The 922,746-nt window shown below is 69.6% G+C and carries 705 protein-coding genes, 2 tRNA genes, 3 rRNA genes, 70 pseudogenes and 2 riboswitches (2 of these 782 running past the window's edge); of the genes and pseudogenes, 338 read left to right on the top strand and 442 right to left on the bottom strand.

The genetic code is table 11. The features are described 5' to 3' along the window. Nucleotides 1–1,707 carry the 5' portion of a PucR family transcriptional regulator gene (locus OG390_RS41185; protein WP_406175099.1) on the bottom strand. Its footprint begins 75 nt before the window's first position, so only the first 1,707 of its 1,782 coding nucleotides appear in the window; its start codon is at nucleotides 1,705–1,707; its stop codon lies beyond the left edge, outside the window. Between OG390_RS41185 and OG390_RS41180 the strand changes: the two genes are divergently transcribed. Genes OG390_RS41180 through OG390_RS41135 form a run of 10 tightly spaced genes read left to right on the top strand, consistent with a single transcriptional unit; the run spans nucleotide 1,624 to nucleotide 12,014 of the window. After that, entirely contained in the window at nucleotides 1,624–2,499 is an 876-nt protein-coding gene (locus OG390_RS41180) for a general stress protein (protein ID WP_406175097.1), read from the top strand. The genes OG390_RS41185 and OG390_RS41180 overlap by 84 nt on opposite strands. Continuing rightward, a complete protein-coding gene (gene dnaK, locus OG390_RS41175) occupies nucleotides 2,454–4,352 on the top strand; it encodes a molecular chaperone DnaK (protein WP_406175095.1) in 1,899 nt (632 codons plus the stop codon). Before OG390_RS41180 ends, dnaK begins: the two co-directional genes overlap by 46 nt. 8 nt (nucleotides 4,353–4,360) lie before the next feature. Beyond that, nucleotides 4,361–4,972, top strand: a complete 612-nt coding sequence (gene grpE, locus OG390_RS41170; RefSeq protein WP_406175094.1) for a nucleotide exchange factor GrpE — start codon at nucleotides 4,361–4,363, stop codon at nucleotides 4,970–4,972. A 6-nt stretch (nucleotides 4,973–4,978) separates the two neighbouring features. Then, on the top strand, nucleotides 4,979–5,932 hold the full coding sequence (locus OG390_RS41165; protein WP_406175093.1) for a DnaJ C-terminal domain-containing protein: 954 nt from the start codon (nucleotides 4,979–4,981) through the stop codon (nucleotides 5,930–5,932). Continuing rightward, entirely contained in the window at nucleotides 5,929–6,336 is a 408-nt protein-coding gene (locus OG390_RS41160; protein ID WP_406175092.1) for a chaperone modulator CbpM, read from the top strand. The genes OG390_RS41165 and OG390_RS41160 overlap by 4 nt, the downstream gene beginning before the upstream one ends. Then, nucleotides 6,327–8,966, top strand: a complete 2,640-nt coding sequence (clpB, locus tag OG390_RS41155; RefSeq protein ID WP_406175091.1) for an ATP-dependent chaperone ClpB — start codon at nucleotides 6,327–6,329, stop codon at nucleotides 8,964–8,966. The genes OG390_RS41160 and clpB overlap by 10 nt, the downstream gene beginning before the upstream one ends. Continuing rightward, nucleotides 8,963–9,421 (top strand): thioredoxin, encoded by a 459-nt coding sequence (gene trxA, locus OG390_RS41150; RefSeq protein WP_406175090.1) that lies wholly within the window; start codon nucleotides 8,963–8,965, stop codon nucleotides 9,419–9,421. Before clpB ends, trxA begins: the two co-directional genes overlap by 4 nt. 6 nt (nucleotides 9,422–9,427) lie before the next feature. Further along, nucleotides 9,428–9,688, top strand: coding sequence for a UBP-type zinc finger domain-containing protein (locus OG390_RS41145; protein ID WP_075033266.1), 261 nt, complete (start codon nucleotides 9,428–9,430; stop codon nucleotides 9,686–9,688). Next, nucleotides 9,688–11,469: an FAD-dependent oxidoreductase gene (locus OG390_RS41140; protein WP_406175089.1), complete on the top strand. Its 1,782-nt coding sequence runs from the start codon at nucleotides 9,688–9,690 to the stop codon at nucleotides 11,467–11,469. The genes OG390_RS41145 and OG390_RS41140 overlap by 1 nt, the downstream gene beginning before the upstream one ends. 47 nt (nucleotides 11,470–11,516) lie before the next feature. Next, the gene (locus OG390_RS41135; RefSeq protein ID WP_406178172.1) at nucleotides 11,517–12,014 is read left to right on the top strand and encodes an Hsp20/alpha crystallin family protein; all 498 of its coding nucleotides are present in this window, start codon (nucleotides 11,517–11,519) and stop codon (nucleotides 12,012–12,014) included. Between the two features lie 103 nt (nucleotides 12,015–12,117). On the opposite strand, the gene OG390_RS41130 is transcribed toward OG390_RS41135, so the two are convergent. The 5 genes and pseudogenes from OG390_RS41130 to OG390_RS41110 all read right to left on the bottom strand — a co-directional run bounded on the left by OG390_RS41130 (nucleotide 12,118) and on the right by OG390_RS41110 (nucleotide 15,300). Continuing rightward, nucleotides 12,118–12,342: a hypothetical protein gene (locus tag OG390_RS41130; protein WP_383407206.1), complete on the bottom strand. Its 225-nt coding sequence runs from the start codon at nucleotides 12,340–12,342 to the stop codon at nucleotides 12,118–12,120. Between the two features lie 68 nt (nucleotides 12,343–12,410). Further along, nucleotides 12,411–13,592: pseudogene (locus tag OG390_RS41125) on the bottom strand (PP2C family protein-serine/threonine phosphatase). Nucleotides 13,593–13,680: 88 nt separating this feature from the next. After that, nucleotides 13,681–13,890 (bottom strand): annotated as a pseudogene (locus tag OG390_RS41120) (ISNCY family transposase); the annotation flags it as partial. Nucleotides 13,891–14,087: 197 nt separating this feature from the next. Continuing rightward, entirely contained in the window at nucleotides 14,088–14,537 is a 450-nt protein-coding gene (locus tag OG390_RS41115) for a DUF1931 family protein (protein WP_399355748.1), read from the bottom strand. A 469-nt stretch (nucleotides 14,538–15,006) separates the two neighbouring features. Next, a complete protein-coding gene (locus tag OG390_RS41110) occupies nucleotides 15,007–15,300 on the bottom strand; it encodes a hypothetical protein (protein WP_406175088.1) in 294 nt (97 codons plus the stop codon). A 247-nt stretch (nucleotides 15,301–15,547) separates the two neighbouring features. On the opposite strand from OG390_RS41110, the gene OG390_RS41105 reads away from it, so the two are divergent. Further along, nucleotides 15,548–17,905, top strand: coding sequence for an FUSC family protein (locus OG390_RS41105; RefSeq protein ID WP_406175087.1), 2,358 nt, complete (start codon nucleotides 15,548–15,550; stop codon nucleotides 17,903–17,905). On the opposite strand, the pseudogene OG390_RS41100 reads toward OG390_RS41105, so the two are convergent. Continuing rightward, nucleotides 17,847–18,236: pseudogene (locus OG390_RS41100) on the bottom strand (phosphate-starvation-inducible PsiE family protein); the annotation flags it as partial. The gene OG390_RS41105 and the pseudogene OG390_RS41100 sit on opposite strands and share 59 nt — an antisense overlap. An 87-nt stretch (nucleotides 18,237–18,323) precedes the next feature. Here OG390_RS41100 and OG390_RS41095 point away from each other — a divergent pair. The 3 genes and pseudogenes from OG390_RS41095 to OG390_RS41085 form a co-directional block, all read left to right on the top strand. Then, entirely contained in the window at nucleotides 18,324–18,968 is a 645-nt protein-coding gene (locus OG390_RS41095; RefSeq protein WP_406175086.1) for a hypothetical protein, read from the top strand. Between the two features lie 212 nt (nucleotides 18,969–19,180). After that, nucleotides 19,181–19,489, top strand: a complete 309-nt coding sequence (locus OG390_RS41090; protein ID WP_406175085.1) for a transposase — start codon at nucleotides 19,181–19,183, stop codon at nucleotides 19,487–19,489. Continuing rightward, a pseudogene (locus OG390_RS41085) lies at nucleotides 19,486–20,037 on the top strand (IS3 family transposase); the annotation flags it as partial. The gene OG390_RS41090 and the pseudogene OG390_RS41085, both read left to right, overlap by 4 nt. A 266-nt stretch (nucleotides 20,038–20,303) precedes the next feature. Here the strand turns inward: OG390_RS41085 and OG390_RS41080 are convergent. The 6 genes and pseudogenes from OG390_RS41080 to OG390_RS41055 all read right to left on the bottom strand — a co-directional run. Continuing rightward, nucleotides 20,304–20,714: pseudogene (locus tag OG390_RS41080) on the bottom strand (IS982 family transposase); the annotation flags it as partial. A gap of 75 nt (nucleotides 20,715–20,789) precedes the next feature. After that, nucleotides 20,790–31,664, bottom strand: coding sequence for a hypothetical protein (locus tag OG390_RS41075; protein ID WP_406178170.1), 10,875 nt, complete (start codon nucleotides 31,662–31,664; stop codon nucleotides 20,790–20,792). A 269-nt stretch (nucleotides 31,665–31,933) separates the two neighbouring features. After that, nucleotides 31,934–36,313, bottom strand: a complete 4,380-nt coding sequence (locus OG390_RS41070) for a hypothetical protein (protein WP_406175084.1) — start codon at nucleotides 36,311–36,313, stop codon at nucleotides 31,934–31,936. Nucleotides 36,314–36,469: 156 nt separating this feature from the next. Then, complete coding sequence (gene eccCa, locus OG390_RS41065) at nucleotides 36,470–40,639, bottom strand: type VII secretion protein EccCa (protein ID WP_406175083.1); 4,170 nt, start codon at nucleotides 40,637–40,639, stop codon at nucleotides 36,470–36,472. Nucleotides 40,640–40,652: 13 nt separating this feature from the next. Continuing rightward, entirely contained in the window at nucleotides 40,653–41,093 is a 441-nt protein-coding gene (locus tag OG390_RS41060) for a WXG100 family type VII secretion target (protein ID WP_406175081.1), read from the bottom strand. A 114-nt stretch (nucleotides 41,094–41,207) separates the two neighbouring features. Continuing rightward, nucleotides 41,208–41,501, bottom strand: a complete 294-nt coding sequence (locus OG390_RS41055; RefSeq protein WP_406178168.1) for a WXG100 family type VII secretion target — start codon at nucleotides 41,499–41,501, stop codon at nucleotides 41,208–41,210. Nucleotides 41,502–41,747: 246 nt separating this feature from the next. Between OG390_RS41055 and OG390_RS41050 the strand changes: the two genes are divergently transcribed. Continuing rightward, nucleotides 41,748–42,398: a hypothetical protein gene (locus OG390_RS41050; RefSeq protein ID WP_406175079.1), complete on the top strand. Its 651-nt coding sequence runs from the start codon at nucleotides 41,748–41,750 to the stop codon at nucleotides 42,396–42,398. A gap of 150 nt (nucleotides 42,399–42,548) precedes the next feature. On the opposite strand, the gene OG390_RS41045 is transcribed toward OG390_RS41050, so the two are convergent. The 4 genes from OG390_RS41045 to OG390_RS41030 form a co-directional block, all read right to left on the bottom strand. Further along, the gene (locus OG390_RS41045) at nucleotides 42,549–45,302 is read right to left on the bottom strand and encodes a right-handed parallel beta-helix repeat-containing protein (RefSeq protein WP_406175077.1); all 2,754 of its coding nucleotides are present in this window, start codon (nucleotides 45,300–45,302) and stop codon (nucleotides 42,549–42,551) included. After that, on the bottom strand, nucleotides 45,299–46,651 hold the full coding sequence (eccD, locus tag OG390_RS41040) for a type VII secretion integral membrane protein EccD (protein WP_406175076.1): 1,353 nt from the start codon (nucleotides 46,649–46,651) through the stop codon (nucleotides 45,299–45,301). Before eccD (OG390_RS41040) ends, OG390_RS41045 begins: the two co-directional genes overlap by 4 nt. A gap of 70 nt (nucleotides 46,652–46,721) precedes the next feature. Beyond that, the gene (locus OG390_RS41035; RefSeq protein ID WP_406175074.1) at nucleotides 46,722–47,045 is read right to left on the bottom strand and encodes a WXG100 family type VII secretion target; all 324 of its coding nucleotides are present in this window, start codon (nucleotides 47,043–47,045) and stop codon (nucleotides 46,722–46,724) included. A 184-nt stretch (nucleotides 47,046–47,229) separates the two neighbouring features. Further along, complete coding sequence (locus OG390_RS41030) at nucleotides 47,230–47,586, bottom strand: WXG100 family type VII secretion target (protein WP_406175072.1); 357 nt, start codon at nucleotides 47,584–47,586, stop codon at nucleotides 47,230–47,232. Between the two features lie 557 nt (nucleotides 47,587–48,143). Between OG390_RS41030 and OG390_RS41025 the strand changes: the two genes are divergently transcribed. From OG390_RS41025 to OG390_RS41010, 4 genes and pseudogenes are all read left to right on the top strand, one after another. Beyond that, a complete protein-coding gene (locus tag OG390_RS41025) occupies nucleotides 48,144–49,070 on the top strand; it encodes a ricin-type beta-trefoil lectin domain protein (protein WP_406175070.1) in 927 nt (308 codons plus the stop codon). A 45-nt stretch (nucleotides 49,071–49,115) separates the two neighbouring features. Continuing rightward, nucleotides 49,116–49,481 (top strand): YbaB/EbfC family nucleoid-associated protein, encoded by a 366-nt coding sequence (locus OG390_RS41020; RefSeq protein ID WP_406175069.1) that lies wholly within the window; start codon nucleotides 49,116–49,118, stop codon nucleotides 49,479–49,481. Between the two features lie 355 nt (nucleotides 49,482–49,836). Continuing rightward, nucleotides 49,837–49,926: pseudogene (locus OG390_RS41015) on the top strand (3'-5' exonuclease); the annotation flags it as partial. A 53-nt stretch (nucleotides 49,927–49,979) separates the two neighbouring features. Next, entirely contained in the window at nucleotides 49,980–50,420 is a 441-nt protein-coding gene (locus tag OG390_RS41010; protein WP_406175068.1) for a hypothetical protein, read from the top strand. 299 nt (nucleotides 50,421–50,719) lie between these two features. On the opposite strand, the gene OG390_RS41005 is transcribed toward OG390_RS41010, so the two are convergent. Continuing rightward, nucleotides 50,720–51,574, bottom strand: a complete 855-nt coding sequence (locus tag OG390_RS41005) for an alpha/beta fold hydrolase (protein ID WP_406175066.1) — start codon at nucleotides 51,572–51,574, stop codon at nucleotides 50,720–50,722. Nucleotides 51,575–52,388: 814 nt separating this feature from the next. On the opposite strand from OG390_RS41005, the gene OG390_RS41000 reads away from it, so the two are divergent. After that, nucleotides 52,389–53,720, top strand: coding sequence for an amidohydrolase family protein (locus OG390_RS41000; RefSeq protein ID WP_406175064.1), 1,332 nt, complete (start codon nucleotides 52,389–52,391; stop codon nucleotides 53,718–53,720). 228 nt (nucleotides 53,721–53,948) lie between these two features. Here the strand turns inward: OG390_RS41000 and OG390_RS40995 are convergent, their stop codons facing one another. Further along, nucleotides 53,949–54,101, bottom strand: a complete 153-nt coding sequence (locus OG390_RS40995; RefSeq protein ID WP_406175062.1) for a hypothetical protein — start codon at nucleotides 54,099–54,101, stop codon at nucleotides 53,949–53,951. A 93-nt stretch (nucleotides 54,102–54,194) separates the two neighbouring features. On the opposite strand from OG390_RS40995, the gene OG390_RS40990 reads away from it, so the two are divergent. From OG390_RS40990 to OG390_RS40960, 7 genes and pseudogenes are all read left to right on the top strand, one after another. Next, on the top strand, nucleotides 54,195–56,369 hold the full coding sequence (locus OG390_RS40990) for an AAA family ATPase (protein ID WP_406175060.1): 2,175 nt from the start codon (nucleotides 54,195–54,197) through the stop codon (nucleotides 56,367–56,369). A gap of 49 nt (nucleotides 56,370–56,418) precedes the next feature. Next, nucleotides 56,419–57,723 (top strand): cytochrome P450, encoded by a 1,305-nt coding sequence (locus tag OG390_RS40985; protein ID WP_406175058.1) that lies wholly within the window; start codon nucleotides 56,419–56,421, stop codon nucleotides 57,721–57,723. Between the two features lie 169 nt (nucleotides 57,724–57,892). Further along, nucleotides 57,893–58,078, top strand: a complete 186-nt coding sequence (locus OG390_RS40980; protein ID WP_406175056.1) for a hypothetical protein — start codon at nucleotides 57,893–57,895, stop codon at nucleotides 58,076–58,078. A gap of 634 nt (nucleotides 58,079–58,712) precedes the next feature. Further along, entirely contained in the window at nucleotides 58,713–59,342 is a 630-nt protein-coding gene (locus OG390_RS40975; protein WP_406175054.1) for a response regulator transcription factor, read from the top strand. A gap of 246 nt (nucleotides 59,343–59,588) precedes the next feature. Further along, nucleotides 59,589–60,113 (top strand): GNAT family N-acetyltransferase, encoded by a 525-nt coding sequence (locus tag OG390_RS40970; protein WP_406175052.1) that lies wholly within the window; start codon nucleotides 59,589–59,591, stop codon nucleotides 60,111–60,113. 790 nt (nucleotides 60,114–60,903) lie between these two features. Further along, complete coding sequence (locus tag OG390_RS40965; RefSeq protein ID WP_406175051.1) at nucleotides 60,904–61,464, top strand: hypothetical protein; 561 nt, start codon at nucleotides 60,904–60,906, stop codon at nucleotides 61,462–61,464. An 802-nt stretch (nucleotides 61,465–62,266) separates the two neighbouring features. Further along, a pseudogene (locus OG390_RS40960) lies at nucleotides 62,267–63,367 on the top strand (asparagine synthetase B family protein); the annotation flags it as partial. On the opposite strand, the gene OG390_RS40955 reads toward OG390_RS40960, so the two are convergent. Then, nucleotides 63,296–63,469: a hypothetical protein gene (locus tag OG390_RS40955; protein WP_406175049.1), complete on the bottom strand. Its 174-nt coding sequence runs from the start codon at nucleotides 63,467–63,469 to the stop codon at nucleotides 63,296–63,298. The pseudogene OG390_RS40960 and the gene OG390_RS40955 sit on opposite strands and share 72 nt — an antisense overlap. A gap of 31 nt (nucleotides 63,470–63,500) precedes the next feature. Here OG390_RS40955 and OG390_RS40950 point away from each other — a divergent pair, with 31 nt between their 5' ends. From OG390_RS40950 to OG390_RS40915, 8 genes are all read left to right on the top strand, one after another. Further along, the gene (locus tag OG390_RS40950) at nucleotides 63,501–63,929 is read left to right on the top strand and encodes an asparagine synthase-related protein (RefSeq protein ID WP_406175047.1); all 429 of its coding nucleotides are present in this window, start codon (nucleotides 63,501–63,503) and stop codon (nucleotides 63,927–63,929) included. A gap of 169 nt (nucleotides 63,930–64,098) precedes the next feature. Next, nucleotides 64,099–65,892 carry an acyl-CoA dehydrogenase family protein gene (locus OG390_RS40945; RefSeq protein WP_406175046.1) on the top strand — a complete coding sequence of 598 codons (1,794 nt, stop codon included), beginning with the start codon at nucleotides 64,099–64,101 and terminating at the stop codon, nucleotides 65,890–65,892. Continuing rightward, nucleotides 65,889–75,326: an amino acid adenylation domain-containing protein gene (locus tag OG390_RS40940; protein ID WP_406175045.1), complete on the top strand. Its 9,438-nt coding sequence runs from the start codon at nucleotides 65,889–65,891 to the stop codon at nucleotides 75,324–75,326. Before OG390_RS40945 ends, OG390_RS40940 begins: the two co-directional genes overlap by 4 nt. Nucleotides 75,327–75,328: 2 nt before the next feature. Further along, a complete protein-coding gene (locus tag OG390_RS40935) occupies nucleotides 75,329–76,609 on the top strand; it encodes an MFS transporter (RefSeq protein ID WP_406175044.1) in 1,281 nt (426 codons plus the stop codon). After that, nucleotides 76,606–79,611, top strand: a complete 3,006-nt coding sequence (locus OG390_RS40930; protein WP_406175042.1) for a type I polyketide synthase — start codon at nucleotides 76,606–76,608, stop codon at nucleotides 79,609–79,611. The genes OG390_RS40935 and OG390_RS40930 overlap by 4 nt, the downstream gene beginning before the upstream one ends. Next, nucleotides 79,608–80,375 (top strand): thioesterase II family protein, encoded by a 768-nt coding sequence (locus OG390_RS40925; RefSeq protein ID WP_406175040.1) that lies wholly within the window; start codon nucleotides 79,608–79,610, stop codon nucleotides 80,373–80,375. The genes OG390_RS40930 and OG390_RS40925 overlap by 4 nt, the downstream gene beginning before the upstream one ends. 20 nt (nucleotides 80,376–80,395) lie before the next feature. Then, a riboswitch (ZMP/ZTP riboswitch) is annotated at nucleotides 80,396–80,480 on the top strand. Nucleotides 80,481–80,612: 132 nt separating this feature from the next. Continuing rightward, on the top strand, nucleotides 80,613–80,822 hold the full coding sequence (locus tag OG390_RS40920) for a hypothetical protein (RefSeq protein WP_406175039.1): 210 nt from the start codon (nucleotides 80,613–80,615) through the stop codon (nucleotides 80,820–80,822). Between the two features lie 746 nt (nucleotides 80,823–81,568). Next, complete coding sequence (locus OG390_RS40915) at nucleotides 81,569–84,088, top strand: SpoIIE family protein phosphatase (protein ID WP_406175037.1); 2,520 nt, start codon at nucleotides 81,569–81,571, stop codon at nucleotides 84,086–84,088. 182 nt (nucleotides 84,089–84,270) lie between these two features. Here OG390_RS40915 and OG390_RS40910 read toward each other — a convergent pair whose 3' ends face one another. The 11 genes from OG390_RS40910 to OG390_RS40860 form a co-directional block, all read right to left on the bottom strand. Next, nucleotides 84,271–85,770: a carboxylesterase/lipase family protein gene (locus OG390_RS40910; RefSeq protein WP_406175036.1), complete on the bottom strand. Its 1,500-nt coding sequence runs from the start codon at nucleotides 85,768–85,770 to the stop codon at nucleotides 84,271–84,273. Then, on the bottom strand, nucleotides 85,767–86,792 hold the full coding sequence (locus OG390_RS40905) for an ACP S-malonyltransferase (protein ID WP_406175035.1): 1,026 nt from the start codon (nucleotides 86,790–86,792) through the stop codon (nucleotides 85,767–85,769). Before OG390_RS40905 ends, OG390_RS40910 begins: the two co-directional genes overlap by 4 nt. Continuing rightward, nucleotides 86,789–87,463: a malonate decarboxylase holo-ACP synthase gene (locus tag OG390_RS40900; RefSeq protein ID WP_406175033.1), complete on the bottom strand. Its 675-nt coding sequence runs from the start codon at nucleotides 87,461–87,463 to the stop codon at nucleotides 86,789–86,791. Before OG390_RS40900 ends, OG390_RS40905 begins: the two co-directional genes overlap by 4 nt. Next, the gene (gene mdcE / locus OG390_RS40895; protein WP_406175031.1) at nucleotides 87,460–88,308 is read right to left on the bottom strand and encodes a biotin-independent malonate decarboxylase subunit gamma; all 849 of its coding nucleotides are present in this window, start codon (nucleotides 88,306–88,308) and stop codon (nucleotides 87,460–87,462) included. The genes OG390_RS40900 and mdcE overlap by 4 nt, the downstream gene beginning before the upstream one ends. Further along, nucleotides 88,305–89,165, bottom strand: a complete 861-nt coding sequence (locus OG390_RS40890) for a biotin-independent malonate decarboxylase subunit beta (RefSeq protein WP_406175029.1) — start codon at nucleotides 89,163–89,165, stop codon at nucleotides 88,305–88,307. The genes mdcE and OG390_RS40890 overlap by 4 nt, the downstream gene beginning before the upstream one ends. Next, nucleotides 89,162–89,458 (bottom strand): malonate decarboxylase acyl carrier protein, encoded by a 297-nt coding sequence (gene mdcC / locus OG390_RS40885; protein ID WP_406175027.1) that lies wholly within the window; start codon nucleotides 89,456–89,458, stop codon nucleotides 89,162–89,164. The genes OG390_RS40890 and mdcC overlap by 4 nt, the downstream gene beginning before the upstream one ends. Further along, complete coding sequence (locus OG390_RS40880) at nucleotides 89,455–90,321, bottom strand: triphosphoribosyl-dephospho-CoA synthase (protein ID WP_406175026.1); 867 nt, start codon at nucleotides 90,319–90,321, stop codon at nucleotides 89,455–89,457. The genes mdcC and OG390_RS40880 overlap by 4 nt, the downstream gene beginning before the upstream one ends. 2 nt (nucleotides 90,322–90,323) lie before the next feature. Beyond that, entirely contained in the window at nucleotides 90,324–91,949 is a 1,626-nt protein-coding gene (gene mdcA, locus OG390_RS40875; RefSeq protein ID WP_406175024.1) for a malonate decarboxylase subunit alpha, read from the bottom strand. A 153-nt stretch (nucleotides 91,950–92,102) separates the two neighbouring features. Continuing rightward, nucleotides 92,103–93,014: an alpha/beta hydrolase gene (locus tag OG390_RS40870; protein WP_406175022.1), complete on the bottom strand. Its 912-nt coding sequence runs from the start codon at nucleotides 93,012–93,014 to the stop codon at nucleotides 92,103–92,105. 155 nt (nucleotides 93,015–93,169) lie between these two features. After that, nucleotides 93,170–93,829 carry an alpha/beta hydrolase gene (locus OG390_RS40865; protein ID WP_406175020.1) on the bottom strand — a complete coding sequence of 220 codons (660 nt, stop codon included), beginning with the start codon at nucleotides 93,827–93,829 and terminating at the stop codon, nucleotides 93,170–93,172. A gap of 361 nt (nucleotides 93,830–94,190) precedes the next feature. Further along, a complete protein-coding gene (locus tag OG390_RS40860; RefSeq protein WP_406175018.1) occupies nucleotides 94,191–95,015 on the bottom strand; it encodes an SDR family oxidoreductase in 825 nt (274 codons plus the stop codon). Between the two features lie 445 nt (nucleotides 95,016–95,460). Here OG390_RS40860 and OG390_RS40855 point away from each other — a divergent pair, with 445 nt between their 5' ends. The 3 genes and pseudogenes from OG390_RS40855 to OG390_RS40845 all read left to right on the top strand — a co-directional run. Continuing rightward, entirely contained in the window at nucleotides 95,461–96,327 is an 867-nt protein-coding gene (locus OG390_RS40855; protein WP_406175016.1) for an NAD-dependent epimerase/dehydratase family protein, read from the top strand. A 55-nt stretch (nucleotides 96,328–96,382) separates the two neighbouring features. Beyond that, nucleotides 96,383–97,243 carry a LysR substrate-binding domain-containing protein gene (locus tag OG390_RS40850; protein ID WP_406175014.1) on the top strand — a complete coding sequence of 287 codons (861 nt, stop codon included), beginning with the start codon at nucleotides 96,383–96,385 and terminating at the stop codon, nucleotides 97,241–97,243. A 7-nt stretch (nucleotides 97,244–97,250) separates the two neighbouring features. Further along, nucleotides 97,251–97,407: pseudogene (locus OG390_RS40845) on the top strand (IS21 family transposase); the annotation flags it as partial. Nucleotides 97,408–97,496: 89 nt separating this feature from the next. Here OG390_RS40845 and OG390_RS40840 read toward each other — a convergent pair. The 6 genes from OG390_RS40840 to OG390_RS40815 all read right to left on the bottom strand — a co-directional run bounded on the left by OG390_RS40840 (nucleotide 97,497) and on the right by OG390_RS40815 (nucleotide 102,625). Next, nucleotides 97,497–98,783 carry an MFS transporter gene (locus tag OG390_RS40840; protein ID WP_406175012.1) on the bottom strand — a complete coding sequence of 429 codons (1,287 nt, stop codon included), beginning with the start codon at nucleotides 98,781–98,783 and terminating at the stop codon, nucleotides 97,497–97,499. A 3-nt stretch (nucleotides 98,784–98,786) separates the two neighbouring features. Beyond that, the gene (locus tag OG390_RS40835) at nucleotides 98,787–99,371 is read right to left on the bottom strand and encodes a DUF5825 family protein (protein WP_406175010.1); all 585 of its coding nucleotides are present in this window, start codon (nucleotides 99,369–99,371) and stop codon (nucleotides 98,787–98,789) included. Next, nucleotides 99,368–101,275 (bottom strand): RiPP maturation radical SAM C-methyltransferase, encoded by a 1,908-nt coding sequence (locus tag OG390_RS40830; protein ID WP_406175008.1) that lies wholly within the window; start codon nucleotides 101,273–101,275, stop codon nucleotides 99,368–99,370. The genes OG390_RS40835 and OG390_RS40830 overlap by 4 nt, the downstream gene beginning before the upstream one ends. 59 nt (nucleotides 101,276–101,334) lie before the next feature. Next, nucleotides 101,335–101,460 carry a hypothetical protein gene (locus OG390_RS40825; RefSeq protein WP_256223277.1) on the bottom strand — a complete coding sequence of 42 codons (126 nt, stop codon included), beginning with the start codon at nucleotides 101,458–101,460 and terminating at the stop codon, nucleotides 101,335–101,337. Nucleotides 101,461–101,485: 25 nt separating this feature from the next. Beyond that, on the bottom strand, nucleotides 101,486–101,671 hold the full coding sequence (locus OG390_RS40820; protein WP_406175007.1) for a hypothetical protein: 186 nt from the start codon (nucleotides 101,669–101,671) through the stop codon (nucleotides 101,486–101,488). Between the two features lie 261 nt (nucleotides 101,672–101,932). After that, nucleotides 101,933–102,625: an SDR family NAD(P)-dependent oxidoreductase gene (locus tag OG390_RS40815; RefSeq protein WP_406175005.1), complete on the bottom strand. Its 693-nt coding sequence runs from the start codon at nucleotides 102,623–102,625 to the stop codon at nucleotides 101,933–101,935. A gap of 260 nt (nucleotides 102,626–102,885) precedes the next feature. Here OG390_RS40815 and OG390_RS40810 point away from each other — a divergent pair, with 260 nt between their 5' ends. From OG390_RS40810 to OG390_RS40795, 4 genes and pseudogenes are all read left to right on the top strand, one after another. Then, nucleotides 102,886–104,781, top strand: coding sequence for an SMI1/KNR4 family protein (locus OG390_RS40810; RefSeq protein WP_406175003.1), 1,896 nt, complete (start codon nucleotides 102,886–102,888; stop codon nucleotides 104,779–104,781). Nucleotides 104,782–104,851: 70 nt separating this feature from the next. Then, on the top strand, nucleotides 104,852–105,490 hold the full coding sequence (locus tag OG390_RS40805) for an IS3 family transposase (protein WP_406178166.1): 639 nt from the start codon (nucleotides 104,852–104,854) through the stop codon (nucleotides 105,488–105,490). A gap of 264 nt (nucleotides 105,491–105,754) precedes the next feature. Continuing rightward, the gene (locus tag OG390_RS40800; protein ID WP_406175001.1) at nucleotides 105,755–107,707 is read left to right on the top strand and encodes an SMI1/KNR4 family protein; all 1,953 of its coding nucleotides are present in this window, start codon (nucleotides 105,755–105,757) and stop codon (nucleotides 107,705–107,707) included. A 556-nt stretch (nucleotides 107,708–108,263) separates the two neighbouring features. Beyond that, nucleotides 108,264–108,716: pseudogene (locus OG390_RS40795) on the top strand (sporulation protein); the annotation flags it as partial. A gap of 30 nt (nucleotides 108,717–108,746) precedes the next feature. Here the strand turns inward: OG390_RS40795 and OG390_RS40790 are convergent. Then, entirely contained in the window at nucleotides 108,747–109,427 is a 681-nt protein-coding gene (locus OG390_RS40790) for a hypothetical protein (protein WP_406175000.1), read from the bottom strand. 108 nt (nucleotides 109,428–109,535) lie between these two features. On the opposite strand from OG390_RS40790, the gene OG390_RS40785 reads away from it, so the two are divergent. Then, nucleotides 109,536–109,991 (top strand): tellurite resistance TerB family protein, encoded by a 456-nt coding sequence (locus OG390_RS40785; RefSeq protein WP_406174998.1) that lies wholly within the window; start codon nucleotides 109,536–109,538, stop codon nucleotides 109,989–109,991. Nucleotides 109,992–110,208: 217 nt separating this feature from the next. Here OG390_RS40785 and OG390_RS40780 read toward each other — a convergent pair. Together OG390_RS40780 and OG390_RS40775 are read right to left on the bottom strand one after the other, a co-directional pair. Next, nucleotides 110,209–110,430: pseudogene (locus tag OG390_RS40780) on the bottom strand (M56 family peptidase); the annotation flags it as partial. A 6-nt stretch (nucleotides 110,431–110,436) separates the two neighbouring features. Beyond that, nucleotides 110,437–110,823 (bottom strand): BlaI/MecI/CopY family transcriptional regulator, encoded by a 387-nt coding sequence (locus OG390_RS40775; protein ID WP_406174996.1) that lies wholly within the window; start codon nucleotides 110,821–110,823, stop codon nucleotides 110,437–110,439. Nucleotides 110,824–111,015: 192 nt separating this feature from the next. Here OG390_RS40775 and OG390_RS40770 point away from each other — a divergent pair, with 192 nt between their 5' ends. Beyond that, nucleotides 111,016–111,282, top strand: coding sequence for a GlsB/YeaQ/YmgE family stress response membrane protein (locus tag OG390_RS40770; protein ID WP_406174994.1), 267 nt, complete (start codon nucleotides 111,016–111,018; stop codon nucleotides 111,280–111,282). Between the two features lie 123 nt (nucleotides 111,283–111,405). Then, nucleotides 111,406–111,981 (top strand): TerD family protein, encoded by a 576-nt coding sequence (locus OG390_RS40765; RefSeq protein ID WP_406174992.1) that lies wholly within the window; start codon nucleotides 111,406–111,408, stop codon nucleotides 111,979–111,981. Nucleotides 111,982–112,445: 464 nt separating this feature from the next. Here OG390_RS40765 and OG390_RS40760 read toward each other — a convergent pair whose 3' ends face one another. Then, nucleotides 112,446–112,655 carry a hypothetical protein gene (locus tag OG390_RS40760; protein WP_406174990.1) on the bottom strand — a complete coding sequence of 70 codons (210 nt, stop codon included), beginning with the start codon at nucleotides 112,653–112,655 and terminating at the stop codon, nucleotides 112,446–112,448. Between OG390_RS40760 and OG390_RS40755 the strand changes: the two genes are divergently transcribed. Then, entirely contained in the window at nucleotides 112,654–112,860 is a 207-nt protein-coding gene (locus OG390_RS40755) for a hypothetical protein (RefSeq protein ID WP_406174988.1), read from the top strand. The genes OG390_RS40760 and OG390_RS40755 overlap by 2 nt on opposite strands. Nucleotides 112,861–112,964: 104 nt before the next feature. Here OG390_RS40755 and OG390_RS40750 read toward each other — a convergent pair whose 3' ends face one another. From OG390_RS40750 to OG390_RS40740, 3 genes are all read right to left on the bottom strand, one after another. Next, complete coding sequence (locus OG390_RS40750; RefSeq protein ID WP_406174986.1) at nucleotides 112,965–114,398, bottom strand: flotillin family protein; 1,434 nt, start codon at nucleotides 114,396–114,398, stop codon at nucleotides 112,965–112,967. 125 nt (nucleotides 114,399–114,523) lie between these two features. Beyond that, complete coding sequence (locus tag OG390_RS40745; RefSeq protein WP_406174984.1) at nucleotides 114,524–115,039, bottom strand: hypothetical protein; 516 nt, start codon at nucleotides 115,037–115,039, stop codon at nucleotides 114,524–114,526. A gap of 172 nt (nucleotides 115,040–115,211) precedes the next feature. After that, nucleotides 115,212–116,612 (bottom strand): amino acid permease, encoded by a 1,401-nt coding sequence (locus OG390_RS40740; protein ID WP_406174982.1) that lies wholly within the window; start codon nucleotides 116,610–116,612, stop codon nucleotides 115,212–115,214. A 283-nt stretch (nucleotides 116,613–116,895) separates the two neighbouring features. Here OG390_RS40740 and OG390_RS40735 point away from each other — a divergent pair, with 283 nt between their 5' ends. Further along, entirely contained in the window at nucleotides 116,896–117,651 is a 756-nt protein-coding gene (locus OG390_RS40735; protein ID WP_406174980.1) for a hypothetical protein, read from the top strand. Between the two features lie 166 nt (nucleotides 117,652–117,817). Here the strand turns inward: OG390_RS40735 and OG390_RS40730 are convergent, their stop codons facing one another. The 7 genes from OG390_RS40730 to OG390_RS40700 all read right to left on the bottom strand — a co-directional run bounded on the left by OG390_RS40730 (nucleotide 117,818) and on the right by OG390_RS40700 (nucleotide 126,242). Continuing rightward, on the bottom strand, nucleotides 117,818–120,370 hold the full coding sequence (locus OG390_RS40730; RefSeq protein ID WP_406174978.1) for an ATP-binding protein: 2,553 nt from the start codon (nucleotides 120,368–120,370) through the stop codon (nucleotides 117,818–117,820). An 8-nt stretch (nucleotides 120,371–120,378) separates the two neighbouring features. Then, nucleotides 120,379–121,065, bottom strand: a complete 687-nt coding sequence (locus OG390_RS40725) for a response regulator (RefSeq protein ID WP_406174977.1) — start codon at nucleotides 121,063–121,065, stop codon at nucleotides 120,379–120,381. 159 nt (nucleotides 121,066–121,224) lie between these two features. Beyond that, nucleotides 121,225–121,839 carry a potassium-transporting ATPase subunit KdpC gene (gene kdpC, locus OG390_RS40720; RefSeq protein ID WP_406174976.1) on the bottom strand — a complete coding sequence of 205 codons (615 nt, stop codon included), beginning with the start codon at nucleotides 121,837–121,839 and terminating at the stop codon, nucleotides 121,225–121,227. Nucleotides 121,840–121,844: 5 nt separating this feature from the next. Then, on the bottom strand, nucleotides 121,845–123,980 hold the full coding sequence (gene kdpB, locus OG390_RS40715; protein WP_406174974.1) for a potassium-transporting ATPase subunit KdpB: 2,136 nt from the start codon (nucleotides 123,978–123,980) through the stop codon (nucleotides 121,845–121,847). Further along, entirely contained in the window at nucleotides 123,977–125,641 is a 1,665-nt protein-coding gene (gene kdpA, locus OG390_RS40710; RefSeq protein WP_406174973.1) for a potassium-transporting ATPase subunit KdpA, read from the bottom strand. The genes kdpB and kdpA overlap by 4 nt, the downstream gene beginning before the upstream one ends. Before the next feature lie 8 nt (nucleotides 125,642–125,649). Then, nucleotides 125,650–125,739 carry a K(+)-transporting ATPase subunit F gene (gene kdpF / locus OG390_RS40705; RefSeq protein WP_033264828.1) on the bottom strand — a complete coding sequence of 30 codons (90 nt, stop codon included), beginning with the start codon at nucleotides 125,737–125,739 and terminating at the stop codon, nucleotides 125,650–125,652. Beyond that, nucleotides 125,736–126,242: an alpha/beta fold hydrolase gene (locus OG390_RS40700; protein WP_406174971.1), complete on the bottom strand. Its 507-nt coding sequence runs from the start codon at nucleotides 126,240–126,242 to the stop codon at nucleotides 125,736–125,738. Before OG390_RS40700 ends, kdpF begins: the two co-directional genes overlap by 4 nt. On the opposite strand from OG390_RS40700, the pseudogene OG390_RS40695 reads away from it, so the two are divergent. The 10 genes and pseudogenes from OG390_RS40695 to OG390_RS40650 all read left to right on the top strand — a co-directional run. Then, nucleotides 126,151–126,627 (top strand): annotated as a pseudogene (locus OG390_RS40695) (NAD-binding protein); the annotation flags it as partial. The gene OG390_RS40700 and the pseudogene OG390_RS40695 overlap by 92 nt on opposite strands. A gap of 21 nt (nucleotides 126,628–126,648) precedes the next feature. Further along, a complete protein-coding gene (locus OG390_RS40690; protein WP_406178164.1) occupies nucleotides 126,649–126,930 on the top strand; it encodes a cation:proton antiporter regulatory subunit in 282 nt (93 codons plus the stop codon). Nucleotides 126,931–127,230: 300 nt separating this feature from the next. Beyond that, complete coding sequence (locus OG390_RS40685) at nucleotides 127,231–129,144, top strand: APC family permease (protein ID WP_406178162.1); 1,914 nt, start codon at nucleotides 127,231–127,233, stop codon at nucleotides 129,142–129,144. Between the two features lie 154 nt (nucleotides 129,145–129,298). Continuing rightward, nucleotides 129,299–129,709, top strand: a complete 411-nt coding sequence (locus OG390_RS40680) for a hypothetical protein (protein WP_406174969.1) — start codon at nucleotides 129,299–129,301, stop codon at nucleotides 129,707–129,709. A 129-nt stretch (nucleotides 129,710–129,838) separates the two neighbouring features. Next, entirely contained in the window at nucleotides 129,839–130,300 is a 462-nt protein-coding gene (locus tag OG390_RS40675; RefSeq protein WP_406174968.1) for a CBS domain-containing protein, read from the top strand. A 659-nt stretch (nucleotides 130,301–130,959) separates the two neighbouring features. Beyond that, complete coding sequence (locus tag OG390_RS40670) at nucleotides 130,960–132,216, top strand: cation:proton antiporter (RefSeq protein WP_406174967.1); 1,257 nt, start codon at nucleotides 130,960–130,962, stop codon at nucleotides 132,214–132,216. Continuing rightward, entirely contained in the window at nucleotides 132,203–132,661 is a 459-nt protein-coding gene (locus OG390_RS40665; protein ID WP_406174966.1) for a CBS domain-containing protein, read from the top strand. Before OG390_RS40670 ends, OG390_RS40665 begins: the two co-directional genes overlap by 14 nt. Beyond that, nucleotides 132,658–133,956 carry an SLC13 family permease gene (locus OG390_RS40660; RefSeq protein ID WP_406174965.1) on the top strand — a complete coding sequence of 433 codons (1,299 nt, stop codon included), beginning with the start codon at nucleotides 132,658–132,660 and terminating at the stop codon, nucleotides 133,954–133,956. The genes OG390_RS40665 and OG390_RS40660 overlap by 4 nt, the downstream gene beginning before the upstream one ends. A gap of 28 nt (nucleotides 133,957–133,984) precedes the next feature. Next, the gene (locus tag OG390_RS40655) at nucleotides 133,985–134,110 is read left to right on the top strand and encodes a hypothetical protein (protein WP_406174963.1); all 126 of its coding nucleotides are present in this window, start codon (nucleotides 133,985–133,987) and stop codon (nucleotides 134,108–134,110) included. Between the two features lie 116 nt (nucleotides 134,111–134,226). Continuing rightward, complete coding sequence (locus tag OG390_RS40650) at nucleotides 134,227–134,604, top strand: hypothetical protein (protein ID WP_406174961.1); 378 nt, start codon at nucleotides 134,227–134,229, stop codon at nucleotides 134,602–134,604. Here the strand turns inward: OG390_RS40650 and OG390_RS40645 are convergent. From OG390_RS40645 to OG390_RS40635, 3 genes are all read right to left on the bottom strand, one after another. Next, on the bottom strand, nucleotides 134,582–134,788 hold the full coding sequence (locus OG390_RS40645) for a hypothetical protein (protein WP_406174960.1): 207 nt from the start codon (nucleotides 134,786–134,788) through the stop codon (nucleotides 134,582–134,584). The two genes, OG390_RS40650 and OG390_RS40645, sit on opposite strands and share 23 nt — an antisense overlap. 327 nt (nucleotides 134,789–135,115) lie before the next feature. After that, nucleotides 135,116–135,574 carry a hypothetical protein gene (locus OG390_RS40640; RefSeq protein WP_406174958.1) on the bottom strand — a complete coding sequence of 153 codons (459 nt, stop codon included), beginning with the start codon at nucleotides 135,572–135,574 and terminating at the stop codon, nucleotides 135,116–135,118. 40 nt (nucleotides 135,575–135,614) lie between these two features. Beyond that, a complete protein-coding gene (locus OG390_RS40635) occupies nucleotides 135,615–135,812 on the bottom strand; it encodes a hypothetical protein (protein ID WP_406174957.1) in 198 nt (65 codons plus the stop codon). Between OG390_RS40635 and OG390_RS40630 the strand changes: the two genes are divergently transcribed. Next, the gene (locus OG390_RS40630) at nucleotides 135,811–136,107 is read left to right on the top strand and encodes a hypothetical protein (RefSeq protein ID WP_406174956.1); all 297 of its coding nucleotides are present in this window, start codon (nucleotides 135,811–135,813) and stop codon (nucleotides 136,105–136,107) included. The two genes, OG390_RS40635 and OG390_RS40630, sit on opposite strands and share 2 nt — an antisense overlap. A gap of 662 nt (nucleotides 136,108–136,769) precedes the next feature. Here the strand turns inward: OG390_RS40630 and OG390_RS40625 are convergent. The 6 genes from OG390_RS40625 to OG390_RS40600 all read right to left on the bottom strand — a co-directional run bounded on the left by OG390_RS40625 (nucleotide 136,770) and on the right by OG390_RS40600 (nucleotide 150,997). After that, nucleotides 136,770–137,846 carry an IS110 family transposase gene (locus tag OG390_RS40625; RefSeq protein WP_406174954.1) on the bottom strand — a complete coding sequence of 359 codons (1,077 nt, stop codon included), beginning with the start codon at nucleotides 137,844–137,846 and terminating at the stop codon, nucleotides 136,770–136,772. A gap of 679 nt (nucleotides 137,847–138,525) precedes the next feature. Further along, complete coding sequence (locus OG390_RS40620) at nucleotides 138,526–139,089, bottom strand: hypothetical protein (RefSeq protein ID WP_406174952.1); 564 nt, start codon at nucleotides 139,087–139,089, stop codon at nucleotides 138,526–138,528. Next, entirely contained in the window at nucleotides 139,086–139,862 is a 777-nt protein-coding gene (locus OG390_RS40615) for a hypothetical protein (protein ID WP_406174950.1), read from the bottom strand. Before OG390_RS40615 ends, OG390_RS40620 begins: the two co-directional genes overlap by 4 nt. A gap of 927 nt (nucleotides 139,863–140,789) precedes the next feature. Further along, nucleotides 140,790–141,857 (bottom strand): DUF4190 domain-containing protein, encoded by a 1,068-nt coding sequence (locus tag OG390_RS40610; RefSeq protein ID WP_406174949.1) that lies wholly within the window; start codon nucleotides 141,855–141,857, stop codon nucleotides 140,790–140,792. A gap of 45 nt (nucleotides 141,858–141,902) precedes the next feature. Continuing rightward, nucleotides 141,903–142,229: a hypothetical protein gene (locus OG390_RS40605; protein ID WP_406174947.1), complete on the bottom strand. Its 327-nt coding sequence runs from the start codon at nucleotides 142,227–142,229 to the stop codon at nucleotides 141,903–141,905. A gap of 164 nt (nucleotides 142,230–142,393) precedes the next feature. Further along, entirely contained in the window at nucleotides 142,394–150,997 is an 8,604-nt protein-coding gene (locus OG390_RS40600) for a DNRLRE domain-containing protein (RefSeq protein ID WP_406178161.1), read from the bottom strand. A gap of 430 nt (nucleotides 150,998–151,427) precedes the next feature. Here OG390_RS40600 and OG390_RS40595 point away from each other — a divergent pair, with 430 nt between their 5' ends. Together OG390_RS40595 and OG390_RS40590 are read left to right on the top strand one after the other, a co-directional pair. After that, on the top strand, nucleotides 151,428–151,868 hold the full coding sequence (locus OG390_RS40595) for a hypothetical protein (RefSeq protein WP_406174946.1): 441 nt from the start codon (nucleotides 151,428–151,430) through the stop codon (nucleotides 151,866–151,868). A gap of 326 nt (nucleotides 151,869–152,194) precedes the next feature. Next, a complete protein-coding gene (locus OG390_RS40590) occupies nucleotides 152,195–154,822 on the top strand; it encodes an FG-GAP-like repeat-containing protein (RefSeq protein ID WP_406174944.1) in 2,628 nt (875 codons plus the stop codon). 730 nt (nucleotides 154,823–155,552) lie between these two features. Here OG390_RS40590 and OG390_RS40585 read toward each other — a convergent pair. Further along, entirely contained in the window at nucleotides 155,553–156,815 is a 1,263-nt protein-coding gene (locus OG390_RS40585) for an SWIM zinc finger family protein (protein WP_406174943.1), read from the bottom strand. Nucleotides 156,816–156,878: 63 nt separating this feature from the next. On the opposite strand from OG390_RS40585, the gene OG390_RS40580 reads away from it, so the two are divergent. Further along, entirely contained in the window at nucleotides 156,879–157,766 is an 888-nt protein-coding gene (locus OG390_RS40580; protein WP_406174941.1) for a hypothetical protein, read from the top strand. Nucleotides 157,767–158,350: 584 nt separating this feature from the next. On the opposite strand, the gene OG390_RS40575 is transcribed toward OG390_RS40580, so the two are convergent. From OG390_RS40575 to OG390_RS40545, 7 genes are all read right to left on the bottom strand, one after another. Further along, nucleotides 158,351–161,287, bottom strand: coding sequence for a DEAD/DEAH box helicase (locus OG390_RS40575; RefSeq protein ID WP_406178159.1), 2,937 nt, complete (start codon nucleotides 161,285–161,287; stop codon nucleotides 158,351–158,353). A 110-nt stretch (nucleotides 161,288–161,397) separates the two neighbouring features. Continuing rightward, entirely contained in the window at nucleotides 161,398–161,979 is a 582-nt protein-coding gene (locus tag OG390_RS40570; protein WP_406174939.1) for a sugar kinase, read from the bottom strand. Then, the gene (locus OG390_RS40565) at nucleotides 161,976–163,121 is read right to left on the bottom strand and encodes an ROK family glucokinase (protein ID WP_406174937.1); all 1,146 of its coding nucleotides are present in this window, start codon (nucleotides 163,119–163,121) and stop codon (nucleotides 161,976–161,978) included. Before OG390_RS40565 ends, OG390_RS40570 begins: the two co-directional genes overlap by 4 nt. Before the next feature lie 119 nt (nucleotides 163,122–163,240). Continuing rightward, a complete protein-coding gene (locus OG390_RS40560) occupies nucleotides 163,241–164,044 on the bottom strand; it encodes an ATP-binding cassette domain-containing protein (RefSeq protein WP_406178157.1) in 804 nt (267 codons plus the stop codon). A 14-nt stretch (nucleotides 164,045–164,058) separates the two neighbouring features. Further along, the gene (locus OG390_RS40555; RefSeq protein ID WP_406174936.1) at nucleotides 164,059–165,120 is read right to left on the bottom strand and encodes an ABC transporter permease; all 1,062 of its coding nucleotides are present in this window, start codon (nucleotides 165,118–165,120) and stop codon (nucleotides 164,059–164,061) included. After that, entirely contained in the window at nucleotides 165,117–166,121 is a 1,005-nt protein-coding gene (locus tag OG390_RS40550) for a sugar ABC transporter substrate-binding protein (RefSeq protein WP_406174934.1), read from the bottom strand. Before OG390_RS40550 ends, OG390_RS40555 begins: the two co-directional genes overlap by 4 nt. A gap of 268 nt (nucleotides 166,122–166,389) precedes the next feature. Continuing rightward, nucleotides 166,390–167,127, bottom strand: a complete 738-nt coding sequence (locus OG390_RS40545; RefSeq protein WP_406178156.1) for a GntR family transcriptional regulator — start codon at nucleotides 167,125–167,127, stop codon at nucleotides 166,390–166,392. A gap of 128 nt (nucleotides 167,128–167,255) precedes the next feature. Here OG390_RS40545 and OG390_RS40540 point away from each other — a divergent pair, with 128 nt between their 5' ends. After that, the gene (locus OG390_RS40540; RefSeq protein WP_406174932.1) at nucleotides 167,256–168,269 is read left to right on the top strand and encodes a Gfo/Idh/MocA family oxidoreductase; all 1,014 of its coding nucleotides are present in this window, start codon (nucleotides 167,256–167,258) and stop codon (nucleotides 168,267–168,269) included. A gap of 113 nt (nucleotides 168,270–168,382) precedes the next feature. Here OG390_RS40540 and OG390_RS40535 read toward each other — a convergent pair whose 3' ends face one another. Together OG390_RS40535 and OG390_RS40530 are read right to left on the bottom strand one after the other, a co-directional pair. Beyond that, nucleotides 168,383–169,555 (bottom strand): cytochrome P450, encoded by a 1,173-nt coding sequence (locus OG390_RS40535; protein WP_406174930.1) that lies wholly within the window; start codon nucleotides 169,553–169,555, stop codon nucleotides 168,383–168,385. 78 nt (nucleotides 169,556–169,633) lie between these two features. Beyond that, nucleotides 169,634–170,305 (bottom strand): response regulator, encoded by a 672-nt coding sequence (locus OG390_RS40530; RefSeq protein WP_406174928.1) that lies wholly within the window; start codon nucleotides 170,303–170,305, stop codon nucleotides 169,634–169,636. Between the two features lie 294 nt (nucleotides 170,306–170,599). Between OG390_RS40530 and OG390_RS40525 the strand changes: the two genes are divergently transcribed. Then, complete coding sequence (locus OG390_RS40525) at nucleotides 170,600–171,571, top strand: NADPH:quinone reductase (RefSeq protein ID WP_406174926.1); 972 nt, start codon at nucleotides 170,600–170,602, stop codon at nucleotides 171,569–171,571. A 120-nt stretch (nucleotides 171,572–171,691) separates the two neighbouring features. Here OG390_RS40525 and OG390_RS40520 read toward each other — a convergent pair whose 3' ends face one another. After that, nucleotides 171,692–172,945, bottom strand: coding sequence for a sensor histidine kinase (locus OG390_RS40520; protein ID WP_406178154.1), 1,254 nt, complete (start codon nucleotides 172,943–172,945; stop codon nucleotides 171,692–171,694). 231 nt (nucleotides 172,946–173,176) lie between these two features. On the opposite strand from OG390_RS40520, the gene OG390_RS40515 reads away from it, so the two are divergent. Further along, nucleotides 173,177–173,383, top strand: a complete 207-nt coding sequence (locus OG390_RS40515) for a hypothetical protein (protein ID WP_406174924.1) — start codon at nucleotides 173,177–173,179, stop codon at nucleotides 173,381–173,383. A 61-nt stretch (nucleotides 173,384–173,444) separates the two neighbouring features. Here the strand turns inward: OG390_RS40515 and OG390_RS40510 are convergent, their stop codons facing one another. The 4 genes and pseudogenes from OG390_RS40510 to OG390_RS40495 form a co-directional block, all read right to left on the bottom strand. Then, the gene (locus OG390_RS40510) at nucleotides 173,445–173,837 is read right to left on the bottom strand and encodes a ribonuclease domain-containing protein (RefSeq protein WP_406174922.1); all 393 of its coding nucleotides are present in this window, start codon (nucleotides 173,835–173,837) and stop codon (nucleotides 173,445–173,447) included. Nucleotides 173,838–173,923: 86 nt separating this feature from the next. Next, the gene (locus tag OG390_RS40505; RefSeq protein ID WP_406174920.1) at nucleotides 173,924–174,829 is read right to left on the bottom strand and encodes a DMT family transporter; all 906 of its coding nucleotides are present in this window, start codon (nucleotides 174,827–174,829) and stop codon (nucleotides 173,924–173,926) included. 94 nt (nucleotides 174,830–174,923) lie between these two features. Further along, the gene (locus OG390_RS40500) at nucleotides 174,924–175,550 is read right to left on the bottom strand and encodes a dihydrofolate reductase family protein (protein WP_406174918.1); all 627 of its coding nucleotides are present in this window, start codon (nucleotides 175,548–175,550) and stop codon (nucleotides 174,924–174,926) included. A 74-nt stretch (nucleotides 175,551–175,624) separates the two neighbouring features. Further along, a pseudogene (locus tag OG390_RS40495) lies at nucleotides 175,625–175,765 on the bottom strand (AIM24 family protein); the annotation flags it as partial. Nucleotides 175,766–175,861: 96 nt separating this feature from the next. Between OG390_RS40495 and OG390_RS40490 the strand changes: the two are divergent. After that, nucleotides 175,862–176,593, top strand: coding sequence for a 3-oxoacyl-ACP reductase family protein (locus OG390_RS40490; protein WP_406174916.1), 732 nt, complete (start codon nucleotides 175,862–175,864; stop codon nucleotides 176,591–176,593). A gap of 102 nt (nucleotides 176,594–176,695) precedes the next feature. Here OG390_RS40490 and alc read toward each other — a convergent pair whose 3' ends face one another. Together alc and allB are read right to left on the bottom strand one after the other, a co-directional pair. Continuing rightward, entirely contained in the window at nucleotides 176,696–177,811 is a 1,116-nt protein-coding gene (gene alc, locus OG390_RS40485) for an allantoicase (protein WP_406178152.1), read from the bottom strand. Between the two features lie 58 nt (nucleotides 177,812–177,869). Beyond that, nucleotides 177,870–179,210 (bottom strand): allantoinase AllB, encoded by a 1,341-nt coding sequence (gene allB / locus OG390_RS40480; RefSeq protein ID WP_406174914.1) that lies wholly within the window; start codon nucleotides 179,208–179,210, stop codon nucleotides 177,870–177,872. 327 nt (nucleotides 179,211–179,537) lie between these two features. Here allB and OG390_RS40475 point away from each other — a divergent pair, with 327 nt between their 5' ends. Continuing rightward, nucleotides 179,538–180,341 (top strand): IclR family transcriptional regulator, encoded by an 804-nt coding sequence (locus tag OG390_RS40475; protein WP_399092901.1) that lies wholly within the window; start codon nucleotides 179,538–179,540, stop codon nucleotides 180,339–180,341. A 210-nt stretch (nucleotides 180,342–180,551) separates the two neighbouring features. Here OG390_RS40475 and OG390_RS40470 read toward each other — a convergent pair whose 3' ends face one another. Both OG390_RS40470 and OG390_RS40465 read right to left on the bottom strand, forming a co-directional pair. Continuing rightward, nucleotides 180,552–181,244 carry an ABC transporter ATP-binding protein gene (locus OG390_RS40470; protein WP_406174913.1) on the bottom strand — a complete coding sequence of 231 codons (693 nt, stop codon included), beginning with the start codon at nucleotides 181,242–181,244 and terminating at the stop codon, nucleotides 180,552–180,554. A 134-nt stretch (nucleotides 181,245–181,378) separates the two neighbouring features. Beyond that, nucleotides 181,379–182,416, bottom strand: a complete 1,038-nt coding sequence (locus tag OG390_RS40465) for an ABC transporter permease (protein WP_406174911.1) — start codon at nucleotides 182,414–182,416, stop codon at nucleotides 181,379–181,381. 179 nt (nucleotides 182,417–182,595) lie between these two features. Between OG390_RS40465 and OG390_RS40460 the strand changes: the two are divergent. Both OG390_RS40460 and OG390_RS40455 read left to right on the top strand, forming a co-directional pair. After that, nucleotides 182,596–183,771: pseudogene (locus tag OG390_RS40460) on the top strand (sensor histidine kinase); the annotation flags it as partial. 269 nt (nucleotides 183,772–184,040) lie between these two features. Further along, nucleotides 184,041–184,670, top strand: coding sequence for a response regulator (locus OG390_RS40455; RefSeq protein ID WP_406174909.1), 630 nt, complete (start codon nucleotides 184,041–184,043; stop codon nucleotides 184,668–184,670). A 24-nt stretch (nucleotides 184,671–184,694) separates the two neighbouring features. Here OG390_RS40455 and OG390_RS40450 read toward each other — a convergent pair whose 3' ends face one another. After that, nucleotides 184,695–185,009: a DUF5955 family protein gene (locus OG390_RS40450; RefSeq protein WP_406174907.1), complete on the bottom strand. Its 315-nt coding sequence runs from the start codon at nucleotides 185,007–185,009 to the stop codon at nucleotides 184,695–184,697. Between the two features lie 211 nt (nucleotides 185,010–185,220). On the opposite strand from OG390_RS40450, the gene OG390_RS40445 reads away from it, so the two are divergent. Both OG390_RS40445 and aceB read left to right on the top strand, forming a co-directional pair. Beyond that, on the top strand, nucleotides 185,221–185,820 hold the full coding sequence (locus OG390_RS40445) for an NTP transferase domain-containing protein (RefSeq protein WP_406174905.1): 600 nt from the start codon (nucleotides 185,221–185,223) through the stop codon (nucleotides 185,818–185,820). Between the two features lie 196 nt (nucleotides 185,821–186,016). Next, nucleotides 186,017–187,651 (top strand): malate synthase A, encoded by a 1,635-nt coding sequence (gene aceB / locus OG390_RS40440; RefSeq protein ID WP_406174903.1) that lies wholly within the window; start codon nucleotides 186,017–186,019, stop codon nucleotides 187,649–187,651. Nucleotides 187,652–187,655: 4 nt separating this feature from the next. Here aceB and OG390_RS40435 read toward each other — a convergent pair whose 3' ends face one another. The 3 genes from OG390_RS40435 to OG390_RS40425 all read right to left on the bottom strand — a co-directional run bounded on the left by OG390_RS40435 (nucleotide 187,656) and on the right by OG390_RS40425 (nucleotide 190,480). Beyond that, on the bottom strand, nucleotides 187,656–187,931 hold the full coding sequence (locus tag OG390_RS40435) for a SelT/SelW/SelH family protein (RefSeq protein WP_406174901.1): 276 nt from the start codon (nucleotides 187,929–187,931) through the stop codon (nucleotides 187,656–187,658). Beyond that, nucleotides 187,928–188,842, bottom strand: a complete 915-nt coding sequence (locus tag OG390_RS40430) for a HipA family kinase (protein ID WP_406174899.1) — start codon at nucleotides 188,840–188,842, stop codon at nucleotides 187,928–187,930. Before OG390_RS40430 ends, OG390_RS40435 begins: the two co-directional genes overlap by 4 nt. 102 nt (nucleotides 188,843–188,944) lie before the next feature. Beyond that, a complete protein-coding gene (locus OG390_RS40425) occupies nucleotides 188,945–190,480 on the bottom strand; it encodes an IucA/IucC family protein (RefSeq protein WP_406174898.1) in 1,536 nt (511 codons plus the stop codon). An 83-nt stretch (nucleotides 190,481–190,563) separates the two neighbouring features. On the opposite strand from OG390_RS40425, the gene OG390_RS40420 reads away from it, so the two are divergent. The 3 genes from OG390_RS40420 to OG390_RS40410 all read left to right on the top strand — a co-directional run bounded on the left by OG390_RS40420 (nucleotide 190,564) and on the right by OG390_RS40410 (nucleotide 194,318). After that, a complete protein-coding gene (locus OG390_RS40420; RefSeq protein ID WP_406174896.1) occupies nucleotides 190,564–192,087 on the top strand; it encodes an IucA/IucC family protein in 1,524 nt (507 codons plus the stop codon). A gap of 117 nt (nucleotides 192,088–192,204) precedes the next feature. Further along, on the top strand, nucleotides 192,205–193,470 hold the full coding sequence (locus OG390_RS40415) for a VWA domain-containing protein (protein WP_406174895.1): 1,266 nt from the start codon (nucleotides 192,205–192,207) through the stop codon (nucleotides 193,468–193,470). Further along, the gene (locus tag OG390_RS40410) at nucleotides 193,470–194,318 is read left to right on the top strand and encodes a hypothetical protein (RefSeq protein WP_406174893.1); all 849 of its coding nucleotides are present in this window, start codon (nucleotides 193,470–193,472) and stop codon (nucleotides 194,316–194,318) included. Before OG390_RS40415 ends, OG390_RS40410 begins: the two co-directional genes overlap by 1 nt. A 147-nt stretch (nucleotides 194,319–194,465) precedes the next feature. Here OG390_RS40410 and OG390_RS40405 read toward each other — a convergent pair whose 3' ends face one another. Further along, a complete protein-coding gene (locus OG390_RS40405) occupies nucleotides 194,466–195,092 on the bottom strand; it encodes a winged helix-turn-helix transcriptional regulator (protein ID WP_406174891.1) in 627 nt (208 codons plus the stop codon). A gap of 85 nt (nucleotides 195,093–195,177) precedes the next feature. On the opposite strand from OG390_RS40405, the gene OG390_RS40400 reads away from it, so the two are divergent. From OG390_RS40400 to OG390_RS40370, 7 genes and pseudogenes are all read left to right on the top strand, one after another. Then, nucleotides 195,178–196,386, top strand: coding sequence for a pyridoxal phosphate-dependent aminotransferase (locus tag OG390_RS40400; protein WP_406174889.1), 1,209 nt, complete (start codon nucleotides 195,178–195,180; stop codon nucleotides 196,384–196,386). A 75-nt stretch (nucleotides 196,387–196,461) separates the two neighbouring features. Continuing rightward, entirely contained in the window at nucleotides 196,462–197,112 is a 651-nt protein-coding gene (locus OG390_RS40395) for a histidine phosphatase family protein (RefSeq protein ID WP_406174887.1), read from the top strand. 128 nt (nucleotides 197,113–197,240) lie between these two features. Continuing rightward, nucleotides 197,241–197,867, top strand: a complete 627-nt coding sequence (locus OG390_RS40390) for a hypothetical protein (RefSeq protein WP_406174886.1) — start codon at nucleotides 197,241–197,243, stop codon at nucleotides 197,865–197,867. 76 nt (nucleotides 197,868–197,943) lie between these two features. Further along, nucleotides 197,944–198,141 (top strand): annotated as a pseudogene (locus OG390_RS40385) (acyl-CoA thioesterase); the annotation flags it as partial. Between the two features lie 174 nt (nucleotides 198,142–198,315). Beyond that, nucleotides 198,316–198,657: pseudogene (locus tag OG390_RS40380) on the top strand (transposase); the annotation flags it as partial. 179 nt (nucleotides 198,658–198,836) lie between these two features. Next, complete coding sequence (locus tag OG390_RS40375; RefSeq protein WP_406174884.1) at nucleotides 198,837–199,943, top strand: RNA-guided endonuclease InsQ/TnpB family protein; 1,107 nt, start codon at nucleotides 198,837–198,839, stop codon at nucleotides 199,941–199,943. A 47-nt stretch (nucleotides 199,944–199,990) separates the two neighbouring features. Beyond that, the gene (locus OG390_RS40370) at nucleotides 199,991–200,386 is read left to right on the top strand and encodes a hypothetical protein (protein WP_406174883.1); all 396 of its coding nucleotides are present in this window, start codon (nucleotides 199,991–199,993) and stop codon (nucleotides 200,384–200,386) included. Nucleotides 200,387–200,410: 24 nt separating this feature from the next. Here OG390_RS40370 and OG390_RS40365 read toward each other — a convergent pair whose 3' ends face one another. Further along, the gene (locus OG390_RS40365) at nucleotides 200,411–201,049 is read right to left on the bottom strand and encodes a TMEM175 family protein (protein ID WP_406174882.1); all 639 of its coding nucleotides are present in this window, start codon (nucleotides 201,047–201,049) and stop codon (nucleotides 200,411–200,413) included. Between the two features lie 169 nt (nucleotides 201,050–201,218). Between OG390_RS40365 and OG390_RS40360 the strand changes: the two genes are divergently transcribed. Continuing rightward, the gene (locus OG390_RS40360) at nucleotides 201,219–202,034 is read left to right on the top strand and encodes a chitosanase (RefSeq protein WP_406174880.1); all 816 of its coding nucleotides are present in this window, start codon (nucleotides 201,219–201,221) and stop codon (nucleotides 202,032–202,034) included. A 65-nt stretch (nucleotides 202,035–202,099) separates the two neighbouring features. On the opposite strand, the gene OG390_RS40355 is transcribed toward OG390_RS40360, so the two are convergent. From OG390_RS40355 to OG390_RS40315, 9 genes are all read right to left on the bottom strand, one after another. Beyond that, entirely contained in the window at nucleotides 202,100–203,431 is a 1,332-nt protein-coding gene (locus OG390_RS40355; RefSeq protein WP_406178150.1) for a nucleobase:cation symporter-2 family protein, read from the bottom strand. Between the two features lie 361 nt (nucleotides 203,432–203,792). Then, on the bottom strand, nucleotides 203,793–205,169 hold the full coding sequence (locus OG390_RS40350; RefSeq protein WP_406174878.1) for an 8-oxoguanine deaminase: 1,377 nt from the start codon (nucleotides 205,167–205,169) through the stop codon (nucleotides 203,793–203,795). Nucleotides 205,170–205,330: 161 nt separating this feature from the next. Further along, entirely contained in the window at nucleotides 205,331–206,254 is a 924-nt protein-coding gene (gene pucL / locus OG390_RS40345; RefSeq protein WP_406174876.1) for a factor-independent urate hydroxylase, read from the bottom strand. Between the two features lie 5 nt (nucleotides 206,255–206,259). Then, the gene (gene uraH, locus OG390_RS40340; protein WP_406174874.1) at nucleotides 206,260–206,679 is read right to left on the bottom strand and encodes a hydroxyisourate hydrolase; all 420 of its coding nucleotides are present in this window, start codon (nucleotides 206,677–206,679) and stop codon (nucleotides 206,260–206,262) included. Continuing rightward, nucleotides 206,676–207,191 carry a 2-oxo-4-hydroxy-4-carboxy-5-ureidoimidazoline decarboxylase gene (gene uraD / locus OG390_RS40335; protein WP_406174873.1) on the bottom strand — a complete coding sequence of 172 codons (516 nt, stop codon included), beginning with the start codon at nucleotides 207,189–207,191 and terminating at the stop codon, nucleotides 206,676–206,678. The genes uraH and uraD overlap by 4 nt, the downstream gene beginning before the upstream one ends. Nucleotides 207,192–207,334: 143 nt before the next feature. Next, the gene (locus OG390_RS40330) at nucleotides 207,335–207,712 is read right to left on the bottom strand and encodes a helix-turn-helix domain-containing protein (RefSeq protein ID WP_406174871.1); all 378 of its coding nucleotides are present in this window, start codon (nucleotides 207,710–207,712) and stop codon (nucleotides 207,335–207,337) included. Further along, nucleotides 207,709–207,960 carry a hypothetical protein gene (locus OG390_RS40325; RefSeq protein WP_406174870.1) on the bottom strand — a complete coding sequence of 84 codons (252 nt, stop codon included), beginning with the start codon at nucleotides 207,958–207,960 and terminating at the stop codon, nucleotides 207,709–207,711. Before OG390_RS40325 ends, OG390_RS40330 begins: the two co-directional genes overlap by 4 nt. A 206-nt stretch (nucleotides 207,961–208,166) precedes the next feature. Beyond that, nucleotides 208,167–208,439 carry a hypothetical protein gene (locus OG390_RS40320; protein ID WP_406174868.1) on the bottom strand — a complete coding sequence of 91 codons (273 nt, stop codon included), beginning with the start codon at nucleotides 208,437–208,439 and terminating at the stop codon, nucleotides 208,167–208,169. Next, nucleotides 208,436–208,711, bottom strand: coding sequence for a hypothetical protein (locus OG390_RS40315; protein ID WP_406174866.1), 276 nt, complete (start codon nucleotides 208,709–208,711; stop codon nucleotides 208,436–208,438). Before OG390_RS40315 ends, OG390_RS40320 begins: the two co-directional genes overlap by 4 nt. A 285-nt stretch (nucleotides 208,712–208,996) precedes the next feature. Here OG390_RS40315 and OG390_RS40310 point away from each other — a divergent pair, with 285 nt between their 5' ends. The 5 genes from OG390_RS40310 to OG390_RS40290 all read left to right on the top strand — a co-directional run bounded on the left by OG390_RS40310 (nucleotide 208,997) and on the right by OG390_RS40290 (nucleotide 213,897). After that, entirely contained in the window at nucleotides 208,997–209,836 is an 840-nt protein-coding gene (locus OG390_RS40310; RefSeq protein ID WP_406174864.1) for a TIM barrel protein, read from the top strand. A 44-nt stretch (nucleotides 209,837–209,880) separates the two neighbouring features. After that, nucleotides 209,881–210,798: a 2-hydroxy-3-oxopropionate reductase gene (locus OG390_RS40305; protein ID WP_406174862.1), complete on the top strand. Its 918-nt coding sequence runs from the start codon at nucleotides 209,881–209,883 to the stop codon at nucleotides 210,796–210,798. Between the two features lie 196 nt (nucleotides 210,799–210,994). Then, nucleotides 210,995–212,452: a catalase gene (locus OG390_RS40300; RefSeq protein WP_406174860.1), complete on the top strand. Its 1,458-nt coding sequence runs from the start codon at nucleotides 210,995–210,997 to the stop codon at nucleotides 212,450–212,452. Between the two features lie 416 nt (nucleotides 212,453–212,868). Next, the gene (locus tag OG390_RS40295; protein ID WP_406174859.1) at nucleotides 212,869–213,108 is read left to right on the top strand and encodes a hypothetical protein; all 240 of its coding nucleotides are present in this window, start codon (nucleotides 212,869–212,871) and stop codon (nucleotides 213,106–213,108) included. Nucleotides 213,109–213,234: 126 nt separating this feature from the next. After that, a complete protein-coding gene (locus OG390_RS40290) occupies nucleotides 213,235–213,897 on the top strand; it encodes a TIGR04222 domain-containing membrane protein (protein WP_406174858.1) in 663 nt (220 codons plus the stop codon). Here the strand turns inward: OG390_RS40290 and OG390_RS40285 are convergent. After that, a complete protein-coding gene (locus OG390_RS40285) occupies nucleotides 213,854–214,723 on the bottom strand; it encodes an alpha/beta fold hydrolase (protein ID WP_406174856.1) in 870 nt (289 codons plus the stop codon). The two genes, OG390_RS40290 and OG390_RS40285, sit on opposite strands and share 44 nt — an antisense overlap. Nucleotides 214,724–214,836: 113 nt before the next feature. Next, entirely contained in the window at nucleotides 214,837–216,612 is a 1,776-nt protein-coding gene (gene gcl / locus OG390_RS40280; RefSeq protein ID WP_406178148.1) for a glyoxylate carboligase, read from the bottom strand. A 300-nt stretch (nucleotides 216,613–216,912) separates the two neighbouring features. Here gcl and OG390_RS40275 point away from each other — a divergent pair, with 300 nt between their 5' ends. Next, nucleotides 216,913–217,803, top strand: a complete 891-nt coding sequence (locus OG390_RS40275; protein ID WP_406178146.1) for a hypothetical protein — start codon at nucleotides 216,913–216,915, stop codon at nucleotides 217,801–217,803. Nucleotides 217,804–217,822: 19 nt separating this feature from the next. Further along, on the top strand, nucleotides 217,823–218,332 hold the full coding sequence (locus tag OG390_RS40270; RefSeq protein WP_406174854.1) for a GNAT family N-acetyltransferase: 510 nt from the start codon (nucleotides 217,823–217,825) through the stop codon (nucleotides 218,330–218,332). Between the two features lie 414 nt (nucleotides 218,333–218,746). On the opposite strand, the gene OG390_RS40265 is transcribed toward OG390_RS40270, so the two are convergent. Continuing rightward, entirely contained in the window at nucleotides 218,747–220,354 is a 1,608-nt protein-coding gene (locus OG390_RS40265; protein WP_406174852.1) for an AMP-binding protein, read from the bottom strand. Next, nucleotides 220,351–222,027: an AMP-binding protein gene (locus OG390_RS40260; RefSeq protein ID WP_406174850.1), complete on the bottom strand. Its 1,677-nt coding sequence runs from the start codon at nucleotides 222,025–222,027 to the stop codon at nucleotides 220,351–220,353. Before OG390_RS40260 ends, OG390_RS40265 begins: the two co-directional genes overlap by 4 nt. A gap of 101 nt (nucleotides 222,028–222,128) precedes the next feature. Between OG390_RS40260 and OG390_RS40255 the strand changes: the two genes are divergently transcribed. The 3 genes from OG390_RS40255 to OG390_RS40245 all read left to right on the top strand — a co-directional run bounded on the left by OG390_RS40255 (nucleotide 222,129) and on the right by OG390_RS40245 (nucleotide 227,229). Next, nucleotides 222,129–222,983 (top strand): response regulator transcription factor, encoded by an 855-nt coding sequence (locus OG390_RS40255; RefSeq protein ID WP_406174848.1) that lies wholly within the window; start codon nucleotides 222,129–222,131, stop codon nucleotides 222,981–222,983. Between the two features lie 331 nt (nucleotides 222,984–223,314). After that, complete coding sequence (locus OG390_RS40250) at nucleotides 223,315–226,158, top strand: ATP-binding protein (protein ID WP_406178144.1); 2,844 nt, start codon at nucleotides 223,315–223,317, stop codon at nucleotides 226,156–226,158. A 279-nt stretch (nucleotides 226,159–226,437) separates the two neighbouring features. Next, on the top strand, nucleotides 226,438–227,229 hold the full coding sequence (locus tag OG390_RS40245) for a S1 family peptidase (RefSeq protein ID WP_406174847.1): 792 nt from the start codon (nucleotides 226,438–226,440) through the stop codon (nucleotides 227,227–227,229). 100 nt (nucleotides 227,230–227,329) lie between these two features. On the opposite strand, the gene dmpI is transcribed toward OG390_RS40245, so the two are convergent. Beyond that, on the bottom strand, nucleotides 227,330–227,512 hold the full coding sequence (gene dmpI, locus OG390_RS40240) for a 4-oxalocrotonate tautomerase DmpI (RefSeq protein ID WP_399087511.1): 183 nt from the start codon (nucleotides 227,510–227,512) through the stop codon (nucleotides 227,330–227,332). A gap of 104 nt (nucleotides 227,513–227,616) precedes the next feature. After that, nucleotides 227,617–228,465 carry a LysR substrate-binding domain-containing protein gene (locus OG390_RS40235; RefSeq protein ID WP_406174845.1) on the bottom strand — a complete coding sequence of 283 codons (849 nt, stop codon included), beginning with the start codon at nucleotides 228,463–228,465 and terminating at the stop codon, nucleotides 227,617–227,619. Nucleotides 228,466–228,482: 17 nt separating this feature from the next. Here OG390_RS40235 and OG390_RS40230 point away from each other — a divergent pair. Then, nucleotides 228,483–228,704, top strand: a pseudogene (locus tag OG390_RS40230) (LysE family translocator); the annotation flags it as partial. 3 nt (nucleotides 228,705–228,707) lie between these two features. On the opposite strand, the gene OG390_RS40225 reads toward OG390_RS40230, so the two are convergent. Continuing rightward, nucleotides 228,708–229,847 (bottom strand): winged helix DNA-binding domain-containing protein, encoded by a 1,140-nt coding sequence (locus OG390_RS40225; protein ID WP_406174843.1) that lies wholly within the window; start codon nucleotides 229,845–229,847, stop codon nucleotides 228,708–228,710. Between the two features lie 146 nt (nucleotides 229,848–229,993). Here OG390_RS40225 and OG390_RS40220 point away from each other — a divergent pair, with 146 nt between their 5' ends. From OG390_RS40220 to meaB, 7 genes are all read left to right on the top strand, one after another. Beyond that, nucleotides 229,994–231,190 carry a magnesium and cobalt transport protein CorA gene (locus OG390_RS40220; RefSeq protein ID WP_406174841.1) on the top strand — a complete coding sequence of 399 codons (1,197 nt, stop codon included), beginning with the start codon at nucleotides 229,994–229,996 and terminating at the stop codon, nucleotides 231,188–231,190. Nucleotides 231,191–232,139: 949 nt separating this feature from the next. Then, on the top strand, nucleotides 232,140–233,552 hold the full coding sequence (locus OG390_RS40215; protein WP_406174839.1) for a family 2B encapsulin nanocompartment shell protein: 1,413 nt from the start codon (nucleotides 232,140–232,142) through the stop codon (nucleotides 233,550–233,552). Between the two features lie 54 nt (nucleotides 233,553–233,606). Further along, a complete protein-coding gene (locus tag OG390_RS40210; protein ID WP_406174837.1) occupies nucleotides 233,607–234,917 on the top strand; it encodes a family 2 encapsulin nanocompartment cargo protein terpene cyclase in 1,311 nt (436 codons plus the stop codon). Between the two features lie 5 nt (nucleotides 234,918–234,922). Next, nucleotides 234,923–235,825, top strand: a complete 903-nt coding sequence (locus tag OG390_RS40205; RefSeq protein WP_406174835.1) for a geranyl diphosphate 2-C-methyltransferase — start codon at nucleotides 234,923–234,925, stop codon at nucleotides 235,823–235,825. 442 nt (nucleotides 235,826–236,267) lie between these two features. Continuing rightward, nucleotides 236,268–238,076, top strand: a complete 1,809-nt coding sequence (locus OG390_RS40200) for a methylmalonyl-CoA mutase family protein (RefSeq protein ID WP_406174834.1) — start codon at nucleotides 236,268–236,270, stop codon at nucleotides 238,074–238,076. Continuing rightward, a complete protein-coding gene (scpA, locus tag OG390_RS40195) occupies nucleotides 238,076–240,250 on the top strand; it encodes a methylmalonyl-CoA mutase (protein WP_406174832.1) in 2,175 nt (724 codons plus the stop codon). Before OG390_RS40200 ends, scpA begins: the two co-directional genes overlap by 1 nt. Next, nucleotides 240,247–241,239, top strand: coding sequence for a methylmalonyl Co-A mutase-associated GTPase MeaB (meaB, locus tag OG390_RS40190; protein WP_406174830.1), 993 nt, complete (start codon nucleotides 240,247–240,249; stop codon nucleotides 241,237–241,239). Before scpA ends, meaB begins: the two co-directional genes overlap by 4 nt. A 227-nt stretch (nucleotides 241,240–241,466) precedes the next feature. Here meaB and OG390_RS40185 read toward each other — a convergent pair whose 3' ends face one another. Next, nucleotides 241,467–241,811 (bottom strand): hypothetical protein, encoded by a 345-nt coding sequence (locus OG390_RS40185; protein WP_406174829.1) that lies wholly within the window; start codon nucleotides 241,809–241,811, stop codon nucleotides 241,467–241,469. Between the two features lie 110 nt (nucleotides 241,812–241,921). After that, nucleotides 241,922–242,881: a LysR family transcriptional regulator gene (locus OG390_RS40180; RefSeq protein WP_406174827.1), complete on the bottom strand. Its 960-nt coding sequence runs from the start codon at nucleotides 242,879–242,881 to the stop codon at nucleotides 241,922–241,924. Between the two features lie 126 nt (nucleotides 242,882–243,007). Between OG390_RS40180 and OG390_RS40175 the strand changes: the two genes are divergently transcribed. The 8 genes from OG390_RS40175 (at nucleotide 243,008) to OG390_RS40140 (ending at nucleotide 250,415) form a co-directional block, all read left to right on the top strand. Continuing rightward, nucleotides 243,008–244,000: a fumarylacetoacetate hydrolase family protein gene (locus OG390_RS40175; RefSeq protein ID WP_406174825.1), complete on the top strand. Its 993-nt coding sequence runs from the start codon at nucleotides 243,008–243,010 to the stop codon at nucleotides 243,998–244,000. Beyond that, nucleotides 243,997–244,953 carry a cyclase family protein gene (locus OG390_RS40170; RefSeq protein WP_406174824.1) on the top strand — a complete coding sequence of 319 codons (957 nt, stop codon included), beginning with the start codon at nucleotides 243,997–243,999 and terminating at the stop codon, nucleotides 244,951–244,953. Before OG390_RS40175 ends, OG390_RS40170 begins: the two co-directional genes overlap by 4 nt. A 23-nt stretch (nucleotides 244,954–244,976) precedes the next feature. Further along, nucleotides 244,977–246,104: an FAD-dependent oxidoreductase gene (locus OG390_RS40165; RefSeq protein ID WP_406174822.1), complete on the top strand. Its 1,128-nt coding sequence runs from the start codon at nucleotides 244,977–244,979 to the stop codon at nucleotides 246,102–246,104. Further along, nucleotides 246,101–247,099: an amidohydrolase family protein gene (locus OG390_RS40160; RefSeq protein ID WP_406174820.1), complete on the top strand. Its 999-nt coding sequence runs from the start codon at nucleotides 246,101–246,103 to the stop codon at nucleotides 247,097–247,099. Before OG390_RS40165 ends, OG390_RS40160 begins: the two co-directional genes overlap by 4 nt. A 5-nt stretch (nucleotides 247,100–247,104) precedes the next feature. Beyond that, nucleotides 247,105–248,037, top strand: coding sequence for a VOC family protein (locus tag OG390_RS40155; RefSeq protein ID WP_406174818.1), 933 nt, complete (start codon nucleotides 247,105–247,107; stop codon nucleotides 248,035–248,037). A 7-nt stretch (nucleotides 248,038–248,044) separates the two neighbouring features. Continuing rightward, a complete protein-coding gene (locus OG390_RS40150) occupies nucleotides 248,045–248,971 on the top strand; it encodes a fumarylacetoacetate hydrolase family protein (RefSeq protein WP_406174816.1) in 927 nt (308 codons plus the stop codon). A gap of 415 nt (nucleotides 248,972–249,386) precedes the next feature. After that, the gene (locus OG390_RS40145; RefSeq protein ID WP_406174814.1) at nucleotides 249,387–249,581 is read left to right on the top strand and encodes a hypothetical protein; all 195 of its coding nucleotides are present in this window, start codon (nucleotides 249,387–249,389) and stop codon (nucleotides 249,579–249,581) included. A gap of 54 nt (nucleotides 249,582–249,635) precedes the next feature. Beyond that, nucleotides 249,636–250,415 carry a DUF2993 domain-containing protein gene (locus tag OG390_RS40140; protein ID WP_406174812.1) on the top strand — a complete coding sequence of 260 codons (780 nt, stop codon included), beginning with the start codon at nucleotides 249,636–249,638 and terminating at the stop codon, nucleotides 250,413–250,415. Between the two features lie 14 nt (nucleotides 250,416–250,429). Here the strand turns inward: OG390_RS40140 and OG390_RS40135 are convergent, their stop codons facing one another. The 11 genes from OG390_RS40135 to OG390_RS40085 form a co-directional block, all read right to left on the bottom strand. Further along, nucleotides 250,430–251,404 carry a TauD/TfdA dioxygenase family protein gene (locus OG390_RS40135; RefSeq protein WP_406174810.1) on the bottom strand — a complete coding sequence of 325 codons (975 nt, stop codon included), beginning with the start codon at nucleotides 251,402–251,404 and terminating at the stop codon, nucleotides 250,430–250,432. A gap of 31 nt (nucleotides 251,405–251,435) precedes the next feature. After that, nucleotides 251,436–252,392 carry an AEC family transporter gene (locus OG390_RS40130; protein WP_406174808.1) on the bottom strand — a complete coding sequence of 319 codons (957 nt, stop codon included), beginning with the start codon at nucleotides 252,390–252,392 and terminating at the stop codon, nucleotides 251,436–251,438. After that, the gene (locus OG390_RS40125) at nucleotides 252,380–253,285 is read right to left on the bottom strand and encodes an aminotransferase class IV (protein WP_406174806.1); all 906 of its coding nucleotides are present in this window, start codon (nucleotides 253,283–253,285) and stop codon (nucleotides 252,380–252,382) included. The genes OG390_RS40130 and OG390_RS40125 overlap by 13 nt, the downstream gene beginning before the upstream one ends. 10 nt (nucleotides 253,286–253,295) lie before the next feature. Then, nucleotides 253,296–254,126, bottom strand: coding sequence for a hypothetical protein (locus OG390_RS40120; RefSeq protein ID WP_406174804.1), 831 nt, complete (start codon nucleotides 254,124–254,126; stop codon nucleotides 253,296–253,298). 38 nt (nucleotides 254,127–254,164) lie between these two features. Then, the gene (asnB, locus tag OG390_RS40115; RefSeq protein ID WP_406174802.1) at nucleotides 254,165–255,946 is read right to left on the bottom strand and encodes an asparagine synthase (glutamine-hydrolyzing); all 1,782 of its coding nucleotides are present in this window, start codon (nucleotides 255,944–255,946) and stop codon (nucleotides 254,165–254,167) included. 15 nt (nucleotides 255,947–255,961) lie between these two features. Further along, nucleotides 255,962–256,963, bottom strand: a complete 1,002-nt coding sequence (locus tag OG390_RS40110) for a peptidase (RefSeq protein WP_406174801.1) — start codon at nucleotides 256,961–256,963, stop codon at nucleotides 255,962–255,964. Nucleotides 256,964–256,968: 5 nt separating this feature from the next. Further along, nucleotides 256,969–258,267, bottom strand: a complete 1,299-nt coding sequence (locus OG390_RS40105) for an ATP-grasp domain-containing protein (protein ID WP_406174800.1) — start codon at nucleotides 258,265–258,267, stop codon at nucleotides 256,969–256,971. Next, nucleotides 258,264–262,127, bottom strand: a complete 3,864-nt coding sequence (locus OG390_RS40100) for a non-ribosomal peptide synthetase (RefSeq protein ID WP_406174799.1) — start codon at nucleotides 262,125–262,127, stop codon at nucleotides 258,264–258,266. Before OG390_RS40100 ends, OG390_RS40105 begins: the two co-directional genes overlap by 4 nt. 253 nt (nucleotides 262,128–262,380) lie before the next feature. After that, the gene (locus OG390_RS40095; RefSeq protein ID WP_406174798.1) at nucleotides 262,381–263,631 is read right to left on the bottom strand and encodes an MFS transporter; all 1,251 of its coding nucleotides are present in this window, start codon (nucleotides 263,629–263,631) and stop codon (nucleotides 262,381–262,383) included. Nucleotides 263,632–263,815: 184 nt separating this feature from the next. Continuing rightward, nucleotides 263,816–265,492, bottom strand: a complete 1,677-nt coding sequence (locus tag OG390_RS40090) for an NAD(P)/FAD-dependent oxidoreductase (RefSeq protein ID WP_406174796.1) — start codon at nucleotides 265,490–265,492, stop codon at nucleotides 263,816–263,818. A 171-nt stretch (nucleotides 265,493–265,663) separates the two neighbouring features. Continuing rightward, complete coding sequence (locus OG390_RS40085; protein ID WP_406174794.1) at nucleotides 265,664–267,340, bottom strand: NAD(P)/FAD-dependent oxidoreductase; 1,677 nt, start codon at nucleotides 267,338–267,340, stop codon at nucleotides 265,664–265,666. A 270-nt stretch (nucleotides 267,341–267,610) separates the two neighbouring features. Here OG390_RS40085 and OG390_RS40080 point away from each other — a divergent pair, with 270 nt between their 5' ends. Then, complete coding sequence (locus tag OG390_RS40080) at nucleotides 267,611–268,378, top strand: polysaccharide deacetylase family protein (protein WP_406178142.1); 768 nt, start codon at nucleotides 267,611–267,613, stop codon at nucleotides 268,376–268,378. Between the two features lie 355 nt (nucleotides 268,379–268,733). Here OG390_RS40080 and OG390_RS40075 read toward each other — a convergent pair whose 3' ends face one another. Beyond that, complete coding sequence (locus tag OG390_RS40075) at nucleotides 268,734–269,798, bottom strand: CU044_5270 family protein (protein WP_406174792.1); 1,065 nt, start codon at nucleotides 269,796–269,798, stop codon at nucleotides 268,734–268,736. Continuing rightward, on the bottom strand, nucleotides 269,795–270,433 hold the full coding sequence (locus OG390_RS40070; protein ID WP_406174791.1) for an RNA polymerase sigma factor: 639 nt from the start codon (nucleotides 270,431–270,433) through the stop codon (nucleotides 269,795–269,797). Before OG390_RS40070 ends, OG390_RS40075 begins: the two co-directional genes overlap by 4 nt. A 335-nt stretch (nucleotides 270,434–270,768) precedes the next feature. Here OG390_RS40070 and OG390_RS40065 point away from each other — a divergent pair. Then, nucleotides 270,769–271,386, top strand: a pseudogene (locus OG390_RS40065) (transposase); the annotation flags it as partial. Nucleotides 271,387–271,567: 181 nt separating this feature from the next. Here the strand turns inward: OG390_RS40065 and OG390_RS40060 are convergent. Continuing rightward, complete coding sequence (locus tag OG390_RS40060) at nucleotides 271,568–272,578, bottom strand: DUF2278 family protein (RefSeq protein WP_406174790.1); 1,011 nt, start codon at nucleotides 272,576–272,578, stop codon at nucleotides 271,568–271,570. Between the two features lie 125 nt (nucleotides 272,579–272,703). Between OG390_RS40060 and OG390_RS40055 the strand changes: the two genes are divergently transcribed. Together OG390_RS40055 and OG390_RS40050 are read left to right on the top strand one after the other, a co-directional pair. After that, nucleotides 272,704–273,144 (top strand): SRPBCC family protein, encoded by a 441-nt coding sequence (locus OG390_RS40055; RefSeq protein ID WP_406174788.1) that lies wholly within the window; start codon nucleotides 272,704–272,706, stop codon nucleotides 273,142–273,144. Between the two features lie 214 nt (nucleotides 273,145–273,358). Next, nucleotides 273,359–273,553, top strand: a complete 195-nt coding sequence (locus OG390_RS40050; RefSeq protein WP_406174786.1) for a hypothetical protein — start codon at nucleotides 273,359–273,361, stop codon at nucleotides 273,551–273,553. Here the strand turns inward: OG390_RS40050 and OG390_RS40045 are convergent. From OG390_RS40045 to OG390_RS40020, 6 genes are all read right to left on the bottom strand, one after another. Beyond that, nucleotides 273,540–273,881 carry a glycoside hydrolase family 6 protein gene (locus tag OG390_RS40045; protein ID WP_406174784.1) on the bottom strand — a complete coding sequence of 114 codons (342 nt, stop codon included), beginning with the start codon at nucleotides 273,879–273,881 and terminating at the stop codon, nucleotides 273,540–273,542. The two genes, OG390_RS40050 and OG390_RS40045, sit on opposite strands and share 14 nt — an antisense overlap. Further along, entirely contained in the window at nucleotides 273,835–274,986 is a 1,152-nt protein-coding gene (locus OG390_RS40040; RefSeq protein ID WP_406174782.1) for an XdhC family protein, read from the bottom strand. Before OG390_RS40040 ends, OG390_RS40045 begins: the two co-directional genes overlap by 47 nt. Nucleotides 274,987–275,081: 95 nt before the next feature. Continuing rightward, complete coding sequence (locus OG390_RS40035) at nucleotides 275,082–276,539, bottom strand: NCS2 family permease (protein WP_406174780.1); 1,458 nt, start codon at nucleotides 276,537–276,539, stop codon at nucleotides 275,082–275,084. 287 nt (nucleotides 276,540–276,826) lie between these two features. Further along, entirely contained in the window at nucleotides 276,827–279,214 is a 2,388-nt protein-coding gene (locus OG390_RS40030; protein WP_406174779.1) for a xanthine dehydrogenase family protein molybdopterin-binding subunit, read from the bottom strand. A gap of 2 nt (nucleotides 279,215–279,216) precedes the next feature. After that, the gene (locus OG390_RS40025) at nucleotides 279,217–279,819 is read right to left on the bottom strand and encodes a (2Fe-2S)-binding protein (protein ID WP_406174778.1); all 603 of its coding nucleotides are present in this window, start codon (nucleotides 279,817–279,819) and stop codon (nucleotides 279,217–279,219) included. Continuing rightward, nucleotides 279,819–280,709 (bottom strand): FAD binding domain-containing protein, encoded by an 891-nt coding sequence (locus OG390_RS40020; protein ID WP_406174776.1) that lies wholly within the window; start codon nucleotides 280,707–280,709, stop codon nucleotides 279,819–279,821. Before OG390_RS40020 ends, OG390_RS40025 begins: the two co-directional genes overlap by 1 nt. Before the next feature lie 410 nt (nucleotides 280,710–281,119). Between OG390_RS40020 and OG390_RS40015 the strand changes: the two genes are divergently transcribed. Both OG390_RS40015 and OG390_RS40010 read left to right on the top strand, forming a co-directional pair. Next, nucleotides 281,120–282,793, top strand: coding sequence for a PucR family transcriptional regulator (locus OG390_RS40015; protein WP_406174775.1), 1,674 nt, complete (start codon nucleotides 281,120–281,122; stop codon nucleotides 282,791–282,793). A 150-nt stretch (nucleotides 282,794–282,943) separates the two neighbouring features. Further along, nucleotides 282,944–283,717, top strand: a complete 774-nt coding sequence (locus OG390_RS40010; RefSeq protein ID WP_399087634.1) for a hypothetical protein — start codon at nucleotides 282,944–282,946, stop codon at nucleotides 283,715–283,717. A 308-nt stretch (nucleotides 283,718–284,025) separates the two neighbouring features. Here OG390_RS40010 and OG390_RS40005 read toward each other — a convergent pair whose 3' ends face one another. Further along, the gene (locus OG390_RS40005; RefSeq protein ID WP_406174773.1) at nucleotides 284,026–284,337 is read right to left on the bottom strand and encodes a hypothetical protein; all 312 of its coding nucleotides are present in this window, start codon (nucleotides 284,335–284,337) and stop codon (nucleotides 284,026–284,028) included. A gap of 146 nt (nucleotides 284,338–284,483) precedes the next feature. Beyond that, on the bottom strand, nucleotides 284,484–285,329 hold the full coding sequence (locus tag OG390_RS40000) for a GntR family transcriptional regulator (RefSeq protein WP_406174772.1): 846 nt from the start codon (nucleotides 285,327–285,329) through the stop codon (nucleotides 284,484–284,486). Nucleotides 285,330–285,485: 156 nt separating this feature from the next. On the opposite strand from OG390_RS40000, the pseudogene OG390_RS39995 reads away from it, so the two are divergent. Both OG390_RS39995 and OG390_RS39990 read left to right on the top strand, forming a co-directional pair. Continuing rightward, nucleotides 285,486–286,358: pseudogene (locus tag OG390_RS39995) on the top strand ((2Fe-2S)-binding protein); the annotation flags it as partial. A 309-nt stretch (nucleotides 286,359–286,667) separates the two neighbouring features. Then, entirely contained in the window at nucleotides 286,668–287,705 is a 1,038-nt protein-coding gene (locus OG390_RS39990; protein WP_406174770.1) for a DUF2637 domain-containing protein, read from the top strand. Between the two features lie 91 nt (nucleotides 287,706–287,796). On the opposite strand, the gene OG390_RS39985 is transcribed toward OG390_RS39990, so the two are convergent. Continuing rightward, a complete protein-coding gene (locus OG390_RS39985) occupies nucleotides 287,797–288,219 on the bottom strand; it encodes an ATP-binding protein (protein ID WP_406178141.1) in 423 nt (140 codons plus the stop codon). A gap of 245 nt (nucleotides 288,220–288,464) precedes the next feature. On the opposite strand from OG390_RS39985, the gene OG390_RS39980 reads away from it, so the two are divergent. Beyond that, entirely contained in the window at nucleotides 288,465–291,473 is a 3,009-nt protein-coding gene (locus OG390_RS39980; protein WP_406174769.1) for an alpha-mannosidase, read from the top strand. Between the two features lie 17 nt (nucleotides 291,474–291,490). Here the strand turns inward: OG390_RS39980 and OG390_RS39975 are convergent. After that, nucleotides 291,491–291,697 (bottom strand): annotated as a pseudogene (locus tag OG390_RS39975) (hypothetical protein); the annotation flags it as partial. A gap of 3 nt (nucleotides 291,698–291,700) precedes the next feature. Here OG390_RS39975 and OG390_RS39970 point away from each other — a divergent pair. After that, a pseudogene (locus OG390_RS39970) lies at nucleotides 291,701–292,189 on the top strand (transcriptional regulator); the annotation flags it as partial. A gap of 222 nt (nucleotides 292,190–292,411) precedes the next feature. Here the strand turns inward: OG390_RS39970 and OG390_RS39965 are convergent. The 3 genes from OG390_RS39965 to OG390_RS39955 form a co-directional block, all read right to left on the bottom strand. Further along, nucleotides 292,412–294,154 carry a pyruvate dehydrogenase gene (locus OG390_RS39965; RefSeq protein ID WP_406174768.1) on the bottom strand — a complete coding sequence of 581 codons (1,743 nt, stop codon included), beginning with the start codon at nucleotides 294,152–294,154 and terminating at the stop codon, nucleotides 292,412–292,414. Between the two features lie 110 nt (nucleotides 294,155–294,264). After that, the gene (locus tag OG390_RS39960) at nucleotides 294,265–296,001 is read right to left on the bottom strand and encodes a protein phosphatase 2C domain-containing protein (RefSeq protein WP_406174767.1); all 1,737 of its coding nucleotides are present in this window, start codon (nucleotides 295,999–296,001) and stop codon (nucleotides 294,265–294,267) included. Nucleotides 296,002–296,429: 428 nt separating this feature from the next. After that, nucleotides 296,430–296,672, bottom strand: a complete 243-nt coding sequence (locus tag OG390_RS39955) for a hypothetical protein (RefSeq protein ID WP_406174766.1) — start codon at nucleotides 296,670–296,672, stop codon at nucleotides 296,430–296,432. 319 nt (nucleotides 296,673–296,991) lie between these two features. Between OG390_RS39955 and OG390_RS39950 the strand changes: the two genes are divergently transcribed. From OG390_RS39950 to OG390_RS39940, 3 genes are all read left to right on the top strand, one after another. Beyond that, the gene (locus OG390_RS39950) at nucleotides 296,992–297,972 is read left to right on the top strand and encodes a winged helix-turn-helix transcriptional regulator (RefSeq protein ID WP_406174764.1); all 981 of its coding nucleotides are present in this window, start codon (nucleotides 296,992–296,994) and stop codon (nucleotides 297,970–297,972) included. 158 nt (nucleotides 297,973–298,130) lie between these two features. Beyond that, nucleotides 298,131–298,613: a DUF456 domain-containing protein gene (locus OG390_RS39945; protein WP_406174762.1), complete on the top strand. Its 483-nt coding sequence runs from the start codon at nucleotides 298,131–298,133 to the stop codon at nucleotides 298,611–298,613. 176 nt (nucleotides 298,614–298,789) lie between these two features. Beyond that, nucleotides 298,790–301,102, top strand: a complete 2,313-nt coding sequence (locus OG390_RS39940; protein ID WP_406174760.1) for a glycosyl hydrolase family 95 catalytic domain-containing protein — start codon at nucleotides 298,790–298,792, stop codon at nucleotides 301,100–301,102. A 275-nt stretch (nucleotides 301,103–301,377) separates the two neighbouring features. Here OG390_RS39940 and OG390_RS39935 read toward each other — a convergent pair whose 3' ends face one another. Beyond that, nucleotides 301,378–302,613, bottom strand: coding sequence for an SGNH/GDSL hydrolase family protein (locus OG390_RS39935; RefSeq protein WP_406174759.1), 1,236 nt, complete (start codon nucleotides 302,611–302,613; stop codon nucleotides 301,378–301,380). Nucleotides 302,614–302,753: 140 nt separating this feature from the next. On the opposite strand from OG390_RS39935, the gene OG390_RS39930 reads away from it, so the two are divergent. Next, entirely contained in the window at nucleotides 302,754–303,122 is a 369-nt protein-coding gene (locus OG390_RS39930; RefSeq protein ID WP_406174757.1) for a PPOX class F420-dependent oxidoreductase, read from the top strand. 199 nt (nucleotides 303,123–303,321) lie between these two features. Then, a complete protein-coding gene (locus OG390_RS39925) occupies nucleotides 303,322–304,062 on the top strand; it encodes a Type 1 glutamine amidotransferase-like domain-containing protein (RefSeq protein WP_406174755.1) in 741 nt (246 codons plus the stop codon). A 224-nt stretch (nucleotides 304,063–304,286) separates the two neighbouring features. Here OG390_RS39925 and OG390_RS39920 read toward each other — a convergent pair whose 3' ends face one another. Both OG390_RS39920 and rsgA read right to left on the bottom strand, forming a co-directional pair. Beyond that, a complete protein-coding gene (locus OG390_RS39920; RefSeq protein ID WP_406174753.1) occupies nucleotides 304,287–305,729 on the bottom strand; it encodes a bifunctional transcriptional activator/DNA repair enzyme AdaA in 1,443 nt (480 codons plus the stop codon). Between the two features lie 229 nt (nucleotides 305,730–305,958). Continuing rightward, entirely contained in the window at nucleotides 305,959–307,032 is a 1,074-nt protein-coding gene (rsgA, locus tag OG390_RS39915) for a ribosome small subunit-dependent GTPase A (protein WP_406174751.1), read from the bottom strand. 592 nt (nucleotides 307,033–307,624) lie between these two features. Between rsgA and OG390_RS39910 the strand changes: the two genes are divergently transcribed. Together OG390_RS39910 and OG390_RS39905 are read left to right on the top strand one after the other, a co-directional pair. Next, nucleotides 307,625–309,127, top strand: a complete 1,503-nt coding sequence (locus OG390_RS39910; protein ID WP_406174750.1) for a hypothetical protein — start codon at nucleotides 307,625–307,627, stop codon at nucleotides 309,125–309,127. An 18-nt stretch (nucleotides 309,128–309,145) separates the two neighbouring features. Continuing rightward, nucleotides 309,146–310,057 carry a hypothetical protein gene (locus tag OG390_RS39905; protein ID WP_406174748.1) on the top strand — a complete coding sequence of 304 codons (912 nt, stop codon included), beginning with the start codon at nucleotides 309,146–309,148 and terminating at the stop codon, nucleotides 310,055–310,057. Between the two features lie 85 nt (nucleotides 310,058–310,142). Here OG390_RS39905 and OG390_RS39900 read toward each other — a convergent pair whose 3' ends face one another. The 3 genes from OG390_RS39900 to OG390_RS39890 all read right to left on the bottom strand — a co-directional run bounded on the left by OG390_RS39900 (nucleotide 310,143) and on the right by OG390_RS39890 (nucleotide 314,117). Continuing rightward, on the bottom strand, nucleotides 310,143–311,627 hold the full coding sequence (locus tag OG390_RS39900; RefSeq protein ID WP_406174746.1) for a cellulose binding domain-containing protein: 1,485 nt from the start codon (nucleotides 311,625–311,627) through the stop codon (nucleotides 310,143–310,145). A 422-nt stretch (nucleotides 311,628–312,049) separates the two neighbouring features. Beyond that, nucleotides 312,050–313,372, bottom strand: a complete 1,323-nt coding sequence (locus OG390_RS39895; protein ID WP_406174744.1) for a radical SAM protein — start codon at nucleotides 313,370–313,372, stop codon at nucleotides 312,050–312,052. Between the two features lie 82 nt (nucleotides 313,373–313,454). Next, the gene (locus OG390_RS39890; RefSeq protein WP_406174742.1) at nucleotides 313,455–314,117 is read right to left on the bottom strand and encodes a pyridoxamine 5'-phosphate oxidase family protein; all 663 of its coding nucleotides are present in this window, start codon (nucleotides 314,115–314,117) and stop codon (nucleotides 313,455–313,457) included. Nucleotides 314,118–314,166: 49 nt separating this feature from the next. On the opposite strand from OG390_RS39890, the gene OG390_RS39885 reads away from it, so the two are divergent. The 9 genes and pseudogenes from OG390_RS39885 to OG390_RS39845 form a co-directional block, all read left to right on the top strand. Then, nucleotides 314,167–314,406: an alpha/beta fold hydrolase gene (locus tag OG390_RS39885; protein ID WP_406178139.1), complete on the top strand. Its 240-nt coding sequence runs from the start codon at nucleotides 314,167–314,169 to the stop codon at nucleotides 314,404–314,406. A 315-nt stretch (nucleotides 314,407–314,721) separates the two neighbouring features. Beyond that, nucleotides 314,722–315,576, top strand: a complete 855-nt coding sequence (locus OG390_RS39880) for an alpha/beta fold hydrolase (protein ID WP_406174740.1) — start codon at nucleotides 314,722–314,724, stop codon at nucleotides 315,574–315,576. A gap of 396 nt (nucleotides 315,577–315,972) precedes the next feature. Beyond that, nucleotides 315,973–317,223, top strand: a complete 1,251-nt coding sequence (locus OG390_RS39875; protein WP_406174738.1) for an FAD-binding protein — start codon at nucleotides 315,973–315,975, stop codon at nucleotides 317,221–317,223. A gap of 92 nt (nucleotides 317,224–317,315) precedes the next feature. Further along, a complete protein-coding gene (locus tag OG390_RS39870) occupies nucleotides 317,316–318,545 on the top strand; it encodes an ROK family transcriptional regulator (RefSeq protein ID WP_406174737.1) in 1,230 nt (409 codons plus the stop codon). Nucleotides 318,546–318,739: 194 nt separating this feature from the next. Next, nucleotides 318,740–320,002, top strand: a complete 1,263-nt coding sequence (locus OG390_RS39865; RefSeq protein WP_406174735.1) for an ABC transporter substrate-binding protein — start codon at nucleotides 318,740–318,742, stop codon at nucleotides 320,000–320,002. A 20-nt stretch (nucleotides 320,003–320,022) separates the two neighbouring features. Next, nucleotides 320,023–320,988: a carbohydrate ABC transporter permease gene (locus OG390_RS39860; protein WP_406174734.1), complete on the top strand. Its 966-nt coding sequence runs from the start codon at nucleotides 320,023–320,025 to the stop codon at nucleotides 320,986–320,988. After that, nucleotides 320,985–321,878 (top strand): carbohydrate ABC transporter permease, encoded by an 894-nt coding sequence (locus OG390_RS39855; protein WP_406174732.1) that lies wholly within the window; start codon nucleotides 320,985–320,987, stop codon nucleotides 321,876–321,878. Before OG390_RS39860 ends, OG390_RS39855 begins: the two co-directional genes overlap by 4 nt. A gap of 12 nt (nucleotides 321,879–321,890) precedes the next feature. Then, a complete protein-coding gene (locus OG390_RS39850) occupies nucleotides 321,891–324,797 on the top strand; it encodes a glycoside hydrolase family 2 TIM barrel-domain containing protein (protein WP_406174730.1) in 2,907 nt (968 codons plus the stop codon). Further along, a pseudogene (locus OG390_RS39845) lies at nucleotides 324,790–325,731 on the top strand (MFS transporter); the annotation flags it as partial. The gene OG390_RS39850 and the pseudogene OG390_RS39845, both read left to right, overlap by 8 nt. Before the next feature lie 680 nt (nucleotides 325,732–326,411). On the opposite strand, the gene OG390_RS39840 reads toward OG390_RS39845, so the two are convergent. Together OG390_RS39840 and OG390_RS39835 are read right to left on the bottom strand one after the other, a co-directional pair. Continuing rightward, nucleotides 326,412–328,118, bottom strand: a complete 1,707-nt coding sequence (locus OG390_RS39840) for a PHP domain-containing protein (protein WP_406174728.1) — start codon at nucleotides 328,116–328,118, stop codon at nucleotides 326,412–326,414. A 143-nt stretch (nucleotides 328,119–328,261) separates the two neighbouring features. Next, entirely contained in the window at nucleotides 328,262–328,702 is a 441-nt protein-coding gene (locus OG390_RS39835; protein WP_406174726.1) for an ATP-binding protein, read from the bottom strand. A gap of 153 nt (nucleotides 328,703–328,855) precedes the next feature. On the opposite strand from OG390_RS39835, the gene OG390_RS39830 reads away from it, so the two are divergent. The 4 genes from OG390_RS39830 to OG390_RS39815 all read left to right on the top strand — a co-directional run bounded on the left by OG390_RS39830 (nucleotide 328,856) and on the right by OG390_RS39815 (nucleotide 330,970). Further along, a complete protein-coding gene (locus OG390_RS39830) occupies nucleotides 328,856–329,698 on the top strand; it encodes a Scr1 family TA system antitoxin-like transcriptional regulator (RefSeq protein WP_406174725.1) in 843 nt (280 codons plus the stop codon). Further along, a complete protein-coding gene (locus tag OG390_RS39825) occupies nucleotides 329,695–329,940 on the top strand; it encodes a DUF397 domain-containing protein (protein ID WP_406174724.1) in 246 nt (81 codons plus the stop codon). The genes OG390_RS39830 and OG390_RS39825 overlap by 4 nt, the downstream gene beginning before the upstream one ends. Then, nucleotides 329,933–330,319, top strand: coding sequence for an alpha/beta fold hydrolase (locus OG390_RS39820; RefSeq protein WP_406174722.1), 387 nt, complete (start codon nucleotides 329,933–329,935; stop codon nucleotides 330,317–330,319). Before OG390_RS39825 ends, OG390_RS39820 begins: the two co-directional genes overlap by 8 nt. A gap of 63 nt (nucleotides 330,320–330,382) precedes the next feature. Beyond that, nucleotides 330,383–330,970 (top strand): TetR/AcrR family transcriptional regulator, encoded by a 588-nt coding sequence (locus tag OG390_RS39815; protein ID WP_406174720.1) that lies wholly within the window; start codon nucleotides 330,383–330,385, stop codon nucleotides 330,968–330,970. Nucleotides 330,971–331,050: 80 nt separating this feature from the next. Here the strand turns inward: OG390_RS39815 and OG390_RS39810 are convergent. The 5 genes and pseudogenes from OG390_RS39810 to OG390_RS39790 form a co-directional block, all read right to left on the bottom strand. Continuing rightward, nucleotides 331,051–331,323 (bottom strand): annotated as a pseudogene (locus OG390_RS39810) (isocitrate lyase/phosphoenolpyruvate mutase family protein); the annotation flags it as partial. Nucleotides 331,324–331,335: 12 nt separating this feature from the next. After that, entirely contained in the window at nucleotides 331,336–331,794 is a 459-nt protein-coding gene (locus OG390_RS39805; RefSeq protein WP_406174718.1) for a hypothetical protein, read from the bottom strand. A 9-nt stretch (nucleotides 331,795–331,803) separates the two neighbouring features. Beyond that, a complete protein-coding gene (locus OG390_RS39800; RefSeq protein WP_406174717.1) occupies nucleotides 331,804–332,229 on the bottom strand; it encodes a hypothetical protein in 426 nt (141 codons plus the stop codon). 207 nt (nucleotides 332,230–332,436) lie between these two features. After that, on the bottom strand, nucleotides 332,437–334,137 hold the full coding sequence (locus OG390_RS39795; RefSeq protein ID WP_406174716.1) for a DUF2264 domain-containing protein: 1,701 nt from the start codon (nucleotides 334,135–334,137) through the stop codon (nucleotides 332,437–332,439). An 82-nt stretch (nucleotides 334,138–334,219) separates the two neighbouring features. Further along, complete coding sequence (locus tag OG390_RS39790; protein WP_406174714.1) at nucleotides 334,220–335,266, bottom strand: rhamnogalacturonan acetylesterase; 1,047 nt, start codon at nucleotides 335,264–335,266, stop codon at nucleotides 334,220–334,222. 188 nt (nucleotides 335,267–335,454) lie between these two features. Between OG390_RS39790 and OG390_RS39785 the strand changes: the two genes are divergently transcribed. Next, nucleotides 335,455–337,131 carry a rhamnogalacturonan lyase B N-terminal domain-containing protein gene (locus tag OG390_RS39785; protein WP_406174712.1) on the top strand — a complete coding sequence of 559 codons (1,677 nt, stop codon included), beginning with the start codon at nucleotides 335,455–335,457 and terminating at the stop codon, nucleotides 337,129–337,131. Nucleotides 337,132–337,214: 83 nt separating this feature from the next. Here the strand turns inward: OG390_RS39785 and OG390_RS39780 are convergent, their stop codons facing one another. After that, complete coding sequence (locus OG390_RS39780) at nucleotides 337,215–338,627, bottom strand: RICIN domain-containing protein (RefSeq protein WP_406174710.1); 1,413 nt, start codon at nucleotides 338,625–338,627, stop codon at nucleotides 337,215–337,217. Between OG390_RS39780 and OG390_RS39775 the strand changes: the two genes are divergently transcribed. The 3 genes and pseudogenes from OG390_RS39775 to mmuM all read left to right on the top strand — a co-directional run bounded on the left by OG390_RS39775 (nucleotide 338,613) and on the right by mmuM (nucleotide 342,017). Beyond that, entirely contained in the window at nucleotides 338,613–338,930 is a 318-nt protein-coding gene (locus OG390_RS39775) for a hypothetical protein (RefSeq protein ID WP_406174708.1), read from the top strand. The two genes, OG390_RS39780 and OG390_RS39775, sit on opposite strands and share 15 nt — an antisense overlap. A 116-nt stretch (nucleotides 338,931–339,046) precedes the next feature. Beyond that, nucleotides 339,047–340,297, top strand: a pseudogene (locus tag OG390_RS39770) (autotransporter); the annotation flags it as partial. Between the two features lie 793 nt (nucleotides 340,298–341,090). Next, complete coding sequence (gene mmuM / locus OG390_RS39765; RefSeq protein ID WP_406174706.1) at nucleotides 341,091–342,017, top strand: homocysteine S-methyltransferase; 927 nt, start codon at nucleotides 341,091–341,093, stop codon at nucleotides 342,015–342,017. Nucleotides 342,018–342,224: 207 nt separating this feature from the next. On the opposite strand, the gene OG390_RS39760 is transcribed toward mmuM, so the two are convergent. After that, a complete protein-coding gene (locus OG390_RS39760) occupies nucleotides 342,225–343,859 on the bottom strand; it encodes a carboxylesterase/lipase family protein (RefSeq protein WP_406174705.1) in 1,635 nt (544 codons plus the stop codon). A 116-nt stretch (nucleotides 343,860–343,975) separates the two neighbouring features. Next, nucleotides 343,976–345,188 (bottom strand): annotated as a pseudogene (locus OG390_RS39755) (alginate lyase family protein). Nucleotides 345,189–345,402: 214 nt separating this feature from the next. Here OG390_RS39755 and OG390_RS39750 point away from each other — a divergent pair. The 3 genes and pseudogenes from OG390_RS39750 to OG390_RS39740 all read left to right on the top strand — a co-directional run. Further along, nucleotides 345,403–346,416, top strand: coding sequence for a hydroxyacid dehydrogenase (locus tag OG390_RS39750; RefSeq protein ID WP_406174703.1), 1,014 nt, complete (start codon nucleotides 345,403–345,405; stop codon nucleotides 346,414–346,416). A 120-nt stretch (nucleotides 346,417–346,536) separates the two neighbouring features. Further along, nucleotides 346,537–347,625 (top strand): LacI family DNA-binding transcriptional regulator, encoded by a 1,089-nt coding sequence (locus OG390_RS39745; RefSeq protein ID WP_406174702.1) that lies wholly within the window; start codon nucleotides 346,537–346,539, stop codon nucleotides 347,623–347,625. 265 nt (nucleotides 347,626–347,890) lie between these two features. After that, a pseudogene (locus tag OG390_RS39740) lies at nucleotides 347,891–348,028 on the top strand (LacI family transcriptional regulator); the annotation flags it as partial. Here the strand turns inward: OG390_RS39740 and OG390_RS39735 are convergent. The 4 genes and pseudogenes from OG390_RS39735 to OG390_RS39720 all read right to left on the bottom strand — a co-directional run. After that, nucleotides 348,006–348,377: pseudogene (locus tag OG390_RS39735) on the bottom strand (ThuA domain-containing protein); the annotation flags it as partial. The pseudogenes OG390_RS39740 and OG390_RS39735 sit on opposite strands and share 23 nt — an antisense overlap. Then, nucleotides 348,376–348,813 (bottom strand): annotated as a pseudogene (locus OG390_RS39730) (DUF6597 domain-containing transcriptional factor); the annotation flags it as partial. The pseudogenes OG390_RS39735 and OG390_RS39730, both read right to left, overlap by 2 nt. 10 nt (nucleotides 348,814–348,823) lie before the next feature. Further along, nucleotides 348,824–349,153 (bottom strand): annotated as a pseudogene (locus tag OG390_RS39725) (helix-turn-helix transcriptional regulator); the annotation flags it as partial. 87 nt (nucleotides 349,154–349,240) lie between these two features. Continuing rightward, a complete protein-coding gene (locus OG390_RS39720) occupies nucleotides 349,241–350,410 on the bottom strand; it encodes a YihY/virulence factor BrkB family protein (RefSeq protein WP_399087781.1) in 1,170 nt (389 codons plus the stop codon). A gap of 17 nt (nucleotides 350,411–350,427) precedes the next feature. Here OG390_RS39720 and OG390_RS39715 point away from each other — a divergent pair, with 17 nt between their 5' ends. The 15 genes from OG390_RS39715 (at nucleotide 350,428) to OG390_RS39645 (ending at nucleotide 366,011) form a co-directional block, all read left to right on the top strand. Next, on the top strand, nucleotides 350,428–352,062 hold the full coding sequence (locus OG390_RS39715) for an acyl-CoA dehydrogenase family protein (protein ID WP_406174699.1): 1,635 nt from the start codon (nucleotides 350,428–350,430) through the stop codon (nucleotides 352,060–352,062). Between the two features lie 266 nt (nucleotides 352,063–352,328). Next, nucleotides 352,329–353,612 carry a GAF domain-containing protein gene (locus OG390_RS39710; RefSeq protein WP_406174697.1) on the top strand — a complete coding sequence of 428 codons (1,284 nt, stop codon included), beginning with the start codon at nucleotides 352,329–352,331 and terminating at the stop codon, nucleotides 353,610–353,612. A 694-nt stretch (nucleotides 353,613–354,306) separates the two neighbouring features. Beyond that, nucleotides 354,307–355,671, top strand: a complete 1,365-nt coding sequence (locus OG390_RS39705; RefSeq protein ID WP_406174695.1) for a hypothetical protein — start codon at nucleotides 354,307–354,309, stop codon at nucleotides 355,669–355,671. 115 nt (nucleotides 355,672–355,786) lie between these two features. Further along, entirely contained in the window at nucleotides 355,787–356,359 is a 573-nt protein-coding gene (locus tag OG390_RS39700) for a GNAT family N-acetyltransferase (protein WP_406174693.1), read from the top strand. A 139-nt stretch (nucleotides 356,360–356,498) separates the two neighbouring features. Further along, entirely contained in the window at nucleotides 356,499–356,582 is an 84-nt protein-coding gene (locus OG390_RS39695) for a putative leader peptide (RefSeq protein WP_309486338.1), read from the top strand. Between the two features lie 135 nt (nucleotides 356,583–356,717). Further along, entirely contained in the window at nucleotides 356,718–358,412 is a 1,695-nt protein-coding gene (locus tag OG390_RS39690) for a nitrite/sulfite reductase (RefSeq protein ID WP_406174692.1), read from the top strand. Then, nucleotides 358,409–358,588, top strand: coding sequence for a hypothetical protein (locus tag OG390_RS39685; protein WP_406174691.1), 180 nt, complete (start codon nucleotides 358,409–358,411; stop codon nucleotides 358,586–358,588). Before OG390_RS39690 ends, OG390_RS39685 begins: the two co-directional genes overlap by 4 nt. Then, the gene (locus tag OG390_RS39680; protein ID WP_406174690.1) at nucleotides 358,585–359,295 is read left to right on the top strand and encodes a phosphoadenylyl-sulfate reductase; all 711 of its coding nucleotides are present in this window, start codon (nucleotides 358,585–358,587) and stop codon (nucleotides 359,293–359,295) included. The genes OG390_RS39685 and OG390_RS39680 overlap by 4 nt, the downstream gene beginning before the upstream one ends. Next, the gene (cysC, locus tag OG390_RS39675) at nucleotides 359,292–359,864 is read left to right on the top strand and encodes an adenylyl-sulfate kinase (RefSeq protein ID WP_399087797.1); all 573 of its coding nucleotides are present in this window, start codon (nucleotides 359,292–359,294) and stop codon (nucleotides 359,862–359,864) included. Before OG390_RS39680 ends, cysC begins: the two co-directional genes overlap by 4 nt. Continuing rightward, entirely contained in the window at nucleotides 359,861–360,811 is a 951-nt protein-coding gene (gene cysD, locus OG390_RS39670) for a sulfate adenylyltransferase subunit CysD (RefSeq protein ID WP_406174688.1), read from the top strand. Before cysC ends, cysD begins: the two co-directional genes overlap by 4 nt. Nucleotides 360,812–360,813: 2 nt before the next feature. Continuing rightward, nucleotides 360,814–362,169 carry a sulfate adenylyltransferase subunit 1 gene (locus OG390_RS39665; RefSeq protein ID WP_406174686.1) on the top strand — a complete coding sequence of 452 codons (1,356 nt, stop codon included), beginning with the start codon at nucleotides 360,814–360,816 and terminating at the stop codon, nucleotides 362,167–362,169. A gap of 225 nt (nucleotides 362,170–362,394) precedes the next feature. Continuing rightward, nucleotides 362,395–363,504 carry an aliphatic sulfonate ABC transporter substrate-binding protein gene (locus tag OG390_RS39660; RefSeq protein WP_406174684.1) on the top strand — a complete coding sequence of 370 codons (1,110 nt, stop codon included), beginning with the start codon at nucleotides 362,395–362,397 and terminating at the stop codon, nucleotides 363,502–363,504. A 36-nt stretch (nucleotides 363,505–363,540) separates the two neighbouring features. Continuing rightward, nucleotides 363,541–364,329 carry an ABC transporter ATP-binding protein gene (locus tag OG390_RS39655; RefSeq protein ID WP_406178137.1) on the top strand — a complete coding sequence of 263 codons (789 nt, stop codon included), beginning with the start codon at nucleotides 363,541–363,543 and terminating at the stop codon, nucleotides 364,327–364,329. Further along, nucleotides 364,316–365,218, top strand: coding sequence for an ABC transporter permease (locus OG390_RS39650; RefSeq protein WP_406174682.1), 903 nt, complete (start codon nucleotides 364,316–364,318; stop codon nucleotides 365,216–365,218). The genes OG390_RS39655 and OG390_RS39650 overlap by 14 nt, the downstream gene beginning before the upstream one ends. Nucleotides 365,219–365,225: 7 nt before the next feature. Next, the gene (locus OG390_RS39645; protein WP_406174681.1) at nucleotides 365,226–366,011 is read left to right on the top strand and encodes a sirohydrochlorin chelatase; all 786 of its coding nucleotides are present in this window, start codon (nucleotides 365,226–365,228) and stop codon (nucleotides 366,009–366,011) included. Between the two features lie 233 nt (nucleotides 366,012–366,244). On the opposite strand, the pseudogene OG390_RS39640 reads toward OG390_RS39645, so the two are convergent. From OG390_RS39640 to OG390_RS39625, 4 genes and pseudogenes are all read right to left on the bottom strand, one after another. Further along, nucleotides 366,245–366,361: pseudogene (locus OG390_RS39640) on the bottom strand (hypothetical protein); the annotation flags it as partial. A 386-nt stretch (nucleotides 366,362–366,747) separates the two neighbouring features. After that, nucleotides 366,748–367,365 (bottom strand): DsbA family protein, encoded by a 618-nt coding sequence (locus OG390_RS39635; RefSeq protein ID WP_406174679.1) that lies wholly within the window; start codon nucleotides 367,363–367,365, stop codon nucleotides 366,748–366,750. Between the two features lie 55 nt (nucleotides 367,366–367,420). Further along, entirely contained in the window at nucleotides 367,421–368,020 is a 600-nt protein-coding gene (locus tag OG390_RS39630) for a TIGR03086 family metal-binding protein (protein ID WP_406174677.1), read from the bottom strand. A gap of 65 nt (nucleotides 368,021–368,085) precedes the next feature. Next, a complete protein-coding gene (locus OG390_RS39625; protein ID WP_406174675.1) occupies nucleotides 368,086–368,229 on the bottom strand; it encodes a hypothetical protein in 144 nt (47 codons plus the stop codon). A 124-nt stretch (nucleotides 368,230–368,353) separates the two neighbouring features. Here OG390_RS39625 and OG390_RS39620 point away from each other — a divergent pair, with 124 nt between their 5' ends. Then, entirely contained in the window at nucleotides 368,354–369,250 is an 897-nt protein-coding gene (locus OG390_RS39620; protein ID WP_406174673.1) for a transglutaminase-like domain-containing protein, read from the top strand. Here OG390_RS39620 and OG390_RS39615 read toward each other — a convergent pair. Further along, nucleotides 369,186–369,560: a DUF4440 domain-containing protein gene (locus tag OG390_RS39615; RefSeq protein ID WP_406174671.1), complete on the bottom strand. Its 375-nt coding sequence runs from the start codon at nucleotides 369,558–369,560 to the stop codon at nucleotides 369,186–369,188. The two genes, OG390_RS39620 and OG390_RS39615, sit on opposite strands and share 65 nt — an antisense overlap. After that, nucleotides 369,553–370,101 carry a DUF1697 domain-containing protein gene (locus OG390_RS39610; RefSeq protein ID WP_406174670.1) on the bottom strand — a complete coding sequence of 183 codons (549 nt, stop codon included), beginning with the start codon at nucleotides 370,099–370,101 and terminating at the stop codon, nucleotides 369,553–369,555. The genes OG390_RS39615 and OG390_RS39610 overlap by 8 nt, the downstream gene beginning before the upstream one ends. A 396-nt stretch (nucleotides 370,102–370,497) precedes the next feature. Between OG390_RS39610 and OG390_RS39605 the strand changes: the two genes are divergently transcribed. Then, the gene (locus tag OG390_RS39605) at nucleotides 370,498–372,753 is read left to right on the top strand and encodes an MMPL family transporter (protein ID WP_406174668.1); all 2,256 of its coding nucleotides are present in this window, start codon (nucleotides 370,498–370,500) and stop codon (nucleotides 372,751–372,753) included. A 164-nt stretch (nucleotides 372,754–372,917) separates the two neighbouring features. On the opposite strand, the gene mgt is transcribed toward OG390_RS39605, so the two are convergent. Both mgt and OG390_RS39595 read right to left on the bottom strand, forming a co-directional pair. Beyond that, entirely contained in the window at nucleotides 372,918–374,159 is a 1,242-nt protein-coding gene (gene mgt, locus OG390_RS39600) for a macrolide-inactivating glycosyltransferase (protein WP_406174667.1), read from the bottom strand. A 256-nt stretch (nucleotides 374,160–374,415) separates the two neighbouring features. After that, nucleotides 374,416–375,285 carry a carbohydrate ABC transporter permease gene (locus OG390_RS39595; protein WP_406174665.1) on the bottom strand — a complete coding sequence of 290 codons (870 nt, stop codon included), beginning with the start codon at nucleotides 375,283–375,285 and terminating at the stop codon, nucleotides 374,416–374,418. A 200-nt stretch (nucleotides 375,286–375,485) separates the two neighbouring features. Between OG390_RS39595 and OG390_RS39590 the strand changes: the two genes are divergently transcribed. Beyond that, on the top strand, nucleotides 375,486–376,349 hold the full coding sequence (locus OG390_RS39590; RefSeq protein WP_406174663.1) for a phosphotransferase enzyme family protein: 864 nt from the start codon (nucleotides 375,486–375,488) through the stop codon (nucleotides 376,347–376,349). A 60-nt stretch (nucleotides 376,350–376,409) separates the two neighbouring features. On the opposite strand, the gene OG390_RS39585 is transcribed toward OG390_RS39590, so the two are convergent. From OG390_RS39585 to OG390_RS39570, 4 genes are all read right to left on the bottom strand, one after another. After that, complete coding sequence (locus OG390_RS39585) at nucleotides 376,410–377,132, bottom strand: 3'-5' exonuclease (RefSeq protein ID WP_406174661.1); 723 nt, start codon at nucleotides 377,130–377,132, stop codon at nucleotides 376,410–376,412. Between the two features lie 105 nt (nucleotides 377,133–377,237). Beyond that, on the bottom strand, nucleotides 377,238–378,476 hold the full coding sequence (locus OG390_RS39580; protein ID WP_406174659.1) for an SAV2148 family HEPN domain-containing protein: 1,239 nt from the start codon (nucleotides 378,474–378,476) through the stop codon (nucleotides 377,238–377,240). Nucleotides 378,477–378,579: 103 nt separating this feature from the next. Then, complete coding sequence (locus tag OG390_RS39575; RefSeq protein ID WP_406174658.1) at nucleotides 378,580–379,899, bottom strand: copper amine oxidase; 1,320 nt, start codon at nucleotides 379,897–379,899, stop codon at nucleotides 378,580–378,582. 56 nt (nucleotides 379,900–379,955) lie between these two features. Further along, nucleotides 379,956–380,765 carry a Tat pathway signal sequence domain protein gene (locus OG390_RS39570; RefSeq protein ID WP_406174656.1) on the bottom strand — a complete coding sequence of 270 codons (810 nt, stop codon included), beginning with the start codon at nucleotides 380,763–380,765 and terminating at the stop codon, nucleotides 379,956–379,958. Between the two features lie 177 nt (nucleotides 380,766–380,942). Between OG390_RS39570 and glgX the strand changes: the two genes are divergently transcribed. Next, a complete protein-coding gene (gene glgX, locus OG390_RS39565) occupies nucleotides 380,943–383,051 on the top strand; it encodes a glycogen debranching protein GlgX (protein ID WP_406174654.1) in 2,109 nt (702 codons plus the stop codon). Here the strand turns inward: glgX and OG390_RS39560 are convergent. Further along, nucleotides 383,048–384,232, bottom strand: a complete 1,185-nt coding sequence (locus OG390_RS39560; protein ID WP_406174653.1) for an MFS transporter — start codon at nucleotides 384,230–384,232, stop codon at nucleotides 383,048–383,050. The two genes, glgX and OG390_RS39560, sit on opposite strands and share 4 nt — an antisense overlap. A 468-nt stretch (nucleotides 384,233–384,700) precedes the next feature. Between OG390_RS39560 and treY the strand changes: the two genes are divergently transcribed. Next, complete coding sequence (gene treY / locus OG390_RS39555) at nucleotides 384,701–387,115, top strand: malto-oligosyltrehalose synthase (protein ID WP_406174651.1); 2,415 nt, start codon at nucleotides 384,701–384,703, stop codon at nucleotides 387,113–387,115. Here treY and OG390_RS39550 read toward each other — a convergent pair. Continuing rightward, the gene (locus OG390_RS39550) at nucleotides 387,075–388,355 is read right to left on the bottom strand and encodes a cytochrome P450 (RefSeq protein ID WP_406174649.1); all 1,281 of its coding nucleotides are present in this window, start codon (nucleotides 388,353–388,355) and stop codon (nucleotides 387,075–387,077) included. The two genes, treY and OG390_RS39550, sit on opposite strands and share 41 nt — an antisense overlap. A gap of 411 nt (nucleotides 388,356–388,766) precedes the next feature. Here OG390_RS39550 and OG390_RS39545 point away from each other — a divergent pair, with 411 nt between their 5' ends. Further along, complete coding sequence (locus OG390_RS39545; protein WP_406178136.1) at nucleotides 388,767–390,017, top strand: M14 family zinc carboxypeptidase; 1,251 nt, start codon at nucleotides 388,767–388,769, stop codon at nucleotides 390,015–390,017. Between the two features lie 52 nt (nucleotides 390,018–390,069). Here OG390_RS39545 and OG390_RS39540 read toward each other — a convergent pair whose 3' ends face one another. The 3 genes from OG390_RS39540 to OG390_RS39530 form a co-directional block, all read right to left on the bottom strand. After that, nucleotides 390,070–390,426, bottom strand: a complete 357-nt coding sequence (locus OG390_RS39540; RefSeq protein WP_406174647.1) for an SSI family serine proteinase inhibitor — start codon at nucleotides 390,424–390,426, stop codon at nucleotides 390,070–390,072. 116 nt (nucleotides 390,427–390,542) lie between these two features. Continuing rightward, on the bottom strand, nucleotides 390,543–391,868 hold the full coding sequence (locus OG390_RS39535) for a M14 family zinc carboxypeptidase (RefSeq protein ID WP_406174645.1): 1,326 nt from the start codon (nucleotides 391,866–391,868) through the stop codon (nucleotides 390,543–390,545). A gap of 395 nt (nucleotides 391,869–392,263) precedes the next feature. Then, on the bottom strand, nucleotides 392,264–392,815 hold the full coding sequence (locus tag OG390_RS39530) for an FHA domain-containing protein (RefSeq protein ID WP_406174644.1): 552 nt from the start codon (nucleotides 392,813–392,815) through the stop codon (nucleotides 392,264–392,266). A 193-nt stretch (nucleotides 392,816–393,008) separates the two neighbouring features. Between OG390_RS39530 and treZ the strand changes: the two genes are divergently transcribed. After that, nucleotides 393,009–394,754 carry a malto-oligosyltrehalose trehalohydrolase gene (gene treZ, locus OG390_RS39525; protein WP_406174642.1) on the top strand — a complete coding sequence of 582 codons (1,746 nt, stop codon included), beginning with the start codon at nucleotides 393,009–393,011 and terminating at the stop codon, nucleotides 394,752–394,754. 476 nt (nucleotides 394,755–395,230) lie between these two features. On the opposite strand, the gene OG390_RS39520 is transcribed toward treZ, so the two are convergent. The 3 genes from OG390_RS39520 to OG390_RS39510 form a co-directional block, all read right to left on the bottom strand. Beyond that, nucleotides 395,231–396,172 carry an aminoglycoside phosphotransferase family protein gene (locus OG390_RS39520; protein ID WP_406174640.1) on the bottom strand — a complete coding sequence of 314 codons (942 nt, stop codon included), beginning with the start codon at nucleotides 396,170–396,172 and terminating at the stop codon, nucleotides 395,231–395,233. A 96-nt stretch (nucleotides 396,173–396,268) separates the two neighbouring features. After that, nucleotides 396,269–397,390: an aminopeptidase P family protein gene (locus OG390_RS39515; protein WP_406174638.1), complete on the bottom strand. Its 1,122-nt coding sequence runs from the start codon at nucleotides 397,388–397,390 to the stop codon at nucleotides 396,269–396,271. Nucleotides 397,391–397,485: 95 nt separating this feature from the next. Continuing rightward, nucleotides 397,486–398,106 carry a LysE family translocator gene (locus OG390_RS39510; RefSeq protein ID WP_406174636.1) on the bottom strand — a complete coding sequence of 207 codons (621 nt, stop codon included), beginning with the start codon at nucleotides 398,104–398,106 and terminating at the stop codon, nucleotides 397,486–397,488. A gap of 196 nt (nucleotides 398,107–398,302) precedes the next feature. On the opposite strand from OG390_RS39510, the gene OG390_RS39505 reads away from it, so the two are divergent. Then, entirely contained in the window at nucleotides 398,303–399,088 is a 786-nt protein-coding gene (locus OG390_RS39505) for a metallophosphoesterase (RefSeq protein WP_406178134.1), read from the top strand. 38 nt (nucleotides 399,089–399,126) lie between these two features. On the opposite strand, the gene OG390_RS39500 is transcribed toward OG390_RS39505, so the two are convergent. After that, a complete protein-coding gene (locus OG390_RS39500) occupies nucleotides 399,127–399,750 on the bottom strand; it encodes a PDZ domain-containing protein (RefSeq protein ID WP_406174634.1) in 624 nt (207 codons plus the stop codon). Between the two features lie 92 nt (nucleotides 399,751–399,842). After that, a complete protein-coding gene (locus OG390_RS39495; RefSeq protein WP_406174633.1) occupies nucleotides 399,843–400,151 on the bottom strand; it encodes a LysR substrate-binding domain-containing protein in 309 nt (102 codons plus the stop codon). A gap of 651 nt (nucleotides 400,152–400,802) precedes the next feature. Here OG390_RS39495 and OG390_RS39490 point away from each other — a divergent pair. Beyond that, nucleotides 400,803–401,651, top strand: a complete 849-nt coding sequence (locus OG390_RS39490) for an alpha/beta fold hydrolase (protein ID WP_406174631.1) — start codon at nucleotides 400,803–400,805, stop codon at nucleotides 401,649–401,651. Then, on the top strand, nucleotides 401,648–402,925 hold the full coding sequence (locus tag OG390_RS39485; RefSeq protein WP_406174629.1) for a cytochrome P450: 1,278 nt from the start codon (nucleotides 401,648–401,650) through the stop codon (nucleotides 402,923–402,925). Before OG390_RS39490 ends, OG390_RS39485 begins: the two co-directional genes overlap by 4 nt. 4 nt (nucleotides 402,926–402,929) lie before the next feature. On the opposite strand, the gene OG390_RS39480 is transcribed toward OG390_RS39485, so the two are convergent. Together OG390_RS39480 and OG390_RS39475 are read right to left on the bottom strand one after the other, a co-directional pair. Beyond that, the gene (locus tag OG390_RS39480) at nucleotides 402,930–404,129 is read right to left on the bottom strand and encodes a damage-control phosphatase ARMT1 family protein (RefSeq protein WP_406174628.1); all 1,200 of its coding nucleotides are present in this window, start codon (nucleotides 404,127–404,129) and stop codon (nucleotides 402,930–402,932) included. A 312-nt stretch (nucleotides 404,130–404,441) separates the two neighbouring features. After that, the gene (locus tag OG390_RS39475; RefSeq protein WP_406174626.1) at nucleotides 404,442–406,247 is read right to left on the bottom strand and encodes a S8 family serine peptidase; all 1,806 of its coding nucleotides are present in this window, start codon (nucleotides 406,245–406,247) and stop codon (nucleotides 404,442–404,444) included. A gap of 432 nt (nucleotides 406,248–406,679) precedes the next feature. Here OG390_RS39475 and OG390_RS39470 point away from each other — a divergent pair, with 432 nt between their 5' ends. Further along, entirely contained in the window at nucleotides 406,680–407,597 is a 918-nt protein-coding gene (locus tag OG390_RS39470; RefSeq protein WP_406174624.1) for a lytic polysaccharide monooxygenase, read from the top strand. A 4-nt stretch (nucleotides 407,598–407,601) separates the two neighbouring features. Here the strand turns inward: OG390_RS39470 and OG390_RS39465 are convergent, their stop codons facing one another. Next, entirely contained in the window at nucleotides 407,602–408,267 is a 666-nt protein-coding gene (locus OG390_RS39465) for a Tat pathway signal sequence domain protein (protein WP_406174622.1), read from the bottom strand. Nucleotides 408,268–408,869: 602 nt separating this feature from the next. On the opposite strand from OG390_RS39465, the gene OG390_RS39460 reads away from it, so the two are divergent. The 3 genes from OG390_RS39460 to OG390_RS39450 all read left to right on the top strand — a co-directional run bounded on the left by OG390_RS39460 (nucleotide 408,870) and on the right by OG390_RS39450 (nucleotide 411,346). Then, on the top strand, nucleotides 408,870–409,553 hold the full coding sequence (locus OG390_RS39460; RefSeq protein ID WP_399084696.1) for a DUF6230 family protein: 684 nt from the start codon (nucleotides 408,870–408,872) through the stop codon (nucleotides 409,551–409,553). Then, nucleotides 409,553–409,972: a DUF6114 domain-containing protein gene (locus tag OG390_RS39455; protein ID WP_406174620.1), complete on the top strand. Its 420-nt coding sequence runs from the start codon at nucleotides 409,553–409,555 to the stop codon at nucleotides 409,970–409,972. The genes OG390_RS39460 and OG390_RS39455 overlap by 1 nt, the downstream gene beginning before the upstream one ends. A 129-nt stretch (nucleotides 409,973–410,101) precedes the next feature. Continuing rightward, nucleotides 410,102–411,346 (top strand): cytochrome P450, encoded by a 1,245-nt coding sequence (locus OG390_RS39450; RefSeq protein ID WP_406174618.1) that lies wholly within the window; start codon nucleotides 410,102–410,104, stop codon nucleotides 411,344–411,346. 7 nt (nucleotides 411,347–411,353) lie between these two features. Here OG390_RS39450 and OG390_RS39445 read toward each other — a convergent pair whose 3' ends face one another. Genes OG390_RS39445 through OG390_RS39425 form a run of 5 tightly spaced genes read right to left on the bottom strand, consistent with a single transcriptional unit; the run spans nucleotide 411,354 to nucleotide 415,374 of the window. After that, nucleotides 411,354–412,694 (bottom strand): cytochrome P450, encoded by a 1,341-nt coding sequence (locus tag OG390_RS39445; RefSeq protein WP_406174617.1) that lies wholly within the window; start codon nucleotides 412,692–412,694, stop codon nucleotides 411,354–411,356. Next, nucleotides 412,691–413,308, bottom strand: coding sequence for a GTP-binding protein (locus OG390_RS39440; protein WP_406174615.1), 618 nt, complete (start codon nucleotides 413,306–413,308; stop codon nucleotides 412,691–412,693). Before OG390_RS39440 ends, OG390_RS39445 begins: the two co-directional genes overlap by 4 nt. Beyond that, the gene (locus OG390_RS39435; protein WP_406174613.1) at nucleotides 413,286–413,645 is read right to left on the bottom strand and encodes a DUF742 domain-containing protein; all 360 of its coding nucleotides are present in this window, start codon (nucleotides 413,643–413,645) and stop codon (nucleotides 413,286–413,288) included. Before OG390_RS39435 ends, OG390_RS39440 begins: the two co-directional genes overlap by 23 nt. After that, complete coding sequence (locus OG390_RS39430; protein ID WP_189188415.1) at nucleotides 413,642–414,055, bottom strand: roadblock/LC7 domain-containing protein; 414 nt, start codon at nucleotides 414,053–414,055, stop codon at nucleotides 413,642–413,644. Before OG390_RS39430 ends, OG390_RS39435 begins: the two co-directional genes overlap by 4 nt. Beyond that, on the bottom strand, nucleotides 414,052–415,374 hold the full coding sequence (locus tag OG390_RS39425) for an ATP-binding protein (RefSeq protein ID WP_406174611.1): 1,323 nt from the start codon (nucleotides 415,372–415,374) through the stop codon (nucleotides 414,052–414,054). The genes OG390_RS39430 and OG390_RS39425 overlap by 4 nt, the downstream gene beginning before the upstream one ends. Before the next feature lie 240 nt (nucleotides 415,375–415,614). On the opposite strand from OG390_RS39425, the gene OG390_RS39420 reads away from it, so the two are divergent. Beyond that, on the top strand, nucleotides 415,615–416,556 hold the full coding sequence (locus OG390_RS39420; protein ID WP_406174609.1) for a helix-turn-helix domain-containing protein: 942 nt from the start codon (nucleotides 415,615–415,617) through the stop codon (nucleotides 416,554–416,556). 81 nt (nucleotides 416,557–416,637) lie between these two features. Here OG390_RS39420 and OG390_RS39415 read toward each other — a convergent pair whose 3' ends face one another. Continuing rightward, entirely contained in the window at nucleotides 416,638–417,717 is a 1,080-nt protein-coding gene (locus OG390_RS39415; RefSeq protein ID WP_406174608.1) for a helix-turn-helix domain-containing protein, read from the bottom strand. 314 nt (nucleotides 417,718–418,031) lie between these two features. Then, the gene (locus OG390_RS39410) at nucleotides 418,032–419,045 is read right to left on the bottom strand and encodes an alpha/beta hydrolase (RefSeq protein ID WP_399084726.1); all 1,014 of its coding nucleotides are present in this window, start codon (nucleotides 419,043–419,045) and stop codon (nucleotides 418,032–418,034) included. A 192-nt stretch (nucleotides 419,046–419,237) separates the two neighbouring features. Between OG390_RS39410 and OG390_RS39405 the strand changes: the two genes are divergently transcribed. From OG390_RS39405 to OG390_RS39390, 4 genes and pseudogenes are all read left to right on the top strand, one after another. Next, nucleotides 419,238–419,915, top strand: coding sequence for an SAM-dependent methyltransferase (locus tag OG390_RS39405; RefSeq protein ID WP_406178132.1), 678 nt, complete (start codon nucleotides 419,238–419,240; stop codon nucleotides 419,913–419,915). A 75-nt stretch (nucleotides 419,916–419,990) separates the two neighbouring features. Continuing rightward, nucleotides 419,991–420,563 carry a hypothetical protein gene (locus tag OG390_RS39400; RefSeq protein WP_406178399.1) on the top strand — a complete coding sequence of 191 codons (573 nt, stop codon included), beginning with the start codon at nucleotides 419,991–419,993 and terminating at the stop codon, nucleotides 420,561–420,563. Continuing rightward, nucleotides 420,518–420,865: pseudogene (locus OG390_RS39395) on the top strand (glycosyltransferase family 39 protein); the annotation flags it as partial. The gene OG390_RS39400 and the pseudogene OG390_RS39395, both read left to right, overlap by 46 nt. Beyond that, nucleotides 420,865–421,071 carry a hypothetical protein gene (locus OG390_RS39390; RefSeq protein ID WP_406174606.1) on the top strand — a complete coding sequence of 69 codons (207 nt, stop codon included), beginning with the start codon at nucleotides 420,865–420,867 and terminating at the stop codon, nucleotides 421,069–421,071. The pseudogene OG390_RS39395 and the gene OG390_RS39390, both read left to right, overlap by 1 nt. 31 nt (nucleotides 421,072–421,102) lie before the next feature. On the opposite strand, the gene OG390_RS39385 is transcribed toward OG390_RS39390, so the two are convergent. Together OG390_RS39385 and OG390_RS39380 are read right to left on the bottom strand one after the other, a co-directional pair. Continuing rightward, on the bottom strand, nucleotides 421,103–422,629 hold the full coding sequence (locus OG390_RS39385) for a hypothetical protein (RefSeq protein WP_406174604.1): 1,527 nt from the start codon (nucleotides 422,627–422,629) through the stop codon (nucleotides 421,103–421,105). Between the two features lie 66 nt (nucleotides 422,630–422,695). Next, complete coding sequence (locus OG390_RS39380; RefSeq protein ID WP_406174603.1) at nucleotides 422,696–422,830, bottom strand: hypothetical protein; 135 nt, start codon at nucleotides 422,828–422,830, stop codon at nucleotides 422,696–422,698. Nucleotides 422,831–423,190: 360 nt separating this feature from the next. Here OG390_RS39380 and OG390_RS39375 point away from each other — a divergent pair, with 360 nt between their 5' ends. From OG390_RS39375 to OG390_RS39360, 4 genes and pseudogenes are all read left to right on the top strand, one after another. After that, nucleotides 423,191–424,192, top strand: a complete 1,002-nt coding sequence (locus OG390_RS39375; protein ID WP_406174601.1) for a YbhN family protein — start codon at nucleotides 423,191–423,193, stop codon at nucleotides 424,190–424,192. A 363-nt stretch (nucleotides 424,193–424,555) separates the two neighbouring features. Beyond that, nucleotides 424,556–424,629, top strand: a tRNA-Met gene (locus tag OG390_RS39370). Nucleotides 424,630–424,670: 41 nt separating this feature from the next. Continuing rightward, a pseudogene (locus tag OG390_RS39365) lies at nucleotides 424,671–424,901 on the top strand (hypothetical protein); the annotation flags it as partial. Between the two features lie 151 nt (nucleotides 424,902–425,052). Further along, nucleotides 425,053–426,165, top strand: a complete 1,113-nt coding sequence (locus OG390_RS39360) for an MMPL family transporter (RefSeq protein WP_406174600.1) — start codon at nucleotides 425,053–425,055, stop codon at nucleotides 426,163–426,165. A 139-nt stretch (nucleotides 426,166–426,304) separates the two neighbouring features. Here the strand turns inward: OG390_RS39360 and OG390_RS39355 are convergent, their stop codons facing one another. The 6 genes and pseudogenes from OG390_RS39355 to OG390_RS39330 all read right to left on the bottom strand — a co-directional run bounded on the left by OG390_RS39355 (nucleotide 426,305) and on the right by OG390_RS39330 (nucleotide 430,276). Then, on the bottom strand, nucleotides 426,305–426,439 hold the full coding sequence (locus tag OG390_RS39355) for a hemolysin III family protein (protein WP_406178131.1): 135 nt from the start codon (nucleotides 426,437–426,439) through the stop codon (nucleotides 426,305–426,307). Next, nucleotides 426,431–426,745: pseudogene (locus tag OG390_RS39350) on the bottom strand (NAD(P)-binding protein); the annotation flags it as partial. The gene OG390_RS39355 and the pseudogene OG390_RS39350, both read right to left, overlap by 9 nt. A 208-nt stretch (nucleotides 426,746–426,953) precedes the next feature. Continuing rightward, nucleotides 426,954–427,523: a hypothetical protein gene (locus OG390_RS39345; protein ID WP_406174598.1), complete on the bottom strand. Its 570-nt coding sequence runs from the start codon at nucleotides 427,521–427,523 to the stop codon at nucleotides 426,954–426,956. Nucleotides 427,524–427,639: 116 nt separating this feature from the next. Then, nucleotides 427,640–427,828, bottom strand: a complete 189-nt coding sequence (locus OG390_RS39340) for a YbdD/YjiX family protein (protein WP_406174596.1) — start codon at nucleotides 427,826–427,828, stop codon at nucleotides 427,640–427,642. Beyond that, entirely contained in the window at nucleotides 427,825–429,978 is a 2,154-nt protein-coding gene (locus tag OG390_RS39335) for a carbon starvation CstA family protein (RefSeq protein WP_406178129.1), read from the bottom strand. The genes OG390_RS39340 and OG390_RS39335 overlap by 4 nt, the downstream gene beginning before the upstream one ends. Before the next feature lie 76 nt (nucleotides 429,979–430,054). Then, nucleotides 430,055–430,276, bottom strand: a complete 222-nt coding sequence (locus OG390_RS39330) for a DUF3311 domain-containing protein (protein ID WP_399084747.1) — start codon at nucleotides 430,274–430,276, stop codon at nucleotides 430,055–430,057. Nucleotides 430,277–430,444: 168 nt separating this feature from the next. Between OG390_RS39330 and OG390_RS39325 the strand changes: the two genes are divergently transcribed. From OG390_RS39325 to OG390_RS39315, 3 genes are read left to right on the top strand one after another with little or no spacing between them, the layout of a single operon-like run. Then, nucleotides 430,445–432,007 carry a sodium:solute symporter gene (locus OG390_RS39325; RefSeq protein ID WP_406174595.1) on the top strand — a complete coding sequence of 521 codons (1,563 nt, stop codon included), beginning with the start codon at nucleotides 430,445–430,447 and terminating at the stop codon, nucleotides 432,005–432,007. Continuing rightward, nucleotides 432,004–432,618 carry a SigE family RNA polymerase sigma factor gene (locus OG390_RS39320; RefSeq protein WP_406174593.1) on the top strand — a complete coding sequence of 205 codons (615 nt, stop codon included), beginning with the start codon at nucleotides 432,004–432,006 and terminating at the stop codon, nucleotides 432,616–432,618. Before OG390_RS39325 ends, OG390_RS39320 begins: the two co-directional genes overlap by 4 nt. Then, complete coding sequence (locus OG390_RS39315) at nucleotides 432,615–432,935, top strand: hypothetical protein (RefSeq protein ID WP_406174592.1); 321 nt, start codon at nucleotides 432,615–432,617, stop codon at nucleotides 432,933–432,935. Before OG390_RS39320 ends, OG390_RS39315 begins: the two co-directional genes overlap by 4 nt. 59 nt (nucleotides 432,936–432,994) lie before the next feature. Here OG390_RS39315 and msrB read toward each other — a convergent pair whose 3' ends face one another. From msrB to OG390_RS39295, 4 genes are all read right to left on the bottom strand, one after another. Next, complete coding sequence (msrB, locus tag OG390_RS39310) at nucleotides 432,995–433,402, bottom strand: peptide-methionine (R)-S-oxide reductase MsrB (RefSeq protein WP_406174590.1); 408 nt, start codon at nucleotides 433,400–433,402, stop codon at nucleotides 432,995–432,997. 35 nt (nucleotides 433,403–433,437) lie between these two features. Then, nucleotides 433,438–434,829, bottom strand: a complete 1,392-nt coding sequence (gene murC / locus OG390_RS39305; RefSeq protein WP_406174589.1) for a UDP-N-acetylmuramate--L-alanine ligase — start codon at nucleotides 434,827–434,829, stop codon at nucleotides 433,438–433,440. Nucleotides 434,830–435,068: 239 nt separating this feature from the next. Beyond that, nucleotides 435,069–435,542: an indole-3-glycerol phosphate synthase gene (locus OG390_RS39300; protein ID WP_406174587.1), complete on the bottom strand. Its 474-nt coding sequence runs from the start codon at nucleotides 435,540–435,542 to the stop codon at nucleotides 435,069–435,071. 133 nt (nucleotides 435,543–435,675) lie between these two features. Beyond that, complete coding sequence (locus OG390_RS39295; RefSeq protein ID WP_406174586.1) at nucleotides 435,676–436,470, bottom strand: pyrimidine reductase family protein; 795 nt, start codon at nucleotides 436,468–436,470, stop codon at nucleotides 435,676–435,678. A 37-nt stretch (nucleotides 436,471–436,507) separates the two neighbouring features. On the opposite strand from OG390_RS39295, the gene zapE reads away from it, so the two are divergent. The 8 genes and pseudogenes from zapE (at nucleotide 436,508) to OG390_RS39255 (ending at nucleotide 443,245) form a co-directional block, all read left to right on the top strand. Beyond that, on the top strand, nucleotides 436,508–437,605 hold the full coding sequence (gene zapE, locus OG390_RS39290) for a cell division protein ZapE (RefSeq protein ID WP_399084771.1): 1,098 nt from the start codon (nucleotides 436,508–436,510) through the stop codon (nucleotides 437,603–437,605). A 123-nt stretch (nucleotides 437,606–437,728) separates the two neighbouring features. After that, complete coding sequence (locus OG390_RS39285; protein WP_406174584.1) at nucleotides 437,729–438,067, top strand: hypothetical protein; 339 nt, start codon at nucleotides 437,729–437,731, stop codon at nucleotides 438,065–438,067. 70 nt (nucleotides 438,068–438,137) lie between these two features. Next, nucleotides 438,138–438,716 (top strand): carbonic anhydrase, encoded by a 579-nt coding sequence (locus OG390_RS39280; RefSeq protein WP_406174582.1) that lies wholly within the window; start codon nucleotides 438,138–438,140, stop codon nucleotides 438,714–438,716. An 8-nt stretch (nucleotides 438,717–438,724) separates the two neighbouring features. Beyond that, nucleotides 438,725–440,199 (top strand): annotated as a pseudogene (locus OG390_RS39275) (SulP family inorganic anion transporter). Nucleotides 440,200–440,290: 91 nt separating this feature from the next. Further along, a complete protein-coding gene (locus OG390_RS39270) occupies nucleotides 440,291–441,280 on the top strand; it encodes a slipin family protein (protein ID WP_406174581.1) in 990 nt (329 codons plus the stop codon). A 125-nt stretch (nucleotides 441,281–441,405) separates the two neighbouring features. Next, nucleotides 441,406–442,046: pseudogene (locus OG390_RS39265) on the top strand (alkaline phosphatase PhoX); the annotation flags it as partial. Next, a pseudogene (locus OG390_RS39260) lies at nucleotides 442,045–442,248 on the top strand (His/Gly/Thr/Pro-type tRNA ligase C-terminal domain-containing protein); the annotation flags it as partial. The pseudogenes OG390_RS39265 and OG390_RS39260, both read left to right, overlap by 2 nt. A gap of 64 nt (nucleotides 442,249–442,312) precedes the next feature. Then, the gene (locus OG390_RS39255; RefSeq protein WP_406174579.1) at nucleotides 442,313–443,245 is read left to right on the top strand and encodes a PPK2 family polyphosphate kinase; all 933 of its coding nucleotides are present in this window, start codon (nucleotides 442,313–442,315) and stop codon (nucleotides 443,243–443,245) included. Nucleotides 443,246–443,298: 53 nt separating this feature from the next. On the opposite strand, the gene OG390_RS39250 is transcribed toward OG390_RS39255, so the two are convergent. Continuing rightward, entirely contained in the window at nucleotides 443,299–443,730 is a 432-nt protein-coding gene (locus tag OG390_RS39250) for an SRPBCC family protein (RefSeq protein WP_399084792.1), read from the bottom strand. Between the two features lie 269 nt (nucleotides 443,731–443,999). Here OG390_RS39250 and OG390_RS39245 point away from each other — a divergent pair, with 269 nt between their 5' ends. The 5 genes from OG390_RS39245 (at nucleotide 444,000) to OG390_RS39225 (ending at nucleotide 448,722) form a co-directional block, all read left to right on the top strand. After that, nucleotides 444,000–446,129, top strand: coding sequence for a SpoIIE family protein phosphatase (locus tag OG390_RS39245; RefSeq protein WP_406174577.1), 2,130 nt, complete (start codon nucleotides 444,000–444,002; stop codon nucleotides 446,127–446,129). Nucleotides 446,130–446,207: 78 nt separating this feature from the next. Further along, nucleotides 446,208–446,711: a TetR/AcrR family transcriptional regulator gene (locus OG390_RS39240; protein WP_406174575.1), complete on the top strand. Its 504-nt coding sequence runs from the start codon at nucleotides 446,208–446,210 to the stop codon at nucleotides 446,709–446,711. Between the two features lie 81 nt (nucleotides 446,712–446,792). Beyond that, the gene (locus OG390_RS39235; protein WP_406174573.1) at nucleotides 446,793–447,650 is read left to right on the top strand and encodes a polysaccharide deacetylase family protein; all 858 of its coding nucleotides are present in this window, start codon (nucleotides 446,793–446,795) and stop codon (nucleotides 447,648–447,650) included. Nucleotides 447,651–447,681: 31 nt separating this feature from the next. Continuing rightward, nucleotides 447,682–447,861 (top strand): hypothetical protein, encoded by a 180-nt coding sequence (locus OG390_RS39230; protein WP_406174571.1) that lies wholly within the window; start codon nucleotides 447,682–447,684, stop codon nucleotides 447,859–447,861. Nucleotides 447,862–448,002: 141 nt separating this feature from the next. Beyond that, a complete protein-coding gene (locus OG390_RS39225; protein ID WP_406174569.1) occupies nucleotides 448,003–448,722 on the top strand; it encodes a peptidyl-tRNA hydrolase in 720 nt (239 codons plus the stop codon). 24 nt (nucleotides 448,723–448,746) lie between these two features. Here the strand turns inward: OG390_RS39225 and OG390_RS39220 are convergent. Then, nucleotides 448,747–449,329 (bottom strand): annotated as a pseudogene (locus OG390_RS39220) (TetR/AcrR family transcriptional regulator). 87 nt (nucleotides 449,330–449,416) lie between these two features. Between OG390_RS39220 and OG390_RS39215 the strand changes: the two are divergent. The 9 genes from OG390_RS39215 to OG390_RS39175 all read left to right on the top strand — a co-directional run bounded on the left by OG390_RS39215 (nucleotide 449,417) and on the right by OG390_RS39175 (nucleotide 458,082). Further along, a complete protein-coding gene (locus OG390_RS39215) occupies nucleotides 449,417–449,788 on the top strand; it encodes a DUF4267 domain-containing protein (RefSeq protein ID WP_406174567.1) in 372 nt (123 codons plus the stop codon). A 42-nt stretch (nucleotides 449,789–449,830) separates the two neighbouring features. Beyond that, nucleotides 449,831–450,322, top strand: coding sequence for a cupin domain-containing protein (locus OG390_RS39210; protein WP_406174565.1), 492 nt, complete (start codon nucleotides 449,831–449,833; stop codon nucleotides 450,320–450,322). Nucleotides 450,323–450,428: 106 nt separating this feature from the next. Further along, a complete protein-coding gene (locus tag OG390_RS39205) occupies nucleotides 450,429–451,073 on the top strand; it encodes a TetR/AcrR family transcriptional regulator (protein ID WP_406174563.1) in 645 nt (214 codons plus the stop codon). Between the two features lie 95 nt (nucleotides 451,074–451,168). Further along, nucleotides 451,169–451,777 carry a TIGR03086 family metal-binding protein gene (locus OG390_RS39200; RefSeq protein ID WP_406174562.1) on the top strand — a complete coding sequence of 203 codons (609 nt, stop codon included), beginning with the start codon at nucleotides 451,169–451,171 and terminating at the stop codon, nucleotides 451,775–451,777. A gap of 176 nt (nucleotides 451,778–451,953) precedes the next feature. Next, nucleotides 451,954–452,748 (top strand): DUF4142 domain-containing protein, encoded by a 795-nt coding sequence (locus OG390_RS39195; RefSeq protein WP_406174560.1) that lies wholly within the window; start codon nucleotides 451,954–451,956, stop codon nucleotides 452,746–452,748. Nucleotides 452,749–452,900: 152 nt separating this feature from the next. Next, on the top strand, nucleotides 452,901–454,295 hold the full coding sequence (locus OG390_RS39190; protein WP_406174558.1) for a DUF692 domain-containing protein: 1,395 nt from the start codon (nucleotides 452,901–452,903) through the stop codon (nucleotides 454,293–454,295). Between the two features lie 250 nt (nucleotides 454,296–454,545). Beyond that, nucleotides 454,546–455,313, top strand: a complete 768-nt coding sequence (locus OG390_RS39185) for a DUF4142 domain-containing protein (RefSeq protein ID WP_406174557.1) — start codon at nucleotides 454,546–454,548, stop codon at nucleotides 455,311–455,313. A gap of 108 nt (nucleotides 455,314–455,421) precedes the next feature. Beyond that, nucleotides 455,422–456,207 carry a TIGR04222 domain-containing membrane protein gene (locus tag OG390_RS39180; protein WP_406174555.1) on the top strand — a complete coding sequence of 262 codons (786 nt, stop codon included), beginning with the start codon at nucleotides 455,422–455,424 and terminating at the stop codon, nucleotides 456,205–456,207. A 153-nt stretch (nucleotides 456,208–456,360) separates the two neighbouring features. Beyond that, the gene (locus OG390_RS39175) at nucleotides 456,361–458,082 is read left to right on the top strand and encodes an alpha/beta hydrolase (RefSeq protein WP_406174553.1); all 1,722 of its coding nucleotides are present in this window, start codon (nucleotides 456,361–456,363) and stop codon (nucleotides 458,080–458,082) included. Between the two features lie 27 nt (nucleotides 458,083–458,109). Here OG390_RS39175 and hemQ read toward each other — a convergent pair whose 3' ends face one another. Together hemQ and hemG are read right to left on the bottom strand one after the other, a co-directional pair. Then, nucleotides 458,110–458,829, bottom strand: a complete 720-nt coding sequence (hemQ, locus tag OG390_RS39170; RefSeq protein ID WP_399084849.1) for a hydrogen peroxide-dependent heme synthase — start codon at nucleotides 458,827–458,829, stop codon at nucleotides 458,110–458,112. Nucleotides 458,830–458,833: 4 nt separating this feature from the next. Beyond that, on the bottom strand, nucleotides 458,834–460,381 hold the full coding sequence (hemG, locus tag OG390_RS39165; RefSeq protein WP_406174551.1) for a protoporphyrinogen oxidase: 1,548 nt from the start codon (nucleotides 460,379–460,381) through the stop codon (nucleotides 458,834–458,836). Nucleotides 460,382–460,554: 173 nt separating this feature from the next. On the opposite strand from hemG, the gene OG390_RS39160 reads away from it, so the two are divergent. Both OG390_RS39160 and OG390_RS39155 read left to right on the top strand, forming a co-directional pair. Continuing rightward, nucleotides 460,555–461,541, top strand: a complete 987-nt coding sequence (locus OG390_RS39160) for a DUF4349 domain-containing protein (protein ID WP_406174550.1) — start codon at nucleotides 460,555–460,557, stop codon at nucleotides 461,539–461,541. Between the two features lie 27 nt (nucleotides 461,542–461,568). Then, nucleotides 461,569–462,978 (top strand): FAD-dependent oxidoreductase, encoded by a 1,410-nt coding sequence (locus tag OG390_RS39155; RefSeq protein WP_406174548.1) that lies wholly within the window; start codon nucleotides 461,569–461,571, stop codon nucleotides 462,976–462,978. A gap of 96 nt (nucleotides 462,979–463,074) precedes the next feature. Here OG390_RS39155 and OG390_RS39150 read toward each other — a convergent pair whose 3' ends face one another. Next, nucleotides 463,075–463,407, bottom strand: coding sequence for a hypothetical protein (locus tag OG390_RS39150; protein WP_406174546.1), 333 nt, complete (start codon nucleotides 463,405–463,407; stop codon nucleotides 463,075–463,077). Between the two features lie 120 nt (nucleotides 463,408–463,527). On the opposite strand from OG390_RS39150, the gene OG390_RS39145 reads away from it, so the two are divergent. Next, a complete protein-coding gene (locus OG390_RS39145) occupies nucleotides 463,528–464,346 on the top strand; it encodes a rhomboid family intramembrane serine protease (RefSeq protein ID WP_406174544.1) in 819 nt (272 codons plus the stop codon). A 13-nt stretch (nucleotides 464,347–464,359) separates the two neighbouring features. Here OG390_RS39145 and hemE read toward each other — a convergent pair whose 3' ends face one another. Next, complete coding sequence (hemE, locus tag OG390_RS39140; RefSeq protein ID WP_406174543.1) at nucleotides 464,360–465,427, bottom strand: uroporphyrinogen decarboxylase; 1,068 nt, start codon at nucleotides 465,425–465,427, stop codon at nucleotides 464,360–464,362. A 299-nt stretch (nucleotides 465,428–465,726) separates the two neighbouring features. On the opposite strand from hemE, the gene OG390_RS39135 reads away from it, so the two are divergent. The 3 genes from OG390_RS39135 (at nucleotide 465,727) to OG390_RS39125 (ending at nucleotide 468,948) form a co-directional block, all read left to right on the top strand. Further along, nucleotides 465,727–466,353, top strand: a complete 627-nt coding sequence (locus OG390_RS39135; protein WP_406174541.1) for a DUF3000 domain-containing protein — start codon at nucleotides 465,727–465,729, stop codon at nucleotides 466,351–466,353. Nucleotides 466,354–466,675: 322 nt separating this feature from the next. Next, the gene (locus OG390_RS39130; RefSeq protein WP_019073943.1) at nucleotides 466,676–467,338 is read left to right on the top strand and encodes a response regulator transcription factor; all 663 of its coding nucleotides are present in this window, start codon (nucleotides 466,676–466,678) and stop codon (nucleotides 467,336–467,338) included. A gap of 338 nt (nucleotides 467,339–467,676) precedes the next feature. Next, nucleotides 467,677–468,948, top strand: a complete 1,272-nt coding sequence (locus OG390_RS39125; protein WP_406174539.1) for an HRDC domain-containing protein — start codon at nucleotides 467,677–467,679, stop codon at nucleotides 468,946–468,948. Between the two features lie 112 nt (nucleotides 468,949–469,060). On the opposite strand, the pseudogene OG390_RS39120 reads toward OG390_RS39125, so the two are convergent. Continuing rightward, nucleotides 469,061–469,237: pseudogene (locus tag OG390_RS39120) on the bottom strand (carbohydrate ABC transporter permease); the annotation flags it as partial. A 299-nt stretch (nucleotides 469,238–469,536) separates the two neighbouring features. Between OG390_RS39120 and OG390_RS39115 the strand changes: the two are divergent. Both OG390_RS39115 and OG390_RS39110 read left to right on the top strand, forming a co-directional pair. Next, complete coding sequence (locus OG390_RS39115) at nucleotides 469,537–470,763, top strand: thiolase family protein (protein ID WP_399084873.1); 1,227 nt, start codon at nucleotides 469,537–469,539, stop codon at nucleotides 470,761–470,763. Then, nucleotides 470,760–472,886, top strand: coding sequence for a 3-hydroxyacyl-CoA dehydrogenase NAD-binding domain-containing protein (locus tag OG390_RS39110; protein ID WP_406174536.1), 2,127 nt, complete (start codon nucleotides 470,760–470,762; stop codon nucleotides 472,884–472,886). The genes OG390_RS39115 and OG390_RS39110 overlap by 4 nt, the downstream gene beginning before the upstream one ends. 143 nt (nucleotides 472,887–473,029) lie before the next feature. Here OG390_RS39110 and OG390_RS39105 read toward each other — a convergent pair whose 3' ends face one another. The 4 genes and pseudogenes from OG390_RS39105 to OG390_RS39090 form a co-directional block, all read right to left on the bottom strand. Beyond that, nucleotides 473,030–473,737, bottom strand: a complete 708-nt coding sequence (locus OG390_RS39105) for a hypothetical protein (protein WP_406174535.1) — start codon at nucleotides 473,735–473,737, stop codon at nucleotides 473,030–473,032. Then, a pseudogene (locus tag OG390_RS39100) lies at nucleotides 473,737–474,270 on the bottom strand (N-acetylneuraminate synthase family protein); the annotation flags it as partial. The gene OG390_RS39105 and the pseudogene OG390_RS39100, both read right to left, overlap by 1 nt. A 70-nt stretch (nucleotides 474,271–474,340) precedes the next feature. Then, a pseudogene (locus tag OG390_RS39095) lies at nucleotides 474,341–475,675 on the bottom strand (DUF6716 putative glycosyltransferase). A gap of 69 nt (nucleotides 475,676–475,744) precedes the next feature. Continuing rightward, nucleotides 475,745–476,272, bottom strand: a complete 528-nt coding sequence (locus OG390_RS39090) for a hypothetical protein (protein WP_406174534.1) — start codon at nucleotides 476,270–476,272, stop codon at nucleotides 475,745–475,747. Nucleotides 476,273–476,277: 5 nt separating this feature from the next. Here OG390_RS39090 and OG390_RS39085 point away from each other — a divergent pair. Then, a pseudogene (locus OG390_RS39085) lies at nucleotides 476,278–477,224 on the top strand (LCP family protein); the annotation flags it as partial. Nucleotides 477,225–477,280: 56 nt separating this feature from the next. Here OG390_RS39085 and OG390_RS39080 read toward each other — a convergent pair. The 6 genes from OG390_RS39080 to OG390_RS39055 all read right to left on the bottom strand — a co-directional run bounded on the left by OG390_RS39080 (nucleotide 477,281) and on the right by OG390_RS39055 (nucleotide 485,570). Then, nucleotides 477,281–478,297: a hypothetical protein gene (locus tag OG390_RS39080; RefSeq protein ID WP_406174532.1), complete on the bottom strand. Its 1,017-nt coding sequence runs from the start codon at nucleotides 478,295–478,297 to the stop codon at nucleotides 477,281–477,283. 89 nt (nucleotides 478,298–478,386) lie between these two features. Then, the gene (locus tag OG390_RS39075; protein WP_406174530.1) at nucleotides 478,387–479,442 is read right to left on the bottom strand and encodes an NlpC/P60 family protein; all 1,056 of its coding nucleotides are present in this window, start codon (nucleotides 479,440–479,442) and stop codon (nucleotides 478,387–478,389) included. Between the two features lie 37 nt (nucleotides 479,443–479,479). Then, nucleotides 479,480–479,962: a poly-gamma-glutamate biosynthesis protein PgsC/CapC gene (locus OG390_RS39070; protein ID WP_225830536.1), complete on the bottom strand. Its 483-nt coding sequence runs from the start codon at nucleotides 479,960–479,962 to the stop codon at nucleotides 479,480–479,482. Then, nucleotides 479,959–481,584 carry a poly-gamma-glutamate synthase PgsB gene (gene pgsB / locus OG390_RS39065; RefSeq protein ID WP_406174528.1) on the bottom strand — a complete coding sequence of 542 codons (1,626 nt, stop codon included), beginning with the start codon at nucleotides 481,582–481,584 and terminating at the stop codon, nucleotides 479,959–479,961. The genes OG390_RS39070 and pgsB overlap by 4 nt, the downstream gene beginning before the upstream one ends. A 6-nt stretch (nucleotides 481,585–481,590) precedes the next feature. Continuing rightward, nucleotides 481,591–483,849, bottom strand: coding sequence for a HAMP domain-containing protein (locus OG390_RS39060; RefSeq protein ID WP_406174526.1), 2,259 nt, complete (start codon nucleotides 483,847–483,849; stop codon nucleotides 481,591–481,593). A 503-nt stretch (nucleotides 483,850–484,352) separates the two neighbouring features. Further along, nucleotides 484,353–485,570: a CapA family protein gene (locus OG390_RS39055; protein WP_406174524.1), complete on the bottom strand. Its 1,218-nt coding sequence runs from the start codon at nucleotides 485,568–485,570 to the stop codon at nucleotides 484,353–484,355. Between the two features lie 20 nt (nucleotides 485,571–485,590). On the opposite strand from OG390_RS39055, the gene OG390_RS39050 reads away from it, so the two are divergent. Together OG390_RS39050 and OG390_RS39045 are read left to right on the top strand one after the other, a co-directional pair. Continuing rightward, complete coding sequence (locus OG390_RS39050) at nucleotides 485,591–486,568, top strand: hypothetical protein (protein ID WP_406174522.1); 978 nt, start codon at nucleotides 485,591–485,593, stop codon at nucleotides 486,566–486,568. Nucleotides 486,569–486,572: 4 nt separating this feature from the next. Next, nucleotides 486,573–486,995, top strand: coding sequence for an NTP pyrophosphohydrolase (locus tag OG390_RS39045; RefSeq protein ID WP_406174521.1), 423 nt, complete (start codon nucleotides 486,573–486,575; stop codon nucleotides 486,993–486,995). Between the two features lie 184 nt (nucleotides 486,996–487,179). Here the strand turns inward: OG390_RS39045 and OG390_RS39040 are convergent, their stop codons facing one another. The 10 genes from OG390_RS39040 to ngcE all read right to left on the bottom strand — a co-directional run bounded on the left by OG390_RS39040 (nucleotide 487,180) and on the right by ngcE (nucleotide 501,515). Further along, complete coding sequence (locus OG390_RS39040; RefSeq protein ID WP_406174519.1) at nucleotides 487,180–488,643, bottom strand: ArnT family glycosyltransferase; 1,464 nt, start codon at nucleotides 488,641–488,643, stop codon at nucleotides 487,180–487,182. Between the two features lie 73 nt (nucleotides 488,644–488,716). Next, nucleotides 488,717–490,240, bottom strand: a complete 1,524-nt coding sequence (locus OG390_RS39035; RefSeq protein ID WP_406174517.1) for an amino acid permease — start codon at nucleotides 490,238–490,240, stop codon at nucleotides 488,717–488,719. Between the two features lie 146 nt (nucleotides 490,241–490,386). Further along, the gene (gene dxs, locus OG390_RS39030) at nucleotides 490,387–492,318 is read right to left on the bottom strand and encodes a 1-deoxy-D-xylulose-5-phosphate synthase (protein WP_406174515.1); all 1,932 of its coding nucleotides are present in this window, start codon (nucleotides 492,316–492,318) and stop codon (nucleotides 490,387–490,389) included. 253 nt (nucleotides 492,319–492,571) lie between these two features. Then, nucleotides 492,572–493,864 (bottom strand): sugar ABC transporter permease, encoded by a 1,293-nt coding sequence (locus tag OG390_RS39025; protein ID WP_406174514.1) that lies wholly within the window; start codon nucleotides 493,862–493,864, stop codon nucleotides 492,572–492,574. Continuing rightward, the gene (locus OG390_RS39020; protein ID WP_406174512.1) at nucleotides 493,861–494,652 is read right to left on the bottom strand and encodes an ATP-binding cassette domain-containing protein; all 792 of its coding nucleotides are present in this window, start codon (nucleotides 494,650–494,652) and stop codon (nucleotides 493,861–493,863) included. Before OG390_RS39020 ends, OG390_RS39025 begins: the two co-directional genes overlap by 4 nt. Before the next feature lie 179 nt (nucleotides 494,653–494,831). Then, nucleotides 494,832–495,929, bottom strand: coding sequence for a substrate-binding domain-containing protein (locus OG390_RS39015; RefSeq protein ID WP_406178127.1), 1,098 nt, complete (start codon nucleotides 495,927–495,929; stop codon nucleotides 494,832–494,834). A 133-nt stretch (nucleotides 495,930–496,062) separates the two neighbouring features. Further along, a complete protein-coding gene (locus OG390_RS39010; RefSeq protein WP_406174510.1) occupies nucleotides 496,063–497,262 on the bottom strand; it encodes an ROK family protein in 1,200 nt (399 codons plus the stop codon). Between the two features lie 858 nt (nucleotides 497,263–498,120). Continuing rightward, a complete protein-coding gene (locus OG390_RS39005; protein ID WP_406174508.1) occupies nucleotides 498,121–499,059 on the bottom strand; it encodes a carbohydrate ABC transporter permease in 939 nt (312 codons plus the stop codon). Between the two features lie 17 nt (nucleotides 499,060–499,076). Then, nucleotides 499,077–500,009 (bottom strand): carbohydrate ABC transporter permease, encoded by a 933-nt coding sequence (locus OG390_RS39000; RefSeq protein ID WP_399084948.1) that lies wholly within the window; start codon nucleotides 500,007–500,009, stop codon nucleotides 499,077–499,079. Between the two features lie 57 nt (nucleotides 500,010–500,066). Continuing rightward, nucleotides 500,067–501,515 (bottom strand): N-acetylglucosamine/diacetylchitobiose ABC transporter substrate-binding protein, encoded by a 1,449-nt coding sequence (ngcE, locus tag OG390_RS38995; RefSeq protein ID WP_406174506.1) that lies wholly within the window; start codon nucleotides 501,513–501,515, stop codon nucleotides 500,067–500,069. Nucleotides 501,516–502,067: 552 nt separating this feature from the next. Here ngcE and OG390_RS38990 point away from each other — a divergent pair. After that, nucleotides 502,068–505,829: a GH92 family glycosyl hydrolase gene (locus OG390_RS38990; protein ID WP_406174505.1), complete on the top strand. Its 3,762-nt coding sequence runs from the start codon at nucleotides 502,068–502,070 to the stop codon at nucleotides 505,827–505,829. Between the two features lie 87 nt (nucleotides 505,830–505,916). Here the strand turns inward: OG390_RS38990 and OG390_RS38985 are convergent, their stop codons facing one another. Together OG390_RS38985 and OG390_RS38980 are read right to left on the bottom strand one after the other, a co-directional pair. Then, entirely contained in the window at nucleotides 505,917–509,192 is a 3,276-nt protein-coding gene (locus OG390_RS38985; RefSeq protein ID WP_406174503.1) for a GH92 family glycosyl hydrolase, read from the bottom strand. Nucleotides 509,193–509,580: 388 nt separating this feature from the next. Beyond that, nucleotides 509,581–509,940 (bottom strand): annotated as a pseudogene (locus OG390_RS38980) (cellulose binding domain-containing protein); the annotation flags it as partial. A gap of 319 nt (nucleotides 509,941–510,259) precedes the next feature. Between OG390_RS38980 and OG390_RS38975 the strand changes: the two are divergent. After that, complete coding sequence (locus tag OG390_RS38975) at nucleotides 510,260–510,751, top strand: hypothetical protein (protein ID WP_406174502.1); 492 nt, start codon at nucleotides 510,260–510,262, stop codon at nucleotides 510,749–510,751. 125 nt (nucleotides 510,752–510,876) lie between these two features. Here the strand turns inward: OG390_RS38975 and OG390_RS38970 are convergent, their stop codons facing one another. Both OG390_RS38970 and acnA read right to left on the bottom strand, forming a co-directional pair. After that, nucleotides 510,877–511,473 carry a sensor histidine kinase gene (locus OG390_RS38970; RefSeq protein ID WP_406174500.1) on the bottom strand — a complete coding sequence of 199 codons (597 nt, stop codon included), beginning with the start codon at nucleotides 511,471–511,473 and terminating at the stop codon, nucleotides 510,877–510,879. Between the two features lie 269 nt (nucleotides 511,474–511,742). After that, nucleotides 511,743–514,457: an aconitate hydratase AcnA gene (acnA, locus tag OG390_RS38965; protein WP_406174499.1), complete on the bottom strand. Its 2,715-nt coding sequence runs from the start codon at nucleotides 514,455–514,457 to the stop codon at nucleotides 511,743–511,745. 248 nt (nucleotides 514,458–514,705) lie between these two features. Here acnA and OG390_RS38960 point away from each other — a divergent pair. From OG390_RS38960 to OG390_RS38945, 4 genes and pseudogenes are all read left to right on the top strand, one after another. Continuing rightward, nucleotides 514,706–514,931, top strand: a pseudogene (locus OG390_RS38960) (DUF4236 domain-containing protein). Between the two features lie 510 nt (nucleotides 514,932–515,441). Next, nucleotides 515,442–516,971 carry a helix-turn-helix domain-containing protein gene (locus tag OG390_RS38955; protein WP_399084972.1) on the top strand — a complete coding sequence of 510 codons (1,530 nt, stop codon included), beginning with the start codon at nucleotides 515,442–515,444 and terminating at the stop codon, nucleotides 516,969–516,971. A 227-nt stretch (nucleotides 516,972–517,198) separates the two neighbouring features. Next, on the top strand, nucleotides 517,199–519,148 hold the full coding sequence (locus tag OG390_RS38950) for a protein kinase domain-containing protein (RefSeq protein ID WP_406174496.1): 1,950 nt from the start codon (nucleotides 517,199–517,201) through the stop codon (nucleotides 519,146–519,148). 353 nt (nucleotides 519,149–519,501) lie between these two features. Next, nucleotides 519,502–519,849, top strand: coding sequence for a VOC family protein (locus tag OG390_RS38945; protein WP_406174495.1), 348 nt, complete (start codon nucleotides 519,502–519,504; stop codon nucleotides 519,847–519,849). A gap of 102 nt (nucleotides 519,850–519,951) precedes the next feature. Here OG390_RS38945 and OG390_RS38940 read toward each other — a convergent pair whose 3' ends face one another. Next, nucleotides 519,952–520,392, bottom strand: coding sequence for a DUF6299 family protein (locus tag OG390_RS38940; RefSeq protein WP_406174493.1), 441 nt, complete (start codon nucleotides 520,390–520,392; stop codon nucleotides 519,952–519,954). Nucleotides 520,393–520,644: 252 nt separating this feature from the next. Here OG390_RS38940 and OG390_RS38935 point away from each other — a divergent pair. The 8 genes and pseudogenes from OG390_RS38935 to OG390_RS38900 all read left to right on the top strand — a co-directional run. Continuing rightward, a pseudogene (locus OG390_RS38935) lies at nucleotides 520,645–520,737 on the top strand (DUF5999 family protein); the annotation flags it as partial. A 282-nt stretch (nucleotides 520,738–521,019) separates the two neighbouring features. Then, nucleotides 521,020–521,952: a tyrosine-type recombinase/integrase gene (locus OG390_RS38930; protein WP_406174491.1), complete on the top strand. Its 933-nt coding sequence runs from the start codon at nucleotides 521,020–521,022 to the stop codon at nucleotides 521,950–521,952. A gap of 265 nt (nucleotides 521,953–522,217) precedes the next feature. Further along, a pseudogene (locus tag OG390_RS38925) lies at nucleotides 522,218–523,966 on the top strand (site-specific integrase); the annotation flags it as partial. Between the two features lie 277 nt (nucleotides 523,967–524,243). Further along, nucleotides 524,244–524,516 (top strand): annotated as a pseudogene (locus OG390_RS38920) (site-specific integrase); the annotation flags it as partial. Between the two features lie 267 nt (nucleotides 524,517–524,783). Next, on the top strand, nucleotides 524,784–525,485 hold the full coding sequence (locus OG390_RS38915) for a tyrosine-type recombinase/integrase (RefSeq protein ID WP_406178125.1): 702 nt from the start codon (nucleotides 524,784–524,786) through the stop codon (nucleotides 525,483–525,485). Next, entirely contained in the window at nucleotides 525,482–528,007 is a 2,526-nt protein-coding gene (locus OG390_RS38910) for a tyrosine-type recombinase/integrase (RefSeq protein ID WP_406174489.1), read from the top strand. The genes OG390_RS38915 and OG390_RS38910 overlap by 4 nt, the downstream gene beginning before the upstream one ends. A 3-nt stretch (nucleotides 528,008–528,010) precedes the next feature. Further along, the gene (locus OG390_RS38905) at nucleotides 528,011–528,535 is read left to right on the top strand and encodes a hypothetical protein (protein WP_406174487.1); all 525 of its coding nucleotides are present in this window, start codon (nucleotides 528,011–528,013) and stop codon (nucleotides 528,533–528,535) included. Between the two features lie 52 nt (nucleotides 528,536–528,587). Continuing rightward, entirely contained in the window at nucleotides 528,588–528,812 is a 225-nt protein-coding gene (locus OG390_RS38900; protein WP_406174485.1) for a recombinase, read from the top strand. Between the two features lie 235 nt (nucleotides 528,813–529,047). Here OG390_RS38900 and OG390_RS38895 read toward each other — a convergent pair whose 3' ends face one another. Continuing rightward, complete coding sequence (locus OG390_RS38895; RefSeq protein ID WP_406174483.1) at nucleotides 529,048–530,094, bottom strand: hypothetical protein; 1,047 nt, start codon at nucleotides 530,092–530,094, stop codon at nucleotides 529,048–529,050. A gap of 167 nt (nucleotides 530,095–530,261) precedes the next feature. On the opposite strand from OG390_RS38895, the gene OG390_RS38890 reads away from it, so the two are divergent. Beyond that, nucleotides 530,262–530,474, top strand: coding sequence for a DUF5999 family protein (locus OG390_RS38890; RefSeq protein ID WP_406174481.1), 213 nt, complete (start codon nucleotides 530,262–530,264; stop codon nucleotides 530,472–530,474). Nucleotides 530,475–530,488: 14 nt separating this feature from the next. Here OG390_RS38890 and OG390_RS38885 read toward each other — a convergent pair whose 3' ends face one another. Together OG390_RS38885 and OG390_RS38880 are read right to left on the bottom strand one after the other, a co-directional pair. Next, complete coding sequence (locus OG390_RS38885) at nucleotides 530,489–530,887, bottom strand: RidA family protein (RefSeq protein ID WP_406174479.1); 399 nt, start codon at nucleotides 530,885–530,887, stop codon at nucleotides 530,489–530,491. Nucleotides 530,888–530,909: 22 nt separating this feature from the next. Next, nucleotides 530,910–532,400, bottom strand: a complete 1,491-nt coding sequence (locus OG390_RS38880) for an acyl-CoA dehydrogenase family protein (RefSeq protein ID WP_406174477.1) — start codon at nucleotides 532,398–532,400, stop codon at nucleotides 530,910–530,912. Between the two features lie 138 nt (nucleotides 532,401–532,538). Here OG390_RS38880 and OG390_RS38875 point away from each other — a divergent pair, with 138 nt between their 5' ends. From OG390_RS38875 to OG390_RS38860, 4 genes and pseudogenes are all read left to right on the top strand, one after another. Then, nucleotides 532,539–534,215: an AMP-binding protein gene (locus tag OG390_RS38875; protein ID WP_406174475.1), complete on the top strand. Its 1,677-nt coding sequence runs from the start codon at nucleotides 532,539–532,541 to the stop codon at nucleotides 534,213–534,215. A 15-nt stretch (nucleotides 534,216–534,230) separates the two neighbouring features. Beyond that, entirely contained in the window at nucleotides 534,231–535,073 is an 843-nt protein-coding gene (locus tag OG390_RS38870) for a PaaX family transcriptional regulator C-terminal domain-containing protein (protein ID WP_406174473.1), read from the top strand. Between the two features lie 113 nt (nucleotides 535,074–535,186). After that, nucleotides 535,187–535,529 (top strand): annotated as a pseudogene (locus OG390_RS38865) (adenylyl-sulfate kinase); the annotation flags it as partial. Next, a complete protein-coding gene (locus tag OG390_RS38860; RefSeq protein WP_406178123.1) occupies nucleotides 535,521–535,748 on the top strand; it encodes an elongation factor 1-alpha C-terminal domain-related protein in 228 nt (75 codons plus the stop codon). The pseudogene OG390_RS38865 and the gene OG390_RS38860, both read left to right, overlap by 9 nt. Nucleotides 535,749–535,762: 14 nt before the next feature. Here the strand turns inward: OG390_RS38860 and OG390_RS38855 are convergent, their stop codons facing one another. Continuing rightward, entirely contained in the window at nucleotides 535,763–538,150 is a 2,388-nt protein-coding gene (locus OG390_RS38855) for a bifunctional salicylyl-CoA 5-hydroxylase/oxidoreductase (protein ID WP_406178121.1), read from the bottom strand. A gap of 23 nt (nucleotides 538,151–538,173) precedes the next feature. Then, nucleotides 538,174–539,001, bottom strand: coding sequence for an enoyl-CoA hydratase family protein (locus OG390_RS38850; protein ID WP_406174472.1), 828 nt, complete (start codon nucleotides 538,999–539,001; stop codon nucleotides 538,174–538,176). Nucleotides 539,002–539,364: 363 nt separating this feature from the next. On the opposite strand from OG390_RS38850, the gene OG390_RS38845 reads away from it, so the two are divergent. Beyond that, entirely contained in the window at nucleotides 539,365–539,817 is a 453-nt protein-coding gene (locus OG390_RS38845) for an ATP-binding protein (RefSeq protein ID WP_406174471.1), read from the top strand. Here OG390_RS38845 and OG390_RS38840 read toward each other — a convergent pair. The 3 genes from OG390_RS38840 to OG390_RS38830 form a co-directional block, all read right to left on the bottom strand. After that, nucleotides 539,777–541,228 (bottom strand): amino acid permease, encoded by a 1,452-nt coding sequence (locus tag OG390_RS38840; RefSeq protein ID WP_406174469.1) that lies wholly within the window; start codon nucleotides 541,226–541,228, stop codon nucleotides 539,777–539,779. The genes OG390_RS38845 and OG390_RS38840 overlap by 41 nt on opposite strands. Before the next feature lie 138 nt (nucleotides 541,229–541,366). Further along, nucleotides 541,367–542,374, bottom strand: coding sequence for an ornithine carbamoyltransferase (gene argF / locus OG390_RS38835; protein ID WP_406174467.1), 1,008 nt, complete (start codon nucleotides 542,372–542,374; stop codon nucleotides 541,367–541,369). Between the two features lie 71 nt (nucleotides 542,375–542,445). Then, the gene (locus OG390_RS38830; RefSeq protein WP_406174465.1) at nucleotides 542,446–543,669 is read right to left on the bottom strand and encodes an arginine deiminase; all 1,224 of its coding nucleotides are present in this window, start codon (nucleotides 543,667–543,669) and stop codon (nucleotides 542,446–542,448) included. Nucleotides 543,670–543,833: 164 nt separating this feature from the next. Here OG390_RS38830 and OG390_RS38825 point away from each other — a divergent pair, with 164 nt between their 5' ends. Both OG390_RS38825 and OG390_RS38820 read left to right on the top strand, forming a co-directional pair. Continuing rightward, a complete protein-coding gene (locus tag OG390_RS38825) occupies nucleotides 543,834–544,913 on the top strand; it encodes an SPFH domain-containing protein (protein ID WP_406174463.1) in 1,080 nt (359 codons plus the stop codon). Further along, nucleotides 544,910–545,803: a hypothetical protein gene (locus OG390_RS38820; RefSeq protein ID WP_406174461.1), complete on the top strand. Its 894-nt coding sequence runs from the start codon at nucleotides 544,910–544,912 to the stop codon at nucleotides 545,801–545,803. Before OG390_RS38825 ends, OG390_RS38820 begins: the two co-directional genes overlap by 4 nt. A gap of 204 nt (nucleotides 545,804–546,007) precedes the next feature. Here OG390_RS38820 and OG390_RS38815 read toward each other — a convergent pair whose 3' ends face one another. The 7 genes and pseudogenes from OG390_RS38815 to OG390_RS38785 form a co-directional block, all read right to left on the bottom strand. Beyond that, nucleotides 546,008–548,557 (bottom strand): polynucleotide kinase-phosphatase, encoded by a 2,550-nt coding sequence (locus OG390_RS38815; protein ID WP_406174460.1) that lies wholly within the window; start codon nucleotides 548,555–548,557, stop codon nucleotides 546,008–546,010. After that, entirely contained in the window at nucleotides 548,554–550,017 is a 1,464-nt protein-coding gene (locus OG390_RS38810) for a 3' terminal RNA ribose 2'-O-methyltransferase Hen1 (RefSeq protein WP_406174458.1), read from the bottom strand. Before OG390_RS38810 ends, OG390_RS38815 begins: the two co-directional genes overlap by 4 nt. A 544-nt stretch (nucleotides 550,018–550,561) precedes the next feature. Beyond that, nucleotides 550,562–550,726 (bottom strand): annotated as a pseudogene (locus OG390_RS38805) (5-dehydro-2-deoxygluconokinase); the annotation flags it as partial. Between the two features lie 33 nt (nucleotides 550,727–550,759). Continuing rightward, a complete protein-coding gene (locus OG390_RS38800) occupies nucleotides 550,760–551,026 on the bottom strand; it encodes a metal-sensitive transcriptional regulator (protein ID WP_406178119.1) in 267 nt (88 codons plus the stop codon). A 102-nt stretch (nucleotides 551,027–551,128) separates the two neighbouring features. After that, complete coding sequence (locus tag OG390_RS38795; protein ID WP_406174456.1) at nucleotides 551,129–551,383, bottom strand: hypothetical protein; 255 nt, start codon at nucleotides 551,381–551,383, stop codon at nucleotides 551,129–551,131. Nucleotides 551,384–551,605: 222 nt separating this feature from the next. After that, nucleotides 551,606–551,968, bottom strand: a complete 363-nt coding sequence (locus OG390_RS38790) for a rhodanese-like domain-containing protein (protein WP_406174454.1) — start codon at nucleotides 551,966–551,968, stop codon at nucleotides 551,606–551,608. A 243-nt stretch (nucleotides 551,969–552,211) separates the two neighbouring features. Then, nucleotides 552,212–553,198 (bottom strand): alpha/beta fold hydrolase, encoded by a 987-nt coding sequence (locus OG390_RS38785; protein WP_406174453.1) that lies wholly within the window; start codon nucleotides 553,196–553,198, stop codon nucleotides 552,212–552,214. A gap of 185 nt (nucleotides 553,199–553,383) precedes the next feature. Between OG390_RS38785 and OG390_RS38780 the strand changes: the two genes are divergently transcribed. After that, complete coding sequence (locus OG390_RS38780; protein ID WP_406174451.1) at nucleotides 553,384–553,860, top strand: DUF5990 family protein; 477 nt, start codon at nucleotides 553,384–553,386, stop codon at nucleotides 553,858–553,860. Nucleotides 553,861–553,982: 122 nt separating this feature from the next. Continuing rightward, complete coding sequence (locus OG390_RS38775; protein ID WP_406174449.1) at nucleotides 553,983–554,906, top strand: LLM class F420-dependent oxidoreductase; 924 nt, start codon at nucleotides 553,983–553,985, stop codon at nucleotides 554,904–554,906. Between the two features lie 276 nt (nucleotides 554,907–555,182). On the opposite strand, the gene OG390_RS38770 is transcribed toward OG390_RS38775, so the two are convergent. From OG390_RS38770 to sepF, 4 genes are all read right to left on the bottom strand, one after another. Further along, entirely contained in the window at nucleotides 555,183–555,662 is a 480-nt protein-coding gene (locus OG390_RS38770; protein ID WP_399084549.1) for a DUF6099 family protein, read from the bottom strand. Nucleotides 555,663–555,864: 202 nt separating this feature from the next. Further along, nucleotides 555,865–556,197, bottom strand: coding sequence for a nucleotide pyrophosphohydrolase (locus OG390_RS38765; RefSeq protein ID WP_406174448.1), 333 nt, complete (start codon nucleotides 556,195–556,197; stop codon nucleotides 555,865–555,867). After that, nucleotides 556,194–557,351, bottom strand: a complete 1,158-nt coding sequence (locus OG390_RS38760) for an AAA family ATPase (protein ID WP_406174446.1) — start codon at nucleotides 557,349–557,351, stop codon at nucleotides 556,194–556,196. Before OG390_RS38760 ends, OG390_RS38765 begins: the two co-directional genes overlap by 4 nt. A gap of 127 nt (nucleotides 557,352–557,478) precedes the next feature. Then, on the bottom strand, nucleotides 557,479–557,868 hold the full coding sequence (sepF, locus tag OG390_RS38755) for a cell division protein SepF (RefSeq protein WP_399084466.1): 390 nt from the start codon (nucleotides 557,866–557,868) through the stop codon (nucleotides 557,479–557,481). Nucleotides 557,869–558,044: 176 nt separating this feature from the next. Between sepF and OG390_RS38750 the strand changes: the two genes are divergently transcribed. The 4 genes and pseudogenes from OG390_RS38750 to OG390_RS38735 form a co-directional block, all read left to right on the top strand. Further along, a complete protein-coding gene (locus OG390_RS38750; RefSeq protein WP_406174445.1) occupies nucleotides 558,045–558,464 on the top strand; it encodes a molybdopterin-binding protein in 420 nt (139 codons plus the stop codon). Between the two features lie 97 nt (nucleotides 558,465–558,561). Then, a complete protein-coding gene (locus tag OG390_RS38745) occupies nucleotides 558,562–560,304 on the top strand; it encodes a hypothetical protein (protein WP_406174443.1) in 1,743 nt (580 codons plus the stop codon). Between the two features lie 80 nt (nucleotides 560,305–560,384). Continuing rightward, a complete protein-coding gene (locus OG390_RS38740; protein WP_406174441.1) occupies nucleotides 560,385–561,155 on the top strand; it encodes an SDR family NAD(P)-dependent oxidoreductase in 771 nt (256 codons plus the stop codon). 54 nt (nucleotides 561,156–561,209) lie between these two features. Continuing rightward, nucleotides 561,210–561,359 (top strand): annotated as a pseudogene (locus tag OG390_RS38735) (response regulator transcription factor); the annotation flags it as partial. Here OG390_RS38735 and OG390_RS38730 read toward each other — a convergent pair. The 4 genes from OG390_RS38730 to OG390_RS38715 all read right to left on the bottom strand — a co-directional run bounded on the left by OG390_RS38730 (nucleotide 561,314) and on the right by OG390_RS38715 (nucleotide 564,736). Further along, nucleotides 561,314–562,648 carry a hypothetical protein gene (locus OG390_RS38730; protein ID WP_406174439.1) on the bottom strand — a complete coding sequence of 445 codons (1,335 nt, stop codon included), beginning with the start codon at nucleotides 562,646–562,648 and terminating at the stop codon, nucleotides 561,314–561,316. The pseudogene OG390_RS38735 and the gene OG390_RS38730 overlap by 46 nt on opposite strands. 114 nt (nucleotides 562,649–562,762) lie before the next feature. Next, nucleotides 562,763–563,299: a hypothetical protein gene (locus OG390_RS38725; protein WP_406174438.1), complete on the bottom strand. Its 537-nt coding sequence runs from the start codon at nucleotides 563,297–563,299 to the stop codon at nucleotides 562,763–562,765. Nucleotides 563,300–563,670: 371 nt separating this feature from the next. Then, the gene (locus OG390_RS38720; RefSeq protein WP_406174436.1) at nucleotides 563,671–564,363 is read right to left on the bottom strand and encodes a TetR/AcrR family transcriptional regulator; all 693 of its coding nucleotides are present in this window, start codon (nucleotides 564,361–564,363) and stop codon (nucleotides 563,671–563,673) included. Between the two features lie 70 nt (nucleotides 564,364–564,433). Beyond that, nucleotides 564,434–564,736, bottom strand: coding sequence for a hypothetical protein (locus OG390_RS38715; protein ID WP_406174434.1), 303 nt, complete (start codon nucleotides 564,734–564,736; stop codon nucleotides 564,434–564,436). A gap of 340 nt (nucleotides 564,737–565,076) precedes the next feature. On the opposite strand from OG390_RS38715, the gene OG390_RS38710 reads away from it, so the two are divergent. Together OG390_RS38710 and OG390_RS38705 are read left to right on the top strand one after the other, a co-directional pair. Further along, entirely contained in the window at nucleotides 565,077–565,481 is a 405-nt protein-coding gene (locus OG390_RS38710; RefSeq protein ID WP_406174432.1) for a hypothetical protein, read from the top strand. Nucleotides 565,482–565,486: 5 nt separating this feature from the next. After that, a pseudogene (locus OG390_RS38705) lies at nucleotides 565,487–565,921 on the top strand (nucleotidyl transferase AbiEii/AbiGii toxin family protein); the annotation flags it as partial. A gap of 259 nt (nucleotides 565,922–566,180) precedes the next feature. Here OG390_RS38705 and OG390_RS38700 read toward each other — a convergent pair. The 5 genes and pseudogenes from OG390_RS38700 to OG390_RS38680 all read right to left on the bottom strand — a co-directional run bounded on the left by OG390_RS38700 (nucleotide 566,181) and on the right by OG390_RS38680 (nucleotide 572,075). Continuing rightward, nucleotides 566,181–567,608, bottom strand: coding sequence for an IS701 family transposase (locus tag OG390_RS38700; protein WP_406174431.1), 1,428 nt, complete (start codon nucleotides 567,606–567,608; stop codon nucleotides 566,181–566,183). Further along, nucleotides 567,605–568,024, bottom strand: coding sequence for a reverse transcriptase N-terminal domain-containing protein (locus OG390_RS38695; RefSeq protein ID WP_406174429.1), 420 nt, complete (start codon nucleotides 568,022–568,024; stop codon nucleotides 567,605–567,607). The genes OG390_RS38700 and OG390_RS38695 overlap by 4 nt, the downstream gene beginning before the upstream one ends. A gap of 638 nt (nucleotides 568,025–568,662) precedes the next feature. Further along, nucleotides 568,663–570,404: pseudogene (locus tag OG390_RS38690) on the bottom strand (ISAzo13 family transposase). A gap of 52 nt (nucleotides 570,405–570,456) precedes the next feature. Beyond that, nucleotides 570,457–570,816: pseudogene (locus OG390_RS38685) on the bottom strand (transposase); the annotation flags it as partial. 224 nt (nucleotides 570,817–571,040) lie between these two features. Next, nucleotides 571,041–572,075, bottom strand: a complete 1,035-nt coding sequence (locus OG390_RS38680) for a polyprenyl synthetase family protein (protein ID WP_406174427.1) — start codon at nucleotides 572,073–572,075, stop codon at nucleotides 571,041–571,043. 910 nt (nucleotides 572,076–572,985) lie between these two features. Between OG390_RS38680 and OG390_RS38675 the strand changes: the two genes are divergently transcribed. Next, complete coding sequence (locus OG390_RS38675) at nucleotides 572,986–573,852, top strand: LuxR C-terminal-related transcriptional regulator (protein ID WP_406174425.1); 867 nt, start codon at nucleotides 572,986–572,988, stop codon at nucleotides 573,850–573,852. Nucleotides 573,853–573,961: 109 nt separating this feature from the next. Here OG390_RS38675 and OG390_RS38670 read toward each other — a convergent pair whose 3' ends face one another. The 8 genes from OG390_RS38670 to OG390_RS38635 form a co-directional block, all read right to left on the bottom strand. Next, nucleotides 573,962–576,118, bottom strand: coding sequence for an MMPL family transporter (locus OG390_RS38670; protein ID WP_406174424.1), 2,157 nt, complete (start codon nucleotides 576,116–576,118; stop codon nucleotides 573,962–573,964). Nucleotides 576,119–576,182: 64 nt separating this feature from the next. After that, nucleotides 576,183–577,547 (bottom strand): cytochrome P450, encoded by a 1,365-nt coding sequence (locus tag OG390_RS38665; RefSeq protein WP_406174422.1) that lies wholly within the window; start codon nucleotides 577,545–577,547, stop codon nucleotides 576,183–576,185. Nucleotides 577,548–577,664: 117 nt separating this feature from the next. Then, nucleotides 577,665–578,609 carry a UbiA family prenyltransferase gene (locus tag OG390_RS38660; protein WP_406174420.1) on the bottom strand — a complete coding sequence of 315 codons (945 nt, stop codon included), beginning with the start codon at nucleotides 578,607–578,609 and terminating at the stop codon, nucleotides 577,665–577,667. Nucleotides 578,610–578,617: 8 nt separating this feature from the next. Then, nucleotides 578,618–580,177: a class I adenylate-forming enzyme family protein gene (locus OG390_RS38655; RefSeq protein WP_406174418.1), complete on the bottom strand. Its 1,560-nt coding sequence runs from the start codon at nucleotides 580,175–580,177 to the stop codon at nucleotides 578,618–578,620. 125 nt (nucleotides 580,178–580,302) lie between these two features. Further along, complete coding sequence (locus tag OG390_RS38650; RefSeq protein ID WP_406174416.1) at nucleotides 580,303–581,070, bottom strand: methyltransferase domain-containing protein; 768 nt, start codon at nucleotides 581,068–581,070, stop codon at nucleotides 580,303–580,305. Next, nucleotides 581,067–582,611, bottom strand: a complete 1,545-nt coding sequence (locus tag OG390_RS38645; protein WP_406174414.1) for a class I adenylate-forming enzyme family protein — start codon at nucleotides 582,609–582,611, stop codon at nucleotides 581,067–581,069. The genes OG390_RS38650 and OG390_RS38645 overlap by 4 nt, the downstream gene beginning before the upstream one ends. A gap of 46 nt (nucleotides 582,612–582,657) precedes the next feature. Beyond that, complete coding sequence (locus OG390_RS38640; RefSeq protein WP_406174413.1) at nucleotides 582,658–584,412, bottom strand: CoA transferase; 1,755 nt, start codon at nucleotides 584,410–584,412, stop codon at nucleotides 582,658–582,660. 193 nt (nucleotides 584,413–584,605) lie between these two features. After that, nucleotides 584,606–585,448, bottom strand: a complete 843-nt coding sequence (locus OG390_RS38635) for an alpha/beta hydrolase (protein WP_406174411.1) — start codon at nucleotides 585,446–585,448, stop codon at nucleotides 584,606–584,608. Nucleotides 585,449–585,481: 33 nt separating this feature from the next. Here OG390_RS38635 and kynU point away from each other — a divergent pair, with 33 nt between their 5' ends. Further along, nucleotides 585,482–586,720 carry a kynureninase gene (gene kynU, locus OG390_RS38630; RefSeq protein WP_406174409.1) on the top strand — a complete coding sequence of 413 codons (1,239 nt, stop codon included), beginning with the start codon at nucleotides 585,482–585,484 and terminating at the stop codon, nucleotides 586,718–586,720. 69 nt (nucleotides 586,721–586,789) lie between these two features. Here kynU and OG390_RS38625 read toward each other — a convergent pair whose 3' ends face one another. The 3 genes from OG390_RS38625 to OG390_RS38615 are packed head-to-tail and all read right to left on the bottom strand — an operon-like array spanning nucleotide 586,790 to nucleotide 589,426. Next, nucleotides 586,790–587,833, bottom strand: coding sequence for a methyltransferase (locus tag OG390_RS38625; RefSeq protein ID WP_406174407.1), 1,044 nt, complete (start codon nucleotides 587,831–587,833; stop codon nucleotides 586,790–586,792). A gap of 36 nt (nucleotides 587,834–587,869) precedes the next feature. Continuing rightward, a complete protein-coding gene (locus tag OG390_RS38620) occupies nucleotides 587,870–588,700 on the bottom strand; it encodes a tryptophan 2,3-dioxygenase (protein ID WP_406174405.1) in 831 nt (276 codons plus the stop codon). 48 nt (nucleotides 588,701–588,748) lie between these two features. Further along, nucleotides 588,749–589,426, bottom strand: coding sequence for a DUF6875 domain-containing protein (locus OG390_RS38615; RefSeq protein ID WP_406174403.1), 678 nt, complete (start codon nucleotides 589,424–589,426; stop codon nucleotides 588,749–588,751). Nucleotides 589,427–589,777: 351 nt separating this feature from the next. Between OG390_RS38615 and OG390_RS38610 the strand changes: the two genes are divergently transcribed. From OG390_RS38610 to OG390_RS38590, 5 genes and pseudogenes are all read left to right on the top strand, one after another. Further along, nucleotides 589,778–590,410 carry a TetR family transcriptional regulator gene (locus tag OG390_RS38610; protein WP_406174401.1) on the top strand — a complete coding sequence of 211 codons (633 nt, stop codon included), beginning with the start codon at nucleotides 589,778–589,780 and terminating at the stop codon, nucleotides 590,408–590,410. Nucleotides 590,411–590,578: 168 nt separating this feature from the next. Then, nucleotides 590,579–592,870: a heterodisulfide reductase-related iron-sulfur binding cluster gene (locus OG390_RS38605; protein ID WP_406174400.1), complete on the top strand. Its 2,292-nt coding sequence runs from the start codon at nucleotides 590,579–590,581 to the stop codon at nucleotides 592,868–592,870. A gap of 301 nt (nucleotides 592,871–593,171) precedes the next feature. Beyond that, a complete protein-coding gene (locus OG390_RS38600; protein ID WP_406174398.1) occupies nucleotides 593,172–593,666 on the top strand; it encodes a UvrD-helicase domain-containing protein in 495 nt (164 codons plus the stop codon). Continuing rightward, nucleotides 593,612–594,823: a hypothetical protein gene (locus OG390_RS38595; RefSeq protein WP_406174396.1), complete on the top strand. Its 1,212-nt coding sequence runs from the start codon at nucleotides 593,612–593,614 to the stop codon at nucleotides 594,821–594,823. Before OG390_RS38600 ends, OG390_RS38595 begins: the two co-directional genes overlap by 55 nt. Continuing rightward, nucleotides 594,720–595,016: pseudogene (locus tag OG390_RS38590) on the top strand (PD-(D/E)XK nuclease family protein); the annotation flags it as partial. The gene OG390_RS38595 and the pseudogene OG390_RS38590, both read left to right, overlap by 104 nt. 158 nt (nucleotides 595,017–595,174) lie before the next feature. Here the strand turns inward: OG390_RS38590 and OG390_RS38585 are convergent. After that, on the bottom strand, nucleotides 595,175–595,579 hold the full coding sequence (locus OG390_RS38585; protein WP_406174394.1) for a type II toxin-antitoxin system PemK/MazF family toxin: 405 nt from the start codon (nucleotides 595,577–595,579) through the stop codon (nucleotides 595,175–595,177). Between the two features lie 163 nt (nucleotides 595,580–595,742). Between OG390_RS38585 and OG390_RS38580 the strand changes: the two are divergent. Beyond that, nucleotides 595,743–595,926, top strand: a pseudogene (locus OG390_RS38580) (transposase); the annotation flags it as partial. Here the strand turns inward: OG390_RS38580 and OG390_RS38575 are convergent. Then, nucleotides 595,926–597,607, bottom strand: a pseudogene (locus OG390_RS38575) (ISAzo13 family transposase); the annotation flags it as partial. The pseudogenes OG390_RS38580 and OG390_RS38575 overlap by 1 nt on opposite strands. A 59-nt stretch (nucleotides 597,608–597,666) precedes the next feature. Here OG390_RS38575 and OG390_RS38570 point away from each other — a divergent pair. Next, a pseudogene (locus OG390_RS38570) lies at nucleotides 597,667–598,442 on the top strand (IS701 family transposase); the annotation flags it as partial. 10 nt (nucleotides 598,443–598,452) lie between these two features. Here OG390_RS38570 and OG390_RS38565 read toward each other — a convergent pair. Beyond that, nucleotides 598,453–600,063 carry a bifunctional 3-(3-hydroxy-phenyl)propionate/3-hydroxycinnamic acid hydroxylase gene (locus OG390_RS38565; RefSeq protein WP_406174392.1) on the bottom strand — a complete coding sequence of 537 codons (1,611 nt, stop codon included), beginning with the start codon at nucleotides 600,061–600,063 and terminating at the stop codon, nucleotides 598,453–598,455. Between the two features lie 192 nt (nucleotides 600,064–600,255). Between OG390_RS38565 and OG390_RS38560 the strand changes: the two genes are divergently transcribed. The 12 genes and pseudogenes from OG390_RS38560 to OG390_RS38505 all read left to right on the top strand — a co-directional run. Then, the gene (locus tag OG390_RS38560) at nucleotides 600,256–601,011 is read left to right on the top strand and encodes a thioesterase II family protein (RefSeq protein WP_406174391.1); all 756 of its coding nucleotides are present in this window, start codon (nucleotides 600,256–600,258) and stop codon (nucleotides 601,009–601,011) included. 365 nt (nucleotides 601,012–601,376) lie between these two features. Further along, nucleotides 601,377–601,643: a hypothetical protein gene (locus tag OG390_RS38555; RefSeq protein ID WP_406174390.1), complete on the top strand. Its 267-nt coding sequence runs from the start codon at nucleotides 601,377–601,379 to the stop codon at nucleotides 601,641–601,643. Beyond that, nucleotides 601,640–602,083, top strand: a complete 444-nt coding sequence (locus OG390_RS38550; protein WP_347122570.1) for a type II 3-dehydroquinate dehydratase — start codon at nucleotides 601,640–601,642, stop codon at nucleotides 602,081–602,083. The genes OG390_RS38555 and OG390_RS38550 overlap by 4 nt, the downstream gene beginning before the upstream one ends. Continuing rightward, nucleotides 602,080–602,295: an alpha/beta fold hydrolase gene (locus OG390_RS38545; RefSeq protein ID WP_406174388.1), complete on the top strand. Its 216-nt coding sequence runs from the start codon at nucleotides 602,080–602,082 to the stop codon at nucleotides 602,293–602,295. The genes OG390_RS38550 and OG390_RS38545 overlap by 4 nt, the downstream gene beginning before the upstream one ends. A 96-nt stretch (nucleotides 602,296–602,391) precedes the next feature. Beyond that, nucleotides 602,392–603,750, top strand: a complete 1,359-nt coding sequence (ccrA, locus tag OG390_RS38540; RefSeq protein WP_406174386.1) for a crotonyl-CoA carboxylase/reductase — start codon at nucleotides 602,392–602,394, stop codon at nucleotides 603,748–603,750. 2 nt (nucleotides 603,751–603,752) lie between these two features. Continuing rightward, the gene (locus OG390_RS38535; protein WP_406178116.1) at nucleotides 603,753–604,790 is read left to right on the top strand and encodes a 3-oxoacyl-ACP synthase III family protein; all 1,038 of its coding nucleotides are present in this window, start codon (nucleotides 603,753–603,755) and stop codon (nucleotides 604,788–604,790) included. Continuing rightward, nucleotides 604,787–605,665 (top strand): 3-hydroxybutyryl-CoA dehydrogenase, encoded by an 879-nt coding sequence (locus OG390_RS38530; RefSeq protein ID WP_406174385.1) that lies wholly within the window; start codon nucleotides 604,787–604,789, stop codon nucleotides 605,663–605,665. The genes OG390_RS38535 and OG390_RS38530 overlap by 4 nt, the downstream gene beginning before the upstream one ends. A 587-nt stretch (nucleotides 605,666–606,252) precedes the next feature. Next, on the top strand, nucleotides 606,253–606,528 hold the full coding sequence (locus OG390_RS38525; protein ID WP_406178114.1) for an IS3 family transposase: 276 nt from the start codon (nucleotides 606,253–606,255) through the stop codon (nucleotides 606,526–606,528). Next, entirely contained in the window at nucleotides 606,411–606,833 is a 423-nt protein-coding gene (locus tag OG390_RS38520; RefSeq protein ID WP_406174384.1) for a DDE-type integrase/transposase/recombinase, read from the top strand. The genes OG390_RS38525 and OG390_RS38520 overlap by 118 nt, the downstream gene beginning before the upstream one ends. After that, nucleotides 606,755–607,012 (top strand): integrase core domain-containing protein, encoded by a 258-nt coding sequence (locus tag OG390_RS38515; protein WP_406178112.1) that lies wholly within the window; start codon nucleotides 606,755–606,757, stop codon nucleotides 607,010–607,012. Before OG390_RS38520 ends, OG390_RS38515 begins: the two co-directional genes overlap by 79 nt. Before the next feature lie 93 nt (nucleotides 607,013–607,105). Continuing rightward, on the top strand, nucleotides 607,106–608,332 hold the full coding sequence (locus OG390_RS38510) for an IS701 family transposase (protein WP_406174383.1): 1,227 nt from the start codon (nucleotides 607,106–607,108) through the stop codon (nucleotides 608,330–608,332). 90 nt (nucleotides 608,333–608,422) lie between these two features. Beyond that, a pseudogene (locus OG390_RS38505) lies at nucleotides 608,423–608,590 on the top strand (IS256 family transposase); the annotation flags it as partial. A 48-nt stretch (nucleotides 608,591–608,638) separates the two neighbouring features. Here OG390_RS38505 and OG390_RS38500 read toward each other — a convergent pair. The 19 genes and pseudogenes from OG390_RS38500 to OG390_RS38410 form a co-directional block, all read right to left on the bottom strand. Further along, a complete protein-coding gene (locus tag OG390_RS38500) occupies nucleotides 608,639–609,157 on the bottom strand; it encodes a MarR family winged helix-turn-helix transcriptional regulator (protein ID WP_406174381.1) in 519 nt (172 codons plus the stop codon). A 166-nt stretch (nucleotides 609,158–609,323) separates the two neighbouring features. Beyond that, nucleotides 609,324–610,253 carry an ROK family protein gene (locus OG390_RS38495; RefSeq protein WP_406174380.1) on the bottom strand — a complete coding sequence of 310 codons (930 nt, stop codon included), beginning with the start codon at nucleotides 610,251–610,253 and terminating at the stop codon, nucleotides 609,324–609,326. A gap of 6 nt (nucleotides 610,254–610,259) precedes the next feature. Further along, complete coding sequence (locus OG390_RS38490) at nucleotides 610,260–610,958, bottom strand: HAD-IA family hydrolase (protein WP_406174379.1); 699 nt, start codon at nucleotides 610,956–610,958, stop codon at nucleotides 610,260–610,262. Continuing rightward, nucleotides 610,955–612,055, bottom strand: coding sequence for a Gfo/Idh/MocA family protein (locus tag OG390_RS38485; RefSeq protein WP_406174378.1), 1,101 nt, complete (start codon nucleotides 612,053–612,055; stop codon nucleotides 610,955–610,957). Before OG390_RS38485 ends, OG390_RS38490 begins: the two co-directional genes overlap by 4 nt. After that, nucleotides 612,052–613,212: a 3-amino-5-hydroxybenzoate synthase gene (gene rifK, locus OG390_RS38480; protein WP_406174376.1), complete on the bottom strand. Its 1,161-nt coding sequence runs from the start codon at nucleotides 613,210–613,212 to the stop codon at nucleotides 612,052–612,054. The genes OG390_RS38485 and rifK overlap by 4 nt, the downstream gene beginning before the upstream one ends. A gap of 220 nt (nucleotides 613,213–613,432) precedes the next feature. Beyond that, nucleotides 613,433–614,206 (bottom strand): shikimate dehydrogenase family protein, encoded by a 774-nt coding sequence (locus tag OG390_RS38475; protein WP_406174375.1) that lies wholly within the window; start codon nucleotides 614,204–614,206, stop codon nucleotides 613,433–613,435. Between the two features lie 56 nt (nucleotides 614,207–614,262). Continuing rightward, nucleotides 614,263–615,669 carry a 3-deoxy-7-phosphoheptulonate synthase gene (locus tag OG390_RS38470; RefSeq protein ID WP_406174374.1) on the bottom strand — a complete coding sequence of 469 codons (1,407 nt, stop codon included), beginning with the start codon at nucleotides 615,667–615,669 and terminating at the stop codon, nucleotides 614,263–614,265. Then, complete coding sequence (locus OG390_RS38465; RefSeq protein WP_406174372.1) at nucleotides 615,666–616,736, bottom strand: 3-dehydroquinate synthase family protein; 1,071 nt, start codon at nucleotides 616,734–616,736, stop codon at nucleotides 615,666–615,668. Before OG390_RS38465 ends, OG390_RS38470 begins: the two co-directional genes overlap by 4 nt. 112 nt (nucleotides 616,737–616,848) lie before the next feature. Continuing rightward, complete coding sequence (locus tag OG390_RS38460) at nucleotides 616,849–617,616, bottom strand: arylamine N-acetyltransferase (protein WP_406174371.1); 768 nt, start codon at nucleotides 617,614–617,616, stop codon at nucleotides 616,849–616,851. 140 nt (nucleotides 617,617–617,756) lie between these two features. Further along, nucleotides 617,757–623,048, bottom strand: a complete 5,292-nt coding sequence (locus OG390_RS38455; protein ID WP_406178110.1) for a type I polyketide synthase — start codon at nucleotides 623,046–623,048, stop codon at nucleotides 617,757–617,759. 66 nt (nucleotides 623,049–623,114) lie between these two features. Continuing rightward, nucleotides 623,115–628,523: pseudogene (locus tag OG390_RS38450) on the bottom strand (type I polyketide synthase); the annotation flags it as partial. Nucleotides 628,524–628,569: 46 nt separating this feature from the next. Beyond that, the gene (locus OG390_RS38445) at nucleotides 628,570–634,044 is read right to left on the bottom strand and encodes a type I polyketide synthase (RefSeq protein WP_406178108.1); all 5,475 of its coding nucleotides are present in this window, start codon (nucleotides 634,042–634,044) and stop codon (nucleotides 628,570–628,572) included. A 183-nt stretch (nucleotides 634,045–634,227) separates the two neighbouring features. Continuing rightward, complete coding sequence (locus OG390_RS38440) at nucleotides 634,228–645,168, bottom strand: SDR family NAD(P)-dependent oxidoreductase (protein WP_406178106.1); 10,941 nt, start codon at nucleotides 645,166–645,168, stop codon at nucleotides 634,228–634,230. Between the two features lie 92 nt (nucleotides 645,169–645,260). Continuing rightward, the gene (locus OG390_RS38435) at nucleotides 645,261–645,422 is read right to left on the bottom strand and encodes a hypothetical protein (protein WP_406174369.1); all 162 of its coding nucleotides are present in this window, start codon (nucleotides 645,420–645,422) and stop codon (nucleotides 645,261–645,263) included. A gap of 943 nt (nucleotides 645,423–646,365) precedes the next feature. Then, nucleotides 646,366–646,498: pseudogene (locus tag OG390_RS38430) on the bottom strand (IS5/IS1182 family transposase); the annotation flags it as partial. Nucleotides 646,499–646,549: 51 nt separating this feature from the next. Next, entirely contained in the window at nucleotides 646,550–663,799 is a 17,250-nt protein-coding gene (locus OG390_RS38425) for a type I polyketide synthase (protein WP_406174367.1), read from the bottom strand. 313 nt (nucleotides 663,800–664,112) lie between these two features. Further along, nucleotides 664,113–664,501: pseudogene (locus OG390_RS38420) on the bottom strand (ISL3 family transposase); the annotation flags it as partial. After that, nucleotides 664,465–665,891, bottom strand: a pseudogene (gene ccrA / locus OG390_RS38415) (crotonyl-CoA carboxylase/reductase). The pseudogenes OG390_RS38420 and ccrA (OG390_RS38415), both read right to left, overlap by 37 nt. Nucleotides 665,892–666,130: 239 nt before the next feature. Then, nucleotides 666,131–666,763 (bottom strand): FMN-dependent NADH-azoreductase, encoded by a 633-nt coding sequence (locus OG390_RS38410; RefSeq protein WP_406174365.1) that lies wholly within the window; start codon nucleotides 666,761–666,763, stop codon nucleotides 666,131–666,133. A 348-nt stretch (nucleotides 666,764–667,111) separates the two neighbouring features. Between OG390_RS38410 and OG390_RS38405 the strand changes: the two genes are divergently transcribed. The 5 genes and pseudogenes from OG390_RS38405 to OG390_RS38385 all read left to right on the top strand — a co-directional run. Next, on the top strand, nucleotides 667,112–667,420 hold the full coding sequence (locus OG390_RS38405; protein WP_406174364.1) for a transposase: 309 nt from the start codon (nucleotides 667,112–667,114) through the stop codon (nucleotides 667,418–667,420). After that, a complete protein-coding gene (locus OG390_RS38400; protein ID WP_406174363.1) occupies nucleotides 667,417–667,998 on the top strand; it encodes an IS3 family transposase in 582 nt (193 codons plus the stop codon). The genes OG390_RS38405 and OG390_RS38400 overlap by 4 nt, the downstream gene beginning before the upstream one ends. Beyond that, entirely contained in the window at nucleotides 667,902–668,294 is a 393-nt protein-coding gene (locus tag OG390_RS38395; protein ID WP_406174361.1) for an IS3 family transposase, read from the top strand. The genes OG390_RS38400 and OG390_RS38395 overlap by 97 nt, the downstream gene beginning before the upstream one ends. Nucleotides 668,295–668,305: 11 nt before the next feature. Further along, the gene (locus tag OG390_RS38390) at nucleotides 668,306–669,001 is read left to right on the top strand and encodes a 4'-phosphopantetheinyl transferase (RefSeq protein ID WP_406174359.1); all 696 of its coding nucleotides are present in this window, start codon (nucleotides 668,306–668,308) and stop codon (nucleotides 668,999–669,001) included. A gap of 30 nt (nucleotides 669,002–669,031) precedes the next feature. Continuing rightward, nucleotides 669,032–669,252 (top strand): annotated as a pseudogene (locus OG390_RS38385) (TetR/AcrR family transcriptional regulator); the annotation flags it as partial. A gap of 231 nt (nucleotides 669,253–669,483) precedes the next feature. Here OG390_RS38385 and OG390_RS38380 read toward each other — a convergent pair. The 11 genes and pseudogenes from OG390_RS38380 to OG390_RS38330 form a co-directional block, all read right to left on the bottom strand. Next, nucleotides 669,484–670,404 (bottom strand): LuxR C-terminal-related transcriptional regulator, encoded by a 921-nt coding sequence (locus tag OG390_RS38380; RefSeq protein ID WP_406174357.1) that lies wholly within the window; start codon nucleotides 670,402–670,404, stop codon nucleotides 669,484–669,486. 402 nt (nucleotides 670,405–670,806) lie between these two features. Continuing rightward, complete coding sequence (locus tag OG390_RS38375) at nucleotides 670,807–671,073, bottom strand: hypothetical protein (protein WP_406174356.1); 267 nt, start codon at nucleotides 671,071–671,073, stop codon at nucleotides 670,807–670,809. Nucleotides 671,074–671,093: 20 nt separating this feature from the next. After that, complete coding sequence (locus tag OG390_RS38370; RefSeq protein WP_406174355.1) at nucleotides 671,094–671,753, bottom strand: transposase; 660 nt, start codon at nucleotides 671,751–671,753, stop codon at nucleotides 671,094–671,096. 118 nt (nucleotides 671,754–671,871) lie between these two features. After that, nucleotides 671,872–672,114, bottom strand: a pseudogene (locus OG390_RS38365) (transposase); the annotation flags it as partial. Between the two features lie 241 nt (nucleotides 672,115–672,355). After that, nucleotides 672,356–672,493 (bottom strand): hypothetical protein, encoded by a 138-nt coding sequence (locus tag OG390_RS38360; protein WP_406178104.1) that lies wholly within the window; start codon nucleotides 672,491–672,493, stop codon nucleotides 672,356–672,358. Between the two features lie 46 nt (nucleotides 672,494–672,539). Beyond that, nucleotides 672,540–672,838 (bottom strand): annotated as a pseudogene (locus tag OG390_RS38355) (IS630 family transposase); the annotation flags it as partial. A gap of 130 nt (nucleotides 672,839–672,968) precedes the next feature. After that, nucleotides 672,969–673,025, bottom strand: a pseudogene (locus OG390_RS38350) (hypothetical protein); the annotation flags it as partial. A 125-nt stretch (nucleotides 673,026–673,150) separates the two neighbouring features. Next, complete coding sequence (locus OG390_RS38345) at nucleotides 673,151–673,309, bottom strand: helix-turn-helix domain-containing protein (protein ID WP_406174353.1); 159 nt, start codon at nucleotides 673,307–673,309, stop codon at nucleotides 673,151–673,153. Nucleotides 673,310–673,473: 164 nt separating this feature from the next. After that, on the bottom strand, nucleotides 673,474–673,632 hold the full coding sequence (locus OG390_RS38340) for an IS3 family transposase (RefSeq protein ID WP_406174351.1): 159 nt from the start codon (nucleotides 673,630–673,632) through the stop codon (nucleotides 673,474–673,476). A gap of 278 nt (nucleotides 673,633–673,910) precedes the next feature. Beyond that, nucleotides 673,911–675,239: a class I SAM-dependent RNA methyltransferase gene (locus OG390_RS38335; RefSeq protein ID WP_406174349.1), complete on the bottom strand. Its 1,329-nt coding sequence runs from the start codon at nucleotides 675,237–675,239 to the stop codon at nucleotides 673,911–673,913. 169 nt (nucleotides 675,240–675,408) lie between these two features. Continuing rightward, entirely contained in the window at nucleotides 675,409–677,502 is a 2,094-nt protein-coding gene (locus OG390_RS38330) for an APC family permease (protein WP_406174347.1), read from the bottom strand. A gap of 413 nt (nucleotides 677,503–677,915) precedes the next feature. Between OG390_RS38330 and OG390_RS38325 the strand changes: the two genes are divergently transcribed. Both OG390_RS38325 and OG390_RS38320 read left to right on the top strand, forming a co-directional pair. Continuing rightward, nucleotides 677,916–678,587, top strand: a complete 672-nt coding sequence (locus OG390_RS38325) for a potassium channel family protein (protein ID WP_399084346.1) — start codon at nucleotides 677,916–677,918, stop codon at nucleotides 678,585–678,587. Next, a complete protein-coding gene (locus OG390_RS38320) occupies nucleotides 678,587–679,264 on the top strand; it encodes a TrkA family potassium uptake protein (RefSeq protein ID WP_099506151.1) in 678 nt (225 codons plus the stop codon). Before OG390_RS38325 ends, OG390_RS38320 begins: the two co-directional genes overlap by 1 nt. Before the next feature lie 170 nt (nucleotides 679,265–679,434). On the opposite strand, the gene OG390_RS38315 is transcribed toward OG390_RS38320, so the two are convergent. The 9 genes from OG390_RS38315 to OG390_RS38275 all read right to left on the bottom strand — a co-directional run bounded on the left by OG390_RS38315 (nucleotide 679,435) and on the right by OG390_RS38275 (nucleotide 688,207). Then, entirely contained in the window at nucleotides 679,435–680,184 is a 750-nt protein-coding gene (locus OG390_RS38315; RefSeq protein ID WP_406174345.1) for a DUF3159 domain-containing protein, read from the bottom strand. A gap of 3 nt (nucleotides 680,185–680,187) precedes the next feature. Then, nucleotides 680,188–680,586, bottom strand: a complete 399-nt coding sequence (locus tag OG390_RS38310; protein ID WP_078629174.1) for an OB-fold nucleic acid binding domain-containing protein — start codon at nucleotides 680,584–680,586, stop codon at nucleotides 680,188–680,190. A gap of 90 nt (nucleotides 680,587–680,676) precedes the next feature. Next, nucleotides 680,677–681,360, bottom strand: a complete 684-nt coding sequence (locus OG390_RS38305) for a response regulator (protein WP_399084334.1) — start codon at nucleotides 681,358–681,360, stop codon at nucleotides 680,677–680,679. After that, entirely contained in the window at nucleotides 681,357–683,900 is a 2,544-nt protein-coding gene (locus OG390_RS38300) for an ATP-binding protein (RefSeq protein ID WP_406174343.1), read from the bottom strand. The genes OG390_RS38305 and OG390_RS38300 overlap by 4 nt, the downstream gene beginning before the upstream one ends. A 146-nt stretch (nucleotides 683,901–684,046) precedes the next feature. Next, nucleotides 684,047–684,739: an ABC transporter ATP-binding protein gene (locus OG390_RS38295; protein ID WP_406174341.1), complete on the bottom strand. Its 693-nt coding sequence runs from the start codon at nucleotides 684,737–684,739 to the stop codon at nucleotides 684,047–684,049. Nucleotides 684,740–684,853: 114 nt separating this feature from the next. After that, the gene (locus OG390_RS38290; protein ID WP_406174339.1) at nucleotides 684,854–686,074 is read right to left on the bottom strand and encodes an alginate lyase family protein; all 1,221 of its coding nucleotides are present in this window, start codon (nucleotides 686,072–686,074) and stop codon (nucleotides 684,854–684,856) included. 261 nt (nucleotides 686,075–686,335) lie between these two features. Further along, the gene (locus tag OG390_RS38285) at nucleotides 686,336–687,100 is read right to left on the bottom strand and encodes a DUF3710 domain-containing protein (RefSeq protein WP_399084325.1); all 765 of its coding nucleotides are present in this window, start codon (nucleotides 687,098–687,100) and stop codon (nucleotides 686,336–686,338) included. 1 nt (nucleotide 687,101) lies between these two features. Beyond that, complete coding sequence (gene dut / locus OG390_RS38280) at nucleotides 687,102–687,626, bottom strand: dUTP diphosphatase (RefSeq protein ID WP_406174337.1); 525 nt, start codon at nucleotides 687,624–687,626, stop codon at nucleotides 687,102–687,104. Further along, the gene (locus tag OG390_RS38275; RefSeq protein WP_406174335.1) at nucleotides 687,623–688,207 is read right to left on the bottom strand and encodes a PaaI family thioesterase; all 585 of its coding nucleotides are present in this window, start codon (nucleotides 688,205–688,207) and stop codon (nucleotides 687,623–687,625) included. Before OG390_RS38275 ends, dut begins: the two co-directional genes overlap by 4 nt. A 58-nt stretch (nucleotides 688,208–688,265) precedes the next feature. Here OG390_RS38275 and OG390_RS38270 point away from each other — a divergent pair, with 58 nt between their 5' ends. Next, nucleotides 688,266–688,727 (top strand): DUF3093 domain-containing protein, encoded by a 462-nt coding sequence (locus OG390_RS38270; RefSeq protein ID WP_399084316.1) that lies wholly within the window; start codon nucleotides 688,266–688,268, stop codon nucleotides 688,725–688,727. Nucleotides 688,728–689,033: 306 nt separating this feature from the next. On the opposite strand, the gene OG390_RS38265 is transcribed toward OG390_RS38270, so the two are convergent. From OG390_RS38265 to OG390_RS38250, 4 genes are all read right to left on the bottom strand, one after another. Then, nucleotides 689,034–689,945, bottom strand: a complete 912-nt coding sequence (locus OG390_RS38265) for a hypothetical protein (protein ID WP_406174332.1) — start codon at nucleotides 689,943–689,945, stop codon at nucleotides 689,034–689,036. Nucleotides 689,946–689,958: 13 nt separating this feature from the next. Next, nucleotides 689,959–690,255, bottom strand: a complete 297-nt coding sequence (locus OG390_RS38260; protein WP_003997302.1) for a DUF4193 domain-containing protein — start codon at nucleotides 690,253–690,255, stop codon at nucleotides 689,959–689,961. A gap of 393 nt (nucleotides 690,256–690,648) precedes the next feature. Continuing rightward, nucleotides 690,649–691,899: a sensor histidine kinase gene (locus OG390_RS38255; RefSeq protein WP_406174330.1), complete on the bottom strand. Its 1,251-nt coding sequence runs from the start codon at nucleotides 691,897–691,899 to the stop codon at nucleotides 690,649–690,651. A gap of 6 nt (nucleotides 691,900–691,905) precedes the next feature. Next, nucleotides 691,906–692,559, bottom strand: coding sequence for a response regulator transcription factor (locus OG390_RS38250; RefSeq protein WP_369249701.1), 654 nt, complete (start codon nucleotides 692,557–692,559; stop codon nucleotides 691,906–691,908). Nucleotides 692,560–692,973: 414 nt separating this feature from the next. On the opposite strand from OG390_RS38250, the gene OG390_RS38245 reads away from it, so the two are divergent. Beyond that, a complete protein-coding gene (locus OG390_RS38245; protein WP_167459062.1) occupies nucleotides 692,974–693,147 on the top strand; it encodes a hypothetical protein in 174 nt (57 codons plus the stop codon). Between the two features lie 96 nt (nucleotides 693,148–693,243). On the opposite strand, the gene OG390_RS38240 is transcribed toward OG390_RS38245, so the two are convergent. Both OG390_RS38240 and OG390_RS38235 read right to left on the bottom strand, forming a co-directional pair. Further along, nucleotides 693,244–694,059, bottom strand: a complete 816-nt coding sequence (locus OG390_RS38240) for an inositol monophosphatase family protein (RefSeq protein ID WP_406174327.1) — start codon at nucleotides 694,057–694,059, stop codon at nucleotides 693,244–693,246. An 8-nt stretch (nucleotides 694,060–694,067) separates the two neighbouring features. After that, on the bottom strand, nucleotides 694,068–695,195 hold the full coding sequence (locus OG390_RS38235) for a ferrochelatase (RefSeq protein ID WP_406174325.1): 1,128 nt from the start codon (nucleotides 695,193–695,195) through the stop codon (nucleotides 694,068–694,070). Between the two features lie 383 nt (nucleotides 695,196–695,578). Between OG390_RS38235 and OG390_RS38230 the strand changes: the two genes are divergently transcribed. Then, nucleotides 695,579–696,817 (top strand): MFS transporter, encoded by a 1,239-nt coding sequence (locus OG390_RS38230; RefSeq protein ID WP_406174324.1) that lies wholly within the window; start codon nucleotides 695,579–695,581, stop codon nucleotides 696,815–696,817. Then, nucleotides 696,777–698,096 (top strand): D-arabinono-1,4-lactone oxidase, encoded by a 1,320-nt coding sequence (locus tag OG390_RS38225; protein WP_406174322.1) that lies wholly within the window; start codon nucleotides 696,777–696,779, stop codon nucleotides 698,094–698,096. Before OG390_RS38230 ends, OG390_RS38225 begins: the two co-directional genes overlap by 41 nt. Here OG390_RS38225 and OG390_RS38220 read toward each other — a convergent pair. Next, entirely contained in the window at nucleotides 698,020–698,760 is a 741-nt protein-coding gene (locus OG390_RS38220) for a hypothetical protein (RefSeq protein WP_406174320.1), read from the bottom strand. The two genes, OG390_RS38225 and OG390_RS38220, sit on opposite strands and share 77 nt — an antisense overlap. A 490-nt stretch (nucleotides 698,761–699,250) precedes the next feature. On the opposite strand from OG390_RS38220, the gene sepH reads away from it, so the two are divergent. Further along, nucleotides 699,251–700,306, top strand: a complete 1,056-nt coding sequence (sepH, locus tag OG390_RS38215) for a septation protein SepH (RefSeq protein ID WP_399084289.1) — start codon at nucleotides 699,251–699,253, stop codon at nucleotides 700,304–700,306. 148 nt (nucleotides 700,307–700,454) lie between these two features. On the opposite strand, the gene OG390_RS38210 is transcribed toward sepH, so the two are convergent. Continuing rightward, nucleotides 700,455–701,282 carry a sulfurtransferase gene (locus tag OG390_RS38210; protein ID WP_406174319.1) on the bottom strand — a complete coding sequence of 276 codons (828 nt, stop codon included), beginning with the start codon at nucleotides 701,280–701,282 and terminating at the stop codon, nucleotides 700,455–700,457. Between the two features lie 324 nt (nucleotides 701,283–701,606). Here OG390_RS38210 and OG390_RS38205 point away from each other — a divergent pair, with 324 nt between their 5' ends. Next, nucleotides 701,607–702,410 (top strand): VOC family protein, encoded by an 804-nt coding sequence (locus OG390_RS38205; RefSeq protein WP_406174317.1) that lies wholly within the window; start codon nucleotides 701,607–701,609, stop codon nucleotides 702,408–702,410. 20 nt (nucleotides 702,411–702,430) lie between these two features. On the opposite strand, the gene OG390_RS38200 is transcribed toward OG390_RS38205, so the two are convergent. The 3 genes from OG390_RS38200 to OG390_RS38190 form a co-directional block, all read right to left on the bottom strand. Next, a complete protein-coding gene (locus OG390_RS38200) occupies nucleotides 702,431–703,072 on the bottom strand; it encodes a thymidine kinase (RefSeq protein WP_406178102.1) in 642 nt (213 codons plus the stop codon). A 113-nt stretch (nucleotides 703,073–703,185) separates the two neighbouring features. Then, complete coding sequence (locus tag OG390_RS38195) at nucleotides 703,186–704,187, bottom strand: DUF4238 domain-containing protein (protein WP_406174315.1); 1,002 nt, start codon at nucleotides 704,185–704,187, stop codon at nucleotides 703,186–703,188. Nucleotides 704,188–704,319: 132 nt separating this feature from the next. Beyond that, nucleotides 704,320–706,527, bottom strand: coding sequence for an abortive infection family protein (locus tag OG390_RS38190; RefSeq protein WP_406174313.1), 2,208 nt, complete (start codon nucleotides 706,525–706,527; stop codon nucleotides 704,320–704,322). Nucleotides 706,528–706,921: 394 nt separating this feature from the next. Between OG390_RS38190 and OG390_RS38185 the strand changes: the two genes are divergently transcribed. The 4 genes from OG390_RS38185 to OG390_RS38170 all read left to right on the top strand — a co-directional run bounded on the left by OG390_RS38185 (nucleotide 706,922) and on the right by OG390_RS38170 (nucleotide 716,944). Then, entirely contained in the window at nucleotides 706,922–708,943 is a 2,022-nt protein-coding gene (locus tag OG390_RS38185) for a LamG domain-containing protein (protein ID WP_406174311.1), read from the top strand. 136 nt (nucleotides 708,944–709,079) lie between these two features. Beyond that, complete coding sequence (locus OG390_RS38180) at nucleotides 709,080–715,568, top strand: RHS repeat-associated core domain-containing protein (protein WP_406174309.1); 6,489 nt, start codon at nucleotides 709,080–709,082, stop codon at nucleotides 715,566–715,568. Nucleotides 715,569–715,632: 64 nt separating this feature from the next. Then, entirely contained in the window at nucleotides 715,633–716,436 is an 804-nt protein-coding gene (locus OG390_RS38175) for a tetratricopeptide repeat protein (protein WP_406174307.1), read from the top strand. Between the two features lie 13 nt (nucleotides 716,437–716,449). Beyond that, nucleotides 716,450–716,944, top strand: a complete 495-nt coding sequence (locus OG390_RS38170; protein ID WP_406178100.1) for a DUF6444 domain-containing protein — start codon at nucleotides 716,450–716,452, stop codon at nucleotides 716,942–716,944. A 239-nt stretch (nucleotides 716,945–717,183) separates the two neighbouring features. Here OG390_RS38170 and OG390_RS38165 read toward each other — a convergent pair whose 3' ends face one another. Together OG390_RS38165 and OG390_RS38160 are read right to left on the bottom strand one after the other, a co-directional pair. Further along, complete coding sequence (locus tag OG390_RS38165; RefSeq protein WP_406174305.1) at nucleotides 717,184–717,375, bottom strand: hypothetical protein; 192 nt, start codon at nucleotides 717,373–717,375, stop codon at nucleotides 717,184–717,186. 6 nt (nucleotides 717,376–717,381) lie between these two features. Beyond that, nucleotides 717,382–717,507 carry a hypothetical protein gene (locus OG390_RS38160; RefSeq protein ID WP_406174303.1) on the bottom strand — a complete coding sequence of 42 codons (126 nt, stop codon included), beginning with the start codon at nucleotides 717,505–717,507 and terminating at the stop codon, nucleotides 717,382–717,384. A 216-nt stretch (nucleotides 717,508–717,723) separates the two neighbouring features. On the opposite strand from OG390_RS38160, the gene OG390_RS38155 reads away from it, so the two are divergent. Together OG390_RS38155 and OG390_RS38150 are read left to right on the top strand one after the other, a co-directional pair. Continuing rightward, nucleotides 717,724–717,996, top strand: coding sequence for a hypothetical protein (locus OG390_RS38155; RefSeq protein ID WP_406174302.1), 273 nt, complete (start codon nucleotides 717,724–717,726; stop codon nucleotides 717,994–717,996). 31 nt (nucleotides 717,997–718,027) lie between these two features. Then, on the top strand, nucleotides 718,028–719,740 hold the full coding sequence (locus tag OG390_RS38150) for an EsaB/YukD family protein (protein WP_406174300.1): 1,713 nt from the start codon (nucleotides 718,028–718,030) through the stop codon (nucleotides 719,738–719,740). 665 nt (nucleotides 719,741–720,405) lie between these two features. Here OG390_RS38150 and OG390_RS38145 read toward each other — a convergent pair. The 7 genes and pseudogenes from OG390_RS38145 to OG390_RS38115 form a co-directional block, all read right to left on the bottom strand. Beyond that, nucleotides 720,406–721,009 (bottom strand): annotated as a pseudogene (locus OG390_RS38145) (transposase); the annotation flags it as partial. Continuing rightward, entirely contained in the window at nucleotides 721,010–722,734 is a 1,725-nt protein-coding gene (locus OG390_RS38140) for a carbamoyltransferase (protein WP_406174298.1), read from the bottom strand. Nucleotides 722,735–722,755: 21 nt separating this feature from the next. After that, a complete protein-coding gene (locus OG390_RS38135; RefSeq protein WP_406174296.1) occupies nucleotides 722,756–723,559 on the bottom strand; it encodes a dimethylarginine dimethylaminohydrolase family protein in 804 nt (267 codons plus the stop codon). 191 nt (nucleotides 723,560–723,750) lie between these two features. Further along, a complete protein-coding gene (locus OG390_RS38130; RefSeq protein ID WP_406174294.1) occupies nucleotides 723,751–724,137 on the bottom strand; it encodes a hypothetical protein in 387 nt (128 codons plus the stop codon). A gap of 48 nt (nucleotides 724,138–724,185) precedes the next feature. Then, entirely contained in the window at nucleotides 724,186–725,571 is a 1,386-nt protein-coding gene (locus OG390_RS38125; RefSeq protein ID WP_406174292.1) for a cytochrome P450, read from the bottom strand. Between the two features lie 58 nt (nucleotides 725,572–725,629). Beyond that, nucleotides 725,630–725,926 carry a LysM peptidoglycan-binding domain-containing protein gene (locus OG390_RS38120; RefSeq protein ID WP_406174290.1) on the bottom strand — a complete coding sequence of 99 codons (297 nt, stop codon included), beginning with the start codon at nucleotides 725,924–725,926 and terminating at the stop codon, nucleotides 725,630–725,632. 679 nt (nucleotides 725,927–726,605) lie between these two features. Next, nucleotides 726,606–727,400, bottom strand: a complete 795-nt coding sequence (locus OG390_RS38115) for a class I SAM-dependent methyltransferase (protein ID WP_406174289.1) — start codon at nucleotides 727,398–727,400, stop codon at nucleotides 726,606–726,608. 396 nt (nucleotides 727,401–727,796) lie between these two features. Here OG390_RS38115 and OG390_RS38110 point away from each other — a divergent pair, with 396 nt between their 5' ends. Then, nucleotides 727,797–727,931, top strand: a complete 135-nt coding sequence (locus OG390_RS38110; protein WP_406174287.1) for a hypothetical protein — start codon at nucleotides 727,797–727,799, stop codon at nucleotides 727,929–727,931. 40 nt (nucleotides 727,932–727,971) lie between these two features. Here OG390_RS38110 and OG390_RS38105 read toward each other — a convergent pair. The 5 genes from OG390_RS38105 to OG390_RS38085 form a co-directional block, all read right to left on the bottom strand. Continuing rightward, a protein-coding gene (locus OG390_RS38105) for an IS3 family transposase (protein WP_406164501.1) occupies nucleotides 727,972–729,152 on the bottom strand; the annotation gives its coding sequence in 2 pieces (ribosomal slippage) (nucleotides 727,972–728,888 and nucleotides 728,888–729,152; 1,182 coding nt in all). Between the two features lie 447 nt (nucleotides 729,153–729,599). Further along, nucleotides 729,600–730,250, bottom strand: a complete 651-nt coding sequence (locus tag OG390_RS38100; RefSeq protein WP_406174285.1) for a thymidine kinase — start codon at nucleotides 730,248–730,250, stop codon at nucleotides 729,600–729,602. Nucleotides 730,251–730,472: 222 nt separating this feature from the next. Then, entirely contained in the window at nucleotides 730,473–731,660 is a 1,188-nt protein-coding gene (locus OG390_RS38095) for an alkaline phosphatase family protein (RefSeq protein ID WP_406174283.1), read from the bottom strand. Then, nucleotides 731,660–732,247 (bottom strand): DUF5998 family protein, encoded by a 588-nt coding sequence (locus OG390_RS38090; RefSeq protein ID WP_399084274.1) that lies wholly within the window; start codon nucleotides 732,245–732,247, stop codon nucleotides 731,660–731,662. The genes OG390_RS38095 and OG390_RS38090 overlap by 1 nt, the downstream gene beginning before the upstream one ends. A 163-nt stretch (nucleotides 732,248–732,410) precedes the next feature. Next, nucleotides 732,411–735,332, bottom strand: coding sequence for a GNAT family N-acetyltransferase (locus OG390_RS38085; protein WP_406174281.1), 2,922 nt, complete (start codon nucleotides 735,330–735,332; stop codon nucleotides 732,411–732,413). Nucleotides 735,333–735,509: 177 nt separating this feature from the next. Here OG390_RS38085 and OG390_RS38080 point away from each other — a divergent pair, with 177 nt between their 5' ends. Continuing rightward, complete coding sequence (locus OG390_RS38080; RefSeq protein ID WP_406174279.1) at nucleotides 735,510–735,791, top strand: HPr family phosphocarrier protein; 282 nt, start codon at nucleotides 735,510–735,512, stop codon at nucleotides 735,789–735,791. Nucleotides 735,792–736,005: 214 nt separating this feature from the next. Here OG390_RS38080 and OG390_RS38075 read toward each other — a convergent pair whose 3' ends face one another. The 4 genes from OG390_RS38075 to OG390_RS38060 form a co-directional block, all read right to left on the bottom strand. Beyond that, a complete protein-coding gene (locus OG390_RS38075) occupies nucleotides 736,006–736,701 on the bottom strand; it encodes a GntR family transcriptional regulator (protein ID WP_406174278.1) in 696 nt (231 codons plus the stop codon). A 185-nt stretch (nucleotides 736,702–736,886) separates the two neighbouring features. Continuing rightward, the gene (locus OG390_RS38070) at nucleotides 736,887–737,651 is read right to left on the bottom strand and encodes a M23 family metallopeptidase (RefSeq protein WP_406174276.1); all 765 of its coding nucleotides are present in this window, start codon (nucleotides 737,649–737,651) and stop codon (nucleotides 736,887–736,889) included. A gap of 13 nt (nucleotides 737,652–737,664) precedes the next feature. Beyond that, nucleotides 737,665–737,824: riboswitch (cyclic di-AMP (ydaO/yuaA leader) on the bottom strand. 235 nt (nucleotides 737,825–738,059) lie between these two features. After that, nucleotides 738,060–739,448 carry a M16 family metallopeptidase gene (locus OG390_RS38065; protein ID WP_406174274.1) on the bottom strand — a complete coding sequence of 463 codons (1,389 nt, stop codon included), beginning with the start codon at nucleotides 739,446–739,448 and terminating at the stop codon, nucleotides 738,060–738,062. Further along, nucleotides 739,445–740,791 carry a M16 family metallopeptidase gene (locus tag OG390_RS38060; protein WP_406178098.1) on the bottom strand — a complete coding sequence of 449 codons (1,347 nt, stop codon included), beginning with the start codon at nucleotides 740,789–740,791 and terminating at the stop codon, nucleotides 739,445–739,447. Before OG390_RS38060 ends, OG390_RS38065 begins: the two co-directional genes overlap by 4 nt. 265 nt (nucleotides 740,792–741,056) lie before the next feature. Between OG390_RS38060 and OG390_RS38055 the strand changes: the two genes are divergently transcribed. Then, entirely contained in the window at nucleotides 741,057–743,516 is a 2,460-nt protein-coding gene (locus tag OG390_RS38055) for a DNA topoisomerase (ATP-hydrolyzing) subunit A (protein ID WP_399084254.1), read from the top strand. 1 nt (nucleotide 743,517) lies between these two features. Here the strand turns inward: OG390_RS38055 and OG390_RS38050 are convergent, their stop codons facing one another. Then, the gene (locus tag OG390_RS38050; RefSeq protein ID WP_406174272.1) at nucleotides 743,518–744,657 is read right to left on the bottom strand and encodes a CobW family GTP-binding protein; all 1,140 of its coding nucleotides are present in this window, start codon (nucleotides 744,655–744,657) and stop codon (nucleotides 743,518–743,520) included. A 351-nt stretch (nucleotides 744,658–745,008) separates the two neighbouring features. Between OG390_RS38050 and OG390_RS38045 the strand changes: the two genes are divergently transcribed. From OG390_RS38045 to OG390_RS38030, 4 genes are all read left to right on the top strand, one after another. Continuing rightward, nucleotides 745,009–745,554: a DUF6082 family protein gene (locus tag OG390_RS38045; RefSeq protein ID WP_406174271.1), complete on the top strand. Its 546-nt coding sequence runs from the start codon at nucleotides 745,009–745,011 to the stop codon at nucleotides 745,552–745,554. A gap of 130 nt (nucleotides 745,555–745,684) precedes the next feature. Then, on the top strand, nucleotides 745,685–745,921 hold the full coding sequence (locus OG390_RS38040) for a hypothetical protein (protein WP_406174270.1): 237 nt from the start codon (nucleotides 745,685–745,687) through the stop codon (nucleotides 745,919–745,921). 150 nt (nucleotides 745,922–746,071) lie between these two features. Further along, complete coding sequence (locus OG390_RS38035) at nucleotides 746,072–746,362, top strand: hypothetical protein (RefSeq protein ID WP_406174268.1); 291 nt, start codon at nucleotides 746,072–746,074, stop codon at nucleotides 746,360–746,362. A gap of 123 nt (nucleotides 746,363–746,485) precedes the next feature. Beyond that, nucleotides 746,486–747,166 carry a DUF6082 family protein gene (locus OG390_RS38030; protein ID WP_406174267.1) on the top strand — a complete coding sequence of 227 codons (681 nt, stop codon included), beginning with the start codon at nucleotides 746,486–746,488 and terminating at the stop codon, nucleotides 747,164–747,166. Nucleotides 747,167–747,201: 35 nt separating this feature from the next. Here the strand turns inward: OG390_RS38030 and OG390_RS38025 are convergent, their stop codons facing one another. Further along, on the bottom strand, nucleotides 747,202–748,368 hold the full coding sequence (locus OG390_RS38025; protein ID WP_406174266.1) for a citrate synthase/methylcitrate synthase: 1,167 nt from the start codon (nucleotides 748,366–748,368) through the stop codon (nucleotides 747,202–747,204). Between the two features lie 96 nt (nucleotides 748,369–748,464). On the opposite strand from OG390_RS38025, the gene OG390_RS38020 reads away from it, so the two are divergent. From OG390_RS38020 to OG390_RS38005, 4 genes are all read left to right on the top strand, one after another. Next, on the top strand, nucleotides 748,465–749,724 hold the full coding sequence (locus tag OG390_RS38020) for a citrate synthase (RefSeq protein ID WP_406174264.1): 1,260 nt from the start codon (nucleotides 748,465–748,467) through the stop codon (nucleotides 749,722–749,724). Between the two features lie 148 nt (nucleotides 749,725–749,872). Then, nucleotides 749,873–750,817: a sucrase ferredoxin gene (locus OG390_RS38015; RefSeq protein WP_406174262.1), complete on the top strand. Its 945-nt coding sequence runs from the start codon at nucleotides 749,873–749,875 to the stop codon at nucleotides 750,815–750,817. A 199-nt stretch (nucleotides 750,818–751,016) separates the two neighbouring features. Next, a complete protein-coding gene (locus tag OG390_RS38010) occupies nucleotides 751,017–752,768 on the top strand; it encodes an ATP-binding protein (protein WP_406174261.1) in 1,752 nt (583 codons plus the stop codon). Continuing rightward, complete coding sequence (locus OG390_RS38005) at nucleotides 752,765–753,445, top strand: response regulator (protein WP_406174260.1); 681 nt, start codon at nucleotides 752,765–752,767, stop codon at nucleotides 753,443–753,445. The genes OG390_RS38010 and OG390_RS38005 overlap by 4 nt, the downstream gene beginning before the upstream one ends. A gap of 136 nt (nucleotides 753,446–753,581) precedes the next feature. Here the strand turns inward: OG390_RS38005 and OG390_RS38000 are convergent, their stop codons facing one another. Genes OG390_RS38000 through OG390_RS37990 form a run of 3 tightly spaced genes read right to left on the bottom strand, consistent with a single transcriptional unit; the run spans nucleotide 753,582 to nucleotide 756,374 of the window. After that, nucleotides 753,582–754,643, bottom strand: coding sequence for an ABC transporter substrate-binding protein (locus tag OG390_RS38000; protein ID WP_406174259.1), 1,062 nt, complete (start codon nucleotides 754,641–754,643; stop codon nucleotides 753,582–753,584). 50 nt (nucleotides 754,644–754,693) lie between these two features. After that, nucleotides 754,694–755,569, bottom strand: coding sequence for an ABC transporter permease (locus tag OG390_RS37995; protein WP_406174258.1), 876 nt, complete (start codon nucleotides 755,567–755,569; stop codon nucleotides 754,694–754,696). Then, the gene (locus tag OG390_RS37990; protein WP_406174256.1) at nucleotides 755,559–756,374 is read right to left on the bottom strand and encodes an ABC transporter ATP-binding protein; all 816 of its coding nucleotides are present in this window, start codon (nucleotides 756,372–756,374) and stop codon (nucleotides 755,559–755,561) included. The genes OG390_RS37995 and OG390_RS37990 overlap by 11 nt, the downstream gene beginning before the upstream one ends. A 162-nt stretch (nucleotides 756,375–756,536) precedes the next feature. On the opposite strand from OG390_RS37990, the gene OG390_RS37985 reads away from it, so the two are divergent. Beyond that, entirely contained in the window at nucleotides 756,537–757,229 is a 693-nt protein-coding gene (locus tag OG390_RS37985; protein ID WP_406174254.1) for a response regulator, read from the top strand. 61 nt (nucleotides 757,230–757,290) lie between these two features. Here the strand turns inward: OG390_RS37985 and OG390_RS37980 are convergent, their stop codons facing one another. The 6 genes from OG390_RS37980 to OG390_RS37955 form a co-directional block, all read right to left on the bottom strand. Next, nucleotides 757,291–758,883, bottom strand: a complete 1,593-nt coding sequence (locus OG390_RS37980; RefSeq protein WP_406174253.1) for a cation acetate symporter — start codon at nucleotides 758,881–758,883, stop codon at nucleotides 757,291–757,293. Next, nucleotides 758,880–759,368: a DUF485 domain-containing protein gene (locus OG390_RS37975; RefSeq protein ID WP_406174251.1), complete on the bottom strand. Its 489-nt coding sequence runs from the start codon at nucleotides 759,366–759,368 to the stop codon at nucleotides 758,880–758,882. The genes OG390_RS37980 and OG390_RS37975 overlap by 4 nt, the downstream gene beginning before the upstream one ends. Before the next feature lie 104 nt (nucleotides 759,369–759,472). Continuing rightward, entirely contained in the window at nucleotides 759,473–760,162 is a 690-nt protein-coding gene (locus tag OG390_RS37970; RefSeq protein ID WP_406174250.1) for a response regulator, read from the bottom strand. Further along, nucleotides 760,159–761,310: a sensor histidine kinase gene (locus tag OG390_RS37965; protein WP_406174248.1), complete on the bottom strand. Its 1,152-nt coding sequence runs from the start codon at nucleotides 761,308–761,310 to the stop codon at nucleotides 760,159–760,161. Before OG390_RS37965 ends, OG390_RS37970 begins: the two co-directional genes overlap by 4 nt. After that, entirely contained in the window at nucleotides 761,307–761,831 is a 525-nt protein-coding gene (locus OG390_RS37960; protein ID WP_406174246.1) for a DUF1453 domain-containing protein, read from the bottom strand. Before OG390_RS37960 ends, OG390_RS37965 begins: the two co-directional genes overlap by 4 nt. Before the next feature lie 716 nt (nucleotides 761,832–762,547). After that, nucleotides 762,548–764,671, bottom strand: a complete 2,124-nt coding sequence (locus tag OG390_RS37955; RefSeq protein WP_406174244.1) for a type IIA DNA topoisomerase subunit B — start codon at nucleotides 764,669–764,671, stop codon at nucleotides 762,548–762,550. 440 nt (nucleotides 764,672–765,111) lie between these two features. Here OG390_RS37955 and OG390_RS37950 point away from each other — a divergent pair, with 440 nt between their 5' ends. After that, nucleotides 765,112–765,342 (top strand): hypothetical protein, encoded by a 231-nt coding sequence (locus tag OG390_RS37950; protein WP_406174242.1) that lies wholly within the window; start codon nucleotides 765,112–765,114, stop codon nucleotides 765,340–765,342. A 273-nt stretch (nucleotides 765,343–765,615) separates the two neighbouring features. On the opposite strand, the gene OG390_RS37945 is transcribed toward OG390_RS37950, so the two are convergent. The 7 genes from OG390_RS37945 to OG390_RS37915 form a co-directional block, all read right to left on the bottom strand. Continuing rightward, the gene (locus OG390_RS37945) at nucleotides 765,616–766,434 is read right to left on the bottom strand and encodes a S1 family serine peptidase (protein ID WP_406174240.1); all 819 of its coding nucleotides are present in this window, start codon (nucleotides 766,432–766,434) and stop codon (nucleotides 765,616–765,618) included. Nucleotides 766,435–766,565: 131 nt separating this feature from the next. Continuing rightward, entirely contained in the window at nucleotides 766,566–768,101 is a 1,536-nt protein-coding gene (locus OG390_RS37940; protein ID WP_399084194.1) for an RNA polymerase sigma factor, read from the bottom strand. A 408-nt stretch (nucleotides 768,102–768,509) separates the two neighbouring features. Next, nucleotides 768,510–769,397: a FadR/GntR family transcriptional regulator gene (locus tag OG390_RS37935; protein WP_406174239.1), complete on the bottom strand. Its 888-nt coding sequence runs from the start codon at nucleotides 769,395–769,397 to the stop codon at nucleotides 768,510–768,512. Between the two features lie 162 nt (nucleotides 769,398–769,559). Then, complete coding sequence (locus OG390_RS37930; protein ID WP_406174237.1) at nucleotides 769,560–771,320, bottom strand: ATP-binding cassette domain-containing protein; 1,761 nt, start codon at nucleotides 771,318–771,320, stop codon at nucleotides 769,560–769,562. 123 nt (nucleotides 771,321–771,443) lie between these two features. Then, nucleotides 771,444–772,202, bottom strand: a complete 759-nt coding sequence (locus OG390_RS37925; protein WP_406174235.1) for an NUDIX domain-containing protein — start codon at nucleotides 772,200–772,202, stop codon at nucleotides 771,444–771,446. Nucleotides 772,203–772,333: 131 nt separating this feature from the next. Then, the gene (locus OG390_RS37920) at nucleotides 772,334–774,478 is read right to left on the bottom strand and encodes a glycogen debranching N-terminal domain-containing protein (RefSeq protein ID WP_406174234.1); all 2,145 of its coding nucleotides are present in this window, start codon (nucleotides 774,476–774,478) and stop codon (nucleotides 772,334–772,336) included. Nucleotides 774,479–774,826: 348 nt separating this feature from the next. Next, a complete protein-coding gene (locus OG390_RS37915; protein ID WP_406174232.1) occupies nucleotides 774,827–776,596 on the bottom strand; it encodes a DUF4192 domain-containing protein in 1,770 nt (589 codons plus the stop codon). Between the two features lie 133 nt (nucleotides 776,597–776,729). On the opposite strand from OG390_RS37915, the gene OG390_RS37910 reads away from it, so the two are divergent. Next, on the top strand, nucleotides 776,730–778,910 hold the full coding sequence (locus tag OG390_RS37910) for a RecQ family ATP-dependent DNA helicase (RefSeq protein WP_406174230.1): 2,181 nt from the start codon (nucleotides 776,730–776,732) through the stop codon (nucleotides 778,908–778,910). Nucleotides 778,911–779,133: 223 nt separating this feature from the next. After that, the gene (locus OG390_RS37905) at nucleotides 779,134–779,769 is read left to right on the top strand and encodes a hypothetical protein (protein WP_406174228.1); all 636 of its coding nucleotides are present in this window, start codon (nucleotides 779,134–779,136) and stop codon (nucleotides 779,767–779,769) included. A gap of 331 nt (nucleotides 779,770–780,100) precedes the next feature. On the opposite strand, the gene OG390_RS37900 is transcribed toward OG390_RS37905, so the two are convergent. From OG390_RS37900 to OG390_RS37850, 11 genes and pseudogenes are all read right to left on the bottom strand, one after another. Next, nucleotides 780,101–780,721, bottom strand: coding sequence for a hypothetical protein (locus tag OG390_RS37900; RefSeq protein ID WP_406174226.1), 621 nt, complete (start codon nucleotides 780,719–780,721; stop codon nucleotides 780,101–780,103). A 68-nt stretch (nucleotides 780,722–780,789) separates the two neighbouring features. Next, nucleotides 780,790–781,491: a ribonuclease HII gene (locus tag OG390_RS37895; RefSeq protein ID WP_406174224.1), complete on the bottom strand. Its 702-nt coding sequence runs from the start codon at nucleotides 781,489–781,491 to the stop codon at nucleotides 780,790–780,792. A gap of 82 nt (nucleotides 781,492–781,573) precedes the next feature. Then, on the bottom strand, nucleotides 781,574–782,197 hold the full coding sequence (locus tag OG390_RS37890; RefSeq protein WP_406174222.1) for a TetR/AcrR family transcriptional regulator: 624 nt from the start codon (nucleotides 782,195–782,197) through the stop codon (nucleotides 781,574–781,576). A gap of 437 nt (nucleotides 782,198–782,634) precedes the next feature. Continuing rightward, nucleotides 782,635–782,838: pseudogene (locus tag OG390_RS37885) on the bottom strand (transposase); the annotation flags it as partial. A gap of 12 nt (nucleotides 782,839–782,850) precedes the next feature. Beyond that, entirely contained in the window at nucleotides 782,851–783,309 is a 459-nt protein-coding gene (locus tag OG390_RS37880; protein WP_406174220.1) for a hypothetical protein, read from the bottom strand. After that, a complete protein-coding gene (locus OG390_RS37875; protein ID WP_406174219.1) occupies nucleotides 783,309–784,004 on the bottom strand; it encodes a zinc ribbon domain-containing protein in 696 nt (231 codons plus the stop codon). The genes OG390_RS37880 and OG390_RS37875 overlap by 1 nt, the downstream gene beginning before the upstream one ends. A gap of 89 nt (nucleotides 784,005–784,093) precedes the next feature. Beyond that, nucleotides 784,094–784,327, bottom strand: a pseudogene (locus OG390_RS37870) (recombinase family protein); the annotation flags it as partial. Between the two features lie 170 nt (nucleotides 784,328–784,497). After that, nucleotides 784,498–784,719, bottom strand: a complete 222-nt coding sequence (locus tag OG390_RS37865; RefSeq protein WP_406174218.1) for a bacteriocin immunity protein — start codon at nucleotides 784,717–784,719, stop codon at nucleotides 784,498–784,500. 40 nt (nucleotides 784,720–784,759) lie between these two features. Then, nucleotides 784,760–785,095 carry an ankyrin repeat domain-containing protein gene (locus OG390_RS37860; RefSeq protein WP_406174216.1) on the bottom strand — a complete coding sequence of 112 codons (336 nt, stop codon included), beginning with the start codon at nucleotides 785,093–785,095 and terminating at the stop codon, nucleotides 784,760–784,762. An 82-nt stretch (nucleotides 785,096–785,177) separates the two neighbouring features. After that, nucleotides 785,178–785,756, bottom strand: coding sequence for a deaminase domain-containing protein (locus OG390_RS37855; protein ID WP_406174215.1), 579 nt, complete (start codon nucleotides 785,754–785,756; stop codon nucleotides 785,178–785,180). Nucleotides 785,757–786,125: 369 nt separating this feature from the next. After that, complete coding sequence (locus OG390_RS37850) at nucleotides 786,126–787,349, bottom strand: ISAs1 family transposase (RefSeq protein WP_406174213.1); 1,224 nt, start codon at nucleotides 787,347–787,349, stop codon at nucleotides 786,126–786,128. A 972-nt stretch (nucleotides 787,350–788,321) separates the two neighbouring features. Here OG390_RS37850 and OG390_RS37845 point away from each other — a divergent pair. Together OG390_RS37845 and OG390_RS37840 are read left to right on the top strand one after the other, a co-directional pair. After that, a complete protein-coding gene (locus OG390_RS37845; protein ID WP_406178096.1) occupies nucleotides 788,322–789,770 on the top strand; it encodes an MFS transporter in 1,449 nt (482 codons plus the stop codon). Nucleotides 789,771–789,915: 145 nt separating this feature from the next. Beyond that, nucleotides 789,916–791,376 (top strand): annotated as a pseudogene (locus OG390_RS37840) (MFS transporter). A 120-nt stretch (nucleotides 791,377–791,496) separates the two neighbouring features. On the opposite strand, the gene OG390_RS37835 reads toward OG390_RS37840, so the two are convergent. The 4 genes from OG390_RS37835 to OG390_RS37820 form a co-directional block, all read right to left on the bottom strand. Then, complete coding sequence (locus tag OG390_RS37835; RefSeq protein ID WP_406174211.1) at nucleotides 791,497–792,969, bottom strand: DUF4153 domain-containing protein; 1,473 nt, start codon at nucleotides 792,967–792,969, stop codon at nucleotides 791,497–791,499. A 584-nt stretch (nucleotides 792,970–793,553) separates the two neighbouring features. Then, nucleotides 793,554–794,483: an ADP-ribosylglycohydrolase family protein gene (locus OG390_RS37830; RefSeq protein ID WP_406174209.1), complete on the bottom strand. Its 930-nt coding sequence runs from the start codon at nucleotides 794,481–794,483 to the stop codon at nucleotides 793,554–793,556. 12 nt (nucleotides 794,484–794,495) lie between these two features. Beyond that, entirely contained in the window at nucleotides 794,496–795,155 is a 660-nt protein-coding gene (locus OG390_RS37825; protein WP_406174208.1) for a histidine phosphatase family protein, read from the bottom strand. Nucleotides 795,156–795,260: 105 nt separating this feature from the next. Next, entirely contained in the window at nucleotides 795,261–795,866 is a 606-nt protein-coding gene (locus OG390_RS37820; RefSeq protein WP_406174206.1) for a DUF4937 domain-containing protein, read from the bottom strand. A gap of 128 nt (nucleotides 795,867–795,994) precedes the next feature. Here OG390_RS37820 and OG390_RS37815 point away from each other — a divergent pair, with 128 nt between their 5' ends. Continuing rightward, entirely contained in the window at nucleotides 795,995–796,552 is a 558-nt protein-coding gene (locus tag OG390_RS37815; protein WP_406178094.1) for a TerD family protein, read from the top strand. A 138-nt stretch (nucleotides 796,553–796,690) separates the two neighbouring features. On the opposite strand, the gene OG390_RS37810 is transcribed toward OG390_RS37815, so the two are convergent. Both OG390_RS37810 and nrdR read right to left on the bottom strand, forming a co-directional pair. Beyond that, complete coding sequence (locus OG390_RS37810; protein ID WP_406174204.1) at nucleotides 796,691–799,585, bottom strand: vitamin B12-dependent ribonucleotide reductase; 2,895 nt, start codon at nucleotides 799,583–799,585, stop codon at nucleotides 796,691–796,693. Nucleotides 799,586–799,735: 150 nt separating this feature from the next. Then, complete coding sequence (gene nrdR / locus OG390_RS37805; RefSeq protein WP_399084139.1) at nucleotides 799,736–800,299, bottom strand: transcriptional regulator NrdR; 564 nt, start codon at nucleotides 800,297–800,299, stop codon at nucleotides 799,736–799,738. A 518-nt stretch (nucleotides 800,300–800,817) separates the two neighbouring features. Here nrdR and lexA point away from each other — a divergent pair. Beyond that, nucleotides 800,818–801,594 (top strand): transcriptional repressor LexA, encoded by a 777-nt coding sequence (gene lexA / locus OG390_RS37800; RefSeq protein ID WP_189188217.1) that lies wholly within the window; start codon nucleotides 800,818–800,820, stop codon nucleotides 801,592–801,594. Between the two features lie 859 nt (nucleotides 801,595–802,453). On the opposite strand, the gene OG390_RS37795 is transcribed toward lexA, so the two are convergent. The 5 genes from OG390_RS37795 to OG390_RS37775 all read right to left on the bottom strand — a co-directional run bounded on the left by OG390_RS37795 (nucleotide 802,454) and on the right by OG390_RS37775 (nucleotide 811,425). Next, a complete protein-coding gene (locus tag OG390_RS37795; protein WP_406174202.1) occupies nucleotides 802,454–804,430 on the bottom strand; it encodes an ATP-dependent DNA helicase in 1,977 nt (658 codons plus the stop codon). A gap of 88 nt (nucleotides 804,431–804,518) precedes the next feature. Further along, nucleotides 804,519–806,522, bottom strand: a complete 2,004-nt coding sequence (locus tag OG390_RS37790) for an IucA/IucC family protein (protein ID WP_406174200.1) — start codon at nucleotides 806,520–806,522, stop codon at nucleotides 804,519–804,521. Nucleotides 806,523–806,579: 57 nt separating this feature from the next. Beyond that, a complete protein-coding gene (locus OG390_RS37785; RefSeq protein WP_406174198.1) occupies nucleotides 806,580–807,476 on the bottom strand; it encodes a GNAT family N-acetyltransferase in 897 nt (298 codons plus the stop codon). Between the two features lie 39 nt (nucleotides 807,477–807,515). Beyond that, nucleotides 807,516–809,606: an IucA/IucC family protein gene (locus OG390_RS37780; RefSeq protein ID WP_406174197.1), complete on the bottom strand. Its 2,091-nt coding sequence runs from the start codon at nucleotides 809,604–809,606 to the stop codon at nucleotides 807,516–807,518. A gap of 334 nt (nucleotides 809,607–809,940) precedes the next feature. Next, nucleotides 809,941–811,425, bottom strand: coding sequence for a diaminobutyrate--2-oxoglutarate transaminase family protein (locus tag OG390_RS37775; RefSeq protein WP_406178092.1), 1,485 nt, complete (start codon nucleotides 811,423–811,425; stop codon nucleotides 809,941–809,943). 309 nt (nucleotides 811,426–811,734) lie between these two features. Here OG390_RS37775 and OG390_RS37770 point away from each other — a divergent pair, with 309 nt between their 5' ends. Next, nucleotides 811,735–812,964 (top strand): trypsin-like serine peptidase, encoded by a 1,230-nt coding sequence (locus tag OG390_RS37770; RefSeq protein ID WP_406174195.1) that lies wholly within the window; start codon nucleotides 811,735–811,737, stop codon nucleotides 812,962–812,964. Nucleotides 812,965–813,119: 155 nt separating this feature from the next. Continuing rightward, nucleotides 813,120–813,962, top strand: a pseudogene (locus OG390_RS37765) (trypsin-like serine peptidase); the annotation flags it as partial. 87 nt (nucleotides 813,963–814,049) lie between these two features. Here OG390_RS37765 and hflX read toward each other — a convergent pair. The 6 genes from hflX to miaA all read right to left on the bottom strand — a co-directional run bounded on the left by hflX (nucleotide 814,050) and on the right by miaA (nucleotide 822,610). Then, entirely contained in the window at nucleotides 814,050–815,546 is a 1,497-nt protein-coding gene (gene hflX, locus OG390_RS37760) for a GTPase HflX (RefSeq protein ID WP_406174194.1), read from the bottom strand. A 198-nt stretch (nucleotides 815,547–815,744) separates the two neighbouring features. Continuing rightward, the gene (locus tag OG390_RS37755; protein WP_406174192.1) at nucleotides 815,745–817,241 is read right to left on the bottom strand and encodes a M1 family metallopeptidase; all 1,497 of its coding nucleotides are present in this window, start codon (nucleotides 817,239–817,241) and stop codon (nucleotides 815,745–815,747) included. Between the two features lie 108 nt (nucleotides 817,242–817,349). Continuing rightward, the gene (locus OG390_RS37750; protein WP_406174191.1) at nucleotides 817,350–819,527 is read right to left on the bottom strand and encodes a RelA/SpoT family protein; all 2,178 of its coding nucleotides are present in this window, start codon (nucleotides 819,525–819,527) and stop codon (nucleotides 817,350–817,352) included. Between the two features lie 465 nt (nucleotides 819,528–819,992). Then, nucleotides 819,993–820,862 carry a diaminopimelate epimerase gene (gene dapF, locus OG390_RS37745; RefSeq protein WP_406174189.1) on the bottom strand — a complete coding sequence of 290 codons (870 nt, stop codon included), beginning with the start codon at nucleotides 820,860–820,862 and terminating at the stop codon, nucleotides 819,993–819,995. 174 nt (nucleotides 820,863–821,036) lie between these two features. After that, nucleotides 821,037–821,564: a hypothetical protein gene (locus OG390_RS37740; RefSeq protein WP_406178090.1), complete on the bottom strand. Its 528-nt coding sequence runs from the start codon at nucleotides 821,562–821,564 to the stop codon at nucleotides 821,037–821,039. Between the two features lie 107 nt (nucleotides 821,565–821,671). After that, a complete protein-coding gene (miaA, locus tag OG390_RS37735; RefSeq protein ID WP_406174187.1) occupies nucleotides 821,672–822,610 on the bottom strand; it encodes a tRNA (adenosine(37)-N6)-dimethylallyltransferase MiaA in 939 nt (312 codons plus the stop codon). A 285-nt stretch (nucleotides 822,611–822,895) separates the two neighbouring features. Between miaA and OG390_RS37730 the strand changes: the two genes are divergently transcribed. Then, nucleotides 822,896–823,051 (top strand): gliding motility protein, encoded by a 156-nt coding sequence (locus tag OG390_RS37730; RefSeq protein ID WP_406174185.1) that lies wholly within the window; start codon nucleotides 822,896–822,898, stop codon nucleotides 823,049–823,051. Between the two features lie 24 nt (nucleotides 823,052–823,075). Next, the gene (locus tag OG390_RS37725) at nucleotides 823,076–823,336 is read left to right on the top strand and encodes an antitoxin (RefSeq protein ID WP_406174184.1); all 261 of its coding nucleotides are present in this window, start codon (nucleotides 823,076–823,078) and stop codon (nucleotides 823,334–823,336) included. A 277-nt stretch (nucleotides 823,337–823,613) separates the two neighbouring features. On the opposite strand, the gene OG390_RS37720 is transcribed toward OG390_RS37725, so the two are convergent. The 5 genes from OG390_RS37720 to OG390_RS37700 all read right to left on the bottom strand — a co-directional run bounded on the left by OG390_RS37720 (nucleotide 823,614) and on the right by OG390_RS37700 (nucleotide 827,615). Next, nucleotides 823,614–824,342, bottom strand: coding sequence for a class III extradiol dioxygenase subunit B-like domain-containing protein (locus OG390_RS37720; RefSeq protein ID WP_406174182.1), 729 nt, complete (start codon nucleotides 824,340–824,342; stop codon nucleotides 823,614–823,616). 19 nt (nucleotides 824,343–824,361) lie between these two features. After that, nucleotides 824,362–824,670, bottom strand: a complete 309-nt coding sequence (locus OG390_RS37715; protein WP_406174180.1) for a hypothetical protein — start codon at nucleotides 824,668–824,670, stop codon at nucleotides 824,362–824,364. Nucleotides 824,671–824,682: 12 nt separating this feature from the next. Then, nucleotides 824,683–826,209: a tRNA (N6-isopentenyl adenosine(37)-C2)-methylthiotransferase MiaB gene (gene miaB, locus OG390_RS37710; protein ID WP_406174178.1), complete on the bottom strand. Its 1,527-nt coding sequence runs from the start codon at nucleotides 826,207–826,209 to the stop codon at nucleotides 824,683–824,685. A gap of 48 nt (nucleotides 826,210–826,257) precedes the next feature. Then, nucleotides 826,258–826,947 carry a GlxA family transcriptional regulator gene (locus OG390_RS37705; protein WP_406174177.1) on the bottom strand — a complete coding sequence of 230 codons (690 nt, stop codon included), beginning with the start codon at nucleotides 826,945–826,947 and terminating at the stop codon, nucleotides 826,258–826,260. A 263-nt stretch (nucleotides 826,948–827,210) separates the two neighbouring features. Then, nucleotides 827,211–827,615 (bottom strand): MazG nucleotide pyrophosphohydrolase domain-containing protein, encoded by a 405-nt coding sequence (locus tag OG390_RS37700; RefSeq protein ID WP_406174175.1) that lies wholly within the window; start codon nucleotides 827,613–827,615, stop codon nucleotides 827,211–827,213. Nucleotides 827,616–827,719: 104 nt separating this feature from the next. Between OG390_RS37700 and OG390_RS37695 the strand changes: the two genes are divergently transcribed. Next, nucleotides 827,720–828,715: a TAXI family TRAP transporter solute-binding subunit gene (locus OG390_RS37695; RefSeq protein ID WP_406174173.1), complete on the top strand. Its 996-nt coding sequence runs from the start codon at nucleotides 827,720–827,722 to the stop codon at nucleotides 828,713–828,715. A 36-nt stretch (nucleotides 828,716–828,751) separates the two neighbouring features. Here the strand turns inward: OG390_RS37695 and OG390_RS37690 are convergent, their stop codons facing one another. After that, entirely contained in the window at nucleotides 828,752–830,158 is a 1,407-nt protein-coding gene (locus tag OG390_RS37690) for a sensor histidine kinase (protein WP_406174171.1), read from the bottom strand. A gap of 9 nt (nucleotides 830,159–830,167) precedes the next feature. Then, the gene (locus tag OG390_RS37685; RefSeq protein ID WP_406174169.1) at nucleotides 830,168–830,854 is read right to left on the bottom strand and encodes a response regulator transcription factor; all 687 of its coding nucleotides are present in this window, start codon (nucleotides 830,852–830,854) and stop codon (nucleotides 830,168–830,170) included. A 283-nt stretch (nucleotides 830,855–831,137) separates the two neighbouring features. Between OG390_RS37685 and OG390_RS37680 the strand changes: the two genes are divergently transcribed. From OG390_RS37680 to OG390_RS37645, 8 genes are all read left to right on the top strand, one after another. Beyond that, the gene (locus tag OG390_RS37680; protein ID WP_406174168.1) at nucleotides 831,138–831,914 is read left to right on the top strand and encodes an amino acid ABC transporter ATP-binding protein; all 777 of its coding nucleotides are present in this window, start codon (nucleotides 831,138–831,140) and stop codon (nucleotides 831,912–831,914) included. An 81-nt stretch (nucleotides 831,915–831,995) separates the two neighbouring features. Beyond that, nucleotides 831,996–832,835 carry a glutamate ABC transporter substrate-binding protein gene (locus OG390_RS37675; RefSeq protein ID WP_406174166.1) on the top strand — a complete coding sequence of 280 codons (840 nt, stop codon included), beginning with the start codon at nucleotides 831,996–831,998 and terminating at the stop codon, nucleotides 832,833–832,835. A gap of 96 nt (nucleotides 832,836–832,931) precedes the next feature. Then, nucleotides 832,932–833,600, top strand: a complete 669-nt coding sequence (locus OG390_RS37670; RefSeq protein WP_399084065.1) for an amino acid ABC transporter permease — start codon at nucleotides 832,932–832,934, stop codon at nucleotides 833,598–833,600. Next, on the top strand, nucleotides 833,597–834,505 hold the full coding sequence (locus OG390_RS37665; RefSeq protein ID WP_406174163.1) for an amino acid ABC transporter permease: 909 nt from the start codon (nucleotides 833,597–833,599) through the stop codon (nucleotides 834,503–834,505). The genes OG390_RS37670 and OG390_RS37665 overlap by 4 nt, the downstream gene beginning before the upstream one ends. A 175-nt stretch (nucleotides 834,506–834,680) precedes the next feature. Next, a complete protein-coding gene (locus OG390_RS37660; RefSeq protein ID WP_406174162.1) occupies nucleotides 834,681–836,354 on the top strand; it encodes an FAD-dependent monooxygenase in 1,674 nt (557 codons plus the stop codon). A gap of 483 nt (nucleotides 836,355–836,837) precedes the next feature. Further along, nucleotides 836,838–836,993, top strand: coding sequence for a putative leader peptide (locus OG390_RS37655; RefSeq protein ID WP_406174161.1), 156 nt, complete (start codon nucleotides 836,838–836,840; stop codon nucleotides 836,991–836,993). 75 nt (nucleotides 836,994–837,068) lie between these two features. Further along, entirely contained in the window at nucleotides 837,069–837,608 is a 540-nt protein-coding gene (locus OG390_RS37650; protein ID WP_406174159.1) for a cysteine dioxygenase, read from the top strand. Next, nucleotides 837,605–838,003: a rhodanese-like domain-containing protein gene (locus OG390_RS37645; RefSeq protein WP_406174158.1), complete on the top strand. Its 399-nt coding sequence runs from the start codon at nucleotides 837,605–837,607 to the stop codon at nucleotides 838,001–838,003. Before OG390_RS37650 ends, OG390_RS37645 begins: the two co-directional genes overlap by 4 nt. Nucleotides 838,004–838,148: 145 nt before the next feature. Here OG390_RS37645 and OG390_RS37640 read toward each other — a convergent pair whose 3' ends face one another. From OG390_RS37640 to recA, 4 genes are all read right to left on the bottom strand, one after another. Next, nucleotides 838,149–840,683: an ABC transporter permease gene (locus OG390_RS37640; RefSeq protein WP_406174156.1), complete on the bottom strand. Its 2,535-nt coding sequence runs from the start codon at nucleotides 840,681–840,683 to the stop codon at nucleotides 838,149–838,151. Then, nucleotides 840,680–841,363, bottom strand: a complete 684-nt coding sequence (locus tag OG390_RS37635; RefSeq protein WP_406174154.1) for an ArsR/SmtB family transcription factor — start codon at nucleotides 841,361–841,363, stop codon at nucleotides 840,680–840,682. The genes OG390_RS37640 and OG390_RS37635 overlap by 4 nt, the downstream gene beginning before the upstream one ends. A gap of 370 nt (nucleotides 841,364–841,733) precedes the next feature. After that, the gene (gene recX / locus OG390_RS37630; protein ID WP_406174152.1) at nucleotides 841,734–842,636 is read right to left on the bottom strand and encodes a recombination regulator RecX; all 903 of its coding nucleotides are present in this window, start codon (nucleotides 842,634–842,636) and stop codon (nucleotides 841,734–841,736) included. Nucleotides 842,637–842,639: 3 nt separating this feature from the next. After that, complete coding sequence (gene recA, locus OG390_RS37625; protein ID WP_406174151.1) at nucleotides 842,640–843,764, bottom strand: recombinase RecA; 1,125 nt, start codon at nucleotides 843,762–843,764, stop codon at nucleotides 842,640–842,642. 356 nt (nucleotides 843,765–844,120) lie between these two features. On the opposite strand from recA, the gene OG390_RS37620 reads away from it, so the two are divergent. Continuing rightward, nucleotides 844,121–844,921: a hypothetical protein gene (locus OG390_RS37620; protein WP_406174150.1), complete on the top strand. Its 801-nt coding sequence runs from the start codon at nucleotides 844,121–844,123 to the stop codon at nucleotides 844,919–844,921. 3 nt (nucleotides 844,922–844,924) lie between these two features. Here OG390_RS37620 and OG390_RS37615 read toward each other — a convergent pair whose 3' ends face one another. Both OG390_RS37615 and OG390_RS37610 read right to left on the bottom strand, forming a co-directional pair. After that, nucleotides 844,925–846,139, bottom strand: coding sequence for an AI-2E family transporter (locus tag OG390_RS37615; protein ID WP_406174148.1), 1,215 nt, complete (start codon nucleotides 846,137–846,139; stop codon nucleotides 844,925–844,927). Nucleotides 846,140–846,200: 61 nt separating this feature from the next. Beyond that, nucleotides 846,201–846,395 (bottom strand): DUF3046 domain-containing protein, encoded by a 195-nt coding sequence (locus OG390_RS37610; protein WP_406174146.1) that lies wholly within the window; start codon nucleotides 846,393–846,395, stop codon nucleotides 846,201–846,203. An 80-nt stretch (nucleotides 846,396–846,475) separates the two neighbouring features. On the opposite strand from OG390_RS37610, the gene OG390_RS37605 reads away from it, so the two are divergent. Beyond that, nucleotides 846,476–847,420, top strand: a complete 945-nt coding sequence (locus OG390_RS37605) for a hypothetical protein (protein WP_406174145.1) — start codon at nucleotides 846,476–846,478, stop codon at nucleotides 847,418–847,420. Between the two features lie 108 nt (nucleotides 847,421–847,528). Here the strand turns inward: OG390_RS37605 and OG390_RS37600 are convergent, their stop codons facing one another. Genes OG390_RS37600 through OG390_RS37585 form a run of 4 tightly spaced genes read right to left on the bottom strand, consistent with a single transcriptional unit; the run spans nucleotide 847,529 to nucleotide 849,829 of the window. Then, nucleotides 847,529–847,777, bottom strand: coding sequence for a helix-turn-helix domain-containing protein (locus OG390_RS37600; protein ID WP_406174143.1), 249 nt, complete (start codon nucleotides 847,775–847,777; stop codon nucleotides 847,529–847,531). A 47-nt stretch (nucleotides 847,778–847,824) separates the two neighbouring features. Next, nucleotides 847,825–848,133, bottom strand: a complete 309-nt coding sequence (locus OG390_RS37595) for an AzlD domain-containing protein (RefSeq protein ID WP_399084025.1) — start codon at nucleotides 848,131–848,133, stop codon at nucleotides 847,825–847,827. Then, nucleotides 848,130–848,798 (bottom strand): AzlC family ABC transporter permease, encoded by a 669-nt coding sequence (locus tag OG390_RS37590; protein WP_406178088.1) that lies wholly within the window; start codon nucleotides 848,796–848,798, stop codon nucleotides 848,130–848,132. The genes OG390_RS37595 and OG390_RS37590 overlap by 4 nt, the downstream gene beginning before the upstream one ends. Continuing rightward, the gene (locus tag OG390_RS37585; RefSeq protein ID WP_406174141.1) at nucleotides 848,750–849,829 is read right to left on the bottom strand and encodes an AraC family transcriptional regulator; all 1,080 of its coding nucleotides are present in this window, start codon (nucleotides 849,827–849,829) and stop codon (nucleotides 848,750–848,752) included. Before OG390_RS37585 ends, OG390_RS37590 begins: the two co-directional genes overlap by 49 nt. 271 nt (nucleotides 849,830–850,100) lie before the next feature. On the opposite strand from OG390_RS37585, the gene OG390_RS37580 reads away from it, so the two are divergent. The 3 genes from OG390_RS37580 to OG390_RS37570 are packed head-to-tail and all read left to right on the top strand — an operon-like array spanning nucleotide 850,101 to nucleotide 856,767. Next, a complete protein-coding gene (locus OG390_RS37580) occupies nucleotides 850,101–855,074 on the top strand; it encodes an ATP-dependent helicase (RefSeq protein WP_406174140.1) in 4,974 nt (1,657 codons plus the stop codon). A 56-nt stretch (nucleotides 855,075–855,130) separates the two neighbouring features. Further along, nucleotides 855,131–855,973, top strand: a complete 843-nt coding sequence (locus OG390_RS37575) for a DNA-formamidopyrimidine glycosylase family protein (protein WP_406174138.1) — start codon at nucleotides 855,131–855,133, stop codon at nucleotides 855,971–855,973. A gap of 32 nt (nucleotides 855,974–856,005) precedes the next feature. Further along, nucleotides 856,006–856,767, top strand: coding sequence for an SDR family NAD(P)-dependent oxidoreductase (locus OG390_RS37570; RefSeq protein WP_406174136.1), 762 nt, complete (start codon nucleotides 856,006–856,008; stop codon nucleotides 856,765–856,767). Between the two features lie 197 nt (nucleotides 856,768–856,964). Here the strand turns inward: OG390_RS37570 and OG390_RS37565 are convergent, their stop codons facing one another. The 10 genes from OG390_RS37565 to OG390_RS37520 all read right to left on the bottom strand — a co-directional run bounded on the left by OG390_RS37565 (nucleotide 856,965) and on the right by OG390_RS37520 (nucleotide 871,995). Further along, nucleotides 856,965–857,234, bottom strand: coding sequence for a hypothetical protein (locus OG390_RS37565; RefSeq protein WP_406174135.1), 270 nt, complete (start codon nucleotides 857,232–857,234; stop codon nucleotides 856,965–856,967). A 103-nt stretch (nucleotides 857,235–857,337) separates the two neighbouring features. After that, the gene (locus OG390_RS37560; RefSeq protein WP_399084525.1) at nucleotides 857,338–857,808 is read right to left on the bottom strand and encodes a Dps family protein; all 471 of its coding nucleotides are present in this window, start codon (nucleotides 857,806–857,808) and stop codon (nucleotides 857,338–857,340) included. Nucleotides 857,809–858,066: 258 nt separating this feature from the next. Next, a complete protein-coding gene (locus tag OG390_RS37555; RefSeq protein ID WP_399084004.1) occupies nucleotides 858,067–858,438 on the bottom strand; it encodes a helix-turn-helix domain-containing protein in 372 nt (123 codons plus the stop codon). Nucleotides 858,439–858,547: 109 nt separating this feature from the next. Beyond that, entirely contained in the window at nucleotides 858,548–859,093 is a 546-nt protein-coding gene (locus tag OG390_RS37550; RefSeq protein ID WP_406174134.1) for a CinA family protein, read from the bottom strand. After that, entirely contained in the window at nucleotides 859,090–859,812 is a 723-nt protein-coding gene (gene pgsA, locus OG390_RS37545) for a CDP-diacylglycerol--glycerol-3-phosphate 3-phosphatidyltransferase (protein ID WP_406174133.1), read from the bottom strand. Before pgsA ends, OG390_RS37550 begins: the two co-directional genes overlap by 4 nt. After that, nucleotides 859,809–861,284 (bottom strand): 30S ribosomal protein S12 methylthiotransferase RimO, encoded by a 1,476-nt coding sequence (gene rimO / locus OG390_RS37540; protein ID WP_406174132.1) that lies wholly within the window; start codon nucleotides 861,282–861,284, stop codon nucleotides 859,809–859,811. The genes pgsA and rimO overlap by 4 nt, the downstream gene beginning before the upstream one ends. A gap of 92 nt (nucleotides 861,285–861,376) precedes the next feature. Then, a complete protein-coding gene (locus OG390_RS37535) occupies nucleotides 861,377–862,231 on the bottom strand; it encodes a helix-turn-helix domain-containing protein (RefSeq protein ID WP_406174130.1) in 855 nt (284 codons plus the stop codon). Nucleotides 862,232–862,496: 265 nt separating this feature from the next. Beyond that, complete coding sequence (locus OG390_RS37530; RefSeq protein ID WP_406174128.1) at nucleotides 862,497–865,256, bottom strand: DNA translocase FtsK; 2,760 nt, start codon at nucleotides 865,254–865,256, stop codon at nucleotides 862,497–862,499. Nucleotides 865,257–865,464: 208 nt separating this feature from the next. Beyond that, nucleotides 865,465–866,148, bottom strand: a complete 684-nt coding sequence (locus OG390_RS37525) for a two-component system response regulator (protein WP_399083986.1) — start codon at nucleotides 866,146–866,148, stop codon at nucleotides 865,465–865,467. A 342-nt stretch (nucleotides 866,149–866,490) separates the two neighbouring features. Further along, nucleotides 866,491–871,995 carry a HAMP domain-containing protein gene (locus OG390_RS37520; protein WP_406174126.1) on the bottom strand — a complete coding sequence of 1,835 codons (5,505 nt, stop codon included), beginning with the start codon at nucleotides 871,993–871,995 and terminating at the stop codon, nucleotides 866,491–866,493. Between the two features lie 318 nt (nucleotides 871,996–872,313). Between OG390_RS37520 and OG390_RS37515 the strand changes: the two genes are divergently transcribed. Continuing rightward, complete coding sequence (locus OG390_RS37515; protein ID WP_406174125.1) at nucleotides 872,314–875,061, top strand: SpoIIE family protein phosphatase; 2,748 nt, start codon at nucleotides 872,314–872,316, stop codon at nucleotides 875,059–875,061. Nucleotides 875,062–875,128: 67 nt separating this feature from the next. Here OG390_RS37515 and OG390_RS37510 read toward each other — a convergent pair. The 8 genes from OG390_RS37510 to thyX all read right to left on the bottom strand — a co-directional run bounded on the left by OG390_RS37510 (nucleotide 875,129) and on the right by thyX (nucleotide 885,428). Next, nucleotides 875,129–875,201: transfer RNA gene (locus tag OG390_RS37510), tRNA-Thr, on the bottom strand. Nucleotides 875,202–875,285: 84 nt separating this feature from the next. Next, a complete protein-coding gene (locus OG390_RS37505; RefSeq protein WP_406178086.1) occupies nucleotides 875,286–875,948 on the bottom strand; it encodes a DegT/DnrJ/EryC1/StrS family aminotransferase in 663 nt (220 codons plus the stop codon). A 114-nt stretch (nucleotides 875,949–876,062) separates the two neighbouring features. After that, a 5S ribosomal RNA gene (gene rrf, locus OG390_RS37500) occupies nucleotides 876,063–876,179 on the bottom strand. Nucleotides 876,180–876,272: 93 nt separating this feature from the next. Continuing rightward, nucleotides 876,273–879,392, bottom strand: a 23S ribosomal RNA gene (locus OG390_RS37495). A 314-nt stretch (nucleotides 879,393–879,706) separates the two neighbouring features. After that, nucleotides 879,707–881,232: ribosomal RNA gene (locus OG390_RS37490) — 16S ribosomal RNA — on the bottom strand. The 16S, 23S and 5S rRNA genes sit together here, the layout of an rRNA operon. Before the next feature lie 521 nt (nucleotides 881,233–881,753). Further along, a complete protein-coding gene (locus OG390_RS37485; protein ID WP_399091216.1) occupies nucleotides 881,754–883,439 on the bottom strand; it encodes a ribonuclease J in 1,686 nt (561 codons plus the stop codon). Between the two features lie 138 nt (nucleotides 883,440–883,577). Next, nucleotides 883,578–884,477 (bottom strand): 4-hydroxy-tetrahydrodipicolinate synthase, encoded by a 900-nt coding sequence (gene dapA, locus OG390_RS37480; protein ID WP_406174123.1) that lies wholly within the window; start codon nucleotides 884,475–884,477, stop codon nucleotides 883,578–883,580. 210 nt (nucleotides 884,478–884,687) lie between these two features. After that, nucleotides 884,688–885,428: an FAD-dependent thymidylate synthase gene (thyX, locus tag OG390_RS37475; protein ID WP_406174122.1), complete on the bottom strand. Its 741-nt coding sequence runs from the start codon at nucleotides 885,426–885,428 to the stop codon at nucleotides 884,688–884,690. A gap of 243 nt (nucleotides 885,429–885,671) precedes the next feature. Between thyX and OG390_RS37470 the strand changes: the two genes are divergently transcribed. After that, nucleotides 885,672–885,911 carry a hypothetical protein gene (locus OG390_RS37470; protein WP_399091226.1) on the top strand — a complete coding sequence of 80 codons (240 nt, stop codon included), beginning with the start codon at nucleotides 885,672–885,674 and terminating at the stop codon, nucleotides 885,909–885,911. Between the two features lie 122 nt (nucleotides 885,912–886,033). Next, nucleotides 886,034–886,591 (top strand): hypothetical protein, encoded by a 558-nt coding sequence (locus tag OG390_RS37465; protein WP_406174120.1) that lies wholly within the window; start codon nucleotides 886,034–886,036, stop codon nucleotides 886,589–886,591. Nucleotides 886,592–886,687: 96 nt separating this feature from the next. On the opposite strand, the gene OG390_RS37460 is transcribed toward OG390_RS37465, so the two are convergent. From OG390_RS37460 to rpsO, 5 genes are all read right to left on the bottom strand, one after another. Beyond that, nucleotides 886,688–887,140, bottom strand: coding sequence for a hypothetical protein (locus OG390_RS37460; RefSeq protein WP_406174119.1), 453 nt, complete (start codon nucleotides 887,138–887,140; stop codon nucleotides 886,688–886,690). A 31-nt stretch (nucleotides 887,141–887,171) separates the two neighbouring features. Beyond that, the gene (gene dapB / locus OG390_RS37455; protein ID WP_406174117.1) at nucleotides 887,172–887,924 is read right to left on the bottom strand and encodes a 4-hydroxy-tetrahydrodipicolinate reductase; all 753 of its coding nucleotides are present in this window, start codon (nucleotides 887,922–887,924) and stop codon (nucleotides 887,172–887,174) included. 46 nt (nucleotides 887,925–887,970) lie between these two features. Further along, nucleotides 887,971–889,350, bottom strand: coding sequence for a M16 family metallopeptidase (locus OG390_RS37450; RefSeq protein ID WP_399091238.1), 1,380 nt, complete (start codon nucleotides 889,348–889,350; stop codon nucleotides 887,971–887,973). After that, nucleotides 889,347–891,563, bottom strand: a complete 2,217-nt coding sequence (locus OG390_RS37445) for a polyribonucleotide nucleotidyltransferase (RefSeq protein ID WP_399091242.1) — start codon at nucleotides 891,561–891,563, stop codon at nucleotides 889,347–889,349. Before OG390_RS37445 ends, OG390_RS37450 begins: the two co-directional genes overlap by 4 nt. Nucleotides 891,564–891,926: 363 nt before the next feature. Further along, on the bottom strand, nucleotides 891,927–892,214 hold the full coding sequence (gene rpsO / locus OG390_RS37440; protein ID WP_037741887.1) for a 30S ribosomal protein S15: 288 nt from the start codon (nucleotides 892,212–892,214) through the stop codon (nucleotides 891,927–891,929). A 265-nt stretch (nucleotides 892,215–892,479) separates the two neighbouring features. Here rpsO and OG390_RS37435 point away from each other — a divergent pair, with 265 nt between their 5' ends. After that, nucleotides 892,480–892,776, top strand: a complete 297-nt coding sequence (locus OG390_RS37435) for a DUF397 domain-containing protein (protein ID WP_406174114.1) — start codon at nucleotides 892,480–892,482, stop codon at nucleotides 892,774–892,776. Nucleotides 892,777–892,964: 188 nt separating this feature from the next. Here the strand turns inward: OG390_RS37435 and OG390_RS37430 are convergent, their stop codons facing one another. Together OG390_RS37430 and eccD (OG390_RS37425) are read right to left on the bottom strand one after the other, a co-directional pair. Further along, complete coding sequence (locus OG390_RS37430; protein WP_406174113.1) at nucleotides 892,965–894,446, bottom strand: PQQ-binding-like beta-propeller repeat protein; 1,482 nt, start codon at nucleotides 894,444–894,446, stop codon at nucleotides 892,965–892,967. An 80-nt stretch (nucleotides 894,447–894,526) separates the two neighbouring features. After that, the gene (gene eccD / locus OG390_RS37425) at nucleotides 894,527–896,038 is read right to left on the bottom strand and encodes a type VII secretion integral membrane protein EccD (protein ID WP_406178084.1); all 1,512 of its coding nucleotides are present in this window, start codon (nucleotides 896,036–896,038) and stop codon (nucleotides 894,527–894,529) included. A gap of 348 nt (nucleotides 896,039–896,386) precedes the next feature. Here eccD (OG390_RS37425) and eccCa (OG390_RS37420) point away from each other — a divergent pair, with 348 nt between their 5' ends. Beyond that, complete coding sequence (gene eccCa, locus OG390_RS37420) at nucleotides 896,387–900,352, top strand: type VII secretion protein EccCa (protein WP_406174111.1); 3,966 nt, start codon at nucleotides 896,387–896,389, stop codon at nucleotides 900,350–900,352. Nucleotides 900,353–900,541: 189 nt separating this feature from the next. Here eccCa (OG390_RS37420) and OG390_RS37415 read toward each other — a convergent pair whose 3' ends face one another. Continuing rightward, nucleotides 900,542–900,901 carry an ATP-binding protein gene (locus OG390_RS37415; protein ID WP_406178082.1) on the bottom strand — a complete coding sequence of 120 codons (360 nt, stop codon included), beginning with the start codon at nucleotides 900,899–900,901 and terminating at the stop codon, nucleotides 900,542–900,544. Between the two features lie 62 nt (nucleotides 900,902–900,963). Between OG390_RS37415 and OG390_RS37410 the strand changes: the two genes are divergently transcribed. The 5 genes from OG390_RS37410 to OG390_RS37390 all read left to right on the top strand — a co-directional run bounded on the left by OG390_RS37410 (nucleotide 900,964) and on the right by OG390_RS37390 (nucleotide 905,313). Next, the gene (locus tag OG390_RS37410) at nucleotides 900,964–901,464 is read left to right on the top strand and encodes a DUF5753 domain-containing protein (RefSeq protein WP_406174109.1); all 501 of its coding nucleotides are present in this window, start codon (nucleotides 900,964–900,966) and stop codon (nucleotides 901,462–901,464) included. Between the two features lie 12 nt (nucleotides 901,465–901,476). Further along, nucleotides 901,477–901,665 (top strand): DUF397 domain-containing protein, encoded by a 189-nt coding sequence (locus tag OG390_RS37405; protein ID WP_406174108.1) that lies wholly within the window; start codon nucleotides 901,477–901,479, stop codon nucleotides 901,663–901,665. 369 nt (nucleotides 901,666–902,034) lie between these two features. Then, complete coding sequence (locus tag OG390_RS37400; RefSeq protein ID WP_406174106.1) at nucleotides 902,035–902,490, top strand: hypothetical protein; 456 nt, start codon at nucleotides 902,035–902,037, stop codon at nucleotides 902,488–902,490. Next, nucleotides 902,490–904,667 carry a hypothetical protein gene (locus tag OG390_RS37395; RefSeq protein ID WP_406174104.1) on the top strand — a complete coding sequence of 726 codons (2,178 nt, stop codon included), beginning with the start codon at nucleotides 902,490–902,492 and terminating at the stop codon, nucleotides 904,665–904,667. The genes OG390_RS37400 and OG390_RS37395 overlap by 1 nt, the downstream gene beginning before the upstream one ends. Before the next feature lie 34 nt (nucleotides 904,668–904,701). After that, entirely contained in the window at nucleotides 904,702–905,313 is a 612-nt protein-coding gene (locus OG390_RS37390) for a hypothetical protein (protein ID WP_406174103.1), read from the top strand. A gap of 79 nt (nucleotides 905,314–905,392) precedes the next feature. Here the strand turns inward: OG390_RS37390 and OG390_RS37385 are convergent, their stop codons facing one another. Both OG390_RS37385 and OG390_RS37380 read right to left on the bottom strand, forming a co-directional pair. Next, nucleotides 905,393–905,749: a DUF4333 domain-containing protein gene (locus OG390_RS37385; RefSeq protein ID WP_406174101.1), complete on the bottom strand. Its 357-nt coding sequence runs from the start codon at nucleotides 905,747–905,749 to the stop codon at nucleotides 905,393–905,395. A gap of 214 nt (nucleotides 905,750–905,963) precedes the next feature. After that, complete coding sequence (locus tag OG390_RS37380) at nucleotides 905,964–906,383, bottom strand: ATP-binding protein (protein ID WP_406174100.1); 420 nt, start codon at nucleotides 906,381–906,383, stop codon at nucleotides 905,964–905,966. A 214-nt stretch (nucleotides 906,384–906,597) separates the two neighbouring features. Here OG390_RS37380 and OG390_RS37375 point away from each other — a divergent pair, with 214 nt between their 5' ends. Together OG390_RS37375 and OG390_RS37370 are read left to right on the top strand one after the other, a co-directional pair. Beyond that, on the top strand, nucleotides 906,598–907,449 hold the full coding sequence (locus OG390_RS37375) for a helix-turn-helix domain-containing protein (protein WP_406174098.1): 852 nt from the start codon (nucleotides 906,598–906,600) through the stop codon (nucleotides 907,447–907,449). 12 nt (nucleotides 907,450–907,461) lie between these two features. Further along, nucleotides 907,462–907,650: a DUF397 domain-containing protein gene (locus tag OG390_RS37370; protein WP_406174096.1), complete on the top strand. Its 189-nt coding sequence runs from the start codon at nucleotides 907,462–907,464 to the stop codon at nucleotides 907,648–907,650. 215 nt (nucleotides 907,651–907,865) lie between these two features. On the opposite strand, the gene OG390_RS37365 is transcribed toward OG390_RS37370, so the two are convergent. The 15 genes and pseudogenes from OG390_RS37365 to OG390_RS37295 form a co-directional block, all read right to left on the bottom strand. After that, a complete protein-coding gene (locus tag OG390_RS37365; protein WP_406174094.1) occupies nucleotides 907,866–908,402 on the bottom strand; it encodes a hypothetical protein in 537 nt (178 codons plus the stop codon). Nucleotides 908,403–908,503: 101 nt separating this feature from the next. Further along, a complete protein-coding gene (locus OG390_RS37360; protein WP_406174092.1) occupies nucleotides 908,504–908,839 on the bottom strand; it encodes a hypothetical protein in 336 nt (111 codons plus the stop codon). 30 nt (nucleotides 908,840–908,869) lie between these two features. Further along, nucleotides 908,870–909,538 carry a hypothetical protein gene (locus tag OG390_RS37355; protein ID WP_406174091.1) on the bottom strand — a complete coding sequence of 223 codons (669 nt, stop codon included), beginning with the start codon at nucleotides 909,536–909,538 and terminating at the stop codon, nucleotides 908,870–908,872. Between the two features lie 51 nt (nucleotides 909,539–909,589). Next, nucleotides 909,590–909,715 (bottom strand): hypothetical protein, encoded by a 126-nt coding sequence (locus tag OG390_RS37350; protein ID WP_406174089.1) that lies wholly within the window; start codon nucleotides 909,713–909,715, stop codon nucleotides 909,590–909,592. Beyond that, the gene (locus tag OG390_RS37345) at nucleotides 909,691–910,698 is read right to left on the bottom strand and encodes a hypothetical protein (protein ID WP_406174087.1); all 1,008 of its coding nucleotides are present in this window, start codon (nucleotides 910,696–910,698) and stop codon (nucleotides 909,691–909,693) included. The genes OG390_RS37350 and OG390_RS37345 overlap by 25 nt, the downstream gene beginning before the upstream one ends. Continuing rightward, entirely contained in the window at nucleotides 910,698–910,871 is a 174-nt protein-coding gene (locus OG390_RS37340) for a hypothetical protein (RefSeq protein WP_406174085.1), read from the bottom strand. Before OG390_RS37340 ends, OG390_RS37345 begins: the two co-directional genes overlap by 1 nt. A 38-nt stretch (nucleotides 910,872–910,909) precedes the next feature. After that, a complete protein-coding gene (locus OG390_RS37335; RefSeq protein ID WP_406174083.1) occupies nucleotides 910,910–911,161 on the bottom strand; it encodes a hypothetical protein in 252 nt (83 codons plus the stop codon). Between the two features lie 206 nt (nucleotides 911,162–911,367). Then, a complete protein-coding gene (locus OG390_RS37330; RefSeq protein WP_406174081.1) occupies nucleotides 911,368–911,670 on the bottom strand; it encodes a WXG100 family type VII secretion target in 303 nt (100 codons plus the stop codon). Between the two features lie 58 nt (nucleotides 911,671–911,728). Beyond that, on the bottom strand, nucleotides 911,729–912,070 hold the full coding sequence (locus OG390_RS37325; RefSeq protein ID WP_406174079.1) for a WXG100 family type VII secretion target: 342 nt from the start codon (nucleotides 912,068–912,070) through the stop codon (nucleotides 911,729–911,731). A gap of 117 nt (nucleotides 912,071–912,187) precedes the next feature. Further along, nucleotides 912,188–913,276, bottom strand: a complete 1,089-nt coding sequence (locus tag OG390_RS37320; protein WP_406174077.1) for a S8 family serine peptidase — start codon at nucleotides 913,274–913,276, stop codon at nucleotides 912,188–912,190. Between the two features lie 202 nt (nucleotides 913,277–913,478). Beyond that, the gene (locus OG390_RS37315) at nucleotides 913,479–915,230 is read right to left on the bottom strand and encodes a hypothetical protein (protein WP_406174075.1); all 1,752 of its coding nucleotides are present in this window, start codon (nucleotides 915,228–915,230) and stop codon (nucleotides 913,479–913,481) included. Continuing rightward, a complete protein-coding gene (locus OG390_RS37310) occupies nucleotides 915,230–915,697 on the bottom strand; it encodes a hypothetical protein (RefSeq protein ID WP_406174073.1) in 468 nt (155 codons plus the stop codon). Before OG390_RS37310 ends, OG390_RS37315 begins: the two co-directional genes overlap by 1 nt. Nucleotides 915,698–916,634: 937 nt before the next feature. Continuing rightward, nucleotides 916,635–917,209 (bottom strand): annotated as a pseudogene (locus tag OG390_RS37305) (transposase); the annotation flags it as partial. Between the two features lie 434 nt (nucleotides 917,210–917,643). Then, the gene (locus tag OG390_RS37300; RefSeq protein WP_406174072.1) at nucleotides 917,644–918,342 is read right to left on the bottom strand and encodes a hypothetical protein; all 699 of its coding nucleotides are present in this window, start codon (nucleotides 918,340–918,342) and stop codon (nucleotides 917,644–917,646) included. A 10-nt stretch (nucleotides 918,343–918,352) separates the two neighbouring features. Further along, complete coding sequence (locus tag OG390_RS37295; protein WP_406174070.1) at nucleotides 918,353–922,528, bottom strand: RICIN domain-containing protein; 4,176 nt, start codon at nucleotides 922,526–922,528, stop codon at nucleotides 918,353–918,355. A gap of 101 nt (nucleotides 922,529–922,629) precedes the next feature. Here OG390_RS37295 and OG390_RS37290 point away from each other — a divergent pair, with 101 nt between their 5' ends. Beyond that, nucleotides 922,630–922,746, top strand: the 5' portion of a protein-coding gene (locus OG390_RS37290) for an RNase A-like domain-containing protein (protein ID WP_406174069.1). Its footprint extends 354 nt past the window's final position; 117 of the gene's 471 nt are visible here — the first part of the coding sequence; it begins with the start codon at nucleotides 922,630–922,632; the stop codon falls past the right edge of the window.

Here is a 922,746-nt window from a genome sequence, read left to right as displayed (position 1 = left end):
GAGGTCGCTGCTGCTGATGTCGCGGATGCGCTGGAGCCGATAGCGCAGCGTGCTGCGGTGGATCGCGAGGGATTCGGCGGTCTCGTCGTAGTTGCCGCCGCAGTCGAAGTACCGGGACAGGGTCTCCACCATGGCCGTGTGGTGCCGGGAGTCGTAGTCGATGAGCTGCCCGAGCCACTCGTGGACGAACGTCTCTAGTTCCCGGTAATCGTTGCCGGGTCCCAGGATGCGGTAGAGGCCAAGCTCGTCGAAGAACGTCGTGCCGTAGCGCTCGCGGGAGTGGCGGCGCACTTCCAGGGCGCGCTGCGCCTCCTGGTAGCGGTGGGGGATGTCGTCCAGGGAGTCGCAAGGGGCACTCACTCCGATCGTCCCGGACCGTGTTCCGGTCTCCCGGGCGAGCGCCTCGTACAGCGCGCGGGCGTGCGGCCTGTCGTCGGCGACCAGGACCACGTGGTCGGAACGTCGGGTCAGCAGCGAGCGCATGCCCACGGCAGAGGCCGCCCGGCCCACGGTCTGCGCGAAGGAATCGTCCGCAGTCCGCTTCGACCACTGCACCACGACGACGTAGTGGCTGCGGTGCAGGTCGTGTCCGACTGCCTCGGACCGGGCGTAGGCGCTCGCCTCGTCCGTCCCTGCCAGGAGGTCGTCGACCAGCTCGCGGTGCAGCCTCAGCTCCACTTCGGCCAGATTGCGCAGGTGCGTCAGCTCCGGGGCGAGTGACGTGGCGGCGTGTTGCAGCGCGAGCACGGTGTGCTCGTCGGCCTCGTCCCGGGCATCGACCAGGGCCAGCACGCCCAGGATCTCGCCGTGCGGGCGGACCAGGGTGATCAGCCGGTCCTTTATCCGCACCGGCCCGGCCTGACAGGCGACGGCGTGCAGCATTTCGTCCTGGCGCACGGGGTCCGGTTCGGGATAGGGGTCGGGGCGGCTGGGGCCGGTCCAGGACCTCAGCCGACCGAAGCGGTCCTCGACCAGCGCGGGGAGTCCAGTGAGCCTGTGCAGTGCGCGGGTGATGGCTTCCTCGCCGCCGCTCGAGGCAGCGACGTCGGCCATGAGCGCGTGAACGCCTCGCTGGTACCCCAGCTCAGCCACGACGGAGATCAGCTGCCGCTGGAGGGCTGTGCGTTCGTCCCTCAGTCGGTGCAGTTCCAGCGCGTCCTCGCGTTGGCGGCGGTGTGCGAAGGCGACTGACAGTGCAGCAGCGGTGTGCCGGACGAGCGTGGCGAGCAGGGATCGCTCGGCCTCGGTGGGCCGGGAGCGGGACGTCACCACGAGGTAGCCGTGGAGTCTCTCAAATCCGCGTAGCCCCAGGGCCCAGCCCCAGGGCCGGCCGGGTACGGTCACAGGGCCGTCTTGCCCGTTCAGCTCCCGCACCCTACGGTCCACGGCCAGGGCACGGATCTGCCCGTCCCGCGGCCTGGGGACCAGCTCGCCGTCCACCCTGAGGTATCCGGCCTCGGCGCTGTAAGGCCCTGCGGCGGCTATGTGGTCCATGGCCAGGCTTAGGATCTCGCCTTCGTCCGGGGTGTCGAACAGGGCGCGGGAGAGCACCATCAGTTCGTGGGGGGCATGGTCGGCCGGGGTTGGAGCGGGTGAGCGGGGCCCTCTCCGCGCGGCCGTGGCATGCCGCCCGCCGCTGTCCCGCGGAAGGCTGCCCTCCCGGTCGGAGCGGCGGCAGTACACGTTGTGCGCCCGGCTGCCGGCCATGGGATCACTCCGTTCCCCTCGAGCCTACAGGCGGGCGGTGGTACCCGCTCGCGGGCCGGCTCATCCGAGATGTTCGGATTCTTCCTCTCGTACTCGTGGGGCGACCGGACCCGTGCATTTCTGACTCGCCAGGCGCAGGCGTGGAGCCACTCGGCTCGCCACCCTGGGGAGTGTTCGAAACCGTCCGTGCGCACCGGCAGGAAGGGCTGGGCGATGACCGAGCAGCATCGCGGGCCGGTTGCCTCGTACAAGATGTACCGGGAAGCCGCACGCGCCGTTGACCACCTCTCTGACCACGGGTTTCCCGTGGAGAGGGCGGCGATCATCGGCCAGGGCCTGCGCCTGGTCGAGCAGGTGATCGGCCGGATGGACTACGGCAGGGCCGCGCTTCACGGAGCGGCGAGCGGTGCGCTCCCCGGTCTCCTGATCGGCTGGCTGTTCGGCCTTGTGAACTGGCTCGACCCCGTCGTCTCCGCACTGCTCCTCGCCCTGTACGGGCTGGTCTTCGGAGCGATCATCGGCGCGCTGTCCGGCTGCTGCTGCACGCCCTGCAGGGCGGTCGCTGGGATTTCGCCTCGCTCTGCTCGATGCAGCCGAGCCGTACGAGGTCGTCGTGGACGAGGAGGTCTCCGACGAGGCTGTAGGGCTGATCGGCGGGCTGCGGACCACCGGCGGAGGTCCCATCCCTACCTGAACGAACGCGGTCCGGAGAGTCGACGCAGGCGCCGTACCGGGAGGAGTTCATCATGGCCAAGGCAGTGGGCATCGACCTGGGCACCACCAACTCGGTGATCGCCGTGTGGGAGGGCGGCGAGCCGTCCGTCGTGCCCAACAGCGAGGGCAACCGCACGACACCGTCCGTGGTGGCCTTCACCGACACCGGGGAACGTCTGGTGGGCCAGCTGGCCCGGCGCCAGGCGATCCTCAACCCCAAGGGCACCATCTACTCGGCCAAGCGGTTCATCGGCCGGCACTTCGACGAGATCTCCGACGAGGCCAGGGCGGTGGCGTACGACGTCGTCGAGGGCGACGGCGGGGCGGCCCGCTTCAAGGTGCGCGACAAGCTGTACGCGCCTGAGGAGATCAGCGCACAGGTGCTGCGCAAACTCGCCGACGACGCGTCCAAGCAGCTGGGGGAGCGGGTCACGGAGGCGGTCATCACGGTGCCCGCCTACTTCAACGACGCTCAGCGCACCGCCACCAAGGACGCCGGACGGATCGCCGGACTGGAGGTGCTGCGAATCATCAACGAGCCGACGGCGGCCGCCCTCGCGTACGGCATGGACAAGAAGGAGCACGAGACCGTCCTCGTCTTCGACCTGGGCGGCGGCACCTTCGACGTGAGCATCCTCGACGTCGGCGACGGCGTGGTGGAGGTGCGCTCCACCGCCGGCGACAGCCACCTGGGCGGCGACGACTTCGACCGGCGTCTGGTGGATTACCTCGCGGACGACTTCCAGAAGGAGAACGGCATCGACCTGCGCAAGGACCCGCAGGCGCTACAACGATTGTTCGAGGCGGCGGAGAAGGCCAAGACCGAGCTGAGTTCGGTGACGCAGACGCAGGTCAGCCTGCCGTTCATCACCGCCGACGCCTCGGGCCCCAAGCACCTCACCGACTCGATCATGCGGTCCACGTTCGAGCAGATCACCGGCGACCTGGTGGAGCGCTGCCTGGGACCGGTCCAGCAGGCCATGGCCGACGCCAAGGTCGGCGAGAGCGACATCGACGAGGTCATCCTCGTAGGCGGATCCACCCGCATCCCCGCTGTCCAGACTCTGGTCCGCCGACTGACCGGCGGCAAGGAACCCAACATGAGCGTCAACCCCGACGAGGTCGTGGCCCTGGGCGCCGCGATCCAGGCAGGGGTGCTCAAGGGCGAGGTCAAGGACGTCCTGCTCCTCGACGTCACCCCCTTGTCGCTGGGCGTGGAGACGCGCGGCGGAGTGATGACGAAGATCATCGAGCGGAACACCACCATCCCGGTGCGCCGCAGCGAGACCTTCTCCACCGCCGAGGACAACCAGCCGGCCGTCGACGTGGTGGTCCTCCAGGGCGAGCGCGAGCGGGCCGCCGACAACCGGGTGCTGGGCCGGTTCCAGCTCACCGACATCCGGCCGGCGCCGCGGGGCGAACCACAGATCGAGGTCACCTTCGACATCGACGCCAACGGCATCCTCAACGTCAAGGCCCGCGACCGGGACACCGGCAAGGAACAGGGCATCACCATCAGCGAGAGCTCCAACCTGGACCGCAGTGAGGTCGAACGCATGGTCCAGGAGGCCGAGCGCAACCGGGGCCAGGACCAGGCACTTCGCGAGGCCGTCGACGCCCGCAACGAACTCGACGCCGTCGCGTACCAGGTCGAGAAGCGTCTCGCCGAACTGGGCGACGCAGCGCCCGCGCACGAGAAGGCACGCGCCGAGATGCTCGTGTCCGACGCCCGGGCGGCGGTCAAGGAAGAGGCGGGCGTGGAGCGCGTGCGGCCCCTGACCTCCGAACTCCAGCAGGTGCTCGCCGGGCTGGCGGCCCATCAGGGCGCCGCTGCCACGGGCGGTCCCGGCCAGGACGCCGCCACCGGCGGTCCCACGAGTGGCGGTGGCGCTGACCATGATGTCATCGACGCCGAGTTCGACAAGGGCTGAGGCGCGCCATGCCCACCCACCCCCAGGAACCCGACCGGGCCGGGTCGGATCCGGTCGAACCGGTCCCGGAAGGCACCGTACGCCCTCCTCGCGGGGATTTGCCGCAACCGGGCCCGCCAACCCGGCCGGAAGCGGCGAACGGCGAACCGGGACCCGATGCCGCCGGCCCCGCGCCTGCCGAGGACGAGTACACGACCGCGATCCAGGAACTGGAGGGCCGCTGGCGGCGCGCACTCGCCGACCTCGACAACCTTCGCAAGCGTCACGCCAGGGAACTGGAGCGCGAACGGGCGGTCGAGCGGTCCCGCACGGCGGCCGCCTTCCTGCCCGTCCTGGACAACCTCGAACTCGCCCTGACCCACGCCGGCGCCGATCCGGGCGCGATCATGGAGGGCATCCGGGCGGTCCGCGACCAGGCGGTGAACGTCCTCGAACTGCTCGGCTATCCGCGGCATGCGGAGACCGGCGTCGCCTTCGACCCGGCCCGGCACGAGGTGGTCGGCGTCGTCCAGGACCCCGAAGCCCGGCCGGGCACGGTCGTCGAGGTGCTGCGCCCGGGCTACGGGGACGGCGAGCGGCAGCTCAGGCCCGCCGCCGTGACTGTGGCGAAGCGGGAGTGACCGGTCATGGCACGGGACTTCTACGAGGTGCTGGGCGTGTCGCGGACCGCGAGCCAGGACGAGATCCAGCAGGCGTATCGCAATCTCGCCCGCAGGTACCACCCCGACGTCAACAAGGACCCGGGGGCGGAGGAGCGTTTCAAGGACCTCAACGAGGCATACAGCGTCCTGTCCGATCCCAAGACCCGGGCCCGCTACGACCGCTTCGGCGAGGACTTCCGCAAGATCCCCGAGGACTTCGACGAACGGGTCGCGGCCGGAGCGGGCGGCGGCTTCCGAGCTCGGAGGACAGCAGGCGGGGGCGGTCCTCGCGTCCGGTACACCACCGGCTTCGGCGACGACTTCGGAGCGGAGGGCATCGACATAGAAGACCTTCTCGGCTCCATGTTCGGAGCCGGCGCCGCCCGAGGCGGCGTCCCCGGAGCGGACCAGGAGGCCGAGCTGCCGCTCACCGTCGAGGAGGCGTACCGAGGCGGCCGGCGCACCGTCACGCTCGCCGGTCCCACCGGGCAGCCGCGGCGGTACGAGGTCGACGTGCCGCCGGGCGTCACCGACGGGCAGCGCATCCGGCTGGCGGGCGAGGGCGGCCGGGGCAGTGGTGACGCCGCCGCGGGCGACCTGTACCTGCGAGTGCGTATCCAGCCCCACCCCCGGTTCCGGCTGGACGGCCGCGACGTGCACGTCCAGGTCCCGGTCGCCCCCTGGGAGGCGGCCCTGGGTGCGACCGTGCCGGTGCCCACCCCCGGCGGCGGCACGGCCAAGGTCACGGTGCCCGCGGGCTCGTCCAGCGGCCGGCGGCTGCGGCTGCGCGGCGAGGGCATGCCGAACCCGCGCGGCGCGAACGGCGACCTGTACGCCGAACTCCGCGTCATGGTGCCGCCCACCCTCGGCGACCGGGAGCGCGAACTGTTCGAGGAGCTCGCCGCCACCTCCTCGTTCGACCCAAGGAGGACGCGATGAACGACCGACCCGCGGGAGCGGCAGGCATCGGCCGGGCCGGCGTGGGCAACCGTCCGGTACGAACGGGCGCCGACCTCACCGCCTCGACGGCTGTCCGCTACGCGCTCGTGCCCGCCCCCAGGCTCTCCCTCGACGCCGTGGCCCGTCGCTCGGGCCTCCACCCCGATCTGATCCGCCGGTTCGTCGCCCTCGGCCTGATCGACGCCGAACGCGACGCCGCGGGGCGCCTGGTGTTCGACCCCACGGCCCCGGCGGTCCTTGCCCGCATCCAGCGGCTGCGCACCGGACTCTGCCTCAACTACGCATCCATCGGCCTGGTGCTCGACCTGCTCGACCGCATCAGCCTGCTCGAAGCCGCCCTGCGCGGCCGCGGCATGAGGAGTGAAACACCCCCATGGACATGAACCGTCTCACCCAGAAGTCCCAGGAAGCCCTCCAGGAGGCCCAGACCGCGGCCGTCGGCATGGGGCACACCGAGGTCGACGGGGAACACCTGCTGCTCGCACTTCTCGATCAGGAGGACGGTCTGATCCCGCGGTTGCTGCAACAGGCCGGCACCGAGCCGAAGGAACTGCGCGCGGCCGTGGGCGAGGAACTCTCCCGCCGCCCGAAGGTCACCGGCCCCGGCGCGGCACCCGGCCAGGTCTTCGTCACCCAGCGCCTCGCCCGCCTGCTCGACGCCGCCGAACGGGAGGCCAAACGCCTCAAGGACGAGTACGTGTCCGTGGAGCACCTCCTGCTCGCCCTGGCTGAGGAGAGCTCTTCGACCGCCGCCGGGCGACTGCTCAAACAGGCCGGCATCACCAGGGACTCGTTCCTGAGCGCGCTCACCCAGGTCCGCGGCAACCAGCGCGTCACCTCCGCCAACCCCGAAGTGGCCTACGAGGCTCTGGAGAAGTACGGCCGCGACCTGGTCCTCGAGGCTCGGTCCGGGCGGCTGGACCCGGTCATCGGCCGTGACGCGGAGATCCGCCGCGTCACCCAGATCCTCAGCCGCAAGTCCAAGAACAACCCCGTCCTCATCGGCGACCCCGGCGTCGGCAAGACCGCCATCGTCGAGGGCCTCGCCCAGCGCATCGTCCGCGGCGATGTCCCCGAGGGCCTGCGCGACAAGACGGTGTTTGCCCTCGACATGGGCTCCCTGGTCGCCGGCGCCAAGTACCGCGGCGAGTTCGAGGAACGCCTCAAGGCCGTGCTGTCCGAGGTGAAGGCCGCCCAGGGGCGCATCCTGCTCTTCGTCGACGAACTGCACACCGTCGTCGGCGCGGGCGCTGCCGAAGGGGCCATGGACGCGGGCAACATGCTCAAGCCGATGCTCGCCCGCGGCGAACTCCACATGATCGGCGCCACGACCCTCGACGAGTACCGCAAGCACATCGAGAAGGACGCCGCCCTCGAACGCCGCTTCCAGCAGGTCCTGGTCGACGAGCCGAGCGTGGAGGACACCATCTCCATCCTGCGCGGACTGCGCGAACGCCTCGAGGTCTTCCACGGCGTGAAGATCCAGGACACCGCGCTGGTCTCCGCGGCCACCCTCAGCCACCGCTACATCACCGACCGGTTCCTGCCCGACAAGGCCATCGACCTCGTCGACGAGGCGTGCGCCCGGCTGCGTACCGAGATCGACTCGATGCCCGCCGAACTCGACGAGATCACCCGCCGCGTCACCCGCCTGGAGATCGAGGAGGCGGCCCTGTCCAAGGAGACCGACCCCGCCAGCAAAACACGCCTGGAGGAGCTGCGCAGGGAACTGGCCGACCTGCGCGGCGAGGCCGACGCCAATCACGCCCAGTGGGAGGCCGAACGGCAGGCGATCCGCCGCGTGCAGGAACTGCGCCAGGAACTGGAGCAGGTCCGCCACGAGGCGGAGGAGGCCGAACGCGCCTACGACCTCAACCGCGCCGCCGAACTCCGCTACGGCCGACTCCAGGACCTGGAGCGCCGACTCGCCGCAGAAGAGGAGCAACTGGCCGCCAAACAAGGGCAGAACCGGCTGCTGCGCGAGGTCGTCACCGAGGAGGAGATCGCCGAGATCGTCGCCGCCTGGACCGGCATCCCAGTCGCCCGCCTCCAGGAGGGCGAACGCGAGAAACTGCTGCGCCTCGACGAGATCCTGCGCGAGCGCGTCATCGGCCAGGACGAAGCCGTCAAACTCGTCACCGACGCCATCATCCGCGCCCGCTCCGGCATCCGCGACCCTCGCCGCCCCATCGGCTCGTTCATCTTCCTCGGCCCCACCGGCGTCGGGAAGACCGAGCTGGCCAAGACCCTCGCCCGGACCCTGTTCGACTCCGCGGAGAACATGGTCCGCCTCGACATGAGCGAGTACCAGGAGCGGCACACCGTCAGCCGGCTCATGGGCGCACCGCCCGGATACGTCGGCTACGAGGAAGGCGGCCAGCTCACCGAGGCCGTACGCCGCAAGCCGTACTCGGTCGTGCTGTTCGACGAGATCGAGAAGGCGCACACCGATGTCTTCAACACCCTGCTGCAGATCCTCGACGACGGCCGCATCACCGATGCCCAGGGCCGCACCGTCGACTTCCGCAACACCGTGATCATCATGACGTCCAACATCGGCTCCGAGCACCTCCTCGACGGCGCCACCGCCGAAGGTGAGATCAAGCCCGACGCCCGCGCCCTGGTGATGGGCGAGCTGCGCGGGCACTTCCGCCCGGAGTTCCTCAACCGCGTCGACGACATCGTGCTGTTCAAACCGCTCGGCGAGCGGCAGATCGAGCGGATCGTGGAGCTGCAGTTCGACGAACTGCGGCAGCGGCTCGCCGAACGCCGCATCACCGTCGAACTCACCGCCGCAGCCCGGGAAGTGATCGCCCACCAAGGCTACGACCCGGTGTACGGGGCCCGGCCGCTGCGGCGTTACATCTCCCACGAGGTCGAGACACTGGTCGGGCGCGCCCTGCTGCGCGGCGACGTCCAGGACGGCGCGACGGTGCGCGTCGACGCCGAGCACGCAGAGCTAGTGGTCACCTACGACCAGCCCGGGGACGTGAAGGGAGCGAGGGCGGCATGAGTACCGTGCAAGCCACCAACGTCACCTGCCCGCACTGCGGGCGCGCCAACCGGGTACCCGTGGCCGCCGAGGGCCGCCCCAGGTGCGGCAACTGCAAGCAGCCTCTGCCGTGGATGGCCGACGCGGGCGACGACGACTTCACCGAGGTCGTCGAGCAGGCCACCGTGCCCGTCGTCGTCGACCTGTGGGCCACCTGGTGCGGCCCCTGCCGCATGGTGAGCCCCGCGCTGGAGAAGGTCGCCGCCGATCTCGCGGGAACGATCAAGCTGGTCAAGGTCGACATCGACAAGAACCCGCGCCTGGCGCGGCGGTTCGAGGTCCAGGCCGTACCGACGCTGCTGGTCCTCGACAAAGGACAGACCATCGCCCGGCAGGCGGGTGCCGCACCAGCCCCTGCCCTGCGGCGGTGGGTGGAGCGGTCGATCGCCGGCCGCGAACCGGCCGGGAAAGGGTGATCAGCCATGACCGTACGGACCGACCCCCACCTCGCCCTCGTACGCCCCGTCACCCCGCGCGCCCCTGGATGCGAGGAATGCCTGGCCACGCGTTCCCCCTGGGTCCACCTCAGGCTCTGCCTGACCTGCGGCCACGTCGGCTGCTGCGATTCCTCGCCGAACCGGCACGCCCGCCGTCACGCCGCCGCCGACGGCCATCCGATCGTGGCGTCGCTGGAGCCCGGCGAGGACTGGCGGTGGTGCTTCGTCCACGAGGCGTTCGTGTGATGCCCGGTGACGACACGCGGCCGAGCGCAGCGCCGGTGCCGGACGAGGCGGAGGAGAGCGTCCCCTTCGAGACCCCCGACATCTACGGCGCCTATCCCCGCCTGCCGGACGACCAGATGGCCCGCCTGGCGCAGCATGGCCGGAGGCGCCCGGTTGACGCCGGTGACGTGCTGATCCGGGAGGGGGAGCGGTGCGAGACGTTCTACGTCGTCCTCAGCGGCTCGGTCGCCATCGTCGAGGGCTACGGCACACCCGGCGAACGCCTGCTGCGTGTGCACGGCCCTGGCCGCTTCATCGGCGAACTCGGCCTCCTGAACGGACAGGTGGCCTTCTACACCGCCGTGGTCAGGGACCCCGGCGAGATCCTCACCCTGTCCATGGATCAGCTGCGTGACCTGGTGACCCGGGACTCCACCCTTGGTGATGTGGTGCTGCGCGCCTGCCTGGGCCGCCGTGCCCTGCTCGTCGGGCAGGGCGCCGGTTTCCGCATCATCGGCTCGCGCTACTCGCCCGACACCCGGCGGCTGCGCGAGTTCGCCGCCCGCAACCGGCTGCCGCACCGCTGGATCGATCTGGAGACGGACGAGGAGGCCGAAGCGCTGCTGCGCCGCTTCGCGGTCGGTCCGGAGCAGACGCCGCTGGTGATCTGGCGGGACACGACACTGCTGCGCAATCCGAGCAACGCCGAACTGGCCCGGTTCATCGGCCTGCCGCCCCTGCCGTCGGGCAACGGCCGCGGCGATCTCCTGATCGTCGGCTCCGGTCCGGCCGGTCTCGCCGCCGCGGTGAACGCCGCCTCGGAGGGCCTCGGCACGACCGTGGTCGAGGCGATGGCCACCGGCGGCCAGGCCGGGACGTCCTCCCGCATCGACAACTGCTTCGGCTTCCCCTCCGGCATCTCCGGCGCCGAACTCACCGAGCGCGGGGTGCTCCAGGCGGGCAAGTTCGGCGCCCGGATCAGCGTCCCGGCGGAGGCGGCCCGGCTCGAACCGCGGGACGGCCACTACGCCGTCAGGTTCGCAGACGGCAGCGAGATCACCGCCCGTACCGTCGTCCTGGCCACCGGCGCCCGCTACCGCCGCCTCCATGTGCCCGGCATCGAGCCGTTGGAGGGCGCGAGCGTCCACTACTCGGCGACCGTCTACGAGGCCCAGCAGTGCCGTACCGACCCGGTGGCGGTGGTCGGCGGCGGCAACTCCGCGGGCCAGGCCGTGCTCTTCCTGGCCGGGTACGCACCGCAGGTGTATCTGCTCGTCCGTGGGCCGAGCCTCGAGGCGCACATGTCCCGCTACCTGATCGATCAGATCGAGCGCCACCCGCGGGTGCGCGTGCTGCTGCACACCGAGATGACCGAGGCACTCGGCGACAAGGCGCTGGAGGCGGTCACCGTGGTCGACCACCGTACGGGCGAGCACCGCCACCTCGCGGTGCGGGCACTGTTCGTCTTCACCGGCGCCGACCCTCACACCGAGTGGCTGTCCGGCGCGCTTGCCCTCGACGCGCGCGGCTACGTGCTCACCGGCGCGGAGGCGCAGGCCTGCTCCGTTCCCGAACTGTGGCAGAGCCAGGGCCGCGACTGCCTGACGTTGGAGACCAGCCTGCCTGGCGTGTTCGCCGCCGGCGACGTCCGCAGCGGCTCGGTGAAGCGCGTGGCCTCCGCGGTCGGCGAAGGCGCGATGAGCATCCACTTCGTGCACCGCTACCTGGGCCACACGGCCGCGCACGGCGGCACCGACAGCTCACCGCACACCCGTCCGAAGGAGTCCGCTTGGCTCGCATGACACTCAGCGGGCGACGAGATCACGAGAAGGAGAAGGAGGCGATGGGAATGGCCACGCCCGTCCGGCGTCACCGCGGTGGCGCAATGCAGGGCAGCCCCGTTGGCTGGGCACGCAATCCGCTGACGGAGTTCGACCAACTGCTCAGCGAGATGAGCGGACTGATCGAGTCCACGGTGGGAGGCACTGCGCCTGCAGTCGCGTGGACACCTCTGGCGGATGTCACGGAGTCCGACGACGCCTTCCACGTCGAGATCGAACTTCCCGGCGTCAAGAGCAAGGACATCAACGTCGAAGCGAACGGCCAGGAGCTGGTGGTCACCGGAGAGACCAAGGAGAAGGAACGCAAAGGCGTCCTGCGCCGGAGCACCCGCCGCACCGGATCCTTCGAGTACCGGCTGCGGCTGCCCGGAGAGGTCGACACCGAAAAGATCAATGCGCAGATGTCGGACGGGGTGCTCAACATCACCGTCCCCAAGGCCGAGGTCGCAAAGCCTCGGCACATCGAGATCAGCGAGACGAGTGAAAGCACAGAGAACAAGGGTTGAGACGCGAACGCCGCGGTTCCGGGCACCCATCCGGCACCGCGGCCGGGCCGGCGAGGCTCGACACCCGGGGTGGCTCATGAACCACGTCCCCTGTCAGAACCCCTCACGGCGGCGGAGACTCGGCACGCGGCTCCCCACCGGCTTCCTTTCGGCGCCGCAGACGCCAGGCGCGCAGCAGCCGAAGGGGGAGCAGGCCCAGCGGTGCTCGTCGGCCCATGTCCGCCTGGTCCTCGCGGTCGAATGCCTGTGCGTAACGCTCGGCGTCCTGGGCGGTCGGGTATCGCTTGCTGCCCTCCGCTCCGCACCCACGCGCGCAGTGCCAGAGCATCGTGTCGCCCTCATGGAGAAAGCGAAAACGGTGTCCCAGAAGGTGGCAGCGCAGCACAGAACACCACCCTATGCGGACCAGTCCATACCGGCCTGTTCTACAGGCGACAGCCCGTGGCCCTGAACGAGGAGGCATGGCATGACCACCGCCGCCGAGCTCGGTGTGGCGTTCTGCCCCGCTCCGGTCGACCGGATGATGTAGTCGGTGAAGCGCTCCAGGCCGAACTCTTCGCCTGCATCATCGCGTGACTCCACGACGCCGTCTGAGTAGAGCAGTATTCGGTCACCGGGTTCGAGGCTGACGTCGTGCACCTGACGGGCGGTCCCGGCGAGACTGGCGGGCAGACCCAAAGGAGGCTCAGGGGGCCGCTCCAAGGCTTTATGGAGCAGGCGGTGGCGACGGATGAGCAACGGAGCCGGGTGGCCGCAGTTTCACCAGCGCAGCACACCGGTGGGCATGTGCAACTGGGTGAAGATACCCGTGCAGAACTGCTCCGGAAGCCACTTCGCCAGCGCCTCGTCCACGGTGCCCACGAGTTCGTGCAGGTCTGCCCCGCTGCGTCGGGCGTTACGGCAGCCTGCCATGGCGACAGAGGTGGCAAGTCCGGACGCCAGGTTGTGCCCCATGCCGTCAAGGATTGTGGCGTGCAGAACGTCCTCGGTGAACGCATGGTCGAAAGCATCGCCGCCCAGTTCGTACGCAGGCTCCAGAACCGCCGTCGAAACGACCCGTCCGGTGCCGATCGACCGGGGAGGGAGAAAAGCCCTCACCATCTCCGTGGGCAGGTGCATCGGCCTGGTACGCATGCGCTGCGCGATGGTGTCGCTGTAGGTGCGCTTGGATGTGATGATCAGTGCGAGGAGCAGCGCCATCGTTCGACAGCGCCGTATCTTGAGCCCGTCCAAGGTGCTCATGTTCAGCTCCACGACGCCCAGCCGCTCCGCTCCGTCGGCCAGGGGCAGCCAGACGTTCATCCCGCCGGAGGGGCCTTCTTCCACTCGGAGAGAGTCAGTGCGGTAGGCCCATCCGGCCGGCGAAGTGTCGAGGTCCAGTTCCGGCTCGCCTTCGACAAGCGGCACCAGCAGTCTTTGCTGGATGTCGACCAGATAGACAGCGGCCCTGCCCAGACCCATGGCCTCGGCATACCGGCTCAGGACCACGGGCAGTTCCGCAGGTGATGCCAGCTGGGCTGCTCTGACCAGCTCCTCCAGCAGCCGCTCCCCGGACCCGTTGGACACGTTCCTGTCCATGCCTTCGATGATCCCCGCGAGGTGGAGCCGCCACAATCTGAGCCCTCCGACACCCGAGATGTGGGCCGATCAGCCTGGCGTGCTAGGGCCCCTGACGGATCGGTCGGGAATCGGGATCGGGTTCGGCTGACACCAGCAGGTCGGGGATCGTGCGGATCCCCGCAAGCCGCACAGCGGTCTGCTCCAGCAGCCGGCGGGTGCCCGCCGCGGTCTCGGCCAGCTCGCCGACCAGGTGCGTCAGCCGCCCCAAGGGCTGTTTGCCCAGCGCGCGTCGGGCGTTGCGCTCCACCGCAGGACGAGTTCGACGTGGACGCGGCGCTACAGCGCGGGCTCTGGACCGCCTGGCGCTGCTGGCGGAGGTCACGACCGCTCTTGGCAGCACCCTGGACGTGGACGAGGCCCTGCGGCGGCCAGCAGGATCGTTGCGGCAGCCGAGGAAGCAGAGCACGCTGACGCTGTTTGGCCGTGGCCTGCACCGCCTGGTCCGGTCGCCCCTCACAGCAGGAGGTCGAAGACGGCTCGGGCCTCGTCCCAGTGCTGAGTCTGGGGGTTCTTCAGGTCGGGGTGAAGGATCTTGAAGCTCTGGGCAAGGGCCAGGCTGAGTCCGCCGATGATGTCCGGATAGGCCGCCTCGGTCTCCTCATCGGGCGTGCGGTCCAGAGCGGGGTGAGTAGCGAGCTGTTCCAGGATCGGCTTGAGTTCTACTTCCTGGTCGATCTTCCGGAAGTGGTGAATGCTCTCCTGCAGGCCTTTCGTGATCGGTAGGTCACAGGTCCGGATGATGTCGCGCCCGTTGGCCTTGGCAGTGGCCTGGGCGACGGTCAGCAGATCGAAGAGCTTGGCGTCGACGAAGTCGCTGTAGCGCTTGAGATCGTTCTTGTCGACGTCCAGCCCCGCGGCCGCACGGAAGAACCTCTCGAACCTGGCGATGGACATCACAGTCATGACGGCAACCTCCGGCTGCGGGCGCCGGGGTGGCTCCCGGCCCCTGGGCTTCCCATTCAGCCTGGCCGACGGGACGCGGGAACGCATGCGCATGCCGGGCCCAATTAGCCTCCCTGTATTGCCCTGCCAGGCCAAGGCGTCCGACTGTCCGGGTAGTCGGACGGGCGTGCGGATCGACAGCAGGGTGAACACCGCGTCGCGCAGCGGCCCCACGTAAAGGGTGACCCTCCAGATGTCGCTGTTCATGAGGCCGAACGCCGCAGTGGCGAACACGCCAGGGAGGCGATCGGGAGAGGCCGGTGAACAGCAGCCAGGGCCGGTTGACGCGGACCAGCCTGCCTAGCCTCGTACTTCGCAGGTCACCCGATCGTGAAGATCAAGCGGTCATAGCCGATTGCTTGTCGATCGGAACCGTAGTGGCGAGAGCCGTGCCGGTCCGGATCGGTCGAGATCGGAGGCCCGGAGGTCGCTACGGCGAACCTTCTCGGCGACCTGCGAAGTGCGGGCCTAGCAGCCGCAACCGACCGCGGACGCCGGGCAGGACGTAGTGCGGTGCCTCGCTGGTGTACTGGATCCTCCCGGGTGGCAGGGCGTTGCCGGACTCCGGGATCAGCGCTCCGATCACGCCGAGGGCCGCTCCCCTCAGCCGGTGGGCGACGCGCATCAGGCTGAGCATGGGCAGCGACAGCAGCGCGATGTGCTCCGGCGGGCCGATCATGGCGATGACGGGGCGGGTGTTGTCCCGGTAGGGCAGGTCCGTCACCCTGCTTCAGTCGCTTCGCGACCTCCGTCGGCCATCCCGGATCGGCCGCGAGAACGACGACGAGCCGCGGCCGCTGGGCTGAACAGGCAGCGCTGGGGGTGCGGTCATCGATCGCCCTGTACGCGAGAGTGCCGGTTTGTGAAGTGCAGGTCGGCCCGGGGTCGCACGCCCGCCGAGCACAGTGCAGCCAGGAGGCGGCGGCGCGGCCGACGCGACCCGGCAGGGCGTTCCGGCTAGGCTCACACCCGTGACGTGGTTGCGGGCCTTCGGGGAGGTCGTGCGATCCGGGCTCACGATCGAGGAGACGCGGCTGGAGCCCCTGCTCGCGCTGCGAACGGCTGCTGGGGTGGCGATCGTCATCGCGCCGGCGCTGTGGCTGGTCTCTCCTGCGTACGCCGCGTCCGCCGCCCTCGGTGCCTACTCCGCGGGTGGGGCCACCTTCCAGCGCACCTGGCGTCCACGCAAGGTGATCGCGCTCGGCGCGGGCGCGGGTCTGGCTCTCAGCACCTTCGTGGGCTACCTGGCGGCGGGACGACTCGTGACGTTCCTCCCACTGCTGGCCGTATGGGCCTTTGTCGCGGGGATGGCGTGGGCCGTCGGATCGACCGCTGGGATCGTCGCAGCGACGACCGTCGGCAGCATGCTGGTGACCATCACCCTGCCCACGAGCGTCGGGCGAGCCCTGGAGCACGCCGGGGTCATCGCGCTCGGAGGCGTGGCGCAGGCCGTGCTGATCTTGCTGTTTCCGATCCGCCGTTGGGGGGCGCACCGTGACGCGCTCGCCGACGCCCTGGCCGCCGTGGCGGACTACGCCCGCCGGCTGCGGCACGACCCGACCGCCCCGTTCGACCCGGAGCCGTTGATGACGGCCCGGGACGCGGCCGCCGTGACGCCATCACAGGCCCGCACCCGTCCCCCCGTCCTGCACGGCCCCCGGGGACTCGCCGAGCGTATTCGGCCGGTCGTCGCCGGGCTCGCCGACCCGGACGTCGGCGCCCCGGCGGAGGGACCCGGGCGGGACCGCGCGCGGGAGTTGCTCGACGCGGCCGCCGACGTCCTGGATGCGGCCGCCCGTTCGATTCGCCGCGGCACTCCCGCCGAGGTGCCGCCCAGGAGCACGGACGTGCTGCGCGTCGACGAGGAGCACGAGGTGCTGGAGGGGCCCGCCCGGCAGGCCGCCGAGCGGCTCGTGGAACTGCTCGGCGAGGCGTTGGAGATCGCCGGGAGCGGCGGCGCGCGCGGGAGGACGCCTACGCCGCCCGGCCCCGCGGGCGCCCAGTTTCTGGTGCGCCCGACTATGTTCCGGCTGGTCCCGGTCGTCGTCCGGGCGGTCCGCCGTGAGCTCCGCCGGGACTCGCCCGTGTTCCGGCACGCCGTCCGCCTGGCGGCGGTGGCCACGCTCGGCTATCTGATCGCCGCCCGGCTCCCCCTGGGCCACGGCTACTGGGCGCCCATCACGTCGGTGATGGTGATGCGGCCGGACTTCCACCGGACGTACGCGCGCGCGGTGGCCCGTCTCGCCGGGACCCTGGCGGGGGTCGCGCTCGCCACCGTGATGGTGCGGGCCCTGGGCCCGGACGCCCATGTGTTCGGCGCGCTGGCGGTGGTCTCGGCGGGCCTGTCGTACACGCTGATCCGTACCGGCTACGCCTACTCCCAGTGCTTCACTGCCGCGTACGTCGTCTTCCTGCTCGGCATGGGCGGCCAGGCGTGGGAGCAGACGGTCCCGGAGCGGGTGGTGCTCACCCTGCTCGGCGGGGCCCTGGCAATGCTGGCGTACGTGGTGTTCCCCGCATGGGAGACGCCCCGGCTGGCGGGCCGGCTTGCGGACTGGCTCGCCGCCAACGGCCGCTATGCGGCCGCGGTGCTCCGCAGCTACGCCGAACCGACCCGGGAGCATCGCGCCGACATGCGCAGGGCACTGCTGGCGAGCAGGGAGGCACGTGCCGCCTGGCAGGAGGCATACGACCGGGCAAGGCAGGAACCGGTCCGCCCCAGGGGTCTGACGTCGCGCGAGGCGGAGGAGGCGCAGGAGGCGCTCAAGGGGTTCGGCCGGGCGGCGATGCTCATGGAGAGCCACGTCCCGCAGGCCGACAGCCGTTTCGTCCCCGAGGCGGAGCGGTTCGCCGAGGCCCTGGAGGCGGACACCGCGCAGGCGGCAGTCGACGTGCGCGAGCACAGGAATCCGGACTGGGGGCGCGTGGAGGAGGCGCTCCACGCGTGGGAGGGCTCCGCCGCCGGGGACCGGAGCCCGGTGGTGCGGCGCGGGGCGGAACTGCAGAAGCAAGCCTTGGAGGACCTTGCGACGGCCGTGAGCCGCACACCCCTGGAACGGGATGTCGGCTCCGCTCGCGAGGAGCAGCGGGTGCGGGCGGCCGCGGCGGCGGAAGGTGACGGATCGGGACCCGCCGCCCCGGGGTGGGTGACGGCGCCGGCGACGGGGAGCGCCGCGCCTCCTGGAGCGGGAAGTAGTCTCCCGGCCGCGTCGAGCGCCGCCACACGTACGTCGCTGTCGCCATCACGAGGATCAGCCCCGCCAGGACGAGCAGTTCGATCCCCTCGACGTTCCACCGGAAGGACTTCTCCGCTTCGGCCGTCACGATGAGCACCTTGCGGATGCCGGCAATCAGGCCGACGACGAGGAACGGCTCGGCGTCGAGGGTCTGGTTCCTGATGGTAAGGCGGACGGTGTGGAGCAGCTCGGCCACGATGAACAGCACAAGGCCGTTGTCCAGGGCGGAGAGAACGACCGTCTCCTCGCGGTACGGACCCTGGATCGACCTGATGACGTCGTGGACGACCCCGACGGTCAGGAGCCCCGCGAGCAGTACGAGGAGCGCTGCGACGACGAGGTGGATGCCGTCCTCGATGAGCTGCAGGAGGCCCTGTACCCGGCCGCCCTCGATCTTCGGGAGAATGGGTCGCACAGTCAGCATGCTAGGGGTGCGGCGACCCGCAGGCGCGGCGTGCTGCCGAACGGGTGCCGCCACATCGCCAGGGGCATCCGCTGACAGGCGGACACCGTGACGGCGCCCCTGGTGGCGGACGAGCAGGGCGACGTGTCCGACGTGGCCGAAATCGCCGGCACCCGTCTGGACGACGGCAACTGGGACATCGGCGTCTCCCTCACCGACCTGCCGAGCCGGATGGAGCGCAACCCGGTCAGCACCGAGGTCGACCCTGAGCACAGGGTCGCTCTGATCTCACTGCCCGCCCTCGGCTCCCGGCGTCTGCGGCGCCGGGTGCGGCAGACGGTGGCCGGTGTCGTCAGGCAACAGGCCACGCAGGACGAAGAGCTGCTGGATTCCCCCATCGTCGGCCGTCCGGCACCCGGGGAGGAGTCCAGGCACGAGCGCCACGCGGTGCGGGGGCTGCGCGGCCACGTCCGCCTGGTCCTGGGCATGGTGCGCGCCAACCGCCCCTGGGCGGCTGTGTACGAGCCTGTCCCGCGCCCTGGCGGGCGTCTTCGCCACGGCGGCCGTCGGGTTCATCACCGGCATGACCTGACAGGTCGTCACGGAGAAACACTGACCGCCCGTCCTCCACTTCGTCCGGCGTACGGGCTCGACCATGGGTCGGCCGGTCTCACCGTTGGCTGTCGTAATCAGAATCGTGCGTCACGCGGAGCAGTGGTGACGCCGCATGCAGAACTGCTGCGGGAGGCGTGACGCCCCCTGCCGCGGGTGCAGGGTCGGGGATCCGAAGCACTCGCATGGGAGCCGGCGCGTTGAGCCTGTCGACCGCCCGTGACCTGCCGAGCCGACTCGCGTACTCGCGTCACCGCCGCCCGCTGGTCGGCGCGCAGCTCGAAGTCGCCTGGGCTTGATCCGCTTTGACGGACATCTGAGATCAGGGGTTCTGCCCCGGAAGGATGTCCCTCATGGAGAGCATGGGGAAGAAGAAGTCTCGGCCTCGCCGTTCGTTCACGCCGGAGTTCAAGGCCGGGATCGTCGAGCTGTGCCGACGCGGTGACCGCTCGGTCGGTCAGGTCGCCAAGGACTTCGACCTGACCGAGACCGCGGTGCGGCTGTGGGTCAGCCAGGCCGAGGTCGACGCGGGCGAGCGCGACGGGCTGAGCAGCAGCGAACGCGAGGAGTTGGCCGCGCTGCGGCGGGAGAACCGCCGGCTGCGGGAGGATGTGGAGTTCCTCAAGCGGGCCACGGCTTTCTTCGCGAAGGAGACCCGGTGACGGTGCACCCGTTCATCGAGGCGAAGAAGCGAGACGGTCACAACGTCAAGCGCGCGTGTGAACTGCTTCAGGTCTCCCGAGCCGCCTTCTACGCCCGCCGCAGTGGCAGGCCCGGTCCGCGGGTGGCCCGCGATGCCGAGCTGACCGAGAAGATCGCCGAAGTCCACGAGCGGTCCCGCGGAACCTACGGGGCCCCTCGTATTCACGCCGTTCTGCAACGGCACGGCGAGGGCTGCGGCCGCCGCCGCATCGCCAGACTGATGCGCATCGCCGAGCTGCAGGGCCGGCACCGCAGGCGACGGCAGCTGACGACGACCCCGGACCCGCCGGCCGCCGCCCGGCCCGACCTCATCGTCCGCAACTTCGCTCCCGACCCGGACGGCCTCGACACCCGCTGGTGCGGTGACATCACCTACGTCCCCACCGAAGAGGGCTGGCTCTACCTGGCCACCGTCATCGACATCGCCTCCCGCCGCGTGGTCGGATGGTCCACCGCCGACCACCTGCGGACCGAACTGGCCGCGGACGCTCTCAGATCCGCCTGCCGCGTCCTCGTGCCGGACGGCGGGCCGCCCTGCGGCATCCCGGCGTTTCTCGGTGCGGAAGACCGTGGCCCGCTCCTGGGCCCGGCCGATGAACAGCACTCCCTCCTCACCCTCGAAGTCCCGCAGGAACTGGTGGGCGATGTCGTCCTTGCGCTGTCCCTTGGCGAAGTCCACCCAGGGGATGTCGCGTTCGGCGGCGAAGCGGCGGATGGACGCGGTGAACGCGTCGCTGACCTTGCCCAGCGGGGCGGTGGAGCGCACCGGCTGTCCCAGCTGATCGCGCAGGTAGCCGATCCGGTCTCGCGTGAGCGGCCGCACTCCACCGGTGTGGAGTCGACCGCCCAGACGTCGTCGCTCCATACGGAGGTGGAGGAGGCAAGGAAGCGGGTGACGTGCCGCAGGAGCCCGGCGGCCTTGCGCAGCCGTTTGTTGCAGCCGGGCTGCTGCGGCAGGTAGGGGAAGAGATGCCGCAGGTGGGCGCGGGCCTGGCGTAGCCACTTGGCCTCCGAGGTGAAGCCGAGCATGGCCTGCATCATGGCGAGCGTGAGCAGTTCGGCATCGCTCAGACGCGGTGCGATACCGACGGCCGGGGGGCCGGGCGCCAAGTGGGGCCGCTCTTTCAGCAGGTCGTCCGTTGTCACGTAGAGTGCAGTCGCGAGGGTGTTCAGGTTGTTCGTCACACAACGATCTTGAACACCCTCGCTCTCGTTTCCGCGGGCACCCCTTGGAATTGATCATCTAGCTAGAGGGGCCGCCTATCCGCGCGACCTCTTACGGGGCCTGGGTGCGTCGAGAAACGCCCTCGGGATCGCGGGCCTCGGGGGCCTTGCGGGCCTGGTGGTTTCGGGCTGCGCCGGCTCGGGTGCGGGCGCCGGTGTGACGGACGGAGCCGCGGAGCTGGCGGCGACCGGAGGGGCCGAGTGCGCTGTCGTACGGGACGGAGATGCGGGCGTGGACTCCGCCAAGACCGACAGCTCCTCGGTGATGTCCTCCGGCACCCCGACGTTCGCGAGATCCTCCTCTGGGATCGGCCGCAGTGCGGGCGACCAGAGTCCAGACCAGCCCCCGGACCGGCGCCCGAACGCGTTCGAGGAAACGGTCACCGTCGGCTCAGGCCCCGCCGTCTCCTCGCCCGTGGTGTCAGCGGGCGACTCGGCCCGTACGGACGAGATCGGGGAGAGCGGCGACTCCTCGGTCAGCGGCGACGATTCCGCCTCGGTGAAATCGCCGGTGGTCTCGCCGCCGCTCTCGGTCAGCGGACTGCTGCTTGCTTCCTCGGGCGCCCAACCCCCGTGGATCGGCGCATCTGCCGGTGTTTCCGAGGTCCTGGGACGGGCAAGCAGGTACTCCGCATTGCGCAGGTACAGCGTGACCGTGCCTCCGTCCTGCGCGCCGTACGGTACATGGGTCTCGACGCTGCCGTCCTCGGCGACGACGGTGAGCCGGACACGGTAGACGGAGGCGGCAAGTTGGGCCGCGGTACGGGTGGTCGCCTCGTCCCAGCGGCGGGCCGCGTACACCTGCGTACGGATCAGCTCGCGCGTCTGCCTCTGCGTCAGCAGCAGGTCGTCGGGCAGCCTGCCGCCGTTGCGCTGGAACTGCTCGGCCTGCGCGGCGTCGAGGGTGACCCCGGCGCGCACCAGTTCGTCGTGAGTGAAGGGCGCGCCGGGGTCCAGCACGGCGGACGGCGGCAGGGGGCGGCCGCTCACGAGGCCGGCCGGGTCGCGCTCGCGATCGGGGTGCAGGGCCGCCGCGAGCGCGGGCCAGAAGCCGTTGCCGTCGCCGGACGGCTCGACCAGGTCGTGGACGGTGCCGTCCGGGGCGGTCAGCGTGGACTGGCCGGCCTCGGTGCCGTGGCGCCACGCGCCGGTGCCCGCGGTGGTCCAGGGAGCCTGCCCGTGGGCGGGGCGCCGGGGCCCGTGGTCGGCCTGTTCGGCGGGCCGGGCCAGGGGCGGCGGGCCGGGCAGTTCGGGCTGCCGCGCCGGCTCGGACTGCGGGACGGCGAGGCGGTAGTGACGGTCCTTCAGGTGCAGAACGACCTGTCGGAGCTTCTCGCCCTCCGCGGCCTTTGGCGGTGCGAAGTGCTGGAAGCCGCCGTCTGCGCGCACCACCGTGATCCGTACCCCGAATGTCCGGGCCGCGAGGGCGGGGAGCAGGTCGGCGGCGCCGTGGTCCCAGCCGGCGCCGTCCGCGGTGTCGCCGGGGCGATGCAGCTGGGCCGAGGCGAGGGCGACGCGCTGCGCGTCGGGCAGTTCGGCGTGCAGGGGCAGGTGACCGGAGTCGTCGAACTCGCGCCGCTCGGTGCTGCCCGAGTCGAAGGCGACCCCGGCGCCTTCCATTTCGGCCGCGTTGAAGGCGTCCTGGGTGTCGGGGGAGGTGAAGGCGCGCAGATCCGCGTCGTCCTGGCGGCGCAGCCGGTCAGTGAGCCGCTCGCGCAGTCCGGTCACGATCTCCGGACGGCCCGGCAGCGTGGCCAGGTTGCCCAGGAGGGCCGGGTCCGCGTGTTGCAGTCCCTCCGCGAGGGCATGGTAGAAGGCGTCGCCGTCGGCGGGCACTTCGCGCACGGTGTAGATCTCGCCGGTGGGCGAGGTGAGTGTCGTCGGGGCGTCGCCCTGGCCCGGGGTCTCGGTGTAGCGCTCCCGCTCGGGCGCGGGCTCCGCAGGCGCGCCGAAGACGACGGCCAGCGGTTCGGGCAGGCCCGCGCGCTGCTCCGGCTCACCGGGACCGTGTGGCCCGGCGGGCAGCCGGTGCCAGCGGGTGAGCCGGTCGGTCTCGGCCCGAACGCGGTGGAACTCGGCGGCCGCCACCTCCGCCGTGCGCAGTTCGGCGCGCAGGGTGTCGAACGTGAGGCGCAGGGCGCGCCTGGCCGCCCTCAGCTCTGCGGTCGCGTCGCGCACCTGCCGCCGGGCCCGCCCCGTCAACGCGGACTCGGGCCGACCGGCGTCCGGATCCGCGCCGTGCTCCGGGTCCGACGGCCGGGACCGGTCCGCCTTCAGGGCTTGTCCGAGCTGGTACTTGGCGGCGGTCAGGTCGAGCCTGCGGGCGCTGAGGCTCTCGCGCAGTTCTGGCATGGCCCTGCGGTGTTCCCAGTACTTCCGGTCCGCGGCCACCCAGGCGCCGCTCGCCTCGATGACCTTTGCCCAGGCGTCCGCAACCTGGGACGGGAAGGTGTCGTCGTCGACGAGTCCCAGTTCCCGGGCGATGTCCTCCCGCACCCAGGCGATGACCTGTGTCTGCGCCTCCACGGCCTGCGGACCGGGCCTGACGTAGCCGAACGGTCCCAGATGACGGCCGAGCCAGGAGCCGACCGCACTGTCCTTGAAGTGCCGTTCGACGTCGGCGACGCCGAGCCAGCTCGTCGGGATGGCGAACAGGAAGCTGCGGCCGCTCTTGGGCTTGATGTTCAGCTGGGTGCCCTCGGCGGCGGCCATTTTGCGGCCGTCGGTCTCGGTGTTGACGCCGGTGCCCGGCGCCCCGGGCACGGCGGCGCGCGCCGCGCCCGATACCAGGACGGGCTGCACACCCAGGGAGGAGACCTGCACGCCCGTGCGGGAGACAGAGACGTCCTGGTTGTCGGTGTGCCGCTCGGCGCTCTCCATCGTGGCGTCCGGGGCCACCGCCAGCAGCCGGGCGCCCGCGAAGTCCGGCTTGGAGTAGAGCCGGTAGTCGCCCTGCGCTCCGCCCACGAAGGTGTCCTCGGTCAGCCCGGCCACCGCATGCCCGCCGGCGGTCGTGCTGTCCCCGAAGAAGGCGGCCAGCGCCGCGTTGTCGGTGCCGTCGTGCAGCGCGAGCGCGGAGGCCGTGCCCGGAAGGGTCAGCCCGGTGCGCCGGGCCTTGGCGAGGGCGGTGTCCAGTTGCCTGCCCTCCAGATCGCGCTGCCCGCCGGTGGCGGGGACGACCGCGGTGCCGTACGCCTTGGCGACGGCCAAGTCCCCCGCCGCCCGCAGCATGTCCAGGCCGACTGTCCGGCGGACATGGAATCCGTTGGCGGGGAGCCGGAAGGGCCGGTGGGTTCCGTCCGGGTGCGGTACCGAGCGCCAGGCGTCGACGGACTGCGGGGTGACGCTGCCCTGCTGCCAGACGGTGGCGACGCGAGCGGGAGGGTCCAGCTCGGGGGTGCCGAGCGGATCGTCCGGATGGCTGTCCGTCCGGGGGACGGTCAGGCTCAGCGGCAGTTGCTCGCGCAGCCGGCCGACATCCCCTTCCTGCTGGGCGACCGTACGGCCGCCGAGTTCCAGCGTCAGCCGCAGTCGGTAGCGGGTGAGGTATTCGGCGTAGGGCTCGTTCGGGTAGAAGAGGTGCGTCTTCAGGCGGGCCGTGGAGCGGCTCGTGGAGACGGACCGGGAGGTGGTGCCCAGCTCGCCGTAGGTCGGACCCGCGGCCGTGGCGGTGCTGTCGCCGGTGCGCACGCCTTCCCCGACGTTCACCCCCGTGGTGCCCGTGCGGGTGGTGACCAGGCCCTCCTCGACCGTCTCGGTGGCGACCCGGTTGTCCTGCAGGGTGGCACTGTGGTCGAGGCCGTCGAACTGCGGCTCGTCCGCGATGAGTTCCACTCGCAGGGAGCCGGTCCGGCCCCCGATGCGGAGGTTGTTCCGGCCCCAGCCGCCGACCCGGGTGCGGGTCGCGGTCCCACCGGAGGACATCTGGTCGCGCAGGGCGCGTACGGCGCGCGGGGTGACGAGGGAGTGGACACGGTCACGGCTCGCGTCGTCGATGCCGAGGGCGAGCAACTGCCGGTCGAAGTCGGCCAGCACCATGGTGGTGTCCAGTGTGTTGACGGGATACGAGCCGAAGGGGTTGTCCCGCAGCCACTTCGGCTGGCTCCAGACCCTGGCCGTGTAGCGGGGCACCTCTCCCAGCCTGTCCCTGATCAGCCCCAGCCGGTGCGCGGCCTTCTCCGGGAGGTGGCCGAGCCAGTCGGAGGCGAAGGTGAGCCGCCTGCCCGCCCAGGTGGTGCGGTACCAGGTGGCGAGCGAGTGCAGCGGGGCGAGCACACCGTCCGCGCGCACCGAGCCGGCGATGTCGTGCTGGGTGCCACCGGCCACCAGCACCTTGTGGCCTCCGGCGTCCCGGTCGATCTCCGAGGCCACCGTACGGGTCACGGTGCGCGTAGTGGTGCGGGACCGGCCCAGGCGTCCCAGCAGGCCGTACGAGCCGACGAGTGAGGGACCGACGAGATGGGTGTGGGCGAGGGCACCGGTGCCGGCGAGGGTGAAGGTCGTGGTGGTGGTCGACGCGCCGGAGGTCCGCAGGTCGCTGCCGACCGTCTGTTCCGTCTCGATCTGGACGGGCTTGGAGACGACCACGGGGTCGACCACCCGTGTCCGGTGCACCAGGGTGCCGAGCCGGTTGAGGTAGAACCCCTCTCCGAAGAGCCCCGTGATCCGTGAGCCCGCCGGTTCGGTCGTCTGGTCGAATCCGGCGGTGAGGTACTGCGGCTGGAACGGCCGCACCGCGGCGTCGTGCGCGGACGCTCCGATCTCCGCGAAGTGCCACGAGCCGCCCGAGGCGTCCTTCATGACCGCCTCGACCGCGGTGACGAGCTCCGCGTGCGCGCCCACACTCACGGTCTGGTACGGCTGGTCACCGAACGGGTCCGTGCCGTGGCCTGCCGTCACCTCACGTGTGTCGCCGGTCGCCAGGGCCTTGGCCTGAGCCGGATCCAGGGCCTCGATCCTGGGCGCGGTCTCGGCGGGCGCCGTGTGCGGGTCGGCGTCCGGGGTGTGCTCGTCGGGCACGGAGAGCACCACCCGGCCCGTCAGCGGCTTCTCGAGGAGGTCCACCTCCGCCTCCCGCCGCACAAAGAAACGCGTGCCGAGCAGGCCCAGCGAGGGGATGCCCCGCCAGAGGCTGCGCGGGCGCCAGTGGCCACCGCTCTGCGCGGTCAACTCCAGCCGGTAACTGTGCAGATGGGAGGGCCCGGCACTGACCGCCATGGGCTCGTACGAGACCGTGGCCCCGTAACCGGTCCTGCGCCCCTTCTGGCGGCTCCACCGCGGGCCCGCCTGGACGGCGCCGACGTTGGACGCCCATCCGATGTTGTCCTTCCCGGCGTCACGCACCAACACTCTGGCGTCAAAGCCGCCCTCGACCGCGCGCACCACGTTCTGCGCCCCGTCCAGGCGCTCGGTGCCTGGGGCGCTACCGCGGAGGATGAGGTCGTTCTGGGTTCCCTCGTAGCGCCGGTCGGACAGCTTGCCGTCGATCCAGATCCAGCGGCGGGCGCGGGTGAAGCGATCGGGGTCGACCAGGCCGATCCTGATCCCTGTCGTGGTCAGGGCTTCGAGATTGCCCGCGACGCTGTGCTGGGACAGGGTGTTGATGACGGTGAGCGTGTTCTGCAGCGCCATGCGGTAGCGCTCCGCGTTGCGCCAGCGCTTGTCGGAAGGATCGCCCAGTTCCTCGAGCGGTGCGAGCATGCCCGGGTACTTGCGCGCAGCGGCCCGTATCACCTGGTCGGTGAAGGAGGCCAGAAGGGTGAGCGGAGGGCCCGTACCGGCGCCCTTGGGGTGGACGGGGTCGCCGTTGTCGTACGTGAACGCCTCGGGCCGGCTCATCCCCAGCACCGCGGGGTTGTCCTTGGTCAGGTAGGCGGGGGCGAAGGGTTCGTTGCGGTGACGGCGGCGCAGGGTGGTGCCGTCGTCCCAGCCCGCGTGCCGGCGCGCCTCGGTGCGCGTCATGCGGTCCAGGCTCCACGTGGTGAACGGCGTCGCCTCCTCGTCGCCCGTCTTGCGCACGTAGACGGTCTTGCTGACCAGGTAGAGATCCGTCGGGACCTTCTTGGCCCGGCCCACGATCTTGCGGCTTCCCGAGCCACCGAACGCGCCGCTGTGCGTCGTGCTGCGCCCGTACCTGCCGAACGCTCCGAACATGGCGCGCAGGTTCGCCGCCGGGCCGAAGAAGCCCAGCAGGTCGAAGCTGGGGCCGAGCGACGCGTTGATCTCCTGGGTGTAGGTCTTCGACAGTGTCCGCTCGTTCTTGACGGTCTGCTGGATGGTGTTGCGCAGCTCGGCGGCGGCCGTCTCGCTGAGCAGCCTGGCCTTTCCGGGCACCACCCGCTCCACGACGAACGCGCCCAGCGGGGAGCGGGAGTCGTCCTCGCCGAACAACGGGGGGCTGGTGACATTGCCGTGCGCCAGCCGGTCGGCCATGCGGTGGAAGCTCCCCGAAGTGAAGAACCGGACGATACCGTCGTAGGCAGCCGTACCGGGCTCGGCGCCCGCCCGGGCAAGGGCCCAGTCGCGGATGTCCTTGAGGGAGCCGTAGCCCTCGGTGTGCACCAGCCGGTAGTCGGACTGCGGGCCGAGCGTCATCGTGCGCGGCGCCCGCCCCGGCTTGTCCGGAGAGGTCTCGCTGTCCGACAGCCGTACCGTCAGCCCGTTGCGGACCGCGAAGGTCAGGTAGGTTTCGCCCGGTGAGAGGGGCCTCGGCAGCCCCGAGGACACGCTGGACGGCGCTCCGCTCAGGGACACCTCGTACTGCACGTCGTCCAGGTGCAGATGGGATCCGTCCGCCATACGGGTCTCGACCTGACTGAGCGTCTGCTCCTGCATGCCGAACCGGTACGAACGGTTGAGTGCGAGTACCCCGCCGGCCCGCCCGTACGCCGCGGCTCCGGCAGGCGGGCCTATGGCGACGGAGGGAGCCCCCTGGAATGTCGTGCTCACGGTCTTGTCGGCACCGGTGGTGACCTGGCTGCGCTGGGCCTCGTCCACCTTCACCGGGCTGCCGTGGACGTCGGTGAACCGTTCCCAGTTGCCGAGCGGCCGGGTGGTCACTTTCAGGACCCGGACCCGGCCGTGCCGGTCCAGGAACGGCGGGGACTCGTAGCCGTCGCCGCGGAATACGCGCGGGGTGGTGCGCAACGCCCGCTCCAGATCGGCCAGCGGATCGCCGCGGCCGGGATCGGCCGGGCGGACGAGGTCCATCCGGTCGCCGATCTCGCGTACGACGTCCTCGGTGCCGCGCAGGGTGACGTGGCTGTGGCCATAGCTGACGTCCTCGGTGCCGCCGCTGTCGTCCCCGGTCAGGTAGGCGGGCAGGCGGCTGCCGTCGCTGAACACCACCGGCTCTCCCGTGCGGGACGGCGGAAGCAGCGAACGGTCCAGGCGGGGAGGGCGGTGGGTGTCCAGCTGCGCCTCGATCCGGGCGAAGGGGTCACCCGGCTCCGCGGCTCCGGTGGGCGCGAGGGCCGAGTAATGGTCGATGCCGTTGTAGTGGATGTACACCTGCCGGTCGGCGCCCTCGACCAGATGTTGGTCGGGGAGGCCGTCCTGGACCACGACGACGTCCAGGCCGATGCTCCGGGCGACGGCGGAGAGGGCGCGGTCGAAGAACGGCGTCACCCAGAGCCGGACGTCGCGGATCGCCCGCTCGATCAGTTCGCCGGTCGTGGTGCGGAGGATCTCGGAGAGGGCCGGGGCCGTGCTCGCCCAGCGCGGATAGGCGGTCTCCAGGAGCCGCCCCCAGAGTCTCCGTGCCTGGGTGTCATCGCGGCGCAGCTCGCCGACGAGCCGGGTGAGCAGGGCGTCGCGGTGGACGTAGAGGTCGGCCAGGCGGTCGCGTTCGGCCTGGGGGAGGGTGGTGGGATTGGGTGTGTAGTCGGGCAGCCGGTCGCGGATGGCCTCCCTGGTCAGGTCGGCCACGGCACTGCGCTGTTCCGGGTCGGTGGTCCGGCGGCGGAGTTCGTCCCCGTACATCCGCTCGGTCAGCAAGGTGTGGAACAGGGCCTGCTGGTCCTGCGTGAGGCCGGGCCGTGGCACCCCGCCAAGGACGTAGCGGAGCGTGTCGGTGCCGAGGTCCCTCACGAGGTCGTCCAGCGGGTCCGTGCGGGCGGTCGCCGACGTCTCGAGGCCGGAGGCGGCGAACCAGTCCCCGGCGTGGTCACGGAGCTGCCGGACCGTCATGCGGTACACGGCCGAGGCCGGGTGCTGCCGGGCCGCGCTGGCCAGCACCGAGGTGAAGAAACAGTCGCCGTCACTCGCCACGCGCAGCACGTCCAGTCCGGGCCGGCCGTTGTCCGGAGGTACCTGCCGGATGACCGCCCGGTCCGCGATGGCTTCGGGTGATCCGCCGGCGGCAGGGTCCACAACCGTGTCCACGAGCGGTGAGCTCTCGTCAGGGAGGCGCGGTGCGGCCGGGATGCGGGACAGGGCTTGCGTGGTGGGCTGACCGGTGCCCGCCACGTCCTTCGGTACGCTCCGCTGCCGGCTTTCACCCCTGTCGGTCGCAGGGTTCCCGGCGGCACCGGCCGTGGGTTCGGTGCCGCTGTGGCTCGCGGGATGGGCGTAGGGGGCCACAGGGTGGGCACGCGTGGTGCCGGGCTGAGCTGTGCGGCGCGGGTCGGAGACGGGATCGCTCCAGAAGTGTTCGCGACGTATGGCGGGCGCGGCGAGCCGTGCCTGCTCGAACTCCGTGTCGACGGGGTGCTGTGTCGTGCCGGCGCCGCGGTCGCCACTGTTCCTGGCTTGGGTGCCGGCCGATCCGGTGGTGGGCTCCGGGAGGCGGGGGCGGTAGTAGGTGGCGGGGAGTTGTGCCGCCCTGAGGAGGGCCACCTGTTCCGAGAGAGGGGCGCCTCCGTTGAAGAGGTTGTACGAGCCGGTGGGGATGACGGGTTTGAAGCCATTGTCGAGGAGGAGCTTCGGCAGGACGAGATAGATGTTGAGGCGGCCGTTGGCGTCGGTGAACGGATGGAGGATGTGGAGTTTGGTGATGGTCCTGGCGATGGCTGCCAGGCGTTCGTCAGGAGTGGGGGCGTTGCGGATGTCGCTGCGGTACTCCGAGAAGACGGAGTCGATGAGGTCACTCCACTCGCGGAGTTTGTAGGCGATGGTGATGATCGAGGAGGCGTTGCCCCAGTGGCGCGGTATGCCCAGGACGGCCAGGGCGTTGCGGGTTTCGGAGCTGGCGCCGAAATCGTCTGCGTGGTATTCGGACCAAGTGATCAGGAGCCGTCGACCGTCGACGCGGAGGGCGGCCGTGTCGTCGCTCATCCGGTCCGCGCCCAAGGGGAATTGGGTGGGTCGGCTGGGGTCGCCCGTTCGTACCGGCCGCGTGTACAGGTGTGAGGTGATCAGGCGGTGCAGGTTGCTGTACGTGTCCGCGTTGAGGACCAGGTGGGGGTCTTCCAGGGCGAAGCGGTAGGCGTTGACCATGCCGGCCCGGAAGCCCGGGGATCGCTGGTTGTCGTAGTAGCTGCCCGGGTCGTGGGGGTTTACGGCCTGGGCGTTGGCATGGTCGGCGGGGTCGAGGAACACACGCCACCATTCACGTTCGGGAAGAACGTCGGAGAGCCTGGCCCCGGTGGTGCCTTGCCGGGGGATCCGGTGAATGGCGTCGGTGGAGTACGTGGGCAGGCCGCCCCAGCCAGCGGCATGCCGGGTGAGGTCGGCCGACACCGTCCGTGCGCGGCCCGGTGGGGGCATCATGGGCGCGACCGTGTCACCACGATCCCCGGCGGTGGTGTCACCGGGGCCTTCGGCCGCAGGACCACTGTGTTCGGAGCCGTCCGTGGTGTGGGTTTCGAGGGGAAGCTCGCCGATGAGGGCGGTGAGCAGGCTCAGATGGCGTCCGCGCAGGCCGTTGCCGCCGAGTCGGCCGAGGAGGCTCTCGGCATGGTCGGGGCGTTGGGGCGCGGAGAGGTCGGCGTATTCGTCGCGCAGGCCGAATTGGTGGGCCAGTTCGTGGGCGTACTCCTCGGGATCGGCGTCGAGCCACCAGGTGTACTGGTCCATGGGCCGGCCGCGGTCGGTGATGTCGACGGTCATGTGCGGGTTGTGGTCCCGGTCGACTCTGGTCACGGTGACGTGGAAACGGTCACCGTTGTCCAGGGTGTGGCGGGGGTAGTTGTAGTAGGTCTGGACGCCCGCTTGGACGCTTGCCCAGATCGCGTCCAGGTCGTGCCGGCCGTCCTGGGTGCGCAAGGCGATGCGTAGCTCGACATCGGTGACCGTCTCGCCCTCGTACCTGAAACGCCGTGCGTCGAACGCCGACCGTACGGCGTAACGCGGCGTGGTGTCCCGACGCGTTCGCGGCGTGCCGCTGTCCGCATCCCGGGCCGCGACGGGCCACAACCGCCCCGCCACGGACAGGGGGATCTCGACGTCCGCCTCGTCGTGCGCGACCGGCAGCACACCCGGCGGGTCCGCGGGAATGGTCCGGACGACACCGCCACCCTCACCAGGTCCTGCCTTCGGTGTCGGGGCGGTCTGTCCGCCTACCGGAGCGGGCGTGGCCTCCGCCTCCGAGTCGGAACCGTATTCCGAGGCGGACGTCTCCGGGTCGTGGCTCGCGATGGCCTCTGAGATGTCGCCCTGGACTGCGCCGCCCTCCAGCGCGGTCCTGATTCCCCCCTCCTTGGCGGCGTTGACCCTCTTCTCGAAGGCTGCGTACGCCTCGGGGTCCTCCTTCAGCCAGTCGGGCACCTGCCAGCCCGGGAAGAACTGCCCGTGCGTACCGGAGGCCTGCACCCGATAGCCCTGCCTCGCCCCGATCGTCTCGTTGACCGCTTCGAAGGCCCACTGACAGCAGGCGCACGCCAGTTTCACGCCGCCCATCAATACCGTTTCCGGGTTCTCCGGGTCGCGGGCGTTGTCCTTCCAGTGCTCGATGTGCTCCCCCAGCACGGTCATCTCACCGTGCTGGGACACCGACTTGTCCGGGCCGTCCTCACCGACCGAGTACCAGTTGACCGGCTTGTCCAGAGCCCGCCTGATGAGCGCCAGACCACGGGCTTCGGGATGGTCGCCCTCGTAGCTTCCGTCGAGAAGAGCACGCAGCTTGTTCCGGTCCTGCCTCTCCCGCCCTTCCTTCTTCCGTGCGGCCTCCTGCGTCTCCTTCTTCCCCACCTCCACGGCGATTTGCTGCGCCCTCTGCTCGACGAACGCCTTGAAGTCGTTGATTATCGCGTTCTTGTCCCATTCAGTGACTTTGCGGGTCCCGGTGTTGCCCGAGATGGCGAGGCGGCCGTCCGGCAGCAGGGACACCGCCAGGTGCGGGGTGATCTTCTTAGGGCTACGTACCGGCTTGCCCGACTTGTTGACGTTTCTCTTGTTGCTCTCCAAGAGCACCTCAGACCTCGCCGGCCCATCCGGTCCAGCATGCGCAACGTCACATCCCGGTCGCTGGACGCTGTTGCCTTATTCCGGCGCACCGTGCGGGATGTCTCCCCCCGAGCACCGTCCGGCATACGCCGCACCGCCGACGCCGACGCCGACGGCGTCACCGTCACGCCACCGCGTGACGCTGACACGACCTCGGGCTCCGCACCGCCGGAGTCTGGGCCTGCGGTGCCGTGCTCCACCTGGCCGTCGGCATGTGTTTGCGGTGTCCACTGCGCTATCGCGGTTTCGAGGCGGCGAATGTGCTCCTGGTTGGGGTGTTCGGCGTTTCGGGCATCGGAGAGTGCTTTGGTGAGCCCGTTCAGCATGGCGGTGTCCGTGCGGACCACGGCGACGAAAAGAACCTGGGCGGTCTCCGTTCCATCCCGGCCGTCTTCATGGCTCTGGCCTGTGTCCGTCGAGTGCCGCGATGGGCCTGCGGGGGATGTCTGCGCGGTGGTGTCACCGTGGGTCTGGGCAGGCTCGGAGTTCGGGTCGGGTTGCAGGTCGACGTTCAGCATATGGGCCAGGTCGGTGCCGATACGGCGTTGGCTGCGAGACTGCTCACTCCGCGGGTGGGTGACACCCACCCGGGAACCCGCAGCCCTGCCCGACTGACGATCCGCCAGCACCCGCTGCTCGATCTCGCGCACGCGTCCCACGGCATCCGCCAAACGCGCGGACGCGGTAGCGACCGCGCTGCCGCCGGCATGGGCGGAGGACTCCACTCCGGCGGCGTGCGCTGTCCGGGCCGCCTCCAACGCGTCCTGCGCTTTGTACACGGCGATCTGCGCGTCCATGTACGCCTGGTCAGTCTCGGCCTCGTCCCGCCACTCGACTGCCCGAACCGGCCCCGGCTGCGGTTCCGTTTCCGCCTGGGAGTCGGTGGCCTTGCTCTTCCCCTTGTCCGGCGCTGCGGTCGCCCCCGCCTCCGTCTTCACCTCCGCCGACGGGGGCCGCGGGTCGTCGGGGACCAGCGCGCCGAGGGAGTGCGCGGCTGCGTCGGGGTCAGTACGGACGGTGTGCGCCGCGTCTGGGTCCCGGCGAGGGTCCTGCGGCCGGTCCGACGCCGGCGCGGAGTGCCCGACCGCCGTCTCGACCCGCTCAGTACCGACGGACGTTGACCCGTCCGGCCTCGGCTCCGGTCCGGCTGGGCGGTGGCCCATGGCGTCGATGATCTGAGTGCTCCTGATTTCGTCGATGCGCTCGCGGAACCGCTCGTTGACCCGGGCCGGTTCAGCCGGGTCGCCCGAGCGGTGGGCGTCCGTCCGTTGCTGGCCCCAGTGCGTCGCTTCGGCGTCGGACATGCCGTGGTCGCGGCCGTACTGGGCGAAGGTGTTCCCGCGCTGCTCCGGGACCAGGCCCGAGACCTCGGACGTCGTCCCCGGACCGCCCGCGTCGCGTGGATCCCCGGGCTTGGCGGTGGTGGGGGCGGAGTGCTCCACCTCGGTGGCCGAGCCGTTGCCGTCGTGGTCCATCCTCGTCCCGGTGTCCTTGGACGGGCCGGGGCCGGCCGTTCCGCCACCCGAGCCGGACTCGGGCCTGAGGTCGTTCGCCGTCGCCGGTCGGCCGTGGCCAGGACCCGTGCGGATAGGCCTCGGTTGGACGGGACCACCGGAACTTCCGTGCTCCACAAAGTGCCCGTCCCCGTTCGGGCCTGCCGAAGTGTTCGTGTTGATATCCGGTGTCCTGGAGTCAGGACGGCCCCCGTGGCTACCGGGACGGACCGCCTCGCCCGGGCCGCCGGCCTGGACCGGGCGGCTGCCGCCCATCCCCGTGCCCTGCCGTACGCCGCTGTCGGGGTGACCGTTGCGTACAGCGCGGACGCCGCCGCCCTCCGGCACGGGTCGGCCGTTGGCCGTGGATGGCGTCGTGTTCGACACGTCGGAGTCCGGCCTGGGCTCGCCCTGCCCTGGCCGCGCCTGGGAGTTGGGGGTGTGCGCCGTGGACCCCGCCTGCTCCGCAGTGAGGGCCGGGACCTCGGACGGCGGTACGTCCGTGTCGCCCGGACGCTGCGACACGGACGTCGTCGCCGAACCGCCCGCGTCGTGCGGATCCTCGGGCTTGGCGGTGGTGGGGGCAGAGTGCTCCACCTCGGTGGCCGAGCCGTTGCCGCCCTTGTTCATCGTCGTCCCGGCGCCCCTGGACGGGCCGGCGCCATCGGACGCGCCACCCGAGCCCGACTCGGGTTTGAACGTGGTGACCGGGTTGTCGTTGCGGATGTACCAGCGCTTGCCGCTCCCGGAACGGCCTGCGGTGTTTGTGGTGCCCGACCGCGGGTCGGAGTTGGGCCTGATGCCGTTCGGCTCACCACCCAGTCTCTGCCCCTTACCCGGAAACGGCCCGGCCTTCGGCATACCCGCGCCCGCCTCCGGACGATTCGAACCCACCGACGGCAGGTCGTTCATCGTCGCCGGCCGGTCATAGCCAGGACCCACACGGGCGGACCCCGGCACAGGACCACTCAAGCCACCCGCGGAATCCGCGGCACCCGACCGCGGGTCGGAATTGGGCCTGATGCCGCTCGGCTCACCACCCAGTCTCTGCCCCTTACCCGGAAACGGCCCGGCCTTCGGCACACCCGCACCCGCGTCCAGGCGACTCGCCGACGGCAGGTCGTTCACCGTCGCCGACCGGTCATAGCCAGGACCCACACGGGCGGACCCCGGCACAGGACCACTCAAGCCACCCGCGGAATCCGCGGCACCCGACCGCGGGTCGGAATTGGGCCTGATGCCGCTCGGCTCACCACCCAGTCTCTGCCCCTTACCCGGAAACGGCCCGGCCTTCGGCACACCCGCACCCGCGTCCAGGCGACTCGCCGACGGCAGGTCGTTCACCGTCGCCGACCGGTCATAGCCAGGACCCACACGGGCGGACCCCGGCACAGGACCACTCAAGCCACCCGCGGAATCCGCGGCACCCGACCGCGGGTCGGAATTGGGCCTGATGCCGCTCGGCTCACCACCCAGTCTCTGCCCCTTACCCGGAAACGGCCCGGCCTTCGGCACACCCGCACCCGCGTCCAGGCGACTCGCCGACGGCAGGTCGTTCACCGTCGCCGACCGGTCATAGCCAGGACCCACACGGGCGGACCCCGGCACAGGACCACTCAAGCCACCCGCGGAATCCGCGGCACCCGACCGCGGGTCGGAATTGGGCCTGATGCCGCTCGGCTCACCACCCAGTCTCCGCCCCCCACCCGGAAACGAACTGCTGTTCGCGTTTACCGTGACCTGGCCGTTGCCGCCGGGGCGGATGCCGCCGGGCTCGGGCGTACTGGTCTCCGGGGTGCCGTTGACGAATTTGGTGATCGTCTTGGGGGTCTCGATCCTGCTGCTGCCCGGGCCCAGGGACACCGTCTGCGAAAGGTTGTTACGCAGCGGCGGGGGCGTGTTGACACCGTCCGTTGGAAGGGTGCTGACGGTGTGCGGCGTAGAGTTCTGCGTATCCCACGTGCTCTTGGGGACGTTGACGTTCTGGCCGCTGCCGTCGATGGTGGCGGGGTTGCCGTCCGGCGTCCTGCCGGAACGCCAGTCCCCGCCCATCCAGCCGCCCACGGCGGCGCCGAGCCCGACGTTGATGCCCTCCGACTTCCAGTCGATCTCGAAATCGCTGTGCGTGGCCCAGGAGGCGAGGGCTTGCGCGAACACGTCGGTGCCCAGCGTGGTCGCGGCGCCCAGGACCGCGTTGGCCGCGAAGTTGCCGACGGGCGCGAAGGAGCCCATCGCCGAGATGATGCGGCCGACGGCGGAGACGATGAACGAGATCACCCTGCTGACGACCCCCAACAGCGTGGCGAGCAGGGCGCCGAGGGCCGGGAGGAGGAAGCTCAGCGCGAGCCCGAAGAGGGCCGCGAGACCGGCCAGCGCCTCGGCCCTGTTGATCTCCTCGATGGTCCGGTCGATCTGGTTCGCGTACTCCTGCAACGCCTCGCTGATCCGCCATGCGGTGATGGCCGCATCGAGGAGCTTGTGGGCGACACCGCCGCCCGGCGCGCCCGCGCCCGCGTTCTGGCTCGAGGCGTAGGCCTCCCGGGCCGCGTCCGATGCGATGCCGGACCAGGGGATGTTTCGGACCGCCTCGGTCGTGGATGCATACGTCTCGAAGAATGTGTCACCCACCCGCATCCAGTGGTCGGCCAACTCACGGATCGGCTGGGAGTCGAAGGTTACGGGCATTCTCGGGTCCTTCTGACTGGCCGGGCGCCCGTGCGGGCGGCGGGGCCTGAGGCAGTGGGGGTGGTGGGTCCAGCGACAGCGCGTACGCTCCGTAGTACTCCGCGCGGCGCACCGAGGGGTGCGCCGCGGCGGTGCCCGCCGCAGGTGTACACGGCGCTACTCGGTCGCCGGATCGAGCACGGTCTGCACGATCACGGGCTGGGTGCGGCCGCCGACCAGCACGCCGCGGCCCGCAGGCCGGCGTGCCGCACGCTGGTCGCCGATGAGGATGCCCTCGCGGGGGTCGCCGGAGAGGATCAGGCCGCCGGTGCCGAACTCCTGCATCCTGCTGACCAGCGGGTCGGACATCAGCGCGCGCCCCGCCCCGGTGACCCGGCGCGCGATCACCAGGTGGAAGCCGATGTCGGCGGCGTGGGTGAGGTAGTCGGCGAGCGGGGCGAGCGGGCCGCGCTGCCCGGCCTGGCCGGCGACCAGGTCGTAGTCGTCGACGACCGCGTACAGTTCAGGCCCGGACCACCAGTCGCGCCGCCGCAGTTCGCGGGAGTTGATCCCCGGGGGCGGCATCCGCTCGCTGAGCTTGGCGGCGAGCTGCTCGACATACGCCGCCGCGTGGTCGTTGTTGGCGGCCTGCGCGGCCAGGTACTCGTCAGGCACGACCTCCAGCAGCGAGCGCCGGTAGTCGAAGACCATGAAACGGATCTCGTACGCGGAGTTCTGCTCGGCGATGCCCCGCATCCAGGACCGCAGGAACGAGGTCTTGCCGGAGCCGGAGTCCCCCAGGACCAGGAAGTGCGGGTCCCCCTTACGCAGGTCGATCGTGGCCGGGGCCAGGTCGAACTCCCGTATGCCGATGGGCACCTCGCTCGCGGACCCGGCCCCGGCCGTGGCCTGCGCGGCGGTGAGCGCCTTCGCGCCGGCAGCGGGGCAGGCGGCAGCCGCTGCGGCGGTCCGCGCAGCCGCGTCGCACTCGGCCGCCAGCTCGGCGGGGGTGATCAGCTCGGGCAGCACCCGCACCCGCGGGGCGATCGCACCGGTCCACCGGGTCGCGGACTCCGCGATCGCGCTCTGCTGGGCGGTGCCGAGGCCGTCTGTGGTCTGCGCTCCGTCGAGTCGGGGCAGCGCGATGTGCATGAGGTTGCCGGGGGGTGCGATGCCCCGCCCCGGGACGGTGTTGACCAGCAGCTTGGCGGCCTTGCGGTTGACCTCGGACTCGCCGGTCTCGTTGAGCCGCGGCTCCAGCCGGCCACCTATGGTGTCGCGCAGGCTGGTGCGTATCTCCATCCAGCGGTTGGCGGTGATCAGCAGATGGACGCCCACACCGAGGCCACGCGTGGCGATGTCGTGCACGTGGCCGTCAGCCTCGTCCACCGCCGCGCGCAGCGCTGCCCAGTTGTCGATGACCAGTACGATGTCGGCCGCGTTCTGCCCGTCGGGGAGGCCGCTTTCGGCGCGCAGCCGGCGGAATCCGGCGGCGGAGTCGATGGCGAGCCGCTCGAAGAGCCGCTCCCGGTCGATCACGGTCTGCCGTACGACGGCGAGCCCCCGGCGCACCTTGGCCTCGTCGTGCCGGGAGGCAACGGCGGAGACATGCGGCGCCTCCTCGAAGGGGCCCAGCGAGCCACCACCGAAGTCCACGCAGACGAACTGGAGCTCCGCGGGGGTGTGGGTCAGCATCGCGCTGAGCATGGCGGTCCGCAGCGCCATGGACTTGCCTGTCTGCGGGGCGCCGACGATGGCGACATGGCCGTTCGCGCCGCCCAGGTCGACCTGCAGGGCGCGCTGCGCCTGCAGCAGCGGCAGGTCCACCACACCCAGGGGGAAGGTGAGTTGGCCGAGCGAGGTGGAGCCCTTGACGGCCTGGAAGCCCCGGTCGGGGTCCTCGCCGACCGGGCCCAGCAGCGAGTCGAGGTCGATGTGCGGCGGCAGCGGGGGCAGCCACACCTGGTGCACCGGCCGGCCATACAGCTGCAGCCGCTCCACTGCGACCTGCATCTCGGTACGTGCCCCCGCGACCGGCGGCGGCACCGGGGCCGCGACCGGCTCCTGCTCCTTGTCCCGGTCGCGGGCCTGCTCGGCGGTGCGCATTCCGTACGGCACCGGTTCCGGCACGGGGCCGGTGTCGGCCTTCTCCCTGCCGGCCGCCTGGTGGGTGCCCGAGACATGGGCGACCCGGAACCGCTCGTAGACCGACTCGTCGACCTTGAGGTACGCCGAGCCGGGGATCGGCGGCAGTTTGTACGCGTCGGCGGTGCCGATGACCGCCTTGGACTCGGCGGCGGAGAAGGTCCGCAGGCAGATCCGGTACGACAGGTGGGACTCCAGGCCGCGCAGCCGGCCCTCGTCCAACCGCTGGGTGGCCAGCAGCAGATGCATGCCCAGCGACCGGCCGACCCGGCCGATCTGGACGAACAGCTCGATGAAGTCCGAGCGCTGGGAGAGGAGTTCACCGAACTCGTCGACCACGATCACCAGGTACGGCATCGGCTCGAGCGGCCTGCCGTGCACATCGGTGCCGCCCTGGGCCTGCAACAGCTGGTATGCGCGTACGGAGTCGACGTTGCCGGCGTCGCGCAGCATCCGCTGGCGGCGCTGCTGTTCGCCGATGAGCGCGGCGCGCATCCGGTCCACCAGGGCGAGGTCGTCGGCGAGGTTGGTGATCAGACCGGCCACATGCGGCAGTTCGGTGACCCCCGCGAAGGTGGCACCGCCCTTGAAGTCGACCAGGACGAAGCTGAGGTGCTCCGGCGAGTGGGTCATGGTCAGGCCGGTGACCAGGGTGCGCAGCAGTTCGCTTTTGCCGGAACCGGTGGCGCCGACGACCAGCCCGTGCGGGCCGATACCGCCCTGCGCGGACTCCTTGAGGTCCAGCACCAGGTCCTCGCCGGTGCCGGCCACCCCGATCGGGATCCGCAGCAGCGCCTCGTCGCCGGGGCCGCGCCAGAACGCGGTGGGGTCCAGCTCGGCGAGGTCACCGACGCCCAGCATCTGCGGCAGCGAGACCGTACGGGAGAGCACCTGGTCGCGCTCGCCGGACAGCCGCAGCGGCGCCAGGGCGCGTGCGACCTGTTCGTACAGCGCCGGCTCCGCCTCGTCGGTGACGGCGTCCTGGACCGGGTTCAACAGGTTCGGGTACCGGCTCTCCAGGACCAGGCCCCCGGCATCCTCCAGCCGGGCACGGACATCGACCCGTCCGGGCTCCTCGTTCTCCTTGCGCACCAGGCAGACCACATGGATGCCGCTGCTCGGGCCGGCCTCGGCGAGCAGCTCGGCGAGCAGGTGCGTACGGGCCCAGGGGGCGTCGGGGCGGTAGCCGTCGAAGACCACGACACAACGTCGGCCCGGGGTGTCCTTGTCGCGCAGCGAGGGCAGCATGGTGGCGCGTTCGGCGCGCTCGGCCCGGGCCTGCTCCAGCCTGCGCTCCAAGACGTCGGTGATGCCGTCGAAACGGCGGGCGACGGTCGGCACGATACCGGCCGGGAAGTCCCCGGCGTCGGTGTCGTGGGTGTGCGGCAGCCATTTGGTCCAGTCCCAGGGCGAGTTGTCCTCCTCCTGGCTTTCCCGGCCCGGCTCGTCCTGCGCGGCGAGCACAACCAGCTGGACGTCGTCGGGAGCGTGCAGCACAGTGAGTTGGAGCAGCAGGGCAGCGGCGGTGGCCCGGGTGCGCTCGGGGGTGCCCAGCAGGCTGACCACCCCGCTCCCGGCCAGGTCGATCCAGGCGGGCTGGAGCCCGACCGTCGCGTAGTCGCGGACCAGCTTCTCCGAGGCGCGCAGGGACAGCGGCTCGTACTCGGCTGTCGGATCGGGCCTGTTGTGCTGCAGCAGCTGCAACTGCGGGCGGCCGCACCCCAGTCCGAGCCGAATTTTCAGGAAGTCGGCGTCGCTCGGGCGGCGTTCCCAGACCCTGCGGCGGCCGACCGCGATGGCCCACAGCCGGCGCGGGCTGGGGTGCAGAAAGGCCCCGACCGCGCGCTGGGTGGCCGCCGAGGCGCGGGCCTGGGCGCGGATGCCGGACAGATACGCGACGTAGCGGTCCCGCTGACGCAGCCGCTGCCGCCGAGTAGTGGAGCGGGACTGCCAGCGGACATAGAGCGTGATGGCCACCGACAACACCACGAAGAACACGCCGAGCATGATCATCCACGGTCGGCCGAAGGTGACCAGGTACGCGGCCATGCTCACGCTGCTGAGCAGTGGCAGCAGGATGACCAGCCAGTTCGCGGCCTGGCTGTTGTTGGGCCTCTGGGGCGGGGCCGCCAGAGAGAGCTTGTTCTCCGGCAACGACGGCGGGAAGGTCCGGGCGGGCCGGTGGAAGGCGGTGCGTGTCATGTCGGTGCGCCGCTTACCAGTCCGCGGTGATGGCGGTGGTGTCGATGTTCGTCATGTCCTCCGGTGCGGAGCCGGGCGTGCCGTCGCCGTTGCCCGGCGAGTCGACGCCCTGGAGGAACTTCTGGAACATCTCGGCGAGCGAGACCTCGGTGTGCGCGTTGCCTGCGGCGACCGACACCACCCCGAGGGCCATCACGTTGAGCACTCCGCTCTCCGGGGCGTCCTCGGTGCCGAACAGCCCGCGCATGGTGGCCGTCCACTGGTTGTTCATCTTGTCCGCCTCCTCCTGGGTTTTGCCCGCCCAGCCCAGTGCGAGGCCCGACAGCGTGTTGTTGATCGAGGTGATGGTGTCCGCGACCTCTTTCGCGTGTGCCAGCAGCTTTTTGGAGCTGTCGGAGAGCCCTGTCGGGTCGATGTAGAGGGAGGAGACGTCGTAGTCGACAAGTTCAGGCATGGGGGGGCTCCGCGGTCGGGGACCGCAGCCTTCCGCCGGGCGGAGGCTGCGAAGGTGGGGAAGGGGAACGGGCTGCCCGGGCCGTCACGGGCCCCGGGCCGCGCGCGGTGCGCGTCAGGTCATGTTGTCGTAGTTGGCCGTTTCCATCTCGTGGTAGTTGTCGTACGCCACCTGCATCCGGCGTACGACCTCATCCAGCAGGTCGCGCAGGTCGGTCTGCGAGCGCCCGAACCACTGCTGCACCTCTTCGAGGCCGGCCGAGGAGGGGGTCTGCCACTCGGTCCCGACCGTCTCGAACTCGCCGGCGATCCTTCCCATGGTCGACGCAATATGGCCCGACCTGTCTTTGACCGTTTTGATGGCTTCCTTCAGTTCGCCCAGATGCACCTTGAAATCAGACCACGACATGTCGGGCACAGTCCGACCCTTTCGTCACGCCTTGGGAGTCACTCAACACGCTTGAGGGAGCCGGCAACCAGTACCCGTGGCACCCGTCGGCTACACGCCCGCACCTTACCATATAGCGAATGCATGACAATGGCCCGCGACAATCAGCAATGAGCCGGTCGCACACAACTCCTTTGTGCAGTCTTTATCTTGGCGACTTCCCTTGGATTACATCGCTGCACTAGCCTCCGGCACACGGTCCCACAATTGCGCACCGAGCCGCAGAACGAGAGGTTGGCCATGCCGGACGAAGGCGATATCAAGCACTCACCGTACGACCAGTGGAGACAGGACTCTCCGCAGCCGGAAACGGACGAGCCCGATCCGGACCGCGGGAAAGACCTTGACTATCTGGTGCCGAATGTCACCGTCGCCTGGGACGTCCCCCCGAGCTTCAACAACCCGCCCCCGGAGACCGGGCAGCAGGGGGACGCCGGCGCCGGCACGGACGTGCCCGAGACCCCGCCCATCAGGGTGGACCTCTCAGGCGTGCGCGGCACCGAGAACGCCCTGCTCAGCGCGGCGCGGACGGCCGTCGACGCCTACCAGGGGCTGCGTGAGCACGTGCTGTCGGTGCAGGACGACGTGTTCGGTCAGAACGAAACGGATCTGTACAAGGACCCGACCTCCTACGCCACTCCTACGCAAGTGGTCCCCAGCCAGATCCAGCCCATCGCCCGGGAATTCGCGGCGTCCATGAATCCGGCCATGGAAAAGGCGCTGTACTTCATGGGATCAACCATGGAACTGGTCGGCGAGTACATTGCCCTCCTGAACAGGACCGGACAAACCTACTCCGAAGTCGACCGCAATTCTCGTTTCCCGACCGAAGGCACCTCCAATCAGGTCGTGACCTGAGCCAACGACGTCCGTTTCGGCCACGCCGTACCGCCTTTGCCGGGCACCGAACTCTGACCCGGACTCTGGCGGAAATTCCGGTTCGCGAGCCGCCGGCGGTTCCTTCCTGCCGCTGGCGGACTCATTTTCACCACATGGAATGCGGGAATGTCATACCCCGGCCTTCGGCGGCAGATCCTGAGGCAGCACAATCGTCAGATCGTCGGTGCCGGGATTCAGTAGCTCGGCGACCCGCTGGGCGTGCTGCTCGGTCATTCGCTGGAACACCTGACGGGCCGTCCGGCCGTTGCCGAAGTGCTCGGTACGCTCGATCCCGTCGAAATACTCCACCAGCGCGGCCCGCGTCTCGTCCGGCAGCTGGTACTGGTGCCGGGCCGCCTGGTAGCGGACGATGTCCACCAGCTGGCCGGAAGAGTAGTCGTCGAAGGTGAGGGTGCGGGTGAACCGGGAGGCGAGACCCGGATTGGAGACGATGAAGCGCTGCATGTCGGTCGGGTAGCCGGCCGCGATCACCACCACCTCGTCGCGATGGTCCTCCATCAGCTTCACCAGCGTCGCAATCGCCTCATGCCCGAAGTCGGTCGACTGACCGTACGGCACCAGGGCGTATGCCTCGTCGATGAACAGCACCCCGCCCAGCGCCCGCCGGAAGACGGCCGTGGTCTTCGGCGCGGTGTGGCCGACGTATTCACCAACCAGCGAACCCCGGTCGGCCTCCACCAGGTGGCCGCGGGCCAGCAGCCCGAGCGCGGCCAGCAGCCGCCCGTACAGCCGGGCCACCGTGGTCTTGCCGGTGCCCGGATTGCCTGCGAACACCAGATGGCGACTGAGGGGCGGGGGCTGCAGCCCGGCCTCCTGGCGCCGCTTGACCATCTGCATCACCGTGGCCAGCGAGCCGACCTCCTGCTTGACCCGGTCCAGGCCGATCAGCGCATCCAACTCGGCCAGCAGCCTAGGAAGTTGCTCCTCGGCGGCACCCTCATCGGATTCGTTCGTCGCCGAACTCCCGTTGTCCGAGGCCGACTTCCGCGGCGTGGGGCCGCCGCCGGCCACCGCCACGGCACCCGCGGACGGCTCCGCCTTCGCCTGCGGCAGGGTGCTGACCGCCACATCGCGCACCCGGCAGTCCTCGAACACGGCCCCTGCGTCCTCGGCGGCCGACAGGTCCTCCTGGACATCGTGCACGAGCAGCCGACGCAGCACCGGCGCCGACCCGGACCCCGTGTAGACGGCGGGGAAGGCCGCGCCGGAGATCTCGCAGTCCTCCAGGATGCCCGCGCCGCCCTCGTGCACGTACACCCCGTTCTTCCCGGCACCGGTGACGGTGACGGCACGGATCCGCGGCGCGGCCCCGGTCCACAGCACCAGCCCGCTGCCCTGCGCTCCGGCTATCTCCATCTCCTCGATCCACGCCTGGCTGCGCTCCTCCAGGAACACCCCGGCCGACCCGGTGCCGACCACCTGCCCGCCCCGGATCAGCGCCGCCGTATCGGCCGCCACCTCGATCCCGGTCCGCCGGATCGCCCGGAACTCACAGCCGTCCAGCAACGGCCGGTGCCGGGTGTCGAGCCGCACGCCGGTTTCCGCCTCGCTGATCACACAGCCGCGCAGCACCGCATCGGCCCCATCCACCTGGACCCCGGCCAGCCTGGCGCGCTCGATCCTCGTGCGCTCGGCCAGCAGGTCGGCGCCCTCGCTGAGCCGGATGCCGTGCTGGGCGCTGTCCTCCACCGCGCAGTCCACCAGCACCGCACGGGCGTTGCCGGCGAGTTGCACGGCGGAGTGGCCGGTCGCCGCGATCTGGCAGTCGGCCAGCTCCAGCACCGCGTCCCCGTCGGCGAGGATCCCTCCGGTGCCGGTGCGGGAGAACACGCCGCCCAGGGCTCGGACTTCGACACTCTCGGCGACCGCGACCGCGGAGTCGTTCACATCGACGATGCGGACCGACTCCAGCTCGACGCGCGCGGTGCCGTACGCAAACAGGCCCGCGCCGTGCGTCTCGCGCACACCGCAGTCCCGCAGCAGGACGCCGCTGCCGCCGGAGACCAGCACGCCCTCGGCCTGGGTGCGGAAGATCTCGCACTTGTCCAGCCGGATCCGGCGCCCGTCCCGCCCGGCGGCGGCACTCCCGCCACCCGCGTCAGGACCCGCCGCCTCGGGCTGGGGCCGGGCCTGATGCGACGGCACCGCCGCGGGCAGGCCCGGCGCATCCTCGATCCGTATGCCCTGGGCCCCGGTGTCGTGCAGCCGGCAGCCGCGCAGCAGCGATTGCGCGGGCGCGTACACCAGCAGCGCCGCGTCGCCGGTGTGGGCCAGCTCGCAGTCGTCGAAGGTGGCGCTGCTGGTGCCACCGAGCAGCACACCGCAGTCCGAGGTGCGCTGCACCCGGCTACGGCGCAGCTCCGCCCGGGCCGCGTCGACCAGGGTGAGCCCGTAGCCGTCGACCGAACGGACCGTGCAGTCCTCGAAGCTGGCGCGTGCGGTCCCGGTGACATGCACCCCGGCCCGCTTGGCACCGTGCACCGTGCAGCCGCGCACCTGTGCAGTGCTGTCCCGGGCCAACTCCAGCCGTCCGCCCGAGAGTTCGCAGCGCTCCAGGTCCAGCGAGCCGCCCCGGGCCAGCACCACCGGCTCGGCCGCGTCGCCGCCCTCGAACTCAAGTTCCCGCAGCACGACCTGGCCCGCCGTGACACTGACGGCCGGGCCGTGCGCCGCGGTGATTCGTACCGTCCCCGGACCCTTCTCGGCCAGCACAGTGATATCGCGGTCCAAGACGAGGGACTCCACGTAGCAACCGGGCCGGACCGAGACCACCTCGCCGTCGGCCGCCGCGCGGACCGCCGCACCGATGGCCCGGTGAGTCCCCCAGCCGCGAGTGGCGACGCGCTGCAGTTTGGGCTTCACATCGACTCCCCCAGCTTCAGCAGCGTGCCGAACACCCCGAAGACACCGACGGCCAGCGGTACGGCCGCGAGCGCAAGCGCCGACGACACCCCGCTGATCCAGGCGGGCCGCTCACCGATCAGGTCGCCCTCGGGAAAGGCCCGGACAAGACCGGCCCCGAGCATGACCGCGCCCGCCAGCAGACCGGCCAGCGGCCCCGCCCAGCCGGGCGCGCCGAGCTCGCCGGGGGCGCTGATGGCGACGGCCAGCAGGCCCGTCGTACCAGCGACGACCACCGGCAGCACCGCCGCGGTGATCTTCAACTGACCGGCGCGCAGCAGCATGACACCACTCACGCACACTGCCAGGGCCATGCCGTACACGTCGTCGGAGGTGGCCAGCAACACCAGGGCGGCGATCAGCACGGCGGAGAGCAACTGGGTGAGCCCGGCCAGCACCCGGCGGCCCCTGCGGACCAGCGCGGGGATGGCCTCGCAGGTCGCCGTGTCCTCCCCCGGCGGGGCGGACAGCGCGACGAGGTGCCCGGAGACCACCGGCGCCACGCCCAGCGAGCCCATCGCCAGCACCGCGACGACCGCGGCGCTCTCGGCCGCGCCGGCGCCGAAGCCGGACAGCAGGCCCGCAGCGGGCAGCAGCACCGCGGTGACCACCAGCGTGGTCAGGGTGATCACATGGTTGACGGCGAGCCGGGCCGTGAGCGCGCCCGCCAGCGCCCCCGTGGACCCCGCGATCACCGTCCCGGCGGAGGTGTCCGGCACGGTGGGAAAGAGGACAGCGCTGACCACGAGGAGTGGTACGGCGGACAGGGCCATCCCGAGCCGCACCGGCAGGGCCAGCGGCCAGGTACGGCGGGTGGCGTGCCAGGCGAGCAGGGCCACGCCGCATCCGGTGAGCAGCGCCGCCGGCCCGACCAGCGGGAAGCGGGGGCCGTCCACGGCCACCCCCACGAACCGTCCGAAGGCACCGGCAATCCCGCCGAGGCCGAGGAAGAGCAGGGTCAGCGCGCGGTGCCGGGTGTCCCAGCGCAGCCCCTCCTCGTTGGCCTCGCCCACGAGTTCGTCGAGGTCGGTGATGACAGGCTCGTCGAACTCACCCGCCGCCACGTCCCGTAGATACAGCGTGGCACCGTCCGCGACCCCGGACTCGGTGAGGGACGCGCCCGGGGAGAGCGGCTTGGCACCGGGCAGGGCCAGGGACCAGACCGCGGGGAAGGTCTCGTCCTCTTCCTCCTGGCCGGTGAGCCGCAGCAGAGTCGGGGTGTACTCGGCGATGGCCGCCCGGGCGGGTACCGCCAGGCATACCCGCCGACGGGTGCCCACCACCGTGATCCGGCACAGTTCGTCGTCCACTTGACTGTCCTTGGGGTACATGGGGGTGGAAGGGCAACGTGAGGAGCGCATCGGCCGGCGACGGTCGTCACTAGTTACCGTTGTTCCAGGTCTGGATGTTGGACAGCTCGGCCTCCGCACTGTTCTGGTAGCTGATGTTCAGCGCCCGCGCGATCTCACCGAGGACACCCACCTGCGGGTCGAACAGACCGACGGCGGCCTGGTCCCACTCGGTCTGCTGGTCCTGGTAGTAGCCGGCGGCCTGGCTCCGGATCCAGGACTCGGCGAGCGGGGTGAGCCGCCTCTTCAGCTCGTTGAGCCGGTCGATGCAGTCGTCGGCGCGGTTGACGATGATCGGCCCAGCGTCGCCGAGGCCGGTGGTGACAAGGATGGGAAGGCTGTCCGGATTGGGCACAGGTGGCTCTCCTTGGGGGATGTCGCGAACCGACTCGACCGAGGCTTCGTTGTCGTGCGTCGGCCACGTCCTGGGCCGCGGGCTCGAGGCCACCGCCTCGGGCAACGTGGGACTCGGGGCGGCTGCGCTGGGGGCGGTGGCCGGGGTGCGGGGCCGCTCCGGGGCGGGTGCCGGGGAACGGAGCTCAGGCGAGGTTGGCGGCCGGCAGGTTGTTCTTTATTGAGGCGAGGTTCTGGTGGTTGGTGACCTCGGTGTTGTCGTAGTTGTGGTAATTGCCCATCAGCCCATCGCCGATGGCCTGGAGCGCCTCGTTGAGCTGGGCGGCGTAGCGGTCCCACAGCACCATCAGGTCCTGGAACTCGTTGGCTGCCATGCCCTGCCACTCGTCCTGGAGGGCGGTCACATAGGACCTCAACTGCTGCAGCCACACCCCGATGTCGTGCGCGGCGAGATGCGTGTCACTGGAAGCCGCCTGCAGGTCGAACAGCGTGACGCCGTACTCGACACCGCCGACCGTCGTGTGGGGAGTAGGGGTGGACACGAATGATTTCTCCTAGCACATCGTGGTCCGATGCCGAATCAAGTCCGAACGTGCGGAGATACTGCTGCGTGAAGGGCGAACCGCTCACGCAATTGCTCTGCTTTCCCTGGTGGAATTGGAGCGTAGTGGGGGGAGAGGGCACGCTCCCGCCGAACGGACCATGGCCTGCACCGGCGGACAAGAAGCCTGGTCGAATGGGCAACGCGACCGCGTCTTTGGCACTCGTCGGCACAGGATGAAGGAGAATCGTCGGGTCTCCGAAGTCATCCAGGGCTGAGCCTTCCCAACTCAGGCTTCAGGCTGCATACCCCAATTGTTCAGAGGGCTGCCGAGGCGCCAGATACCCCAGAGAGGACCGGGCGGTGCGGTCGTACCCCGGCCGACTTCGATGGGTCCGACCGGCGTGCGCGTCAAGCATGTTGTGTGACACGGAACATGCGCAGAGAGCCATTCCTCAGGCACTGACGATCGACCGGCATCGGGCCCGCGTAGTTAACGGATGTAGCAATCCGTCGTCAACGGGTGTAGCAGCCCGTCTCGCGAAAGGATTCACAGCAGTGGGCGAACCCACCCGTCAGGAACCCAAAGCACCAGGCATACCGGGCTTCGCCGCAATCTTCGCGTCCAGCTCCCGGCAGCCGGGGGACCGCGACACGCCCAGCGTGCTGTCACGGGTACTCGCCACCGGCCTGGTGATCGCGCTCCTGAGCGGCGGAGTCTTCGGCATCGGCAAGCTGATCGACTACCAGCGTGACCGCGACCAGGCCAGCCGTGACCAGGCGGCCGAGCAGGCCGTGGCGGAGGACAACCCGCTCCCCCGCTCGAGCAAGACCCCGCCCGGGGGCAACGAACCGCAGAGCACTCGCCCGCCGTTCATCTCTGGCGGGGGCGGCGACCCTGCGCGGTACACCTCGCCGCCGTACGCCCCGTACCAGGGCTCGGGGAAGTCCGCTTCGGCCTCCACCGGCTCCGGCGACAAGGGCGGTACGGGATCCACCACGGGCGGCGGCACCCAGTCCGGCACCAACGACTCCCAAACCCAGCAGGACGCGCAGCGGCAGCAGTCGTCCGGCAACAGCAACGACTCGGGCGGCTCCACGCACCGCATCGTCGATGAGGAATCCAACAAGTGCATCGATGTGACCGACCACATCCACAGCGCTCCGAACAAGACCGTGCTGCAGATCTACACCTGCGGCAACAACCCGAACCAGCAGTGGACCTTCTACAGCGACGGCACCATCCGCTCGCTCGGGATGTGCATGTCGGTGCTGGAGGGCTCCACCGCGGACGGCGCCGCGATCGACGTCTACGAGTGCAACGGCAGCCCCAGCCAGCAGTGGCGCTTCACCACTGCCGGAGACCTGGTCAATGTCAAGGCCGACAAGTGCATCGACGTCAGGGACTTCAGCAGCGCGGACGGCGCCCGGCTGCAGCTGTGGACCTGCGCCGGCACCAGCAACCAGAAGTGGCGGCTGGCCTGACCATCCCCATAACCGGCCACCGGCCGGAAGAGGCAGGAGTTCACCATGGCAAGCCCGCTGGGCGCACACCGCCCCGATATGCAGCAATTTCTCCGGCATGCCCAGGCGATGCAACGCAATCTGCTCGACGCGCAGCAGGAGCTGACCACGCTGCGGCTCCAGGCCACCTCCGGCAACGGTGCCGTACAGGCCACGGTCGACGGCGCCGCGCGGCTGCAGAGGCTGGACATCGCGCCCGAGGCCGCCGACCCGCACGACACCGAGGGCCTCGCCGAACTGGTACTCGCGGCCGTCCGCGAAGCCACCCAGTCGGCCCAAGAGTTGGCCCAGCAGAAACTACTACCGACCATCGCGCACACGTTCGGCGATTCGATCACCGCGAACCTGCGTGATGTGACGGGCGGCAACTGACCTGCCTCTCTGGCCGGTCGGATATCTGCTGGCATCTTCGCGCGGCCCCCGCCCTCGATCGGAGGGCCGGGGGCCGCAGTGCTGTCAACTGCCGAGAATCTGGCACCGGGGGCTGATACCGCCAGGGGTGGCGGCCGGCGCAGTCCCAGGGTTCCTGGTTGCCGCAGCCGATCAGCCGCAGACGGCTTGGTGCCCGCACCGGCGGAGAGCGGTGCGGGCACCCGGGGCGACGCTGCGAGCTCAGGTCATGGGCCATGTAACTCGTCTCAGAAGCAAGAGGGGAATTGCCCTATGCCAGTGTGCCGGTGGGAGGCCGGATCGTACCCGCACGGTGAGTTGGAACGCGCCGGTCCGGCAGGCTGTATGGCACGCGGCGCAGGCGCGCAGCCCGCAGCCGTGGTTGGCCCGCGACGGCACCGGCGGGGAGGTCGCCGACCCGGCCTGACCTGGCCTGGCCACTGCGGCGCGGACGGTCGGCCTCCGCGTGGGCATCGTCCGTTGGCCGGGCTCGGCACGGACCCGGCGGACGCCAAGGTCAGGGCTTCGGCCCCGCTGTGCGTGGATGGTGTCCCGCCGGGTGGTGCAGCCGGTCAAGGTTCGTCGACGCCGGACTCCTACGAGTACTTCACCCACACTCGGACCGAACTCGACCCAGAATGGGCCAACAAAGTGACACTGCGCAGTTTGGACAACTTCTACGGTTATGAGCCGACGAAGTACCTGCCCGACGTCACTCCGACGCCGATACTCGTGATCGTCGGCCGTGAGGACGGCCTGACCGGTGGAAACCTGGCCGCTTCCGCGTACGAGACCGCAGCCGAGCCGAAGAAGATCGTCTTGCTACCCGGCGGGCATTTCGCGGCGTACACAGGCGACTGGTTCACTGTGGCTACGCAAGTTGCGCGCGACTGGTTCGGGGAGCACCTCTCCGCTGCCTGAGCGATGTGCCGTGGTGGCGGCCAGACCTCCGGCTGCCACCACCCATCGCTTCTTACGCGCCGGTTACTTCCTTGAACAGGCGCAAGTATGTTCGCCCAGAGGTCGTGAAACTGCGTCAGCCTGACGGCAGATCCGCGGAGCTGACAAGAGGCGGGAATGGAGGGCGCGACCTCCGAGTTTCAGGATGATCCGGAGTTCGTCGCGAGCAGAGTCTCTATTTCGGCGAGCCGAAGCCGCGCTCGAAGACCCATCGGCGTTCGGAAACTACGCGCGGCTCCGGACGCGACTCAAGCCCCAAGCTACGCTATGAACCCATGTATGATTTCTGCGGTGATCACGGGATCCTCGATCATCGGAGAATGACCCACCTCTGGAACGAGTTGCACGGCGATGCCAGGTACCGCACGATACCGAACGCACGACTCGCCACTGCGAAAAACCCGGTCCTGCTCGCCGAAGATGACGAGAGTGGCAACCCCGAGTGCGGCGATCCGTTCATCAAGGGGCTGCTGCGCGACAAAGCGCTCCTTCTCAACCTGAGAGCCGACGAAACAGGCGTACGGCACGACCCCCACGTCGTTCACCGTCTGAGCGACGTCATCGAAGGTTGCTGCCAAAGAACGACCGGGCGCCAGAAAGCCTTCAACGGCTCGACGGTGTGCGGAGGTTGGCAGGTTTCGATACAACAGTCGCCCGAGCACGGGGAGCCGGAGGACTTTGTTGATCGCAGACGGATCGGCCACGGAGTAGTCCGGCGCCTCGTCGACGACGACGAGCTTGGACACCTTTGTTCCCTGTTCAGCCAGCGAGATCGCTATGTCTGCGCCCATGGAGTGGCCGACCACGATGGGATCGACTACGCCAAGACCGTTCAGCAGGAGGCTCAGAACCCGCGCTTGGTTCTCCGGAGAGTAGCCATGGTGGGGCTTGCTTGAGAAGCCGTGTCCAAGCAGGTCCGCCCGGATCACCCGGAACCTGTGAGACAGCAGAGGGACCAGTCGGTCGAACCATCGCATCGAACCGAGAAACCCATGGATCAGGACGATTGGGGGCCCCTGACTGGGCCCGTCCTCACGTATGTGAATTTCGTATTGCCCTGCGGACTTCAACATTCCTATGGGTGTGAAATCCGATGCAGGCACGTTGGGCTTCACGGTTACACCTTCAAGGTCGGCGATTTCTGGACAACAAGAGAATGAGATATACCGACAGGATCCGGTCGCCCGTACGCCGACGGATTCCACGGATCACCCGCGAGGCCTTTGGAACAGTCTGATCGATCCTTTCCTTGAGCTGATCACGGCCACCGCTGGTGAAGTGCGTACGGCACAGGTCACCGGGTGGACGCTGTCAGACCGGAGGCAGTTGTCATCCACCTGGTCAGTGATCACCGGCCCTGACGCGTATGAGTCGCCCAGAGCTCCACCCCCGGCTGATTCCCAGCCGAAGCACTGGCCGGTCCTGACACGACACCGGTGAGGGAGGCGGCTTCGCACACAGCGGCAACCAACGCCCCACCACGTTTCGCGCTGAATCGCACAGTTCCCAGTCTCATACCGCTCCGTTCATGAAGCCTCCTGGTCGGCACGTGGCTCGACCACGTCCCAGCAGCCGGGTGAGCCCTGACGTCCTGTCACCGTGCCGCAGTCATGTGCCGCACCGGTCTCGGCCATAAGTCCGGACATTCTCTCGGGCAGACGGAAGACCGCTGGCCGCCTCAACTGCCTTGTCAAGGATGTCGGAACGAGATCAGTGCTCCGTCGACCTCGGGATGCCCTCTGCACGTTCGGTCATTGGTGAGGTACGTCCGAGCAGCGGCCGACGATAGTGACCCCGCCCGCTCGGACGATTGCTGCAGAGTTCGGACGGCCTGTCCGGCATCCCGCAGGAGACGCCGTCACGGCAAGCCCTCAGTCGAGCGGCTTCTCCCGCCGCTCTCACGAACCCGGATTCGACAGAAGAGCAATCATGCAACTCGCACGACGTATCCACGCCCCCGTCATACTCCCCGCGGACCCGGACTGCTCAGTTCTGCGTGATGCGGTCCTCGATGTTCGGGAAGACGGGCGCATCGCCTACTGCGGCGCGAAGGCCGTGGCACCCTCGGTCGAGGGGGTTGCGGAAACGCGTCTCACCGGCATCCTCATGCCTGGTCTGGTCAACACCCACGCGCACACCGCGATGACCCCCCTGCGTGGAATGGGAGGTGACCTGCCTCTCATGTCGTGGCTGCAGGATGTCATCTGGCCCGCGGAGGCCCGTATGCGAGGGCGTGACGCGTACGCAGGCATGCTGCTGGGCTGTGTCGAGATGCTCCAGTACGGCATCACCACCAGCGCCGAGATGTACATCCACAGCGAGGAGGTGGTGGCGGCAGCGCTCACGGCCGGCATCCGGGCCCTGGTCGCGCCCGCATACTTCGATCTACCGGGAACGGGCTGGCGCAGTGCCTTGTCCGCCATCGGCAAGTGGATCGACGAGGACGGACTGAGGTTCGGTCCCGCCGAGCGGATCGAGCTGTGCTACGGCCCGCACTCCGCCTACACGCTGCCGTTCGAGGCACTGCGGGCGACAGCCGAAGCCGCAGTGCCCCGTGGCGCCCTGGTCCACATCCATCTGGCCGAATCACGCGAAGAGGACCGGAGGCAACGAGCGGAGTTCGGTTCCGTACCGCAACTGCTGGACAGTGCGGGCCTGTTGGAAACGCGTCTGTTGGCTGCCCACGCTGTGCACCTCTCACGCCAGGACATCCGCCTGCTGGCCGGCTCCGGAGCCGGAGTGGCCCATTGCCCGGGATCGAATGCCAAGCTCGCCTCAGGAACGGCCGACCTTCGAGCGCTCCGTGCGGCCTCGGTGGCCGTCGGCCTCGGGACGGACGGCCCTGCGAGCAATGACGACCTCGACCCGTGGGAGGAAATGAGGCTCGCCATGATGTTTGCTCGTCTGCTGTCCGAGGACGCTCTCGCTCTCACCGCGCGGGACGCCCTTCTGATGGCCACCCGGGAGGGAGCTGCAGCCCTGGGACGGCGGGACATAGGCGCACTTGAACCTGGCAGATGGGCCGACGTGATCCATATAGGCGTCGACGGGCCCCACTTCGCGGCAGGACTCGACATTGCGGACGAGCAACTGATGGCGAACCTCGTCTGGGCGGCCGGGTCTCGGGCTGTCCGCGATGTGTGGGTCGGAGGTCAGCAGGTCACTGCGGACGGGGAACCCTTGTTCGTCGACCGTGTCGCTGCACAACGCGCCGTCGCCGAAGCCGCTGCCCACTTGGTGCCCACTGCGTACCGAGGGTGACGGCAGTCCTGATGCGACCGACTCCACGGTGCCCTGCCACGGGGTTGCCAGGGGCGCGACGTGCTGACCGCCTGGCCAGTTGCCGACCGAACCACTCCTACCCATCGAAGTTGCCTGGCACGCAGGAACTGCACAGCTCGGCTCGGACTGTTGGTCGTGCGTGCTGGTCACTGTGACGGTCGTTGCCGCAGTAGAGATCGAACTTCAAAGGCTCTCGGGCGCCAGGCGTCAGGTCGGTCGAAGGTCGGTGCTGCTACGAGGTTCCGCGTCAGGGGCACCGACATTGCGGTTCGGCAAGGCTTCGCCGAGGCGGGCGTCATGGGCGCACCGTGCGGTCAGGAACCGGGCCGGATCGCCTTCGCGGCGTTCCACCAGGTCCAAGATCACAGGATATCTTCAGGTTACGGCATTGGCTGTTTCCTTTACAGATTCGCCGTCTTCACGGCGATCCAGATGCGTCTGAGGACAGCTTTCGTGGCACTACAGTACGACCCTGATTCCGTCACCGAACTCGACTCCAAGCCATGGACGTTCGTCGGCAGAACCGATCTCATCGACGCCTTCCGCCGAGCCCTGCGCACGCCGGGCGCGGACCAGGACCGCCCGGCTGTCCTGTACGTGCACGGGCCGGGCGGCATCGGCAAGACCGCGCTGCTCCATCGCCTGGCAGCAGAGGCACGGCGCGCGGGCCGCCCGGTGATCCGGGTTGACGGAGAGCCGAAGGGCTGGGCGCCCGACAACAGTGCCGAGTCGACCGGCGCCGTGGAGACGCCGCAGGCCCAGCCGTCCGCCGTACTGCTCATCGACAACGCCGACCGGTCCCCGGCCATGGCGCCGTGGCTGACGTCCAGCGTCCTTCCGCACCTGGCGCAGGACGCGCTCGTCGTCGTCGCCGGGCGCAGGGCACCGGATATCTCCTGGTACACCGCCACCGCATGGCAGGCGTCGTTCCAGGCCGTCGTACTGCCGCCCCTGTCACCGGCCGAGGGGCTGGAGCTCCTGCGTACAACACAAGTGCCGACCGACCGTGTTGGGCCGGTTGCTCGGTTCGCGGACGGTCATCCTCTGGCACTGCGCCTGGCAGGCGAGGCGGCGCGCGAGGGTGCCCGGTTCTCCGGCGGACAGCCGCCGCAGGGGGTGGTTCTGCGGCTCCTGGACCGGATCGTCGGCGATGTGCCCAGCGCGACACACCGTCATGCCCTGGAGGTGTGCGCACACAGCCGGTGGACGACCGAGGACCTGTTGCACGCCACGCTCACCGACGACGGCGGCGAGACGGACGAGACCGGGGAGGTCGGCCGTACGGACCGCGTGGCCGGGATCTTCGACTGGCTGCGCCGCCTGCCCTTCATCGTCTCGGAACGTGAAGGACTCGCGCCGCACGGACTGGTGCGCGAGCTCCTCGACTCCGACAGATGCTGGCGGAGCCCTTCTGGTTACCGAGCCATGCACGACAAGATCCGGGCCCATGTGCTGCACCGCATCCGGCAGGCCATGCCGGAAGACGTACTGCCGGCCACCTCGGCCCTGACCTATCTGCACCGGAGCAACGGCTTCGTCTCTCGCTTCCTCACCTGGGAGAGCGGCCACGAGGTGCTCGAGGTGCCGTTCCGTCACGAACTGCGCCACGCGGTAATGCGCCTGGTCGCCGACATCGAGAACGAGCGGGCCGCGGAGACCACGACCCAGTGGCTCGACCGTCAGCCTCGGGCATTCCGTGTCCTCTGGGACACCGCCGGAGACAGGCCCGTTGGGCTGCTGGCCTGGCTGCTTCTGGACCCGGACGTCGACCGAAGCGCAACCTCCGATCCGGTCACCGCTGCGGCCTTGAGGCACGCCCTGGCACGCAGACCGCCGCGGACTCACGAACATGTGGCGGTCGTGCGGTTCTGGGCCGACCCTGCGGCCCATCGGCAGCCGACATCCGAGATGGGCCTGATGTTCCACCGGGTGCTTGCGGAGTTCATCCAGCAGGAGGGACTCGCCTGGTCCTTCCTCGTGCTGCCCGAGGGGTCCTTCCTGGACCCTCTGATGCGTTTCTTCGACCAGCGCCCGCTGCGGCACCCGGTGGGTATGGACGATCTGAACTTCACGCTGTACGCACACGACTGGCGCACGGTGCCTGTGCAGCGGTGGATCGAGGTCGGCGGCACGGTCGAACTGGCCGGCCCCGATGCTCTTCCGGACGCGCGCCACGCCCCGCATCGGCACGCCACGCCGCATGCCGTGACCGTCCTGTCCCACGAGGACTTCGACATGGCCGTCTCCGATGCCCTCGCCGCCTGGCAGCGCAGAGACCGCCTGGCCCGCAATCCCCTCGTACGGACCAGAATGGTCAGGGATCGCGGCGGTGACGATCCCGTCGAGGCACTGCGCGACGCCTGCAAGGAGGCCCTCGACGCACTCGCTGCCGATCCCGGAGCCGCCAAGTACCACCGCGCCGTGGTCACCGGCCTGGTGCGCGGCGCACCCACGCGGGAGGCCGCGGCCGACCGTCTGGGACTGCCGCTGAGCACCTTCCGCCGGCATCTGGCGCGCGGTCTGGAGCGGGTCCGCGCCCACCTGTGGGACCTCGAAGTGCACGGAGCCGGCAAGCCGACCGACGCGCCGACCGCGCCGACCACGAGCGGCCAAGTGAGCGGCGATTGACACGGGAACGGACTGGTGAGTGATCGTCCGCCCGGTGGACATTGAGGCCATGACCACTCAGCACAACACCACCGGCAACGCACACCGGACCACCGGCGGCTCACCAGACCTTCCGCGGGTGGGAACGGCCGACTTCAAGGCACAAGCACACGAGCGCTTCGCCGAGTTGCGCGCCCGCGGGCCCATTCACCGGGTACGTATGGCGGACGGCTCGGTCAGCTGGCTCGTCGTGGGATACGACCTCGCACGTGAGGCGTTCGCGCATCCGCTGCTCAGCAAGGACCCCACCCCCTTCGCATCGGAACTGCGTGCCTCCGGGCGTCACACTCTGCTGGCCGGCTCCGGCTTCGGTGGCAACATGCTGATGGCCGATCCGCCCGCGCACACGCGGTTGCGCCGGCTGGTCTCCGGAGCGTTCACTGCCGGCACGGTGACCAAACTCGGCCCTCGTATCGAGGAGTTGGCACACGAATTCATCGACCAGTTCTCTGAACAGGGCGAGACCGATCTCGTGGCCTCGTACACCGGTCCGCTGCCGATGGCCGTCATCTCCGAACTACTGGGGGTCCCCGCCGACCGCCGTGAAGACCTCCGGGCATGGACACGTGCCGCCGTTGGGGACCCTTCCCACGAGCAGCGTGCCAGCCTCCTGGCGCTCAACGCCTGTCTGCGGGAGCTGCTGGAGGCGAAGCGCAGGCACCCCGAGGACGACCTGCTTTCACGGCTCATCGCCGTACGGGACGAGGACGCGGGACGGCTGTCCGACGCCGAGCTGCTGGGCACGGCGGTGATTCTGCTCGCCGCCGGGCATGAGACCAGCGTCCAGATGCTCGGCAACGCCGTCGTGGCGCTGCTCGACCATCCCGATCAGGCGCGGACGCTGCGAGAACGCCCCGAACTCATCCCGGCGGCGCTGGAAGAATTCCTGCGTTATGACTCGCCGATCGAGACCAGTCCCACGCGGTTCGCCACCGAGGAGTTCACCCTCGGCGGGCAGGTGATCAGGGCCGGAGACACGGTCAGGGTCGCCGTAACCTCCGCGGGGCGGGACGCTCCGGTGGAACCGGGCGCGGACCCGGACCGGCTCGATGTGCTTCGTGCGGGCACCCGGCACGTCGCGTTCGGCCACGGCATCCACTTCTGCATCGGGGCACCACTGGCACGGCTGGAGGGGGCCATCGCCCTCAGGGTGCTGCTCACCCGGCTTCCCGACGTGAACTGGGCCGATCCTGACGGTGAGGAAGTGGCATGGCTGCCGACAGGCTTCACACGCGGTCCCGTACGGCTGCCCGTACGGTTCGCTCTCTCCCCAAAACGGCAGAAGCAGCAAGAGCGTGAGAACGCCGCCGAATAGCTGAACGGGTGCAAGCCCGTGGTGTCCGAGGCCCTGCGCGCGGGTGCCACCGCTCCGTGGACGCACGGTCCGGCTCAGCCGGCATCCTCTCGGGCATCCGGGTTCCGTGGCCGACGTGTGCAGCTTCCCGACGGCGGCCCCGGGTGCACCAGTTGCCGGCGAGCTGCTGATGCGAGGCTCTTCTGCCACTCTGCCGGAGCTGACTGTCGTCGCGATCGAGGGCGTCGGCCCGAGTCAGGTCTGCCTGGTATGGAGCCAGGATGATCCCGAGGCTCTGATCACCGAGTTCGCCGAGTTGGCCGGGCCCGTATACGCCGAACCCGATGCCGAGGAAGCATCACAGGTGACGAAATAGGTCTTGGACGCAGCGGCGCGCACACCGTCACTGTGAAGGTGCGAAGGGAGACGGCTCGCCAGCGGGCACGTCGGCGGCCACCCATGTCTGGAAGGCATCGCCATGGATCGCACCGGGCAGTGCGTCGTTCTGCTGGGCGGCACCTTCGGCATCGGCCTGGCGACGGTCAAGGCCGTGATCCCCGGCACCACGAGACGTCTGACATTGGAAGGGAAAGAACCATGCCGTACGTGGCCGGCTTCGCTCCGTGGAGCATGTTCGGCGCCGCCCCCGGTTGGCAACGGTGGGCTCCCGCCCCTCTGGTAGCGCTGGGCATGGTCGTGCACCGCATGGCGCCGAGTGACTCGCAGGATGCCCCCTGCCTGGAGAACGGCGCGGTGGCCGCCCTGAGCGCCGTCGCGGCTCACGCCTGCCGCATCAAGGACTCAGCCCTTGAATTCCGGACCGGGTTGGCCGCACAGGGCCGGTCCGCGCCAACCGCCAGGGACACGCTCGCCGTTCACAGGCCCTCCGTCCTCGATGCCGTCAGAGGCTTCGGCCTTGATTGGTTCCGGGACCCGGCCTTCCCCACCAAGCGCGCGCCGGCGTGGCGGCCGAGGGGGATGAGGAGCCATGCTGTCTCAGGGTGGAATCGGTGACGAAGCCCATTGCTGTCGGTGTGCGGGCAAGTGACAGGGTCACAGAAGACGGTGCGAAGGCCTATCTCAAGTCCTGTCCGCGTATCAAGTGCCTGCCTTCTCACCAACATCACGAAGCCGATGTCCTCCTGCTCATTTTCGATCAAGCCACTGATGCAACACTAGATTTGATGAGGCGAGGGTTCTCGAACTTTGCAGGCTCCGGTCCGCCAGTCGTACTGGTCGCAAACAGCATCGGCGAACGTCAACTCATACGCGCCGTGGAGTACGGACTGGTCAGCTTCCTCGTACGTGAAGAAGTCGACTTCCGGCAGATCCTCGACGCGTTGATCGAGAGCAGGAACGATCGGTCTCGGATGCCTTCCTGTCTGGTGCGTCAGTTGATCAAAGAGGTACGAGAAAGGCGGCACGGAGGGCCCGGTCTGTTCAAGAGAGCCGGCCTCCAAGTCCGGGAGGTGGAAGTGCTCCGCATGCTCGCCGAGGGAATGGGCACGGCTGAAATCGCCGACAAGCTCAATTACTCGGAGCGCACTATCAAAGGCATCATCCACGACGTGATCAGACGGCTCGGATTGCGAAACCGCACGCACGCCGTGGTGTACGCGATGAGAGCGGGATTCCTGTGAGGAACCCGTGCGGGAGCAACGGGCCTCTTGTCCGATCGGGCAGATCCCTTGCTGAAAGGACATGATCGCCAAGCTGTCTGCCGAGCCGCGGGAGTTCGGCAGCATCTCCCCGGAGGAGCGCCTACCGGCGCTCACAAGCACTAGTCGCCCGGCCCGCCCTCGTCGACCAACCACAAGCTGAGACAGTGCCCGACGGGCACTGCATGTAGCAGCCGAGGGCGGCACTCAGAGAAGCGTAGAACCGCCATGTCAAATGCAGTTCCGAGGGCGAACGTCAACGACAAAAAACTTCTGACGGTTTCAGGGCTCTCCACTCTCACCCGGATCGCCACGCCGACAGACCGTGAAGCCGTGAACTCTCTACACGCCCGCTGCTCGCCCACGTCGCGCTACGACCGGTACCAGGCGCCAAGGACGCAGATATCCGAAGCCGAGTGGCGGGTACTGACGGATCCAGAGCGAGGCACCAGTTGGGTCACGCACCCTGCTGACGCTCCGCATCACGCGATCGCCGTCACCAATATGATGCATACCGATCACGAGGGCGTCGTCGAACTGGGTGTGCTGGTGGACGACGTCTGGCAGTGCCAGGGACTGGGCCGTGGGCTGGCGAGTCATGCAGTCACCAAGGCGTCGCGCCTCGGACACCGCTCCATCGAAGTCCACGCGTTGACGAGCAACATCCGTACGTTGCGCATCTGCCGGTCACTGGGGGGCCGCACACTCCGAACGTCCGGTGCGACGGTCGAAATCGTCGTGCCCGTGCCCTGACCTGAGGCCTGTGGTCTCCTCGGGCAGCCACCAGGCGCCGACCTGCTTCTGCCGACTCCGCCGCTCGCCACGGTGTTGGACACGTGGGCCTTCGAATGTCTGCGGTGGCTGCGAGCGAAAGCACAGCCCAGGATGGTGACGGGCACGGATGGCTGGGCACGGCCGCTCTCCTACGCACTGCCGCTCGTACCCACGGGCCCTGGCCGCGTGCCGTGCGGCCAGGATGGCGGCCCCGGCGACTTTGCGCCTCACAGTTCGGTAAGGCGTCGTGCGTTCACCGTCAGCAGACCCGTGCGGTTCTGTATCGGCTCCAGTTCTGCCCGGTCGCTCATGAATGGGGTGCGACAGGGAAATTCTCACATCGAACGTCGAACGAGCGCCCGTCTCCGTGGATACGGTGACTCTGCCGGCCGGGGGCGCGGACCGTGACGGCAGAAACTGCGGGATCGGCCCCGGCCGCCCCCACAAGCACCTGCCTGGTGTTCGCCGGCTCCCGGCGTACTCTGCGAGTTGACCCACCTGGTCCGCTGCGGCAGGTACACCAGTGTCCGAGGTCTGTGCCATACGCGTCCCGGCGTGAAGGTCTGCGCCGATACCCGACGACCCACGCATCCCCTGACTGCGCAGTCGGGGCCGGCCTTCGCCGGACACGTCACACGAACGCCACGCGGCGTATGTACCGACAAGCCGCGGCGGTACGGGAGCCCGCGGAACGCAGGCTCACCCTCACTGCTTTGTTGCCATGCGATGGGACCTGGCGATCTTCGCCACATTGACGAGAGGAAGAAAGATGTCATACCTGGGAATGTTCGCCCCGTGGATCGTATTCGGTGCCGTACCCGACTGGCGGTGGGCGGCGATGCTGGCCTTGCTGACGACGGTCGGTGTGATCGCGCGCCGCACGAGGTCGGGCGACGGGCCGGACGCATTGATCCTCGAGATCAGCGCGGTGATGTTCTTCGGCGCCGTCACGGCGTACGCCTTGAGCGCCCCGGACTCGTCCTTGAAGGACTGGACCGGGCCGGCCTCACAGGGCTGGCTCGCGCTGACGTCCTGGGTGACGCTCGCCATCCGTCAGCCCTTCACCCTCGGCATCGCCCGGCGCAGTACCCCCAGGCGGTTCTGGAACGAACCGGGCTTCCTCCGGGTGAATTTTGTCATCACCTCGGTCTGGGCCACGGGCCTCACCCTCAGCGCCATCGGGATGGCCGTCGTCGTCATCGCGGACATGGGAACCGTCGCCCGCCTCGCCGTCCAACTCGTAGGCATCTCAGTCCCGGTGTTCCTCACTGTCCGCATCCAGGCCCGCACCAAGGCCAAGGCCCAAGCCCTGATGGCGGCGGCCGGCTGAGGAGTCGTGCCCACCCGCTTCCGGCCCCTCAGGCAAGGCCATCCCACGGAGCCCAGCGCTGCCTGCAGGTGCGGGCTGATCGTCCGTGCGGTCGTTGTCCTGTCGCGCGGCCGCGGGGGTCGCTTGTATGTCGATGCAGCCGAAGCCACCGATCCCGGAGCAGACGGCGGCAGCGGCCCGGGCGGCGTTCCCGAAGTGCAGCCTGGCGATACGGGTGAGGGACCGGTTCGCCGAGGTCTTCGCCGGCGAGCCAGTCGGCCGAAGAGGAAACGCACCCATAGTGACTGCACTGCCGCTTGGGCAGCAGCACTCGCGACGGCATTGTCGGGTTGAGTGGGGAGCTCCCTCCGGTGGCGTGACCATCCGTGTTGTTGATCACTGGAGGGGCTGCTCGTTGACAGGCCATCGGGCGCGCTCAACGCCACACCGAGGCGCACGACGGGTTACGACGAAAGGGAAACCCCTGTCCTGCGCATGTCATTAACCGAACTCCCTTGCGTGGCAATGCGGTTGACGGGAAACGCCGTTCCATGCCCCGCTGGTGAAGTCGCTCACAGATGTGGGCCTTTGAGCTGGCTAAGGTCACGAGCGTCATTCGGTCGGCTCCCCATTCTTCCGCCGTTCCCCCTCCCCCACCTCTCCCCCCTTCACCGCACCTTTCAGACTCAACCGCGGCCCGAGCCGTCCGTCGGTGAGCGTCACCCCCTAGCAGTGCACGAACGTAAGGAAAAGTGTGTCCGGTATCGCTGGTTGGCTCGACCGCCAACGTGATGTGCGGTCGTTCAGCCTGACGATCGAGCAAATGGCAGCCGCTCTCGTCGTCCGTGGCCGCGCAGGCGGCACAGCATGGCAAGGACGCCATATTGCCCTGGTCCAGCGGGACTTAGCCCGACGCCGTGGTGCAGCGATCGCCACCGACGCCTTGGGCGAGGTACTGGCCGTAGCGGTGTGCGACGGAACCGTGCTGCCACCGAGCGACCTCGGCTCCGGGCCGATGCCCCCGGGAGTGACGGTGGACGGCGGCAGCGGCGAGACGCAGTCCGTGCTCAGGGCCTACCTGCGCTGGGGCCGGTCCGTACCCTCCCACCTGGACGGGGCTTTCGCCTTCGCCGTCTGGGACACCCGTACCCGGGAACTGCTCCTCGGCCGCGACCGGCTCGGCATCAAGCCGCGCGCCGAACTCGACGGGACCGGGCTGAGCGCCGTCCTCACCCAGTTACGCAGCCCCGGGCACGGTGTCCTGCGCGGCGTGCGTGAGGTGCAGCCCGGCCACACGCTGCGCATCGCACCGGACCGCATCAGCGAGGAACCCTACTGGCGTCTGGAGGCCCGCCCTCACGAACTCGGCCTCGACGCCGCCGTCAAGCACCTCAGGGAGCTGCTGGAGGACGCGGTCAGGCGGACACTGAACGGCGAGAGCGCCGGCGTGCTGCTGTCGGGCGGTCTCGACTCCAGCGTGCTGACGGGCCTCGTCGCCGCCGGCGGCCGAAGCGCCCCGCAGACCTTCACCGTGCTGTTCGGCGACACTGCCGCGCCGGTCCCGGACCGGCCGTACGCCGAGGAGGTGGTCCGGCGCTGGGGGTGCCATCGAGAGGTCACGGTACGGCCCGAAGAGCTGTTGGACCCCGTGACGTCGTCGGAAGTGCTCGCCGCCAAGGACCAGCCGACCCTCTTCGGCGACAAGAACACCACCCCCTATCTCTTCAGCCGACGGGTCGCCCCCCACGCCCCGGTCGTGCTCAGCGGTGAAGGGGCGGACGCCCTGTTCGGTGGTCTGGGCGGCTCCATCGACGAGGGCCGGGTGCTGACCTCCTTCCCGTGGATCGTGCGTTCACGGCGGTTCGGCATGCTTTACGGTATCGGCACCGGCCTCTTCGACCAGGCGCTCCTGGAGAGCGTCGACGTCGACGGGCATGTCGACCGCATGTTCCGCGAAGCGCTCGACGAAGTGCCCCGGTTGGCGGATGACGGACCGGTCGACCGGCTCGCGCGCCAGGTGGACCACCTCACCGTCACCAGGCTGCCTGGAACAGACGGTGCTGCACTCCGAGCGGCTGGGCACCGCGGCCGGCCTGCAGGTGAGGTTCCCCTTCACCGACCATCGCCTGCTGTCGGCGCTGTTCAACGTACCGGCAGCCATGAAGTCCTTCGACGGCCGGGAGAAAAGCCTTCTGCGTGCCCTGGGACGCGACGTGGTCCCGCCGTCGGTGCTCACCCGGACCAAGGTCCCCTACCCCATCACCTACGGCTCTCAATACAAGGCCGGCCTGCTGGACAGGCTGCGCGAACTTCTCGACGACAGCACGGCGCCGGCCCGTCCGCTCGTCGACCTGCCGGCGATCCGTCGCATGACGGAGGACCCGGCGCTGCTCGACCGCGGCGGTTGGCTCGGCCGGGCCGACGCGGAGATGGTGCTCCAACTCGACGCGTGGATGCGGCGCCTGGCCGTACGGATCCGGCTGTAGCCGGTCCTCCGGGGTGACTGGACGGGTGCCGACCGCGCCCCTCCGCTCCGTTGCCACGCCCTCACCACATCCACTGCCCCACACCGCCCTGCTCATCCTCCCCGCTCATCACCGGGGGCGACTCGGCATGCCCCGGCCAGGGGCCCCGACCTCGATGTGAGGACCTTCCTTGGCAAGGACAACACGGAACGCGACCAGCGACCCGGATCGGGCCAGCTTCCTCGAAGAGCTGTACCAGGGACGTTTCCGCTGGGACCTGATCCGCGACTTCCCCCTGCAAGACCCGTCCGACGCGCGGACCGGCGACCGCATGACCGAGGAGCTGACCACTCTGCTGCACGAGCGCGTGGATCCCGACGACGTCGACGCGCGCGCCACACTGCCCGAAGGCCTGCTCGACGAGCTGGGCGCTCGCGGGTGGTTCGCGCTCCAGACGGACCCGTCCCTGGGCGGCCATGCGCTCTCGCACTACAACACCTTCCGCATGGTGTCGGCGGCCGCGGCGCACTGCACGCCCGTGGCGCTCTCCCTCGCCATCGAGAACGCACTCGGTGCCGGGGCGTTCCTGTCCGTCGTCCCGGACGGGCCGCTGCGTGAGCTGCTCGGTGACGTCGTACGCCGCGGTGCCCGGTCCGCCAGCGCGGACAGCGAACCCCAAGGCGCGGCCAATCAGCGCCGGTTCACCACCGCGTCCCGTATCGAGGGCACGGACGACTACCTGCTGAACGGACGCAAGGTTTTCGTCGGACACGCACCCGTCGCCGAGGTGGTGAGCGTCTCGGCCACCGTGCACGAGGACGGCGCCGAGCGGGTGCGGATGTTCTTCGTGCGCACGGACAGCCCCGGAGTGACCAGCGGGGACTGGCACACGTACATGGGTATCAAGGGATTCCCCAACGGCTGGCTGGAGTTCCGCGACGTGCGGGTCAGTGGTGGACACATGCTGGTCGAGCGTGACGCCGGGCACGTCGTGCGGACGACGCCCGCGACGGCCCGGCTGGTCGGCCGGGGCCGGATGCATCTGATCGCGGCGCCCGCGCTGGCCGTCGCCCGGTTGTCCCTCGGGTGGATGCGCGACTTCGCGGCCCGGCGCGCCATCGACGGGCGGCCGCTCGCGGAGTACGGCGAGGTACGACGCCGGCTGGCCGACAGCCTGGCGGAGACGTTCGCGATCGAGACCATGGCCCAGTGGTGCCTGCTCCCCGAGGACCAGGGCAGGAACCTGAACCTGCGGTTCGAGCAGAACGCCGTCAAGAACGCCTCCTCGTTGCTGGCCTGGGACATCGCCGAACGTGCCATGTCGCTGCTGGCGGCCGAGGGGTACGAGACAGCGCCGAGCAAGCGGCTGCGCGGCGCACCGCCCGTCCCCGTGGAACGATTCCTGCGCGACCTGCGCAACCTGCGGATCTCCGGTGGGGTCGACTTCCAGATCGACAACTGGATCGGACGGCTGTCCATCCTGTCGTACTACTACCCGGAGCCGGATCACGCCAACGAACTCCTGCGGGAGGACGAGGTGCCCCTCGACACCACGGGCACCGTCCTGACCCCGCGCAATCTGGCACACCTACGCGCGGCGGCCGCCGGGACACGCGACTTCGGACGCACCTGTCTCGAGCTGGCCCGGCGCCACCCCGACCGGGAAGAACTCGTCGCTCAGGAACGTACGTTGATCCTCCTAGCGGCCATCGCCAGAGAGCTGCTCGGGATGTCGCTCACGCTGGCCCGTGCCTCGACCCTGTCGGCTTCCGGGGACGACAACGCCGAGCCCCTCGCCGACGTCTTTTGCACCGCCGCCCGGCTGCGGATCGACGCGTTGCGCAGCCGCCTCCAGTCCCGCCCCGCCCCGGATGTCACCGCGGTCACCACCGCCTGGATGTCCGGCGCCGGGTTCGCCTTCCTGACCGGTGACGGCACGCCTCGCTCGTCACACACCGACCGCCCCGAAGAGAGCACCGTATGAACACCCCTACGCAGTGCGTTCCGCTGTCCGTCGGCCAAGAGGCGATGTGGGTCGCCTGGAAGCTGGATCCCGACCAGTGGAGCCACATCATTCCCACCCCTTTCCGCGTGCGCGGCACCCTGGACTTCGGGCGGCTGAGCCGGGCCGTCGCCGAGATCGGCGAGGCATTCCCGCAACTGCGGGCGCGGGTGCGGGTGCGCACCACTGAGCAGGGGACCGTTCTCGACTGGTCGGATACGCCCGGGATCCCGGTCCGGCACCTGCGCACCGAGCTGGATCAGAACGCAGCGATCCGCGAGACCTGGCAGAAGCCGTTCGACCTGCGCACCGGCCCGCTGGCGCGCGTCGACCTCATCGACGGGCCCGACTACACAGTCCTGCTGCTTGCAGTGCACCACCTGGTGTACGACGGCACCTCGATCCTGTTGCTCCTGGACGCCCTTCGCAGCGCTTACCAGGGCGACGAGCTGCCACGCGAGGACCACGCCCCCGCAGTCGCGGCGTTCGCCGCGCACTCGCGCGAGCTGGCCGACGGCCCGGCCGGGGAAGAGCACCGCCGCTACTGGAAAGCCGCACTCGCCGGCGGTGCCGGCGACTTCTCGCTGCCGTCCGGCCCGCACGAATCGCGCTACACCGTGATCAGCGAGAAGCTCCCGGCGGACCTGGCCGCCGCCCTTCGCTCACGGGCCGGCGAGGCGGGCATGTCGTACGCCACCGTGCTGATGGGCGCCTACTTCGCACTGCTCAGGCGGCACAGCGGTGCCTCGGAGGTGCTGTCGTTCCTGCCGTACCACGGGCGCTGTCTGCCCGAACTGGCGGGACAGGTCGGGTACTTCGTCAACGCGCTGCCGGTCCGCGTCCCCGTCCGGGACGACGACTCCTACGCCGATCTGCTCGGCCGGGTGCGCGCCCGGGTCAAGGAAAGCCTCGCGCACGGCGACCTGCCGCTGCCGGCCGTCATGCGGTCCGCCGGACTGACCGGGCCCGACGCCCAGCGGCGCACCCACCAGACGGTGTTCCAGTACTGGCACGCCGGTCTGCGCGACGGCGTCGATGTCCACGACGTACGCCTGCGCCACGACAGCGGCGAAGCACGGCTGAATCTTCTCGACATGGAGAGCACTGCGGGCTTCCGCCTCGCGCTCATGGTCCGCGAGGACAGCTGCGGCACGCACCTGCTGTGGAAGGACCCGGCCGGCTCGCTGGGCGCCTCGGTGGTGCGGGCTATGGCCGACGACTACCTGGCGGTGCTGCGCGCCATCGCCGACGACCCGCACGCCGGGCTCGCCAACGTTGTCGCCACCTCGGCGGCGGAGGTGGACGACACCCCGCGGGAGAGCGACGGCGCCCGCCCGGCGGCGGTGGTCGCCGCCGGGCACGACGAGCGCCTGGCGGAGATGGCCGAGGTCTGGCAGTCCGTGCTGGGCACCGGGCCCGTCCAAGCGGATGACTCCTTCTTCGAACTGGGCGGCCACTCCCTGCTCGCCGAACTGCTCGTCGTCTCGGTGAACGACCGGTTCAACGGCTCCGCCGCGACCATTCGCCTGCTCTTCGACCACCCGAGGCTGGCGGACTTCACCACCCAGGCCCTGCCGGCCGCTCCCACCGGGGGCAGCGCCGACGGAGGGGGCGCCGAGGAGCGTCCGTCCGTGCTGCCGTCCGCCCTCCCCCAACCGGCCGTCCCCATCCTGCCGACCCTGGGTGAGGACACTCCCGTCGCAGTCGGCATGCCCACCGCCGGCGACACCTTCCCCGCGTCGAGCTTCCAGCGCCGGATCTGGCTCGCCCAGCGTGTCGGCGGCGACCCGGCGGCCTACAACGTGCCGCTCGCCTGGCGCGTGGAGCGGCCGCTGGACGGGGTCGGCGTCGCCCGCGCCCTGGCCGCGACCATCGCGCGGCACGAGATCCTGCGCACCTCCTTCGACGAGGTCGACGGGGAGCTCATGCAGACCGTATGCGCGCCCTGGGTCCCCTCGGTCGAACGGGTGGATCTCGGTGACCGTCCCGACCCGGCGAACGCCCTGCAGGAGTGGATGCGCACTGCGGCCCACGAGCCGTTCGACCTGTCCTCGGGACGCCTGCTGACCGCTGCGCTCGTCGAACTCGGGCCGGCAGGCCAAGTGCTCTTCGTGTGCCTGCACCACCTGCTGTGGGACGGCGAATGCGAGGGCATCCTGCTCAAGGAGCTCGACGCCCACTACACGCATCAGACACCGGCCGCCACGGCTGTCCCCCGACAGGCGTCGGGCGTCGAGGACGGCACGGGTGGCGGGGACGCCGTGCATCCGGCGTCCCCGCACCAGGAACGGATGTGGTTCGTCGACCGGTTCGAGAACGGCCACCTCTACCCGGCCGGGCCCACCTACCACAACCTCCCGCTCTTCCTGCGGCTGGACGTGCTGCCGCAGCGGGCCGGTCTGGCACGGCGCGCCGACGCCGTCGTCGGCGCGCATAAGGCGTTGGGCACCGAACTCGTGGAGCTGGACGGCCATGTCGTACAGCGGGTGCGACCCGACGTGACCGTCGTACCGGAGTGGCTGCCCGCCACGCCGGGGGCTCAGGACGACTCCGAGGTCCCCAGCGCTCTGACCGCCTGGGCCCGTACTCCGTTCGACCTGTCCGCGGGCCCGCTGCTGCGAATGGCCGTGCAGCCCGAGGCGGGCTCCCCCGGCGGCTGGATCGCCCTGAGCGGCCACCAGGCCGTCGTCGACCGGGCGTCCCTGGAGATTGTGGCGAGGCAGATCGTCGCCGATCCAGCGGCGCAGGCACTCGCGCCGACCAGCTACCAGGTCTGGCTCGACGCCACCGACGACGACACCCGGCAGACCCATCTCGCCGCCCGGGCCGCGGTCCTGCAGCCACCCGCCGACCCGCTGCGGCTCCCCGAACGCCGTTCCCGCGATGCCGTGCACGTCTACGAAGAGCGGTCGGTAGCGTTCACCGTGCCCGCCGACGTCGTGCCGGCCTGGGTTGCCGACCGGTTCGACGTCCCGGTCTCGGACGTCGCCCTTGCGGCCTTCGCGGTCCTGCTGCAGTGGTACTCCGGCCAGGAGGACATGGTCCTCGGCCTGTCCCACCCCGGCCGGACGGAGCGAGACCTGCAGGTCGTCGGACCGCTGAGCAACCTGTTGCCCGTCCGACTGCGCCCGGCCGCGGGCCTCACCTTCACCGAACTCGTCGAGGCCACCGCCGCCGAGACGGCGCACGCCCGCGCCCATGACCGCGCCCCGTTCGACGAACTGGTGCGGCTGGTCGACCCGTCGAAGGACATGAGCCGTACGGCCCTGTTCGACGTCCTGTACAGCTACCTCCCCGCCGCGGCGCCGCTGCCCGGACCGGGCGGCGGCTCGGCGCGCCCGGTGGACACCGCCGGTGGCCGGGGCAAGTACGACCTGCACCTGTGCCTGCAGCCGGACGACGACGGCCACCGCGGCCACCTCGTCTACAACGGCCGGTACTTCGACCACGACCAGATGACTGCGATGGCCGGGCACTATGTGACAGCACTGCGCCTGCTGACGGAGCGGCCCGAATCCGGGGTGGCCGAGGTCGACCCCCTCTCGGAGCCCGAGCGCGACCTGCAGGTGCGGGTGTGGAACGCCACCGAGGCCACCTACGAGGAGACACCCGCGCACGAGCTGATCCGGCGGCGGGCACATGCCCGGCCCGCTGACGTGGCGCTCATCGACGGCACGGACCGTGTGGGCTACGGTGAGCTGCTCGCCGACGCGGAGGCGATCGCGCGCGGTCTGCTCGACGCGGGTGTGCGACAGGGGGAGCTGGTGGCCCTGCTGATCCCGCGCGGCGCGGACCAGGTGCGCGCGATTCTGGGCACCCTGCTGGCCGGTGCGGCCTATCTCCCCATCGACCCCGCTGCCCCCGACGAGCGCCGTGGCTTCATCCTGTCCGACTCCGGCGTGCGGCTGGCGCTCGCGCCGTCGCCCACGGCGGCGGGCGGACACGAGTTCGAGGGGCAGGTGCTCGCCCTGGAAGGGCTGCTCGGCCCGGCACAGCGGAGCCTCGAGACGCCGCTGCCGTCGGTTCCCCTGGATTCGCCCGCCTACTGCATCTACACCTCGGGAACCACCGGCCGGCCGAAGGGGGTCGTGCTCACCCACCGCAACCTGGCCCGGCTGCTCGACAACGACCGTCTTCCGTTCGCCTTCGGACCGCAGGACGTGTGGACGATGTTCCACTCCTACGCCTTCGACTTCTCCGTATGGGAGCTGTTCGGCGGCCTGGTGCACGGCGGTCGGGTCGTGCTCGTCTCGGAGGACGAGGCCCGGGACCCCGGGCTGTTCTTCGGCCTGCTCCAGCGTGAACGTGTCACGGTGCTGAATCAGACGCCCAGCGCGTTCCGCCGGCTGCTGGGCCTGCGGCCCTCGGCTCCGGACGGGCTCGCCGCACTGCGCTATGTGATCTTCGGCGGCGAGGCGTTGCGGCCGGCGATGCTGACCGAGTGGTCCGAGCGGTTCCCGCACGTGCGGCTGGTCAACATGTACGGCATCACGGAGACCACCGTGCACGCCAGCGTCCGCACCGTCACCCGGGGCGACATGAAGACCGACAGCAGCGTCGTGGGCACACCGATCCCGACCACGCGGCTGTACCTTCTGGACCGGCACACCGGCCGCCGACTGCTGCCCGTCGGCGCCGTGGGCGAGATCTACGTCGGCGGCGACGGCGTGGCGGGCGGCTACCTGCACCGGCCGGAACTGACCTCCGAACGCTTCGTGCCCTCCCCGTTCGGCGACGGCACCCTGTTCCGCAGCGGCGACCTCGCCGCCCACCTGCCGGACGGCAGCCTGCGGTTCGTCGGACGGGCCGACTCCCAGGTGCAGCTGCGGGGTTACCGCATCGAACCGGGTGAGGTACAGACGTGCCTGTGTGAGCACCCCGACGTCTCCGACGCCATCGTGTTCGCGGAGGACGACCGGCTGATCGCCGTTGTGCAGAGCGAACGGGGCCTGAGCGCCGGTGAGTTGCGCGGTCACATGGCACGCCGGCTGCCCTCGTACATGCTGCCCTCGCTGTTCCACGTCGTGGCGCACATCCCGCTGACAGTCAACGGCAAGGTCGACGTGGCGTCGCTGCGGACGCAAACCGCGGCGCCGACCGCTCCTGCCCGGCGTGAACCTCGTGCGGGTACCGCCGCCGTACTGGCGGGCATGTGGCGCGACCTGCTCGCTGTCGCGTCGGTGAGCGAGGACGACTCCTTCTTCACGCTGGGGGGCCACTCCATGCTGGCGGTGCGACTCATCGGGGAGATAGCCGACCGGTTCGGCGCCGATCTGCCCATCAAGACGCTGTTCGAGACGCCTCGACTCGGTGATCTGGCCGACGTGGTGGACCGGGTCACGGGGCGGCCGTCGCTCGCCGTCACCGCGCCGTCCGCCCCGCCCGTGTCCTCCGTGGGACACAACAGTGCCACCCCCTCGGTGAGCTCCGGCGTCTCCGACAGCCCGTCGCCTGCTCCCACCGGTGAGATGTCCCCTGCGAGCGCCTTTCAGCGGCGCATCTGGCTGGCGGAGCAGACCGGTCAGGGGTCGGTGGCGAACGTCTTCCTCGGCTGGAGTGTCGACGGCTTTCTGGACACGGCCACCCTGGAGGAGGCCCTGGCTCGCCTGGTCGCCGGTCACGAGATCCTGCGCACCGCGTTCGCCGCGCGGGGAGGCACTGTGCGGCAGATCGTCCAGGCGCCCTGGCGACCGCGCGTCGAGGTATGTGTCCCGACCGCCGACGAGAGGCCCGCGGACGCGGCGGTGCGATGGCTCGACGCCGCCGCCGGCCAGCCCTTCGACCTGGCTTCGGGACGGCTGCTGCGCGCGGCCGTCGCGGACGGCGGCTCGCGCGGGCAGGCCTTCATGCTCTGCCTGCACCACCTCGTCGTGGACGGCGAGTCCGTGCCCGTCCTGCTGCGCGAGCTCGAACGCTGTCATCGCGACGTCCTCGCCGGGGTGCCCTCGGCACCGCCCGCTCTCCAGTATCGGGAGCACAGCGCAGCGGTGGAACGCGCGGGCAACGCTCACCGCGCCACCGACCTGGACTTCTGGGGCGAGCGGCTGGCCGGCTGGCCGTCCAGGCTCGACCTGCCGGAACCGGCCCGGCCGGCAGCGAACGGGGTGGTGCGGCTGTCGCTGCCCGCGGGGCTGCTGGGCTCACTGCGACCGGTCATGGACGAGTACGGCGCGAGCTGGTTCATGATCATGGCGGCGGCGCTGGCCTCGGGGCTGCACCGTTGGAGCGGCCTGCCCCGGGTGACGTTCGGTGTTCCGGCGAGCATCCGTGACCGGGACAGCGCCGATCTGCTGGGCCCCTGCCTCAACCACGTCGTCCTGCGTTCCTCGGCGGCCGGAGACGCCCCCGCCGAGGAGGTACTGCGCGCGATGCGCACGGAGTTGCTGGACGCCATCGAACACGCTCGGACGCCCTTCGACGAGGTGCTGGCTCGGCTGCGCCCGGACCGGACCGCAGGCCTGCCTCCATTCGGCGACGTGGCGCTGAACATGAACCTGCGCGGCGACCGGCGCGCCGAGCTGGGCGACGCCGGGCTGCGCCCGGTGTTCGCCGAGTCGCTGTGGTCCCACGAGGCCAAATTCGGCATCACCCTGACCGTGGTCGAGCAAGACGGCGAACTGGACGCCGTGCTCTCCCACCGGGGCGACCGGGTGTCCGCCGAGGACGCGGCACGCCTGGCGGATGGCGTGACAGCGTTCCTCGTCGACCTGACGGCCGCCGACCGTCCGGCCCAGTACCGGGACTTCGTCCGGGCCCAGGAGTCGGCTCGCGCCCGCGCACGTCACGAGGCGGCCCTCGCACACTGGCGGGCACGGCTGAGCGGGGCGCCCGCGTACGTCGACCTCCCGGAACCGGAGGACCCGGAACCGCACGGAGTGGTGGAGATACCCGTGGCAGCGGGCGTGGGCGAGCGGCTGCGCACCCTCCACGAGCGGCACGGCTTCTCGCCGTTCATGACGGCTGCAACTGCGCTGGCCCTGCTGCTGCACCACCGCACCCGTGCGGACGACGTGGTCATCGCCACCCCGATGACGAACCGCGGCCGGGACGGCCTCACGGACGTGTTCGGGCCGTGCCTGAACACTGTCGCGCTCCGCTCCCGGCTCCGGCCGGACGCCACCGTGCGCGAGACGCTCGAGGCGATGCGGGACACGGCACTGGACGCCTTCGCCCACTGCGAGGCGCCCTTCGAGGACGTCGTCGACCAGATCAACCCGCCCCGCAGGCCGGGCCGCACTCCGTTCTGCGACGTCTCGCTGGCCTTCAGTACGGTCGCAGTGCGTCCGCCGACGCTCGGCGGACGCGACCTGCGCGCCGTCGAACTCGACGGCGCTGGCGCGGCGTACACCGGAAAGCTGGGGCTGACGGTCGCGCTCGTCCTCGACCGAGATGAACTGCGCGGCCGTATCGCCTACGACGGCGGCCGCATACGCCGCGAGGACGCGGAGCAACTGGCCGGCACGCTGGCCACGCTGCTGGCAGGGCTGCCCGGGGATCTGGACGCTCCCGTCACCGGTCTGGAACTCGCCCCGTGCGAAGAGTTCGACCGGATACGGGAGTGGGAACAGGGGCCGCGGCCGGGCCCGGCGACGACGGTGCCGCAGCTGCTGCTGGAGCAGGCACGCACCCGGCCCGATGCCACGGCGATCGACAGCAGCCGGGGCACCCTCGACTACCGCGGGCTGGTCGCCCGAGCCCGCTCACTGGCCCGGACGGTCCGCCCGCACCTACCGGCCGACGAGCCCACGGTCGCCCTGCTCCTCGAGCGTGGCGAGGACTTCGTCGTCGGCATGCTGGCCGCCTGGTTCGCCGGGGCGGCGTTCTGCCCCCTCGACCCGTCCTGGCCCACCACCCGGCAGGAGTTCGTCCTCGACGACGTCCGGGCCGACGTGCTCCTGACGCGCGGCCCAGTCGCACCGGCGGCGGCCGGACGGGCCACCGTCCTCGATGTCGCGGACGCCGTACCGGCCATGGGCGGCAACGACGTCCTGGGCGCCGAGGGCCTGCCCGACTGGTCCTCCGACGCCACGGCATACGTCATCTACACCTCCGGTACCACGGGGACGCCCAAGGGTGTCGTCGTCCGTCACGGCGGCCTGGCCAACCTGGTGCGCTCGGTGGGAAACACACAGGGCATCGTCCCCGAGGACCGCTGCACGCACCTGCTGAGCGTCAGCTTCGACTCCTCGCAGATGGAGGTGTGGCAGGCTCTGACCCACGGCGCCTGCCTGGTACCGCACGAGGAGCCGGTGGTGGCCTCCACTCTCGGCGAGTGGCTGGACCGCACGGGCGCGACCGTGGCGTTCTGCGCCACCGCGCTGGCCGAGGCCATGTGGAGCACCGGCACCGCGTCCCCACGCGGCCTGCGCTGGCTGGGCATCGGCGGCGCGGCGCTCTCCCAGCGTCCGCCGGCCGGACTGCCCTACCGGCTGCTCAACTCCTACGGGCCGACCGAGAACACGGTGGCCGCGTCGGAGCACATCGTCGACGCCGCCGACACCGCGCCGCTGAACTGCATCGGCCGACCCATCGCGGGTGTGCGGATGCTCGTCCTCGACCCGGCCGGACGGCGATGCCCGCTCGGCAGCACGGGCGAGATCCATCTCGCCGGGGACAGCCTCGCGGCGAAGTACCTGCGGCGGCCCGAGTTGACGGCGGAGCGGTTCCGCATCATCCAGTTGGACGGCCTGCCGCTGCGCGTCTACCGCACCGGTGACCTCGCCCGCCGGCTGGCCGACGGCACGGTGGAGTACCTGGGCCGGGCCGACCGGCAGCTCAAACTCCGCGGCTACCGCATCGAACCCGGTGAGATCGAGCACTTTCTGCTGCGCCAGCCCGGAGTCTCCCAGGCTGCCGTGACCGGCGACCCACAGCGCACCCCCGCCCTCGTGGCCTACGTCACACCACAGGGCACGCAAGCCCCCGAAAGCGCCGAATTGCTGCGCCGGGCGCGGGCGGAGCTACCCGCCTTCATGGTGCCGGATGCCGTCGTGGTGCTGCCCGCTCTGCCACTGACCAGCAGCGGCAAGGTCGATCACGCCGCACTGCCGCGGCCCGAACGCACCGACCTCGTGGGGCCCGCAGGTCACGTCGCACCGGGCAACGACACAGAGCGGCGCGTGGCCGCGCTCTGGTCGGAGGTCTTGGGGCTGCCCGCCGTCTCGGTCCACGACAACTTTTTCGACCTCGGGGGTAACTCCCTGGCGCTGGCCAAGCTGCACAGCAGGGTTGTCGCGGCGTTCGGCAGGGCGCTGCCTATCACCGCCCTCTTCGAGTATCCGACCGTCGCCGCCCTGGCGCGGGCGCTCGACGCCGCGCAACGGCCCGGCGATCCGGCCGGCACGGCAGGACCCAGACGTCCACAGCGCTCGGGCCGGCAGGCCCGGCGCGGTTTCGGTGCGGCAGGAGGCGCGTGACCATGGCGAACGAAACCACGCCGGTCACCCCGGCCGGGCCCACCCTCGGCATCCGGCATCACCGCACGCTGCGCGTGCTTCTGGCCGGCGAGACGATCTCGATGCTCGGCACCCAGCTCAGCGCCGTCGCGATGCCCTGGCTGGTGTTACAGCTGACGGGCTCCGCCGGGGACATGGGGCTGGTGATGGCGTCCCAACTCGCGGCCATCGCGGTGTTCGGCTTCTTCGGCGCCTCCTGGACCGGGCGGCTCGGACCGCGCGCCGTCATGCTGGTGGGGGACACCGTCCGCGCCCCGCTCGTCGCGCTGCTGCCGACGTTGTACGTCCTCGACTGCCTGAACACGGCCACGTTCGTGGTGGTGATGTTCGCGATCGGCGCCTTCTATGCGCCGTACACCGCGAGCCAGCAGGCAATCCTTCCGGGCGTCGTCGGTGAGGACGAGCAACTGCTGGGCCGGGCCAACGCCGCCCTGCAGAGCGCTACCCGGCTCAGCGTGCTGCTGGGCCCGGTGCTCGGCGGTGTGCTCATATCGCTGCTCGGCGCGCCCCCCGTCCTGCTCGTGGACGCGGTCTCCTTCGCGTGCTCGGCCGTACTGCTCCGACTGTGCCTGCCGCACACGCCACGCGCCGCCGCCGGGCCGGGGCGCCGCTCCCCCGCGGCCGGATTTCGGCTGCTGATGCGGGACCGGCTGCTCGGCACCTGGTCGGTGGCACTGGCGCTCGGGGAGATGGCCTGGCAGGCGCTGTTCGCCCTGCTGCCGGTGATCGCGGTCGCACGGGAGGGCGGTTCCTCCGTGGTCGCGGGCGGTCTGCTGACCGCCTTCGGCGGCGGCGCGCTGACGGGCACTCTGCTGGCCGGACGACTGCTGCGTCGGTTCCCCGCCCGCGCCCTCGGCCTCACCGGCCGGGTGGCACTGGGCGTGGGCTTCCTGGCGCTGCCTCTGCCGCTCGGTCTGACGGGCCTGTTCATCCTGCTGGTGTGCGTCGGCTTCCTGAACGGTGTCTCCTCCGCACCGGTCACCACCGTCCGGGTGCTACGCATCCCCAAGGCCCAGCGGTCCGAGGCGCTCACCGTCGCCACCGCGCTGGCCCTGATCGGCGGGACGGCGGGCTGGGCGCTGTCCGGCACGGTCGCCCAGAAGGCGGGACTGGCCCCCGCCTTCTGGGGGCTGGCCGCCCTGCAGCTCGCGGCCGCCGCCCTGTTCGTCCTCGGTGCCCTGGGCACCGCCTCCCCGGCGCCCGCCGCGTCCTCCCTCACGAACCCCGCCAAGGATTCCCGATGACGTACGACCAGCAGGAAGCTCCAGAACACCTCGTCGCGGTGGTGGGCATGGCCGGCCGGTTCCCCGGCGCCCCGGACGTGGAGCGTTTCTGGGAAAACCTTTGCGCCGGCCGGGAGACGATCTCCGTGCTGCCCGACCGCGCCGACCCCGCGCACCCCGACTACGTCCCGGCCTACGGGGTGCTGGAGCGGCCCGGCGCGTTCGACGCGGCCTACTTCGGCCTGTCGGCCCATGACGCGCTCATCACCGACCCGCAACAGCGGCTGCTGCTGGAGTGCGCTCACGAGGCGCTGGAGCGGGCGGGGCACGGCGGCGAGGACCGCCCGGTTACCGGTGTCTTCGTCGGGGCCGGGAACAACGGGTACGCCGAGGCCGTGCGAGCCAGCATCGACGAACTGCCCTTCCTCGACGAGTGGCGGCTGCGGCAGGCCACCGCCCCCGACTTCGTCAGCACCCGCATCGCCTACCACCTGGACCTGACCGGGCCGGCCCTGACGGTGCAGACGGCGTGCTCGACCTCCCTGGTGGCGGTGCACCTCGCGGCGCAGGCGCTACTGAACGGCGAGTGCGATCTCGCGCTCGCCGGGGGTGCGAGCGTCGTCCCGCACCTGCCCCGCCTGCGCTACACCCCCGGGGGCATCGTCGCGGCCGACGGGCACTGCCGCGTGTTCGACGCCGACAGCGACGGTACGGTCGCCGCGAGCGCGGTGGGCGTCGTCGTGCTACGGCCACTGTCGGACGCTCTGGCCGACGGTGACCACGTGCACGCGGTCATCCGCGGTTCAGCGGTGAACAACGACGGGCGGCACAAGGCGGGCTTCACCGCGCCGAGCGTGGCGGGGCAGGCCGAGGTGATCCGTCTCGCGCACGAGGCCGCCGGAGTCGACCCGGACCAGGTCGGCTACGTGGAGGCGCACGGCACCGGCACCGCGCTCGGCGATCCCATCGAAGTGGCCGCGCTGTCGCAGGCCTTCGGGTCCGGCGCCGGCCGCACCGGACCCTGCGTGCTCGGCTCGGTGAAGTCGAACATCGGACACACCGACTCGGCGGCCGGCGTGACCGGCTTCATCAAGGCGGTCCTCACCGTGGAGCACGGCGTCGTGCCGGCCACGCTGCACTACCGCAAGCCGAACCCCGCCATCGACTTCTCCTCCGCTGTCTTCGAAGTGAGCGGCCACGCTCGCGCTTGGCCGACGGAGGGCCCGCGAATCGCCGGCGTCAACGCGCTCGGCGTCGGCGGGACCAACGCGCACGTGGTGCTGGAACAGGCGCCGCCGGCCGTGCCGTCCGAGCCGGTCGGCCGGCGGCAACTGCTGGTCGTCTCCGGCCGTACTCCGGAGGCGGCCGACGCCGCAGCGGGCTGGCTTGCCGACCACTTGGCCGCGCATCCCGAGACGCATCCGGCCGACGCAGCCTGGACCCTCCAGGCCGGCCGCACACACCACACGCACCGTAGGTTCGTGGTCGCCGAGGGTACGTCGGCGGCGGTGTCCGTGCTCCGCGGCGCGCCCCGGGCCACCGGGCGCGGCGCCCTGTCCGACGCCGAGTTGGTCTTCCTTTTCCCCGGCCAGGGCGGCCAGCACGTCGGCATGACCGCCGAGTTGTACGACGGCGAGAGCGAGTTCCGGCGGCACATGGACGAGGTGGCCGAGGCGGTGGCGGGCCCTCTCGGCCGGGACCTGCGGGAGGTGCTGTATCCCGCTACGGAGGCGGAACGGCGGGCCGCGGCAGAGCAGTTGGCGACCATCGCCGTCGGTCAGCCCGCGGTGTTCGCAGTGCAGTACGCCACCGCCGGTCTGCTGTCGTCGTGGGGTCTGCGGCCGAGCGCCGTCGCCGGACACAGTCTCGGCGCGTACGCCGCGGCCTGCGCGGCCGGGGTGTTCTCACCGGTCGACGCGGCACGCCTGGTGGCCGAACGGGGCCTGCTCCTCGGCACCGTTCCCGCCGGGGCGATGGCCGCCGTGCGCCTGCCCGAAGAGGACGTGGTGCCGATGCTGCCGGGTGACATCACGATCGGTGCGGTGAACGGGCCGGGACAGTGCACCGTGACCGGTCCGGCCACGTCCGTGGCCCGGTGGGCGGAGGAACTCACCGGGCGCGGCGTCGAGGCGCGGGTGCTGCGGATCGCCGCGGCGGGACACTCGTCGCTCGTCGAGCCGATCGCCCGCCACTTGGCCGGGGCGGTCAGGGCTGTGCCACGGGAGCGGCCCGGCGTACCGGTACTCTCGGACACGACCGGGTCGTGGGCAGACGCCGACGATGTCCGCTCCGCGGAGTACTGGGTACGGCACCTGCGTCGGCCCGTACGTTTCGGCGAGGCGCTGGACACCCTGTTCGGCACCCCGGACCGGGTGCTGGTCGAGGTGGGCCCCGGCCGTACCCTCGCCACCCTGGCCCGTCAGCATCCGAACCACGACAGCAAGCAGGCCGTCGTGCACCTCGCGCCGCATCCGGCGGAGGAGGCGTCGGAGACGGCGACCCTCCTCGCCGGTGTGGGCGAGCTGTGGGCACGCGGCGCGCGAGTGGACTTCGCCGCGCTTCAGGGCCGTCGGCCCCGGCGCCGGGTGGCGCTGCCCACCTATCCGTTCGAGCGCCGCGACCACCTGGTGCCGGCACCGCCCGAGGCCGGCACCGCCGCGGCACCGACACCGCGGGCCTCGGGCATGCCCTTCCCCGCCCCCGCCGCACCAGTGCCGCGAGCGGTCACCGGCGCGGGGGCACCGGGCGCGCCGGCAGCGGACCGCCCGCCCGTGCTGTCCGCCCTGCTCGGCGCGTTCACCCAGGCCCTCGGCTACCCCGACATCGACCCGCACGACGGTCTCTTCGACCTCGGCGGGGACTCGCTGACCGCCACGAAGCTCGCGGCCTGGGCCGCCGCCTCGTTCCACGTCACCGTCAACGCCGCCGACGTCCTGCGCTCCCAGACCCCGGCGGCCCTCGCCGCGCTGCTCGACGAGCGTGGGGCGAGGGCCGATTCCGCCGAGGAGGTTCCCACTCCGTGACCACTCCCCTGTCCTCCGCCCCACCACCCGGCGCCGCCGCTCGGCGCAGCCCCTGGCTGACCGGCCGCCCACCTGCCCAGCCTCCGCGACGCCACCTGTACTGCTTCCCCCACTCGGGTGGGCTTCCCGGTGAATACGTGCGCTGGGGGCTGCAGCTGCCGGGCACCCAGGTCTACGGGATCTGCCCGCCGGGACGCGGCGGCCGGACCCATGAGCGCCCGGTGACCGACCTCGGCACGCTGGTACGGGAGTTGCTGGCAGAGACGGAGTTCGTCCCGCCGTACGATCTCTTCGGGCACAGCCTCGGCGCGCTGGTCGTCTACGAGGTCACGCGAGAACTCGCCGCCCGAGGCCGCCCGTTGCCCGAGCGTCTCATCGTGTCGGCGTTTCCCGCGCCGCATCTACCGCGCCCCGTCACGGGACTGGCCGACAGGCCTGACGAGGAGCTGGTCGCGGCCCTGCATGAGCGCTACGGCGGCATTCCGCCACAACTGGCTGCGGACACCGAACTGATGGCAGTGCTGCTCCCCGTGTTCCGCACCGACTTCACCTTGCTGGACGGCTATTCGCACCAGCCGGGCGAACCGCTTCCGGTGCCCCTGGAGGTGGTGGGCGGGGGCACCGACGTCGTCACCGCCGACCAGCTCGGGCAGTGGGAGCAACACAGCACCGGGACCGTGCGGGTGCACCGGTTCGAAGGCGGTCATTTCTACTTCCGCGAGGAACCGACGCCGCTTCTGAACGTATTGGCGCGGCGCACCTGACACCGCCCGACCGTGGCGAGGCTGTGGGCCGTGACTGGCGCTGAGTGGAGCACCACCGGGGAGCGGTCCGACGAGACGTCGTTGCCGTGCGCCTGGACGAGTGGTCAGCAACGCCTGGGGGCAACGATGTCCGCGACTCGGGCGGGCCGCTCGCGACTGGACAGCTGAGCCGAGGGCGGCTGCGGGTCGTCAGCTGCCCGTGCGGCGCGGAGCGGCTCACGCGGATCGGACGGGATCATGTTCACGCCGGTCGCGGCACAGCTGAGCACCAGCAGCCGGTCCCCCCTCGCTGCCGACGGCCGGGGCGGGGGCTGGCGCGTCCTGCTGGTAGAAGGCGGGGATGTGGGCGGCGACCCGACACGCGATCTCCATCAACTGCCGGTGCCGAGCCGCCAGGCGCAGGAGTGTCTCGGCGCCCCCGAAGGTGACGCGCGCTGGAGCGGGTAGGAGTAGAACTGCCGCGGCAGGGCCAGGGCGGCGGCGCCGTGGTGCAGGTTGGCCGCACCAGGGCGCGGTAGGCGATCCGGGTCGCCTCGACCCGGCCCAGCGTGGTGGCCAGCAGCCGGCGGTGGCTCCGTACGGCCCGAGGGCGCACCACCGCGTCGCTGCCGGTGACCACCTCCACGGAAACGCACCCGATGGCAGGACAGACCCGGAGCATTCTTAGTATGCGATCAACCTGCCTCCGCAGGTGACTCAGAGCAGCAAGATGGAAACCGACCGCGACCGTCATGTCCGTAATCGGCTTATTCTCTCCCGTTTTCAGCCTGTATGTTGGTTCTATTCCGTCCGTGGCGGAGGTAGGTGAGGGTATGGGCCCGCGCCGGGAAGATTCTCGACCGGCCGCCGCACCAGGCGGGGTCTCGGAGACGCCATCGTCGGTCACGGAACGTCTTCGCACCCTCGCAGCCGTCGGCGAAGGCCTCAGTGCCCCGGAATCCCTGCGGCTCGGCCTCGACCAGGCTGTGGTCGCTCTCCATGGGCTGGGGGGGCTGGTGCATCAGGGCGTCCCGGGGAGCCCTGTGCTGCACCTGACGGCGCACACTGGCCTGCGCGCTGCGCTGCTCGAGGCATGGCAGGAGGTCGCACTGGAGGCTGCCGTGTCACCCGCCCGTGCCGTATGTGAGGACACCGTAGTGTGGACCGGCCCGTTTGCCCCCGGGTTCCGGCACCTTCCTACCGGGATCGGACTGGTGTCGGTCCCGCTGCCCGGCCCCAATGGGCCCCTGGGCGCCCTCACCGTCCTGACGACCACAGCGGGCGACCTTCAGGCGGAGGTTCAGCAGCTGCTCGATGCCGTGGCCCGGTGGACCGCGGAACGACTGCGGTTCCGCGACCCCCGGCGGCTCTCAGCCCCTGGGCCGCAGTGGCAGTCCGGCACCCAACTGCAGGAGGCTCTCGATGAAGCCGGAATCGGTACATGGGAGTGGGACCTGCGCACGGGGGCGGTGGTCTGGGACGAACGGTCCGCGCGCATCCTCGGTATCGCCCCGGAGATCTTCGACGGGCGGATCGACACCTGGGTGAGTCTGGTCGACCCGGACGACCTGCCGCAGGTCTTGGCGTACACCGAGGACGCGATCCGCGCCGCCGACCAGGCATACGGCGTCCAGTACCGCATACACCGACCCGACCGGGCCGTCCGATGGGTGCAGGCCCGTGGCCGAGTAGTCGTCGACCAACACCGGAACAAGTGCAGGCTGACCGGCACCTTGCAGGTCATCAGCGATGTCCGTAGCGGACCAGCCCCTGTCGGCCAGGGCCTGACTCAGGTGAGTGACGCGGTTCTGGACATCGACGGCCAGGGGCGAATCACTTCCATCAACAGCGAGGGAGAGTGCCTCCTCGGTTCCGCGGACCGGCTCGTGGGCCACGTGCTGTGGGAGGCGGCTCCTGCCGTCCCAAAGCTCGGTCTGGAGGGCCCCTGCCGTCGAGCCGGCACCAGCGGTCAACCAGTCGACTTCGAGGCGCGATGGCCTGCCGACCAGCGGTGGTTCCGCCTTCGAGTGGTCCCCGCGCCCGGCGGCCTCCGAGTGTATTTCACCGATATCACCAACGGTCGGCGGGTGGAAGCGCAGCAGGCTGCCGCCGTGGAGCGCACGGTTCGGATCGCAGACCTTACTCACGCCCTCGCGGCGGCGGTCACCGGGCAGGACGTCATTGATGCCGTCACGGATCATGTGCGGACACTGTTCGACGCAGCAGGTGTCACCGTTTGGGCCCGGGAAGGCAAGGACTTCGTCCTGTTGAGCGCCGTGGGATTCTCGGAGGAATTCCTGGAGCTGATCAGCACATTCTCCGTGCAGAGCAACCTTCCGGCCTACCAGGCCCTGCAAAACGGTGTGCCGGTCTGTGTCTCCTCGGCGCAGGAGTACATCCGCGGCTATCCCCGTCTGTCGGAACTCCCTACCCGAGGCGGCAGGGAGGCCTGGGCATACCTGCCGTTGGTCACCTCCGGGCGAACGGTCGGTGTCCTCTGCATCTCCTACGCGCGGCCGCACACCTTCAGCAGTGATGAGCGCACTCTCTTCACCGCGCTGAGCGGGCTGGTGGCTCAGGCCCTGGAGCGGGGCCGACTGTATGACGCCGAGCGCCGCCGAGCCCATGAGCTCCAGCGCGGTCTGCTCCCCCACGACCTGCCGGTCCTGCCCGCCGTCACCGCTGCCGCCCGCTATCTGCCCGCCGGCGGGGGAATAGAGGTCGGCGGCGACTGGTACGACGTCATTTCGCTGTCCGGGGACCGGGTGGCCCTGGTCGTCGGGGACGTCATGGGCCACGGCCTGTCCGAAGCCGTCACCATGGGGCGGCTGCGCACCGCGGTGCACACGCTCGCCGACCTCGAACTGCCGGCGGACGAGATGTTCTTCCACCTCAATGACCTGGTCTCCGCTCTCGGCGACGACTTCTACGCCACCTGCCTGTACGCCGTGTACGACCCCACCAGCGGCAACTGCTCCATACTCACAGCCGGGCACCCACCGCCTGCCGTGGTCCACCCGGACGGAGGCGTCCACTTCCCCGATCTCCCGCTCAACCCGCCGCTCGGCGCGGCGAGCCCACCCTTCGACTCGGGATCGCTGGAACTTCCCCCGGGCAGTCTGCTGGTGCTCTACACCGACGGCTTGGTCGAGTCGCCGCAGCGCGACGTGGACGTGGGCATGGCTCTCATGGCCCGGCATCTCGGCACCGTCCCGGTCCGCGCAGCGCAGGCCAGGCCGTCGGCCGCACAGCTCGACGCAATGTGCGACTCACTCATCGGCGCCGTACTGCCCCCCGAGCATCAAGCCATTGACGACGCTGCCCTGCTGATCGCCAGCGTCCATCCGTTTGCCTGCGAGGACATCGCATGCTGGCCGCTGCCCGCGGACCCCAAGGCCGCCGGCCAGGCCCGCGGGTATGTCCGCGCGCAGCTTTCCCGGTGGGACCTGGAGGAGCTGCAAATGACCACCGAACTCCTGGTCAGCGAGCTTGTGGGCAATGTGGTGCGCCACGCGGGCGGTCCGGCCACCCTGCGCCTGCTGCGCAGCCGGACACTCATCTGCGAGGTCAGCGACGGAAGTCCCACCATGCCCCAGATCCGCCGTGCGGCCGACACCGACGAGGGCGGCCGGGGACTCCAGTTGATTGCCGCGCTTGCCGAACGCTGGGGTGCCCGCTACACCCCCGCTGGTAAATGCATCTGGGCCGAACAGTCGTTGGCCGCCGCCCCGTAGTGCCGGGCCCGTTGGACTGCCATCGCGCACGAGCGACAGCCATTTCGGCCCTATCGCCGCAGAACCCCTTCACGTGGGGTACGCGGATACTGGTGGGTGCCGAAGACCGGATAGCGTCTGACCGCGGCTACGACATCCGGATGGGCGGGAAGCTCACGTCTCCGACACCGGACGCCCCGTGGTCAGCCCTGCGGCCACCAGGTGCCAGGGATCCACTCCTGGTCGGCCCACAGGGGGGCGTACTGCGGTACGGCGCCGTCGAGGGTGATGTGAGGGGCGGTGCCGAGAACCATCGTGGCCCGGGTGACTCTGTCGTACTCAGGCCAAGCCGGCAGGTGTGGGGAGTAGGGCACGGCACGGTAACGGAAAGCCGTCCAAGCGTCCAGGATGCCGCGGCACAACGCGGCCACTCCGGGGTCGCCGCTGTCCTCGAGCAGCCCCCACGCGTAAGGTATGTCGGTGCCGTGGAACATCCGGAACTCTGACGGCTGCCCCGGCGCGGGGCCGGTGAATCGGTAGTGCCAGACGGGAGCATGCCGGGACTGGGCGTCGGCGATCTGCAGGGTGGGGGCACCGTAGCGTTCGTCGGACATGAACATCCGGTCGGTCTCCTCCCGCGTGGCATTCGGGTAGAGCGCGGCGTACATGGCTGCCGCGTGGTCGGCATCAGGGCCGAAGATCTCCTGCCGGACGGCTGCGGTGTATTCCCTGGCGGTCGGGTCCATCAGGTGGTAACCCCCGGCCTCATTGCCCGTGGAGCCGATCAGCAGTGGGATGCCTGCGGCCCGGCCGAGGCTGAGGGCGCGGGTGGGGCGCTGGGGAAGCAGACCGCCGTCGATGGTCGGCCGCCAGGTCCAGGTGGCCCGTGTGCCCTCGCTCAGGGCGAGTTGGGCGGCCAGGAGTTCCGTGGCGGGCACGTCGCGCAGACATCCGAGGTCGCCATCCGACAGGCCGAGCAGTCCGGTGAAGCGCCGGGCGAGGTCGGCGGTGGTGTCTGGCTCGGCGACGTGGTCCCCGCCGCTTTGCACGATGGCGCCGTGGAACAGGCCCTTGGCTGCGGGAGTGGCCATCAGATTGACCACGCTCTTGCCCCCCGCGGAAACGCCGTGGACGGTGACGTTCCCGGGGTCGCCGCCGAATGCGGGGATGTTTTCGCGGACCCAGCGCAGGGCGGCGATCTGATCGCGCAGGGTGTTGTTGGCGGCGCAGTTCTCCTGCCGCCCCAGGAGCGCGGCGAGGTTCAGCATCCCCAGCGCACCGAGACGGTAGTTGAACGTGACGACCACCACGCCTCGCCGGGCCACCGCGGCGCCGTCGCCGAAGTGTTCCGGGCCGGACCCGACGACGTACCCTCCGCCGTGGATCCATACCTGCACCGGCAGCCGCGAGCCTCCCGGAACGTCGGGTGTACACACGTTGAGGTAGAGGCAGTCCTCGTCCATCGGGGTGTCGGCGTCGGCGCCCTCGCCGTATCCGAGGTTCAGGGCTTGCGACGGCTGTTGCGGGGCGCGATTGCCGAACCGGCCGCCGTCCCGTATGCCCTGCCAGGGGGTTTCGCGCTGCGGGGCGGCCCAGCGCAGGTCGCCAACCGGAGGGCGTGCGTAGGGGATGCCGCGCCAGGCGCGTACGCCGTCGAAGGAGATGCCCCTTACGACGCCCGAGCGGGTATGTACAACAGTCATAGCGGCTCCTGGTGGTGCGGGTAAGGGGAGAACGAGCAGGGGGCGGATAAAGGGCCGACCGGTAACTTGAAGCGCCGTATCAGAACAGCTGCCGAATCCAGGTCTCGTCCCACGGCGTAGGAACGTGCGTGGGGGAAGGCGGCGTCGGCCAGGGCGGTCAGCGTGCCGGCGGGCATGAGTTCGGTGAAGAGGGTCACCCCGCGCTCGTAGAGCCCGGTGGTCGCGTCGTACCAGCGGACCGGCCGGGCGACGCCCTGCGCCAGGTCTGCTGCCATCCGTTGGGGGTCACGGGTGGGTCGGCCGTCGATGTTGGTCACCCAGGCGCACTGCGGTCGACGCAGCCGCCCGGCTCGGGCCAAATCGGCGAGGTGGTCGGTGAGCGGTGCGACGACGCCGTCGAGAAGTGAGCAGTGGGCGGGTATCGGTACGTGGAGGCTGTTGATGCGTGCCGCCCCGCGCTCACGGCACAGCGCCGCCACCCGGTCCAGGCCGGAGATATTGCCTGAGACGGCGGCCTGGTCCGGGGCGTTGACGTTGGATGCGTACACCGTCAGACCCTCGGCGCGCGCCTGGGCTGCGCACCTCTCGACCTGCGCCTGTGACAGTCCGCCGATCGCGACCATGCCGTATTCGTCGCCGGGGACCGCGGCGGACATGAGGGCGGCGCGCAGCCGTACCAGGTCCAGAGCGTCGGTGAGGTCCAGAGCGCCAGCCGCGACCGCTGCTGTGACCGCGCCCACGGAGTGCCCGGCGACCCAGTCGGGACGGCACCCCCTGGCCGCCAACCCGCGTGCGCCGGCTGTTCCCGCGATGAGGAGGGCGAGCTGGATCGCCGTGGTGTCCGTGCGCATCGGTGCCTCGGAGTCGAAGGCGTTCGGTCCGTCGTCGCCCGGGCCGACAGGGCGCCCCAGGAAGGCCGCTGCGTCGCTGAGCGTGCGGTACGTCTCAAAGCCAGGTGGGAGGTCGTGCAGCATGCCCGTGCGCTGCGCCCCCTGGCCGGGGAAGAGGAAGGCGACGGTCACTGCGCACCCGCTTTCGGCTGCCACGGATCGGTGACCAGGCGCGGGCCTGTGGTACCCCGGAGCATCACCTGGCCGCGGGCCTCGGCGTACTCGGTGAGCGCGATGGCGCCGCGGTTGGTCTCCAGCAAGGCGTCGACGCGCACCGGAAGGGCGGCGAGGGCGTCGGCGAGGCCTCGGGCCCGTTCCCGAGCGACGGGTTTCGGTACGCGCAAGGCCAGGTCGAGGTCGCTGGCCCAGTGGGCCGTGGGTGCGCCGGTGGCCAACTCGTAGCCCACCGCGCCGACCGGCCCCCAGGTGACGGCGAAGCCTCGGAGTACGGCGGCGGCCGCGGGCAGTGCGCTCAGGGCAGGGATGCCGAGGACGCGGCCCTGGTCCAAACCGGCCAGCCGGTCCGGCAGGGACTCCGGCGTATGCACCCGTACGACGGCGGTCTGGGGCACGTAGGCAGCCAAACGCTGGGCCCTTGTGGCGCCTCTGACCCCTACGGGCAGCCAAGTCTGCCCAGGGACCCGGAAAGTCGGGGCTCGCCGCACGACCACCCACGGGTAGGTGCGCAGTACTTGAGACGCCCAGTCCGGCGGAATTTCGGGCCCGGCGGGCTCGGTCCGGAGCGTGCTGTGAGGGTCCCGCAGTTCCAGCAGGTCGTGGACGCGCGGTGCCAGCTCGCTCATGGTCGTGCGTGCCAGGCTGCGGCGAGCCTGCGTCGGACCTCGATGGAGGCGGCCCGCCGGCGTGCGGCCTCTGGCGAGCGAAGCCGGTCGGAGAGGTCGCCGTGGCCGTTGAGGGCGGCGGTCACCGCGTCCGCCAGAGCCACCCCGGCGGTGCGGGCGTCCTCGGGCGTGGGCTCGTCGGCGGATTGGACGGCGACGAGACGATGGACGGCGCCGAGTGTGGCGAACGTGGCGCCGTCGTAGGCGGTGGCCGGGACCGTCCGGGCGACGGCATCGAGTTCGGCAGCCGTACGGCGGGTGATGCGGGCCGCAGACTCCTTGGACATGACCTGCACCATGACGTCCGGATCATCGAGGGCGACGATCCGGTGGGCCTGCAGTCCGTGGGCAAGGAAAGCGCCGGAGATCGCGCGCCCGACGACGAAGGCGATGACCGGGTGACCTGCCAGTCGCGCCGCGCTGTAGGCGTCCACGGCAGCGGCCAGCGCCTGGTGGATGCCGAACAGTTCCTCGCGGTGGCCGTATGCCTGGCCCGGTACGTCGACCACGGCGACGACGGCCCGCTTCACTGCGGCGTGAGCGTCCGCGGCCACGGCCTCGCGGACGGCGGCGGCCAGCGCCCAGCCCTCGTCGAGGCCGACCTCGCCCAGTCGGGCGCGCGGCCACCGGCTCGCCGGATCCGGGACGACGGCCAGGAACCGGGCCGGGCGTCCCAGCAGTGGCGCATCGGCGACCGCGAGTGAGCGAACCGGTCCAGGTCGGCCGGGGAACGCCGAGTCCCCGGGCTCTGTCCCGGTCAGCGCTTCGAACCAGACGGCCGCGCGCCCCTGCCCTGCCTGGCTCATGCCCCTTCCCCCTCGTCGTCGCCCCACAGGACCCGCAGCGTCGGGCCGTCGGGCGGTCGTCGGGGATCGAGCGCGGCCAGCCGGGCGCGGTAGTCGTCGATGCGGGCGCTGCGGCAGGGGACATCGGCGATCGGGCCGGCTCGGAAGATCTCGCGGAGGGCCCTTCGGACGGCCTCGATGTCGTCGGGGACCAGGACGTCGGCAAGGCCGACGGCGACGCGCTGTTCTCCTCCGACGGTCCGCCAGATCTCGGCGCGGTCGGCGGAGTCGAGCTCGGCGATGCCGGCTTCCTGCTCGATGACCTCGGGCCCGTTGAGTCCGAGGCGGGCCTGCGGCGTGAGGACCAGGTGGCTGCACAGCCCCGCGGCGATGCCCATGCCGCCGAAGCAGCCGATCATGCCGGTGCACACGCCGACCACGGGTACATGGCGGCGCAGTGCGGCAATGGCGGCGTGGATCTCGGCGATGGCCAGCAGACCGAGGTTGGCCTCCTGGAGGCGAATGCCGCCGGTCTCGAGGAAGAGCACCGGGCGGATGGGGAGCCCGGCTTCAGCCTCGCGGAGAGCGAGTTCGAGGGCACCGGCGATCTTCGCGCCGCCGACCTCTCCGACACCGCCGCCCTGGAAGGCCCCCTCAATGGCGAGGACGACGGCGCTCACGCTGTCGATGGAACCCCGGGCGACCACCACGCCGTCGTCGGACTGGGGGGTGATGTCCTGTGGCGCCAAGTGCGGGGAGATCATGTTCTGGAACGGGTCGACCAGTTCGCGGAAGGTGCCGTCGTCCAGGACGCAGGAGGCGCGCTCGCGTGCGGTGAGTTCGGTGACCGGGACTCGCGTGATCGGGACGGGACTCACGAGATGACCTCCTTCAACTGCGCCAGGCGAAGCGCCACCATGCCGGGCGTGGCACCGCCATCACGGATGACGAGGTCGACGGCCAGGGGATTGGCCTTGAAGAAGCGCGCCAGCACGTTGTTCCAGACCGGTGCGAAGCCTTCGACGCTGGTCTGCACTCGGACCGTGGCCTCCGGAACATCCCGGGGGACCGCGAGGATTTCCAGGTCTCCGGAGGCGGCCACGCCGACCCGGCCCCGGCGGCTCGGCCCGACCGCGGCGTAGAAGGTGTACTCCAGGTTCTCCACAGTCATGTCTCCAGGAGGTCGAGGAAGAGCGCAGCCGCCAACAGGTCTGCGGAGCCGCCTGGGGACAGTCGTCCGCGAGCCAGCTCGGTGTCGAGGCAGTTCAGCAGCGCTGTCCCGGCTGCGGTGGCGCAGCCGCCGGCGGCGATCACCCGTGAGGCGCCGAGTTGCACCCTGCGCAGACCGGCAGGTCCGCCCCGGTGCAGGAGGCAGGTGTCCTCCAGGCTGGCCATGAGCGCCATGAGCGCGTCGAGCTGGGCCCGATCCTCCCCAGCCCCGCGTGCTCGGGCCGCGGCCAGAGCGGGCAGCGCCACACGGACGACGTGCGGGAAGCCCGCCGCCGCCTGCCCGCGGGCTCCGTGCGCCCCGTACCGGGCGCGCACCACCGCGCCGTGGCCGGACAGTGCCTCGGGTGGGCAGGCGCGGTCCGGGAACCGGGCGATGCGCCCGGCGGTGCCACTGACCGCCGCCGCGCCCGATCCCGCAGGGAGCATGGCGGCCGCGGCCACGAGCAGGCCCAAGGTCCACACGGCCCCTCGATGGGTGTTGACTCCCCCCGTTGCGGCGAGCATGTCCTGCTCGGCGCGACGTCCCGCAGCCGCCAGTTCCTCGCGCAGTTCCAGGCAGGGGTGCCGGTGACGCGTCGCGAGTGCGGCCATATGGCCGAAACCCGGCCGCAGCCGGTAAGCGGATCGCAGCATCAGCGACACATCCATGTCGGTGTGCGCGCCCTGCCCACGACGGTCCACCAGCCCCGGTTTGGGGGTGAGTTCGGCCTCCCCGACGAGAGCGTGCACGGCCATGTCGGCCAGCCGGTCCGGGTTGGGGGCAGACCCGGCAGAGAGCGGCTTGCGGCTGCTGGTGACGGTCACGGTCACCAGTCCCGCAGACGCGACGGCGGGTCGTACAGACCACCGGACCACTCGACCAGGTCGGCGATGCTGCGTGCGGCAAGCAATGAGCGGCGGGCGTCCGTGCGGCGCACTCCGAGGTCCTCGGGTGAGGCGATCAACCCGTCACGCCGCATCATGTCGTCCTTGCTGCGGTCCCGCGCCAGACCGAACGGTGTGGCGCCGGCCGCCCATGCCACGGCCTGGCGGCGCTCTTCGAGGTCGCGGGCCTTGTACAGATAGGCGACGCCCTCCTCGGTCACCACATGGGTGATGTCGTCGCCGTAGATCATCACGGGTGGGACGGGCAGACCGGCGTCCTTCCCGGCCTGGACCGCGTCCAGGGACTCGACGAAGTGAGGAGTGCCCTTGGCGCCGTAGGTCTGCACGGTTTGGACGACGAGCTTGCGCCCTCGGCCGGTGCTCATTGCTCCCGTTCCGAGCCAGGCAGGTGTCGAGTGGCGCCTGCCGCGCGGGTCGTGGCCGAGATTGGGCGCGCCGCCGAATCCCGAGACGCGGCCCGCGGTGACGGTGGAGGAATTGCCGTCGGCGTCGATCTGAAGAGTGGAGCCGATGAACATGTCCGTGGCGTACAGACCGGCGGCTTGGGCGGCCATACGGTTCGAGCGCAAGGTGCCGTCCGGGCCGATCGGGAAGATGTCCGGGCGGGAAGAGACGTAGGCACCCATGCCCACCTCGTTGCCGAACGGCATGACGCTGCGTACCCAGCCGGACTCTATGGCCGGGATGAGGGTGGGGTGCGGGTTCAGCGCCCAGTCGCGGCAGATCTTGCCTCGCAGACCGAGCGATTCCCCATACGTCGGCAGCAGCAGCTCGATCGCGGCGGTGTCGTAGCCGATGCCGTGGTTGAGCGAGGTCACCTCATGGCGTTCGTAGACCCCGCGGATTGCGATCATCGCCATGAAGATCTGCACTTCGTTGATCTGGCGTGGATCGCGGGTGAACAGGGCCTCCAGTTGGTACGGCCGATCTGCCGTGACGACGACGTCCACCCAGTCTCCGGGGATGTCCACCCGTGGCAGGGAAGCCGGCTCCACCAGCTCGTTGACCTGGGCGATCACAACGCCTCCGCGGAAGGCGGTGGTCTCCGACACCACCGGTGTGTCTTCGGTGTTGGGACCGGTGTACAGGTTGCCGTGGGTATCGCCTTGGTCAGCGGCAATCAGCGCGACTTGGGGAAACAGGTCGAGATACATGCGCGCATAGAGTTCAAGGTAGGTGTGGATGGCGCCTACTTTGAGCACTCCGTCGGCGATGAGCTGGGCGACCCGGAGGGACTGGGGACCGCAGTAGGCGAAATCCGCTGTGGCCGCAATGGATGCCTCGAACAGGTCCAGGTGCTCAGGACGGGTGATGCAGGACATCACCATGTGGAGGTTGTGGACCACCGACGGGTCGACTTGGGCCAGGCAGCGCGAAAGGAAGTCCGCCTGCTTCTGATTGTTACCCTCAAGCGCGACCCGGTCGCCGGGCAGCAGGACCGCTTCGAGCGCTTGGACGGTTTGTTCGGTGGGCAGGACCTTGCCTTCCAACAGCGGTTCCACCCGGGCCAGCCGTGCTTTTTTCCCCAACGTCATCGTGATCGACACCACCCACCTCCATTCGTTTCGACAGGGTTCACTCGTGAGGAACGAGGGTCGACGGACCGGCAGGTGAAGGAGGCACCGGCCGTTCCGTGACACGAACGCCTCGGCCCGTGACCGTGCTGGCGGCCGCGTGCCCGGCCGCCACCACGTTCTGTCTCATGCTGCGACGAGGTGCTCCAGGAACCAGTCGCGAGAGGCCTGCGAGGCCAGCGTGAATCCGTCTCCTGTGTACGCGGCGAAGTGTCCACCGGGCAGAAGAACGATCTTCTTCGGTTCGGACGCAGTCTGGTACGCCGAAGCGGCCAGGTTCCCGCCGGTCAGGCCGTCCTCACGGCCCACGATCATCAGCAGTGGCGTCGGAGTGACATCGGGCAGGTACCGCGCCGGCTCATAGCCGTAGAAGTTGTCCAGGCTGCGCAGCGTTACCTCGTTGGGCCAGTCGGGATCGAGTTCGGCGCGGGCGTGGGTGAAGTACTCATAGGAGTCCGGGGTTGGCAGACCCACGAGCTCGCTCGGATCCGAGCCGACGACCGGTACGGTGACCGGCGGCTCCCCGAGGGCCCGCGCGCGACGGTCGGCGGTGAAGACCTCCGGTCCCACTACCAGGTTGTTGACTCGTGCGAGGTTCGCGTAGGTGGCTCGGCCACTGATGAAGGGCGCCTGTCCGCTGACCGCCTTGACCCGCCGGTCGATGGCCGCCACCACGAAGGCATGTGCGGCGGAGAAGCTTGTGCCCCACACCCCGATACGTTCGGGATCGACTTCCGGCCGATTCTGCGCATGCGTGATCGCATGCTGGTAGTCCCGGATTTGCTCCCAGGGGTCTACTTCGTGCCGTGGCTTTCCGGGAGCTGTACCGGAGTCGCCCCAGCCGCGGTTGTCGAAAACCACCACCGCGAGACCCGCCTGCGCGAAGACCTCTGCGAACTTGTCGAGATACATGCGCTTCGTTGACGTCCAACCGTGCGCCATGACCACACACGGGGATGGCCCTGTCGCCCCGTGCGCCTCGTAGAACCACCCGCGAAGCAGGGCTCCTTCCGCATCGAACTCGATATCGTGGCGCATTGATGCTTCCTTCCCAGGTGCAGCGGAACGACCGCGCCCCGTGAACCCATGGGGTCCGCAACGGTGGCGTCGGTGAGGGTGGTGGCGTCGCCGCCGAAGGCGACGAAGGCCGGCCGGTGGTGGGGCGGTGGCGCCTCCGGCGAGGCGAGCACCTGCTAGCCCACCTCGGTCCGGCGGGCGATGAAGGCGGCCAAGTCGTCGACCTCCCGGCCGGCGACATCGTGTCCCAGCCGGGGATAGACACGGATATCCGCATCCGTGTGTGTGACCATCCAATTCCTGGTGCGAGCTATCGCATCGTTGGGTATGACTCCGTCGAGGCCGCCGCGGCCCCAGAAAACGGGGAGCTTGCTGTCAGCGAGCAACCGGTCCCCGGGCTGACTGTCGTTCACCACGAATCCAGCGAGCTGTGCGGCGTAGGAGAAACGTGTGGGAGCGCGCCTCAGCAGTTGCAGCGCCATTCCGCCCCCTTGCGAGAATCCGATGAGCCCTACCGAGGAGAAGCGGGGCTGGGCGTCCAACCATTCGAGTACGGCATCGGTCATGGCATTCGCCACCGCCGGCCGGGGATTGCCGATCGGGTTGCCCTTGCTCGGGAACCAGGCATACCCGCCCGCCTCGGGGATGGGAGCCCGCAGTGACGCGACCACCAGCTCACCCGGCAGACACGGAGTGAGCTGGAAGAGGTGGGTCTCGTCGTAACCCCAGCCGTGCATCATCACCAGGAGATGCTTGCCCTGCCGGTCGGCCTCAGGGACCGACCAAAGCACGGCGTCCTCGTTGATCGAAGGACCGATCTCGCTGACGACACTCACGTCTGGCTCCTACGCACGCTTCGGGGACCACCTGGCGCACGTGCGGTCGTCGGTCTCCGGCAGCGTTGGCTGTTCTCGCCGTCGGCTTGAGGGCGGCGCCTCACATACGGGGTCGGCGAATCCTGCCGCCGCACCGGCATCGTGCTCGACGGCAACGCGATATCCGAGGCCGATGAGTTGACGCGCGGTCGTAGGGGCCTACACGTTGGCATGAGTGGATGAGTCAACTGTCGGCGTGTCCAGCTCGGCCGGCGTGGCCCCTCGTCGGCGCGGTGATCGTGTGCAGCCGTTGCGCCGGCTGGGGCGCCGTGCGTCTTACGGTGAAACCGGACGGCGCGACGCCCGGTGTGGTGACGGCTGGTCATACGAGGACGGTGCCGCCGTCGATGGTGATGATGGTGCCGGTCGTGTAGGGCTGGGTGATGAGGTACAGGTACGCCTGGGCGACGTCCTCGACCTCCCCCACCCGTCCGATGGGCAGGGACTTGCCGATGTTCTCGTACATCGCATCCCGGTCGCCTTTGCTCATCCCCGACCACAGGGGGCTGCGGATGACTCCCGGAGAGACTGCGTTCACCCTGACGGGGGCCAGTTCCACCGCCAGGGCCTTGGTGAGGGCCTCCACCGCGCCGCAGATGCCGGCGGCCACGGCCCAGCCCGGGCCAGGCCGGTCCTTGGCGATGCCGGTCGTCAAAGTGACCGAGCCCCCGGCACGCAGCCGGGGCGCCGCAGCGCGCACAGCGTCGAGCGCGCTGAAGAACCGCAGGGTGAAGAAGGACCTGGCCGCCTCGATGTCCAGAGTCTCGAGCGGCATCAGAGCGAGGGGCTCTCCCGCGGTGTAGACCAGATGGTCGAAGTCCCCCAGCGATGCAAACAGATCAGCGATCTGCTCCGTGTCCGCAAGGTTGACCACATGCCCTTCCGCCTCCTGCGGCAGTTCGCTGAGCGCCTTGTCCACGCTTGACTGCCGGCTGGAGACGACAACGGCCTGAGCGCCCTGCGCGCTGACGGCATCGGCCGTCGCCAGCCCGATGCCCGAGGTGCCGCCCATGAGCACGACGCGCTGCCCGGTGAGATCCACAGTGATGCCTTCCCAGTTTTTCGGCTTGGCCGACGTGCCTTCCAGGCAGTCGGCCGCTTGCGTACTCCACAGTCGCGCGCTCACCGCTACCGCGTCCAAGACCATTTGCGTTCCCTGTGATGCCTTACGGGCATCACTCCGCCCCAGAGGGGCTTCTGGTTCCTGTGGCACCTCGCAGGCGAGAGTCAGAGCCATGATCCTCACCTGCGCGTCTCGCCGCGCACTGTGAATTGGACACGTCCGGTGCGCTCGCGGGTGCGGCCGATCACAGCGGCCCTCCTCTGGAGATCACGGTAGGCGATCACCTAGCGTTCGCCGCCTACCGCTTCAAAGAGGGTAATGTCGCGTGTGCGATGAGTAACGTCCTGGGCCGTGAACGCCTCGGTCGCCACTCCCCCATGGCGAGCCCAGGGCGGGTCGCATCAGAGAGGTCCGGTGCCGACCCATACCCGCCGGGTATCACAGAGGCCATATCAGGTCTTGGACGCCGACGCACGCAATTCCGAGACTCGGTCGTGTCGTATGGACATCAGTCGGAAAGGGCACGACAGTGAAGGTCTTCGTGACCGGGGGCTCCGGGTACATCGGCAGGGCGACCATCGACGTTCTGGTCAGGAGGGGAACCGAGGTCTCTGCGCTGGCGCGCAGCGACGACTCCGCGCAAACCGTGGCCGCCGCAGGTGCCAAGCCGGTGCGCGGGGAGCTCAACGACACCGCGGTCCTGTACGAAGCGGCGCGGGCCGCGCATGGCGTGATCCACCTGGCCCAGCACCGCGGTCCGGACGCGGGAGAGGTTGATCAAAAAGCTGCTGAGGCACTGCAGGACGGTGCGGGGCCCGGGCCCTATGTGCACACGGGTGGTGTGTGGGTTTACGGGGACACCTGTGGTGTGGTCGATGAGGATGCCCCAATGGCGCCGCCGCGGCTGACCGCGTGGCGCCTGGCCAGCGAGCGGTGTGTTCTGGCCCGCGCAGCGACTGGTGAACGGCCCATTGTCGTGCGGCCTGGTCTGGTCTACGGCAACGGGGGCGGCCTGGTCGACTCCTTCTACGCGGAGCCGGGACGTGTCTCCGGCGCGGTGCCGTGTATCGGCGACGGGTCCAACCACTGGTCGCTGGTACACGTGGACGACCTCGCCGAGCTGTACGCACTGGCGCTGTCCGCCCCACCGGGCTCGGTGTATCTGGGCGTGGCCGACACGAACCCCACCGCCGGGCAGGTCGCCCAAGCGCTCAGCCGGGCCATCGGCCATCCAGGATCGGTGCGGTACCTTTCTGAGGCACAAGCCCAGTCGCAGATGGGGCCGATCTCCGAGGCATTCCTGCTCGACCAGCAGCTCACGGGGACCAAAGCCCGGCGAGAGCTCGGTTGGCAGCCCACCCACACAGACCCGCTGGGAGAGCTGAGCCGCCCCTGACGCCGCTCCGTGGGCACAGCTACGCTTGATAGGTCTGGTCGGCGGAGGTGGAAGCGTGGAACTGGATCTTCGCAAGCTGCGGTACTTCGTCGCTGTGGCCGAGGAACTGCACTTCGGGCGAGCTGCTGACAAGCTCCACATCGCTCAGCCGGTGCTTTCCCGGCAGATCAGGTCCCTGGAGGGCGACCTCAAGGTGCAACTGTTCGCCCGCGACAAACGCGGCACCGAATTGACAGCGGCCGGGGAGCAACTGCTCAGCGACGCCCGGCCGTTGCTGTCCGCAGCAGACGCCACAACCCGCCGCGCGGTACGCGCCGCACACGCGCAGAACGCCCTCACCGTGGGGTTCATGCCTGGCTTGATCGTCACCGCTGCGGTGCGTCTCTTCAGCCGCCGACATCCCGACGTGCAGGTCGAAGTCATCCGCACGAACTGGGATGAACAGACCCAGATGATCTGTGACGGCCGTATCGACGTCGGATATGTACGACTGCCCTGCGAAGCCCACGGGCTCGAGCTACGCGACTTGCTTTCCGAGCCCCGAGTGGTGATCCTGCCGACAACCCACCCCCTTGCTGGCAAGTCGTCGGTCAGCATCAGCGACCTGGCCGGGGAACGCCTCCTGCAAAATCCGGCCGCAATCCCGGAGTGGCGGAGTACGGCGAATCCAAGCGGCCCCTACGAGGACACCGGCCCGACGCTCGTCCTGCGCAGCGTCGAGGAAAAGCTCGAGAACGTCGCGGCGGGCCGCGGTGTGGTGATCCTTCCCTTGTCCACCGCAACGTATTACACCCGCTCTGACATCACCCATATCGAGATCAGCGACATCGGCCCGAACCGGGTCTGCCTTGCCTGGGACAGCAACCGGCAGGACCAGCTCATCGACGAGTTCGTCGAGATCGCCCTGGCAACCTGAGCCGGAACTCCCACGGCGTCTGATGCCGTACAACTTGAAGACGGGGGTGGACAGGCCGGATCTCTACGACCCGCAGATCAACAAGTCGTATGTCGAACTCACGCCCGGCTACGGCACGTTGATGGATCCGGCTCGCCTCGAAGCTGAAGGACAAGCCCCGGCTAGGAGACGGCTCGCGGCGTCCTCGTCTCGGACGCGTATGCCCATATCGAGGTCCACAACCGGCAGTTAGGCGGGAGGCCGTCGTGAGTGACTAGCGGCGGCTCTCCGCCTCCGCGTCCAGGGCCCGCTCCGGCACCGTGACGCCCACCCCCGTGGGTGCCCAAAGAGTCGCCGCGGAGAGCAGGGTCACGGCCGCCGCGCCCATGAGCATGGGTACGTTGCCGAGCCAGGCGGCCAGCGCGCCCCCCGCAAGGGCTCCGACCGGCACCGTCGTGAGCAGCACCGCCTGCACGAGTCCCGCGACGCGGCCCTGCATGCCGTCAGGGGTGACCAGTTGCTGCGTGGTCGTCATGGAGATCATCCATACGGTGCCGGAGAGGCCGTAGCAGACCTGGTACGCGAGCAGCACGGGGAAGGCGAGGCCCAGCGACGCGGCCGGGATCAGGAACACGGCAGCGCCTGCCGCGAGCCCGAAGATCTGCGTGGCCCGCCACAGCCCCGAGGTCCTGGCGAAGCTTCCGGCGAGCAGGGCGCCCGCCAGGGTGGCCGCGCTGTAGGCCGCGTACGTCGTCCCCAACTGCCAGGCGGGCAGGGCGAGATCGCGGGTCGCGTAGAAGACGTAGAGGGCGGCCGCCGCACCGCTGCCGAGGTTGAGTCCGGCGCCCGCCAGGACCATGCGGCGCAGCCGGCGCTCGGCGCGCACCACCGCGAGTCCCGTACGCAGCGAGCCGGCCAGGGACTTCGCGCGGGCGGGCTCCCGCGAGCCTGTCAGCGCGTTCAGCGTGGCGGGCAGCGCGAACAGAAAGAGGGCCTCGATTGCGTAGGCCGCACTGCCCGCGAGGAGCGCCGCGTCGGCTCCGAGGAGCCCGACCATGGCACCGCCGAGCGCGGGCCCGCCGACCTGTCCGCTCGTACGGGCCGCGGTCAGCGCCGAGTTGGCGGCGAGGAGCCGCTCCGGTCCGACGACGCGCGGCAGCGCTGCCTGGAGCGCGACCGAGAGCGTGAAGGTCAGGGTGCCCGAGACGCCTGCGACCAGGTACAGGTGCGCCAGGGTGACATGCCCCACCGCGCCGGCCAACGGGATCGAGCCGACGACCAGGGTCTGCAGGAGGGTCACCCACACGAGGAGGCGGCGCAGCCTGATCCGGTCGACGATCGCTCCGGCCAGCGGGCTCAGCACGGCGCCGGGCAGATAGGTCAGCGCCAGCAGCGCGGCCGCCCCGAACGGTCCCGCGCCGAGGTCGGTCACGGCCAGCAGGGTCAGTGCGAGAGCGGTGATCTGCCGCCCGACGGAGCTGGCGACCTGCTCGCCGCACAGCAGCACGAAGGGACGGTGGCGACGCAGGGGGACCATCCCGTCGGCCCGTGCCGCGCCCAACCCTCAGATCCCCGTGCAGGGAACGGGCCAGCGGTGCAGCCGCGGCGGCAGGGCCACCGCCCAACCGTCGGCGACGAGAGCGAGCCGCTCGGCCGCGAGCAGGTCGACGGCCTCCCGCTGCACGGCGTCGAGTTCACCGAGCGCCGTGGGCTCCTGGACCGTGGCGAAGGTGGCGAGCAGATCCGGGTGGTCGAGGGTGAACCTCGCCGAGGCGGGCCGCTCTCTGCGGTCCATGACGGTGATGAAGTCCGGGCCGCGGCGGTGGTAGAGCATGCCGGCGGGGAAGGCGGCGTACGAGGTGCGCCAGGCGCTCAACTCACCGGGTTCGTCGGGCCGTTCGACGGGTGGTGGGAGGTGGTGCAGCATCCGTACGCACGGCGCGTCATGCGTGTCGAGCGGGTCGTCGCCTCGCGGCCGGTCTTCGTAGGCGATCTCCCAGTGCGTACGGAGCCGTTGGCTCTGGCACTCGCGCAGGAACTGGACCGCCACCGCCGTCTCGCGCCCCGCCCCGCCCAGGCGCAGCGGCACGTCCACGTGGACCTGTCGGCCGATCACGCGGTGGGGGACGGTCGCGGGAACCCCGGTCATCCGGCCACCTCCTGACGGTCCGTGGATTGCGGAGCCGGGTCGGGGTCGATGCGGTCCGGTACGTCCCACGTGGGCAGGGACACGTACGTCCGCCCGTCGCGGAACACCAGCCCCGTCGCCTGAGCCTGCTGGATCCACCCGCACAGCTCCTCGGCCGGGATGTCGTGTCCGTCGCCGGTCAGCAGCCCGTGCAGGGCGGGCTCCGTCCGCCCGTCCTCGAGGCGGCGCAGCGCTTGCGCCTGCCAGCCGGTCAGCCGGTGGGTGCGGCGGGGCCAGCCGTGGCGCCGGTCGTGTACGAGCAGTACGTCCACACCGTCCTCCGGCTCCGCTTCCACCATCACCAGGCTCGATCCGTGATGTCCGTCGCGCCATGCCGCGACGGCCCGCTTGAGCCGGCTCTCGGTCTCTCCGCCGATGCCCGCGTCGTCCGTCGCGAACAGGTAGACGAGGTCGGTGAGTTCGGAATCGGGCAGCTCGTAGACATGGTGGTACATCTCGGCTGGGCGCCGATTGCCGAAGCCGAACCCCGGGTCCGTGAAGTTCGGACTGAACCGCTCCAGTTGGATGCGGTGGGCGCCGCCCGGGGGCTGCAGGTGGACGAGCGCGGGCAGCTGGTCGACGACCGGGGCGTAGTCCTCGACGGTCTCGCCCGGGAAGCCGTACAGGTAGTTCCAGGTGACGGTCAGCGCGTGGTTCTCGCACTCACGGAGTGTGCGGACGTTGCGGGCGCCGCTGACGCCCTTGTCCATGAGGTCGAGGACCCGGTTGCTCAGGCTTTCGATGCCGGGCTGGATGAGCACGGCTCCGGCCCGCCCGAGGAGGGCGATCTGTTCACGGTTGAGGTTGGACTTGACCTCGTAGTGCATCCGCAGGTCCCAGCCGCTCTCGGCGGCGAGGGGCAGGAAGTCCTTGAAGTACGCCATGTCGATGATGTTGTCGACGGTGACGACGTCGAGGATGCGGTGCCGTCGTACGAGGTGGTCGATCTCGCTCCACAGCTGCTCGCCCGACTTGGCGCGGAACGCCATGGAGGAGCCGTTGAGCCCGCAGAAGGTGCAGTGGTGCTTCTCGCCCCACCAGCAGCCGCGTGCCCCCTCGACCACCAGTTTCGGGTAGACGTATTCGAGGACGGGGGATGCGTCGAGGGCTGCCTGCCACTGGTCGTAGTCGGGCGCGGGGATGTCGGAGGGCGCCACGGTGCGCCGGGACTCGGTGTTCGCCCGCGAGACCCGGCCGTCCGTCTGCCCTTCCCACCAGCACAGGCCCGGTACGTCGGCGGGTGGCGTGTCGGCGTCCAGGTGGCGCAGGAGCGCCGGGAAGGCGTACTCGCCCTCGCCGCGCACCACGTGGTCGACGAAGGGATGGTTGCGGTGCAGGGCGTGCCCCATCGGGCCGTCGCAGTTGCTGCCGCCGAAGACGACGGTGAGCCCTGGACGGCGGCGCTTGAGCTCCCTGGCCAGCGCGAGCGAGGGCACGTTCTGCATGAACGTGCTGGTGAACCCGACGACGTCCGGTTCCTGGGCGAGCACCTCCGTCGCGCACTCGGCGATGAACTCGGTCGCGTGGACCCGCATGTCGGAGGCGGTGTCGATACAGAGGCCGCGACGTGCGGCGTACTCCTTCAGCCGGGCGACGCCCCAGTTCTCGTCCTCGTACAGCACACCCGAGAAGACCCAGTCACCGAGGCCGTCGAAGATCGAATCGCTGCCGATCGCCTCGTAGTTACCGGGGCGCAGCCGCCCGGCGGACCGCTCGAGGAGGAACTCCGCCCAGCGCAGCGAGCCGTGGAACTCACGCACATCGTCGTCCGGGCGGACCTGCCGCAACAGCTGGTGCAGCAGGCCCACTTGGAGAGAAGGCAGATCGATCGGGTGCCACGGCATGGTCACCAGCTGTACGCGCACACCACTCTCCCCCGTCACCGTCCCCTCGATATCCCGCTCACGCTCACGTTCCCGCCCGGTCAGCGGGTCGGCGGGCGCTTCTCCATGACGGCGGGCTTGCGGTTCGTGCGCTCCTCTTCGCGGATCACTACCTTTTTGATCTCCACGACTCTCCCCTGGTCGACGACCTCGAACTCACGTGCCACTCAAAGCAGTTCACCTTATGGGGCATCACGTGCGCCCCACAAGAACCCCGACGGCGGAGCGGCCCGCCCGTCGGAGGCCGTGCAGCACGAGATCACCGAGAGCGACTTTGGGGTATTCGGGGTCGCCCTGCTCATGGCCCTCGATCGTGAGGGTGGCAACGCCGGACAGGCCCACGGTCACCTTCACCGGCCGGTTGATCTGCGCGGTCACGCCAGGACCCCGCTCATAGGGGCTGTGGTCTGTGACCCGGATACGCGTCAAAGAGGGCCTGGGCCGATCTTGAAGCCCTGTTGAGCCCAGCGGTCAGGGATTTCAGAACCACCCCGGGCCCCTTCCCGGCGGCCCTGTGACCCGGGCCGCCGGGCCAGCTGCACTGGTATCCGACGGCAGTATTCGACGAGGCGGCCGGGCCAGGGAGGTAGGTGGGTGCTGTGCGCAAGGGCGGCCCCCCTTGCGCCGGTGACGTCGGCTTCACCAGGGGAGCTCGTGGTCTTCCTCGTGGAAGGTGCCGGTGGGGCCGTCCTTGCCGATGGTCGCCATGCGCACGATGACCTCGGCGCTCTCTTCGACCGGGCGCCCACCGGGAAAATCGGCGGTGAAGTCGGTGGCGGTGAAGCCGGGCTCGACGGCGTTGACCTTGATCTCGGGCAGTGCCTTGGCGTACTGGACGGTGAGCATCGAGACGGCCGCCTTGCTGGAGCCGTACACGATGAAGGCGTTGTGCGACTGGTGGCGCTCGGGGTTGGTGACCGCCCAGAAGGAGCCGAGTGCGCTGGAGACGTTCACCACGACCGGGTTGTCGGACTTGCGCAGCAGCGGGATCGCGGCCTGGGTGACGCGGACGACGCCGACGACGTTGGTCTCGAATACGGCGTGCGCGGACTCGGCGGTGACGCCGTCGGCGCCAACGATATTGTTCGCGCTGCCGGCGTTGTCGACCAGGACGTCGAGGCGGCCCTCGCGCTCCTCGATCGCGTGCATGGCGGTCTGCACCGAGGCGTCGTCGGTGGCGTCGAGCTGTACGAACCGCGCGCCGAGCTCGGCCGCGGCCGCCTCGCCGCGCTCCGTGCTGCGCGCTCCGATGTAGACGGTGTGTCCCTCCTTGATCAGCCGGCGGGCGGTCTCACGGCCGAGTCCCTTGTTCGCCCCGGTGATGAGTGTCACGACAGCCCCTATGAGCAGGGTCCTGGCTGTGGCTATCTGACCAGGTAGAAGACTTTCCGGGCCGCGTCGCGTTGCCGGTACCGGGCCAACCGGCCGGTCAGAATCGTGAGGACGCCACAAAAATCGGCAGGCCCCTATCGGGACACGCCCCGCCAGCCCGGCACCGACAACGCACCATCCCCGGCCAACGGCCGTCAAGAACGGACGGCGGATGCCTTCTGAGTGACTCGTTGTCAGTGGTGGCTGGCACGATCTCGGTCATGAGCGACGAGTCTTTCAACTGGCAGGACTTCCTTGGCCGTTGGCAGGAGGAGTGGGTTCCCCGCGCCGAGCACGAGGAGGACGGGGACGGCGGTCCGGGTCCCGTCAGGCTGGGCGGGCCAGGGGCGGACGAGGCCGCGATCACCACGGTCGAGAAGCGGCTGGGGAAGCGACTGCCGCCCTCCTACCGCCAGTTCTTGGCCGCGAGCGACGGATGGCGTGTGGAGCAGACGGCCGGGGTCTATCAGCTCGGTGGGATCGCGGACATCGACTGGTCCCGGGATCCGTACGGGTTGACCGAGGTGTACGAGGAGAATCTGGGCGACGACCCGCGCGAGCAGGAAGTCCTGCTCGCCGGCATGTGGCAGCGATCGCTGCGCCTGGAGACGGACTCCGATATGACGCTGGCTCTGCTCGACCCGGGCGACCGCGACGAGCACGGCGAGTGGGCGCTCTACATCTACAAGGGCTGGAGCGGTGAATACCCGGACCGCTACCCATCGTTTCGTGCCTACATGGAGGCCATGTACCGGAGCTTCCACGGCGACCGGGTGGGGCGGCCGGACTTCGAGAACGCCACCACGCGCGCCCAGGACGCCCGGGTCGAGGAGGCCCGCCTGCTCGCCCTGCGCGGACGGCATGAGGAGGCCCTGCCCTTGCTCGAGGAGGCGCGGTCCTTCGGACGACCGAACAGCGCGATTCTGCTGAACCAGTTGCAGCATCTGGCGGCTCCCCGCGCTCAGCGGGACTACGGCTCCCTTGTGGCTGACCCCCGCTATCTGCCCGAGCTCCTTACGGTGTCGGCCATCGAACCGGCCTCCGGCGAATGGCGACTAGGCGGAGACGACCACTGGCTGGGGATGATGGCCGCCCGTGGGGTCGACCGGGAAATCGCCGAGGACCTGTTGAGCGCGCTGCGCGACGGCACCCATCGCTATGCGCCGCCGGGTGCGTGGGGCCGGGCCGTCAACGAGGCCCGGGAGTCGGCCCGATGGGGAGCGACCGATGCCGCGTGGCGAATGCTGCGCGACGCGCTTACGCAGTGGATACCACCTGGGCCTTTGCTGCTCGCGCCCCTTGGCCTGCTCGCCGATCCGGTTCTGGGGTCGCTGATCACCCCGCAGCGCGGGCGAGAGATCCTCGCGACTCCGCGCGCAGGCGAGTCCGGGCCCGCTCCCGAGCCGGCGCCCGATCTCGACCCGCCGGGTCTCACCTGGCTGACGACGACCGGGATACATGGGCGGCCGTTCGACGCGTACCGCTGCGTCTGGGTCGAGGGCGCCGACCCCGCCGGCCTACCCGCTCTGATAGGCGACGAGGGTGCCGAACTGAGTGCGCCCGTGCACGCAGCCAGGGCGTACCGGCCGTTGAGGCAGAACCACGAGCGGGCGGGCGTCGAGCTCTGGGAGGACCGGGCCGCGGTCATGGCCGGCCGCTGCAGCGAGGGGTGGGCCTTCGCCTTCGACGGCCAGTCCCGCCAGGGCATCAGCCACCTGTTCCAGTCCCCCGCCGCGGCCGCCTCCGCGTCGGGTCGCGCCGTGGTGGTGTGGCGTGAGCCGCAGCGGCACTTGGCTGATCACCCGGCCGCATTCCATGTCTCGGTGGCCGAACGCGGCGTGGAACTCTATGCGTTCACGGTGCGGGGCAACGACATCCGGCGCTCGGGTGCGATACCCAACACCCTGGATCCCGCGCGATTCGTCGGCTCACCGGACAGCCATCTTGACCGAGAGGTACGCCTGTTGGAGACCCTGCACGCCGAACTGGGCATCTCGCTTCCCTGTTTCGCCCTGTCCCAGGGCAGCCTCCCCATGTTCACCACCCGGTCCTGGACCCGGGCGCCGCGCGAGGGCGAAGGCTTCGCCTACCTGGGCTTCGTACGGCGTCGCCCCTGAGGCGACGCTACCGCAGAGCCGCGACCACGGCCTCGGCCACCCGGGCGAAGAGGCGGTCGTCGTATTCGGCATTGTCACGCTGCCCAGCCGTACACCGTGGCTTCACCGCCGCTGCTCCCCTGGGCAGCGCGTCCAGAAGCACAACAGCACCACCATCGCGGACCCGGCCGCTGCGAAGGCAGCGGACCTCATCGGACGCGACTTCACCGCCGCGGCGGTGAACACGAAGTACGTCGGCGACATCACTTATCTCCCGCTGACCGGCGGGAAGTTCCTGTATCTGGCCACGGTCATCGACCTCGCCTCCCGGCGCCTGGCCGGCTGGGCGATCGCCGACCACATGCGCTCTGACCTCGTCATCGACGCCCTGACGGCCGCCGAGCGATGCCGCGGCAGCCTCGCCGGCGCCGTCATGCACACCGACCACGGCGCCCAGTACACGAGCCGGGCGTTCGCCGACGCCTGCCGCCAGGCAGGTGTCATCCAGAGCATGAGCGCCGTCGGCAGCTCGGCGGACAACGCGCTCGCCGAGTCCTTCAACGCGACCTGCAAGCGGGAGACGCTCCAGGGCCGCAGTGCCTGGGCCGACGAGCGCGAAGCCCGCCTCGACCTGTTCCGCTGGCTGCACCGCTACAACACCCGACGCCGCCACTCCGGTCTCGCACAACGCAGCCCCATCGCCTACGAGACAGCACTCGACACAACATGAACTACCCTGGCCCCAGCCGCATAGCCCGTGTCCAAGATTCCGGGTCAAGCCCGCCGAGTAGCCGGCGCCGCACGGTCGAGGCGGGGGTGGACACGCCCACGGCCTTGGTAACACGTTCACCGCAGCTGAGTTCGCCGGCTTCTTTATCGACCAAGCAGGCACGGACACGCCGGGACAGCCTGCCGTACCGGTGGCGTCCCAGAGGGTTCCGTTGCCGCAGCAGGTAACGGAACACTGTCAGTGGCGGGTGGCAGCATCGGGCCTATGACGGACACCACGGCATTCGACTGGCGGTCTTTCCTGCTCAGGTGGAGTGGGGAGTGGGCGGATACCCTGCCGGACGACGAGACGCGGGGCGAGGAAGAGGAGGCCGCGCGACGAGCGCGCTGGCTGGGGTTCCCGTCCGCGTCCGAGGAGCGGATCGCAGCCATGGAGGAGCGCCTCGGTCGACGGATGCCCCCGTCGTACCGGGAGTTCCTCAAGGTCAGCGACGGGTGGCGGCACGCGGGCGGATTCGTGTGGCTGCTGGCGGGGACCGAGGACGCGCGCTGGCACAACAACGAGTCGGGACTCGCGGACATGTACGAGGAGTATCTGGACGAGGACGCCGGGCCCGAGGAGCGGCGAGAGGCGGACATCTGGCGGCGCGGGCTGCAGCTCGACGTCGAGTCCGACATGACCCATGTGCTCATGGATCCCGAGGACGTGGGCGAGGACGGTGAGTGGGCCGTCTACACATGGGCGAGCTGGCGGGCCGCACCGCCCGAGCGGCACGCGAACTTCCTTGAGTTCATGCGGGACATGTACCGGGAGTTCCACAGCCTGCGGGCCCACCGGAGCGACGGGGAGCCGCTGTTCGCCAACGACACGACGCGGAAGCTGGATGCCGTGGTGGAGGAGGCCCGGCTGGAGGCGCTGCGCGGCGGCTGGGAACGGGCCGGGAAGGCGCTGGACGAGGCCAAGGAGTACGGCAGACCACGGGCCGCCGGGCTGGGCGACCAGATACGGCGCTTGCTCGGGCAGACCTACATGGTGTACTTCGACGGCCTGGTGACGGATCCGCAGTACGCGCCCGAGCTGCTGCCACCGCTGGTCGCCGAGCACGCGGCGCACTCGTACCGGGACGACTCCACGCTGATGTTTCATCTGCGCGGCGCCGACGACGAGTTGGTGTCACTGGCTTACGCCACGTTGGATCAGGTGAGGAACGGCATGTACCGGTACGCGCCGGCCGGACCGTTCGGTGAAGCGGTCGAGCGGGCACGGGAGCTGGCGCGGTGGGGAGACACCGACGGGGCATGGCGGACACTGATAGATGCTGTGCCCCTGTGGGAGCCGCTGGGACCGGACCACCTGGCGCCGCTGGGGTGGGTGGCCGACCCCGTGCTCGGGCCGCTGCTGACCCCGGAGCGGGGCCGTGAGCTGCTGTCCACTCCCAGGGGCGGGCAGGCAGGTGAGGCACCGAGTCCGACGGCCGGACTCGACCCGGGCGACCTCGCGTGGCTCGCGGAGCCGGACCCGGGCAACAATCGCACGTCCTACCGGTTCGTCCTGGTGGAAGGGGTGGAGCCGCAGGAGTTGCCCGGACGTCTCGCGGACGGCGACGGCACCGTGCTGAACGAACCCATGACCTTCTGGGAGGCGCGCCGCAGGTCGTTGCACAACCAGAGGGAGTTCTCGTCCTACGACGACAGGGCTCGCATGGCACTTGGCCGGGCCGGCACCGGCTGGACCTTCGCCTTCGACGGCGATCCCGCCCCGTTTGACCCGCGGCGCTTCGTCTCCCCGGCCGCGGACGCGAGCGCGGGCACCCGCGCGGTGGTGGTGTGGAGCGGCCTGAGGACAGGGCACGGCGCGCCGTTCTTCCACCTTTCGGTGGCGCGAGACGGTGTCGAGCAGTACGCATTCACGTACGCGGACGGAGAGATCCGGCAGAACGGGGAGATACCGCGGGCGCTGGACCCGAGCCGGTTCCTCGGCGCCCTGGAGGACGGGGCCGAGGTCGAACGGTCGCTGCTGGAAGCGGTGGCAAGGGAGTTCGGTGCGTCTCTGCCGCGTCATGCCATCGTGAACGGGCGGCTGCACACGTTCGCCACCCGTTCCTGGACGCGTCCGCCGAGGAACGGCGAGACGTACACGGTGATCCGGATGGATTGGGGAAACGCGCGCCCGGCGGACGGCCGGCAGACGGGAGAGGGCGGGCCGGGGAGCAGCTAGTGCCGCGTGAGCCAGGGTTTGCCCGTCAAGGAGCGGTGTCCGGTGCGTGCTCTGGGGGTCCCCCCGGCCGAAGGCTGGGGGAGTGCCGGCCGGAAGTCCTCGTACTGGACGTACTTGGGCTTTCGGCCGGTGCGGCGAGTGGGGGCACCTCCCACGCCCTTGAGGCAGTGAGGGAGCGTGCCGCGCGTCGCGACGAGGCGAACCTCGGCTGACGCGGCACTAGAGACCGGCCGGGCCACGCCAACTCCATGCGGTGAGAGTCGAGAGCACGAAGCCCGGGGACGTCGAGGACGAACTCCCGGGGGGGCTTCGTGGCCCCTTGCACCACAAAGCCCCGCCCCCGGGCGGATCTTCGTCATCTCACAAGATGCCCCTATGACGGGGGGTGCGGGTGTGGTGCTGATCCCTGCACCTCAAGTTGAGCTCGCGGAGGCAGCCCGGCACAACTCGGTTGCCCATCGCGTACGTTGGGGGCTCGCCCTTCACCCCACGGTAATGGAGACGCAAAGCACGCTGGTCAAGTAGTCGGACACCGCCTACTTGCGGCGTTTCCGGACTGCCCTTCTACCAGGAGATCGAGCTCACCCCCTCCCCGCAGTACGCGCACCAGGTCAACGAGATCGAACTGACCTTCCTCGCGAACCCCGGCGGCATGGAGGTGATCCTGGAAGCCGACAAGCGCGGCGGCCTCTTCTCCGAGGGCCACGACGCGCTCACCCGCTTCACCGTGAACCACCACGACGCCCGCGACTGGAACACCGAAGTCGACGGCTGGATCCGCCAGTTGGTCGAGCACAGGGCGTCGTACGCCCCCCAGACCCCGTACGGGCACGAAGGCCACTACGGGCACGACGGCCACGACGACCACCACGACGGCCCCGGTATCGGCATCGCGGTGGCGGTGGGCGCGGCCGGACTCGCGGTCGGCGTCGTCGGCGGCATGGTCGCGGCCGAAGTCGTCGACGAGATCGGCGATTTCTTCGAGGGCGACGAGGACGACGAGGACTGAGCCGGCAGGGCAGGGCAGGTCGGCCGGCGGTCAGGCGTTGATCGTCTTCAGAAATGGCTCGGCGTCCTCGGGCTCGGCCAGCCGTCCCAGATTGAGCCAAGACCCGTCCGCGAAGTGGACGAAGAAGTGACGTTGGCCCGGTTCCCTATGGAGCCGGCCTTCGTGGTGTGCGAACTCGGTGACAATGTCGAAGTCGTCGGCCTTGGTGGGCGACAGGCGGCGCCCTGGCGAGGCGGCGAGACAGATGCGGTCCCGGGTCAGCAGGAGCAGCCGCCTGGGGTTGGGCGAGTGCCCGTACCAGCGCAGCAGCAGCTGTCCCGCCGTGAGGGTCCAGTCGCCGTCGAAGACGTCGTGGGCCGGCGCGGGGCGACGGGAGCGGTCGTCGTCGGTGGCGCCCGGTGCCTGTCCATTCGTCTCGCGCGCCGCCCGCTGCCGGGCCTGCGCCTGACGGTCACGCTTCGAGCTGAGCAGCCAGTCGATCTTGTTCATCAGCTGGTCGGCGAGGAAGTACGGGATGATGATCGCGGCGGCCAGCGTCATGCCGATGTAGTACAGCCAGTGTCGACCCGCCTTCAGACGCCCCTTGCCTGCCGCGCGGTGGACGTCCTTGGGCGGAGTGGGGATGTCCTTGCGCAGCCCGCACCAGACCAGGGCCAGGGGGTCTTCGCCCAGGATCTTCTTCGCCCTCCGGTGTACCTTGCGCTTCGCCATGCCCTGCTCTCCTGGTGAACATCTTCGGAACGGCCGGAACTTATCCGCCGCGCCACTAGTTTCTACGTTGCTGTAGATCTCTTACTACATCGAAGACATGGAGTTCGAATGGCCCTGTGGGACCGCATCAAGGAGTCCGCATCGACGATGCAGACCCAGCTGGTGGCGAAGAAGAACGACCTGAAGAGCGGGGCCTTCCGGGATGCGAGCATGGCGATGTGCGCGCTCGTCGCGGCGGCGGACGGATCGATCGACCCGTCCGAGCGGCAGCGCGTGGCCCAGCTGATCGCGACCAACGAGGTGCTGCAGAACTTCGACGCCACCGACCTCCAGCGCCGCTTCGACGACAACCTGAACAAGCTGACGGCCGACTTCGCCTTCGGCAAGGTCAGCGTGCTCCAGGAGATCGCCAAGGCGAAGAAGAAGCCCGCCGAGGCGCGTGCCGTCATCCAGATCGGCATCGTCATCGGCGGCGCCGACGGCGACTTCGACAAGACGGAGCAGGCCATCGTGCGCGAGGCGTGCTTCACACTCGACCTGCCCCCGCACGAGTTCGACCTCTGATCGAGCACGGAATGCGCGCCGGTCCGGGCCTGTAGAGGTACCGCCCGGCGCGCTGTCCACACCCCTAGCGACTGAGTCGTTGACGCGTCGTTTGATATGCATGGGGCGTCCGGGGCCGCGGATGGCTGAGTTGGTGTCTGGGCATCAGCGCGAGGTGCCGGGTGGGTGGATTCGGGCTCAATCCACGCCGCAGGAACTGACGTTAAGAGCGGGGATCCTCCGGGTCCGACCCGCCGTCGGGCAGCGGGTTGCCGGGCAACTGGGCGACCCCCACCACCATCAGCAGCCCCAGGCACACGGAGCTGCACGTCGCCATGGCCGCAGCCAGTCCGGTCAGCAGCCGCGTGGCGGTGCGGGGGTGCAGGTGCTGTTCGGCAAGGCGGGCGATCGGCCACGCCGTGAGTGGCAGGACCAGCGGAAGGAAGACGAACACCCCCATCAGGCTTCAGTTCTCCCCTTCGGCCTTCGCCCGGCCCAGCAGTTCCCGCAGCAGACGTTCGTCGCCCGGCTCCAGGGAGGTGACGAAGCTGGCAAGGACCCCTTCCCGGTCGCTCTCGCCATCCAGCAGCTTGCGCATCTTGTGCGCGGCGAGCCCCGCCTGGTCGGACACCGGCGTCCACACGAAGGACCGGCCCGCACGCTCCCGGGTCACCGCACCCTTGGCCAGCAGCCTGGTCAGGATCGTGATGACCGTCGTATAGGCCAGGTCCCCGCCGACGTGTTCCAGGACCCAGCCCGCGGTCGCCGCGCCCTCCGCCTCCCGCAGGGCCGACAGGACCAGCCCTTCCAGCTCCCCCTGCCCCCTGCGCCGGGGTCGCTGCCGCTCGTTCATCACACCCTCTCCCCCTTCCGCTGCACCGCAGTTCATAAGCGGTCCATCGTAAAGACCACTCACACCGCTCCGCTGACGGCGAGCAGCGTGCGGCCTCACCCGCACCGTCTCTACAAAATTGTAGAAGCTACGCTGCCGAAGCGTTTCCCCCGGGGAACGAACTGAAAAGACCAACGAAAGAGAGCAGGAGACATGGGTGTCATTGCGTGGCTGGTTCTCGGGCTGCTTGCCGGGGCGATAGCCAAGGCCGTCCTGCCCGGGCGCGATCCGGGCGGACTCATCGGCACGACTCTGATCGGCATCGTCGGCGCCTTCCTGGGCGGCTGGCTGTCGGCGAAGTTCCTCGACCGGCCGGTCCAGCGCGAGTTCTTCGACCTCGCCACCTGGGCATCGGCGATCGGTGGTGCGCTGGTCCTGCTGATCGGCTACCGCCTTCTGTTCGGCAACTCCCGCGACTGACACACCCTTTGGTCCAGCCCTCTCCGAACCGACCTCGTTCACATCCTCTACAGTGCCGTAGAGTTTTCGGACGGGCTCGCACAGGCGATCCCATTCCGGACGGTTTCCAAGGAGGAGAGCAGCGTGGGAGTTTCCCTGTCCAAGGGCGGCAATGTCTCGCTCAGCAAGGAGGCTCCGGGCCTGACCGCGGTCCTGGTCGGCCTGGGCTGGGACGTGCGCACCACCACGGGTACCGACTACGACCTCGACGCGTCCGCTCTGCTGCTCGACGCGTCCGGCAAGGTCCTGTCCGACCAGCACTTCATCTTCTACAACAACCTGAAGAGCCCGGACGGTTCGGTCGAGCACACCGGTGACAACCTCACCGGTGAGGGCGAGGGCGACGACGAGTCGGTCAAGGTGAACCTCGCGGCCGTACCGGCCGAGGTCGACAAGATCGTGTTCCCGGTCTCCATCCACGACGCCGAGAACCGCGGCCAGAGCTTCGGCCAGGTCCGCAACGCCTTCATCCGCGTGGTGAACCAGGCCGGCGGCCAGGAGATCGCCCGCTACGACCTGTCCGAGGACGCCTCGACCGAGACCGCGATGGTCTTCGGCGAGCTCTACCGTAACGGCGCCGAGTGGAAGTTCCGTGCGGTCGGCCAGGGTTACGCCTCCGGGCTGGCCGGCATCGCCTCCGACTTCGGCGTCAACGTCTGACCCCTTGTTCCCCTGCCGCCCGCATGGTCACCCAATCCCATGCGGGCGACAGGCTTTTCCTGGTCGTGGAGGAGGGTGGTTCGCGTCGCCCGGAAGCGGTAGGACGGCCTCAACGTCCCACTGCCACACCACAGTTGTGACTCCGGCAAGGCGCGTATCCCTACGGGGCGGGTTGAAGGCATGGTGAGCACCACGACACAGCCCGCGCGGGTTCGCGCGGCGGTGCCGGCCACGGGGGTCGTCGTCCCCTCGTCCGACGGCTGACCACGCCCCTCTGGAAGAGCGTGCGGTATCCGCTGGGCCGGTCGGCTTCGCGTACTGGGCGGTGCCGCGGATGGAGTACGCCTGGTTCTTCCATCATTCCGCCGCGATGGAATTCGGCGTGCCCGCCGAGTGCGGGCCCGTCATGACCCTGGCCCTCTTCGGCTGCTCGCTCATCCTGGGCGCGGCCGGTCGCTCTACAGCTACGCGCACATGCGCAGGTTGTAGCCGTGGGCATCGCACTGGGCCGCAGCGCAGCCGCCGTGTACCTCGTCGGCGGCCCGGCGTCGCTCCTCCCGGCGGTGAAACCACTCGCCAAGCCGTGACCCGCTGATGAGACCTGCCGCGAACAGCAGGAGGCCGGTCTGTACCGCGGTGGCGGTAAGAGCTGCTTCCGCGGTGTGCGGGCTCATGCCACGCAGCACAGCGGGAACCATCCCACCGACCCAGACCACCAGCAGTGCGACCCCGCGGACGCGGATACCCCCCAAACTGGTACGCCGCCGGACCCACCGCGGCGCCCAGCCACACAGCGAGGCTACGGCCAAGGGCAACACGAACACCGACCAGCCTGCCGACCAGAGCCACACGAACACGGCCCGCACTCCCTATCTGTGAAGCCGCCCAGCGGCTCATACTCCGATGCGACTCATCCCGCGGGTGGCTCATGAGCGAGCCCGGACGGCGATACCGCTGTCCGGGCTCTGCCTCACTCGGCTCGATCAGTCGGTGATGGCGATCTTTCCGTTGGCCTCGGCGGGTGCCGTGGTCGTCGGCTGCGATCCGTCGGCCCGCTGGGTGATGCCCTTCAGCAGCTCGGCGAGGTCGACTCCGGTGGTGGAGCTGAGGAGCTCCATGCCCTGGGCGACGTTGTCGGCCACCGTGCGCGACAGCTGGGAGGCGCCGTCCGTGGAGATCACCGTCATCTTGTCGATGGCGCTGAGCGGCTCGGACGCCTTGGCGACCACCTGCGGCAGCGCCTCGACGAGCATCTGCATCTTGGCCGCGTCGCCGTACCGGGCGAACGCGTCCGCCTTCTTCTGCATGGCCTCCGCCTCGGCCGAGCCCTTCGCGGCGATCGCGGCGGCCTCCGCCTCGCCCTCGATCCGGACGGCGTCGGCGAGCGCGGCGCGGTGCGCTTTCTCGCCCTCACCGGTCAGCCGGGAGCGCTGGGCGTCCGCCTCGGCCTGCTTGACCAGGGCGATCCTGCGGGCCTCGGCCTCCTGCTCGGCCTGGTAGCGGGCGGCGTCGGCCGGCTTGCGGACCTTGGTGTCCAACTCCCGGTCGGTCAGCGCGGCCTGGCGCTCGGCGACCTTCTCCTGCTCGGACAGGACGTCCTGGCGGCGGGCGGCCTCGGCCAGCGGGCCGGCGGCTGCGGCGCGGGCCGCGGCCTCGTCCGTCTCGGCCTTGATCTCGGCCTGCTTGAGCGCGAAGGTCCGCTGGGCGATCGCGATCTCCTCCTCCGCCTTCAGCCGGGCCTGCTCGGCGGCGCGGCGGGCCACCGCCTCGGCGATGTCGGCCTCCTGCTTGGCGCGGGCGGCCTCCGGGCGGCCGAGGTCCTCCAGGTAGGAGCCCTCGGTGGTGATGTCCTGGATCTGGAAGGCGTCCAGCACCAGGCCCTGCCCGGACAGGCTCGCCTCGGCCTCCTCGGCGACCTGTCCGGCGAACGCGGCCCGGTCACGGATGATGTCCTCCACCGACATCCGGCCGACGATGGCGCGCAGCGCGCCGGACAGCACTTCCTGGGTGAAGCCGACGATCCCGTCCTGCTGCATCAGGAATCGTTGGGCGGCGGCGCGGATGGAGTCCTCGGAGCCGCCGACCTTGACGATCGCCACACCCTCCAGATGGGCCTTGACGCCCCGGAGGGTGACCGCGCCGCGCACCGCGACCGGGATGTGCCGGGAGGACAGGTCGAGGGTGAACTTCTGCTGCACGAACGGCACGACGAACACGCCGCCGCCGACCACGACCTTCTGTCCGCTGTTGTCGGTGAACACCCGGCCGGTCTCCGGGTCGGTGGCCTGCTTGCCGCGCCGCCCGGTGACGATGAACGCCTCGCTCGGACCCGCCACCTTGTAGCGGGTGATGACCACCAGCGCGAGCAGCACGAGGAGTACGACGACTCCCAACACGGCGATGACGACTGAACTCATGATGATTTCCCCTCAGCCCTCCCAGGGGACGGCAGATCGAAACGGGTCACTAAAAAAGGGCAGGAAAGAACAGCAACTGCAGGGGCGCTCTGGGACGAGCGCCGAATGGAGCTGCAGGCAATCGGTCAGCGCTCGACCTGGCGTACGGAGACCGCCGTATGAGACAGAGCCTCTTCCACCCACACCTCGGCGCCGCGGGCCACCGGGACCGGACTCTTCGCCACGAGCTTCACCCGCTGCCCGCCCAGCTGCACCAGGATCTCGCCGTAGCCGTCAGCCGGGATGGCGGTCACCACCGACCCCGGTACGCCGATCAGGTCGTCGTCACGCGGTGCCGCTCCGGATCGGTCGCTCATCAGGGCGCGGCTGAGCCGGTACGCGAGCCAGCCCGTGGCGACTCCGGCCGGCACGCCGATCGCGGTGGCGCCGACGGCCCCCAGCCCGGTGGTGCCCATGGCGATCGCTCCGGAGAAGCCGAGCATCGACACGAATCCGGCGATGACGGGAAGCGACAGCAGCCCGTCGAAGAGACCGTCCAGCGCGCTCACGCCGCCGAAGACCCCTTCGAGGACACCGTCGAAGAGGAGAGACAGAGCAAGGAGAACGACCCCCGCAATGCCGAGACCCAGAAACCAGGCCATCCGCACCCACCGCCTCTCCCTGCCCGACCCCGCTGTTCAACGCATGCTCACATGGCAATGCCGTGCAGGACATTGCCAGGTCCCGGCAATCTTCACACTTCTTTGATGCCGTACTCTCCACCGCCGGTCCCGGCTCGACGGCCGGGAGCGGCGGACGCCGGCGACCGCCCCGTCAGGCCGCCTCGGCGCGGGACTCGACGTCCTCGATGCCGGTGGGGCGTCCCGCCCGGGTCCAACGGGCGTACAGGGCGCCCGCGATGAGGAGCGTCGCGGCCAGGGACAGCATCGGCCAGCCGCGGAGCAGGTTCACCGCGAGGGTGAAGGCGACCGCGGCCGCGGCGAGAGCGTTGACCCAGGCCAGCGCCTTCTTGTTCGCGCGGCTCGCGAAGCGGGCCATGGCGACGAGGCCGACCAGGAAGCTGACGAAGACGGCTACGGCGTAGAACAGGACGAGTTCCTGTTCCTGGCCCGCCGCGGCCACGATGATCAGCGCGGCAGCGGCCAGGTAGACCACCACGGACCAGTACGGGGTGTGGTGTCGGTTGGTCCGGCCGAGCACGGGCGGCAGTACACCCGGCTGGTCGGCTGTCCCCGCCAGTGCCTTCAGCAGTCCGGGGCCGGCCTGGAAGGACGAGCTGGCCGCTGCGAGCAGCAGCAGCGAACTGGTCAGCTGGAAGGCGCCGTAGAGCCAGCCCGGCCCGGCGGCGGCGTGCGCGATGTCGGCGATCTGCGTGGAGTCCGCGCCGGGGATGCCGATGTGCAGGCGTACGGCCAGGGCGGTCAGGGCGAGGGTCAGGCCGCCGACGATCACCAGGAGCAGTGCGAGCGTGCCGCGGCCGAAGCGGCGGCGGTGGGTGTCGTCGAGCTGGCCGAGCTGGGCGATCGCGGTCGAGGGGGCCTCGACTCCCGTGGCCAGGGCCATGGCGACCGGGAAGGCGAGCACCACCGCGAGGACCGCCGAGCGGCCGGGATCGGCGGAGTTCGCCGCGTGGCCGGCGGTGTGGGGCGAGGTGAAGCCCAGGACCAGGACGGCCACGCAGATCACCACGAACGCCACGGTCATCCCGGCGAAGAGCAGCCGCCCGCCGTGCCCGAACCAGGTCAGCGCGGCCACCACCACGAGCAGCACCAGCGCCAGCGGGATGCGCCACGGGGCCAGGCCCGGGAAGAGCGCGATGACCGCGCTCGCCGCGGCCGCGATCGAGATGCCGATGGTCAGCACGAAGTCGACGACCAGGGCGCCGATGGGCAGGAACGTCCAACGCGGCCCGAAGGCCCGCCCGGCCGCGGCCGCCGCACCACCGCCTTTGGGGAAGCGCCGCACCAGCTGCCAGTAGTTGGCCGTCACCACCACGACGAGCCCGATCACCAGGCTCATGGTGGGCAGCAGCAGGGCGAGGTCGCCGTGCAGGGCGCGCAGTGCGGCCTCGATCGCGTACGCCACCGAGGAGACCGGGTCCGCGATCACCGCGAAGGCGAACGCGAAGAAGAGAACGGAGCGGCGCGGACCACTGCCACGCGCAGCGGTGACCGGGGCGGCCGCGGCAACGGCGGCCGTCTTGGAGAGGGGCACGCGAAGACCTTCCCTGACGTCCTTGCGGACGGATTGAAAGAGGGGATACTCCGCCGACCAGACTTCCCGGCACACCTACTTACGACCACGACTTGCGCCTACGACGGTACGTCAGAAAGCCGTCAGTGAGGTGTTAAGGAAGCGTCAGGATTGACCCAACGGAGCGTGCACGCCATCGCCCCACGCCCACGTCCTCTGCTGCCGGGACACGGCAATGTCCGGCCTCCCGACCTGCGGACATGAGCCCTTACCCACGGCGGGCGCCGTGAGCCATGCTCCGCTCATGGTCCGTATCAGCCACCTGGTCACTGTCGAGCCCGTACGGCGTCGCTGGGTCGAGCAGGCCCTCCTCTCGCTCTACGAGCTGGCGCAGGAGACTCATGCCGAAGAAGGGCAGGTGCTGCTCCCCAACGGGCGCGCCGTGCCCGACGTACTGCTGGTGGAGGGACGGCATCTGGCACCGGGCGCGGTGTACGAGAGCGCCGACGACTCGGCTCGGCTGCGGCTGACCGTGCGGCACTGGGACCGGAGGTCGACGCTGCGGTTCGAACAGATCCTCAGCGACGAGGAGTTGGTCATGGCCGCGCAGGGCGCGCTCCGCAGCATCGACCGCCCGCGCGAGGCCGAACTGCGGGGCTCCGTGCACTCCCCCGGCCGCTGGCCCTCGCTGCGACGCGCGGAGGGCGGCGCCCGCGTCGATCTGGACGCCTGGTGGAAGGCGACCACCGCACGGCGCTTCTCGGGCGCACCGCTCACGGCGACGCTGCGACACCGGCTCGGCGAGGCGACGGTGCGGGTGACGCCCCGCAGGTGCGAGGACGGCCGCTGGGAGGTCCGGGCCGTCCTCACGCTGCGCGGCCGCTCACTCGTGCGCCCGCTTGCCGCCGTGGGGCTCCGGCTGTTCCGCCGGTCCCTGGAACGGGCCTTCGCCCAGGCCCTGGACGACATGGCCCGGCAGTGGAACGAGACCGTGCCCGATGTCGTGGCCCAGGACGTGAGCCGGCTGCGCGAGGAGATCCTGAACGCCGTCGCCGAGTGATCCGGACCCTCCGCTTCACGGTCGCTGGGCGTGCCGTGCCGCTGGGTCGGCAATGAGGCGGCGCGCTCTTCGGCCGGGATCCCGCGGCCCATCGCTGATCCGGTGGTCCCCCGGCTCGGCGCGACCGTCGGCGGACCTCTGCCCGTCCTACCTCCGACCGTGACGACTACGACGTGGTCGTGGCCGGCAGGTCCGGGTGGGTTGGCCGGAGACAGGCCGCCGTCCGCAGGGTGAGGACCATGGTGAAGCCGCCGCCGGGGGTGTCCTCGGCGGTGAGGGTGCCGCCCATGGCCTCGGCGAAGCCGCGGGCGACCGCGAGGCCCAGGCCCACGCCGGCGCCGCGCGGGGCGTCGCCGTAGCGCTGGAAGGGCGCGAAGATGCGGTCCTTGGCCTCGTCGGGGACACCCGGCCCACGGTCCACCACGCGCACTTCAACGCGGTCACCGAGCGTACTCGCCATGACCACGACCCTCTCGCCGCGCGGGTTGTACTTGACGGCGTTCTCGACCACGTTGGCGACCGCGCGCTCCAGCAGGCCCGGGTCGACGGCGACCATGGGCAGGGTCTCGGGGATGTCCAGCTCCACGCTCTCTTCGGGATCCGTGATGCCGCCCAGCGCCATCGGCACCACCTCGTCGAGGTCGATTTCGCGGATCAGCGGGGCGAGTGTGCCGGTCTGGAGGCGGGACATGTCGAGCAGGTTGCCCACCAGGTGGTCGAGTCGGTCGGCGCCGTCCTCGATGCCTTCAAGGAGTTCGGCCTGGTCCTCCTCGGACCAGGCCACGTCGTCGGAGCGCAGCGAGGACACCGCGGCCTTGATGGCGGCCAGCGGGGTACGCAGGTCGTGGCTGACGGCGGCCAACAGGGCGGTGCGGATGCGGTTGCCCTCGGCCAGTTCCTTGGCCTGGTCGGCCTGGACCTGCAGCCGCTGGCGGTCGAGGACCACGGCGGCCTGGGCGGCGAACGCGGCCAGCACCCGGCGGTCCGAGGCCGGCAGCACCCGGCCCGACAGGGCGAGGCTCATATGGTCGCCGACCGGCATGTCGACGTCGGCGTCCTCGGGGCGTTCGAGCAGACGGGAGTCCCCGACGCCCGCGGTGACCGTCCACGGGTCGACCTCGCTCGCCCGCTCCAGCAGGGCGACCGTGTCCATGATGAAGGTCTCGCGGACCCGTTCAAGGAGGGCCTCCAGACTTGTTTCCCCTCTCAGCACGCTGCCGGCCAGGAAGGAGAGGATCTCCGACTCGGCGCGCAGCCGGGCCGCCTGGTGGGTGCGGCGTGCCGCCAGGTCCACGACCGACGCCACCGAGACCGCGACCGCGAAGAACACCGCGATGGCGACGATGTTCTCCGGGTCCGCGATGGTCCAGGTGTGCACCGGCGGTGTGAAGTACCAGTTGAGCAGGAGCGACCCGACGGCCGCCGAGGCCAGCGCCGGCAACAGCCCGCCGAGCAGGGCCGCTCCGACGGTGAGCGCCAGGAAGATCAGCACGTTGTTGGTCAGGTCCGGGCCCGTGTCGATGTGCGTGAGCGCGAAGGTGAGCAGGAGCGGGCCGAGCACGCCGACCAGCCAGCCCGAGACGAGGCGCGAGCGGCCCAGCCGGGCACCGCGCGCGATGGGCAGGCCGCGGCCCTTGGCGACCTCGTCGTGGGTGACGATGTGGACGTCCAGGTCGGGGCCCGACTCGCGGGCGACCGTGGCGCTCACCCCGGGGCCGAACATGTACTGCCAGGCTCGGCGGCGGCTGGCGCCGAGCACGATCTGGGTGGCGTTGACGCCGCGTGCGAAGTCGAGCAGTGCCGCCGGGATGTCGTCGCCGACGACGTGGTGGAAGGTGCCGCCGAGGTCCTCGACCAGGGTCCGCTGCATGGCGAGTTCCTTGGGCGAGGCGGCCGTCAGCCCGTCGCTGCGGGCGATGTAGACGGCCATCACCTCGCCGCCCGCGCCCTTCTCCGCCAGCCGGGCAGCGCGCCGGATCAGGGTGCGCCCTTCCGGGCCACCGGTCAGGCCGACGATGATCCGCTCCCGCGAGCCCCAGATCCTCGAGACTCCGTGCTCGCCCCGGTACTGCTTCAGGTATTCGTCGACCCGGTCGGCCACCCACAGCAGCGCGATCTCGCGCAGCGCGGTCAGGTTGCCGGGCCGGAAGTAGTTCGACAGGGCTGCGTCGACCTTGTCGGGCTTGTAGATGTTGCCGTGCGCCATGCGCCGGCGCAGTGCCTCCGGTGACATGTCGACCAGTTCGATCTGGTCCGCCCGGCGCACCAACTCGTCGGGCACCGTCTCCTTCTGCCGTACGCCGGTGATCGACTCGACGACGTCCCCGAGGGACTCCAGGTGCTGGATGTTGACCGTCGAGACGACGTCGATGCCGGCCGCGAGCAGTTCCTCGACGTCCTGCCATCGTTTGGTGTTGCGCGAGCCGGGCACGTTCGTGTGTGCCAGTTCGTCCACCAGGGCCACCTGCGGCTCGCGGGCCAGCACGGCGTCCACGTCCATCTCGCTGAACTTCGTGTCGCGGTAGTCGAGTTCCTTGCGCGGGATCTGCTCCAGTCCGTGGAGCATCACCTCGGTGCGCCGGCGGTGGTGGTGCTCCACGAAGGCGACCACGCAGTCGGTGCCCCGCTCGACGCGGCGGTGTGCCTCGGACAGCATCGCGTACGTCTTGCCGACGCCCGGTGCCGCACCGAGGTAGATCCGAAGCTTGCCGCGTCCCATGGCCGTTGTTACTCCTCGAAGCGATAGCCCATGCCGGGCTCGGTGATCAGGTAGCGGGGGTGTGAGGGATCCGCTTCCAGTTTGCGCCGCAGCTGGGCCATGTAGACGCGAAGGTAGTTCGTCTTGCCTCCGGCGGCGGGCCCCCACACCTCTTGGAGCAGCTGCCGCTGGGCGATCAGCCGCCCGGGGTGGCGGAGCAGGACCTCCAGCAGGTGCCACTCGGTCGGCGTGAGGCGGATGTCCCGGCCGCCGCGGGTGGCTTTCTTCGCCACGAGGTCGACGGTGAAGTCCTCGGTACGGATGACTCGCGAGACGTCGTCCGCGAGGGGGCCTGATTCCTGGTGGCGCAGGGCCACGCGCAGCCGGGCCAGGAGTTCCTCGATTCCGAATGGCTTGGTGATGTAGTCGTCGGCGCCGCTGTCGAGTGCCTGGATCTTCTCGGCCTCGGCCCGACGGGCGGATACCACGAGGATCGGCACCCGGCTCCAGCCGCGCAACCTCCTGATCACATCGAGGCCGTCGATATCCGGCAGGCCGAGATCGAGCAGCACCGCATCCGGCGGTCGGGCGACTGCCAGCCGCAGGGCGCCGGCGCCGTCGGGCGCGGCGTCCACTTCGTACTTACGCGCCTTGAGGTTGATCGTGAGGGCCCGAAGAAGCTGGAGATCGTCCTCCACCACCAGCACCCGCGTCATCGCCGTGCCGCCTTCCCTAACTCTGCGTGTGTTGATCCGGGCAGGAGACTTCCGCCTTCCCCGACCTGGTCTGCGGCAGCCGGCCCCGGACGCCGGGCCGGAGCCGACGGCCGGGGGCACCGGTGCCGTGGGCTCCCGGGGGCTGTCGTGGTGACACGATCAGCTCTTGTCGGCCAGGGCCCTGAGCGCGATGTTGAGTTCGAGGACGTTCACGTGGGGCTCGCCCATGAAGCCGGCCGTACGGCCGTCGGTGTGGTCGTTCACCAGCTTCTGCACCTGCGCGGCGGTCAGCCCGTTGGCCTGGGCCACCCGCTTGACCTGGATGTCGGCGTAGTCCGGAGAGATGTCCGGGTCGATCGCGGAGGCCGAGCCGGTGACCGCGTCCTTGGGTACCGCGGACTCGGGTACGCCGTTGAAGTCTGCGACCTGCTTCTTGGCCGCCTTGACCGCTTTGACGAGAGTCGGGTCGTCGGCGCCCAGCTGGCTGGAGCCGGTGGACAGCGGGTCGTAGCCGCTGTTGGACGGGCGGCCCTGGAACCACTTCGGGTCCGGCTTGTCGGTGCCCTTGATGTTCCAGCTCTGCCCGATGAGCGAGGAGCCGACTTCCTTGCCGTCGACCTTCACGATCGAACCGTTGGCCTTGTCGTTGAACAGGGCCTTCCCAATGCCGGTGATCGCCAGCGGATAGAGGATGCCGGTCACGACGGTCAGGACGAGCAGCATGCGCAGCGCCGCCCACACCATACGCCCGGAGTTCACAACGGAGTTGTTCATGCTGATCAACCGATTCCGGGGATGAAGGAGATGAGCAGGTCGATGATCTTGATGCCGACGAACGGGACGACCAGTCCACCGAGGCCGTAGATCCCGAGGTTGCGCCGCAGCATCTTGTCCGCACTCACCGGCCGGTACTGCACGCCGCGCAGGGCCAGCGGCACCAGCGCGATGATGACCAGCGCGTTGAAGATGACCGCGGAGAGGATCGCGGAGTCCGGCGAGGACAGCCGCATGATGTTGAGCTTGTCCAGGCCCGGGTAGACCGCCGCGAACAGCGCCGGGATGATCGCGAAGTACTTCGCGACGTCGTTGGCGATGGAGAACGTGGTCAACGCGCCCCGGGTGATGAGGAGTTGCTTGCCGATCTCGACGATCTCGATCAGCTTGGTCGGGTTCGAGTCGAGGTCGACCATGTTGCCGGCCTCCTTCGCGGCCGACGTACCCGTGTTCATCGCCACGCCGACGTCCGCCTGAGCGAGGGCCGGCGCGTCGTTCGTGCCGTCACCGGTCATCGCGACCAGCTTGCCGCCCGCCTGCTCCCGCTTGATGAGCGCCATCTTGTCCTCGGGAGTCGCCTCCGCGAGGAAGTCGTCGACGCCCGCCTCCTCGGCGATCGCCCTGGCCGTCAGCGGGTTGTCACCCGTGATCATGATCGTCTTGATGCCCATACGGCGCAGCTCGTCGAACCGCTCCCGCATGCCCTCCTTGACGACGTCCTTGAGGTGGATGACGCCCAACACCCGGGCGCCCTCCGCGTCTTCGACGGCCACCAGGAGCGGCGTACCGCCCGCCTCGGAGATCGCGTCGGTCAGCTCCGACGCGTCCTCGGCGACCGTCCCGCCCTGCTCCTGGACCCAGGCGACGACCGAACCGGCCGCGCCCTTGCGGATCTTGCGCCCGTCGACGTCCACACCCGACATCCGGGTCTGGGCGGTGAAGACGATCCACTCGGCGCCGGCCAGCTCACCCTGGTGACGCTCGCGCAGCCCGTACTTCTCCTTCGCCAGTACGACGATGGAGCGGCCCTCGGGGGTCTCGTCGGCCAGCGACGACAGCTGGGCGGCGTCGGCCACCTCGGCCTCGGTGGTGCCGCGCACCGGCACGAACTCGGACGCCTGGCGGTTGCCGAGCGTGATGGTGCCGGTCTTGTCGAGCAGCAGCGTCGAGACGTCGCCCGCGGCCTCAACGGCCCTTCCGGACATGGCCAGTACGTTCCGCTGCACCAGCCGGTCCATGCCCGCGATGCCGATCGCGGAGAGCAGCGCGCCGATCGTGGTCGGGATCAGGCAGACGAGCAGTGCCACCAGCACGACCATCGACAGATGCGTGCCCGCGTAGTCCGCGAACGGCGGCAGGGTGGCCACCGCGAGCAGGAAGACGATGGTCAGGGACGCGAGCAGGATGTTCAGCGCGATCTCGTTGGGCGTCTTCTGCCGGGCCGCGCCCTCGACCAGGGCGATCATCCGGTCGATGAAGGTCTCGCCGGGCTTCGTCGTGATCTTGATGACGATGCGGTCGGAGAGCACCTTCGTGCCGCCGGTGACCGCGGAACGGTCGCCGCCGGACTCGCGGATGACGGGCGCGGACTCGCCGGTGATGGCCGACTCGTCCACGGACGCGACGCCCTCGACGACGTCACCGTCGCCGGGGATGATGTCGCCCGCCTCGCAGACGACCAGGTCGCCGATGGTCAGCTCGGTGCCGGGGACCTGCTCCTCGCGGTCGCCCACGAGCCGCCTGGCCACCGTGTCCGTCTTGGCCTTGCGCAGGGTGTCCGCCTGCGCCTTGCCGCGACCCTCGGCCACCGCCTCCGCGAGGTTGGCGAAGATCACTGTCAGCCACAGCCAGGCGCTGATCGCCCAGCCGAACCAGTCGCCCGGGTCCTTGAAGGAGAAGATCGTCGTCAGGACCGAGCCGACCAACACCACGAACATCACAGGGGACTTGACCATGATGCGCGGGTCGAGCTTGCGGCAGGCGTCCGGCAGCGACTTGAGCAGTTGCTTGGGGTCGAAGAGACCGGCGCCGGCCTTGCCTTCGGCGGGCTTGTGCCCGGTCGGAGCGTCCTGATGGGGCGCGAGAGTGGGAGTGGACATGGCGTCCCTTTGGTTGTCCTGTTTCCGTATGCCGGTGGTCATGACGCCAGCCCCTCGGCCAGCGGGCCCAGCGCGAGCGCCGGGAAGAACGTCAGACCGGTGATGATCAGAATCGCGCCCACCAACAGGCCGGTGAACAGCGGCTTCTCGGTGCGCAGGGTGCCCGCGGTCGCCGGGACCGGCGTCTGCTCGGCGAGCGAACCGGCCAGCGCGAGGACGAACACCATCGGCAGGAACCGGCCCAGCAGCATGCACAGGCCCAGCGTCGTGTTGAAGAAGTCGGTGTTCGCGCCGAAGCCCGCGAACGCGGAGCCGTTGTTGTTCGACGCCGACGTGAAGGCGTACAGCACCTCGGAGAAGCCGTGCGCCCCGATGTTCGTCATCGCGTCCTTGCCGTCCGGCAGAGCCATCGCCAGCGCGGCGCCGATCAGCACCAGCGCCGGGGTGACGAGGATGTAGCAGGCCGCGAACTTGATCTCGCGGGTGCCGATCTTCTTGCCCAGGTACTCGGGCGTACGGCCGACCATCAGGCCGGCGATGAACACCGCGATGACCGCCATGATCAGCATGCCGTAGAGGCCGGAGCCGGTACCGCCGGGCGCGATCTCGCCCAGCATCATGCCCAGCATCAGGACGCCTCCGGACAGCCCGCTGAAGGAGTCGTGGAAGGAGTTGACCGAACCGGTCGAGGTCATCGTGGTGGAGACCGCGAACAGCGAGGAGTTGCCCTCACCGAACCGCTGCTCCTTGCCCTCCATCGCGCCGCCCGCCAGCTGCGCGGCGGTACCCGGGTGGGCGTACTCGAGCCAGGTGACGGCGAGCACGCCGGCGAACCAGATGAAGCCCATCGCGGCCACGATGGCGTAGCCCTGCTTCACATTGCCGACCATCCTGCCGAAGGTGCGCGGCAGCGAGAACGGGATCACGAGCAGCAGGAAGATCTCCAGCAGGTTGGTGAAGCCGTCGGGGTTCTCGAAGGGGTGCGAGGAGTTGGCGTTGAAGAAGCCGCCGCCGTTGGTGCCCACGTCCTTGATGGCCTCCTGGGAGGCGACCGCGCCGGGGCTGATGGCCTGCTTATCGCCGGACAGGGTGGTGAGGGTGTGGATGTCGCCGAAGTTCTGGATGGCGCCCGCCGCGATCAGCAGCACGGCGGCGATCACGGAGATCGGGATCAGGATCCGAACGATGCAGCGCACCAGGTCGGACCAGAAGTTGCCCAGGTCCCCGGTGCGGGAGCGCGCGAAGCCGCGCACCAGCGCGACGGCCACCGCGATGCCGACGGCCGCGGAGACGAAGTTCTGCACCGCCAGGCCCATCGTCTGGGTGACGTGGCTCATCGCCACCTCGCCCGAGTAGGACTGCCAGTTCGTGTTCGACACGAAGGAGGCGGCGGTGTTGAACGCCTGGTCCGCGCTGATCGGCTTGAAGCCGAGCGACAGCGGCAGCTTGTCCTGCACCCGCATGAGCAGGTAGAGGAACAGCACGCTCACCGCGGAGAAGGCCAGCACCCCGCGCAGATAGGCGGGCCAGCGCATCTCCGCGTCGGGGTTGGCGCCGACCGAGCGGTAGATCCAGCGCTCGACACGCAGGTGCTTCCTGGACTGGAAGACGGCGGCCATGTAGTCGCCAAGGGGACGGTGCACCAGGGCGAGCGCGCCGATCAGCGCGGTCACCAGGAGCACGTCAGCGAGTATGGGGCTCATGTCGCGGCTCAGAACCTCTCGGGGAAGACGAGGGCGAGGACGAGATAGCCCAGCAGGGCGACGGCCACGACCAGGCCGACGATGTTCTCGGCGGTCACAGCTTCGTCACCCCCTTGGCGACGAGGGCCACCAGCGCGAACACCGCGATCGTGGCGACGACGAAGGCCACGTCGGCCATCGTGAGCTCCTGGGTGAGGTTCGGGTGAGTACGGACCTCTAGAGGGAACCCAACCTTTCGGGCCTGACCGCGATCGTTAACGCCCCTCTTACGGCCCTCGGCGCAATCTTGACGGGATTCTGACGCCCAGTCGCCGACCAGGTGGAAGGGCACTGCGCGGCTCGGTCCGAAGACGACCTGAGCACCGATGTACGTGCGGCGGTCGGGCCACGGCAGCGGGCCGACGGCGCTCTGCAGGATCAGGCGCTCCACGAAGGCGGGATGCCGGGCGGCCATCGCGACCGCGGTCGGGGCTCCGCCCGAGACGCCGACGACCGCCGTGACCTCGCGGATGCCGAGGTGCGCGCACAGCGCGGCGGTGACATCGGCGCTGTTCACATCCACCTCGGCCGTGTGCGTCACCGGGCTGGCCGTCGTGGACACGGGAACGTACTGGAGCGGCTTCGGCGAGGGTGTGATCCTCACCCTGATCCAGGTCGGCGGGTTCGGCATCATGACGATGGACTCGCTGGCCAACGAGCTGATGCGCCGCGGCTGGGACGTGCTCGGCCTCGACACCGACGCCCGCCTCGTCCAGAAGTACAGCGACGCCCTCACCCACGCCGCGGTCGCCGACTGCACCGACGCCGAGGCCCTGCACCAGCTCGGCGTCCACGAGTTCACCAGCGCCGTCGTCGCCATCGGCAGCGACATCGAGGCGAGCATCCTGGTCAGCTCCAACCTGCTGGAGGCCGAAGTGCCCAACATCTGGGCCAAGGCCGTCAGCCGCCATCACGGCCAGATCCTCGAACGCCTCGGCGTCCACCACGTGGTCCTGCCCGAGCACGAGATGGGCGAACGCGTCGCCCACCTGGTCACCGGCCGGATGCTGGACTTCATCGAGTTCGACGACGACTACGCCCTGGTGAAGACCGTCGCCCCGGACGTCGCCACCGGCATCCCGCTCGGTCAGAGCCAGGTCCGCAGCACGTACGGCGTCACGGTCGTCGGCATCAAGCGCCCAGGCGAGGACTTCACCTACGCGACCGCCGAAACCGTGGTCCAGAAGGGCGACGTCATCGTCGTCACCGGCAAGACGCATGCGGTGGAGACCTTCGCCGAACTCGGCTGATCTGCTCCGGCCCGGGGCTTTCCCGTCTGCTCGGAGGTTGGGGAAACCGCATCCATCGGGAGGGTGTCCACGCAGTCACGGACGGCAGGGCGAGGTCGAGACCGCCCGCCATCCGCATGACTTCCATGCGTTCATGGCCCGCGAACCGCCCGTTCTCATCGAAATCTGGCGGCGGCGGTACCAGGCATAACGCCGGATGCACGATCTTAACGGCCCCTTGATGCCTTTCTGCGGCGCAGCATGCCTCAGGTGCTTCCTGCGCACCTAGCATCGCCAGATGTGAGGTCAGTGCCCAAACACATGCTCGTCGGCCGCCCCCTGCGCACCACCCAGCTCGGCGAGACCCTGCTGCCCAAGCGGCTGGCCATCCCGGTCTTCTGCAGCGACCCTCTCTCCTCGGTGGCCTACGCAACCGAGGAGATCCTGCTGATCCTCGCCTTCGGCGGCACCCAGCTTCTGCATCTCGCGTGGTACATCGCCGCCGCGATCATCCTGCTGCTCGTGGTGGTGATCTCCTCCTACCGGCAGACCTGCCACGCCTATCCCAACGGCGGCGGCGCCTATGCGGTCAGCGCCGAGAACCTCGGCCGGACCGCGGCCCTGACCGCGGCGAGCGCGCTGCTGGTGGACTACGTACTGACCGTCGCCGTCTCCGTGGTCGCAGGGGTCGCCGCAATCACCTCGGCCGCGCCCTCGCTGGGGAAGTACGCGGTGGAACTGTCCGTCGCCGCGGTGGGGCTGCTGACCCTGATGAACCTGCGCGGCGTGAAGGAGTCCGGCCGGGTCTTCGCCGTCCCGACCTACGGCTTCGTGCTCGGCATCTACGCGATGTTCGCCTTCGCCGCCGTACGCCTGGCCACCGGAGAAACGATCCGCGCCGAGTCGGCCCACCTGTCGATCCACGCCACCGGCGCCTACACCGGCCTGGCGCTGGCCTTCCTCGGCATGCGGGCCTTCGCCTCCGGCTGCACCGCGCTGACGGGTGTGGAGGCGATCAGCAACGGGGTGCCCGCCTTCCGCAAGCCCAAGAGCCGCAACGCCGCGCAGTCGCTGGTCATCATGGGCACGATGTCGATCAGTATGTTCGCCGGCATCACCGTCCTGGCCCTGCTCTACCGCGTCCATGTCGCCGACAACCCCACCGCGCTGGGGCTGCCCGCCGACGCGTCCACGCCGACCGCGCTCGCGCAGATCGCCAAGGCGTCCTTCGGCGACGTCACGTTCCTCTTCTACTACGTGCAGGCGTTCACCGCGGGCATCCTCATCCTTGCCGCCAACACCGCCTTCAACGGCTTCCCGCTGCTGTCCTCGCTGCTGGCCCAGCACCGCTTCCTGCCCCGCCAATTGCACAACCGCGGCGACCGGCTGGTGTTCTCCAACGGCATCGTGCTACTTGCGCTGGCCGCGATCGGGCTGATCATCGCGTTCGACGCGGACGTCTCCTCGATCATCCAGCTCTACATCGTCGGCGTCTTCGTCTCCTTCACCCTCTCCCAGGCGGGCATGGTCCGGCACTGGACCAAGGAGCTGGCCCACACGTCCGACCCGCCAGCGCGGCGCCGTATCCGCCGCTCACAGGCCATCAACGCCACCGGAGCGTTCTTCACCGGCATCGTGCTGGTCATCGTGCTCGTCACGAAGTTCCTGCACGGCGCGTGGATCGTCACGATCGCCATGCCGCTGCTGTTCGTCGCCATGCTGGGCATCCGCCGCCATTACGACCGCATCGCGAAGGTACTCGCCGTCGCACCGACCGCCGGGTCCCAGGCGCCCTCCCGCAACCACGCGATCGTGTTGGTCTCCCAGGTCCACGCCCCCACCCTGCGGGCCCTCGGCTACGCCCGCGCCACCCGCCCGCACATGATCGAGGCACTCAATGTCTCCGTGGAGCCCCACGAGAGCGACGAGCTCAAACGCCAGTGGGACGAACACAACCTGGACGTTCCCCTGGTGGTGCTCGACTCCCCCTACCGGGAGGTGACCCGCCCGGTCCTCGACTACGTCCGCCGCATCCGCCGCGAAAGCCCCCGCGATGTCGTCACCGTGGTCATCCCCGAGTACGTCCTCGGCCGCTGGTGGGAGCAACTGCTCCACAACCAGAGCGCCCTGCGGCTCAAGGCCCGCTTGTTGTTCATGCCCGGCGTCATGGTCACCAGCGTCCCCTACCAGCTCGACGCGGCCCTCCAGCAGCCCGGTGCCCCCGACTCCCCCTGACGTCCGCCGCCGGCCGTGTGCGTATGGAACGCGTCAACGTGCCGTAGGGGATCCATCAGGGAAGCCCAGGCCCGTCGCCAAGTCCGGCACCGCGTGCGTTCCTATGGAAGGAGGAGCACCTCCTGGGCGTAAGCGGTTGGGGAGAGGATTGACCATGGTGGAGTGGCGCCCGCTGCGCACCGCCGTCAGGCCGGTGGCCGAGCCGGTGGCGACCCCCTTCGTCTGGGCGGCGGCCTTCGTCGGCTCGTTCCTCCTCGTCGCGGTGCTCGGTGCCGTCGGCGGACCGGCCAGCTCCGCGATCGGCCTCGCCGCGCTGTGCGCGCTGGCGGTGCTGCTGGGCCTGCCCGCCCGCTTCCGCGCGGCCCCCGGCATCGCCACCGTCTGCTGGCTGTTCCTCAATGGCTATGCCATCGCCCCGCGCGGTGAGCTCGCCTGGCAGGGGCATCTCGACGCCGCCCGGCTCGTTCTGCTTCTCGCCGCCGCTGTCCTCGGCACGCTTATCGCGCGGATCGTCAATGCCGTCGGAGCCCACCACCGCGTTACACCGGGCCGGGGGCCACAATAGGAAAGACAGGGCCGCTGCTTTCCGGCTGCGTCCGAACACCATGAGAACTGCCGCGCGACGGCTGGTCAGCGCACAGCATCCAGGTGACGCTGCCTTGCAGGACGACCAACAGCGAAACAGGAGCCGATCGTGCGGGCACGTGACCTGGCAGTGGAGTACGAGACGGTCGGCGTCGACACCGACGCCATGGCAGCGGCCCGGCTGATGGCCGAGCACCGGCTCCCGGCCCTGCTGGTGGTGGACGGCGACGGCACGCCGAAGGCGATCCTGCCCGCCTCTCAGATGATCAAGATCCTGGTGCCGGCGTACGTGGTGGAGGACCCGACCTTGGCGGCGGTGGTGGACGAGCGTCACGCCGACCGGCTGTGCCAGGCACTCAAGGGCCGCACCGTACGCGACTGCCTGTCGAAGTCCGTGCCCGCGCCGCCGGTCGCCGCACCGGATGACACCGCGCTGGAGGTGGCGGCGCAGATGGCCCAGGTCCGCAGCCCGTTGGTGGCGGTCGTGGACAGGGACAAGACCGCCACGCGGCTGCTCGGAGTGATCACCGCCTCCCATCTGCTGGAGCGGCTCCTCGTCGCCGCGTCGTGAGCCGCCGGGGCCGTCCCCTTCGTAGATGTCCAGCCCCGGCCCAGTCCCAGCTGCTTGAGAGTGGCGCGTGCCTGAGGACCGACATGGGTGGCGATCACTTGCGTGCCGTGTGCCCTCGCCACACGCAGCGCCATGAAGAACACCGCACCACCGTCGCCGCTGAAATGCGTCACCTGCCCGAGGTCGACCTCAAGTACACCGGGCCGGGAGCCGAGAACGCCCCGCACTCTTCCCGATACGCCCGGCGTTCTGTGCGGTGATCTCACTCGAGAGTCGGACGACGACGTGTTCTCGGACGGATCCGGCACCGCGTCCACGGCGCCGGAACGGATGGAGCAGACGATTGTCCGCCCCCAGCAGTCCGCGGTGCTGGTGCGGCTCCCGGGCGGGGGAGAATCTGGCATCCGGGACTCCAGGGCAGGGGCGGTCGATTGCCGACCAGGCTTCCCGGCGCACCTGAGCCCAGGCCAGGGCCAACCGACTCCGGCCGCCGCCTGGCCGACCACGGCTGCCGGGATCCGGCAGCGTCCTGCCCCTCACGGTGCCTATGGGTGATCTATCAAAGACGTGTCAAGAACAGGTAAGGTTCCCATCGGTGTGCCGGGAAGCCTGGTCGGCGAGCAGGGGATCAATCTCTCTTCCGATCAGGGGCGTACGCCATGGTGCTCGTTGCGGTGTTCGGTGTCGCGTTGCTGGTGGCGGTGCTGCTGTCGGGCCTGGCGGCGCGGACCGTGCTCTCCACCTCCTTTCTCTTTCTGGCCGGCGGCGCGCTGGTCAGTGACGGTTTCCTCGGCCTGATCCACATAACGCCGGACAGCGGGATCGTGACCGTGACGGCCGATCTGGCCCTGTTCGCCGTCCTTTTCACCGACGGACAGCACGTCTCCTTCGCCAAACTGCGGGCGAACTGGCGCAACCCGGCCCGCGCGCTGGGCCTGGGCATGCCGCTCGCCTTTGTGTTCATGGCGCTGGTGACGCACTTCCTGGTCGGCCTGGACTGGACGACGTCGTTCCTGGTGGGCGCCGTACTGGCGCCGACCGACCCGGTGTTCGCCTCCGCGATCGTGGGCCGCAAGGAGGTCCCGGCCAAGCTGCGTGAGCTGCTGAACGTGGAGAGCGGCATCAACGACGGCCTGGCACTGCCGGTGGTACTGGTCCTGATCGCCGCGGCCGGACCCGCCGCCGACCACGCCGACGAGGCATCGATCGGGAAGATCGCCCTGGAACTGGCGCTCGGGCTGGCCTTCGGCGTCCTGCTGCCGCTCGTCGTCAACGGACTCGTCCGCTTTCGCCTGTTGGGCGCGGAGCCGAAACTGCAGCCCCTGTTGCCGCTGGCCACGGGCATCATCCTGTACGGGCTGTGCCACCTCACCCACGCCAACCCCTACCTGGCCGCCTTCTCCGCGGGCGCGGTGCTCGCCGCCACCGCGCCGGAGGCGAAGGAGGCGTTCGAGCCGCTGGGCGAGGCGCTCGCCGAGCTGGCCAAGTTCGCCGCGCTGCTGGTGTTCGGCGCCCTGCTGACCCCGCACCTGTTCGCCGACCTGTCGCTGGGCGGCTACGTCGCCGTCGTACTGGCGATCGTGCTGATCCGCCCCGCGTCGCTGCTGCTCTCCTTGATCGGTACGCGCTTCGACCGGCGGGAGAAGCTGACCGCGGCCTGGTTCGGGCCGAAGGGCTTCGCCTCGGTGGTGTACGGGCTGCTGGTGCTGCAGTCCGGCATCCCGCAGGCCGAGGAGGCGTACACGCTGATCGCGGTGTGCATCGCGTTCTCGATCGTCGCGCACTCCAGCACGGACGTGCCCATCGCCCGGATGTTCGACGTCGAGGACCTGGTCGGCATCCCGGACGACGAGGACGACGACACTCCCCCGGCCGCAGAACGCCTGAGCGAAGGAAACGACCATGCGCGCACGTGAGTTGGCTCGGCCCTACCCCACGGTGTCGACCGATGACGACGCCGCGGAAGCTGCCAGGCTCGTCGTCCGTGAGCGACTGCCGGCGCTGCTGGTCCTGGATCAGAACCAGTACCCGTACGCGATCGTGCCGGGCGCCCGCGTCGTCCAAGCGCTGGTGCCCGCTGCCGTGCAGGAGGACCCACTCCTCGCGGCCGTGATCGACGACCGGCTCGACAACCAGGTACGGGAGGCGATGGCCGGGCAGTCGGTGGCGACCTGGCTCCCCCGGCGCCATCTCACCGCGGCCGTGGTCGGGCCGGCCGCATCGCCCATGCAGATCGCGGCCCTCATGGCGCGCAAGGACACCCCGATCGTCGCGGTGGTCGAACGCAACGGCGTCCAGCCCACGCTGATCGGCGCGGTCACCACCGACGCCCTGATCGAGTACTTCATCGGAGGACCGTGAACGACTGGCACAGCTGGGCAGCAATCATCGTCTTCGTCGGCGCCTACGCCCTGATCATCAGCGAGAAGATCCACCGCGTCGCCGTGGCGCTGGGCGGCGCGGGGCTGATGCTGGCGATCGGGGCGACGGACGACGTCTCGGCGTTCTACTCCGAGGACTCCGGCATCGACTGGAACGTCATCTTCCTGCTGATGGGCATGATGATGATCGTCGGCGTGCTGAAGAAGACCGGCATGTTCGAGTACCTGGCGATCTGGGCGGTCAAGCGCGCCCACGCGAAACCCTTCCGGGTGATGGCCATGCTCGTGGTCATCACCGCCGTTGCCTCGGCGCTGCTCGACAACGTCACCACGGTCCTACTGATCGCCCCGGTCACGTTGCTGGTGTGCGAGCGTCTCGCGCTGCCCGCCGCGCCGTTCCTGATCGCCGAGGTGATGGCCTCCAATGTGGGCGGTACGGCGACCCTGGTCGGCGACCCGCCCAACATCATCATCGCCAGCCGGGCGGGCCTGACCTTCAACGACTTCCTGGTCCACCTGGCCCCGCTGATCGCCGTATTGCTGGTGGTGCTCGTCGCCCTGTGCCGGGTGATGTTCCGCGCGTCGTTCGTCTACGACGACGACCGCGCCGCCGAGATCATGGCGCTGGAGGAGCGCGAGGCCATCAAGGACCCGCGGCTGCTCATCCAGGGCCTGATCGTGCTGGCCTTGGTGGTGGCCGGGTTCGTCCTGCATCCGGTGCTGCACTACGAACCCAGCATCGTCGCCCTGCTCGGCGCGGGGCTGCTCATCGCCATTTCCACGGCCGACACGAGCGAGGTGCTGGCCGAGGTGGAGTGGCCCACGCTCGCCTTCTTCGCCGGCCTGTTCATCATGATCGGCGGCCTCATCGACACCGGCGTCGTCAGCGAGGTCTCCCAGAAGCTGGCGGATGTGATCGGCGGCAACGAACTGGGCGGGTCCATGACGCTGCTCGGCGGCTCCGCCGTTCTTTCCGGCATCGTCGACAACATCCCGTACGTCGCCACCATGGCCCCGATCACCAGCGATCTGGTGAAGGACATGGGCGGGGCAAGCGACCACGTCCTGTGGTGGGCCCTGGCCCTGGGCGCCGACCTCGGCGGCAACGCCACCGCCATCGGCGCCTCCGCCAACGTCGTCGTCCTCGGCATCGCCGAGCGCAACCGACAGCCCATCTCCTTCTGGCAGTTCACCAAGTACGGGCTGATCGTCACCGGCGTCACCGTCACCATCTCGCTCGGGTACGTGTGGCTGCGCTACTTCGCCCTCGCCTGAGCCCAGGCTCCGAACCGAAAGATCCTTCATGCTGCCTGCGGCACGCTCACTGGACCCGTACGACCTGAGCGTCCTCATAATCCTGCTGGGCGGGCCCTACTCCGCGGCCACCGTGCTCGTCCTGCGGCGGCACGGTCGGCACATCCACCCCTGAGGAAAGGCGCTCATGATCCTCGGCGTGCTTCTGCTCGCCGCTGTGTGGCTGTATGTCCGCATCGCCGGGGACGCCTGGCGACCATGATCGATTCTTCACACGGATCCGGGAGAGAAATGCGTACCACCGTCGCGAAGGCCGCCACCGCCATGGTGCTGCTCGCCACGCTCGCCGCCTGCAGCACCGACGGCTCGGCCGGGCAGACCACCCGGCCCACACCCGCCATACCCCGGCCCACCGCCACACCCAACACCTCCGAGGACCAGGGCGGCGCCGTGGGCGGCATGGCCGATTTCATCGGCGGAAACCTCAAGGGCGCCAGGGAGCAGATCGCCTCGGCCGCTCGCATCACCGCCACCGACATCAGCGGACAGCACCGCGTCGTCCGCGAGGAGTCCGAGTGGAAGATCTGTACCCAGCGGCCGGCCCCCGGCTACCCGGTCAACGACCAGTCGATCACCTTCGGCGTAGTCAAGACCGAGGAGAGCTGCTGACGTACCGGCGTCTCCCGGCCCGGCCAACGGTCACCGCCCGGCGGCCGGGCTGGGAGCGGGCGAAGTGGAAGAACTGCCGCAGCACGTTCAGCCGCAACTTGCGGGCCCGGGGCAGGCTGGCCACGAAGATTTCGACGTCGTGCACGTCGGCCAGGGCCCAGTCGTTCTTGCCGCGATGATCCACCAGTAAGAGTGCCAGGTCAGGCAGGATGCTCAGGGCGGTTTGTGGTTGGCAGAGCCAGGCCGCGGAGGGTGAAGAGGTCCTCCAGCGCGCGGGCGGAGGAGCCCATCGAGCGTCCCGGGAGGCGGGAGCGTTCGAGTAGAGCCTGGGGAGAGTTGGAGTGTTCGTCCCCCGGGAGCCGACCCAGGTCGGTGACGAAGCCGCAGGCCCGGGCGACGCAGTGGCGGCGGCGACGTGGGCGACGAATTCGGCCAGCCAGGAAGGCGGGTCGGCGAGCCGGAACGCGGACAACTCGTTGAGCGATCCGAAGCCACTGTGGCCTGAGCACCATCAACCGACGACTGCGCGGGACCAGTACTCGCGGATCACCGCCAACTTCTCCTCGAAGTCGGCATCCCACCGACTGCTGGTGAAGACGCCCGGAACCGTGAGTGCCCGTCCACGGACCCGCACGGCGCACACGTCCCACCACTCACCACTGCGTGCTTGGTGGCGCCGCTTCTCAATCCGGGCGATCTCGGTCCACGAGACCGAGCTGTGACTGACGAAGGTGCGGAACTCCATCCCATTCGGCGTGAGGAGCGTCCGACCGTATCCACGGTTGATCATGTAAAAGAACGCGACCAGCCATAACACGCCGACGCCGCCAACCCACCACCACCGATCCGCCGCCCGTTCAGACAGTGCCATCGCTACCGCCGCGCCGAAGCAGACCAGCGTCAGGAACCCGGTCCACCACCAATTCCTCCGCCGGGCAGCGGTGTCGAGACCGATCCATATGCCGGGCATGCCCGTGATGCTACAGACACCAGGTGAAACCCGTCATCGCCTAGGCGAGCCCAGGAACACAAGCTACCCAGACCCACAGGTCTTGACTATTGCTCTCGCATTCGGTCGTCATCGGCGCCCCGTAGGGCGGCCGGGACAGGTTGACCAGCATGAAGTCGCTGCCTCCGGCGCCCAGACGCTTGTGACGCTCCAACACGTACTGGTCGAAAGCCTGCACCACAAGGAAGTCGACCGGCATGGCCCAGGACTTCTTCGACTTCGACCAGGCGCGGTTCTCGTTCTCGCGCCGGACGACGTGGACGTGGGCGCCCTCGATGTCGCAGCCCAGCGTTGCGGGAGTCCATCAGCAGATGAGGATCGCAGCGGCGCAGGCCCGCGACCTGCCCCGGGCGCAGTCCGACCCGCGACAGCAGAAGAAGGATGAGCCGGTCACGGGCGGAGCGGCACTGCAGGAACATGGCCACGATCTCCTCGTCGCTGGCCCGGTCGATGGTGGTCCCGGGCTCCTGGTCCACTTCAGCCACAGCAACTGAACAACCGCATGTCGCGAGCGGCGGTCTGCCACTCCCGCCTGGTGTTCGCGCACCAACCCGGGTACAGCACGACGGCCTCGGCGTACGCCTTCGTCGTCGTCTCCACCCGCCCCGGGCCAACCTCAGCTCCCGTAGGAAGCGGTCGGCCTCCTCCACCACTCCCAACTCGTCGTCCACCACGGTCCAGTACCGAATGCCCGACGGCAGCTGTACAGGGAATGCACGCACTGATGTACCTCTACTCCACGAGTCGCTCGCAACGATCCACCGCAGAGCCGCACCCCCTGAGAACCGTCGCAACCTCCCCAACGAGGGGGCTCCGTACGACGTCACACCACAGCCGGGGAACCCCCAGAGAACACGCGGGTCGCTGACGAGATCGTCGTCATGCAGTACGGCCGGATCGCCGAGCAGGGACGGTACGAGGAACTCGCCGACGCCGGCGGCCTGTTCCAGGAACTGCTCCCCCTCTCCCAAGACCGCTGACCCCGGGAGTGCCGCACTGTAGGATCCGCGATTTCGTGAGCAATGAAGGCCCTTCGTTAGCAGCGGATTAGCAAATCCGTGCTTTCCTTAGCAATCGTTACGGTCGGTAGTCATCGGCTGTGCGGCACTTCCGATCTCTGCCTAACTCGTGCGTTCCGCTGACGCTCTCCTGAATGTCAACCCCTCTGGACGGACCGGTTCGGGGTGCTGTCCTGCTTGATCAGGTAGTACGCCTCGCGGGCGACGTACCGTTTGAGACACCGCATGATCTCCATCTTCGATTTGCCTTCGCTGGTGCGGCGTTCGAGGTACTTCTGGGTGGCCTCGTCGTAGTGGACGCGGCAGACCACGGCCATGTGGAGTGCGGAGTTGGTCTGGCGGTCGCCACCGCGGTTGAGCCGGTGACGCTGGACCTTCCCGGAGGAGGCGGGCAGCGGAGCAACTCCGCAGAGTTTGGCGAAGCGGGCCTCGTCGGTGACCCGCTGTGGGTTGTCGCCGCAGGTGACAAGGAGCTGGGCGGTGTTCTCGATCCCGAAGCCTGTCCGTTCCAGCAGTGAGGGTGCCAGTTCGCGGACCAGGGGCCCGATCATCGCGTCGAGGTCGGCGACCTCGTCATCAAGTTCGAGGTAGCGGCGGGCCAGGGACTTGATCGCGATGCGGGTGGCCGAGACGGGGTCGCGGAAGTCGGTCTCGTCGGGCCGCCAGGCGGCGCAGGTGCGGATGAGCTGCATCCGGGTCAGGTTGCGGACCTGGTCGCGAAGTTCTTCGGGGGCGGAGATGATCTGGCTGCGGAGCATCTGCAGGGCAACGCGGCGGGCTTTGACGGCGGTGGAGCGGGCGACGCGCAGGACGCGTAAGGACTCGACCATGCCGGTGCGGGTCTTGGGGGTGATCACACGGTTGCCGGCCAGGGCCGCGTGGGCAGCGTTCTCGGCATCGAGGGTGTCGTCCTTGCCGCGGCGGCGCCGGTCGGAGCGGTCGGGCCGGTTGACCTCGAGGATCTCGATGCCGGCCTGCTGGAGGTGGCGCAGGAGTCCGGCGCCGTAGGAGCCGGTGCCCTCGATGCCGATGCGGCGGACATCGCCGAAGGTGCGCATCCAGCGCAGGAGGGCGCGGTAGCCGGCGCGGGTGGTGGAGAACGCCTGGGTGTCCAGCACGTGGTCGTCGGTGTCGATCACGGCAGCGACGTGCAGGTCTTTGTGAGTGTCCACGCCGCCGATGACGACGCGGGAGACGGGTGGGATGCTGGCCATGTCGGCCTCCTCGCGGACGAGAGCGCGGTGGGTCGGCGCGCGGTCACCGAGGCGGCGGACAAGACAGTGATGGGACCTTGGCCAAGCTCTCCTTAAGTCACTCCCGTCGGCGAGGCGAGCGCCTCGCCGGGATGTTCCCGGGCCACCGACATGTCCGAGGAAGGACAGCACGGTCGATCCGAGTGCGGGTCAGGAGGCCGCGAGAGCATCCCGGCACCGGCATCCTGGCGCGTCCATCGCTGTGCGGGTCAAGAGGCCCGGAACATCCGGTACTTCACATACTCACTGTCCGTATGGTCCGCGATATCGCGGTACGGAGCACAGGCAAGACCCGCCGTGGGCGTACAGCGCCCACGGCGTTCACCCGGTACGAGGACGAGTCGGTCCGTGAAGTACCCTTTGTGCGGCTGCGATTGGCGAACTTCGCGGAGTTCTCGACACGGCCGAACACTGACCCCCTGAAGCCACCCGGACAAAGTGGATCATGATTCAGCCGCCGCCGACACGAGTCGACACCGTGGCAGCAGGTCCGGTCGGTGCACGGGCAGGCCCACTACTCGGGCAGCTACGCTGGGCGTCAGCGAACACCTGGCCAAGGACAACCAACTGCACGTCACCGTGAGCTGACCTGCCCGTTAGGCGGCACCTGCTGTAACTCGGGCGTGTTGGCTGCGCATGCTCAGGGCACAGGGGGAGCCGGCGGCTGCGCAGGAGGGGGGTCGGAGGCAGACGCCGCGTCGCGGGAGGCACGGGAAGTCGCCCTGATGTCATCAACGTCGCTGCGTCGCAGTACAAAAATCTTCACGAGGGCGAGCAGGCTCGGGCCGCACAACAGCGTCGCTAGCCATGGCTGGTCCGGAGCAACAGCCACCCCACTGCCTAGCAATGCTAGGCAGATGACAACGCCACAGATGAGCCCGCTCATGCGGTAGATGTGGTTGCGGCGGCGATCAGCTTCCTGTGCCACGCGCTCCGCTTCAGCTCTCGCGACGGCTGCCGTCCGCTCGGCTGCGGCCTGAGCAGCAGCCGCATCGCGTTCGGCCTGCGCTCGCTGGTTGTCAAGCTGGCGCAGCCGTATCTGATGCTCCCGCTTCAGCTGCGGTTCCAGCGCCTTGAACGCGACCTCGAGTTTCTCAGGACCACCGAGAGCCGTGCCCCACTTCATGGCAATCTCCAAGCCCGCAGAGATGACCGGATCAGCTGACTGAGTAGCTGGAAGCCTCGGGTTCTCTTCAGGGCTCACCTTTGCTCACCTCCGCCCCCAGAGCCAGATGGCCCAGGGCCAAGGCCTGATGGCTCAGGCGGCGGCCCCAAGCGCACGAAGAGTCTGGCCAGTGTGTGCTCAAGGTTTTCGGACGCCGCGGCGACCTCTTCGTCTACTGCGTTCCGTGTCGCAGACGACTCAGTGCCATCTGTGGCCTCTTGTGCCTCTCGCGATGCTTTGAGAGCAGACAGGACCGCGCGATACGCAGCCTCACCCCTTACATGCTCGGCGTCACCGCGTTCCAGGATCAGGCGCATCACCTCGCGCCGGAGTTCGTACTTCTTCGCCCAGGCCAGGGCTCCCCGCGGCCCCTCCTGCTCTATGAGTTCGGCGATCAGCCTGTCGGCCCCCTCCGCACGCATCACGTCCGCTCTTTCCAACAGCTGGGCCTCCTGTGCGACATCCCGGAACTTCCGCCTGGCGGCGACTTCGTCCTCGCCGACGAGCAGCTCAATCCGGATGATGCGCAGCCGTACCACATCGTCGCCGGTGAAGTCGGCCAAGGCAGAGTTGAGAGCCCGTTCCGCCTCGTAGAAGTCGGCGATGTCATAGTCGCGGGCGACATTGCGGAGAGTCGTGCGCAGATGGCCGCACAGCGCCTCGCTCACGTCCCGGATTCCCCGGGAGACCACCTCGGCCGGGTCCGCGACCCGGCACAACAGGTCGACCCGGCTACGGAAGTACGACGCAGGATCACGGCTGAGCAGCGGGATGCCGAGAGTGAGCTGGTGCTCGGTCAGGTCGACGGTCATCACACTGCGATACGCGCTGAGCCGGGAGAACGGGATCTCCTCACCGCTGTGGATCGTCAACGAGGGGCCGCTGTCCCCGACAAGAACCAGAGCCCGGCCGGGCCCTGGCGGCCGCAGCCGGTTCGTCACCCTCCACCTGGGTAATTCTTCGCTGCTCAGGATCGGGTCGTAGGTCTGCTCCATCGCCCATTCCCCCCATTACCTTCTTGGTGGCCCCGCAATGGGGCGCCCGGCCTCCGGAGTTGGCCTGGTTTTCTCCCCCGCAGTAGACACGCTAGGAGAAACCACGGTTGCACAGGACGCCAATCCGACAAACCCCAGCCCGCCTTCTCAGTCGAACAGGCGCGAGCGGAACCGGCATCACTACCGACTGTAACTGCCAGCGACCGTTCACCGGCGAGATTGCTCATGCCAGACCGACTCAGCCAGTGCTCACAGAGCTCGGATTTCGGCGTCGTCACAGGACGCACTGCTCACGGAGCCGTGGACCCTACACGCACTGTAGGATTCACGACTCGATGCGCAATGTTTGCGCCTGATGCGCAGTGAATGCGCAAATCCGGACGCCGATGCGCAATGACTCCAGACGGTAACCGCCGGTTGCAGGTCCCTTGTGATGCTCTGGGCACACAGTGCAGTCCGGGGTGTGGCGGTACGGACGACACGCACGGCTCGTCGAGGACGCGGGCTGCCCGAATACCGGTTGGTCAGGGGTGCAACCGTACGGCGGCGATACAGCAGTTGTCGGATCGGCGAGACATCGCACCAAAAGGGTTCCATCGAGGATTGCCCACCCGCACGGCGTTCCCGGCCGGAATCCCGGCAGCCCCCGAGCGACCGGTCCTCGCCACGGTGAGGGCCGGCGACATGCCAACGCGCGGAAGCACCACGTGTGTTGTGCCCGGAGTCGACCGCACAACAGCGCACTCACACGTCTGCCGGAACGGCCGTGCTCTGGAGCGCCTGCCCCGGCTTGGTTGTGGGCATAGGGAGATCCAGCAGACCGCGTATCCGACGGACATACTTGTTTCCGCTGTGCTGGTCGACGGACTGCAGATGCCCGAGGAAGGTATCCGCGTCGGATGCCTCGGATGCCTGCCGCCAGAATGGCAGTCCCTTTTCGAGCTCGGCCACGAGTTGCTCGGTCGGCTGCTCGGCTCCGGGCAGCTCGGTGTCCTTGAGCATCCGGATGGTCTCGGTCTGCGCTTCGGCCATCTGATCAGCCCAGGCGGTGGCACCGGGGAGGTCCTGCTGAGGGCTCTTCACGGGGCGGAGTGCCGCTCCGATGCTCAGCGGCTTCACAGCCGAGAGAAAGGCCAGTTGAGCGGGGTCGAGATCGGACGCGTCGCGTTGTACCGAACTGTCCAGTTCCGTCATATCCAGCCGGGCCACCCAGCACACCACAGTGCGCCGCCCGGCATCCCAGCCCCGCTCGTCCGGATGGAAGTAGTAGGTCTGCAGACGCCCGAAGGCCATCGGATCCATCGAGTAGTCGAGGAAGAGTCTCACGCACCGCGGTCGTGCGATCGCCGCGATCCCGTCCCGACCCGGGAATTCTCCCTCCCCGGACAATGCGAAGGTGCCATACACCTCTCCTCGGTGTGACTCGTCGCACGGGACCAATCGCACGCTCGCGCCCCCCAGCGCCAGCGTGTCGCGTTCGGGCAGCCCGCTGCCGGGGTCGAAGCAGTCACCGGCCGTGAGTGAATGGACCGTGGTCCACCCCGGTCCCGCGGCCTCCCCGCTGTCACTCCGAGCTGGTAGCGTCCAGACCTTGAAGTCGATCAACGGGGCGGCAAGACCGACCAGCAGAAGAACCGCACCGGAAACAGAGATTCCGGCAATCGCAAGTCCCTTTCCCCGCTGCCCGTTCCTGGAAATCTGCAGCAGCGCGACAGCACCGAATATCAATCCCAGGGGAGCGAGGCACAGCAGCGACGTCACCAGGGCGGTGACTGCCAGGGGATTCAGCCTCGCCTGCACCTGAGCGGGCACGGATGGTGGATACGGAAACAGCGGCGGGGGAACCGACATGCCGTCTCAGCCTCCGTCATGGCGGGACGAAGCCCGGTAGATCGCGTAGATCGTGGAGCCGACGAGAGCGAGGAGCGCCACTACGGCCACTGGCAGCAGGGATATGAGCGCACCCTCGTCGACACCCAGCGACAGCAGCATCTGCGCCGCCAGTACGCCGGAGCCCATGACGAGGAACATGATTCCCAGCTTGCGCGCCAGATAGCGTTCGCTCACCATCAGGCGCACGCCCCCCGCGCGGAAGTTGAGTCGGATGAGTTTCTCCCCGGCCCCCATGGGGTTGAAGGCGAATATCACGCCGGAAATGAAAAACAGGGCACCAATGACAAGCACTTCGCTCGGGCTCCTTCCGTGCGTCCGGGCCTTCAAGGACCCCTTCGCGCATTCTTGCCTCTCAGCTGCTTCGGCCGCCGAGGGGAGGGCCATGGCGGCGGGAGAACCGTGAGGCTCCCGCCGCCATGGCCGCCAGTTGTTCTGCGGTTCCGGTCAGCTGACGACTAGCCTGTGACGCCCGTGCAGGTGTAGGCACCCGACACGGAAAAACCCGGTGTCGTGACACCGAATCCTATGGTCCCCACAGGTACGCCGTCGCTGTTCGTGACCACGCTGGTGATCGGCGCACCCTCCTGGCACGTCGACGCGGTGCTGTTCACGGCCAGCCCGAAGTCTCCGTAGACGCCCACTGGGGCGCCTCCGGAGACTCCGAAGTCCACACCGGAGCCCCGCACCTGGTTCCAGTCGTCGGCATTGCTGTACATCAGGCCGAACGAGCCGGAGTACCCGAAGCCGACCTCCCCGCCCTTGGACCCGGTCCAGGCCAGGTCGTAACCGTCATCCGTCTTCATGACGGCGGCACAGCCGGAGAGGGTGCCCCCCAGCCCGAGAGCCACGTCGCCCCCCGCGCAGATCCCCGAGGTGTTGGAGTACCCGAGGTCGTTGCCGAGGTGATCGCCGACGAAGGGAAGGTTGCTGAGGGGGTTCTCCGCCTGCGTACCCCAGTACAGGATGCCGCCGACGAAGTTCTCCCAGGCCGAAATCGACTTGTGGCCGGACTCGGAGTCCTCGAAGCCGGTCGTGCCGTTCGACTCGACGTCGTACGAGGTCTGGAAGTGGTAGTCGTCGCCGGGCAGCGAGGTGTCCTCCTCGGTGTCGGACGTGTCGACGTCGAGCCCGCAGTACGGTCCCGGCTGGCTGCACAGCATGTGACCGTCCAGCTCGAAGCGGTTCACCGGGTTGCCGCCCGTGAAGGCGTACCGGTTCCCGGTAAAGGGATCGGTGCCGAGGCGCATGTCGGCGAGGGCGCCGTTGTACATGTCCCTCGTCGTGAAGCGGTTCAGGTCCGGGTCGTAGTCCCGGAAGCCCATGTCGTAGGTGCCGGAGGAGACGTCCCACCGCTTCGCGTTGAAGCGGTAGGAGTTGTACGGCTCCTGGCTCGGATCGGTGGCGTCCGGCTGGTCGACTCCGCTGAACTCCGCACCGTCGTCGGAACCGTAGGCGGTGTAGCCGTACGTCGTCTTGGTGTCACCTGCTGACGTGGTGACGGACTCGACGTCGCCGCGCGTGTTGTACCCGTACACGCCGAGTTCCTCGGTGCCACCGGACTGCTTGATCTGGGAGAGCCGCTGGCCCCACGGCGAGTACTGGTAGGACGCGGTGACCGACCCAGAGACCTCCTCGCTCAGCACCTCGTCCGACAGGCCGAGGTAGTTGAAGTTGGTGGTCTTGCCCGCCACGGTCTTGTCGGCCGTGCGGTCGAGCGGGTCGAAGGTGGAGGTCGTCACCGACTGGGTGCCGTCGGTCTGGAGCTTGGAGTTCTTCACCACGTGGTCGAAGCCGTCGTAGGTGTTGCTCTCCACGACCTTTCCGCCACCGGTGATCGACTCCAGCCGGCCGAACGGGTCGTAGTTGTACGAGGCGGCCGCTCCGCTGACCGTCGCTGACAGAAGCCGGTTGCGGTCGTAGGAGAAGGCCGTCGCCACGCCCTTGACCTGCTGGCTGATGATGTTGGCGTTGTCGTCGTAGACGTACGACTCTGTCGACGTGCTCGCACCGGTCTTGGACACCTCGGTGACCCGGTCGGCCGGGTCGTAGGTGTAGTCGGCCGTGACGTCGATGTACGCCGACGGGGTGTCCGCGTTCATCTTCTTGCCTATGTCCTGCGACTTGTTGCCGTTGGGGTCGTAGGTGACCGTGTGCTGGGAGACGAGCGTGCTGTTCGCCTTCTTCTCGGTCTGGGTCTTTACCAGACCGTCCAGGTAGTAGGTGTAGTCGACGGTGTTGTCGTTGGCCTTCGTCTCCTGCAGCTGCTGGCCGCGGTCGGTGTAAGTGTACGACGTGACCTTCGGGGACGTGTCGGTGGAGGACTTGCCCACCGATGCCGTCTTCACCAGTTCACGCAGGTCGTACGTGTACGCGGAGTACTGGTCGGGGTGGTCGACGGTCTCCACCTTGCCGTCCGCGTCGTAGGTGAATGACGTCGCCTTCTTGGCCGTGCCGTTCAGCGACTCGGTCACCTTCTGGACCTGGTTGAGGCCGGTGTAGGCCATTCCGTAGTTGTCGATCTTCGCTTCGGAGGAGTTGTCGTCGATCGACGTCAGGTTGCCGTTCGCGTCGTAGGCGTACGAGAACGTCTTCTGCTCGTTGTCCGTGTCGGCGGAGTTGTCGCGGACCAGCTTCACGCCGTCCGCGACGACTTTCCCGCCGCTGTTCTGGAACAGCTGCAGCTTGGCCGCGTTGCCCTGTTTGAAGGCGTAGGAGCCCAGCGGGACCCACGTACCCGTGGCGGCGGTCTGGTCGACCGTCTTGTCGACGGTGCCGCCGTCGTACGTGAGCGTGTACTTCGCCGTCGTCGCCGCACCGGTCACCTGCGGGAACTTCACGTACGCGGTGTACGTGCCGTCCGTCGGGGCGTTGAGCGTCCACGTGAAGGCGTCCGTACCCGTGCCCGCCGCGTGTGTGGCGTGGTCGTAGCCCTGCTGGCCCGCGACGTCACCCGAGGTCCAGGTGCCGGTCTTCGACGTGTTCTGGGTGTCGGAGTTGTCGACCAGGACGACGTTCTTGCCGACCGGAACACCATCGTCCGAGCGGGACTTGAGCTTGCCGTCCGGGTAGTAGTCCCACGTCATCGTGCGGTTGGAGGAACCGCCCGCCGACGTGAGCGTCCGCGTCGTCTGCTTGCCGAGGTCGTCGTAGTCGTAGGTGGTGGCGATGTCCCACGGGTCCGTGGAGGACTTCGTCCAGCCGTTGTCGAAGTAGGTGTAGCTGGTGGTGTTGCGGACCGTCTGCCCCTCGGACGGGGGCAGTGAGGTCGACTTCACCCGGCCGACGTCGTCGTAGCTGGTCTGGGTGTAGACGTTCGGGTCGTTGTAGCGGGCGTCCGCCGGGTCGTAGGGCTGGTACTGCTTGACCGGGCGGTTCAGTGCGTCGTAGTCGGTGCGCTGAGCGAACGCCGTAGTCGTGCCGGCCGCGACCGCGCGCGGTGTGATCGCCTTGGTGGTGTTGCCGACCTGGTCGTACTCGTACTTGGTCGTGTTGTAGGTGATGGTCGACGTGCCGTCGTGCGGGACCTTGACCTCGGCCTGCTTGCCGCGCTCGTCGTAGGTGATGAGCGTGGTGTTGTTCTCCGCGTCCGTCGTCGAGAGGACCAGTCCGTCGTTGTCGTAGGACTTCTTGGTGGTCTTGCCCGCGGCGTCCGTGACCTGCTTGACCCGGTGGTCCAGGTCGTAGTCGGTCTTGGTGGTGTAGTCGGTGGTGTCCGCCGTGGCGTTCTTCTTCGCGTCGATGACCGTGACGACGTTGCCGGCGTTGTCGTACTCGTAGGAGATCTTGTCGTCCTGGGCGTTCACGGCCGACGTGAGCTGGTAGATCGGGTCGTAGTTGTTGGTCGTGACGTAGTCCGTGGTGTCCGACGTGGTCAGCGTGCCCTTGGGCTCCGTCGTCGTCTTGAGGTTGCCGACCTTGTCGTACGTGTAGGTCGTCTTCCGCTCGTCGGAGGTGGAGGTGTCCTTGGGCGCGGTGGCCGACGTGATCTGGTCCGCGTCGTCGTACGCCGCCGTGGACACCGCGCCGTTGGGTGCCGTCGACTGAGTGACGTTGTCGTTGGCGTCGTACTGCGGTGCGGGCGTGGTGATCAGGTCGCCGTTACTCTGGTCCTTGGGAACCGTTCTGGCCAACGGGCGGCTGAACGTGTCGTACGTCTGCGTGGTCTCCTTCTGGTTGGCGTCGGTGGCCTTGGTGACCTGGCCGCGCTCGTCGTACACGTACGCCGTGGACTTCTGCAGCGCGTCGGTGATCGTCTTCGGGTATCCGGTGGGCCCGAAGTCGCCGTAGGTCGTCGGGTTGCCGTTGGCGTCGGTCGCTTTGGTCAGCTCACCGTAGGAGTCGTACTCGTACGACGTGGTGTAGTCACCGGCGGTCGCCGTGGCGACGCCCTTGGGGTCGGTGACCGTGGTCAGGTTGCCGAAGCTGTCGTAGCCGAACTGCCAGGCCCGCCCCTCCGGGGAGGTCTTGCGGAACAGGTCGGCCGAGAAGCCGTCGGCGCGCGTCTGGTACTCGTACGTGGCCGCGTTCGCCGGCCACTGGGCCGAGTCCGTCACGCAGGCGGTCGACTGGTCAGGGACGCCCGCCTTGTTGTTCTCCGCGTCGCGCTGCCACAGTGGGTAGCCCGTCTTGGCGTCGTAGCAGTACGCGGTCTTGGCGCCGTTGTCCTCCTCCAGGTACGTGACGTTGTTGTCCGCGTCCCACGACATCTTCGTGGTCTGGGACTTGGCGTTGGTGGTCTGGACCGGGCGGCCGAAGTCGTCCGTCACGTACTGCGTCGCGTGTGACTCGGCGTCGGTGACGGTGGTGTCGGTGAACTTCGTGTTCACGGTGTCGGCCGCGTACGCGAAGTCCGTGTTTCCCTGCAGACGGTCCGTGATGGTCTTCGTCCACCAGTGGTACTTCGGATCGTCGCCCGTCTGCGGGGCGTAGTACGCCAGCGAGGTGCCGTGCCCGCGCGGGTCGGTGGCCTTGACCAGCTTGACGTTCTTGTTGCCCTGGGTGGCGTCGTAGGTGAACTTGAAGACCTTCGGCTGGCTGGAGCCGTCGCCGTCGGTGAATTGACCGAGCAGGCCCTTCGTCGTGTAGTAGAAGGAGATCTTGCGGCCCGAGATGTCCGTCATGGACTTCACGTGGTCGTAGATCTTGGAGTTGGTGAGGTTGGTGTCGGTGACCTTGGCGCCCGTGTCGTCGATGTAGTCGTACGACGCGTCGCCCTTCTTGTAGTAGTCCACCGTGAGGGACTGGCGGGAGGCCGGGTCGGTGATGTAGGTGAGGAACTTGGTCGGCTTGTTGTTGGACCTGCGTTCCTCGTACGTGTACGTCTGCGCGTTGCCGTTCTTGTCGACCGCGGACGTCATGTAGCCGTCACAGCCGAAGAGGAAACGGGTGCCGTCGGGACGCAGCAGCGTCCACGCGTCCGGCACAGGGTCCTTGTCCGGCGTGCAGTCCAGACCCGACTTCATCGTGACCTTGTAGTGGACGCCCGCCGGGGCCTTCCACGAACCGTCGGCCTGCTTGGTGAAGACGTGGGTCGTGCCGTCACCGTCCGGGAGACGGATCTCCGTCGGGTTCGGGTTGGGGTGGAAGTCCAGCGGCGCGCCGAGGCGAATGGGACCGGCAGCCTGGCCGGACCAGCCCGCGCCCAGCACCGTGTCACTCGTGTCGAGCGAGTTGTAGGCGAAGCGGGCGAACGTGGTCAGGCCGCGCCCCGGGTTCGTGAACGCGTTGTACGACCACACGCTGTTGCCCGAGGCCAGGTTGTTCATCACCGTCGAGCCGGCGCCCGTGTTCTTGCCCGTGTACGAGTAGAACTTCTCCAGACCCAGCGCGTTGGAGGTCGGATCCTCCACCGCCACGTTCTGCTTCAGGGAGGGGATACCGCCGGTTCCGGCCGACAGCCAGCTGCCGTCCGAGACCTTCTTGACGTCCCAGCCCAGCACGTAGTCCGTGCGCTTGTTGCCGGAGTCGCTGTTGATCGGTGTCTTGACCTGCGCCTGGATCGTCGCCGACTGGCCGGGCGAGAGCGCCGGGATCGCGGTCGACAGCTGGTTGCCACCGGTCGTCACGTCCGTGCCGTCGGGCAGCTTCCACGTGTACGACATCACCCGCTCTCCCGACGCCCAGGCGGCGCTGGTGGTGTTGGTGACCGTCATGTCCACGGTGTACGTCGAGTTGGGGGTCATGCGGGCCGGGGTCTGCGGCGCGTAGTACGTGTCGTCCGTGGTGGAGTCGACGTAGATCACGCGCAGCAGCGGGCCGAGCTGCGGGTCGGGGGCCTCCGAGGACAGGAACAGGGTGCGCTCCTGCGGGCCGGTGGTCGTCTCGTCCTTCAGCTTGACCAGGGCGCCCTTGTTGGACGTCGGCGTCTTGATCCAGCCCTGGGTGAGCGACGTGGCGTCCCACCAGTGGCGGCCCACCTCCGAGACCTGCGCGACCGTGTCCGAGACCGTGCCGGAGAAGTCACCGCCGGGCGCCGTCCACGCGGTGCTCGACGTGGCGTTGTTCCACGTCGCCGTCGTCTCGTCGTAGTCCTTGGTCAGACCGTGGAGTTCGTAGATCGCGCCGTTGGTGTCGGTGGTGGTCTCCGCGCCCCACATGAACAGCCGCGACTCCAGCACCGTGGCGGTGGTCGGAATGCTCGATGTGGTGAACTTCATCGCCGCGCGCGCCTTGCCGTAGGTGGCGGAGTTGTTGCCCACCTCCAGCCACTTCTGGCCCACGCCGAAGGAGGCGATGGTGTCCTCGTTCGTGGTCGGCTGCCCGGACGACAGGGTCGTGTCCGTCACCCCGGACGTGCCCTGGATCAGCCGCATGGTGCGCCCCGCCTTCGGGACACCGACGATGCGGGTCGGCGAGCCGAGCAGCTGGCCGTCCTTCGTCTTCACCGCGAGCTGGTAGTAGTACGACCGCCCGATCTCCTGCGAGGAGGAGTCCGGGGTCGGGGTCGCGGTGGTGTCCGTGTACGCCGTGACCGACTTGTCGATCGGCGCGACCAGCGTCGCCGCGGACGGCGTGAACACCTGCTGCGTGGAGCGGTGCAGCTGGTACTCGACCGGGTCCAGGCCGGAGTCACCGGTGGTGTTCGAGTACGCCTTCCAGCTCAGCTCCGGGCCGGTGGAGTGCACCACGGTCGGCGAGTTCAGCGCGGTGCCGACGGTGCCGTAGGTGACGGTCAGCCGGGGGATGGTGGCCGTCTCGCCGCCGTAGTCGCCGTCACCGGACTCGTAGCGCGGGCCGCCGGTCGGGGCGGTGGACGTCTCGTCGGTGGCCTTGAGGACGAAGCCGTTGTTGGTGGAAGTGCCGTTCAGCCACTGCTGGACGGTGTCGGTGACCGGGAACTTGTGCCACTGGTTGTACTCGCCGGTGTTCTTCACGATCGTCGCCGGGTTCACCCAGCGCACCGCGTCCGCGATCACCGCGGTCGTCGAGGACGCCGGACCGTCGCCCAGGACAACCTTGCCGGCCGTGCCCTTGTTGAAGTTGATCTGCGAGCCGCCGTTCAGCGACGTCCACACGCCGTTGGTGCCGGACTGCTGGTTCACCGTGTAGGTCGCGGTGCCGTCCTTGGACGTCACCGTGTACGGCGCGTTCGTGGCCCGGTCGGTGGCCGCCACGTAGTGCGCGTCGACCCGGTAGGAGGCGGTCTCCGGGAGCTTCGGCTGCCAGGTGTAGGTGTCCCCGGCGACGGTGTCCTTGTTGTAGAGGTAGTCGCCGTTGATGCCGTACTGCGCCAGCGACGAGGTGGAAGCGGGCCAGCTGCCGACGGCCGCCGTGGTGCCCGCGTCGCGGTCGTCCACCTGCACACTGGTGCCGGACAGCTCACCCACCAGGGAGCTGGTGTTGGTCCAGTTCGCCGTCGACTCGGTCCACGCACCCGTCGCCCGATACGCACCGATGGTGACATCGTTGGCGTTGGTGGTGTGCGCCTGATCGAAGTACATCTCCAGACGAGCCGAGTCGATCTTCGTGCCCGACGGGATCTCACTCAGCGGGAACTTGATCAGCGAGCGTGCGGTGCCCGTGTCGGTCTTGCCCGCCGACAGCTTCCAGGTGGTGTTGAAGTTCGTCGACGCCTGGTCCGACAGGACCATGGTGTCCTGGGAGTCGGTCGGCGACGGCGCGATGGTGATCGTCGGATCGATGACGACCGGGTACTGGCGCTCCTTGGCGGCCAGCCACTTCGTGTCCGGCGTGACGGTCAGCTTCCAGGACGTGCCGTCCCGGGTCAGCTTCTGGGTGACCTTGGTGCTGTAGGTCTTCCCGAAGACGGACTTGCCCGCCTTCTTCGCGTCCGTCATGTACGGCGCCGGGATCACCATGACCGGGGTGTTCGGCAGCTCGCCGTACAGCGCGATCGAGCCGTCCTTGCGGGCCTTCGGCGTCAGCCCGTCGGTGTCCAGGGTGAAGGTGAACTTCAGTGGACCGGTGGGGCGTTCGGCCAGGGTGATGTTCTCCTTCACCCGGCCAGGGCCGACGCCGTACTCCAGGTCCGCGCCGTGCACGGCGTCCTTGTAGGTGACCGTGTCGCCCTTGGCCGTCGGCTTGAGCTTCTTCCCTGCACCCTCGATCCCCAGGGTGACCGAGCGGCCGTCCGGCGACTGGAACCGCACCAGTCGGCCGGTGTCCGGACCGAACCAACTGCGGCCCTCGTTCGTGGCGTTGGCGAACTCGAAACCCTTCGCCTTCGACGCGCGCAGAGCCGTGTCGATCGGCTTCCAGGACTTCGACGTTCCGTCCCGGTACGAGGTCGGCACCGCCGACAACTCTGCTTGCACCCGGCCGTCGGACAGCTGCCAGAACCGTGCGTTCGCCGTGCGCCTGCTCTTCAGCTCCCTGACCCGCCTGGCCGTCGGGGCGTTCTTTCCCGTCAGCAGCTTCTGCCGGTCGGCTATCCCCAATTCGTCATGCGACGGCGGCTTTTCGTTTCCCTTGCCATCATCCGCGAACCAGCCCTTGACGGTGTCGACGATTCCCTTACCGTCACCGTCTTCAGCGGGCGCCGCATACGCAATCTGGGGGAGCGCGGTACTCGTCACCGCGGCCACCACCAGGCACGCCATGAGCCTGCCCAATCTGGGTCTCACACCAAACCTTTCCTCATGCGTCGTGGTCCAAACACACCGCCGCAAACCGTGTCCCATCTGCGGGAACGGAATTCACAGGCAGCGGCGCCGGGTTTCTAGTACTTCCGGCGACGCGACGTCAAGTGGTCGGACATTGGCGACGGTTGGCATTAAACGGGCTGCCCGATGTCCGTTTTTTCCGCACGCTGGCCACCGGCTCGCGGCATCGTGTATAACCACCGGTTGCAGCCCGAACATGACCATTCCGAATTTCGAGGGGGATTCGATCGTGCACGGCAAAACCCAGGAATCCGAAACGGCGGAGTCGGAAGTCGAAAGACCGGATCCAGAACTCGAAGAGGCGGATCCTGAGACGAAGCCTGAGGAATTTGGCGCTTCCGCCACCCGGGAACCGTCACTCACACCGGTGGGCAAGAAGAAGAAGGGGACCGGCGACCGCGCCGCCCTGGTCGTGGCCGGCGTCGCCCTGGCTGCCGGCGGCAGCCTCCTCCTCTATGGCGTACTCGACACCGGCGAGGGCGCCGGCGAGCCGGAACACCGGGCCTCCACCGCCTCGGTGACGTACGAGGTGACCGGCGAGGGCATCGCCGACATCACCTACCAGGCCCGCAGCGCGTCCGGAAACGCCACAGCCGTCCACGACGCCCGCCTGCCGTGGCACAAGACCGTGGACGTCCCGCTCGGCACGGAGCCGATCGTCAACATCGTCCTCGGCGAGAAAGGCGGCCAGGCCCGCTGCGCCCTCGCCGTCCGCGGACAGCACGTCCAAAGCGCCACCGCCTCCGGCAGGTTCGGCCGCGCCACCTGCACCGGGTCACTGCCCACTCCGGAAGACCGGGCGAGCTGAGCGGCACCCGGTCGCACCGGATGCACCCGGACCACGCAGACATCCCTGGACACCGGACCGCGCCGCGCCCACGGCGCGACATGATCTCCATCACTTCCCCGCATCGGGCTGTGACGCTTCCCGATCGCACCTCGCTGGGGAAGCGCAGGCCATTCGTGTGACGGATGCGCCTCGCGTGACTTCTTCTGTGGCCGTCTATGGCCAACTACGGCTTTCTTTGGGGTGGATACGTCTTGAGTCGCCGCACGTCGCATGCCTATAAACCGCTGAATCTGAAGCGAAGAGCGTGGCTGACGCTCGGTGCCGTCGTCCTGGGAGGCGGGGGCGTGGTGACCTACGCCATCGCCAGCCCGTCCGACGATCCCGGCGCGACAGGCCGCGCCAAGCGACCGGTCAAGGTCTACGACCTCGCGCTGAAGGGCACCGGCGGCAGCAAGCGGGAGCTGCCCCGCACGGACACCAAGACGTTCTCGATGCTGGGTGTTACCTGGACCGGGGCCGCAAAGAAGGTCGACGGCACCGCGCAGGTGCGCACCCGCAGCCTGGAGTCCGGCCAGTGGGGTGGCTGGCAGAACCTGGAGCTGGACGAGGACCCGCCGGAGGACATCACCGCGGGCATGAGGGGCGCCTCCGAGCCGCTGTGGGTCGGGCCGTCCGACGGCGTCGAGGTCCAGGTCGTCCGCGACGACGGCAGCACGAGTGCCGGACTGCCCAAGGGGCTCGAGGTCAACCTCGTCGACCCGGGCGTGGTGACCCCCGGCGAGACCCGGTCCATCGGCACCGAGGCCGAGCCGGCCGCGTTCGCCGCCGAGACCAGCCCGGCCGCCACGGACACGGCCTCTCCGACCGACTCGGCCTCCGCGAGCCCGAGCGACATCACTTCCGCCTCGCCCAGCGCGTCGGAAACGGCCACAGCCACCGCCTCGCCCTCCGACTCGGCCTCAGCGTCCCCCTCGGAACCGGCCTCCGCGTCGCCGTCGCCGAGCGAGACCAAGCCGACCGCCCCGCCCTCCACCGTCACCGAGCCGCCGATCATCAGCCGGGCGCAGTGGGGCGCCAACGAGTCGATGGTGGACGACCCGCCCTCCTACATCGACAAGGTGCGGGCCGTGTTCGTGCACCACACGGTCGGTACGAACAGCTACAGCTGCGCGCAGTCGGCGTCGATCGTGCGCGGCATCATGGCGTACCACATCCAGTCCAACGGCTGGAACGACATCGGCTACAACTTCCTGGTCGACAAGTGCGGCCAGATCTTCGAGGGCCGCGCGGGCGGCGTCGACCTGCCGGTGATGGGCGCGCACACCTACGGCTTCAACAGCTATTCGGCCGGCATCGCCGTTCTCGGCAACTTCCAGGGCGACTCGACCACCTCGGCGGGCCGGCCGACCCGGGCCACGCTGGAGTCCATCGCCCGGCTCGCCGCCTGGAAGCTCGGCCAGTACGGCGGTGACCTGGAGGGCAAGGTCACGCTGACCGCCATGGAGGACACCGGGGTGTGGAAGAAGGGTCAGGCGGCCACCCTCAACACCATCTCCGGTCACCGCGACGCCTACGCCACCGAGTGCCCCGGCAACGCGATGTACGCCAAGCTCGGCGAGATCCGCCGCTTCGCCGCCAGCGCCGGCGCGAACTCCGCGATCCCCACGGCCGACTTCAACCGGGACGGCATCAACGACCTGGTGGCCGGCGTGCCGAGGGCCTCGGGCGGCGTCGGCAACGTCGTCGTCGTACCCGGCGGCACCGACGGCCCCGTCGGCAGCGCCGAGACCAGGCTCACGCAGTCCAGCCCCGGCGTGCCCGGTGCCTCCGAGACCGGCGACAACTGGGGCGCCGCGACCGCGTGGGGCGACGTCAACGGCGACGGCTACGCCGACCTTGCGATCGGCGCGCCCGGAGAGGACGACACCTCCGGCCACAGCGACCGCGGCGCGGTCACCGTTCTGTACGGTCCCGGCCTCAACTCCGGCTACTCCTACTCCACCACCGGCGTCACCAGCAGCGGCGCCAAGCTGGGCTCGGCGGTCACCGTCGGCGACTTCAACGCCGACGGCAAGGCCGACGTCTTCTCGGCCGGCTCCGGCAACAGCGGCTCCTGGAACGTCCACCTCACCGGCGGTGCCACCCAGTACGGCAAGCTGACCGGCTCCACCGGCTCGGTCGCCTACCTGGACGCCGCGACCGGCGACTTCAACCGGGACGGCTACGCGGACGTGGCCCTCAACTACCGCGACCAGTCCGGCACCGGACGCGTCACCTGGTTCAAGGGCACCGCCTCCGGCCTGGTCAAGGTCAGCGTCCTGTCGGTCAAGGGCGGCCGCTCCATCGCCGCGGGCGACGTGAACGGCAACGGCTACGACGACATCGTGATCGGCCAGCCGTACACGGCCGAGTCCGGCGCCCATCGCGGCGGCCAGGTCACCATGGTCCCGGGCACCTCGACCGGCTTCACCACCACCGGCATGACGACGATCAACCAGGACACCAGCGGCGTTCCGGGTGCCGCCGAGGACGGCGACGCGATGGGCGCCTCCGTCTCCGTCGGCGACTACAACGACGACGGCTACGCGGACGTCCTGGCGGGTGCGCCGAACGAGGACATCACCCGCAGCGGTACGAACCAGTCCAACGCGGGCATGGTCGAACTCCTCAAGGGCACGTCGTCCGGGCTGACCGGCTCCGGCGCTCATGCGTACAGCCAGGACACCAGCGGCATCACCGGCTGGACCGAGCCCAACGACAAGTTCGGCTCCGCCGTCACCCTGCAGGACCTGTCCGGCTGGGGCCGCGCCGACCTCGCCATCGGCGTCGAGGGCGAGAACAGCTACGACGGCACGATCCTCCAGCTGGACACCGGCAGCTCCGGCGTCGACACCAGCAGTGGTGTGTACTACGGCCGCGACACCCTGGGCACCCCCGCAGGAACCCACCTCGGCCAGGTGCTCACCCCGTAACCCGCAACCACCCGCCAACACACGGGCCGGGGCCCCTCGCTGTGGAGGGGCCCCGGTGCCCTCATGCGTCATCGCCGCCCAAAGCCCCGGCCGCAGAACCGTCACCCCGGCTGCACGATCAGACCACGGGGACCGAGCTCGCGCCCTGTCCCTGCCCTCCGGTGGCGACAGCCACCCAAGGGGCCTGACGCCCTGGCGTAGCGGCCTGCAGCGATCGGACGGGGCAGCTGACGCAGCATCCGGGATGGTTGGCGTCCGGGCGGTGTAGGTGATCACCGCAGGGTGCGTGAGCAGGAAGAGCCGGTTGGCCGCGAGGCCCTGTTTGCATCCTCAACCCAGCGGGCCATGTCCGCCTGCGCAGCCGCGTAGGGCACTTCTCCCAAGTCGACGCGCTCCAACAGCCAGTGTGAAGGTTGTTCCTCCGCAGATTCCGGCAACATCACCGCTCGACTCCTCGCTCATGACCGCAGTTCGACCGCTCGGCGGCTCAGGCGGCCGCCGGCTTCTGGATGCGCGGGTGGTGCTCCAGTGCCCAGCGCACGGTCTTCGGCGGGCGCCCGGGCAGGGTTTTCCCCGTCCCCGTACATCAAGCATGACGGACGAGTGATTCGTAGCATCCCCGTTCAACGCTGCCCGTAGGGCCACCAGCGGTCGTGCCGCCCGCCCGCCGCGCCGCCGGAAGAAGCTGCTCGGCTCACCAGTCGCGGGCGGCCCCGTCCCGTGCCCGGTGTCAGAGGTCGCCCGGTGCGCCGAGGCCCGTCAGTGCGCCGACCGGGTCGAGGTCGGGCGTGCCGCGGGGCCACCAGTCGTCGTGGCCCGGTTCGGATTCGTAGGCGTACCAGAGGCCGTTGTGACCGAGGCGGAGTTGGGCGTGGCCCCGGGGGTGGGTGAGGTGGTTGCGCCACGGGCGGAAGGCGGGGAGGTCAGCGGCGAGGAGAAGCGGGCGGGCCCGGTCGAAACGGCCGGCCGGCGGGTCCCAGGGCTCTTCGAGGACACGGAGCGCTTCGAATCCGCCCTGCCGCCAGGCGGCGACCGCGCGCGCCAGGTCGGCCGGGGTGCGCCCGGTCGCGGAGGCGAGCGAGGAGTACAGAGCGCGGGTGGCGGCGGTGAGCCCGGATCCGGGGCGGGCGGCGGCCAGACGCACCGCGTCCTGCCAGAGCGTCAGCTCCGCGAAGGGATCGCAGCCCGTGGTGAGCAGCGCGTGCGCACGAGCCGCCGCGTCCGTGGCCAACTGGTCGAGCGCGAACGGGTCCGGACCGCCCGGCGCCCCCGGGTAGGTCGGCGGCTGCTCGGGGTGCGCGGACGGTGGCAACGGCGCCGGGAGCGGCGGCAGCGCGCGCCGGGCGATCACGTCGCCGGCGCGTACGCCGGGCAGGGGCGCGGGTTCCTGTTCCTGGGCAGCGCGAGCCGCGCGGGTGGCGTTACGGCGGGACAGCGCGTCGAGCAGCTCGCGTTCGCCGCGGCCGCGCAACAGGAGCAGCACGAAGGGGTCTTCGTCCAGCAGCCGCGCCGTCTGGTAGCAGAGGGCGGCCGCGTGCTTGCACGGGTGCCCGGAGTCGGGGCAACTGCAGTGCGGTTCGAGCTCGCCGGGGCCCGGGAGCAGCGCGACGCCGCACTCCGCGAGCGACCTGGGCATCTCCTTGTCGAGCAGCGCGGCGATGTGCCCGGGACGCTCGGCGGCCGCGTCCAGGAAGCGGTCCCAGTCGCCGTCGGACAGCGTCCGCACCCTGACCTGCACGCGGTACGGCCGCGGTCGGCTCCCGTGCACATACGCGAGGACCAGCCCCGGCGTGACCGTGATGGCGTCGACGTACCCGTGCCCGGCATAGGCCCGCCCACGCGCCAATCGCGCCGCGTCCAGCGCCCCTTCCTCCAAGGCGGTCACCCAGGCATTCCCCCACCACGTCTCCGCGAAGGCGTCGGCCTCCGACGCCCGCGCGGCGAAGGCGGGGAAGGTACGACGGAGCTCACCGTCGCGGCCTGGGGATCCCATGGAACGAGGGAGCCGGTTGGCCTGAGGGGCGGTCCGCCGCTCTGATCCGGAGTGCGATCCGAGATGCGCCGGGAACGGGTCGGCGGTCGCATCGGGTACGGAGCCGGGCCGCGCGGGGCGCCGCCCGGGGAACGCCTCGCCGTCGTCGTCGGGTTGCGCGGCCGACGAGTCCGGCGTCGCCACGCGCGGGTCTCCGGGCCGCGCCGGGTGCGGCTCCGAAGCCGCCTCGCGCGCGCCTCCGGGCTGCGCCAAGTGAACATGCGAGGTCGCCTCGCGCGCGACTCCGGGCTGCGCCGAGTGAGCATGCGAGGTCGCCTCGCGTGCGACTCCGAGTTGCGCAGGCTGCGGCTCCGAATTCTCCACCCCGCGCGCGCCTCCGGGCTGCGCCGGGTGCGGCTCCAAAGCCGCCTCGCGTGCGACTCCGGGCTGCGCCGACTGGGCAGGCGAGGTCGCCTCGCGTGCGACTCCGAGTTGCGCAGGCTGCGGCTCCGAATTCTCCACCCCGCGCGCGCCTCCGGGCTGCGCCGGGTGCGGCTCCAAAGCCGCCTCGCGTGCGACTCCGGGCTGCGCCGACTGGGCAGGCGAGGTCGCCTCGCGTGCGACTCCGAGTTGCGCAGGCTGCGGCTCCGAATTCTCCACCCCGCGCGCGCCTCCGGGCTGCGCCGGGTGCGGCTCCAAAGCCGCCTCGCGTGCGACTCCGGGCTGGGCCGACTGGGCAGGCGAGGTCGCCTCGCGTGCGACTCCGAGTTGCGCAGGCTGCGGCTCCGAAGTCGCTTCGTGCGCGTCCTCGGGCAGCGCGCGGTCGGCATCGGAAGCCGCCTCGCGGACGTCCCTGGGCGGCACGCGAGGCCCGTCCGAAGCCGCCTCACGAGTGTCCCGGGGCTGCGCCGTATGCGGGTCCGACGTCACGTCGGTGGGCAACTCGAAGGCGCCGGCGAGGAGATCGCGTAGGTCCCGGGCTCGGGACCCGCCTGCCTGGCGCGGTCTGCTCCACCGAGTCCGGGAAGCGTCCGGGTGCGGCTCGACCGATCGGCGCCCGGCCTCAACTCCCCTGGTTCCAGGTCTCGTTACCCCACTATCTACGGCCTCCGAGTGTGCCGCCCGCCTCGCTTCGTCCCGCGCGGCGCGCAACGCCTCGCGCGCGATGTCACCGGGACGCGCGCCCCCGGAAGCCCCCTCGGCAGGACGGCTCGCCGGAGTACTCCCCGCCCCGGCCGCCCGCCGCAAGGCCTCTCGCGCCGCGTCGCCCGGTCGCGCACCCGGGGAGGACGCCGTCTTCGGCGGCGTCCCGACCGCGCCCCGCGCGGCAAGCGGGGCCGACTGGTCGTCAGCCGCGTCGGCCGGCCCGCTCTCCCGAACGTCGCGCTCCCGCGCGGCCCGCAGCGCCCGACGGGCCTCGTCCGCAGGTCGCGCCCCGGCAACGGGGCGGGGCAGATCGGTGCCGGCGGGCCTACCCGTGTCCCCATGCCGGTCGCTGTCCTCGCGTTCCTCCTCCGCCCCGGCTGCCACCGGCCGCTCGTCGCTCTCGGAACCGTTCACGAGGACCTCCGAAGCGACACCAGGTCCGACAGCTCGCGGTCGGTCAGTTCTGTCAGGGACGCCTCGCCGGAGCCGAGGATGGCGTCGGCCAGCGCCCGCTTCGCTTCGAGCATCTCGGCGATGCGGTCCTCCACCGTGCCCTCGGTGATGAGGCGGTGGACCTGGACGGGCTGGGTCTGGCCGATGCGGTAGGCACGGTCGGTGGCCTGTTCCTCGACGGCGGGGTTCCACCAGCGGTCGAAGTGCACGACATGGCCGGCGCGGGTCAGGTTCAGACCGGTGCCCGCGGCCTTGAGGGACAGCACCAGGACCGGGGTCGCCCCGCTCTGGAAACGGTCCACCATGTGTTCCCGCTCCGCGACCGGTGTGCCGCCGTGCAGGAGCTCCACGGGGACGGCGCGGGCGGCGAGGTGCGCGGTGATGAGGCGGGCCATCCCGACGTACTGGGTGAAGACGAGCGCCGAACCGTCCTCGGCGAGCAGCGTGTCCAACAGCTCATCGAGCAGGGCGAGTTTGCCGGAGCGGGCGGAGGGCCCGTGGGCGGCTCGGGCGTCCTCCTTGAGAAACAGCGCCGGATGGTTGCAGATCTGCTTGAGGGAGGTGAGGAGTTTGAGGACCAGGCCCCGGCGCGCGATGCCCTCGGTGGTCTCGATCGCCAGCATCGATTCCCGGACCACCGCCTCGTAGAGGGAGGCCTGCTCGCGGGTGAGGGGAACCGGGTGGTCGGTCTCCGTCTTGGGCGGGAGCTCCGGGACGATCCCGGGGTCCGACTTCTTGCGGCGGAGCAGGAAGGGGCGGATCAGCCGGGCCAGGCGGGCGACCGCCTCCTCGTCCTCGCCGTTCTCCACGGCGCGCGCGTGCCGGGCCCGGAAGGACTTGAGGGGGCCGAGCAGTCCGGGGGTCGTCCAGTCCAACAGGGCCCAGAGTTCGGAGAGGTTGTTCTCCACGGGGGTGCCGGTGAGTGCCACGCGCGCGGGAGACGGGATCGTCCGCAGGGCCTTCGCCGTCGCCGAGTAGGGGTTCTTGACGTGCTGCGCTTCGTCCGCGACGACCATGCCCCACTTCTGCTGGGCGAGCATCGGCGCGGTGGACCGCATCGTCCCGTATGTGGTGAGGACGAAGCCGCCGTCGAGGTCGTCGAGGGTGCGGTCGGGTCCGTGGAAGCGGCGGACGGGCACGCCGGGCGCGAAACGGGCGATCTCCCGCTGCCAGTTGCCCAGCAGCGACGCCGGGCAGACCACCAGGGTCGGCTCGCCGTGGGCCCGGCGCAGGTGCAGCGCGATGACGGTGACGGTCTTGCCGAGCCCCATGTCGTCGGCGAGGCAGCCGCCCAGCCCGAGGGAGGTCATCAGGTCCAGCCAGGCGAGGCCGCGGAGTTGGTAGTCGCGAAGGCGGGCCTGAAGCTCCGGCGGCGGGTCCACGGAAGCCACGCCCGCCGTCAGCCGGTCACGCAGTGCGGCCAGCGCGCCGACCGGCACCGCCTCGACCGTCTCACCGTCGACCTCGGCGCTGCCGGTGAGCGCCACGGACAGCGCGTCGACCGGGTCGAGCAGGCCCAGTTCGCGTTTGCGGGCCTTGCGGACGAGCGCCGGGTCGACGAGCACCCACTGGTCGCGCAGCCGGACGACCGGGCGATGGGCCTCGGCCAGGGTGTCCATCTCGGCCTCGGTGAGCGGATCGCCGCCGAGGGCCAACTGCCAGCGGAACTGAAGCAGTTCCTCGCTCTCGAAGAAACCGGTGCCGTCCGTCGCCGACCCGGGCGCCGGGCGCACCACCGCCGCCGCGCTCAGGTCGTGGGCGAGGTCGCGGGGCCAGTGCACGGCGACTCCGGCCGCGCCGAGCCGGGTGGCCGCCACCCCGAGCAGATCGGACAACTCCTCCTCGGAGAGGGCGAGTACGTCGGGCACGTCCTGTTCGGACAGTCGGTCGAGTGGTGGCCAGACGCGGGCTGCGCGGCGGACGGCGAGGGCCGCGTCGACGCGCGCGCGGGGGCCGAAGGTGGCGTCGGCCTCCCCCGCCCACAGGGCCGTCGCGTCCACCACCAGGGTGGGGTCGGCGAGGCTGTGCACCTGGACGACGGCCGCGCCCGCGCGGCGCGCTCCCTCGTCGTCGTCGAAGAGCTGGTGGGCGGACAGGTCCAGGCGCAGCGAGATCCGTACGCCCGCGTCCATGCCGGCGGCGACCTCGGCGGCCCAGTCGTGGGCACCGGGCAGCCGCTGTGGCTCGCTCGCCGCGAACGGTTTCCCGGATGTGTACGGCGCGGCCGGGGTGCGCGGCAGTGTATCCGCGACCGCGTCCAGGAAGGACCGCATCAGCGCTTCCGGCTCGGGCAGCCGGAGCGGGCCCTTGCCGGGGAGCGGGACGGCATGTCCCTCGTACGGAAGGGCCGCTGCCACCGCCCTGAGGTGGGCGATGTCGTCCTGGTCGAGCGGGCCCGCGCGCCATGCGTCGAGCCCCTCGGCCGTCAGCCCCGGCAGCAGCCGCCCGCGCGCGACGAGCCGCAGGGCATGCAGGGCGGCCGCGCCCCAGCAGGCCGTGGCGGGATGAGCGGCGGGGTCACGCCGGGCTCCGGCGAGCAGCGACAGGGCCTCACCCACGGGCAGCGTCACGGCGGGGACGGTGCCTCTGCGGACTCCGGGACCGTGGGGCCGTACGACCGTCAGCCGGGTCGGCTCGCCGGACAGGGCACCGTCGACCGGCTCACCCGACGACGCACCCCGGGCTCGCTCACCCGAGGACACCCCCGCGGCTTGCTCCCCCGGCACCGTGACCCCGACCTTCTGGCCGGACGGCAACGCGTCCCCGTCCGGATCCCAGAACGCGACCCGCCCCTCGCGCGGCAGCGGCGCGGGCAGGAAGACGGCGGCGAGCCGCACGGACAGTGATCGCGCGGAAAGCGACCGCTCGGCCACCGCATCCACCCCGTCCCCCATACGCCCGGTCACCTCCCGCCCCTCAGTCGAATCAGTTGTCTTCGACTCTACGGGCGGGGTCTGACAATCGGCCTCGGCCACCGTGCCGGACCGGACCGGATCGGGACCGGTCAGGGAATCGTGCGCGAGACCACGTACACCATGGGGTGCTGGGGCTCGGACAAGTTCACGACGATGTCCTGCGTGGGGGCCGGGTCCTTCTGCTTGTGCACGAGACCGGACCACGGGCCGACGCCGGTGAACTCCCAGCCGACGACCTTCTGGTCGCGGGCACTGATGGTGATGTCGTCCTTCTTCAGCGCGTTCCGGCTGGTGCCGACGGTCTTGAGGAACCAGTCCAGGCCCGCGTCGGTGGTGCCGAACTGCACGTACAGGCGGCTGGTCTTCCAGTTGTTGGTCTCGTAGTAGGCGACGTCCGTGGAGTCCGCGGGCATGCGCACTTGGTACAGGCGGCGCTGGACGCGCGAGGGCCAGCCCGCGGTGAGGCCGGTCGCCGAGTACTTCTCCTCCTTCTGCTTGCCGCTGTTGCGGCTCTGGTTGGCGGAGACCACCAGATAGCCGGCCGGTACGCCGATGAGCAGCACGATGATCAGCAGCGTGAGGGCACGGCGGCGGAACTTGTGGCGCGGGTCCTCCGGCGGCCGCTGCGGCTCGTCCGGCGGTGATGCCTGGCGCGGCAGCGAGGCCGTCACAGCGACCCCTGGGTCGTACGGCGGGACTGCGTGTAGCGCTCGTACCGCTCGTAGCGCTCCACGCGGCGCCGCTTGGCACGGCGGAAGCGGCGGGCGACAAGGCGGGCGAGGTCGGCGGCGCCGACCATGCCGGCCTCGGGGCCGAGCTGGGCGCGGGCGATACGGGCCTCGGGGCGGTAGCCGCGGCCCGTGAGGTGCCTGCGGAACGCGTCTCGCGCGGGGCCGATCAGCAGGTCGTCGGCCGCGCTGACGCCGCCGCCGATGACGAAGCAGGAGGGGTCCAGGGCGGCGGCCAGGTTCGCGATGCCCACGCCGAGCCACTGGCCGATGTCCTGGAGCAGCTCGATGCACATGGCGTCGCCCTCACGGGCCAGCTCGGTGATCATCGGGCCGGTGATGTCGGCGATGTTGCCCTTGACGTGCTCGATGATCCCGTACGCCACCGGGGAGTCCGCGGCGGCGAGCTCGCGTGCCTCGCGGACCAGCGCGTTGCCTGAGCTGTACTGCTCCCAGCAGCCGCGGTTGCCGCACGGGCAGCGGTGGCCGCCGGGCACGACCTGCATATGGCCGAACTCGCCGGCGACGCCGAACTTGCCGCGCTTGACCTGGCCGTCCTCGAGGATCGCGCCGCCGATGCCGGTGCCGAGCGTGATCATGACGAGGTGGTCCTCGCCACGGCCTGCGCCGAAGCGCCACTCGGCCCAGGCGGCGGTGTTGGCGTCGTTGTCGACCAGGACGGGTACGGAGAGGCGGCTGGAGATGCGGTCGCGCAGGGGTTCGTTGCGCCAGGAGAGGTGGGGCGCGAACAGGATGCGGTTGCGATCGGCGTCGACCCAGCCGGCCGCGCCGATGCCGACCGCGTGCACGTCGTGCCGGTCGGAGAGGTCCAGGACCAGCTCGACGATGGTGTCCTCGACGACCTTGGGGCTCTTGGACTTGTCCGGCGTCTCGGCGCGGACCTTCTCCAGGATGTTGCCGTCGGCGTCCACGACGCCCGCCATCACCTTCGTGCCGCCGATGTCGATGCCGACGGTGGGGACACGGGGCGCCGTCAGGTGGGAACGGCGCTCGCGCGTCCCCACGGTCCGCAGGACGGTGGCCCGCGCGGAGCCGCGGTGTGCGAGGTCGCGGTAGGTGCTCATCGGGCCGATTCTGCCCTACGCTCCGCCGGGGCTGCACTGTGGGAGCGCAGGGCCGCCTGTGACCTGCGTGCCGCCTGTGGCTGGTCGCGCGGTTCCTCGCGCCCCTGTCCGAGCGCTCCTCACGAGGTGCGCTCCAGCTCGTGCCGCAGGTCCTCCAGCTCGCTTCCTCCCGCCATCTGGCGGGTCAGCTCGTCCAGGGTGATCTCGTCGCGGGCGTTGCTGCTGAACATCGTGCCGCGCTTCAGGAGCACGAAACGGTCGCCCACCAGATACGCGTGATGCGGATTGTGGGTGATCAACACAACACCCAGTCCCGCGTCCCGTGCGGCAGCCACATATTTGAGGACCACACCGGACTGCTTGACCCCCAAGGCCGCGGTGGGCTCGTCGAGGACGAGGACCTTGGCGCCGAAGTAGACGGCGCGGGCGATCGCCACGCACTGACGCTCACCGCCGGAGAGGGTGCCGATGGGCTGGTCGACGTCACGCAGGTCGATGCCCATGCGCAGGAGCTCCGCATGGGTCGTCCGGCGCATGAAGTCGACGTCCATGCGCTTGAAGGGAACGACACCCTTCCTGGGCTCGGAGCCGAGGAAGAAGTTCCGCCAGACCGGCATCAGCGGAACGACGGCGAGGTCCTGGTAGACCGTGGCGATCCCGTGGTCCAGAGCTTCGCGCGGGGAGGACAGCCGGGTCTCCCGGCCCTCGATGCGCAGGGTGCCCGCGTCGTGCTGGTGACGTCCCGCGATGATCTTGATGAGGGTGGACTTGCCGGCGCCGTTGTCGCCGAGCACGCAGGAGATCTCGCCCGCGTGGACTTCCAGCGAGACGCCTTCGAGGGCGCGGATGTTGCCGTAGTACTTGCTGACGTCGTCGAGCTCGACGAGCGCCGTACGGTCCGTGGAGGCCGAGTCGGTCGTCATGTTCGCGTCCGTGGTCACTTCGTCGCCTCCGCGCGCTTGCGGACCCAGTGGTTGAGCAGGGTCGCCAGGAGCAGCATCACTCCCAGGAAGAACTTGAACCAGTCCGGGTTCCATTCGGCGAACACGATGCCCTTGCTGACCATGCCGAAGATCAGCGCGCCGACCGCCGCGCCGACCGCGGAGCCGTAGCCGCCGGTGATCAGACAGCCGCCGATGACGGCCGCGATGATGTAGATCAGCTCGTTGCCGACGCCCTCGCCGGACTGCACGACGTCGAACGAGAACAGCAGGTGCTGGCCGGAGATCCAGGCGCCGAAGGCGACGCCCATATAGAGGCCGATCTTGGTCTTGTCGACCGGGACGCCGACCGCGCGGGCGGCTTCCTCGCCGCCGCCGACGGCGTAGATCCAGTTGCCGACGCGAGTACGCAGCAGGATCCAGGTGGCGACGGCCACCAGGGCCAGCCACCACAGGATGGTGATCTTGAAGTCGACGCCGCCGATGGTGATCGTCGAGGCGAAGACGTCCTTCGCGGAGGAGAAGCCCTCCATGTCCGAGATCGACTTCGTGGAGACGGTGCCGCTGATCAGCTTGGTGAAGCCGAGGTTCATGCCGGTCAGCATCAGGAAGGTGCCGAGCGTGATGATGAAGCTCGGCGGGTCGGTGCGCGTCAGCATGACGCCGTTGAAGACGCCGATCGCCAGGGTGACGAGCAGCGAGACGAAGACGCCGACCCAGACGTTCGCGGTCATCTGGTAGCTGAACATCGAGGAGATCAGTGCGGAGCTGGTCACCATGACGCCCGCGGAGAGGTCGAACTCACCGCCGATCATCAGCAGGGCGACCGGGACCGCCATGATGCCGATGGTCGATGAGGCGTACAGGACCGTACTGAGGCTCGCGGCCCGTACGAAGCTGTCCGCGAAGACGGCGAAGAAGACGAAGACGGCGACCGCGCCGACCACGGAGCCGAGCTCGGGTCGGCCCATGAGCTTGCGCAGCGGCGAGGTCTTCAGCAGGCGTTCGTCGGCCTTGGTGCCCTGCGACGGCGCGGGCGCGGGTGCGATGGTGCTCATCGGGTGCCCCGCTTCGCGTAGCCCGCGAGCGCGCCGGCCTGGTCCTTGGTGATGATCTGCGGTCCGGTGAGGACCGGCTTGCCGCCGCCGAGGCCGTCGTCGTTGTACTTGTAGAGCCAGAGCAGGTCCACGGCCTCATACCCCTGGAGGTAGGGCTGCTGGTCGACGGCGAAGCCGAGCGTGCCGTTCTTGAGCTCTGCGGCCACCTTCTCGTTGAGGTCGAAGGTGTCGATCTCGGCCTTGCTGCCCGCGTCCTGCTTGGCCTTCACCGCGGTGTCCGCGAAGGGGGCGCCGAGCGTGACGACCGAGTCGATGGACTTGTCGGCCTGCAGCTTGGCACCGATGGAGGACTGCACGTCGGGCATGCTGGTGCCCTGCACGTAGAGGTTCTGCACGGTGCCGTGGAAGGTCTTCTTGACGCCCGCGCAGCGTTGCTCGTGGCCGACGTTGCCCTGCTCGTGCAGGACGCAGAGGGTCTTCTTGCGGCCCCGCTTGTTCAGCTCGTCACCCACCGCCTCGCCGGCGATCGTCTCGTCCTGCCCGATGTGGGTGAGCGCGCCGAACGCCTTGGACTCCTCGGCGCCCGAGTTCACCGTGATCACGGGGATGCCGGCCTTCCGGGCGCGCGCGACGGCCGCCTTCATGGCGTCGGGCTTGGCGAGCGTGACGATGATGCCGTCGACCTGCTTGTCGACGGCGGCGTCCACGAGCTGCGCCTGCTGCTGCGCCTCGGCGTTGTGCGAGTACAGGAAGTTGATGTTGTCCTTGACCGCGGCCTGCTTGGCGCCGCTCTGCACGATGTCCCAGAACGTGTCGCCGTCGCCCGAGTGGGTGATCATCGCGAAGGTCCACCTGGGCGTGTTCACCGCGGCCCTGCCCTGGGCTGCCGCCGCCTTGCGGGCGTCCTCGGCCCGCTTCCCCCCGGTGCTGCTGCATCCCGCGAGGGACACCCCCAGCGCCCCTGCGAGCGCGATGCTTACCCAGGTCCGAGTGCGTGCCACGAGGCCGTGCCCTTCTTACGTGCTCCTTGGTGCGCCGGGCCCTGCGGACTGGCCCGGAGGGGCCGTCACATAGGCCCCTGGGACCGGTGTCCCACCGGCCCCAAACGTCCAAGTATCAATCACGGGAATCACGCACCCGACCAGCGGGTCCCGCGCGCGGTGGACTTCCCCGGGGGCGGGTACGCCCTTCCCGGCGGCATCACGGGAGCGTCATGGCCGTGCGAGAGCCGGAAAATCAGCGAGCTTCAGGGCTGTACTCACCGAGCCGTCATGGCCGTACGAGGAGCTGGAACTCGAAGGAGTAACGCGAGGCCCGGTAGATGTGGGAGCCGAACTCGACGGCCCGGCCGGTGTCGTCGAAGGTCGTGCGCTGCATGGTGAGCAGGGGCGCGCCGGCCGGTTCGCCGAGCCGGTCGCCCTCTTCCGCGGTGGCCGCGCGGGCGCCGACGGACTGCCGGGCGCTGTGCAGGGTGATCCCGGCCGCGCGCATCAGCCGGTACAGACCGGTCGCCTCCATCTGCGCGCTGTCCAGCTCCAGCAGGTCGGGCGGCAGATAGTTGCAGAGGTACGCCATCGGCTCCCCGTGCGCGAGGCGCAACCGCTCCACACGGTGCACGTCACCGCCCTCGGCCACCCCCAGGGCCGCCGCGACCTCGGCGGACGCGGGTACGACGGTGTTGACGAGCACCTGGGTCGCCGGGCGCTGGCCCGCCGATTCCAGGTCGTCGTAGAGACTGCTGAGCTCCAGCGGGCGCTTGACCTGGCTGTGCACGACCTGGGTGCCCACGCCGCGGCGCCGTACGAGCAGGCCCTTGTCGACGAGGGACTGGATGGCCTGGCGGACCGTGGGCCGGGACAGGCCGAGCCGCCCGGCGAGCTCGATCTCGTTGCCAAGGAGGCTGCCCGGGGTCAGCGTTCCGTGCTCGATCGCGGCCTCCAGCTGTTGGGACAGCTGGAAGTAGAGCGGGACCGGACTGCTGCGGTCGACGCTGAGCTGGAGCGACACGGTCGGATCCACATCTGGTTTCGGCACGGCCCGAGCGTAGCTCCGCGAGATGTTGACGGGAAGTTGTGAGGTTCGGTTGTCCGGACAAACCATTGACATCGTGCCGGGTCGGACCGCACTTTGTTCCCATGCGCATCGGACTCATCGGAGCGGGTCGTATCGGTACATTCCACGCGACCACTCTCAGCCGTCACCGCGAGGTGGGCGGCTCCCTCATCGTCACGGATGCGGACACCGCGCGGGCCCATCGGCTGGCGGACCGCCTGGGCGCGACGGCCGCGCCCAGCGTGAACGAGATCTTCACCTGGGGCGTGGACGCGGTGGTCATCACGGCGGCGACTTCGGCCCACGGCGAACTGATCGGTCGGGCAGCACGGTCCGGGCTCCCCGTCTTCTGCGAGAAGCCCATCGCCCTCGATCTGACGGGCACGCTGACCGCACTGGCCGAGGTCGACGCCGCCGGAACGGTTCTGCAGCTGGGCTTCCAGCGCCGCTTCGACGTGGGGTACACGGCGGCCCGCGAGGCGGTGCGGTCGGGACGGCTCGGCCGGCTGCACACGGTCCGGGCCATGACGTCCGACCAGTCGCCGCCCCCGGTCGACTATCTCCCGCTCTCCGGCGGGCTCTACCGGGACTGCCTGATCCACGACTTCGACATGCTGCGCTGGGTCACCGGCCGCGAGATCGTCGAGGTGTACGCGACCGGGTCGGACGCCGGGCCCCCGATGTTCCGCGAGGCCGGTGACATCGACACGGCCGCGGCCGTGCTCACCTTCGACGACGCAACCCTGGCCACAGCGACGGCGACCCGGGTGAACGCCGCCGGCTACGACGTCCGGATGGAGATCGCCGGCGAACTCGACCAGATCGCCGTCGGCCTCGACGACCGTACGCCGATCGCGTCCACCGAACCGGCCGGGCCGCCGCCCGCCGACAAGCCGTGGATGGGCTTCCTGGAGCGCTTCGCCCCCGCGTACGAGGCCGAGCTCGCCGCGTTCGTCGAGGTCGTCCGCGGTGAGCGCGCCAATCCGTGCGACGGCCGTGAGGCGTTGGAGGCGCTGCGGATCGCCGAGGCATGTGTGCTGTCGCGGCGGGAGCGGCGACCGGTGCGTCTCGCCGAGATTCCGGGCGGACGGGACTGAGTCGAGCGCCCCCGCGGTGGGCGTCATACGAGGAGGCGCCCTCGCCGGTCAGCTCCGCGGTGATCTCGGCCGTACGCAGCACGGATGACACTCCTCTCGCGGAACGGGGCCACTCACCAGCGCACCGGCAGGCTTCGCAGGCCGCGCATCAGCATGCCGGACAGCCAGTCCCCAGGGGGCCCGTCGAGCGCGAGATCCGGGCAACGCTCGAGCAGGGAGCTCAGCGCGACCCGGGCTTCGAGGCGGGCCAGGGGCGCGCCCAGGCAGTAGTGGATGCCGTGCCCGAAGGCGAGATGGCCCTGCGGGGCGCGGTGGATGTCGAAGCGGTGCGGGTGCGGGCAGTACGCCGCGTCACGGTCGGCGGCGCCGAGGCCGATCATCACCGGGTCGCCCGCCGCGATGGACCTGCCGCCGATCTCCATCGGCTCGGCCGCGTAACGGTACGTCGCCGTCTCGACCGGTCCCTCGAAGCGCAGGACCTCCTCCACCGTGCCGTCGAGGAGGGTCATGTCGGCCCGCAGCGCGGCGAGTTGGTCCGGGTGGGTGAGCAGGGTGTGCACCGCGGTCGTGATCAGGTTGACCGTCGTCTCATGGCCCGCGACCAGCAGGATGAACGCCATCCCGCGCAGTTCGGCGCGCGAAAGGCGGTCGCCGTCCTGCGCGCGGGTGCGGATGAGGGCGCCGAGCAGGTCGTCGGCCGGTGCCGCACAGCGCTTGCCCTCGATCAACTCATCGAGATATGCGGCAAGTTGCTCGATGGCGGCGACTTCGGTGTCTCCGTCGGACGGGGCCACGATCTCGTTCGACATGGCCCGGAAGGCCTCCCGGTCGATGTCGGGGACGCCGAGGAGCTCGCAGATGACCGTGATGGGCAGCGGATAGGCGAAGGAATCCACGAGGTCGGCGCGCCCCTTCGGGAGCATCGCGTCCAGCAACTCGTCGGTGATCTGCTGGACGCGCGGGCGCAGCGCCTCGACGCGCCGCATGGTGAACGCGCCCGTGACGAGCGAGCGCAGCCGGGTGTGTTCGGGCGGGTCGCTGATCAGCACATACCGGCCCATCAGCTCCTCTTCGAACGAGCTCAGTCCCCTTTTGGTGCTGTCCTTGGACAACCTCGGGTCGGCGAGGGCGGCCCGCGCCTCCTCGTACCCGACGACGAGCCAGCCCTCGTACGCGCCGGGTGGCGGTGTGCGCACCCAGTGCACGGGACCCCGCTCGCGCAGTGCCGTGTACACCGGATACGGGTCCCTCGTGAACCGCGGCCCGTACTCCCCCAGATCGATCATGGTTCCTCCTCCCGTTGCCCGACCAACGATCGCGGCCCCCGCTCAGTGCCCGTCCTTCGATCAGCGCCCGTCCTGCGCTCAACTCCCGTCCTCCTCCAGAAGCCCGGCGTCGTACGACAACAGGGCGATCTGTACACGGTTGTTGAGGCCGAGCTTGGCGAGGATGCGCGAGACGTGGGTCTTGACGGTGGCGACGCTCATGAAGAGCTCGGCGGCGATCTCCGCGTTCGACCTGCCGTGTCCCACGGAGACGGCGACCTCGCGTTCCCGGTCGTTCAGGGCGGCGACCCGGTCGCGGGCGGTCGTACGGCGGGTGTCGGGCGCGCCGGCCGCCGCGTGTTCCATCAACTGGCGGGTCACGGTGGGCGACAGTACGGGATCACCGGCCGCGACCCGCCTCACCGCCGCGAGGATCTCCGCGGGCGGGGTGTCCTTCAGTACGAACCCGGCCGCCCCCGCGCGCAGCGCCCGCAACACCTGCTCGTCGGCCTGGAAGGTGGTCAGGACCACGACCTGCGGCGCCTCTTGGCGGCCGCGCAGCCGCTCCGTGGCGGTGAGTCCGTCGACCGTCGGCATCCGGATGTCCATCAGGACGACGTCCGGCCGGGTGCGGTCGACGAGCGCTTCCACCTCGCTGCCGTCGGCGGCCTCTCCGACGATCTCGATGTCGTCGGCGCCGCCCATCATGAAGGACAGTCCGGCTCTCACCAGAGGGTCGTCGTCGACGAGCAGGAGTCGGATCGCAGTCATGGGATCCACCTAACCAGGTCGCCGCCTTCGCCAGGACGCCTGCGATCAGGACGTCTCAAATCGGTGCCGCCCACCCCTTTTCCCCGGCGCGCGTGCTCCGGGCGCCGCGCGCGACTCACCGCTGATCCCCGGAATGCCGTGCGGGTCGGGAAGCCGGGGCAAGAATGCCCGTGAGGGTCCGCCACGTCGCGACGGGCGGGAATTCGGGGCGCCTGGACAGCGACGTGACGACGACTTGAAAAGGACCGCGTGGGCCCCGCGCGAGGGCGCCCCGCGGTGGAAGGAACCTTGGTCATGCGTGCCGCTTATGTCGAACAACTCGGCCCACCCGACGTCATTCGCTACGGAGAACTCGCCGCACCCGTGCCGGGTTCCGACGAGGTCCTCGTCGACGTGCGGGCCACCACGGTCAACCCCGTGGACGCCTTTGTCCGTTCAGGGGTCTTCCGTACGCCGCTGGAGTTCCCCTTCGTCATCGGCCGGGACCTGGTGGGCACCGTCGCGTCGGCCGGGGGCGGGTTCGCCGTCGGCGATGCCGTGTGGTGCAACAGCCTCGGCCACGGGGGCCGTCAGGGTGCGGCCGCCGAGCAGGCGGCGGTGCCCGTCGACCGGCTCTACCCGCTCCCGCCCGGCGTACCTCCCGAAGTCGCGGTGGCTGTGGTCCACCCGGCCGCCGCCGCGTATCTCGCCCTGTTCACCCATGGTGACCTGTGCTCGGGCGAGACGGTCCTGGTCGGTGGAGCCGCGGGGAACGTGGGCGCCGCGCTGGTGGTCCTCGCCGTCCGCGCGGGCGCCCGAGTCATCGCGACGGCGTCGGCGCGCGACCACGACTACTGCCGGGATCTGGGAGCCGGCGAGGTGGTGGACTACCGAGATGCCGAGCTCCCGCGGCGCCTCGCGGAGCTGGCCCCCGGCGGAGTCGACCTCCATGTCGACACCTCCGGGCACAACGACCTCGCCTCCGCCGTCGCCCTGCTCGCGCATCGCGGCCGTATCGTCCTGATGGCCGGCACCAAGGACGAACCCCTCCTTCCGGTGGGTCCCCTCTACATGAAGGACGCGTCCGTACGGGGCTTCGCCATCTCCCACGCCACCACCGGGGAGCTCGCGTCGGCGGCGACCGCCCTCAACGACCTCTTCTCCCGGGACCTGCTCCGGCCCCGCACCACGGAAACGCTGCCGCTCAGCGCCGCGGCGGACGTCCATCGGCGCATGGAGCGTGGCGAACTCCACGGCATGCGGGTGGTCCTGCGCACCGACTCCTGAGCCGTCGGGAGGGGCGGCAGGCCTTTTTCGCCCCCTCCGCCCTACCCGAGCCGTACCTGGGGGGGCTACGCCCCCAGACCCCCGCCAAAAGACTGCGCAGTTCCCCGCGCCCCTGAACCGTCAGCCGGTCCACGGCAGCCACGCCCGCACCAGGAAGCCCCCGTTCCCCTCGACCCCGTGCTCCAACCAGCCCCCGGCCAGCGTCGCCCGCTCCGTCAGTCCGATCAGTCCCTGACCCGACCCGGGGACATGGGGGACGTCACCCGGCGGTGCGGGATTGCCGATGGAGACCGTCAGGCCGTCTCCGCAAGCCCCGCGAACCGTCACCGTCACCTCGGCACCCGGCGCGTGCTTGCGGGCGTTGGTCAGGCCCTCCTGGGCGATCCGGTACGCGGTGCGTCCGACCGACGCCGGGACGGCGGCCGGATCGGTGACGCGGCTGTCGAGGACGACCTTCATACCGGCCGAGCGGGACTCGGTGACCAGCCCGTCGAGCGCGGCGAGCGTCGGCTGCGGCCGTCCGGCGTCGTCGGAGTCCCCGGCTCGCAGGACACCGATGATCTCCCGCAGGTCCTGCAGCGCCTCGTGCGCGCTCTCCCGGATCACCCCGGCCGCCCGCGCGACCTCCTCCCGGGGCGCGTCCGGACGGAACTCCAGGGCCCCCGCGTGCACGCTCAGCAGGGTGAGCCGGTGCGCCAGCACGTCGTGCATCTCACGCGCGATGGCCTCGCGCGCGAGGCGCTGCGCCTGCTCGGCCCGCAGCTCCGCCTCGGTCTCGGCCCGCCGCGCCCGGTCCCGCAGACTCAGCATGAGCTGGCGCTTGGACCGTACGAACATGCCCCAGCCGACCACCGCCGAGGTGAGCAGCGCGGTGACGACGACGGCTGCGAGGTACGGCAGATCGGGGTCGGGGCGAAGCCAGAAGAAAGCGGGAACGAGTGCGAGTTGGGCGCCGACGAGCCAGGCCACGTACTTGAAGGGCCGGTGCACGGCGAGGGTGAAGAGGGCGACCATGCCCGCGCCGCCGGCGGTGGTCGAGATCAGTCCGACGGGGATCATGGCGATGGCGAGCCCCAGCGGCCAACGGCGCCGGAACCAGACCGCCGCGCAGGCGAGCGCGCCGAGCAACTGGTCGGTGACGACGAGGCCGTGCGGGATGTTCGGGTCGTGGGTCAGCGTGTCCGCGGCCGCCAGGCCGATGGCGACGGCCAGCAGGAAGCACCCGAAGTCGACGACCCAGTCGCGCACGGTGCGCCGTGGCCGTCCGGAGCGGCCCGCGCGCTCGACGTCCGGGTCGAGCTCGGCGACCACGGCCGAGGGCAGCAGCCACCGCCGCCCCGGCAGCGCCTGGGCCTCGGGCCACGTCCACCCGATCGGCCCTTGCCACGATGTCGCCGACTCGCGCTCCGGATTGTCATCACTCACGGTCGACAAATCTACGCAGGCAGGCCCGCCGCCACCTCCCCCGCGACCAGTATCAGCGACCAAAGTCGCACCGCTTGAGACTTTCGTCCGACCCTCGTCATCACGGCCGACGACTTCGGTCGGGCATGCCTCGCCCCGCGGCCGATGAATGTGGGGGGTCCGCGGGGCGAGGGTCAGCGCATGAAGCAGATTCTGGAGCTACTCGGCTTTCTCGCCCTGGTCCAGGGCGCACTGGGCTCGGTGCACGAGATCACCGGCCGACTGCACGGGTGGGGGCTCGTACAGCGGCTCGACTTCCTCGACGGCTACGAGATCTACGCGAGCGTCACACTTCTCGCACTGGCGTTCGCGCTGTTCGCTGCCGCCGAGAGCCGGAAGTCCGGCTGAACGCGGACCGGACTTCCGGCGGACCGGGTCACCGGTGGAGCACCGGCGACCCACCCTCGGATCAGCAGCTGAAGTTGATCAGCTTGAACGTGACGTAGTGGTCGGAGGTGTAGTAGTCCTCCTGCGTCTTCCTGCCGGTGACGATGCGACGGGCACCACGCGTCGAGGAGCCGGGCGTGATGACCGTGTACTCGTGGTAGTAGCCGGTCGACTGGGAGGGCAGGACACTCTCCCGGTTCTGGAAGACGGACCCGTCCTGCGAGTACGGGAAAGGGCCTCCCGACTCGATCAGGTCCAGCGTGTCGTACGCCTGTGACGGCAGCGCGCCGTAGCAGATGCTGCCCACGGCGGTCGCCGCCGCGTTGGCGGGAACCACGGCGGTACCGCCGACGAGCAGAGCGGACATGAGGGCGACCAGAGCGCCGATGCGAGTGGTACGTGGGGGGAATCTCATGGACTCAGGATGACGCGCGTAGACCATGGCATGTCAATGTCAAGGCAACTGATTTCTCCCGCCAAGTCCGTTGAATTTTCCGGGAGTTAACCTGTCGCCCGCCGTCCCCACGCGGTCCCCGCGAGCACCAGTACGCCGCCCACCAGGCCCGGCGCCCCGAGGCGTTCACCGCCGAGGGCGATGGCCGCCGCGGCGGCCCACAGGGGCTCGGTTCCAAGAAGCAGGCTGACCCGGGACGGCGAGGTCCGGCGCACCGCCCACATCTGCACGAAGAAGGCGAACAGCGTGCAGAACGCGGAGAGGAACAGCAGCCCGGCCCACTCCCGCGCACCGAATCCCGCGGCCGTGCTCCACGGCGTGGCGTCGGCGCCGGTCGACAGGACGGCGAACACCGCCACGGCGGCGCCCAGTTGGACGGTCGTCACCGGCAGCGCGTCGGCGCCCTGGACGGACTTGATGCGGGACATCGCGAGCACGTGCACAGTCCGGGCGAGGGCCGCGAGGAGCATCAGCAGGTCGCCGAGCGAGGGCCGGGTGAAGCCGCCGCCCTGGGTGAGCAGCACGACGCCGAGCACGCAGACGCCGGCCGCGGCGAGGAACGCGCGTGAAGGGCGTACGCGGGTCACGGCCGCTTCGGCGAGCGGCGTGAAGATCATGGTGAGGCTGATGATGAGACCGGCGTTGGTCGCCGAGGTGTGGACGACGCCGTATGTCTCCAGAAGGAAGATGCCGCTCAGGATCAGTCCGAGCACTCCGGCCCCGCGCCACTGTGCCGCCGTCAGGGCCCGCAGCGCTCTCCATCCCGCGGACACCAGTACCGGCAGCACGACCGCGAAACGCAGCAGCAGGACGGCGATCACCGTCCGCGCGGTGGTGATGTCCTTGGCGGCGAGATAGCTGGCGCCCCACACCGCGGCCACGAGCAGCAGGGGCAGGTCGGTGAGCCAGGCACGGCGGGGCGCGAGCGCGCCGGGTACGGCGAACGACGACATGGGAGCGGCTCCGGGTCTCCTGCGGACGGGCCTGCGTGGAGACGGCGGCGGCTCGCACGGGAACGATCACCGTACCTGCGCGGCGAGGGGGTGACTAGGCGTTTTCCGGGAGCTCGTACGAGCCGTACTCCGGGCGGCCCGCCGGGTCGTACGACTGGATGGAGACCCCGGCGGCGGTGACGCGGCCGCCGGTGTGCCGGAAGGCCGTCGGGACGGCGCCCTCGGGGAACAGGCGCAGACCGGCGCCGAGTACGACCGGGAAGGTCAGTACGTGGATCGTGTCGACGAGGTCCAGGGCGAGCAGGGACTGGACGAGGGCTCCGCTGCCGTGAACCTGGAGCTCGCCGTCGGTGCGCTCCTTGAGGGCGGTGACCTCCTTGGCGAGGTCGCCGCCGATCACGGTCGTGCCGGCCCAGTCGGGCTCGGTGAGGCTCGAGGAGGCGACGTACTTCGGCAGCGCGTTCAGCTTCGAGGCGACCGGGTCGGCCGGGTCGGTCACCTTCGGCCAGAACGAGGCGAAGATGTCGTACGTACGCCGGCCGAGCAGGAAGCCGCCCACGCCGTCGAAGACCTCGTTGATGAACCGGCCGAAGTCGTCGTCGCCGTACGGGAAACTCCAGCCGCCCTGCTCGAAGCCGCCGCGAGGGTCCTCCTGGGGGCCGCCGGGGGCCTGGTAGACGCCGTCGAGAGTGACGAAGATGGTGGAGACGAGCTTGCCCATGGCGGGTGCCTGCTTTCTGATGCGGGGTCCGTTGTCATCACTTCAGACCCCGCCCGCCCCCGCAACTCATCGCTTCACCCGGCGTGCGTCGAGAACAGTCCTCCGGCCGGACCCTGCTTGTCGCCGCCCTGGGCCTTCCTCAGGGCGTCGGCGAGGCTCTCGATGGTGCGGGACTGCAGGATCACGCGCCCGTTGCCCTCCAGGGCGGCCAGGGAACCGAGTTCGGTGTCCGTTCGCCGCCAGCACGTCGCTGCTCGGGCCGCTGGGATGGGCGCATGACCTCACAAGGAACCACGACTTCGCAAGCGACCATGAACGGCAAGGTGGCCCTGGTGACCGGCGGGAGTCGGGGCATAGGCGCCGCGACGGCGGTCCGGCTCGCGCGGGCAGGAGCGGACGTCGCCCTCACCTACGTGAACGGCAAGGAGGGGGCCGAGGACGTCGTACGAGCCGTAGAGGCCCTCGGGCGGCGCGGGCTCGCGCTGCGGGCGGACTCCGCGGACCCGGAGGAGGCCGGCGGCGCCGTGCAGCGGGCGGTGGAGACGCTCGGCGGCCTCGACATCCTGGTGAACAACGTGGGCGTCGGCCTGCTCGCCCCTTTGGAGAGCCTGTCCCTCGCCGACGTCGACAGGGTCCTGGCCGTGAACGTACGCGGTGTCTTCCTCACCTCCCAGGCCGCCGCATCCCGCATGGACCGGGGCGGGCGGATCATCACCGTCGGCACCTGTATGACACAGCGGGTGCCCGGGCCCGGCGGAACCCTGTACGCGACGAGCAAGTCCGCCCTGATCGGCCTGACCAAGGCTCTGGCGCGCGAGTTGGGTGATCGAGGCATCACCGCGAACATCGTGCATCCAGGGCCGATCGACACGGACATGAATCCGGCGGACGGGCCGCATGCCGCGGGCCAGGCGGCGATGACGGCGCTGGGGCGGTTCGGGGCGGCGGGTGAGGTGGCGTCCGTGGTGGCCTATCTGGCGGGAGCGGAGGCGGCGTACGTCACGGGGGCGGAGTTCACGGTGGACGGGGGGTACGCAGCGTAGGGGCGGTTTGATTCGCCCCCTCTGCCGCTACCCGTCCCGTCCCTGGGGGCTGCGCCCCCGGACCCCCGCCAAAAGACTGCGCAGTTCCCCGCGCCCCTGAAGTCAGCCGCCGAGTTCCTGGTGGCGGGCCGCCAGGCGGGACGCGCCCTCAGCCGTCAGGGAGCCGTACAGGCGCAGTCGGGAGATGCCGCCGTCGGGGAAGATGTCCACGCGCGCGTGGGTGGCGACGGTGGTGGCCGCGAGGGTGAAGCGGTGGTTGGTGTCGGGCTGGAGGCGAGTGCGGGGGAGGATTTCCGTCCAGTCGCCGTCGACGCCGTTCTTCACCGACACCGACGCCCACCCGGCCGAGTTGCCCTTCAAGTACGCCGTGTCGATCTCGATCGCACGGATCTCGGACCGGCCGACGAGCTGGTAACGGATCCAGTCGTTCCCGGTGTCGCGGCGGCGACGCGTCTCCCAGCCGTCGTCCATCTTGCGGGACCGGCCCGGCTGAATGGTGTTGGTGGCGGGCGAGTAGAAGAGGTTGGACGCGTCCTCGACCTGACCGCCGTTCTCCAGGGCGACGACGTCGAAAGTGCCGAGGACGGACAGCCACGTCGGGTCGGGCACGACCTCGCCGTACACCCGCAGGCGGGCGATACCGCCGTCGGGGTGCTGGTTGACGCGCAGGTGCGTGAAGCGCTGCTCGACGGCGACGGCGAAGCCGTTCGCCGCGTGGCCGCCGACCGCCGTGCGCGGCACGAGCGTCGTCCACTTCACGTCGTCGGCGAGGAGTTCCTCGGGAGACGGGGAGCCGGGTACCGACGCGCCCTCGACCGACACCGCCTGCGGGTAGTTGCCGCGGAAGTGGGCCGTGTCGACCACGATCCCGCGGATCACGCCGGGCGCGCCGAGGCGCACCAGCGCCCAGTCGTGATCCTCCGCCGTGGGCCACGGGTGTTCGGCCGAGGCGCCACGGCGCCGCCGCGTCTCCCAGCCGTCCATGATCTTGCCCTTGTGGCCGAAGTGCTCGGGGTCGAACTCGGCGGCCTCGGGCACGAGAAGGTTCTCCCGCTGGGCGAAGAACTCGTCGTTGGCGGCGATGACACCCGCGCCGAGCTGCCGGTCGGCGAGGTTGGCGTACTGGGTGAAGGGGAAGTCGGCGGTGCGGTAGTCCGCGTACGGGTCGCCTCCTCCGTAGGGGTTCGCGTCGCCGGTGAAATGAGGTATCGCCGTCACGGTGATCAGGTCTGCCTTTCGAGGGTCGGTCACTGCGGGTGCGGGGCGGGTGCGCGATTTACGGGTGGCGGGTCAGGAGCTGTCCGGTCGGCTCGCCGAACTCGCCCTCGGCCACGATGCGTTCGCCGCGCAGCCAGGTGGACTTGACAACGCCGCTGAGGGTCTTGCCCGCGTACGCCGTGACGTGGTTGCGGTGCTGGAGCGCCGCGGGGTCCACGGTGAAGGTCTCGTCGGGCGCGAGGACCGCGAAGTCGGCGTCGCGCCCTGCCTCGATGGCGCCCTTGCGGTCGTCGAGGCCGACCAGTTGCGCGGTGCGTGAGGACATCCAGCGGACCACGTCCTCCAGGTCGTGGCCGCGCCTGCGGGCCTCCGTCCAGACGGCGGAGAGGCTGAGCTGCAGGCCGGAGATGCCGCCCCACGCGGTGGCGAAGTCGTCGGTCTTCAGGTCGGCCGTCGACGGCGAGTGGTCGGTGACGACGCAGTCGATGGTGCCCTCGGCGAGCGCCCGCCACAGCAGGTCCTGGTTGGCGGCCTCACGGATGGGCGGGCAGCACTTGAACTCGCTGGCACCGTCGGGGACTTCCTCGGCGGTGAGCGTGAGGTAGTGCGGGCAGGTCTCCACAGTGAGCCGTACGCCCTCGGCCTTGGCGGCGGCTATCAGCGGCAGCGCGTCACTGGACGACAGGTGCAGCACGTGCACGCGCGCGTTGAGCCGCTCGGCCTGCGCGATGAGGTTCTCGATGGCGGTGTCCTCGGCGTCGCGCGGGCGCGAGGCAAGGAAGTCGACGTATTTCTGGCCACCCTTCTGCGGGGCGGCGGCGAGGTGGTGCGGGTCCTCGGCGTGCACGATCAGCAGGCCGCCGAAGCCGGCGATCTCGGCGAGGGACTGGGCGAGCTGCTCCTGGTCCAGCTCGGGGAACTCGTCCACGCCCGAGGGCGACAGGAACGCCTTGAAGCCGTAGACGCCCGCGTCGTGCAGCGGCCGCAGGTCCTTGACGTTGCCGGGCAGGGCGCCGCCCCAGAAGCCGACGTCGATGTGCGCCTTGGAGCGGGCGACGTCTTTCTTGGTACGGAGGTTCTCGACCGTCGTCGTCGGCGGGACGGAGTTGAGCGGCATGTCGACGAGGGTGGTGATGCCACCGGCGGCCGCGGCGCGCGTCGCGGTCCAAAAGCCCTCCCACTCCGTGCGGCCCGGGTCGTTCACATGGACGTGGGTGTCGACGAGGCCGGGCAGCAGGACATCGTCGCCGAAGTCCTCGAAGCGTGCACCGGCCGGCACCTCGGCGTCGTGCGCGAGCACGGCCGTGATCTTCCCCGCAGCGACCGCGACCGATGCGGCGCGCGTCCCTTCGGGAGTGATGACGCGCGTCGAGCGCAGCACCAGTTCGACGTCGGACACCCGGACCCCTCTCTTCTGCCGCTGTTGACTCCCGATACCGCGGGTTCACGTCCACGTAACGAAATTCAACGTTCTGTTGAAGGAGTCTTCACTCCGACCTTCGCGCAGTCAAGGGCACACCCCTCCACTCTGCCCCCGATGCACAGCCTCTGGACGTTTCCACAAAGCGGAATTAGAATTCCGTGAAGCAGAACGTAGCTACACACAACCAGGCAGTCAACCGACTGCCGGGTAGGCTGCATCTGCCCACCCGATCACCCGCCACCGCCCTATTCGAGGCCCTGCGGGCCGCACCTCTCGATTCTGAGCCTTGAAAGGACCGCGCCCGTGCCGACGTCCAGCGCCAGCACCACCGACGCCGCCAAAACATCCGCCCCCAGTGGCGGCGTCCAGTCCCTCGAGCGCGCCTTCGACCTGCTCGAGCGTATGGCGGACGCCGGGGGCGAGGTCGGCCTGAGCGAGCTCTCCGCGAGCAGCGGCCTGCCGCTGCCCACCATCCACCGGCTCATGCGCACGCTGGTGGCCTGCGGATACGTACGCCAGCAGCCCAACCGCCGATACGCGCTCGGCCCCCGCCTGATCCGGCTCGGTGAGTCCGCGTCCCGGCTGCTCGGCACCTGGGCCCGCCCCTACCTGGCGCGCCTCGTGGAGGAGACCGGCGAGACGGCGAACATGGCGCTGCTCGACGGGGACGAGATCGTCTACGTCGCGCAGGTGCCGTCGAAGCACTCGATGCGGATGTTCACCGAGGTGGGCCGTCGCGTGCTGCCGCACTCCACGGGCGTGGGCAAGGCACTGCTCGCGCACACCCCGGCCGACGAGGTGCGCGCGCTGCTGGCCCGTACGGGCATGCCCGCCGCGACGGAGAAGACGATCACTACGCCGGACGGCTTCCTCGACGCGCTCGACGAGGTGCGCCGGCTCGGCTACGCCGTCGACGACAACGAGCAGGAGATAGGGGTCCGCTGCCTGGCCGTCTCCGTGCCCGACTCCCCCACCGCCGCCGCCATTTCGATCTCCGGCCCGGCGGGCCGTGTCACCGAGGCGGCCACGGACAAGATCGTGCCCGTGCTGCAGCAGGTCGCGGTCGAGCTGTCGGAGGCACTGGCGAGCTCGGGTCCCGGGGCCTGATCGGGCCGTCTCCTCAGGCGCCGGTCGTCTGTCGCCGGTCATCCGTTGTCGGTCGTCTGTCGCGGGTCCTTCGTTGCCGGTCGTCTGTCGCGGGTCCTTCGTTGCCGGTCGTCTGTCGCCGGTCCATCGTTGCCGGCCGCCTGTCGCCGGTCCATCGTTGCCGGCCGCCTGTCGCCGGTCCATCGTTGCCGGCCGCCTGTCGCCGGTCCGTCATTGCCGGTTCTCCGCCGCCTGCCGAGTCGGCGCGTCGATCCGCCCGTCGGCCATCTCCCGTACCGCGTCCGCCTCCCCCAGGTGAGCGCGGTCGTGCGTCACCAGGACGGTGGCGGTGGCGCGCTCCCGGGTGAGCCGGACCAGGAGGTCCAGGACGGCCGCGCCCCGCTCGTGGTCGAGCGCGCTGGTCGGTTCGTCGACGAGGAGCACGGACGGTTCGTTGACCAGCGCGCGGGCGATGTTCACGCGCTGCCGCTGACCACCGGAGAGCTGGTGCGGCCGCCGGTGCGCCAGCTCCGCGAGCCCCACCGCGGCCAGCAGCTCCCTTGCCCGATCCGCCACGTGGCGACGTCCGTCGAGGTGGCCCATCACCTGCAGCTGTTCCAGCGCCGTCAGCGAGGGCAGCAGGTTCGGCTGCTGGAAGACGATGCCGATCTCCCGCCGCCGCAGCACGGCACGCTCGGCGGGGCTCAGTGTCCCCGTCTCCGTACCGTCAACGAGGACGCGTCCGTGGTCCGGCGTGACCAGGGTCGCGGCGACGGCGAGCAGGCTGGACTTGCCGGAGCCGGACGGGCCGACGATCGCCGTCATGGTCCCGGCCGGGACGTCGAGGCCGACCCGATCGAGGGCGGTCAGGCGGCCCTCGCCGTCCGGATAGGTAAGCGTGATGTCGTCCAGAGTCAGGCTCATCGGTCTCTTCCCAGCATGGTCATCAGGCACTTCCCGGCGTGGTCGACGGACACTTCCCGGCGTGGTCATCAGGCACCTACCGGCGTGGCCAACGGGCGCTTCGCGGCGCGGTCGACGAGCGCTTCGCGACGTGATCATCGAGCGCTGCCCAGCGCCGTCAGCGGGTCGACGGCTGTGATCCGTCGGATGGACAGGCCCGCGCCGAGCGCCCCCAGGGCGATCATCACGGCGGCAGGCCCGAGGACTGTCGGCGCGTCGAGAACGAACGGCACATCGCCGCCCCGCACCAGTCCGCCGATGGCGGTGGCGAGCCCGGTGCCGAGGAGCGTCCCGGCCGTGAGCATCAGCACTGCCTGCCCGAGCGCGTCGCGCAGCAGATACGGCGTCGAGGCGCCCAGTGCCTTCAGTACGGCGATGTCGCCGGAGCGCTGGATCGTCCAGACCGTGAAGAACGCCCCTATGACGAGCGCCGAGATGACGAAGAGGAATCCGCGCATGAGCTGCAGCGAGCCGTTCTCCGCCCGGTAGGAGCCGACCGCGGTGAGGGCGGCGTCCTTGGTGAGCGTCTTGGTGCGGGCGACCCGGTCCCCCGCCGTGAGGTCGGTTCCGTCGGTGCGGAGGGCGACCACGGTGGCGTCACCGGACAGGGCCGTCCACACCACCGGTGTATGGCTGTACGAGGCGTCGCCCGCGACCGCCGCGACGGTCTGCTCGGTGCCGCCGAGCCGTACGCGGTCGCCGGCCTCGACGCGGAGTTCACCGGCGGCCTTCTCGGAGAGCACGATCCGGTCGGGGCCGACGCCGCGCGGGGCGATCCCGGAGCCCGGCTCGACGGCGAAGGTCGACACCGCGACCGTACGGTCCCCGGCGGCCGCGTTCAGCGTGCGGACACCGATCGGCTCCGCCGAGATGACGCCCGGCCGCTCGGCCCAGGTCCGCCACGCGCGCGGGGGCACCGTCGACCCGGTGAAGGAGACCGACTGGCCGTCGGGCGGCACGGCGAAGACGAGGTGGTCGGCGGGCAGGCCGGTGATCGCCGAGGTGTTCTCCTCGGCGAGCCCTGCGGTCAGCCCGGACAGCAACCCCACGAGCAGGGTGATCAACACGACCACGGCCCCCATGAGGGTGAACCGCCCCTTGGCGAACCGGAGGTCTCTCCATGCGACGAACATGCCCCCACCCTGCGGCCCGGGCTGCGTCCGGGGCATCGCGCCACGGCACGGTTCACCCGAATCGAAGGAGCGAGCCGGGTCTGTCGAAGGGCGGAGCCCCGCGCCGCCGAAGTACGCACCCCACTTTCAAACTTTCGGTTGACCGGGCCCCGCCCGGCCCCGCCTACCCTGGAACGACCATGGACGTCCGCCGCCACTCCCCCGTCGTCGCCACCCTGCGCCTGTGCCTGTACGCGCTGCTCGCGGGGCTCCTCGCGCTGGTCGCGGTCCGTTCCGGGGACAGCGCGCATCCCCTGGCCGTCGTGCTGTCGGCCCTCGGGACGGGCACGGTGTTCGCGGCGGGCGTGTGCACCCCGGCGGTGCACCGCTCTCGGCGTACGGCCGCGGTGTGGCTGGCCGCCCTGAGCGCGAGCTGGCTGGTGCTCCTCACCCTGTCGCCGGACGGCCTGTGGGTGGCGTTCCCGCTCTACTTCCTGCAGTTGCACCTGCTGCCCGTGCGCTGGAGTCTGCCCGCGGTCGCCCTGACCGCCGCGGCGGCCATCGCGAGCTTCCTGGCGCACGGCTCGCACATCACGCCGGGCGCCTTCATCGGCCCGCTCCTCGGGGCGGCGGTCGCGGTGGCCACGGTCCTCGGGTACGAGGCGCTGTACCGGGAGAGCGAGCGCCGCCGGGAGCTCATCGAGGAGCTCATCGCCACCCGCGCCGAGTTGGCCGACGCCGAGCGCACCGCGGGCACGCTCGCCGAGCGGGAGCGGCTCGCCCACGAGATCCACGACACGCTCGCGCAGGGCCTGTCCAGCATCCAGCTGCTGCTGCGCGCCGCCCAGCGCCTGCTGCCCGCGGACTCCCCGGCGGCCCCGCACATCGAACAGGCCCGCTCGACGGCCCAGGACAACCTCGCCGAGGCCCGCCGCTTCGTCCGCGCCCTCACCCCGCCCGACCTCGAGCGCGGTTCGCTCGCCGGAGCCCTGGAGCGGCTGTGCCGGTCCGCCGCCGTCGACGCCCCGAGGATCCACTTCTCGGTGAGCGGCCCTCCGGCCGAGCTCCCGACCCCGTACGAAGTGGCCCTCCTGCGGATCGCCCAGTCGGCCCTCGGCAACACGCTGCGCCACGCGCGCGCGGGCCGCGCCGAGATCACCCTCAGCTTCATGGACACGGCGGTCGCCCTGGATGTCGTGGACGACGGCGTCGGCTTCGCCCCCGATACCGTGCGGCCCGAGGGGGCCCGCGAGGACGGCGGTTTCGGTCTTCCCGCGATGCGCTCGCGCGCGGAGTCGCTGGGCGGGACGTTCACCGTCGAGTCGGCGCCGGGCCAGGGCACGGCGGTGGCGGTCACGCTCCCGCTGCCCATCACCGGGAACCCGGCCGGTACGGAGAAGCCGACCGGTACCGGAGAGCCGGCCCTCACCGAGGACCCGACCGGTACGGGAGCGTCGCCCGTCCCCGAGAAGCCAACCGGTACTGCAGAACCACCCGCCACCCAGAAGCCGGCCAGTACCGGAGAACCACCCGCCACCCAGAAACCAACCAGTGCGGGAGAGCCCGCCGTCGCCGGAGATCCGGCCCTTACCGGGGACCAAATGCCCCTCCGGCTCCCCTCCGCGCGTTCCGTCGGGAGCCGCGCATGACCATCCGTCTGCTGCTCGCGGACGACCATCCCGTCGTACGCGCCGGGCTGCGCGCCGTCCTGTCCGCGGAGCCGGACTTCGAGATCGTCGCGGAGGCACCGACGGCGGAGGCGGCCGTCGACCGCGCCGGAGCGGGCGGCGTCGACGTCGTGCTCATGGACCTGCAGTTCGGCCCCGGCATGCACGGCGCGCAGGCCACTGCGGCGATCACGACACGCCCCGGCGCACCCCGCGTGCTGGTGCTGACCACCTACGACACCGACGCGGACATCCTCGCGGCGGTCGAGGCGGGCGCGGCCGGCTACCTCCTCAAGGACGCCCCACCCGAGGAGCTGTCCGCCGCGGTCCGCACCGCCGCCTCGGGCCACTCTGCTCTCGCTCCCTCGGTCGCCGACCGCCTGATGGACCGGATGCGCACCCCGGCGGCCGCCCTGAGCCGCCGCGAACTGGAGGTACTCGAACTGGTCAGGGACGGCCTCTCCAACCATCGGATCAGCAAGCGACTGTTCCTGAGCCAGGCGACAGTGAAGTCCCATCTGGTACACATCTACGCCAAGTTGGGCGTGGATTCGCGCACGGCGGCGGTGGCGGTGGCCACGGAGCGAGGGGTCATCCGGAGAGGCTGAACCGGCCGAGCCGGAGGGCTACGGCTATCGTCGCGGCGGTTCTCCGAACAGCTCCACCGCGCTGCGGACCTCGGCGAGGCTCGTCGCCAGTGCGCTGACCGAGCCGATCGCGCCCGCGATCAGGAGCAGGGAACGACGCAGCCGGGGGATTTCGGGGATGCCGCTGACGGCCATCGCGGCGAGAGCCGCGAGCTCGTCCTCGGCGATGCCGCGGTCGGGGAACTCGGCCGGGTGCGCGGCGAGTGCACGGCGCAGCCGGGAGACGGCGGTGCTCAGTTCCGCCACCCTCGGATCCTCGTCCCTGCCGGTCACTGGCCTCTGCCCCAAGCTCCGCAACACAGCTCTCCCCCCTCGCACGCCTTCGTGCGTCGGTCCTTCGTACGTCGGCCCCAGCTCCCCTTGGCGGTGGTCGGGCGCCGGGGGACGCGGGCCAGTAAACGCCACCCCGTGCGCCGGGCGCCACTCCGCGGACCGAAATTCAGCCCATGGTCACCACAGGGCCCGCCCGGGTTCCGGGGCGCGCTCCGGCAGGGTCGGGTATGCAGGGGACATGACGGAGAACAAAGACCAGGTGGCCGGGCTGTTGTTGGCGGCCGGCGGCGGACGGCGCCTCGGTGGTCGCCCCAAGGCACTCCTGTCCCACCGGGGGCGGCCCCTTGTCGAACACGCGGTCGATGTCCTGCGTGCGGGGGGCTGCACCCGGGTCCATGTGGTGCTGGGTGCCCAGGCCGACGCCGTACGGGAGCGGGCGGAACTGCCGGGGTGCGTCCTCGTAGACAACCCGGAGTGGGAGGAGGGGATGGGCTCCTCGCTGCGGGCGGGGCTGGACTCGCTGGCCGGCACGGGGGCGCGGGCCGCTCTGGTGTCACTCGTCGATCAGCCCGGGATCGGGCGGGAGGCGGTGGCCCGGGTACTGGCCGCCTACGAGTCGCCGCTGTCACTCGCGGCGGCGGCGTACCACGGAGAGCGCGGCCACCCCGTGCTCTTCGGCGCCGGGCACTGGGCCGGGATCGCGGCGACCGCCACCGGCGACCGCGGGGCACGCGCCTATCTGAAGGCGCACGAGAACGCGATCACGTTCGTCGAGTGCGGCGATGTGGCACAGGCGTACGACATCGACACGGAAGGCGATCTGATCCACCTTGAGTAAGCATGGTGGCACCGAGCGCCACCTTGCCTCGACTCAGAGAATCTCGACATCAACAAACCATTGAACTTCCACCATGAGGAAACTAGTATCCACTGCTCAGAAGCGCTGGACCGCCCCGAAGGCGCGGTCAGCCGCATCCGGTGCCCGTGGCACCCAGTGCCGTATGTACGCAGCTCGCTGAAGGAAGTGACAGCTCATGTCCGCACCAGCGCCGTCCCCGCTGGCCATCGTCGACGCCGAGCCCCTGCCCCGGCAGGAAGAGGTCCTCACCGAAGCGGCCCTCGCCTTCGTGGCCGAGCTGCACCGGCTGTTCACGCCCCGGCGTGACGAGCTCCTCGCCCGCCGCGCGCAGCGCCGCGCCGAGATCGCCCGCACCTCCACGCTCGACTTCCGTCCGGAGACCGCCGCGATCCGCGCGGACGACTCCTGGAAGGTGGCCCCCGCTCCGGCCGCCCTGAACGACCGCCGTGTCGAGATCACCGGCCCCACCGACCGCAAGATGACCATCAACGCCCTCAACTCGGGCGCCCGGGTGTGGCTCGCGGACTTCGAGGACGCCTCCGCGCCCACCTGGGAGAACGTGGTCCTCGGCCAGCTCAACCTGATCGACGCGTACACCCGGAACATCGACTTCACCGACCCGAAGTCCGGCAAGTCGTACGCCCTGAAGGCGAACGACGAGCTCGCGACGGTCGTCATGCGGCCGCGCGGCTGGCACCTGAACGAGCGCCACCTCCTCGACACGGACGGCAAGCCCGTGCCGGGCGCGCTCGTCGACTTCGGCCTCTACTTCTTCCACAACGCGCAGCGCCTGCTCGACCTCGGCAAGGGCCCGTACTTCTACCTCCCGAAGACCGAGTCGCACCTGGAGGCCCGCCTCTGGAACGACGTCTTCGTCTTCGCGCAGGACTACGTCGGCATCCCGCAGGGCACGGTCCGCGCGACCGTCCTGATCGAGACGATCACGGCCGCGTACGAGATGGAGGAGATCCTCTACGAACTCCGCGACCACGCCTCCGGGTTGAACGCGGGCCGCTGGGACTACCTCTTCTCCATCGTCAAGAACTTCCGTGACGGTGGCCAGAAGTTCGTGCTGCCGGACCGCAACGCGGTCACGATGACGGCCCCGTTCATGCGCGCGTACACCGAACTGCTCGTCCGCACCTGCCACAAGCGCGGTGCGCACGCGATCGGCGGCATGGCGGCGTTCATCCCCTCGCGTCGCGACGAAGAGGTCAACAAGGTCGCCTTCGAGAAGGTCAAGGCCGACAAGGACCGCGAGGCGAACGACGGCTTCGACGGGTCGTGGGTGGCCCACCCGGACCTGGTGCCGATCGCGATGGCCTCCTTCGACGCGGTCCTCGGCGACAAGCCCAACCAGAAGGACCGGCTGCGTGAGGACGTCTCCGTCGCCGCCGGCGACCTGACCGCCATCGATTCCCTGGACGCCAGGCCCACGTACGACGGTCTGGTCAACGCCGTCCAGGTCGGCATCCGCTACATCGAGGCCTGGCTGCGCGGCCTCGGCGCGGTCGCCATCTTCAATCTGATGGAGGACGCGGCCACCGCCGAGATCTCCCGCTCGCAGATCTGGCAGTGGATCAACGCGGGCGTCGAGTTCGAGCACGACGGAAAGTCTGTGAAGGCCACGCCGGAACTGGCCCGCGAGGTCGCCGCCGACGAGCTGGCGAACATCCGCGCCGAGATCGGCGAGGATGCCTTCGCGGCCGGCCACTGGCAGCAGGCCCACGACCTGCTCCTGGAGGTCGCGCTCGACGAGGACTACGCGGACTTCCTGACGCTGCCCGCCTACGAGCAGCTGGCGGGCTGAACCGTCACTTGTCCGAGTGGCCCAGGGACTTTTCCGGGGCCACTCGGTCGCGTACGAGGCGCTTCACCGCCGTGGGTTCCGGGAAGCCCTGCTCCCGCCTGTCCCAGACGACCTCGTCGTCGACCCGCACGACGAAGACACCGCCGGTGCCGGGCTTCAGGGACAGCTCCGTCAGCTCGGTCTCGAACGTCGTGAGCAGTTCCTGGGCCAGCCAGGCGGCGCGAGGCAGCCAGCGGCACTGGGTGCAGTACTCGATCTGAACGCGGTGGGTCTCTGTCATCCGAGGTGTACCGACCAATCCTGTTCCGCCGCCGGTTTGCCGTGCAGGTCCGGGACCCGCTTCAGCCAGTCCGGCCTGCCCTCCTGGGTTTTCGCCGCGCGGTGGGCGTCTTCGGCGGCGAGCTCCTCCCGGGTGGGGAAGTCCGTGGGCAGCCAGGCCGCGGAGGCCAGCACGCGGGCATGGAGATAGCCGACGTAGGCCTCGCGCACCGCATCGGGGGTGGTGAAACCGGGCTCTTCCGTGAGCCAGGCGTCCGGCACCTCGGCCAGGACCGAGCGCAGGAGTTCCTCGGTCACCGAGGGGGCGAGTGCGGCGTCCGCCGCCCGCGTGTCCGGGGTGTGGCCACCGAGGGCGTGGCGCCGGAAGTCGTACGCCTTCTCCGGTGCCGAGGCGTCCCAGCGGTGGTGGAAGACCAGGGCGGCGCCGTGGTCGATGAGCCACAGCCGCGGGGGCGCGATGCCGAAGGTGGGCCAGATCATCAGGTTCGAGCTGTGCACCGTGCGGTCCACGTTGACCGTGAGGGCGTCGAGCCAGATCACCTTGCCCGCCTCCAGCGGGTCGACGGGGAACGTCTTGGCGATCTCCGGAGTGAAGTCCTTGGCGCCCGGCAGATAGTCCATGCCGAGGTTGAGGCCGGCGCTGGAGCGCAGGAGGTCCTGGACCTCCTGGTGGGGCTCGTGCTCGCCCACCGCCGGGTCGAAGTGCACGAGGACCAGCTCGGGGAACCTCAGCCCGAGGGCGCGCGCCAGCTCACCGACGATGATCTCGGCGACCAGCGCCTTGCGGCCCTGCGCGGAGCCCGTGAACTTCACGACGTACGTCCCCAGGTCATCGGCCTCGACGACTCCGGGCACGGAGCCGCCCGCCCTCAGCGGGGTCACGTATCGAACAGCGGTCACGTCGCGCAGCACACCGGCCAGCCTAAGGCAGCGGACGGGACAGGTGATCGGCATCTCCGCGTCGCCCGGCCCCGGTCATGATCGCAGGTCACGCCCTTCACCCCAGGCGGACGATCAACTCGACGTCTCCCGCAGCGGGTTGGGCAGCGGCACATACCGCGCGTCCGCGCCGTCCGCGCCCGTCCACCGCAGCAGGAGGTTCGTCTTGCCGGGGAGGGTCGGCGAGGAGAGCAGGTCCGCGATCTCGGGGAGGCCGCGCTCCGTGTCGTAGCGGATCAGCTCCCGTCGTACGGCGGGCCACGGGTCCAGGCCCGGGTGGCGCTCGACGAGGAGCGCGGCGAGTTCGGTGAGGTGGTTGACGATCAGGCAGTACACGAGGCGTTCCCAGCCGGCCGCGCGCGTCACCCCGGGCAGCAGCTTCACGCCCTCGGCGTCCCGGAAGAGTGCCTGCACGGGTATGCCGTCGGCGTCGACGGCGACCAGCGAGTTCTGCACATGCGCCTCGACGACGACTCCGTGCCGCGCGAACGCCCCCAGCACCGGGGGCACCATCTGGCGCAGATACGCCGCCCACCAGGAGGAGGGGTCGGTGAGCCGGTCGAGGGGGCTGCCGTCGAAGCCTTCCACGAGGGCGGCCGCGAGGAGCGGGGTCGCGCCCGGCACCAGGTGCTCGTGCAGTCCGTCGCGGACGAGGACGGCAAGTTCCTCGAAGGCGAAGTCGGCGGTGCGGTAGCCGCGGTCGCTCAGCCAGGCCGCGGGACCCGGCACTGCGGCGATGGCCGTGGCGGTCGCCTCATCGGTACGCAGCATTTTCAGCAGGTCGTGCCGCCACAGCCGGCGAATGTCGTTGGTGATGCGCACGTCGAGGCTGAACTTCACGAACAGATCACCCTGGGGTGCGTACAGCGTGCGGACGGCGGCTGTCGGCCACAGGAGCCGTGCGGTGCGCCCCAGGCGTAGCAGCCGGCCGTCCGCGAAGGCGTCCCGGATCTCCGGGCGGTCGCCGACCAGGTCGAGCTGCCAGGGGTGGGCGGGCAGCAGCCGGTAGCCGGGCGGGGTCCTGCCGAGGGCGTCGAGCGCCGTCGTGTCGCCCTCCTCCACGACCGCGTCCGCCCGCACGGCGAGCAGGTCCAGCGGGAAGCGGGCGTACGCCTCGGGCGCGTACGGCAGCCAGCCGGTGACCGGGCCGCCGCCGCGGGCCTTGGGCGCGGGGTGGTGCGGGTGCCCGGTGATCAGGGACTGTTCGGAGCGCAGATACGGGTCCTCGGGCGGTGTCGTGCGGCCGCGCGCGGTGAGCAGCGCGGCCACCGCGTCCCGGCTGTCGATCATCTCGGCGGGCAGCTCGGAGTTGGACAGGCCGGTGCAGCGGCGCAGTTCCTCGGCGGTGAGTTTGACCAGCTCGGGGTGAGTGAGCCGATGCCAGGCGCCGCCCGCGTACACCTCGGGTTCCATGGGCCGCCGAGCACCCCGCACGCGCAGCAGTCGGCCACTGGCCCGGAGCCGGAACACGCCCGCGCCCTGCGCGGGCTCCCCCACTTCCCGCAGGAGACAATTGAGCAGTGGCGCGGCGGCGTACGCGTCGGCGGCCTCTTCCGTGTCGCCCCTGTCGAGCGGGGAGAGCTTGGGGGGCATGGAGTCCACGCGATCCATTCGTCCATACGGTGCACTGGTGATCAGTATGTCTGCCGTCGCGGACGACCGCGACGCAGTCCCCGTACCCAAGGAGCCCGACCGTGCACCGTCCCCCCACGCCCGAGGCCGAGGCGGCGTTGGCCGACGAGCTGAGCGTCGTACGCCCCGGCCTGTCGGCGCCGTACGCGCAGGCGCTGCCCGGCGCCCGGGCGGCCGTGCTGACCCGTCTGTGGCGGGCGCTGGCGCATGAGCCGCTGCCGTGGATCGCACGCCGCGAGCCGGGCCGCGACGGTCTCACGCTCCGACTGACCGACGGCCGCCGACTGCACGGCCCCTACGCGGACCCGTACGCCATCACCGCGTACGTCACCGAGGTGCGCCTCGACGACAAGCCGTACCTTCACCCGGCCCGGCTCCTCGAAGCCCTCGCGGTCCCGCACGGTCCCGCCTTCGCCGCCGAGCTCGACAACAGCGTGGCCTCCTTGGCGCTGTCCCGCGCGGGGCAGCCGGCCTCGCGCGACGCGGCCGGGTCCGTGCCCAGCCGGACCTGGGAGCAGCGGGTCGTCGACGGGCATCCGTATCACCCCAACTGCCGTTCGCGGCCCGGGTTCTCGGCGGCCGAGCAGCTCGCCTACGCGCCGGAGCACCGGCCGCTCGTGGAGCTGGGGCTGGTGGCCGCGGACGACTGCCTCGTCACGGGCGAGTGGCCTAAGTGGCTGCGGGACGGGGAGCGCGTTCTGATTCCGGTCCACCCCTGGCAGTCGGCCCATGTGCTGGACCGGGCGGTCCAGGACAGGCTCACCGCCCATCCGTTGATGTCCCTGCGCACCCTCGCCCTGCCGGACGGCCCGCACGTCAAGACCGCGCTCAGCGCGCGGCTGACCTCCTCGGTGCGCGACATCTCGGTGTACTCGGTCGAAACGGCCGAGACCGTCTCGGCGTTCATGGACGCGGTGACCGACCGCCTGGACCTGCCGCTGCACATCACCCGGACCCTGGGCGCCGTCACCGCCAACAGCCCTGATCTGGCGGCGGTGTTGCGGGAGTCCCCGGACGAGTACGCGCGGCCGGGCGAGCAGGTCGTCCCGGTGGCCGCCCTTCCCCTGACCGGCCTGGCCGAAGACCCCGCCTGGCTGAGCGAGTTCACCCGGCTCGTCCTCACCGTCGGGCTACGGCTGCTCGACCTGGGCGTGGCCCTGGAGGCACACGGTCAGAACCTGTTGGTGGTCCTCTCCCCCGCGGGCGCCCCGCTCCGACTGATCTACCGCGACCTGGCCGACATCCGGATCAGCCCGGCCCGCCTGGCCCACCACGGCATCCCGGCCCCGACCCTGGCCGGCCGGATCGTCACGGACGACGAGACCACGCTGCGCCGCAAGCACTTCGGCTCGCTCGTCGGCGGCACGTTGGGCGCGACTGCGGGTTCGACGGCCGCTCTGCGCGCGGCGCTGGACACCGTCGTGCGGGATCTGCCGGCCACCGCCGATCTCGCAGCCCTCCGCGACGAACCGCTGCCCACCAAGGCGTTGACCTTGATGCGCTTGTCGCCGGAAACGCCCGGGGACATCTGGGCGTGGTTGCCCAACCCGCTCGCGGGACTCGGCTCCGGCGGCCGCACGGCTTGAGGGACGGCTTGAGGCAGCACGTTTTGGAGCAGGTTTTGGAGCACGGGCAAGAACTCGTCGAAGCCCGGTTTGAAGATCGTTTTGAAGCGCGGCACCTTTGATCAATAGGATCCGCCGATGATCACAAGACAACGGCTGGCAGCAGGAGTCTGCGCCCTGTTTGCCGCCCTGACGGCCGGGATCGCCTTCCCGGCCGGAGCGGTCGCCGACGAAACGGCGGAGCAGGCCGCCCCCAAGGTCGAACTCGTGCTGGACGTCAGCGGTTCGATGCGGGCTCGGGACATCGACGGCGGGTCGCGGATGGCCGCGGCGAAGCAGGCGTTCAACGAGGTGCTCGACGCGACGCCGGAGGAGGTACAGCTCGGCATCCGCACCCTCGGCGCCAACTACCGGGGAAATGACCGCAAGACGGGCTGCAAGGACACGGCGCAGCTGTACCCGGTGGGGACCCTGGACCGCACCGAGGCGAAGACCGCGGTCGCGACCCTCACGCCCACCGGCTGGACGCCGATCGGTCCGGCGCTGCTCAAGGCGGCCGACGACGTCGACGGCGGCGAGGGCACCCGGCGCATCGTGCTGATCAGCGACGGCGAGGACACCTGCCAGCCGCTCGACCCGTGCGAGGTGGCCCGCGAGATCGCGGCCAAGGGCATCGGCCTCACCATCGACACGCTCGGTCTGGTGCCCGACGCCAAGACCCGTGACCAGCTCAGCTGCATCGCTGACGCGACCGGCGGCACGTACACGTCGGTCCGGCACAAGGAGGAACTCGCCGACCGCGTAGGCCAGTTGGTCGACCGGGCCGCCGATCCGGTGGTGACGCCGGTCGCCGTGGAAGGCGCCGCCGAATGCGCGAAGGCGCCCACCCTCAAGTCGGGCCTCTACACCGACCGTGAGGAGTTCGCGCAGCACCGCTGGTACCGCGTGAACGTCGAGCCGGGCCAGGAGCTGCGGGCCTCGGTGAGTGTCGCGGCGGACCGTGAAGTCAACCCGGACTACGGGGTGTTGCTGCGGGCCGTCACCGTGCACGGTCGCGAGATCGTCCGCGGCGAGGCGGCGGGCAACGGACGTACCGACGTCATCTCGACCGGTCTGCGCTACCCGAAGGCCGAGAGCGACGACGAGAACGCCACCGCCGAGGTCGTATGCCTCCAGGTGTCGCATGCGTTCTCGGCCGGCGCGGACGTGAAGACGACACCCGGTCTGCCGCTTGAGCTGACGGTCGACGTCGTCGACGGGCCCGACCAGGCCGGCGACGTGGCCTCGTTCGGGCTCGGCCGCGGCTGGTGGCTGCTCGGTGCCCTCGTACTCACCGGCTTCCTCGCGGGTGTGCTGTGGGGCTGGATCTCGCGCTGGCGGGTCGCGGTCTGGAGGACCAACTGATGCGTATCCGACGTGTGTTGACGACTACGGCGTTCATGCTGGGCGCCACCGCGGCTCCCGTTCTGCTCGGCGTCCCGGCAGCTCCGGCCGTCGCGGATTCCTCGCCCTCGGCTTCGGCGAGTCCGTCGGACGACGGCGGCGCGCCCACCGAGGCCGGTACGTCGTTCCGTACGGCGACCGAGATCGAGCAGGGTCAAGAGGCCACCGCGAGCGGCTCCACGGGTGACTACCTGTACTGGTCGTTCCCCGCGGACGCCGGGCAGCGGCCCACCGTGAAGGCGACGGTGAAGCTGCCCGAGGCCTCGACGCGGAACGCCGCCGAGACCTGGCAGATCGACGTGTATGACGGGCTGCGGCGCCGCCAGGCGTGCCGGTACGGGGCCCAGACGCGGACGGCGGCGCGGGACGCGGCCTCCGTGGACCTGTCCTGCACCCTGCGCACCGTCCGCGCCTGGTCGGACACCTGGGCCAACGACCCACTGCCGGGCACGTACTACATCCGGCTGACCGCCACGGGTCTGGGGGCGTCCGAACTGGGCCTGCCGGTGAGCACCGAGGTCCAGGTGGCTTCCAAGGACATCGGCGGCTCGGCGGCGGTCGACGGCTCGCTCGCCAAGCCGCTCGTCCCGGGCATCGCGACGAGCGCCGAGAAGTCCGACGCGGACTCCGACTCGTCGACGGCCGCACTGTCCTCGCTCGAACCCGACGACGGCTGGACCTCCGGCTGGTGGTCCGACCGCTGGGTGTGGACCGCGATCGGCGGCATCCTCGCGGCCCTCGCGGGCATCGGCGGGTACGCACTGACGCGCGGGGCGGGACGGCCTTCGCGGGTGCCGCCGGGCGCCTGACCCTTCAAGGAACGCCGGGCGGACTGAAGATCTTCAGTCCGCCCGGCATTCGAGAACCAGTGCGAAGCGCGATACGGGGGGTCTGGAAGGCGGCAGCCCCCAGGTGCGGGCCGGGTAGGGGCGGTGGGGGCGGTAACCCCTCCCGCGTCACGCCTCCCGCAGCGCCTTGGCCACCGCGCCCTCCCCCGTCACCTCAACGCGCCCCGCACGCACCGCGTCCAGCAGCGCCAACGCCCCGCGACTCACGGCCTCGCACGTCTCCGTGTCGAGCGTCAGCCGGGCATCCGGCCCCTCCGGGGCGGGGCCGTCCCCGTAGACCGGCCCCTCCTCGACCCCGAGCCACACATGGAACTCCCCTTCGTCCAGCCGGACTTCGACGAGCCCCTCCCCCTCCAGCCCCCGGAGCAACGGCAGCGCGAACCAGTGCGCCCGCACGGCATCCGTGGGCCGCCGCTCCCCCAGCGCGAGCGCCCCCCACTCTCCCAGGGCCTGGAGTACGGGCAGCAACTCCCGCCCCCGCCCGGTGAGTTCGTAGACGTACGCCGCGCCCGGCGGCGGAAGGCGACGCCGGGTGGTCAGCCCGTCGCGCTCCATGTCCTTGAGCCGGGACGCGAGCACGTCCGTGCTGACGCCCGGCAGGTCGGCGTGCAGATCGGTGTAGCGACGCGGTCCGCCGAGCAGCTCGCGGACGATCAGGAGGGTCCACCGGTCGCCGACGGCATCGAGGGCGCGGGCGGCGGAACAGTACTGGTCGTAGCTTCGGCGCGGTGACATGCGACGCAGTCTAGCTATCTTGTTGGACTTTCCAAGCTCCAGCTTGGTAAAACCAAGCAACACCACGAACCGGAGGGCGCAGCGCATGGAGTTCCGGCAGTCGAGCAAGCTCAGCGAGGTCTGTTACGAGATCCGCGGCCCGGTGATCGAGCACGCCAACGCGCTGGAGGAGGCGGGCCACAGTGTGCTGCGCCTCAACACCGGCAACCCCGCGCTCTTCGGCTTCGAGGCGCCGGAGGAGATCCTCCAGGACATGATCCGGATGCTGCCCCGGGCGCACGGCTACACCGACTCGCGCGGCATCCTCTCCGCCCGCCGGGCCGTCGCCCAGCGCTACCAGGACCGGGGCCTGAAGGTGGACGTGGACGATGTCTTCCTCGGCAACGGAGTCTCCGAGCTGGTGTCGATGGCGGTGCAGGCCCTGGTCGAGGACGGCGATGAAGTCCTCATCCCCGCCCCGGACTTCCCGCTCTGGACGGCGGTCACCACCCTCGCCGGCGGCAAGGCGGTGCACTACCTCTGCGACGAACAGTCGGACTGGTACCCGGACCTGGACGACCTGGCGGCGAAGATCACGGACCGCACGCGCGCGGTCGTCATCATCAACCCCAACAACCCCACGGGCGCGGTGTATCCGAAGGAGATCGTCGAGGGCATCCTCGATCTCGCCCGCCGACATGGGCTGATGGTGTTCGCGGACGAGATCTACGACCAGATCCTGTACGACGACGCGGTGCACCACTCCGCCGCGGCGCTCGCCCCGGACTTGGTGGTCCTCACGTTCTGCGGCCTGTCGAAGACGTACCGCGTGGCGGGCTTCCGCTCGGGCTGGCTGGTCGTCACGGGCCCGAAACAGCACGCGCGCAACTACCTGGAGGGCCTGACCATGCTCGCCTCCATGAGGCTGTGCGCCAACGCGCCCGCCCAGTACGCCATTCAGGCCGCGCTCGGCGGCCGCCAGTCCATCCATGAACTGACGGCCCCCGGCGGCCGCCTGCACGAACAGCGCAACCGCGCCTGGGAGAAGCTCAACGAGATCCCCGGCGTCTCGTGCGTCAAGCCGAAGGGCGCGCTGTACGCGTTCCCGCGCATCGACCCCGAGGTGCACAAGATCCACGACGACGAGAAGTTCGTCCTGGACCTCCTCCTGCGCGAGAAGATCCAGGTCGTCCAGGGCACCGGCTTCAACTGGCCCCGCCCCGACCACTTCCGCATTCTCACCCTCCCGCACGCCGACGACCTGGACGCGGCGATCAGCCGGATCGGGCGGTTCCTGAGCGGGTACCGGCAGTAGGGCCACCCGGCCGAGCCGGGGCTGCGCCGGTCGGCCGTCGATGCCACCGTACGAGGGGACAGAAAGGGTTCGGCGATGGGTGACCTCCTCCTCGTACGGCACGGAGAGACCGAGTGGTCGTTGTCCGGGCGGCACACCGGGTCGACCGACATCCCGCTGACCGACAAGGGCCGGGAGCAGGCGCGGAGCCTGGCTCCGCTGATCGCACGCCATCACATCGCGGCGGCGTTCGTCAGCCCGATGCAGCGGGCGCGGGAGACGGCGCGGCTGGCGGGGGTCGGCGGGGCGCGGGTGGACGCGGATCTGTCGGAGTGGGACTACGGCGGGTACGAGGGGATCACGACCGTCGAGATCCACCGGAGCAGGCCCGGCTGGTTCCTGTTCTCGGACGGGGTCGCGGCCGGACCGCCCGAGCACCCCGGCGAGAGCCCGGACGAGGTCGGGGCGCGCGCGGAGCGGATGCTGGCCAAGATCGACGCGGCGCTCGCCGAGGCGGAAGGCAGTGTCGTGGTCGTCTCGCACGGGCACTTTCTGCGGGTGCTCACCGCGCGGCGGCTGGGGCTGCCCGCCTCGGACGGCGCGCTGTTCCAGCTCGGCACCGGGACGATGAGCCGGCTGAGCACCGAGCACCGGCGGCATGTGGTGGCCGGGTGGAATGTCAGACCCGACGCGTACTGTTCCCATCAGCCGCTCTCCTCGGCGGGAGAGGGGCCGGGCGAGCACTGAGCGGCGGGGCGGGCGCGGGGGAGCACGCGGCGTCGTCACACGATGGGCGGCGGAGGGAAGCCCGCCGTGACACGACCGGTGCAGGGCAGCCCGCCGTGAACACGACCGGTGGAGGGAGGGAGTGCGAGATGACTCGACCGCCGACCGCCGCGCAGCGACGTGTCATCGAGGCCGCCGACCCCGTGACCGGACGTCTGAAGGGCACGGAGGCGCAGCTCGCCGCCCTGGTCAAACGCGGGCTGGCCTTCCGGCATCCACGGCCGCCGCACGACCATTTTCTGACCCCTGCTGGGCATCGCCTACGGGAGACGCCCGAGCCGGTCGCCGCCTTGGAGCCTCCCGTGGCGACCGAGGCCGGTGTGTTCGCCGCGCGGATCGGCGGCGAGGAGGCAGCCGGCGCGGGGCCGTCACGCATACGCGAGGTGCGCAGCGCCTGGGAGGGGCTGCTTGAGCTGCGCCGGATGACCAATCCTGACGGTGAGATCGACCGTCCGTGCGGGTGGGAGCGTACGCATCTGGTGCAGGCCGCCGCGCTCGCTCTGGAGGCCGCGGGGCACCGGCCCGCGGGGACGGAGGGTGGCGGCTACCGGGTGCGGGCGACACCGCAACCGGAGGCCGTCGCCGTGCGCGAGCCGGACTCCGGGGCGCTGCGCGCCTGCGCGGCCACGCTGGAGAAGGCGGGCTGGCAGGTGGGCGAGCACACGGAGCCGCGCACGGGGGCGCGGTATGTGCTCGCCTCACCGCGACGCGTGTGAGGAGGGGAGCCGGAATGGCTTGCGGTACAAGGGAGTTGAATGGATCAGTCCTGACCGCCGTTGAAAAGGGGAAGTCGTGGCAGAGCCGTTTTCCGTCGCAGTGACCGTCCGCGGGTACGAGACCGATGTGCAAGGACACCTCAACCAGAGCGTGTATCTGCAGTACGCCGAGCACGCCCGCTGGTCGCTGCTGCAAGCGGCCGGAATCAGTCAGACCGAGCTGATGGGCAAGGGCGTGGGCCCGGTGGCCCTGGAGACCACCATCCGCTACCGGGATTCATTCGCAGTGCGCCGGCCTTCGGGACTCTGCTGAGGAATGTGCGATTCGAGCAGGGCTGGCTCGTTGGTCCTCTGCGGTTGTGGTGGTCGTGGGTGGGAGTGCCGAGAGGGATGTCGCTGGAGCCGCGGGTGGTTCGGGAGGTGCCTGAGCTGACGGCCCTGCCCGAAGCAGGCGTCGTGCACCAAGCCCCCGTCCGGGCGCCGGGGCAGAGGTATCACTTTCCTGCCCCGCGAGCGCTACGAAGCCCTCGAAACGGTCCGCCAGGCCCAGGAGACCGGCGGATGGAAGGACCGCTATGCGATCCGGGCCGGGGTCGAAGGCACGATCTCCCAGGCCGTACGCGTCACCGGCCTGCGCCGCACCCGCTACCGCGATCTGCCCACAACCCGCCGTGGCCACGTCTTCGCCGCCACCGCGATCAACCTCATCCGCATCGACCGATGGCTGACCGGCACCCCGCTCGGCAGCACCCGCACCTCCCGCCTGCAAGCCCTGATGCTCGCGGCCTGACCACCCCGTTTGCGGAATTCTCAGCAGAGTCCTTCAGGCGAGTGGTGAAGCGAATCTGGTGGTGGCGGCGCGGAGCGTCGTGGTGTCCGGCGGAGCCGGATGACGCCTGTCCGGGACGGTGACGGATCGTTCACATGTTCCCGATGGCGGCGGGCGGGGCTCATTCGTACGATCACCGCATGCAGCTTCGGTACCGTTTCCGCCTGTACCCGCAACCGGGCCAACGCATCGCGCTGGCACGGGCGTTCGGGTGCGCGCGGGTCGTGTTCAACGACGCGGTGCGCGCCCGCGAGGACGCTCGCAGGGCGGGCCGGTCGTTCCCGAAGGCGGCCGAACTGTCGAAGAAACTGATCACGCAGGCCAAGCAGACAGCAGAACGCGCCTGGCTGGGCGAGGTGTCGGCGGTGGTGCTCCAGCAGTCCCTGCGGGACGCGGAGAGTGCCTACCGCAACTTCTTCGCCTCCCTCAAGCGGGAGCGCAAGGGCTCCAGGATCGGGGCGCCCCGGTTCAAGTCGCGCAAGGATGCCCGGCAGTCGATCCGGTTCACCGCGAACGCCCGCTGGTCGATCACGCCGGCGGGACGGCTGAACCTGCCGAAGATCGGCGAGGTGCGGGTGAAGTGGTCGCGCATCCTGCCCGCCGTGCCGACCTCGGTGACCGTGATCAAGGACGGGGCCGGGAGGTACTTCGCGAGCTTCGTCATCGACACCGACCCGGCCGCCGACCTGGAGCGGATGCCCGCCACCGACGCCTCGGTCGGCATCGACCTGGGGCTGACTCACTTCGCGGTCCTCTCCGACGGCACGAAGATCGACTCTCCGCGGTTCCTGCGGCGGGCGGAGAAGAAGCTCAAGAAGACCCAGCGAGAACTGTCCCGCAAGCAGAAAGGATCCAGGAACCGGGAGAAGGCCCGCCGGAAGGTGGCCCGCGCGCACGCGCAGGTCGTCGACGCCCGCCGCGAGTTCCACCACCAACTCTCCACGAAACTGATCCGCGAGAACCAAGCGGTCGCCGTGGAGGACCTGGCGGTCAAGGGCCTGGCGCGCACCCGGCTGGCCAAGAGCATCCACGATGCGGGCTGGTCGAAGTTCGCGCAGATGCTGGCGTACAAGGCCGCCCGGTACGGGCGCACAGCACCGAGCGAGCAGGCCAGAATCGCCCTCCTTCAGGAGGGCGAGCAAGTCAAAAACGGGAGCTGCGCGCCAGGGCCCCCGAGGCGCAGACGAACGGGATCGCGGTGTACGCGGCCCGCGCCTTGCTACGGACCACGATCGGTGCCGAATTAGCGAGCGGGACCTGGCTGAACGGCACCACGGGACGTCACCCGGCGGCCGTGCTCAGCGCCACGGCCGCCCGGCGGCTCGGGACCGGCCATGCGAGCCCGGACACCCAGGTGCTGGTCGACGGCACCTGGTGCACGGTCGTCGGCATCCTCCAACCGTCGGTACTGACACGGGAGTTGGACACGCCGGCCGTCAGTCCCACGCGAACGCCTCCTTGTGATCGCGCGCTCACTGGGCATACGTACGCGGGCACGGCCCAGCACCTGCCCTACGTCCTCCGTCAGCACCGCGTTCCCGCCCGCGCGGACATACGCCGTGCCCGCCAGGACACCCTCGGTGCAGGTCTCGGACATGCCGGCCCGGAGGAATTGCTCGCGGAGCGCCAACTGGCCGCCGCCACCGGGTACTACGACCAGTCGCACATGACCGCCACTTCCGCACGCTGATGGGTGTCCCGCCCACGTCGTTCTTCACCGGCCGTCTTCCGGCAGCGCGGCCTTGTCAGACGTTCGGGTCGGCACCGGTACCTGGTTGAAGCCGTAGTAGATCGCGATCAGACCGTGCGCGGCCAGGGTGAGCGGGGCCGAGACGTAGGCCAGGCCGACCGTGGCGGGGTAGGCGAGGGAGCCGAGGGCGAAGCGGACGCGGGTGCGGCGGGCGCCCTCGACGTCGACGCGGGTGTCGAAGAGGTGGCCCGTGCGGGTGAGGTGCCACCACAGGGCCTGGAAAGCCAGGGCCATCGCGACCATCACCATGCTGTACACGGCGGCAGCGACATGGGACGCCTTGTCCTCGCGGAGATACTCCGCGAGCATCGCCGTCGGCCAGGGCACGGCGGCCACGATCATCAGGACGAGCAGGTTCAGGAACATCACGGTGCGGTCGATCCGGGCGACGTAACTGAAGACCTGGTGATGGTTGATCCACATGATGCCGATGACCAGGAAGCTGACCACATAGGCGGCGTAGGAGGGCCATTGCGCGCCCAGCGCGTGCCACAGGCCGCCGTGCTCACCGACCTCCGGGACCTTGATCTCCAGGATCAACAGCGTGATGGCGATGGCGAAGACGCCGTCGCTGAAGGCCTCCACACGGCCCGACTCGTTCATGACGTGAAATCCCCCTCGTGGTCATGACTGCGCTCAGACCGTAGCCCAGCATCCGCTTTCCCCGATCACCAACTCGCCCTCGCCGTACGGGTATACGCGACCTGCAATCTCTGGTAGGAAACTTTCCTAACAGTAGACGCAACGACACACTCGCCCCATCGGAGGTACCGTGCACACCCCCCACATACGCACTTCACGTCGCACCCTGCTCGCCCTGATCGGGGCTTCACTGGTGGCAGGGCCACTCGTCGCCACCCAGTCCGCGACCGCCGCGCCGGCCGGTCTGGACGACCCGGCGAAGAAGGAGATCGCCATGAAGCTGGTCTCCAGCGCGGAGAACTCCTCGCTGGACTGGAAGGCGCAGTACAAGTACATCGAGGACATCGGCGACGGACGCGGCTACACCGCCGGGATCATCGGCTTCTGCTCCGGCACCGGCGACATGCTCGACCTCGTCGAGCTCTACACACAGCGCAAGCCCGGCAATGTCCTGGCCAAGTACCTGCCCGCGCTGCGTGAGGTGAACGGCAGCGACTCCCACGAGGGCCTGGACCCCGGTTTCGAGGGCGACTGGCGCAGGGCGGCCCAGGACTCGGCGTTCCAGCAGGCCCAGAACGACGAGCGCGACCGCGTCTACTTCAACCCGGCCGTACGACAGGGCAAGGCCGACGGCATCGGTGTCCTCGGCCAGTTCACGTACTACGACGCCATCGTGATGCACGGCGACGGCGGCGACAGCACCAGCTTCGGCAACATCCGCAGGCGGGCGCTGGCCAAGGCCCAGCCGCCCTCCCAGGGTGGCGACGAGGTGAGGTATCTGAACGCCTTCCTCGACGCGCGGGTGTGGGCGATGAAGCAGGAGGAGGCCCACTCCGACACCAGCCGGGTCGACACCGAGCAGCGGGTCTTCCTGCGCAAGCGGAATCTGAAGCTCGATCCGCCGCTGGACTGGAAGGTGTACGGGGACAGCTACCACATCGGCTGACGACCCCCGGTACGGCCAAGGGCGCGGCACGCTCCTGGTGCCGCGCCCTCCGTATGCCCGGGCCGTCAGTGGGCCGGTGCGGCCGTGAGGTCCTCCCCCGCCTCCATGGGATGCGTGACCTCGCCGGCGTTCTGACCCTCGCCGAGGTGGTTGAAGACGAGGTTGAGGACCACGGCCGCGACACAGCCGGTGGAGATGCCCGAGTCCAGGACGATCCTCGCCGTCTCGGGGAAGGCGTGGTAGAAGTCCGGCGCGGTGATCGGGATGATGCCGACGGCGAGCGAGACGGCGACGATGAGGACGTTGTTGTCCTTCTCCAGGCCCGCCCGTACGAGGGTCTGGATGCCGCTCGCCGCGACCGAACCGAAGAGGACGACGCCGGCACCGCCGAGGACGGGTCGCGGGACGACGGCGATGAGCGACGCGGCCATCGGGCACAGGCCCATCAGCACCAGGAAGCCGCCACCGGTGGCGACGACATACCGGCTGCGGATCCGCGTCATCGCGACCAGGCCGATGTTCTGCGCGAAGGCGCTGCACATGAAGCCGTTGAAGAGCGGGCTGATCGCCGAGCCGAGAGTGTCGGCGCGCAGGCCCGCCGCGATGGTCCTCTCGTCGGCGGGGCGCTCGACGATCTCGCCCAACGCGAGCATGTCCGCGGTCGATTCGGTCATCGAGACCACCATCACGACGATCATCGACAGGATCGCGGCGACCTGGAACTGCGGGGCGCCGAAGTGGAACGGGGTCGGGAAGCCGACGACATCCGCGTCGGCCACCGGGCCGAAGTCCGTGACGCCGAAGGGGATCGCGACGAGTGTGCCGATGACCAGACCGAGGAGCACGGCGATCTGTTTGACGAAGCCGCGCGTGAAGCGGCGCAGAAGGAGCACGATGACGAGCGTCGCGCCCGCCAGGCCCAGGTAGGTCGTCGAACCGTAGTCGTCGGCGGAGGGGTTGGGGCCCTGCGCCCAGCCGAAGGCGACCGGCAGGAGCGAGACGCCGATGAGCGTGATCACGGAGCCGGTGACAACAGGCGGGAAGAAGCGGACGGCCTTGCTGAAGAAGGGCGCGGCTATGAAACCGAGGACGCCCGCGACGATGACCGCGCCGAAGATGATCGGCAGGGCGTCGCTCTTGTCCTTGGCGGAGGCGACGACCGCGGTCATGGGCGCGACGCCCGCGAACGTGACGCCGTTGACGAACGGCAGCCTGGCTCCGATCTTCCAGAAGCCCAGGGTCTGCAGGAAGGTGGCGAGCCCCGCGGTGAACAGGCAGGCGCCGGTGAGGAAGGTCAGTTCGGTTCCGGAGAGACCGACGGCGGCGCCGACTATCAGCGGCGGGGCGACAACTCCCGCGTACATGGCGGCGACGTGCTGCAGACCGCTGGTCGCCATCTTCAGGGCGGGGAGTTTCTCGTCAACTGGGTGCTTGGACTGGCCAGTTGGCTGTGCATCGGTGCTGGGCTCGGGCTGGGCGGCCACGGCGGCTCCTCCGGTCGGTTACACGTCGGCGTTGACGCGGGGGTCAGGGAGGTGATGCGCGGTCGTGCGGGACCGGGACGATGACCGTCACGGAGACGGGAGTCTCTGCGACGGAGACCGTGCCGGGGCGCGCACGTCCATGCACGCCCCGGATACGGCCGCCGTGGACCCCGCTCGGGTCCACGGCTACCGGCCGAGGGCCGTCCCCCTCAGCCGGAGATCTCCAGTTGTTCGAAATGGGCCCGGCCCCCGGACGGGGCGAGGACTCGGACTCTCAGGCCTGCGCGGCGATCTGCGCCAGGCGCTGCGCCTCTTCCCGCGTGGAGCGGGCGATGGCGTCCTCGTCGACGTGCAGCAGCCGGCTGTCCTCGACGACCGGCTTGCCGTTGACGAGCGAGAGGGTGACCGGAGCCGCCGCGCCGAAGACCAGCGCGGTCACCGGGTCGGCGATCGAGGCGTGCGCCAGGGTGTCGAGCTTCCACAGGACGAGGTCGGCGAGCTTGCCCGCCTCCAGGGAGCCGATCTGCGTGGCGCGGCCCAGGACCTGGGCGCCGCCGTACGTCCCGAGGCGCAGCGCCTGACGGGCGTTCAGCGCGGCCTCGCGGTGGGCGCCGAGGCGGTTGATGAGCAGGGCGTTGCGCAGCTCGGTGTGCAGTTCGCCCGACTCGTTCGAGGCGGTGCCGTCGACGCCGAGGCCGACCGGGACGCCGGCCGCCAGCATGTCGGGGACGCGCGCGATGCCGGCCGCCAGACGGGCGTTGGAGGACGGACAGTGGGCCACACCCGTCTTCGTACGGGCGAAGGCGGCGATGTCGGAGTCGTTCATGTGGACGCAGTGCGCCATCCACACGTCCTCGCCGAGCCAGCCGGTCGACTCGAAGTAGTCGGTCGGGCCCATGCCGAACAGTTCCTTGCAGAACTGCTCCTCCTCGACGGTCTCCGAGCCGTGCGTGTGCAGGCGTACGCCCTTGCGGCGGGCCAGCTCGGCGCCCTGCTTCATCAGCTCGGTCGACACGGAGAAGGGCGAGCAGGGGGCCACGGCCACCTGGGTCATGGCGTCGAAGGACGCGTCGTGGTGCTCGTCGACGGTCGCCTCGGTGGCGGCGAGGGCTCCTTCGAGGGTCTCGACGGCGAAGTCCGGCGGCAGACCGCCGTCCTTCTCGCTGCGGTCCATGGAGCCGCGGGCGAGAGTGAAACGGACGCCCATCTCGCGTGCGGCCCGGATGACGGCGCCGGACAGGTCGCCGGAGCCCTTCGGGAAGACGTAGTGGTGGTCCATGGCGGTGGTGACGCCGCCGCGGGCCATCATCGCGAGGGAGCCCTGTGCGGAGGAGTACACCATCTTCTCGTCGATGCGGGCCCAGGTCGGGTAGAGCGCGACGAGCCAGTTGAAGAGGTTGTGGTCCGTGGCCAGGCCGCGGGTGATCCACTGGTAGAAGTGGTGGTGGGTGTTGACCAGACCCGGGGTTGCCAGGTGGCCGGTGCCGTCGATGCGGCGGACCACGTTCTCCAGGTTCTCGGGGGCCTTTCCGGCGCCCAACGACTCGATCTTGTTGTCGGCGACGACGATGTAGCCCGAGGCGTATTCGGTGTCGCCCGCGTCCACGGTCGCGATGGCGCAGTTCTCGATCACGATGCGCGAAGCTGCCACGGCGGTTCCTCGTTCTTCCCATTGGTGGACGGACCCGGGGGTCGAGCGGGGTGACGACCGGATCCGTGGTGCTGTTGTTGCGCAGATGCCCCCGCTCTCCCCCTGGGACTTGACGCCGGCGCACGCGTCGGGGGTCGAGCAAGTAGTCCTGCAGCGCAGTACTACAGGTTGGTGAGGTCCACCGGGATGTGCGGCTCGCAACCGTCGCGCAGGATGGTGGCCTCGATGAGCCCATACGGACGGTCGGCCGCGAAGTAGACCTCGTTGTCGTTCTCGAGCCCGAACGGCTTCAGGTCCACCAGGAAGTGGTGCTTGTTCGGGAGCGAGAAGCGCACCTCGTCGATCTCGCTGCGGTTGTTGATGATTCGCGAACCCATCTGGTACAGGGTCTGCTGCAGCGACAGCGAGTACGTCTCCGCGAAGGCCTGGAGCATGTGCTTCCTGACCTGGTCGTAGGACTTCTCCCAGTTGGGCATCTTCTGCTCGTCGCCGGTCCAGTTGAACCGCCAGCGAGCGGAGACCTGGGTGGCGAGGATGCGGTCGTACGCTTCCGGGAGCGTCGTGTACTTGTCCTTGACGTAGCCCCAGAACTCGGAGTTCGTCGAGTTCATCACGACGAGGTCCTTCAGACCGGAGATGACCTCCCACTTCTCACCGTCGAAGGTGATCTGTGTGACCCGGGTCTCCTGGCCCTTGCGTACGAAGGAGTGCTTGACCGCGTCGGCGCCGATGAACTTCGAGTTGGCGTCCGAGGTCTCGATGCGCTCCCAGGTGTACTCCTCGATGCGGATGCGCGCCTGCTCGATCGGCTCCTGGCTCGTCACGAAGTGCCGGGCCAGGTGGATGCCGAACTGCTCGGCGGACTCGATGCCGTACTCCTTGGCGAAGGCGTACACCGTGTTCTTCGTGGTGTCCGTCGGCAGGACGTTCGCGTTGGAACCCGAGTAGTGGACCTCCTCCATGTCGCCGCTCAGCGCGACCGACACGTTCAGGTCCTTGATGTGGTGCGTGTCGCCGTCGCGGGTGATCTTGACGACGCGGTTCTCGGCCTTGCCGTACTGGTTCTGTCCCAGAATCGTGGGCATGTCTGCTAGCTCCCTCGGTAAACGGAGTAGCCGAACGGGTTGAGCAGCAGCGGTACGTGGTAGTGCTCGCCCGGCTCGACGGCGAAGGTGATCGCCACTTCCGGGAAGAACGCGCCGCTGTCCCGATTCGCGGGGGCGTCCTGCTGCGCATCGGCTTGCTTTTTTTCTGAATGCGACTCGAAATACCGCTCGACTGCGAAGTCGAGCCGCACGTGGGTCGTCCCCTCCGGCAGAGCCGGAAGGTCCTTGCACCGGCCGTCGGCGTCGGTCGCGGAGCCGCCGAGTGCCTGCCAGTCTCCCCCTTGCCCGTAATGGGCGGAGCGCCCGAAGCGGGCCGCGAGCTGGATGGCGACGCCCTCGGCGGGGCGACCGACGCTGGTGTCCAGGATGTGCGTGGACACGGAGGCCGTGGTGTCGGTGCTCATGCCTCTTCTTCCTCTACGAGATTGCCGAGGCGGATGCGGTTGATCTTGACCAGCTCGGCGCGGACGATCTCGCGCTCCTGCTCGGGCGAGTTGCCGATCCGCTCCTTGACCGCGTCGCGCATCTGCTCGCCGGTCCGGCCGGTGGCGCAGATGAGGAAGACGTGGCCGAACTTCTCCTGGTAGGCCAGGTTCAGTTCGAGCATTTCCTCCTTGAGCTCCTCGGAGGCGCCGGCCATGCCGCGCTGCTCCCGGGAGGAGGTCGGGTCCCCGGGCTTCGGGCGCCCGATCGGCGGGTGCCCCGCCATCGCCTGCTCCAGGTCCGCGGTGGTGAGCTCGGCCATGAGGGCGTCGCTCGCGGCGAAGAGGTCGTCGACGGTGGCGAAGGGGCGGCGGCCGAGCAGGCCGCGCCCGTACGCCGATGAAGCGCACACCTCGTGGAGGGCGGCGAGGGCCGCGGGCTCCTCCAGGGCGTTGAACCGGGCGAGGCCGCCAGGTGTCGTACTCGAAGTCACGGGAAGCCTCCGTGGCCTTGTGCTGGACGGGCTGCGGATAGCTAACGCCCTCGAAAACACCACGTCAACACTTTGTTGAAAACTTCGGGTAACAAAAACCGCCGTCCGGGCAGTCCGGACGGCGGCGGGCGGGGCGGTCGGCCTCAGCCACCCTTCGCAGCGTTTTCCCTGTTCAGGTAGTTGTAGACGGTGAAGCGGCTCACGCCGAGGGCACTCGCCACGGTCTCCACGCCATGCCGCACGGAGAAGGCTCCGCGCGCTTCCAGTATGCGCACGACCTCCTGCTTGGCCTTGCGGTCGAGGTCGGCCAGCGGCTTGCCCTGCTTGCGCTCAAGAGCGGCCAGGATGTGATCCAGGGAGTCGGCGAGCTGGGGCAGGCGTACGGCGACCACGTCCGTACCCTCCCAGGACAGCACGACGTCGTCGGTGCCGGCCTGGTCGGGCGGCAGCATCTCGCCCCCCATGGCGTCGACCAGCGGCTTGACCGCCGTGACGAAGGGGTCGTCCCCGAAACCGTTCACCGCTCCCCCTCCTCGACCACGTTGAGCTGCAGGGAGACCCGGGTGGCCCCTGCCGCCAAGGCCTTGCGCAGCAGCGCGTCGACCGCGGTGAGGACCGCGTCCTCACCACCCTCCGCGGTATTGCCGAACGGGCCGACGTCCACCGCGTCCAGCTCCGCCGCCTCTATGACCTCGCGGGCGGCCAACGCGTGCGGGGGCGCCTCCTCCAGGTCGAAGGGTTCGGTCGTGAACTCCACTCTCAATCGCACTGTGCCCCCATGGCATTGGCTCTGACCTGCGTGTTGTCCCAGCCTTGGGCTGAGCGGGCACATCCCTGGACCGGGCACGTCGTCGCAGCGTTGGTGTACCCGATCGCTCCGACACGACCTTAACGGACGCCTCACGGCGATCAGCGGGATCCAGGACGGCTCGCTGCCGCCGGTCCCGGTCGCCGTCCGCCCCGCGGTTTCGTCCGTCAGTGTCCGCCCAGGCCCGGCAGGCAGGTCCCGTCGGCCGTGCGGCCGATGACTTCCGCGTCGGCCCGGCCCGTACTGTCGACCGTACCGTTGACGCACACCCGGTCTTCACCCCCGCCGACCAGCACATCGCGCAAGGGGGCGAAGCGGGTCCCCTGCATCTCGATCCGCCCCGCGGACATCCCCAGGGCCTCGGCGGCCGCGGCACGCGGGGCGCTCTCCGTGGTCCCGGTAGCCGCGAGTTTCCTCAGGGCCGCGGCCAGCGCCTTCACTGCGGTGCGGCCAGCGCCTTCCGCCCGGCGGTGATCGGCAGCGGGCTGCGGTACGCATGGTTCTCCGCCACCCGCTGGTTCCAGTCGAACGTGATGCAGGGGGACGGCGTCGACCGCCGCTCCTCGGGCAGAGGGCAGTAGCCCTTCGCGGATGTCGCCGGGTGCGGACCGCCCCCGCGGGGGTCTGCCGCCGGATCGGCACACCCTGCCGCCGCGACGGCGAGCAGAACCAGTGCCGGGGCGGAAAGGAGCCCGGATCGCGTCAGTGTCATGGCCCGATCATGTCGTATCCCGCCCGGCGAAATGCCGCCTGCGGAGTGGGGCCACAGACACCACAGAGAGTGCGACTGCGGCCCACCCCGGGGGGCGCGCCCACCAGTCCCTCCGCTTCGAGTCCGGCCCGAGCACGCCGGTTCCCCTCGGACCCCCTCTTGACAACCCGCGACACACGACGGCAATCTTCCATTAAGCAGAAACGAACTTCCGCAATACGGAACACTCCGGATCACGAACCGGACCTCCGTACGGATCTCGATACGGAAGGGAGCGCCGAACCCATGGGATTCGCAGACCAGCGCTTCAACGTCAACCTGTCGATCCTCTTCACGGAACTCCCGCTCCTGGAGCGCCCCGCGGCAGCCGCCGCGGCGGGCTTCACGGCGGTCGAGCTGTGGTGGCCCTGGGTCGACTCCCCCACCCCTGAGCAGTCCGAGCTCGACGCCCTGAAGAAGGCGATCGAGGACGTGGGCGTCCAGCTGACGGGGCTGAACTTCTACGCCGGGCAGCTGCCGGGCCCGGACCGGGGCGCGCTGTCGATCCCCGGCCCGGAGTCGGAGAAGTTCCGCGCCAACATCGACGTGGCGGCGGACTTCGCCCAGTCGCTCGGCTGCAAGGCCCTCAACGCCCTGTACGGCAACCGAGTCGAGGGCGTGGACCCGGCCGAGCAGGACGCGCTCGCGCTGGAGAACCTGGTCCTCGCGGCCCGGGCGGCCGACCGGATCGGCGCGATCCTGCTGATCGAGACCCTCAACCAGCCGGAGTCCCCGCGCTACCCGCTGGTGACCGCCCCGGCCGGCGTCGACGTCGTCGACAAGGTCAACGAGGCGACCGGCCTCGGCAACGCCAAGTTCCTCATGGACCTCTACCACCTGTCCATGAACGGCGAGGACCTGCCGTCGGTGATCGAGCGGTACGCGTCGAAGACCGGCCATGTACAGATCGCCGACAACCCCGGCCGCGGCGCCCCGGGCACCGGCGCGCTCCCGCTGACGGACCTCCTCGACCAGCTGAAAAAGGCCGGATACGAGGGCTGGGTCGGCCTGGAGTACAAGCCGGGCGACCGCCCGAGCACGGAGGCCTTCGAGTGGCTGCCCGCCGAGGCCCGAGCCGCCCGCTGAGCGGCATTCCACAGACGTAGCAGAGAAGTCAGAGAGGCACCCTCATGAGCAACAACCTCGCAGATTCTTCCCGCCCGACCCGCCCGGCGGTTGCATGGATCGGTCTCGGCATCATGGGCTCCCCCATGTCGGAGAACCTGATCAAGGCCGGGTACGACGTCACCGGCTTCACGCTGGAGCAGGACAAGCTGGAGCGCCTGGCCGCCGCGGGCGGCAGCGCCGCCGGTTCGATCGCCGAGGCCGTGCGCGACGCCGACGTCGTGGTCACGATGGTGCCCGCCTCCCCGCAGGTCGAGGCCATCGCGTACGGCCCCGACGGCATCCTGGAGAACGCGAAGTCCGGCGCGCTGCTGATCGACATGTCCTCGATCACCCCGCAGACCTCCGTGGACCTGGCGAAGGCCGCCAAGGACAAGGGCATCCGCGTCCTGGACGCCCCGGTGTCCGGCGGTGAGGCCGGCGCCATCGAGGCGGTGCTGTCCATCATGGTCGGTGGCGAGCAGGCCGACTTCGACGAGGCCGAGCCGATCTTCGAGGCGCTCGGCAAGACCATCGTGCTGTGCGGTCCGCACGGCTCGGGCCAGACCGTGAAGGCGGCCAACCAGCTGATCGTCGCCGTGAACATCCAGGCGTGCGCCGAGGCCGTGGTCTTCCTGGAGAAGTCCGGAGTGGACCTGAAGGCGGCACTCGACGTCCTCAACGGCGGCCTCGCGGGCTCCACCGTGCTGACGCGCAAGAAGGACAACTTCCTGAACCGCGACTTCAAGCCGGGCTTCCGCATCGACCTGCACCACAAGGACATGGGCATCGTCACCGACGCCGCCCGCAATGTCGGTGCCGCACTGCCGGTCGGCGCCGTGGTGGCCCAGCTCGTCGCCGGCCTGCGCGCGCAGGGCGACGGCGGCCTGGACCACTCCGCGCTGCTGCGCGCGGTCGAGCGCCTCTCCGGCGCCCGGATCTGAGCCCTCTCAGACTTCCGGGTCGCGGCGGCGCTGACACCTGTCCTGTCGCGCCCAGGCGCCGCCGCGACCCGGATCCACCTTCAACAAACTGTTGACGTTCAGATCGCCCCGAACCTAGGCTCCACCAAGCGGAGAGTCCACGAAGCGGAAGAAGATTTCCGCTGACCCCGCTGCCCCCTCGTACGGAAGGTCCACGATGTCGAAGCGCGTGCTTACGACCGAGTCCGGCGCCCCGGTCGCCGACAACCAGAACTCCGCCACCGCCGGCGTCGGTGGCCCGCTCCTTCTCCAGGACCAGCACCTCCTGGAGAAGCTCGCCCGGTTCAACCGCGAGCGCATCCCGGAGCGCGTGGTGCACGCCCGCGGCTCCGGCGCGTACGGCTACTTCGAGGTCACGGACGACGTCACCGGCTTCACGTACGCCGACTTCCTGAACACCGTCGGCAAGCGCACCGAGGTCTTCCTGCGCTTCTCCACGGTGGCCGACAACCTCGGCGGCGCGGACGCGGTCCGTGATCCCCGCGGCTTCGCGCTGAAGTTCTACACCGAAGAGGGCAACTACGACCTCGTCGGCAACAACACGCCGGTCTTCTTCATCAAGGACCCGATCAAGTTCCCCGACTTCATCCACTCCCAGAAGCGCGACCCGTTCACGGGCAAGCAGGAGCCGGACAACGTCTGGGACTTCTGGGCGCACGCCCCCGAGGCGACGCACCAGATCACCTGGCTGATGGGCGACCGCGGCATCCCGGCCTCCTACCGCCACATGAACGGCTACGGCTCGCACACCTACCAGTGGACGAACGCCGACGGTGAGGCCTTCCTCGTCAAGTACCACTTCAAGACGAACCAGGGCATCCGCAGCCTCTCCACCGAGCAGGCACAGGAGATCGCGGGCAAGGACCCGAACTCGCACCAGACCGACCTGCTGCAGGCCATCGAGCGGGGCGTGAACCCGTCCTGGACGCTGTACGTCCAGCTCATGCCGGCGGCGGAGGCGGCCGACTACCGCTTCAACCCCTTCGACCTCACCAAGGTGTGGCCGCACAAGGACTACCCGCTGCAGCGCGTGGGCCGCCTGGTCCTGGACCGCAACCCCGACAACGTCTTCGCCGAGGTCGAGCAGGCGGCCTTCTCCCCGAACAACTTCGTTCCGGGCATCGGCCCCTCCCCCGACAAGATGCTCCAGGGCCGCCTGTTCGCCTACGCGGACGCGCACCGCTACCGCCTGGGCGTCAACCACACCCAGCTCGCGGTGAACGCCCCCAGGGCGACGGTCGCGAACAACTACGGCCGCGACGGCTTGATGGCCTCCAACGGCCAGGGCCGCCACACCAAGAACTACGAGCCCAACTCCTACGACGGCCCCGCCGAGACCGGCCGCCCGCTGTCGGCCCCGCTCGCGGTCGCCGGCCACACGGGCACGCACGAGGCTCCCCTGCACACCAAGGACGACCACTTCTTCCAGGCGGGTGAGCTGTACCGCCTGATGTCGGCCGAGGAGCGGTCCCGGCTGATCGCCAACATCGCCGGCGGCCTCTCGCAGGTCTCCCGCGACGACGTGATCGAGAAGAACCTCGCCCACTTCCACGCCGCCGACCCGGAGTACGGCCGGCGTGTGGAGGAGGCGGTCCGCGCCCTGCGCGAGGACTGAGCCTCAACTCAAGCCGCCCGTGACGGCGTTGGACCCGGATGAGGGGTGGTTCATCGGCTGTCCGGGCAGGACCGGGACCGCGGCGGCGTGCGAGCCAGTGCGGTGGTGAAGGTCTCGGGATCTCCTTCTCGACCTGAGGGAAGCAGACTCCGGTTCCATCGCATCCGCCGCGGTCCCAGCCACACCCCTGAGGTGTGGCCCACGGACTCCGTCCGGCGGCGCGAATGTCCTGTCGCGCCCAGCCTCGCACCGTCGGACGGTCACAACCTCACAGGTCATCGGCCCAGAGCGCCGGGTACGGACGGTCCCGTACCCGGCGCTCTGCCGTGTGCTCGGGGTGCGGATCGGGTCGGGTGCCCGGCGCTCCGCCGTGTGCTCCGGGTGCGGATCGGGTCTCCCCGCAGGAACCTGAGGACATGGACTATCCCAGCATCGTCGTGCACAGCCCGGGTCTGGACGGGTCGCGGAGGGTGACCGCGGGGGACGAGACGCTCGGTATCGCGTATCACCTCGACGACGTCGTCGAGATACTGCGCCAGGCCGATGTCGACCTCGACGAGATCGAGGTCGAGGAGAGCGACATCATCGACTGGCAGGGCGGCGGGCCCGACGACTGGCCCGGGCTGTCGGAACACCCGGCGCACCCGGCGCAGTGAGGGCGCACGCCGCGCGCGCCCGGCGCACACAACCGCACTCCCGGTGTACGCAACCGGACGTAGACCTTCTACGGAACCCTCAAATGAAGCTCTGAACACGGCCCCAGGGGCTTCAACTTCCCCCGGATGAGGCAGATTCTCGGCACACGGGGCCCGCCGACACGGGGGCGGCGGGCCCCGAACGGGGTACGGGGGAGCACCATGGTCAGGAGCGCGGCGGTCGGGCTTGAGCCCCAGACCGTCGCGCTGCTGCGTGGCGGGTCCCGCGCCGCCGTGACGGTCGCCGTGCTCGCCCTGCATCTGCGGGGGGCCGTCGGCGCCGGACGTCCGGGCACGATGCGGGCTTCGGGGGCGTCCGCGGGGGCGGGCCTTCCGCTGGAGAAGGCGGTGCACGCCTCCCTCTACCGCCCGGCGGGAATACGGGAGTTGCTGGAACGGCCCCGGGTGCGGCGCACGCTCGCGGAGCTGCGGACCGAGGCCGCCGCGGCCGGACTGCTGCGCCGCCTTCCTCCCCACCGGACCCGCACCGCCCGGCACGCCCTCAAGGAGCTTCGCGCCGGGCTACGGTTGCCCGCCGAACGGGCGGGCCTGTCCACGGACGACCTCCTGCTCGCGGTCGCGCTGTACGGCGATGCCGCCCTGACTGTGCTGGTTCCGCGTTTCGCCGTGGCCGCCGGCCTCATCGGCCGCGGCGGTGTCGCGGAGCACGGGCAGTCCTGGGGAGGCGGCGGGGGCGGCATCGGTTTCACCGACGACGGGGCCGGGTGGGGCGGAGGAGGCCCGCACTGACCGCCCGCGGATCCTTGAGGAACGGCAGGGTGTGGCGCAGGAAGAGGTCCGGGCGTTCGTTGTACGGCTCATGGGCCGTGGGCAGCAGCACGCTCAACGTCCGGACGGGCAGGGCACGTTGGGCGCGGCGGCCGTCCAGGAACGCGGGGACGACCGGGTCGCGTCTCCCCCACAGCAACAGGATCGGCACGTCCAGGACGGCGGGGTCGGCCAGACCGAAGTCCGGGTCCGCGAAGCCGCGCCAGATGGCGCAGTGCACGGCCAATCGCCGTGCGTCCCCGGGCAGTTGCCGGGCCCTCTCGTACGTCGCCCGGGCGCTCGGTGTGCCGAGTCGGCCCAGGTAGGCGCGGGCCAGCGGGACGACGAGTCGGCGGGCGCGCGCGGGCCGGCCCATCACCTCCCGGCAGAACCAGCGGGTGAGGGCGGTGTGCCGGGTGAACCCGGCCGGGTCGACCAGGACGAGCGCCGCGATCGACCGGGCGTGCCGCCCCTCGGCGAGGCGGCAGGCGACGTAGCCGCCGACGCTGTTGCCGAGCACCGAGATCTCGCGGACGCCCGCTTCCTCGACCAGCGCGTCGAGGACCAGCTCCGCGGCCGTCACAAGCCGTTCAGGGGTGACCAGTCGGGGCTCGGACACCGTGGAGTTCCCGTAGCCGGGCCAGTCGGCGACGAACGTACGGTGGCGGTCCGCGAGGGCGGGCAGGACGGCGTCATAGTCACGACCGTCCCCGGGATTGGCGTGCAGGAGCAGCAGTGCGGGGGCGCCGGGAGCGCCGTGGCAGCGTACGGCGATGTCGCCGAGAGGGGTGGGGACGGTCATCCGCATGAGGGCGAGCATGCCGGACCCGCAGGTGCCTGTGAACAACGCGAAAGGGCGGCCCATCCACCCGGATGGGGCCGCCCCTGCGTGACTGGAGTGCCAGAAGGCCGAGCGGTGGGTCAGACCTTCAGCGTCTTGATCGAGGTCGGGGCGTGGCCCGGCTCGGTCGCGATCTCCTCGAACTCCACGACGTTGCCGATGTCGTTCGTCTTGCTCATCGCGATGTTCGTGACACGCTCCAGGATCGCCTCGACGACGACCGGAACCTGGTACTCGGCGGCGAGCTTCTTGGCCTGTTCGAAGGCCGCGCCCAGTTCGCTGGGATCGGTGACCCGGATCGCCTTGCAGCCGAGTCCCTCGACGACCTTGATGTGGTCGACGCCGTAGACGCCCAGCTCGGGAGAGTTGATGTTCTCGAACTCCAGGTTGACCTGGAAGTTGATGTCCAGGCCGATCTGGGCCTGACGGATCAGGCCCAAGTAGGCGTTGTTCACCAGGACATGGACATACGGGATCTTGTGCTGGGCGCCGACGGCCAGCTCCTCGATCATGAACTGGAAGTCGTAGTCACCGGAGAGGGCGACGACCGGGGTCTCCGGGTCGGCCTTGGCGACGCCGAGCGCGGCCGGGATCGTCCAGCCGAGCGGGCCCGCCTGGCCGCAGTTGATCCAGTGGCGCGGCCGGTAGACGTGCAGCATCTGGGCGCCGGCGATCTGCGAGAGGCCGATGGTGGAGACGTACCGGGTCTCCGGGCCGAAGGCCTTGTTCATCTCCTCATAGACGCGCTGCGGCTTGATCGGGATGTTGTCGAAGTGCGTACGGCGCTGGAGCGTCGCCTTCCGCTCCTGCGCGGCGGCGGCCCAGTCGCCGCGGTCCGGCAGCCTTCCCGCGGCCTTGAGCTCGCGCGCGACCTCGACGAACAGCTCGAGCGCGGCCTTGGCGTCGGAGGCGATGCCGTAGTCGGGCGCGAAGATCTTGCCGATCTGGGTGGGCTCGATGTCGACGTGCACGAACTTCCGTCCGGCCGTGTAGACGTCCAGCTTGCCGGTGTGACGGTTGGCCCAGCGGTTGCCGATGCCGAGGACGAAGTCGGACTCCAGGAAGGTCGCGTTGCCGTAGCGGTGCGAGGTCTGCAGGCCCACCATGCCGGCGTTCAGCTCGTGGTCGTCGGGGAGAATGCCCCAGCCCATCAGGGTCGGGACGACCGGGGTACCCGTCAACTCGGCGAATTCGACGAGCAGTTCGCAGGCTTCGGCATTGATGACACCGCCACCGGCGACGATCAGCGGACGCTGGGACTCGTTCAGGAGCGTGATCGCCTTCTCGACCTGGGCACGGGTCGCGGCGGGCTTGTAGGCCTGGAGCGGCTCGTACGTCTCCGGGTCGAACTCGATCTCGGCGAGCTGGACGTCGATGGGCAGGTCGATGAGGACCGGGCCCGGACGGCCGGAGCGCATCAGGTGGAAGGCCTGCTGGAAGACGCCGGGGACCTGGGCGGGCTCCAGCACGGTGACGGCCATCTTCGTGACCGGCTTGGCGATCGAGGCGATGTCGACGGCCTGGAAGTCCTCTTTGTGGATCACGGCGGTCGGGGCCTGGCCCGTGATGCACAGGATCGGGATGGAGTCGCCGATCGCGGAGTAGAGGCCGGTGATCATGTCGGTGCCGGCCGGTCCCGAGGTACCGATGCAGACGCCGATGTTGCCCGGGTGGGTCCGGGTGTAGCCCTCCGCCATGTGCGAGGCACCCTCGACATGTCGGGCGAGGGTGTGGTTGATCCCCCCGGATGCCTTGAGCGCCGCGTAGAAGGGGTTGATCGCCGCGCCAGGGACGCCGAACGCGTTGCTGACGCCCTCGCGCTTGAGGATCTCGACTGCCGCGCGGGCAGCGGTCATACGAGCCATGGAGTACTCCTGCTTCGGCTGTCGGATTCGCGCTCCCGTCGCGCCCCGCGGAGAGCTGTTGATTCCGTTGCGGTCCGCAGCGGCCTCCCTGACCCTTGAAGGGTTCGGGATTCCGTATTGCGGAAACTAACTTCTACTATCTGGAAGCAATGTAAGCGGCTCGCCGAGAGCCGTCAAGAGTGGGCACCGGCACTGGACCCGCCGGTGGCTGTCGAACCGTTTCCCTGCCGGAGGGCCCTTCGCTGGAGGACGATGGACACGCTGTCCCGACGTGACGTCCTGGAGTGGGCCATGGCCGAGAGCGTGCCGGTGCGGTGTCCGGCCTGCCGCCGCGAGCATCTCTATGCGGCGCCGTCGTATCCGTGCGTGTGCGGCGCGCCCGTGACGCCTCCACTCGACCGCCTCGCGAATCCTGCGCCCGTCGCCCACCGCGTCTGGGACGAGGACTGGGTCACGGTGCGCTGCGAGGCCTGCGGCCGCGACAGCCAGTGGCCCCACCCCGAGCTGGGGTGCTCCTGCGGGGCGACGCTGCGGATTCCAGTACGAGGGATACGAGGCCTGCGGCGGGCGCGGCGCGTGGAGCTCGCGTCGGGCACGGCCGCCGACGCGCACCCCGACGGGACCAGGGAGTCCCGCGCGAAAACCGCCCCGGGCGCCCGCCCGCACACGACCGACGGCCGGACGCACGACGCGGACGAATCGCCACAGGACCCCGAACAGGACGGGGAGAGGGACTACCGGGACCAGGACACAAGCAGGAGGTCACCGCAGCGCCCGCCGCACGCCCCCTCCTCCGCGCCCCGCCCCCCGCTCCAGCCGGTCACCATCCGTACCGCGCGGGACGCGGTCACGGCGGCCGCCCTGTATCTGCGCTGGCTCGGTTATCGGGACATCCGGCGGGCGGATCAGCGGCCGCCGTCCGGGATCGGGCTCGCCGCCCGCGGCATCCTCGCTCAGGTGGACCCCACAGTCCGTCCGGCCTCGCTCCGCGACGTGGAGTGCCTGTGGCTGACGGCCATGGCGGAGTCGGCGGGGTGCGTGTACTTCTCCCTCACGGGCTACGCCGACGACGCCCGCGCCCGGGCCGACACCCTCGGCGTCCCCCTCTTCGTCCTCGACCTCAAGGGCACGCCGCAACCGGTGAACAGCCCGGCCGACGAACTCATCGCCTCCACGGGCTGACCACCGGCACAATCGACGCATGCGCATCCGCCGCGCGGCCCCCGACGAGCTCCCCGCCCTGCAGGACATCGAACGCGCAGCGGGCGACCCCTTCCGGGAACTGGGCATGGCCGACATCGCCGACGACGAGCCGCCCGCCCTGGACCTGCTGGACGGCTACCGGCGAGCGGGCCGCGCCTGGGTCGCCGTGGACGAGGAGGACCGCCCCCGGGCCTACCTGATCGCCGAGCCGGTGGACGGCGCGCTCCACATCGAGCAGATATCGGTCCATCCGGACGCCGCACGCCGGGGCGTGGGCCGGACTCTTCTCGCGTACGCCGCCGACCGCGCACGAGAGGAGGGCTTGACCGGTCTCACGCTGACCACCTTCGCGCAGGTTCCGTGGAACGCTCCGTACTACCTCCGCATCGGGTTCCGGGTCCTGGAAGAAACCGAACTCACCCCTGGCCTGCGGACGATCCGCGCCGCGGAGGCCGGGCACGGCCTCGACCGGTGGCCACGCGTCTGCATGCGCAGAGCCACGACCTAGTGTCCTGCGCCATCAATTCGTCGTTAGTTCTTGGTGCCCCACTGCCGCCGACTTGGCCGAATACTCGCAGGCCGGGGCTGGATGGGCGGACAACCAACCCGGCCGGGCAAGGCGCGAATCCACCGACGAACTTCTGGCGCAGCGCACTAGTGCCGCGTCAGCCAAGGTTCGCCCGTCAAGGAGCGGCGTCCGGTGCGTGCTCTGGGGGTCCCCCCGGCCGAAGGCTGGGGGAGTGCCGGCCGGAAGTCCTCGTACTGGACGTACTTGGGCTTTCGGCCGGTGCGGCGAGTGGGGGCAGCACCTCCCACGCCCTTGAGGCAGTGGGGGAGCGTGCCGGGCGTCGCGACGGGGCGAACCTCGGCTGACGCGGCACTAGTTGTATTGCAGCGTTGTTGACGCGGGTGATCAATACACCTAGTCCGTGTACGTCTCCCGCAGCTCGATCTTCCGCACCTTCCCCGAGACCGTCATCGGAAATGCCTCCAGGATCCGCAGCCGGCTGGGGATCTTGTACTGCGCCAGCTGTCCTTCGCAGAAGTCCCGCAGCTCCTCCAGCGTCAGCGGGTCGGCCGGGTCACGCGGGATGACGCAGGCGAGCACCTCCTCGCCGTAGCGCTCGTGGGGTATGCCGACCACCTGGACGTCGGCGATCTTCGGATGGGCGTACAGGAACTCCTCGATCTCGCGCGGGTAGATGTTCTCGCCGCCCCTGATGATCATGTCCTTGATGCGCCCGACGATCTCGACGTAGCCGTCCTCGCGCATCATGGCCAGGTCGCCGGTGTGCATCCAGCGGCCGGGGTCGATGGCCTCGGCGGTCTTCTCGGGCTCGTTCCAGTAGCCGAGCATCACGCTGTAGCCGCGGGTGCACAGCTCACCGGCGGTGCCGCGCGGCTGGGTCACACCGTCCACGGGGTCGACGACCTTCACCTCGATGTGCGGGAGCACCCGGCCGACGGTGCCCGTGCGGTGTTCGAGGTCGTCCTCCCTCCGGGTCTGCAAGGACACGGGTGAGGTCTCGGTCATGCCGTAGCAGATGGACACCTCCTCCATGTGCATCTCGGCGACCACCCGCTTCATCACCTCGACCGGGCAGGGCGAGCCCGCCATGATGCCGGTGCGCAGGGAGGACAGGTCGTATGTCGCGAAGTCGGGGAGGTTCAACTCCGCGATGAACATGGTGGGCACGCCGTACAGCGACGTACAGCGCTCCTGCTGGACGGCCTTCAGGGTGGCCGCGGGGTCGAAGGCCGGGGCGGGGATCACGATGCACGCGCCGTGCGAGGTGGCGCCGAGGTTGCCCATGACCATGCCGAAGCAGTGGTAGAAGGGCACCGGCAGGCAGACCCGGTCCTGCTCGGTGTAGCCGACCGTGCGGCCCACCCAGTAGCCGTTGTTGAGGATGTTGTGGTGGGAGAGCGTGGCCCCCTTGGGAAAGCCCGTGGTGCCCGAGGTGTACTGGATGTTGACCGGGTCGTCGCAGCTCAACTCGGCTGCGGCCACGGCTAGTTGCCGAGGATCGACGGACGCGGCGCCCGACGTCAGGGCGTCCCACGAAGGGGCGCCGATGTACACCGTGTCCCGCAACTCCGGGCATTTCTCCCGGACCTGGTTGACCAGGGCCCGGTAGTCGCTGCTCTTGTGCTCCTGCGAGGCGATCAGGACCGAGATCCCCGCCTGCCGCAGCACGTACTCCAACTCGTGTGCACGATAGGCAGGGTTGATGTTCACCATGATCGCGCCGATCCGGGCGGTGGCGTACTGGACGAGCACCCACTCGGGGCAGTTGATCGCCCAGATGCCGACGCGGTCGCCCTTCAGCACGCCCTTGGCGAGCAGCCCGCGTGCCACCTCGTCCACCGCGGCCCCGAACTCGGCGTACGTCCAACGCCGTCCGGAGTCCACGTCCACCAGCGCGTCGCGCTCGGGGTGGGCGGCGATCGCCCGGTCCAGGTCGGCCCCGATCGTGTCGCCGAGAAGGGGCGTCGTGCTCGTGCCGTGGGCGTACGACAGTTCGGTCACCGGAAGTCCTCCTCGCGGTACTCCGCGTCCGAGCCGGCGGCCGTGGCCTCGCGCAGCTCGATCCGGCGGATCTTGCCGGACACGGTCTTGGGGAGTGCGCCGAACTCCAGACGGCGGATGCGCTTGTAGGGCGCGAGGACCGTCCGGGAGTGCTCGAAGAGCACCTTGGCGGTGTCGGGTCCCGGCTCGTAACCCTCCGCGAGGACGATGTACGCCTTCGGCACGGCGAGCCGCAGTTCGTCGGGGGCCGGGACAACGGCGGCTTCCGCGACGGCCTCGTGCTCCAGCAGCGCGCTCTCCAGCTCGAAGGGCGAGATCTTGTAGTCGCTGGCCTTGAACACGTCGTCGGCGCGGCCCACGTATGTGATGTAGCCGTCGGCGTCGCGGGAGCCGATGTCGCCGGTGCGGTAGTAGCCGCCGGCCATCGCCTCCGCCGTACGGTCGGCGTCGCCGTGGTAGCCGGTCATCAGGCCCACGGGGTGCGCGGACAGGTCGAGCGAGATCTCGCCCTCGTCCGCGCCCGGCGCGCCGGACACCGGGTCGAGCAGTTCGACGCGGAAGCCGGGGCTGGGCCGTCCCATGGAACCCGTCTTGAGCTGCTGCCCCGGGCTGTTGGAGACCTGCACGGCCGTCTCGGTCTGCCCGAAGCCGTCCCGGATGGTGACGCCCCAGGCGCGCCGCACCTGTTCGATGACCTCGGGGTTGAGCGGCTCCCCCGCGGCCACGGCCTCGCGCGGCGGCGTCCGCAGCTGTGTCAGATCGGCCTGGATGAGCATGCGCCACACGGTGGGCGGGGCGCAGAACGTCGTCACGCCCGCCCCGTCCATCTCCGCCATCAGCCGGCCCGCGTCGAAGCGCGTGTAGTTGTGGATGAAGACGGTGGCCTCCGCGTTCCAGGGCGCGAAGAGGTTGGACCAGGCGTGCTTGGCCCAGCCGGGCGAGGAGATGTTCAGGTGCACGTCACCGGGCTCGAGACCGATCCAGTACATGGTCGCCAGATGGCCGATCGGATACGAGACATGCGTGTGCTCGACCAGTTTGGGGCGGGCCGTGGTGCCGGAGGTGAAGTAGAGCATCAGCGGGTCGTCCGACTGGGTGGGACCGTCGGGCTCGAAGGGCGCGTCGGCGGCGTACGTCTCCTCGTAGGACCGCCATCCGGGCCGCGCGGCGCCGACCGCGATCCGGGTGTAGCCGCCCGGCACCTCGTCGAACTTCTCGGTGTCCTCGGACCGGGCGATGACGTGCCGGACGCGGCCGCGCTCCACACGGTCGTGCAGGTCGGCGGCGCCGAGCAGCGGGGTGGCCGGAATGACGACGGCGCGCAGCTTCATCGCGGCGAGGGCTGTCTCCCACAACTCGACCTGGTTGCCGAGCATGACCAGGATGCGGTCCTCGGCGCCCACGCCCTGCGCGCGCAGCCAGTTGGCCACCTGGTTCGAGCGCCGGGACATCTCGGCGAAGGTGACCTCGGTGCGCTCGCCGTCCTCCTCGACGATGTGCAGGGCGGTGCGGTCGTTGCCCCGCGCGATGACGTCGAACCAGTCGAGTGCCCAGTTGAAGTACTCCGGGCGGGGCCAGCCGAAACCCTCGTAGGCGGCCGTGTAGTCCTCGCGGTGCTCCAACAGGAAGTCCCGCGCGGCCCGGAACTGGTCCGTCGCGCTCGTCCTCGTCATGTGTCCTCCTCGTTGCCGGACAGCCGCTTACCATCGTGTATTCCGTGATGCAGGTCTCACCACCCCCTAACGGGGGTGCGCCGCGATGAAGGGGCGATCAGGTGGCAGCAGACGCAGCCGAGGCGGTGGAGATGCGTGGCGCGCTGGTACGGCTGCGGCGCGCGACGGGGCTGCCGGTCGCGTTCGGCGGCCTGGTCGAGGCCGGCCGCCAGCAGGTACGCATCAGCGAACTCAGCGGTACGGCGACGGCCGCGCTCAGCGCCCTCGCGGTGTCCTCGGGCAACGGCCTCGGCGGCAAGGCGGTGGCCCTCGCCCGGCCGTGCGCCGTGACCGACTACTCGGCCTCACGGCAGATCAGTCACGAGTACGACATGGCGGTCGCCACCGAGGGGCTGTGCTCCGTGCTGGCCGTGCCCGTCGTCGTACGCCGACGGGTGCGCGGGGTGTTGTACGGCGCCCTGCGGACGGCCCAGCCGCTGGGTGACCGCACGCTCGGCGCGGCCGTCGCGGCGGCCCGGGACGTGGAGCAGGCGCTGGTCGTGCGGGACGAGGCGCGGGACCTGCTGGCCGCCGCGCGAGAGCCCGGCCCGGTGGCGGGGGGTGCCGCGTGGGAGGAGGTGCGCGAAGCGCACGGGGCGCTGCGCGCGCTGGCACCGCGGATCCTCGACCCGCAGCTTCGGGCCGAGCTTCTCTCCGTGTGCGGCCGGCTCGCCGAGGCGGGGCCCGGGCTCGGCCCGGGGGCCGGGCCGGGCGCGCGTCACGTTCGTCTGGCGCCGCGTGAGGTGGATGTACTCGCCTGTGTCGCGGGCGGGGCGACCAACTCCGTTGCCGCCGAGCGGCTGGGGCTGCGTCCCGAGACCGTGAAGGGGTACCTGCGGTCGGCCATGCGGAAGCTGGGGGCGCACACCCGGTTGGAGGCGGTTGTCGCTGCGCGGCGGGCGGGAGTGCTGCCGTAGGGTTCGCCGGCTTTCGGCGCTCCGCCCCCTCGCCTCGGTCGCTCCGCCCCTCGCCTCGGTCGCTCCACGGCCACTTTCTCCGCCGCTCCGCGGCGTTTTCCTACCCACCCGCTGTTTTCGACCGCTCCGCGGCCCCTGTGACCGTTTGACCGCTCCGCGGTGCACGAAAACGGCCGTTCCACGACCCCCTGGCGTTTTTCCATTCAATCCGGCGCGACTTGAAATACCTTATGCGCACACCCTGTTATTTCCCTCACCACCCCGACAGTCCGAAATTCAAAGAGACATTGCCTAATATTGGCCCGGACACGACACGAGGGGAGCGGTGACCGTGCGAGGGGACTTCAAGGAGCCTGCGAGACCCCGCCCCGACCTGGTCATCGGCCGGGAGGAGCTCTTCGCGGGAGCGCGCGAGCAACTCTCCGGCGGGGGCAGCGTGTTGGTGCACGGCCCCGCGGGAATTGGAAAGTCGACCATCCTGCGGGCGCTGGCCGCGGAATGCGCCGCATCGGCACGAACCGTGTTGCGCTGCTCCGCCACCGAGTCCGAATCCCACCTCCCCTTCCTCGCCCTGGCCGACCTCCTGGGCCTGGTCGTGGACGAGGTCTCCGACCGGCTGCCCGCTCCGCAGCGCACCGCGCTGGAGTCGGCGCTCACCGGCCGCGGTGAATCCACCCTCCAGCGCGACGGTCTGGCACTGCGGCTCGCCGTGCTGTCGGTGTTCCGGGCGCTGGCCGCCCAGGGCCCGGTGCTGATCGTCGCCGACGACCTGCAGTGGCTCGACCCGGCCAGCGCCGAACTGCTCGGCTTCGCCGCCCGCCGGCTCGGCGGCATGCCCGTACGGATGCTGTGCGCCGTACGCACCGACACCGAACCGCAGGGCCAACAGCACGACCGCCATCTACGCGCGTCCCCGCCGGACACCCTGGCCGTGCGGGTCAACCCGCTCTCCCGCGCCCAGGTGGCCGCGCTCCTCGACCATCGCGGCTACACCGACCTGCCCCGCTCCACCGTGCGGGACATCCACCGCACCAGCGGCGGCAACCCCCTGTTCGCACTGGAGTTGGGCCGCGCCCTCGCCGAGTCCGTGACCCCGCCGAGCCCGGGCGAGCCGCTTCCCGTGCCGACCTCGCTGCGCGCGCTCGTGCTCAGCCGCCTGGAGATGCTGTCCGCCGAGGCCCGCCGCACGCTGCTCGTGGCGAGCGCGGGGGCGCGCCCCACCCTGGCGCTGCTGCACGCGGCCGGTCGCGAGAACGCCGAGGCGGAGATGGCGTCGGCCGCGGAGCTCGGGCTCCTCGCCACGGAGCGCGAGACACCCGGCATCCGGTTCGCGCATCCCCTCGTCTCCGCCGCCCTGTACGCGGAGGCGAGTGCCCAGGAGCGGCGCGCCGCGCACGCCGCGCTGTCCACGGCGGCCTCCGATCCCATCGAGCGGGCTCGCCATCTCGCGCTGGCCACCACCGGAACGGACCCACGGGTCGCCGCCCGGCTCGGCGAGGCCGCGGCCGCCGCCCGGGACCGCGGCGCGCCCTCGGTCGCCGCGGGGCTCGGGCTGCTCGCCGCCCGGCACACCCCCGTCGACACCGTGCCCGGCCCGGACGAACGGCGACTGGTGGCCGCCGAGGACGCGCTGACGGCCGGCGAGACGGATCTCGCGCGGGACATCGCGCGCCAGGTGCTCGCCCGGGCCACCGAACCGGCGGACCGGGTGCGGGCCTGGATGGTCGTCATCGACGCCGCCGGGCAGGCCATGGCCGAGATCGACGCCGTCTTCCCGCATGCGCTCGCCGACGCGGGAGACGATCCGCGGCTGCTCGCCCTCGTCCGCTACCAACTGGCCTGGCGGGCCCTGCTCATGGACGGCGAGATGGCCAAGGCCCGCGAGGAGGCCGCCTGTGCCGCGAGGCTCGCGGCCCGTGCCGGGGACCGGCCCACCGAGCTCCTCGCGCTGGGCTTCCAGGCGCAGATGGAGACCCTGATGGGGCATCCCGACGCCCCGGCGACCATTCAGCGGGCGATGCGCGAGCCGCAGGACCCCCGGGTGGCGTGCGACCACAACGGCGCCGGTGCGGCCCGCTTCCGCTGGCTGATCATGGGCGACCAGCTCGCCGAGGCCCGTACGACCATCACGGCGCTGCTGCACGAGGTGCAGCGGCGCGGGATGGTCGAGAGCGAGGTCCACTTCCTGCGCGGGCTCGCCGAGACCGAGCTGCGCTCCGGGCACTGCGGCCGGGCACTCGACCTGGCGCGCGAGAGCTTGCGGCTCGCTCGCGACACGGGGATCGGCGAGGCGGCCACCGCCATGTTCACCTCGCTCGCCGAGGCCGCGGGCGGCGACGTGGACCGCGCGCTCGCGCTCGCCCGGGAGGCCGTGGACCGTGCCGAGGAGGACGGCGACCTGATCTACCTGTCGCGCGCCCTGGGCGCCCTCGGGCACTCCCAGCTGGTCGCCGGGGACGCGGCTGCGGCGGTCCAGTCCCTGCGCCGCGTAAGGGAGTTGGAGGAGGGGCTCGGCGTGGTCGATCCCGCCCGCGGGCGCTGGCACGGCGACCTCGCCGAGGCGCTGGTACGGATCGGCGAACCGTTGGAGGCGCAGGACGTCATCGACGTCACCCGGGAGCGGGCCCTGCGGCTGGAACGCGAGAGCGTGCTGGCCGTCCTCGACCGCGCCGAGGCCCTCGTACGCGCCGCACGCGGCGAACAGGGCCCTGCCGAGCGGCAGTTGACGTCCGCGCAGGACCGCCTCGGCAAGCTGGGCTACGGCCTGGAGGAAGCCCGCGCGGCATACGCCCTCGCGGGCCTGCGCACCCTCCCCCAAGCTCTCGGCTTCGCTCGAGCAGGGGGGACCCCCATGCCCGGCCCCACCGCGTACGACGAGGCGGCCCGCCTCTTCCGTCGCTGCCGGGCCCTGCCCTGGCTCCGCCAGGTCGAGTCGGCGTCCACCGCCCACCCGACGTCACCTCCCCTCGCCTCCGCCGCCCTCGACACGCTCGCCGCGACCGAACGCCAGGTCGCCGCCCTCGTCATGGAGGGCGCCACCAACCGCGAGATCGCCGCGCGCCTGTTCATCAGCGTGAAGACGGTGGAGGCGACGCTCACTCGGGTGTACCGGAAGCTGGGGATCCGATCGCGGGTGGACATAGTGCGGCTGGCGGCGGAGCGCAGGACCGGCTGAGCCCGGCCCCGGAGCACCGGGGCTGATTCCAGCACGTCGGGAGCCCCCAGGACGGACGGGGCCAACCGGACGCCACCGTACGCCAAACCTCGCCCCGCGCGGCCGAGGGTTTTCCCTCCCTCAACTCCCTTAGGGGGTTCCCTCATTGGGAGGAGTGACCCTCCGCTTCTAGCTTGGGCACAGTGCCGCTCGCTCGGGCACACGGCGCCCCACCACAGGCACCGTGCATCACCCCCCACACCCGTGCGTCCCCCCACCGGCCAACCTCCGAGGAGACCCATGTTCGGGCTCAACCGCGTCAAGAAGACCGCCGCCGTCGGCATGGCCACCGCTGCCGCCGCCGCGACCGCGCTGCTCGGCGCCCCCTCCGCCGCAGCCGCGCCCCAGCCGATCGTCGGCGGCTCGACGACCACGACGACCGCGTACCCGTTCATGATGCAGATCACGGACGCGTCCGGGAGCCAGTTCTGCGGCGGCACGCTGGTCGCGGCCAAGAAGGTCGTCACCGCCGCCCACTGCATGGTCGGCGAGACCACCAGTGGCGTCCGCGTGGTCGGCGGCAGAACGTACCTCAACGGCACGAACGGCACCGTCAGCAAGGTCAGCAAGATCTGGGTAAACCCCGACTACACGGACGCCACCAACGGCGACGACGTGGCCGTACTGACCCTGTCGACGGCGATGTCCTACACCCCGGCGTCGTACGTCTCCTCCTCGGACACCGGTGTGTACGCGGCCGGCACCACCGCCCGCATCCTCGGCTGGGGTACCACCTCGGAGAGCGGCAGCTCCGCCAACCAGCTGCGCACCGCGACCGTCCCGATCGTGTCCAACTCCAGCTGCGCGAGCTCGTACGGCTCCAATTTCGTGGCCACCGACATGGTCTGCGCCGGATACGCCTCCGGCGGCGTCGACACCTGCCAGGGCGACAGCGGCGGCCCGCTGCTCATCGGCGGCGTCCTGGCAGGCATCACCTCCTGGGGTGAGGGCTGCGCGGAGGCCGGCTACCCGGGCGTCTACACCCGCCTCACGACCTTCTCCAGCCTGGTGACAGCGCAGGTCAACTCGTAGTCACCGATGAACTCCTGAGTACCCCTCAGGTGAATGCCAGGGGGCGTTGCGGGCCTCCACGAGCGGCCCGCAACGCCCCCTATCCACTCCCCCGCTCCCCCTACTTGTCGGCGGTCAGCTTCCCCGCGCTTCCCCAACTGTCCGCCGGCACCTCGTGGATCCACACCTGCACGGTGTCGGCCGGGATCTTGTACGCGTCGACGAAGGCGTCGGTGACCCGCTTGACGAGATCCCGCTTGAGCTCGACGTCGCGCGGACCCTGCTGAACGGTGACGATGGGCATGGCTGAACTCCCTTGTGTACGGCGGCTCTTGCCGCTCGGTGTGTACGGGAACAGTCCATCGCGCGGGGCGTCACCGACCAAGAAGCAGCCCAAGACGGCAGTGATCAGTTCTCGTGATGGCCGCAGGCCGCGAGCAGACCGTCCAGGTATGGCGTCGGCGCCGAGCCGTGCACGGCGAGCCCCGTTGCGAGCGCCAGCCCCGGCGCCCGGAACGGCACGTAGGCGACCCGGGGCGTGTGCAGAACGCGCGCGTGGGACCCGTAGACCACGGTCCACAGCGGCCGGGCACCGATGGTCGCGAGGGTGTCCTGCAAGGAGCCGCTCGTCGGCCCGGGCAGCGGTTCGAACCCGGCGTCGTGACAGGCCCCGACGACCAGGTCGACCAGCGCGGGGTTGATGCGGCGGGCAGTGATGCTCAGCGGCAGCCCGGCCAGCTCGTCGAGGGCCACCTCCTCCCGCGCCGCCAGGGGGTGCCCGGCGGGGAGGGCGGCCACCAAGGGGTCGGACCACAGCGGCAGCACCCGCAGGCCCGGTGGGTGCTCCTGTGGTGTGGCGCCCCGTACGAACGCCGCGTCGAGCCGCCCGTCCGCGACCCGGGCGAGCCGCTCCTCGGCCGGTAGCGAGACCAACTCGACCTGGACGCCCGGCTCCCGCTCGGCGAAGGCCGCGAGCACCCGGTCGAGATGCTCGCCGAGGCCGGTACTGGTACCGAGCCGCAGCGCCGCGACGGGGGCGACGGCCGCCCGGGCCCGGTCCGCCGCCACCAGCACCGCCCGCGCCTCGGGCAGCAGTCGTTCCCCCGCGCCGGTGAGCCGCACATGCCGAGGTGAACGGTCGAAGAGCTCCGCGCCCAACTCCCGCTCCAGCCGCCGGATCTGCTGGCTGACGGCCGACTGCACGATGTGCAGCCGTGCGGCCGCCCGGCCGAAGTGCAGCTCCTCGGCGACCGTCACGAAGTAGCTGAGCTGCCGTCGACCACTCCGCCGGTCGACTCCCGCTCCAGATGCTGCTGTTGGGCCTGGTCCCGATCTCCATCGGCCTGGTCACGGACACCCTGTGGGGTCTGACCGCGTCCGCGGCCCGCGCCTGGTTCGCGCGCTCCGACCGGCGTCTGCAACTGATCGGCGGCGCGGGCGGCTTCACGATGATCGGGCTGGGGCTGACGGTGGCGGTGACGGGGCGGGCCGAATGAGGTCTACCTGGAGAGGGCGCCGAAACGGATGTCGTACGACGACGATCCCGCCATCACCGTGAGCATCCGCTCGGCCTCCTGAACGACCTCGTCGCGCTGGGCCTTGGCGAGCCTGCCGAACGGCTCGATGGTGAGGACCTCGCCCTCCTGCCGCCATATGCCCGCGAGGAAGCCGTCCACGAGCAGCGTGCAGTTCGCCTGGTTGCCCTGCCAGGTGCGCCCCTTGAGGTCGGCCGGAACCACCCGGGAGCGGTCGGCATGGGACAGCAGCAGGTTGTCGAACTCGGGCAGGAAGCGTGGCGGGGCCGGGGTGTCCGCGTCCGGTCGGGGCGCGTCGGGGAGGTCGAAGAGCTCGACACCGTTCTCGTCACGGAACGTGATCAGCCGGGGCCGAAGGCGCTCGAAGGCCTCACGCAGCCGGGTCAGCCCCGCCCAGGTCTGCATGTCCTTGACGGAGGCGGGCCCGAAGGCGGCGAGGTAGCGCAGGACGGTCGCGTCGGGCGCGGGAGCCGGCTCGGCGGGGCGGCCCAGCCAGTGCTCGGCGGTGGTGAGCGCGACCTGGCCGCTGCGCCCCCACAGGCCGCGCGGGGTGACCTGGACGAGCGGCAGCTTGCAGCGGGCCGCGACGGAGAGGGCGAACGGGTCGGCGTCGGGCCACTCGGCGAGCAGCGCCTCGCGCAGCTGCTTCATGGTGCGCGGCTCGGCCTCCACCAGCTCACGACCGAGCGCGGCGAGCCGGTCCAGGTCGACGCCGGTCAGCCCGTTGCGGAAATTGCCCAGCTCCCGGTCGCGGGCGGCCTGCACGAGCGGGCGCAGGGTGAGGGCGTCGCCGGCGGTGTGCGTGTGGATGGTGGAGCGCATGGTGACGATGCGGACGACCTCCCGGTCGGCCATGAGCTGCGACAGCGCCTCGGGCGTGAAGCCGTCGAGGCGGGCGGCGAGGGCGTGGTACGGCGGCTTCACGTTCTGTGCCTGCAGACCGAGGAGGTGCTCGACGGCGGCCTTCGCGGACAGCGGCGAGCGGCGCAGCAGGAGCTGTCGGTCGAGGGTCGCGCGGTTGAGGGCACGGGTGCCGAGCACGGGGCCGGCGGCCGTCCTCGAGGTCGTCCTGGCGGCCGCGGGCGTCCTGGTCGTCTTCGTCATGCTCCGCACGCTAGCGCCGCTTGCGGACACCTTCTGTCCGCAACTCTCACCGGATCCCGAGGCGACTGAGCACGCTCAGGTCGTTTGCCCCGTATATCCTGCTCCGTGATCACACAGACGTACGTTCGACATGGGAGGCAGCTGCGATGTCCGAGCGACGCGCCCGCTCAGCCTCGAAGAACACGGGAAACGCGAAGAACACGGGAAACGCGAAGGACGTCAGGAAGCCCGTCTGGCGGCGCGCCCCGAATCCTCCGGCCGCGCCGCCCGCGCAGCCCCCCTCGACCCGCCCCGACGCACCGGCACCCGAATCCACCGACGTCGCCAGCGTCGTACAGGCGGCCCTGTACCGTGACGGGGTACGCGTCTCGATGCCCTCCTCCCTCTCCGAGACCTTCCGTGAACTGCGCGAGCAGCCGGCCGGTATGGCATGGATCGGTCTGGCCCGTCCGACGGAGGCCGAGCTCCTCTCCCTGGCCGCCGAGTTCGACCTGCACCCGCTCGCCGTCGAGGACGCGATGGAGGCGCACCAGCGCCCGAAACTGGAGCGCTACGGCGACACGCTCTTCGTCGTCCTGAGCGCCGCCCGCTATCTGGACGCGGCCGAGGAGGTCGACTTCGGCGAGCTGCACGTGTTCGTGGGGCCCGACTTCGTGATCACGGTCCGCCACGGGGCGGCACCGGATCTCTCGGCGGTGCGCCGTCGCATGGAGGACACCCCGGAGCTGCTGAAGCTCGGTCCGGAGGCCGTTCTCTACGCGATCCTCGACTCCGTCGTCGACGGCTACGTCCCCGTCGTCTCCGGCGTCCAGAACGACATCGACGAGATCGAGACCGAGGTCTTCCGCGGCGATCCCAAGGTCTCCCGCCGCATCTACGAACTCTCCCGGGAGATGGTCGAGTTCCAGCGCGCCACCCGCCCCCTGGTCGGCATGCTGCACGGCCTGATGGCCGGTTTCGCCAAGTACGGTACCGACGAGGAACTCCAGCGCTATCTCCGCGACGTCGCCGACCATGTCACCCACACCAGCGAACGCGTGGACGGCTTCCGCCAGGCCCTCACCGACATCCTCACCGTCAACGCGACCCTGGTGACTCAGCAACAGAACGCCGAGATGCGCGCGTTGGCGGAGGCGGGCTTCGAACAGAACGAGGAGATCAAGAAGATTTCGAGTTGGGCGGCAATCCTCTTTGCTCCCACACTCGTGGGAACTATTTATGGCATGAACTTTGAGAACATGCCGGAGCTGGGCTGGAGCTTCGGATACCCCTTCGCGATCGGCTTGATGGGGGTAGTTTGTGCCAGTTTGTACGTGATTTTTAAGCGGCGGGACTGGCTCTGAGGGCAAGCGATCGCACTTCCGGTCACTCACCCTGTTTGCTCCCGTATCTTCCGAAAACGGAGCCATGACGCGCTCTGGGGAGTCCCTTGGGCTGGTGGCCCGCGGAACGCCGGGCTATGGCCGTGCACCCGTACGGACTTGGCCCCTCTCCGCTCCACCTGTTCACCCAGTCCGACTTGGGCGTGGTCACCGCCGCCGCCGTCCGGCTGCTGCCCGCCCCGAGACCCAGCGGATGATTCGCCCCCAGCTTCACCTGGGACCGGCTCCCCGACACCGTCGAGGTGCTACGGCGTTTTGCGGCGCAGGGCCTGGTCGACGGGGTGATCAAGGTGTACGACTTGGTGCCCGCGGCCTTCTACGGCGGCCTCGCCGGCGAGTTCCTGGCTCACGTGCGCGTGAGCGGCGCCGCCGCGACCAGGCGCCTACGCACAGGGGCCGTGGTCGATCCGGCCTTCGCGGTGCTTTGCCTGGCGGATAGAAGCACACGGCAGCACATATCGAAGCGTCGCCCCAGCCGCACCATTGCCCCGGCTGAGTCCTGTCGCGTTTCCGATGCGGTGATGCGAGGCACCGGCCGCCCCACACCTGCGGACGGTGGCGGCAGCGGGCGGGCGCCCCCGACTGGCCCGATCACCCAAGGCGGGCTGGACATACGGCACTTCCTCGGCCCCTCGACTCGCCGGTCCCCCACTGTGGAAGCCGACCGGTCTCTCGTCGGGACACGCCGCCCAACCGGGGCTGAATCCCGTCGGTACCCGGGCAAACATTGCGCGGGCGCGATCATCGCATCGAGTTAATGTCGCCCACTTTCCTTGGTCCACGGGGCGAAGCGGCCGTTAGTGTTCACCTGGATCTGGACTGATTTCCCTTCATATACCCCGTTTCCCCCTGTTGTCCGATGACACCCACGTACGTGCCATCGCCGCCCTGAACAAGGAGAGCTCGCCCGATGACTGTTGACTCGAGCCCGGAGGCGCGACTGGAGCCACCCCGGCAATCCAGCCTCGGCACGGCGGCCGCCCGCAACCTCGCCACCACCACCAAGTCCGCCCCGCAGATGCAGGAGATCACCTCTCGCTGGCTGCTGCGGATGCTCCCCTGGGTGGAGACCAAGGGCGGGGTCTACCGGGTGAACCGTCGCCTGACCTACACCGTCGGCGACGGGCGCGTTGAGTTCGTCCAGGACGGCGCCGACGTCCGGGTGATCCCCCGTGAGCTCGGCGAACTGGCCCTGCTGCGCGGCTTCGACGACGTGGAGGTACTTACGGCCCTCGCCGATCGGTGCGTCCAACGCGACTTCCGGGCCGGCGAGACGCTGGTGGAACGCGGTGCGCCCGCGGATCAGCTCCACCTGATCGCCCACGGCCGCATCAGCCGGGCCTCCGTCGGCGAGTACGGCGACGAGGTCGCCTTGGACGTACTTGCCGATGGCGACCGGTTCGGGGACAACGCCCTGCTGGACGGGAACGCCCCTTGGGAGCACACCGCCACCGCCGAGACCTCGGGCACCCTGCTCACCCTGTCTCGCGCCGACTTCGAGGCCGTGCTGTCCACGGCGCCGGGCCTGCGGGACCACATCGAAGAGTTCACGTCGCTTCCCCGCCAACGGCAGAACCACCGCGGCGAGGCGGAGATCGCGATGTCGGCCGGCCACACCGGCGAGCATGAGCTGCCCGGCGCGTTCGTCGACTACGAACTGAATCCGCGCGAGTACGAACTCTCGGTCGCGCAGACCATTCTGCGGATCCATACAAGGGTCGCGGACCTCTACAACGGACCGATGAACCAGACCAAGGAGCAACTCAGGCTCACCATCGAGGCGTTGCGCGAGCGCCAGGAGCACGAGCTGATCAACAACAGGGAGTTCGGCCTGATCCACAACGCCGACTTCAAGCAGCGCTTCCAGACGCATTCCGGCCCGCCGACCCCGGACGACATGGACGAGCTGCTCTGCCGCCGTCGCGGGTCCAAGTTCTTCCTCGCGCACCCGAAGACCATCGCGGCGATCGGGCGTGAGTTCAACGCCCGCGGGCTCTATCCGGACCACGTCGACCTGGGTGGTCAGCAGGTCCCGGCCTGGCGCGGGGTTCCGATCCTTCCCTGCAACAAGATCCCCATCACGAAGGAGAAGACCAGCTCGATCCTCTGCATGCGTACCGGCGAGGACAACCAGGGTGTCATCGGTCTTCATCAGACAGGTCTGCCGGACGAGTACGAACCGGGCCTGTCGGTCCGCTTCATGGGCGTGAACGAGCAGGCCATCACCTCTTATCTCATCAGCACCTATTACTCCGCCGCCGTCCTCGTGCCGGACGCGGTCGGCGTGCTGGAGAACGTGCAGATCGCCCGCTGGCCCAGGTAGCGGGCCCACCCGAAAGGCCCCGGGACAGCCGCCCACCCCACGAAGGAGCCACTGATGCCCGCGCCTGAGCCGACACCTCCGCAATCGAGCCTGCCGGCGGCCGCTGCCCACTTCGGGGCGCACGTCCTCGCTGAAGCCGCGGCCCGTGCCTGCGATATCAAGGCTGTCACCGGCGGCCCACCGTCTGCGCCGTCCGTGCCCGCACCGCCTGCGGTTTCCGTGCCGGCACCGTCGCCCCCCGATGCCCCGACAGCCGTGGTGCCGACACCGATCCCCGACCTGGAACGGATCCTGCGCGGGCCCAGCGGCCTGGGCACGGCGGGCCTGCGACTGATCCTGCGGGAGCATCTGCCGACGCCTTCGGAGCCGTCGGCAGCTACGGCGGAAGGCAGGCCGATCCCGGGCCTCTACTACCACCAGCCGGCCGAGCCCGACCCGGTGCGGGTCGAAGAGGTCAGCCGAAGGATCAAGTCCTGGGCGCTGGACGAGGTCTCCCTGTATCCCGAGGACTGGGAGGAGCAGTTCGACGGCTTCTCCGTGGGCCGCTACATGGTCGGCTGCCATCCGGACGCACCCACCATCGACCACCTGATGATCGCCACACGCCTGATGGTGGCCGAGAACGCGGTGGACGACTGCTACTGCGAGGACCACGGGGGCTCGCCCGACGGCCTCGGCGAACGCCTTCTGCTGGCGCACACCGCACTCGACCCCGTTTACACGACGGAGAAGTACCGGGCGCAATGGGCGAAGTCGCTCCATGCGGACGCGCCTCGGCGCGCCTACCGCTCCGCCATGGACTACTTCGGCCAAGCAGCCAGCCCCTCCCAGACCGACCGATTCCGGCACGACATGGCCCGGCTTCACCTGGGGTACCTCGCCGAAGCCGCCTGGGCCCAGATGGACCACGTACCCGAGGTGTGGGAGTACCTGGCGATGCGCCAGTTCAACAACTTCCGCCCCTGTCCGACCATCACCGACACCGTCGGCGGCTACGAGCTGCCGTCGGACCTGCATGCCCAGACCGCCATGCAGAAGGTCATCGCGCTCGCGGGGAACGCGACGACCATCGTGAACGACCTGTACTCGTACACCAAGGAGCTCGACGCTCCCGGGCGGCACCTCAACCTGCCCGTCGTGATCGCCGAACGTGAGGGCCTCTCCGACCGGGACGCCTATCTGAAGTCGGTCGAGGTCCACAACGACCTCATGCACGACTTCGAGAGCAACGCGGCGGCCCTGGCCGTCGATTGCCCCGTCCCAACCGTGCAGCGCTTCCTGCGAGGCGTGGCCGCCTGGGTCGACGGAAACCACCACTGGCACCAGACCAACACCTATCGCTACAGCCTGCCCGACTTCTGGTAGGAAGAATGGACTCATCTGTGATCAGCACGACCAGCACCGAACTCACCGCCACCGACCACCCTCTGCTCATCCCCGGCCCGGCGACTCCCTACCAGGGAGACATCGCCCGCTACTGGGACGGGGAGGCCAGGCCCGTGAACCTGCGTCTCGGCGATGTCGACGGTCTCTACCACCACCACTACGGCATCGGTGAAGTCGACCACTCCGCACTCGGCGACGCTGAGGACGGCGAGAGCGAGAAGAAGCTGATCGCCGAGCTCCACCGACTGGAGTCGGCGCAGGCCGATGTCCTCCTGGGGCACCTCGGCGACATCGGGCATGACGACACCCTGGTGGACGCCGGCTGCGGGCGCGGCGGGTCGATGGTGATGGCGCACCGACGCTTCGGATGCAAGGTCGAAGGTGTAACGCTGTCGGCCAAGCAGGCCGACTTCGCCAACCGGCGGGCCCACGAACTCCGCATCCAGGACCACGTACGCGCCCGCGTCTGCAACATGCTCTCCACGCCCTTCGAGACCGGGCAGGCCGCGGCCTCGTGGAACAACGAGTCGAGCATGTACGTCGACCTGCAGGACCTCTTCGCGGAACACTCCCGCATCCTCGAGGTCGGCGGTCGCTACGTGACCATCACCGGCTGCTGGAACCCGCGGTACGGCCAGCCTTCGAAGCGGGTCTCCCAGATCAACGCGCACTTCGAGTGCAACATCCACTCGCGCCGGGAGTACCTGCGTGCCATGGCCGACAATCGCCTCGTGCCACAGGCCGTCGTCGACCTCACCCCCGCCACTCTGCCCTACTGGGAGCTGCGGGCAACGTCTTCGCTGGTCACGGGAATTGAGGACGCGTTCATCAACTCCTACAAGGATGGGTCCTTCCAGTACCTCCTCATCGCCGCCGACCGAGTCTGACCTTCTGCTGCCGGGGAGGGCCCGTCCCTGACGGAACGGGCCTGGCCGGGCAGCCGCAGCGGGTGATCTCCTCGTCCTGCCCCGGCAGGCCCCCTGACCAGGGCTTGTAGCGCGGCAGCGAGCAGGCCCGGCCGGACGCGGACAGCACGGCACTGAACCTCTTCCGGTCCCTGGGCCGGCGCCGGACCGTGTTGCCTGTGCCCGGTACGCGGCCCGGGCCGGTCGTCTTCCTCACCTCGTGGCATCCGGCCCTCGTCGACGCGTGGTGCGCGACCCCTTCGACCGGGGCCGCGCACCACGCCCGGGTCACACGCATACTGTCGTAGTACGTGACCTGCGCGGACTTCAAGACCGAACGAGGGCCAGGTCACATCCTCGGAGAGGGCAAGGTCACAGCCGTGCCCTCTGCTGCTCCTTTGCGCCTCTGGCCTAGCATCTGAGCATGACGGTCCTGCCTGACGACGGGCTTGAACTGGCCGCCGAGTTCCCTGATGTGACCCACGAGCAGTGGCAGCGCCTTGTTGCGGGCGTGCTGCGCAAGTCGGGCAAGGACGTCGAGGGTGCTCAGGCCGAGGAAGCCCTGTCCACCGCGTTGGAGGACGGGCTGCGCACCCGCCCCCTGTACACCGCGCACGACAGCGCGCCCGAGCCGGGCTTCCCGGGGCTCGCGCCCTTCGTGCGCGGCAGCCGAGCCGAGGGAAACACGGTCGGCGGCTGGGACGTGCGCCAGCGGCACACGACGGCCGACGGCGCCGGGGTGCTCGCGGACCTGGAGAACGGCGTCACCTCCCTGTGGCTCGTCGTCGGCGAGGCGGGCATTCCTGCGCCGTCGCTCGGCCACGCCCTCGACGGCGTCCATCTCGACCTGGCCCCCGTCGTCCTCGACGCCGGGCATGAAGTGGAGCCTTCGGCGCGCGAGCTGCTGCGGCTGTACGAGGAGCGGGGCGTCGCCCAGGACGCGGCGCGCGGCAACCTGGGCGCGGATCCGCTCGGTCACGAGGCCCGTACCGGACAGGCCCTCGACTTCGCGTCGGCGGCCGGCCTCGCGCGGCTGTGCGCCGAGGAGTACCCCGGGCTGCGGGCGCTGACGGTGGACGCGCTGTCGTACCACGAGGCCGGCGGCTCGGCCGCCCAGGAACTGGGCTGCTCACTGGCGACCGGGGTCGCGTATCTGCGGGAGCTGACCGAGGCCGGGCTGAGCGTCGGACAGGCGTGTGCGCAGCTGGAGTTCCGGTACGCGGCGACCGCCGACCAGTTCCTGACGATCGCCAAGCTGCGGGCCGCGCGCCGGCTGTGGGCCCGGGTGGCCGAGGTCTGCGGAGCCCCGGGCTCGGGGGCACAGCTCCAGCACGTCGTGACCTCGCCGGTGATGATGTCGCGGCGCGACCCATGGGTGAACATGCTGCGCACGACCATCGCCGCACTGGCCGCCGGGGCGGGCGGAGCCGACTCGGTCACCGTGCTGCCCTTCGACCACACGCTCGGGCTGCCGGACGCGTTCGCGCGGCGCATCGCCCGCAACACCTCGACGATCCTCATCGAGGAGTCGCACCTGTCCCGGGTGATCGACCCGGCGGGCGGTGCCTGGTACGTGGAGCGGCTGACGGACGAACTCGCCCACTCGGGCTGGGAGTTCTTCCAGCGGATCGAGCGGCTCGGCGGGCAGGCGGCCGCTCTGCGCTCGGGACAGCTCGGGGAGGACCTGGCCGGCACCTGGCAGGCACGCAGCAGCAAGCTCGCCAAGCGGCGCGAACCCGTCACCGGCGTCAGCGAGTTCCCGCACCTGGCGGAGAAGCCGGTGGTCCGCGAGAGCGCGCCCGAGCCGCCGTCCGGCGGGCTGCCGCGTGTGCGGCGCGACAAGGCGTACGAGGCACTGCGCGCCCGCTCCGACGCCCACCTCGCGGCGACCGGCTCCCGGCCGCGCGTCCTGCTTGCCACGATCGGTCCGGCCGCCGCCCACACCGCGCGGGCGACCTTCGCCTCGAACCTCTTCCAGGCGGGCGGCATCGAGCCGGTCACCGAGGGCACGTTCGAGGAGAGCGGTGCCACGGAGGTCTGCCTGTGCTCCAGTGACGCGCTGTACGAGGAGCAGGCGGAGACCGTGGCCGCCGATCTGAGGTCGGCGGGTGCCTCGCACGTGTTCCTCGCGGGTCGTCCCGGTCAGTACGCCGGTGTCGACTCGTACGTCTTCGCGGGCTGCGACGCCGTGGCCGTGTTGTCCGCCGCCCTTGACCGCATGGGAGTGTCCTGATGAAAATCCCCGACTTCTCCGGGATCGAGCTGGGGACCCCCACCGTCGGCGGCGGCGCCGAGGAGTGGCGTACGGCCGTGAAGAAGGCGGCGGGCGGGGACGACCTGCTCTGGGAGACCCCGGAGGGCATCCCGGTCAAGCCGCTCTACACCGGGCAGGACCTGGAGGGCCTCGACTTCCTGGGCACCTACCCGGGCGTCGCCCCGTATCTGCGCGGCCCCTACCCGACGATGTACGTCAACCAGCCCTGGACGATCCGCCAGTACGCGGGCTTCTCGACCGCCGAGGAGTCCAACGCGTTCTACCGGCGCAATCTCGCCGCCGGCCAGAAGGGCCTGTCGGTCGCCTTCGACCTGCCCACCCACCGCGGCTACGACAGCGACCACCCGCGCGTGACCGGTGACGTCGGCATGGCGGGCGTGGCGATCGACTCGATTCTGGACATGCGGCAGCTGTTCGACGGCATCCCGCTGGACAGGATGACCGTGTCGATGACGATGAACGGCGCCGTGCTGCCGGTGCTCGCGCTCTACATCGTCGCCGCCGAGGAACAGGGAGTACCGCCCGAGAAGTTGGCCGGGACCATCCAGAACGACATCCTCAAGGAGTTCATGGTCCGCAACACCTATATCTATCCGCCGAAGCCGTCGATGCGGATCATCTCCGACATCTTCGCCTTCACCTCGCAGCGGATGCCCCGCTACAACTCCATCTCCATCTCCGGCTACCACATCCAGGAGGCGGGCGCGACGGCCGACCTGGAGCTGGCCTACACCCTCGCGGACGGGGTGGAGTACATCCGGGCGGGCCGTGAAGCCGGTCTGGACGTGGACGCGTTCGCACCCCGGCTCTCCTTCTTCTGGGCGATCGGCATGAACTTCTTCATGGAGATCGCCAAGCTGCGGGCGGCCCGGCTGCTGTGGGCGAAGCTCGTGAAGCAGTTCGACCCGAAGAACGCCAAGTCCTTCTCCCTGCGCACCCATTCGCAGACCTCCGGCTGGTCGCTGACGGCGCAGGACGTGTTCAACAACGTGACCCGTACATGCGTGGAGGCCATGGCGGCCACCCAGGGCCACACCCAGTCGCTGCACACCAACGCGCTGGACGAGGCGCTCGCCCTGCCCACCGACTTCTCGGCGCGCATCGCCCGCAACACGCAGCTGCTCATCCAGCAGGAGTCCGGCACCACCCGGGTCATCGACCCGTGGGGCGGCAGCGCCTACGTCGAGAAGCTGACGTACGACCTCGCCCGCCGGGCCTGGCAGCACATCCAGGAGGTCGAGGCTGCGGGCGGCATGGCCAAGGCCATCGACGCGGGCATCCCCAAGCTGCGCATCGAGGAGGCCGCGGCCCGTACCCAGGCGCGCATCGACTCCGGGCGCCAGCCGGTCATCGGCGTCAACAAGTACCGCGTCGACAGCGACGAGCAGATCGAGGTCCTCAAGGTCGACAACTCCTCCGTACGCGCCCAGCAGATCGAGAAGCTGCGGCGGCTGCGCGAGGAACGGGACGAGCGGGCGTGCCAGGACTCGCTCGACGCGCTCACCCGGGCGGCCGGAGGCGACGGCAACCTTCTGGAACTGGCGGTGAACGCCGCTCGCGCCAAGGCCACCGTCGGCGAGATCTCCGACGCCCTGGAGAAGGTCTACGGCCGGCACGCGAGCCAGATCCGTACGATCTCCGGCGTGTACCGCAACGAAGCAGGCGAGTCCCCGTCCGTGGCGCGCACCCGCACCCTGGTGTCCGCGTTCGCGGAGGCCGAGGGCCGCCGCCCGCGCATCCTGGTCGCCAAGATGGGCCAGGACGGCCACGACCGCGGCCAGAAGGTCATCGCCACCGCCTTCGCGGACCTCGGCTTCGACGTGGACGTCGGCCCGCTGTTCCAGACCCCGGCCGAGGTGGCACGCCAGGCCGTCGAGGCGGATGTGCACATCGTCGGGGTCTCCTCGCTGGCCGCCGGGCATCTCACCCTCGTACCGGCGCTGCGCGAGCAGCTCGCGGAGGAGGGACGCGAGGACATCATGATCGTGGTCGGTGGGGTGATTCCGCCGCAGGACGTGCCCACGCTCCTGGACATGGGTGCGGCGGCCGTCTTCCCGCCCGGGACGGTGATCCCGGACGCCGCCCACGATCTGGTGGCACGGCTGTCGGCCGGCCTCGGGCACGACCTGTGATCGATGTCGACGCCTATGTGAAGGGCGTCCTTGACGGGAAGCGGGCCGTCATCGCCCGCGCCATCACCCTCGTCGAGTCCACCCGTCCCCAACACCGCGCGCTCGCACAGGAGTTGTTGACCGAGCTGCTCCCGCACAGCGGCCGGGCGCGGCGGATCGGTGTCAGCGGGGTGCCCGGCGTGGGCAAGTCGACGTTCATCGACGCGTTCGGCACCCTGCTCACCGGGCTCGGACACCGGGTCGCGGTGCTCGCCGTCGACCCCTCCTCCAGCCGCACGGGCGGATCGATCCTCGGTGACAAGACCCGCATGGAGCGCCTGGCCGTGGACCCGGCGGCCTTCGTCCGCCCCTCCCCCACCGCGGGCACGCTGGGCGGGGTCGCCAAGGCGACCCGCGAGTCGATCGTGGTGATGGAGGCGGCCGGCTACGACGTCGTCCTCGTGGAGACCGTCGGCGTCGGCCAGTCCGAGACCGCGGTCGCGAACATGGTCGACTCCTTTCTGCTCCTCACCCTCGCCCGCACCGGCGACCAGTTGCAGGGCATCAAGAAGGGTGTCCTGGAGCTGGCGGACGTGATCGCCGTCAACAAGGCGGACGGCCCGCACGAGCGCGACGCCCGCGCGGCGGCACGGGAGTTGGCGGGCGCGCTGCGGCTGATGCACGGCAGGGACGCGGTCTGGACCCCGCCCGTGCTGAGCTGCAGTGCCCGAGAGTCGACCGGCCTGGACACCGTCTGGGAACGTCTGGAACAGCACCGCACGCTGCTGGATTCGACCGGGCGCCTTGCTGCCAAGCGCCGTGACCAGCAGGTCGACTGGACCTGGAGCATGGTCCGTGACGAACTCCTGGGGCGCCTGCACGCCGACCCGGCGGTACGGGCCCTCGCGCCCGCCCTCGAACAGCAGGTCAGGGACGGCGGCTTGACGGCCACACTGGCCGCCGAGCGCATTCTGGGGGTGCTCGGGAGCCGCGACGCGGACCCTGCCTGAGCAGGCGGCCACGCACCTGGTCACGGGGCGGGTTCCGCTGGTCACGTGGCGGCTTCCGCCGCCGGCATCCCCACGGGCGCCGTCGGCCTGGTCCCCACCCGACTCGGCCTGGAGTGAGGCGACTTCCGCGACTCCTGGTCCCCACTCAACTCGACCTGGAGTGGGGTCCGCGACATAAGCCGCAGCGCCACCGCCATCGCCGACCTCACGGCACCCCGGCCCCCCACCTACGGCCGCGGGATCTCCTCCGCGAGGGACACCCGCCGACGGGCCCACAGCAGCCCGGCCGCCGTCAGGGCCGAGGCGAGGCCCAGCAGACCGACGGCGCCGGCCAGGCTCCCGACCGCCGACTCGGCGGCGATCAGCACGAGCGGGCAGACGAACTCGCCCGCGAAGAACGCCGCCGTCCACAGACCGGTGCCGCGCCCACGGTCGGCGTAGTCCAGCCGGGACAGCGCGACGGTGAGCAGGGAGGGCAACAGGACTCCACAGCCCAGGCAGTTGAGTACCGCGCCGATGACCAGGAGTACGGGGTCGCCGGACAGGCCCATCACCACGAATCCGGCCCCCACAGGGCGAAGACCGCGGGCAGCCGGCCCCCGGATTCGCCGCGCAGTCTGGTGAAGGTGATCGAGCCGGCCACGGTGGCGGCGCTGGCGAGGGCCGTGGCCAGGCCGATGACCTAGCCCTCACGCGATCGATCTCCCGGATCACCTTCATCCGCCCCATGGATGGCCTGCCCGTTCACCGAGGCGGCGACTCGCGCGGCCGTCTCCCGCAGCCAGATGTGCGCGGCGTCGTGGGTGTGGACCGGATGCCACCACAGCGCCTCCCGGAGCGGTACGGCTTCGTAGGGGGCTTTCATGATCCGTACGGGGGCGAGGCCGCGCAGCCGCTCGGCGAGCAGTTCCTGGATGAGAGCGATGCGCCGCGTGCCGGCCACCATGAACGGCAGCACCTGGAAGCTGTCGACGGACACCTCGACCCGCGGCTCGATGCCGAGCATGCCCAGTTGGCGGACGGCCGGGGAATCGTACGTGCGCAGGTAGGTCACCCACGGCAGCCGTGCCAGGTCGTCCCGGGTGAGGTGGTCGCCCACCTCCGGGTTGTCGTCGGCCACCAGGAAGACCCACTGGTCCTGATAGAGCTCGGTGGCGGGGAAGTCGCTGATGATGCCGTGCGGCATGAGCAGGCCGTCGCTCGTGCTGAGCGCGGTGCCGGCCGCCTCGATGATGCCGGTCGGGGTCTGGGTGAAGCGCAGCCGGATGCCCGGTGCCTCCCGGTGGAGGGTGCGGGCGAGTTCGGCGCCGAAGACGGCGACCGCGTAGTCGGAGGCCATGATCGTGAACTCGCGGGACTCCGTGGCGGGGTCGAAGTCGGCCTGGCTGGTGAAGAGGCGTTCCAGCAGGTCACAGGCGGTCGAGGTGCGGTCGAGGAGGACCTGGCCGAGGGCCGTCAGCTCATAGTGGCCGCCGACGCGGGAGAGCAGGTCGTCATCGAAGTGGCGCCGGAGCCGGGCGAGGGCGGCGCTCGTCGCCGGCTGGCTGAGGCCGATCCGCCTGCCCGCGCGGGTGACGTTGCGCTCCTCCAGGAGCGCGCGCAGGGCGACGACGAGGTTGAGGTCGAGGCTGGCCAGGTTCACGGCGTGCTCCCAGGACACAGAGGCGTGGCATCAACGGGCTGGATGATCCGCATCCACAGAATCGATTTCCCAGATTGCGAAGTGCGGGGCCAGATTAGTCACATCGCAATCAGGAGGACATCCCCCGTGAAACCCGCAGCCCCTTCCGCGTCCTTCTCCGGACCCTTCGCCCTCGGCACCGTCTCCGTCCCCGGCCGGGAGCCCTTCCCCGGTCTCGTGGTCCCGGAGGGCAGCGTGCTGAACCTTCGTACGGTTCTCGGCGAGCCTGCTCTGACCGCGCGTGCGATCTTCGAGCGCTGGGAGGAGCTGCTTCCCCGCCTGCACGCACTGGCAACCGGCACGACCGGCGACCGGCTCCCGCTCGACGGCCTGCACGTCCACGCACCCGTCGAGCCCCGCCAGGTCTTCCAGTCCGGCGCCAACTACCGGCAGCACGTGATCGACCTGGAGGTCGCCCACCGCTCCCCCGACGACCCCCGCACGGTCGAAGAGGCGCGCGCGGAGATCGCCGAGATCATGGACCGGCGGGCGGCCGAGGACCTGCCCTACGTCTTCATCGGTCTGCCGAGCGCGATCGCGGGCCCGTACGACGACGTCGTACTCCCCGCCTGGGCCGAAAAGCCCGACTGGGAACTGGAGTTGGCGGCGGTCGTCGCCGCACCGGCCTACTGGGTCTCCGTGGCGGAAGCGCTGAACTACGTGGCCGGCTACACGATCGCCAACGACCTCACCGACCGCGCCACCGTCTTCCGCCGGGACATGCCGGCCATCGGCACCGACTGGCTGCGCAGCAAGAACGCACCCGGATTCACCCCGCTCGGCCCGTGGATCGTTCCGGCGGAGTCGATCGCGGACCCGGGCGACCTGCGGGTCACGCTGAAGCTGAACGGCGAGACCATGCAGGACGAGTCCACCAAGGACATGATCTTCGGCGTCGCGCGGATGGTGTCGTACGCCTCGCAGACCGCGCACCTCCTGCCCGGCGACCTGGTGTTGACGGGCTCCCCGGCCGGCAACGGCATGCACTGGGGGCGGCTGCTGCGCGACGGTGACGTGATGGACGGCTCGATCACGGGACTGGGCGCACAGCGCACGCGATGTGTCGGGGAGGACGCGTGAACCGCGAAGACCCCGAGGGCGCGATCGCCGATGCCGCCAAGTCCTTTTCCAACTGGGGACGTTGGGGGGCCGACGACGTGCTCGGCACACTCAACTTCCTCGACGAGGGCAAGCGCCGCGAGGGCGCGGCCCTCGTCCGGCGGGGCGTGAGCTTCTCGCTCTCCCAGCGGTTCGACATGAACGGACCGCAGAAGGGCTGGCGGCGCCGCACCAACCCCGTGCACACCATGCTCGACACCGGCACCGACGCGGCCCTCGGAAACCAGGGCTTCCCGCACGGCATCGGCGGCGCCGACGACGTGATCAGCATGCCGCTGCAGTGCTCCACCCAGTGGGACGGGCTCGGGCACATCTTCGACCACGGCAAGGCATGGAACGGACGTGACGCCGCGAGGACCGTCACCTCCGACGGCGACCTGGTCACGGGCATCGAACACATGGCGCCGTACGTCGCCGGGCGGGGCGTACTCCTCGACGTAGGCCAAGTCATCGGCGATGACGGTGAGTTGCCCGACGGATTCGCCGTCACCGAGGAGCACCTGACCACGACCGCCGAGGCCCACCGGGTGAGCGTGGGCCCGGGCGACATCGTCGTCGTACGCACCGGGCGGCTGGCGCGGGCCCGTCGCGAGGGCTGGGGCGACTACGCGGGCGGCGACTCGCCCGGCCTGTCCTTCACCACGGCCGGCTGGCTGCACCGCACCGAGATCGCCGCGATCGCCACCGACACCTGGGGCTTCGAGGTCCGGCCGAACGAGTTCGAGCACGCCTTCCAGCCGCTGCACCAGGTCGCCATCCCCCACATCGGCCTCCTCATCGGCGAGATGTGGGACCTGGACGCGCTCGCCGTCGACTGCGCGCGGGACGGCGTGTACGAGTTCTGGCTCACCGCCGCACCCCTGCCCATCACCGGAGCCGTCGGCTCCCCGGTCAATCCGATCGCCGTCAAGTGACCGGCGGAACAAGGGAGTTTCCCATGACCAACCCCCGCACCGTCCTCGTCGTCGGCGGCGGCCCCTCGGGCAACGCCATGACCATCCTGCTGCGCCGCGCCGGCCCCGCCGTGGACCTGATCGAGGCCAGGCCCGACTGGAACGCCACCACCGGCTCCGGTATCACCCTCCAGGGCAACGCCCTGCGTGTGCTGCGCGAACTCGGCGTGTGGGACCAGGTGAGCACCTACGGGTTCGCCTTCGGTTCGCTGGGCGTGACCGCCCCCGACGGAAACCTGCTCCACGTGGCCGAGGACCTGCAGACCGGCGGCGAGGACCTGCCCGCCACCCTCGGCATGCAGCGGCCCCGGCTGCAGCAGATCCTCATGGACGCCGTTCGCGTGTCCGGCGCCACCGTACGCCTGGGCACCACCGCCGAGAGCCTGGAGCAGGACGCCGAGGGCGTCTCGGTGCGCTTCAGCGACGGCACGGCCGGCCGCTACGACCTGGTGGTCGGCGCCGACGGCCTCGGCTCCGCCACCCGAGCCGCGATCGGTATCACCGCGAAACCCGAGCCGACCGGCATGGCCATCTGGCGCGCCCCCGCCCCGCGCCCCCAGGGCGTCACGCGCACGGACCTGACGTACGGCGGTCCGGCCTACATCGCGGGCTACTGCCCCACCAGTGAGGACACGATCTACGCGTACGTCGTCGAGGCGTGCCGCGACCGCGCCTCGATCCCTCCGCAGGCGTACGCGGACGAGATGCGCCGGCTCGCGCAGGGTTACGGCGGTGTCTGGTCGGAGATCGTCCAGCACCTCGACGACCCGGCACAGGTCAACTACACCTGGTTCGACCGGCTGTTGGTCGAGGGCTCCTGGCACCGCGGCCGGGTCGTCCTCGTCGGTGACGCCGCCCACTGCTGCCCGCCCACCCTCGCCCAGGGGGCTGCCATGTCCCTGGAGGACGCCTCCGTCCTGGCCGAGCTGCTCACCAGCGGGCGGGCCTGGGACGACGAACTGTTCCAGGCGTACTACGAGCGCCGCATCCCGCGCGTGCGGACCGTCGTCGAGGCGTCCGTGCAGCTCGGGCAGTGGCAACTGGACGGGGTGCGCGGCGACGCGCCCGGCCTGATCGGCCGCACGATGGCCATCCTGAAGGAGCTGCCGTGACGGCGCCCACCATCGACGTGCACGCCCATGTCCTGCTGCCCGAGGTCGAGGCACTGGTGGCCGACCTGCCCGGTTCGGCCGAGGCGAAGGCACTGGACGCCCGGCGCAACGGCCCCGCGGCCCTGGCCGTCAGCGGCGCCATGGTCCGCGAGAGCGTTCCCAAGGCGACCGAGGTCGCTCTGCGGCTGGCCGCGATGGACGCCCAGGGCGTGGACGTGCAGCTGGTCAGTCCGTCCCCGTCGCACTACCACTACTGGGCGGACGAGGAGACGGCCGAGAAGGTGTACCGGCTGGCCAACGAGGCCACCGCAGCGCACTGCGCCCAGGCGCCGCACCGGCTCAAGGGGCTCGGGCTCGCCCCCCTCCAGCACCCGGACCAGGCGGTGCGTGCCCTGGAACACGCCCTGGAACAAGGCCTGTCGGGTGTCGAGATCTCCAGTCACGCACCTGGCCGGGAGCTGTCCGATCCGGCGTACGAACCTTTCTGGTCGCGGGCCGAGGAGACCGGAGCGCTCCTCTTCCTGCATCCCTTCGGGTGCACGCTCGACGAGCGACTGGACCGGTGGTACCTGTCCAACGTCGTCGGGCAGCCCACCGAGAACGCCGTCGCGCTGTCCCATCTCATCTTCTCCGGAGTCCTGGACCGGCATCCGGAACTGAAGCTGATCGTGGCGCACGGCGGCGGCTACCTGCCCACCCACATCGGCCGCTCCGACCACGCCTGGTCCGCCCGCTCGGACGCGGGCGCGGGCTGCGCCCACCTGCCCAGCAGCTATCTGCGGCGCCTGTACTTCGACTCCCTGGTCCACGACCCGCACGTCCTGCGGGAGTTGATCCGTGCCGTCGGCGCCGACCGCGTCCTGCTCGGCTCCGACTTCCCCTTCGACATGGGCACCGAGGACCCGGTCGGCGCCCTGCGCGCCGCGCGGCTGCCCGACGCCGACTTCCACGCCGTACGGGGCGGCAACGCCGCCGCCCTCCTCCGGAAGGACTGACCACCATGCGCCTGCTCACCCACCTCCGCCACGTCGACCTCGCCGTGCCCGACCACGACAAGCAGCTCGACTTCTACGCCGGCGTCTGGGGCCTGACCAAGGTGGCCGAGGACTCCGGGATCTCCTTCCTGGCGGCCGAGGGCTCGCCCGAGCAGTACGTCGTACGGCTGCGCAAGGCCGACGAGAAGCGGCTGGACCTCGTCTCGTACGGGGCCGTATCGGCGGCCGGCGTCGACACCCTCGCGGAGCAACTGTCCGCGTCCGGCGTGCAGTTGATCTCCCAGCCGGGCAAGGTCGACACCCCCGGCGGCGGCTACGGCTTCCGCTTCTTCGACGTCGACGGGCGCACCATCGAGGTGTCGGCCGACGTGGACGTCCGGCGGCACCGCAGGATCGAGGAGAAGGAGTCGATCCCGGTCAAGCTGTCGCACGTGGTCCTCAACTCCCCCGACCTGCACCGGACTCGGGAGTGGTACGAGCGCCACCTGGGCTTCCGCCTCTCCGACACCCTCATGCACCCGAGGATGGGCGAGGCGATGCACTTCATGCGCATCAGCAGCCGGCACCACTCCATGGCCATCGCCCAGGGTCCGCACACCGCCCTGCACCACGTCTCCTTCGAGATGCGCGGCCTCGACGAGTACATGCGCGGCTCCGGGCGCGTCATCCGGGCCGGCCACCGGAAGATCTGGGGCCCGGGACGGCATCTTGCGGGCGACAACACCTTCACGTACTTCCTCGACCCGCACGGCAACACCGTCGAGTACACGACGGAGTTGGAGGTCCTCGACGAGGACACCTGGCACCCGCACGTCTACGACTTCTCCCAGCCCGAAGTCGCCGACCAGTGGGGCACCGCCAACCCCATGAACGAGCTGGTCGCCAAGGAGTCGTTCAACGACGTCGACCGCGGCGTGTTCGTCGCCCCGCCGGTGTGAGGGACACATGCGCCTAGCCACTTACGTCCACGAGGGCCGTCGTCTGCGTGGCGTCGTCGAGGACGGCGTCGTACGCGCGCTGCCGGACGGTACCTCACCGGTCGAGGCCGTCGGGGTGCGCCCGGTGGGCCCCGCGGTCCCCCTCGCCGAGGTGCGCCTGCTGCCGCCGCTGGAGCCCCGGACCGTCCGCGACTTCGTCACCTTCGAGGAGCACGTCGAAGGTGTACGCCGGTCCGTGGACGGCGCCGCCGGGGTGCCCGACGCCTGGTACGACGCCCCGACCTTCTACTTCACCAATCCGTACGCGGTTCTCGGGCCGTACGACGACGTGCCCGTGCCCCCCGGGGCGCAGGTCCTCGACTTCGAACTCGAAGTCGCGGCCGTCATCGGCCGCGAGGGCCGCGACCTCACCCCGGAACAGGCCCGTGACCACATCGTCGGCTACACGGTCTTCAACGACTGGTCCGCGCGTGATCTCCAGTCCCGTGAGATGCGGGTGGGCCTCGGCCCGTGCAAGGGCAAGGACACGGCGGCCACCCTCGGCCCGTATCTGGTCACCGCCGAGGAATTGGACGCGTACCGCGACGCCGAGGGCTTCCTGCGTCTGGCGCTCACCGCCGAGGTCAACGGCGAGGTCGTCGGCAAGGATCTGCTGTCCAACATGAGCTGGACCTTCGAGGAGATGGTCGCCTACGCCTCCCGGGGCACCGTCGTCCGCCCCGGCGACGTCCTCGGCTCGGGCACCTGCGGCAACGGCGGCTGCCTGGCGGAGCTGTGGGGCGTACGGGGGCGGCGGGAACCGCCACCGCTGAAGCCCGGTGACACGGTCACGCTCACCGTCGAGGGCATCGGCACCACGTCCAACACGGTGGTGCCCGGCACCGATCCGGTGCCGATCCCCGCGGCCCGCCGACGTACCCGGGAGCGGCCGTGAACGATCTGCACCCCAAGCGGCTGCTCGGCAAGGTCGTGGTCGTCACCGGGGCCGCCCGCGGTCAGGGCGCCGCCGAGGCCGAGGCCCTTGCCCGCGAGGGCGCCCGAGATCCCGGTCGACGGGGGGCTCACCGCGCACGGCGGCGTCAAGTCCGTCTCCGACGCGCTGCGCGGGGAGGCACCGTGAAACGCCTCGAAGGCAAGGTGGCCCTGATCTCCGGTACGGCCCGCGGCCAGGGCAGAGCGGCGGCGCTGCGCTTCGCCGCCGAGGGCGCGCTCGTCGTCGGCGGCGACCTGCGGCACGAGGCCGCCCTGGAGACCCAGCGCCTCGTCGCGAAGGCGGGCGGCACGGCCCTCACCCCCGGCCCGCTCGACGTCACGGACGAGGAATCGGTCCGTGCCGGGTCGGGGAGGCGGTGGATGCCTTCGGCGGGATCGACATCCTCTACACCAATGCCGGCGCCGTCCGCTTCGGAGCCGTCGAAACCCAGCCGTACGAGGACTTCGCCTTCACGATGCGCGCCGAACTGGACTCGGTGCCGTACGGGGCACCGTCGGCGGCGAGTTGGCGGCGCACCGTCCTCTTCTCGATCTGCTTGTCGGCTGCCTGAGCCGGGGCTGGACCCGCGAGCAGATGGCCGCCCGCGCCGCCGAAAGGAGAGCTCATGCAACAGCCCCCGTACGCATACGGCGACGACGACACGAACCAGTCCTACGAGCCCTACGAACCGTACGAGCCGCCCGCGCCCCGCAGGCGCCGACGACCGGTCGTCATCGCCGTCGCCGCCCTGCTCACGTTGGCTGTCGTTCCCGTGGTGGTCGACCGTGTCGCGGCGTCGCGTGTGGAGGCGCGGACGGCCGAGGCATTCCAGGAGGGCATGGACACGCCCGAGCGGCCCGAGGTCCACGTCCGCGGCCTTCCCGTTCTGGCCCAGCTGGCCTCCGGCACCCTGCGGCACGTGGACATCACCGCGCAGGACATACCGGCCGACGGGTCGGCCCGCCCGCTGCCCGTGTCCGAACTCGACCTCCGGCTGAACGGACTGCGGAAGTCCGACGACAACAGCGAGGCACGGGCGAGTTCGGCGGAAGCGACCGCCCACCTGTCGTACACGGACGTCTCCAACGCCCTCGGTCTTGAGATGTCCCAAGGCACCCGTCCCGGCCAGGTCGGCGCGCGCGTCCAACTGCCGTTCGGCGACGAGGTGACCGTGACGACGACCGTCTCGGCGGAGTCCGGCAACCGCATCAGGTTCCGGAACTTCCAGGTCACGGGCGGCGTACTGCCCGCCGCCGGGAAAGTGCTGCTCGACAAGGTCTTCGAGAAGCCGATCCGGCTGCGGAACATCCCCGAGGGCCTGCACCTGCGTTCGGTCACCACCACGGCGAACGGGCTCAGCGCACGCTTCTCGGGCGAGTCGGTCAACGCCTCGTACGCGTCCTGACACCCGCAGGCGCATCACCAGGCCCGCAGGGGCTCCCCCGTCACCTGTCGGGAGGTGAAGCCGTCGGGGCCCACGGGGGTGTCACCGAGGAGGGTGACGCGGTGCATGACGCGGTCCGCCCGCAGCTGGGCGAAGTCCGTCGGGGCGAGGTGGCACGTGGTGCGGTTGTCCCAGAAGGCGATGGAGCCGGGCTCCCAGCGGAAGCGGACCGTGTACTCGGCACTGGTCAGGTGCTCGAAGAGGAGGTCGAGGAGACGGCGGCTCTCCAGTTCGGTGAAGCCGACGATCCGGGTGGTGGAGCCGGGGCTCACGAACAGGGCCTTCTCCCCCGTCTCGGGGTGGACACGGACGACGGGGTGGTGGGCGACCTGCGGATCCTCGCAGTAGAGCTTCAGGATCTCGCGGTCGCGTTCGTCGGAGTGGCGCAGATGGACACCGGTGAAGAAGGCGTGCTCGGCCCGGAGCGAGTCGAGCAGGTCGCGCAGGCGCCGTGACAGGCCCTCGTACGCGGCCACGGTGTTCGTCCACTGGGTGTCTCCGCCGAACAGGGGCGTCGTCTCCGCCCGCAGGATCGACGCGTCGGGCGGGTTGACGGCCTGTGTGAGGTCGCTGTGCCAACCGGCGAGGGGTGAGACCCATTTGCGGCGGTAGTGCTCCTCGAAGTCGGCGCCGTAGCGCTCGACGTCCGCCTTCGGGTCCACCGTGAGGATCTCCGGGAAGCCGTCCGGAGCGACCCCGTGCTTCTTGCCAGGTCGCCGGGTCAGCTCGCCGAAACGCCGTCCGAACGCGACGTGCCGGGCATGGCCGATGTCCGGGCCCCGGAAGAAGACGACCCGGTGGGTGAGGACGGCCTGCCGGATCTCGGCCACCGTGGCGTCGTCGAGGTCCTTGCCGAGGTCTACTCCCGTTATCTCGGCGCCGATGTGCCCGGCGACCCGCCGGATGCCGATGCCGGTCGTGCGTGTGCTCGCTTCCATGGTCGTGGTCATGCTTCCGCCTCCGTTGGAGAGTTCGGGCCGCTCAGCCGACGTGCACCGCCCACTGCATCCACAGCGGGAGCAGGAACAGGGCCGTGACCGAGCTCTTGATGACGAGCGACGCCGACATGTCGACGCCGACGTCGTAGCGCTGGGCGAAGATGAACAGGTTCTGCGGGGCCGGCATCGCGGCGATGAGCACGAGGTACTTCAGCCAGTCGCCGTCGACGCCGAAGACGGTGGCGCAGACCGCCCAGGTCATCAGCGGGAAGACCAGGCACTTGAAGGCGATGAGCCCGATCTCCTCGCGGGTGGTGCCCCGGATGGTGAGTCCGCTGCCGCCCAGGTGCAGTCCGAGGGCGAACAGCGCCACGGGGGACGCGCTGTCGCCCACGAACGAGAAGCCGTCCAGGACCGCCTTCGGGACGTGCAGCGACAGCAGATTGAGCAGAATGCCGGCGTTGCAGGCGAGGACGACCGGGGTGACGAGGGAGGCCCCCACGGCGCGCAGCAGCAGCCGGGGCCCCGTCCCCGCGCCGTCGCGCTCCGGACGCCCCAGCTCCATGATCGAGATGATGACGAGGGTCAGGACGCAGACCTGGAAGAGAAGGACCGGGAAGATCGGGGCCGCGTTCCCGAAGAGCGTGATGAACACCGGTACGGCGAAGTAGGCCGTGTTCACCTGGACCCCGGCCATGATGCGCAGCGCGATGCCCCGGGGATCGCGTACGCCGCCCAGAGTCGCGAGAACGCCGACCGTCAGCACCGCGAGGGCCGCCGTGGACGCGTACGCCAGGATGGCGCGCCAGTCGAACAGGGCGCCCAGATCGCTGCGGTAGATATTGCCGAAGAGATAGCAGGGGACCGCGAAGAGGAACGCGTAGTCGGCGAAGGCCCGTGAGCTGTCCGCGGGCACGACCTTGCGGCGTGCGAGCAGGACTCCGCAGCCGAAGGCCAGCACCACCGGTACGAGTTTCTCCAGCGCGTTCAGTGCCCCCATGGTCGTATGGCCTCCCCGGCGTCGGTGAGGGCACCGTAACCGGTGATCAGCCTGCGGATCACGGAGTTCTTGCCCGGTACGTACGCGTGGTCGTCGATCCGGGAGACCGGCAGCAGCTCGCACGCCGTACCGCAGATGAACGCGCCGTCCGCCTCGCGGACGAAGGCGGGGCTCAGATACTCCACCGAGCAAGGGATGTTCTCGCGGCGCGCCAGTTCCAGCACTTGGGCGCGGGTGATGCCGTCGATCGTGCAGCGGGTGGTGGGCGTGTGCAGGACGCCCGCACGGGTGAAGAAGACATGGGCGCCGGTGGCCTCGGCGATCAGGCCCGCGTCGTCCAGCAGCAACGCGTCGTCGTAGCCGGCCCGCAGCGCCTGGTTCTTGCTGACCGTGCCGATCATGTAGTTGCCCGCCGCCTTGCTCTTGACCGGCGCGAACTGCGGCGAGGGCCTGCGGTACTCGGCGGTCCGCAGGCTGATGCCCTGGTCGAGGGCGTCGGCCGAGGCGTAGTAGCCGGCCGGGATCTCCCAGGCGGCTACCGAGGTGTGCACGGAGGTGTGCAGCGCCGCCGTCTGGATGACCTCCGAGCCGCGCCAGGCGTTCATGCGCACGTACCCGTCGCGGATGCCCGCCGCGGCGACCACGTCGAGGGTCGCGGCGTGCAGTACCTCGTCGCCGTACTCCAGGTCGAAGTCGAGGAGGCGTGCGGAGGAGCGCAGCCGCGCGATGTGCTCCCGCAGCAGGAAGGGGGCGCCGCCGTAGACGCGTACCCCCTCGAACACGCTGCTGGCGTAGTGCAGTCCGTGGCTGAGGACGTGCAGGCGCGCGTCGGCCCACCGGACGAGGGAGCCGTCGAGCCAGATCGCACCGGTGCGCTGATCGAAGGGAAGCACCTGGGTCACCTCAGAGCGCGAGATCGAAGAGCGGGTGCTGGAGATCGCCGACGAGGGCGACGAAGCGACGCTCGTGCGGGGTGACGCTGCGCACCGAAACGCCGTGCAGGGCCAGGGGGTTGATCGGATACATCACCAGGACGTTGCTGTCGTAGGTGATGGTGCCGACCTCCTCGACGTACTTCGGGTCGATGTCGAAACGGTTGTCGCCGTACTCGGAAGCGCTCGTGGTGAACCGGTGGGCGCCGTCGCGGTATTTGTAGAGCTCCAGGTGGCCGCCGGTGGCGTCGTCCTCGGGGAGCTTCATGTAGAAGAGACCGCCGAAGAGCTTGTACGGCTTGTCGACGTGCGGGCCGCGGTAGGACGAAGGGCGGCCGGTGACCGCCGAGTTGATGACGGTCGTGCAGTCCATGAGGATGTCGTGGGTCGCGAAGGTGTCGTGGCCCCGGCGGCCGACGCGCAGCGAGCGCAGAGGGCCGCACTGCGCCTCGGCGTCCGGGAGAGCGGCGATCAGGTCGTCGCGGAAGAGGTCGAGGAACTCGCGGTAGAACGCCGGCGAGGCGTGGTAGGTCACGAAGTCCTTCCACACCTGGGCCATCTCCGCGTCGGCCAGGATGTGCTGGGACATGTAGTTGTAGCGCTCGTTCGAGGTGATCGGCTTGCCGATGCGGGTGCCGATGTACTCGGCGGTCGGCATGGTGGTGGCGAGGGCCTGGTAGAGGTCCGAGCTCAGCGGGTTGTGCAGCACGATGTGCGGGAACGGGTCGCGGCGGATGTCGGCCCGGGTCGCCTTGGCGAGGATGGACTCGACGGCGACAGTGGTGGGTCGGGCATGGGGCATGTCGGCTCCTTCGAACACTTCGGTTGTGCCGCGTCGGGCTACGGTCGGAGATTCCTGGTGGCGAACCAGGCTTCGAGGATCAGCAGCGACCACAGGACCTCGGCCGCGTGCGCGTCGGGGCGCTCGGTCTGCATCCGGAACAGTTCGCGTACGGTGTCGCGGCGGATGTAGGCCCCGCAGCGGGTGCGGGGTCCGAGCAGGGTGTCGCCGATGAGGTCGTACAGCGCCTCGCCCGGCTTGATCATGGCCGTGACGGGCAGGGTGAACGGCTGCTTGGGCCGGTCGAGAACGCTGCGGGGAAGCCGGCGGCGGGCGGCCTCGGCGACCGGAGCCTTGACGGTCTCGCCGACGACCTTGAGCGCGGGCGGCACGGCGTGCGCGAGACGCATCACGGACGGCTGCAGGAACGGGATCCGCGCCTCCACCGCGTGCGCCATGCTGAGGTGGTCGACACGGCGCAGGATGTAGTAGGGGAACCGCTCCGTCTGGTCGTAGCGCAGCAGCGTCTCCAGCTTCCCGTGTCGGTCGCCGCGCACCCGCTGCCGGAGCTCGTCGCCGTTGGCATCTCCGAAGTGGCCGCCGCTGGCGCGGAGTTGGGCCAGATACTCGGGGGTGTAGAGCCGGGCCAGGGTCGCGGGGCCCGCCGCCGCCATCGTGTCCTGATAGGCGCGATGCCAGTTCGTCCCGTCGTCGCGGGCCGCCTTGACGTAACGGGCGTAGCCGCCGAACAGTTCGTCGGCGCCGTCACCGGTGAGGGCGACCTTGAAGCCGGCGTCGTGCACGGCCTCGAACAGCGCGAAGGTGCTCAGACCGTGGGGGGCGTTGTTCGGCTGGTCGAGATGGCGGACGAACCGGTCGATCAGATCGGGGAAGTCCGCCGGGTCGAGGACCACTTCGTGGTGGCGGGTGCCGCAGTGCGCGGCGACCTCGCGGGCGAAGTGCCGCTCGTCGCCGGGCCAGTCGCCGCGGTAGGCGATGGTGAAGGAGTGCGGTCGGGGCACGGTGGCCGCCGCCAGGGCGGTGAGATAGCTGGAGTCGAGGCCGCCGCTGGTGATGACACAGACCGGTACGTCGGCGTCGAGCATGCGGGTGAGTTCATGGCGCAGGGTGCGGTCGAGCAGGTCGGCGACCGAAACGCTCTCGTCGACGGCCAGTGCGTCCAACTGATGTTGCTCAAAGTCGAGTTGGGATCCGTCGAAGCGCAGGACGCTTCCCGGCGGCAAGGTCCGTACCCCCGTGTACACCGTGTCCGGCCCCCAGATCGCCCTGCCGCCGAAGTACCGGTCGACCGCCGACGGGTCGATGGCGTCCGGGAAGTCGGGGAAGCGCGCCAGAGCCGCCGGCTCGGAGGCGAAGCAGAGCCTGCGTCCGTCGGCGGAGACGTAGTAGTAGAGGGACTTCATCCCGGCGTGGTCGGTGAACAGCTTCAGACAGGGCTCGTCCCGCCGGTCCACGATCGCGAGGGCGAACATGCCCTCCAGCCGCCGGACGAAGGCGTCGCCGTATCGCTCGTACAGTGGCAGCAGGACATCGCCGTCGCAATCACCCTTGAACCGATGTCCCTGGGCGGCGAGTTCGGTGCGCAGTTCCCGGTGGTTGTAGATCTCGCCGTTGAAGACACAGGTCATGTCGCCGAGGACGTAGGGCTGTCGGCCATGGGCGATCCCTTGGACGGCGAGGCGGTTGTTGCCGAGCGCCCAGCCGTCGCCGGTCCGCAGAGTCCGGGCGTCGGGGCCACCATGGCGCTGGGCCTCCCCTACCGTGTGCAGGACGTCGGGGGCGATGGGCTCCCCGCCGAAGCTGCCGTAGATGCGGCACATGCGTGAACCCCCCGGTCACCCGACGACGGGCGCGTGACGGCGCCCGGCCGGTGTCTGGCGCCCGGCCGGTGCCTGGCGGATGGCAGGTACCTGGCGGACGGTCGGAGTCGGGCACGTCGCCGGTGACTGGCGGGCCGTCGGCAGGTGACGGTCCAGGAACTCGGTGACGATCTCGACCTGGCGCAGGATGTCCTCCAGCTGACACGGCGTCGGGCTCACTCCGTGCCCCTCCAGCGCGCTGTTGCCGGTCTTGAGGTGGACGGGGGCGGCCGCGCGGACGAACTCGGGTGCCTCGTAGGTGCGCACGAAACCGCCCGACAGCCGCGGATTGTCGACGTGGCAGTCCAGCGGGATCGACACCGCCTCGCGGATGGCCGCGATCATCGGCAGTGGCAGATCGCGCACCGGATTGAAACTGTTGGCGCCGAGCATCTCCAGCATCTGCGCGGAGCTGGGGTTGCCGTGACCGCAGTGGGCGGAGACCTTCAGATGGATGTCGGCCGGCAGTTCGCCCGCGGTGCGCAGCCGGTGCAGGACCCACAGCAGGCCCTCGTCGTAGACGACGAAGCCACGCACCCCGGCCTCGATACCTCGCTTCACGTCCTCGATCGCGCGAACGATCTGCTCCTGGCCGCGCAGCCGGTAGCCGATGCGCGCGCCCTCGGGGGTCTGGACGCCCGCCCCGATGTCATACGCGGCCCGCGGTCCGACCGACATCAGGATCTGCGCGCCGTACTCCTCCCCCAGTTCGGCGTAGGCGCGCAGCTCCCGGGCCGTGTGGCGGTACATGCCGCGGGTCTCCGTGACGCGGTTGATGGTGAAGCCCCGTCGGCGGCTCTCCGACAGGAGTGTCTCGGCGGCCTGCGCGGAGTTGACGGTGGGGACCTCGATCCGGAAGTGGCAGCCGTCGTCGAAGGTGCGCGGCGACTCCTCGACGAGCGCGGTGTCCTCTACGGGCAGTCCGAGCCGGCCGAGCTGGGCCCGGGTCTCGTCGAACAGGGGACTCGCAGAACTCACCGCACTCACCGCGTCACCTCGATACCGAGTTGTTCGGCCGCTCTTGCGACGATCTCCTCCGCGACGCCGATCGACGTGGCGTGGTCGGGGTGCACGACCTGCACCTCGCCGAAGTTGCCGAGGTTGCCCCGGCAGGGCGCGAGCACGTCGCCGTCGGGGAGGTTCAGGGTCAGTGCGTGCAGGGCGTCGCCGTACTCGTCGGCCCAGTCGAGGCTCGGCGGTCCGGCGGGCCTGCGCACGCGGTCCGCCGCCCCGAACCAGCGGACCGTCGCGTAGCGGCTGAACGCGATGTCGCCCAGCTCCACCTCCTCGTCCAGGTGGACGCGCACCAGCAACTCGAACGGGTCGCCGCCGCCGGCGAGCTGGAAGAGGTTGGGCAGGCAGGAGCCCATCAGGCGCGGGTTGAGCTCGATGAGGCGGGGACGGCCGTCGTCGCCCAGCATGATCTCGACATGGAAGATGCCGAGACGCAGCCCGACGGCGGACACGGCCGCCTCCGCGAACGCCATGACCCGCTCGTAGGAGTCGCCGTCGATGGCCGCCGGGATCGTCGTACCGACCTCCAGCGCCTCGTGCCGGTCCCATGTCTTGCGCTCACTGACGGCGAGCCGCAGGAAGCGCCCGTGGGACAGCCCCAGCTCGGCCGACAGGAACCGGCCGGTCAGGTACTGCTCGACCAGGACGCCGTCCCGATAGGGGGCGCGGCCGGGCTTCACGTGCCGCCACAGGTCCCACAGCCGGGCCCGGTCGGGGACGACGTGCGCGCCTTCGCTCGCCGAACCCCTGGCCGGCTTGAGGACGACGGGGTAGCCGACCTCCGCGGCGAACGCGGCGGCCTCGACATAGCCGCCGACGACGGCATACCGCGTGTCGTCGACGCCAGCGGCCGCCAGGACCTCGCGGCAGCGGTGCTTGAGCTTGGCCGTCGCGGCGCCGTGCGCGCTGGTGAACGGGATGCCGAGCTCCTCCGCGACGCGCGCCACCGGCACGACGAGGGCGTCGACGGTGGCCACGAATCCGTCGATCGGCCGCTCCCGGTGGACGGCGAGGACACAGGCGCGCAGCGCCTCGGCGTCGGTCGCGTCGTCGAGGACGTGCACCGTGTCGACGTACTCCTGGTAGGGCGAGGTGGTGAAGTCGATGTGCTGGGCGCGCTCCATGCGCAGCGACCGGATGAGCGTCACCTCGTGGCCGAGCCGCTTGGCCGCCCGGAACGCCGGGGCGTTGCCGGTCTTCCAGGTCACGAACACCACGTGTCGGCGTCCACTCGGCACGGGTGGGCGCCCACTGACTGGGTCTGTCATCGGACCTTCCTTGTGAATCGCTGACCTATGCGGACGAAGCCCGGGGTGTTCGTTCCGGGCGTGGGGATGAAGGAGATGGATCCGGCGAGGATGTTGCGCTCCGACATGGAGGTGAAGCCGCCGGCTCCGGAGGAGACGAGATCGCCCTCGTCGAGGAGCAGCCAGTCGCCGTCGCGTTGTCGCTCGGCGTAGGCGTACCGGAGCCGTTCGGGTCCCGGCAGGACGTCCAGCCGGTAGCCGTCGGAGGCGTAGCGGCCCACGCAGTCGTCGAGCGCCATGCCGAAGGAGCGCCCGGTGCGGATGAGGCCTTCGCCGGTGAAGGCGCGCAGCAGGTCCTCGTAGAGGCCGAACGCAGGGTAGGCGTTGGTGAGCAGAAGGAGGAAGGCGCGCTGCTCGGGAAAGATCTGGATGAAGTTGTGATGGCCGCTGCCGTTGGAGTTGAAGCCGAAGGCGGTGGGCCCGAACATCAGCCAGCCAAGTCCCCACGCGTGCATGAAGTGGTGGCCCGGCACGTCGATCTGCGGGGTGCGCATCTGGGCGGCGAGTTCGGCGGACAGCAGGCGCTCACCGCTCGCGGTGACACCGTCGTCGAGGGCGAGTTGGGCGATGCGCGCGAATTCGGGGAGGGTGAGGCAGATCGAGAACGATCCGGCGGCGTCGTCTGCGATGGTCTGCGGCCCGGGTTCGTGCCGTATGTATCCCCGGCTCGCCTCGCTCCACAGATATCCGGTGGCCACGGCGCCGTAGTGGTCCTCCGCCGTCCCGCTCTCCGGGACGGGCGCGATGCCCAGCGGTGTCAGCAGCAGCTCGTTGAGGGCGCGCCGCCAGGGCATGCCGAGGAGCTTCTCGATGAGACCGGCGACGATCGAGGTGCCGCTCGCGGAGTACGCGAAGACCTCACCGGGTTCGAAGAGCTGCCCGTAGTCCCGGAACGAGGCGAGGTAGTGGTCGAGGTCCAGGTGATCGATGTCGTGCCAGACCTCGTAGGAGTCGTCGATTCCGCTGGTGTGGGAGAGGAGTTGACGCAGCGTCACAGATCGGGTCCGGCCGTCCCGTCGTACGACGGCGTGCGGCAGACGACCGTCGAGGGGCTCGTCGAGCCCGACGAGTCCCCGGTCGACCAGACGCAGCGCGACGAAGGCGAGGAGCGCCTTGGTGACGCAGGTGACGCGCTGCCGGGAGTCGGCGGTGCGGGCGGGGCCGGTCTCCATGTCGTCCATGCCGTGGTACGTGAACTGCAGTGCGCCGTCGGCGTACACGGCGGCCGCGGCGGCGGGAACGCCGTGCCCGCGCGCGGATTCGTGCAGGGTCCGGGCGACCGCGCGCAGCCGCTCGACGGTGCCGATGGCGGTCGGCGGGGCGGGAGCGCGTCCACGGGCCCGGCGCAGCAGCGCGGCCTGGGCGCCGAGGGTGCGGTTCTCGTGGATGTCGGCGACGCGAAGGGGGGCCGCGCTCTCCTCGCTCAGCCGGGCGGCGAGCAGCGTGGCGAGCAGGGAGTGCCCGCCGACGGCGAAGAAGTCGAGATCCGGGGAGAGCCGGGAGAGGCCCAGCAGGTCGCTCCACACCCGGGCGACGGCAGCCTCGTCCGGGTCGTCGCCGAGGTGCTCCGCACCGCCCCCGGCCGGTCCCCAGTCGACCGTACGGGCGGCCAGGGCCTTGCGGTCGACCTTGCCGTTGGGCAGCCGGGGCAGCCGGTCCTCGACCACGATCTTCGCGGGCTGCATGTAGTGCGGCAGCTTCCGGCGCAGCCGCTCGCTCATCGCGTCGACGGTGACGGGGTCGCCCTCCAGACCGACGTAGCAGACCAGCAGGGTGTCGTCCGCCCGCTGGACCGCGAGAGCGGCCACATCCCGCAGGCCGACGGTCTCCCGCAGCACGGCCTCGATCTCGCCGAGCTCGACGCGGAAGCCGCGGACCTTGACCTGGGTGTCCGCTCGGCCCATGAAGCGCAATTCGCCGGACTCGGTCCACTGAACCAAGTCACCTGTGCGGTAAAGGGTGTCGACCGGCGCGCCGGTGAGATGGGCCGGGGCCGGCACGAAGGCCGCGGCCGTGCGTTCCGGGTCGTTGAGGTATCCGCGGGACAATCCCGCACCGCCCAGGTGCAGTTCGCCGATCGCTCCCCGGGGCACCAGCCGCCCCGCCGGGTCCAGCACGTACGCGACGGTGTTGGGGAGGGGCACGCCGATGGTGGGCCGCTGGGCGAGCGGACCGGTGAAGTCCTTCCACGTCGAGTACGTGGTGTCCTCCGAGGGCCCGTAGAGATTGAGGACGCGTCGCACGGAGGTCTTCTCGAAGGCGGCGTTGACGAGTTCCTTGGCGAGCGGTTCGCCCGCGATGTTCAAGACGACGGTGGACGGCGGCACGGCGTCGCGCTGGAGGAGCACATTCAGCGCACTGGGCACCGTGTTGACGAGGGAGGGTCGCAGCCCGGCTCCGGATGCGTCGTGCTCCGGCGCCTGCTCCGTCAGCGCGAGGACGTTGTCGACGACCACGACGCAGCCGCCCATCGTCAGCGGGCACCACAGCTCGAACACCGACAGATCGAAGTTGAGCGAGGTGGCGAACAGGACGCGGGAGATGTCCTGGCGGGAGTACGTGTCCCAGGCCCAGGCCAGCAGGGCCACCACGTTGCGATGGCTGATCACCACGCCCTTGGGCAGGCCGGTCGACCCGGAGGTGTAGATCAGATGGGTGGCGTCCGAGGAGCTCACCGCGACGTCCACGGGGTCGGGCCGCTCGCCCTGGGCCTTCTCCCACAGCTCGGCCCACGGCAGCGCGGTCACGGCGGCCGGGCCGAGCCGGTCCCTGACGCCCGGGTCGTCGAAGACCACGGCGGCCATCTCTGCCGTGGCGGCGATGGCGGTCAGCCGGTCGGCGGGGTAGGCCGGGTCCAACGGCACATACGCGCAGCCCGCCTTGTGCAGGGCCAGCAGCAGGCAGACGGTGTGATGGCTGCGGGCCGTCGAGACCCCGACCCGCGCTCCGCGGGCGACTCCGTGGGCGAGGAGCGCGCGGGCGATCCGGTTGGCCCGCGCGTCGAGTTCGCGGTACGTGAGCACGGTGCCCCGCCACTCCGCGGCGGGCGCGTCGGGTGTGCGGGCGGCCTGGGCCTCGACGAGGGCGTGCAACGGGGTGCCGTCCGGGAAGGGGCGCGCGGTGGCGTTGACCTCGTCCAGCAGGAAACGCGTCTCCCCCTCGGACAGCTTGAGCTCGTGCAGCGGCACGTGGGGGCGGCGGGCGCCGTCCAGGAGGAGGGCCTCGTGGTTGGCGGCCATGCGGGAGACGACCTCGCGCGGGAAGAGCCCGGTGTCGTAGTGCAGGGTGCGGCGGGCGCCCGTCCCGACTTCGAGCAGCAAGTCGAAGTCACCGGTGAATGCGGGGAGTTGCCCGGCCTCCTCCGAGTCGGCCTCCTCCGAGGCGGCCCCTGACCCGGCTTCCGAGCCGAAGAGGACACCGACACGCAGTCCGGTTCCGAGGCCGGCGGCGGCACCCGGCCCAGGGGCCCGGTGCTGCTCCGCGAGCGAGGCGCCCAGCCCGGCGAAGGTGGTGTCCGCTTCGGCCCGGGAACGGAGCGCCATCACCCCGTCCGGCCCGCAGACCCGGCCCAGCGCGATGTCGCCCTGCCCGCTGTAGCGGTGGATCAGCACGGCGAACGCGGCCAGGGACTGCTCGGCGGCCCCCTCACCGGCCTCCGAGGACCAGGAGTACGCGGCGTGGGGGTCACCGGTGCCGAGGTCGCCCCGGGAGACGGGCAGCCTGAGCGCGGGGGCGGCACGACCGGCGGGAGGCTCCTGCCGCCGAGCCGCGCGCACCTCGACCGGCGGCCGCGGTCCCGCGACGGCGAGTGTGTCATCCACGGACTGAACTCCCTTTCTTCATCAGGAACTTGAGCAGACTTGTTGCACCACGCGCTGAACGTGTGGCGCGCACGGAGGCGGCTTGTTGCACCGCCCGCTGAACGTGTGGCGCGCACGGAACGCGTGGCGTGTGCGCGGCTGCGCACGAGGGCGAACCGACGGCTCGCCTCCAGGGCACCGCCGCTCCCGGCGGCGCGCCGCGCAACCGCGGCCGACGACATCCAGGGCCCTGCGCACACGGAGGGCCCGGCCCTCATACCGTCACCGGCACCGGACTCTCCTTGCCGCGCCGCCGGGCCAGAGCCACCACCGCGGGCATGGCGGAGCCGAGCGCCGCGAACCCCGCGGCCATCACCACCCAGCCCACCGTGCCGTGCTCGACAGCCAGCCAGGTCAGCAGGGCGGGCGCGGCCATCTTGCCGATGTCGGCGCCCATCGCGTATGTGCCCTGGTACTGCCCCTGGGCGTCTTCCGGGGCGAGCCCGAAGGAGATGCCCCAGCTCCCCGCCGACTGCCTGACCTCGCCGAGGACATGGGCAAGCGCGCCCAGGACGAGCAGGGCCGAGGCCACCGGCGCCGCGGCGCCCTCGCTCAGCGCGAAGATCAGGCAGGCGGCGCCCAGGCACCAGGACCCGGCACGGGAGGCGCGCGCGGCGCCCGCCGGTTCGTCCGTGCCGCGGGCGGCCCTGACCTGGAGCAGCACCACCGACACCGTGTTGGTCAGCAGAATGACGGCGATCATCCAGCGCGGGGCGTGGGTGTGGTGCAGGACCCACAGCGGGAGGACGACGTCCAGGAGGAGGTTGTGCATGGACAGCAGTCCGTCGAGGACCACGAACGTGAGGAAGGGGCCATCGCGCAGGACGACGAGCGCGGGTCCCGGCCGGGCGGGCTGCGGCGGCGCGGACGGCAGCAGCAGGGTGAGCAGGCCGGTGGCCAGATAGGTGAGCGCGTTGAAGACCACGGCCGCGCGGTATGCCGCCGGGGTGCCCACGGCGAGCACGGCTCCCGCGATGCCCGCACCGACCGAGACACTGATGTTGGCGGCGGCGCGCAGCTGGGCGCGGAGGGTCACCCGCTCGGCGGCGGGGACGAGTCCGGCGATCATGGCCATCCGCGCACTGCGACTGGCGCTGTAGGCCATCGCCTGCACGGACATCACGGCCACGTACGCGCCGAACCCGTCGACGAACAGGAGCGCGGCGGTCAGCGGACCGAGCGCCACGAAGGACCAGATCTGTACGGCACGGGGTCCGACCCGGTCGGCGAGGTGCCCGGAGGGGGTGCTCAGCGCCAGAGCGACCGCGGCGGCGGCCCCGGCGCCGAGCCCGAACTGGCCGGGCGACAGCCCGAGTACGGCTGTCGCGTAGACGGCGTTGAGCGCCATCCACAGACCCTGGCCCATGGTGTGCACCAGGGTAATTCCGGTGAGCGTGCGGGCGGGACCGCATGGCGGAAGGATCCGGCTCAGCACGGCCGCACCGCCTCGCACCGTCCGCGCCACGTCAGGGTCTCCGACATCACCGCGCACCTCTCGTTCAGCGCCATTGCCAACGATGGGTTCCGGAACCCGTTCCCGGTGGGGAAGCACAATTCCGTACGCACTGAATTCTACACACGTTGACTTCGGGGGTAAACCCTCGCAGCACGGCGGCACTTGAGAAGCGCCGACGCTGATTGACGCTTCGTCAGAACAGCTTGCTGCCCTTCAGCCTCGCCTTGATGGCCTCGCGCCCATTGCCGAGCACGAGTCGGCGGACAACCGGATCGGCCTCGGTGGCGGCCCAACGCAGCATCTTCAGCAGGGTCTTGGGCTGCGGGTTCAGGAAGCGCACCTCGCGTTCGGCGTATCCGAAGTGCTTGGGCACGAAGTCCGCCGCCAGCAGCCGCTCGTACAGGAGGTCCGCCGCATCCCGGGCGCGTACGGCGCCGGCCTCGACCGCCTCGCACTGCTTCACCATCGTCTCGTAGAGCTCGGCGAAGCCGTCGTGGTCGGGCCAGTACAGACCGGGGTACGGAACGTCCTCCAGGTCCACGAAGTGGCGATCGCGGCCGTCCTTGCGGAACTTGGTGAGCGCGCTCTGCATCCGGTACACGCCGGCGTTGGCTCCCCACGCCCAGATCCTGAAGACCGCGCTCCACAGGTCGTAGTCGCACCAGGAGATGAAGGCCGAGTTGACCAGCGAGTCGTTGTAGTCGAACAGCGACTGCTGGAGGCGGTCCACGGGGGCGAACCGCTCTCCCGAGAGGTCGTCGTCCCGGACCGCGCGGAGCAACCGCCAGGCCAGCACGTTCAGCGCCTCGGTCGTGTTGGAAAGCCCGCGCGAGAAGAGCGGGTCCAGGAAGCCGGCCGCGTGCGAGAGCAGGAACCAGCGGTCACCGGCGGTCTGCTTCGAGGAGTACTGGAGGCGCCCGGTCGAGGTCCACTCCCGCACCGCCTTCATGCCCTCGAACTGCCGGACGATGTCCGGGAAGGGCGCGGCGAGCCGGGCGAAGTCCGCCTCTGCGCTCACCCCCTCCGGCTTGGGGAAGCGCCGCGGGTCGACGGTCATGCCGACGCTGCACAGCGGGTTCTTCGACCACTTGTTGTTGTTGAAGCCGATCACCCAGGCCCAGCCACGGTCGAACATGTGGTGGACGGTGCCCTCGTACCAGGGCACGGGCGGCCGCTGGCTGTCCGGGAGGTGGTCGAAGAGCCGGTCGGTCGGCGTCAGGTCGACGACGTGGTTCCAGATCGACCGGGAGTGGTGCTTGAACCGGCAGGGGTCCTCGCGCAGCCCGAACTTGTCCGCGACCGGGGAACGGAATCCGCTGGCGTCCACCAGATAGCGCGCCCGGTACTCGCCGTCGCGCCCGGCCAGGGTGACACCCGAGCCGTCGAAGTCGATGTCGGTGACGAAGAAGTTCTGGCGGGCCTTGCAGCCGTACTTGACAGCCACCTGGAAGAGATACGAATCGGTGTCCTGGCGGAACAAGTGGGCTGCCTCGTGCAGCAGTTGGGGCGGCGTGTTGAACTCGTTGACCTCGCGGGGGTTCTGCGGCGCGCCTTCGTGATGCAGCAGGAATCCGAAGTGCCGTTTGACGCCGAAGCGCGGGCCGATGGTGCGAGTGGTGTCGGTGAACGAGGCGAGCGCGGCGATCTCCGGAACGTCGTAGCGCTCCGCGAGGGTGCGCAGCGACACCAGAGTGAAGGGAATCGTCGACTCGCCGATCGCGAACCGCGGATGCGAACCGGCGTCCAGCAGCAGGACCTTGGTCCCGTGCCGGGCCAGGATCGCGCCGAGAAGTGATCCGGCGACGCCCGATCCGAGGATCGCGACGTCGTACGTCTCCTTCTCCAGCTCAGAGGTGCCCGGTGAGTTCACGTGCTCTCTCCTTGTCGTCGGGTGGGACAGGACGGGGTCGGCACACGGCGACCGGGCGGCTCGGGATCCGATCCGCCCCTCAGGCCCGGGAGGTGCCCGGACAGACCCGGGACGTGCCGGGACAGACCTGGGAGGTGCCTTCCGGTCGTGACCCGGAAGGCACCCGCCGGGTCACCCGGGACGGCGCACGCCGCGCCGCCGCTCCCGGATCAGCCCGCCCATGGCGCCCTTGAGCAACGCGCCCACCTCGTCGGGAGCGTCGGTACGGACCCAGCGGGCGGCGCGCGCGATGCGCGCCGGGGTGCTGTGGAAGAACCGGTCGGCCGGGTCCCCCAGACCGAGTGACGGCGGGAGGTAGTCCGCCTCCCGGACGGCGCCGAAGATACGGTCGGCGGCCGACCTGGGCGTGCGCGTACCGGCCTCGACCTCCTCGCACAGGGTGCGGGTCAGCGGCCCGAGGGCGTTGTAGTGCGCGCTGCCGGGGAACGGCGAGCCCGGGTGCCGGGTCTGCTCCAGGTCACGGAAGACGGAGTCGTCGCCGCTTCTGCCGTACGCGGCGCACGCGTTCTCCACGGCGAGCGCGCCCAGCACTGTGCTCACCGTCCAGGTCCGTACGACGGCGTTGAAGAGCTCGAAGTCGCGGAAGGACACGAACGACGCGTACGCCAGATCGTCGTGCGTGTCGAACAGGGCCTGCTGAAGGTCCTCGACGTATTGGAACCGCCCGGTGGACCAGTCGCCGTCGCGCGCCGCGTCGATCAGACGCCGGCCGAGCGCGTTGACGATCTCCAGGCTGTGCGCGAGACCGCGCGAGTAGAGCGGGTCGACGAAGCCGGCGGCGTGGGACGCCAGGCAGTAGCGGTCACCGACGACGCGTTTCGAGGAGTACTGCAGCCGTCCGGTCGCGGTCCAGGGCCGGGCGGGCTCGGCCAGCGCGAACTGTCGTCCCAGATCGGGGAATTGGGCCAGGACCTGGTCGAACTCCTGTTGCGGCAAGAGGCCGCGGGAGGGGTGCTTGCGGGGGTCCAGGGTGAGGCCGACACTGCACAGGCTGTTGGTGGAGCGGGGCTGGTTGTCGAAGGGGATCACCCACAGCCAGCCGCCGTCGAAGACATGGTGCAGCGTCCCCTGGTGCCAGGGGCTGGGCCGGTCGTGCAGTCGCCCGGCCGGGGTCTCGTCGTACGGCGTCACGCCCGTCATGTGCGTGAAGAGTGTGCGGGAGTGGTGCCGCGCCCGGGTCGGCTCCTCGCGCAGCGCCAACTCCCGCGGTAACAGGGCGTCATGGCCTCCCGCGTCGACCACGTACTGCGCGGCGAACTCCTCACCGCCCGCGGTGCGCAGCGCCACCCCGGTGCCCGCGTCGATCCGGAGCCCGCCGACGCGTGCGCCGGGTCCGGTGCGCACATCGGCTCCGTACCGCCGTGCGACGCCCAGCAGATGGGCGTCGATGTCCTCCCGGAAGAGATGCGGCACGGGCGGTACGACGGAGGGGTTGACGACCTGGTAGATCTCACCGGGGTGCTGACGCAGGTGGGCGCGGTGATGGATGAACCCCATGTTGCGCATCACGCCGCAGCGGGCGGAGACCTCCCGCTGAACCGCCTTGAGACTGGTGAGGTGTTCGACCTCGGGCACGCGGTAACGCCGGGCGACCACACGGGCGAGTGCCGCGGTGTAGGGCACCATCGACTCCCCGATCGCGAAGCGCGGGGGCTGCTCGCCGTCGACGAGGAGCGTCCGCACCCCGTTCCGCGCCAGGACGGCCGCGAGCAGCGACCCCGCGAAGCCACCGCCGATCACGGCGACCTCGTACATCGTGCGCGGACTGTCCTTGCCGGTCACGTTCACGTGCCTCACCGCCGCTCGGCGCACAGGAATTCTCGGTGTGCAGAATTCTACAGGCGATGACTTATCCAGTAAAGGCCGTCCCCACAGGGCGCGTTCACCACGGAGGCGGGCAGCATGCGAAGAGGGGCGTGATCGTCGGCACGCGCGTGACGCGACCCGCGACCATGGCGCACGGCCGTCCGGAGCGGGTATTTCGCGCAGCACAAGGGACTATACGTGCGATGTATACACCACATGTATAGTCTCGGCATGCCTCTACTGACCAGGAAGATGAAAAGACCGGGGACCAGGTTCCGTGCGGCGGCGGCGATCTCCGCCGTCGTCGCGCTGGCCCTGCCGCTCACGGGGTGCACGACGCTTCACACCACCGCGCCCAGCGCCGCCCGTGCGCAGGCCGCGGCCGACGTGCAGGCGCGGTTCGGGACCGTGGACTGCAGGGAGGTGAAGTGCATCGCGCTGACCTTCGACGCCGGGCCGAGTGAACACTCGGCCCGGCTGCTCGACATCCTCAAGGAGAAACAGGTCCCGGCGACCTTCTTCCTGCTCGGCAAGCGGCACATCGAGAAGTACCCCGAGCTGGTGAAGCGCATGGCCGACGAGGGACACGAAGTGGCCAGTCACACCTGGGACCACAAGATCCTCACGCGGATCTCGCCGGAGCAGATACGGGAGGAGCTGCAGAAGCCGAACGACGCGATAGAGCGGCTCACCGGGCACAAACCGACGCTGATGCGGCCGCCGCAGGGCCGCACGAACGACACGGTGAACAGGATCAGCCGCGAACTGGGGCTCGCCGAGGTCCTGTGGAGCGTGACCGCCAAGGACTACAGGACGAGCGACCCGAAGCTGATACAGAAGCGCGTCCTGCAGCAGTCGTCCCGGGACGGGATCATCCTGCTGCACGACCTCTACCCGGGCACCGTGCCCGCGGTGCCCGGGATCATCGACGCGCTCAAGAAGCGGGGGTACGTGTTCGTGACGGTGCCGCAGCTGCTGGCACCGGGGAAGGCCAAGCCCGGTACGGTGTACCGGCCTTGACGTGACCTCAGGGAACGCGAGGCGACATCAGGAGGCTCCGCCGAGCCGTACCGGCAGTGTCCGGTAGCCGTGGCCGATGAACGACTCGGCGTGCGCCAGTAGTGGCCATTCACTGAGCGGTTCGGAGCGCGAGCAGGCCGCCCCCGACATGGCGAGCGGTCTGCTTCCCTCGTAGCGTTGTGTTGCCTGCCGTCAGCTCTGGCCGGCCGTACGGCGCCTGCGCGCGATGCGCACTACGCCAGTGCCGACCAACCACGACCGCGAGACCGACACCCGCGACGACGGGAGTACTGCTCGACGCGCCGGTCCTGATCGCGTGGCAACATACGCACTGCCCAGCGGGGCGATCGCGTTCTCACGCACCGGTACCTTGCGCGCCGGGGCGCTGCTTCTGGGCGTCGACGACGGCCCGCTCCAGCACGGCGGTGGATTCGAGGACCGTGCCAGGCTTGACGTCGTCGGCCTGCTTGACCTGGACACCGCGGCTGCCGAGATAAGCGTACGTCTTGCGGTCGAAGATCCACTCGGTGCGATCGCCGCTCTGCTGGTCGACCCGGGCCAGGGCGATGCCCTCGCGTCCCGCGGCGTCCTTGGCATGGTCCACCACCACAACCCCGGGGATCTTGGCCGCGGCCCGGTACAGCGCCGCGTTCAGCTTCGCCGGTGCGAGCTGCTCCCTGAGCAGGTCACCGACAGTGGTGAATGCCTCCTGGTCCGGGGAGTTCCCCTGGCCCTTGGTCTCCTCGTAGATCTTCTTCAGCAAGGCGTCCGGGTCGGTGGGCAGCGTCTTGAGGTAGTAGTAGGAGGGGCCGTTCAAGCTGCTCTCGACGTCGCTGTCGAGGGTGACACCGCCCTTGGGCTGGTAGCCGGGCTCGTCCAGCCAACCCTGCTTGCCGTCGGGGGAATTCCAGACCTCACGGATATGCAGGGGCTGGACCAAGGTCTTGGACTCGACCGTGTCGGTGTGCAAGACGCAGAGGAAGGAGACCATGCTCTTGATGTAGATGTACTGGCCCGGGCCGGGTTCGGGCGTCTTGCGGGCCGAGGCGGCGGCGGCGATGTGCTCGACGGTGGAGGCGAGCTGGGCGGTGCTGCCGGGCTCGATGCGGACGACCGGTGCCTCGACCGGAGGCGGGGTGGCCGCGGTCATGCCGCTGCCCCCGGAACTGGTCAGCGCGGTGAAGGCGAATGCGCCGGCCAGGGCGGCAGCGGTGACCGGGACACCGATCAGAAGGACACGGCGTGCCACGCGGCGGGACGGCGCAGGGGCGGGTGCAGTGGGCTGGATCTCGCTCATCAGGTGCTCCTCGAGAAGCAGGTGACGGTCGAGCGACAGGTGCGGGTCTCCCGGCGCCGGCAGCAACCGGGCCAGTTCCGCGTGGTCCAGCGACTCCTCACGCCGAGACTTCTTGCGGATCATTCGGACCTCTCCTCGTACGACTCATGTGACCGGGCCGCAGAAGTGCGGCCGCCCTGTACTTGTCCGTTGCGCGGTAGCGGTTCCCTGCGTTTCCTCAGTTCTTCGTCGGCCAGCTTGCTCAGCCGTTTGCGGGCACGGGACAGGCGCGAGCGCACGGTGCCGACCGGGACGCCGAGCACGGCCGCCGCCTCCGCGTAGCCGAGCCCGGACCACACACAGAGCGTGAAGACCTCGCGCTCGCTCCGGTTCAGCCTCTTCAGCGCCCGCTGGGCGGCAGCCAGCTGGTCGGCATCGGCTATGCGGCCGACGAGTTCGTCGGCGAAGTCCGGGACCGTTTCCCTGGCCGGCAGACGCTCCAGGGCCCGCCGGTGGCGGCGCGCAGCGCGGGTGGTGTTGCGCAGTACGTTCACGGCGATGCCCATCAGCCAGGGCCGCGGACTTTCGCCCTCGTCCCGCAGCTTGGCGCGCAGCCGCCACGCCTCCAAGAAGGTCAGCGAGACGATTTCCTCGGCGACGGTCCAGTCCCCGGTCACGCGCACCGCGTGCCGGTAGACCAGTCGGGCGTGGTCACGGAAGAGCTCGCGGAACGCCTCGGGGTCGCCTCCCCGTATCCGGGTGTGCAATGAGTAGTCCACGTCCAGTCTTGTCCGCGCGGCATGGCAGGTTCCCGTGGCGTGCGTCACACGGCCAGGAGACATCGGGCTCCGCGGCCGGCTCGCGCATCACGTCCGCCGTCTCCGTGGGCCGAGCGACTTCTCGGGCGGCAGTGAGTACTGGGCGGCACAGCAGTTGAGCAGCAGGGCAGGTGGCGTCGTCAGGTTGAGCGGAGGTCTTGTCTGTCAATCCCCTCGAACTACGGAGATGTTCTAAGAGGTCGCCCAGGCAGGCGCGTTCGGATACCTCGGCAGCAGCACAGGCACAGGGCCTGGTGATCATGGAGTTGCGATGCTCTGTGATCACCGGGAGACCTGTGCCTGCCTTGCCATCATGGCTGACCGAACCCCTCTGGGACCAATTCGCGGCGCTGCTGCCGCCACGGCCGGTCTACGATCCGGCCCACCCGCCTGGCTGCCACCGCCCGCGGATCAGCGGCCGGATCGTCTTCGACAAGCTGCTCCAGCTCCTGCGCTTCGGCTGTTCCTGTCAGACGATCGCCGACACGACGTGCTCGGCCACCACGATCCGCAACCGCCGTGACGAGTGGATCCGACCGGGCGCCTTCGCCCGGCTCCAGCGCATCGCCTTGGAGTCCTACGACCGCATCGTCGGTCTCGTCCTAGACCAGATCGCCATCGACGGGTCGATCACCAAAGCACCCGGAGGCGGAGAAGCCGCCGGACGCTCACCGGTCGACCGCGGTAATCAAGGTCTCAAACGCTCGGGAATGACGGACGGCTACGGAATTCTGCTCGGCCGCGTACTGGCCGGAGCGAACTGCCACGACTCGCCCTTGCTTCCCCACCCCGGACCCGATGCCCGACGACGTCACCATGCACCTGGACGCCGGCTACGACTCAGGCAATCCCGTACCGTCCTCGACCAATGCGGACTGCAAGGCCGGATCGCGTACCCGGGTTGCCGCGATCCAGGCCGTTTATGCACGATTCCATGCGGCGCGGACGTGCAGTCGTACGGTCGCCGTGATCACTAGGCGGCCGACGAACTGCGGTGTAAATATGGTGCCCTTGACCGACGAGAAGTCCTCCGACCGCCGCAGCACCTCCCGTACATCCGCTGGACAAGGGCGGCGAAAGGGACTTCGCAGGCCCTCAGAACACCACGGTCCAGCCCTCGCGTGCGGCCTGCTGGGCGGTGTACGAGACGCCGTGCACCTTCAGGCCGTCGGCACCCAGCAGGGTGATCCGGCCGCCGCTGTTGCCCAGTTGGACTCCGTCCGTGAGGCGGACCACCAGGGCGGCACCGGCGGCGAGTCGCCCTGGAGGCACTGCGCAGGTGTGGCCGAGCCGGTCGGCGACGCGCCAGCCGGTGAGGTCGACCGGGTCGGGCGAGGCGTTGATGAGCGTGACGTTCTCGGATTCGGGCGCCGGGCCGCGGGGGTTCACGAGGGCCGCCACGATGCGCACCGGTTGACCGCCCGGGTCGGGGCGGGAGTCGTCGGGCGGGACGACTGCGTGACCGGTGATGTCGTCCGTGTGCCAGGCCTGGCTCTGGAAGGCGAGGAAGACACCCACCCAGCGCGACTGGGCCGGGAAGTGGATGAGCAGTCCGCCGTCCTGCCAGACTCCGTCGTCGTCCTGGAAGCGGGCGCTGTTGCCCTGGTTCATATGGATGTCGTGCACGCCGTTTCCGGGCAGGAAGCCGAAGATCTTGTCCCGGACGGTCGGCTCGGGACCGAAGCGCTCGCCGAAGACGTACATCCGGGCGGCCGGGTCGCCCACCGCGCGCCGTACGTAGTGGTCGAGCAGGTCGGCCAGGTCGTTGTCGGCACCCTCCACGTCCGGTGGCAGCGGACGCATCTTCGCGGGGTCGAAGAGGTTGCCCCGTACGAAGTCGAGGTTCGGGCCACCGGGGCCCGGCGGCAACGTGTTCCAGCCGGAGGCCAGGCCTTCCAGGTGCGCGGTGACCGGGTGCTGGAAGTCGTCGTCGACGAGATAGAGCAACTCGGAGGGTCGCTCCTGGGACATCACGTTCACCGCCGCACGGTAGTGGGTCCCTTGATCATCCGTCAGATGGATCTGGTAGTGCGGGGTGTCGACGGATCCCTCTCGGCGGGTGTCGACCGCCCGTGTGATCAGTACGCCGTACGCCTTCAGCGCCATGGTGACCAACTCCCCCTGGGGGCGGTGGCATTGCTCGCCCCATGAGGGAATGGTAGGGCGATGGCGCCCGATATCAGGCGGTTGCGTGAGAATTCACTTCCCGTTCGACTGCTTACGATCACCCGGTGGTCCTCTTCCTGCTGGAACGCCTGTCCCCGCGCCCGGTCGACGAGAGCTGGCGGTGCCTCACCGACTGGCCCCGGCACGCGGACGTCGTCCCGCTGACCCGGGTCACTGTCCTCACGCCGCCGCCGACGCGGGAGGGCACGGTGTTCGTGGCGCGGTCGGGGGCGGGTCCCCTGGCCTTCGAGGACCCCATGGAGGTCGTGACATGGCAGCCACCGCGGGACGAGGGTCCGGGGACGTGCCGGCTGGTCAAGCGCGGCACCTTCGTCACCGGGTGGGCCGAGATCGAGGTGCGCCCGGCGGCCGACGGGGGCTCACAGGTGCTCTGGCGGGAGGAGCTGAGGGTGCGGTGGCTGCCCCGGGCTGCCGACCGGCCGCTGAGGTGGGCGGCGCGGTGGATGTTCGGGCGGGCGCTGGACGGGCTGCTGCGCCGGGATTGAGGGCCTGGGCAGGCCATGGGCTCCGGCAAGGACCGCCGCCGGAGGCCTGGGCAGACCATGGGCTCCGGCAAGGACCGCCGCCGGAGGCCTGGGCAGACCATGGGCTCCGGCAAGGACCGCCGCCGGAGGCCTGGGCAGACCATGGGCTCCGGCAAGGACCGCCGCCGGCCGATCACCAACCGCTGACGCGACTCCGCCTGAGGCGGCGCCGACCGTGCCCTGTCCCGGAGCGATCCGCCCGGTCGTGGTCCGGCTCACCGCCGTGCCCCGGGGCGGACGAAGCGCCGCCCCCGTACCCGGCCGGAGCCTGCGGCGCATCGGCGCCGTCACCCCGGTCGAGGCCGCCGCCCGACCGGTAGGCGCGGACAGCCCGGAGGAGCCGGCCCTGCCCGGCCTCAAGGCCCGCTGAAGATCGGCGGGTCGGTGAAACGGACGAGCTCCAGAGCCTGTTCGGGGAACCAGTCCCCCGCATCCGGGTCGACCATCCCCCGTTCCGGGTCCTGGGGCCCCGCCGTACCGCGCAGACACAGCCCGTCCGATTCGCCGGGCGTCTTGATCCACAGCCGGGCGTCCTGCAACGGGTCGCCGATGCGCAGGGTCGGGCGGGCGCCGAGGCCCCGGTTCGGCGGATTGCACCAGTCCTGTCCGCCACGGCTTGTGGCGGACCCTTCCCGCAGGTGGGTAGGTCGGTCAGGCCACCGACCCGATCCGCGCCGCAGGCGCCGACGCCCCCTCATGATGAATCGGCGTGTGCGCCCCCGTAAGCGAAACCCCACTCCCCCCACGCCGATTGGCCACGATCTCCGAGGCGATCGACAGCGCCGTTTCCTCGGGCGTACGTGCCCCCAGATCCAGGCCGATCGGCGACCTGAGCCGCGCCAGCTCCAGGTCGCTCACGCCCACGTCCCGCAAGCGCTCATTGCGGTCGAGATGCGTCCGGCGCGACCCCATCGCGCCCACGTACGCCACCGGCAGCCGCAGCGCGAGCCGGAGCAGCGGTACGTCGAACTTGGCGTCGTGGGTCAGGACGCACAGCACCGTGCGGGAGTCGACCTCGGTGCGCTCCAGGTACTTGTGGGGCCACTCGACGACGATCTCGTCGGCTTCGGGGAAACGGGTGGCGGTGGCGAAGACCGGGCGGGCGTCGCAGACGGTGACGCGGTAGCCCAGGAACTTGCCGATGCGGACCAACGCAGACGCGAAGTCGATGGCGCCGAAGACGATCATCCGGGGCGGCGGCACCGAGGACTCCACCAGTACCGTGAGCGGTGCTCCGCAACGAGAGCCCTGCTCTCCGATCTCCAGGGTGCCGGTGCGGCCCGCGTCCAGGAAGGCGGCCGCCTCGCCCACGACCGTGCGGTCCAGTTCGAGGTGGGCGCCGAAGCCGCCCTCGTGGGAGCCGTCGGAGCGGACGAGCACCGCACGGCCCAGCAGTTCGCCGGGGCCGCTCACGATCCGCGCGACCGCCGCCGCCTCCCCGGCCGCGGCGGCGGCCAGCGCCGTCGCGAGCACCGGCCTGGCGCGGTCGCCGGAACGGACCGGCGTCACCAGGATGTCGATGATGCCGCCGCACGTCAGGCCGACCGCGAAGGCGTCCTCATCGCTGTAGCCGAAGCGTTCGAGGACCGTCTCGCCGTCCTCCAGCGCCTGTTGGCACAGGTCGTAGACCGCGCCCTCCACGCAACCGCCGGAGACCGAGCCGATCGCCGTGCCGTCGCGGTCGACGGCGAGTGCGGCGCCCGGCCGGCGGGGTGCGCTGCCGCCGACGGCCACCACGGTGGCCACGGCGAAGTCGCGTCCCTGCTCGACCCACCGGTGCAGCTCTTCGGCGATGTCCAGCATGTCTCGGTCTCCTTGGACGACGTAACAGCGGTGGTGTGCAGGGCGGGTCCTGTCGCCGCGCGGCAGGCGCCGGTTCGGCGACAGGACCGTGGGCGTCAGTGCACGCCCATCCAGCTCTCGATGGGGTTGAGGGCGAAGTAGACCAGGAAGATCGCCGTCAGGCCCCACATGAACGCTCCGATCTCCCGGGCCTTGCTCTGGGCGATCTTGATGGCGACGTAACTGATGACTCCGGCCGCGACGCCCGCGGTGATGGAGTACGTGAACGGCATGATCACCACGGTCAGGAAGACCGGGATCGCGGTGGCGCGGTCGGCCCAGTCCACATGGCGGGCGTTCATCATCATCATCGCGCCGATGACGACCAGCGCTGCCGCCGCCACCTCGCCGGGGACGATCGCCGTCAGCGGGGTGAAGAAGAGGCAGGCCGCGAAGAACAGGCCGGTGACGACCGAGGAGAGGCCCGTGCGGGCGCCCTCACCGACGCCGGTCGCCGATTCGACGAAGACCGTCTGGCCGGACGCGCCGGCGACACCGCCGACCGCTCCGCCGACGCCGTCGATGAACAGCGCCTTGGACAGGCCGGGCATCCGCCCCTTGTCGTCGGCCAGGTTGGCCTCGGTGCCGACGCCGATGATGGTGGCCATGGCGTCGAAGAACCCGGCGAGCACGAGAGTGAAGACGATCATGCCGACCGTCATCGCGCCGACCTGGCCCCAGCCGCCGAACTCGACATGGCCGAAGAGCGAGAAGTCCGGCATCGAGACCGCGCTGCCGTGCAGTTCGGGAGCGCCGCTGGCCCACTGTTTGGGGTCGATGACGCCGAGGCCGTTGAGGATGACGGCCGCGACCGTGCCGGAGACGATGCCGATGAGGATCGCGCCGGGAACGCCCCGCGCCTGGAGCATGAAGATCAGCAGCAGGGTCGCCGCGAAGAGCAGGACCGGCCAGCCGGCGAGTTCACCGGTCGGGCCGAGCGTGACCGGAGTCGACTTGCCCTGGTGGACGAAGCCCGCTTTCACCAGGCCGATCAGTGCGATGAACAGGCCGATGCCCATGGTGATCGCGTGCTTGAGTGCCAGCGGAATCGCGTTCATGATCATCTCACGCAGGCCGGTGACGACCAGGAGCACGATCACGGCGCCGTACATCACGCACATCCCCATGGCCTGGGGCCAGGTCATCTGCGGGGCCACCTGCGAGGACAGCACGCCCGAGACGGAGAGTCCGGCGGCTAGGGCGAGCGGCACCTTGCCGACGAAGCCCATGAGCAGCGTGGTGAAGGCCGCCGCGAACGCGGTCGCGGTGATCAGGGCCTTCTGGCCGAGCATGTCCCCCGCCACGTCCTTGCCGGACAGGATGAGAGGGTTGAGCAGCAGGATGTACGCCATCGCCATGAACGTCGTGACGCCACCGCGCACCTCACGCGCGATCGAGCTTCCCCGCTGGGATATGTGAAAGTACCGGTCGAGCCAAGACCGTCCGGCCGGGACACGGCTACCCGTGCCCGCGTCCTCCGCGGCGGTCTTCGGCTCCAGTGACTGCTGGGTCATGTGGGCCTACTCCCAAGGTTCAAAGGGGCACCCGCCACAGCCGCCCTGACGGCTGATCAACCGCGAGCGCGGCTACGGGATTTGGGAAGGTGCTTCGGCCGCACGACCCGGGGGACGGCCCGAGACGAACGATAGGGACTGCTGGTACCGCCGGTACTGACTGCGGCTGGTACTCAACTCGACTTGCCGATGTGCCAAGTTCCGCGAGCGGTGCGGTACTTGAGTACTCCGGGCGGCGCGGCGAAGTGTGACGTTCCCTCGCCGCCCGGAGAGTCCTGCCCGGTGCCTTAGGCCGTGCCCGTGAGGTGCTCGGGGCGTACCGGCGTCCGGTTGAGCTCCAGACCCGTCGCGTTCCGGATCGCCGCGAGGACGGCCGGGGTGGACGACAGGGTCGGGGCCTCACCGATGCCACGGAGCCCGTACGGGGCGTGGTCGTCGGCGAGTTCGAGCACGTCGACGGGGATGGTCGGCGTGTCGAGGATGGTGGGGATCAGGTAGTCCGTGAAGGACGGGTTGCGCACCTTCGCGGTCTTCGGGTCGACGATGATCTCCTCCATGACCGCCACGCCCAGGCCCTGGGTGGTGCCACCCTGGATCTGACCGACGACGGACAGCGGGTTGAGCGCCTTGCCGACATCCTGGGCGCAGGCCAGCTCGATGACCTTGACCAGACCCAGCTCGGTGTCCACCTCGACCACCGCGCGGTGCGCGGCGAAGGTGTACTGGACGTGGCCGAAGCCCTGCCCGGTACGCAGGTCGAAGGGCTCCGTCGGACGGTGCCGCCACTCGGCCTCGACCTCGACCGGCTCGCCTTCGAGCACGTCGACCAGGTCGGCGAGGACCTCGCCGCCGTCGGTGACGACCTTGCCGCCCTCCAGGAGGAGTTCGGCGGTGGCCCAAGCGGGGTGGTACGTACCGAACTTGCGGCGGCCGATCTCCAGGACCTTCTCGCGCACGAGCTCGCAGGAGTTCTTGACGGCGCCACCGGTGACGTACGTCTGACGCGACGCGGACGTCGAACCGGCGCTGCCCACCTGTGTGTCCGCCGGGTGGATCGTCACCTGGGTGACGCCCAGCTCGGTGCGGGCGATCTGCGCGTGGACGGTCACGCCGCCCTGGCCGACCTCCGCCATGGCCGTGTGGACGGTCGCGACGGGCTCGCCGCCCACGACCTCCATCCGGACCTTGGCGGTCGAGTAGTCGTCGAAGCCCTCGGAGAAGCCGACGTTCTTGATGCCGACCGCGTAGCCCACACCTCGTACGACGCCTTCGCCGTGCGTGGTGTTGGAGAGGCCGCCCGGCAGCTGGCGTACGTCGGCGGCCTCACCGGCCGCGAGCCACTGCTGCTCCGGCGGCAGCGGCATCGCCTCGACACGGCGCAGGAGTTCGGCGACCGGGGCCGGCGAGTCGACGGCCTGCCCGGTCGGCATGATGGTCCCCTGCTCCATCGCGTTGAGCTGACGGAAGGCGACCCGGTCCATGCCCACCGCGTCGGCGAGTTTGTCCATCTGGGCCTCGTAGGCGAAGCACGCCTGGACCGCGCCGAAGCCGCGCATGGCGCCGCAGGGCGGGTTGTTGGTGTAGAGGGCGATGGCCTCGATGTCGACGTTGTCGACGACGTACGGTCCGGCACCCAGCGAGGAGGCGTTGCCGACGACCGCCGGGGAGGCCGACGCGTAGGCGCCGCCGTCGAGCACGATCCGGGCCTTCAGGTGGGTGAGCTTGCCGTCCTTCGTCGCGCCGTGCTCGTAGTAGAGCTTCGCGGGGTGACGGTGGACATGCCCGAAGAAGGACTCGAAACGGTTGTAGACGATCTTGACCGGCTTGCCGGTGCGCAGCGCCAGCAGACAGGCGTGGATCTGCATCGACAGGTCCTCGCGGCCACCGAAGGCGCCACCGACGCCGGAGAGCGTCATACGGACCTTGTCCTCGGGCAGGCCCAGGACCGGGGCGATCTGCTTGAGGTCCGAGTGCAGCCACTGGGTGGCGATGTAGAGCTCGACACCGCCGTCCTCGCAGGGCACGGCGAGACCGGACTCCGGGCCGAGGAAGGCCTGGTCCTGCATGCCGAAGGTGTACTCGCCCTTGACGACGAAGTCGGCCTTCTTGGCGGCCTCTTCGACGTTGCCGCGGACGATCGGCTGGCGGTGCACGATGTTCGGGTGCGGGACGTGGCCGATGTGGTGGTCGTCGCGGCCCTCGTGGATCAGGATCGCGTCGGGCGCGGTCGCGGAGGCCTCGTCCGTGATGACCGGGAGTTCCCTGTACTCGACCCTGATCTTGGCGGCGGCGCGGCGCGCGGTCTCCGGGTGGTCGGCGGCGACGATGGCGACCGGCTCGCCGTGGTGGCGTACCTTGCCGTGCGCGAGGACCGGGGTGTCCTGGATCTCCAGGCCGTAGTTCTTCACCTCGGTGGGCAGGTCGTCGTACGTCATGACGGCGTACACGCCGGGCTGCGCGAGGGCCTCGGAGGTGTCGATCGACACGATCTCGGCGTGGGCGACGGTGGAGCGGAGGATCTGACCCCACAGCATGTCCTCGTGCCACATGTCGGAGGAGTACGCGAACTCGCCGGTGACTTTGAGGGTGCCGTCCGGGCGCAGCGTGGACTCGCCGATGCCGCCCTTGGTCTTGGAGCCCTGTGTGATGTTGGTGGGCGTACCAGTCGTACCCATCGTCAGACCGCCTCGGACTGCCGGGCGGCCGCGAGGCGGACCGCGTCCATGATCTTCTCGTAGCCGGTGCAGCGGCACAGGTTGCCCGAGAGCGCCTCGCGGATGTCCGCGTCGGTCGGGTTCGGGGTGCGCTCCAGCATCTCGTCCGCCGCGACCAGCAGACCCGGGGTGCAGAAGCCGCACTGGACGGCGCCGGCGTCGATGAACGCCTGCTGGATGGGCGAGAGTTCGCCACCCTCGCCGGTCTGCGAGTCGTGGCCCTTCGCCGCCCAGTGCTTGGCCTCGTCGAGCGAGGTGCCCGGCGTCCCGGAGGTGCCGCAGGCGCCGGTCGCGCAACCGCCGTGCTCCGCACGCTGCTTGGCGAAGTCCGCGAGACCCTCGACCGTGACGACCTCGCGTCCCTCGACCTGACCGGCCGCGACCAGACACGAACACACCGGCACACCGTCGAGGCGGACCGTGCAGGAACCGCACTCGCCCTGCTCACAGGCATTCTTCGAACCCGGCAGGCCCAGGCGCTCCCGCAGCACGTACAGCAGGGACTCGCCCTCCCACACGTCGTCGGCTTCCTGCTGACGGCCGTTGACCGTGAAATTGACGCGCATTACGCGACTCCCTCCGTGCCGGCGGCGGTGCCGCGGTACGACTCCCAGGTCCAGGTGAGCGTCCGGCGGGCCATGATGCCGACCGCGTGGCGGCGGTAGCTCGCCGTGCCCCGGACGTCGTCGATCGGGTTGCAGGCGGCGGAGCACAGGTCCGCGAACTGCTTGGCGACCGACGGGGTGATGATCTTTCCGTTGTCCCAGAAGCCGCCCTCTTCGAGCGCCGCGTTCAGGAACTCCTCGGCGGCCTTGGCGCGGACCGGGGTCGGCGCGGCCGAGCCGATGCCGGTGCGGACCGTGCGGGTCTCGGGGTGCAGAGCCAGGCCGAAGGCGCACACCGCGATCACCATCGCGTTGCGGGTGCCGACCTTCGAGTACTGCTGGGGGCCGTCCGCCTTCTTGATGTGTACGGCCCGGATCAGCTCGTCCGCCGCGAGCGCGTTGCGCTTCACCCCGGTGTAGAACTCGTCGATGGGGATCAGCCGCGAGCCGCGTACGGACTCGACCTCGACCTCGGCGCCCGCCGCCAGGAGCGCGGGGTGGGCGTCACCGGCCGGGGAGGCGGTGCCGAGGTTGCCGCCCACGCCGCCGCGGTTGCGGATCTGCGGGGAGGCCACGGTGTGCGAGGCCAGGGCCAGGCCGGGAAGCTCGCCGCGCAGATTCTCCATGATCTGGGTGTACGGAACGGAGGCGCCCAGGCGCACGCTCTCCTCGCCGACCTCCCACTCGCTCAGCTCGCCGATGCGGTTCAGGTCAAGGAGGTACTCGGGCCGACGGTGGTCGAAGTTGATCTCGACCATCACATCGGTGCCACCCGCAATCGGCACAGCGGTGGGGTGCTCAGCCTTGGCGGCGAGCGCCTCCTCCCAGCTGGCGGGGCGAAGGAAGTCCATGAGTGGCTCTCTTCTTCGTATCGTGGGTCGTTCTGTTTGAGCCAAAGATCGTGTGCGGCGGCCCGGCTCGTTCATGAGTTGTTCACGCGGATCGGGGTCAGTACACCGCGCCGTACAACACCGGGGTCAGTCACCGAAACCATGAAGGAGTTGGCTGGCCAGGGCGCACATCTTGTAGATTCGTATGAACGGAGGTCACCAGTAACCTCCTTGTTTTCCTCTGGAAACTTCAAGCACGGCCCGGGACAGAGAGAGCACAGGTCGCGAAAGCCCAGGACACAGCCTCGGAGGGGGCGGGACCGGCGTCCTGGGCACACGCGGGCCGACTCTCCGGAGTCCGAGAATCCGCTCGCCGGGTCCTCAGTACAGATCCATCGTAGATTTCGAGACAAAGAACGGCGGCGACGAGAATGCGGCTGCGCGCACTGCTGAACACCGACGCGCTGGGCCTGCGGCTGCTCGGCGGCGAGGACGAGCTGGACCGCACCGTCCGCGGTGTGATGACCACGGACCTCAAGGACCCCAGCCGCTATCTCTCCGGCGGCGAACTGGTCCTCACCGGCCTCGCCTGGCGGCACGACGCCGACGACTCGGAGCCCTTCGTACGCATCCTCGCGAGCGCCGGGGTCGCGGCGCTGGCCGCCGGTGAGGCGGAGCTCGGCGACATCCCCGACGACCTCGTCGTGGCCTGCGCCCGGCACCGGCTGCCGCTGTTCGCGGTGAACGAGTCGGTGGCCTTCGCGACGATCACCGAGCACGTCGTACGGCAGGTCTCGGGCGAGCGCGCCGGGGACCTGGCCGCGGTGGTGGACCGGCACCGGCGGATGATGACGTCGGGCCCGGCCGGTGGCGGTCCCGACGTGGTCCTGGACCTGCTCGGCACCGACCTGGATCTGCGGGCCTGGGTCCTCTCGCCCACCGGGCGGCCCATCGCGGGCTCGAAGCTCACGGGCCCCGGACTGCCCACGGGCGTGTGCGCCGAGCTGGCCGCCGAGCATCTGGCGGCGACGCGCACCGGACGCCGCGGACCACACCGGGTGACGGTCGGCACGACGACGTACTCGCTCTTCCCGATCCGCTCGGCCGGGCGCTCCACGGGCGCCTCCCGCGACGTGCGCGAGACGGTGCTGTCCGACTGGCTGCTCGCCGTCGAGGCGGACGCCGGGGACTGGCCCGACGAGCGGCTCGACCTGCTCCAGGGCGTCACCCAGCTGATCGCGGTGGAGCGCGACCGGCGGGACGCCGCGCGCACGGTGCGCCGGCGGCTCGCGCAGGAGGTCCTGGAGCTGGTGCAGACGGGCGCCGCGCCGGCCGAGATCGCGGCCCGGCTGCGGGTGGCCGCGCCGGTGCTGCTGCCCGGGCTCGGTGCGGCCCCGCACTGGCAGGTGGTCGTGGCCCGTGTCGAGTGGGACGGCGGCGAGATCGAGGGCGGTCCGGTCGCCCAGTCGCTCCTGGAGGAGATCCTCGTCGACCCGCTGTCGACGGGCCCCGAGCACTCCGACCGTATCGCCGTCGCCCACACGGGTGACGAGGCGATCGCGCTCGTCCCCCTGCCGGCGGTGTCGGCGGAACACGACGGCTCCGAGTCGGGGTTGCTCGCCGACACGCTCTTGGAGGCCGTACGGGACCCGCTGTCGGCCGGCCTGAACGACGACGGGCGGCTCACCCTCGGCGTCAGCGCCGCCGTCCACTCGGCGGAGGGGCTGCGGGGCGCACTGGAGGAGGCCCGGCACGCCCGCCGGGTCGCCGCGGCGCGCCCGGGGCGGGTGTGCGCGGCCGGGCACCAGGAGCTGGCGTCGCACGTGCTGCTGCTCCCCTTCGTGCCCGACGACGTGCGCCGCGCCTTCACCGCCCGGCTGCTCGACCCGCTGCGCGACTACGACCGCCGCCACCGCGCCGAGCTGATCCCCACGCTGGAGGCGTTTCTCGACTGCGACGGCTCGTGGACGCGCTGCGCCACCCGTCTGCACCTGCACGTCAACACGCTGCGCTACCGGGTGGGCCGTATCGAGCAGTTGACGAGTCGGGACCTGTCGCGGCTGGAGGACAAGCTCGATTTCTTCCTGGCGTTGCGCATGAGTTGAGGTCGCGGGCTCGTCGGCCCCACGCTCCCCAAGTGGCGCCGGTGTCCCACGACTTTGTGAAATCCTTCACCCACCCCCTTGGCCGGGCCCCGCGATCCGTGCTGAGATGCCACCACTCAACAGCTCAATGGTGTGCTCGGGGAGGGCAACGTGGCGCATACCGCCATGTCTGGTTCCGGAACGACTGCAGGGGACGATCCACTCCAGACCGCGGTATGGCGGCTGCGCTCACGCGCCTGCTGGGCCGACGCGGCCGCGCTGCTCAAGCCGCACACCGCGGAGGCGGCGCTGCAAAGAGCCTCGCTCCTCGTCGAGCGGTGCCTGTACACCGAGCAGGGCTGGGCCGAGGCCGAGGACGCGCTGCGCACGGCGGAGGCGGTGGCGCAGAGCGACGACGAGCGGGGCGCGGCGGCCTGCGAGCGCGGACAGCTCGCCTACGCGGCCACTCTGCTCGGCGTACGTGACCGCGCGGACGAGGCACGCGCCGCGCTCGGCCGGGCGGCGGCCCTGATCGCGCCGGGCGCCGCCGGGCGAGCCCTGCTCGACTTCCGGCGCGGGCTGCTGGCCGAGAACCTCGCGCGCTCGCCGCAGGCCGCGCGGGCCGCCTACCGGCGCGCCCACGCGGGGGCGGTCGCCCATGGCGACCCGCTGCTGCTCTCGTTCACCTGGCGGCATCTCGCCGGACTCGCCCTGCGGGACGGGGAGTTGGCGGAGGCGCGACACGGCTTCGCCGAGTCTTTGCGGATCCGTGAGGAGTTGGGGTATCTCGTGGGTACGGCTCCGGCGTTGGCGTCCCTGGCCGACGCGGAGGCCGAGCCCGAGGCGTCTCGGCTGCGCGCCGAGGCGGGGCGGTTGTTCCGGTTGCTCGGGGGCGTACCCACCTGGCTGGCGCAGCAGCTGACCCCGCCCGCGGCGACAGCCTGAGAGCGCGGAGAGCATCTCTGTCGGGCGGCTGCGGGTGGTTCGTCGCTGGTCGCCCAGTTCCTCGCGCCCCTTTCCGCGGCCGCCCGTACCCGGAGTCCGCCGGAACCCTCCAGGGCCTGTCGTTTGGATCAGGCCGGATCAGGGAGCGGGGCTTGGCGCGTGCAGCCGCAAGGCGGAGGAGGGAGTCGACGCGCTGGGGGGTCCCCCCGCGCGAGCGAAGCCGAGCGTGGGGGAGCCGGCGAGTGACGACAACGCCGCAGATATGCGTGCCGAGCCCCGCGAGCCCGGCCTGATCCACACGACAGGCCCTAGCTGCTCTGGACGTGCGCCAAGAGATTGCGGGCGAACGTCGCCACGCTGGTGCGGAGTTCGGGGTCGCGGGCCACGTGGACGACCACCGCCACGATCACGAGGAGCGTGAGGAAGCCGCGCAGTCCGCCGCCGCGGCCGCCGCCGTAGGACATGGGGCGGTGCAGCTGAGGCGCCCCCGAGTGAGGGCCATGGGCGCGGGCCATGTCGTGCATCTGACGGTGGTGGCGTACCTGGTTCTGGTGGATCTGCTGGGCCTGCTGTGCGGCCTGCTGTGCCTGCTGCTGTGCCATCCAGGACGGGTCGGGCATCGGTCTCTCCCCCGGTTTCGGTCCGGCTCTCGCCGTGTACGCGAAGGCACGCGTGCGGGGCGGGCCGGGTTCCCGGCGAAGGGGTGTGTTGCGCGGACCGTACGGATCCGTGACACGGGTGAGCGGAAGGGCACCTACCCGCGGTGTCAGGACACTCCGGCGAAGTGCTCCCGCACCAGGGACTGCACGACCGCCAGGTCTTCGGCGATCAACGCGTCCAGCAGGGAGGTGTGTTCGGCGGCGTCGGCCACGAGGTCCGCGCGGCCTCGGCCCACGGGGCCGCCGACCAGGGGCCACTGGGCGCGGCGGTGCAGGTCGTCGGCGATCTGCACCAGCTGGACATTGCCGGCCAGGGCGAGCACCCCGCGGTGGAAGGCCCGGTCGGACTCGGCGTAGGTCGCGCGGCAGCCCGAGGAGGCGGCCCGTACCGTCGCCTCGGCGAGCGGGCGCAGGTCCGCCCAGCGGGCCGCGGGCACGGTGCCCGCGAGCCGCAGCAGCACCGGGACTTCGATCAGGGCCCGGATCTCGGCGAGTTCGGCCAGCTCCCGCGTGCCGCGCTCGACGACCCGGAAGCCCCTGTTGGGTACGACCTCGACGGCGCCCTCCAGCGCGAGCTGCTGCATCGCCTCCCGTACCGGCGTGGCGGACACCCCGAACCGCTCGCCGAGCGCGGGCGCCGAGTACACCTCTCCGGGGGCGAGCTCGCCGGCGACGAGCGCGGTGCGCAGGGCGTCAAGGATCTGTCCGCGTACAGAGGCGCGCTGGACGACAGGACGCGCGCCCTCGGCGCGCGGGCGCGGGATGGGCGTCTCGCTGTGCGTGTGCTCTCCGCGAGCGCCGGCACCGGCGCCCTCGGCGGCGACACCCCGCTTGCGGTCCACATCCGCGGCCTGCGGCTGTGCGGGTACCCGAACGGCCCCCGTACGGATGTCCGGGACCCCGGCCCCCCTACCGGCGGAGCCGTGCGCATTGCGCGGGCCGGCCTGCTCCACGGGGTCCTCCTCCGGGTTGGTGGTACTTGGGGGTCATTGCGGGGGTTGTTACTCGTCCGTCAAGCACCATAGGCGCACAGGGCCTCAGTTCAAACATCATGTACACGAGGTAAGGTAAGCCTTACCTGTAAACGATCGTGAAGCGGTGGTCCCCGCATGCCCGCTCCCGCCCTCCCCTCCGGCACCCCGGCCGGCACCGACGTACGCCCGGCCTCCTCGCCCGTCGCGGACGCGTACGCCCGGCTGACCGAGGTGTTCCCCGGGCTGAGCGTCACGGAGCTGGGACACGGGGAGGCGGCCCCGCGGGACGGCGGCTGGGTCTCCGCCGCCCGGCTCGCGGAGGGCGGGGCCGGTCTCGACGCGTTCCTGGCGTGGGACGAAACACAGGTCATCCGGGACTACGGACAGCGGGCGCGGCCGGATGTGGTGGCGAGCTTCGGGCTGCACCGGTACGCCTGGCCCGCCTGTCTGCTGATCACCGTCCCGTGGTTCCTGCTGCGCCGCGTACCCCGCTTTCCTGTGGAGCACGTCACATACGAGCGGGCGCTCGGCCGTATGGCCGTCCGGGTCACGACCTTCGCCTGTCTGCCCGACGATCCGGCGGCCGGTCTGCCCGGCGCCCAGGTCGTACCGGACGAGGAGACGCTGCGGGCGCAGGTGCGGGCCGCCGTCGCCGAGCATCTGGAACCGGTCCTCGGCGGCTTCGGCCCGCGCATGCGGCGGCGCGGCCGGGCCCTGTGGGGCATGGCGACCGACGAGATCGTCGAGGGCCTCTGGTACGTCGCCCATCCGCTCGGCGAGGAGCGGCGCGCGATGCGCGAGCTGGAGCTGCTGCCGCCGGGGGCGACGCAGCCGTACGCGGGCTCCGCCGCCTTCCGCGAACTGACCGGTCCGAACGGGGTATCGCTGCCCACCCGCGACCGGGCGAGCTGCTGCCTCTTCTACACACTGCGCCCCGAGGACACCTGCGCCACCTGCCCGCGCACCTGCGACGCGGATCGCGTGACCAAGTTGACGGCCGCCGCCGCCAGTTGGGGCTTCCGCAGGACAGGGCACGACCCCGGATCCCGTAAGATCATCCACGACCGGGACACCCGTGCGGTTACAGGCGATTCACAAATTCCTCACTTGTCGCAGGAACTTTCCGTGGAACCATCCGTACGGGTAATCTTATTCGCACTCAACTCCCGTCCCTCGCGCGGCAGTTCGAGCAGAATGTCGCCCTGCGCATCCCCTTGCACATCCTTGGCGGCCTCTTGCCCCGAAACCCCCTGAGGGCCGACGGGATTGGGCCACTATGGCGGGCGTTACGCCCTATCCCAATGCAAGGGACCCCAGATGAGACTGACCGACATATCGCTGAACTGGCTGCTTCCGGGCGCCGTTTTGCTCCTGGGACTGCTGGCGGCGGTGGCGGTGCTCGCGCGCGGCAAGCGGTCCGGGGAGAACGCGAGCAGTGACGACTCGTGGGAGCGCAGCGAGGAGCGCCGCAGGCGTAAGGAGGCCGTCTACGGCACGGCTTCCTACGTGCTGTTGTTCTGCTGCGCCGCGGTCGCCGCAGCACTCTCCTTCCACGGCCTGGTCGGCTTCGGCGAGCAGAACCTCGGCCTCTCCGACGGCTGGGAGTACCTCGTCCCGTTCGGCCTGGACGGCGCGGCCATGTTCTGCTCCGTCCTCGCGGTCCGCGAGGCGAGCCACGGTGACGCGGCGCTCGGCTCCCGGATACTCGTGTGGACGTTCGCGGGCGCCGCGGCCTGGTTCAACTGGGTGCACGCGCCCCGGGGCATCGACCACGCGGGCGCCCCGCAGTTCTTCGCGGGCATGTCGCTGTCGGCCGCCGTGCTGTTCGACCGCGCGCTGAAGCAGACGCGCCGTGCCGCACTGCGTGAGCAGGGCCTGGTCCCGCGTCCGCTGCCGCAGATCCGCATCGTCCGCTGGCTGCGCGCGCCCCGTGAGACGTACAGCGCCTGGTCGCTGATGCTCCTGGAGAACGTGCGCTCGCTGGACGAGGCCGTCGACGAGGTGCGCGAGGACCGGCGCCAGAAGGAGCAGAACCGACTGCGCCGCCGCAACGAGGAGCGGGTCGAGCGGGCGCACCTCAAGGCGCTCAGCCGTGGCCACCGGGGCCTGCCCGGCCGCGGCAATGCTCGACAGCAGCTGGAGACCACCGTGGAGCGAGCTCCCGCCCAGGCCACCGCGGAGCCTGCCATATCGCCGGAGCAGCTGCCCGTACGCTCGCGGCCCTCCCTTACGCCCGTCCGCAAGAGCACTGAGCCGATCACCGTCGACCTCACCGCCGAGGACGACACGATGGCCCTGCCGCGACTCGACTCGCTGGAGCGCAAGCTCAAGGACCTCGAGCAGCAGTTCGGCTGAGGCCCGGGCGCACATCTGATCCCGGGCGCCCGGACGGTCCGGCCGCCCGGCGGCCGGACCCCGGACAGGACGACAACGGCGGCGCGGTGTCCTACACCGCGCCGCCGTCCAGTTCGAACCACACCGCCTTGCCCACGCCGTGCGCCCGTACGCCCCACGCGTCCGCGAGGGACTGGACGAGAACGAGGCCTCTGCCGTGCGTACCGTCGTCGGCGTTCGGTACCCGCAGTCTGGGCCTGCGTCCCACGAAGTCCCGGACCTCCACGCGGAGTCCGTGGGGTCCGACGGTGGCCGTCAGGACCGCGTCGTGGTCGGTGTGAATGAGTGCGTTGGTGACGAGCTCGCTGGTCAGCAGCTCGGCTATCTCGGACCTTCCCGGCTTCCCCCAGTGACGTAACAGCTCCCTCAGTGCCTTCCGGGCCTCCGGCACGGCCCGCAGGTCCGCCCTCCCCAGCCTGCGCCTGAGCTGCGCGTCACCCGGCTGGTCGGTCGCCTTGTCGGCCGCTTCCTCCACTGCCTTCACGGAGGAGGCCCCGATGGCCATCGGACCACCTCCTCGTGCCTGCCTCTTCATGACCCCCGCCTGCACGCCGATGTCGGTTCCCTCCCGCTCGAACACGTTCACGGGGATCCATGCCCCGTCGGCAACGCGACAGTCATGTCGAATCGTCAACCACCCGCCGGGCGCGCACGGATGCGCGGCATCTCGGCGGGGAAGTGACACTGTGCACAGAGCCGTCCGAGCGCCGAGGAGCCGCCGTGCACGACGACCGTTCGCTGGTGGAGGGGCGCCTGGAGCGCGCGCTGCGACAGTTCCTGCGCCCCGCGCAGTACGCGGACCGGGTGCCCCTGGTGCTGTCCGTGTGGCATCTGCCCGGTGAGCCGGTGCCCGTCGACCAGGCACTGCAGGCCGCGTACGAGCCGTTCACGACCGGCACGGTCTGGGGAAAGCCCTGGTCGACGAGTTGGTTCCGTATCGAGGGCCGGGTGCCCGAGGAGTGGGCGGGCCGCCCTGTGGAGGTGGTGATCGACCCGGGGTTCACAGGCGACGGACCCGGTTTCCAGGCGGAAGGGCTCCTGTACGACGCTGCCGGCGTACCCCTCAAGGGAATTCACCCGCGCAACCGGCATCTCACGGTCGCCGCGCCCGCGCAGGGAGGCGAGGCCGTGCATCTGCTGCTGGAGGCGGCGGCCAACCCGGCGGTGCTGCACGGCTTCGAGCCGACGTCGCTCGGGGACGTCCTGACCGCGGGCGATCGGCCCATCTACCGATTCGCCGCTGCCGATCTCGCCGTACTCGACAAGGACGTGTGGCAGCTCGTCCTCGACATCGAAGTGCTGTCGGAGTTGATGCACGAGCTGCCCGCGGACCGGCCCCGGCGGCACGAGATCCTGCGCGCGCTCGAGGACATGCTGGACGCACTCGACCTGCACGACGTGTCCGGTACGGCGGCCGCCGCCCGGGCCGAGCTGACGGACGTACTGTCCCGGCCCGCCTCGGCCAGCGCGCACCGGATCTCGGCGGCCGGGCACGCCCACATCGACTCGGCGTGGCTGTGGCCGCTGCGCGAGACGGTCCGCAAGGCGTCGCGCACCTTCGCCAACGTCACCGCGCTCGCCCAGGACTACCCGGAGCTGCTCTTCGCCTGTTCGCAGGCCCAGCAGTACGCCTGGGTCAAGGAGCACCAGCCGCACATCTGGGAACGCATCAAGAAGGCGGTCGAGGAAGGAAATTGGGCCCCCGTGGGCTCGATGTGGGTCGAGTCGGACGCCAACATGCCGGGCGGTGAGGCGCTGGCCCGCCAGATCATCCACGGCAAGCGCTTCTTCGCACAGGAACTGGGCGTCGAGACCGAGGAGATCTGGCTGCCCGACTCCTTCGGCTACACGGCCGCCTTCCCCCAACTGGCGAAGCTCGCGGGCGTCCGCTGGTTCCTCACCCAGAAGCTGAGCTGGAACCAGTCCAACAAAATGCCCCACCACACCTTCTGGTGGGAGGGCATCGACGGCACCCGCGTCTTCACCCACTTCCCGCCCGTGGACACCTACAACTCCCAGTTCCACGGCCGTGAACTCGCCCATGCCGAAAGGAACTTCGCCGAAAAGGGGCGGGCCACCCGCTCACTCGTCCCGTTCGGCTGGGGCGACGGCGGGGGCGGCCCGACCCGCGAAATGCTCGAGAAGGCACGGCGGTTGCGGTCCCTGGAGGGCTCGCCGCGTGTCGCGATCGAGCGACCTTCGGCCTTCTTCGCGGCCGCCGAGGAGGAGTACGGGGCCCACGCGCCGGTGTGGTCCGGCGAGCTGTATCTGGAGCTGCACCGGGCCACGTACACCTCGCAGGCGAAGACGAAGCGGGGCAACCGCAGATCGGAACACGCCCTGCGCGAGGCCGAGTTGTGGTGCACCTCCGCGGCCGTACGCGACGCCTCGTACACCTACCCGTACGACGCCCTCGACCGGCTCTGGAAGACGGTGCTGCTGCACCAGTTCCACGACATCCTGCCAGGATCGTCGATCGCGTGGGTGCACCGCGAGGCACGGGAGACCTACGCACGGGTGCTCGCGGAGCTGGAGGAGATCACGGCCGAGGCGGTACGGGCGCTGGGGCCGGGCTCGCCCGCGATCCTCAATGCCTCGCCGTACGAGCGCACGGAGGTGGTCGGGGACGGGCTGGTGACGGTGCCGGGGCTCGGGAGTGCGGCCGTATCGGCCGGCGTCGGAGCGGGCGTGCGGGCCGAACAGACCGGGGACACCATCCTGTTGGAGAACCGGTGGATGCGGGTGACGGTCGACCGCGACGGGCTGCTCGCCTCCGTCCGGGACCGCGTGGCCGACCGCGAAGTGCTCAGCGGCCCCGGCAACCTCCTCCAGCTGCACCCCGACCACCCGAACGCATGGGACGCCTGGGACATCGACCGGCACTACCGGCGCAAGCACACGGATCTGACGGCCGCCGAGTCGGTTGAGCTCGTCGAGAGCGGGCCGCTGCGGGCGACCGTCCGCGTCGTCCGCGCCTTCGGCACGTCCCGCGTCACCCAGGAGATCCGGCTGACGGCCGCGAGCCGCCGGCTGGACATCGTCACGGACATCGACTGGCAGGAGTCGGAGAAGGTGCTCAAGGCCGCCTTCCCGCTCGACGTGCACGCCGAACGCTCCGCCGCCGAGATCCAGTTCGGCCATGTGCACCGTCCCACCCACACCAACACCGGCTGGGACGCAGCCCGCTTCGAGATCTGCGCGCACCGCTGGCTGCGGGTCGCGGAGGACGGATACGGCGTGGCGGTCCTCAACGACTCGACGTACGGCCATGATGTGACCCGCACGCCGCATGAGCAGGGGCTGGGCACGACCGTACGGCTGACGCTGCTGCGCGCCCCGCACAGCCCGGACCCGGAGACGGATCTGGGCACGCACCGGTTCACCTACGCGCTGTTGCCGGGCGCGGGTGTGGGGGACGCCGTCGCGGAGGGGCTCGCCCTGAACCTCCCGCTGCGATCGGCCGCGGCGCCGTCGCTCGAACCGCTGGTGAGCGTCGACAACCCGGCCGTCACCGTCGAGTCGGTCAAGCTCGCCGAGGATCGCAGTGGTGATGTGGTGGTCCGGCTGTACGAGTCCCGGGGCGGACGCGCGCGGGCCACGCTGACCACCGGCTTCCCGGTGGCCCGGGCCCAGGTGGCCGACCTGCTGGAACGGCCGCTGCACGAAGCCCCGTCGGAATTCGAGCTGCGACCGTTCCAGATCCTCACGCTGCGGCTGCGACCGGCGTAGGCCGCGGGCGCGCTACTGCCGCCGATGCCCTTGTCGCCGATGTGGATGATCTTGTGGCCCCTGCGGGTCATGTCGACGACGAGCTTGGTGGTCGTGCGGTCGCCCCAGGTCAGGGTGATGGCGGCCTCCGTGTATTCGGCCGTGCCGTTGTCGGTGACCGTCCACTTCACCGGGACGTTCTGGGCACGCAGGATGCCGTCCGCGTGGTTCCGGTCCTCCCACGCCGGGCGATGACGCAGGGCGCGGTGCACGGGCACGAGACGCTGGTGGAGGTCTCGGTGCAGGGGCGGACGGACACGGCCGTCGTCCTGGAGGCGCTCCGGGTGCGTGTCGTGGGGCGCGACGCCCCCGTGAAGGGCACCGCCTACGCCATGGACCAGGGCTGCGGCGGAGACATGAGCCCCCGCTCCTTCGCCGTCGATCTGGACGTCGACCGGCCCATCACCCGCGCGGTTCCGGGCAGCGACACGGGCGAACCGCTTCCCGCGCGGCGCATGCCGTACAGGGTGTCGGCCCACGACCCGGAAGTACTCCTGGTCGACGCCCGCACGGAGGACTGCGACTGCCGCTGGTACCTCGAACTCGACTGGTCCTCCCAGGGACGCAGCGGCACCGTCCGGATCGACGACCACGGTCGCCCGTTCCGCACCAGTGGCATCAAGGGCCTGCCCCACTACTGGTACACGGGCCGCCGCTGGACCCCCCTCACCGGCTAGGACCTGTCTTTCGGATCACGCCTGGGCCGCGGGGCTCGGCACGCACATCCGCCGCGTTGTCGTCACTCGCCGGCTCCCCCACGCTCGGCTTCGCTCGCGCGGGGGGGGACCCCCCAGCGCGTCGACTCCCTCCTCCGCCTTGCCCCTGCACGCGCCAAGCCCCGCTCACCGGCAGTCATGAGGCGCCACAACCCGAAGTCGGCGTGCCCCGAAAGTCTGACCCTAGGGCCGCGGCACGTTGCGCAGGTTCGAGCGGGCCAGCTGCACCATGCGGCCGACCCCGCCGTCCAGGACGATCTTCGAAGCGGACAGCGCGAACCCCGTCACCATCTCCGCGCTGATCTTCGGCGGGATGGACAGTGCGTTGGGGTCGGTGACGATGTCGACGAGGGCCGGGCCCTTGTGCTTGAAGGCGTCCTTCAGGGCGCCTTCAAGCTGCTTGGGCTTCTCGACCCGGACACCGTACGCACCGCAGGCGCGGGCGACGGCCGCGAAGTCGGGGTTCTTGTTCGTGGTGCCGTACGAGGGCAGGCCGGCCACCAGCATCTCCAACTCGACCATGCTCAGGGAGGAGTTGTTGAAGAGGACGACCTTCACCGGCAGGTCGTACTGGACGAGAGTGAGGAAGTCACCCATCAGCATGGAGAATCCGCCGTCGCCGGACATCGAGACGACCTGCCGGTTCCGGTCGGTGAACTGGGCGCCGATCGCCATCGGCAGCGCGTTCGCCATCGAGCCGTGCGAGAACGAACCGATGACGCGGCGGCGGCCGTTGGGCGAGATGTAACGGGCCGCCCAGACATTGCACATCCCGGTGTCGACCGTGAACACCGCGTCCTCAGCAGCGAGTTCGTCGAGCACGGAGGCCACGTATTCGGGGTGGATCGGGATGTGCTTCTCGACCTTCCTCGTGTACGCCTTGACGACGCCTTCGAGCGCATCGGCGTGCTTCTTCAGCATCTTGTCGAGGAAGCGCCGGTTCTCCTTCGGCTTCACGCGCGGGATGAGGCAGCGCAGGGTCTCCTTCACATCGCCCCAGACCGCCAGGTCCAGCTTCGAACGGCGGCCCAAGTGCTCGGGCCGGACGTCGACTTGAGCGATCTTCACATCGCTGGGGAGGAAGGCGTTGTACGGGAAGTCGGTGCCGAGCAGGATCAGCAGATCGCACTCGTGGGTGGCCTCGTAGGCGGCGCCGTAGCCGAGCAGTCCGCTCATGCCGACGTCGAAGGGGTTGTCGTATTGGATCCACTCCTTGCCCCGCAGCGCGTGCCCGACCGGAGACTTGATCTTCCCGGCGAACTCCATGACCTCGGCGTGCGCGCCCGCCGTGCCGCTGCCGCAGAAGAGCGTGACCCTCTCGGCCTCGTCGATCATCGCCACGAGCTTGTCGATCTCGGTGTCGCCGGGGCGGACCGTGGGCCGGGAGGTGACGAGGGCGGTCTCCAGGGGCTTGTCCGGGGCAGGCTCGGCGGCGATGTCGCCGGGAAGGGAGACCACGCTGACCCCGGACTGGCCCACCGCGTGCTGGATGGCGGTCTGCAGCAGCCTCGGCATCTGCTTCGGGCTGGAGATCAGCTCGCTGTAGTGGCTGCACTCGCGGAAGAGCTGGTCGGGGTGGGTCTCCTGGAAGTAGCCGAGGCCGATCTCGCTGGACGGGATCTGCGAGGCGAGGGCGAGGACCGGGGCCATGGAGCGGTGGGCGTCGTACAGGCCGTTGATGAGGTGGAGGTTGCCGGGGCCGCAGGAGCCGGCGCAGGCGGTGAGCTTGCCGGTGATCTGCGCCTCCGCGCCGGCGGCGAAGGCGGCGGTCTCCTCGTGCCGGACATGGATCCAGTCGATGGCCGAGTTGCGCCGAATGGCGTCGACGACAGGGTTGAGGCTGTCGCCGACGACTCCGTACAGCCGCTTGACGCCCGCGCGGGCGAGGATGTCGACAAACTGTTCGGCGACGTTCTGCTTGGCCATGCTTCACGCACCTCTTCGCGATCCTTGGATCCCTGGGGTCCATCGGGTCTTCCGGGTCCCCCGGGGCCCGTGGTCCATCCCCTGGGTCCATGAATTCACACGGGGCGCGGTTACGCCTCCCAAACGGCCGCGGCCGTGCGATCGTCGGCGTACCCCTTGACCCGCACCAAGGTGTCCGCGAGGAACGCGGCGAGGCCGGGCGGTTCCGCCGCCGACCACCGCTCCGTCAGGTGTTCGGCCAGTTCGGGTTCGCCGCGCAGCGGCTCCGCCAGGCCGCCGGTGCAGAGCAGGAGCGTGTCACCCGGCTGGGCGACGGAGGCGCGAAACCGGAAGGGGTCGCGCGGCGGTGCGGGGGCGGGTTCGTACGGGCTCGGGGGCGTGGTGATGCCCAGGTCCATGGTGAGCCGGTCGCCCTCGGGGGTCTCGTGGGGCAGCGATCCGAAGCCGACCACGGCCTCGCCGGTGGCCTCCCCGACCCGAGGCTCGATGTCCTGCCACTCGCCGTCCCGCAACCGGAACAGGCCCCCCGCGCCGACGCCGAAGAAGACGCGCGTGCGGCATCCCGGGTCGGCCGGCAGCAGCAGGCAGCGCAGGCCGGCGGTGTACTCCTCCGGTTCGATGCCCTGCTCGGCCGCGCTCGCGCGCAGTTTGCCCAGGCTGCGGTCGGTGAGCCGGTGCAGCCCCGACTTCAGATCGCCACGCCGGGCGGCCCGGAGGTCCTCGGCCAGCCGTGCGTGGCTGCGGCCCACGGCGCGCCCGATCCACTGGCACGCCTCGGCCGCCGCCCGATGCGCGCCCGGCGTGGCCCGCGCGCCGGTGGCCATCGCGACGAGGACGAGTGCCTGCTCCCCCGTCCCGAACCGGGCGGTGAGCAGCGAGTCCCGGCGTGGCTCGCCCCGGTAGCGAGCGGAGTCCCCGCGCACGGACGCGGCCCGCAGCGTGCTCGTCCCATAACGCGCGCCGTCCAGCACGGTGTCGGCGACCAGGTCGTCGAGGTCGTCCGGGTCGGCGGGCGGGAGCGCGGTCGGTTCGGCGTCGTAGGTGGGCGGCCCCGAGCCCACGTAGTCGACGGCGGGCGGCTGTTGGGGGGCGGAGAGGGCCGGTTCGCCGGGCAGGGCGTCCTCGGGGGCAGAGGTGGGCCGCGGGGGCCGGGCGTCGGACGGAGTGATCGGCAAGGTGTCGCCCGCAGGCACGGCAGGCGGTGAGGTGGGGGCCGGTGGCGCGTCCACGGGTGCCCTCGACGCGGGCACCGCGCTGCCGGGCGACCCCGTGGACGTTCGGCTCCCGCGCTCCTGCGGGGGGAACCCGGGTGGTGGCGGCCCGGGCGGGAAGGTCGCGGGAGCCGGTGGTTCGGGGGGCGGGGGCTCCCAGGGGGCGGGTTGCGGGGCGAGGCCACTGCGCTGGAGCGGGCCGGGGTCAGGGCTCGGACCGGGAATGTCACCGCGCTCCCGCCGGCCGGGCCGCGGCGCAGGCCTCTCAGGCGCACTCCCTGCGGGCGCACGTCCCTCGGGTGTCCGCGGCGTCGCCCCCGGCCAGGCCCCGGACGCGGACGCGGCGTCGCGCTGCTCCGGTACCGCGGGTGGCTGTTCCGGTTCGGCGGGGGACGCGCCCGGCACCGTGGGAGGTCGCTTCGGCTGCCGCGGGATGTCGGGCGCGGGCGTGTCCGGTCGCCGGGCGGCGGCCGGCCCCCCGGCGGTCTCCAGTCCCACCGTTCCCGCGGCCGACGCGAACCGATCGTCCAGAGAATCGGCCGCGGCCGCGGGCCCCGTGTCCTCGGTGGAGTCGTCGTACAACTGCCCCCACCAGTCGTCCTCATGACCGGTCGGCTTCTCCCCCTGCTGGCTCATGCCCCCAATTGTCCACCGCCGGAGCCGGATGAAAACGGGGCATCCGGAAAAACCGGCCGGCGGGTTGGATGCCGCACGGCGATACGAAGCCGCCGGACGGTGCCACCCCCCACGGGAGAACCGCCCGGCGGCGTCTGGGTGACCGGACTTGGCCCTGTCGTCGAACTCCCGCCTGCCCCGCGACGCCTGGCACACTCCCCCACTGCCCCAAGGGCGTGGGAGGTGCCCCCACTCGCCGCACCGGGCACAGATCCGAGTACATCCCGTACGAGGACCTGCACCCGGCACGCCGAGAGCACGCACCAGACGCCGCGGAGCCCGCCCTCCGGGCGGACGACGGGAGTTCGACGACAGGACCTGACACTCGTCGTAGGCCCGGGTCACGGTCTGGGTGACCGACTTGCCGTTCGCGTCGGTCAGTTCGGCCCTCAGTGTGACCTGCTTGCCTGAGGCTCCGCCAAGAGTTCCTCGTCGACGCGGCCCGCGGCGATGGCCGCGACGGCGCCCTCGGGACACACGTGCAGGTCCGAGCCGGACTGCCGGGTCTGCGTGAAGGGAGTGGTGCCGTCCTCACCGGGCAGGGCGATGGCCCCGCCCTTCGTCACCAGGACGCGGTCTCCGGTGACGAGGGTGACGACGGCGCCCGGGGCGGTGGCCCCGGTACTCGTCACGGTCTCGGCTGCTGTGCCGCCGCCGTGGGCACGGCGGTCGTGACGGCGAGGACGGCGGCGGTGGCCGCACCCATGGCCGTACGCGATATCGCTCTCCCCGAAGTCCCACTACCCAAGGTCGTTCCACCCGTGTCCGCGCGGGCCGAACAGGCTCAAGCAGGGCATTGCGGGCGGTGGTTGGTGCTGCGGGGGCGTGAGCTTGGCAGAGAGGCAGGTGGTGCGGGGATGATGTGCCGAGGCGGGTTTGCGCCGTGGCTGTTTCCCGCCACGGACACCCGCCGACCGGCCGGAACGGATCCTTGGGGAGGGACATCGCCGCATGCTGGGAGCGATAGGTCTGGACGAGACGCACGAGTCGGCGTACCGGGCGCTGGTGTCCGTGGGCGCCGCCGACGTGCCCGATCTCGCGCGGCGGCTCACGCTCGGCGAGTACGACACCGAACGCGCCCTGCGCCGGCTGGAGCGGCACGGTCTCGCCGCCCAGTCGTCGGCACGGCCCGGACGCTGGGTCGCGGCGCCGCCCGGGGTCGCCCTCGGCGCGCTGCTCACCCAGCAGCGGCACGAGCTGGAGAAGGCGGAGCTCGCGGCAGCGCTGCTCGCGGAGGAGTACCGGGCGGCGGCGGCTGAACCGGCGGTGCACGACCTGGTCGAGGTGGTGATCGGCGCGGCGGCGGTCTCACAGCGGTTCCTGCAGCTCCAGCTCGGCGCCGCCGAGGAGGTGTGCGCGCTGGTCACCGGGAATCCGGTCGCGGTCTCGGGGATGGACAACGACGCGGAGGAACAGGCCGTGAGCCGGGGCGTCGGCTATCGCGTGGTGCTCGAACGGGCCGTCCTCGACCAGCCCACCGGCATCACCGAGCTGTCCGCCGCGCTCAGCCGCGACGAGCAGGTGCGGGTCGTGGACAAGGTGCCGACCAAGCTGGTGATCGCCGACCGGACGCTCGCGATGGTCCCGCTCACCTCGCACACCGCGGAGCCCGCGGCGCTCGTGGTGCACGCGAGCGGCCTCCTCGAGCTGTTGTCGGGCCTCTTCGAGTCGGTGTGGCGGGACGCGCTGCCGCTGCGGCTCGGCAGCAGAGGTGTCAGCGAGCAGGAGCTCGACGGCCCCGACAGCACCGACCTGGAAATCCTGTCCCTGCTGCTGGCCGGGCTGACCGACGCCAGCGTCGCCAAACAGCTGGATCTGGGCCTGCGGACCGTGCAGCGCCGGGTGAAGCGGCTGATGGAGTTGACGGGCGTGACGACACGACTTCAGCTGGGCTGGCACGCGTACGAGCGGGGCTGGGTGGCGCGGGACTGACACCGGCGGGACGGCTGCTGTCAGCGGGACGACTGCTGCCGGCGGAGTCGGCCGGCGCGGGACTGACGGCAGCGCGGCTGGAGGACGCGGTACTGAGGCACGGCCGCTCGGTGCGGCACTGACCTGCGGTCGGGGGCCCGCTCAGTCACTCTGGGCAGATGGGAGTGTGGGAACTCCTGCTGGTCGGCGTGGTGATTCTGCTCGGCCTTGCCGGAGTACTGGTGCCCGGTGTGCCGGGGTCGTGGCTCGTCTGGGCCGCGGTCCTGTGGTGGGCATTGACCGACCCGCGGGCGCTCTCCTGGGCCGTGCTCGTGGGCGCGACCGTGGTCCTGCTGCTGGCCCAGGCGGTCCGCTGGGTACTGCCGCCGCGGCGGTTGCGCGCGAGCGGGGCCACCACCCGGATGGCGGTGTACGCCGGGACAGGGGCGCTGCTCGGCTTCTTTCTGCTGCCGGTGGTGGGCGCGATACCCGGATTCATCGGCGGGATCCATCTCTACGAGCGGCTGCGGCTGGGCGGACACGGGCAGGCGTGGGCGGCAGTGCGGACCGTGATGCGGTCGGGCGGGTGGAGTGTGCTGACGGAGCTGTTCGCCTGCCTGCTGATCATGGGGGCGTGGTTGGCGGCGGTGATCCGGGGCTGAATCCCAGCGTCCAGACATACGGCCGCCATTCATGTACACACCTACACATCGGATCTCTCTCCAGCCATTGACGGTCCACCGCACCATCTCTACGTTTCGGTCTGGGACAGCTCCGATGAATCATCCTGCGTACGTTGCCGCATGAGCCGCCAGTCGAAGAGCCGTCAGGAGACACGATGCCCAGCCCGTCCAGACGTACCGTGCTCGCCACCGGATCCGCCCTCGGCGGGACGCTGCTCGCCGGAGGCCCGCCCGCGCAGGCGAGGGCAGCCGTCCCCGAGGGCGCCGCCGACCCCTGGCGAACCGTCCTCGACGACGCCGACCTCGTCTGGCAGCGGATGCCGAAGACCTGGTACGAGGGGCCGTACCTCGGCAACGGCTTCCTCGGCTCCGGGATCTACGCCGAGCCGGGCGCCGATGCCGAATCCCTTTCGGCCGTGCGCTTCAACGTGCAGCACTCCGAGGTGCAGGACCACCGCCCGGAGTTCGGCTCGCTCTTCGGGCTCGCCCGGCTGCCCATCGGCTACTTCACGCTGGAGCCGGTCGGCACCATCACGGGACTTGACTGGCGGCTCCGGCTGCGCGACGCCGAGCTGACCGGGACGCTCACCACGGACCGGGGCACGCTGACACTCCGCGCGCTGGTGCACAACTCCCGCTCGGTCCTCGCCGTCGAGGTGACACCGAGCGAGGGCGAGCGTGACTTCCGGTGGATGTTCCATCCGGCGGACGCGATCAGCCCGCGCGCCGCCTTCAAACCGCTGCCGGACGGCTACCAGGGCAACCCGCCCGCCGAGGTCGCCGAGCACGACGGCGTCCTGGCCGCCGTACAGCCCCTGCTGTCGGGCGGACAGCACGCGACCGCCTGGCGGGAGCGCACACGCGGCGCGACCCGCACGCTGTACGTCCATGTCGCGCACTCGTACCCGAAGTCCACGGCGCTGGACCGGGCGCTCGCCACCGTACGAGGGGCTTCGGCATTGCCGTACGGCCGGCTGGCGCAAGCACATCGCGCCTGGTGGCACGCCTACTACCGCAAGAGCTTCCTCTCCCTCCCCGACGCGCGCATCCAGCGTTTCTACTGGATCCAGCTGTACAAGACGGCGTCCGCCGCCCGCCGGGACGCGCCCGTGATGGCCACCAGCGGGCCATGGCTGGAGTCCACGCCCTGGCCCAACACCTGGTGGAACCTGAACGTGCAGCTGGAGTACTGGCTGATCCACGGCTCGAACCACCTCGAACTCGACGCGGTGACAAGGGCGTTGAGCGAGTACCGGGACAACCTGTCCAAGGAGGTCGCGGAACGGTACCGCGGTGACTCGCTGGGCATCCCGCGCACCACGGACCCCCACCTCGTCAACGGCGCGGCGGGCACCCTCACCGGCTACGGCGTCGGCATCCCCGGCCAGGATCCGCCCACTCCCGAGGTCGGCAACCTCACCTGGGCCCTGCACAACGTCTGGCTCAGCTACCGCCACACCATGGACGAGTCGATTCTCCGCGACGTCCTGTTCCCCCTGCTGCGGAAGGCGATCAACTACTACCTGCACTTCCTGGAGCCGGGCGCGGACGGCAAGCTGCACCTTCCGGCCACCTTCTCCCCCGAGTACGGCGGCAACACGCGCGACTGCAACTACGACCTGATGCTGCTGACCTGGGGCTGCCGGACCCTGCTGGAGTCGGCCGAACTCCTCGGCATCGACGACGAGCTGGCGCCGCGCTGGCGCGAGGTGCTGGCCAAGCGGGTGGCGTATCCCACCGACGCCAACGGGTTCATGATCGGCGCGGACATCCCCTTCGCGAAGTCGCACCGCCACTACTCGCATCTACTCGCGGTGTACCCGCTGTACGAGCTGACCGGCCGCACACCCGACGAACGGGCCCTGATCGAGAAGTCGTTGGCACACTGGGTCGGCTTCGAGGGCGCCCTTCAGGGCTACACCTTCACCGGCGCGGCCTCGATGTCCGCGCTGCTCGGCAAGGGCGAGGACGCGCTCGGGTACCTGGGTGAGCTGATGACCCGCTTCATCCAGGCCAACACCATGTACAAGGAGTCGGGCCCGGTCATCGAGACCCCCCTCTCGGCCGCCCAGTCCCTGCACGACATGGTCTGCCAGTCGTGGGCCGGCGTCGTCCGCGTCTTCCCCGCACTGCCCGCCGCCTGGCCGGACCTGACGGTCCACAACTTCCGTACGCAGGGTGCCTTTCTGCTCTCGGCGGTACGCGAAAGCGGGGCGACCCGCTGGGTCCGACTGGTCAGCGAGGCGGGTGCCCCCTGCGTCGTACGGCATGGCATCACGAGATCCGTCGAGGTGCGGGACGCACGCGGGCGAGCCCTGCGGTACTCCGACGCGGGCGACGGCGCGATCCGCATCGCCCTGCGCAAGGGCGAGTCGGCGCTCATCACGGCGAAGGGGGACCGGCCGGACCTGACGATCGCGCCGGTCGAGCCGAACGAAGCGGCACCCAAGTGGGGACTGCCTGCTTGAGGATTTCAGGCGCGTGACGAGGCGCTGGGGCGGCTTGTCGCGGTCAAGGTGAACACAGGGTCTGTCCTTCGGATCACGCCTGGGCCGCGGGGCTCGGCACGCACATCTGCCGCGTTGTCGTCGCTCGCCGGCTACCCCACGCTCGGCTTCGCTCGCGCGGGGGACCCCCATCGCGTCGACTCCCTCCTCCGCCTTGCAGCTGTACGCACCAAGCCCCGCTCACCGGCAGTGGTGAGGCGCCGCAACCCGAAGTCGGCACGATCCAAAGACAGGCCCTAGGGGGCGAGCGTCGTCAGGTCGATCGTGTCGGCCATTGCCTTCATGCCCGCGTCGTTGAAGTGGAGGTGGTCGCCGGGGTCGTAGGCGGGGCGGATGCGGTTCGGGTGGGACGGGTCGCGGACGGTGGCGTCGAAGTCCGCGACCGCGTCGAAGAGACCGCGTGGGCGGATGACGGCGTTGACCGACTGCCGTACGGCCTCACGGGCCCGGGTGTACGCGGCGTGACCGCCGTACGGGGTGAGCGTGGCGCCGATGACGCGGAGGCCGCGGGCGTGTGCGTGGCGCACGATGCGGCGGTACGCGTCCTCGATGGCGCCGGGATCCGTCTGCTCGGGGGTGCCCTTGATGTCGTTGATGCCCTCCATCACGATCACCGCGCGTACGCCGGTGCGGGAGAACACATCGGCGTCCAGGCGGGACAGGGCGCTGGGGCCGCGGCCGTCGAGCAGGACGCGGTTTCCGGCGATCCCGGCGTTCAGGACACCGAGGCGGCGGTGGGGCGGGAGGCCGCGCAGACGGTCGGCGAGCCGGTCGGGCCAGCGGTGGTTGGCGCTGAACGTCGAGCCGGTGCCGTCCGTGATGGAGTCGCCGAGCGTGACCACGCTGCCCACGACGGCCGAGCCGAGCACGTCGACGCCGGTCACGTAGTACCAGTTCCCCAGGGTGCCGGTGTACGCGCTGCCGCTTTCCTCGGCGGTGCGATTGCCCTTGCGGGCCAGGAAGTTGGTCTGGAGAGCGGAGCGGTGATAGGTCGCCGGGCCCGAGTCGGCGGGGGTGTGGAGCGAGATCAGGAGGTTGGCATCGGCGGGGACCTTGAGGGCGACGAGGTCGCTGACCAGGTCTCTGCCCGCGGGGATCGTCACCGAACCGGCGCCGGCGAAGGTGACCGTACGCATCGAACCGGGGACGGCCCGCGGGCTTCTGGGCGCGCCCGGCTGCTGCAACGCCACGGTCACAGCGTCGAGTTGCAGCGGTGCCGTGCCGAGCCGATTGGAGAGCCGGACGCGAGCGGCGCGGCCGCCGACGCTGGTGTGCACCACATTGCGGATCGAGGCGCCGGGCAGCGCGGGGGCGGTGCCGGAGGCGGCGGCTTCCCAGGTGCCGGTCCAGATCCGGCTCGGCGTGGGGGCGGCCCGGCCGGGCTCGGACTCGGCGAGCGCGGTCGGCGGGCTGAGCACCAGGGAGGTCACCAGGGCCGCCAGGAGGTGCCGGACCTTGATCGCGCGCGTCATGGGGGCATGGCTTCCCTGCCCGTCGGCCCCCTCAACGCACTGTCACCCCAATGGACGCGCCCGTACGACGTCCCCGTACTCCCCTGGACCTAGGACCAGCATCCGATGCGGTCGCGGCGCGGGAGTGTTTGGCTGCTGTCATGACCGAATTCAGCGCGGCCGAGCGCGCTTACCTCAAGACGCAGCGGCTGGGACGGCTGGCCACTGTCGACCCCCACGGGCAGCCGCAGGCGAACCCCGTCGGCTTCTTCCCGCAGGAGGACGGGACGATCCTGATCGGCGGCTACTCGATGGGCGCCACGAAGAAGTGGCGCAACCTGCAGAAGAACCCGAAGGTCGCCCTCGTCGTCGACGACATCGTCAGCCTCTCGCCGTGGAAGGTCAGAGGCGTCGATATCCGAGGAGAGGCCCAACTCCTCACCGGTCCACATGAGTTGGGTCCGCACTTCAGCGAGGAGCTGATCCGCATCCACCCGAAGCGGATCCACAGCTGGGGGCTCGAGGACTGAGCGGCCTGGTGGATGCGGATGAGGTCGTTGAAGATCGCGGCGGGCCGCGCTTGTTGGAGATCGTGGTGGACCGGGTCCGTCGGAGATCGGGCGGATCGGGCCCGTCGAAGATCGCGCTGGATCGGACCCGTCCAAGATCGGGTCGGATCGGCCCCGTTGAAGATCACGTGGCGTCGCGGACTTGGTAAGGTCGCGATCCATGACCGCCACCGAGCCCACCATCCTTGCCACTTCGGGTGGTCACCGCGTCGGAGACCGCACCAGGGTTACCTTCGACGCCCTCGTCCACCATGCCGTGGACCTGGCGGGGGTTCAGGGGCGCCGTCCGCGCGTCATGTACGTCGGGACAGCGATCGGCGACGCCGAGCACTTCACCACGCGCATGAGCGAGGCGGCCCGTGTGGCGGGCTTCGACCTGACCCCGCTCCACCTCTTCCCCATGCCGAACCTCAAGGACATCGAGGGATCGGTGCTCGAACAGGACGTCGTGTGGGTCATGGGCGGCTCGGCGGCGAACCTGCTCGCCGTATGGCGCGTCCACGGACTCGACGCGATCTTCCGGCGCGCGTGGGAAGCCGGGGTCGTGCTCAGCGGGGTGAGCGCCGGGTCGATCTGCTGGTTCCGGGGCGGCACCACGGACTCCTTCGGGCCCGAACTGCGCCCGCTCACCAACAGCCTCGGATACCTGCCCTACGGCAACGGCGTCCACTACGACAGCGACCAGGGCCGCCGCCCGCTGGTCCACCGGCTGGTCGTCGACGGCACACTGCCCGTCACCCACTGCACGGACGACGGCGTGGGGCTGGTGTACCGAGGCACCCGACTCGTCGAGGCGGTCACGGAGATACCGGGCAAGGGCGCATACGTGGTCAGGCGCGAGGGAGGCTCGGCGGTCGAGGAACGGCTGGAGCCACGTCTGCTGCCATCGCCGCAGAGCTAGTGCCGCGTCAGCCAAGGTTCGCCCCGTCGCGACGCCCGGCACGCTCCCCCACTGCCTCAAGGGCGTGGGAGGTGCCCCCACTCGCCGCACTGACCGAAAGCCCAAGTTACATCCACTACGAGGACTTCCGGCCGGCACTCCCCCAGCCTTCGGCCGGGGGGACCCCCAGAGCACGCACCGGACGCCGCTCCTTGACGGGCAAACCTTGGCTGACGCGGCATTAGTCAGTTCACGCGGTGCCGCGTCAACTCGGCTTCGACCCTGAGGTGTTGCACGGCGTAGGAACGCCAGGGGCGCCAGGCATCCGGAATATTCTCGCCGGGCGGGGCCACGTCGGGGTCGCCGAGGGCACGGGCACGGATGACGGCAACGGTGGATTCGTCCAGACCCGGCAGCGCGAGCAGCGTCCCCTGCGCGTCGTCACGGTCGGCGCCCGCGTCCAGCCGCAGGGTGCCGTCGGCGAGGGCGGTGGCCAGGGCACCGAGGGTTCCGTCCGGCTCGGCATCCGCGAGGACGGCCGGTTCCGGGAACACCTGGGTGAGCGTGCCGCACGGAGCGTCCAGCGCCTTCCCGTACCGCCCGACCAGCCGCTCGGCCTCCGCCGTCCCCACCAGCGCGCGCACCGCCAGTTCGTCGGGGTCGGCGGCGCCCGGCGAACGCAGGCCCGGACGCGCGGCGACCAACGGTCCGAGCCGCGCGTCGGCTCCCAGCCGCTCGTCGACGGCATACGGATCGGCATCGAGGTCGAACAGCCTGCGCAGCCGCTGGACGGCGGTGGTGAGATCACGGAGATCGGTGAGGTGGAGACGGGCGTCGAGCCAGCCACCGGGGTGGGCGCCGTCGCTGGGAGCACTGCGGCCCCGGCTTCCGCCCGGCCGCTCGTCGACCGCGACGATTCCCGTGCCGTACGGGAGCCGGAGTGTGCGCCGGTACGTGCGTCCGCCGCGGGTGCCGCTGACGTCCTCGATCCCGGCGATCGCCTCGCCGGCGAGGAGGTCGAAGACGGCGGTGGACTGGTACGGCCCCCGGTGGGCCAGGCGGATGGGGATCCCGGCGGTGGGCGTTGCCGCACGCCGGGCGGCGGAGGCGCTGCGCGGGGCGGCGGCACGCAGCTCGCTCGGTGTCGAGGCGTACACCGCGCGGATCGTGTCGTTGAACTGGCGCACACTGGCGAACCCGGCGGCGAACGCGATCTGCGTGACCGGGAGGTCGGTGGTCTGGAGCAGTACCCGCGCGGTGTGGGCGCGCTGGGCGCGGGCCAGTGCGACGGGGCCCGCGCCGACCTCCGCGGTCAGCTGCCGCTGCACCTGGCGGGCGCTGTATCCGAGGCGGACCGCGAGGCCTCCGACGCCCTCGCGGTCAACCACCCCGTCGCCGATCAGGCGCATGGCCCGCCCGACCACGTCGGCCCGTACATTCCACTCCGCGGACCCCGGCACGGCGTCCGGCCGGCACCTGCGGCACGCCCGGAACCCCGAGCTCTGCGCCGCGGCGGCCGTCGCGTAGAACCGCACATTCCGCCGCTTCGGCGTCACCGCGGGGCAGCTGGGCCGGCAATAGATCCCGGTGGTCTCGACAGCGAAGAAGAAGTCCCCGTCGAACCGGGCATCCCGACTCCGCACCGCCTCGTACCTGGTGTCCTCATACCTGGCGTCTTCGTCGATCACGCTTCCAGTGTGCGGGCGCGCGATCGACGGGGCTGGCGGAAATCGGACATGGCGTTGGGTTTCCTCGCCCCCGCCGCCCCTACCCGTCCCGTACCTGGGGGGGCTTCGCCCCCCAGACCCCCTGGGCTGTTCTTTTGGTGCGGGCCTGTCGGGGCTTGTCGCCCGGTTCCCCGCGCCCCTGAAGGGGCGCGGGGAACCGGGCGCGAACCAAACCCGCCCCGGCCCCGGGCTACTGCCAACGCCCCCGCTTGGCCTCCATGGCAGCCCGCCCCTCCGCCCCCTTCCGCTTCCAGTCCCGTCGGATCTCGGCCCGCAGCCGCGCGTCCGTCTTGGCGACGATCCGCTGGTTCTCGCGCAGCAGCTTGCGATAGCTGTCGATACGGCGTACAGGAAGGGCGCCGGAGTCCACGGCGGCGAGCACGGCGCAGCCGGGCTCGCCGCCATGCGCGCAGTCCTGGAAGCGACACTGCGCGGCCAGTTCCTCGATCTCGGCGAAGACCTGCCCGACACCGGTCTCGGCGTCCCAGAGGCCGACGCCCCGTAGTCCCGGCGTGTCGATGAGGATCCCCCCGCCCGGCAGGACGAGGAGGTTGCGGGTCGTCGTGGTGTGCCGGCCCTTGCCGTCCATGTCGCGCGTGGCCTGCACATCCATGACGTCCTCGCCGAGCAGCGTGTTCGCGAGGGTCGACTTCCCCGCTCCGGACTGGCCGAGGAGGACCGAGGTACCGCCGGCGAGGACGGCCTCCAGGACATCGAGGCCCGCACTCGTCGTGGAGCTGACCGCCAGCACCGGCACACCCGGCGCCGTCGTCTCGACGTCCTGGACGAGATGCCCCAGCGTCGCCGCGTCCTGCACGAGGTCGGCCTTGGTGAGGACGACCACGGGCTGTGCGCCGGACTCCCAGGCGAGGGCCAGGAAGCGTTCGACGCGGCCGAGATCGAGTTCCACGGCGAGCGACACGGCCACGACGGCGTAGTCGACGTTGGCCGCGAGGATCTGCCCCTCGGAGCGCTTGGAGGAGGTGGAGCGCACGAAGGCGGTACGGCGCGACAGATACGTCCGTACGTAGCGCGGATGGCCCGCGGGTTCCACGGCGACCCAGTCGCCGGTGCACACGACCCGCATCGGATCGTGCGGCGTCACGAACGCGGTGTCCGCGCGCATGACCCCGTCGGCAGTGACCACGTCGCACTGCCCGCGGTCGACCCGGATGACCCGCCCGGCCAGCAGACCCTCGGAGTCGTACGGGGCGAACTCGTCCGCCCACGCGTCGTCCCAGCCGTACGCCGCGAGAGGGTGCACTGCCGGGAAAGCAAAAGCAGAGGAAGTCAAGGGAGACCCTTCACAAGGGTGGCCCCGGCAGGCGCGCTCAGGCGCGAAGGAAGAGGAAGGTCAGCCGGCGGCCACAGAGGTGGACTTGATGAACTCCTGAATGCGGGCAGCGCCCATCGCAAAGACAGCCATCGGTCAACACCTCCTGTTCGTCCCACACGCTTGCGCCGTAGGCGTCACAGCCCCTCCGGCGTCGAACGACCCGACCATAGCCCAGTCCCGCACCACGTCGTCAAACCTTTTTCCTCTTACGCGCCCAGCCCCTCTCGCCGCACCGCAGACGTCCCCTCACTTTCGTGACGAGCAGGAGGTGAGGAGGAGATGAGGCACCGTCAATTAGCTGGCTGGAAAGGGTTGATGACGGATCCGAGTACCTACGATGCTGTACTGACAGCGCTCCTCCACGGCGGCTACGATGACCCGCCAGTCCCGTACGTGGGGCATGATGGGGGATCGCGTGGGGATGCCCGAAACGCCGTTGCCGGCGCAGCACCTTAAGGACCGTACGGCGACGCGACGACTGTGTGCCGGGGTGTATCTGGATCAGCGGTATCGCGATGTTGTGATACAGGACGTCTACAACGCCAGAAAACGCCGCGTGGCACCGTCGTACGGTTATGACCTCGTTCCCGTTCTCGCGCACGCGTGGCGATCATGGTGGCTTTCCACCGCGGAAGATGCCCTGACCCTCGTGCTCTTCGGGGCTGCCTTCCTCGCGTTTCCCCTCGCTGCGCTTGTCGCCGTCCTCTTCCTCGTCGACCTCGGACTCGCTCAGGCGCTGATCGCGCGCCTCTCCCATCGCTACAGAGTCCTGCGTGCGGATCTCGAAGGCGACGAGAAGAACGACTGGTCGACGCCCTGGAGCCGGCTTCTGGGGCGCGCGCTCACCGTCACCGCCATCGTCACCGTGGTGGCACTCGTCCTGTTGGTACGTCTTTCGGGCTGGCCGGGCGTAGGGGCTGCGGCCCTGATCGGGCTGGTCCCCTGCGCGGTCCTCGCGGCAAGCGGCGTACTTCGCCAACTCGCCCTGAACCGGCTGCGCATGAGGGACACGAAGGAGGGCTCGGCGCCCGGCCCGCTGCGCACGAGTCGTCGGCTGTCCGTGATAGACGGCCAGCAGAGGCACCCCATGGTCGTGTACTCGGGGGGCACGCCGTTCGTTGGGAGCGGGAAAATCCTGAGCACCTGGTCCTTCGCGCAGCGCCTGGTGGAGGCCAAGCCGCTCGGCGAGGAGAAGGACGTCGAGTTCGCCCAGAAGCCCTTCACCAGCTGGGCCCTCGTGGAGGAATTGCGGCGTGCGATCACCGCCCTGGGCACGGAGAGTGATCCGGAGACTCGCCTGCCCGGCCTGAGGGTGGACGACACCCTGTTCGTCGAGGGCCGCTACGCAGGCCATTACTCGAGCGAGCTGGGAGCCCGGCCCGAGGCCGAGCTCGTGCAGCGCATGCTCGACAGCCCGCCCGAAACCGCCCGCCACTACCTCACGTGCCAGGTGGAGTCATGGGGCGGTGACGTCGTGACCACCATGTTCGTCCATGTCTCTCTTCAAGGGCGCACCCTCTACATCGAATTCACCACGTGCGGACTCGCACCGACCCGACTCGAATACCAGGTCGTCGATGTGGTCGGCGGCACCGGCCGCGTGGCCGTACTCCGCTCTGCCGCGACCAGCCTTCGGCGTCTCCCCGCGATCGCAACGGCGCCCATGCGGCTGGCGCGTGCGACGGCCCAGTTGCTGGGCGCGTTGCAGGCCGGAGCCGACGCCACCGCGGCGCACCTCAAACGCGGACTGGACATAGGTGCGGTGTTCAGCGCACGTGAATCGGCCTCCCTCTCGTCGGACGAGAGCTATTTCCAGTCGTTCGACGTCTTCAAGCATTCGAAGATCATTGAACGGCGTCTGCTGTCGACGGTCGGTGACTTCCTGAAGGAACACGGTGTCGACACCTCCGAGTTCCGGCGCCGGGCCTCGGCCATTCTCAACAACGGTGTGATCCACACCGGTACGGGCGACATCAATGTCGATCACACGGCCATGGGAGAGAACACGAGCGTCAACGGCTGACTCGAGGAGGAAATCCGCATGCGAAACAACGGAATCAGCCACCAGGGCAACGGGGACATCAACGTCAGCGGAGTCGTCGCGATGGGTTCCCACACGAGCGCCACCTCTCACGCCGCGCCTGTCGCCGTAGCCGAACAGAGTGTTCCGGCCTCTCCGCGCCCGGAGCCGCCGCAGTCCTGGGACGCGGGTGTGGTCACGGTCCTGCCGGTCGAGACCCGCGCTCTGATCGATGCCCTCTCTCGACGCGGCGCGCACCACAAGGAAGTCACCCCGCACGGGGTCCGGTTCCATCAGTTCAGCTGGGACGCCGCCGGCCGCACCGTGCGCGTGGTCGTCACCCAGTCGCTGCTGCCGGGCCAGCAGTCCGCCGGCAACGCGGTGGCGTACCTGCGTCAGAGCTTCGCGCCGCGGCTCCTGGCGCTGGTGGGGATCGGCGGCTCCGTCCACCCCGACGTGCACGTCGGCGACGTGGTGATAGCGCAGGAGATCGTTCACTACGAGCCGCGCAAGATCACGCCCGAGGGAGTACGGCGACGTGGGCGCAGCCATCCCGTGACCGCCCGAGTCCAGCACGCGATCAACGACTTCTTCACGGAGAACGGCGAACCCTGGCCGCTGCCCGAGGGACCCGATCACCGGGCTCTGCGCGGGCTCATCGGCTCCGGCGAGGCGGTGATCGCCCACGTCGACGCGGCGGAACGCCGGTATCTCAGCGTGTACAACGAGAAGATCCTCGCCGTGGAGACCGAGGGCGCCGGTCTGGTCGAGGCCGTGCACGCCGCCGCCAACGAGGCCGGCACCCCCGAGCCCTGGCTGGTCGTGCGGGGAATGTCGGACGAGGCCGACAGCCACAAGGACGACAGCCGTCACGAGCTGGCCGGCAGGAACGCGGCCGCGGTGTTCTGCGGTCTGCTGCCTCACCTTCTTTGAACACCGACGGAGATGAGCGACCGTCAAGCCGCTCGGTCCTGCTCGGGCGGACGGTTTCTCCGCGAATGAGGGTGGCCGACCGCGCTCACTCCGCCGTCGTACAACTGCTCCCGTCGAGCGTGAAGGTCCCCGGCACCGAGTTCCCTTCCTGCCAAGAGGCGAGGAAGCCGACAGCGAAAGTGCCGCCCGCGGCGACCGACTTGTTGTAGTCGGCGGCGCTCGCGGTCACGTGGGAGTCGTGTTGGACGAAGGTGCCGTCCCACATCTGGGTGACGCGTTGGCCGTCGTGGAAGGTCCAGGCGATTTGCCAGGTGTCGAGTGCCTTGGCGGAGGTGACGGTGACGGTGGCCTGGAAGCCGTCCGGCCACTGGTTGACGATCTCGTACTTCACCTTGCAGGACGACGATGCGCTCTTTGTCGGGTGCGCGGACTTGTGGGGCGTCTCGGCGGGGGACGTGGACGTGCCCTGGGGCTCTGGGTCGGGAATCGTCTCGGAGTCGGTCGTCGAGTCCGACGGTTGGGGAGAGACCAGGGAGCCCGCGGGACGCGTGGTGGCCGCGGGCGACGAGACGCCCGGTTCCGCCACGGGCTGCCGGTCGGCCGAGTCGCCGCGCGCGGAGGCGCTCCCGCCCTTGGAACCGTCGAACGGCATCAGCGAGACCGTGAGCGCCAACGCCGACACGATGACGGCCGCGACCAGGAGCCCGGTCCGGCCGATCCGGGGCCCGGCCACCTTGCCCTCGGCGAGGCCCGTGTCCACGGCCGCGTCCGTACGCCCGCCCGCAAGACCCGCCTCGGCGGCCCGGCGCCGGCGCTCCAGATAGGCGAGGCCACCCCAGCCGATCACCCCGCCCGCGAGCGCCGCGGGCAGCCCGCCGCCGTGCAGCCGCAGACAGGCGGCCGCTTCCGCGCAGTCGACGCACCGGGCGAGATGCCGGGAGAGATCCTCGGGCGCCTCGGCGCCGGGCGAGCGGGTGACCGCGTCGAGGAGCCGAGCGTAGCTGCGGCAGTTGGCGTCCATCGGCGTGTCGAGGTGGTTGCGATGGCATCGGTCCCTGAACAGCGCCCGCACCTGGGCGAGTTCCTCGGCCGCAGCCGCAGGGTCCAGGCCGAGCCGCCGGGCCACCGCGGGCAGCGGCAGCGACTCGACCTCGGCGTGCCACAGCAGTGCCGCGTCCGGTTCCTGCAGGTCCCTGAGGCCGCGCAGCGCGAGCGGGCGGTGCAGCGGCGGGCCGGTGTAGCGGCCGGCCTTCTCGGAGTTGAGCCACAGCCTGAGGTCGGGGTCGAGCCGGTGCCCCTGGCCGTGCGCCTCCCAGGCGGCGGCCGTGGTCCGAACCGACGTCAGCAGCAAGGGAATCCGGGGCAGCCGCAGCGCCCGGCGGCCGGTACTCTTCGCTCCCGAACCGACCTCGCGCGCCTCGCGGATGCCGTGGGTGAACGCCTCGGTGGCCAGCTGGGTGGCCGCGGCGGAACCGGACGTGCACAGATCGGCGTACGACAGAGCCGCGTCCCAGCACTCCGAGAACCGCGCGGCCTCGGCGGCGTCCTGAGGGGTCGGCAGGTCAGGCATGGGAGGCTCCTGCATCCGCTGCTTCCATGTGCAAAGTCATGCAACGCCCAACTCGGTTACTGGACACGGGAGTTGGGCTCCGTCTCACGACGGGGCCCGAGCCTTTCACGGTTTCCGCACAACTGACAAGCGACGTATTCAAATGATGGGCAAGCGGTTGCATCGCACCGGTGCTGCGATGCAACCGCACCGTCCCGTCCCGCCAACGGCCCTGCCGCTCGGTGGCGACGATCCGCCCCTGGGCGTCCCAGGGCGTCGGCCTTGCAGGTCGCCCAACTCCAGGCGTCCCGAGTGTTGTACGGAAGGAAGGCCAGAAAGTATCGATTCCCGTCGACTTTCACCAGACCTTCGACGCCCACCATCCGCCGGAGGCGTTCCGCCCGTTGAGACACACCCCTCTATGTCCGGCGGCGCAGAACGGATTACACCTGCGACGGCTCCTGTGCGGGAAGACTGTCCATGAAGGAGCTGACGGAGAAGACCGCGTTCCCCGGTCCGGGAGGGCCGTATCCGGGCGGCGAGGAGAGGCCGAAGTCCTCCATCGTGGAGCGGTAGGCCTCCAGGAGGCGGATGTGGTACTCCAGGGGCGCGCCCTGCGGGTTGGCCTTGCCCAGCGGGGTGGTGGGCTCCGGGCACCACGTGGTGAAGCGGGGCGTGATGCCGTGCGACATGAAGAAGCGCAGCCCCTCGGTGGTGGAGGCGATGGCCTCGTCGACCGTGGTGAAGCCGAAGGGTTCAGCCATCTCCACGCCGGCGACGAAGTTGGGGATCACATTGCGCGCGCCGAAGATCTCCGCCGAGTCGAGGATGCGCTTGTGCCACTCGTCGCGGCCTACGTAGCGCTCCTTGCCCGGGCAGTACAGCTCGAAGAGGCGGCGGTCCCACACCTCGTAGTTGGGGTGGTAGATCTGCACGCCGTAGTCCTTGAACCGCTGCACGTCGTCGCGCGGGAGAGCCTGCGCAACCACCTTGCCGATCCAGCGTCCGGGGAAGTGCTCCTCGATGGCCTTGGCGTAGAGCCCGTAGAAGTCGGCCTCGTCGCGGCCCTGCAGCTTCGAGGTGATCGCGCCGCCGGTGAGCGTGTACGCGGTGGACGCCTTCGCGGTGTCGTAGCGGTCGATGATCTCGAGCGCTTCAAGGACCTCGTCGACGTCCTTGACGCCGGTGTACGGGCGGCCCGCCGCCTTGTGCTGGCGCCAGTTGTGGTTGATGTCGCAGTACTGGCACTCCTCCTTGGCGCCGAAGTACTGGCAGACCCGGAAGACGGTCAGGTAGATGAGGTAGCCCCACTGGATCGTCGGGGCCACCTCCATCACGGACTTCCCGTTGGAGAGCTTGTGCCGGTAGTACTCCGGCATCGGCGGCACCCCGACGTCGGAGATCCGCTTCCCGTCGAGGTAGAGCCCGAGCATGCCGTCGTCGTCGGCGGCCACCCGGTACGGCGAGGACGGATTGACGCGTACGGACACGACGGTCCGCCGCAGGTCGTACGGGCCTCCCGTGAGGATGATCTCCTCGGGCGGGCGCCTGAGCGCGGCCTCGCCCAGCTCGGGCAGGGTGCCGTGGTCGAAGGAGAAGATGAAGTACGACTTCGGCTTGACCTCGCCGCCCTCGTTGTCACTCAGGGCGGACGCGTCGAAGGCCACGCCACCACGGAGCAGGTCCTCCTTGAAGACGGCTTCCCGTGGCACGTGCGGGAACCGTTCCATCAGATCCTCGACCAGCGCGGTGCGGCTGCCGCCCATCCCGTACTCCTCGCTCCCGACTCGTCCCGGGTTCGTTCCAGGCCGTGTGCTCGACTCCTCACGGTATGCCCCCGCCTGTGACTCAGCCGTGCCGGGTCCCCTGGCGCCGCGCGATGTGCGCCGGAGGGGCCACATCCGGCGGAAGCAGCGGGTCGGGCTTCGGCGCGCCCCAGGTCGAGGTCAGCGGCAGGGTCCCGGCCCAGAGCCCGAGCTCCGCGTCAGGTCCGTCGCCGTCGTCCGGCGCGCCAGTGCGGATCTTCACCGAGGCCTCTTCGAGGGACAGCGCAAGCAGGGTCGTCGCGGCCAGCTCCTTGCGACTGGGCGCCCGTGCGTAGTCCCACTGGCCAGGCGTGGCGTGCTCGGAGAGCCGCCTCAGGCCGTCGACCTTCTCGTCCGGGTCGCTGACCTTGCGGGGTACCCCGTGGATCATCGCGCTGCGGTAGTTCACACCGTGCTCGAACACGGACCGCGCGAGCACGAGCCCGTCGACATGCGTGACGGTGACGCAGACGGGAGCGCCGGCCGCGAGACTCCGGCTGGCCACCGACCCGTGCACGTACAGCTGCCGCTCGTCCCGCCCGTACACCGTCGGCACCACCAGTGGCCGCCCCTCGACGATCACACCGAGGTGACAGATGAATCCCGCGTCGAGGATCGCGTCCAGGTCGGCGCGATCCAGGCTGCCCTGCTCGCGAAGGCGACGGTGGCGGGTGAGGTCGGTTTCGGGGAGAGGTCCGTACGTCATAGGCGGGAAGCTATCGATATCACAGGCTAGTGGGCCACAAATTTGCTGAATTAGTTATGCAGGCTCGCCTGAACAACGAAATCCGCAAACCTCCGGTGGGGACTGGGGCCCCACCCTCCCGTACTGGCGGCATCGGGTGATCGTCCCCGATCTGCGCGGCCACGGGCGCTCGCCGAAGCCGGCGGAAGGGTCCGGCGCCCGGGACTTCGCGGCCGACCTGGCGGAGCTCCTGCAGAGGCGTTCCGGCCGAGGGCGTACGACGAACTCCGCGAACGGCAGCGGCGGTTGACGGCGGAGATGGACACGGACGTGTATTCGACGCCCCGGGCGGCGGCGTTCGAGCGCGGGACGCTGACCGACCCCAGGTCGCGGGTGGCCGTGTTCGACGGGGCCGGGCATTTTCTGCACGAGGAGCGGCCGCAGGAGTTCGTGGAAGTGGTGGAGCGGTGGATGACCGGGGCCGGCTCGGCAGGGCGAACGCGTGACCGCCCTCCCGGCGGGCGGCCTCTGAGGAAGGACTGCCCATCGCGCCGAAAGAGGGCGTCGGCGGGCCCACGGGGGAACCCGGTTGCTCCCCCGGAACGCCCCTGACAGAGTCGTGGCCATGCCCACCTTCTCCGCCCACGACGGGACCGAGCTGGCGTACCACGTGTGCGGCGACGGCCCTCCGGTGATCTGCCTGCCCGGCGGACCGATGCAGGACTGCGCATACCTGGGGGACCTCGGCGGCCTCTCCGCGCACCGGCAGCTGATCATGCTGGACCTTCGGGGAACCGGCCAGTCGGCGACACCGGAGGACCCCGCCTCCTACCGCTGCGACCGACTCGTCGACGACGTGGACGCTCTGCGCGAGCACCTGCACCTCGACCGGATGGACCTGCTCGCACATTCCGGCGGTACGAATCTGGCCGTGCTGTATGCGGCACGCCATCCCGAACGAATCGGCAGGCTCGCGCTGATCACGCCGAGCGTGTACGCCGTCGGCATCACGATCACGGCGGAGGTCCGGCGCGAGACGGCACTGCTCCGCCGGGATCAGCCGTGGTTCCCGGCGGCCTTCGCGGCTCTGGAAGCGATCGTCGCCGGCAAGGCGACGGCCGACTCCTTCGAGGCCATCGCCCCCTTCTGGTACGGCCGCTGGGACGAGACGGCTCGCGCGCATCGGGCCGCCGAGGACGGGCACAAGAACATGGAGGCCGCGGCCGTCTACGGCTCCGAGGGCGCGTTCACCCCGGACACCACCCGTGCCGCGCTCGCCCGGTTCGCGTCACCGGTCTTCGTACTGGCCGGCGAGGTCGACCTGAATTCCCCTCCACGCGCCGTGGCCGAACTCGCCGAGCTGTTCCCGCACTCCGAACTGGTCATCCAGCCCGGGGCGGGACACTTCCCGTGGCTGGACGACGCGGACGGTTTCGTGGCGACCATTGCGGCATCGTCTTTCGGCCCGTCCGGCGCTTGAGGACAAGGCCGTCAAGACCGATCGGGAGCTTGGGGGCTCAGCCCCCCAAGGTCGGGAACGGGCAGGGGCGGCGGGGGCGAATTCCCTCCTCACGCAGCCCGCTCCAACCCGTCCCCGTCAACCCGAAACTCCAACTCCCGCCCCATCACCAGCCGTTTGACCTCCCCCCCCCACCACCGTCAGACCCAGCCGAGCGACCTCATTGCGCGCTCGGGCAGGGAGATGACCTTCCCGCTCGGTGACGTCGGCGACAGTAACCGCTCTCCACCGTAGAAGTGGCCATGTGAGAGGGTCAATGGACGGGCCGGCGGGGTGGACCTCCCGGCGAGGTACCGTCCCCCGGTGGCCGCCGAAAACCGGCCGCGGACGGCGACTTCCCGGGGAGGGACGACAGGGATGACAGAGACCCTGACCAACTGGGCCGGCAACATCACGTACACGGCCAAGGAACTGCACCGGCCGCACTCGCTCGAAGCGCTCCGAGCACTGGTCGCGGACAGCGCCCGGGTGCGGGTGCTGGGCAGCGGCCACTCCTTCAACGAGATCGCCGAGCCGGGCGCCGACGGCGTACTGCTCTCCCTGACCGGTCTGCCACCCGCCGTGGACGTCGACACGACGGCCCGTACGGTACGGGTCTCCGGCGGCGTCCGGTACGCCGAACTCGCCCGCCGGGTGCACGAGCACGGGTTCGCGCTGCACAACATGGCGTCCCTGCCGCACATCTCCGTGGCCGGCTCGGTGGCGACCGGCACGCATGGCTCGGGGGTGACGAACGGTTCACTCGCCTCCGCCGTACACGAGGTGGAGCTCGTCACCGCGGACGGCTCGATCGTGACGATCGGCCGGGGCGAGAAGCGCTTCGACGGAGCCGTGACCTCGCTGGGCGCGCTCGGTGTCGTCACCGCGCTCACCCTGGACCTTGAGCCCGAGTTCGAGGTGAGCCAGCACGTCTTCACCGAACTCCCGCTGGCGGGACTGGACTTCGAGACGGTCGCGGCGACGGCGTACAGCGTGAGTCTGTTCACCGACTGGGGACGGCCGGGCTTTCGTCAGGTGTGGCTCAAGCGGCGCACCGACCAGCCGCTGCCGGACTTCCCGTGGGCCGCGCCGGCGACCGAGGCGATGCACCCGGTGCCGGGGATGCCCGCGCGGAACTGCACCGAGCAGTTCGGCGTCCCGGGCCCCTGGCACGAGCGGCTCCCGCATTTCCGGGCCGAGTTCACCCCGAGCAGCGGGGCCGAGTTGCAGTCCGAGTATCTGCTGCCGCGCTCGGACGCCACGGCCGCGCTGCACGCCCTCGACGCGATCCGCGGGACCATCGCGCCGGTGTTGCAGATCTGCGAGGTGCGGACCGTGGCCGCCGACCCCCAGTGGCTGAGCCCGGCGTACGGACGGGATACGGTGGCGCTGCACTTCACGTGGGTGGCGGACACCGAGGCCGTACTGCCGGTGGTGCGGCAGGTCGAGGAGGCACTGGAGCCGTTCGATCCCCGGCCGCACTGGGGCAAGGTGTTCACGGTGCCGCCGACGGTGCTGAGCGGGCGGTATCCGCGGGTCGGCGAGTTCGGGGCGCTGGTGGAGTCGCTCGATCCGGCCGGCACGTTCACCAACGCCTTCGTGGGGGACTTTCTCCACCCCATTTCCTAACCCCTTGTCGAAATTCCCTCACAGGCCATAGCCTTTTCCGGCGCCGGGGCCGAGGGGTCCCGGGCATGACCTGGAGGGGCCGGGGGAGTCCAATGAGGCGCGGCACATCACGCGACATCCGCACCGCGAACCGCTACGAGGTGCTGCGCCAGATCATCGCCGAATCGCCCACCTCCCGGCAGGAGTTGGCGGCAGCGACCGGGCTCAGTCTGGCCACGATCGCCACGCTCGTCGGTGAGCTGCTCGACCTGAGGATGCTGACCGAGGTCGGCTTCGAGGACTCCGCGGGCGGCCGCCCGCGGGGCCTCGTCGCCGTCAACGCGGCGGGGGGCGCGTTGATCGGCGTCGACATCGCGGAGACGTATGTACGCGTCGAGCTGTTCGACCTGGCGCTGAACGTGCTTGCCCGCGCCGACGAGGACATGCGCCCCGGCGAGAGCCGACCGGAGCAGGTCGTCGGGCATGTCGCGGCGGCCGTCGGTTCGGTGGTCGCGCAGGCCGGCGTCGAAGGCGCGCGCGTCCTCGGCGTAGGCGTCAGCGTGCCCGGCCAGGTGGACCGCGAGGGCGGGGTCTGCGAGTACGCCCCGAACTGGGACTGGCACGACGTGCCGCTGCTCGACCTGCTCGCCGAGCACATCGCCTACCCCCTTTATCTCGACAATCCGCTGCGCGCCTGCGCCGTCGCCGAGCTCTGGTTCGGCGCGGCCCGCGGGCGCGGGGACGCCGTGGTCGTCAATCTGGGCACGGGTGTCGGCGCCGGGCTCGCGCTCGGCGGCGGTCTGCACCGCGGAGTCAGCAACAGCGCCGGCGAGTGGGGCCATACGACGCTGGTCCTGGACGGGCGGCTGTGCCACTGCGGCAACCACGGCTGTGTGGAGACGTATGTGGGGGCGCCCGGAATCATGCTGAATCTGCGGGAGTTGAGCCCCCGCAGCACGCTGCTGCACCCCGAGGACCAGACCGCCACGATCGACGCGCTCGCCCAGGGCGTCGCCGCGCTGGATCCGGTGGCGCTCAAGGTCGTGCGGGACACCGCCCGTTACCTCGGTGCCGGAATCTCCGACCTGGTCAACCTTCTCAACCCCGAGGTGGTGGTGCTCAGCAGCTGGGTCGCGGCCACGCTCGGCGAACCGCTGCTGAACGAGGTGCGCGAGGCCGTCGCCCGGCACGCGCTGAAACGGCCGTACGCGGCCACCGAGATCGTCCTGTCCCCCATTCCCACCGATCCGGTCTGCCTCGGAGCCGCGACGTTCGCCCTGGAAGGGGCACTCCAGTCGGTCGGCCAGCGACCCGCCAAGCGCACCACCTGGTCCAAGCAGTAACGCATCAAGGGGAGTCAGCAGTGCGGGCCGCTGATACGGCGGCCCGCAGCTCCCTCACGTCCGGTATCCCGAACAACGCACAACGCTTCGAACAGACTTCGTCCAACCCCTTGCCGAAGCATTAGGCGAAGGTTAACGTCCCGCACCGCACAGCGAATTCGAGCCGCAGCCGTACTCGAGACAAGGACGTCACCATGTCGGCAATGAGCAGCAACTGGGACCGCCGATCAGTACTCCGGGCCGCCGCGGGCCTGTCCGCCGCCGGCGCGCTGGCCGCGTGCGGCAGCAACAACGGGCGCTCCGGTGGTGGGAGTTCGGGCAAGAGCCTGGTGCAGTACTTCCACGCCTACGGCGAGTCCGGCACGGAGCAGGCCATCAAGAAGTACGCGAAGGCCTACGACAAGGCCGCCGTGACCACGCAGTGGATCACCGGCTCCGACTTCGAGAGCAAGCTGTTCGCGACGCTGCTCACCAAGAACGCACCCGACCTCTTCGAGTTCCACCCGCAGATCCAGCTCGTCAAGAGCGGCCAGGTGGCGGACCTGACGGACATCATCGACCCGGTCAAGGACGACTTCAATCCGGCCGACATCAAGTCCCACACGGTCGACGGGAAGATATACGGCGTCCGGATGATCGACGACCCGCAGTTCTTCTTCTACCGCCCCTCGCTGCTGGAGAAGGCCGGCGTGAAGGTGCCGACCACGCTCGACGAACTGATCGAAGCGGCCGCCAAGCTCACCACGGGCAAGGTCAAGGGCCTGTTCCTCGGCAACGACCTGCACGCCGTGATCAACCCGATGATCTGGTCGGCCGGCGCCGACACCCTCGACGAGAAGAACCAGATCGCCTACCACACCGACGGCGTCATCGAGGGCATCAAGAAGATGCGCAAGCTGTTCACCAGCGGCGACCTGCTCCTCGACGCCCCCGCTGACTACTGGGACCCCTCCGCGCTCAACCAGGGGCTGTGTGCCATGCAGTTCTGCGGCATGTGGGCGATGCCGCAGTTCCAGCAGACGCTCGGCGACGACATCGGGATCTTCCCCTTCCCGAAGGTCACGGACGACGGCAAGCCCTCTGTCTACAACGGCGGTTGGTCGATGTTCGTCAACGCCAAGGGCAAGAACGTCGACCTGGCCAAGGAGTACGTGAAGTGGCTGTGGATCGATCAGAAGAAGTACCAGGAGGACTGGGCCACCTCGTACGGCTTCCACATCCCGCCCCGCACCTCCATCGCCCAGTCCGCCACCAAGCTCAAGTCGGGTCTGCCCGCCGAGGGCGTCAAGCTCTTCAACGAGTACGGCCACTTCGACAACATCGGCTGGACCCAGGCCATGATCACCGCCCTCGAGGACGTCTTCGCCGACTCCGTCCGCAAGGGAAGGGACCCGGGGGCCGCTCTCGACAAGGCCGACAAGACGGTCGACCGCGAGCTCAAGAAGCTCTTCGGATAGACCGCCGGACGGACCGAGACATGTCGACGACCACTACGCGCGACCTCGCGCGCCCCGCCCCGGCCAAAGCCTCCAAGGGCCGGCCGCGGCGGGGTCTGCGGGGCAGCCGCACCTTCAACTTCTGGCTCTTCACCAGCCCGTTCCTCATCGGCCTGGTGATCTTCGTCTACGTCCCCATCGGCTGGAGCATCTGGCTCAGCTTCTTCGAGGCGCGCTTCACCGTCACACCGGACAAGTTCGTCGGGTTCGACAACTACCGGTTCATGCTGGACAACAACAACTTCGTCGGAGCCCTCGGCACCTTCACGGTCTTCGCCGCGTTCATCGTGCCGACGACCTGGGCCCTTTCGCTGGGCCTGGCGATGCTGGTGAACCGGCTGCGCTTCCTGCGCGCCTTCTTCCGCTCGGTCTTCTTCCTGCCGACCGCGTGCAGCTATGTCGCCGCCTCGCTGATCTGGAAGATGTCCATCTTCAACGGCGTCCGCTTCGGCCTGGCGAACACCGTCCTCGGCTGGTTCGGCGTGGAGAACACCGCCTGGCTCGCCAACCCCGACCCGCCCTGGTACTGGCTGGTCATCCTCACCGCGCGCCTGTGGCTGCAGTCCGGCTTCTACATGATCCTGTTCCTGGCCGCGCTGCAGAACATCCCGCAGGAGCTCTACGAGGCCGCCGCGATCGATGGCGCCAAGCCGGGCTGGCAGACCTTCCGCCACATCACACTCCCCCAGCTGAGGGCGACCTCGACGGCCGTGGTCCTGCTGCTGCTCGTGGCCGCCTACCAGGCCTTCGACGAGTTCTTCAACCTCCTGTCGAAGACCACCTGGGGCCGGCCGCCGCTCGTCGAGCTGTACTACACCGCCCTGGGCCAGAACCAGGACTACGGCGCGGGCAGCGCGGGCGCGGTCATGCTGACGCTGCTGATCGTCGTCGTGACGCTGTTCCAGGGCAAGATCATGGGCTTCGGAAGGGGTGACGAGTCCAAGTGACCACGACCACACCCGAGGTGAGAAAGACCGGAACGTCGGCCACCCGGCCACGCCGCTCCAGGCGCGGCGGCGTCATGAGCTCCACCGGCCTGTACATCGGCACCGGCATCGCCGCCTTCCTCTTCCTGGTCCCCTTCTATCTACTGGTCCGCAACGCCCTCTCCACCGACCCCGACATCACCGGAGAGAACTGGAAGTTCTTCCCCACGGACATCCAGTGGAGCAACATCACCGAGCCGTTCCACGACACGACGGTCGACTTCGGCCAGTCGATGGTGAACTCCCTGGTCGTCGGCACCCTGCACACCATCGGCACCCTGCTGGTGTGCTCGCTGGCCGGCTACGGCCTGGCCCGCATCCCCTACCGGCACACCAACAAGATCTTCTACGCCGTCCTGTTCACCCTGATGGTTCCGGCCGCCGTCACCTTCGTCCCGAGCTTCGTGCTGGTCTCGTCCCTCGGCTGGGTGGACAGCTACCGAGGTCTCATCATTCCGGGCCTCTTCAGTGGTTTCACCTGCTTCCTCTTCCGGCAGTACTTCCTCGGGTTCCCGAGGGAGCTGGAGGAGGCGGCACGCGTGGACGGGCTCGGCTACTGGGGCGCGTACTGGCGGGTCGTCGTACCCAACTCGCTGAACTTCTTCGCCGCGATCGCGACGATCACGTTCATCAACGGCTGGAACGCCTTCCTGTGGCCGCTGGTCATCGGCCAGGACCCGAGCGCCTGGACCGTCCAGGTCGCGCTCTCCTCGTACATGACCAACCAGACCGTCAACTACCACCTGATCTTCATGGCGACCGCCATTTCCATCCTGCCCCTGTTGTTCGTGTTCCTCTTCCTCCAGCGCTGGCTGGTGCAGGGGATCGCGCAGACCGGCATCAAGGGCTGAGCTAGGAGACCGATGTCTTTCCGCACCTCCCCCAAGCTCTCGGCTTCGCTCGACCAGGGGGGACCTCCATCTTCCATCGATTACGTCGAGAACGTCTCGCCCGGCAGCGGCGCGCTGCCGCCGCGGGCCTGGTACGCGCCCTCGGAAGCCAAGTCCCTGTCACTGAACGGCAGTTGGCGCTTCCGGCTGTCCATGACCGCGGACGCGGAGGACGACTCGTTCGCCGAGCAGGGCTACGACGCCGGGGACTGGGCGGAAGTCTCGGTCCCCGGGCACTGGGTGCTCCAAGGCCACGGTGCGCCGATCTACACCAACCATCTCTACCCGTTCCCCGTCGACCCGCCGCGGGTGCCGACCGAGAACCCGACCGGAGATCATCTGCGGGTCTTCGACCTGCCGTCCGACTGGCCCTCGGACGGCGGCGCAGTCCTCCGCTTCGACGGTGTCGAGTCCTGCGCCCGCGTCTGGCTCAACGGGACGGACATCGGCGAGTTCAAGGGCTCCCGGCTGCCGCACGAGTTCGCGGTCGGGCACCTGCTGAAGCCGAGCGGCAACGTGCTCGCCGTCCGGGTCCACCAATGGTCGGCGGGCTCCTACCTGGAGGACCAGGACCAGTGGTGGCTGCCGGGTATCTTCCGTGACGTGACGCTGCTGCACCGCCCGGCGGGCGGCGTCCTCGACTTCTTCGTGCACGCGTCGTACGACCACCTCACCGGAGAAGGCGCGCTGCGCGTCGACTCCGACGTCGACGGCCGGGTGACCGTGCCGGCCCTGGACATCGATCTCGCGACCGGCGAGTCGGTGACCGTCGCGGTCCGGCCGTGGACGGCCGAAGACCCCCATCTGTACGACGGCGTGCTGGCCACGGAGGGCGAACGCGTCCCGCTGCGCATCGGCTTCCGCACGGTCGAGTTGGCCGACGGCCTCATCAAGGTGAACGGCAAGGCGGTCCTCTTCAAGGGCGTCAACCGCCACGAGTGGCATCCGGAGACGGGCCGCGCCCTCGATCTGGAGACCATGCGCGAGGACGTGCTGCTGATGAAGCGGCACAACATCAACGCGGTCCGCACCTCGCACTACCCGCCGCACCCGGCCTTCCTGGACCTGTGCGACGAGTACGGCCTGTGGGTCATGGACGAGTGCGACCTGGAGACCCACGGCTTCACCGAACAGGCCTGGCGCGACAACCCCGTTGACGACGAGCGCTGGACCCCGGCGCTGCTCGACCGCGCCGCCCGCATGGTCGAGCGCGACAAGAACCACCCGTCCGTCGTCGTCTGGTCCCTCGGCAACGAGGCCGGGACCGGGCGCGGGCTCACCGCCATGGCCGAGTGGATTCGCGGCCGGGACGGCTCCCGGCTGATCCACTACGAGGGGGACATCGACTGCCGTGACACGGACGTGTACGCACGGATGTACGCGAGCCACGCCGAGGTCGAGCGGATCGCCCGGGGCCTGGACGGCGGCACGCTGAAGCGGCGTCAACTGCCTTTCATCCTCTGCGAGTACGGGCACGCCATGGGCAACGGCCCCGGTGGCATCGCCGACTATCAGCGACTCTTCGAGTCGTACGACCGCATCCAGGGGGGCTTCATCTGGGAGTGGATCGACCACGGCATCAAGGACGAGCGGTACGGGTTCGCGTACGGCGGCGACTTCGGCGAGGAGCTGCACGACGGGAACTTCGTCTGCGACGGGCTGGTCTTCCCGGACCGGACACCGTCACCGGGGCTCGCCGAGTACAAGAAGGTGATCGAACCGGTTCGCATCCTCGGTGAGGGCGCGGACGGGACCGTGCGCGTGACGAACGCCTACGACTTCGCGGATCTCTCGGCGCTCGCCTTCGAGTGGTCCTACCTGGTCGACGGCGAGACGGTCGAGACGGGTGCACTGACGGTGCCCGCTCTCGGCCCCGGCGAGTCGGCCGAGGTGAAGCTGCCGACGCCGCCCGCCGACGCGCGCGGGGCCGAGACACAGTGGACGGTGCGCGCGGTGCTCGCCGCCGGGACGTCGTGGGCGCCGCGGGGTCACGAGGTCGCCTGGGCTCAACTTCCGGTCGCTGAACGCGCCGTGCCACGCGTGGCACAGTCCGACGGGCCGGTGCTCGGCGGGCGGCAGATCACCCTCGGCCCGGCCGCCTTCGACACCCGCACCGGTGCGCTGCGGACGATCGGCGGGGTCGACGTCACCGGTCTGCGCCTGGACGTGTGGCGGGCGCCGACGGACAACGACAACGGCGCGCACTGGCAGCCGGACGAGCGCTACGGCCTGCTCTGGCGCAAGCTGGGCCTGCACCGGATGCGCCACCGGCTGGATGCCGTGGAGCTGGGCGACGACGCCTTGACCGTACGCACCCGGGTGGCGCCCGCCGCCTGGGAGGTGGGCCTGTGCACGGTGTACCGGTGGACGTCCGACGGGACGCGGCTGCGGCTGACCGTGTCCGTGGCGCCCGAGGGCGACTGGACGCTGCCACTGCCGCGGCTCGGGATTCGCCTGGGGCTCTCGGGCTCGGCGGACCGGGTGAAGTGGTTCGGCGGTGGCCCCGGTGAGGGATATCCGGACACCAAGTCGGCTTCCAGGGTGGCACGTTGGGAGGCAACGGTCGACGAACTGCAGACACCGTACGTGCGTCCGCAGGAGAACGGCGCCCGGGCCGATGTCCGCTGGGCGGAGATCGGTGGTCTGCGCGTCGAGGGTGATCCGTCCTTCTGGTTCACCGCGCGTCGCTGGACGACCGAGCAGCTCGACGCCGCCGAGCATCTGACGGACCTGGCGCCCGGCGACACGGTCTGGGTCAACCTCGACCACGGACAGCAGGGCATCGGCTCGCAGTCGTGCGGTCCCGGCGCGCTGCCGCAGTACCAACTGCGGGCCACTCCCGCGGAGTTCTCCTTCGTCTTCTCGGAGATCCATGGCTGACACTCTCACGCGGACTGCGGCCGGCCGGCTCTTCAGCCGTCCGGCCGCGGCCGCGTCCTGCGTCGCGTTCGTCCTCATCGGCATGCTTCAGGCGCTCTACGGGCCCGCGGTGCCGGGCCTGCGCGAGGAGTTCGGCCTGTCTCCTTCCGGAGCCGGGCTCGGCCTGAGTCTGCACTTCACGGGAGGGGTCGCGGGCGTCCTGGCCTTCAACGCGATCCACTCCCGGTTCAGCAACAGAGCGTTGGTGGCGGCGAGTTACGCGCTGATGGCTGCGGGCGGCGCAGGCTTCGCGTTGGCGCCGAACTGGCCCTCCGCCCTCGCTGCCGCCTTCCTCGGCGGCCTCGGCTTCGGCGGTATCGACTACGGTCTCAATCAGCTTTTCGCGGTCGGCTTCGGCGACCGTTCGACGGCCGTGCTGAATGTGCTGAACGCGCACTTCGGCATCGGTGCGGTGCTCGGTCCCGCGCTCATCGCGTGGGTGCGTCCCGACGACTACGGGTACGTCTTCGGGGCGTGTGCCGTGTTGGCGGCGGCGCTGATCCTGTGCACGGGACAGCGCACCCAACTGTGGTGGGACCTGCCGGTGCGCGAGTCCTTCGCGATCCTGCGCGACATCTACGGAGTGCCCGAGCGTGAACACCGCACCCGGCTGGACGAGTTCGACGAGCTGCTCGACCTCTCCTCCTTCTGGGACACCCGGGTACGCCACCTCTCCCTGGGCCAGCGGGTGCGCTGCGACCTGGCCGCGGCCCTGCTGCACGATCCGCCGGTGGTGTTCCTCGACGAGCCCACCATCGGCATGGACGTGGTGGTCAAGGAGCAGGTGCGCGGCTTCCTCAAGCACCAGGTGGAGGAGCGCGGCCGGACGGTGCTGCTCACCACGCACGACATGACCGAGGTCGGGCGGCTCGCCGAGCGCGTGGTCCTGATCAACAGCGTGACTCGTGGGGGAGCAACGTCGGCTGGAACGTGTACCACAGTTCCAGCCGACTGCCCTCGACCGCCCGCTGCCTCCCGTCGTCCGCCCTCAGTGGTCCGCGCAGCAGGGCGTGGGCTCGGGCACCTCGAACGGGACCAGCGTCCCGCCCGCGGCCGGCATCGTCGTCAGGACCAGGTGCCCCTCGCGCCACTCCGGGCGTACGTGGTCGCGCGTGACGATCCGCCGCTCCGGCTCGGGACCGTCGGGCGCGCCGAGTACGGCGACCCGGTCCACGGCGGAGCCGGCCAGCAGCCGGGCCACGGTCACCGTGCCGGTGAGGGCCTCGGACCCGCCGTACAGCACGGCACGGCCACCCGTGCGCGCCGCGTGCTCGGCGGCGGCCCGGGCGGCTCCGGCGGCCAGGTCGGCGGGACCGTGCCGCTCGGCGCCGAGGGCGACACCGAACTCCCGTTCCGCGAGCCGCCGAAAAGCCGCGCGGGCGGCACGCTCCGACGGCACGGCGAAGGACAGCGCCGTGTGCGGGCGCCCCCCGTCGCGTACATGGTGCGTGCAGCCCAACACGTCCTCGGCCGCGCCGAGTTCGACAGCCAGCCCGCGCAGCAGGTGGTCGGCCTCCTGCAGGGCTCCCACGAGGCCGGTGTCGACTCCGACGACGTACAACGCGTACCGCTCGGTCACGACGGCAGGACCCACACGGGGTTGGAGTAGAACCACAGATCCTTCCACGGATCCGCGTCGCCGACGACGTCCACGGCCGGGCCCGCCGGGTCGACCGCCGCGCCCATCAGGCCGACGGCGGAGCGGTTGCCGTCGGTGCCGCGCAGACGGACGTACACCGGGCGGTCGACCGCACCGAGGTCGTAGGTGAGCCGCACCGTGCCGGTGGACTTGTTCACCTCGTAGGACCGGACGACCTTCGCGGTGGGAGCGGTGAACGTGTCCTGGTCCGAGACCGCGCCCGTCACATCGCCCTGGATGACGTCGACGCGCGCCACCTTCGGTACGAAACCGGCCCAGTTGGGGCCGCCGGCCAGTCCCAGCTCCGCCGCCAGTGTGACCCGGGTGCCCTTCCTCACGTGCAGCGCGCCGCCGAGGGTGGCCCAGCGGCTGCCGCCCGCGACCCGTACGTCGAGTCCGCTGAGGAGCTGCCCGTGGTCGACCCACACGCGTCCGGCCCGGATGCCGTCCATGACGGCGGCGTACGAGAATCCGTCGGCGCCGACGTGCGTACGGCTGTATTGGCCGGGCCAGTAGTCGCCCTGCGTGAGGTCGACCTTGCCGCCGTAGATCGGGTCGGTGTGCTTGCCGTTGGCGGTGAAGTCGCTGTCCGGGCCGCCGCGTACGGCGGTGTCCGTGTAGACCTGGTGGGAGTCGGAGTTGGCGGTGATCCACCAGGGCTTGCCCTCGGCGAGGAGGCTGTCCCACAGGCCGCCGACCGTGGCGGTCATCCAGTCGAAGCCGCCCCAGGTGCGGTAGCTCTCCAGCGGGTACCCGGCGAAGGAGCCGGCGCTCGGGCTGTTGTCGTAGATGCCTCGGGCCCGGCCCATGCCGAGCGGTGTGGCGATACCGGCGGCCTGGTGGCCCGGGGCACCCTCGAAACCGACGGCGATCTGACGGCCGGGCGCGGTCGCGTCGCGCCAGCCGCGGATCTCGTGCGGCGAGTCGACGCCGCGCCGTGCGGGGTGGTTGGCGAGCATCAGGGCGTCCTTGACCTTGCGCCGTTCGACCTGCTCCGCAAGGAAGTTGAGGCCCGCGACGGCGAGCGCCTCGTTGGCGGGCGTCGAGTCGGAGGCGCCCTTCACGCTGCCGTCGTAGTCGGTCTCGAACTGCTTGAGGACCGCGACCTCGTTCTTGCCGGGGTGGACGAAGACCGTGCCGTGCTCGGCGGCCGGGATGTTCCACTCCAGACCTTGGAAGACGAGCGTGTCCTCGTACGCGTCCCGGGCCTCCTGGATGTCCGGGTTGACCTTCTCCACACCGATCTTGGCGTGCGTCTCGCTGCCGTGGTCGGTGATGACCATCCAGTCCAGGCCGTGCCGGGCGCCCTGGCGGACCTGGTCGCCGACGCGGTACTTGCCGTCGCTGCTGTACTGGGTGTGGATGTGGTGGTCGCCGGACAGCCACAGGAAGCCGTTCTTCCGGCGGCTGTCCGAGGAGGCGTACACCGGGCTGCCGGCCCCCTGCGCGAGGACACTGCCGGCGGCCAGGCCCGCGCCGAGCAGACCCGCGCGGCGCAGCATCGAGCGGCGCGACTGCTGGTCGGGGGTGAGTACCTCGTCGGGCACGGAGGTGTCCAAGGCGGCCGGGAGCGGGGAGTCGCTCGTCTCCTCGTGGTGGTGATGGTGGTGATGCCCGTGCTCGTGTCCGTGCGTGTGCCCCATGACCGCCTCCTGAGTCGCGCGCCACCCCATGGGACGCGTGTCACGAGGAGATTCGATGCGAAACATGAACAGGGGAAAGCCGGTGCCTGATCACCGGGCGACCTGAGCGGGGCAACTGGCGCCGATCGCAGGCGAGTTGATCATCAGGCCGCCCGTTGCGTCCGGACTTCCGCCCAGACGACCTTGTACGCCCCTCCCGTGCGGGGCTCCACTCCCCACCGCTCCGCGATCGCCGCGACGAGCAGCAGTCCGCGCCCGCCCTCGTCGTCCGACGGCTCCTGGAGAACGGGGAGCCGGTCCGTCCGCCCGTCGGCCACCTCCACACGTACGAAGCCGTCGCCCAGCAACAGCCGCACACGGAAGCCGCGCCCGCGCACGCGCCCATGCCGCACGGCGTTCGCGGCGAGCTCGGCGACGACGAGGGTCACGTTCTCGCTCGCCTCGCTGTCGTACGCGAACCCCCACGCCTCCATCCGATGCGCGACGAGCCGCCGCGCGAGCCGGGCCCCTCGCGGGGTGGAGCTGTAGAGCTGAGTGAACGTGCGTACGGTGACGGCTACTTGGGCTTGGGTCTCTCCTGACATGCGACAACGGTCCCGTAGAGCACGGGGGTCGACCAGCTCCGCCACTCGTACAAAGCGCGGTGTACGAGTTCACTGACTGGACAGTCCCGGTCACCGTGCGTAACCCTTTGTGACTCGGCGGGGTTGGCAGCAAGAAGCTCGGGGGTTCCCGGCATGACCGACAGCACCATCAGCATCGACAACGCGACCGAGACCGAACCGCCCGACACTCTGAAGGCGTTCGGGGCGGTCCACAAGGCCTTCCGCAAGCGGGCGGGATACACACAGGAGGAGTACGCGCCGCTCGTGCAGTACCAGCCGTCCACGGTCGCGTCGATCGAGCAGGGGCGACGCTTCCCGCATCGCCGGTTCGTCGATCGCGCCGAAGAGGTCCTGGACGCCTTCGGAGTCCTGAAGGGGGTGTACAAGCACGCGGGGAGGGAGAAGGGCCTGGCGTCCTGGTTCCGGCCGTGGGCGGAGCTGGAGGAGCAGGCGATCAGCCTCTACACGTACGAGAACCGGCTGATTCCGGGGCTGTTGCAGACGGAGGGGTATGCACGCACTCTTTTCCGCGAGCGGGTACCCGTGCTCACGGACTCGCAGATCGAGGCCCAGATCGCGGCTCGCCTGGAGCGCCAGTCTCTCCTCGGGGAGCGGCCCAACACGGCGTTCAGCTTCATCGTCGAGGAGTTCATCCTCACGCGAGGAACAGGCGGCACAGAGGTCACGCGCGGATTGATCGATTCCATCCTGGCGGTCACCGAACAGCGCAACGTGGAGGTGCAGTTGCTGCCCATGACGCTCCAAGCCCACGCCGGTCTCGATGGCCCCATCCAGCTGCTGGAGACTCCGGAGAACGAGTGGTTCGGCTATAGCGAGGGGCAGCGCAGCGGTCAGTTCATCGCCGACCCGAAATCGATCAGTGTGCTCCACGCACGCTATGCGAAACTGCGCTCACAGGCTCTCACCCCGGAGGATTCCCGGAGCCTGCTGGAGCGGATGCGAGGAGCGCTATGAGCAGCACGGAGCTGGCCTGGTTCAAGAGCAGCTACAGCGGCAGCGACGGCGACGACTGCGTCGAAGTGGCCCTCTCCTGGCGCAAGTCCAGCTACAGCAGCGGCAGCGACGGCGACTGCCTCGAAGTCGCCACCTGCCCCGCCACCATCCACATCCGCGACTCCAAGAACACCCGCGGCGCCCAGCTCACCCTCTCCCCCACCACGTGGACGGACTTCCTGGAGTTCGCCACGCGTGGCTGATCAAGTGCGGCTCGCTTACCGGGAGTCGGGGAACCCCGAGGCCCCGCCCCTCGTGCTGTTGCACGGGCTGACCTCGGACGGCACGGCGTGGGACGAGGTGGCGGCCCACTTCGCCGGCAGCCACCGCGTGTTCGTGCCGGACCTGCGTGGCCATGGCCGCAGCCCGCACCCATGGCAGGACGCTCAGAGGACGGTCCGGGCCCCCGTTCTGGTGATCGCGGGCGGCCCCGAGAGCCATCTGCCCCAGGACGAGATGGCGAAGATGGCGGCGCGCTTTCCCAGCGGTCGGCTCGTCACGATCCCCGCAGGCCACAGAGTGCACGCGGCACGCCCGGCGGAGTTCTGCGCGGCGGTGGAGGAGTTCCTCTCACCGCCATAAACCTGTGTGCATCAGGTTGTCACCTAGATACCCTAGGTTCAGCCGAGCAGCAGGTGGTGACACATGGCCCGTGCCGGGCTCACGACCGAACGTGTCGTGGAGGCGGCGGCCGACCTCGCGGACGAGGTCGGCTTCGAGAACGTCACCGTGTCCGCGCTGGCGCGGCAGTTCGGGGTGAAGGACGCGAGTATGTACTCGCACGTGAAGAGCGTGCGGGAACTGCGCGAGCGGATCGCGCTCCTCGCGGCCGGCGAGATGATCGACCGGATCGCCGCCGCGGTGGCCGGGCGCGCGGGCAAGGACGCGCTCGTCGCCTTCGCGGGCGCCTACCGGGAGTACGCGCTGGAGCGGCCGGGGCGGTACCGGGCCACGCATCTGCAGCTCGACCCCGCCGTCGCCGCCGAGTCCGACGCGGGCCGGCGCACCGCCGAGGTCACGTACGGCATGCTGCGCGCGTACGGGCTGTCCGAGCCCGACCTCACCGACGCGGTACGCCTGCTGCGCAGCACCTTTCACGGCTACTGCCACCTCGAATCCATCGGCGGATTCGGCGCTCCCCGTGACGTACAGGCGTCCTGGGAGCGCGCGTTGGACGCCCTGCACGTGGCTCTGGAGCACTGGCCACGGACGGAGGACGTCGATCATGAGTGACCTCCACTACGACGTGCGCGGCAGCGGGCCAGTGCTGCTGACTCCTGGTGGAGCCGGTCACCCGATGGGGCTCGAGGGCGTCACGGCGCGACTCGCCAGGGGACCTCTGCGCTGAGCGCCTGCACCTCCGCGTAAGGCGGCGTGACGCCTCGCGGCGACCGTCCCGCACGGATGTCCACGGCGGTGTCCACGACCGCGCCCAGCGCCCGGCGGTACAGCAGGGAGCCGAGACTGACCCTGCGTACGCCGAGATCGCCGAGTTGGGCGACGGTGGGCCCCATGGGTGAGTAGAGGATGTTGAGCGGCACGTCGAGGGTCTTCACCAGGGCGGTGATCCGGTCGGCGTCGCTCAGGCAAGAAGGGGGTCATGCCTGCCTCCCGACGGCATCCGCGTAATACGTCGAGCCCTTGAGGTGCGTGGCCAGTTCGCGGAACGTCCAGCCCTCTCCCGGCGAGTCGTCGAGCTGCTCGTCGGTCAGCTCGCCGAGCCGGTTCGCCCATATACGGGCAAGGCGTGTGAGCCGGCTGCGCGCCTCGTCGAGGTCCTCCCGCGTGAACGGCACGAGGTCCGCCTCCGTGGTGCTCGCCGACGCGTGCCAGCGGTCGGGCTGCGGCTCCTCGCCCACGAGCCGGGCCTCCAGCTCGGCCAGGTGGTCGACGAGATGATCGGCGACCCGGCGGATCGCCTTGTGCGGGGTGTAGACGCGGTCGTCGACGTGGGCGGGCTTGCCGTCCCAGGCGGTCCAGGTGGCCGCCAGGTCGAGGACGTGGTCGACCATGGCGACGACCGCCTCTGCCGGTGCTTCCCTCTGGGAATCGGTCATGTCGAAACGCTAGAGGCGGAACACTTCGGTGGCCGCCGAACCGTACCCACGAAAAGTGCGGCAACCTCGCACCCGTCTGCGGCGACTACCCGGCATGACCAACGCAAGACGCACCACGACGCACCGCCGTCGCGGCACGACGACGCACCGCCGTCGCCGTATCGCCCGTAAGCCGGTCGTGGGCTCGCTCGCGGCCGTGGCCCTGCTGGCCGGAGCGTGGTACGCGACCGCGACGACGAACGGCGGCGGGGGCGGCGCCTCGGCCGCGGCGTCCGCCATCCCGTCCGCCCAGACCGCCGCATCCGCTTCCGCCTCGGCGAACGGCAGGGCGAGCGGCACGCCGGCCGCCTCCGCCTCCAACGCCTCCGCCTCGCCGTCATCGGGCGCGAAGACCTCGGTGACCGCCAAGGCCGCGACCGGCACGCTCGCCGTCACGAACACCACTGAAGAACCCCAAGTGCGCGGCCGGCACCTGCACCGGGACCTTCACCGGCACCCACCTGCGCCTCATCGACTGGAACGGCGAGCTCCAGAGCACGGACAAGGTCGTCCAGGCCCGCATCACGGGTGATGTCGCCGCCCTCCCCGATGGCTCCCTGACCTGGGCCTATGCTCCTGTCACACCGTCCTGCACGGGCGTGCTCACAGGGGCGTCACCGACCACGACGACTCTGAGGATCGCGCGTCTGAAGTACTGAAGCGAAAGCGCGCCGACTCACCCGAGGCCCAGCTCACGCCGACCTCGTAGGCCCCCTCGACCTTCACGGACACCAGCTCCGTGAGGGGCAGAGGATCCGGGTCGGCCGTGAGGCGGGCGAGGGTCACGAAGAGCGTGGCTTCCTCTTCGGTGACGCCGGATGAGTCCAACAGGCCGTGCACTGACAGCAGGTCGGATCGGACTCCGTCTCCGGTCGGCCATCCCGTGACGCGCACCGGAGTGCCGGCGGCCGCCCCCGTCACCAGATGGGCGCGCACCTCCACCGCGCCCCGGGCGACGACGAGGCTGGTGACCCGGATGCCCTCGGCGACCGTGTGGCGGGACGCCGCCCAGCCTTCGCCCACCCCCAGCGGCTCGATGTCCGTACGGCTCGCGTCGTCGCCGACGATCACGCTGTTGTCGTACGACGGTGAAGGCTCCGTCGTCGTCGAGTACGCGAGCCGCGTGTAGTACGGGTCGTAGCGGACGTCCTCGCTGCCGTGGTTGTGGAGGCGGACCAGGCCGTCGGAACCGGTCGACTGGAGAAGCCAGTTGGGCGGGCCGACGGGGGTGACGGCGTCGGCGCGGTCCGTCGGGCCCGGCTCCTCGCGCGCCGTCCATGCCTCGTGGTCGGCCGGCAGGAGCAGCCCGAGGAAGGCCTTGCTCGCCCAGTAGGGGGAGGCCGGGCCCGAATAGTCCTGCAGGAGCGCCTCGTCGGGGCCGTGCCAGCCGAGGGTGAGCAGGCCGCGGTCGTTCACCGCGCCCCGGTCGAGGAAGTAGCGCAGGGCGCCGGAGGACAGGCGTCGGGTCTCGCCCGGCGAGAGGGGTGTACGGCCTGTGAGGGCGCCGAGCCACAGCGGTGCCGTGGTCGCGAAGCGGTAGGTCAGGGAGCGGCCCTGGAGCATCGGCGCGCCGTCGCCACCGAACAGGCGGGCGTAGTCGGCGAGATGGGCTTCCAGTCGTCCCCCGTACAGCTCCAGCAGGTCGGCGTCGTCCGCCAGCCACGCGTGCAGCACCGGATACAGGTGCATCGCCCAGCCGTTGTAGTAGTCGAACTTGCGGCCGTCACCGTCGGTGTACCAGCCGTCGCCGACGTACCACTGCTCGATGCGCTCCAGGCCACGGTCGATCGCGGCGCGCGAGGCCTCGGGCTCGTGGCCGATCTCCTGGAGGAAGCCGCCGACCGTCACGGGGAACAACTCCCAGTTGCAGGGCCAGGCTTCGGCCGTCAGCGCGTCGCCGAGCCAGGCCGCGGCCCGCTGCCGTACGCCGTCGTCGAGTCGGTCCCACAGCAGCGGCCGCGTCACCCGCAGCGCGAGGGCGATCGACGCGGCCTCGACGAGTGGCTGGCTGCGGTGCTCCACGCGAGGCCAGACGCCCGCCGTGCCGGCGGCGAGGCCGTCCGCGTACCGCTCCAGGACCTTCTCGTCGCGGCGGAAGGCGGCGAGCAGGAGCGTGCGCGCGTAGCCCTCCAGGCCGTCGGAGAGCCTGCCGGACCAGCTCGTGTGCGTACCCGGGAGGTGGTACAGCGCGCCGTCCTCGATCGCGTACGGCGCGACGGCGGCGAGCAGGGAGTCGGCGACCGCCTCCCAGTGGGCGCGGGTGTATCCGGTGTACGGGCTGAGGGTGCGGTCCTCGGGTGGCATCGGTCAGGTCCTGTCTCGGTCGGGAGATGCGGAGGTGCCAGTACCTGGGGCGCCCCGGTTCCGGTCGGGACGCCCCAGGAGTTCATCCCACCCTCACCAGGCCGTCCGGCACCAGGTGTTGGGCGACGAGTTCGTCCCGGACCAGACCCGCGTACACCGTCGCGCCGTGCACCGAGGTGTGGGTGTTGTCCCGCTTCTCGTTGTAGAGGTAGATCGCCTTGGAACCCTCGACGCCCAGGGATTCGACGAGGGCCTTGGTCCGGGCCGTGAGGTCGATCAACGGGACGTTCTCGGCGGCGGCGACCGAGCGGATGACGGCGGGGTGGTCGACGCCCAGGCCGTTCACCAGCAGCGCGGTGTTGTTGTTCAGGGTGCCGTCCGCGTTGAACCAGCGGCGCACGATCGGAGTGACGAGGACCGGTTCGCCGCCCCGGGCGCGGACGCCGGCGACGAGCGTTTCGAGGTTGGCACGGTAGGTCGCCTCGTCGGTCGTCTTGTCGTTGTGGGCCAGCTGGATGAGCACCAGGTCGTGCTTGCCGATCAGCGGCTGAACGGTCGGGAAGAGCGCCGGGGTGGCGAGATAGGTGACCGTACTCTCGCCGGAGTCGGCGTAGTTGGCGGCCGAGAGGCCCTTGCGGAGGTACTCGGGCAGCTGCTGGCCCCAGCCCGAGTACGGGGCGCCGGGCTGGTCGCACACCGTCGAGTCGCCGACCAGGAAGATCTGGCGGGTGTGCGTGGCCGGGGTCACCCGGATGTCGGCGAGCGCGGGGGCGGAACCGCCGATGACGAGGTCCAGGCCCCGGGTGCCCTCGGGGCCTGTCGGCTCGCCCTCGGGGGTACGGACGTTCACGGTGAAGCTGCGGGCCACGGTCCGGCCGGCCTCGGTGGCGGTCTCGGGGAGCAGGGAGCGGCGGGACTCGCCGCTGATGGCGGTACTGGCCGCGGCGTCCCCGCCGAGGACGACACGGACGTCGTACGTGCCGGGCGCGACGTCGAAGTGGCAGGCGTTCGCCGTGCAGTTCTCCAGGCCCAGGGCGCGCGGCCCGCCGTGCGCGTGCGCCGGCGTGGCCGACAGGGCGGTGACGGTGGCCATGACCGACACGGCGGCGGTGACGGTGAAGCGTCTCATTGCGGCTCCTCCCACAGGACGACAAGACCTGGTCGCTGGACCGTACCGCTCATCGGCAAGCGCTTTCTAGAGTGCGGCTCGATTTCACATGGCCACCAACCCCCAGCAAGCGAAAGCCCTTTCGCGATGTCGATTCAACTGCCACTCTGCCAACACCCGCACCCCACACCTCCGAAGGAGGCACCCTCATGTCCGGATCTCTGAACAGACCGGTCCGACGCCGTACCTTCGTGCTCGGCAGCGCGGCCGCCGCCGGTTCCGCGGCCCCCGCCGGACCGCTCGCCGAGTCGGCGTCCGCGGCGAGCTTCGGCTGGCGCGACGACGGCTCGAACTACGTCGTCGACACCGGCGCCAACCTGGTCTTCAAGGTCAGCAAGACCAACGGCGACCTGACCTCGCTCGTCTATCGGGGCACGGAGTACCAGGGCTACGGCGGCAAGAACTCGCACGTCGAGTCGGGGCTCGGTACCTCCACCGTGACGATCACGCAGTCCGGCTCGACGATCCTGATCTCCGTCGCGTACGGCACGCTCAGGCACTACTACGCGGCCCGCAGCGGCGAGAACAACGTCTACCTGTGGACCAACAAGGCGGACACGTCGGTGTCGGCGACCCGCTACATCGTGCGCGTCAAGGCCGGTCTGTTCCTCAACGACGAACCCGACTCCTACACGTACGCGCCCACCACCGTCGAGGCATCGGACGTGTTCGCCAAGTCCGGCGGCCAGACGCGCTCCAAGCACTACTCGAAGCTCCGCGTCATCGACTACGACCACATCGGCTGGAACACCGGCAGCGTCGGCCTGTGGATCGTGCGCAGCAACCACGAGAAGGCCTCCGGCGGCCCGTTCTACCGCTCCCTGCTGCGCCATCAGAGCGCCGACGGCGGCGGTCTGTACGAGATCCTCTACTACGGCGAGAACCAGACCGAGGCCCAGCGTTTCGGCCTCCAGGGCCCGTACGTCATCGCCTTCACGGACGGCGGCGCGCCCTCCTCCTCCCTCTTCCCGGGCACCCTGACCACCTCGTGGGCGGACTCGCTCGGCATCTCCGGGTACGTCGCGGCCGGCGGCCGGGGCCGGGTCGCGGGCGTCGGCATCACCGGGCGGAACACGGCGTACCCGTACACCGTGGGGCTCGCCAACTCGGCCGCGCAGTACTGGGGTTCGGCGCGCTCCTCCGACGGCTACTTCTCGATCCCGGGGGTGCGGCCGGGGACGTACACGCTCACCGTCTTCAAGGACGAGTTGGCCGTCCACACGACCTCGGTGACGGTGACGCCGGGTACCACGACGACCCTCAACACGATCGCGATCCCGTCCTCGAACGACCCGGGCAACGCGAGCGCCGTCTGGCGGATCGGCGACTGGACCGGCACACCGAGCGGCTTCAAGAACGCGGCGCTGATGACGTACGCGCATCCGTCGGACGTACGGGCCTCCTCCTGGACGGGGAACGTGGTGATCGGGAGTGGCAGCGAGACCCCCTCCTTCCCCGCGTACATCTGGAAGGACGTCAACAGCGGGCTGCTGGTGTACTTCAAGCTGACCGCCGCCCAGGCCGCCGCCGCGCGCACCCTCCGCATCGGGGTGACGACGGCGTACGCGAACGGCCGGCCGCAGGTCACCGTCAACAGCTGGGTGTCGTCGATCCCCTCACCGCCCACGCAGCCGAGCACCCGGTCACTGACGGTCGGTTCGTACCGGGGCAACAACTACACGTTCACGTACAGCGTTCCGGCCAGTGCGTGGCTCACGGACGTCGGCCAGTACAACGTACTGAAGATCGATGTGGTGAGCGGCTCGGGGACGACGAGTTATCTCAGCGCGGGTACGTCGATCGACGCGATCGACCTGCTGGCCTGAACACCGCTGCCCGGCACCGATGTCAGTGGTGCCGGGTAGCGTCTTTCCCAGCGTGCGAGTGGTGGGCGCGCTGCGCCGAACGCTCACGTGCCCCTCGTCCACTGCTGGTTGGTGCCTCCGTTGCAGGTGTACGTGATCAGTGCGGCGGAGTTGGCGGTGGAAGCCCCGGAGACGTCCAGGCATTCGCCACTGGCCCGGGACTTCAGGAGGACGTAGCTGCCCGAGGTGGTGACCGACCACTGTTGGGTGGTCGCCGAGCCGTTGCAGTTCTCCTGGGTGACGTTGGTGGCGTTCTCCTGCACGCACAGGGAGCTGCCCCGGCCCACCAGCTGGTAGTAACTGCTGCCGACGGACTTGAACCAGAACTTCTGGTTGTTGCCGCCGTTGCAGGTGTACTGGCTGAGCGCGACCCCCGCGAGCAGTGACTGGCTGGGCACGTCGGCGCACTTGCCGGAGTGATGGGCCGTCAGCGTCTCGTACGTGGCGCTCGTCCCGGCAATCGTCCCGGCGGCCGTGTCGACCGTGATTTCCGGATACCAGGACATGGACATCGTGGTCGTCGTCGGGAAGGTCAACGGCAGCCATACGTAACGGGAGTCGTTGACGGTGCCGCCGAAGGAGTTGCCCCAGCGGTCGCCCATGTACAGGTACGACGTACCCGCACTCCCCTGCACGGGAAGGACGTACGCGGTCTGTGAGCCGTACGCCGTCGAGTCGCCGACGTTCGTCATGGCCGTCCAGGGACCCGTGATGTTCGTCGCGGTGGCGTACTGCTGCTGGTTGGGGTTCCAGCCCGTGGCGCCCGACGTCAGCATGAAGTAGACGCCGCCCCGCTTGAAGAGGGCCGGGGCCTCGCGATGCCCGCCGACCCAGGGGTTGGCGACCAGGCTGTCGATGCCGGTGTAGTCGGCCGTGAGCTTGTAGATCTGCAGGTCGTAGTTCTCACGCGCGGCCGACGCCATGTAACCCGTGCCGTCCGTGTCGACGAAGACCGTGATGTCGCGGGACATGTACTGGCCGAGCGGCTGGAAGCTGCCCTGGTAGGTGTAGGCGCCGTCGACCGTGTTCGAGACCGCTACGGCGGCGCGCGCCTCGCTGTAGTCGGTGCCGTTCTCCTTGTGCATCCACATCACGAACTTGCCGGTGGACGCGTTGTACATGACCTTCGGCCGCTCGATGTTGGCGCTCACCAGCTCGGACGAACTGGACTGGCTCAGCACGTGGTTGCGGAACGCCCAGTTCTTCAGGTCGGTGGAGCGATAGGCGTCCACGTACTGGAAGGTGTTGTCGGCGTTGCGATGCTCGCCGAACCAGTAGTAATAGCTGCCGACCTTGATGACTCCGCCGCCGTGCGCGTGCACGGCGGCGCCCGAAGTGTCCGTGAACTGGGTGCCGTTGGTGATGGTCTGCGGTGCGGCCTGGGCGGGTCCGGCGGTAGCGAGAGCTCCGGCCGCGGCGAGACACAGGGCGACGAGTATCGCGTGGAGGCGTCTCACCCCGGGGGCTCTCCTCGCGACGGCGCGGATGAGTGGGCGGATGAGGTGCACGCGGCGCTGTTCGTCGTGGTGTCCGTCGTGATGTTCGTCGTGATGTTCGTCGTGATGTTCGTCGTGATGTTCGTCGTGATGTTCGTCGTGATGTTCCTGGTGTCGTTCACTGCGGCTCATACGGTGACCGTCCGTCCGGTATATCGAACCGTATTTGTCATTACGAACGCTGCGACCGCCGAAAAGGTAAGCGCGTACTACGGCGAGGTCAACGGGTCGGACGCAACGGGAGTTGTCAGCCGGGGCGGGTGACAACGCCGCACGCATGCCCACGGCTGCGACGGCTGTACGGCACCCGGCGCCCGCGGGACCGTCGTGCCGTAGGCAAGTTTTTGCTATCGGCGTGCGTCGGAGCCGTCTCCGGTGGTGTGCGCAGTCATAGCCATCAGAAGTCAGCGGCCGTCGCCGGGGTCCTCGCGGCGGTCGCCCTCATGTGCAGTGCTCCCACCGCGGCGGCGGCGGCCGGAGGCCGGGACGTCACGGCCGATGTGCTCGCGGGCCGGGACGTGACGCTCACCGGCGACGCGGTGGTGACCGTGCCGGCGGGAACGACGACGTACGACGGAGTGTTCCGTGGCGAGGGCACGCTCACCGTGCGGGGCAGCGGGACGCTGATCCTGACCAAGGACAGCGACTTCACGCTCCCCGAGGCGCGGCAACGGCAGACGGTGAAGACGCAGGGCGGCAACCACCCGTACACGACGGTCGCCAACCCCGATCCGCCCGCGGTGACGGTGGCACACGGCGCGACCCTGCAGTACGGGACGGGCGGTGGGACGGGCCTGATCGGTCATTTCCCGTACAGCACACCCGGCTATCAGCTGAACCAGCTGAACGTCCGCGTCGACGGCACCCTGCGCCTCTCGCTCACCCGTACCTTCAACATCGGCACGATCAGCGGATCGGGCCTGGTCACCCAGCCCCGCAACATGTGGGGCACGCTCGACCTGGCCGGAACCCACCCCTTCTCAGGTGTGATCGACAACGGCACGGGCATGGCGGTCGGCCGCCCCGAGTACCCGGTGGCTCTCCCGAACGCCCGCGCCATCCTCAATCAGGGCTCCTGGATCATCGACACTCCGCTGTATCGGACGATCACCCTGCGCCAGAACTTCTATCAGCGCGAGTACGGCAGCGACGTCAACGTCCATACACGCCCCGGCAGCAAGGTGGTGCTCACCGGCCAGTACAGCTACAGCGACCGGGGCGGCGACACCCACCCCTCGCTGAGCGACCCGGACATCAACTGGCGCAGAGTTCCCCATGACGTGAACAAGCGCGGCACCAACATCGAGGGCGCGAACGTCCAATGGGGCGACGGCACGACCCACAAGATCTTCATGCCGGGCACCAAGGACACCGTCTACATCAACCTGCACGAGGCGAGCGGACGGCGCTCGCTGCTGACGTTCGCGTACAACGGCCCGGTTACGCTGGGCGCCCCCATCGGCGGTGGCAGGTATCACGACACACTGGCCGCGCCCGGCGCGGGGGACGTCGTGATCAAGGGGACGCGCGGCAACGACGTGACCTTCGCGGCGAAGCAGTACTACGACGGATCGACCACCATCGAGAAGGGTGCGGTACTGCGGTGGAGGCGGACGGGCTCGCCGCGCGGTGCTTCGAAGTCGCCTTGAGGACCACGTCGTTGCCGTCGCCCCCGTGGTAGCTGATGCGATATGTGGTGTCGGAAAGCTTGAGGATGGCGCCCTCGGGGAGGTGGGCGAAGCTGCCGGTGGTCTTCTCGTGGCGCTGGGCGCGCTGGTCGTGCCGTCGGCCCGGCGGGGGCGCGCGCGACGCCGCGGCGGACGACGGCACGCCGCCTCCAGGTGACGGTCAGGGCGCGCGCCGCGCAGTGATCAGCCGCGCGGGGTGCGCGCCTCGACCAGGGCGGGCGGGAGCGGTGCGGGCGCGGTCGTAGAGCTCGGCGTCCTCGTCGAACGCGACACGCAGCATCGCCCAAGGCCAGGGCCTGTCCGGCGGATCAGGTCGGAGGGGACCTGCGGCACCTCATCAGCGCAGGTGAGGACCCGCGTCTCCGACATGATCCGCCGGACAGGCCCTACGCCTCGGCTCCCGCTCCCGGCGTCCGCGCAGCCACACGCAGACCGGCCGCCGCCGATGATGTCGCCCATGACGAGCGCCGTGGCGACGGTGAGGCCGAAGCCCCGGCGGCGGGGAGACGGCGCGGCCTGCTCGGGTCGAGCGACTTCTTGGGGCTCTGCGCCCTCTTCGGGCCCAGGGACCCCTTCGGGTTCAGCGACCTCTGTGGTGCCGGTGGCAGTCATGACACTTCCGCGTTACTGGGGTGGGGAGGAGCGTGATCGTAACCTCGCATCCCACATCGTGGGCAGAACGTTCATCAGGTGGACACAATCGGGCACCGCTCCCCGCATCGACTAGCGTCATGTCATGAGCAGCAACACCCCCCGCACCCTCGCCGAAGCCCTCTCCGCCGGACCCGTCGTCCTAGACGGCGGCATGTCCAACCAGCTCGAATCGGCCGGACACGACCTGAGCGACGAGCTGTGGTCGGCGCGGCTGCTCGCGGAGCGGCCCGAGGCGATCGTCGAGGCGCATCTCGCCTACTTCGAGGCGGGCGCGGACGTGGCGATCACGTCCAGCTACCAGGCGACGTTCGAAGGCTTCGCCAAGCGCGGGATCAGCCACCAGCGGGCGGCCGAACTGCTCGGACTGAGTGTGGAGTTGGCCCGGGAGGCCGCGCGACGGGCCGCCGCCGAGAACGTCACGCGGCCGCTGTGGGTCGCCGCGTCGGTCGGACCCTACGGCGCGATGCTCGCGGACGGCTCGGAGTACCGGGGCCGGTACGGGCTGAGCGTCGACGACCTGGAGCGGTTCCACCGCCCCCGCCTGGAAGTCCTGGCCGCAGCCGCGCCCGATGTGCTCGCCCTGGAGACCGTGCCGGACGCCGACGAGGCGCGGGCGCTGCTGCGCGGGGTGCGCGGGCTGGGCGTCCCGGCGTGGCTGTCGTACAGCGTCGACGGCGACCGTACGCGGGCCGGGCAGCCCCTGGAAGAGGCCTTCGCCCTGGCCGCCGACGCGGACGAGGTGATCGCGGTCGGAGTGAACTGCTGCGCGCCCAGGGATGTGGACGCGGCCGTCGCCATCGCGGCGCGGGTGACGGGGAAGCCGGTCGTCGTGTACCCGAACAGTGGTGAGGTGTGGGACGCGGAGGCTCGTGCGTGGGCCGGGCGGTCCACGTTCACCGCGGAGCAGGTTGCCGGGTGGCGGCGGGGTGGGGCCCGGTTGATCGGGGGGTGCTGCCGGGTGGGACCGGGGGCGATCGCGGGGATCAGGGAGACGCTGGCGCCGGCATAGGGTTTTTCGCCCCCTCCGCCCCAGGCCCCGCTCCTCGAAGGCCGGAGGGGCTGCCCCTGGCCCGTCGGGCGTTTGAGGACGAGGCCGTTCAGGCCGAAGCGGGGGTCTGGGGGCGGCAGCCCCCAGGTACGGGACGGGCAGGGGCGGAGGGGCGAAAAAACCACCGTCGCCACCAGCCCACAGAGCTGCTGGACGGAGGCACCGTCGTCACGGCCGACGAGCGCCGCCGGAGCGACGGAAGCGCCGTACGGCTGACAGCGATGCCCTGTTTCGCGCGGGCGAATCGGCGGCAGGGCGCGATGCGGGTCTGGATTCCGGAGAGCCGACCGATCCGGTCGACTCCGCGTCCCACAGGGCGAGTTCACGATCACGCGGTCCGTGTACGGTGCGCGGTTCGCCGATGCCGGTTCCGCCGGTTCCGCCGAAGACACGGACCGGGTGCGAGGCGTCCCAGGCGGCCCACCCGGGATCACCGTCCACCGCGAACCGCACCCACGCCGAGTGCATCGCGTCGGCGAGCTCCTGCGGGGCGCCCGGACCCGCGAGTTTCGCCGACTCCGGCACATCGGCGGTGTCGAAGACGAAGCCCAGCTCCAGGGCGTGACAGGCGCCGAGGTCCGGCACGTTCGACGGCCAGGCGAACTCGTAGACGTATGAAGGGGATTGGCGGGTCGGCGCGTCCGCGAGGCGGTGCAGCGGCACCCGGAGAAGGTGATCGGTGACCATCTGGCCCACGAGGTCCGCCGTGCCCAGGTCCGGATGGATGGCGCGGTAGCCGCGGGGCACCTCGTGGCCACAGTGGCAGCGGGCCATCGCGCCGGCCAGGGCGACGGGGCCGAGCCGGTCGACGCGCTCCAGGAGGCCGCCGGGCACCAGCCACAGCCGGTACTCCTCGCTGGTCCAGCCCAGGAGGAGGTCGACGTCCGGCGCGGCGCCCTCGACGAGGGCCTCCAGCGGCTCGCGCGGAACCAGGTCGCCGTCGACGACGATGCCGAAGGCGGGGCCGCCGAGCACCGGGCTGCTGAGTTTCCCGACGTCGGCCTGGGTGCGCAGAAGCAGGTCGCGGTCCACGGCGGCGAACGCCTCTGCGGTCGCCGGGATCTTCATCCGGGTGGCCATCCTGCGCACCATCCGGCGCACCTTGTCGCGGTCGCTCGCCTCGGGCGGTCCGCTCTGCAGGACGGCACGATGGAACAGCCCCGCGGCGCGCGGGCTGGCCAGCAGGGAGCCGATACTGATGGCGCCGGCCGACTCGCCGAAGACGGTGACCCTGTCGGGGTCACCGCCGAACCGCGCGATCGCATCGCGCACCCACTCCAGCGCGGCGAGCTGGTCGCGCAGGCCGGGGTTGGCGGGCGTGTCGGGGAAGAGGCCGTAACCCTCCACGCCCAGGCGATAGTTGATGGACACGAGCACGACGCCGTCGCGGGCGAAGGAGCGTCCGTTGTAGACGGGCACGGCCGAGGAGCCACGGGTCAGGGCCCCGCCGTGGATCCACACCATGACGGGGAGCCGGGCGCCCGGTCCCGGCTCCGGTGTCCACACATTGAGGTTGAGGCAGTCGTCGCCGGGCACGACGGGGTCGGCGAGGAGCCGGGCGAACGCCTCGGAGTACGGCGGCTTGGGCGGCGTCGGTCCGAAGGCGCCCGCGTCACGCACACCCTCCCAGGGGTCGGGCGACTCCGGGGGCCGGAAGCGGCGGGGGCCGAACGGCGGTGCGGCGTAGGGGATGCCGCGGAAGACGGCGATCCCGTTCTCGTACCGGCCACGCACCGCTCCGTAGGGGGTGGCGACCACCGGATCCTTCGTCTGCGACTCCGAGTCCTCCGCGCGCACCGCCATCCGACCACCAGCTCCTCGCCGACTCGCGAACCGTTCACATCAGAGCATCACATCACTTCCGGGTATTCCTTCGGACGTCATTCCAGTGGACATGCTTCGTGCGGGCGTGAACGGCCCTATTTGGCGTACATCAACGTGCCGAAGCCGAGCTGGTCGAAGCCTCCGCTGTTCGGGCCGTAGTCACCGCCGCCGCCTTCGGGGCGGACGCTCTCGGCCATGGCGGTGATGTACGGCACCGACAGCCCGCGGCGGCGGGCGTAGTGGTAGTGCAGGATGTCCCAGACCGGCCTGACCTGGCCGCGGCTCGCGGGGGAGATCACGGTCTGCGACTGCTGGGCGCAGTTCTGGCCCGTGCCCCAGGTGTACGTCGTGTAGGGAACGTCCTGGCCGAGGTTGTACTTGGCGACGTACTGGGCGGCCTTCAAGAAGCGGTTGTTGTCGTAGCCGTACAGGTCGTCGCCCTGGGACCAGGCCATCTCGCCGAAGGCGCCCAGCTGGCCCATGCCCATGATGGTGTGGCCCTGGTCCCGTCCGGACTCCTGATACTGGGCGAGTCCCTCGCTCTCGTAGACGAAGGGGATGGCGTGCGTGAGGGAGGCGTTGCCCGCCGTTCTTGAAGTAGTCGACCGCCTGGTCGTACTTGGCTCCGTCGTCGCACAGGATGCCGATGGCCAGGATCGAGTTCATGTTGCACAGATCCCAGTTGGCCCAGTAGTTCGTGATGCAGGCGTCGTTGTGGCCGGTCAGGAACTGGTTGTTCAACGGGTGGAAGACATCGAGCATCATCGTCCTGAACCGGTCGAGGTCGAACCCGCTGTGGCCGCGCATGAGTTCGGCGGCGTTCGCGAACTGGTAGCCATAGATCCCGGCGGCCAGAAAGCGGTCCGCGTTGCCGGTGACCGTGGTCAGCGTGGACGACCAGGCGTTGAGGATCTCGACGGCGGTGTCGCCGTTGGCCGTCGTGCCCGCGATCTTCCAGCGGAGCGCGTTCTGGTACGCGGCGTGGATGTCGTTGTACAGGATGCCGTAGTTCTCGCCGGTGCCGCCGCGGATGATCGTGGCCTTCGGGTTGGGGGTCCAGGTGCCGGCCGAATGGCTGTTGGCGGTCAGCCGGTTCCAGCCGGAGAGCCAGGGGTCGTCGCCCGCGGCGACCCGTACCTTGGCGCGGTTGAGCTCGCCGTAGGCGTGCAGTAGTCCGGGGTGGGTGAAGGTCGCCGGTGCGGCGTCCGCGGTGCCGCCGGTCACGGCGGCGGCGGACGTGCCGACGCAGAGGGCGGCGGTGAGGCCACCGGCGGTCCCAGGGCGCAGGCTGTTACGACGAGAGGACAGCTTCCCGTGGCACCGACGGCCGCCGATCGACCGCTCTCGTTCCTGGCATGACTCCGCGCCTGCCGGGCTCACCGCTGTGACGTGGGCTTTTGGGACCAGAACGCACCGAAAGGTTCCCGGCCCCGCACCCCCTCACGCCGATTGACCCTGGCTCCTCTGCAGATCTACGGTAGAAGACGCTTTCAGAAAATGTTTCCAGCATCTCAGGAGAGACATGCCCAGCGCACAGCTGCCGAGGGCCGTGTTCGCCATGGATGCGGTGCACCTCCCCCTGCTCTTCCCTCCACCCCTCATGACCCGGCTCCAGCAGACGGCCGAGATCGACACCGCGCTCGTCGTCCAGGACTTCACCGCGCCCGCCGCCGCCTCTGCGCTGTCCCGCGCCGAGGTGCTGATCACCGGCTGGGGATGCCCCCGCCTCGACGCGGAGGCCCTGGCGGCGGCACCTCGGCTGCGCGCCGTCCTGCATGCCGCCGGCTCCGTCCGCTCACTGATCGGCGAGACCCTGTGGGACCGCGGCGTCACCGTCTCCAGCGCGGTCACCGGCAACGCGCTGCCGGTGGCGGAGTACACGCTCGCCATGATCCTGCTGGCCGGGAAGGACACCTTCGCGCACCGCGAGCGCTTCAGGGACGCGCACGCCTACCCGTCCCCCGCCGAGACCGCGGCCACGGGCAACCTCGGCCGCCGGATCGGGATCATCGGCGCCTCGCGCGTGGGCCGCCGACTGCTGGAACTGCTGCGGCCGCACGACTTCGCCGTCTCCCTGTACGACCCCTACGTGGACACCGCCGAGGCCGCCGCGCTGGGCGCCGAACTCCTGTCGCTGGAGGACCTGCTCAGCGGCAGTGACATCGTCAGCCTGCACGCCCCGGACATCCCCGAGACCCACCGCATGCTCGACCGCGAGCGGCTCGCCCTCATCAGGGACGGCGGTGTGCTGATCAACACCTCCCGCGGCGCCCTGATCGACCCGGCCGCGCTCACCGACGAGCTGGTCTCGGGCCGGTTGAACGCCGTCCTGGACGTCACCGAACCCGAGCCGCTGCCCGCGGCGTCCCCGCTGTACTCCCTGCCCAACGTCTTCCTCACCCCGCACATCGCGGGCTCGCTCGGCAACGAACTGGAGCGGCTCGGCCGCATCGTCGTCGACGAACTGGAACGCCTGGTCGCGGGACTGCCGCCGGAGCACGAGGTGCGGCACACGGATCTCGTCCGGGTCGCCTGATTCCGGCCGTCCACGAGCTGTCCTACCTGGAGTAACGATGGGATACGGTTTCAGCACCGTCGGGGGGCGGGACCCCGGCGCGTCCGGTGATCGGGCCACTACGGTGAAGGAGCCGCTACGGTGAGCCAGCACAAGGCGCCGGCAGACGTCGGACGGGCGACCATCCGCGATGTGGCCGAACGCGCCGGCGTCTCCGTGGCGAGCGTGTCGCGCGTCCTGTCCGGCAACTACCCGGTGTCGGAAGAACTGCGCCGCCGGGTGATGAAGGTCGTACGGGACCTGGACTACGTCACCAATGCCCACGCCCGTTCCTTGGCGGGTGGCGGCACGCCCACGGTGGCCATCCTCATCAACAACATCACCGGTGCCGCCTTCGCCCACGTGGCCAAGGGGGTCGAGGGCGCCGCCACGCTGCGCGGCTGGCTCTCACTGGTCGGCACTACCGGCGACGACCCGGAGCGGGAACTCGCGCTGGTGAACCTCATGCGCCGGCAGGGCGTCGCCGCCGTGGTCCTGCTGGGCGGCGCGTACGACTACGACGAGTACCAGCTGCGGATGGCACGGTCCGCCCGCTCCCTCGACGCGGCCGGCTCGCACCTCGTGCTGGTCGGCAGGCCGCCGCTGGAGGGCGCCGTACCGGCGACGACGGTCGACTACGACAACGAGGGCGGTGCCTACGCGATGGCCAGCCACCTCCTGTCCGCCGGCCACCGGCACGTCCTGGTACTGCCGGGCCATGCCGAACTCACCACCGCGCAGGGCCGGTTGACGGGCGCCCGGCGGGCCTTCGAGGCGTACGGCGTGCCGTTCGACCCGGGCATGGTGCGCCACGGCCCGTACGACTACGAGCACGGGTACGAGGCGGTGGAGGAAAGCCTGCGGCAGGGGCTGGACTTCACGGCGGTGCTCGCGGGCACCGACGTGGTCGCCGCGGGCGCGATGCAGGCCCTGCGCGCGGCCGGGCTCAGGGTGCCCGAGGACGTCTCGATCGTCGGCTACGACGACATCCCGCTGGCCTCCCAACTCACCCCCCAACTGACGACCGTGCACGTCCCGTACGAGGAGATGGGCCGCGTCGCGCTGCGCGCCGTGGCCGACCGGCGCGAGGCCGGCACCGGCCGCCGCAAGGGCAGCGACGGCGACCACCTGGTGCTGGGGACCCATGTCGTCGTACGGAACTCCGTTCAGCCCCCGGCCCGGCGTTCATAAGGCGCACGCGGCAAAACGGGCACCGGGCGGCATCGTTTCGTAAGCGTTTTCCAAAGTGTTTTCAGGACCTACCAAGGTCGCACGAGGCACTCACCGGACCCCGGTCGAGACTTGTCGACACGACCCTGACCTGCGCAGATTCCTGCAAGGCGAGCGCGGTCGAGGCGCATTCGGCGATAACCGTGCGGACAACCCGGCGTAACAAATTTCGACCCCTTGCTGCGGCGGATCGATCGCCCTACCGTCCCAGCAAGCGTTTACTACAGCTTCTGCGGCCCTGCGCCCGCTCGTCCGCATGATGGCGGGCGAGCAGCCGGAGAGCACGCGTACCGAGCTGTCGACCCGCTTGGTCGAGCGGTCGAGCACGGGCCCGGCACCGACTACCTCTTGGTCACCCAGGTAATACCGCCGAGCAGGTGCGCGCGGAAGTCCGGATCCTCGTACGCCTCGGGAGCATGCCCGAGTGCGGTGTAGAAGACCCGGCCCGTGCCCTGCTCGCGGCACCACACGAGCGGATGGTCGTCGCCCATGCCGCCCCCCTCGTACGAGGATTCGTCGGCGGAGGCGAGCACGCGCACCGAGCCGCGGGGGCTGGCCCCGAAGTCGTACCACTCGTCCGTGAACTCCCAGACGGGCGGCAGGTGTCGGGTCGCCGGATGCCCCCGGTCCTCGACGACGGCCTTCCCCGGCTGATACTCCGGGTGCCGGTCGAAGCGCGCGCCGAGCAGCTCGCCGTAGTAGGGCCATGCGTACCGGGCGGCCCGCGTCGAGGGCCGCGACCACGCCCCGCAGCAGCGGATCCGGCGGGTCCGCGTCCGCCGCACGCTCCAGGGCCACCTCTTCGAGGGCGCTCACCGGGTCGGCGGCCCCATCGACCTTCTCCGTGAGGCGCCGCACCCGCGCGGCGGGCCACAGGTCGGCCAACTCGACGCGCCGGTCGCGGAGTTCATCCGCGGGTGCGCCCAGCCACGCAGGCGCCGTACCGGGGTAGAAGCGCACGCCCGCCCAGCCACCGGGCACACCGTCGGGAACGTATGCGCGGGTGTCAGGACCGGCGACCAGCAGCCGCCCCTCGGTCCACAGCAGATCCATGCAGCCGTCGGGCAGAACGGCCGCCACCGACGGACCGGTGATCGAACGGGACCACACCACCGCGCCCGCGAGCCTGGATGCACGCTCCTCGTACACGTACGTCAGGCTACGCCGCCCGCGTCCGGTGCTCCTGTGGGCTGACCCCGTACACCCGCTTGAACGCGCTGGAGAGCGCGAACGCGCTGCCATAGCCGACATGCCGGGCGATCGAGTCGAGGGTGTCGTCCGTTTCGCGCAGGCGGTCGGCGGCCAGGGCCAGGCGCCAGCCGGTCAGGTAGGTCATCGGGGGCTCGCCCACGAGTTCACTGAAGCGCCGGGCCAGGGCGGCCCGCGAGACCCCGGCCTTGGCGGCGAGAGTCGCCACCGTCCAGGGGTGGGCCGGATCGTCCTGCACGAGCCGCAGCACCCGGCCCACGACGGGGTCGGCGAGAGCCTGGGGCCCGGGGTGCCCTCGGGAGAGCACAGCCCGGATCTCGCGCCAGGGGCCGTGGCGGCGGGGAGTGTGGAAGACGTGACGGGGGTGTCACTCCCCCGGAGGGGGTTCGTCCCCGTTCCGGTGCGGATGGTGATGCGTGCTCTTCGCATGCGTGCGCAGCCGGGACGTCACGTCCTCCGGGGGCAGGAAGCGCGACCAGCGCTCCGGGAACTCGGAGGGCATGTCCGGGTCGTCGGGGTCGATGTCGGCGTCGTAGGAGTGGGCGGCGGCCGCGCGGGCGACGTACTCGGCCGCCTGCTCCTGCCGCAGGCGCTCGTTCGCCGCGCGGGCGGCGGAGGTGGCGGCGGCCGGCCAGACGCGGTCGATGGCGGCGTTGACGGCGGCGCCGACCAGGACCGCGAACGCGGACACGCCGATCCAGAGCAGGACGGCGACGGGCGCGGCGAGCGAGCCGTAGATCGTGGGGCCCTCGACGGTGTTGGTCAGGTAGATACGGAGCAGGAAGCTGCCGAGCACCCACATGGCGAGGGCCACCAGGGCGCCCGGCACATCCTCGACCCAGGGAGAGCGCACCGGCACGGACACGTGGTAGAGCGTCGTGAGGAAGGCGACCGACAGCACGATGACGACGGGCCAGTAGAGGATCTGCACGACGGTCGTCGACCACGGCACGAAGTTCACCACCGCGTCCGGGCCCGCCACCATCAGCGGCAGCGCGACCGAGCCGATCAGCAGCGCCACGATGAAGAGCAGGAACGACATCACGCGGGTCTTCACGATCCCGCGGGTGCCGTCGAGGCCGTACATGACGGTGATCGTGTCGATGAAGACGTTCACCGCGCGGGAGCCCGACCACAGGGCGAACAGAAAGCCGAGGGAGATGATGTCGGGGCGGCCGCCCTTCATCACGTCGTGCAGGATCGGCTCGGCGATCTGGTGCACGCCCTTCTCGGTGAGGACCGTGCGGGAGGCGTCGAGGAGGTTGGACTCGAGGCTGGCGATCGTGTCGGCGCCGGTCCAGTCGTCGACGTATCCGAGCAGGCCGATGAGGCTCAGCAGCAATGGCGGCACGGACAGAAGCGTGAAGAAGGCGGCCTCGGCCGCCAGACCCAGGATCCGGTACTCCATGCACGAGTTGACGGTGTCCTTGAGCAGCAGCCAGGCGGTCCTGCGCTTCGATACGTTCCGGTACAGCGCGCGAGCGCGGTGGAAGCGGCCCGAGGGAGGCCGTTCAGGTGTTTCTTTTGCCTGGTGCACCTCCTTACCGTATCCGTATGGCAGCCAGCACCCACACCGTGACCAACCAGGCTCCGGCCCTGGTCGGATATGACGTATTCGCCGCCGACCGGGCCCTCGTGGAGGCGGTCGACCGGCATCTCGATCCAGAGCTCCTCGACGAGGCGCGCGAGGAACTGTCGGCCCTCGGACGCACGTCCGGTTCCGCGCAGGTGCAGGAGTGGGGGGTACTGGCCAACGAGTACCCGCCGAAGCTGCGCACCCACGACCGCTACGGCAACCGCATCGACGAGGTCGAGTTCCATCCGTCCTGGCACCGGCTCCTCGGCAAGGGCGTCTCGGCGGGGCTGACAGCGGCCTGGTCGCGCCCCGGCGGACACCTCAGGCGCGCCGCCGCCTTCGTGATCTGGACGCAGGTCGAGGCGGGCAACGGCTGCCCGCTGTCGATGACCCACGCTGCGGTGCCCGCGCTGCGCACCGACCCGGCGCTGGCCGCCGAGTGGGAGCCGCGGCTGACCTCCATGATCTACGACCAGGACCTGCGTCCCGCCTCCCAGAAGGCCGGGGTCATCTTCGGGATGGGGATGACGGAGAAGCAGGGCGGCAGCGACGTACGCGCCAATACGACGGAGGCGCGACCGCTCGCCGAGGACGGGACCTACCTGCTGACCGGCCACAAGTGGTTCTGCTCGGCGCCGATGTCGGACGGTTTCCTGGTGCTCGCGCAGGCTCCCGGCGGGCTCACCTGCTTCCTCGTTCCGCGCGTCCTGGAGGACGGCACCCGGAACGTATTCCGCATCCAGCGGCTCAAGGACAAGCTCGGCAACAAGTCGAACGCGTCGAGCGAGGTCGAGTTCGACGGGACCTGGGCGCGCCGGGTCGGGGACGAGGGGCGCGGGGTGCGCACCATCATCGAGATGGTCGCGGCGACCCGGCTGGACTGTGTGCTCGGCTCCGCCTCACTGATGAGGCAGGCCGTCGCGCAGGCCGTCCACCACTGCACGTACCGCGAGGCGTTCGGCGGCAAGCTCATCGACAAACCGCTGATGAGGAACGTATTGGCGGACCTGGCACTGGAGTCGGAGGCGGCGACGACGCTCGCGCTGCGGCTGGCCGCAGCGTACGACGACGGCAGCGAGCAGGAGCGGGCGTTCCTGCGGCTCGCGGTGCCGGCCGCCAAGTACTGGGTGACCAAGCGGTGTACGCCGGTGGCGGTGGAGGCGCTGGAGTGCCTGGGCGGCAACGGGTACGTCGAGGAGTCCGGCATGCCCCGGCTGCTGCGCGAGTCGCCGCTCAACTCCATCTGGGAGGGCGCGGGCAATGTGCAGGCACTGGACGTGCTGCGCGCGCTGCAGCGGGAGCCGGGTGCGCTCGACGCGTTTCTGCGGGAGGTGGGGCGGGCCCGGGGCGCCGACCACCGGCTCGACGGGGCCATCAAGAACCTGCTGGCGGAGCTCGCCGACCTGGACGGCATCGAGGGGCGCGCCCGCCGACTCGTCGAGCGCATCGCGACGGTGCTCCAGGGGTCGCTGCTCGTCCAGTACGCGCCCCCCGAGGTCGCCGACGCGTTCTGCGCCTCACGGCTGGGCGGGGACTGGGGTTCGGCCTTCGGCACGTTGCCGCACAGTCTGGATCTGGCCGCGGTGGTGGAGCGGGCGCGGCCCGTGTCGTGAGGAGTCGCCGGCACTGATGCGGGGGTGGTGCTGCGCCGACACGGCACCACCCCCGCTTGCCGGCCCCGTTCTAGGAGCTCGGACGCCGCGCAGGCGACGTCGTTGTCAGTTTCAAGGAACCTTGTGACCGTTGGCGAGAGTTGCAGACCGTTGCATTCGTTTGTGCTCCTTGTGCGAACTTCCGGTGTCCTGGGCCGAGAGCAGGCACGATGTGGAGTGACGGCGGCGTCACTGCTCGTACGCGGTACTGGTTTGGGGAGTGCCCTGTGAAGACCACATCGTTCAACCCCGCCCGTTTCGCTCCGCCGGACGCGTCCGAAACGGTCCGGCGTCTGCAGGAAACCTGGGCCGCGACGCTCAGAGGCGAACGCTCCCCGATCGCTCCCCGGCCTGTTATCGGTCAGTCATGGCAACGAGTGAAACGTTTCGGAGTCGATCCCGAACAAAGCACGGACAGCGAGCTGTTGCAGACGGACGAACTCGAACATCGCCGGACATCCACCGCCCTCGCCGAGGTGATGCCGGTCCTCAGTGGCGGGCTGGGCTCGGTCGCCGACGCGTCCCTGCAGATCATGGTGGTCACGGACCCGGAGGGCCGGGTGCTGTGGCGGGAGGGCAACGCGGGGGTGCTGCGCCGGGCCGACACCATCTGTCTGGAGGAGGGCGCCGCCTGGAGCGAGGACACGACGGGCACCAACGCGATCGGTACGGCGTTGACGGCGGGGGCGCCGGTCCAGGTGCACTCGGCCGAGCACTTCGTGCGCACGCTGCACGACTGGACCTGTGCCGCCGCGCCGGTGCACGACCCGCGCGACGGGAGGCTGCTCGGCATCATCGACGTCAGCGGCCCGGACAGCACCTTTCACCCGGCCACGCTCGCTCTGGTCGACTCGGTGTCCCGGCTGGCCGAAAGCGAGTTGCGCAGCAGGCATCTGACAGCCATCGAGCGGCTGCGCGCGGTGGCCGCGCCCATCCTGTGCCGGCTGGGCGGCAAGGCGGTGGTGGTGGACACCAACGGCTGGCTCGCGGCCGTCACGGGGATGCCACCCGTCGACCGGGTCGCGCTGCCCGGCTCCCTCGGCGCGGGCCGGGTCTGGCTGCCCTCCCTCGGGACGTGCGTCGCGGAGCCGATGCCCGGCGGCTGGCTGCTACGGGTCACGGAGACCGACACCTCCGGGTGCGCGAGCCGCCTGGTCCTCGACCTCACCCAACCCCGGCGGCCGTGCGCCACCATCACCGGCGCGGCGGGCAGTTGGGCACAGGACCTCACCCCACGCCACGCCGAGCTCCTCTACGTCCTCGCCATGCACCGCCACGGCCGCAGCGCGGCCCAACTCGCGGTCGATCTCTTCGACGACCCGACCCGCACGGTGACCGTCCGCGCCGAACTCTCCCGCCTGCGCCGCCGCCTCACAGGCCTCCTCGACCACCGCCCTTACCGCTACCGCGAGGAGGTGGAGATCGAGGTCCTGCTCCCGGACGATCCACTGGACCTGCTCCCACATTCCACGGCACCGGCGGTGGTGGGTGCGCGGGCGGGGGCCTCCTGACCGTCGGGGGTCTGAGAACGGGGGCGGCTGGGCCGGGCGAAGTCTGGGGGCACCCCCTGGCCGGTCCTGGGCGAGGGCCCGCAGGCACAGCCAGTGCGGGGGGCCAGACGGCGCAGCCGGGGCGGGGCCGCGAGGAGCCCAGCCCTCACCGGGACCCGGGAACACAACCCCGAGCACAGAGCCCAAGGGGCACAGCCCAGCCAGGGCCCGAGGTCACAAGCTCGTTCAGGCGCCCAGGCAGTGGCGCAGCCCCCGGCGGGGTCCAGGGGCGCAGTCCCGGGCAAAGGCCGGTCCCCGCAGCCGAGGCGGGGGCCGTGGAGCACGCCACCCCCGCGAGGCCGCAGGGACAGCCCAGCCAGGGCCCGAGGTCACAAGCTCGTTCAGGCGCCCAGGCAGTGGCGCAGCCCCCGGCGGGGTCCAGGGGCGCAGTCCCGGGCAGGGATCCAGGGGCGCAGTCCGCAGGATGGGGCCCTGGGGCGGAGCCCCAGGAGGACGGGACGGGTAGGGGCGGCGGGGCGAAAGAATCCCTCGCGCGGCCAACGAGTGCCGTCACGTGCGTATTTCGTGAGCGTGTTCCGGGGTCTTCGACCGGGCCCGCCGGTCTCTGCCGTAGCATCCCCTCACAGGCCACCCCACCCGTCTCTCCGTCAACGCCCGGAGCGTGAGAGGCAGTTGGCCTTCCTCGGGAGGACGCATGAAGTACCGCGGCAGGCATCGTCGTCGTAGAAGGGGACAGGCGCTGCGCGCCACCCTGGCCGGAACCGCCCTCGCGCTCACCGCGGCCGCCACCCTGATCAGCGCCTCCCAGGCCACGGGCAGCGGCACTCCAGGCGGCCTGACCCCGCTCACCTCGGCGGCCGCGACCGGCAAGCTGCGCCTCCACGAGAACCTGGTCGCCCGGGACACCCTCGACACGCTCACCAAGGACATGGGCGGGAACGTCGGTGTCGACGGCGTCCTCAGCAGCGCCGACCGCTCGATGCGCGACGAGGCCGACTGCGCCGCCGGCGAGCGCGCCACGCTTCCGGTCGAACCGACGGCCACGCGGGCGTACTGCTGGGAGAGCGGTGACGCGAGGACCCGGCAGTGGCAGCCGCGGTCCGTCACCACTTCGGGCGACGCGGACGACGACGGTCACTGGGGCGAGCACCGGGTGATCCTGGCCGGCTGGACGCACCACGACGACCAGGCCGCCGCGCCGACCCGGGACCAGGGCCTCGCCCGGATCGCCTTCGTCGACGCGACCGACCCGCACGCCCTCACGTACGACTGGGTCCTGCTCGTCGCCCCGCGCGACGGCGGCAAGGACTTCGCGGCGGTCCCCTCCGACCTGGGCGGCATGGTCTGGTACCAGGACAAACTGATCGTCACCGCCGCGCACGGCGCGGGCCTGCTCGTCTTCGACATGCACCGCATCCTGAAGGCCGACGTGAGCAGCGGCGCCGTCGGCAGGGTGAGCGGCGGCTACTCGGCGGACGGCTACCAGTACGTGCTTCCGGCCATCGGCTCCTACGACGTGCCCGGCGGCGCATGCGGCGGCGAAGACGCCCGCACGGTCCCCTGCTTCGGCTCCCTCTCCCTGGACCGCACCTCGGCGCCGGACAGCCTGGTCGCGACCGAGCGGTCCACGTCCGACGGTGCGGAGCGGGCCCGAGTCTGGCGGTACTCCTACAGCACCGCGGCCTACCGTACGGGCCTGCTCGCCGACTCCCAGGGGTACGTCGACGCCGTCGAGGCCTACGAGACGAGGGCCGCCGGTCTGTCCGGCGCCCTCTCGCGCACACCGAGCGGCGCGCGCAAGGCCGAGTGGTACGTCGGCCACACACCCGACCACGGCACACAGCACGACACCCTCTGGCGGCAGACCGAGCACGGCGCCAAGGCGGCCACCTGCACCGCGGACCGGTCGCACGCGTGCTGGGGCCTGGGCGCCGAGTCCCTCTCCTACTGGCAGGAGACGGACGAGCTGTGGACGCTGACCGGGGCAGGGGCCGACGCGGGAACGAGGCGGGTGCTGTACGCGGTCCCGCTGTCCTCGGTCGACGGCTCGCTGGAGTAGCCGACGGCTCGCCGGCGCAGACGCCCAGCTGCGAGGGCCCTCCGGGAAAGGATCCCGGCGATCTCCCGTGGGCCGCTTTTGGAGACGCACCCGCCCCCATGGTTCCCTGGCCCGCATGAGCAACCTCACCGTGACCACCTGGTCCCTGGAGCAGACGGCCCCGACCGACCTGCTCCCCGCGATCGGCCCCGACGGGGACGTCCGGATCGTGCGCGCCGAGGTCCCCTCGCCCGAGTTCAGCCGCTTCCTGTACTCGTCGGTCGGCGGAGACATCCGCTGGACGGACCGGCTCGGCTGGACGTACGCGCAGTGGCTGGAGTCGCTGGAGCGACCGGGCGTGGAGACCTGGGTCGCCTACGACAGGGGTACGCCCGCGGGCTATGTCGAGCTGGACCCCCAGGACGACGGCGTCGTGGAGATCGTCTACTTCGGGCTGATCCCCGCCTTCCGGGGACGCCGCATCGGCGGACACCTGCTCTCGTACGGCGTCGCGCGGGCCTGGGACCTGGCCGACCGCTGGCCGGGGCGGGCCGAGACCAAGCGGGTCTGGCTGCATACCTGCAGCAAGGACGGGGAGCACGCGATGGACAACTACCTGCGTCGCGGCTTCAAGCTCTTCGACACCAAGGTCGAGGAGGAGGCGGACGTGGCCACGCCGGGCCCGTGGCCGGGAGCGCGGGCGGTCTGAGCTGCTGATGGCCCGATTCGGTACGGTCGGAGGCCCGGCCGTGTGACCGACGACACCCTTGTCTCACGATTCGGGACAAGGGTGTCCACATGATGGATGACGGTGGACTGGCCCGAGATCCACGTGACACGCTTCCGTCATGTCTGGAACTGGAATTGCCTTGGTGAGTCGGCGGCACGTCGACCTCGGCCGCATGTCCAGCGCCATCTGTCCGGCGAGCTGACCAGCCCAGCACCGCCCGACCCTTTCCCTTTTGCGATCCTTGCGCAGTGACGCGCCCATACATCCGTATGCGCCCGTATGCGCAGGTCAGAGCCGCTGACAGACCTGTCCCGCAGTCTCGAAGGACGTAGCAACCATGGCCGCCACCCCGCAGAATCCCGCCGCCGCGCCCCGCCGCAAGGTGAGCCGTCACCGCGGCGAGGGTCAGTGGGCCGTGGGTCACTTCACCCCGCTCAACGGCAACGAACAGTTCAAGAAGGACGACGACGGTCTCAATGTGCGGACACGCATTGAGACGATCTACTCCAAGCGGGGCTTCGACTCGATCGACCCCAACGACCTGCGCGGCCGGATGCGCTGGTGGGGTCTGTACACCCAGCGCAAGCCCGGGATCGACGGCGGCAAGACCGCGGTCCTGGAGCCCGAGGAGCTGGACGACAAGTACTTCATGCTGCGCGTCCGCATCGACGGCGGCCGGCTGACCACCGATCAGCTGCGCGTCATCGGCGAGATCTCTCAGGAGTTCGCGCGCGGCACCGCCGACCTCACCGACCGGCAGAACGTGCAGTACCACTGGATCCGCATCGAGGACGTCCCGGAGATCTGGGAGCGTCTGGAGGCCGTGGGCCTGTCCACGACCGAGGCCTGCGGTGACACGCCCCGCGTCATCCTCGGCTCGCCCGTCGCCGGGATCGCCGAGGACGAGATCATCGACGGCACCCCGGCCATCGACGAGATCCACCGCCGGATCATCGGCAACAAGGACTTCTCGAACCTGCCCCGCAAGTTCAAGACCGCGGTCTCCGGCTCGCCGCTCCTCGACGTGGCGCACGAGATCAACGACGTCGCGTTCGTCGGCGTGAACCACCCCGAGCACGGGCCCGGCTTCGACGTCTGGGTCGGCGGCGGCCTCTCCACCAACCCGAAGATCGGTCAGCGCCTCGGCGCCTGGGTCCCGCTGGACGAGGTCCCGGACGTCCACGTGGGCATCCTCTCGATCTTCCGCGACTACGGCTACCGGCGGCTGCGCACCCGCGCCCGCCTGAAGTTCCTGGTCGCCGACTGGGGTGTCGAGAAGTTCCGTCAGGTCCTGGAGGACGAGTACCTGCAGCGGAAGCTCGTCGACGGCCCGGCGCCCGACCAGCCGGTCGCCCGCTGGCGCGACCACGTCGGTGTGCACCGGCAGCAGGACGGCCGCTACTACGTCGGCTTCGCCCCGCGCGTGGGCCGCGTGGACGGCGCGACCCTCACGAAGATCGCCGAACTGGCCGCGGCACACGGCTCCGGCCGCCTGCGCACGACCGTCGAGCAGAAGATGATCGTGCTCGACGTCGAGCAGGAGCAGATCGACTCGCTGGTGGAGGGCCTCGAAGCCCTCGACCTGACCGTCAAGCCTTCGCCCTTCCGGCGCGGCACGATGGCCTGCACCGGCATCGAGTACTGCAAGCTCGCCATCGTCGAGACCAAGGCGCGCGGTGCCTCGCTGATCGACGAACTCGAGCGCCGCATCCCCGAGTTCGACGAGCCCATCACCATCAACATCAACGGCTGCCCGAACGCCTGCGCCCGTATCCAGGTCGCGGACATCGGTCTCAAGGGCCAGCTGGTCCTCAACGACCAGGGCGAGCAGGTCGAGGGCTTCCAGGTGCACCTCGGCGGAGCGCTCGGCCTGGAGGCCGGTTTCGGCCGCAAGGTCCGTGGCCTGAAGGTCACTTCGGAAGAGCTGCCCGACTATGTCGAGCGGGTCCTGAAGCGCTTCCAGGAGGAGCGCGAGGACGGCGAGCGCTTCGCCACCTGGGCCTCGCGCGCCGACGAGGAGTCGCTGTCATGAGCGAGCGGGCCGCCCCCTTCTACTGCCCCTACTGCGGTGATGAGGACCTTCGTCCGAGCGAGCAGGGCCACGGCGCGTGGGAATGCGCGGCGTGCAATCGAGCCTTCCAGTTGAAGTTCCTCGGGCTGCTCGCCCGTGGGGTTCGGCGTACTGAAGGTGGAGGGGACGAGATATGACGACCATTCAGGAAGAGCGTACGGGCGAGGACTTGAAGAGCCTCGCCGAGCAGGCGGGGCGCGACCTCGAGGACGCGTCCGCCCTGGAGATCCTCCGGTGGGCGGCCGAGACCTTCGGCAAGAAGTTCTGCGTGACCTCCTCCATGGAGGACGCAGTGGTCGCCCACCTGGCGTCCCGCGCGTTCCCCGGTGTGGACGTCGTCTTCCTCGACACCGGCTACCACTTCCCGGAGACCATCGGCACCCGCGACGCGGTCGAGGCCGTGATGGACGTCAACGTCATCACGCTCACCCCGCGCCGGACGGTGGCCGAGCAGGACGCCGAGTACGGCCCCCAGCTGCACGACCGCGACCCCGACCTGTGCTGCGCGCTGCGCAAGGTCAAGCCCCTCGAGGAGGGCCTGACCAAGTACGACGCATGGGCGACCGGGCTGCGCCGCGACGAGTCCCCGACCCGGGCGAACACCCCGGTCGTCGGCTGGGACGAGAAGCGGCAGAAGGTCAAGATCTCGCCGATCGCCCGCTGGACGCAGGACGACGTGGACGCGTACGTCGCCGAGCACGGGGTCCTCACCAACCCGCTGCTGATGGACGGTTACGCCTCCGTCGGCTGCGCGCCCTGCACCCGGCGTGTGCTGGAGGGCGAGGACGCGCGCGCCGGCCGCTGGGCGGGCCGCGCGAAGACCGAGTGCGGGCTGCACGGATGACCACGACCACTCAGATTTCTCAGGAGCAGCAAGTGACGACCGGAGCCACCATCTGGCTCACGGGTCTGCCGAGCGCCGGCAAGACCACCATCGCGTACGAGCTGGCCGGCCGGCTGCGCGAGGACGGACACCGCGTCGAGGTACTCGACGGCGACGAGATCCGCGAGTTCCTCTCGTCGGGTCTCGGCTTCTCGCGCGCGGACCGCGACACGAACGTGCAGCGCATCGGCTTTCTCGCCGAACTGCTCTCGCGCAACGGAGTCAAGGCGCTCGTCCCGGTGATCGCCCCCTACGCGGACAGCCGTGAGGCGGTGCGCGGGCGCCACCAGAAGGGCGGCACGCCGTACCTCGAGGTCCACGTGGCCACCCCGGTCGAGGTCTGCTCCGTCCGCGATGTGAAGGGCCTGTACGCCAAGCAGGCCGCGGGCGAGATTTCCGGCCTCACCGGCGTCGACGACCCCTACGAAGAGCCCGAGTCACCCGATCTGCGGATCGAGTCGCACACCCAGACCGTGCAGGAGTCCGCGGCCGCGCTGCATGCGCTGCTCACCGAGAGGGGTCTCGCATGACGACCGCAGCCACTGTCTCCGAGGCAGCCGGTGATTCCGAGGAGTCCAGCCCGTACGCGCTGTCGCATCTGGACGCGCTGGAGTCCGAGGCCGTCCACATCTTCCGCGAGGTCGCCGGCGAGTTCGAGCGGCCGGTGATCCTCTTCTCCGGTGGCAAGGACTCCATCGTCATGCTGCACCTCGCGCTGAAGGCGTTCGCCCCCGCGGCGGTCCCCTTCTCGCTGCTGCACGTGGACACCGGACACAACTTCCCCGAAGTCCTCGAGTACCGCGACCGCACCGTGAAGAAGCACGGCCTGCGTCTGCACGTCGCCTCCGTGCAGGACTACATCGACGCGGGCAAGCTGCGCGAACGCCCGGACGGTACCCGTAACCCGCTGCAGACCGTGCCGCTCACCGAGAAGATCCAGTCCGAGCGCTTCGACGCCGTCTTCGGCGGCGGACGCCGCGATGAGGAGAAGGCCCGGGCCAAGGAACGCGTCTTCTCACTGCGCGACGAGTTCTCCCAGTGGGACCCGCGCCGCCAGCGCCCCGAACTGTGGCAGCTCTACAACGGCCGCCACGCCCCCGGCGAACACGTCCGCGTCTTCCCGCTGTCCAACTGGACCGAACTCGATGTATGGCAGTACATCGCCCGCGAAGGCATCGAACTGCCCGAGATCTACTTCGCGCACGACCGTGAGGTCTTCAAGCGGTCCGGCATGTGGCTGACCGCCGGTGAGTGGGGCGGCCCGAAGGACGGCGAGACGGTCGAGAAGCGGCTCGTCCGCTACCGGACCGTCGGTGACATGTCCTGCACGGGCGCCGTCGACTCCGACGCGACCACGTTGGACGCCGTCATCGCCGAGATCGCCGCCTCCCGACTCACCGAGCGGGGCGCCACCCGCGCCGACGACAAGATGTCCGAGGCCGCGATGGAAGACCGCAAGCGCGAGGGGTACTTCTAGACATGACCAGCACCACCGAACCCACCGAGCCCCTGTCGGTCGAGCAGTTGTCGGCGACCACCCTGCTGCGCTTCGCGACCGCCGGTTCCGTCGACGACGGCAAGTCCACGCTCGTCGGACGTCTGCTGCACGACTCCAAGTCCGTCCTGACGGACCAGCTGGAGGCCGTCGAGCGCGTCTCCGCCAGCCGTGGCCAGGACGCGCCCGACCTCGCCCTCCTCACCGACGGCCTGCGCGCCGAGCGCGAACAGGGCATCACCATCGACGTCGCATACCGCTACTTCGCCACCGCACGCCGCCGCTTCATCCTGGCCGACACCCCCGGACACGTGCAGTACACCCGGAACATGGTCACCGGCGCCTCCACCGCCGACCTGGCCGTCGTCCTCGTGGACGCGCGCAACGGCGTCATCGAGCAGACCCGCCGGCACGCCGCCGTCGCCGCGCTGCTGCGCGTCCCGCACGTGGTCCTCGCGGTCAACAAGATGGACCTCGTCGACTACCAGGAGCCCGTCTTCGCCGCGATCGCCGAGGAGTTCACGGCGTACGCCTCCGAGCTGGGCGTCCCCGAGATCACCGCGATCCCGATCTCGGCGCTCGCCGGTGACAACGTGGTGGAAGCCTCCGCGAACATGGACTGGTACGGCGGTCCGACGGTCCTGGAGCACCTGGAGACCGTGCCGGTCAGCCACGACCTGGCGCACTGCCACGCGCGGCTGCCCGTGCAGTACGTGATCCGCCCGCAGACCGCCGAGCACCCCGACTACCGGGGTTACGCCGGTCAGATCGCGGCCGGCACCTTCCGCGTCGGCTCCGAGGTCACGGTCCTGCCCTCCGGTCGTACGTCGAAGATCGCCGGAATCGACCTGCTGGGCAAGCCGGTCGACGTGGCCTGGACCCCGCAGTCGGTGACCCTCCTGCTGGAGGACGACATCGACATCTCGCGCGGCGACCTGATCGTCCCGAGCAAGGACGCGCCTCCGACCACGCAGGATGTCGAGGCGACCGTCTGCCATGTGGCCGACCAGCCACTCACCGTCGGCCACCGCGTGCTGCTCAAGCACGGCACCCGCACGGTCAAGGCGATCGTCAAGGACATCCCGTCCCGGCTGACGCTGGACGACCTCTCCCTGCACCCGCACCCGGGCCGGCTGGTCGCCAACGACATCGGCCGCGTCAAGATCCGTACCGCCGAGCCGCTGCCGCTCGACTCGTACGCCGACTCCCGCCGCACCGGCGCGTTCATCCTGATCGACCCGGCCGACGGCACCACGCTCACCGCGGGCATGGTCGGCGAGTCGTTCGCGTCGCCGGAGCCGGTCAAGGACGAGGGCGACGACGACGGGTGGGACTTCTGACATGCCGTCCAGCGACATCTACTCCACGTTCGCGAAAGAGGGCGGCCGCGTCGGCAGCGGCGCCCTCGGCAGCGGGCAGGGCGGAGTGGCGCGATGTGCGCGATGACGTACGCGCACTGCCTGCGCGCCCTCGCCCCCCGCCGCCTGCGAAAACGAAGACCTGCCGACTTCCCGGCCACGACCTGAGAGATCGTGACCGCCGGGCCAACGAGAGGAACACCTCCCGTGCCTGCCATCCGCTCCAGCCTTGTCCGTCGCGGCCTAGCCGCCGCCGTGGCACTTCCCCTCGTCGCCCTCGCCGCCTGCAGCTACGGCTCCGAGGCGAAGGACGACACCAAGGCGAAGGTCGCCGCCGGTGCGAAGAAGATCGACGGACTGGACTCCGTGAAGATCGGCTACTTCGGCAACCTGACCCACGCCACCGCGCTGGTCGGCAACCAGAAGGGCTTCTTCCAGAGGGAGCTCGGTGCCACCGAGGCGAAGTACCAGACCTTCAACGCCGGGCCCTCCGAGATCGAGGCGCTGAACTCGGGCTCCATCGACATCGGCTGGATCGGCCCCTCGCCGGCCATCAACGGCTTCACCAAGTCCAACGGCAAGAACCTGCGCATCATCGGCGGTTCGGCGTCCGACGGTGTGAAGCTCGTGGTCAACCCGCAGAAGATCAAGTCCCTGAAGGACGTCAAGGGCAAGAAGATCGCGACCCCGCAGCTGGGCAACACGCAGGACGTCGCGTTCCTCAACTGGATCGCGGACCAGGGCTGGAAGGTCGACGCGCAGAGCGGCAAGGGTGACGTCTCGGTCGTCCGCACGGACAACAAGATCACCCCGGACGCCTACAAGTCCGGCTCCATCGACGGCGCCTGGGTGCCGGAGCCGACCGCGTCCAAGCTGGTCGCCGAGGGCGGCAAGGAACTGCTCGACGAGTCGACGCTGTGGCCCGACAAGAAGTTCGTGATCACGAACATCATCGTGCGGCAGAGCTTCCTGAAGGAGCACCCGAAGGCCGTCGAAGCCGTGCTGAAGGCCTCGGTCGAGACCAACAAGTGGATCAACGCCAATTCGGACGAGGCGAAGGCCGCGGCGAACAAGCAGCTGGAGTCGGACTCCGGCAAGGCGCTCCCGGCCAACGTCCTCGCCCCGGCCTGGAAGTCCATCCAGATCACCAATGACCCGCTGGCCGCCACCCTCAACACCGAGGCGGAGCACGCGGTGAAGGCGGGTCTGCTGGAGAAGCCCGACCTGACGGGCATCTACGACCTCACGCTCCTGAACAAGGTCCTCAAGGGCGCGGGCGAGAGCACGGTCGACGACGCCGGTCTCGGCGTCAAGTAAGCCCGGATCCCGATGAGTTCCCAGGAGGTGACGACCATGGCCACGGCCTTCGCCAAGGCCGCCGACGCCACGACGTCGGTCGAGTACGCGGCGCGCATCGAGCACGTCTCGAAGTCCTTCGCCGGTCCCGCCGGGCAGCAGCTCGTCCTGGACGACATCACCCTCGATGTCGCGCCCGGCGAGTTCGTCACCCTCCTGGGGGCCTCGGGCTGCGGCAAGTCGACGCTGCTCAACCTGGTCGCGGGCCTCGACGCCCCGACCGCGGGCAACATCACGACACACGGGCGCCCTGCCCTGATGTTCCAGGAGCATGCCCTCTTCCCGTGGCTGACCGCGGGCAAGAACATCGAACTCGCCCTGAAGCTCAGGGGAGTTCCGAAGGCCGATCGGCGCGGCAAGGCCGAGGAGCTGCTCGAACTCGTACGGCTCAAGGGCGCGTACGGCAAGCGCGTGCACGAGCTCTCCGGTGGTATGCGCCAGCGGGTCGCGATGGCCCGGGCGCTCGCGCAGGACAGCCAGATCCTGCTGATGGACGAGCCGTTCGCGGCGCTGGACGCCATCACCCGGGACATGCTCCACGACGAACTGACCCGGATCTGGAGCGAGACGGGCCTGTCCGTCCTCTTCGTCACGCACAACGTGCGCGAGGCGGTGCGGCTCGCGCAGCGCGTGATCCTGCTGTCCTCCCGTCCCGGGCGGATCGCGCGCGAGTGGACCGTGGACATTCCGCAGCCGCGCCGCATCGAGGACGCCCCCGTGGCGGAACTGTCCATCGAGATCACCGAACAACTGCGTGGGGAGATCCGCCGCCATGGCCAGCACTGAGACGAAGGCCGGCGCAGCCGTCAAGGACAACGTCGAGCTGGGCGGTCTGGAGGCGGGACTCGACGCGCTGGAGTCCTCCGCCGCCGGCCGCAGGTCCTTCGGCACGACGTTCCGGCAGAAGGTGCTGCCGCCGCTCGTCGCCTTCGCGGTGGTCCTGGTGGCCTGGCAGGCGCTGATCACGTTCAAGATCGTCGACGACCCGACCAAGCTGCCCTCGCCGTCCGACGTATGGAACGAGGTCCAGAACGCCTGGCTGCAGGGCACGCTGCTCGACTACATCTGGACCAGCGTCTCGCGCGGTCTGCTCGGCTTCCTGTTCGCCCTGGCGATCGGCACCCCGCTGGGCCTGCTGGTGGCCCGCGTGAAGTTCGTCCGCGCCGCGATCGGCCCGATCCTTTCGGGCCTGCAGTCCCTGCCCTCAGTGGCGTGGGTCCCGCCGGCCGTGATCTGGCTGGGCCTGAACAACTCGATGATGTACGCGGTGATCCTGCTCGGCGCCGTCCCGTCGATCGCCAACGGCCTGGTGTCGGGCGTCGACCAGGTGCCCCCGCTCTTCCTGCGGGCGGGCCGCACGATGGGGGCGACGGGCCTGCGCGGGACCTGGCACATCGTCATGCCGGCCGCGCTGCCCGGCTATCTGGCCGGTCTGAAGCAGGGCTGGGCGTTCTCCTGGCGGTCCCTGATGGCGGCGGAGATCATCGCCTCCTCCCCCGACCTGGGCGTGGGCCTCGGCCAGCTGCTGGAGAACGGCCGCAACGCCAGCTCCATGCCGATGGTCTTCCTCGCCATCTTCCTGATCCTGTTCGTCGGCATCGCCATCGACCTGCTCATCTTCACCCCGGTGGAGCGGTGGGTACTGCGCAGCCGCGGTCTCCTGGTGAAGAGCTGAGCCCGTCATGAGTCAGCCGGTCCTTCTGGTCATCGCCCACGGCAGCCGCGATCCGCGCCATGCCGCGACGGTGGATGCCCTGGTGCGGCGGGTCCGGGCCCAGCGCCCCGGCCTGCGCGTGGAGACCGGCTTCCTCGACTTCAACATCCCCTCGGTGCGGGGGGTGCTGGAGTCCCTGGCAGAGGAGGTGCGGCGCGAAGCGCCTCGTTGGAGGGGTGGTGGCGGGCGACGGGAGGGAGTACGGGACGTGGTGGCCCTCCCGTTGCTGCTGACCCGCGCCTTCCACGCGAAGGCGGACATCCCGGCGGTGCTGCGGGAGGCCCCGTCGCGACTGCGCATCCACCAGGCGGAGGTGCTCGGCCCGTCCCCCCTGCTGACCGCCGCGCTGGAACGTCGTTTGTACGAGGCGGGGCTGACCCCCGCCGACAAGTCCTCGACCGGGGTCGTGCTGGCCTCGGCGGGGTCCACAGACCCGGAGGCGATCGCAGTGATCGCTGAAATCGCGCGGGAGTGGCGGCACACCGGCTGGTGCGCCGTGCGACCTGCGTTCGCCTCCGCCTCCCTTCCGCGCACCGAGGACGCCGTGCGCGAGCTGCGCGCCCTCGGCTGCGCACGCGTCGCGGTCGCCCCCTACGTCCTCGCGCCCGGCTTCCTGCCGGACCGTATCGCGCGGGGGGCCGCCGAGGCCGATGTACTGGCCGATGTGCTCGGTCCAGCGCCGGAGGTGGCGCGCGTCCTGCTGGAGCGGTACGACGAGGCGCGCGTACCGACGCCGGCGGCCGTCGGCGCCTGACGGCACCGTCGGCCGCCCCCGGGCACGTGCGGGGTGGGGGTGTAGCCCGCCTGGATCTCGGAGAAGCCCTCGGGCCGGGACGGCGTGAGCCAGGTGGCATAGCTGAACTGCAGCCCACGGAAGGCGATGTCGTGGACGGGAGCGGAGGCGGTCCCCTGTCCGTCGATCAGCTTCTCGGCCTGCGCCGCCTCGACATCCGCCCGGGCCAGGTTCTCGCCCTTGCGCGGCAGGTAGTAGACGCGGTGCGCGGCGCCGTCGAGATACCACTCACCGGGCTGGTCCAGGAGTTCGTACGCGTTCTCGATGTACGTCGCCCTGCCGCTGTTGGTGAGATGGCCCGGGCCGACCATGCTGACGGTACGGCCGGGGATGTCGGGGAACTCGACCCGCTTGTTGGAGTTGTCCCAACACGGCTGGACCATCATGATCGTGGTGCCCTCGGCGGCGGCGATACGGCAGCGCGGCTCGGTCCACTGGCCGAGCCCGTTGCGCTCGATGTTCCAGAGGGCCTCGCCGCTGGTGTAGACGAACTCGGCGTCGGACGGGTGCCGCCAGTGGGCGAGCGTGTCGGAGGACGCCGTGTAGCCGACGGCGGTCTGGGTGAGGCGGACGGGGACGGCGCCGCGGGCCCGCTGGGCGCGCACCCCGTCGACGTACAACTGATGCAAAGAACGACGCAAGTCCCTTCTCTCGGGCGGTGATTCATCCGAGCAGCGTTCAGATTCCAGACCATCGTTCAGTCGAACGACAGCCCGCCGGTCCGGGTCCGCTTGAGCTCGAAGAAGTCCGGGTTTGCGGCGAGGACGCGGAAACTGTCGAAGAGCTCCGCCGCCTTCTCGCCGCGCGGAACGGCCCGCAGCACCGGACCGAACCACACCGTTCCCTCGACGTGGATGGTCGGTGTCCCCACATAGGCGTCGGAGTCGCGTTCCTTGCCCGCGTCATGTCTCCGGCGCACCGCCTCGTCGTACGACACGTCATGTGCCGCTTCGGCCAGTTCGGCCGGGAGACCGAGTTCGGCCAGGGAGTCGGCCACGACGGCGTCGAAGTCCTCGGCCCTGCGCTCGTGGATGCGGGTGCCGAAGGCCGTGTAGAGGTCGCGCAGCACCTTCTCGCCGTGCCGCTCGGCGGCCGCCACCGCGACCCGCACGGGGCCGATGGACTTGTCGACCAACTCCCGGTACCAGTCGGGGAGTTCGTTGTCGGCATTGTGCAGGTACAGGCTCATCGGATGAAAGCGGAGGTCGAGCGGCCGCTGCCGCTCGACCTCCAGCATCCAGCGGGAGGTGATCCAGGCGAAAGGGCAGGCGGGGTCGAAGTAGAAGTCGACGCGAGTGGGCGATGTGTTCGTCATGCCGTCGAGCCTAGCCACTCAATGGCACAGAAACATGGTCCAATTCTTCCCGGTATCAATGGTCCAATTCAACCTGGGCCAGACGCGGATCCCTGCCGCTGTGGGCGAGGGCGCGCTCGAAGACAGGCGCGTCGTCCGGCACCGGAACCGGGGCGGCGAAGCCGTCGTACTGGCGGTAGAGCTCGCCGTGCGTGTCGACCACGTCCAGGACGAGCCGGGCGGCGGCGTCCGAGATGCGGTACTCCTGACCGGTGGCGGTCGCGACGTCCCAGCCGTGGACGGCCGTCTCCTTGATGATCATCGAGGCGAGTTCGGCGGCAGGCATCTTCGCCATCCCGAGGTCGACCTCGCCCTCCCATACGGCCGGTTCGTCCCAGGCGGCGACGGCGCGGTCGAGCTGAGCCGCGTACGCCTCGGCCCAGTCGGGGCCGGCCGTGAAGTCACGCCCGGTCAGCTCCTCGGAGAGCTGCTTGCGCAGCGCCCGGTGCTCCAGGCCGTGCGAGGTGTAGAGGACCCAGTGGTTGACCAGGGTGCGGACGTCCCAGCCAGGGCAGTGGGTGGGCCCGTTCAGCTGCTCCACCGTGACGCCGCGCGCGACACGCGCTGCCTCGGCGGCGCATTCGCTCATGTACGAGTGCATGTCGTCGTTCTTCATGCACCTCACGGTAGGAGCGGCGTGCCCGGCACTCTTGAAGAAACGCGACACCTCACGAAGGGGGCTCATTCAGCAGTCGTGGCGGCCGCGTCGTACGAGGCCACCGCCTCGTCGGCGAGCCGCACCAGCTCCGCCACCGACAGCGACCCGGCTTCCCTGCGCTCGCGAAGGTGTTCGGCCGACCCGTACACGGCATCGGCGGAGGCCACCCCCGTACACCGCGTGGGCGGTGTCCTACCGACGCGGGCGCCGTGCGCCTCGCGGACGAGAACATGGCCCGCCCGGACGCCCTGGCTCGACCTTGCCCCTGGGGCAGGCCCGAGGGTCCGAGGCATGGACATCTATCTGACACAGAGCGCGTACAGCGATCCCGGTGACCTCGACGTGAGCGGGCTTTCCAGGGATCTCGGCGCGCTCGCCCATGTCGTAAGGGATGTGCTCATCCACCGGGGCGAGGGTGAACTCTTCGCATACGCCATCCCCGAGCCCCGACTGGCCGGGGACGCCGAGTCACGGTACGTGACGGAAGTGCTGCGGATCCTGCGGGAGCGCGCCGAGCGGCCCCTGACCCGGCGGCGGGAGCCGGACGAACGGTTCGTCGGTACCTGCCGCGACTTCTCCCTGCTGCTGTGCTCGCTGCTGCGGGCGACGGGCACACCGGCCCGGCTGCGCTGCGGTTTCGCCACGTACTTCACCGAGGGCTTCCACGAGGACCACTGGGTCACCGAGTACCGCCTTCCGGACGGCGGTTGGCGGCTCACGGACGCGCAGATCGCGTACGGCCCCTATGACGTGGACTTCGACCCACTGGACGTGCCGAGAGACCGGTTCGTGGTGGCGGGGCAGGCCTGGCGGGAGTGCCGGGCCGGGCGCGCCGACCCCGCCGCCTTCGGAGTCAGCCGGCTCCGCCTCGCGGGCCTCTGGTTCGTGCGGGGCAACGTCCTGCACGATCTGGCCGCCCTCAACGGCGTCGAAGTGCTCCCCTGGGACGGCTGGGGCCCCGAGATTCTCGACGACGCGGCCCTCACCGAGGACGACATCGCGCTGGCCGACACCGTCGCGGCGACCCGATCCGAGGACGAGGTGCGACGGCTGTACGAGGATCCGCGCCTCACTGTCCCGGACGAGATCACCTCGTACACGACCTACGCCGGCGTACGAAAGGTCACGCTGCGTCGGAGTCGTACAGCGTCCCCTGGTGGAAGTGCAGCAGCCATCCCTTCTCGGTGAGCCGCCACAGTGAACTCCGGTGCGCCCGACGGCCGTTGTTGTCGGTGTCGAAGGTGAGGTGGACCAGGTCGGGCGCGAGCTGGACGCCCTTGATGCGGGAGGTGGTGGCGGGCCGGGCCCCGGGTTCGGTCTCGCCGGCCAGCGTGGCGATGATCGAGGCGCGGTCCCAGATCCGCCCCGAAGCGCCGAACTCGTGGAAGTCGGCGTGCAGGAGCGCGCCGACGAGTTCGGGCGAGCGGCGGATCTCCGGGTCGAGCAGACGCAGTTCGCCCTCGATGGCGGCCTCGACCGGGGCGTTGGGCTCAAGCACCGGTCATCTCCTCCAGTTTGACGACGGTGTTCCAGTTGCGGGAGGTGGCGGTGATGCCCTTCAGCAGTCGCGGCTTCGACAGCGTCGCCGCCAGCTTGGAGCGTCCCAGGCCGTCGGGGGCATAGAGGTACAGGACCCGGTCGCCGAGGCGGAACTCCTCCGGCAGGAAGGCCGATTGATCGACCGAGGCGAAGCGCTCGTCGTCGACGGGTCCGGAGAAGTAGGTGGCGTGCAATTGCTTGGCCTCCAGTTCGGCGGCCGGAAACGGGCACGCCTCCCGCACGGCCTTCAGATAGGCATGGTCGCGCACCAGCACGCCGACGGTGAAGCCGAAGTGCTTCTCGATCGCTCGGGCGAGCTCCGCGGCGAGGGACTCCTCGTCGCCGTGGTCGCTGCTGAACACCGCGTTGCCGCTCTGGAGATAGGTGCGTACATCGGTCAGGCCGAGCCCCTCTATCAGGGTGCGCAGCTCGGCCATCGGCACCTTCTTGGCGCCACCCACATTGATCCCGCGCAGCAGCGCCGCGTACGTCGTCGTCATCCGCACACCATAAAGCGGCCGTCGCGCCCCGTGGGGGTGAGCGCGACGGCCGCGGCCCGCGCCGAAAGTTACCTGCGGGTTGGCACGAAACACTGTCCGATCGGCCCGCACAGTTCAACACCTACATAGAGCTGTGACTTAATCAACAACCCTTCGAAATAATATAGAGGACTCCACCCGACAGAACGGACACCCTGATCCACATCCCCGAGAAGTCTCGTTACGTGTAAGGGGCTTCCATCCTCCCCAGTGCGGAGACCCCGGGGTCCGAGGGGAGGAGTCGAGCCCTCGGGGGTTCACCAGGCAGCACGACGAGACCTTCTTGTCCGGCCCATACCTTCATAACGAAAGGTGGCGGCAGGGGGCTGTCACCGCGCACAAGGGGGCTGGCCCGTCATGGGGAACGGAGATACACGGGTGCGGGGCATCGCCGCCCGGGCAGGCGGCTGGAGCGCCCGGCACCGATGGGCGGCCGTCGGAATCTGGGTGCTGTTCGTCGTCCTGGCGATGGGGCTCGGCTCGGCGGCGGGCCGCGTCGATGTCAAGGAGAGCGACCAGCTCAAGGGCGAGACGCACACCGCCGCCAAGATCATCGAGGACGCCGACATCGAGGAGCCGGCCAGTGAGACCGTCCTGATCCAGGCGAAGGACGCGAACACCAAGGCCACGGACGCCGAGTTCAAGAGCGCCGTCGTCGCCGTCGTCAAGGCGGTCGAGGGCACCGGCAAGGTCACGGACGTGACGTCGCCGTACGACACGAAGACGATCTCGAAGGACGGCCGCAGCGCGCTCGTGCAGTTCGACATGCGCGGCGACTCGGAGACCGCGGGCGACCGGGTCGAGCCCGTACTGAACGCCGTCAAGGGCGTGCAGAAGGACCACTCGGGGCTGCGGATCGAGGAGATCGGCGGCGCCAGCATGATGAAGACGTTCGACGACGCGTTCGGGGACGACTTCCAGAAGGCCGAACTCTCCGCGGTGCCGGTTGCCCTCGGCATTCTGCTGATCGCCTTCGGCGCGCTGGTGGCGGCGCTGCTCCCGGTGGCGCTCGCGATCACCGCGATCATGGCGACGATGGGCCTGATGGGCGTCGTCAGCCATGTGATGCCGATGAGCGACACCGCCAACTCCGTAATGCTGCTGGTCGGTCTGGCCGTCGGCGTCGACTACTGCCTGTTCTATCTGCGCCGTGAGCGCGAGGAACGCGCGGCCGGGCGTGACGCCCAGACGGCCCTGCGGGTCGCCGCCGCGACCAGTGGCCGCGCGATCATCGTCTCCGGTGTCACGGTGTGCGTGGCGATGGCGGGCATGCTCTTCACCGGGCTCGCCGAGTTCGAGGCGATGGGCCTGGCCTCGCTGATGGTCGTGGCCGTTGCCATGGTCGGGTCGGTGACCGTGCTGCCCGCGCTGCTCTCGCTGCTGGGCGAGCGGGTCGAGAAGGGCCGGATTCCGTTCCTGCGCAAGGCCATGGAGCGCCGCGCCGCCCGCACCAACGGGGAGAGCCGCTTCTGGACCGCCGTCCTGCGGGGCGTGCTCGCCAAGCCGCTGGTCTCCGTCCTCGTGGCGGCCGGCACGCTGCTGGCGATCGCGGCTCCTGCGATCGGCATGAAGACCCAGAACCTCACGCTGGACCAGGAGTTCGGCGACTCGCTGCCGATCGTGCAGACGTACAACCGCGTCAACGACGCCTTCCCGGGTGGCTCCGAGCCGGCCGAAGTGGTCGTCAAGGCGAAGGACATCAACGCCCCCGAGGTGAAGAGCGCCCTCGCCGACTTCAAGGCGCGGGCGATCAGCTCGGGCGCCTCGCGCGGCCCGGTCGAGATCAAGCTGCACGACGCGCAGAACATCGCCTACGTCTACGTGCCGCTGGTCGGCGGCTCCGACCTGGACAAGGCCGGGGCGAGCCTGGAGAAGCTGCGCGACCAGGTGCGGCCCGCCACCCTCGGCAAGGTCGACGGCGTCCAGGCGCCGATCACCGGACAGGTCGCAGGATCGCACGACTTCAACGACCAGCTCGGCGGCGCCGTCCTCCCGGTCTTCGCGTTCGTCGTGGTCTTCGCCTTCCTGCTGATGCTCCTCTCCTTCCGCTCGCTGACGGTCGCGATCACCTCGATCGTGCTGAACCTGCTGTCGGTGGGCGCGGCATACGGCATCCTCGTGGCCGTCTTCCAGCACGGCTGGGGCGCGTCCCTGGTGGGCGCGGAGGGCGTCGGCGCCATCATCACCTGGCTGCCGCTGTTCCTCTTCGTGATCCTCTTCGGGCTCTCGATGGACTACCACGTGTTCGTGGTCTCGCGGATTCGTGAGGCGCGGCTGCGCGGCCGCAGCACCAAGGACGCGATCCGGCACGGGGTGGTCACCACGGCCGGTGTCGTCACCAGCGCCGCGGTCATCATGGTCGCCGTCTTCGCGATCTTCGGGACACTGTCCATGCAGTCCATGAAGCAGATGGGTGTGGGCCTGGCCGCCGCGGTGCTCATCGACGCGACGATCATCCGGGGTGTGCTGCTCCCCGCCGTGATGGCCCTGCTCGGCGAGCGCAACTGGTATCTGCCCAAGTGGCTGAACCGGCTGCCCGACCTCACGCACGACGAGACGCCGGAGGCCGTGTTGCCGCCGGCGGCCCGGGAGGGCGAGCGGGCCGGGGTGTAGCCCGGAGGTATGCGGCTGGGCGGTGACTTCCGCCGCATGAGGGCCTGTTGGTTCCCCCGAGGAATCAACAGGCCCTTTCCTCAAGCCCGCCAAAGGCGCTTCCGCGGCACTGCAAGGGGCCACTTGCTCCTGCCCCCGAGCGCGGCTCGGCCTCGATGCGGGGCCTACAGCCCGGTCGCCAGCTCGGCCTCGACGAGGTCGGCCGCCCGTCGTGTGCCGCCTTCCTGTGCCATCTGTTCCCGGATCTCGTGCAGGCGGCGCGCCACTTCGGGATCGTCGGCGATCGAGAGGACGGCCTCGCGCAGGGTCTGGGCGGTGGCCGTCTCCATCGGTACCTGGCGGGCGACACCGAGCGCCTGCAGCGTGTCGGCGTTGCCGAACTGGTCGACGGCCTGCGGTACGGCGACCATCGGCGTGCCGGTGGCCAGCCCCTCCTGACTGCCGCCCGCGCCCGCGTGCGTGATGAACGCGTCGGCCTGCCGCAGCACCGACATCTGGGGCACCCACGGGTGCACCTCCACATTGCCGGGCACCTCACCCAGCTCCGACGGATCGACGAACTTCCCGATCTGCAGCACGACATGCCAGCCCGGCAGATCGCCGAAGGCCCTGACACACTCGCGATAGAAGCCGGGCTGCTTGGTGAAGCTGGAACCCAGTGACACGAGCAGCACCTTCTCGGCGTCGGCGGGCCGCTGCCAATCCCCCTGGGCGGCGCGGTCGCCCTGGCAGGCGCCGACGAAGGTGTAGCGCTTCTCGTCGACACGGTCCGCGTTGGGCTGGAGGACCTTGGGGATGAGGACGAGGCAGCGGTCGGGACGGCCCATGAAGTCCTCGACGCTCAGGTCCATACCGTTCTCGGCGATCCAGCGAGCAAAGGTCTCGTAGAACGCCTTGCCGCGCGGGGTCCGCTCGAGCGGCTCGAACATCGGCTTGCCGACCTCCTCCTCGTACCCCTCCCAGGCCACCAAATTCGGCGAGAGCTGCACGATCGGGACGCCCCAGCGGTGCGCGAGGACCCGGGCGGGGTACGCCGTGATGTCGTACGGCACCAGATCCGGTTCGTCGCCCGCGTACGCCGCCGCGAGCTGCGGTTCGGCCTGCAGCGCGTCTGCCAGGAACGGCTCGATGTTGTCGATCAGCTCGGACCCCCAGGCATCCGGGTCGTCATCGGTGGGCAGCGTCGTCTGCCACAGTTTCGGCTCGGCCCCGGTCTCGGCGATCTTTGCGGCGAAGGCGGGCGGAATCGCGTACGTGACGCGATGCCCGCGTGCGACGAGCTCCCGGATCACTTCGATGCTCGGGTTCACATGGCCGTGGGCCGCGATGGAGAACATGGCGATGTGGGCGCGACGGGTGGTCATGCGGCGAGGCTTGACGAGACGATACGTCTCGTGCAATCGCATTTGCCACGCGCATCGTGATGCGCACGGCGTGATGCGCACGACGCCGGGGCTCTGTTCGCCGTACGCCGGTGGGACGCCGTCGGACGCGGAGCCGAAGCAATGCCCGGCACGCCCCGTACGCCTATGGAGGCGCCGTCGCGGGGCGACGGGGCGGCGGGGCGGCGGGGCGGCGGGGCGGCGGGGCGGCGGGGCGGCGGGGCGGCGGGGCGGCGGGGCAACGACTCATCCGGTAGGACGACATGGGGGGCCGGCGCTGTCACGAGAGGGACGGTTCACCGTGGAGACTCGTCTCGACGAGATCGCCGCGTGTGGTGCCGCTGGAGCGGCTGCGCTGGATCGCTCCGCGGGCAAGCGGTACGCCGACGCGTACGCGGACTTCCGGGAGGCGCGAGCGCTGCGGGAGGCAGGGGCTTGGAGGCCGCACATAAGAAACTTCTTCACCGCCCCGGCAAGCATGCCGCCCCCGGAAGCGGCGCCACGCGCCCGCTCCGTCCATCGCGGCCGCCTCGTGCAGTTCGCGCGGGGTGTTCTGCAGCCCGGCGAGCAGCGCGACCGTGGTCTGCGGCATGCCCGCCCAGACGCCGACCACGATCACGGCGGGCAGGGCGGTGCCGAGGCCGCTCAGCCAGTCGCGGCCGTCGCCGAGGCCGAGGTCACGCAGGGTCTCGTTCAGGATGCCCGCGTCCGGGTTGTAGACGAGCCGCCACATGATGCCGACGACGACCTCGGGCATGGCCCAGGGAATGATCGCGAGGGCCCGCGCCGGCCAGCGGAACCGGAGCTCCTGGTCGAGCAGCAGGGCGAGCCCGAGCGCGAGCAGGAACTGCGGCACGGTCACCCCGACCGCCCACAGCAGACCGATCCGGAAGGAGTCCCAGAACAGCGTGTCGTGCAGCAGGTCCTGGAAGTTGAGGACCCCGGTCCACTGCGTCGCCGTGGTCCGCCCCGACTGCGAGTCCGTGAACGCCAGCGCGATCCCGTACAGCAGGGGTCCGACGCTGAGCACCAGGATCGGGATGAGCGCGGGCAGCACCAGGAACCAGGCCCCGTGGTCGGCGGGACGCCGGTCCCTGCCGCTGCCGGGCACCTGCTTCACCGACCGCCTCGTCGCGGTCGCCAATGTCATGGAATCGGCTCCTTTGGGCGGCTCGTGACGGTCTGGCCGCCCGAGCGGCCCCCGTCATGGTCGTGAAGGTGGTCTACGGCGTCAAGGCACTGCGCATGCCGTCCGACCTGTGGAAATGCGACACTGGCCGACGGATGGCGTGAACACGACGCTGCCGGCGAGGACGACGCGGGCACCGCACGAGAACACGGAGGCGAAGGATGGACGAGGCACGGGCGCGGGACGTACTGGCCGCGGCGGGTGTGCTGTCGGGGCCGGTGCGGGACGCCACGCTCCTCGCCCTCGGCGAGAACGCGGTGTTCGTCGCCGGTGACCTGGTGGTCAAGGTGGGACGCGACGCCGAACTCCTGGACCGCGCGCGGCGGGAACTGGACATCGCTGTCTGGCTCGCCGACGCGGGCGTCCCCGCGGTGCGGGCGGCCAGTGCAAAGGCACTGCTGGTGGAGGGACACCCGGTGACGGTGTGGCACCGGCTGCCCGATCCCGTACGCCCCGCGGAACCGCGAGATTTGGCCGAACTCCTACGGGTGGTGCACGCACTGCCCTCCCCTTCCTTCCCCTTGCCGCCCCGCGAGTTGCTGGGCGGTGTGGAGCGCTGGCTGCGGCTGGCCGGCGACGCGATCGACCCCGCGGACGCGGCGTATCTGCGGGCACGGCGCGACGGCTTCGCGGATGCCGCGGCCACGCTCACCCCGCATCTGCCGCGGGGCCCCATCCATGGCGACGCGCTGCCCCGCAACGTCCACATCGGCCCCGACGGCCCGGTCCTGGTCGACCTGGAGACCTTCTCCGCCGACCTGCGCGAGCACGACCTCGTGGTCATGGCCCTCTCCCGTGACCGCTACGGGCTCCCGGTCGAGGCGTACGACTCGTTCACCGAGGCATACGGCTGGGATGTCCGCGAGTGGGACGGCTGTTCCGTCCTGCGCGGAGCGCGCGAGACCGCCAGCTGCGCCTGGGTCGCCCAGCATGCGCCGACGAACCCCAAGGCCCTGGCCGAGTTCGAGCGCCGGGTGGCGTCACTGCGGGACGGGGACGAGACGGTGCGCTGGTACCCCTACTGACCGTGCGCCGGCCTCTTCCGGCCCTGCGCCCGACCCCGTTCCTCTGAACCGGAGGCCCGGTCAGACCTTCTCGTCCGCCAGGTCCCGCAGCGGCCACGTCCCGTCCACCACCGCGTCCGCCTCCCCCTTGCGACGCAGGAAGCTCTGGAAATCGGCCGCCCACTGCGCGTACCACTCGATCTGGCGACGGTGCAGCTCCGCGGGACCGAGGGCCGCGACCTTCGGATGGCGGCCGGCTATCGCGCAGGCGAGCCGGGCCGCGGCGAGCGCGTCGGCCGAGGCGTCATGGGCCGAGTCCAGCGCCACCCCGTACTCCCTGCACACCGCTTCGAGGTTGCGCTTGCCGCGGCGGTAGCGGTCCACGGAGCGGTCGATCGTGTACGGATCGATGACCGGAGCGGGGTCGATGCCGCCGAGGCGCTCGCGCAGCGACGGCAGTCCGTACCTCCGCAGTTCGGCGGAGAGCAGGGTCAGATCGAAGGCCGCGTTGTACGCGACGACGGGGACGCCCGTCTTCCAGTACGCGACGAGGACGCCCGCGATCGCGTCGGCGACCTGGTCGGCGGGGTGGCCCTCGGCCGCCGCCCGTTCGTTGCTGATCCCGTGCACCGCCACGGCGTCCGCCGGGATCTCCACGCCCGGGTCGGCCATCCACTCACGGCGCCCTATCGGCTCTCCGTCCCTGACTTCGATCACGGCCCCCGTGACGATCCGCGCCTCGCGCGGATCGGTCCCGGTCGTCTCCAGGTCGAAGCCGATCAGCAGCTCCCGGTGCCAGCCCATGGGCGGCCCCCCTTCTTCATGGTGCTTTCCCCCAGTGGTCTCCACGATCCCATGAGCCACTGACAATCAGAGGACCGCGTTCCGCTTCCCGGGAGGGGCGGCATTTCAGGACACCGGCCGCGAATCCGCCCAGGCCACCTCGAACTCCTCGCGATACGTCGGGAAAAGCCCCTCTTCGGTCGTGTCATCCGGTTTGACCACTCGGCCTCCGCCACGCAGCACGAGCACCGGCGCCTCCATCCCGCGCGTGCGTCGCAGATACGACTGCACGACCGCGATGCCGTCCGAGCCGTCCCCGTCCACCAGGTAGGCGGTGAAGCGGGGCGTCTCGTCGAAGACCTGGATCTCGAACGCGCCCGGATCGCGCAGCTTGGACCGCACCCGGCGCATGTGCAGGATGTTCATCTCGACGGCGCGGCTCAACTCGCCCCGCTTGATGCCGAGTTCGCGCTCACGACGTTTCACCGCGCTGGAGGCGGGATTCAGGAACAGCAGTCGCACCCGGCAGCCGGACTCGGCAAGGCGTACGAGCCGCCGTCCGGAGAAGTTCTGCACCAGCAGGTTCAGTCCGATACCGATGGCGTCGAGGCGGCGGGCACCGCCGAAGAGGTCCTCGGCGGGGAACTGGCGCAACAGCCGTACGCGGTCCGAGTGCACCCCGACCACGTCCGCGTACCGGTCGCCGACCAGGTCCTCGACGGCGTCCACGGGCAACCGGCGCGCGGAGGGCACATCACTGCCGGCGCCGAGTGTCTCCAGGAGCTTCGCCGCGGCCCGCTCGGCCTGGTTGAGAACCGCCTCGGACAGGGCCCGGTTGCGGGAGACCACGTTCCGGGTCACTTCCAGCTCGTCCAGGGCGAGTTCGACGTCCCGGCGCTCGTCGAAGTACGGCTCGAAGCAGGGCCAGTGCTGCACCATCAGCTCACGCAGCTGCGGCAACGTGAGGAAGCTGAGCACGTTGTCGTCGGCGGGATCGAGCAAGTACCCCTTGCGGCGGCTGACTTCGCGTACGGCGACCGCGCGCTGGACCCATTCCTGTCCGGCAGGTCCTGCGGCGGCGACCACCCAGTCGTCGCCGTGGACGGGTTCGTAGATGGGACGGAGAACAACGGCCACGACCGCGCGCAGCCGCTGTTCGACCAGGTTCAGCCAGATGTAGGCACGCCCGGCTCGCTGAGCGCGCGTACGCACCTCGCGCCAAGCGTCGGCACCCCAGTCCAACTCCGGTCCAATGGATCCCATTTCCATCGGCCGTGCCAGGGACACCGCGCCGGGTGGGACATCTGTGGAGTTCCCCTCGTGACCCTCGTCACCAGGAGGCAACTCCAGCCCTCCCGAGCCCACCCGCGCACCGCCTTCCGCTCCCCCGAGCTCTCCCCTAGTCAACGATCAAGGAAGGGTACTCCGGGAGCGGTGGGCGGTGCAGCCCGATGGACAGGGTCGTTTCTCAACGACCTTCTTCCACATGGCCGTTCTGGTCCGCGAGCTCCGGCGGAGTGAGCGGATTCATAGCAGTGACGTCGCGCGGGGCGATCGAGAAGCCCTGCCAGTGGACCGGCATGGGCTGCTGGTCCTCGTCGCGCGCGATGTGGTGGAAGCCCGAGTTCACCCAGACCACGGGGTGCGTGAGCGTCTGCCCGCCGATCCACTTGTCGACCGACTTGCCGTGTCCGGCACCGCAGTTGCGCAGGTTGTCGCTGGCGAACTGCTCGCACTTGTTGTACTGGGTGAAGTAGATGTCGTGCTTGGTGAAGCCGCGGCCGAGGTACTTGGTGGTCGCACCCGGGACGATCTCGTACGAGCGGGCGTGGTCGTCCTTGTTCTTGCCGGTGTTGCTGACGACGCGCCACCATCGCGAGTTCTTCGCGTCGCCCGCGAGTTCCTTGGTGATCTTCGTGAGCGTGGTCTTCTTACTCGGGGCCTCGGCGCCGTGCGCGGGCGAGCTGACCGCGGAGTCGTACTGCTCGACCTTGGCCTTGGAGGAGCCGTCGAGGCCGAAGTTGAGCCGCCAGAAGATGTTGTGGCTGTGGCTGGTGGCGTAGGCCTTCGCGCCCTTGCCGAGGGGCCAGCCGCGGCCGTCGCCCGCGTCGTAGTCACCGGGTGAAAGGCTGCCGGTGGCACCGGCGTTCATGCTGATGGTGCCGTCGTCCTGGAAGCGCCACTCGGTGATGTACTCGTACCAACCGGTCTGGTTGACGGTGTAGATGAGCAGGTCCTTGCCCTGCTTCTGGAACACCTTGTTTGCGCTGTCGCCCTGCATCCGGTACGCGTGACCGCGTGAACGGGTGGTGGTGCACAGGCCCTTGACGTTGGCGTGCTGCGGGTCCCAGGCGTCGGGAACCTTGACGGTCTTGATCGTGCCGCCAGGGCACTCGCCGGGCGCCATGTTCATCAGGCCCTGTCCGAAGCCGGCGCCCGTGAGGTCGCTGTACTCGACCGAGCCGTCGTCGTACGGGACGTCGATCTGAGCGAGCTTCGCGCTGGTGAGGACCTTGATCGGGTGGGCCTCGCCCGGGGGCTGGTAGGAGATGTTCTCCAGGACGAGCCCGGCCTCGCTCTCGTAGTGCCAGCACATCCGCCACGTGGTGCCGGTGGAGAGCTTCTGCTCGATCTTGTACGCCGCGCTGCAGTCGGCGGCGGCCGCGGAGGCCCTCTTGGGCTGGGCGACCGCCGGTCCCGCGGCCGTCGTCGCGCCGGCGGCCAGGGCGAGCACCGAAAGGCCCACCGCCGTCCGGCTGCGGGCACGGCTGTTTCTGTTGACGCGCATGAAGAAGTGACTCCTTGCGGAAAGCAGTGAAGGTGGGAGGTGAGAGAAGGCCGCGCTCAGCCGAGCTTGCCGACCTTGCGGGCGCTCAGGTCGATCACCAGGTCACGGCTGTCGATCCAGGGCCCGTTCTTGACCTTCGGGAAGAGCCGTACGCACCGGTGCTCGCCGCATGCGTCGAGGCCGGCGGGCTGGGCGCCGGACGTCGCACGGTAGACCATGCTGTTGAGCATCAGCTGGTCGGACGAGGTCAGTTCCTTGCCGGTGGCGTCCTTGAAGTCCGCCTTCAGACCCGCGCCGAGCGGGTCGGCGATCAACAGCTTGGCGGCCTCGATCATCTCGTCGCGGCTGATGGGCGGCTGAACGTCGTGCTGGGCGCCCGTCTTCTCGACCTTCCCGGTGTCGAGGTTGACGGTCTTCGTGACGAGCGTGTCGTTCTTGTAGTCGTAGAACGACACATCCGCGCGCCGAGGCGCGTTCGGGTCGTCCAGTTCGTTCGCCTCGGGTTCGGCGAGGTCGACACTGATGCGCTGCGGGCCGCGCTTGCCCTCGACGTTCTCGCTGGCGCTGAACGACTGCTGGCTCAGCGCGATCCGCTCGACGCGCTTCATCTCGTCGTCGGTCAGCGGGTCGCGGCCCTTGCCCTTGTCGCCCTGGGCCGGTGCCTCCTCGACGACACCCGGCTGCACCGCCGACTGCCCCTGCTGCCCGGCCTGTTGCGAGATCCCCTTGGCGCCCTGCCCCCCGCCCGAGTCGTCGGCCCCCGCCGTGCCCGGCAGTGTGATTCCGACCATCACGGCCGTCCCGGCCACCGCTATGGCCGCACCTGCCACCACCTTGCCCAGATGGCGGTGCACTATCTTGCGCACATTTCCCCCTACTCCCCCTGTGTCATCAGGAGTCGCTTGAGCCCCACTGGTCGGCATACGGCGTATGCCTGGTCATCGGGTAAGAGGGACGTAAGTCATAGGAGGTTCCATCACTTTCGGGGAGACTCGGCTCGGAGTCGCCCCCAGGGGCACGGCACTACTGGAAGAGTCGTATCCATGCAGGTCTGGCCTGGAGAGGCATATCCACTCGGTGCCACGTACGACGGCGCCGGTACCAATTTCGCGGTCTTCTCGGAGGCCGCCGACCGTATCGAGCTGTGTCTGCTGCACGACGACGGCTCGGAGACGGCGGTTGAGCTGCGCGAAACCGACGCGTTTGTCCGGCACGCGTATCTGCCGGGGATCATGCCCGGACAGCGGTACGGCTTCCGGGCGCACGGGCCGTACGCGCCCGGGCGCGGGCAGCGCGCCAACTCCGCGAAGCTGCTCCTCGACCCCTACGCGCGCGCCATCAGCGGCTCGGTGAAGTGGGGCGAGGAGGTGTACGGCTATCCCTTCGGGACCCCCGACAAGCGCAACGACCTGGACTCGGCGCCGCACACCATGTCGTCGGTCGTGGTGAACCCGTACTTCGACTGGGGCGACGACCGACGGCCGCGCACCGAGTACCACCACACGGTGCTCTACGAGGCCCATGTGAAGGGCCTCACGATGATGCACCCGGAGCTGCCCGACGAGCTGCGCGGCACGTACGCGGCACTGGCACACCCGGCGATCATCGAACACCTGACGGAACTGGGCGTCACCGCACTGGAACTGATGCCCGTTCACCAGTTCGTGAACGACCACCGTCTGGTGGACATGGACCTCAGCAACTACTGGGGCTACAACACGATCGGCTTCTTCGCCCCGCACAACGCGTACGCCTCCTGGGGCGATCGCGGCCAGCAGGTCCTGGAGTTCAAGTCGGCGGTCCGCGCGCTGCACGAGGCCGACATCGAGGTCATCCTGGACGTGGTCTACAACCACACGGCCGAGGGCAACCACCTGGGCCCGACACTGTCCTTCAGGGGCCTCGACAACGCCTCGTACTACCGCCTGGCGGACGACCCCCGCTACTACATGGACACCACGGGGACCGGTAATTCCCTTCTGATGCGCTCCCCGCACGTGCTCCAGCTGATCATGGACTCGCTGCGCTACTGGGTCACCGAGATGCACGTCGACGGGTTCCGCTTCGACCTCGCGGCCACGCTGGCCAGGCAGTTCCACGAGGTGGACCGGCTGTCGTCCTTCTTCGACCTGGTCCAGCAGGACCCGGTGGTCTCCCAGGTGAAGCTGATCGCCGAGCCGTGGGACGTCGGCGAGGGCGGCTATCAGGTGGGCAACTTCCCGCCCTTGTGGACCGAGTGGAACGGCAAGTACCGCGACACCGTACGGGACCTGTGGCGGGGCGAGCCGCGCACGCTGGCGGAGTTCGCGTCCCGGCTGACGGGCTCGTCGGACCTCTATCAGGACGACGGCCGCCGCCCCCTCGCCTCCATCAACTTCGTGACCTGCCACGACGGCTTCACGCTGCACGACCTCGTCTCGTACAACAACAAGCACAACGAGGCCAACGGCGAGGACAACCGCGACGGAGAGAGCCACAACCGGTCCTGGAACTGCGGTGCCGAGGGTGACACCGACGACGAGGACGTCCTCGCCCTGCGGGCCCGCCAGATGCGCAACTTCATCGCGACGCTGATGCTCTCCCAGGGCGTGCCGATGCTGAGCCACGGCGACGAGTTCGCGCGCACCCAGGGCGGCAACAACAACGCGTACTGCCAGGACAGCGAGCTGGCCTGGGTATCGTGGCCGGAGGACGGCAGCGAGCTGCTGGACTTCACGCGCGCGATGGTGTGGCTGCGGCGCGACCATCCCGTCTTCCGGCGGCGCCGGTTCTTCCACGGGCGGCCTGTGCAGGGCACGCACGACGAGCTGTCCGACATCGCGTGGTTCACCCCGGAGGGCGAGGAGATGACCCAGCGCGACTGGGGCTCCGCGCAGGCGCGGGCGCTGTCCGTCTTCCTCAACGGCAACGCGATCTCCGAGCCGGGCCCGCGCGGGGAGCGCATCGCCGACGACTCCTTCCTGCTGCTGTTCAACGCCTCGCCGAAGGCGCTGGAGTTCGTGGTGCCGGTCGACCACGGACGGCAGTGGCAGGTCGTGGTCGACACCTCCCGCCCGGAGGGAGTGGCGCCGGGGACGGGCGCCAAGGTCGAGGCCGGGGACCGGCTGACGCTGGTCGACCGGAGCCTGACGGTGCTGCAGCGGCCTGCCTAGGTGGGTGTGTTCTCCTCGGGCACGCGCGCGTGGGGGTCGTTTTCCGGGTGCACGCGCGCGTAGGGGTCGTTTTCGGTTTCGATGTACGTCGTCGGGCGCGCCGTCAGTGCGATGGCACAGGCGAGCGCGGCGACCGCGCTTCCGACCGCGAACGCGGCGGTGGGGCCGTAGGACTCCGCCACGCGTCCGGTGACGGCCACGGCGAGGGCCTGGCCACCGACGATCGCGCTCGTCGCGACGGCCATCGCCTCGACCAACCGCTCCGGCGGCACGGCACGCCCGGTGAGGCCGAACACGGTGATCAGGTGGGGCGCGTACGCGACACCGAGGACGGTGACGACGGCGTACAGGCCCCACAGGCTCTCCGTCCACAGCAGCGGCAGGGACAGCAGGAGGGCGGTCGCGGTGGCTGCCCTCCAGCGGGTCCAGAGCCCGAGACGGGCGGGTACCGCGGCCATCGACAGCCCCGCGACGGCGCTCATGACCCCCATGGCGGCGTACACGAGACCGGCCTGGTCCTCCTGCCCGAGGCGCTCCGCCAGCGCGGTGATGCCGGCCTGGCAGGCGCCGAACATGGCGCCCTGGAGGGCGAGGGCCGCGCGCAGGGCATGGACGGAGCGGGGGATGCGCGGGCGCGCGGCGACCGCGCGCGCCGGGTTCCGCGCCGAGCGCACCGCGGTGGCCGTCAGGTGCACCGTGGTGGCCGTCAGGTGTCCCGCGGTGGCTGCCGGGCGCACCGCGGTGGCCGTCGGGTGCAGGGCGAATCCCGTTCCGCACACGGCCACCAGAAGCCCCGCCGCGCCCAGCGCGTACGCCGGGTGTGCCAGCACCGCCGCGACGCCCACCAGGGCGGGGCCCAGCACGAAGGAGATCTCGTCCAGCCTGCTCTCGAAGGACAGCGCGGCGTTCACCGTACGGTCGTCCGCGCCGCTGCCGCGGGCCAGGGCGACCACGCGGGCACGGGCCAGCGGGCCGATGAGCGGCACGCTCGCTCCGGCCAGGGCGCCGAAGAGGGCGAGGAGCCCCGGGGCCAGGCAGGTGAGCGCTCCCGTCACCAGGGCGGCGATCGCAAGGGCGTTGGCGAGGGAGAAGGCGAGGACGACGGTGCGCTGACCGTGCCGGTCCCGCGAGACGGCCCACGAGCGGCCCGCACGCCACCTGCCCGACGGCGAGCGCGCCACCGACCAGCCCCGCTGTCCCCAGCGAGCCACTCGTCCGCGCGACGAGGAGCACACTGCCGAACTGGATGGTGGCGGTGGGCAGCCGACCGAGGAAGGACACGATGGGGAGCGCCGCACCGGTCAGAGCAAGGACGCGGCGATAGGTCTCAAGCGTGCTGTTCACACGGTGGGGCGTGTCCCTCGTGCCGGCCGTGCCGAGCAGCGGGCCCGGCGTACCGTCCGTGCCGAGAGGTTCGTCCTGCATCCCGTGCGTGTCGCGACGCGGGCCCCGCGTCCGGTTCACCCAGCCGGTCGGGGCCGGTGCGTCCTTCGCGTCGACGTGCGGCACCGGCGTCGTGCCGTCCGCGCCGTGTGTGCCCCCATGCCGCCGCGCCCCGCGTTTCCCATCATTCGACGCTAGCCACGCGTGCGGGCCCGTATGCATGCGTCGATGACACGAAAGGCGGCGGGGCGGGTACGTAGGTTCGCATGACACCTGAGCGTCCCGACCCGGTGATTGCGGACCCGGCCGTCGGCCCGGTGGTTCCCGCCGTGCCGACCGCCACGTACCGGCTGCAGTTGCAGCCGGAGTTCCCCTTCGGGGCAGCCGAGGCGGCCGTGCCGTATCTGGCCTCGCTCGGCGTCTCGCATCTGCACCTCTCGCCTGTGCTGGAGGCCGTCCCGGGCTCGACGCACGGCTACGACGTGGTGGACCACGCGCGCGTGCGGGCCGAACTGGGCGGCGAGGAGGGGCTGCGCTCCCTGGCGCGCACCGCGCGGGAGCACGGCCTGGGCCTCGTCATGGACATCGTGCCGAACCACATGGCGATGGCCCCGCGCCACAACCGCCCCCTGTGGGAGGTGCTGCGCGAGGGCCCCGAGTCGCCGTACGCGCGCTGGTTCGACATCGACTGGGACGCCCAGAACGGCCGGTTCCTGCTGCCGGTGCTCGGGGGCCGGCTCGGCACGGAGATCGACCATCTGAAGGTCGACGGCGACGTACTGCGCTACCACGACCATGTGTTCCCGCTGCGCGCAGGCACCGAGAGGCTGCCGCTGCCGCGACTCCTCGACGCCCAGTGGTACCGCCCCGTGTGGTGGCGGCTGGCCCGTACGGAGCTCAACTACCGCCGCTTCTTCAGCATCTCGGAGCTCATCGGCGTGCGCGTCGAGGACCCCGAGGTGTTCACGGCGACCCACGCGAAGATCCTGGAACTGCTCGACGACGACGTGGTCGAGGGGCTGCGCATCGACCACCCGGACGGACTGGCGGACCCGGACGCGTATCTGCGCCGCCTGCACGAGGCGACCGGGGGCCGCTGGACGGTGGTCGAGAAGATCCTCGCGGACGGCGAGCCGCTCCCCGCCGCGTGGCCCGTCGCCGGCACCACCGGCTACGACGCGCTGCGGCACGTGGACGGCCTCTTCACGGACCCGGCGGGCGCGGGTGAACTGCTCGGACGGTACCGGCGGTTCGCGGCCCCTCAGGCCGACCGGGGCGGCCACTGGGAGTCGACGGTGCGCAGGGCGGCGTACAAGGTGGTCACGCACGAGCTGGCCACGGAGGTCGACCGTCTCACGCGCGTGGTGAGCGGTGTGTGCGCCGCGTCCCCGGACCCGGCATTGCGCGATCACGCCCCCTGGGCCCTCGCCACCGCGCTGCGGGAACTCCTCGTACGCCTCGAGGTGTACCGGCCGTACCCCTCCACGGACGCCTCCCTGGTGGTGACCGAGGAGGCCGCCGAGGAGGCCCGGGCGGTCTTCACGGTGCCCGAGGAGGCGCATGCCGTGGACGTCGTACGGGATCTGGTGATCGGGCGGGCCGGTGACGGGCCCGGGCACGCGGAGTTGAGGGCCCGGTTCGCGCAGACCTCGTCCGCGCTGCGGGCCAAGTCCGTGGAGGACACGGCGTTCTACCGCTATGTGCCCCTCCTGTCCGCCAACGAGGTGGGTGGCGACCCGGGCGCTCCCGCCGTGTCCCCCGAGGACTTCCACGCCTACTGCGCGCGCGTGCAACGCGACTGGCCGGCCACCGGCACCGCCCTGTCGACGCATGACACCAAACGCAGCGCCGACGTACGCGCGGCGCTCTCGGTGCTCACCCAGTGCCCCGCACGGTGGGCCGACGTCCTGGCGGAGGTGACCCGGGGCGGCACAGGTGTGCCCGACCCGCAGCTGGCGTGGGCCGCGTGGCAGACGGTGTTCGCACTGGGGCCGGCCTCCGAAGAGCGTGTCCAGGGAGCCCTGCTGAAGCACGTCCGGGAGGCCGGACTGCACACCTCCTGGACGGAGCAGGATCCCGTGTACGAGGACACGGTCGGCACCTTCGTCACGGAGGGGCCGTGCGGGACGCCTGGACGGCTCGTGACCGACTTCCGGGTCTCCCTGGCACCGCATGTGCGGGCGAACGTCCTGGGGGCCGCCCTGGTCCATCTGACGATGCCCGGGGTCCCGGACGTCTACCAGGGCACCGAGGGCGAGTACCTGGCGCTGGTCGACCCGGACAACCGGCAGCCGTTCGCACGGCAGGAGCGGCCCTCGGAGAAGGCCGCGCTGACGACGGCCGCGCTGCGGCTGCGCGGGCGGCGCCCGGCCGTCTTCGGCGACTCGGCGACGTACGCGCCGCTGGTGGCGCAGGGCCCTGGCGCCGGGCACTGTGTGGCGTTCGTACGCTCCGGAGAGGTGGTCACGGCCGTCACGCGGATGTCGTTGCGGCTGGCCGAGGCCGGTGGCTGGCGCGACACCCGGCTCGCGCTCCCCGAGGGCCGCTGGGCCGATGTGCTCTCCCCGGGAAGGGAGTTCACGGGGCACGCGCGCGTGGAGGAGCTTTTCGAGCGGCTGCCGGTGGTGCTGCTGGAACGGGTCAGCGCGGGCGCACCAGCAGGGTCCGCGGAGAGCGGCTGATCAGGCCCTGAGGAGCCGGCCGGAAGCCCGGGACCCAGCGCAGGTCCGGCAGGGCGGTCAGCAGGGCGTGCAGACCGTGCTCCGCCGTGAGCCGGGCGAGCAGCGCGCCCGGGCAGAAGTGCCGTCCGCAGCCGTACGCGAGGTCACCCGGGTCGGCGCGGAAGGCGTCGTAGCGGTCCGGGTCGGCGAACCGTGCCGGGTCGCGTCCCGCGGCACCCAGCAGACACGCCACGGTGGCGCCCGCCGGGATCGCGCCGATGGGCTCGACGGCCCGGCGCGAGACGACGTGCAGCGGCGGATCACGACGCAGCGACTCGGCCCAGGCACCGGCCGTGAGTGCGGGACGAGCGCGGATCATCCCCAACTGGCCGGGGTGGTCGAGGAGATTGGCGAGGAACGACGCGAGCGCGTGGGCAGTCGCCTCGCCGCCCGCGCCGAGGAGCGTCCCGGCCAGCCCCGACACGGCCTCGTCGGGCAACGGGTGCCCGTCGGCCCGGGCCGTGCACAGCGCGGACAGCAGATCGACGCCCGGGTGGGCACGGCGGCGGGCGATGTACGGGCGCAGGAAGGCGTCCAGTTCGGGGTGGTGGCCGCCCAGGTGGTCGAGGCCCGTACGGCACCAGGCATGGACGCGCGCGGTGTCCTCGTACGGCAGCCCGAGCGCGGCGACGGCCGCCGCGGTGGGCAGCCAGTGGCAGAACTCGGCGACGAGATCGGCCTCCTGGCGCGCGTCGAGACGGCGGGCGAGGACATACGCCGTGCGTTCGACACCGGCGGTCAGGGCAGCCAGCGCGGCCCCGCGGAACGCCGGTGAGACGAGGGCCCGGTGCGCGCTGTGCGTGCCGCCCTCCAGGTGGGCGAGGGTCCGCCCGGGCGGCGGCACGACGAGCCGCGGGTCCGCGAGCGCGGCGCGGACGTCGGCGTACCGACTGACCAGCCAGGCGCCGAACGGCTCGTCGTACACGAGGGGATGCCGCTCACGGAGGGTCCGGTACAGCGGGTACGGGTCGCGCTCGGTGCCGGGGGCGAGCAGGCTCGGCGGCGCCGAGCCGCTCTCCGGGCGCGGGCACATGGCCTCGGCCCTGCTCGGTGGCGCGGGCGGTCTCCCGAGCGCGGACGGGCCCTGCGGCGCGAACGGATTCACCACCCCGGTCCCCGGGGGCGCCGACAGCGCCCGCGCGGGCAGTGCTCCCGTCGGCGCGGGCGCGTCTTCGCCGGAAAGGCCGTGAGGACACAGCACCGGCGACCTCCCACCTAGGACGTGCGCGCCGGACCTACGCGCGGTAGTTCTCAGCCGACCACCGATGCGATCGGACCGCAGTCCCCGTACGCCCGAACGGGTGAAGTGGGCGCATCGGCGCAGGCCCCTCACCACCCGTCGGTGGCACCGGCGGGAAGCCGGGCGGGGCGCGCCTGCGGAGCAGGTCGGCGGAGAGCGCCACACCCTCCTCACCGACAGTGAGCCACGCAGTCCTGGCCGAAGGCACGCCACACAGTCCTCGCCGACGGTGAGTCCTTCCTCTGACGGTGCACACCCCCTGCCAGCGGTAAATGCCACCTGGCGCCCCCGGGAGCCGCCCCGTCAACTCCTTGACAGTTCACTCAGTCCGTGGAGTACTGCGGAAAGCGACGCAGGGCGGACAAGTCGGGGGTGAGTCTCCTGCCGGAGTTGCGCTACCCCAGTGTGACCGAAATCGTCTCGTCCGCCCGGGCGTTGGCGGCTCACCGACCCGGCCTGTGCGTCCTCAGAGAAGTGGGCGTCTCGCGCGCGGGCAGACCTCTTCACCTGCTGTCCGTCGGCCACGCGCGGCGCGCGGTCCTCGTCGTGGCGGGCGCCCACGCGAACGAACCGACGGGCGGTTCGACCCTGCTGGCGCTGGCCGAGCGCGCGCTGCACGAGCGGGAGTTGCGGGCCGAGACCTCCTGGCACTTCCTGCTCTGCGCGGACCCGGACGGGGCGAGCCTCCATGTGACGCCCGCGCCGCGCACACTGCTCGACTACCACCTGGGTTTCTTCCGTCCGGCCGGCCCCGAGCAGCCGGAGTGGTCGCCTTCCGTGCTGCCGCCCGACCGGCTGCCGCCCGAGACCCGCGCCCTCACCCGGGTCATCGACGGGCTGCGGCCCTACCTCCAGGTGACGCTGCACGGGACCGATCTGGGCGGCAGCTGGGTGCAGTTGACCAAGGACATCCCGGGGCTGGCCGAGCCGTTCGCCAAGTCCGCGGCAGAGCTGCACATCCCGGTGGAGACGGCCGCCTCGGACGCCGCCGGCTGGCCCGCCTCAGGGCCCGGGGTGCATGTGATGCCGGCGCCCGGCTCGGACGCGGCGTACCCGAGCATGCCCGACGACGCCCGGCACAGCACCTGGTACCACGCCCACCGGTACGGCGGGCTGACCGCTGTCGTCGAGGTGCCGATGTGGGCCAGCGACCTGGTGGACGATCCGGCGCCGCACCCCGCCCCCGCGGCGGCGATGCGGCGGCTGGCGCGCCGACTGGTGCGTGACGCGCTCCAGGTGGAGGCGGTGCTCACGGAGGCTCTGCCGCGGCTGCCTGGACCCGACGGGCCGCTTCTGCGGGCCGCGAAGTGGGCGCTGGAGCTGGTGCCGGGCCTGGCCGACGACTGGATCCAGACGCCGCCTCCGGACACGACGATGGCGTACGTCGGCAGTGTCGACGCGTTCGGCCGCCGGCTCCCGCTGCGGGCCGCCGCGATGCTGCTGCGCGTCCTCCAGGAGGCCGACGACCGCGAGGCGCAGCGCCTCGAAGCCCTCGTCGCAGCGTGGAGCGACGCGTTCGCCCAACGGTTCCGCGCCCGCTGGGTACCGCTGGAGCACCAAGTCGAACACCAGGCCCGTACGGTGGTGGCGGCGGCCCGCCACGCGCGCGAGAACGCGGCGTGAGGGTTTTCGAGGCGTACGCGCGCGTGCCGGTCCACCGCCCGACTCGGTCCGATCAGTCCGCCGTCTCGAACACCGCTCCCGTCTCGGCCACCATCACGCAGGAGTTCGCGAAGGTATGCGTGTGGGCGACCCGACGGCCTTCCCATACACCCTGCGCCGACGCGGTCACCGGGGCGTAGATCAAGGGGCACAGGGCGTCGGCCCGGGGCGGGATCCGGGAGATGTCACCTCCGGCGGCGCGGAGCGCCTCACAGGCCTGTGCCGCGTGCGGGTGTCCCAGTGGCGGGTCGCAGAGCAGCAGGGTGCCGGGGGTGTCGCTGGAGCGGACCTCGACGGGCGTGACGGTGAGGTAGAGCCAGTTGCCGGAGAGGGACTCCCGGGGTACCGCCTGGACCGGGGCGGCACCCACCGTGAGGAGGATGGCCACAGCGAGCAGACCGACACGTACCGCTTGAACGGTTCTCGCTGGAACGGTCTGCGCCTGAAGGGTTTTCGCTCGAGCCGTCTTAGCCGGAGTGGATTTCGTCATTCCAGGTGCATCGGCACCGCCGGCTCCGAACCCCACCCGAACTCACCCGAACGGGAGCGCGCGGGCGCGCGCCGCCCGGCGAGCTCGAACGAGGCGAGCACCACGCGCGCCTGGTACTCCACCTGGCGGGCGACCGGAATCCAGCGCGCCCCGCAGCCCTCGCGGTAGTCGGCGCACCACTCGTCGACGAGCCGGTCGAGCTCCGACAGCACGCCGCAGGGGTCGTGCCCGGAGGCGGACACGAGCTGGTGGAGCAGCCCGGCCGTGCGCAGCGCTACCCGGCGTCCCGCGAGGCGCAGCGCCGTCAGACGAGCGGTGTCGAGCGGCGGCAGGGGGCGCGCCCCGGCGTCGTACACGTCGGGGTCCCACGAGTCGGCGAGTCCGGGGCCGACCAGTAAATAGTCGTCGACGGGCGCGAGGAGGCAGGCCACGTCCGGGGAGGCGCCGAGGCTGGGCCGCACACGCGCGAGTATCCCCTCCAGGAGCCCTGTGTCGCGGCGCAGCGTGCGGCTGATGATGCGCAGCATCGCATCGGCGTCGGCGGGCCGCGTGGGATCCTCCACGGCCGCGACGCCCCACATGGGGGCCTCGACGACCGCCGTCACCGTGCCGTACGGGTGCGGGTGGAACCAGGTGGACTCGACCGCCGCCTCCGTGATGGCGGCGGCCAGGCCGCCCCTGCGCGGCGGCGGGATGCGGTAGACGGCGGGCCCCAGAGCCGGCCAGTACAGGGTGTCGTACGGGCCGAGTTCGCGCGGGATACCGAGGCGCGCGGCAGTGTGCGCGACGCGCTGGGCGAGGCCGGGCAGTTCGCGGGTCAGCTCGACGAAGGCGCCGCCGACGTCGACGCCGTGCAGGGAGCACTGCAGGAAGGGCCGCAGTTCGTCCTGGAGGTCGAGGAGGGCGCGGGTCTCGGGGAGGGTGGCCCCGTCCGCGCCCTCGGGCAGCCATTCGGGCTGCTCCAGGAAGCCTGGCCGGAAGAAGTGCCGGAAGTAGTTGCCGAGGGCGTACGGGCCCGACAGCCAGGACTCGTTGCGGCGGGCGCCGTCGGGATCCAAGCACAGCAGCAGGTTCCAGGTGGCGTCCGCGCCCTCGGTCAACCGGGGGTCGGCGAGCGCCCGTTCGGCCAGGCGCAGCGCCGTGGCACCGCCGACGGGTTCGTTGGCGTGCGGTCCTGCGACGACGAGGGCCTGGCGACTGCCGTGACCGACGGACAGGAGCCACAGCGGCGTGCCCGCCCGTGATGTGCCCACCCGGCGCAACCGTGCGTCCTTCGGTCGGCGGGCGACGAGTGCGGCCGCACGGGCGCCCAGCTCGTCCACAGTCGGGTAGCGGAGGAGTGGCGGCAGGGCACACCTCCACTTATGTGGTGCCGTCGGTTCACCTGATGTGCATGGTGTACACACAGTCAGTCACGGCTCTGGGGGTACGTCAACACCACGGAACGTAAGGGATGTTGAGGAAATCGGTGGGTGATTCCCAGGCCAGAGGTCGATGTGACCGGGACTGCCCCACGCAAGGCGGACGTCGCACCCACTCGCGCGCACGGCGGCACATCGGACTCGCTCCGCCCCAGGGCGGAACGTCAGACTCGCTCCCCGCAAGGCGGCACACCGGACTCGCTCCCACGCAGGGCGGAACGTCAGGGCTCCGTCCGAGGCGAGCCCCCAACGCCTCGGTTCAGCCGCGACGCCACAGTTCAATCCGACGCCACGGTTCACTCCGACGCGAGGCGGAACGTCATCCGCCCGAAGCCGATCTGGTCGCCGTCCCTGACGACGGCGGCGCCGATGACGCGCCGTCCATTGACGGTCGTGCCGTTCGTCGAGCCCAGGTCGCGCAGCACCCACACCCCGCCCTGCCGGCTCAGCTCGGCATGCACCCGTGACACCGTCTCGTGGTTGAGCCGCAGTCCGCTGGCGGGGTCACGGCCGATGCGCAGCGGGTACGGGTTGCCCGGGTGGGGCAGCAGCAGCTTCGGGAGCCGCTCGGCCTGCCAGGCCCTGCGCAGTCGTACGGTGAAACCGGAGACCGCCTCCACGGTGCCGAACACCAGTTTCGACCAGCGGCCCTCGGTGGGCAGGTCCGCCGTGAGCACGGCGAGTTCGTCGGACCTGCGAGCGGCGAGCGCAAGCTCCATGCGTCGGATGAACGTGTCGTGCGAGAGGCGACCGAGAGCGACGCCGTCACGGAGCGCCTTGAGCGCCCGGTCGCGCTCCGCGTCGGACAGCCGCGCGGGGTACGTGTGGAACTCGAAAGACGACGTCACGCTGGTGATTGTCGGGCAGCGGGAGCGGGGTGTCCAGAAAACACGGAAACGGCCGCTGCGGCCGGACGGAGTGTTCCGCGTGACAAGAGAGCGGCAAACACGCGGCAAAAGGGTGGATTCGAAAGCGAATTGATCTCACGTGAAGCACCATGGACAGGCTATGTCACGGTGAGCTGACAAGGGGGAACCGTCTGTGCGGTTCGAGGTGTGGGCACCGCAGGCCGACCGGGTGACGCTCCATTGCGAGGGCGCCACGGGCGCGTTGGAGCGCGACCAGGAGCGTGCCGGGTGGTGGACGGGTGACGCGGACGCGCAGGACGGGACGCGGTACGGGTTCGCGGTGGACGACGGTCCCGTGCTGCCCGATCCCCGCTCACGGCGGCAGCCCGACGGCCCCGACGGGTTGAGCGCGGTGGTCGACCAGGGGCGGTACGACTGGCGCACCGAGTGGGCAGGGCGCGCGCTGCCGGGCGCGGTCCTGTACGAGCTGCACCTGGGGACGTACACGCCCGAGGGAACACTGGACGCGGCCGCCGAGCGGCTCGGCCACCTGGTGGAACTGGGCGTCACCCACGTCGAGTTGATGCCGCTGTGCCCCTTCCCCGGACGGCACGGCTGGGGGTACGAGGGCGTCTCGCTGTGGGCCGTGCATGAACCTTACGGGGGCCCCGAGGCACTGAAGCGCTTCGTCGACCGGGCACACGAACTCGGCCTGGGCGTCGTCCTCGACGTCGTGCACAACCACCTCGGTCCCTCCGGCAACCATCTGCCGGCGTTCGGGCCGTACTTCACGGACACCCACCAGACGCCCTGGGGCTCCGCCGTGAACCTGGACGCGCCGGGTTCGGACGAGGTGCGCGCGTACCTCGTCGGCAGCGCGCTGGCGTGGCTGCGCGACTACCGGCTCGACGGGCTGCGCCTGGACGCGGTGCACGCGCTGCGCGACACGCGCGCGGTGCATTTCCTGGAGGAGCTGTCGACGGCCGTGGACGCGCTCGCCGACGACCTCGGCCGGCCGCTCTTCCTGATCGCCGAGTCCGACCTGAACGACCCTCGCCTCGTCACGCCGCGCGAGGAGGGCGGTCTCGGTCTGCACGCGCAATGGAACGACGACTTCCATCACGCGCTGCACACCGCACTGACCGGCGACGCACAGGGCTACTACGCGGACTTCGCGCGCGCCCCGTTCCTGGCGCTCGCGAAAACGCTTACGTCGGGCTACTTCCACGACGGCACGTTCTCCAGCTTCCGCGGGCGCTCTCACGGCCGCCCGCTGGACCGTACCCGCGTCTCGGCACACCGCCTGCTCGGATACGCCCAGACCCACGACCAGGTCGGCAACCGCGCCCAGGGCGACCGGCTCTCGGCCACCCTCTCCCCCGGGCTGCTGGCCTGCGCCGCCGCGCTGACACTCACCGCGCCCTTGACGCCGATGCTCTTCATGGGCGAGGAGTGGGCCGCGGGAACACCTTGGCAGTTCTTCACCGACCACACCGATCCCGAGCTCGCCGAGACCGTACGGCGGGGCAGGCGCCGGGAGTTCGCGGCGCACGGCTGGGCCGAGGAGGACGTCCCCGACCCGCAGGACCCGGCGACCCGGAACCGCTCCTGCCTCGACTGGTCGGAACCCGAAAAGGCACCCCACGCGCGCGTACTGGCCTGGTACCGCGACCTGATCACCCTGCGCCGCCGCCAGGCCGACCTCTCGGACCCCGATCTCGCGGCGGTCAGAGTCGCCTACGACACGCAGGCCCGCTGGCTGGCTCTGCGACGCGGTGACGTCCGGGTGGCCATCAATCTCTCGAAGGAGACCGTGGCAATCCCCCTCGGCATTCGCCACGCGCGCGTGCTGGCCGCCTGGGAGCCCGTCGAGGCGCCGGACGCGGATGGGGTGCTCAGCGTGCCGGGCGAGTCGTGCGTCGTACTGACCCAGGCATGAGGCCCTCGCCCGCCGGTGATGCCACAGCTGGTGCCGGGTCAGCCAGGGTTTGCCCGTTGAGGAGCGGCGTCCGGTGCGTGCTCTGGGGGTCCCCCCGGCCGAAGGCTGGGGGGAGTGCCGGCCGGAAGTCCTCGTACTGGATGTACTTGGGCTTTCGGCCGGTGCGGCGAATGGGGCACCTCCCACGCCCTTGAGGCAGTGGGGGAGCGTGCCGCGCGTCGCGACGGGGCGAACCTTGGCCGACGCGGCACTAGTGTCCTGCGCCATCAATTCGTCGTTAGTTCTTGGTGCCCCACTGCCGCCGACTTGGCCGAATACTCGCAGGCCGGGGCTGGATGGGCGGACAACCAACCCGGCCGGGCAAGGCGCGAATCCACCGACGAACTTCTGGCGCAGCGCACTAGTGACGAGGCAAGAGGCGGCCAGGCACGACGCAGCGAGACGCGTCCCACTCGGCCCGGGCCCGGCCCCCTCGCCTACGGCGTCTCGTCCAGCCCGTCCCGCAGATCGGTGACCCGTTCCAGCAGGATCGCCTCCCAGGCGCGGCGCAGTTGAGTCTCCAGCAGGGGGACGGGACTGTCGTCACGGCCCTGGAGGCGGTCGGCGAGGCGGATCACGGTGTCGCAGCGGGCCAGCCACAGGCCGCGTAGACAGGGGCGGGCACCGTAGCCGGCGAGCGTGGCGGCGCGTACGGCCGCGGGGGCGCCGACGGCGATCGCGAGCCCGGCGATGTCCTCGGCGGGGTCGCCGATCACCGCGTCGGTCCAGTCGAGGACGCCGCGCACCCGTCCGTCGGCGCTGACCACGAGGTGTTCGCCCTTGAGGTCGTGGTGCACGAGGACCGCGGCGGCGGGCTGCGCGGCGAGTTGGACCGCGGCGGGACCGGTGAGCTGGGCCAGGCGGGCGGGGTCGAACTCGTCGGCGGCGGCGAGTTCCTCGGCGGCGTGCGCGGCGGCCGTGCGCAACGCCTCCAGGGAGCGCGGCGCGGTGCGCGGGACACCGAGCGTCTCGGCCTGGCGTACGGGCACTTCGCGCAGCCCCGTGAGCAGTCCCGCCAGGTCTGCCTCACCCACGGCTGAGACGGCCTGCCTCTCGCCGGAGGCGCCGGGCAGTCTGGTGTCCAAGGTGCAGCTCAGTCCGCTCGCCCATTCGCCGTGCGCGACGCTCACCGGGATCGGGACTCCGATGTGGGGGCGTACCAGGTCGCGCAGCCGCAGTTCGCGACGCTGGCGTACGGAGGCGTCGCGGTCCTGGGCGAGCCGCAGCACATGGCGCGTGCCGACCCACCAGGTGGAGTGCTCGCCGCCCTCGACGACGGGCCGCACGTCTGACCCCGCGCCCGCCGCAACCTCGTCGGCGAGCAGCGAACGGACCAGTCGGCGGACGGTGTCCGCGGTCGGTGTCGGTGCCTGGGTCATGGTCGCGCCGTTGTCATTGGGGGGGTGGGGTGTTGAGGCCTCGGGGCCTTGGGACCCTGTGGCCTCGGGGCCTTGGGGAACGCTCCCGATGGTCGGTCAGTCGACGATCACCAGCTCGCGGGAGGTGGTGTTGAGGCGCCGTCCGCCGTCCTCGGTCACCGTCACGATGTCCTCGATGCGCACCCCGAAGCGGCCGGGCAGATAGATGCCCGGCTCCACGGAGAAGCACATTCCGGGTACGAGGGGCTGCTGTTCGCCCTCGATCATGTACGGCGGTTCGTGGGTGGTGACGCCGATCCCGTGCCCGGTGCGGTGGATGAAGTACTCGCCGTACCCGGCCTCGGTGATGACCGCGCGGGCCGCCCGGTCGACATCCTGGCAGGCTGCTCCGGGCCGCACCGCACGGAAGCCCGCCTCCTGGGCGGCGCGCACGATGTCGTGCACCTTGCGCTCCTCGTGGTCCGGTTCGCCGACGTGGACCGTGCGGGAGGTGTCGGAGCCGTAGCCGTCCTTGAGGCCGCCGAAGTCCAGGACGACCATGTCGCCGCGCTGGATGATCCGGTCCTCGGCCTCGTGGTGCGGGTTGGCGCCGTTCGGCCCCGAGGCGACGATGGTGAAGTCGACCTGGGAGTGGCCGAACCGCCGCAGCAGATCGGCGACGTCGGCGGCCACATCGGCCTCCCTGCGGCCGGCGAAGCGAACCTTCCGGATCTCCTCGAACGTTGCGTCCGCGGCCGCTCCCGCGGCCGCCAACCGCTCCAGTTCCGCCGCGTCCTTGACGGCCCGCAGCATCGGCAGGGCCTCGGTGAGGGCGACGTGGCGGGTGTCCGGCAAGCGCTTCAGGAGGCCTAGCAGATGCAGGGCCCAAGCGTTGTCGCTGACACCGAAGCGTCCCTTGGGGGCGAGGAGGGACGCGGTCGCCTCGTATGGATCCTTGCCGTCGGTCCAGTCGCGGAGAGTCAGCGCGGGCGCGCCGGTCGCCCTGGCCGCGTCGGGCGCCTCCAGAGTGGGCACAACCAGGACCGGGTCCTCGCCGGCCCTCAGCACCAGCAGAGTGAGCCGCTCGGTCTCCACCGGCCGGTACCCCGTCAACCACACCAGATCGGGCCCTGGCGCCACCAGGACGCCGTCGAGCCCGGCGTGCGCGGCGGCCTCGGCCGCGCGCCGCATACGGGCCTCGTAGTCACCGGCGGTGAAGGGCGCGGGCGTGCCGGTCATCCATGCCTCCGTGTGTCCGGAGTTCCCCAGGGGGCTACGGGCAGCATCCTGCCCTTCCGGTGAGGCGCGCGCGAGCCGGTTTCCGCCGCCGCGTGTCAGCTTTCCAGGGCGAGGCGTGCACCCAGGAGCAGCAGCACGCCTCCGGAGACCTGCTCCAGGCGCCGGCGCACGCCGGTCCGGGACAGCACAGCCTTCATCCGGCCGACGAACCACACGTACAGGCCGTAGTAGCCGACCTCGTAGACCGCCCACAGTGCTGCGAGACCGACCATCGTGGGCAGATGCGGGGCGCCCTCGGGCACGAACTGCGGCAGGAAGGACATCGCGAAGATGGCCGCCTTCGGGTTGGCGAGGTTGAGCAGCAGCCCGCCCCGGTAAGAGGCCCAGCCGCTCTTCTCCGCGTCCTCCCAGCCACCGTCCACGGCTCTTTTGGAGCGGCGCGCCTGCCACAGGGTCTGAACGCCGAAGGCGACGAGCACGACGGCCCCGACGATCCGCATGACGTCGTACGCCATCTCTGAGGCGGCGAGCAGTGCGGTGAGGCCGAACGCGGCGACGACGCCCCAGATGAAGACGCCGGTCTCGTTGCCGAGGACGGTCAGGAAGCCGGATCGCCTGCTGCGCAGCGACCGCTTGATGATCAGCACAGTGCTCGGGCCGGGCGATGCGGCGATCAGGGTGCAGGCGCCGAGGAAGGCGAGAAGGGTGCTCAGCATGCGGCCATCGTGACGTGCCGCCTCTCGTGCGGCCGGCCCATTTCCGGTTTCGTGCGGCACGTCTCCTTGTGCGGCACGTCTTCGGGTTTCGTGCGGCGCGCCTTTTCTGGCCACCCATCTAATGGTTGATCGTTGCCGTCCCGTTAGAGCTAATGCTTAGATGCCAACAGACCATTAGGGCGACGAGGGGATGAGCTTGCTCGTACTGGCGCACATCAGCGACCTTCATCTGGACGGGACCGCGCGGGCCACGGAGCGGGCCGAGCGGGTGCGCGACCGGCTGCGGTGGCTACCCGGAACAGTGGACGCGCTCCTGGTGACCGGGGACATCGCGGACCACGGCACGGAGGCGGAGTACGAAGAGGCGGCCCGACTGCTCGGACTGCGCGACTCCGCAGCCCCCTTCCCCGTGCCGACCTGCCCGGGCAACCACGACAGCCGCGCGCCCTACCGCAAGGCGCTGCTCGGGCTGCCCGCGACCGACGGCCCGGTCAACAGCGTCCACCTCTTCGACGACGCGGCCGTACTGATGTGCGACTCCAGCATTCCGGGCCAGGACGAGGGAGAGTCCGACGACGAGACGTACGCCTGGATCGAGGCGACGCTCGACGACCTGGACGGCGACCTTCCCGCACTGTTCGCCTTCCACCACCCGCCGGTCGCGCTGCATCATCCTCCCCCACTGCCTCAAGGGCGTGGGAGGTACCCCCAGCCGGACGCGTACCAGCTGCGCCAACCGCGCTCCCTGGCCACCCTGCTGGAGCGCAGACCCGAGGTCGTGGGGCTCATCACCGGTCACGCCCATACGCCCGCGGCCACTACTTTCGCCGGACGGCCGCTCGCCGTCGGCCCCGGTGTGGCCTGGACGCTGCGGCTGCCCTGGGAGGGCGAGGGGGCCGCGGACCGGGACGCTCCTCCTGGATTCGCGTTTCATGTGCTGGACGACGAGGGGCGGTTGACGAGCCACTTCAGGGTTGTCTGAGGGGCGTCGGACATGGCGTTCGGAAAATACGCCTGACGTCACGTCACGATCCCTGGCACCGTGGACAATTGCTGGTGGCTGCCGTTCGCGTGGCGCACGGTGAGGGTGACGGTGGTCCCAGGGAGCGCGTCCGCGACCGCGCGCGCGAGGTCGGCGGCCGACTCGATCCGGCTCTCGCCGAAGGCCAGCAGGACGTCGCCGCGGGCCAGGCCCGCCGTGTAGCCCGGGCCGGGGATGTGCACACCGACGACGAGCGCGCCCGCATCCTTGGGTGCGTCGACGGCCTCGACGCCGAGGGTGGCCTTCACGGGCTCCTTCCCGGGTTCCTTCCGAGGGGACTGACTTCCGGCCCCGGACGCCGACTTGGAGCCGCCCACCTGCGGCGCACCGGAGGTCCGCCCGGGTTGCCCCGCCGCCCCCTGCGCCCCGGCCTGCTTCTGAAGATCCGCCAGCTTGCTCATGCCGATCACGGTGGCGCCGACGGTGCCGAGTCCGACGCCCGACAGGACCAGCACCGTCCCGACGAACAGGCCGAAGAGCAGACTCATCAACCGCTTGCCGCGCCGCCGCGCGGCGTGCGGGCGCCGGGGGCTGCCGGGCGGACGGCCGCCGGCCGGCTCCTGACCGGGCATCGGCTTGGGACGCAACGCGGTCTGTTCCATGGATCGCCTCCGGCAGATGCTCTACGGACCGCCTCCGGCTCTTGCTCTACCCTGCGCCCCGGCGCGCGACGATTCACGAACGAGTGAGACTGTCAAGCGCGTTCGAGAAGTTTGTCCGCCATGGTCGCCGCGGCTCCCCGCGGCGATCCGCCGTGCACCAGTTCCCTGCGGTGCACCAGACGGGGCGCCACCAGCGGCACGGCCACCGCTCCGGGCACGCCGGTGGCCGCCGTGCGCGGCAGCAGGGTCAGGCCGTGTCCCGCGGCGGCCAGGGTGGTGAGGGTATGAATGTCGGTGCCCTCGTAGCGCAGGGCCGGACGGAACCCGCCGCTGCCGTTCGCGGCACGAAGGTGGTCGAGCGGCAGTCCCGCGCCGGGGGCGTCCAGCCAGCGCCCGGACATGATCACACCATCGCGTGATTCCACCCGTTTTCGATGCGTGAAGGCCAGGTGTACAGGCAACGGCCGCCAGGTCACCTGCCTTTTCGGCCGGTGCCGCGCCGGCGATGCCGACGAGCGCGGCGCGGCGTGAGAGGTGCGGCCGCGCCTTGGTCGGCGCCGCGCCGGCCTCGGGGCTTCTCCCATGCGGGAACGGTGCCTTCTGGCCCACCTCGGACGATCCCGCTGTACCGGCTCGTCGACGACGGCAGGACCGTGCCGGCGTCGGACCACCGGATGGTGTGGCAGGACGTACGGCCGGGGTGACCGCGGGGGGATTTCGCCCCCTCCGCCCCTACCCGTCCCGTCCCTGGGGGCTGCGCCCCCAGCCTCCCGTCAAAAGACTGCGCAGTTCCCCGCGCCCCTGAAAGAAGGGGCGGCAGGGCGAAAGCCCTCTGCACGTGCTCTCAGGCCCCCGCCAGCACCTCCTCCTTGTCGTCGGCGGTCGGGCCCGACACCGGCGTCAGGATGAGGGCTCCGGGTTCCACGGGCACGCCAAGGACCTGTCGCGGACGTTTCCGCGCGCGCCTCACGGATGTGTCCTCACTGACGTGACCTCACTGACGTGCCGCGCGCGCCCTTGCCGACCCGCATCCTCCGGGTCACCGTGGTCGCATGACCTCCTTCGTGCTCCCTCATGAAGTGCACGGCGACGGCGCCCACAAGGTGTTCGCCGTGCACGGCTGGTTCGCCGACCGGTCCGCGTACAGGGCCGTGCTGCCAAATCTGGACCGCGCCGCGTTCCAGTACGCGCTGGTCGATATGCGGGGCTACGGGGAGGCGAAGGACGCGGTCGGCGCGTACACGACCGCCGAGGCGGCGGCCGATCTCGTCGAGTTGGCGGACCGGCTCGGCTGGGAGCGGTTCTCGGTGATCGGTCACTCGATGGGCGGTGCCGTCGCCCAACGTCTGGCGGCCCTCGCCCCGGACCGGCTGCGCCGCCTGGTCGGTGTCTCTCCGGTGCCCGCGTCGGGGCTGCCGATGCCCGCGGACCAGTGGGAACTCTTCACCGGCGCCGCGCACAAGCCGGAGAACCGGCGCGCCATCATCGACCTCACGACGGGCGGCCACCGCCCGGCCATCTGGCTGGACCGGATGGTGGCCCGCTCGCTCGCCGTCAGCGAGGCGAAGGCGTTCCGGGCCTGGCTGGACTCCTGGGCCGGGGAGGACTTCCACACCGAGGCCGAGGGCTCGAGGGTGCCCGCGCTGGCCGTGACGGGCGCACTGGATCCCGCGCTCTCGGCGGCTCTGATGCGGGAGACCTGGCTGCGCTGGTACCCCCGCGCAGAGGTGCGCGAGCTGCTCGGAGCGGGCCACTACGCGATGGACGAAACCCCTCTGGAGCTGATCCGCGTGGTCGAGGACTTCCTGCGCGCGGACGACGCGGGCGCGCCCACGACCGGACGTTCGGACGACTCCGGCACGACCACGGCCGGGCGCGCGGGCGACGGCGGCCCGGCGTGAGCCTCGCGCGCGAGACCGCGCCGCCCGTGCCGCCCGTGCCGGACGTCTTCGATCCACGGCGGTACGCCGATGGGGTCCCCCATGTCGCGTACCGCACCCTGCGCGACCGTCACCCCGTGGCCTGGCAGGAGGAGCCCGAGGTGCTCGGCTGGCCGGCGGGGCCGGGGTTCTGGGCGGTGACCCGGCACGCGGACGTGGTCCGGGTCCTCAAGGTCTCGGAGGTGTATTCGTCGCACCTCGGGGCAACCCAGATCCGCGATCCGGACCCGGACGACCTGCCGTTCATCCGACGCATGATGCTCAATCAGGATCCGCCGGGACATGGCAGGTTGAGGCGCCTGGTCAGCCGTGCGTTCACTGCGCGCCGCGTCGAACGCTTCGAGTCGGTGGCGCGCGGACGGGCCCGTACGCTGCTCGGGCGGGCGGTGGACCGGGCTCGGTCCGGCGACGGGACCTGTGACCTGGTCTCCGCTGTCACCGACGACTACGCCCTGCTCAACCTCGCGGACCTGCTCGGCATGCCGGAGCGCGACCGGGAGCTGCTGCTGCACTGGACGCAGCGGGTCATCGGCTACCAGGACCCCGACGAGGCGGGCGAGACCGTGCTCGACGCACGGGGCCGGCCCGTCAATCCGCGCTCCCCGGCGATGCTGCGGGACATGTTCGGGTACGCGCACCAGTTGGCCCTCCACAAGAAGAGCCGTCCCGGCGACGATGTGATGACCACCCTCGCGACCGACCCCGAACTCGCCCCCGCGGAGCTGGAGATGTTCTTCTTCCTACTCACGGTCGCGGGCAACGACACCGTACGCAGTGCGGCTCCCGGAGGCCTGCTGGCGCTGGCGGAACACCCGGACGCGTACGAGGGACTGCGCTCGGGTCGCTTCCCTCTCGGCACCGCCGTCGAGGAGTTGCTGCGCCGGCATCCTCCCGTGCTCAGCTTCCGTCGCACCGCGGCCGCCGACACCGAACTGGCCGGGCAGCGCATCCGAGCGGGCGACAAGGTGGTCGTCTTCCATGCCTCGGCCAACCACGACGAGCGCGTGTTCACCGATCCGCACCGGCTCGATCTCGCCCGGAGCCCGAATCCTCACGTCTCCTTCGGCGACGGCCCGCACGTCTGCCTCGGCGCCCACTTCGCCCGGCTGCAACTGCGCGTGCTCTACGAGGAGACGCTGCGCGTCCTGCCCGCACTACGCACCGCCGGACCTCCCCGACGCCTTGTCTCGAACTTCATCAACGGCCTCAAGACGCTTCCGGTGCAGGTGACTTGAGACGTCATGACCTCACCTGGATCAGCGCATGCGTGCCGCTCGTGCGCCAGCGCTGATCCTCGGTGGCGACGAGCGCGGACTCGGTGCGAGCGTCGAGGCCGACGATCACGTCAGACTTGAGGGTGCGCAGAGCGGCCACCGGGCCCGGGAAGTACGCGGTGGGGACCGCGAAGGGGGTGGTGGCGGGCCACAGCCGGTCGCCGATGAGGCGGCGGTAGTTCAGGTCGCCTTTCATGATCGTCACATCGGCTTCGGCGAACTCCTGGCGGAGGTCGTCGGGCATGTCGGCGTACGGCAGCGGGGCGCAGGAGAAGGGGTGGGCCCGCACCACGAGGCGGCCGTCGGTCAGGGCCGACCAGAGGCGGTGGCCGGAGTCGGCGGCGGCGCCCTTGACGGCGGTGAGGCGGCGCAGCGCGTCGAGCACGTCGGCGGTCGTGGCGTCGGAGACGTAGTACGGGTAGGGCTTGATGTGCAGGAGGGCCCGCCCGGCGCGGTGGTGGCGGAGGAGATGGTCGATCAGGAGCAGGTCGGGGATGAGTTCCCGGCCCGCGTTGTCCGCGACCAGGCAGAGCGTGCCGCCGGCGAACAACGTCCGCAGCGGCTCACTGTCGTTGGCGACCAATAGGGAATCGGCCGCCGGTTCGCCCTCCTTGGCGGCCAGGCGGAAGCCGAGGTCCGCGCGGTTGCCCCACAGCGAGCCGTGCAGCAGCGCCTGCTCCTGGTCCTCGACCGGCCGCTCGGCGAGTGCGTCCAGCGCGGAGAGTTCCTCGGCGGCCTCCGGGGTGTCGAGTTCGGCGAGCTTGAAGGGGCGGAAGGGGTCGATGCCCTTCCAGGGGCCCGGGGCGAAGTACGCGACGGCTTCGAGGAGTTGGCGGTACCAGTAGCTCTCCGCCCACAGGAAGGGCACGTCGAACCAGGATCGCCCGAAGTACTTCCGCCCCCACGCATCCCACTGTTCCCGGTCCGACGCCTGCGCGCCGAGCGGTTCGATGACGCCCTCGGTGCTGCTCTTGAGCAGGGCGTCGAGCGCACGGTGCTGTTCGGGGCCGTACGGGAAGGCGTCCCGCACCTTCCGGATGAGCGCCGGGTGCCGCTCGGCGAACACGCTCCAGGGGAACGAGCCCACCGCGTTGCTGAGGATCACGGGGGCGTCGGCGGGAGCTGCGGAATCGGGGGAAGCGGGGAATTCGGCGCGCTCGGGCATGCCGCTCACCGTACCGGCCGAGCAGAAGGGGCCGGCCGACACGTATGCGCGTCGGACGGCCCCTCCCCCCGTAAAGCTCAACCGGTCTGCTATGCCGCGTCAGCCAAGGTTCGCCCCGTCGCGACGCCCGGCACGCTCCCCCACTGCCTCAAGGGCGTGGGAGGTGCCCCCACTCGCCGCACCGACCGAAAGCCCAAGTACATCCAGTACGAGGACTTCCGGCCGGCACTCCCCCCAGCCTTCGGCCGGGGGGACCCCCAGAGCACGCACCGGACGCCGCTCCTCAACGGGCAAACCCTGGCCGACGCGGCACTAGAAGGTCAGCTTCCAGCCGTTGAGCGTGCCGGTGTCCTGCGCGGCCACGTCCTGGACGCGCAGCTTCCAGGTGCCGTTGGCCGTCTCGCTGGAGGCGTCGACCGTGTAGGTGGCGCTGACGTTGTCCGCGGAGTCCGAGGAGCTGGAGGACTTCAGACGATACGTCGAGCCGTCGGGCGCGACCAGGTCGATGACGAGGTCACCGCGGTAGGTGTGGGTGATGTCGACGCCGATCTGGAGGGCGGAGGGCGCGTTGCCGCTGCGGCCGCTGACCGCGATCGACGACTCGACGGCGGAGCCGGCGTCCGGGATCGACAGGGCGGTGGTGTTGGAGAAGGTGGTGTCACCGGTCGAGCCGCCGCTCGACGCCACCGCCTGGACGGTCTTGGTCGCGTCCGCGAGTCCTGCGCCGCAACCGCCCGAGCAAGTACCGGGCAGGGCACGGGCGTTGGCCTTGACAGCCGATTCGATCTGCGCCGGGGTCAGCGACGGGTTCGCCGACTTCATCAGCGCCACCAGGCCGACGATGTGCGGGGTGGCCATGCTGGTGCCCTGGTAGTACGCGTACGACTCCGAAGACGGCGTCTTCGTACCGGAGTTGAGCGTGGACAGGATGCCGTTGGCGGTGCCGGTGCTCATCTCGCCGCCGGGGGCCGCGATGTCGACGATCGGGCCGTAGTTGGAGTACGAGGCCCGGGAGCCGGTACGGCCGGTGGCGGCGACGGTGATGACGTTGCTGCAGCTCGCCGGGGAGTACTTGGAGGCGTTGTCGTTGTCGTTGCCCGCGGCCACCACGACCGTCGTACCGCGGTTCACGGCGGCGTTGATGGCGCTCTGGGTGGCGGAGGTGCAGGCGCCCGAGCCGCCGAGGCTCATGTTGATGACCTTGGCGACGTTGGTGTTGGCCGGGACCCCGGAGACGCTGCCGCCCGACGCCCAGGTGATGGCGTCGATGATGTCGGAGTCGTAGCCGCCGCACTTGCCGAGGACGCGCAGCGGGGAGATCTTCGCGTTGTACGCGATGCCCGCGACGCCCTTGTTGTTGTTGGTGACTGCGGCGATGGTGCCCGCCACGTGGGTGCCGTGCCAGGACGAGCTGCTGGAGCCGGTGCCCGTGCCGCACTCGTCGGTCGCGTACCAGTCGCCCGGGTCGGCCGGGTTGCTGTCGCGCCCGTCGCCGTCGACCGAGACCGCCGTGTCGGAGATGAAGTCGTAGCCACCGACGATGTTCGCGGCGACGTCGGAGTGGGCCACGTAGCCGGTGTCGATGACGGCGACGGTCACCCCGCTGCCGGTGGACGTGGACCAGGCGCCCGGGACGCGCATGCCCGCCGTGGATTCGAACAGGTCCCACTGCTTGGCGTACTCGGTGTCGTTCGGGTCCGCCTGCGGCTTGTTGAGGCGGTCCGGTACGACGTAGGCGACCTGCGGGTCGGCCTGGTACTGCGCGATGACGTCGGCGACATCCGCTTTCTTGAGCTCGGTGCCGAGGTCGACCAGGGCCGCGCCGGTGCCGAGACGGCGCTGGAAGTCGAGGTCCTCGCCGGCCTTCTCGCCCTTGACCCGGGCGTCGGCGTCGGCGGCCTTGTTGGACTTGGCCTCGGGGGCACCGGACTTGTAGCCGACGATCAGGCGCTCCGCCGGGTCGGCGGCCGCCTGCGCGGTGTGGGTGCCCCGCACGGTCTCGGTGGACGACTGTGCGGCCACCGTGGTGGTCGTTCCGGCCAGCAGCGCGGCGGATATCGCGGCGACGGACAGCAGCTTCCGTCTGCCGGAGGGAGAGGGGGAGGGGGAGGGACGCAAGGGCTTGCCTTTCGGGCCCGGCTCCGGGCAGCGCGGTGCGATGCGGAGCAGCGGTCGATTCGCTTCGTCGTCGAAGCGGCGGGGGGTGCAAAACCAGAAAGCGGCGCGGTGACCGGCCATGCGCGTGCGACCCGGCGAGGGGTTTCCTGTGGGTCGCCTGTGCTCGAACGATAGGCAAAGGCCAGGTAAGAGGGATACAGGGGAAACCCTCGATCTGGCCGGTAACCGACCCTCACGTCGGGGCAGTTGGCCAAGAAAATGCCGTTTCGCGCATATCGCGGTGCTGAACGTTCGGCCCCGCGGCCCCGTACTTCACGGTGCCCCGAGCCAGGAGTGCGTCCAGGCCGCGCGCGGTGGCATCCGCCGCGACGGCTCCCAGCCACGCGCCGCATTCCCGGTCCGCTTCGCCGACGTACCGAGGAGACCCACCGGATGACCGCCTACCGCTCCGCCACCGCGGCCGCTGTCGCCGTGGCGGCTCCGCTGCTCCTCGCGACGTGGGCCGCGGCGCCCGCCCGGGCGCACGGCGCGCCGACGTATCCGGTCAGCCGGGTCGCGGCCTGCTCGCCCGAGGGCGGAAGTCTGATCCGGACCGCGGCCTGCAAGTCGGCGATCGCCGCGAACGGCGCGCCCTTCACGGCCTGGGACAACCTCAGGGTGGCCGGCGTCAACGGCAGGGACCGCCAGGTGATTCCCGACGGGCAGCTGTGCAGCGGGGGCCTGCCCGCCTACAAGGGCCTCGACCTCGCCCGCGCGGACTGGCCCTCGACCCGGTTGAGGCCCGGCGGGAGCTTCACCCTCACGTACAGCTCGACGATCCCGCACACGGGGACCTTCAAGCTGTATCTGACCAAGCCGGGTTACGACCCGACCCGACCCCTGAAGTGGTCCGACCTGCCGGCGCAGCCGTTCGCCACCGCCACCGACCCGGCTCTGGTGAACGGCGCCTACCGCATCAAGGCCACACTGCCGTCCGACCGGACCGGCCGCCAGATGCTGTACACGATCTGGCAGAACTCGAGCACGACCGATACGTATTACTCGTGCTCGGACGTCGTTCTGTCCGGCGGACACGAGGCGTCGACGCCCGCGGCTCAGAACACCCGTAGGTCGTCGGCACCGGCGAAGCGGACGCCCACGCCGGCGCGGACGACCACGTCGCCGTCACCGACGACCGAGTCGCCGTCACTGGTGACCACGGCACCGGCCCGGGAGACCGCGCCGGATCATCTGGCGCCCGCCGCCGACAGCACGTCGGGCGGTAGCGCCGCGCTCCCCCTCGTGGCCGGGGGGACCGCGGCACTCCTCCTCACCGCGGGGGTCGCCGTCACCATCCGGCGCCGCCGCTGAGCGGTCAATTGACGAAGACTGCCGGGCTCCCGGACTGGCCGGTGTCCGTGACAGGCGCGTACTTGGCGGTGAAGTAGCCGTTGGCGAAGCACAGGGACGAGCCGGAGGTCTTCGTGAACTGCTGGTTGGTGAAGGCGATGCTGTTGTCCGTGTTGCTCGCCGTCCCGGACAGGCTGGGTGCCTGGTAGACACAGGTGATGCTGCCCAGCAGGGTGCGCAGCTTGACCGTGGTCTGAATGGTGGAGCCGGCCCCGGGAGTGACGGTGACGGTGCCGTCGGAGGCCACGGTGGTGGTGTACGGCAGGTTGTCGACCGTGATGCTGGTGACGCCGAGCACGCCGGTCACGTTGCTGGTGCACGTGCTGCTGTCGAAGGTGTGCCCGGTGAGCGACTCGGTGGCCACACCGGGGGCCGCCGGGTTGTCGCCGACGGTGGCGGTGAAGGTCGACGAGGAGCAGGAGACACCGCTCGTGCCGGTGCTGCTCGAGTAGAGCGTGGCCGCGGTGCCGCTCGCCAGCGAGGCGCTGAGGACGTCCCCGGTGGCGACGGGCGTTCCGCCCGCGGCGCCTGTGGTGAGCACCGGGGTGTCGGCCGCGGAGGCGGGGACGGCCGCGGACACCGAGAGCGCCGCGGCGACGCCGACGAGGGCAAGGAGGGATCGAGTACGCATGGGGGGTGCCTCTTCTCCGAAGGGGTGTGGGGTGCCTGGCCGCGCGGGGGCGCGGGGCGTGCGGGGGTGAACCGCCGCCGGGCCGTGGCGCCTTCTCCGTACGCCACGGACCGGCAGCGACAGCCGGGCGACCGGACACGGCCCAGGGGGGAAGGCGACCGCGCCGGTGCCACGGGGTGGGGGGTGGACAAGGGGGCGCACTGCGCGATCGGACATGTCACGACAGCCCCGTACAGGTCGGGGTCCGGGAGGTGACTTGCGCGCACCGCAAGGGATCCGGCGCCACGGATCCGTGGGAAACAAGGGAGAGTTGTAGACCTGGTGAAGGGTCAACGTCAAGGCGGAGCAAGGAAGTTGAAGGTCAACGCGGCCATGTCACGGTGTCGTGTTCACAGGCACCGCACAACCAACACTCTTTTCCCACAGGTCACTTGACCCGTGAATGTAACCCCGGGTAACTTCCTCGGCGGCTACTGCCGCGTAACGAGAAAGCCCTTGCGTCCTCCGGGAGAGGCGAGGAGGCGTGCGCGGCAGCCGCTGTCCGCGCCAGGACAACGTGCCACTGGACCCCTACCCGCATCGACCATGCCCAGGGAGCAGACATGGCCTCGTCCTCGGACGCCACGGCGTCCAACGGTTCCACCCCCGAGACCCCCGAGAGCGCGGAAAGCGGTTCCGCCACCGACGCGTCGGACAGACGCGGTCGGGTCCGGCTGCGCCGCGCCGCCGTGATGGCGGTGCCTGCCACCGCGATCGCCGCGGGGCTGATGATCCTCACCGCCCAGGGCGCCCTGGGCGTCCAGTTCGCCATCTCCGGCATGCCGTTCACTGTCACGGCGACGGAGCTCAACGGCACTGGCTTCGAGCAGTTCGGCGGCCTCGACAACATGGCGGAGGGCAGCCCGAACGCCGGCGACACCGGCGGCCAGGTTCTGGTCGTCACCTCCGCGATCAAGAACGCGACGCTCACCAAGCTGTGCCAGAGCGTCGACCTGGGCGGCACGAACCTGCTCATCACCGCGGGCAGCGGCTCGGACAAGGTGCAGGCAAGCCATCTGACCACCGACTCGACCGAGCTGTCGGGTGACGCCTCCTTCGACAACATCGAGATCGGCAACGACGCCAGCACGCTCGACAAGGCCGGAGTCCAGGGCCCCAAGGGCGTGTTCAGCCAGCAGGCCGACACCGTGCGCATCGCGAACCTGCGTCAGACCAACTACGCCACCACGGCAGCGGTGTTCAAGCTCCCCGGTCTCAAACTCCGCTTCAGCGACACGGGTTGCTGATGTCCTCCGCCCGGAACCTGAGGTCCGGTTTCCGGCAGTGGCGCGCGCACCGCCCCTTCTGGGGCGGTCTGCTGCTCACCCTGGCCGGGGCGGAGATCCTCCTCACCGAGAAGGCGTCCCTGAAGGTCGTCATGCACATCGGCATGCAGGGCCTGGCCGGTTACCTTCTCCCCACCCTGATGCTGCTCTGCGGCCTGCTGGTCCTCTTCAACCCCACCCAGCGCCTCTTCTACTCCCTGCTCGGCATCCTCCTCTCCCTCGGCACGTGGCTCACCTCCAACCTGGGCGGCTTCCTCGTCGGCCTGCTCCTCGGAGCCACCGGCAGCTGCCTCGCCTTCGGCTGGCTCCCGGACCAGCAGCCACGCAGGCGACTGCTGCGGAGCCGCCGTGAACAGCAGCGGGCGGCGACCGAGTCCTAGAAGCACTTGCGTGTATGCGCAGGGAAGTTGCCCGCGGACGAACTTGGCGTCAGGCGGTCTCGCTGGGGAACCGTACTCCCGCGTAGCGTGACGTGCCGTGTTGACGTTCGAGTGCCAGGGAGGCTCCCGATGGGAAACCCAAGCCCCTTAGTGATAGACGCGACAGGCCGCGACATTCACGCAGAAGCCGCCCGCATCCGCGCCAGGGGGCCGGCGACCCTCGTGGCGCTCCCCGGTGGCGTGGAGGCCTGGGCGGTCAGCAGTCCTGATCTGCTCAAGCGGCTGCTGACCGATCCCCGGGTGTCCAAGGACGCCCGGCAGCACTGGCCCCGGCTCGCGAACGGGGAGATCACACCGGACTGGCCGCTGTTCACCTGGGTCGCCGTGCAGAACATGTTCACCGCGTACGGCGGCGACCACAAACGCCTGCGCATCCTGGTCTCCAAGGCGTTCACCGCACGCCGGACGGCCGCGCTCCAGCCCCGTATCGAGGAGATCACCGAGCGGCTCCTCGACCGGATCGCGGAGGCCGGGCGCGAGTCCCGGGTCGTCGATCTGCGCGAGGAACTCTGCTACCCGCTGCCGATCCAGGTGATCAGTGAGCTGTTCGGCCTGCCCGAGGAGCGGGGGCCCGAGCTGCGGCGGCTGGTGGACCGCATCTTCGACACCTCCGCCGACCCGGGCGAGATGACCGCCGCCTACGAGCGGTTGTACGTCGTGCTGGCCGAACTCGTCGCCGCCAAGCGGGAGTCACCCGGCGACGACCTGACCACCGGGCTGATCGCGGCCCGCGACGAGGAGGGCAGCACACAGCTCAGCGAGCAGGAGCTCCTCGACACCCTGGTGCTGATGATCAGCGCCGGGCACGAGACCACGGTCAACCTCATCGACAACGCCGTGCACGCCCTGCTCACCCGGCCGGAGCAGCTCGCGCACGTCCGCGCGGGCCGCGCCACCTGGGACGACGTGATCGAGGAGACCCTGCGGGTGGACGCGCCGGTCGCGAGCCTGCCCCTGCGGTACGCCGTGGAGGACCTGCCGCTCGCCGATCTCGGCGGCCCGGACGACATCGTGATCGGCAAGGGCGAGGCGATCCTCGCCGCGTACGCCGCCGCCGGTCGAGACACCGAGCGGCACGGCAAGGACGCCGACCGCTTCGATGTCACCCGCGCCGACAAGGAGCACCTCGCCTTCGGCTACGGCGTGCACCACTGCCTGGGTGCCCCGCTGGGCCGCCTGGAGGCCCGCGTCGCGCTCCCGGCGCTCTTCGACCGGTTCCCCGATCTCCGACTCGCCGTGCTCTCCGAGGAGTTGCGGCCGGTGGACTCCTTCATCTCCAACGGCCACCGCTCCCTGCCCGCCAGGATCGGGTAGACGCAGGTCACTCCCCGCGCCACCACGCCAGCAGCCGGGCCCAGCCGCTCCTCGGCCGGTCGGGCGCCTCGGAGGGCGGCTCCGTGGCGGGTGCCGGAACGGCACTCGCGTGCGGCTGCCGCTCGCCGTCGGGCCGTACGACCGTCGTGGTGGGCGGGAAGCGTACGGGCAGCGCGGCGAGCGCGCGGTGGAACGGGCCCGGTCGCCAGACCAACTCCCCTACGGGAACGGTCAGTTCGACGTCGGGCAGGCGGTCCAGGAGTTTCTCCACCGCGACCGCCGCGATCAGCCGGGCCGGGCTCTGCGCCGGGCAGTTGTGCGGGCCCGCGCTCCACGCCAAGTGGGCACGGTTGCCCGCCCGCTGATCGGACGTCAGGGACGGATCGGTGTTCGCGGCGGCGAGACTCACGACCAGCGGACGGCCCTCGCACAGCGGCACGCCCTCGTAGACGACGTCGTGCATCGGATAGTGCACGGCGTAGTTGGCCATCGGCGGGTCGGTCCACAGCACCTCGTCCAGGGCGTCCTCCACCGGCAGGCTGCCGCCGGACAGGTCGCCCCCGAAGCGGTCGTCGGACAGCAGCAGCCGCAGACTGTTCGCGATCAGGTTCTGCTGGGGCTCGGTGCCGGCGCCCATCAGCACGACGAGGGTGTGGATCATCTCCTCGTCGGTGAGCCCGGCGGGGTGCGCCATCAGCCACGACGTCATGTCGTGCCCGGGTTCGGCCCGCTTCAGCGTGACCAGGTCGAGCAGCGTGGTGGAAAGCAGCTCGTTCGCCTTCTCGGCGTCCACCCCGTCGAAGATCCCGGACATGCCCTCGACCAGCCGCACACCGTAGTCGGCGGGGCAGCCGAAGAGGTGGTTGAAGACGAGCAGCGGCAGGACCTGGGCGTACTCGCCGAGCAGATCCGCGGTGCCGAGCGGCGCGAACCGGTCGATGAGCGTGTCGGCGCTGCGCTCCACATAACCGCGCAGGGTGTTCGGCTCCACCCGGGCCAGACTGTCGGTGATCGCGCCGCGCAGCCGGCGGTGCTCCTCTCCATCCGTGAACAGCGCGTTGGGCCGGTACATCATCATCGGCACGACCGGGCTGTCCATCGGGACCGTGCCGTCGGCCAGGTCCCTCCAGCGGCGGGGGTCCTTGGAGAAGGTCTCCGGGCTGCGCAGGACATGCAGGGCGGCCTCGTACGAGGTGACGAGCGTCGCCTGGACTCCGGGAGCCAGTTCCACGGGGGCGGTCGGTCCGAGCCTGCGCAGCCGCTGGTAGACGGCGGCCGGGTCGGCCGCGAACTCCGGGCCGTGCAGCGGCTCGTGGAAGGGGCAGCCTGGTGGTGGTACAGCGGTCACGCGTGCTCCAGTTCGCCTGAGCGGCTTTCGCCGGTGCGGGTCAGCAGGTATTCGACGAGGGCGATCAGCGCCTCGGTGGAGGAAACCCGGTCGCGGGCGTCGCAGCGTACGAGCGGGGTCGAGGGCAGCAGGTCGAGGGCCTCGCGCACCTCCTCCAGATCGTGAGCGGGTGCGTCGTCGAAGTCGTTGAGGGCGACGGCATAGGGCAGCCCCAACTCCTCCAGTACACCCATGACTTCGAAGGACTGGTCGAGGCGCCGGGTGTCGGCGAGGACGAGCGCGCCGAGCGCTCCCCGGGTCATGTCCTGCCACAGCTCGGTGAAGCGCTGCTGTCCCGGGGTGCCGAAGAGGTAGAGGACCAAGGCGTCGTTGAGGGTGAGGCGGCCGAAGTCGAGCGCGACCGTGGTGGTCGTCTTGTCCCTGGTACCGGCCAAGTCGTCGACGAGGGCGCCGGCCTGGGTCATGACCTCTTCGGTGCGCAGCGGCCGTATCTCGGACAGCGCGCCGACGAAGGTGGTCTTGCCGACCGCGAAGTGGCCCACGATCAGCAGCTTGACCGCGGTCTGCACACTGGGGCGCAGATAGACGTCGTCAGAGGCGGGCGCGGAGCCCATCGAGCACCTCCTGGAGGATGCGGGTGTCGGAAGGGCGGGCGGAAGGGATGGGCGCGCGGGTGACGATGTGACCGCTGTCCATCAGGTCGGCGATGAGCACCTTGGTGACGCTGACCGGCAGCTCCAGATGCCCGGCCACCTCGGCGACCGACAGCGCTCCGGGCCTGCACAGCTCCATCAGCCGGCGCTTCTCCGGGCTCAGGCCGGTGAGCGGCAGATCGTCGGCGGCGATCAGCAGCGTGACCAGGTCGAGGGTGTTGCGGGACGGGTGCGAGCGGCCGTCCGTGACGACGTACGACCGCACCAGCCGCTCTCCGGGACGGCGCCGGGGCGTCATGCCGGGCTGCCGGCGTCCTGCCGGGCCGGGCTGGTCAGCTCCTTGCCGAGCCGGTCGACCAGCTTGTGCATGCGGTAGGTGACCGCCTCCATGTCGACGTTCTCCGTCGTCGACACCGCGAGATACGCGCCCTCGCCGGCCGCGACGAGGAAGACGTACCCGTGCGCGAACTCGATCAGGGTCTGCCGCCACGGCGTGTTCGGGCTGCCACAGAACTCGGCCGTGCTGCGGCTGATCGACTGCACCCCGGACAGGCCCGCGGCCAGCCGCTCTGCGTCGTCCCGGTCGATGTCGGCGGAGTGGGCCCGCAGCATGCCGTCGGCGGACAGCAGGATCGCGTGCCGCGCCTCCGGCACCTTCAGGACCTCGTCGAGCATCCACCCCAGCTCGTTGGTCATGGGCGCGATCATCCCTGTGTGTTCCCTTCGTTCTCGTGGGGGGCTTCGTCGTCGGCGGAGGCGTCCTGGGCGGCCCGGCCGAAGCGGGTGCCGCGCGCGAACGCGCCCATGCGCCGGGCGTTCTCCTCGGCCGACCGGCCGCCGATCTCCTCGGTCGGCACGGCGGTTCGCTCTTCGGCGGTCGCCGTCGCCTGCGGCGCACGACGCCGCCGTTTGGGCAGTCCTCCGGCCGTGATGGCCTCCGCGGGCTCGGTCGTACGAGGGGACGTACGAGTCGTCGTACGCGCGGGCGTCGGTGTCGGCTCGGCCGGCGGCGGCGCTTGCTGGACCGTGTCCGCGTGGGTGAGCAGGGCCGCCGGTACGAACACCACCGCGCGCACGCCGCCGTACGGGGAGCGCGTGTCCACCGAGACGCTGAATCCGTACCGCGCGGCGAGCACTCCGATGACGGCGAAGCCGAACTGGGGCGGGTCGTCGAGGCGGGTGACGTCCACCGCGTCCCGGCCGGCGAGCAGCGCTGCGGCGTGCTCCGTCGTCTGCCCGTCCATCCCGACGCCCGCGTCGTCGATGATCACGCAGGCACCGTTGTGCACCGACTGCACGTTGACCTCGACGGTCGTGTTCGGCTGCGAGTGGCGGGCCGCGTTGTCCAACAGCTCGGCGACGGCGAGGACCACGGGCTCCACCGCGCGGCTCTCGACGGCGATGTCGACCTGTCCGTTGATCCGGATGCGCCGGTAGTCGCGGACCCGGGAGGTCGCGCCTCGTACGACCTCGATCAGCGCGGAGGTGGCGCGCTGCCGCCCCGGCCAGGAGCCGCACAGGACAGCGATGGCCTGGGCCCGACGCCCGAACTGGGCGTTGGTGTGGTCGATTTCGAGCAGGTCGCGCAGCACGTCGGGGTGATCGTGCCGGTCCTGCATCTCCGAGATGGACACCTGCTGCTCATTGGCGAGGGCCTGGATGGAGCGCATCGACGCCTTCAGGGCGGCCTTCGCGGACTGGTCGGCGCGGGACTGCGCGTGCTCCACGGCTCCGGAGAACCGGTCGAGAACGCTGTCGAGGCACTTCGCGAAGTCCGTGTCGGCGAGCCGGGCGTCGAGCAGACCCACGGCGGGGTGGGGCTGGTGCGGGCCGTCCTCAAGGGCCGGGAGTCGGACCGCGACCAGATGACGCAGCTCCTCGTCCCGGGCCCGCAGCCCTTGTGCCAGCTCGGTGTTGCGGCTGCGCTGCCGCCCGGTGATCCCGCGCTGGCGCAGCAGGAGCACGGTGACGGCGAGCAGGCCGACGGCCACGCACCAGAACGCTGCCTCCGGTATCCGTTCGGTCATGAGTCTTCAAGTCCTCAAATACGTACGTGAGTTGAAGGGAAGGACAGTGGGAAGGGTGGGGGGTGGGTCGCGAGTGGACGCGCCGCACGACGGTAGCCACGCGTCGGCGCCTGCGCTTGCCCCGGCGCGCAAGGAAGTTGCTGTCATACGCACCGGCTGTGTGCACTAGGCTGACGGCGCGTAACTACCGCCAGCCGCACACAGGAGTTGAGGGTGTCGTTGACTGCGGGAAGCTACCTCGTGGAATCACAGTCGACCGGTGCGGTGGATCCGGGCGAGCGGGCCGACTTCTGGAGCGAGCACATCGGCTCCTACCAGTCCCGGATGGGGTACCGGTACGCGCACACCGACAACTTCCGCGGCGAGACGGTCCGCCAGCGCACCGAGGCCTATCAGCTCGTCAGATTCCGGTCCGACGAGATCGAGTACACCAGAACCGCGGGGCAGGTCCGGGCGGACCCCGACGAGGACTACCGCCTGCTGCTCCCGCTCAGCGGAGAGATCGTTCTGCGGCAGGACGGCCAGGAGGCACGGCTGACGCCGGGGACCGGCACGCTGGTCTCTTTCGGGTCCCCCTTCGAGTGCCTCCAGGACGCGTCCACCCAGGCGTTCATCTTCACCATCCCGGCCCGTGAGGTGAACGGCCCGCTGAACCGCAAGTCGCCGCTGGCCACCGGCCTCGACCTGAGCAGAGGCCTCGGCCGCGTGGTCGGCGACATGCTGAACAACCTGCACACCGAACGCGACCACCTCACCGACCCGCAGTTCAACGCCGTCTCCGACCGCATCGTCGAGCTCTTGTGCATGCTCGCCACCGGGGACGACCGCCCCGACGGGTCGAGGCACCTGACCGACGTGGAGACCACGGTCCGCCGCTACGTCCGCGAGCACGCGCCCGACCCCGCCCTCACCGGTACGTCCATGGCCCGCGCCCTCGGCTGGTCCCTGCGCCAGATCCAACTGGCCCTGCAACGGGCGGGCACCACACCGCGCGACCTGATCCGCGAGGAACGCCTCCGGCTCGTCCGTGAGCGCCTCCGATGCGGCGACTGCGAACACCTGACCATCACCGACCTGGCGTACGCCTCCGGCTTCTCCTCGGCGAGCACGCTGAGCACGGCGTTCCGGCAGCGGTTCGGGGTGAGTCCTCGGGAGATGCGGTACGGAGGGCGGCGGCCGTAGCGCGAGCCGTCGCGGCCCGCCGCCGGGTCGCGGCAGTGCGCGTCTCGAAGCACGACGGGCAGGGCGGGCAGCCGACCGCCGTCACCCCGAGGGCAACGCCCGTCCCGTCCCGATGTCCGCCGCTGTTCGCTGCAGCTTCCTTATGGCCAGGGCAAGTTGAAGACGCATGCGCCCTTGGGGGGAGTTCACGTCCCAGCCCAGGATGCGCTCGGCCTGCGCGAGGCGTTCCTGAAGGGTCGAGTGATGCACCGTCAGTTCGGCGGCCGCGGCGCGAAGACTGGGCGCGGAGGCCACGGCATGGAGGGTCGCGGCCGCCCAAGTGGCCTCGGCGACAGCGCGCTCCACGGCGAGCACGTCGGGGATCGGCGGGGTGTCCGGGCCCACGGCGGTGGCGAGCAGGGCCAGACCGCCGAGTTCCTCGGCGTACACGGTGCGCGCCCCGGGATCCTGTGCCGTGCCCTCGGCGGTCAGCCGGAGCGCGGTCCGGGCGGCGGCCCACGACTGCGGGAGTTCGGCCGGCTCGACGGCGGGTCCCACACCGGCCCGCCGCGTCCCGGCTGTGCGCCGACCGGCGGGCACGATTTCCGCGCCACCCTCGTGAAGCGCGACCGCCCGCACCAACTCGGTTCGCTCGAGCCCCAGTTGAGCCGCTGCGTGGGTCCGCACTGCCTGCGGTGCGGACGCGTCCAGCACCACCTCCACCAGCGCGGGGTCGTGCGCCGCGGGTACGGCCGGGGGCCCCCATCCGCGTGTCCGGTCCATGACGTCGCGTACGGCGCGCGCCGCCCGCTCAAGGATCATGGTCTGTACGCCGTCGGGCGGGCCCGGGCGCTCCAGCCAGAGAGCGGCCGGGGCTTCCGGGACGGCGGCGTGGGCGTGGCGGGTCGCCGACGAGTCGGCGGGCTCCAGTGGTGCCCAGGGCCAGGACGGCTCCACGGCCCCGGCGGAGTCGTCGCGCCGCCCGTCCGGCGTGACCCTGATCCGTACACCGCGCCGCTCGTCGACCAGCCGGACGGGGCAGCCGGACAGCACCGCGGCCCCGCGCACCAAGGCCTCCAGGCCGACCCGCCCCTCCGTGAGGCGGTCGAAGTACGCGATGACCTGCAGCGCGGCCCCCGCGTCCGGGTCGAGCGCCGCGAGCCGTCCTGCCAGCTCTTTCACAGGCACCATCCTGCGGCCGTGCCCCCGCCCTGCCAAGCACGGGGGTGTTTCAGCCCGTCCGGCGTTCGAGGACGAGGCGCTCAAGGGCCCAGCGGGGGTATGGGTAGCGGCAGCCCCCCGAATACGGGACGGGCAGGGGCGGCGGGGACGGCCGGGACGGCGGGGACGGCCGGGACGGCGGGGACGGCCGGGACGGCGGGGACGGCCGGGACGGCGGGGACGGCCGGGACGGCGGGGACGGCCGGGACGGCGGGGACGAAAACGTCACCAGCGTGGCATCGACGTCGTACCTCACCCCGGGTCGGCGACGCCGATCAGGCGCCCAGCAGCCGCCGCAACCAGCGCAACCTGGTGGCCCGGCTCTCCTGGGCCAGCGGCACCTGAGGGGCGAACATCTCGAAGCCGTGGAAGCCGCCGGGCCACACGTGCAGTTCGGCGCGGCCACCCGCCTGCCAGAGCCGATCGGCGTATGCGATGTCCTCGTCGCGGAACGTCTCCGCGGAGCCGACGTCGATGAAGGCCGGCGGCAGTCCGGACAGATCGGCCGCCCGGGCGGGGGCCGCGTACGGCGAGACGTCGGGGCCGCCGGCGCCCTCGCCCAGCAGCGCGCCCCAGCCTGTCGCGTTGGCCGTACGGTCCCAGACGCCGAGCCCGGCCATCTGGTGGCCGGACAGCGAGTCGTTGCGGTCGTCCAGCATCGGGCACATCAGCAGCTGGCCGATCAGCTCCGGCCCACCGCGGTCCCGGGCCAGCAGCGCGAGGGCCGCGGCGAGTCCGCCCCCGGCGCTGGCGCCGGCGACGAGGAGGCGGTCGGGGTCGATCCCGAGCTCCTCGGCGTTCGCGGCCGTCCACACCAGCCCTGCGTAGCTGTCCTCGACCGGCGCCGGATGCGGATGCTCGGGGGCGAGCCGGTACTCCACGGACACCACCACAAGGCCCAACTCCTCGGCCCAGTCGAGCGCTTCGGTCACGCCCATCCGGTTGTCGCCGAGCATCATGCCGCCGCCGTGGGTGTAGTACACGGCAGGCAGCAGTGCGCTCGCTCCGGTCGGCCGGCAGATGAGCAGCGATACGTCCGGCGCGCCCGCGGGCCCCGGCACCGACCGCTCCTCGACCTGGAAGGCGCCGTCCCTGCGCAGCTCGTCGTCCGAGGGCCGCATGTGGTTCGTGCCCTCCCGCAGCGCCGGAATCAGCTCCGCCGTGAAACCGGGCGGGATCTCCTCCGCGATCAGCTCCAGCGCGGCCGCCAGCTCCGGGTCGAAAGGCGGCGGCGGAGGGACCTGCCCGGCGGCTGCCCGTCCTGCGGCGATCGTCGGCTCGGCGGTCATGGCGGCTCCTCGCGTCACGGCCACTGCGGTGTGACCAGTGCGTTCATGGTGCCCGGCGGTGCGGCCGGCGGGTACGCGCCGTTCGGCGGGAATCCCCCGCCGAACGGCGGGCGGCCTCGGGTGGTTTTCACCGCCGCCGGGATGACAAGTGTCCTGGGAACCATGAGCGACGAGCTGACGGGAGGGGCGGCGTTGTCCGACAACGGAGGACCGGCCCGGGTCGACACCGGGAGCGCGCACTCCGCGCGCATTTACGACTACATCATCGGCGGCAAGGACTACTTCGCCACCGACAAGGAGGCGGGCGACGCGATGGTGCGGGAATGGCCCGCCCTGCCGGTGCACGGACGGTCGCGCCTGGGGGTCCGGGCGCCGACCACCCCCGTCAGCGTGCGGCGTACGGCGGTGAGGCGCTCGAAGACTCGCCGAATCCCCGGCCGCGGGGGGACGGGTTCGCGCCGGCGCCGCGCGGCCGAGAACACCCTCGCGCTACGGGGGCGTGAGCAGAACAGGGCCGGCCCTCCCCCGCGGAGGCGTCAGATCTGCCACCGTCGGCACTCGGTCACGGTCCGCCTGCTCAAGCGCATCACCGCGACCCGTCGCGGGCGCGGACGGCCGTCGCGCCCGCGCCCCGCTGCCCCGAGAACCGCTGTTCGACCGCGAGTTGGACGTCGTACGCCTGGTCGCCTCGGCCGTATCAACGCCTGGATCGCCGCGTCGATGTACGCCTCCCGGTCGACGGTGAAGACGCACGTCGCCTGCGTTCAGCCGAAGTTCCCGGTGCGGAACCGGGTGGGGAATCGCCGCCCGGGCCTGGCGAACCGACCACGCGGGCACTCCCCCGTAGGCCGTGTCGGACCCCTGGCTTGATGCCACTGCCCGATCGGATCATTCTTGTACATATGGTGACCTTGCCGGGCGATGGGGGGCGGGCTAACACGGCCGGTGACGCCATGGCAGTGGTCGACGCACGAGGGATCGAACAAGGCCGCCACCAGTATCGGTACACGGCTGGACGTGATCCACACCGCCCGGGAGCTGGCCGAGCTCGCGGTGCCCCAGCTGGCGGACTTCGCCAGCGTGGACCTCTTGGACTCGGTGCTCCAGGGCGAGGAACCCGTCGCCGGCCCGGTGGCCGACGATCTGCAGCTGCGCCGCGTCGCACACCACTCCCGCACCGCCGGCGTACCCGAGGCGGCCATCGACCTGGGCGCCGCGGACGTCTATCCGCCCTCCTCGCCGCCTGCCCACGCGCTGGCCACCGGCGCCGCGGTGCTCACCAGGACCGGCGAGGCGGACCTCGACACCTGGCTCGCGCGGCACGACGAGCGGGCCGCCAAACTGCGGGAGTGCGACGACAGGGAGTTCTCACTGATGGCCGTACCGCTGGTGGCGCGCGGTACCGCCCTCGGCGTGGCGGTCTTCGTACGGCTGCTCGCCCCTCGGAGCCCCGATGCCTTCGGCCAGGCCTGGTCAGGCGGGCCTTCGGCCCGGTGGCGGCGACGATCGCCGCACTGACGCTGGCCCTGACCCCGATCACCGTCGCCATCACCCGCGACACCAACCCGGACCCGATCCTGGTCTTCCTGATGCTGCTCGGCGCGGCGGGTCTGCTGAAGGCCGTCCGCACCGGCCGGCTGATGCCGCTCGTCTGGTCCGCCGTCGCGATCGGCTTCGCGTTCAACACCAAGATGATGCAGGCGTACGTCGTCCTGCCGGCCTTCTTCCTGGTCTACCTCTGGGCCGCGCGGGGCGGCCTGGGCAGGCGGATCCGCAACCTCGCCGTCGCCACGGTGGCGCTGGTCGTGAGCAGTGCCTGGTGAAGCCCGGCACGCTGCACTACATCATGATCAGCGGCAACGGCGGACAGGGCACCGACTCCGAGATCGCCACCTGGGTCGAGAAGCACGGCACGGCCGTCAAGTCCTCGGAGTACAGCTCCAGTTCGTCGACGTCCACGTCGAGTACGTCGACCTCGTCGAGCACGAGCGGTCTGTACCGACTGGACGCGTCCGACGTCGGCTGATGGAGCCGCACGCCCTGGCCCCGCCCGGTGATTACCGGGCTGGGCCCGCGCATGCCGCGGTCGCCGACCGCGCCGGCACCAGACGCACCTGGTTCGCCGGCAGCTTCACCGGCTGCTCGGCCGTCCGGTCCCACAGGACGGCCGAGCCGTCGACGACCCCGAACGACAGGTAGGGCCTCGCGGGTCGGAGCCTGGGACCTTCTCCGGACAGCCGGGACAGGGAGACCACGGGCTCGACACATGTCCACTCCGGCCGGACGCCGAAGTAGGCCGGTGGGTCCTCGCCGGCCTTCGCGGCGGCGGTCGTGCGGTCCACGGCCGCCCGGGCCGAGTCGAGGGCAAGGCCCGCGGCCCCGCCGAACATGAGGAGCAACAGCAGGACGTAGAGAACGACGTTGAATCCGTCGCCCGGCGTTGCGTAGAAGTGATGCCGGTGCCGGGCGTAACCCCACCAGGCGGGTACCGCCATGACCACGCTCAACAGCACCAACAGCTTGACGGCGGCGGCCACCTGCCAGATGCCCGGAACGTCGAGGTCGTCCGGCGAGAGATCGAGCCCGTCCGCGTACAGCGCGTGCAGGACCGACCCAGCCGCGAGGAACGACGAGGCGGCGAGCGTCACCACGAGCGGCACCGCCCAGGCCACCCACTCACCCCACGTCCACTGCCGCACGAGCAGCCGCAGACCACCGAGCACGGCGACCAGGGCGACGGTGACCAGGACCTGCATCCGCGTCCAGCCCCGACCGTGCCCGTCGAGCACCCCGAGCGCCATGGTGGCGAACACCGCGACGGCCACAGCGGCGATGACCGCGCCCGCCCCTCGCCCCCGCCGATAGAGCCGCGTCCCCGACCACACTGCGCCCGCCAGGCCGAGCACCACCGCACCGCACCAGAACGCACGCACCGCGCCCCCGCGTCCGGACGTGAACACCAGCGAGGCAGCGGCGAGGAGCGTCCAGCAGACCATCCGGAACAGGCGGCGCTCCCCCTCCTCCTCGGGCCAGTAGCCCACGTTCGCACGCCACCGCCCGTCGAGCGGGCGCACGGCCACCGGCGTCGATGCGACATGGCCCGACGTGCCGTCGGCACGAGCGAGGCGCAGCGCCTGCGAGGGACTCCCGGAGACCCGTGTCTGCGTGTCGTACCGCCCCAGTCGCACGGCATACCGGTCGGCGAGCCGACGCACCCGGGACCCGCGCCCCGCACGCCGGTGGGCCGTGCTGACGACCTTCCAGTGCGTGAACATCTCCCGGTCCCGCACCATCGGTTCGGCACGCCGTACGTACGCTTCGAGACGAGCGGCGCGCATCACCTTGCGCACGCGGTGCGCGGCTCCTCGGTCGCACCCCTTGGCCGCTCCGAAGAGCCGCACCTCCACCTCGTACACGCGCGAGGAGGGATCGGGTGCCAGCACCCCTGTCAACGGCCCCTCGCCACAAGGATGATGACCTCGAACGGGCCAGCCGTGCGCGTCGAATCGCCGCTCGGCCTCCTCCCAGTCGTGCGCCCCGCCCCGCACCTCGACCAGCGTCAACACCCGCTGGTCGTATCGCACTTGCGCCACCTGGTTCGCTTCCCCTCCGCCTGCGAGCTCTCGCGGAACGATATGGTCGCAGCCCGTTCACGCGGCGGCGAGCCGCACGAACGAGCGGACGAGCGGCGAGGTGCCGGCGCGAAGGACCACGCCGACCGGATCCGAGCGCAGCACCCGGAGGGTGATGCCGCTGCCGTCGAACGGCGTCCGGATCAGGGCCACGTCGACCCCGACACGCGCCCTGCACCGAGCACCCAGCGCTTCTGTCCGCACCCTCCTGCCGATCCTCGAGATGTTCCGCCGCACCGGAGTCGCATGCCTCGAAGACGCGCGGCTCACCAGGCCCGTACACATCACCTGCGTCGGGAGCACGCGGTGCGAGAGACGAGGGCGGGCCGCGCCGGGAGCACGCGGTGCGAGAGACGGGGGTGGGCCGCGTCGCCCACCCGCCCGCGCTCCTTCGGCTCCCGGACACCATGGCGTCACACCGGGCGGGCACGTTTCCGCCGTCCCCTCCTGCCTCGCCTTGTATCCGTCCGCCCCGCACCGCGCGGTGCGCGACGTGGAAGGACGACGTGCGCCGTGTCCCTGCTCCCGCTCGATGAACTCCCCGGGCCGCTCCCCGCTCCGGCCCCCGTCCGCTCCCCCTCCGCCGCACGCCTGGCCGGCCGGGTGCTGAGTCTGGTCCCGCTCCTGCTGATCGGCGCGTGGGCGGCGGTCGACCGGCACGCGGTGTCCGACGGCGCCGCCCGGCTGGCCTCCGCCGACCCCTGGTGGCTGCTCTCCGGGCTCTTCTTCACCTGCCTGGGCTGGGTGGCCGCCGCGGTCGTCCGACAGGGAGCCATACCGGAACGGCTTCCGCCGGGGCCGCTGCTCGCCTCGCAGTTCGCCGCCGGTGCCGCGAACCATGTGCTTCCGGCGAGCATCGGCGCGCACGCGGTCACCCTGCGCTTCCTGCAGCGCCACGGCATCCCCCTCGCGCGGGCCACCGCCTCGCTCGCCCTGTACTCGCTGGTCAAACCGATCGCGAAGACGCTGGTGCTCCTGGTCTTCGTGGTGGCCTTCCCCGACCTGCTGCGACTCGGTCAACTCGCCCCGGACGAGCGGACGTTGCTCGTGATCGCCGGGGGCGTGACCATCGGCCTGACCGTGCCGGCCCTGCTCATCACGGTGGTACGTCCGCTGCGCCGCCCCGTCCTCGACCTCGTACGCACCGCTCTGACCGACGTACGGCTGCTGCACTCCCGGCCCAGCCGCGTCCTCGCCCTCTGGGGCGGCTCGGCCATCGCCCCGGTGCTCCAGGCGAGCGTGATCGCCTCGGTCGGGGCCTCGCTGGGTCTGCCGCTGTCCTGGCCACAGGTGGTCTTCGCGTTCCTCGCCGCCAGCACCGCGGTCGGAGCAGTGCCCGCGCCGGGCGGCATCGGCCCCGTGGACGCTGCCCTGGTGTTCACCATGGTCGCGCTGGACGCCCCCCTGGACCTGTCCACCGCGACCGTCATCGGCTACCGCGTCCTGACGATCTGGCTGCCCCTGCTGCCGGGTGCATTCGTGCTCTCGGCCCTCGTGCACCGCAAGGCGCTGTGACGTCATCGGCACCTGGCAGGTGACCATCGCCGTCCCGCATCCGCGAGCACACCCGAACAGGAGGAGCGATCACGCTCGCCGGCTCATCAAGGGGCTGGCGTCGGCACCCGGCGCCTCACCGAACCGCCGGTTGCGCGGCGGCAGACGAGTCGGCGTCCGCCTTCCCGTCTCTGGCGCACCAGCAAGGAGATCCCGATCATCCTGGCCTTCGCCCAGGCCGCATCAGAAGTGGCGCCGGGGTCCGGCGTGAAGGCCCGCCCGGACTCGGGGCCCGCTCCGAGCTGATCGCACCGCCGGTGCCGCTCATGGAGGGCGATCTTGGTGTGAGGGCCGCGAATTCTGGCGTAGGGTGGGGTCATCCGACGCGGGGTGGAGCAGCTCGGTAGCTCGCTGGGCTCATAACCCAGAGGTCGCAGGTTCAAATCCTGTCCCCGCTACTGAAACCCGAGGGGCCGACGATTTCGCCGGCCCCTCGGTCATGTCCCGCGCACGGAAGGTGGGCCCGCGGGCCGAGGCGGGAATCGGAGCCGACTCCCGGGCCCGAGGCCAAAGGCTCCACCGCCCTTCCCTGTCAAGTGCTTGTGTTCAGGCCCGCGTGATCGACACCGCCTCGAAGCCAGCCTCGCTGTCGGCGGCGCTGTCGGTCATCGGCATCCCCTTCCTCACCGTGATGGGGCTCGGCGCGGCCGGCGCGGTCGCCATCGCGGTACTGGCCGCCACCACGCTGCTGCCCGCCATCGCCGGGGTTCGCCGGATCCCGGCTGGTCCCCAAGACGGGCAGCCGCGCCGAAGGCCGCGCCCGCCACGCCGCCGAACCCTCGGCCAAGGACACCCTCGGCGGCCGCTGGATCAAACTCGTCATGGCCAAGCCCCTGCTGACCGTCCTTGCCACAGCCGGTGTCCTGCTCACCCTCGCCGTGCCGGCCCTGGATCTGCGCCTGTCGCTGCCGGACAACGGATCCGCTGCGACATCCTCCAGCGAGCGCATGGCCTACGACGCCATCACCGCCAAGTTCGGTCCCGGCTTCAACGGCCCCCTGCTGGTCGTCACCGACACGCACGGCACGGACGCGGCCGCCGCCTCGGTGAACGTCGCCACCCGGTTGGCCACCCTGCCGGGCGTCAAGGTCGTCTCCCCGCCCGCACCCACGGCCGATCCCGGCCAGCACGTCATCCAGGTCATCCCCACCACCGGTCCCGAGGACACGAGCACCGACCGGCTCGTCAGCGACATCCGCGCGGCCGGCGCCGAGATCCACCGCTCCACCGGCACGAGCGTAGCCGTGACGGGCACCGCCGCCGTCAACATCGACGTCTCCAAGCGGCTCGGCGACTCACTGCTGCCGTTCGTGGCCATCGTGATCGGGCTCAGCCTGGTCCTGCTGATGATCGTCTTCCGGTCGGTCGTCATCCCGCTGAAGGCCACCGTCGGCTTCCTGCTGTCGGCGGCCGCCGCCCTCGGGGCCGTTGTCGCGCTGTTCAGCTGGGGCTGGGGCGCCGGAATGCTCGGCGTACCCCACAGCGGACCCGTCGTCAGCTTCCTGCCCATCATCCTCATCGGCGTCCTGTTCGGCCTGGCCATGGACTACGAGGTCTTCCTGGTCGCCGGCATGCGCGAGGAGTGGACCCAGACCCGCCGGGCCCGCCAGTCCGTGGTGGACGGTGCCCGGCACAGCACTCGTGTTGTCACGGCCGCGGCCCTGATCATGTTCGCCGTCTTCGCGGGCTTCTTCTCGCTGGACGACGCGATCATCAAGCCCATCGCCTTCTCCCTCGCCATCGGCGGCGCCATAGACGCGTTCGCCGTCCGCATGACGCTGGTCCCCGCCGTTCTCACACTGGTCGGACGCCACGCCTGGTGGCTGCCCGCCCGGCTCGACAAGGTCTTGCCCGATCTGGACATCGAGGGCACCAGCCTCACCGAGAGGCCCCAACCCAGTGCCGCCGAGCGTCAATCCGCCGCGGTGCGCTGACCTCGCGCGCAAGAACAGGAGTCAGCCCCCGGTGCGGACCACAGCGCCGGGGGCTGATGTCGAATGCTCGCCGGGACGGGCAGCCTGGGAGGTGCAGGACGGCAGGGGCCCCGGTCCGATTCAGGTGTGTATCGCCGCTTCAGGGTCGGCAGACGACGATGAGGACAGCCGCGTAGTGGGCGCAGTACCCGGCCAGGGTGAAGGCGTGGAAGATCTCGTGGAAGCCGAACCAGCGCGGCCAGGGGTCGGGGCGCCGGACGGCGTAGAACTCGATCCGCTCCGTCAGCCCGTACGCCTCGGCAAAGGATGTCAGGTAGGTAAGGATCTGAGTGTGCGGCGGGTAGTCCGCGAACCGGTCCGGCATCGGCCAGCCGCCGTAGCCCGAAAGGGTCTTACTGGAGATGAAGTGCGCCGACTCGTACATCGGGCTACCGGGATTGTCGATGTCCCACAGGCCCCCGACGCCCGTGTGTCGCTCGATATGCGTATAGCGGAGATTCCGCTCCGTCAGCGCCCTCGCGACCGCCAGCCCGGCTGGTCCCGCCCCGATCACACAAGTGTCGTGCTGGGTCTCTTTCACAAGCCCGCCTTCTTTCTCGTCACGCTCCTGCGGCCTTGAAAAGAACGTATTCACCAGCCGTTCAGCGGGAACTGGCCCGGGCGGCCACATGGGGGACCGCAGCGGCCAACCGCCTGCTGGCCATGGGGACGTCCGAAGCCGGTGTGGCCGGCCAGGAGCCGGTCGATCGCCTCGCGAATGCGAGCGCGTTCGTCGTCGTGCTGGGCCGTCATGTGGAGACCTCGGCTTTGCTGGCAGTGGTGTCGTGGGCGTCGGCGGTCCCGCGGAGCCGGTTCGCGTTGTGGTGCAGCCTCTTGCGGGTGCCGTTGGGTGCGTGGGCGGCGAGCTGGTCGATCTCGTCGGCGCGTTCACGCAGTTGGCGGGCGTGGGTGTCGGTGCGGACGGCGTTGCCGCAGCCGGGGCGGCAGTCGTTGAGGGTGGGGACGGTGTCGTCGGGGGTGCGAGCACAGAGGGCGGTGTCGCGTTTGAAGGCGCAGATCAGGTAGGCGTCGGGGTTGTCGTGCAGAACGATGCCGTCGCGGGCGAGATGGGCGGCGGCCTGTTTGGCGAACTTGGTGCTGGTCAAGCGGCCTTCGAAACGGGGCGCGTGGGCAGCGGCGGTGATGGCGCGTCGGGCGGCGGGGCCGGAGATGTTCTCGCCGGCGTCGATGCGATCGCGCAGGTGGGCTGCGGTGTCGGCGGCGGCAAGCGCGGTTTCGATGTCCAAGACGCTATGGATGCCGCCTCGGCTGCGGGAGCCGTATCCGTTGGCGGTGTGGGTGTCGAGCATGGTGCGCATGTGCCCGTACTGGATCGCCAGGGCGACCAGGCCGCCGGGGCGGCGGGCGATGTGCCAGGCCAGACTGCGGCGGAATCGACTCGAGGCGCGCCCGCCCCGCGGTTCGGGGTCGTGCGTCAGCAGCAGCGGGCCTGGGGGTGGGCCTCCCGGTGGAGCGTGCGCAGCACCTCGTACTCCCGGCGGGTCGGCACGGGGGCGAGCGGGTGGTGGCGCCGGTGCCGCTCGCAGTAGCGGTCGTACTCCGCCTCCCCGGTCAGCTCGCGCAGGTACCAGCGCACGGCCCGGGCCCACCGCGGCACGCTCATGGGCGGGCTCCCACCAGCGGCTGCGCCGTCTGCTCGGGCACATCGATGCGGGATTCGGCGTACGGCGCCTCGGTCGTCGGCAGGGGTACGGGGGAACGTACGGCCCGGACGCACACCACCGCCGCGTTGCCGATCACCACGGCGACCAGCAGCAGGAACAGCGCGATCAGGACGCCGTCGACCGTGGAGTTGGAGACCACGGTGTGCATGTCGTCGAGGGTCTTGGCGGGCGGCAGGACCTGGCCGGCATCGAGGGCGTCGGCGTACCGCGTGCGCTGGGCGAAGAAACCGACGCGGGGATCGTCGGAGAAGATCTTCTGCCAGCCGGCGGTGAAGGTGACGGCGACGACCCAGGCCAGGGGGACGCCGGTCACCCAGGCCCAGCGCAGCCGTCCGGACTTGATCAGGACCGTGGTGCAGACGGTGAGGGCGATCGCGGCGAGCAGCTGGTTGGCGATGCCGAAGAGCGGGAACAGTTGGTTGATTCCGCCCAGCGGGTCGGTGGCGCCGGAGTGGAGGAAGTAGCCCCAGGCGGCCACGACGAGTCCGCTGCACAGCCAGATGCCCGGCTTCCAGTTGACCCGGCCGATCGGCTTCCAGACGTTGCCGAGCATGTCCTGGAGCATGAAGCGCCCGACCCGGGTGCCGGCATCGACCGTCGTCAGGATGAACAGCGCCTCGAACATGATCGCGAAGTGGTACCAGAAGGCCTTCAGCGCGGTGCCGCCGAAGACACCGGAGAAGATCTCCGACATGCCGACGGCGAGGGTCGGGGCGCCGCCGGAGCGGGCGATCAGGGTCTGCTCCTCCACCGCGCCGGCCGCGTGTGTCAGTTGGTCGGGGGTAATGGTGAAACCGAGCCCGGCCACGGCGTGGGAGGCGGATTCGGCCGTGGTGCCGAGCAGACCCGCGGGGGCGTTCATCGCGTAGTACAGGCCCGGTTCCAGGGTGGCCGCGGCGATCAGCGCCATGATCGCGACGAACGACTCCATCAGCATCGCGCCGTAGCCGATCAGCCGGACCTGTGACTCCTTCTGGATCAGCTTCGGGGTGGTGCCGGAAGCGACGAGGGAGTGGAAGCCGGAGAGCGCGCCGCACGCGATGGTGATGAAGAGGAAGGGGAAGAGGGAGCCGGCGAAGACCGGGCCCGCGCCCGAGGAGGCGAAGTCGCTGACCGCGTCCGCGCGCAGGACGGGCGCGGCGACCACGACCCCGACCGCGAGCAGCGCGATGGTGCCGATCTTCATGAAGGTGGAGAGGTAGTCCCGCGGGGCGAGCAGCATCCAGACCGGCAGTACGGAGGCGACGAAGCCGTATCCGATCAGGCAGAAGACCAAGGTCGTGGGGCTGAGCGTGAAGGTGTCGGCCAGCGAGGACTTCTCGATCCAGCCGCCGCCGACGATGGCGAGGAGCAGCAGCGCCACGCCGATCACGCTGGCCTCCATCACCCGGCCCGGGCGCAGGATGTGCAGCCACAGGCCCATGAACAGGGCGATGGGGATGGTCATGGCCACCGAGAAGGTGCCCCACGGGGAGTGGGCGAGGGCGTTGACCACGACCAGGGCCAGCACACCGAGCAGGATGATCATGATGGCGAAGACCGCGATCAGGGCTGCCGCGCCACCGGCCCGGCCGATCTCGTCACGAGCCATCTGCCCGAGCGACTTGCCGTCCCGCCGCATCGACAGGAACAGCACCACCATGTCCTGCACCGCCCCGGCGAAGATCACCCCGGCCACGATCCACAGGGTGCCGGGCAGATAGCCCATCTGCGCCGCGAGCACCGGGCCCACCAGCGGTCCGGCGCCGGCGATCGCGGCGAAGTGGTGGCCGAGCAGCACCCGGCGGTCGGTGGGCTGGAAGTCGACGCCGTCCTCCAGACGTTCGGCGGGGGTGGCCCGGCGGTCGTCCGGCTTCAGCACCCGGCGGACGATGAAGCGGGAGTAGAAGCGGTAGGCGATGGCGTACGAACCGAGGGCGGCGACGACCAGCCAGACCGCGGAGATCTTCTCGCCCCGGGCCAGGGCGAGGACGCCCCAGCCGACGGCGCCGAGCAGGGCCACGGCGGTCCACAGCAGGACGGCGCGCGGGGTCGGACGGGGCCGTGCGGGCGACGGGCCCACCGGCGCCGGGAGACCGGATTCGGGCATGGCGGATTTGGGCATGGCGGCTCCTCACCTCGGGAGGTGTTGCGGTGAAAGGGGTACAGCTACCTGCTGGGCCGGATCAGGGATCGTCGCGTTCGTGCCTGGTCAGCGCGTACGCGGCGAGCAGGCACAGCCCGCAGCCCGGTACCCAGGCGAGTTGGTACCAGTAGAAGAACGGCGTCCCCGCGAGCCGTGGGCTCGCACCGGCGTACCAGGGGACCCACAGCAGGCCTGCCGTGGGCGCGAGAAGCAGTACGGCGATGGCGACGTGTCGTAGCCGGTGACGAACGGTGGGTGCCATGACCTGCTCTCCTCTCCCCCTGGGCTGTCGGTCTGTGCAAGAGTTGCGCACCCGCCGGAAGTGGTTGACAGCGAATTTCCAGAAGATTTCCCGCCGGTTTTCCGTCATCCGAATGCGCCGTCCGCGCAACTAACCGGTGAGGCTCAGGCACACCAAGGACGGTGACCGATGGCGGATGGCGCCATGACCGCGACGTTTCTCGCTGTGATCGGCGGGGCGTCGCTGCTGGCCGTCACCGCACGGCGGCTGCGCCCGAGCGATCGGCTGCCGTCCCTGGAGGGCTGGGCACTGGCCGACCGGAGCCTCGGCCCTGTCTGGACCTGGCTGCTGCTCGGCGGCACGATCTTCACCGCGTACACCTTCACCGCCGTGCCGGGACTGGCGTACGGCAACGGCGCGCCCGCCTTCTTCGCGGTGCCGTACACCGTGGTCGTCTGCCCGCTCGCCTTCGTCCTGCTGACCCGGCTGTGGAGCGTGGCCCGCCGCCACGGCTATGTCACCGCCGCCGACTTCGTGCGCGCTCGCTACGGTTCGCCGCCGCTGGCCCTGGTCGTGGCACTGACCGGGATCCTCGCGACGATGCCGTATCTGGCGCTGCAGCTCCTCGGCATCCGCGCGGTGTTGACCGCCGGTGGTGTCTATCCGCGGGGTGCGACGGGCGATCTGGTGATGGTGGCGCTGTTCGCGGGCCTCGCGGTGGCGACGTACCGGCACGGGCTGCGCGCCCCCGCCGTCATCTCCGCGCTCAAGGCGGTGGCCGTCTTCGTGTCACTCACCGCCGTCACATGGCTGGTTCTGGACCGGCTCGGCGGTCCCGGCGCGGTCTTCGACCGCGCGGCCGTGCGGCTCGGCGGCACGGACACGGCGCACTCCGCTCTCCTCCTGTCCCCCGCCCAGCAGCCCGCGTACGCCACCCTCGCGCTGGGCTCGGCGCTGGCTTTGCTGATGTACCCGCACGTCCTCACCGCCGGTTTCGCCGCCGACGGCCCGCGCACCCTGCGCAAGGTCTCCGTGGCACTGCCCGCCTGGACGGGGCTGCTCGCGCTCTTCGGCTTCCTCGGCATCGCGGCGCTCGCGGCCGGGGTACGCGCCCCGGAGGGCGGCGCCGAGGCCGCCGTGCCGATGCTGGTGGACCGGCTGATGCCGGCGCCGCTGGCCGGGCTGGTGTTCGCCGCGATCACCGTGGGGGCGCTGGTCCCGGCCGCCGTGATGTCGATCGCGGCCGCCACCGGCTTCGTACGCAACGTGTACGTCGAGTACGTCCATCCGACGGCCACGCCCAAGCGGCAGGTGCGCATCGCCAAGGCGGTCTCGCTCACCGCGAAGGTGGGGGCGGTCGCGTTCGTGTTCGGGCTGCGCGACCAGGACGCCATAAATCTCCAACTGCTGGGCGGGGTGTGGATCCTGCAGATCTTCCCGGCCGTGGCCGTCGGGCTGTTCACCGGTCGGCTGCACCCTCGGGCGCTCCTGGCCGGATGGGGCGTGGGTATGGCGGCCGGGACGTTCCTCGTGGTGCGCGAGGGCTTCTCGTCCGTCGTGCCCCTCGGTGTCGGCGAGCAGCCGCTGGAGATCTACGCGGGGCTGGCCGCCCTGTTGCTGAATCTGACCGTCGCCGTGGCCGGCACCGCGGCCCTCGAACGCCTCGGTGTCCCGCGCGGCACCGACGTCACCGATCTACCGTCCCGCCTGACCGTCAGGCGGCGCCCCGAGACGGGAGCGAGCAAGCCGTGAGACGCAGACAGCAGATGGCCGTACCGGTGCCGCAGGCGGCTCCGGCCGACACCGAGCCGCTGATCCCGCAGCCCACAGCCGCGACCGAGGCCCTCTCCCCCAAGGCGGGCGATCCGGCCGACCTGGAGCGGGAGGCCGCGCTTGCCCGTCTGTTCGAAACGCACTACGCCTCGATGCTGCGCCTCGCCGCCCTGCTCGGCGCCGACGACCCGGAGAACCTGGTGGCCGAGGCCTACTACCAGATCTACCGGAAGTGGCGGCGGCTGCGGGATGTCGAGGCCGCGGAGGCGTATCTGCGCTCCACCGTGTGCAATCTGACCCGGATGCGCATACGGCACCTCCAGGTCGCCCGCAAGCACGTGGAGAACCCGCCCGACGACAGCGTCGCCTCCGCCGAGAGCACCGCCCTCCTCCATGACGACCAGCGCGTGCTGATCGACGCGCTCCAGCAACTGCCGCCCCGGCAGCGCGAGGCGCTCGTGCTGCGGCACTGGCTCGGGCTGAAGGAGAGCGAGATCGCCGCCGCGATGGGCATCTCCTGCGGATCGGTCAAGACACACACAGCGCGCGGCATCGCCGCCCTGACCCAGGCGATGGAGGCCCGGCGATGAACGACACCAGTCCGGACCGGACGCAAAACGAGCGCGCGGAGCAGAGCCGGACCGAGAAGGAGCTGAGCCAGGCCCTGGAGGCGCTGGCCGGCGGCGTGCGGGCCGCCCCCGATGCCTATCGCACCGCGCGCGGCGAGTGGCTGCGCCGCGAGCGACGGCGACGGCTCGTCCTCGCCGTCCTGATCGCCGTCGTCTTCACCCTGGCCACGCTCATCGGCCTGTGGGTGCTCAACCAGGCCCCGTCCGATCCCCACGTCATCTTCTCCGGCGCACCGGTCACGGCCGCTTCCGGCGGAATGTCGGCCGTCTCGGGCTGAACACGGCTCATGTCAGCCGTGCGTTCCGTGCCGCACACGTGTTCCGCCCGGGCGCCGGATCACGTCTCGTCGGGCGTCAGCCGCAACGAGATGGAGTTGATGCAGTACCGCTGGTCGGTCGGGGTCGCATACCCCTCGCCCTCGAAGACATGACCGAGATGCGACCCACACCGAGCACACTGCACCTCGGTCCGCACCATGCCGTGCGACCGGTCCTCGATCAGTTCGACCGCGTCGGTGTCCTTCGGGTCGAAGAAGGACGGCCAGCCGCAGTGCGACTCGAACTTCTCGTTGGACGTGAAGATTTCTGCGCCGCACGCGCGACAGGAGTAGACGCCCTTGGTCTTGGTGTCGGTGTACTCGCCCGTGAAGGCGGGCTCGGTGCCCGCCTTGCGAAGGACCGCGTACTCGGCCGGGGTCAACTCCGCGCGCCACTGCTCGTCCGGCTTTTCGATGTCGTACGACATGAAGCTCAACCCCTCACTACAGGTACGGCGTATGGCTACTTCGACAGGCGGGTCAGGATCTCGGGTCCGAGGTCCGTGACGTCGCCCGCGCCCATGGTGAGAACGAGATCACCGGGCTTCGCCATTCCCGCGACCACAGAGGGCACCTCACCCTTGTCGTGGACCGGCGTCACATCCGCGCCCGCCGCCCGTGCCGCCTCGATGATCAGCTCGCTGGTGACGCCCGGGATCGGGTCCTCGCGGGCCGGGTAGATGTCCAGGACGACCGAGGCGTCGGCGAGGGACAGGGCCTCGCCCATCTCCTTGCCCAGCTCCTGGGTGCGGGAGAACAGGTGGGGCTGGAAGACCACCAGGATGCGGGCGTCACCGGCCGCCGCGCGCATCGCCTCCAGGTCGGCCGTCATCTCCGTCGGGTGGTGCGCGTAGGAGTCGATGACCTGGACGCCCGCCTCCTCGCCCTTCAGCTGGAGGCGGCGCTTCACACCGGTGTAGGAGGCCAGCGCGGGGGCCAGCTCGGTGGCCGGGATGCCAAGGGCGACGCCGGCCGCCAGCGCCGCCACCGCGTTGTGCGCGTAGTGGCGGCCGGGGACGGAGACCGTGAAGGTCAGCTCCGAGTCGTCCAGCAGTACCGTCACCTCGCTCTTCAGGCCCTGCGGGACCACGGAGAGCACCCGGACGTCCGCGTCCGCCGCGTCGCCGTACGTCACCACGCGGACATCCGCGGCCGTGACGCGGCGCGTCAGCTCGCGCGCGCCCTCGTGGTCCGCCGAGATCACCAGCGTGCCGCCCGAGGTGATGCGGTCCACGAACGTCCCGAAGGACTCGTAGATCTCGTCCATGGACGCGTAGTTGGCGTGGTGGTCCAGCTCCACGTTCAGCACGATCGCCACCTCGGGCGCGTACTTGTGGAAGCTGCGGTCCGACTCGTCGGCCTCGGCGACGAAGATCTCGCCCTCGCCGTGCAGGGCGTTCGAACCGGGGGCGTCGAGGTCGCCGCCGATCGCGTACGACGGGGACAGACCCAGGGTGGACAGGGACACCGCCAGCATCGACGTCGTGGTCGTCTTGCCGTGGGTGCCCGCGACCGCGACGGGGCGCAGATCGTCCATCAACCGGGCGAGGGCGTCCGAGCGGTGGACCACCGGGATGCCGAGCTCCGCGGCGCGGGCCAGCTCCGGGTTGTCCGGGCGGATCGCGGAGGAGACCACGACGCAGGTGGAGTCGGACGCCAGATGGCCGGCCGCGTGCCCGATGTGCACCGTCGCGCCGAGCGCGCGCAGGGCCTGGGCGGTCGCGGACTCCTTGGCGTCACTCCCCGCCACCTTGGCCCCGCGCTGCGCGAGGATCTTCGCGATGCCCGACATTCCGGCGCCGCCGATGCCGATGAAGTGCGGTCGGTCCATGGCGGTAGGAAGGCCGGGTGCCATGCGCTGTTCTCCCCAAGATCCGGTACGAGGCTGAGCGCGCCCGCGGACGGAGCGCGACCCCAGCCTATTGCGTGCGGCGTCCGGCGCCTTGCAAGGGGCGTCGGCGACGATGCCGGGAACGGGCGCGGGGCAGCGCTCATCCTGCGGCTCCACCGCGGGCGCGACCAGCCACGAAGCACCCGCACCGCGGAGAACACCGCACCCCGGCGACGCCCCACGGGCCGGCCCGGCGGCAGCGATCACACCTTGCTGTGCGAGAACAGTTTCAGGACCGGCACGCCCACCTTGTGGCGGGCCCGGGAGGCCCAGTCGCGGTGGAAGAACTCTTCCACGTAGTGGGGGTCGGTCAGCACGATGACCTCGTCGGCCTCGATCTCGTCGACCAGGGCCTTCAGCGCGTCCAGCGGGTGGTCCTCGATGAGCCGGCCCTCGGCCTCGCTGCCGGCCGAGCGCAGAGCCAGCAGCGACACGTCGAGGGCCTGCCGCCCCTGTCCGACCGCCTCCTCGCCCTCCGGTGTCTCGCGCTCGTGGGCCGCCTCGTCCAGCTCACCGAGCGCGACGTCGTCGATGGCCCGCAGCAGCCGGTCCGCCTGGTCCCCACGGGGCTGGAGCAGCACATGGAAGGCGACCGCCTCATCGCCGTGCAAGGTGGTGACGAACTCCACGTCGGCAGACGTCAGGGCCTTCTCGATCATCAATACGCTTGTGAACACGACAGGCGCCCTTCTCCTCCGTGGGCCCGTCCAAGGCCCCTGCGGAAACCATCCTGCCCCGTGACCGCACGAGGTCTGCGAGATTTAGTGTGCCCAACGGAAGATAACCGGAATGAGGCATTTCACCGACTTGTCAGGATCGACGGTATCGGCTGTACAGGAACCCGGCCTCCTCCAGCAGGGACACGAGTTCGAACCTCGCCGGGACCGCCATCGAGGGCCCTCCGGCGATGCGCTGCGCGTCACCGGCGGCGAGCATCGGTGACACGGTCAGGCAGAGCTCGTCGAGCACTCCTCCCGCGACGAACTGGCCGAGCAGACGGGGCCCGCCCTCGGTCAGCAGCCGGGTCAGACCGAGTTCCCCGAGGGCCCGTACGGCTCGGGCGGGGTCCACCCCCATCCCGTCCCCGGCGATCACCACCTGGGCACCCGCCTTCTCGGCCGCCGCGACCCGGTCGGGAGCCGCCGCGGCACCCGTCAGCACCAGCGTGGGCACCAGGGGCGAGGTGAAGAGCGGCAGCGAGAAGTCCAGGTCGAGGCTGGCGGTGACCACGGCGATGGCGGGCGCGGGGCCCTGTCCGGCCGCCTCCCGGAGCTCCGCGAAGGCCTCACGCGCGCGTGCCGGACGATAGCCCTCCTGGCGTACCGTTTGGGCGCCGACGACCACCACGTCGGCGAGCCCCCTCAGTACCCCGAAGATCCGCATGTCGGTGGCGCTGGAGATGGGCTGCGAGCGCCCGTCGTGCTGGGCCGCGCCGTCGAGCGTGGAGACCATGTTGCCGCGCAGCCAGGGCTCCCGGCGGTCGGGGTAGGCGTAGGCCTCCGCCAGTTCCCCGAGCCCCCACTCCCGGTCCGTCACATCCGGCTCAGGGGTCCCACCCGAGGCCTGGGCTGCTGTTTCGTAGGTCACAGGGAACAGGCGTCGCATGACGTGCAGTGTGGCACGGCCCTTAGAGTGGGGAACCGTGTCGTCCTCCACCACCGCCTCCGGGATCGACCCGATAGCCGAAGCGGCCCCGCTGTCCCTGTGCGCCCGCGAGCCGCACGTCCCCGCCGACCGACTGGTCGCCGAGATGGTGCCGCCGCCGCGCTTCGACTCGGTCCGCTTCGCCACGTACATCCCGGACCCGAACCAGCCGAGTCAGACCGAGGCGGTGCATGTCCTCGGCAGCTTCGCGGCCGGTCTCGGCGGGGCACACGCGGTCGGCGGCGGCAAGCGCCGGCTGTTCGGCTTCGGCAAGGCCCCGAAGACGCCCGCCGGCCCCCGCGGCGTCTACCTCGACGGCGGCTACGGCGTCGGCAAGACCCATCTGCTCGCCTCCCTCTGGCACGCGACCCCGGCGGAGCCCGCGCTCAAGGCGTTCGGCACCTTCGTGGAGCTGACCAACCTGGTCGGCGCACTCGGCTTCCAGAAGACCGTGCAGACGCTCTCGGGCCACCGTCTTCTCTGCATCGACGAGTTCGAACTCGACGACCCCGGCGACACCGTCCTCGTCTCCACCCTGCTCGGCAAGCTGGTCGACGCGGGCGTCGCGCTCGCCGCCACCTCGAACACGCTGCCGGGCAAGCTCGGTGAGGGCCGGTTCGCGGCCGCGGACTTCCTGCGGGAGATCCAGGGCCTGTCGGCGCGCTTCCGGCCGCTGCGCATCGACGGCGAGGACTACCGCCACCGCGGGCTGCCCGAGGCCCCGGCGCCGTTCTCCGACGAGCAGGTCACCAAGGCGGCGTACGCCACCGCCGGCGCCTCGCTCGACGACTTCCCGCACCTGCTCGACCACCTGGCGCGCGTCCACCCCAGCCGGTACGGCGCCCTGACGGACGGTGTCAGGGCCGTCTGCCTCACCGACGTCCAGCCGGTCCCGGACCAGTCGACCGCACTGCGCCTCGTCGTGCTCGCCGACCGTCTGTACGACCGCGAGGTACCGGTCCTCGCCGCCGGAATGCCCTTCGACAAGCTGTTCAGCGAGGAGATGCTGAACGGCGGATACCGCAAGAAGTACTTCCGCGCGATATCCCGGCTCACGGCGCTGGCCCGGGACGCCAAGGGGCTCGTGGAAGCGTAGTTTCCGGCCGCCGAGGTATTGGTTCCGGCCCTCTTCCGGGTGAAACGTGGAGTTAACCCTGCAAACAATTTGCCTTGTTGGCCTATGTGTTGACATGAGGGAACAGATGCCGGGAGGGGGCGCATGTTACGAGGTACGACGGCCCGGACCCTGTATGTGGTACTCGCCGCCGTCCTGATCAGTCTGCAGCTCTTCGCCCCCACCGAGGCGTTCGCGTCCGCGCACAGGGGTGAAGTCGCCGCCTGCGCCGAGGCCGAGCACCCGCACAAGGTGGCCCCGCCCCTGGGTGCCCGCCGACAGATCCGCGACGAGGACCTCGTGCCCGAAACGTCGGCGCGCGCCCTGCTCGCGAGCGACCTCGCGGGCACGTACCCGCCGGTCCCTCTCACCGCCTCGCACCCCCGCACGTCGAGATCCTCGATCGACCACTCCCCCGCGGGACTTCAGGTCTTCCGCTGCTGAGCCGAGCGCGTCCCCCCACGCTCCGTTCTGTAAGCCGACGCGCCCTCATGGCGCGCCAGGAGGAACTGACATGCAGCCCCTCATCGACCATGCCCGCTCCTTCGGCCGGCGACCCGAGGATTTCGCCTCGCTCGCCCAAGGCCAGTCCCCACAAGTCCTGTTCATCACCTGCTCCGGCTCCCGGGTCGTCCCGGCCCTGATCACCGGCGCCCGCCCGGGCGAGCTCTTCGAGTTGCGCACCGCGGGCAACATCGTCCCGCCGTACGCCTGCGACCGGCCGACCTCCGAGGCGGCGACCGTCGAGTACGCGGTGGACGTACTCGGCGTGTCCGAGATCGTGGTCTGCGGCCACTCGCACTGCGGCGCCGTCGGAGCGCTGGTGCGCGGCGAGGACCTGACCGCCGTACCGGCCGTACGCGACTGGCTCGCGCAGGCCGAACCCCCCTCCGACGCGTCCGACGACGACCCGGCCGTCGCCGACGCGGTGCAGAACCATGTCCTCGCGCAACTGCTCAGGCTCCGCGCATACCCCTGTGTGCAACGGGCCATGACAGCCGGTCGGCTACGGCTGCACGGCTGGTACTACGAGGTCCACACCGGCGCCGTCCGCGCGTACACGCCGGACACCGACTCCTTCGAGGCGCTGTGAGCCGCGCGATGAAACTCCCGAGCCTCACGAAGCAATTCCCGTACCTGCGGCAGGACTTCGCCGCGTCGGTCGTCGTGTTCCTCGTCGCCCTCCCGCTGTGCGTGGGCGTCGCCGTCGCTTCCGGCGTACCGGCCGAACTCGGCCTGGTCACCGGCATCGTGGGCGGTCTCGTCACCGGGCTGATGCGCGGCAGCAGCCTCCAGGTGTCGGGGCCGGCCGCCGGGCTGACCGTGCTGGTCTTCGAGGCCGTACGGGAGTACGGGCTCGCCGTCCTCGGAGTCGTGGTGCTCGCCACGGGCGTACTCCAGCTCCTCATGGGAGCCCTGAAGTTGGGGCGCTACTTCCGGGCGATCTCGGTGGCGGTCGTCGAGGGCATGCTGGCCGGGATCGGGCTCGTGCTGATCGCCGGCCAGCTCTACTCGATGGCGGGCCTGAAGGCACCGGCATCCGGACTCGACAAGCTCGCCGGGCTGCCCGAGGCGCTCACCGACGCGGCCCGTAGCACCGAGGCACTGGCCTCGGTCGGGCTCGGGGCCGGCACGATCGCCGTACTGGTCCTGTGGAAGCGGCTGCCGCGCCGGGTGCGTACGGTGCCGGGAGCGCTCGGCGCTGTCGCGCTGGCCACCCTCGTCTCACCGGCGTTCGGCCTGCCCGTGGCCACCGTGGAGGTGCGGGGGCTGCTCGGCTCGATCCAGTTGCCCTCGCCCGACGCGTTCGGCGAGCTCGCGAGTGTCGGAGTCCTCGGCACCGTCCTCGCCTTCACCCTGATCGCCTCCGCCGAGTCGCTGTTCAGCGCGGCGGCCGTGGACCGGCTGCACGACGGGCCGCGGACCGCGTACGACAAGGAACTGATGGCACAGGGCGCGGGCAACGCGGTCTGCGGGCTGCTCGGCGCACTGCCGATGACCGCCGTGATCGTACGCAGCGCGGCGAACGTCCAGGCGGGCGCGCGGACCAAGGCGTCCCGGGTGCTGCACGGCCTGTGGCTGCTGCTGTTCGCGGCGCTGCTGCCCGCCGCACTCGGTGTCATCCCGCTGCCCGCCCTCGCCGGCATCCTGGTGCACGCGGGCTGGAAGCTGATTCCGCTCCGGGAGATCGCGTCGCTGTGGCGTGAGCACCGTGGCGAGGCGCTGATTCTCGTCGTCACCGCCGTGTCGATCGTCGCTGTCAGCATGTTCGAGGGCGTCCTGATCGGGCTCGCGCTGGCCGTCGCCAAGACGGCGTGGGAGGCCTCGCACGTGCGCCTCGAAGTCATGGACAAGGGCGCCGGGCCCGTCCGGGCGTACCTCTCGGGCAACGCGACCTTCCTGCGGCTGCCGAAGATCCTCGACAGCCTGGAGGCGCTGCCGCAGGATCGCCCCGTCGAGCTGGACCTCTCCGGTCTGCACCACTGGACCACGCGTGCCGTTCCGCGCTGGAGAACTGGTCGGCGCGGCACAGTGCGACCGGGATCGAGCCGGTGAAGGTCACGCCGGGGGCCTGAGGCCAGGGCCGGGCCTGCCACGGGGCGGGCCCGGCCCTACGACGTAAAGTGGACGTATCAGGCAGGGTGGGCGGCTCGGAAAGGGCTCGTCATGGTCGAGGAACTCATCGCGGCGGGTGTGGCGACCGGTGCGGCCGGTCTGGTCTACCTCTCCGCGGCGGCCCGGGTCGTCAAGCAGTACGAGCGTGGCGTGGTCCTGCGGCTGGGGCGGCTCACGGGAGGTGTCCGCGCCCCGGGCTTCACCATGATCGTCCCCATCGTGGACCGGCTGCACAAGGTCAACATGCAGATCGTGACGATGCCGGTGCCCGCGCAGGAGGGCATCACGCGGGACAACGTCACGGTGCGGGTCGACGCGGTCGTCTACTTCAAGGTGGTCAACGCCCCCGACGCGATCATCCAGGTCGAGGACTACCGCTTCGCGGTCTCGCAGATGGCGCAGACCTCGCTGCGCTCGATCATCGGCAAGAGCGACCTCGACGACCTGCTGTCCAATCGCGAGAAGCTCAACCAGGGCCTGGAGCTGATGATCGACAGCCCGGCGATCGGCTGGGGTGTGCAGATCGACCGCGTGGAGATCAAGGACGTATCGCTGCCGGAGACGATGAAGCGGTCGATGGCCCGGCAGGCCGAGGCCGACCGTGAGCGCCGCGCCCGGGTCATCAACGCGGACGCGGAGCTGCAGGCCTCCAAGAAGCTCGCGCAGGCCGCCGGCGTGATGTCGGAGCAGCCCGCGGCGCTCCAACTGCGGCTGTTGCAGACGGTGGTGGCGGTCGCGGCGGAGAAGAACTCCACGCTCGTGCTGCCTTTCCCGGTGGAGCTGCTGCGCTTCCTGGAGCGGGCGCAGGGCGGTCAGGCGCCGCCCGCCGCCGAGCAGTCGGCGCCCCCGCGGCCCGATGAGCACGTCGAGCTCGACGAGTCCGATGAGCCTGTCCAGCTCGATGAGCCCGACCGGCTCCGTGAGGCTGCCCCGCTCGATGAAGCCGTACAGCTCCAGGAGCCCGGCCTGCTCGACGAGACCGTCCAGCTCAATGAGCTCGGCCGGCTCGATGAGTTCGATGAACCCAAGGGCGACGAGTGACACGTGCTACGCGCGTGGTCCCGGCGGCACCTGCCGCGTGATACACACAGGCGGGTCACAGTCCTGTCCGCCAACAGGAAGGTCGCCCCGTGCCCGAAAACGGTCGCTCCGCGACACGACGTCAGATGCTCGCCCGCGCCCGCACCGGCGTGTTGACCACCTCGATCGCCTTCGCCGGAAACCTCTCCGAACTCTTCGCGGGAACCGCTGCCGCGCAGGACCTCGGCACAGCGGCTACGGCCCCCTGGTCCCCGACCCCAACGGACTGCTCGACCTGCCGGAAGGTTTCCGCTACCGGGTCCTGTCCCGCGAGGGCGACCGACTCCGCTCCGGCGAGGGCCCGGTGCCCAGCAACCACGACGGCATGTCCGCCTTCGCCGGCCGACACGGCCGCGTCCACCTGGTCCGCAACCACGAGAACCGCGTCACCGCGAAGTTTTCGGTCCCGACGGTCGAGGGCCTGACGTACGACCCGATGGGCAAGGGCGGTTGTACGTCGCTGACGCTGGACCGGCGCGCAGACGTCCTCGCCGAGCGCGTCGCCGTCGCCGGTACGGCCGTCAACTGCGCGGGCGGGCCGACCCCTTGGGGCACCTGGCTGACCTGCGAGGAGACCGAGGACACGGCAGGCACCAACGGCTATACCAAGGACCACGGCTTCATCTTCGAGGTCGACCCGGTGGACTCACACCGCACCGGAGCCGTCCCGCTCACGGCCATGGGCCGCTTCCAGCACGAGGCGATCGCCGTCGACCCGAAGCGGGGGCACCCTGGGCGCCCGGGTACGCGCCGCCCGCCTCGTCCCGTACCAGGCGGTGATCGGCCCCAGGGAAGCAGCCGCCGGCCTGGTCGCGCTGCGCCTGCGCGACGGCCGCCGCCTCGATGCCCGGCCCGCCGCGGAGGTCCTGCGCCGCATCGCACAGCCGATCGATGCCCGCAGCGCCGAGCTGCTCGACCGGGACGCCTGAACGCGAGTAGCGGGCCCCGGCCGCCCGTCGCACCATCGAGGGACACGTCCGGAAGGGGTACGCGGTGGCCAAGCAGGACGGCAAGAAGGACGGCAGGAGAGACGGAGGAAAGGGCGATGGGAAGGCCGGCGGGCGGAAGTCCGACGGCGAGGCCCCATCCCGGCTGCGCGAACTCCTGCGCATCCCCGGCGGGACGGGCGTCGACCTCTCCTCGTACGACGCCGCGGCCACCCCCGCCGGTCCCGACGGCAAGGCCGCCGGTCTCGCCGCCACCGCCCGGATGGGCGAACCCCTCGCCGACCTGCAGGCACGCTTGTGGGCCGCGAGCACGGCGGGCGACCGGCGGCGCCTGCTGCTGGTCCTCCAGGGCATGGACACCAGCGGCAAGGGCGGCACGGTCAAGCACGTCATCGGACTGTTCAACCCCTCCGGCTGCCGCATCCGGTCCTTCAAGGCGCCGACGCCCGAGGAGCGCAAGCACTCCTTCCTCTGGCGCATCAGGCGGGCGCTTCCCGAGCCCGGCGAGATCGGCATCTTCGACCGCTCGCACTACGAGGACGTCCTGATCGCCCGTGTCCGTGAACTGGCCCCGCGCAAGGAGATCGCCCACCGCTACGGCGAGATCAACCGCTTCGAGCAGTCCCTCGCCGACGACGGCGTCACGGTCGTGAAGTGCTTCCTGCACATCTCGCACGAGCAGCAGCTCCGCCGCCTTCTGGCCCGCCTCGACAACCCCGACAAGCACTGGAAGTTCAGCGCCGACGACATCGACGACCGCGCCCTGTGGCCCGCCTACCAGAAGGCGTACGAGATCGCCCTGGAGCGCTGCTGCACGCCCCAGGCGCCCTGGTATCTGATCCCCGCCGACCGCAAGTGGTACCGCAACTGGGCGATCAGCAAGCTCCTCCTGGAGCACCTCGAGGCGCTGGATCCGCAGTACCCGAAGGCCGACTTCGACGTGGCGGAGAGCCGGGAGCGTCTGATGAATACCCGATGACCGGGCCCTCCGCTACCGCGGAGGGCCCGGCCTGCCGCCAGGGGCCCGGCCGCTCACCGGCCGCGTTCCACGTACTCCTTGAACTGCTCCAGATCGCTGCGGACGAGCCGTTCGACCGCGTTCGCCTGGGCGAATCCCTTCGGCCCACCGAAGGTCTCCCTGATGCTGTCGGGGTCGTACTCGAGCCGTGCCTGAACCCGGGTGTGACTCTGGTCGAGCGGCTGCAGCGAGAAGGATCCCGTCAGCTCCGCGGCGCCTGTGGTGCGCCATTCCATCGCGCGCTCTCCACTGCGGTCGGTGACCCGGGCCTCGAATTCCCGGGCCCGGCCACCGGCCTCGACGTCCAGATGCGCTCGGCCATTCGTCTCCGTACGGGCGTCGCGCACTCCTTCCACGAAGCGCGGATAGTTCTCCACCCGGTGCAGGCTGTCCCAGGCCTTGTCGATCGGAACTCCGACATCGACATGTTCTTCGAGGATGCTCATGACGCACCTCCACGTTCGGCTGATGCATGGGCTTCCGCTTCCAGTGTGCGCCCGACACGAGGCCAGTCGGCCGGAGAGTGAGACGCGACTGACCACCATGTGAGCGGACGGCGCGGCCGCCGACCACGTGCCGCGGGAGGCAGGGGTGCGTTGTCCGGTGTTCCGGGGGGACCATGGAAGCCGAAGCACTTGCAGACACCGACAGGTCCCGCTCCAGCCAGGCCGACGGATGGCCCCCGTGGCGCCGGTCGACGGAAGGAGTGCCTGCCATGAGCGAAGCCGAACGGCCTCCCTCGGACCTCGACCGGCAGGATGCCCGTCGGCCGGAGAGAGCGCTGTCGCAGCCGAGCGGGCTGATGGACCTCCTTGGTGTCGCGGCGGTGCTCCTGGACGCCGAAGGACGGGTGGTCCTGTGGAGTCCGCAGGCGGAGGAGCTGTACGGCTACAGCGCCGAGGAGGCACTCGGGGAGTACGCCGGGCGGTTGCTTGTCCACGAAGAGCACTGGGACTGGGTGATCAAGAAGTTCATGGAGGTCATGGAGACCGGCCAGAGCTGGGGTGGCACGTTCCCCGTCAAGTGCAAGGGCGGCGGCACGAGGTTGGTGGAGCTGCGCAACATGCGGCTGCTGGACGACCTGGGCGACTTCTACGCCCTCGGGCTGGGCACCGACTCCCCCAGGCTGCGCGAGGTGGAACGGGATGTCGCGCTGTCCACCCGGTTGATCTCCCAGTCCCCGATCGGAATCGCGATTCTCGACACCGAACTGCGGTATGTGGCCGTCAACCCCGCTCTGGAGCGGATGCACGGCATTCCCGCGAAGGACCACCTCGGCCGCCGCTACCGCGAGATCATGCGGGACGCCAAGTTCGAGGTGCCCGAGGCCGCGATGCGGCAGGTCCTGCGGAGCGGGGTCCCCCTGGTCGACCAGTCCACCATCGTCGGCCGCACCCCGGCCGACCCGGCACGCGAACACGCCTGGTCGATCTCGCTGTACCGGCTGGAGGACACCCAGGGCCGCGTCCTGGGAGTGGCCGACCTGGTGGTGGACGTCACCGAGCGACACGAGTCGGCCATGGCGGCCACCGAGACCCGGCGACGCCTCGCCGTGATCGCCGACGGCTCCGCCCGCATCGGGACCACGCTGGATGTCGAGCAGACAGCCCGGGAGCTGGCCGACGTCACCGTTCCCGCACTCGCCGACCTGGTCGCCGTCGACCTGCTCGACTCCGTCCTCGACGAGCACCGCCCCGCCTCCCACAGCGGCCCCGCGGTCTTCCGCGCCCTCGCGGTCAAGGCCGCCTACCCCACCGAGGCCTTCCGGGCCGCCGATCCGCCCGGCCGGATCGCCGCGTACGACAGCGACCGCCTGGCCACCCAATGCGTGCGCACCGGCCGGCCCGTCCTGATCTCACACGCCGACGGAAACGATCTGACCCGCATCGCCCGCGACAGCCACGCCGCCACGCTCCTGGCCCGCTCCGGAGTGCACTCCTACCTGGCCGTCCCCCTCGGCGCACGCGGCGCCATCCTCGGCTTCCTTGGCCTCACCCGAGCTCGCGACCCGCGGCCCTTCGACGAGGACGATCTCGCCATCGCCACCGAACTCGCCTCGCGCGCCGCGGTGTGCATCGACAACGCCCGGACGCACCAGAGCGTGCGCAACGCCGCCGAGACCCTGCAGCGCAGCCTGCTCCCCGACCACCCGCCGCAGCTCCCCGGCCTGCAGGTCGCCTCCCGCTACCGGCCGGCACAGGCCGCCTACGAGGTCGGCGGCGACTGGTACGACGTGCTCCCGCTCGACCGCGACAAGACGGCGCTCGTCGTGGGCGACGTCATGGGCAGCGGCATCGAGGCAGCCGCCGCCATGGGCCGCCTGCGCACGGCCACCGCCGCCTACGCCGATCTCGACCTCGACCCGGCCCGAGTCCTCCAGCACCTCGACAAGATCACATCAAGGCTGGAGCAGTACATCGCCACCTGCGTCTATGCCGCCTACGATCCCCACCGGGCCGAGTGCCACATCGCCAATGCCGGCCATCTGCCGCCCGCTCTGGTCCGCAGCGGCCGGCGCCCCCAGCTGCTCGATCTGCCCACGGGCACCCCGCTCGGAGTCGGCGGCGTCCCCTTCGAAACCACAAGCCTCAGTCTCGCCCCTGGCGACCAGCTGGTCCTGTACACCGACGGACTCGTCGAGTCCCGCCACGACCCCATCGATGAACGCCTCGATGCCCTCCTGAGCCTCCTCGACACCCCGGACGACCCCCTGGAGGACACCTGCGACCGACTCCTCCGAGACCTCCGGCACACCGACGTTCACGACGACGTCGCCCTGCTGATCGCCCGCGCATGCCCCTACACGCCGGACCGCACAGCCCCGGACAGCAAGGAGTTGCCCTAGGAAAGCCCTAGGAATCGGCCGGATGCCTACGCGGCGTTCTGCGTGGCGAGAGCGAGCTTGCGGTGGGTGCGGACCATCATGACGTGGGCCATGAAGGGCAGCTTCTACTGGCACTTCGACAATCGCGAGGCGCTGGTCGAGGCGGCGCTCGCCCGCTGGGTCGAGGCGGACACCGAGGAGATCATCGCGGCGCTGGAGACCGAGCCGGACCCGGAGAAGCGGCTGCGCAGACTGCTCACCGAGGTCACCGAGCCGGCCGGCACGGATCCGCTCGAGGTCTCGCTGCTCGCCAGCACGGACCACCCTCAAGTCGCTGCCGCGCTACGACAGGTCACCGAGCGCCGCATCGGCTACCTGTCCGGGCTCTTCACCGAACTCGGCCTCGCCGAGGACGAGGCGCGGCGGCGCGGACGGCTGGCGTACAGCTTCTATCTGGGGCACACCCAGCTCGGCCATGCGTGCCCTCCGCGCTGCCCTCGCGCGAGGACTTCCCCGCATATCTGGAGGCGGCGATGGACGCGCTCCTCCCCCGCGCATAGCGGGTCATGCCGCGTCGGCCCGGACCCCGGGCCGCGGCTCTAGGCGGGTGACTTCGGGGCCGCATCCGCGCGGCACGGACACGGGAGGACCGAATAGTCGCATTTGTGCCGATATCTTCATCCGGTGATCATTCCAGTACGACGATTCGCCGCGACCTGCGCCCTCGGCGCCCTGGGGGCCGCGCTCGCCGCCTGTGGTGCCCCCGGCACCCCGCACGCCGCCCGTCCAGGACAACCCGCGTCCGCCAGTGCCGCGCCGTCGCGCCCCCCGACGCTCGCCCCCGGTCCCGCCGGACTGACCCCCGTCTTCATGAACGGTCCGCGGACGCCCGACAAGACCGTCGCGCTGACCTTCGACGCGGACATGACCGCGGATCAGGGGACGCGGGCGGCGAACGGGGAGCACTTCGACAATCCCCAACTGATCGCGACGCTGCGCGGGTTCAAGGTGCCGGCGACCGTGTTCATGACGGGACGGTGGGCCGACGAGTATCCGGAGGAGGCAAAGGACATCGGTCAGGACCCGTTGTTCGAGATCGCCAACCACTCGTACAGCCACTACGCCTTCACGGACAACTGCTACGGACTGCCGACCGTGCCCGAGGACCGGATGCGGGCGGACGTGGAACGGGCGTACACCGCCTTCGAGAAGGCGGGCGTGCGCAACGCGATGCCGTACTTCCGTTTCCCCGGTGGATGCTACGACGAGCAGGCCCTGCGGACGCTGAGCGGCGTCGGGGTGACCGCCGTGCAGTGGGACGTGGTGAGCGGTGACGCGTTCGCGACGGATGCGAATGCCGTGGCGCAACAGGTCCTCGAGGGCGTGAAGCCAGGGTCGGTCGTCGTCATGCACTGCACGCGCAGTGCGGCGCCGGCGACCGAGGAGGCCCTGCGGACGATCGTTCCCGAGCTGCGCGAGAAGGGGTACCGGTTCGTGAAGGTGTCCGAGTTGATCGGACAGGCGGCGCACCTCCACCACTGAGCGGCCCGGCCACCCGTCCTACCCTGGAGCCATGAGCGAGTACTGCGCCACCGACACCGAGGCGGATCCGGCCCCCACGGCGGACGGACCCCCGTTCGCCGAGTGCGTGCTGTGCCGCAAGCCGACGGAGTACCCGGAGTCGTACAAGGGGATCACGCTGTGCCCCGTCTGCGAGTGGCAGGAGGCACAGCGCACCGCCTGCTCCGGCTGACCGGTCGGAAGCGCGTCGCCTGTACGGGCTGACCGGCCAGAGCCCGGCGCGCCGCCGGCTCAGGCCGACCTGCGTGAGGTGAGATCGTCCTCGCGGCCTCCCGCGGAGGGACCGATCTTCCGCCCTGGCAGACTGGAGGACGTGACCAGTGATCCGTCCGTTCCCGGCGACAGCCCCTTCCGTTCCGAGCGCACCGCGCGCGACGAGGCACCGCAGTTCGTGCTGCCCTTGGTCGCGCGCATCGAGAAGGCCGCTCCCCCGGCGCGTACCGACGCCCTGGAGACCGCGGCCCGCGCCGTGCTCACGATCCTGGGCGACGAGCGTTCGCTCGGGGACGGGGAATGGGGGCAGACGATGCGGGACTGGCAGGACGCGCGGATCCGCAAGGTCGTCCGGCGGGCGCGCGGCGCGGAGTGGCGTCGGACCGAGGCGCTGCCCGGCATCACGGTGACGGGGAAGTCCGCCGAGGTGCGCGTCTTCCCGCCGGTCCCGCTGGACGGCTGGCCCAAGGACCTGGCCAGGCTCCAGGTCTCCGGCACGGACCTCGACGACCCGGAGCCGCCGGTGGACGCCGATCCGACGGCGCCCGTGCTGTGGCTCAACCCCGATCTCGACATGTCGGCCGGCAAGACGATGGCACAGGCGGGCCACGGCGCCCAACTGGCGTGGTGGGAGCTGTCCGACGAGGAGCGCACGGCCTGGCGTGACGCGGGTTACGCGCTGGCCGTGCGCCCCGCGGACCCGGTCCGCTGGCGCGAACTGACCACCTCCGGCCTGCCGTTGGTCCGCGACGCGGGCTTCACGGAGATCGCACCGGGCTCGTGCACGGTGGTCGCGGACCACCCGGCGCTGCGCCGCTGACGCTCCACGGCTGACGCTCGCCCGCTACGAGGGCGGGGTGAAGTGGCCGATCAGGAGGGACAGCCGGCGGTCGTGGCCCTCGCGGGGGGGGGAGGCGTCCACTGCGCATCAGCGTGACCAGTCAGTGCAGACCGCTCCAGAAGGTCTCCGTGCGGATGCCCGGGTCGTCGCCCTCCGCGAGCGGCTCGATGGTCCGGTGCAGTTCACCGAAGGCGTCCCACCGGGCGGGCGGCGCCTCGGGGGTCGCGAACGGCAGGTCGACGGGGTGCGTGAACATCGCGTCGTACAGCGCGGGGCGTCGCTCACCGAACTCGGCGTAGGCCGCGCCGACCTCGGCGAGGGCCGCGCTCGGACCCGACGCCGCCGTACGGGCCGCGCGCAGTCGCTCCGCCGGCTCGGCGAAGCCCTGCACGGCGACGGCGGCCATGATGGCGTCCTTGCCCTTGAAGTGGCTGTACAGCACCGGCCGGCTGTACTCGATCTGGGCGGCGAGCCGGCGCGTGGTCACCGCGTCCCAGCCCTCGGTCTCGGCCAGTTCCCGCGCGGCCGTGACGATCAGCCGCTCGCGCCCCGCTCGTTCGCGCTCTCGGCGCGCCTGGATCGACATGGCCGTAATTCTAGCGCCGCTAGAATTTATGTCGAGGCTATGCTAGCTTCGCTCTTGTCCCTAGTGATGCTAGCAAGGAGATCCGACGTGCTCACTCCCACGGCCTACGGCCTTGCCATCGTGCTCGACCTCCTCGTCCTGTTCATCGGCGCACGGTTCCTGCTGCAGCCGCAGCCGGCCGCCACCGCATACGGCGTGCCCGCCAAGCCGCAGGGCGACGCCGCCTATCTGGAGATCAAGGGCCTGCGCGACGCCACCTTCGGCGTCATGGGTCTGGCACTGCTCGCCTTCGCCGGCGCCACCGCCGAGGCGTGGTTCATGCTGATCGTGGCGCTGGCGCCACTCGGCGACACGCTGATAGTGCTGCGCCACGGCGGCACGAAGGCAGTCGCGTTCGGAATTCACTTCGCCACGGCCGTCGTTGTCCTCATCAGTGCAGCCCTGCTCTTCGCGGTCTGAAAGCCATCGACCGAACCAACGCCTGCATCAGGGAGTCATGAGATGTCGTTGATCGTGCCGGACTTCGACAAGTCCGTGATCGTCCGCTCCGCGGAGGCCGAAGTGATCGGCCGGGCCCCCACCGCCCTCCAACTGCTGGCCGACAGCAGCTCGACCGGTGGCGCACTGTCCACTCTGCGCGCCACCCTCTCCGACGGCGCCGACGGCGCCAAGCCGCACCATCACGCAGGCTCCGCCGAGCTGTTCTACATGCTCGACGGGACCGCCCAGCTCCTCTCCGGCGAAGAGATCGTGACCGCCGAGCGCGGCGACCTCGTCGTCGTACCGCCCGGCGTTCCGCACGCCTTCGCGGCCGCACCCGGGCACGACGCCGACATCCTCATCGTCATCACCCCCGGCGTCGAACGCTTCGAGTACTTCCGGCACTTGGAGCGCATCGCCTTCGGCAAGGTGCCGCCGGAGAGCCTGCTGGAGGTCCAGGAGCTGTACGACACGTACTTCCGGCAGAGTCCGACATGGGACGGACGGCGCTGAATCGCTGGGCATGCAGGTCACCGAAGGGCATGGCCGGCCGGGCACCGAACGGCGTGCCCGATGCCGGTTAGGCTCTGCGCACACAGAGGGATCTGGGGAGGTCACGATGGCCGGTACCCGGCTGGACGGCAGGGTCGAACGCGGCAACCGTACGCGGCAGCTGGTGCTGAGCCGCACCGTCGACATCGCCTCCGTCGAGGGACTGGAGGCGCTGTCCGTCGGACGCCTGGCCACCGAGCTCCGGCTCAGCAAGAGCGGGGTCTTCGCGCTCTTCGGCTCCAAGCAGGAGCTCCAGTTGGCCACCGTGCGGGAGGCGGCGCGCATCTACGTCGACCAGGTGATCCGGCCCGCGACCGAGACCCCGGCCGGGGTCGGCCGCGTCCGTCGGCTGTGCGAACTCTGGCTGGACTACTCCCAGGGCAGAGTCTTCCCGGGCGGCTGCTTCTTCTACGAGGTCATCGCCGAGTTCGACGCCAGGTCGGGGCCCGTGCACGACGCGGTGGTACGCGCCCAGCGGGAGTGGGCGGACCACGTGGAGCGCACCGTCGCCGAGGCCCGCGACCTCGGCGACCTCCACCCGGGCACGGACGCCGGCCAACTCGCCTTCGAACTGATCGCGTTGATGGAGACGGCCAACGCCGTCTCGGTCCTGCACGACGAGACGGTCGCCTACCGCAGGGCCCGCGTCGGGATCACCGCGCGACTGCGGGCGGCGGCGACCGATCCGTCCCGGGTGCCCGAAGTCCCCTGAGCAGCAGGGAAGTTGAATGCCGCAGCGAACAATGCCAAACAAGCAGCACGACCGTTCGCTTAGTTTTATGCTCGTCTCCTCACCGAGGAGGCGGGATGACAACGACTGGACCGGACATCGTCGAGCTCGACCGGATCGCCGTACACGAGTCGATCAGGATCGTGGGGCTGGCGCGGGAGACGGACTGGGAACGGGACACACCCTGCGCCGGGTGGACGCTGCGGCGACTGTTGGCGCACATGGCCGCGCAGCACCACGGGTTCGCGGCGGCCGCGCGCGGGGCGGGGCACGAGGAGGCGTACTGGCGGGAGCCGGACGACATGAGCGATCCGAGGCGGACCTACCAGGGAGCGGCGACGACGGTGCTCGCCGCGTTCGCCGAACCGGGGGTCGGGGAGCGGGAGTTCGTGCTGCCTGAGCTCAGGGGCGGGTTTCCGGGGCGGATGGCCGTCGGGTTCCACTTCATCGACTACGTGGTGCACGCCTGGGACGTGGCCGCCACGCTGGGTGTCGGGCTCGACCTGCCCGGCCATGTCCTCGAAGCGGGGCTGGCCGTCGCCCGCCGTGTGCCGACGGATCCAGCGGGCCGCGGCGCGGGCTTCGCGTTCGCGCCGGCCCTCGACGGGCCGGCCGGGGCGGAGCCCCTAAAAGAAGCGCTGCGACTCCTGGGACGCGACCCGGAGAAGTGGCCGCTGCCGAACTGACGGCGCCGCGCGAGTCGGCGTCGGACGGCCGATTCGGGAGCCGGGCGACGGTCGCGCGCGGGCGTGCGTGACTGATCACCGACGGGCTTGAACACCACAGCCTTCCCGTACGTACCTGCTGGCACTGGCCAAGCACAGGTTCCCAACGGCCAGTTGGTTTCACCCGGGAGGCACCTTTGCGGCGTATCAACAGTACGGCCCTCGTCATCGCGGCACTCGTCGCCACCGCCGGCGCACTCGCGTTCCCGGTGTGGTCGTACGCCGACCGTTCGGGCACCGGCACTGCGAATCTCGCGGCCGGGACGGTGAACACACGCTGGGGGCCGCTGACCGCCGCCGACCGCGACTTGATCGTACGAGTACGGCTGGCCGGCCTCTGGGAGCTGCCGGCCGCCCAGCAGGCGATCGAGCGGGCCCCCACCAAGGCGATCAAAGATGCGGGCGATCACCTGATCGTCGGCCACACCGACCTCGACAAGCGGGTGCGGATCGTGGCGGCCCAGCTCCACGTCGAGCTGCCGAACCAGCCGAACGACCAGCAGCAGGGCTGGCTGAAGGAGCTTTCGGCGGCGTCGGGCAAGGAGTACGAGTACAAGTTCGCGAACCTGCTGCGGTCCGCCCACGGCAAGATCTTTCCGGCGATCGGCGCGGTCCGTAACACCACTCGCAACACGCTGGTGCGCCAGCTGGCCTCGGACGCCAACCTGACGGTGCTCGACCACATCACGATGCTGGAGAAGACCGGAGCGGTCGACTTCGACGCCATCGCCGCGGCCGCGGCCGCCACGTCGACCGCCAGCCCGACCGGCCCGCCGGCGCCGACCGTCGGCGCGTCGGCGGCCTCCGCGCCGCCCGTCCAGCCGGGAGACGGCGTCAACGTCTCGTCCAACCCATCGGCGCTGCCGCAGCCCGACGCCGACATCAACACCGGCCGACCGGAGCCCACGGACTCGGACAAGGTGCTCCAGTAGCCCGTGCGGAACCTCAAATGTTGCTCTGAAGGTCCGTTCGGATGGGTTCGGCCCCCGGTCCCGGGGCCATGACTCCGTCACGCCGGAACACAGGTCCGTCGTAAGGAGACGACACGCAGGGTCTGGTCAGGGTTCGTGACGGAGGAGGGGACATGACGCAGCAGCTGGGGACGGGAATCGGGTGGCGGCCGGAGATCGCCGAGGCCGTGGAGCGCATGCCCGGCATCGACTGGGTCGAGGCCGTGGCCGAGAACCTGTGCCCCGGGCATCTCCCCGAGTCGCTGCTGCGGCTGCGCGAGCGCGGGGTCACGGTCGTGCCGCACGGGGTCTCGCTCGGCCTCGGCGGCGCGGACCGGCCCGACGAGTCCCGCCTCGCCGCGCTCGCCGAGCGGGCCGAGGCGCTGGGCTCACCGCTCGTCACGGAGCACATCGCCTTCGTACGGGCCGGCGGTCCGCTCACCGCCTCACCGCTGCTGGAGGCCGGGCATCTGCTGCCGGTCCCCCGCACCCGGGACGCCCTGGACGTGCTGTGCGAGAACATCCGTATCGCGCAGGACGCACTGCCCGTCCCGCTCGCGGTGGAGAACATCGCCGCGCTGATCTCGTGGCCCGGTGAGGAGATGACGGAGGGCCAGTTCCTCTACGACCTGGTCGACCGCACCGGCGTACGCCTCCTCATCGACGTCGCCAACCTCCACACCAACCACGTCAACCGCGGCGAGGACCCCGCCAAGGCCCTCGACGAACTCCCCGTCGAAGCCATCGCCTACGTCCACGTCGCCGGCGGCTTCGAACGCGAGGGCGTCTGGCACGACAGCCACGCCCACCCCGTGCCCCAGCAGGTCCTGGACATCCTGGCGGACCTCGCCTCCCGCGTGAGCCCGCCGGGGGTCCTCCTCGAGCGGGACGAGAACTTTCCGGAGCCCGAGGAGCTCGAAAGGGAACTGAGGGCGATTCGGGGGACGCTGGAGAAGGCCACGAGTGCCTCTGCCACGAATCCCTTGAACGCCTTGGCCCCCTTGGCCCCCTTGGCTCCCTTGGCCCCCTTGACCCCCTTGGACTCCGTGGGCTCCTTGAGCGCCTTGGACGCGGCGGGTTCTCCTTCCGGCGAAGCCGGAACGCAGGACACGACCGCCGCCCGGCAGCGGCTCGCGCTCGCGCAGGCCGCGCTGCTGTCCGCGCTCGTCGCGGGTACCCCCGTGCCCGAGGGCTTCGACGGGGTACGGCTCGGGGTGCAGGCGCGAGCACTCGCCGCCAAGCGGGCGGACGTGGTCGCGAAGGTGGCCGCGGAGCTGCCGGAGATCCTGGCGGAGGGGTACCGGCCGGCCTTTCTCGCGTATGCGCAAGGGCATCCGATGACCGGGGGTTATCGGCACGACGCCCTCGACTTCGCCGAGCGGCTGCTCCTCGCGGGACGCCCCGAGGACGCGGAGACGCGGCGCCGACTGCGCGACTGGTGGCTGGAGCGCTCGGGCCCGGCCCCGCTGTCGCAGCGCTCGACGGCCCGGTTGGCCCGCGCCACCCGCCGGGTGCTGCTGCGCCGCTGAGTAGGCGCGCGGCGGCCCCGCACCGCCGCGGAGTGTGCCGGGGTTAACACAGCTCCCTGTGCGGCCGACGCGCATGCCCGGTTTCCAGGTCTTTGAGGTGGTCCGGCGTACGCCTGAAGTACCGCATCCAGCACGTTTCACCCACCGGTCAAGCCCTCCTCCTCGTACGGCAGTTGGCGTAGCGCCCGCAGTAATATGCCAACTCGCACCCGAAGCGCACTAGCGTGCGGTGCCGCGAGCAGGAGGCACCATGCGATCCATCAACCGCACCGGACTGGTCAGTGGCACCGGGCTCATCATCACGGGCCTCACGGCGACCCTGGTCGCGCTGGTCTTTCCGATCTGGTCTTACGCGGACCGCTCCGGCACCGGCCTGGACACCCTGAACGCACAGACCGTGTCGACCCGGTTCGGTCCGCTGTCGGCCCTGGACCGGGAGTTCATCACCAAGGTCCGGCTGGCCGGACTGTGGGAACTGCCCGCGGGCCAGCAGGCCCAGGAGCGCGGCACCACCCAGGCCGTACGCACGGCCGGCGAGCACCTCATCGAGGGCCACACATTCCTGGACGCCCGCGTCCGCAATGTCGCCGCGCGGCTCGGCCTGGAGCTGCCCAACCAGCCCAACCCGCAGCAGCGCCAGTGGCTGGCCACGCTGAACGCCGCGCACGGCACGGACTACGACCAGAAGTTCGCGAACATCCTGCGCAAGGCCCACGGCAAGGTCTTCTCCGTGATCGCCCAGGTCCGCGCGAACACCCGCAACTCGCTCGTACGCGACCTCGCGGACGACGCGAACACCACCGTGCTCGACCACATCAAGGTCCTCGAAGCCACCGGATACGTCGACTTCGACGCCCTTGCCCAGGACGCGGCCACCGCGAGTCCGCCGCCGCTCACCAACTCGCCTGCCCCGCCCGGCCCGACGCAGTCCCCGGGCGCACCGATCCCGGTGACCGCGTCGCCGGGCTACCCCATGCCGCCGGCCGCCTCGCGCGCCAAGCCGTCCTCAACTCCATAGCCCGCAAGGCTCCACGGGCGAAATCGGGAACATCACATACCGGCAACACTCCGTCCACATTGTGAATAACCCATGGCGCCCACCCGACCCTTGGCATAGAAAAACGCCATGTTCTGGGTCCTTCTCCTGCTCCTGGCCTGGGCCGCGGCCGGCACCTCCTGCACCCGGCTGTGCCTGGCGGCCGTACGCGCGGCGGCAGTCGACGCGGACCTGGCCCGCGGGCACGACCTCACGCTGTACGAGGCGGCGTTCCTGTCCGGCGGTCCGGCCCGGGTCGCCGATCTGACCCTGGTGTCGATGGCCCGCCAGCGCCGGCTGCTGCTCGCGCACACCGGCTGGGCGACCGTCGTGGACCCACGCGGGCGCGACGACATGGAGCGCTCGGTCATAGGAGCCATCGGCCCGGAGGGCCAGTCCCGGATCGCACCCGTACGCGCGACCGCGGCCGCCGCGGACTCGGTACGCCGTCTCGCCGACCACCTGGTCGCAGTGGGCCTCGCCGTCCCCGACGGCGCCCGCACCACCGTCGCGGGCGCCGTCCGCCAGGTCCAGGCCGCCACTGCGGCCGTCGTCGCGCTGGGGGCCGTGGCCCTCCTGCTGCCTGCCCAGACCACCGGGAACGAGGTCCCGGTGGCGGTGTGGTTCGCGCTTCCGCTGGTCCTCACGCTGAGCTGCCTCGCCATCGCCCGCGTCGAGGTGCATCCCTACACGCGCTGGGCCTCCCCGGCCGGGCAGCGGCTGCTCGGCACCCTCGCGCGGCGCGCCGACGAGGCCGGCGACGACCGCACGTACCTCACCTCCGTCGCCGTACGCGGGGTCCGCGCGATCGGCGAGCCGGACCTGCGCGCGGCATTTACGCACCGCGACCGCAGCCCCGAGCGACGGGGCTGGTGAAGGAGCTCGTCAAAGGGCTGAGGGGCGGCTCGCCACGGGACTGAGGGGCGCATCGGGGTCATAGGGGCCGACACCGGGGGCCCGGTGCTTTACTTCACCAACCGTCGAACGAAACATCCCTTTTGTCGCTGCCGCGCATTGAAGGGATTCGCGATGAGAGCTGCCGTCCTCCACGGAACCGCAGGGTCCATGCTCCTGACCGCCCTCGTCGCCGCCCCGGCGGCCGGCCAACCGGCCTGGCACGATCCGGCAGGCTCGGCCGAGATGCGCGGCACCGCCGTCGCCGCCGGCCGCGCCGCGGCCGCGGGTGTCCACTTCGGGAAGTGCGCCAAGGAGCGAGACGCCCCGGGCAGTCTCCAGTGCGGCACGGTCACGGTGCCCCTGGACTACGCACACCCCGACGGCCGCCAGATCAAGCTGACCGTCAGCCGCGTCAAGGCCACCGGCAAGGACGCGAGGAACTCGAAGCGGAAGGTGCCACGGCAGGGCGCCCTCGTCTACAACCCCGGCGGTCCGGGCGCCTCCGGCATGGACTTCCCACTGATCGGATTCCTCCCCGAGTGGCAGCGCATCGCGGCGGCGTACGACCTGGTCGGCTACGCACCGCGCGGGGTCGACCGCTCCGCCCCGCTGTCCTGCCAGGACCCCAAGCGCTTTCTGAAGGCGCCTTCGCAGGCGCCGACGTTCCCCTCGGAGTCGTACAAGAAGGAGCGCATCGCCGAGGCGAAGGCGTACGCGCGCGGGTGCGCCGAGCGCTCGGGCACCGGCCTGCGCCACTACACCTCGCTCAACAATGCCCGCGACCTGGACGTACTGCGCGCCGCGCTCGGCGAGCCGAAGCTGAATTTCATGGGCGCCTCGTACGGGACGTACTTCGGTGCCCTCTATGCGACGCTCTTCCCCTCACACGTACGCCGGATGGTCTTCGACTCGGCGGTGAACCCCGACCCCGACCTGATCTGGTATCGGAACAACCTCGACCAGTCGGTCGCGTTCGAGCGCCGCTGGACGGACTTCCGTGCGTGGGTCGCCAAGCACGACGACGTGTACGGGCTCGGTGCCACACCCGAAGAAGTGCTGCACAGCTACGAGAAAGTGCGGGCGCAGCTCGCCGCCTCTCCCGCGGGCGGGAAGGTGGGGCCCGCACAGTTGCAGGGCGCGTTCCTGGAGGCCGGGTACTACGACGACTACTGGCCGCAGCGCGCCATGGCGCTCTCCGCCTATCTGAAGGGCGACCCGAAGCCGCTGGTCGAGCAGGCCGGTCCGTTTCCGGAGGCGGCGGCCGAGCAGGAGAACGGCACCGCGGTCTACACGGCGGTCGAGTGCAATGACGCGTCCTGGCCGACCGACTGGCGCACCTGGGACCGCGACAACACACGCCTCGCGCGCGTGGCGCCGTTCGAGACCTGGGACAACGTGTGGATGAACCTGCCGTGCGCGTACTGGCCGGTGCCGCGGCAGAAGCCCCTCGACGTACGGACGCTGCCCGGGGCGCTGCCGTCGACCCTGATCCTCGCGGCCGAACGGGACGCGGCGACCCCGTACGAAGGGGCCCGGGAGCTGCAGCGGCGGCTGTCCGGCTCGGTCCTGGTGACCGAGAAGGAGGCCGGGACGCACGGGATCGGGGGCGGGCCCAACCAGTGCGTCAACGGTTACCTGGACGCGTATCTGCTGGAGGGCCGGCTCCCGGCGCGGCGCACGGGGTGCGCGCCGCACGCGGAGCCGAAGCCGGTGGCGCCGGGTGATCACTCGAAGAGCGAGGGGAGCTCGGGGAGCGAAGAGAGCTCAGGGAACTCGGCGAGCGCGAAGGACGCGGAGGACTCGATGGGCTCTCAGCACACCGCGGACTCGAAGACCACCCGGCAGGCGCCCTGATCCAGGGCCTGTCGTTTGGATCAGGCCCTAGGCGAGGCCCGCGACCAGCTCGGCGACGTCCTTGCGGCGGCCCGTGTAGAACGGGACCTCCTCGCGGACGTGCATCCGGGCCTCGGAGGCGCGGAGGTGACGCATGAGGTCGACGATGCGGTACAGCTCGTCGGCCTCGAAGGCGAGGATCCACTCGTAGTCGCCCAGCGAGAACGAGGCGACCGTGTTGGCGCGCACGTCCGGGTAGCCGCGGGCCATCTTGCCGTGGTCGGCCAGCATGCGGCGGCGGTCCTCGTCGGGCAGCAGGTACCAGTCGTAGGAGCGCACGAAGGGGTAGACGCTCACATAGTTGCGCGGCGTCTCGTCGGCGAGGAACGCCGGGATGTGCGAGCGGTTGAACTCGGCGGGGCGGTGCAGCGCCATGTTCGACCAGACCGGATCCACGGCGCGGCCCAGCTTGGTGCGGCGGAAGAGGTTGTACGCCTCCTGGAGCTGGTCGCTCGTCTCGGCGTGCCACCAGATCATCAGGTCGGCGTCGGCGCGCAGCCCCGACACGTCGTACGTGCCGCGGACGGTGACATCTTTCGCGGCGAGCTGGTCGAAGAGCTCCTGGACCTCGTCGGCGTAACCGGAACGGTCCTCGGGGAGCGCGTCGCGCAGTTTGAAGACGGACCACAGGGTGTAGCGGATGACCTCGTTGAGGTCCTTGGCCTTCTTGCCGGCGTTCGGGATCTTGGCGGGGGCGTCGTCACTCATGGGTCTATTCTCCCGCGCCGCCGTGCAGACTCTGCACCGGGTTCGCGATCAGGGCGTCCAGTCCGCCACGGTCGCCGCCCAGCTGGTCCACGGCCGCGTACGCGCTCGCGATGGACGCGGGGATGCCGACCCCGTCGTACGCCGCGCCGCACACGGCGAGGCCCGGGAGCTTGCCGACGTGCTCGCGGATACGGGCCACTCGGGCGTGGTGCCCGACCGGGTACTGCGGCAGCCCGTCGTCCCACCGTGTCACCCGGGTCGCGAGGGGCTCGGCGTCCAGGCCGGTCGCCGCCCGCAGGTCGTGCCGGGACGCCTTGACGAGGTCGGCATCCTCCCGTCCGAGCACCTCCGTCTCTCCGTACCGCCCGACGGAGGTGCGCAGCACGAGCAGATCGGGGTTCTCCTCGGCGATCCATCCCCACTTCTGGGAGGCGAAGGTGGACGCCTTGATGGTGTGCCCGTCCACGGGCGGCACCAGGAAACCGCTTCCTTCGGGCAGGTCGATGTCGGCACGGCGATAGGCGAGGGTGACCAGTGCCATGGAGGCGTACTCCACGGCGGCCAGCTCGGCCGCCGCGGCGGGCGCCTCGGCACGCAGCAGCGCGGCGGCGGCCGGGGCGGGCAGGGCTACGACGACACCGTCCGCGTACAGGACACGGCTTTCACCGCTTCCGGCGCCGGCGGGGCTTCCGACGACGACACGCCACGCCGCGTGCGGCGGCGCCCCCGGGGAGTCTGCCGCGAACGGCGAGCCGTCACCGCCCGGCCCCGCCGCCTCGGTCCTGCGGAGCTCGGTGACCGGCATCCCGGTCAGGATCTCGCCCCCGCGTGCCCTCACCGACTCCGCGACCGCGAGCGGCAGTTGGCCGACACCGCCCTCGATGCCCATGAAGACCGGCCCCGTCTGCCCGGCGGCGGCGGCCTTGGTCTGGATCTCGCGGACCGCCTCGGTCAGGGAGGCGTGGGCACGGGCGGCGGCGTAGAGCTGGGGGACGGCCAGGCGCAGGGAGATGCGGTAGGCGTCACCCGCGTAGACACCGCCGAGGAGGGGCTCGACCAGGCGGTCGACGACCTCGCGGCCGAGGCGGGCCGCCACGTACTCCCCCACCGCCACGTCGTCGCCCACCTCCGTGCGGGGCAGGTCGGCGTCACGCTCGATGCGGCGCAGGCCCTCCTCGGAGAGGACACCGGAGAGGGCGGACGCGGTGCCGGGGACGCCCATGACGTGGCCCTTGGGCATCGGGCGCAGCGCGCCGCGGGTCCAGAGGGAGGCTGTCGCGGTCGCAGGGGGCTGGAGGCGGTCGGTGAGGCCGACCTCGCGTGCGAGGGACACCGCCTCGGGGCGGCGCGCGAGCATCGACTCGGCACCCAGGTCGACGCGCGCGCCCGCGACCTCGCCGGGCAGCAGCTTGCCGCCGACGCGGTCCGACGCCTCCAGGACGGTCACGCGCGCCCCGCGGTCCAGCAATCGGTGGGCGGCGGCCAGGCCCGCGATCCCGCCCCCGATGACCACGACGTGTCCCGTATCCGTACGAGTCTGCTGTGCGCGCATGCCTCCACCTTCTCAAACCCCACTGACACGCCCGCCAGGAGTCCGGTTTCCTGCACGAGTCCCGACCGTGACCGCATCGGAACCGGATCCGGCCAACGTCCCGGCCCACTCGGGCGTCGAAGGAGCGTCAGTCGGCACGGCACAGTTGTCACGACCCTCGGGGGTAGGCCCATATGCGCACTCGAAGCTCCGGACGCTCCGGACATTCCGTACGCCCTGTCCATGCTCTGGCGGGGATACTCCTCGCCGCCGCCCTCGCGCTGGCGGGCTGCAGCGGCGCCGATGACACCGCGTCCAGCGATTCGGGCGGCGACAACAAGGCCGCCGCTCCGGGCTCCGCCGAGAAGGCGGACTCGGGCGCCGCGGGCAGCGGCGCGGCGAACGGCTCCAAGGCCACCGCCCCGCCCAAGGTGACCGCGAGCCACATCATCCGCACCTCCTCCCTGACCGTGCAGGTCAAGGACGTGCCCAAGGCCCTGGACGAGGCCCGTTCCACGGCCGAGGACGCCGGCGGCTACGTCGGCAACGAGACCACCTCGCGCGACGAGAAGGGCCACGAACGCACCCGCCTCGTCCTGCGCATGCCGACCGAGCGCTACGACGAGGTGCTCGCCGACCTGGAAGGCACGGGCAAGGTCCTCGAGCGGACGGCCAAGGCACAGGACGTCACCGACCAGGTCGTCGACGTGGAGAGCCGGATCAAGTCGCAGCGCGCCAGCGTGGCCCGGGTCCGCGAGCTCATGGACCAGGCGACCAAACTCAGCGATGTGGTCACCCTGGAAGGGGAGTTGAGCAGCCGTGAGTCCGATCTGGAGGCGCTGCTGGCCCAGCAGGCGTCCCTGAAGGACCGCACCAGCCTGGCCACGATCGCGCTCTCGCTGTCCGAGACCCCGGTGAAGAAGGCCGAGAAGAAGGACGAGGACCCGGGCTTCGTGGACGCGCTCAGCGGCGGCTGGCATGTGCTGGTCACAATGCTGCGCTGGATCGCGCTGGCGATCGGCGCGCTGCTCCCGTTCGCGGCGGGCCTGGCGTTGATCGTCCTGGTGTGGATGCGTCTCGTGCGGCCCCGGCTGCCGCGCCGCCCGGCTCCGGCTCCGGCCGCCTCGGCTTCGCTGCCGGTGGCCCCGCCGGTGCGCGGAGAGGGTGGCGAGGAGGACTGAAATGCGGGGCCCCCGTAGCGTGTTCGCATGAGCATGAGCCGTACGAGCGGGACCGGCAGGGCGAAAGAGCGACTGGTCGTGATCGGCGGTGACGCGGCGGGCATGTCCGCCGCGTCACAGGCGCGCCGGCTGCGGGGGCCGCACGAGCTGGAGATCGTGGCGTTCGAGCGGGGGCACTTCACGTCCTACTCCGCGTGCGGCATCCCGTACTGGGTGGGCGGCGACGTCCCCGAGCGGGACCGGCTGATCGCGCGGACGCCCGAGGAGCACCGGGAGCGCGCCATCGACCTGCGGATGCGTACGGAGGTCACGGAGATCGACGTCGCGGGCACCCGCGTCCGCTCCCGGGACCTCGGATCCGGGGCCGAGGAGTGGACGTCGTACGACAAGCTCGTGATCGCGACCGGCGCACGCCCGATCCGCCCCGACCTGCCGGGCGCCGACGCGCCGGGCGTGCACGGCGTGCAGACCCTGGACGACGGGCAGGCCCTCCTCGACACGCTGGCGGTCACGGAGGGCCGCCGCGCGGTGGTCGTGGGCGCGGGGTACATCGGCGTGGAGATGGCCGAGGCGCTCATCAACCGCGGGTACGAGGTGACGGTCGTCAACCGCGGCAAGGAGCCGATGTCCACGCTCGACCCGGACATGGGCCGCCTGGTGCACACGGCCATGGAGGGTCTGGGCATCACCATGGTCAACGACGCCGAAGTGACGAAATTCCTCACCGGTGAGGACGGGCGGGTCCGGGCGGTCGCCACGCAGGAGGCCGAGTACCCGGCGGACGTGGTCGTGCTCGGCATCGGGGTACGCCCCGAGACGTGGCTCGCCGAGGCGGCGGGGCTGCCTCTCGGCGACCACGGCGGGCTGCTCACCGATCTGGCGATGCGGGTGCGCGGGCACGAGAACATCTGGGCCGGTGGCGACTGCGTCGAGGTGCTCGACCTGGTCTCCGGCCGCGAGCGGCACATCGCGCTGGGCACGCACGCCAACAAGCACGGACAGGTCATCGGCTCCAACGTGGGCGGCGGCTACGCCACGTTCCCCGGTGTCGTCGGCACGGCGGTGAGCAAGGTCTGCGACCTGGAGATCGCCCGCACCGGGCTGCGCGAGAAGGACGCGCGCCGGGCGGGCCTGCAGTTCGAGACCGTCACCATCGAGTCGACCAGCCGCGCGGGCTACTACCCGAACGCCGCCCTCATGACGGTGAAGATGCTCGCCGAGCGCCGCACCGGACGGCTGCTCGGCGTACAGATCGTCGGCCGTGAAGGGGCCGCGAAGCGCGTCGACATCGCCGCGGTCGCACTGACCGCGGGCATGACGGTGGAACAGATGACAGTCCTGGACCTGGGTTACGCACCGCCGTTCTCACCCGTGTGGGACCCCGTCCTGGTCGCGGCCCGCAAGGCGGTTGCGGCGGTGCGCAACAGCGCCCCGTAGGGACGCGGGGCCGTGACTTTGTGCGGCTCCGCCGCGTGGGCGCGACCAGCCACGAGCGGCCCGCGGTCGACAGCGGTCCGCGCCTTCGCGGTGCGCCTAAGCGGACTCGTGCCCGGCGGTCCCGTTGATCCGGTCGATGGCCTGCCGAGCCTGCTCCGCGGGCGGCCGCGCAGGCAGCGACGAGACGGAGGCGGGCGCAGCCACCGCGGGCGGCGACTGCGCCGGCTTCGCGTGAGCCGCCGACCGCGCGGAGCGCAACCGGTGGCTGACGGCCTCGTCGAGCGTCACCGGACGCTGCATACGCGCCGCGAGCCGGCCCGCCTCCTGGCCGAGCGCGGCGACGTCCTCCCAGGGGAGGTGCAGCACCAGGGCGATCTCCGCCTCACCGTCGGGCAGGGCATGCATCGGAGGAGTAACTCGCTCGTTCATCGCCTGTGTCCTCACGTCTTCCTCGCGTCGCGTCTTCGTCGCGGCGCGGGCGGTTGAGGAGACATACGCACGCGGGGACGGCGGCGTTCAGTGTCGGCGCATCGAGGGCACTAGTTCCTTGTGGTCATACCCGTCCATGACGTGAACCCGGTACGGCGCACGCCCTATGTGACGTACGCGCTGATCGCCGCCAACGTTCTCGTGTTCCTCTACACCCCCGGCATCGCCGGATCGGTGGCCGGCGACAGCGGTCTGTCCCAGCTGTGCCATCTGCAGGCGTTCCTGGACCACTACGCCTCGGTGCCACAGGAGTTGATTCACCATCAGATGCCACGCCTCGTGCCGACGGGCGAAGTCGGTCTCGGCCCGCACGGGGCCGGCTGCGTGGTGGGCCCGCCGGACTACGACAAGTCGCCGCCGCTGTCGGTGTTCACGGCGATGTTCCTGCACGGCAGCTGGCTGCATCTGCTGGGCAACATGCTGTTCCTGCTGATTTTCGGCAACAACGTCGAGGACCGCATGGGACATGTGCGGTTCACGCTGTTCTACCTGGCCTGCGGCTACGCGGCGGCGTACGGATACGCCCTGCTGAACGAGGACTCCGGCGACCCGCTGATCGGCGCCTCGGGAGCGATCGCCGGAGTCCTCGGCGCCTATCTGGTGCTCTATCCGAGGGCCAGGGTCTGGGTCCTCGTCCCGTTCCTGATCTTCCTGCCGCTGCGGCTGCCCGCGTGGATCGTGCTGGGCTTCTGGTTCGTCCTCCAGGCCGTCTACTCGTCCGGCGGCGGCGTCTCGGCCGCGGGAACGGTGGCATACGCCGCGCATGTGGTCGGCTTCCTCGCGGGCATGCTGCTCGCCTGGCCGCTGCGCCCGGGCACCCCACCCCCACCGGAACCGCGCAGCCTGCTGTGGGGCAGGCGGGCGCGGCCCAGCTGGTGACGGCGGCGGGGGGTCAGCGCGCGGTCTGCGTGTGGACGTACTCCACGAGCCGGGTCAGCGCGTCCGGGTCGGTGGTCGGCAGGACGCCGTGGCCAAGGTTGAAGACATGGCCTTCGAGACCGGCGGCGGCGTCGAGGACCTCGCGGGTCTTGGTCCGGACGGCCTCGGTGGTGGAGAACAGGACGGCCGGGTCGAGATTGCCCTGAAGGGCCTTGCCGGGGCCGACACGGCGGGCGGCCTCGTCGAGCGGGACGCGCCAGTCGACGCCGACGACGTCCGCGCCCGCCTCGCCCATCAGGCCGAGCAGCTCACCGGTGCCGACGCCGAAGTGGATGCGCGGGACGCCGTACGAGGCGACGGCCTCGAAGACCTTGGTGGACGCGGGCATCACCGAGCGGCGGTAGTCGGCGGGAGCCAGGGCGCCGACCCAGGAGTCGAAGAGCTGGACGGCGCTGGCGCCCGCCTCGATCTGGACCTTCAGGAAGGTGGCGGTGATCTCGGCGAGGCGGTCGAGGAGGTCGGCCCACAGCTGCGGGTCGCCGTACATGAGCGCCTTGGTGTGCTCGTGGTTCTTGGACGGACCGCCCTCCACGAGGTAGCTCGCGAGAGTGAAAGGCGCGCCCGCGAATCCGATGAGCGGGGTCGGGCCGAGCTCGGCCGTGAGCAGGCCGATCGCCTCGGTGACGTAGCTGACGTCCTCGGGGGTCAGATCGCGCAGCTGGGCCAGGTCGGCGCGGGTGCGGATCGGGTTCTGGACGACCGGGCCGACACCCGGCTTGATGTCGAGGTCGATGCCGATGGCCTTCAACGGGACGACGATGTCGCTGAAGTAGACGGCCGCGTCCACCTGATGCCGGCGCACGGGCTGGAGCGTGATCTCGGCGACCAGCTCGGGCCGCATGCAGGACTCCAGCATGGGGATGCCCTCGCGGACCTTGAGGTACTCGGGCAGCGAGCGTCCGGCCTGCCGCATGAACCACACCGGCGTGTGCGGCACGGGCTCGCGCCTGCACGCCTTGAGGAAGGCGGACTCGTACGTGGCTGTCGGCTGCTGCCCGGCGGGGCTGTGGTTGGCACTCACGACGGAAAGTCTCGCACGGCCGACGGACAGCCAAGCCCGGGGGCAGCGCCCGAGGGGGCGCGGGGAACCGCGCGCACCCAAGACCGCCCGCGACCGCCCGCGACCGCCCCGGGACCGAACAACCCAGGATGGACCGCCCAGGGCCACCCGCAGTCACGGTCACGAACGCGGCGAAACCGAGCCGTTCCCGCCGAACCGCCGGAGCACACGGGTGTCTCTCCCTGCGCGGAGCCTCCGTTCCCCTTAATCTTCCCCGCATGGCTGCGGCTCAGGGACGACTGTCGGACGACGCTGGCGGAATGGACGACGCGAAGGAGGGGGACCGGGATGCGATGGAGACGGCTCCACTGCCCTTCCGGGCCGCCGTCGAAGCGCTGAGGGCCGCGCGGCTGCGGCCGGAGATCGAGATCGACCCGACGCGCCCGCCGCAGCGCCTGGCCCCGTACGCGTACGCGCTGGAGGCCGCGGTCGTGGCGGACGACGAGGATCTGGCCGACGGCCGGCTCGTGCTGCTGCACGACCCGGCGGGCCACGAAGCCTGGCAGGGCTCCTTCCGTCTGGTGACCCTGGTCCGCGCGGAGCTGGAGCCGGAGATGGCCGCCGATCCGCTGCTGCCCGAGGTCTGCTGGTCCTGGCTGACCGGCGCACTGCAGGCCCGCGGTCTGTCGTACGGCGAAGCCAGCGGCACGGTCACGCGCGCGAGCTCGCACTACTTCGGCGGCCTCGCGGAGCGCCCGGCCGCCTCCCAGATCGAGATCCGTGCGTCGTGGACGCCCAGGGAGGGTCTGGGCGGCGTCCCGGACACGGCCGCGCACCTCGCGGCGTGGTGCGATCTGCTGTGCCAGGTCGCCGGGCTCCCGCCGGTGACCCCGGGCGACGCGTCGGTGGTCTGCCTTCCGCAGCGCCGGGGACCGCAGTCCCGCTGACGTCGCCGTGCCCACGGACCAGCCGAGTCCAGGAGAGCAGCGGTCGGCGCCGACCCGCACGCCGACTCGCGCACCTCTCACCGGTCCTTACCGGTTCTTTGTCGATACGGCCACTTTCGGCCTCGTATTGACGCGGAGCGACTCGGTTCGATCTTCGGATGATCGATCGCGTGTCCGAATTGCACAGATTGTTACTCACCAAATCGTGATCATTCTCTAAAGGGCGAGAGGTTTGGTGCCGAAGACGTCTGTGACCTTGAAAGCACGGTTCGTCCCGGCTTCATCCCCAGAGCCGGTCCCGACCCGCACCCCAGGAGGCCTGGTGTCCGTTCTCCTCGAGCAGCCCGCAAGCCTGGTCGCCTACCGCCCGAACAAGCCGACCGCCATGGTGGTCGTGGCCGACCCCCGGGTCCGCTCCACCGTCACCCGCCATCTGTGGGCGCTCGGAGTGCGCGACGTCATCGAGGCGTCGTCCGTCGCGGAGGCCCGTCCCCGAATCGGCAACCCGCGTGACATCTGCGTCGCCGACGTCCACCTGCCGGATGGTTCCGGCCTCACCCTCCTTTCCGAGACCCGAGCCGCGGGCTGGCCCAACGGCCTCGCCCTCTCCGCCGCCGACGACATCGGCGCCGTACGCAACGCCCTCGCGGGCGGCGTCAAGGGCTACGTCGTCACCGGCACCCGTACGAACGTCGGGCTCCCCACCCGGCCCGGCGCCGCGCCCATCGGCTCGGCCGCCGCCCGTATGCACCGCCGCCCCCCGGGTGCCCCGAGCCACCCGGGCGGCTACCGCGAGCTGTCCGGACGAGAGGTCGAGGTCCTTCGGCTGGTCGCGGAGGGCCAGTCGAACAAGGCCATCGGCGTCTCCATGGGCCTGTCCGCGCTGACCGTCAAGAGCCACCTCGCCCGCATCGCGCGCAAGCTCGGCACGGGCGACCGCGCCGGGATGGTGGCGGTGGCCCTGCGCACCGGGATCATCCACTGAATCCACGAGTCCACTGAGCCCGGTGGAACAACCGATTCCACCGACCGCACCGAGTCCCCATCGCCCGTGAGCCGCACCCTCCCCCGACACGGGCGACCGCGCCGGGATGGTGGCGGTGGCCCTGCGCACCGGGATCATCCACTGAATCCACGAGTCCACTGAGCCCGGTGGAACAACCGATTCCACCGACCGCACCGAGTCCCCATCGCCCGTGAGCCGCACCCTCCCCCGACCGTGACCCGGATCTTTCACTGACCTGACTGGTTTACGACCCTCAGACGCCCGTCGACGGAACGTTCCGTCGGCGGGCGTTGTCCATACACAGATACCCTTGACAGGTGACCGACGCCCAAGAGACCGCAGCAGACAGCTCACTGCGAACCACCGGAGGCGCCCCTCCGGACGACGTCGAATCGGCGCCGATCCCTTTGCTTGAGCCCCGAGACGGCATCCCGCCCGTGATCGCCGACGACGCCTCACTCGCCGAGGTGATCGCCGCCTTCGCCGCCGGATCCGGCCCCGTCGCCGTCGACGCCGAACGCGCGTCCGGGTACCGATACGGCCAGCGCGCCTATCTGGTGCAGCTGCGCCGCGAGGGAGCGGGGACCGCGCTGATCGACCCCGTCGCCTGCCCCGACCTGTCGGGCCTCGGCGAGGCGATCTCCGGAGTGGAGTGGGTGCTGCACGCGGCCACCCAGGACCTGCCCTGTCTGCGCGAGATAGGCATGGTGCCGACGCGGCTCTTCGACACCGAGCTGGCCGGCCGCCTCGCCGGGTTCCCCCGGGTGGGCCTGGGCGCGATGGTCGAGAGCGTGCTCGGCTTCGTACTGGAGAAGGGGCACTCCGCGGTCGACTGGTCGACGCGGCCGCTGCCCGAGCCGTGGCTGCGCTATGCCGCGCTCGACGTGGAACTGCTCGTCGACCTGCGCGACGCCCTGGAGAAGGAGCTCGACCGGCAGGGCAAGCTGGAGTGGGCCCGGCAGGAGTTCGACGCGATCGCGCAGGCCGAGCCCGCGCCGCCGCGCAAGGACCCCTGGCGCCGTACGTCCGGGATGCACAAGGTGCGCCGCCGCCGGCAGATGGCGGTCGTACGGGAGCTGTGGGAGACCCGGGACCGGGTCGCGCAGCGCCGGGACATCTCACCGGGCAAGGTGCTGGGCGACGCGGCCATTGTGGAGGCCGCGCTCTCCCTTCCGGCCAACGTGCACGCGCTCGCCGCGTTGAACGGGTTCGGGCATCGGATGGGGCGGCGTCAGCTGGAGCAGTGGCAGGCCGCGGTGGACCGTGCGAAGGCGCTGCCGGACGCGGAGCTGCCGCAGCCCGGACAGCCGGTGACCGGGCCGCCGCCGCCGCGCGCCTGGGCCGACAAGGACCCGGCCGCCGCCGCTCGGCTCTCCGCCGCGCGTGCCGCCGTGTCGGCGCTGGCCGAGGAGCTCAACATGCCGCAGGAGAATCTGATCACTCCGGACACGGTGCGTCGGGTTTGCTGGGAGCCGCCGAGCCCCGACTCCGAGTCGGTTGCGGCTGCGCTTGCCGGGTATGGGGCGCGCCTCTGGCAGGTTGAGCAGGTCACGCCTGTACTGGTGGCTTCGCTGCGGGCCAAGGCCTAGGAGCAGCTGGGCACAGCCGCCGTGGGGCAATCGGCCTTGCGGCGGCTGCGGGTCGTACCCGGCTGCTCGCGCAGTTCTGCGCGCCCCTTCAGGGGCGCGGGCCCACCGGCGGTTACTTCGTTGCTCCCCGCATGAACCCGTTGTAGATGAAGCGCTGCAGGAACAGAAAGACGATCAAGGTCGGCAGGATGACGAGCACCGCGCCCGCCGAGAGCGTCTCCCAGTGCGCGCCGAAGGGCCCCTTGAAGCGGAACGGCGACGTCGAGATCACGCCAAGATCTTCCGACGGCCATCACCCCGTTCTTACGCCTCGGGGGGTCCACTGCGCCGCCCAGGGGGTGACATCGCCTTTGTGTGCGGACTGCGGGCGTCTGTGACCGGTCGCGCCCACGAGACGGAGCCGCATATGTCACAGCCCCGCGCCCCGAACGAGGCGCTCCAAAGCAGCAGGGTTGCTGTGTGACGTTCGCCGCTCCCGCCTCCGGGGCTGGGCAGGGTGGTTACTCGTAAGTAGCATGAGGGGGTGAGCGCGCGCTCAGTCGCGTGCGACGCGCAGCAGTGCCATCCCGCATCTGGAGGAGAGCCATCGTGCCTCGTACCGTCAGGGACGTCGTCTTCGTCGACGGCGTCCGCACCCCGTTCGGCAAGGCGGGCCCGAAGGGCATCTACCACGAGACCCGCGCCGACGACCTCGTCGTGAAGGCCATCCGGGAGCTGCTGCGCCGCAACCCCGGCCTCGACCCGAAGAAGATCGACGAGGTCGCCATCGCCGCGACCACGCAGATCGGTGACCAGGGTCTGACGCTGGGCCGCACGGCCGGCATCCTCGCCGGTCTCCCCCAGTCGGTCCCCGGCTACTCCATCGACCGCATGTGCGCGGGCGCGCTGACCGCCGTCACCGCCACGGCCGGTTCGATCGCCTTCGGTGCGTACGACGCCGTCATCGCCGGTGGTGTCGAGCACATGGGCCGCCACCCCATGGGCGAGGGCGTGGACCCGAACCCGCGGTTCGTGAGCGAGAAGCTGGTCGACGAGTCCGCCCTGTTCATGGGCATGACCGCGGAGAACCTGCACGACCGCTACCCGACGATCACCAAGCAGCGCGCCGACGAGTACGCCGTGCGCTCGCAGGAGAAGGCCGCCAAGGCGTACGCCAACGGCAAGATCCAGCAGGACCTGGTGCCGATCTCCGTACGCCGGACCAACGCCGAGGCGGGCGAGACGGGCTGGGGCCTGGTCACCGCCGACGAGCCGATGCGCCCGGGCACGACGCTGGAGAACCTGACCGGTCTGAAGACGCCGTTCCGCGTCCACGGCCGCGTCACGGCCGGTAACGCCGCCGGTCTCAACGACGGTGCGACCGCCTCGATCATCGCGTCCGAGGACTTCGCCCGCGAGAACAACCTGCCGGTCAAGATGCGCCTGGTCTCGTACGCCTTCGCGGGCGTCGAGCCCGAGGTGATGGGCTACGGCCCGATCCCGGCGACCGAGAAGGCCCTCGCCAAGGCCGGTCTGTCGATCGAGGACATCAACCTCTTCGAGATCAACGAGGCCTTCGCCGTCCAGGTGCTCGCCTTCCTGGAGCACTACGGCATCGCCGACGACGACGCCCGCGTGAACCAGTACGGCGGCGCCATCGCTTACGGCCACCCCCTCGCCTCCTCCGGCGTCCGTCTGATGACGCAGCTGGCCCGCCAGTTCGAGGAGCAACCGGAGGTCCGTTACGGCCTCACCACCATGTGCGTCGGCTTCGGCATGGGCGCCACGGTGATCTGGGAGAACCCGCACCACAAGGACGCCGGAGGCGACAAGTGAGCACCGCTGAACTCCTCAAGGGCGCGGCCGAGCTGTTCCCCGACGAGGTCGTGACGTCCGCGCACGTCCGCCACCTCGACCTGCCGTTCGGCGCCGGGCGCTTCGCGCTCATCACGCTGGACAACGGCTTCGACCACACCAAGCCGACCACCTTCGGCCCGGCGTCACTGGCGAACCTCAACGCCGCCATCGACCAGGTCGAGAAGGAGGCCGCGGCCGGCGAGATCGTCGGTATCGGCATCACCGGCAAGCCGTTCATCTTCGCGGTCGGCGCCGACCTCAAGGGCGTCGAACTGCTCAAGAAGCACGAGGACGCGCTCGCCATCGGCAAGGGCGGCCACGAGGTCTTCAAGCGCCTGTCGGCGTCGGCCGTCCCGACCTTCGCGTACTACAACGGTGCGGCGATGGGCGGTGGCGTCGAGGTCGGTCTGCACTGCACGTACCGCACGGTCTCGAAGGCGCTCCCGGCGTTCTCGCTCCCCGAGGTCTTCCTCGGTCTGGTCCCCGGCTGGGGCGGCTGCACGATCCTGCCGAACCTGATCGGCGCGGAGAAGGCCGTCTCGGTGATCATCGAGAACTCGCTCAACCAGAACAAGCAGCTCAAGGGCAAGCAGGTCTTCGACCTGGGCATCGCCGACGCCCTCTTCGAGGGCGCGGACTTCCTGGAGCAGTCGCTGATCTGGACGGCGAACGTCCTCAAGGGCGACATCACCGTCGAGCGCCCGGAGATCGACCGTGGCGAGGCCTGGGACCAGGCCGTCGCCAAGGGCCGCTTCATCGCCGACGGCAAGGTGCACGGTGCTGCTCCGGCCGCGTACCGCGCGCTGGACATCATCGCCGCGGCCAAGGACGGTGACCTGCAGAAGGGTTACGACGCCGAGGACGTGGCGCTCGCCGACCTGATCATGGGTGGCGAACTGCGCTCCGGCATTTACGCGTTCAACCTGGTCCAGAAGCGCGGCAAGCGTCCGGCGGGTGCGCCGGACAAGAACCTGGCGCGTCCGGTCACCAAGGTGGGCGTCGTGGGCGCGGGCCTGATGGCCTCGCAGCTCGCCCTGCTCTTCCTGCGCCGCCTGGAGGTGCCGGTCGTGCTGACCGACATCGACCAGGAGCGCGTCGACAAGGGTGTGGGCTACGTCCACGCCGAGATCGACAAGCTGCTGAGCAAGGGCCGCGTGAACCAGGACAAGGCCAACCGCCTCAAGGCCCTGGTCTCCGGTGTGCTCGACAAGGCCGAGGGCTTCTCCGACGCCGACTTCATCATCGAGGCCGTCTTCGAGGAGATCGGCGTCAAGCAGCAGGTGTTCGCGGAGGTCGAGGCAGTCGCTCCGGCGCACGCGATCCTCGCCACCAACACCTCCTCGCTGTCCGTCTCCGAGATGGCGTCGAAGCTGAAGAACCCCGAGCGGGTCGTCGGCTTCCACTTCTTCAACCCGGTCGCGATCCTCCCGCTGCTCGAGATCGTGCGCGGCGAGCAGACCGACGACGCCTCGCTGGCCACGGCGTTCGCCGTCGCCAAGAAGCTGAAGAAGACGGCGGTTCTGGTGAAGGACGCCCCGGCGTTCGTCGTCAACCGCATCCTCACCCGCTTCATGGGCGAGATCCAGAACGTCATCGACGAGGGCACGCCGGTCGAGGTCGCCGAGAAGGCGGTCGAGCCGCTGGGTCTGCCGATGTCGCCGCTCGTGCTGCTGGAGCTGGTCGGCCCCGCGATCGGGCTGCACGTCTCGGAGACCCTCAACCGGGCCTTCCCCGACCGCTTCACGGTCTCCCCGAACCTCGCGGCCGTCGTCAAGGCGGGCAAGCGCGGCTTCTACGTGTACGACTCCGGGAAGCCGGAGCTCGACCCCGAGGTGGCCGCTCTTCTCAAGCAGGGCGATGTCGTCCTGACCGAGGAGCAGGTGCGTGACCGCGTCCTGGACGCCGTCGCCCAGGAGATCGGGCTCATGCTCGACGAGGGTGTCGTCGCCGAGGCGCAGGACATCGACCTCTGCCTGATCACCGGCGCGGGCTGGCCCTTCCACCTGGGTGGGATCACTCCGTACCTGGACCGCGAGGGCGTGTCCGAGCGGGTGAACGGCAAGAGGTTCCTGGAGCCCGGGGTGGCTTCGGTTCCGGCGTAACCGGCACACGCACGAGAGAGGGCTCCCGCCGCGGCGGGAGCCCTCTCTCGTCGTCTCAGGGGCGATCACATGTCAGCATCCGGGAGCTGATCACAAATAGGCGACATGGTGAAGGATTGAAATAATCTCCAGCTTATAATGTGTCAATTCAGCGCGCGCACGATGGCCCGCACCGCGTCGAGGTACCGATCCTCCCCCACGATCCCCGTCTCGACCAGCGAAGTGCCCAGCAGGTCGGCACCCGTTCGAACCGTCGGATGCGGGAAACGGGAGCGGGTCCAGGCATACGCATTGGACACGACCTGGATGCCGGGAGGCTGGGCGACCTCCATACAGGTGAACAGGGAGCGCAGCAGCGACGGTTCGGAGAGCCAGTCCATCGCCTTCCCGCCCCGCCCGGCACCATTCGTCTGCTGATGCCAACGGGTCAGCCGTCGGCCTTCCGTGACGATGCGTACGAACTCCGTGGTCGCCGTTCCGTCGTCGACGATCACCAGGTCCCGGGCCTTGGCCGAGAGCAGCAATGTCTGCACCATTCCGGAGAAGAGGTCACCGACGACCAGCCGTTCGGCCCCCGCGACCAATCTGCGTACGGCGGCGAACTGCCGCACGCGGCTGACCGTTCCGGACCGGATCTCGAAGCGCGCGATGTCCAGTCGCTGGCCGGCGGTCAGTTCCGCCACCCGGGCGAGCTGCACCCTGGACCACGGGTCCAGGGGAAGCAGCACCGCAACCTGGAGAGCGGAATCCTCGCCCTGGTGGGCATCGGCCCCGCCCTGACGGGCGCAATACGCCCATTCCGCCACGTTCAGCAGCTGGGCGGGGCTCTCCACCAGGGCGAGGGTTCTCATCACGCGACCGAGGTCACCGTCTCGGCCACGACACCCGCGACGCGGCGCAGCTTCTTCATCGGGCCGAGCTCGGAGTCGTAGACCTTCTTGACGCCGTCGCCGAGCGAGGCCTCGATGGTCCGGATGTCGCGGACGAGGCGCGTGAGGCCCTGCGGCTCCACCGAGGCGGCCTGGTCCGAGCCCCACATGGCGCGGTCCAGGGTGATGTGGCGCTCGACCATGCAAGCACCGAGGGCGACGGCGGCGACGGTGGTCTGCAAGCCGATCTCGTGGCCGGAGTAGCCGATCGGGACGTTCGGGTACTCGGCCTGAAGGGTGTTGATGACGCGGAGGTTGAGCTCCTCGGCCTTCGCCGGGTACGTCGAGGTGGCGTGCAGCAGCAAGGTGTTCTCGCTGCCGAGGACCTCGACGGCGTGCCGGATCTGGGCCGGCGTCGACATGCCGGTCGACAGGATGACCGTCTTGCCCGTGGCGCGCAGGGCGCGAAGGAGCTCGTCGTCCGTGAGGGACGCGGAGGTCACCTGGTGTGGAGGGCGAAGCCGTGGGGCTACGTGGGGGGGGTGGAGCAGTGGGGGGAAGGAGGATGGTCGGCGGCCGGGGCTCTCAGAGACCGCCCCAGCGCTGGATCTTCGGCGCTACGGTCTGGACACCGAACCGGTAGGCGCGACGCAGCGCCTTCCGTGAGGTCCGGGCCAGCAGACCGTGCCGGTCGCCGGACGGACCCGCCGAGTGGGGCAGCGGTGTCCCGTCCGGGGCCAGACCCCGCCTGGCCAGGAGCCGGGGCAGATAGCCCGCGGCGTTCTGCATCGTGTAGTAGGGCCCGATCGGCGGCAGAGCCGGCGACCGCACCAGACCCGTGACCCGCTCACGCAGTTGCGCGTACGGATCTCGGGCCAGGATGCCCTGTTCCTCCAGCCAGCCCGGGTGGGCGTACGGCTGGGCCCCCTCGTCGATCTCGTTCCACGAGGCGACGCAGCCGGAGCCGGTGAAGTAGTGGTTGCCGTGCGGCTCCCGGACCCCGAGGTCGCTGAGGATCACCGTGGGGACGCCGCGGTGCATCGACTCCAGGGCCGCGGTGGAGCTGACGGTGACCAGAAGGTCGGTGCGGTCGAGGACCTCGGCCATGTTTCCGTAGACGAACTGCAGGTTGGGCGGCAGCGGCTCGCCCAATTGTTCGCCCAGGGTCTCGTAGTGGTACGGCTCGATGTGGGTGGTCTGCTCGCCGGGCCGGGAGCGCAGTTTGATCAGTACCTCGCGTCCGGGGCGGAGGCGGGCGTGCTGGATGGCGCGGCGCAGGATGTAGAGGCGCCCGTCGCGGTCCTCGGGCACGGAGGGCTGGACGGCGAACGTCACAGTGAAGGGGTGGGTCGCGCCGGTGCGCGAGGGATCGTACTGCTGGTCCGCGAGGAAGGGCAGCGCCGTCTGCACGACGCAGTTGTCGGAGATTCCGAGGCCGCGGTAGATCTCCCGGAACCTGCGCGCGTCGAAGGGACTGTTGGCCAGCACCACGTCCGCGCCGGCCCGCAGCAGCAGACCGTCCGTCAAGTTCTCGTAGACGACGCCCACATAGCCGGTCACCAGGACCGGGCGGCGGGGCACACCCTCGAAGTTCCGGGCGAGTCCGTGCAGGACCGCCTGCGTGGTGCCGCCGACGGACCCCACGATCAGGACGTCGGCCTGCGCGAGGTCGGGGCTGGTGACGAACTCGGCGACCGAGGACTGGGTGACGGCGGCGGGCTCGATGCCCACCTCCGCCATCTACCGCGCGGTGGGCGTGGCCCGGCCGTTGAGCATGTGCGCGTGCACCCACGGATCGGGGTGGAGTCGCTGTGCCAACTCCCCACCCCACTTCCACCGGGTGTCGGAGTCGGCGAGTACGTGAATCCGCATCGCCTCTGCTGCCCTCTCTCGCCTCGCCGCTGTCGTCCCATCGGCCATTGACCGATGGATCGAACCTGAGGAGGCCTCGCCTGCTTATGGGGACATGTGCCTACTGCGTGCCTGAGTTCATCCCATGGCCTTGACCACCTTGCGCGCGCCCCGAGCCTTGACCAGCCGGGCCGCGGCGCTGGACTCAGGATTGATCCGCAGCGCCTCCTCCGCCGCGAAGACCCTCAGCGACTTGCCGTCCCGGCCCATCAGGGCGGCCACTTCCGCGATCTTGATCCAGGTCATCGCGCGCTCGTCCCCGGCCATCGCCGCGAGCGAGAGCATCCGCTTCGCCTGCTCGAGGTCCTCGTCCTTGATGTAGAGGTGCGCCATGCCGATCAGCACATCCATCGGCTTGCGCTCCTTGAGGATGCCCTCACCGATCCGCCGGGCCGCGTCGGTCTCCCCCGCTTCCAGGTGGTCCTTGAAGGACTCGACCGTCAGCTCCTCCTGAGCGGGCTTCACGTTCGGCCGGCCCTTGCCCTGCTTGGCCTTCTTGGCGTTCTCCAGCACGTGCATCTCGGCTTCCGAGGGCGCACCCGGCAGGGACAGCTTGTAGAGCAGGTCCGGTTTGAAGTGCATGCGCAGCACAGGGCGTACGTCCATCTGCGGGCTACTGGCTCTACAGCAGCCTCAACGGCAACGTCCAGGGCGTCGACATCGACAAAGCGCTGGGTGACGACCGGCCCGAGAAGCTGCCCACCTCCGGGCAGAACATCCTGATCCTCGGTTCCGACTCACGCGCCGGGAAGAACGCCTCGCTGGGCACGGGCAACGTCTCCGGGGCGCGCTCCGACACCGCGCTGGTGATGCACATACCCGAGGGCCGCAAGAAGGCCGTCGCCGTCAGCATCCCCCGCGACACCCTGGTGACCCGGCCCGAGTGCACCACATCGCACGGCTCCACGCTTGCGTCCGCAAAGCGCGTGATGTTCAACTCCGTGTACTCGGCGGCTGGTCCGGCCTGTGTGGTGAAGACCGTGGAGCAGATGTCCGGGGTGCGGATGGACCACTACATGGAGATCGACTTCGCGGGCTTCAAGGGCCTCGTGGACGCCATAGGCGGGGTGACGGTCACCGTCCGACCAGGACATCCACGACAAGTCCAGCGGCCTGGACCTGACCGCCGGCACCCACGAGCTGAACGGCACCCAGTCCCTGCAGTTCGTCCGCACCCGGCACGGCATCGGCGACGGCAGCGACCTCGGCCGCATCGGACTCCCAGCAGCAGTTCATGCTCGCCCTGCTCTCCGAGATCAAGAAGCAGGACCTGCTGGGCAGCCCCACCAAGGCGTACCGGATCGCCGACAACCTCACCGATTCGCTCACCACCGACTCCGGTCTTGCCTCCCTGACCAAGCTGGCCAAGTTCGGCCGCAGCATGAACGGCATCGCCCCCGCCACCATGGAGACGATCATGCTGCCGGTGGCGTACGACAAGGTCGACCCCAACCGCGTGGTGGCCGCTGAACCCCAGGCGACGACGCTGTGGAAGGCGATCCGCACGGACTCGCAGATCCCCAAGTCCGCCAAGAAGTCGCCCGCGACGGGTGGGTGAGCCGGGAATCCTCGACCGGGAAGGGCACGGGACCGCCGATGCCGCGGGCGCGATGTTCACACCGCCCGCCATGCCTCCAGCGCGAGACCCGGTTCGTCCTTGCGCCGCGTGAAGAACAGCTCCCCGCTCCCGGGCGAGAGGCTGGCTGCCACCACCCGGCCGTCCTCGTCCTCCGCCAGCGACACTCGCGCATCGGCGGGGAGTTGAGGCCCGGACTCGGTCCACCACGCACCCGCCGACTCCTCCTCGGTCGGATACGCGGCGAAGACGGCGCACCCGCTCGCCGAGCGCTGGACGAGCAACGTGCAGTCGTGGCCGTCGAGTTCGCAGCGGATGGCGGAGACGGGGCCGGGCCCCGCGCCGACGAGCAGCGGCACCGGCTTGCCGCCGGGGCGCCAGGCGCACAGGTCGCCGGACTCGTCGGTGAAGAAGAGGGTGGTGGACTCCGGGGAGGTGGCGAGGGCTCGGAGGGTGCCGGGGCGTACCGGCGTTTCCAGGGCCTCCTCCAGGACCGGCTGCGCGCCGGGTTCCTCCTGGCGCCAGTGCAGGATGCCGCCCGGGACGGCCGCGTACAGCTCGACGAGTCCGGACTCTCCCGTCACCGCCGCCAGGTCCTCCTGCACCTCACGTCCCTTGAGGTCGCGCCAGGGATCCCAGCCGCCCTTCTCCTTCTGGGCGAGCATGCTCACTCCGCCGCCCTTGTTGCGTACGAAGACATGGGCGCGCCCCTGCGCGTCCACCGCGACGGCGGGCGTGCCGGTCCGGCCGCCCGTCCTGTCGGGGTGCCCGATCGGGTTCCAGTCGAGGGCGGCGAGGCGCGGCCGGAAGTGCGTGGAGTGCACGAGGCCCGACTCGTCGCGGACCGTGGGGCGCCAGGAGACGAGGTGGGCGTAGCCGTCCGGGCCCTGGCCCACGGCGATCACGGGATGCAGGCGTTGGTCGCCGCCCACGGTGCGCGGAGGGTCCCAGGGGCCGCCGGGGCCGCGCTCAGCCCGGCAGCGGACGGCGGCCTGAGACAGCAGGTAGACACTGAGCCTGCCGTCGCGGCCGCGTATGAGCCAGTCGCCGTTCACCGGTTCACTTTAATCGGGGGCGGCCCCGTCGCCGAGGCCCTCCCCCAAGCTCTCGGCCTCGCTCGAGCGGGGGGACACCCGTCGCCCGCTCACAAGCGCTTGGCGCTGCGGAACAGCCCGGCGTAGAAGCCGTTGCCGTCGATGCGGGAGACACCGCCCTTGTCGCCGATCGTCGGGCCGTTCTGCTCCTTGCGGCTGGAGACGAAGACCTTGTGGCCCTCGGTGTCCAGGCCCAGGTAGAGGGCGACGTGGTCGATGTGGTCGGCGGTGCGGTGGTCCATCTTGAAGAACAGCAGGTCGCCCGGCTGCAGCATGTCGATGTTCGTCGGGCGGGTGTACCAGGGGGCGGGGCCCCGGAGCTTGATGATGTCGACGCCGACCTTGGAGCGGGCCATGCCGTTGGCCGAGCGGGGCAGGCCGTCGCCGAGAGTGTCGGTGGCCATCAGCGGGTAGCGGGACCGGTAGCCCCACACCATCCGCATGAAGCCGGAGCAGTCCAGCGCGCGGTAGCGCTCCTTGCGCGCGTCCATCGTGGTCCCGGTGCGGAAGGTGTACGGGATGCCGAGGTAGTCGTAGAAGTCGTTCTGCTCCAGGCGATCCACGCCGTCCGCCTTGTACGGGCCGAACACCGCGTCTCCGGCGTACGGCACGCCCGCAGAGTCCTTCTTCACCGGCGCGCCCTGCACGTACTGGAAGGCGATCGCGAAGATGTCGTCCTCTTGGCTGCCGTAGTACTCCTTGAACCAGTCCTTGAACCACTGCTGGTTCTGGGCGCCCTTGGTCCAGGGTTCCGGCATGAGGCGGACCCAGTCGTCGGTGACCACCTTGGTGCTGGTGTTGACGGGTTCGCTGAAGGTGCGGGACTGGCCTTTGAGGGTGGCGGTGCGGGCGCCGTCGGTGAAGGTGGCGATCACCGCGCCCTTGGCGTCGCGCAGCACGGAACGTGCCGGGTCGTTCAGCCGCTCCCAGGTCTGCTTGCCGGTCGCCCTGACCGAGTTCTGCAGGCCGTTGTCGGTGACCGTCTGGGCGGCCGGGACCTTCGCCTGTTCGTCCTTGCGCAGTTCGTACGTGAAGTAAGCGCTGCCCGCGAGCAGCGCGAGCACCGTCGCCGTGTGAACGACGGGGCGGCCTTTGCGCTTCGGCATGGTGAGGGCTCCTGGTGTACGTCGGGAACAGGCGGACTCAGGCGGAGGGCAGGGCGCCCAGCAGGATGCCGGCGGTCAGCACCACATAGGTGGCGAGGGTGACCGATCCGACGGACAGCAGCGTCGCGCCCTTGGGCTGGCGGACCAGCTGGTAGCCGATCAGGCCCGGGACGATGAACCCGAGCGTCTGGTTGGCGTACAGCAGCGGGAACTCCATCTGCAGCACGATGATCACGGTGGCCTGGATGAGCACGCCGCTGAGCACCACGGCCGCGAACAGCCGCTTGCCGTACAGGATGACGAACTTCTGCATCAGCAGCGTGGCGAGGTACGTCAGGACGGTCACGCCGACCACCAGCGCGGCCCGCTGCAGGTCCTCGATGAGGGTGAGCGCGAGCCAGCCGGGCGTGATCATGCCGCCCGGCGACAGGTTGGTCGTCAGGTAGCACATCAGCGAGAACATCAACCCCAGGCCGATGCCGATCGCGGCGATCTCGGGGGTGAGGACGGAGGGGATCAACGCTGTTCTCCTGGGCTGTGCCACTGCTGGCTGTCGTCGGCGGAAGGCTGGGGAGGAGTGCGGGGCTCGAACAGCCCGCGGGACGGGACCTGTCCGAGCGAGGGGCCGCTGTCCGGGTGCGGCTGCGGCGCGGCGGGGGCGGGCTGGTCACCGTGGTACTGCTGCGTCCAGACGTCGTCCGGGTACGGCTCGCCGTACCCTGCCTGGCTGACCTGCTCCGGGTACGGGTTCGGGTACGGGTACGGGTGTAGGGCGTCGCGCTGCACGGGGAGCTGCGGGACGTACGGCTGCTGCGCGTAGCGCGACTCGTACGCCTCCGAGTAACCCTGGTACGGGTCGATGCGGGGCGCGTACAGCTGCACGGTCTCGACGTGCTCGACCACGGCGGGCGCCGCCCCGGTGCGGCCGGCCGTGGCCGCGGGCACGGGCTCGTCAGCGCTCTCGTCCGGCGGGAGTTCGGCGAGGTGCTCCAGCAGGATCTCGCCCTGGCCGTGGATGTTGCCGATCGCGACCAGCGATGAGTCCGGGCCGAGCTGCTCCAGCAACCGGGCCATGAACTCCTCGGGGTCGCGCTTGTCGCCGCCGAGGTCGACGGCGCGCGAGCGGAACTCGGCGGGAATGGCGTCGATGGCGGATTTGGCCGGGTGGCCGATGACGAAGACGCGCTCGGGGTCGAGGTCGGGGATGATCTCGCCCATCTGTCCGTTGCGTTCGACGCGGTCGGGGCGGCAGTTGATGACCACGTTGAGCGGGCGGTGGATGGCGCCGAGGTCGAGCAGCTGGTTGATGTTCATCAGCGTCGACTCGGGGTCGTTGGCCGCGAAGACGTTGGCGAAGCGCACCTTCTTCCCCTCGGGCGTCAGATAGCGCTCGACGGAGAGGACACCGGGGTCCGGCGGGGCCTCGTACATGCCCTGCAGGGCCGTCTCCCGGTCGACGCCGAGGAGTTCGGCGACCGTCAGCGCGATGGCCACGTTCTCCTTGAAGGTGAACCAGCTGAAGCCGCGCAGCTCCTCGTCGCTGACCGTCTCCGGGTCGGCGTAGATGAGCCGGCAGTTCCGGGCGTCGGCCTCTTCCTGGAGGATGTCGAAGCGGTCTTTCTCGGCGGTGACGCAGATGCCGTCCTCCGGCATCGAGCGACAGAGCGAGCGCGCCACGTCGTCCAGGGTGGGGCCCATCTCGGCGAGGTGGTCCTCGCGGACGTTGCACAGCACGCCGATCGTGGAGCGGATCAGCTTGGACTGGTTGATCTCCTGCAGGGCCGGCATGACGGCCATGCACTCGATGACGAGCGCGTCCGGCTGGTACGCGGCGGCGCGCCGCACGATGCCGATCTGCTCGACCACGTTGGCGATACCGAACTTGCGGTAGACCGGCTCCTCCGAGGCGTCGGGGTGGATGAACCGGGCCGCGGTGCCGGTGGTCTTGGCCACGGTCGTCAGCCCGCCGCCGCGCAGGGCGCCCGCGCACAGCCGGGTGATGGACGACTTGCCGCGGATGCCGTTGACCAGGACCCGGGTGGGTATCTGGTCCAGGTTGGTGAAGTGCCGCCGCTGCTCCACGATGCCCGCGACGAACAGGATCGCGCAGCACACCAACAGCACGGTGTAGAGGAAGAGCACGGGTGATCAGTTCCTTGTGTACTGCTGCGGCGCGGACGCCTGGGGCGGGGTGCGGCGGGGCTGCTGCCGGCGCTGGTCCTGCAGCTGCTGCCGGATGAGTTCCAGGGAGCGGGTGACCGCGCCGACCTCGTCGTGGTGCTGCGGGAACAGCACGGTCTTGCGGTCGCCGTCGGCCAGCGCCTCGGCCCGGTCGGCCAGCGAGCGCAGCGGCCGGGCCACCACGATGTGCAGCCAGCCCAGGCAGGCGACGGCCGCGGCGGCGCCGAGCAGTCCGGCGAGCACGGTGCGGTTCTGGGTGTCGTACTCGGGGATGGCAAGCCGGTTGGCGGGCTGCCAGCTGACCACGCTCCAGCCGAGGGACTCGGCGGGGCCGCTGCCGGCGAACGGGGCGGCGGCGGCGATCCGCACGCCGTGCTCGCGGTAGAGCACCCCGTTCGCGCGGGCCTTCTTGCCGAGCCGCTGGGCGCTGGCCGCGACCAGGTCCTTGAGGTGGTCGTCGGGCAGCCCCTGGAAGGCGAGGAAGCCGGTGTTGCCGGCGATGACCTTGCTGCGGTCGTCGACGAGGCGGACCACGCCCATACCCGGCCGGGTCAGCAGGGCGTTGAGGAACTCGACGCGGAACTCGCCGACCAGCTGCGCGCCGTCCCGGCCGGGGATGTCGGCGTTGGCGACGACGACGGGCTCCTTGCCGCCGCGGCCCAGCAGCCGGATCGGGGTGTCGGAGACCCGGTGGGAGCGGATCATCTTGGGGTCCTTGCCCTTCCGGGCCAGGATCTCGCCGGAGGAGTCGACGACGTAGAGGGAGCGGTAGCGCCGGTTCTCGTCGAGGGTGCGTTCCAGCACCTTCTCCATGGCCTCGGGTTCGGTGCGGTTGCCGATGAGGGAGCCGACCGACTCCAGGTCGGCGCTGCCCTCGTTGAGCGCGCGGCGCACCCGGTCGCTGAGCGTGTCGGTGCGTTCGCGCTGGTCGCTGACGAGCTGCTGCGGTACGACGGCCGTGCTGTCGGCGCGGTTGATCAGCAGCATCAGCGGTGCCGACCAGGCCAGCAGCAGCACCGCGCAGACCGCGAGCAGGGCCCGGGTGCCGATCCGGCGCAGTCCGCGCGGGCGCGGCGTGGGGCCGGTGGCGTCGGCGCTCTCGCCGAGCAGCTGGCGGCGCAGCTGTTCCAGGGCGTGGCCGACGCGGCGCGCCTCGCCGTAGCCGGGGACAGTGACGGGCCGGGTCAGGTCGCCGCGGGTGAGTCGGCGGGACTCCAGGAACAGCCGGATCAGCGGGCGCTGCACGGTGCCCAGCAGCACCGCCACGGCGATGGCGCCGACGACGAGGAGCGCGCCGCCCGCCAGCAGGCCGACCACCAGGGACTGGGTGCGGGTGGGGTCCTCGGCCACCTTGACCATGGCCACCACGGACAGGCCGAGGCCGGAGGCGGTGGTGACCTCCCCGGGGTCGGGTGCGGCCAGCGTGGCGTATCCGGCGACGGACCGGTCGCTCAGCACGTGGCCGCCGACCAGGCTGCCGCTGACCCCCTGGTAGCCGCTGGCGCCGGGCTCCTTGCTGCTGCGCGGGTCCTGCCGGGCCTTGCGGGCGGCGAGCTGGGCGAAGTCCTTCAGCTGCTTGCGGGAGAGCTTGATCTCCTTGCGGTCGGTGCTCGTGCGTACCTGCTCGGGCTCGGGAATGCCGTCGCTGCTGAGGATCGCGCCGTCGCGGTCGACCACGGCGATGGACCGGAACTGGCCGAGGCTGATGCCGGGGAACGTCAGGTTGTTGGAGGCCACGAGCAGCAGCTGCGGTTTGCCCGGCCAGGACAGCAGCGCGAAGGACAGCAGTCGCGCCTCGCCGTTCTTCAGCTGGACCATGCGCGGCGCGAGTCCGCCCTCGTCGCCGAGGGCGGAGGAGTTCACCGAGGTCAGCGGGACGGTCTCGCCGCGGGCCGCGACCAGCTTGCCGGTGCGGATCTCGACGACGGCGGTGCCCGTCCACTTCTGGTAGGTGCTGCCGAGCCTGTCGAGGACGGCGTCGCCGGAGACCGGCTGGCCGGCGCTGAACAGCGCGGCGGACCGGGTGAGGTCGGTGACGGACTCGTCGATGGAGGCACGCAGCGCGATGGCGCCGTCCTCCGCGAAGTGCTGCTGAGAGGTCTGGACCGCTTTCGGCACCCCGCCGTTGTCGACACGGCCCAGTACGAGTGCTGTGATACCGGCGAGCGACAGCAGCAGCACCGACAGGACCGCGATCGGCGGGCGGATGCCTCCGATCAGCGACATGTCGGCTCGTCGGCGGGCTCGGTGCTGCCGCGACGGGGGCGGTGACGCCAAGGGAGGGTCCTCTCAGGGCGTGCGGGTGATCGGTCCGCACGGGGAAGCCGGGACAGTTTTCGAATCTGTGTGCGCTATGGGCACAACTGTTGCCCAGGTGTACCCACAGCACTCAGATAGGTAAGAGCCCCATAAAGTTGCGCACTTACCCATGTGATCTGCGCAACATCCGCGTTTAGGGGGTTAGTTCTGGGCAGACGTGCACGTCATTCGGGCGGCCGCCGCCAGGGCAGCGGAGTCGGCGGCTGGATCCTGTCGTCAAACTCCCGTCGTCCGCCCGGAGGGCGGGCTCCGCGGCGTCTGGTGCGTGCTCTCGGCGTGCCGGGTACAGGCCCTCGTACTGGATCTTGGGTCTGTGCCCGGTGCGACGAGTGGGGGCACCTCCCACACCCTTGAAGCAGTGGGGGAGCATGCCAGGCGTCGCGGGGCGGCCGGGAGTTTGACGACAGGGCCTAGGGCAGCGGAGCCAGCGGCTTCAGACCGTCCTTGGCTGCGCCGCGGTTGTACAGGGTGCCCTCGGTGCGCTCGAAGGCGAGCCGCAGCCGGGCCCGCTGCCCGTCGGTGAGGTCGTTCTCGCCCCGGAGCGCGGCCGGCACGTCCAGCAGGCGGTAGTCCCGGGCCTCGTCGTCGTTGTAAGTGGCCTTGCCGCCGTCCGTGGCATTCTCGGCGTCCGGCGGGATCTGCAGCATCGTCGGCTCGAAGCGGGGCTGGACCTCCCAGTGGCCCTTGCCGTGCTCGGTGAACGTGAACCATCCGATCACGCCCTCCTCGGTCAGCCCCGTCGGCCGCTCGTGCCGGGCGATCTGGTTCCCCATGCCGTAGGCGACCCAGAGGCCGTCGACCTTCTCCATCGGCTGGACGACATGCGCATGGTGGCCGATGACGAGGTTGATGCCGGTGTGGTGGGCGAGCTGGCGGGCGAAGGAGAGCTGCGTGGCGGTGGCACTCGGCTCATGCTCGTGGCCCCAGTGCAGGGAGAGAATCACCACCTCGGCGCCGGCCTTGCGGGCCCGCCGCTCGGCGGCCTTGATCCGGCCGAGGCTCTGCTCGTTGGCGACCCACGGCTTGCCCTTCGGCATCCGGTGCGGCTCGTTGAAGCCGTACGCGAACGATATCTGCGCGACCTTCACGCCCTTGACGTTCATGATCAGCGGGGTGAGCGCCTCCTTCTGGGTGCGGAAGGAGCCTGTGTGCTTCACGCCGGCGGCGTCCAGCGCGTCCAGGGTGCGCTTCACGCCGGCGTAACCGTGGTCGAGCGTGTGGTTGGAGGCGGTGGAGCAGGTGTCGTAGCCGAGATCCTTGATGGTCTTCGCCGTCTGCGGGGGCACCTGGAAGTCCGGGAACCCCTCGAACGGGCCCTTCTCGGCGCCCATCACCGGCTCGAAGTGGCAGATCGCCAGGTCGGCCTTGCTGATCAGCGGCTTGATCCCGGCCATCATCGGCCCGAAGTCCAGCCCGGCCACGCCCTTGCCGGTGCGCTTGGCGTCCTTGCGCGCCTGGTCGACCAGCTCGGGATGCATCAGGATGTCCCCGGCCGCCGCGACGGTGAAGGAACGCCCGCCGCCCTGGTCGCCCCCGTCGTCCGAGACAAGGCCACAGCCGGCGACGGCGGCGACGAGGAGGAGCGGGATCAGCAGAGTCAGCAGGGTGCGGCTACGGCATTTGTTCACCGAGATATCTTGATACAACCATGAGAGCCACTCGCCCACGCATCATAACGATCGCGACACTTCTGCTGGTTGTCGCTGGTCTGGCCGGCGGGCTGACCGCTGTGCTCCGCGCCACTCGCGACGGGGGTGAGGCCGCTCCCGGCCCCCGTTCCGGCGCGGGTGCCCCGCAGGTCGACCTGGCGCGCGAGGTCGAGGACTACACCAGCCGCTTCGGCCCGGACCACGGCTACCGGCAGCCCGGCCGAGCGGACCGTACGGCCATCGCCGAGGCCGTCGGCCTGCTCGTCGACGGCCACCGCGAGCAAGCGAAACGATTGCTTTCTCAACGCGACTTCACGGTGCGCACCGTGTTCGACCGGGTCTCCAAACACGACTACACCGAAGTGGCCGACCGCACCGACGACGCCGTGACGCCGCGCGGCTGGGGCCGGGTCTATATGGACCTGGACCACCGTCCGCGCTGGTCGGTGCAGATCCCGCACCCGGTCGCCGACCACGGCACCGAGCAGCTGGGCGTCCGGGTTCTGCGCGACTCCCCCGGCGGCGTTCTCGTGATCGCGGGAGCACATCGCAAAGCCGGACGTGGGAACTCCGCGGACATGGCGCACCGCCGGGATACCGTCTTCTACGCCATCTGCGCCGAGCTGCTCCGCCGTGGGATGCCCGGGGTCCAGCTGCACGGCATGGCTGCCTCCTCCGCCCCCGGCTACGACGTGGTCGCCTCCACCGGTGCCGGAACGGCGGGCCGAGCGGACGGCCGCAGTCTGGCCGACGCCCTGCGCACGCACGGCTTCCGCGTGTGCCGGGCCTGGGTGCGGAACTGCCCGCTGGAGGGCGAGGAGAACATGGAGGGCCGCGCCGCCGACGCCGCACACGTGCCGTTCCTGCACGTCGAGTTCGCCCCCGAGGTGCGCGTCGACGGACCGCCCGCCGAGCGCGCGGCCACCGCCGTCAGCGAGATCACACGCCGCTGGGCGACCGCCCCTGTGACAACCTGAGGGCATGGCGGACGACGCGGACGACCGAGACACCCCGGGCGGCACGCCCCCGGCCACTCCCCTGCCACTACTTGTCGTGGACGGCGCGAACGTCGTCGGGTCCGTGCCCGACGGCTGGTGGCGCGACCGCCGCGCCGCCGCCGAACGCCTGCGGGACCGGCTGGTGCCGTTCGCGCGGTCCGGAGCGGGCGGCCTGGCCGGGCCGCTGGAGCTGATCCTGGTGGTCGAGGGCGCGGCCCGGGGCGCGGCCTCCGTGCCCGGGGTGCGCGTGGAGGAGGCGTCCGGCAGCGGCGACGACCTCATCGTGGAACTCACGGCGGCGGCCGGCGACCGCCCCTGCCTGGTCGTGACGGCCGACCGCGAGCTGCGGCGCCGGGTGGCGGAACTGGGCGCCCAGGTCACCGGCCCGCGCGCCGTACTGGGCTGACCGGAGCAGCCCGCGCTCCGCAGAGCCTGTGTCTGAACCCCGGCCGGACGCCCGCCGTCTGGCACGCACGCTCGCCGCGTTGCCGAAAGGCCCCAGTAGCTCCGCTGCGAGGACCTTCCGGCGCCTTGCGATCGCACGCACCAGACGACGGGCGCTGATCCGACCGGGATTCAGACACAGGCTCTCACTCTCCCGGCACCCGGGCATACAGCACCGCCCCGTCGACCCTCCCCACCTCCTCGTAGCGTGCCGCCAGCAGGCGGCGCAGGCTCGGAACGCGGTCGGGGGCGTACGGCTTGCCGCGGGAGTCGTCCACGACCAGGGCGGGGGTGTGCGCGCTCATCTCCTGCCGGAACACCGGCCAGGCGCCCCCGACGGCGTACTTCTCGCCGACCTGCGGGCCGTCGCGCCCACCGCTGTAGTTGGTGAGCAGACCGGCGGTGAGATAGCGGGTGGCGGGGGTGCGGCCGGCCAGCCAGTACGTCTCCGGGTGTATACCCCACACCAGGACCCGGTCGGCGGGTGTGGTGCGTTGCCCGAGGGCCGCCGCGAGACGCTGCGCATGGGCCAGTTCGGGCCGCGGTGCGAGCAGCCCCCAGGCAAGGAACAGGGTGCAGCAGCACGCCGAGGTGAGCAGCGCGGTCACCAGCCGCTCGCGAGGCAGGATCTGCAGCGCGGCCGTCGCCAGCAAGGCCACCGGCGGGATGAGCTGCAGGTAGTAGTGGCCGAAGAAGTGGAAGCCGAGCAGCACGGCCACCGCGGACGAGACCAGCCAGAGCCACAGCTCCGCCGATCCCGTGCGGGCGATGCGCAGCACCCGTACGACCGGAGGGATGAGCCCCGCGCAGGCCACCGCCAGGATCCCGGTGTTGACCAACCCTCGTACCAGGACGTGGAGTTCGGAGCCGGCGAAGGAGGCGTACGCGCTCGAACCGGTGACCGTCCAGAACAGGAACCCCGCCGGGTCGGTGACCAGCGCCGCGCTCAGTACGGGAACGGTCAGCCCAACTCCCAGCCGGACCAGGGCGCTTCGGGGCGCCGCCGCGGACCGCCACAGCAGCCACACCACCGGCACCAGCACCGCCCCACCCGTCTGCTTCGCCAGCAGCGCGCACGCGACGGCGAGCCCTGCCGCACCCCAGCGGCGCCGGTCGGCGCACCACATCGCCGCGGTCGTGCACGGCAACATGAAGACCTCGAAGGTCGCGGCCTGCGCGTCCTCGGGGTTGAGCCCGATGGAGGCCAGCAGATACAGCACGCCCGCCGTAGGCCCGGCCGCCGCGCCCCAGCGGCGCCGGGCCAGGGACGCCAGCAGCACGGCGGTCGACAGCTGAGCCACCACCGCGAGGACCCGTACCGAGGTGAGCGAGCCGGAGCCGCACACCGCGAACGCCGCCTCGTACAGCCACGGCACGAGCGGTGGCTTGCGGTCCACGACCGTCTCGTACAGCTCTCCCCCGTTCGCCAGCAGCCGCGCCTGTACGGCGAGATAGCCCTCGTCCGGGTTCCACAGCGGTCGTACGAAGGAGGGGGCACGGGTGAGACAGACCAGCACCGCGAGGACGGGCAGCAGCCGTATCCAGTAGCCGCGGCCCGATCCTCGCGACTCGGCTACGGAACGTGGTGATCCCAGGAGCTCGGCGAGCATACGGTGCACGCTATCCGGCCCCGCAGTCTCGACCGAAGCGGGACATACGGGTCCGGAGCATCAACCGGGCCGATTACTCGGCGTCCCGGCCCGGCGGCTTCAGTACCTGGCCCACCGTCGTCTCCTGTTGACGGCCCAGGCGGCTGTGCGAACGCCCGTACAGGAAGTAGACGAAGAAGCCGATCACCATCCAGATGGCGAACCGGAGCCAGGTCTCGGCGGGCAGGTTCAGCATCAGCCACAGCGTGGCGAGGACGGACACGATCGGGAGGAACGGCACCCACGGTGTGCGGAAGGAGCGGTGCAGGTCCGGGCGGGTACGCCGGAGGATGACCACGCCGATGGCGACGACGACGAAAGCGAAGAGCGTGCCGATGTTCACCAGTTCGGCGAGTTCGCTGAGGCTGGTGAAGCCCGCGAGGATCGCGATCACCGCACCGAGCAGGATGGTCGGCCGGTGGGGGGTCTTGAAGCGGGGGTGGACGCGTGAGAAGAAGCGCGGCAGCAGTCCGTCACGGCTCATCGCGAAGAACACCCGGGTCTGGCCGAGGAGCAGGATCATGCAGACGGTGGTCAGGCCGACGGCGGCGCCGAAGCTGATCACGCCCGCGTACCAGGGGTGCCCGATGGCCTTGAAGGCATCGGCGAGCGGAGCGTCCACGGACAGCTCGCTGTAGTGCTGCATCCCGGTCACCACGATCGCCACGGCGACGTACAGCACGGTGCAGATGAACAGCGAGCCGAGGATGCCGCGCGGCATGTCCCGCTGCGGGTTCTTGGTCTCCTCGGCGGCGGTGGCCACGACGTCGAAGCCGATGAAGGCGAAAAAGACCACGGAGGCGGCGGTGAAGATGCCCATCACACCGTAGTTGGACGGCGCCCAGCCGAACATCAACTGGATGAGCGGCGCCTTGAGGGTGCCGGCAGCCTCGACCGCGTGGGCCGTCGGGATGAACGGCTTGTAGTTGGAGGAATTGACGAAGAAGGCACCCGCGATGATCACAATGAGGACGACGGTCACCTTGATGGCGACGACGACCTCGGTGACGCGCGCGGACAGCTTCATGCCGAGCACGAGGATCACGGTGAGCACCAGCACCAGGGCCGCGGCCAGGATGTCGAAGCCGAACCCCGTGGCACCCTCCCGGCCGCTCAGCGACGCCGGCATGTGCCAGCCCGCGTTGTCCAGGAGCGAGCGGATGTAGCCGGACCAGCCGACGGCGACCACCGCCGTGCCGAGCGCGAACTCCAGGACCAGGTCCCAGCCGATGGTCCAGGCGGGCAGTTCGCCGAGGGAGGCGTAGGAGAACGTGTACGCGGATCCGGCCACCGGGACCGTGGAGGCGAACTCCGCGTAGCAGAGCGCTGCGAGGGCGCAGACGACGCCGGCCACGACGAAGGCCAGGGAAACCGCAGGGCCCGCGTTCTCCTTGGCGACCTTGCCGGTGAGGACGAAGATGCCGGTGCCGATGATGACACCGACGCCGAAGACGGTGAGATCCAGAGCGGACAGCGACTTCTTGAGTGCGTGCTCCGGCTCCTCAGTGTCCAAGATCGACTGTTCGACCTTCTTCGTTCTGAAGAGGGTGCTGCTCACGACCGTACCTCCCACGCTCGTCGTCCTCGACATGATCGAGGGGGCTGGTGCTGCGTATGCCCCGAGATGAGTGGATTCACGCGAAAGGGCCGGTTTCACCACCCGTACAGGGTGCGGAAACCGGCCCTTCGGACCCGAGGAGTTCGTCAGTCGCGCGCGGGTTCCACCGAGTCCACGGCCTGCGCCGTCGTGCGGTCGAAGCGCCCGTCGAGCTTGGCGACGAGGCCGGTGACCTGGCGGGCGATGTCCGGCGCGGTCAGGCCGATCTCCGCCATGACCTCCTTGCGGGAGGCGTGGTCGAGGAAGCGCGGCGGGATGCCGAAGTCGCGCAGCGGGATGTCGACGCCCGCGTCGCGCAGGGCCTGCGCGATCGTCGAACCGACGCCGCCGACACGGGAGTTGTCCTCGACGGTGACGACCACCCGGTGCTGCTCGGCGAGCGGGGCCATCGCCTCGTCCACCGGCTTGACCCAGCGCGGGTCGACGACGGTCGTGGAGATGCCCTGCTTGTCCAGGAGGTCGGCGATCTCCAGGCACATCGGGGCGAGCGCGCCGACGGAGACGAGCAGCACGTCGGGCACGTTGGAGCCCGGGGCGCGCAGCACGTCCATGCCGCCGATGCGGCCCACGGCGGGCACGGCCGGACCGACCGCGCCCTTGGAGAAGCGGACCACGGTCGGCGCGTCCTTCACCTCGACGGCCTCGCGCAGCTGGGCGCGGACCTGGTCGGCGTCGCGCGGCGCGGCGAGCCTGAGGCCCGGCACGATCTGAAGGATCGACATGTCCCACATGCCGTTGTGCGAAGCGCCGTCGGTGCCGGTGACGCCCGCCCGGTCCAGCACGAAGGTGACACCGCACTTGTGCAGGGCCACGTCCATCAGCACCTGGTCGAAGGCGCGGTTGAGGAAGGTCGCGTAGACGGCGAAGACGGGGTGCAGTCCGCCGGTGGCGAGGCCCGCCGCGGAGACGGCGCCGTGCTGCTCGGCGATACCGACGTCGTAGATGCGGTTCGGGAAGGCGTCCGCGAACTTCTTCAGGCCGACCGGCTGCAGCATCGCCGCCGTGATCGCGACGATGTCCTTGCGCTCCTTGCCGAGCTCGACCATCTCGTCGCCGAAGACGGAGGTCCAGTCGGCACCCGAGGCCTTGATGGGCAGGCCCGTGTCGGGGTGAATGGGGCCGATGCCGTGGAAGCGGTCCGCCTCGTCCTGCAGGGCGGGCTGGTAGCCACGGCCCTTCTCGGTGAGGCAGTGCACGATCACCGGGCCGCCGAAGCGTTTGGCACGGGCGAGCGCCGACTCCAGAGCCTCGATGTCGTGGCCGTCGATCGGGCCGACGTACTTCAGGCCCAGGTCCTCGAACATGCCCTGCGGGGCGATGAAGTCCTTCAGGCCCTTCTTGGCGCCGTGCAGGGTCTCGTAGAGGGGCCTGCCGACGACCGGGGTGCGCTCCAGCAGGTCCTTGCCGCGGGCCAGGAAGCGCTCGTAGCCGTCCGTGGTGCGCAGGGTCGCCAGGTGGTTGGCGAGGCCGCCGATGGTGGGGGCGTACGAACGCTCGTTGTCGTTGACGACGATGACCAGGGGGCGGTCCTTGGCGTCGGCGATGTTGTTGAGCGCCTCCCAGGCCATGCCGCCGGTGAGGGCGCCGTCACCGATGACGGCGACGACGTGGTCGCTCCGGCCGCGCACCTGGTTGGCCTTCGCGAGGCCGTCGGCCCAGCCGAGGACCGTGGAGGCATGCGAGTTCTCGATGACGTCGTGCTCGGACTCGGCCTGCGAGGGGTAGCCGGACAGGCCGCCCTTCATCTTCAGCTTCGAGAAGTCCTGACGGCCGGTGAGGAGCTTGTGGACGTAGGACTGGTGACCCGTGTCCCACAGCACCTTGTCCTTGGGCGACTCGAAGACGCGGTGCAGGGCGATGGTGAGCTCCACGACACCGAGGTTGGGGCCGAGGTGGCCGCCTGTCTTGGAGACCGCTTCGACGAGAAAGGTCCTGATCTCGCCGGCCAGCTGGTCCAGCTGCTCCAGGCTGAGCCGGTCCAGATCGCGCGGTCCCCTGATGCGGGTCAGCAGCGGCACCCGTGCCTCCTTGCAATAGAGCTGTTCTGGCTTTGCCGGGTCTGTCGAGTCTAATGTTCCGCCTTTCACGGCGACGTCCGGGCTCCGCCTTGTACGTCGCGCGTTCGGCCGTAAATCATCCATACGCACGTTCCCTTCACGGCCGTACGCACCCCCGTTCACGGACGGGGAAGGCCCCGGGTGCGGACATGGAAGTGCCCGGTACCGCCATTGGTACCGGGCACTTCGTCCAGGGCCGGAAGGGGCCGGACCGCTAGGCGCGGCCTGCCGTCTTCTGGGTCTTACGGGTGACGGCGTCGATGACGACCGTGGCGAGAAGCACACCACCGGTGATCATGTACTGGACCGGAGAGGCGATGCCCTCCAGGGCGAGGCCGTACTGGATCGAGACGATCACGAGGACACCGAGCAGCGCGTTCCAGGTGCGGCCACGGCCACCGAAGAGGCTGGTGCCACCGATGACGGCCGCCGCGATGGCGTTCATCAGGAGGTCACCGGCGCCCGCGCCCTGGTTGGCGGAGGCGATCTTCGAGGCGATGAACAGACCACCGATCGCGGCGAAGGTACCGGAGATCGCGAAGACCGAGATCCGGACCATCTCCACGTTTATGCCCGCACGCCGGGAGGCCTCGACGCTGCCGCCGAGTGCGAAGATCTTGCGCCCGTACGAGGTACGGCGCAGCAGGAAGTCCGTGAGCAGCAGCACCGCGATGAAGATCACCACGGCCAGCGGCAGACCCTTGTACTGGTTGTAGATGATCGCCACGGCGAAGGCGAGGACCGCCAGGAGCACGGTGCGCGCGATGGTCTCGCCCAGCGGCGCCGACGGCACACCGGCGGCCTCGCGGCGGCGGTTGCCGAAGTACGAGGTGAGGAAGTACACAGCGGTCACGACGATCGCGAGCGCGTAGGCGGCGGCCACATCGGTGAAGTAGTAGCTGGTCAGCTTGGCGACGACGCCTTCGCTGTCCAGGTTGATGGTGCCGTTGCTGCCGAGGATCTGGAGCATGAAGCCGTTCCAGAACAGCAGACCCGCCAGCGTGACGGCGAAGGCCGGCACACCGATGCGCGCGAACACGAAGCCGTGGATCGCACCGGCGACCGTGCCGGTGAGGATGGCCAGCACGAAGGCCAGCCACTCGTTCATGCCGTGCGTGACATTCAGCACCGCGAAGGCGGCGCCCGCGACACCGGAGACCGAACCGACCGACAGGTCGATCTCGCCGAGCAGCAGCACGAAGACGATGCCGACGGCGATCATGCCCGTGCCGACCATGGCGACGGAGATGTCGGACAGGTTGCCCGCGGTGAGGAAGTTCGAGTTCAGGCTGGCGAAGATCGCCCAGATGATGATCAGGCCGATGACGACGGGAAGGGAGCCCAGGTCGCCGGACTTCATCTTCCGCTTGAACTCGGCGACATAGCCCTTGAGGCCCTCTTCGCGGACCAGCAGCCGGGGGTCGACCGCGGTGACCGCGTCGTGCGCCGCCTCGGGGTTCTCCACGACGTGCTCGTCGGGGGTGGCGGAGGTCTTGTCGATGCTCACTTCTGAGCCTCCCCATTGCTGCGCGCCGCACGACGGGTCACGGCGTTCTCCGTGGCGCCCGTGATGGCGGAGATGATCTCTTCCTGGGAGGTCGACTTGACCTCGAAGACGCCGTTGTTGCGCCCCAGGCGCAGGACGGCGACCTTGTCGGCCACTGCCTTCACATCGGCCATGTTGTGGCTGATGAGGATGACCGCGTGGCCGCGCTCGCGCAGCCGCTCGACCAGGTCCAGGACCTGGGCGGTCTGCTCGACACCGAGGGCCGCGGTGGGCTCGTCGAGGATGACGAGCTTGGGCTCGCCGAGCATCGAACGGGCGATCGCCACCGTCTGGCGCTGACCGCCGGAGAGTGAGGCGATCGGGATACGGACGCTGGGGATGCGGATGGACAGCGTGTCCAGCAGTTCGCGGGAGCGGCGCTCCATCTCGACCTCGTCCAGGACACCGCGCTTCTTCAGCTCGCGGCCCAGGTAGAGGTTGCCGACGACGTCGATGTTGTCGCACAGCGCGAGGTCCTGGTAGACGGTCGCGATGCCCAGCGCCTGCGCGTCGTGCGGCCTGTTGATCTGGACGGACTTGCCGTCCCACTCGATGGCGCCTTCATCGATGGGGTGCACGCCGGCGATCGTCTTGACCAGCGTGGACTTTCCGGCGCCGTTGTCGCCCACCAGGGCGACCACTTCACCGGCGTGGACCTCAAGCTCTACATCGGTGAGCGCCTGGACGGCACCGAATCGCTTGGAGACCCCGCGCAACGCCAGGACAGGCGTAGCGGACACGTGAACCATCTCCTTCGCCGCCTGACCCGGCGGGAGGTTGTGCAGAAGTTTGTGGAGGGGGTGTACCGTCCGGCGCCCCGCGTAGCTTGCGGGGCTGTTGATGCGGGGCGCCGGAGGGGCTCAGTACGCAAGTCCCGTACGGGAATTCAAGAACGAATTCCCGTACATGGATAGAGACTTGCGGTGGCTTACTTCAGACCGATCTTGTCGCAGTCGGCCTTGTACGCGGCGGTGCAGATGTCGCTGACCGTGTAGACGCCGTCCTTGATGACGGTGTCCTTGATGTTGTCCTTGGTCAGCGAGGTGACCGCGACGAGCACCGACGGGATCGCCTTGTTGGTCGGGCTGTCGACCTTGTCCTTGGCGATCGTGTCGAGCGACTTGCCCTGGGCGAGCGCGACGGCCATCTCGGCGGCGGCGTCGGCCTCGGGGGCGTACGGCTTGTAGACGCTCATGTACTGCGTACCGGCGACGATGCGCTGCACACCCGCGAGTTCGGCGTCCTGGCCGGTGACCGGGACGGAGATGCCCGCGGCCTTCAGGGCGGTGATGATACCGCCGGCCATGCCGTCGTTGGCGGAGTAGACACCGACGACGTTCTTCTTGCCGAGGGCGGAGATGGCGCCCTCCATGTTGGAGTTGGCGTTCTCCGGCTTCCACTCCTTGGTGTCGTACTCCTTGCCGATGTTCACCTTGCCGTCGAGCACCTCGTGGGCGCCGGCCTTGAACTGCGCGGCGTTCGGGTCGGTGACCGACCCGTTCATCATGACGATCTTGCCGCTCTTGGCCTTGGAGCCGAGCGCCTTGAGGAGAGCCTCGCCCTGCGTCTTGCCGACGGTCTTGTTGTCGAACGAGGTGTACGCGTCGATCGGGCCCTGCGCGAGACGGTCGTAGGCGACGACCGGGATGCCCTGGTCCTTGGCCTTCTGAACCGAGTTCTTGATGGCGGCAGCGTCCACAGCGTCCACGATCAGCACGTCCACCTTGTTGGTGATCATCGTGTCGACCTGCTGGTTCTGCGTGCTGGCGTCCTGCTTGGCGTTGGCGTAGACGACCTCGCCCTTGTTGTTCGTCAGCTCCTTGATCTTCTTCTCGATCAGGGGCTTGTCGAACTTCTCGTAACGCGCGGTCTGGTTCTCGGGAAGGAGCAGACCGACCTTGATCGCGTCGCCCTTCTTGGCAGAGCTGGAGTTGTCGCTCTTGTCGCCGGACTCCTTGGCACTGCCACAGGCGGCCAGCGAGACGGCCATCGCACCAGCGGCAACGGCAACGGCGGCACGACGCATACGCGTGTTCACTTCAGAAACCTCCCTGACGAGGCCGCGTCGTTGCGGCCGAGGTGGCTGGAAGTCAACTCGGCCACACGTACGACGTCAAGAAGTAAATACTTAACGAGATGGCAACGGTGCCATGCGTTCTCTAAGTGAAGGCAGGGGCGGCAGCAGACAGCGATCCGTCCAAAAGGGTCGAATCGCCCATCTCGCTGAGGGCGAGAGCGAGCGCCCCGAGGACCTCCGCACGGCCACCCAGCGCCCCTGGCAACACCGTGAGTTGACGTGCGGCGCTGGGGATCGCGTAGCGGCCGACCGACTCCCTGATGGGCCCGAGAACCAGTTCCCCGGCCTCGGCGAGATCGCCGCCGAGGACCACCCGGCTCGGGTTCAGCAAATTGCAGAGATTCGCGACTCCGCTGCCGATATGGCGACCGACGTCGGCGATCACCCGACGACAGCCCGGATCTCCGTCCCGCGCCAGCCTGACCACGCCGTCCATGGTCAGATCGGTGCCGTGACTGGATTGAAGGAGCGGCAGCACATAGCGCGCCGCGGCAAAGGTCTCCAGACAACCCCGGTTGCCACAGCGGCAGACGGGGCCGGATTCATCAAGGGTGATATGGCCGATTTCTCCCGCGGTGCCGCCGGGCCCGCGGTAGATCTTGCCGTCGATCACCAGACCCGCGCCGACACCGCTTGCGACCTTGATGTATGCCAGGTCCTTGACCCCGCGCCCACTCCCCCAGACCATCTCGCCGAGCGCGCCCAGGTTGGCGTCGTTGTCCACGTGCACGGGCACGCCGAGCCGCCCCCGCAGCTCCTCGGCGGGCTTCGCGCCGGTCCAGCCCGGCAGGATGGCGGTGGACCCTAGGGTCCCCGACTCCACGTCGATCGGGCCGGGCACGCCGAGCCCCACACCCGCGATCTTGGACCGGTCGACCCCGGTCGCCGCGATCAGGCGGCTGACCAGCTCTTCAGCCCGGTCGAAGCCTTGCGCGGCGGAGGCGTCCACATCCAGCGGCTCGGACTCCTCGGCCAGCACCTGGTGGGCGAGATTCCCGACCGCGACGCGCAAATGCGTGTGCCCGAAGTCGACACCGATGACGATGCCGGCGTCGCCGCTCAGGCTGACGCTACGGGCCCTGCGGCCGCCCGCCGAAGTGGGTGTGACCTCGACCGTTCCGCCGTCCTTGAGCTCGCGGACGATATTGGAAACGGTCGCGGCGGACAGGCCCGTCGTCCTCGCGATCTCCGCCTGCGTGAGCGAACCGGCAAGGCGCACCGCACGTACGACGCGCTCCAGATTGGCTCGGTGCAGCGACGACTGCGACCCCGGAGTCTCCACGACGACCTCCCGCGTACGAGGCCGCCACGATGAGGCCCCGCCTATGTCCAACTAGTGAACTCTAAGCTGAGCTGTTTGGGTTAGCTCCCGTCAAGAGGTTGAGCTGGATCGAGCGCGGATGAGCACACATGTACGGGCTGAGCTCCGGGCGTGGACCGGCACGCTTCGTTGCCGGAGCCCGCGGGTCCGCCACAGCCCAGCCCCGGACCGCGCGTCCCTACCGGCAGAGGGCCACCTCGCTACCTGTGACCCAGGTCATACGTGGATCAGCTACAAGTTGTCGACTTCTCGGCCGTGAATGATCAAGCCCGCCGTCTCGATCGTTCACCCCTCGTCGCGCTCCCGACCGCCCCCTACGACATGACGGTCACAGGTCGCGGCCACGCGCCCTCTCGTCACGCGGGAGGAGGTGCGGGTGCCGGTGCGGCGACGGACACCCACGCCGAGCGTGCGCGATCACGCACGTCGACCCCGGCGACGACATCGGCAGGCCCAGCGAGGCCGCACCGACGACAGTGGAAGCAATCCCGAGTGCCACACCGCCATACCGGGCCCAGACCGACGGGCGATGCGGAGAACCGCTGAGGGGTGCGCGATGGCGGGTGGGCGGGCCTGTGGCCCCGTTCGTACCGGGGCCTGTGGCCACCCCGCGAGTCGAGGACGCGGCGTGCGAGGCCGGTGCTGCCGCGCGGTGGATACCGCGTCCACTGAGGCGCCGGAAGGGTGGACAGGCGGCTGCACCGGAGAGCGGGGGCGTGATCCGGATACCGCGTCCGCGGGTCGTACCGCTGTCCGCCCGGCCGCCGTTGCACACAGCGGCGACCGAGCGGTACCCGGCCGGAAGGGCCGGTCGGGGCCCTACTTGAGCGTCGCCGAGGTGAGCCCCGCCTGGACCTGGCGCTGGAAGGAGAGGTACACGACGAGCATGGGGATCATCGCGATCGTCACGCCCGCGAAGAGGACGGGGAGGTCGGTGGCGTACCCCTGCTGTTGCTGGAGCTGGATGAGTCCCTGGGTAAGAACGTAGCGTTCCGGATCCGAACTGTTCTGTGGCTGCATCAGGACGGACGGCAGGATGTACTGATTCCACTGGCCCAGCACGTTGAAGATGCCGACGCTCAGCAGACCGGGCTTGGCCATCGGGAGCATGACCTGGAAGAACGCCCGGGTGTGCGACGCCCCGTCGAGCACGGCCGCCTCGAAGACCGCGGTGGGCAGCGTGCGGAAGAAGGCGTGCATGAAGAACACGGTGAACGGCATCGAGTAGGCGACGTACACCAGGATCAGACCCTGGTACGTGTTCAACATGTCGAGACGTTTGACCATGAAGAACAGCGGGACGAGGGCGAGGAAGACCGGGAACATCGCCCCGCCGACGAAGAAGTAGTAGATGAGCCGGTTGCCCGGGAACTCGTAGCGGGCCAGCACGTACGCCGCCATCGAGCCGAAGAGCATGGTCAGCGGGACCGAGAACACCAGCACGATGAGGGTGTTCGCGAAGTAGTCGCCGATGCCCTTGTTCCAGGCCCTGCTGAAGACGTCCAGCTGCCAGTTCGAGGGCCAGCCCAGGGCCGATCCGCCGATCTGCGCGTCGGTCTTGAAGGAGCTCAGGATCAGCCACAGCAGCGGCAGGATGATCAGCACGGACCACAGGATGAGGAATCCGTGCGAGAAGACATTGAGGGTCAGGCCCTCGGTGCGGCGGTCGCCCGGGCGTGGCGGGGCCTTCTTGACCGTTCGCTGGGGAGGTACTCCGTCGCCGTCGACCTTCGTCGGCTCCGTGATGGGTGCGCTCATAGTCGTCTGTCTCCCGCTCAGAACTCGATGCGCTCGCGGCGGGTGGCGCGCAGCGTGACCACGGACAGGATCAGGGTGAGGAGGAGCATGATGACGCCCATGGCGCAGGCGTAGCCGCTCTTTCCGTAGTAGAGGAAGTTGCGCATCATGACGTTCGCCATGACCTCGCTGTGGTGGTCGGGTCCACCGCCGTACCCGGTTCCCTGGGTCATGGTCGAGACGAGCACGAACATGTCCATCGCGATGATGCCGAGATAGACCCAGGCGGTCTGCACGGTGTCCCACAGCAGCGGCAGCGTGACGCGGAAGAACGTGTGGGTGCGGCTCGCGCCGTCGAGCAGGGCGGCCTCGTAGATGTCCCTCGGGATGGACTGCATGGCGGCGGAGAACAGCACCAGATAGAAGCCGACGCCGTGCCAGACGACCACCGCCATCAGGCACCAGAGCACCAGATTGGGCTCGTTCATCCACTCGATGGGATTGTTCGCGTCGACCAGGCCCAGTTTGATCAGCAGGCCGTTGAGCAGACCGCCGCTGTCACTGCGGTAGAGCGCTCCGAAGAGCACCGCGACGATCGCGAGCGACAGGACCTGCGGGAAGAAGTAGACGATCTTGTAGAAGCGGGATCCCGCCACGCCCGACACACCGCCGGCGCCGCCCCGCCCGCCCGCATTCACCATGAAGGCGAAGAAGAGGGCGAGCAGGATGGTGATCACCGGGATGAACACCAGGAACAGGATGTTGTGCCAGATCGCCTTCAGGAATACGTCGTCCTGGAACAGCGCCTTGTAATTGTCCAGGCCGACGAAACTGAACGTCTGCGACTGGCCCTGCCAGTCGGTGAACGAGTAGCCGATGGTCTGTATGTACGGCCAGATCACGAAGATCAGATACAGCGCCAAAGGTGCGAGGAGAAACCCCGCGACGAACCGGTACTGCCCTTTTCGCATGGCATCCTGCCCCTGGTGTTCCGGGTGTGCGAACCCTGGTGTTCCGGGTGTGCGTGATCAGTCGCGGTGGTTCTTCTTGGACGCCGGGTCCTTGGCCGCCTTGTCGACGGCCGCCTGGGCCCGCTTCAGCCATTCCTTCGGCTGAATTCGCTTGGACATCAGCTCATTGGACGCGTTCTGAATGGAGACGTCCATCTCGCTGTACCAGTTGGGGTAGAGGTAGTTGAAGGTGTTGTCGCCCGCCGCCTTGGAGGCGTCGACGGTGGACTGCGTGCCGGGGCGCAGCTGCACGCCCTCACTCACGCCGTCCTTGAGGATGGTGAGCGAGTTGGCCTTCTGCGCGAAGAGCGTCGACCACTCCTTGGAGAGCATGGAGCGCATGAACTCCTTGGCCTGGGGCAGGTTGGCGGCCTTCGCGGGGATGATGAAGGGCTCGCCCGAGCCGGCCCGGATCGCCTCGAACGGCAGCTTGCTGTCCGGCAGGCCGGGCATCGGCATGAACTTCATGTCGAAGTCGGAGGGGGTCTGCTTGAGCTGCTCGTTCTCCAGCCAGGAACCACAGGTGATGAACGCGGCCTTGTACTGGTTCCAGCGGGTCTGCGACTCGGTGTGGGTCAGGCCGTTGGTGCCGGACATCAGGTAGCCCTTCTCGACGACCTCGTAGATCGCGTCGATGGCCGCCTGGGCGGCGTCGCTGCCGACGAACGCCTTGGGGTCGAGGTTGTCGATCGCCTTCATGGCGTCCAGACCGCCCTTCTTGGCGATCAGGTCCATGATGGCGACGTTGATGTAGTACGGGTACTTGCCCTGGTGGGCAAGGCCGCCGATGCCCTGCGACTTGGCGTCCTTGCAGATCGCGAGGAAGTCGTCCCAGGTCTTCGGAACCTCCCAGCCCTTCTCCTTGAAGAGCTTGCCGGAGTACCACAGACCCCACACCGTGTAGATGTAGTTGAGGGCCACGACCTTGCCGCCCTGCAGGCCCGGGTCGAGCGTGCCGGGGATCAGGGTGTCGCGGACCTTCTTGCTCGGGTCGTCGATGGACGGCGCGTCGAGCACCGGAGCCAGGTCGAGCAGGTTGCCGTTCTTGTAGAGCACGTCCAGCTTGATCTGCTGGGCGCCGGAGTCGTCGACGACGTCCGGCGGGTTGCCGCCGTTGAAGCGGGGCTGGAGCTTGCCGGTGATCTCCTGGGTACCGGTGTGGGCGGTGGTGGTGCCCCACTTCTTGTCGAAGGCGGCTTCCCAGGCCTTGGCGTAGTCGTCGCCGTAACCACCCTTGAAGACGACGACTTCGAGCTTGCCGCCCTTCTCCAGGCCGAAGGGGTTGGTCTTGCTGGTCTTGCCGGTGCCCTTGTCGCCGGAGTTGTTGTCATCGCCTCCGCCGCTCGCACACGCGGACAGGAAGCTCATCGTCGGTACGGAGATCAGGCCGAGTGCCGCAGACCGCTTGATCAGATCACGGCGGCCGACACCCTCGGGGTTGCTGTTCTCGGCGGAAGTGGATCCCATGCTCAAGTCCTCGCCTTCTCCAGGACTCAGGCGGTGAACCGGATCCTCCCCGGCACCGCGGTTAGGTCAAGCTGGGGTCGTGCGTGGGGGATTCAGTGGGACGACGCGACGGTAGGTGTATGTGACACGGTCCGCTGCCTCCCGATTTCCCCCCTGGGTCCTGCCAGTCCACGGCCGTCGAACGGCTTGGCAGACGCCGACAGGTATAGTCCACTTCCCGCCAACGGAGCAAGATCGAATGCAGGTTTGCCGGTGGGTCTTTTCCGAGTTGAGACCTCGCGGAAATATGGGACGCCCGTGCACGGCTCCGGCGAAGATCGACAGGGGGCCAACCTCCCGCATTGGGAGTAATGCGCAGCTCGTCGTGCGGCATTCACCCCGGACGCCCCACCCAACACCCTTGACATCGCTGACAACTTGGCGCCCAAATGGTCCTTGCGCAGCAAAGTTGACAACGTTGTCCAAGCGCAGGGAGGGTGCTCGCACATGCAGCACAGAGCTCGGCACAGACAGAGTTCTATCGCTCGGTTCGGATGGGGTTCCTCAACGGTCATGGGGGTGGCAGCGCTTTCTCTGGTTGTCGCCTCGCAGGGCGTGGCGGTCGCCCTGCCCGCCCAAGCGGCGGCCAAGGACCGTGAGTTCGCCTCCTCCTTCGAATCGGGTGATCCCGCTCCGGACTGGCTCAATACGGTCGATACAGCGCCAGACGGCACCAAAAGATCGTCCGGCGTCGACGGCGGATACAGCACCGGCATCCCCGGCAATGTCACCGACCACGTCACCGACGTCCGCGCCAGCGGCGAGAACACCGGCGCGGGCGAGGTGAAGGAGAACCTCGTCGACGGCGAGTCGAGCACCAAGTGGCTGACCTTCGAGCCCACCGGCTGGGCGGAGTTCGACCTGGACGCCCCGGTCAAGGTCGTCACGTACGCGCTTACTTCGGCCAACGACCACGACGAGCGCGACCCGCAGGACTGGACCCTCCAGGGCTCCACGGACGGCAAGGACTGGAAGACCCTCGACACCCGCTCCGGCGAGTCCTTCGGCGAGCGGTTCCAGACGAAGTCGTACGACATCGCGGGCCCCGTCGAGTACCAGCACTTCCGGCTCGATGTCACGAAGAACAACGGCGGCGACATCCTCCAGCTGGCCGACGTGCAGTTCTCGACGGGCCAGAGCGACGACCCGACGCCCAAGGACATGCTCTCGCTGGTGGACCGCGGCCCGAGCGGCTCGCCCACCGCGAAGGCGGGCGCGGGCTTCACGGGCAAGCGGGCGCTGCGCTACGCCGGTACACACAAACCGGACGGCCGGGCCTACTCGTACAACAAGGTCTTCGACGTGAACGTGGCCGTCGAGCGGGACACCGAGCTGTCGTACCGGATCTTCCCGTCCATGGCGGACGGCGACCGGGACTACGACGCCACGAACGTGGCGGTGGACCTGGTCTTCACCGACGGCAGCTACCTCAGTGACCTCCGCGCGACGGACCAGCACGGCTTCGCGCTGACGCCGCAGGGGCAGGGCGCGGCCAAGGTGCTGTACGTCAATCAGTGGAACAACGTGGCCTCGCGGATCGGTTCGGTCGCGGCCGGCAAAACCGTGGACCGGATCCTGCTGGCGTACGACTCGCCGAAGGGTCCCGCGAAGTTCCGCGGCTGGCTGGACGACGTCTCGCTGCACGTGAAGCAGCCCGAGAAGCCGAAGGCCCATCTGTCCGACTACGCGTCGACCATCCGCGGCACCAACTCCAGCGGCGGCTTCTCGCGCGGCAACAACTTCCCGGCGACGGCCGTCCCGCACGGCTTCAATTTCTGGACGCCGGTGACCAACGCGGGCTCACTGAGCTGGCTGTACGACTACGCACGCGCAAACAACTCGGACAATCTGCCCACGATCCAGGCGTTCAGCGCGAGCCATGAGCCCAGCCCCTGGATGGGGGACCGGCAGACCTTCCAGGTGATGCCGTCCGCCGCGTCGGGCACCCCGGACACCGGCCGGGAGGCCCGCGAGCTCGCCTTCCGGCACGAGAAGGAGACCACGCGCCCGTACTACTACGGGGTCACGTTCGAGAACGGGCTCAAGGCGGAGATGGCGCCGACGGACCATGCGGCCTCGTTGAGGTTCACCTACCCCGGTGACGACGCGAGCGTGGTCTTCGACAACGTCACCGAGCAGGCGGGGCTGACGCTCGACAAGGAGAACGGGATCGTCACCGGATACTCGGATGTGAAGTCCGGGCTGTCGACGGGGGCGACACGGCTCTTCGTGTACGGGGTGTTCGACGCGCCGGTCACGGACGGGAGCTCGTCGGGGGTCAAGGGGTACCTGAAGTTCAAGGCGGGCACCGACCACACCGTCACCCTGCGCCTCGCCACCTCGCTCATCAGCATCGACCAGGCCAAGGACAACCTCCGTCAGGAGATTCCCGACGGCACGTCCTTCGGCACGGTGAAGGACCGGGCGCAGAAGCAGTGGGACAGGCTGCTCGGCAAGGTCGAGGTCGAGGGCGCGACTCCGGACCAGCTGACCACGCTCTACTCCAGCATGTACCGGCTATACCTGTACCCCAACTCCGGCTTCGAGAAGGTCGATTCGAAGTACCAGTACGCGTCGCCGTTCTCACCGATGCCGAGCCCGGACACCCCGACCCATACGGGCGCGAAGATCGTCGACGGCAAGGTGTACGTCAACAACGGCTTCTGGGACACCTACCGGACGACCTGGCCGGCGTACTCATTGCTGACACCCAGTCAGGCGGGCGAGATGGTCGACGGGTTCGTGCAGCAGTACAAGGACGGCGGCTGGACCTCACGCTGGTCCTCGCCGGGTTACGCGGACCTGATGACCGGCACCTCGTCGGACGTGGCGTTCGCGGACGCCTATGTGAAGGGGGTCGACTTCGACGCGGAGTCGGCGTACGCCGCGGCCCTGAAGAACGCGACCGTCGTCCCGCCCGCATCGGGCGTGGGCCGCAAGGGCATGTCGACCTCTCCCTTCCTCGGCTACACCAGCACGGACACGAGTGAGGGCCTGTCGTGGGCCATGGAGGGATACGTCAACGACTACGGCATCGCGGAGATGGGCCGGGCGCTCTACAAGAAGACGGGCAAGAAGCGCTACAAGGAGGAGTCGGACTACTTCCTCAACCGTGCCCAGGACTACGTGAACCTCTTCGACTCCAAGGCCGGCTTCTTCCAGGGCCGCGACGGCAAGGGCGACTGGCGGGTCGAGTCGTCGAAGTACGACCCGCGTGTGTGGGGCTACGACTACACCGAGACGAACGGCTGGGGCTACGCGTTCACGGCGCCGCAGGACTCGCGGGGACTCGCCAACCTGTACGGCGGCCGGAGCGGGCTGGCACAGAAGCTCGACGCGTACTTCGCGACGCCCGAGACGGCCTCGCCCGACTTCGTGGGCTCGTACGGCGGGGTCATCCATGAGATGACCGAGGCCCGCGACGTACGGATGGGCATGTACGGGCACTCCAACCAGGTGGCCCACCACGTGAATTACATGTACGACGCGACGGGCCAGCCCTGGAAGACCCAGAAGAACGTCCGCGAGGTCCTCTCCCGCCTCTACACCGGCAGCGAGATCGGGCAGGGTTACCACGGCGACGAGGACAACGGCGAGCAGTCGGCCTGGTACCTCTTCTCCTCGCTCGGCTTCTACCCGCTGGTGATGGGCAGCGGCGAATACGCCATCGGCTCGCCGCTGTTCACCAAGGCGACGGTCCACCTGGAGAACGGCAAGGACCTGGTCGTCAAGGCGCCCAAGAACAACGCGAAGAACGTGTACGTGCAGGGCCTGAAGGTCAACGGCAAGAAGTGGACGTCGACTTCGCTCCCGCACTCGCTCATATCGCGTGGTGGAGTGCTGGAGTTCGACATGGGTGCCAAGCCGTCCGGCTGGGGCACCGGCAAGAACGCGGCGCCCGTGTCGATCACGCGGGACGACAAGGTGCCCTCGCCCCGCACGGACGCCCTCAAGGGAGACGGCGCGCTCTTCGACAACACGTCGGCGACGGACGCGACCGTCACGTCCGTGGATCTGCCGACTTCCGACGCCACCAAGGGAGTTCAGTACACCCTGACGTGCTCGTCGGACCGCGCGTTGGCTCCGGCCGGCTGGGTCCTGCAGGGCTCGTCCGACGGCAGCCGGTGGACCGACCTCGACAAGCGCTCCGGCGAGTCCTTCACCTGGGACAAGCAGACCCGGGCGTTCACGGTCGCGGACCCGGGCTCGTACGCGCACTACCGCCTGGTCCTCGACGGCGAGGCGACGCTCGCGGAGGTGGAACTGCTCGCCTGACGCGCATACCCCCACGGCAGAGGGGCGGGCGCGGAGATCACTCCGCGCCCGCCCCGCGTTCATGTGGTGCGGCTCGTCCGGTGCGGTTCAGTTCACCGCGAGGGTGAAGACGTGCAGGTCCGCGTTGTCCGGCAGCTTCACGCTCTTGACGGTCCTGCCGGACGGGGCCTGGAAGGGCTTGGTGGCGAAGACGTAGGTCGCCACCGGGTCCTTGTCGGCGCCCGCGACATTGCGGTACGCGGCCTTGGCGACGGTCTCGTTGCCGTACTGGACGGTGCCGCCCCCACCGCCGACGGTCCAGTCGGTGAAGGAGAGGTCGATGGAGTCGGTGGTGCCGTCGGTGTAGGTGACGGTCGCCTTGGTCTGCTGGTTGCCGTTGACCGCACTGCCGATGAAGGACAACTGCGTTGTGCCGTCGGCGCATTCGATGGTCTGACCGGTGGCCGAGGCGTTGTCGGGGCGGCCGGACGGGGAGTTTGGCCAGGTGAAGGTGAGGCCGTCCACGCTGCCCTGCTTGCCGGGCGTCAGGCCCGCGTCGGCGAGGGCCTGACGGGAGTAGCTCCAGCCGCCGCCGTCGTAGTCGGCTTCGTCGTGGTCGCCGGTGTCGTCCGAGACACCGGTGTTGTTGTACGCGGCGAGGAGGGAGCCGGGGGCCGCGACCGTGAGGGCCACCGGTTGCTCGTACGACGTGTCGGCCGATGTCACGGTGACCTTGACTTCGTAGAAGCCCTGCTTGGAGTCGGCGCCGGCCGCCAGGGTGATCTGCCGGGTGCCGTCGGTCACCGTGCCCTCGGCGGGTGTCGCCGTCACGCCGTCCGGCGCATCCACCTGGAAGCGCACCTCGGGCCCTGCGCCGCCGCTCAGGGCGAGGGCGCGGATGTCGAGCTTCGTGCTGCCGCCGGGCGCGAGCGTCGCCGTGGTCGGGCCCACGCCGATCTGGTACGGCTGCTCGCCCTCACGGAAGGAGGGCGGGGCGGCGGCCGCCGCGCTGCCCCACTGCTGGTCGGGGGTGCCACTGAGCGTGTAGTCGAGCGCGCCGCCGTCCCGTACGAAGGAGGCCGGAAGCCAAGGCCGGTCGCTGGTACGGCCGTTGACCTTCAGGGACTGGATGTACGGGGAGTCGGCCGCCGCGCCGCTCGCCCGGATCTCGATGTCGGCACCGTGCGGGCGCTCGATCTCGATCCTCGGGAACAGCGGTGAGGCCAGGGTGAGTTCGGCGCGCGAAGGCACCTGGGGGTACATACCGAGCGAGGAGAAGACGTACCAGGACGACATCTCGCCGAGGTCGTCGTTGCCCGGGATGCCGCCGGGCTGTGTCGACCACAGCTCGCTCATCGCCGCGCGGACGGTCTGCTGCGCCTTGTAGGGCGCACCCGCGTAGTCGTACAGGTAGGGCACGTTGATCGAGGGCTCGTTGTCCAGCTCGGACTTGTCGCCCCCACTGCCCGTGAAGGCCCAGCTGCCGTCCGCGTTGCGGAAGAAGGCGTCCAGGCGGTCCAGGGCCTTGTCACGCCCCCCCATGGCCGCGAAGAGGCCGGCCGGGTCGTGCTGCACCATCCAGGTGTACTGGGCCGCCGTGCCCTCCACGAAGCCGTTGCCGGTGGCCGGGGTGAAGCCGGTGACCCAGCTGCCGTCCGCCTTGCGGTTGGCGATGTAGCCGCCGGTCGGGTCGGCGGCGATGTTGAAGTTGTTCTGCCACCACTGGGAGCGCTTGGCGAAGGCCGCCGCCGTACCCTTCTCCCCTGCCGCCGCGGCCAGTTGGGAGAGCGCGAAGTCCGCGCCAGACATCTCCAGGGTCTCGGCCGCGCCGCCCCAGGCATTCGACACGGACGGCATGTAGTGGTGGTCCACGTACTTGTCGAGGGAAGGCCGTTGGCCCACCGAGAGGACCGGCTTGCCCGCCGAGGACAGATCCTGCTCGGTCGGTACGGTCGCCGCCCGGACCAGGGAGGCGAGCGCACCCCTCAGATCGAAGTCCGTCCCGCCGAAGGCCCGGATGCCGGCGAGCGCGGGCGCCGACGGGTCGCCGTTCATGACGTGCGTGCCGCTCGCTCCGTGCAGCCAGCGGTCCCAGACTCCCCCGTTCCGCCGGGCGAGTTCGAGCAGCGACTGCGCGATGTCGGACCCGGTGTCCGGGTCGAGAAGGGTCAGCAGCTGGACCTGGGAACGGTAGACGTCCCAGCCGGAGAAGGTGCCGTACTGCGCCCGGTGGCCGCGGCCGACGACATGGACCTGGTCGTCGGGGCCTCTGTATCTGCGGTCGGCGTCACTGATGACGTTCGGGTGCAGCAGGGTGTGGTAGAGCGCGGTGTAGAAGGTGGTGCGCTCGTCGTCGGTGCCGCCGCCGACCCGGATGCCGCCGAGCCGGTCACGCCAAGCGCGGTGGGCGGCGTCCTGGACGGAGGCGAAGGAACGGGACCGCGGGTTCTCGGCGGCGAGGTTGGCCTCGGCGCCCGCCTGACTGACGTACGAGATACCGACCTTGACGTTCACAGGATCGGCGCTGGGCTCGAACTCCACATAGCCGCCGGCGCCCTTGCCCGCGACGGGTCGGCCTCCCTGTCCGAATCCGCCGGTACCGCCGGCGGCCTCCGTGGTTCCCGGGCTCAGCTTGTCGTCCTGCCAGGTGCCGGTCCTCTTGAAGTCGCGGTCGAAGTGGGCGGTGAAGTAGAGGGTGTAGTAGGCGCGTCGGCCCTCCGGGTCGAGGTAGCCGCAGAAGTTCCCGGAGGTGACGGAGCCGGAGACCGTGCGGGTCGCCGGGTCGATCTTCAGGGATGAATCCGTCGAGCCGACCTCGGAGTTGGCGGTACGGATCAGCAGAGAGGCGGGCTTGTCGGCGGGGAAGGTGAAGCGGCCCGCACCCGTGCGCGCGGTGGCCGTCAGGTCGGCCGTGACGCCCGAGGCGAGGCCCACCTTGTAGTGACCGGGCTCGGCGGTCTCGTCGGCGTGCGCGAAGTCGGCCGCGTACACGGCGTCCTTGGTGTCGCTCGCCGGGGAGGAGGTGACCTCACCGGCATACGGGAAGAACGGGATGTCGCCGCTGCCGCCCGCGCATCCCGTGCCGGACATGTGGGTGAGGCTGAAGCCCCGGATGCGCGTGGCGTCGTACTGGTAACCACCTGGCGCGGCCGTGCGGGTGGCGTCCCCGCGAGTGTTCTCGGGGCTCCAGGAGAGCATGCCGAAGGGCACGACGGCGCCCGGGAAGACGTTGCCGCCGTTCTTGGTGCCGATGAGCGGATCGACGTACGCAGTGGGGTCCCGGACCAGATCGGGTGGAGCGGACGGGGGTTCGGCGAGCGCCGGGGTGGCGCCGCCGACCGTCAGAGCGACGGCCAGCAGAACGGATGACGGACGGAAACGCATGACGCGGCCCCTCCTCCTTCGGACGGGTCGCGCACCACAGATCGCACAAGCCGCAGGGACAGTAACGTGCGCCACGGGTGCCACGGAAGACCGCGTGCGGCGCAGATGGCGCGGCCGGCGTCCACCCCAATGAAGCACTACGCCCCTCGATTGAAGCACCACGCCCATCGATGTCGATCAACTGGCTTGACATCGTTGTCCGTTGAGGCGGTAGAGTCATGTACAGACCATTCGACAACGTTGTCGCACACCGCGATCGACACAAGCCACCGCACCACCCCCGAAAGCTACGCACCATCCCGGGCAGGGGCCTCCCCCGACCCCGCCCGGGCTCGCGGACCGGGTGAGTCCCGAACCACCCACCCGGTCCGCCCTGAGCAATGCGGGCTCAACCCACCTGATACGGCAGCTCTGTTGACGGATCATCACCCGCCCCGGAGACGACGTACCCGAACGTCGCGCTGCCGCCCGGGTCCAACGCCCCGTTCCAGTCGGCGTTGTGCACCATCACATCCTGGCCGTCGTACGTCGCGTTGCCGTTCCACAGGCCGGCGACCGACTGTCCTTCCGGCAGCGACCAGTCGACCATCCAGCCGAGCATCGGGACGTCGCCTGCGTTGGTGACGGTCACCTCGGACTGGTAACCGCCGGACCAGCTGTTGGTCGTGCGACGGGTCGCGGAACACGCGCCGGGGGGCGGCTCGGTCGGATGACCGGCGTCGTGAACTCCCGTCACCTCGCCGTTGCCAGGAGCATGACATGACATACAGCCCTTCAAGCCGGTTGGACGTGAGGAACGTGCACGTGGGGTGGGAGCAACTCCGGGGCGGGTTCCGGTCCACCAGGGTGGGAGCGCTCCCACCCCACTCAGTGGGGAAGTTAGCGCGCACCGGACCCCCTGTAAACGCCCGGCGCGACAAGCGATCCGGACACACGAAAGCGCCGCGAGGGGCGTAGGAGGCATGCACGATGCCGCCGGGCCGGGCCCTCCGGAACCCGGCGTGCGCCCATCCCCTCTTCCCTCCATGGAGACGACATGACTGCGGGCAAGGGAAAAGGGCGGGCTGGTGCGGGGCTACGAAACGGGTGGTGACGACAAGAGCGGGGGCGGTCCGGGGGCGGGTACCGAGTGCAGCCCGGGTACCGAGTGCAGCCCAAGTTCCGAACTCAGCCCGGCTGCCGAGCGCAGCCCGAGTGCCGGCCGCACCCAGAGTGCCGGCCGCGGCCCGGAGGCCGTTCGCGGCCTGTGGGCGCCCGCCCTGGCGAATCTCCTGATCGGGCTGGTCGCGATCGTCCCGGCCCTGTGCCTGCGGTGGCTGCTGATCAAGTACCCGTCGGTCGACTGCGGAGGCGGCATCGGCTGTGACAAGGAGACCCCCGACAACGCGCTCGGCATGATCACCGGCGCCGTGCTGGGCTGTGGGTTCGTCCTTGGAATGGTGCTGGTGGTGGACATCCTGATGCCCCGCCAGGAGGGCCATCCCGTGGGCCCTTGGCTCGGCATGGCGCTGCTGATCCCCGCCCCGTTCGTGGTCAGCCAGGCGCTGGGCTGGGTCTAGGCCGGGCTCCGGGGCTTGACCGACCTCCGGCATCCCGCCTCCGCACGTGGGGCGAAGGTTCAGGCCGACGCCGGGGCCGGGGCCGGGGCCGCTGTCGAGGTCTAGGTCTAGGTCTAGGTCTAGGTCTAGGTCGAGCCTGCCGCCGTCGCGCCGACGCTCGTGGCCGTGTCCGCCGTCGTGGTACCACCGCTCGTGGCTGTGTCCGCCGTCGCCGTACCACCGCGCGGGGTCGCACCCACCGCTGTCGTCGTACCACCGCGCGGGGTCGCACCCACCGCTGTCGTCGTACCACCGCGCGGGGTCGCACCCACCGCTGTCGTCGTACCACCGCGCGTGGCCGCGCCCACCGCTCTCGTGGTCGTGCCCGCGGTCGTTGCCGAGTCGGCCGGTGGCAGTTCGAGGGTGAACTCCGTGCGGCCCGGCGCGCTTTCCACATGGATGGTGCCGTCGTGGGCCGCCGTGATCGCCGCGACGATGGCGAGACCGAGCCCGGAGCCGCCGTCCTGGGAGGACATGCGGGAGCGGGACGCGTCGGCGCGGGTGAAGCGCTCGAAGACCCTGGGCAGCAGCGCGGGCGGGATGCCGGGACCGTCGTCCCGTACGCGGATGACGCAGCGCCGTCGAGGTCGGGCAGCATCCCGTCGAGGACGACGGCGTGCGGGGCGCAACTGCGCGCGACGTGCAGCGCGCTCTCCCCGTCGGCCGCCGGGCAGGGCCGCCACCCCGCCTCCGTGACGGCGACGGACCGCAGCTCCGTGAGCCTCGGCTCGTCATCGACGATCAGCACATGGACGCGGCCGCCACGGACCCCAGAAGTGCCGGACATGTAGCAATCGTGTCCCGGTCCGCTGAGGGAACCCTGTGTTCCGCCTGAGCCCTGCCGATGTCCTGAGCGGCACGGCACACGGCGAACGGCGAAGGCCGCACCCCCGCGATCGGGGATGCGGCCCTCAACTGCCCTGCGGACCGCCTACTCGCGGATCCGGACCGCCTACTTGCGGATCAGGTTGCGCAGCACGTACTGCATGATGCCGCCGTTGCGGTAGTAGTCCGCCTCGCCGGGGGTGTCGATGCGGACGACCGCGTCGAACTCGACGCCCGTGTCGGTGGTGACCTTCACCGTGCGCGGGGTGGTGCCGTTGTTCAGCTCCTCGACGCCGGTGAAGGAGAAGGTCTCCTCGCCGGTGAGGCCGAGGGACTCGGCGGAGGCGCCCTCCGGGAACTGCAGCGGCAGGACGCCCATGCCGATGAGGTTCGAGCGGTGGATGCGCTCGTACGACTCGGCGATGACGGCCTTGACGCCGAGGAGCGCGGTGCCCTTGGCGGCCCAGTCACGGGACGAGCCGGAGCCGTACTCCTTGCCGGCCAGGATGGCCAGCGGGGTGCCCTGCTCGATGTAGTTGCGGGAGGCGTCGTAGATGAACGACACCGGACCGCCGTCCTGGGTGAAGTCGCGGGTGTAGCCGCCCTCGGTGCCCGGCGCGATCTGGTTGCGCAGGCGGATGTTGGCGAACGTGCCGCGGATCATGACCTCGTGGTTGCCACGACGGGAGCCGTAGGAGTTGAAGTCACGACGCTCCACACCGTGCTCGGTGAGGTACTTGCCGGCCGGGGTGTCGGCCTTGATCGCACCGGCCGGGGAGATGTGGTCGGTGGTGACCGAGTCGCCCAGCTTGGCCAGGACGCGGGCGCCCGTGATGTCGGAGACCGGGGTGGTCTCCATCGTCATGCCCTCGAAGTACGGGGGCTTGCGCACGTAGGTGGACTGCGGGTCCCACTCGAAGGTGTTGCCGGTCGGGATCGGCAGCGCCTGCCACTGGGCGTCGCCCGCGAAGACATCCTGGTAGGACTTGTTGAACATGTCCTCGCCGATGGCGTTCGCCACGACGTCGTTGACCTCGGCCTCGGTCGGCCAGATGTCTTCGAGGTAGACCGGCTTGCCGTCCTGGTCGGTGCCCAGCGCGTCCTTGGTGATGTCCACCTTCATGGAGCCCGCGAGGGCGTACGCGACGACCAGCGGCGGGGAGGCCAGGTAGTTCATCTTGACGTCGGGGTTGATACGGCCCTCGAAGTTCCGGTTGCCGGAGAGGACCGAGGTGACCGCGAGGTCGTGGTCGTTGACGGCCTTGGAGACCTCCTCCGGCAGCGGGCCGGAGTTGCCGATGCAGGTGGTGCAGCCGTAGCCGACGAGGTTGAAGCCCATCTTGTCGAGGTACGGGGTCAGGCCCGCCTTGTCGAAGTAGTCGGTGACGACCTTGGAGCCCGGGGCAAGGGTGGTCTTGACCCACGGCTTGCGGGTCAGGCCCTTCTCCACGGCCTTCTTCGCGACGAGCGCGGCGGCGACCATGACGTACGGGTTCGAGGTGTTGGTGCAGGAGGTGATGGCCGCGACCGTCACCGCGCCGTGGTCGATCTCGTAGGTCGAGCCGTCGGGGGCCGTGACCAGGGTGGGCCGGGTCGGGACACCGTTGTGCTCGGCCGGGGCGTCGGAGGCCGGGAACGACTCCTTGCCCGCCTCGTCGTCCTCGTCCACGTAGTTGCGGACGTCCTGCGCGAACTGCTGCGCGGCGTTCGCGAGGACGATGCGGTCCTGCGGGCGCTTCGGGCCGGCGATCGACGGGACGACCGTGGAGAGGTCGAGCTCCAGCTTCTCGGAGAAGTCGGGCTCGGCGGCCGGGTCGAGCCAGAGGCCCTGCTCCTTGGCGTACGCCTCGACGAGCGCGACCTGCTGCTCGGAGCGGCCGGTGAGCTTGAGGTAGTTCAGGGTCTCGCCGTCGATCGGGAAGATCGCGGCGGTGGAGCCGAACTCCGGCGACATGTTGCCGATGGTCGCGCGGTTCGCGAGGGAGGTGGCGGCGACGCCCTCTCCGTAGAACTCGACGAACTTGCCGACGACGCCGTGCTTGCGCAGCATCTCGGTGATCGTGAGCACGAGGTCCGTGGCGGTGGTGCCGGGCGTGAGCTCACCGGTGAGCTTGAAGCCGACGACGCGCGGGATGAGCATCGAGACCGGCTGGCCGAGCATCGCGGCCTCGGCCTCGATGCCGCCGACGCCCCAGCCCAGGACACCCAGGCCGTTGACCATCGTGGTGTGCGAGTCGGTGCCGACCAGGGTGTCGGGGTACGCCTGTCCGCCCCGGACCATGACCGTACGGGCCAGGTGCTCGATGTTGACCTGGTGGACGATGCCGGTGCCCGGCGGGACGACCTTGAACTCGTCGAAGGCGGTCTGGCCCCAGCGCAGGAACTGGTAGCGCTCCTTGTTGCGGCCGTACTCCAGCTCGACGTTCTGCGCGAACGCGTCGTTCGTGCCGAACTTGTCGGCGATGACGGAGTGGTCGATGACCAGCTCGGCCGGGGCCAGCGGGTTGATCTTCGCCGCGTCGCCGCCGAGCTCCTTGACGGCCTCGCGCATGGTGGCGAGGTCGACGACACAGGGCACGCCGGTGAAGTCCTGCATGATCACACGGGCGGGCGTGAACTGGATCTCCTGCGACGGCTGGGCCTGGGAGTCCCAGGAGCCGAGCGCGCGGATGTGGTCGGCGGTGATGTTCGCGCCGTCCTCGGTGCGGAGCAGGTTCTCCAGCAGCACCTTCAGGCTGTACGGAAGGCGAGCCGAGCCTTCCACCTTGTCCAGCCGGAAGATCTCGTACGACTCGTCGCCCACCTGCAGCGTGCTGCGGGCGTCGAAGCTGTTCGCCGACACGACAGTCTCCTTCATTGATGTGCGCGTACCCACCGCAATCCTGCCGCCACGACTGATGGACCGATCCGTTAAGGTAAGGCTAAGTTAGGTAACCCTTACCGGGGTGGCGGCTGCGGGGCGCCTCGGCAGATATCTCGATGTCGAGATAACTCTAGTACATGGGCGCGGGCTGGTCATGCCCGGCCTCCTGAGGGGTACCCGGTGTCGACCCGGGACCACCCGGCGTAACCGTCACAGGGGGGCAACCCATGCCACTCACGTTCCGCAAGGGTTTCCGCATCCTCCCCGGAGTGCGACTCAACATCAATCGCCGCTCGTGGTCGATCACCAGGGGCGGGCGGCACGGGCCACGGCGCACACACAGCGGCACCGGACGACGATGGGGGCGCCCCCGCTCGAGCGAAGCCGAGAGCGGGGGAGGATCTGCCGGGGCCCTTCGGGTGGCGGCGGACGACGCGACATCGGGGGCGGTGACCCCCGGCCCGGTCGGGCACCGCGGCGCCGGTCGCACACGGCGGCGGTGAACACCGCGGCGGACTCGTCTCCAGACGGAGCAGTTGAGGCCCGCCAGGGTCGCCTCCAAGCACTCGCGGGACGGAGAGTGCGTTCTGCGCGAGGAGGCACGCAGGAAGCGGTCACGGCGACCGACAGGGAACGGGAGCGGCCGCGCGAGCGCACCCTGATGGGCCGCAGCCCCCGCTCTGCCCGCCGCCACCATGGCGCACCAGCGCGCGGAGGCAGCAGACGAAGTGGACGAATCAGCGACAAAAGTTCCCACAACCGACGAACCGTCACAGAAGCGCCTCTTCGCGGCCACTCGTCGGCGGCGACCTCGACGAGCCATGGCCCGGGCGTCCCGCCACCGTGGCCGCGCTCCCGGCGCACGGAGCCCGAACTCCCCTGCGACCAGCGCTTCATGACGTCCGATACCCGGAAGGACGCGCTCCATTTTCGTTTATCTCACATCCGATATACGGTCGCGCCATGGCAGACGACTACCTCGTACGCATCGGCAAACTCATCCGTGACGCCCGGCAGCACCGAGGCTGGACACAGTCGCAACTTGCCGAGGCGCTCGGCACCAGCCAGAGCGCCGTCAATCGCATCGAGCGCGGCAATCAAAACATCAGCCTTGAGATGATCGCCCGAATCGGTGAAGCCCTGGACAGTGAGATTGTCTCTTTGGGCTATGCGGGTCCGATGCATCTGCGTGTCGTCGGCGGACGTCGTCTGTCCGGCTCGATCGACGTCAAGACCAGCAAGAACGCCTGCGTGGCGCTGCTGTGCGCGACGCTCCTGAACAAGGGGCGCACGGTGCTGCGCCGTGTCGCCCGTATCGAAGAGGTGTACCGCCTTCTGGAGGTGCTCGGTTCGATCGGCGTCCGCACCCGGTGGATCAATGACGGGGTCGACCTGGAGATCGTGCCCCCGAGCGAGCTGGAGATGGAGGCCATCGACGCGGAGGCGGCCCGCCGCACCCGCTCGATCATCATGTTCCTCGGCCCGCTGCTGCACCGTATGGACCACTTCAAGCTGCCGTACGCGGGCGGTTGTGACCTCGGCACGCGCACGATCGAGCCGCACATGATCGCGCTGCGCCGCTTCGGTCTCGACATCGCCGCCACCGAGGGGCTCTACCACGCGCAGGTGGACCGCTCGGTCTCTCCCGGTCGCCCGATCGTGCTGACCGAGCGCGGCGACACCGTGACCGAGAACGCGCTGCTCGCCGCCGCCCGCCACGACGGCATGACCGTCATCCGCAACGCGTCCTCCAATTACATGGTCCAGGACCTGTGCTTCTTCCTGGAAGCCCTGGGCGTACGGGTCGAGGGCATCGGCACGACCACGCTCACCGTGCACGGCGTGCCGAACATCGATGTCGACGTGGACTACTCGCCCTCCGAGGACCCGGTCGAGGCGATGAGCCTGCTGGCCGCAGCGGTGGTCACCGAGTCCGAGCTGACGGTGTGCCGGGTGCCGATCGAGTTCCTGGAGATCGAGCTCGCGGTCCTGGAGGAGATGGGCCTGGACCACGACCGCACGGCGGAGTACTTCGCCGACAACGGCCGTACCCGCCTGGTCGACCTGACCGTCCGGCCCTCCAAGCTGGAGGCGCCGATCGACAAGATCCACCCGATGCCGTTCCCCGGCCTGAACATCGACAACGTCCCGTTCTTCGCGGCCATCGCGGCCTCCGCGCAGGGCAAGACGCTGATCCACGACTGGGTCTACGACAACCGGGCGATCTACCTGACGGACCTCAACCGCCTCGGCGGCCGGCTGCAACTCCTCGACCCGCACCGCGTGCTGGTCGAAGGCCCGACCCGCTGGCGCGCCGCCGAGATGATGTGCCCACCCGCGCTGCGGCCCGCCGTGGTCGTCCTGCTGGCGATGATGGCGGCCGACGGCACCTCCGTGCTGCGGAACGTATACGTCATCAACCGCGGCTACGAGGACCTCGCCGAGCGGCTCAACACGATCGGCGCACAGATCGAGATCTTCCGGGACATCTGAGCAGCCCTTCGCCGACATGCCGCCGCACCCCTCCTGACCGACCCGAGCACGGGCCGGGACGGGTGCGGCGGCATGCGTGCGACTTCTCCCGGTCTGTGCCCCCACGCCGACTGCACTTCCGCAACGCCTCTGGGGGTCCCCGAGAGCCGACGACGGACTCCGGAGCGGGACGCGAGGGACCCGTGGTGCAATGGGACCCGCGAGCAGATCTTGGGGTGGAGTGGGGCGTGTTGAGCAACGGTGAGCCCGGCGCGGGGAGTTTCCAGCCGCTGGAGGACGGCGATCCGCGGGTCATGGGCGGCTATCGGCTGGTGGCGCGGCTCGGGGCCGGCGGTATGGGACGGGTCTATCTCTCGCACACGCCGGGCGGGCGGGCCGTCGCGGTCAAGGTGATCCGGCCGGAACTCGCCGAGAACGCCGAGTTCCGGAAGCGGTTCCAGGCCGAGGTGGCGGCAGCGAGCCGGGTGCACGGGCTCTATACGGCTCCGGTCGTGGACAGCGACACCGAAGGGTCCATGCCGTGGTGTGCGACCGCGTATGTGCCGGGGCCGTCCCTCGCCGCTGCCGTGCACGGCCACGGGCCGCTGCCCGTCGACACCGTGCTGCGGCTGATCGCCGGAGTCGCCGAGGCACTGCAGGCGGTGCATCGCGAGGGCATCGTGCATCGGGACCTCAAGCCGTCGAACGTGCTGCTCGCCGCCGACGGCCCGCGCGTCATCGACTTCGGTGTCGCGCGGGCCGCTGATGCCACGTCGGTGACGCAGAGCGGTACGGCCCTCGGCACCGTCGCCTATATGGCGCCGGAGCAGGTGCTCGGCGCGGAGGCCGCGCCCTCGGCCGACGTGTTCGCGCTGGGGCAGACCGCCGTGTTCGCGGCGACGGGCGGTGCCGCCTTCGGGGACGGGGACCCGCACGCGGTGCTCTACCGGGTGGTGCACGAGCAGCCCGACCTCAGCCATGTGCCGGGGGAGATACGCGAGTTGGTGGCGTGGTGTCTGCGCAAGCCGGCCGCCGAGCGGCCTTCCGTCGAGGAGGTCATTCGCTCCGTTCAGTCGATCCAGGCGCAACGCGGTGACCATGCGCGGTTCGCGTCCGGGGCGTGGCTGCCGGGCGAGCTGGCGGCGGGGATCGCGGCTCGGACCGAGGAGGCCGATCAGGCCCGGGCGGGAGCGGCTCCGGGCGCTCTCGGTCCCGGCGGTTCCGGGGCGACGCCCGGTGCTTTCGGACCGGCGCCCGCCGGTTCCGGACCCGCGGCCGGCTCTTTCGGACCCGCACCCGGCGGTTCCGGGTCGACGCCGGGCGGTTTCGGCCCCCCGATGGCCTACTCCCCCACCTCGCCGTCCCATGCCGCACTGCCCGGGCCGTTCGTGATGGGGCATCCGGCCGCGCCGGGGGCCTACGCTCCGCCCGCCGGGCCGCAGCCGCATGAACCGGCCGCCGCGCGGACCTCCTCGGTGGCCACGGACGGCAAGGGCCGCAAGGGCCGCGTCTGGCTGTTGGCGGCGGCTGCCGTCGTGCTCGTCGCCTGCGGTGCGACCGCCGCTCTGCTGCTCGTCCCGGGAGACGGCGGCAAGAGCGGCGACCAGGCGCGGGAGGTGGCCGCGTCACGGTCGGCCCAGACCGCCAGGACGTCGCCGTCGCCGTCCGGCTCCCCGTCCACCACGGCCTCGAAGAAGCCCAGGCCCGCCAAGTCCACGCTGCCTCCGAGCCCTTCGGGGCCCCCGACGCCCACGCGGGCCGCGACCTCGACTCCCACGAGCGCCGCGACCAGCGAGCCCGCGGGCCCGAAGGCCCCTGTCCCGGTGACGTACTCGGGGATCCGGATGACCGCCAGCCACGACCTGTATCTGGAGGACACCCCGGTGCGGTCCAAGGCGGACACCGGGAGCTCCGACGAGGACCTGACGTACGCGGTCTACTCCTCGGGCGCGGTCCTCGCCCCCGGCACCACGTCCGGCAGCTCACTTGCCCTGCTGCCGGTGGGGCGGCAGGCGAGCCTGGACGTGTGCAAGGCGGCGACCGGCTACCAGAGCTACATCTGGGTCAAGGACCTCACCGTCGGTCAGCAGATGTGCGTCATCAGCGGGACGGGGCACGTGGGGCTCGTGACGTATCGGGGCTCGTCCGGGACGACGTACGCCACCTTGGACGTGAAGGTGTGGCGCAACTCGGCCTAGTGCGCTGCGCCAGAAGTTCGTCGGTGGATTCGCGCCTTGCCCGGCCGGGTTGGTTGTCCGCCCATCCAGCCCCGGCCTGCGAGTATTCGGCCAAGTCGGCGGCAGTGGGGCACCAAGAACTAACGACGAATTGATGGCGCAGGACACTAGTACTGCAACGGTGTTTGTTCTGAGTGCTGGGCAGTTTTCAGGGTTCCGGGACCATCCAACTCCCGCGCGGCGCCCCGTCGGCGTCCCCGGACGGACCGTCGAAGGATCCACGCCGGATGTCCGCCGCGGCTGCGTCGGGCAGGGCACTCCGATACGCTGTCTCGGTCCTCAGACGCATCCGACCTGACCACCGGAGCCGCGAGATGTACGTCCGACGGGTCGTACCCAACGTCCAGTCAGTCGCCCTGAAGGAAAGTTCCGAGTTCTACGGCCTGCTTGGCTTCGAGGAAGTCATGAACCACGGCTGGATCGTGACCCTGGCCTCCGCCGACAACCCCGCCGTGCAGGTCAGCCTGATGACCGACGACGCGACCGCCCCCGTGGCACCGGACATGAGCATCGAGGTCGAGGACGTCGACGCGGTGTATGCCGAGGTGCGCAGGAGCGGTGCCGAGATCGTGCACCCGCTGACCGACGAGGAGTGGGGCGTACGCCGTTTCTTCGTCCGGGACCCCAACGGCCGCGTGGTCAACGTCCTCAGCCACAGCTGACGCCGTCGCGCGCAGGTCCTCCGGGAGGTGGGGTCGCTCCCCCTCCGCCGGACATCACGGGAGCCGCCGCCCCTTCCCGGGCGGCGGCTCCCGTGCCCGTGCTCACCCCTCGATCAGGGTGATGTCCTGCTCTCGGGTCGCGTGGAACTTCGGCAGCGGGAGGCCCGACTCGGTGCTCATTTCCATCAGGATGGCCTCGACGTGGGCGTTGCCCGCCGTGAGGGTGCCGAGCTCGCGCTGCTCCGAGTTGGTCCAGCGGTGTGCCGCGCCGTCACAGACCGCCACGGTGCCGCCGATGCCGTGGCGCACGCGAGGATCGGTCTGCGACACCGAGGAGGAGACGAACACGGGCCCGGTGGCGCTCGAACAGCGGTAGGTGCCGGAGAGGGTGATGGTTCCATCGGCAGCGACATGACCGGTCGGGTCGACGGTCACCTGCTCGTACGGCTCGTACGAGGGGGAAACGGCCACGGCGGACGGGGCGACCGGCACAAGCAGGGCGACGCCGGTGGCCGCCGCGCCGATGACCTGGCGCAAGGACATGAGAGTACCTCCTGGAACGGGGGCTGAAAGGGGCGCTCCATGCGTACCGGTCCGGCGTCCCGAGGCCGGTGATCGTCACCCCTTCGGTGGCGAGTTGGCACCGTCCGTCCCGACGAGGTCCGAGAGTTGTCCTCGTGTTGTCACGCTTCACGGCCGACTGTTCCGATGAGTTCGCCGCGCGCGCATGGTCTATATGTGCGAGGGCGGCGACACCGCCGCCGAGACCCATCGCATCCGACGTGGAGGTGCGCCATGTGTTCACACCAGTCTTCGTGCCCGTCCGCGGACTCCAACGCCCCGCACATCGTGGCGGCCCACCCCGAGCAGGGCTGGTCTGTTAACTGCACCTTCTTGAGGTCGTTGGGCACTGCGATGTCCGACTGCCCAAGGAGTTCTGTGTGACGTCGCACCTGCGCAACCAGCTGATGGAGGGGCGGGCTGTCCTGCCCCGCGTCGGCTCGGTCGTTCAGCTGGAGACCCAGCACCCGGCGTACGCCCTACCTGCGGGACCTCGCTCTGAACGACAACAGCCCGGATACGAGCCGCAGTTACGCCAATGACCTGCTGCGGTGGTTCCGGTTCCTGTGGCTCTTGAACGTGACCTGGGACAAGGCAACGGAAGGGGAGGTGGCAGTGATAGTGGGATGGCTTCGTACGGCACCGAATCCGCAGCGCCGTCGCACCCGGCCCGAGGCGCCGCAGCCCGGCTCGGTCAACCCGCGCACCGGCAAGCGGTACCTCAAGGCCGGCTACGCCCCGGCGACGATCAACCACGCACTGACCGTGGTCGCCAGCTTCTACGACTTCCACCGCGACCTGGGCAAGGGCCCGTTGATGAATCCGGTGCCGGTCTCCGAGGCACGGCGCCGGGCGCTGGCCCACCGCAACCCGGCGGACGCCGTGCCGGCCTTCCGCCGCTCCCGTCTGCGTCAGCGCGTCCCGGCCACCGAGCCCCGGGCCATCCCGGACGCGATGTGGGACGAATTCTTCGCCGCCATGAACCACGACCGGGACCGCGCCGCAGTGCTGCTCTACGTCTCCAGCGGCGCCCGCGCCTCCGAACTGCTCGGCGTCACCCCGGCCGACGTCGACTGGCAGGCCCAGATCGTCTACGTCGTCTCCAAGGGCACGAAGCTGCGCGAGCCGATCCCTGCGAGCCCTCAGGCCCTGGTGGTGCTGGCCGCCTACCTCGACGCGATCGGCATGCCCGCCCCGCACAAGCCGGTCTTCCGCACCCGCCGCGGCCCGGACAAGCCGCTCACCTACTGGGCGATGCGGCGCGTCATCCAGCGGGCCAACGACCGGCTGGGCACGAACTGGAGCTTTCACGACCTGCGGCACACGGCAGCCGAGCGGATGGCCAACGACCCCAACCTGACCCTGGTCGAGGTCAGGGCCATCCTCCGGCACGCCGACCTGGCCACCACCGGCCGCTACCTGCACGCCCGCGTCGAGGACCTCTTCGACGCCCTCCAAGCGCACTACCAGCGCCCCCGCCTCCAGCCCACCATCGCTCCCGGCTACGACCCGGACGACTTCAAGGCGGTGTTCGGTGGCTGACATCCAGAACTTCACCGCCCGCAACCGACGCACCGACTACAACGGCGACGAGCCGTTCATCCCCGCTCCCGTCACACGCTTCGCCGGCACGGAGCTGAAGGCGGCACCGGCGCCGCTGCCCAGCACACCGCCGGGCCCCTACGGGGACCTCTCCCAGGCCCCGGCCTCCGAGATCCTGCGCATCGTCGAGCGGGTCACCAAGGGCCAGCCGAACCCGGGGCGCCGACGGACTGCCGTCCAGCGCACCTTCTCCCTCCTGGAGGAGATGCCCGGCGACACCTGGCAGGCGAAATGGCAGGCCAGCGGCTTCGACGACGAAGGCGCCGAGTCAGTACGCGTCCTGGCGCGCGAGGGCGACCGCCGCGACAGCGCGGACTTGATCGCCGGGATCAAGCTGGCGTTCTGCCTGCGGGTCATCCGGCCGTCGATCTCCGGCTTCCGCGCGAACAAGTTCCTTGACTACCCGGCGCGGTTCCGCGAACTCCAGCCCGATCCGCTGCTGGAGAAGTTCTTCCCCGCAGCCGACGCCTTCGACTTCCACCACATGCACCGGCTCCGGGCCAAGTTCGACCTGACCGCTGCCCTGACCACGCAGGGCATCGCGCTGGAGGACCTGACGCCGTCGGCGCTGCTGCACTTCGGCATGGAGTCCAAGCGGCTCGGAGTGACCCACGGCAGCAAGGCGGGTGCTGCCCGCTTCGCGGGCCTGGGCACCTGGCAGGTGCTGCACCAGATGGGCCACTTCCCGCCCGGCACCCCGCCGATCCTGCGGGCCTACGTCTATCGCGGCCAGCTCACCGTCACCCAGCTCGTCGACCGCTACCCCATCCAGCACCAGGGCGTCCGCCAGCTGCTGATCGACTACCTGACCCGGCGCCGGGCCGGAACCGACTACACCACCATCACGGCCCTGGCCCGCCAGCTCGCGAACACGTTCTGGGCCAAGATCGAGAAGATCAACCCGGGACAGCAGGACCTGGCGCTGAGCCCCGAGGTCTATGACCAGTGGCGCGCTGCCATCAAGCGGTGGGACCGCGACGAGCGCCGCACCCGCGCGGACGACTCCGGCATCCTCCTGGCCGTCCGCGCCCTCTACCTCGACCTGCACAGCTGGGCCATCGACGAGCCCGAGCAGTGGGCCCAGTGGGTCGTGCCCTGCCCGATCCGGCCGAAGGAACTCAAGGGGTTCGCCAAACGCAAGCGGGAGATCCACCAGCGGATGTCCGACCGCATCCGGGTCCGCCAGCCCCTGCTGCCCACCCTGGTCGCACACGTCGAAGACCGATACGAGCACTTGACGGGCCTGCTCAAGAAGGCCCGCACGGTCGAGCTCGGAGAGATCTTCGAGCACGACGGACACTCCTACCGGCGCACGGACAGCGACCGCGATCGCACCTGGGCCAAGAGCCACGACGAGCCACCAGTCCGCGTCACCGACGAGGACGGACAGGTCCTCAACGTCACGCTCACCGAGGACACCGCGTTCTGGGAATGGGCCGGCCTGGAGATCCTGCGACACAGCGGCATCCGCGTCGAAGAGCTCTGCGAGCTCACCCACCTGAGCATCCGCCAGTATCGGCGCCCGAACGACGAGGTCATCGCCCTGCTCGTCATCGCCCCGTCCAAGAGCGAGCGCGAGCGCGTCATCCCGATGTCCGCGGACCTGTTCCACGCCGTCGCCCAGATCATCCGCCGCCTCACCCCAGACGGCCGACCGGTCCGCCTGCTCAACCGCTACGACCCGCACGAGAAGACCTGGTCAGAGCCCATGCCTTTCCTCATGCAACGGCAGAACGGCACACAGCGATCAGTGATCGCCCCGACCACGTTCATCCACATGTTCGCCCGCAGCTGCGAGGAACTCGCCGAGACCCACCGGGCCTTCGCCGACATGACCTTCACGCCGCACGACTTCCGCAGGCTCTTCGCCACCGAGATCGTCAACGGCGGCCTGCCCATCCACATCGGCGCTGCCCTGCTCGGCCACCTGAACCTCCAGACCCTCCAGGGCTACGTCGCGGTCTTCGCCGAGGACATCGTCACCAACTACCAGCGCTTCCTGAACCACCGCCGCTCGCTCCGACCGGAGATCGAATACCCCGAGGTCACGCCCGACGAGTGGGCCGACTTCGAAGAGCACTTCGACAAACGCAAGGTCGAACTCGGCAACTGCGCCCGCCCCTACGGCACCCCCTGCAACCACGAACACGCCCTGTTGACTGAACGAGCAGTGGGGATTGGGCAGTTCAGGGGGCAGATGCCGTCTGCGGTCGCTACGGTCACCGGTCGTGATGGACGATGCTCCCGAGCGGGATCTGGCGACGTTGGTGGTTCCTCGGTGGGGCCGCCTGGTGGAGACCGGCGATCGGTACGAGCCGTATCAGCTCGTCGACCCGGACGGTGTGATCGTGGAAGCGGTCGCGGTCTACTTCCAGGAGTTGTTGGCGGCGAGGAAGGCACCGTCGACGGTCCGTTCCTACGGGATGGATGTGCTCCGGTGGTGGCGGTTCCTTCAGGCAGTGGGCATTTCTTGGGAACGAGCGACCCGGGCGGAGGCCAGGGACTTCAGCTGCTGGATTCAGCTGACGGTCAAGCCACAGCGAGCGAAGTCTTCGGCCCGGCGGTCGGTACGGGCAGCCAACGCACCGAATGCCGTGACGGGGAAGCCGTCAGCTGGGCCCGGCTACGCCCCGACGACCGTCGCGCACAGCGAGACGGTGTTACGACGCTTCTACGACATCCACCGCGACGCGGGGTCCGGCCCGCTGCTCAACCCGTTCCCGCTGGACCTGTCGCGCCGCGCTGGCCGGACGCACGCGCACCGCAATCCGATGGACGGCTGGAAGCCGGAGCGGGTGGGGCGCTATCGCCCCAACGTTCCGCGGCGGATCCCGCGCTCGATTCCCGACGAGTGGTTCAACACGCTGTTCGCCGCGCTGCCCTCGAACCGTGACCGGGCCCTGGTCGCGTTCTGGATCTCCACCGGAGTACGGGCCTCGGAGCTGATCGGCGTCCGCCAGCGCGACATCGACCCCGGCCAGCAGCTGATCAGTGTGGTGCGCAAGGGCACGCGGGCGGTGCAGCAAGTGCCAGCGTCGGCTGATGCGTTCGTGTGGTTGCGCCTCTATCAGCAGGAGGTACATGGCCTGGTGCCCCGCGGTCGTACGCAGCCAGTGTGGTGGACACGACGACGTCCGCTGCGGCCGCTGACCTATCACGGTGCCCACCGGATGTTCGAGCGGGTCAACGCCTCGATCGGTGCCGACTGGACCCTTCACGACTTGCGACACAGCGCGGCTGCCCGCATGGTGCGCGACCCGAAGCTGACGTTGGCCGACGTGCAATGGGTGCTCGGACATGCACACTTGTCCGCCACGGAGCTATACCTAACGCCGCGCAAGGACGAGGTCGTGGCCGGGGTACTGGCCCATCACGCGCGTCAGGCCCGAGAGCACAGCCAGCCGGTGCCACCACCCCCGGCTCCGGGCTACAACCCGGCCTCGCTGGACGTCTTGTTCGGCCGGCCCTCGTGAGCGCCGTCGCCAAGCACATGACCCGCAGGCCGTTGGAGGTCTCGAACGCGACGGCAGAGCAGGCCCAGTCGAGGAACAGCCGGTTGCGGACGCGCTTTCCGGCCCGTCCGGACGAGCCGTCGTGGCCGCACACCGCACGGCCCCTGGAGGAGACGCTGCGTCGGCTGACGGCGCCCCCGTTTCTCCCGGCGGTCAACGGCACCCGGGCCGGTCGTCGACGCGGGGTGACCAAGCTGCTGCAGTGGTTGTCGAGCTTTGCCGGTGAGACCTGGCAGCAGCGGTGGGTGGCCAGCGGCGCGGAGGGCCTCCCCGGAGCCTCCTGGGTTGAGCTGCCGCTGAGGTGGCTGCGCGAGTGCGGCTCCTCGCCGTCGTATGACCGCGGGGACCTGTCGTCGGGGCTGCTCATGCTGATCTGCGGAGACGTCATCCGTCCCGGCCTGCCGTGGATGCTCACCCGCACGCATCGGCATCTCGCCTCCGTCATGGCCGAGGTCCGGGACCCCGACGGGTTCGCACGCCTGCACCAGCAGGCCGAGTCCGGGCCGACGAGTTCGCGCAAGGACGCCCAGATCGCCGCGACACGCATCGCGACCCTGCTGGCCTGCAAGGGCGGAGCGATCCGCGACATCACGGTCGGCGACTGCGTGGAACTCGTCGATACCCAGCGTCAAGTACACGCCCGTGGCGGGCAGAAGAAGGTCGACTTCTATCTGCGGCTGCGGGCCCTGGAGATCTTTCCCGAGGACGCCCCGGCCACGATCCGGGCGTTCGGACTCGCCCTGGGCCAGTTGAGCATCGAGGAATTGGTGGACCGCTACCGGCTTCAGTGCCGGCCGGTCCGGGATCTGATCGTCGACTACCTGCGGGAGCCGCAGCCTTCGCTGGACTTCGCCAGCCTGGACACGATCTCCCGGACTCTGGCGGGCCTGTTCTGGGCCCAGATCGAAGTCCTGGCGCCGGGGATCGACTCGCTGCGGCTGCCACCGGCAGTGGCCCGCGAGTGGAAAGAGGAACTGAAGGTCAAAAGGCGCACCGTCACCGGGCCCGAGGGGAAGAGCGTCGAGGTTGCCAGCCCGCGGCTCAACGCCAAGGACGAACTCATGCGAGTCCGGGCGTTCTACCTCGACATCGCCCAGTGGGCAGCCGAAGAACCAGCCCGCTGGGGACCATGGGCCGTGCCCTGCCCGATCCGCGATGACGAGATCCACAAGGCGAAGGACCGCAAGCGGCGCAAGGCACGGATGGACCAGCGCACCCGCGAACGGCTCCCCGTCCTGCCCATGCTGGTCAGCACGGCAGATCGGCGGCGACGCGCGGCCGCCGACCTGCTCCAGGCGGCGAAGAACACCGAGCCCGGGACCGTGATCCCCGGCACCGACGGGACACTGCGCAGATCCATCGCGCCCAAGGCCGCAGGCCACCTCACATGGGCCGAAGAGACGTCCGGCGGACGGCGGCGGAACCTGACCTACGAGGAAGAGGAGGCGTTTTGGGCGTTCGCCGCGATCGAGGTTCTCCGCCTGACCGGCATCCGCAACGAGGAACTCTTGGAGCTGACGCACCACAGCGTCACCCAGTACCGGCTCCCGTCCTCCGGCGAAGTCGTACCGCTGCTGCAGATCGCGCCGTCCAAGACCGACACCGAACGACTCCTGCTGGTCGGCCCGGAACTCGCCGACGTCCTCAGTACCATCATTAGCCGTCTGCGCGGGCCCAGCAGGGCGATACCGCTGGTGGCCAGCTACGACGTCCGCGAGAAGGTCTGGAACCCGCCGATGCCGCTGCTGTTCCAGCGCGACATCGGCTCCGAGCACCGCGCGTTCACGCCGACTGCGATCCGCAAGCTGCTGATCAATGCCCTTGCCGTCACCGGCCTCACCAACGCCGGCGGCGAGGTTCTCACCTTCTCGCCCCATGACTTCCGAAGGATCTTCGTCACCGACGCCATCATGAACGGACTGCCCCCGCACATTGCCCAGGTCATCTGCGGTCACAAGAACATCGACACCACGATCGGATACAAGGCGGTCTATCCTGCCGAGACGATCGAGGCCCACCGGGCGTTCATCGCTCGCCGACGGGCCTCCCGCCCCGGCGAGGAGTACCGGATCCCAACAGAAGAGGAGTGGGACGCCTTCCTCGCCCACTTCGAGAAGCGGAAGGTGTCCATCGGCACCTGCGCACGCGCCTTCGGATCCCCCTGTATCCATGAGCACGCTTGTGTCAGATGCTCGCTCCTCCGACCTGACCCGGCCCAAGAGGCACGGCTTGCCGAGATCCGCGACAACTTGATCGCCCGAATCGCTGAAGCCGAGACGGAAGGCTGGCTCGGCGAGGTCGAGGGACTACGCGTCAGCCTGACTGGCGCCGAAGACAAACTCGCTCAGCTCGACAGGCTCGGCAACGGCCAGGCGGTTGCGGTGCAACTGGGTATGCCGACGATGGCGAGGGCTGTCGCTGACTCCCAGAGGTCGGGTCATCAAAGTAGTGGCGTGAGCGACGACGATGTGGGGAGGGTTTGAAAAGTGACGCAGGTCTTTTCGGCAACGATATCCGGAGCTGTTGCGCTGTTGGTGGCGGGTGTCGGCGCGTTTCTCACGCTGGCGCAGTCCCGCAGAGAGCGCAGGAAGCTGTTGATAGACATCAAAGCGGACTGGGCGCTTGAGCTTTACAAGACCAGAATGGCTACGTATCCGGAGGTGCATCGCGCCCTTGCCCCCCTTTCGCACACTGTCACTGCCACTCCTCAGGCGGGCGAGAGCGTGGCGCAGCAGCTGAACGAATGGATCTACTCTGCCGGCGGCCTTTGCGCTGATGCCACCACCCGGGGAGCAGTCTTGGGTCTACGAGAGTGCTGCACCAGGTGGGCAGCAGACGGTGGCCCCATCCCGGCAGACCTCTACAAGTGGCGCAATCTCGTTACCACGTTTCTGCGGCGTGATCTTGATGTGATCGGTCTCGATGCCTATGACTTCGACGTGGATTCAACTCTGCTGAGCAAGCTTCAGATGGAGCTGGACGCGGGAAGGCGCCAAATAGGTGCACGCTAAACTCGCCGGACACTCCGCAAATTAGTTCAGAGAAGCCTGCATCCGCTGCCCGATGCTCCAGGTCAACCCCAAGATGCTGCCCCGCCTCGCGGAGATCGAGAAGGACCTCCTCCTGCGCCGCAAGCGAGCCCAGGAAGAGCACTGGCTCGGCGAGGTCGAAGGCATCGACTCGACCCTGACCTTCCTCCGCGCCAAACAGGCCGAAGCCGCCCGCCTCACCAAGGGACCCACCACCGACCTCGGCATCCCACGCCCACGCCCCGAGGCGAATCAGTGATCCACAACGAACCTCGATCGAGTGAAGCGCAGAGAAGGAGATACCGACGAAACGCCACTGTCAGCCCCTATGCAGGCGCTGACAGTGTTCACTTCCGCTCTGAGGTAGATCATTTTCCACCACCCCGGTCCGCAGCGTCCCCGACCCCGACTCGGCAATCCCGAAGCCGCCGACGGTCTACTGCACAACACTGCCACAGACGGGAAGTACTGCCAGGCCGGACGACCCGACCAAGTCAGCGCCCTCTGCGGGAAGTTCCGAAAGGAAGGCGGGGCCGTCGGCGGCGTCGGCGCCCCCGGTGGGGACACGTGGTCCGCGCAGGGACCACCGCAGGTTCGGGCAGCGTCAACTGCACCAAGAGCTGCCTGTAGGGGGAGGGGTCCTGGGCGAAGTCCGTGGCGGCCGCGAGGGCAGCCAGGTCTCCGTCCTGCCCACGGAGCAGGTCGACCGAGGTCTGTGCGAAACGCTCGGGCAGGCCGTTCAGCTCGGCGTCGGTCAGCAGGAGGCGCAGCTCTGCAACTGCCTGGGCGGCGTGCCCCCGGGCCCTCGGGCCGGCGTGCAGCATGCTTCGTACTCCAGCGGCCGGCGCCGCGTCGTCCAACAGCCCGTGAAGCTGACTCGTGAGCTTCCGGCCAAGAGCCGCTGTCTCGCGCGCTCGTGGCCCCGCCTCCCGCAGTAGCCAAAGCGCGGTGACCAGCCGGGCGTCGGGGCCAGCGTCGGAAGCCTGAGACAAGACACCGTGGCGGCCCGCTTCTCGTACCGCCACGACAGCCTGTTCGTAGTCCTCAGCCGCCCATTCGGCGGCCTCGGACAGCCGGGTCGCACGGCGAATGAGCCGCGCCTCGACGCCTAGAACCCTGGGAAGGGCGCGGAGGTTCCCGCCGATCAACCCGAGGGCAACGAGCAGCACTCCCAGTAGCAGGAAGACGTCTGCGTACCCGAGGTCCGACTCGGCAGTGAGGTCCTCCAGGTTCCCCCGGTCCGGCCCCTCGGTGAGCATGAACCCGCTCTCCCAGCCGTAGCCGCGGCTATCGGAGTACTGGGGCGCTTTGAGGAGGGCCGACCGACCGGGGTCGCACTGGTAGGACGCCTCTCGCGCCCGCTTCTGGTACGGGTCGATCCAACGGACCCTGCACGATCCGTCGGGCTTCTCGTCGAGCACCGTCAGGTCGATCTGACGCGCTTCCGGCAGGTCCGACCCGGCAGCGTACAGCCCCACCGAGCACGCGAAGAGCACGAAGCCCAAGGTCAGCACCCACCGGAAGAAAGGCACATGCCTCATCCCGCTTCCCTCCCCCCACTGGCAGGCCAGTGTCTCGCGTAGTGGATGGAAGCACGAGAAGCGGCTCCGGCAGCGCGTGGGCCGGCCACGCTGCCGAAGCCTGGCAGGGGACAGCGCGCTTCGGTCACGTCCTACTCCGCATTTCCCTCCAGCGCGCCAACGGTGACATGCGACGACCTCACCCCGTGAGCACGTGCTGCGCACAGGAATTGCCATGCCCCCTCGGCATCCCCAACGAACCTCGATCGAGTGAAGTGCAGAGAAGGAACCTCCTGTGCAACGGCGCGATCGTCTTCGACGACAGCGGTGAGCTGCTGCCCGACGGCAGCGTGGTCGCTCCGCACCGGGTGTTCGTCGAGCAGCTGGCCGTCGCGGCCTGATCCTTCGCCAGGCCCTAGCTCAGCACCGCGAAGCCGTCGAGTTCCACCAGGGCCTGTTCGTCCCAGAGGCGGGCGGCGCCGATGACGGCCATCGCGGGGTAGTCGCGGCCCGCCAACTCCCGCCAGATACGGCCGAGTTCGGGGGCCTGGGCCCGATAGTCGGCGACATCGGTGGCGTAGACCGTGACCCGTGCGAGGTCGGCCGGGGTGCCTCCCGCGGCCCGCAGCGCGGTCAGCAGATTCGTCAACGCCACCTCGAACTGCTCCGGCAGCGTCTCGCCGACCACCTTCCCGTCCGTGTCGAGCGCGGTCTGGCCCGCCAGGAAGACGAGGCGGCCGCCGGTGGCGACGACGGCGTGGGAGAAGCCGGTGGGCGGGGAGAGGTCGGGCGGATTGACGCGCTCGGTGCTCACGGGGCCTCCACGGTCTCGATGCTCACGGGGCCTCCACGGCGGAGTTCGGATGCGTGGGCGTCCTGCGGTACAACTCCTTGGCGATGACGGCCCGTTGGACCTCGCTCGCACCCTCGTAGATCCGGGGTGCGCGGACCTCGCGGTAGAGGTGTTCGAGGAGATGACCCCGGCTCAGGGCACGGGCGCCGTGCAGTTGGACGGCGGCGTCGACGACGTACTGGGCCGTCTCGGTGGCCAGCAGCTTCGCCATCGCCGCGCGCTCGGGTACGTCGGGGGCCCCTTCGTCGTACGCCGCCGCGGCCGCGTACACCATCAGGCGGGCCGCCTCCGTGCGCAGCGCCATCTCGGCGACCTGGTGGGCCACCGTCTGAAGGTCCTTCAACTTGCCGCCGAACGCGTCCCGCCCAGCCGTGTGCGCGAGGGTCGCGTCCAGCGCCGCCTGTGCCATGCCGACGGCGAACGCGCCCACGCTCGGCCGGAAGAGGTTGAGGGTGTGCATGGCGACCCGGAAGCCACGGTCGGGCTCCCCGAGCACATCGTCCGCCGTCACCGGTACGGCGTCGAAGGCGAGGGCGCCGATGGGGTGCGGCGAGAGCATGTCGAGCGGGGTGCCGCTGAGGCCCGGCCGGTCGGCGGGGACGAGGAAGGCGGTGACGCCGCGGGCCCCGGCACCGGGGGTGGTCCGCGCGAAGACCGTGTAGAAGTCGGCCTCGGGCGCGTTGGAGATCCAGCACTTCTCACCGGTGAGCCGCCATCGCCCCGAGCCGTCGGGCTCGGCAACGGTCGCCGCGCCGGGCACGGCGACCGGGGCGTCCCCCGCCCCCGGGCCGCCGGGTCCTGCGACCGCCGGGCCGTGCCCCTCGCCGAGGCCGTCGAGTCCGGCGACCTCCGCGGGCGAGCCGTGCGGCTCGGTGATCGGCGGGTCTTCCGCATCCGGGCCGTCGGGTCCGGCGGCGTACGAGCCGGCCGATCCACCGACCGGCGAGCCGCCCGCTTCGGTGACCGGGGAGCTGCCGGCCGCCGGGCCCAGCCCCGCGGTGACGGGTGAGCCGGCAGCCTCCGGGCCGTGCCACTCGCCGACCCGCGAACCGCCCCCCGCCCCGCCGTCCGGTTCCGCCCGCAGCGCCAACGCCGCCGCGTCCGAGCCCGCGCCCGGCTCGCTGAGGGCGAAGGCGGCGACGAGTGCGCCGTCGCGGACGCCGGGCAGCCAGCGGTCGCGCTGGGCCGCCGTGCCGTACGCGTGCACCGGATGCGCGCCCAGGCCCTGAAGGGCGAGCGCCGTCTCGGCCTCGGTGCAGGTCTGGGCCAGGGACTCGCGCATCAGGCACAGGTCGAGCGCGCCCGAGGTGAAAAGACGGGCGAGTAGACCGAGGCGGCCGAGTTCGGCGACGAGGGGGCGGTTGACGTGCCCCGGCTCGCCCTTCTCGGCCAGTGGGCGCAACTGCTCCGCGGCCAGCGTGCGCAGCTCGGCACACCAGGCGGTTCGCGCCGGATCGAGCGAGAATGCGGTCATTGCCGGTCCCCTCTCCCCGCTGGGCCGCACATCGGGCCCTGCCGGGTCACCCTTCCACGTTATCGCGAACTGTTGACTGTCGTCACCAACACGATACGCTCCTGGTGCGAGCCCACCACGACAAGGGGGCGAACCGCCATGGACCCCAGGGACACCGCGGAGCCGACGACCTCGGCCCACGTCGACACCTTCCCGCGCGACCACCTGCCGCCCCCCGAACTCTGGCCCGAGCTCCGGTTCGATCTGCCCGAGCTGCGCTACCCCGACCGGCTGAACTGCGCCGCCGAGCTCCTCGACCACGCCGGCCCCGACCGCCCCGTCTTCCGCACGGCCTCCGGCGACCTGTGGACGTACGGACAGCTGCGTGCCCGGGTCGACCGCATCGCCCATGTGCTGACCGGCGAACTGGGCGTCGTCCCCGGCAACCGGGTGCTGCTGCGCGGCCCCACCACACCGTGGCTGGCCGCGTGCTGGCTGGCGGTACTGAAGGCCGGCGCCGTCGCCGTCACCGTGTTGGCGCAGCAGCGGCCGCACGAGCTGACCACCATGTGCGAGATCGCCCGGGTGACGCACGCGCTGTGCGACGTACGGGCAGTGGACGACCTGGTCAAAGCCGAGATCCGGGGGCTGCGGATCACCACGTACGGCGGGGACGCACCCGACGACCTGCTGCTGCGGATCACGGGCGCGTCGGACGAGTCGTTCGCCGCTGTCGACACCGCCGCCGACGACGTCGCGCTGATCGCCTTCACCTCGGGCACGACCGGTCGGCCCAAAGGCTGTATGCACTTCCACCGCGATGTGTTGGCGATAGCGGACACCTTCTCGAAGCATGTGTTGCAGCCACATGAGGACGATGTCTTCGCGGGCAGTCCCCCGCTGGGTTTCACGTTCGGGCTCGGCGGTCTCGTCGTCTTTCCGATGCGCGTCGGCGCCTGCTCCCTGCTGCTCGAACAGGCGGGCCCCAAGCAGCTGTTGCCCGCGATCGCCGAGCACCGCGTCTCCGTACTGTTCACCGCGCCGACCGCGTACCGGGCGATGCTGGCGGAGCTGGACGGGCACGACATCGGGTCGCTGCGGCGCTGTGTGTCCGCGGGCGAGAACCTGCCCGCCGCGACCTGGCGGGCCTGGCACACCCGCACCGGTCTGCGCATCATCAACGGCATCGGCGCCACCGAGCTGCTGCACATCTTCATCTCCGCCGCCGACGAGCACATCCGCCCCGGCACGACCGGCATCCCCGTACCGGGGTGGCACGCGCGCGTGGTCGACGATTGCGGCGAACCCGTGCCGGACGGCGAGCCCGGGCTGCTCGCCGTGCGCGGCCCGGTCGGCTGCCGCTATCTCGCCGACCCACGACAGCGGGAGTACGTACGCGGTGGCTGGAACATCACCGGCGACACCTATGTGCGCGACCCCGACGGCTACTTCCGCTATGTCGCCCGCGCCGACGACATGATCATCTCGGCGGGGTACAACATCGCGGGCCCGGAAGTGGAGGACGCACTGCTGCGTCACCCGGACGTGGTCGAGACGGCGGTCGTGGGGCAGGCCGACGAGGCACGCGGTCAGGTCGTTGTGGCGTACGCGGTCCTCAGAGAGGGTGCACGCAAGGACCCGGAGGCGCTGCGCGCCTTCCTCAAGTCCGAGCTGGCGCCGTACAAATGCCCCCGCGAGATCGTCTTCCTGGACGCGCTGCCGCGCACCGCCACGGGGAAACTCCAGCGGTTCCGGCTGCGCGAGGACGCCGGCCCTGACGTCACGTCACCGCCCGCCCCGGAGAGTGACTCGTCCACGGGCGGCGACCCCAAGTGATCTTCGCGGACTAGAGTGATCAACGTGTCAGAGCAGCACGCCCCCCGGTCCCTCATCGTCACGTTCTACGGCGCGTACGGCCGATTCATGCCCGGCCCCGTGCCGGTGGCCGAGCTGATCCGGCTCCTCGCCGCGGTCGGCGTGGACGCGCCCTCCGTACGGTCGTCGGTGTCGCGGCTCAAGCGCCGCGGGCTGCTCGAACCGGCACGCACGGCGGCGGGCGCTGCCGGGTACGCGCTGTCGACGGACGCGCGGCAGCTGCTCGACGACGGCGACCGGCGGGTGTACGCGACGGTGCCTCCCGAGGACGAGGGCTGGGTGCTCGCCGTCTTCTCCGTGCCGGAGTCCGAGCGCCAGAAGCGGCATGTGCTGCGCTCGCGGCTCGCCGGTCTCGGCTTCGGGACGGCTGCCCCCGGGGTGTGGCTCGCCCCGGCCCGGCTCTACGCGGAGACCCGGCACACCCTGGAGCGGCTGCGGCTCGACCTCTACGTGGAGCTGTTCCGCGGGGAGCACCTGGGCTTCGCGGCAACGGCCGACGCGGTCGCCCGCTGGTGGGACCTGGCCGCGATCGCCAAGGAGCACGAGGAGTTCCTCGACCAGCACGCGCCCGTGCTGCACGCCTGGGAGCGGCGCGCGGACACCCCGCCGGAGGAGGCCTACCGCGACTATCTGCTGGCCCTCGACTCCTGGCGCCACCTCCCGTACACCGACCCGGGACTGCCCGCGGCCCTGCTGCCCCAGGACTGGCCGGGCGCCCGCTCGGCCACCGTCTTCCGAGCGCTGCACGAGCGGTTGCGGGACGCCGGGGCGGTCTTCGCGGGCGTGCCCGGCCACTTCCGCCGCTCCGGAGAAGTGTGACCTCCCTTACATCATGAGGCGCTAAGGGAGCCCTCATGCTCCTCCGTACCTCTTCTCATGTTTCTTACCTAGCGTCGTGAGCCGCACGCCAGGACAGGAAGAGGACAGTACGTATGACCACCACGGCAAGGGCTCAGGGAGCCACCGTCCGGCTCACGGGCCTGCCGAGCGCGGGCAGGACAACCATCCGCGCCTCCCGGGCAGTCGTCTGAAGGCCGAGGGCACCGCGTGGAGGTCCTCGACGGTGACGAGATCCGCCGCTTCCTCTCCTCCGGCCTCGGCTTCTCCCGTGCGGACCGCAACACCAACGTGCAGCGCATCGGCCTGGTCGCCGAGGTCCTCGCGCGCAACGGCGTCCTCGCCGTGGTGCCCGTCATCGCCCCGTACGCCGACAGCCGCGAGGCCGTCCGCAAGCGCCACGAGGCGAGCGGGACGCCGTACGTCGAAGTGCATGTCGGTGCTGGTCAAGCACACCACGCGGACGTGAAGGCGATCGTCAAGGACCTGGGCGGCGCGGCGGAGCTGACCGCGAACGACCTCGGCCGGATCACCCTGCGCACCGCCGAGCCACTCGCGCTCGACGACTACGCCGACTCCCGCCGCACCGGCGCCTTCGTCCTGGTCGACCCGGCGGACGGCGCGACGCCGACGGCGGGGACGGCCGACCTTTCGTGAGGGCGCGGATGCCCTCAAGTCCCGAGCGTGAGACGGGGTTTGGGGGCATCGGTGCGTCCGGTCTGCGGGCGTCGGCTGCCCGCCCGGTAGGGCATCGGCCAGCCGACGCCCGGACCCTCGTACCCCTGCTCGGCCGCCGCGTGCAGCGTCCAGTGCGGGTCGTACAGGTGTGGCCGGGCCAGCGCGCACAGATCCGTACGCCCGGCCAGGATCAGGGAGTTGACATCGTCCCAGGAGGAGATCGCGCCGACGGCGATCACGGGGAGGCCGGTCTCGTGGCGGATCCGGTCGGCGTACGGCGTCTGGTACGACCGCCCGTACTCGGGGCGCTCGTCCGCCACCACCTGGCCCGTCGACACATCGACCGCGTCGGCGCCGTGCGCGGCGAAGGCCCGCGCGATCTCGACGGCGTCGTCGCCGGTGGTGCCGCCGTCGGCCCAGTCGGTGGCGGAGATGCGGACGGTCATGGGCCGTTCCTCGGGCCACACGGTCCGCACGGCGTCGAACACCTCGAGCGGGAAGCGGAGCCTGCGGGCGAGCGAGCCGCCGTACGCGTCGGTGCGCCGGTTGGTCAGCGGCGACAGGAAGCCGGAGAGCAGGTAGCCGTGGGCGCAGTGCAGTTCGAGCAGATCGAAGCCGCCGCGCGCGGCGCGCCAGGCGGCGGCGGTGAACTGTTCTCGGATGTCGGTGAGTTGGGCACGCGACAGCTCGCGGGGCGTCTGGTTCCCCGGCTTGTACGGGATCGGGGACGCGGCCACGAGTGGCCAGTTGCCGTCCTCCAGCGGCTCGTCGATGCCCTCCCACATCAGCTTGGTCGATCCCTTGCGCCCGGAGTGGCCGAGCTGCACGCCGATCGCGGTGCCCGGTGCCTGCGCGTGGACGAAGTCGGTGATCCGCCGCCAGGCCTCGGCCTGCCGGCCGGTGTAGAGCCCCGCGCAGCCGGGCGTGATGCGGCCCTCGGCGCTCACGCAGACCATCTCGGTCATCACCAGTCCGGCGCCGCCGAGTGCCCGCGCGCCCAGGTGGACGAGGTGGAAGTCGCCGGGGACGCCGTCCACGGCCGAGTACATGTCCATGGGCGAGACGACGACCCGGTTGCGCAGGGTGAGGCCGCGCAGCCGGAACGGCGTGAACATCGGGGGCGTACCCGCCGGACAACCGAACTCGCGCTCCACGGACTCGGTGAAGTGCGCGTCGCGCAGCCGCAGGTTGTCGTGGGTGACACGGCGGCTGCGGGTGAGAAGGTTGAAGGCGAACTGGTGTGAGGGCTGGTCGAGGTAGCGGTCCAGGTTCTCGAACCACTCCAGGCTGGCACGCGCCGCCCGCTGGGTGGACGCGACGACCGGGCGCCGCTCCTCCTCGTAGGCGCCGAGGGCCTGTGCCAGATCGGCGCGCTCCTCCAGGCAGGCGGCCAGCGCGAGCGCGTCCTCCACCGCCAGCTTCGTGCCGGAGCCGATGGAGAAGTGGGCGGTGTGTGCGGCGTCGCCGAGGAGGACCAGGTTCCCGTGTGCCCAACGGTCGTTGACGACCGTCCGGAATGTGGTCCACGCCGACTTGTTGGACCGCAACGGGCGTCCGCCCAGCGCGTCCGCGAAGATCTTGGCGCACCGCTCGACGGACTCCTGCTCGTCGAGCTCCGCGAAACCGGCCGCCCGCCACACCTCCTCGCGCATCTCCACGATGACGGTCGAGGCGTCGGCCGCATATGGGTAGCCGTGCAGCTGCATGACGCCGTGCTCGGTCTCGGCGATCTCGAAGCGGAAGGCGTCGAAGGCGAAGTCGGCGGCGAGCCAGATGTAGCGGCAGCGATGCTCCTCGACGGACGGCCCGAACACCTCCGCGTACGCCGCGCGCGTGAGGCTGCGCACACCGTCGGCGGCGACGACGAGGTCGTACGCCCCCATGAGCTCGTCGACCGGCGGGGCCTGCGCCCGGAAGCGCAGCTCGACGCCGAGCGCGCGGCAGCGTTCGTGCAGGATCTCGAGCAGCCTGCGCCTGCCGAGCGCCGCGAAGCCGTGCCCGCCCGAGGTGTGACGCACTCCGCGGTGCACGATGTCGATGTCGTCCCAGCGTACGAACTCGTCCTGGAGCGCGGTGTACACGACCGGGTCGGCGTGCTCGATTCCGCCGAGCGTCTCGTCGGAGAGCACGACACCGAAGCCGAAGGTGTCGTCGGCGGCGTTGCGCTCCCAGAGGGTGATCTCGCGGGAGGGGTCGAGTCGCTTGAGGAGGGCGGCGGCGTAGAGGCCACCGGGACCGCCGCCGATCACCGCGACGCGCAGCGGTGTGCGCGCGTCGGCGGCCGCGACCTCCGGTACGCTCGCGCCCTCCGGCGGCCGCGCGCCCCCTGCCGCCTGCCGCCCGCGCCCCTCCGCCGGCACCGAGCCGGGGTCCGCCGGCAGCGCCGTGCCGCCCGCCGCCACGGCTATCGCCCCCGCCACTTCGGCGGCCGCTTCTCCGTGAACGCGGCATGGAACTCGGCGTAGTCCTCCCCGTTCATCAGCAGGGCCTGGGTCGAGGCGTCGAGTTCGACGGAGGCTGCGAGCGGCATGTCCAGTTCGGCCGTGAGCAGGGCCTTGGTCTGCGCATACGCGAGGGCCGGGCCCTCGGCGAGGCGGCGGCCCAGCCGCTGTGCGGCCTCGTCGGCGCCGCCCTCGTCGCTGAGCTGGCTGATCAGGCCGATCCGCTCGGCCTCGGGCGCGCGCACGGGCTCGCCGAGCATCAGCAGCCGGGTCGCGTGGCCGAGTCCGACGACCCGGGGCAGCAGATAGGCCGCGCCCATGTCCCCGCCGGACAGCCCGACGCGGGTGAAGAGGAACGAGAAGCGGGCCGAGGGGTCGGCGACCCGGAAGTCGGCCGCCAGCGCCAGCACGGCTCCGGCGCCCGCCGCCACGCCGTGCACCGCCGCGATCACCGGGAACGGGCATTCCCGTACGGCCCGTACGACCTGGCCGGTCATCCGGTTGAAGTCGAGGAGCTGGGCGGTGTCCATGGAGAGGGTCGCGCCGATGATCTCGTCGACATCCCCTCCGGAACAGAAGCCGCGTCCCTCGCCGGCCAGCACCAGGGCGCGTACGGATCGCTCGCGGGACAGCTCGGCGAGCAGGTCCCTCAGGTCGGCGTAGGCGCCGAAGGTCAGCGCGTTGAGTTTCTCGGGGCGGGCCAGGGTGACCGTGGCGACCTCGTCGGCGATCTCGCACCTCAGGTGCTGCCAGTCGGACGTGCGGGCGGCGGAGCCGGTGAAGGGACTCATGACGTGCGGCCTCCTCGGGCGGGGGCGGCGCTCTGCGGCTGCTCCATGAAGTTATCACTTCTCTGTGACTGTCGTCATGAGGACGCGATAAGGCATGGGCAGCAGAGGCTGTTCCCATGTCACGGGCAAGCGTCACGGAGTCACCGGCGATCGTCACCGCGTCACGGATCATCGATAGCCCCGTAACGATGGGACAGACCGTGCGGGGTGGGCCGTTCGTCTGGGTACGCAGCCGTATGTCGGGCCGAACGCCGGCCGAACGTCCCTGGAGAACACGCACCGATGTCCCGAAATGGCCCGCCGAGCACCTCTGCACGGCGGCCCCGTACCATTCATAAAGTTGAAAGCAGGACAGCCTGCTCCATGAACGGACCCGCCTTGCACAACACCCCGGCCCCCGCCTCCTGGCGCATCGCACTGCCGCACACCGTCGCGGCCGTGCCCGTCGCCCGTGCTCTGGTCCGCACCGCGCTGGCCGAGCTGGAGCACGCGGCCGACAGCGACACCGCTGAGCTGCTCACCGCGGAGCTGGTCGCCAACGCCGTGGAGCACGCCGCCGGGGACGGGCCCATAGAGCTGGTCGTGGAGCTGATGCCGACCGGCTGCCGGGTCGAGGTGCACGACCCGGACCCGGCGCCGCCCGGCAATCTCACGGTCCCCCACCAGGCCGGCGAACCCGACCCCTGGCAGGAGCACGGGCGCGGCCTCCTGCTGATCCGCACCCTCAGCTCGTCCTGCGGCCACCGCCCGACCGACTCCGGCAAGGCGGTCTGGTTCAGACTGCCTGTGGTTCCCGCTCAGCGACGGCCGCTGTAAACTCCGCCCGCGCGGCCAGCCGGGAATGGCGGCGCCCATAGACGACGTACACGAGGAATCCGGCCACCAGGAACAGGGCGAACTGCACCCAGGTCGTCCAGCCCGTCTCGTACATCAGATACAGGCAGAAGCCCACGCCGAGCAGCGGTACGACGGGGTAGAGCGGCACCCGGAAGGTGCGGGAGAGACCCGGCTCCCGGCGGCGCAGCGCGATCACCGCGACATTGACCGCGGCCATGGTGGCGAGCGTGCCGATGGTGCACAGGTTGACCGCGGCGTCAAGCGAGGCGAAGGCCGCGGGGACCGCGAAGACGACCGCGACGATCAAGGTGCCCGCCACCGGCGTCGAGGTCTTGGGCGAGATCTTCTCGAAGACGCGCGGGATGAGTCCGTCGCGGGACATCGACATGAGGATGCGGGTCTGCCCGTACATCACCGCGAGCACGACCGAGGCGATGGCGACGACCGCGCCGAAGGCGATGACCCCGCCGCCGACGGTGGAGCCGGTCACCTCGTCGACGACGTACGACAGCGCGGCCGGCTGACCGCCGACCTTGTCCCCGCCGATCGCGCCGATCGCGGCCAGCGCCACGGCGCAGTACAGCAGCGTGACCAGGCCGATGCAGATCATGATGGCGATCGGGATGTTACGACGCGGGTTCCTGGCCTCCTCGCCGGCCGTGGTGATCGCGTCGAAGCCGATGTACGAGAAGAACGCGGCCGTGGTACCCGCGCCGATGCCGCCGAGTCCGGCCGGCGAGAACGGCGTGAGGTTGCCGTCCTTGAAGGCGCTGAACCCGATCGCGCAGAAGAGCACCAGGATCGCCAGCTTCAGCACGGCCATGGCGGCGGTCGCCCGGGCGCTCTCGCGCACACCGCGCACGAGCAGGACCGAGGCCAGGGCGATCACGATGACCGCGGGGACGTTGACGACTCCGCCGTCGGCCGGTCCCGAGGAGAGGACGGCCGGGAGCTGCAGGCCGGTGAGGCTGTCGAGCAGCTCGTTCACGTACTGGCTCCAGCCGACGGCGACGGCCGAGACGGAGACGCCGTACTCCAGAAGCAGACACCAGCCGACCAGGAAGGCCGTGCTCTCGCCGAGTCCGGCGTACGCGAAGGAGTACGAGGATCCCGAGACCGGGATCGCGCCGCCGAGCTCCGCGAACGCGAACGCCGTGAAGACGCAGGTGATCGCCGCAAGGATGAAAGAGACGACCACGGCGGGTCCGGCCTGGGCGACCGAGTCGGACAGGCCGACGAAGATCCCGGTGCCGACGATCGCGCCGATGCCGAAGCAGACGAGCTGAAAGAGGCCCATGGTGCGCTTGAGGCCATGGCCTTCGAGGTCCGTGCCGGATTCGGCGATGAGGAGCTCGGGGGACTTGATACGAGGAATCCGTGGAGCGGGCATGCGGGTGGTGCTCATTTCCGGTGGTGCGGGTGCGACGCGTGGTGGGTCGCGCGGCGGCCACGGAAGGGGTGGTCCGGGCCGCCGGTCAGGATAAGGCCTGCTGGGAGGTGGGACAGGCCAGGATCTACGGGGCTGTCGTCAGGCCAGGGTCGCGACCAGGATCGCCTTGATGGTGTGCAGCCGGTTCTCCGCCTCGTCGAAGACGACCGAGTGCGCCGACTCGAAGACCTCGTCGGTGACCTCGAGGGATTCCAGGCCATGGGTCTCGTACAGCTCGCGGCCGACCTTGGTGCCGAGGTCGTGGAAGGCCGGCAGGCAGTGCAGGAACTTCACGTCGGGGTTGCCGGTGGCGCGCAGCACGTCCATCGTCACGGCGTACGGGGACAGCGCGGCGATGCGCTCGTCCCAGACCGCCTTGGGCTCGCCCATGGAGACCCACACGTCCGTCGCGACGAAGTCCGCGCCGAGGACACCCTCACAGACGTCCTCGGTGAGGGTGACGCGGCCGCCGCTGTGCTCGGCGAGTTCGCGGGCCCGCGTGACGATCTCGTCGGCCGGCCAGTAGGTCTTGGGGGCGACGACGCGGACGTCCATGCCGAGCAGCGCGCCGGTGATCAGATACGAGTTGCCCATGTTGAAGCGGGCGTCGCCGAGGTAGGCGAAGGCGATCTCACCGAGCGGCTTGTCGCAGTGCTCGGTCATCGTGAGCACGTCGGCGAGCATCTGGGTCGGGTGCCAGTCGTCGGTCAGACCGTTGTAGACGGGCACACCGGCGTACGCCGCCAGTTCCTCGACGGAGGCCTGGCTGTCTCCCCGGTACTCGATGGCGTCGAACATCCGGCCGAGGACGCGCGCGGTGTCCTTCACGGACTCCTTGTGGCCCATCTGTGAGCCGGACGGGTCCAGATACGTCGTCGAGGCGCCCTGGTCCGCCGCCGCGACCTCGAAGGCGCAGCGCGTACGCGTGGAGGTCTTCTCGAAGATCAGCGCGATGTTCCTGCCCCGCAGATACGGGGTCTCGGTCCCGGCCTTCTTGGCCGCCTTGAGCGCGGCGGCCAGCTCGATCAGACCGCGGAACTCCTCTTCCGTGAAGTCCAGCTCCTTGAGGAAGTGGCGGCCGGCGAGGGCGGTCGGGACTGTCGCCATGGGGGCGCTCCAGGGTTACGAAGACGAGGACTTTGGAATTCTATACGATGCCCAGAATTTCTATACGGGGACTACACGGCCTCGCGTTCCACCGGACAGCTCATACAGCGCGGCCCGCCCCGCCCCCGCCCCAGCTCGCTGCCCGGAATCTCGATGACCTCGATGCCCTGCTTGCGCAGATGCGTGTTGGTGGTGGAGTTCCGCTCGTAGGCGACCACGACGCCCGGTTCGACGGCGAGGACGTTGCACCCGTCGTCCCACTGCTCCCGCTCGGCCGCGTGCACGTCCTGGGTGGCGGTCAGGACACGGATCTCGCTCAGACCCAGCGCCGCGGCGATCGCACGGTGCATGTGCTCCGGGGGATGGTCGGTGACCTTCAACTCGCTGTCCTCCGCGCCCGGTTCGATGGTGTACGAGCGGAGCATGCCGAGCCCCGCGTACTGCGTGAAGATGTCGCCGTCGACCATCGTCATTACGGTGTCGAGGTGCATCAGCGCCCGCCGCTTGGGCATGTCGAGCGCCACGATCGTGCGTGCCGAGCCCGCCGCGAACAGCTTGTGCGCGAGCATCTCGACGGCCTGCGGCGTGGTCCGCTCACTCATGCCGATGAGCACCGCGCCATTGCCGATGACGAGCACGTCGCCGCCCTCGATGGTGGACGGATAGTCGATCTGCCCCTCCGACCAGAGGTGGAAGGTCTCGTCACGGAAGAGCGGGTGGTGCCGGTAGATCGCCTCGAAGTGCACGGTCTCGCGCTGCCGGGCCGGCCAGCGCATGGCGTTGATGGAGACCCCGTCGTAGATCCAGGCGGAGGTGTCCCGGGTGAACAGATGGTTGGGCAACGGCCTGAGCAGGAAGTCGTCGAGGTCCATGACATGGAAGCGCACCGAGGTCGGCTCCGCGTGGGCGTCCAGGAACTCCCGCTTGGTCATGCCGCCGACGAGCACGGACGCCAGCTCCGGGGCGGGCAGCGTCTCGAAGGCGGCCCGCAGATGGTCGGTGGCGAGCGGCCCGTACTCCTTCTCGTCGAAGACCCGGTCCAGGACGAGCGATCTGGCCGCCGGGATCTCCAGGGCCTCGGTGAGCAGGTCGCCGAAGAGGTGGACGGTGACCCCGCGGTCGCGCAGTACGTCGGCGAACCCGTCGTGCTCCGCGCGCGCCCGACGCACCCACAGCACGTCGTCGAAGAGCAGGGCGTCCTTGTTGCTGGGGGTGAGCCTCTTGAGCTCAAGATCCGGCCGGTGCAGGATGACGCGGCGCAGCCGCCCGGCCTCGGAGTCGACATGGAATCCCATGCCTCCATCCTGACCATCCGGACGCCTGTTCACCCGCCGATCGCGAGAGCTGCGCCGCATTCATTTCGTCCCCTTGACGATAAGTGGGCCCCGCCGTTATCGTCCCAGTGACGAAAAAGAGGAACGAGGGGTCGCCGGGATCGCCCGGCGACAAGGGGGTACTCATGGCCGACATCACCCGGCGTCTCGGCTGGCGCCATCTGCGTGGGGCGCCGACCGCCCACGTCCGGCACCACCGCTCCGGCAGCCTGGTGCACGACGGCCCCGGACTGAGCTTCTGGTACCGCTCCCTGACCGCCGCGCTCTCCGAAGTCCCGGTCGACGACCGCGAGTTGGCGATGACCTTCCACGCCCGTACGTCCGACTTCCAGGACGTCGCGGTGCAGGCGACGGTCACCTACCGCATCAGCGATCCGGCGATCGCGGCCGCGCGCCTGGACTTCTCCATCGACCCCGACACGGGCGCCTGGCGCGGCGCTCCCCTGGAGCAGCTCTCCACCCTGCTGACCGAGACGGCCCAGCAGCACGCGCTCGACGTCCTGGCCCGTACGTCGCTGGCGGCCGCTCTGGTCGACGGCGTCGCGGCGGTACGGGAACGGATCGCGGGCGGGCTCGCCGCAGAGCCCCGGCTGCCCGCGACGGGGATCGAGGTGGTGGCCGTACGGGTCGTCGCGCTGCGCCCGGAGCCCGAGGTGGAGCGGGCGCTGCGCACGCCGGCCCGCGAGCAGATCCAGCAGGACGCGGACAAGGCGACGTACGAGCGCCGTGCCGTCGCCGTCGAGCGGGAGCGCGCCATCGCCGAGAACGAACTCGCCAGCCAGATCGAACTCGCCAGACGCGAGGAGCAGTTGGTCGACCAGCGCGGCACGAACACGCGGCGCGAGGCCGAGGAACACGCGGCGGCGGACGCCGTTCGCGCCGGGGCGGAGGCCGCGCGCACGGTTCGCCTCGCGGAGGCGGAGGCCACCCGGTCGCTGCGCCTCGCTGAGGCCGAGGCCACCCGCAAGGTGCGGCTCGCCGGGGCCGAGGCCCAGGCCGCGCGCGAGGTCGGTGCGGCACGCGCCGAGGCGCAGGCCGCCTGGCTGCGGGTCCACGGGGACGTGGACGTCGCCACGCTGCACGCCCTGACGGGCACGCGGCTCGCGGAGAACCTGCCGCGGATCGAGAGCGTCACGGTGTCGCCGGACGTCCTGACAGGACTGCTCGCCAAGCTGGGCAACGGAGCCTCGGGGGAACCGGCGTGAGCCTCGCGCCGCGCGTCGTCCTCGTCCATCGCACCACGGAGTACGAGGAGTTGGTGGCCCGGCACGGCACGCACGGGCAGGCGGCGTTCTTCCTCTCCTCCCGGGGGCGGGACATCGAGGAGGTGGCCGAGCGGCACCGGCGGGCGCGGGAGGCACTGGCCGAGGTGGTGTCCGCGGTCCCGCTGACCTGGCGGCAGGCCCGGGTGGAGCGCGCGGACCTGGACCGTTTCCTGTTCGCGCCGGAGGACGTCGTGGTCGTGGCCGGGCAGGACGGGCTGGTCGCGAATGTGGCCAAGTACCTGACGGGCCAGCCGGTGGTGGGCATCGACACCGATCCCGGACGCAACCCGGGGGTGCTGGTGCGGCACCGCCCCGAGGACGCGGGCTCCCTGCTCGCCTCGGCGCACGGCGGCCGTGCCGACGAGCTGACCATGGTCGAGGCGGTCGCGGACGACACGCAACGGCTGGTCGCGCTCAACGAGATCTATCTGGGAGCCGCGGGCCATCAGACGGCCCGCTACCGGCTGGGGCTCGACGAGTACGGGGGTGCCGTCGAGCCCCAGGCCTCCTCCGGGGTCCTGGTCGGCACCGGGACGGGAGCCAGCGGCTGGCTCCGCTCCGTGTGGCAGGAGCGAGGCGGCGAACTGCCGCTGCCCGGCCCCGCGGACGAACGCCTCCTCTGGTTCGTCCGCGAGGCCTGGCCGTCCCCCGCCACCGGAACGTCACTCGTGGCCGGCGAACTCATCTCCTCCGCCCGACTGTCCCTGACCGTCGAGTCGGACCGGCTCATCGCGTTCGGCGACGGGATGGAGGGGGATGCGGTGGAGCTGGTGTGGGGGCAGACGGTGCGGGTGGGGGTGGCGGATGCGCGTTTGCGGTTGGTGGGGTGACGGGGGGTGGGGTGACGGGGGCGGGTTTTTCGCCCCCCTCCGCCCCTACCCGTCCCGACCAGCCCTGCGGCCGCGGGTGCGTGGGGGCTGATCGCGCAGTTCCCCGCGCCCCTGAAAGGGGCGCGGGGAACTGCGCAGTCATTTGGGGGTCTGGGGGCGGAGCCCCCAGGTACGGGACGGGTAGGGGCGGAGGGGGCGAAAGCCTCACAGCCTCGGGTCCACCGGCTCCGACTCCAGCGCCAGTACCCCGAACACGGCCTCGTGCACCCGCCACAACGGCTCGCCCTCCGCGAGCCGGTCCAGGGCTTCGAGCCCCAGCGCGTACTCCCGGATCGCGAGCGACCGCTTGTGGTTCAGGAACCGCCCCCGCAGCCGCGCGAGGTTCTCGGGACGCGTGTACTCCGGACCGTAGATGATCCGCAGGTACTCGCGCCCCCGGCACTTGATGCCGGGCTGCACAAGTCGCCCCTGCGCACCGCGCACCACCGCGCCGGCCGGCTTGACGACCATGCCCTCGCCCCCGCGGCCCGTCATCTCCAGCCACCAGTCGACGCCGGCCCGCACCGACTCCGGGTCACCGGTGTCGACGAAGAGCCGCCGGGTGGTCTGCAGCAGACCGCTCCCGTCGTGTTCCACAAGACGGTCGATCAGCGCAAGCTGCTCGTCGTGCGGCACGGCGGCGAGGCTCCGACCCTGGACGGCGAGGATCTGGAACGGTGCCAGTCGGACACCGTCCAGGCCCTCCGTGGTCCAGCAGTAGCGCCGGTAGGCGTCCGTGAACGCCTCGGCGTCCGCGGCGCGTTCACGCTGCCGGGCCAGCAGGTCCCGCACGTCGACCCCGCGCTCCGCAGCCCCTTCGAGTGCGGCCAGCGCTCCCGGGAACGCGGCTCCGGACGCGGCGCCGACCGCCGCGTACTGACTGCGCAGCAGTCCGGACGCCTTCAGCGACCACGGCAGCAACTCGGCGTCGAGCAGCAGCCAGTCCGTCTCGAGTTCCTTCCAGAGTCCGGCCTCGGTCGCGGCGGCCCGCACCCGGCCGAGGATCTCCTCGGTGACGGCGGTGTCGTCGAAGAAGGGACGCCCGGTGCGGGTGTAGAGCGACCCGGTCGGGCCTCCCCCGACACCGAAGCGCTCGCGTGCCACCTCCGCGTCCCGGCAGACCAGCGCCACCGCCCGCGAGCCCATGTGCTTCTCCTCGCACACGACCCGGGCGACCCCGTCCTCCTTGTACTGCGCGAAGGCCTCGGCGGGATGCTCCAGGTAGCCCTCGATGTGCGAGGTCGCGGTCGGTGCCATGGTCGGCGGGAGGTACGGCAGCAGCCGTGGGTCCTCGGCGAAGCGGCTCATGACCTCCAGGGCCGCCGCCGCGTTCTCCTCCCGGACCGACACACGTCCGGCGTACCGCGTCTCGACGACCCGCCGGCCGTACACGTCCGCGAGGTCGAGCGGACGGCCCTCGTGACCGCCGGGCGCCTCGGAGGCGAGCGGCCTCGTCGGCTCGTACCAGACCTGCTCGGCCGGTACGTCGACGAGCTCGCGCTCCGGCCAGCGCAGCGCGGTGAGCTTGCCGCCGAAGACGGCACCCGTGTCGAGGCAGATGGTGTTGTTCAGCCAGGTGGCCGTCGGAACCGGGGTGTGACCGTAGACGACGGCCGCGCGGCCCCGGTACTCCTCCGCCCACGGATAGCGCACCGGCAGCCCGAACTCGTCCGTCTCACCGGTCGTGTCGCCGTACAGCGCGTGCGAGCGCACCCGCCCGGAGGTCCGCCCGTGATACTTCTCGGGCAGACCGGCGTGGCAGACGACGAGCTTGCCCCCGTCGAGTACGTAGTGACTGACGAGTCCGTCGAGGAACTCCCGCACCCGCTTCCTGAACTCCTCGCTCTCCCCCTCCATCTGCTCGATCGTCTCGGCGAGGCCGTGCGTGTGCTGGACCTTGCGACCCTTGAGGTAACGCCCGTACTTGTTCTCGTGGTTGCCGGGCACGCACAGGGCGTTGCCCGAGCCGACCATGGACATCACCCGACGCAGGACGCCCGGGGTGTCCGGGCCGCGGTCGACGAGGTCCCCGACGAAGACGGCCGTACGGCCCTGCGGGTGCGTCCCGTCGACGTAACCGAGCTTGCCGAGCAGGCTTTCCAGTTCTGAGGCGCAGCCGTGGATGTCGCCGATGATGTCGAAGGGGCCGGTGAGGTGGGTCAGGTCGTTGAACCGCTTCTCGGTGCTGACCTCGGCGCTCTCGATCTCCTCCACGCCCCGCAGGACGTGCACCTTTCTGAACCCCTCGCGCTCCAAGTGGCGCAGCGAGCGGCGGAGTTCGCGGATGTGGCGCTGGATGACGCGGCGCGGCATGTCGGCGCGGTCGGTGCGGGCGGCGTTGCGCTCGGCGCACACGTCCTCCGGCACGTCCAGCACGATCGCGATGGGCAACACGTCGTACCTCTTGGCGAGTTCGATCAGCTGGCGGCGACTCTCCTGCTGAACGCTGGTGGCGTCCACGACGGTCCGCCGGCCCGCCGCGAGCCGCTTGCCCGCGATGTAGTGCAGTAGGTCGAAGGCGTCGCCGCTGGCGCTCTGATCGTTCTCGTCGTCGGCGACCAGGCCGCGGCAGAAGTCGGAGGAGATCACCTCGGTCGGCTTGAAGTGCTTGCGGGCGAAGGTGGACTTGCCCGAGCCGGACGCGCCGATCAGCACCACGAGGGACAGGTCGGTCACGGGCAGGGTGCGCGCCTCGGCATGCGTCTCGTTCGTCATGCGGCCTTCTCCTCCTTCGGGGCGGTGAGCGTGAATGTGGCCATCTGCGTGGGCGGGCCCACTTCGGAGTCGTCAGGGCCGACCGGCGTGAACTCCACGGCGTACCCGTGCCGTTCGGCCACCGTCCGGGCCCAGGTCCGGAACTCCTCCCGCGTCCATTCGAAGCGGTGGTCGCCGTGCCGGGAGTGTCCGGCCGGGAGGGTCTCCCAGCGGACGTTGTACTCGACGTTCGGCGTCGTCACGAGGACCGTCCGCGGGCGCGCGGAGCCGAACACCGCGTACTCCAGGGCGGGCAGCCGGGGCAGGTCGAGGTGCTCGACGACCTCGCTGAGCACGGCGGCGTCGTACCCCTTGAGGCGGTTGTCGGTGTAAGCGAGCGAGCCCTGGAGGAGCTGTACCCGCGATGCCTGCCGCTCGCCCATACGGTCGAGCTTGAGCCGCCGCGAGGCGATGGTGAGCGCGCGCATCGACACGTCGACGCCGACGATCTCGGTGAACCTCGTGTCCTGGAGCAGCGCCTGCACCAACTGGCCCTGTCCACAGCCGAGATCGAGGACGCGGCCCGCGCCGGACGCGTGCAGCGCGGCGAGAATCGCGTCCCGACGCTGCACGGCCAGCGGCACCGGCTTCTCTTCGGTGTCCGTCTCTTCGTCGACGGCGTTGTCGATCTCCTCGACCTCGGTGTCGTCGGCCTCGGCCAGCCGCACGAGCTCCAGCCGCTCCATCGCCTCACGCGTCAGCGACCAGCGGCGCGAGAGATACCGGCTGGTGATCAGCTTCTGCTCCGGGTGGTCCGGCAGCCAGCCCTCACCCGACCGCAGCAGTTTGTCGACCTCGTCGGACGACACCCAGTAGTGCTTGGCGTCGTCGAGCACCGGGAGCAGCACGTAGAGGTGGCGCAGGGCTTCGGCGAGCGTCAGCCGCGTCGCTTCCAGTTCCAGACGTACATAGCGGGAGTCGCCCCACTCGGGGAACTGCTCGTCCAGCGCCACCGCCTCGACCGTCACTGTCCATCCGAGCGGCTCGAACAGCGCCCGTACGAGGTCGGCACCGCCGCGGGCGGGCAGCGCGGGCACCTCGATCCGCAGCGGCCTGGTCTGCTCCGGCAGTTCGGGCTGCGCGGTGCACTGGCCCTTCATCGCGCTGGAGAACACAGCGCTCAGCGCCACCGCGAGCAGGGAGGAGGCCGCGTACGGGCGGTCGTTGACGTACTGCGCGAGCGCGGCGTCGGGCGCCCCACCGCGGCCCTTGCCCTTGCCCCGCCGCACCAGCGCCACCGCGTCGACCTCGAGCAGCAGCGCGGCCGTGCACCGTTCGACGGACGCCTCCGGGTACAGGACGTGCGCCGTGCCGTAGGAGGTCGAGAACGCCTGCGCCTTGTCGGGATGCTTGTGCAGCAGAAAGCCGAGGTCGGTCGCGGGGCGCTCTGGGGTACCGGTGGTACTGATCGTCAGGAACACAGTGGGTCTGCCTCGAAACGTCTGCTGATCTGCGGATACTTGCCGTGCGGCAAAGCCGTGCACCCCGGGTGCACACACGCCGGGATCGGGTAACCACGGCTGGGGAGAACGCGCCCGGGTGATCACTGCTCCAGGCGCTTCCTCGCCCTCGTAGCGGTGCGTACGCAGCGCCGCGGTCGGCCCCCCGCGCGGCGCCCCTTGTTCGGCGCGCCTGCACAACGTACAGCGAACACCCTGGGCCTACTCAGGCATTTTTCCACCGCGGCGCTCGCTCGCCTCGGTCGGTGCCGGGTTCGACGAACGTGCAGAAGAGGCGGGCGGCGGCGCATTGAGCGGCCTGGCGCGGGCGAATCGGGGCCGGGCGGGCCGGAGTCGGCAGGGTGCCGGCCAGGCGGGGCGGAAGACGGCTTCGGCGTCGGTGCGGTTGATGGCCCGCAGGGTGCCGGGGTCGAGGCCGTTCGCCATGTAGTCGGCTTCGCCTCGGGGCCCGCTCCCGCACCCACCGGAGGACGACACCGTCCCCTCAGCGGCACCGGCGTCGCCGATCACAGACAAGCCTTGGACCTGGCCAGGGCCCCGCACCGACGAAGCGGCCGTCCACGCCATAGCCCTCCGGGACCGCGCGTACGAACTCGCCGAACGGGTCCCGGCCGGTCTTCGTGATCACGGCGGACGAGCGGCCGTAGCGGGCAGCGGCGACGGCCGCGTTCGCTTCCAGCGTTCGGCCGACAGGCGCCGGCGCTCAGGCGAGGGCGAGGAAGAGCTTCTCGAGTTCCGCCTCGGTCATGGGGGGCGTGTCGTCGTCGGTGGCCGCCATGCACTGGCGCATGCCGCTGGCGACGATCTTGAAGCCTGCCCGGTCCAGGGCCCGGGAGACGGCGGCGAGTTGGGTGACGACGTCCTTGCAGTCGCGGCCGGCCTCGATCATGGCGATGACGCCGGCAAGCTGCCCCTGGGCGCGGCGCAGGCGGTTGAGGATGGCGGTGCTGGCTTCCTCGTCGACGGTCATGGCCATGAGTGGGTCCTCCTGGTGGGTTCTTCCAGCATCATGGTACCCCCTGGGGTATCGGTGGCCGCGAACGGTGTTCGGGGACACCGATCACGGGGGGGGTCAGTCGTGCGAGAACTTGATGTCGGGCAGCACCTTGTGCAGCCACGCGGGGCTCCACCAGCCGGCGCGTCCGGCCAGCCGGAGCAGGACGGGCAGCAGCACGAGCCGCACAAGGGCGGCGTCGAGGAGCACCGCCAGGCCGAGGATGCAGCCGTCCGAGGAGGCCGGGCGGGGAGCCGCCGGGAGCGGCGGGTTCCTTGGCCGCGCGAGGGGCAGCGACCCTACGAGCCGCACAAGGGCGGCGTCGAGGAGCACCGCCAGGCCGAGGATGCAGCCGTCCGAGGAGGCCGGGCGGGGAGCCGCCGGGAGCGGCGGGTTCCTTGGCCGCGCGAGGGGCAGCGACCCTGCCGGTGCTGGTCATGGTGGACTCCTTCACGAATTTCTAGATACACCCCTGGGGGTATACATGGGGTCAGGCGAGAACATATGCCCCCACCCGTACAGGTGGGGGCATGCGGAAGTGAGGCGGGTGAGGCGTCAGGCGACGGTGCCGGGCATGCCGCGCTCGTCCACCACCGGCAGTCCGGCCTGCCACCAGGCAGTCATTCCACCGCTGACGTCGACGACGTCCACGCCCCGCCCGGCCAGCACCTTGACCGCCTGCCGGGAACGGTGCCCACCACGACAGATCGCCACGACCGGCCTACCCTGCGCCGCCCCCGGCAGTGAGGCCCCGGCCAGCAGGCTGCCCAGCGGCAGATGGACGGCGGACGGAGCATGCCCGGCCTGCCACTCCGACTTCTCCCGCACGTCGAGCAGGACCGCGTCACTCGCGCTCGTACGGGCATGGGCCTCGGCGGGGGTCAGACGGCCGGGGCGGCCACGCAGGAAACGGAACATCACGCACTCCACTACTCGGGTTGGGGAACAGCGAGGAAGAGGGAGCCAGGCACATGCACTTTCCGGCACATGCACTTCCCTCCCCAGGTCAGATACCACGGGGGGTATCCATCCGCTCGATCAGCGTATACCCCCACCCGTATTCCACCAAGCCGATCCGGTTGGCCGGAACCACCGCGACAAAGCCCCAGGCCTCCGGAAACGGAGGCCTGGGGCCATGAACGGATGAACGGGAACGAATCCTCAGGACGGCAAGGACGCGAGCCAGTCCGTCAGGAGCCGGTTGATCTCCGCAGGACGCTCCTGCTGGATCCAGTGGCCGCAGCCGTCGAGGACGTGGGAGGAGACCAGGCCGGGCAAGGTGGTGGGATAGGCCTTGATCGCGTCGGCCATCCACGTCGTGGAGGCGTCCAGGCCGCCGCCGATGAAGAGGGACGGCTGGGCGATGGGGGCGCCGTCGAAGCCGGCGAGGTCTTCCCAGTCCCGGTCCATGTTCCGGTAGCGGTTGAGCGGCCCGGCCATACCGGTCCGCTCGAACTCCTCGGCGTAGACGTCGAGATCCTTCTCACTGAGCCAGGCGGGCAACGGGCCGGCGGGGAACCGGTCGCGCAGCGTCCCGCCCCGGCCGACGAAGTGCGGGTCGGGCGCGCCGGGTCGGGGCATGGTGTCGGAGGAGAGCGCGGCGTAGAAACCGGCGAGCCAGCCGCGCACATCGGGCTCGATCTCGGCCTCGGCGCGGCCGGGCTCCTGGAAGTAGGAGACGTAGAACTCGTCTCCTCCGTCCCCGCTCATCCGCGCGAAGACCTCACTGGGCCGCGGTCCGCCAGGCGGGGTGTAGGGCACGCTGAGCAGCCCCACGGCACGGAAGACGTCCGGTCGCACGAGGGCCGAGTGGGCGGCGATGGTCGCCCCCCAGTCGTGCCCGACGATCACCGCCCGCCGCTCGCCGAGGGCCCGCACCACCGCCGCGTTGTCCTCGACCAGTTCGAACATGCGGTACGCGTCCGTGGCATCGGGCTTGGACGAACGGCCGTAACCGCGCACGTCGACGGCGACCGCGCGGTACCCGGCCGCGGCCAGTACCGGCAGCTGATGGCGCCAGGAGTACCAGGACTCCGGGAACCCGTGCACGAGCAAAACCAGCGGCCCTGTGCCCTGCTCCACGAGGTGGATCCGGCCCGCGGGCGCGGAGACCAGCCGATGGGTGACGTCCGCGGTCTGCTGCGGCATGAATCCTCCACGGTTCGCTGACTTGTCCTGGCCGAGATGGATTCCCGATCCTGTGACACTCGCGCGGCCCTCGCGAGGCTTGTTGCCGATTCGGCAAAGCGGCTGCATGGCGAGCGACCCGCGCATGAGGACGGGTGAACTGCCCGCGTACGACGACGCTGCCCGCCCCGGGGATGATGGCCGGTATGCGCATCCGTATCGACGCCGTCGACCTGCCCGGACTCACCTGCCCCGCCCCCGCCGACGGCAACGTCCCCGCGTACGAGAACATCCATGTCGCCGTCCAGCGCCGTGACCGCCCGGCCGAACTCCTCGAACCACAGCCGGGCGACGCCGCGTCCGCGACCTGGACCCTGGAGTGCACCGCGACCGCCTCGCCGACCGGCACCGATGTGAAAGGCCCCTATGTGCAGGACCGCCTGGGCCGCCGGTTCATCTACCTGTCGTGGGGCACGGTCGACGAGTCCGGCACCTTCACGATGTTCCGTCGCGCCAAACTCATGATCGACTCCGTCCCCGCCGAGGTGCTCGCCACGGCGGCACGCGAGGGCCTGCTGGTCGGACGCCTCGGCCTGACCGACGCATGCGGCAACCCCCTCTGCGCTCGGGTCGAGCCCCCTCGGATCACCTGGACCGCCGGGCCTGCCGAGCCCGCCGCCTAGGACCTGTTGTTCGGATCAGGCCCTGGGTGCCTCGCCTTCCCCGAACCGAAGTCGGTCCATGGTTGCGGGTGTGCCAGCGGTTCAAGGCGGGGCGGCAGTTGTGACCGGTGCATGATGGATGCATGGATCTTCGAGTCTTCACAGAACCGCAGCAAGGCGCTGCCTACGAGACGCTGCTCCGCGTCGCCAAGGCCGCTGAAGACCTCAACTACGGAGCCTTTTTCCGTTCGGACCATTACTTGCACATGGGATCCGTCAGCGGCCTCCCCGGCCCCACCGACGCATGGATCACACTGGCCGGCCTCGCCCGTGAAACCAGCCGCATTCGCCTCGGCACCCTGATGACCGCCGGGACCTTCCGACTGCCCGGTGTCCTCGCGATCCAGGTCGCACAGGTCGACCAGATGTCGGGCGGGCGCGTGGAGCTCGGTCTCGGGTCCGGCTGGTACGAGGCCGAGCACGAGGCGTACGGCATTCCGTTCCCGAAGGAGAAGTTCGGCCGGCTGGAAGAACAGCTCGCCATCGTCACCGGTCTCTGGGCCTCGCCCGTCGGCGAGCGGTTCACCTTCGACGGGAAGTACTACCAGCTCAAGGACTCGCCCGCGCTGCCGAAGCCCGCGCAATCGAAGGTGCCCGTCATCATCGGCGGACATGGCGCCAAGCGGACCCCGGCGCTCGCGGCGCGGTACGCCGACGAGTTCAACATCCCCTTCGCGTCCGTCGCCGATACGGAGCAGCAGTTCGCCCGGGTGCGCGCGGCGGCCGAGCAGACCGGGCGCAAGGGGGACGAACTCCTGTACTCCAACGCGCTCGTCGCCTGTGTCGGCAAGACCGACAGCGAGGTGAAGCGTCGGGCCGACGCCATTGGGCGTGACGTCGAGGAGCTGAAGGCCAACGGGCTCGCGGGCTCGCCCGCGGAAGTCGTCGAGCGGATCGCTCAGTACGGGGCCGTGGGCTCGCAGCGCATGTATCTCCAGATGCTGGACCTCGACGACCTGGACCACCTGGAGTTGATCGCGACCGAAGTGATGCCCCAGCTCGGGTAGCGACCCGAGCGCCCGGTCAACTCCGGCGACCCCGCCGGGGACTTGGGTCCCCGGTGGTCTTTCCGGTGGCCGGCCCGGCGGGTCGGACGAGGCGGACCACGGCCGAGGTCCACGACGGGTTTTCGCCGCCGCCCCTACCTGGGGCTCCGCCCGGACCCCGTCGGGTTGTTCTTCGACTGCGGGCCGGCGGGGGCTTGTCGCGCAGTTCCTAGAGCCCTTTACGGGGCCGGCAGTCGGTTTCAGCCCGCCCGGCCTTCGGGACGAGCGCTGAAACAGCTACCCCGCTGCCGAGCCCCGTTCCACCACCCTCTTCTCGTCCCGCACCGCCAGGCGTCTGAGCATCTCCAGTACCCGGTCACGGGATTCGTCCGCCGCGTCGATGGCCTCCATGCACTGCCAGTACGTCCCCTCGTCGTCCGCGGCGCAGGCGATCCCGACGAGGGCGATGCCGACCTCGCCGAGGAGACCGCCGAGACAGAGCAGCGCCTCGCGGGCGTCGCCCAACTCGGTGAGCTGGGCGGCACGTAAGGCACCCACGCCGAGGGCGGGAGTGTCGAGGACTCCGCAGCCCCGGCCCGCCAGCTCGGTCAGCCCGAGCGCCTCGCCCCGGAGTTCAGGAGGTCCGGAGACGGCGAGGCGGCTGCCTATCGCCTGGGCCAGGGACTGTGCCTGCCACGCTTCCGTCATCACCTCCGGGGTGTCACCGCTCTCCGCCAGGGCACGCCTGCTCGCCACGATGAGCCGCACCGCCTCCATGGGCTGCCCCCGTCTTTCCCGACGCGCTCGTCGCACGTCCGCCCGAACTCCCTTGTCCACTACCCAGAGTGAAGCTCGAAGGGACGAAAAGCCAGAGGAAGACCGAAATCTGTGGACACGGAGTTGAATGTGGACAACACACTGACTCCGTAGAGTGACGAGCTTGTCTGCTCCGCACCCGCGGTGATCCTCTTACGCTCCCTCACGGCCTCTCTGGTGCCGGAAACCTCCGCTCGTTCCGGTCGATCTTCGCGTCGAGCGCGGCGAGCGGGTCGATGCCGAGCACCTCGCACAGCTGGAGCAGATACGCCAGGACATCGGCGACCTCGTCGGTGACGCGGTGGGCGGTGTCCGCGTCGTCCATCACCCGGGCCGACTCCTCCGGCGTCAACCACTGGAAGATCTCGACCAGTTCGGAGGCCTCGACGCTCAGCGCGGCGACCAGGTTCTTGGGGGTGTGGTACGGCTGCCAGTTCCGCGCGGCCGCGAACTCGGCCAGTCTGCGCTGCAGCTTCGCTACGTCCAGTTCTGTCACGGCTCAAGGTCTACCACCGTGACCCCGGCCACCCCGCAGGCCCACGAGGCGTCGCTCACCGCCCCCACCAGCCGGATGTGCCCGCGCTCGCACATCCGCGCCGCCAGCCGCACCAGTTCCGCCGCCTGCCGGGCGTCCAGGCAGCGGTCGAAACCGTCGGCCAGGACCGTCAGCGACTGGAGCGCCGCGGGGACCTCTCCCGCCTGGTCGACCTCCAGCACTCCGGGCCCGGTGAGCAGTACCAGGGCCAGCGCGAGATACCGCAACTCGCCGTCTCCGAGCAGCCCGAGGTGCGTACGCACGCCGTCGCCCCGGTCCAGGAGCGCGCGGACCGTGCCGTCACCGAGTGGCTCGGCCAATACGTCCGCCACGGTGCCCGCGCATCCGGCCCGTACCGCCGCGACCAGGTGCGCGTAGCGGTGGCCGCACTCCGATCGCGTACGCCAGAGCACTTCGGCCAGGTTGTCGCAGCCCCGCAGCAGACGGCCCGAGCCGACCTTGGCGGGTGCGCGCATGTGGCGCGGGCTCGGGTCGCAGGCGTAGACGGAGCGCAGCGCGAGGACCATCTGCTCGGCGGCGGCGAGGACTTGGCGTTCGCCGTCCGTGCGGCCCGCGACACGCAGGGGCAGGAGGGCGGTGCCGAGGCGGTCGTCGGGGAGCGGGCCGCGGGTCACCGCGGACGAGCCCGCCGTGTGCCAGGCCGCCTGTACGACCGGGCGGCCCGGATCGCGCAGCGCCGTCTCCAGCAGGGTCTGCCCGCTCGCCGTCAATCGCTCGCCGACGATGCGCAGTTCGGGCTCGGCCTGGACGGCGATGTCGAGCCGCACGGGGCCCTCGGGGCCGTCGACCGTACAGCCGATGCGGAAACCCCGTCGGTGCTGGGCGTCGGGCCGGGCCCGTTCCGGCACGCAGGTGACCGGGTCCGGGAACACCTCCCCGAGCTCGGCGCCGCCGCCGAGCCGCGCCAGAGCCTCGTACGCCCGCAGGGCGACGGTCTTGCCGCTGCCGCTCGGGCCGGTGACAAGAGTGAGCGGTCCGAGCGGGAACCGGACGCGGCGGTGTGTGGCGAAGGCGGCGAGCCGTAGCTCGGTGACGCGCGGGCGGTCGGGGCGCGCCTTCGCCGCCGCGGGGGCTTCCGGGGATGACACAGTCATATCCGGACGGTAGGTCTCCGCCGTCAGGCGAACCGTTCCACCCAGGAGACCTTCCTACGATCGAGGGACCGCGCCGCCCGCGCCCGGGTCCGGAACCCGCCGCATGGTCGCCGGCTCGGCCACGCGATCAGACCCCGGGAACCCCCGCCCCCTCCATCAGCCCCCGCACCTCGGTCCCCGGCGGCGTCAGCAGGAACACATTCCGGTCGACCCGGTGCATCCCGCTCGCCAGTCCGAAGACCACTCCTGTACTGAAGTCCAGGACCCGCTTGGCGACCTCGGTCTCCGCGCCGGTCAGATCGAGCAGCACGGGGATGCCCGCCATCAGTGTCTCGGCGACGTCGCGGGCGTCCGCGAACACATTGACCCGCAGGACCACGAAACGGCGGCGGGCCTCGGTCACGGCCTCGGGTATCGACCGGTGGTCGACCGCCGACGGCCACGCGTCCCGGCCCCGCAACGGAACGACCTGGGCGAGCCCCTCCCACTGTTCGTCGGTGACGTCGTGGCTGTTCACTGGACTGCCCCGTCCTGGCTCGCACTCGTTGTCTGCACCGGGCAATTCTTACGCATGGTCACCCGTTCGGCCCAACAGCGACACGGTCCGCGACGCGGTTGCGGGAGCGCCGACTACGGCAAACTGCACATAGTCGACCAAACTCACCGCCCCTCACCGCAATCGAGGCCTCCCCCATGAGCCTGAGCATCCGCAACCAGCTCCCCGGCACCGTCACCTCCGTCACTCCCGGCGAGGTGATGGCGACGGTGAAGGTCCGTCTCGACGGTGGCCAGGAGATCACCGCGGCCGTCACCCAGGAGGCCGTACAGGACCTGGGTCTGACCACCGGGTCCACCGTGCGCGCCCTGGTCAAGTCCACCGAGTTGTCCCTGGCCACCGGCCCGGTGGACGGGGTGAGCATCCGCAACCAGCTGCCGGGCACGGTCACCGAGGTCACCACCGGCGGAGCCATGGCCCGCGTCAAGGTCGAGGTCGCGGGCGGCGAACTGACCTCCGCGATCACCAAGGACGCGGCCCTGGAGCTCGGTCTGGCCGCCGGCTCCCAGGTGGTGGCGCTCGTCAAGTCCACCGAGGTCTCCCTGTCCAACGCGTGAGACGCGAGACGGACGGTCGCGCTTCTTACCTGCCTCACACCGGACTCTTCATGTCCGGCCGCGCGCCGCTCACCTGCAGGAATTAGCGTCTGGAGCCGTGTACTTGGCAGAAATCAGGCCGTCGCCCACCGGTCGGCAGGCCCCCTCGAAGGCCTCGCCCGACGAGGTGCCCGCGCAGTGGCACCCGGACGAGGCGCCCGCCCAGTGGCACCGTGTCCTGACCCTGCTCGCCGACATCAGTCTCTTCATCGGCACGCGCCCCTTGTGGGCGCAGGCCGCGAGCCACCGTCTCGTCGTGGCCGCGATCGTCTCGGTCTGCTATGCCTCGATCCTCGTGACGGGCGTCCTGACCCTGGTCGTACGCAGGGGCCGTACGCTGGCCCGGCTCGACCTCTGCGTACTGGTGACCGCCGTGACGCTCGCCGTCTGCGGGTACGCCATGTACCACAGCGGCAGTGACGAGTCGGTCCTCACCACCCAGGCCGCCCACGAGTTCCTCGCCGGGCACCAGGTCTACGGGCAGCCGTGGCCCTGGCTCTTCGGACACGGCGTCGCCCTCACCGCGACGATGAACGGCGGCTACGACTACACGTACGGCTATCCGCCGCTGACCCTGCTGCTCACCGCGCCGCTGCTCCGGTTCGGCCACGGCCCGGCCGCGGCGGTCATGGTCAGCACCGGGGCGCTCATCCTGGGCGCGATCACGATGTGGCGGATGCTGCCGGTGCAGTGGCGTTCCGCGGCCACCCTGGTCTGCCTCGGCTTCGGTCTGCTGCCCGCGTACGCCCGGCTCGGCTACCCCGCGATCGTCGCCTGCGCCCTGCTCATCCCGGTGGTGACGGGCTGGCCGCGGATGGGCGGCGGCGGCCGCGCCGACTGGGTGCGGGCGGTGTGCCTGGGGGCGGCCTGCGCGGCCCAGCAACTCCCCTGGTTCCTCACGCCGTTCCTGCTGGCCGGGGTCTACGCGCTGCGCCGTGGAGAGCTGGGCCCGCGCGCCGCCGCCATCGCCGTGGGCCGGATCGTCGGCGTGGCCGCCACGACCTGGCTGCTGATCAACGCGTACTTCATCGTGAGCGAGCCCCGCTCATGGCTGTCCGGCATCGCGCTCCCGCTCACCCAGAAGGCGAACATCCACGGCCAGGGCCTGGTCGGCCTCGCGCTCTACTTCACCGACGGCAGCGACCGGCTGACCTGGTACTCCCACGCGAGTCTGCTGCTGGCCGTGGGGCTGCTGGGTCTCTTCGTCCTGTTCGTCCGACGGCTGGGGCCGGCGGCGACGGTGCTGCCCTGGTGCGCGTTCTATGTGGCGACGCGCTCGCAGGACGGCTACTACCTGATGATGACTCCGCTGTGGCTGGCCGCGGCCGTCACCGCCCCCTGGCAGTCCTTCACCACCGCGTGGCAGCCCCGCCCCGCCTTCCTGCGCGGCCGGGACAAGCGGGGGGCCCGGGTGGCCGCGGCCGCGCTCCTGCTGGCCCCGACCGCCGCGGCGGTGACCCTGGCGGTCACCGGGACACCGCCTCTTCGCATGGACGTCGTCGGCGCCCGCCGCGCCGGCGGAGCCGTCACCGAACTCACCGTCCGTGTCACCAATCTCGGCGGCGCGGCCCTGGCCCCCCACTTCACTCTGACCACGGGCCAGGGCATGAGCCGCTACTGGTCCATCGCGGCCGGCCCCGCCACGCTCCCGGGCCATGGCTCGGCCAGCTACCGACTCCTGCCACCGGACGGCAGGTTCACCCTCCCGAAGGCCGGCACCCGCATCCGCGTGCGGGCCGTCTCGGCGACACCGATGACCCTGTCGAGCAAGGACGTCCAGCTGTCACAGCTGAGTCCCTGACGGCGCGGTGGGCGAGCCACGGGCCGGGGTATGTGCATCGCGCGACTGTCGCCGACTCCCCGGGACTGCGAGGCACTTCGATGGCTGACTTCTCCGGCAGGGCAGGGGCCGCGTTCGTCGCCGGTGGCACCGGCGGCATCGGCGCGGCGATCGTGCGGATGCTGGCCGAGCGGGGCAGCGACGTGGCGTTCACGTATCGCGCCCACCAGGCCGCGGCCGACTCACTCGCCGGTGAGGTCAAGGAGTGCGGGCGTCAAGTCCTGACTCTGCGGCTCGACCTGAGCGACGAGCGGGCCACGGCGGCGGCCGTGGCCGAGGCCGACTCGACGTTCGGCGGTATCCACACCGTCGTGTACGCGGCGGGTCCGCATGTGCCGATGGTGCATCTGAGCAAGGTCACACCGAGCCAGTACCGTGCCCAACTCGACGCAGACGCCGGGGCGTTCTTCAACCTGGTCCATCCCGTGCTGCCCCGGCTGCGGGAGAGCGGGGGCAGCATCGTCGCCGTCACCACCGTGGCCACCCGACGCTTCCCGGTCCGCGACGGGCTCTCGTCGGGCACGAAGGGGGCGGTCGAGGCGGTCGCGCGAGCGCTGGCCGCGGAAGAGGGGCGGTACGGGGTCCGCGTGAACTGTGTCGGCCCCGGCATGCTGACCGACGGTATCGCCGCGCGCCTGATCAGCTCCGGGGAGTTGGACGAGGCGGCGCTGGACATCACCCGGCGCAACATCCCGCTGCGCCGCTTCGGCGACGCGACGGACATCGCCGAAGCGGTGGCGTTCCTGGCCTCGGACCGCGCGGGCTTCATCACCGGGCAGGCGCTGGGGGTCGACGGGGGCTACAGCGTTTGACTGTTCAAGGGGGGTCGGGCATCGGCAGAAGGCCACCGCGTCCGAGAACCGGGCGCCGAGCACCTCGTGGTCAGCCCCTTGACCGTACGCACCCACATCCACCGCGCCATGACGAAGCTCAACGCCCGCGATCGCGCCCAACTCGTCGTCATCGCCTCTCAGTCGGGGCTCGTGCGCCCCACACCGCCGCCCGCACCCCGCTGACCGCTCCCTAGGGAGTCTGCGAGGTGCGGTGCCCGGTCGTCGATGAACTCGATCAGGGCCAGGACCAGCAGGGCTCCCAGCGCGATCCAGAGAGTGACGGCGCCGGTGGGACGGTCCCAGGCGATCAGGGTGGCGGCGGCGACGGCGACCACCGTCCAGTTGAGCCAGGTCTTGGTCCGGTGCACCCAGCCTCCGATCGCTCCGGCATCGAAACCCGTCGCGTCCCGTACGGCGGCGATGCCACCGGTCCACGCCGCCAGGACCCTGGAGGCCGCCCGGCCCTCGCCGGTCAGCCAGGCCGCCAGCGCCACGACGACGCCGAGCGTGATCACCATGCGTACGGTGGTGCGCAGATAGCGCACCAGGGTGTCGTAGACGGTTCCCGCGGCCGCCTGGGAGACCTCGGCCGGCAGACTGTCGAGGTACAGAGCGCGGGCGACCACGAGCCCGAGTCCGAGGACCGCGGCACCGACCGCCACGGCGAGGGCGGCCGCGACCAGGGCCCGGCGTCTGCGGACGGCGGTGAGCACGCCCGCCGCCGCGAGCAGCAGCGTCAGCAACGGGAGCCAGAATCCGGCGAGTTGCAACAGCCGGAAGACCTTCTGGGCCTTGCCGACGGACTCGGAGGTCATGACCGTGAAGTCGGTGTGCACCTCGGGGATCTTCGACGCCACGGTGAGTCCTTTGCCGACCAGCGCCTGCTTGACCTGGTCGATGACCGGCGCGAGATCGATGACGACGGCATCGTTGGTGAGTTTCACCGCACCACCGCCGCTCCCGGTCAGAGCCTTCACGGCGGCAGCGTGCGCCCTCTCGTTGAGCTGGGTCCACAGCGTGGCGAACGCGTCACTGCCGACGAACTTCTCGGCCGTGCTGTGCACGAAGCCCTCCAGCCCACTGGTGAGCGGTCCGCTCAGCGCGTCCAGGGCCTTGGTGAGCCGCGGCCGGTCCTCGGGCGCGACCGACTCGAGAAGGGTCTTCAGGTCGAGCCTCTGCATCACCGCGTCGGTCACCCGGTCGGCGACGGCCGCCTGCACATCCGGGTCCGAGGCGAGGGGCGCCACGGTCGCCACGTACTCGTCGGTGTCCCCGATCTCGTCGCTCGCCCAAGCCGCGACCGCGCTCAACGGGGTGAGCACGGCGGCGAGGAAGATCAGCAGGGCGGCGACGAGCGACCGCACCCGGTGCTTGGCGGCCGCGGGACCGCCGCGCTTCTCCAACTCCGCCACCCGGGACCGAAGTTCGGACAGCTCCTGCTGCGCGTCCGGCCCGCCGGCCGCGTCAGCCACGGCGCACCTCGTTGTCCGGCACAGTCAGCTCCTCGGCGTCGGGGGCGGGACGGTCCGACGGCCGTCGAGCACCAGGGGGTCGGGGTGAGCGGCCATGACAGGCTCCGCGCCGGCTCACGCCCGCGCGGCGTCGGGCCTGTACACGGCGAGCGCCCAGATCACGAAGAAGTCGAGGACGATCATGATGAGACCCCAGAGGGGCGCGTACGGCAGGAACATGAACTGGGCGATGATGCTCAGCGAGGCGAGCACGATGCCGGTGAGGCGTGCCCACTCGGCACCCTTGAGGATGCCCGCGCCCGTGACGGCGAGGACGACGCCAAGGACCACCAGGATCCAGCCCCAGCCGGTGAGGTTGATCCGGTAGATGTAGTTGTCGACGCGCGCGTACACCTCGTCCTGGGCGATCGCGGCAATGCCCTGGAGGACGTTGAGGACGCCGTTCACCAGCAACAGGACCCCCGCGAAGGTGACGCCCCCGGTCGCCCAGGCGTTCCTGGCCGACGGCGGCGCTCCGGGGCCGCCCGCTCTCGGGGCCGTCCCTGCCCGCTGTCCCTGCTCTCCCCAGACCGGTCTGCCCTCGCCGGTCGGCTGTGCTCCCGTACCGGTGCCGTGCGGAGTGCCCGACGGCTGCGAGGCGTCCTGGTTCATGGTCGGCCCCTTGCATGGTGTCGGCGGGTTCGCGCCCACTGCGGCGAACGCCTGGGGGACTTCGAGCCTCCGCCTCGGCCCGGCGCGCCGCCACGCGGGTCGGCCGAACGGGTGAACGCGCCTCAGGAGGACCCGACCGGAGAAGTGCGCGAGGACGGGGAAGCAGGCCGCCGCCCAGGGTGGCCGCGGCTCGGCGCGGCGCGGCGGGCGAGGAGCAGCAGGTTCCTTGCCCACGCTCGGCGAGCAGGCGCCCGCAGGCGGCTCCTGCGCCCTCGGCCGCACCGGCGATCAGTGCCCACGAACCGTGCCGTGTGGCGATCTCGTCCTCGCCTGTGTCGGTGTTCATCGGCCGGACCGTGTCCGGCCCCCTGTCAGGGCGCGGTGCGTGGCGTGGTCAGGGTGCCGTTGATCACCGCGTGGAAGATCCAGGCGAGGCGCTGCTCGGGGGTGCCGGAGACGAGGTCGGCGCCGAGCGCGGCGATGCGCGGATACGTAGCGGAGGAAGCTTGGCGCAGGACGGCGACGAGGGCGTTGTGGTCGGCTTCGGCGTCGACGGATCGCGCGCGGGTCGACTGCTCGGCGGCGGTGGCGGTGGCCACCTGAAGCAGTACGTCCACGCCCCAGGCGGCCTGGGCGTCGGGCACCCGGCCTTCGTGCAGAAGCGCGAGGACAGCCTCGACGACGGCCAGGTAGTGGGGACCCGAGGGACGGGCGACCAACGCCGAGTGGGCCAGGCTGGGGTGTTCGAACAGCACGTGCGTGTAGGAGCCGAGCAACCGCGTGAGCCGGTCGCGCCAGTCGCCCTCCGTGGTTGCCGGGGACAGGTCGACGGCCCCCAGGAGCTCTTCCAGGATCGCCGCGTGCAGTTCGGCGGTGTTGGCCACGTACACGTACAGCGAGGCGGGGCCGGTGTCGAGTTCCTGGGCGAGCCGGCGCATGGTGACGCGCTGCAGTCCCTCGGTTTCCATCAGACGGACCGCGGTGGCGACGATGCCCTCGTAGGTGAGGGCGGGTTTGGCCGGCCGCTCACGGCGGCTGCGGGGTGCGGGGGTTCCAGGAGTCACGGGCTCACCGTAACGAACACGTTCGCCCTGCCTCTGGGCATGTGCGCTCGCCGGTGACCTGCGTGGGCTTTCACCGTGGTGGGTCCGACGCGGAACGCAGGGGAGCGGCCGCGCGGCAAGCCGGCGGGCTCCAGCCCAGGTGGCCGGTGATGACGCTGCCCACCAGCAGGCCGCCGAAACTGCCCACGCCCATGACGATGGCGACCCTGCCCTGGTACGTGACCCGCTCACGCGGCGGCAGCAGCGCGCTGCCGAGGGCGAACTCGCCCGCGCCGAGGCCGCCGACGCCCCTGCCCTGCAGCACCCGGAAGAGGATCGGCTCGTCCATCGACGAGGCCGCTCCGGACAGGAACGAGCCGATCACGAAGACCACGATCGAGGCACCCGACGCCCCTACCGCACACCCCAGAAACCCGCAGGTCAGTGACCCTTTTCGACGGGCTCGAGGATCGCGACGCACTCCACGTGATGCGTCATCGGAAAGGTGTCGGCCTGAAGGGATCCAAAAAACTCCTGGTCAGAGCCGGTTTCTCGGCTCATCGTCCTTCGTGCAGACGCCCAGAGCGTCAAACGAGCGTCAAGCCCGAGAGTCCGTGCTGCTCGAGCTGAGCAGACTGCGGCAACCAGCTCACCCGGAGATCCGCCCCGCTCGCTCCGGACGCCAGATCGCACATCATGACCCTCGCAACCTCTCCAACCGCCATAGTGGGGTCATGCCCTCCAGCCCACAGCATCCCGCACCCACACCCACACCCACACTGAGCGACCTCTCGGGTGCGGTCGCCGAGGACCTCGCGCTGTACCGGGAGAAGTTCCGGCGGCGTCTGCCGGAGTCGCTGAACGAGCTGCACGGGCCGACCCACAGGGTGGTGGAGCTGCCGCTGCACATGGCCTGGTCCGGGATGACCTCATACGACCTGGGCAAGCCGCGCCAGCGTATGGGCCTGTACCGCACCGTCCTGCACGAGGGCCTGCACGACGACCTGCCCCGCTACCTCAACCAGGACCTGCTCCTCCAGCTGTGGCCGGTGCTGCGCACCCTCGTCGGCCGCACCGTGCGCACCGTATGGGAAGACGCCTTCCCCCAGCTCGCCTCCCGCACCCGGGCAGCCGCGTGACGGACATGCCGGAGCTGCACACACGGCTCCTGGCAGATGTGCTCACGCTCGGTTCCCCGTATCCCCTGGCTCTCACCGGTGGATACGCCGTGCGGGCACACCGCCTCGTGAGCCGCCCCAGCCAGGACCTCGACGTCGCCACCGAGAACCCAGCGCCCATGGCCGACATCGCCGCCACGCTCCGCGTCGGCCTGGAAGCCCGCGGCTGGAAGGTGCACGCGCTGGAGACCGCCCCGCTGTCCGCCCGCTTCACTGTGACCGACCCGGCCACGGGGCAGGAATGCGAAGTCGACATCCTCAAGCAGATCTTCTGGCGGCCGGTCGCCCAAAGCCGGTACGGGCCCGTCCTCGCGGAGGAGGACGTGATCGGAACCAAGGTCCGCGCCCTCGCCGACCGCGGAGCGCCCCGCGACCTGATCGACATGTTCGCAGCCCCCCGAAAGCCCGCATCAGCCACTACGAACGACGCGGACACAGCCCCTGAACACTGGCCAACACTCAGAAAAAGCACCGTTGCAGTATTAGTACTCCAGCAGCACTTTGACGTTTTCCCTGTTCAGGAGCGTTCTGGGCGAGTGTAGAGGGCTGATCACCGGCCTGTGTTCTCTTTCCCGGGCCGCCCCTCGATCGTGTGCAGCCGCCGCTGATAGTGACAGCGGCGGGCGACGGCTTGACGTCGTCTGCGCCAGTGTGACCACTTCAGTGCGCGTGCGCTGATGAGGGGCTGGTGAACGGCGATGGATGAGTGGCCAGTTGCCAGGAGCCGCCGAACTTCTGCCACGGCGAGGGGCGCGAGGCAGGAACCGTTTCTGCTGCCCCTTTTGCCGTGGCGTCGGCGGCCATGACGGCCAGGAAGGCATGCGCCAGTATGGCCAGGGTGATGTGCCGCATCCAGCCGGTGTAGCGGCGGACTTCGTACTGGTCGAGGCCGCATTCGTTCTTCGCGGCCTGGAAGGCTTCCTCGATGGCCCAGCGCATCCCGGCGACGCGGACCAGGTGCTCGATGGTGGTGCCGAGCCGTGCGTAGGCGAGGTAGTAGGCGATCTCGTCGGGCTTGCTGATACTGCGGGGGGCCAGTGCCCACCGCTGATGGGCGGGCATCTCGTCGTCGAAGTCTTGGATGGACGTGATCTGCAGAGCGGCCCAGTGGTAGATGCGCGGGCCCTTGGCGCCGTCGCCGCATGAGTGTCTCTCCCACGCTTCGTCGGGTGCTTGGGAAAGGAGGTGGTCGATGCGTCCGAAGCGGGGCACCTGCTGGGACTTGGGGACAGCGAGCACATAGCCCAGACCGGTCTCCTCCAGCATGTGGCGAAGCCGCCACTCCTGACCGTAGGCCGAGTCTGCGGTCACCCAGGCGATGGGCAGCGGCGAGGCGATCGCCCGCAGCACCATGGCCCTGGCCAGGTCGGGCTTGGTGGCGAAGGTTCGCTCGTCGGGGATGTGGGCGGCGCGGCAGCGGTCGCGGTCGTCGGTCCATGACTTGGGCAGGTACAACTCCCGGTCCACCAGGGCGCGTCCGCGTGTGGTGGCGTAGGCGGCGAACAGTCGGGTAGGACCGTCGCATTGCTGCGACGGTCCCCCCTCAGAACCGGCCGTGCGGGCTTTCCCCGCAGCTCGGCTCAAGCACAGCTTGTACAGATTCCCCTTGAGGTTCTGCTCGAACTGCTCGATCGACACGCCGTCCGCCCCGGGTGCACCCCGATTGGCTTTGACCCTCAGATACGCCTCCCACACTCCCGCAGCCATCTCCATCCCGTGCAGAACGATGTTCAGGAGCACGGGGCTGATCACACCGCCTTGAGGAATTCCCTCCTCGGTCGGTGTGAACCGGCCTTCCTCGACCACACCTGCTCGCAACCACTGCCCGATCTGTTCCCGTGCGGGGAACGCACCGAGCTGCTGGAGAAGGTGGTCGTGGTCGATTCGGTCGAACGCCGCTGCCAGATCCGCGTCCAGTACCCACCGGCGCCGGGCCTTGCTGCCCTTGGCCGTCCAGTAGATCGCCGCGATCGCGTCCTGACAGCTGCGGCCGGGCCGGAAGCCGTACGACTTCGGCTCGAACCGCGCTTCCCACTCCGGTTCCAGTGCCTGGGAGACCCGGGCTTGCTCAACCCGGTCCAGGATCACGGGAATGCCGAGCGGGCGTCTCCTGCCGCCTGACTTGGGGATATCACCCGCTTGACGGGCCGGGCTCTGTCCGGGCTGATCCGGTGCTGAACCCGGAGGGTGAGCTCCGCCTTGCCCGAGGCGGTCAGGACCACTTGACCGTCGATCCCGGCCGTCTTGCGTCCTGCGTTGATCTCCGTCACCCGCCGCACGCTGACCAGCGTGTTGGACCGGGAACGGGGCATCAGTTTCTGCAAGTTGCGGACCCTTTTGAGGTCCCCTGCCTGCGATGCCGTGAAGATTCTCTGCCGCAGTCGCCGTACTGACTCCTCCTGGACCTGCCAGTCGATGGCATCCCAGTCGAGCGGAGTGTCCTCCGGTCCGTTCACCGAAGCGGTGCTGGTCGCGGCCGGATCGGCAGCGGATATGACCGTCACGGTGTCTAACTTGCCCTTCGGTTCCGGTTCCTGTTCAACAGCGTTCTTCACAGGCTCACCCGGCCCACGTCAGCACCCTTTCGGGTCCGGGCATCCGCCCGTATCCGGCCAGTTATGCGGGACTCGACGGAGGTGCCGGTGCTGTCCCGGTTTCCTGCTGCCTTTCGGCGGCCGGCATTGGCTTCTTGGACCGTCCTGCACCCGCTGGGGAGTTGGGCCTTCCTTACGGTCGGCTGACCAGACCAGCGGGTCTGGACCCCAACGGGGTTGTCGCGTTCCACACGTGTGAGATGCGACCGGGGTGGGCGCCCTCATTACCCCGGGGCGGTGGTGTCCTCCCGGCCGACTCGGTGTCTTCGACCAGCACCTGCCGCTTCTCAGTGGCCAGCCTGCACCCCGCTCGTACTTCCCATCTGCGAGGCTTGCCATCACGGAGCATCGTTGAGGGTTCAGTGAGCTTCACCCGTCCGGTCTTCCCCTTGCCTGCGGCCCCCGGATGGAACGGGAGCCCTTGGGCTTCTTCCCCGAACTTCGCAATCCGCCGTTACCAGCGACGCACGTCGGGGAGGGGACGGGCCTTGGACACTGGCCCGGGTTACGTCCTCGGCGTCATGCCGACCTCCTCCCTGCGTAACCACTCACAGCGTGCGACCTCGCGTCGCACCACCGACCTGGCAGTTCTCCGTCCGGCCTGGGGCCCGTATTTCAATAACTGTCAGCGACGGGGGGGGTCCGCGGGGGTTGTTCGGGCGTGTAGCTGTTCCATTGTGCGGGCGGGCGATCCGGGTATCGGCGTGACGAGGATCCGGTGCAGGTCCAGGAGCCGTTTTGCATCCTGGTACTGGATGGACAGGTTGGTGCGGTTGACGCCCAGTAGTTGGGCCAGGAAGGTCATGGTCACCGCTCTGCGGCGGCGCAGGATGGCTGCCAGGAGCCGGTGGGTGTGGTCCACGCTGCTGGTTTGCGGGTGTCGGTAGCTGCGTGGGCGGTGGAAGCGTCGCTGGAATGCCGCCTCGGCCATGGCGTCCCAGAAGGGTTCCGAGACCGCCACCAAATACTCGAAGGCGGTTCGTGACATGCCGGTCAGGGCTGGATCGGTGAGCATCATGGTCAGGGCCGGGGCGGTCCGGTGAGTGGTTGCCGGCGCGTCGGGCGTTCGCGGTGGCTCGGGAGACAGGGTGTAGTTCCAGTCGCCGTGGAAGGCGTTGGGTGTGATCGGAAGGGTGTGGAACTCGGCGGGTGTGACGCTGATGCCGAGGTCGTAGCTGCCGGTGTCCAGTTCGGCCCCAATGGTTAGGCCGGTCTTGGTTGTTGTGGCGGCGATGGTCTCGAGGACGACCTGGTAGCTGGTCAGCGGTCGCCCCCGCCAGTTCGCGGTGATGTGGCAGAACATACGATGCTCTATTTTGTTCCATTTCGACGTTCCGGGCGGTAGGTGACAGACCGTTATCTCCAGGCCGCTCTCTCGTGCGAAGGCAGCCAGGTTGTTTTTCCAGGTCCAGCGGCGGGGGTCGTTGGAGCCGCCGGAGTCGGCGGTGATCAGGAGCCTGCCTGCATTCGGGTGGTCCGTCCGTCCGCGGTGCTGCCACCAGCGGCGGATGGACTCCACCGCGAACTGGGCGGTGTCGTGGTCGGTTCCGACGTTGACCCATCCGGTGTTGTTGGCGATGTCGTAGATCCCGTAGGGGATCGCCATGGGCTGGTCGTTGGTGGTGAACGTGTGGCAGTCCACCTTGATCGCGTTCTTGCCCGGCCGCCAGGTGCGACCGGGACGGTCACGGTTGCCGAGCCATTCCTTGGCCTTGGTGTCGACGCTGATCACCGGCTGGGCGTCGTTGAGGAACTCGGTAGCGGTGGCATTGAGGTGGGTGAACTGGGCATCGCGGTCCGGATGGCTGATGCCCTCTGTCGTCTTCGCGGTTCCTTGCAGGCTGTAGCCCAGGGTGTGCAGCAGGTGTCCGACGGTTGAAGCGCTGATCGGGTGGCCCTGTGCGGTGAGGGTCGAGGCCAGGGCCCGTAACGACAACGTGGTCCACCGCAGCGGGGAGACGGGGTCGCCTCGGGTGTGTGGCTCGATCAGCGACTCGAGCGCGGGCAGCAGACCGGAGTCGGTGTCTGTCAGCCGCTTGCGGCCGGCACCCGGAGCCCGGATCCGTAGGGTCGGCACGGAGCAACCGGCCAACTCGGCGATACCACGCGCGATAGTGGCGGTACTGGTACCGGAGGCGGCGGCGACTCGAGTGATCCCGCCGTGGCCGACGGCGGTGGCCTCGCTGGCCAGGTACAGCCGACGGCGGCGCTCGTCGAAGTGCGGCAGGATCTGATCGAACTTGGCCCGCAGCGCACGGGTGGAGAGACAGCCTGGCAGACACGTAGTCATATCCCAGGCTCCCACCAACACCCGCCTACCGAGCACTTATTGACGTACAGGCCCCGGCGGTCCCGGAGTACTGGCGCTGCACGTCGGCCGAGGTGATGCCCTTCTTGAGAAAGCCGGTGTCGTCGAGGACGAGGATGCCGTCGGGTTCGCCGAGCCGTCCGGCTACGTAGTGCTGGAGGTCGTCGCGGAGCTCATCGGCGTCCCCGCGGGCGCCGTTCAGGAGCCGCTGGAGGCGGTCGGGTGTGCGGTGTCCGGCGTATTCGGCCAGCTGCCAGCCGTTTTTGCGGCCGACCGGTCCCCGTAGTCCACGGATGTAGTCACACATCCTGCGACGCGGCTCGACGCGCCGAAAGCGGTGGCCGGTACGCAGGGAACAATTCCTCGAGCTCGTCGTTCCAGATCTCAACTGCACGCTCCTCGATCACGCCGGGAGGCTGCCCGGACCGCTGTCACTATCAGCCGCGGCTGCACACGATCGAGGGGCGGCCCGGGAAAGAGAACACAGGCCGGTGATCAGCCCCCTACACTCGCCCAGAACGCTCCTGAACAGGGAAAACGTCAAAGTGCTGCTGGAGTACTAGTAGCTTTGAGAGCCGCCAGGGCCTGCCCTGCGCATACCTGCATTCGGGGCTGCGGTTACGCATTTCGTTCCACGAGAAAACGCATCAATGACAGCAGATCATTGAACGCCCAGGCATCCGCTCCCACCTGTTCGAGGCAGTCCTGAGCGGCCTGACGCAGACGGGTGGCCTCCGCCTCAGCCCATGCCCTCCCACCGGCCTCCTCGACCCACTGTGTCGCCTTGGCCACGTCTGCGCTGGTGAGAGGGTCGGCACTGCGGTACAGGGCGGCCAGGCTGCGCGACGCATCGGTTCCTGCCTCCAACGCGGCGACAACGGGGAGGCTCTTCTTTCGCGATGCCACATCCGCGCCGACAGGCTTCCCGGTCACACGAGGGTCTCCCCACACGCCGAGAATGTCATCAACCAGCTGGAACAGCATGCCCAGGTGACCACCGAAGGCGCGCATGACAGCCGCCGCTTCGGCGTCCGCTCCTGCTGTGAGCGCACCGAGTTCACAAGCGGCGGCGATCAACGCGCTGGTTTTGCCCGACACCATCGCCTTGGTCTCAGCGAGAGTCACCTCGACGCGGTCCTCGAACGCGAGGTCCATGGCTTGCCCGACGCAAAGACCGTGGACAGCTTGCGCCAGGATCTTCACCAATCGCCCTGGGTCGTCACAGCCCGAGGACGCGAGCAGCCGGTATGCCTCAGCGACGAGCAGGTCGCCTGCCAGTACGGCCTTCGAGGTCCCGAACAAGGACCATGCTGTCTGCCGGTGACGGCGGACCGTGCCCCTGTCCATCACATCGTCATGGAGGAGGGAGAAGTCATGGACCAACTCGACCACCACAGCGGCAGGGATGGCGGACTTCACCGCGGCCTCGCCGCCTACCGCGCGAGCGCAGGCGACGGCAAGGGCCGGCCTGATGTATTTTCCCGTTTGTTCGCACGGCCGACCGTTCGCGTCCCACCAGCCAATGTGATAGCCGACTATGTGGCTGGTTTCTTCCGGCAGGGCGGCTACGGTGGCGCGATGCAGGGGGGAGATCAGCTCACGCGCCTCGGCCATCATCTCCAGTGCGTCGCGTTGCGCGGAAATACTGTTCACGTTGATTCTCTCATCCCCTACTTCGGACGTGAGGACGTGCCCTCGACAGCCGGTGAACAAAGGAGATCACCTTGTTGTTTGCCTTGTCGCCGCGCGCAATGCTCACCCGGAGCGGCGACTTTACCGGAGTAGTTGCCCGCGTGAGTTTTGACCGTCTGGTGACGGTATTGGGGACCGTATCAGCCCGGCTTGATAGAGACAAGATCAACAAGTGTCAACTGTACGTCAGATGACGCCGATTCAGGCCGTGACCGCAAGCGGTCAGACGGCTATCGAATATGCACTGGGAGTCGCGTTGTCATGCGGCTACTTCGCATGGCCGGTAGCCGGTGATGGAGTGACGCGGGGATCAATGACGACGGTGTCCTCATTCGGGATCAAGGCTCCCCGAGGCTGCCGGTGCGCCGTGGGGGTGCGGCCGGACAGAGCACGGCAGACCGGGTCGGACAGGACCGCGCAGACCATTGCCATGTAAACCAACCGTGGCCGAGATCACGGGATAACCGCGTGTACAGCCGGGCTGACGGCGTGACATGTTGTGGCCACAGCGGGCTACGGCGGAGTAGCTTCGAGGGAGGGCAGGAATGAGCCGCATATCGGTGATGAAGTTGTGTTCCACCGCTGCGAGTTCGTCCACGTCCCACATGCCAGGCGCAGTGGATGATGAGGCCGTCGTGAGGTGCGAACCACCGGATCAGAGCACGGATGGCCTCGACGAGTGGGCCAGCGCGGCCGGTCTGCTGCTCACACCCGCCGCTCGAGCGGCGGCTTCAGCTCCTCTCACAACGGCTCGGTCGCAGTCCGCACCCGGCGGCGACGATCACAGCCATCCGCAGTTCAACACACCGTCATCGCAGCTGAAGTCATCAAACTGGTTTTGAACCGCATTGCGCGTGAAAGTACGGGGGATATGATCAACGCACAGCGAGAATTGCATGCAACGACTGAGGTCGATGAGCCGATTAGGCGACTGCTCCGGCTCATCGAGTTACAGGAGCAGTCTATAGCATCGTGCTCGGAATATAACCGGTCACTGCAGAAGCAGGTTTCCGCACTGGCGTCGTGCATGTGGCCTCCCCTGCACCAGGCATCAGAACAGGAGATCGTGAAGGATGCTGATCGGATAGCAGAAATCCAGGACAGCATCGTCGAGCTGCCCGCTGAAGAAATCATGCTGTTGCGGCCCGCATTTGGATCGCCAGACGATATGAACCGGGACTTGGAACGTTTCCAGTCCACCCGGACCCGCGGGATAACGGTCCGATGCATTCAGCAGCAACTGCACACCAGTTTGCGATTCCGTTCGCACTTCCGACAGCTCACATCACTGGGCTGCCAAGTACGCACGTCACCTCTGATCCCTTTCCAGGCCACCGTAGTCGATGACACTTTATCGTTTATCTCGACAGACGCCGACGGGCCGCCAGAAAAGATGCTGCTGGTCACGAATCCACATCTTGTCGGGTGTATGCGTCGCGTCTTCGAGTTCTGCTGGGACGCTGCCAGCGATTCCGCTGCGCAACCGACGCTGGGGATCTGTGGCTCCGGGCACCCCGAGGCCGACGTGAGCCGGCCACGCGTACCTGATCTGGCACCAGACCAGCTGACTGTGCTGCGTCTTTGGGCCAGTGGTCGACCTGATACCGCCATTGCGCGAGAACTGCAGGTTTCACCCAGAACGCTTCGCAGGACCACCGCGATGCTGATGCGACGACTCGGCGTCAGTACCAGATTCGAAGCGGGAATGGTCGCCGCACGTTCGGGTCTTCTCAATTGACCGGTTCGTCCGCCGATCGGTAACGAGCGGACGCACCCGCCGCGGCGACGCCCGGGCTCAATGCAGTCCTGGGCGCCGCCGCGGCCGACCGAACGGTCAACCGGCGACTTCACTCCCGCAGGCGAAGCCGCTCGAGCACACCGCGCGCCAGACGCGGAGACCACCAGTTCCAGGTTCCCGCGATGCGCATGAACGCCGGTACAAGAACGACACGAACCAGCGTTGCGTCCACAAGGACGGCCAGCGCAAGTCCGAGACCGAGCATCCGCATGAGGGAGACGCCGCTGGTGGCCATGCCGGCGAATACGACGGCCATCATCACCGCGGCTGCCGTCACCACGCGGCCGGACCGTGCCAGACCGACCGCCACCGCGGTGTCGTTGTCGGCCCTGGTACGTCCTGACTTCTCCCACTCCTCGCTGAACCGGGCAAGCAGAAACACTTCATAGTCCATGGAGAGCCCGAACGCGATGCAGAACAACAACACCGGAACCGTGGCGGTGGTGTAGCCCGTACTCGTCGTGCCGAGAGCGCCGAGATGACCGTCCTGGAAGATCCAGACCATCGCACCGAAGCTCGCGGTCAGCGACAGCGCGTTGAGAACGAGGGCTTTCAGCGGCATCACGACGCTACCGGTGAGCAGCAGCAACAGCACGAACGTGGTGACGGCGATCCAGGCCAGTGCCTTGGGTATGCCCCGGGCGATACTCGCGGAGGTGTCACGGGTCTGCGGACCCAAGCCGTCGAACAGAGTGTGGCCCGGAGCGGGAACCATCCGCAGCGCATCCAATTGCTGTGCCGCAGCGGAGGAGTACGGGTTCAGCGGAGTCTGCACCGTCAGGTAGGCCACGCTCGCCTTCGTTGCTGCCGGCGCGCCCGGACCCACACGCTGTCCGTCGCTGTACGTAGCAGCCGGAGCGACGACGGATTTCACGGATTCCACGCGCGACAGGGCCGTGGCGTAGGACTCGACCTTGGCCGGATCGCCGATACCCTCCACGACGATCCGCACCGTGCCCACGACATTCTCGTCGAATCCGTCCCGGATCGTGTCGCCCACCTGGTGCGACTGCGCGCTGACCGGGAGGACTCGGTCGTCGGGGAGGCCGAGCCGCAAACCGAAGACCGGTGCAAGGGACACCAACAGCACAGCGAGGACGGGCAGGGAGAACACGATCGGTCGGCGCTGCACCGACACCGCCACCCTGTGAAGCCACGAGGATTCGACCGCCTCCGTCTCACGCAGCGGCTTGCGGTTGATCCGGGTGCCCAGAAGGCTCAGCAACGCGGGAACCACGGTCAACGTCAGCACGATCGAGAGAGCGACCACCGCCGCGCCGGCGTACCCAATCGACTTCAGGAAGTAGATGGGGAAGAACGTCATTCCGATCAACGCGATACCGACGACCAGCCCGGAGTACACAACCGCCCGGCCACCGCGCCGCAGCGCGATCGCGATGGCCTCCTGCTGCCCGCTGCCCTGGGCGATTTCTTCGCGAAACCGTCCGATGATGAGCAGCGAGTAGTCGATCGCCAGCGCCAGGCCGAGCCCGGTCGTGATGTTCATCGCGAACACCGACAGGTCGGTCACCAGCGTCAGCAGATACAGCACCGCCGTGGTGCAGACGATGGCGATGATTCCGACCACCAGCGGGATCGCGGCCGCCACCCAGCTGCGCAGGAACCAGACCAGCAGGAGGAATGTCAGCACGATCGCGACCGATTCGGCCACGCCGAGGTCACGCGCAGAGGTCGTGGCTATTTCCGAGAAGGCCATGGCCTGACCGCCCGCGGTGACGGTGACCCCGTCGGCTTCACCGGCGTAACGGTCGGACAGGGCCTTGGCGGTTTTCTGCGCGGCGTTGTCGTCGCCCTTCAGCGTGGCGACCACGAGCCCCACGTGGCCGTCGCGGCTGATCAGGTGCGCACCGCCCTGCGGCCCGGTCCACGGGGAAACGACCGTCTGCACGCGCGAGTCGTGTCGCATTCCAGCGACGATGTCCTTGGCCCGGGCCGTGGCCTTGGCATCCGTGGCGCCCGAAGCGGATTCAATCGCGAAAAGGAACTGCGCGCCGGACAGGCCGAATTCGTCGGCAAGTACGTTCGCAGCGTGGGTGGATTCCGCGCCAGGGTCCTGGAATCCGCCGGCCAACAGCCGATCGGGGACCTTCGATCCGAGCCCACCGCACAGGACGAAGGCCAGGAGGACCAGCGCCAGCACGCGTTTCGGGGCGCGTATGGCGAATCCTGCCAGACGGTTGATCATTTCTCCTCTTTCGAATCCCTGCCGGCTGCGGACCGGTAGGCGCAGTGTTGCGGCAATGCGGCGATCAGAATCGTGCCTCGGCTCGCATCGGCATACGAGTCGGCTGGATGAATGCGCCGATCGCAACCTCCTTCACCTTGCTGCCGGGAATCGTCCGGAATCGCCAGCGCGCGGCGATGGTCGCGATCTGCAGCGTGATCTGCGTGAGCGCGAAGACGTTTCCCGGGCACTGACGCGCTCCCATGCCGAAGGGGATGTAGGTGTCGGGTGACATGCGTGCCCTGTTCTGCGGCAGCCACCGATCCGGGTCGAACCGCATCGGATCGGGGTGGAAGGCCGGATCGCGGTGTACGGCGATCGGGCAGGCGAAGAGCAACACCCCGCCGGGGATCTCGACGTCACCGAGGGTCGTCGGCTCGGTGATCTGCCGAAGCGTCAACCAGGGCGAGTACTTCCGCAAAGACTCCGACACCACACGCTTGGTGACATCCAGCCGCTCCAGATCAGCGAACTCGGCCGGTCGCCCGTTGGTGAGCACTGCGTCCAGCTCGGCATGCAGCGCCGCCTCCACGTTCGGGTTAGCACTGAGTTCGTGGAAGATCCAAGCGAGTGTGGCCGCCGCCGCCTGGGTGCCGGCGACGAGGAAGTTGAGCAGCTCGTCGTGCACCTGAGTGTCGCTGAGCATGGCGCCTGACTCGTCATCACGGGCTTGCAGCAGGGCGCCCAGCAGATCCCCCGGATCCTGCTCGGGATCGGCGGCCAGCTCCGCTCGTCGACTCGTGATGATGTTGCGGGTCACGGCTTTCAACTCGGCAAGCATCATCTCGAACCGGCGATTGGACGGCAGTGGCAGGCGGTCCGTCCAGGCCGGCCGGGTGCCTCGTCGCACGAGCAGCGTCATCACCGGCGGCAACAACCGGTGAATGTGCCCGGCCGTCTCAGCGCCGAGCGTGCCCTGGAACAGCGTCGCCGCCATGGTCCGCACGGCCAGCTCGTGCATCTCCTCGTTGAGGAGGATCTCTTGGCCGTCCCGCCAGGACTGCGAGCACTCGGCTCCCTGCCGTGCCATGACCGACGCGTAGTGGGCGATGCGGGCTTTGGCGAACGCCGGCGCGATCAGCCGGCGTTCCTGGCGATGCCTCTGCCCCTGCAGGACGATCACGCCCTCGCCGGTCAGCGCCCTGGTGCGTTCGACCAGGACACCCTGATCGGAATGGGTGACAAAGGCTTTGCGTATCAGTCCGGGCTCGGTCACGACGTACCCGACGTACCCGCCGATCTTGATCCGCACCACCGGCCCGAGCACTGACAGTGTCGACAGAAAGTGGTGCGGGCGCCGTGCGAGGCGCAGCGCGTGGCCGAGCAACGGCAGGCTCCCCGGAGCGGTGGGAGCGCTGCGCGAGGCCTGCCGTTCATTGATTGCCGTCACAGTGCGGATCTCCATCTGGTCGTGCCAGGACGAGCCCGAGATGCCTTCCCGGCGCTCAGGTACGGCGCTGGCGTCCGTGTGTGCTCCAGACCCTCATCGGCGGGCGGAGCCGTGCCCTCACGACAAGAGAATCGCCGCGGTCAAACCGAGCATCCCGACATCGATGCACCGGAAACCGAACTTCATGGCCTTCCGGACCTGGCCTTTGACATTCCCTTGGTAATGCTGCACAGCGTGCATCACGACCACGGGCAGCAGCAGTGGCGCGGTCAGCGGGTTCAGGTCTCCCACCGTGAACAGGAGCACCGTGAGCACGATGCTGTAGCCGTACAGGAGCCAGGTGACCACCTGGAACGTCTGTGGATTCAGCACGACGGCCATCGTCCGGCGGTGCGCGGCCCCGTCTCCGGCGCGGTCGGCCACGTTGCCGTACGAGACCGGCATCAGGAACCAACTGCCAGTGAGCAGCCCGATCAGGACCGCGGTGCTGGTCACGGTATGCGCGATCATCAGGTACGGGATGACCGTGACGACGACCGTGAGGCCGGAGATGAACAGCTCCAGCCCGCCGGGAACGTAGCTGAGCTTCAGACCGCCGGAGTACTGCAGCGCTATACCGATCACGACTGCCCAGACCGCCAGTGCCAGCAGGACATTGATTCCCAACGACAGCGCCGTGGTGACGACGGCGAGGGTGGCGACCGTGACGACAGTGACCACGAAGCCAACCGCCTGCCGCACCGTCAGCAGCCCCGCGACCAGGGGCTTGCGAATCATGGTCGGATAGTCGGCCGCGCCATAGTTCGCTATGTCGCAACCGTCCCGGAAGCCCATGATGTCGTCCATCGCACATGCCGAGCTCTGGATCGACAGCAACAGCAGCGGAACCAGCACCAGCGCCGGTATCGCGCCGTGCAGGGACACCGAATCGGAGTACAGCAGCGCGAGAAGAATGATCCAGTGGTACAACCGATGGTAAACACGCAGCTTTCCAAGCTGCACATAGTTCGTCCATTTCGGCGCGGGTCGGGCAGGGTTCGCTGCTTCGGTAGAGACAGTCACGACACCACTCACTTCGGGCTTGCCGGAGATCCGGAAACATCGGCAATTCGGGCGGCGAGCACCGAGCGACGGATCTTCCCGGTCGCCGTCTTCGGCAGACTCGCGAAATCAACTACTACGGGGGAGTCAAATCCCGACAGATCCGCAACCGCTTCCCGCCACGCGTTCTCGTCGAAGACGCCCTCCCGGGTCGCCGCCACGGGCACGATCCGGCCGTTCTGCTCGAGCACGACGACCTCGAGCAGCCACGGCATCCGTTCCAGCAACAGGTCTTCCACGGCGATCGAGCTCGGCACCGTACTCACGCGGTCCACTTGGCGATCGATCAGCGTGAGCCGGCCGAAACGGTCCTTCTCGCCCCAGTCACCGGTGTCCCACCACCCGCCGTCGCTGCGCCCGGCGCGCGCGGCCTCCGGTCGATTCAGGTAGGTGGAGAACAGCGCCTTGGTGCGCACCTGAATGCGCCCCGGCGTACCCGCGGACACCTTGGCTCCGTCGGCGTCGACGATCCGGATCCGGGTGACACCGGGAACTCCCCGGCCCACGGGATGGCCCTTCATCCTTCGGCCGAGATCACTGCGCTTATGGCTCCGGCTGAACCCCTTCACGTGCATACGAGCCGAGATGGCGCCCAGTTCGGACTGGCCGTACAACTCGAAGAAGGCAGCGAACTTTCGACCGCTGCCGCGCAGAAAGCGCTGCACGGTGGCCGGGTGCAGCACGTCGAACGTGGCATAGAACCATCTGACCGATCGGAACACGCCCGCGTCGGCCAGGTCCTCCCACACCATGTACGTGTTCGGAACCGTCTCCAGGAACGTCGGGCGCCACGTCCCCACGATGCGGCTGACGGTCACCGGATCCGTGCCGACCAGCAGAATCAACGGAGAATTCCGCCGCAGCGAGAACAGCAGGGCGACCACCGTGGCGCCGTGCGAGGGCGACAGGGCGAAGACGGAGTAACCCTTCATGCGGAAGACTCGATGCCCCAGCGCACGCAGATAGCCATGATAGTCGATCACAGCTCTCGTGTACTCGACGAGCTTGGGCACACCGGTCGTTCCCGACGTGTGCGTGACCACGTACGGCGCCGAATTCGGCAGCGCCACGGCAGGGGTCGTCCGCGGAGACATGGTCGCCATCCGCCCGGCCTGCACCGACCAGTCGTCCAGCCGCCGACCGTCCCCGACAGCGGCATACGACGCGACACGTGTGCCCGTGGTGATCACCCGGCCGACGCCCGTGGTCGGTGCCAGCATGTGCCCGACTGTTTCGGCATCCAGGGTCGGGCTGATCAGGATCGGGACCGCGCCCACCGCAGACAGACCGGAGACCACCACCAGCACATCCACAACGGAGTCGAGCCATACCACGCACCGGTCACCGACACCGACGCCTTCGGACTCGAACAGCGTCGCCGCCCGTGCCGCCGCATCGGCGATGTCGCTCGGGGCGATCTTGTCGTCCTCCGCCGCCACCGCGATCGGCTGGTGGTCGACGATCCACGGCTCCGCGTCCCGCCGCACTGCCATCAGCTCGTCGAAGAGCAGACGATGATTGCGCGCCATGATCCCTCCCATGCATCGTTGTTCTCGAAGTCCGCGGTTCGGGGAAGAGCCGGAGACCGGTGATCCGGCGCAGCCGTACGCGTCGGCCGAGCCTTCAGGTACCGGATCGTTGTTCCATCGAGACGTCAGCGAACTGGTGCGATTCCGGCCGCTGGGCTCTTGGCACCGCGAACCCACTGGAACGAGCCCTTGCGACGGACGTGGACGTCGGTGAGCCCATGTGCCGCCAACATGCCGGGGAGTTCGTCGTCGTCGAAGTAATGGACTCCACCACCCGGCAGGGCCGACATTAGCTTGGCCGGACCGTGCTTGGTGCTGGGGATCATCACCGTGAGGACGCCGCCCGGCCGCAGCACGCGGACCATCTCCGCGAGCGCGGCAGCACGATCCGCGACGAGTTGCAGCACGGCGGTGGAGACCACCCCGTCGACGCAGCCGTCGTCGAAGGGCAGCCGGCCCGCGTCGGCCAGCAGGAACCCGACCCGGGAGTCCGTGCACGCTCTGGCCGCCCTGGCCAGCATCGGCGCGGAGATGTCGACGCCCAGGACGACGACATCCCCTCCGGCGCTGTCGGCCAGGACTCCGGTGACATGCCCCAGCCCGGACCCGACATCGAGGATCACGCCCTTGGACGGCAGCACCAGCCACTCGGTCGGAGTCCGGGATCCCTTCAGCACTGCCCGCACCAGCGCCTGGGCGAATTGATAGAAACCCGCGCCAGCCTTGGAGGCCCAGAACGCCTGGATTCCTGCGCTTTCCGCGTCGGCGATGCTGCCGGGTGGTTGCCGAAGGGTATCGAGGTAGCCGTCCTGGACGAGCGGATCGATCCCTCGCACGGCGAGCAGCTCGGTCGCGCGTCGCAGTGCGGGAGGAAGGTCGGTTCGCACGGTCATGACGCCACGGTCGCGGAGAGGGCTGCCCGGTCGATCTTGCCGAGCTTGGTCCGCGGGATGGCGTCCACGGTCCACAGCCGGTCCGGCATCTTGTGCCGCGCAAGCGACGTGCGCAGGGCGGCCTTCAACCCCTCCAGATCGATCGGGGCGTCCGGATCGGCCGACACCACACAGGCACCGATCGCCTCACCGAGCACCTGGTCGGGGACGGGGAAGATCGCGGCGTCGGCCACGGCCGGCAGCGCCCCCAGAGCCGTCTCGACCTCGACGCACGAAACCTTCAGACCGCCCCGGTTGACGAGTTCCTTGGTCCGACCGCGAACGTGCAGCCGGCCCTCGTCGTCGATGATCCCGAGGTCACCGGTGTGGTACCACCCGTCGACACCCACGCTCTCCTGTCCCCAGTAACGCACCGGGACCTTCGCGCGGTACACGATCTCGCCGAGCACGCCGCTGGCCACGGACCCCGTACCGTCGAGCGCGACGATCTCCACGTGTCCGTCGGCCGGAGTGCCCGCCGGCCCGTCCATCGGCCGGCGACCGACCGAACCGGCCTCGATGTCCGCGCGGTCGGTGGTGAAGGTGTAGAAGCCTTCCGCGCAGCCGTAAATGAACAGCATCTCGACACCGAGGACGGTGTACACCTGCTCCAACAGCGTCGCGGGCAGCGGTGATGCGGCCGAGACCCCCCACCGCAGCGAGGACACGTCATGGCGCTCGCCGTCCAGACGGTCGAGCATCATCCGGAGATGGGCCGGAGTCCCGGGCAGCACCGTGACCCGCTCCGCCGTCACCAGATCCAACGCACCGCTCGGGGAGAACCGGTCCATGACGACCAGACGGCCACCGCTGGCCAGTCCCATCAGTGTCATCTTGAGGCCGAAGCCGTGGGCCATCGGCGGGTAGATCAGCCAGACGTCGTCGCTGTTCGGCCGCATCGCTTCCAGGAAGGCCGCGGTCTTGGACCACAGCGCCCGGTAGGTCTCGACCACCAGCTTCGGCTGGCCCGTCGTACCGGAGGTCATCAGCAGCAGCGCGATCCCGAGATCGTCCATGCCGGTGTAGTCACGCGGCGTGTCCGGCAGATCGGCCGTGTCGTCCAGCAGGTCGGCGAAGGTCGTTCCCACCGGCTCATCAGTGCCTCGCACGATCGTGTGAATCTTCGGAAACGCCTCATGCACCGTGCGCAGCGGTTCCATGCCGTCGTCGGCTCCGGCCCGCGGCTGGTACAGCAGGGCGACGGCATCGGTGCGATCGACCAGCGACACCAGCTCGGGTCCGGTCAGATCGTGGTCGACACCGACGAATACGATCCGCGAGATCCACGCCGCCACCATGGAAATCAGGTATTCCGGGGAATTGGGCAGCTGGCAGACGACACGGTCCTCGGCCTGGATGCCGAGCCTCTGATAGGCCGCCGCCATGCGCTCGACACGGTCCCAGAACTCACGGTAGGTCAGAGACTGGCCCTGGAAGGTGAGGGCAGGCTGGTCGGCCCGCTCCTGGCATACGGCGTGCAGCGTCGCGATCAGTTCGTTCACAGGATGTTCCTCGCTATCGATGTGTTGACTCACCGACTGGCGTCGATCACTCGAACACCCACGGCGCTACCGGTGCTTGCCCGCCGTCTTCGAAGGGCTCGAACAAAGGCGCAAGTCGCTCGTCATGAACCAGCGCATCAAGGTCACAAAGGACCTCGGCAGCTGGAATACCGGCCTCGACCAGGACCTTCTCCCAGTGCGCGGCCGGAGCCTCACGGAATCGCTCCGAAAGCCTCTCGTCGTTCCCGTCGTGCAGCGACATCCCCAGCGCTTCGCCCAGAATGCGGCGGTCGGCACCCTCGGCAAGGGTGATCGCCAGGTAGCCATCGGCGGTTTCCAGTGGCTCATCCAGGAGGTCCCATCGCGGACGGCCCGCTGTCCGCCGCGACGCCTCACGATGGGAACCGACCTGGGACTGCAGGGCCATCGACCCGCACAGCAGCGACGTCTCGGACTTCCAGCCGTGGTTCCGGCGCTCGCGCTGGAGGAGACCAGCCAGAACACCTTCACAGGTCACCAGGGCGCCGAAGATGTCGCAGAGCAACACACGGGTGGTTCGCGGCCGTTGGGAGTCCGGCGTATTCGTGTCAGCCAACCCTGTGTAGGCCTGCACCATGAACTCTGTACCGAGCACATGGTCCCGATCGACGTGGGGAGCCCAACCGGATGCCTCGGCGAACACCAGTCCGGGCTGAACACGCGCCAGTTCTTCCGCGGTGAGCCCCCATTCCCCGGCCTTACCGGGGCGCCAGTTGTGGAGGAACACATCGGATTCCGCGATCATCTCGCGGAGTTGGTCACGCCCTTCCGGGCGCGCGACATTGACAGCTGCCCGTCCCTTGCCGCGATGGTAATAGGCCCCCATGCCTCCGATGTCGCCCTGCGGCGGTTCGATCCAGGTGACCTCGGCACCGAGCATGCGCAGCAGGAGCCCGGCCAGTGGGCCCTGGACGCGGGTCGTGGCCTCCACGACCCGTATACCGCTCAGCGGGAGGGGATGTGCATCGCCCGGCCGGCTCGCGGGTGCCGGCGCGGAGCGTCCCCGGCCCTGTGCGGCCAACGGCGTCAACCCGGGATGACCGGCCGACCAGCCAGGCTCAGCGGATACCTCCGCATACGTCCGCAACGGCGACAAGCTCAGCCGGAACTCGTCGGCTGCCGCGCGTATCTGAGACCACTGTGCGGACGACGCTGCGATGTGCAGGTCGCCAGGAAGTACGCAGTGCCCCTTGACATATCGATACTGAAAAATGGGCCAGGACCGGCCCAGAACGGCGCCGTCCACGCCCAGGCTCCGCCAGAAGCCGGCCCAGCGTTCGGGATCGAACGTCTCGATCTCGAACAGTCGGCCATCCGCGCTGGCAAACGGCGGCGGGGAGCCGCTGCCGCGCATCGAGGGCGCCCAGTCCTCCGGTGATGTGGCCTCACCGATGTACTGACCGGCCAGAATTGTCGCCGCCCGCAGCACGGATGTCCGCACCGTCTCGATGTCGATTCCACGAGAACGGCCGATCTCGGCAGCCAAGGCACCGTGACCCGCCAGCAGACCACATGCGGCGGAGGCCACATCCAGGCCGAAACGGCGAGGGCGGCCGGCCTCCGCGCCATTCACGAACATCAGCCCAGAAAGCGCCTGCATCACGGCTTCGCTCGCTGGATTTGCCGAGGGTATTCGTGATCCGCCGTACCACGATATGTCCACGCTTTCCAGCAGCGGACTCGCCGATTGCTCTGCGGAAGCGGCCAACCAGGGCGCAACGCGAATATCGAACACCTTCTGGGCGAGGTCCATCTCATTCATCCTTTAACCATCGAAGACACGCCTGCCCTGCGTTCGAGGGAGCAATTTATTGATCCCACCTCGGAACTCCTGATCAGCGAAGAAGAATTTAGCAGTAGCCGGCGATTGCAGGGAGCCGACAGGTATCGCGTAGATGGCTGGGTGGGGCCATGACCGCCTTCGGCCACACCAGAGGGCCTCGCGGTCTTCTTGGTCACAGACCCATCCGGGTCAGCACGGCATCGCCCAGCGCGGTGCCGCGACGCCCGAGGTCGAAGGGCAGGTCGAAGTGGTCGCGCTCGGCCACCGTCAGATCGACGGGTCGCAGGCCGCGGTGCGTCAACGCGTTCACGAAGTCGACGTGCTGCCGGGCGTATTCGGCGGTCTCAGCGGCACCCCTCGCGACGATGACCTTCGACGTGGCAAGCGGGAGATGGTGGATGGGACTGTTGGCGGCCGCCGCGGATCCGTCCATGCGCACCTTGTCGTTGACGTAACTCAACCGCACCGGCTCAAGGTCGTAGACGCCGCTGAGCAGCACTGCCCCGGCGACGTCCCAGGGCTCCTCCGCGGCGGCGCACAGCGCCATCGCCACAAGGTGCGCTCCCGCCGAACTGCCGCCCGCGAAAAGGAGGTCGCGCCGGGTACCCAGCTCCGCGGCGTGGGACGATATCCACCCCAGGGCCCGCCGTATTGCTGTGACCATTGATCCGATGCCGTGGTTCGGTGCGAGGCCGTAGCCGACGGCAATGAATCCCGCACCCTGCTCCACCAGGTCGGGAGCAGCGAACGCGGACGCCTCCTTGTTCATCTCCTGCCAGTGACCACCATGTACGAAAACGAACAGCGGGGCTTGGGGACGTCGCGGCGGATAAAAGTCCAGCAACTCCGCCGCGCCGGGCCCGTAGCGAACGTCAAGCCGGTGGTCAAGGATTTCCCTGGCCCGGTCACTGTCTGTCGCATAACGTGTAAGATGCGCAGAGAATTGCGGCGCGCAGGAACTCGGGGAATATTCCCGGTCGAGTTCCTCCTGGGTCATGTCGCCATAGACATACATCTCGTTCTCCTCATCGACCGAAAGAGGTAGCCCATGCCTACCGCAAGGGATGCCAAGGATCTCGACATGGCAGATCCGCTGCATTCGCGGCGGGAAAAGTTTCTGCTGCCGGAAGAGATCGTCTACTTGGATGGGAACTCACTGGGGGCACTGCCCGGCCGCGTCCCGGCCACGTTGGAGACGGTGGTTCGCGACCAGTGGGGCGATCACCTGATCACGGCATGGACCAAGGACGACTGGTGGGGCGCACCGCTGCGGATCGGCGATCGTATCGGCCGCTTGCTCGGAGCCGCACCCGGTCAGATCGTGGTGGGCGAGTCGACCTCTGTTCAGACGTTCAACGCCTTGCTCGGAGCTGCGCGCCTGCGACCCGGGCGCAGGATGTTGGTCACGGACCCGGACCACTTCCCTACCAACCGGTACCTGGCGGAGTCGGTGGCTCGCCTGTGCGGGCTGGATGTCGTCGCTGTTCCGGTGCCCGACGTGCACGGCTTCCTGCGGGAGCAGGGCGAGCAGGTGGCTGTCGTCTCCTACGGAGCCGTGGACTTCCGCACCGGACGGTTGTGGGACATGGCAGAGGTCACCGCCGCCGCTCACGCCGCGGACGCCGTGGTGGTGTGGGACCTGTGCCATGCTGCGGGCGCGCTGCCTGTCGCGCTGGACGACCAAGGCGTCGACATCGCCGTGGGCTGTACGTACAAGTTCCTGTCCGGCGGTCCTGGCTCCCCCGCGTTCATCTATGTGGCGCGCGGGCATCACGACACCTTCGAGCCGCCGCTCACTGGTTGGCATGGGCACGCCCGGCCGTTTCATATGGAGCAGGGCTTCGAGCGGGCGCCCGGCATCTCGCGGACCAGAATCGGTACACCCCCGGTGCTCTCTCTTCTCGCTCTCGAAGCGGCCCTGGATGTTTTCGACGGCGTCGAGATGGCCGAGATACGTGCCAAGAGTCTGTCGCTCGGCGACTTCTTGATCAAATGCTTCGACCAACACCTGGCGTCCTTGGGTTTCGAGCTGGTGACTCCGAGGGAAGGCGCTCTGCGGGGCAGCCAGGTGACGGTGGCTCACCCGGACGCCCACGCACTGATGAGGGCCTTGATCGCCAGAGGAGTCATCGGGGACGTGCGGCCCCCGAACATGCTGCGCTTCGGCTACAACGCGCTGTACGTCTCCCACGCCGACATCCACCGAGCGGTGACGACGTTGCGCGATATCGCGCTTTCCGGTGAACACCACGACCCCCGATTCGCGACCCCGACGCTGATCACCTGACAGGCGGCGGACAGTGCTGGGGTCGGACGGCCCCGCCCGACCCCAGTACCGCTGTCGGGGGCCCAGACCTCAGCCCTTGTAGGCCTCGATGACTCCATGAGGTGTCCAGGAGTCGATCGTGATCCTGTTGATCCTGGAGAACCCGCAGTGCCGCAGCCACTCCTCGTAGTCCCGCCATGGATAGAGGGTGCTGCCGCGGAAAGGCAGCGTGGAGAAATAGACGCTGTCCAGTCCGGCGTACAGCGGACCGGTGCCGTCGTCGTCGGAGAAGGCATTGAAGATGAGCACACGCTGCCCGTCGGCCATCGCGTCAAAAGCTTTGCCAAGCAGAGCCTTGTTCTGCTCCGGAGTCCAGATCACCAGCTGGTGCGCGAACAGAACGCAGTCATAGCCGGTCGGATAGGCATCGTCGAACAGGTCCGCCGCATGGGTGTCGATGCGATCGGCCAGGCCATGCTGGGCGATCTTCTCCTTGGCGACGTCGAGTGCGCTGGGTCGGTCCAGAACGGTGATACGCAGATGTTCGTGGGCCGAGGCGAGGGCGATCGCGTTGACCGCGTCCCCACCGCCCACATCGAGCACGCGCTGGACCTGTGAGTAGTCCACGCCTTCGAGCAGCACCGGGTTCGACAGGGTCGACCAGGAGTTCATGCACCGGTAGAACAGCTGCTCCAGGCCCTCGGTGTTGGCCAGGCGGGTGTAGAGGTCCTGTGTGTCGCCGGGGAAGTGGCGAATGCCGATGTTCTCACCCGTGCGCAGGGACTCCGTGTAGTCCACGGCCGGCAGGTAAGCGATCTTGGCTTGGAACTCCACGATGTCCCGCAGCACCGGCCAGCTGCCTTCGCGGAACGCTTCCTCGACGATGGCGCAGTTTCGGTAGCCGTCCGGGCCCTTTGTCGTGAGACCGAGCGACGTCGTCCCCAGCAGCAGTACCTGGGCCGAGTGCGTGCTCAGGCCAGTACCGCCTGCGATGGACTCCGCGGAGGCGCCCGGTGCGCTGTGCAGATACTCGAAGAGCCCGAGCTCGCACGCCGCGTTGAGTTGCTGGAACGCGGCATGTCCGAACAGGATGGGCACCAGTCCGCGCATCGTCAGGGTAGGGGCGGTGGTCACGACCAGCCCTCCAATCTGAATGGGTGGGATCGGGAGTCAGAGGAGTGTGCGGACAGTCCACAGTTCGGGAAAGAAGCGGTGCTCGTTCACCGACCGAAGCCAGTCCAGGCCCGCCGTGCCGCCCGTTCCCGGCTTGCTGCCGAGCATGCGTTCCACCACCAGGAGATGCGTGGCGCGCCAGTGGGAGAACTGATAAGACACCTCGGTCAGCAGCTCCGCGACTCGATGGGCCTGCCTCCAGCGAGTCGGCTCCTGGTAGACGGCGAGCCACGCCTGTTCCACAGCCGGGCTGGGCGTGTACGGCGCGCCGGGCTCACGCTCGTAGACGCCTCGTGGAATCGTGGCTCCCATGCGGACCAGTAGGCTCAGCGCTTCGTCGTAGAGACTCGGGGCATTCAACGCCTTTTTGAGTTCCGGATAGAGGTCCATGTAGCGGGAACACTGAGCCACGGTCCGAGGGTCCTTGTTGCCGAGTGCGAACTCCAGCGCCCGATACATGAAGGACTGAGTGCCGGATGCCTCGCCGAGGATGTCACGGAACGCAAGGAACTCATCTGGCGACATCGCCGTCATCGTGTCCCATACGTTCACCAGCAGCCGCTGGACGCGCACGGCACGCGACAGGCTCTCGCACGCCTGGTCGACCTGGCTCTCGCGAAGCTGTTCGCGAGCCTGGTCCACCTCCACGAGTACGGCCCGGAACAGCAGTTCCTTGACATGGCTGATGAGAAGGAACGTCAGTTCCCGCGGAGAGTCGGATCGCGGTTGCTGCAATTCGTGCAACCTGTCCATGTGGGCGTAGGTGACGTAGGGGGGTGCGCCCTCACTGCCGTTCTGCTGCATTGGACAGGAATTCGGCTGCTCCATGCGGGGTTTCTTTCTCCATGGGTCAGGCTCTGATGGACGCTTGTGACGTCACCTGATGCGGTCGGTGTTCAGCGAGTCAGTGCGTCGCTGGTGAGGTCCACCGGCCAGTCGAGCACGCGCGGCTTGGAACAGTCTGACGAAATCAGGGGCGATGCGGTCCGGCTTCTCGTAATGCCGTCCATAGTGCTGCTCGTATTCTGCGAACCAGACGTCGTCGGCGTGCAGGAAGAGTATGTCGTGCAAAGCCATGTTCCGTACCGCGAACAGCGGTACCGGCGACCTGTTGACGGGGAATCCGCTGTTGCGCGCTGCGGGCTCTTCGCAGGTCGGGTGGAACTGTCCCAGCATGAGACCCCTGGCTACGACGCGGTCCTTGGTGAGTTCGTGCGCCTTGTCGATCAACCAGTAAGCATCGCGGGGCAGATCCGGCACCGCTACCAGCAACGAGTGGAGGTTGGAGTTCCGCGAGTCCCACTCGTGGGTGGCGAAATATTCAACCGCGTTGTCGACGGTGTCCACCATGTGCGAGAGGCCGAACTCCGGTCGCCATTCCGCGGTATAGAGCACGAAACAGCCGGCTCTCCGTGAGGGCTCGACGAACGGACACACAGGACCGCTGCGACCGAGCTCCGCATGGGGCTTGGTTATGTAGCCCGTCAGCCAGTCATCAATCAGCTTGGTTATCTCTGCGGCTGGTTCTGTCAGCCTAACGTCAATGTCCGGCACTGTATCGCTTTCAAGTCGTGTAGGGCGGTCCGGGTCCTCCTGTGGGGGACTTCCCGTAATGGTGCTCAACAGGCAGAAGAAGGGGCGGCGCGCGCTTGCGCGAAGTCACAGGGTTCGCCGCTTCATGGACGTGGTCTGGTTTCCGTGCAATGCCCCAGGGCCACGTTCCACGATTTCCGATAGGTAGCCGCAGTTCAGGTATGACTTTGCCAGATGCCGCCCATGGGGTATAGCTCCGTTATGACCGATGGCGGCCATGGCCACCTACGGACACACGGGCGCCGAGGCGTCGTTTCGGGATGCCGGGACCGCGATTGACCGAGTGATGAACCGCTCAGTAACCTCTGACGGATGACCGCCCCGGCCCCCGAACGGCGACGGGCTCCGAAGATGAGCCCGCAGCTGCGCCGCCAGATGATCGTCCGATCCACCCTCGCACTGATCGCGGAGCACGGCCTGGCAGTGACCACTCGTCAGGTAGCCCGCGCCGCTGGCATCAGCGAAGCGACGATCTTCCAGGTCTTCGCCGACAAGCACGAGTTGCTCAACGCCTGCATGGCCGAGACCGCGCGCTCCGACGATGTCCTGCGCGAGCTTGCCGACATTCCCTTGGACGCCTCAGTGACAGCGCGTCTCCTCGCGGCCGCCGGAGCGCTGGAGACGTACCTGACGCGCATGGGTACGGTGGTCGCTTACCTGGAGGCGGTAGGGCACACCAGGGCGCGGCGCCAGTCCACCGCCTCCACCGCTGGCATGCGGGAGGTCCGCGAGGCCGTCGAGTCCGTCGTCGCCTCCCTGGCGGCCCTGCTGGCCCCCGAGGAGGACTCCCTGCGACTGCCCCCACTGCAGATAGCCCAAGCCTACTTCGATCTGCTGTTCGCCCGCTCCCGGGAACTCGACCGCCCGCTGCGCGACTCACAACTGCCGGACCTCGTGCAGCTGCTCGTTCACGGCGCTCTCGTCGCCGGTTCGCCCCGTCGATGAGATGCGACGCCGGTCCGGCAGGACCGAACCATGGGTTGCCTCAGCGACGCAGATCACCAACCGCGTGCCTTCATGGAGTCTGCGGCCCTGGGTAATGTCAGCCTCACAACCCAAAGTTACCGCTTAGTAGAACTCGAACTCTCGCTCTCGCAGGCCCGAGGAGCCCTCATGCAACTCACCGCGATCATCGTGTCGCTGGTGCTCGCCATGGTCGGTGTCGCACTGTTCGGCCGAGCCATCGCGCAAATCTACCGCTTCGTGAAACTCGGCCAGCCGGTCCCCGCCGGACTGCGGACCAACGATCCGGTCGCGCGGACACTCACCGTGGTCCGGGAGTTCCTCGGCCACACCCGAATGAACAGGTGGGGGATCATCGGCATCGCGCACTGGTTCGTCGCCGTCGCCTTCTTCAGCCTGCTTCTCACGCTCGCCAACGCCTTCGGGCAGCTCTTCCAGGCCGACTGGATGTTGCCGGTCATCGGCGAGTGGCTGCCGTACGAGCTGGTGGTCGAGCTGTTCGGCGCGACGATGACCCTGGGCATCCTCACCCTCATCGTGATCCGGCTGCTCAACCTGCCCTCCCGGGCCGGTCGCAAGTCCCGGTTCGCTGGCTCCAAGGCCTGGCAGGCGTACTTCGTGGAGTACGTCATCCTCACCATCGGCCTGGCCATCCTCACCCTGCGCGGCCTGGAGGGGGTGCTGCACCACGTCGAGGCCTACGATCCGGCGTACTTCGCGTCGTATCCCCTCGTGCTGGCCTTCAAAGGGCTGAGCACTAGCGCCCTGCAGAACCTCGTCTACCTGACGGCCGTGATCAAGATCAGCGCATCCTTCATCTGGATGATCGTGGTCTCGCTGAACACCAACATGGGTGTGGCCTGGCACCGCTTCCTGGCGTTCCCGAACATCTGGTTCAAGCGGAACGCGACCGGTGGGACCGCGCTCGGCGCGCTCCAGCCGATGGCCTCCGGCGGCAAGCCGATCGACTTCGCCGACCCGGGCGACGACGACGTCTTCGGCGTCTCCCAGGTCGAGCAGTTCTCCTGGAAGGGCCTGCTGGACTTCTCCACCTGCACCGAGTGCGGCCGCTGCCAGTCGCAGTGCCCCGCCTGGAACACGGGCAAGCCGCTCTCCCCGAAGCTCCTGATCATGTCGCTGCGCGACCACGCGCACGCCAAGGCCCCGTACCTGCTCGCGGGTGGCGGCAAGGACATGGAGGGCGAGGAGAAGGCCTCCGAGGAGCAGCTGAAGGACGTCCCCGCGGCCGCCCTGGCCGAGGCCGAGCGTCCGCTGATCGGGACCGCCGAGGAGAACGGCGTCATCGACCCGGACGTCCTGTGGTCCTGCACCACCTGCGGTGCCTGTGTCGAGCAGTGCCCGGTCGACATCGAGCACATCGACCACATCGTCGACATGCGCCGCTACCAGGTGATGATCGAGAGCGCGTTCCCGTCCGAGGCGGGCACGATGCTCAAGAACCTGGAGAAGAAGGGCAACCCCTGGGGCCTGGCCAAGAAGCAGCGCCTGGAGTGGACGAAGGAAGTCGACTTCGAGATCCCGGTCGTCGGACGGGACATCGAGGACCTGTCCGAGGTCGAGTACCTGTACTGGGTCGGCTGCGCCGGCGCCCTGGAGGACCGCGCCAAGAAGACCACGAAGGCCTTCGCCGAGCTGCTGCACATCGCGGGCGTGAAGTTCGCGATCATGGGCGGCGACGAGAAGTGCACCGGTGACTCCGCCCGCCGCCTGGGCAACGAGCCCCTGTTCCAGGAGCTCGGCATGGAGAACGTCATGGCGCTGAACATGGCGTTCGGCGAGGAGACGGACGACGAGGGCAAGGTGACGCCCGAGTCGGCGAAGCCGAAGTCGGCGAAGAAGATCGTCGCGACCTGCCCGCACTGCCTCAACACCATCGGCAACGAGTACCCGCAGCTCGGCGGCGACTACGAGGTCATCCACCACACCCAGTTGCTCCAGCACCTGGTGGACGAGGGCAAGCTGATCCCGGTCACGCCGGTCGAGGGCATCATCACCTACCACGACCCCTGCTACCTGGGCCGCCACAACAAGATCTACACGCCGCCGCGCGAGATCATGTCGGCCGTGCCCGGCCTGCGTCAGCAGGAGATGCACCGCCACAAGGAGCGCGGCTTCTGTTGTGGCGCCGGTGGTGCGCGGATGTGGATGGAGGAGCGGATCGGCAAGCGCATCAACAACGAGCGCGTCGACGAGGCCCTCTCCCTCAACCCCGACATCGTCTCCACGGCCTGCCCCTTCTGCCTCGTCATGCTGACGGACTCCGTCAACGGCAAGAAGAACGACGGCAAGGCCAAGGAGTCCATCCAGGTCGTGGACGTGGCACAACTCCTGCTGGACTCGGTCAAGACCACCCCCACCGACGAACCCGAAGGCGGCGACGGCCAAACAGCCGCCCAGCCCCAACCGCAACCGGTCAAGTAAGCCGGTGACCTAAACCCGCAAGGACATCCGTGACGGCCGGGACCGCACCACACGGTCCTGGCCGTCGCCGTATCCACGGCCGTAAGCCTCTCGCTACCCGTACACGCTGAGCTGCCCCAACAAGCGCCTGACGGGGGTGCCGGCCCCGGCTCTCGGCCACTGTCCTCAGTGACTACAGGCTCGTGTTCTGATCGACCGCAGCAGCCGGGCCAGCGGCCTGACGACGACACAGATCCGCACCAAGGGCAAACCGACCCGCCCGATGAAGCGGTACGTCAACTCCCGTCACTACCAAAGGGTTTTGGGCACGCTCCGAGAGGACGAGGTCGACCAGGACGAGTTGCCGTCGGATGTGCTCGACGGCCTGAGCAAGTACCGGGCGTTGCTCCAGCGCCTGCACTACCTCGACTACAGCGAGATCCTCCGCCTCGCCGCGGAACTGCTGCTCCCGCCACCAAGTACGGGAGGGCCGACCAGCGAACCCGTGGTCACTCTGCGCGCCCACGTGCAGGACACCGTCCGCTACGTCGTGGTGCACGAATACCAGGACACCAACCCCGTCCAGGAACAGTTGATCGCCGGCCTCATCCGGTTCGCCGCGAACCTGTGCGTCGTGGGGGACGACGATCAGACGATCTACCAGTGGCGCGGAAGCGCAGTGAACAACATCCTGACGTTCACCACCCGCCACAGCCGCGCCAAGACTGTGACACTCAACGAGAACGTCCGCTCCTCCAGGCGGTGGTGGACCTTGCACGCCGGGTGGCGGAGGGCATCGATCCCTCGCGTCGGCTGAGCAAGTCGATGATCGCCAGTGGCCACCAGAGCTATGACCGCGGCGACCTGCTGGCCCTCACCTTCGGTACGCCGCAGGAGGAGGCCGCGTGGATCTGCGACCCCATCGAGTGGATGATCGGCCTGCCCTTCACCGATCGTGCCGACGCGCCGCCACGGGGCCTGGCGTACTCGGACTTCGCCGTCCTCTTCAGCAGCGTGTCGGGCGACGCCGACCCGCTGGTCACGGAGATGCGCGCCCGGGGCATCCGCTACATCATCAAGGGCCTGAGCCGCCTGTTCCAGATGCCCGAGGTCCAGGCCGCCAAGACCGGCTTCGACGACATCGCCGAAACCGTCGACGGCGACGCCGTCGTCACGGCCTGGACGGGCGCCCGGCTCGGACTCCACGAGGAGGCCCTCAAGCACGGGGTGAAGATCCTCGACGAGGCCCGCGGCTGGGCGGAGGGCATGCCCTGGGACACCTACACGATCCAGGGCACCTACCAACGTTTCCGGATACGCCCGGCCCGACGCCGTCACCATCGCCACCGTCCACCAGGCCAAGGCCATGCAGTGGCCGGCGCGGTTCAGCACCGCCATCGGCGACTACGAGCGCATCCACTTCCTCAGCAGCCCGCCCGACCGGTTCGCCACCTTCGCCACCTGGGCGAAGTCGGCGTCCGCGAGGAACACCTCAAGGCCGAGGTCGGCCCCGAGCGTGTTCGTGCCCTGTATGCGCGCAACCGCTTCCCCAGCAAATGGCAGGGCAGACTCGGTGTCTTCCACATCGTCCTGGAGGCCGCTGTCAACGACGCCGACCGCTACCGCGGCAGCGAGGACGACGAGCGCCGGCTCTTCTACCTGGCCGCGATCCGCGCTCGAAAGTACCTCGCCCTCCCCTTCTCCCCGGGCGGGCAAGCTCTACCAGTGGGAGTCGCAGTTCTTCGCCGAGGCGACCCGCAACACCTACGTCCTGACCCGGGAGGCCGCCAGGCCCGACGAGTCCACGCTGAACCGGCTGCCCTCCACCCCCCTGGCCGAGACGCCCGACATCGTCTTAAGCTTCAGCGAGCTGAAGTACCTGTTCGAATGCCCGTACCAGTTCAAGCTGCGGTTCCTGTACGGCTTCGACTCGCCGTTGCAGAAGGAACTCGGATACGGCAAGTCGCTCCATGACGTGATGGCCGAGGTGCACAAGCGCGCTGTGAAGGGCAACATCGTCGACACGACGGAGGCGGAGGTGCTCGTCGACCGGCACCTGCACGCTCCGTTCGCACCGGAGCCGCTCAAGGAACAGCTGCGCAACGCGGCCATCCGCTCCGTCCACCGCTACCTCCGCGAAAACGGCTCGCGGCTGGCCCTCACCGAGCACTCCGAGCAGCCGGTGGAGGTGCACCTCACGCCGGGGGTGACCGTCAGCGGACGCATCAACCCACCGCTCGCCCGAGGGGTGCCGAGGAGACAGGCCAGCGTCGATCGTCTGGACGAGATCGACCATGCCTTCGGGGGCGTCGGTTCCTTCTTCGCCTACCCGAGGCCGCCGAGACGGAGGGCGTCCCATATCTCGCTGAGCTTCGCGGTTGTCGCCGGGGTCCACTCCTTCGCTTGTCCGCCAAGACGGAGGGCATCCTCAATCTCGCTGAGCTTCGCGGAGGGCAGGACGCCTGCCCGCTCGATCAGGTCGTCCCGGGACACGGTGGTCAGCCACGTGCAAGGGGTAAAGCCTGGACGCGGGAACGCGAACCGCAGCACGCCTTCAAAGGGCAGTCCTTCCATGGCGCCAACTCGCACTTCGACGCCCAGACCGCTCATGTCGACGCCCGCCGGAGCGACGACCTGCATCGCCCGGATCCCGGACGCGTCGTCTCCCGACAGCAGTACGAACAGTCGCCGCTCGTCGAACCCCACCCACCAGACTTCGCCACGTTGCACATGTCCTCCTGACACGGGACGGCAGGCGAATCTGCGCGACCCTGACACACTGTGGAGACGCGTGCGGCCACCGTTGATCATCGGTGTGTGAAGACAAACGATCACGCGGTGGCTGCAGGTCACAGTCTACCCTGCCCGCCGGCAGGAGGCGTTTGAGGGCCTGATGAGCCGGATCGCAGGCCGGTTCACGCGGGTCGAACCCCGGCGTCGCGTCCGGCAGTTGGTACTCGGCTTGCTGTCGGACCTGCCGCGCAAGACCTGATGGGTTCTGGTGGTCGACGAGACCGGCGACGTGAAGAAGGGCGCCGGCACGGGGCGTGCAGCGCCAGTACACCGGCACTGCGGGGGCCCGTATTTCAATAACTGTCAGCGACGGGTTTCCGCGGGGGTTGTTCGGGCGTGTAGCTGTTCCATTGTGCGGGCGGGCGATCCGGGTATCGGCGTGACGAGGATCCGGTGCAGGTCCAGGAGCCGTTTTGCATCCTGGTACTGGATGGACAGGTTGGTGCGGTTGACGCCCAGTAGTTGGGCCAGGAAGGTCATGGTCACCGCTCTGCGGCGGCGCAGGATGGCTGCCAGGAGCCGGTGGGTGTGGTCCACGCTGCTGGTTTGCGGGTGTCGGTAGCTGCGTGGGCGGTGGAAGCGTCGCTGGAATGCCGCCTCGGCCATGGCGTCCCAGAAGGGTTCCGAGACCGCCACCAAATACTCGAAGGCGGTTCGTGACATGCCGGTCAGGGCTGGATCGGTGAGCATCATGGTCAGGGCCGGGGCGGTCCGGTGAGTGGTTGCCGGCGCGTCGGGCGTTCGCGGTGGCTCGGGAGACAGGGTGTAGTTCCAGTCGCCGTGGAAGGCGTTGGGTGTGATCGGAAGGGTGTGGAACTCGGCGGGTGTGACGCTGATGCCGAGGTCGTAGCTGCCGGTGTCCAGTTCGGCCCCAATGGTTAGGCCGGTCTTGGTTGTTGTGGCGGCGATGGTCTCGAGGACGACCTGGTAGCTGGTCAGCGGTCGCCCCCGCCAGTTCGCGGTGATGTGGCAGAACATACGATGCTCTATTTTGTTCCATTTCGACGTTCCGGGCGGTAGGTGACAGACCGTTATCTCCAGGCCGCTCTCTCGTGCGAAGGCAGCCAGGTTGTTTTTCCAGGTCCAGCGGCGGGGGTCGTTGGAGCCGCCGGAGTCGGCGGTGATCAGGAGCCTGCCTGCATTCGGGTGGTCCGTCCGTCCGCGGTGCTGCCACCAGCGGCGGATGGACTCCACCGCGAACTGGGCGGTGTCGTGGTCGGTTCCGACGTTGACCCATCCGGTGTTGTTGGCGATGTCGTAGATCCCGTAGGGGATCGCCATGGGCTGGTCGTTGGTGGTGAACGTGTGGCAGTCCACCTTGATCGCGTTCTTGCCCGGCCGCCAGGTGCGACCGGGACGGTCACGGTTGCCGAGCCATTCCTTGGCCTTGGTGTCGACGCTGATCACCGGCTGGGCGTCGTTGAGGAACTCGGTAGCGGTGGCATTGAGGTGGGTGAACTGGGCATCGCGGTCCGGATGGCTGATGCCCTCTGTCGTCTTCGCGGTTCCTTGCAGGCTGTAGCCCAGGGTGTGCAGCAGGTGTCCGACGGTTGAAGCGCTGATCGGGTGGCCCTGTGCGGTGAGGGTCGAGGCCAGGGCCCGTAACGACAACGTGGTCCACCGCAGCGGGGAGACGGGGTCGCCTCGGGTGTGTGGCTCGATCAGCGACTCGAGCGCGGGCAGCAGACCGGAGTCGGTGTCTGTCAGCCGCTTGCGGCCGGCACCCGGAGCCCGGATCCGTAGGGTCGGCACGGAGCAACCGGCCAACTCGGCGATACCACGCGCGATAGTGGCGGTACTGGTACCGGAGGCGGCGGCGACTCGAGTGATCCCGCCGTGGCCGACGGCGGTGGCCTCGCTGGCCAGGTACAGCCGACGGCGGCGCTCGTCGAAGTGCGGCAGGATCTGATCGAACTTGGCCCGCAGCGCACGGGTGGAGAGACAGCCTGGCAGACACGTAGTCATATCCCAGGCTCCCACCAACACCCGCCTACCGAGCACTTATTGACGTACAGGCCCCGGACAGGATCGAGAACGCCCAGGTTGCTGTCTACCTGGTCTACGCGGGGCGGCGCGGGCACGCAGCGGTGGACCGGGCACTGTACGTTCCGCGCTCCTGGACCTCCGACTCCGCAACCCGACGCTGCGAACCGCGCTGGAGGAACGTGGCACCGGCTACGTCCTCGCGGTGGCCTGCTCGCACGAAGTCACCACCGGCGCCGGGAAGTTCCGCGCGGACGCCCTCGCCAATAAGGTGCCCAAGCGGGCCTGGCAGAAGCTGTCCGCAGGAGCCGGAGCCAAGGGCTACCGCCTCTACGACTGGGCCGTCATCGACCTCGTCGACCCCCGGCCCGGAAGTCGCCAGTTGCTCATCCGCCGAAACCGCAGCACCGGCGAACTCGCCCAGTACCGCTGCTACTCGCCCGCACCGGTGCCGCTGACCACCCTGGTGCGCGTTGCTGGATCGAGATGGCGGGTGGAGGAGTTCTTCCAGTCGCAAGGGCCTGGCCGCCCTGGACGAGCACCAGGTCGCCGCTACCCGTCCTGGTCCCGCTGGGTCACCCTGGCCATGCTCACGCACGCCTTCCTGGCCGTCGTCCGCGCGGACGAACGCGACCGCCACCCCGCACCCGACGCCCTCATACCGCTCACCTGCAACGAGATCCAACGGCGGTTCATCACGCTCGTGGTCCAACCCTTCCACGATGCCGTCCACCGGCTCGGCTGGTCCGACTGGCGACGCCGCCACCAGACCCGATCCCAGGCCAGCCACTACCGACGACAAGCCACTCAGCCATAAGGATCACGAACTACGGCTGGAGTATTAGGCGGGCCCGCAGGTCGTCCACCAGCGCCGCCGCTGCCCCCAGGCCTGAGGCCGCCCCGTACACGTGGTAGTCCGGACGGATCAATACCGCGTCCGCCCCGTGGCGAGCCAGGAAAGCGCGGTAGACGCCGCCCACGTCGGCCACCGACATGTTCTGCGGCGTCCCGTCCTCGGGGAGCAGCGTCACCACGTGCGTGCCCAGATCCGTGAGGAATGCCGACTGCTCCGCGTTGAGGTCGGCGTCCGCGCCCTCTGCCAGCATCAGAACGAAGCCGCGGCCGACCACATCGTCGAAAAGGCCAGTGCCTCTAAGGCCGCGTATCTGGCCCTGGGGGACCACCTCGCCCGCCGGGGATATGGGCGACCCGTCCACTCTCCGGTGAAGGAGCCCCTCTGTGAGGGGCAACGCCGGGTCCGGGACCGCCGGACCGCGGCCGCGGCGGCCCGCCAGGATCGTGGAATCGCGCTCGGCCGCAGCCACGGGGTCCGTCACGCAGATCACCCGGCCCAGCTGGACCGAGGACAGAATCGACTTGTGTACCTGCGCGCGGCGTTCCTCTGTGTAGGTGTCGAGAAGCGACTCCGGGGCGAGGCCGCCCACTACCAGGTCCAGCTTCCACACCAGGTTGACGACGTCGCGGATGCCCGAGCACATGCCCTGCCCGGCGAACGGCGGCATCAGATGGGCCGCGTCCCCGGCCAGCAGTACCCGACCGACCCGCCACTGCTCGGCCCAGCGGGACTGGAAGATGTACGTGCCGCTGCGCAGCAGCGTCGCCGTGTCGGGGGTCACCCCATAGGGAGCGAGAAGCCGCCAGGCAGTCTCCTCCCGGTTCAGGTCCGCGGCACGCTCGCCGGGCAGCCGCATGAACTCCCAGCGCCGATGCCCCGGACCGCTGCCGACCAGGGTGGTAGGCCTGGCAGGGTCACAGATCTGGACGTTGGTGGGGACGAACTCGCCCGGCTCGTGCAGCTGCACATCGCACAGCAGCCACTCGTAGGAAAAGCCGAGATCGGTGACCGGCACATCCAGATGGTCCCGGACGAAGCTGTTGGCACCGTCACAGCCCACCACCCACCTCGCGGTGTACATCTGGGCTGCGCCGTCCTCGTCCTCGGCCGTCACCACGACCCGGTCGTCTTGCTCCTCGATTCCCACCACCTGGCGGCCCTGTACCACAGTCACTCCGGGCAGCCCGGCTGCCCGCGAGGCCAGCAGTTCCTCAAGGGCGGGCTGGTGCATGGTACTGGCGTCAGGCCACCCGTACGGGCCTTCTGTGCGAAAGACGATGTCGAGGAGGACCTCACCGTCGGCGGAATGCCACTGGTAACCGGTGGCGGGCGCGGTGATCCGGCCGAGGCTCGGGCCCGTCCCGCAGCCGGCGAGCAGCCGTGCCGTCTCGCCGTCGAAGCTGGTCGCCCTGGGCAGGGTGTAGGGGCGTCGGCGCCGTTCCAGGACGATGGTCTGTCGGCCGCGCTGTGCCAGCAGGATCCCGAGAGTGGCCCCGACTGGCCCATTGCCGACGACAATCACGTCCACATCTGTCTCGGGGCTCGCGCCGGCGGGCTGCTTGTGCGGTGACGTCTCGGGCACGGGAAACCCCTCATCGCAGGGTGGCTGGCGCAGGCACAACTGCCGAAATCGGAACGGCGCAAGACTAACAATCCGTACCGGCGTTCGGGCCGCTCGAGGGCTTGGGACTATCAGATCTGGGGATACGCGGTTCCACCTGCACGAACCTAGGCTTCCGATATTCCCTCACCAACCACGAGGAGCTCGTCCGGCATGCATCAAGCAACGGCGCAGTTCGAAAAATGGGTGAGTGTCTCGCACCCCGCGCCGCAGAGCAATGTGCGGCTTGCGTGCCTTCCGTACGCGGGCGGCTCTGCGAGCTTCTTCTTCCCGGTGTCTAAGGCGCTGCACCCATCGGTGGAGGTGTTGGCCCTCCAGTACCCAGGTCGGCAGACCCGGCTCCGCGAACCGAGGATCGACAACATCCCCGAGTTCGCGGACCAGATCTTCGCCGCGCTGCGGCACCTGGACGACAAGCCACTGGCCCTGTTCGGCCACAGCATGGGCGCTGTCCTCGCGTACGAGGTGGCGCTGCGCATGCAGGACGCCGGGCTGCCTGCGCCGGTACGGCTGTTCGCGTCCGGTCGGCGGGCGCCGTCCCGCTATCGCGACGAGCGGGTGCATACGGCGAGCGACGCTGAATTCGTGGCCGAGCTCAGGGAGCTCAGCGGAACCAACGAGATGCTGCTCGGCGACCCGGAGGTGCTGGCGATGATCCTGCCGGCCATCCGCAGCGACTACACCGCCATTGAACGGTACCGGCACGAGCCCGGCCGACGCCTCGACTGCCCGGTGACCGTGCTCACCGGAGACAGCGACCCCCGGGTCTCCCTTGATGAGGCCGAGGCATGGGCCGAACACACCACCGGGGCGAGTGAAACGGAGGTCTTCCGGGGCGGCCACTTCTTCCTCGTAGACCGCCTAGCCGAGGTCATCGGCCTGGTGGCCCGGCGGCTGGGGCCGTTCTGAAAGACCTCCGCGACGTCGCGGCACCTGACACGCTTCCCCGCTGCCTCAAGTGCATGCGAGGAACCCCCAACTCACCGAACACACCGCTCCAAGACCTCGGCAGCGCACGGCGAAAGCACGCACCGAACACCGCGCCGCTCCTTCTCGCCCCGGAGGTCACAAGAGAGGCCCCCGAGCCTGCAGACCAATCCGACCCTTAATCGGGAGAGAAGCCGAGATGCCCCTCGCCGCCCCCGCGCCGACCATCGGACGCGCTTCAGTCTGCCCGCGGTCACCGGCGAACTACTTGCGGGCATCCTCATCGGCCCATCGGCGCCCGGCTCAGCAGGCTCAACCGGTGGGAGGCGCCGGCCCTCGGCGCCGGCATGAACTCGCGGGGTGTCGTCGAGGTGATCGTGGCAATGACAGGCCTTCGTCTCGGCGTCCTGAACACCGAGACGTACACGATCGTCGTTCTGGTTGCCATCGCGACGTCCCTGATGGCGCCGCCCATCCTGCGGTACGCGATGGCCCACGTCGAGGAGACCGCCGGGACCATGCTCGGAATGGACACCCTGACAGTCGCCCCCGATGGGGCCCCGGACCACGGACCGGATGCGGTCCGGACCTTTGAACGGCGAGGTGACACATGAGCACGATGCTCCTACTGAACGGTCCCAACCTCGGCATCCTGGGCCGCCGCGAGCCCGAGATCTACGGCACCGACACCCTGGCCGACATCGAGCAGGCGGTCGCCAACGAGGTGAGCGGACAGGGCTGGAAGGTCCTATCCCTCCAGCGGGAGTCGGAGGGCGATCTGGTGAGCGCTGTCCACGAGCACGGGCCCGACAGCGTCGGCGCCGTGGTCAACCCTGGCGCCCTGATGATCGCCGGCTGGAGCCTGCGGGACGCGCTCGCGAGCTACGAGCACCCGTGGATCGAGGTACACCTCAGCAACGTGTGGGCGCGGGAGCAGTTCCGGCACGAATCGATCATCGCCCCGTTGGCCTCCGGCGTCGTGGTAGGCCTCGGCGCGTTCGGCTACCGCCTGGCGGCCCGAGCCCTACTGCACGTAACCGGCGCGGTCCGATGACCAAGCCGACGCCGGACCGGCGCGCCGCCAGCGCGGACATCACTGTGCCGTGCCGCGTGGTCTCTTTCACTCAAGACCTGGTCGCCCCGCCCGTATACGGCCGCGAGCTCGCCGACACGTCCCCCGGCGCCACGTTCGAGCTCGTCGACGTCGCGGGGCACTCCGGGTACCTGGGAGCCCGCGATGAGCGCGCCGCCCCTCGACGCCCGTAGACGGCAGCAGATGGGTCCTGTACGCGGGTGAGGGCCGAGCCCGACACAGAAAAACCGATCGTTTCACCAGCCTCACACGGCTTGACGAGGAGCCCGATGATGTCACTCTCCGATGCAGTACGTGCCGGTGCCGGCCCGCAGGAACTGGCCGCCGCGGAAGTACCGGCGGAGTTCCTCGCCGCGCACCTGCGGATCGAGGACGAGAAGACCTTCGAGGGGATCGAAGGCGACCGCGACGTGCGCGAGACCCTCCACGTGGGCACGGTGCCGATGCCGGAACTCGCGCCCGACGAGGTGCTGATAGCCGTCATGGCCAGCTCCATCAACTACAACACCGTCTGGTCCGCGACCTTCGAACCGTTGTCGACCTTCGGCTTCCTCCAGGCCTACGGGCGCCAGGGCGGCTGGGCAAAGCGGCATGACCAGCCCTTCCACGTCCTCGGCTCGGACGCCGCCGGAGTGATCGTCCGCGCCGGTTCCGGCGTGCGGCGCTGGCGGGTCGGTGACCACGTGCTGGTCAACGCGGCCTGTGTCGAGGACCAGGAGGCGTCCGTCCAGGCCGACGGGATGCTCAGCGAGAACCAGCTCGCCTGGGGCTTCGAGACCAACTACGGCGGCCTCGCCCACTACACCATCGCCCGGGCCAGCCAGTTGATCCCCAAGCCGGCACACCTGACCTGGGAGGAGGCCGCCTCGGTCCCGGCCTGTGCCGGAACCGCGTACCGGATGCTGGTCAGCGACCGCGGCGCACGGATGAAGCAGGGGGACGTGGTCTTGATCTGGGGCGCGTCCGGCGGACTGGGAGCCTACGCCGTTCAGTTGGTGAAGAACGGCGGCGGCATCGCTGTCGGAGTCGTCGGCTCCGAGGAGAAGGTGCGAGTGGCGCGCGCCCTCGGCTGTGACCTGGTGATCAACCGTGAGGAGTACGACTTCGGCGGTGACGCCGACGACGAGGTGGCGGTCGCGGTGGCGCAGGGAAAGCGGCTGGGCCGGCTCATCCGTGACGGCGTGGGCGAGGATCCGCATATCGTCTTCGACCACGTGGGCAAATCCACCTTCGGTATCTCGGTGTTCCTCGCGCGGCGCGGAGGCACCGTGGTGACCTGCGGTTCGAGCACCGGCTACGAGCACCGGTTCGACAACCGCTATCTGTGGATGCGGCTCAAGCGCATCATCGGCAGCCACGTGGCGAACCTCCAGGAACAGGTCGACACCGCGCGACTGTTCGACCAGGGATCGCTGGTGCCCGCACTGACCTCGCTGTTCCCGCTGGAGGAGGCCGGCGAGGCGACCCGGCTGGTGCAGCTCAACCAGCACATCGGCAAGGTGGGCGTGCTCTGCCTGGCCGACCGTCCGGGCCTGGGTGTGACCGACCCCGAGCGGCGCGCCCGGATCGGCGAGGACCGACTGACCCTGATGCGCGCGTACGCGCACGACAGCGTGCGGGCGGCGTGACCATGGAAATGGAACAGGGGTACGTCACATCCGTGCTGGGGACCGGCTCCTACCTGCCCGAACGGGTGGTGACCAACGAGGAGATCGGGGCCCGGGTACCCGGTGCCTCCGCCGAGTGGATCGCCGACCGGACCGCCATCGTCGAACGGCGGTACGCGGCTCCGGACGAGGCGGCGTCCGATCTCGCCGTCCACGCCGCGCGCGCCGCCTTGGACCAGGCCGGACTGGACGCGGACGGCATCGACCTCATCATCGTCGCCACGACGACCGGTGACGCCCCGATCCCCTCCACCGCGTCACTGGTGCAACTGGCGCTCGGCGCCCACCGGGCCGCCTGTTTCGACGTCAACATCGCCTGCACCGGGTTCGTCACCGCGCTGTCCATCGCCCGGGCGTACGTGGCGCTGGACCCGACGACGAAGGTCCTGGTCATCGGCACCGACGTGTGGACTCGGTTCATCGACTTCGACAACCGGGCGACCAGTGTTCTGTTCGGGGACGGAGCCGGGGCCGCGGTCATCGGCTCCGTCCCGCATGCGCCCGGCGATCCGGAACGCGGCCTGCTCAAGGTCGAGTTGGTGAGCCGGGCCGACGCCCACGAGCTGATCAGCATGCCGGCCGGGGGCAGCCGCCGTCCCGCCTCCGTCGAGACGGTCGCGGACGGTGGCCACCTGCTGAGCATGCAAGGCCGGGGGGTGCGCGACTTCGTCCTGGACAACGTCCCCGGCCTCATCGCCGGGCTGCTCAAGCGCTCCGGCCACGAACCGGCCGACGTGCAGCACTTCGTGCCGCACCAGGCCAATGGCCGGCTGGTGGCGGAACTGGCCGAGGTCAGTGGTCTGGAGCAGGCAGACATCCATCTGCCGTTGCGTCACAGCGGCAACCTCGGTTCCGCGTCGGTGCCGGTCGCACTTGACGCGGCCAACCGTTCCGGCCTGCTACGGGACGGCGATCTGGTGCTCCTGGTGGGCTTCGGCGCGGGTATGGCGGCCGGTGCCGCCCTGCTGCGCTGGACCGTGACCGAGGGCGGGACTCGATGAGGACGACGGTGGAACGACTGGGCGTGATCGGTGGCGGGACGATGGGCGCCGGCATTGCCGAGGTGAGCCTGCGCGCCGGGGTGGAGGTGACGGTCCTGGTCTCCGCCCCGCACCGGATCGAGGACGCGGTCGGACGGCTGACGGCCGCGTTCGCCCGCGCGGTGGCCAAGGGCCGGATGACGGTGCCGGAACAGGCGGCGGCCATGGCCCGGTTGCGGGTCACCGCCAACGTCGAGGACCTCGCGAACCGGCAGTTCGTCGTGGAGGCCGTGACCGAGAGACTCGATGTGAAACAACGGGTGTTCAAGGCGGTGGACAGGGTGCTGGCCGACCCTGCGGCCGTCCTGGCCTCGACGACCTCCAGCCTGCTGGTCGGCGATCTGGCGGAGGCCACCGGTAGAGCCGGCTCCGTGGTGGGAATGCACTTCTTCAATCCCGTACCGCTGATGCCTCTGGTCGAGGTGGTGGTGACGGACCGCACCTCGCAACAGTGCGCCGCGTCGGCCGAGTCCTTCGCCAGGGACACCCTCGGCAAGGAGGTGATCCGCGCCGCGGACCGAAGCGGGTTCGTGGTCAACGCCCTGCTCGTGCCGTATCTGATGGCGGCGGTCAGGATGTACGACCAGGGCATCGCCGACGCCGACGACATCGACCGGGGAATGGTGCTGGGCTGCGGACATCCCATGGGTCCGCTCGCGCTGCTCGATCTGATCGGGATCGACACGATCACCGACGTGGCCCGCTCGATGGCGGAAAACTCCGACGACCTGGTCCCCGAGCTGCCCCCTTTGCTCACCCGGATGGTCCGGGAGGGCAGACTGGGCCGCAAGACGGGCCACGGCTTCCACCGGTACGACGAGTCCTCCGGATCCTGACCCGACGACCGACCCGATCACGGTCCGGCCGGGCACGACCTGACCGACTGCCACTAGCCTTCCTGTTTCGCTTCGGGTGGCTGAGCTGGAGTGATGGCTGTGGAGTGGGGTTTCTGATCATTGGCTGCCGGGTGGGCATGGTCGAGGCCCGACGCGCGGGTCGGTTTCTCCTGGGTTCCTCGGGTCGTGGGTGTGCAGGGACGGTGCCGAGGTTCAGGTGGCTGGCCGTAGCAGGGTCGCTAGGCGGGCGAATGCGCTGGTCAGCGCGTTTCGCCAGGGCCAGATCGCGGCGATCCGCAAGTGCGTGCGGCGTCCGCCGCGGGTGATGCGGGCAGCTGTGTCCCTCCCCTCGTAGCGTGAAGACCCTGGCTGCAGGAGAAGTTGGGAGTCATGGCGGAGAAGCGACGGAAGTTCGATGCGGAGTTCCGTGAGGGAGCTGTTCGGATCGTCACGGAGACCGTGAAGAAGATCGGTGAGGTCGCTGGGGGACCTGGGGATCAACGAGACCACGCTGGCGAGCTGGGTCTCCCGCGCACGTCGGGCAGGGACCGTACAAGCACCGCACCCGCCGGCCCACCCGGCGTGAGCTGCGCAGCCAGCACCTGATCGAAGCGGTGACGGAGGAGTTCGACGCTTCCGGCGGCACCTACGGCTCGCCGAAGATCTGGATCAGGCTGGTGTGGCAGGGTTGGCGAGTCTCGGTGAACACCATCGCGAGGATCATGGCCGAGCTCGGCCTGGTCGCGTGGAAGGTGTGCAGACGGTGGGGGCTGACCCGGCCAGGCAGAGGCCGGCCGCCCCGGACTTCGTGCGCCGCGACCTCACCGCCGAGGCACCGGACCTGGTCTGGTGCGGGGACATGACAGAGATCGAAACCGGTGAGGGCAAGCTGTACCTGGCCACGGTCATCGACCTGTTCTCCCGCCGCTTGCTCGGATATGCGATGGGTGCCCGTCACGATGCCGAACTGGTCGTCGCCGCCCTGCACATGGCCGTGTCGACCCGCGACGGGGACGTGCGCGGTGTCATTTCCACACGGACCGCGGCAGCAAGTACGGCTCACGGAGGTTTCGTCGAGCCTGTCACCGGCTGGGCATCTTCCAGTCCATGGGCCGGGTCGGTTCGTGTTTCGACAATGCCGTCAGCGAGGCGTTCAACAGCGTGCTGAAGGTCGAGTACGTCCACCGGCACGCCTTCGCCACGCGCACCGAGGCCCGGATCAGGATCGCGACCTGGATCACCGACTTCCACAACGCTCGTCGGCTACGCAGCGTGTGCGGCTTCAAGAGCCCGATCGACTACGAACACGACTACTGGGCCAGCCTCGGTGAGGGGCTGGCTGCATAGGACGGTTTCCACGATTCGACAGAGCTTGGTCATGGTCCTTGACCGATCGGTGGGGTAGCTGGTCGACCGCACCTGCCGGTGGAACGGTGGGGTATGGACCGAGAGGCAGTCGAGGAACTGAACGTGGATCTCGCCGAGTTCACGGGCGATGTCTTCGCGTACCTGGCATACGCGGGCCAGCGAGGTTATGGGCAGCAGTATCTGCGCGGGCTGATGCTGGACGGCCGGCGCAAATCGGTGGAGCCGATGGCCAAGCGCCTCGGCGTCGCCCGCCAGAATCTGGGCCACTTCGTGGCCCAGTCCAGCTGGGACTACACCGAGGTGATGCGGCGCGTCGCGGCCCGCGCGGAGCGTGTGCTGCAGCCATCGGCCTGGCTCATCGACGATCATCCCTTCGTCCGCTACGGCCACGGCACCGCCGGCGCGATCGTGCAGCACTGCGGTGAACGCGACCAGCACCTGTGCCAAGTCGCGGTGTCGGTGCACGCCGTCTCGGGCCGGGGCTCTTCTCCGCTGCACTGGCGGCTGTTCCTGCCGCAGAGCTGGGCCGAGGACCGCGCGCGGTGCGCGAAGGCGGGGATTCCTCCGGAAACCTCGCACCGCACCAAACAATGCATCGCCCTGGACCTGCTCGACGAACTCGCCCAGTGGGGACTGGCTCCGCCGCTGGTCGTCGCAGACAGCGACTACGGAATCAACGTCGACTTCCGGCGCGGACTGAGCGCCCGGGGCATCCCCTGGCTCCTGGCGGTCACCGGCCATTCCGTGGTGCTGCCCGCCACCGGCGCCCCGGTCACCGCCTGGGCCCGCAGGCGCCCCAGCATCACAGTCAACAAACTCGCGGCCGAACACCGCTACCGCGCCCGCAGGTTCGTCTACCGGCCGAAGACGGCGGATCACCCCGCCCGGTCCGGCTGGTTCGTCGCGATCCCGGCGCACATCGCCGGGATCATCGAACGCGAGCACGTCGGAGCTACTGCCGACCGGCTCCTGCCCCAGCGCACCCTGCTCATCCAGTGGAAACGCAAGCGCGGCGGAGATGTCTTCCGCTCGTGGATCACCGACCTACCGGCAGACACCCCACCCGCCGTGCTGGTCAGGCACGCGACGAGCCGCTGGTCCATTGAGACCGACTACCGCGAGATGGAACAGGCCCTCGGCCTGGGCGACTACGAGGGCCGAACCTACCAAGTGTTCCACCACCACGTGACGCTCGTCTCCGCCGCCCACCTCTTCTGCCTGGAACACCGGCTCAACCCAAAAGGCGAGGACACGGCCTCACCCTGTACAAGATCCTGGTTCTGTTCCAGATCGCGCTGATCGGTTCCCTTTGGCGCTGCCCCGCCTGCCACCGCGCGCCTCACCTTGGTCGAGGACCATGACCAAGCTCTGTTCGAGGGGATTGACAGCGGCCACTTTCCCTCAGAGGCCGCCGCGTTGCAGTGCGTCTACATGGCGCTGATGAGCCTGGACCCAACGGGCAGGGGCCGGCGCCGCTGGACGATGCGCTGGAAGGCACCCCTGAACGCCTTCCAGATCGCCTCCGATGGCCACCTCACCCCCACCGACCAGCGATAACTCAACAACCAAGATCAGCCGTTAAGTTGACACACCCGCGCAGCACTTCTAGCGTAGCCAGGGAAGGTCGGCACCCGCTTTGTCCGTCTGGAGTCCATCGGTGACGATCTGCATGATCGCGCCGAGGAACTCCTGCTGCTGGGGGGTGAGCCGGTCGAACAGGGCATGCTGCACGACTGTCGCATAGCCCGGAGCGGCCCGCCTGAGGGCCTCCAGGCCCTCCTCTGTGAGCACCGTGAACTTGCCGCGTTGGCCGGAGGGAGCTTCCTCGCGCCGTACCAAGCCGTTCTCCTCCAAACGTGCGACGGCGTGCGAGAGCCGGGGTCGGGTGATCTTCGCGTGCATCGCCAGCTCCGTCATCTGCAGCCGCTGGTGAGGGGACTCTGCGAGGTTCACCAGGAGCCTGTAATAGCTATGAGGCATATTCACAGTGCGCTGCAGTTGGCGGTCCATGCGGTCCTCAAGGAGCGTGGTCGCGTGGACATAGGAGCGCCAGATGCGTTGCTGCTCATCCGTGAGCCATCGGAGCTTTGCGGTGGATGAGTGCGCCTTCCTCGTATCCTCCACTTTATGCACAGACTCCTTGAACCTTTAATGAATTCATACACATTCTCCAATATCGTTTTAGTCCCCTATGCGCCTCGGCGGTCCATTGGGGCAGAGTTCAGTCGGTTCGGCTCCGTGGACGGCTGCGACGCCGCGGGTGCCTCCGCAGAGCCGGGAGCAGGGCAACCTACAGCAGCGGTACGGCTCGGTCGGTGACGGCTCGGGCAAGGAGGACCGCGCCCTGGAGGGAGGAAAGGCCACCCAGGCGCGCCGGAGCGACTGGTGGGGCAGGGCGGCCTGGACGCGAGAGGGATGTCAGGTGGCTTGCTATGCGGTCGACCAGGTTTTCGACGCCTGCCGCGAATCCGCCTCCGATCACAGCGAGGCTGGGGTGGAGCAGTTCGGTGACCCCCATGATGGCAGTGGCCAGGGCCCGGCAGGTGCCGTCGATCGCGGCTGTAGCCCACGGGCGGGCGGTACGGAGTGCTTCGCACAGCTCTTCGTAGGTGACCGGCTCGCCGTGGAGCTCGCCGGCCCGGGCCAGAGTGGCCGGCCCCGAAGCTATCGCCTGGAGGCAGCCCTGGCGGCCGCAGACACACACGGGGCCGCCCAACTCGACGACCAGATGGCCCAGTTCGAAGGAGCCGCGGCCCGGACCGGGGCACAGGCGGCCGCCCAGGACCAGGCCGCCGCCGATGCCAGTACCGACGCCGACGTAGAGCAGATTGGCGCAGTCGGCCGCTGCGGCCTCGGCGAGGGCGGCCACGTCGCCGTCGTCCGCCCATGCGACGGCCGCTCCGGGCACGAGGGCGCGTAGCGCGGGGCCCAGGGCGAGGCCAGTCCATGACGGTCGGCTGGGCCAGGAGATGACCTGCTCGTCCGGGCCGACCGTGGCGGGGACGGCGACCCCGGCGGCCTGGAAACCATCTCCTGTGCGGGCCGCTAGGGTGGTGATGCCGTCCGACAGCAGGGCAAGGTCGCTGTCCGGTCCATCTTCGTGGTGCGGCCAGGAGAACGTGTGCTCCTCGGTACGGCCGTCCGCTGACTCGGCGCGCAGGGCGACCTTTGTGCCCCCTATGTCGATGCCCAGATGCCACGACGGCGGTGAGGCTGTCATTCCGTCTCAGTGGCCGGGGACGGCCGGGCAGAGACCGAGCAGGTCGGCGGGCCGTTGCAGGACGATGTCAGGGCTGGCGGCGAGCAGTCCGATCTCGTCGTGGCAGCCCCACAGTGCGGCTGCGGCGGTGACGTCGGCGCCGTGGGCGCTGGCCAGGTCGGTGGGGGCGTCGCCGATCATGATGGCCCGGTCTGCGGGAACGTTGAGGAGTTCGAGCGCGCGTCTGACGATGTCGGGAGCGGGCTTGGGCCGGGGCACCTCGTCGGAGCCGATGACGTGGGCGAAGTACGGAAGCAGGCCGAGGACGTCGAGCAGGGACCGGGCGCGCTCGCCTGCCTTGCCGGTGGCGATGGCTAGCCGGAGGCCGCGCTCGTTCAGCATCCTCAGCACATCGGCAACACCGTCGTACACCTGAACGTGGTGGGCGAGCCGGTAGCTCTCACGGACGAAGGGCTCCTCCATCTCCAGCGGAAGGCCCATGATCCGCATGATGTCGGGAAAGTAGCGGCCCTGATGGCGCTGGTACTCCTCGAAGGGCGCCTCGCCTGGGCCGACGACCTCGGCGTAGGCGAGGGAGAAGGCCTCGCCCATCACCGCGAAGCTGTCGACGACGACTCCGTCGAGATCGAAGATGACTGCTTGTCTGGAGACTGGGGAGTGCTGTTCGGAGGTCGTTGCCACGTGGTGTTCGGACCTTGTGGTCATGCGGTCCTCACCTCCTTGTGGGGGGTGAATTGGGGCGCGTGGTCCGCAGGTCGAGCGGCGCGGGCCGATGCGTAGAAGCTTTCGACCAGCTGGACGGTGTTACGGGCCTGAGCGACGGCCACGCCGCGTCGGCCTGGGTCGGCCAGGAGCCCGGCGAGGCCGTCGAGCTGGCGTCTGTACTCGGTGCCGATCGGCTCGTCGGGCAGCGGGATCTGCTGTGTGGTGCCTCCCCGGGTGAGGGTGAGCACCCGTTCGGGGGCCCGGTTGGGACTGAAGCCGAAAGTGCAGTGCAGCCGTGCCGTTCCATTGCTGCCCTCGATGGTGATGACGGAGGCGTCCAGCGCCTCGTGCGAAGCCCAGCTGGCTTGTAGCGAGACCGAGATGCCGTCCTCGCGGAGCAGGAAGCCTCGGGCGGTGTCCTCGACGTTGCCGGCCGGGACGTCGGTGGGCTCTTCCTCGCGCCAGGTAGCGGACCAGGCACTGCTGTTGACGAAGTCGTCGGAGACCGAGCCGATCACTTGGGTGACGGGGGCGGGGCCGAGGAGGTAGGTGAGGACGTCGAGCAGGTGCCAGCCGAGGTCGACGAGGACACCGCCACCGGACTTGCTGCGCTGGGTGAACCAGCCGCCGGGCTGTGGCACGCCGCGCGCCCTCACCCAGCTCAGGGTGACATGGCGGATCCGGCCAACCTGGGGCAGCAGCCCGGCAAGCTTTTGGACGTCGCCGCGGTGGGCGGCGGCGCTGCCGGCGAGCAGTATCCCGCCGTTCTGTTCGGCCGCGGCGAGGGCGTCGGCCTCGGCGGTGGTCAGGCAGACCGGCTTCTCCAGGAAGACGGAGATCCTGCGGCGGAGCAGGGCGGCCGCTACCTCGGCGTGCAGATGGTTGGGTACCGCGACGACGGCGATGTCGACCGTGCGAGGGGCGAGGGCGTCCACGGTGGTACGGGCGGGCAGGCCCATCGCTACGGCGGCTGCCCGCGAGGCCGGGTCGGGGTCGACGGCGGCGACCACCTCGAAGTCCTTGTGCTCGCTCAGCAGTCTGAGCCACAGCTCGCGGCCTGCCCAGCCGAGCCCGACGACGGCAGCGCGGACCTTCATCGTGCGGCCACCGCGTCGGCGATGATCTCGGCCGTGGTGTGGAGGGCTTCCTCGGAGGCGAGCAGCACCCGGTGGTGCAGCCAGATGCAGTCGGTGCTGATCGCCTCCGTGTGCGGGCAGGTTGCGGCGAGCTTGTCGACGGTAGTGTCGGGCGCGGCCGTCTCCCAGAACGCGTCGGTGCGGTAGATCGCCCGGAAGGCGGCGAAGGCAGGCAGCCCGGACCCGACGAGCGTGTCGACGAGGGCGTTGCGGCCCTCCTCGGAGATGCCGGGAATCCGGAACATGGCCATGTAGTGAGAGTTCCGGTCGGCGCGCGCATCGCCCCCCTGGGGTACGACGCCGTCGATCTCGCCGAGCAGCCGGGACAGCAGTGTCCAGCGCTGATCGCGCAGCGTGAGCTGGGCGTCGAGGCGGCTCAGCTGGGCGCGGAGCACGGACGCAGAAAATTCGTTGAGCCGCATGTTGGTGCCGGCAGTCTGGTGCAAGTAGCGGCGGTCGGTGCGCGGCCGGCCACAGCTGTGCCGCAGGAAGGCGGCCTCGTACGTCTCCTCGTCGGGGAAAAGCAGTGCACCACCCTCGCCGGCGGTCATCAGCTTGCCGTTCTGGAAGCTGAACGTGGCGACCGTACCCAACTCGCCCACCCGCTTGCCCTGCCAGCGGGCACCGTGCGCGTGGGCAGCGTCCTGCAGCAGGGGCACGCCGGTGTCCGCGGAAAGCTTGTCGAGCGCGTCCATGTCAGCGATGAGCCCCGCCATGTGCACGGGCATGATCACCCTGGTGCGAGAGGTGACGGCGGACGCCGCGGCAGCCACGTCGATGTTGTACGTGTCGAGATCGACGTCGACGGGGACGGCGACCGCGCCGAGCCGCTGAGCGGCCTGGGACGAGGAGATGAAAGTGAAGGCCGGCACGATAACCTCCGTGCCCGGACCGACACCCAGACACTGCAGCGCCAGCTCCAGGGCATGGGTGCCGTTGGTGACGGCCAAAGCATGCGCAGCGCCGTGGAAGTCAGCGAACTCACTCTCGAAGGAGTCCACCTCCGACCCGCCCATGCGCCACCACTGACCCTGCTCCAGGGCCCGGATCAGGCCGGTGCGCTCGCCGTCGCCGTACTGCGGCCAGGAGGGAAACTCTGGTGCCGGTCGCGCGTTCATGTATCTCCAAATCTCCACTTCGGACACTTCTCGGCCGATGGCCGACGGACGGCATAAAGCGGCGGGGCACGCGGCCGACCGCAGGTTCCACCGCGAGGATCAGACCCAAGAGTGCGACTTTCACGGTAGGCACCGCGCTCACCACCCCGCATCCCCCGGTCTGGTAGCCGTCTGTCGGGGTGTGGGTCGGCTGGACGTGGGATCGTGGCGGGTGTGTGCGTCAGCCGGTCCTGGGTGCGCTCAGGCCGAAGAATTCGCAGTAGGACTCCACTTGACCGTTCAGCATGTGGATGCCGTGGTGGACGTGGTGGCCGAGGGCGGCGGCCTGCCGCAGCAGGGGCGTCTCGTGGGGTTTCATGATGATGTCGCCCACCACCGCTGCGGGCGGGAGGCCTTCGGGCGCGAACGGCAGTGGGTCGCTGGATCGCAGTCCGAGCGGGGTCGCGTTGACCGCGACGTCACTGTCATGCAGGGGCAGTTCGGCGACGGCGTGGATTCGGCCGGGCCAGTACGTGGCGAGTCGACCGACAAGCGTGTCCAGTTTGGGCAGGTCCGGGTCGGTCACGGCGATCCGGTCTGCGCCAGCCGTCAGCAGCGCGCACGCGATGGCGCTGCCCGCCCCGCCAGCCCCGGCGAGCGCGACCCGCTTGCCTCGTATCTCATGCCCGGCGCGGGCGAGGCCAGTCACGAAACCGGAACCGTCGAAGTTCTCAGCGAGCCAACTGCCGTCGGTTTCGCGGCGCAGCACGTTGGCCGTTCCGGCGATCTTGACGGTATGGCTTTGCCGGTCGGCGAGCTGGGCGGCGTCCGCCTTGTGTGGGACGGTGACGAAGATGCCGTCGAGGTTACCGATCCGCTGCAGGCCGCGTATGACCCGTTCCAGATCGCCAGGGTGGACCTTCACCGGCACCAGCACTGCGTCGACGCCCTGTTCGGCGAAGAGCGGGTTGAGCAGGCCTGGGGACTGGACCTGCTCGACCGGGTCGCCGATCACCGCGTACAAGCGGGTGGTGCCGCTGATCGGGACCCGCGGCGGGGTGGCGGTGTTGGTCATCGCGGGTTCCCGGGGCCGGCAGAGGTGACCTGCTGGGCAGCTGGCCGGATGGCCTCTGCGAGCAAATCGGCGACGGTGAAGGCCAGTTCCATAGACTGTTCCTCATTCAGGCGAGGGTCGCAGGCGGTACGGTAGCGGGCCGACAGGTCAGCCTCACCGAGGCCGCGGGCCCCGCCCAGGCACTCGGTGACGTCCTCGCCGGTCGCCTCCAAGTGGAGGCCGCCGGGGTGAGTGCCGAGGGTGCGGTGGACGTCGAAGAAGCCGATGATCTCCGCGAGGACGTCATCGAAGTGGCGGGTCTTGCGGCCATCCGGCGTCGTGCGGGAGTTGCCGTGCATCGCGTCGCACTGCCATACCACCTGGTGGCCGGTGGCGGTGACCTTCTCCACGAGCGGCGGCAGCACCTCGCGGACCTGGGAGTGGCCCATCCTGCTGATCAGCGTCAGCCGCCCGGGCGTGGCATAGGGGTCGAGCCTGCGGACGTACTCGACGGCTTCCTCCGGGGTTGTGCTGGGGCCGATTTTCACCCCGATGGGGTTGGCGAGTAGTTCGGCGACGGCGAGGTGCGCGTCGCCGGGGCCTCGCGTGCGCTCGCCGATCCAGAGGAAGTGTGCGAGTGGGCTGACGAGCAGTGGTTCCGGACCGATGGTGAACCCGGCGGTGTGGAGCGGGGCGCATTCGTAGTCGAGCAAGAGCATCTCGTGGCCCACATAGATCTGTTCGCTACTCGGGCCCGGATCGCGGCCGATCTCTTCGGCGGTGCGGACGAAGCGGCCGCCGCCGGGGGTGCCTTGCAGGTACGAGGGGAGGCCGGTGTGCGGGTTCGCCGACTCCTGTGCGTACGCCCGGCGGGCGAGCGTCATCGCGCGAGCCGCGTGCCCGTGGGCGCGCAGCATCCTGTCCGGGTCACAAGTGCGTGCGGCAAGGGTGCGTTCGGCGGAGTTGACCATGTCACCCCGGTAGACCGGCAAGCCGTCCGCGTCGGCGGACTGTGAGCGCGGCTTCGCGTACTGTCCGGCCATACGGGCGAGGGGAACCACCGGCAGCCCGGAGGCGTGGGCAAGGAGCAGCGACATACGCTTCAGGAGACCGAGGTTGGCTCGCAGGTGCGATTCGGTGGTCTCGGCGAAGGTTTCCGCGCAGTCCCCGCTCTGCAGCAGGAATGCCTGGCCGCGGGCGACCGCCGCGAGCTGCTCGGAGAGCTGTACCGTCTCGGACTCGGCCACGATCGGGGGCGCGGTGCGCAGCAGTTCCACTACTGTCCGGGCCCGGGCCGGGTCCGGCCACTCGGGCTGCTGCGCCGCGGGTCTGTCCAGAGCCGCGGCGAGGCGGTCCGCGAGCCTCGGCTCCCGCGTGTTCCTGCCCCGGACCTCGCCGTGCGCTGCCTCTGATGTGCGCGTCATGCCAGCGGGGCTCCCGTTCCGTGGAAGCCTGCCGGCTCGATGAGTTGCCCGAGTGGCTGCCGTGGCATGCGCTCCAGGACCTCGGCGACGATCTGTTCGGACACGTCGTGGACCAGCTCCGCTCCCCTGAGCCCGTCGAGGACGAAGGCGAGGCCTGTGAGCGCCTTCTTGTCCCGGCGCATCAGGCGGATCAGCTCAGCCGTCTCGATCCCCTCGGGCAGCGCGGTGGGCAGGCCGTAGAACTCGACGACCTCCCGGTGCTCCGCCACCCGCTCGGGACCGATCCGGTCCAGGGCCCCGGCGAGCAGGCCCGCGAAGACCGTGCCGATCGCGACGGCCTCGCCGTGCCGGAGCGCAAAGCCGCCGGCCAGCTCCAGGGCGTGGCCCAGGGTGTGGCCGTAGTTGAGGATGTGTCGCAGGCCGGTGTCCCGCTCGTCGGCCGAGACGACGCTGGCCTTGAGCCTCACACTAGCCGCGATGCGCTCCGCGAGGCCGAGCCCGCGCAGGTCACCGGCACCGATGAAGTGGCAGCGGGCGATCTCACCCAGGCCGTTGAGCATCTCACGCCGGGGAAGGGTGGACAGGTAGTCGGTGTCGCACAGTACGGCGGCAGGCTGCCAGTAGGCGCCCACCAGGTTCTTACCGGAGGGCAGGTTGACCGCCGTCTTGCCGCCGACACTCGCGTCGACTTGGGCCAGCAGCGTGGTCGGCAGATGTACCACTGGCACGCCCCGGTGGTACAGGGCAGCGGCCAGGCCGACGACGTCGGTGGTGGTTCCGCCCCCGCAGGAGACGACCGCGTCGTTGCGTGTGAGGCCGAAGCGTACGAACTCCGCGCACAGGGCCTCGACGGTGGCGAGGTTCTTGTCCGGCTCACCGTCCCGAGCGGGCAGCAGCACGGTCTCCACTCCCGTGTCAGGCACCCATTCCGCGGGCCGGGCTGACACGACGGCGACCCGCCGGGCGCCGAGGCCCTGGATCACTTCGGCCAGCATGGAACGCACCCCAGGGCCGATCAGCACATCGTAGGAACGTTCGCCGATGCAGACCGGTATCTGTTCTCTCACTCCGCCTCACTCTGTCCTGTGGAAGCCGGTGATACGCCGGGGCGGCCACTTCAGCTGAAGCCTTCGCGAGCATCTCCGGCCTTTCCGCAAGCGGTCGTGGTGGTTCGTCTGCTCAGCTCCAGTAGGTGCTGACGATCTTTTCGAGCTCGTTCTCGTCCCGGATGAGACGAAGCCGCTCCTCGCCGTCCTCAACGGATAGGAAGAGGTTCGCGGTGAGCGTGACCTGCCCGTTGTCGATGACCCGTCGGCGGCGCCGCGGGTGCGCCACCATCTCGTCCAGCGGCAGGGCGTCGCGCCAGCGGGCCCAGTCCGCGGTGGTACGCGTCACCGGCAGGAAGCGGTAACTGTCGCGCCAGTCTTTGGCGCGGGTCTTGTACTCGAGGAAGTAGTGCTCCTCCCGACGGGTCAACCGGAACTCGATGCCGTCCTGGACCACGGTCTCTCCGGAGAACGGCAGCGGCTCCACGATGGAGATGCCCGCGTGCCCGGCGTCGGCGAGCCAGTCCTCGCCGTCGATGGTGACGCGCATGACCATGTGCTCGATGTCAGGGCCCCACACTCCCCCCGGCAGGAGGGTGGCTGCGGCCAGCACCTGCACGTCGAAGCCCAACTCGACGAGGAGCCGATGGAACATGAAGTTCAATTCGACGCAGATGCCGCCCCGGCCGCTGAGCACGATCGTCTCGAAGGCCGGGTCAAGGTCGAAAGACGCCTGGGCCAGGCCGAGGGCATCACCACTGCTGTTCAGGTCCAGGGCGTAACCACTGTCGTAAGGGATCCGCATCTGGTGCTCGCGGTGGATCTTCCGCAGGGTCGCCAGGCTTGCGTCGGGCGTTCCCGTAAGGCCGAGGTACTCCAGATACTTGTCCTTGTCGAACATGCTTTGTCTCCTTGAGTGTTCGTCGTCGGCGAGTGGCGAAAGGGGTAGGTCAGTGACCGGTGCGCCGGCCGTGCCGCGCACCGGTCGGGTTTCACGGTGCGCTAGTCCCGTCGTTTGGACGTCACTAGTGAAAGTTGAGATCACGTGCCGGAGTTGCGCACCGTACGTGAAGTATCCGGCGAGCCCACCTGGGGTTCGAGGCGTTCCAGCAGCCCCTCGGCGGCCAGTTCCGCGGTGGGGTACTCGAAGGCGAAGGTGGCGGGGATGCGGACGCCGGTGAGCGCCGACAGCCGGTTCCTGAGTTCGATGGCGGTCAGAGAGTCGAAACCGATGTCAAAGAAGGAAAGGTCCGGTCCGATTTCGTCTGCAGACACGTAGCCGAGGATCGTGACGACCTCGCGCTGGACCAGGTCGACCAAGATCTTTCCTCGCTGGTCCGGGGCCGCCTCGGCCAGCCGATCTGCCAGCTTGTAGGCCCCGGTCGCCCCATCACGGGCGGGCCGCCGACTGACGCGGATGAGGCCGCGCAGCAGTGGGGGGACGGATGCTGAGTTGGTCTGGTCCCATATCGCCTCGAGTTTCAACTTCGTCAGGACCTGAACAGCGTCACGGTCAAGCAGCGCGAGGTCGAACAGCTCCATGCCCTCTTGCGCCGTGAGTTCGGTGCTGTTCCAGCGGTCGAAACGCTTCAGCTCGACCTCGGCGAGTTTGTCCAGCGCGTCCGATCCCTGCCCCCACCATCCCCACACCAGTGAGGTCGCCGGCAATCCGGAAGCATGACGGCGTACAGCCAGCGCGTCGAGGTAGGAGTTCGCGGCAGCGTAGTTGCCCTGACCCGCTGAACCGAAGATTCCCGAAAGAGAGGAGTACAGGACGAAGGCCGCGAGGTCGAGATCGCGCGTGAGTTCATCCAGAATGTGTGCCGCATCGGCCTTCGGACGGAGCACCGCGTCGAGCTGTTCGGGCGTCAGAGACGTTACTACACCGTCATCCAGCGCACCGGCTGCGTGGATCACGCCGGTAAGGGGGGTGTCCTCGGGAACCGAGGCCAGAAGCGCGACCATGGAGTCTCGATCGGACACGTCGCACGCTACGGTTCGGACGAGCGCGCCAAGCTCCCTGAGTTCGGCTTCCAACTCGGCCGCGCCCGGTGCGTCCGGTCCCCTCCGGCTGACCAGGATGAGGTTTCTGATCTTGTGCTTGGAAACCAGGTGCCTGGCCGCCAAGCGACCCAGCCTACCCGTACCGCCGGTGATCAAGACCGTGCCCTCGGGGTTCAGGGGACGGCCAGGGGCATCGGCGGGGGCAGCGGCCTTGACGAGCCTCGGCACCGCCACCGCGCCTCTGCGAAGTGCCGCCTGGGGTTGCCCGGACGCGAGTACATCGGGCAGGCGCCGGGCTGACGCCTCCGTGCCGTCCGTGTCGACCAGGATGATGCGGCCCGGGTTCTCGGACTGTGCCGAACGCAGCAAGCCGGCAGCCGTCGCAACGGCCAGATCGGGAGCCGGGTCCCCGTCCTGGACGGCCGCACCGGCCTGTGTGAGAGCGAGGAGAGGAGTGTCCTGGAAGGCGGGTTCTGCGAGCCACGCCTGGACGACCTCCAGCACGCGCCCGGTGAGGTCCCGGACGGCGGCGAGGTCCGTACGTCCGTTACCGGCCACATCGAGGAGGAACATGCCGGGGGGCGTTCCGGCCACGGCACGAACGTCCTCGGCAGTTGTCACGCGTACGACGTTCAGCTCGTCAGGCACGCTCCTGACGGAGATGGGCTCCCAGGCCACACGGAACATCTGCTCCTTGGACGCACCTGAGCCGACACGCAGCAGTTCCGGGACCACCGGTCGCAAGACCATCGAGTCGACGGCAGCCACAGGTGCGCCGAAGGCGTCGGCCAGGCGCAAGCGGATCGTGTCGCGGGCGAGCGGTGTGAGGTGAACCCGCAGTGTGGAGGTTCCGCTGGCGTGCAGTCTGACATCGCGCCAGACAAATGGCAGAGCCAGCTTCGGGCTCTCGCCGGCCATATCGGTGCGGAAGGCACAGGCGTGCATGGCCGCGTCCAGGAGGGCCGGGTGCAGCCCGTAGTCATCGCCCTTGCCTGCTGCCTCGGGCAGTGAGACCTCGGCGAACACCTCCTCGCCACGCGTCCACGCCCCGCGCAGGCCCTGAAAGGCCGGACCGTGGCCGTATCCCGCCTGTGCCATGCCGTCGTAGGTGTGAGCGAGTACGTCCGGGTCGACGGCGGTGGCGCCAAGCGGCGGCCACTGGGTGAGGTCGAAATCGGCCCCACCCTCCTCTGGCACCAGGCGTCCGGAGACATGACGGGTCCAGCTCCCCCGTGGACCGGCTTCCTCCCAGCGGGAGTGGATCTGGACGGTGCGGTGGCTGGATTCATCGGGCTCACCTACCCACACACGTACCTGGACACTGCCGCTCTCGGGCAGCAGGAGGGGGCGCTCGATGACCAGTTCGCCGACCAGGCTGCACCCGATCTCGTCGCCGGCGCGGACCGCGAGTTCCACGAAGGCTGCTCCGGGCATGAGGACGACTCCGGCGGCCGCGTGGTCGGCGAGCCAGGGGTGCGTGCGCAGCGACAGCCGGGAAGTGAACAGCACGCCGTCCGAGCCGGGGATTTCGGTGACCGCGCCGAGCAGGGGATGGTCCGCCGCCTCGAGACCGAGGCCTGGTGCGTCCCCACCGGAGGCTGCCGGATCCAACCAGTAGCGCTGGCGCTGAAAGGCGTACGTGGGCAGATCTACGGGCCGCTCCGTACCGCGGCCGAGGACGGCCCCCCAGGAGACCTGAACGCCGTGGGTGTGCAGGTGGGCCAGCGAGGCGAGGAACCTGCGTGGGCCGCCCTCGTCGCGGTGCAGCGACCCGGTGACGACAGCGGGTGCCTCAAGCTCCTCCAGCACGTCCTGGACGCTCGACGCCAGCACAGGGTGGGAGCTGACCTCGATGAACACTCCATGTCCATCACCGGCCAGGGACCGAATGGCCGGGTCGAACTGCACGGTCTGCCGCAGGTTGCGATACCAGTACTCAGCGTCCAGCTCCGTGGTGTCCTGGAGTCGCCCGGTCACCGTGGAGTACAGCGGCACGCGCGAAGGCCCGCCGGAGACCTCAGTAAATGCCTCAAGGAAAAAGTCGCGCAGCACTTCCATCTGTGAGGAGTGTCCGGCGGCGTTGGCCCCGTGAATCCTGCGGGCGTGGATGCCCTCGGTCTTGCACCGGGCGAGCAGCTCTTCCAGGGCGGGCAGTTCACCGGTCACGACCACTGAGGAAGGTCCGTTGACTGCGGCGATCTCCAGGCCCGGCAACTCCTCGACCAGCACGGAGGCGGCCTTCACACCGGCAACGAGGGACGCCATGCCTCCGCGTCCCGACAACTCGGCGCGGATGGCCTTGGCCCGGTAGACCACGAGGCGAGCGGCGTCCGGAAGGGACAGCGCACCGGCAAAGCAGGCAGCGGCGATCTCGCCCTGGGAATGACCCACGACCGCATCCGGGACGACCCCGCACGCTTCCCACAGCGCGGCAAGCGACAGGTTCAGTGCCCACGACACCGGCTGCACGACGTCGAGGTCCTCAAGGGACGGGGTGCCCTCTACCTGCCGCACCACATCGAGCAACGACCAGCCGGTCAGCGGGTCAAGCGCCTCGGCGCACTCGGCCATGCTGGTTGCGAACACGGGCGACGCCTCAAGCAGTTCCCTTCCCATGCCCGCCCAGTGTGTGCCCTGGCCGGGGAACACAAAGACAGTCCGGCCTACTACGCTCTCGGCCGTTCCCTTGACGACACCGGTCGCGGACTCGCCGCCGGCCACGTCGTCCAATGCGGTCAGCGCCTCTTCCCGGTCCTCGGCGAGCACGACCGCACGGTCGGGGAGAAGACCCCGGCTCTGCACCAGCGACCGTCCGACGTCAAGCAGGTCCAGCTCTTCACGTTGCCTCAGGAACGAACCAAGGCGCCGGGCCTGGCCGGCGAGACCCGCCTCGCTACGGGCCGAGAGGACCAGTGGCACAACCGAGTCGCCCAGCACGCGCGCCTTCTCGTCGGACGGGTTCACGGATGTCTGCTCGGGCGCCTGCTCCAGGATGACGTGCGCGTTGGTGCCGCTGACGCCGAAGCCGGAGACCCCCGCACGACGAGGACGGCCGATCTCGGGCCACTCGTGCGCCTCGGTCAGCAACTCAACCGCTCCAGCAGACCAGTCGACCTGAGGCGTGGGCTCGTCCACGTGCAAAGTCTGCGGCAGCACACCATGCCGCATGGCCATCACCATCTTGATCACACCAGCGACGCCTGCCGCATGGCCCGCGTGTCCAAGGTTCGACTTCACTGAACCGAGCCACAGCGGCAGTCCGGGGTCACGGCTCTGACCGTAGGTGGCGAGTAGGGCCTGTGCCTCGATCGGGTCGCCCAGGGGGGTTCCGGTGCCGTGCGCCTCGACGATGTCGACGTCGGCGGACGACAAACCCGCGGTAGCGAGTGCCTGGCGGATCACCCGCTGCTGCGAGGGCCCGTTGGGCGCGGTGAGTCCGTTGGACGCGCCATCCTGGTTCACCGCAGTGGCCCGTACGACGCCGAGAATCTCATGTCCGTCACGGATGGCATCGGAAACCCGCTCCAACAGCAGGACGCCCACGCCCTCGGCAGAGCTCGTTCCATCTGCGGATGCCGCAAACGCCTTGGACCGGCCGTCCTTCGCAAGAGTCCGCATACGCGAGGCCAACACCAAGCCAGCGGGAGTGGTCATCACGCTGGAGCCCCCGGCCAGCGCCAACGACGACTCGCCCGAACGCAGGGACTGCACTGCCATGTGCAGGGCCACCAGGGACGACGAGCAGGCCGTGTCGACCGTGACTGCGGGCCCCTCGAACCCGAGCGTGTAGGAAACCCGTCCCGACAGGACGCTCGCCAAGCCGCCGGTCATCAGGTAGCCCTCGAGCTCGTCCGGGACGCTGTGGAAACCGCTGGCGTAGTCGTGCCCGCCCACGCCGGCGAACACGCCGACGTTCTTGCCACGCAGAGTAGCCGGGTCTATGCCCGCCCGTTCGATCGCCTCCCACGACGTCTCCAGCATCAGGCGCTGCTGCGGGTCCATGACCAGCGTCTCGCTTTGTGAGATGCCGAAGAAACCGGCGTCGAACTCGCCCACGTCGTGCAGGAACGCGCCTTCCCGTACATAAGTCGTGCCGGCCCGACTGAGGTCAGGGTCGTACAGGTTCTCAAGATCCCAGCCCCGGTCGGTGGGGAATGCGCCGACTGCGGAACGACCATCGGCGATCAACTCCCACAACTCTTCAGGTGACGACACCCCACCGGGGAACCGGCACGCCATGCCCACGATGGCGATCGGTTCAGTGAAGCTGTCGCGGATCTTCGTGTTCTCGTTCTCCAGCCGCTCGTTCTCGATCAGTGAAGCCCGCAGCGCTTCGACAAGCTTTGCCTCTGAGCTGGTCATTCCCTGTCTCCCTTCGTTCCGATCGCTCGTCCGCTACTGCTTCCCGGCTTTTCTCATCGCCCGCTCCACCAGGTCGTCAACGTCCATCTCCTCGATCAGCAGCTTGCCGTCCTGCTTCGGTTCGGCGGCGTCCGGCGCTGTGGCACTTTCACCACCGGGACTCGCCACCAGTTGCAGGAGCTTCTCCATGAGCCCGAGTTCCTGGAACCGGGACAGAGGCGTGGTGACCAGGACCCTCCGGATCTCGTCCTCCCGAACCGCCAACTCGCCAACGGCCTCAGGGCACAGTTCCGCAAGCAGATGGCGCATCAGGCTCCGGGGTGTGGGATGGTCGAAGATGATCGTGGCAGGGAGGCGCATCCCTACGAGTCCGTTGAGTCGGTTGCGGAGTTCAACGGCCAACATCGAGTCGAAGCCGACCTCCCGGAAAGCCCGGTCGGGGTCGACCTTGCCGGGTGTTGAATGGCCCAGGACCACAGCGACCTCGCGCCGGATCAGATCCAGCAGCATCTGCTCTCGCTGGACCGGGAGCGTGGCGGCCAGCTGTTCAGCGAGGCCGCCCCGACGGGGGGCCACGTGCCGAGCGGTGCGACGGCCGGCACGCACGAGGCTCCGCAGCAGTACGTGTACGGGTTCGGACGCGGCTTGGGCGCGCAGCGCGGCGTAGTCCGGCCTGGCCGCCAAGAGCACCGCGTCGTCTGACTGCAGCGCCGCGTCGAACAGCTCCAGACCCTCCTGGCTGGAGTGTGCCACCAGGCCCTGCGGGGCCATCCTCCGCTGATTGGCCATGCCCAGGTTCCCGCTAGTGCCGGTCTGGTCCCACACTCCCCATGCGAGGGAGACGCCGGGCAGGCCGGAGCGGCGGCGGTGGAGAGCGAGGGCGTCCAGGGAGGCATTGGCAGCGGCGTAGTTGCCCTGGCCGGGGTTGCCGAGGACTCCGGCGGCGGAGGAGAAGAGGACGAACGCCGCAAGATCGATGTCCCGGGTCAGTTCGTGCAGATGCAGCGCGGCGTCAAGTTTCGGCCGCAGGACGGTATCGAAACGCTCCGGAGTCAGAGCGGTGACCACGCCGTCGTCGAGGACTCCGGCGGTGTGAACGACCGCGGTGAGAGGGTGGGCATCCGGTACGGCGGCCAGGAGCGCCACGACAGCGTCCCGGTCGGCGGTGTCGCACGCGGCGACGGTGACGCTCGCGCCGAGGCTGGTCAGTTCCTCGTACAGCGCCGCCGCCCCTTCGGCATCCGGTCCGCTCCGGCTGGCCAGCAGCACATGCCGTACACCGTGTTCGGTCACCAAGTGCCGCGCGATCAGACTGCCGAGCGTCCCCGTGCCACCCGTGACAAGAACGGTGCCGTCGGGGTCGAGCTCGCGCCGGGGACCTTCGCCAAGCGGCGCCCGCTTCAGCCGGGGGACGAAGGCCACGCCACCGCGCACACGGACACGGGGCTCGCCCGTGGCCACCGCGAGCCGCACGGCCTCCACGGCCTGCACGGCCGCCGAGTGCTCCGAGGCCGCCGCACTGCCGCTGTCCTCGGCATGGTCGCTCTCGACAAGGACGATGCGGTCCGGGTGCTCCGACTGTGCCGAACGCAGCAGGCCCGACACGGCGGCCACCGTGACATCGTCCTCGGCGTCGGGCACGACCACGACGAGGCGGGTGTGCGCTAGAGCCGGTGCCGCCAGCCAAGCCTGGACAACGGCCAACACGGCGGCGACAGCCTCACGCGGATCGGCGGCCGCGTACCCGGGCTCGTACACCACAAGGCCCGGCACCGCAGGCCCGTCCGCCGCGAGCGCAGCAACGCCTTCGGCATCGACGACGGTCACCGCAGCGCCGGCGCCCTCGGCCATCTCACCCGAGGGGTCCTCAGCCGTCTCCCCCGGGGAAAGGGGAAGCTCAACCCAGTCGACCTGGAACAGGCCGCCGGGAGCCGACGCATCCTCGATCTCTGCCTTCTCGGGCGAGAACGGCTCGGCGACAACGGCGTCAACGGTCAGCACCGGCGCCGCGGCGGCGTCCACCAGCTCAAGACGGGTCACCCCCGTGGTGTCACGGGCTGCGCGCACCCCTACTGCTGCCGCACCAGAGGCCAGCAAGGCCACCCCGCTCCACCGGGTCGCGATCACGTCCTCATCAGGGAACGCCGTTCGGACCGCCGCGTCGAGCAGCGCCGGGTGCAGGCCGTAGCGGTCGGCATCGCCGACCGCCTTGTCGAGGGCCACATCGGCTGCGGAGCTGCCGGCAGGCCACGCGGCGCCGGAAGTGGGCGGGGTCACCGGGCCGGGCACCAACGTGCCGTGCGCGTGGCGTGTCCACATCGCCTCCAGGCCGGCATCGTCCGGGCGGGAGAACACCTCCACCGGCCGCCGCCCCTGCTCGTCGGCCTCCCCGACAGTCATCTGTACGGCCCTGCCGCCCCGCAGCGGCAACAGCACGGGCCGCTCCACGGTCAACTCCTCGACCACCGGACTGCCCACCTCGTCACCGAACCGGATGGCCAGCTCGACCAACGCCGCACTCGGCACGACAACGACATCACCGACGGTGTGAACACCCAGCCAGGGATGCGCGTCCACCGACCACCGCGAGGTGGTCATGAAACCACCGGAGTCCGGCCGGCCAACGATCGCCCCGATCAGCGGATGATCAGCACCCCCCAGACCGAGCGCGACAGCGTCGACAGCAGGAGTGGAACGCAGCCAGTAATGCTGATGATCGAAGGCATACGTCGGGAGCTCAACGTGTGAAGCACCGGCAACCGGCAGCATGGCCGCCCAGTCCACGACCACACCCTGGACGAACAGTTCGGCCATCGAGACCAGCAACCGGCCCAGGCCGCCCTCCTCACGGCGCAGCGAACCACCGACCACAGCCTCCGTGTCGGCCTGGTCCACGATCTCACTCACCGGCTGCACCAGAACCGGGTGAGCGCTCGACTCCACAAAGACGGTGTGGCCGTTGCCCAGAAGGTCGGCGATGGCGGGACCGAAACGGACCTGGCCACGCAGGTTCCGGTACCAGTAACCACCGTCGAGGACACCCGCCTCCCGCACCCACTCACCCGTCACAGTCGAGTAGAAGGGAATCAGCGGGGCCTGAGCACGGATGTCGGCGAAGGCCTCACCCAGGATCTCCTCGATCGCCTCAACATGCCGGGTGTGGGAGGCGTAATCCACCGCGACCCGACGCACCCGCACACCATCCGCCTCAAAAACCTCCAGCGCCTCGTCGAGGGCTTCGGCATCACCGGCGATCACCACCGACGTGGGACTGTTGACCGCCGCGACCTCCACCCGGTCGGCCCACCGCTCGATACGTTCGGCCACTTCAGCCTCGGACAGCGCCACCGACGCCATACCACCCCGGCCCGCCAGACTGCCCGCAATCACCTGACTACGTACCGCCACCACCTGGGCAGCGTCCTCCAGCGACAACGCACCCGCCACGCACGCGGCAGCGATCTCACCCTGCGAATGACCCACCACCGCATCCGGCACCACACCCACCGACGACCACACGGCGGCAAGACCCACCATCACCGCAAAACTCGCCGGCTGCAGCACATCCACGCGCTCCAGGAGATCGGCCGGAGCATCCCCCCGCAGCACATCCACCAGCGACCAGTCCACCCAAGGCTCCAACGCCGCCGCGCACTCAGCGATCCGCTCCACGAACACCGGCGAGGAGTCCAGGAGTTCACGCCCCATGCCGGCCCACTGCGAACCCTGACCGGGGAACACCAGCACGGTCCGCCCCGCGACCACGGCCGACGACAACCCGCCAGTGACCACACCAGGATGGGACTCACCCCGCGCCAGCGCCTCCAGACCCGCCACAGCCTCACCCCGCGAGCCGGCCACGACCACCGCACGCTGGGACAACACCGCACGCTGAGCAACCAACGCTGCGGCCACGTCGGTCAGGGGCACCTCACTCGACTCCACAAAGGACGTCAACCGCTTGGCCTGGCCCGCCAGGGACCCGGCACTCCTCGCCGACACCACCAGCGGCACCACACCCTCATCGGTCCCCGCCAGCCCAGGCCCGACAGGCTCCGGCACTGCGGGCTGCTCTTCCGGGGCCTGCTCCAGGATCAGGTGCGCATTCGTCCCACTGACACCGAAGGACGACACACCAGCGCGGCGGGGCCGGCCGGTGTCGGGCCACTCCCGGGACTCGGTCAGCACCTGGACGGCGCCCGCCGTCCAGTCCACCTTCGCCGACGGGGCATCGACATGCAGCGTGGGCGGCATGACCCCGTGCCGCAGCGCCTGCACCATCTTGATCACACCAGCCACCCCCGCCGCCGCCTGGGTATGACCGATGTTCGACTTCAACGACCCCAGCCACACCGGCCGGTCCTCGGGCCGGTCCTGTCCGTAGGTGGCGATCAGCGCCTGCGCCTCGATCGGATCACCCAGAACCGTCCCCGTCCCGTGCCCCTCCACCACATCCACATCCGCCGTCGAAAGACCCGCATTGGCAAGCGCCTTACGGATCACCCGCTGCTGCGACGGACCATTCGGCGCAGTCAACCCGTTCGAGGCACCATCCTGATTCACCGCGCTGCCACGGATCACCGCAAGGATCCGGTGCCCGTTGCGCCGCGCCTCCGACAGCCGCTCCAGGACCACCACCCCGACGCCCTCGGCCCAGCCAGTACCGTCCGCGGCGTCCGCATACGACTTACACCGGCCATCCAAGGACAGTCCGCCGTGGCGCGAGAACGCCTCAAACGCCCCCGGCGTCGCCATCACCTTGGCCCCGCCCGCCAGCGCCAGCGAGCACTCCCCCTGCCGCAACGCCTGCGCCGCCAGATGGATCGCGACCAGCGAGGACGAACACGCCGTGTCCACCGTCACCGCCGGACCCTCAAAACCGAACACATACGACACCCGGCCTGAGGCCACACTCGACGCCGCCCCCGTGCCGATACCCCCCAGCTCGGAGTGCGCGTTGCCACCCGCGAAGTAGTCGGTGCCCATGACGCCGGAGAACACCGCGACCTCTTGGCCCTTCAACGTCCCCGGGTCGATCCCGGCCTGTTCCAGCGCCTCCCACGAGGTCTCCAGCAACAACCGCTGCTGCGGATCCATCGCCAGCGCCTCACGCGGCGAGATCCCGAAGAAACCCGCGTCGAACTCCCCCGCGTCATACAGGAACCCGCCCCGAGGCACGTGGCGGGTGCCGGCCTGGCCCGGGTCGGAGTCGAACGAGCCCTCCACATCCCAGCCACGATCGGACGGGAAACCGGACACACCGTCCCGGCCCTCGCTGACCAGCCGCCACAAATCCTCCGGACCCGCCACACCACCGGGCAGACGACACGCCATACCCACAACCGCAACCGGCTCCCCGGAGGCCTCCAAGAGCTGGCGGTTCTGCTTCTTCAGCGAGCCGACCTCTTCGAGCGATGCTCGGAGCGCCTCGACGACCTTTTCATAAGGAGCACTCACTTGAAATCCCCAACCATCAGGTGCCGCAAAGTCACTTGTCGTCGCCGAGCGCCAGCTGCACAAGATCGTCGACGTTCAAGTCGGCGATCGCGATCTCATCATCGGCGTCGTCCACCATGCCGATCGGCGGTTCGTGGTCATTGAGTTCGACCAGCCTGACCAGGGCGTCCAACAGTCCAGCCGCCCGGAACCGGTCGAGTGGGAGCGATGCGAGCGCGCGCCGCAGCCGTGCCTCGTCCACGTCCGGGCCGGTCGTGACGCCGTCGGGGAACACTTCGCGGTGGAGATAGCGGGCGAGGGCGAGCGGGTTGGGGTAGTCGAAGACGATGGTGGCGGCAAGCTTGAGGCCGGTGGCCCCACGAAGGCGGTTACGCAACTCGACCGAGGTGAGCGAGTCGAACCCGGAGTCCTTGAACGCCGTCTCCGCCCCGACCTTCGCGATCCCCGCATGACCAAGGACCATCGCCACATGACCACGGACAAAATCGAGCAGCAACGCTTCCTGCTCCTGCGATGTGAGCCCTGCAAGCCGGGCAGCAAGGCCGCCACCGCTGTCCCCCGCCCCTGCCTGCCTGTCTCCCGCCCGTGCCCGCCGCCGTCCGCTCTGCACCAGACCACCCAGAAGCTCTGGGAGACCCCCGCCGGCCACGGCATCAGCACGCAGCCTCCGCAGATCCAGCTTCATCGGCACCACCAGGGCTGCGGGAACCCGCAGGGCCGCGTCGAACAACCCCATTCCCTCGGCGGGGGCGATAGGCAGGAAGCCGCCACGACTCATACGAGCCTGATCGACCGCACCCAGGTGAGCGGTCAATCCGGCAGCCTGCTCCCACAGGCCCCAGGCCATCGACACCCCAGGCAGGCCCGCCGCCCGCCGCCGGTGAGCCACCGCGTCGAGATAGGCATTGGCCGCCGCGTAATTGCCCTGCCCCGCCGAACCGATCAAACCCGACGCGGAAGAGAACACCGCGAACACCGACAGATCCATGTCCCGCGTCAGCTCGTCCAGATGGCCAACGGCCGTCACCTTCGGCCCGAACACATACGCCAACCGTTCCGGCGTCAGCGCGCCGATCACACCGTCGTCCAACACACCAGCGGTGTGGACAACACCGGTCAGCGGATGCTGCGCCGACACAGAACCCAGAAGCCCGGCCACCGCATCCCGGTCAGCGACATCACACGCCGTCACAGCCACCGATTCGGCACCCAACTCGCCGAGTTCGGCGGCCAGCTCGGCCGCGCCCTCCGCGTCGGGACCACGCCGGCTGACCAGCAGCAGATGCCGCACACCATGCTCAGCCACCAGGTGCCGGGCGACCAGGGCGCCCAGCGAACCCGTACCACCCGTAACCAGAACCGTCCCCTCACAGTCGAAGACGGCGGGGACATCAGAGATGTCGGGGACGGCAGCACCGGTCGTGTCACGGACCAGACGTGGCCCGGACAACACCGTGCCCCGCACAGCGACCTGGGACTCGCCGGTAGCGAGCACAGCAGCGAGGACCGGTCCCATTTCGGCGCCGGTGACGTCGAGGCCTGAGCCGGCAGCGGTGTCGAGCAGAATGATCCGGTCGGGGTTCTCGGTCTGGGCGGCCCGGACCAGACCCCACACGGCGGCGCCGCCCGGGTCCGTGACGTCAGCGTCGCCGCCCGCGGGCACCGCACCCCTGGTAACCACCACCAACTTGCCGCTCTCGAAAGCCGGGGCCACCAACCAGGCCTGGAGCACACCCAGCGCCCTGCCCGTCAGGGCAAGCACCTCATCGGCATCGTCAGCCCCGTCCCCGTAGGCCTCCAGGACGGCCACGGCCGGAGCATCAACGGCCAAGGCGGCCACATCTTCGGCGGTGGCGACCGCTACCCACGACGGCACCTTCTCCGGACCCGGGCCAGACACGGGCAGTTCGGCCCACTCCACCCGGAACAGGGAACCGTCATCGCCCACCGCACCGGCCACCGCCCCCAACCGCTCGGCGGAAACCTCCCGGAACACAAGCGAATCCATGGTCAGGACAGGTTCGCCGGTCTCGTCCGCCGCCTGCAACGACAGCACGTCCGGCCCGGGAGACACCAGGCGTACCCGCAACGCCGAAGCACCAGCCGCATACAACGCCACGTCGTTCCAAGAAAACGGCAGCACGGTTCGCGACCCGCCCGCCCCGTCAGCAGCCTCGTCCGGCCGAACAAGGCCCCTGGCATGCAGGGCAGCATCAAACAGCGCAGGATGAATACCGAACCTCACGGCGTTCTCACGCTGCTCATCGGGCAGAACGACTTCCGCGAAGACCTCCTCACCCCGCCGCCACACCGCACGCAGACCCTTGAACGACGGGCCGAACGCATAGCCGCGAGCACGCATTTCCTCGTAAAACCCGGCAACATCAAGCGGCACACGCTCAGCACCGGCCGGCGGCCACACCGAGACGTCAAAGCCGGCCATGCCCGTACTCCCGGCCAGCGCCGCCCCCAGCCGGCCAGTGGCATGACGGGTCCATACCTCGCTGTCGTGATCCCCCACGGTGTCCTCAGACGCCGAGTACACGGTGATAGCACGGGTACCGCTCTCCTCCAAGCCACCGACCGCGACCTGGACACGGACACCACCCTGCTCCGGCACCACGAGCGGCGCCTCGATCACCAACTCCTCCACCACACCGCAACCGACCTCGTCACCAGCACGAACCGCCAGCTCGACCAGACCCGTGCCCGGCACAAGCACAACCCCGCTCACCGCGTGATCGGCCAACCACGGATGCGTCCGCAGAGACAACCGGGAAGTACACAGGACACCACCCGTCTCCGGCACCGCCACCACCGCACCCAACAACGGATGATCAACACCCGCCTGACCAAGCGCGACAGCATCCACAGCAGGAGTAGAACGCAGCCAGTAATGCTGATGATCGAAGGCATACGTCGGGAGCTCAATGTGTGAAGCACCGGCACCGGCACCGGCCGGCAGCACTGCCGCCCAGTCCACGACCACACCCTGGACGAACAGTTCGGCCATCGAGACCAGCAACCGGCCCAGGCCGCCCTCCTCACGGCGCAGCGAACCACCGACCACAGCCTCCGTGTCGGCCTGGTCCACGATCTCACTCACCGGCTGCACCAGAACCGGGTGAGCGCTCGACTCCACAAAGACGGTGTGGCCGTTGCCCAGAAGGTCGGCGATGGCGGGACCGAAACGGACCTGGCCACGCAGGTTCCGGTACCAGTAACCACCGTCGAGGACACCCGCCTCCCGCACCCACTCACCCGTCACAGTCGAGTAGAAGGGAATCAGCGGGGCCTGAGCACGGATGTCGGCGAAGGCCTCACCCAGGATCTCCTCGATCGCCTCAACATGCCGGGTGTGGGAGGCGTAATCCACCGCGACCCGACGCACCCGCACACCATCCGCCTCAAAAACCTCCAGCGCCTCGTCGAGGGCTTCGGCATCACCGGCGATCACCACCGACGTGGGACTGTTGACCGCCGCGACCTCCACCCGGTCGGCCCACCGCTCGATACGTTCGGCCACTTCAGCCTCGGACAGCGCCACCGACGCCATACCACCCCGGCCCGCCAGACTGCCCGCAATCACCTGACTACGTACCGCCACCACCTGGGCAGCGTCCTCCAGCGACAACGCACCCGCCACGCACGCGGCAGCGATCTCACCCTGCGAATGACCCACCACCGCATCCGGCACCACACCCACCGACGACCACACGGCGGCAAGACCCACCATCACCGCAAAACTCGCCGGCTGCAGCACATCCACGCGCTCCAGGAGATCGGCCGGAGCATCCCCCCGCAGCACATCCACCAGCGACCAGTCCACCCAAGGCTCCAACGCCGCCGCGCACTCAGCGATCCGCTCCACGAACACCGGCGAGGAGTCCAGGAGTTCACGCCCCATGCCGGCCCACTGCGAACCCTGACCGGGGAACACCAGCACGGTCCGCCCCGCGACCACGGCCGACGACAACCCGCCAGTGACCACACCAGGATGGGACTCACCCCGCGCCAGCGCCTCCAGACCCGCCACAGCCTCACCCCGCGAGCCGGCCACGACCACCGCACGCTGGGACAACACCGCACGCTGAGCAACCAACGCTGCGGCCACGTCGGTCAGGGGCACCTCACTCGACTCCACAAAGGACGTCAACCGCTCGGCCTGGCCCGCCAGGGACCCGGCACTCCTCGCCGACACCACCAGCGGCACCACACCATCGCCGACGTCCACCATCGACTCAGACACAGACTCCACCGGCGTCACGGGCTGCTCTTGCGGAGCCTGTTCCAGGATCAGGTGCGCATTCGTCCCACTGACACCGAAGGACGACACACCAGCGCGGCGGGGCCGGCCGGTTTCTGGCCACTCCCGGGACTCGGTCAGCAGCTCGACCGCGCCCGCCGTCCAGTCCACCTTCGCCGACGGGGCATCGACATGCAGCGTGGGCGGCATGACCCCGTGCCGCAGCGCCTGCACCATCTTGATCACACCAGCCACCCCCGCCGCCGCCTGGGTATGACCGATGTTCGACTTCAACGACCCCAGCCACACCGGCCGGTCCTCGGGCCGGTCCTGTCCGTAGGTGGCGATCAGCGCCTGCGCCTCGATCGGATCACCCAGAACCGTCCCCGTCCCGTGCCCCTCCACCACATCCACATCCGCCGTCGAAAGACCCGCATTGGCAAGCGCCTTACGGATCACCTGCTGCTGCGACGGACCATTCGGCGCAGTCAACCCGTTCGAGGCACCATCCTGATTCACCGCGCTGCCACGGATCACCGCAAGGATCCGGTGCCCGTTGCGCCGCGCTTCCGACAGCCGCTCCAGGACCACCACCCCGACGCCCTCGGCCCAGCCAGTACCGTCCGCGGCGTCTGAGAACGCCTTGACCCGGCCGTCGACGGCGAGGCCGCCGTGGCGCGAGAACGCCACGAACGCCCCCGGCGTCGCCATCACCGTGGCGCCGCCCGCCAGCGCCAGCGAGCACTCCCCCTGCCGCAACGCCTGCGCCGCCAGATGGATCGCGACCAGCGAGGACGAACACGCCGCGTCCACCGTCACCGCCGGACCCTCAAAACCGAACACATACGACACCCGGCCCGAGGCCACACTCGTCATCGCCCCCGTGCCGATAAACCCTTCAAGTTCCGCCGTGCTGAAGCCGTACCCCTGTTCGTAGACGCCGGAGAACACCGCGACCTCTTGGCCCTTCAACGTCCCCGGGTCGATCCCGGCCTGTTCCAGCGCCTCCCACGAGGTCTCCAGCAACAACCGCTGCTGCGGATCCATCGCCAGCGCCTCACGCGGCGAGATCCCGAAGAAACCCGCGTCGAACTCCCCCGCGTCATACAGGAACCCGCCCCGAGGCACGTGGCGGGTGCCGGCCTGGCCCGGGTCGGAGTCGAACACGCCCTCCACATCCCAGCCACGATCGGACGGGAAACCGGACACACCGTCCCGGCCCTCGCTGACCAGCCGCCACAAATCCTCCGGACCCGCCACACCACCGGGCAGACGACACGCCATACCCACAACCGCAACCGGCTCCGACTTCTCGGCCTCAAGCTCCAGCACACGCTGATGGGAACGGCGTGCCTCTGCGAGGGTGCGCTTGAGATAGTCGCGAAGCTTGCTTTCATCTGCCATCGGGGTTCAGCTCCTAGAGGCTGTGACGGTCGACGGTTGCTAGTTGCCGAACTCGGAGTCGATCAAGTCGAAGAGTTCGTCGTCCGAGGCAGCATCGAAGTCGAGCTCCTCCTCAGCGGGCGGGGTTCCGTTCGCCAGCGACCAAGAGGCCAGAAGGCCCTGGAGCCGGGCTGTCACTTGGGCGCGGACCGAGTCGTCGGCGGGCGTCTCGGCCAAGGTGGCATCGAGCCTGCTCAGTTCAGCCAGCAGCGGATGCGTTTCGGCCACGGATCGCGTTGTGGTCCCGAGTTCGCGGTGGAGATGGCGGGCGAGGGCGAGCGGGTTGGGGTAGTCGAAGACGATGGTGGCGGCAAGCTTGAGGCCGGTGGCCCCACGAAGGCGGTTACGCAACTCGACCGAGGTGAGCGAGTCGAACCCGGAGTCCTTGAACGCCGTCTCCGCCCCGACCTTCGCGATCCCCGCATGACCAAGGACCATCGCCACATGACCACGGACAAAATCGAGCAGCAACGCTTCCTGCTCCTGCGATGTGAGCCCTGCAAGCCGGGCAGCAAGGCCGCCACCGCTGTCCCCCGCCCCTGCCTGCCTGTCTCCCGCCCGTGCCCGCCGCCGTCCGCTCTGCACCAGACCACCCAGAAGCTCTGGGAGACCCCCGCCGGCCACGGCATCAGCACGCAGCCTCCGCAGATCCAGCTTCATCGGCACCACCAGGGCTGCGGGAACCCGCAGGGCCGCGTCGAACAACCCCATTCCCTCGGCGGGGGTGAGGGGCAGGATGCCGCCGCGGCTCATACGGGCCTGGTCGATCTCGCTGAGGTGGGCGGTCAGGCCGGTGCTCTGCTGCCACAGGCCCCAGGCCATCGAGACACCGGGCAGGCCAGCAGCCCGCCGGTGGGCCATGAGCGCGTCGAGGTAGGAGTTGGCAGCGGCATAGCTGCCCTGGCCGGCAGAGCCGAGCAGAGCGGCGGCGGAGGAGAACACGATGAACGAGGCAAGCTTCGGGGCCAGTTCGCGGGTCAGCTCGTCCAGGTGACGGACGGCGGTGACCTTCGGGGCGAAGACTCCTTCGATGCGTTCCGGTGTCAGTGCGCCGATCACACCGTCGTCCAACACACCAGCGGTGTGGACAACTCCGGTCAGCGGATGCTCGGCGGGTACGGCCGCCAGAAGGGCCGCCACGGCGTCCCGGTCGGCGACATCGCACGCGGAGACCGTCACCACCGCGCCCGACTCGCCGAGTTCGGCGGCCAGCTCGGCCGCGCCCTCCGCGTCGGGACCACGCCGGCTGACCAGCAGCAGATGCCGCACACCATGCTCAGCCACCAGGTGCCGGGCGACCAGGGCGCCCAGAGAGCCGGTGCCGCCGGTCACCAGAACGGTGCCCCCGGGGGCGAAGACGTACGCACTCCCGGTCCTGGTCTCGGCACCACCGTCGGCCTCGACAGCGGTCTCGGTCTCGACGGCGGCCGCGCGTACCAGACGCGGGGCGGACAGGGCCGTGCCGCGGACGGCGACCAGCGGCTCCGCGGTGGCGAGCACGGGCCCGAGGACGGGACCCGCCCCGGCGGAGCCGGCGGGGTCGAGGTCGACGAGCACGATCCGGTCGGGGTTCTCGGTCTGGGCGGCCCGGACCAGACCCCACACGGCGGCGCCGGCCGGGTCCGTGACGTCAGCGTCGCCGCCCGCGGGCACCGCACCCCTGGTAACCACCACCAACTTGCCGCTCTCGAAAGCCGGGGCCACCAACCAGGCCTGGAGCACACCCAGCGCCCTGCCCGTCAGGGCAAGCACCTCATCGGCATCGTCAGCCCCGTCCCCGTAGGCCTCCAGGACGGCCACGGCCGGAGCATCAACGGCCAAGGCGGCCACATCTTCGGCGGTGGCGACCGCTACCCACGACGGCACCTTCTCCGGACCCGGGCCAGACACGGGCAGTTCGGCCCACTCCACCCGGAACAGGGAACCGTCATCGCCCACCGCACCGGCCACCGCCCCCAACCGCTCGGCGGAAACCTCCCGGAACACAAGCGAATCCATGGTCAGGACAGGTTCGCCGGTCTCGTCCGCCGCCTGCAACGACAGCACGTCCGGCCCGGGAGACACCAGGCGTACCCGCAACGCCGAAGCACCAGCCGCATACAACGCCACGTCGTTCCAAGAAAACGGCAGCACGGTTCGCGACCCGCCCGCCCCGTCAGCAGCCTCGTCCGGCCGAACAAGGCCCCTGGCATGCAGGGCAGCATCAAACAGCGCAGGATGAATACCGAACCTCACGGCGTTCTCACGCTGCTCATCGGGCAGAACGACTTCCGCGAAGACCTCCTCACCCCGCCGCCACACCGCACGCAGACCCTTGAACGACGGGCCGAACGCATAGCCGCGAGCACGCATTTCCTCGTAAAACCCGGCAACATCAAGCGGCACACGCTCAGCACCGGCCGGCGGCCACACCGAGACGTCAAAGCCGGCCATGCCCGTACTCCCGGCCAGCGCCGCCCCCAGCCGGCCAGTGGCATGACGGGTCCATACCTCGCTGTCGTGATCCCCCACGGTGTCCTCAGACGCCGAGTACACGGTGATAGCACGGGTACCGCTCTCCTCCAAGCCACCGACCGCGACCTGGACACGGACACCACCCTGCTCCGGCACCACGAGCGGCGCCTCGATCACCAACTCCTCCACCACACCGCAACCGACCTCGTCACCAGCACGAACCGCCAGCTCGACCAGACCCGTGCCCGGCACAAGCACAACCCCGCTCACCGCGTGATCGGCCAACCACGGATGCGTCCGCAGAGACAACCGGGAAGTACACAGGACACCACCCGTCTCCGGCACCGCCACCACCGCACCCAACAACGGATGATCAACACCCGCCTGACCAAGCGCGACAGCATCCACAGCAGGAGTAGAACGCAGCCAGTAATGCTGATGATCGAAGGCATACGTCGGGAGCTCAATGTGTGAAGCACCGGCACCGGCACCGGCCGGCAGCACTGCCGCCCAGTCCACGACCACACCCTGGACGAACAGTTCGGCCATCGAGACCAGCAACCGGCCCAGGCCGCCCTCCTCACGGCGCAGCGAACCACCGACCACGACACGAGACCGGACCATGTCATCCGCCTCGTCCACGATCTCGCTGACCGGCTGGACCAGAACCGGGTGAGCGCTCGACTCCACGAATACCGAGTAACCCTCACCCAGCAGGTCGGCGACCGCGGGACCGAAACGGACCTGACCACGCAGATTCCGGTACCAGTACCCGCCGCCCAGGACACCCGCCTCCTTTACCCACTCGCCGGTCACAGTCGAGTAGAAAGGAATCAGCGGCGCCTGCGCACGGATGTCGGCGAAGGCCTCACCCAGGATCTCCTCGATCGCCTCAACATGCCGAGTGTGGGAGGCGTAATCCACCGCGACCCGACGCACCCTCACACCATCCGCCTCAAAAACCTCCAGCGCCTCGTCGAGAGCCTCGGCATCACCAGCGATCACCACCGAGGACGGACCGTTGACCGCCGCCACCTCCACCCGGTCGGCCCACCGCTCGATACGTTCGGCCACTTCAGCCTCGGACAGCGCCACCGACGCCATACCACCCCGGCCCGCCAGACTGCCCGCAATCACCTGACTACGTACCGCCACCACCTGGGCAGCGTCCTCCAGCGACAACGCACCCGCCACGCACGCGGCAGCGATCTCACCCTGCGAATGACCCACCACCGCATCCGGCACCACACCCACCGACGACCACACGGCGGCAAGACCCACCATCACCGCAAAACTCGCCGGCTGCACCACATCCACCCGCTCCAGGAGATCGGCCGGAGCATCCCCCCGCAGCACATCCACCAGCGACCAGTCCACCCAAGGCTCCAACGCCGCCGCGCACTCAGCGATCCGCTCCACGAACACCGGCGAGGAGTCCAGGAGTTCACGCCCCATGCCGGCCCACTGCGAACCCTGACCGGGGAACACCAGCACGGTCCGCCCCGCGACCACGGCCGACGACAACCCGCCAGTGACCACACCAGGATGGGACTCACCCCGCGCCAGCGCCTCCAGACCCGCCACAGCCTCACCCCGCGAGCCGGCCACGACCACCGCACGGTCGGAGAGCAGCGCCCGTCGTGTCATCAGCGTCGCCGCCACGGCGTCCAGCGGCGCGGTCTCAGCCGTCTCGGACGTCTCCGCCGTCTCGAGGAAAGAGGCGAGGCGTGCGGCCTGCCCTGCCAGGGATGCGGTCGAGGAGGCGGACACGACCAGCGGAACCACTCCGGCGGTCGATGCGGCCGGCGCCGCGGGCTGCTCCTCCGGGGCCTGCTCCAGGATCAGGTGCGCGTTCGTGCCGCTGATGCCGAAACTGGAGACACCGGCGCGGCGCGGCCTGCCCTCCTCCGACCAAGCGCGAGCCTCGGTGAGCAGTTCGACCGCGCCCGCCGTCCAGTCGACCTGGGGCGTCGGCTCCGTCACGTTGAGCGTGGGCGGCATGATGCCGTGTCGGAGCGCCTGCACCATCTTGATCACGGCGGAGACACCGGCCGCGGCCTGCGTGTGACCTACGTTGGACTTGAGCGAGCCCAGCCAGAGCGGGCGCTCCGGGTCCCGGTCCCGGCCGTACGTGGCGAGCAGGGCCTGCGCCTCGATGGGGTCGCCGAGCTCCGTGCCGGTGCCGTGCGCCTCCACGACGTCGATGTCGGCCGCGGCGAGGCCACCGTTGGCGAGCGCCTTGCGGATGACCCGCTGCTGCGAGGGCCCGTTGGGGGCGGTCAGGCCGTTCGAGGCGCCGTCCTGGTTCACGGCCGAGCTGCGAACGACCGCGAGCACCCGGTGGCCGCGCCTGCGGGCCTCCGAGAGGCGTTCCAGGACGACGATGCCGACGCCCTCGGACAGGATGGTGCCGTCGGCACCGGCCGAGAACGCCTTGACCCGGCCGTCAGCGGCGAGGCCGCGCTGGCGCGACATGCCGCGCAGGCCGATCGGTGAGCCCATGACGGCGACACCGCCTGCGAGGGCGAGCGAGCATTCGCCCTGACGCAGTGCCTGGGCAGCGAGGTGGATGGCGACGAGGGACGAGGAGCAGGCTGTGTCGACGGTCATCGCGGGGCCCTCGAAGCCGAACGCGTACGACACCCTGCCGGAGGCGACGCTGCCGGCGGTGGCCGTCGTGACGAAGCCTTCGAGTTCGTCGGGCATGTTGCTGAGGGACTCGACGTAGTCGTGGATGGAGACACCCGAGAAGACACCGATGTTGTCGCCGCGCGCTGAGAGGGGGTCGATGCCGGCCCGCTCCAGGGCCTCCCACGAGGTTTCGAGGAGGAGCCGCTGCTGTGGGTCCATGGCGAGCGCCTCGCGCGGCGAGATGCCGAAGAAGCCGGCGTCGAACTCGGCTGCGTTGTGCAGGAATCCGCCCTTGTGGACGTAGGCCGTGCCGGGCATATCGGGGTCGGCGTCGAACAGGCCGTCGAGGTCCCAGCCGCGGTCGTCCGGGAGGGCCACCATGCCGTCGCGGCCCTCGGCCACGAGACGCCAGAGGCCGTCGGGGTCGTCGACGCCGCCGGGCAGGCGGCAGGCCATGCCGACGATGGCAATGGGCTCGTCGGGCTCGGCGGGGACGGTGGGGGTGGCGGTGGCACCAGTCGTGTCGTCGCCGAGCTCCTCGCGCAGGTAGCGGGCGAGTGCCACCGGGGTGGGGTAGTCGAAGATGAGGGTGGCGGGGAGCTTGACGCCGCTGGCGGCGCCGAGCCGGTTGCGGAGTTCGACCGCGGTGAGCGAGTCGAAGCCGATCTCGCTGAACCCTCGTGTGCCCTGGGCGAGTTCGGCGGCGTTGAAGCCGAGGACCGCGGTGGCTTCGGCCTGCACGATGCCGAGGAGGACGGATTCCTGTTCGGCCTCGGGCAGTCCGGCGAGGCGCCGGAGCAGGTCACTGCCGTCGCCTGCGCCGGCGCGTGCGAGGCGCCGGCCACTGCGCACCAGGCCGCGCAGCAGGTGCGGGACGGTGCCGCCGGAGGCCGCGTCGGCACGCAAGGACCGCAGGTCGAGCTTGATCGGTACGAGCAGGGTGTGTTCGGCTCGCAAACCGGTGTCGAGCAGGGCGAGGGCCTCGGCGGGGGTGAGGGGCAGGACACCGCCGCGGCTCATACGGGCCTGGTCGATCTCGCTGAGGTGGGCGGTCAGGCCGGTGCTCTGCTGCCACAGGCCCCAGGCCATCGAGACACCGGGCAGGCCAGCAGCCCGCCGGTGGGCCATGAGCGCGTCGAGGTAGGAGTTGGCGGCAGCGTAGCTGCCCTGGCCGGCAGAGCCGAGCAGAGCGGCGGCGGAGGAGAACACGATGAACGAGGCAAGCTTCGGGGCCAGTTCGCGGGTCAACTCGTCCAGGTGACGGACGGCCGTCACCTTCGGGGCGAAGACTCCTTCGATGCGTTCCGGTGTCAGTGCGCCGATCACACCGTCGTCCAACACACCAGCGGTGTGGACAACTCCGGTCAGCGGATGCTCGGCGGGTACGGCCGCCAGAAGGGCCGCCACGGCGTCCCGGTCGGCGACATCGCACGCGGAGACCGTCACCACCGCGCCCGACTCGCCGAGTTCGGCGGCCAGCTCGGCCGCGCCCTCCGCGTCGGGACCACGCCGGCTGACCAGCAGCAGATGCCGCACACCATGCTCAGCCACCAGGTGCCGGGCGACCAGGGCGCCCAGAGAGCCGGTGCCGCCGGTCACCAGAACGGTGCCCCCGGGGGCGAAGACGTACGCACTCCCGGTCCTGGTCTCGGCACCACCGTCGGCCTCGACAGCGGTCTCGGTCTCGACGGCGGCCGCGCGTACCAGACGCGGGGCGGACAGGGCCGTGCCGCGAACGGCGACCAGCGGCTCCGCGGTGGCGAGCACGGGCCCGAGGACGGGACCCGCCCCGGCGGAGCCGGCGGGGTCGAGGTCGACGAGCACGATCCGGTCGGGGTTCTCGGCCTGGGCGGCCCGGACCAGACCCCACACGGCGGCACCGGCCGGGTCCGTGACGTCAGCGTCGCCGCCCGCGGGCACCGCACCCCGGGTCACGACGACGAGAGGTACGGCGTCCAGGGCAGGTGCGGCGGCCAGCCACGCCTGGACCACGGCCACGACGCGGGTGGTGAGGCCGAGCGGGTCCTCGCCGTCGCCGGTCCTCGCCGTGAGGACGGCGACCGGCGGCAGGGTCTCGCGGGCGGCGAGCGCCGTCACGTCGTCGACGGTGGCGAGAGGCGCCCAGGAGGCGGGGGCGGCGGCGCCCTCGGGGGCGGGCAGCGGGGTCCACTCCACGTGGAACAGCGAGTCCCGGCTCTCCCGGTCGGCCGCGTCGGCGCCGAGCTGCTCGGCGGTGACCGGCAGGGATACCAGCGAGTCCATGGTCAGGACCAGGTCGCCGGTCTCGTCGGCGGCCTGGAACGAGAGCGCGTCTGGGCCGCTCGGGGCGACTCGTACGCGCAGGGCGAAGGCGCCCAGGGCGTGCAGGACGAGACCGTTCCAGGCGAAGGGCAGGACTTTGCGGTCGTCGTCGGGGTTGGCGAAGGCGTTGGTGTGCAGGGCGGCGTCGAGCAGGGCCGGGTGGATGCCGAACCGGTCGGCGTTCTCGCGCTGCTCGGGCGGCAGGGCAGCCTCGGCGAACAGTTCGTCGCCGCGCCGCCACACGCCGCGCAGGCCTTGGAAGGCCGGACCGTAGGCGTATCCGCGGGCGGCAAGATCCGAGTAGAAGTCGTCGATGGCGACGGGCTGTGCGCCGGCCGGGGGCCAGGCGGCGAAGTCGACGGCGGGCGTCGTGCCGTCGGCCCGGGCGGCGTTGGAGAGCAGGCCGGTGGCATGCCGGGTCCATCCCCCCTGTCCCGCCTCGTCGGAGGTCTCCTCGCGGAGGGAGTAGACATCCACGGTGCGCGAACCGTTGGGGCCGGCGCCGCTGACGGCGACCTGGATTCGGACGCCGCCCTGCTCGGGCAGCACGAGCGGTGACTCGATGACGAGTTCCTCCAGGACACCGCAGCCGAACTCGTCGCCGGCTCGGACCGCCAGATCGACGTAGATGGTTCCGGGTACGACGACCGCGCCTGCGATGGCGTGGTCCGCGAGCCACGGGTGGGTGCGCAGGGAGAGTCGGGAGGTGAGGACCAGACCGTCGGACTGTGGCAGCGGGACCACCGCGCCGAGCAGCGGGTGGTCGGTGCCGGTCAGGCCGAGCGAGGCGGCGTCGTTGGCGGTGCCGGTCAGCTGGATCCAGTAGTGCTGGTGGTCGAAGGCGTATGTCGGGAGGTCGATGCGGCCGGCGTCGGCTCGGGCCGCAAGGACGCCGCTCCAGTCGACGTGGACGCCTCGGACGAAGAGCTCGGCCATCGAGGTGAACAGGCGGCGCGGGCCGCCCTCTTCACGGCGCAGGGAGCCGGTCACGACGGCGTCGGCCTCGGCGAGGACCACGATCTCGCTGATCGGCTGGACCAGGACGGGGTGGGCGCTGGACTCCACGAACACGGTGTGGCCGTCGGCCAGGAGGTCGGCGATCGCGGGACCGAAGCGGACCTGCCGGCGCAGGTTGCGGTACCAGTAGCCGCCGTCGAGGACACCCGCCTCGCGAATCCACTCGCCGGTCACGGTGGAGAGGAATGGCACGGCAGGAGCCTGGCTGCGGATGTCGGCGAAGGCCTCGCTCAGGATCTCCTGGACGGCTTCGACATGCCGGGTGTGCGAGGCATAGTCGACTGCGATGCGGCGCACGCGTACGCCTTGGTCCTCCAGCGCGTCGATGGCCTCGTCGAGGGCTTCGGCGTCACCGGCGATCACCACTGACACTGGACCGTTGACCGCCGCGACCTCGATCCGGCCGGCCCACCGCTCCAGACGCTCGACGGCCTCTGCCTCAGACAGCGCCACCGACGCCATACCGCCACGGCCCGCCAGACTTGCGGCGATGACCTGACTACGTACGGCCACAATGCGGGCAGCGTTCTCCAGGGACAGCGCGCCCGCCACGCACGCGGCAGCGATCTCACCCTGCGAATGACCCACCACCGCATCCGGCACCACACCCACCGACGACCAGACGGCGGCAAGGCCGACCATCACAGCGAAGCTCGCAGGCTGCAGCACATCCACGCGCTCCAGGAGATCGGCCGGAGCATCCCCTCGCAGCACATCCACCAGCGACCAGTCGACCCACCGCTCAAGCGCCGCCGCGCACTCAGCGATCCGCTCCGCGAACACCGGTGAGGAATCGAGGAGTTCGCGGCCCATGCCGGTCCATTGCGAACCCTGCCCTGGAAAGACGAGAACGACCTTTCCGGCCCCGCCCGGCGTCGACGCGCTGCCGACGGCCACCGCGCGTGCGGCCTCGCCGCGCGCCAGCGCGCCCAGGCCCGCCAGGGCCTCCTCGGGCGAGTCGGCCACGACGACCGCGCGCTCGGCGAGCGCCGCCCGGCCGGTGGCCAATGCGGCCGCCACGTCGGCGAGCTCGACCGTGCCGGACGCCTCGACGAACGAATGCAGACGCTCCGCCTGGCCGGTGAGCGAGGCGGCCGTGGCCGCCGACAGCACCAGCGGCACCACGCCGTCGACCGCTGGAGCCGGAGAGGGGCCGGAGGCAGTTTCTGCGGCGGGCTCTTCTTCCAGCGCCTGCTCCAGGATCAGGTGGGCGTTCGTACCGCTGGCACCGAACGAAGACACACCGGCCCGGCGCGGCCGGCCCACCTCTGGCCACGCGCGGGCCTCCGTCAGCAGCTCCACGGAGCCCGCTGTCCAGTCCACCTGCGAGGTGGGGGCGTCGACGTGCCGGGTGGCGGGCATGACACCGTGCCGCAGCGCCTGCACCATGTTGATCACTGCGGCCACGCCGGAGGCGGCCTGGGTGTGGCCGATTACCGATTTGACCGAGCCGAGCCACAGCGGCCGGTCCTCCGACCGGTCCTGGCCGTACGTAGCGATCAGGGCTTGCGCCTCGATCGGGTCACCAAGAACGGTGCCGGTGCCGTGGCCCTCGACCATGTCGATGTCGGCCGTAGTGAGGTCGGCGCTCTCCAGCGCCTTGCGGATGACGCGCTGCTGCGCGGGTCCGTTGGGCGCCGTCAGGCCGTTGGAAGCGCCGTCCTGGTTGAGGGCGGAGCCGCGGATCACCGCGAGGACCCGGTGTCCGTTGCGGCGTGCCTCCGACAGCCGCTCGAGCAGGATCACGCCTGCGCCTTCGGCCCAGCTGGAGCCGTCCGCGCAGGCCGCGTACGACTTGCAGCGGCCGTCGAAGGCGAGGCCGCGCTGCCGGGCGAAGCCGACGAACCCGCCGGGGGTCGCCATCACGGTGGCGCCGCCGGCCAAGGCCATGGAGCACTCGCCTCGCCGCAGTGCCTGGGCGGCCAGATGGATGGCGACCATGGAGGAAGAACACATGGTGTCGACGGTGACGGCGGGGCCTTCGAGGCCGAGTGTGTAGGCGACCCGTCCCGAGGCGACGCCGCCCGCGGTGCCCAGGGCGCGCTCCAGGCTGAGGAAGCCTTCGAGGCCGCTGAGGTCGGGCGCGTAGTCCTGGTGGACCATGCCGGCGAACACGCCGATGTCAGTGCCGCGTACGGAGTGCGGGTCGATGCCGGCTCGTTCGAGGGCCTCCCAGGAGACCTCGAGGAGCTGCCGCTGCTGAGGGTCCATCGCGAGCGCCTCGCGCGGCGATATCCCGAAGAACGCGGCGTCGAATTGGCCGGCGTCGTGCAGGAACGCGCCCTCACGGACGTACGTCGTGCCGGGGTTGTCCGGGTCGGGGTGGTAGAGGCCCTCCAGATCCCAGCCGCGGTCCTCGGGGAAGGTGGTGTAGACGTCGGTGCCGTCGGTCACCACCCGCCACAGGTCCTCGGGGGTGCGTATGCCGCCCGCGTACCGACAGGCCATCGAAACGATCGCGATGGGTTCGGCCGAGGACTCGGAGAGACGCTGGTTCTCCTGCTGGAGCCGCGTGTTCTCCTTGAGCGAGGCACGCAGTGCGTTGACGATCTGCTCGTCCGGTGCCGTCATCTCGGTAGGTCCTCCGTCTTTGTCGCTGTCGGTAAACCAAATGTCGGTAAGTCGGGTGATCAGTTGGTGTCGTTTCCCAGGGCGCGCTTTACGAGGTCGGCGACGTCCATCACGTCGATCAGGTCGGCGTCGTCCTCAGCGGCGGGCATCACCGGGTCTGGCTCGGGAGTCGTCACCCCGGGGGCGGAGCCGACCTCGGGACCAATGAGACTGAGGGGCATGTCGAGAAGGCCGGCCTCCCGGAACCGGGCGAGCGGGACCTGATCAGAGCGCAGGAAACCGACGAGGGCGTCCGGGGTCGGATAGTCGAAGATGAGGTTCGCGGGCGGCTGCGACGTACGAGGTCAGTTGATGCGGCGCGGAACCCTCATCGCGGATGCTCGCATCGATGCGAAAAAGAGAAGACACAAATAAAGACCCCTGAATTTGTTGCTGGGCAATTCTATGACCGCAGAGGGTCCGCGAATATCGAGGGCTGCTTCCACGAGATTAGACAGGGCCGCCTTCGCGGGGCATCCCCTGGTCTGGTAGCTCCCGGTTGCGTTCAAGGAAGTGGTGTAGGGGCTCCCACCCGATCCAGGTGTTTGTTCCGGTGTCGGAGTGAGTGTCCGGATATAAGAATGGCCACCTGCTGATCTTCGAGATGTCAAAGATCCGAAGGAGATCAGCGACGATGAGTGTGTCGGCGCCCCGGGGGGTGCACCGTCCAGCAAGCTTCGCCCAGGCCATCACCGACGCGGCACCCCATGTCGCGTAGGTCGCGGACCACTGGCACCTGTGGCACCTGCTCGGCGCGCCGGCACACAGGGAAGCCCTGGCGCACAGCGCCTGCTCGGCGCCCCTGGGACCACCAATCCGATAGGGCAAACACGCGCAGACCACCCGCGAGCGCTGGCAGCAGGTCCACGACCAGCGAGATCAGGGCGTGGGCCTGCTCGAATGCGCCCGACGCCTGAACCTCGCGCTCGACACCGTCAAACGCTACGCCCGCCCCGCCGAGCCCGACAGGCTCATCCGGACCCCGCAATACCGCCCCACTCTGGTCGATGCCTACCGCGATTACCTGTGCAAACGCCGGGCCACGGACCCCGCCCTCCCGGCCACCCACCTGCTCGCCGAGATCCGTGAAATCGACTACACGGGCAGCGCGAGCCTCCTGGTCCTCGCCGCAAACAGCTTCTCATCAGGCGTGTCCTGCGTCGCCACCCTGCGGCCGCACCCGCGACGGAGGAATCAGCGGCCTTGCGATCTCCCACAGCCCCTCCAAAACACTCCAACTCCACGTACCCCGCCCCATGAACGGACCAATGTCCGCCTCACCACGTAGGACACGGTTTAGGTCAGGTGATCAGTTGGTGTCGTTTCCCAGGGCGCGCTTTACGAGGTCGGCGACGTCCATCACGTCGATCAGGTCGGCGTCGTCCTCAGCGGCGGGCATGACCGGGTCTGGCTCGGGAGTCGTCACCCCGGGGGCGGAGCCGACCTCGGGACCAATGAGGCTGAGCAGCATGTCGAGAAGGCCGGCCTCCCGGAACCGGGCGAGCGGGACCTGCGCGAGTACGCGCCTCAGATCGTCCTCCCGCGTGTCCAGGTCGTCGTCGCCCGTCTCCGTCAGCAGTTCAGAGCGCAGGAAAGCGACGAGGGCGTCCGGGGTCGGATAGTCGAAGATGAGTGTCGCGGGCAGTCGTAGACCGGTGGCCACGTGCAGGCTGTTGCGGAGGTTGACCGCGGCGAGCGAGTCGAAACCGACCTCCTGGAAGGACTGGAGCGGGCCGATGCTGTCCGTGCTGCTGTGTCCGAGGACGGTCGAGGCCTGTCCGCACACCAGCCGGAGCAAGAGACGGTTCTGTTCCGCCTCGGGGACGTTGCGGAGGGAGTCCACCAGGGATGAGGTGATGCTGATGTTCTCGGCATCGGGCTGGGAGGCGCGCAGGGCGGCGGCGGCCTCGGGAAGGTCAGCGAAGAGCGGGCTGACCCGTACAGAGGTGAACGCCGGGACAAACGCCTCCCAGTCCATGTCGACGACCGTCACGGCTTTCTCCCGCGCTTCCACGGCCTGTTCGAACGCGGTCATCGCGATCTGTTGGGTCATCGGCAGAACACCGCGGCGGCGCAGCTGCGCGAGGGTCGCCTCGTCCATGGCAGGGCCGATTTCGTCGAGGGCTCCCCAGGCGATCGAGGTGGCCGCGAGGCCTCGGCCGCGGCGCCGTTCGACCAGGGCATCCAGGACTGCGTTGGCCGCGCCAGACACGCCCTGGCCACCACCGCCCCAGATTCCGGCGATCGAGGAGAAGACCACGAAGGCGTCGAGCGGGGCCCCGCCAGCGTCGGTGTCGGTGTCGGTGTCGGTGTCGGTGAACAGTTCGTCGAGCCATATAGCGGTGTCGACCTTGGCCGCGAAGACCTCGGTGAGGTCGGCGAGGCCGGTGTCGGCGATGTTGCTGGTCCAGGCGGTGTCGCCGGCGTGCACGACGGCGGTGAGCGGCTGCTCCTCCGGGGTCTCGGCGATGAGTCGGGCGAGCGTTTCACGGTCGGCGTCGGCGCAGGAGACGACTGTCGTCTCCACCCCGGTGGCCGCGAGCTTGTCCAGCAACTTGGTGACGGCGTCGGCGGGCGTCTGAGCCGTGGTCGTGATGATGAGACGGCGCGCGCCGGACCGGGCGAGCCAGAGCGAGGCATGTGCGCCGAGGGCCTCGGCGCCGCCAGTCACAAGGACTGTGCCATGAGGCTGCCAGCCTCCGTCGGCGGGCGCCTCGGGTGCGGGCTTGCGGGTGAGCCGCCTGCTGTAGACGCCGGAGCGGCGTACGGCGAGCTGGTCGTCCCCCGCTGCGCCGTTCAGCGCGCCCACGAGATACTGCGCGGTGCGGGCGTCGGCGGTTGCCGGTAGGTCGACCAGGCCGCCCCACCGGTCGGGGTGTTCAAGGGCCACGGCGCGGCCCAGGCCCCAGAGCGCGGCCTCGCCAGGATCGGTAACGGTGTCCTGGATACCGGTGTTCACCACGCCCCGGGTCAGACACCACAGTGACCCGTCGACGCCCGCGTCTCCGAGGGCCTGAATCAGCGCGAGGGTCCTGGCGGCGGTGACAGTGGCGTCCTGCGTGCCGTCGAGGGCGAGCAGGGAGAGAACTCCTGCCGGCTCGTACTCGGCTCGGATGCGGCTCAACTGCTCGGTGAGCCCTGTGCGGGTGAAGGTAGAGGGAGCGATCTCCAGGGGCACGATGTCGAGTCCCTGGGCACCGAGCGCCGCGAGGAGCTCGGCCACCTGGGAGCCGGCCGTGGAGTCAGCCGGGAAACCGGTCGCGCCTTCGGTCGGGCATCCCGGCGGCAGTACGGCGAGCCAGCGGCCCGCGGGTACTCCCGACACCTCCCGGTCCAGGGGCCGCCAGGTGATGGCGTAGCGGAGGCGTTCAGCGCTGAACCGCTGCTGGCGCCTGCCGCGCCAGTCCGCCAGCACCGGCACGACAGTGCGCAGGGCGTCTCGCAGACTGGCGGAGTCCGAGGCGAGCAGTCCGGCGAGCGATTCCGCGTCGGTCTGCTCGACGGCGCTCCAGAAGTCCGCGTCGGTGTCCTCGCCCGAGGCGCCGCTGCCGTCGGCGTCATCGGCCTCCTGCAACCAGTAGTGACGTCGATCGAAGGCATACGTCGGGAGCTCGACCTGCGAGGCACCGGCACCGGCCGGCAGCATTGCCGCCCAGTCCACAGGCACACCCCGGACAAAAAGCTCGGCCATCGAGGTGAACAGCCGGTGCAGACCGCCCTCGTCACGGCGCAGCGTGCCGCCGACGACAGCACGCAGCCGGACCGTGTCATCCGCCTGGTCCACGATCTCATTGACCGGCTGCACCAGAACCGGATGGGCACTGGCCTCCACGAACACCGTATGACCGCCGGCCAGAAGGTCGGCGATTGCGGGACCGAAACGGACCTGGCCACGCAGATTGCGGTACCAGTAACCACCGTCGAGGACACCCGCCTCCCGCACCCACTCGCCCGTCACCGTCGAATAGAAAGGAACCAGCGGCGCCTGAGCACGGATGTCGGCGAACGCCTCAACCAGGACCTCCTCGATCGCCTCCACATGCCGGGTGTGGGAGGCGTAATCCACCGCCACCCGACGCACCCGCACACCATCCGCCGCAAGAACCTCCAGCGCCTCGTCGAGAGCCTCGGCATCACCGGCGATCACCACCGACGTGGGACTGTTGACCGCCGCCACCTCCACACGGCCGACCCACCGCTCGATACGCCCGGGCACTTCAGACTCAGGCAGCGCCACCGACGCCATACCACCCCGGCCCGCCAGACTGCCCGCAATCACCTGACTACGTACCGCCACCACCTGGGCAGCGTCCTCCAGCGACAACGCACCCGACACACATGCCGCGGCGATCTCACCCTGCGAATGACCGACCACCGCATCCGGCACCACACCCACCGACGCCCACACCGCAGCCAGACCCACCATCACCGCAAAACTCGCCGGCTGCAGCACATCCACGCGCTCCAGGAGTTCGGCCGGAGCATCCCCCCGCAGCACATCCACGAGCGACCAGTCCACCCAAGGCTCCAACGCCGCCGCACACTCCCCCACCCGCTCCGCGAACACCGGCGACGAGTCCAGGAGCTCACGCCCCATCCCCACCCACTGCGAACCCTGCCCCGGGAACACCAGAACCGTCCGCCCTGCACCCACCGCGCTGCCAGTGACCAGACCGGGATGAGACTCACCCCGCGCCAGCGCACCAAGCCCCGCCAACGCCTCCTCCCCGGAGTCGGCCACGATCACCGCACGCTCGGACAACACCGCACGCTGAGCGACCAACGCACCCGCCACGTGCGGCAGTGTGCCCGCGTTCTCCCCGACGAACGACACCAGCCGCTCCGCCTGCCCCACCAGCGAACCAGCACTCCGCGCCGACACCACCAGCGGCACCACAACGGGCGCAGCGGGCAGCTCCACGCCGCTCTCTGCCGCCGGCGCCTCGACGGGCTCTTCGGGTGACTCCTCCAGGATCACGTGGGCGTTGGTGCCGCTCGCGCCGAAGGAGGAGACGGCGGCTCGGCGCGGCCGGCCCGTGTCCGGCCATTCTCGCGCCTCTCTGAGCAGTTCGACCGCGCCGGCCGTCCAGTCCACCTGCGGTGTCGGCTCCTCCACATGGAGCGTCGGCGGCATGACTCCGTGTCGCAGCGCCTCGACCATCTTGATGACGCCGGAGACACCCGCCGCTGCCTGGGTGTGGCCGATGTTGGACTTCAGCGAGCCGAGCCACAGCGGACGGTCGGCGGGCCGGTCCTGTCCGTAGGTGGCAAGCAGTGCCTGGACCTCGATCGGGTCGCCCAGGGATGTGCCGGTGCCGTGGCCCTCGACGATGTCGATGTCCTTCGTCGATAGGCCCGCGTCGGACAGAGCGCGCCGGATGACGCGCTGCTGGGAGGGTCCGTTGGGAGCGGTCAGGCCGTTCGAGGCGCCGTCTTGGTTGACGGCGCTGCCGCGCAGTACGGCCAGGATCCGGTGGCCGTTGCGGCGGGCCTCCGACAGGCGCTCCAGGACGATTACGCCCACGCCCTCGGCCCAGCCGGTGCCGTCGGCGGTCGAGGAGTACGCCTTGCACCGGCCGTCGGCGGAGAGACCGCGCTGTCGGGTGAACTCCACGAAGGCGTCCGGGCTGGACATAACGGTCGCACCGCCTGCGAGGGCGAGCGAGCACTCTCCGCGCCGTAGCGCCTGGGCCGCCAGGTGCATCGCCACGAGGGAGGACGAGCAAGCCGTGTCGATGGTCACCGCCGGCCCTTCGAAGCCGAACACGTACGACACGCGTCCCGACGCCACGCTCGACGAGGTGCCGGTCATCACGTAGCCCCGGACGTCCTCGGGGATCTGCCGCAGCCGGGTGACGTAGTCGTGGTGGACGATGCCGGTGAAAACACCGATGTCATGGCCCCGGGCGGAGAGGGGGTCGATTCCGGCCCGCTCCAGGGCCTCCCATGAGGTCTCCAGGAGCAGCCGCTGCTGCGGATCCATCGCGAGGGCCTCGCGCGGCGAGATCCCGAAGAGTCCGGCGTCGAATTGGGCGGCGTCGTGCAGGAATCCACCGACGCGGGTGTAGGTGGTGCCAGGGTGGGTGGGGTCGGGGTGGTAGAGCTTGTCGACGTCCCAGTTCCGGTCCTGCGGGAAGCCGGAGAGCGCGTCGCGCTCCTCGGCAACCAGTCGCCACAAGTCCTCGGGGGTGTTGACGCCGCCGGGCAGGCGGGTGCTCATGGCGATGATGGCGATCGGCTCGTCGGGGTCCGCGGGCACGGCAGGTCCGGCTTGGACGACTCCAGCCGACAAGTTCGCGGCTTCCTCACCGAGCAGTTCGGTGCGCAGGTGCCAGGCGAGGGCGGAAGGGGTCGGGTAGTCGAAGGCAAGGCTGCTGGGGAGGCTCATGCCGGTGAAGTCGTGCAACCGGTTGCGGAGTTTGACGGCGCTGAGGGAATCGAAGCCGAGGTCCTTGAAAAGCTGCTTTTCGTCGAGGGCTTCAGCGCTGGTGTGGCCGAGAACGACGGCCGCGCTCTCCTTCACAAGGTCCAGCAGGACGCGCTGCTGTTCGGTGGCTCCAAGCGCGGTGAGCCGGTGGGCCAGCGATCCGCTCTCGGCGGCCGGACGTCCCACAACCCGTCGGACGAACGGACCGTCCTCCGTCGCCCGTGCCTCGCGAAGAGCGGGGGTGTCGACGGCGGCGGCGATAGCGGTGATGTCCATGTGGCCCAGGGTCAGTGGTCCGAGCGCGGCGACTGGTTCACCCGTGTGGTCGGCGAGCTCCACGAGGTGGCGTCCGCCCTCCACAGGCGTGGCCCGCAGCCGCAGGGCGGTGGCGCCCTCGGCGTACACGGCCAGGTCGGCGCAGATGGTGAGATCGCGCTCACTGTCACCGGTGCGGCCGGCCAGGAGGCGAAGGACGGTGTCGAGGAGTGCGGGATGGAGGGTGAACCCCGCGGCCTCATCGACGAGTTCCGGAGGCAGGGAGACGTCGGCGAAGAGCTGGCCGTCTTGTTCCGCCAGGCCGTGTATGCCTCGTACCCCGCGGATGTCGAGGAGGTCCGCCGGGGCGTCGGCTCCGGTGGCCGGCCAGGTGCGCAAGTCGAAGGATGGCGTGGGCAGGCCGGGCCGGAGCAGTGCGCGGGCGTGGCGCGTCCAGGTGCTGTCCTCGTCGCCGGCCCGCCTGCTGTGGACGACGACCGGGCGCAGCCCGTCCCGGCCGGGGACATCGACGTGGACACGGAGCTGGAGGTGGCCGTGTTCGGGCACGGTCAGCGGGGTGTCGACGATGATCCGCTCGACGGCGCCGCTTCCCGCCTCGGTTCCGGCGTGGACAAGCAGGTCGAGGAGTACGGCGGCCGGAACGGTATCGGTGCCGGGATCGAGGAGCCGACCGAGGGCACGCCGGTCGAGCCGCCCGGTGAGCACCACACGGGTGCCGCCGTCGCTGACCGGGCTGACGTGGTCGTCGTCGGGGACCTCGACTGCCGTGCCGAGAAGCGGGTGCCCGGTGGGGCGGGCGCCGAGCGCCTCGGCGTCGGTGACGGTGGTTTCGGACTCGACCCAGTACCGCTGGTGCTGGAAGGCGTACGTGGGCAGCTCGGTACCGATCGCCGTGGCCGGGGTGCCGAGGAGAGCAGACCAGTCGATGTCCGTGCCGCGGACATGCAGTTCGGCGAGTGCGGTGAGGACGGCGGTCTCCTCTGAGCCGTCCTCGCTCAGGGTGGCGAAGCAGCCCCGGTGGTCCGTGCCGAGAGTGTCGAGGGCGAGGGCGGTCAGGCCGCCGCCGGGTCCGACCTCCAGGAGGGTTTTGGCGCCCTGGTCGCGCAGCGCGGTGACTGCGTCGGCGAACCGCACGGCATGGCGCACTTGGTCGGCCCAGTACTCCGGGGTGGCGAACTGGCCGTCCTTCGCAGGGGCACCGGTGAGCGTGGAGATGACGGGGATGGCGGCTGGGCGGGGACGCAGCCGGGCAATGACAGCTCGGAACTCGTCGAGCATGGGGGCCATCAGTGGCGAGTGGAAGGCATGACTGACCTTCAGGCGTTTGGTCTTCCGGCCCTGTTCGGCCAGTCGCGCGGCCACGTCGAGGACGGTGTCCTCGGCACCGGAGAGCACGATGGCGCCGGGTCCGTTAACTGCGGCGATCGCAATCTCGCCCGTGACCCCCTCCAGCAGTGGTTCCACCTCGGCCTCGGTCGCCTGTACGGCGACCATTGCGCCGCCCTCGGGCAGGGCCTGCATCAACCGGGCGCGGACGGCGACCAGTTCGCCTGCCTCCGCCAGGTCAAGGACTCCGGCGGCATAGGCGGCAGAGATCTCGCCGACTGAGTGTCCGGCGACCAGGTCCGGACGTACACCCCAGGAGGCGAAGAGCCGGAACAGAGCGGTCTCCAGGGCGAAGAGACCTGCCTGCGTGTACAGGGTACGGTCGAGCAGTGCGGCCTCCGCCGTGCCGGGCTCGGCGAACACCACCTCGCGCAGCGGACGCTCCAGATGACCATCCAAGTGTCGTTCAACAGCCTCGCACGCGGCGGTGAAAGCGTTCCGGAAAAGCGTGTGTCGCTCAGCGAGTTCGCGGCCCATGCCGGCCCACTGGCTGCCCTGCCCAGTGAAGAGGAACGCCAGCTTGCCCTCAGAGGGGCTGCCGGTGACGGTGCCAGCAGTAGGCGTGCCGTTGCCGAGCGCGCGCAGCGCATCGGCAAGCTGCTGCCGGTCGGTGGCCAGCAGGACCGCCCGGTGGTCGAGCTGGGCACGAGTGGTGGCCAGCGCGTGCGCGGTGTCGGTAAGGGCCAGCTCAGGGCGTGCCTCGACGAAGCGAGCAAGGCGCCCGGCCTGGGCGCACAGAGCCGCCGCTGTCCGGGCCGACACGGGCACGGGCAGAAGAGCGGAACCTGACGATACGAGATCTGTGGCGGGTGCCGCATCGGCAGCATGCACCTGGTCGGAGGCGGTTGCCGATCCGCTGCCAGGTACCAGTTCGTTCGTCGCCGCCCAGTCGGAGGCCTCAGCGTCCTCCACCGGCGCCTGCTGGATCACGATGTGCGCGTTGGTGCCACCGATGCCGAAGGACGAGATGCCAGCGCGCCGCGGGTGCCCGGTCTCGGGCCACTGGCGAGTCTCTGCGAGCAGTTCCACCGCGCCCGTGGACCAGTCCACGTGGGTTGAGGGCCGGTCCACGTGCAGCGTGCGGGGCAAGACGCCGTGCCGCATCGCCATCACCATTTTGATGACGCCTGCCATACCGGCCGCAGCTTGCGTGTGCCCGATGTTGGACTTGACCGAGCCGAGCCACAACGGGCGGTCGGCGGGGCGGCCCTGCCCGTAGGTAGCGAGCAGTGCCTGCGCCTCGATCGGGTCACCGAGGACCGTTCCCGTGCCGTGGCCCTCGACCGCGTCCACATCCGATGTCGACAGACCGGCGTCGGCGAGCGCCTTGCGGATCACCCGCTGTTGTGAGAGTCCGTTCGGCGCCGTAAGTCCGTTGGACGCACCGTCCTGGTTGACCGCGGTGCCTCGGACCATCGCGAGGACCTGGTGGCCGCGGCGGCGTGCGTCGGAGAGCCGTTCTACGAGGAGCACGCCGACGCCCTCGGACCAGCCGGTTCCGTCCGCCGCGTCGGCGAAGGCCTTGCAGCGGCCGTCCTGGGAGAGGCCGCGCTGCCGGGAGAACTCGACGAAGGTCTCCAGGTTGCCCATGACCATCACGCCGCCGGCGAGGGCCATGGAGCACTCTCCCTGCTGAAGTGCGCGGGCCGCCATGTGGAGGGCGACGAGCGAGGACGAGCAGGCAGTGTCGATCGTGATGGCCGGGCCCTCGAAGCCGAGCTGGTAGGCGATCCGGCCTGAGATGACGCTGCCGGAATTGCCGGTCAGGCGGAGGCCTTCGATGCCGGACGCGTGGTGCGTCCGTACGGTGTAGTCGTGGCTGTTGACGCCGACGAAGACACCGATGTCCTGCCCGGCGAGCCCGCTCGGGTCGATCGCGGCGCGTTCGAACGCCTCCCAGGAGGTTTCCAGGAGCAGCCGCTGCTGGGGGTCCATCGCGAGCGCCTCGTTCGGTGAGATCCCGAAGAAGGCAGCGTCGAAGCCGGTCGCGTCGTCGAGGAACGCGCCGTGCCGTACGTAGGTCTTGCCGACGCTGTCAGGGTCGGCGTCGTAGTGCCGGTCGATGTCCCAGCCCCGGTCGTCGGGGAACTCTCCGATGGCGTCGACGCCTTCGGCAACCAGCCTCCACAGGTCTTCAGGGCTCTCCACACCGCCGGGGAAGCGGCAGGCCATCGCGACGATGGCGATTGGATCGTCGGAGAGGGCAGCCACGGTGGCCGTGGTGTGCTCCTCAGCGCTCCGCTCCTGGCCGTCGCCCCACTGTTCGTCGTCACCGAAGAGCCGTGCACGCAGGTGGTCGGCGAGCAGCGTCGGCTTCGGGTAGTCGAAGACGATGGTGGAAGGGAGGCTGAGAGCGGTCGCGGCCGCAAGCCGGTTGCGCAGCTCGACGGCGGTCAGCGAGTCGAAGCCGGCGTCCTTGAAGGCACGGTCGGCGCGGATGGCGTCAGCGCCGGAGTGGCCAAGCACCTGGGCGGCGTTCCGGCGGACGAGGTCCACCAGTGCCTCTGTGCACTCCCGCTTGCCCAGGCGGTCGAGCCGCTGACGCAGGGAGTCGGTTACGGCCGTGTGCCAGGACGCGGCCGCCGGCCGAGGATCAGGCGCGAGGCCGCGCAGCAGCGGGGCCACGGGAGTTCCGGCGCGGGCGGATGCCCTCAGTGCGGGCAAGTCGAACCGGGTGGCCACGAGCGCGGCAGGGGTCTCGTCGCCCGCCCGCAGGGCCGTGTCGAGGAGCGCCATGCCCTCGGAGGCGGAGAGCCCGACCATGCCGAGGCGCCGGGTGCGGTGCAGGTCTGTGGCACCGAGGTGTCGGGTCATGCCGCTGACGTCGTTCCAGTAGCCCCATGCGAGGGAGACGCCGGGCAGGCCGGAGCGGCGGCGGTGGAGAGCGAGGGCGTCCAGGGAGGCATTGGCGGCGGCGTAGTTGCCCTGGCCGGGGTTGCCGAGGACTCCGGCGGCGGAGGAGAAGAGGACGAACGCCGCAAGATCGATGTCCCGGGTCAGTTCGTGCAGATGCAGCGCGGCGTCAAGTTTCGGCCGCAGGACGGTATCGAAACGCTCCGGAGTCAGAGCGGTGACCACGCCGTCGTCGAGGACTCCGGCGGTGTGAACGACCGCGGTGAGAGGGTGGGCATCCGGTACGGCGGCCAGGAGCGCCACGACAGCGTCCCGGTCGGCGGTGTCGCACGCGGCGACGGTGACGCTCGCGCCGAGGCTGGTCAGTTCCTCGTACAGCGCCGCCGCCCCTTCGGCATCCGGTCCGCTCCGGCTGGCCAGCAGCACATGCCGTACACCGTGTTCGGTCACCAAGTGCCGCGCGATCAGACTGCCGAGCGTCCCGGTGCCGCCAGTGACAAGAACGGTGCCGTCGGGGTCGAGCTCGCGCCGGGGACCTTCGCCAAGCGGCGCCCGCTTCAGCCGGGGGACGAAGGCCACGCCACCGCGCACACGGACACGGGGCTCGCCCGTGGCCACCGCGAGCCGCACGGCCTCCACGGCCTGCACGGCCGCCGAGTGCTCCGAGGCCGCCGCACTGCCGCTGTCCTCGGCATGGTCGCTCTCGACAAGGACGATGCGGTCCGGGTGCTCCGACTGTGCCGAACGCAGCAGGCCCGACACGGCCGCTGCGGTGAGATCGTCCTCGGTGTCGGGGACGATCACAACGAGGCGGGTGTGCGCCAGGGCCGGTGCTGCCAGCCAAGCCTGGACAACGGCCAACGCGGCGGCGACAGCCTCACGCGGATCGGCGGGCGCATGCCCGGGCTCGTACACCACAAGGCCCGGTACCGCTGGACCATCCGCCGCGAGGGCAGCAACGCCTTCGGCATCAACGACGACCGCCGTAATGCCGGCGTCCTCAGTCATCTCACCGGGGGAAAGAGGGAACTCGACCCAATCGATCTGGAACAGAGCGCCAGGGGCCGACGCGTCCTCGGTCTCTGCCTGTTCGGGCGAAAACCGCTCGGCGACAACGACATCAGCGGTCAGCACCGGCGCCGCGGCGGCGTCCACCAGCTCAAGACGGGTCACCCCCGTGGTGTCACGGGCTGCGCGCACCCCTACTGCTGCCGCACCAGAGGCCAGCAAGGCCACCCCGCTCCACCGGGTCGCGATCATGCCTGCGGGGAGGGCCGTGCAGATCGCCGCGTCGAGCAGCGCCGGGTGCAGGCCGTAGCGGTCGGCGTCGCCGACTGCCTTGTCGAGGGCCACATCGGCTGCGGGGCTGCCGGTAGGCCACGCGCCACCGGAAGTGGACGGGGTCACCGGCCCAGGCACGAGCGTGCCCCTGGCATGGTGGGTCCATATCGCGTCCAGGCTGGCGTTGTCCGGGCGGGAATACACCTCGACCGGCCGCCGCCCCTGCTCATCGGCCTCCCCGACGGTCATCTGTACAGCTCTGCCGCCGCGCAGCGGCAACAGCACGGGCCGGTCCACGGTCAACTCCTCGACCACCGGACTGCCCACCTCGTCACCGAACCGGATGGCCAGCTCGACCAACGCCGCACTCGGCACGACGACCACGTCACCGACGACGTGATCACCCAGCCAGGGATGCGCGTCCACCGACCACCGCGAGGTGGTCATGAAACCACCGGAGTCCGGCCGGCCAACGATCGCCCCGATCAGCGGATGATCAGCACCCGCCTGACCAAGCGCAACGGCATCGACAGCACGAGTAGGGCGCAGCCAGTAATGCTGATGATCGAAGGCATACGTCGGCAGATCGACCTGGGTGGCGGCGGCACTGGCCGGGAGGACACCCGCCCAGTCGACGGGGACGCCCCGGACGAACAGTTCGGCCATCGACGTCAGCAGCCGACGCGGGCCGCCCTCCTCACGGCGCAGCGAACCACCGACCACAGCCTCCGTGTCGGCCTGGTCGACGATCTCGCTGACCGGCTGGACCAGAACCGGGTGAGCGCTGGACTCCACGAAGACGGTGTGGCCGCCGGCCAGCAGGCCGGCGATGGCGGGACCGAAACGGACCTGGCTACGCAGATTCCGGTACCAGTACCCGCCGCCCAGGACATCCGCCTCCTTTACCCACTCACCAATGACCGTCGAGTAGAAAGGAACCAGCGGGGCCTGAGCACGGATGTCGGCGAAGGCCTCACCCAGGATCTCCTCGATCGCCTCAACATGCCGGGTGTGGGAGGCGTAATCCACCGCGACCCGGCGCACCCTCACACCATCCGCCTCAAAAACCTCCAGCGCCTCGTCGAGGGCTTCGGCATCACCGGCGATCACCACCGACGTGGGACTGTTGACCGCCGCCACCTCCACACGGCCGACCCACCGCTCGATACGCCCGGGCACTTCAGCCTCGGACAGCGCCACCGACGCCATACCACCCCGGCCCGCCAGACTGCCCGCAATCACCTGACTACGTACCGCCACCACCTGGGCAGCGTCCTCCAGCGACAACGCACCCGACACACATGCCGCGGCGATCTCACCCTGCGAATGACCCACCACCGCATCCGGCACCACACCCACCGACGCCCACACCGCAGCCAGACCCACCATCACCGCAAAACTCGCCGGCTGCACCACATCCACCCGCTCCAGGAGATCGGCCGGAGCATCCCCCCGCAGCACATCCACCAGCGACCAGTCCACCCAAGGCTCCAACGCCGCCGCGCACTCAGCGATCCGCTCCACGAACACCGGCGAGGAGCCCAGGAGTTCACGCCCCATGCCGGCCCACTGCGAACCCTGCCCCGGAAAGACGAACACGACCTTCCCGGCCCCGCCCAGCGCCGACACGCTGCCAGTGACCACACCGGGATGAGACTCACCCCGCGCCAGCGCACCAAGCCCCGCCAACGCCTCCTCCCCGGAGCCGGCCACGACCACCGCACGCTCGGACAACACCGCACGCTGAGCAACCAACGCACGCGCCGCATCCGGCAGTGGCACCTCACTCGACTCCACAAAGGACGCCAACCGCTCCGCCTGCCCCACCAGGGATGCCGCCGAGGCGGCGGACAGGACCAACGGCACCACACCATCAACGACGTCTACCGTCAGCGCAGATTCGACGGGCTCCGCATTGACGGGCTCCGTCTCCGGGGCCTGCTCCAGGATCAGGTGCGCATTCGTCCCACTGAGACCGAAGGACGACACACCAGCGCGGCGGGGCCGGCCGGTGTCGGGCCACTCCCGGGACTCGGTCAGCACCTGGACGGCGCCCGCCGTCCAGTCCACCTGCGACGATGGAGCATTGAAATGCAGCGTCGCCGGCATCACGCCGTGCTGTATCGCCTCCACCATCTTGATCACACCAGCCACACCCGCCGCCGCCTGCGTGTGACCGATGTTCGACTTCAGGGAACCCAGCCACAACGGGTGCCCGGGTTCCCGGTCACGGCCGTACGTCGCCAGCAGGGCCTGCGCCTCGATGGGATCGCCGAGTACCGTGCCCGTACCGTGCCCTTCCACTACGTCAACCTCAGCCGCCGAGAGACCAGCCGACGCCAACGCCTTACGGATCACCCGCTGCTGCGAAAGACCATTCGGCGCCGTCAGACCATTCGACGCGCCGTCCTGATTGATCGCGCTGCCGCGGATCACCGCAAGGATCCGGTGCCCGTCGCGCCGCGCCTCCGACAGCCGCTCCAGGACCACGACACCGGCGCCCTCGGCCCAGCCAGTACCGTCCGCGGCATCCGCGTACGACTTGCACCGGCCGTCCGAGGACAGTGCACGTTGCCGCGAGAACTCCACGAACGTGGAGGGGTCCGCCATCACCGTCGCGCCGCCTGCCAGCGCCACGGAGCACTCGCCCTGGCGCAGCGACTGGGCCGCCAGGTGCATGGCCACGAGGGAGGATGAGCAGGCCGTGTCCACGGTGATCGCGGGGCCCTCGAAACCGAACACGTACGACACGCGCCCGGATGCCACGCTCGACGCCGTGCCCGTCTCGCCGAAGCCCTCGAGTTCCGCCGGAGCCGCACCCGACAGCCCGTACCCTCGTCCCATCAGGCCTGAAAAGATCCCGACGTCACGACCTTTCAGCGTCCATGGGTCGATCCCGGCCCGCTCCAGCGCCTCCCACGAGGTCTCCAGCAGCAGCCGTTGCTGCGGATCCATGGCAAGTGCCTCACGCGGTGAGATCCCGAAGAACCCGGCGTCGAACAGGCCCGCCTCGTGCAGGAAGCCGCCCTGATCGACATACGACGTGCCGGTCTTCTCCGGGTCAACATCGAACAGGCCGTCCAGATCCCAGCCTCGGTCCTCCGGGAAGCCGGACACACCGTCCCGGCCCTCGCTGACCAGCCGCCACAGGTCCTGGGGGCTCGCCACACCGCCTGGAAGACGGCACGCCATACCCACGATTGCAATCGGCTCCGCGGGGTCGGCGGCCCCGGTCCGATCCTTGTCAGCCGTCGCCTCCCTGGCCGTGTCGTGCAGACCCAGGATCCTGGCCCGAAGGTGTGCGGCAAGGGCCTCGGGAGTCGGGTGGTCGAAGGTCACGGTTGTGGGCAGACGCAGCCCGGTCCGTTCGGTCAGCCGGTTGCGCAGCTCGACGACGGCGAGGGAGCCGAGGCCGAGGTCGCGGAAGGACCGGCCCGCCGGGGTTGGTTCGGTGCTCGCGTCGGTGCGGACGGCGGCAGTCTCCTTGCGGATCATCTCGCCGAGCAGGGCAAGCTGGGCCCGCTCGTCCAGGTCGGCCAGGCGCGCGCGTAGGGCGGCGGTGATCGTCTCGTCGGCCTGGGCGGTGGCGCGGGTCTCCTGTTCCATCAGAGTGTCGAGTAGCGTCTGCACTCGGTCGCCGGGGTTGATGGTGCTCGGCCAAAGCGCCAGCAGGGCCGGGGATCCGGTCTCGATCAGCGCGTCGAAGGCGGCGGGGCCCTCGTCCGGCCGGCCGAGGGCCAGCAGCGAGCCGGGCAATCCGTGCCGTCGGCGGTTGCGGACCACGGCCTCGGTGAGGGCGGCGGTGACCACCGACGAGGCGAGGCCGTCGGACTGCGCGCCCACCAGTGCGGCAGCGTCGGTCACCACGACGAACGCGGCGAGGTCGTCGTCGGCGGTGAAGCCATGCAGCGTTCGGGCGAGTTCGGGATCATCAGCGGTGTGGACAACCGCGGTCACTGGACCGATCCTGGTCAGCGCCTCATACAACTCCAGCGAATCCGAGCCGTCGGCCACGACGCGGACGACATCCACCCCCTCCGGCAGTGGCTCGTCCTGGCTCCACTCGTCGTAGGTATCCGTTGCCTGGACGAGCACGAGGTGTCGTGTTCCGTGCTCGGTGACCAGGTGGCGGGCGAGGACCGAGCCAGTCTTCGTGTCGGCACCTGTAACGACCACGACGCCGTCAAAATCCGGCGTGGCAAGATCCGGCCTGTCGGCGACGGGGAGGCGCACGAGCCTGGGCCGCATCAGTTCCCCGTCCCGTACGGCGAGCTGGGGCAGGCCCGAGGAGACGGCGGCGATCAGCGCCGCAGCGTACTCGGACTCCGGGGTGCAGGCTTCGACGTCGACGATTGTCAGCGGCGCGCCGTCACCCCCATCGGCCTGTGCAGCCCGTGCGGCTGCCCACAGCGCAACTTCGGCGCCATCCGGCGTCTCGTCCCGGTCGGTGACGCCCATCGCGCCCCGGGTGAGGACGACGAGCCGGGACCCGGTCTCCTTGCCCCCTCCAGCGCAGGTCGGCGTCAATGTGTCCGCGTCTGCCTCTGCGAGGACCGTCACGTCGGTGGCCGCGTCAGGGGTGGTGCGTGACGTGGAAAGGTCAGCGTATTGCCGTACGTCGGCGACGCCGGCCTTCCGAAGAGCGGCGACCAGGCCGTCGGTGACGGCAGTCCGACCAACTACTGCCCAGCGCAGCTCTTCCGGCGCGTCAGGGGAGACTGCCACCCTGCTCCAGTCCCTCAGCATCAGTCCCTCGTGGTGACCGTCGGCGGCGTATCGCAGCCGGGCCGGCAAGTCAGCGAGGAGGCGCCGAACGACCTTCCCCGAGGCGGTCCTGGGGATGGTCCGGGCCTCGTATATGCGCTCGGGGAACTTGTACGGGGAGAGTTGGGTGCGGCAGTGGTCGAGCAGCCGGGCGAGGTCGACGCCGGCCGGACCAGGGACCACCCAGGCGACGGGGACCTCGCCGAGGGTGTCGTGGGGAATGCCCGCGACTGCGACGTCGGCCACGCCCTCGGCCACGCGCAAGGCGGCCTCGATCTCGTCGGGGTGGATGTTCTCACCGCCGCGGATGATGACGTCCTTGAGACGGCCGCAGATGGTGAAGTAGCCGGCTTCGTCGCGCCGGGCCAGGTCGCCGGTGTGGAACCAGCCGTTCTGTAGGGCCTCGGCGGTGGCCTGTGGGTTGTTGTGGTAGCCCACCATGACGTTCGGCCCGCTGACCCAGACCTCGCCCTCGTGCCCGGCGGGCACGTCCTGCCCGGTGCGGGGGTCGACGATCCGGACTCCGACACCGGGCACGGGAAGGCCACAGGAGCCCTCGACCACGTGGCCGTCGGGCGGGTTGATGGTGATGGCCCCGCAGGTCTCGGTGCTGCCGTAGGCGTCGACGAGGGGGATGCCGAAGGTCTCCTCGAAGGAGCGGCGCAGTCCAGGGCCGGTGACGGCACCGCCGACGAGGCCGACCCTGAGATCGGGCAGAGAGAGGCCGCTGCGGCGGGCCCTGCCGACCAGGTGGTGGTAGGTGGTGGGGACGCCGGCCAGGAAGGTGGACCGGTCCTCGCGCAGGGCAGTCAGAATGTCGTCGGACGAACTGCCGTCCATGATCCGGGCCGTGGCGCCGGAGACGGTGACGGACAGGACGCAGGCAATGTGCGACAGGCTGTGGAAGAGCGGCAGTGGCCACAGCACGCGGTCATGCTCGGAGAGGCCGGGCACGGGAATGTAACAGGAGGCAACAGAGTAGAGGCAGTTGCGCTGGGTGGAAAGGACGCCCTTGGGGCGGCCGGTGGTACCCGACGTGTAGAACATCCAGGCCACCTCGTCAAGGCCGAGGTCGTCCGGGGCATCGTTGACGGGCTCGGTGGCGACGAGTTCCTCGAACGGTACGGTGCCCGGGGGCAGCATGTGCCCGGCACCGGCGCCGAGGGCGCCGGCCACGACGACGGACACCCCGCGGGTTGCACGGGGAATTGACTGAAGGAAAGTTTCTGCGTGTGTAGCGCCGGTGAGGGCGAACGCCGCTCCACTGTCGGCCAGGAGGTATTCGATTTCCGCCGGGGCGACCTGCGGGTTGATCGGTACGCCGATGCCGCCGGCCCGTACCACGGCGAGGTAGCTCTCCACCATCGCCACCGAGTTGCCGAGACACAGAGCCACCCGGTCGCCGCGCCGGACACCGAGGCCGACCAGGTGACCGGCCAGTCTCCTCGTCCGTGCGTCGAGTTCCCTGTAGGTGACCGCGTACCGGTCGTCCTCGAAAGCGATCTTGTCCGGGAACCGGCCCGCGTTCTCACTCAGGATGACCGGTAGCGGGGTGATCAGGTCGGGAAGCACCTTGACTCGAACTCCTAACCGGCCATCGGGGATGGCCAACTGCTGCTCGGCAAGCGTGTATGTCCATAGAGGTGAGTCAGCTCGACCGTGTGACGGTCGGCTTCCGAGCTTGCGATGTCTTGGACCGGCTGGCGCAGCCTGAGCGGGGCCGAAAGACTCCAGATGGTCCGCGAAGGTTGAGGACTGACCTGCATGACACTAGACAGGACGGCCTTCGCGAGGCATCCCCTGCTCTGGTAGGTCCCGGTCGCAGGTATGAGAGCGTGGTGGTGACCCGTGCCGTAGCTCGATGATTGTTTGAACTCACGGCGGGGATCGCGGTGTAGCGGTGGCGGCGGCGCAGGGCGAGAATCGTCCACACCGATCACTCGCGGGACCGCCTGCTGCGGCAAGCGGCAGGCGCCGCAGATGACGCAGCGCGGTACTCCGGGAAACGGGCACGGCCAACAGACCTGCCAGGCGCTCGGCCGCCCGGCCGTACCACTCCCGCGCCACCTGAGATATCTGCCCGGCAAACCGCACCGTACGGCGCTGATGGCGCTCACTCCAGCACAGTCCGGGAATTTGCTCGCGGAAGGTCTGCCGCCGGCAGCCCGGAGCCGGACAGACCAGCCGCCGTGCGCACAGGTGGACGACGACCTGGCGGCCGTCGTCCGGCACGTCCCTCACCGTTCGGCGGTGATAACCGTGCATCTTCGCCGTCGGCGGCACACCGGACACGCCACCGCCACTGTCGTCATGGCGTTCCCGCAAACTTTCTGTTCGCGGAAGCGGTTGATGGCGTCGATGTGCTTCGCCCGCAGTGCGTTGTCGCGTACGCCGAGGCCCTCCTGAGGTGCCAGGCAGAGGATGCCCACCTTGCCCTGGTGGAGGTTGGCATGGACCTCGTACGCGGCCTGCCCGGCCTGCTCCAGCGGGTAGACCGTCGACAGCGTCGGGCGGATCCTGCCCTTGGCGACGAGGCGGTTGGCCTCCCACGCCTTACGGTAGTTGGCGAAGTGTGAGCCGACGATCCGCTGCAGCGACATCCACAGGTAGCGGTTGTCGAACTCGTGCACGTACCCGGAAGTGGACGCCAGGTGACCACGGTGCCACCCTTCCTCGCCACGCAGACCGACGCGCCGAACGTCTCCCGGCCGGGGTGTTCGAAGACAATGTCGACGTCCTCGCCGCCGGTCAGCTCGCGGATGCGCTTGCCGAACCGTTTCCACTCGCGCGGGTCCTGGGTGGTCTCGTCCTTCCAGAACCGGTAGTCCTCGGCGCTGCGGTCGATGACCGCTTCGGCTCCCATGGAGCGGCAGACGGCCGCCTTCTGCGGCGAGGAGACCACACAGATCGGGTTCGCTCCGCCGACGAGCGCCAACTGGGTGGCGTACGAGCCGAGTCCGCCGCTCGCGCCCCAGATCAGTACATTGTCGCCCTGCTTCAGCTGCGCGCCGTTGCGGGAGACCAGCTGCCGGTAGGCGGTCGAGTTCACCAGCCCCGGCGAGGCGGCCTCCTCCCAGGTCAGATGCTCAGGCTTGGGCATCAACTGGTTGGACTTCACCAGCGCCAGCTCAGCGAGGCCGCCGAAGTTGGTTCCGAAGCCCCAGATGCGCTGCTCTGGATCGAGCATTGTGTCGTCGTGGCCGTCGGAGCTCTCCAGCTCGACGAAGAGGCAGTGCGCCACGACCCGGTCCCCGGGGCGCCACCGGTTCACGCGACGGCCGGTGCGCGGCACCACCCCCGCCAGGTCCGAGCCCAGTACGTGGTACGGCAGGTCGTGGCGCCTGGCCTGCTCACTGAGGCATCCGTAGCGCTCGAGGAAGCCGAAGGTCAGCACGGGCTCGAAGATCGAGGACCACACGGTGTTGTAGTTGATCGCGCTCGCCATCACGGCGATCAAAGCCTCGCCCGGACCCGGCTACGGTGTCGCGACCTCCTGCACCCGCAGGGACTTACGGGGATCCTTCGCCTTCGAGTCCATCCCCTCGAACATCGCGGTGTCCTCCCGGCGCACCACATTGCCGCGGTAGTACTCCGGCAGACGCACACCCGCCACATCTCCCGATGTGACCTCCTCGGAGAGGAGAGCGCTGATGATCTCGTTCATAGGCTGTCTTCTTCTTCATGTGGTTGCGTCATCGGCCTGCACCGGCCGCATGCAGCAGGGCGCGGGCCGCCAGGCCACCGGGTCGATGACCTCGGCTGCACGGTCAGCGAGGAAGAAGTGGCCGCCCCGGAAGACCTTTGTCCTCGGCCGGCTGGCGATGCGCTTCCGCCCGCCCGCGGTCTCCAGCGGGTTGCGGCAAGCGGGTGCGGACTCCTAAGAGATCTGCGGGCGTGCAGGCATCAGGCGGCGAGCTTCTTGAGCGTCTCCTGGGCAGTTGCCAGGGACTTCTCCCCCAGCGGCTTGAGATCCGCCATGGCCGGCACGATCGCGGCCAGGGTCAACTCTGCGTGCACAAAAGTGAGGTTGTCCGCGAGACCGATCGCCGTCAAGATGTGCCGCAGGTACGGCTCCTGGTAGTCCTGGCCCTCGCGCGGGGTCCCCGGAGCGTAGGAGCCGCCGCGCGCGGTCACCACGATGACCGACTTGCCGCTGAGCGGACCGGAATCGGCCCCCGGGAGGATCGCGTGGGCCGGGCTGACCAGCAGGTCGATCCAGGCTTTGACGTTTGACGGGATCGTGTAGTTGTACATCGGCACGCCGAGCACGATCGTGTCGGCGTCGTGCACTTCAGACACCACCGTGTCGACGAGCGCCTTCTCCTCGTCCGTCTGACCGTGATCGCGGCTGGGGTCCAGAACGTACTCGCGCACGGGATGCGTGAGATGGGGGATGGGCTGGGCGGCCAGGTCGCGGTGGACGTAGCCAGCGTCAGGGTGGTTCTGCCGCCACTGGGTCGCGAAATACGAGGTCAGCTGACGCGACGTGGAACCCTCATGGCGGATGCTCGCATCGATGTGAAGAAGAGAAGACACAAAGACCCCTGAAATTTGCTGGGCAGTTCGTCAAGACCGCAGTTGGTCCGCGAAACCGAGAGCTGACCTGCACGACACTAGACAGTGCGGTCTTCGCGAGGCATCCCCTGGTCTGGTAGCTCCTGACCGAAGGCATGAGATCCATGAAGATGGCATGTACGTTTGGCATCATGCATAGCTCGACAGGCATTTCCCAGCACCGAGCTTGGTCTGGGCCCGCCGCTGTACTGATGGGCCCATGACTACGGCTGGCTCGGGCAGCGCATTCCGCGGGAAGTGATCTGCTGGGCTTGATCCGCTTTGACGGACATCTGAGATCAGGGGTTCTGCCCCGGAAGGATGTCCATCATGGAGAGCATGGGGAAGAAGAAGCCTCGGCCTCGCCGATCGTTCACGCCGGAGTTCAAGGCCGAGATCGTCGAGCTGTGCCGACGCGGTGACCGCTCGGTCGGTCAGGTCGCCAAGGACTTCGACCTGACCGAGACCGCGGTGCGGCTATGGGTCAGCCAGGCCGAGGTCGACGCGGGCGAGCGCGACGGGCTGACCAGCAGCGAACGCGAGGAGTTGGCCGCGCTGCGCCGGGAGAACCGCCGCCTGCGGGAGGACGTCGAGGTCCTCAAGCGGGCCACGGCTTTCTTCGCGAAGGAGACCCGGTGACGGTGCACCCGTTCATCGAGGCGGAGAAGCGAGACGGTCACAACGTCAAGCGCGCGTGTGAACTGCTTAAGGTCTCCCGAGCCGCCTTCTACGCCCGCCGCAGCGGCAGGCCCGGTCCTCGGGCCGTCCGCGATGCCGAGCTGACCGAGAAGATCACCCAAGTCCACGACCGGTCCCGCGGAACCTACGGAGCCCCGCGGATCCACGCCGTCCTGCAACGACAGGGCGACGAGTGCGGCCGCCGCCGCATCGCCAGACTGATGCGCAACGCCGGACTGCAGGGCCGGCACCGCAGGCGACGGCAGCTGACGACGATCCCCGACCCGCAGGCCGGCACCCGACCCGACCTCATCGTCCGCAACTTCGCTCCCGACCCGGCCGGCCTCGACTCCCGCTGGTGCGGTGACATCACCTACATTGCCACGGAGGAGGGCTGGCTCTATCTGGCCACCGTCATCGACATCGCCTCGCGTCGCGTCGCGTGGTCGGCTGGTCCACCGCCGACCATCTGCGGACCGATCTGGTCGCGGACGCTCTCCAGTCCGCCTGCCGTCGGCGTCGTCCCACCCGGCCGGTGATCTTTCACTCGGATCGTGGCTGTCAGTACACCAGCCAGCAATTCGCTTCCCTGGCCACGCAGTTCGGTGTCCGCCTGTCCGTCGGCCGCACCGGGCAGTGCTGGGACAACGCGCTCGCCGAGTCATTCTTCGCCACCATCAAAAGGGAGTTGCTGGATACCGCCGCCTGGCCCAGCCGGGCCGCCGCCCACACCGCGATCTTCGACTTCATCGAGGGCTGGTACAACTTGCACCGACTGCACAGCAGCCTCGGCTACCGCAGTCCCGCCGAATACGAGAGCACACTCGCAGCCTGACCACCACACCGATGGTGTCCGTCAAAGCGGAACAAGCTCACCCGGGGTCGGTCGCGGTCGTGGAGACGCTGGGCAGTGACGCCCTCGGCGACGGCGTCATCCTCTACCCCGAGGAGGAGGCGGTCATAGCGCGGGCCGTGGAGAAACGGCGTCGCGAGTTCACCGCCGTTCGGGGCTGCGCACGGCTCGCCATGGAGAAGCTCGGCACGGCGCCGCAGCCGGTTCTGCCCGGCCAGCGTGGCGCACCGCGCTGGCCCGACGGGCTGGTCGGCAGCATGACGCACTGCGAGGGCTACTGCGCGGCCGCGCTGGTGCGCGCCGAAGAGCTGGCTTCGCTGGGCATCGACGCTGAACGTCACGACCGTCTCCCCGACGGTGTCCTGGAAGCGGTGGCGCTGCCGTCTGAGCAGACCAGAGTGCGGAATCTCGCCCGCAGCCACCCCTCTGTCCACTGGGACCGGCTGTTGTTCAGCGCCAAGGAGTCCGTCTACAAGGCGTGGTTTCCCCTGACCGGAAAGTCGCTCGACTTCCTGGAGGCCGACATAGAGATCGCCCCAGCAGCCACCGCGCAAGCTTCCGGGACCTTCCGGGCACGGCTTCTGCTCCCGGGCCCGCTGGTCGACGGACATCGCATCGAGGCCTTCGACGGCCGCTGGACCGCACACCGGGATCTGCTCTCGACGGCCGTCGTCGTACACCACTTCTGAAGTATCTACGGCGATGCGAGGAGTACGAGGATGGGCGTCACCATGGACGGCATCAAGCAGCAGCGTCGCGGCAACAACCTCCAGCGCATCCAGGACGTCGCGCTCGAAACCTTCGCCGAGCAGGACTACGGGAAGACGTCCCTGAGATCGCCGAGCGGCTCGACGTCACCAAGACGGCGCTCTACGACAACTTCAGGACCAAGGAAGAGATCATCGTCAGCCTCTTCGAGGATGTGACGCAGCCGGTCCAGCGCGAGAGCGATCACCGCACGCTTGGACAGCCGGAGTGTGCAGCGTCGGTCACCCTCACGGGTGACGATCAGCATCGTCACCCACTCCACCAGTGCGTGCGGCAGGATACGGGACCAACAGGGTTCCTGAGCTGGAGAGTTGAGGGCTAGACACCTCTCTCGACGGCACGGGAGCCCTGTCCGTTGCCCACGGTCCCGCCGTCACCCGTCCGGAGCCCACCCTGAAAACCCTCAATATTTGGTCCAGTCCCTGGCCAATTCCACGCGTGAGGAGATCTGTAACTTGCAGAATATTTTCTTTAGATGGTAGGCCACAGTATGAGGAGATATAAAAAGGTGTTTAGCCGTCTGGGTGTTGGTCATTCCTTGTGCTACCAATTGAGCCACCTTAGCTTCTGTTTCGGTGAGATTCGCGATCGCCTTCGGTGAGGTTATGCGCCAACGGGATTGGTGGTGCCTAACACCGAGATCCCACAGCCTCTTCTTGATTCGCAAGGCATCGCGCGGGGCTCCCGCCTTGATATAGGCGTCAGCGCTCTGCTCGAATATTCTTATGGCCTGGTCCTGTTGCGACCGCTCACGGGCCAAGAACCTTCCGATGTCTTCTATAGTCGAAGCTCGCGCCCAGGGGTGGACCTGCATCTTCGCAGCGAGCCGCAGATCGACCAAATTTCGCTCGAATAGACTTTGCGCGTGGAGGGCTGATGCGGCTAACGCATGGTGCTGCGGGTTCATTTCAGCCAGTTTCTGAGCTAGCTTCACTGCTTTGTGCGCCGATGGCTTCTGGTCGAATTTCAGCGCCAGCCGCACGATCCAGGGGGCGGCAGCCGACTGTGACAGGAGTACGTTCCTGCTGACCGGGCCGAAGTCAACGAGCTCCTCGATGACTGGTGCGACGCCCTCGGCTCCCCTTTGGGCTTCGCGTACCCGCACGTTTACCCATGCGCACGGCCCCGCCAGCACGGTGAGACGCCCCATGAATGCGTCGTCGGTTATCATCTGCATGTGCGACGAAGCCGCATTCACTTCTGCACGCTGCAAAGCGATCAATGCCAGGATGAGGTGACTCGCGATACGGAATTCACGGTTACCCTCGGCTTGCGCAAGCACCTGGTCACTCAGGGCCGCTGCTGCGTCCAGGTCTCCGGCCATGAAAGCCAGGTGTGACCGGGCTAGCCAGAGTCCGGCCGGGGAGACCGCCGGGCCGAAGAGACTGCTATTCGGATTCTCTGGATGGTAGAGAAGTTTCGTTACGCGATCGAATTCTCCTCTCCTTGTCAGCAGGAAAGTAAACCACATTCTAGTACGCAGGTCACAGTCGCATGAAGAGTCAGCGGCTGTCTTGGCAACAGATTCTTCAGCAAGATACAGACTGCGGTCGGACCAGCCATTCAGCCAGAGAGATATCGCCTGTTGGATGAGTTGACATTTTGCGCATGTTCCAGCATTGGGAAATATGCGCGCAGAATCTGCCAGAAATGAACTTTTCGGCATTTAAATCCTTCTCCGTCCCTTCAGGCACGGCAGCTGTAAGTCTTGATCCATGGGCTTGGGTCACGCGGCTGCCGCGGCGGTGATGTTGTTCCACCGGCGGTGGGCCTCGGTGGCCTGGTGCTGGTGATGGCGGCGCCAGGCGGACCAGTGCAGGATGTGGTCCCGGTCGCGTCGGGGTTGCGGAAGTGCGGTGATCCGCAGGATGGCCAGAAGTTCGCGGCCACTGGCCGGGGCGAGTTCCAGGCCGTGTCCGGCTCCGTCGGTGGTGCGGGCGTGGGTGACGGCGAGGACGGCGGCGGCGAACAGGCTGATCAGGCTCCAGCACATCCAGGAGGTCCAGCAGGGACCTAGCCCTGGTCGAGTCCGGCCAGGCCCTTCGCTCCTTGGAAATCCGCCTCGATCTTCCAGCGGGTGCAGATGTTCACGAGGGTCGTGAGGCTGACGGGGGCGGCCGAGTGGCAGCGGTAGAGGGACAGTTCGCGGGTGTAGCGGTGGCGGCGTACGAGGAGGAAGGCGTGTCCGGTGGTGGCTGCGTCCTGGCCCGGAGGTGTGTCGTCGGACAGGACGTCGATCAATGCCCAGTCGTAGTGCCGGTCGCCCTTGGTGCCGTTGCCCGTGCGCAGGCGCATCCAGGCCCTGGCCGGGACCTTCGCGGCCAGCTGTGTGGCCGCGAAGCGGCCGACGGCGGTGGTGGCGCGGTGGTCGGCCTTGACGGCCAGGGCGTAGTCGAAGCCCAGGGTGCGGGCGGTGCGGCGCAACTCCAGACTGCCGTAGACCTCGCCGCCGGTGAACCAGCGGGCAGCAAGGCCCAGTTCACGGGCACGGTGCAGCATCGCGGTGGCCAACTGCGGTTTGGTGGCGAAGGTGATCTCGTCAGGCACGTGCCGCAGCAGCCGGCGTTCCTCGTCTTCGGCCCAGGCCGTCGGCAGGTACAGCTGACGGTCGATGAGTGCGTGAACGTGCACGGAGGCGTAGGTGAGATGGACTGCGACCTGGCACAGACCCAACCCGCCCAGCGCACCGGAGTACTGGGGGATGCACCCACGCAGTCAGTGGAGGACTTCTCATCGCCCGTCTCGTCGACGACCAGCACGGCCTCATCGTCGGCGAGTTACCTGCCGTCCAGGCGGCGAGATGATCGCGGGCCAGGTCATGGTTCCAGGCGCCGCGCGAAAGAAAGTGCCGCAGCCGGTACGGCCCGTCAGGGCCCAGAGCCTGTGCGAGCGTCCAGCAGTTACGCCGCTCCAACTCCATCAGCATCCCCCGTGTCATCGTCCTGCCCAGCATCCGCGAGTCCCGGCGCGGGAAGCAGACGGCCACCGCGGCTATCAGCGACCCGAACGCCGCTGTCCGGGCCCGCTCGGCCATCGTGGCCTCGACGGCCACCTGGTCCTTGATCGTCGTCACAAACGTTCATGATCACGGTGGCCGTTCCCGTGCCCGCGCCCACCCTCCTGGCCTACTCGGATACCTCAACGATCAAGACTTGCAGCTGCCGTGTCAGTGATCAGGCTTTCAGGTTCCATTTAAGGTTTCAACGGGAAGTTCAGGCCGCCATGGCTTGATGTGATCGCTCTCGGCAACGATCGTATGTATCTACTGAGCCGTTTCAAACCTGCCGCTCCAGGGTATGGAGAGCCGCGTCGATTGACGGCATTTCGATTCGGATTGCACCGGGCCTGCGGAAGATCCGCCACGCCTTCAGTCGTGTGACGCCGCGCTCGACCGGCGCCCGTGCTGTGGCCAGGGCTCGGTTGACGGTTTGCTGAATTGGCCTGAGCTTGTCCTGCCTTGAACTCGCGCAGCCGACGGTCTCTGTGCACGTTCAGGTTGTCCCACACGAGCACGATCGGTGCGCCGAGTTGCTGGTGGGCGGTGATGAGCAGGTCGCGGTAGTCGGTCCAGGTGAAACTGCGTCTGCCGCCCTGCTGTGGTCGACGAGCCGTTTGTGCCGGAAGATCAGGCGTGAGCGTTCGCGCTGCTTGTAGCAGGCCAGAGCGGCGATGGAGAAGCGGCGCTGGGAGCGTCTGCGGACCCGTATGACGGGTGTGTGTCCGCGCCGGAACCAGGTGCGGGCTGTGGGCGGCGTCATCGAGAAGCCGGCTTCGTCTTCGCAGCAGCGCCAGGCCCCGAGCGCCGCCACGGCGTTCCCACCTGGGCCATGTCTCCTTCACCCACCCGGTGACGGCTTCCTCGTCGCGCTCGATCGCGCGGCGGGCGGGGACCTGGTGGCTGAAGCCGTGCCGGTGCAGCGTCTGCGCGATGGCTGACAGCGTCATGCTCTTGTGGAACCGGCGCCCGATCAGCGTCTCTATCCGCGCCAGTGTCCACGTCTGGTCCGGCCAGCCACGAGCGACCGGTCCCCTAGCCAGCTCCTGCTCGAGCATCTCGAACAATGCCTCACTCAGCTGGACCTGGACGCCTGCCCCTTCGACTCCAGGGGCGGTGTTCCGCCGTGCTTCCATGCCTGGTACCACCGCTGTACCGACCGCACGCTGACACGTAACTGCTTGGCGATGGCGGCAATGTCGTGTCCCAGGGCGAATAACTCGGCCGTCCGCATCCGGATGCTCGCGAAACGCCCGTCGTTCCGCGGTCAGCCCGCCCCCTTGTGGATACCTCATGTCACCGGCCTACTGCGATAGGCACAACTCGTCGACCCTCACGACATCACTCCAGCAAGTGAGGCGCCCTGCGCTTCTCGGACAGCGGTGTTGAGGGTTCTCCTTATGCCGCTGCCTGCAACTCCTCGTACTCGGCGTGGACTTCTGCGGGAGTCTTGTAGCCGAGTCCGGAGTGGAGGCGTTTTCGATTGTAGAACATCTCGATGTAGCGGACGATCGCCCGGTGGGCATGTGTGCGTGTTGGGAACGTAGTTCGGTGCACGAGTTCGTTTCGTGTTACGAGCTCTTACGAATCGAAAGAACTGGACAACCCCAGCCGCAAGAACTGACGCATCATCAGGACAGGCGTCAGATGAGCGTCAAGCCTGCCGCGCGCTGCCCTGGCGAACATCAGGACCAACGCTCGCCATACTCCGAATGATGTCTAGAAACCGCAGCTCAGGAATGTACGTCCGTCGGGCAGCGCACTCCACGTCGTGCGCTATGGGAAACAGGTCGACATCATGTGCGAGGAACCTGAGAAAAGAGGAAAGCAGCAGGTCAGAGCCCCTTCTCAGCGGGCTCAAGAACAGCCACGCACTCCACGTGCGAGGTCATCGGAAACAGATCGAACGCCCGCAGCGTCCGCACCTTGTAGCCGCCGTCGCGGAAGTACGCCAGGTCGCGGGCGAGCGCCGCCGGGTCGCAGGCGACGTACGCGATGCGGCGGGCGCCCAGGGATGACAGGTGCTCGACCGTCTTCTTGCCGGCGCCGGCGCGCGGCGGGTCGAGGACGACGAGGTCGACCTCGGTGATGCCGGTGCGCGGGAGGACCGTCTCGACCTTGCCCTGCTCGATGCGGACACGGTCGAAGCCGGCGAGGTTGTGGCGGGCGTCCTCCACCGCGCGCTTGCCGGACTCGATGCCGAGGACCGCGCCCTTGTCGCCGAGCCGGTCTGCGAGGGCACCGGCGAACAGGCCGACGCCGCAGTACAGGTCGAGCGCCATCTCGCCCTTGCGCGGCAGCAGGCCCTGCATCACGGCGAGCACCAGGGTGTCGGCGGCCTTCGGGTGGACCTGCCAGAAGCCGCCGCTGCCGACGCGGTACGTACGGCCGTCGGCGCGCTCGCGCACGAAGGCACGGCCGTGGACGCGGTGGATGCCGCCGTCCTTCTCCTCGACGCGCATGACGGAGACGGGCCTGTCCAGCTCGACGAGGGGCAGGCGGGCGCCCGGCTTGGGCTCCAGAATCACCATGCGGTCCTGGGACCCCGTCGCGGCGATCGCCTCGATCGACTCCATCCCGGACCAGTCGCGCTGCTCGATGCCCAGCTCGCTGACGCCGGGCGCCGCGATCATGCAGTGCTCGATCGGCTCTACCTCGTGCGAGCGGTGGCGACGCAACCCGGCGTTGCCGTCCGCGTCCACCGTGTACTGCACGCGTGTCCGCCAGGCCGGGACCTCGCCCGCCGGCAGCTTGTCGCCCTCGGCGGGCATCACCGTGCCGTCCCAGCCCGCCTCCTCGGGCGTGAGCCCCGCGAGGCGCTGCAGCTGCTCGGCGATCACCTCGCCCTTGAGGCGGCGCTGCGCACCCGGCTTGGCGTGCTGCCAGTCGCAGCCGCCGCAGCGACCGGGGCCCGCGTACGGGCAGGGGGCCTCGACGCGGTCCTTCGAGGCGTCCAGGATGTCAACGGCGTCCGCGCGCAGGAAGCGCGCGCCCTCCTCGCCCTCGGTCACGCGCGCGACGACGCGCTCGCCGGGCAAGGCATGCCGGACGAACAGGACCTGGCCCTCGGCCGTACGGGCGATGCAGTGCCCGCCATGCGCGACGGGACCGATCTCGACCTCGTACTCCTCCCCCACCAGCGACTTCTTCGGTTCTGCCTGCATGGTGGGGTGACTCCAGATGAGAAAAGGGGAACGGCCGGACAACAGCCCACCAGTCTACGTGGACGCCACCCGGCCGATCGACACCAGTGGGTCAGCCCTTCGAAGAACCCGGATCCGTGAGCTTCCCCAAGAACCCGGATCCGTCAGCGATGCGAAGTACCGGAATACGTCAGGGCTTGGTAGAACCCGAGGTCCCCGACGACGGGCCGGACGAGGACGAAGACGCCGAGGGCTCCTTCGGCCGCTCCTCCGCCGGACCCCGGCGCACCGCACCCGGCGCGTTCCAGTCCTGACGCTTGCGGGCCCGCAGCTTCGCCGCCTCGGAGGACTCCAGCTGGTAGGGCACGGAGGTCACCATGACGCCGGGCGTGAACAGGAGCCGGCCCTTGAGGCGCAGGGCGCTCTGGTTGTGCAGCAGGTGCTCGTACCAGTGGCCGACCACGTACTCGGGAATGATCACGGAGACCGCGTCGCGTGGCGACTCCTTGCGCAGGCCCTTCACGTACTCGATGATCGGCCGCGTGATCTCGCGGTAGGGCGAGTCGAGGACCTTCAGCGGTACGGCGATGCCACGCCGTTCCCACTCCTCGCGCAGGGCCTTGGTCTCGGCCGGGTCGACGTTGACGCTGAGCGCTTCGAGGGTGTCGGAGCGCAGCAGCTTGGCGTAGGCGAGGGCGCGCAGCGTCGGGCGGTGGATCTTGGAGATCAGGACGACGGAGTGGACGCGGGAGGGGCGGACGCTGTCGTCGGAGGGGCCTTCGGGCGCGGCGATCTCCTCGGCGACCCGGTCGTAGTGCTTACGGATCGCGCTCATCGTCGCGTAGAAGATCACCATTCCGAGCAACGCGACCCAGGCGCCGTGCGTGAACTTGGTGACCAGGACGACGACCAGCACCAGACCGGTGAAGAAGGCCCCGAAGGCGTTGATCGCCCGCGAGCGGACCATGTGGCGCCTCTTGGCCTGGTCCTTCTCGATGGCGAGGTGGCGGTTCCAGTGCCGCACCATGCCGGTCTGGCTGAGCGTGAAGGAGACGAACACCCCGACGATGTAGAGCTGGATGAGACGCGTCGAGTCCGCCCCGTAGATCACGACCAGGAGCATGGCCGCGCCGGCGAGCAGCACGATGCCGTTCGAGAAGGTGAGGCGGTCGCCGCGAGTGTGCAGTTGGCGCGGGAGGTAGCGGTCCTGGGCGAGGATCGAGCCGAGCAGCGGGAAACCGTTGTACGCGGTGTTGGCGGCCAGGAACAGGACCAGCGCGGTGGCGGCGGCCAGCACGATGAACAGGAAACTGCCCTTGCCGAAGACGGCCTCGGCGACCTGCGAGATCACCGGATTCTGGACGTAGTCCGCGCCGACCGCGACACCGTTGTGGATCAGGTCGGTGGCCGGGCTCTCGGCCATCCGGACCTTGGTCGTCATGGCCAGGGCGATGATGCCGCAGAACATGGTGACGGCCAGCAGGCCCATCATCGCGAGGGTGGTCGCGGCGTTCTTCGACTTCGGTTTGCGGAAGGCGGGGACGCCGTTGGAAATGGCCTCGACGCCGGTGAGCGCGGCACAGCCGGAGGAGAAGGCGCGCAGCAGCAGGAAGACGAGGGCGAAGCCCGCGAGTCCCTGGTGTTCGGCCTTGATGTGGTAGTCGGCGGTGGGCGCCCGCATGGTGTCGTCGAGGACGAGTCCACGGAAGGCGCCCCACGCGATCATGATGAAGACGCCCGCCACGAAGACATACGTCGGAATCGCGAAGAGCTTTCCGGACTCCTTGACTCCGCGCAGGTTCATCAGCGTGAGCAGCACGATGACGGCCACCGCGCAGGCGACCTTGTGTTCGACCACGAAGGGGATCGCCGAGCCGAGGTTCTCGATGCCGGAGGCGATGGAGACGGCGACGGTGAGGACGTAGTCGACGAGCAGGGCGCTGGCGACGGTGAGTCCGGCCTTGGGACCGAGGTTGGTGTTGGCCACCTCGTAGTCGCCGCCGCCGCTCGGGTATGCGTGCACGTTCTGCCGGTAGGAGGCGACCACCGTGAACATCAGCACGACGACCGCGAGGGCGATCCAGGGGCTGAAGTGGTAGGCCGACACGCCCGCGATGGAGAGGACCAGCAGCACTTCTCCGGGTGCGTAGGCCACGGAGGAGAGCGGGTCGGAAGCGAAGACGGGGAGTGCGATGCGCTTCGGCAGGAGCGTTTCCCCGAGCCGATCGCTGCGCAGTGCGCGCCCGATCAGGATCCGTTTGGGCACGTCGGTCAGTTTGGACACGCAGAGGATCGTAAGCGTTCGAACGCGGGGTCGCCCACCCGCCGTCCCGCATGAGCTTCCGATCTGCTCTCCGAGTGAAAACCGGCACGGCTCCAGCTGCGGATTCCGTAGCCGAGGACATCCGCATGCCTATATGACAAAAGTCCCCAACTCTGCCCGGCTCTGGAGGTTCCATGCACGCCACCGCTGAGCTCATCGGCGCCACCGCAGGTCTCATCGGCCTCGGAATCCTGACCATCGCCAGCGTTCGCAGCATCACACGCCGCTGATCTCCCCGTTCCCGGCCGGCCGAGGAAAACCCGCAGGCGAACGTGCACGGGGGTGCCCTCGACGGACCGCGCGTGTGTAGCTTGGGCGGCGGTCTGAGACCCTGTTTAGCCTGAGCGTAACCATTCACATTCGGAAGGACGGTCGTGCACATCGTCATCATGGGCTGCGGAAGAGTGGGTTCCGCTCTTGCCCAGACCCTGGAGCAACAGGGGCACACGGTCGCCGTGATCGACCAGGACCCCACCGCCTTCCGACGACTGGGCTCCGGGTTCGGCGGCCGTCGTGTCACCGGCGTCGGCTTCGACCAGGACACCCTGCGCGAGGCGGGCATCGAGGAGGCAGGCGCGTTCGCCGCGGTCTCCAGCGGTGACAACTCGAACATCATCGCCGCCCGGGTGGCCCGCGAGATGTTCGGCATCGAGAACGTCGCGGCGCGCATCTACGACCCCCGCCGCGCCGAGGTCTACCAGCGCCTCGGCATCCCGACCGTCGCCACCGTCCGCTGGACGGCCGACCAGATGCTGCGCCGGCTGCTGCCCTCGGGCGCGGAGCCGCTGTGGCGCGACCCCACCGGCGGCGTTCAGCTCGCCGAGGTGCACACCTCCGCCGGCTGGGTCGGCCACAAGATCAGCCGGCTCCAGGACGAGACGGGCGTACGCGTGGCCTTCCTCACCCGGCTGGGCGAGGCGATCCTGCCCTCCTCCCAGACGGTGCTGCAGGAGGGCGACCTGGTGCACGTGATGATGCGCGCCGACGAGGTGGACAAGGTCGAGGCGGCATTCGCCAAGGGCCCTGAAGAGGAGGCCGGTCACTGATGAGGGTCGCCATTGCCGGTGCCGGCGCCGTGGGCCGCTCGATCGCGGGCGAGCTCCTGGAGAACGGCCACGAGGTCCTGCTGATCGACAAGGCGCCGACCGCCATCTCGGTCGAGCGCGTCCCGCAGGCGGAGTGGCTGCTCGCCGACGCCTGCGAGATCACCTCCCTGGACGAGGCGGCGCTGCAGCGCTGCAACGTGGTCATCGCGGCCACGGGTGACGACAAGGTCAACCTCGTCGTCTCCCTGCTCGCGAAGACCGAGTACGGGGTCCCGCGGGTCGTCGCCCGCGTCAACAACCCCAAGAACGAATGGCTGTTCAACGAGGCCTGGGGAGTCGACGTCGCCGTCTCGACCCCGCGCCTGATGTCGGCCCTGGTCGAGGAGGCCGTCAGCGTCGGCGACCTCGTCCGCCTGCTCCGCTTCAGCCACGGCGACGCCAACCTCGTCGAGCTGACCCTTCCGCCGGAGTCCGCCCTGGCCGGTACGACGGTGGGCGACGTCGAGTGGCCCGAGGACACCTCCCTGGTCACCATCATCCGGGGCACCCGCGTCCTCACCCCCTCCCGGGAGGACTCCCTGGAGGCGGGCGACGAACTCCTCTTCGTGGCCGCGCAGGCCCGCGAGGAGCAGCTGGAGGACCTGCTGTCGGTGCGCCGCGAGGACGCGACGAGCTGATCGGCTGTCGTACGAGAGGGGGCACCCGGAGATATCTCCGGGTGCCCCCTCTCGTACGACAGCCCGGCGCTCCAGAACAGGCCGTGCACGCCGATGCGGAGGACAGACCCGTTCAAGCTGATACAGGGGTCTGGGAGCAGGACCCCCCGCGACGCCGATACCGGCGCCGATTACGCCCCTCGACGGTGTCGGCCCGCAGTCGTCTCGTTCCCCTCGGCGGCAGCCGCCCGCTCCTTCTCCGCCTTCTCCTCGGCCTCCATCTCGGCGAACACGTCGATGGGGGCGGGCGCCTTGGCCAGGAAGACCCAGGTCAGCCAGACGGCGAGCAGGAACGGCGGAATCTTGAGGGCGATCAGGATCCAGCCGAACTTGGTGGTGTCGGCCCACCAGTAGAGCGGGAAGAGGACCGCGCACTTGGCGAGCAGGATCAGGCCCCAGGCCCAACTCGCCTTCGCGTACGCCTTCTTGCGGCCGGGGTTACGGGTGCGCCAGGAGAGGTTCTCCTTGAAGACCGGGCCCAGGATCAGGCCGATCAGCGGGACGCCCGCGAGGGTCGTGACGATGTAGGCGATGGCCAGGCCGAGCGTGTAGAGCATGCCCGGTAGGTAGAAGTCCTTCGCATTGCCCGTCATCATCGCGAAGACCACGCCGAAGGCGACGCCGAAGACGCCGCTGAAGGCGTGCTTGACGGTGTCCCGCATCACGAGGCGGATCACGACGAGCAGCAGGGACACTCCGAGGGCGGCGATCGCCGACCAGTGCAGGTCCTTGTTGATCGTGAAGATGGTGACGAAGAGGAGGCCGGGCACCACCGTCTCGACCATGCCGCGCACGCCACCGAACGCCTCGAAGAGCGCGGCCTCGGTCACCGCCCGCGAATCCTGCTGGGCGTCTTCGGTCGGCTTGTCGAGCGACGTCACCGGCTACTCCCGTCCAAGCGGTCTGAGTTCGTACTTCGGGTTGAACAGCACCCTACGGCCCCGGCTCATCGAAATGCGGCCCGATGCGATCAGCTTGCGCCCCGGCTCGATCCCGACGATGGAACGCCGGCCGAGCCAGACCACGTCCAGGGCGGCCGAGCCGTCGAACAGCTCGGCCTCCAGGGCCGGGACACCGGCCCGTGGCCGCAGAGTGACCGTGCGCAAGGTACCAGTAACCGTGACGATCTGTCGGTCGTGGCAGTCACCGATGCGCGTGCAGCCCGTGGTCTCGGTGTCCTCGCGCAGCTCCTCGGACTCCAGGTCCTCCTGGGACGAGGAGAGCCGGTCTATCATGCGCCGGAACCGGCCCGCCGGCTTTTCGGAACGAGGAACAGCACTCATACCGAAAGCGTACCGGGGTGCGCCGACGGCGACGTACCCGCGGCACCGCCCTCTCGATCACCGATCGCTTCTCTCCCGGGAAGGCCCGGGTCACCCCTCGAACCGGTATCCCATCCCGGGCTCCGTGATGAAGTGCCGCGGATGCGAGGGATCCACCTCCAGCTTGCGGCGCAGCTGCGCCATGTAGACCCGGAGATAGTTCGTCTCCGTGCCGTACGAGGGGCCCCACACCTCCTGGAGCAGCTGCTTCTGGCTGACCAGGCGGCCCGTGTTGCGCACGAGGACCTCCAGGAGGTGCCACTCCGTGGGAGTCAGGCGGACATCGCGCCCGGCGCGGTTGACCTTCTTGGCGGCCAGATCGACGGTGAAGTCCTCGGTCTCGACGATCATGTCGTCCTCACCGCCCCCGGTGGGCTCCGTGCGGCGGACGGCGGCGCGCAGCCGGGCGAGCAACTCGTCCATGCCGAAGGGCTTGGTGACGTAGTCGTCGGCGCCCGCGTCGAGCGCCTCGACCTTCTCGTCGGAGGAGTGCCGGGCGGACAGCACCAGGATCGGCACCCGGGTCCAGCCGCGCAGTCCCCTGATCACCTCGACGCCGTCCATGTCGGGCAGGCCGAGGTCGAGCACGACGACGTCGGGGTGCCGGGCGGCGGCGAGCTGGAGCGCGGTGGCTCCGTCGGGGGCCGCGTCGACCTCGTACTTGCGCGCCTTCAGGTTGATCACGAGTGCTCGGGTGATCTGCGGCTCGTCGTCGACCACGAGGACCCGGGTCATGAGACCTGCCTTTCCGCTGCTGCTGTTGCCGTGGCCAGGTCGGGCCGACCGGCCACCGCCCGGACCGTGAGCACCATGGTGAGTCCGCCGCCGGGAGTGTCCTCGGCGTTGAGGGTGCCGCCCATCGACTCGGCGAAGCCGCGGGCGACCGCGAGGCCGAGGCCCACTCCGGTGCCGCGCGGGGCGTCGCCGTAGCGCTGGAAGGGCGCGAAGATCCGGTCCTTGGCCTCGTCCGGGACGCCCGGGCCACGGTCGACCACCCGCACCTCCACGCGGTCGGCCATGGCGCTCGCGGCCACCAGGACCGGCTCGTCGGCGGGGCTGTACTTGACGGCGTTCTCCACGAGGTTGGCCACCGCGCGCTCCAGCAGCCCCGCGTCGACGGCGACCATCGGCAGGCTCTCCGGGATCTCCATCTCCACGCTGTCCTCGGGGATCCCGCCGAGCGCCATCGGGACCACCTCGTCGAGGTCGATCTCGCGGATCAGCGGGGCGACCGTGCCGGTCTGCAGCCGGGACATGTCCAGCAGGTTGCCCACCAAGTGGTCGAGGCGGTCGGCCCCGTCCTCGATGCCTTCGAGGAGTTCCGCCCGGTCCTCCTCGGACCAGGCCACGTCGTCGGACCGCAGCGAGGACACGGCGGCCTTGATCCCTGCCAGCGGGGTGCGCAGGTCGTGGCTGACTGCGGCGAGCAGGGCCGTCCGGATGCGGTTGCCCTCGGCCAGCTCGCGCGCCTGGTCGGCTTCCTGCTGAAGGCGCCGGCGGTCCAGGACGACCGCGGCCTGCGCGGCGAAGGCGGCGAGCACCCGGCGGTCCGAGGCCGGCAGCACGCGTCCGGACAGGGCCATCGCCATGTGGTCGCTCACCGGCATGTCCACGTCCGCGTCCTCGGGACGGACCGAGGGCCCCGGACCCACACTGCCCGCGCACGTCCACGGCTCGACGTCGCTCTGCCGCTCCAGCAGCGCGACCGACTCCATCCCGAAGGTCTCCCGCACCTGCTCCAGCAAGGCCTCCAGGCTGGTCTCGCCGCGCAGCACACTGCCCGCCAGGAAGGAGAGGATCTCCGACTCGGCACGCAGATGCGCCGCCTGGTGGGTGCGGCGGGCCGCCAGGTCCACCACCGACGCCACCGAGACCGCGACCCCGAAGAAGATCGCGATGGCGACGATGTTCCTGGGATCGGCGATCGTCAGCCGGTGCATCGGCGGCGTGTAGTAGTAATTCAGCAGCAGCGAGCCGAAGGCCGCCGAGGCCAGCGCCGGATAGAGACCGCCGAGCAGGGCCGCCGCCACCGTCAGCGCCAGGAACAGCAGCATGTCGTTGGCGAGACCGAGGTCGACGGTGTTCAGCAGCAGCGCGAGGATCACCGGGCCGCCCACGCCGACCAGCCAACCCCAGATGATCCGGGAGCGGCCGAGCCGCGCTCCGCGCGCCACCGGCAGACCGCGCCCCTTGGCGACCTCTCCATGGGTGACGATGTGGACGTCCAGGTCGGGGCCCGACTCCCGGGCGACCGTGGCGCCGACGCCCGGCCCGAAGACGTACTGCCAGGTCTTGCGGCGCGAGGAGCCGAGCACGATCTGGGTGGCGTTGACGCCCCGCGCGAAGTCCAGCAGGGAGGTCGGTATGTCGTCCCCGACGACATGGTGGAACGTTCCGCCCAGGTCCTCGACCAGGGTGCGCTGGACGGCCAGCTCCTTGGGCGAGGCCGAGGTGAGCCCGTCGCTGCGGGCGATGTAGACGGCCATCACCTCACCGCCCGCGCCCTTCTCCGCGAGCCGCGCGGCACGGCGGATCAGGGTGCGCCCTTCCGGACCGCCCGTGAGCCCCACCACGATCCGCTCCCGCGAGCCCCAGATCTTCGAGACCCGGTGCTCGCTGCGGTACTCGGTCAGGTATTCGTCGACCCGGTCGGCGACCCAGAGCAGCGCCAGCTCGCGCAGCGCGGTGAGGTTGCCGGGCCGGAAGTAGTTCGACAGGGCCGCGTCGACCTTGTCGGACTTGTAGATGTTCCCGTGCGCCATCCGCCGCCGCAGCGCCTGGGGCGACATGTCGACCAGCTCGATCTGGTCCGCCCGGCGCACCACCTCGTCCGGTACGGTCTCGCGCTGCCGTACCCCGGTTATCGACTCGACGACATCGCCCAGCGACTCCAGGTGCTGGATGTTGACCGTGGAGACGACGTCCACACCGGCCGCCAGCAGCTCCTCCACGTCCTGCCAGCGCTTGTCGTTGCGCGAACCGGGGACATTGGTGTGCGCGAGTTCGTCCACCAGGGCGACTGCCGGGGCGCGCCCCAGTACGGCGTCCACATCCATCTCGGTGAAGACGGACCCCCGGTACTCCAGCTCCTTGCGCGGCACCTGCTCGAGGCCGTGCAGCATCACCTCGGTGCGCGGCCGCTTGTAGTGCTCGACGAAGGCGACCACACAGTCGGTACCCCGCTCGACGCGCCGGTGCGCCTCGGAGAGCATCGCGTACGTCTTCCCGACGCCCGGTGCCGCACCGAGGTAGATCCGAAGCTTGCCGCGTCCCATGACCCCTATTGTCTTCCTGTCACCACTGTGTACGCAGCGTCGACCTTACGGCCAAGAATTCCGATAAAAGGGGTGCCAGGGGTGCTCCGGGGCGTCTTTGACGCAACCCTGATGCGCGGGGCCGTGGCCGACGCCGCCGTACCGCGTCAGTGCTCGACGATCTCCCCGTCGCTCAGCTCGAGGACCCGGTCGGCCAAACCCAACAGAGTCGCGTCGTGGGTGGCGACCAGTGCGGTGACGTGTTCGCTGCGGACGACGGCACGCAGCAGCTCCATCACTGCGATGCCGGTCTCGGCGTCGAGCTGTCCGGTGGGCTCGTCGGCGATGAGGAGCGAGGGGTTGTTGGCGAGGGCACGGGCGATGGCCACACGCTGCTGCTGGCCGCCGGACAGCTCGCCGGGGCGCTGGGCCGCGTGGTCGGCGAGACCGACGAGGGAGAGCAGGAGTTCGACGCGTTCCTCGCGCTCACGCGGATCGGCCCGGCGCAGCCGCAGCGGAACGCCGACGTTCTCGGCGGCGGTCAGGATGGGGATCAGCCCGAAGGACTGGAAGACGAAGCCGATGCGGTCGCGGCGCAGTCCCAGGAGCCCGTTCTCGTCGAGCGTCGAGAGGTCGAGGCCGTCGACGGTGATGCGCCCCCCGTCCAGCGCGTCGAGCCCGCCGACGAGGTTGAGGAGCGTCGTCTTGCCGGATCCGGAACGCCCCTTGAGGGCGACGAGTTCGCCGCGCGGTACGTCGAAGGAGACACCTCGCAGCGCGTGTACGGCGGCGGCACCGGTGCCGTACGAGCGATGGACGTTCTCGACGCTCACCATGGTGTCCGTGACGACCTGACTCATGACCCTCCCCCGTCGGCCGGGCGCCAGTATGTCCAGCGGGCGCCCGGCCGGGCAATGGGTCGGCTCGACTCGGGTTGTCCCCGTGGGGCTCGGCCCGGGTTGCCCGCGCGCACCTCAGCCGGGGTTGTCCCCGTGCGTCAGCGTCTCCCATGCCACGAAGAGGTTGTTGCTGCCGGCCGGGCGGTTCTGCTCGGTCAGCCTCTGGGTGTTGGTCATCGCAATGCCCAGACGGTTGTGCAGGGCGTTGTAGCCGACCTCGGTGATCGGACCGAGCCCGAGTGTGAGGGACCCGCCGCACAGCCAGCTCGGCACCGTCTCGCCCAGCTGGTACTTGGACTGGAAGCCGAGTGCCTGCCGCAGACGCTCACCGACGTCCGTGCCGTACAGGTCCTGCCCCTGGATCCGGCTGGTCTCGGCGACGTGCGAGATGGCGGAAATGCCGTACCCGGTGTGCGTGAAGTCGCGGCAGGTCTCCTGGGTGAGACCGGTGACGAAGGTGGACTGCCCCTGCCAGTAGTTGACGATCTTCGCCGTGGTGTCGAGGTTCTGGCTCGGCACGGTCTTCGGCACGGAGCCGTCGGAGGACAGGTAGATGTACGCGGCCGTCCGCGTGCGGAACTTCGACATGGCCTTGTCGTACGAGGTCTTGTCCTCCAGGAAGACGGAGATGCCGATGGCGGCCTCCATCATCGACAGCTCCCAATTGCCGTTGGAGTTGGAGCCGTTGATGATCTCGGGGAGGTAGACGTTGCGCAGCATGGTCGCGAAGCGGCCGGAGTTGGCCCACGTGCCGGTGTACGTGTACTTGATGATCTCGGCGGCCTTGGGCCAAGAGGAGCCCGCCCAGCCGGTCTGCAGCGGCGCGTTGCTGTTGGTGTGATCCTTGATCACCGCCGACCAGGCATCCATCAGCTCGATCGACTTCTTCGCGTACCGCTCGTCGCGGGTGACGTACCAGGCGAGCGCGTCGGTGTACGCCGCTATCGCGTCCTCGCGCTCGTCGGTGCAGCCGTAGTTGGGCTTGGAGTACGAGCCGCACTCGACGGTCGCGCGAGGCGTGGCGGTGCGGCTCAGCGAGGCGTACTTGCTCGCCATCATCTGGTCGTAGGCGCCCTTCCAGGGCTGGGCGCCGGCGTTGACCTTGCTGCGGGCGAAGTCCAACTGGCTCCTGGAGAGGGTGACTCCGGGGTGCACGAACGTGGTGGGGGCGGCCTCGGCCTGGTGCGCGCCCGGCCAGGAGAGGAATCCGGCGAGCAGGGCGGCGGTCGTGGCGGCGACGGTGACGAGGAGGGCCGGGCGTCGTCTGCGCCGGTGGACTGCGGGGGTGTCGGGCATGTGGGGGGCCATCCGTTCTCGTATGTGAACGACGCACTGGAGACTGAACACACGCGTTGGCCGGTGACCATAGGTACAGACCAGACTTCCGTCAAGGTCTGAAGAAAGACCCGCAGCTCAAATGCCGTTCACTGATGAGAACTTGGCCGGCGCCGGGCATTCGAAAGGGCCGCACTCCCCGGTAAAGGGAGTACGGCCCCACTCATGTGTGGACCCACCAGCCCTGCAGCTCGTGTGAACCCAACGCGTTTGTCTCGCGCGTCAGCGGACCTCGGTGATCTCCGGTCCGCGCTGCAGCTGCCCCATGCCGCCGGAGAAGCGGGAACCGCTCTGCTCCTCCTGCTGGACACCCTCGGCCACCATCTGCGCGTCGTCCGGCAGCTTCAGGACGATCGGGTCACGGGGGGCCATCGGACCCTCACCACGAACGACCACCGCGTCCCGGAAGATCTGCTCAAGCAGACCCGCGGCCTGCGGCTGTACCGCGCCCTGGCCGGAGATCACTCCGCGCAGGAACCAGCGGGGGCCGTCCACGCCGACGAACCGCACGACCTGGAAGCCACCCGTGCCGTCCGGCAGCTGCACCGGCACCTGCGCCCGCAGTTCCCAGCCCAGCGGGCCCTCGACCTCATCGATGACACCGCCCTGCTGGGTGATGCCGGAGGCGATCTCCTCGCGCACCTCGCCCCAGATGCCCTCGCGCTTGGGAGCGGCGAAGGCCTGCAGCTGGATGGCGCTGTCCTTCAGGACGACGGTGGCCGCGACGATCGCGTCACCCGCGACCTCGACCCGCAGCTCCATGCCGTCGACTCCGGGTACGAAGAGACCACCCAGGTCCACCCGGCCCTCGGCCGGATCGCGGACCTCGGAGCTGTCCCAGGGCCCATCGGGCCGAGGCTCGGGCTCGAGCCGCACGCGCTCGCGCTCGGCTTCTTCGTCCGCCTCAGTGTCGAACTCGTCGACGACCTGCTCGGCCTCGCCCGCCGCGTCCTCGGCGGCACTGCCCTTCTTGCGACGTCCGAACACGTCACTGTCCTTCCCGGTCGGATACGACCGAAGCGTATCGATTCCCACCCGTTGTGCTGCCCACGGCAGAATGACCTCCAGTGGACCCGAAGCCCCCTGCGGCCCGCGCCGAGTCGGGAAGCTCCGCGACCTCCTGGAAGCGGACCTTCTCGACCTGCTGTACGACCAGTTGGGCAATCCGGTCGAAGCGCTCGAACCGCACGGACTCGTGCGGGTCGAGATTCACCACGATCACCTTGATCTCCCCACGGTACCCGGCATCCACCGTCCCCGGGGCATTCACCAGGGCGACACCGCAGCGGGCGGCGAGCCCGGAACGCGGGTGCACGAAGGCCGCGTACCCCTCGGGCAGCGCGATGGACACTCCCGTGGGCAGAACCGCCCGCTCACCGGGCTTCAGTTCGCGGCTCTCGGTGGTGCGCAGATCGGCTCCCGCGTCACCGGGATGCGCGTACTCGGGAAGCGGGACTTCCGGGTCGACGCGCCGGATCAGTACGGCGATTTCCTCACGGGGCTGACTCGTCACGGGTTCACCTCGAAGGCACGGGCGCGCCGGCTCTGGTCCGGGTCGCTCATGGCGGCCCGGATCTCCTCCGGGCGGCCGTTGTCGATGAAGTGGTCGACCTTCACCTCGACGAAGAGGGCGTCGGCGCGGACGGCGACGGGTCCATCGGGACCACCGAGCCGCCCGGTGGCGGTGGAGTAGATCTTCCGCCCGGCCACGGCGGTGACCTCGGCCTCCAGGTGGAGCACGGTGCCGACGGGCACCGGGCGCCGGAAGTCGGTCTCCAGCCGTCCCGTCACGGCGATCGTGCGCAGCAGCCAGTTCAGCGAACCGAGCGTCTCGTCCAGCGCGGTGGCGAGGACGCCGCCGTGCGCGAGACCCGGGGCGCCCTGGTGGGCGGGCCGCACGGTGAACTCCGCCGTGATCCGGACACCGTCCCCGGCGCGGGCCTCCAGGTGCAGTCCATGAGGCTGCTCCCCGCCACATCCGAAACAGAGTTCGTAGTGGGCCCCGAGGAGCTCGCCGGGGGCGGGCGCGTCGGGGTGCCGCACCGGCGCGACGGCGTCTGCGGGGGGTGTCAGAGCTGCGGAAGTACCACTCACAGCCGCAGACCTTACCCGCGCGTCCACGAACTGTTGGCACCGTGCCAAGCTTGACTTCATGCAGCTCTCCGCCTCGCCGTACGAAGAACGCCTCACCGCGCCCCGCACCTGGTGGGCGATCTGTTTCCTGGTCGGTGTCGCGATGGCCCTGATCTTCCTCCCGTTCGGCACGCTGCCACTGCTGGGCGCCCTCGTCGGCGGCACCGCGGTGTCGGCGGTCGTGGCCAGCTCGTACGGCTCGATCCGCATCCGCGTCGTGGGCGACTCCCTGATCGCGGGCGACGCCAAGATCCCGGTCGCGGCCCTCGGCGACGCCGAGATCATGGACCAGGAGGAGGCGCGCGCCTGGCGCACGTACAAGGCCGACCCTCGCGCCTTCATGCTCCTGCGCGCCTACATCCCCACCGCCCTGCGCGTCCAGGTCACCGACCCGGAGGACCCGACGCCGTACCTGTACCTGTCGACGAGGGAGCCGCAGCGCCTGGCGGCGGCGCTGGAGGCGGCGCGAGCGGCGGCGTAGCCCCGTAGCCCGCCTTCGCGGGAATGGCGGGGCGCCTGCGGAGGCAGGCTACGGGACGGGAACTCGCAGGTGCCGACAGGCGCACACGCGACGGGAACTCGCAGGTGCCGGAGGAGGCGCGTCCCGCGGAAACGCGCGGGCGTCTGCGGACGCCCCGCCTCCGCGAGAGCGCACTGGGGCAGGGGGCTCCAGGTCGTTTTCCGCCCCATCGGCGATCCGCCCGATCGGCACTGCCCGCGATGCCGAGGCCGGGCGCAACCACCGAGAGGATCCGCCCGCGGGCGAGCGGCGCACACCGCGGGCCGGCTAGCGCCCCAGCTCCTTGGGGATCTCCCCGATCCGCAGGGGATCCGCGGGCTTCTCCAGCGGAGGCAGTTCCGAAAGCGCGTCCCACGGCACCTGGGCCTTGCGCAGGTCCTTGCGGATGCGCCTCGCGACGCGTTTGGTGTCGCGGCGGTTCATGACCGCCCCGACCGCGGCGCCGACCATGAACGGCATCAGGTTGGGCAGATCCCGAACCATGCGTTTCATGATCTGCTGACGCAGCTCGCGCTTCATCTGGCCGCCCAACGCGGCGTTGATCGTCGACGGATGCGCCACGTCGATCCCGCGCTCCCCGGACCAGGAGTTCAGATACGCGGTACTGCGCTGTGTGAGAGTGCCCGGCGGCCGCAGGCCGTAGACCTCATGGAGCTCGGCGATCAGTTTCAGCTCGATCGCGGCCACGCCGGTGATCTCGGCGGCCAGCTCAGTGGGCATGGCGGGCGGCACCGGCAGCATCGCGGCCGCGCCGATCCCGGCGCCGACCGTGGATGTCGCGGCGGCCGCGCCCGCGACGAGCTTGTCCGCGAGCTGCTCGGGACCGAGGTCCGGGAACTGCCTGCGAAGGGTCGCGAGGTCCCGTACGGGGATACGCGGGGCGATGTCGATGATCCGGTCGGCGAGGTACCCCAGGCCCGCCCTGGCCCGGCTGCCGCCCTTCTGGAGGCCTTTCCTGACCCCGTCCCGGAGGACTGCCACGCGGCGCCTGGCGACGGGCGCGGGAGTACCCGCGGAAGCCGACAGGCCGCCTGTGACGGGCGCCCGCTCGAGCGAGGCTGATCCCGGTTCGGAAGAGCCCCGCTCGTCGTCACGCACGCCTTCAGAGCCGTCGGACGGCCCTTCGTCCGCCTCCCGCACGGGGAAGCGGCGCTTCCAAGGAGGGGTCGAGCCAGTCACGGCCGACCCTGCCTCAGTCGCAGTCGCGGCAGATCGGCTGACCGTTCTTCTCGCGGGCCAGCTGGCTGCGGTGGTGCACCAGGAAGCAGCTCATGCAAGTGAACTCATCCTGCTGCTTGGGCAGGACCCGGACGGCCAGCTCCTCGTTCGAGAGGTCGGCTCCGGGCAGCTCCAGGCCTTCTGCGGCCTCGAACTCATCTACGTCGACGGACGAGGTCGACTTGTCGTTCCGGCGAGCCTTCAGTTCTTCAAGGCTGTCCGAGTCGACGTCGTCGTCGGTCTTGCGTGGGGTGTCGTAATCCGTTGCCATGTCGCTCTCCCCCTCTGGGTGTCTGCGGTGTCTCCAGCGCACGTAACGCGTGAGAGGCCGGACTTGTGCCCGACCCGAGGCGGAGATTTTGCCTCACATCAAGGTCTGTTACTCAATCGACACCCAACCGGACTCCTCAAGAGTGATCGGCTTGGATGGCGATGCGGACCGTACACGGTCCGAAGGCCGCACTTCAAAGGCGTCCCACCGTGTACTTCCCGTGATCAAGACCCCCGAAAACCCGGATTTTCCCGGCTTTCCGGCAGCTTGCATGATCACGGAGAGTAGATGGCCGGAAAATCGCCCTTGTGATCGATCGCACACGGTCCTCCCTGGTGACTGTCCAGAAAATTCCGCGCAAAGCGAACATCGTCCCGTGTCCGCGACATGGTCTCAGATGGGAAGGGTGACGCGCATCACGAGCCCACCTCCCTCGCGGGGCTCCGCGACGATATGGCCCCCGTGGGCGCGGGCCACCGACCGGACGATCGAAAGGCCGAGGCCCACGCCCTTGTCGCTGCCCGTGCGCTCCGTGCGCAGCCGCCGGAAGGGCTCGAAGAGATTGTCGATCTCGTACGCGGGCACCACGGGACCCGTGTTCGACACCACCAGGAGCGCATGGCCGTGCTGGACCTGTGTGGTGACCTCGACCCAGCCGCCCTCCGGCACGTTGTACCGGACGGCGTTCTGGACGAGGTTCAGGGCGACCCGCTCCAGCAGGACGCCGTTGCCCTGGACGACCGCCGCGGCACGTTCCCCGCGGATCTCCACACCCTTGGCCTCGGCCTCGGCGTGCACCTGGTCGACGGCCTGCGAGGCGACCTCCGCGAGGTCCACGGGCTTGCGCTCGACGATCTGGTTGTCGCTGCGGGCGAGCAGCAACAGGCCTTCGACGAGCTGCTCACTGCGCTCATTGGTGGCGAGCAGCGTCTTGCCGAGTTGCTGCAGCTCCGTCGGCGCGCCCGGGTCGGACAGATGCACTTCCAGGAGCGTGCGGTTGATCGCGAGCGGGGTGCGCAGTTCGTGCGAGGCGTTCCCGACGAACCGCTGCTGGGCGGTGAAGGCCCGCTGCAGCCGCTCCAGCATGTCGTCGAAGGTGTCCGCCAGCTCCTTCAGCTCGTCGTCCGGACCGTCCAGTTCGATCCGCCGGGACAGGTCCGAGCCCGCCACCGCGCGTGCGGTGCGGGTGATCCGGCCGAGCGGCGAGAGCACCCGGCCGGCCATGGCGTAGCCGAAGGCGAAGGCGATGATGGCGAGGCCGAGCAGGGCGAGCAGCGAGCGGCTCAGCAGGTTGTCCAGGGCGGCCTGGCGCTGCTGGTCGATGCAGTGGCTGATCGCGTTGTTGAACTCGTCGAGCGGCACGTTGTTGCCCCCGTCGACCGCGGGGCAGGTGGTGCTGGTGACCTTGATCGCGGTACCGCCGACGATCTTGAACAGCGGCTCGTTGCCCGTGTTCAGCGCCTGCGCAGCGAGCAAGTAGATGATCGACAGCAGCATGATGCCGGCGATCAGGAACATGCCACCATAGAGCAGCGTGAGCCGTATGCGGATGGTCGGGCGCAGCCAGGGGAACGGGGGCTCCGGCCTTCTGGGGTCCCAGGTGGGCTTGGGGGGCGCCGCGGGGGGCGCGGGGGTCGCGGCCACGGTGGATCAGATCCGGTAGCCGGAGCCGGGCACGGTGACGATGACCGGGGGCTCGCCGAGCTTGCGGCGCAGGGTCATGACCGTCACCCGTACCACGTTGGTGAACGGGTCCGTGTTCTCGTCCCAGGCCTTCTCCAGGAGCTGCTCGGCGGAGACGACCGTGCCCTCGCTGCGCAGCAGCACCTCCAGGACGGCGAACTCCTTCGGCGCGAGCTGGACCTCCTTGCCGTCGCGGAACACCTCGCGGCGGTTGGGGTCGAGCTTGATCCCGGCGCGCTCCAGGACCGGCGGCAGCGGCACGCTCGTACGGCGTCCGAGGGCACGCACGCGTGCCGTCAGCTCACTGAAGGCGAACGGCTTGGGGAGGTAGTCGTCGGCGCCGATCTCCAGGCCCTCTACGCGGTCGCTGACGTCGCCGGAAGCGGTGAGCATCAATACGCGCGTGGGCATGCCCAGCTCGACGATCTTGCGGCAGACGTCGTCGCCGTGCACGAGCGGGAGGTCGCGGTCGAGGACGACCACGTCATAGTCGTTGACGCCGATGCGCTCCAGGGCGGCCGCACCGTCGTACACGACGTCGACGGCCATGGCCTCCCGGCGCAGTCCGGTGGCCACCGCATCGGCGAGCAGTTGCTCGTCCTCGACGACGAGTACGCGCACGTCGCTTGTCCTTCCTCTGTCCACCCGCGCAGCGCGCTTCAAGGCACCACGCAGGCAGGTCTGTCACGGATGAGACCTCCATCCTGCCCTTTTCGGCCGTAAACCGGCTGTAAGGCGGTGGGAGGCACTCGAGAAGACGATTCGGGGGCCCGGGAATGCGAGATTTTCTCGTCGGGTTGAGGTTTCCACGAAAGGGAGCGGGGGGAGGACGGCTTTACACCCCGCGATCACGCTCTGCATGTGGCAAGCCACCTTGTGGTAGGTCCAACCGCTTCCGCAGAGCGGGCGTGGGTGTCCGGCACCGTCGCCGCCCAGCCTGGGCAGCGCTGGGCACCCATCTGGAGACGTGATCGCCCCTTCCGAACGGCACACCCCCGTGCCACCGACCCACGACCCAGGACGAGGGGGCGCAGCATGGACGCATTCACCGCAGGACTTCTGCAGCGCATAAGGGCGACCGAGTCCGACCTGACGCGGGCTCGCGAAACAGGCGACGACTTCCTCGCGGAGGTCGAGCAGGCCGAGCTCGACGACCTGCACCGCCTCGCCGCCGAGCACGGTGTGGAGGTCGGCGCGACACGCGTCTGATCAGTTCGTACGAGAGCGGGGCCCCGGTATCGATCCAGTACCGGGGCCCCGCTCCGTTTGCCGCCTGTTGTCCGCGCCGTCGAACCGCAGGCGCCGTCAGTCGTGCCAGGCGCCGAACTCCTCCAGGAGCCGCTGGAGGGGCTCGAAGACGCCCGGTGACGCGGCGACCGCCAGATCGCGTGCGGGGCGCTCTCCGGGGCGTCCACCGGTCAGGGCGCCCGCCTCACGGGCGATCAGGTCGCCCGCCGCGAGGTCCCAGGGGTTGAGCCCGCGCTCGTAGTAGCCGTCGAGGCGGCCCGCCGCGACGTCGCACAGGTCGACCGCCGCCGAACCGCTGCGCCGGATGTCGCGCAGGAGTGGGACAAGGCGCTGGGCCACGTCGGCCTGGTGGGCCTTGACCTCAGCCACATAGTTGAAGCCGGTCGACACCAGCGCCTGGTCCAGCGGCGGCGCCGGCCTGCAGGTCAGCCGGCGCTCCCCCTCCCAGGCCCCGACGGCCCAGGCTCCACCACCGCGCACCGCGTGGTACGTCTCTGCGCGCATCGGTGCCGCGACGACTCCGACGATCCCCTCGCCGTCCCGCTCGGCGGCGATGGACACGGCCCAGGTCGGCAGTCCGTAGAGGTAGTTGACCGTGCCGTCGAGCGGATCGATGACCCAGCGGATGCCGCTGGTGCCTTCCGTGGCGGCGCCCTCCTCACCGAGGAAGCCGTCGTCCGGACGGCGTTCGGAGATCAGGTCGGTGATCAGCTTCTCCGCGGCGATGTCCATCTCGGTGACGACGTCGACAGGGCTGGACTTGGTCGCGGCGACCGCGAGGTCCGCAGGGCGGCCGTCCCGCAGCAGCTCGCCCGCGCGCCGGGCGGCCTCCTGGGCGAGCTGGAGCAGTTCGGTGTGCAGGGGCTCGGTCACGGGGCTCCTCACGCGTACGGGCTGTCGGCGCCCGCGGCGGCGGGCTTGGGGGCACGGGCCGGGCAGCAGCCCACCGGGCACAGATCGTGGCTCGCGCCGAGCGCGCCGAGGGCACAGGGGGTCACCCGCTGCCCGCTCTCCTTCGCGGCGCGCTCCAGGACGAGTTCACGGATCGCCGCGGCGAACCGCGGGTCGGCGCCCACGGTGGCCGAGCGGCGCACCGGCAGGCCCAGCTCCTCGGCCTTGGCCTTCGCCTCCGTGTCGAGGTCGTACAGGACCTCCATGTGGTCCGAGACGAATCCGATGGGCGCCATCACGACGGCCGGGACGCCGGCGCCGTGCAGCTCCTCCAAGTGGTCGCAGATGTCGAGCTCCAGCCACGGGATGTGCGGGGCGCCGGAGCGCGACTGGTACACGAGCTGCCAGGGGTTCTCGATCCCGGTCTCCTCGCGCACGGCGTCGACGATCAGCCGGGCGACGTCCAGGTGCTGCTTGACATAGGCACCGCCGTCGCCGTGGTCCTCGACCGGTCCGGAGGTGTCGGCGGCCGCGTCCGGGATGGAGTGCGTCGTGAAGGCGAGGTGTGCGCCCTGGCGTACGTCCTCGGGCAGTTCGGCGAGGGACTTCAGGACGCCGTCGACCATGGGGCGCACGAAGCCGGGGTGGTTGAAGTAGTGGCGCAGCTTGTCGACCTTCGGCAGCTCCAGGCCCTCGGCCTCGATCGCGGCCAGGGACTCGGCGAGGTTCTCGCGGTACTGGCGGCAGCCCGAGTAGGAGGCGTAGGCGCTGGTGGCGAGAACGAGGATGCGACGGCGGCCGTCGGCGACCATGTCGCGCAGGGTGTCGGTCAGGTACGGCGCCCAGTTGCGGTTGCCCCAGTAGACGGGCAGGTCCAGGCCGTGGTCGGCGAAGTCCTTGCGAAGGGCGTCGAGCAGGGCGCGGTTCTGGTCGTTGATGGGGCTGACCCCGCCGAACAGGAAGTAGTGCTGCCCCACTTCCTTGAGCCGTTCCTTGGGGATGCCTCTCCCCCGCGTCACGTTCTCCAGGAACGGAACGACGTCGTCCGGGCCTTCGGGGCCGCCGAACGAGAGCAGGAGCAGGGCGTCGTAGGGGGTGGGATCGAGCGCATCTGGCATGCCTCCGATCCTGCCACCCGGCACTGACAGGCGGGAAACGGCGGGGTGACGGGAAGAGCGGGTCCCCCGGCGGGATGGCCCGCAGGAGAGTGCGGTGTGGGCGGCGCCCGGGTGCGCGGCGAGTGCCTGCGGCGGGTGGGCGGAAGACGCGCGGCAAGGCGGGCGGGGGGCGGCGCGCAAGCACACGGCGAGGCGGGCCGGCGAGCAGGCGTCCGGCTGCACGGCGAGCGGCCGCGGGCAGGCGCGAAGGCGCACAGGGAGCACGCAGAGGGCGTGCGTTAGGGTCACCTAACCCGTAAGCTGTATCGGCTAGCTTCACGCCTTACCCGAGTTCGGGCCGCCCGTGGTGACCGGGCGGCCGAGCCGAGCCGACGGAGACCCCCGTGCCCAGCCCGTACCGCGCCCTGTTCGCCGCCCCCGGGTCCAAGGGCTTCTCCGCCGCGGGCTTCCTCGGCAGGATGCCGCTCTCGATGATGGGCATCGGCGTGGTCACGATGATCTCCCAGCTCACCGGGCGGTACGGGCTCGCGGGGGCGCTGTCGGCGACCATGGCACTCGCCGCCGCGGCCCTCGGCCCGCAGGTCTCGCGTCTGGTGGACCAGTACGGGCAGCGGCGAGTGCTGCGCCCTGTGACGCTGTTCGCGCTCGCCGCGGCCGCCGGGCTGCTGCTCACCGCGCACTTCGAGTGGCCGGACTGGGTGCTGTTCGTCTGCGCGGCCGGCATCGGCTGCGTCCCGAGCATCGGCGCGATGATCCGGGCCCGCTGGGCGGCCCTCTACGGGGGCACGCCGCAATTGCACACCGCGTACTCCTTCGAGTCCGTGGTCGACGAGATCTGCTTCATCTTCGGGCCGATCATCTCCATCGGCCTGTCCACGGTGTGGTTCCCGGAGGCCGGGCCGCTGCTCGCCGCCTGCTTCCTGGCGGCCGGCGTCTTCTGGCTGACCTCCCAGCGCGCGACCGAGCCCGTGCCGCATCCGCGTGAGCACCACACCGGAGGTTCGGCGCTGCGCTCCGCCGGACTCCAGGTCCTGGTGGCCACGTTCGCAGCGACCGGAGCGATCTTCGGGGCCGTCGACGTGGTCACCGTGGCCTTCGCCGAGGAGCAGGGCCACAAGGGCGCGGCGAGCATCGTCCTGGCGTTGTACGCGGCGGGCTCCTGTGTCGCGGGAGCCGTGTTCGGACTGATGCACTTCAAGGGGGCACCCGAACGCCGGTGGCTGCTGGGCATATGTGCGATGGCCGTGAGTATGATCCCCCTCCTACTGGTCGGAAACTTGCCGTTCCTGGCCGTGGCGCTGTTCGTTGCGGGACTCTCCATCGCTCCCACGATGATCACGACGATGTCCCTCATCGAACAGCACGTACCACGCGCGAAACTGACCGAGGGAATGACGTGGGTGAGCACCGGACTCGCGGTCGGGGTCGCGCTCGGCTCCTCCGTGGCCGGCTGGGTGATCGACGCCGCCGGTGCGAAGGCCGGGTACGGGGTTCCGGCGGCGTCCGGAGCCGTCGCGGTCGCGGTCGGTTTCCTCGGGTATCGCCGGCTGAGCAGGCCGGTTCCGCAGCGGGGAGGGTCCCATGAGCACCACAGTGAGCGGGAAGAGCGGCACGTGGCGTAACTGGGCGGGGAACGTCACCGCCCGTCCGGTCCGGGAGGTCGCTCCCGCCTCCGTCGAGGAACTCTCCGCTGCCGTACGGAAGGCAGCCGACGACGGTCTGAAGGTGAAGGCCGTCGGCACCGGGCACTCCTTCACGGCCGCCGCCGCGACCGACGGCGTATTGATCCGCCCTCAACTGTTGACCGGCATCCGCAGGATTGATCGCGAGGCCGGCACGGTCACCGTCGAGGCGGGCACCCCGCTCAAGCGTCTCAATGTGGCTCTCGCACGCGAGGGGCTGTCGCTCACGAACATGGGCGACATCATGGAGCAGACGGTTTCGGGGGCGACCAGCACCGGAACGCACGGCACGGGGCGTGACTCGGCCTCGATCGCCGCGCAGATCAAGGGACTTGAGCTGGTCACGGCGGACGGCTCGGTTCTCTCCTGCTCCGAGGCGGAGAATCCGGAGGTCTTCGCCGCCGCCCGGATCGGCATCGGCGCCCTGGGGATCGTCACCGCGATCACCTTCTCCGTAGAGCCCATATTTCTGCTCACGGCGCGCGAGGAACCGATGACCTTCGACAAGGTCACCGCCGACTTCGACGCACTCTTCACCGAGAACGAGCACTTCGAGTTCTACTGGTTCCCGCACACCGGCAACTGCAACACCAAGCGCAACAACCGCAGTGCGGGGCCCGAGAAGCCGGTCGGCCAGTTGAGCGGCTGGATCGAGGACGAGTTCCTCTCCAACGGCGTCTTCCACGCGGCCAATCTGCTCGGCCGCGCGGCGCCCGCCACCATCCCGACGATCGCGAAGATCTCCAGCCGCGCGCTGTCCGCACGGACCTACACCGACATTCCCTACAGGGTCTTCACTTCTCCGCGCCGGGTGCGCTTCGTGGAGATGGAGTACGCCGTCCCGCGCGCGGCCCTGGTCGAGACGCTGCGCGAGCTGAAGGCGATGGTCGACCGCTCGACCCTGCGGGTCAGCTTCCCCGTCGAGGTGCGCACGGCCCCCGCCGACGACATCGCGCTCTCCACGGCGTCGGGGCGGGACAGCGCGTACATCGCCGTCCACATGTTCAGAGGCACCCCCTATCAGGCGTACTTCACCGCCGCCGAGCGGATCTTCACCGCGCACGAGGGACGGCCGCACTGGGGCAAGGTGCACACGCGCGACGCGGAGTACTTCGCCAAGGTCTATCCGCGCTTCGGCGAGTTCACTGCCCTGAGGGATCGGCTCGACCCGGATCGGCGCTTTGCGAATGACTACTTGCGTCGGGTGCTGGGCTCGTAGGCGCACTGGGTGTGGGGGTCGGGGTGGTGTCCCCGGCCTCGGCGTCCGGGGACGCGCTGGAACTCGGCGTCGGCGTGGGGGGCATACGGCTGTCGCCGTCGTCCTGCGCGGCACCGGCACCGCCGCCGGATGAGGACGGCTCCTGGGGAGAGGCCCCGGTCGAAGGCGTCGTACTGGGCTCCGAACGCTCCGAGTCGGAAGTGGAACCGCTGCCCTTGAAGGCGTCGCCCACGGTCGTGCTCCTGCCGTCGCCGCTGAAGCTCCGCCCCGACACCAGTTCGTAGGTGGTGATGCCCGCCATCGTGACACCGAAGACGAGCGCCGCGGCGACCACCGGCCGCTTCCAGCTCTTGACCCGCGCGCGGTAGACGGTTCCTTCGGTGAACTCGCCCGGGGCAGGCGCCTGCTGGGCCTTCGGCTTGGCCTGCACGGTCACGTCGCGTATCTGCTCGCCGGTGCGCTTGAAGAAGTGCTGGAAGACGGTGCCTCCGCAGGTGGCGATCGCGCTCACCACTCCGGCGCCGAGGATCGTCCCGTACACCCCGAAGTAGGAGGCGAGTTTGGCCGCCACCACCGCGGCGACGGCGCTGCCCGCCACTTGCGGAACGCTCAGATCCACCCGCTTCTTCTTCGGCTCCCCCTCGGCATCCGACCTCTCACGCATCCCCGGACCTTGACTGCCTTTCCCGACTTGATCGACCTTCCCGTACTTGATCGACCGACTGCACGAGAAAGGTACGTACAGGCAAACCGATTCGTTCCATTTCTGGCGATTGCGTGAAATACGCCACGTTTCATGGTCACGAAAACGGCGCATCGGGCGACCAACTACCACCCCCCGCTAGAAGTTGGGCGGCGTGCCGATCCACGCACATGGCCCGAATGGAGTACTGTTGCGAGCCCTGGGTCCGGACTCCCGCCAGGGTGTCCGGGGCCTTGCAGGACCGCCGGGAGGGGGCTCGTTGCACAGGGTGATGGAGTTCGTCACTTAGCGTTGCGAATAGGTAACCGTGCCATAACGGCGATCCCGGGCCCGCGCCCGACACGCCGGGCAACTCGGCAAGGTTGTGGCAGGCTGCACCCGGGCAGGCCACACTCGACTAGCGGAAGCAGCGACGCACGTGACGTCGGCAGGCACCACCCGGGAGGTCCCCATGCCCGAACTGCGTGTCGTGGCCGTCTCTAACGACGGCACACGGCTGGTGCTGAAGGCTGCGGACAGCACGGAGTACACGCTTCCGATTGACGAGCGTCTGCGCGCCGCCGTACGCGGCGACCGTCCCCGCCTCGGCCAGATCGAGATCGAGGTGGAGAGCCATCTCCGCCCCCGAGACATCCAGGCGCGTATACGTGCCGGTGCCTCCGCGGAGGAAGTCGCCCAACTCGCCGGAATCCCCGTCGATCGCGTGCGCCGCTTCGAGGGGCCCGTGCTCGCCGAGCGCGCCTTCATGGCCGAGCGCGCCAGGAAGACCCCCGTCCGCCGCCCCGGTGAGAACGCCGGACCCCAGCTCGGCGAGGCCGTCCAGGAGCGACTGCTGCTGCGTGGCGCCGAGAAGGACACCGTCCAGTGGGACTCGTGGCGTCGTGACGACGGCACCTGGGAAGTCCTGCTGGTCTACCGGGTCGCGGGCGAGCCGCACTCGGCGAGCTGGACGTACGACCCGCCACGGCGGCTCGTCCAGGCCGTCGACGACGAGGCCCGCTCGCTGATCGGCGAGTCGGACGATCTCGCGGCGCCCGAGCCGAGCTTCCCGTTCGTGCCGCGGATCGCGCGCCTGCCGCGCGACCGTCCGCTGGACCGCGCTCTGGACCGGCAGATGGAGCGGCCGAGCATTCCGGCGCCGTCCCCCGAGCCGGCCGAGGAGTCCACCAACGACCGGGATTCGCTCACCAGTCTCCTGGAAGCGGTGCCCAGCTTCCGGGGCGACATGGTGGTGCCCGAGCGGCCCGCCACGACGGAGCGGCCCGCCGCCGAGGAGCCTGCCCCCGAGCCCGAGTCGGAGGAGCCCCCGGCTCCCGCGGCCTCGGCCGGCGCCGGTTCCGCCTACGCGGACGTCCTCATGCCCCGCTCGGTCGGCAGCCACCGCGACCGTCTGGTCGGCGCGACCGACCGCCAGGCCGAGGCCGACGGCGTCCGCCCGGGCCGCAGAGCGGCGGTCCCGAGCTGGGACGAGATCGTCTTCGGCACGCGGCGGAAGAAGCAGGACTGATCAGTTGTACGAGGAGAGGGCGCGCGCCGGTGCGGTGCGGGCCCTCTTTTCGCTGCCACCGCTCGAGGCCCGCGCCAGGTTGCCGCGGGCCTCATCGCTGTCACCGAGGGCCCGGTCCCACGGCGAAGAGCCGCTGCCCGAAGCGCGGCTATTGCGGGTCGGGGCCCACCGCGACCGGGCGGCTGCCGTTCCGGGACCACTCCGACCAGGAGCCCACGTACAGAGCGGCGGGGATGCCCGCGACGGCCAGCGCGAGCACCTCGTGGGCGCCGGAGACACCCGAGCCGCAGTAGACGCCGACCTCGGAAGTGCCGGTCGCCCCGAGGGACTTGAACCGGCCCGCGAGTTCGGAGGCGGGCAGGAACTGTCCGTCGTCGGTGACGTTCTCCGTGGTCGGCGCGGAGACCGCACCGGGGATGTGGCCGGCGACGGGGTCGATCGGCTCGACCTCGCCCCGGTACCGCTCACCGGCCCGGGCATCCAGCAGCAGCCCTGTGCGGGCGAGCGCCGCCGCCCCGTCCGCGTCGAGCAGCGGCCGCGCACCGGCCTGCGGCACGAAGGTCCCGGGGGCCGGCGTGGGGACCTCCGAGGACACCGGCCCGCTCCAGGCCGCGAGCCCGCCGTCAAGCACGCGTACCGAGGGGTGACCCGTATAGCCCAGCAACCACCACGCGCGCGCAGCGCCCCAGCCCTGCCCGCCGTCGTACACGACGACATCGCGGTCGGCGGACACTCCCGCCGTTCGCATCGCCGCGCCGAAGACCTCGAGATCAGGAAGCGGATGCCTGCCCTCCGAACCCGCCGGACCAGCAAGTTCGGAATCCAAATCGACAAAAACGGCCCCCGGAATGTGCGCCTTCTCGTAGTCGGAGCGCAGGTTCGGACCACCCAGCTGCCAGCGGATGTCGAGGAGGACCGGAGGGGTCGGTCCGGCCAGGTCGCTCGCGAGTTCGGATGCGGAGATGATGGCGTTCATGGCCCCCATCCTTGCGCACGGGGTGGCCGCTTCGTCCATGTCCGGCTACTCTGCTCGGCCGGACAGGTCCGATCACGAGGCGTATGGGATCGGGCACATGCTGTACAGCCGATGGACACCGCGCGGCAATCATGCCGAAACGGACGGGAAACGGCACACCGGGCATCCTCCGGCCGTGCGCCGCTGAAGGGCGGCGCGGCCGGGACGCGCGGAGCGACCGGTGGTGCAAACATCGGCACGGGGCGTGCACGTACGCGACCGCGGTACGCGTGTTCGTAAGCGGAAGGTGACCGGCCACCGCGAGGGGCCGAGAAGAGAGTGACGATGACCGAGGCACGGGGGTCGGCCGGCCTGAACGGCACAACGCATGCTCGGCACACGCCCGGCACACCCTGCTGGGTGAGCCTGATGGTGCACGGAATGGCCGCGACCCAGGAGTTCTACGGAGCGCTGTTCGGCTGGGAGTTCCGGCCGGGACCGCAGCAGCTCGGCCCGTATGTGCGGGCCCTGCTGGACGGCCACGAGGTGGCGGGGATCGGCCAACTGCCGCCCGACCGCCATCTGCCCGTGGCCTGGACGCCGTATCTCGCCTCGGACGACGTGGACCTGACCGCCGAGACCGTACGGCACAGCGGCGGCACCGTGGGCGTCGGTCCCCTCGATGCCGCCGAGGCGGGTCGCCTGGCGATCGCGTCGGACCCGACGGGCGCCGTCTTCGGCGTTTGGCAGGCGACGGCGCACCTGGGCACGGGGATCACCGGTGTGCCGGGCACCCCCGCCTGGAACGAGCTGGTGACCCGCGACACCGAGAGCGTCGTCAAGTTCTACCAAGGGGTCTTCGGCTACGAGCTGGAGCCGGTCGTCTCGGCCGACTTCGACTACGTGACCCTGCACGTCGGCGGCCGCCCGGTGGCCGGCATCCACGGTGTCGGTCACGGCCTGCCCCGCGACCGGGGCCCGCACTGGATGACGTACTTCGAGGCCGCTGACGTGGACGATGCCGTCGAGCGTGTCGTCGAGCTCGGCGGGCACCTGCTCAAGGCCGCCCACGACTCGCCCTACGGACGGGGGGCGACGGTGGCGGATCCGGAAGGCGCGATGTTCTCGCTGATCCACGCCGTCCGCTGAGGCTTTGAACGCCCCTGAGATCAGGCCGAGGCGATCGGCAGCACGTCCGGCGACAGGGCGCCCGCGCGAGCCGTCGCGGCCGTCATACGGCGGCGGTGGTGCCGACGGCACAGGACCTCGTAGCCGACGTCCTCGGACTGGTTGACGTCGCCGACGACGACCTGAGCGCCCTCGACGACCATCTCGCCGCCTATCGTGCGGGCGTTGTGGGTGGCGCGGGCGCCGCACCAGCACAGGGCCTCGACCTGGAGGACCTCGACCCGGTCGGCCAGCTCCACGAGTCGCTGGGAGCCGGGGAAGAGCTTGGAGCGGAAGTCGGTGGTGATGCCGAAGGCGAAGACGTCGATGCCCAGGTCGTCCACCACGCGGGCCAGTTGGTCGATCTGGCGGGGAGCCAGGAACTGGGCCTCGTCCGCGATCACGTAGTCAGCCCGGCCGCCCTGGGAGAGGTGCTCGACGAGGTACGCGTACAGATCCTGGTCGTCCGCCACCTCCACCGCGTCCGTGACCAGGCCCAGGCGCGAGGAGAGCTTGCCCTCGCCGGCGCGGTCGTCGCGCGTGAAGATCATGCCCTGCAGGCCCCGCGCTGAGCGGTTGTGCTCGATCTGGAGAGCCAGCGTCCTTTTGCTCGGCCATCCACCATCTGCCGAGCAACCCGTAATACCCCGGAAGCAGTCGGTGTACCGGGGGCTGATCAGGGAGATCCTGATCCGCACCGCCACCCGGCCCTTCAACGTCTGGAACCCGGACCGGGCCGAGGCGCTCTGGAGGTAGGTCAGGCGGCGGGCCCGCTGTCGGCGCTGCCCTTGAAATCATCCGGTGGCCCGTCGGGCAACAGGAAGTTCTCCGGCGGCTGGCTCACCTGCATCTCGCGGTCTCGTACCGGCGGCAGTTCAACCCCCTCCAGAGGGCTGTCGTCGGGGTGATGGAACAGCTCCTTACGCGCGTTCCAGGCGAAGCGCTGGTTCAGCTCCTTGGCCGCCTTGGTGCTGGCCGGGTAGAAAACGTCCGAGCCCGGTCCCGCCATGATGATGGCCGCTCGCCGGTCGATCGGCATGAGAATCTTGTCAGCGTTGGCGATGCCGACGCCGAACCAGGGCGGCATGTCCTCGTCTCGGACCAAGGTCACCGGATGATCCGGGATGAGCAGCGTGCGGCGCTCGAACTGGATCAGGCCCCAGGAGCGCGCCATGAACACCTCGTATGCCGTCGCCATGGACTGGCCCATCGACAGCATGTGGTCGTTGACCGACATCTCGGCGTAGTAGCCGTCGAAGTCCGTCACCTCCGCCCACAGCGCCTCGACCTCCTCGTCCGAGACGGGCTCCGTAGCGTTCTCTTCGAGGTGCCTGCGGATCTCGGGCCTCCCGCCCATGGCGATCATGACCTTGCCGAGATGGTCGGCCATCTCGTTGTGCGCCGTACGAGCGGCGGGGATGCGCACATGCTGTGCCGCGATCCACTCGGCGAGTACCGCACGTTCTTCGATCGGCAGGGGCCACACCCCATCGTCGATGGCCTTGCGGATGGCGCCGGCCGCCTTGTCCTCCACATCCGCGAGCAGGTTCTCGACGGTGTCGTCGAGTTCACCGTTCTCGTCCCGCATCGAGTAGAAGTCGCTGTGAACGGTGACGTCTGCGATCCCCACCAGGCGCCTCGGACCTCCGTCGAGGGGAACGCGGGTGAGGCGCTTGCCGTCGGCGAAGCGCCTCAAAAGGAGGCGCGGCACGGTGTGGTGGCGGCGCTTCAACTTCGACCTATCGGATGACTTGCCCATGTCGTGAGGATAAGGGACATAACCCGACAGCGCCTTGGCCTTTTCTGGGGCCTGATCGAGGAACTCGCTACCCCTCCCCTGCGACCGGCCGCACGACGTCTCCTTGACGGATCAAGGTTTGCTGGAAGTAGGTCAGATGGTGACCTTGCGCCATGGCGCGGCAGGATCGGCCAGGGTGTCGAGGATCAACTCACACCAGGTCACCGCCGCGTTGACCGTCAGCCGGGCATGACGTACTCCGAGCCCGGAGGGAGCGCTCGCCTGTCCGTGGCCGCTACCGAAGCCTTGGTTACGCAGCTCGGCCACGCCAACGGCGATGTTCACCGCACCGGACAGGATCCTCTTGACCGCCTTGCTGCCGTCGGGCCCCTCGGGCGCCGATGCCGCGTCGAGCTTTAGCGCCTTCTGCACCGTGCTGATCAGTGCAGGCAGGGCCGCGTTCTTGTCGACGGCAATGCTCAGCTCCTGGAGCGCCGTCTTCGCCGTCGCCTCGATGAGCTGCTTGGCCGCCCCAATGGCCCCCTGCGGGTCCGTGGTGAGGTCTCGCCTGATGCGCTCCAGCTCGATCGTGATGCCAGAAGCGTCGCTCAGATTGCTCAGGTCACGGACCAGCACGGGCGGGTTGGACCAAGAGATACGCCCCTTGTCATCGAGAGCGAAGCCGTCCCTCTCCAGACGGACCCGGATGTCCTCCAGCCACTTGTCCGTCGTCCATCCCTGGTTCTTGCAAGTGCGAATGAAGTCCTCGAAGACGAGCAGGACACGGCGCGCGTGGTTCTCATCGGTCCAGTCCACGCCCTCCGCGTAGAGCATGAAGGCGGTCCGCCGCTGCCCGGGATCGCTGTACTTCAGCTCCTCGGGAGGGATGGGCGCGAACCCATGGTCCTCCCACAGCTCCTCCACGATCCGGACGGTCAGGTCCGTGCAGAGCGAGCGGAAAGCATTGCGGGTCGCTGAACTCACCAGCTCCCGGCGGGCAGTGACGGTCATGGTCTGAAGATACGAGCAGGCCCTGACATCGTCATGGCCTTTTACAAGAGGGCTGTTCAGTCCGCCTGTGCAGCTTTTATCCACTTGGGTCTGGGGGACCCAGGGCGCCTGGGAAAGGAACGCCGCGAGCGGGGTGGGCCACGCAGTGCCGTGGGCGTCGGACGGCCTGCGGACGAACCGCATCTCCAGGTCGGTGTCGCCCCAGGTCGCCAGGCCGTGAACGATAAGTTCCGCGTAGAGCCTGCGGCTGTGGTTGTCGAACGCGGCGTAGTCGTACTGGCCGGGCAGGACGGGCAGCGCGGTGCGCGAGGGGCCGTAGTCGCGGGTCCCGTACGTGGCGTATCCCCGGTTCGGCCAGCGCTGCGCCGCGGCCCTCCACTGATGCCTGAAGTCGGCTCCGGCGTCGGGGTGGGAGAGCCCCGTGAAGAACTCCGGGCTGTTGAGGACCGAGCCCCGCACGCTCCCCCGGAATGGCTCGTAGCGCGGACGCAGGCCATGGCGCACGCCGTGATGTTCGAGGAACCGCCGCATTGCGTCGGCCGAGACGCCGCTGCCCGTGCAGATCTCGTCCGGCGTTCTCAGCAGCCGTGCGGCGGTCGTCTCCAGGACCGGTACTCCATGAACGCCTTCGAGGAACCGGACGAGGGTGTCGTCCACCTGGTGCTGCTTGCCGGGCCAACCGCGCCCGAACATGGCCCGGCCGGCGTCCAGCCACCTGCCGCGGACCGGCACGGGCAGGTCCGAGAGTCTGGGCGGGCTGGCGAGCGTGCCGGATATCGAGCAGGCGTACAGGAGGCACTGCCGCCGGGTCTCCTCGTCTTGCTCGTTCTGCCGCATGACTGAGCCGACGGCACGGAGCACGGTCTCGGGTTCGTACGCGTGGACCAGGTGCTGCGAGCGCAGCCAGCGCCGTCCCGCTGATCTGCGTCTGCCGCGGCGGCCGGATCTGTCGATCGCCCCGTGCAGAAACGACACCTGGCCCGACAAGCCGCTGGGCAACGCGGGCAGAGCGGATGCGTCGGCAGGGCCCGGCTCCAGGAAGACGGCGTCGTCACCCGCCGGCACCAGGGTCTCCTCGGAGGTCAGGATGATCCTCTTGCCGGACAGGACGGAGCCGTCGGGGAAGCACTCCGCCAGGTCGGCGTAGTAGTCGGCCCAGCGGTCCGCGTCGAACGCGTCGGGCTGCATCGCCTCTGCCAGGTGCTCCGCCCAGCCGAGGGTCACGGTGGGCGCGGGGGTCAGGGGCAGGCCGCGGTCCTTGGCGAGAGCGAGCAGGCGTCGCAGCCGGACCGGCTGGAGTCCCGGGTCGACGGGCGTGCCGATGGCCGCAAGGGCCGCAGGCGTGAACACCTTTGACGAGTCTGGGCACTTCCACAAGTAGCCGTACTGCAGTGACGTCCGCTAACCGAAGCCGCCCACGATCTCCTCGAACGACTATCCCCGTTCGGACCCGGAGAACCCGGATGACCCGTGGTACGACGGCATCGGCAAGTACGGCGCCTTCAGCGTCGGCGGCAACGACTCCCAGACGGTCAAGTACCTATGGGGCATCAACATCGATCCGTCGCCGAAGAATGCGATTTCGACATCGAGTGGAACTGCCGGAACGCTGAAGCTGCTGCCGCCGATCGTCGGCCTGAACACTCTCTACGTCTCCTCCGTCGATGCGGCCGGGAACGTCTCCGCGCCCACCGGATACCGGTTCCGGGTCAAGGCCGGACAGCCGGAACGCGCAATGTGGCAGATGGACGAGGATGCCGGGGCGAGTGTGGCGAAGGGGTCGGCGCCGGAGCGCACGGCAGAACTGCGCGGCGGTGCGACACCTGGTGTGTCCGGAGCCAAGGGGACAGCGGTGTCGTTCGACGGGGTCGACGACTATGCGGTCACCGACATTCCGACGGTGGACACCTCAACCGGGTTCTCGGTCTCGGCGTGGGCGAAGCTGTCGACGATGCCGGACCATGCGGCGATCATCGCGGCGCAGCCTGGCAACCACGCACCCGGGTTCGAGCTGTACTACTCCAAGGCGTACGACCGCTGGGCGTTCAACCAGTACAAGGCCGACGCCCCGGACGCCGGCATCGCGCGGGCCATGCAGGCCTCCGCGAGCGCGGTCAAGGCCGGTGAGTGGACGCACGTGGTGGGCACCTTCAGCTCGAGCAGCGACGAGCTGAAGCTGTATGTGAACGGTGCGCTGGCCGGGACCACGGCGTATGACTCGCCGTGGGACGCGCGGCGCGGCCTGCAGATCGGCGCGGGCTCTTACGACGGCCAGCCGGGCTCGTTCTTCCCCGGAGCGATCGACGAGGTGCAGATTTTCGACAAGCCGCTCTCGAGCGGCGAGGTGACACGCCTGTACGGCAAGGAGTCGATCCGCTCGGGCCGCCCCGCCCGAGCGGTGTTCTCGATGGACGAGCCCGCCGACGCCACGCAACTGACCGGCAAGGCAGAGGTCCCGGACGCGACCTTCGTCGGGGGCGTCACCCCGGGTCGCGCGGGGGTCGCGGGCAAGGCGCTGAGCCTGGACGGGGTCGACGACTACGCCACCACCGGGCGACCGCTGCTGAACAACCAGCGCAGCTTCGCCATCTCCGCCTGGGCCAAGCTGCCCAGGACCAAGCCCGGCCACGCGGCGATCATCGCCACTCAGACGGGTACGCACCGACCCGGACTGGAGCTGTACTACTCCAGTGCGTACGACCGGTGGGCGGTCAACCAGTACTCGGCCGACGCCTCGGACGCGACTCCGATCCGGGCGATGCAGGCCGACGGGCAGACCGCCTACGGGGACACCTGGACCCATCTGGTGGGCGTGCACGACACCGTCGCCAACAAGCTCACCCTGTATGTCAACGGGGTCAAGGCGGGCGAGACGGACCTGAAGGCCGACTGGTACGCGGGCGGCGCCGTGCAGATCGGCGCCGGCTCCTACGACGGCCAGCCCGGCTCCTTCTTCCCCGGTCGGATCGACGACGTCCGCCTCTATGACCGGCCCGTGTCCGCTGGTGAGGTCCAGCAGCTGTTCAAGCAGCGCCCGTTGGTCAAGGGCCGCTGGATGTTCGAGGAGCAGAACTCCGGCACACCCGCCACGTCGCCGGATGCCTCGCCCGAAGGCCGTGCGATGACGCTGAACGGCGGAGCCCAGCTCGGCGCGGGAATGATCGGCGACCACGGCCTCCAGCTGGACGGCGTCGATGACTACGCGGCCACCGCATCCATGCCCGTCGACTCCAGCGCCAGCTTCACCGTGACGGCCTGGGCGCAGGCAGCGGCGGTACCCAGCTGGAACGCGGCCGTGGTCAGCGGCGAGGGAACGAACCAGAATGCTTTCGACCTCCGCTTCGTACCCGATGCGAAGGATCCGGAGGGCCTGGGCCGCTGGGAGTTGGCGGTAGCGGACAAGGACAGCGCGGACGCCTCGGTGGAACTGGTGCACAGCACCGAGTTCTACGACGTGAGGGACTGGAACCACCTCGCGGTGACCTATGACGGGTTCACCAAGGAGGCCCGCCTGTATGTCAACGGCGTCCTGCAAGAGGTCACGTGCCAGGACGACTCCGGCTGCGACCTCCTGGCCTGGGCCGAAGACGTCCTGGCCTTCAAGGCCAGCAAGTCTCTCCAGGCCGGACGCTCCAAGAGCGGGGAGTACTTCCCCGGCCAGGTCGACGACGTGTGGGCCTTCCAGGGCGCGCTGAACGACAGCCAGATCGAAGAACTGTCCAACACGTTCTTCGATATCCCCACCGAGGTCCCGGCCGGCAGCTGACCGATCAGATGGTGGTGCGCCCGGTGGCACACACCGGGCGCACCGCACCCCGGAGACCAACCTCACCTTCATCACGTTCGCGCCGCGTCATGCCCACCGGCGGTCGACGGCGCCCGAAGACAGTGGACAGAACTGGATGAAACCCATTTCTCTATCTCCTCACAGAGGCCGACTGCTGCGCAGAACTGCGCTCGGCGTATCCGCCGTCATGGTCGGCACACTCCTCCAGACCGCCGCCGCATCACCTGCTGCCGCGGCCGGTCACCAGCTGCCGGGCCTGCCCAAGTCGGAGAAGCCGGTCCCCGGCACGAATGGCACCAAGACCAAGCCACGCACCCTCACCAGGGGCCCGAAGACGCCCATCCGGCCGTCCGAGAAGGACTGGCCGGCCCCCGCCCACGCGACCATCGACGTCCCTGACGCTTCCGGGAAGACCGGCTCGGCGAAGGGGATACCCATCCGCATCGGAGCTGCCAAAACGGCTGTACGCTCAGCCGCGCTTGGCGCCCCGGACAAGGTCGAGACCTGGGTTCTGGGCCGCGAGCAGGCCCAGCGTGCGGGTGTCGACGGCATTCTGTTCACCCTCACGGCCCCGGACGCGAAGAAAGGGGCGGCAGCCAAGGCAAAGGTGGCATCTGCCAGCGGCGGGCGGGTGTCCGTCCGCGTCGACTACCGGGACTTCGCCGAGGCGTTCGGTGGCGGTTACGCCTCCCGCCTGCACCTGGTCGAGCTGCCCGCCTGCGCCCTGACCAGCCCGGCCAAGGCCGAGTGCCGCACGGTCAGGCCGGTCGCCACTGTCAACGACACCGAAGGCCAGACCCTGACCGCGAAGGCGGTCAGCCTGCGTTCGAGCACGGCCACGGTCCTCGCGGCCACCCCCTCCGCCTCCGGCGACAAGGGCGACTACAAGGCCACCTCGCTGTCCCCGTCCGCGAACTGGAGCACCGACCTCAACACCGGGGACTTCTCCTGGTCGTACGGCATGCCAGCCCCTGATGTGCCGGGCGGGCTGACCCCGACGGTCGGCCTGTCGTACTCGTCGCAGGCCATCGACGGCCGCACCGGCAACACCAACAACCAGGCATCGTGGGCCGGTGACGGCTTCGACCTGTGGCCCGGGTTCATCGAGCGCCGTTACAAACCATGTGCCGACGACGGCGTGAAGAACGCGGACGGCAACAAGCCCGGCGACCTGTGCTGGGGCTACGACAACGCGTTCATCACGTTCAACGGGAAGACCGGTGAACTCGTCCCCGCCGACGACGGCGAGTACAAGCTGAAGGAGGACGACGGCACCCGGATCAAGCGCCTCACCTCCGCAAACCGTGGCAACGGGGACAACGACGGCGAGTACTGGCGAGTCACCTCCCCCGACGGCACCCGCTACTACTTCGGCTACAACCGGCTGCCCGGCTGGGCGGACGGCAAGCCGAGCACCGACTCCACCTGGACCGTACCCGTCTACGGCAACAACACCGGCGAGCCCTGCCACAAGGACAGCTTCGCCGACTCCTGGTGCCAGCAGGCCTGGCGATGGAACCTCGACTACGTCGTCGACCGGCACGGCAACGCCATGTCGTACTGGTATGGCAAGGAATCGAACTCCTACGGTCGCAACCTCAAGGCCGAGGACGACACCTCCTACACCCGCGGCGGCTACCTCAAGCGCATCGACTACGGACTGAAGTCCTCCCGCATGTTTGCGGACAAGCCGCTCGCGCAGGTCGACTTCACCAGCGCCGAACGCTGCCTCCCCCAAGACGGGGTCACCTGCGAGGCGTCGACAATCGACGACAAAGCGTTCTACTGGTACGACACCCCGTGGGACCTGAACTGCAAGACCGGCACCAAGTGCGACAACGGCCGCCTCTCCCCGTCCTTCTGGACCCGCAAACGGCTCACCGACGTCACCACCCAGGTCCTCCAGGCCGACGGCACCTACGGCAAGGTCGACTCCTGGCACCTGGCCCACCGCTGGGGCATGGCCGATACCGACTACCAGCTCCTCCTTGACAGCATCCAGCACACCGGCCACACCGCCAGCCCCGCGATCACGCTGCCGAAGACCACGTTCGCCTACACCCAGCTCGCCAACCGGCTCGACAAGACCGGCGACGGCTACGCCCCGTTCATCAAGGCCCGGCTGTCCACGATCGCGGACGAGTCCGGCGGCCAGGTCGATGTCAACTACTCGGCCCCGGCCTGTGACTGGAACACCCTGCCGACGCCGGAGACGAACACCACTCGCTGCTTCCCGCAGTACATCGGCGGCGACAGCACCGACGACCCCGACAAGCAGTGGTTCAACAAGTACGTCGTCACCAAGGTGACCGGCACCGACCGCACAGGCGGTGCCCCCGACCAGGTCACCACCTACGACTACCCCGACGACGCCGCATGGCACTTCGACGATGACGACGGGCTGACCAAGGAGAAGTTCAAAACCTGGTCGCAGTGGCGCGGCTACGGACACGTCCGCGTCAAGACCGGCGGCGAAGGCGGAACGTCCGCGCTGAAGACGCAACAGGACTCCTACTTCCTGCGCGGCATGGACGGCGACCGCAAGACCAAGGACGGCGGCACCAAGACCGTGACCGTCCCCCTCGGGGAGGGGGAGGGCGACCCGATCACCGACCACTCCTCGACGGCAGGCTTCGCGTACAAGACCGTCACCTACTCCGGTCCCGGCGGGAAGGCGCTCGCCAAGACCGTGAACCGGCCCTGGCATCACGAGACCGGGAAGAAGACCCGCAACTGGGGCACCATCACCGCCAACTTCACCGGCACTGACAGCAGCAAGGCCTGGACCTCGCTGGACGACGGCGCCGGTTCCAAGTGGCGGACCACGGCCACCAAGACAACCCATGACACGGTCGCCGGCCGGGTCACTCAGGTCGACGATCTCGGCGACACCACGACGGCGTCCGATGACCGGTGCATCCGCACCACCTACGCCACCAACACGGGCAGCAACATCCTCAACCTCACCGCCCGGGTGGAGACCGTCGCCAAATCCTGTGATGCCGGCGTCGACCGGTCGAAGGACGTCATCTCCGACGTGCGCACCGCCTACGACGGCCAAGCTTATGGTGCCGCACCCACCACGGGCGATGCGACTGCGACGGCCACGCTGAAGAGCCACGACGGCACCAAGGCCACCTACCTGGAATCCGGGGCCACCTTCGACACCTACGGCCGTGCGCTGACCACCACCGATCTGACAGCAACCGTGACCGTCGAGAACGCTGGTTCACCGGTCCGCAGCGAGCGGAAGGACGGGCGCACCACCACCACGATCTACACCCCGACCACAGGCATACCGACCCAGAAGAAGACCGTCACGCCGCCCGCTGTGGCGGGCGACAGTTCCACGGCTCAGACCACGACCGACGAACTGGAGCCGCTGCGCGGTCAGGTGGTGAAGAAGGCCGACACCAACGGCAAGACCACCGTCTTCGCCTTCGATGCGCTCGGCCGCTCCGCCGCCGACCGGCAGACGAGCCAGACCCCCACCTACGAGTTCACCTACCTCGTCAGCGAGGGCAAGCCCGTCGCCGTCGGCACCAAGACCCTGGACAACAACGGCGGCCAGATCACCTCCTACACGCTCTACGACGGGTTCCTGCGCCCACGCCAGGCCCAGGCCCCCGGCCCGGACGGCGGCCGGATCCTCACCGACACCTTCTACGACGAACGCGGCCTGACCGCGAAGACCTTCGCCGCCTACTACGCCACCGGCCAGCCGTCCACGGCACTGTTCAAGCCCGAAGACGCGCTGAAGGTCGAAACCCAGACCCGCACCACCTACGACGGACTCGGCCGCGCCACCCAGGTCGAGCAGGTCGCCGGGAACAGCGGCGGTGGCCAGGTGCTGAACACGACGAAGACGGTCTACGGAGGCGACCGCACCACGGTCATCCCCCCGACAGGGGGCACTACCACCACGACGCTGACCGACGCGCGCGGACAGACCACGGAGCTGCGCCAGCACCTCACCCCCGCCCCCACCTCCGAGTACATCGCCACCCGGTACACGTACACGCCGAGTGGCAAACAGGAGACGATCACCTCCCCTGACGGCAGTGTCTGGCACTACAGCTACGACCAGCTCGGCCGCCAGATCGAAACGATCGACCCGGACAAGGGGAAGGCCACCAGCACCTACGACGACCGCGGGCAGCTCATCACCGCCAAGGACGCCCGCCCCAACACACCAGCGCTGTACTACGGGTACGACAACTTCGGCCGCAAGACCGAAATGCGAGAAGGCTCGGCCACGGGTCCGCTGCGCGCCACGTGGGTCTACGACACCATCGCTGGCGCCAAGGGCCAGCTCGCCGAATCCACCCGGTATGCGGACGGCCAGCCCTACACCTCGAAGGTGACCGCCTACGACCGGCTCTACCGGGCCACCCGCACCGCTGTGGTCATCCCGGCCTCCGAGGGGAAGCTGGCGGGCACCTACCAGACCGGCACCACCTACAAGCCCTCCGGCCTGGTCGCCGGGACCAGCTACTCGGCGGCCGGCTCCCTCCCGGGCGGATCCTTCAACTACACCTACGAAGACGACACCCTGCGCCCGATCTCCGTATTCGGGCAGGGCATGACCAGCAGCACCAGCTACAGCCTCACCGGCAAGCCCCTCATCCAGCAGATGAGCCTCACCAGCGGCGGCAAGAAGACCCAGGTCACCAACACCTACGAGTGGGGCACCCAGCGTCTCGCCACCACCCGCGTGGACCGCGAGGAACAGCCCGGGGTCGACCGGAACGCCACCTACCACTACGACGAGGCCGGCAACATCCTCGCCGTATCGGACGTCTCCCGTACCGGCACCGACACCCAGTGCTTCACCTACGACTGGGCCAGCCACCTGTCACAGGCGTGGACACAGAACACCGGCACCTGCCCCACCACACCCGACAAGAACACGATCGGGGGCCCGGCACCGTACTGGCACTCCTACACCTACGACCAGGCCGGCAACCGCAAGACCGAAACCCTCCACAACCCACAGGGAGACACCAGCAAGGACATCAAACACGAGTACGACTACAACGGAACCGGCAAGCCGCAGACTCACGCCCTGAACTCGGTCACCACGACCGGACCCGACGGCACCAAGACCGGCTCGTACGGCTACGACGAGATCGGCAACACCACCACCCGGCCCGGCCAGAGCCTCATCTGGAACGCCGAGGGCCATCTCACCAAGGTCACGGAGAACGGCACAACCACCGCCGGGTACGTGTATGACGCGGACGGCAACCGGCTGATCTCCCGCACCGAGACCGAGACCACCCTCTACCTGGGCCACACCGAGATCACCCTGCTGAAGGGGGCGGACAAGCCGAAGGCCACCCGCTACATCGACCTCGGCGGCGGCCAGACCGCCATCCGCGGTGACGACGGAACCTTCACGTTCACCGTCGGCGACCACCAGGGCACCGGCCAGCTCGCCGTCAACGCCGCAGATCTCACGATCACTCAGCGGCGCAGCCTGCCCTTCGGCGGGATACGGGGCCAGGCCCCCAAGCAGTGGCCAGGGTCAAAGGGCTTCGTCGGCGGCACCGACGACACCGAGTCCACCGGTCTGACCCACCTCGGGGCACGCGAATACGACCCCACCATCGGACGGTTCATCAGCGTCGACCCGCTCATCGAACCCGCCAAGCCACAGGCCCTCAACGGCTACACCTACGCCGAGAACAACCCCGTCACCGCCGCCGACCCCACCGGCCAGGGCAGCATCAAGTGCTCGGGGTCGAGTTGCGGCAACGAGGTCCGCTTCAAGGAATCCCACAACGCCCCCAGCTTCGGCTCCGGGCAGACGTGGGAGGACAAGTACCCGGTGCAGGCAGCCTTCGGCTGGGACCCCAGGGCCGACCAACTTGTCGACATCGGGGCCTACAACAAGGCACACCCCGCCCCTCCTGTCCTGAACCCGATGTGCGACTTTGTCGCCTGCACCCCGGGGCAGGCGCAGCGCCCCCTGAGCATCACCACCGCATGCGGATCCACCACCGGCGGAAACTCCTGCCCCGGACTCACGCCAGGCCAGGAGCGTGCGGGGGCCGTCCTGTCAGGCCTCGACCCCACCGGGATCCTCGCCGGAGTCCAGTGCATGCAGGACCCGACCGCGTCCAGTTGCGGCTGGGCCGCTGCGGGAGCTGTACCGATCCTCGGTCTCAAGGGGTTCAAGGGCGGAAAACTACTCCTCGACGGTGTGGAGGGACTGGACAATCTTCCGAAGAAGATTCCCAACGAGATAGACATTCCTCCCTACGAGGAAGGAAAGACTGCGGCTTGGTCCAACGGAAATGCCCATCTCAGCGGCTACGGAGACAATCCCCCCGAGGGATTCATTCGCCCCTCGCTCGAAGACACTGACAAGACATTCCCGGGCAGCCGCGTTCCGTTCTTCATGGACAACAGCGCAGGCGATGGAGCCTACTACCTCAGCCACGCTGAAAAGCAGGCCGCCACAGTCAGCCCTGGGAGTCCGATCGTCGTGACGAAGCCCATGTGCGACCACTGCTTCCAGTCATTCACGAATATGTCACGGGATATTGGGCACCCCAACTGGGTCATCGATCCCAGTGGACTGTATGTGTTCAAACCGTAGGGCATGACCCACAGAACGTAGGGGTGTTCGTGGTACAATGCGCGAACACCCCTACCTTTTCTCGATGGAGCAGCAGGTGAAGCAAGCCGATAGAGACGAACTCCTCGAAAAGGCTCGCACGATCATTAAAGAGGGAGCCTCCGGAAAGCCTCAAGCTTTCGAACGACTGAATGTCATGCTCCCTGATGTGCGCCAACTGGCAGACTCTGGCGACCCGGATTTTCAAGACATAGTGGGAGCCTACGCTCTGGAGTTCCAGAAGGACTACGAAATGGCGTACCAGTACCTCAGTCGCGCTGCGCAGGTCGGTAGCTCGTCTGCTCAGCGAGCTCTCGGTTACATGCTGTCAGTAGGAGTTGGAGTCGAAAAGAACCTTGAGGAAGCGGCAAAGCTATATCAATCTGCAGCCGATGCCGGCGACGCGGCAGCTAAATTCAACCTAGCGGGTATGTATCTGCGGGGCGATGGAGTTCCAGAATCCGAGGAGAAAGGACTCAGGCTACTGGAGGAGGCGTCCACGGCCGGGGTGGCCGCGGCGGCCAATCAGCTTGCCGATCTCAAAGCGGGAATCGGGGACTATATCGGAATGAGGGAAATCCTCGAACGGGTAGTTCCCGAAGGGAAGGCGTCGCATCGTGCAACCAAGAACCTGATGACCATGTGTTATCACGGTCGGGGCGGCAACGTCGATAAGATCAAGGCGCTCGGATGCTGCATGAGAATGCTCGACATGGGCGACGGCGATGGCATGCACTACGGTCACTCCATCGCGAGCGAGATAACTGCGCAGGAAATCAGGGAATCCGCCGCCTGGGCGCGAACAGGACGCTGGGCCGAAACGTTCATCGAGTACGCCCAGGACCGGTAACGCGTTGCGGGTGATGCAGTGTCAGAAGGTTCCAGCGGTAGGGTGGGTTGATCTTGTGACTTCTGCTCAGCCGCCGCAGCCTTCGCACGAGGAGCTGGCTGCGCTAATCGCCGAGTTCAAGCTGGTGATCTCTGCTCAGGCGGAGCGGATCGCGGAGTTGGAGCGGCAACTGGCCGCCAACTCGCACAACCTCTCCAAGCCGCCGTCCAGCGACGGGATGCGCAAGAAGCCCGCGCCGAAGTCGCTGCGCAAGTCCAGCGGGCGCAAGCCCGGGCGGGCGAGGGGGCCCGGCGCTCGGCTGGAGCAGGTAGCCGGTCCGGACACAATCATCGATTCGACGAAGTCGTACGCACCGAAGCCATCATCGCCACCCGCCCCTGACACTCTGCGCGTTGCTGCCTGTGGTCCACGGCGCCGGCATGCGGCCAGGCAGCAGTCGGGCCTTGAGACCCTTCCGAACTGGGACAGCTTGACAGACCACATAACACCGTCGGACAGCCACTCGTAACCCGGCACCGCGACGCGGTACTCGATCCGCCTCTCCTGAATCGTGCGGTGCTGGCCATCCTCGCCCGGATCGAACCCTGGCGCGGTGTAGTGCAGGAACTTCGGCTGCATGAGCTGGCTCACCACCGTCGGCGGCACCCAGCCCTGAAGCGATGACCACGTCAGGAACTCCCCGATCGTGCCCATGATCGCGTTCGCCGTGCGCGCGTTGGCTTTTCCCATGACTTCCAGGGCCGTGTCCTAGCGGGCCAGGTCCTTCTCCAGCCGTGCGACCTTCTTGCGCAGCCGCTCCAGCTCGGCCTGCTCAGCCGCCTTCTTCGGCCGCACCGTCGAGGTCCGCCGGTCGACCAGGGCATCCACCGCGCCGGCCTCCCGGGCCTGGCGCCACTCGATGACGTGCGAGTGGTACAGCCGCTCACGCCGCAGGATCACACGCTTCTACCCGGCCGGGGCGGCGTCGTACTCGGCAACGATCCGGAGCTTGTACTCCGCGGAAAACGTCCGCCGCTTCGGCTTCGGCACCGGATCGCCACCGGCGGCGGGTATCGGGGTGGTGATGGCCATGCTGAAGGGATCTCCTGTCTCGCCCATCCAGGCTAACCCGACAAACCGGGCGTCTCAGCCGAGGCTGTCAGAGAGAGCAACGAAGTCGACCGCGTGGAAATCACTGAAGCGGAAGCAGCCGCGTTCATTCAAGAGGTCACCAGAGAGAACACATGACGGGCCTGGCAAGTGTGCGGCATGGCAACCAGGCAATTTATTGTGAATGGTAGGTAACCCGTGGCGGCGCAGGATTACGACAGCCAGTTGCTGGAGTCGGTGTCGGTTCGGCGCCGACGGCTGCGTGATGCCGTGCTGTTCGGGGCGCAGCGGCAGCGGCGGTCGGTGGATGAGCGGTTGGGGAAAGTGTTCGCCGGGATTGTGATCGCGGCGGTGCTGTGCGCGGGGTGTGTGGGCTGGTCGTTCGTTTCCCATCGAGTCATCGGGAAGAGCCCGTATGGGGCGCCGGTGCAGCCGTCGTCTTCGTCTTCCGTGACCTCTTCGGCCCGATGATAGGTTCGAACGCGTGATATCTGCGGGGGCCATGAGTCGTACGACAAGGGGTGGGCGTACGGCGTTGAGCCGGGTCACCTTGGTCGGTGAGCGGCGGCGGGTCGATCTCGTTCTGCCGTCGCGGGAGCCGATCGGGCTTCTGCTGCCGGAAGTGATGCGGCTGCTCGACGATCGCGCGTCGGCGCGGCCGGAGTTGCGGCATCTGGTCACCGTGGACGGTTCGGCGCTGGATCAGGACAGCACGCTGGAGTCGGCCGGGGTGCCGGACGGCGCGGTGCTGCGGCTGGTACCTCGCCCCCGCGGCCGTGCAGGCCCCCTGGATCAGCCCTACCGTTGCAGGTCAGGAGCACTTCTCGCGTTTGCCGGGGCGGGGGCGTCCTCCTCAATGGCGATGTGGTCGGGCATGAGGCTCGGGGCGACCGCGGCACGCTGGGCCTACCTCGCTGACCAACTTGCCGCGGGAGGCCGCCCCGTTGACCGGACCGGCGGTGGTCTCGACCCCGGCCGCCAGGATCGACATCGGGAGGTGCTGGCCGAGATTGATGGCACCCTGGGCCTCGGATGTCGCACCCACCGCGGAGAGTCGTCCCAGTGCCGTTGGTGCACCGCGTCCCTACGGCTGCCAACCGGGCGTTTCGACAAGGGCGGCCCGTTCATGGAAACGGCCCGCCTGCTTGTCGGCAACGGGGTGATCACCTGTAATGCGCAGCTCAGCCGATATCCCCACTTCAGGCTCCCTAGCTTCCCCCGGTTCGGCCCTGCCCGTCGTCGTCCCGACCTAGAGCACTTGGAGGCGCGCTGCGGAACGTGGCTGCGGCACCACCTACGCGACGCCTATCGTGACGATCCGTCAGGACTGGAGCACTTCCTTGGTCAGCGCACCACCTTGTGGAACCTCCTGACCTATCCCACCGCCGGCACGGAGCGGATCCAGACCATCTGCAACTGGATCGACGTTCTCTTCAACCTCGATGACCTCTTTGTCCACGCCTCTGCGGCCAAAGCGGAGCAACTGGGCCTGCGCCACCTGCAAGCCGTCATCGACGGGCGACCCGTCACAGCGGACACCGCCTACATCCGCACGTTCGCCTGCCTGCGCCGGCGGACCCGGCCCTCCATGCCCGTACCCCTGTGGGATCGCTTTGCCCACACGCTGGAAGGTTTCCTCGACGCGTGCCGCACTGAGCGCTACTGGCAGGAAACCCGTGCGGCCATCGACCTGCCCACCTACGAGGAGTCCCGCGGCAGGTCGATCGGAGAGTGCTGCTTCCCGCTCCTCGAATACGGCCTGGGCCTCGATTTGTCCGGCGAGCTGGAGACCCACCCCGAACTGGAGCGGCTCAACGTCCTCGTAGCCCGCCACTGGATCGGGGTCAACGACATCTTCTCCTACCGCAAGGAGTCCTACAGCGGCGACACCATGAACGAGATCAGCCTCCTCCTGGCAGAAAACGACGGCGATTTGCAGGCAGCAGTCGACCGAGTCGCGGGCACGGTCAGGAGAACCGAGGAGGAATTCGCCGCACTGTCCGAGCACTTCCTCTGCGGATCGGCCAGCGACAACGCGAACGCTGGCGTCCGGCAGTATGTGGAAGCACTGAAGTGGATGATCACCGGCAACCTGGAATGGTCCTACATCACCACCCGCTACAACGGCCCCGGCCACGTATGGAACGGGGAAACCAGCGCTTCTGTGGTCCTTACGCCCCACAGAACCCGCTACCTGCCCTGTGACGGACCTTGAGCGGCGACTATGACGAGGCGTTCCTCGACTGGATCTTCTGGTGGTATCTGGCCACGGTGGAGCTGACGAACCGGCTTATCGCATCGCGCAACCTCGCCGCCGAGCCTCGGACGCATGAACCGGAGACGCTGGATGATCTCACTCGTCGGGTCGACTCCCTCCTTGCCCGAGGCGACCGGCGACGTTGCGTCAACTGCGGCGACCGGTTCGAGGCCACCTACCCGACCGCGCGATTCTGCTCAAGCTCATGCAGGTCGCGTAATTGGCGGCTCCAACAGATTGATCGGGCCAGCGGGCCGCGGAGCCGATGAAGTGCCCAGTCTGCGGGGTTACTTGGACCGCCGGAAACGACCGGCGCCAAGGGGCCCGCTACTGCTCACACCGATGTCGGCAAGTTGCATGGCGTCAAAAACAACTCACCGGCAACACCAAGTGAGACAACCTCGCGGAAATGCAGTTGGAGGGCAATATCAACTGAGACTCCGACTCGGACCCGTCTCACATGTCCTTGCATCCGCCCAGCTCACAGGGCCAGCCACTGACAAGATCGAATGAGAGGGGACAGTCAGAAACAGGCACTGAACGGGGATCAGCACCGTTCGTCATCAGGCTGCTTGAAGAGCAGATTGCGGGCGCGGCATGGCGGCGTTCGGCTGGGCCGCAGGCCGGGTGAGACGGCGGGCCATGAGCGTGATCGAGGCCAGGGTAAGCATCGCTTCGGAGTGCTCGGGGCGCGTTTCGTAGTCCCGGACATTGCGGCGTGCGTGTGACAGCCACGCCAGTGACCTCTCTACCACCCACCGCCTCGGCAGGATCACGAACCCTTTGGCGCCCTTGGGCCTGCTCACGGTCTTGATCGTCAGGTGGAGGAAAGGACCTGGCCCAGTCGACGAGCGTGCCCGCGTGGGCCAAGTCGGCCCAGACGATGGTGATTTCGGGGTGCATCAGCCGCAGCCGGAAGAGGGCTTCGAGGGCGGCGACGCTGTCGTGGATGTCGGCATAGGTGACCATCACGAACAGCGGGAGCCCTTTCAGATCCACGATTATGTGTCTCTTCCGGCCCGGCGTCTTTTTGCCCGCGTCGTATCCCGACGTGGAGCGCGGGACGGTGGAGGCGACCTTGACGGACTGCGAATCGATCACCGCCGCCACCGGGTGCGGGGATGTGCCCATCGCGCGGCGGATCCGGCGCCGGAGCTGGTCGCGGATCAGATTGAAGACCCCCGCGGCGGACCAGCAGGTGAAGAACCCGAAGATGGGAGCCGTCGGTCAGCGAGTTGACATCGCTGCTGAGTGTCCGGGGCCGGTGGGTGGTGGTTCGACGAGGAAGTCTCCGATGGCGAGGTAGTCGATGTTGGCGCGGTGCAAGGTGGTAATGGCGTCGGCGGGGGTGCAGACGATGGGTTCGCGGTCGTTGAAAGAGGTGTTGAGCACAAGGGGGATTCCGGTGATGCGGTGGAAGTGGGAGATGAGCTGGTGGAAGCGGGGGTTGAGGTCTGCGTGGACGGTCTGGATGCGACTGGTGCCGTCGATGTGGACGACCGCGGCGATCTTCTCCGGTTGTAGGGCCCGGTAGCCGATCAGCATGAAGTCGGATGCGCGGCTCGGGGTGGGGATGTCGAACCATTGGCGGGCGTGTTCGGCCAGGACGCTGGGGGCGAAGGGACGGAAGTCCTCGCGGTTTTTCACGACGCGGTTGAGCCGCTCGCGCATCGCGGGATGTCGGGGGTCGGCGAGGAGGCTGCGGTTGCCGAGGGCGCGCGGGCCGAATTCCATGCGGCCCTGGAACCAGCCGACGATCTTCTGGTCAGCGAGCAGGCGGGCTACTTCCCCGGCGATGTCGTCGACCCGTTTGTAGACGGCTCCGTGTTCCTGGAGCGCGGCTTCAATGTCGGCTTCCGTGAAGTGGGGACCGTAGTGGGCGTGGCGCATCTCGTCGCGTTCTGGGCCGCCGAGGACGTGGTGCCAGATCAGCAGGGCGGCGCCGAGGGCGGTGCCGGCGTCGTGAGCGGCGGGCTGGATGTAGAGGTTGTCGAACCATCCGGTGGCGGCGATGCGCCCGTTGGCCACGCAGTTGAGGGCGACGCCGCCGGCCATGCACAGGTTCCGGGTGCCCAGGCTGCGGGCGGCGTGGCGTGCGAGGTGCAGCATCACGTCGTCGGTTGCCGCTTGCAGGGCGGCGGTGATGTCGGCGTAGTCGCTGCTCATCCCGCCGTGTGGCGGGCGTGGGCCCAGGCCGAACAGGTCGGTGAGCCCGGAGTAGTCGTCCATGCGGAAGCGCAGTACGTCGTTGTCCAGGGAGAACTGGCCGTCGGGCAGGAGTTTGAGGATGTGCCGGTAGTGGTCCCGGTAGGGTGCGGGGTCGCCGTAGGCGGCCAGTCCCATGACCTTGCAGGCGTCGTACTCGCTGAAGCCGAGATACTTGGCGATCTTCTCCCAGAGGAATCCGATCGACGCCGGGTAGGAGATCTCCACGCTCGGGGACAGCCGGGTGCTCTCTCCGAGGGCGACCATCGTGGAGGCGGTTTCCCCGATGCCGTCGACCGCGAGTACGGCCGCGCGGTCGAAGGGGGCGGGGTAGTAGGCGGAGGCTGCATGGCACAGGTGATGGCTGAGCCAGTGGAACTGCCCTTGGAAGCCCATTTCACGCAGACGTGCGGGGACGGTCTGGAGATGGTCGTAGAAGGTGGTCTCGCCGCCTGGGCCGCCCCAATCGCCGGCGGCGACACGATCGGTGAAGAGGCTGTTGCGCAACCGTTTGGCGGGGAGGATCGAGGATCCGATGTGGTCCACGTCGGCGAGCGTGATGCCTGCCTCCTCCATGCAGTAGTCGATGGCGTTGACGGGGAGTTCGTGGGGGTTGTCGACGCGTGCGGCTTTGCCGTGCTTGACGCGAGTGAACCGTTCTTCTTCGGCCGCGGCCAGGATGCGGCCATCGTGCACCAGGCACGCGGCGGACTCGTGGTAGGCGTGGTTGACGCCGAGGGCATACATCCGAGACTTCCCGTCAGGTCGTCAGCCGATGGCCAGGATCAGGCAGCGGACGCTGCCGCCCGACTTCTTGAACTCGCTCATATCGGTTCTGACGACCTGATAGCCCCACCGGTCCAGCTCGCGCTCCAGCTCGGGGGTGCAGTTGTCCATCAGGACATGTCGGCCCACGGGAATGTTGTTGCACACGAAGTACGAGGTGGCGTCCTGCTCACTGCACTCGATACGCCGCTCGAAAGTATCGCGCAAGAAGGCGAGGCTCTCGTCAGTGAACGCCCCGGGGTAGTAGAGCAGCGTGTCCTCGTCGATGTAGGAGATGGCGAGCCCGAGGTGGTACATCCCCACGTCCTTAAGCTCAAGCTCGCCGCGCAGGACGAGGTCGGGGAAGACCGCCCGGACGTAGCGGATCGCCTCAGCCGAGGAGCGCTGGCCGTGCCCGAACAGGATGTCGCTGCCGTAATAGACAATGTCACCCAGGCCCTCGAAGTAGACCGCGTCCGGGACCGTGAACACCGGGAGCTCGTGCCGCGTCATCCAGCGGATGTAGTGCTCCACCTCGCCCTGGCGCTCCGCGTGCCGAAAGTTCGTCGCCAGGAACTTCCCGCCGTGCAGCATTCCGGCGTCACCGATGAACGTCATGTCCGGCCATCCCGGCACCGCGTCCATCACCTCGATCTCGATGCCCATCTGCTTCAGGGTCGCGTAGACGTGATCCCATTGTTTGCGGGCTGCGACCTTGTCCACCTTGTTGTCGACGTTCATGTACGGGTTGATGGAGTACTCGATGTCGAAGTAGGTCGGCGGGCACATTAGAACCTTTTTGATCACCGTCGCTCCTTCTCCCTGCACGTCCATTCGGAACCGGCTACGGCGAAGACAGGCAGCGGTGACGGGGCAGGCCGTAAGCAACCACGAGCACCCTCCCGCCGTACCCAGCCGTCACACCGCACGGGCGGCAACGCGGCCCGCCACAGCGCCTTTCTGGTGTAACCGCAAGACAGCGACTTCGTAACCAAGTTTCAGGCAAATGGCAGACAATGGACCAACCTGGCCAGATCCGTCACAGCACTGTCCAGCTCCACCAGGAGATCGTCGCCTTGGGCTTCTCCGGAAGCATCCAGACCGTCCGCCGCTACCTCCGCCCGTTCAAGGCCACCACCGCCGCGCCACCCGTGCACCGCCCGGCTCCACGGCCCCGCCGTATCGTCCGCTGGATCATGACCGACCCCGGAAACCTGACAGCCGATGATGCCGCCGACCTCAAGGGGGTTCGGACCAGCTGCCCCGAACTCGACGCCGTCACCCACCACGTCCGCGACTTCGCCACCATGATGCGCAACCTGCGGGGCGACCAACTGCCCGACTGGATGGAGCGCGTCCTCGCCGACGACCTGCCCGCCCTGCACACGCTCTATGGCATACCGCCGCAGCCGTCACCTATCTCGCCGGCGAGATCATGTGCGGTTGGGGAAGTTGTTGCTGTCGGTGCCGCGTGGCAGGCGCCGCACTGCTCGGGCTGCCAGGGAGAAGCAGATCAACTGTGCCGCGCCGAAGGCAAGGCGCTCCGCGTGGTCGCGTGTCCACACGAGCATCTTCTTGAACCCAGTCCTGGGAGTTCCGGCCGAGCCGACGGGCACCAGGCAGCAGAGGCCGCCTCCCTCCAGCGCCCGGGTGTGGCGGATGGGTGCGTGTACTGCGAAAGAGCTCAGCAGTTCTTGCACGATCACAGCTCCCGCTGTCCGAGAGAACCGCTCGGCAGGACACTTCCGTTGCCCTTTGCCGAAGACCACGAATCCGCTGTCGGCGCGGCTGTGGTGTTCCCATCTCTCCGGGATGAACGCGTCTGGTTCCGTGTGGCCCATTCGCTGGTGCCGGCTGATGTCCACCAGGAGCTGAGTCCCGCGCGGGATCGTCACCGTCGGGCTCAAGGGGACGTCGTCTACCACGAGTCGCTGGATCGTGGCGTGCTGGGGGTAGAGCCGCAGTGTTTCCGAGAGGACGTGGTCGAGGTAGCGGGCGTCGCGCTCGATGACACGCTCGACGACGTGTGGATGCCGGGATGCCGCGAGCACGGCATGGCAGGCGAATTCGGAGAGCTGGTTAACGCCCTTGCTGAAGAACACACCCTGCAGGTGTTTCGCCCTGGAGTTCGTGTCGAGCGCGCTCTCGTGGCCGAAGATGCCGGGACACCCGCCGTACTCGGTCACCTTGGCCTGCAAAAGGCCGAGGAGCTCCAACTTGGTGGAAATGTTTTTTGCGTGCCGAATTCCCTTGAAGCTCTTCGTGGTATCGCTGGCGGAACGACCGATCAGCGCGATCTGTTCCTGCGATGGCGCAGCCCCGAAGACCAGCTCGAACATGAGACGGGAGGCGATAGGGACGGTGAGGTCCGTGAGCCGCAGCACGCGGCTTGTGGTGCCGGCGCGCCAGACGTCCTCCAGGACCTGGTGGGTGCACCTCCGGGCCGTGGCGACGATCTCCTCGCGCGGAACGGAGAGGGTGCGCAGCGTCGCCTTGGCCAGCTCCGCGTAGTGGGGGTGGTCGGTGTCGATGCACTCCTGGTGTTCGTTCGCTGGCCTGTTGTAGTAGAGGAAGGTTCGCCGCGCGTGGGTATGTCCGCGTTGGCTTGCGGACTTGTGGGCGAAGAGCTTTTCCAGGAGATGCCCATGGATGTCCCGGTTGGGGATCCGGATCGTCGGGGCGTCAGCCGGGTCGTCGCCTTTGGCGAGCAAGCGGAGCCTGTAGGCGTCTCCAAGGCGTGGATTCGCAGCAAATGCGAGCAGCACGATGGCGGCAGCAGCTGGCGGGATCGCCATCAGCAAGATCAGGGGGACGCTCATGTGGGCTCCGTAGATGAGACTCGGATCTTGCGCGTGTCCGTTAGCTGGTTGGAGGCCGTCACCGCAGAGCTGTGCCGAAGGCACGCGCGGTGCAGGAAGCCACGGCGGGTGGGCGGGCTGCGGAGACCTTGGCTGGCAGCCCGCGGGCGTGCTGCTTCTCGTCGTTTTCGAGTTCTTCTTCAGGCAGGAGCAGCAGCTTCGTGCCCGGGTTGATGTTGTCGGGGTCAGTGATGTCGTTCGCCTGGGCGATCGCTGGCCACAGGCCAGCATCTCCGTACGTCCGCCAGGCAAGGGCTCGTAGGTTGTCGCCCTCCACACACCTGTGGTGGCTCGCGCCGCTGCCGGAGCCTGCCATCGTTCAGCCTCCTCATGCCCGTTGACCACGCCAGGGGCGGCCTCTTCTTCAGATATGTGCCCACGTGGAGAGCCTCCCTCACGTGCACCATTTGGGTGAGCCCTGTTCTTCCGGGTCGTGGAGGAGTCGGCGGGCGAGCTCTGCGTACTTCACGGCGGTGGCCGGGGAGAAGTCGAAGAACACGGTCAGGGTGAGCTCAGGGATGCCTCGGTGGCGAGGTCCTCGCCCAGTACTCGGTCGGCGCGGATGCGATCGAGGCTGACCCCGTGCAGGGTGAGCTGGCGCTTGCGAAGTAGGTGCTAGGTCCGGCACGTGACGCGGTTGGGGACCCCCACTGCCATGTGCGGGCGGTCCCTCGCCCCGGCCGCCGCCCCCCAGTCGGCCGACGCCTGGCTGCTCGGCGGCCCGGGATGGAGGGGAACAGCTGAACGGCGAACTGGACGAGATCGCCCGCGCCGAGCTCGTCGACCGCGAACCGTACCCGCGCTGCGGCGCCCCGCCCGGCTCCGCCTGCCGGACCGACTCCGCCGTCGTCGACTACCACACCGGCCGCTACTGGGCGTCCCGATAGTACTCGCGGAAAAACAACGGGATAGTCCCTGGCCTGTGGGTATTCATGTGTCCGCCACGGGGCTGTGGTACCGGTGCCGTGACGGGAGCCGTGCAGGGCAGCGCGTCTTCAGGGGCGTCGGCACAGGAAGAAGGCCCAGCCCACGTCCCCGGCGTCGATGGCGCGGATGACGCCCTGGTAGATCGCGGCCGTCTCCGGAGAGTGGCCGCGGACGTGGTCGGTCGCCCGCTCGTAGCTGGTGCGCATGTGCGCGGTGAGGTCCATGGTCCGCTCGATGGTGAAGCCGGCGGAGCGTAGGTGGGCGAGGTAGGCGCGGCGGTCGGGTTGGGGCCGCATGCCGGCGACCCGGTCGTAGTAGAAGCGACGGCCGAGGTCGCTGACCTCCCCGGCGGGGGTAATGATGTCGTCGAGTACGAGCAGCCCGCCGGGGCGAAGCGCCCAGCGGATCTGGTCCAGCGCAGCGGCACGGTCCTCGACGTGGCAGAGCATGGCCTGGGACCACACGTGCGTGAAGGCGCCGTGCTGGAACGGCAGCCGCATCGCATCGGCTTGCACGAGCCGCACGTGGCTCCCGGTGCGTGGTCGGCTGTCGAGGTGAAGGTGGAGGTCGGCGCCCACGACCGCGCAGCCGGTGGTGCGGGCCAGCCACGCGGCCGTGGCTCCCGTGCCGCACCCCAGATCAAGCACCGTCGAGTCCTGCGTAATCCCGGCCAGACGGCACGCCAGCGCGTCCCACGCGTCAATCGCCCGCGCCAGCCCGTCTGGGCCCGGCCCGGATGCCTCGTCGAAGTACCCCCAGTGCATTCGCCCCCGGTCATCCCAGGTCGCGGCATACGCGTCGGCGGCCCGGCGGTAGTACGCCACCGAACGCCCCGCCGCACCAGTCTCGTCCTGTCTTTCCACGGGTACCCCTGTCCCACATCAACGTCTGCTCCGTGCAGATCCTGTCACCACCCGGGCCCGGACAAACGCCGTGCGGAACCCACGATGGGCTGTTTGGCCTCGAACGTGACTGGCGGGGTACATGGTCAGCGGGCGGGCTCTGTCTTCTCGGCTGCCCGTCCATCGAGCCGAAACGCGTAGCAGGAGGAGCCATCGAACCTCGTCACTCCGTGACCTGCGGAAAGGAGATGTGACACAGCTTCTGAGCTTGTCGTTTATCGTCTGGCCTCGAATGTGTTTCACACGTGAGTGGGGTTTGCCCAGATCAGGGCACGTGGGAACGGCCTTCCGCTGATGCTGTGCTCCGTCACAGATACACCGCTCAGCAGGAAGGCCGTGGGGATGAGTCTGTCGTGTGTGAGTGTCCCGCAGGACGCCATCGGGCAACTGTCATGCTTCCGGGCGGACTTCTACGACTCCTTGACCGGCCGCGCGGATGCGCTGTTCGAGCTGACGGACGCCCTGCTGTGTACGGACGGGCCGGTGAAGTGAGGGGCCTCGCGTTTTCCGGACAGGTATCTGACCGTCTATTTCACGCGGCGATTCGCAACTTCTCGTACTCGGCGTGGACTTCGCGTGGAGGGCGGTAACCCACCGACGAGTGGAGGCGCTTGCGATTGTACCAGAATTCGATGTAGCGAGTGATGTCCTGCCGGGCGGCCTCGCGGGTCAGGTAAGTCACCCTTGATACACGCTCGTTCTTCAGTGCGCCGAAGAATGATTCGGCCATGGCGTTGTCGAAACAGATCCCGGTGCGGCCGGAAGATCTGCGGAGCCCGAACCGGTCGAGCGTCTTCCCGAACTCGGCTGACATGTAGTTACTTCCGCGGTCGGAGTGAAATATTGCGCCGGCCGAGAGGTTCCTGTTCCGTGCCGCGTTGCGGATCGCCCTGGATATCAGTGGGGTTTGGTAGTGGTCGTCCATCGCGTAACCGATGACTTCCTTCGTGCAGCAGTCGATGACCGTTGCGAGGTACAGCCAGCCTTCCCCAGTCGCGATGTAGGTAATGTCGCCGACGAGCTTTTCGCCGGGCGCGTCAGCGGTGAAGTTGCGGCCGACGAGGTCCGGCACCTGACCGGCCGCGGCCCGGGTGAGGCTGAACCTCTTCGGCCGCGGCTGGCAGGGCTCAAGGCCCAGCTCGCGCATGAGCCGGCGGACCAGTTCCAGGCCGGCGGTGACGCCCCAGCGGTGCAGCTGGGCCTGGATGCGCCGATGTCCGTAGGTGCTGTCGGACATATCGAAGGCTTTCTCGATGAGCAGCTTCAGTTCGTCGCGCCGTTGGCCGGTCGCGGTTTCCGGGCGGGCTCGCCAGTCGTAGTAGCCGGATCTGGATACGCCGAGTCGGCCGCACATGAACTCGACGCTGTATGCGTACTCCTCGGTGTCGAGCCGCATCTCGTCGATGAACTCGTACTTGCTTGCTACCGGGGATCCTTCGCGAAGTACGCTGCGGCTTTTTTCAGGAAGGTAACTTCCATCTCCAGCTCGCGGTTGCGTCGTTCGAGTTCCTTCAGGCGCGCCCGCTCGTTCACTGTCAGTTCCGAGTCGGGGGCCGGTTCCTGCTGCTTCTGGTGCTTCTTGACCCAGCCGCGTAGCGTCTCCGGGTTCAGCTCAAGCTCCCGGGCGACTTCGGAGATCGTCTTGCTCGACCTCAACGCGATCTGGACGGCTTCCTCGCGGAACTCCGGTGAGTACTTGCTGGGTGGCGCCACTGCTTCCTCATTTCCTGTTCAGGACAACCCTATTGGGTCCCTGTCCGGAAACTTCGTGGCCCCTCAGAGCCATGATCACAGCCACCACTGACACCGACTCCGCCACAAGATCAGCGCCAGAGCCGAATTACGTGATCGTTCACAACGTACGCCAGGCGCAGCAGCATGACAGATCATCATGCCGCCCCTGCCCTCTACATGAGTGGATAGCCGGGAGGGCGACGGGCACGAGTCAAGATCAGCAATCAAGTCCGCCACCTGGGCGGATGTTTTTTCGGCACCCGCAGACTCGAACCTGCGACCAGGAAGCATCCATCACGGTCCGCGCCTTTACGGTTCGAGCCCTTCAAGCAGCCACACCATTCGCCTCTGCCGCATCGGGCCTCAAAGCACTCCATCGCACCACTGGGAAGCCCCTTGCTACCCGCGCCCTCACCGAAGCGGACGTCAGGCCGAGGCGACCGGCAGCACGTCGGGGGACAGCGCCACTGCCCGAGCCGCGGCACTCGTCATCCGCCTGCGGTGGTGGCGTCGGCACAGCACCTCGTACCCCACGTCCTCCGTCGGCCGGTTCACGTCTCCGACCACGACCTGCTCGCCCTCGACCACCATCTCCCCGCCCACCGTCCGCGCGTTGTGCGTCGCCCGGGCACCGCACCAGCACATCGCCTCGACCTGCAACGTCTCCAGCCGGTCGGCCAGCTCAATCAGCCGCTGGGAGCCGGGGAAGAGCCGGGTACGGAAGTCGGTGGTGATACCGAACGCGAAGACGTCCAGATCCAGATCATCGACGATGCGGGCCAGCTGGTCGATCTGCTCCGGCGCAAGGAACTGCGCCTCGTCCACGATCACGTAGTCGACCTTGCCGCCCCGCGACAGCTGCTCCACCACATAGCCGTACAGATCCCGGCCCGGGCCCGCCTCCACCGCCTCGGTCACCAACCCCAGCCGCGACGACAGCTTCCCCTCCCCCGCGCGGTCGTCGCGCGTGAAGATCACACCCTGGAGCCCCCTGGCCGACCGGTTGTGGCCAATTTGTAGCGCCAAAGTACTCTTCCCGCAGTCCATCGTTCCCGAGAAAAACACCAATTCGGACATCAGCGGGCCGGGGCCTTTCGGGACGGGCGAGACCAGACACATCCAACACGGACAATGCCGGAACCACGCGGGACAACACCGTCCACGGCACCATCAATCGATGGCGAATACCCAAGCAAGTCAGTCGACTTCCCGCAGTCCATCGTTCCGGAGAAGAACACCAGCTCGGGCATGGGGAGTTGAGCACCTTTCGGCAACAGAGGATTCGGGAGGGGGGTGGCTTCAGGAGCGTACTTGCAACAGGGGCACGAGCTGCTCGACGGGGGTCATCGAACCGTGGTTGCCGACCATCGCCGACTCCTTCGGCTCCCGCTCGGTCGCGATGATCAGGACATCGTCGCGAGCCGCCGCGACCACGTCGCCGATCCGGGCGTACACCCGCTCGTCGACGTGCGGGCCGAACCAGCCCGCCGCGATCGCCTCGTCCCGCGAGGCCACCCAGAACTGCTCGCCGAGCACCTCGCGCCAGCAGGTCAGCACATCCGCCTCCGCGCCCGGCACCGCGTAGACATGCCGGGCACGGCCCTCGCCGCCGAGCAGGGCGACACCGGCGCGCAGCTCCCAGTCCTCGTCGAAGTCGATGCGGTGCTGCTCGTCGAAGGGGATGTCGATCATGCCGTGGTCGGCGGTGACGTACAGGGCGCTGCGTGGCGGCAGCTGCTCCGCGAGGCGCTGGACCAAGCGATCGACGTACATGAGCTGGCCGCGCCAGGGGTCCGAATCGACGCCGAAGCGGTGGCCCTTGCCGTCCACCTCCGCGTAGTACGTGTAGACCAACGAGCGGTCCCCGACGGCCAGTTGCTCGGCGGCGAGGTCCATGCGCTCCTCGCCGGAGAGCCGCCCGTGGAACGTTCCGCCACTCAGTGCGATCTTGGTGAGCGGTGTGTTCTGGAAAGTGGGGGACGAGACCTGCGCGGTGTGCACGCCCGCCGCGTCGGCCAGCTGGAAGACTGTGGGGTAGGGCTGCCAGGCGCGCGGTTCCGTCCACGGGTTCCAGCGGAGCTGGTTCATCAGCTCGCCGGTCCCCGGATTGCGCGCGGTGTAGCCGGGCAGGCCGTGCGCTCCGGGCGGCAGGCCGGTGCCGACGGAGGCGAGGGAGGTCGCGGTGGTCGCCGGGTAGCCGGCGGTGATCGGCCGTCCGGTGCCTCCGCGGGAGGACGCCAGGAGTGACGTCATGAAGGGCGCCTCGTCGGGATGCGCCTTCAGCTGCTCCCAGCCGAGACCGTCGATCAGGAAGACGCAGTTCCGGTCGGCCTCGGTCAGCTCTGGTATCGCGGCGATCATGCCGGGCACGGCCATGCCCGCGGCGAGCGTGGGCAGCAAGTCGGCCAGCGAGCCGGTGCCGTACTCGGGGACGGGCGCGGAGTCGACGGCGAGAGGTTCCGGGTGGTCCCAGGCGGGCAGTGCCATCAGCGCGTGATGTCCGCGGTCGCCTCGGAGAGAGACTGCGCGAAGGCGAGGGCCTGGCGCACGGTCTCCGGGCCGTCCCCGGCCTCGCTGACGCGCAGGCTCAGGTCGTCCGCAGTCGAGTTGCCGGTGTAGCCGTGGTCCGCCTCGCAGTTGGGGTCGCCGCAGGCGGCGGGCTCCAGGTCGATGCGGGAGACCGCGCCCCAGCCGATGGTCAGGACGACCTCGCGGGGCAGCGTGCCCGGCGCGTACGACTCGGGGTTGGCGACGACTCGGCTGACGACGACCGACGAGATCCGGCCGAGCTTGACCGACTCGGTGGACGTCGTGGCGTACGGCGTCGGCGACGTCGTGTCCGCGTTCTGCTCGTCGGTGTGGCTCACGATGAAGCGGTTGCCGGTGAGGACGAGGACGGTGACGTGCCGCCGCACCTCGTTCGCGTCGAACGTCGTCTCCTGGTGGACCAGGTACGACCGGATGGCCTCGCCGCCGATCGCGGCCTCCACCGCCTCGGCCACGAGGGCCGGGTAGTAGCCGCTGCGCTCGATCGCCGCTCGCAGCCCCTGGGTCGTCGTACTGGTCTTGGCCATGAAGCCCATCCTACGGGGGCCCACTGACTGCGAGGCACCGCTCGCGTGTGTCTGTCGTGGACGGCACAGATACGCGTAGGGATCAGGGCGTGCTGATCAGGACGCGCTGAGCCGGACATGCTGATCCGGGCATGCTGATCAGAACGCAGGGATCAGCGGCGGCTCAGACCACGGGGAGAGTCCGCGGGCCGAGATCGTCGCGGACGGGGGCCCGGGCCAGCCGCACGGTGGCGCCCAGCACGCTCAGACCGCGCGGGGCGACGACGACGGGCTCCAGGGAGACCGCGACGACCTCCGGGTGATCGTGGACCAGCCGGGACACGCGCAGCATCAGCTCTTCGAGGGCCGCCGTGTCCACCGGCGCGGAGCCCCGCCAGCCGAACAGAAGCGGCGCTGTCCGGATCGATCGGACCAGGGAGGTCGCGTCCCGGTCGGTGACCGGAATCAGCCGGTGCGCCGTGTCCCCGAGCAGCTCCGAGGCGGCGCCGGCGAGCCCGAACGAGAGCACCGCCCCGGCCGCCGGATCGATCACCGCCCGTACGACGGTGTCGACCCCGCGCGGGGCCATCGCCTGGACGACCGGCCGCAGCTCCTCCGGCTTCCCGAACAGCTCCGTCAACTCCGCGTACGCCCGACGCAGTTGCTCCTCGTCCGCCAGATCGAGTCGTACGCCGCCCAGGTCGGCGCGGTGCCGTAGGTGCGGGGCGGTGGTCTTGAGGGCCACGGGGTAGCCGAGGGCGCGCGCGGCCGCCACGGCATGGTCCGGCGTGGGCGCGGGCAGGGCACGGCGTACGTCGATGCCGTACCGCCCGAGCAGTCCGCAGGTCTCCTCCGCGCCGAGCGTCAGCCCCTCGCCCCGCGCGAGCAGCCCGTCGATCTGCTCGGCGGCCCCCTTCTCGTCGATGTCCTCGTACTCGGGCACCTTGCCCGGCTCGGCGGCGTCACGCCGCCATTGGGCGTACTTCACGGCCTGTGCGAGCGCACGGACGGCACGCTCGGCGGCGGGGTAGGCCGGGATGAGGCGGGAGGCCGTGGGGGGATCTTCGGGGACGGGCCGCCGGGTGGCCTCCGCGAGAGGCGGTTGTGCGGCTCCCGCGACGGCCGGGCGTGCCGCTCCCGCGGTGGGCAACCGTTCTGCAGGGCGATGGGGGTCCCGCCGCTCGTGCGCGGCCGAGAACGGCGGACGGGCAGCGCCGGGTGCCGTCGAACCGATCTGTGGTGCAGTACTGGCCGCGGCAGACAACGCCTCGGCGAGCCCACCGAGCTCGACGTGCACCACCAGCACCGGCTTCGCCGGAACCGACGCCGCCGCCGAGCGAAGGGCCTCGGCCAAGGCCGCGTCTTGAGCCGACGTCTCCCCCACCGCCGGTATGGCGGTCACGACGACGGCATCGCACTTGTCGTCGGTCAAGGCCCGCACAAGCGCCCCGTGAAAGTCCTCCGCCGAGGCCCCCGTGGTCAGATCCAACGGAGGAAGCGGCCGAAGCCCTTCGGCCAGACACGCGTCGTAGGTGAGCAGCCCGAGCGACTCGGAGTTCCCGAGGATCGCCACCCGGGGCCCGGGAGGAAGCGGCTGGCGTGCCAGCAGAAGCCCCGCATCGACGAGCTCGGTGATCGTGTCGACCCGGATCACCCCCGCCTGCCGCAGCAGCGCGGACACCGTGGCGTGCGGCAACCGCGTGGCCCGTACGGCATGTCCCTGGGGAGCCGCTCCGCCGTGCCGCGCCCCCTGGACCACGACCAGCGGCTTCGCCGCCGCTGTCCGGCGTGCGAGGCGCGTGAACTTGCGCGGGTTGCCGATGGATTCGAGGTACATCAGGGCGACATCGGTGTCGGGGTCGTCGTACCAGTACTGGAGCACGTCGTTGCCGGACACGTCCGCCCGGTTCCCCGAGGAGACGAAGGTCGACACGCCGGTCACGCCGGTGACACCCCCGCCGCGCCGGTGCAGCCGGGACAGCAGGGCGATCCCGATCGCGCCGGACTGGGCGAACAGGCCTATCCGCCCGGGGCGCGGCATCTGCGGGGCGAGCGAGGCGTTGAGGCGGACCTCGGGGGACGTGTTGATGACCCCGAAGGCGTTGGGGCCGATGATGCGCATGCCGTACGTACGCGCCTGGCGCACGAGTTCGCTCTGGCGCTCGCGCCCTTCTGGGCCGCTCTCGGCATACCCGGCGGACACCACCACGAGCCCCTGCACCCCGTGCTCACCGCACTCGGCGACGACCTCGGGGACGAGCGGCGCGGGCACCGCGACGACGGCGAGATCGACGGGCTCGTCGATGTCGCGGACGCAGCGGTGCGCGGGGACTCCGTCGAGCTCCTTCTCGTGGAGCGCCTTGTTCACCGCGTACAGACGGCCGGTGAATCCGGCGTCGCGGAGGTTGGTGAGGACGCTGCGGCCGACACCGCCGGGCGTGCGGCCCGCGCCGATGACGACGACGGAGCCGGGTGCCAGCAGCCGCTGCACGGACCGGGCCTCGGCGCGCTGCTCCCGCGCGCGCTGCACGGCGAGCGACCGGTCGGTGGGTTCGAGGTCGAACTCCAGGCGTACGACGCCGTCCTCGAAGTGTCGCTTCTGCTGGTAGCCGGCATCCGTGAACACCTTGATCATCTTGGTGTTGGCGGGCAGCACCTCGGCGGCGAAGCGACGGATGCCGCGCTCGCGGGCCACGGCCGCGATGTGTTCCAGGAGGGCGGAGGCGACACCGCGGCCCTGGTGCGCGTCCTGCACGAGGAAGGCGACCTCGGCCTCGTCGGCGGGAGCGGAGGCGGGCAGGCCGTCGGCATTAATGCGGTCATAGCGTACGGTGGCGATGAACTCGCCGCCCACCGTGGCCGCGAGACCCACCCGGTCCACAAAGTCGTGGTGCGTGAAGCGGTGGACATCCTTGGCGGACAGTCGTGGGTACGGCGCGAAGAAGCGGTAGTACTTCGACTCGGCCGAGACCTGCTCGTAGAAGCTGACCAGGCGGTCGGCGTCATCAATGGTGATGGGCCTGATGCGTGCGGTACCACCGTCACGCAGCACCACGTCCGCCTCCCAGTGAGCGGGGTACTCGTGCCGGTCCGACGAGGTCTGCATGGGCCCCAGAGTACGGCTCGCGTCCGACAACGGCGCGAGGCAGTCTGTGGGGAACGAAAGTCGGATCGAGGCCGCGATCCGACAACACTCCGGACGGGACGAAGGACCGCTCCGGAGACGCTTCACGATATGGGACACTGGTCTAGACAACCCTGAAAACCTGAAGGGCAGCATCACATGGCTGAGCGCCGCGTCAACGTCGGCTGGGCCGAGGGCCTTCACGCCCGCCCCGCTTCCATCTTCGTCCGGGCCGCGACGGCCTCCGGTATCCCCGTGACGATCGCCAAGGCCGACGGCAACCCCGTCAACGCGGCCTCCATGCTCGCCGTCCTCGGCCTGGGCGCCCAGGGCGGCGAGGAGATCGTTCTCGCCTCCGACGCCGAGGGTTCGGACGCCGCCCTCGACCGTCTGGCGAAGCTGGTCGCCGAGGGTCTCGAGGAGCTCCCCGAGACCGTCTGAAGCATTCCGGACACCACGCGGCTGAGCCGCGTCGCCCCTTCCCGGGCGGCGCGGCTCAGCCGTTTTCCGTACGCCGCCCAGAAATTCTGCGCATGTCACCGCGCACCCCGCGTCACGCCCACGGAAATAACACGCACCGGAATTCCCGGCACGCGAAAAGGGGCAGTAGAAATAGGCCGCTGGCGAATATCCCTCTTTGTATACGGCGCCCGTGTTAATGCCGCGGGCCCGTCATGTTTACGGGAGGTTGCGAAGTCCTCACACGGTCCGGACGATCTCCACCGGTGGGAAAACGGAGCCGGTGCGCGGCCGCGGCGCGCTCGGTGTGCAGGGCCGTGATCGCCCGGGCCCGCTCGCTGTCGCCGCGCGCCACGGCGTCCACGATGCCGCCGTGTTCCGCCCAGGACTCCGCGAGGTTGGCCGACGCCTCCACCGCATACATCCACGCGATCTTGTGCCGCAGCTGGGCGAGCGTGGAGGTCAGCGCGGGGCTTCCGGAGGCCTGCGCGAGGGTCTCGTGGAACCAGCCGCCCAGCGAGCGCAGATCCTCGCTGTGGCCCCTTCTGGCCCGCTCCTGGCCCAGCCTGACCAGGCCTCGGAGCACCTTGAGGTGGGCCTCGGTACGGCGCTGCGCGGCCCGCGCGGCCCCCAGCGGCTCAAGGAGCATGCGCATCTCCAGCAGATCGGAGGCCTCCTGCTCGGTGGGCTCCGCGACGCACGCGCCCGCGTGCCGACGGGTGACGACGAAGCCCTCGGCCTCCAGCGTCCGCAGGGCCTCGCGCACGGGGACGCGCGAGACGCCGTACCGGCGCGCGAGCAGTTCCTCGGTGAGCCGGCCGCCTCGCTCGTAGACACCCGCGACGATGTCGTCACGGATCGCCGTGCATACCGAGTGCGCCGGAATACGCATGACCGGACCTCCGCTTTAATCCCCGCGAAACGCCATCGATTGACGCTTGTTCAGTGACTCTATTGCAGGGAGCCGGAATTTCCGATGGCAGGCCGGAATCCATGGATATTTTTTGGACACCGGCCGTGTGAAACGACGTTGCCCCGGCTCGGCGAGCCGGGGCAACAGAACTGATGAAGCGCTCGTCAGACGTTCACACCGTGCGAGCGAAGGTACGCGACCGGATCGATGTCCGAGCCGTACTCCGCGGTCGTACGGGCCTCGAAGTGGAGGTGTGGCCCAGTCGTGTTGCCGGTGGACCCGGAGAGGCCTATCTGCTGGCCCGGGGTGACCGTCCGGCCCACCGAGACGCCGATGGACGAGAGGTGCCCGTACATCGTGTACGTGCCGTCGTGCATCTTGATGACGATCTGGTTGCCGTACGCGCCGCCCCAGCCGGCCGTGACGACCGTACCGGAGCCGACGGCGTGCACCGAGGTGCCGGATGCGGCGTGGAAGTCGACGCCCGTGTGGCTGCCGGAGGACCAGAGGCTGCCGCCGGCCTTGTAGCCGGTGGAGATGTACGAGCCGGTGATCGGCGGGACGAAGGTGTTGAGACGTTTGCGCTCGGCTGCGCGGGCGGCGCGCTCCTTGGCCTCGCGCGCCTCCTTGGCCCTCGCCGCGGCCTCCTTGCGGGCGGCCTCCTCGGCCTTCTTCCGCGCGGCGGCCTCGTCGGCGGCTCGCTGCTGGGCGACGGCCTGCTCGTCGATCTTCTCGGCGAGGGTGTCGCCGATGGTGATGATCGGGGTCAGCCCGGTCTGCTCGGCGGAGGTGTCCGCGGCGAGTGCCGGGGCGGCCAGGGTTCCGATGACGCCGGTGGTGGTGAGCGCCGCGACGCCGACGGCGTTCGTGGTCGTGCGCTTCACGCGGCTCGGGCGACGGTGCTTCCCTGTGCCACAGGTGAACGCCATGTAGGGGCTGATCCTTTCCTTCCTTCTCGCCTACCGGGTTAGCTGACGGGTTCGGAGCAGGAAGGTCTCCTACGGACTCCCTCCGGGGAGGGCGTCCGATTCACCCCAGGGACTGCGTGCGGGTCCCCGGCTCCCCTGGCTCGCGCCGTACGGGGACTCGGCGATGACTGTCCGGTGCCGCGGGCGCGGCGCACTGCCTGACGAACAGCCGGATCGACGCTAAGCGGGGCATCTTTCAATCAACAAACGGATCACGGCTTTTGTAGCGCATGCCACAGGGCAGACAGGCAACCTCCCTATCAATACGGACACCTTGTGGACGAAGTCCGGAAAGAGGCCCGAAGTTCGGGCAAAAAGGAGACCCAGGTGGCTCTTCAGTCACCTGGGTCCTCAGGGAGACGCGCTGCTCTACTCGGCCCGGACGACGGTCACTTCACCGATTCCGAGCGCCTTGACGGGCTCCTCGATCTGCGCGGCGTCACCCACCAGGACGGTCACCAGACGGTCCACCGGGAAGGCGTTCACGGCGGCCGCGGTGGCCTCCACGGTGCCCGTCGCGGCGAGCTGCTGATAGAGCGTCGCCTGATAGTCGTCCGGCAGGTACTGCTCGACCTGGTCGGCGAGCGTGCTCGCGACGGCCGCCGCGGTCTCGAACTTGAGGGGCGCCACACCCACCAGGTTCTGTACGGCGATGTCGCGCTCGGCGTCCGTCAGGCCCTCGGCGGCGAGGGTACGCAGCACCTTCCACAGGTCGTCGAGCGCCGGACCGGTGTTCGGCGTGTCCACCGAGCCACTGATGGCGAGCATCGCGACGCCCGTGCCGTCCGGAGCGGAGCGCAGCACCTGGCCGAACGCCCGCACACCGTAGGTGTAGCCCTTTTCCTCGCGCAGGACGCGGTCCAGGCGTGAGGTGAGGGTGCCGCCGAGGCAGTACGTACCGAGCACCTGGGCGGGCCAGACGCGGTCGTGCCGGTCGGCGCCGACGCGGCCGATGAGCAGCTGTGTCTGGACGGCGCCGGGGCGGTCCACGATGATCACGCGGCCGGTGTCGTCGGCGCTCACCGGCGGCACGGGGCGGGGCTCGGCGGACGAGCCGGTCCAGGAGCCGAGCGTGTCGGCGAGCAGCTCGTCGAGGTCGACATCGGTCAGGTCACCGACGATGACGGCGGTGGCCGTCGCGGGGCGTACGTGCTTCTCGTAGAAGGCGCGGACGGTCGCCGAGTCGATCTTCTGGACGGTCTCCTCGGTGCCCTGGCGCGGACGCGACATGCGCGAGGTCGCCGGGAACAGCTCCTTGGAGAGCTCCTTGGCGGCACGGCGGGCCGGGTTGGCCGTCTCGTGCGGGATCTCGTCCAGGCGGTTGCGGACCAGTCGCTCGACCTCACTGTCCGCGAACGCCGGTGCCCTCAGGGCATCGGCGAGCAGACCGAGCGCCTTGGGGAGACGCGAGACGGGCACTTCGAGCGACAGGCGCACGCCAGGGTGGTCGGCGTGCGAGTCGAGGGTGGCACCGCAGCGCTCCAGCTCGGCGGCGAACTCCTCGGCGGAGTGCTTGTCGGTGCCCTCGGAGAAGGCACGCGCCATGATCGTGGCGATGCCGTCGAGGCCCGCCGGTTCGGCCTCCAGCGGCGCGGCGAGGATCACCTCGACGGCGACGACCTGCTGGCCGGGGCGGTGGCAGCGCAGGAGCGTCAGGCCGTTGTCGAGCGTGCCACGCTCGGGCGAGGGGAAGGCCCACGGCTTGGCCTCACCGGCCTGGGGCTGCGGGTGGAAGTCCATGCTGGCCAGCTCGGTCACTTCGCCGTCTCCTCGTCGGTGTCGTCAGCGGCGTCGGTGTCTTCGGGGGCGATCGGCTCGTAGACGAGCACCGCGCGGTTGTCGGGGCGCAGGCGGGCCTTGGCGACCTCCTGGACCTCCTCGGCGGTGACGGCGAGGACACGCTGCACGGCCGTCAGGGCGAGCTGCGGATCGCCGAACAGGACGGCGAACCTGCACAGTTCGTCGGCGCGGCCCGCGACCGTGCCCAGCCGGTCCAGCCACTCGCGCTCCAGCTGGGCCTGCGCGCGCTCCATCTCCTCGGCGGTGGGGCCCTCCTCGGCGAACCGGGCGAGCTCCTCGTCCACGGCGGCCTCGATCACCGGGACCTCGACATCGCCGGACGTCTTCACGTCGAGCCATCCCAGGGAGGGCGCTCCGGCGAGCCGCAGCAGGCCGAACCCGGCCGCGACGGCAGTGCGGTCGCGGCGCACCAGCCGGTTGTAGAGCCGAGAGGACTCGCCGCCGCCGAGGACGGTGAGCGCCAGGTCGGCCGCGTCGCACGCGCGCGTGCCGTCCTCCGGGAGCCGGTAGGCGGCCATCAGGGCGCGCGCCGGGACCTCTTCCTCGACGACCTCGCGCAGCTGCTCGCCGATGACCTCGGGCAGCGAGCCGTCGCGCGGGGCGGGCTTGCCGTCGTGCCCGGGAATGGAACCGAAGTACGTCTCGATCCAGGCGAGCGTCTGCTGCGGATCGATGTCACCGACGACCGACAGGACCGCATTGTTGGGCGCGTAGTACGTGCGGAAGAACGCGCGCGCGTCCTCCAGCGTGGCGGCGTCCAGGTCCGCCATCGAGCCGATCGGGGTGTGGTGGTACGGGTGGCCCTCGGGGTACGCCAGCGCGGTCAGCTTCTCGAACGCGGTGCCGTAGGGCACGTTGTCGTACCGCTGCCGGCGCTCGTTCTTGACGACGTCCCGCTGATTCTCCATGGACTCGTCGTCGAGCGCCGCGAGCAGCGAGCCCATGCGGTCGGCCTCCAGCCAGAGCGCGAGCTCCAGCTGGTGGGCAGGCATGGTCTCGAAGTAGTTGGTGCGCTCGAAGCTCGTGGTGCCGTTGAGCGAGCCGCCGGCGCCCTGAACGAGCTCGAAGTGCCCGTTGCCGTGGACCTGCTTGGAACCCTGGAACATCAAGTGCTCGAAGAGGTGAGCAAGGCCGGTACGGTCCTTGACCTCGTGGCGCGAGCCGACGTCGTACCAGAGGCACACCGCCGCGACCGGGGTGAGGTGATCCTCGGAGAGCACCACGCGCAGGCCATTGGCCAGGCGGTGCTCGGTCGCTGTCAGGCCGCCGGAGCCTGCCTCAGCTGTGGCCGTGTGACCCATGGGCATGTACGTCCCTTCGATCGCGGAAAACTGCGTATTTCCTGTCGGTCCTGCCACTGTATGCAAGCGCGCCGACAGCTGGCGAAGTTCCCGCACCTCGTACGCCGAGAGCGAGACTCCCGTACGTCACAGCCGTGTCCCAGGAGGCCCTCCGAGGCCCGCTACGGACGGGTCGCGGTCCGCGTTGTCAGTGGGGCGGTCCACAATGGTCCGCGTCAGATCCCGTTCATGCCCCGGCAGAGACTGTGAAGGAGCCGCAGCAGCGATGGCCCGCCGCAGCACGAAGACCCCGCCGCCCGACGACTCGTACGAGGAGAAGATCCTCGATATCGACGTCGTGGACGAAATGCAGGGCTCCTTCCTCGAGTACGCGTACTCGGTCATCTACTCGCGAGCCCTGCCGGACGCACGCGACGGCCTCAAGCCCGTGCACCGCCGCATCGTGTACCAGATGAATGAGATGGGCCTGCGCCCCGATCGCGGCTATGTGAAGTGCGCCCGCGTCGTCGGCGAGGTCATGGGTAAGCTCCACCCGCACGGAGACGCGTCGATCTACGACGCGCTGGTGCGCCTGGCCCAGCCCTTCTCGATGCGCCTGCCGCTGGTCGACGGGCACGGGAACTTCGGTTCGCTCGGAAACGACGACCCGCCGGCCGCCATGCGCTACACCGAGTGTCGGATGGCCGACGCGACGTCACTGATGACCGAGTCGATCGACGAGAACACGGTCGGCTTCACGCCGAACTACGACGGCCAGGAGCAGGAGCCGGACGTCCTTCCGGCGGCGTACCCGAACCTGCTGGTCAACGGCTCGTCCGGCATCGCGGTCGGCATGGCCACCAACATGCCGCCGCACAACCTCGGCGAGGTCATCGCCGCCGCCCGCCACCTCATCAGGTACCCGGGGGCCGACCTCGAGACGCTGATGAAGTACATCCCGGGCCCCGACCTGCCCACCGGCGGTCGGATCGTCGGGCTCTCCGGGATCAGGGACGCGTACGAGTCGGGCCGCGGCACCTTCAAGATCCGCGCCACGGTGTCGGTGGAGAACGTGACCGCGCGCCGCAAGGGCCTCGTCGTCACCGAACTGCCCTTCACCGTCGGCCCGGAGAAGGTGATCGCGAAGATCAAGGACCTGGTCGGCAACAAGAAGCTGCAGGGCATCGCCGACGTGAAGGACCTCACGGACCGCGCGCACGGCCTGCGCCTGGTCATCGAGATCAAGAACGGCTTCGTGCCGGAAGCGGTCCTGGAGCAGCTCTACAAGTTGACGCCGATGGAGGAGTCCTTCGGCATCAACAACGTGGCGCTGGTGGACGGCCAGCCGCTCACCCTGGGGCTCAAGGAGCTCCTGGAGGTCTATCTCGACCACCGCTTCGACGTCGTGCGCCGCCGCAGCGAGTTCCGCCGCGGCAAGAAGCGCGACCGGCTGCACCTGGTCGAGGGCCTGCTCGTCGCCCTCCTGGACATCGACGAGGTCATCCGTCTCATCCGCTCCAGCGACAACTCGGCGCAAGCCAAGGAGCGCCTGATCGAGCACTTTTCACTGAGCGAGATCCAGACGCAGTACATCCTCGACACGCCGCTGCGCCGACTGACCAAGTTCGACCGCATCGAGCTGGAGTCGGAGCGCGACCGGCTCAACGGCGAGATCGACGAGCTGACCGGCATCCTGGAGTCGGACGCGGAGCTGCGCAAGCTGGTCTCCGGCGAACTGGCCGCGGTGGCCAAGAAGTTCGGCACCGACCGGCGCACGGTGCTCCTGGAGTCCGCGGGCACGCCCGCCGCGACGGTCCCGCTCCAGGTGGCGGACGCCCCCTGCCGGGTGCTGCTGTCCTCGACGGGGCTCCTCGCCCGTACGGCCAACGGCGACCCCTTCGGCGAAGCCGAGGACGCCAAGCGCACCAAGCACGACGTGATCGTCTCCGCGGTGCCCGCGACGGCCCGTGGCGAGGTCGGCGCGGTCATCTCGTCGGGCCGCCTGCTCCGGCTGAACGTGATCGACCTCCCGCAGCTGCCGGAGACGGCGGCGGCACCCAACCTCTCCGGCGGCGCGCCCATTTCGGAGTTCCTGTCCTCCCTGGAGCCGGACGAGACGGTGGTCTGCCTGACGACGCTCGACGAGTCGTCGCCGGGTCTGGCCCTCGGTACGGAGCAGGGTGTCGTCAAGCGCGTGGTGCCCGACTACCCCTCGAACAAGGAGGAGTTGGAGGTCATCACCCTCAAGGACGGCGACCGGATCGTCGGCGCGGTCGAACTGCGCACCGGCGAGGAGGATCTGGTCTTCATCACGGACGACGCCCAGCTGCTGCGCTACCAGGCCTCGCAGGTGCGCCCACAGGGCCGTGCGGCGGGCGGCATGGCGGGCATCAAGCTCGCCGACGGCGCGAAGGTGATCTCCTTCACGGCGGTCGACCCGGCCGTGGACGCGGTGGTGTTCACGGTCGCGGGCTCGCGCGGCACGCTGGACGACTCCGTCCAGACCACGGCCAAGCTGACCCCCTTCGACCAGTACCCCCGCAAGGGCCGCGCCACGGGTGGCGTGCGCTGCCAGCGGTTCCTGAAGGGCGAGGACTGCCTGTCGCTGGCCTGGGCCGGCGCGACACCGGCCCGGGCCGCGCAGAAGAACGGCACGCCCGCCGAGCTGCCGGAGATGGACCCGCGCCGCGACGGCTCGGGCGTGTCGCTGGCGAAGACGGTCTCGGTGGTGGCGGGCCCGGTGTAGCTCAACCGACCGCTTCGAGGCCTTCGGGCTCCTCGTCCACGTGGCTGTACTGCCCTGCGTGGCCGTCCTGCACGTAGCGGAGAACGCCCCACATGCTGTGCTCGTCGGCGTGTGGGGCGTCGTCTTTGCACGCCTGAAGTTCCTTGGTCAGAGCCGCCGTGTCGATGCCGGAGCCGATGAGGACGAGCTGGGTGAGACGCGCCTCGGCACGGCCCCAGGGCTCCGGATAGAAGCGCAGGAACCGCCCGACGGCATGCACGGCGTACCGATTGACGCTGTCCTGGACGCCGAAGTCGACGTAACCCTTGATGCGGTAGAGGCCCTCGGGCCTGCTGTCGAGGAAGTCCATCAACTTCCTGGGGTCGAACGGCACTTCGGAGCTGAAGGAGAGGGATTCGTACACAGAGTGCAGGTGGTCGTGGTGACCCCGGGGATCGCTCTCGTCGTGCCGGTGGAGGTCGTCGAAGGACAACTGCCCGATGCGCTCCTCGCTCGGCCTGCAGTCGAAAAGGAACTCGGCGTCGATACGGCCGTAGTCCGCGGGAACGACGGCGGCGCGGTCGACAAGATCCCTGACGACGCCGAGCACCCGTTCACCGTCCGTCGCCCGGTCGATCTTGTTGACGACGACGAGATCGGCGAGCGCGAGATGCCGGTCGATCTCGGGGTGCTTCTCGCGCGTACCGTCGAACTCAACGGCGTCGACGACTTCCACAAGCCCGCCGTACACGATCCGCGGATGCTCACTGGCGAGCACCATCCGCACGAGCTCCTGGGGCTCGGCGAGCCCGCTCGCCTCGATGACGATGACGTCGATACGGGTCGAGGGCTGAGCAAGCCGCCCCAGATACTCATCGAGCTCACTGGCGTCGACGGCGCAGCACAGGCAGCCGTTCCCCAGGGAGACCGTGGAATCCCCCAGCGCTCCCGCCACCGCCATGGCGTCGATCTCGATGGCGCCGAAGTCGTTGACGATGGCCCCGATCCGGCTGCCGCCGCTGCGGTGCAGCAGATGATTCAGCAAGGTGGTCTTGCCTGCGCCCAGGAATCCGGCGATGACGACGACCGGGATCTGCTTGGCCGCGCTCTGCTCGATCAGGAGCTGATCCGTCGGGATCGGCTGCGGACTGGGCTGGCTCAACGGGCGACCTCTTTCACACCGGTGCGTGCGCCGGTTCACGGACCGGCTCCCGTACGAGAGCGGCTCACGCACCGGCACTCCCACGAGGAATCAATGCCGACCCAGGATACGAGCGGGAGGAATCGCCGCGAAGTGAACGATTGTTAGCGGCGCTCGCGGGGCACACGTTGGACATGGCGCCGGGATACGCGACCCGCACTTCCCTCCGTGCGCCTCCTCTCCGCCTCCCTGCCGATCAGAGCCGCTCGGCAAAACTGGGAGACGGCAAGCGCGCCGCCCACCGCTCGCCGGTCCGCTCCCTGTCGCCCACAACCGACGACCGGCGGACGGTCGCCTGATTCGGGGGTTGACATGGCCACACAGAACTTTGGGGTACGGGGGTGGAGCACCGCAGCCACTGCCGGGCTCGCATTCGCGGCCGGGGCACTCGCCGCCCTGGCCGCCCAACAACGACGCTACGAGGAACTGCGCCAGCGGGTCGCCGAGGTGGAACGGAACGACCGACAGGCCATGCTGACGGAGCAGCAGCGCCTACAGTTCTACCTTCTGAGCAAGGCCATGGAAGATCCGGACCTGGCCGCCGTCTACAGCAACGTCGAGGTGGATTCGCCCACGCGGCGACGCCAGTACCTGTTCGCCAACGCGATGTACAGCAACGCTCTTCTCGCCTATCGCGTCGGCACTGTCAACTGGGAGGAGTTGCACGGCCATCTTCGGATGATCTGCCGGAACGCCACCTTTCGCGACTACTGGGACGCTCACCGGCCGCACCGCGCAAGCCTCAAGCGCGACTCCGATGAGGCGAGGGTGGGCCGAATGGTGGACGGTCTGATCCGCGATCTGGACGATGCTGACACGGAAGAGTGGTGGGTTGCGGGCGAACCACCCGCCGAATAGCACCAGTTGGCTTCCGATCGCCGGCCTGTCAATCTCGGCGGAACCCCTGGGCATCAAGCACATCGGGAAACATTCAGCAGCTAACCTGTCCCCGCCCAAATCGTCTATCGCTCCAAGGACAGGGATCCCTTTGAAGATCGTGCGCCGCGTCGGTGCGTCTCCACGCGAACGAGGCAGTCTGTCCGGTGACTCCTGCCCGGACATCTTCGAGCTCAGTGACGGCAACTTCGCCATTATCGGGACAGATGCCACAGAGGTGCTCGAAACCGAACTTCCCGCCGACGCCGCACGCGCCGACTACGAGCGCATCGTCATCGTCAGCAGGGAGACCCTCATCCGGGCCAAGGTCGACATCCCGGAAGTCTGAACCTGTCCCATCGTCCAACGCGGCCACCCACCCCTTTGCGGCCTCGAACTCCTTGCGTGGCGCACGACGCCCTCTCAGCCGGCAACACAGCAGACACCCCCTGCTCCTGAAATCCCGTAGGTCATCGCCCGACTCCGAAAGGAGCTGCAGATGAGTGTGCACCTCGGGCGCAAAAGCGCCTGCAGTCTGCCTCGCAGCGTCAAACTGTCGATAAGGCGGCGCGTAGGCCTGCCCCCGCGTCAGCGAGGCAGCCTGTGCGGGGAGACATGCCCGGACATCTTCGAACTCACGGACAGCCGCTTCGCGGTCGTGGGTACCGAGAGGACCGCTGATATCCGTCGACGGTACCCCGCACTGCGCGAGCTCGACCCCGGGGAGATCATCGTGGTTATCGATCGCCACACACTGATGTGCGCCAAGGCGTTCATCCCCGACAAGTAGCATTCGGCCGCCCCGCCGCGGACCCGGCACGGCCGCCGACGCGGGCTCGGCACCGTCAGGAGCCGAGCCCGTTTGCCACCCCCCAGCCTGGATAGAATTCCCCGAAGCCAGGGGGAGGCATCGATGGCGCGTCATGGCGCATGGCGTTCACTGCTCTGGGGCTGCGCCTGGACGGCCGGAGCCGCCGCTGGGATCGCTCTCGTGGGCGCGGCCTCCATCGTTATCAGCGGTTGGCTGGTCAGCGGGGTCGAACAGGCCAACGGCGACAGAGGGACGGCGGTGGAGCGCGGCGCGATCGGGGGCTACTTCGGAGGCGTGAGCGCTGTTTTCTCCGGACTGGCCCTTCTCCTGCTCATCGTCACCTTGCTCTTTCAACAGCGCGAGTTACAGCTACAGCGTCGAGAACTCTCTCTGCAACGCGAAGAGCTGGCCTCCTCTCGTACCGAGTTGCATCGCAGCGCGGAGGCAAACATGCGCACCCTGCACATACAGCTGACACAGATGGTGATGGATGACCCCTCACTGGCCGCGGTGTGGAACGACTTCCAAGGGGAACCGGAGTCGACGCTACGGCAGAATCTCTTCGCCAACCTGACCTTCAACCACTATGTGCTAGCGCATAGCTGGGGCAGCTTCTCCGAGGCGGAACTGTTGGCTCACGCCCGGAACCTCCTCAACAGCGCCGCGTTTCAGCGCTATTGGAACGCGACGCGGGCGCACAAGAGCAGCTTGCCTTCTGAAAGCCCAGAGGGGCGGGTGTTTCTCGTCTTCGAACAGGCCCTGGCCGACCTGCGGCGCGCTTAGTCACCCCCCGCTGCCTGACGTTCCCTCGCCATCCGTCAGGTCAGCCTCGGCACCGCCACCGGTGCCCCCGGCCCCACGTATCGAGCTACCGGCCGAATGATCTTCGGGTCCTCCGCCTGTTCCAGGATGTTGGCGCTCCAGCCCACGACGCGGGCAGCGGCGAAGGTGGGGGTGAACATCTCGCGGGGCAGGCCGCAGAGTTCCATGACCACGCCGGCGTAGAACTCCACGTTCGTGTGCAGCTCGCGGCCGGGCTTGAGCTCGGCCAGAATCGCCTCCACCTGGTGTTCGACCTCGACGGCGAAGTCGACCAGTGGGCCACCGAACTGCTGCGCGATGTCGCGGAGCATGCGCGAACGGGGGTCTTCCGTGCGGTAGATGGGGTGACCGAAGCCCATGATGCGATCGCCGGCGAGGACACGTTCGCGGATCCACGGGGCGATGCGGTCGGAAGTGCCGATCGCGTCCAGGGTGTCGAGCGCACGACTGGGGGCGCCGCCGTGGAGAGGCCCCGAGAGGGCACCGACCGCGCCCACGAGGCACGCCGCCACATCCGCGCCCGTCGACGTGATCACCCGCGCCGTGAACGTTGATGCATTGAATCCGTGATCAATGGTCGATATCAAGTACTGCTCGACCGCCCGGGCGCGCGCGCCATCCGGCTCCGAACCCGTCAACATGTACAGATAGTTGGCCGCGTACGCGAGGTCGTCACGCGGCTCCACCGGCTCCAGCCCCTGCCCGAGCCGGTACAGCGCGGTGAGCAACGTCGGTACGGCCGCGGACGCCGCCAGGGTGTCCGCTCGACGCCGGTCGGCGTCAATGTCGTACACCGGCCGGAGCCCCAACGAGGCGCCGAGCAGCGAGAGCGCGGTGCGCAGTCCGGCGAGCGGTCCCGACAGCCCCGTCGCCGCAGCGATCGCGGGCAATGCGGTCCGCACCTCGTCCGGCAGCCCGCGCAGCGCCGCGGTCTGCGCGGCGAAGGCGGCGCGCTGAGCCGCGTCGGGCAGTTCGCCGTGGACCAGCAGATGCCAGACGTCCTCGAAGCCGCGGGTCTGCGCGAGTTCGACGGCCGAGTACTGGCGGTAGTGGTAGAAGCCTTCCAGCCCCCTGACGTCACCCAGTTCGGTGTCGGTGACGACGACGCCCGCGAGCCCTCGCGGTACATCGACAGGGGTGGACGAGACACGGTTGATCGGCATGTTTCCTCCCTGGACTTGATTCGACTGTCCATGATTGACTCAATTCCTGTCAATATTGATTGAATCAACAAGCCGATACATGGATACGGTGACGCCATGAGGGATCGAGAAGCGGCAGCGCCAGGGCACGAGGGCCGACGGCTCAGCACCAAGGAGACCGCCGAGCTGCTCGGCGTGAAGGCCGAGACCGTGTACGCGTATGTGAGCCGCGGTCAGCTCAGCAGCCGTCGTGAGCCCGGGGGGCGTGGGAGCACGTTCGACGCCAAGGAGGTGGAGGCGCTCGCGCGGCGCAACAGACGGGAGACCGGCGGGAGTTCGAATACCGGCGGTGAACTCTCGGTCCGCACCGGCATCACCCTGATCGACAAGGACCGGTACTACTTCCGCGGCGTCGACGCGACCGAGCTTGCCGCGCGGTACTCCTACGAAGAGATCACCGAATGGCTGTGGACCGGAGAGCTGCGCCCCGGCGTCAGGTTCACCGCCCCGGAGGCGTCCGTCGCCGTCGCCCGCCGCGCAGTCGACGCGCTGCCCGAGCACAGCGGCCCCACGGACCGGCTGCGCGTCGCCACGATCGCCGCGGCGACCGCCGACCCGCTGCGCTTCGACCTCTCCGAGGACGCCGTCCTCGGCACCGGACGCACCCTCATCCCCACGCTCGTCGCCGCGCTGCCGCCCATGAGGCACGACCACCTCGACGAGGGCCCGCTGGCCCACCGCCTCTGGGCCCGGCTCACCGGCCGTGCGCCCGACGAGGAGTCACTGTGCGCGCTGGACACGGCACTTGGGCTGCTCGTCGACCACGACCTGGCCGCCTCGACGCTCGCGGTCCGGGTCGCCGCGTCGGCCCGGGCCCACGCGTACGCCGCCGTGTCGGCGGGCCTCGGTGTGCTCGAAGGCCCGCTGCACGGCGCGGCCAGCGGGCTCGCGCACCGGCTGCTCCTCGACGTGCTGGATCGCGGCACCGCGGCTCCGGTGGTCGCGGACGAGCTGCGCGCCGGACGCCGCGTCCCGGGGCTCGGCCACCGGCTCTACCCCGGCGAGGATCCACGCGCGCGCGCCTTGTTCGCCCTCCTGAAGGAGGTCCGCGGCGCGGCGCCCGCCCTGGCGGCGGCCCACGACATCGTCGCCACCACCGCCCGCCATACACCCCTGCACGCCAACGTCGACCTGGCCCTGGCCGTCCTCACCGTCTCCTCCGGCATGCCGGCCTCCGCGGGCGAGACGGTCTTCGCCATCGCCCGTACTGCGGGCTGGATCGCCCACACCTTGGAGGAATACGAGGAGCACCCGCTGCGCATGCGCCCCAGCGGTCGGTACGTGGGCGCGCGCCCACCGCAGCCGCTGCCCGGCTGAGGCGGTCTGAAGCAGGGGGCGCAGACACAGCCGGCGACCCCCTGGGTGAGCGCTCCCACGCCCTGTCGCGCTCCCAGAGCGCCCCAAACGCGCCCCCGTCTGCGCGGCCGGAAGTCACCCTGGCCCAAGTCAGGTTAGGCTCACCTCTGTGAGTACGTGCACGACCGCGTCGCGGCACCTCGACGAGCCCCTCGCGGGGACCGCAGCCACCGCGAGGACCTGGCTGCTGATCGAGCAGCCCGGCCCCTGGGGTGCCGAGGCGCTCACTTCGAGCCACCTGGACCCCGTGCTCGGCCGCGCTCTCGAAGCAGCCGCGGAGGGCAGCGGCGTACGGATCGCGCTCATCCGGCGACCCGGACGGCACGCCGACTGCGGTACGCCCTCCGAGCGCCATGTCTATGCGGCCCACACCACTCCGGGAAACGCATGGCTGCACAGCGCCACAACGTCCGATCCAGAGCAGGCGCTCAACCTCGACTTCACCTCGCTCGGCATGGGCGACCCCCATACCTTCGACGCGGCTTTCCAGGGGCGGCCCCACACAGGTGGCCCACTCGCCCTCGTCTGCACCAACGGCAAGCGCGATCGCTGCTGCGCCCTGCTCGGACGCCCCCTCGCGGCCCAGCTCGCCACCTCCAGGGTGGAGGGCACCTGGGAGGTCACCCACCTGGGCGGTCACCGGTTCTCGCCCACGCTGCTCGTCCTGCCGTACGGATACGCGTACGGGCGCGCCGAGGCCCACGCCGTCAAGGAAATCCTCCAGGGCGTCCAGGAGGGGCGTGTGATCACCGATGGCTGCCGCGGGCGCTCCGCCTGGGAGCGACCGGGCCAGGCGGCCGAGCTGGCCGTGCGCAGGGCCACCGGAGAGCACACCGCCGATGCGTTGACCGTGGTGCGCACGGATGGTGCCGCACCGCGCTGGGAAGTCACCGTCGCCCACATCGACGGCCGCCTGTGGCGCGTGATCGTCGCGCAGGGCGCCTCGCTGCCGCCCCGCCCGGAGAGCTGCGGTTCGGCACTGGGGTCGCCGGCCCGGATGGACGTGGTGGCGGTACGGGAGCCGGCGCGAACGGCGCTCGCCGCGCCCTGCTGACAGCTGATCCCGGACCATGCGGCTCCCCGCCGGCCCGTCGAGGCGACCCTCCCGCCCACGCGACGCCCGCATGTCCCGCTGAGCTCCGACACGATGCCTGCGCGTCCTGCGAGCTCCGCCACGGCTCCCACACCCGACGATCAAGAGATCCAGGCCACACCCCTACGGTGGAGCCCGCACGCCCCCGTACCGTCTAGGTATGAGCCCCACTCCCCCCGCACGACGACGGCGCCTCGGTCTGCCGCGGCGGGTGTTCTCGCAGGTGCTGCTGATGCAGGTGGCGATCGCCGCGGGAGTCGCCGTGCTCGCGACCGGGCTGTTCCTCGCGCCGCTGAGCAAGCAGCTGGACCAGGAGGCCATGCGCCGCGCCCTGGCCATCGCCCAGACCACGGCACAGGACCCGCAGATCGCCGAAGGCGTCCAGAACACCCCGCCGACCAGGAACGGCCCGGTGCAGAAGGAGGCCGAGCGGATCCGGCACGCCACCAACGCCGAGTACATCGTGGTGATGGACCGGCGATGGGTGCGTTGGTCGCACCCCACCCTCGGGCAGATCGGCCACCCCGTCTCCACCGACCCCAGCGACGCCCTGGCCGGCAAGGACGTCATGGGGATCGACAGGGGCACCCTGGGCCGCTCGGCCCGCGGCAAGGTGCCTCTGTACGACGCCGACCACCGGATCATCGGGGCGGTCTCGGTCGGCATCGCCTACGACAGCGTGCGCGCCCGGCTGATCAGTGCGATCCCGGGGCTGTTCGCCTACGCCGGCGGTGCCCTCGCGGTGGGCGCGCTGGCCGCCTGGCTGATCTCCCGCCGGGTGCAGCGGCAGACCCGGGACCTCGCCTTCTCCGACATCTCGGCGCTGCTCGCCGAGCGCGAGGCGATGCTGCACGGCATCCGGGAGGGCGTGGTCGCCCTCGACCGCGGCGGCCGCATCCGGCTGCTCAACGACGAGGCACGGCGGCTACTGGGCATCGGCGACGAGGCCGTCGGCAAGTCCCTGGACGAGGCGCTGGGCGAGGGTCGTACGGCGGACGTCCTGGCGGGACGCGTCACCGGCACCGACCTGCTCACCGTCCGTGGCCAGCGCGTCCTGGTCGCCAACCGCATGCCCACCGACGACGGCGGCGCCGTCGCCACCCTGCGCGACCGCACGGAGCTGGAGCAACTGGGCCGCGAGCTCGACTCCACGCACGGTCTGATCGACGCACTGCGCGCCCAGGACCATGAGCACGCCAACCGCATGCACACGCTCCTCGGGCTGCTCGAACTGGAGATGTACGACGACGCAGTGGAGTTCGTCGGAGAAGTGGTCGGCGACCACAGGGTGACCGCGGAACAGGTCACGGAGAAGATCCACGACCCGTTGCTCGCCGCCCTGCTGGTCGGCAAGGCGACCGTCGCGGCCGAGCGCGGTGTGGCCCTGTGGATCTCGGATCGAACCCTGCTGCCCGATCGGCTGATCGACCCGAGAGGGCTGGTCACCGTCGTCGGGAATCTCGTCGACAACGCGCTCGACGCCGTCGCGGGCACGCCCCACGCACGCGTGGAGGTCGAATTGCGCGCCGAGGGGCGTACCACCGTGCTACGGGTACGGGACACCGGCCCCGGAATCCCGGAGGAACGGCGGGAGTTGGTTTTCACCGACGGATGGACCACCAAGAAGCCACCGGCGCACGGCAAGCGTGGAATCGGCCTCCCCTTGGTGCGCCGACTCGCCGAGCGGCAGGGTGGCGGCGCCGAGGTGACCGAGGCGGACGGCGGGGGCGCGGAGTTCACGGTCGTACTGCCTGAGGCGCTCTCGGAACCGGAGCTCGCCCCGGAGCCGGTGGGTCCGGCGACACCTGACGCTGGCCTTGTGCCCGAGCCCCACCTCGTGCCGGGACCGTCCCCCTCCGCGGAGACCACCACCGCCATGGACGCCACGGACGCCAAGGAGGAGTCGCGATGATCGAGGTCCTGGTCGTGGACGACGACACCCGGGTCGCGCGGGTCAACGCCGCCTATGTGGAGAAGGTCCCGGGCTTCCATGTCGCCGGCGAGGCGCACAGCGCGGCCGAGGCGCTGCGCCGGATGGAGGCGCTGCCCCACCTGGATCTGGTCCTCATGGACCACTATCTGCCGGACGAGACGGGCCTCGCGGTCGTCCAGGAGATGCGTCGGCGCGGCCAACAGACCGACGTGATCATGGTGACCGCGGCCCGTGACATCTCGACGGTCCAGGCCGCGATGCGGCAGGGCGCACTCCAGTACCTGGTGAAGCCGTTCGCCTTCGCGGGCCTGCGCGCCAAGCTGGAGGCGTACGCGGATCTGCGCCGCACCCTCGACGGCGGCGGCGAGGCCGAGCAGTCCGAGGTGGACCGGATCTTCGGCGCCCTGTCGGCGAGCGCGGAGCCGGGTCTGCCCAAGGGCCACTCCCCCGCCACCGCGGAGCTGGTACGCCGCGCCCTGGTGAACGCGGAGGGCCCGCTGTCGGCCCAGGAGGTCGCGGAGGAGACCGGCCTGAGCCGGCAGACCGCCCAGCGCTATCTGAAACTCCTGGAGCGCACCGGGAGGGCCAGGCTGACCCTCAAATACGGCGACGCGGGCCGCCCGGAGCATCGCTACGTCTGGGCGACCCGCGCCTGAGGGCACGGCCGGCAGTGTGGGGGAAGCGGCCGCGCACCACCGCGCGTACGGCTGTCGGGGGAGCACAGCCGTACGCGCGAGGAGAGCTCAGCCGGTGGCCAGTTCACGAAGGCCGTCGCCGGCCTTCCTCGTGGACTCAGCCGGTGACGTTCTGCACGAACTCCGTGGTGTACGTCTTGCTCAGATCCACATCGGCGTTCTTGATGTTGGGGTTGAACGCCTTGAGGACCTTCTCGACCGTCTCCGGACCGTCCTTGGGCATCACGCCGTCCTTGGTGAACATCGGCAGCGTGCTCTGGATCGCCCCGGCGTAGAGCGTCTTGTTGCCTTGGGAGTAGTCGGCGGGCATTTTGTCGGCGATGTCGGACGCGCTGTGCGTGGACATCCACTTGAGGGTCTTCACGAAGGCGTTGGCCAGCTTCTGGACCGTCTCCTTGTGGCCGTTCACCCAGTCCGTCTGCATGTAGAGGCTCGACGAGGGGTACGGCCCGCCGAGCGCCTTCTCCGACCCCTGCGGCGTACGCATGTCGATGAGCACCTTGCCGAGGTTCTTCTGCAAGACCGTGGCGACGGTCGGGTCCGTCGTCATGCCCCCGTCGATGGCCCCCTTCTGGAGGGCGGAAATGAACGTCGGTCCCGCGCCGACGGCGACCGGTGTGAACTCGCTGACCTTCACACCGTTCTTGACCGCCAGGTACTTCGTGAGGAAGTCGGTCGAGGAGCCGAGTCCGGTGATGCCGAGCTTCTTGCCCTTGAAGTCCTTGGGCGAAGTGATGTCGTCCGCCTGCTTGTTGGAGACGATCTCCACCTCGCCGGGCGCGTGGGAGAACTGCACGACGGACTCGACCGACTTGCCCTTGGTCTGCAGATCCAGGGTGTGATCGTAGAAACCGACGGCGCCTTGCACCTGTCCGGAGACAAGGGCGGTCTCTGCCTGAACACCGGCCGGCTCGCTCAGGAGTTGGACATCCAAACCCTCCTCCTCGAAGTAGCCGAGCCGCTGCGTGAGCATCGCGGGCAGGTAGATGACCTTGTCCAGGCCGCCGACCATGATCTTGACGTGCTCACCCTTGCCGCCACCCCCATTGCTGCCGGAGTCGGCCGTCGTACTGGCCGCGTCGTTGGCACAGGCAGTGAGCGAGGTGAGAGCGAGCAGGCCGGCGGCTGCCAACGCGGAGTATCTGACGGTCTTGCGCATGGTGGGTCACGTCCTTGTGAGAGAAGAGAGTTGGTGCCTGCGGCGGGAGATCAGCGGTCGGAGTCCGACGGCTTCCATCGGAAGATGCGGCGCTCGGCGAAGGTCAGCAGCCCTTCGGCCAGCAGGGCGACGACCGCCAGGATGACCATCGCGGCGTACACACCGGCCGCGTTGAAGGTGCCCTGCGACTGGGCGACGAGCAGGCCGATGCCCTTGGTGGCGCCGATGTACTCGCCGACGATGGCGCCGATGAGCGCGAAGCCGAAGCTGACATGGAGGCTGGTGAAGATCCACGAGGTGGCGGACGGGATGACGACCTGAAGCGTCACCCGGCGATCGCTGGCGCCGAGGATCCGGGCGTTGGCCACCAGGTTGCGGTCGACCTCTCGGGCGCCCTGGAAGGCGTTGAAGAAGACCGGGAAGAAGACGAGCACCACGGCCGACGCGATCTTGGAGGCCGGCCCGAGCCCGAACCAGATCACGAAGATGGGCGCCAGGACGATCCTCGGTATGGAGTTGAGCACCTTGATGTATGGACCAAGGACATCGGCGAGGAAGGCGATACGCCCCAGCGCGATACCGAAGACCACGCCGGCGATCACACCGATGACCCAGCCGAGCAACGCTTCGTGGAGCGTGTACCAGACCTGCTCCGCCAAAGACCCGAGCGCGGTCCCGTGCATCACCCACGTGTAGATCTGGTCCCAGATCTTCGACGGCATCGAGAAGTTGAACGGATCGATGACCTTGGCCCGCGCGAACACCTCCCACAGGCCGAGCACGGCGACCAGAAGCAGTGCGCGGGCGGCGGCGACGATGGCCTTGCGTCTGCGTGCGGCCCGGGCGCGGGAGTGTGCACGCCCCTTGTTGCCGGGCTCGGTCATCGTCAGGGCGACAACGGCCTCGGGCATGACGTCAGGCGACATTCGCCGCACCCCTCTCACGGGTGATGCGGACCTCTTCGCCGAGCGATTCCCAGATCTCGCGATAGATCTCGATGAAGCGCGGCTCCAGTCGCACCGATTCGACCTTGCGCGGCCGCGGGAGATCGATGTCGAAGACGTGCTTCACGGTGGCGGGGCCGGCGGTCATCACGACGACCTTGTCGGCGAGCGCGATGGACTCCTCCAGGTCGTGGGTGACGAAGACGACCGAGGCGCCCGTGCCTTCCCACAGTTCGAGCAGTTCGTCCGACATCAGGGCCCTGGTCTGCACGTCGAGGGCCGAGAAAGGCTCGTCCATCAGCAGGATCTCGGGGTCGTTGACGAAGGTCGCGGCGAGGGCGACGCGCTTGCGCTGGCCGCCGGAGAGCTGGTGCGGATAGCGGTCCTCGAAGGCCGCGAGCCCGACCCTGGCCAGCCACTCGCGCGCCTTCCGCTTCGCCTCCGCCTTGGGCACACCGCGGAAGCGGGGCCCCGCCATCACGTTGGACAGGACCGTACGCCAGGGGAACGTGGCGTCCTGCTGGAAGACGAAGCCGACCTTGTCGCCGACGCCGGCGACCGGCTCACCGGCAACCAGGACCTCGCCCTCGGTGGGCTCTTCGAGCCCACTCACCAGGGTCAGCGTGGTCGACTTCCCGCAACCGGTGGGGCCGACGACGGCCACGAACTCGCCCCGGTCGATGGTCAGGTCCAGCTCCCTGACCGCCGTGTGCAGACCCCCTGACGGGGTCTTGAAGATCTTGCTCGCGCCCCGTAGCTCGATGGCGGGGCTGGTGTCTGCGCTCATGGCCCGGGACGGTAGATGTGGCGCGGGCCACAGCATCAGTCTTCTGGGCACATGGAGTTCTTTTGCTTGCAACAGCCTGTTGTGCTCTTTTTGCTCGCGCTACAACAGCGGAGCCGAAACACGGGCTTAACGCTCGCCAGGCCTTGAGGGAAAAGAGGCCCGATGATTGACGTCCTGGTCGTGGACGACGACTTCCGCGTTGCCGAGATCAACGCCAAGTACGTGGGAAAGGTTCCCGGCTTCCGGGTGGCCGCCCGCGCACACAGTGCTGCCCAGGCCATGGCCGCCGTCGAGCGTGCGCCCATCGACCTGGTGCTGCTCGACCACTATCTGCCCGACCGGACAGGCCTCGAACTCGTCCACCGGATGCGCGAGCACGGCCATGGCACCGACGTCATCATGATCACCGCGGCCAGTGACGTGGTCACCGTGCAGGCGGCGATGCGCCTTGGTGCCCTGCACTATCTGGTCAAGCCGTTCACCTTCGCGGCCCTGCGCACCCGTCTCGAGTCTTACGCCGCCCTGCGCCGTACTGTGGACCGGGTGGGCGGCCGCGGCGTGGCGGGCCAAGAGCAGGTCGACCGCATCTTCGGCGCCCTGCGCACCGCGTCCGCGCCCTCGTCACCGGGGCTGCCCAGCGGTCACTCGGAGCCGACCACGGACCTCATCTGCGACGTACTGCACCGCGCGAGCCAGCCGCTCTCGGCTCACGAAGTCGCCGCCGAGACCGGTCTGAGCCGATCCACCGCCCAGCGGTATCTGCGCCATCTCGAACAGGCCGGACGCCTGCGGCTCTCGCTCAAGTACGGAGACACGGGGCGGCCGGAGCATCGGTACGCGTGGGTGGCGCCATAGGCCCGGACGTACGTGCGCGGCGGCTTCCCCGGTTCGCCGCGTACGTCCCCTGGAGGCGCCCTCAGACGGCCCCGGCTCCGGTGAGCGCGCGCACTTCGGTCTCGGCGTGCTTGGCCTCGTCCGGCGGCTCCGCGGACGTCACCGTGCCGAGCCAGCCGGCGAGGAAGCCCAGGGGAATCGAGACGAGACCTGGGTTCTGCAGCGGGAAGTACTGGAAGTCCACACTCGGGAACAGCGATTCGGGGCTCCCCGACACCACCGGTGAAAGGAGCACGAGCCCCAGCGCGGGCACCAGGCCGCCGTATACGGCCCACACAGCACCGCGCGTCGTGAAGGACCGCCAGAACAGTGAGTACAGCAGTACCGGCAGGTTCGCGGACGCGGCGACGGCGAAGGCGAGACCCACCAGGAAGGCCACGTTGAGATCGCGGGCGAGCAGCCCGAGCGCGATCGCCACCACGCCGATCCCGACGGCCGCCGTACGTGCCACGGCCACCTCGCTGCGCGGCTTCGCGTGCCGACGACGCAACGACGCGTGCAGGTCGTGGGCCACGGACGCCGAGGACGCAAGGGTGATTCCGGCGACGACCGCCAGGATGGTGGCGAAGGCGATGGCGGCGACGATCGCAAAGAGAACCGTTCCGCTGGTGGAGTTCACGCCGCCGCCCAGATCGAGCGCCAGCAAGGGAACCGCCGTGTTCCCGGCCGCGCTCGCCCCGCGCACCGCCTCCGGGCCGACGAGCGCGGCCGCGCCGAAGCCCAGCACGATCGTCATCACATAGAAGCCCCCGATGAGCCCGACAGACCAGACCACCGAACGGCGCGCGGCCCGCGCGGTCGGCACCGTGTAGAACCGGGACAGGATGTGCGGCAGCCCGCCCGTGCCGAGCACCAGAGCCAGGCCCAGACTGATGAAGTCGAAGCGCGCGGTCCAGCTCCCGCCGTACTTCAGTCCGGGCGCCAGAAACGCGTCACCGTGCCCGCTGCGCTCCGCCGCCGAACGCAGCAGCTCGTTGAAGTCGCCGTGGAAACGCACCAGGACCAGCACGGTCAGCGCCAACGCCCCGCTCAGCAACAGCACCGCCTTGACGATCTGGATCCAGGTGGTGGCCCGCATCCCTCCCAGCGACACATAGATCACCATGAGCGCGCCGACGCCGATCACCGTCCAGTTCCGCGCGGCCTCGCTCGTACCCCCGAGAAGCAGCGCGACCAGGCTGCCCGCTCCCACCATCTGCGCCACCAGATACAGAACGGACACGGTCACCGAGGAAGTTCCCGCCGCGATGCGCACCGGTCGCTCGCTCATCCGGGCCGCGACCACGTCGGCCAGGGTGAACCGTCCGCAGTTGCGCACCAGTTCGGCCACCAGGAAGAGAACCACCAGCCAGGCGACGAGAAACCCCACGACGTACAACAACCCGTCGTAGCCATAGAGCGAGATGAGCCCTGTGACACCCAGGAACGAAGCCGCCGACATGTAGTCGCCCGAGATGGCAAAACCATTCTCCATCGGCGAGAACAACCGCCCGCCGGCATAGAACTCCTCCGCCGAACCATGGCGGTTACGGCTCACCCATGTCGTGATCGCCAGCGTCACCGCCACAAACGCGCTGAACAGCAGAAGCGCCAGCGTCTGATGGTTGCCGGTCACCTCTCACCACCCCTCACGTTCCGCGTCAGCTCCTGGGTGTCCCAGCGCAGATCAAGCGCGGCCCGGTCCCTGTGCAGCCGGGCATGGCGCGCGTACGCCCAGGTGAACAGGAATGTCGTGAGGAACTGCCCGAGCCCCGCGAGCAGCGCCACGTTCACGACGCCGGCGACGGGCCTGGCCATGAACCCGGGAGCCGTCGTCGCGGTCACCACATAACCCAGATACCAGGTGAAGAACAGGGCGACGCCCGGGACCACGAACCTCCGGTACCGTCTGCGCACTTCCTGGAAGGCCGCGCTGCGCTGCACCTCCAGATAGATGTCGGCCGTCCCGCCCGTCCGCCCTTCGTGCTCCGGGCGCGCGGCCGGCACGGCAGGAGCGGGCGCACCAGTACCGTCCAACTCACCCCACCCGGAGGCGAGCGCGTCGTACCAGGGGTCGTCGAACCGGACCTTCCCGGTGTCGCCGCCGTCGTGCTTCTCCACCGAACTCTCCTTGTCCGCGACCCGTTTCGGCCGCGTGGCCAAGGATGGGCAGATCGGGAAGATCCCGGACTCTTCTCTCCGTGCTCTTCACCCCATCAGGTGACTCAGTCCGCCGGTGGCCGTACGAGGCCCTTCCCATAGGCATAACGCACTGCCTGAGCTCGGTCCTTGAGGCCCGCCTTGGCGAAGAGGTTGTTGATGTGGGTCTTCACTGTGGCCGTTGAGACATGCAGCTTGCGGGCGATCTCATGGTTGCTGAGCCCCTCCGCGATCAGCAGGAGCACCTCGGTCTCGCGCGCGGTGAACCCGTCCGGCGCCTCCGTGAACGGGGCAGGCTCCGCTTTCGGCTCCGACAGCCGCTCCAGCAGCCGCCGTTGCACGCTCGGCGAGAGCCCCGCGTCCCCGGACAGCACGCTCTCCACGGCCCGTACGATCTCGTCACCCCCCGCGTCCTTGGTGAGATAGCCGCGAGCCCCCGCTTTGAGCGCAGGGAACAACGACTCGTCGTCCGCGTACGTCGTGAGCACGACGACTTGCGTCCCAGGGTGCTCGGCTCGGATGCGCCGGGTCGCCTCGACACCGTCGCAACGCGGCATGCGCAGGTCCATCAGCACCACGTCCGGGGCGAGTTCGGCGACAAGCTTCACCGCCTCGTCCCCGTCGCCGGCTGCTCCGACGACCTCGATCCCGGGCAACAACCCCAGCAGCATCACAATGCCCTCGCGCACCACGGTCTGGTCGTCCGCCACCACGACCCGCGCCGGCTTCCTGTCCGCCTCCTCCATCTCCGTCATAGGGGCACCTTCAGCGTCACCACGAACCCCTCCTCGTCAGGCCCGGCGTCCAACGAGCCGCCCAGCAACTCGGAACGTTCTCGCATGCCCAGCAGACCGTACCCGGCTCCCGAGCCGCTGAGCTCGCCCGGCGGCCCGCCCGAGTCCCGGACGTCCAGCGTCACTTCCTGCTCGCCGTAGTCCAGCCGTACGTGGACCTTGGCGCCCGGAGCATGCTTGCGCGCATTCGTCAGAGCTTCCTGCGCCACTCTGCGTACTGCCTGCGAGGCCTCGGCGGCGAGCGGCTGCCGTTCGCCGCTCACGGTGACGTCGGCGCCGTCGGCCGTGGCGACGAGTTCGCTGAGGAAGTCCTCCAGCGGGGACATCTCTCCGCGCAGCGCGGAGAGCGCCTGCCGGGTCTCCGCCAGCCCCTCACGGGCCATCCCCCGTGCCGCCACGACCCGTTCGAGAATCGTCTCCCGGTCCGCGCCCCGCTCGATGAGCAGCCGGGCCGCCTCGAGGTGCACAAGCTGCGCCGAGAGGCTGTGGGCCAGGACATCATGGATCTCCCGGGCGATCCTGGTCCGCTCGGCGAGCGCCGCCGACTCCGCCTCGGCCACGTGTGCCGCACGCTCCTGGGCGAGCAGCCGCTGGGCGCTGCCGCGAGCCTCCGCGTCCAGGCGCAACACATATCCGCCCAGGACGAGGCCCACCGTCGTGGCAACGGTGGTCAGCCACACATCCTTGTTGCCCGCCGCGTACGCGCTCAGTGCAACTGAGGTGACGGGCAGTGCCGCCGCGAGAGGCAGCCGTTCGATGGCGCTGATGGCGCACCCGCACCACAGGACCAGAGCCGGTACCCGGAAACCCATGCCCTGCCCCACCGTCGCGATCGCGAGCAGGAGCGCGAGGAGCCCCAGGGACGGCAGCAGGCGGTGTTCGAGCGTGGTCTGCCAGAAGCCCCACGCGGCGACTGCGCACACGAGGATTCCCGCAACGCCCGCAACCGCACCCCAAGCGTGCAGGTGGCTGTTCGCGAAGGTCGTCGCGATGAGCGCGCCGAGGGCGATGGCCCGCGTGGTCCAGGCGAGCGCGCGCCGGGCCCTCGGCACTCCCTCTCGGGAGAGGGCCTCGCGGGAAGGCCACCGCCTCCAGGCGTTCTCGGTCACACGCGCTCCTTCCACGAGCCCCGGGGCACGCCGTCACCGTACGCCGGGCCCTGCGCGACAGCCGGGCTCTGGGACTGAGAGCGCCAGACCAGGAGCCCGGAGCGCACCAGCAGGGTCGCGGCAAGCGCGAGCAACAGAGCGGAGGAGTCCTGGTGCACGCCGAGCAGTGCTCCGATGCCGAACAGGCCCACACGCAGGCCTATGCCCACGATGCAGACGGCCACGCCGGCCTTGGTGCTCTTGCTCCACACCGAGCCGTCCTGCTCCGCCCAGATCCGTGTGGTCCATGCCCAGCCGGCTCCGGTGGCCAGGCCTATGAGCAGCTCGGTGCCGACCAGAAGGATCGCCTCGGTCCGGTGATGGGGGTCGATCACCCCAGGCTCCCGCACAGCAATGAAGACCAGGATGGCGGGCACGACCCACCAGCGCCTGTCCGTGCTGATCGTGCGGGTGCGGAACTGGCGCGCGATCACCAGCACGACAACGGCGCAGATCACCAAAGCATTGACGAGCCCGGACATCACAGCCTCCGTGGGCGAGGAAGAGCGGGTATCGGCAGCGGGAGCTGTCGACGCCTTCGACGCTACGGAAATCGGCTGGTCAGCAGATCGGAGCCGGGGTGGATCGTGGGTGGACCCCCCATCGCCCCGAGCCTCCACCCACGGGTGGAGACCCCCCTTCCCGCCACCGCCGCCGGGTGGCCAGGCCCAGGCTTTCGTCCCCTCTGCCCCTACCCTCCCCCAAGCTCTCTGCTTCGCTAGTGCCGGGGAAACCCCATCGTCCCTGGGGCTGCGCCCCCAGACCACCGCTTCCGCCCGCCCGGCCTCGTCCTCAAACGCCGGACGGCTAGAACATCAAGCGCCGGCGGCCAAGGCCAGAGGGAGCCGACAACCGGGGTGGGCAGGACACACACCCGCGTCCGCCTACGCACGGCCCCTGGCCGGAAGAGGCCACGCTCCCCGCACACCCACCCGCAGCTGACGATGCGCACCCCACCCGCACCCGCCCACGCCCGTCGCACCCGCCCGCAGTGGCAAGGCACGCCCCCACGCACCCGCAGTCGCCAGACCACGGAAGGGGCCGTGCCGGTACATCACATGCCCCGTCGCTTACGTGGTTGCCAACAAGCCGAGCCCTGAAAGCCAAGCGATCTGCCACCGGCGACGGGGCGGATGTACGGGCACGACCCCGACCCACCCACCACCAGACAGCGAACCGCCCAGCCCAGCCGCAGCGACTACGCGTCGATCCGCGACCGGTCCAACGTAGCCGCCGAGCTGGAGATGAACTCCTTGCGCGGCGCCACGTCGTTCCCCATCAGCAGATCAAACACCTGCTCGGACGCCTCGAGGTCGGAGATGTTGATCCGCCGCAGAGTCCGGTGCCGCGGATCCATCGTCGTCTCGGCCAGCTGATCGGCGTCCATCTCACCCAGACCCTTGTAACGCTGGATCGAGTCCTTGTACCGCACGTTCTTGCGCTGCAGCTCCAGCAGCGTCTCCCGCAGCTCACGGTCCGAGTACGTGTAGACGTACTTGTCCTGCCCCTTCTTGGGCTGACTGAGCTCAATACGGTGCAGCGGCGGCACCGCCGCGAACACCCGCCCCGCCTCGACCATGGGCCGCATGTATCGCTGGAACAGCGTCAGCAGCAGAATGCGGATGTGCGCGCCGTCGACGTCGGCGTCGACGAGAAGAATGATCTTCCCGTAGCGCGCCGCGTCGATGTCGAAGGTCCGTCCCGAGCCTGCTCCTATGACCTGGATGATCGCGCCGCACTCGGCGTTCTTCAGCATGTCCGTCACGGACGCCTTCTGAACGTTGAGGATCTTGCCGCGAATCGGCAGCAGCGCCTGGAACTCGGAGTTCCGGGCGAGCTTGGCCGTACCGAGCGCCGAGTCACCCTCGACGATGAAGAGCTCACTGCGCTCCACGTCGTCGCTGCGGCAGTCGGCAAGCTTGGCGGGCAGGGAGGAGGACTCCAGAGCCGTCTTCCGGCGCTGGGCGTCCTTGTGCTGGCGGGCGGCGATCCGCGTACGGGCTGCGGCGACGGCCTTTTCCATGACGACGCGCGCCTGCGCGGCAGCGTCCCGCTTCGTCGAGGTCAGGAACGCCTTGAGCTCCTTGGAGATCACAGTCGTCACGATGCGGCGGGCCGCCGAGGTGCCGAGGACCTCCTTCGTCTGGCCCTCGAACTGCGGCTCGGCGAGACGCACCGTGACCACGGCCGTCAGGCCCTCCAGAGCGTCGTCCTTGACGATGTCGTCCTCGGCGACACGCAGCAGCTTCTTGGCGCGCAGCACCTCGTTCATCGTCTTGGCGACGGCCTGCTCGAAGCCCGCGACGTGGGTGCCGCCCTTCGGGGTGGCAATGATGTTCACGAACGACTTCAGAGTCGTGTCGTAGCCGGTGCCCCAGCGCAGCGCGACATCGACACCGAGCTCACGCGTGACCTCGGTCGGCGTCATCTGCCCGTGGTCGTCGAGGACCGGGACGGTCTCCTTGAAGGTGCCCTGCCCGGAGAAGCGGAGGACGTCGCAGACGGGCTTGTCGGTGGCCAGATACTCGCAGAATTCGCTGATGCCGCCGTCGAAGCGGAAGGACTCCTCGCCCTTACTGCCGCCCTCGCCGAGCCCGTACTCGTCACGGACGACGATGGTCAGGCCGGGCACCAGGAACGCGGTCTGGCGGGCGCGCTGGTGCAGGTTCTCCAGGGAGAGCTTGGCGTCCTTGAGGAAGATCTGGCGGTCGGCCCAGTAACGCACGCGCGTCCCGGTGCGCGTCTTGGGGATCCGCTTGATCTTGCGCAGCCCGCTGGTCGCGTCGAAGGCGGCCTCGGGACCGTCCGCCTTGAACACTCCCGGAGTACCGCGCCGGAAGCTCACCGCATGGATCTGGCCGCCCCGGTCCACCTCGATGTCCAGGCGCGCGGAGAGCGCGTTCACCACAGAGGCGCCCACACCGTGCAGACCGCCGGAGGCCGCGTACGAGCCGCCGCCGAACTTTCCGCCGGCGTGCAGTTTGGTCATCACGACCTCGACACCTGAGAGGCCGGTCTTGGGCTCCACGTCGACCGGGATGCCGCGGCCGTTGTCCCGCACCTCCACCGAGGCGTCGTCGTGCAGGACCACCTCGATGTGGTCGCAGTAGCCCCCAAGAGCCTCGTCCACGGAGTTGTCGATGATCTCCCAGAGGCAGTGCATCAGACCGCGGCTGTCGGTCGACCCGATGTACATGCCCGGGCGCTTGCGCACGGCCTCGAGCCCCTCGAGGACGAGTAGGTGCCGCGCGGTGTAGTTGGAACCGTCCCGGTCTGCTCCGGTCAGCAGCGCTGTGGACGGCACGGACGTCTCGGCGGTCACGCGGTTCGCTCCTCGCTGAATTTCAGATGGGACCCTTTTGGGTAAGGGCCCGGCTTCGGTCGCCGCTCAGAGGGTACCGAGGCCTGGTAGAGCCGATGTAACGCCACCCTCGCATGAACTCAGACTAGTCCAGAGTCGCATGGGCGTTCGATCCCTCGATGGAGTGAAGCACATATCACGTTCCCTTCCAGGCATGAACCATTTAGGCTCCGGGCACGTCCTCATGAACAACCGGCAACCCAGCCGGGAGGACTGACCCTGACAGACTGCGCGAACCCGTAAGACGCGAAGACACGCAATACGGCTCATTCGCCGCCACCCGGCAGCAGACAGCCGCCCCGGAGAGAAATTTTCGAGGAAAAGCCACGAGCGGGAACGTTTTCGGCCTGGTTGGATGTTGACCCTGGTACGACAGCTCGTCGAGCTAGAGAAGAGGCGACGTGACTACTGTTCTGACCCCCGCGAGCCCGCTGACGGCCGCTGACCGCTGCGACCGTTGCGGCGCCCAGGCATATCTGCGCGTCGTCCTCCTGAGCGGCGGAGAACTGCTCTTCTGCGCCCACCACGGTCGCAAGTTCGAGCCGGAACTCAAGAAGATCGCCGCCGAGATACAGGACGAGACGGAGCGACTGACGTCCGTTCCGACAAGCGTCAACGACGAAGAACGCTGACACTTCGCATCAACGACGAGCGAGTGCCGGCACAGGCCGGCGAGCGGGCGGCCACCCCCTGGACACAGAGAGTGGCCGCCCGCACTCGTATCGCATCCCCCGTTTCCCCCGACGGCCTCCCGCCACGCGTCAGGGACGTTGCTTGAGCGGCTCCCATCACGCGTCGAGGGCAGCCTCCAGCGGCCCCCACCACGTGTCAGGAGGTCGTCAGCGACCCCCACCACGGGCAGGACGTCGCGTTCAGCGACCCCACCGCGCCTCCGGACACAGCGTTCAGCGGCTCTTGCCGAGAGTCCTGACCACGTCCGAGACCCGCGTATAGACCCCGGGGCTCCCCGCCCGCCCACAGCCGCTTCCCCAGGACACCAGGCCTATGAGCCGCCCCTGGGCGACCAGCGGCCCTCCACTGTCCCCCTGACAGGCGTCCCGCCCGCCCTCGTTCTGCCCGGCGCACAGCATGGACGCAGCCCGGTACGTGCCGTCGGAGCTGCCTGGATAGGCCTCCTCACAGGCGGCATCGGGGAGTACGTTCACACGCGCGGCCCTGAGACTGCCGGCGTAGTCACCCCCACCCGTGGTGTCACCCCAGCCATAAACCGTGGCGGAGGTACCCGGCTCGTACGAGGGGTCTCCCGACGCCGCCATACCGATGACCGAGCTCTCGGGAAGCGGGGCGGCGAGCGTGAGCACGCCGAAGTCACCGGCATTCGTATAGGCGTCGTAGCCCGGGTTGACCCAGATGTCGCGTACGGAGATCTCCTTGCCGCCGCTCGACAGCAAATCTCCGCGGCCCGCGATGACCTTCAGGTCACGCACCCGTCGAGACGGCGGGCCCAGCACATCCGAGCCCAGGCAGTGGGCCGCGGTCAGGACCTTGGAGGCGCTGATCACCACTCCCCCGCAGAACTGCCCCGCGCGCGTACCCCCGAACCGGTCACGACTGGACAGCGCCACTGTCCACGGGCTCTCGGAGATCTCGACCGGAAAGCCTCCGATGACGACACTGTCCGCAGCCGCCGGAGCGGGGGACGCCAGCGGTATCGCGGCTGCGGTGGCCGCGAGGGCCAGCATTGAGGCAAAAGGACGGCGCATGTGCGCTCCTCACTCTGGGACGGTCATGGAACACCCACAGTGATCCAGCACGCGTGTGCACGCACTCCGCGCACACGCCGAGGGCCCGGCTCCCCACGGGAGCCGGGCCCTCGGTGACGTACGGCCGAGACCTAGTCGAGGTAGTCGCGCAGCACCTGGGAGCGCGACGGGTGACGCAGCTTCGACATCGTCTTGGACTCGATCTGGCGGATCCGCTCACGGGTCACCCCGTACACCTTGCCGATCTCGTCGAGGGTCTTCGGCTGACCGTCGGTAAGACCGAAGCGCATCGAGACGACGCCCGCCTCACGCTCGGACAGGGTATCGAGCACGGAGTGCAGCTGCTCCTGGAGGAGCGTGAAGCTCACCGCGTCGGCCGGGACGACGGCCTCGGAGTCCTCGATGAGGTCACCGAACTCGCTGTCGCCGTCCTCGCCCAGCGGGGTGTGCAGGGAGATGGGCTCGCGGCCGTACTTCTGGACCTCGATGACCTTCTCCGGGGTCATGTCGAGTTCCTTGGCCAGCTCCTCCGGGGTGGGCTCGCGACCCAGGTCCTGGAGCATCTGGCGCTGCACGCGCGCGAGCTTGTTGATGACCTCGACCATGTGCACCGGGATACGGATGGTGCGGGCCTGGTCGGCCATCGCGCGGGTGATCGCCTGACGGATCCACCAGGTGGCGTACGTGGAGAACTTGTAGCCCTTGGTGTAGTCGAACTTCTCGACCGCGCGGATCAGACCGAGGTTGCCCTCCTGGATGAGGTCCAGGAAGAGCATGCCGCGGCCGGTGTAGCGCTTGGCCAGCGAAACCACCAGACGGAGGTTGGCCTCCAGAAGGTGGTTCTTGGCGCGGCGGCCGTCCTCGGCGATGATCTCCAGCTCGCGCTTGAGCTTGGGGGCGAGCTTGTCGGCGTTGGCCAGCTTGTCCTCGGCGAACAGACCGGCCTCGATGCGCTTGGCGAGCTCCACCTCCTGCTCGGCGTTGAGCAGTGGGACCTTACCGATCTGCTTGAGGTAGTCCTTGACGGGGTCGGCGGTGGCACCGGCAGCGGCAACCTGCTGCGCGGGCGCGTCGTCCTCGTCCTCGTCGGACAGCACAAAGCCCTGGGCGCCGTCCTCGGTGGGCTCTTCGGCACCGGGCTTGCCCGGGGTCTCCTCGACCGCCTCGTCGTCGATCAGCTCGACGTCGTCCTTCTTGGCGGTGGTCTTCTTGGCCGCCGTCTTCTTGGCGACCGTCTTCTTTGCGACGGCCTTCTTGGCAGTCGCCTTCTTGGCAGGGGCCTTCTGGGCAGACGCGTCCTCAGCCGGATCGTCGGCGACAGGCACTGCCGGAGCAGCGGTGGCGGTGGCCTTCTTGGCAGTCACCGTCTTCGCCGCCACGGTCTTGGTGGCGGTGCGCTTGGCCGGACTCTTCGCTGCGACGCTCTTTCGGGTGCGCTTGGGCTCCGCGGCACTGACCATCAGCGTCACACCCTCTTCCTCGAGGATCTGGTTGAGGCTGCGCAGTACGTTCTTCCACTGAGTGGCCGGAATCTGGTCAGCTTCGAAGGCCCGACGCACGTCATCGCCGGCGATCTGCCCCTCAGCCTTTCCCCGCTCAATGAGCGCCATGACAGAGACGGACTCGGCGATCTCAGGCGGGAGCGTACGGGATGTGCTGGCCGACACGAACAACCTCTCGGAACGTTGGAAAACGGCTTCCGGCCCCGTCCACTGTGGACAGGAGCCGACGACCGTCGGCTTGGGGATGGGCCGACGACGCGAGCGGGGGCCGGGAAGATGCACAGCGCCGTAAACGGCGTCCGTATTCCCTCCTCGGCTGTCACCTCTTAGGTCATCGCGCTGTTCCGAGGAGCGTTACGCCCAATCTGCGTGGCCCGAGTCACACCCCGTAAGCGCACAAAAGCGGCCAGATGTGGTCGAAGGGGGTCAATCCGTGGCCACCGGCCCCCTCGCGCCGCCGGACCCCGCCGAGACCACGAAGGATCCGACGGGGTCCCGACGGGCGATGGTTCGCCGGCCGAGCGGTACCACAAGAGGGCACACGCCCCCGACCACGCCGCCCTCGGTGCGCGGTCAGTGTTCGCGCGGCGCGGGCACCACGCGCTCCACCTCGGGGTGGACGGTGAGCAGTTGGCGCATGGCCGTCTCGGCAGCCGCACCATCCGCCGCACGGAGGGCCTCGACGATGCGCGCGTGGTGCGCCAGGGAGACGTCGTTGGGCCGGTCACAGCCGGTGACGGGGCCGCCGGAGACCTGTAGCGCCGCCGACACGATCCCTGAGAGGTGCTCCAGCATCCGGTTGCCCGCCAGCTGGATGAGCAGCGAGTGGAACTCCGCGTCGGCCCGCGAGAAGGTGAGCGAGTCACCCTGCGCCATGGAATGGCTCATGATCTCGACCATGTCGCCGAGCCGCTGCTGGACCTCCTCGCGGCCGTGCCCGGCCGCGAGGCGCGCGGCGAGCGGCTCGATGGTCCAGCGCAGCTCGCTCAGCTCACGTCGCTGGTCGTCGCGCTGCGGCCCGAAGGCCCGCCATTCGATGATGTCCGGGTCGAGGAGGTTCCAGTCGCTGACGGGACGCACGCGCGTGCCGACGTTCGGCCTGGCACTGACCAGCCCCTTCGCCTCCAGGACCCGGAGCGACTCACGGACGACGGTGCGGGAGACCTCGAACCGCTGACCGATCTCCTCGGGGACGAGCGGGCGGTCCGCGCCCAGGTCGCCGGAGACGATCATCTGGCCCAGCTGTTGAACGAGTTGGCCGTGCAGCCCGCGTCCGCGGCTGCCCGCGGCACGCCGGCCCACACGGCCGAGCTCCGGGTCCGCGCTCTCCCACGCGGGGGCGCCCACGCGGTCGGCACCAGAAGCCTCGGCATAGGGGTAGCGGTCGAGTTCGCCCGGGCCGGCCAGGCCGGAATCTGCGGAACGGGCGGCGGTCATCATGGTCTGCGCAAGGGTACTCACGGATCCTTTGTCGGCGCTGGCTCCAACTCCCTTGAGGTCTTTGGTGAAAAGCACACGAAAGGGTGATCGCTCACCCCGTCGCAATTGACGCCTTATCGGAAAGAAATGGGCTTTCTTCGGGGAGTTGTGCGCACGGCGGGAACGGAAGGGCCCGGACGGTCGTCATCGGACCCTGCTCCGCAGGGTCGTGAGCAGATATGCGCAGAGCAGGGCGGTCAGCGACAACATCAGTGCACCGCCCACGGGTTGGGCGATCACGCGCACTACGGCCGCCAGATAGCGTTCGCCCCCGAACGGCCACTGCATCAGCACCAGCTCGCGCAGCCTCAGGGGGAACCCTGCCGCAGTCCGCACAGACGGCCCCTCCAAGGCCTTCTGTACGAGCGGTACGACGAGGATCGGCACCGCGACCACCGCCGCGAGCCCGGCGGTCGTGGACCGGAAGGTGCCCGCGGCCAGCACACCTGCCCAGGCGCAGCCCACCACGAGGCCGATCCAACTCGCGCTCAGGGCAAGCCAGTCCGCGGGAACCTCGGTGAGCTCCCGTCCGTAGACGAGGTACAGCACTTCGAGGTCGCATCCCACGGTGAGGAAGGCCAGCGTCAGCGCCGTGGCCGAGGCGACGAGAAGTTTGGCGGCGAGCAGTCCCATGCGTCTGGGGACGGTCCCGCGGTCCGCGGCCAGGGCGGGGTGGCGGAACTCTTCACCGAAAGCGATGGCGCCGAGCAGACCCGCGCCGAGCGCGGCGGGCGGCAGCGGAAATTCTCGCGGCCAGGCGGCCAGGAGACGCGGCTGGGGCGTGTGACCGATTCTGGCCAGGAACACGGACAGGAGGGCCGAGATGACGAGAACGGCGGCCGCCGTGACGTAACCGGTACCCACTCCGGCGGCACGGCGCAGCTCATAGCGCAGGGGACGCAGCGGGCTCGGAGCCTGACGTACGGCGATGGGGGGCGGGAGGGGAGGCAGGGCGGTCGAGGCCAGCGTCTCGGCCCAGCGGGGCTCTTCGGCCTTCTGCGCGTCCCCCTCGGCGGACGGCGGGGCGACCGGTCCCATGTCGCCGATTTCGTCGGCGAGTTGATGTACGAGGATGCCGTGCCGGAAGGCGGTCTCGCCGACGTCGGCACATGTGCTGCCGTACACCGAGAGCCGGTTGCCGTCCTCACGTACGACCTCGATGGAGCGCTGCGCGCCGCGTGCCTCCTTGGCCAGCAGGGCGCTGAGCCGGACGGCGTGCGGACTGCGGACCGCGACCCGGGGGCGGAGCCGGGTGCGGGCGAAGTCCGCGACCTCCTGGTCGGCGACGAGCCGGCCCTCCTCCAGTGTGACGACCCGGTCGGAGGTTCGCGCGGCCTCCTTGGGGTCGTCCGTGGTGAACAGCACGGTGCCTCCCTGGGCAGCGTGTGCGCGGAGAATTCCGTGCATCCAGCGGCCTTCGCGGGCGGAGAGCCCCTCGACGGGGGCGTCGAGGACGAGGGTGTGCGGGTCGGACAGGAGCGCGCACGCCAGGCCGAGGCGGCGATCCATGCAGCGCGAGAGCGTGCCCAGGCGTTCGTCGCGGAGGCCGACGAGCCCGACCACGTCCAGCACTTCGTCCGCGCGTCGCACGGGCACGCCGGCGGCGGCGCACAGCATGCGAAGTTGGCCGCGGACCGTCCGCGCCGGGTGACCGGGCACCTCACCCAGGAGCACGCCGACTTCACGCGACGGATGGGCGATCCGGTGCAGCGGGCGGCCTCTGAAGTAGGTGATTCCGCGGCCCTGTTGGAGTTCGAGCATGAGCTGCAGCGCCGTCGTCTTGCCCGCGCCCGGGGCTCCGAGGACCGCGGTGACGTGGCCCGCGCGCGCCTCGAAGGACACGTCGTCAACAGCGGGCGGAAGCTCCTTGCGGGGGTTGCTGGTCAGTCCGATGGCCTGGATCACTCGAAGCAAGATAGCGCGACATTTCCGATTTTTCGGGCACCTCGAGGCTCGTCTCGGGCAGGTCTCACACCGTCCGCGAGTACAACCCGGCCGCCGCAGCCGAAACCGGCCTCTCCCTCCTGGTCAGACCTCGGGACGCAGCATCGGCGGGTTGAGCAGCGTGGCGCCGCCCGCACGGAAGAGCTGGGCAGGGCGGCCGCCCTGACGCGTCGTCGTGCCACCCGTGGGCACCAGGAAGCCTGGCGTGCCCGTCACCTTGCGGTGGAAGTTGCGCGGGTCGAGCACCACGCCCCACACCGCCTCGTACACACGGCGCAACTCGCCGACGGTGAACTCGGTCGGGCAGAAGGCGGTGGCCAACGACGAGTACTCGATCTTGGACCGGGCGCGCTCCACACCGTCCGAGAGAATCTGCGCATGGTCGAAGGCGAGCGGCGCAGCCTGCTCCCCGTCGCGTCCGTAGCCACCCTGCTGCAGCAGCTCCTCGACAGGCGCCCAGCGCGCGCTGTTGGCGTCGCCACCTGCCCGGGGCGCGGGCAGATCGGGAGCCAGCGCGAGATGAGCGACGCTGACCACCCGCATCCGCGGGTCGCGCTTGGGGTCGCCGTACGTCGCGAGCTGCTCCAGGTGCGCGCCGTTGTCCTGCGCGGGCGCGAACGGGTCGTGGGCGCACAGCCCGGTCTCCTCGACCAACTCGCGCGCGGCGGCCTGCGCCAGATCCTCGTCGGGCCGTACAAAGCCGCCCGGGAGCGCCCACCGCCCCTGGAAGGGCTGCTCACCCCTCCGCACCGCCAGCGCGCACAGGGCATGGCGTCGCACGGTCAGCACGACCAGGTCCACGGTCACGGCGAAGGGCGGAAAGGCCGACGGATCGTAGGGCATGCCGCGATCATAGTCGTCTGCCTGACGATAAACACTCCCTTCGCCAACCGCATCCAGGGTTGATCCACTTCCGTCCGGTAAGGCGCCCACCAGCTACCGCGGATAGCCGTCCAAGGACGCGTCTCGCAAGGTCACACCCCCAACTGCAGTCCATCGGCCGCCTCCTCGACCATGGCGAGGCCGAGCCTGCTGACGCGGACGGAGAAGGGCGAGCCCGAGATCCGCAGTCCAGTCAGCCCGATCTCGCCCAGCGGCGCACCACGGACCGGGCACAGCGTCACCGTTCCGGCCGGGGCATCGGGGCGGATCCCGGCCAGGGAGGTGAGCAGCAACACCCCCGCGGCAGCGGCCGTGGCCGCAGGTCGGCAGGCAGCGGGATGGGGCAGCGGGGCGCTCCCCTCCGTGCGCTGCTCCCCGGCGTACATCTCGGGCAGCCGGTGGCCGAAGGCCTCGGCCGCAGCGAGTACGCCATGCAGCAGCGAGCTCGCCTCCTTCTCGTAGCCCGCGGCGGCCAGCCCCGCGACGGCGACCACCGTCTCCTGAACGCGCACGGCGCCGGCGCGATGACCGAACGGGTTGTACGCCGCCTCCTTCGTCCCCAGACTGCGCAACCCCCATCCCGAGTCCATGGCCGGGCCGCCGAACAGTCGCGCCAACTGCTCGGTCTGCACCTTGTCGAGCAGGCCGGGAGCCAGCGCTCCGGAACCCAGCAGACCGGTGTCGAGAAGGTGGGCGGTGCCCGAGCCCAGGTGCGGCACGAGACGGCCGTTCGGAGTCCGGGCGGCCGCCGGTCTTCCGCCTCCCCGGTCTTCGACCCAGAAGTCGTCGCAGAACGCCGCCCGCAGCACTTGGGCCCACTGCCGCAGCCCCACGCCGCCCGGCCGCCCATGCGCGTCGAGCAGATCGGCGCCCAGCAGTGCCGCCCGGTGGGCGTGAGCCTGTGTCTCGCAGCGGAGCGGCCCGCCGGGGTGCGGATCGGGCAGATAGATGCCGTCGCCGACGGCGGTCCGCAGCCACTCGAGGCATCGCTCGGCCGTGGGCAGCAGCTCCTCGACCTGCTGCTCCGCAAGTCCCCAGCGGCGGGCCTCGGCGAGCAGCACGGGGAAGAGCAGTGTCGCCTCGGTCGCCGTGCAGCCCGGCGGCAAATGAGGGCCCCCGTCCCGACGCGGTCCGGGAATCAGGCCGGACCGCGGTCCCGGACCGGCGAGTTGAGTGCGGGCGAGAGTCCGTAGAGTGCCCGCGGCGAGACGGGTGCCCAGCGGCAGCGCCATCCGGGCCGCCGCGAGCGCCTCCGCCGGCGCCAGGCCGCTTCGCCAGGGAGCCCCCGCCGCGAGGTGCGTGTCGGACGGGTGCCGGGTGTCGCGCACCAGCAACGCCTGGAGATCCTCGACGCACGTGCGCAGGAGTGCGCCGACCCTGGGGTCGTCCCCCGCCGCCCGGGCCGGAGCGAACGGGCTCGCCGCGCCGCGTCCCATCACTCTGATGGGCCCGGCACCGTCCGGCCGTACGCGCAGCTCCACGCTCCGCATGCCGCCCGGCGGTAGCTCGAGCTCCCAGCGCAGCAGTCCCGCGGAGGCCAGGACGTCGCTGGGCGGCGGGTCGGCAGTGACGACCACGTGGGCGGTCGGGCAGGACCACCGCAGGCCGGAGTCGTGGACACTGGCAGGCAATTCGGGTCCGGCCCGGCCCGAGGCAACCGCACCCAGCTCCGCGAGATCCGTGCCGAGCGCGACCTCGACGGGCAGGCGCAGGGTACGAGGGGCCGCGCTCTGCAGGGTGATCCGCTCGGTGCCGTCCGCATACCGCGTCCGCTCGACGACCACGTCCGGATCCGGGCCGGCGTCGGGGGACGCACGCAGCGACCCCACGAAGCGCGCTCGGTCGGCCGCGACCATTCGGGCCTGCACGGCGACCGGTTCCCGACCGGCGACCCGCACCTGGCAGCGGGAGAGCATGCGTCGCCCCGCTCTGTAGAACCCTTCCAGCCCCTGGCCGGTCAACTGCCCCCGCTCCGTTGAGATCGCCAGCCCGGGCAGAGCAACGCAGATCAGGGCCGTGTGAGCGGGTGGCGGGTCCACGACCCGGCGCGGCACCGGCGACGACTGGAGAGCTGTGGAGCCGCCCACTCCCGCCAAGGGGGACGAGGTGCTCTCCATTACCGAGAGCGGGGCCGGCGGGTCGCCGCGACGCGTGACGGACTGCGCGGTCCTGCGCACGGGCGGACGGTCGCCATCGGGGGCCGAGGACGGGCTGGGCATGGGCATGGGCATGGGCATGGGGCAGCTTCCTCCGCGCTCGATGCGCCTTGGGTGCGCTCAGCGCCGGGTGGGGGGCTCCGTAGGGTCGGGGGCGTTGCGGCGGCGCGGCCTGGTCACGGGTTCCGCCACTCAGGTGAACGGAGCGGCCCTGCCCAGGGTCACGCCCTCGGCCCGGGAAGCCGACCGAATGGCGGTGGGGTGACGGGCCGGCCAGAGTCCCCTTCAACCGGGGCGCACGCTCGCTCGACCGCCCCGGAGCCAAACCCGGCACCAGGGCCCACCCCGCCCTATCCGATGCGCCCCGAACCAGGGCCAGGCCCCACCTCACCCCATCCAATCCGCGCCGCACCAGCCGGGTCCGGACGCTCACATCTCCTCCCCCACCCCGTGCCGATCGCCTTCGCGGCGTGCTCGTGGCCGACGGCTCGTGCCCTCGGCGGCGCGGCCTGGTCCTTCCCCGGCGGGCGAGACCTCGTCGGCGGGCCGGCGCCGGCGGATGCTCGCTGTCCCCGGGCCGCGTCGGCTTGGACACACTGCGCCGTTCCCGGCCGGGCGCATCCGGCGTCGGCGCCGGGTAGCGGTCCCGGCGTCCGAAAGCCGGGCGTCCGGCGTCGGTGCGACGGATGCGAGCGGCGCCTCGAGATCGGCGGGTTGCCCCTTTTCCGCGGGGGCACGGCCGGTGCGCTCCGCGCGTAGGCAGCGGCGGACGGACTCCGGGTCCAGGCCCTCGTTGCATGCCTGGTGCAGGAGGCGGGCGAAGAGATAGTCGGGATCGGCACCGAGCGCCATGGCGAGGGCCTCGCGGGCCTCCAGTTCATCGCCCGTGGACCAGGCGACCCACCCCGCGAGAGTGAGAGGTGCGGCGGCGTGCTCGCGGTAGGGGCCCACGCAGCGGCGGGCCAGCGCACGCCACAGGCGCAGGGCAGGGCCGGCCTCAGCGCCCTCCATCCACTCCGCGGCACGGTCTCGGGTCGTGCGGTCCTGGAGGCCGAGGATCAACGCGGCGGCTTCCTCGTGTCCGAGGAGTCCGTCGTCGCGCAGGTCCGCCGGACGAGTGCCGGACACCGGTGAAGCGTCGGCGAGGCGTCCCATGATCCGCTCGGCCAGCTCGAGAGCCTCCTCGGCCGCATCGGCACGGCTCTCGCCGTCCAGGATCCTCGGGACGAGAGCCATGCTCGCCGTATCGAGCGCGGCCTCCTGCTCCGACGCGGCCACCGTCTCCCAGGGAAGCAGCCTGGCTGTCAATTCCCGTAGGGATCCGCGTACTTGGAGGCCCGCGTACGTCGCTGCGGCGGCGAGGACGGACGTCCCTGGCAGCCCCATCGCCTCACCCTCGGGCGGACAGCACCCCTGGCCCGGGCAGGTGTACGACCAGAAGCGACCGTCGGAGATGCAGAGAGCCTCGATCACGGGGACGTCGAGGCGACCGCACGCCCTGCGCAGCAACTGCGCGAGCGGGCGCAGACGCTCCACGACCTCCCGCCCCGATTCACCGCTCCCCGGTTCCTGGCAGAGGTACGCGACCATACTCTCGGGCCGGGCACCTCGGCGCTCGCTTCCCCTCACCAACCCCTGTGCCAGCTGCTCGGCCACCGACGGCCAGTCCTCCGCGTGGGCGGGGATTCCGAGCCGTGCACGGCCGCCGAACCGGCCGCGCCGCTCCCGGTCGTGCAGGGCGACCAGCACGATGCTGTCCTCCGGCCGATACCCGAGCAAGTAGGGCAGAGCGTCGGCCAGTTCTGCCGGGGTGCGCAAAGTGACCTGATGCTCGCCACCGGGAACGCCCGGACCACAGGGGGTACGGGGGACGCCGTGACCCACATACCGCTCGGACCGTCCATGGCCGGCGTGTCCCTCGCCATCCCGCCCCACCTGCCCGATGAGCTCGCTCCGTCCCGCCCGATCCCCAGGCGCATCACGTCCTGCGCACGCGCTGTACTCGCCCTGGCCGGGAAGCCCGCCGGGCGGTTCCTGTCCAGCGGGCCCGGAGAGACCGTCCGGCGCACTCAGCCGGTCGCGCTCACCGCCTCCGTCACAGCCGTCGTGTCCGCCCCGCCCGTCCTGCCCGTCCTGCCCACCGAGCCCGCAGATGTCCTTGTCGCCGGACCTGCCGGCCGCTTCGTCGTGATTCGTCATGCAGTGACCATCCCGCGGATCGCAGAATTCCGCTTCGACCTGTGGATAACCACGACCATGACCACGACAGAAGTTGTCCACAGCTCGACGAGCTCGTTCGCGCAATGTCCGACCCATCGGGTTGCATGGGGCCATGACCAACGAAGACCCGCGACCCACAGCCACCGAAGACCTCCGTACCGCGGCCGATGCCGTACTGGCCCGCCTCGTCGGCGCCCAGACCGGCCAGGCTCGGCTCCGCGAGGACCAGTGGCGCGCCATCGAGGCGCTGGTGGCCGACAAGCGCAGAGCGCTGGTCGTGCAGCGCACCGGCTGGGGCAAGTCCGCGGTGTACTTCGTCGCGACGGCGCTGCTGCGCGAGCGGGGCGCCGGGCCCACGGTGATCGTCTCGCCGCTGCTCGCGCTCATGCGCAACCAGGTGGAGGCGGCCGCCCGAGCCGGAATCCACGCGCGGACGATCAACTCCTCCAACACGGAGGAGTGGGAGACGATCCAGGCCGAGGTCGCCGCGAGCAAGGTCGATGTCCTGCTGGTGAGCCCGGAGCGGCTCAACAATCCGGACTTCCGCGACCAGGTGCTGCCCAAGCTGGCAGCAGCGACCGGCCTGCTCGTGGTCGACGAGGCGCACTGCATCTCCGACTGGGGCCACGACTTCCGGCCGGACTACCGCCGACTGCGCACCATGCTCGCCGACCTCCCGCCCGGCGTCCCCGTCCTGGCCACCACCGCGACGGCCAACGCGCGCGTGACCGCCGATGTCGCCGAGCAGCTGGGCACCGGAGCCAGCACGGACGCACTCGTCCTGCGGGGGCCGCTGGACCGGGAGAGCCTGAGCCTCGGCGTGCTGAGGCTGACGGACGCCGCCCACCGAATGGCCTGGCTCGCCGAGCATCTGAAGGACCTGCCGGGCTCGGGCATCATCTACACGCTCACGGTGGCAGCCGCCGAGGAGGTCACGGCCTTCCTGCGCCAGAGCGGGCACACGGTGACGTCGTACACCGGGAAGACGGAGAACGCGGACCGCCAGCAGGCCGAGGAGGACCTGCTCGCCAACCGCGTCAAGGCTCTGGTCGCCACGTCCGCACTGGGCATGGGCTTCGACAAGCCCGACCTGGGGTTCGTGGTGCACCTCGGTTCGCCCTCGTCCCCCATCGCCTATTACCAGCAGGTGGGGCGCGCGGGCCGCGGTGTGGAGCATGCCGAGGTGCTGCTCCTGCCGGGCAAGGAGGACCAGGCGATCTGGGAGTACTTCGCGTCGATCGCCTTCCCTCCGGAGGAGCAGGTGCGCCGCACGCTGGACGTCCTGGCCAGGGCCGAGCGGCCACTGTCGCTGCCCGCGCTCGAACCACTGGTCGAGCTGCGCAGGTCCCGTCTGGAGACCATGCTCAAGGTGCTCGATGTGGACGGGGCGGTACGCCGGGTCCAGGGCGGCTGGATCTCCACGGGCACTCCGTGGACGTACGACACCGAGCGCTACGCCTGGGTCGCCAAGCAGCGGACTGCCGAGCAGCAGGCGATGCGGGACTACGTCACGACGACCGGCTGCCGGATGGAGTTCCTGCGGCGGCAGCTGGACGACGAGGGTGCGGCGCCGTGCGGGCGCTGCGACAACTGCGCGGGGTCGCGGTTCGAGGCGTCCGTGTCCCCCGCGGCGCTGGACGCTGCCAACGGCGAGCTCGGCCGTGCGGGCGTCGAGGTCGAGCCCCGGAAGATGTGGCCGACGGGTCTGCCGGCGGTCGGCGTCGACCTGAAGGGACGCATTCCGGCCGGTGAACAGTTCGCTCCAGGGCGCGCTTTGGGACGACTCTCGGACATCGGCTGGGGCAACCGGCTGCGACCGATACTCGCACCCCAGGCCCCGGACGGACCCGTACCGGACGATGTCGCCAAGGCGGTGATCGGCGTGCTGACCGACTGGGCGAAGGGACCCGGCGGCTGGGCCTCAGGACAGCCCGACGCGCAGCCGCGCCCGGTCGGCGTCGTGACCGTGGCTTCCCGTACGCGGCCGCGGCTGATTCAGTCGCTGGGCGCGCGGATCGCGGAGATCGGCCGGCTGCCGCTGCTGGGTTCCGTGGAGTACGTCGGTGAGGGGTCACCGATCTCCCGGAGCAACAGCGCCCAGCGACTGAAGGCGCTCGACGGGGCTCTGACCGTCCCGCCCGAGCTGGCCGCCGCCCTGAAGGAAGCGGGAGGTCCCGTCCTGCTCGTGGATGACGCGACCGAGACGGGCTGGACGCTTGCCGTGGCCGCCCGCATGCTGCGCCGAGCCGGTGCGCAGGGGGTGTTGCCGCTGGTCCTGGCCGTACAGTCCTGACTCGCGCATCGTCGAGCGAAACTCTGGGCAGGGATATAGCCGACGCATCGCCCGAAAACGGCCTGTGGCCCCAATTGCTCGTTGCCGCAGCCAAGTTCGACAGGAAGAATTGAGGTCCGCTCCCCGCACGGTTCGCCCGTGGTCCGGTAGGGCTCTGCTGCGGCGTGCGCTCCCCCAAGTCCGACCCCGCCCGCAGTGTGGGCGCGTAGCCGAAGGGAGGACCGTGACCTTCGGATTCGCTCCGTCCTCGGCGGCATCCTTGTCGACGTCTGCCGACCTGTCCGCCGCTTCCGCCAACCCACTGGTTCGGATGCTCGAACCCGCCGAATGGGCCTCCGCCGGGATTCCGCTGCTGCGCAATCCCCGGGAAGTCGTCAGCGGACTGCACGCGCGGCACCTGCCCAGGCCCTCGACCGCGGTCGTGGCTGTCCTCGACCCGGACGAGCGGCTGGCGGCGAGCGCTTCCTTCATTCGGCGTCCGGCCCCGGCCGACGGCTGGATGTTCCGCAACGCGCTGCTCGCGCAGCTGCGCCGGGTCATCCCGCACGACCTGCGACGCCGCACTCCGGTACGTACGGCAGTACTGCTCTACTGCCGCGACGGCGACGCGCGTTGGACCGAGGAGGACGGGGCGTGGATGTGGGGCTTGCGGGACGCCTGCACACTCCATGGGCTGCGCTGTGGGGCGTACATCACCCTGACGCGTGACGGCTGGCAGGTCCTCGGCGAGGGCCGCGGTGGACGCCGCCCCAACTCGGACTCACCGCCGGAGCCCTTCGCCACGGCCGAAGCGCTGCCACCGCTGCCGCGCACCGGCGGTGCCGCGTCGGAGGTGCTGCGCCGGGCAGCCGCTCGCTGAGACGCCCGCCCCAAGGCGCCGACCCGGGCGGGCATGCCCGCTCACACCGCGGTGGTACCTCACGCCGACCTGTCGAGCAGCCAAGACAGGCAGGAGTGAGACGAGGCAGCGATGATCCAGTGGTCGGTGGGCCAGCCTCGCGCCCACCCCAGGAACGTACGACAGACGCACGACACGGACAGCAGGCACACGCAGCGGCAGGCCGCACCAAGGCGCCCCGCGCACGAGGCCACGCACTCCGGGCATGTCGAAACGACCGCCGTACAGGTGCCGCCGCAGCGGCACCCTCAGCGTTCCACCGAACGAATCCCGGACAGTGTCCGGAGCCCGCTCAGACGCCTGCGCCCAGCACCGAGTTGATCTGCTGCGGGTCGCCGCAGACGATCAGCAGGGCGCCGGCCCGGCCGAGGGCCAGGGCCGAGGCGGCGGCAGCGTCGGGACCGCCGTTGACGGCGACCACGACCACAGGACGGGACGCGGCCCGGCCCGCGACGGAGGCGTCGGCGTAGAAGACGTCGTCGCCCGCGTCGTGCTGCGCCCAGTACGCGGCGTCGCCGAAGGAGAGTTCGTGCGCGGCCCACGGGTGCGGTTCGCCGGTGGTGATCACCAGCACCTCACCAGGGGCGCGACCCGAATCCAACAGCAGGTCGACGGCTTCTTCGGCGGCGTCCAGCGCACCCTGGGCCGAGGCCGGGATCAGCTGGATCTGCGGAGTGGCGGCAGCGGGTGCGGCCGCTGGGGCGGAGCGCCCCGGCGAGGCCACGACCGGCTCGCGCGGGGTGCGTTGGGCCGGCATCGGCCGGACAGGACCCGGACGGCCGGGACGCGGCGGAGCCGCGGGACGGGGGCCGGGTACGGGGCGGGGGGTCGGCGCGGTGCGGCCACTGGCCGGAGTGGCGCGGGGACCCTGGGCACTCTCGTGAATCTGAGGCTCCTCGGGAATGAGAGGCATGAGCTGATATTTATCAAACGCCGGTGCGACTCGCGTCGGCGGGTGGCACATGAGTGCGAGCGGAATCGTCAGAAATCGAAGCCGAGCTGACCCTCGATCTCCGGAACGCTTCCGTCCGCCCAGCTGCGGACCTTCTTGAGGTGCCGCCACTGGGGCAGCGCATCAAGATACGCCCACGACAACCGGTGGTACGGGGTGGGGCCCCGATCCTCCAGCGCGGCCTTGTGGACCGGCGACGGGTACCCGGCGTTGGCCGCAAAACCGAAGTCTGCATGGTCGATACCCAGTTCGGCCATCATTTTGTCGCGCTGAACCTTGGCGATCACCGAAGCCGCCGCGACGGCGACGCAGGACCGGTCGCCCTTGATCACCGTTCGGACCCGCCAGGGAGCGCCGAGATAGTCGTGCTTCCCGTCGAGAATGACCGCGTCGGGGCGGACCGGCAGGGCCTCCAGGGCCCGTACGGCCGCAAGGCGCAGCGCGGCCGTCATCCCCAGGTCGTCGATCTCCTCCGGAGAGGCATGCCCCAGGGCGTACGACGTCACCCATTTCTCCAATTCAGCGGCGAGCGCGGTACGCCGCTTGACGGTCAGGAGTTTGGAGTCGGTGAGCCCATCGGGCGGACGGCGCAGTCCCGTGACGGCGGCGCAGACGGTGACCGGGCCGGCCCACGCACCGCGGCCCACCTCGTCGACACCGGCAATGATCTTCGCTCCGGTCGTGGCGCGGAGGGAGCGCTCGACGGTGTGGGTGGGTGGTTCGTACGGCATGGCGCCCTCAGCCTACGCCGCCCGGAGCCGCTCGCGACACCCAGGTTTCCCGGAGCAACCAGGGTGTCCGTACGGGAGTCGATCAGGCGGCCCGCTGCCGCAGCAGCGGGACCATCAGCTGGTCGATCATCTCCTCCAGATCCCGCTCACTCCATTCGCTCGCGCACACCTTGGAGCGGTACATCATTATCGCCGGGATGGCGTCGAAGACATAGGCGTTCGCGGCGTCGGGACGCACTTCTCCCCGCTCGATTCCGCGGTCGATGATCTCGCGAAGCAGGCGCATGTTCGGCTCGATGACCCCGCCGAGGATCACCCGCTGAAAACGTTCGGCCTGGACCGCGTCGCATTCGTAAAGCACCGAACGCAGGGCGTATCCAGGCTGCGAGAACATCGCCTCACGCACCCGCCGGCACAGTTCCAGGAGGTCCTCCCGGACGCTTCCGAGGTCGGGCACCCCGGTCAGGCTCGGGAGGCCGGCCTGCAGCGCGTCCGCCACAAGATCCTCCTTGGACGGCCAGCGGCGGTAGACCGCGGCCTTGCCGGTCTGGGCGCGGGCGGCGACACCTTCCATCGTGAGCCCGTTCCAGCCGACTGTGCCGAGCTGCTCCAGCGCGGCCTCCAGGATCGCGCGCTCGAGTACGGCACCGCGTCGGCGCGAGGAGGCCGTCTGAGCGGGGGCGGCCGTCCAACGCGAAGTAACCATCTAAGTGTCTCCGTTGTGCAGGGAGCGGGATTTTCGGGGAGGGGCGAGCGATCGAGTTCGACGCCACGCGGCAGCGACTTCAATGAACGCTTGCGTTCACTGTCGGGGACTTACTACCGTTGACGCGACAGTGAACGCGAGCGTTCACTAACGCACTTGCGGGGAACCCATAGTGACAACCTCTCAGTTGATTCAGAACTCAAGCCAGGAGCGACCCGCCGGGAGGGGCATCCCGGCATCGCGCTCACCGTCATCGCGGCCTGCCAACTCATGGTGGTACTCGACGCGCCCGTTCTGTGAGCTGTTTCGGTGTCCCCCAGAAGCAGGTTCGGCGACACCTCGCCCTCAACCAGAATGTCAGGCAAGGGGGCTTCTTTCGATGGCTCGGGCACGGGAATTGCCCGGACGTCCGCCAAAGCATCCACCACCCTCCCCCACGTGCCGTCCTCGATCCATCGCGTCCAGCGGGTCATGAGGGACTTGCCCCTTCCGTGCTCCATGCGCGAAGCGGCCTCGTTCCATGTCGCCGCGGTCCGCCCCTTCCAGAGGATTGCGCCGACCGCGCTCCACGTAGGGAGGTCCGTGGACTTGCCCGATCCCCGGCCCGACTTCGTCACGAGCGGCTCGACCAGCGCCCAGGCGTCGTCGGGAAGCTAAGCCGGAATGTACTGATTGCACCCTTTAAACCATGCCCCAACCGCACAGGCCGAGCGCCCCCTTCGAACGGTCACGGGACTCTGAATGGTGACCTTGAGATCGATCAGGTCGATGACCTCGGCCTGCCCTTCTGGGTCCATGTCCGGCATCTGCGTCCGGGCCCGTTCAGCGAGGGCCTGAAGATCCCATGCCCTCTGTTGCGCCGCCTCGGTCTGCTGCTGCCATTCGACGGCCTCGTTCCTGAGCTTCCTCAGCTGGTTCAGTTCCGCGCTCATGGGCTTGACGGCCCGGGCGACCAGCTCTGCCGCTCTGTCACTGCTGAGATCCATCTGCGCGGCCTGGGTTGCGGTCACGGACATCACCGTCGTGATCGCCTTCTCGCTGACCGCGATCTGCCTATCCAGCTCTTCGATACGGTCCGCCTGCCCGCTCTGAGCGCCGAGTGTGAGGTCCATCAGCTCTCCGCCAGGGCCAACAACTCGTCCGGATTCTCCAGGAGCTTGGTGATCCGCCTCCACACTTCCTTCTCGATCTGGGAGGCATCGATCTGGCTGCATCCGCAGACGGGTCCGCCGGCGTGCTCGGGCTGTCTTGCCGAGCACACGTACTTCCGGTCGCCGGTGACGGTCTGGACCTGACCGACGTAGTACGAGGTGCAATAGCTCACGATGCGCTTGGAGAGCGGGTAGACGTGAACACCTTCGCGCGGGGCCTGCTGTGCGCCGATCCGCTCGGCCGCCTTCCTCAGCTCTGCGACCTGCTCCTTGGTGAACACCTCGTCGAGCTTGATGGCCACCGTGGCGCCGAATACGGGGGTCCCGTCCCGGTCGACCTTGGCGCCACGTCCTGTTCGAGCGTCCCTGGACTTCATATCCCTGAAGACCTGCACTCCTTCGAGTACGGCGCGGGACATGACACGCACTCGAAGGTTCTCGCGGGACCAAGGGCTGCCGGATCGGGTGAGGAGCCCTTCCGAGTTCAGTGCGATGGCGGCCTGGGTCCAGTTCTTGAGCTCGTCGACGACCAAGGTCCGGGCGCGTCGGAGGGTGACGGCTTCACCCTTGAGGAAGTCCTCTTCCTCGTAGATGTCCAGAACCAGGCGGCTTTCGCCCTTCTTGCCCTGGTCCTGGATGCGCCATCCGTAGGGCACCGTTCCGCCGGTGTAACCGCCTTCCTCGGCCTTCTCTTGCAGGCCCCCTGCGTGCGGTCCCGGATCTTCTCTCGCTCGTCCTCGGCATAGTCGGCACCCTTCCGCATCTTCGAGCGGCCCGCGGGGGTGGTGTTGTCGTAGTCGTCCTTGACGACGGCCACGAAAACCCCGAGGTCTTCCAGCTCCCATACCCATGGCCAGAAGGCGCGGCCCCGGCGGCCGATGGCCCGTTCTTCGTAGACGGCGACCACGTCGAACGGGCGCGGTTCCTGGCGGGCGTCTTCCATGAGGCGCCTGAGGTCGTCCCGCTTGTGCGCTTCCAGCCTCCCGCTGAAGCCTTCGTCCGCGTAGGTGTCGACGTGGAGCCAGCCCTTCGCCTCAACGGCCGGTCCGATCCGCCTCGGCGCACCGCTGGACCTTCCACCCCAACCCGAACCCGACGGAGATCCGCCTCCCGGACGGCGACGGCACGACCCACGTCTTCAAGGCAGTCCTACAGCGCGATGGGCTTGCAGGCCAAAGCGGCGTCCACAACTTGCTCGGCCGTCAAGTCGTCCTGATCGAACCCTTCCAGGCGAGGGTAGTAGATCAGGTCGGTGATTCGTGGATGAGGTACGCTCCGCTCGAATGTACGCCTCAGTTCTGCCTGCTCCTCATCTGTACCCTCGCCGGTCAGGATCCTCTCGACCAAGACGATGAGCTCGGCACGCGTCATGGCACTCACCTCACGTCTCAGTAATCGAGTGCAGGATTACTCACCCACCGGAGGAAAATTTCGCGCCGAAACGCCGCAGCAGGCGCTTGGCCGGTTCATGATTGTATTCCTCCGCAATTTCCAGGGGAGTTTGCTCGTTTCGCGAAATCAACGTCGGGTCGGCGCCATAGGCAAGTACGATCGCGGTGAGCGTAGCATGCAGTCGATACCCGGACTGCAGCGTCGAATCGCCCTCAAGTTCGATGGCGTGCGCGAGCAACGTCATCCCGAAGCAGATTTCGTTCGGGTCCGCCCCGGCATCGAGAAGTGTAGCGAGTTCTTCATAATCGCTAGTTTCAATTGCCTGATGCGTCGGCGTCCACGGTTCCACTTCCATTGCATCTCCCTTGCTTATCTAAATCGCGAATGGGGTGCCGACCTTGATCGGCACCCCATGTCACGCCCGCCTAGATGCTACCTCACTTCCCGGACGTGTAGTTGATGCGAACATTCGGGAATTCCTGCGCGAATTGCCCAATCACCGATGTGCAAGAGAAGCAAGCCTGTTGAGTTGAGTGCATCGTGAGGCTTCCGCTGACATTTGATGGCCCACCAAGTTGATTGGCGATGTAGGTCAGCATCTTGTACTCGGTGTCGTTGTCGCGCATATTATTTCCGGTGGGAATCGTCTTATAGCGCACAGGGTTGTCAGGTGTACCGACATCAGGGACGACGCCTTTACGGTTCTTTTGTGCTCCACTGACAGAAGTCAGGAACTGCGGCTCACCGTCTCCCAGTCGCAGAACACCCGCCAGGCCAGACCTGTTCTTGCTCCAGAGCTTTGTGGCGAGCGCCTCGTCAACTCCAGCTCGGGCCGCTTTATTTCCAGCGTAGGTCTCTGCCCGGTTGAGGAGTCGTTCCTCCAACCTGTGCGAGAAAGCGAAGAAAATACTGGCTGCCCAGGTTCCACCGCCCGAGGAGAATGCGCCTCCTGCTACATCGCACGCGGTCTGGTCGTGGTGGAACGTGCAGTTGTAGTAGTCGTCGACGACCGTCATTTCCTTGTAGTCGTGGGCGACGCGTTCACGGAACTGCGCGTCCCATCCGGAACTGACGGAGACACCACAGAGGTTACCGCCGGTGATCGTCGGTGTTTGCTCTGCTGCCCAGTCGAGTGCTGCCGAGCATGCCGCGTCGCAGTTACTGGTAACTGTACGGTCGTCGTAGTACCCGTAGTGGGATGTCTCCCACGGGTATTTTTCTTCCCACGTCTGTCCTGTGGAGAAGTCCGGGGAAGCGTGGGATTCCTTGAACTGCGATTCGCCGTCACAGCTCGAGCCCGAGCAGGAGATCGAATTCGATAGACCGGTGGGGTCGGAGGTGGTGACGGGGTTGTTCTCTGAGTAGGTGTCAGGTGTGATGCTTGCTCAGCCCGTGAGACCGAGCTCGCGTAGGGCGTCGGCCGGGCGGTTTCGGTAGTGGTCGTGTGCGGCGGCGTTGTTCTTCCATCCGGCGAGGTGGGCGAGGCTGATCGCCAGGCTGCGGAAGGTGGCGAGGGCTCGGGGAAGGCTGCCGGTGCGGGCCCGGCTGGCGTCTTCACCGAAGGTCACATCTCTGACGAAATGCTGGGACTCGATGGCCCATTGGCCTCTCACGCAGCGGGCGAGGGTGGCTGCGTCGGCGGCCTGGACAGGTGCGGTGGTGATGCCGAGTCCGGCGTCCGCGTGGACCTTTCCGTCGCCCCGGCCGGTGGTGTACCGCTCCACCAGCAGAGCCTGGGTGGCGTGCGGGAAGTTGACCTGGCCCTCTTCCAGTGCCTGGACTCGGACGATGCGGGTCTCGTGGCGGCCGCTGTTGGTCTCCTCAGTACGGACCATGCTGATCTGCGGGTTCGTGGTCTCATCCCAGTTGAGCGCGTCGAGCCGGGCGAACAGGGCGGCGCGATTCTCCTTGACCGGGAAGAGTCCGAAGGCGCCGCGTCGGTGCAGGTAGCGGGCGTGATCGGCCACCGTGTGCAGGGCGTCGGCGGTCACGATCGCGCCGGTGATGTCGGCGATCAGGTCAACGGCGGCGGTGAAGTGTACGGTCTCGTGGGGCTTGTGGCGCATCTCGCGCCGGGCGAGCATCACGCCGGGATCGACCTGGTAGACACCGAGCAGGTGAAGCTGCAGGCCGTCGGCGTCGCGGGCGCCGCGAACCGTCTTGCCGTCCGCGGCCAGCTGCAGCATGGGCGGATCGCCCGCGATTCCGGCCAGTGGGTCGGCGGCGTGGGTCTGCACGAAGGTGCCGACGGCCGCATCGAGTGCGTCGGCGTCGATCCGGGCAAGGGTGCGGGTGAGCGTGGTGGCCACCGGCAACTGCGTCAGATCACCGTCGGGGACTTCGAGTGCGGCCAGGATGCCGGCGCCCTGGCCATTCGCCCAGCGGATGACACCGCGCACCGAGCGCACCCCGCACAGCAGGGCGCAGGCCACCAGGCCGAGCAGCATCGGGAGGGGGTGCGTGACCAGGTGCGGAGAACGCGGGTCGGGCACGGCGCCGACCGCCTCCAGGAGCGAGGGGAGTTTCGCGGGCGTGCACAACTCCTGCACCTCGACGCCGAGTTGATCGGCGAGTTGACGAGAGGTGGGCAGGGTCGGGCAGGATGGCATACGGGCGCGGCCTTCACGATCTTGCGAGTGGAATCACATGATCATGACGGGCCGTGCCCTTCGGCGTTCCCCTGCCTCCCGTCCAAGATCTGAGCACGCATCACGCCTGCCGCAACGACAGCCGAGATTCAGCCCCAACTGGCACCTCACCCACGGTCCGAGGCCGTCTGGTTCATCCGCTTCCCTCGCAGCTGTGCTCGCGACAACGGACGAACCGTCACCGACATCCGTCGGGAGGGGGACCAGCCCCTGAATGCGGCCCCTGCCGCGGGCTCGAACCTGCGGGCCAACGGGCTGGTGCCTCAGAGGCGCGGAGGACTCCACGGAGATCCGCCCCCCGGCTTCCGCCCGGGACCGTTTCCATCTGTTTGGTGCTCTGCCGGGGATTCGAACCCGAGTGGAAGACGACTACCTGGCGGGTTTCGCGCTCAGAGCGAGACGGTCGCCGTCATCACCAGCGGCCCGCCGCCGATCCGCGACGATTCCGCTTCCCATGTTTTGCGGCTCCCGCCGGGGACTCGAACCTGCGGCCAAGCCCGCTACGGCAAGTCGTACATCGCAGCGGACGAACATCCCGGACGGCGCCATAAAAGCAGACGAATCGAGCTGTACCCCGAGGTCACAACGATGCATGACCCCAGAGATGCAGGCAGCCTCCAGCACCACCGAGACCCCAGAAGACCACCGGCGCTCCCACCGAAGTCGCCATCACTCCGCGCTCGAATCACCCAAGGCCTCACGCGCCCCACGGCGGCCCCCCTAACCCAACCCCCTTAAAAAACGCTTGCGTTCACACCCTCAGGCTCGATACCGTCCCCTGTAGTGAACGGAGACGTTCACTATTTCGCCTCTGGGGGAACGCTAGTGACGTACGAACAGACGCAGATACCACCACTCACCACCAAGCCGGATTCCGGCGAACGTACCGCGCACCCGGGCATCGCCCTCGCGGTGATCGCCGCGTGCCAGCTGATGGTTGTGCTGGACGCCACCATCGTCAATATTGCTCTGCCGCACATCCAGACCGCACTCGGCTTCTCCACCAGCGACCTCACCTGGGTGGTCAACGCCTACGCGCTCACCTTCGGCGGACTGCTGCTCCTCGGTGGCCGGGCCGGCGACCTCCTCGGCCGCCGCCGCATGTTCATCGTGGGCATCGGCCTGTTCAGCCTCGCCTCGCTCCTCGGTGGATTCGCCCAGGAACCCTGGCAGTTGCTCGCGGCCCGTGCGCTGCAGGGCGTCGGCGGTGCCATCGCGTCGCCCACCTCGCTCGCGCTGATCGCCACCACGTTCCCCGAGGGCCCCGAGCGCAACCGCGCCTTCGGCGTCTTCGCGTCCGTCTCCGCGGGTGGCGGCGCCGTCGGACTCCTTGCGGGCGGCATGCTCACGGACTGGCTGAACTGGCGCTGGGTGCTCTTCGTCAACGTACCCATCGGAATCCTGATCGCCGCCCTCGCGCCGCGGTACATCAAGGAGTCCGAACGCCATCCCGGACGCTTCGACCTGCCGGGCGCCTTCGTCTCGACCGTCGGCATGGCGTCCCTCGTGTACGGATTCATTCGCGCCGCCAAGGAGGGGTGGAGCGACAACCTCGCCCTCACGTCCTTCGGGGTGGCCCTCGCGCTGCTCGTCGCCTTCATCGCCATCGAGCGGCGCACCGCACAGCCGATCACGCCGCTGAAGCTGTTCGCGGACCGCAACCGCTCCGGCACGTACGCGATGATGCTCAGCCTCGCCGCCGCGATGTTCGGCATGTTCTTCTTCATCGTGATCTTCGCGCAGAACGTGCTGCACTATAGCCCGATCAAGGCGGGACTCGCCTTCCTCCCCGTGACCGCCGCCATCATCGTCGGCGCGGGTCTCGCCACCAATCTGCTCCCGAAGCTGGGCCCCAAGCCGTTCATGGTGACCGGCTGCCTCATCACCGCCACCGGCATGAGCTGGCTCACCCTCATCGATCCGGACAGCTCCTACGCCGGCGGCCTCCTCGGCCCGATGCTGCTCTTCGGCTTCGGCATGGGCCTCAACTTCGTCACCCTCACCCTCACCGCCGTGTCCGGGATCGCCGACAGCGAATCAGGCGCGGCCTCCGGCATGCTCAACACCACGCAGCAGGTCGGCGGCGCGCTCGGCCTGTCGATCCTCACCACCGTGTTCAGCTCTGCCAACACGGACGAGGCCAAGACGCAGGTAGGGAAGTTCCTCGCCGAGGGCACGCCCGAGCAGAAGGCCCAGTTCGCCAAGTCCCACCAGCTGCCCGCACCTTGGAGCGACTCCGTCCTCGCCCATGGCATCGGCACTGCCTTCATCGCAGCGGCAGCCCTGGCCGTACTCGCCGCGCTCATAGCCCTCTTCGCCATCCAGGTACGCAAGAGCGACCTGGAGGCGCTGAGCGGCAAGGCAGGCGCCGCGGCCGGCTGAGGCGCGCCCGCGCCCCCCCCACCGGCACTGCTGCGCCGACGGCCCCGCTCTCCGCGGGACTGGCGGCGCACGGGCACCCCTGCGGAGCGGAACGGCACCGACGGCCGCGCCCGACTCAGCTCACCCCACTTCCCCCAACCGGAACCTGATAACGCCCGTTGGAACGCCACTCGACGCGACGATTGTGAACATCGCGCTCCCGCACATTCAAGACGCGCTCGAGTTCAGCACGACCGACCTGACATGGGTGAGCAGCGCGTACACCCTCACCTTCCGTGGCCTGCTGCTTCTCGGTGCCAGGGCTGGTGACATCCTCGGTCGGCGCCGGGTCTTCATGGCCGGCATCCTGCTCTTCACCTTCGCCTCGCTTCTCGGCGGACTCGCCCAGGAACCGTCGCAGTTGCTGGCCGCGCGTGCCCTGCAGGGCGTCGGTGGCGCAATCGCGTCGCCCACCTCGCTGGCGCTCATCACCACTACGTTCCCCGAGGGCCCGGAACGGAACCGGGCGTTCGCCGTCTTCGCCACGTATCGGCCGGCGGCGGTGCCCTCGGTCTGCTCGCCGGCGGGATGCTCACGGAGTGGCTCGACTGGCGGTGGGTCCTCTTCGTCAACGTGCCCATCGGTGTCCTGATCGCCGTGCTCGCCCCGATGTACATCAACGAGTCCGAACGCCATCCCGGGCGCTTCGACATCGCGGGCGCGCTCACCTCGACGGCGGGATTGGCGTCCCTGGTGTACGGCTTCATCCGCGCCGCGGAGGAAGGCTGGCGGGACAGTCTCACCATCGGTTCGTTCGGCGCGGCCGTGCTGCTGCTCGCCTTCGGGGTCATCGAGACGCGGGCCAAGGAGCCCATCACCCCGCTGAAGATGTTCGCCGACCGCAATCGCTCGGGCACGTACGTGATCATGCTGAGCCTCGCCGCGGCGATGTTCGGCATGTTCTTCTCCATCGTGCTCTTCGTGCAGAATATGCTGGGGTACAGCCCGATCTCGGCCGGTGTGGCGTTCCTCCCGGTGACGGTCGCGATCGCGGTCGGCGCGGGACTGTCGCAGCGGTTCCTGCCGGTGCTCGGCCCCAAGCCGTTCATGGTCGTCGGATCGACGCTCGTCGCACTCGGGCTCTTCTGGCTGACCTTCATCAGCTCGGACAATTCGTATGTCGGCGGAGTGCTCGGCCCGATGCTGCTGTTCGGCTTCGGCATGGGCCTGAACTTCGTGACGCTGACGGTCACCGCGGTCTCGGGTGTCGCCCAGTACGAGGCGGGCGCGGGCCTCCGGTCTGCTCAACGTCACCCAGCAGGTGGGCGGTTCACTCGGACTCTCCATCCTCACCACGGTCTTCGGTTCGGCCGGCCGTGACGAGGCGGAGAAGCAGATGCCGAAGTTCCTGACGGACGGCTCCGCCGAGCAGAAGGCGGAGTTCGCCAAGACGCACCAATTGCCCGCTCCTTGGGGTCATCAGGTGCTCGCCGAGGGCATCTCGACCGCCTTCATACCAGCGGCCGCGATGGCGCTGCTGGCCCTGATCACGACCGCATTGGTGATCCGGGTCCGCAAGAGCGATCTGGACGCCCTCGCCGGCACGGCAGGACCCGCCGGGGGCTGACAAGGAGCACTGCGGAGGCCGGACCGGGGTTCGGGGGACCCGAAGGCGAGGGCGCCGGTCCGGCCATCCGCAGGTCGACACCAAGGGCGCGCCCCTGGACCGAGGGGTGGGAGCGGGCGCTCACCGGTACTTCAGGTCGTCCGCCATCCGGCTGCACGCGCTCCAATCCGGGTCCTTCGACGGTGGCCGGTCACGAAGAATGTCCCGGGCGTGTGCCTCGCCCCAACTGGTGGCGTACCAGGGGCCCTCGTCCTCGCCCAGTTCGATGGCGACGGGGCTCAGCGCGCAGGAACGCAGCGGCTCCTTCAGCTTGTCGAGGGCTGGTACGGCGTCGGCGGACAGGCCACGCGCGTACTCGAGGTCGAACTTGCCGGTGTCCTCGTACCGCTGAACGTTGCGCTCGGCGATCAGACCGTCGGGCGACATCAGTCCGAATGCGAGCACGCCCGCCGCCGCACTGGCCGCGACGGCACGCGGCAGCCAGCGGGCGCCCCAGGCCCCGGCCGCCATGATGAGCACGATGATCAGGCCGAGCCAGAGCTCCACGGCCACCACCGAGACTCTCAGCCGTGTCAGTCCGTAGGCCTCCACATACATGTCCATACGGCGTACTGCCGATGCGACGACAACGAGCGACAGGCCGCACAGAGTTCCCAGCACGCCCCGCACCAGCTTCCGGTCGCGCGCCTCGTCGCGCGGCGCCCAGCGCAGCGCGAACGCGATGACGAGCAGGGTCAGAAGCGTGACGAGCAGCAGCTGCCAGAAGCCCTGACGGGCGTATTCGGCGTACGTCTGGCCGGTCTTCTTCAGTACGGCGTCGTATCCGCCGAACAACACGGCCAGTTGGACTGCGTTGAAGGCCGCGAAGAGCACGGTGAGCACGATCAGCGGCAGCGCCCACTCCAAGCGGCCGCGCGGGCGGCCCTTGGGCACTTCGACCCGGTCCCACTGGACGGGCGCGGCAGCCGTGTGGGCCGCCGCGAGCGCTCCGACCAGGCCGAGGGCCAGAAGCACAACGCGCCAGGGACCGCCGGAGACGGACGCGTCCGGCATCAGTTCACCGAGCAGATCCGCGAAGGCGGCGTCGGCCCCCGCGAACAGCGCTCCGAAGACCAGCAGCAGGACCGCGGTCACAGCCAGCGCACGCAGCCCGGCACCCACACGGCGGCGCGCGCCGCCGAAGCGTTCGCGCAGCCCGCGCCATCCCCAGGTGGGTCCGGTGACCAGGGCGTTGAACACGCCGATGGGGCCGAGCAGGACGGCGGGCCAGGTGCGGCCTCCGTGCAGCGCGAGTGAGCCCAGCGCGACCGCGGTGACGACCGCGAGGAACGAAGGCCAGTCGGCGTCACGCAGGGCAGGCACGATGAGCAGACCGATGCCACCGATGCCCCAAACAAGCGTCCACGCGCGCGTGCGTCGTCCCGCGGCCTGAGCTGCGAAGTAGGCGGCGAGTGTGGCGGGGATCGCAACGAGCAGGAGATTGAGCGCCAGGCCGTCATCGAGGAGCAGCATGCTGAGCACGCCGGAGGCGAGCGCGGCCCACAGTGTGGCCGTACGCACCGGGGCGGGTGACCTGACCTGAAGCTCGGACAACCAGGGGACGGGAGTGGGCGACGGGGAGGCCCAGTCGGATTCCTCCTCGGCTTCCTCCTCCGCCTCGGTGTCATCCCCCTTTGAGCCGGATTGGGAGCTCGACCCGGTCGATTCCGGTTCCCCCGGATCTGCCGAGTCCGTGGGATCCGTGGGTTCCGCGGGTTCCGTCGGATCGGTGGGGGCCGTCGACTCCGCCACCCCCATCGGCCCCGTGACCTCCCTTGGCTCTTCCCCCTCCCTTGGCCCCTTCGCCTCCGGATTCCTCGGCTTCGCCGGTCTCTGGCCCCTCGGCTCGGACGCGGACGGTATGTCGGACACAGCACCCCCTCCCAGCCGGCCCTTGGACAGCCCACAACACGCCATGGCGGCAGAAAGCTGTTGACCGGTGTCGCGTCGGCGCACGCCCGTGGTGATCAACAGGCTGCGTGGCGGACAGGGTATGCACGGGCAAGGCGCCTCAGGGAGTGGCGGACATGCTGTAGCAAGCCTGTGACAGAGATGACCGGCATTGGCTAGGTTCCGCCGACTCCCGCGGCAGGCATCCGGGGCTTCACACGGGGCACGGAGCGCTCCGTACAGCCGCCCTACGCGCCGCTCGCCGTACGCCCGTACGCGAGCCCCTGCACCCAGTCCGGCAGCTCCTCCGTGGACTCCGCCCAGGCAGCCGGTGGCGCTCCCGCCTTCCCCCCGGCGACCACCCCGCCCACGATGGCGCAGGTGGTGTCCACGTCGCCGCCGACCTGGGCGGTGACCCAGAAGGCCTCTTCGTAGTCGCCGAGGGCCCGGGCCGCCGACCAGAGCGCGAACGGCACGGTGTCGTGCGCCGACGTACGCCGTCCGCAGCCCAGGACGGCGGCCACGGTCGCGGCGTCTCCGTAGTCGAGCATGTCCCGGGCGCGCCGTAGACCCGCGCCGACGGCGCTGCGCGGCACGAGCGCGACGACGCCGTCGAGCAGCGCCTCGGCACTCGGCGGGCCTGCCGGGTCGGCCGCCAGAGCCGCGGCCGCGGCGACGGCCATGGCACCCACCACGGCCTCGCGGTGCTGGTGCGTGGGGTACGCGGAGATCTCCGCCTGATGCGTCGCCTGCTCCGGGTCGTCGGCGTACCAGGCGCCCAGGGGGGCGATCCGCATCGCGGCGCCGTTGCCCCACGAGCCCTGGCCCTTGAAGAGGGCGGACGCCAGCTCGCGCCAGTCGCCGCCCTCCCTGACCAGCCGCAGCAGCCTGTTGACCGCCGGTCCGTAGCCCCGGTCGAGGTCGTGGTGCTCGGCGAAGGAACGGGCCAGTTCGTCCTGGTCAATGCGGTGGTGCGCGGCCAAAACGGCCACTACGGAGCAGGCCATTTCGGTGTCGTCGGTCCACTGCCAGGAACGGGGCGGCAGCTCACGGCGCTTGAGCAGCGGGTAGTTCGCGGGCACGAAGAACTGTGAGCCCAGTGCGTCTCCCACCGCGAGTCCGCGCAGGCTGGCCAGGGCGCGGCCCAGGCGCCTGTCGGGAGAGGAGTCAGCGGTCATCGCTCTGCCACTCTATCCGGTGACTCCGTACGATTCCGGATCGCGCCATCGCTCGAAGGGCCGGTCAAGTGTGTACCTGCCGTCCTCCCCCAGAACGAGCATCCGCGTCTCCCCGTTCCCTGGGTTCGACAGCGATTCGAATTCCGCGACCGTCCAGTGGAACCAGCGCATGCAGAACAGCCGCATGGCCAGGCCATGCGTCACCAGGAGGACGTTCGGCGGGTGGTCGGGTGCCTCGAAGCTGCGGTACAGGCTCTCCAGGAAGCCGCCGACCCGGTCGTACACGTCGGCCCCGGACTCGCCCTGCGCGAAGCGGTAGAAGAAGTGCCCGTACGCGTCCCGGTACGCCTTCTGGAGGCGTACGTCATCACGGTCCTGCCAGTTGCCCCAGTCCTGCTCACGCAGTCGCGGCTCCTCGCGCACCCGTACGAGGTCGGGGTCGAGGTGGAAGGCGCGGAACGTCTCGAGCGTGCGGCGGTAGGGCGACACGTAAACGCTTACGCGCTCCCGTCCGAAGAGCTCCCGCAACTGTTTACCGGTGTCCTCCGCCTGCTGCCACCCCTTCTCCGTGAGCGCCAGAGCGTGGTCGGGCTCGCGTTCGTACACGGTGTCATCGGCATTGCCCACCGACTCGCCGTGCCGGACAAGAACGATGCGCCGTGGTCGTGCCATGCCAATGACCCTAGATCGTGTTGCGGCCGATCGAGCACTCGTATGGACTCATACGGTGTAGGTCACACGGCTCCAGCACACAGGAACCCCCACCACGTGGCCCGATCAGACGGTCCAGCCGGGCTCCAGGTCCACGATGTCACCCGCGAGGGCCGCGACGTCGGCCTCGATCTGGGCGCGCAGCGCGAGCCGTTCCACCCGCTCGGCGCGGTACTTGCCGTGCTCGGCCGCCGACTGCCACATGGACAGGATCAGGAACTCATGGCCGGGCGCCTCACCGAACAGGCCGCGCACCATGCCGGGCGAGCCGGCCATCGCGGGGTTCCAGACCTTCTCCTGCATCAAAGCGAAGTGCTCGGCACGCTCCTCGTGGATCCGGCAGTGGGCCACGCGCACCAGGTCGGCGTCCGTGAAGCGCGGTTCGAAGCCGGTCTTCACGTCGAAGCGGTGATCGAACAGCTTGACCTGGGAGTCCTTGAAGGTGCCCGACTGAGCGGCGGCGAGCCGGTCGTGGGAGCGGGCCATGAAGGAGTCGTAGAAGGCACGACTTTCCCAGAAGGCGAAGACGTGTGCGACGCCGGACCGCCCCCGGCTCCATCCCCCGCCCTGTCCCCGGAAACCCGGCTCCCCCAGAAGCCCCGCCCACTTTCGCTGCCCCCGCTCGAAACCGCGGCGGTCCACCACGGTGCAGCGAATCCACTTGACCAGCACCGCGCCATCGTAAGGCCACGGAGCGTGGCGCCGGTCACGCTCCGGCGGAGTACATCCGCGCGAGCGCCCCGGCGCGCGTGGCACGATGGACAACCGGCCCTGACCACAGGGTAGTTGGGCCAATGCAGATGGGGAACGGGGAGGGAGATTCGGTGAACGGTCTCAACAAGGGCATCCGCAAGGTCGAGCTGGCGGTGAAGTGGGATCCGAGTCCTGTGGGGCAGCCCGCGACCGATCTCGACATCATCGCGGCGACCTATCTGGCGGCCGCCCCGGGCCAAGGCCCGGCCTATGTAGTCCACTTCGACAGCCGCTCGCCGGACGGCACCATCTATCTGAACCGGGACAGCAAGGACGGCAAGGGCTTCGGCTGGGACGAGGTCATGACACTGGAGCTCGACCGTCTGGACAGCCGCTACGCGCGCGTGGTGGTCGGCGTCCTCATCCAACAGCGTGCCGGTCACAAGACATTCGTGGGTGTGCTCAATCCCGCCTTCCGCATGCGTGAGGGCTACACCGTCCTCACTGAGGGCGAATTCGGCGACGTCCTGGGGGCTACCGCCGCGACCGTCGGGGAGTTCGTACGCGACGACTCCGGGGAGTGGACTTTCCACCCGGGCATCCACGGCTACGACACCGACCCGGCGACCTTCGCCAGGGTCATGGGCAGCCCTCAGGACGCCTGAATCGCACTCCCCGGGAACCGCATTCCAGAAACAGGCCCCTTCGAAGAGCCGTGGCACCCCAAACCGGCTCTCCATAGGGTCATGAAAACGCCGAAGGGCGGCACGGCAGGGAGCCGTGCCGCCCTTCAGGGCTTCGGATCAGCTGCAACCGCTGGTCGAACCGCAGCCCTCGCAGATGTAGCAGGAACCGGCCCGCTGCATCTTCGTACCGCAGGAGAAGCACAGGGGGGCGTCCGCCTGGATGCCCAACTGCATCTCCACCAGTTCGGCACTGGTGTGGGCCTGCTTCGGGGCGGGCTCGGCCGCCTCGACCTCGACCTTCGGGGCGGCGACGGCCTTCAGCTCCTGCGCACGGGGTGCCGACTGGGCCAGGCCCTCGACGTCGACCTCGTCGTCGGCGGGCTCGTAGGAGCCCGTCTCCAGGTGACGCTGACGCTCCTCGGCGGAGTGGATACCGAGCGCGGAGCGGGTCTCGAAGGGCAGGAAGTCCAGCGCCAGGCGGCGGAAGATGTAGTCGACGATCGACTGCGCCATCCGCACGTCCGGGTCGTCCGTCATGCCCGCCGGCTCGAAGCGCATGTTCGTGAACTTCGAGACGTACGTCTCCAGGGGCACGCCGTACTGCAGACCGACCGAGACGGCGATCGAGAAGGCGTCCATCATGCCCGCCAGGGTGGAGCCCTGCTTCGACATCTTCAGGAAGACCTCGCCGAGACCGTCGTCCGGGTAGGAGTTGGCGGTCATGTAGCCCTCGGCGCCGCCGACCGTGAAGGACGTCGTGATGCCGGGACGACCCTTGGGGAGACGCTTGCGGACCGGGCGGTACTCGACGACCTTCTCGACCGCGGTACGGATGGTCTCCTCGGCCTTCGCCGTGACCTCGGCCTTCTCCTTCTCCTTGGTCTTCGCGGAGAGGGGCTGGCCGACCTTGCAGTTGTCGCGGTAGATCGCGAGCGCCTTGACGCCCATCTTCCAGGCCTCGAAGTAGACCTCTTCGACGTCCTCGACGGTCGCCGTCTCCGGAAGGTTGACCGTCTTGGAGAGCGCGCCGGAGATCCACGGCTGGATCGCGGCCATCATGCGGACGTGGCCCATCGCGGAGATGGAGCGCTCGCCCATGGCGCAGTCGAAGACCTCGTAGTGCTCGTGCTTGAGGCTCGGGGCGTCGACGACATTGCCGTTCTCGGCGATGTGGGCGACGACCGCCTCGATCTGCTCCTCCTGGTAACCCAGGCGGCGCAGGGCCTGCGGCACGGTGCCGTTGACGATCTGCATCGAACCGCCGCCGACCAGCTTCTTGAACTTGACCAGCGCGAGGTCGGGCTCGAGGCCGGTGGTGTCGCAGGACATCGCGAGACCGATGGTGCCGGTCGGGGCGATCACGGAGGCCTGCGCGTTACGGAAGCCGTTCTTCTCGCCGAGGCGAACCACGTCCTGCCAGGCCTCCGTAGCGGCGGCCCAGATGGGGGTGTCCAGGTCGTCCATGCGGACGGCCGTGGTGTTGGCGTCGGCGTGCTGCTTCATGACGCGCTGGTGGGGCTGCGCGTTGCGGGCATAGCCGTCGTACGGGCCGACGACCGCGGCGAGCTCGGCGGAACGCTTGTACGACGTACCCGTCATCAAGGAGGTGATGGCACCGGCGAGCGCGCGGCCGCCGTCGGAGTCGTACGCGTGCCCGGTCGCCATCAGGAGGGCGCCGAGGTTGGCGTAACCGATGCCCAGCTGACGGAAGGCGCGCGTGTTCTCGCCGATCTTCTGGGTCGGGAAGTCAGCGAAGCAGATCGAGATGTCCATCGCGGTGATGACCAGCTCGACGACCTTCGAGAAGCGCTCGACGTCGAAGGACTGGTGGCCCTTGCCGTCGTCCTTCAGGAACTTCATCAGGTTCAGCGAGGCAAGGTTGCAGGACGTGTTGTCCAGGTGCATGTACTCGCTGCACGGGTTGGAGCCGTTGATACGGCCGGACTCCGGGCACGTGTGCCAGTGGTTGATCGTGTCGTCGTACTGGATGCCCGGGTCGGCGCAGGCCCAGGCGGCCTCGGCCATCTTGCGGAACAGCGCCTTGGCGTCGACCTCCTCGATGACCTCGCCGGTCATACGGGACGTCAGGCCGAACTTGCCGCCCGACTCGACGGCCTTCATGAACGTGTCGTTCACACGGACCGAGTTGTTGGCGTTCTGGTACTGGACGGACGTGATGTCGTCGCCGCCCAGGTCCATGTCGAAGCCCGCGTCACGCAGGGCGCGGATCTTCTCCTCCTCCTTGACCTTGGTCTCGATGAAGTCCTCGATGTCGGGGTGGTCGACGTCGAGGATGACCATCTTGGCCGCGCGGCGCGTGGCGCCACCCGACTTGATCGTTCCTGCGGAGGCGTCGGCACCGCGCATGAAGGAGACGGGACCCGAGGCGTTGCCGCCCGAGGAGAGGAGCTCCTTGGAGGAGCGGATGCGGGAGAGGTTCAGGCCGGCGCCGGAGCCGCCCTTGAAAATCATGCCCTCTTCCTTGTACCAGTCGAGGATCGACTCCATGGAGTCGTCGACGGACAGGATGAAGCAGGCCGAGACCTGCTGGGGCTGCGGCGTGCCGACGTTGAACCACACCGGGGAGTTGAAGCTGAAGACCTGGTGCAGGAGGGCGTACGCCAGCTCGTGCTCGAAGATCTCCGCGTCGGCGGGCGAGGCGAAGTACTTGTAGTCCTCACCGGCCTTCCGGTACGTCTTCACGATGCGGTCGATGAGCTGCTTGAGGCTCACCTCTCGCTGTGGGGTGCCGACGGCACCGCGGAAGTACTTGCTGGTGACGATGTTGACCGCGTTCACCGACCAGAAGCCGGGGAACTCGACGCCACGCTGCTCGAAGTTGACCGAGCCGTCGCGCCAGTTGGTCATGACGACGTCACGGCGCTCCCACTCCACCTCGTCGTACGGGTGCACGCCGGGGGTGGTGTGAATGCGCTCGATGCGCAGTCCCTTGCTGGCCTTGGTGCCCTTGGCGCGGGAACCTCGTGCCGGACCGCTCGCCGTCTCTGTCATGCCGCCTCCCTGTATCGGGCTAAAACGCCCTGAAGTGCCTCGTTCTTCCCGTGGCACGGTGTGTGTCTGGTGCTGCGGGCGCCGTATGCGCGGCCGCCCGCAGCAGGTCTGTGGTCGCCGCCGATGAGCCGACTCGAGTCGGCCTTCCCCTCAGTCGGCGGCGCTGGCGGGCACGGGGACCTGGACGGCCTCTCCGGACCCGCGGTCACTTTCCGGGCGCTCCGCGGCGGCGTCTTCGTCGACCGCCTCGTCCGCGGTGGGCCGCTGCCTCGTCTCTTCCCTGAGTTCCGCGATGGCGGCCTCGAAGTCCTCGAGCGAGTCGAACGCCCGGTAGACGGACGCGAACCGCAGATAGGCGACGAGGTCGAGTTCCTGCAACGGGCCGAGTATGGCCAGCCCCACGTCATGGGTGGTCAGTTCGGCGCTTCCGGTGGCCCGCACCGCCTCCTCGACCCGCTGGCCGAGCTGGGCGAGAGCATCCTCGGTGACAGGCCGCCCCTGGCATGCCTTGCGCACGCCGTTGATGACCTTGGTACGGCTGAAAGGCTCGGTCACGCCGGAGCGCTTGACCACCATCAGCGAGCACGTCTCCACGGTCGTGAAACGACGGGAGCAGTCCGGGCACTGGCGGCGCCTGCGGATCGACGTGCCGTCATCGGTCGTACGACTGTCGACGACGCGGCTGTCCGGGTGCCTGCAGAAGGGGCAGTGCATGGCTCCAACCCTCCTTCACAGCACGACTCATAGACCTCGCGAGACCTCTTGGGCCCCTCGAAGCAGCCCCAAGCATAGGCGATGGCCGGAGGCCCGGAGACCCGGGGGACCACAACACTTGGGCTGATGTTTCAATCCAACCACTAGATGTGGGGATCGACGCGAAAATTGGCCCACGACGCGCGTGTCGCACACGTATTGGCATGTGCCGCACGGCCATACCGATCCCGGACACGCGGAGATACCGTGGTGGCCGTGCACATTGGGGGGGCGGTACCCGGTTGACGGGGTGCCGGATGGCAGACTGGGCCGCGGCCCACATCTGTCGGCACGGTCATCGCCCCGGCGGTGAAGAGTACAGCAATACGCCTTTTTGTCCGCCAGGCGCAGCGTAGCCATACACCCAGACACATGATCACGCGAGGCAATCCGCGTTTTTTCACTCGAACGTGTGTTTGGCGCAACCTTTCGAAAGCAACTACCGTTGTCCAGCAGGGAGACCATCGAGAGGGGCCGACGTGACCACCACCGCAGACAGTGCCACCATCACTGCCCAGGACCGCTCCCAGGGCCGACTCGAGCCGGTGCATGCGATGAACGAAGCCGTGAATCATGAGGGACCCAAGCGCTCCCTACCGGGCCGACCTCCAGGCATCCGGGCGGACAGCTCCGGGCTCACGGACCGGCAGCGCCGGGTGATCGAGGTAATCAGGGACTCGGTGCAGCGACGCGGCTACCCGCCGTCGATGCGGGAGATCGGACAGGCGGTCGGCCTCTCCAGCACCTCCTCGGTCGCGCATCAGCTGATGGCGCTGGAGCGCAAGGGCTTCCTGCGCCGCGACCCGCACCGCCCGCGCGCGTACGAGGTCCGGGGCTCCGACCAGTCCTCGGTGCAGCCCACCGACACGGCAGGCAAGCCGGCCGCGTCGTACGTCCCGCTGGTCGGCCGGATCGCCGCCGGTGGCCCGATCCTCGCCGAGGAGTCGGTCGAGGACGTCTTCCCCCTCCCCCGCCAGTTGGTCGGTGATGGCGAACTATTCGTCCTCAAGGTCGTCGGTGACTCGATGATCGAAGCCGCCATCTGCGACGGGGACTGGGTGACGGTCCGCCGCCAGCCGGTCGCGGAGAACGGCGACATCGTGGCCGCGATGCTCGACGGCGAAGCCACGGTGAAGCGCTTCAAGCGCGAGGACGGGCATGTGTGGCTGCTGCCGCACAACTCCGCGTACCAGCCGATTCCCGGCGACGAGGCGACCATCCTCGGCAAGGTCGTGGCAGTGCTGCGGCGGGTGTAACCACCTGCGCGGGGCGGGACGCGCCGCCCCGCCCCTGACCGGGCCCCGGGACCAACTGCGCCGGTTCCGGGGCCCTGCGTTTTTCTGGCCGGGGGCCTTGGCGGGGACGTGGGGTTCCTGGGCCGGGGCTCAGGGTGGGGGGTGAGGTTCCTGGGCCAAGGGCTCTGCGTGACACTGCCCGGCTTCGGGGCCTCGCGTGAGGGGTGTGCACCTCCCGGAGCCGGCTCTGCCTGCCGTGCGCTCCACAGGCTGGGGGCTTTGGGCGGGGGCGCGCCTTCCTGGACCAAAGGTTCTCCGCGCGGAGTGCGCCGCCCGGGCGGGGGCCACGTGTCAGGGATGCGCCTCCCGGACGAGGGGCGGCTCTGCCCGGCGTGCGCTCCACAGGCTGGGGGCTTTGGGCGGGGGCGCGCCTTCCTGGGTCAAGGGTTCTCCGCGGAGTGCGCTGCCCGGGCGGGGGGGCCTTCGCGTGAGGGGTGCGCTCCCTGGGGCGGGGATCTGGATCTCTGAGCGCTTGCCCAGCGGGAGCGGGCGGCGGAATGCTCTTCGGTCGAGGGTGCGGGGCCGCTGCAGTCGACGGCCGGGCAGGCGGCGCAGCTCCCGGACCGGTGATTCGAGCGCGCGCTACGCCGTCCTTGGGAGGACTGCGGGGCCCGCTTCCCGGATGGGCGGCCCGCTCTGGGAGAGCAGATCTGGGTGCGCGCCGGGACGGCCGGACACGGCGCGTGGGACGCCCGGCTTGCGGTGCGCCCCAGCTCAACACCCTCGCTCTCGGCCCGCGCACGACGGACCCACACTGTCGGCGAACGCGGCCGGCGCACTGTGGCCCGGGCCAACCCACCCTCGTGGGCCGCCCCAGGCGCTACACCTCCTCCGACTTCCTCGCCGCCTCATCGATCGCCGCGAGTGACCTGCGGACCTGGTTGCGGTCCGTCGTGTACCAGAACTCGGGCAGTGATGCTTTGAGGTAACTGCCGTAGCGGGCGGTGGCCAGGCGCTGGTCGAGTACGGCGACCACGCCCCGGTCCTCCGAGGCTCGTACGAGGCGGCCCGCGCCCTGGGCCATCAGGAGGGCGGCGTGGGTGGCGGCGACCGCCATGAAGCCATTTCCGCCGTTGTCCTCGACCGCCTTCTGGCGGGCGCTCATCAGTGGGTCGTCGGGGCGCGGGAAGGGGATCTTGTCCATGACGACCAGCTGGCAGCTGGGGCCCGGGACGTCCACGCCCTGCCAGAGCGAGAGTGTCCCGAAGAGGCAGGTCTTGGGGTCGGCCGCGAAGTTCTTGATCAGCTCGCCGAGCGTCTCCTCTCCCTGCAGCAGGATCGGGTACTCGGGGATGCGCGTGCGCAGTTCCTCGGCCGCGAGCTGAGCGCCCCGCATGGAGGAGAACAGGCCCAGCGTGCGACCACCGGCGGCCCGGATCAGCTCGGTGAGCTCGTCGAGCATGTCCCCGCGGTCGCCGTCCCGGGCGGGGCGCGACAGGTGCTTGGCGACGTAGAGAATGCCCTGCTTGGGGTAGTCGAAGGGCGAACCGACGTCGACGCCCTTCCACTGCGGCAGATCCTCGCCCTCCGAACCCTCGGGCGCGAGCCCCAGCGACGCTCCCACACCGTTGAAGTCGCCACCGAGTTTCAGCGTCGCGGAGGTCAGGACCACGGAGCGGTCCGCGAAGAGCTTCTCCCTGAGGAGTCCGGACACGTTCATGGGAGCGACGCGGAGCGATGCGCCGAAGCGGTCGTGGCGCTCGTACCAGACGACGTCCCACTCCGAGCCGTTGGTGATGCGCTCCGCCACGTCGTGCACGGTCTCCACGGAGGCCAGGGCCTGCTTGCGTACCGCGTCCTCGTCCTGAACGGACTTGTCGCGCGTGGAGCCGAGCGCCGAGATGACCGTACGAGCGGCGTCGCGCAGCGCCATCAACGCATACCCGAGGTCCTCGGGGATCTCCTCCAGGCGTCCCGGCAGCGCCAGCTCCATGAGGCGCTCGAAGCCCTCGGCTGCGGTCTGGAGCTGGTCGGCGGCCTTCTCGTTGACCAGCTTCGCGGCACGGCGGACGGCGCGGTTGACCTGGCCTGGGGTGAGCTCGCCGGTCGCGACTCCGGTGACCCGCGAGACCAGCTCATGGGCCTCGTCGACGATCAGCACCTCGTGCTGGGGTAGGACCGGCGCGCCCTCGATGGCGTCGATCGCGAGCAGCGCGTGGTTGGTGACGACGACCTCGGCGAGCTTGGCGCGCTCTCGGGCCATCTCGGCGAAGCACTCCGCTCCGTAGGCGCATTTGGTGGCGCCGAGGCACTCCCGGGACGACACGGACACCTGGGCCCAGGCGCGGTCGGAGACGCCGGGCGTGAGGTCGTCGCGGTCGCCGGTCTCGGTCTCGTCCGACCAGTCCCGCAGCCGCAGCAGGTCCTGGCCGAGCTTGCTGGTGGGCGCGGCCGCCTCGAACTGGTCGAAGAGGCCCTCCTCCTCGTCCTGCGGCACACCCTCGTGCAGGCGGTGCAGGCACAGATAGTTCGACCGGCCCTTCAGCATCGCGAACTCGGGGCGCCGGCGCAGCAGCGGATGCAGCGCGTCGACAGTGCGCGGCAGGTCACGCTCCACGAGCTGGCGCTGCAGCGCCAGAGTCGCGGTCGCGACGACCACGCGCTCCCCGTGCGCGAGTGCGGGCACCAGATATCCGAGCGACTTTCCGGTGCCGGTGCCCGCCTGGACCAGCAGGTGGGAGCTGTCGTCGATGGCATCCGCGACGGCTTCGGCCATGGTCACCTGGCCAGGGCGCTCCGTACCGCCGACGGCGGTGACGGCAGCATGCAGGAGTTCGGGGAGTGAGGGCTTCGTCATAGCGCTGCCACCCTACGGGGCGCCACTGACAATCGGGCGATCAAGGTAGGGACCACGGATGTGATCAAGGCGAGTACGGGCCGCGTGATCAAGGCTGGTGGAGGGGGTTCGGGACCGTGCCGTGCACGGCGGCGTGCGGGCGATCGGGGCGGTCGCGGTAACCGTCGAGGTGCAGCCGGTTGCGGTTGAGGCACAGCCGCTCGATACGGGGAGTGAACAGGTCGAACATCTCGTAACGCTCCTTGAGCTCGGGAAAGCGCGTCTGGTGGCGGACGATCTCCGCTCGTACGAGGGACCAGAACTCGCCCTCCGGCACGCCCAGTTGCTCCTCGCAGAGTGGGGCGAGGTAGCGGAACACCCCTACGAAGAGCCCGGAATGGATGAACTGGGTCAGGAACGCGGGCGGCTCGGTGAGCAGCACACGCCGCACGTCGTGCGGCATGGAGGCATGCTCGGGCAGTGGCTCCGCGCTCACATTGATGTCGTCCACGAAGTCCTTCACCGCAAGCCGCACGGGTACGTCATGGTCGTCGAAGACGACGATCACGTTCTCCCCATGTGGGCTGAACACAGTGCCGTATCGATAAAGGCAATGCAGCAAGGGCGGTAGGAGCGCCGCGAAGAGGCGGCGCAGCCAGACTTTCGGAGTCAGCCCCGAGCGGGCGATTAGCTGCGCCGTGAAGGCACGCCCCTCCGGGTCCGTGTGTAGGAGCGCGGCCAGGGTGCGGGCGCGTTCGCCGGGGGCCAGATGTCGGGAGATCGGTTCGCGCCAGATCGCTCCGAGCAGCTCCTTGTACTGATAGGGCACTTCAGGGAGGCCGTCGTACACCGGATGTCCGACGGTCACCGAAGCGACCTCGCCGAGCATGATCACTCCGCAGGTGTCACGCAGGAACGGGTCGGCGTCACGCAAGCCGTGCATCCAGGCGGTGACGGCGGGAGCCGCGAGCGTCCGTTCCGTCGGGATGCCACGCCACACCAGCGTGTTCAGGACGGACAGCGGCAGCTTCACGGCGTGCCGGTCCGGCCGCGAGACATTGAGGAACGTACGGATCGACTGCTGAGGCAGGCGTAGATCACCGTCCGAGTGCAGCGGCACGATCGCGTCCGAGGCGACATGGGGCGCGAAGAGGGGCAACACGACGTCGTCCCACTGCCAGGGGTGAACGGGCAGATAGAGGTACGACTCCGGCGTGAGCCCACGCGCGCGGAGCACCCCGTCGAAGGACTCCCTCGTGGCAGGGGCGAGCTCGCGCGCGTACAGGTGTTCTGCGGTGCCGAGGCCCCGCACCCCCCTGTAGGCGGCAAGCGTGGTGTGCACCGCGATCCACGGAAGCGCCGTCGCTCGGCGGGCCTCCGGCGCCCAGTGGGCGGCGTCCCTCGCGGAGAAGCCGAGGCGACCCTTGTTGAGCACGATCCAGGGGTGCCCGGTCTGGTGGCCCTCCAGTTCCGCGTATCCCAGATCGGCCAGCTCGGCGGCCGAGACGGCACTGTGGTCGAGGCGCGCGTCCGCGGCGAGCGTGGTGCTCAGCTCGCGGATGACATGACCGAGCGTCGCTCCGTCCAGCCCCAACGTGCCTCGGGCGCGCGTGAGGAAGCCGACCGGGTCGGTGAATGGCCGGGGCTCCGCCCCTCCCTCGTTGAGGGTGAGCGAATCGGGGTCCACACGCCAACTGAGGTACGCGGTACGGCGGGCGCGGAAGGACAAACGGCCGCCTGCGTCGAGGCGGAGGGCGTAGTGGACGCAGCGGCTGTCGGCCCCAGTCGATTTCCTCTCCGGCTTCGCGAGGGCGGCCGAGGACAGGTCCGTTCCTGGAGCCGAGGACAGGTCCGTGCCTGGACCTGCGGACGTTGAAGTCTCAATGACGTCCCGCTCCGGCTCCGGCTCCGGCTCCGGCTCCGGCTCCGGCTCCGGCTCCGGCTCCGGCTCCGGCTCCGGCTCCGGCTCAATGATCCCCTCGTACGCGAACTCGCCGATCATCTTGGCGAGGAGGCGGCGACCGGCCCGATCCCATGGCTCTTTGCACAGCTCAGGCGGGTCGTAGAGGCTGGGCGGCTCTCCGGATGCCGGGGCGGCGGCTGGATTCGGCACGAGGACTCCTCGACAGGGAACCGGATCGGGACGAGCGGTGTACTAAGAGTGACAGCGCTACAACAGATCGCGCAGGGCCCGGTCTCGGACCATGAGGGCTGCCCGCTTGTCGGGCAGATCAACCTCGGCGGAGAACCGGAAGCCGGCGCTCAGAAAGGCGGAGACGGATGGAGTGTTGCGAAGATCGGGTTCCGCGACGACGCGAGCGCATGACGGGCGCTTGTCCAATACGTGGTCGGCGACTGCCCTGAGCAGGGTGGAGCCGAGGCCGCGCCCACGGTTGGCGACACCACCGATGAGGAGGTGAATTCCGGTGTCGTGCGGTCGGGCGGGGTAGTGGCGAGCCAGAAGATCGAGATCCGCGCGGTAGATCTCCCAGTAACTCATCGGCGTGCCGTCCAGCATCCCGAGGCACGGGACGCTGCGTCCGTCCCCCTCGAGCTGGCGGCGTAGATGCTCCTCCGCCACGGACTCGGGCCCCGCCAGCTCCCAGAACGCCGCGACGGCAGGGTCGTTCATCCAGCGAGCGATGAGCGTGAGATCGCGCTCGACGCGCACGGGGACGAGGTGGAAGACACCGACGGGCGTGCCGGTGGGCCCCCAGCCACCGACGCGGTCGAGCAGGTCGTCGGCCGGAACGACGGCGGGGGGCTCCGCCGTGCGCCGACGCTCTCCCCTCCCCCCTCCCGAGACGTCACCGATGTCTCCTCCCGAGACGTCGGCGATGTCCCCCGCCGTGGCGTCACCTGTCGCCCCGCCTCGTGTCCCGGCTTCCCCGGCGAAGAGCGCGATGAGCTCGTCGGGGAGACGTAGGTCAAGGGTGTCCTCGCCGTCGGTGCTCGCGCCGGAGCCCGAACCGGGACCCGAGCGGGGCCCCGTGTCGGTGGCGAGTTCGGCGGCACGTTCGGTGGCGGGGGCGGTACCGGCGTCGGTGCTCGCATCGGTGGGAGGCACGGCGACGCTCCTCTCAGGAGACGGGGTGGGTCATGTTCCTCAGGAATGAAGGGGGTTGGAGATGGTGACGTAGACGGACTGGGTGTCCACGGGACCGATGAGTTCGTCGAGGCCGTGCAGCCGGGTCAGCAGGTTGGCCTTGCACCGCAGGACGGGTGAGTCGAGCAGGTGGGCGGGCAGAGACGTACGCAGCCGAGCCGGGCCGGTGGCCACATCGGCAAGGAAGCGGCGGAAGGCAGCCAGCAACAGCTGTTCGTCGGCGAGGCGTTGGGAGCCGAACGCACCGACGAGGCCGAGCACGTTGTTGATGGCCAGGTAGTAGGCGAAGCGTTCGTCGGTGACCTCGTCGGAGACGAAGGTGTCGCTGTGCCGGCCGATGCCGGGCAGCCGGGCGTCGAGTTCCGCACGCCGTGACTCGCGGAAGTAGTAGCCCTGGTTGTCGCGGTAGCGGCCGCCTTTGGGCCAGCCCTCGGGGTCCAGCAGAAGCAGGGTGTTCTGCTGGTGTGCTTCCAGAGCGATGCCCGCCTCGCTGTCCAGCCACAACACGGGGCGTACGACGTGTTCCAGATAGCGCAGGAACCACTCGGTGGCGACCGCGCCGCGCGAGCGGCCGGTGCGTCCCGCGAGACGTGTGACGATCTCGGTGAGCCGGGACCGCATGAGGGGCCGGCCCTTTGCCAGGTTCCGTGCGCCGGGCTGGGCGTGCGGCCGGGGCGAGACCAGTCCCGCGATACAGCCGGCATCGTCCGTCGGGCTGAACGGGTTGTGTCGGATCATCACGTCGAGCCCGGGCAGGGGGCTGCCTTCCGGGCCGTTGACGGCGAGCCAGGCCGGGTCGCGGACGATGTCGAAGCCCGGGTGAGCGGCCTGCCACTGCTTGAACAGGCCGCTGCGCAGCAGGCGGTGGACCTCCACGCCACGGTGGAGTTCCTTGCGGAGGTTCTCACGACGGGAGTTGGTGATACGCAGGCCCAGCGAGAGCTTGAGCATCGCGGGGGCACCGGAGCGGTAGACGGTGCGGACCGAGGAGGTGGCGTGCCACGGGGAGCCCTGCGGGCCGAGATCCTGGAGCAGCCCGGCCTCCAGCAGGGCGGCGGGCTCTCGACGGTGGCGGACCTCGCGCATCTGCCAGGGGTGCAGCGGCAGTGCCGCATACCCCTCGGGCAGCGACAGCCCCGTACCGGCCAGCCGCGTGGTGAGTTGCTCCGCCGGAACGGGGCGGCCGCGTTCCGTCCACGCGGAGTCGGCTGCCAGCACCGAAGGGGCAACCGCCATCCAGTGCAGGGGGAAGGAGCCGCGCAACTCGGGTGAGTACAGCCGGGCTTCGGCCTCGGTGAGTCCCTCGCGGCCCTTCGGCGTGGGATGCAGCGGGTGACCCAACAGCAGCGCCTGCTCGGCGGTGAGAAAGAGGTCGGGCTCGTCGGCGGGGCGTTCTCTGCGATCGCGGATGAACACGGCCGTGCGCCGAACGGAGTCGGCGACGCGTCCGACGAGGTCGGAGCCGTCACCGGCCGTGCTGGGCGGGGCCACCTGAGCTTCGGGGCGAGTTGCGGCGGGGCCGAGGAGAGCTCCGCCGGGCCCGGTTGCGCGAGGCGTGGTGGTCGCGGGGTCGGCGGTACCGGGCGCGGGGTGAGCAGGGACGGGAGCCAGACCCACGGTGGTGGGCGCCTGGTCGCCATTGGTGTCTGTCGATGTGCCGGTCGGTGCTTGCCGCGCGAGAAGGGCCGCCACCGTTACCGCGTCGGCGGGCGACGCCTCGTCGGGGGTGCCGGCGAGGTAGGGCAGGCCGAAGCGGTGCCAGCCGGTGGCGGACCAGTGGTGGACGGGGACCAAGAGGGTCGTGCCGCTGGCGGGAAGGGGGATGCTGAGCGTGCCGTCGTCGGGCGCGGGCAGGTTGTTCTCCCGTACCCAGCAGCGCAGCAGGTTCTCTACGGCCGCCGCCTGGGCCGCGGTCTGCGGATCGGGGTGTTCCAGCAGGTCGGCGGTGGCGCCGCGCATCCCCTCGGTCTCCCGGACCCCTTCCTTCTGCCGGGGGATCGATTCGGCCCCCGGCACGAGCGGGGTCTGCGTGCCACGGGCCGCTCGCTCGTAGGTGTGGGGACAGCCGTCGGGTGCGGGGGTGGCGTTCACGGGAGTTCCTTGTGGGGTCGTTCGGGCTCGTGCGGCGACGAACCGGGTCGGTACGTGCGGCCTTCGGCGTTCCTGGTTGATTCGGGTGAGAGGGGGGTGCTTCGGATAGAGGTCGTTGGCTGTGTGTGACGGGTTGGCTTCAATGCGTGGCGGCGTTGATCGGGATGGAGCCTGAGTGGGCGGCGAACGCGGCTCAAGTCGGATGAGCCGGTCCGGGCGGTGCCTGCTGGGTGAGAGCGAGCCCCCACGCCCCGGGGCTGTGCGCCGGGCTCCGAAGCCGACACCCCGCCTGACGCGCTCTTCGGCGTGGCGCTCACCGTCCGGCCCTGCGGCACTACGGCGTTCGCCGGTATCCCAGCTCCCGACCGTCACCGTGAAGCTCGCCCTCATCGCGGCCCCCATCAGCACGGCGAGCCTCGCCGACACCGCGAGGCCGATGTCCGCCACGCCCCAAGTCCCCACGCGCCACCGCCCCCACCGCGTCCGCCAGCCGGTCGAGCACCGCGGTTGTCTGTTCGTCGCTGATGGTCAGGGGAGGGAGGAGACGCACCACGCTCGACTGGCGGCCGCCCAGTTCCACGATCAGGCCGCGGCCAAGGCACTCTCGCTGGACGGCGGCGGCGAGTTCGGGGGCGACGGGTCGGGGACCGTCGGCCGCGGGATACGGGGGTGCTTCGGGGTCGACGAGTTCCAAGCCGATCATCAGTCCCCGGCCGCGTACATCGCCGATGCATGGGAACTCGTCAGCGAGTTTGCGGAGTTGGGCCAGCATCCGGGCACCCAGAGTCGCGGCACGCTCGGCCAGACAGTTCTCGCGGACGTACGCGAGGGTCGCCGCGCCGGCGGCCATGGCGAGCTGGTTGCCGCGGAACGTGCCTGCGTGGGCGCCGGGTTGCCAGACGTCGAGGTCGTCGCGGTAGATGACGACGGCCAGCGGCAGGCTGCCGCCGATGGCCTTCGACAGGACCATCACGTCCGGCGTGATCCCACTGTGTTCCACGGCCCAGAAGGTGCCGGTCCGGCCGACGCCGGTCTGGACCTCGTCCGCGATCAGGGGGATGTTCCGTGCCGCGGTGATCTCACGCATCCGGCGCATCCAGTCGTCGGGCGCGGGAATCACCCCGCCCTCGCCCTGCACGGGTTCGAGGATCATTCCGGCGGGACGCGGCACACCGGACTTGCTGTCGTCGAGCACCGACTCGGTCCAGCGCGCGGCGAGTTCGGCGCCCCGCGCGCCGCCGACACCGAACGGGCAGCGGAAGTCCTGCGGATAGGGCAGGCGCGCGACTCGCACCTCGGTCGCACCCCCGGATGCTTCGAGCGCCCCCGCGGTCATCCCGTGGTACGCGCCGGTGAAGGCCAGCATCCCCGTGCGCCCGGTCGCCGCACGCACCAGCTTGAACGCGGCCTCGACGGCGTCCGTCCCGGCCGGTCCGCAGAACTGGACCCGCGCGCGGTCGGCGAACCCGGGCGGCAGGGTACGGAACAACTCGGTGGTGAAGGCGTCCTTCACGGGCGTGGCGAGGTCGAGGACGTGCAGCGGCGCCCCCGAATCGAGGACCTTTCTGATCGCCTCCAGGACCACCGGGTGGTTGTGCCCGAGGGCCAGGGTTCCGGCGCCCGAGAGACAGTCGAGATAGCGGCTCCCGTCGGCGCCCTCGATGGTCAGGCCGCGCGCCCGCACCGGGACGATCGGAAGAGCACGCGCGTAGGTGCGCGCCGCCGACTCGCGCGCCGACTGGCGCCGCAGAATCCCCTCGTGCGCCGCGCGCGCCCCTTCGGGCGCGCCAGGAACAGCCTCCAGCGCCCCCTCGGACACCCCGGACGCCCCCACCGGCACCACCGCAGACTCGGTCACGGCCACGACTTCAGGTCCTCCCGCTGTCCAGAGGCGACTTGGCAGGGGGCTCTGAACGCAGGCGGCAGGTCCCCCGTACGTACCAACGACGCGGACCGCGTGGGGAAGCGGGTGAGTCGAAGATCTTTGCCGTGACGGAACCGTTGCCGTTCCGTCGGATGTCCCCCACAGCGACCGCATAGTCTTTGGTGCCGTTCAGCCGTACCGATGAGGGAGGCTGATCGGCGCCCGCAAGCGCACAGTTCTCTTACCTCCAGGGGGAGTTACACCATGCGATCGATACGCCCGCCCTTCGCCGCTCGCCGAGGGAGGAGCGCGCGCCGCAGAACCTCCCCCGTGCTGGCCGCCGTCGGCCTCACGGCGGCGCTGGCGCTGACCGCCACCGCCTGCAACTCGGGCGACGACAAGGCGAGCGGTGGGCCCACCGCGTCCGCCGCCCAGAGCGGCGACGACAAGATCAAGATCCCGGACGACATCAAGAACAAGCTCAAGCAGCACGGGATCGACATCGACAAGTGGAAGAAAGGCGCCTGGAAGAACTGGAACAAGGACGACTGGCTGCGCGAGGCCGACGACTTCGTCAACCCGATCATCAAGGGGCTGTGGGACCCGGATCGGATGCGCGGCGCCGACGACCCGGACAAGAACAAGGGCGTCGACGACAACGACCTCTCCGGTGACCAGGGCGTCACCGACCCCGAGCCGGCGCCCGTGACCGCGCAGGCCGTGAAGACGGCGTACCACGCCAATGTGCCCGAGGCCGGCAAGGTGTTCTTCGATTCTCCTGAGGGGACGATGGTCTGCTCGGCGACGGTGGTCGAGGACCCGGCGCACCCGGGCAAGTCCAACCTCGTATGGACCGCGGGCCACTGTGTGCATGCCGGCAAGAAGGGCGGCTGGTACCGCAACATCGCCTTCGTGCCCTCGTACAACGACTCCGGTAAGCCGGCCGCCCAGCTGGAGAAGGCCACCCGCCAGGAAGTCGCTCCGTACGGCGTCTGGTGGAGCGACTGGGCGCAGACCTCGGACCAGTGGATCGAGCAGGGCGGTTCCACGGGCGGCCAGGGAGCCCCGTACGACTTCGCCGTGCTGCACGTGACGCCAGAGAAGGGCAGCGGCGGCAAGTCGCTGGAGGAGACGGTCGGTTCGGCGCTTCCGGTGAACTTCAACGCTCCTGCCGTGCCCAAGGTGTCGAGCATCACGGCGACCGGCTACCCGGCCGCGGCGCCTTTCGACGGTCAGAAGCTGTTCCAGTGCACGGACAAGCCGGGACGGTTGTCGGTGGCGCAGTCCGACCCGACGATGTATCGCATCGGGTGCACCATGACCGGTGGCTCGTCCGGTGGCGGCTGGGTGGCCACGGGGTCGGACGGCAAGCCCGCGCTGGTGTCCAACACCTCGATCGGACCGGTCGAGTTCGGCTGGCTGGCAGGCCCGCGCCTGGGTGATGTGGCCAAGGGTGTGTACGACTCGGTGAGCAAGAAGTTCGCCGGACAGTGATGCGCGCGACGTAACCGGGTTCGGACAGACGGCGGTGGGCCTGCGCCCAGGAACCTTCACCGGCCCACCGCCGTTCGTCTCCAACTGCGCAGGCATAGTGGGGTGTCGTGTCCGGGCGGGTTTCACGGAGAGCCGAGCGCACCTGACAAGCACATGACAAGATGCTCTCCGCGAAGGACGCGGCGGCCGACCAGGGCGTCAGCGACCCGGAGCCGGTCGAGGCGAAGGCCGAGAAGACCCCGTACCACGACTACGCCGCTCCGGTCGGGAAGGTCTTCTTCGACTCCCCCGAGGGCTCGATGGTCTGCTCCGGCACGGTCATCAAGGACGTGAACCACCCCGGCAAGTCCAACCTCGTGTGGACCGCGGGCCACTGTGTGCACGCCGGCGGCAGCGGCGGCTGGTACCGCAACATCGCGTTCGTCCCGTCCTACAACGACCAGGGGAAATCCGAATCCGAGCTGGGCAACGCCACGGCGTCGGAGATCGCCCCGTACGGCCAGTGGTGGGCGGACTGGGCCGCCACCTCCAACGAGTGGATCTCGGGCGGCGACGAGACGGGCGGCGCGGGCGCCCCGTAGGACTACACCGTGCTGCACGTGAAGCCGGAGCAGGGCAGCAAGTCGCTCGAGGAGACGGTCGGCAACGCGCTGGACGTGGACTTCTCCGCACCGTCCGCCCAGGACGTCGGCGAGATGGGCGCCTGGGGCTACCCGGCCGCGCCGCCGTACAGCGGTCTGAGCATGTTCAAGTGCGTCGACAAGCCGGGCCGCCTCTCGCTGGACCCGACCCTGCCGACGATGTACCGCATACGGTGCACCATGACGGGCGGTTCGTCCGGCGGCGGCTGGTGCCGTGTCGTCGACGGCGAGACGAAGCTCGTCTCGAACACGTCGATCGGCCCGTCCGACAACACCTGGCTGGCGGCACCGCAGCTGGGCAAGGGCGGCGCCGAGGCGCTCTACGAGAACATGAGCAAGGAGTGCGGCGGCCAGTAGGCACCGTCCACGTACGGCATGAGGAAGGCCCGCCCCCTGGGACAGGGGGCGGGCCTTCCTCATGCGTACCAGTGCGTACGTGTGTCGCTACCGGAGCGCCGGCGCCGGAACGTACGGCGCCAGATCCGCCGCCAGTTCCTCGTGCACCCGCACCTTGAGCAGCGTGCCCTCCGGGGTGTGCTCCTCGGAGATCACCTCGCCCTCGGTGTGGGCACGGGCGACCAGCTTGCCGTGCGTGTACGGCACCAGCGCCTCGATCTCGACGGAGGGCCGCGGCAGCTCGTTGTCGATGAGCGCGAGCAGCTCGTCGATGCCCTGGCCGGTACGGGCAGAGACCGCGATGGAGCGCTTCTCGATCCGCATCAGCCGCTGGAGCACCAGCGGGTCGGCCGCGTCCGCCTTGTTGATCACGACGATCTCCGGTACGGCGGTGGCACCGACGTCCCTGATCACCTCGCGCACGGCGGCCAGCTGCTCCTCCGGCGCCGGATGCGAACCGTCCACCACGTGCAGGATCAGGTCGGAGTCGCCGACCTCCTCCATGGTGGAGCGGAAGGCCTCCACCAGGTGGTGCGGCAGGTGGCGTACGAAACCGACCGTGTCGGCCAGCGTGTACAGCCGCCCGCTCGGGGTCTCGGCCCGGCGGACGGTCGGGTCCAGGGTCGCGAACAGCGCGTTCTCGACCAGCACGCCCGCGCCTGTGAGGCGGTTGAGCAGGGAGGACTTGCCCGCGTTGGTATAACCGGCGATGGCGACCGAAGGCACCTTGTTGCGTCGGCGCTCCTGGCGCTTGATCTCGCGGCCCGTCTTCATGGCCGCGATCTCCCGGCGCATCTTCGCCATCTTCTCGCGGATACGGCGCCGGTCCGTCTCGATCTTGGTCTCACCGGGACCACGGGTGGCGAGGCCGCCGCCCTTGCCGCCGCCCATCTGACGGGACAACGACTGACCCCAGCCACGCAGCCTCGGCAGCATGTACTGCATCTGCGCGAGCGCGACCTGTGCCTTGCCCTCTCGGGACTTGGCGTGCTGGGCGAAGATGTCGAGGATCAGGGCCGTACGGTCGATGACCTTGACCTTGACCACGTCTTCGAGGTGGATCAGCTGGCCGGGGCTCAGCTCGCCGTCGCAGATCACGGTGTCGGCCCCGGTCTCCAGGACGATGTCCCGCAGCTCATAGGCCTTGCCGGATCCGATGTACGTGGCCGCGTCGGGCTTGTCGCGGCGCTGGACGACGCCGTCGAGGACGAGCGCTCCCGCGGTCTCCGCGAGGGCTGCCAGCTCGGCGAGCGAGTTGTCCGCGTCCTGAATGGTTCCCGTGGTCCAGACACCGACGAGCACCACACGCTCCAGGCGGAGCTGTCGGTACTCGACCTCGGTGACGTCCTCGAGCTCGGTGGAGAGGCCCGCCACACGGCGCAGCGCCGCACGCTCGGAGCGGTCGAACTGCTCGCCGTCCCGCTGTCCGTCGATCTCGTGGCTCCAGGCGACGTCCTCTTCCATCAGGGCATCGGCCCGAAGACCTTCGGGGTAGTTCTGCGCGAAGCTCTGCGCGTCCTGGGAAGGGGAAGAAGAGGAGGTCATTGGATCCTTACGTCGATGGGGAACAGCACTGCGGCGACGGATGCCACCCGTCACAGGCGATAACGTCCGAGGCTTCCGGGAGATTCCCGGATTCCGCCGGACCAACCCTCCGAGGGGCCGCCGCGCCGCCGACCTGAAGATGGTCGCACGGCACGGCCCGTCTCGTCACGCGAGTTATCAGCGGCCTGTACACGCTCGTCAGGAGCCCTTTCGCGCTTTCGGAGGGTCGCTCTTCCAGCCCGGGTGCCCCGGCATCGGCGGCGTCTTCTCGCCGTACAACCACGCCTGGAAGAACCCGCTCAGATCGCGGACGGCGACGGCGGAAGCAAGGTCCACGAAGTCGGCCGTCGAGGCTGCACCGTCGCGGTGGACACTCGCCCAGGTCCGCTCCAGGCGTTCGAAGGCGGAGCGCCCGATCTCCTGGCGCAGCGCGTACAGGGCCAGCGCCGCGCCGTCGTAGACGTTCGGCCGGAAGATACTGATCTTCTGGCCCGGCTTGGGGCCCTTCGGCGCCGCGGGCGGTCCTCCTGCCGCCCGCCAGGAGTCGGACGCGCGGTAGGCCGCCTTCATACGCTCCTCCATGGGCTTGTGCGCCTTCTCCTCGGCGTACAGAGCCTCGTACCAGGTGGCGTGCCCCTCGTTGAGCCACACGTCGGACCAGGTACGCGGGCTGACGCTGTCGCCGAACCACTGGTGCGACAGCTCGTGCACCATGATCGACTCGACGTACCACTTCGGGTACGCGGGCTCGGTGAAGAGCCCTCTCTCGAAGAGAGAGAGCGTTTGTGTCTCCAGTTCGAAGCCGGTCTGGGCCTGGGCCATCAGCAGCCCGTAGGTCTCGAAGGGGTACCGGCCGACCTTCCCCTCCATCCAGGCGATCTGGTCGGGCGTCTTCTTGAGCCACGGTTCAAGCTGCTCGCGGTCCTTGGTGGGCAGCACATCGCGTACGGGCAGACCGTGCGGCCCGGTCCGGTGCAGCACGGTGGAGCGTCCGATGGACACCTGGGCCAGTTCGGTGGCCATGGGGTGCTCGGTGCGATACGTCCAGGTGGTGGACCGGCGGGAACGTTCCGCTCCGGCCGGCAGTCCGTTGGCCACGGCCGTGTACCCGCTGGGCGCGGTCACGTGGATGGTGAACATCGCCTTGTCGGAGGGATGGTCATTGCACGGGAAGACCAGGTGCGCGGCGTCGGCCTGGTTGGCCATCGCGAGCCCGTCCTGGGTCTGGACCCAACCGCCGTCCTGGCCCTTGGCGGCGACCGGGTCGCTGGTGTGGCGCACGGTGATGCGCATCCAGCTGCCGGCGAGCACCGGCTCCTCAGGCGTCACCACCAGGTCCTCACCGGCGCGCGTGAACGTCGCGGGCGCCCCGTTGACCTGGACGGATCCCACCGTTCCGCGCGCGAAGTCGAGATTGATGCGTTCGAGCCGGGAGGACGTCACGGCGTCGATGGTGGTGACGGCGGCGAGCGGCTTGCTGTTGGTGCCGGGATAGGTGAAGGCGAGGTCGTACGACTCGACGTCGTACCCGGGGTTACCCAGGTGTGGGAAGAGGCGGTCACCGACACCGAGGGGCGCGGCCGGGTCGGGGGCGCTCGCGGCGATCAGGCAGACCGAGACGGCCGAGGCGAGGAGGGCCGCCTTGATACGGCGGTGCCGGGATCGTGGGGGCCTTGGGCGGAGGGTGCGCAGCATGGACCACCGCTACCAGCGCGCGCCCGTCCCGCAGTGACGACTCGCGCCGAGCCCACCCGAACGGGTGGGCAGGGGGGCCAACGGGTCGACAGGGAGGCCCGGGAAGGCCTATTGCGCCGCCGCCTGATGCTGCGCCCGGCTCACGTCGTACACCCCCGGCACATTGCGCATGGCCCGCATCAGCCCGGGAAGGTGTGCTGCGTCCGGGAGTTGGAGTGTGTATGTGTGGCGTACACGCTGCTGGCTGGGGGGTTCGACGGTCGCCGAGACGATGGCGACGCCCTCAAGGGCGATGACTTCGGTGAGGTCGGCGAGCAGATGCGGGCGCCCGAAGGACTCGGCGACCAGCGTGACGCGGCACTCGGTGCTGTCACCCCAGCGCACGCCGACCTCCGGGCGCCCCCCACTCTTCATGCGCGCCACTCCGGCGCACTCCACGCGGTGGACCGTCACCACTCCCCCGCGCACGGCGAAGCCGGTCACCTCGTCGGGCGGTACGGGCGTACAGCAGCCCGCGAGCCGTACGGTCGCGCCGGTCTGGTCGACGACGGCATTCGCCGCGGGCCGCGCGGCGCGCACGTCGACTGTCGGCCGAGGAGTCGCGGCGGGGGCCTCCGGAGTCTCCGCGCCGCTGGGTGAGGGATGCGCGGCCATCCAGCGCTGGATGGCGATCCGCGCGGCGGGCGTGTGCGCGTGCTCCAGCCACTCCCTGGAGGGCTCGGAGGCAGGGTCCTGGCCCATGAGGAGCTGCACGGTGTCGCCGTCCTGCAGGACCGTACTCAGCGTCGCCAAACGGCCGTTGACGCGGGCGCCGATGCAGGCGTGCGCGTCCTCGCCGTACTGCGCGTACGCCGCGTCGACACAACTGGCGCCCTCGGGAAGGCCCAACGCGCCGCCGTCGGCACGGAAGACGGTGATCTCGCGGTCCTGGGCGAGGTCTTCGCGCAGTGTGGACCAGAACGTGTCCGGGTCCGGGGCACCTTCCTGCCAGTCGAGGAGCCTGGAGAGCCAGCCCGGACGAGTGGGGTCGGCGCGCTCGCCGTCGAAGGGGCGTCCCCCGTCGCCGTCCGCCTGCTCCTCCGAAGGAGGAGCGTAGGGATTGCCGAGCGCGATGACGCCGGCCTCGGCGACCTTGTGCATCTGGTGGGTGCGGATGAGGACTTCGGCGACCTCGCCGTCACCGCGCGCGACAGCTGTGTGCAGCGACTGGTACAGGTTGAACTTGGGGACCGCGATGAAGTCCTTGAACTCCGAGACCACCGGAGTGAGACAGGTGTGCAGTTCACCGAGGACTCCGTAGCAGTCGGCGTCCTCGTTCACGAGCACCAGGAGCCTTCCGAAGTCGGCACCGCGCATGGGGCCGCGTTTGCGCGACACGCGGTGCACGGAGACGAAGTGGCGTGACCTTATGAGGACTTCGGCCTGGATCCCGGCGTCGCGCAGGACCGCGCGCACCTCCTCGGCGATCTCCGCGAGTGGATCGTCCCCGCGTGCCGCGCTGTCGGCGATCAGCTCCCGGGTGTGCTCGTACTCCTCGGGGTGCAGGATCGCGAAGACGAGGTCTTCCAGCTCGGTCTTGAGCGCCTGGACGCCGAGCCGTTCGGCGAGTGGGATCAGGACGTCCCGGGTCACCTTGGCGATGCGCGCCTGTTTCTCGGGGCGCATGACGCCGAGGGTCCGCATGTTGTGCAGCCGGTCCGCGAGTTTGATCGACATCACGCGAACGTCGTTGCCCGTCGCGACCAGCATCTTGCGGAACGTTTCCGGCTCGGCGGCGGCCCCGTAGTCGACCTTCTCCAGCTTGGTGACGCCGTCCACCAGGTAGCAGACCTCGTCGCCGAACTCCTGCCGCACCTGATCGAGCGTCACTTCCGTGTCCTCGACGGTGTCGTGGAGCAGGGATGCCGTCAACGTCGTGGTCTCCGCGCCGAGTTCGGCGAGGATCAGCGTCACAGCGAGCGGGTGCGTGATGTACGGCTCGCCGCTCTTGCGCATCTGGCCGCGATGCGAGGACTCGGCCAGGACGTACGCCCGGCGCAGTGGCTCCAGGTCCGCGTCGGGGTGATGAGCGCGATGGGCGTCGACCACATGGCCGATCGCGTCGGGCAGCCGGTCGCGAGCCGCGGGGCCGAGCAGCGCGGCCCGGCCCAGGCGGCGCAGATCGATCCGCGGAAGGCCCTTCCTGCGGTGCGCTGGGGGTACCACCCCCTGCTCGCGCGAGCCCGAGAGCTTGGGGGAGGGCGTGGCAGGACCTGGCGTCGCGGGATTCGTCGCCTCCGCACTCATGGGCACCTCCGGCTGCGTAGACCGGCGGACGGGTGCCCCATGGCGTACACGGCTCAGGGGATGGCATCGATCCCCCGTCCGGGCCGGTGCTTGATGCTACCGAGCCCACCACGCCCGGTTGACCGCCTCTCGCCGAGCGTGAAACGGATCACCCATTCGAGCGAAGGATCAGGGGTTTACGGTTTCGAATTTTTGGAAGAGGCGGGGTCCGTCTTCTGGCTCCAGACAGGGGAAGCGGGGTGCTGTGCCGGAAAGGCTCACGGTTGCACAGCGTCAAACCCGAGGCGCACTGGTTGGGCGCGTCGTGGGCCGGGAGACGCGGCGCCGCGTCTCCCGGAGGCTCAGAAGTGCGCGGCGGCACATGCCGGCAACGCTCAGGAGCGCGCGGGAGCGCAGCGCCAGCGCGCTGCTCGGCGCGATATGCCGGCAACGTTCAGGAGCGCGGCGCCGTACCCGCGGGAACGCTCAGTGGCGCGCGGTGTCGAGCCACTCCGCGTCGATCTCGCCCTCGGCGACGATCACCGCGGGCCCCGTCATCTCGATCTCGCCGTCCGCGCGCTCGGTGATCACCAGGCGCCCGCCGGGTACGTCGACGATGTATGTCGCCGGAGCCCCGGTCATGGCCGGGTCGGTGCCGTCGCGGCGGGCCGCGGCGACAGCCACGGCGCACGCGCCCGTGCCGCACGAGCGGGTCTCTCCGGCGCCGCGCTCATGGACACGCAGGGCCACATGACGCGGACCCCGGTCGGCCACGAACTCGACATTGACCCCGTCCGGGTACGCCGACGCCGGGCTGAACGGTGGCGGCGTGAAAAGGTCACCGGCATGCGCAAGGTCGTCCACGAAGGCGACGGCGTGCGGGTTGCCCATGTTGACGTTGAGCGCGGGCCAGCTGCGCTCCCCGACACTCACAGTGACGTCCCCTTCGGGGAGGAGCGCCTTGCCCATGCCGACCGTCACGTCACCTTCCTTGGCGAGGCGCACGCTCTTCACGCCCCCACGCGTGGCGATCGCGATGTCCCCTTCGGCCACATGACCGGCACGCTGGAGGTAGTGCGCGAACACACGGACTCCATTGCCGCACATCTCCGCGATCGAGCCATCGCCGTTGCGATAGTCCATGAACCACTCCGCCTCGGCCGCCATCTCCCTGGCCTCGGGGTGCGCGGCGGACCGTACGACATGCAGCAGACCGTCACCGCCGACGCCCGCACGACGGTCGCAAAGGGCCGCGACCGCGGTCGGGGGCAGGTCGATGACATTCTCCGGGTCCGGGATGATCACGAAGTCGTTCTCGGTCCCGTGGCCCTTGAGGAAGGCGATCCGCGTGCTCATTCCTCGATCGTACGGGGTCGGTACGACACTCCGGCCCACGTGGGGGCGTCTGCGGAGCACGGCCAGGAGGACGGGGTGGGCCTGGAGGAAGGGGATGCACGGCCGGGCCCTGCCTCCGGGTCGGCGCAGCCGGGCCGGGCCTCGGAGTCGGCACAGCCACAGCGCGCCTCGGAGTCAGCGCAGCCGGGCCACGCGCCACACGGCGAGCACCGCCACCGCCGCGACCACCACGACGTACGCGATCACCACGCGCCAGTCCGGGCGGCGGCCGGAGCCACGCTGCGGGAACCCCGGCCAGGTGTAGCCGACGCGGCGGGCCGCCATCATGCCCCAGCCCGCGGCGCACGAGCAGATCAGCAGGCCGAGCATGGCGACCACGGCACCGCCGTCACCGAACTCGAAGGCCAGCGGGAAGGCGAACATCAGCGAGCCTGTCGCGGCCAGCGTCACGATCGGCGCGAGCTGCCAGATGCGCAGCCGGCGCTGCGGGCGCAGCTCGACCTCGACCTCGGGTCCCGGGGACATCTCGCCGGGCCCGGGGCCGTCGGCGGTCACCCCGCCCGGGGTGTCCTCGGGTCCGTCCGAGCTCAGACGCTCCCTGCCCAGACCTGTCTCGTCGCCCGGATCGATACCCAGACGATCTCCGTCCGGATCGGCACCGTGCTCAGCGTCTCGTGCAGTGTCGCGAGGGCCGGCCTCCATCGCCACGCGCCCTCCCAACTCGGACTTCACTGGTCGATCGAAGCTCGATGATGGCACGCCACCGGAGGCCGGGATGACGGCCGGAGCGTCCCGATGCCATGACGTGATCAGGCTGTAACCGGTCGTTCGACCAAGGCCATTGCAAGCTCCGGGAGTTCCGTGAGATCCGCCTCAGCCCCACTGAGCCAATGCACCCGAGGGTCGCGCCGGAACCACGAATCCTGGCGGCGCGCGAAGCGCTTGGTGGCGCGTACGGTCTCGGCGCGCGCCTCTTCCTCGGTGCACTCCCCCGCGAGCGCCGCGAGGACCTGCTGATACCCGAGCGCACGTGCTGCCGTGCGCCCCTCACGCAAGCCCTGCGCCTCAAGGGCGCGCACCTCGTCGACGAGCCCCGCCGTCCACATCCGGTCGACCCGGCGCGCGATGCGCTCGTCGAGTTCGGGGCGCGCGACGTCGACGCCGATCTGGAGGGTGTCGTACACCGAGTCGTGGCCCGGGAGGTTCGCGGTGAAGGGCTTGCCGGTGATCTCGATGACTTCGAGGGCGCGGACGATACGACGGCCGTTGCTCGGCAGGATCGCGTGGGCGGCCTCGGGGTCCGCCATCGCCAGACGCGCGTGCAGTGCGCCGGAGCCGCGCAGCGTGAGCTCCTCCTCCAGTCGGGCCCGTACCTCGGGGTCCGTACCGGGGAACTCCAGGTTGTCGACAGCCCCACGAACGTACAGCCCGGAGCCGCCCACCAGGATCGGCCAGCGGCCCTCGGCGAGCAGCGCGTCGATGCGGGCGCGGGCGAGCCGCTGGTACTCGGCGACGCTGGCCGTGACCGTCACGTCCCAGATGTCCAGGAGGTGGTGCGCGATCCCTCCGCGCTCCTCGGGCGTCAGCTTGGCGGTGCCGATGTCCATCCCTCGGTACAACTGCATGGAGTCGGCGTTGACGACCTCTCCTACGAGACGTTGGGCGAGGAAAACGCCCAGATCGGACTTTCCTGCCGCGGTCGGTCCGACGACTGCGATGACCCGGGGGGCGGGGGGTGCGCTACTCACTGTCCCAGTCTCGCAAACCCCACACCCTCTCCTCGAACGAGTTACGTGACGCCACGCGTCCGGCGTCGTTGCCTGTTGCGAGGTTCCAGCCGCCGGTTTTCGAGGACCGGTGACCCGGGCGACGCAATGGGACGCACTGGGTGACGCGGGATTTCGCCCTCACGAGTAACGTATGGAGTGGATATGGGCGTTTTTGCACGACTTCTCCGGAGGTCGAAGGCTACGGAGGAGGCGTCAACCGCCGAGGCGCAGGCCGATACACAGACGGCCGAGACCGAGGCGGAGGTGGCGGAGCAAGCGAAGGGTTCGTCCCCGACCGAGGGCGAGGCGACGGCGGAGGAGACCACCGAGGCCGCCACCGCGGAGGACGTCGACATCCCCCAGCAGCAGACCGCCGAGAAGGCCGCCGACAACGAGGCCGGTGAGGGCGCCCGCAAGTAACTGCCCCGCGAGGGAAGGTGAACCATGGGTCTCCTGGACAATCTCAAGGCCAAGCTGGCGCCTGCCAAGGACAAGGTGTCGGACCTCGCGCAGCAGCACGGGGACAAGGTCACTCACGGTCTCGACAAGGCCGCGAAGGTGGTCGACGAGAAGACCAAGCACAAGTACAGCGACAAGATCCAGACGGGCACGGGCAAGGCGAAGGGCGCCATGGACCGACTCGCGCACAAGGACAGTGACGGCGCCACGCCCCCGCCGGACGCGCCAACGCCTCCCGCTTCCTGAGCGACACACATCGGCGGACGGCTGCGGAGCCCACAGGGCTCCCGGCCGTCCGCCGTGTTCAGGTTCCTGCAGTCCCAAGGGTCGAGTCCGCTCCGGGCCGTGTTCAGGCTCCCGGTGCCCAGTCCGCTCATAGCGGCATTCGGGCCGGTGAGGCCCAGGACGGCCGAGTCCGGCCAGTGCCGCATTCGGGCCGGTAACGCCCAAGACGGCACAGCCCGCGCAGGGACGTGTCGCCGCCCGTACGGCCCAAGGAGCCGCAACTGTCTGAGAAGGCCCGCTACGACCAGGCCGCTACCAGATACCCCACCCCGTACGGCGCATCGTCGTAGAGCAGCGCGCCGCCCAGCCCCGCGCCCTCGGCCGCGCCCGCGAGGACCTGCCAGGGGGCTCGCCCCGAGACCTTCAGCTCTTGCGCCAGTTCGGCGTCCAGCGCCTCGAGGGCCGCCACGTCCGCCGCGCCCAGCGCACGCGCGATCTCCGCGTCGAAGCCCGCGGCGCGCTCGTCGAGATAGCCCGGTGCCTTGAGCGTCCGGCACGCGCTGGCGTCGCCCATCACCAGCAGTGCCACCCTCTCGGCCCGGCCACCGATTTCCCCTCCGACTTGGATACACCGCTCGGCCTCGAGAGGTTCCCCCACCCCGAGACCTTCGACAGGCGCGTCGGACCAACCCGTCCGTTCCAGCAGCCACGCGGCGACAGCGAGCGAAGGCGGAAGCTCACGTGCCGAACGCTCCGCTGCCCCTGGCCCCGGCCTGTCTCCCCCGAGGCGTACGTCGAGATCGACACCGAATCCGCGGAACGAGCCCCGGGTGCCTTCCGAGTGCGGCCCGCGCCCGCTCTGCTCGGTGGGGCCCACGACGACCAGCAGGTCGGGGCGGGAGGCGGCGAGCACGCCCAGTGCGTCCGTGCACGCCGCGCGCGCGGCATCCAGCTCGGGCGCCGCACCGGCGGCGACCTGGGGGACGAGCAGCGGCGGACAGGGGCAGACTGCGGCGGCTACAAGCATGATCGGCAGCGTAACGCGCTCAGTAGGTGATCTGTCCCGAGTCCCACTCCAGCTCGGTGAGCATGAAGTGGTACGTGAACACGCCGCCGGCCGAGCCGTCGCCGATGAGCATCCAGCCGTCACCGGTGCGGTACCGCCGTATCCGCACCGGGTACAGCGGGTGCTTGGGGCGGTACAGCCGTACGAACTCGCCGAACCGTGCCACGGCCTCCTCGTGCGTGCCGTCGACCGTCGCCATCAGTTCGTACTGCCTGCGCAACGGCCCCTCACCGGGTGGCTTGTCCAGCAGCAGTGCCCAGCGAGCCGTTCGCCCGTCCCCCGTCGTCAACGCTCGCCCCGGTCAGTCGCAGCCGCACCCGCTGCCCGTGGCCACCGGCAGCGGCTCCGGAGCCCCGATCTTCGGCAACCCCAGCATGACGCCCGCAGGCTTCGCCGCCTCGGCGGCGTTGCGCTTCTCCCAGGCATCCCCCGCGCGCGTGCGGCGCACGTTCAGGACCGCGCCCTCGGCGAGCAGGTGGTGCGGGGCGGCGTACGTGATCTCGACGGTGACCACGTCGCCGGGGCGCACCTCTTCGTCGGGCTGGGTGAAGTGGACCAGGCGATTGTCGGGCGCGCGGCCGGAGAGACGGTGCGTGGCCCCGTCCTTGCGGCCCTCGCCCTCGGCGACCATCAGCTCCAGGGTGCGGCCGACCTGCTTCTTGTTCTCGTCCCAGGAGATCTCCTCCTGGAGGGCGACGAGACGCTCGTAGCGCGCCTGGACGACCTCCTTGGGGATCTGCCCCTCCATGGTGGCCGCCGGCGTTCCGGGGCGTTTGGAGTACTGGAAGGTGAACGCCTGAGTGAAGCGGGCCTCGCGGACCACGTGCATCGTCTGCTCGAAGTCCTCCTCGGTCTCGCCGGGGAAGCCCACGATGATGTCGGTGGTGATGGCGGCGTGCGGGATGGCCGCCCGGACCTTCTCGATGATGCCCAGGTAGCGGTCCTGGCGGTACGAGCGACGCATCGCCTTCAGGACGGTGTCGGAGCCGGACTGGAGCGGCATGTGGAGCTGCGGCATCACAGTCGGTGTCTCGGCCATGGCGGCGATCACGTCGTCCGTGAAGTCGCGCGGGTGCGGCGAAGTGAAGCGGACGCGCTCCAGGCCCTCGATCTGCCCGCAGGCCCGCAGCAGCTTGCTGAAGGCCTCGCGGTCGCCGATGTCGCTCCCGTACGCGTTGACGTTCTGCCCGAGTAGCGTGATCTCGGAGACGCCCTCGCCGACCAGGGCCTCGATCTCGGCCAGGATGTCGCCGGTCCTGCGGTCCTTCTCCTTGCCGCGCAGCGCGGGGACGATGCAGAAGGTGCAGGTGTTGTTGCAGCCGACCGAGATGGAGACCCAGGCGGCGTACGCACTCTCGCGGCGGGTCGGCAGCGTCGACGGGAACGCCTCGAGCGACTCGGCGATCTCGACCTGCGCCTCTTCCTGCACGCGGGCGCGCTCCAGGAGGACCGGCAGCTTGCCGATGTTGTGCGTCCCGAAGACGACGTCCACCCAGGGCGCCTTCTTCACGATGGTGTCGCGGTCCTTCTGCGCGAGACAGCCACCGACGGCGATCTGCATCCCGGGGCGCTTCGTCTTCATCGGGGCGAGGCGGCCGAGGTTGCCGTACAGCCGGTTGTCGGCGTTCTCCCGTACGGCGCAGGTGTTGAAGACGACCACGTCCGCGTCGCCGTCCGAACCCTCGGGGGCGCGCACGTAACCGGCGTCTTCGAGGAGCCCGGAGAGCCGTTCGGAGTCATGGACGTTCATCTGGCACCCGTAGGTGCGCACTTCGTACGTCTTGGATTGCTGAACGTCCACTGCCTGACTCCGGTCGCCGCTGCTCATGTGACAAGGGTAGGCGGTAGCGGGAGGGGGTCCTGTCCCGGTGCGGACTCACCCCGGTAGTGAGCGCGCCGTCGCGCCGACCGGGTCCCGCAGCAGGGCGCGCAGGGCGCCGGGATTCTCGTAGCCGACGCGGCGGGCCACCGTGGTCATGGGCAGGTCGGTGGTGGTCAGGAGGTGCCGGGCCCGCTCGACACAGAGGTCCTGGACGAAGCGGATCGGTGAGCGGCCCAGGGTCCGGCCGACCGCGCGCTGAAGCGTGCGCTCGCTCACCCCGAGGTCGCGCGCGGCTGCGGCGATGGACAGCGGGTCGGCGAGGCGGGCGCGGACCCACTGGTCGAAGGACGACACGATCGGGTCGTACGCCGCCGGCGCGCTCGGAATCGTGTACGCCGCCCGGGACGGGCGATCGTCGATGACGAGGAAGCGACGGACCACGTCCGCCAGCGCAGGACTGTGCGCGCACACGATCGCGAGGGCGCGGTCGACGTGACTGAAGGCGGCGCCCGCCGTGGTGATGCCGTCGCAGGTCGTGACCATGCGGGTGTCGTCGACGCTGACGGCGGGGTAGCAGCTGCGGAAGACAGGCGCGAGCCACCAACTGGTGGTGGCCCGCCGCCCGTCGAGCACGCCCGACTCGGCGAGCAGAAACGTGCCGGTGCAGGACGAGGCCAGCGCGACCCGTTGCGCGCACCCGCGCGAGGAGATTCCGAGCCGCCCGGTGTTCCGTGGACGCGACAAGGGCGACGAGGGCGTAGGGGCGCCGCTCGGCGAGCGCGGGCAGGACCAGCAGGTCCAAGGCCGTCGAGATCGCCGGCGGGCGGCACGGGAGTGGCTTCGACGACATGGCCGAGCCCGGTCCGTACGCGTCGGCGCACGCCCATTGTGTCGATGTCGAAGAGCGGTGGAGGCGTCTCCGGCTGGTCCCGCAGCGCGTTGGCCGAGTGCAGCGCGACAGCCGAGAGCGGCGGCGAGGAGGCGACAACCGCGACAGCGACTCGGTGCTACGCGTCCGCCGCACTCCAGCCCTGGCGCCGCAGGACCTCCGAGACGTCCGGGGCACGGTAGTGATCCCCCTTGAGGACCTTGCCGTCGGCCCTGCGGACGACCCCGCCGTCGGGGCCCAGTTTCGTCATATTGGAGCTGTGGACCTCGGCGATCACCGCGTCGAGGTCGATCCCGTGGACGAGCGCCGTCCCGTAAGCCACGTACACGACGTCGGCCAGTTCGTGCGCCAGCCGGTCGAGTGGGCCGGTGACCGAGACCTCGGCGACTTCGGCGGCCTCCTCGGCGAGCAGTTCGCCGCGGTGGGCCGCCAGCTCCGAGGAGACCTCTGTCGGCACGGTGCGGGCGTCGAGGCCGAAAGCGAGGTGGAATGCACGGACCAGCGAGGCGGGAGAGGGCTGCATCCGCCGACCCTATCGATCCACCGAGGTCCCCCGGCGAGGACGGCGACCCCGGTCGATGAGCCCGCCCTGGTCAGGACCGCCCCCTAGCTGGCAGGATCGCGCGCATGCTCCAGGCACTCCCCCGTATCGGCCGGCGCCGCGCGCTGCTCGGCTCGGCGGCCGCTTTCGCGGTCTTCGGGCTGCTGCTGTGGTGGCTGCTGCCGGGCGAGGAGTCGCCCAGCGGGACGATCACGTTCAGCACGGGCACGCCGACCGGGGTCTACGAGAAGTACGGCACGCTCCTTCAGGGCGCCATCGCCAAGGACATGCCGCGCGTGGACGTACGGCTGCTGAACAGCGACGGGTCGCAGGAGAACATACGGCGTGTGGCGACAGGGAAGGCCGACTTCACCTTCGCGGCGGCCGACGCGGTGGAGACGTACATACTCGAGAACAAGCCGGGAGCGGGCCGGCTGCGCGGCTGCGCCCGGCTTTACGACGACTATGTGCACCTGGTGGTCCCGCGCTCGTCGTCCGTGAAATCCGTGGCGGACCTGCGGGGCAGGACGGTCGCCGTGGGACCGAGTGGTTCCGGGGTGCGGCTGATAGCCAACCATGTGCTCCAGGCGGCCGGGCTCGACCCCGAAAGCGACATCGAGCCGCGGGCCGACGGCATCGCGACCATGCCCGACCTTCTCAAGCGACACAAGATCGACGCCTTCTTCTGGTCCGGCGGCCTGCCGACGAGTGCGGTGCTGGAGCTCTCGAAGACCTACGACATCAGGCTCGTGTCGATCGGCGGCGACCTCATCAAGAAGCTGCACGAGCAGGGCGGCGCCTCGCGCTACTACCGGGCCGCCGTGATGCCCGCCGACGCCTACCCCAGGGCGGAGCGCGGCTTGTCGGTGCAGACGCTGGCCGTCGCCAACTACCTGATCACACGGGAGGACGCGGACGCGAAGCTCACCGAGGAGCTCACCCGCACCGTGATCGCCAGTCGCGACCACATCGGCGCCGTGGTGCACGCGGCGCAGTTGGTGGATCTGCGCACGGCCATCTACACCGATCCGCTGCCGCTGCACGAGGGCGCGCGACGCTACTACCGGTCGATCAAGCCGTAGCCGCTCGCACCTCGTGGTCGCTCCCCGACGAGGGGCTCAGGAGGCCGGCCCCGTCCTCGGCACCGTCACCGTCACCCGCAGGCCGTGCGGCTCGTGATGGGCGTACGCGATGGAGCCGCCACCCGCCGTGAGCAGCACGCGTGAGATGGACAGACCGAGGCCCGAGCCCTTGATGTTCTGATGCCCCGCGCTGCGCCAGAAGCGGTCGCCGATGCGGGCCAGGTCCTCGTCGCTGAGGCCGGGGCCGCCGTCGGTGACCACGACGGTCGAGACCTCGCCGTTCGAGGCGACCTTCACCTCGACGCTCTCCCCCTCGGGCGTGAACTTCAGCGCGTTGTCGATGACCGCGTCCAGGGCGCTGGACAGCGTGACCGGGTCGGCCCAGGCGGTGGTGGCCGGGCAGCTCCCGGCCAGCCGTACGCCCTTGTTCTCGGCGAGCGGCTGCCAGGACGACACGCGCTCGGCCGTCAGCGCGCCGATATCGGTGAGCCGCAGATCCGCCTCGGCGTGCTCGGCGAGCGCCAGGTCGAGGAGGTCGTCGAGGACCTGGGCGAGGCGCTTGCCCTCGGTACGGACCGAGGCGATCTCCTCATTTCCCTCCGGCAGTTCCAGGGCGAGCAGCTCGATGCGCAGCAGCAGCGCCGAGAGCGGGTTGCGCAGCTGGTGCGAGGCGTCGGCGACGAAGGCGCGCTGCTGCTCCAGCACTTCTTCGACGTTGTCCGCCATCTCGTTGAACGACCGGGCCAGGCGCCGGAGTTCCGGCGGACCGCCGGCGGCCGCGACCCGGGACTTCAGGCGTCCGGTCGCGATGTCGTGGGTGGTGGCGTCGAGGACGCGTACGGGTCTGAGCACCCAGCCAGTGAGGCGCAGCGCGGCGCCGAGGGCGATGAGCATCGCGGCGATCTCGCCCGCGCCGATGAGCAGCCAGCCGCGCAGGGTCTTCGAACGCATCTGCCCGGTGGGCGAGTCGGTGACGACGACGGCGATGACGTCGCCGTCCCTGATGACCGGGGAGGCCACGACGAGACGATGGCGCTGCCAGGGCCAGACCTGCTCGGGGTCATGGCTGCGGCGGCTGAAGAGCGCCTCGTTGAAAGCGTCGCGCCCTTCACCGGTCTTGGGCAGGAACCAGTTCGTCGGGGCGTTGGCCATGGGCCTGTCGTTGCGGTAGAAGACGCCGGCCCGTATGCCGTACACGCCGTAGTAGCGGGCGAGTTCCTTGTTCAGGGTCTCGCTGCGTTCGTCCGTGTTGTTCGTCTGGGAGCCGGTCGGCGAATCGGTGACGAACTGGGCGAGGGCCGCAAAGCGCGCCGTGTCGTCGATGCGGTCGACGACCACCCGCTGCTGCTGAGCGGCCGCGACACTCACGGCGAGCGGCAGGCCGAGCGCGAGCAGCACGGCGGCCATCAGGACGATGAGCAGGGGGAGAAGGCGAGTGCGCACCCGTGCCCGCTATGCCGCAGGGGCGACGAGCCGGTACCCGACGCCGCGCACGGTCTCGATCAGCGCCGGCATGCGCAGTTTGGAGCGCAGGGACGCGACATGCACCTCCAGGGTGCGTCCGGTCCCCTCCCAACTGGTGCGCCATACCTCGCTGATGATCTGTTCCCGGCGGAACACGACTCCGGGGCGCTGGGCCAGCAGCGCGAGAAGGTCGAACTCCTTGCGGGTCAGTTGGACAACCAAACCGTGGACGGTGACCTGACGGTTGGGGAGCTCGATGTGCACGGGGCCGAGCTTCAGCGCGGTGTCGCCGGGGGCCGCGGCGTCGTCGGGGACGCTGCGCCGGCTGACGGCGTGGATACGGGCGAGCAGCTCCCCCGTGTCGTACGGCTTCACCACGTAGTCGTCGGCGCCGAGGTTGAGGCCGTGGATCCGGGAGCGTACGTCCGCGCGCGCGGTGACCATGATCACCGGGGTACTGGTCCGCTTGCGGATCTTTCCGCAGACCTCGTAGCCGTCCTGGTCGGGCAGGCCGAGGTCGAGCAGGACGACACCGAAACCGTCGCTCTCCGGGACCAGCGCCTGCAGGGCTTCCTCGCCGCTGCGGGCATGCGTGACGTCGAAGCCGTGCCGCGCCAGCACCGCGGACAGGGCGGCGGCGACATGGTTGTCGTCCTCGATGAGGAGCAGTCGCATTTCGGCCCCCTCCGGTTCATCGGTCGTACGGTCTCGGCTTGTAGACGCGGTGCACGCGCGCGTGCACCATGGAAGTCACGCCGAAGAACAAGGATGGCGTCAAGAGGCTTCAGGTTGCGGAGGGCTTCCGTTACCCAGCCGGTACGCGGTCACGGACGACTGCCACGACACGTGTCCGATTGCTACCGGATCGTGATGCTCAAGTTCCCCTCAGATGTAATGACGCTGGTCGTACGGGGTCACTACTGTCCTCCGAAACCGAGGAGGACGGAGCCAAAGAGCGATGACCGAAGTATCGGTGGCCAAGGACGCTGTGGCCGCGACCGACGAACTGGTCGTCCTGAAGAGCGTCAACAAGCACTTCGGCGCGTTGCACGTGCTCCAGGACATCGACCTGACGATCGCCCGTGGCGAGGTCGTCGTGGTCATCGGACCCTCCGGGTCCGGGAAGTCCACCCTGTGCCGCACCATCAACCGCCTGGAGACGATCGACTCGGGCGACATCTCGATCGACGGCAAGCCGCTGCCCGCGGAGGGCAAGGCGCTCGCCCGGCTGCGGGCCGACGTGGGCATGGTCTTCCAGTCCTTCAACCTCTTCGCGCACAAGACGGTGCTCGACAACGTGATGCTGGGACAGATCAAGGTCCGCAAGATCGACAAGAAGGCCGCCGAGGAGAAGGCCCGCGCGCTGCTCGACCGCGTCGGCCTCGCCAATCAGGCGGACAAGTACCCCGCTCAGCTGTCGGGCGGCCAGCAGCAGCGCGTCGCGATCGCGCGAGCACTGGCGATGGACCCCAAGGTCATGCTCTTCGACGAGCCGACCTCGGCGCTGGACCCCGAGATGATCAACGAGGTCCTCGAGGTCATGCAGCAGCTCGCGCGTGACGGCATGACCATGATCGTCGTCACCCATGAGATGGGCTTCGCTCGTTCGGCTGCCAACCGAGTGGTCTTCATGGCCGACGGTCGGATCGTCGAAGAGGCTGTGCCGGACCAGTTCTTCAGCAATCCCCGCAGCGACCGGGCCAAGGACTTCCTGTCGAAGATCCTGCACCACTGACGACCCCATCGCGTCTCTGACGACCTGCGTCACCCGCCCCTGACGGGCCCGCATCTCTTCACCAGTCAAAGGATGTTCACCATGAAGCTCCGCAAGGTCACCGTTTTCGCCGCCACCGCCCTCGTCCTCTCCCTGACCGCGACCGCGTGTGGGGGCGACAACAAGGACTCCGGCTCCAGTTCCAGCGGAGGCGGCAAGATCAAGGTCGGCATCAAGTACGACCAGCCCGGCCTCGGCCTGAAGGAGCCGAACGGTTCCTTCTCCGGCTTCGATGTGGACGTGGCGACGTACGTGGCCAAGCAGCTCGGCTACAAGCCCAACCAGATCGAGTTCGTCGAGACCAAGAGCGCCGACCGTGAGAACGCGCTGGCCCGCGGCGACGTGAAGTTCATCGCGGCCACGTACTCGATCACCGACGAGCGCAAGCAGAAGGTCGACTTCGCCGGCCCCTACCTGCTGGCCCACCAGGACCTGCTGGTCAAGGCCAACTCGGACATCTCCAAGGCCACGGACCTCAACGGCAAGAAGCTGTGTTCCGTGACCGGCTCCACCTCGGCGCAGAACATCCACGACACGATCGCCCCGAAGGCCAACCTGCGTGAGTACAGCGGCTACTCGGAGTGCATCGCGGGCCTGCAGAGCGGCGCCGTGGACGCGGTGACCACCGACGACTCGATCCTCGCGGGCTTCGCCGCCCAGGACAAGTACAAGGGTCAGTTCAAGCTCGCCGGCCTGAAGCTGAGCAACGAGAACTACGGCATCGGTGTCAAGAAGGGCGACACCGCGACGGTGAACAAGATCAACTCCGCGCTGGAGAAGATGGTCAGCGACGGCTCCTGGCAGAAGGCCGTCGACAAGAACTTCGGCCCGGCCAACTACAAGAACGAGCAGGCCCCGAAGATCGGCGTCATCGTCAAGTAACCCAGGGATCCACCGGCGCGCCGCCGCCCGCCGCGATCACGGCGGCGGCGCGCCGCGCCCTCCACGTACGCCACACACCCGGAAGCGCGGGAGATCGTGTTCGACTTTCTGCAAGGTTATGACGTCCTCGGGGCGTTCTGGACGACGGTGAAACTCGCCGCCCTCTCCGCCGTCGGCTCCCTCGTCCTGGGCACCGTGCTCGCCGCGATGCGGGTCAGCCCGGTCCCGCTCATGCGCGGGTTCGGCACCGCCTATGTGAACATCGTCCGGAACATCCCCCTGACCGTCATCATCGTCTTCTCCTCGCTCGGCCTCGCCGACATCTTCGGTGTGACGATGGGCGCGTCCGACGACTTCAAGGTCCAGGGCTTCCGGCTGGCGGTGCTCGGTCTCGTGGCGTACCACGCGGCCTTCGTCTGCGAGGCGGTGCGCTCCGGTATCAACACCGTGCCCGTCGGGCAGGCCGAGGCGGCACGCGCCATCGGGCTGAGCTTCAGTCAGGTCCTGCGGATCATCGTCCTCCCGCAGGCCTTCCGTTCGGTGATCGGACCACTCGCCAACGTACTGATCGCGCTGACCAAGAACACGACCGTGGCGGCCGCGATCGGCGTCGCCGAGGCGGCCAGCCTGATGAAGTCCATGATCGAGAACGAGGCCCAGACGGTGGCCATCGGCGCGGTGTTCGCGTTCGGCTTCGTGGTACTGACCCTGCCCACCGGCCTCTTCCTGGGCTGGCTGGGGAAGCGACTGGCGGTGAAGCGATGACCTCCGTTCTCTACGACGCCCCCGGCCCCCGGGCCAAGCGCCGCAATGTGTTCGTCTCCGCGGTCTTCGTCGTCCTGCTCGCCCTCCTCCTTTGGTGGATATGGCGGACGATGGACGACAAGGGCCAGCTGAAGTGGTCCCTATGGGAGCCGTTCACCACTTCGGAAGCCTGGACGACGTATCTACTGCCGGGCCTCCGCAGCACGCTGAAGGCCGCGGCGCTCTCCATGGTCATCGCGCTCCCGCTGGGCGCGTTCTTCGGCATCGCACGCATGTCCGACCACCGGTGGGTGCGGGTCCCGGCAGGTGTGGTGGTCGAGTTCTTCCGGTCGATCCCGGTACTCCTGCTGATGCTGTTCGCCAACGAGTTCTACGTGCGATCCACGGGCATCAGCAGCGACCAGCGGCCCCTGTACGCCGTCGTCACCGGCCTGGTGCTCTACAACGCCTCCGTCCTCGCCGAGATCGTACGGGCGGGCATCCTCGCCCTGCCCAAGGGGCAGACGGAGGCCGCCTACGCGATCGGTCTGCGCAAGGGCCAGACGATGACCAGCATCCTGCTCCCGCAGGCGGTCACCGCCATGCTGCCGGCCATCGTCAGCCAGCTCGTCGTCATCGTGAAGGACACCGCACTGGGCGGCGCGCTGCTGACGTTCCCGGAGCTGCTCAACGCGCGCAGCACCCTCGCGGCCAATTACGCCAACGTCATCCCGAGCTTCATTGTGGTGGCGATCATCTTCATCGTGCTGAACTTCCTCCTGACCAGCTTCGCGAGCTGGCTGGAGGGCAGGCTGCGGCGCAGCAAGAAGAGCACAGGCGCGGTTCTCGGCGCCGATGACGCGGTGGAGCTCAACCCCGCGGAGGTCAGGGGTTCCTTCGGCACCGGTGACGGCGGCACGATCTGATGAACAGTCAAGTGGCATGAACAGCACGGGGGCAGTGGCATGATCGCCACTGCCCCCGTCACTTGACGCAAGCACCGGCAATGGGTTGCATACGTTCTGTGATCGTGCACCCCGCCCCAACTGCCTGTTCCCCTATGTCCCTCAGGACACCGCTCCGGGCAGGGGGCAGCGCGCCGTGGACCCGGTGATCATCGTCGGAGCGGGGCCCGTGGGGCTCACGCTCGCCCTGGCGCTGGCCCGCCAGGAGGTCCCCTCCGTGGTCCTCGACGAGGGGCCGGGCAAGGACGAACAGCGGCTCGCACGGACAGTTGTACTGCGCGAGGACACTGCCGCGCTCATCGAGCGGCTGACGGGATTTCCCCTCTCCGAGACCGGTTTCCATTGGGCCGGATGGCGGTCGATGCGCCGCAAGCAGGTGATGCGCGAGATCGACTTCGGCGACGGCGCACCGGGCGCCGCGCACGGCGGCCGGGACAGCGCGCACAGCTCGGGAAGCGGCGCGCCTGAGTACGAACGCGCCGACGTGCCCGCCCCGCTGCACATCACCCAGCACGCGCTGACCGGTGCCCTGCGCGACGCCATCGTGCACGAGCCGCTGATCAAGGTCGCCGTGGACAGCCGCCTCGATTCCGTCGAGCAGGAGACATCGGGCGTGACCGCGCACACCCGCGGCCCCAAGGGCACGTGGTGGCGTGGCAGTTATCTCGTCGGCTGCGACGGGCCGCGCTCGACGGTGCGCAAACTCCAGGACATCCGCTTCCCCGGGCGTACGGCCGTCGAGCGACACGCCGTGGCGGCACTGCGTACGGAACTTCCGTGGCCCGGCGAGGCGTTGTTGCATCGGATGCCGCCGTGGCGGACGTCGGGCCCCTCGGCCGGGGAGGTGACCGCGCGTCCTCTCGCCGACGACGCATGGCGCCTGGACTGGCTGCTGCCGCCCGGCAAGGACCTGGTCACGCCCGACCTGCTGCTGGCGCGCATCCGGGAGACTCTCGCGGGCTGGAGCGGGGGCTCCACACCGCCGTACGAGCTGCTCGACACCGGAGTCCACACCGTCCACCACCGCCTCGCCCGCCGGTGGCGGGTCTGCCGGGTCTTCCTCGCCGGGGACGCCGCCCACCTGCTCGGCGCGCTCGGCAGCCAGGGCCTGGACGAGGGTCTGCGGGACGCCGACAACCTCGCCTGGAAGCTGGCGCTGGCCTGGCACCACGGGCCGCACGAGACGCTGCTGGACAGCTACCAGGTGGAGCGGCGCTCCGCCGTGGCCGCCCGGCTGCGCGCCGCCGACCAGGCACTGCCGCTGCTGCGCGGCGGTGGAGGCCTGCGCTCGTACGTGCCCGGGTCTGCCCGCGGCCACGACGCGCTGCTCACGGACGGCCACCTGGGGCGGGGCCCGCTGGGCGCGCCGGGGGCGTACGCCGATTCGCCGCTCTCGCCTCCCTTCGCCGAGTGGGCCGCCCCGGTGGATACGGCACCTGGTGCGCCGGTCACCGATGTGCAGGTGACCGCGGAGGACGGCTCCTTCGTCCGGCTGCGGGAGCGGCTGGGACGCGGGGTCCTGCTCGTCGTGCTCATCGCACCGGGTACGGGGGTGTGGGAGCGCAAGCACTGGGTGACCGCCGGAATCATGCCCCGGCTCGCGGCCGCCGTGACCGCGCTGCCACACTCCGCCGAGCTGCTGGTCGCCGAGAGCTACCCCGGCGCGGCCGCGCACACGGTGCTCCTCGTCCGCCCCGACGGCCACCTGGTCAGCGCGCTCAGAGGGGTCCGTCCGGCCGATCTGTACGCGGCGGCCGAGGCAACGCTCGGCGGACCGACAAAGGCGGAGGCCACTGTGGGTACGGGCTGAGCCCACCGTGACGTGGTGCAGGCGGAGCCGACGGTTACGGTACGGGCCATCGGGGAGGGGCGCCGGAGCCTGTGGTGACAGTCCGGGCCACCGCTGGGGATCGCCGTCGTCCGAACCCGTGGGGGCCGTTCGAGCCACCGCCGGAGACCTGGGTCGTGCCGGCCCGTGGTGACCGTGCGAGCCGTGGCCGGAGACGGAGCCGAACCAGCCGCGGTGACGGCCGGAGCCATCGCCCAGGACTGGAGCCGAACCAACTGCGGCGACAGGCCGAGCCACCACCCCAAGACCAGAGCCGGACCAGCCACGGTGACGGCCCGGACCGCCCGGAGTCCGGCTGGTCGAGTCCCCGGTCCACCGTCCGGACCGCCCGCGACCCGGGGTGTCGAAGCCCGATGCCTGACCGGGCTCAGGGCCCTCGGCCGTCAGCCCTCAGCGGCCGGCGGCCGGCGGCCAGCGGCCAGCGGCCAGCGGCCAGCGGCCAGTATGGTGACCGTGCGTCCACATAGGGACGGTGAGTTGACCGGTCTGCACCACCATGGTGTACTCCGGATCGTGACCGACACCTGTGTGCGCCTGTGGCGGAGGGTCCATATGGACCTCGTCCGCTATGCGGGCTGCGTGTGTCGCCCGTCCTGCTGAATTCGCATCCCATCACTTCCGCGCGCCGCCCGTGTGCTGCCGCGCGCTCCCACGCGAACCCTCAGGACGGTACGAGTGCCTGTGTCCCCTTCTGTTTCCGCACCCACACAAGCTGCCGCCCAGGCTCCCACCCAGGCCGACCTGCTCGACTTCGTACGCCGTACGGCCGCCGACGCCGAGCTGATCGCCTCGCTCCCGCTCGACCCCGAAGGCCGTACCTGGGTGCGCCTCGAAGGCCCGGGCGGCAGTGAGGCCTGGCTCATCGGCTGGCCTCCGGGCACCGGAACCGGCTGGCACGACCACGCCGAGTCGGTCGGAGCCTTCGTCACCGCGTCGGGCGAGCTGAAGGAGAACTCGCTCACCGCCCGGTTGCCCGCCGACGGCTGGAAGACCCTGGAACTCGCCGAAGGCATCGACCGGGAGCGAACGCTGCCGGCGGGCAAGGGCCGCTCCTTCGGCCGCCACCACGTGCACGAGGTGCTCAACGAGGCCACCGAAGAGCACGCGATCTCGGTCCACGCCTACTACCCGCCGCTCCCGCAGATCCGCCGTTACAGCCGCACGGGCCGGGTGCTGCGCCTGGAACAAGTCGAGCGTCCGCAGGACTGGCAGTGAGCACCCACCGCCCGGTGGGCATCGACGAGTTGCTGAAACAGGTCCGCGAGGGGCTGGATCGTGTGGAGGCCAAGGAAGCCTACGAGGCCGCACAGGCGGGCGAGGTGCTCCTGGTCGACACCCGGTACGCCGCCCTGCGCGAACGCGACGGGCTGATCCCCGGCGCCCTCGTCGTCGAGCGGAACGAACTGGAGTGGCGACTCGACCCCCAGGGCAGCCACCGCTCCCCGGAGGCCACGAGCCACGATCTGCGGGTCGTGGTGTTCTGCAACGAGGGCTACGCGTCCAGTCTCGCGGCCGCGTCCCTGCGGCAGTTGGGACTGCGCGGTGCCACCGATCTCGTCGGAGGATTCCAGGCCTGGAAGGCGGCCGGGTTCCCGGTGACCGCAGCCTAGGCCGCACAGAGAATTCCTCAGGCCGCCCGGAGAGTCCGTCGAGTCGTGCGGAAGGCTCTTCACGTCGTACGGAAGGTTCTTCAAGTCCTACACATGGGTGGGCGCCCCTCGATGTAAGGGGCGCCCACCCCGGGCGTACTGCCCCTTACTCCTTGGCTGTGGCCACCGCGACGGGGCGAACCTGCAGAGCGACCCGGCCCGGCAGCGCGGTGGCGACGAGGGTGAGCGCTCCGGCCACGGCGACGACCGCCACGTACACCAGTGGCGTGACCGCCGGAGCCGCGCTGCCCGTCATCCCGACGCTGAAGGCGGTCAGGACGGCGAGCGCGATTCCGCTGCCGAGCGCGGTGGCGAGCAGCAGGACCGACAGCGCCTCGGTCCGCAGCATCCGCAGCACCTGTCTGCGGGTCGCCCCGGCGAGGCGGAGCATCGCGAACTCGCGGACCCGCTCGGAGACCGACATGGCGAGCGTGTTGACGACGGCGATGGCGGTGAAGGCCAGGACCAACCCCATGGCGAGGTAGTTGACCTCCGCGTTCGCTTGCTGGCGCGCGGCCTGGATCGAATCGGCTGCGGCCGGTGCGAGGACATGGACCGCCGGGAACTCACGGAGAGTAGTCGCGAGTTGTGTCTGTGTACGGGCGGTGCTGACGAGGACGGAGGTGGCGAGCGGGTTGTCCACATGTCGGGCGACCAGGTCATGGGCGAAGGTGAGGTCGCCGAACCCGAGACCCTTGGCGTAGACGGCGGCGACGGTGAGCGTGACGGGCGTGCCGTCGCCGAGAGTGAGTTTCAGGGTGCTGCCGGGCTTCAAGAGCAGCTGGTCAGCGGCGAGTTCACTGACGGCGACGGTGGTGTCCTTGAGGCCGTTCAGGGAGCCCGCGGTGACGTCGGGGTCCCACGTGCGGGTCAGACCGGCCGGCGTGACGCCCTGGGCCGCGTACTTGTCCAGGCCCACGCGGACGGTCGTACGGACCACTTCGGTGACGACGTCTTGGTGCGTACGCAGCTGCCGCGCGGCCTCGGCCGGGACGCCGGGGCCCTGGGCGACGAGCACCCAGTCGGCGCGGATGCCTTCGCGTGCCTGGTCGCGGGCCGCGTCGCCGAGGGTCGGCTGGACAAAGAGAACGGTGCAGGTCATTCCGATGAGGAGGGTGAGGGGAGTGACGACGGAGGCCATGCGGGCTGCGTTGCCGCGGAGGTTGGCGCGTGCGAGTCGGCCCCCGGGACCGGTCAGCCGCAGCGAACCGGAGAAGGCGGCCGCGGCCGCCTTGACCAGGAGCGGGCCGAGCAGTGCCGCGGCGGAGGCGAGTACCACGACGGCCAGGAAGGTCACGGGAGTTGAGGCGGGTTCGGTGCGCAGCACGCTGAGCACGGCGACGAGGACGGCGCCGCCGGCGAGCAGCGCGAGACCGGCGAGCATGCGTCCCCATGCGGGGCGAGTGCGCTCGACCTGGGCTTCAGCGAGCGCCTCGGCCGGGCGGACCCGGGTGATTCGGCGGGACGAGATACGCGCGGCGGCCCAGGCGCCGAGCAGAGTGGCGGTGACCGCGGCGAACAACGGGAAGACGCTGACGGTGTGCTGAAGCGTGGCCGGGACGGCGCCCATGGCGACGAACCGGCTGTGCAGCCAGCTGCCCAGCGGCAGTCCCGCGAGCGCGCCGAACGTGCCGGCGGCCGCCCCGACGATCAGGGCCTCGCTGCCGAGGAGGGCGCGGATCTGGCCCGGCGTGGCGGCGATGGCGCGCAGCAGGGCGAGTTCGCGATGGCGTTGCTGCACGGAGAGCGCGAAGGTGCCGACGACCACCAGCACGGCCACGAGCAACGAGGTGCCGCCCATCGCACCGCCCATGCTGACCAGCTTCGTCCGGGCGGCGGCCGCGTCCAGGAACTCGACCGGGCCACGCTCGTCTCCCGCACTGACCTGCGCGGTGGTGCCGTGCAGCGCCCGGGCCACGGACTGCTTGAGGGTGGTGATGTCCGTGCCCTTGGCGGGCAGCACGCCGAAGGCCGTGACCTGCCCGGGGTGTGCGGCCAGACGCCGGGCCTCGGAGGCCGAGAAGAAGAGGGACGTCTGGTGGAGTACGGCCCTGGCCGGCTCGGCGACTCCGGTGACCCGATAGGTGCGCGCGGACTGCGTCGACTGAACGGTGAGGCGATCGCCGGGCTCGATGTGGGCCCGCTCCGCGAACTGACGGTCGACGACAAGGTCGCCATCGGTCTTGGGTGCGGTTCCGGTGGTGAGCGTGTACGGCGTCAGCGCGGCGGAGTCCCAGGCGTGACCGTAGACGGGCCGGTTCTTGTCGACGCTTCCGGTGGGGGCCAACGGCTGGGCCAGGAACGTCAGTTCGGGGATGACTCGATCCACCCCAGGAGCCCGGCGGAGCCGCGCGGCCAGGTCGCTCGGCAGCCAGGCCCGCTCGACGATGGGCTTGGCCTTGTGCTTGACCTTGGTCTTGCCCTTCTTGTGCTTGACGGTGGTCTGGTGGACGTTCTGGTCGGCCGACACCACGACGGGGGTCGCGGCATACCGCTCGGTGCGGATCGTCCCGCGCAAGCCCGTCTCGAGCAGGGTGCCGCAGGCGGTGATGAGGGCAGCCGCGCACATCAGGGCGAGGAAGGCGCCGAGGAAGCCGCCTTTGCGGGCTCGGACGGTCTGCAGGGCGTAGCGCAGCATCATGAAGGGTCGCTCTCTCTGTTGTGGTGTGCGTTGGCGCCTCCGCCGTGAGGCGCCGGGCGGCCCTCGGGCTCGCCTTCGGGGGCCGGGAAGGCAAGAAACCGGGTGAGTACCGTGCGCGCGTCGGGCGGGGTGTCGGCCTCGGGGCGCTTGTAGCGGTTGAGGAGGGCGATGTACTCCTCGAAGAACGCACGGAGTTCGGGGAGCGTCAGCCGGATGCTGCCGCGCGAGTACGGGAAGGCGTCGGCCCAGGGATCATCGCCCACGTCTCCTTGGAGCTGCAGCTGCTCGAAGAGTTCGAGGTCGGCGGCGTACGCGTGATGGTTCAACTCGTCCATGACGAGCCGCATCTCGGGGCTCTGACGGCTGCGCGGCGGAAAACGCCGGTCCCCGGGGACGGCCCGCCACCAGCGCTGGCGGCCGTGGCCGTTGCCCTCGACCTGTTCCTCCACGAAGCCGTACCGCGCGAGTTCGCGCAGGTGGTAGCTGGTGGCTCCCGTGTTCAGTCCCAGCGCTCGGGCGAGCGTCGCCGACGTGGCGGGGCCGTGCACGGTGAGGTGCTGGAGCATGCGCTGCCGACGGGGCTGCGCGAGGGCCTTGAGCGCGGCGAGGTCGGAGAGCTCGATGGGGGCGTGCGGCGCCTTCGCGGGTACTTCCGCTTCCGCGCCGGGTTCCTGTGCCATGCGTACACAGTCGTCTGTGCACAGGTGTCCGTGCATTGCGGCGGCCCGGCGTCTTCAGCCGGGGGTTAACACCAGCCAGGCGAACGGAAGTTGAGCCGCCGCACCCTGCCGCTGGGCAGTCCGGCCGCGGGCCCTGAACGCGATCGGCGCCCCCGCGCGTCTACCGTGTTCAGGGCCCGCGGTCGGACTGCGGTGCCCCGGCCGAACCGGGTTCTGCGTTCCCGGGTTCTGTGTTCCCAGGTTCCGGGACATGCCGGGAACTCTCGGCCAACGCTCTCCGGGCGTTCATGGCGCCAGACCTTCTTGTCCCCGAGGGAGTTCAGAAACCCGTGGGTAGGGGCGGCGGGGGCGAGAATCCTCCCCGAGGGGGTCAGAACCCCTCGTCCGCGAGTCCCTCCGTGTCCTCGCCCTCTTCCTCCAGCGCCTGGCGGACCACGCGCAGCGCCATGCCCTCCGAGTAGCCCTTGCGGGCGAGCATGCCCGCGAGGCGCCGCAGCCGCTTGTCGCGATCGAGGCCGCGCGTGGACCGCAGCTTCCGGGCGACCAGCTCGCGCGCGGTCGCCTCCTCCTGCTCGGAGTCGAGTTGCCCGACGGCCTCGTCGATCAGCGTCGAGTCCACGCCCTTGGTCCGCAGCTCCTGCGCGAGCGCCCGTCTGGCCAGACCCCGGCCGTGGTGCCGGGACTCCACCCAGGCGTCCGCGAAGGCACTGTCGTTGATCAGGCCGACCTCCTCGAACCGTGACAGCACCTCGTCCGCCACGTCGTCCGGGATCTCGCGCTTGCGCAGTGCGTCCGCGAGCTGCTTTCGCGTGCGCGGGGTCCCGGTGAGCAGGCGTAGACAGATCGCCCGCGCCCGCTCAGCCGGGTCCCCTGGGGGCTCCCCCCTCTCGGTCCTCGACGAGGAAGGGGCGCCTCCGTCCTGTGGGTCGCCGGACGGCTCGCCGAAACCGGCACGCCTCCGACGCCCTCGTCCGCCACGCGGCCCGCCGTCACCACGCCGGCCACCGCCTCGGCGCGGGCCATCACCCGGCGAACCGTGACCGCCCGGCAGGCCGTCACCGCGCCGCAGGCCTCCGTCCGGCGAACCTTCGCCGTCCGGATCCCCGCCGTAGAGCCCGTCGGCGCCGTACGTCCCACCACCGAACGCCCCGGCGCCCCCGTATCCCCTGTCACCGTCTCCGGCCGAGCCGCCATTGCCCCCGTCATACCCCTGCCCTGGCCCCTCCGGGGCGACAGGGTAGGCGTACTCGGCCCAGTCGGTTCGTCGCGTCACGGGCTAGCTCTTTGCCGCCGTGGCCTTCGACTTGGTGGCCTTGGCCGCCGGAGCGGGCACCGTCTTCGCGGCGTCGTCCGGGGTGGCCGAGACCGCCGCGTCCGCGCCCGGCTCGGCGGTGGGCTCCTCGGGCTTCACACCGACGCCCAGCTTCTCCTTGATCTTCTTCTCGATCTCGTTGGCGAGGTCGGGGTTGTCCTTCAGGAAGTTGCGCGCGTTCTCCTTGCCCTGGCCGAGCTGGTCGCCCTCGTACGTGTACCAGGCGCCGGCCTTGCGGACGAAACCGTGCTCCACGCCCATGTCGATCAGACCGCCCTCGCGGCTGATGCCCTGCCCGTAGAGGATGTCGAATTCGGCCTGCTTGAAGGGCGGCGCGACCTTGTTCTTCACGACCTTGACGCGGGTGCGGTTGCCGACCGCGTCGGTGCCGTCCTTCAGCGTTTCGATGCGACGGATGTCGAGCCGCACCGAGGCGTAGAACTTCAGCGCCCGGCCACCCGTCGTGGTCTCCGGGGAGCCGAACATCACGCCGATCTTCTCGCGAAGCTGGTTGATGAAGATCGCGGTGGTCTTCGACTGGTTGAGCGCGCTGGTGATCTTCCGCAGGGCCTGACTCATCAGACGGGCCTGCAGACCCACGTGCGAGTCACCCATCTCGCCCTCGATCTCCGCGCGCGGCACCAGGGCGGCGACGGAGTCGATGACGATGAGGTCGAGTGCGCCGGAGCGGACCAGCATGTCCACGATTTCCAGAGCCTGCTCGCCGTTGTCCGGCTGCGACAGGATCAGGTTGTCGATGTCGACGCCGAGCTTCTTCGCGTACTCGGGGTCGAGGGCATGCTCGGCGTCCACGAAGGCCACCTGGCCGCCGGCCTTCTGCGCGTTCGCCACCGCGTGCAGCGTCAGCGTCGTCTTACCGGAGGACTCCGGGCCGTACACCTCCACCACTCGGCCTCGCGGCAGGCCGCCGACACCCAGGGCGACGTCGAGCGCGGTCGACCCGGTGGGGATGACCTCGATGGGCTCATTCGGCCGCTCGCCCAGGCGCATCACGGCGCCCTTGCCGAATTGCCGTTCAATCTGTGCGAGGGCGGCGTCGAGCGCCTTCTCGCGGTCGGTTCCTGCCATGGGTTCCACCCGGTTTGCTTGAGTCGATCGCTTCACGTCAAAGACGCTAACGCCTGCCACTGACAATGCGCCCCGACGCCCGTCCGGCCTGTGGATAACTCGGGCACATCTCCATGAAAACCCTGATGAAATCCCCGTCGAGAGCCCGCCGGAACCTCCATAAGAATGGATGTTCGATTTTTGTGTCAAGCGCACCACACGGCATCCACACGGCATCTCCGAGAGTACGTTCGCGGTCTGACACGCCCCGGATTTCCCGTCGGCACGGGTCCGGCACCGGGCTACTCTCCCGGGCGTACGGCGGGTGTCTTCGGCCGTACGACGACGGCGTGGGGGCTGCTCGCGAGGCTTGAGCCATGGAAACCACGAGGTCCCAGTCCCTGGCGCCCCTGAAGCTCACGCTGACGCCGTTGAAGCTCACGCTCCGTCCGGCCGAGCGGCTCTGCTGCGCGACGGGCGCCCTGCTCGTCGTCTCGGGACTCGTGCATCTGGTGGTCTTCGCCGTCGACGGCGGGCCCTGGGACGGGCCCGTCTCCTGGCGCAAGCCCATCGCCTTCGGGCTCTCCTTCGGGCTGACACTGATCGCGATCACGTGGGTCACGTCGTATCTGCGCGTCGGGACGCGGCCGCGCACCACGTTGCTCGTCGTATTCGCCGCCGACTGTGTCGTGGAGGTCGGCGGGATCACCCTGCAGGCGTGGCGCCGGGTGCCCTCGCACCTCAACATGGAGACCGGCTTCGACACGGCGGTGTCCATGACGCTCGCGGTGGGCGGCGGGGTTCTCGTGGTGCTGCTCACCGTGTTCGCGCTCGCCTCGTTCCGGAACCGGCCCACGGGCCCCCTGGGCATGCCACTCGCGCTGCGCTCCGGGTTCGCGATCCTGCTTGTCGCGCTGCTGTCGGGCGCCGCGATGATCGCGCGCGGGGTGGTCCTCACCCGCACCGGCCACCAGGATGCGGCCTACCACTCGACGGCCCCGCTCAAGCCGCTGCACGGAGTGAGCCTGCACGCCGTGCTGGTGCTGCCCGCGCTGGCGTGGCTGCTGTCCCGTACGTCCTGGAGCGACCACGTCAGGCAGCGGGTCATGTATGCCGCGGTCGGCTGCTACATGGTGGCCGTCGTCGGCGCCGGTGTGTGGGCGGTCCTCACCTGGTGAACATCACCGGCCGAACAGTCCCCGCACGCGCGCGAAGAGACGGCCTTGGGCCCCTGTCCGGTGCCCGTGCACCCGGGGGTCGTCCGTGACGTCGTACCGCTTCACATACGCCCCCAGGAAGGCCTGCAGGGTGGCGACGGCGGGGATGGCGATCAGCGCGCCGACGGCACCGAGAAGCGCGGTGCCCGCGATGACCGAGCCGAAGGCGACGGCGGGATGGATGTCGACGGTCTTGGCGGTCAGCTTGGGCTGCAGGACATAGTTCTCGAACTGCTGGTAGATCACGACGAAGATGAGCACCCACAGCGCGTACCAGGGGTCGATCGTGAAGGCGATCAGCATCGGCAGGGCGCCCGCGAGATAGGTGCCGATGGTGGGGATGAACTGCGAGACCAGGCCCACCCAGACGCCGAGCACGGGCGCGTAGGGCACACCCAGGGCCTCCAGCAGGATGTAGTGCGCGATGCCGGAGATCAGCGCCATCAGACCGCGTGAGTACAGATAACCGCCGGTCTTGTCGACGGCGATCTCCCACGCGCGCAGCACCTCGGCCTGCCGGGCCGGCGGCAGCACCGAGCACAGCGCGCGCCGCAGCCGTGGTCCGTCGGCGGCGAAATAGAACGAGAACAGCGCGATCGTCAGCAGCTTGAAGAGGCCGCCCAGCACCTGCGCGGACACATCCAGCACTCCGGTGGCGCTGTTCTGCACGTACTTCCGCAGCCAGTCGGAGTGGACCAGGCTGTCCTGGATGTCCACCCGTCTCAGGTCGGTGTGGAAGTGGGTGTTGATCCAGTTGATGACCGAGTCGAGGTAGTCGGGGAAACCCTCGATCATCTTGATGATCTGGCCCGCGAGCATCGAGCCCAGCAGCGTGATGAATCCGGCGATCGCGATCATCGCGCCGAAGAAGACGAGGAAGGTGGCCAGTCCTCTGCGCATGCCGCGCGAGGCCATCCAACTCACCGCGGGTTCTATCGCGAGAGCCAGGAAGAACGCGATGAGAATGTTGATCAGCAGGCTGGTGAGCTGGTGGAACGCCCAGCTGCCCAGCTGGAAGGCGGCGACGAGCGCGAGGGCGAGCACCATGGCGCGCGGCAGCCAGCGCGGCATGCGGCGGCCCGGGGCTGCCGTGTCCCCGGCCGGGGGGCCGCTGGGCGGCGCCGTGCCGAACGGTGATGATTGCTGGGCGACCTGCGCGGTCTCGTCTGTCGGGGCCACGGGTGCAAGTGTCGCCCACGCCTCCGACAATCGACCCCCACCCCCCGGATCCCGTGACCCGTCAGCGGCTTTCGTACGGAACGTTCATGGCCGTGCACACCACGCGCCACACGTCCTTGGCCTCCCAGCCGGCGTTCAGCGCCTCGTGCACGGTGCGCCCGCCGAGCTCCGTCATCACGTGATCGCGCGCGAAGGTGTCGGCGTACCCCGCACCGAAGTGATCCGCCATCCGCTGCCAGAAGACCGTCAACCGCATGACTCCAGTATCCCGCCCCTGAGAGTGGGCCCGAGCCGGGACCGCTTGCCGAGACCGCTTTCCGTCCTACGGTCTGACGCATGGCCGAAACCGGAGCATCCCCACTCCCCCCGACGCCCCCGGCGCACTCCCCGCTCTCTCGCGCCGAGCACTTCGTCTGGCTCACCGCGCGCGTGCTGGAGCAGCGCCGGTTCGAATATCACTTCCTCGACGGTGGTGCCGACGCGGTGGAGACCGCGCTGGCCGCCTACCGCAACGAGGACGAAGGGTACGGCCACGCGCTCGAACCCGATCTGCGCGGCCCGGTCAGCCAGCCGCTGCACACCGGGCACGCGCTGCGTGTGCTGGACTCGATCGGGCGCTGCGGCGGACAGCGCGTGGAGCGCGTGTGCCGCTATCTGACCTCCGTGTCGACGGCGGACGGCGCGCTGCCGGCGATCCACCCCAGCCAACGTGGTTATCCGGCGGCGCCTTTCGTGCCGGTCGTCGACGATCCGCCGAGCGAACTCCTCGCCACCGGGCCCGTGGTGGGCCTGCTGCACCACAACGAGGTGTGGCACGCGTGGCTGTTCCGGGCCACCGACTTCTGCTGGCAGGCTGTCGAGTCCCTGGAGAAGTCCCATCCGTACGAGATCGAGGCCGCCGTCGCCTTCCTGGACTCCGCGCCCGACCGTCCACGCGCGGAGGCGGCCGCCGACCGTCTGGGCCGCCTGGTGCGCGATCACCGGCTCGCGGCGCTGGACCCGGAGCGCCTTGAGGCGTTTCCGGTCGCGCCCGGTTACGCGCCGGGCGAGCACCACTTCCCGCACGACTACGCGAAGACTCCCGGCTCGCTCGCGCGCGCGTGGTTCACCGACGAGGAGATGGCACGCTCGCTCGACCACCTGGCCGACGAGCAGGAGGAGGACGGCGGCTGGCCGGTCCACTGGCGTCAGTGGGCGCCGGGCACCGCCCTGGAATGCCGCCCCATGGTGACGATCGAGGCACTGCGCACGCTCCGGGCGTACGGACGGTCGATCGGCTGACGTTCAGGGACGCGAGCGGACGGTCATGGGGGGACGGCGGAGTGCCGTTCAGGGACGTGCAGCAAAGTTCAGGGAAGCGTCGTGACGTTCGGGAGAGCGGACCGACGTTCAGGGATGGCTGTCCAGGCCGTCGCCCGGAGTGCCCCGGGTGTCCCAGAGAAGCAGCGCCGCGATTGCCGGGGCCGCGCCTCGGGGCGACGACAGGACGACACCGGTCTGTTCCTCCATCTCGGCGAGCCGGTTGTCGACGGTGGTCGGGTGCAGTCCCAGCGTTGTGGCGGTGGCCCTGCGGTCCTGCTGGTGGGTGAGGTGGATCTTCTGCGCTGCCCTCGGAGAGGGCAATGGGTCCGCACGCACGCAGGCGTACGGACCATGCGCGTACGGACCGATTGTGTGTCCCGACGTCAGCCGGTCATCGCCCGCACCCCCGCGGTCACCACCACTGCCGCGGCGACGACGAGCAGGAAGGGAGCCCGCAGAATCAGTGCGACGGCCGCCGCGGCCAGTCCCGCCGCCTTGGCGTCCACGACCAGGACGCGCCCCTCGGCGAAGGTCTGCTGGGCCGTGAGGGCGGCGAGGAGGGCGACCGGCAGCAGGGCAGCGAGGCGCTGTACGAGCGGCCGCTCCAGCACCCCGGCGGGGACCAGCAGCCCGATGAGTTTGACGGCGTAGCAACCGACGGCGGTCGCGCCGATGGCGATCCAGATGTTCAACGGTCTTCCCCAGATGCGTCGTTGGCGGTCTTCACACTGCGGCGCCCCTCTACGTAGAGGACGGTGGGAGCGGCCAGTGCGGCCACCAGCACGGGAACTCCGGCGGGCAGCACGGGCAGCAGACCGAGTCCCAGAAGGACAGCGATACCCGCGGCCGCGCGCTCGGTGGTGGTCTTCAGCATGGGCGCGAGCAGCGCCAGGAAGACAGCGGGCCCGGCAGCGTCCAGCCCCCACGCGTCGGTGTCGCCGATGGCCTCGGCTCCGACGGCGCCGAGCAGGGTGGTGAGATTCCACAGCACGTACAGGGAGAGCCCGGTGACGGTGAAGCCGATGCGGACACCGCGGCGGGTGGGCTGAGCGAGCGCGACCGCCGTGGTCTCGTCGATGACCCACTGCGCGGCGAACGGGCGCACCGCGCGCGGGAGGGCGAGCAGTTGCGACAGGCGCAGCCCGTAGAAGGCGTTGCGCACCCCGAGGAAGAAGGCGCCCGCGGCCGCCGTCAGCGGGTTGCCCCCCGCCGCGAGCGCGCCCACGAGTGCGAACTGCGAGGCACCGGTGAACACCAGGAGGCTGAGCGCGCAGGTCTGCAGCAGCGTGAGCCCGCTGCCGGCCGAGGTCACTCCGAAGGCGAAACCGGACAGCCCGACGGCGACCCCGACTCCCAGGGCGTCCCGGACGACGGCGGCGTCGGGTTTTCCGGCGTCTCCACTGCGTCCGACGTCTCCACCGCGTCCGGCGTCTCCTTGGCGTCCGCCGGCTGTGCCGCGTCCGGCGTCTCCACCCCCTCCGGCGTCTCCACCGCGTATGTCTGCGAGGGCTGTCTGTTCTGCCACGCCCTGGACGGTACGAGTAGTGCGCCGTCACCGTCTTGTACGTTCTTGCGCTCGCGCTGGTAGGCGCCCGGGGGCACGCCCACGATCCGAGTGAAGTGCCGATTGAGGTGCGGCTGATCGGTGAAGCCGACGGCGACGGCCGCCTCGGCAGGCGCGGCGCCGGCGTCCAGGAGGTGGCGTGCCCGGCGTACGCGGGCGTCGGTCAGCCAGGTGTGGGGCGGCATGCCGTAGACGTCCCGGAACGCGCGCAGCAGTGCGAACGGGCTGGTGCCGAGGTCGGCGGCGATCCGCTCCAGGGTCGGGGGCTCGGCCATCCGCTCCTCCAGCACGGCACGCGCGCGTGCAGCGATGCGAGCGCCCGCGGTGCGTACGGCCCGCCGCGGCAGCGGGCCTCCGTTCAGGCGCAGCAGCCGGGTCACCGCCACACGCAGCAGGGTGTCGGCGGCGAGCGCGTTGCCCTCCTCCGCGGCCCGCAGTACCTGGTGGACCAAGCCCGCCGCATACGGGTCCTCGAGCACCGGACTGATGAATCCGGGGGTGCCGCGGATCGTGGTCGTCTCGGCGGCGATCTCGGCCACCAGCCCCGGCGACGGGTACACGGCCCCGTACCGCCAGCCTTCGGGGACCCCGGCGCGACCGGTGTGCGGAGTGTCCGGGTTGACGAGCGCCAGGGCGCCGGGGCCCGCGTACTGATCGGCACCGCCGTGGTGGAAGACCTCGACACCGTCGGCGATGGCGGCGATGACGAAGTTCTCGTGAGTGTGCCGCACGAAGATCTTCTCGACGTAGCTGGCCCGCAGCAGATCGACACCGGGCAGTTCCGCGTACTGCCAGTGCCGAGCCCGCTCCGCCGAAGCCGCCATGTCCCCCATTCTGCGCCAGCGACCGCAGGCACCCTCCCGGTCCGCGGCCGACCCCGCTCACGGCCTCGCTGTCACCGCCCACCGGCCGGCCACCAGCACCAGCACCAGCACCAGTCAAGGCGAACCTCTGCGGCCGGGCGAAGGCTGCCACCGTCTCCCAGCAAGGCACCCCACATCCCACACCCCGTCGAGTCGGCCGCCCGGCACCCCCACCGCCACGACATTTACGCAGGTCAGGGCCATTGTCAGTGGCCGGGTGCAGGATGGACGCATGGTCAGCTCCGCACACCGAGCCCTCGACGGCTTCTCCCCCGCGACCCGCGGCTGGTTCACGGGGGCCTTCTCCGCGCCCACCGCGGCCCAGGCCGGGGCATGGGCAGCCATCGGTGCGGGCTCGGACGTCCTGGTCGTCGCCCCGACGGGTTCCGGCAAGACCCTGGCCGCGTTCCTCGCCGCACTCGACCAGCTGGCCTCGACCCCGCCGCCGGCGGACCCCAAGAAGCGCTGCCGGGTCCTCTACGTATCACCGCTGAAGGCCCTCGCGGTGGACGTCGAGCGGAATCTGCGCAGCCCGCTGACCGGCATGCGACAAGAGGCGGTGCGGCTCGGCCTGCCCGAGCCGGAGGTGAAGGTGGGCATCCGCTCCGGCGACACCCCGGCCGCCGAGCGCCGCGCGCTGGCCACGCGCCCGCCGGACATCCTGATCACGACCCCTGAGTCACTGTTCCTGATGCTGACGTCGGCCACGCGCGACGCGCTGACGGGCATCGAGACGGTGATCCTGGACGAGGTGCACGCGGTAGCGGGCACCAAGCGCGGCGCCCATCTGGCGCTCACGCTGGAGCGGCTCGACGAGCTGCTGCCCGAGCCCGCCCGCCGCATCGGCCTCTCCGCGACGGTCCGTCCGGTGGACGAGGTCGCGCGCTATCTGTCCCCCCGGCGCAAGGTGGAGATCGTCCAGCCGCCGTCCGGCAAGGAGTTCGACCTCTCCGTGGTCGTCCCGGTGGAGGACTTGGGCGAGTTGGGCGGCTCCCCGGTCGCCGAGGGCAATGAGGGCGCCGAGAAGCCCTCCATCTGGCCGCATGTCGAGGAGCGGATCACCGACCTCGTCCAGTCCCACCGTTCGACGATCGTGTTCGCCAACTCGCGCCGCCTGGCGGAGCGCCTCTGCAACCGGCTCAACGAGATCGCGTACGAGCGGGCGACCGGCGAACCCCTCGAAGAGGCGCACGCCCCGGCCCAGCTGATGGGCGGCTCGGGCGCGGCCCAGGGGGCTCCGCCCGTCATCGCCCGCGCCCACCACGGCTCCGTCTCCAAGGAGCAGCGGGCCCTGGTCGAGGAGGACCTGAAGGCGGGCCGGTTGCCCGCGGTGGTCGCCACCTCCAGTCTCGAGCTGGGCATCGACATGGGCGCGGTGGATCTCGTCGTCCAAGTGGAGTCACCGCCGTCCGTGGCCTCCGGGCTCCAGCGCGTGGGGCGCGCGGGACACCAGGTGGGCGCGGTCTCCACGGGCGTCGTGTTCCCCAAGTACCGCGGCGACCTGGTCCAGGCAGCCGTGGTCACCGAGCGGATGCGCACCGGCTCCATCGAGTCCCTGCGGGTCCCCGCCAATCCCCTGGACGTGCTGGCCCAGCAGCTCGTCGCCATGACCGCGCTCGACACCTGGCAGGTCGACGACCTGCTCGCCATGGTCCGCCGGGCGGCCCCCTTCGCGTCGCTCCCGGAGTCGGCGTTCACGGCCGTGCTCGACATGCTCGCGGGCCGCTATCCGTCCGACGCCTTCGCGGAGCTCAGGCCCCGCGTGGTGTGGGACCGCGTCGCCGGTACGGTCACCGGGCGCCCCGGTGCGCAGCGCCTCGCCGTCACGTCCGGGGGCACCATCCCCGACCGCGGACTCTTCGGGGTCTTCTTGGCGGGGGCCGACCCCAAGAAGGGCGGCGGCCGGGTCGGCGAGCTCGACGAGGAGATGGTCTACGAGTCCCGCGTCGGCGACGTCTTCACGCTGGGAACCAGCTCCTGGCGCATCGAGGACATCACCCGAGACCGTGTGCTGGTCTCCCCCGCCCCCGGAGTCCCGGGGAGGCTGCCCTTCTGGAAGGGCGACCAACTCGGCCGCCCGCTCGAACTGGGCCGCGCGGTCGGCGCGTTTCTCCGGGAGGTCGGCTCCCTGCCGCAGGAAGACGCCCGGCTCCGACTGCTCGCCGCGGGCCTGGACGCCTGGGCCGCCGACAATGTGCTGTCGTATCTCGCCGAACAGCGCGAGGCGTGCGGACATATCCCGGACGACCGGACCATCGTCGTCGAACGCTTCCGCGACGAGCTGGGCGACTGGCGAGTCGTCGTGCACTCCCCCTTCGGCGCCCAGGTCCACGCCCCCTGGGCCCTCGCACTGGGCGCCAAGCTCTCCGAGCGGTACGGCATGGACGCCCAGGTCATGCACGCCGACGACGGCATCGTGCTGCGCCTGCCCGACGCCGACCTGATGGGCCTGGATCTGCTCGACCAGACCCCCATGAAGGCGGGCACGGAGTACGACGCGGACCAGGCGCCGGTCGGTGCGGCGGACGTCGCCTTCGACAAGGGCGAGGTCGACCAGATCGTCACCGACCAGGTGGGCGGCTCGGCACTGTTCGCCTCTCGTTTCCGCGAGTGCGCCGCCCGCGCGCTGCTGTTGCCGCGCCGCAACCCCGGCAAGCGCACCCCACTGTGGCAGCAGCGGCAGCGCGCCGCACAACTGCTCCAGGTGGCCAGCGAGTTCGGCTCGTTCCCGATCGTCCTGGAGGCGGTCCGCGAATGCCTCCAGGACGTCTTCGACGTCCCTGGCCTCACGGAGCTGATGGGCGACATCGAGTCCCGCAAGGTGCGCCTGGTCGAGGTCACCACATCGGAGCCTTCCCCCTTCGCCCGCTCGCTCCTGTTCGGATACGTCGCTCAGTTCCTGTACGAGGGCGACTCACCGCTCGCCGAGCGCCGGGCCGCCGCCCTGTCGCTCGACTCACGGCTGCTTGCCGAGCTCCTCGGCCAGGCCGAGCTGCGTGAGCTCCTCGACGCCGATGTCCTGGCCGAACTGGAGCGGGAGCTCCAGTGGCTCACGGAGGACCGTCGCGTCAAGGACGGTGAAGGCGTCGCCGACCTGCTGCGCCTGCTGGGCCCGCTCACGGACGCCGAGCTGGCAGAGCGCGGCGCCGAGCCGCAATGGGCCCAGGAGCTGGCAGCCGCGCGCCGCGCCATCCGGGTCCGGGTCGCCGGGGCCGACCACTGGGCGGCTATCGAGGACGCCGGCCGACTACGCGACGCACTTGGTACGGCGCTCCCCGTCGGCGTCCCCGAGGCCTTCACCGAGCCGGTCAAAGACCCGCTCGGCGACCTTCTCGCGCGATACGCGCGCACCCACGGCCCCTTCACCTCGACGACGGCAGCCGCCCGCTTCGGTCTCGGTACGGCGGTCACCGACGGAGCGCTGCAGCGACTCGCCGCGAACGGCCGTGTCGTACAGGGAGAGTTCCATCCGGCGGGCATCGGCCAGGAGTGGTGCGACGCGGCGGTGCTGCGCCGGCTGCGGCGCCGTTCGCTCGCGGCCCTGCGCCATGAGCTGGAGCCGGTGCCGCCCGCCGCGCTCGCGCAGTTCCTGCCGCAGTGGCAGCACGTGGGCAGCGGGCACGGACTGCGCGGTATCGACGGACTGGTGCGCGCCATAGAGCAGTTGCAGGGCGCCTCCGTGCCCGCGTCCGCGCTGGAGAAGCTCGTCCTGCCGTCCCGGGTCGCCGGATACGCCCCGGCGATGCTCGACGAGCTCACGGCCGCCGGGGAGGTCGTCTGGGCCGGTGCGGGAGCACTGCCCGGCAAGGACGGCTGGGTCTCGCTGTATGTGGCGGACGCGGCCCCGCTGCTCCTGCCGGCCGCGCACCCCCTGGAGCTGACCGCGCTGCACCAGTCGATCCTGGACGCCCTCTCCGGGGGCTACGGCCTGTTCTTCCGTCAGATCGCCGACCAGGTGCGCGCCACCATGCATCCCGACGCCACAGATCCCCAACTGGCCGACGCCGTCTGGGACCTGGCCTGGTCCGGATGCCTCACGAACGACACGCTCGCGCCGATGCGCTCCCTTCTGGGCTCGGGCCGTACGGCCGGGTCCACGGCCCACCGCGCCAAGCGTTCGGTCCCACGCGGGCGCTACGGCTCCCTGACCGGCGCCGCGCGCCCCCAGTCCCGTACGGGCCCGCCGACCGTGGCGGGCCGCTGGTCGCTGCTGCCCGGGCGCGAGCCCGACCCCACCGTGCGCGCCCACGCCCTGGCCCGCACCCTGCTCGACCGGCACGGTGTGGTGACCCGAGGCGCTGTCGCCGCGGAGGGCGTCGAGGGCGGTTTCTCGGCGGTGTACCGCATCCTGTCCGCCTTCGAGGACAGCGGCCAGGCGCGCCGCGGCTATGTGGTCGAAGGCCTCGGCGCCGCCCAGTTCGCGATGGACGGCGCGGTGGACCGTCTGCGCGCCGCGGCGAACGCGCGGGACCGGGGCGAGGCCTTGTCCGACCCCGGCCTCGCGAACGGATTCCCGGGCTCGCAGGGTTTCCCGGCCGACGGCGGGCGCACGAACGGCCGCCCAGGCGCCCCGGGCCCAGGGCACGCCCACGGCTTCCCGGACGGCGCCGGCTTCGGCAACGCCCACGGCCTCCCCGACGACCCCTCCTTCGCCGACGACGACGGCTTCGCGAGCAGCACCGGTTTCGCGGACGACCACGCCTTCCCGGCCCACCACACGTTCGCGGCGGACTCCGCCTTCTCGGCCGAGCCCCCGGGCCGGGCCTTCCCCGGCAGCCCCGCGTTCTCGAACACCCGCGCCCGCACCCGGGCGACCACCCAAGCCGTGGTCCTCGCCGCGGCCGACCCTGCCAACGCCTACGGCGCGGCCCTGCCGTGGCCAGACCCCCCGACAGAGGCCGGGCACAAGCCGGGCCGCAAGGCGGGCTCCCTGGTCGTGCTGGTCGACGGCGAGCTCACCCTGTACATGGAGCGCGGCGGCAAGACCCTGCTGGCCTGGCCCTCCGACCCGGACGGGTCGGTCACGGAGGACATACGTCTGCGGGCTGCCGCCGAGGCCCTCGCCGCGGCGGCCCGTGCGGGCTCCCTCGGCACGGTCACTGTGGAGCGCGTCAACGGTACCTCCGCGCTGACATCCCCCCTGGGCACCCTGCTGGAGACGGCGGGCTTCATCGCGACGCCCCGCGGACTGCGCCTTCGCGCGTAAGCCCCGGGGCCGTGCAGCACGCCCCCTACCGGACAACCCGTGCCACCCTTGAACCCATGCCCGAAGGAGACACCGTCTGGCAGGCCGCGAGACGGCTGCACCTCGCCCTCGCGGGAAAGGTGCTGACCCGCTCCGACCTGCGGGTGCCCAAGTACGCCACCGCCGACCTGACCGGACGCAGGGTCCTGGACGTCACACCGCGCGGCAAGCACCTGCTCACGCGCTTCGAGGGCGGAGTGACCCTGCACTCGCATCTGCGGATGGACGGCTCGTGGAAGGTGTACGCGAACGGCCAGCGCTGGAGCGGCGGTCCCACGTACCAGATCCGGGCCATCCTCGGCACCGCGGACCGCACGGCCGTCGGCTACCGGCTGCCCGTGCTGGAGCTGCTCCGCACCACCGACGAGGACCGTGCGGTCGGCCATCTCGGCCCCGATCTGCTGGGCCCGGACTGGGACCCGGACCGGGCGCTGGAGAACCTCCTGCGCGACCCGGCCCGCCCCCTCGGCGAGGCCCTGCTCGACCAGCGCAATCTCGCCGGCATCGGCAACGTCTACAAGAGTGAACTCTGCTTCCTGCTCGGCGTCACCCCCTGGCTCCCCATCGGCGACCTGCCCGCCGACCGCGCCGCCCAACTGCCTGTCCTCGCCAAGAAGCTCCTCGAAGTCAACCGCGACCGCCCAGCGCGCAGCACTACGGGCCGCCGCGGCCAAAACCTCTTCGTCTACGGCCGCACACCCCGTCCCTGCCTGCGCTGCCGCACCCCGATCCGTTCGGCGGACCAGGGCGACGGCTCCCGCGAACGCCCTACCTACTGGTGCCCGACGTGCCAAAGGGGGCCCACGCCGCTGCCGGGTGCCGCCCAACCCCGTACAAGTCCCCGACGCACGACCAATTGACGACCCGTCAGAAACGCTCGTACCGTCCCTGCATGCCCCTCAAGGCGTACGACCTCACCGGACGCACCGCATTCATCACCGGCGCCGCCGGCGGCATCGGCCGCGCATCCGCCGTTCTGCTCGCGGAGGCGGGCGCCATCGTCCACTGCGCGGACCGTGACACGCAGGGCCTGCACGAGACGGCGACCCTGATCAAGGACCGGGGCGGCGCCGCCCACACCCACCCGCTCGACGTCACCGACCACGACCAGCTCCACCAGGCCGTCGCCTCGTGCGAACGCCTCGACATCATGGCGGCGGTCGCCGGGATCATGCACAGCAGCCCGGTCCTGGAGACCCGCGACGAGGACCTCGACCGGGTGCTGAGCGTCAACTTCAGGGGCGTGCTGTACGCCTGCCAGGAAGCTGCCCGGCTCATGATCGCGAAGAGCGTCCGCGGCAGCATCATCACGATGGCGTCGGGTGCCATAGACACCGGCGGCCCCGGCCTGTTCTGCTACAGCGCGGCGAAGGCGGCCGTCGTGCAGCTGACGAAGACCCTGGCCACCGAGGTCGGCCCGCACGGCATCCGCGTCAACGCGGTCGCGCCCGGCTGGATCCGTACGCCGATGACCAACCGCCACGGGGAGGCGCAGGCGCACACAGAGGCCTTCATGGCGCGCCTGTCACCGCTCGGCCGGGTCGGTGAGCCCGAGGACATCGCCCACGCCGTGCTCCACCTGGCCTCGGACGCCGCGACGTTCACCACGGGCCAGATCCTCCGCCCCAACGGAGGCGTGGCGATGCCTTGGTAGCGCTGCCCTCACCCGCGTGCCGCCGATCCCGCCCATACGCCCGGGCGCCCTCATACGCCTGGGCACCCCGTATGCCCGGGCGCTCCCCCGAGCCCCCGGCACGCCTGAACGCAGCGCTCCGGCGGGCTCCCGGCCTCCCGTCCTTGACCGCCCCCTCTTCCGCCACGGTCGGCCACGCGCCCCCACCCTCTACTCCGCTACTCCGCGGGCCGCGCACGCCCCCCGCGCTCCGCCCGCCGCCGCCGGGACTCCTGCCAGACCACGCGCCACCGACCCGACCCGGTGGACCCCACCGCCCGGGCCTTCGGCATGCAGTGCACCGGCAGCAGGCTCAGCCCCCATCCCCCGGCCGCGACCGCTCCCTCCAGCACCCCGGCATCGGGCACCAGCGCGAGCCGGAGCACACTCCACCACCACAGCGCGCCGAACCCAAGTGCGGCCCCCCAGCGCACTATCCGCCCTGCCATGGTGCCCACCTCCAGCCCGAGCCCGACGCTAGACCGCGACCTCACGCCCCGGCAGGGCGCACCAGCGGCACACAGGCGCATCCCGGGCAGCACCCGAGGGCGGTCACCCGTTCTCCGCCTGGAACATCCAGTGGTGCTTCTCGAGGTCGGCCGTGATTCCGATGAAAATGTCCTGGCTCACCGGATCCGGGTCCGCGGTCGTCGCCACCCGCTCCCGCATCCGCGTGATCACCGCGCCAAGGGCCTTCACGAGCGTCTTCACGGCGTCGGTGTCCTTGATCCAGCCCTCGGGCGTGGCGCCGATGCCGCTCTTGGCGGCCACGGTCGCGGCCCGGCCGTCCGGCGAGACTCCCAGAGTCGAGGCGCGCTCCGCCACGGTGTCGGAGTGCAGACGCGCACTGTCCACGACCTCGTCGAGCTGGAGATGGATGGAGCGGAAGCGCGGTCCCACCACGTTCCAGTGGACCTGCTTCGCCACGAGGGAGAGGTCCACCAGGTCGACCAGCGCGCCCTGCAGCGCGTCGGCCACGGTCTTCAGGTCCACGTCGGACAGGGGGCTCTTCACGACGTACATCCGCATCCTCCGATGCTGACGATCGCGACCATGACGATGACCGCGACGTACGAATCGATGACGTAACAGCCGGCCATGCGCCGACCGGCCCCCGCCCTGCCTCCACCATGGCCGCCACACCGGATACCGGCAAACGGACCCATACAGGACACCCGTACAACGCAAAGACCCCGGCCGCACTTCTCCGGGTTTCCCCGGAGAAGCCCCGGCCGGGGCTTCGCACAAGATCCTCAGCTCATGAGCGCGAACCCGTGAGCGTCAGGCGGCGACGACGTCGACCGCCTCGGTAGGCGCCTTGATCGTGACCCGTTCCGGTGGCACACCGGTCACCGATACGGAATTGAGCATCGGGCGACGCACCGGTGCGGGCACCGGTTCCGCAGCCGACTGTGCCAGCTCGGCGAGGGCGAGCTCGTCGCTCACTTCCCGCATGAGCTCGGACATCCGTACGTCCAGCGCGTCGCAGATCGCGGAGAGCAGCTCGGAGGATGCCTCCTTCTGCCCCCGCTCCACCTCGGAGAGATAGCCGAGTGAAACTCGGGCGGACGAGGAGACTTCGCGCAGAGTACGGCCCTGGCGCTGGCGCTGCCGACGCAGCACGTCACCCAGTAGGCGACGGAGCAGAATCATCGGTGGCTCCCTCCTCGGACCGCGTAGCCGCATCCTTCACGCCCCACCGTACCGCCTTGCGCCGCGGCCGTGCGGGGAGCGATGTCGTGTTCACTCAGGGCTGCAAACATCAAAACCCCCCGTTCTGTTCCGTATCCTGTGCCCGCTCATTCCCAGTCTGTTCGCTCGCAAGCCCCCTCAGGAGCAGTGCGAGTACGCTCCGTACACTCTCCATACGGATTTCCGCCCGGTCGCCGTTCAACCTCAGCGGTGTCACTTTCCCGCCACCGGCAGGATGAAAAGATGCTTGGGACGGTCCGTCGACGGCCACGAAGACCGTGCCCACCGGCTGTCCGTCCTGGGGTTCGGGACCGGCGACACCCGTGGTCGCGATTCCCCAGTCCGCACCGAGAGCCTTGCGCACACCGACCGCCATCTGGGCCGCGACCTGCGGATCCACCGCACCGCGCTCGGCCAGCAGAGTGGCGTCGACGCCGAGCAGCTCGTGCTTGAGCTCAGTGGCGTACGCGGTCACGGAGCCGCGGAAGACCTGGGAGGCACCCGGCACCGCGGTGATCTCCGCCGCCACCAGACCACCGGTGAGCGACTCGGCAACGGCGAGCGTCTCGCCCTTCACCATGAGTAGTCGCACCACATCAGTGGCCAGGGAACTCACCGCTCCGCCTCCTCGGCCGCCGCGCGTCGCTCGGCGATGCCGCGCCTGCGCAGCACAATGGCCTGTCTCACATAGTCGAGCCCGGTGACCACGGTCAGAACGACCGCCACGGCCATCACCCAGAACCTCAAGGTGGCCAGCGGCCCCGTCAGTGCCAGCACATACATCCCGACGGCCGTGCCCTGGGCCAGCGTCTTCATCTTGCCGCCGCGGCTCGCCGGGATGACCCCGTAACGGATCACCAGGAAGCGCAGCAGGGTGATGCCGAGCTCGCGCCCGAGGATCACGCCCGTCACCCACCAGGGCAGATCACCGAGGTAGGACAGACAGATCAGCGCCGCTCCCATGATCGCCTTGTCGGCGATGGGGTCGGCGATCTTCCCGAAGTCGGTGACCAGGTTGTACGTGCGCGCCAGATGGCCGTCGAAGATGTCGGTGATCATGGCTACGGCGAAGGCCGCCCAGGCCCATGCGCGCATGGCGGGGTCGTACCCGCCGTCGGCCAGCATCAGCGCCACGAAGCCCGGCACGAGGACGAGCCGGATCATGGTCAGGATGTTGGCGATGTTCCAGAGGCTGGCCTGGTTGACGGCCGCAGCGCCCAGCTTCCCGCCCCGCGCCGGCTTCGCGCCCCCCGGAGCACCGGATGCGCCGGGAGCGCCCGCCGCACCTTTCGCGCTGGAGGAGCCGCCCGCCGCGGATGCCGGGGCTCCGGTCATCTGGCCGCCTCCTCAGTACACGGGAGCGAGCCCAGGAGCGGCTCGGCCACCAGGTCGACACCTTCCGTACCGACCACCTTGGCCTCGACGATACGGCCGACGGTCAAACCCTCGCCGCTCGTGAACAGCACCTGGCCGTCCGTCTCCGGCGCCTGGTGGGCGGCACGGCCGACCGCGCCCTCCTCGTCATCGATCGACTCGACGAGCACCTGCACGGTCTCCCCGACACGCTCCTCGGCACGCTGCGCGACCAGCTCCTCGGCGAGCCGGGACACGCGCGCGAGGCGCTCGGCGACAACGTCCTCATCGAGCTTGTTCTCGTACGTCGCCGCCTCGGTGCCCTCCTCGTCGGAGTACCCGAAGACGCCGATCGCGTCGAGGCGCGCACCCGTGAGGAAGCGCTCCAGCTCCGCAAGATCGGCCTCGGACTCGCCAGGGAAGCCCACGATGAAGTTGGACCGCACGCCGGCCTGCGGGGCCTTGGCGCGGATGGTGTCGAGAAGCTCCAAAAAGCGGTCGGTGTCGCCGAAGCGCCGCATGGAGCGCAGCACGTCGGGCGCGGAGTGCTGGAAGGACAGGTCGAAGTAGGGCACAACATTCGGCGTCGAGGTCAGGACGTCGATCAGTCCCGGGCGCATCTCGGCCGGCTGCAGATAGCTGACCCGCACGCGCTCGACGCCGCCGATCTCGGCGAGCTCGGGCAGCAGGGTCTCGAGGAGGCGGATGTCGCCCAGGTCCTTGCCGTACGAGGTGTTGTTCTCGGAGACCAGCATGATCTCCTTGACGCCCTGCTCGGCGAGCCAGCGGGCCTCGTTCAGTACGTCGCTGGGGCGGCGTGAGATGAACGAGCCACGGAAGGACGGGATGGCGCAGAAGGAGCAGCGCCGGTCGCAGCCCGAGGCGAGCTTCACCGAGGCCACGGGCGAGCCGTCGAGGCGGCGCCGCAGGGGCGCGCGGGGGCCGGACACCGGAGCCACGCCTTCGGGGAGGTCCGAGGGGGTGCCGTGGCCGGGAAGAGCCACTTCCTCGCCGGCGCTCTGCCGCTCGGCCGGGCTGATCGGCAGCAGCTTCCGCCGGTCGCGCGGGGTGTGGGAGGCGTGGATGCCGCCGTTCAGGATGGTCTGGAGGCGGTCGGAGATGTCGGCGTAGTCGTCGAAGCCGAGCACGCCGTCGGCCTCGGGCAGCGCTTCGGCGAGCTCCTTGCCGTACCGCTCGGCCATGCAGCCCACCGCCACGACGGCCTGGGTTCTGCCATGCCCCTTGAGGTCATTGGCTTCGAGGAGGGCGTCGACGGAGTCCTTCTTGGCGGCCTCGACGAAGCCACACGTGTTGACGACAGCGACGTCCGCTTCCTCGGCGTCCTCCACGAGTTGCCAGCCGTCCGCCTCCAAGCGGCCTGCGAGCTCCTCCGAGTCCACCTCGTTACGGGCGCAGCCAAGGGTGACGAGTGCGACGGTACGGCGTTCAGGCATGGGCTCAAGACTACTTTGTCTCACTGACAGCCCACGTCGACGGGGTTGGCCGATCTTGGCCAACCCCGTACCAGCACGCCCCTTCGGACCGTTTATCCGACCTGGGGGTCGCCCTTTGTATACGTGAGGCGCTCGACCGCGCCGGGCTGGAAGTCGTCCTCGATCTTCTTGCCGTTCACGTAGAGCTGGATCGCGCCGGCGTCACCGAGGATGAGGTTGATCTTCGAGCTGTCCTGGAAGGTCTTGGACTCGCCCTGCTTCAGCAGCCCGTCGAAGAGCATGCGGCCGTTGTGGTCCTTGGCGGAGATCCAGCTGCGTCCGTCCGCGGCGCTGACCTGCACGGTCACCTTGTCCTGCGGGGCGGCCGCGATGGCGCTGTCGGACGGGGCCGGCTTCGGGTCGGCGGGCCTGGTCTCGGTCGGCTTGGTCACGGGCTTGCTGGTGGTCGGCGTGGACCCCTCGGCGACCTGCGTCTTCGTGTCGTCCCCGCTGTCGCTGCCCTTGACCACCGTGAACCCGACGAAGCCGATCACCGCGACGATCGCGGCGACCATGGCGGCGGTCCAGTTCGGCCCGCGCCGCTCGGGACGGATACGTTCCGCCTCGAAGAGCGGGGCGGCCGGCGTCGGTGCGGGGCGCCCGCCGTGCTCGAGGTCGTAGCGGGCGAGCAGCGGGGCCGGATCGAGGCGCACGGCGCGTGCCAGGGTCCGGATGTGACCGCGCGCGTAGACGTCGCCGCCACAGGGGGCGAAGTCGTCCTGCTCGATCGCTTGGACGATGGCGATGCGGACCCGGGTGGCGTTGCTGACTTCGTCGACGGTCAGCCCGGCCTCGATGCGTGCCTGCCGCAGGGCACGGCCGATCGAAAACTGCTCGGCCGCACGGTCGTCTTCGAACGGACGCTCGTCTTCAGGGGAGTTGCCGTCAGGGGAGTTGCCGATGGACACGGGGGCGCCTTTCGAGCGTGTAGCCACCTGTGCTGGAAGTTCAGTCTAGGGGGGGTACGAAAGGGTGGGGCAACCGGGCGGTAGCACTTTGTACGCCATCAGAATGGCCGGTCATCCTGATGCTGGGACATGTACGTGTCCCCTCGCTCAACTTGACGTACGACGGAGGGAAACGGTTGCTCGCCGATCACTTACGGGTGAGTCACGTTCGATTACTTTATTGTCGTCGACCCACCCGCGGCGTGACCGACCTGTCCCGTTTTCCTTACGCTTCAGCTTCCCCACGAATCACGGCGAGCACTCCATCCAGCTCGTCAGCCTTCACAAGAACGTCACGTGCCTTGGAGCCCTCGCTGGGGCCGACGATCCCGCGGGACTCCATGAGGTCCATCAGCCGTCCGGCCTTGGCGAATCCGACGCGCAGCTTGCGCTGGAGCATCGAGGTGGACCCGAACTGCGAAGTGACGACCAGCTCGGCAGCGGCACACAGCAGATCGAGGTCGTCACCGATGTCCTCGTCGATCTCCTTCTTCTGCTTGCTGCCGACGGTGACGTCGTCCCGGAAGACCGGCGCCATCTGGTCCTTGCAGTGCTGGACGATCGCCGCGACCTCGTCCTCGGTGACGAAGGCGCCCTGCATACGGGTGGGTTTGTTGGCCCCCATCGGCAGGAAGAGCCCGTCGCCCTTGCCGATCAGCTTCTCGGCACCCGGCTGGTCGAGGATGACCCGGCTGTCGGCGAGTGAGGAGGTGGCGAACGCGAGCCTGGAGGGCACGTTCGCCTTGATCAGACCGGTGACGACGTCGACGGAGGGCCGCTGTGTGGCGAGCACCAGGTGGATGCCGGCCGCACGCGCGAGCTGAGTGATGCGCACGATCGCGTCCTCGACGTCGCGCGGCGCGACCATCATCAGGTCCGCCAGCTCATCGACGATCACCAGCAGGTACGGGTACGGCGAAAGCTCACGCTCACTGCCCTCGGGCAGCTTCACCTTGCCGTTCCTGATGGCCTCGTTGAAGTCGTCGATGTGCCGGTAGCCGAACGCCGCGAGGTCGTCGTAGCGCAGGTCCATCTCCCGCACGACCCACTGCAGCGCCTCGGCGGCCCGCTTCGGGTTGGTGATGATCGGAGTGATCAGGTGCGGGATGCCCTCGTACGCGGTCAGCTCGACCCGCTTGGGGTCGACGAGGACCATCCGCACGTCCTCGGGGGTCGCGCGGACCATGACGGACGTAATCAGGCAGTTAATGCACGAGGATTTACCGGAACCAGTGGCTCCGGCGACGAGCACGTGCGGCATCTTCGCGAGGTTGGCCATCACATAGCCGCCCTCGACGTCCTTGCCCAGCGCGACCAGCATCGGGTGGTCGTCCTCGGCCGCGTCCGCGAGCCGCAGCACGTCACCGAGGTTGACCATCTCGCGGTCGGTGTTCGGGATCTCGATGCCGACCGCCGACTTGCCGGGGATCGGGCTGATGATCCGCACGTCGGGGCTGGCGACGGCGTACGCGATGTTCTTGGTGAGCGCCGTGATCCGCTCGACCTTCACTGCGGGGCCGAGCTCGACCTCGTAGCGCGTGACCGTCGGACCGCGTGTGAAGCCGGTGACGGCGGCGTCGACCTTGAACTCCATGAAGACGTTCTGGAGCGAGGCGACCACAGCGTCGTTGGCGGCGCTGCGCGTCTTGCCAGGACCGCCGCGCTCGAGCAGGTCGAGCGACGGCAGGGAGTAGGTGATGTCGCCGGACAGCTGGAGCTGCTCGGCGCGCGGGGGGAGCTCGCGCGGCCCGTCGGGCGCGGCCTTGGTGAGGTCGGGCACGACGGTCTCGACCGGCAGGGCCTCCTGCTTGGGCGGCTTGGAGCTCTTGGTGCGCGCGGCCGGTACCGGCGTCGTCTCCTCGTACCCGTCGCGCTCCACGGAGACGCCCTGCGTCAGATCGGCGACCAGCGGCGAGGGCGGCATGCCGTGCAGCACGGCACCGTCGAGCGCGGCAGCGGCTGCCGCGGCGACGTCCACCGCGTCCATCGGCCGATGCATGTCGGGTTGCTGCACCGCGGGCCGCCTGGGGCGGCCCCGGCGCTTGGTGAGCGCCTCCTGCTCGGCACTGTCGGGATCGTACGTCTCGGGGGCGCGCGAGCGCCGCCGCGAGCGCGCGGGGAGCGCCTCGCGCCACTGCTCGTCATAACGCTCGTCGTCCTCGCCGAACTCGTCCTCATCGACGTCGGCCTGAACGATGCCCAGCTTCTGCCCCAGGAGCCGCAGCCGCTGCGGAATCGCGTTGACCGGAGTCGCCGTGACGACCAGCAGCCCGAAGATGGTGAGCAGCACGAGAAGTGGCACGGCCAGGACGTCACCCATCGTGTACGTCAGGGGGGTGGACGCGCCCCAGCCGATGAGTCCGCCGGCGTCCCTTATCGCCTGCATGCCGTCGCTGCGCGCGGGCGCCCCGCACGCGATGTGAACCTGGCCGAGCACACCGATCACGAGCGCGGACAGGCCGATCACGATGCGGCCGTTGGCCTCGGGCTTCTCGGGGTGCCGGATGAGCCGGGCCGCGATGACGCCGAGCAGTATCGGGACGAGCAGGTCGAGACGGCCGAAGGCGCCGGTCACCAGCAGCTCGACGAGGTCACCCACGGGGCCCCGCAGATTGGACCACGTACCCGCTGCGACGATCAGCGCGAGGCCGAGCAGCAGGAGCGCGAGACCGTCCTTACGGTGCGCCGGGTCGAGTCCCTTCGCGCCGCGCCCTATGCCGCGGAACATCGCCCCGACGGCGTGCGCGATGCCCAGCCACACGGCGCGTACGAGTTTGTACACGCCCGCGGTCGGGTTGGGCGCCGGCGCGGGAGCGGCCTTCTTCGCCGCGGCCTTCTTGGCGGGCGCCTTCTTGGCGGCTGCCTTCTTGGCGGGCGCCTTCTTGGCGGCTGCCTTTTTCGCGGGGGCCTTCTTCGCCGGAGCCTTCGTCGGAGCGGCCGCCTTCTTCGCGGGCGGCTTCTTGGCTGCGGACTGACGTGAGGCCATGTGTGTGAGGTTACCGGTGGAGACGACAGCGGACACGTGTGCCCAGTGCTTCACCCGTTCGTGTCGCCCTTGCCGAGGACCGAAACTGACGTCGGCTCACACGGGACGCAGAGCTCGGTGGCGCCCAGTTCCGCGACTGCAGCGCCCAGTTCTGCTGAAGCGACACTCACTTCTGCTGGAGCAGCCCTCAGTTCCGCTGGAGCAGCACTCAGCTCTGCGACGGCACCGAAGGTGCGCCGCTCCCCGTGCCCGGCTCCAGGGCGTCCAGCGCCCTGCGCAATCCCGTGAGTTTGCGTTCGAGATGGGCTGCGGTCGCCACCGCCGCCGCGTCGGCCGAGTCGTCGTCGAGCTGCTTGGACAGCGCCTCGGCCTGCTCCTCAACGGCCGCGAGCCGCGCGGAGAGTTCGGCGAGGAGTCCGGCGGGCTCCTTGGTGTCGCCGAGCGCCGCCTTGCCGCCCCCCTCCAGCTGGAGCCGCAGCAGGGCCGCCTGCTCCCGGAGTTGGCAGTTCTTCATGTAGAGCTCGACGAAGACGGAGACCTTCGCGCGCAGCACCCACGGGTCGAACGGCTTGGAGATGTAGTCCACCGCACCCGCTGCGTACCCCCGGAAGGTGTGATGCGGGCCGTGGTTGATCGCGGTGAGGAAGATGATCGGGATGTCCCGGGTCCGTTCTCGCCGCTTGATGTGCGCGGCGGTTTCGAAACCGTCCATGCCCGGCATCTGGACGTCCAGCAGAATGACCGCGAAGTCGTCCGTGAGCAGTGCTTTGAGCGCTTCCTCCCCGGACGATGCCCGTACCAGTGTCTGATCGAGCGCGGAGAGGATCGCCTCCAGCGCCAACAGATTCTCCGGCCGGTCATCGACCAGGAGGATCTTGGCCTTCTGCACCATGGCCCGCCCTCCTCGCCCCGGCATGGGGCCTCCCCTGTCCGCAGGACTTGGGGAAGCACCGGACGCCGCCCCAGGGGACGACTCCCTTGCGCCGCCCGTCCTTGTGCCGGTCATGGTAGCCGCACCCCGCCTGTCGCCACACCCTGTCACCGCGATGTCACTGTGCACGTAGCAGAAACGTAGCGGGAGACCAGAAGGTTCCCCGAATCCCGCACTTCTACACGGCCTCGGCCACAGTCAGTTATCCGACGCCGGGCCCGTCGCGCCACCGGTTCGGCGCGCCCGCCCGGCGCTCCGGTCGCTGACACCGCGTAGCGACCGGACTCGCCGGACATCAGTCTGTCACTCCTCACGCATCCACTGCTCCATCACAGAGAGCAGGTGATCGGGATCGACCGGTTTCGTCACGTAGTCGGAGGCGCCCGACTCGATGGCCTTCTCCCGGTCGCCCTTCATCGCCTTCGCCGTGAGCGCGATGATCGGCAGTCCGGCGAACTGCGGCATCCGGCGAATCGCCGTCGTCGTCGCATAACCATCCATCTCGGGCATCATGATGTCCATCAGGACAACCGTCACATCATCGTGTTGCTCCAGGACTTCGATGCCCTCGCGGCCGTTCTCGGCGTACAGCACCGAGAGCCCGTGCTGCTCGAGGACGCTGGTCAGCGCGAACACATTACGGATGTCGTCGTCGACGATCAGCACCTTCTCGCCCTCGAACCGGATGCCGCGGCGCGGATGCGGCTCCGCGTCCTGCCGGCCCGCGGCCGCCCATTGCTCCTGGGCCGCCCCCGCGGCGCCGTTCGGCTGCCCCGGCCCCGGCAGGGCGCTGCGCTGCTCGACCGCGGACACCGCCCTGCGGCGCCTCCTGAAGAGCGCGGCGGGCCCGTTCTGTGTCTCCCGGTACGACTTCACCTCGGCCGGCGTCTCGATGTCGGCGCCGGACAGCTCCGCCTCGGAGGCCAGCAGTTCCCCGGCCTCCAGCGCCGGCGCGAGCTGCCCGTATCCCTGCGGCGGCAGTTCGCTCGGGTGCAGCGGCAAATACAGCGTGAACGTCGAGCCGCGCCCCGGCTCGCTCTGCGCGTGGATCTCACCGCCCAGCAGCCGCGCGATCTCCCGCGAGATGGACAGCCCCAGCCCCGTACCGCCGTACTTCCGGCTCGTCGTGCCGTCCGCCTGCTTGAAGGCCTCGAAAATGACTCGCATCTTGCTGGCCGCGATCCCGATGCCGGTGTCCGTCACGGAGAACGCGGTCAGATCGGCGTCCGCGTCCCGCAGCGAACCGGACTCCAGGAGCTGCTCCCGGATGGCCACCGGAACGTCCGCACCGGCGGGCCTGATCACCAATTCGACCGCTCCGGAGTCGGTGAACTTCACCGCGTTGGAGAGCAGGTTGCGCAGCACCTGGAGGAGCCGCTGTTCGTCGGTGTGCAGTGTGGCGGGCAGTTCCGGCGACACGCGTACGGAGAAATCGAGACCCTTCTCCGCCGTCAGCGGACGGAAAGTGGCCTCTACGTAGTCGACGAGTTGGACCAGCGCGATGCGGGTCGGCGACACGTCCATCTTGCCCGCCTCGACCTTCGACAGGTCGAGGATGTCGTTGATCAGCTGGAGCAGGTCAGAGCCGGCGCCGTGGATCGTCTCGGCGAACTCGACCTGCTTCGGGGTGAGGTTCGTGTCCGCGTTGTCGGCGAGCAGCTTGGCCAGGATCAGCAGGGAGTTGAGCGGCGTACGCAGCTCGTGCGACATGTTCGCCAGGAACTCGCTCTTGTAGCGCATGGAGACCGCGAGCTGCTCGGCACGCTCCTCCAGGACCTGCCGGGCTTCCTCGATCTCGGTGTTCTTCACCTCGATGTCGCGGTTCTGCTGGGCCAGCAGCTCGGCCTTCTCCTCCAGCTCCGCGTTCGAGTCCTGGAGTGCCTTCTGCCGGTTCTCCAACTCCGCCGAACGCTCGCGCAGTTGCTCGGTGAGCTCCTGCGACTGGCGGAGCAGCACCTCCGTCTTGGTGTTGACGGAGATGGTGTTGACGCTCGTCGCGATCATCTCGGCGATCTGGTTCAGGAAGTCCTTCTGGATCTGCGTGAACGGTGTGAAGGACGCCAGCTCGATGACACCGAGCACGGTCCCTTCGAAGAGCACCGGAAGCACGATGACCTGTGCCGGGGGCGCCTCGCCGAGCCCGGAGGAGATCTTCAGATAGCCGCTCGGCGCGTTCTCCACGAGGATCGTGCGCTTCTCCTGGGCCGCCGTCCCGATCAGCGCCTCACCGGGCCGGAAGGACGTCGGCATGGAGCCCATCGAATAGCCGTACGAGCCGAGCATGCGCAGCTCGTACGCGTCCTCGTCGTTGCCCGCCTCCTTGCCGTCGACCAGCGGCATGGAGAGGAAGAACGCACCGTGCTGCGCGGAGACGACCGGTGTCAGCTCGCTCATGATCAGCGAGGCCACGTCGTCGAGGTCGCGCCGGCCCTGCATCAGGGCGGAGATGCGCGCGAGGTTGCCCTTCAGCCAGTCCTGCTCCTTGTTGGCGATGGTGGTGTCGCGCAGGTTGGCGATCATCTTGTTGATGTAGTCCTGAAGTTCCTGGATCTCGCCGGAGGCGTCCACGTCGATCTTCAGGTTCAGGTCGCCACGGGTCACCGCGGTCGCCACGCGCGCGATGGCGCGCACCTGCCGGGTCAGGTTCCCGGCCATCTCGTTCACCGACTCGGTGAGGTCGCGCCAGGTACCGTCGACGTCGCGTACGCGCGCCTGGCCGCCCAACTGCCCTTCGGTGCCCACCTCGCGGGCCACTCGAGTGACCTCCTCGGCGAAGGACGACAGCTGGTCGACCATCGTGTTGATGGTGGTCTTCAGCTCCAGGATCTCGCCGCGCGCGTCAATGTCGATCTTCTTGGTCAGGTCGCCCTTGGCGATGGCCGTGGTGACCATCGCGATGTTGCGCACCTGGCCGGTCAGGTTGGACGCCATCCCGTTCACGGACTCGGTGAGGTCCTTCCATGTACCGGACACGCCCGGCACGCGCGCCTGGCCGCCGAGGATGCCGTCCGTGCCCACCTCGCGGGCCACCCGGGTGACCTGGTCGGCGAACGAACTCAGCGTCTTCACCATGGTGTTGACGGTGTCGGCGAGCTGGGCGACCTCGCCACTCGCCTCGACCGTGACCTTCTTGGTGAGGTCGCCGTTGGCCACCGCCGTCGCGACCTGCGAGATGTTCCGCACCTGGTTGGTCAGGTTGTTGGCCATCACGTTGACGTTGTCGCTCAGGTCCTTCCAGATGCCCGTGACACCCGGCACCCGCGCCTGACCGCCCAGGTTGCCCTCGGTGCCCACCTCGCGGGCCACCCGAGTCACCTGCTCGGCGAAGTTGGACAGCTGGTCGACCATCGTGTTGACGGTGGTGACGAGTTCGAGGATCTCGCCCTTGGCGTCGACGGTGATCTTCTTCGACAGGTCGCCCTTCGCGACCGCCGTCGTGACCTCGGCGATGTTGCGCACCTGAATGGTCAGGTTGTTCGCCATGAAGTTCACGGACTGGGTGAGGTCCTTCCAGGTGCCGGAGACACCCTGCACCTCGGCCTGCCCGCCGAGCATGCCCTCCGTGCCCACCTCTCGGGCCACCCGCGTGACCTGCTCGGCGAAGTTCGAGAGCTGGTCGACCATCGTGTTGAGGGTGTTCTTCAGCTCCAGGATCTCGCCGCGCGCGTCCACATCGATCTTCTGCGACAGGTCACCCCGGGCCACCGCCGTCGCGACCTGCGCGATGTTCCGCACCTGGGCGGTGAGGTTGCCCGCCATGCCGTTCACGGAGTCCGTCAGATCGCGCCACACGCCGGCGACGCCCGGCACCTGCGCCTGGCCGCCGAGGCGACCTTCCGTACCCACCTCGCGGGCGACCCTGGTCACCTGGTCGGCGAAGGCGGAGAGCTGGTCGACCATCGTGTTGATGGTGTTCTTCAGCTCCAGGATCTCGCCGCGCGCGTCCACATCGATCTTCTGCGACAGGTCACCGCGGGCCACCGCCGTCGTGACCTGCGCGATCTGCCGCACCTGCGAAGTCAGGTTCCCCGCCATGAAGTTGACGGAGTCGGTGAGTTCCTTCCAGGTGCCCGACACACCGTCCACGCGGGCCTGACCGCCGAGGCGGCCCTCCGTACCCACGTCACGGGCCATCCGTGTCACCTGGTCGGCGAACGAGGAGAGCTGGTCCACCATCGTGTTCACGGTGTTCTTCAGCTGGAGCATCTCGCCGGAGACATCGACCGTGACCTTCTGCGACAGATCCCCGTTGGCGACCGCCGTCGTCACCTGCGCGATGTTGCGCACCTGGCCGGTGAGGTTCCGGAACGCCGTGTTGACGGAGTCCGTCAGGTCCTTCCACGTTCCCGCCGCGCCCGGCACCTGTGCCTGGCCGCCCAGTTCACCCTCGACACCGACCTCGCGCGCCACGCGCGTGACCTCGGCGCCGAACGCCGACAGCTGGTCGACCATCGTGTTGACGGTGTTCTTGAGCTCCAGCATCTCGCCGGCGACATCGACAGTGACCTTCTGGGAGAGGTCACCGTTGGCCACGGCCGTGGTCACCGCGGCGATGTCGCGCACCTGGGTCGTGAGGTTCCGGAAGACCGTGTTGACGGAGTCCGTCAGGTCCTTCCAGGTCCCCGCCGCGCCCGGCACATTCGCCTGGCCACCGAGCCGCCCCTCGCCGCCGACCTCGTTGGCCACCCGCGTGACCTCGTCCGCGAACGTCCGCAGCGTCTCGGTCATCTGGTTGATCGTCTCGGCGAGCTGCGCGACCTCGCCGCGTGCGGAAACCGTCACCTTCTGCGACAGGTCACCGCTGGCGACCGCCGTCGTCACCTGCGCGATCCCGCGCACCTGGGCCGTGAGGTTTCCGGCCATGAGGTTCACCGAATCGGTGAGGTCCTTCCACACACCGGCCACACCGGGCACCTGTGCCTGACCGCCCAGCTCACCCTCGGTGCCCACCTCACGCGCGACTCGCGTCACCTCGGAGGAGAAGGAGGACAGCTGGTCCACCATCGTGTTGACGGTGTTCTTGAGCTCGAGCATCTCGCCGGCCACGTGAACCGTGACCTTCCGGGACAAGTCACCCTTGGCGACCGCCGTGGTCACGAGAGCGATGTCACGCACCTGGGCCGTCAGCCGGTACGCCATGGTGTTGACCGAATCCGTGAGATCCTTCCACGAACCGGACATCCCGCGCACCCGCGCCTGACCGCCCAACTTGCCCTCGGTGCCCACCTCGCTCGCCACCCGCGTGACCTCGTCGGTGAACGTCGACAGCTGGTCGACCAGATTGTTGACCGTCCGCCCGACCTTGAGGAACTCCCCGCGCAGCGGATGCCCGTTGCCGTCGGCCGCCTGAGCCCGCAGCTCCATGCGGGGCGACAAGTCGCCCTCCGCGACCGCGGACAGCACCCGGCCGACCTCGGACACAGGCCGTACGAGATCGTCGACGAGCGCGTTCGAGGCGTCGATCGCCGCTGCCCACGAGCCCTCGCAGGCGCCCGCCTCCAGCCGCTCCGTGAGTTTTCCCTCACGTCCCACCATGCGACGTACGCGCGACAACTCACCCGTGAGGTGCAAATTTCGGTCGGCCACTTCATTGAAGACCGCCGCGATCTCGGACATCACTCCGTCGCCGGAGGCCGTGAGCCGCTTGCGGAAGTTGCCGTCCCGCATCGACACCAGGGCTGCCAGCAACCGGTTCAGGGCCGCCGTGTCCACCTCGGTGGTGCCATTGCGCGGTGTGCGCTCGTTGTTCAGGGACTGTCCGCCTTTCGCGCGCGTCTTAGTGCCCCGCGTCGCTGCGCCAGACTCCACTGTGTCCCTCCCGCAAGGGTCGACCATTACTGCTCGGCGTACTCGGGTACTTCTGCTCGGCGTGCCGGAAGGCACTCAGCCTGCCCGAACCGTCTCTTGGAGCTTGCCCAGTGTTTCACCCTGGTTGAACCAGGCCATAACAGTTCGGCAGCTTCGCACATCGTCCGCACACCCTCCGGACGGAAACACAGCCGACCGGCATCCGCATGGACGGCGAAGGTAAGTAACCTTGCATGCGGCTGTCCAGCCGTGCCGGTCCCGTCCGGCCTGGGCGGTGGCACGAGCACGAGCGGGCAGGCATCGGAGGGGCGCCGCACCATGACCACCGGACTGCATCCTGGGGGACCGCCCCAGGATCCTCGGCCGACGGGGAACCACGCTCTGCCACGGCAGGAGCAGGTCGGCCACGGAGCCCTGCACGCCGACAACCGGACAAGGAGTTCTGTGATCACCGCGCGCGCGGCCGCCAGTTTCGATCCCCTGGGGCGATCGGTCGCGACCGCCCGGTCCTTTGTCCGTGACACCCTGCAGGGCTGGGGCTTCGCCGACATCGTCGACGATGCCGTGGTCCTCACCAGCGAACTTGTCACCAACGCTGTCGTACATGCGGGCACCTCCGCGGACGTTCTGTGTCTGCGCAGCGACGACGGCGTACGCATCGAGGTGGCGGACCGCTACCCGGAACGTGAAATTCCACTCCAGGCGACGGCTGTGAACATGGGCAGCCCCGACCGCGAAGGCGGCCGCGGCCTCCAGCTGTGCGCGGCGCTGGCCGGCCGCTGGGGTGTCGAGTACACGCCCACCCACAAGCAGGTCTGGTTCCAGCTCCACCTCCCCGAGCGTCCCGTGGGCACCCGCACCGCCGGCCCCTCCCTCCCCGCCGATCTCCTCCCGCTCGCCGACGGCCGCGTCCGCGTCGCAGTCGTCCAGATCGACCGCGTCGGCGCCATCAACGCCTGGAACGAGGACGCGGAGGAGCTCTTCGGGTACGCCGCCGAGCACGTCACCGGAAAACCGCTCACCGACCTCGCCGCCTGGCCGCACACCCCCGGCACCAGCACCGGCATCGTCGAGGCCCTCCAACTCTCCCGCTGGGAAGGCAGCTACGGCATCCGCGGCGCCAACGGGCGCGTCACCCCGGTCTACGCCTCACACCTTCGGGTCCGCGACACCGGCGGCGAGCCCTCCACGGTCTGCCTTCTCGTACGCGACCACGAACGCGCCGTCCTGCAGACCCCGTTGCGCGTCAACGCCAGCGACACGACCACCAGTTCCGAGGGCCAGGCCTCCGACCCTTTCGAGGTCTTCATCGGCTCGCCCGCCCCCGACGACCTGGACGGCCTCCTCCAGCGCACGGTGGAACGCGCCCGCGACATGCTCGACGGCGACTCCGCCTTCCTGCTCCTCGCGACCGACGACGAAACGGAGTTGGAGGTACGAGCCTCGACGGGCCTCCCCTCCGCCCGCCAGCGCTTCGCCCGCGTCCCCGTCGAGGCGGGCCCCGGGCGCTACGGCTCGGCCCGCATGCCCGCCGTGCACGAGGATCTGACGGTCGTTCCGGGCGCCGTCCCGCTGCTGAGCGGCACCGGCATGCGCTCGGTCGTCACGGTCCCGCTGAAGGTCGAAGGACGCCTCACCGGCTCACTCGGCGTCGCGGCCGAGTCACCCAGCAGATACTCCAACGAGGAGGCCCTGCGCCTCCAGTTCGCCGCCGACCGCATCGCGCTTGCGGTGGAGTCCGCCCGGCTGGGCGAGCTGGAACGCCTGCGCCGGGGCTCACTGTCCTTCCTCGTGGAGGCCTCCGACCTCCTCGCCGGCACCCTGGACCGCGACCAGACCCTGGCCCTCATGGCCCAGATGACGGTGCCGACCCTCGCCACCTGGTGCGCCGTTTACACGATCGCCGACCAGGCCTCGGATCCGTATCTCTCGTACGTCCTGCACGAGGACGAGGAACGCATCGACGGCCTCAAGGCGTTGCTCTCCAAGATCGCTCCACCGGACCCGGTCCCCACCCCGGGCGCCCGCGTCTGGTCGGCACCCGCCGAAGCGGCCCACGAGGCGGCCCTGCGCACCTCCATGCGCAGCCTGGGCCTGGGCGAGTCCTCGCCGGTGAGTTCCGGCATCGGCACGACACTGGCGACGGCCTCGGCGGTCGGCGGCGAGACAGTCGTACTCCCCCTGGTGGCCCGCAACCGCGTCATCGGCATGCTGACGCTCGGCAAGCCGTCGGACGAACACTTCCGCCAGGAAATCCTGGAGTTGGCCGAAGACCTTTCGCGCAGGGCCGCCCTGGCGTTGGACAACGCCCGCCTGTACTCGGAGCGCATGGCCATCAGCCAGTCCCTCCAGCGCAGCCTGCTTCCCCCCGAACTTCCCCACATCGAGGGCGTCGAGGTCGAGGTCATCTACCGAGCGGCCGGCGAGGGCAACGAGGTCGGCGGCGACTTCTACGACCTCTTCCCGATCCGTGACGGCGCGTACGGCTTCGCCATCGGCGACGTCTGCGGTACGGGCCCGGAGGCGGCGGCGGTCACCGGCTTGGCCCGGCACGCGCTCAGGCTGCTGGCCCGGGAGGGCTACGGCGGCCCGGCCGTCCTGGAGCGCCTGAACTCCGCGATCCTCGACGAGGGCGCCCGCAGCCGCTTCCTGACGCTCCTGTACGGCGAGTTGTGGCCCCAGGAGGACGGCAGCGCGCTGCTGAAAGTGGTGTGCGCCGGCCACCCGCTCCCGCTGCGCCTGCGCCAGGACGGCACGGTCGAACCGGCCGCCGAACCCCAGCCACTGCTCGGCGTCATGGAGGACCTGGAGCTGTACGAGCAGACGGTCACGCTGGATCCGGGCGACGTCCTGCTGTGCGTCACGGACGGCGTCACGGAGCGCCGCGAGGGCACCCGCATGCTCGGCGACGACGGGCTCACGGACGTCCTCACCACGTGCACGGGTCTGACGGCCGGCGCGGTCGCCGCCCGCATCATGCGCGCGGTCGAGCGCTTCGCCTCCGACGCCCCGTCCGACGACATGGCGATTCTGGCGATGCGGGTTCCCGGTCTCCACAAGGACTGAGGCCCGGCCTTGCCTCGGGGTACGAGAAAGGCCCCCGCCCGTAAGGGCGGAGGCCTTTTCTTGACGGAGCCCCCAAACGGAATCGAACCGTTGACCTTCTCCTTACCATGGAGACGCTCTACCGACTGAGCTATAGGGGCCAGTTGCCATTTCGAGGTTTCCCTCGCGGCAACGGAATAGATCATACCCCGAACAGAAGCGTGTTCCCAACCACGGCCGGTGGGTCAGAAGGCAGGCTGCAGCAGTCCACCGAGCGCATTGCACGCCGAGACGATCCGCTGCATCTCGCGCTTGGTCAGAGAGGCATCGACCGGCAGCGCGAGAGTCTCATCCGCGGCCCGCTCGGTCTCCGGCAGGTGCACGTCCCGGCGGAATGCCGGCATGCGGTGCACGGGAGTCTTCACCGGCACCCGGCACTCAACTCCCCTGGCCCGCACGGCCCGTGCGAACGCGTCCCGGTCCGGCCGTCCATTGCCCGGCACCCGCACGACGTACTGCTGGTAGGTGTGCCCGTCACCGCCGTCGGGCGTCCGCACACCGCTCAACCGCCCGTCAAGGTAGGCGGCCCGCTCCCTGCGCTGCGCTATCTCGTCGTACGGCGCCACGGACTCACCCTGCTCCAGTACCAGGAAGCCGTGCCGCTGTCCCATCCCCCGCAGCCGCACCATGTCGGCCGACCGACCGAAGCGATGAACCACAACCATGGCCACCGACTGGGGAGTTATGACCGCCTCGACCGAGTTCGGGTCGAGGCAGTACGTCGCCGGGTCTATGTCGGCGAAGACGGCCGTCGCCCCGGCCTGCGTCACGGCCTCAGCCACCTCGACGTTCCCGAACGCCGGCACGATGACCTCGTCACCGGCTCCGACACCCGCGGCCTTGAGCATTGCAGCAGTACTCATACGGCGGATGCTTGTCGCACAACGTGAACGCCAAGTGACGCAAAACAAAAAAGAGCTGGTCCCTGAACCGAAGTTCAGGGACCAGCTCTTTGAATAATTGTTCGGCGGCGTCCTACTCTCCCACAGGGTCCCCCCTGCAGTACCATCGGCGCTGTAAGGCTTAGCTTCCGGGTTCGGAATGTAACCGGGCGTTTCCCTCACGCTATGACCACCGAAACACTATGAAACTGTCAACCGCACCATGCCCGGTGGCCCCGGGGCATGGGGTTGTTCGTGGTTTCAGAACCAACACAGTGGACGCGAGCAACTGAGGACAAGCCCTCGGCCTATTAGTACCAGTCACCTCCAGCGGTTACCCGCCTTCCAGATCTGGCCTATCAACCCAGTCGTCTACTGGGAGCCTTAACCCCTCAAGGGGGTGGGAGTCCTCATCTCGAAGCAGGCTTCCCGCTTAGATGCTTTCAGCGGTTATCCCTCCCGAACGTAGCCAACCAGCCATGCCCTTGGCAGGACAACTGGCACACCAGAGGTTCGTCCGTCCCGGTCCTCTCGTACTAGGGACAGCCCTTCTCAAGACTCCTACGCGCACAGCGGATAGGGACCGAACTGTCTCACGACGTTCTAAACCCAGCTCGCGTACCGCTTTAATGGGCGAACAGCCCAACCCTTGGGACCGACTCCAGCCCCAGGATGCGACGAGCCGACATCGAGGTGCCAAACCATCCCGTCGATATGGACTCTTGGGGAAGATCAGCCTGTTATCCCCGGGGTACCTTTTATCCGTTGAGCGACGGCGCTTCCACAAGCCACCGCCGGATCACTAGTCCCGACTTTCGTCCCTGCTCGACCCGTCGGTCTCACAGTCAAGCTCCCTTGTGCACTTACACTCAACACCTGATTGCCAACCAGGCTGAGGGAACCTTTGGGCGCCTCCGTTACTCTTTGGGAGGCAACCGCCCCAGTTAAACTACCCATCAGACACTGTCCCTGATCCGGATCACGGACCCAGGTTAGACATCCAGCACGACCAGACTGGTATTTCAACGACGACTCCACACTGGCTGGCGCCAATGCTTCACAGTCTCCCAGCTATCCTACACAAGCCGAACCGAACACCAATATCAAACTGTAGTAAAGGTCCCGGGGTCTTTCCGTCCTGCTGCGCGAAACGAGCATCTTTACTCGTAGTGCAATTTCACCGGGCCTATGGTTGAGACAGTCGAGAAGTCGTTACGCCATTCGTGCAGGTCGGAACTTACCCGACAAGGAATTTCGCTACCTTAGGATGGTTATAGTTACCACCGCCGTTTACTGGCGCTTAAGTTCTCAGCTTCGCCACAACGAATTGTGACTAACCGGTCCCCTTAACGTTCCAGCACCGGGCAGGCGTCAGTCCGTATACATCGCCTTACGGCTTCGCACGGACCTGTGTTTTTAGTAAACAGTCGCTTCTCGCTGGTCTCTGCGGCCACCCCCAGCTCAGGAAGCAAGTTCCCTCACCGGTGATGGCCCCCCTTCTCCCGAAGTTACGGGGGCATTTTGCCGAGTTCCTTAACCATAGTTCACCCGAACGCCTCGGTATTCTCTACCTGACCACCTGAGTCGGTTTAGGGTACGGGCCGCCATGAAACTCGCTAGAGGCTTTTCTCGACAGCATAGGATCATCCACTTCACCACAATCGGCTCGGCATCAGGTCTCAGCCACAAGTGCGACGGATTTACCTATCGCACGGCCTACACCCTTACCCCGGGACAACCACCGCCCGGGATGGACTACCTTCCTGCGTCACCCCATCACTCACCTACTACAGGTCTGGTCCGTCGGCTCCACCACTCCCCTTTGCCCGAAGGCTCCGGGGCGGCTTCACGGACTTAGCATCGCCTGGTTCGATGTTTGACGCTTCACAGCGGGTACCGGAATATCAACCGGTTATCCATCGACTACGCCTGTCGGCCTCGCCTTAGGTCCCGACTTACCCTGGGCAGATCAGCTTGACCCAGGAACCCTTAGTCAATCGGCGCACACGTTTCTCACGTGTGTATCGCTACTCATGCCTGCATTCTCACTCGTGAACCGTCCACCACTGCCTTCCGGCGCGGCTTCACCCGGCACACGACGCTCCCCTACCCATCACAGCGGGCGTTGGCCCTCATGCTGCAATGACACGACTTCGGCGGTACGCTTGAGCCCCGCTACATTGTCGGCGCGGAATCACTAGACCAGTGAGCTATTACGCACTCTTTCAAGGGTGGCTGCTTCTAAGCCAACCTCCTGGTTGTCTGTGCGACTCCACATCCTTTCCCACTTAGCGTACGCTTAGGGGCCTTAGTCGATGCTCTGGGCTGTTTCCCTCTCGACCATGGAGCTTATCCCCCACAGTCTCACTGCCGCGCTCTCACTTACCGGCATTCGGAGTTTGGCTAAGGTCAGTAACCCGGTAGGGCCCATCGCCTATCCAGTGCTCTACCTCCGGCAAGAAACACACGACGCTGCACCTAAATGCATTTCGGGGAGAACCAGCTATCACGGAGTTTGATTGGCCTTTCACCCCTAACCACAGGTCATCCCCCAGGTTTTCAACCCTGGTGGGTTCGGTCCTCCACGACCTCTTACAGCCGCTTCAACCTGCCCATGGCTAGATCACTCCGCTTCGGGTCTTGAGCGCGCTACTAAACCGCCCTGTTCGGACTCGCTTTCGCTACGGCTTCCCCACACGGGTTAACCTCGCAACACACCGCAAACTCGCAGGCTCATTCTTCAAAAGGCACGCAGTCACGAGACAAGCACAAGTGCTTGTCCGACGCTCCCACGGCTTGTAGGCACACGGTTTCAGGTACTATTTCACTCCGCTCCCGCGGTACTTTTCACCATTCCCTCACGGTACTATCCGCTATCGGTCACCAGGGAATATTTAGGCTTAGCGGGTGGTCCCGCCAGATTCACACGGGATTTCTCGGGCCCCGTGCTACTTGGGTGTCTCTCAAACGAGCCGCTGATGTTTCGACTACGGGGGTCTTACCCTCTACGCCGGACCTTTCGCATGTCCTTCGCCTACATCAACGGTTTCTGACTCGTCCTGTCGCCGGCAGACGACAGAAGAGAGATCCCACAACCCCCCAAGCGCAACCCCTGCCGGGTCTCACACGCTTGAGGTTTGGCCTCATCCGGTTTCGCTCGCCACTACTCCCGGAATCACGGTTGTTTTCTCTTCCTGCGGGTACTGAGATGTTTCACTTCCCCGCGTTCCCTCCACACTGCCTATGTGTTCAGCAGCGGGTGACAGCCCATGACGACTGCCGGGTTTCCCCATTCGGAAACCCCCGGATCAAAGCCTGGTTGACGACTCCCCGGGGACTATCGTGGCCTCCCACGTCCTTCATCGGTTCCTGGTGCCAAGGCATCCACCGTGCGCCCTTAAAAACTTGGCCACAGATGCTCGCGTCCACTGTGCAGTTCTCAAACAACGACCAACCACCCATCACCCCCGGTACAACCCGGAGTTCACTGGGGCCGGCACTGAAGGCAGCCACATTCGGCCGTACCTTCAGACACCCAACAACGTGCCCGACACCCCCGCCACACGTGGCCTGCGTTCCACACTCCGAAGAGCAGTACTGGCAGCCCGAGTTGGCTGAAGGTGCCGAATAATCAACGTTCCACCCATGAGCAACCACCGCAGGACATTCGCCTGCGTTGTGGCCCTGGACCACCAAGCAAGCTTGGCGGCCTAGATGCTCCTTAGAAAGGAGGTGATCCAGCCGCACCTTCCGGTACGGCTACCTTGTTACGACTTCGTCCCAATCGCCAGTCCCACCTTCGACAGCTCCCTCCCACAAGGGGTTGGGCCACCGGCTTCGGGTGTTACCGACTTTCGTGACGTGACGGGCGGTGTGTACAAGGCCCGGGAACGTATTCACCGCAGCAATGCTGATCTGCGATTACTAGCAACTCCGACTTCATGGGGTCGAGTTGCAGACCCCAATCCGAACTGAGACAGGCTTTTTGAGATTCGCTCCGCCTCGCGGCTTCGCAGCTCTTTGTACCTGCCATTGTAGCACGTGTGCAGCCCAAGACATAAGGGGCATGATGACTTGACGTCGTCCCCACCTTCCTCCGAGTTGACCCCGGCAGTCTCCTGTGAGTCCCCATCACCCCGAAGGGCATGCTGGCAACACAGAACAAGGGTTGCGCTCGTTGCGGGACTTAACCCAACATCTCACGACACGAGCTGACGACAGCCATGCACCACCTGTACACCGACCACAAGGGGGCGACCATCTCTGGCCGTTTCCGGTGTATGTCAAGCCTTGGTAAGGTTCTTCGCGTTGCGTCGAATTAAGCCACATGCTCCGCTGCTTGTGCGGGCCCCCGTCAATTCCTTTGAGTTTTAGCCTTGCGGCCGTACTCCCCAGGCGGGGCACTTAATGCGTTAGCTGCGGCACCGACGACGTGGAATGTCGCCAACACCTAGTGCCCACCGTTTACGGCGTGGACTACCAGGGTATCTAATCCTGTTCGCTCCCCACGCTTTCGCTCCTCAGCGTCAGTAATGGCCCAGAGATCCGCCTTCGCCACCGGTGTTCCTCCTGATATCTGCGCATTTCACCGCTACACCAGGAATTCCGATCTCCCCTACCACACTCTAGCCTGCCCGTATCGACTGCAGACCCGGGGTTAAGCCCCGGGCTTTCACAACCGACGTGACAAGCCGCCTACGAGCTCTTTACGCCCAATAATTCCGGACAACGCTTGCGCCCTACGTATTACCGCGGCTGCTGGCACGTAGTTAGCCGGCGCTTCTTCTGCAGGTACCGTCACTTTCGCTTCTTCCCTGCTGAAAGAGGTTTACAACCCGAAGGCCGTCATCCCTCACGCGGCGTCGCTGCATCAGGCTTTCGCCCATTGTGCAATATTCCCCACTGCTGCCTCCCGTAGGAGTCTGGGCCGTGTCTCAGTCCCAGTGTGGCCGGTCGCCCTCTCAGGCCGGCTACCCGTCGTCGCCTTGGTGAGCCACTACCTCACCAACAAGCTGATAGGCCGCGGGCTCATCCTTCACCGCCGGAGCTTTCAACCGCAGACCATGCGGTCCGCAGTATTATCCGGTATTAGACCCCGTTTCCAGGGCTTGTCCCAGAGTGAAGGGCAGATTGCCCACGTGTTACTCACCCGTTCGCCACTAATCCACCCCGAAGGGCTTCATCGTTCGACTTGCATGTGTTAAGCACGCCGCCAGCGTTCGTCCTGAGCCAGGATCAAACTCTCCGTGAATGTTTTCCCGTAATCGGGACGACACCACGAGAGCGGAACCGTCCGAGGAATAATCGGACGGTTCACAGCGTCCTCGCTGTGCGCCTACCGAACACTGTCCGGCAGGACTTTTTCAAAGGAACCTCGCCACCGGAAGTCTCCGATGGACGGGGTATCAACATATCTGGCGTTGATTTTTGGCACGCTGTTGAGTTCTCAAGGAACGGACGCTTCCTTTGTACTCACCCGAGAGACTCTCTCAGGCTTTCCTCCGGGCGCTTCCCTTCGGTCTTGCGTTTCCGACTCTATCAGATCATTTTCCGATCCGATTTCCTCGGTGCTTTCCAGGTTTCCGCTTTCGCGTTTCCCTTTCCGGCGGCTCCGACTTTATCAGAGATTCTGAGTCGGAATTTCCGTCCCGCTCGGGGTGTCCTGGCACGCAGTTGCGCCGGGTTCCCGTTCAGGCGGAGCCGTAAACGTACTGGAGCGGGGCGCCTCGATGCAAATCGAGGCGCCCACTCCGGGTTGGCGCGTACGAGGCGTCAGACCTCGACAACGACCGGGAGGATCATCGGGCGTCGGCGGTAGTTGTCCGACACCCACTTGCCCAGTGTGCGCCGGATGAGTTGCTGCAGCTGGTGGGGCTCGACCACGCCGTCCTGGGCCGAACGCTCCAGGACCTCCGTGATCCTCGGGATGACGTCGGCGAAAGCGGAGTCGTCGATGCCGGAACCGCGGGCGTGCATGTGCGGGCCACCCGTGATCTTTCCGGTGCTGGAGTCCACCACGACGAACACCGAGATGATGCCCTCGTCGCCGAGGATCTTGCGGTCCTTGAGCGCGGGCTCGCCGACATCGCCGACCGAGAGGCCGTCGACGTACACATATCCGGCCTGGACCTTGCCGGAGATCTTGGCCTTGCCCTCGACGAGGTCGACGACGACACCGTCCTCGGCAATCACGATGCGGTCGTGCGGAACGCCGGTCAGGGCTCCGAGCTCGGCGTTGGCGCGCAGGTGGCGCCATTCGCCGTGGACCGGCATCAGGTTCCGTGGCTTGCAGATGTTGTAGAAGTACAGCAGTTCGCCCGCGGAGGCATGGCCGGACACGTGCACCTTGGCGTTGCCCTTGTGGACGACGTTGGCGCCCCAGCGGCTCAGGCCGTTGATGACGCGGTAGACCGCGTTCTCGTTGCCGGGGATCAGGGACGACGCCAGGATCACCGTGTCGCCCTGGACGATCCGGATCTGGTGGTCCCGGTTGGCCATCCTCGACAGGGCAGCCATCGGCTCGCCCTGGGAGCCCGTGCACACGAGCACGATCTCGTGGTCCGGGAGGTCGTCCAGCGTCTTGACGTCAACCACCAGGCCCGGCGGGACCTTCAGGTAGCCGAGATCCCGGGCGATGCCCATGTTGCGGACCATCGAGCGGCCTACGAAGGCGACCCGGCGGCCGTACTCGTGCGCCGCGTCCAGGATCTGCTGGATGCGGTGGACATGGCTGGCGAAGCTCGCCACGATGATCCGCTTGTGGGCGCCGGCGAAGACCTGGCGCAGCACGTTCGAGATGTCACGCTCGGGCGGGACGAAGCCCGGGACCTCGGCGTTCGTGGAGTCGGAGAGAAGGAGGTCGATGCCTTCCTCGCTCAGCCGCGCGAAGGCGTGCAGGTCCGTGAGGCGGCGGTCCAGCGGGAGCTGGTCCATCTTGAAGTCGCCGGTGTGCACCACCATGCCCGCGGGGGTGCGAATGGCGACCGCCAGCGCGTCCGGGATGGAGTGGTTGACCGCGACGAACTCGCAGTCGAAGGGGCCGATGCGTTCGCGGTGGCCCTCGGCCACTTCGAGCGTGTACGGACGGATGCGGTGCTCCTGGAGCTTCGCCTCGATGAGGGCGAGGGTCAGCTTGGAGCCGATCAGCGGGATGTCCGGCTTCTCGCGCAGGAGGAAGGGGACGCCGCCGATGTGGTCCTCGTGACCATGGGTGAGGACGATGCCCTCGATGTCGTCGAGGCGATCTCTGATGGACGTGAAGTCCGGCAGGATCAGGTCGATTCCGGGCTGCTCCTCCTCGGGGAAGAGCACTCCGCAGTCGACGATCAGCAGGCGGCCGCCGTATTCGAAGACCGTCATGTTCCGGCCGATTTCACCGAGGCCGCCGAGCGGGGTGACGCGCAGGCCGCCCTCGGGGAGCTTCGGCGGCGGGCCGAGTTCAGGATGCGGATGACTCAAAAGACTCTCCTCACCACGCACGCCACGTACCTGGCAAGGCACGTGGCGCGCGTGACGTTCGTGCAGTAGCAGTTGTCTGTGTGGGGTGCAGGCCCCATGGCCTGCGTGGTCGTACGTATTCAGTTGTGAAGTCTTTGGTTAGAGCTCTACCCCGCCGGCGGCAAGATCGATCTTGAGCTGGGCGGTCTCCTCGGGCGTCAGCTCGACCATCGGAGCGCGCAACGGTCCGGCGGGCAGCCCCCGGAGGGCGAGCGCTGCCTTGGTCGTCATGACGCCCTGGGTGCGGAACATGCCGGTGAAGACGGGAAGCAGCTTCTGGTGGATCTCGGTGGCCTTCTGGACGTCGCCCGAGACATACGCGTCGAGCATGGCGCGCAGCTCCGGAGTGACGACGTGGCCCACGACAGAGACGAAGCCGACCGCGCCCACCGAGAGCAGTGGCAGGTTCAGCATGTCGTCGCCGGAGTACCAGGCGAGGCCGGAGCGGGCGATCGCCCAGCTGGCGCGGCCCAGGTCTCCTTTGGCGTCCTTGTTGGCGACGATACGCGGGTGCTCCGCCAGGCGCACCAGGGTTTCGGTGTTGATCGGTACGCCACTGCGGCCGGGGATGTCGTAGAGCATCACCGGCAGTTCGGTGGCGTCGGCGATGGCCGTGAAGTGCCGGTACAGGCCCTCCTGCGGGGGCTTGTTGTAGTACGGCGTCACGGTGAGCAGGCCGTGCGCGCCGGTCTTCTCGGCGGCGCGGGCGAGCTCGATGCTGTGGTGGGTGTCGTTCGTGCCGACGCCGGCGACGATGTGGGCGCGGTCGCCGACCGCCTCCAGTACGGCTCGTACGAGATCCGATTTCTCCGCGTCGCTGGTGGTCGGGGACTCGCCGGTGGTGCCATTGATGATCAGGCCGTCGTTGCCTGCGTCCACCAGGTGGGTGGCGAGCCGCTGAGCGCCGTCGAGGTCGAGTGCGCCGTCCGCCGTGAAGGGCGTGACCATGGCGGTGAGGACCCGCCCGAAGGGGGTCTGCGGAGTGGAGGTCGGAGCCATGGGTAACACGCTACTCGCTGCTCAAGGCGGGGTCTGCCCTCGGGGCAGGCGACAAGTCGTGACAAAAGTGGAGCCCGGCACTGCCTGCTCGGGGGTTCAAGCAGTGCCGGGTCCGTTTGATCAGGCTAGATGAACTTCTCGAAATGCCGCAATACGGACACTTCGCTCGGCTGATCCGTACATCTGTGCCGGATGGCGTGCGGAAGCTCGCTACGGCGCCACGCGCCCGTTGGCGTTGAAGGCCGCGTATGTGAGCGGCATCAGCCTGGCCCACTCCGACTCCATCTTCTCCCCGACCATCTCGATCTCGCGCTGTGGGAAGGACGGGACCTTGGCCAGCTCGTGCTGGGTGCGCAGGCCGAGGAAATGCATCAGCGAGCGGGCGTTGCACGTCGCGTACATCGACGAGAAGAGGCCGACCGGGAGCACGGCGCGGGCCACTTCACGGGCTACGCCGGCCGCGAGCATTTCCTGGTACGCCTCGTACGCCTGTCGGTAGGAGTCCTCCATCACACGGCCCGTGAGCTCCTGCTGGGCCTGGGTGCCCTCGACGAAGACGTATTTGCCGGGGCGGCCCTCCTGGACCAGCTTGCGGGACTCGTCCGGGACGTAGAAGACGGGCTGGAGCTCCCTGTACCGGCCCGATTCCTCGTTGTACGACCAGCCCACGCGGTGCCGCATGAACTCGCGGAAGACGAAGATCGGGGCGCTGATGAAAAACGTCATCGAGTTGTGCTCGAAGGGGCTGCCGTGCCGGTCCCGCATCAGGTAGTTGATCAGGCCCTTGGAGCGCTCCGGGTCCTTGTGCAGCTCGTCCAGGGACTGCTCCCCGGCGGTGGAGACACGGGCGGCGAACAGCACATCGGCGTCGGACGCGGTGTGCTTGATCAGCTCGACGGTGACATCGCTGCGGAAGCTGGGCTTGAGGTCGTCGGCGGGGGTGTCGGTCACGGTTCGGAAGGTCCTTCCCATCACAGGCTCGGGCGGCGCCCACTCTACGGCCCGGCACTGACAACGGGGCGTTCGGTACCTTGCCGCGACATTCATCGGCGAACTTCTGCGAATTCGGTGATTCTGGGCACCTCTTGGGGCATTCGCTCGTCTGTACTGGTGACGGCGACCTCGTTCGAGTCGCCGGTCGCCTGGCAGCAGATCCCTGCTCCCCTACGAGTGTCCAGAGGAGAAGCGACCCCCATGTTCCGTCGGCGCGAGCCTGTTCCGTTCGCCTTCATCGCCGAAGCCGACAAGTTCCGCAGCAATGTCACTCCCCCACCCCGCGAGCGCGCGTCCGCCGGACAGATAGCCGGCCGGTTGCTCATAGGCCTCACCGTGGTCGCGGGGATCGCCGGCTCCCTGATACTGGGCATGCCGGCCCTGTCACAGGACCAGTCACCTGCGACGACGCAGCATTCCGAGGCGTCGGACGGCCGCTGACCCTCCCCCACCGCCCACGTGGTGTGGGGGCACCCCCATGGCCCCCCACGGGTGGTGGGCACGCATCCGGCTCGATAACCTCACCGGGCACAGCCCGTGCGTGGATTGAGTGAGGATCAGTCGTGCCCCTGCCCTTCCTGACGGCGGACCGCGCCTTTGACGAGACGGCGGACGATCTCGCGCTGCCCTACGACGACCGTGACCGCTGGCGGCGTCCCTATCGACCCGGGCCGTGCCGGGTGGGCGCGGCCGCGCTCGTCCTGCTGCTCGCCTCGTATGTGCTCGTCGCCGCGGTGGTCATCGCGGTCGCCGGGACCCTGAACGCCGGCGCGGCCTGTCTGGGCGGGGCCGCTGTCGCCATAGTCTGCGCGCTGCGGCTGCTGCGCGTGGGTGTGTGGGTGAGCGCGCGGGGGCTGCGCCGGGTGGGCTTCTTCCTCACGAGCACGACGCCGTGGGAGCGGGTCGTCACGGTGCGGACGGTGCAGCAGCCGGTGCGCTGGCTCGGGCTGCCGCGCACCGTTCAGGGGCAGGCGCTGGTCCTCGTACGCCAGGGTCGTGCGCCCGAGGACGTACCCCCACTGCTGACCACACACAACGCCGATTTTCTGGGGCGTGCGGAGGCCTTCGACCGCGCGGCGGACGCCATCGAGGTGTGGGCCGACGAGTACCGGCGGGGCTGAGACCCCGTACGCCTGCCACGGCGGGACGGGAAGGGCCGGTCCGCGGCGCGCGGACCGGCCCTTCCCCTCTGCGTGCCCTGGAGCCGCGTACGGCCCTCAGGCCTCCAGCGTCCTGCCCTCGCGCAGGGCGATGGCCCGCTGCATCGCCTTGCGGGCGCGCGGGGTGTCGCGGGCGTCGTGATAGGCGATCGCAAGACGGAACCAGCTGCGCCAGTCGTCCGGCGCGTCCTCGGTCTCGGCCTTGCGCTTGGCGAACACCTCGTCGGCCGAATCACGGTCGATGCGGCCACCGACGGTGCGCCTCAACTCGTCGACGGGCAGGCCGCCTTCGGCGTCCAGTTCGGCGGCGAGGCGGTTGGCCTTCCGGACGAACTGGGTGTTCTTCCAGAGGAACCAGATGCCGATGACCGGCAGGATCAGCACCGCGACACCGAAAGTGACGGTGATCAGGGTGCCGTTCTGGATGAGCAGCACGCCGCGGCTGCCGACCAGGACGAAGTAGACGACCAGGGCGGCGGCCGTGACGGCGTAGGTGATCTTCGCGCGCATGTCTGTCAGCTATCTGTAGCCGTCCCCCGGCTCAGCCGAGGTCGAGGAAGTTTTCCAGGCCGAAGGTGAGGCCCGGCGTGGTCACCACACGCCGCACGCCGAGCAGGATGCCCGGCATGAAGCTGCTGTGGTGGAGGGAGTCGTGGCGGATGGTGAGGGTCTCGCCCTCGCCGCCGAGCAGCACCTCCTGGTGGGCCAGCAGCCCGCGCAGGCGGACCGCGTGCACCGGGACACCGTCGACGTTCGCGCCGCGGGCGCCGTCCAGGGCGGTCACCGTGGCGTCGGGCTGCGGGGCGCTGCCCGCGCGCTCCCGGGCCGCGGCGATGAGCTGGGCGGTGCGTGTGGCGGTGCCGCTGGGGGCGTCCACCTTGTTCGGGTGGTGGAGTTCGACGACCTCGACGGACTCGAAGTAGGGCGCGGCCACCTCGGCGAACTTCATGGTCAGTACGGCGCCGATGGAGAAGTTCGGAGCGATGAGCACACCCGTCTCGGGCGACGCGGCCAACGAGGTGTTGAGCTGCGCGAGGCGCTCGTCGGTCCAGCCCGTCGTACCGACCACGGCGTGGATGCCGTGCCGTACGCAGAAGTCGAGGTTGCCCATGACCGAGTCCGGCGTGGTCAGTTCGACGACGGCCTGGGCGCCGGCCGCGACCAGCGTCTCCAGCTTGTCGCCCCGGCCGAGCGCGGCCACCAGCTCCATGTCATCGGCGGCGTCGACGGCTCGTACCGCCTCGGATCCGATCCGGCCCTTGGCACCGAGGACCGCCACGCGCAGCTTGCTCATTGCTTCGTTCCTTACAGAGACCTTGTAGAGACCTTGCAGACAGGACTTACGCGACCGCGTCGTGCAGACGGGACGCCTGCTTGTCCTTGAGCGGGCCGATGACCGACAGCGAGGGCCGCTGTCCCAGGATGTCGCGGGCGACCGAGCGGACCTCGTCCGGAGTGACCGACGCTATGCGGGCCAGCATGTCGTCGACGGACATCTGCTCACCCCAGCACAGCTCACTCTTGCCGATACGGTTCATCAGCGCGCCGGTGTCCTCCAGGCCGAGGACGGTGGAGCCCTGGAGCTGGCCGATGGCGCGCCCGATCTCGTCGTCCGACAAACCGTGCTCGGCGACCTGGTCGAGCTCGTCGCGGCAGAGCTTGAGCACGTCGTGGACCTGGCTCGGCCGGCAGCCCGCGTACACGCCGAAGAGGCCGCAGTCGGCGAAGCCCGAGGTGTACGAGTACACGCTGTAGGCCAGACCGCGCTTCTCGCGGACCTCCTGGAAGAGGCGGGAGGACATGCCGCCGCCGAGGGCGGTGTTCAGGACGCCCAGGGCCCAGCGGCGGTCGTCGGTGCGGGCCAGGCCCGGCATACCGAGGACGATGTGGGCCTGCTCGGTCTTGCGGCCGAGGAGTTCGACGCGGCCCGCGGTGCGGATGCCGCGCCGCCCGTCGCGCGGAGCGAGCGGGATGGCGTCGGGACCGCGCAGGGCGCCCGCCTTCTCGAAGGCGGCGCGGACCTGGCGTACGACCTTGTTGTGGTCGACGTTGCCCGCACAGGCCACGACCAAATGCGTCGGGTCGTAGTGCTTCCTGTAGAAGCGGCGGATGCGGTCCGCGGTGAGGGCGTTGACGGTGTCGACCGTGCCGAGGACCGGGCGGCCGAGCGGGGTGTCACCGAGCATCGTGTGCGCGAACAGGTCGTGCACACAGTCGCCCGGGTCGTCCTCGGTCATCGCGATCTCTTCGAGGATCGCGCCGCGCTCGACGTTCACGTCGTCTTCGAGGATGAGCGAGCCGGTCAGCATGTCGCAGACGACGTCGATGGCCAGCGGCAGATCGGTGTCGAGCACGCGCGCGTAGTAGCACGTGTACTCCTTCGCCGTGAACGCGTTCATCTCGCCGCCGACCGCGTCGATCGCCGAGGAGATGTCCAGCGCGCTACGACGCGACGTGCCCTTGAAGAGCAGGTGCTCCAGGTAGTGCGTGGCGCCGTTCAGCGTCGGCGTCTCGTCGCGGGAGCCGACGTGCGCCCAGATGCCGAAGGTGGCGGAGCGCACGGAGGGCAGGGTCTCGGTGACGATGCGCAGGCCGCCGGGGAGGGTGGTCTTACGGACCGTACCGATGCCGTTCTGGCCCTTGATGAGGGTTTGGGTACGGGCGACGGCCCGCGCCTCCGAGGAGGTGCGGGCCGTCGCCGTGGAGCTACTAGACGTCACTTGTCGGTGTCGTCCTTCTTCTCGTCGTTCTCTTCACCCTCGATGACCGGGATCAGGGAGAGCTTGCCGCGGGAGTCGATCTCGGCGATCTCGACCTGGACCTTCTGGCCCACGCCGACGACGTCCTCGACGTTCTCCACGCGCTTGCCGCCGGCGAGCTTGCGGATCTGCGAGATGTGCAGCAGACCGTCCTTGCCCGGGAGCAGCGACACGAACGCGCCGAAGGTCGTCGTCTTCACGACGGTGCCCAGGTAGCGCTCGCCGACCTCCGGCATGGTCGGGTTGGCGATGCCGTTGATCGTGGCACGGGCGGCCTCGGCGGCCGGGCCGTCGGCGGCACCGATGTAGATGGTGCCGTCGTCCTCGATCGTGATCTCGGCGCCGGTGTCCTCCTGGATCTGGTTGATCATCTTGCCCTTGGGGCCGATGACCTCACCGATCTTGTCCACGGGGATCTTGACGGTGATGATCCGCGGAGCGTTCGGGGACATCTCGTCCGGCGTGTCGATCGCTTCCATCATCACGTCGAGGATGTGGAGGCGGGCGTCGCGGGCCTGCTTGAGGGCCGCGGCCAGGACGGAGGCCGGGATGCCGTCCAGCTTGGTGTCGAGCTGGAGGGCGGTCACGAACTCCTTGGTGCCGGCGACCTTGAAGTCCATGTCGCCGAAGGCGTCCTCCGCACCGAGGATGTCGGTGAGGGCGACGTAGTGCGTCTGGCCGTCGATCTCCTGGGAGATCAGACCCATGGCGATGCCGGCGACGGGGGCCTTCAGTGGCACACCGGCGTTCAGCAGCGACATGGTGGAGGCGCAGACCGAGCCCATGGACGTCGAACCGTTGGAGCCGAGGGCCTCGGACACCTGGCGGATCGCGTAGGGGAACTCCTCGCGGGTCGGCAGGACCGGCACGATCGCGCGCTCGGCGAGCGCACCGTGGCCGATCTCGCGGCGCTTCGGGGAGCCGACGCGGCCGGTCTCACCGACGGAGTACGGCGGGAAGTTGTAGTTGTGCATGTAGCGCTTGCGGGTCACCGGGGAGAGGGTGTCCAGCTGCTGCTCCATGCGGAGCATGTTGAGGGTGGTGACGCCCAGGATCTGGGTCTCGCCACGCTCGAACAGCGCCGAGCCGTGCACGCGCGGGATGGCCTCGACCTCGGCGGCGAGCGTACGGATGTCCGTGACGCCGCGGCCGTCGATGCGGACCTTGTCCTTGATGACGCGCTCGCGCACCAGCTTCTTGGTCAGCGCACGGTACGCGGCGGAGATCTCCTTCTCGCGCCCCTCGAACTGCGGAAGCAGCTTCTCGGCGGCGATCTCCTTGACGCGGTCCAGCTCGGCCTCGCGGTCCTGCTTGCCGGCGATGGTGAGCGCCTGGGCGAGCTCGCTCTTGACCGCGGCGGTCAGGGCCTCGAGAACGTCGTCCTGGTAGTCGAGGAAGATCGGGAACTCGGCGGTCGGCTTGGCGGCCTTCGCGGCGAGGTCCGACTGCGCCTTGCACAGGACCTTGATGAAGGGCTTCGCGGCGTCGAGGCCGGAGGCGACGACCTCCTCGGTCGGCGCCTCGGCGCCGCCCTTGACCAGCTGGATGGTCTTGTCGGTGGCCTCGGCCTCGACCATCATGATCGCGACATCGCCGTCCTCCAGGACGCGACCGGCGACCACCATGTCGAAGACGGCGTCCTCGAGCTCGGTGTGCGTCGGGAACGCGACCCACTGGCCGTTGATCAGCGCGACGCGGACGCCGCCGACCGGACCGGAGAAGGGCAGACCGGCCAGCTGCGTGGACGCGGAGGCGGCGTTGATCGCCACCACGTCGTACAGGTGGTCGGGGTTGAGGGCCATGATCGTGGCGACGACCTGGATCTCGTTGCGCAGGCCCTTCTTGAAGGACGGGCGCAGCGGGCGGTCGATCAGACGACAGGTGAGGACGGCGTCCTCGGAGGGACGGCCCTCACGGCGGAAGAAGCTGCCGGGGATCTTGCCGGCGGCGTACATCCGCTCCTCGACGTCCACCGTGAGGGGGAAGAAGTCGAGCTGGTCCTTGGGCTTCTTGGAAGCGCTGGTGGCCGACAGCACCATGGTGTCGTCGTCCAGGTACGCCACGGCGGAGCCGGCGGCCTGCTTGGCCAGGCGGCCCGTCTCGAAGCGGATGGTGCGGGTGCCGAAGGATCCGTTGTCGATAACGGCCTCGGCGTAGTGGGTCTCGTTCTCCACTAGCGATATCTCCTCGTCTTCGTCCCGTCCTGCCCGTGTGGCAGGGGGACGGTGGCGGAGAGCGCACCTTCTGGTGCGGGCCGGTCTTCGATCGAAGCACCCGGGGCTCGCATTCCCCCGGGGGCCACTACCGAGGACCGGCGGCGGCGAGGTGCGCTTCTCCTCGTTCATTGACGTGATGGGGCCCTACCCGGCGGGTACGGTGCCATCACGCTGTGTCGTACGTGCTGTGTCCTGCGTATTGCGTTGTGCTACCACACTACAAAGCGTCAGTGACACTCCGCACGTACAGAGACGTACAGCAGCACGTACAGCAAAAGGAGCGGCCCCCAAAGAAGTGGGAACCGCTCCCTTCACGGCGTCTTACTTGGCGCCCGCCGCACCGCGGCGGATGCCCAGGCGGTCGACCAGCGCACGGAAGCGCTGGATGTCCTTCTTGGCCAGGTACTGCAGCAGGCGGCGACGCTGACCGACCAGGATCAGCAGACCACGACGGGAGTGGTGGTCGTGCTTGTGGGTCTTGAGGTGCTCGGTCAGGTCCGAGATCCGGCGCGAGAGCATGGCGACCTGGACCTCGGGGGAGCCGGTGTCGCCCTCCTTCTGACCGAACTCGCTGATGATCTGCTTCTTCGTAGCGGCGTCGAGCGACACGCGTACTCCTCGTAGTCTCTGAGTAGCCACCGAGTGCCCCTGGTCCACATCTCAGGGGAGCTTCCGTTACTCGGGAGGCGGGGATCCGCTGGGCGCGGCCTCCAGAGCGGTGAGCTCCGGGGGTGCGTACACAAACGGCCGTCACACAGGGTACCAGCCTGAGCGGACGTGTCCGTCCGGGTCCCCGAACCCGCCGAACGGCGCGGACCTGGCCACTAGGGTGACCGCAGAGGTCATTCGTACGTGGGGAAGGGGCCGCCGGATCATGGCCGAGGAAGCGGACAAGGACGTCAAGGCGCGCAAGGAGCGGGAGAAGGACGAGCTCTACGCCCTCGACATCTCGGGCGTCGAATGGCACAGCGCGCCGGGCACGGAGCAGCACGAGGAGCGGGTCGAGATCGCATATCTGCCCCAGGGCGCGGTGGCCATGCGTTCTTCCCTCGATCCGGACACGGTCCTCAGGTACACGGAGGCCGAGTGGCGGGCCTTCGTGCTCGGGGCCCGGGACGGGGAGTTCGATCTGGAGCCGGCGCCCCACAATGGCGGGCTCGCGGCGGAGTAGCGGCAGAGCGGGAACGACGGGGGCCGACGCGGACATGTCCACGTCGGCCCTCAGCGTCTCGGCGCACGGGGGGATGCGTCTCAGTGCGCGGGCGCGATGCGTCTGAGTGCGCGGGCGCGATGCGCCTCACTGCACATGGACGTCTCGGCGCACCAGGACGATGCGTCTCAGTGAAAAACGCGGACGCCTCAGTGCACGGGGCCGATACCCACCGCGGCCGTCACCGGATCGTGGGGGGCCGAGGCAGGTGCCGAGAGCTGCCGGGGAGAGAAGAACGCCCGGCCGTGTTCGACGAGGATGTCGGACCACTCGGGGGTTTCCATGCGTGAGGCGTCGTCCGGCAGGTTGAAGAAGAGGAACGGTGTCTCCTTGCCGGTGGCGGGGTCGATGCTCACGATGGCGGCGGGGCCGATGTTGTCGGAACTCGGCCGGTAGACCAGGAGCTTGTCCCCGCTCATCTTCACGGGCCACAGCGGCTGCAGCGGCCGTCCGTCGAACTTCCGCAGGGTCTTGCCCGTCTTGGCGTCGAAGCCCACGATCCAGTTCTCCGCCTGGTCGACGTCGCCGTCCGCCTTGCTCGCGACGAAGATCTGGCCGTTCCCCACGACCATCGCGTAGCAGTTCTCCATCACTCCGAAGTACTGCGTTCCGTCGAACGAGTCACCGCACATGGGGTCGAAGCGCCCGCCCCGCATGGAGATCGTGGCGCTGTGCCGGCCCTGGTCGTCGAGGGTGATCAGGTCGGTCACGCCGTAGTCCCCCGCGCCCACGGCCAGTACCGGCGGGTCGGAGGAGGGCATGTAGACGCCCGAGATGCCGTCCTTGAGCTTGTACGTCCACTGCGGCCTGCCGGTGCGCGGGTCGATCTTCTGCACCCGGTACGCGTGGGTGGACTCCTCTCCGCACCGGAGCAGGACGAGCAGGCTGCGGCCGCCGGCGAAGCCGACGTCCTCGCACGTGGAGACGTCGGTGCTCTTCCAGAGCTGCTTGCCACTGCTCATGTCGTAGGCCACGGAGCCGTTGCCCCATGCCACCGCGACCGTGCCGCGCGCCATGCTCAGATTCGTGTTCGTCACATACGCGGTCTTCGCGTCGGGCATCGTCGCGGTCCACAGCTTCTTGCCGGTGTCGAGGTCGAAGAACACCACCTCGTCGCAGATACCCGCGTCCTTGGTGCCCTTGCGCTTGTACGGCTGGACGACGACGGCGGTCCTGCCGTCGGCGGTGACGTGCTTGGTCGTCGCGCAGATGTGGCCGTCCAGCTTGATGCTCCAAGCCGCCTCGTCCACACCGAACTTGAACCCCGTGATGGTGTTCTTGATGCCCTTGGCGAAGATCTTGTCGGTCGCCCAGGTACCGGGCGCGTACCGGGTCTCGTCGTCCTGGAACTTCTCCTCGTCGAAGTCGATGACGAGTTCGCCCTCGGGTGTGCTCGGCAGCTTCTCGACCGTCTCCCTGATCTCGTCCGGGGCCTGCGGGGCGGCCGTCTGCCTGCGGTTCGCCAGGGTCGCGTCGTCGGTCGCGAAGAGGAGCCAACCGCCCGCGCACAGCGTGGCGACGACCATGACGGCCACCGCACCGATCAGCCGCGTGCGACGCCTCTTCCTGCGCGCGCTGTCCGCCGACAGCGCGGACTGGGTGAAAACGGATGGGGGTGGGCCGAAACTCACGCCGGAAGTTCCTTTCTTGGCCGCAAGCCGTCGAGGCGCACGCGCGCGTGCGCCTCGACGAACACGAGGTGAGTCGCTGCTCAGCTGGTCATGGCCCGGGCCGCGCCATACACGTCGAAAACAGCGAGGGCCAGCGGTACCAGCGTCAGCAGCACGAACCCTTCGGCGATCTCCAGGAATCGCCCCCAGAAGGGAGTGATGCCACCGCGCGAGAGGATCAGGCCGAGCGCGGTGACGATCGCGGCCGCCGCCGCGATCGCCGCGACGAGCCAGATCGTACGGATGTCGAGGTCCGTGCGGTCTCCGGTCAGGGCGTCGCGCATCAGGGAGCGCGGCGGGTTGAGCGCCAGGCCGAGGCCGAGCAGGACGAGTGCGCCGAGGCCCGCGGCCAGGACGGGGGCGACCTGGGCGGTGTAGCGGAAGAGGTGGGCGCGCATCAGCATCGCGATGCCGGTCGCGAAGGCGAGCAGCTGCGCCCAGACGTCGTCGGAGAAGCCGAGCACCGCCGAGGCCGCGACAGCGACCAGGGCGCAGCCGCCCACGAGACCGACGAGGAGTTCGTGGCCGCGTCGGGCCTGGGCCCCGATGCGCTCGGCGTCGATCGGCTCCTGGGGGGCTGGGTCGGTGCCGTACGCGCTGCGCGTGGTGGTGTTGTTCGGTGCCTCGAATCCGATCGGGAGGCGGGCGAAGCGCATGGACAGGCCCGGCAGAAAGGCCAGGGCACCGACGCCGATCGGGGCGCACAGCGCGGCGGTCTCCTTCGGTGTCCAGTGCGTGAGGATCGCCACGAACTCCGCGACCAGGCCGACACCTGAGGCGAACACGAAGGCGACGAAGGGGCCGTCTCCGCGCGGGGAGCACAGGGCGAGGGTCACCGAGGCCACGAGCACGGCGGCGCAGGCGAGGAGAAACTGCAGCCTGCCGATGCCCTGTCCGTCGGCCACGGTGAGCAGCCCGGAGCCCGCCACTCCAATGTTCGGAAGGGCGCCGAGTCCCAGCGCGACGGCCGAGGCCCGGTCGTCGTAGACCCGGGCGCGGACGGCGGCCAGGACGACCATGAGGACGCCGGTCACACCCGCGAGGATGCCGGGCAGGCTGTGCATGTCGTGCCGCGGATCGGCGGTCCAGGCCACGAAGGCGAGCAGGGTCGGCAGGACGCCCCCGCCGATGAGACCCGCGCCACGGGTCAGGTCACCGCCCCACAAGGTGTGTTCGCGGGTCACCGCGGTGGCAACGGCCTCGGACACGTCGTCGAAGACGGCGGGCGGCAGCGACTCGGAGAAGGGGCGCAGGGTGAGCAGTTCGCCGTCGAGAATGCGCTGGGACGCGAACGAGCGGGAGCTGTCGAGGACGCTGCCGTCCCTGCGTACGAGGTGGTATCCAACGGGAGCGCCCTCGGCGGGACTCTGCTGGGAGAGCCTCAGGATCTCCGGATAGATGTCGGCGACCGGGATGTCGTCGGGCAGCGCCACGTCGATCCGGCTGTCGGGCGCGACGATGGTGACCCGACAGAAGCCGAGGCCCGTGCCTGCCCCGGACGGGGCTCCCGGGCCGGGCCTTCCTGCCCCGGTGGCCGCCGCGGAGGCCGTCATACTCACCTGCTGCTCCCCCTCAGTACTGGTGGTGTGTCTGCGATCTCGGTGATGGTCGTGCGTCGATGGCCTGAAGGTCCTGCGCCTCCTGTACGTCTCGCTCCGCCCACTGTGCGGCGGAGCGGCGGAAAGGGTGGCTGCCCGGCCCCTCTCAGGACCCCGCGCAGCTCCATCCCGCGCGAAATACCCTGATTCCTCAACCTCGTTCGCGTGTGCTCACGCGAACATCCGGCACCCTACCGCCCACCAGTCTTCTATGAAGTCAGTAGGATCACGCGGCGGCCCGCGCCCGCCCGACACGGGGCGGCGGGCGGAAGACTCCGGGGCCGGCTAGGGAATTGGTGAGCAGTGAGCCAAATCGTCGTGAAGCGCCCACCGCGAGCGCTGCCGTCCGAAGTGCCCACGGACGAGGTAGTTCTACAGCCTCCGCCCGAGCTGCCGCGCGGGCACCAGGAGAGCGTCCTCATGCAACTGCTGCCGACGCTCGGCATGGGCGGTTCGGTGGTCTTCTTCTTCACGAACGGGCAGCCGTTCATGAAGATCATGGGCATGGTGATGATCGCCTCGACGGTGGCCATGTCCATCGCGATGGTGGTGCGCTTCCGCCGGGGCTCCCAGGGTCAGTTGGCCGACATGCGCCGCGACTATCTCAGCTATCTGTCGCAGACCCGGCGCTACGCCCAGGACACCGCGAGGGCTCAGCGCGACGCGCAGTACTACCTGCACCCCTCCCCCGAGCAGCTGTGGGCGCTGGTCGCCGAGGGCAGCCGGGTGTGGGAGCGCCGGCCGGGCGACGAGGACTTCGCGCAGGTCCGCGTCGGCCTCGGTCCGCAGGGGCTCGCCACCCCGCTGGTCTCCCCCGAGACCGGCCCCGTCGAGCAGCTGGAGCCGCTGACGGCGGGCGCCATGCAGCGTTTCATGGCCACCCACAGCACACTGGACGACCTGCCGATGGCGGTCTCGCTGCGCGCCTTCTACCACGTCACGGTGAGCGGTGAGCCGCAGACCGTACGCGCCTCCGCCCGGGCCCTGACCGGCTCGCTGGCCTCGCTGCACTCCCCCGAGGACCTGATGATCGTGGTCGCGGCGGGACGGGAGGCCCTGCCGCACTGGGAGTGGGCGAAGTGGCTGCCGCACGTGCAGGTGTCCGGTTCCGTGGACGGGGCGGGCAGCCGCAGGCTGATCGGCAGTGACGCACGCGAGCTGGAGGACCTGCTGGCCACCCGCCTGACAGGCCGGCCGCGCTTCCACCCCAACGCCGCACCGCCCCCGGAGGAGCCGCACATCGTCGTCGTCCTCGACAGCCTCTCCCTGCCGCCGGACTCCGTCCTGGCCACGCCCGAGGGGTTGCAGGGCGTGACAGTCGTCGAGGTCGTCCCCGGTGACCTGACCGGAGCGGGCGGGGACCTTTCCATCGTCGTACAACCGCACGCGCTGCACCTGGAGTCGGGGCACGGCATCGTCTACGAGGGCACGCCGGACACTCTCTCGTACGAGTCCGCCGAGGCGCTGGCACGGCAGTTGGCCCCGCTGCGCATGGCCGCGGACGGTGACGACGACGAACCGCTGCTCGCCAACCTGGACTTCACGGACCTGCTGGGCCTCGGGGACGCCGCGTCGGTGGACACCAAGCGCACCTGGCGGCCGCGTTCGCTGGCCGAGCGGCTGCGCGTGCCGATCGGTCTCGGCGAGGACGGCCGTCCCGTGATGCTGGACCTCAAGGAGGCCGCGCAGGAAGGCATGGGTCCGCACGGTCTGTGCGTGGGAGCCACCGGTTCCGGCAAGTCGGAGCTGCTGCGCACGCTGGTGCTGGGGCTGGCGGTCACGCACTCGTCGGAGACGTTGAACTTCGTGTTGGCGGACTTCAAGGGTGGTGCGACCTTCGCGGGCATGGCGCAGATGCCACATGTCGCGGCCGTGATCACAAACCTGGCCGACGATCTGACGCTCGTCGACCGCATGGGCGACTCCATCCGCGGCGAGCTCAACCGCCGCCAGGAGATGCTGCGCGACGCGGGCAACTACGCCAACATCCACGACTACGAGAAGGCGCGCGCGGCCGGTGCCCCGCTGCAGCCGATCCCGTCGCTCGTCCTGGTGATCGACGAGTTCAGCGAACTGCTCACGGCAAAGCCGGACTTCATCGAGATGTTCGTGCAGATCGGCCGCATCGGCCGCTCGCTGGGCGTGCATCTGCTGCTCGCTTCGCAGCGCCTGGAAGAGGGTCGGCTGAGGGGATTGGAGACGTACCTGTCGTATCGGATCGGTCTGCGAACGTTCTCGGCCGCGGAATCGCGTGCGGCGCTGGGCGTCCCCGATGCGTACGAACTTCCGAACGTGCCCGGCTCCGGAATCATGAAGTTCGGCACGGACGAGATGGTGCGCTTCAAGGCGGCGTACGTCTCCGGGGTGTACCGCACGGGCTCGGCGCAGGCCGCCGCGCTCGGCGGGCCGCTTCCGGTGGACCGCAAGCCCGTGCTGTTCACGGCGGCTGAGGTGCCCGTGCGGTACGTCGCGGTGCCGCAGCAGCGTACGGAGATTTCCGACACCGATGACGCCCTCGCGGACACGGTGCTCGACGTGATCGTGCGCCGCCTGGAGGCGCAGGGACCGGCGGCCCACCAGGTGTGGCTGCCGCCGCTGGACAGCCCGCCGTCCCTCGACGGGCTCCTGCCCGGCCTCACCACGGTCCAGGGCCGGGGACTCACCCAGCCCGGCTACGAGGGAGCGGGGCGCCTCGTCGTCCCTCTCGGCCTGGTCGACAAGCCGTACGAGCAGCGCCGCGACCCGCTGTGGGCCGACTTCTCCGGTGCGGCAGGCCATATGCAGATCATCGGTGGCCCGCAGTCGGGCAAGTCGACGCTGCTGCGCACGCTGATCTCCTCCTTCGCGCTCACCCACACCCCGTACGAAGTGCAGTTCTACGGTCTGGACTTCGGCGGTGGCGGTATGGCGGCCGTCGCCGGACTGCCGCACGTGGGCGGGGTCGCCTCGCGTCTGGACCCGGAGAGGGTGCGGCGCACGGTCGCCGAGGTGTACGGCGTGATGACGCGCCGCGAGGAGTACTTCCGTTCGTCCGGCATCGCCTCGATCGCGGACTTCCGCACCAGGCGGGCACGCGGCGACATTTCGGGGACCGATCAGCCGTGGGGTGACGTCTTCCTGGTCATCGACGGCTGGGGCAACTTCCGTACGGACTACGAGGCCCTGGAGGGGGTGGTTCTGGACATCGCCGCACGGGGCCTCGGCTATGGCATCCACGTGGTGCTGACCGCCTCGCGGTCGATGGAGGTTCGGGCCAACCTCAAGGACCACCTGATGAACCGCCTGGAACTGCGGCTCGGCGACACGATGGACTCCGAGATCGACCGCAAGGTGGCCGCGAACGTCCCCACGGGCGTGCCGGGCCGAGGTCAGTCGCCGCAGAAGCTGCACTTCATGGCCGCCGTTCCGCGTATCGACGGTCTGACCTCGGACACGGACCTCGCCGACGCGACGGCTGCGCTGTCGACGGAGGTCTCCCGGCACTGGCAGGCGCCCGGCGCCCCCGAAGTCCGGCTGCTGCCCAGGGAGTTCCCGGCCGAGCAGCTGCCGCCGGGCGACCGCTTCCCGCGCCGCGGAGTGGCGTTCGCCCTGGACGAGGACAACCTCGAGCCCGTGTTCGTCGACTTCGAGCAGGACCCGTTCTTCCTCGTCTTCGGGGAGAGCGAGTCGGGCAAGTCGAACCTGCTGCGGCTGCTCATCAAGCAGCTGAGCGAGCGGTATTCGGGCGACGAGTGCAAGCTGTTCGTCGTCGACAACCGACGCTCGCTGCTGGACGTCACCCCCGCCTCACACCTGGCGGAGTACATCCCGATGTCCAACGCCATGGAGCACCACATGGGCGCCCTGGCGGACCTGATGCAGCGGCGTACGCCTACGGCGGATGTCACCGCGCAGCAGCTGCGTGACAGGAGCTGGTGGCGGGGGCCGACGGTGTACGTCGTCGTGGACGACTATGACCTGGTGTCGACGTCGAGCGGGAATCCGTTGGGTGGGCTTACTGAGATGCTCCCGTTCGCTCGGGACGTGGGTGTCCGCTTCATCATCGCGCGGTCCACAGCGGGTGCGGGGCGCGCCTCGTACGAACCGTTCATGCAGCGGATGAAGGAGCTGGGGGCGCAGGGTGTGGTGCTCGCCGGCGACCCGGGCGAGGGCGACATTCTGGGCGGGGTTCGGCCTCGGGCGATGCCTGCGGGGCGGGGGGTCTTCGTTTCGCGGAAGCGAGGAAAGCCGTTGGTGCAGACGGGACTTGTTCCGGAGAGCGCATACTGATCGTCTCCCCGTCGTGACGGCGGCCGGACTCTGCTCCCAGGATCCGGCCGCTGTACGTTTCGGGCGATGGCTTGGCAGCGGGTGCGGTGGCGGACCGAAAGGCTCGCCAGCGCCCCGGGAACGGCTCCCCGGCACTACGCCCACTGCCAGGAAATGCCAGATGCTGCACCACCCCATGCCACGCACGATCTAAGCGACGGCGAAGGTGCACCAGACCTGCTTCTCGTCAAAGCCCGTACGATGCCAGCCCCACCGGCGCGACAACGCCGCAACCACGTGCAGCCCGCGTCCGTTCTCGTTGAACGGATCGTCCGCGCTGGACAGTTCGGGAGCGTGACCCGGGTCCCGGTCGCTCACCATCACCCTCAACAGGGGCGGCGCGAACTCCCGGGACGCCCCGAGGATCAGCTCCAACCCCGCGAGCCCACCACCGTGTCGTACGGCGTTCGTGCACAGCTCCGCTACGGCGAGTTCGACGGGATCCGCCAAGTTGGGGAGTTTCCAGTGCCGTTGGACCCAGACGCGGGCGCGGTGCCGGGCTTCGGCGATGGGGCGGAGCGGGTCGAGCGCGGATGCGTCCCAGCCGACTCGGGTGGGGGTCGCGTCGAAGGGTGCGGATCCCCGGCCTCTTCCAGACAGAGGACCACACCCGAGCCCTCTTCGACCTCTTCGTACCGGCGCTACCGCGATTGGAGGTTGAGCTCAGGATCGCCCACCGCCTCGCCCGGCACGCCGTGGTCGCGAGCGATCCGGGAGTGCCGTACGTGGGCCTGATCCACGAAGCCGCCCTCCGGCTCCGCATGGGAGGTCGCCGAGTAGCCAAGGCTCAGTTGAGCCGCCTTCTCGAAGAGAGCGAACGCCCCAACGTCAGCCTGCTCGTGATCCCATTCGCCGCCGAAGGTTTCCCCATGGCCGGCGACACGATGATGTACGTCGCTGCCGCCAGCCCACACCTGGACACAGCCGAGGTCGACTCACCCATCGGCGCGGTCTTCTTCGACTCGCCTACCCAACTGGCCAACTTCCGCCGACGGCTGGACTTGGTGGAACAGGTGGCGTTGAATCCGAGTGAATCGAGGGACCTCATCCTCGAGATCGCCGACGAGCTGTAAGAGGTGTACCCCTTGTCCGAGTTGAAGTGGCTCAAGTCCTCGTACTCAGAGGCGTCCGGCAACGCCTGCGTCGAGATCGCCACCGACGGACATCTCATCGCCGTACGCGACTCCAAGCACCCGGAGCTGCCGCGGGCGTCGGTGGGGCGCGAGGCTTGGGCGCGCTTTACCGGGGCAGTGGCTGCGGGGCGGCTTTCCTGACGACCTCGCGCATGGTTGGCGGCGAACTTTCGAAGGCGCGACTCCAGCCGGTGCCACGCAGTGGGGCATAGCGCGCCGTAGGCCACGAGCGGCTCCCGCGCCCGCCACACTGAACGGCCACGTGGCCGAACACTCCCGGAAGCTCTGGTCCCTGACGGGCTCAAGGCATGGCGCTTCACAGGTTGCTGAAGTGACCTAAGTGACCTGTGGAGGGAGTGCAGAGATTCATGATCTCCATCTTGATTCAGGCTGGCGGATCTGATCGATTGATAGGTTGAGGGAGCAGTTCCACCATGTCGGAGCACAAGAGGTAGCGCGCCGACCCCGTTGGGACGGGGGCCGAGCAGGCGCACGGGGAGGGGTCCGCGCATGGCGTGGGACGAGTGGGAGCAGCTGAAGTCCGAGGCGGCGCAGAAGCAGTCGGCGCATATGCAACTCAACCAGCTCGCACCCTCGGGAGGCGGCGGTGGCGGCAAGAGCGCCTGGGGTGACCTCAAGGTCAGCCAGAAGGACCTTGCCACGGTCGGCTCAGCGGCGCAGGACCTGTTCGAGGACTTCGGACAGTACAGCGACCACGCCCGTATCTCCTCCATGGCTGCCGCCGGCGGGCTCAAGAGCGAAGGTTTCGCGCTCGGCGGCGCTCTCGACCACGTCGCCGAGCGCTGGGTCGACCAGGTGCAGTCTCTGCTGGACTCCTGCGCGCACATCTCCAACCACCTGCGCTTCACCAAGAACCAACACGCGGCTGATGAGAGCTACATCGCGGGCACCCTCAGCAGCATCGCCCAGCTGGACAAGGGCTTCGACCACAGGACGGATCACTGATGGACCTCGACGCTCTCCGCTTCGGCAACTTCTCGAAGCTCGGCGAGGCGATCACCGACTGGGAACAGATGACGAAGAACCTCGCGACCCTCAAGGAGGACGCGGAGCGCAACCTCAAGGGCAAGGCGGACAAAGCCAACTGGTCTGGCGTCAACGCCACCGTCACCCGCGAATTCGTCGACAAGACGGCCGCCGAGTTCGGCGACGCCCACACCCAGGCCGGCTCCATCACCAAAATCCTCGCCGATACCCGGGGCGAGCTGATCGACTACCGCACACAGCTCAACGAGGCCATCGAGCGCGGTCTGAAGAAGAACCTGACGGTGAGGGACACGGGCGAAGGCTCCTTCGTCGTCACGATGAACGTCCACCCCGATCGCGCTGCCAAAGGCGTCGACGTCCCTGAACACGACCAGAAAGACGTGGACGACCTCCGGACTGAGGTCCAGCACATTCTGAGCAAGGCAACGGAGAGCGACAGCAGTGCCGCAGAGGTACTGAGGCTTCTCGTCGACCAGGTCAGGTACGGTTTCTCCGACGCCAGTTATCCCGATCGGGACAAGGCAGCCCAGGCCCTGAAGGATGCCGAAAAGCTGGCGAAGATGGCCAAGCACCCTGAGGACATGTCACTCGATGACATCGCCGAGTTCAACCGGTACTTGAAGAAGTACCACGACGACCCCTTGTTCTCGGAGCGGTTCGCGACGCGACTGGGCGCCAAGGGAACCCTTCAGTTCTGGACCGAGATGGCTGACGCGCACTCTGGCGCCAGAGGCGCTGAGCTCGACCAGATGAAGAGCCTCCAGAAGAACCTGAGCATGACCCTGGCCACGGCGTCCTTCTCTGACTCAGGTGCCATGCAAGGCTGGAAGAAGGACATCCTCAACGAGACCAACACCAGTTTCAGGGTCGACCCTTCGAACCCCATGAAGAGCCCGGTTGGAGCCCTCGGCTTCCAGGTAATGAGCAGCCTGATGCGACAGGGCGAGTTCGACACGGAATTCCTGGATGAGTATCGGGCCAAGCTGTTCAAGGCTGACAAGGGCGCGGGCGACTCGAACACCGACGCCCTCTGGGTGAAGGGGTACGACAGCGTAGATCTGGTCTTCGGCAAGGACAACGGCCGCGACCCCCTGGATGGCCTTTTCGATGCGCTCTCTCACAATCCCGAGGCAGCGACCAACGCGTTCGAGTCCAAGTCGGATCTGGACCACATGCTCGGCACCACCAAGTACACGGACCGGGGGGAGGCTCTCGGGCGTGCCTTGGAAGCCGCCGTCACCGGAGTCGCCGCCGGTGACACCACCTCCATGGCTCCGCCGCACAGCGCGGATCAGGTCGAGATCATGGCCAACATCATGAACGTGGTGGCCCAGCCCGGCTCAGGCGCGGACCTGGTGACCAAGGGGCTGGGGGAGAGCTTCGGGGACATGGCGGCTTCCTATATGCCGGAGATCAGCCAGGCGTTCGCAGGCCCTGATTCTGGGGCTGTCTTCATTACGAACAGCGATGCCCCTAAAGGGCTTAACATTTCGGATGTCACCCGATTCCTTTCGGCGACGTCCACAGATCCCGCAGGCAGAGCCGGGATTATCTACGGGGAAAGCATCTACACCGGAAATCTCCTTGAGGCACACCTTTCGAATCCCTCCTTGTTCGATGGAGATCACGAACAAGTCCTTGCCGATATCGGCAGAAATGCAGGAATCATCGAGGGAATCGTTGGACATTCTGCCGCAAATGACGAAGTCAGCGGCGCCATCAGCGGCGAGAAAGAAAACAACGATGCTTTGAAAGCAAAGGGAGATTTCGCCAAAACCTGGGTTGCAGTCGGTTCGACCTTCGTCCAGGTCCCCGAAAGGCTTGGAGGGGCGGGAATGGGAGCCGTGGTCGGAGGAACGGTCGGAGCCGTCGCCGGAGCGGCCGTTGACCGTCTACTCGAAGGTCAGCAACTTGACGGCGCCAAGGACGAGGCGTTGTACCACTCCAGCAAGGACCTGTTCAGGATGCGGGATTCGGTCAGTCAGCAGACGCAGTGGTCGGTGGAAGATTCCCTGACTCGGCACCACGTAGACCTGCCGAAGGACGGAATAAAGGACACCGTACGACAGGCCGTCAATGACGGCTGGGAAAACAGTGATTACTTCTTGAATCGCTCCAAGGAGCAGTATGAATAAAGGCATTTCTGGAAGGTTTACAAAGCTCCGGACCATGAGAGATCTTTCCATAGGTCTGATGGTCATTGCACTCACAGGCGGCGGCGTCTTTTTGTTTTTCATAAAGGGGCTGTACCTGCTTCCGGACAAGGTGTGTGACGGTACCGTGAAGCGGGATGTCGCCATCCGGACTCTGCCACGCACGCGATCAGCAGATGAATGGGCGGATCAAGGGGGCACAGGACGTCATTTTTCTTTCGCTTGCCGCGTTTCCACCAGCGGTGACTCGATTCTGTCGGGGCAGGTGGATCTTCGAGATTCGCCCAAAGTTGCATGGGTAGATTCTTACGGGAGTCTTGCAGCCAGCCATGTCATAAGGGTCTCGAAAGGCGATGTCGAAGCACTGGCACAGATGAATGGAGATGGCAGCTCCGCCTCCGTCTATGTCCCTTGTGTGCCGACGAACGTGAAAGAAGGTGATGCGTCACACGCCTATGCATTGGTAGCGGATGCCGGTGTGACCGGGAAGAGCAGGGCCACCGGTGCGGAGCTGCGCCAAGCCCTGACCGACTTCGCCTATCAACTCACCAAGCACGCCTACGAGCTGGCCGGATGCAAGGACCCCCGCGACTTTCCCGAGGAACTGCCCCGCTACGAGGACGGCTGATGGCGGACGAGGAAATCTTCGCGTGCAGCGGAGTGGCGGGTCCCAACTCGCTCGGGGGTAGGCCGGAAAGGCTCAGTTGTCAGTTCGCAGCCGGGGAAGCCGTGTCGTCGGCCTTGAAGTCGAAGTTGATGTTGTCTCCGTCGGCAGAGGAAACCTTGACCGTCACGCCCAAGGTGCTGCCGTCGTCCGCTGTGAGCGTGCAACGGGTGGTGTTGCCGACCTTCCCGGCGAGGTCCTCGGGACATGTGATGTCCGGCTTCGGCTGACCCCTTGTGGCGGCGAGCTTTACGGCGACCGTGGGGGCCAGCTTGTCCGCGGACAGTCTCGGGTCGAAGTTTCCAACGCTGCCCGAGCCCGAGCAGCCGACGAGCAGTGCGCTGGCGGCTACGGCCGCGAGGCCGGAGATGTGGTGCTGGTCCTGGCCGGACAGGGCCACAGGCGCTCGTTCCCCCGACGGCCGGGACGGTGTCGGGGAGCTGGCACCGCGATCTTCGACAGCGAGCGCCGGGGAGGAGCAGGTTGTTCACGGTGGCCACCTTGATCCGGCGGCTCCCAGCGCGTCCATGGCCGATGCCCTCGTGCGTCCCTGGAGCTGGATCTACCTCCAGGGCAGGGACTTTCAGTTACTTGCGCAGCTTCTTCTGATGCGACTACACCGAAGCCCTGACCGCTGACGCGGTCACGAAGGTGCACCAGACCTGCTTCTCGTCGAAGCCCGTACGGTGCCAGCCCCACCGGCGCGACAACGCCGCGACCAGGTGCAGGCCGCGTCCGCTCTCGCTGAACGGATCGTCGGCACCGGAGAGTTCGGGCTCGTGATCCGGGTCCCGGTCGCTCACCATCGCCCTCAGCACAGACGGCGCGAACTCTCCGGCCACCCCGAGGATCAGCTCCAACCCCGCGAGCCCGCCACCATGACGTACGGCATTCGTGCACAACTCCGCCACGGCGAGTTCGACGGGGTCCACCAAGTCCGGGAGTTTCCAGTGCTGTTGGGCCCATACGCGGGCGCGGTGCCGGGCTTCGGCGATGGGCCGGTACGGGTCGAGGGCGGATGCGTCCCAGCCCACTCGCGTGGGGGTTGCGTCAAAGGGTGCGGAAGTGGAGAGAGCCGGAGCGTCCATCGTGCACCTCGCATGAGGGGGGCTGGCGGTGGCCTGAGCCACACCATAGACCTCAACTTCCAACCCGTGATACCACTTTCACTTCAACGAGTTGAATTTACGTATCCGATGGACGCGTCAACCCCTGACGGGCACACTGAGCGCGAACGAGGAGAGGCACATGGCGCCACGGCAGACACCAACCGTCCGCCAGCGGCGCTTCGGCGCCGAGCTTCGGCGGCTGCGCGAAGCTGCCGGACTGTCCGCCCCGAGAGCCGCCGAGTTGCTCGGCACCGATCGCACGACCATCTCCAACACGGAAGCCGGGCGCTTCGGCGTCAGCGAACAGCGCCTGCGCAGACTGGCCGGCATCTACGAGTGCGACGATCCGACCTTGGTCGACGCCCTGGCCGCCATGACAGGCGGGCGGAGCTCCGGCTGGTGGGACGAATACCGCGGCAAGGTCCCACCCGACTTCCTCGACGTCGCCGAACTGGAGCACCACGCCACATCACTTCGCACCCTCCAGACAGCCCACCTCCCGGGCATGTTCCAGGTCGAGGACCACGCCCGCGCCCTCTTCGACCAGTACATTCCGGCTCTGCCCCGCCTGGAAGTCGAGCTGCGCATCGCACAGCGGCTCGCACGCCACACGGTGATCACCAAGACTCCGCCGGTGACGTATCGAGGTCTGATCCACGAAGCAGCCCTACGCATGCAGGTGGGCGGCCGCCGCGTCGCGAAGGCACAGCTCACCCACCTCCTGGAGGAAAGCGAGCGCGACAATGTGGAACTCCTTGTGATCCCGTTCAGCGTCGGCGGATTCGCCATGGCCGGCGACTCCGTGCTGTACGCGGCAGCCGGTAGCCCACATCTGGACACCGTGCAGGTGGACTCGCCGATCGGGGCAGTCTTCTTCGACTCCCCCACCCAACTGGCCAACTTTCGCCGACGGCTGGACGCGGTCGAACAAGTGGCGTTGAATCCCAGGCAGTCGAGGGACAGCATCCTCGGAATCATCCGGGATCTATAAGAGGAACCTGTTTTGCCTGAGTTGCAGTGGATTAAGTCGTCATTCTCCGAAGCCTCCGGCAACAACTGCGTCGAGATCGCCGACAACGACCACCACATCGCTGTACGCGACTCCAAGCACCCGGAGTTGCCGTGGGCTTCGGTGGGACGTGAGGCGTGGGCGCACTTCACGGGAGCCGTGGCCGAAGGGCAGCTTGCTTAGTCACACGTTCTCCGATGCCACGCGGTCTGCAGCGCCTACACCCGCGCGCATTCCCAGCTGGAGAACTTGTCCAAGGTGCTGGCGCTGCAGACCGAGGGGCCGGCCGTCACGGTCGCCGCGTCGACTGGGTCAACGCGGGCGCGTCGGTGGAGCCGACCTCGCGGCGGTGAGCCACCAGCAGCGCGATCGCATGATTCTTACCCTGCACGCTTCCCTCATGTCGACCCACACTTGTAGTGCCGTTCGATCCCCTCCGCCGCTTCGGTCAGTACCTGGCTGACTCGAGGAACCAGGACTGCGGACTTCCAGTCGTAGTGCTTGCGTACCTGGGTGGTGGTGGAGAGGAGAAGGTCGACGTGGCTCGAAGTGGTGCGGTGGAGCGCGTCGGCACAGGAATCCGAGAGACGGATCCGGCCTTGCGCCTGCGTGGCCCAGCCGGTCCGGTTGCCCTTCAGTCGCTCAATTCCTTCGGGCGGGGTGACGCTGCCGACGGTTCCGTCGCGCAACCACAGCACGAACTGTATGTCTTTGAGGTGATCACCGGTTCGGACATCGCACGTCGCTTCCGCCACGTCTGGGGCCGTTTCCGTGGCGGTGACGGGGCGATCGGTGCTGAGCAGCGGCTTTGTCTGAGCCCGGGACAACGCCCCCCAGCACAGCGCGTCCTTGGCGGTTCCCCCGCCCTCATTCGCTCGTGGCCAGATCTTGATGACGGAGAAAGCCGCCACGATGGCGAGGACCACGGCGGCCACGACCAGCGCGCCTCGGGTCCCTTGCCGCTTCGGATTCGGCGCAGGCTCAGGAGCCTCGGGGCCGGGCGAAACCGGCGAACTGGGTAGGTTCATCTCTTCTCTCAGTACCGCTCGCCCATGGCCTGATCGGCACCCTTGATGCCGAGGTTGTACCAGGACTCCTCAAGGGCCTGAAGGTTGTCCTCGTACTCACCCGGAGAAAGGTCGAGGCTCTCGCGATTCATGTGCGTGTCGAGAGCCCGCTGTTCCAGCATCGCGTCCATCTGACGCCGACCATTGGAGAAGTGGTCGGCCATGTTCTCTCGCGTCTCCTTGTCTACCTGGGAATTGAGGTCATTCATGTATTCGGCCGTACCCACGTCGACCAGGCGCTGCACGGTGTCGCCGACGAGCGGGATGCCGGTGATCGGAGCACCGATGACGTGGTAATTCATCATCTTGTTCCAGCCATTGGTGTCCTTCTGGGCCTACCCCATGTCGTAGATGACGTCGCCTCGGACACCGTCCATGTATCCCAGCACCGACGACGACTGCTTGACCCAGGCGTGCAGTTCGGGATCGGGATGCTCGAAGGAGCCCTTCCCGAAGTGCTGGAGGCCTTCGGCGATCACGGCGCTCTGTGACTGGTGCATCGTCTGGAACGCCTTGGGGTCCTCTGCGGCGCCCCGCATGACGCGGGTCAGTGACTCCCGGTCGATGTCGAGGTGGTTGAACTCGGTGAAGCCGTTGAGATCCTTACCGAGGATCTGGTGCACGTCCGACGCGTAGTCGCCGATCATGTGGCTCATGGACTGCCGTATCGCCGCGGGCAGCGCGTCCTGCTGGTCCTTGGACTGCTCGCCGTAGTAGTTGATGGTCTTCTCGAAGATGTCCGCCTGTACGGCACTGTGGTGCGCGGGGATCTCCTTGTGTAGAGGGGCGTCGGGGAGGCGGCCGGTCGACGCCGCCTCCAGGGCGTCGGCAAAACTCGCGCGGGCCGAACTCTTGACGAGATCGTCGGGCATCTCGCTCTCGACGTTACCTCCCGGCCAGTCCCGTTCCTTGAGGAAACAGTCGAGATTGTCGTTCTTGTGTGGGTCGAAATAGGACTCGGCTGCCCCCGGGTTGCGGCTCATCGCCTCCATCAGGCCGCCCACGGGGTCTTCCTGGGTGCCCTTCCAGTTGTCGTCCAGTCCCGGATACGGATCCTAGGTGTGCGTCTCGTAGTCGCGGATCTCGTCACCGGTCGCCGACAACAGGCTGTCGTCGTACACCGCGTCTCCGGCACCCATCAGCTTGGTGAGGGTGCCTAGGCCCGTGGCCCCGCCCTCCAAGGCTCCCGGATGCTGCGCGGGGAGCCCGTTGCCCTCGCGGGCCGTTTTGAGGAGCTTCTCGGTCCAGTCCGATGGTTCGCCGCCACTGGGGCGAGGGGTGCGTCGGGGCGGGTCGCGGTGGCGAGATTGGCCGACAGGGCGTCGCGCAGACGGCCTTCGGTGGACGACAACTTGCCGTCGCGGCCGCCGCTCTCCACATTCTGGGCGAGCAGCAGCAGAGCTTCCTGCCCGTCGCGGCCGTGGTAGTTCAGATTCTTCAGCAACTCACTTGCGAAGACCGGGGAGTTCTTCCCCTTCGCGGTCAGCGTGGCGAGCCGCTTCATCTCCTCGTCGCTGAGCCCGTCGAGCCGCGAGTACAGCTGCGCGGCTTCCTTGGCGTCCTGCTTGTCCTTCTCGGCCTTCTTCTCCGCGTCGACGGCCCCGTCACGGTCCCGGTAGTCGGAGTCCGCGAAGCCTTCCTTGACGCTGTCGACAAGGGACTTGAGGACCCGTGCCGCGGAGCTGTCGCTCTCCGTCGCCTTGCTGAGAATCTTCTGCACTTCGTCCCGGAGCAACTCCACGTCGAGTTCATCATGCTCGGGCACCGTCGTGCCCTTGGCGGCCCGGTCGGGGTGAACGTTCATCTGGACGTGGAACATCCCGCATCCGTCATCGACCACCGTCAGGTTCTTCTTCCGCCCGCGCTCCAGCGCCTCCTGGAGGTGCGTGCGGTAGCTCACGAGCTCTTCACGGGTGTCACGGAGGATGTTGGTGATGCTCTGTGCCTGGGTGTGCGCGTCCGTGAACTCGTCCGCCGTCTTCGCCACGAACTCCCGGGAGACCGTGGCGTTGACTCCCTCCCAATGCGCCTCCATGGCCTTGGCTTTGAGGTTGTGGCGCGCGTCCCGCTCAAGGGTCTCCAACTTCTTGGTCATGGAGTCCGAGTCGGAGATCGCCTCACCGAGCTTCGCGAAGTTCCCGTGCAGCAGCACGTCCAGATCCATCAGTAGCACCTGTGTTGATCGAAGCCCTTGTCCAGCATGGCGATACTGCTGATCGTGGCGTAGACGCGTTCCTCATCGCCCTTGTGAATGGCCTTGGTGAAGTCCAGGTGCGAGTAGATGTGCGTACACGCGTCGCGCAGGGACTGCACCTGGTCCACCCACCGTGTCGCCACGTGGTCGAGGGCCTCTCCAATGAGAAACCCCTGGTCCGTCAGCCCCCCCCGGCGGCAGTCATCGACGAGATGCGCGCAAGATCGCTGTACTGGTTGAAGTCCGCGTACAACGAGTAGGCGGCATCCCCCACCGCCTTCAGATCCTTCTCACACACGGTCAGATCGCCGTGAGGAGTCCCGCCGCCGCCCGGGTCAGCGAGCTGGTTCAACTGCATCTGAGTTGAACGGTGCTGCACCGCCTCCGCTTTGAGCTGCTCCCACTCATCCCATGCCATGCCATGCCATGCCATGCCATGCGAGGCGCCTCCCCGGTGCGAAGCGCACTGGAACCAGCGCACCACACTCGAACCTATATTTACGCAACGCATACCTACAAGATCAATATTGCAGTCGTGAACAGTGATCTGGCTCTCATTGGACTCTTCCGTGCTTAGCGTGCTTCCGACGCACTGAGTGGGCACCTCCCGCGCGTGCCCACCCCGATGCGTTGGCCGCCTCACTGGAAGTAGCTAGCGCCCTTCAGGTCCCCGCCTCGGTAGTCACCGCCGGCGTCGTGGACCCTCTGGCCGATGTTCAGCAGCGCCTGGTGGATTCCGTTGGCGTGCGTATCCCACTCCTTGTGCTGCCTCGTGAAGGCATCAAACGCCTCACCACCCCAGCCTTCGGCGATCCTCTTGACGTCGGCTTCAAGAGCCTTGAGGTTTGCCTCAAACTGCTTGGCCAAGTCACCGAGTTCAGTGGTGAGCGCATCCAGGGCGCCGTACTTGACGCCAAGATCCTGGTTATGGACGTTGGTCATGATTACCCCATCTCGTCAGGGATTCGGTTGGACTTTGCCGTCCAGAAAGTGCCGCAGCTCAGTAGCTGTTGAGAGCCGAGGTCTTCCCGCCCAGGTCCTGCACGTCGATCTGCTTGATCCTCGAGTGCAACTCGTCCTCGAGCTTGTCCTTGTCCTTGCGGTTGAGGTTGACGCCGTCGAGGACCTTCTCGAGCATGCGGCCGAGCGCGACCACATGCCCATTGATTTCTGTCTGCTTCTGGTTGAACGCCCCGGCGCCCTGTCCCGTCCACTGGTTCTCAATCATGTCGATCGTCCCCTGGAGGCGGGCCAGCAGCCCCTTGATCGTCTCGTACCTTTCGACGATCCCCTTCTCCAGCCTGACTACTTCGCCACTATCAAGCTTCCGTCCGTCCGCCATGCCTGCACTCCCTTTCGTGAACCTGTGGTCATGAAACTTTTCTGCTCGCGCATCGCTCGGTGGCCTTGCGCTCGATGGATGAAACGCCTCGTCGGGTCATCCATGAGTGAAGAATCTTCAGCTCCGCCGCGAACGAACCACCGCGAAAGCGCCGCCCCCGATCACCACGACGGCAGCCGCGGCTCCGAGTACCACCCACATCGTGCTGTTGTCAGACGACTTCGAGCTTGATCCTGCCGCTGAAGTCTGGCCGCCTGAAGTGGTTTTCGGGGGCTGCGACGAGGCTGATACGGAAGGGGACGGCGAGGCTCCTGTGACGCCCGCTCCGTTTTCGTAGCTGAGCGGGTCGGAGGTGGCCGACCCAGGATTGATGTCGCTGTTCTCCAGCACCTTGCGGGGCCGGATCAGGCCGTACCCGAGGTAGTTACTCGGCTTGTCCTTCGGCCAGGAGCGACCAGCGGTGTCGATCAGGCTGCGGAGGACTTGGTTGGCCGTCCAGTTGGGGTGGGCGGACCAGATGAGGGCGGCGGAGGCGGAGGTGATCGCGGTAGCCATACTTGTTCCTTCGCCTTCGCAATACGATCGGAACGTCGCGTCGCACCAGATAGGGGTCTCCAGGCCCGGAGCCGCCAGATCAACGTAGTCGCCATGTTCCGAGAACTTCCCGACTGCTCCAGTCTCGTCTGAGGCAGCAACCCCGACGACATAAGGATATGCCGCCGGATATCCGATGAAGTTCTTCTTCTCCGCGTCGTTGCCAACGCTGGCAAACATCAACTTGCCCTTGGAATGGGCATACTTGATAGCCGCTTCCACATCCGGATAGCTGATGTCACCACCGAAGGACATGCTGATGATTTTGGCATCAGTGTCAGCGATGGCCCTGATCACGGCTGCTCTTTCAGGCGATTTCTTCTTTTCCGTCTCGCTCGTCAGCCCTTTGAGCGCGATCCGATAAGGCACAATCTTCGCCCCTGGAGCAAGACCTTCCAGGCCACCACCGGCACCCGTACCGGCGATGAGTTCCGCCATACTCGTTCCGTGGCCTGTGTAGTCCTTGGTCGCGTGGTACGCGACCGCTTTCGGCACCTCGTCGACAAGTACCTGCCCCTTCAGAGAAGGAGTCGCAGGGTTGACGCCTGTGTCGACAACGGCCACCTTCACGCCCTTGCCGGTGCTCACCTTCCACATCCGGGTGGCCTTCATCGGCGCCAGGTACCACTGCTTCGACTGGACATCATCGGCCGCCGCGTTTGGAGCCAGCCCCGCCGACAAAACGACTACGGCGCCGAGCGCTGAACATACGGCGGACACCCTCCTCCCGCTACGCCCCGCGAAGGGAGCGGTCCACCTGCCGCGTCGGCTGATCCCTGACAACATGCCTCTGTATGTCCTCGCTCGTATCCGGTCAGTCAGTCGCCCGCGGCACATCGCGCCGCGTGTCACTGGGCGGACGCGTCTCGTCCTCGGTCGATTGCTCACGACGCGACGTGCCTTTGCTCCCGACGCGATCGGAACCTTGGCTGCCCACGGGGCCACGCACCAGGCCGGTGCCTCCAGAGGTGAATCCGCTGTTCTTGGCTCCAGAAACTCGGCCCTTGGGGGCGCCTACCACTCCGTCAGGATTGCTTGCGGATCGGCGAGGTGTCTGTCCTGCACCCGCGCCCGTCGTCGGATTGGGGGTTCCGATCACCCCACGCTGACCGGGCCTTTCGCCGGTGGTACGCGAACCTGCCGCGCCCTCGCCGCCGACGACCGTACCGCGCGGCATTCTGGAACCGTTCGTGCCAGCGGTGCCCGCCGTGGTCGGCCTCCCGCCGACAACGCCACCGGTACGTCCGGCACCTGTGGCACCCATACCACTGGCACGTCCACCTGACGCGCCGCCGACACGTCCGCTTGCCGTACCTCCAGCCCTTGGCACTCCACCAGCGACGCTCCGCCCCATCGGCGACTTGCCTGCCGCCGTGGTGGCCCCACGGCCGCCTGCCTGGCCCGTCGCGGCTGCACGTCCGACTGGTCCCATGGGGCCACGTCCGGTACGCCCTCCAGAGGTGCCACCGGGAGTGGACGCGCGTCCCTGCCCCAAGATCGGAGCCCTGCTCCCGGTCGCTCCCCTGAACCCCGCGGTACGGCCAGCCGGACCACCGAAGGCGGGGGGCACAGAGCCACCGCCGAAGGGAGGAACCGTCGTCCCCCCCGGAGCACCGCTTAAACCGGTCACCGACGGCGGCGCGCCGGTTGTTGGCCTCGCCGTCTCCTGCGGCGGCAGCGTGCCGACACTGTCGATCTCCGTACCGACATTCCGGTCCGGGTACGTAAGAGAGTCGTCCAGGCCGTTGGAGGACCGCAGCGTGTCATCCGAGTGCGAGGCGCCCAGCGCAGTATCCGCAGACTGATGATGCGCAGTTCCCGACTCACTAGCGGCCGAAAGGGATCCGCGCTCCACGCCCCCAGCCTGCCCCCCCTCACCGAAGCTTGGATCCGGCTTAGGCACCCCCACACCCGGCATAGGCTCAAACGTAGGCGGCTCCTGCGCCGCCAGCGTCTCCTCCGACACCGCGTAGAACGACGACAACCGGTTCATCTGGTTGATCGCCTCTTGCCGGTGGTCCTCCGCCTGCACGGCGGCCGCGTACTCGTCGTTGGTCTCGAGACGTGCCGGCGCCGGAATGTCGGCGACCGTCTTGGGGTCGGTCCGGGCGTCGCGGGGCGGCATGGACTTGCGTACGGACGCGAGCCCCGTAGCCGCTGCCGTGATCTGCGTGCCCGCAACTTCGGCGAAGGTGGCGAGGTCACGAGCGTGGTTGACAAGGTTGCCGCCCCATGTACGGAACGCGCTGCCCGCCTCGCCCTCCCAGTCGACCCGGCCGACGTGGCCGCTCAGTTCCTCGGCGGCGTCGTTGATGGCATCCCGGGCGTCCCACAGGGCCTGGCCCGCGCTCTCCAGGTGATCCGGGTTCGCGGACTCGACCATGTCGATCATGTGGTTGAGCTGATGGCCCTCGAAGTTGGTCTTGCCGAAGAAGCGGACGCCGCCACCGAGGAACGTGTTGTTCAGCATCTGCGACACGGCGTTGGTGGCGTCGATGACGCCGACCTGTTGGTTCACATGCTCCAGGTCGACCTTGTGGTCCTGTTGCTGCTTCTCGTCACCCATCAGTACTTGACCTCAGACTTGGTGTCGTCGGAGCGCTTCTGCTCAGACTTGCCGTCCCTGGCGGCCTCCGCCGCAGCCTTCTCACGCAGTGCCTCGGTCTGCTCCCGGCTGATCTGGGTCCGGATCTCCCAGAAGCGGTGCCGGAGCTCCTCCTCGAGATTGTCGAAGCCGACATCCGCGCCGTGAACGGCGATCCGGAGTGCCTCTATCTGCAGCCCCAGCGACTTGGAGAGCGACGTAACACGCTCGTGGACGCGCTCGTACTGCGTGTGGAGGCCTTTGGCCTCTCCGAAATTGCCCGTACCACAGAACGATGCCGGAGAGATGGTGTGAGCCCCGACCTTCGTCGAACTGCCGGCTGACCCCTCGAAGTTCGAGAGCACGCCGTCCACGCGCTTCTTGAAGGTCGTGAGCGCCTCCAGGCCGCGCCGCAGGTCGGCGCCCCCGCCCATGTCCGCAGGAAGCACGAAACCTTCCCCTCCCCGTTTTCGCCGTTCGCCCCGGGTGGTCGCACCCCTCAAGCGTTCATGTCCGCAACAAGACCACTCTAGTCACTTCCTGTGACAGCCCCAACTGCCATATACATCAGCCGTGTTACCACCGAGCGAAGGTTCACTCATTTTCCACATCAGGCCGTCTGAGCCGCTGCCACCACTCGAAGCTATGTGGCCAACAGGCCGCCAGACATGAGTACAGCTACTCAATCGCGATGGTGGTGCGCGCGGATGAGCACGGGGATGTAGCAGGGCTACCGTGCTCGTCGATGGTTCCCCTGTGACTCTTGCGAACAGTTGGTACGTTGCGGTCGCGCACAGGTTTTCTGTCAGTGGCGAACAACGGGGAGGGAGACCGTGCATGGCATGGGACGAGTGGGAACAGCTCAAGACTGCGGCGGCGGGGCGGCATTCTGCCCAGATGCAGCTGAACCACGTACCGATGGACCCGGGCGGTGCCAGCGGCACGCTGGTGTCGAACAAGCGCGCCTGGGCCAAGGCAGGGGAAGACGTCGGTTCACTTCGTGAGGGCATCGGCAAGGCGCTGGGGACGCTGACGAACGGCCAGAACGGCGTTGGCGAGAATGCCGGCTGCCTGACCGCGGGAGCCCAGAAGGACGTCTACGACTCGTGGGAGCGCTACGTCAAGGATGTGAGCGGGCGCTGCGGGAAGCTCTCGGGTTTGCTGGAGCAGGCGGGCGATGAGCAGTTGAAGACCGACGAGGCGATCGAGGTCGAGATCGGCAACCTGGAGGGGGTGCGTTTCTTCTCGGGGACCTCGCCGCCGGCCAGTACGAACGCAGTCTCAGTCGGCCGTCGGAGCCGACGCATCCGCCTGCGCTACGACGATCCGCAGGTCCGAGCCGCTGAACTGGGCTTTCTCGTCCCCCGAGAAGAAACGCACCCCGGCCACCTGGCGCACCTGTGCGGCCGTGACGGCGGCCGCGTCGTCCTCGGGCCCGAGGCGGACCGCGTCCAAAACGGCGGTCCACGAACTACGGCCCGGCGAAAGGGCGGCGACGATCGAGTACGGCCAGCCGGGGGATGATCTGCGCGGCCGCGCGGGAACGGCCATGGACGTGGCAGAACAACCGCTCCGGGGAGCACGCGGCGTCCGAGCGCAGCCACGGGGACACGACGACGGCGAGCACGATTCGCCCGTCGAAGCGCGGCAGCGGCAGGCTTGTGAGCGGGGGCGGTTTCCGCTGATTCGCAACGATCGCTGGAAACCGCCAGGTCACGCAGCCGGTCGGTGTCCACACGGCCATGATTCAGCGCCCCGTACAGCGAGCCGTAGCCCCGTTGGTGCTCGACCGTCAGCGACAGCTCCACCGGCGTCTTCACCGGCCCGTCCGCGCACAGCAGTGCGTCGGTCAACTCGAAGAACGCGTCCGCACGCGCGGACACACACCCGTAGAAGTCCGTCCGGAAGCGTGACAGTTCCGCGAACGCCTCCCCCTCGCCGACCCGTTCCAGCACACTCATCACCGCGGCCTTCTTCGTGAACACCTGCATCTCGTCGCAGAGTTCAGGATCATGAGAAGGTCGCTCTCACGCCCAGCGATCACCCGAACGAGTGACCGCTTGCCCCTCGACGATCAAGGCCGACGTTAAGGATCAAGCTGAGGCTGTCTCGCCGTCCGCCTACGGCTGCGGGCGGCTAGTCCAGATGACGTTGTGGTCTTCGCGTTCGAAGTCGGATCCGACGGGGTCTTCTCCGCCGCGCTCGGGCCGGTGGGCGCTCCGGTGCATCGAGGAGACCGGTGAGATTAGTGTCTTTTGTTAACGGAGTTTGAACGGGGCTGCGGGGTGGGGTGCGTTACGTGGTCCGGCCGTCCCCACTGGTTCACGAGACGGGCCCTGCCGAGCCGTGGCCCTTTGGCTCGGCAGGGCCCGTGTGCTGTCAGGCCAGGTCGGCCCTATCCGACGTTGAGGTTGTCGTCCACGAGGAACTCCGGGTAGCCGAAGCGCTCACCGAGAGCGGTGAAGGCTTCGCAACGGTTCTCGTCGATGGCCACGAAGTACTCCTTCATGGCCCGCAGGAACAGCCGGAACCCGAGATCCGCGCAGGCCCCTGTGACGACCTGCTCCAGCGCGGGGACCAGACCGGGCAGCGATCGTTCGTCGGCAGCCCGTTCCAGGCCGTCGGCGACGGTGCCGATCTGATCCAGAACACGCCTGCGCAGATCCGCGTCTGTCACCGGCTGCGGCGCGGGCGGGACGAACATGGCATCGGCCTCGCGGACGCTCGCGGTCCACGTCTGTTCGATCCGCGCCATCCACTCCCTTCCGCTCAGGCCGTGAGCCGCGGGGTCGAAGTACCCCTCCGTGGCTCCCAGCCACACGGTGCGGAGCACCTCGTCCGGCAGTGCGGAGGCCAGCAGCCTCCGTGCGTCCTCGCCGATCTGCATGGCGATAGCGCGGTGCACCGTGCCGACGGCTCCCTCGACCAGACCCAGCTGGGCGGCCACGGGATTCGGGGGCACGAACCGGGCGGAGTCCTCTGCGGACAGCCACATCGGGTACGCCGACTTCGACGCGAGCCAACTGATCCCGATGTCCAGGATGAACGCGTCGTCGCCAGAGTGTTCAGCTGGTTCGCCTTGTCCTGTCATCACGGTCAACTTCTCATTTCGGATAGGACGTGTAGACAACGTACCTACTGGGCTTGTGCTTGCCCGCGTACTTGAGCTGGACGACGACCCGGTTTCCGGTGCGCTCACCCTGTACTCCGTCCTTGACCCAGACGCGGCCGAGTGACCCCTCGTTCCGCAGCTGCCATTCGAAGTCGAGCAGGTCGTGCCGAGGATCGAACACCGGGTTGTGGGACTGCTCCTTGAGCCACCTGTCCAGCCGCTTCACATTGCTCGGCTTCTTGATCCAGGCGTCGAACGCGGCCTGGACGCTCCTGACGGCCGTCGCCTCGTCGTTCCACCGGCTGGCCCTGCCCTTCGCCTCGGCCGCGTTCGCCATGGCAGTGTCGCCGGGCCGCACGTGCTCTCTGAGGGTATGGGCCCCCTCGATGTCCTCGTCCTGCACCAGGTTCAGGCAGTTGTGGACGAGTACGTCCCGGGAGTGTCCGCCCTGCGGGCGGACGTAGAAGGTGTGCAGGCCGTCGACGGTCAGGTCGTAGACCGGACGCGGAGCCAGCCCGGGCCGGTCATGCAGGGCGGTGACGGACTGCAGGGCTCCGTCCGAGGTCCGGAGCCGGTCGCCCACCCGCAGGTCCGACACGTGCACCCAGTTGTGCCCGGCCACGTACACCCGGTGTCCGCTCGTGCTCGTCAGCGTGCCGCCGCCGGCCAGAGAGACGTCGACCAGGTGGTCCGTACGATGCCGGAAGGTGTCTGTGACGGGCTCGGGCCGAGCGCGACCGGAGGCAGGGTCGGTGGCCAGCACCAGGTCTCCGACTCGAACGTCCAGGATCGGCCTGCGCGTGCCGTCGGCCATCAGTACCCGGGTGCCACCCGGGAAACTGTTCCTCTCACACGCGGTCACGGCCTCTTCGTAAGTCTGGACTTCTCTCTCGATCGCGGCGACCGCCGCGGCGTCGACGCCCTTGAGGGTTTTGAGTGCCTGGAGCGCGTCCCGGACGCCGATGCCGGTGACGAACGCGGCGTCCACGGCACGTACTGCTTCCGCGATGGGTCGGATGAGCTTGCCGGCGAACAGGGAGGCGACGTCCAGAGCCGCCCATCCGCATCCGCCCCAGCTGCCGCTCTCAAAACCGGAGGTGAACTTCTTGGTGCACTCGATCCAGCTGCCGAAGAGGATGTCGATGGGATCGACGCCGTCCTGCCACTCGGCGATCGTGATGTTGTGTGTGACCTCCTGGGACAGTTCGTCGGTCTTGACCTCGCCGAGATACGTCGTGGCCTCGGTCGGGCACATGAGCTTCTGCGGGTCGATGCCCTCGGCACTGCACAGGTACAGGTCGAGAACGGCCTTGTACTTGATCTTCGAGGTGATCGTGCAGTTACCCGTGTAGGCGAGGTGGTTCCACCAGTGGTCGCAGCCGTCGGTCTTCTTGATGACCTCCGGATCGCCGATCTTCTCGATGTGGTTGACGTAGAAGACGTTGCCGATCGAGTGGCCGTTCTCGTCGGGAACGGTTCCGTCGTTGATCTGCTTCGCCTTCTCCGCCTTCTCGGCCCTGTCGGCCGCTTCCTGGGCTTCCTTGGCGTATTTGTCGGCGTCCTTGGCAGCCTGTTCGGCTTCGGTGGCGGCCGTGTCGGCGCGGGTGGCGGCCGCGCGGGCGTCCTTGGCGTCCTGTTCGGCCTGGGCGGCGGCGGAGTCGGAGGTGATGTAGGGCGAGCCGAGTTGGATGGCGTCGTTGGCCGGCTTGGCGACCTGTTCGGCGGCGTGGCCGGCGTCGGCGGCGGCCTGGGCGGTGACGTAGGCGTGCCCCGCCGCCGTAGCCGATGCCGTGACGGCCTTGCCCGCCTGTTTGGCTGCCGTGTCGGCGTGGGAGCGGGAGGTTGTCGCGTCCTTGCTGGCGTCGTCGGCGAGTTTGACGGCGGTGCGGGCGGCCGTGGCGGCGTCCCCGGCGGCCTTGATCGCGTCAGCGGCGGCGCTGGTGGCGGTCTTCACATCGGCGTCGGCCTTCAGCTTGGCGGCCTTCGCCGCGTCGGCATCCGAGCGGGCCCGCTTGGCCGCCGCTTCCGCCCTGGTGGCTGCGGCGTCCGCGTCAGCTGCGGCCTTGGTGGCGGCGTCCGCCTCACCGCGCGCCTTCTTCGCCGCCGCCTCGGCTGTGGTCGCCGCCGTGTCGGCCTCGTTGGCGGCCGTGCGGGCGGCGGTGGCCGCGTCACCGGCGTCGAGGGAGTCGGCGTAGGCGTCCTTCGCGTCGGCCTTGGCGCGGGCCGCGTTCGCTTTCTGCTCGGCGTCCCACGCGTCGTCGCGTTTGCCCTTCGCCTGGTCGCGGGACTTCTCGGCGGCCTGCCGCTTCTGTGACGCGGTCGTTTCCGCCTTGTTGGCCTTCTTGTCGGCCTCCGTCGCCTTCGTCGCCTGGGTTTCGGCGTTCTTCTTGTGCTCGGCGGCTTCGGCCTGTTTCGCGGCGGCGGTGGCCTTCTCCGCCTTCGCGGTCTTCTCCTGCGCCTGTGCCGCGAGCCGTTTGGCGTGGGCGGTGGCGGCCTGGGACTTCGCGTCGGCCTCGGCTGTCACCGCAACACCCAGCTCGGTCTTGGCGGTGTCGCGGGCCGACCGTGCGTTGTTCTTCTGCACCTCCGCCGCATCCATGGCGGCCTTGGCCTGCTGCTCGGCCTCCTTCGCGGCGGCGAGACGGAACTGTGCCTTCGCGTTCGCCGCCGCGGCCTTCGCCCGGTCCATCAGCGTCGCGGAGTCCCCGGCGGACGCCTTCGTGGCTGCGTACGCGGTCTCGGCGGCCTTCTCCATCGCGTCCAGCGCGGCGGCGGATGCCTTGGTGACCTGGGCTTTCTGCAGGCCGACGAGCATGCCCCGGCCCCTGGGGACTCCCATCGTGTCGGCCTTGCGGTATGCCTCGGCCAGGCTGGTGTCGGTGTCCTTCACCGCCTGGCCGGCTGCCGCAGCCTGCTTCTTGATCAGGCCGAGGTTGGTTTTCGCGTCGGCGCGGGCCTTGGTCAGCTCGCTGCTCGCCGAACTGAACATGGCCTTGGTCGGGTAGCCGAGATCGTCGGTGCCGTTGTGGCCGCTCGGGGCGATGTCGAGCTGCTGCGGGCCGCTGCCGTTGCAGCTCCACAGCCACGCGTTGTAGCTCTTGTCGTACGTGTGCAGGTCCAGGCACTTGCCCGTCGCCTTGTTGCGCAGCGACGTGGTCTTGGTCGTGGAATAGTCCCACTTCTGCGCGGCACTGCCGTTGCACGTCCAGATCTGGATCTTCGTGCCGTTCTCCGAGTGGCTGCCCTGCACGTCGAGGCACTTGCCGGAATGCACACCGTGGACCGTGCCGTCCTCACCCAGCACCCACTTCTGCGCGGACGACCCGCTGCACGTGTAGATCTGCACCGGGGTGCCGTTGGCCGTCTTGTTGCCCTCGACGTCCAGGCACATGCCCTTGGCGGCGTGGAACTGCACCACGACCGGGCTGTCGCCGATCCAGCCGGGCCCGCCGGGCGCCCAGTAGTCCTGCCAGCGGGTGATGTGGTCGGCGGTCCAGGACTGGCCCAGCATGTCCCCCAGGGCGAGTGCGCTCTTCTGGAGGGCCGAGGTGGCGTTCTTGTTCGCCGCGAAGACCGACGTGCGCTGCGTGGCCTGGTCCGCGATCTCCTGCTGCCACTCCTCGGACGCGGTCTTGACGACCTTGCCCAGCACCTGGTCGGGGTCGAGAGGGTTGTGCCAGTTGCAGGAGGCGAAGCGGGACTTCAGGTCTTCGACCGCGATCCGGTACGCCAGCGAGCCGGGCGCGGGCGCGGAGGTGGGGAACCCGCCGGAGGCGAGGAAGAGGCGGGCGTCATCAGCCGAGAGAGGGTGGAGAGAGTCTGCGGTCAGCTTCTGCCATGCCTGGTGCTCCGCATACGCCTTCCGCCACTGATCGGTGGGAAGGGACGCATCCGGTTCCTGCCCGTACAGCGGGCCGCCGATCTCCTGGACCTGGTCCGCCTCCGCCTTGGCGGCCTTGACGCTGGGGTCGTCGTAGAAGCCGTCCTCGGACTTCCAGAACTGTTCGGACACCCACGGCGCGAAGCCGACCTGGGTGAACAAGCCCTTCTCCTTGCTGCCGGGAGAGCCCGGCGGATCGAAGAACGACGCGACGGTGGGGAACGTGCCGGGGACGGTGGGCTGCAGAACGGACAAGGACTTCTGCCACGCCTTGGCGCGGTCGTCCATGACCGTGTACCAGTGGTCGGCGTAGCTTTGGGAACGAATTCAAGGCCGAGCACAAGTGGAGCACTCCTGGCGACGCCGACCGCGGGGTCTACAAACTGGACTTGGCGTCCACGGAGTGGCTGGAGAACTCCCACACGGTGAGCAAGCACGTGGGCCTGACCGACGACCAATTGGCACAGCGCCTTCGGGACGACCTGAAGAAGCCGCCACGGCCGGGG

Source organism: Streptomyces sp. NBC_00996, assembly GCF_045162675.1.
Classification (GTDB): Bacteria; Actinomycetota; Actinomycetes; order Streptomycetales; family Streptomycetaceae; genus Streptomyces.
Note: the sequence above shows the minus strand (reverse complement) of the source record. Positions and strands in the feature narration are given on the sequence as shown.

Bases quoted from the DNA above. Each gene is read 5' to 3' on its own strand.
- OG390_RS38900 (WP_406174485.1), top strand. From the start codon at position 528,588: ATGCTCCAGGTCAACCCCAAGATGCTGCCCCGCCTCGCGGAGATCGAG.
- OG390_RS37865 (WP_406174218.1), bottom strand. From the start codon at position 784,719: ATGACGCGTGCCGAGCTCATCGTCTTGGTCGAGAGGATCCTGACCGGC.
- OG390_RS38045 (WP_406174271.1), top strand. From the start codon at position 745,009: ATGGCCACACAGAACTTTGGGGTACGGGGGTGGAGCACCGCAGCCACT.
- OG390_RS40225 (WP_406174843.1), bottom strand. From the start codon at position 229,847: ATGACGAAGACGACCAGGACGCCCGCGGCCGCCAGGACGACCTCGAGG.
- OG390_RS38085 (WP_406174281.1), bottom strand. From the start codon at position 735,332: ATGCAGACCTCGTCGGACCGGCACGAGTACCCCGCTCACTGGGAGGCG.
- OG390_RS39005 (WP_406174508.1), bottom strand. From the start codon at position 499,059: ATGAGCGCACCCATCACGGAGCCGACGAAGGTCGACGGCGACGGAGTA.
- OG390_RS38840 (WP_406174469.1), bottom strand. From the start codon at position 541,228: ATGCCCGCTCCACGGATTCCTCGTATCAAGTCCCCCGAGCTCCTCATC.
- OG390_RS38305 (WP_399084334.1), bottom strand. From the start codon at position 681,360: ATGACCCGGGTCCTCGTGGTCGACGACGAGCCGCAGATCACCCGAGCA.
- grpE (WP_406175094.1), top strand. From the start codon at position 4,361: ATGCCCACCCACCCCCAGGAACCCGACCGGGCCGGGTCGGATCCGGTC.
- OG390_RS39205 (WP_406174563.1), top strand. From the start codon at position 450,429: ATGGCCGGTACCCGGCTGGACGGCAGGGTCGAACGCGGCAACCGTACG.
- OG390_RS40220 (WP_406174841.1), top strand. From the start codon at position 229,994: ATGTCCGAGCGACGCGCCCGCTCAGCCTCGAAGAACACGGGAAACGCG.
- OG390_RS39695 (WP_309486338.1), top strand. From the start codon at position 356,499: ATGTCTGGAACTGGAATTGCCTTGGTGAGTCGGCGGCACGTCGACCTC.
- OG390_RS40770 (WP_406174994.1), top strand. From the start codon at position 111,016: ATGGGTGTCATTGCGTGGCTGGTTCTCGGGCTGCTTGCCGGGGCGATA.
- OG390_RS40635 (WP_406174957.1), bottom strand. From the start codon at position 135,812: ATGCCGGTCGACTTCCTTGTGGTGCAGGCTTTCGACCAGTACGTGTTG.
- OG390_RS40210 (WP_406174837.1), top strand. From the start codon at position 233,607: ATGCCCGCGCCTGAGCCGACACCTCCGCAATCGAGCCTGCCGGCGGCC.
- OG390_RS38915 (WP_406178125.1), top strand. From the start codon at position 524,784: ATGGACGGCTGGAAGCCGGAGCGGGTGGGGCGCTATCGCCCCAACGTT.
- OG390_RS38375 (WP_406174356.1), bottom strand. From the start codon at position 671,073: ATGTGCTGGAGCCTGATCAGCCTGTTCGCCGCCGCCGTCCTCGCCGTC.
- OG390_RS38225 (WP_406174322.1), top strand. From the start codon at position 696,777: ATGAGCACCACAGTGAGCGGGAAGAGCGGCACGTGGCGTAACTGGGCG.
- OG390_RS38125 (WP_406174292.1), bottom strand. From the start codon at position 725,571: ATGAGCGTCCCCCTGATCTTGCTGATGGCGATCCCGCCAGCTGCTGCC.
- OG390_RS40200 (WP_406174834.1), top strand. From the start codon at position 236,268: ATGACGGTCCTGCCTGACGACGGGCTTGAACTGGCCGCCGAGTTCCCT.
- hflX (WP_406174194.1), bottom strand. From the start codon at position 815,546: ATGACCTCCTCTTCTTCCCCTTCCCAGGACGCGCAGAGCTTCGCGCAG.
- OG390_RS40940 (WP_406175045.1), top strand. From the start codon at position 65,889: ATGAACACCCCTACGCAGTGCGTTCCGCTGTCCGTCGGCCAAGAGGCG.
- OG390_RS39190 (WP_406174558.1), top strand. From the start codon at position 452,901: ATGACGCAGCAGCTGGGGACGGGAATCGGGTGGCGGCCGGAGATCGCC.
- OG390_RS39360 (WP_406174600.1), top strand. From the start codon at position 425,053: ATGGCCAAGCCCCTGCTGACCGTCCTTGCCACAGCCGGTGTCCTGCTC.
- OG390_RS37695 (WP_406174173.1), top strand. From the start codon at position 827,720: ATGCTCCAGGCACTCCCCCGTATCGGCCGGCGCCGCGCGCTGCTCGGC.
- OG390_RS38770 (WP_399084549.1), bottom strand. From the start codon at position 555,662: ATGGAGGCGGTGCGGCTCATCGTGGCGAGCAGGCGTGCCCTGGCGGAG.
- OG390_RS38895 (WP_406174483.1), bottom strand. From the start codon at position 530,094: ATGAGGCATGTGCCTTTCTTCCGGTGGGTGCTGACCTTGGGCTTCGTG.
- OG390_RS37335 (WP_406174083.1), bottom strand. From the start codon at position 911,161: ATGGCATGGCATGGCATGGCATGGGATGAGTGGGAGCAGCTCAAAGCG.
- OG390_RS38650 (WP_406174416.1), bottom strand. From the start codon at position 581,070: ATGACCGTGCGAACCGACCTTCCTCCCGCACTGCGACGCGCGACCGAG.
- OG390_RS38725 (WP_406174438.1), bottom strand. From the start codon at position 563,299: ATGAACCAGGACGCCTCGCAGCCGTCGGGCACTCCGCACGGCACCGGT.
- OG390_RS39330 (WP_399084747.1), bottom strand. From the start codon at position 430,276: ATGGCACCCACCGTTCGTCACCGGCTACGACACGTCGCCATCGCCGTA.
- OG390_RS40690 (WP_406178164.1), top strand. From the start codon at position 126,649: ATGGGCGAACGCGTCGCCCACCTGGTCACCGGCCGGATGCTGGACTTC.
- rifK (WP_406174376.1), bottom strand. From the start codon at position 613,212: ATGAACGCGCGACCGGCACCAGAGTTTCCCTCCTGGCCGCAGTACGGC.
- OG390_RS38205 (WP_406174317.1), top strand. From the start codon at position 701,607: ATGACCGAGGCACGGGGGTCGGCCGGCCTGAACGGCACAACGCATGCT.
- OG390_RS39515 (WP_406174638.1), bottom strand. From the start codon at position 397,390: ATGACCGGCACGCCCGCGCCCTTCACCGCCGGTGACTACGAGGCCCGT.
- OG390_RS38880 (WP_406174477.1), bottom strand. From the start codon at position 532,400: ATGACCGCATTCTCGCTCGATCCGGCGCGAACCGCCTGGTGTGCCGAG.
- OG390_RS39865 (WP_406174735.1), top strand. From the start codon at position 318,740: ATGTCGGCAATGAGCAGCAACTGGGACCGCCGATCAGTACTCCGGGCC.
- aceB (WP_406174903.1), top strand. From the start codon at position 186,017: ATGTCCGCACCAGCGCCGTCCCCGCTGGCCATCGTCGACGCCGAGCCC.
- OG390_RS39280 (WP_406174582.1), top strand. From the start codon at position 438,138: ATGCAGCCCCTCATCGACCATGCCCGCTCCTTCGGCCGGCGACCCGAG.
- OG390_RS37830 (WP_406174209.1), bottom strand. From the start codon at position 794,483: ATGACCGCTGACTCCTCTCCCGACAGGCGCCTGGGCCGCGCCCTGGCC.
- OG390_RS38750 (WP_406174445.1), top strand. From the start codon at position 558,045: ATGAGCCTGAGCATCCGCAACCAGCTCCCCGGCACCGTCACCTCCGTC.
- OG390_RS38670 (WP_406174424.1), bottom strand. From the start codon at position 576,118: ATGATCAACCGTCTGGCAGGATTCGCCATACGCGCCCCGAAACGCGTG.
- OG390_RS39965 (WP_406174768.1), bottom strand. From the start codon at position 294,154: ATGGCCAAGCAGAACGTCGCCGAACAGTTTGTCGACATCCTCGCCCGC.
- OG390_RS37610 (WP_406174146.1), bottom strand. From the start codon at position 846,395: ATGCGGTTGACGGTCTTCTGGCAGCGGATGGCGGATCACTTCGGTGCG.
- OG390_RS39950 (WP_406174764.1), top strand. From the start codon at position 296,992: ATGCTGGGAGCGATAGGTCTGGACGAGACGCACGAGTCGGCGTACCGG.
- OG390_RS40260 (WP_406174850.1), bottom strand. From the start codon at position 222,027: ATGACGAGGACGAGCGCGACGGACCAGTTCCGGGCCGCGCGGGACTTC.
- OG390_RS40205 (WP_406174835.1), top strand. From the start codon at position 234,923: ATGGACTCATCTGTGATCAGCACGACCAGCACCGAACTCACCGCCACC.
- OG390_RS38640 (WP_406174413.1), bottom strand. From the start codon at position 584,412: ATGAATGAGATGGACCTCGCCCAGAAGGTGTTCGATATTCGCGTTGCG.
- OG390_RS37915 (WP_406174232.1), bottom strand. From the start codon at position 776,596: ATGACGAATCACGACGAAGCGGCCGGCAGGTCCGGCGACAAGGACATC.
- OG390_RS39645 (WP_406174681.1), top strand. From the start codon at position 365,226: ATGAGTCAGCCGGTCCTTCTGGTCATCGCCCACGGCAGCCGCGATCCG.
- OG390_RS39020 (WP_406174512.1), bottom strand. From the start codon at position 494,652: ATGGTTCACGTGTCCGCTACGCCTGTCCTGGCGTTGCGCGGGGTCTCC.
- OG390_RS40810 (WP_406175003.1), top strand. From the start codon at position 102,886: ATGAGCGACGAGTCTTTCAACTGGCAGGACTTCCTTGGCCGTTGGCAG.
- OG390_RS37815 (WP_406178094.1), top strand. From the start codon at position 795,995: ATGGGGAACGGGGAGGGAGATTCGGTGAACGGTCTCAACAAGGGCATC.
- dapF (WP_406174189.1), bottom strand. From the start codon at position 820,862: ATGAGCACGCGGATCGCCTTCCTCAAGGGCCACGGGACCGAGAACGAC.
- OG390_RS40980 (WP_406175056.1), top strand. From the start codon at position 57,893: ATGCGAGGCTCTTCTGCCACTCTGCCGGAGCTGACTGTCGTCGCGATC.
- sepH (WP_399084289.1), top strand. From the start codon at position 699,251: ATGCCCGAACTGCGTGTCGTGGCCGTCTCTAACGACGGCACACGGCTG.
- OG390_RS38320 (WP_099506151.1), top strand. From the start codon at position 678,587: ATGAGGGTCGCCATTGCCGGTGCCGGCGCCGTGGGCCGCTCGATCGCG.
- OG390_RS39620 (WP_406174673.1), top strand. From the start codon at position 368,354: ATGGACATCTATCTGACACAGAGCGCGTACAGCGATCCCGGTGACCTC.
- OG390_RS40540 (WP_406174932.1), top strand. From the start codon at position 167,256: ATGCGCATCGGACTCATCGGAGCGGGTCGTATCGGTACATTCCACGCG.
- OG390_RS40500 (WP_406174918.1), bottom strand. From the start codon at position 175,550: ATGGGCAAGCTCGTCTCCACCATCTTCGTCACTCTCGACGGCGTCTAC.
- OG390_RS40020 (WP_406174776.1), bottom strand. From the start codon at position 280,709: ATGGACTTCCTTCGCCCCGCCAGCTGGGAGGAGGCGCTCGCCGCCAAG.
- OG390_RS39200 (WP_406174562.1), top strand. From the start codon at position 451,169: ATGACAACGACTGGACCGGACATCGTCGAGCTCGACCGGATCGCCGTA.
- OG390_RS39060 (WP_406174526.1), bottom strand. From the start codon at position 483,849: ATGTCGCTGATCGGAGGCATCCGCCCGCCGATCGCGGTCCTGTCGGTG.
- OG390_RS40870 (WP_406175022.1), bottom strand. From the start codon at position 93,014: ATGCGCCACGATATCGAGTTCGATGCGGAAGGAGCCCTGCTTCGCGGG.
- OG390_RS40510 (WP_406174922.1), bottom strand. From the start codon at position 173,837: ATGAGATTCCCCCCACGTACCACTCGCATCGGCGCTCTGGTCGCCCTC.
- OG390_RS38260 (WP_003997302.1), bottom strand. From the start codon at position 690,255: ATGGCAACGGATTACGACACCCCACGCAAGACCGACGACGACGTCGAC.
- OG390_RS40455 (WP_406174909.1), top strand. From the start codon at position 184,041: ATGACCATCCGTCTGCTGCTCGCGGACGACCATCCCGTCGTACGCGCC.
- OG390_RS38270 (WP_399084316.1), top strand. From the start codon at position 688,266: ATGCAGCTCTCCGCCTCGCCGTACGAAGAACGCCTCACCGCGCCCCGC.
- OG390_RS41070 (WP_406175084.1), bottom strand. From the start codon at position 36,313: ATGCCCGTAACCTTCGACTCCCAGCCGATCCGTGAGTTGGCCGACCAC.
- OG390_RS38775 (WP_406174449.1), top strand. From the start codon at position 553,983: ATGGATCTTCGAGTCTTCACAGAACCGCAGCAAGGCGCTGCCTACGAG.
- OG390_RS39480 (WP_406174628.1), bottom strand. From the start codon at position 404,129: ATGCCCGAGCGCGCCGAATTCCCCGCTTCCCCCGATTCCGCAGCTCCC.
- ngcE (WP_406174506.1), bottom strand. From the start codon at position 501,515: ATGGGATCCACTTCCGCCGAGAACAGCAACCCCGAGGGTGTCGGCCGC.
- OG390_RS40750 (WP_406174986.1), bottom strand. From the start codon at position 114,398: ATGAGTTCAGTCGTCATCGCCGTGTTGGGAGTCGTCGTACTCCTCGTG.
- OG390_RS39935 (WP_406174759.1), bottom strand. From the start codon at position 302,613: ATGACGCGCGCGATCAAGGTCCGGCACCTCCTGGCGGCCCTGGTGACC.
- OG390_RS38760 (WP_406174446.1), bottom strand. From the start codon at position 557,351: ATGACTGTGTCATCCCCGGAAGCCCCCGCGGCGGCGAAGGCGCGCCCC.
- eccCa (WP_406175083.1), bottom strand. From the start codon at position 40,639: ATGACACGCACCGCCTTCCACCGGCCCGCCCGGACCTTCCCGCCGTCG.
- OG390_RS40745 (WP_406174984.1), bottom strand. From the start codon at position 115,039: ATGGCCTGGTTTCTGGGTCTCGGCATTGCGGGGGTCGTTCTCCTTGCT.
- OG390_RS37515 (WP_406174125.1), top strand. From the start codon at position 872,314: ATGACCACCGGACTGCATCCTGGGGGACCGCCCCAGGATCCTCGGCCG.
- OG390_RS39000 (WP_399084948.1), bottom strand. From the start codon at position 500,009: ATGCGAAAAGGGCAGTACCGGTTCGTCGCGGGGTTTCTCCTCGCACCT.
- OG390_RS37400 (WP_406174106.1), top strand. From the start codon at position 902,035: ATGGCGTGGGACGAGTGGGAGCAGCTGAAGTCCGAGGCGGCGCAGAAG.
- OG390_RS38635 (WP_406174411.1), bottom strand. From the start codon at position 585,448: ATGTATGTCTATGGCGACATGACCCAGGAGGAACTCGACCGGGAATAT.
- OG390_RS37665 (WP_406174163.1), top strand. From the start codon at position 833,597: ATGACCTCCGTTCTCTACGACGCCCCCGGCCCCCGGGCCAAGCGCCGC.
- OG390_RS40415 (WP_406174895.1), top strand. From the start codon at position 192,205: ATGATCACAAGACAACGGCTGGCAGCAGGAGTCTGCGCCCTGTTTGCC.
- OG390_RS40435 (WP_406174901.1), bottom strand. From the start codon at position 187,931: ATGACAGAGACCCACCGCGTTCAGATCGAGTACTGCACCCAGTGCCGC.
- OG390_RS37985 (WP_406174254.1), top strand. From the start codon at position 756,537: ATGATTGACGTCCTGGTCGTGGACGACGACTTCCGCGTTGCCGAGATC.
- OG390_RS38945 (WP_406174495.1), top strand. From the start codon at position 519,502: ATGTACGTCCGACGGGTCGTACCCAACGTCCAGTCAGTCGCCCTGAAG.
- OG390_RS38070 (WP_406174276.1), bottom strand. From the start codon at position 737,651: ATGGCGTTCACCTGTGGCACAGGGAAGCACCGTCGCCCGAGCCGCGTG.
- cysD (WP_406174688.1), top strand. From the start codon at position 359,861: ATGACGACCGCAGCCACTGTCTCCGAGGCAGCCGGTGATTCCGAGGAG.
- OG390_RS37675 (WP_406174166.1), top strand. From the start codon at position 831,996: ATGAAGCTCCGCAAGGTCACCGTTTTCGCCGCCACCGCCCTCGTCCTC.
- OG390_RS41090 (WP_406175085.1), top strand. From the start codon at position 19,181: ATGGAGAGCATGGGGAAGAAGAAGTCTCGGCCTCGCCGTTCGTTCACG.
- OG390_RS39155 (WP_406174548.1), top strand. From the start codon at position 461,569: ATGAGCATGAGCCGTACGAGCGGGACCGGCAGGGCGAAAGAGCGACTG.
- OG390_RS38180 (WP_406174309.1), top strand. From the start codon at position 709,080: ATGAAACCCATTTCTCTATCTCCTCACAGAGGCCGACTGCTGCGCAGA.
- OG390_RS39685 (WP_406174691.1), top strand. From the start codon at position 358,409: ATGAGCGAGCGGGCCGCCCCCTTCTACTGCCCCTACTGCGGTGATGAG.
- kynU (WP_406174409.1), top strand. From the start codon at position 585,482: ATGCCTACCGCAAGGGATGCCAAGGATCTCGACATGGCAGATCCGCTG.
- kdpB (WP_406174974.1), bottom strand. From the start codon at position 123,980: ATGACCACCGGCATACGGAAACAGGACAACCAAAGGGACGCCATGTCC.
- OG390_RS40685 (WP_406178162.1), top strand. From the start codon at position 127,231: ATGCTCGTCGGCCGCCCCCTGCGCACCACCCAGCTCGGCGAGACCCTG.
- OG390_RS40525 (WP_406174926.1), top strand. From the start codon at position 170,600: ATGCGTGCCGCTTATGTCGAACAACTCGGCCCACCCGACGTCATTCGC.
- OG390_RS39940 (WP_406174760.1), top strand. From the start codon at position 298,790: ATGCCCAGCCCGTCCAGACGTACCGTGCTCGCCACCGGATCCGCCCTC.
- OG390_RS40155 (WP_406174818.1), top strand. From the start codon at position 247,105: ATGCGCCTGCTCACCCACCTCCGCCACGTCGACCTCGCCGTGCCCGAC.
- OG390_RS38140 (WP_406174298.1), bottom strand. From the start codon at position 722,734: ATGTATGCCCTCGGCGTCAACCACGCCTACCACGAGTCCGCCGCGTGC.
- OG390_RS38075 (WP_406174278.1), bottom strand. From the start codon at position 736,701: ATGCGTATTCCGGCGCACTCGGTATGCACGGCGATCCGTGACGACATC.
- OG390_RS38785 (WP_406174453.1), bottom strand. From the start codon at position 553,198: ATGCCGCAGCAGACCGCGGACGTCACCCATCGGCTGGTCTCCGCGCCC.
- OG390_RS39230 (WP_406174571.1), top strand. From the start codon at position 447,682: ATGAGCGAGTACTGCGCCACCGACACCGAGGCGGATCCGGCCCCCACG.
- OG390_RS40730 (WP_406174978.1), bottom strand. From the start codon at position 120,370: ATGGGACGCGGCAAGCTTCGGATCTACCTCGGTGCGGCACCGGGCGTC.
- OG390_RS40930 (WP_406175042.1), top strand. From the start codon at position 76,606: ATGACGTACGACCAGCAGGAAGCTCCAGAACACCTCGTCGCGGTGGTG.
- OG390_RS40215 (WP_406174839.1), top strand. From the start codon at position 232,140: ATGACTGTTGACTCGAGCCCGGAGGCGCGACTGGAGCCACCCCGGCAA.
- OG390_RS37920 (WP_406174234.1), bottom strand. From the start codon at position 774,478: ATGCCCATGCCCATGCCCATGCCCAGCCCGTCCTCGGCCCCCGATGGC.
- OG390_RS37435 (WP_406174114.1), top strand. From the start codon at position 892,480: ATGGCCGAGGAAGCGGACAAGGACGTCAAGGCGCGCAAGGAGCGGGAG.
- OG390_RS39105 (WP_406174535.1), bottom strand. From the start codon at position 473,737: ATGAGAACCCTCGCCCTGGTGGAGAGCCCCGCCCAGCTGCTGAACGTG.
- OG390_RS39185 (WP_406174557.1), top strand. From the start codon at position 454,546: ATGCGATCCATCAACCGCACCGGACTGGTCAGTGGCACCGGGCTCATC.
- OG390_RS37525 (WP_399083986.1), bottom strand. From the start codon at position 866,148: ATGGTGCAGAAGGCCAAGATCCTCCTGGTCGATGACCGGCCGGAGAAT.
- mgt (WP_406174667.1), bottom strand. From the start codon at position 374,159: ATGCGATTGCACGAGACGTATCGTCTCGTCAAGCCTCGCCGCATGACC.
- OG390_RS38535 (WP_406178116.1), top strand. From the start codon at position 603,753: ATGGAAATGGAACAGGGGTACGTCACATCCGTGCTGGGGACCGGCTCC.
- OG390_RS40040 (WP_406174782.1), bottom strand. From the start codon at position 274,986: ATGCTGGACATCGCCGAAGAGCTGCACCGGTGGGTCGAGCAGGGACGC.
- OG390_RS38100 (WP_406174285.1), bottom strand. From the start codon at position 730,250: ATGTCCGAATTGGTGTTTTTCTCGGGAACGATGGACTGCGGGAAGAGT.
- OG390_RS40535 (WP_406174930.1), bottom strand. From the start codon at position 169,555: ATGATCGATCTGGGGGAGTACGGGCCGCGGTTCACGAGGGACCCGTAT.
- OG390_RS39425 (WP_406174611.1), bottom strand. From the start codon at position 415,374: ATGACCGAACGGATACCGGAGGCAGCGTTCTGGTGCGTGGCCGTCGGC.
- OG390_RS37505 (WP_406178086.1), bottom strand. From the start codon at position 875,948: ATGCTCAAGGCCGCGGGTGTCGGAGCCGGTGACGAGGTCATCGTGCCG.
- OG390_RS37345 (WP_406174087.1), bottom strand. From the start codon at position 910,698: ATGGATCTGGACGTGCTGCTGCACGGGAACTTCGCGAAGCTCGGTGAG.
- OG390_RS39925 (WP_406174755.1), top strand. From the start codon at position 303,322: ATGACCGCCACCGAGCCCACCATCCTTGCCACTTCGGGTGGTCACCGC.
- OG390_RS37860 (WP_406174216.1), bottom strand. From the start codon at position 785,095: ATGGAAGTGGAACCGTGGACGCCGACGCATCAGGCAATTGAAACTAGC.
- OG390_RS40790 (WP_406175000.1), bottom strand. From the start codon at position 109,427: ATGGCGAAGCGCAAGGTACACCGGAGGGCGAAGAAGATCCTGGGCGAA.
- OG390_RS40775 (WP_406174996.1), bottom strand. From the start codon at position 110,823: ATGAACGAGCGGCAGCGACCCCGGCGCAGGGGGCAGGGGGAGCTGGAA.
- OG390_RS40555 (WP_406174936.1), bottom strand. From the start codon at position 165,120: ATGAGCACCATCGCACCCGCGCCCGCGCCGTCGCAGGGCACCAAGGCC.
- OG390_RS40290 (WP_406174858.1), top strand. From the start codon at position 213,235: ATGAGGCAGATTCTCGGCACACGGGGCCCGCCGACACGGGGGCGGCGG.
- OG390_RS40030 (WP_406174779.1), bottom strand. From the start codon at position 279,214: ATGGGTACGACTGGTACGCCCACCAACATCACACAGGGCTCCAAGACC.
- OG390_RS38185 (WP_406174311.1), top strand. From the start codon at position 706,922: ATGGACGAGGATGCCGGGGCGAGTGTGGCGAAGGGGTCGGCGCCGGAG.
- OG390_RS38235 (WP_406174325.1), bottom strand. From the start codon at position 695,195: ATGCCAGATGCGCTCGATCCCACCCCCTACGACGCCCTGCTCCTGCTC.
- OG390_RS40140 (WP_406174812.1), top strand. From the start codon at position 249,636: ATGCAACAGCCCCCGTACGCATACGGCGACGACGACACGAACCAGTCC.
- OG390_RS40275 (WP_406178146.1), top strand. From the start codon at position 216,913: ATGGCCGAGAGCGTGCCGGTGCGGTGTCCGGCCTGCCGCCGCGAGCAT.
- OG390_RS39430 (WP_189188415.1), bottom strand. From the start codon at position 414,055: ATGATCGCGCCCATGACCAACGAGCTGGGGTGGATGCTCGACGAGGTC.
- OG390_RS41000 (WP_406175064.1), top strand. From the start codon at position 52,389: ATGCAACTCGCACGACGTATCCACGCCCCCGTCATACTCCCCGCGGAC.
- OG390_RS39500 (WP_406174634.1), bottom strand. From the start codon at position 399,750: ATGGAACAGACCGCGTTGCGTCCCAAGCCGATGCCCGGTCAGGAGCCG.
- clpB (WP_406175091.1), top strand. From the start codon at position 6,327: ATGGACATGAACCGTCTCACCCAGAAGTCCCAGGAAGCCCTCCAGGAG.
- OG390_RS40305 (WP_406174862.1), top strand. From the start codon at position 209,881: ATGAGCAACAACCTCGCAGATTCTTCCCGCCCGACCCGCCCGGCGGTT.
- OG390_RS40375 (WP_406174884.1), top strand. From the start codon at position 198,837: ATGCAGCTTCGGTACCGTTTCCGCCTGTACCCGCAACCGGGCCAACGC.
- OG390_RS41075 (WP_406178170.1), bottom strand. From the start codon at position 31,664: ATGACCGTGCTGGGGGAGCACATCGAGCACTGGAAGGACAACGCCCGC.
- OG390_RS38245 (WP_167459062.1), top strand. From the start codon at position 692,974: ATGGACGCATTCACCGCAGGACTTCTGCAGCGCATAAGGGCGACCGAG.
- OG390_RS40935 (WP_406175044.1), top strand. From the start codon at position 75,329: ATGGCGAACGAAACCACGCCGGTCACCCCGGCCGGGCCCACCCTCGGC.
- hemG (WP_406174551.1), bottom strand. From the start codon at position 460,381: ATGCGCGCACAGCAGACTCGTACGGATACGGGACACGTCGTGGTCATC.
- OG390_RS39840 (WP_406174728.1), bottom strand. From the start codon at position 328,118: ATGGGGCACACGCACGGACACGAGCACGGGCATCACCACCATCACCAC.
- OG390_RS40425 (WP_406174898.1), bottom strand. From the start codon at position 190,480: ATGGATCGCGTGGACTCCATGCCCCCCAAGCTCTCCCCGCTCGACAGG.
- OG390_RS37460 (WP_406174119.1), bottom strand. From the start codon at position 887,140: ATGCGCGCGAAGATCACCTACGCCGTCACGGCCGCCGCCCTGGTCGTC.
- treY (WP_406174651.1), top strand. From the start codon at position 384,701: ATGACACCTGAGCGTCCCGACCCGGTGATTGCGGACCCGGCCGTCGGC.
- OG390_RS38620 (WP_406174405.1), bottom strand. From the start codon at position 588,700: ATGGAGCAGCCGAATTCCTGTCCAATGCAGCAGAACGGCAGTGAGGGC.
- OG390_RS40405 (WP_406174891.1), bottom strand. From the start codon at position 195,092: ATGTCACCGCGCCGAAGCTACGACCAGTACTGTTCCGCCGCCCGCGCC.
- OG390_RS39895 (WP_406174744.1), bottom strand. From the start codon at position 313,372: ATGGGCGGCAGCCGCACCGCGCTGGTCGAGGATCTGATGGAACGGTTC.
- OG390_RS39040 (WP_406174519.1), bottom strand. From the start codon at position 488,643: ATGCTCGCCGAGCTCCTGGGATCACCACGTTCCGTAGCCGAGTCGCGA.
- OG390_RS40565 (WP_406174937.1), bottom strand. From the start codon at position 163,121: ATGAGCACCTACCGCGACCTCGCACACCGCGGCTCCGCGCGGGCCACC.
- OG390_RS39905 (WP_406174748.1), top strand. From the start codon at position 309,146: ATGCGAAACAACGGAATCAGCCACCAGGGCAACGGGGACATCAACGTC.
- OG390_RS39750 (WP_406174703.1), top strand. From the start codon at position 345,403: ATGCCCAGCGCACAGCTGCCGAGGGCCGTGTTCGCCATGGATGCGGTG.
- OG390_RS37850 (WP_406174213.1), bottom strand. From the start codon at position 787,349: ATGCCATCCTGCCCGACCCTGCCCACCTCTCGTCAACTCGCCGATCAA.
- OG390_RS38710 (WP_406174432.1), top strand. From the start codon at position 565,077: ATGCCCTCCAGCCCACAGCATCCCGCACCCACACCCACACCCACACTG.
- OG390_RS39345 (WP_406174598.1), bottom strand. From the start codon at position 427,523: ATGCGCACCATGCTCGACACCCACACCGCCAACGGATACGGCTCCCGC.
- OG390_RS40860 (WP_406175018.1), bottom strand. From the start codon at position 95,015: ATGGTCTTGGACGCGGTAGCGGTGAGCGCGCGACTGTGGAGTACGCAA.
- OG390_RS39960 (WP_406174767.1), bottom strand. From the start codon at position 296,001: ATGAGCCAGCAGGGGGAGAAGCCGACCGGTCATGAGGACGACTGGTGG.
- OG390_RS40735 (WP_406174980.1), top strand. From the start codon at position 116,896: ATGGTCCGTATCAGCCACCTGGTCACTGTCGAGCCCGTACGGCGTCGC.
- OG390_RS39690 (WP_406174692.1), top strand. From the start codon at position 356,718: ATGGCCGCCACCCCGCAGAATCCCGCCGCCGCGCCCCGCCGCAAGGTG.
- OG390_RS40670 (WP_406174967.1), top strand. From the start codon at position 130,960: ATGGTGCTCGTTGCGGTGTTCGGTGTCGCGTTGCTGGTGGCGGTGCTG.
- OG390_RS37740 (WP_406178090.1), bottom strand. From the start codon at position 821,564: ATGGAGGCCGGCCCTCGCGACACTGCACGAGACGCTGAGCACGGTGCC.
- OG390_RS37880 (WP_406174220.1), bottom strand. From the start codon at position 783,309: ATGGACCTCACACTCGGCGCTCAGAGCGGGCAGGCGGACCGTATCGAA.
- OG390_RS39520 (WP_406174640.1), bottom strand. From the start codon at position 396,172: ATGACCCAGGCACCGACACCGACCGCGGACACCGTCCGCCGACTGGTC.
- OG390_RS37685 (WP_406174169.1), bottom strand. From the start codon at position 830,854: ATGCGACTGCTCCTCATCGAGGACGACAACCATGTCGCCGCCGCCCTG.
- OG390_RS39015 (WP_406178127.1), bottom strand. From the start codon at position 495,929: ATGCGTCGTGCCGCCGTTGCCGTTGCCGCTGGTGCGATGGCCGTCTCG.
- OG390_RS37725 (WP_406174184.1), top strand. From the start codon at position 823,076: ATGGGTCTCCTGGACAATCTCAAGGCCAAGCTGGCGCCTGCCAAGGAC.
- OG390_RS38030 (WP_406174267.1), top strand. From the start codon at position 746,486: ATGGCGCGTCATGGCGCATGGCGTTCACTGCTCTGGGGCTGCGCCTGG.
- pucL (WP_406174876.1), bottom strand. From the start codon at position 206,254: ATGCCCACGATTCTGGGACAGAACCAGTACGGCAAGGCCGAGAACCGC.
- OG390_RS39435 (WP_406174613.1), bottom strand. From the start codon at position 413,645: ATGACGCCCCGGCGCCGTCCCGGAGAGCGGCTGGTGCGGTCGTACGTC.
- OG390_RS38460 (WP_406174371.1), bottom strand. From the start codon at position 617,616: ATGTTCGACAAGGACAAGTATCTGGAGTACCTCGGCCTTACGGGAACG.
- OG390_RS38655 (WP_406174418.1), bottom strand. From the start codon at position 580,177: ATGGCGCGCAATCATCGTCTGCTCTTCGACGAGCTGATGGCAGTGCGG.
- OG390_RS40910 (WP_406175036.1), bottom strand. From the start codon at position 85,770: ATGACTGTTGTACATACCCGCTCGGGCGTCGTAAGGGGCATCTCCTTC.
- OG390_RS40760 (WP_406174990.1), bottom strand. From the start codon at position 112,655: ATGAGCCCGCACACCGCGGAAGCAGCTCTTACCGCCACCGCGGTACAG.
- OG390_RS39270 (WP_406174581.1), top strand. From the start codon at position 440,291: ATGGTCGAGGAACTCATCGCGGCGGGTGTGGCGACCGGTGCGGCCGGT.
- OG390_RS37810 (WP_406174204.1), bottom strand. From the start codon at position 799,585: ATGACAGAGACGGCGAGCGGTCCGGCACGAGGTTCCCGCGCCAAGGGC.
- OG390_RS39830 (WP_406174725.1), top strand. From the start codon at position 328,856: ATGACCGACAGCACCATCAGCATCGACAACGCGACCGAGACCGAACCG.
- OG390_RS40575 (WP_406178159.1), bottom strand. From the start codon at position 161,287: ATGGGGGACGGGGTGGATGCGGTGGCCGAGCGGTCGCTTTCCGCGCGA.
- OG390_RS40310 (WP_406174864.1), top strand. From the start codon at position 208,997: ATGGGATTCGCAGACCAGCGCTTCAACGTCAACCTGTCGATCCTCTTC.
- OG390_RS39860 (WP_406174734.1), top strand. From the start codon at position 320,023: ATGTCGACGACCACTACGCGCGACCTCGCGCGCCCCGCCCCGGCCAAA.
- OG390_RS40490 (WP_406174916.1), top strand. From the start codon at position 175,862: ATGAACGGCAAGGTGGCCCTGGTGACCGGCGGGAGTCGGGGCATAGGC.
- OG390_RS38025 (WP_406174266.1), bottom strand. From the start codon at position 748,368: ATGCCGATCAACCGTGTCTCGTCCACCCCTGTCGATGTACCGCGAGGG.
- OG390_RS40130 (WP_406174808.1), bottom strand. From the start codon at position 252,392: ATGGGGGCACTGAACGCGCTGGAGAAACTCGTACCGGTGGTGCTGGCC.
- OG390_RS37640 (WP_406174156.1), bottom strand. From the start codon at position 840,683: ATGATGCTGCGCTACGCCCTGCAGACCGTCCGAGCCCGCAAAGGCGGC.
- OG390_RS41060 (WP_406175081.1), bottom strand. From the start codon at position 41,093: ATGCCTGAACTTGTCGACTACGACGTCTCCTCCCTCTACATCGACCCG.
- OG390_RS40655 (WP_406174963.1), top strand. From the start codon at position 133,985: ATGCTGCCTGCGGCACGCTCACTGGACCCGTACGACCTGAGCGTCCTC.
- OG390_RS39650 (WP_406174682.1), top strand. From the start codon at position 364,316: ATGGCCAGCACTGAGACGAAGGCCGGCGCAGCCGTCAAGGACAACGTC.
- OG390_RS37580 (WP_406174140.1), top strand. From the start codon at position 850,101: ATGGTCAGCTCCGCACACCGAGCCCTCGACGGCTTCTCCCCCGCGACC.
- OG390_RS39590 (WP_406174663.1), top strand. From the start codon at position 375,486: ATGGACGAGGCACGGGCGCGGGACGTACTGGCCGCGGCGGGTGTGCTG.
- OG390_RS40355 (WP_406178150.1), bottom strand. From the start codon at position 203,431: ATGGCGACCAGCGGTCTGCAGCACGTCGCCGCCATGTACGCGGGAGTT.
- OG390_RS38545 (WP_406174388.1), top strand. From the start codon at position 602,080: ATGACCAAGCCGACGCCGGACCGGCGCGCCGCCAGCGCGGACATCACT.
- OG390_RS38080 (WP_406174279.1), top strand. From the start codon at position 735,510: ATGGCTGAGCGCCGCGTCAACGTCGGCTGGGCCGAGGGCCTTCACGCC.
- OG390_RS40530 (WP_406174928.1), bottom strand. From the start codon at position 170,305: ATGACTGCGATCCGACTCCTGCTCGTCGACGACGACCCTCTGGTGAGA.
- OG390_RS38170 (WP_406178100.1), top strand. From the start codon at position 716,450: ATGCAGTGTCAGAAGGTTCCAGCGGTAGGGTGGGTTGATCTTGTGACT.
- OG390_RS37360 (WP_406174092.1), bottom strand. From the start codon at position 908,839: ATGATGAATTACCACGTCATCGGTGCTCCGATCACCGGCATCCCGCTC.
- OG390_RS40580 (WP_406174941.1), top strand. From the start codon at position 156,879: ATGCGCCGGGAACGGGTCGGCGGTCGCATCGGGTACGGAGCCGGGCCG.
- OG390_RS39245 (WP_406174577.1), top strand. From the start codon at position 444,000: ATGAGCGAAGCCGAACGGCCTCCCTCGGACCTCGACCGGCAGGATGCC.
- OG390_RS41020 (WP_406175069.1), top strand. From the start codon at position 49,116: ATGGCAAGCCCGCTGGGCGCACACCGCCCCGATATGCAGCAATTTCTC.
- asnB (WP_406174802.1), bottom strand. From the start codon at position 255,946: ATGTGCCGCATCTACGGCAGCTTCGGCGGGGAGCCCATCGCCCCCGAC.
- OG390_RS39805 (WP_406174718.1), bottom strand. From the start codon at position 331,794: ATGACCGATTCCCAGAGGGAAGCACCGGCAGAGGCGGTCGTCGCCATG.
- cysC (WP_399087797.1), top strand. From the start codon at position 359,292: ATGACCACGACCACTCAGATTTCTCAGGAGCAGCAAGTGACGACCGGA.
- OG390_RS39075 (WP_406174530.1), bottom strand. From the start codon at position 479,442: ATGCCGAAGCGCAAAGGCCGCCCCGTCGTTCACACGGCGACGGTGCTC.
- OG390_RS39050 (WP_406174522.1), top strand. From the start codon at position 485,591: ATGAGAGCCACTCGCCCACGCATCATAACGATCGCGACACTTCTGCTG.
- OG390_RS40465 (WP_406174911.1), bottom strand. From the start codon at position 182,416: ATGTTCGTCGCATGGAGAGACCTCCGGTTCGCCAAGGGGCGGTTCACC.
- OG390_RS40410 (WP_406174893.1), top strand. From the start codon at position 193,470: ATGCGTATCCGACGTGTGTTGACGACTACGGCGTTCATGCTGGGCGCC.
- OG390_RS39335 (WP_406178129.1), bottom strand. From the start codon at position 429,978: ATGCCCGAATCCGGTCTCCCGGCGCCGGTGGGCCCGTCGCCCGCACGG.
- OG390_RS37570 (WP_406174136.1), top strand. From the start codon at position 856,006: ATGCCCCTCAAGGCGTACGACCTCACCGGACGCACCGCATTCATCACC.
- OG390_RS40600 (WP_406178161.1), bottom strand. From the start codon at position 150,997: ATGGCGTGCCTGGTGGTGGCCGCGGTGACGAGTACCGCGCTCCCCCAG.
- OG390_RS40835 (WP_406175010.1), bottom strand. From the start codon at position 99,371: ATGACCGGGGTTCCCGCGACCGTCCCCCACCGCGTGATCGGCCGACAG.
- OG390_RS37560 (WP_399084525.1), bottom strand. From the start codon at position 857,808: ATGTACGTCGTGAAGAGCCCCCTGTCCGACGTGGACCTGAAGACCGTG.
- OG390_RS37470 (WP_399091226.1), top strand. From the start codon at position 885,672: ATGTTCCGTCGGCGCGAGCCTGTTCCGTTCGCCTTCATCGCCGAAGCC.
- OG390_RS39240 (WP_406174575.1), top strand. From the start codon at position 446,208: ATGACGTGGGCCATGAAGGGCAGCTTCTACTGGCACTTCGACAATCGC.
- OG390_RS39575 (WP_406174658.1), bottom strand. From the start codon at position 379,899: ATGCGCGTCAACAGAAACAGCCGTGCCCGCAGCCGGACGGCGGTGGGC.
- OG390_RS37320 (WP_406174077.1), bottom strand. From the start codon at position 913,276: ATGAAGGCCACCCGGATGTGGAAGGTGAGCACCGGCAAGGGCGTGAAG.
- OG390_RS38825 (WP_406174463.1), top strand. From the start codon at position 543,834: ATGGCCGACATCACCCGGCGTCTCGGCTGGCGCCATCTGCGTGGGGCG.
- hemQ (WP_399084849.1), bottom strand. From the start codon at position 458,829: ATGAGTGACGACGCCCCCGCCAAGATCCCGAACGCCGGCAAGAAGGCC.
- OG390_RS38940 (WP_406174493.1), bottom strand. From the start codon at position 520,392: ATGTCCTTGCGCCAGGTCATCGGCGCGGCGGCCACCGGCGTCGCCCTG.
- OG390_RS38675 (WP_406174425.1), top strand. From the start codon at position 572,986: ATGATCAACGCACAGCGAGAATTGCATGCAACGACTGAGGTCGATGAG.
- OG390_RS40965 (WP_406175051.1), top strand. From the start codon at position 60,904: ATGTCATACCTGGGAATGTTCGCCCCGTGGATCGTATTCGGTGCCGTA.
- OG390_RS39945 (WP_406174762.1), top strand. From the start codon at position 298,131: ATGGGAGTGTGGGAACTCCTGCTGGTCGGCGTGGTGATTCTGCTCGGC.
- OG390_RS37575 (WP_406174138.1), top strand. From the start codon at position 855,131: ATGCCCGAAGGAGACACCGTCTGGCAGGCCGCGAGACGGCTGCACCTC.
- OG390_RS41130 (WP_383407206.1), bottom strand. From the start codon at position 12,342: ATGCTCTGGCACTGCGCGCGTGGGTGCGGAGCGGAGGGCAGCAAGCGA.
- OG390_RS41055 (WP_406178168.1), bottom strand. From the start codon at position 41,501: ATGTCGTGGTCTGATTTCAAGGTGCATCTGGGCGAACTGAAGGAAGCC.
- ccrA (WP_406174386.1), top strand. From the start codon at position 602,392: ATGATGTCACTCTCCGATGCAGTACGTGCCGGTGCCGGCCCGCAGGAA.
- OG390_RS39595 (WP_406174665.1), bottom strand. From the start codon at position 375,285: ATGACATTGGCGACCGCGACGAGGCGGTCGGTGAAGCAGGTGCCCGGC.
- OG390_RS38005 (WP_406174260.1), top strand. From the start codon at position 752,765: ATGATCGAGGTCCTGGTCGTGGACGACGACACCCGGGTCGCGCGGGTC.
- OG390_RS41165 (WP_406175093.1), top strand. From the start codon at position 4,979: ATGGCACGGGACTTCTACGAGGTGCTGGGCGTGTCGCGGACCGCGAGC.
- uraH (WP_406174874.1), bottom strand. From the start codon at position 206,679: ATGAGCACCGACACCACGGCCTCCGTGTCCACGCACATCCTGGACACC.
- OG390_RS38955 (WP_399084972.1), top strand. From the start codon at position 515,442: ATGGCAGACGACTACCTCGTACGCATCGGCAAACTCATCCGTGACGCC.
- pgsA (WP_406174133.1), bottom strand. From the start codon at position 859,812: ATGACCGGAGCCCCGGCATCCGCGGCGGGCGGCTCCTCCAGCGCGAAA.
- OG390_RS38090 (WP_399084274.1), bottom strand. From the start codon at position 732,247: ATGGCCAAGACCAGTACGACGACCCAGGGGCTGCGAGCGGCGATCGAG.
- OG390_RS40445 (WP_406174905.1), top strand. From the start codon at position 185,221: ATGACGGAGAACAAAGACCAGGTGGCCGGGCTGTTGTTGGCGGCCGGC.
- OG390_RS37960 (WP_406174246.1), bottom strand. From the start codon at position 761,831: ATGTCCGGGCTCGTCAATGCTTTGGTGATCTGCGCCGTTGTCGTGCTG.
- OG390_RS38790 (WP_406174454.1), bottom strand. From the start codon at position 551,968: ATGTTCCGTTTCCTGCGTGGCCGCCCCGGCCGTCTGACCCCCGCCGAG.
- OG390_RS38780 (WP_406174451.1), top strand. From the start codon at position 553,384: ATGCGCATCCGTATCGACGCCGTCGACCTGCCCGGACTCACCTGCCCC.
- OG390_RS37845 (WP_406178096.1), top strand. From the start codon at position 788,322: ATGGTTGTGCTGGACGCCACCATCGTCAATATTGCTCTGCCGCACATC.
- OG390_RS39440 (WP_406174615.1), bottom strand. From the start codon at position 413,308: ATGGGCTCCGCGCCCGCCTCTGACGACGTCTATCTGCGCCCCAGTGTG.
- rimO (WP_406174132.1), bottom strand. From the start codon at position 861,284: ATGCCTGAACGCCGTACCGTCGCACTCGTCACCCTTGGCTGCGCCCGT.
- argF (WP_406174467.1), bottom strand. From the start codon at position 542,374: ATGGCGACAGTCCCGACCGCCCTCGCCGGCCGCCACTTCCTCAAGGAG.
- OG390_RS39510 (WP_406174636.1), bottom strand. From the start codon at position 398,106: ATGCTGAGCACCCTTCTCGCCTTCCTCGGCGCCTGCACCCTGATCGCC.
- OG390_RS38610 (WP_406174401.1), top strand. From the start codon at position 589,778: ATGACCGCCCCGGCCCCCGAACGGCGACGGGCTCCGAAGATGAGCCCG.
- OG390_RS39455 (WP_406174620.1), top strand. From the start codon at position 409,553: ATGTCCTCCGCCCGGAACCTGAGGTCCGGTTTCCGGCAGTGGCGCGCG.
- OG390_RS38060 (WP_406178098.1), bottom strand. From the start codon at position 740,791: ATGGGTCACACGGCCACAGCTGAGGCAGGCTCCGGCGGCCTGACAGCG.
- glgX (WP_406174654.1), top strand. From the start codon at position 380,943: ATGCAGGTCTGGCCTGGAGAGGCATATCCACTCGGTGCCACGTACGAC.
- OG390_RS39785 (WP_406174712.1), top strand. From the start codon at position 335,455: ATGTCCGGATCTCTGAACAGACCGGTCCGACGCCGTACCTTCGTGCTC.
- OG390_RS38335 (WP_406174349.1), bottom strand. From the start codon at position 675,239: ATGCAGGCAGAACCGAAGAAGTCGCTGGTGGGGGAGGAGTACGAGGTC.
- OG390_RS40025 (WP_406174778.1), bottom strand. From the start codon at position 279,819: ATGCGCGTCAATTTCACGGTCAACGGCCGTCAGCAGGAAGCCGACGAC.
- OG390_RS39825 (WP_406174724.1), top strand. From the start codon at position 329,695: ATGAGCAGCACGGAGCTGGCCTGGTTCAAGAGCAGCTACAGCGGCAGC.
- OG390_RS40245 (WP_406174847.1), top strand. From the start codon at position 226,438: ATGTTCGGGCTCAACCGCGTCAAGAAGACCGCCGCCGTCGGCATGGCC.
- OG390_RS38020 (WP_406174264.1), top strand. From the start codon at position 748,465: ATGAGGGATCGAGAAGCGGCAGCGCCAGGGCACGAGGGCCGACGGCTC.
- OG390_RS38035 (WP_406174268.1), top strand. From the start codon at position 746,072: ATGAGTGTGCACCTCGGGCGCAAAAGCGCCTGCAGTCTGCCTCGCAGC.
- OG390_RS38345 (WP_406174353.1), bottom strand. From the start codon at position 673,309: ATGCGGACGGCCGAGTTATTCGCCCTGGGACACGACATTGCCGCCATC.
- OG390_RS40395 (WP_406174887.1), top strand. From the start codon at position 196,462: ATGGGTGACCTCCTCCTCGTACGGCACGGAGAGACCGAGTGGTCGTTG.
- OG390_RS39790 (WP_406174714.1), bottom strand. From the start codon at position 335,266: ATGAGACGCTTCACCGTCACCGCCGCCGTGTCGGTCATGGCCACCGTC.
- OG390_RS39045 (WP_406174521.1), top strand. From the start codon at position 486,573: ATGGCGGACGACGCGGACGACCGAGACACCCCGGGCGGCACGCCCCCG.
- OG390_RS38470 (WP_406174374.1), bottom strand. From the start codon at position 615,669: ATGACGCGCACATCAGAGGCAGCGCACGGCGAGGTCCGGGGCAGGAAC.
- OG390_RS40150 (WP_406174816.1), top strand. From the start codon at position 248,045: ATGCGCCTAGCCACTTACGTCCACGAGGGCCGTCGTCTGCGTGGCGTC.
- murC (WP_406174589.1), bottom strand. From the start codon at position 434,829: ATGGCACCCGGCCTTCCTACCGCCATGGACCGACCGCACTTCATCGGC.
- mmuM (WP_406174706.1), top strand. From the start codon at position 341,091: ATGAGCAGCAACACCCCCCGCACCCTCGCCGAAGCCCTCTCCGCCGGA.
- OG390_RS37995 (WP_406174258.1), bottom strand. From the start codon at position 755,569: ATGTCGCCTGACGTCATGCCCGAGGCCGTTGTCGCCCTGACGATGACC.
- OG390_RS38485 (WP_406174378.1), bottom strand. From the start codon at position 612,055: ATGAAGGTCCGCGCTGCCGTCGTCGGGCTCGGCTGGGCAGGCCGCGAG.
- OG390_RS38510 (WP_406174383.1), top strand. From the start codon at position 607,106: ATGGACCGAGAGGCAGTCGAGGAACTGAACGTGGATCTCGCCGAGTTC.
- OG390_RS38550 (WP_347122570.1), top strand. From the start codon at position 601,640: ATGAGCACGATGCTCCTACTGAACGGTCCCAACCTCGGCATCCTGGGC.
- OG390_RS39835 (WP_406174726.1), bottom strand. From the start codon at position 328,702: ATGTCAGGAGAGACCCAAGCCCAAGTAGCCGTCACCGTACGCACGTTC.
- OG390_RS38160 (WP_406174303.1), bottom strand. From the start codon at position 717,507: ATGGCCATCACCACCCCGATACCCGCCGCCGGTGGCGATCCGGTGCCG.
- kdpC (WP_406174976.1), bottom strand. From the start codon at position 121,839: ATGAACAACTCCGTTGTGAACTCCGGGCGTATGGTGTGGGCGGCGCTG.
- OG390_RS40165 (WP_406174822.1), top strand. From the start codon at position 244,977: ATGACCAACCCCCGCACCGTCCTCGTCGTCGGCGGCGGCCCCTCGGGC.
- OG390_RS39870 (WP_406174737.1), top strand. From the start codon at position 317,316: ATGAGGCGCGGCACATCACGCGACATCCGCACCGCGAACCGCTACGAG.
- OG390_RS37325 (WP_406174079.1), bottom strand. From the start codon at position 912,070: ATGGCGGACGGACGGAAGCTTGATAGTGGCGAAGTAGTCAGGCTGGAG.
- OG390_RS40560 (WP_406178157.1), bottom strand. From the start codon at position 164,044: ATGACGACCGACTCGGCCTCCACGGACCGTACGGCGCTCGTCGAGCTC.
- OG390_RS38740 (WP_406174441.1), top strand. From the start codon at position 560,385: ATGGCTGACTTCTCCGGCAGGGCAGGGGCCGCGTTCGTCGCCGGTGGC.
- OG390_RS40970 (WP_406175052.1), top strand. From the start codon at position 59,589: ATGTCAAATGCAGTTCCGAGGGCGAACGTCAACGACAAAAAACTTCTG.
- OG390_RS37925 (WP_406174235.1), bottom strand. From the start codon at position 772,202: ATGCCCTACGATCCGTCGGCCTTTCCGCCCTTCGCCGTGACCGTGGAC.
- OG390_RS39490 (WP_406174631.1), top strand. From the start codon at position 400,803: ATGACCTCCTTCGTGCTCCCTCATGAAGTGCACGGCGACGGCGCCCAC.
- OG390_RS40515 (WP_406174924.1), top strand. From the start codon at position 173,177: ATGAAGCAGATTCTGGAGCTACTCGGCTTTCTCGCCCTGGTCCAGGGC.
- OG390_RS37655 (WP_406174161.1), top strand. From the start codon at position 836,838: ATGGTGACCGTGCGTCCACATAGGGACGGTGAGTTGACCGGTCTGCAC.
- OG390_RS37855 (WP_406174215.1), bottom strand. From the start codon at position 785,756: ATGACGGTCGTCGACGACTACTACAACTGCACGTTCCACCACGACCAG.
- OG390_RS40725 (WP_406174977.1), bottom strand. From the start codon at position 121,065: ATGACGCGGGTGCTGGTGGTGGAGGACGATCTCCAGCTTCTTCGGGCC.
- OG390_RS40045 (WP_406174784.1), bottom strand. From the start codon at position 273,881: ATGAGGGGGCGTCGGCGCCTGCGGCGCGGATCGGGTCGGTGGCCTGAC.
- OG390_RS39990 (WP_406174770.1), top strand. From the start codon at position 286,668: ATGAGACTGACCGACATATCGCTGAACTGGCTGCTTCCGGGCGCCGTT.
- OG390_RS40080 (WP_406178142.1), top strand. From the start codon at position 267,611: ATGAAAAGACCGGGGACCAGGTTCCGTGCGGCGGCGGCGATCTCCGCC.
- OG390_RS39655 (WP_406178137.1), top strand. From the start codon at position 363,541: ATGGCCACGGCCTTCGCCAAGGCCGCCGACGCCACGACGTCGGTCGAG.
- OG390_RS41140 (WP_406175089.1), top strand. From the start codon at position 9,688: ATGCCCGGTGACGACACGCGGCCGAGCGCAGCGCCGGTGCCGGACGAG.
- OG390_RS39315 (WP_406174592.1), top strand. From the start codon at position 432,615: ATGAACGACACCAGTCCGGACCGGACGCAAAACGAGCGCGCGGAGCAG.
- OG390_RS38495 (WP_406174380.1), bottom strand. From the start codon at position 610,253: ATGACAGCCTCACCGCCGTCGTGGCATCTGGGCATCGACATAGGGGGC.
- OG390_RS37895 (WP_406174224.1), bottom strand. From the start codon at position 781,491: ATGCCGTACGAACCACCCACCCACACCGTCGAGCGCTCCCTCCGCGCC.
- OG390_RS41135 (WP_406178172.1), top strand. From the start codon at position 11,517: ATGGCCACGCCCGTCCGGCGTCACCGCGGTGGCGCAATGCAGGGCAGC.
- OG390_RS39340 (WP_406174596.1), bottom strand. From the start codon at position 427,828: ATGAGCGTGCCGCGGTGGGCCCGGGCCGTGCGCTGGTACCTGCGCGAG.
- OG390_RS37295 (WP_406174070.1), bottom strand. From the start codon at position 922,528: ATGGACGACCGCGCCAAGGCGTGGCAGAAGTCCTTGTCCGTTCTGCAG.
- dnaK (WP_406175095.1), top strand. From the start codon at position 2,454: ATGGCCAAGGCAGTGGGCATCGACCTGGGCACCACCAACTCGGTGATC.
- OG390_RS40035 (WP_406174780.1), bottom strand. From the start codon at position 276,539: ATGACCCAGCAGTCACTGGAGCCGAAGACCGCCGCGGAGGACGCGGGC.
- OG390_RS39680 (WP_406174690.1), top strand. From the start codon at position 358,585: ATGACGACCATTCAGGAAGAGCGTACGGGCGAGGACTTGAAGAGCCTC.
- OG390_RS38990 (WP_406174505.1), top strand. From the start codon at position 502,068: ATGGGGGTGGCAGCGCTTTCTCTGGTTGTCGCCTCGCAGGGCGTGGCG.
- OG390_RS40285 (WP_406174856.1), bottom strand. From the start codon at position 214,723: ATGCGGATGACCGTCCCCACCCCTCTCGGCGACATCGCCGTACGCTGC.
- OG390_RS38150 (WP_406174300.1), top strand. From the start codon at position 718,028: ATGAGTCGTACGACAAGGGGTGGGCGTACGGCGTTGAGCCGGGTCACC.
- OG390_RS39295 (WP_406174586.1), bottom strand. From the start codon at position 436,470: ATGCGACGCCTGTTCCCTGTGACCTACGAAACAGCAGCCCAGGCCTCG.
- OG390_RS39900 (WP_406174746.1), bottom strand. From the start codon at position 311,627: ATGCCTGACCTGCCGACCCCTCAGGACGCCGCCGAGGCCGCGCGGTTC.
- OG390_RS38845 (WP_406174471.1), top strand. From the start codon at position 539,365: ATGAACGGACCCGCCTTGCACAACACCCCGGCCCCCGCCTCCTGGCGC.
- OG390_RS39875 (WP_406174738.1), top strand. From the start codon at position 315,973: ATGACAGAGACCCTGACCAACTGGGCCGGCAACATCACGTACACGGCC.
- OG390_RS38850 (WP_406174472.1), bottom strand. From the start codon at position 539,001: ATGAGTCCCTTCACCGGCTCCGCCGCCCGCACGTCCGACTGGCAGCAC.
- OG390_RS39815 (WP_406174720.1), top strand. From the start codon at position 330,383: ATGGCCCGTGCCGGGCTCACGACCGAACGTGTCGTGGAGGCGGCGGCC.
- OG390_RS38890 (WP_406174481.1), top strand. From the start codon at position 530,262: ATGCGACGACCTCACCCCGTGAGCACGTGCTGCGCACAGGAATTGCCA.
- OG390_RS40390 (WP_406174886.1), top strand. From the start codon at position 197,241: ATGACTCGACCGCCGACCGCCGCGCAGCGACGTGTCATCGAGGCCGCC.
- OG390_RS39715 (WP_406174699.1), top strand. From the start codon at position 350,428: ATGGCAGCCAGCACCCACACCGTGACCAACCAGGCTCCGGCCCTGGTC.
- OG390_RS38405 (WP_406174364.1), top strand. From the start codon at position 667,112: ATGGAGAGCATGGGGAAGAAGAAGCCTCGGCCTCGCCGATCGTTCACG.
- OG390_RS37770 (WP_406174195.1), top strand. From the start codon at position 811,735: ATGCGATCGATACGCCCGCCCTTCGCCGCTCGCCGAGGGAGGAGCGCG.
- eccD (WP_406178084.1), bottom strand. From the start codon at position 896,038: ATGACGGCCTCCGCGGCGGCCACCGGGGCAGGAAGGCCCGGCCCGGGA.
- OG390_RS40615 (WP_406174950.1), bottom strand. From the start codon at position 139,862: ATGACCGTCGACCTGACCGAGCACCAGCTCACTCTCGGCATCCCGCTG.
- dapB (WP_406174117.1), bottom strand. From the start codon at position 887,924: ATGAGCAAGCTGCGCGTGGCGGTCCTCGGTGCCAAGGGCCGGATCGGA.
- OG390_RS37900 (WP_406174226.1), bottom strand. From the start codon at position 780,721: ATGCCTCTCATTCCCGAGGAGCCTCAGATTCACGAGAGTGCCCAGGGT.
- OG390_RS38210 (WP_406174319.1), bottom strand. From the start codon at position 701,282: ATGAACGCCATCATCTCCGCATCCGAACTCGCGAGCGACCTGGCCGGA.
- gcl (WP_406178148.1), bottom strand. From the start codon at position 216,612: ATGACCGCTGCCCGCGCGGCAGTCGAGATCCTCAAGCGCGAGGGCGTC.
- miaB (WP_406174178.1), bottom strand. From the start codon at position 826,209: ATGAGCAGCGGCGACCGGAGTCAGGCAGTGGACGTTCAGCAATCCAAG.
- OG390_RS40470 (WP_406174913.1), bottom strand. From the start codon at position 181,244: ATGAGCCTGACTCTGGACGACATCACGCTTACCTATCCGGACGGCGAG.
- OG390_RS38295 (WP_406174341.1), bottom strand. From the start codon at position 684,739: ATGAGTCAGGTCGTCACGGACACCATGGTGAGCGTCGAGAACGTCCAT.
- OG390_RS37395 (WP_406174104.1), top strand. From the start codon at position 902,490: ATGGACCTCGACGCTCTCCGCTTCGGCAACTTCTCGAAGCTCGGCGAG.
- OG390_RS39585 (WP_406174661.1), bottom strand. From the start codon at position 377,132: ATGGGCTGGCACCGGGAGCTGCTGATCGGCTTCGACCTGGAGACGACC.
- OG390_RS38000 (WP_406174259.1), bottom strand. From the start codon at position 754,643: ATGCGCAAGACCGTCAGATACTCCGCGTTGGCAGCCGCCGGCCTGCTC.
- OG390_RS39795 (WP_406174716.1), bottom strand. From the start codon at position 334,137: ATGCCACCCGAGGACCGCACCCTCAGCCCGTACACCGGATACACCCGC.
- OG390_RS40800 (WP_406175001.1), top strand. From the start codon at position 105,755: ATGACGGACACCACGGCATTCGACTGGCGGTCTTTCCTGCTCAGGTGG.
- trxA (WP_406175090.1), top strand. From the start codon at position 8,963: ATGAGTACCGTGCAAGCCACCAACGTCACCTGCCCGCACTGCGGGCGC.
- OG390_RS40120 (WP_406174804.1), bottom strand. From the start codon at position 254,126: ATGCCCCATGCCCGACCCACCACTGTCGCCGTCGAGTCCATCCTCGCC.
- OG390_RS38220 (WP_406174320.1), bottom strand. From the start codon at position 698,760: ATGCGTGAGAGGTCGGATGCCGAGGGGGAGCCGAAGAAGAAGCGGGTG.
- nrdR (WP_399084139.1), bottom strand. From the start codon at position 800,299: ATGCACTGCCCCTTCTGCAGGCACCCGGACAGCCGCGTCGTCGACAGT.
- OG390_RS40315 (WP_406174866.1), bottom strand. From the start codon at position 208,711: ATGACACTGACGCGATCCGGGCTCCTTTCCGCCCCGGCACTGGTTCTG.
- OG390_RS38555 (WP_406174390.1), top strand. From the start codon at position 601,377: ATGAACTCGCGGGGTGTCGTCGAGGTGATCGTGGCAATGACAGGCCTT.
- OG390_RS38435 (WP_406174369.1), bottom strand. From the start codon at position 645,422: ATGCCCCTCAGTCTCATTGGTCCCGAGGTCGGCTCCGCCCCCGGGGTG.
- OG390_RS39610 (WP_406174670.1), bottom strand. From the start codon at position 370,101: ATGACGACGACGTACGCGGCGCTGCTGCGCGGGATCAATGTGGGTGGC.
- OG390_RS40505 (WP_406174920.1), bottom strand. From the start codon at position 174,829: ATGTCGTCGTTCGCCGTACCCGGCGCGCTCGCGCCCCGCCGTGCCTGG.
- OG390_RS39175 (WP_406174553.1), top strand. From the start codon at position 456,361: ATGAGAGCTGCCGTCCTCCACGGAACCGCAGGGTCCATGCTCCTGACC.
- OG390_RS40295 (WP_406174859.1), top strand. From the start codon at position 212,869: ATGGACTATCCCAGCATCGTCGTGCACAGCCCGGGTCTGGACGGGTCG.
- recA (WP_406174151.1), bottom strand. From the start codon at position 843,764: ATGGCAGGAACCGACCGCGAGAAGGCGCTCGACGCCGCCCTCGCACAG.
- OG390_RS39630 (WP_406174677.1), bottom strand. From the start codon at position 368,020: ATGAAGAACGACGACATGCACTCGTACATGAGCGAATGCGCCGCCGAG.
- OG390_RS40105 (WP_406174800.1), bottom strand. From the start codon at position 258,267: ATGACAGACCCAGTCAGTGGGCGCCCACCCGTGCCGAGTGGACGCCGA.
- OG390_RS37890 (WP_406174222.1), bottom strand. From the start codon at position 782,197: ATGGTTACTTCGCGTTGGACGGCCGCCCCCGCTCAGACGGCCTCCTCG.
- OG390_RS38800 (WP_406178119.1), bottom strand. From the start codon at position 551,026: ATGACCGTCGACGAGGAAGCCAGCACCGCCATCCTCAACCGCCTGCGC.
- OG390_RS39460 (WP_399084696.1), top strand. From the start codon at position 408,870: ATGGCCTCGTCCTCGGACGCCACGGCGTCCAACGGTTCCACCCCCGAG.
- OG390_RS39410 (WP_399084726.1), bottom strand. From the start codon at position 419,045: ATGACCGCCGAGCCGACGATCGCCGCAGGACGGGCAGCCGCCGGGCAG.
- OG390_RS40005 (WP_406174773.1), bottom strand. From the start codon at position 284,337: ATGCCCGACCCGTCCTGGATGGCACAGCAGCAGGCACAGCAGGCCGCA.
- OG390_RS39470 (WP_406174624.1), top strand. From the start codon at position 406,680: ATGACCGCCTACCGCTCCGCCACCGCGGCCGCTGTCGCCGTGGCGGCT.
- OG390_RS37795 (WP_406174202.1), bottom strand. From the start codon at position 804,430: ATGACGAAGCCCTCACTCCCCGAACTCCTGCATGCTGCCGTCACCGCC.
- OG390_RS40300 (WP_406174860.1), top strand. From the start codon at position 210,995: ATGTCGAAGCGCGTGCTTACGACCGAGTCCGGCGCCCCGGTCGCCGAC.
- OG390_RS37990 (WP_406174256.1), bottom strand. From the start codon at position 756,374: ATGAGCGCAGACACCAGCCCCGCCATCGAGCTACGGGGCGCGAGCAAG.
- OG390_RS40900 (WP_406175033.1), bottom strand. From the start codon at position 87,463: ATGAGCGAGCTGGCACCGCGCGTCCACGACCTGCTGGAACTGCGGGAC.
- OG390_RS40625 (WP_406174954.1), bottom strand. From the start codon at position 137,846: ATGGCCAGCATCCCACCCGTCTCCCGCGTCGTCATCGGCGGCGTGGAC.
- OG390_RS39635 (WP_406174679.1), bottom strand. From the start codon at position 367,365: ATGACGAACACATCGCCCACTCGCGTCGACTTCTACTTCGACCCCGCC.
- mdcE (WP_406175031.1), bottom strand. From the start codon at position 88,308: ATGAGCCAGGCAGGGCAGGGGCGCGCGGCCGTCTGGTTCGAAGCGCTG.
- dmpI (WP_399087511.1), bottom strand. From the start codon at position 227,512: ATGCCCATCGTCACCGTTCAGCAGGGTCCGCGCGACGTCGAGCTCAAG.
- OG390_RS38195 (WP_406174315.1), bottom strand. From the start codon at position 704,187: ATGGGCAAGTCATCCGATAGGTCGAAGTTGAAGCGCCGCCACCACACC.
- OG390_RS39760 (WP_406174705.1), bottom strand. From the start codon at position 343,859: ATGGCGGTGCGCGCGGAGGACTCGGAGTCGCAGACGAAGGATCCGGTG.
- OG390_RS41180 (WP_406175097.1), top strand. From the start codon at position 1,624: ATGCCGCCCGCCGCTGTCCCGCGGAAGGCTGCCCTCCCGGTCGGAGCG.
- OG390_RS40920 (WP_406175039.1), top strand. From the start codon at position 80,613: ATGTTCACGCCGGTCGCGGCACAGCTGAGCACCAGCAGCCGGTCCCCC.
- OG390_RS37330 (WP_406174081.1), bottom strand. From the start codon at position 911,670: ATGACCAACGTCCATAACCAGGATCTTGGCGTCAAGTACGGCGCCCTG.
- OG390_RS39325 (WP_406174595.1), top strand. From the start codon at position 430,445: ATGGCGGATGGCGCCATGACCGCGACGTTTCTCGCTGTGATCGGCGGG.
- OG390_RS41160 (WP_406175092.1), top strand. From the start codon at position 5,929: ATGAACGACCGACCCGCGGGAGCGGCAGGCATCGGCCGGGCCGGCGTG.
- OG390_RS39465 (WP_406174622.1), bottom strand. From the start codon at position 408,267: ATGCGTACTCGATCCCTCCTTGCCCTCGTCGGCGTCGCCGCGGCGCTC.
- OG390_RS37755 (WP_406174192.1), bottom strand. From the start codon at position 817,241: ATGCTGCGCACCCTCCGCCCAAGGCCCCCACGATCCCGGCACCGCCGT.
- mdcC (WP_406175027.1), bottom strand. From the start codon at position 89,458: ATGACTGTGGAGAACCTGGAGTACACCTTCTACGCCGCGGTCGGGCCG.
- msrB (WP_406174590.1), bottom strand. From the start codon at position 433,402: ATGTCGTACGACATCGAAAAGCCGGACGAGCAGTGGCGCGCGGAGTTG.
- OG390_RS39665 (WP_406174686.1), top strand. From the start codon at position 360,814: ATGACCAGCACCACCGAACCCACCGAGCCCCTGTCGGTCGAGCAGTTG.
- OG390_RS41145 (WP_075033266.1), top strand. From the start codon at position 9,428: ATGACCGTACGGACCGACCCCCACCTCGCCCTCGTACGCCCCGTCACC.
- OG390_RS37680 (WP_406174168.1), top strand. From the start codon at position 831,138: ATGACCGAAGTATCGGTGGCCAAGGACGCTGTGGCCGCGACCGACGAA.
- OG390_RS37635 (WP_406174154.1), bottom strand. From the start codon at position 841,363: ATGGCACAGGAACCCGGCGCGGAAGCGGAAGTACCCGCGAAGGCGCCG.
- scpA (WP_406174832.1), top strand. From the start codon at position 238,076: ATGAAAATCCCCGACTTCTCCGGGATCGAGCTGGGGACCCCCACCGTC.
- OG390_RS37565 (WP_406174135.1), bottom strand. From the start codon at position 857,234: ATGGCAGGGCGGATAGTGCGCTGGGGGGCCGCACTTGGGTTCGGCGCG.
- OG390_RS37390 (WP_406174103.1), top strand. From the start codon at position 904,702: ATGAGAGATCTTTCCATAGGTCTGATGGTCATTGCACTCACAGGCGGC.
- OG390_RS37825 (WP_406174208.1), bottom strand. From the start codon at position 795,155: ATGGCACGACCACGGCGCATCGTTCTTGTCCGGCACGGCGAGTCGGTG.
- OG390_RS38390 (WP_406174359.1), top strand. From the start codon at position 668,306: ATGGTGTCCGTCAAAGCGGAACAAGCTCACCCGGGGTCGGTCGCGGTC.
- OG390_RS38530 (WP_406174385.1), top strand. From the start codon at position 604,787: ATGAGGACGACGGTGGAACGACTGGGCGTGATCGGTGGCGGGACGATG.
- OG390_RS39135 (WP_406174541.1), top strand. From the start codon at position 465,727: ATGGACGACGCGAAGGAGGGGGACCGGGATGCGATGGAGACGGCTCCA.
- OG390_RS40365 (WP_406174882.1), bottom strand. From the start codon at position 201,049: ATGAACGAGTCGGGCCGTGTGGAGGCCTTCAGCGACGGCGTCTTCGCC.
- OG390_RS39090 (WP_406174534.1), bottom strand. From the start codon at position 476,272: ATGGACGTACGCCCTGTGCTGCGCATGCACTTCAAACCGGACCTGCTC.
- OG390_RS40665 (WP_406174966.1), top strand. From the start codon at position 132,203: ATGCGCGCACGTGAGTTGGCTCGGCCCTACCCCACGGTGTCGACCGAT.
- OG390_RS38300 (WP_406174343.1), bottom strand. From the start codon at position 683,900: ATGGGACGCGGCAAGCTTCGGATCTACCTCGGTGCGGCACCGGGCGTC.
- OG390_RS40755 (WP_406174988.1), top strand. From the start codon at position 112,654: ATGCCACGCAGCACAGCGGGAACCATCCCACCGACCCAGACCACCAGC.
- OG390_RS37605 (WP_406174145.1), top strand. From the start codon at position 846,476: ATGGCCGAAACCGGAGCATCCCCACTCCCCCCGACGCCCCCGGCGCAC.
- OG390_RS39150 (WP_406174546.1), bottom strand. From the start codon at position 463,407: ATGAACGAGCGAGTTACTCCTCCGATGCATGCCCTGCCCGACGGTGAG.
- dapA (WP_406174123.1), bottom strand. From the start codon at position 884,477: ATGGCTCCGACCTCCACTCCGCAGACCCCCTTCGGGCGGGTCCTCACC.
- OG390_RS39890 (WP_406174742.1), bottom strand. From the start codon at position 314,117: ATGACGTACGGACCTCTCCCCGAAACCGACCTCACCCGCCACCGTCGC.
- OG390_RS37945 (WP_406174240.1), bottom strand. From the start codon at position 766,434: ATGCGCCGTCCTTTTGCCTCAATGCTGGCCCTCGCGGCCACCGCAGCC.
- OG390_RS39250 (WP_399084792.1), bottom strand. From the start codon at position 443,730: ATGAGCATCCTCGAAGAACATGTCGATGTCGGAGTTCCGATCGACAAG.
- OG390_RS38815 (WP_406174460.1), bottom strand. From the start codon at position 548,557: ATGACGAACGAGACGCATGCCGAGGCGCGCACCCTGCCCGTGACCGAC.
- OG390_RS39850 (WP_406174730.1), top strand. From the start codon at position 321,891: ATGTCTTTCCGCACCTCCCCCAAGCTCTCGGCTTCGCTCGACCAGGGG.
- OG390_RS37970 (WP_406174250.1), bottom strand. From the start codon at position 760,162: ATGACGGAGATGGAGGAGGCGGACAGGAAGCCGGCGCGGGTCGTGGTG.
- OG390_RS38290 (WP_406174339.1), bottom strand. From the start codon at position 686,074: ATGCCCGACACCCCCGCAGTCCACCGGCGCAGACGACGCCCGGCCCTC.
- OG390_RS38560 (WP_406174391.1), top strand. From the start codon at position 600,256: ATGCATCAAGCAACGGCGCAGTTCGAAAAATGGGTGAGTGTCTCGCAC.
- OG390_RS40135 (WP_406174810.1), bottom strand. From the start codon at position 251,404: ATGACCACGACCATGGAAGCGAGCACACGCACGACCGGCATCGGCATC.
- OG390_RS40630 (WP_406174956.1), top strand. From the start codon at position 135,811: ATGGCCCAGGACTTCTTCGACTTCGACCAGGCGCGGTTCTCGTTCTCG.
- OG390_RS40640 (WP_406174958.1), bottom strand. From the start codon at position 135,574: ATGCCCGGCATATGGATCGGTCTCGACACCGCTGCCCGGCGGAGGAAT.
- OG390_RS38175 (WP_406174307.1), top strand. From the start codon at position 715,633: ATGGAGCAGCAGGTGAAGCAAGCCGATAGAGACGAACTCCTCGAAAAG.
- OG390_RS38380 (WP_406174357.1), bottom strand. From the start codon at position 670,404: ATGGCCGGAGACCTGGACGCAGCAGCGGCCCTGAGTGACCAGGTGCTT.
- OG390_RS37620 (WP_406174150.1), top strand. From the start codon at position 844,121: ATGGAAACCACGAGGTCCCAGTCCCTGGCGCCCCTGAAGCTCACGCTG.
- OG390_RS40585 (WP_406174943.1), bottom strand. From the start codon at position 156,815: ATGGGATCCCCAGGCCGCGACGGTGAGCTCCGTCGTACCTTCCCCGCC.
- OG390_RS39605 (WP_406174668.1), top strand. From the start codon at position 370,498: ATGGGGAACGGAGATACACGGGTGCGGGGCATCGCCGCCCGGGCAGGC.
- OG390_RS38010 (WP_406174261.1), top strand. From the start codon at position 751,017: ATGAGCCCCACTCCCCCCGCACGACGACGGCGCCTCGGTCTGCCGCGG.
- OG390_RS39700 (WP_406174693.1), top strand. From the start codon at position 355,787: ATGAGCAACCTCACCGTGACCACCTGGTCCCTGGAGCAGACGGCCCCG.
- OG390_RS39180 (WP_406174555.1), top strand. From the start codon at position 455,422: ATGTTCTGGGTCCTTCTCCTGCTCCTGGCCTGGGCCGCGGCCGGCACC.
- OG390_RS38830 (WP_406174465.1), bottom strand. From the start codon at position 543,669: ATGGGATTCCATGTCGACTCCGAGGCCGGGCGGCTGCGCCGCGTCATC.
- OG390_RS38095 (WP_406174283.1), bottom strand. From the start codon at position 731,660: ATGGCACTGCCCGCCTGGGACCACCCGGAACCTCTCGCCGTCGACTCC.
- OG390_RS40650 (WP_406174961.1), top strand. From the start codon at position 134,227: ATGCGTACCACCGTCGCGAAGGCCGCCACCGCCATGGTGCTGCTCGCC.
- OG390_RS39880 (WP_406174740.1), top strand. From the start codon at position 314,722: ATGCCCACCTTCTCCGCCCACGACGGGACCGAGCTGGCGTACCACGTG.
- OG390_RS37555 (WP_399084004.1), bottom strand. From the start codon at position 858,438: ATGATTCTGCTCCGTCGCCTACTGGGTGACGTGCTGCGTCGGCAGCGC.
- OG390_RS37700 (WP_406174175.1), bottom strand. From the start codon at position 827,615: ATGCAGCCCTCTCCCGCCTCGCTGGTCCGTGCATTCCACCTCGCTTTC.
- OG390_RS40015 (WP_406174775.1), top strand. From the start codon at position 281,120: ATGCGGCTGCGCGCACTGCTGAACACCGACGCGCTGGGCCTGCGGCTG.
- OG390_RS37750 (WP_406174191.1), bottom strand. From the start codon at position 819,527: ATGAGTGCGGAGGCGACGAATCCCGCGACGCCAGGTCCTGCCACGCCC.
- OG390_RS40400 (WP_406174889.1), top strand. From the start codon at position 195,178: ATGGAGTTCCGGCAGTCGAGCAAGCTCAGCGAGGTCTGTTACGAGATC.
- OG390_RS41115 (WP_399355748.1), bottom strand. From the start codon at position 14,537: ATGACTGTGATGTCCATCGCCAGGTTCGAGAGGTTCTTCCGTGCGGCC.
- OG390_RS40270 (WP_406174854.1), top strand. From the start codon at position 217,823: ATGCGCATCCGCCGCGCGGCCCCCGACGAGCTCCCCGCCCTGCAGGAC.
- OG390_RS39210 (WP_406174565.1), top strand. From the start codon at position 449,831: ATGTCGTTGATCGTGCCGGACTTCGACAAGTCCGTGATCGTCCGCTCC.
- OG390_RS38985 (WP_406174503.1), bottom strand. From the start codon at position 509,192: ATGCGTTTCCGTCCGTCATCCGTTCTGCTGGCCGTCGCTCTGACGGTC.
- OG390_RS38490 (WP_406174379.1), bottom strand. From the start codon at position 610,958: ATGACCACAAGGTCCGAACACCACGTGGCAACGACCTCCGAACAGCAC.
- OG390_RS39495 (WP_406174633.1), bottom strand. From the start codon at position 400,151: ATGTCCGGGCGCTGGCTGGACGCCCCCGGCGCGGGACTGCCGCTCGAC.
- OG390_RS38055 (WP_399084254.1), top strand. From the start codon at position 741,057: ATGGCCCGCCGCAGCACGAAGACCCCGCCGCCCGACGACTCGTACGAG.
- OG390_RS39285 (WP_406174584.1), top strand. From the start codon at position 437,729: ATGTTACGAGGTACGACGGCCCGGACCCTGTATGTGGTACTCGCCGCC.
- OG390_RS39160 (WP_406174550.1), top strand. From the start codon at position 460,555: ATGCGCACTCGAAGCTCCGGACGCTCCGGACATTCCGTACGCCCTGTC.
- kdpA (WP_406174973.1), bottom strand. From the start codon at position 125,641: ATGAGCCCCATACTCGCTGACGTGCTCCTGGTGACCGCGCTGATCGGC.
- OG390_RS39930 (WP_406174757.1), top strand. From the start codon at position 302,754: ATGACCGAATTCAGCGCGGCCGAGCGCGCTTACCTCAAGACGCAGCGG.
- OG390_RS38875 (WP_406174475.1), top strand. From the start codon at position 532,539: ATGGACCCCAGGGACACCGCGGAGCCGACGACCTCGGCCCACGTCGAC.
- OG390_RS37910 (WP_406174230.1), top strand. From the start codon at position 776,730: ATGACCAACGAAGACCCGCGACCCACAGCCACCGAAGACCTCCGTACC.
- OG390_RS40060 (WP_406174790.1), bottom strand. From the start codon at position 272,578: ATGGCGCTGAAGGCGTACGGCGTACTGATCACACGGGCGGTCGACACC.
- OG390_RS39705 (WP_406174695.1), top strand. From the start codon at position 354,307: ATGAAGTACCGCGGCAGGCATCGTCGTCGTAGAAGGGGACAGGCGCTG.
- OG390_RS39450 (WP_406174618.1), top strand. From the start codon at position 410,102: ATGGGAAACCCAAGCCCCTTAGTGATAGACGCGACAGGCCGCGACATT.
- OG390_RS40075 (WP_406174792.1), bottom strand. From the start codon at position 269,798: ATGATCCGCAAGAAGTCTCGGCGTGAGGAGTCGCTGGACCACGCGGAA.
- OG390_RS37375 (WP_406174098.1), top strand. From the start codon at position 906,598: ATGGCGCCACGGCAGACACCAACCGTCCGCCAGCGGCGCTTCGGCGCC.
- OG390_RS40680 (WP_406174969.1), top strand. From the start codon at position 129,299: ATGGTGGAGTGGCGCCCGCTGCGCACCGCCGTCAGGCCGGTGGCCGAG.
- OG390_RS40985 (WP_406175058.1), top strand. From the start codon at position 56,419: ATGACCACTCAGCACAACACCACCGGCAACGCACACCGGACCACCGGC.
- OG390_RS37315 (WP_406174075.1), bottom strand. From the start codon at position 915,230: ATGGGTGACGAGAAGCAGCAACAGGACCACAAGGTCGACCTGGAGCAT.
- OG390_RS40785 (WP_406174998.1), top strand. From the start codon at position 109,536: ATGGCCCTGTGGGACCGCATCAAGGAGTCCGCATCGACGATGCAGACC.
- OG390_RS37720 (WP_406174182.1), bottom strand. From the start codon at position 824,342: ATGCTTGTAGCCGCCGCAGTCTGCCCCTGTCCGCCGCTGCTCGTCCCC.
- OG390_RS38310 (WP_078629174.1), bottom strand. From the start codon at position 680,586: ATGAGTGCTGTTCCTCGTTCCGAAAAGCCGGCGGGCCGGTTCCGGCGC.
- OG390_RS37530 (WP_406174128.1), bottom strand. From the start codon at position 865,256: ATGGCCTCACGTCAGTCCGCAGCCAAGAAGCCGCCCGCGAAGAAGGCG.
- OG390_RS38605 (WP_406174400.1), top strand. From the start codon at position 590,579: ATGCAACTCACCGCGATCATCGTGTCGCTGGTGCTCGCCATGGTCGGT.
- OG390_RS38120 (WP_406174290.1), bottom strand. From the start codon at position 725,926: ATGGCAGGCTCCGGCAGCGGCGCGAGCCACCACAGGTGTGTGGAGGGC.
- OG390_RS37585 (WP_406174141.1), bottom strand. From the start codon at position 849,829: ATGGCGGCTTCGGCGGAGCGGGCTCGGCACTGGCAGTACGCGGAACTG.